588 protein-coding genes, 6 tRNA genes, 2 other RNA genes and 2 riboswitches (1 of these 598 cut by a window edge) are annotated in these 655,973 nt (G+C 65.2%); of the genes, 297 read left to right on the plus strand and 299 right to left on the minus strand.

The genetic code is table 11. The features are described from left to right. Positions 1 to 1,256 carry the 3' portion of a glycine--tRNA ligase subunit beta gene (glyS, locus tag EDF57_RS01640; RefSeq protein ID WP_134092868.1) on the plus strand. The gene continues 862 nt to the left of window position 1, outside the view, so only the last 1,256 of its 2,118 coding nucleotides appear in the window; the start codon falls outside the window, past its left edge; it ends in the stop codon at positions 1,254 to 1,256. Between the two features lie 74 nt (positions 1,257 to 1,330). Here glyS and EDF57_RS01645 read toward each other — a convergent pair whose 3' ends face one another. Continuing rightward, positions 1,331 to 2,089, minus strand: a complete 759-nt coding sequence (locus tag EDF57_RS01645) for a methyltransferase domain-containing protein (RefSeq protein ID WP_134092869.1) — start codon at positions 2,087 to 2,089, stop codon at positions 1,331 to 1,333. A gap of 122 nt (positions 2,090 to 2,211) precedes the next feature. Between EDF57_RS01645 and EDF57_RS01650 the strand changes: the two genes are divergently transcribed. The 3 genes from EDF57_RS01650 (at position 2,212) to EDF57_RS25350 (ending at position 4,520) form a co-directional block, all read left to right on the plus strand. After that, positions 2,212 to 2,979: a ComF family protein gene (locus EDF57_RS01650; RefSeq protein ID WP_134092870.1), complete on the plus strand. Its 768-nt coding sequence runs from the start codon at positions 2,212 to 2,214 to the stop codon at positions 2,977 to 2,979. Between the two features lie 373 nt (positions 2,980 to 3,352). After that, positions 3,353 to 3,730 carry a phosphoribosyl-AMP cyclohydrolase gene (gene hisI / locus EDF57_RS01655; RefSeq protein ID WP_132262681.1) on the plus strand — a complete coding sequence of 126 codons (378 nt, stop codon included), beginning with the start codon at positions 3,353 to 3,355 and terminating at the stop codon, positions 3,728 to 3,730. Positions 3,731 to 4,187: 457 nt separating this feature from the next. After that, positions 4,188 to 4,520 carry a hypothetical protein gene (locus EDF57_RS25350; RefSeq protein WP_166675157.1) on the plus strand — a complete coding sequence of 111 codons (333 nt, stop codon included), beginning with the start codon at positions 4,188 to 4,190 and terminating at the stop codon, positions 4,518 to 4,520. 54 nt (positions 4,521 to 4,574) lie between these two features. Here EDF57_RS25350 and EDF57_RS01665 read toward each other — a convergent pair whose 3' ends face one another. The 6 genes from EDF57_RS01665 to tyrS form a co-directional block, all read right to left on the minus strand. Next, on the minus strand, positions 4,575 to 5,276 hold the full coding sequence (locus tag EDF57_RS01665) for a dienelactone hydrolase family protein (protein WP_134092871.1): 702 nt from the start codon (positions 5,274 to 5,276) through the stop codon (positions 4,575 to 4,577). 2 nt (positions 5,277 to 5,278) lie between these two features. Continuing rightward, entirely contained in the window at positions 5,279 to 6,196 is a 918-nt protein-coding gene (cysK, locus tag EDF57_RS01670) for a cysteine synthase A (protein ID WP_132262685.1), read from the minus strand. After that, positions 6,193 to 7,500, minus strand: coding sequence for an MFS transporter (locus tag EDF57_RS01675; RefSeq protein WP_132262687.1), 1,308 nt, complete (start codon positions 7,498 to 7,500; stop codon positions 6,193 to 6,195). The genes cysK and EDF57_RS01675 overlap by 4 nt, the downstream gene beginning before the upstream one ends. A 63-nt stretch (positions 7,501 to 7,563) precedes the next feature. Next, the gene (locus EDF57_RS01680; RefSeq protein ID WP_134092872.1) at positions 7,564 to 9,678 is read right to left on the minus strand and encodes a TonB-dependent receptor; all 2,115 of its coding nucleotides are present in this window, start codon (positions 9,676 to 9,678) and stop codon (positions 7,564 to 7,566) included. Between the two features lie 122 nt (positions 9,679 to 9,800). After that, positions 9,801 to 10,139, minus strand: a complete 339-nt coding sequence (locus EDF57_RS01685; RefSeq protein ID WP_132264087.1) for a PilZ domain-containing protein — start codon at positions 10,137 to 10,139, stop codon at positions 9,801 to 9,803. 179 nt (positions 10,140 to 10,318) lie between these two features. Then, positions 10,319 to 11,548: a tyrosine--tRNA ligase gene (tyrS, locus tag EDF57_RS01690; RefSeq protein WP_134092873.1), complete on the minus strand. Its 1,230-nt coding sequence runs from the start codon at positions 11,546 to 11,548 to the stop codon at positions 10,319 to 10,321. 148 nt (positions 11,549 to 11,696) lie between these two features. Here tyrS and EDF57_RS01695 point away from each other — a divergent pair, with 148 nt between their 5' ends. Together EDF57_RS01695 and EDF57_RS01700 are read left to right on the plus strand one after the other, a co-directional pair. Then, entirely contained in the window at positions 11,697 to 12,233 is a 537-nt protein-coding gene (locus EDF57_RS01695) for a DOMON-like domain-containing protein (RefSeq protein WP_132262693.1), read from the plus strand. Then, positions 12,230 to 13,426, plus strand: a complete 1,197-nt coding sequence (locus EDF57_RS01700; protein WP_132262695.1) for a DUF1343 domain-containing protein — start codon at positions 12,230 to 12,232, stop codon at positions 13,424 to 13,426. The genes EDF57_RS01695 and EDF57_RS01700 overlap by 4 nt, the downstream gene beginning before the upstream one ends. On the opposite strand, the gene EDF57_RS01705 is transcribed toward EDF57_RS01700, so the two are convergent. The 4 genes from EDF57_RS01705 to EDF57_RS01720 are packed head-to-tail and all read right to left on the minus strand — an operon-like array spanning position 13,420 to position 16,357. After that, positions 13,420 to 13,827 carry a hypothetical protein gene (locus EDF57_RS01705; protein WP_134092874.1) on the minus strand — a complete coding sequence of 136 codons (408 nt, stop codon included), beginning with the start codon at positions 13,825 to 13,827 and terminating at the stop codon, positions 13,420 to 13,422. The genes EDF57_RS01700 and EDF57_RS01705 overlap by 7 nt on opposite strands. Positions 13,828 to 13,833: 6 nt before the next feature. After that, complete coding sequence (locus tag EDF57_RS01710) at positions 13,834 to 15,015, minus strand: VWA domain-containing protein (RefSeq protein ID WP_134092875.1); 1,182 nt, start codon at positions 15,013 to 15,015, stop codon at positions 13,834 to 13,836. Between the two features lie 58 nt (positions 15,016 to 15,073). Then, entirely contained in the window at positions 15,074 to 15,505 is a 432-nt protein-coding gene (locus tag EDF57_RS01715; protein ID WP_134092876.1) for a GFA family protein, read from the minus strand. Positions 15,506 to 15,511: 6 nt separating this feature from the next. After that, complete coding sequence (locus EDF57_RS01720) at positions 15,512 to 16,357, minus strand: MoxR family ATPase (RefSeq protein WP_134092877.1); 846 nt, start codon at positions 16,355 to 16,357, stop codon at positions 15,512 to 15,514. Between the two features lie 168 nt (positions 16,358 to 16,525). Between EDF57_RS01720 and EDF57_RS01725 the strand changes: the two genes are divergently transcribed. The 3 genes from EDF57_RS01725 to EDF57_RS01735 all read left to right on the plus strand — a co-directional run bounded on the left by EDF57_RS01725 (position 16,526) and on the right by EDF57_RS01735 (position 19,188). Then, positions 16,526 to 17,710 (plus strand): glycosyltransferase family 87 protein, encoded by a 1,185-nt coding sequence (locus tag EDF57_RS01725; RefSeq protein WP_243840828.1) that lies wholly within the window; start codon positions 16,526 to 16,528, stop codon positions 17,708 to 17,710. Between the two features lie 15 nt (positions 17,711 to 17,725). Continuing rightward, entirely contained in the window at positions 17,726 to 18,442 is a 717-nt protein-coding gene (locus EDF57_RS01730) for an NYN domain-containing protein (protein ID WP_134092879.1), read from the plus strand. Between the two features lie 203 nt (positions 18,443 to 18,645). Continuing rightward, entirely contained in the window at positions 18,646 to 19,188 is a 543-nt protein-coding gene (locus EDF57_RS01735; protein WP_134092880.1) for a hypothetical protein, read from the plus strand. 28 nt (positions 19,189 to 19,216) lie between these two features. Here the strand turns inward: EDF57_RS01735 and parE are convergent, their stop codons facing one another. Together parE and EDF57_RS01745 are read right to left on the minus strand one after the other, a co-directional pair. Further along, positions 19,217 to 21,214 carry a DNA topoisomerase IV subunit B gene (gene parE, locus EDF57_RS01740; RefSeq protein WP_132262711.1) on the minus strand — a complete coding sequence of 666 codons (1,998 nt, stop codon included), beginning with the start codon at positions 21,212 to 21,214 and terminating at the stop codon, positions 19,217 to 19,219. 103 nt (positions 21,215 to 21,317) lie between these two features. After that, positions 21,318 to 22,475, minus strand: coding sequence for a penicillin-binding protein activator (locus EDF57_RS01745; protein WP_132262713.1), 1,158 nt, complete (start codon positions 22,473 to 22,475; stop codon positions 21,318 to 21,320). A 41-nt stretch (positions 22,476 to 22,516) separates the two neighbouring features. On the opposite strand from EDF57_RS01745, the gene rsmI reads away from it, so the two are divergent. The 5 genes from rsmI (at position 22,517) to aqpZ (ending at position 26,294) form a co-directional block, all read left to right on the plus strand. Continuing rightward, entirely contained in the window at positions 22,517 to 23,344 is an 828-nt protein-coding gene (gene rsmI / locus EDF57_RS01750) for a 16S rRNA (cytidine(1402)-2'-O)-methyltransferase (RefSeq protein ID WP_134092881.1), read from the plus strand. Then, positions 23,341 to 23,715, plus strand: a complete 375-nt coding sequence (locus EDF57_RS01755; protein WP_134092882.1) for a YraN family protein — start codon at positions 23,341 to 23,343, stop codon at positions 23,713 to 23,715. The genes rsmI and EDF57_RS01755 overlap by 4 nt, the downstream gene beginning before the upstream one ends. 136 nt (positions 23,716 to 23,851) lie before the next feature. Continuing rightward, the gene (gene gshB, locus EDF57_RS01760) at positions 23,852 to 24,838 is read left to right on the plus strand and encodes a glutathione synthase (RefSeq protein WP_132262719.1); all 987 of its coding nucleotides are present in this window, start codon (positions 23,852 to 23,854) and stop codon (positions 24,836 to 24,838) included. 43 nt (positions 24,839 to 24,881) lie between these two features. After that, positions 24,882 to 25,496 (plus strand): DedA family protein, encoded by a 615-nt coding sequence (locus EDF57_RS01765; RefSeq protein ID WP_134092883.1) that lies wholly within the window; start codon positions 24,882 to 24,884, stop codon positions 25,494 to 25,496. A 99-nt stretch (positions 25,497 to 25,595) separates the two neighbouring features. After that, on the plus strand, positions 25,596 to 26,294 hold the full coding sequence (aqpZ, locus tag EDF57_RS01770) for an aquaporin Z (protein WP_132262723.1): 699 nt from the start codon (positions 25,596 to 25,598) through the stop codon (positions 26,292 to 26,294). 74 nt (positions 26,295 to 26,368) lie between these two features. Here the strand turns inward: aqpZ and EDF57_RS01775 are convergent, their stop codons facing one another. The 4 genes from EDF57_RS01775 to rph are packed head-to-tail and all read right to left on the minus strand — an operon-like array spanning position 26,369 to position 29,801. Next, positions 26,369 to 27,283 carry a tyrosine recombinase XerC gene (locus EDF57_RS01775; protein WP_134092884.1) on the minus strand — a complete coding sequence of 305 codons (915 nt, stop codon included), beginning with the start codon at positions 27,281 to 27,283 and terminating at the stop codon, positions 26,369 to 26,371. Then, positions 27,280 to 28,431: a radical SAM family heme chaperone HemW gene (gene hemW / locus EDF57_RS01780; protein WP_134092885.1), complete on the minus strand. Its 1,152-nt coding sequence runs from the start codon at positions 28,429 to 28,431 to the stop codon at positions 27,280 to 27,282. Before hemW ends, EDF57_RS01775 begins: the two co-directional genes overlap by 4 nt. A 9-nt stretch (positions 28,432 to 28,440) precedes the next feature. Beyond that, the gene (gene rdgB, locus EDF57_RS01785) at positions 28,441 to 29,088 is read right to left on the minus strand and encodes an RdgB/HAM1 family non-canonical purine NTP pyrophosphatase (protein ID WP_134092886.1); all 648 of its coding nucleotides are present in this window, start codon (positions 29,086 to 29,088) and stop codon (positions 28,441 to 28,443) included. Continuing rightward, positions 29,085 to 29,801, minus strand: a complete 717-nt coding sequence (gene rph / locus EDF57_RS01790) for a ribonuclease PH (RefSeq protein ID WP_132262731.1) — start codon at positions 29,799 to 29,801, stop codon at positions 29,085 to 29,087. Before rph ends, rdgB begins: the two co-directional genes overlap by 4 nt. Before the next feature lie 180 nt (positions 29,802 to 29,981). On the opposite strand from rph, the gene hrcA reads away from it, so the two are divergent. The 3 genes from hrcA (at position 29,982) to EDF57_RS25355 (ending at position 32,045) form a co-directional block, all read left to right on the plus strand. After that, entirely contained in the window at positions 29,982 to 31,025 is a 1,044-nt protein-coding gene (gene hrcA, locus EDF57_RS01795; protein WP_132262733.1) for a heat-inducible transcriptional repressor HrcA, read from the plus strand. A 16-nt stretch (positions 31,026 to 31,041) separates the two neighbouring features. Further along, on the plus strand, positions 31,042 to 31,617 hold the full coding sequence (gene grpE / locus EDF57_RS01800; protein ID WP_134092887.1) for a nucleotide exchange factor GrpE: 576 nt from the start codon (positions 31,042 to 31,044) through the stop codon (positions 31,615 to 31,617). A 218-nt stretch (positions 31,618 to 31,835) separates the two neighbouring features. Then, positions 31,836 to 32,045, plus strand: coding sequence for a glycine zipper domain-containing protein (locus EDF57_RS25355; protein ID WP_243840829.1), 210 nt, complete (start codon positions 31,836 to 31,838; stop codon positions 32,043 to 32,045). An 82-nt stretch (positions 32,046 to 32,127) separates the two neighbouring features. Here the strand turns inward: EDF57_RS25355 and EDF57_RS01810 are convergent, their stop codons facing one another. Further along, a complete protein-coding gene (locus EDF57_RS01810) occupies positions 32,128 to 32,649 on the minus strand; it encodes a vgr related protein (RefSeq protein WP_243840830.1) in 522 nt (173 codons plus the stop codon). A gap of 8 nt (positions 32,650 to 32,657) precedes the next feature. Then, positions 32,658 to 33,182 carry a copper chaperone PCu(A)C gene (locus EDF57_RS01815; RefSeq protein ID WP_243840831.1) on the minus strand — a complete coding sequence of 175 codons (525 nt, stop codon included), beginning with the start codon at positions 33,180 to 33,182 and terminating at the stop codon, positions 32,658 to 32,660. A gap of 219 nt (positions 33,183 to 33,401) precedes the next feature. Here EDF57_RS01815 and dnaK point away from each other — a divergent pair, with 219 nt between their 5' ends. Both dnaK and dnaJ read left to right on the plus strand, forming a co-directional pair. Then, a complete protein-coding gene (gene dnaK, locus EDF57_RS01820; protein WP_134092889.1) occupies positions 33,402 to 35,315 on the plus strand; it encodes a molecular chaperone DnaK in 1,914 nt (637 codons plus the stop codon). 81 nt (positions 35,316 to 35,396) lie between these two features. Further along, on the plus strand, positions 35,397 to 36,527 hold the full coding sequence (gene dnaJ, locus EDF57_RS01825) for a molecular chaperone DnaJ (RefSeq protein WP_132262743.1): 1,131 nt from the start codon (positions 35,397 to 35,399) through the stop codon (positions 36,525 to 36,527). 105 nt (positions 36,528 to 36,632) lie between these two features. Here the strand turns inward: dnaJ and EDF57_RS01830 are convergent, their stop codons facing one another. Continuing rightward, positions 36,633 to 38,939 (minus strand): patatin-like protein, encoded by a 2,307-nt coding sequence (locus EDF57_RS01830; RefSeq protein ID WP_134092890.1) that lies wholly within the window; start codon positions 38,937 to 38,939, stop codon positions 36,633 to 36,635. A gap of 70 nt (positions 38,940 to 39,009) precedes the next feature. Here EDF57_RS01830 and radA point away from each other — a divergent pair, with 70 nt between their 5' ends. The 10 genes from radA to rnr all read left to right on the plus strand — a co-directional run bounded on the left by radA (position 39,010) and on the right by rnr (position 50,371). Continuing rightward, the gene (gene radA / locus EDF57_RS01835; RefSeq protein WP_132262747.1) at positions 39,010 to 40,386 is read left to right on the plus strand and encodes a DNA repair protein RadA; all 1,377 of its coding nucleotides are present in this window, start codon (positions 39,010 to 39,012) and stop codon (positions 40,384 to 40,386) included. An 11-nt stretch (positions 40,387 to 40,397) separates the two neighbouring features. Then, positions 40,398 to 40,919, plus strand: a complete 522-nt coding sequence (locus EDF57_RS01840) for a CvpA family protein (RefSeq protein WP_132262749.1) — start codon at positions 40,398 to 40,400, stop codon at positions 40,917 to 40,919. Then, the gene (locus tag EDF57_RS01845; RefSeq protein WP_134092891.1) at positions 40,919 to 41,341 is read left to right on the plus strand and encodes an iron-sulfur cluster assembly scaffold protein; all 423 of its coding nucleotides are present in this window, start codon (positions 40,919 to 40,921) and stop codon (positions 41,339 to 41,341) included. Before EDF57_RS01840 ends, EDF57_RS01845 begins: the two co-directional genes overlap by 1 nt. A gap of 157 nt (positions 41,342 to 41,498) precedes the next feature. Then, positions 41,499 to 42,542: an alanine racemase gene (gene alr / locus EDF57_RS01850; protein WP_134093251.1), complete on the plus strand. Its 1,044-nt coding sequence runs from the start codon at positions 41,499 to 41,501 to the stop codon at positions 42,540 to 42,542. A 185-nt stretch (positions 42,543 to 42,727) separates the two neighbouring features. Next, positions 42,728 to 43,285: a polyhydroxyalkanoate synthesis repressor PhaR gene (gene phaR / locus EDF57_RS01855; protein WP_132264093.1), complete on the plus strand. Its 558-nt coding sequence runs from the start codon at positions 42,728 to 42,730 to the stop codon at positions 43,283 to 43,285. Positions 43,286 to 43,386: 101 nt separating this feature from the next. Continuing rightward, entirely contained in the window at positions 43,387 to 44,925 is a 1,539-nt protein-coding gene (gene proS, locus EDF57_RS01860) for a proline--tRNA ligase (RefSeq protein WP_134092892.1), read from the plus strand. Positions 44,926 to 44,943: 18 nt separating this feature from the next. Further along, on the plus strand, positions 44,944 to 45,528 hold the full coding sequence (locus EDF57_RS01865) for a DUF805 domain-containing protein (protein ID WP_132262755.1): 585 nt from the start codon (positions 44,944 to 44,946) through the stop codon (positions 45,526 to 45,528). Positions 45,529 to 45,569: 41 nt separating this feature from the next. After that, a complete protein-coding gene (locus EDF57_RS01870) occupies positions 45,570 to 46,922 on the plus strand; it encodes a M20/M25/M40 family metallo-hydrolase (protein ID WP_134092893.1) in 1,353 nt (450 codons plus the stop codon). Between the two features lie 232 nt (positions 46,923 to 47,154). Beyond that, positions 47,155 to 48,030, plus strand: a complete 876-nt coding sequence (locus tag EDF57_RS01875) for a sulfite exporter TauE/SafE family protein (protein WP_207912806.1) — start codon at positions 47,155 to 47,157, stop codon at positions 48,028 to 48,030. 88 nt (positions 48,031 to 48,118) lie between these two features. Next, on the plus strand, positions 48,119 to 50,371 hold the full coding sequence (gene rnr, locus EDF57_RS01880) for a ribonuclease R (protein WP_208324772.1): 2,253 nt from the start codon (positions 48,119 to 48,121) through the stop codon (positions 50,369 to 50,371). Between the two features lie 74 nt (positions 50,372 to 50,445). Here the strand turns inward: rnr and EDF57_RS01885 are convergent, their stop codons facing one another. Continuing rightward, positions 50,446 to 50,901: a universal stress protein gene (locus EDF57_RS01885; protein ID WP_086490535.1), complete on the minus strand. Its 456-nt coding sequence runs from the start codon at positions 50,899 to 50,901 to the stop codon at positions 50,446 to 50,448. 166 nt (positions 50,902 to 51,067) lie between these two features. Here EDF57_RS01885 and EDF57_RS01890 point away from each other — a divergent pair, with 166 nt between their 5' ends. From EDF57_RS01890 to lpdA, 3 genes are read left to right on the plus strand one after another with little or no spacing between them, the layout of a single operon-like run. Beyond that, on the plus strand, positions 51,068 to 52,381 hold the full coding sequence (locus EDF57_RS01890) for a pyruvate dehydrogenase complex dihydrolipoamide acetyltransferase (protein WP_134092895.1): 1,314 nt from the start codon (positions 51,068 to 51,070) through the stop codon (positions 52,379 to 52,381). 42 nt (positions 52,382 to 52,423) lie between these two features. Continuing rightward, positions 52,424 to 52,762 carry an acyl-CoA thioesterase gene (locus tag EDF57_RS01895; protein WP_132264097.1) on the plus strand — a complete coding sequence of 113 codons (339 nt, stop codon included), beginning with the start codon at positions 52,424 to 52,426 and terminating at the stop codon, positions 52,760 to 52,762. A gap of 4 nt (positions 52,763 to 52,766) precedes the next feature. Next, positions 52,767 to 54,182, plus strand: coding sequence for a dihydrolipoyl dehydrogenase (lpdA, locus tag EDF57_RS01900; RefSeq protein ID WP_134092896.1), 1,416 nt, complete (start codon positions 52,767 to 52,769; stop codon positions 54,180 to 54,182). A gap of 345 nt (positions 54,183 to 54,527) precedes the next feature. On the opposite strand, the gene EDF57_RS01905 is transcribed toward lpdA, so the two are convergent. Then, the gene (locus EDF57_RS01905) at positions 54,528 to 55,040 is read right to left on the minus strand and encodes a GNAT family N-acetyltransferase (protein WP_134092897.1); all 513 of its coding nucleotides are present in this window, start codon (positions 55,038 to 55,040) and stop codon (positions 54,528 to 54,530) included. A 270-nt stretch (positions 55,041 to 55,310) separates the two neighbouring features. On the opposite strand from EDF57_RS01905, the gene acs reads away from it, so the two are divergent. The 5 genes from acs to EDF57_RS01930 all read left to right on the plus strand — a co-directional run bounded on the left by acs (position 55,311) and on the right by EDF57_RS01930 (position 61,752). Continuing rightward, complete coding sequence (gene acs / locus EDF57_RS01910; RefSeq protein ID WP_134092898.1) at positions 55,311 to 57,260, plus strand: acetate--CoA ligase; 1,950 nt, start codon at positions 55,311 to 55,313, stop codon at positions 57,258 to 57,260. Positions 57,261 to 57,431: 171 nt separating this feature from the next. After that, positions 57,432 to 59,051 (plus strand): inorganic phosphate transporter, encoded by a 1,620-nt coding sequence (locus tag EDF57_RS01915; protein WP_134092899.1) that lies wholly within the window; start codon positions 57,432 to 57,434, stop codon positions 59,049 to 59,051. Positions 59,052 to 59,084: 33 nt separating this feature from the next. Then, positions 59,085 to 60,095, plus strand: a complete 1,011-nt coding sequence (locus tag EDF57_RS01920; protein WP_243840832.1) for a transporter — start codon at positions 59,085 to 59,087, stop codon at positions 60,093 to 60,095. A 132-nt stretch (positions 60,096 to 60,227) separates the two neighbouring features. Then, the gene (locus EDF57_RS01925) at positions 60,228 to 60,506 is read left to right on the plus strand and encodes a hypothetical protein (protein WP_132262768.1); all 279 of its coding nucleotides are present in this window, start codon (positions 60,228 to 60,230) and stop codon (positions 60,504 to 60,506) included. A gap of 202 nt (positions 60,507 to 60,708) precedes the next feature. Then, positions 60,709 to 61,752, plus strand: a complete 1,044-nt coding sequence (locus EDF57_RS01930) for an AI-2E family transporter (RefSeq protein WP_166675159.1) — start codon at positions 60,709 to 60,711, stop codon at positions 61,750 to 61,752. Between the two features lie 61 nt (positions 61,753 to 61,813). On the opposite strand, the gene EDF57_RS01935 is transcribed toward EDF57_RS01930, so the two are convergent. From EDF57_RS01935 to EDF57_RS01960, 6 genes are all read right to left on the minus strand, one after another. Next, complete coding sequence (locus tag EDF57_RS01935; protein WP_134092901.1) at positions 61,814 to 62,965, minus strand: sulfotransferase; 1,152 nt, start codon at positions 62,963 to 62,965, stop codon at positions 61,814 to 61,816. A 255-nt stretch (positions 62,966 to 63,220) separates the two neighbouring features. Next, a complete protein-coding gene (locus tag EDF57_RS01940; protein WP_134093253.1) occupies positions 63,221 to 64,606 on the minus strand; it encodes a metallophosphoesterase family protein in 1,386 nt (461 codons plus the stop codon). 546 nt (positions 64,607 to 65,152) lie between these two features. Beyond that, positions 65,153 to 65,281 (minus strand): entericidin A/B family lipoprotein, encoded by a 129-nt coding sequence (locus EDF57_RS01945; protein WP_132264101.1) that lies wholly within the window; start codon positions 65,279 to 65,281, stop codon positions 65,153 to 65,155. Between the two features lie 140 nt (positions 65,282 to 65,421). Beyond that, positions 65,422 to 66,372: a patatin-like phospholipase family protein gene (locus EDF57_RS01950; protein ID WP_166675160.1), complete on the minus strand. Its 951-nt coding sequence runs from the start codon at positions 66,370 to 66,372 to the stop codon at positions 65,422 to 65,424. 77 nt (positions 66,373 to 66,449) lie between these two features. After that, a complete protein-coding gene (locus EDF57_RS01955; protein WP_134092903.1) occupies positions 66,450 to 67,298 on the minus strand; it encodes a TIGR03620 family F420-dependent LLM class oxidoreductase in 849 nt (282 codons plus the stop codon). A 173-nt stretch (positions 67,299 to 67,471) separates the two neighbouring features. Then, positions 67,472 to 67,561: transfer RNA gene (locus EDF57_RS01960), tRNA-Ser, on the minus strand. A gap of 186 nt (positions 67,562 to 67,747) precedes the next feature. Between EDF57_RS01960 and EDF57_RS01965 the strand changes: the two genes are divergently transcribed. From EDF57_RS01965 to mazG, 10 genes are all read left to right on the plus strand, one after another. Continuing rightward, positions 67,748 to 68,836 (plus strand): lytic murein transglycosylase, encoded by a 1,089-nt coding sequence (locus tag EDF57_RS01965; RefSeq protein ID WP_134092904.1) that lies wholly within the window; start codon positions 67,748 to 67,750, stop codon positions 68,834 to 68,836. Then, positions 68,820 to 69,848: an SPOR domain-containing protein gene (locus tag EDF57_RS01970; protein WP_134092905.1), complete on the plus strand. Its 1,029-nt coding sequence runs from the start codon at positions 68,820 to 68,822 to the stop codon at positions 69,846 to 69,848. Before EDF57_RS01965 ends, EDF57_RS01970 begins: the two co-directional genes overlap by 17 nt. A gap of 61 nt (positions 69,849 to 69,909) precedes the next feature. After that, the gene (locus tag EDF57_RS01975) at positions 69,910 to 71,082 is read left to right on the plus strand and encodes a D-alanyl-D-alanine carboxypeptidase family protein (RefSeq protein WP_132262780.1); all 1,173 of its coding nucleotides are present in this window, start codon (positions 69,910 to 69,912) and stop codon (positions 71,080 to 71,082) included. Continuing rightward, a complete protein-coding gene (gene tmk / locus EDF57_RS01980) occupies positions 71,079 to 71,726 on the plus strand; it encodes a dTMP kinase (protein WP_134092906.1) in 648 nt (215 codons plus the stop codon). The genes EDF57_RS01975 and tmk overlap by 4 nt, the downstream gene beginning before the upstream one ends. Then, on the plus strand, positions 71,723 to 72,697 hold the full coding sequence (locus EDF57_RS01985; RefSeq protein ID WP_134092907.1) for a DNA polymerase III subunit delta': 975 nt from the start codon (positions 71,723 to 71,725) through the stop codon (positions 72,695 to 72,697). The genes tmk and EDF57_RS01985 overlap by 4 nt, the downstream gene beginning before the upstream one ends. Before the next feature lie 31 nt (positions 72,698 to 72,728). Beyond that, entirely contained in the window at positions 72,729 to 74,303 is a 1,575-nt protein-coding gene (metG, locus tag EDF57_RS01990) for a methionine--tRNA ligase (protein ID WP_134092908.1), read from the plus strand. After that, complete coding sequence (locus EDF57_RS01995; RefSeq protein WP_134093254.1) at positions 74,303 to 75,079, plus strand: TatD family hydrolase; 777 nt, start codon at positions 74,303 to 74,305, stop codon at positions 75,077 to 75,079. The genes metG and EDF57_RS01995 overlap by 1 nt, the downstream gene beginning before the upstream one ends. Continuing rightward, positions 75,076 to 75,855 carry an MBL fold metallo-hydrolase gene (locus tag EDF57_RS02000; protein WP_132262788.1) on the plus strand — a complete coding sequence of 260 codons (780 nt, stop codon included), beginning with the start codon at positions 75,076 to 75,078 and terminating at the stop codon, positions 75,853 to 75,855. The genes EDF57_RS01995 and EDF57_RS02000 overlap by 4 nt, the downstream gene beginning before the upstream one ends. Beyond that, positions 75,852 to 76,037, plus strand: a complete 186-nt coding sequence (locus EDF57_RS02005; protein WP_132262790.1) for a hypothetical protein — start codon at positions 75,852 to 75,854, stop codon at positions 76,035 to 76,037. The genes EDF57_RS02000 and EDF57_RS02005 overlap by 4 nt, the downstream gene beginning before the upstream one ends. 77 nt (positions 76,038 to 76,114) lie before the next feature. After that, positions 76,115 to 76,903, plus strand: a complete 789-nt coding sequence (gene mazG / locus EDF57_RS02010) for a nucleoside triphosphate pyrophosphohydrolase (protein ID WP_134093255.1) — start codon at positions 76,115 to 76,117, stop codon at positions 76,901 to 76,903. On the opposite strand, the gene hflX is transcribed toward mazG, so the two are convergent. The 7 genes from hflX to dusB form a co-directional block, all read right to left on the minus strand. Further along, on the minus strand, positions 76,880 to 78,220 hold the full coding sequence (gene hflX / locus EDF57_RS02015) for a GTPase HflX (RefSeq protein ID WP_134092909.1): 1,341 nt from the start codon (positions 78,218 to 78,220) through the stop codon (positions 76,880 to 76,882). The two genes, mazG and hflX, sit on opposite strands and share 24 nt — an antisense overlap. A gap of 22 nt (positions 78,221 to 78,242) precedes the next feature. Then, positions 78,243 to 78,839 (minus strand): RNA chaperone Hfq, encoded by a 597-nt coding sequence (gene hfq, locus EDF57_RS02020; protein ID WP_134092910.1) that lies wholly within the window; start codon positions 78,837 to 78,839, stop codon positions 78,243 to 78,245. A gap of 211 nt (positions 78,840 to 79,050) precedes the next feature. Beyond that, positions 79,051 to 80,445, minus strand: coding sequence for a sigma-54 dependent transcriptional regulator (locus EDF57_RS02025; protein ID WP_132262796.1), 1,395 nt, complete (start codon positions 80,443 to 80,445; stop codon positions 79,051 to 79,053). A 58-nt stretch (positions 80,446 to 80,503) separates the two neighbouring features. Then, positions 80,504 to 82,693 (minus strand): ATP-binding protein, encoded by a 2,190-nt coding sequence (locus EDF57_RS02030; RefSeq protein ID WP_132264107.1) that lies wholly within the window; start codon positions 82,691 to 82,693, stop codon positions 80,504 to 80,506. Positions 82,694 to 82,804: 111 nt separating this feature from the next. Beyond that, positions 82,805 to 84,214 (minus strand): sigma-54 dependent transcriptional regulator, encoded by a 1,410-nt coding sequence (locus EDF57_RS02035; protein ID WP_134092911.1) that lies wholly within the window; start codon positions 84,212 to 84,214, stop codon positions 82,805 to 82,807. Continuing rightward, the gene (locus EDF57_RS02040; protein WP_134092912.1) at positions 84,211 to 85,350 is read right to left on the minus strand and encodes an ATP-binding protein; all 1,140 of its coding nucleotides are present in this window, start codon (positions 85,348 to 85,350) and stop codon (positions 84,211 to 84,213) included. Before EDF57_RS02040 ends, EDF57_RS02035 begins: the two co-directional genes overlap by 4 nt. Further along, the gene (dusB, locus tag EDF57_RS02045) at positions 85,347 to 86,420 is read right to left on the minus strand and encodes a tRNA dihydrouridine synthase DusB (protein WP_134092913.1); all 1,074 of its coding nucleotides are present in this window, start codon (positions 86,418 to 86,420) and stop codon (positions 85,347 to 85,349) included. The genes EDF57_RS02040 and dusB overlap by 4 nt, the downstream gene beginning before the upstream one ends. A 100-nt stretch (positions 86,421 to 86,520) precedes the next feature. On the opposite strand from dusB, the gene EDF57_RS02050 reads away from it, so the two are divergent. Genes EDF57_RS02050 through EDF57_RS02060 form a run of 3 tightly spaced genes read left to right on the plus strand, consistent with a single transcriptional unit; the run spans position 86,521 to position 88,826 of the window. Further along, positions 86,521 to 87,732: a bifunctional 2-C-methyl-D-erythritol 4-phosphate cytidylyltransferase/2-C-methyl-D-erythritol 2,4-cyclodiphosphate synthase gene (locus EDF57_RS02050; protein ID WP_134092914.1), complete on the plus strand. Its 1,212-nt coding sequence runs from the start codon at positions 86,521 to 86,523 to the stop codon at positions 87,730 to 87,732. Between the two features lie 10 nt (positions 87,733 to 87,742). After that, positions 87,743 to 88,297 carry a hypothetical protein gene (locus tag EDF57_RS02055; RefSeq protein ID WP_165921326.1) on the plus strand — a complete coding sequence of 185 codons (555 nt, stop codon included), beginning with the start codon at positions 87,743 to 87,745 and terminating at the stop codon, positions 88,295 to 88,297. Position 88,298: 1 nt separating this feature from the next. After that, positions 88,299 to 88,826, plus strand: a complete 528-nt coding sequence (locus EDF57_RS02060; protein WP_132262806.1) for a CinA family protein — start codon at positions 88,299 to 88,301, stop codon at positions 88,824 to 88,826. 45 nt (positions 88,827 to 88,871) lie between these two features. Here EDF57_RS02060 and EDF57_RS02065 read toward each other — a convergent pair whose 3' ends face one another. Then, entirely contained in the window at positions 88,872 to 89,312 is a 441-nt protein-coding gene (locus EDF57_RS02065) for a type II toxin-antitoxin system RatA family toxin (protein ID WP_132262808.1), read from the minus strand. A gap of 16 nt (positions 89,313 to 89,328) precedes the next feature. Then, positions 89,329 to 90,282, minus strand: a complete 954-nt coding sequence (gene lipA / locus EDF57_RS02070) for a lipoyl synthase (protein ID WP_134093256.1) — start codon at positions 90,280 to 90,282, stop codon at positions 89,329 to 89,331. 84 nt (positions 90,283 to 90,366) lie between these two features. Here lipA and EDF57_RS02075 point away from each other — a divergent pair, with 84 nt between their 5' ends. Beyond that, positions 90,367 to 91,035, plus strand: coding sequence for a carbonic anhydrase (locus EDF57_RS02075; protein ID WP_132262812.1), 669 nt, complete (start codon positions 90,367 to 90,369; stop codon positions 91,033 to 91,035). A gap of 81 nt (positions 91,036 to 91,116) precedes the next feature. Here EDF57_RS02075 and EDF57_RS02080 read toward each other — a convergent pair whose 3' ends face one another. Continuing rightward, entirely contained in the window at positions 91,117 to 92,472 is a 1,356-nt protein-coding gene (locus tag EDF57_RS02080) for a hypothetical protein (protein ID WP_134092915.1), read from the minus strand. A gap of 330 nt (positions 92,473 to 92,802) precedes the next feature. Here EDF57_RS02080 and gyrA point away from each other — a divergent pair, with 330 nt between their 5' ends. From gyrA to trmFO, 3 genes are all read left to right on the plus strand, one after another. Then, complete coding sequence (gene gyrA, locus EDF57_RS02085; RefSeq protein ID WP_134092916.1) at positions 92,803 to 95,610, plus strand: DNA gyrase subunit A; 2,808 nt, start codon at positions 92,803 to 92,805, stop codon at positions 95,608 to 95,610. Continuing rightward, complete coding sequence (locus tag EDF57_RS02090) at positions 95,607 to 95,951, plus strand: DUF952 domain-containing protein (RefSeq protein ID WP_134092917.1); 345 nt, start codon at positions 95,607 to 95,609, stop codon at positions 95,949 to 95,951. Before gyrA ends, EDF57_RS02090 begins: the two co-directional genes overlap by 4 nt. A gap of 109 nt (positions 95,952 to 96,060) precedes the next feature. Beyond that, positions 96,061 to 97,407 (plus strand): methylenetetrahydrofolate--tRNA-(uracil(54)-C(5))-methyltransferase (FADH(2)-oxidizing) TrmFO, encoded by a 1,347-nt coding sequence (trmFO, locus tag EDF57_RS02095; RefSeq protein WP_134092918.1) that lies wholly within the window; start codon positions 96,061 to 96,063, stop codon positions 97,405 to 97,407. A 45-nt stretch (positions 97,408 to 97,452) separates the two neighbouring features. Here the strand turns inward: trmFO and EDF57_RS02100 are convergent, their stop codons facing one another. The 5 genes from EDF57_RS02100 to EDF57_RS02120 all read right to left on the minus strand — a co-directional run bounded on the left by EDF57_RS02100 (position 97,453) and on the right by EDF57_RS02120 (position 101,858). Continuing rightward, positions 97,453 to 97,929, minus strand: a complete 477-nt coding sequence (locus EDF57_RS02100) for a hypothetical protein (RefSeq protein ID WP_134092919.1) — start codon at positions 97,927 to 97,929, stop codon at positions 97,453 to 97,455. Positions 97,930 to 98,026: 97 nt separating this feature from the next. Continuing rightward, positions 98,027 to 98,719 carry a hypothetical protein gene (locus EDF57_RS02105; protein WP_132262824.1) on the minus strand — a complete coding sequence of 231 codons (693 nt, stop codon included), beginning with the start codon at positions 98,717 to 98,719 and terminating at the stop codon, positions 98,027 to 98,029. 155 nt (positions 98,720 to 98,874) lie between these two features. After that, positions 98,875 to 100,251 (minus strand): pyruvate dehydrogenase complex E1 component subunit beta, encoded by a 1,377-nt coding sequence (locus EDF57_RS02110; protein WP_132262826.1) that lies wholly within the window; start codon positions 100,249 to 100,251, stop codon positions 98,875 to 98,877. After that, entirely contained in the window at positions 100,251 to 101,336 is a 1,086-nt protein-coding gene (pdhA, locus tag EDF57_RS02115) for a pyruvate dehydrogenase (acetyl-transferring) E1 component subunit alpha (protein WP_132262828.1), read from the minus strand. Before pdhA ends, EDF57_RS02110 begins: the two co-directional genes overlap by 1 nt. Before the next feature lie 195 nt (positions 101,337 to 101,531). Then, positions 101,532 to 101,858 (minus strand): septum formation initiator, encoded by a 327-nt coding sequence (locus tag EDF57_RS02120; protein WP_132262830.1) that lies wholly within the window; start codon positions 101,856 to 101,858, stop codon positions 101,532 to 101,534. Between the two features lie 253 nt (positions 101,859 to 102,111). Between EDF57_RS02120 and EDF57_RS02125 the strand changes: the two genes are divergently transcribed. Both EDF57_RS02125 and EDF57_RS02130 read left to right on the plus strand, forming a co-directional pair. Beyond that, positions 102,112 to 103,983, plus strand: coding sequence for an ATP-binding cassette domain-containing protein (locus tag EDF57_RS02125; protein ID WP_134092920.1), 1,872 nt, complete (start codon positions 102,112 to 102,114; stop codon positions 103,981 to 103,983). Next, positions 103,980 to 104,438, plus strand: coding sequence for a GreA/GreB family elongation factor (locus EDF57_RS02130; RefSeq protein WP_134092921.1), 459 nt, complete (start codon positions 103,980 to 103,982; stop codon positions 104,436 to 104,438). Before EDF57_RS02125 ends, EDF57_RS02130 begins: the two co-directional genes overlap by 4 nt. Before the next feature lie 124 nt (positions 104,439 to 104,562). Here the strand turns inward: EDF57_RS02130 and EDF57_RS02135 are convergent, their stop codons facing one another. Beyond that, on the minus strand, positions 104,563 to 106,359 hold the full coding sequence (locus tag EDF57_RS02135; protein WP_134092922.1) for a DEAD/DEAH box helicase: 1,797 nt from the start codon (positions 106,357 to 106,359) through the stop codon (positions 104,563 to 104,565). A 256-nt stretch (positions 106,360 to 106,615) separates the two neighbouring features. Between EDF57_RS02135 and EDF57_RS02140 the strand changes: the two genes are divergently transcribed. The 5 genes from EDF57_RS02140 (at position 106,616) to EDF57_RS02160 (ending at position 111,359) form a co-directional block, all read left to right on the plus strand. Next, entirely contained in the window at positions 106,616 to 107,380 is a 765-nt protein-coding gene (locus tag EDF57_RS02140) for a polysaccharide deacetylase family protein (protein WP_134092923.1), read from the plus strand. A 168-nt stretch (positions 107,381 to 107,548) separates the two neighbouring features. Beyond that, the gene (locus tag EDF57_RS02145; RefSeq protein ID WP_134092924.1) at positions 107,549 to 108,739 is read left to right on the plus strand and encodes a glycosyltransferase; all 1,191 of its coding nucleotides are present in this window, start codon (positions 107,549 to 107,551) and stop codon (positions 108,737 to 108,739) included. 25 nt (positions 108,740 to 108,764) lie between these two features. After that, positions 108,765 to 109,691, plus strand: a complete 927-nt coding sequence (locus EDF57_RS02150; protein WP_134092925.1) for a hypothetical protein — start codon at positions 108,765 to 108,767, stop codon at positions 109,689 to 109,691. Further along, entirely contained in the window at positions 109,688 to 110,203 is a 516-nt protein-coding gene (locus tag EDF57_RS02155) for a DUF2141 domain-containing protein (RefSeq protein WP_134092926.1), read from the plus strand. Before EDF57_RS02150 ends, EDF57_RS02155 begins: the two co-directional genes overlap by 4 nt. A 4-nt stretch (positions 110,204 to 110,207) precedes the next feature. Beyond that, positions 110,208 to 111,359 carry a glycosyltransferase gene (locus EDF57_RS02160; protein ID WP_132262845.1) on the plus strand — a complete coding sequence of 384 codons (1,152 nt, stop codon included), beginning with the start codon at positions 110,208 to 110,210 and terminating at the stop codon, positions 111,357 to 111,359. A 39-nt stretch (positions 111,360 to 111,398) separates the two neighbouring features. Here the strand turns inward: EDF57_RS02160 and EDF57_RS02165 are convergent, their stop codons facing one another. The 5 genes from EDF57_RS02165 to EDF57_RS02185 are packed head-to-tail and all read right to left on the minus strand — an operon-like array spanning position 111,399 to position 116,527. Further along, the gene (locus EDF57_RS02165) at positions 111,399 to 112,850 is read right to left on the minus strand and encodes a TolC family protein (protein WP_134093257.1); all 1,452 of its coding nucleotides are present in this window, start codon (positions 112,848 to 112,850) and stop codon (positions 111,399 to 111,401) included. Beyond that, positions 112,850 to 113,806, minus strand: coding sequence for an efflux RND transporter periplasmic adaptor subunit (locus tag EDF57_RS02170; RefSeq protein WP_132262846.1), 957 nt, complete (start codon positions 113,804 to 113,806; stop codon positions 112,850 to 112,852). Before EDF57_RS02170 ends, EDF57_RS02165 begins: the two co-directional genes overlap by 1 nt. Continuing rightward, a complete protein-coding gene (locus EDF57_RS02175; RefSeq protein ID WP_132262848.1) occupies positions 113,803 to 114,018 on the minus strand; it encodes a DUF1656 domain-containing protein in 216 nt (71 codons plus the stop codon). The genes EDF57_RS02170 and EDF57_RS02175 overlap by 4 nt, the downstream gene beginning before the upstream one ends. Then, a complete protein-coding gene (locus tag EDF57_RS02180) occupies positions 114,015 to 116,078 on the minus strand; it encodes an FUSC family protein (protein WP_134092927.1) in 2,064 nt (687 codons plus the stop codon). The genes EDF57_RS02175 and EDF57_RS02180 overlap by 4 nt, the downstream gene beginning before the upstream one ends. Next, positions 116,075 to 116,527 carry a MarR family transcriptional regulator gene (locus tag EDF57_RS02185; RefSeq protein WP_134092928.1) on the minus strand — a complete coding sequence of 151 codons (453 nt, stop codon included), beginning with the start codon at positions 116,525 to 116,527 and terminating at the stop codon, positions 116,075 to 116,077. The genes EDF57_RS02180 and EDF57_RS02185 overlap by 4 nt, the downstream gene beginning before the upstream one ends. A gap of 473 nt (positions 116,528 to 117,000) precedes the next feature. Between EDF57_RS02185 and ggt the strand changes: the two genes are divergently transcribed. Together ggt and EDF57_RS02195 are read left to right on the plus strand one after the other, a co-directional pair. Further along, on the plus strand, positions 117,001 to 118,590 hold the full coding sequence (gene ggt, locus EDF57_RS02190; RefSeq protein WP_243840872.1) for a gamma-glutamyltransferase: 1,590 nt from the start codon (positions 117,001 to 117,003) through the stop codon (positions 118,588 to 118,590). A gap of 89 nt (positions 118,591 to 118,679) precedes the next feature. Beyond that, positions 118,680 to 119,990 carry an amino acid permease gene (locus EDF57_RS02195; protein WP_134092930.1) on the plus strand — a complete coding sequence of 437 codons (1,311 nt, stop codon included), beginning with the start codon at positions 118,680 to 118,682 and terminating at the stop codon, positions 119,988 to 119,990. Here EDF57_RS02195 and EDF57_RS02200 read toward each other — a convergent pair. Beyond that, positions 119,987 to 120,583 carry a TetR family transcriptional regulator C-terminal domain-containing protein gene (locus EDF57_RS02200; RefSeq protein ID WP_134092931.1) on the minus strand — a complete coding sequence of 199 codons (597 nt, stop codon included), beginning with the start codon at positions 120,581 to 120,583 and terminating at the stop codon, positions 119,987 to 119,989. The genes EDF57_RS02195 and EDF57_RS02200 overlap by 4 nt on opposite strands. A gap of 36 nt (positions 120,584 to 120,619) precedes the next feature. Between EDF57_RS02200 and EDF57_RS02205 the strand changes: the two genes are divergently transcribed. The 3 genes from EDF57_RS02205 (at position 120,620) to EDF57_RS02215 (ending at position 124,687) form a co-directional block, all read left to right on the plus strand. Next, a complete protein-coding gene (locus tag EDF57_RS02205; protein ID WP_134092932.1) occupies positions 120,620 to 121,786 on the plus strand; it encodes an aromatic ring-hydroxylating dioxygenase subunit alpha in 1,167 nt (388 codons plus the stop codon). Further along, positions 121,783 to 123,414 (plus strand): NAD(P)/FAD-dependent oxidoreductase, encoded by a 1,632-nt coding sequence (locus EDF57_RS02210; RefSeq protein WP_134092933.1) that lies wholly within the window; start codon positions 121,783 to 121,785, stop codon positions 123,412 to 123,414. Before EDF57_RS02205 ends, EDF57_RS02210 begins: the two co-directional genes overlap by 4 nt. Positions 123,415 to 123,589: 175 nt before the next feature. After that, complete coding sequence (locus EDF57_RS02215) at positions 123,590 to 124,687, plus strand: acyltransferase (RefSeq protein ID WP_134092934.1); 1,098 nt, start codon at positions 123,590 to 123,592, stop codon at positions 124,685 to 124,687. 36 nt (positions 124,688 to 124,723) lie between these two features. On the opposite strand, the gene EDF57_RS02220 is transcribed toward EDF57_RS02215, so the two are convergent. The 8 genes from EDF57_RS02220 to EDF57_RS02255 form a co-directional block, all read right to left on the minus strand. Continuing rightward, the gene (locus EDF57_RS02220) at positions 124,724 to 126,133 is read right to left on the minus strand and encodes a M20/M25/M40 family metallo-hydrolase (RefSeq protein ID WP_134092935.1); all 1,410 of its coding nucleotides are present in this window, start codon (positions 126,131 to 126,133) and stop codon (positions 124,724 to 124,726) included. A 234-nt stretch (positions 126,134 to 126,367) separates the two neighbouring features. Beyond that, positions 126,368 to 128,050, minus strand: coding sequence for an acid phosphatase (gene acpA / locus EDF57_RS02225; RefSeq protein ID WP_134092936.1), 1,683 nt, complete (start codon positions 128,048 to 128,050; stop codon positions 126,368 to 126,370). Positions 128,051 to 128,263: 213 nt separating this feature from the next. Next, entirely contained in the window at positions 128,264 to 129,898 is a 1,635-nt protein-coding gene (locus EDF57_RS02230) for an alkaline phosphatase D family protein (protein WP_134092937.1), read from the minus strand. A gap of 41 nt (positions 129,899 to 129,939) precedes the next feature. Next, the gene (locus tag EDF57_RS02235; RefSeq protein WP_134092938.1) at positions 129,940 to 132,228 is read right to left on the minus strand and encodes a TonB-dependent receptor; all 2,289 of its coding nucleotides are present in this window, start codon (positions 132,226 to 132,228) and stop codon (positions 129,940 to 129,942) included. A 116-nt stretch (positions 132,229 to 132,344) separates the two neighbouring features. Beyond that, complete coding sequence (locus EDF57_RS02240) at positions 132,345 to 133,478, minus strand: ABC transporter permease (RefSeq protein ID WP_134092939.1); 1,134 nt, start codon at positions 133,476 to 133,478, stop codon at positions 132,345 to 132,347. Beyond that, the gene (locus tag EDF57_RS02245; protein ID WP_166675161.1) at positions 133,475 to 134,620 is read right to left on the minus strand and encodes an ABC transporter permease; all 1,146 of its coding nucleotides are present in this window, start codon (positions 134,618 to 134,620) and stop codon (positions 133,475 to 133,477) included. The genes EDF57_RS02240 and EDF57_RS02245 overlap by 4 nt, the downstream gene beginning before the upstream one ends. Next, positions 134,617 to 135,657 (minus strand): efflux RND transporter periplasmic adaptor subunit, encoded by a 1,041-nt coding sequence (locus tag EDF57_RS02250; RefSeq protein ID WP_134092941.1) that lies wholly within the window; start codon positions 135,655 to 135,657, stop codon positions 134,617 to 134,619. Before EDF57_RS02250 ends, EDF57_RS02245 begins: the two co-directional genes overlap by 4 nt. Next, positions 135,654 to 136,982 carry a TolC family protein gene (locus EDF57_RS02255; RefSeq protein ID WP_243840834.1) on the minus strand — a complete coding sequence of 443 codons (1,329 nt, stop codon included), beginning with the start codon at positions 136,980 to 136,982 and terminating at the stop codon, positions 135,654 to 135,656. The genes EDF57_RS02250 and EDF57_RS02255 overlap by 4 nt, the downstream gene beginning before the upstream one ends. Between EDF57_RS02255 and EDF57_RS25920 the strand changes: the two genes are divergently transcribed. The 7 genes from EDF57_RS25920 to EDF57_RS02280 all read left to right on the plus strand — a co-directional run bounded on the left by EDF57_RS25920 (position 136,956) and on the right by EDF57_RS02280 (position 144,734). Next, positions 136,956 to 137,603, plus strand: a complete 648-nt coding sequence (locus tag EDF57_RS25920; protein ID WP_243840835.1) for a hypothetical protein — start codon at positions 136,956 to 136,958, stop codon at positions 137,601 to 137,603. The two genes, EDF57_RS02255 and EDF57_RS25920, sit on opposite strands and share 27 nt — an antisense overlap. Then, a complete protein-coding gene (locus EDF57_RS02260; RefSeq protein ID WP_134092943.1) occupies positions 137,582 to 139,870 on the plus strand; it encodes an Orn/Lys/Arg decarboxylase N-terminal domain-containing protein in 2,289 nt (762 codons plus the stop codon). The genes EDF57_RS25920 and EDF57_RS02260 overlap by 22 nt, the downstream gene beginning before the upstream one ends. Positions 139,871 to 139,883: 13 nt before the next feature. After that, positions 139,884 to 141,407 (plus strand): arginine/agmatine antiporter, encoded by a 1,524-nt coding sequence (gene adiC / locus EDF57_RS02265; RefSeq protein ID WP_134092944.1) that lies wholly within the window; start codon positions 139,884 to 139,886, stop codon positions 141,405 to 141,407. Between the two features lie 15 nt (positions 141,408 to 141,422). After that, positions 141,423 to 141,911, plus strand: coding sequence for a GNAT family N-acetyltransferase (locus tag EDF57_RS02270; protein ID WP_132262880.1), 489 nt, complete (start codon positions 141,423 to 141,425; stop codon positions 141,909 to 141,911). Positions 141,912 to 141,923: 12 nt separating this feature from the next. Next, positions 141,924 to 143,447, plus strand: a complete 1,524-nt coding sequence (locus EDF57_RS02275; protein ID WP_134092945.1) for a DcaP family trimeric outer membrane transporter — start codon at positions 141,924 to 141,926, stop codon at positions 143,445 to 143,447. A 371-nt stretch (positions 143,448 to 143,818) separates the two neighbouring features. Further along, positions 143,819 to 143,965, plus strand: a complete 147-nt coding sequence (locus EDF57_RS25360; protein WP_165921328.1) for a hypothetical protein — start codon at positions 143,819 to 143,821, stop codon at positions 143,963 to 143,965. A 205-nt stretch (positions 143,966 to 144,170) separates the two neighbouring features. After that, positions 144,171 to 144,734, plus strand: a complete 564-nt coding sequence (locus EDF57_RS02280) for a MarR family transcriptional regulator (protein WP_132262883.1) — start codon at positions 144,171 to 144,173, stop codon at positions 144,732 to 144,734. A 254-nt stretch (positions 144,735 to 144,988) separates the two neighbouring features. Here EDF57_RS02280 and eno read toward each other — a convergent pair whose 3' ends face one another. Next, the gene (gene eno, locus EDF57_RS02285; protein ID WP_132262885.1) at positions 144,989 to 146,275 is read right to left on the minus strand and encodes a phosphopyruvate hydratase; all 1,287 of its coding nucleotides are present in this window, start codon (positions 146,273 to 146,275) and stop codon (positions 144,989 to 144,991) included. A 199-nt stretch (positions 146,276 to 146,474) separates the two neighbouring features. Here eno and EDF57_RS02290 point away from each other — a divergent pair, with 199 nt between their 5' ends. From EDF57_RS02290 to EDF57_RS02310, 5 genes are all read left to right on the plus strand, one after another. Further along, entirely contained in the window at positions 146,475 to 146,990 is a 516-nt protein-coding gene (locus EDF57_RS02290; RefSeq protein ID WP_134092946.1) for a hypothetical protein, read from the plus strand. Positions 146,991 to 147,011: 21 nt separating this feature from the next. Next, positions 147,012 to 147,398 carry a phage holin family protein gene (locus tag EDF57_RS02295; RefSeq protein WP_134092947.1) on the plus strand — a complete coding sequence of 129 codons (387 nt, stop codon included), beginning with the start codon at positions 147,012 to 147,014 and terminating at the stop codon, positions 147,396 to 147,398. Next, the gene (locus EDF57_RS02300; RefSeq protein WP_132262891.1) at positions 147,395 to 147,715 is read left to right on the plus strand and encodes a hypothetical protein; all 321 of its coding nucleotides are present in this window, start codon (positions 147,395 to 147,397) and stop codon (positions 147,713 to 147,715) included. Before EDF57_RS02295 ends, EDF57_RS02300 begins: the two co-directional genes overlap by 4 nt. Continuing rightward, positions 147,702 to 148,283 (plus strand): hypothetical protein, encoded by a 582-nt coding sequence (locus EDF57_RS02305; protein WP_243840836.1) that lies wholly within the window; start codon positions 147,702 to 147,704, stop codon positions 148,281 to 148,283. Before EDF57_RS02300 ends, EDF57_RS02305 begins: the two co-directional genes overlap by 14 nt. A 130-nt stretch (positions 148,284 to 148,413) precedes the next feature. Next, positions 148,414 to 148,635: a DUF4170 domain-containing protein gene (locus tag EDF57_RS02310; RefSeq protein WP_132262892.1), complete on the plus strand. Its 222-nt coding sequence runs from the start codon at positions 148,414 to 148,416 to the stop codon at positions 148,633 to 148,635. A 106-nt stretch (positions 148,636 to 148,741) separates the two neighbouring features. Here EDF57_RS02310 and greA read toward each other — a convergent pair whose 3' ends face one another. The 4 genes from greA to carA all read right to left on the minus strand — a co-directional run bounded on the left by greA (position 148,742) and on the right by carA (position 154,430). Continuing rightward, on the minus strand, positions 148,742 to 149,218 hold the full coding sequence (gene greA / locus EDF57_RS02315; protein WP_132262894.1) for a transcription elongation factor GreA: 477 nt from the start codon (positions 149,216 to 149,218) through the stop codon (positions 148,742 to 148,744). A gap of 130 nt (positions 149,219 to 149,348) precedes the next feature. Further along, on the minus strand, positions 149,349 to 152,672 hold the full coding sequence (gene carB / locus EDF57_RS02320; protein WP_132262896.1) for a carbamoyl-phosphate synthase large subunit: 3,324 nt from the start codon (positions 152,670 to 152,672) through the stop codon (positions 149,349 to 149,351). Positions 152,673 to 152,719: 47 nt separating this feature from the next. Further along, positions 152,720 to 153,097: a hypothetical protein gene (locus EDF57_RS02325; RefSeq protein ID WP_134092948.1), complete on the minus strand. Its 378-nt coding sequence runs from the start codon at positions 153,095 to 153,097 to the stop codon at positions 152,720 to 152,722. Between the two features lie 166 nt (positions 153,098 to 153,263). After that, entirely contained in the window at positions 153,264 to 154,430 is a 1,167-nt protein-coding gene (gene carA, locus EDF57_RS02330) for a glutamine-hydrolyzing carbamoyl-phosphate synthase small subunit (RefSeq protein WP_134092949.1), read from the minus strand. A 163-nt stretch (positions 154,431 to 154,593) separates the two neighbouring features. Between carA and EDF57_RS02335 the strand changes: the two genes are divergently transcribed. From EDF57_RS02335 to rpoD, 3 genes are read left to right on the plus strand one after another with little or no spacing between them, the layout of a single operon-like run. Then, a complete protein-coding gene (locus EDF57_RS02335; RefSeq protein WP_132262901.1) occupies positions 154,594 to 155,046 on the plus strand; it encodes a GatB/YqeY domain-containing protein in 453 nt (150 codons plus the stop codon). 27 nt (positions 155,047 to 155,073) lie between these two features. Beyond that, positions 155,074 to 156,969, plus strand: coding sequence for a DNA primase (gene dnaG, locus EDF57_RS02340; protein ID WP_134092950.1), 1,896 nt, complete (start codon positions 155,074 to 155,076; stop codon positions 156,967 to 156,969). Between the two features lie 40 nt (positions 156,970 to 157,009). Continuing rightward, positions 157,010 to 159,034 (plus strand): RNA polymerase sigma factor RpoD, encoded by a 2,025-nt coding sequence (gene rpoD, locus EDF57_RS02345; RefSeq protein WP_134092951.1) that lies wholly within the window; start codon positions 157,010 to 157,012, stop codon positions 159,032 to 159,034. 66 nt (positions 159,035 to 159,100) lie between these two features. On the opposite strand, the gene EDF57_RS02350 is transcribed toward rpoD, so the two are convergent. Further along, positions 159,101 to 159,352 carry a hypothetical protein gene (locus EDF57_RS02350; protein ID WP_132262905.1) on the minus strand — a complete coding sequence of 84 codons (252 nt, stop codon included), beginning with the start codon at positions 159,350 to 159,352 and terminating at the stop codon, positions 159,101 to 159,103. 95 nt (positions 159,353 to 159,447) lie between these two features. Next, positions 159,448 to 161,160, minus strand: coding sequence for a M28 family peptidase (locus tag EDF57_RS02355; RefSeq protein ID WP_166675162.1), 1,713 nt, complete (start codon positions 161,158 to 161,160; stop codon positions 159,448 to 159,450). A gap of 166 nt (positions 161,161 to 161,326) precedes the next feature. Between EDF57_RS02355 and rpiB the strand changes: the two genes are divergently transcribed. The 7 genes from rpiB (at position 161,327) to EDF57_RS02390 (ending at position 165,783) form a co-directional block, all read left to right on the plus strand. Continuing rightward, on the plus strand, positions 161,327 to 161,764 hold the full coding sequence (gene rpiB / locus EDF57_RS02360; RefSeq protein ID WP_132262908.1) for a ribose 5-phosphate isomerase B: 438 nt from the start codon (positions 161,327 to 161,329) through the stop codon (positions 161,762 to 161,764). 17 nt (positions 161,765 to 161,781) lie between these two features. Then, a complete protein-coding gene (gene glyA / locus EDF57_RS02365; protein WP_132262910.1) occupies positions 161,782 to 163,080 on the plus strand; it encodes a serine hydroxymethyltransferase in 1,299 nt (432 codons plus the stop codon). Between the two features lie 19 nt (positions 163,081 to 163,099). Continuing rightward, on the plus strand, positions 163,100 to 163,324 hold the full coding sequence (locus EDF57_RS02370; protein ID WP_132262912.1) for a hypothetical protein: 225 nt from the start codon (positions 163,100 to 163,102) through the stop codon (positions 163,322 to 163,324). A 32-nt stretch (positions 163,325 to 163,356) separates the two neighbouring features. Continuing rightward, positions 163,357 to 163,845, plus strand: a complete 489-nt coding sequence (gene nrdR, locus EDF57_RS02375; protein ID WP_132262913.1) for a transcriptional regulator NrdR — start codon at positions 163,357 to 163,359, stop codon at positions 163,843 to 163,845. Next, a complete protein-coding gene (locus tag EDF57_RS02380) occupies positions 163,838 to 164,590 on the plus strand; it encodes an RNA methyltransferase (RefSeq protein ID WP_132262915.1) in 753 nt (250 codons plus the stop codon). The genes nrdR and EDF57_RS02380 overlap by 8 nt, the downstream gene beginning before the upstream one ends. A 213-nt stretch (positions 164,591 to 164,803) precedes the next feature. Then, complete coding sequence (gene rpsD / locus EDF57_RS02385) at positions 164,804 to 165,418, plus strand: 30S ribosomal protein S4 (protein ID WP_021235709.1); 615 nt, start codon at positions 164,804 to 164,806, stop codon at positions 165,416 to 165,418. Between the two features lie 167 nt (positions 165,419 to 165,585). Further along, on the plus strand, positions 165,586 to 165,783 hold the full coding sequence (locus tag EDF57_RS02390; RefSeq protein WP_134092953.1) for a hypothetical protein: 198 nt from the start codon (positions 165,586 to 165,588) through the stop codon (positions 165,781 to 165,783). A gap of 390 nt (positions 165,784 to 166,173) precedes the next feature. Here EDF57_RS02390 and tgt read toward each other — a convergent pair whose 3' ends face one another. The 9 genes from tgt to EDF57_RS02435 all read right to left on the minus strand — a co-directional run bounded on the left by tgt (position 166,174) and on the right by EDF57_RS02435 (position 173,770). Further along, positions 166,174 to 167,310: a tRNA guanosine(34) transglycosylase Tgt gene (gene tgt / locus EDF57_RS02395; RefSeq protein WP_134092954.1), complete on the minus strand. Its 1,137-nt coding sequence runs from the start codon at positions 167,308 to 167,310 to the stop codon at positions 166,174 to 166,176. A gap of 19 nt (positions 167,311 to 167,329) precedes the next feature. After that, complete coding sequence (locus tag EDF57_RS02400) at positions 167,330 to 168,373, minus strand: DUF481 domain-containing protein (RefSeq protein ID WP_243840837.1); 1,044 nt, start codon at positions 168,371 to 168,373, stop codon at positions 167,330 to 167,332. Between the two features lie 47 nt (positions 168,374 to 168,420). Then, positions 168,421 to 169,194 (minus strand): ABC transporter permease, encoded by a 774-nt coding sequence (locus EDF57_RS02405; RefSeq protein WP_134092956.1) that lies wholly within the window; start codon positions 169,192 to 169,194, stop codon positions 168,421 to 168,423. Continuing rightward, positions 169,191 to 170,126, minus strand: coding sequence for an ABC transporter ATP-binding protein (locus EDF57_RS02410; protein WP_132262923.1), 936 nt, complete (start codon positions 170,124 to 170,126; stop codon positions 169,191 to 169,193). Before EDF57_RS02410 ends, EDF57_RS02405 begins: the two co-directional genes overlap by 4 nt. Positions 170,127 to 170,168: 42 nt before the next feature. Continuing rightward, positions 170,169 to 171,203: a tRNA preQ1(34) S-adenosylmethionine ribosyltransferase-isomerase QueA gene (gene queA / locus EDF57_RS02415; RefSeq protein ID WP_134092957.1), complete on the minus strand. Its 1,035-nt coding sequence runs from the start codon at positions 171,201 to 171,203 to the stop codon at positions 170,169 to 170,171. A gap of 54 nt (positions 171,204 to 171,257) precedes the next feature. Beyond that, complete coding sequence (locus EDF57_RS02420; RefSeq protein ID WP_132262927.1) at positions 171,258 to 171,944, minus strand: peptidylprolyl isomerase; 687 nt, start codon at positions 171,942 to 171,944, stop codon at positions 171,258 to 171,260. A 111-nt stretch (positions 171,945 to 172,055) separates the two neighbouring features. Beyond that, positions 172,056 to 172,574 carry a pantetheine-phosphate adenylyltransferase gene (gene coaD / locus EDF57_RS02425; RefSeq protein ID WP_134092958.1) on the minus strand — a complete coding sequence of 173 codons (519 nt, stop codon included), beginning with the start codon at positions 172,572 to 172,574 and terminating at the stop codon, positions 172,056 to 172,058. After that, positions 172,574 to 173,482 carry a farnesyl diphosphate synthase gene (locus EDF57_RS02430; RefSeq protein WP_134092959.1) on the minus strand — a complete coding sequence of 303 codons (909 nt, stop codon included), beginning with the start codon at positions 173,480 to 173,482 and terminating at the stop codon, positions 172,574 to 172,576. Before EDF57_RS02430 ends, coaD begins: the two co-directional genes overlap by 1 nt. Positions 173,483 to 173,485: 3 nt before the next feature. Beyond that, positions 173,486 to 173,770: an exodeoxyribonuclease VII small subunit gene (locus tag EDF57_RS02435; RefSeq protein ID WP_134093259.1), complete on the minus strand. Its 285-nt coding sequence runs from the start codon at positions 173,768 to 173,770 to the stop codon at positions 173,486 to 173,488. Positions 173,771 to 173,910: 140 nt separating this feature from the next. Between EDF57_RS02435 and purL the strand changes: the two genes are divergently transcribed. Further along, the gene (gene purL, locus EDF57_RS02440) at positions 173,911 to 176,082 is read left to right on the plus strand and encodes a phosphoribosylformylglycinamidine synthase subunit PurL (RefSeq protein WP_134092960.1); all 2,172 of its coding nucleotides are present in this window, start codon (positions 173,911 to 173,913) and stop codon (positions 176,080 to 176,082) included. 67 nt (positions 176,083 to 176,149) lie between these two features. Here purL and EDF57_RS02445 read toward each other — a convergent pair whose 3' ends face one another. Further along, positions 176,150 to 176,809, minus strand: coding sequence for a DUF1345 domain-containing protein (locus EDF57_RS02445; RefSeq protein ID WP_134092961.1), 660 nt, complete (start codon positions 176,807 to 176,809; stop codon positions 176,150 to 176,152). Between the two features lie 14 nt (positions 176,810 to 176,823). Further along, positions 176,824 to 177,708, minus strand: coding sequence for a phosphoserine phosphatase SerB (serB, locus tag EDF57_RS02450; RefSeq protein ID WP_134092962.1), 885 nt, complete (start codon positions 177,706 to 177,708; stop codon positions 176,824 to 176,826). On the opposite strand from serB, the gene miaA reads away from it, so the two are divergent. The 9 genes from miaA (at position 177,701) to EDF57_RS02495 (ending at position 187,312) form a co-directional block, all read left to right on the plus strand. Beyond that, on the plus strand, positions 177,701 to 178,693 hold the full coding sequence (miaA, locus tag EDF57_RS02455; protein ID WP_134092963.1) for a tRNA (adenosine(37)-N6)-dimethylallyltransferase MiaA: 993 nt from the start codon (positions 177,701 to 177,703) through the stop codon (positions 178,691 to 178,693). The genes serB and miaA overlap by 8 nt on opposite strands. A 218-nt stretch (positions 178,694 to 178,911) precedes the next feature. Continuing rightward, on the plus strand, positions 178,912 to 180,654 hold the full coding sequence (gene ilvB, locus EDF57_RS02460) for a biosynthetic-type acetolactate synthase large subunit (RefSeq protein ID WP_132262938.1): 1,743 nt from the start codon (positions 178,912 to 178,914) through the stop codon (positions 180,652 to 180,654). Between the two features lie 31 nt (positions 180,655 to 180,685). After that, positions 180,686 to 181,204 carry an acetolactate synthase small subunit gene (gene ilvN, locus EDF57_RS02465; protein WP_054441698.1) on the plus strand — a complete coding sequence of 173 codons (519 nt, stop codon included), beginning with the start codon at positions 180,686 to 180,688 and terminating at the stop codon, positions 181,202 to 181,204. A gap of 103 nt (positions 181,205 to 181,307) precedes the next feature. Further along, positions 181,308 to 182,327, plus strand: coding sequence for a ketol-acid reductoisomerase (gene ilvC / locus EDF57_RS02470; RefSeq protein WP_132262940.1), 1,020 nt, complete (start codon positions 181,308 to 181,310; stop codon positions 182,325 to 182,327). 110 nt (positions 182,328 to 182,437) lie between these two features. Further along, entirely contained in the window at positions 182,438 to 183,094 is a 657-nt protein-coding gene (locus tag EDF57_RS02475) for a YceI family protein (RefSeq protein WP_134092964.1), read from the plus strand. 72 nt (positions 183,095 to 183,166) lie between these two features. Further along, positions 183,167 to 183,493 carry an I78 family peptidase inhibitor gene (locus EDF57_RS02480; protein ID WP_134092965.1) on the plus strand — a complete coding sequence of 109 codons (327 nt, stop codon included), beginning with the start codon at positions 183,167 to 183,169 and terminating at the stop codon, positions 183,491 to 183,493. Between the two features lie 108 nt (positions 183,494 to 183,601). Next, positions 183,602 to 184,231, plus strand: a complete 630-nt coding sequence (locus tag EDF57_RS02485; protein ID WP_134092966.1) for a TMEM175 family protein — start codon at positions 183,602 to 183,604, stop codon at positions 184,229 to 184,231. A gap of 301 nt (positions 184,232 to 184,532) precedes the next feature. Then, positions 184,533 to 186,206, plus strand: coding sequence for a 2-isopropylmalate synthase (gene leuA, locus EDF57_RS02490; RefSeq protein ID WP_134092967.1), 1,674 nt, complete (start codon positions 184,533 to 184,535; stop codon positions 186,204 to 186,206). A gap of 242 nt (positions 186,207 to 186,448) precedes the next feature. Then, a complete protein-coding gene (locus tag EDF57_RS02495; RefSeq protein ID WP_134092968.1) occupies positions 186,449 to 187,312 on the plus strand; it encodes a GGDEF domain-containing protein in 864 nt (287 codons plus the stop codon). Positions 187,313 to 187,414: 102 nt separating this feature from the next. Here EDF57_RS02495 and EDF57_RS02500 read toward each other — a convergent pair whose 3' ends face one another. The 7 genes from EDF57_RS02500 to EDF57_RS02530 all read right to left on the minus strand — a co-directional run bounded on the left by EDF57_RS02500 (position 187,415) and on the right by EDF57_RS02530 (position 194,902). Next, complete coding sequence (locus tag EDF57_RS02500; RefSeq protein WP_132262952.1) at positions 187,415 to 188,821, minus strand: nitronate monooxygenase; 1,407 nt, start codon at positions 188,819 to 188,821, stop codon at positions 187,415 to 187,417. 75 nt (positions 188,822 to 188,896) lie between these two features. Next, a complete protein-coding gene (locus EDF57_RS02505; RefSeq protein ID WP_132262954.1) occupies positions 188,897 to 189,661 on the minus strand; it encodes a class I SAM-dependent methyltransferase in 765 nt (254 codons plus the stop codon). Between the two features lie 74 nt (positions 189,662 to 189,735). Continuing rightward, positions 189,736 to 190,863: a peptide chain release factor 2 gene (gene prfB, locus EDF57_RS02510; RefSeq protein ID WP_132262956.1), complete on the minus strand. Its 1,128-nt coding sequence runs from the start codon at positions 190,861 to 190,863 to the stop codon at positions 189,736 to 189,738. Between the two features lie 189 nt (positions 190,864 to 191,052). After that, a complete protein-coding gene (locus EDF57_RS02515; protein WP_132262958.1) occupies positions 191,053 to 191,595 on the minus strand; it encodes a peroxiredoxin in 543 nt (180 codons plus the stop codon). 75 nt (positions 191,596 to 191,670) lie between these two features. Then, entirely contained in the window at positions 191,671 to 191,901 is a 231-nt protein-coding gene (locus tag EDF57_RS02520; protein WP_132262960.1) for a biotin/lipoyl-containing protein, read from the minus strand. A gap of 134 nt (positions 191,902 to 192,035) precedes the next feature. Next, on the minus strand, positions 192,036 to 193,454 hold the full coding sequence (locus EDF57_RS02525) for an acyl-CoA reductase (RefSeq protein WP_134092969.1): 1,419 nt from the start codon (positions 193,452 to 193,454) through the stop codon (positions 192,036 to 192,038). Next, positions 193,451 to 194,902: a hypothetical protein gene (locus tag EDF57_RS02530; RefSeq protein ID WP_243840838.1), complete on the minus strand. Its 1,452-nt coding sequence runs from the start codon at positions 194,900 to 194,902 to the stop codon at positions 193,451 to 193,453. The genes EDF57_RS02525 and EDF57_RS02530 overlap by 4 nt, the downstream gene beginning before the upstream one ends. On the opposite strand from EDF57_RS02530, the gene EDF57_RS02535 reads away from it, so the two are divergent. From EDF57_RS02535 to EDF57_RS02545, 3 genes are all read left to right on the plus strand, one after another. Continuing rightward, entirely contained in the window at positions 194,885 to 195,622 is a 738-nt protein-coding gene (locus EDF57_RS02535) for a TetR/AcrR family transcriptional regulator (protein ID WP_243840839.1), read from the plus strand. The two genes, EDF57_RS02530 and EDF57_RS02535, sit on opposite strands and share 18 nt — an antisense overlap. A gap of 42 nt (positions 195,623 to 195,664) precedes the next feature. Further along, positions 195,665 to 196,570 carry an SDR family NAD(P)-dependent oxidoreductase gene (locus tag EDF57_RS02540; RefSeq protein ID WP_134092970.1) on the plus strand — a complete coding sequence of 302 codons (906 nt, stop codon included), beginning with the start codon at positions 195,665 to 195,667 and terminating at the stop codon, positions 196,568 to 196,570. Between the two features lie 357 nt (positions 196,571 to 196,927). Then, on the plus strand, positions 196,928 to 197,830 hold the full coding sequence (locus EDF57_RS02545) for a CoA ester lyase (protein WP_134092971.1): 903 nt from the start codon (positions 196,928 to 196,930) through the stop codon (positions 197,828 to 197,830). Positions 197,831 to 197,975: 145 nt separating this feature from the next. Here the strand turns inward: EDF57_RS02545 and EDF57_RS02550 are convergent, their stop codons facing one another. Further along, positions 197,976 to 199,364 (minus strand): M28 family peptidase, encoded by a 1,389-nt coding sequence (locus EDF57_RS02550; protein WP_134092972.1) that lies wholly within the window; start codon positions 199,362 to 199,364, stop codon positions 197,976 to 197,978. A gap of 312 nt (positions 199,365 to 199,676) precedes the next feature. Here EDF57_RS02550 and ettA point away from each other — a divergent pair, with 312 nt between their 5' ends. The 3 genes from ettA to EDF57_RS02565 all read left to right on the plus strand — a co-directional run bounded on the left by ettA (position 199,677) and on the right by EDF57_RS02565 (position 203,385). Continuing rightward, positions 199,677 to 201,350, plus strand: a complete 1,674-nt coding sequence (gene ettA / locus EDF57_RS02555) for an energy-dependent translational throttle protein EttA (protein WP_132262972.1) — start codon at positions 199,677 to 199,679, stop codon at positions 201,348 to 201,350. A gap of 225 nt (positions 201,351 to 201,575) precedes the next feature. Further along, positions 201,576 to 202,607 carry an RcnB family protein gene (locus EDF57_RS02560; protein ID WP_243840840.1) on the plus strand — a complete coding sequence of 344 codons (1,032 nt, stop codon included), beginning with the start codon at positions 201,576 to 201,578 and terminating at the stop codon, positions 202,605 to 202,607. 112 nt (positions 202,608 to 202,719) lie between these two features. Next, positions 202,720 to 203,385 carry a 2OG-Fe(II) oxygenase gene (locus EDF57_RS02565; RefSeq protein WP_134092973.1) on the plus strand — a complete coding sequence of 222 codons (666 nt, stop codon included), beginning with the start codon at positions 202,720 to 202,722 and terminating at the stop codon, positions 203,383 to 203,385. Between the two features lie 126 nt (positions 203,386 to 203,511). On the opposite strand, the gene EDF57_RS02570 is transcribed toward EDF57_RS02565, so the two are convergent. The 4 genes from EDF57_RS02570 to EDF57_RS02585 form a co-directional block, all read right to left on the minus strand. After that, the gene (locus EDF57_RS02570; protein ID WP_134092974.1) at positions 203,512 to 204,093 is read right to left on the minus strand and encodes a DUF1003 domain-containing protein; all 582 of its coding nucleotides are present in this window, start codon (positions 204,091 to 204,093) and stop codon (positions 203,512 to 203,514) included. A gap of 20 nt (positions 204,094 to 204,113) precedes the next feature. Further along, a complete protein-coding gene (locus tag EDF57_RS02575) occupies positions 204,114 to 205,748 on the minus strand; it encodes a lysine--tRNA ligase (RefSeq protein WP_132262977.1) in 1,635 nt (544 codons plus the stop codon). Between the two features lie 176 nt (positions 205,749 to 205,924). Beyond that, on the minus strand, positions 205,925 to 206,218 hold the full coding sequence (locus EDF57_RS02580) for a DUF2218 domain-containing protein (protein WP_134092975.1): 294 nt from the start codon (positions 206,216 to 206,218) through the stop codon (positions 205,925 to 205,927). Further along, a complete protein-coding gene (locus EDF57_RS02585) occupies positions 206,215 to 206,862 on the minus strand; it encodes a PadR family transcriptional regulator (protein ID WP_243840841.1) in 648 nt (215 codons plus the stop codon). The genes EDF57_RS02580 and EDF57_RS02585 overlap by 4 nt, the downstream gene beginning before the upstream one ends. A gap of 12 nt (positions 206,863 to 206,874) precedes the next feature. Between EDF57_RS02585 and EDF57_RS25365 the strand changes: the two genes are divergently transcribed. The 3 genes from EDF57_RS25365 to EDF57_RS02595 all read left to right on the plus strand — a co-directional run bounded on the left by EDF57_RS25365 (position 206,875) and on the right by EDF57_RS02595 (position 210,518). Continuing rightward, positions 206,875 to 207,072: a hypothetical protein gene (locus EDF57_RS25365; protein ID WP_166675154.1), complete on the plus strand. Its 198-nt coding sequence runs from the start codon at positions 206,875 to 206,877 to the stop codon at positions 207,070 to 207,072. 101 nt (positions 207,073 to 207,173) lie between these two features. After that, a complete protein-coding gene (locus EDF57_RS02590) occupies positions 207,174 to 209,948 on the plus strand; it encodes an ATP-dependent DNA helicase (RefSeq protein WP_134092976.1) in 2,775 nt (924 codons plus the stop codon). A 24-nt stretch (positions 209,949 to 209,972) separates the two neighbouring features. Further along, the gene (locus tag EDF57_RS02595; protein WP_134092977.1) at positions 209,973 to 210,518 is read left to right on the plus strand and encodes a histidine phosphatase family protein; all 546 of its coding nucleotides are present in this window, start codon (positions 209,973 to 209,975) and stop codon (positions 210,516 to 210,518) included. A 30-nt stretch (positions 210,519 to 210,548) separates the two neighbouring features. Here EDF57_RS02595 and EDF57_RS02600 read toward each other — a convergent pair whose 3' ends face one another. The 5 genes from EDF57_RS02600 to rpmF form a co-directional block, all read right to left on the minus strand. Next, on the minus strand, positions 210,549 to 210,989 hold the full coding sequence (locus EDF57_RS02600; RefSeq protein WP_134092978.1) for a MerR family transcriptional regulator: 441 nt from the start codon (positions 210,987 to 210,989) through the stop codon (positions 210,549 to 210,551). 41 nt (positions 210,990 to 211,030) lie between these two features. Then, positions 211,031 to 211,324, minus strand: a complete 294-nt coding sequence (locus tag EDF57_RS02605; RefSeq protein WP_132262987.1) for an integration host factor subunit alpha — start codon at positions 211,322 to 211,324, stop codon at positions 211,031 to 211,033. A 113-nt stretch (positions 211,325 to 211,437) separates the two neighbouring features. Further along, on the minus strand, positions 211,438 to 212,406 hold the full coding sequence (locus EDF57_RS02610) for a beta-ketoacyl-ACP synthase III (protein ID WP_132262989.1): 969 nt from the start codon (positions 212,404 to 212,406) through the stop codon (positions 211,438 to 211,440). Further along, complete coding sequence (gene plsX / locus EDF57_RS02615; protein WP_134092979.1) at positions 212,406 to 213,467, minus strand: phosphate acyltransferase PlsX; 1,062 nt, start codon at positions 213,465 to 213,467, stop codon at positions 212,406 to 212,408. The genes EDF57_RS02610 and plsX overlap by 1 nt, the downstream gene beginning before the upstream one ends. A gap of 27 nt (positions 213,468 to 213,494) precedes the next feature. Beyond that, the gene (gene rpmF / locus EDF57_RS02620) at positions 213,495 to 213,674 is read right to left on the minus strand and encodes a 50S ribosomal protein L32 (protein WP_132262993.1); all 180 of its coding nucleotides are present in this window, start codon (positions 213,672 to 213,674) and stop codon (positions 213,495 to 213,497) included. Between the two features lie 161 nt (positions 213,675 to 213,835). On the opposite strand from rpmF, the gene EDF57_RS02625 reads away from it, so the two are divergent. Next, positions 213,836 to 214,228: an MAPEG family protein gene (locus EDF57_RS02625; RefSeq protein WP_134092980.1), complete on the plus strand. Its 393-nt coding sequence runs from the start codon at positions 213,836 to 213,838 to the stop codon at positions 214,226 to 214,228. Between the two features lie 62 nt (positions 214,229 to 214,290). Here EDF57_RS02625 and EDF57_RS02630 read toward each other — a convergent pair whose 3' ends face one another. Both EDF57_RS02630 and EDF57_RS02635 read right to left on the minus strand, forming a co-directional pair. After that, on the minus strand, positions 214,291 to 214,983 hold the full coding sequence (locus tag EDF57_RS02630) for an MBL fold metallo-hydrolase (protein WP_134092981.1): 693 nt from the start codon (positions 214,981 to 214,983) through the stop codon (positions 214,291 to 214,293). A 71-nt stretch (positions 214,984 to 215,054) separates the two neighbouring features. Continuing rightward, positions 215,055 to 215,705 (minus strand): LexA family transcriptional regulator, encoded by a 651-nt coding sequence (locus EDF57_RS02635; protein ID WP_134092982.1) that lies wholly within the window; start codon positions 215,703 to 215,705, stop codon positions 215,055 to 215,057. A 102-nt stretch (positions 215,706 to 215,807) separates the two neighbouring features. On the opposite strand from EDF57_RS02635, the gene EDF57_RS25925 reads away from it, so the two are divergent. Together EDF57_RS25925 and EDF57_RS02645 are read left to right on the plus strand one after the other, a co-directional pair. Then, entirely contained in the window at positions 215,808 to 215,996 is a 189-nt protein-coding gene (locus EDF57_RS25925; RefSeq protein WP_132262999.1) for a hypothetical protein, read from the plus strand. After that, a complete protein-coding gene (locus EDF57_RS02645) occupies positions 215,986 to 216,381 on the plus strand; it encodes a hypothetical protein (protein ID WP_243840842.1) in 396 nt (131 codons plus the stop codon). Before EDF57_RS25925 ends, EDF57_RS02645 begins: the two co-directional genes overlap by 11 nt. 57 nt (positions 216,382 to 216,438) lie before the next feature. On the opposite strand, the gene EDF57_RS02650 is transcribed toward EDF57_RS02645, so the two are convergent. The 6 genes from EDF57_RS02650 to EDF57_RS02675 all read right to left on the minus strand — a co-directional run bounded on the left by EDF57_RS02650 (position 216,439) and on the right by EDF57_RS02675 (position 224,418). Continuing rightward, entirely contained in the window at positions 216,439 to 218,112 is a 1,674-nt protein-coding gene (locus EDF57_RS02650) for an acetolactate synthase large subunit (RefSeq protein ID WP_134092983.1), read from the minus strand. Positions 218,113 to 218,210: 98 nt separating this feature from the next. Beyond that, positions 218,211 to 219,149 (minus strand): D-2-hydroxyacid dehydrogenase, encoded by a 939-nt coding sequence (locus EDF57_RS02655; protein WP_134092984.1) that lies wholly within the window; start codon positions 219,147 to 219,149, stop codon positions 218,211 to 218,213. 121 nt (positions 219,150 to 219,270) lie between these two features. Next, positions 219,271 to 220,722, minus strand: coding sequence for a cysteine--tRNA ligase (gene cysS, locus EDF57_RS02660; protein WP_134092985.1), 1,452 nt, complete (start codon positions 220,720 to 220,722; stop codon positions 219,271 to 219,273). A 140-nt stretch (positions 220,723 to 220,862) separates the two neighbouring features. Further along, on the minus strand, positions 220,863 to 222,689 hold the full coding sequence (cobT, locus tag EDF57_RS02665) for a cobaltochelatase subunit CobT (protein ID WP_134092986.1): 1,827 nt from the start codon (positions 222,687 to 222,689) through the stop codon (positions 220,863 to 220,865). Positions 222,690 to 222,851: 162 nt separating this feature from the next. Next, positions 222,852 to 223,502 carry a fructose-6-phosphate aldolase gene (gene fsa, locus EDF57_RS02670; protein WP_132263009.1) on the minus strand — a complete coding sequence of 217 codons (651 nt, stop codon included), beginning with the start codon at positions 223,500 to 223,502 and terminating at the stop codon, positions 222,852 to 222,854. A gap of 130 nt (positions 223,503 to 223,632) precedes the next feature. After that, positions 223,633 to 224,418 (minus strand): DUF4197 domain-containing protein, encoded by a 786-nt coding sequence (locus EDF57_RS02675; RefSeq protein ID WP_134092987.1) that lies wholly within the window; start codon positions 224,416 to 224,418, stop codon positions 223,633 to 223,635. A 48-nt stretch (positions 224,419 to 224,466) separates the two neighbouring features. Between EDF57_RS02675 and EDF57_RS02680 the strand changes: the two genes are divergently transcribed. After that, positions 224,467 to 226,632 (plus strand): primosomal protein N', encoded by a 2,166-nt coding sequence (locus tag EDF57_RS02680; protein ID WP_132263010.1) that lies wholly within the window; start codon positions 224,467 to 224,469, stop codon positions 226,630 to 226,632. A 42-nt stretch (positions 226,633 to 226,674) separates the two neighbouring features. Here EDF57_RS02680 and ada read toward each other — a convergent pair whose 3' ends face one another. Next, on the minus strand, positions 226,675 to 227,715 hold the full coding sequence (gene ada, locus EDF57_RS02685) for a bifunctional DNA-binding transcriptional regulator/O6-methylguanine-DNA methyltransferase Ada (RefSeq protein WP_134092988.1): 1,041 nt from the start codon (positions 227,713 to 227,715) through the stop codon (positions 226,675 to 226,677). Beyond that, positions 227,712 to 228,191: a DUF1203 domain-containing protein gene (locus EDF57_RS02690; protein WP_134092989.1), complete on the minus strand. Its 480-nt coding sequence runs from the start codon at positions 228,189 to 228,191 to the stop codon at positions 227,712 to 227,714. Before EDF57_RS02690 ends, ada begins: the two co-directional genes overlap by 4 nt. Before the next feature lie 228 nt (positions 228,192 to 228,419). On the opposite strand from EDF57_RS02690, the gene EDF57_RS02695 reads away from it, so the two are divergent. From EDF57_RS02695 to EDF57_RS02725, 7 genes are all read left to right on the plus strand, one after another. Then, the gene (locus EDF57_RS02695) at positions 228,420 to 228,974 is read left to right on the plus strand and encodes a F0F1 ATP synthase subunit delta (protein ID WP_132263014.1); all 555 of its coding nucleotides are present in this window, start codon (positions 228,420 to 228,422) and stop codon (positions 228,972 to 228,974) included. Positions 228,975 to 228,987: 13 nt separating this feature from the next. Further along, complete coding sequence (gene atpA / locus EDF57_RS02700) at positions 228,988 to 230,517, plus strand: F0F1 ATP synthase subunit alpha (RefSeq protein WP_132263015.1); 1,530 nt, start codon at positions 228,988 to 228,990, stop codon at positions 230,515 to 230,517. A 130-nt stretch (positions 230,518 to 230,647) separates the two neighbouring features. Then, complete coding sequence (locus EDF57_RS02705; RefSeq protein ID WP_132263017.1) at positions 230,648 to 231,529, plus strand: F0F1 ATP synthase subunit gamma; 882 nt, start codon at positions 230,648 to 230,650, stop codon at positions 231,527 to 231,529. Between the two features lie 24 nt (positions 231,530 to 231,553). Further along, positions 231,554 to 233,011, plus strand: coding sequence for a F0F1 ATP synthase subunit beta (gene atpD / locus EDF57_RS02710; RefSeq protein WP_132263019.1), 1,458 nt, complete (start codon positions 231,554 to 231,556; stop codon positions 233,009 to 233,011). 6 nt (positions 233,012 to 233,017) lie between these two features. Then, complete coding sequence (locus EDF57_RS02715; RefSeq protein ID WP_132263020.1) at positions 233,018 to 233,272, plus strand: ATP synthase F1 subunit epsilon; 255 nt, start codon at positions 233,018 to 233,020, stop codon at positions 233,270 to 233,272. Positions 233,273 to 233,470: 198 nt separating this feature from the next. Continuing rightward, positions 233,471 to 234,970 (plus strand): hypothetical protein, encoded by a 1,500-nt coding sequence (locus EDF57_RS02720; RefSeq protein ID WP_243840843.1) that lies wholly within the window; start codon positions 233,471 to 233,473, stop codon positions 234,968 to 234,970. A gap of 258 nt (positions 234,971 to 235,228) precedes the next feature. After that, complete coding sequence (locus tag EDF57_RS02725; RefSeq protein WP_134092991.1) at positions 235,229 to 236,725, plus strand: CpaF family protein; 1,497 nt, start codon at positions 235,229 to 235,231, stop codon at positions 236,723 to 236,725. On the opposite strand, the gene EDF57_RS02730 is transcribed toward EDF57_RS02725, so the two are convergent. After that, complete coding sequence (locus tag EDF57_RS02730; protein ID WP_132263025.1) at positions 236,722 to 236,928, minus strand: hypothetical protein; 207 nt, start codon at positions 236,926 to 236,928, stop codon at positions 236,722 to 236,724. The two genes, EDF57_RS02725 and EDF57_RS02730, sit on opposite strands and share 4 nt — an antisense overlap. 92 nt (positions 236,929 to 237,020) lie before the next feature. Here EDF57_RS02730 and EDF57_RS02735 point away from each other — a divergent pair, with 92 nt between their 5' ends. The 3 genes from EDF57_RS02735 (at position 237,021) to EDF57_RS02745 (ending at position 238,456) form a co-directional block, all read left to right on the plus strand. Continuing rightward, positions 237,021 to 237,941 carry a DMT family transporter gene (locus EDF57_RS02735; protein ID WP_134092992.1) on the plus strand — a complete coding sequence of 307 codons (921 nt, stop codon included), beginning with the start codon at positions 237,021 to 237,023 and terminating at the stop codon, positions 237,939 to 237,941. An 83-nt stretch (positions 237,942 to 238,024) separates the two neighbouring features. After that, positions 238,025 to 238,159 (plus strand): entericidin A/B family lipoprotein, encoded by a 135-nt coding sequence (locus EDF57_RS02740; RefSeq protein ID WP_132263029.1) that lies wholly within the window; start codon positions 238,025 to 238,027, stop codon positions 238,157 to 238,159. Positions 238,160 to 238,327: 168 nt separating this feature from the next. Continuing rightward, positions 238,328 to 238,456 carry an entericidin A/B family lipoprotein gene (locus tag EDF57_RS02745; RefSeq protein WP_132263030.1) on the plus strand — a complete coding sequence of 43 codons (129 nt, stop codon included), beginning with the start codon at positions 238,328 to 238,330 and terminating at the stop codon, positions 238,454 to 238,456. Positions 238,457 to 238,522: 66 nt separating this feature from the next. Here EDF57_RS02745 and EDF57_RS02750 read toward each other — a convergent pair whose 3' ends face one another. The 12 genes from EDF57_RS02750 to EDF57_RS02805 all read right to left on the minus strand — a co-directional run bounded on the left by EDF57_RS02750 (position 238,523) and on the right by EDF57_RS02805 (position 249,215). Continuing rightward, positions 238,523 to 238,984 (minus strand): DUF1453 domain-containing protein, encoded by a 462-nt coding sequence (locus EDF57_RS02750; RefSeq protein WP_243840844.1) that lies wholly within the window; start codon positions 238,982 to 238,984, stop codon positions 238,523 to 238,525. A gap of 58 nt (positions 238,985 to 239,042) precedes the next feature. Then, the gene (gcvPB, locus tag EDF57_RS02755; RefSeq protein WP_134092994.1) at positions 239,043 to 240,644 is read right to left on the minus strand and encodes an aminomethyl-transferring glycine dehydrogenase subunit GcvPB; all 1,602 of its coding nucleotides are present in this window, start codon (positions 240,642 to 240,644) and stop codon (positions 239,043 to 239,045) included. Beyond that, on the minus strand, positions 240,641 to 241,999 hold the full coding sequence (gene gcvPA / locus EDF57_RS02760) for an aminomethyl-transferring glycine dehydrogenase subunit GcvPA (RefSeq protein WP_134092995.1): 1,359 nt from the start codon (positions 241,997 to 241,999) through the stop codon (positions 240,641 to 240,643). Before gcvPA ends, gcvPB begins: the two co-directional genes overlap by 4 nt. 31 nt (positions 242,000 to 242,030) lie before the next feature. Next, on the minus strand, positions 242,031 to 242,402 hold the full coding sequence (gene gcvH / locus EDF57_RS02765; protein WP_134092996.1) for a glycine cleavage system protein GcvH: 372 nt from the start codon (positions 242,400 to 242,402) through the stop codon (positions 242,031 to 242,033). Between the two features lie 12 nt (positions 242,403 to 242,414). Then, entirely contained in the window at positions 242,415 to 243,584 is a 1,170-nt protein-coding gene (gcvT, locus tag EDF57_RS02770; protein WP_134092997.1) for a glycine cleavage system aminomethyltransferase GcvT, read from the minus strand. A gap of 34 nt (positions 243,585 to 243,618) precedes the next feature. Further along, a riboswitch (glycine riboswitch) is annotated at positions 243,619 to 243,736 on the minus strand. 1 nt (position 243,737) lies between these two features. Continuing rightward, positions 243,738 to 243,843: riboswitch (glycine riboswitch) on the minus strand. 101 nt (positions 243,844 to 243,944) lie between these two features. Continuing rightward, positions 243,945 to 244,625, minus strand: coding sequence for an NAD(P)H-binding protein (locus EDF57_RS02775; RefSeq protein WP_134092998.1), 681 nt, complete (start codon positions 244,623 to 244,625; stop codon positions 243,945 to 243,947). After that, the gene (locus EDF57_RS02780) at positions 244,618 to 245,778 is read right to left on the minus strand and encodes a deoxyguanosinetriphosphate triphosphohydrolase (protein WP_134092999.1); all 1,161 of its coding nucleotides are present in this window, start codon (positions 245,776 to 245,778) and stop codon (positions 244,618 to 244,620) included. Before EDF57_RS02780 ends, EDF57_RS02775 begins: the two co-directional genes overlap by 8 nt. A gap of 42 nt (positions 245,779 to 245,820) precedes the next feature. Continuing rightward, entirely contained in the window at positions 245,821 to 246,138 is a 318-nt protein-coding gene (locus EDF57_RS02785; protein ID WP_132263045.1) for a hypothetical protein, read from the minus strand. A gap of 25 nt (positions 246,139 to 246,163) precedes the next feature. Next, entirely contained in the window at positions 246,164 to 247,576 is a 1,413-nt protein-coding gene (locus EDF57_RS02790) for an NAD(P)(+) transhydrogenase (Re/Si-specific) subunit beta (RefSeq protein ID WP_132263047.1), read from the minus strand. Then, complete coding sequence (locus EDF57_RS02795) at positions 247,576 to 247,911, minus strand: proton-translocating transhydrogenase family protein (RefSeq protein WP_132263049.1); 336 nt, start codon at positions 247,909 to 247,911, stop codon at positions 247,576 to 247,578. Before EDF57_RS02795 ends, EDF57_RS02790 begins: the two co-directional genes overlap by 1 nt. 41 nt (positions 247,912 to 247,952) lie before the next feature. Further along, entirely contained in the window at positions 247,953 to 249,086 is a 1,134-nt protein-coding gene (locus EDF57_RS02800; protein ID WP_134093000.1) for an NAD(P) transhydrogenase subunit alpha, read from the minus strand. A gap of 3 nt (positions 249,087 to 249,089) precedes the next feature. Continuing rightward, positions 249,090 to 249,215: an aa3-type cytochrome c oxidase subunit IV gene (locus EDF57_RS02805; protein ID WP_134093001.1), complete on the minus strand. Its 126-nt coding sequence runs from the start codon at positions 249,213 to 249,215 to the stop codon at positions 249,090 to 249,092. Positions 249,216 to 249,237: 22 nt separating this feature from the next. Between EDF57_RS02805 and EDF57_RS02810 the strand changes: the two genes are divergently transcribed. Both EDF57_RS02810 and EDF57_RS02815 read left to right on the plus strand, forming a co-directional pair. Continuing rightward, positions 249,238 to 249,420 (plus strand): hypothetical protein, encoded by a 183-nt coding sequence (locus tag EDF57_RS02810; protein ID WP_132263055.1) that lies wholly within the window; start codon positions 249,238 to 249,240, stop codon positions 249,418 to 249,420. A 69-nt stretch (positions 249,421 to 249,489) separates the two neighbouring features. Continuing rightward, positions 249,490 to 250,914 carry a sigma-54 dependent transcriptional regulator gene (locus EDF57_RS02815; protein WP_134093002.1) on the plus strand — a complete coding sequence of 475 codons (1,425 nt, stop codon included), beginning with the start codon at positions 249,490 to 249,492 and terminating at the stop codon, positions 250,912 to 250,914. Positions 250,915 to 251,011: 97 nt separating this feature from the next. Here EDF57_RS02815 and EDF57_RS02820 read toward each other — a convergent pair whose 3' ends face one another. Further along, positions 251,012 to 251,398, minus strand: coding sequence for a hypothetical protein (locus EDF57_RS02820; RefSeq protein WP_243654071.1), 387 nt, complete (start codon positions 251,396 to 251,398; stop codon positions 251,012 to 251,014). A gap of 305 nt (positions 251,399 to 251,703) precedes the next feature. Here EDF57_RS02820 and EDF57_RS02825 point away from each other — a divergent pair, with 305 nt between their 5' ends. Beyond that, entirely contained in the window at positions 251,704 to 252,468 is a 765-nt protein-coding gene (locus EDF57_RS02825) for an SDR family oxidoreductase (RefSeq protein WP_243840845.1), read from the plus strand. 4 nt (positions 252,469 to 252,472) lie between these two features. On the opposite strand, the gene folP is transcribed toward EDF57_RS02825, so the two are convergent. The 4 genes from folP to EDF57_RS02845 form a co-directional block, all read right to left on the minus strand. After that, positions 252,473 to 253,582, minus strand: coding sequence for a dihydropteroate synthase (folP, locus tag EDF57_RS02830; protein ID WP_134093003.1), 1,110 nt, complete (start codon positions 253,580 to 253,582; stop codon positions 252,473 to 252,475). Positions 253,583 to 253,691: 109 nt separating this feature from the next. After that, positions 253,692 to 254,825 (minus strand): site-specific DNA-methyltransferase, encoded by a 1,134-nt coding sequence (locus tag EDF57_RS02835; RefSeq protein WP_132263061.1) that lies wholly within the window; start codon positions 254,823 to 254,825, stop codon positions 253,692 to 253,694. A 221-nt stretch (positions 254,826 to 255,046) separates the two neighbouring features. Beyond that, positions 255,047 to 255,961 (minus strand): oxidoreductase, encoded by a 915-nt coding sequence (locus tag EDF57_RS02840; protein WP_134093004.1) that lies wholly within the window; start codon positions 255,959 to 255,961, stop codon positions 255,047 to 255,049. Further along, the gene (locus tag EDF57_RS02845) at positions 255,958 to 256,593 is read right to left on the minus strand and encodes a ribonuclease HII (RefSeq protein WP_134093005.1); all 636 of its coding nucleotides are present in this window, start codon (positions 256,591 to 256,593) and stop codon (positions 255,958 to 255,960) included. Before EDF57_RS02845 ends, EDF57_RS02840 begins: the two co-directional genes overlap by 4 nt. Here EDF57_RS02845 and EDF57_RS02850 point away from each other — a divergent pair. The 7 genes from EDF57_RS02850 (at position 256,592) to EDF57_RS02880 (ending at position 262,209) form a co-directional block, all read left to right on the plus strand. Then, a complete protein-coding gene (locus tag EDF57_RS02850; protein ID WP_132263067.1) occupies positions 256,592 to 257,773 on the plus strand; it encodes a PQQ-dependent sugar dehydrogenase in 1,182 nt (393 codons plus the stop codon). The two genes, EDF57_RS02845 and EDF57_RS02850, sit on opposite strands and share 2 nt — an antisense overlap. A 115-nt stretch (positions 257,774 to 257,888) precedes the next feature. Continuing rightward, positions 257,889 to 258,407 (plus strand): N-acetyltransferase, encoded by a 519-nt coding sequence (locus EDF57_RS02855; protein ID WP_132263069.1) that lies wholly within the window; start codon positions 257,889 to 257,891, stop codon positions 258,405 to 258,407. 133 nt (positions 258,408 to 258,540) lie between these two features. Beyond that, complete coding sequence (locus EDF57_RS02860; RefSeq protein WP_134093006.1) at positions 258,541 to 259,086, plus strand: DUF1285 domain-containing protein; 546 nt, start codon at positions 258,541 to 258,543, stop codon at positions 259,084 to 259,086. Then, positions 259,083 to 259,676, plus strand: a complete 594-nt coding sequence (locus EDF57_RS02865; protein WP_132263073.1) for a CoA pyrophosphatase — start codon at positions 259,083 to 259,085, stop codon at positions 259,674 to 259,676. Before EDF57_RS02860 ends, EDF57_RS02865 begins: the two co-directional genes overlap by 4 nt. Further along, positions 259,669 to 260,841 (plus strand): CCA tRNA nucleotidyltransferase, encoded by a 1,173-nt coding sequence (locus EDF57_RS02870; RefSeq protein WP_134093007.1) that lies wholly within the window; start codon positions 259,669 to 259,671, stop codon positions 260,839 to 260,841. The genes EDF57_RS02865 and EDF57_RS02870 overlap by 8 nt, the downstream gene beginning before the upstream one ends. Further along, on the plus strand, positions 260,838 to 261,509 hold the full coding sequence (locus tag EDF57_RS02875) for a TIGR02281 family clan AA aspartic protease (RefSeq protein WP_134093008.1): 672 nt from the start codon (positions 260,838 to 260,840) through the stop codon (positions 261,507 to 261,509). Before EDF57_RS02870 ends, EDF57_RS02875 begins: the two co-directional genes overlap by 4 nt. A 43-nt stretch (positions 261,510 to 261,552) precedes the next feature. After that, positions 261,553 to 262,209: a retropepsin-like aspartic protease gene (locus tag EDF57_RS02880; RefSeq protein WP_132263078.1), complete on the plus strand. Its 657-nt coding sequence runs from the start codon at positions 261,553 to 261,555 to the stop codon at positions 262,207 to 262,209. A gap of 44 nt (positions 262,210 to 262,253) precedes the next feature. On the opposite strand, the gene parC is transcribed toward EDF57_RS02880, so the two are convergent. After that, positions 262,254 to 264,563, minus strand: coding sequence for a DNA topoisomerase IV subunit A (gene parC, locus EDF57_RS02885; RefSeq protein ID WP_132263079.1), 2,310 nt, complete (start codon positions 264,561 to 264,563; stop codon positions 262,254 to 262,256). A gap of 102 nt (positions 264,564 to 264,665) precedes the next feature. Between parC and EDF57_RS02890 the strand changes: the two genes are divergently transcribed. After that, positions 264,666 to 265,205 (plus strand): type 1 glutamine amidotransferase domain-containing protein, encoded by a 540-nt coding sequence (locus EDF57_RS02890; RefSeq protein WP_134093009.1) that lies wholly within the window; start codon positions 264,666 to 264,668, stop codon positions 265,203 to 265,205. 58 nt (positions 265,206 to 265,263) lie between these two features. On the opposite strand, the gene EDF57_RS02895 is transcribed toward EDF57_RS02890, so the two are convergent. The 3 genes from EDF57_RS02895 to EDF57_RS02905 are packed head-to-tail and all read right to left on the minus strand — an operon-like array spanning position 265,264 to position 267,729. Continuing rightward, positions 265,264 to 265,596: a 2Fe-2S iron-sulfur cluster-binding protein gene (locus tag EDF57_RS02895; protein ID WP_134093010.1), complete on the minus strand. Its 333-nt coding sequence runs from the start codon at positions 265,594 to 265,596 to the stop codon at positions 265,264 to 265,266. 1 nt (position 265,597) lies between these two features. Further along, on the minus strand, positions 265,598 to 266,677 hold the full coding sequence (locus EDF57_RS02900) for a cysteine desulfurase family protein (RefSeq protein ID WP_134093011.1): 1,080 nt from the start codon (positions 266,675 to 266,677) through the stop codon (positions 265,598 to 265,600). Next, on the minus strand, positions 266,674 to 267,729 hold the full coding sequence (locus tag EDF57_RS02905) for an aminotransferase class V-fold PLP-dependent enzyme (RefSeq protein WP_134093012.1): 1,056 nt from the start codon (positions 267,727 to 267,729) through the stop codon (positions 266,674 to 266,676). Before EDF57_RS02905 ends, EDF57_RS02900 begins: the two co-directional genes overlap by 4 nt. A 130-nt stretch (positions 267,730 to 267,859) precedes the next feature. On the opposite strand from EDF57_RS02905, the gene EDF57_RS02910 reads away from it, so the two are divergent. Next, positions 267,860 to 268,516 carry an alpha/beta hydrolase gene (locus EDF57_RS02910; protein WP_132263087.1) on the plus strand — a complete coding sequence of 219 codons (657 nt, stop codon included), beginning with the start codon at positions 267,860 to 267,862 and terminating at the stop codon, positions 268,514 to 268,516. A 53-nt stretch (positions 268,517 to 268,569) separates the two neighbouring features. Here the strand turns inward: EDF57_RS02910 and EDF57_RS02915 are convergent, their stop codons facing one another. Further along, a complete protein-coding gene (locus EDF57_RS02915) occupies positions 268,570 to 268,782 on the minus strand; it encodes a hypothetical protein (protein WP_134093013.1) in 213 nt (70 codons plus the stop codon). Between the two features lie 94 nt (positions 268,783 to 268,876). On the opposite strand from EDF57_RS02915, the gene EDF57_RS02920 reads away from it, so the two are divergent. Then, a complete protein-coding gene (locus EDF57_RS02920; protein ID WP_243840846.1) occupies positions 268,877 to 270,709 on the plus strand; it encodes a DUF885 domain-containing protein in 1,833 nt (610 codons plus the stop codon). 60 nt (positions 270,710 to 270,769) lie between these two features. Here EDF57_RS02920 and EDF57_RS02925 read toward each other — a convergent pair whose 3' ends face one another. Together EDF57_RS02925 and EDF57_RS02930 are read right to left on the minus strand one after the other, a co-directional pair. Continuing rightward, complete coding sequence (locus tag EDF57_RS02925) at positions 270,770 to 271,123, minus strand: hypothetical protein (RefSeq protein ID WP_132263092.1); 354 nt, start codon at positions 271,121 to 271,123, stop codon at positions 270,770 to 270,772. A 156-nt stretch (positions 271,124 to 271,279) separates the two neighbouring features. Further along, a complete protein-coding gene (locus tag EDF57_RS02930) occupies positions 271,280 to 272,881 on the minus strand; it encodes a phosphoenolpyruvate carboxykinase (RefSeq protein WP_134093015.1) in 1,602 nt (533 codons plus the stop codon). 258 nt (positions 272,882 to 273,139) lie between these two features. On the opposite strand from EDF57_RS02930, the gene EDF57_RS02935 reads away from it, so the two are divergent. The 8 genes from EDF57_RS02935 (at position 273,140) to EDF57_RS02970 (ending at position 279,108) form a co-directional block, all read left to right on the plus strand. After that, complete coding sequence (locus EDF57_RS02935; RefSeq protein ID WP_134093016.1) at positions 273,140 to 273,943, plus strand: response regulator transcription factor; 804 nt, start codon at positions 273,140 to 273,142, stop codon at positions 273,941 to 273,943. A 66-nt stretch (positions 273,944 to 274,009) separates the two neighbouring features. Then, a complete protein-coding gene (locus EDF57_RS02940; protein ID WP_134093017.1) occupies positions 274,010 to 275,587 on the plus strand; it encodes a stimulus-sensing domain-containing protein in 1,578 nt (525 codons plus the stop codon). Between the two features lie 2 nt (positions 275,588 to 275,589). Next, a complete protein-coding gene (locus EDF57_RS02945; RefSeq protein WP_134093018.1) occupies positions 275,590 to 276,018 on the plus strand; it encodes an HPr kinase/phosphatase C-terminal domain-containing protein in 429 nt (142 codons plus the stop codon). Positions 276,019 to 276,074: 56 nt separating this feature from the next. Continuing rightward, positions 276,075 to 277,046 (plus strand): RNase adapter RapZ, encoded by a 972-nt coding sequence (gene rapZ / locus EDF57_RS02950; protein WP_134093019.1) that lies wholly within the window; start codon positions 276,075 to 276,077, stop codon positions 277,044 to 277,046. 55 nt (positions 277,047 to 277,101) lie between these two features. Beyond that, the gene (locus EDF57_RS02955) at positions 277,102 to 277,509 is read left to right on the plus strand and encodes a PTS sugar transporter subunit IIA (protein WP_132263101.1); all 408 of its coding nucleotides are present in this window, start codon (positions 277,102 to 277,104) and stop codon (positions 277,507 to 277,509) included. Continuing rightward, positions 277,506 to 277,784: an HPr family phosphocarrier protein gene (locus EDF57_RS02960; RefSeq protein ID WP_132263103.1), complete on the plus strand. Its 279-nt coding sequence runs from the start codon at positions 277,506 to 277,508 to the stop codon at positions 277,782 to 277,784. The genes EDF57_RS02955 and EDF57_RS02960 overlap by 4 nt, the downstream gene beginning before the upstream one ends. After that, positions 277,781 to 278,626 carry an RNA methyltransferase gene (locus tag EDF57_RS02965; protein WP_134093020.1) on the plus strand — a complete coding sequence of 282 codons (846 nt, stop codon included), beginning with the start codon at positions 277,781 to 277,783 and terminating at the stop codon, positions 278,624 to 278,626. The genes EDF57_RS02960 and EDF57_RS02965 overlap by 4 nt, the downstream gene beginning before the upstream one ends. A gap of 50 nt (positions 278,627 to 278,676) precedes the next feature. Next, on the plus strand, positions 278,677 to 279,108 hold the full coding sequence (locus EDF57_RS02970; RefSeq protein WP_134093021.1) for an META domain-containing protein: 432 nt from the start codon (positions 278,677 to 278,679) through the stop codon (positions 279,106 to 279,108). 3 nt (positions 279,109 to 279,111) lie between these two features. On the opposite strand, the gene rmuC is transcribed toward EDF57_RS02970, so the two are convergent. The 3 genes from rmuC to recR form a co-directional block, all read right to left on the minus strand. Next, entirely contained in the window at positions 279,112 to 280,722 is a 1,611-nt protein-coding gene (rmuC, locus tag EDF57_RS02975) for a DNA recombination protein RmuC (protein WP_134093022.1), read from the minus strand. 68 nt (positions 280,723 to 280,790) lie between these two features. Next, positions 280,791 to 281,360 (minus strand): peptide deformylase, encoded by a 570-nt coding sequence (gene def, locus EDF57_RS02980; RefSeq protein WP_134093023.1) that lies wholly within the window; start codon positions 281,358 to 281,360, stop codon positions 280,791 to 280,793. A 62-nt stretch (positions 281,361 to 281,422) separates the two neighbouring features. Beyond that, the gene (gene recR / locus EDF57_RS02985; protein ID WP_132263112.1) at positions 281,423 to 282,019 is read right to left on the minus strand and encodes a recombination mediator RecR; all 597 of its coding nucleotides are present in this window, start codon (positions 282,017 to 282,019) and stop codon (positions 281,423 to 281,425) included. A 60-nt stretch (positions 282,020 to 282,079) separates the two neighbouring features. On the opposite strand from recR, the gene fmt reads away from it, so the two are divergent. Next, positions 282,080 to 282,991: a methionyl-tRNA formyltransferase gene (gene fmt / locus EDF57_RS02990; RefSeq protein WP_134093024.1), complete on the plus strand. Its 912-nt coding sequence runs from the start codon at positions 282,080 to 282,082 to the stop codon at positions 282,989 to 282,991. Positions 282,992 to 282,994: 3 nt separating this feature from the next. Here the strand turns inward: fmt and EDF57_RS02995 are convergent, their stop codons facing one another. Then, positions 282,995 to 283,561 carry a hypothetical protein gene (locus EDF57_RS02995; protein WP_243840847.1) on the minus strand — a complete coding sequence of 189 codons (567 nt, stop codon included), beginning with the start codon at positions 283,559 to 283,561 and terminating at the stop codon, positions 282,995 to 282,997. A 96-nt stretch (positions 283,562 to 283,657) separates the two neighbouring features. On the opposite strand from EDF57_RS02995, the gene truA reads away from it, so the two are divergent. Continuing rightward, positions 283,658 to 284,404: a tRNA pseudouridine(38-40) synthase TruA gene (gene truA, locus EDF57_RS03000; RefSeq protein WP_134093025.1), complete on the plus strand. Its 747-nt coding sequence runs from the start codon at positions 283,658 to 283,660 to the stop codon at positions 284,402 to 284,404. 85 nt (positions 284,405 to 284,489) lie between these two features. On the opposite strand, the gene cobS is transcribed toward truA, so the two are convergent. Together cobS and EDF57_RS03010 are read right to left on the minus strand one after the other, a co-directional pair. Continuing rightward, positions 284,490 to 285,482 carry a cobaltochelatase subunit CobS gene (gene cobS / locus EDF57_RS03005; protein WP_132263117.1) on the minus strand — a complete coding sequence of 331 codons (993 nt, stop codon included), beginning with the start codon at positions 285,480 to 285,482 and terminating at the stop codon, positions 284,490 to 284,492. A 156-nt stretch (positions 285,483 to 285,638) separates the two neighbouring features. After that, entirely contained in the window at positions 285,639 to 286,406 is a 768-nt protein-coding gene (locus tag EDF57_RS03010; RefSeq protein ID WP_134093026.1) for a winged helix-turn-helix transcriptional regulator, read from the minus strand. Positions 286,407 to 286,545: 139 nt separating this feature from the next. Between EDF57_RS03010 and EDF57_RS03015 the strand changes: the two genes are divergently transcribed. From EDF57_RS03015 to EDF57_RS03045, 7 genes are all read left to right on the plus strand, one after another. Beyond that, positions 286,546 to 287,211, plus strand: a complete 666-nt coding sequence (locus EDF57_RS03015; protein ID WP_132263120.1) for a glutathione S-transferase family protein — start codon at positions 286,546 to 286,548, stop codon at positions 287,209 to 287,211. A 10-nt stretch (positions 287,212 to 287,221) separates the two neighbouring features. Further along, positions 287,222 to 287,608, plus strand: a complete 387-nt coding sequence (locus EDF57_RS03020) for a DUF1428 domain-containing protein (RefSeq protein ID WP_134093027.1) — start codon at positions 287,222 to 287,224, stop codon at positions 287,606 to 287,608. After that, positions 287,605 to 288,411, plus strand: a complete 807-nt coding sequence (locus EDF57_RS03025; RefSeq protein ID WP_134093028.1) for a VOC family protein — start codon at positions 287,605 to 287,607, stop codon at positions 288,409 to 288,411. The genes EDF57_RS03020 and EDF57_RS03025 overlap by 4 nt, the downstream gene beginning before the upstream one ends. A 102-nt stretch (positions 288,412 to 288,513) precedes the next feature. Further along, the gene (locus tag EDF57_RS03030) at positions 288,514 to 289,140 is read left to right on the plus strand and encodes a glutathione S-transferase family protein (protein WP_134093029.1); all 627 of its coding nucleotides are present in this window, start codon (positions 288,514 to 288,516) and stop codon (positions 289,138 to 289,140) included. Then, a complete protein-coding gene (locus tag EDF57_RS03035) occupies positions 289,137 to 289,652 on the plus strand; it encodes a VOC family protein (protein WP_134093030.1) in 516 nt (171 codons plus the stop codon). The genes EDF57_RS03030 and EDF57_RS03035 overlap by 4 nt, the downstream gene beginning before the upstream one ends. After that, positions 289,649 to 290,314, plus strand: a complete 666-nt coding sequence (locus EDF57_RS03040) for a glutathione S-transferase family protein (protein ID WP_134093031.1) — start codon at positions 289,649 to 289,651, stop codon at positions 290,312 to 290,314. Before EDF57_RS03035 ends, EDF57_RS03040 begins: the two co-directional genes overlap by 4 nt. Before the next feature lie 26 nt (positions 290,315 to 290,340). Continuing rightward, the gene (locus EDF57_RS03045) at positions 290,341 to 290,799 is read left to right on the plus strand and encodes an SRPBCC family protein (protein WP_134093032.1); all 459 of its coding nucleotides are present in this window, start codon (positions 290,341 to 290,343) and stop codon (positions 290,797 to 290,799) included. A 45-nt stretch (positions 290,800 to 290,844) separates the two neighbouring features. Here EDF57_RS03045 and EDF57_RS03050 read toward each other — a convergent pair whose 3' ends face one another. Continuing rightward, positions 290,845 to 291,444 (minus strand): J domain-containing protein, encoded by a 600-nt coding sequence (locus tag EDF57_RS03050; protein WP_132263131.1) that lies wholly within the window; start codon positions 291,442 to 291,444, stop codon positions 290,845 to 290,847. Between the two features lie 39 nt (positions 291,445 to 291,483). Between EDF57_RS03050 and EDF57_RS03055 the strand changes: the two genes are divergently transcribed. From EDF57_RS03055 to EDF57_RS03090, 8 genes are all read left to right on the plus strand, one after another. Continuing rightward, on the plus strand, positions 291,484 to 291,756 hold the full coding sequence (locus tag EDF57_RS03055) for a BolA family protein (protein ID WP_207912811.1): 273 nt from the start codon (positions 291,484 to 291,486) through the stop codon (positions 291,754 to 291,756). Between the two features lie 70 nt (positions 291,757 to 291,826). Then, complete coding sequence (hisG, locus tag EDF57_RS03060) at positions 291,827 to 292,495, plus strand: ATP phosphoribosyltransferase (RefSeq protein ID WP_132263134.1); 669 nt, start codon at positions 291,827 to 291,829, stop codon at positions 292,493 to 292,495. Continuing rightward, positions 292,495 to 293,784: a histidinol dehydrogenase gene (hisD, locus tag EDF57_RS03065; protein ID WP_132263136.1), complete on the plus strand. Its 1,290-nt coding sequence runs from the start codon at positions 292,495 to 292,497 to the stop codon at positions 293,782 to 293,784. Before hisG ends, hisD begins: the two co-directional genes overlap by 1 nt. Beyond that, entirely contained in the window at positions 293,781 to 294,227 is a 447-nt protein-coding gene (gene nusB / locus EDF57_RS03070) for a transcription antitermination factor NusB (protein ID WP_134093033.1), read from the plus strand. Before hisD ends, nusB begins: the two co-directional genes overlap by 4 nt. 82 nt (positions 294,228 to 294,309) lie before the next feature. Continuing rightward, positions 294,310 to 295,269: a thiamine-phosphate kinase gene (gene thiL / locus EDF57_RS03075; RefSeq protein WP_134093034.1), complete on the plus strand. Its 960-nt coding sequence runs from the start codon at positions 294,310 to 294,312 to the stop codon at positions 295,267 to 295,269. Between the two features lie 138 nt (positions 295,270 to 295,407). Further along, positions 295,408 to 297,501 (plus strand): sodium-translocating pyrophosphatase, encoded by a 2,094-nt coding sequence (locus EDF57_RS03080; protein ID WP_134093035.1) that lies wholly within the window; start codon positions 295,408 to 295,410, stop codon positions 297,499 to 297,501. A gap of 142 nt (positions 297,502 to 297,643) precedes the next feature. Continuing rightward, positions 297,644 to 298,798, plus strand: a complete 1,155-nt coding sequence (locus EDF57_RS03085) for a GNAT family N-acetyltransferase (RefSeq protein WP_134093036.1) — start codon at positions 297,644 to 297,646, stop codon at positions 298,796 to 298,798. Next, complete coding sequence (locus EDF57_RS03090) at positions 298,795 to 299,655, plus strand: transcriptional regulator (RefSeq protein WP_208324774.1); 861 nt, start codon at positions 298,795 to 298,797, stop codon at positions 299,653 to 299,655. The genes EDF57_RS03085 and EDF57_RS03090 overlap by 4 nt, the downstream gene beginning before the upstream one ends. Before the next feature lie 115 nt (positions 299,656 to 299,770). Here the strand turns inward: EDF57_RS03090 and EDF57_RS03095 are convergent, their stop codons facing one another. The 3 genes from EDF57_RS03095 to EDF57_RS03105 all read right to left on the minus strand — a co-directional run bounded on the left by EDF57_RS03095 (position 299,771) and on the right by EDF57_RS03105 (position 307,425). Next, positions 299,771 to 302,473, minus strand: a complete 2,703-nt coding sequence (locus EDF57_RS03095; RefSeq protein WP_134093037.1) for a M1 family metallopeptidase — start codon at positions 302,471 to 302,473, stop codon at positions 299,771 to 299,773. 198 nt (positions 302,474 to 302,671) lie between these two features. Then, positions 302,672 to 304,615 (minus strand): excinuclease ABC subunit UvrC, encoded by a 1,944-nt coding sequence (uvrC, locus tag EDF57_RS03100; protein ID WP_134093038.1) that lies wholly within the window; start codon positions 304,613 to 304,615, stop codon positions 302,672 to 302,674. A 146-nt stretch (positions 304,616 to 304,761) separates the two neighbouring features. Then, positions 304,762 to 307,425, minus strand: coding sequence for a TonB-dependent receptor (locus tag EDF57_RS03105; RefSeq protein WP_134093039.1), 2,664 nt, complete (start codon positions 307,423 to 307,425; stop codon positions 304,762 to 304,764). Between the two features lie 355 nt (positions 307,426 to 307,780). Here EDF57_RS03105 and infA point away from each other — a divergent pair, with 355 nt between their 5' ends. The 14 genes from infA to EDF57_RS03180 all read left to right on the plus strand — a co-directional run bounded on the left by infA (position 307,781) and on the right by EDF57_RS03180 (position 326,983). Then, positions 307,781 to 308,026, plus strand: a complete 246-nt coding sequence (gene infA / locus EDF57_RS03110) for a translation initiation factor IF-1 (protein ID WP_132263148.1) — start codon at positions 307,781 to 307,783, stop codon at positions 308,024 to 308,026. Between the two features lie 2 nt (positions 308,027 to 308,028). After that, complete coding sequence (locus tag EDF57_RS03115) at positions 308,029 to 308,646, plus strand: nucleoside triphosphate pyrophosphatase (protein WP_134093040.1); 618 nt, start codon at positions 308,029 to 308,031, stop codon at positions 308,644 to 308,646. Next, the gene (locus EDF57_RS03120) at positions 308,639 to 309,613 is read left to right on the plus strand and encodes a ribonuclease E/G (protein ID WP_134093041.1); all 975 of its coding nucleotides are present in this window, start codon (positions 308,639 to 308,641) and stop codon (positions 309,611 to 309,613) included. Before EDF57_RS03115 ends, EDF57_RS03120 begins: the two co-directional genes overlap by 8 nt. 74 nt (positions 309,614 to 309,687) lie before the next feature. Beyond that, the gene (gene yacG, locus EDF57_RS03125) at positions 309,688 to 309,843 is read left to right on the plus strand and encodes a DNA gyrase inhibitor YacG (protein WP_132264136.1); all 156 of its coding nucleotides are present in this window, start codon (positions 309,688 to 309,690) and stop codon (positions 309,841 to 309,843) included. A 139-nt stretch (positions 309,844 to 309,982) separates the two neighbouring features. Continuing rightward, positions 309,983 to 310,058, plus strand: a tRNA-Phe gene (locus EDF57_RS03130). A gap of 261 nt (positions 310,059 to 310,319) precedes the next feature. After that, complete coding sequence (locus tag EDF57_RS03135) at positions 310,320 to 310,667, plus strand: hypothetical protein (protein WP_132263153.1); 348 nt, start codon at positions 310,320 to 310,322, stop codon at positions 310,665 to 310,667. Continuing rightward, on the plus strand, positions 310,667 to 311,398 hold the full coding sequence (locus EDF57_RS03140; protein ID WP_132263155.1) for a cellulose synthase operon protein YhjQ/BcsQ: 732 nt from the start codon (positions 310,667 to 310,669) through the stop codon (positions 311,396 to 311,398). Before EDF57_RS03135 ends, EDF57_RS03140 begins: the two co-directional genes overlap by 1 nt. Next, positions 311,395 to 315,861, plus strand: a complete 4,467-nt coding sequence (bcsA, locus tag EDF57_RS03145) for a UDP-forming cellulose synthase catalytic subunit (protein ID WP_134093042.1) — start codon at positions 311,395 to 311,397, stop codon at positions 315,859 to 315,861. The genes EDF57_RS03140 and bcsA overlap by 4 nt, the downstream gene beginning before the upstream one ends. Beyond that, a complete protein-coding gene (locus EDF57_RS03150; RefSeq protein WP_134093043.1) occupies positions 315,858 to 319,361 on the plus strand; it encodes a cellulose synthase subunit BcsC-related outer membrane protein in 3,504 nt (1,167 codons plus the stop codon). Before bcsA ends, EDF57_RS03150 begins: the two co-directional genes overlap by 4 nt. Next, the gene (locus EDF57_RS03155) at positions 319,358 to 319,819 is read left to right on the plus strand and encodes a hypothetical protein (protein WP_134093044.1); all 462 of its coding nucleotides are present in this window, start codon (positions 319,358 to 319,360) and stop codon (positions 319,817 to 319,819) included. Before EDF57_RS03150 ends, EDF57_RS03155 begins: the two co-directional genes overlap by 4 nt. A 32-nt stretch (positions 319,820 to 319,851) precedes the next feature. Beyond that, positions 319,852 to 320,874 (plus strand): glycosyl hydrolase family 8, encoded by a 1,023-nt coding sequence (locus EDF57_RS03160; RefSeq protein WP_132263161.1) that lies wholly within the window; start codon positions 319,852 to 319,854, stop codon positions 320,872 to 320,874. Positions 320,875 to 321,162: 288 nt separating this feature from the next. After that, the gene (locus tag EDF57_RS03170) at positions 321,163 to 322,344 is read left to right on the plus strand and encodes an efflux RND transporter periplasmic adaptor subunit (protein WP_134093267.1); all 1,182 of its coding nucleotides are present in this window, start codon (positions 321,163 to 321,165) and stop codon (positions 322,342 to 322,344) included. Between the two features lie 8 nt (positions 322,345 to 322,352). After that, positions 322,353 to 325,553: an efflux RND transporter permease subunit gene (locus tag EDF57_RS03175; protein ID WP_132263162.1), complete on the plus strand. Its 3,201-nt coding sequence runs from the start codon at positions 322,353 to 322,355 to the stop codon at positions 325,551 to 325,553. Next, positions 325,550 to 326,983, plus strand: coding sequence for an efflux transporter outer membrane subunit (locus EDF57_RS03180; protein WP_134093046.1), 1,434 nt, complete (start codon positions 325,550 to 325,552; stop codon positions 326,981 to 326,983). Before EDF57_RS03175 ends, EDF57_RS03180 begins: the two co-directional genes overlap by 4 nt. Positions 326,984 to 327,042: 59 nt before the next feature. On the opposite strand, the gene EDF57_RS03185 is transcribed toward EDF57_RS03180, so the two are convergent. The 10 genes from EDF57_RS03185 to cysD all read right to left on the minus strand — a co-directional run bounded on the left by EDF57_RS03185 (position 327,043) and on the right by cysD (position 338,319). Then, entirely contained in the window at positions 327,043 to 327,900 is an 858-nt protein-coding gene (locus EDF57_RS03185; RefSeq protein ID WP_243840848.1) for a TetR/AcrR family transcriptional regulator, read from the minus strand. Between the two features lie 19 nt (positions 327,901 to 327,919). Further along, positions 327,920 to 329,404, minus strand: coding sequence for an aldehyde dehydrogenase family protein (locus EDF57_RS03190; RefSeq protein WP_134093047.1), 1,485 nt, complete (start codon positions 329,402 to 329,404; stop codon positions 327,920 to 327,922). Between the two features lie 47 nt (positions 329,405 to 329,451). Then, positions 329,452 to 330,189 (minus strand): SDR family oxidoreductase, encoded by a 738-nt coding sequence (locus EDF57_RS03195; RefSeq protein WP_134093048.1) that lies wholly within the window; start codon positions 330,187 to 330,189, stop codon positions 329,452 to 329,454. A gap of 252 nt (positions 330,190 to 330,441) precedes the next feature. Continuing rightward, the gene (locus EDF57_RS03200) at positions 330,442 to 330,861 is read right to left on the minus strand and encodes a nuclear transport factor 2 family protein (protein ID WP_132263170.1); all 420 of its coding nucleotides are present in this window, start codon (positions 330,859 to 330,861) and stop codon (positions 330,442 to 330,444) included. Positions 330,862 to 330,908: 47 nt separating this feature from the next. Further along, a complete protein-coding gene (locus tag EDF57_RS03205) occupies positions 330,909 to 332,609 on the minus strand; it encodes a class I adenylate-forming enzyme family protein (protein ID WP_134093049.1) in 1,701 nt (566 codons plus the stop codon). Positions 332,610 to 332,707: 98 nt separating this feature from the next. Beyond that, positions 332,708 to 333,691, minus strand: coding sequence for an MDR family oxidoreductase (locus tag EDF57_RS03210; RefSeq protein ID WP_134093050.1), 984 nt, complete (start codon positions 333,689 to 333,691; stop codon positions 332,708 to 332,710). Positions 333,692 to 333,988: 297 nt separating this feature from the next. After that, entirely contained in the window at positions 333,989 to 334,657 is a 669-nt protein-coding gene (locus EDF57_RS03220; RefSeq protein WP_132263176.1) for a TetR/AcrR family transcriptional regulator, read from the minus strand. 73 nt (positions 334,658 to 334,730) lie between these two features. Further along, positions 334,731 to 335,480 carry a 3'(2'),5'-bisphosphate nucleotidase CysQ gene (locus tag EDF57_RS03225; protein ID WP_132263178.1) on the minus strand — a complete coding sequence of 250 codons (750 nt, stop codon included), beginning with the start codon at positions 335,478 to 335,480 and terminating at the stop codon, positions 334,731 to 334,733. Next, positions 335,480 to 337,417 (minus strand): sulfate adenylyltransferase subunit CysN, encoded by a 1,938-nt coding sequence (gene cysN / locus EDF57_RS03230; RefSeq protein ID WP_134093052.1) that lies wholly within the window; start codon positions 337,415 to 337,417, stop codon positions 335,480 to 335,482. Before cysN ends, EDF57_RS03225 begins: the two co-directional genes overlap by 1 nt. After that, entirely contained in the window at positions 337,417 to 338,319 is a 903-nt protein-coding gene (cysD, locus tag EDF57_RS03235; RefSeq protein WP_134093053.1) for a sulfate adenylyltransferase subunit CysD, read from the minus strand. The genes cysN and cysD overlap by 1 nt, the downstream gene beginning before the upstream one ends. A 198-nt stretch (positions 338,320 to 338,517) precedes the next feature. Between cysD and EDF57_RS03240 the strand changes: the two genes are divergently transcribed. After that, positions 338,518 to 339,528 carry a helix-turn-helix transcriptional regulator gene (locus tag EDF57_RS03240; protein ID WP_243840849.1) on the plus strand — a complete coding sequence of 337 codons (1,011 nt, stop codon included), beginning with the start codon at positions 338,518 to 338,520 and terminating at the stop codon, positions 339,526 to 339,528. Positions 339,529 to 339,694: 166 nt separating this feature from the next. Here EDF57_RS03240 and EDF57_RS03245 read toward each other — a convergent pair whose 3' ends face one another. From EDF57_RS03245 to EDF57_RS03255, 3 genes are read right to left on the minus strand one after another with little or no spacing between them, the layout of a single operon-like run. Continuing rightward, positions 339,695 to 340,942 (minus strand): MBL fold metallo-hydrolase, encoded by a 1,248-nt coding sequence (locus tag EDF57_RS03245; protein WP_134093055.1) that lies wholly within the window; start codon positions 340,940 to 340,942, stop codon positions 339,695 to 339,697. Between the two features lies 1 nt (position 340,943). After that, positions 340,944 to 341,951, minus strand: a complete 1,008-nt coding sequence (locus EDF57_RS03250) for an alcohol dehydrogenase catalytic domain-containing protein (RefSeq protein ID WP_134093056.1) — start codon at positions 341,949 to 341,951, stop codon at positions 340,944 to 340,946. Between the two features lie 23 nt (positions 341,952 to 341,974). Next, a complete protein-coding gene (locus EDF57_RS03255) occupies positions 341,975 to 342,766 on the minus strand; it encodes an SDR family oxidoreductase (protein WP_134093057.1) in 792 nt (263 codons plus the stop codon). Positions 342,767 to 342,948: 182 nt separating this feature from the next. Between EDF57_RS03255 and EDF57_RS03260 the strand changes: the two genes are divergently transcribed. From EDF57_RS03260 to EDF57_RS03270, 3 genes are all read left to right on the plus strand, one after another. Then, on the plus strand, positions 342,949 to 343,842 hold the full coding sequence (locus EDF57_RS03260) for an AraC family transcriptional regulator (protein WP_134093058.1): 894 nt from the start codon (positions 342,949 to 342,951) through the stop codon (positions 343,840 to 343,842). A 148-nt stretch (positions 343,843 to 343,990) separates the two neighbouring features. Further along, complete coding sequence (locus EDF57_RS03265; protein ID WP_134093059.1) at positions 343,991 to 345,172, plus strand: sulfotransferase; 1,182 nt, start codon at positions 343,991 to 343,993, stop codon at positions 345,170 to 345,172. A gap of 88 nt (positions 345,173 to 345,260) precedes the next feature. Further along, positions 345,261 to 345,734 (plus strand): VOC family protein, encoded by a 474-nt coding sequence (locus EDF57_RS03270; protein WP_134093060.1) that lies wholly within the window; start codon positions 345,261 to 345,263, stop codon positions 345,732 to 345,734. Between the two features lie 117 nt (positions 345,735 to 345,851). Here EDF57_RS03270 and cofH read toward each other — a convergent pair whose 3' ends face one another. The 3 genes from cofH to cofE are packed head-to-tail and all read right to left on the minus strand — an operon-like array spanning position 345,852 to position 349,917. Further along, positions 345,852 to 348,170, minus strand: a complete 2,319-nt coding sequence (cofH, locus tag EDF57_RS03275) for a 5-amino-6-(D-ribitylamino)uracil--L-tyrosine 4-hydroxyphenyl transferase CofH (protein ID WP_134093061.1) — start codon at positions 348,168 to 348,170, stop codon at positions 345,852 to 345,854. Between the two features lie 11 nt (positions 348,171 to 348,181). Then, positions 348,182 to 349,138: a 2-phospho-L-lactate transferase gene (cofD, locus tag EDF57_RS03280; RefSeq protein ID WP_134093062.1), complete on the minus strand. Its 957-nt coding sequence runs from the start codon at positions 349,136 to 349,138 to the stop codon at positions 348,182 to 348,184. Beyond that, positions 349,135 to 349,917 (minus strand): coenzyme F420-0:L-glutamate ligase, encoded by a 783-nt coding sequence (gene cofE / locus EDF57_RS03285; protein ID WP_134093063.1) that lies wholly within the window; start codon positions 349,915 to 349,917, stop codon positions 349,135 to 349,137. The genes cofD and cofE overlap by 4 nt, the downstream gene beginning before the upstream one ends. A 99-nt stretch (positions 349,918 to 350,016) precedes the next feature. On the opposite strand from cofE, the gene npdG reads away from it, so the two are divergent. From npdG to EDF57_RS03305, 4 genes are read left to right on the plus strand one after another with little or no spacing between them, the layout of a single operon-like run. Then, complete coding sequence (gene npdG, locus EDF57_RS03290; protein WP_134093064.1) at positions 350,017 to 350,667, plus strand: NADPH-dependent F420 reductase; 651 nt, start codon at positions 350,017 to 350,019, stop codon at positions 350,665 to 350,667. Then, on the plus strand, positions 350,664 to 351,308 hold the full coding sequence (gene cofC / locus EDF57_RS03295) for a 2-phospho-L-lactate guanylyltransferase (protein ID WP_132263201.1): 645 nt from the start codon (positions 350,664 to 350,666) through the stop codon (positions 351,306 to 351,308). Before npdG ends, cofC begins: the two co-directional genes overlap by 4 nt. A gap of 13 nt (positions 351,309 to 351,321) precedes the next feature. Continuing rightward, on the plus strand, positions 351,322 to 352,200 hold the full coding sequence (locus EDF57_RS03300) for an SDR family oxidoreductase (protein WP_132263203.1): 879 nt from the start codon (positions 351,322 to 351,324) through the stop codon (positions 352,198 to 352,200). After that, a complete protein-coding gene (locus tag EDF57_RS03305; RefSeq protein ID WP_134093065.1) occupies positions 352,197 to 353,117 on the plus strand; it encodes an LLM class F420-dependent oxidoreductase in 921 nt (306 codons plus the stop codon). Before EDF57_RS03300 ends, EDF57_RS03305 begins: the two co-directional genes overlap by 4 nt. A gap of 3 nt (positions 353,118 to 353,120) precedes the next feature. Here EDF57_RS03305 and EDF57_RS03310 read toward each other — a convergent pair whose 3' ends face one another. The 7 genes from EDF57_RS03310 to EDF57_RS03340 form a co-directional block, all read right to left on the minus strand. Then, complete coding sequence (locus EDF57_RS03310) at positions 353,121 to 354,770, minus strand: alpha-D-glucose phosphate-specific phosphoglucomutase (protein ID WP_134093066.1); 1,650 nt, start codon at positions 354,768 to 354,770, stop codon at positions 353,121 to 353,123. A 97-nt stretch (positions 354,771 to 354,867) separates the two neighbouring features. Continuing rightward, a complete protein-coding gene (locus EDF57_RS03315; protein WP_134093067.1) occupies positions 354,868 to 355,506 on the minus strand; it encodes a JAB domain-containing protein in 639 nt (212 codons plus the stop codon). Beyond that, positions 355,404 to 355,913: a hypothetical protein gene (locus EDF57_RS03320; protein ID WP_134093068.1), complete on the minus strand. Its 510-nt coding sequence runs from the start codon at positions 355,911 to 355,913 to the stop codon at positions 355,404 to 355,406. The genes EDF57_RS03315 and EDF57_RS03320 overlap by 103 nt, the downstream gene beginning before the upstream one ends. Before the next feature lie 61 nt (positions 355,914 to 355,974). Beyond that, complete coding sequence (locus tag EDF57_RS03325; protein WP_243840850.1) at positions 355,975 to 356,325, minus strand: hypothetical protein; 351 nt, start codon at positions 356,323 to 356,325, stop codon at positions 355,975 to 355,977. Between the two features lie 54 nt (positions 356,326 to 356,379). Beyond that, on the minus strand, positions 356,380 to 356,949 hold the full coding sequence (locus EDF57_RS03330; protein WP_132263209.1) for a helix-turn-helix transcriptional regulator: 570 nt from the start codon (positions 356,947 to 356,949) through the stop codon (positions 356,380 to 356,382). Positions 356,950 to 357,405: 456 nt separating this feature from the next. Beyond that, positions 357,406 to 359,208 carry a translation elongation factor 4 gene (gene lepA, locus EDF57_RS03335; protein WP_132263211.1) on the minus strand — a complete coding sequence of 601 codons (1,803 nt, stop codon included), beginning with the start codon at positions 359,206 to 359,208 and terminating at the stop codon, positions 357,406 to 357,408. A 66-nt stretch (positions 359,209 to 359,274) separates the two neighbouring features. Then, positions 359,275 to 361,983, minus strand: a complete 2,709-nt coding sequence (locus EDF57_RS03340; RefSeq protein WP_134093069.1) for an EAL domain-containing protein — start codon at positions 361,981 to 361,983, stop codon at positions 359,275 to 359,277. A 186-nt stretch (positions 361,984 to 362,169) separates the two neighbouring features. Between EDF57_RS03340 and EDF57_RS03345 the strand changes: the two genes are divergently transcribed. Continuing rightward, positions 362,170 to 363,540 carry an FAD-dependent oxidoreductase gene (locus tag EDF57_RS03345; RefSeq protein ID WP_134093070.1) on the plus strand — a complete coding sequence of 457 codons (1,371 nt, stop codon included), beginning with the start codon at positions 362,170 to 362,172 and terminating at the stop codon, positions 363,538 to 363,540. 124 nt (positions 363,541 to 363,664) lie between these two features. On the opposite strand, the gene dnaN is transcribed toward EDF57_RS03345, so the two are convergent. The 5 genes from dnaN to EDF57_RS03370 form a co-directional block, all read right to left on the minus strand. Continuing rightward, positions 363,665 to 364,783: a DNA polymerase III subunit beta gene (dnaN, locus tag EDF57_RS03350; protein WP_134093071.1), complete on the minus strand. Its 1,119-nt coding sequence runs from the start codon at positions 364,781 to 364,783 to the stop codon at positions 363,665 to 363,667. A 186-nt stretch (positions 364,784 to 364,969) separates the two neighbouring features. Further along, positions 364,970 to 365,422 (minus strand): GNAT family N-acetyltransferase, encoded by a 453-nt coding sequence (locus tag EDF57_RS03355; RefSeq protein WP_134093268.1) that lies wholly within the window; start codon positions 365,420 to 365,422, stop codon positions 364,970 to 364,972. 22 nt (positions 365,423 to 365,444) lie between these two features. Then, positions 365,445 to 366,209 (minus strand): 3-oxoacyl-[acyl-carrier-protein] reductase, encoded by a 765-nt coding sequence (gene fabG, locus EDF57_RS03360; protein ID WP_134093072.1) that lies wholly within the window; start codon positions 366,207 to 366,209, stop codon positions 365,445 to 365,447. A gap of 109 nt (positions 366,210 to 366,318) precedes the next feature. Next, the gene (gene fabD / locus EDF57_RS03365) at positions 366,319 to 367,254 is read right to left on the minus strand and encodes an ACP S-malonyltransferase (RefSeq protein ID WP_132263220.1); all 936 of its coding nucleotides are present in this window, start codon (positions 367,252 to 367,254) and stop codon (positions 366,319 to 366,321) included. Positions 367,255 to 367,331: 77 nt separating this feature from the next. After that, a complete protein-coding gene (locus tag EDF57_RS03370; RefSeq protein WP_134093073.1) occupies positions 367,332 to 368,159 on the minus strand; it encodes an LD-carboxypeptidase in 828 nt (275 codons plus the stop codon). 53 nt (positions 368,160 to 368,212) lie between these two features. On the opposite strand from EDF57_RS03370, the gene EDF57_RS03375 reads away from it, so the two are divergent. Next, entirely contained in the window at positions 368,213 to 369,625 is a 1,413-nt protein-coding gene (locus tag EDF57_RS03375) for a Mur ligase family protein (protein ID WP_134093074.1), read from the plus strand. A 58-nt stretch (positions 369,626 to 369,683) separates the two neighbouring features. On the opposite strand, the gene EDF57_RS03380 is transcribed toward EDF57_RS03375, so the two are convergent. After that, entirely contained in the window at positions 369,684 to 370,628 is a 945-nt protein-coding gene (locus EDF57_RS03380; RefSeq protein ID WP_134093269.1) for a DUF808 domain-containing protein, read from the minus strand. A gap of 223 nt (positions 370,629 to 370,851) precedes the next feature. Here EDF57_RS03380 and EDF57_RS03385 point away from each other — a divergent pair, with 223 nt between their 5' ends. The 7 genes from EDF57_RS03385 to EDF57_RS03415 all read left to right on the plus strand — a co-directional run bounded on the left by EDF57_RS03385 (position 370,852) and on the right by EDF57_RS03415 (position 378,454). Further along, a complete protein-coding gene (locus EDF57_RS03385) occupies positions 370,852 to 371,673 on the plus strand; it encodes a flagellin (protein ID WP_132263226.1) in 822 nt (273 codons plus the stop codon). A gap of 289 nt (positions 371,674 to 371,962) precedes the next feature. After that, complete coding sequence (gene rpsF / locus EDF57_RS03390; protein WP_132263227.1) at positions 371,963 to 372,325, plus strand: 30S ribosomal protein S6; 363 nt, start codon at positions 371,963 to 371,965, stop codon at positions 372,323 to 372,325. Between the two features lie 5 nt (positions 372,326 to 372,330). Then, positions 372,331 to 372,555, plus strand: coding sequence for a 30S ribosomal protein S18 (gene rpsR / locus EDF57_RS03395; protein WP_021232952.1), 225 nt, complete (start codon positions 372,331 to 372,333; stop codon positions 372,553 to 372,555). Between the two features lie 14 nt (positions 372,556 to 372,569). After that, a complete protein-coding gene (gene rplI / locus EDF57_RS03400) occupies positions 372,570 to 373,166 on the plus strand; it encodes a 50S ribosomal protein L9 (RefSeq protein WP_132263229.1) in 597 nt (198 codons plus the stop codon). Between the two features lie 88 nt (positions 373,167 to 373,254). After that, complete coding sequence (locus EDF57_RS03405) at positions 373,255 to 373,755, plus strand: GNAT family N-acetyltransferase (RefSeq protein ID WP_134093075.1); 501 nt, start codon at positions 373,255 to 373,257, stop codon at positions 373,753 to 373,755. Positions 373,756 to 373,837: 82 nt separating this feature from the next. Then, entirely contained in the window at positions 373,838 to 375,268 is a 1,431-nt protein-coding gene (locus tag EDF57_RS03410; RefSeq protein WP_132263232.1) for an AMP nucleosidase, read from the plus strand. 399 nt (positions 375,269 to 375,667) lie between these two features. Beyond that, complete coding sequence (locus EDF57_RS03415; RefSeq protein WP_134093076.1) at positions 375,668 to 378,454, plus strand: TonB-dependent receptor; 2,787 nt, start codon at positions 375,668 to 375,670, stop codon at positions 378,452 to 378,454. A gap of 181 nt (positions 378,455 to 378,635) precedes the next feature. Here the strand turns inward: EDF57_RS03415 and EDF57_RS03420 are convergent, their stop codons facing one another. From EDF57_RS03420 to EDF57_RS03430, 3 genes are all read right to left on the minus strand, one after another. After that, on the minus strand, positions 378,636 to 380,471 hold the full coding sequence (locus EDF57_RS03420) for a M2 family metallopeptidase (RefSeq protein WP_132263236.1): 1,836 nt from the start codon (positions 380,469 to 380,471) through the stop codon (positions 378,636 to 378,638). A gap of 246 nt (positions 380,472 to 380,717) precedes the next feature. Further along, on the minus strand, positions 380,718 to 381,479 hold the full coding sequence (locus EDF57_RS03425) for an alpha/beta fold hydrolase (protein WP_134093077.1): 762 nt from the start codon (positions 381,477 to 381,479) through the stop codon (positions 380,718 to 380,720). Beyond that, positions 381,480 to 381,923, minus strand: a complete 444-nt coding sequence (locus EDF57_RS03430) for a GFA family protein (RefSeq protein WP_134093078.1) — start codon at positions 381,921 to 381,923, stop codon at positions 381,480 to 381,482. A 71-nt stretch (positions 381,924 to 381,994) separates the two neighbouring features. On the opposite strand from EDF57_RS03430, the gene EDF57_RS03435 reads away from it, so the two are divergent. Beyond that, the gene (locus EDF57_RS03435) at positions 381,995 to 382,231 is read left to right on the plus strand and encodes a hypothetical protein (protein WP_134093079.1); all 237 of its coding nucleotides are present in this window, start codon (positions 381,995 to 381,997) and stop codon (positions 382,229 to 382,231) included. 111 nt (positions 382,232 to 382,342) lie between these two features. Here EDF57_RS03435 and EDF57_RS03440 read toward each other — a convergent pair whose 3' ends face one another. The 7 genes from EDF57_RS03440 to hrpB form a co-directional block, all read right to left on the minus strand. Continuing rightward, positions 382,343 to 383,368, minus strand: a complete 1,026-nt coding sequence (locus EDF57_RS03440; protein ID WP_134093080.1) for an aspartate-semialdehyde dehydrogenase — start codon at positions 383,366 to 383,368, stop codon at positions 382,343 to 382,345. Positions 383,369 to 383,549: 181 nt separating this feature from the next. After that, positions 383,550 to 385,952 (minus strand): endopeptidase La, encoded by a 2,403-nt coding sequence (lon, locus tag EDF57_RS03445; RefSeq protein ID WP_132263245.1) that lies wholly within the window; start codon positions 385,950 to 385,952, stop codon positions 383,550 to 383,552. 293 nt (positions 385,953 to 386,245) lie between these two features. Next, a complete protein-coding gene (locus tag EDF57_RS03450) occupies positions 386,246 to 386,581 on the minus strand; it encodes a YbaB/EbfC family nucleoid-associated protein (RefSeq protein WP_132263246.1) in 336 nt (111 codons plus the stop codon). A 1-nt stretch (position 386,582) separates the two neighbouring features. After that, the gene (locus EDF57_RS03455; RefSeq protein WP_134093081.1) at positions 386,583 to 388,538 is read right to left on the minus strand and encodes a DNA polymerase III subunit gamma/tau; all 1,956 of its coding nucleotides are present in this window, start codon (positions 388,536 to 388,538) and stop codon (positions 386,583 to 386,585) included. 128 nt (positions 388,539 to 388,666) lie between these two features. Beyond that, positions 388,667 to 388,761: signal recognition particle sRNA small type (ffs, locus tag EDF57_RS03460), an RNA gene on the minus strand. Positions 388,762 to 388,941: 180 nt separating this feature from the next. Then, positions 388,942 to 389,220: an ETC complex I subunit gene (locus EDF57_RS03465; protein ID WP_134093082.1), complete on the minus strand. Its 279-nt coding sequence runs from the start codon at positions 389,218 to 389,220 to the stop codon at positions 388,942 to 388,944. 45 nt (positions 389,221 to 389,265) lie between these two features. Continuing rightward, positions 389,266 to 391,734, minus strand: a complete 2,469-nt coding sequence (gene hrpB / locus EDF57_RS03470) for an ATP-dependent helicase HrpB (RefSeq protein WP_134093083.1) — start codon at positions 391,732 to 391,734, stop codon at positions 389,266 to 389,268. A gap of 141 nt (positions 391,735 to 391,875) precedes the next feature. On the opposite strand from hrpB, the gene EDF57_RS03475 reads away from it, so the two are divergent. Further along, complete coding sequence (locus EDF57_RS03475) at positions 391,876 to 393,822, plus strand: EAL domain-containing protein (protein WP_243654077.1); 1,947 nt, start codon at positions 391,876 to 391,878, stop codon at positions 393,820 to 393,822. A gap of 61 nt (positions 393,823 to 393,883) precedes the next feature. On the opposite strand, the gene EDF57_RS03480 is transcribed toward EDF57_RS03475, so the two are convergent. The 4 genes from EDF57_RS03480 to EDF57_RS03495 form a co-directional block, all read right to left on the minus strand. Continuing rightward, complete coding sequence (locus EDF57_RS03480; protein WP_207912816.1) at positions 393,884 to 394,648, minus strand: hypothetical protein; 765 nt, start codon at positions 394,646 to 394,648, stop codon at positions 393,884 to 393,886. Positions 394,649 to 394,797: 149 nt separating this feature from the next. Then, a complete protein-coding gene (locus tag EDF57_RS03485) occupies positions 394,798 to 395,865 on the minus strand; it encodes a linear amide C-N hydrolase (RefSeq protein WP_208324775.1) in 1,068 nt (355 codons plus the stop codon). Between the two features lie 35 nt (positions 395,866 to 395,900). Further along, on the minus strand, positions 395,901 to 396,641 hold the full coding sequence (locus EDF57_RS03490) for a hypothetical protein (RefSeq protein ID WP_134093085.1): 741 nt from the start codon (positions 396,639 to 396,641) through the stop codon (positions 395,901 to 395,903). A 390-nt stretch (positions 396,642 to 397,031) separates the two neighbouring features. Continuing rightward, positions 397,032 to 398,048 carry a polyprenyl synthetase family protein gene (locus EDF57_RS03495; RefSeq protein ID WP_132263255.1) on the minus strand — a complete coding sequence of 339 codons (1,017 nt, stop codon included), beginning with the start codon at positions 398,046 to 398,048 and terminating at the stop codon, positions 397,032 to 397,034. A 108-nt stretch (positions 398,049 to 398,156) separates the two neighbouring features. On the opposite strand from EDF57_RS03495, the gene EDF57_RS03500 reads away from it, so the two are divergent. Next, a complete protein-coding gene (locus tag EDF57_RS03500) occupies positions 398,157 to 398,459 on the plus strand; it encodes a chorismate mutase (RefSeq protein ID WP_132263256.1) in 303 nt (100 codons plus the stop codon). 94 nt (positions 398,460 to 398,553) lie between these two features. Here EDF57_RS03500 and EDF57_RS03505 read toward each other — a convergent pair whose 3' ends face one another. From EDF57_RS03505 to EDF57_RS03520, 4 genes are all read right to left on the minus strand, one after another. After that, positions 398,554 to 398,757: a hypothetical protein gene (locus EDF57_RS03505; RefSeq protein WP_132263258.1), complete on the minus strand. Its 204-nt coding sequence runs from the start codon at positions 398,755 to 398,757 to the stop codon at positions 398,554 to 398,556. A 135-nt stretch (positions 398,758 to 398,892) separates the two neighbouring features. Continuing rightward, the gene (locus EDF57_RS03510; RefSeq protein ID WP_132264152.1) at positions 398,893 to 400,209 is read right to left on the minus strand and encodes a HAMP domain-containing sensor histidine kinase; all 1,317 of its coding nucleotides are present in this window, start codon (positions 400,207 to 400,209) and stop codon (positions 398,893 to 398,895) included. Positions 400,210 to 400,396: 187 nt separating this feature from the next. Further along, complete coding sequence (locus EDF57_RS03515) at positions 400,397 to 401,074, minus strand: response regulator (RefSeq protein ID WP_021232972.1); 678 nt, start codon at positions 401,072 to 401,074, stop codon at positions 400,397 to 400,399. Positions 401,075 to 401,220: 146 nt separating this feature from the next. Beyond that, positions 401,221 to 401,544 carry a PepSY domain-containing protein gene (locus EDF57_RS03520; protein ID WP_132263259.1) on the minus strand — a complete coding sequence of 108 codons (324 nt, stop codon included), beginning with the start codon at positions 401,542 to 401,544 and terminating at the stop codon, positions 401,221 to 401,223. A 152-nt stretch (positions 401,545 to 401,696) separates the two neighbouring features. Here EDF57_RS03520 and EDF57_RS03525 point away from each other — a divergent pair, with 152 nt between their 5' ends. From EDF57_RS03525 to EDF57_RS03535, 3 genes are all read left to right on the plus strand, one after another. Next, complete coding sequence (locus EDF57_RS03525) at positions 401,697 to 403,490, plus strand: ABC-F family ATP-binding cassette domain-containing protein (RefSeq protein ID WP_134093086.1); 1,794 nt, start codon at positions 401,697 to 401,699, stop codon at positions 403,488 to 403,490. Between the two features lie 150 nt (positions 403,491 to 403,640). Further along, the gene (locus EDF57_RS03530) at positions 403,641 to 404,213 is read left to right on the plus strand and encodes a helix-turn-helix transcriptional regulator (RefSeq protein ID WP_134093087.1); all 573 of its coding nucleotides are present in this window, start codon (positions 403,641 to 403,643) and stop codon (positions 404,211 to 404,213) included. 23 nt (positions 404,214 to 404,236) lie between these two features. Next, on the plus strand, positions 404,237 to 405,448 hold the full coding sequence (locus tag EDF57_RS03535) for a glycosyltransferase (protein WP_134093088.1): 1,212 nt from the start codon (positions 404,237 to 404,239) through the stop codon (positions 405,446 to 405,448). A gap of 59 nt (positions 405,449 to 405,507) precedes the next feature. On the opposite strand, the gene secF is transcribed toward EDF57_RS03535, so the two are convergent. The 3 genes from secF to yajC form a co-directional block, all read right to left on the minus strand. Next, positions 405,508 to 406,494, minus strand: a complete 987-nt coding sequence (secF, locus tag EDF57_RS03540) for a protein translocase subunit SecF (protein WP_132263267.1) — start codon at positions 406,492 to 406,494, stop codon at positions 405,508 to 405,510. 12 nt (positions 406,495 to 406,506) lie between these two features. After that, entirely contained in the window at positions 406,507 to 408,120 is a 1,614-nt protein-coding gene (secD, locus tag EDF57_RS03545; protein WP_132263269.1) for a protein translocase subunit SecD, read from the minus strand. An 89-nt stretch (positions 408,121 to 408,209) separates the two neighbouring features. Further along, positions 408,210 to 408,545 (minus strand): preprotein translocase subunit YajC, encoded by a 336-nt coding sequence (yajC, locus tag EDF57_RS03550; protein WP_086491997.1) that lies wholly within the window; start codon positions 408,543 to 408,545, stop codon positions 408,210 to 408,212. Between the two features lie 294 nt (positions 408,546 to 408,839). Between yajC and EDF57_RS03555 the strand changes: the two genes are divergently transcribed. The 5 genes from EDF57_RS03555 to aroQ all read left to right on the plus strand — a co-directional run bounded on the left by EDF57_RS03555 (position 408,840) and on the right by aroQ (position 410,872). Further along, positions 408,840 to 408,916, plus strand: a tRNA-Pro gene (locus tag EDF57_RS03555). Between the two features lie 177 nt (positions 408,917 to 409,093). Next, the gene (locus EDF57_RS03560) at positions 409,094 to 409,309 is read left to right on the plus strand and encodes a hypothetical protein (protein WP_134093089.1); all 216 of its coding nucleotides are present in this window, start codon (positions 409,094 to 409,096) and stop codon (positions 409,307 to 409,309) included. A 140-nt stretch (positions 409,310 to 409,449) separates the two neighbouring features. After that, positions 409,450 to 409,863, plus strand: a complete 414-nt coding sequence (locus EDF57_RS03565; RefSeq protein WP_132263272.1) for a holin family protein — start codon at positions 409,450 to 409,452, stop codon at positions 409,861 to 409,863. Between the two features lie 134 nt (positions 409,864 to 409,997). Continuing rightward, complete coding sequence (locus tag EDF57_RS03570) at positions 409,998 to 410,330, plus strand: hypothetical protein (RefSeq protein ID WP_134093090.1); 333 nt, start codon at positions 409,998 to 410,000, stop codon at positions 410,328 to 410,330. 104 nt (positions 410,331 to 410,434) lie between these two features. Continuing rightward, complete coding sequence (aroQ, locus tag EDF57_RS03575) at positions 410,435 to 410,872, plus strand: type II 3-dehydroquinate dehydratase (protein ID WP_134093091.1); 438 nt, start codon at positions 410,435 to 410,437, stop codon at positions 410,870 to 410,872. Here aroQ and EDF57_RS03580 read toward each other — a convergent pair. After that, positions 410,836 to 411,360, minus strand: a complete 525-nt coding sequence (locus EDF57_RS03580) for a hypothetical protein (protein WP_134093092.1) — start codon at positions 411,358 to 411,360, stop codon at positions 410,836 to 410,838. The two genes, aroQ and EDF57_RS03580, sit on opposite strands and share 37 nt — an antisense overlap. A 20-nt stretch (positions 411,361 to 411,380) precedes the next feature. Then, complete coding sequence (locus EDF57_RS03585) at positions 411,381 to 411,848, minus strand: Lrp/AsnC family transcriptional regulator (RefSeq protein WP_031342574.1); 468 nt, start codon at positions 411,846 to 411,848, stop codon at positions 411,381 to 411,383. Between the two features lie 398 nt (positions 411,849 to 412,246). Here EDF57_RS03585 and EDF57_RS03590 point away from each other — a divergent pair, with 398 nt between their 5' ends. The 4 genes from EDF57_RS03590 to EDF57_RS03605 all read left to right on the plus strand — a co-directional run bounded on the left by EDF57_RS03590 (position 412,247) and on the right by EDF57_RS03605 (position 415,659). Next, positions 412,247 to 414,196: a HAMP domain-containing histidine kinase gene (locus EDF57_RS03590; protein ID WP_134093093.1), complete on the plus strand. Its 1,950-nt coding sequence runs from the start codon at positions 412,247 to 412,249 to the stop codon at positions 414,194 to 414,196. A gap of 193 nt (positions 414,197 to 414,389) precedes the next feature. Beyond that, the gene (locus EDF57_RS03595) at positions 414,390 to 415,412 is read left to right on the plus strand and encodes a polysaccharide deacetylase family protein (protein ID WP_134093094.1); all 1,023 of its coding nucleotides are present in this window, start codon (positions 414,390 to 414,392) and stop codon (positions 415,410 to 415,412) included. A 46-nt stretch (positions 415,413 to 415,458) separates the two neighbouring features. Continuing rightward, positions 415,459 to 415,534 (plus strand) — tRNA-Ile (locus EDF57_RS03600). Between the two features lie 48 nt (positions 415,535 to 415,582). Beyond that, positions 415,583 to 415,659 (plus strand) — tRNA-Pro (locus EDF57_RS03605). A gap of 61 nt (positions 415,660 to 415,720) precedes the next feature. Here the strand turns inward: EDF57_RS03605 and EDF57_RS03610 are convergent. The 3 genes from EDF57_RS03610 to EDF57_RS03620 form a co-directional block, all read right to left on the minus strand. Then, positions 415,721 to 416,410, minus strand: a complete 690-nt coding sequence (locus EDF57_RS03610; RefSeq protein WP_134093095.1) for a TadE/TadG family type IV pilus assembly protein — start codon at positions 416,408 to 416,410, stop codon at positions 415,721 to 415,723. After that, positions 416,410 to 416,955 carry a TadE family protein gene (locus EDF57_RS03615; protein WP_243840851.1) on the minus strand — a complete coding sequence of 182 codons (546 nt, stop codon included), beginning with the start codon at positions 416,953 to 416,955 and terminating at the stop codon, positions 416,410 to 416,412. Before EDF57_RS03615 ends, EDF57_RS03610 begins: the two co-directional genes overlap by 1 nt. Positions 416,956 to 417,032: 77 nt before the next feature. Then, on the minus strand, positions 417,033 to 418,970 hold the full coding sequence (locus EDF57_RS03620; RefSeq protein ID WP_134093096.1) for a TadE/TadG family type IV pilus assembly protein: 1,938 nt from the start codon (positions 418,968 to 418,970) through the stop codon (positions 417,033 to 417,035). Between the two features lie 257 nt (positions 418,971 to 419,227). Between EDF57_RS03620 and EDF57_RS03625 the strand changes: the two genes are divergently transcribed. The 7 genes from EDF57_RS03625 (at position 419,228) to EDF57_RS03650 (ending at position 429,863) form a co-directional block, all read left to right on the plus strand. Continuing rightward, complete coding sequence (locus EDF57_RS03625) at positions 419,228 to 422,353, plus strand: response regulator (RefSeq protein WP_134093097.1); 3,126 nt, start codon at positions 419,228 to 419,230, stop codon at positions 422,351 to 422,353. Then, positions 422,350 to 423,222: a CheR family methyltransferase gene (locus tag EDF57_RS03630; RefSeq protein WP_134093098.1), complete on the plus strand. Its 873-nt coding sequence runs from the start codon at positions 422,350 to 422,352 to the stop codon at positions 423,220 to 423,222. The genes EDF57_RS03625 and EDF57_RS03630 overlap by 4 nt, the downstream gene beginning before the upstream one ends. Next, positions 423,212 to 425,119, plus strand: a complete 1,908-nt coding sequence (locus EDF57_RS03635; RefSeq protein WP_134093099.1) for a response regulator — start codon at positions 423,212 to 423,214, stop codon at positions 425,117 to 425,119. Before EDF57_RS03630 ends, EDF57_RS03635 begins: the two co-directional genes overlap by 11 nt. Positions 425,120 to 425,214: 95 nt before the next feature. Next, entirely contained in the window at positions 425,215 to 425,364 is a 150-nt protein-coding gene (locus EDF57_RS25370) for a hypothetical protein (RefSeq protein WP_021235825.1), read from the plus strand. A 60-nt stretch (positions 425,365 to 425,424) separates the two neighbouring features. Next, the gene (locus EDF57_RS03640; RefSeq protein ID WP_134093100.1) at positions 425,425 to 425,907 is read left to right on the plus strand and encodes a low molecular weight protein-tyrosine-phosphatase; all 483 of its coding nucleotides are present in this window, start codon (positions 425,425 to 425,427) and stop codon (positions 425,905 to 425,907) included. A 179-nt stretch (positions 425,908 to 426,086) separates the two neighbouring features. Next, positions 426,087 to 426,869 carry a phosphoribosylaminoimidazolesuccinocarboxamide synthase gene (gene purC / locus EDF57_RS03645; protein ID WP_132263291.1) on the plus strand — a complete coding sequence of 261 codons (783 nt, stop codon included), beginning with the start codon at positions 426,087 to 426,089 and terminating at the stop codon, positions 426,867 to 426,869. Positions 426,870 to 427,007: 138 nt separating this feature from the next. Beyond that, positions 427,008 to 429,863 (plus strand): insulinase family protein, encoded by a 2,856-nt coding sequence (locus EDF57_RS03650; RefSeq protein ID WP_134093101.1) that lies wholly within the window; start codon positions 427,008 to 427,010, stop codon positions 429,861 to 429,863. Between the two features lie 54 nt (positions 429,864 to 429,917). Here the strand turns inward: EDF57_RS03650 and EDF57_RS03655 are convergent, their stop codons facing one another. Together EDF57_RS03655 and EDF57_RS03660 are read right to left on the minus strand one after the other, a co-directional pair. Next, on the minus strand, positions 429,918 to 430,796 hold the full coding sequence (locus EDF57_RS03655) for an isocitrate lyase/PEP mutase family protein (RefSeq protein ID WP_134093102.1): 879 nt from the start codon (positions 430,794 to 430,796) through the stop codon (positions 429,918 to 429,920). A 113-nt stretch (positions 430,797 to 430,909) separates the two neighbouring features. Further along, a complete protein-coding gene (locus EDF57_RS03660; protein ID WP_134093103.1) occupies positions 430,910 to 431,614 on the minus strand; it encodes an HAD hydrolase-like protein in 705 nt (234 codons plus the stop codon). A gap of 59 nt (positions 431,615 to 431,673) precedes the next feature. On the opposite strand from EDF57_RS03660, the gene glmU reads away from it, so the two are divergent. Then, complete coding sequence (glmU, locus tag EDF57_RS03665; protein ID WP_134093104.1) at positions 431,674 to 433,044, plus strand: bifunctional UDP-N-acetylglucosamine diphosphorylase/glucosamine-1-phosphate N-acetyltransferase GlmU; 1,371 nt, start codon at positions 431,674 to 431,676, stop codon at positions 433,042 to 433,044. Between the two features lie 57 nt (positions 433,045 to 433,101). Here glmU and EDF57_RS03670 read toward each other — a convergent pair whose 3' ends face one another. Beyond that, positions 433,102 to 433,836 carry a diguanylate cyclase gene (locus EDF57_RS03670; protein WP_243840852.1) on the minus strand — a complete coding sequence of 245 codons (735 nt, stop codon included), beginning with the start codon at positions 433,834 to 433,836 and terminating at the stop codon, positions 433,102 to 433,104. A 183-nt stretch (positions 433,837 to 434,019) separates the two neighbouring features. Between EDF57_RS03670 and EDF57_RS03675 the strand changes: the two genes are divergently transcribed. The 3 genes from EDF57_RS03675 (at position 434,020) to EDF57_RS03685 (ending at position 439,336) form a co-directional block, all read left to right on the plus strand. Continuing rightward, entirely contained in the window at positions 434,020 to 434,868 is an 849-nt protein-coding gene (locus EDF57_RS03675) for a TIGR00266 family protein (RefSeq protein ID WP_134093105.1), read from the plus strand. 135 nt (positions 434,869 to 435,003) lie between these two features. Beyond that, positions 435,004 to 436,827 carry a glutamine--fructose-6-phosphate transaminase (isomerizing) gene (gene glmS, locus EDF57_RS03680; RefSeq protein WP_134093106.1) on the plus strand — a complete coding sequence of 608 codons (1,824 nt, stop codon included), beginning with the start codon at positions 435,004 to 435,006 and terminating at the stop codon, positions 436,825 to 436,827. 157 nt (positions 436,828 to 436,984) lie between these two features. Then, positions 436,985 to 439,336 (plus strand): GGDEF and EAL domain-containing protein, encoded by a 2,352-nt coding sequence (locus tag EDF57_RS03685; protein ID WP_243840853.1) that lies wholly within the window; start codon positions 436,985 to 436,987, stop codon positions 439,334 to 439,336. A gap of 27 nt (positions 439,337 to 439,363) precedes the next feature. Here the strand turns inward: EDF57_RS03685 and EDF57_RS03690 are convergent, their stop codons facing one another. Both EDF57_RS03690 and EDF57_RS03695 read right to left on the minus strand, forming a co-directional pair. Beyond that, positions 439,364 to 440,401: a dihydrodipicolinate reductase gene (locus EDF57_RS03690; RefSeq protein WP_134093107.1), complete on the minus strand. Its 1,038-nt coding sequence runs from the start codon at positions 440,399 to 440,401 to the stop codon at positions 439,364 to 439,366. An 81-nt stretch (positions 440,402 to 440,482) separates the two neighbouring features. After that, entirely contained in the window at positions 440,483 to 442,144 is a 1,662-nt protein-coding gene (locus EDF57_RS03695; RefSeq protein ID WP_134093108.1) for an MFS transporter, read from the minus strand. Between the two features lie 245 nt (positions 442,145 to 442,389). Here EDF57_RS03695 and EDF57_RS03700 point away from each other — a divergent pair, with 245 nt between their 5' ends. Both EDF57_RS03700 and EDF57_RS03705 read left to right on the plus strand, forming a co-directional pair. After that, complete coding sequence (locus tag EDF57_RS03700; protein WP_132263306.1) at positions 442,390 to 443,643, plus strand: acetyl-CoA C-acetyltransferase; 1,254 nt, start codon at positions 442,390 to 442,392, stop codon at positions 443,641 to 443,643. Between the two features lie 26 nt (positions 443,644 to 443,669). Next, positions 443,670 to 444,158, plus strand: coding sequence for a MarR family transcriptional regulator (locus EDF57_RS03705; RefSeq protein WP_132263308.1), 489 nt, complete (start codon positions 443,670 to 443,672; stop codon positions 444,156 to 444,158). 96 nt (positions 444,159 to 444,254) lie between these two features. Here the strand turns inward: EDF57_RS03705 and EDF57_RS03710 are convergent, their stop codons facing one another. Then, positions 444,255 to 444,572 carry a hypothetical protein gene (locus tag EDF57_RS03710; protein WP_132263310.1) on the minus strand — a complete coding sequence of 106 codons (318 nt, stop codon included), beginning with the start codon at positions 444,570 to 444,572 and terminating at the stop codon, positions 444,255 to 444,257. 374 nt (positions 444,573 to 444,946) lie between these two features. Between EDF57_RS03710 and EDF57_RS03715 the strand changes: the two genes are divergently transcribed. The 5 genes from EDF57_RS03715 to EDF57_RS03735 are packed head-to-tail and all read left to right on the plus strand — an operon-like array spanning position 444,947 to position 450,663. Next, a complete protein-coding gene (locus EDF57_RS03715; RefSeq protein ID WP_132263312.1) occupies positions 444,947 to 446,176 on the plus strand; it encodes a CoA transferase in 1,230 nt (409 codons plus the stop codon). Positions 446,177 to 446,214: 38 nt separating this feature from the next. Next, on the plus strand, positions 446,215 to 446,505 hold the full coding sequence (locus EDF57_RS03720; protein WP_134093109.1) for a hypothetical protein: 291 nt from the start codon (positions 446,215 to 446,217) through the stop codon (positions 446,503 to 446,505). 42 nt (positions 446,506 to 446,547) lie between these two features. Then, positions 446,548 to 448,047 carry a class I adenylate-forming enzyme family protein gene (locus EDF57_RS03725; RefSeq protein ID WP_134093110.1) on the plus strand — a complete coding sequence of 500 codons (1,500 nt, stop codon included), beginning with the start codon at positions 446,548 to 446,550 and terminating at the stop codon, positions 448,045 to 448,047. After that, entirely contained in the window at positions 448,031 to 449,236 is a 1,206-nt protein-coding gene (locus EDF57_RS03730) for a CoA transferase (protein WP_134093111.1), read from the plus strand. The genes EDF57_RS03725 and EDF57_RS03730 overlap by 17 nt, the downstream gene beginning before the upstream one ends. Next, positions 449,230 to 450,663, plus strand: a complete 1,434-nt coding sequence (locus tag EDF57_RS03735; RefSeq protein ID WP_134093112.1) for an amidohydrolase family protein — start codon at positions 449,230 to 449,232, stop codon at positions 450,661 to 450,663. Before EDF57_RS03730 ends, EDF57_RS03735 begins: the two co-directional genes overlap by 7 nt. Here the strand turns inward: EDF57_RS03735 and EDF57_RS03740 are convergent. Beyond that, positions 450,586 to 451,473, minus strand: a complete 888-nt coding sequence (locus EDF57_RS03740; protein ID WP_134093113.1) for an enoyl-CoA hydratase/isomerase family protein — start codon at positions 451,471 to 451,473, stop codon at positions 450,586 to 450,588. The genes EDF57_RS03735 and EDF57_RS03740 overlap by 78 nt on opposite strands. A gap of 377 nt (positions 451,474 to 451,850) precedes the next feature. On the opposite strand from EDF57_RS03740, the gene EDF57_RS03745 reads away from it, so the two are divergent. After that, a complete protein-coding gene (locus EDF57_RS03745) occupies positions 451,851 to 452,654 on the plus strand; it encodes a helix-turn-helix domain-containing protein (RefSeq protein WP_132263324.1) in 804 nt (267 codons plus the stop codon). Between the two features lie 93 nt (positions 452,655 to 452,747). Here EDF57_RS03745 and EDF57_RS03750 read toward each other — a convergent pair whose 3' ends face one another. From EDF57_RS03750 to EDF57_RS03760, 3 genes are all read right to left on the minus strand, one after another. Then, complete coding sequence (locus tag EDF57_RS03750) at positions 452,748 to 453,869, minus strand: alpha/beta hydrolase (RefSeq protein WP_243840854.1); 1,122 nt, start codon at positions 453,867 to 453,869, stop codon at positions 452,748 to 452,750. 85 nt (positions 453,870 to 453,954) lie between these two features. Further along, positions 453,955 to 456,501: a transglycosylase domain-containing protein gene (locus EDF57_RS03755; RefSeq protein WP_134093114.1), complete on the minus strand. Its 2,547-nt coding sequence runs from the start codon at positions 456,499 to 456,501 to the stop codon at positions 453,955 to 453,957. A gap of 208 nt (positions 456,502 to 456,709) precedes the next feature. Continuing rightward, entirely contained in the window at positions 456,710 to 457,579 is an 870-nt protein-coding gene (locus EDF57_RS03760) for an N-acetylmuramoyl-L-alanine amidase (protein ID WP_132263328.1), read from the minus strand. A gap of 646 nt (positions 457,580 to 458,225) precedes the next feature. Here EDF57_RS03760 and EDF57_RS03765 point away from each other — a divergent pair. Next, complete coding sequence (locus EDF57_RS03765; protein ID WP_134093115.1) at positions 458,226 to 461,078, plus strand: ribonuclease E/G; 2,853 nt, start codon at positions 458,226 to 458,228, stop codon at positions 461,076 to 461,078. Positions 461,079 to 461,177: 99 nt separating this feature from the next. Here the strand turns inward: EDF57_RS03765 and EDF57_RS03770 are convergent, their stop codons facing one another. Beyond that, a complete protein-coding gene (locus EDF57_RS03770) occupies positions 461,178 to 461,462 on the minus strand; it encodes a DUF4242 domain-containing protein (protein WP_243840855.1) in 285 nt (94 codons plus the stop codon). Between the two features lie 307 nt (positions 461,463 to 461,769). On the opposite strand from EDF57_RS03770, the gene EDF57_RS03775 reads away from it, so the two are divergent. The 3 genes from EDF57_RS03775 to zapE are packed head-to-tail and all read left to right on the plus strand — an operon-like array spanning position 461,770 to position 464,153. Further along, a complete protein-coding gene (locus tag EDF57_RS03775) occupies positions 461,770 to 462,552 on the plus strand; it encodes a succinate dehydrogenase iron-sulfur subunit (RefSeq protein ID WP_132263331.1) in 783 nt (260 codons plus the stop codon). A 30-nt stretch (positions 462,553 to 462,582) separates the two neighbouring features. Then, a complete protein-coding gene (locus EDF57_RS03780) occupies positions 462,583 to 463,041 on the plus strand; it encodes a PaaI family thioesterase (RefSeq protein WP_134093116.1) in 459 nt (152 codons plus the stop codon). Then, positions 463,038 to 464,153 (plus strand): cell division protein ZapE, encoded by a 1,116-nt coding sequence (gene zapE, locus EDF57_RS03785; RefSeq protein ID WP_132263335.1) that lies wholly within the window; start codon positions 463,038 to 463,040, stop codon positions 464,151 to 464,153. The genes EDF57_RS03780 and zapE overlap by 4 nt, the downstream gene beginning before the upstream one ends. Positions 464,154 to 464,526: 373 nt before the next feature. Here the strand turns inward: zapE and EDF57_RS03790 are convergent, their stop codons facing one another. The 13 genes from EDF57_RS03790 to EDF57_RS03850 all read right to left on the minus strand — a co-directional run bounded on the left by EDF57_RS03790 (position 464,527) and on the right by EDF57_RS03850 (position 482,990). After that, positions 464,527 to 466,827, minus strand: coding sequence for an EAL domain-containing protein (locus EDF57_RS03790; RefSeq protein ID WP_132263336.1), 2,301 nt, complete (start codon positions 466,825 to 466,827; stop codon positions 464,527 to 464,529). A gap of 240 nt (positions 466,828 to 467,067) precedes the next feature. Next, complete coding sequence (locus EDF57_RS03795; RefSeq protein WP_134093117.1) at positions 467,068 to 468,963, minus strand: XrtA/PEP-CTERM system amidotransferase; 1,896 nt, start codon at positions 468,961 to 468,963, stop codon at positions 467,068 to 467,070. Positions 468,964 to 468,974: 11 nt separating this feature from the next. Further along, entirely contained in the window at positions 468,975 to 470,537 is a 1,563-nt protein-coding gene (gene xrtA / locus EDF57_RS03800) for an exosortase A (RefSeq protein WP_134093118.1), read from the minus strand. Next, positions 470,527 to 471,777 (minus strand): TIGR03087 family PEP-CTERM/XrtA system glycosyltransferase, encoded by a 1,251-nt coding sequence (locus EDF57_RS03805; protein ID WP_134093119.1) that lies wholly within the window; start codon positions 471,775 to 471,777, stop codon positions 470,527 to 470,529. The genes xrtA and EDF57_RS03805 overlap by 11 nt, the downstream gene beginning before the upstream one ends. Further along, positions 471,777 to 472,853, minus strand: a complete 1,077-nt coding sequence (locus EDF57_RS03810; RefSeq protein ID WP_134093120.1) for a FemAB family XrtA/PEP-CTERM system-associated protein — start codon at positions 472,851 to 472,853, stop codon at positions 471,777 to 471,779. Before EDF57_RS03810 ends, EDF57_RS03805 begins: the two co-directional genes overlap by 1 nt. Continuing rightward, positions 472,850 to 473,773, minus strand: a complete 924-nt coding sequence (locus tag EDF57_RS03815) for an XrtA system polysaccharide deacetylase (protein WP_134093121.1) — start codon at positions 473,771 to 473,773, stop codon at positions 472,850 to 472,852. Before EDF57_RS03815 ends, EDF57_RS03810 begins: the two co-directional genes overlap by 4 nt. Before the next feature lie 31 nt (positions 473,774 to 473,804). Then, positions 473,805 to 475,019 carry an XrtA/PEP-CTERM system-associated ATPase gene (locus EDF57_RS03820; RefSeq protein ID WP_134093122.1) on the minus strand — a complete coding sequence of 405 codons (1,215 nt, stop codon included), beginning with the start codon at positions 475,017 to 475,019 and terminating at the stop codon, positions 473,805 to 473,807. An 18-nt stretch (positions 475,020 to 475,037) separates the two neighbouring features. Further along, complete coding sequence (locus EDF57_RS03825) at positions 475,038 to 476,756, minus strand: preprotein translocase subunit YajC (protein ID WP_134093123.1); 1,719 nt, start codon at positions 476,754 to 476,756, stop codon at positions 475,038 to 475,040. After that, complete coding sequence (locus tag EDF57_RS03830) at positions 476,753 to 477,838, minus strand: capsular biosynthesis protein (RefSeq protein WP_243840856.1); 1,086 nt, start codon at positions 477,836 to 477,838, stop codon at positions 476,753 to 476,755. Before EDF57_RS03830 ends, EDF57_RS03825 begins: the two co-directional genes overlap by 4 nt. Positions 477,839 to 477,847: 9 nt before the next feature. Then, positions 477,848 to 479,368: an XrtA system polysaccharide chain length determinant gene (locus EDF57_RS03835; RefSeq protein ID WP_132263349.1), complete on the minus strand. Its 1,521-nt coding sequence runs from the start codon at positions 479,366 to 479,368 to the stop codon at positions 477,848 to 477,850. A gap of 31 nt (positions 479,369 to 479,399) precedes the next feature. Continuing rightward, the gene (locus EDF57_RS03840; RefSeq protein ID WP_132263350.1) at positions 479,400 to 480,059 is read right to left on the minus strand and encodes an XrtA/PEP-CTERM system exopolysaccharide export protein; all 660 of its coding nucleotides are present in this window, start codon (positions 480,057 to 480,059) and stop codon (positions 479,400 to 479,402) included. A gap of 169 nt (positions 480,060 to 480,228) precedes the next feature. Further along, entirely contained in the window at positions 480,229 to 481,455 is a 1,227-nt protein-coding gene (locus EDF57_RS03845; protein ID WP_134093124.1) for a pyridoxal-dependent decarboxylase, exosortase A system-associated, read from the minus strand. Next, the gene (locus tag EDF57_RS03850) at positions 481,452 to 482,990 is read right to left on the minus strand and encodes an acyl-CoA ligase (AMP-forming), exosortase A system-associated (protein WP_134093125.1); all 1,539 of its coding nucleotides are present in this window, start codon (positions 482,988 to 482,990) and stop codon (positions 481,452 to 481,454) included. Before EDF57_RS03850 ends, EDF57_RS03845 begins: the two co-directional genes overlap by 4 nt. Before the next feature lie 35 nt (positions 482,991 to 483,025). Between EDF57_RS03850 and EDF57_RS03855 the strand changes: the two genes are divergently transcribed. The 4 genes from EDF57_RS03855 to EDF57_RS03870 are packed head-to-tail and all read left to right on the plus strand — an operon-like array spanning position 483,026 to position 485,821. Beyond that, on the plus strand, positions 483,026 to 484,054 hold the full coding sequence (locus EDF57_RS03855) for a GNAT family N-acetyltransferase (RefSeq protein WP_134093126.1): 1,029 nt from the start codon (positions 483,026 to 483,028) through the stop codon (positions 484,052 to 484,054). 39 nt (positions 484,055 to 484,093) lie between these two features. After that, entirely contained in the window at positions 484,094 to 484,357 is a 264-nt protein-coding gene (locus tag EDF57_RS03860) for a phosphopantetheine-binding protein (protein WP_132263357.1), read from the plus strand. A gap of 22 nt (positions 484,358 to 484,379) precedes the next feature. Continuing rightward, positions 484,380 to 485,051 (plus strand): hypothetical protein, encoded by a 672-nt coding sequence (locus tag EDF57_RS03865; RefSeq protein ID WP_134093127.1) that lies wholly within the window; start codon positions 484,380 to 484,382, stop codon positions 485,049 to 485,051. Continuing rightward, on the plus strand, positions 485,048 to 485,821 hold the full coding sequence (locus EDF57_RS03870; protein WP_134093128.1) for a hydrolase 1, exosortase A system-associated: 774 nt from the start codon (positions 485,048 to 485,050) through the stop codon (positions 485,819 to 485,821). The genes EDF57_RS03865 and EDF57_RS03870 overlap by 4 nt, the downstream gene beginning before the upstream one ends. Positions 485,822 to 485,864: 43 nt before the next feature. On the opposite strand, the gene trxB is transcribed toward EDF57_RS03870, so the two are convergent. Beyond that, the gene (gene trxB / locus EDF57_RS03875) at positions 485,865 to 486,833 is read right to left on the minus strand and encodes a thioredoxin-disulfide reductase (RefSeq protein ID WP_132263362.1); all 969 of its coding nucleotides are present in this window, start codon (positions 486,831 to 486,833) and stop codon (positions 485,865 to 485,867) included. Positions 486,834 to 487,027: 194 nt separating this feature from the next. Here trxB and EDF57_RS03880 point away from each other — a divergent pair, with 194 nt between their 5' ends. Then, positions 487,028 to 487,906, plus strand: a complete 879-nt coding sequence (locus tag EDF57_RS03880) for an alpha/beta hydrolase (RefSeq protein ID WP_134093129.1) — start codon at positions 487,028 to 487,030, stop codon at positions 487,904 to 487,906. A 28-nt stretch (positions 487,907 to 487,934) separates the two neighbouring features. Here EDF57_RS03880 and EDF57_RS03885 read toward each other — a convergent pair whose 3' ends face one another. Further along, positions 487,935 to 488,141 carry a hypothetical protein gene (locus EDF57_RS03885; RefSeq protein ID WP_132263366.1) on the minus strand — a complete coding sequence of 69 codons (207 nt, stop codon included), beginning with the start codon at positions 488,139 to 488,141 and terminating at the stop codon, positions 487,935 to 487,937. 254 nt (positions 488,142 to 488,395) lie between these two features. Here EDF57_RS03885 and modA point away from each other — a divergent pair, with 254 nt between their 5' ends. From modA to EDF57_RS03920, 7 genes are all read left to right on the plus strand, one after another. After that, complete coding sequence (modA, locus tag EDF57_RS03890) at positions 488,396 to 489,166, plus strand: molybdate ABC transporter substrate-binding protein (RefSeq protein ID WP_134093130.1); 771 nt, start codon at positions 488,396 to 488,398, stop codon at positions 489,164 to 489,166. Between the two features lie 19 nt (positions 489,167 to 489,185). Beyond that, positions 489,186 to 489,902, plus strand: a complete 717-nt coding sequence (gene modB / locus EDF57_RS03895; protein WP_134093131.1) for a molybdate ABC transporter permease subunit — start codon at positions 489,186 to 489,188, stop codon at positions 489,900 to 489,902. Further along, a complete protein-coding gene (locus EDF57_RS03900; RefSeq protein WP_134093132.1) occupies positions 489,892 to 490,527 on the plus strand; it encodes an ATP-binding cassette domain-containing protein in 636 nt (211 codons plus the stop codon). Before modB ends, EDF57_RS03900 begins: the two co-directional genes overlap by 11 nt. Before the next feature lie 182 nt (positions 490,528 to 490,709). After that, the gene (locus tag EDF57_RS03905; protein WP_134093133.1) at positions 490,710 to 491,714 is read left to right on the plus strand and encodes a TIM barrel protein; all 1,005 of its coding nucleotides are present in this window, start codon (positions 490,710 to 490,712) and stop codon (positions 491,712 to 491,714) included. Beyond that, the gene (locus tag EDF57_RS03910) at positions 491,714 to 492,106 is read left to right on the plus strand and encodes a DUF6379 domain-containing protein (protein WP_134093134.1); all 393 of its coding nucleotides are present in this window, start codon (positions 491,714 to 491,716) and stop codon (positions 492,104 to 492,106) included. Before EDF57_RS03905 ends, EDF57_RS03910 begins: the two co-directional genes overlap by 1 nt. Next, a complete protein-coding gene (locus tag EDF57_RS03915; protein WP_134093135.1) occupies positions 492,103 to 493,764 on the plus strand; it encodes a family 43 glycosylhydrolase in 1,662 nt (553 codons plus the stop codon). The genes EDF57_RS03910 and EDF57_RS03915 overlap by 4 nt, the downstream gene beginning before the upstream one ends. A gap of 3 nt (positions 493,765 to 493,767) precedes the next feature. Next, complete coding sequence (locus EDF57_RS03920; RefSeq protein WP_134093136.1) at positions 493,768 to 494,775, plus strand: nucleoside hydrolase; 1,008 nt, start codon at positions 493,768 to 493,770, stop codon at positions 494,773 to 494,775. 48 nt (positions 494,776 to 494,823) lie between these two features. Here the strand turns inward: EDF57_RS03920 and EDF57_RS03925 are convergent, their stop codons facing one another. The 6 genes from EDF57_RS03925 to EDF57_RS03950 all read right to left on the minus strand — a co-directional run bounded on the left by EDF57_RS03925 (position 494,824) and on the right by EDF57_RS03950 (position 502,060). Further along, positions 494,824 to 495,855 (minus strand): aromatic ring-hydroxylating dioxygenase subunit alpha, encoded by a 1,032-nt coding sequence (locus EDF57_RS03925; RefSeq protein ID WP_134093137.1) that lies wholly within the window; start codon positions 495,853 to 495,855, stop codon positions 494,824 to 494,826. A gap of 212 nt (positions 495,856 to 496,067) precedes the next feature. Next, the gene (locus tag EDF57_RS03930; RefSeq protein ID WP_243840857.1) at positions 496,068 to 497,495 is read right to left on the minus strand and encodes an MFS transporter; all 1,428 of its coding nucleotides are present in this window, start codon (positions 497,493 to 497,495) and stop codon (positions 496,068 to 496,070) included. Continuing rightward, on the minus strand, positions 497,492 to 499,231 hold the full coding sequence (locus EDF57_RS03935; RefSeq protein ID WP_134093138.1) for a GMC family oxidoreductase: 1,740 nt from the start codon (positions 499,229 to 499,231) through the stop codon (positions 497,492 to 497,494). Before EDF57_RS03935 ends, EDF57_RS03930 begins: the two co-directional genes overlap by 4 nt. A gap of 2 nt (positions 499,232 to 499,233) precedes the next feature. Next, complete coding sequence (locus EDF57_RS03940; RefSeq protein WP_134093139.1) at positions 499,234 to 499,866, minus strand: gluconate 2-dehydrogenase subunit 3 family protein; 633 nt, start codon at positions 499,864 to 499,866, stop codon at positions 499,234 to 499,236. Beyond that, positions 499,863 to 500,921, minus strand: a complete 1,059-nt coding sequence (locus tag EDF57_RS03945; RefSeq protein ID WP_134093140.1) for a sugar phosphate isomerase/epimerase — start codon at positions 500,919 to 500,921, stop codon at positions 499,863 to 499,865. The genes EDF57_RS03940 and EDF57_RS03945 overlap by 4 nt, the downstream gene beginning before the upstream one ends. A 17-nt stretch (positions 500,922 to 500,938) precedes the next feature. Further along, positions 500,939 to 502,060 (minus strand): Gfo/Idh/MocA family oxidoreductase, encoded by a 1,122-nt coding sequence (locus tag EDF57_RS03950; protein ID WP_243840858.1) that lies wholly within the window; start codon positions 502,058 to 502,060, stop codon positions 500,939 to 500,941. Between the two features lie 155 nt (positions 502,061 to 502,215). Between EDF57_RS03950 and EDF57_RS03955 the strand changes: the two genes are divergently transcribed. Continuing rightward, complete coding sequence (locus tag EDF57_RS03955) at positions 502,216 to 503,427, plus strand: MFS transporter (protein ID WP_243840859.1); 1,212 nt, start codon at positions 502,216 to 502,218, stop codon at positions 503,425 to 503,427. Between the two features lie 79 nt (positions 503,428 to 503,506). Here EDF57_RS03955 and EDF57_RS03960 read toward each other — a convergent pair whose 3' ends face one another. From EDF57_RS03960 to EDF57_RS03970, 3 genes are all read right to left on the minus strand, one after another. Beyond that, positions 503,507 to 505,888, minus strand: a complete 2,382-nt coding sequence (locus tag EDF57_RS03960; RefSeq protein WP_134093141.1) for a glycoside hydrolase family 3 C-terminal domain-containing protein — start codon at positions 505,886 to 505,888, stop codon at positions 503,507 to 503,509. After that, positions 505,885 to 506,487: an NADPH-dependent FMN reductase gene (locus EDF57_RS03965; RefSeq protein ID WP_134093142.1), complete on the minus strand. Its 603-nt coding sequence runs from the start codon at positions 506,485 to 506,487 to the stop codon at positions 505,885 to 505,887. The genes EDF57_RS03960 and EDF57_RS03965 overlap by 4 nt, the downstream gene beginning before the upstream one ends. A gap of 63 nt (positions 506,488 to 506,550) precedes the next feature. Continuing rightward, positions 506,551 to 507,663: an LLM class flavin-dependent oxidoreductase gene (locus EDF57_RS03970; RefSeq protein WP_132263389.1), complete on the minus strand. Its 1,113-nt coding sequence runs from the start codon at positions 507,661 to 507,663 to the stop codon at positions 506,551 to 506,553. A 110-nt stretch (positions 507,664 to 507,773) separates the two neighbouring features. Here EDF57_RS03970 and EDF57_RS03975 point away from each other — a divergent pair, with 110 nt between their 5' ends. Beyond that, positions 507,774 to 508,451 (plus strand): TetR/AcrR family transcriptional regulator, encoded by a 678-nt coding sequence (locus EDF57_RS03975; RefSeq protein WP_132263391.1) that lies wholly within the window; start codon positions 507,774 to 507,776, stop codon positions 508,449 to 508,451. 149 nt (positions 508,452 to 508,600) lie between these two features. Here EDF57_RS03975 and EDF57_RS03980 read toward each other — a convergent pair whose 3' ends face one another. Together EDF57_RS03980 and EDF57_RS03985 are read right to left on the minus strand one after the other, a co-directional pair. Then, positions 508,601 to 510,814 (minus strand): TonB-dependent receptor, encoded by a 2,214-nt coding sequence (locus tag EDF57_RS03980; RefSeq protein ID WP_134093143.1) that lies wholly within the window; start codon positions 510,812 to 510,814, stop codon positions 508,601 to 508,603. A 257-nt stretch (positions 510,815 to 511,071) separates the two neighbouring features. Beyond that, entirely contained in the window at positions 511,072 to 511,578 is a 507-nt protein-coding gene (locus tag EDF57_RS03985; protein WP_134093144.1) for an S-adenosyl-L-homocysteine hydrolase, read from the minus strand. Positions 511,579 to 511,761: 183 nt separating this feature from the next. On the opposite strand from EDF57_RS03985, the gene EDF57_RS03990 reads away from it, so the two are divergent. Further along, positions 511,762 to 512,241: a peroxiredoxin gene (locus EDF57_RS03990; RefSeq protein WP_132263396.1), complete on the plus strand. Its 480-nt coding sequence runs from the start codon at positions 511,762 to 511,764 to the stop codon at positions 512,239 to 512,241. A gap of 206 nt (positions 512,242 to 512,447) precedes the next feature. Further along, entirely contained in the window at positions 512,448 to 513,128 is a 681-nt protein-coding gene (locus EDF57_RS03995) for an SDR family NAD(P)-dependent oxidoreductase (RefSeq protein ID WP_134093145.1), read from the plus strand. 52 nt (positions 513,129 to 513,180) lie between these two features. Here the strand turns inward: EDF57_RS03995 and mtnP are convergent, their stop codons facing one another. The 8 genes from mtnP to EDF57_RS04035 form a co-directional block, all read right to left on the minus strand. Beyond that, the gene (gene mtnP, locus EDF57_RS04000) at positions 513,181 to 514,071 is read right to left on the minus strand and encodes an S-methyl-5'-thioadenosine phosphorylase (RefSeq protein WP_134093146.1); all 891 of its coding nucleotides are present in this window, start codon (positions 514,069 to 514,071) and stop codon (positions 513,181 to 513,183) included. After that, complete coding sequence (locus EDF57_RS04005) at positions 514,061 to 514,702, minus strand: TetR family transcriptional regulator (RefSeq protein ID WP_132263401.1); 642 nt, start codon at positions 514,700 to 514,702, stop codon at positions 514,061 to 514,063. The genes mtnP and EDF57_RS04005 overlap by 11 nt, the downstream gene beginning before the upstream one ends. A gap of 32 nt (positions 514,703 to 514,734) precedes the next feature. Next, positions 514,735 to 515,520, minus strand: coding sequence for an SDR family oxidoreductase (locus EDF57_RS04010; RefSeq protein ID WP_134093147.1), 786 nt, complete (start codon positions 515,518 to 515,520; stop codon positions 514,735 to 514,737). Between the two features lie 248 nt (positions 515,521 to 515,768). Then, complete coding sequence (locus EDF57_RS04015) at positions 515,769 to 516,107, minus strand: hypothetical protein (protein ID WP_208324776.1); 339 nt, start codon at positions 516,105 to 516,107, stop codon at positions 515,769 to 515,771. An 88-nt stretch (positions 516,108 to 516,195) separates the two neighbouring features. Then, positions 516,196 to 517,677: a putative 2OG-Fe(II) oxygenase gene (locus EDF57_RS04020; protein ID WP_166675163.1), complete on the minus strand. Its 1,482-nt coding sequence runs from the start codon at positions 517,675 to 517,677 to the stop codon at positions 516,196 to 516,198. Beyond that, positions 517,677 to 518,894, minus strand: a complete 1,218-nt coding sequence (locus tag EDF57_RS04025; RefSeq protein ID WP_134093150.1) for an aspartyl/asparaginyl beta-hydroxylase domain-containing protein — start codon at positions 518,892 to 518,894, stop codon at positions 517,677 to 517,679. The genes EDF57_RS04020 and EDF57_RS04025 overlap by 1 nt, the downstream gene beginning before the upstream one ends. A 17-nt stretch (positions 518,895 to 518,911) precedes the next feature. Further along, a complete protein-coding gene (locus EDF57_RS04030; RefSeq protein ID WP_134093151.1) occupies positions 518,912 to 520,999 on the minus strand; it encodes a tetratricopeptide repeat-containing sulfotransferase family protein in 2,088 nt (695 codons plus the stop codon). Between the two features lie 99 nt (positions 521,000 to 521,098). Continuing rightward, on the minus strand, positions 521,099 to 524,143 hold the full coding sequence (locus EDF57_RS04035; protein ID WP_243840860.1) for a TonB-dependent receptor: 3,045 nt from the start codon (positions 524,141 to 524,143) through the stop codon (positions 521,099 to 521,101). A 282-nt stretch (positions 524,144 to 524,425) separates the two neighbouring features. Between EDF57_RS04035 and EDF57_RS04040 the strand changes: the two genes are divergently transcribed. From EDF57_RS04040 to EDF57_RS04050, 3 genes are all read left to right on the plus strand, one after another. Next, positions 524,426 to 525,100: a hypothetical protein gene (locus tag EDF57_RS04040; RefSeq protein ID WP_134093153.1), complete on the plus strand. Its 675-nt coding sequence runs from the start codon at positions 524,426 to 524,428 to the stop codon at positions 525,098 to 525,100. A gap of 378 nt (positions 525,101 to 525,478) precedes the next feature. Further along, on the plus strand, positions 525,479 to 528,733 hold the full coding sequence (locus tag EDF57_RS04045) for a TonB-dependent receptor (RefSeq protein ID WP_243840861.1): 3,255 nt from the start codon (positions 525,479 to 525,481) through the stop codon (positions 528,731 to 528,733). A gap of 85 nt (positions 528,734 to 528,818) precedes the next feature. Next, complete coding sequence (locus EDF57_RS04050; protein WP_134093154.1) at positions 528,819 to 529,790, plus strand: 2OG-Fe(II) oxygenase; 972 nt, start codon at positions 528,819 to 528,821, stop codon at positions 529,788 to 529,790. A gap of 67 nt (positions 529,791 to 529,857) precedes the next feature. On the opposite strand, the gene clpB is transcribed toward EDF57_RS04050, so the two are convergent. After that, on the minus strand, positions 529,858 to 532,437 hold the full coding sequence (gene clpB, locus EDF57_RS04055) for an ATP-dependent chaperone ClpB (protein WP_132263415.1): 2,580 nt from the start codon (positions 532,435 to 532,437) through the stop codon (positions 529,858 to 529,860). Between the two features lie 347 nt (positions 532,438 to 532,784). Between clpB and EDF57_RS04060 the strand changes: the two genes are divergently transcribed. The 3 genes from EDF57_RS04060 (at position 532,785) to EDF57_RS04070 (ending at position 536,585) form a co-directional block, all read left to right on the plus strand. After that, on the plus strand, positions 532,785 to 533,240 hold the full coding sequence (locus EDF57_RS04060) for a nuclear transport factor 2 family protein (protein ID WP_134093155.1): 456 nt from the start codon (positions 532,785 to 532,787) through the stop codon (positions 533,238 to 533,240). 112 nt (positions 533,241 to 533,352) lie between these two features. Further along, positions 533,353 to 536,268 carry a pitrilysin family protein gene (locus EDF57_RS04065; RefSeq protein WP_134093156.1) on the plus strand — a complete coding sequence of 972 codons (2,916 nt, stop codon included), beginning with the start codon at positions 533,353 to 533,355 and terminating at the stop codon, positions 536,266 to 536,268. 14 nt (positions 536,269 to 536,282) lie between these two features. Continuing rightward, positions 536,283 to 536,585: a hypothetical protein gene (locus EDF57_RS04070; protein WP_132263421.1), complete on the plus strand. Its 303-nt coding sequence runs from the start codon at positions 536,283 to 536,285 to the stop codon at positions 536,583 to 536,585. A gap of 180 nt (positions 536,586 to 536,765) precedes the next feature. On the opposite strand, the gene gatB is transcribed toward EDF57_RS04070, so the two are convergent. From gatB to EDF57_RS04105, 7 genes are all read right to left on the minus strand, one after another. After that, the gene (gene gatB / locus EDF57_RS04075; protein WP_134093157.1) at positions 536,766 to 538,268 is read right to left on the minus strand and encodes an Asp-tRNA(Asn)/Glu-tRNA(Gln) amidotransferase subunit GatB; all 1,503 of its coding nucleotides are present in this window, start codon (positions 538,266 to 538,268) and stop codon (positions 536,766 to 536,768) included. Between the two features lie 177 nt (positions 538,269 to 538,445). After that, positions 538,446 to 539,945, minus strand: a complete 1,500-nt coding sequence (gatA, locus tag EDF57_RS04080; protein WP_134093158.1) for an Asp-tRNA(Asn)/Glu-tRNA(Gln) amidotransferase subunit GatA — start codon at positions 539,943 to 539,945, stop codon at positions 538,446 to 538,448. Then, complete coding sequence (gatC, locus tag EDF57_RS04085; RefSeq protein WP_134093159.1) at positions 539,945 to 540,247, minus strand: Asp-tRNA(Asn)/Glu-tRNA(Gln) amidotransferase subunit GatC; 303 nt, start codon at positions 540,245 to 540,247, stop codon at positions 539,945 to 539,947. Before gatC ends, gatA begins: the two co-directional genes overlap by 1 nt. Before the next feature lie 135 nt (positions 540,248 to 540,382). Beyond that, on the minus strand, positions 540,383 to 540,880 hold the full coding sequence (locus tag EDF57_RS04090; protein ID WP_134093160.1) for an FKBP-type peptidyl-prolyl cis-trans isomerase: 498 nt from the start codon (positions 540,878 to 540,880) through the stop codon (positions 540,383 to 540,385). An 11-nt stretch (positions 540,881 to 540,891) separates the two neighbouring features. Next, positions 540,892 to 541,461, minus strand: a complete 570-nt coding sequence (locus EDF57_RS04095) for an FKBP-type peptidyl-prolyl cis-trans isomerase (protein WP_132263430.1) — start codon at positions 541,459 to 541,461, stop codon at positions 540,892 to 540,894. Between the two features lie 258 nt (positions 541,462 to 541,719). Beyond that, positions 541,720 to 541,926, minus strand: a complete 207-nt coding sequence (gene rpsU, locus EDF57_RS04100) for a 30S ribosomal protein S21 (protein WP_007688176.1) — start codon at positions 541,924 to 541,926, stop codon at positions 541,720 to 541,722. Between the two features lie 236 nt (positions 541,927 to 542,162). Then, positions 542,163 to 542,822: a hypothetical protein gene (locus tag EDF57_RS04105; protein WP_134093161.1), complete on the minus strand. Its 660-nt coding sequence runs from the start codon at positions 542,820 to 542,822 to the stop codon at positions 542,163 to 542,165. Between the two features lie 117 nt (positions 542,823 to 542,939). Here EDF57_RS04105 and crcB point away from each other — a divergent pair, with 117 nt between their 5' ends. The 5 genes from crcB to EDF57_RS04130 are packed head-to-tail and all read left to right on the plus strand — an operon-like array spanning position 542,940 to position 546,229. After that, a complete protein-coding gene (gene crcB, locus EDF57_RS04110; RefSeq protein ID WP_134093162.1) occupies positions 542,940 to 543,350 on the plus strand; it encodes a fluoride efflux transporter CrcB in 411 nt (136 codons plus the stop codon). Then, positions 543,347 to 544,672: an RluA family pseudouridine synthase gene (locus EDF57_RS04115; RefSeq protein WP_134093163.1), complete on the plus strand. Its 1,326-nt coding sequence runs from the start codon at positions 543,347 to 543,349 to the stop codon at positions 544,670 to 544,672. Before crcB ends, EDF57_RS04115 begins: the two co-directional genes overlap by 4 nt. An 8-nt stretch (positions 544,673 to 544,680) precedes the next feature. Next, positions 544,681 to 545,331, plus strand: a complete 651-nt coding sequence (locus tag EDF57_RS04120; protein ID WP_134093278.1) for an HAD-IA family hydrolase — start codon at positions 544,681 to 544,683, stop codon at positions 545,329 to 545,331. Continuing rightward, on the plus strand, positions 545,328 to 545,537 hold the full coding sequence (locus tag EDF57_RS04125; protein ID WP_132263437.1) for a hypothetical protein: 210 nt from the start codon (positions 545,328 to 545,330) through the stop codon (positions 545,535 to 545,537). Before EDF57_RS04120 ends, EDF57_RS04125 begins: the two co-directional genes overlap by 4 nt. Next, positions 545,534 to 546,229 (plus strand): ATP12 family protein, encoded by a 696-nt coding sequence (locus EDF57_RS04130; RefSeq protein ID WP_134093164.1) that lies wholly within the window; start codon positions 545,534 to 545,536, stop codon positions 546,227 to 546,229. Before EDF57_RS04125 ends, EDF57_RS04130 begins: the two co-directional genes overlap by 4 nt. Positions 546,230 to 546,328: 99 nt before the next feature. Here the strand turns inward: EDF57_RS04130 and EDF57_RS04135 are convergent, their stop codons facing one another. From EDF57_RS04135 to EDF57_RS04155, 5 genes are all read right to left on the minus strand, one after another. After that, entirely contained in the window at positions 546,329 to 546,883 is a 555-nt protein-coding gene (locus EDF57_RS04135; protein ID WP_134093165.1) for an outer membrane beta-barrel protein, read from the minus strand. 293 nt (positions 546,884 to 547,176) lie between these two features. Then, positions 547,177 to 547,824: an ABC-type transport auxiliary lipoprotein family protein gene (locus EDF57_RS04140; RefSeq protein ID WP_243840862.1), complete on the minus strand. Its 648-nt coding sequence runs from the start codon at positions 547,822 to 547,824 to the stop codon at positions 547,177 to 547,179. A 32-nt stretch (positions 547,825 to 547,856) separates the two neighbouring features. Next, the gene (locus tag EDF57_RS04145) at positions 547,857 to 548,795 is read right to left on the minus strand and encodes an MlaD family protein (protein WP_132263441.1); all 939 of its coding nucleotides are present in this window, start codon (positions 548,793 to 548,795) and stop codon (positions 547,857 to 547,859) included. Between the two features lie 10 nt (positions 548,796 to 548,805). Further along, positions 548,806 to 549,735, minus strand: a complete 930-nt coding sequence (locus EDF57_RS04150; RefSeq protein WP_243840863.1) for an ATP-binding cassette domain-containing protein — start codon at positions 549,733 to 549,735, stop codon at positions 548,806 to 548,808. Next, positions 549,732 to 550,847, minus strand: coding sequence for an MlaE family lipid ABC transporter permease subunit (locus EDF57_RS04155; RefSeq protein WP_132263443.1), 1,116 nt, complete (start codon positions 550,845 to 550,847; stop codon positions 549,732 to 549,734). Before EDF57_RS04155 ends, EDF57_RS04150 begins: the two co-directional genes overlap by 4 nt. A gap of 180 nt (positions 550,848 to 551,027) precedes the next feature. Between EDF57_RS04155 and EDF57_RS04160 the strand changes: the two genes are divergently transcribed. The 3 genes from EDF57_RS04160 to EDF57_RS04170 all read left to right on the plus strand — a co-directional run bounded on the left by EDF57_RS04160 (position 551,028) and on the right by EDF57_RS04170 (position 556,242). Next, positions 551,028 to 553,697 carry a valine--tRNA ligase gene (locus EDF57_RS04160; protein ID WP_134093166.1) on the plus strand — a complete coding sequence of 890 codons (2,670 nt, stop codon included), beginning with the start codon at positions 551,028 to 551,030 and terminating at the stop codon, positions 553,695 to 553,697. 360 nt (positions 553,698 to 554,057) lie between these two features. Next, a complete protein-coding gene (locus EDF57_RS04165) occupies positions 554,058 to 554,804 on the plus strand; it encodes a 7-carboxy-7-deazaguanine synthase QueE (protein WP_134093167.1) in 747 nt (248 codons plus the stop codon). Positions 554,805 to 554,886: 82 nt separating this feature from the next. Then, the gene (locus EDF57_RS04170) at positions 554,887 to 556,242 is read left to right on the plus strand and encodes an MATE family efflux transporter (protein WP_243840864.1); all 1,356 of its coding nucleotides are present in this window, start codon (positions 554,887 to 554,889) and stop codon (positions 556,240 to 556,242) included. A gap of 30 nt (positions 556,243 to 556,272) precedes the next feature. Here EDF57_RS04170 and EDF57_RS04175 read toward each other — a convergent pair whose 3' ends face one another. From EDF57_RS04175 to EDF57_RS04200, 6 genes are all read right to left on the minus strand, one after another. Then, complete coding sequence (locus EDF57_RS04175; RefSeq protein ID WP_243840874.1) at positions 556,273 to 557,925, minus strand: ATP-binding protein; 1,653 nt, start codon at positions 557,923 to 557,925, stop codon at positions 556,273 to 556,275. A 98-nt stretch (positions 557,926 to 558,023) separates the two neighbouring features. Continuing rightward, on the minus strand, positions 558,024 to 558,746 hold the full coding sequence (locus tag EDF57_RS04180) for a TIGR02186 family protein (RefSeq protein WP_132264180.1): 723 nt from the start codon (positions 558,744 to 558,746) through the stop codon (positions 558,024 to 558,026). Between the two features lie 38 nt (positions 558,747 to 558,784). Beyond that, complete coding sequence (locus EDF57_RS04185; RefSeq protein WP_132263452.1) at positions 558,785 to 559,699, minus strand: sulfite exporter TauE/SafE family protein; 915 nt, start codon at positions 559,697 to 559,699, stop codon at positions 558,785 to 558,787. 47 nt (positions 559,700 to 559,746) lie between these two features. Further along, positions 559,747 to 561,006 carry a hypothetical protein gene (locus EDF57_RS04190; protein WP_134093170.1) on the minus strand — a complete coding sequence of 420 codons (1,260 nt, stop codon included), beginning with the start codon at positions 561,004 to 561,006 and terminating at the stop codon, positions 559,747 to 559,749. Next, on the minus strand, positions 561,003 to 562,415 hold the full coding sequence (locus EDF57_RS04195; RefSeq protein WP_134093171.1) for a glycosyl transferase family protein: 1,413 nt from the start codon (positions 562,413 to 562,415) through the stop codon (positions 561,003 to 561,005). The genes EDF57_RS04190 and EDF57_RS04195 overlap by 4 nt, the downstream gene beginning before the upstream one ends. A 236-nt stretch (positions 562,416 to 562,651) precedes the next feature. After that, complete coding sequence (locus tag EDF57_RS04200; protein WP_132263458.1) at positions 562,652 to 563,080, minus strand: VOC family protein; 429 nt, start codon at positions 563,078 to 563,080, stop codon at positions 562,652 to 562,654. Positions 563,081 to 563,174: 94 nt separating this feature from the next. Between EDF57_RS04200 and EDF57_RS04205 the strand changes: the two genes are divergently transcribed. Beyond that, positions 563,175 to 563,930 carry an SIMPL domain-containing protein gene (locus tag EDF57_RS04205; RefSeq protein ID WP_134093172.1) on the plus strand — a complete coding sequence of 252 codons (756 nt, stop codon included), beginning with the start codon at positions 563,175 to 563,177 and terminating at the stop codon, positions 563,928 to 563,930. A 55-nt stretch (positions 563,931 to 563,985) separates the two neighbouring features. On the opposite strand, the gene EDF57_RS04210 is transcribed toward EDF57_RS04205, so the two are convergent. Further along, positions 563,986 to 564,798, minus strand: a complete 813-nt coding sequence (locus EDF57_RS04210; protein ID WP_134093173.1) for a TorF family putative porin — start codon at positions 564,796 to 564,798, stop codon at positions 563,986 to 563,988. Positions 564,799 to 565,074: 276 nt separating this feature from the next. On the opposite strand from EDF57_RS04210, the gene EDF57_RS04215 reads away from it, so the two are divergent. Next, positions 565,075 to 565,881 (plus strand): metallophosphoesterase, encoded by an 807-nt coding sequence (locus tag EDF57_RS04215; RefSeq protein ID WP_134093174.1) that lies wholly within the window; start codon positions 565,075 to 565,077, stop codon positions 565,879 to 565,881. Between the two features lie 52 nt (positions 565,882 to 565,933). Here the strand turns inward: EDF57_RS04215 and rnpB are convergent. The 4 genes from rnpB to EDF57_RS04235 form a co-directional block, all read right to left on the minus strand. Further along, an RNA gene (gene rnpB / locus EDF57_RS04220) (RNase P RNA component class A) lies at positions 565,934 to 566,374 on the minus strand. A gap of 9 nt (positions 566,375 to 566,383) precedes the next feature. Then, positions 566,384 to 567,088 (minus strand): N-acetylmuramoyl-L-alanine amidase, encoded by a 705-nt coding sequence (locus EDF57_RS04225; protein ID WP_132263465.1) that lies wholly within the window; start codon positions 567,086 to 567,088, stop codon positions 566,384 to 566,386. Between the two features lie 32 nt (positions 567,089 to 567,120). Then, positions 567,121 to 567,762: a histidine phosphotransferase family protein gene (locus EDF57_RS04230; RefSeq protein WP_132263467.1), complete on the minus strand. Its 642-nt coding sequence runs from the start codon at positions 567,760 to 567,762 to the stop codon at positions 567,121 to 567,123. Between the two features lie 54 nt (positions 567,763 to 567,816). After that, positions 567,817 to 568,221, minus strand: coding sequence for a M67 family metallopeptidase (locus EDF57_RS04235; protein WP_134093175.1), 405 nt, complete (start codon positions 568,219 to 568,221; stop codon positions 567,817 to 567,819). A gap of 18 nt (positions 568,222 to 568,239) precedes the next feature. On the opposite strand from EDF57_RS04235, the gene EDF57_RS04240 reads away from it, so the two are divergent. Beyond that, the gene (locus tag EDF57_RS04240) at positions 568,240 to 569,184 is read left to right on the plus strand and encodes an RluA family pseudouridine synthase (protein WP_134093176.1); all 945 of its coding nucleotides are present in this window, start codon (positions 568,240 to 568,242) and stop codon (positions 569,182 to 569,184) included. A 94-nt stretch (positions 569,185 to 569,278) separates the two neighbouring features. Then, positions 569,279 to 570,181 (plus strand): RNA polymerase sigma factor RpoH, encoded by a 903-nt coding sequence (gene rpoH / locus EDF57_RS04245; protein WP_132263473.1) that lies wholly within the window; start codon positions 569,279 to 569,281, stop codon positions 570,179 to 570,181. A 146-nt stretch (positions 570,182 to 570,327) separates the two neighbouring features. Here the strand turns inward: rpoH and EDF57_RS04250 are convergent, their stop codons facing one another. The 4 genes from EDF57_RS04250 to EDF57_RS04265 all read right to left on the minus strand — a co-directional run bounded on the left by EDF57_RS04250 (position 570,328) and on the right by EDF57_RS04265 (position 576,058). Beyond that, positions 570,328 to 571,413: an oxidoreductase gene (locus EDF57_RS04250; protein WP_134093177.1), complete on the minus strand. Its 1,086-nt coding sequence runs from the start codon at positions 571,411 to 571,413 to the stop codon at positions 570,328 to 570,330. A gap of 29 nt (positions 571,414 to 571,442) precedes the next feature. Next, positions 571,443 to 573,068, minus strand: coding sequence for an NAD-dependent malic enzyme (locus EDF57_RS04255; protein ID WP_134093178.1), 1,626 nt, complete (start codon positions 573,066 to 573,068; stop codon positions 571,443 to 571,445). A 94-nt stretch (positions 573,069 to 573,162) separates the two neighbouring features. Then, a complete protein-coding gene (locus tag EDF57_RS04260; RefSeq protein ID WP_134093179.1) occupies positions 573,163 to 574,632 on the minus strand; it encodes an alginate export family protein in 1,470 nt (489 codons plus the stop codon). A 103-nt stretch (positions 574,633 to 574,735) separates the two neighbouring features. Next, complete coding sequence (locus EDF57_RS04265) at positions 574,736 to 576,058, minus strand: dicarboxylate/amino acid:cation symporter (RefSeq protein WP_132263481.1); 1,323 nt, start codon at positions 576,056 to 576,058, stop codon at positions 574,736 to 574,738. A gap of 235 nt (positions 576,059 to 576,293) precedes the next feature. Here EDF57_RS04265 and EDF57_RS04270 point away from each other — a divergent pair, with 235 nt between their 5' ends. Then, entirely contained in the window at positions 576,294 to 578,006 is a 1,713-nt protein-coding gene (locus EDF57_RS04270; RefSeq protein ID WP_134093180.1) for an ATP-binding protein, read from the plus strand. Continuing rightward, the gene (locus tag EDF57_RS04275; protein ID WP_134093181.1) at positions 578,003 to 579,313 is read left to right on the plus strand and encodes a sigma-54 dependent transcriptional regulator; all 1,311 of its coding nucleotides are present in this window, start codon (positions 578,003 to 578,005) and stop codon (positions 579,311 to 579,313) included. The genes EDF57_RS04270 and EDF57_RS04275 overlap by 4 nt, the downstream gene beginning before the upstream one ends. A gap of 125 nt (positions 579,314 to 579,438) precedes the next feature. Here EDF57_RS04275 and EDF57_RS04280 read toward each other — a convergent pair whose 3' ends face one another. From EDF57_RS04280 to EDF57_RS04290, 3 genes are all read right to left on the minus strand, one after another. Continuing rightward, positions 579,439 to 579,822 (minus strand): OsmC family protein, encoded by a 384-nt coding sequence (locus EDF57_RS04280; protein ID WP_132263486.1) that lies wholly within the window; start codon positions 579,820 to 579,822, stop codon positions 579,439 to 579,441. A 13-nt stretch (positions 579,823 to 579,835) separates the two neighbouring features. Then, positions 579,836 to 580,732, minus strand: coding sequence for a pirin family protein (locus tag EDF57_RS04285; RefSeq protein ID WP_132263487.1), 897 nt, complete (start codon positions 580,730 to 580,732; stop codon positions 579,836 to 579,838). A 138-nt stretch (positions 580,733 to 580,870) separates the two neighbouring features. Beyond that, entirely contained in the window at positions 580,871 to 581,569 is a 699-nt protein-coding gene (locus EDF57_RS04290; RefSeq protein WP_132263489.1) for a pirin family protein, read from the minus strand. 119 nt (positions 581,570 to 581,688) lie between these two features. Between EDF57_RS04290 and EDF57_RS04295 the strand changes: the two genes are divergently transcribed. The 4 genes from EDF57_RS04295 to EDF57_RS04310 all read left to right on the plus strand — a co-directional run bounded on the left by EDF57_RS04295 (position 581,689) and on the right by EDF57_RS04310 (position 585,480). After that, positions 581,689 to 582,618 (plus strand): LysR family transcriptional regulator, encoded by a 930-nt coding sequence (locus EDF57_RS04295; protein ID WP_132263490.1) that lies wholly within the window; start codon positions 581,689 to 581,691, stop codon positions 582,616 to 582,618. A gap of 333 nt (positions 582,619 to 582,951) precedes the next feature. Beyond that, the gene (locus EDF57_RS04300) at positions 582,952 to 583,425 is read left to right on the plus strand and encodes an AraC family transcriptional regulator (RefSeq protein ID WP_243654093.1); all 474 of its coding nucleotides are present in this window, start codon (positions 582,952 to 582,954) and stop codon (positions 583,423 to 583,425) included. A gap of 290 nt (positions 583,426 to 583,715) precedes the next feature. Next, positions 583,716 to 584,123, plus strand: a complete 408-nt coding sequence (locus tag EDF57_RS04305; RefSeq protein ID WP_243654094.1) for a DoxX family protein — start codon at positions 583,716 to 583,718, stop codon at positions 584,121 to 584,123. A gap of 304 nt (positions 584,124 to 584,427) precedes the next feature. Next, the gene (locus EDF57_RS04310; RefSeq protein ID WP_134093182.1) at positions 584,428 to 585,480 is read left to right on the plus strand and encodes a tyrosine-protein phosphatase; all 1,053 of its coding nucleotides are present in this window, start codon (positions 584,428 to 584,430) and stop codon (positions 585,478 to 585,480) included. A gap of 137 nt (positions 585,481 to 585,617) precedes the next feature. On the opposite strand, the gene EDF57_RS04315 is transcribed toward EDF57_RS04310, so the two are convergent. The 4 genes from EDF57_RS04315 to EDF57_RS04330 all read right to left on the minus strand — a co-directional run bounded on the left by EDF57_RS04315 (position 585,618) and on the right by EDF57_RS04330 (position 591,837). Then, entirely contained in the window at positions 585,618 to 586,892 is a 1,275-nt protein-coding gene (locus EDF57_RS04315) for a metallophosphoesterase family protein (RefSeq protein WP_134093183.1), read from the minus strand. An 11-nt stretch (positions 586,893 to 586,903) separates the two neighbouring features. Further along, complete coding sequence (locus EDF57_RS04320; RefSeq protein WP_208324777.1) at positions 586,904 to 590,113, minus strand: TonB-dependent receptor; 3,210 nt, start codon at positions 590,111 to 590,113, stop codon at positions 586,904 to 586,906. A gap of 225 nt (positions 590,114 to 590,338) precedes the next feature. Beyond that, positions 590,339 to 591,313: a FecR domain-containing protein gene (locus EDF57_RS04325; RefSeq protein WP_132263502.1), complete on the minus strand. Its 975-nt coding sequence runs from the start codon at positions 591,311 to 591,313 to the stop codon at positions 590,339 to 590,341. Continuing rightward, entirely contained in the window at positions 591,313 to 591,837 is a 525-nt protein-coding gene (locus EDF57_RS04330) for an RNA polymerase sigma factor (protein ID WP_279388316.1), read from the minus strand. The genes EDF57_RS04325 and EDF57_RS04330 overlap by 1 nt, the downstream gene beginning before the upstream one ends. 307 nt (positions 591,838 to 592,144) lie before the next feature. Between EDF57_RS04330 and EDF57_RS04335 the strand changes: the two genes are divergently transcribed. The 8 genes from EDF57_RS04335 (at position 592,145) to ligD (ending at position 599,908) form a co-directional block, all read left to right on the plus strand. Beyond that, positions 592,145 to 592,486 carry a hypothetical protein gene (locus EDF57_RS04335; RefSeq protein WP_134093185.1) on the plus strand — a complete coding sequence of 114 codons (342 nt, stop codon included), beginning with the start codon at positions 592,145 to 592,147 and terminating at the stop codon, positions 592,484 to 592,486. After that, positions 592,483 to 594,045, plus strand: a complete 1,563-nt coding sequence (locus tag EDF57_RS04340) for a PepSY-associated TM helix domain-containing protein (RefSeq protein ID WP_134093186.1) — start codon at positions 592,483 to 592,485, stop codon at positions 594,043 to 594,045. The genes EDF57_RS04335 and EDF57_RS04340 overlap by 4 nt, the downstream gene beginning before the upstream one ends. After that, a complete protein-coding gene (locus EDF57_RS04345) occupies positions 594,042 to 594,326 on the plus strand; it encodes a DUF3325 domain-containing protein (RefSeq protein WP_134093187.1) in 285 nt (94 codons plus the stop codon). Before EDF57_RS04340 ends, EDF57_RS04345 begins: the two co-directional genes overlap by 4 nt. 95 nt (positions 594,327 to 594,421) lie before the next feature. Further along, entirely contained in the window at positions 594,422 to 595,381 is a 960-nt protein-coding gene (locus EDF57_RS04350) for a glutathione S-transferase family protein (protein ID WP_134093188.1), read from the plus strand. A gap of 131 nt (positions 595,382 to 595,512) precedes the next feature. After that, positions 595,513 to 595,824, plus strand: coding sequence for a hypothetical protein (locus EDF57_RS04355; RefSeq protein ID WP_243840866.1), 312 nt, complete (start codon positions 595,513 to 595,515; stop codon positions 595,822 to 595,824). 73 nt (positions 595,825 to 595,897) lie between these two features. Further along, the gene (locus EDF57_RS04360) at positions 595,898 to 596,878 is read left to right on the plus strand and encodes a Ku protein (RefSeq protein ID WP_134093189.1); all 981 of its coding nucleotides are present in this window, start codon (positions 595,898 to 595,900) and stop codon (positions 596,876 to 596,878) included. Positions 596,879 to 596,881: 3 nt separating this feature from the next. Further along, positions 596,882 to 597,361: an MgtC/SapB family protein gene (locus EDF57_RS04365; protein ID WP_134093190.1), complete on the plus strand. Its 480-nt coding sequence runs from the start codon at positions 596,882 to 596,884 to the stop codon at positions 597,359 to 597,361. 12 nt (positions 597,362 to 597,373) lie between these two features. Next, complete coding sequence (ligD, locus tag EDF57_RS04370) at positions 597,374 to 599,908, plus strand: DNA ligase D (RefSeq protein WP_134093191.1); 2,535 nt, start codon at positions 597,374 to 597,376, stop codon at positions 599,906 to 599,908. Between the two features lie 6 nt (positions 599,909 to 599,914). Here ligD and EDF57_RS04375 read toward each other — a convergent pair whose 3' ends face one another. The 3 genes from EDF57_RS04375 to EDF57_RS04385 form a co-directional block, all read right to left on the minus strand. Further along, positions 599,915 to 600,790 (minus strand): phosphatase PAP2 family protein, encoded by an 876-nt coding sequence (locus tag EDF57_RS04375; RefSeq protein WP_134093192.1) that lies wholly within the window; start codon positions 600,788 to 600,790, stop codon positions 599,915 to 599,917. Then, on the minus strand, positions 600,790 to 602,322 hold the full coding sequence (locus EDF57_RS04380) for an arylsulfatase (RefSeq protein ID WP_134093193.1): 1,533 nt from the start codon (positions 602,320 to 602,322) through the stop codon (positions 600,790 to 600,792). Before EDF57_RS04380 ends, EDF57_RS04375 begins: the two co-directional genes overlap by 1 nt. 190 nt (positions 602,323 to 602,512) lie before the next feature. Continuing rightward, complete coding sequence (locus tag EDF57_RS04385; RefSeq protein ID WP_132263524.1) at positions 602,513 to 603,205, minus strand: DUF3313 family protein; 693 nt, start codon at positions 603,203 to 603,205, stop codon at positions 602,513 to 602,515. Between the two features lie 258 nt (positions 603,206 to 603,463). Between EDF57_RS04385 and EDF57_RS04390 the strand changes: the two genes are divergently transcribed. The 3 genes from EDF57_RS04390 (at position 603,464) to EDF57_RS04400 (ending at position 606,776) form a co-directional block, all read left to right on the plus strand. Continuing rightward, positions 603,464 to 604,456: a transporter gene (locus EDF57_RS04390; RefSeq protein WP_134093194.1), complete on the plus strand. Its 993-nt coding sequence runs from the start codon at positions 603,464 to 603,466 to the stop codon at positions 604,454 to 604,456. A gap of 77 nt (positions 604,457 to 604,533) precedes the next feature. Beyond that, positions 604,534 to 605,787, plus strand: coding sequence for a BamA/TamA family outer membrane protein (locus EDF57_RS04395; RefSeq protein ID WP_243840867.1), 1,254 nt, complete (start codon positions 604,534 to 604,536; stop codon positions 605,785 to 605,787). A gap of 122 nt (positions 605,788 to 605,909) precedes the next feature. Beyond that, on the plus strand, positions 605,910 to 606,776 hold the full coding sequence (locus EDF57_RS04400) for a Na+-dependent transporter (protein ID WP_134093195.1): 867 nt from the start codon (positions 605,910 to 605,912) through the stop codon (positions 606,774 to 606,776). Between the two features lie 31 nt (positions 606,777 to 606,807). On the opposite strand, the gene EDF57_RS04405 is transcribed toward EDF57_RS04400, so the two are convergent. The 3 genes from EDF57_RS04405 to EDF57_RS04415 are packed head-to-tail and all read right to left on the minus strand — an operon-like array spanning position 606,808 to position 608,954. After that, entirely contained in the window at positions 606,808 to 607,713 is a 906-nt protein-coding gene (locus EDF57_RS04405) for a formylglycine-generating enzyme family protein (protein WP_134093196.1), read from the minus strand. A gap of 48 nt (positions 607,714 to 607,761) precedes the next feature. Then, the gene (locus EDF57_RS04410) at positions 607,762 to 608,424 is read right to left on the minus strand and encodes a DUF202 domain-containing protein (RefSeq protein WP_134093197.1); all 663 of its coding nucleotides are present in this window, start codon (positions 608,422 to 608,424) and stop codon (positions 607,762 to 607,764) included. Further along, the gene (locus EDF57_RS04415; protein WP_132263534.1) at positions 608,421 to 608,954 is read right to left on the minus strand and encodes a DUF4136 domain-containing protein; all 534 of its coding nucleotides are present in this window, start codon (positions 608,952 to 608,954) and stop codon (positions 608,421 to 608,423) included. The genes EDF57_RS04410 and EDF57_RS04415 overlap by 4 nt, the downstream gene beginning before the upstream one ends. Before the next feature lie 234 nt (positions 608,955 to 609,188). Between EDF57_RS04415 and EDF57_RS04420 the strand changes: the two genes are divergently transcribed. The 3 genes from EDF57_RS04420 to EDF57_RS04430 all read left to right on the plus strand — a co-directional run bounded on the left by EDF57_RS04420 (position 609,189) and on the right by EDF57_RS04430 (position 611,918). Then, a complete protein-coding gene (locus EDF57_RS04420; protein ID WP_134093198.1) occupies positions 609,189 to 610,025 on the plus strand; it encodes a DUF2092 domain-containing protein in 837 nt (278 codons plus the stop codon). Between the two features lies 1 nt (position 610,026). Continuing rightward, positions 610,027 to 610,761 carry a hypothetical protein gene (locus tag EDF57_RS25730; RefSeq protein WP_208324778.1) on the plus strand — a complete coding sequence of 245 codons (735 nt, stop codon included), beginning with the start codon at positions 610,027 to 610,029 and terminating at the stop codon, positions 610,759 to 610,761. A gap of 506 nt (positions 610,762 to 611,267) precedes the next feature. Beyond that, positions 611,268 to 611,918: a response regulator transcription factor gene (locus tag EDF57_RS04430; protein ID WP_132263540.1), complete on the plus strand. Its 651-nt coding sequence runs from the start codon at positions 611,268 to 611,270 to the stop codon at positions 611,916 to 611,918. On the opposite strand, the gene EDF57_RS04435 is transcribed toward EDF57_RS04430, so the two are convergent. Then, entirely contained in the window at positions 611,860 to 613,041 is a 1,182-nt protein-coding gene (locus EDF57_RS04435) for a sensor histidine kinase (protein ID WP_134093199.1), read from the minus strand. The genes EDF57_RS04430 and EDF57_RS04435 overlap by 59 nt on opposite strands. Before the next feature lie 488 nt (positions 613,042 to 613,529). On the opposite strand from EDF57_RS04435, the gene EDF57_RS04440 reads away from it, so the two are divergent. Then, a complete protein-coding gene (locus EDF57_RS04440) occupies positions 613,530 to 615,233 on the plus strand; it encodes a SulP family inorganic anion transporter (protein ID WP_134093200.1) in 1,704 nt (567 codons plus the stop codon). A 335-nt stretch (positions 615,234 to 615,568) separates the two neighbouring features. Here EDF57_RS04440 and EDF57_RS04445 read toward each other — a convergent pair whose 3' ends face one another. The 5 genes from EDF57_RS04445 to EDF57_RS04460 form a co-directional block, all read right to left on the minus strand. After that, entirely contained in the window at positions 615,569 to 615,976 is a 408-nt protein-coding gene (locus EDF57_RS04445) for a hypothetical protein (protein WP_134093201.1), read from the minus strand. Between the two features lie 7 nt (positions 615,977 to 615,983). Then, positions 615,984 to 616,997: a hypothetical protein gene (locus EDF57_RS04450; protein ID WP_134093202.1), complete on the minus strand. Its 1,014-nt coding sequence runs from the start codon at positions 616,995 to 616,997 to the stop codon at positions 615,984 to 615,986. Between the two features lie 19 nt (positions 616,998 to 617,016). Beyond that, positions 617,017 to 620,145, minus strand: a complete 3,129-nt coding sequence (locus EDF57_RS04455; protein WP_166675164.1) for a CHAT domain-containing tetratricopeptide repeat protein — start codon at positions 620,143 to 620,145, stop codon at positions 617,017 to 617,019. A gap of 100 nt (positions 620,146 to 620,245) precedes the next feature. Further along, a complete protein-coding gene (locus EDF57_RS25735) occupies positions 620,246 to 624,142 on the minus strand; it encodes a hypothetical protein (RefSeq protein ID WP_208324779.1) in 3,897 nt (1,298 codons plus the stop codon). Positions 624,143 to 624,190: 48 nt separating this feature from the next. Then, positions 624,191 to 625,492 (minus strand): hypothetical protein, encoded by a 1,302-nt coding sequence (locus EDF57_RS04460; RefSeq protein WP_134093204.1) that lies wholly within the window; start codon positions 625,490 to 625,492, stop codon positions 624,191 to 624,193. Positions 625,493 to 626,034: 542 nt separating this feature from the next. Between EDF57_RS04460 and EDF57_RS25380 the strand changes: the two genes are divergently transcribed. From EDF57_RS25380 to EDF57_RS04480, 5 genes are all read left to right on the plus strand, one after another. After that, positions 626,035 to 626,331, plus strand: coding sequence for a hypothetical protein (locus tag EDF57_RS25380; protein ID WP_166675165.1), 297 nt, complete (start codon positions 626,035 to 626,037; stop codon positions 626,329 to 626,331). 151 nt (positions 626,332 to 626,482) lie between these two features. Beyond that, on the plus strand, positions 626,483 to 628,570 hold the full coding sequence (locus EDF57_RS04465) for a S8 family serine peptidase (RefSeq protein WP_134093205.1): 2,088 nt from the start codon (positions 626,483 to 626,485) through the stop codon (positions 628,568 to 628,570). Beyond that, positions 628,567 to 629,853, plus strand: a complete 1,287-nt coding sequence (locus tag EDF57_RS04470) for an MBL fold metallo-hydrolase (RefSeq protein ID WP_134093206.1) — start codon at positions 628,567 to 628,569, stop codon at positions 629,851 to 629,853. Before EDF57_RS04465 ends, EDF57_RS04470 begins: the two co-directional genes overlap by 4 nt. A gap of 23 nt (positions 629,854 to 629,876) precedes the next feature. Next, positions 629,877 to 630,092, plus strand: a complete 216-nt coding sequence (locus EDF57_RS04475) for a hypothetical protein (RefSeq protein WP_134093207.1) — start codon at positions 629,877 to 629,879, stop codon at positions 630,090 to 630,092. Continuing rightward, positions 630,089 to 631,375 carry a hypothetical protein gene (locus tag EDF57_RS04480; protein ID WP_208324780.1) on the plus strand — a complete coding sequence of 429 codons (1,287 nt, stop codon included), beginning with the start codon at positions 630,089 to 630,091 and terminating at the stop codon, positions 631,373 to 631,375. Before EDF57_RS04475 ends, EDF57_RS04480 begins: the two co-directional genes overlap by 4 nt. 40 nt (positions 631,376 to 631,415) lie before the next feature. On the opposite strand, the gene EDF57_RS04485 is transcribed toward EDF57_RS04480, so the two are convergent. From EDF57_RS04485 to EDF57_RS25745, 3 genes are read right to left on the minus strand one after another with little or no spacing between them, the layout of a single operon-like run. After that, positions 631,416 to 631,679, minus strand: a complete 264-nt coding sequence (locus EDF57_RS04485; RefSeq protein ID WP_134093209.1) for a nucleotidyl transferase AbiEii/AbiGii toxin family protein — start codon at positions 631,677 to 631,679, stop codon at positions 631,416 to 631,418. A 1-nt stretch (position 631,680) separates the two neighbouring features. Beyond that, on the minus strand, positions 631,681 to 631,926 hold the full coding sequence (locus tag EDF57_RS25740; RefSeq protein WP_208324781.1) for a hypothetical protein: 246 nt from the start codon (positions 631,924 to 631,926) through the stop codon (positions 631,681 to 631,683). A 46-nt stretch (positions 631,927 to 631,972) separates the two neighbouring features. Continuing rightward, the gene (locus EDF57_RS25745) at positions 631,973 to 632,293 is read right to left on the minus strand and encodes an AbiEi antitoxin N-terminal domain-containing protein (RefSeq protein WP_208324782.1); all 321 of its coding nucleotides are present in this window, start codon (positions 632,291 to 632,293) and stop codon (positions 631,973 to 631,975) included. Positions 632,294 to 632,948: 655 nt separating this feature from the next. Here EDF57_RS25745 and EDF57_RS04500 point away from each other — a divergent pair. Then, entirely contained in the window at positions 632,949 to 633,461 is a 513-nt protein-coding gene (locus EDF57_RS04500; RefSeq protein WP_134093210.1) for a hypothetical protein, read from the plus strand. A gap of 246 nt (positions 633,462 to 633,707) precedes the next feature. On the opposite strand, the gene EDF57_RS04505 is transcribed toward EDF57_RS04500, so the two are convergent. Next, a complete protein-coding gene (locus EDF57_RS04505; protein WP_134093211.1) occupies positions 633,708 to 633,923 on the minus strand; it encodes a helix-turn-helix domain-containing protein in 216 nt (71 codons plus the stop codon). 1,764 nt (positions 633,924 to 635,687) lie between these two features. On the opposite strand from EDF57_RS04505, the gene EDF57_RS04510 reads away from it, so the two are divergent. Beyond that, complete coding sequence (locus tag EDF57_RS04510) at positions 635,688 to 636,050, plus strand: hypothetical protein (protein WP_134093212.1); 363 nt, start codon at positions 635,688 to 635,690, stop codon at positions 636,048 to 636,050. On the opposite strand, the gene EDF57_RS04515 is transcribed toward EDF57_RS04510, so the two are convergent. The 3 genes from EDF57_RS04515 to EDF57_RS04525 all read right to left on the minus strand — a co-directional run bounded on the left by EDF57_RS04515 (position 636,047) and on the right by EDF57_RS04525 (position 638,259). Beyond that, positions 636,047 to 636,955: a HEPN domain-containing protein gene (locus tag EDF57_RS04515; RefSeq protein ID WP_134093213.1), complete on the minus strand. Its 909-nt coding sequence runs from the start codon at positions 636,953 to 636,955 to the stop codon at positions 636,047 to 636,049. The genes EDF57_RS04510 and EDF57_RS04515 overlap by 4 nt on opposite strands. A 57-nt stretch (positions 636,956 to 637,012) precedes the next feature. After that, on the minus strand, positions 637,013 to 637,231 hold the full coding sequence (locus EDF57_RS25385) for a sigma-70 region 4 domain-containing protein (protein WP_166675166.1): 219 nt from the start codon (positions 637,229 to 637,231) through the stop codon (positions 637,013 to 637,015). Between the two features lie 140 nt (positions 637,232 to 637,371). Then, complete coding sequence (locus tag EDF57_RS04525) at positions 637,372 to 638,259, minus strand: zincin-like metallopeptidase domain-containing protein (protein ID WP_134093215.1); 888 nt, start codon at positions 638,257 to 638,259, stop codon at positions 637,372 to 637,374. A gap of 453 nt (positions 638,260 to 638,712) precedes the next feature. Here EDF57_RS04525 and EDF57_RS04530 point away from each other — a divergent pair, with 453 nt between their 5' ends. Further along, positions 638,713 to 639,480, plus strand: coding sequence for an NYN domain-containing protein (locus EDF57_RS04530; RefSeq protein WP_134093216.1), 768 nt, complete (start codon positions 638,713 to 638,715; stop codon positions 639,478 to 639,480). A 329-nt stretch (positions 639,481 to 639,809) separates the two neighbouring features. Here the strand turns inward: EDF57_RS04530 and rtcA are convergent, their stop codons facing one another. From rtcA to EDF57_RS04550, 5 genes are all read right to left on the minus strand, one after another. Further along, positions 639,810 to 640,826: an RNA 3'-terminal phosphate cyclase gene (gene rtcA / locus EDF57_RS04535; protein WP_134093217.1), complete on the minus strand. Its 1,017-nt coding sequence runs from the start codon at positions 640,824 to 640,826 to the stop codon at positions 639,810 to 639,812. Beyond that, positions 640,823 to 641,617 (minus strand): nucleotidyltransferase domain-containing protein, encoded by a 795-nt coding sequence (locus EDF57_RS04540; protein ID WP_134093218.1) that lies wholly within the window; start codon positions 641,615 to 641,617, stop codon positions 640,823 to 640,825. Before EDF57_RS04540 ends, rtcA begins: the two co-directional genes overlap by 4 nt. A 37-nt stretch (positions 641,618 to 641,654) precedes the next feature. Then, complete coding sequence (locus tag EDF57_RS04545) at positions 641,655 to 642,881, minus strand: RtcB family protein (RefSeq protein ID WP_134093219.1); 1,227 nt, start codon at positions 642,879 to 642,881, stop codon at positions 641,655 to 641,657. A 364-nt stretch (positions 642,882 to 643,245) separates the two neighbouring features. Then, positions 643,246 to 643,359, minus strand: a tRNA-OTHER gene (locus tag EDF57_RS25390). A 159-nt stretch (positions 643,360 to 643,518) separates the two neighbouring features. Continuing rightward, positions 643,519 to 645,066, minus strand: coding sequence for a TROVE domain-containing protein (locus EDF57_RS04550; protein WP_134093220.1), 1,548 nt, complete (start codon positions 645,064 to 645,066; stop codon positions 643,519 to 643,521). 266 nt (positions 645,067 to 645,332) lie between these two features. On the opposite strand from EDF57_RS04550, the gene rtcR reads away from it, so the two are divergent. The 4 genes from rtcR to EDF57_RS04570 all read left to right on the plus strand — a co-directional run bounded on the left by rtcR (position 645,333) and on the right by EDF57_RS04570 (position 650,889). Continuing rightward, positions 645,333 to 646,922: an RNA repair transcriptional activator RtcR gene (gene rtcR / locus EDF57_RS04555; RefSeq protein WP_134093221.1), complete on the plus strand. Its 1,590-nt coding sequence runs from the start codon at positions 645,333 to 645,335 to the stop codon at positions 646,920 to 646,922. A 456-nt stretch (positions 646,923 to 647,378) separates the two neighbouring features. Continuing rightward, positions 647,379 to 647,672 (plus strand): hypothetical protein, encoded by a 294-nt coding sequence (locus tag EDF57_RS04560; RefSeq protein WP_134093222.1) that lies wholly within the window; start codon positions 647,379 to 647,381, stop codon positions 647,670 to 647,672. 62 nt (positions 647,673 to 647,734) lie between these two features. Beyond that, positions 647,735 to 648,607, plus strand: coding sequence for a hypothetical protein (locus EDF57_RS04565; RefSeq protein WP_134093223.1), 873 nt, complete (start codon positions 647,735 to 647,737; stop codon positions 648,605 to 648,607). Continuing rightward, entirely contained in the window at positions 648,604 to 650,889 is a 2,286-nt protein-coding gene (locus tag EDF57_RS04570; RefSeq protein WP_166675168.1) for a UvrD-helicase domain-containing protein, read from the plus strand. The genes EDF57_RS04565 and EDF57_RS04570 overlap by 4 nt, the downstream gene beginning before the upstream one ends. A gap of 243 nt (positions 650,890 to 651,132) precedes the next feature. Here EDF57_RS04570 and EDF57_RS25395 read toward each other — a convergent pair whose 3' ends face one another. Next, entirely contained in the window at positions 651,133 to 651,765 is a 633-nt protein-coding gene (locus tag EDF57_RS25395; RefSeq protein ID WP_166675169.1) for a hypothetical protein, read from the minus strand. Here EDF57_RS25395 and EDF57_RS04575 point away from each other — a divergent pair. After that, positions 651,688 to 653,028, plus strand: coding sequence for a DUF4209 domain-containing protein (locus EDF57_RS04575; RefSeq protein ID WP_166675170.1), 1,341 nt, complete (start codon positions 651,688 to 651,690; stop codon positions 653,026 to 653,028). The two genes, EDF57_RS25395 and EDF57_RS04575, sit on opposite strands and share 78 nt — an antisense overlap. 241 nt (positions 653,029 to 653,269) lie before the next feature. Here the strand turns inward: EDF57_RS04575 and EDF57_RS04580 are convergent, their stop codons facing one another. Next, entirely contained in the window at positions 653,270 to 654,406 is a 1,137-nt protein-coding gene (locus EDF57_RS04580) for a DUF5677 domain-containing protein (protein WP_134093226.1), read from the minus strand. Between the two features lie 631 nt (positions 654,407 to 655,037). Here EDF57_RS04580 and EDF57_RS04585 point away from each other — a divergent pair. Beyond that, on the plus strand, positions 655,038 to 655,670 hold the full coding sequence (locus EDF57_RS04585; protein ID WP_134093227.1) for a tyrosine-type recombinase/integrase: 633 nt from the start codon (positions 655,038 to 655,040) through the stop codon (positions 655,668 to 655,670). Positions 655,671 to 655,973 lie beyond the last annotated feature (303 nt).

Below are 655,973 nucleotides of genomic sequence, written 5' to 3' on the forward strand. Positions count from 1 at the left end.
CTGCAGGTTCGCTCGCCAACGCCTTCATTTGTACGGCAAATATTGTCGCCAACGATGGCGGGGCGGCTATCGTCGACGGCAATCGCAAGGTGCTGGCGGCGCGTCTCTCGGATGCGCGCTTCTTCTGGCAGCAGGATCGCAAGACCTCGCTATCGGCCCAGGCTGCAAAGCTTGCCCGCATCACCTTCCACGAAAAGCTGGGCTCCGTTGCCGACAAGGTCGAGCGCGTCGCCAGACTGGCCGAATGGCTGGCAAGCGAAGGCATCGTGCCGAATTGCGATCCGGCGCTTGCGCGTCAGGCTGCGGAACTCTCCAAGGCCGATCTCGTCACCGAGATGGTCGGAGAATTTCCAGAACTTCAAGGTCTTATGGGCGGATATTATGCCCGCGCCGAAGGTCTGCCCGATGCGGTCGCGGATGCCATCCGCGATCACTACAAGCCCGTCGGGCAAGGGGATGAAGTGCCGACGGCGCCCGTCACCGTGGCCGTGGCGCTGGCGGACAAACTCGATACGCTTCGCAGCTTCTTTGCGATCGACGAGAAGCCGACTGGGTCGAAGGATCCGTTCGCGCTGCGCCGTGCCGCTCTGGGCATCATCCGTCTCATCACTGACAATGCCCTGCGTTTCGGGGTCGCCGAGGGTGACCTGCTCGACTTCTTCGCAGACCGCCTCAAGGTCCAGCAGAAGGAAGCCGGCGTTCGTCACGACCTGATCGACGCGGTCTTCGCTCTTGGCGGCGAGGACGACCTCGTTCGCCTGCTCGCCCGCGTGCATGCCCTCCAGGGCTTCGTCTCGACCGATGACGGTGCGAACCTGCTGGCGGGCTACAAGCGCGCTGCCAACATCCTCAAGAAGGAAGACTGGCACGGCGTCGAGGGCGAGATCGCGCGCACGGGCGAGGAAGATCCGCTGGCCGGCGTCGAGGATCCCGATCTGGCCGAAGTGATTGCCGCCAAGATGGCGCACCGTCACGCCAGCGAGCAGGCCCCGGCTTATGCAGCCGAGCCTGCCGAGCAGACCCTGATCGATGCCGTTGCCGCGGCGGAAACGGAAGTCTCGCGCGCGGTTTCCTCCGAGGACTTCGCTGCGGCCATGACCGCGCTGGCGTCGCTCCGCGCACCGATCGATGCGTTCTTCGAGGACGTCACCGTCAACGATGCCGACCCGCTGAAGCGCCAAGCCCGCCTGGCCCTGCTGGATCGCTTCCGCGCCGCGGTTCACAAAGTGGCGGATTTCTCTCGCATCGAGGGCTGATCGCCGGATCAAGCTGCGGGGAGCGTCATTCGCCCCTGAAAACGAAAAGGCCGGGGTATTCCCCGGCCTTTTTCTTACTTTTTCCAGCCAGATAGAGTGAGAATTTCAAATCGCTCCACGGTCCTGCCATCGTCTCCGGCGGCGGCGAAGGCCTCACGGGCGCGCGCCAGCGCTTCCTTTCCCAAGGGTGGTGGCGCATCGGCCAGGACACCGCCGATACCCTGGGCACGGATGTCGCCAACGAGCCGCTCCAGGCTGCGGAAACCGACCTGCAAGGAGCGCTGGTCAATCACCGGGTCCGCGAAAAGCGTGCGCTGGAGCAGTTGCCCGCCCGCCCGCACGTCGACCATGGGATGGACCCGAGCGGCCGGACGTTCGCCGTCGGCGGCCAGCATGACGTCGCGCAAGGTCGGCAGGCTGCCCGCTGAAAGGAAGCTGGCGATCATCATCCCGCCCGGCGCCAGGGCCTTGCGGATGTGGACCAGGGCGCCCGGCAGGTCGTTGACCGTATCCAGCGTGCCGAGACTGGCGATGAGGTCGAAACCTTCGAATGGGTAAGGGGCTTCCTCGTCGAAGCCTTCCGCCGGTTCCACTTGCGTCACGGCGACGCCCTGCGCGTTCAGGGCCTCGGCCAGTGCGCCGGTCCAATCGCCGATGACCAGCGCACGGGCGGGCTCGAAGCGCAGGAAGGAAAGGCGCTCAAGGACGTCTTCCACCATGTCTTCGTGAAGGTACTGCGGTACGTCGTGCTGCTTTTGGAGCACGAGCGCGCGGCGGCGGGCGGCGAGACGGCGGGCGGACGAGAAGATGCGGGGGGGAGCTTTGCTGGCCATGGTCGCTCCCCTGCCGCTTTGCGCCGTCCGGTGCAATCGCACTTCGTGCAATTACAGTTGGAGATGGCGGGTTAACGCCTTGTAGCTTGCAGAGCGAAATGCGGCGGCTAGCTTCACCGCCGATGTCTCTCGTTCGCGCCTTCGATCCGCTTGTCGACCTGATCTTTCCGCCACGATGTCCGCTGTGCGGAGCAGGGCTGAGCGCGCATGGGGGGCTTTGCGCTTCATGCTGGGGCGAACTGGCAATACCCGGGGAACCCTCATGCACCGCCTGCTCCCGGCCGTTCGGCGCCGGCATACCCGAAGGCGCGCTTTGTGCACCTTGCCTGGGCGAGCCCCCGCGGCACGACGGCATCGCCGCGGGGACGCTCTACAACGATGCCTCGCGCAAACTCGTGCTCGCTCTGAAGCACGGCAATCGGATTTCGCACGCCCGGCTGATGGCGAGGCTGGTCAGCGCCAAGCTGGCTTTCGTGGACGAGACATGGCTGATCGTGCCCGTGCCGCTCCATCGCTGGCGGATCTGGCGGCGTGGCTATAACCAGGCCGCCGAGCTGGCCCGCGAGATCGCAAGGATCACCGGGGGCGTCCTTGCCGTCGATCTGCTGGATCGCCGCAAGGCGACGCCTTCGTTGGGCGGACTGGGCAAGGCTGCGCGGCGCAAGGTCCTGTCCGGCGCCATAGCGGCGCGGCCCTCCCGGAGAGCGATGTTGAAGGGCGCGAAAGTAATTCTGGTCGACGACGTGCTGACGAGCGGCGCGACGAGCGAGGCCTGCGTATCCAGCCTCAAGCGGGCCGGAGCGGCAAAAGTCGTAATCGCCTGCTTTGCACGGGTGCTGGACGAAGCATTGGAGCATGTGCGCCGATCGCCGAATCCGCCTGAGGTTTGAGATTTCGCCGGACAGGGCGACAACTACCGGGTCGCCACAAACGAAAACGCCCGGAACTTTGGGCTCCGGGCGTCCTCGTGACGAAACTGTTGAGCCCTGCAAAGCAGTTCGGCGGTCCCCCTGTCGGCCGCCTGGCCCGATCCCTCATTACCTGAAACCAGACCACCCGAAAGTATTCCGGCCTTGTTCCCTGAACCGTGGCGCTTGTATCAGCGACCTGTGGGTCAGCAGCAACCCCCAGCTGCAGACAGACATTCCTACGAAATCCCGGGGTTGAAAAGAGGCACGGCGAAGCTACGAGGATTTTGGTCAACGGCTGTGGTTATCGTGCAACAACCGCGTCCAATGAATTCAAATCGGAGAAATTTCCGTCATGTCCGAAGCAAGCAAGGCCGAACGCGAACTGGGCACTACTTTCCTGCCGCGATTCGATGCGCAGGGTCTGCTCATCGCCATAGCCGTCGACTCGCAGACCCGGGACATCCTGATGGTGGCCTACATGAACCAGGAAGCGCTCGAAAAGACGCTCGAAACGGGGCTCGCCCATTTCCACTCGCGCTCGCGCGGGACCTTGTGGCTGAAGGGAGAGACCTCGGGCCATTTCCTGCGTGTCGAGGACATCCGGGTGGATTGCGACCAGGATGCGCTGGAACTGCGGGTTCGGCCCGAAGGACCGGCCTGCCATACGGGGGCGCGAAGCTGCTTTTATAGGAAGTTGTCGGGCGATTCTTTGATTCGCGTTTCCGACTAAGCAGTTAGCAATCGATTGAGTAATTACAGTATAGGAAAAGCACCTCTTCCCTTAAGAACATGCACTTATCGGCCGATTTCAAAATTAACCAAAGAATCAGCATGTTCTACAGGTCACCATTGAGCGGACGGAGCGGACGGATCATCGCAATCGGCTCGCAAGACGTCTCTCGCCAATGAACTATCCCGGACGACAGGGTGCAAGGACCGTCTTCGGTCGTGCCCGTCCTACGAGAAAAATCGTTGATTGGCAGGGACTTTGGTCGGTGCTCCGTGCCCCATGCACCGGGTCGTGGCCCTGCCGGCTTCCGGGTCGCCGACTTTCGGAGGCGAACCGGGCGGAGATGGGTGGCCTTGTCAGGCGCCTGGGGCGCATGAATGGAAGGGAAGCATCAATGAAGCATAAAGCGTTGATTGCTGCCATGGTGGTGGGGCTCGTAGCAGCACCAACCGCCGCAATGGCAGATCAGAGGCCGAGCTCGTCCTCCAGCAACTTCCACACCTCGGACTCGTCCAAGAGTTCCAGCAAGAACTCCGGCTGGGGCCGGGGCGACAACTGGGGTCGCGGTAACGATCGCGGCAACGACCGTTGGGGCAAGCCCAGCTGGGGTTCGAACAAGCCCGGTTGGGGTTGGGGTAAGCCTGGTTCCGGTTGGGGCAAGCCCAACTGGGGTTGGGGCAAGCCCGGCTGGGGCTGGGGCCACGACAACGGTCACGGCCACGGACATGACAACGGTCATGGCCATGGTGGCTGGGGCGATGACGATGGCGGCAAGTCGCACGGCTGCTGAGCCGGTGATTTGACCACCGTGGCCGCCCTTCGGGGCGGCCACGGCTTTAAGTAGTTATCCTAGAACTTCGTCGAACAGACTGAGCATCGCGGCCCAGCTCTGACGGTCGGCGCTGGCATCGTAGCCGATGGCGGCCATGCCCCGTTCGTCGCTTCCCGGATCGGTGAAGCCATGGCGAACACCGGAGTAGGCATGGAAATGCCAGTTCGCTTCGGCACGATCCATCTCATCCCAGAAACCGATGACCTGCTCGCGCGGGACGAGGGGATCGGCGTCTCCGTGGCAGACCAGGATACGCGCCTTGACCGCGCCCGGTTCTGCGGGTGCCGCGGTCGCAAGGGTGCCGTGGAAGCTCACGGCCGCGACCAGGTCCTGTCCGCCGCGCGCCGCTTCCAGAACGGCCTGTCCGCCCATGCAGTACCCGATGCCGAGCATCGGCAGCCCCGCCGTCTCGGGGAGGCTGCGCAGGGCCGTGATGGCAGCATCGATACGGCCGCGGTAATGTGCATTGTCCGAACGCAGCTTCTCCGCCATCGGGAAGGACGCTTCGAAGCTGGCGACAGGCTCCCCGTAGAAGTCCGAAACCAGGGTGAGGTAGCCGAGGTCCGCGAGCATCTTCGCGCGCCGTTCCATCGCCGCGTTGAAGTTGGCGATCGTCGGGAACAGGACCACGGCCGCGCGAGGCGTGGCTTCGGGACGCGCCAGATGGCCGGTCAGATCCTGACCGGCGTGGCTGTAGGCAATCGTTTCGAGCATGATTACTCCGGAAGGAAGTCCGGCACCGAGAGATAGCGCTCGCCGGTGTCGTAGTTGAAGCCGAGCACGCGGCTGCCTGCGGGAAGCTCCTTCAGCTTCTGGGCGATGGCGGCCAGCGTCGCGCCCGAGCTGATACCTACCAGCATGCCTTCCTCGGTAGCGCAGCGGCGCGCCCAATCCTTGGCATCGGCCGGGTCTACCTGGAGCGCGCCGTCGATGGACTGGGTATGGAGATTGGCGGGGACGAAGCCGGCGCCGATCCCCTGGATCGGATGGGGGCCGGGCTGGCCGCCGGAAATCACCGGGGAGAGCGTGGGTTCGACGGCATAGGCCTTGAGCGACGGCCAGCTCTGCTTGAGGGTTTCCGCGCAGCCGGTGAGGTGGCCGCCGGTGCCGACGCCGGTAATCAGCACGTCGATCGGGCTGTCGGCGAAATCGGCCAGGATTTCCTTCGCGGTGGTCGCGACATGGACCGCGACATTGGCCGGATTTTCGAACTGCTGCGGCATCCACGAACCTGGGATCGTGTCGAGCAGCTCCTTGGCGCGCTCGATCGAGCCCTTCATGCCCTTCTCGCGCGGGGTGAGGTCAAAGCTGGCGCCATAGGCCAGCATCAGGCGGCGACGTTCGATCGACATCGATTCGGGCATGACGAGCACGAGCTTGTAGCCCTTGACCGCCGCGACCATGGCCAGGCCGATCCCGGTGTTGCCCGAAGTCGGCTCGATGATGGTGCCGCCCGGCTTCAGCGTGCCATCGGCTTCGGCAGCTTCGACCATGGCGAGCGCGATGCGGTCCTTGATCGAACCGCCGGGGTTCGTGCGCTCTGCCTTTACCCAGACTTCATGGTCCGGGAACAGGCGCGAGAGGCGAATATGCGGCGTATTCCCGATCGTGGCGAGAATGCTGTCGGCCTTCATTGTTCATGCTCCCATCGTGGTGCGAAGGTGCGGGCACGGCGGATCTCGGGAAAGCTCCAGGCCCAGATTGCGGTAATGACTATGGCAGCGCCGCCACCGAAAACAACAGCCCCGGTCGCGCCCAGCAGGGCCGCGGCCACGCCGGACTGCATCTCGCCCAGCTCGTTCGAGGCGGATATGGCGAGGCCGGAAATGGCCGAGACCCTTCCGCGCTTGTCGTCCGGGGTGCGAAGCTGGACCAGGGAACTGCGGATGAAGACCGAGATCATGTCCGCCGCACCGAGCAGCGCCAGGAAGCCCAGCGACACCGCGAAACTGCGCGAGAGGCCGAAGCCCACGGTCATGGCGCCGTAGGCCGCGACCGAGAGCAGCATCTTCACGCCCACGTTCTTGGCGAGGGGGCGGAACGAGAGCCAGACGGCGACGATAGCGGCACCGGCCGCCGTCGCGGCGCGCATCTGGCCCAGTCCCTCGGGCCCGACATGGAGGATATCGCGCGCGAATACCGGCATGAGCGCGGTCGCGCCGCCGAGCAGAACGGCGAAGAGGTCCAGCGTGATGCAGCCGAGCAGGAAGCGCTCGCGCCAGATGAAATGGAATCCGTCGACGATCTGGCGGACCGGATGGTCGCGGCGCGCGTCCTTGGGGACGGGCGGCAGGTTGCGGATGCTGGTGATGCTGAAGGCGGCGACGGCCATGAGCACGGCCGCGATCCAGTAGGGCATCGCGTGATGGCGCGCGAAGAGGAAGCCGAAGGCTGCCGGGCCGATGATGGTTCCGGCCTCGATGGCGATCGAGTTGAAAGCGATGGCGCGCGGGATCAGCGAAGTGGGCACGATGTTCGGCGCGATCGCCGTCATCGACGGGCTCACGAAGACGCGGGCGATGCCGTGGAGCGCGGCAAACAGATAGAGCACCGGCAGGCTGCGCAGATCGAGTTCGGTGATCAGGGCCAGGCCGATGGCGACCAGGATGTCCACCGACATGGCTATTCCCGCCACTTTGCGCCGGTCGAACCGATCGGCGATGACACCGGCTACCGGGGTCAGCAGGAAGATCGGCAGGAACTGCGCGAAGCCAAGCAGGCCGAGCTGGAACGAAGCCTCGGCAATCGACATGCCGTAAACGCTGCGGGCCACGTCGTAGAGCTGGTAGCCGATGATGACGACCATGCCGGTGGAGGCGAACACCACGGCGAAGCGGGCTAGCCAGAACTTGCGGTAATCCGCAATGCGCAGCGGGGAGGTGGGCTCTGGCAGCACGGAAGGGCTGGAAGTGTCAATGGTACTCACGGCTTGCTGCATGGCAGCATGTCAAAGCATTGCCAAGACATGCCGCTCATGCGCAGCGATAGCTTATGTTTGGGATCAATAAGTAAACCGCGCGGTGATCCGCACGTCACGCCCGGCGATGGGTACGAAGTCGCGCGTTTCCGAAGCGGCCAGGCGTCCGGTCACGTCCAGAAGGTTGTCCGCCGCGAGGATGAGCGAGAGCGGGCCCTGCTCGCCGAAGGGCCGCCAGGTGGCGCTGGCGTTGACGAGCGTGAACGCGCTCGTGGGGTTTTCGTTCTCGGTCACGCGGGTCTGCCTGGCATTCCATTCCACTTCGCCGCGCAAGGTGAAGGCGGATGAATCGAATTCCACGCCGCCACGAGCGCGCAGGGGCGGGATCCGCGGCACGGGGCCCATGTCGACGAGACGGGCATGGGTATAGTCCACGCCGCCATCGGCCTTGATCGCCTTGTCGCCGCCCCAGCGGGCGAATGTCACGCCGCCCTCGGCCTCGATGCCGCGGAAGCGGGCAGGGGCCTGCAGGTACTGATAGACCGGGAAATCCTCGATCACTTCGCCGGTCGGCACGGCGGTGATGAAGTTCGAGAAGTTGGTGCCGAACACCGTGACCGAACCGGCGATATCCCCGCCGTTGTAGCGCACGCCAGCCTCGATGCCGTCGCTCCGCTCCACCGTGAAGTTCGGATTGCCGCGCTCGTAGGACTGGGTGGCATCGTGCAGTCCGTCGACGAACAGCTCCTCAGCGGACGGAGCACGCTCGCCGTGCGAATAGTTCACCGAGAGCGTCACGGTATCGATGGGATGCCAGGCGAGGCCGGCCACGCCAGAATACTGGTCGAAATTGCGATGCTGGTCGGCCGGAACCGTGTCGATCCGGGTATTTTCGTAACGCAGTGCGCCTTCGATGTCGAACTGGCCCACTTCGAGACGCTGCAGCGTGAAAAGGGCAAGGCGATCGGTGTTGTTGTTCGGCAGCAGCTTCTCGTCACCGGCGATGTCGAGTTGGGCCGACGAGTATTGCACGCCGGTCGAACCACTCCAGATCCCGCGCTTGGCCTGGTCTGCCTGAAGACGAACTTCGACGGCCTTGTTGTGGAACTGGGTGCCGATGTCACCACCCTCGATTTCGGCATGCTCGTAGTCGCCATAAGCGCCGCGCACTTCCAGCCGCTTGAGGAAACCTTCGAGATTGACGCCGGCGCGCAAGTCGACGCGGGTCTGGCGCAGCGAGATGCTGGTCGCGCTCGGATCGGTGGAGGGGCGCGGCGGGATGCCATAGTCGTTGGCCAGGCGCTGGACGGAAACGCCGATGTCGCCGCCGTCGTCGATGAAGGCGAGGCCGCCGCCGAGGGTCCAGCCTTCGGTGCCGCTATTGGCGATCTTGCCGCGGCGATTGGCCTGCTGGGTCAGCGTCGCCGCGCCGGTCAGGTCCCCGGCATCGGACAGGGTGCTTGCCTGCGCCAGGGTCTCCGCGCGCAGTTCGGGCGACAGGACATAGCCGCCGACGTGGAGGTCGTCGCTGTGATAGTAGGATGCATCGAAATGGGCGACGAGGCGGCTTGCCAGCCGGACGTCGGTGGTGATGCCGCCGTTGACCATGTTGGCGGCCGTGCTGAAGGATCCCAGCGCGTCCAGGGTGAAGGCCTTGTCCGGCACCTTGCGCGGAATACGCTTGTCCACGGCATTGACCGCGCCGCCCGAAGGGTCGCTGGCATAGAGCAGGACGCGCGGGCCGTGGAGCACTTCGATGCGCTCGACATTGAGGGTATCGAGCGAGACAGCGTGGTCGGCCGAGACCGACGAGGCATCGAGCGAACCGATGCCGTCGAGCAGGACCTGGACGCGCGGACCGTCGAAGCCGCGCAGGACCGGCCGTGACACGCCCGGCGCGAAACCGCTGCTGGACACGCCCGGCAGGCTGGCAAGCATTTCGCCGATCTGCGGCTTGAGGTCGCGGGTTAGCGCTTCGCCTGATAGCACGACCGGCGCGGCGATGGGATCGGCATTGCCGGAGATCAGACGACCGGTGACGATGATTTCCGGACCGGCTTCCTGGGGATGGCCATCGCCATCGACAGGTGCGGTCGCTTGCGCCCCGACAGCCTGCGCGGAAGCAGGCATTGCCGCCAATATCGTGGAAAGGGCGCCGGCGGTGACCAGCAGTGCGATTCGGGCGGTTGGGAGCGTCATGGCCAACCGGCTAATTGCGAGGTTATAACATATCAATTCTGAAATGTTGCCCGGCGACGAAGCGAGCCATGAATGCGATGAAGCGAATGTTCGGCCGAAAGCAGGCGGTCGGCCTTGCCGCCTCAGCGCCGGGGGCGCAGGCGAGGGTTCGGCTGAACGGTGTCCACCAGCTTCAGGAAGTCGTCGATGCGGATGATCCGTTCGAACTGGAAGCCCGCGCGTCCTTCATGCGCCCAGATCAGATGAGCCTCGATCCGGCCGATCACCGGCAGGCGCATCACCAGGCGTTCCCCGCGCTCGAGCGGAAGGTCGCCCTGGGACATGAAACCCTGGGCCGAGAGATTGACGATGTGCAGATGCAGGTCGCCCAGTTGGCGGTGCTCCGCAATCACCGGGTAATCGACGGGGTGCCGCGCCGCGCGACGTTTGTCGGTTACAGTGAGCTGCGCTCCTGCAGTCATCTCTATTGCCCCTGTTGTGACCGTGAGCAAGGACAGTGCATCAAAATGGCAAAGAAACGGTAAATTCGTTCGCTTTTTGCCAGTCACAGGCGGCAAAATGTGCCGCTCTTGCGTTAAAGCGCCCCGGTTACGGGAACCGGAGCGCTTCAGTTCAATCATGTTAGCAAACGATTACGTAGTTATGCACCCTTGAGAATTGCGTGCTTCTTCTTGCCAAGACTAAGCTTACGCGTTTCACCGGGGCCGACTTCGATCAAGAACGCCGGATCGTCCATCAGCGCATCGTCGATCTTGACGGCGCCTTCTGCGATCTTGCGCTTGGCTTCGCCATTGGAAGCCGTGAAGCCGAGTTCGGTCAGCGCCGCGCCCAGGCGGATGCCTTCGCCGGTTACGGCCAGCGTCGGCAGGTCATCTCCAAGCCCGCCGCCCGCGAAAGTGGTCTTCGCCGTCGCTTCCGCCGCCACCGCAGCATCCTCGCCGCGGCAGAGCCGGGTCACTTCGTTGGCCAGCACGACCTTGGCATCGTTGATCGCCGCGCCTTCGAGGGTTTCAAGGCGCGCGATCTCGTCCAGCGACAGGTCGGTGAACAGGCGCAGGAACTTGCCGACATCGCGGTCGTCGCAGTTACGCCAGTATTGCCAGAAGTCGTAGGATGGCAGCATGTCCTCGTTCAGCCAGACCGCGCCGGAAGCGGACTTGCCCATCTTCGCGCCGTCGGCCGTGGTGAGCAGGGGCGTGGTGAGGCCGAAGACTTCCTGACCGTCCATGCGGCGGGACAGCTCGATCCCGTTGACGATATTGCCCCACTGGTCGGAGCCGCCCATCTGCAGACGAACGCCTTCGTTCCGGGAGAGATGGCGGAAGTCATAGCCTTGCAGGATCATGTAGTTGAATTCGAGGAAGGTCATCGGCTGCTCGCGCTCCAGGCGCAGGCGCACCGAGTCGAAGGACAGCATGCGGTTGACCGTGAAATGCGTGCCCACTTCCTGAAGCAGCTGGATGTAGCCGAGCTGCCCCAGCCAGTCGTGGTTGTTGACCATGACGGCATCGGTCGGCCCGTCGCCGAACTTCAGCAGGCGCGAGAAGATCGAGAAGATGCCCTCGATATTGGTGGCGATCGTCTCGTCCGAAAGCATCTTGCGGCTCTCGTCGCGGCCGGTGGGATCGCCGATGCGGGTGGTGCCGCCGCCCATGAGCACGATCGGCTTGTGGCCGGTCTGCTGCAGGCGGCGCAGCATCATGATCTGCACCAGGCTGCCGATGTGAAGCGACGCCGCCGTGGCGTCGAAGCCGATATATCCAGGCACGACCTGCTTGGCGGCAAGGGCGTCGAGGCCCTCGGCGTCCGTCATCTGGTGGATGTAGCCGCGCTCTTCGAGCGTGCGGAGCAGGGAGGAATTGTAGGTCATGATGGCCCAGTGCTTCTTGGCTTGGATGGATCGGAGCCCGCGCGCCTAGCACGCGCGAGGCGCAAGATGAAGCGGTTGGTCGCCTTGCGGCGCGTTCCGGCCGAATCCGCATTGCCAGCAGGCGCGCGCGCCCTCTAGGCATGCGCGCATGGCCGAACTGACCTGCCACCCGGCACATCCCTCGCTTCTCGTCCGCTCCATCGAAACCCGCGTGATCGGGTTCGACGCCAGCTGGCTGCGTGTCCGCTGGCGCATTCTGGGCGCGGGCAAAGTCGTGGTTCCGCCATTTGCGGGCAAAGGCAGGGCGGACGATCTCTGGCAGACGACCTGCTTCGAACTGTTCCTGCGCCAGCCGGAAAGCCGCGGCTATACCGAGTTCAACCTTTCGCCTTCCGAGCGCTGGAACGCCTACGATTTCTCCGGCCGACGCGAGGGCATGATCGAGCGCCCGCTCCCGCGCGAGCCGGAATGCGCGATGCGCAAGGGTTCGGACATCGCTGTTTTCGACGCGGCCATTCCGGCAGCGGGCCTCCCGCAAGCCCCGCTTCGCTGCGGCTTCACGGCGGTGATCGAAGAGGAGGGGGGCGTGAAAAGCTACTGGTCGCTTACCCACAGCGCCGATGCGCCGGACTTCCACGATCCGGCTTGCTTCACGCTCGAGCTTGCGGCACCCACCGCCTCATGAAATTCGGTATCGATCGCCTCCTGGCAGACCCAGAACTGCGCGCGCCCCTTGAAGGCAAGCGCGTCGCGCTTGTCGCGCATCCCGCCTCCGTCACCGAGGACCTCGTCCATTCGCTTGATGCGCTGATCGCGGCGGGCATCAACGTGACTTGCGCTTTCGGCCCGCAGCACGGACTGAAGGGCGACAAGCAGGACAACATGGTCGAGACGGCCAATGAGCTGGACCCGGTCTACGGCATTCCCGTCTACAGCCTCTACGGCGAAGTGCGCCGCCCCAGCCCGGAGATGATGGCGGGCGCCGATGTCTTCCTGTTCGACCTGCAGGACCTTGGCTGCCGCATCTACACGTTCGTGACCACGCTGCTCTACCTGCTCGAAGCTGCGGCCGAGCAGGGCAAAGCCGTATGGGTGCTGGACCGTCCCAACCCGGCGGGCCGCCCCGTGGAAGGAACGACCCTGCTGCCGGGGCAGGAAAGCTTCGTCGGCGCGGGACCGATGCCGATGCGGCACGGGCTGACCCTGGGCGAGATGGGGCTCTGGTTCGTGCGCCGCTTCGAACTCGACGTGGAATATCGCGTAATCGAGATGAGCGGATGGGAGCCGGACGGCCCCGGGTTCGGATGGCCGGAGAGCCGCATCTGGATCAATCCCAGCCCCAATGCCGCCAACCTCAACATGGCGCGTGCCTATGCAGGCACCGTCATGCTGGAAGGCGCGACGCTTTCGGAAGGGCGCGGCACCACCCGTCCGCTGGAAGTGCTGTTCGGAGCGCCCGATATCGACGCCAAGGCCGTCCTGTCAGCGATGCAGCGGATCGCGCCGGAATGGCTGGCCGGCTGCGCGGTTCGGGAATGCTGGTTCGAACCGACGTTCCACAAGCATGCCGGCACGCTGTGCAGCGGGCTGATGATCCATGCCGAGGGCAAGTTCTACGATCATCATGCCTTCCGGCCCTGGCGCCTCCAGGCGCTGGCGTTCAAGGCCATTCGCCAGCTCTATCCCGACTATCCGATCTGGCGGGACTTCCCCTACGAATACGAATTCCAGCGCCTTGCTATCGATGTGATCAACGGCGGTCCCGCGCTGCGCGAATGGGTTGACGACCCTGCCGCGCTGCCTGGCGATCTCGACCTGATCGCCGGCCGGGACGAAGCCGCCTGGAAGGCCGAAATCGCCGATCTCCTGCTTTACTGAGCAGGCGCGAGGCGGGCGGGCGCATCGGAATAAGCGGGCGGCGGGGCCATCCTGCCGTCCAGGCTGACGAGTACCGGGCAGCCCGCCACTCGCTTGTCGATGGCCTGGATCATTTCAGGCCGGATCACATCAGGCCGGATCAAGGCTGACTTTCCGGGCGCGGCAGCACGCGGCGGCCGGTGTCCTGCTGCGGCGTTGGCTTGCTGGATCGTCCTATTGCAGGCGGCCTGCGCCGCATCGGCGGTTTCAGGAACCTTGGCCGGGCTGGCGGCCCCTGTCATCGCAGCGATCGTCGTGATCAGAACCAGCTTGTGCATAGTCACGAAGTCCTTTGTCCGTGAGCCCACCGGCGGTGTCCGCCGCTTCGATACGATGATCTGCCCGGCGCGGCAGACAGGCAAGCGCTTTCAGCCCTTCTTGCGGGTAAGCTGCTTCATCGCCGCGTCCAGCCCGTCCAGCGTCAGGGGGAACATCGCCCCGCCCATCAGGTCGCGGATCATGCGCGTCGAACTCGAATAGTTCCACTGATGCTCCGGCGCCGGATTGAGCCACACCGTTGCAGGATAAGTCTGCGCGACGCGGCCGAGCCAGACGGCGCCCGCTTCCTCGTTCATGTGCTCCACCGAACCGCCGGGATGGCTGATCTCGTAGGGACTCATCGCGGCGTCGCCGACGAAGATCACCTTGTAGTCGTGGCCGAACTTGTGAAGCAGGTCCCAGGTCGGCGTGCGCTGCGACCAGCGGCGGCGATTGTCCTTCCACACCCCTTCGTAGAGGCAGTTGTGGAAATAGAAGAACTCCATGTTCTTGAATTCGGCGCTGGCGGCGCTGAACAGCTCTTCCATCAGTTCGATATAGGGATCCATCGATCCGCCGACGTCCAGGAAGAGCAGGACCTTGACGGCATTGTGCCGCTCGGGCCGCATGCGGATGTCCAGCCAACCCTGCTTCGCGGTGCCGTGGATCGTTTCCTCAAGGTCCAGTTCCTCGGCAGCGCCTTCGCGCGCGAAGCGGCGGAGACGGCGAAGGGCGACCTTGATGTTGCGGGTGCCGAGTTCACGCGTGTTATCGAGATTGGCGAATTCGCGCTTTTCCCAGACCTTTATGGCCCGGCCATGCCTGGCTTCGCCGCCGATGCGGATACCCTCGGGATTGTAGCCCGAATGGCCGAATGGCGAAGTGCCGTTGGTACCGATCCACTTGTTGCCGCCGGAGTGACGTTTTTCCTGTTCTTCCAGACGCTTCTTGAGCGTCTCCATGATCTCGTCCCAGGAACCGAGCGCCTTGATCTGCTCCATCTCCTCGTCCGAGAAGTAGCGCTCGGCCACTTTGCGCAGCCAATCTTCCGGGATGGCGACAGGTGCTTGGCCATAGTCGCTGAGGGCACCTTTGAAGACCCTCTGGAACACCTGGTCGAAGCGGTCGAGCAGGCCTTCGTCCTTCACGAAAGTAGCGCGGCTGAGAAAGTAGAACGCCTCCGGGGTGCGTTCGATGACATCCCTTTCAAGCGCTTCCAGCAGCACGAGGTGCTCTTTGAGCGAGGCCGGAATGCCCGCCGCGCGCAGTTCCTCGATGAAGTTCAGCAGCATGTGCAACGCTCCCGAAGAGGCCGATCGCGCCCGGGGGCTACCAGGCGATGGCGCTTGCTCACGCGGAGGGGGATGACGGCGGGGGCGGTTGGCGCGGCCAGGTTTCGAGGGTCTCGTCGAAAGAGGCCCATTCCGGCGCGTCTTCGGTCCATATCACCGCTTCCGGCCGCAAGCCGTGACCGGCAGCAAGCGCGCCCAGGCGTATGGTCATCAGATGCGGGCGCGCCGAGCTTTGCGCGTAGATCTGGGTCCCGCATTTCGGGCAGAAGTGGAACGTGAGTGTATTGCCGCTTGCCGCAGTCCAGACGGAGGATCTGAGTTCTCCATCCAGCGACACGTCCTCTACCTTGAAGATCGCGTTGTTGGTCGGACCGCCTGCCGCAAGCTGCTGGCACTGGCGGCACCAGCACTGGCGCGTGGCGATGGGCTCGCCCGAAACCGTCAGCGAGACGGCAACGCAGGCACAACTGCCGAGATAGGGAGCGCTCATGGCCTGTCAGTTCCCGCGGCGCGCCATGAAGGCGAGCCTTTCGAACAGCATGACGTCCTGTTCGTTCTTCAGCAAGGCCCCATGCAGCGGTGGGATCGCCTTGGTCGCGTCCTGGTTCTGCAATATCTCCAGCGGCATGTCCTCGCTCAACAGGAGCTTGAGCCAGTCGAGCAGCTCGCTGGTGGAGGGCTTCTTCTTGAGGCCGGGCACTTCGCGCAGCTCGTAGAATACTTCCATCGCCTTGGTCACCAGGGTCTTCTGGATCCCGGGGAAATGCACGTCGACGATGGCCTGCATCGTCTCGCGATCGGGGAACTTGATGTAGTGGAAGAAGCAGCGGCGCAGGAAGGCGTCCGGCAGATCCTTCTCGTTGTTCGAGGTGATGACGACGACCGGCCGCTCGGCGGCGGCGACATGCTCGCCGGTTTCATAAACGTCGAACGCCATGCGGTCGAGCTCGGCCAGGAGGTCGTTGGGAAACTCGATGTCGGCCTTGTCGATCTCGTCGATCAGCAGCACGGGCAGGCGAGGCGAAGTGAACGCCTCCCAGAGCTTGCCCTTGCGGATGTAGTTGTTGATATCGTGGACCCGCGCGTCACCCAGCTGCCCGTCGCGCAGGCGGCCGACCGCGTCGTATTCATAGAGGCCCTGGTGCGCCTTGGTGGTGGACTTCACGTTCCAGGTGATCAGCGGCGCATTCATCGAGGCGGCGATCTGCTCGGCCAGCACGGTCTTGCCGGTGCCGGGCTCTCCCTTCACCAGAAGCGGGCGGCGCAACAGGACGGCGGCGTTCACGGCGACTTTGAGATCGTCCGTGGCGACGTAGCTGCTGGTGCCTTCGAAACGCTGCATGTCCTGTCCCTTCGGCGAAATCCCGGGGCAATTCCTTAACCGCCCGGTTAATCTCTAAGTTTTGCGGCGTAACATGGCAAGCACCGAGGCACCTACCCCCACCGCGCCATGGACTTAGCCGCCGGGGCGTTGCAGACAGGCGCGATGGGGGCTGAATTCCTGAAACGCATGGATTGGTTGAACGCGCCGCGCGTCGGCGCCTATCTGCGGCTGTTCGCCGTGATCAACCTGGTCATGATCGTCTGGCTGGTGGCCACTTCGCACAACGGGGTGGATGCCAACGGCTACTTGCTCGGCAGCGATTTCATCAGCTTCTGGACGACCGGGCACATGCTGGTGGCGCATGGCAATCCCTACGACGGCGCGGCCCATATCGCGGCGCAGCGCACCTATTTCTCGGCAGAAGGCGCTTATACCGCGTTCTACTATCCCCCGTCGTTCCTGCCGTTCTGCTGGCCGCTCGGCTGGCTTGCCTATTTCCCCGCGCTGGCTCTCTGGGTGGCCGCGACCGGCGCCTTCTACCTTGCTGCCGTCCGTCGCTGGTGGGCCGGAGCCGGGACGGGTCTCCCGGTCTGGCTGCTGTTTGCGGCCTTTCCCGCCGTGCCGATCGTCGTCACTCACGGACAGACGGCCTTCCTCGTGGCAGGACTGCTCGGCCTTGGCGCATGGCTGGTTCCGACCCGGCCGCTGCTGGCCGGTGCGCTGTTCGGTTTGGCGACGATCAAGCCGCAATTCGGGTTGCTGCTGCCTCTTGTCCTGCTGGCGACCGGGCAATGGCGGGTGATCGCCGCGGCCGGCGCGACGGCGATCGCGCTGGCGCTGCTGTCCGCCGGCGCGTTCGGCCCGCATGCCTGGGCGGACTGGGTGGGCGCAAGCGAGCGCGCCCAGACGGCCATGGCCTATGGCCAGATCGGCTATGGCAAGATGATGAGCCCCTTTGCGGCGCTGCGGCTGCTTGGTGCCCCCATGGCGCTGAGCTATACGGTGCAGGGCGCCCTGACGCTGGCTGCAGCGGTGCTCGTGCTCCAGGCGTCCTGGCGCCGGCAGTGGTCCGCGGGACTCGCGGCGCTGATGCTGGCGGGTGCGCCCCTCGCGACGCCCTACGTCCTCGATTACGATATGGTGATCCTGGCGTTCCCCATGCTCTGGCTTGCAGGAGAGGGCCTCCGCCGCGGTTTTCGCGACTGGGAACGCTGCGCCCTGTTCCTGACCTTCGCCGGCCCGGCACTGGCCCGGCCGCTGGCGCTCAATCTCCATTTTCCGATCATGCCGCTGGTCCTGGCATTCTTCTTCGTCATAATCTGGCGCCGAGCCGCGCCCGCTTACCAGGAGCGCGCGGCTGTCCCGTTCTGAGGAAGGAACTGCCCCTTGCCCGAGCCAAAGCCCCGCATCGGCCGTAATATCGCTTTGCTGATCGACGCCGATAACGCTTCCCCCGCCAACCTCGACGCGGCGCTGACCATCCTGGGTGATCTCGGCACCGTCAATGTCCGGCGGATCTACGGCAACTGGAGCAAGCCCGCGCTAAAGGGCTGGTCGAAACTGGTCCATCGCCATGCGCTGGAACCGCAGCAACAATTCGACCTGACCAAGGGCAAGAATGCCACCGACATGAAAATGACGATCGACGCCATGGACCTGCTCTATGGCGGGCAAGTGGACGGGTTCGGCATCATGTCGAGCGACAGCGATTTCATGCCGCTTTCGATCCGCATCCGTCAGAACGGCACGCCGGTCTATGGCTTTGGTTCTTCCCGCACGCCCGAAGCCTTTCGCGAGGCTTGCACGCGCTTCATCGATCTCGACGCCTTGCCGGACAGCGACGCCGTGGAAACGGCAAACGAAACCCCCAAGCCCGCGATAGACGAAGAACTGGTCAAATTGCTCGGTGAGGCCTGGAAGGCGAGCAAACGAGACGAGCAGGGCTTCGCCAGCCTCTCCGAAGTCGGCCAGCGCGTGGCCAATCGCTCCAGCTTCGATGCCCGCAGTTACGGTTTTTCCCGATTGTCCGAACTGGTGCAGACCCTCCCCAACTTCGCCACGGAAAAACGCGAGAGCGGATTGTTCCTCAAGCGCGTGCGGTGAGGGGGATCGTGGATCTTTCTCAAATTGACTTCCTCGTGGCCTCGAATTTAGGCTCCGCTTGAGGGCATTTTTGCCTCTCAGGGGGACTATCGATGAAATCGAAGTATTTGGCGGGCTTTTGCCTGCTGATGGGGGCCGCGTGCGCAAGTCATGCACAATCCACACCGTCCACGGACGCCGCGCCTCTCGCAGCGCCGCAGCACGTGGCCATCGCACTCGCGCCGGTATCGGACAATGTTCTTCGTGCGGGGATGGAAGTGCCGCTGATCACGCGCGAGGAACTGACGACCAAGAAAAAGGCTCTTCGCGTGGGGCAGCGCGTGCAGATGGAAGTGGCCGCGAATATCGAGCGGAACGGCGTTGTCGTGATACCGGCGGGAACCCCTGCCGTCGCCGAGATCACCGAAGTGCGCAACAAGGGCATGTGGGGCAAGTCCGGGTACATCGGTGCCCGGGTTCTTTCGCTCCGGCTCAATGACCGAAACATCAGGCTGTCCGGCACTTTCGACGATAAAGGCGTTACCGGGACCGGGGGCGTGGTTGCTGCTGTCGCCCTCGTGCCGATCGCCGGATTCCTGACCACCGGGACCAGCGCCTTCATCGCCTCGGGATCGGCGGTCAAAGGCTTCCTTGACGAAGACGTCGCTTATGCGACCGTGGCGAACGTGATCGAGCCGGTTGCGGTTGCGGTTCCCGTTCCTGCCGAACCGGCCCTGTTGGCGGCGACCCCGGTAGCGGCCAAGTAAGTCGCGATGGATCGGACTGATCGGCGCCTCAGGCGTCGATCAGTTCCGGATCGATTTCGCCCGCACGGTTCTGGATGAACATGAAGCGGTGTTCGGGATTGCGGCCCATCAGGCGATCGACCAGATCCTTCACCGCGGCGCGGCCCTCGTATTCGGGCGGAAGGGTGATGCGGATCAGCGAGCGACTTTCCGGCGCCATGGTGGTTTCACGCAGCTGTCCGGGGTTCATCTCGCCAAGGCCCTTGAACCGGCCGACTTCCACTTTCTTGTTCTTGAAAACGGTCGCTTCCAGTTCGGCGCGGTGGGCATCGTCGCGGGCATAGGCCGAAGTCGAACCGGCAGTGAGGCGGTAAAGCGGCGGCTGCGCGAGGTAGAGGTGGCCGCGCTTCACGATGTCCGGCATCTCCTGGAAGAAGAAGGTCATCAGCAGCGTGGCGATATGTGCGCCGTCCACGTCGGCGTCGGTCATGATGATCACGCGGTCGTAGCGCAAGTTGTCGGCGTTGCAGTCCTTGCGGGTGCCGCAGCCGAGCGCGAGGCCAAGATCGGCGATTTCCGAATTGCCGCGGATCTTGTCGGCCGTGGCGGATGCGACGTTGAGGATCTTGCCGCGGATCGGCAGGATCGCCTGGGTCTTGCGATTGCGCGCCTGCTTGGCCGAGCCGCCTGCCGAATCGCCTTCGACGATGAAGAGTTCGGTTTCGCCCGGGCCTTCGCCCGAACAGTCCGTCAACTTGCCGGGCAGGCGCAGCTTACGGGCATTGGTGGCCGTCTTGCGCTTGACCTCGCGCTCCGCCTTGCGGCGCAGGCGATCGTCCATACGCTCCATCACCGCGCCGAGCAGGGCCTTGCCGCGTTCGAGATTGTCGGTGAGGAAATGGTCGAAGTGATCGCGGATCGCCGCTTCCACGAGGCGGGCGGCCTCGGGACTGGTCAGGCGGTCCTTGGTCTGGCTCTGGAACTGTGGGTCGCGGATGAAGACCGAGAGCATGACTTCGCTGCCGGTCACCACGTCGTCCGGCGTGATGTCCTTGGCCTTCTTGGCCTGACCCACCAGGTCCGCGAAGGCGCGGATGCCCTTGGTCAGCGCGGCGCGCAGACCCTGTTCGTGCGTGCCGCCATCGGGCGTCGGGATGGTGTTGCAGTACCAGGAATAGGAACCGTCGGAATAGAGCGGCCAGGCGATCGCCCATTCGACGCGGCCCTGTTCGGAGCCGTCATCGCCGCGCGGGAAATCCTGCGTGCCCGAGAAGGCCTGCGTGGTCACGCATTCGCGCGTGCCGATCTGCTCGGCCAGGTGATCGGCCAGGCCGCCGGGGAACTGGAACGTCGCTTCTGCCGGAACGTCGTCCGAAGCCAGCGAGGGCGCGCATTTCCAGCGGATTTCCACGCCGGCAAAGAGGTAGGCCTTGGAGCGAACCAGCTTGAACAGGCGCGCGGGCTTGAACTGCTGGTCGCCGAAAATCTCGGTGTCCGGCGTGAAGCTGACGGCGGTGCCGCGGCGATTGGGCGCCGCGCCCACCTTCTGGAGCGGGCCAAGCGTCTGTCCGCGCGAGAACTCCTGCGCGAAAAGCTCCTTGTTACGGGCCACTTCGACGCGCGTGAGGCTGGAAAGGGCGTTGACGACCGAAATGCCCACGCCGTGCAAGCCGCCCGAAGTGGCATAGGCCTTGCCCGAGAACTTGCCGCCCGAGTGCAAGGTGGAAAGAATGACCTCCAGCGCTGATTTGCCGGGGAACTTGGGATGCTCGTCCACCGGGATGCCGCGGCCGTTGTCGGTGATGGTCAGGCTGTTGCCTTCGTCCAGCGTCACCTCGATGCGGTTGGCATGTCCGGCGACGGCTTCGTCCATCGCATTGTCGAGCACTTCGGCCGCGAGATGGTGAAGCGCGCGCTCATCGGTGCCGCCGATGTACATGCCGGGACGGCGCCGGACAGGTTCCAGCCCCTCCAGCACTTCGATCGCGGAACCATCGTAGGATTCCCCGCCCGAAGACGGGAGCTTGTCGAACAGGTCATCGGACATGAGCGGGACTATAGGGCGCCTAAACCCGCGATCAAGCACGGGATTAGGCTTATCCGCAAAGAGATGTTCGCTGTCTGATCCTTTCCGCCGGAAAGGGGCGGAATTACTTGGCGAAACCGCTGGGCGCGGCGCTGATGACCTTGACGGCGCCGCCTTCGACCGCCCGCACTTCCAGCGCGCGTTCGATCAGGCCGGTGCGGCCGAAGCGGAACGGTCCGTCCACGCCCAGGAAGCCGCCGGGATCGAGCATTTCGGTCGTCGGGAAGGCCTTGCCCGGCACCCAGTCGCGCGCGACCCGCAGGGTCAGCAGCACAGAATCGTATCCCAGTGTCGCGATGCGGAACGGTGCGGCGCCGAAGCGGCTGCGATAGCTCTTGGCGAACTGCGCGAAGCGGACGTCGGACACGGTGGAGAACCACGCTCCGTTGAGGGCCGGGCTGGTCGCCAGTTCGCGTTCGCCGCCCCAGAGTTCGGTGCCGAGCAGGCGCACACCGGCGCCGCCACCGGCCGCGCGGTAGGACACGGCGGCCTTGGCCGACAGGCTGCCGCTGTCGGCGATGAGCAGCGCGCCATAGCCGGTCTTGGCCTTGATCCGTCCCGCCGCAGCGCTGATCGAAGCCGCCGAGCGATCGTAAGTCTCCATGGCGACGACGGAGCCGCCGCCATCGCGCACCGATGCGAGCAGGGAACTGCTCACGCGTTCGCCATAGTCACCCTTGGGAACGAGCGCGGCGAAAGTGGAGATGCCTTTGCCGCGGGCATACGTCACGGTGCGGGCGATCGACTGGCCGGGCAGGTTGCCGATGATGAAGACGTCCCTGGTGGCGGCTTTCTCGTCGTTGGAGAACGAGATCAGCGGCACCTTGGCGGGCTTGGCGACAGCCGCGACCGAGGCGATGTCGTCGGAAAGCAGCGGGCCGAGAATCAGCTTGTTGCCGTCGGCAATGGCGCGGCGCGCGGCCTCGCCGGGATTGGTGCCGGTGTCGTAAGTCGTGATGCGCAGGTTCTTGGCGCCCGTGTCGAGCAGCGCCATGTTCGCCGCATTGGCCAGCGACTGGCCGACGCCGGCATTCGGGCCGGTGGTCGGTACCAGCAGGGCAACCCGGTGACGCTCGGTATCGGTGGGAATTTCGCTTTCGGAAGGCGTCGGAGCGGGCGCGGGGGCCGGCGCAGGGGCCTTGGGTACCACGGCACAGCCCGCCAGAGCTGCCATCGCTGCCGCCGCGAAAAGAGTGCGCCGGTTCAGGCGATCATAGAACATTGCTTGCCGCTCCCATAGTGCTTGGGCCATGAGTCCCTGCGATGGAACACATTCTCACCTCAGGCCTCTACATAGTGGCAACCCCGATTGGCAACCTTGGGGACATTACCTTCCGCGCCGTGGAGATTCTCAAGGGCGTGAGCGCGGTTGCCTGCGAGGATACCCGCATCACCGGAAAGCTGCTGCACCACCTGGGCATCAAGCAGAAGATGATCCGCTACGACGACCACGCGGGCGAGGGCGACCGCGAGCGTCTGCTGGCACTGATGGAAAGCGAGCCGGTTGCGCTCGTCAGCGACGCCGGTACGCCGCTGATCTCCGATCCGGGCTATCGGCTCGTCAAGATCGCGCGGGAGCGGGGCATCCCCGTCACCAGCCTGCCGGGGGCGAATGCCGCGGTCATGGCCATGACGCTCTCGGGCTTGCCGAACGACCGTTTCCTCTTCGCCGGGTTCCTGCCCAACAAGGCAAAGGCGCGCGAGACGGTGCTGTCCGACCTTGCGAAAGTCCCGGCCACGCTGATCTTCTACGAGACGGCGCCGCGCCTGGACGATGCGCTGGCAGCGATCGGCGCAGTGCTTCCCGGACGCGAAGTGGCGGTGGCGCGCGAACTGACCAAGAAGTTCGAGGAATGCCGCAGCGGCACGCCCGACGAACTCATCGCCCATTATGCAGCCCACCCGCCCAAGGGCGAGATCGTGCTTCTGGTGGCGCCGCCGGGCGACGAGCCGATCGGTGAAGTCGACGTGGACGCGATGCTGCGTGCGGAGCTGGCCATCGCCAAGCCGTCGCAAGCGGCGGCCAGCGTGTCCAAGGCCACCGGGCTCGACCGCAAGACGCTTTACGCCCGGGCCATGGAACTCAAGTGAGCCAGGGCCGCGGCAAGTCGCGCGCGGAGGCGGAGCGGCAAGGGCGCCGGGGAGAGGCGCTGGCCGCATGGTACTTGCGGATGACGGGCTGGAGCATCCGGGCGAGGCGCGTGAAGACCGCGCGCGGCGAAGTGGATATCGTGGCCCGCCGCGGACGGACGCTCTGTTTCGTCGAAGTGAAATGGCGTGCGCGGCGTGCCGATCTCGACACTGCCATCGATCATTACCGCCTGCGCCGCGTGGCGGCCGCCGCCGAGTCCGTCGCGCATCGATACCAGAAGGCGGGCGACAGCTTGCGGATCGACGTATTGCTGCTGGCACCGCGCTGCTGGCCGCGCCGCATCGTCAATGCGTGGCAGCCGGGCGCCTGAACTTCGCCGCAGGGTTTCGGTCCATCGGCAAAGATGCAGGACTGGCTCGAAACCATTCGCACCCGCCGCCGAATTTGATTAAGCCGCCTTTCCGAAAGATACCGCTCGGTACATATCCGCGAGGACCAGACTTTTCATGACCTTACGCATCGCCGTTCAGATGGACCCGCTGGAATCGATCAAGATCGCGGGCGATTCCTCGTTCGCGCTCATGCTCTCGGCGCAGGCGCGCGGGCACGAACTGTTCCATTACGATGTGCGCACGCTGGCTTATGACGCCTCCTCGGGTGCCGCCGGGCGGCTGACCTGCTGGGGCGCGCCGATCACGGTGCAGCGCGTGGAAGGTGCCCATTTCACGCGCGGCGAGTATCGCCTGATCGACCTCGTCGCCGATATCGATGTGGTGCTGATGCGGCAGGATCCGCCTTTCGACCTCGGTTACATCACCGCCACCCATCTGCTGGAACGGCTTGCCGGGCAGACCCTGGTGGTCAACGACCCCGTCTCGGTTCGCAATGCGCCCGAGAAGGTATTCGTGCTCGACTATGCGCGCTTCATGCCGCCGACCTTCATTGCGCGCCGCATCGAGGATGTGCGCCTGTTCCAGCAGCGCAATGTCGAGGCGGGCTTCGGCGGGGATCTCGTGATCAAGCCGCTTCACGGCAATGGCGGCAAGGCGGTGTTCCGCGTGCCCGCCGATGGCAGCAATCTGGGCGCGCTGATCGAGATGTTCGAAAATGCCTGGGTCGAGCCGTTCATGGTCCAGCCTTTCCTCCCCGACGTGGCGGAGGGCGACAAGCGGATCGTGCTGGTCGACGGCGAATTCGCGGGCGCCATCAACCGCAAGCCCGGAGCCGGCGAGTTTCGCTCCAACCTCGCGGTGGGCGGATCGGCGGAGGCCGCCGGCCTCACTTCGGCGGAAGAGGAAATCTGCGCAGCGCTCGGCTCGGAACTCAAGGCACGAGGCCTTGTTTTCGTGGGTATCGACGTGATTGGCGGAAAATGGCTGACCGAAATCAATGTGACCTCGCCGACGGGAATCGTTGCCATCGATCGCTTCAACGGTACCGACACCGGGGCAAAGATCTGGGATGCGATCGAGGCCCGCCACGCGGCGATGTAAGCCTGATTTCGCGGGTCGTCCGCAATGATGAATGCACGCGAACATGAATGAATGGGTCATCTCGCTGATCGAAGGAGGAGGGTACGCGGGTATCCTCCTGCTGATGATGCTCGAGAACATCGTGCCGCCGATCCCCTCGGAGCTTATCATGGGCGTCGCGGGGATCGCCATCGCACATGGGCGCATGGATTTCCTGTCCGTGCTCCTGGCCGGCACTGTCGGCTCGACCTTGGGCAACTACGTGCTGTTCCTAGGCGCCGACCGCCTGGGCTACGAGCGCCTGAAACCCTTCATCGAGCGCTGGGGCCGCTGGCTGACCCTGGAATGGTACGAAGTGGAGCGCGCCGGCACCTTCTTCCGCAAGCACGGGCACTGGGTGGTCTTCCTCCTGCGCTTCATGCCGATGTTCCGGACGATGGTATCGGTCCCCGCGGGCCTTGCGCATATGCGGCATGGCACCTTCCTGCTCTATACCGCTGCCGGCGTGGCGATCTGGAACACGTTGCTGATCCTGGCAGGCCGGTGGCTGGGCCAGCGTTTTGCCCAGGCAGAGGCCTGGATCGGTTGGGCTACACTGGTTCTCGCAGCAGGTGGCGCCGTCTGGTACTTGTGGCGGATCCTCTCCTGGAAGCCTTCAGCCGAGCGCCGATCCAAGTAGATCAGGGCTAACTATTAGTCAGTTTTGTACAAGAGCCAGAGTATCGCACCTAGGTGTTATACCGTAGTCTCTGCTCGCAACCATTTGGGAGCAGGGGTTATGTCCAAGCGATTGGCAGCGGAGTTCTTCGGTACATTCTGGCTCGTCTTCGGCGGCTGCGGTTCGGCGGTGCTGGCAGCGGCCTTTCCCGAACTCGGGATCGGCTTCGCGGGCGTAGCCCTGGCATTCGGCCTGACGGTGCTGACCATGGCTTATGCGGTCGGCTCCATTTCCGGCGGGCATTTCAACCCGGCGGTCTCGCTGGGCATGGCCGTTGGCGGCCGGCTCGACTGGAAGGACCTCGTTCCCTACTGGATCGCCCAAGTGCTGGGCGCAATCCTGGCCGCGGCGGCGCTTTATGCCATCGCCTCGGGCAAGGCCGACTGGACTCCGGGAGGCTTCGCCACCAACGGCTACGGTGCACTTTCGCCCGGCGGCTATGCGCTGTCTTCGGCACTGATGATCGAAACGATCCTGACGGCCGGTTTCATCATCGTCATCCTCGGCTCGACCTCGAAGATCGCCCCCGCCGGTTTCGGCCCGCTGGCGATCGGCCTGTGCCTGACGCTGATCCACCTGATCTCGATCCCGGTCACCAATACATCGGTCAATCCGGCGCGGTCGACCGGCGTGGCGCTCTTTGCAGAAACGGCCGCCCTCGGGCAGCTCTGGGTGTTCTGGGTGGCACCGCTGGTCGGCGCGGCGATCGGCGCCCTGATCTGGCGCGGTCTGCTGGCGCCGCATGAGGGCGCGCTCTAGAACGCGCCTCGGCCAGGCAAGCTCCTGACATCCGCGGGGGGCGGGGCTGAACACGCCCCGTCCCCCGCAGCGTTTCAGCCCTGTTCGCGCGGATGGGCGTTACGATAGACGTCCAGCAGCGTCGCGGCATCGACCTTGGTATATATCTGCGTCGAACCCAGGCTTACATGGCCGAGCAGTTCCTGCAGGCTCCTCAGGTCAGCGCCTGCGCCCAGCAAATGCGTGGCGAAGCTGTGGCGCAAGGCGTGCGGCGTGGCGCTGTCCGGCAGCCCGAGCACGATCCGGGCGCGTGCGACCGCCTTCTGCACCATGCCTTGCGACAGGGCTCCGCCTTTGGCGCCCCGAAAGATCGGCTCGTCCGCCTTCGCCGGCCAGGGGCATTTGTCGAGATAATCGGCCACGCCCTCGCGCACGATGGGCAGGAGCGGAACCATGCGCTGCTTGCCGCCCTTGCCGGTAACCACCAGAGTCTCGCCCAGCGGCAGCGCGGCTCCGGCGATGGACAAGGCTTCCGCGATGCGCATGCCGGCGCCGTAGAGAAGGAGCAGGACGGCACGATCGCGCGCGCCGATCCACGGCTCGCGGGCATCTTCCTCGACCATGGCGGCCAGGTTGACCGCTTCGTCCGGCGTGACCGGGCGTGGCAGTCCCTTCTTGACGCGCGGTCCGCGAAGGCGCGGCGCGGCGGCATGGGCAACGCCGGCCTGCTCGCGCGCAAAGGACAGGAAGCTCTTGAGCGCCGAGAGTTCGCGAGCGGCCGAACTGTTGCCGATTCCGTCCTCACGCCGGGCGGCGAGGTGAACGCGCAAGTCGGCCGCCTCAAGACGCGCCAGCGAGGCCCAGTCGCAGGCCCTGGCACCGTCGATCAACCGGGCGGCCGTGGCGATATAGGCGCGAACCGTGTGGGGGCTGCGGCGGCGTCCATTGCCGAGATGGTTGCCCCAGGCTTCGAGCAGGTCCGCTTTGGTCGTGCCCGTTGGCGGGTTCACGGCTCGACGAGGTCCACGGGCACAATCTCACCCAGCAAGCCATCCAGCAGCGGCATGCCGTCCTCGGTGACGTGGAGACGCGTGCCCGCGCGGCGGACCAGGCCCTGCTTCTCGTAGAAAGCGGCCTTGCCGGGATCGCAGAGCTGCGCGGCATCCAGTCCGAATCGGGCCGCAAGCGCATCGAGGTCCACGCCTTCGCGCAGGCGCAGGCCCATGAGCATGGCTTCGCTCGCCTGTTCGCGGTGTCCGAGATCGCGGACTTCGTTGATCCCCTGGGCGTGCAGATCGATGGCTTCGAGCCAGTTTTCGGGCTTGCGGTGGCGCGTCGTGGCCACGCCGCCGCGCCGCCCGTGCGCGCCGGGGCCGATGCCGCAATAGTCCTGATAGCGCCAATAAGTCAGGTTATGGCGGCTTTCCTCGCCGGGCCGGGCATGATTGCTGATTTCGTAGGCCGGCAGTCCCGCCGCGGCCGTCATCTCGCGCGTCAGCGCGAACATGTCGGCACAGGCGTCTTCGTCCAGCGGAGCGAATTCCTGCTGGCGCACCATCGTGGCGAACTTCGTGCCGGGTTCGATGGTGAGCTGGTAGAGCGAGAGGTGGCCCGTGCCGTAAGAGAGCGCGTGGGCGAGTTCTGCCTGCCACTGGTCGAGGCTCTGGCCGGGCCGCGCGTAGATCAGGTCGAAGCTGACGCGCGAGAAGTTCTGCTGCGCCACTTCAAGCGCCTTCAGCCCTTCCTGCGCATCGTGCAGGCGGCCCAGAAACCGCAAGGTCTGGTTGTCGAGCGCCTGGAGCCCCAGCGAGACACGGTTGACCCCCGCCGCCGCGAGAGCCGCATAATTGCCGGCTTCCACCGAAGAGGGATTGCCCTCCAGAGTGATCTCGATCCCTTGCGAAAAGCCCCAGAGCTTCTCGGCCTCGTCCAGCAGCCGCGCGACGAGGGCAGGGGGCATCAACGAAGGCGTGCCGCCGCCGAAGAAGATGGAATCGAGCCGCTCGCCGCCCGCAACCGCGTGTTCGTGGCGCATGTCGGCGAGCAGGCCCGCTTCCCAGCGTTCGATCTCCACCCGCTCGCGGACATGGCTGTTGAAGTCGCAATAGGGGCACTTTGCGAGGCAGAACGGCCAGTGAATATAGAGCGCGCGGGCCATCGTGACAGATTAGCCCTGGAACTGCTCCGCGACCAGCTTGGCGAAAGCATCGGCGCGGTGGCTGATCTCGTGCTTCTTCTCTGGCGCGATCTCGGCGAAAGTCTGGTCGAGGCCGTCGGGCACGAAGCAGGGATCGTAGCCGAAGCCCAGCTTGCCGCGCGGCGGCCAGGTGAAGGTGCCGTTGGAGCGACCTTCGTAAACGGCTTCCGCCCCATCGGGCCAGGCGATCGCGAGCACGCAGGAAAACCAGCAGGAACGGTCGACATCCTGGCCTTGCTCGCAGAGCAGACCCTCGACCTTGCCCATCGCCATGAACCAGTCGCGGCCTTCCCAGGCCTTGCCGCGCTCGCCCTCGAACCACTGCCGCTCGGCCCAGTCGGCGGTGTAGACGCCGGGCCTTCCGCCCAGCGCCGTCACCGACATGCCGCTATCGTCCGCCAGCGCGGGAAGCTGCGCTGCCTTGGCGGCCGCGTGGGCCTTGAGCAGCGCGTTCTCCACGAACGTCGTGCCCGTCTCCTCCGGCTCGGGCAGGCCGAGTTCGCCGGCGGAAACGCACTCGATCCCGAACGGCGCAAGCAGGGCGCCGATTTCCCGAAGCTTGCCCGCATTGTGCGTGGCAATCACGAGACGTTCGCCCTGGAGGCGGCGATTGCTCACCGGCCGACGGCCTTGGCCTGGGCGGCGAAGATCCGGTCGCAGCCGATGCGGGCGAGGCGCAGGAGGCGCAGCAGGCCTTCCTCGTCATAAGTCGCGCCTTCGGCGGTTGCCTGGGCCTCGGCGATCATGCCGCCTTCGATCAGCACGAAGTTGGCATCGGCATCGGCCGAGCTGTCTTCGATATAGTCGAGGTCGAGCACCGGGGTACCCTCGCAGATTCCGCAGGAGATCGCGGCGACGCGGGCGTTGATCGGATCTTCCTTGATCTTGCCTTCGGCCATCAGCTTGTCGACGGCCAGGCGCAGCGCGACCCAGGCGCCCGAGATGGAGGCGGTGCGGGTGCCGCCATCGGCCTGGAGCACGTCACAGTCGAGCACGATCTGGCGCTCGCCGAGCTTCTTCATGTCGACCACGGCGCGCAAGCTGCGGCCGATCAGGCGCTGGATTTCCTGGGTGCGGCCCGACTGCTTGCCCTTGGCGGCTTCGCGGCTGCCACGGGTGTGAGTGGCGCGGGGCAGCATCGAGTATTCGGCGGTGACCCAGCCTTCGCCCTTGCCGCGAAGGAACGGCGGAACCTTTTCCTCGACCGAAGCGGTGACGAGCACACGAGTATCACCGAAGGAAATCAACACCGAGCCTTCGGCGTGCTTGGTGAAACCGGTCTGGATGTCGATAGCGCGCATCTCGTCGGGCGTACGGCCGGAAGGTCGCATGGAGGTTCCTTTGGTCTAAAATTGCCTGCGCCCCCTAGAGCATTTTTCGCCCCGGTGGAAACACCTGAGCGCGTGGAAAATGCGACAATCGAGTGTGTCCAAGGGAAAAAGCGCGATAGTCGTCCCGACATCGCGCCATGGGACTTGAGGCCTTGGCGGCAATCCCTAAGTTGAGGACGAATGCCGACACCACCCATCCTGGAACTGACCGACCGCGCGCGCGAGATTTTCCGCCTCGTCGTGGAGGGCTACATCGCCACCGGAAGCCCGGTCGGCTCGAAGGTCCTGGCCGGGCCGGGCGGCGTGAAATTGTCCTCGGCATCGATCCGTTCCGTCCTGGCCGACCTCGAATCGCTGGGACTGCTGGCTGCCCCCCACATAAGCGCGGCACGCCTGCCGACCGAGGCCGGGCTGCGCCTGTTCGTGGACGGCATCATGCAAGTGGCGGAACCGACCGCCGAGGAACGGCTCGCCATCGAGAGCCGGATTGCCGCGCCGGGGCCGATCGAGGCCGCGCTCGAGGCGACCAGCGCCTTGCTGTCGAACCTCACGTCGGGTGCCGGCGTGGTAATGGTGCCGCGCCGCGAACCGCGCCTGATGCACTTGCAGATCGTCCCGCTCGGCCCCGGCCGGGCGCTGGCGGTGCTCGTGGGCGAAGAGGGCGCGGTGGAGAACCGGATCATCGAGCTGCCCGCCAGCCTGCCGCCCGGCGCGCTGGAGGAAGCCTCGAACTACATCACCGCCCATCTCGCCGGCCGCACCCTGGGCGAGGCGGCCCGGGCGATGCGGTCCGACATCGCTACCGGCAAGTCGGCACTCGATACGGCCAGCCGCGACCTCGTGGAGCGCGGCCTTGCCGTGTGGAGCGAGGATGCGACCGCCCGGCCGGTGCTGATCGTGCGCGGGCAGGCCAATCTCCTCGACGAATCGGCGCTTTCCGATCTCGAACGCGTCCGCTCGCTGCTTGACGACCTGGAAAACAAGCAGTCCGTCGCCGAGTTGCTGGAGACGGCGCGCGAGGCGGATTCGACCAGGATATTCATCGGATCGGAAAACCGGCTTTTCGCGCTTTCCGGCTCCTCGGTCATCGCTTCGCCCTATCGGGATCGCGAGGGCAGGGTCGTCGGCGTAGTGGGGGTAATCGGCCCGACTCGGTTGAATTATGCGCGCGTCGTCCCCATGGTGGACTTCACTGCCCAGAGCCTGGGCAAGCTCATCGGATAGTTGGAACCTTACAATAATGACTGACGACAAGACCCAGCCGCCAGAGGGTCAGACTGTAGATCCCGCCATCGCGGAAGAACTGAAGGGCGTGCCCGAAGACATGATCGACAGCGATAAGGACGGCGGTGAAATCGCCAAGCTCCGCGAGGAACTGGAAATCGCCAAGCAGGACGTGCTTTACGCCCGTGCCGAGACCCAGAACGTGCGCCGCCGTCTTGAAAAGGACGTGGCCGACACCCGCGCCTATGCCGCGACCGGCTTTGCCCGCGACATTCTCTCGGTGGCGGACAACTTGTCCCGCGCGCTTTCCTCGATCCCGGGCGAACTGCGCGAGGACGAGAAGCTGAAGGGCATCGTCGCCGGCATCGAGGCGACTGGCCGCGAGATCGAGAAGGTGTTCACCAACCACGGCATCAGCCGCATCGCCGCGATGGGCATGCCGCTCGACCCGAACCAGCACCAGGCGATGATCGAGGTTCCCTCGGCCGATGTCGAGCCGGGCACGGTCGTCCAGGAACTCCAGGCCGGTTATATGATCAAGGACCGCCTGCTGCGTCCTGCCATGGTGGCCGTGGCGAAGAAGCCGGACTGATCCGGCTTTCCTGATCCCTGTTACCCGCCGTGCCCGCTGTTGGTCTTCAAGGTTCGTCAAGGCCTTGAGAGACGAACGGGGGCACGGTGTCGTTCGTTTGCAGGGCCTTATGGAACCCCTCCGCATCGGGGCCGTTGATCAGTCAGGCAACTGATTTTCAGCGGAGAGATCCCATGCGAATGCTCATTCTTCCTATCTTGGCCGCCGGCGCCCTGGGCGTGGCTGGCTGTGCAAGCAACTACGGCGGCGAAGGCGCCCTGGCCGGCGGCGCGCTGGGCGCGGGCGTTGGTGCGCTGGCGGGTGACGTCGGCGCCGGTGCCGCCGTCGGCGCTGCTGCCGGTGCGGCTGTCGGCTCGACCCAGAAGAAGCACAATGGCTGCTATCGTTACGATCGCCGCGGCGACCGCTACTGGGACCGCGACTGCTGATCGCGCCGGCCTGACGGGTCTGCTTACACACAAGAAAGGGGCGCGGGGAAACTCGCGCCCCTTTCTCAATGTGTTTGGGAGCCTAGCCTGAAATCCGGCCGAACGGCAGGATGCCGTCATAGCTGGCGAGCGGCGGTGCACCTGGAACTCGCCATCCCCGATCGAGCAGGAACGCGTGGCGCACGATCTCGGCCTGCTGCTCGATCCCGTAGCGACCGAGCGTCCAGCCCGGCCGCAAGGCATAATCGTAGCGGCAGAGCGGATGGCGCATGAGCGGAAGATACCAGCGGCCTTTGCGCTGGGTCTGCCAGACATGCGTCATTTCATGGATGAACAACCCCTGGAGCCCGATCGGCGCTCCGGCGAAATCGTCCTGGTAGAGCGCGGAGCCGCGGTGGAAATGAAGGTGCCCGCAAGGCGCCATGACGACATTGGCAGGCTGGAAGGGAAACCATTTGCGCCGCCGGATGCGAACCGGCGCGCAGTCCACCGCGTCGCCGAAAACCGATTGGACCAGCGCGATCTCACCCGGTGTCAGCGGCCGCTCGGCCCCCGGCAGGCAGGGCGGGGGCGCGAGTTCTTCTGGCAGGGGTTCCCCGGACAAGTGCGTGGTCAGTGGTCCATTCCGGGCATGTCGCTGCCGCCGCCCATATCCCCCCCCATGGTTTCAACCCGAAGCGGCATCGAGAGCTTGTCGCCGTCGGAAAACGTCAGGGTTAATTCGGCCGTCTCGCTGGCCTTTACCGTCTCGCCGATGTCGAACACCATGACGTGCATGCCGCCCTGCTTGAAATCGACCTGGGCGCCGGGCGCGAGATCGAGCGAATCGACGGCGGCCATGCTGCCGCCCTCCGTCTTGTGCATCTGGGCGCTGCCGGCGCCGCCGACATGGACGCCGACGAGCTTCACCGGCACCGAACCGTCATTGCGCACGGTGAAGTAGACCGCGCCGGGGCGGCCGGCCACGACCGGAAGAATGAGGTGGCCGTCGCTGGCGCTGATGCCGGGCTTCGCGGTCGGCCCGGCGTCAAGCGAGGCGCTTTCCTGCGGCGCCGGCGCCTCGCTCTGCTTGCAGGCGGCAAGCGAGACGAGCAGGGCGGAGGCACTGGTAAAGGCAAGCAGGGAAAAGGGCTTCACGGCGGCTGGATCCTCTCGGGCAGGCCCCTGATCGCGAAGAGTTTCGGGGCGCTGAAAATTTCCCCCGCGTAATGCCATCGCGACAGACTTGTTCCAAGCGAAACCACACCTATATGCGGCTCCGACGACTTTGAACGTCATCGAGCTGTGCAAGCCGCCTTGCCTTATGGAGGGAGGCGATCCGCATGGTGTCATCCACTGACGTGAGGAATGGGGATAATGGCAAAAGTAATTGGTATCGACCTCGGCACCACCAACAGCTGCGTCGCCGTGATGGACGGCGGCAAGCCCAAGGTTATCGAGAACTCCGAAGGCGCGCGCACCACGCCCTCGATCGTCGCTTTCACCAAGGATGGTGAACGCCTGATCGGGCAGCCCGCAAAGCGCCAGGCCGTGACCAACGGCGACAACACGATTTTCGCGGTGAAGCGCCTGATCGGCCGCCGCTTCGACGACCCGGTGACCAAGAAGGACACCGAGCTGGTTCCGTACCACATCGTCAAGGGCAAGAACGGCGACGCCTGGGTCCAGGCCGGCGGCGAAGAGTACAGCCCCTCGCAGATCTCGGCCTTCACTCTGCAGAAGATGAAGGAAACCGCCGAATCGTACCTCGGCGAGACCGTGACGCAGGCCGTCATCACCGTGCCCGCCTACTTCAACGACGCGCAGCGCCAGGCGACCAAGGACGCCGGCCAGATCGCCGGTCTTGAAGTGCTGCGCATCATCAACGAACCGACCGCGGCCGCACTGGCCTATGGCCTCGACAAGCAGGACGGCAAGACCATCGCCGTCTACGACCTTGGCGGCGGCACCTTCGACGTTTCGATCCTCGAAATCGGCGACGGCGTGTTCGAAGTGAAGTCGACCAACGGCGACACGTTCCTGGGCGGTGAAGACTTCGACACCAAGCTGGTCGAATGGCTGGCCGACAAGTTCAAGGCCAAGGAAGGCATGGACCTGCGCAGCGACAAGCTCGCTCTGCAGCGTCTGAAGGAAGCGGCCGAGAAGGCGAAGATCGAACTCTCGTCCACCGCGACGACCGAGGTCAACCTGCCCTTCATCACCGCACGCATGGAAGGCGGCGCCACCACTCCGCTGCACCTCGTCGAAACCGTCACCCGCGCCGACCTTGAAAAGATGGTTGCGGACCTGATCCAGCGCACGCTGGAACCCTGCCGCAAGGCGATCGCCGATGCCGGTCTTTCGGCCAAGGACATCGACGACGTCGTGCTCGTGGGCGGCATGACCCGCATGCCCAAGGTGCGCGAAGTCGTGAAGGACTTCTTCGGCAAGGATCCGCACACCGGCGTGAACCCTGACGAAGTGGTTGCCATGGGCGCCGCGATCCAGGCCGGCGTGCTTCAGGGCGACGTCAAGGACGTGCTCCTGCTCGACGTCACCCCGCTGTCGCTGGGCATCGAGACGCTGGGCGGCATCATGACCAAGATGATCGACCGCAACACGACGATCCCGACCAAGAAGAGCCAGGTCTACTCGACCGCCGAGGACAACCAGCAGGCGGTGACCATCCGCGTGTTCCAGGGCGAGCGCGAGATGGCGCAGGACAACAAGATGCTCGGCCAGTTCGACCTGGTCGGCATTCCGGCCGCGCGCCGGGGCGTGCCGCAGATCGAAGTCACTTTCGACATCGACGCCAACGGCATCGTCAACGTCTCCGCCAAGGACAAGGGCACCGGCAAGGAGCAGCAGATCCGCATCCAGGCCTCTGGTGGTCTGTCGGACGGCGACATCGACCAGATGGTCAAGGATGCCGAGAAGTTCGCCGAAGAGGACAAGAAGCGTCGTGAGGCCGCAGAGGCCAAGAACAACGCCGACAGCCTCGTCCACGCGACCGAGCAGCAGATCGCCGAGCATGGCGACAAGATCGACGCCGGGCTGAAGTCCGAAGTCGAAGCGGCCATTGCCGAGACCAAGACGGCGATCGAAGGCGGCGAACCCGCCGAGATCACCGCCAAGTCGCAGGCGCTGACCGAAGTCGCGATGAAGATGGGCCAGGCCATCTACGAGAAGGAACAGGCCTCGGGCGCTTCGCCGGAAGCCGCTCCGGCCGGTGCCGATGACGATGTCGTCGACGCCGAGTTCTCGGAAGTCGACGAAAACAACAAGGGCTGACGAGTCCTCATGAAAACCGCGATCGCCACCGGTGCACGACGTGCCGGTGGCGACCGGGTCGTACGCGGGGAAGTATAAGACGTGTCAGCGACTGAAATCGATTATTACGAACTGCTGGAAGTAGAGCGCAGCGCCGACGACAAGACCATCAAGTCGTCCTACCGCCGCCTCGCCATGCGGCATCATCCGGACAAGAACCCGGGCTGCGGCGATTCCGAAGCGCGTTTCAAGCAGATCAGCGAGGCTTACGACTGCCTCAAGGACCCCCAGAAGCGGGCGGCCTACGATCGTTACGGCCATGCCGCATTCCAGCAGGGAATGGGCGGCGGCGGTCATCCCGGCGGCGCCGAGTTCGGCGATATCGGGGACATCTTCGAATCCATCTTCGGCAGCGCCTTCGGTGGAGGCGGGCGTCAGCAGGCGCGTCGCGGTGCCGACTTGCGTTACGACATGGAAGTCAGTCTGGACGAAGCCTTCCACGGCAAGCAGACCGAGATCACCATCGAAGTCTCGCAGGGTTGCGAGCCTTGCGGCGGTTCGGGCGCCGAGCCGGGAACCGGCAAGCGCGGCTGCAACATGTGCGGCGGCCATGGCAAGGTGCGGGCGCAGCAGGGCTTCTTCGTGGTAGAACGCACTTGCCCCACCTGCCACGGTCGGGGCGAAGTGATCGAGAAGCCATGCCGCTCCTGCGGCGGCGAGGGCCGGGTCGACAAGCCACAGACCTTGCAGGTGGACATCCCGCCGGGCGTCGATTCCGGCACCCGCATCCGCCTTTCCGGCAAGGGCGAGGCCGGTCCCTTCGGCGCGCCTCCGGGCGATCTCTATATCTTCCTGCATGTCAAACGGCACCGGGTGTTCGAACGCGACGGCACGACGCTGATCACGCGCGTTCCGATCACTTTCACCACGGCGGCATTGGGCGGCTCGATCGAGATTCCCGGCATGGATGGCGAGGGCCTTTCGGTCGACATTCCGGCGGGCATCCAGTCGGGCAAGCAGCTGCGCAAGCGCGGCGCGGGCATGCCGGTCCTGCAGGGGCGGGGCCGCGGCGATCTCGTCATCGAGATCAGCGTGGAAACGCCGACCAAGCTTTCCGCCCGCCAGAAGGAAATCCTGCGCGAGCTGCAGTCGACCGAAACCGGCGACGAATGCCCGCAGTCCAAAGGCTTCTTCGACCGCATCAAGGAAGCCTGGAACGATCTGACGGAATAACCCCCGTTAGGCCGAATAACCGCACAAAAACGTCGTCCCGGACCTGATCCGGGACGACGTTGTTTTTTTGGCCGACGTTTTTGGCCGACGTTTTTTGGCCGAACGTCAGCCGCCTCTCAGCACTTCTTCCCGCACGTTCCGCACCAGCGTGGGATCGGCCGTGAGGCGATCCTTTTCCTCTTCGAGCACGGCCAGGAAAGCCTCCCGCTTGAAGGTCCAGAGTTCGCCTTCCAGCAGGGCATGTTCGCCCTCGGCGGTTGAGGAAATCAGGTCGATCATCCGCTCGGCGCCGTGCAATCGGCCCCAGAGGTAGTCGTTCTCGCGATAGGCGCGGCTGAAGAAGGCACCGAAGTTGAAGAACTCGGTGCCGCGAAGCACCGGACCTTGCCGGATCATGTGGCAATCCTCAGGCGAAATGCGGTCGACGCGAATCGGATCGAACTCCGTCAGGCCCTCGCCGCGCAGCAGCGGCAGGGTCACCGTGTCGTAGAAAGGGAAGCCGAGGTAGGCGAGCAGCACCCGGCGCCGCAGCGCCTGCGGCATCTCGGCCAGGGCTTCCGCCAGGAGGGTATCGACCCGGGCATCGATCGCCACCAGGTCGCGAACCTTTTCGATGTGATCGATCACCGCGCCAGGGTCGGTGAACACCGCTGCGGCGAGCGCGGCGAAAGTCTCCCCCATCGCAGCGACCGGCTCGCGGTCGAGATAAAGCGCAAGCGCGGCGTAGATCGCCTCCCTTGCCTTGTCCCGCTCTACTTCCGTGACGCTTTCTTCCTGCTGCCACTCCTGCGTGACGCGCCGTGCCAGCAGGCGAAGCCGCCGAATTCGGAACGCCAGGTCATGCGTGCGGAAAAAGCCGATCATCCCCGGTGAACCGTCGCCTTTCAGGCCCTTGATCCGGTCCAGCCCGACGCTGGCGAAATGATCGTGAAGCCGCAGCGCGATCGGCTCGCTGGAGGAGAGGCCCAGCTCCGGCGCGCCTTCGTAGATGAGCCGGGCCAGCTTGGCGACGATCCCGGAAAACTTGACTTGGACGTATCCGTGATAGGCGAAACCCGCCTGTTCCAGCGCCGCGCGCTGTGCCTTGTCCCGCCAGGCGGAAAGGCGCTTGGGGGTCGGCCGGTCGAGGAAGAAGGTATTGCCGAACAGACGGTCCACCGTCTCCTCGATCTCCGGCCGCAATGCCAGCACGATGGCCCGCAGCGTCGCCACTTCCTGCGAATCGCGCTCTAAAGCCTCCAGGTTGTCGCGAATCGGCTGCTCGCGCGGGATCGAGGACAGTGAGCCGAATATCGTCGAGAAGAAGCCCGGCGCCCGGCGTTCCTGGCGCATCGAGGCGCCGATACGATCCGGCGTGGGGTCGATGTAGACGAAACGGCGATCGACTTCGCGCGTCGCCGGCCGGTCGCGCAGCACGCCCATGGCATCGGCGAAGGGCGCGTTGTTGAGCACCGAGCCGTCGATGAGCGCAACATTGTCGAGGTCTCCGCGCTGGCTGTGCTCGGGCATGACGCGGCGGAAGAACGCCTCGCGCTCCGGCCAGGCGAGCCCTAGTTCCGCAATCACGCCGTCGATTTCCTCGATCTGGAGCGGCGGGAAGGCACCCGGGAAACTCGCCGTGGCGCGGGCGGCCAGCAGGAGTTCCGGCATGGCGGCAAGGGAAGGGGTGCCGGACCGCGACTCGAAACCGATGCTGAGGCGATGCTCGCTTTCCAGCACGAGTTCCGGCGAGTGAAGGCGCAAGGTTTCAAGGTGTCCCTTGAAGTCCGTTGCCGTCACGAAGAGGTTTATCGGATGGCCATGGGGAAGGAGCGGCGGCCCGGCCTCGGTCTCGGCCATCGCCGTGAAGGCTCCGGCCAGCAGGCGCGAGAGACCGACCCCGCTAAAAGGCGGTTCGAACCAGCGCGAGCGGATCAGCCGCGAGAGTTTTTGCCGCACTTCCTCGCGGGTTTCCGGCGCCACGCTGGTCGTCACGGCATTGCCGGGCCGATGCAGCAGGTAGGAGACGAGCGGCCGGGCCCAGAACTTGGTGACCTGGCTGCGCGCCCTTGCTTCCGGATCGAGCAGGACGTCGACGTCGGCGTTTTCCAGCCAAAGCTCGGTCAGCGGCTCCAGCGAGTGTCCCGAATGGATCGCCTGCGAGAGGAATACGCTGTTTATCCCGCCCGCGCTGGCACCGGCGACAATGTCGGTCAGTATGCGCAGCCGCAGGTTGCTGCCGGCCTCCAGTCGCTTGAGCAGCTTGTGATAGACTCGCGCCGTCCCCGGCGGCGGTTCCGCATCGCCCTCCGCCCAGAACGCCTGGCTGGCCTGAAGCGCCTTCCAGAGTTCCTTGGTGACCCCGTGCATGTAAACGGCAAGGCTGATGCCGCCGTAGCAGACCAGCGCGATCCGCAATTCCTTTTGCCGCATTGCTCCATGTTGGCGCTATCGTTCGGGAAAGGCAATTGCGTTCTCATTCCGTTCCCGATAATCGGGCGACATGGCAAAGCCCAAGCGTCGATATGTCTGTCAGGCCTGCGGAGGAGTCTCCTCCCGCTGGCAAGGTCAATGTCCCGATTGCGGGGAGTGGAACACGCTGGCGGAAGATGCGCCGCAGACGGTGTTTTCCTCCAAGCACGATCTCTCGTCCGGGGGGCGGCCGATCCTGTTCACGCCTCTCGATGCACCAGGCGAATTGCCGAAGCGGCGCGCGAGCGGATTTGCGGAGTTCGACCGTGCGCTGGGCGGAGGACTGGTCCCCGGCTCCGCGATCCTGATGGGCGGCGATCCCGGCATCGGCAAATCGACGCTCCTGCTTCAGGCTTCGGCGCATATCGCCCTGGCCGGCGGCAGCGTGGTCTATGTCAGCGGCGAGGAAGCCGCCGGGCAAGTGCGGCTGCGCGCGGAGCGACTGGGGCTGTCGAAGGCGCCGATCCTGCTGGCCTCCGCCACATCCGTGCGGGACATACTGACCACGCTTGGCATGATGGACGCGCCGACACTGTTAGTCATCGATTCGATCCAGACCATGCATTCCGACACGATCGAGGGCGCGCCGGGCACGGTCAGCCAGGTCCGCGGCTGCGCCTTCGAGCTGATCCGCTATGCCAAGGAGAACGATGTCACTCTCGTGCTCGTCGGCCACGTCACCAAGGACGGCACGATCGCCGGTCCGCGCGTATTGGAACATATGGTCGACGTGGTCATGGCGTTCGAAGGCGAACGCAGCCACCAGTACCGTATCCTGCGCAGCCTGAAGAACCGCTTCGGGCCGGTGGACGAAATCGGCGTCTTCGCCATGGAGGGGGCAGGATTGGCCGAAGTCGGCAATCCCTCGATGCTGTTCCTTTCCGGCCGTGATCAGGAAATGGCCGGAAGCGCCGTGTTTGCCGCCATGGAGGGGACGCGGCCCGTGCTCGTGGAAATCCAGGCGCTGATCGTCCGGCTCCAGAGCGGGGCAACACCGCGCCGTGCCGTGGTCGGTTGGGATTCGGGCCGCATGGCCATGTTGCTGGCGGTGCTGGAGGCACGCTGCGGGCTCAATTTCTCCAGCGCGGAAGTCTACCTGAACGTCGCAGGCGGCTACCGCCTGGCAGATCCCGCAGCGGACCTTGCCGTGGCCGCCGCGCTGATTTCGGCGCTGGGAGACAGGCCGCTTCCGAAGAATGCGGTCTGGTTCGGGGAAGTCTCGCTCGCAGGGGAGATCCGCCCGGTTTCGCATTCATCGATCCGTCAGCGGGAATCGGCGAAACTCGGCTTTGGGCGCGCGATCGGGCCGGCAGGCGGGGCCAATGCCGAAGGTACGGCAAAGGGCATCGACTTTACCGGCCTGGCCATGTTGCCCAATCTCGTTGACCGTATCCTGACGGATGCCTAGTTCGGGGCCTTATGACCGGTTTCGATATTGCTGTTCTGGTGTTTGTGGGCGTGGGTGCCGCCACCGGATTTCTGAGAGGTTTCGTGCAGGAGATTCTCGCTTTGGGAGCGTGGATCTTCGCCGTGTTCGCCATCCGGGCGCTGCATACGCCGCTGTCGGCCTGGCTGGTTCCTTATAGCGGCGACGGGACGGCCACGCCGGTAATCGCTTTTGCGGTGCTGCTGCTGGTGCCTTTCATCGTCGTAAGGCTGATCGCGAGCTGGGCGGGCAAGCGAAGCCGCGCCTCGGTACTGGGTCCGATCGATCGAGTGCTCGGGTTCGGCTTTGGCGCGGTGAAGGGCGTTATCGTCGTGATCCTGGGCTTCTCCGTCCTGGTGCTGGGCTATGACACGGTCTGGGGCATCGGCGGCCGACCGGCCTGGATGAAGGAAGCGCGGACTTATCCCTTCGTCAACGCCAGCAGCGAGGCACTGGTGAAGATGATTTCCGAGCGCCGCCGGGAGGCGCTGCGGGCCGAGGCGGCGGGAACCTGATGTCGGCAACCGTTCTCTATACCCCGGAAGTCCTGGGCCTGACGATCAGGCTGGCGCATTATCCCTGGAGCGAGGCGCTGCCGCTGCAGGGCGAGGCACGGTCACAGAGCTGCGGCAGCACGATCGCGCTTGGCCTGTCGCTCGGCGAACGGGGAACCGTGGAGAGCATCGGCATCCGCAGCCAGGCCTGCGCCATCGGCCAGGCCGCCGCGGCTATCTTCGCCGATGCCGTCATCGGTCGCGGTCCCGAAGAAGTCTGCGTGACGGGCGAAACGATGGCGCGCTGGCTATCCGGCGAAGCCCCCATGCCCGAATGGCCCGGCCTGGCGAAGATTGCGGCCGCACGGGACTATCCCGGTCGGCACGGCGCCGTCCTGCTTCCCTGGCGCGCCGCCATTCAGGCATTCTCGAAAGACGACTGACGCGTGGCGGGGCGACCCGCTTTCCGGCATGATTGAGATGCAATCGTTGCAAGGCCGCCGGGTACTTTGGCGGTTTTCTTCGCTTCAATTCCGTCTACATGAGGGCGCTGGCAACGCCGTTTTCTTCCGAAACGGCCGTCCGCGCAATGTGGTGAAGATGTTTTCCGAGTTTCCTGCCTCCGCCCTCCGTCTCGCTTTCGACCGTGATGCCTTGCGCTCCAACTGGCTGGCGCTGGACCGCCTGTCCGGATCCGCGCGAGCGGGTGCCGCGGTCAAGGCCAACGGCTATGGCCTTGGCGCGAAGCAGGTGGTGCCGGTGCTGCACGCGGCAGGCTGCCATGACTTCTTCGTCGCGCATTGGGGGGAGGCATGGGACCTGCTTGATTGCGTGAGCCCCTCGGCACTTTCCGTGCTGCACGGTCCCTTGACGCCGCAGGATGCCGCGTTTGCGCGCGAAAGCGGTGTTACGCCGGTGATCAATTCGCTCGCCCAGGCCAGGCGCTGGACCGAGGCGGGCGGCGGCCGCTGCCATCTCATGGTCGATACCGGCATGAACCGTCTCGGCATTCGCATGGAAGAACTGGCTGACGAAGCGATAGCCGCGCTCGACATCGACCTGTTGCTTTCGCACCTGGCCTCGGCCGAGGAAGAGACCGATCTCAACGCCGCGCAGTGCACCCGGTGGCAGGAAGCGCGCCGGCAAGTGCCCCACATTCGCGCTAGTCTGGCCAACAGCGCCGGCATTGCGCTGGGCAGCGACTATCATGGCGACCTGACGCGACCGGGCATCGCCCTCTACGGCGGCATTCCGCGGGCCGGCATGGAGCAGGATTTGCGGCAAGTCGTCCGTCCCGAGGCGGCGATCCTCCAGGTTCGCGACGTGCCTGCCGGAGAGACGATCGGCTACAACGCCACATATACCGCAAGTGCGCCCATGCGGGTCGGCGCCATCGCGCTCGGCTATGCCGACGGCTATCTGCGCTGCTGGTCCGGCAAAGGCCTGTTCCGCGCCAAGGGACATGAATTGCCGGTGCTCGGCCGTGTCAGCATGGACCTCACCGTCGTCGACCTGACTCACGCGCCGGACGTGGGCGAGGGAGACTGGATCACGGCAGATTACGCGCTTCCGCAAGCCGCAGCGGCATCCGGGCTTTCGCAATATGAATTGCTGACCCTGCTGGGCCGGCGTTTCGGGCGCTGATCGGATCTGCCGCGACACGGCTCTGACCTTCCGTCGGCGGCAGAGCACAGTGAAAATCACCCAGGGCGAAATAGGCAAGGCACGGTCCGGTTTTGCTGCGCAGCAATTTGTGTTGCGTTGCGACAAGGGTGGGTGGTAACCTCTTGTCATACTGGCCGGGAATTAGGCAGACTGGGGATTGGCAAATGGCTGAAACGGCGTCTCAGGACGACAACACGGTAATCATAAAAAAATACGCTAACCGTCGTCTCTACAATACGCGCTCGTCGAGCTACATTACGCTCGATCATCTTGCCAAGATGACCCGCGAAGGGGTCGATTACAAAGTGCTCGATGCCAAAAGCGGCACGGACATCACGCATACGATCCTGACGCAGATCATCATGGAAGAAGAATCGAACGGTGAGCAGATGCTCCCGGTCAACTTCCTGCGCGAACTCATCAGCATGTACGGCAATTCGATGCAGTCGCTGGTTCCGCATTATCTCGAAGCCTCGATGGACAATTTCCGGGCCAATCAGTCGAAGCTGCACAAGGCTTTCGAAGACAGCCTGGGCAATAATCCGCTGGCGAAGCTGGCCGAACAGAACATGGCCATGTTCAAGGCCGCCGCCGCGGCCTTCATGCCCGGTGCCGAAAAGCCGGAGCCCAAGGCACCCGCTGCCGAAGACACCGGAGACCTTTCCGCGCTGCGCGATCAGATGGCGGAAATCCAGAAGAGGCTTGACGCGCTGGGCAAATAAGGGTCTGCGCGGGGTGCTTTCGCGGCGCGTCATCGGCGCCGCGACTTGCCCGGAATGCAACGGATGGTCCGTCGCATCGCTCAGTTCAGGAAGAAGCACCCGTGTCCGCCATTCGTCACGCCCTCTCCACCAAGCGCGAGGACGACTTCGCCCAGTGGTACCAGGAAGTCATTTCCGAAGCCGAAATGGCCGAGGAGTCGGGTGTTCGCGGGTGCATGGTCATCAAGCCGTGGGGCTACGGCATCTGGGAGCGCATCCAGCGCCTCATGGATGACCGGATCAAGGCCGCCGGCGTCACCAACTGCTACTTCCCGCTGTTCATTCCGCTTTCGTATTTCGCCAAGGAAGCCGAGCACGTCGAAGGCTTCGCCAAGGAAATGGCGGTCGTCACGCACCATCGCCTTGTCGGCGACGGCAAGGGCGGCCTCGTTCCCGATCCCGAAGCGAAGCTCGAAGAACCGCTGATCGTCCGCCCGACTTCGGAAACGGTGATCGGCGCGGCCATGGCACGCTGGGTGCAATCCTGGCGCGACCTGCCGCTCATGGTCAACCAGTGGGCCAATGTCGTGCGCTGGGAAATGCGCACTCGCATGTTCCTGCGCACCAGCGAGTTCCTCTGGCAGGAGGGCCACACCGCTCACGCCGACCGCGACGATGCCATGACCGAGACGCTGCGCGCGCTCGAAATGTACCGCGACTTTGCCGAGACCGAGCTGGCCATGCCGGTGATCGCCGGCGAAAAGCCCGAGAATGAACGCTTCCCCGGCGCCGTCGCGACTTATTCGATCGAAGCCATGATGCAGGACGGCAAGGCGCTCCAGGCGGGCACTTCGCACTACCTCGGCACGGGCTTCGCAGAAGCGGCCGGCATCCAATATCAGGACAAGGAAGGCACGCAGCAATACGCCCACACGACCAGCTGGGGCACTTCCACCCGCATGGTCGGCGGCGTCATCATGACGCATGGCGACGATGACGGCCTGCGCGTTCCGCCGATGATCGCGCCGCAGCAGATCGTGATCCTGCCGATGCTGCGCGACAACGACGAGGACGAGGCGCTGCTCGCTTATTGCGAAGACTTGCGCAAATCGCTGGTCACCCAGTTCGCCCTGGGCGAACCGCTGCGCGTCCTGCTCGACAAGCGTCCCGGCAAGGCCACGCAAAAGCGCTGGGCCTGGGTCAAGAAGGGCGTTCCGCTAATCCTCGAGATCGGCGGCCGTGATGCCGCCGGCGGACAAGTCTCGATGCTGCGCCGTGACAAGCTCTGGAACGAGGCTGCGAAGGCAAACTTCGTGGGCATGGCCAAGGATGCGTTCGTTTCGCGCGCCGCTGCCGAGGTCGAGGATATCCAGACCGCGCTCTTCGCCGAAGCCAAGGCCAAGCTGGACGCGAACATCTCGCGCGCGGACAGCTTCGACGAACTTGCCGCCTTCTTCTCGGAAGAAAAGCGCTACCCGGGCTGGGTGGAAGTCGAATGGTCGCGCCCCACCGGCGAAGCGCTTGAGGCTGTCGTCCAGAAGCTGAAAACGCTGAAGCTCACCATCCGCAACACCCCGCTCGATGCTGCGCCGGTGTCCGGCAATTGTGTGTTCACCGGCGGTCCGGCACTTGAGCGCATCTACGTCGCAAGGTCCTACTGATCTGAAGGGGAAGAGGACGTGTTGGGATCGATCAAGTACAACCTGACGAACCTGATGAACTTCAAGGGCCGGGATGCCCGGCAGACCTTCTGGTTCTACGTTCTCTTCCTCGTCGTGATCCAGTACGCCGTGGGCATGGTGATCGCCATGCCCATGATGGGCGGGATCATGAAGGGCGCCTTCATCGCCGCCCAGCAGGGCGTCTCCGGCGACGACATGAATGCCCGCGTCATGACCCAGATGGCGGGCTACATGCGCACGTCGATGACGGTCTCGACCATCGTGTCGCTCACGGCAGGCCTGCTGCTGATCGCCTCGTTCGCCCGCAGGTTGCACGATTCCGGCAAGCCTGCCTGGATCTCGCTCCTGACATTCCTGCTTTCGGTCACGTCCAAGGCGATAGTCTGGTCCAGAATGGATGAAATCGTCTCCACCATGGAGAAGGTTTCCGCGGACAATCTGGAGACGGCTTTCGCCATGCAGTCGCGGATGGTCACCGCGAGTCTGCTGGGATATCTCGCCATCCTGATCGTGATAATCTTCGGCGTCTGGCCATCCAATCCCGGCCCGAACCGCTACGGCGAAGCACCGGTTCGCTTCTGACCCTCTTGCCAAGCCGGCTATCCGGCGTGACAAGCGCCTGCATGAACAAGATTCTGGTTGCCGCAGCTCTTTCCGCCACGATCCTTTCCAGTCTTCCAGCAAGCGCTTCGGACGAAACTGGGCCCACGGCATCCGTCTCCGAAGCCCGCATGCGCACGGATGTCGCCAAGCTGGTCTCCTTCGGCACCCGTCACACGCTGTCGTCGGACACTGATCCCAAGCGCGGCATCGGCGCCGCGCGCCGCTGGGCTGCGGATGAATTCCGCAAGACGTCGAAAGCCTGCGGCGGCTGCCTCGAAGTGGTCATGCCAGAAGCGATGGTCAGCGGCACGCGCATTCCGGCGCCGGTCAAGATGGTCGATGTGGTCGCCATCCAGCGCGGCACCGAGCGGCCGAACGAAGTGGTGATCGTCGAGGCCCATATCGACAGCCGCGTAACCGATGTGATGGATGCCAAAAGCGATGCTCCAGGCGCCAATGACGACGGTTCCGGCACGGCGCTCGTCCTTGAAGCCGCCCGTATCCTTTCCAAGCGCAAGTTTGCCGGCACCATCGTCTACGCAGCACTTTCCGGCGAGGAGCAGGGGCTCTACGGCGGCAAGCTTCTGGCGGACTACGCTAAGAAGCAGGGCTGGACGGTCAAGGCCGTGCTCAACAACGACATTGTCGGCGGCACGCATGGCTCCGATGGGCTGGTCGACGACAAGAACGTAAGGCTGTTTTCCGAAGGCCCGCGCGCCGATGCCACGGACAAGACCCGCGCGGACGCCCGGCGCTTCGGCGGCGAAAACGACAGCCCGGGACGCAATATCTCGCGCTTCATCGCCGAACTGGCGGGCGATGTGCAGAACGACTTCGCCGTGAGGCAGGTCTGGCGCGCCGATCGCCTGGGCCGCGGCGGAGACCAGTTGCCCTTCCTCGAACAGGGCAATCCGGCCGTTCGCTTCTCGGTGGCCATCGAGGACTACGACCACCAGCACCAGGACCTGCGCACCGAGAACGGCGTGACCTACGGCGATACCATCGACGAGATGGACTTCGCCTATCTCGCCAAGGTGACGCGCCTCAACATCGCCGCGCTGGCAGCGCTTGCCGCCGCGCCGATGCCGCCGGCTCCCACGGCCGATGCGGCGGTGAAGACCTGGACCGACGTCACCTGGAAGCCGGTTGCCGGTGCCGCGGCGTACTCCGTCTGGCGGCGGCGCACCGATGCCCCCTCCTGGGAAGCGCAGCCGCTGGTGGCGCGCACCACGGAGACGAGCGTCAAGCTGGACGGCCTGCGCGGAGACGACTGGATTCTCGGCGTTCGCTCCATCGCGGCCGACGGCAGCGTCAGCCCGATCGCGGCAGCCGTACCGGGCGGAGGGTTTACTCCGCTTGCCCAATTGCCTTGATCCCTTCCTTGGTTGAATTTTACCGGTGGGATAGAGGGATGGGGGACATCTTTTTGCAGATATCCGGAAGACTGCCGCTCTGCGGGCAAGGGCCATCGCCGCGAGGCTTGCTGGCACGGGGCGAAGTAAATCTTTGTTGTCGGGCAGCGGGTTGGCGTGACAGTCGCCAATCGGGAACAGCACAAGCCCACCAGTTTGGAGAACGGGCGATTTCGGGTAACGGTGGGCACATATGGCACTGACGCAGCATTTCGATTTTCTGCACGTCATTGCGGGCATGCTCGTCGGCGTGCTCGTGGGGCTGACGGGCGTGGGCGGCGGCTCGCTGATGACACCGCTGCTCGTGCTGCTGTTCGGCGTAAATCCGCAGACGGCAGTCGGTACCGACCTTCTTTTTGCCGCCATGACCAAGATCGCGGGTTCTGCCGTCCACGGCAAGCGCGAGACGGTGGACTGGCGCATCGTGCGCCGCATGGCCTGCGGCAGCGTTCCCGCGGCTATCCTGACGCTCGCGACGCTTTCCTGGTTCGGCAAGGTCGGCAATTCGACCGAGCGCCTCATCATGGTTTCGCTGGCCGTGTTGCTGGGCGTGACGGCGCTTGCGGTCATATGCCGCAAATGGCTGCTGAGGCTGGCCCATGACATCGATCCGATCCAGCCCCGTTCGCGGGTGCTGACGGGAACCGTGCTGCTGGGCGCCGCCATCGGCGTTGCAGTCTCGATTTCCTCGGTCGGCGCTGGCGCCATCGGCATGACCGTGCTGCTGGTACTCTACCCCAAGCTCCCCGTGGCCCGCATCGTCGGTTCCGACATTGCCCATGCGGTGCCGCTGGCCCTCATCGCCGGCTTCGGTCACTGGATGATCGGCGACGTGGACTTCCCGCTTCTGGGCGTGTTGCTGATCGGCTCGATCCCGGGTGTCGTGATCGGCAGCTACTTGTCTTCCCATGCCTCGGACCGAATTCTCCAGCCCTTGCTGGCCTGCGTTCTGGCCGTTTCTTCCTGGCAGTTGTTCCTCAAGGCCAATGCCGGCGAAAAGCCTCATGCCGTGCCCGTCACCGCGCCGGCCGTGACGATCGCGGGCGAGGCGGCGGCCAAGCAGCCCTGAACCATTCTCGCGTACCGGGCGGCGGCATCGCCCCATCGGCATGCCGCCGCCATTGCAATGAAGGCCATTCCGGCGCATGGCGGAAACCATGCCTCCCAAGAACCGGCCCGAGCCTGGCCTCCCGACGCGCGAGCAAATCCTCGACTTCATCCAGAACTCGGCCGAACCCGTCGGCAAGCGAGAGATCGCACGCACGTTCGGGCTGAAGGGTAACGAAAAGATCCAGCTCAAGGCACTGCTGAAGGACATGGCCGAGGAAGGCCTGATCGACGGCAAGCGGACCGCGTTTCACCGCATGGGCGGGTTGCCCAAGGTCACCGTACTGCGCGTCGTGGACGTGAGCGAGGGCGAGCCCATCGCCGTGCCGGACACCTGGGCGCCCGACGATGCCACGCCGCCCCCGCGCATCCGCCTGATCGAGAAGGGCCGTTCGGCGCTCAAGAAGGGCGACCGGGTGCTGGCGCGCACGGAGGAAACGCAGACCGGATGGCGTGCCTATCCGATGAAGAAGCTGATGCTGCGTTCCGAGCAGCTTCTCGGCGTTGTCGAGATCGATGGTGCGGGCAAGCCGTGGCTGGCTCCGGTCGACAAGCGCATCCGTAACTCCTCGCCGATTTCCGACCTGGGCGGTGCGGAAAAGGGCGAGCTGGTACTGGCCGAGCCGATCGGCCGTTCCGCACGTCCCTCGGTCAAGATCACCGAAGTGCTTGGCGAGCCATTGGCGCCCAAGGCCTTCAGCTTGATCGCCATTCACAAGCACGGCATTCCGAACCATTTCGAGAGCGAGACGATTGCCGAGGCCGAAGCTTCGGCCAAGATGCCGCTCAGCCATGAACAGCGCGAAGACTTGCGGCACCTGCCCATCGTCGCCATCGACCCATCCGACGCGCGCGATCATGACGATGCGATCTGGGCCAAGCCTAACGCGGAGGGCGGTTTCGACGCGCTCGTCGCCATTGCCGACGTGTCCTTCTACGTCCGTCCGGGCGGCGAGATCGACCGCGAGGCACGGCGCCGCGGCAACTCGGTCTATTTCCCCGACCGCGTCGTGCCGATGCTGCCCGAAGTGCTCAGCGCCGACGTCTGCTCGCTGCGCTCGGGCGAGGACCGCGCGGCCATGGCCTGCCATCTCAAGGTGGACGGGCAGGGCAAGGTCACCGAATGGCGCTTTACCCGCGCGCTGGTGCGGATCGACGAAGTCATCGCCTATGAGGAAGCCCAGGCCCGCATCGACGAGGGCAGGGCGGAGCACCATCTCCAGGACCTCTGGGCCTGCTGGAAGCTGTTGGCCGAGGCCCGTCAGGCGCGCGACCCGCTGGAACTCGAACTGCCCGAACGCCGGGTGAAGCTGGACGAGCAGGGCCGCATCACCGAAATCGCCATCCGCGAGCGGCTCGATGCCCACCGCGTTGTCGAAGACTTCATGATCGCCGCCAACGTGGCCGCGGCCAAGGCGCTGGAGGCCAAGGTGGCCCCGGTCGTGTACCGCGTCCACGAGACCCCGAGCCGCGAAAAGCTGACCGCGCTCAAGGACTATCTGGCAACTTTCGGCCGCAATCTCTCGCTGGGGCAGGTCATCACGCCGGGCCTGTTCAACCGCATGCTCAAGGACATCGCGGACGATAGCGAAAAGGCGCTCATCATGGAAGCCGTGCTGCGCAGCCAGACCCAGGCCTATTACGGTCCGCGCAACGAAGGGCACTTCGGCCTCGCGCTCGCTTCCTACGCGCATTTCACCTCGCCGATCCGCCGCTATGCCGACCTTCTCGTGCACCGCGCGCTGGTCGATGCCTATGGGCTGGAGCAGCCCCGACCGCAGGGCGACATCCCGGCCACCTCGGGCCTTTCCGAGCGCGACCGTGACGATCTGGGCCGGGTCAGCGATGCCATCAGCCAGGCCGAACGCCGGGCGATGGAAGCTGAGCGCGAGACCATCGACCGCTATGTCGCCGCCTGGCTTTCGGGCCGCGTGGGCCAAGTGTTCGACACGCGCATCACCGGCGTGCGGAAGTTCGGCTTCTTCGCCACGATCATCGGCCTGGGCGGCGACGGCCTCGTGCCGGTCTCGACCCTGGGCGACGAGCGCTTCGGCTATGACGAAAAGGCGCAAGTCCTGGAAGGCGAGAGCAGCGGCACCGCCTATGCCATGGGCCAGATCCTGCGGCTGCGACTGGCGGAAGCCAATCCGCTGACCGGTGCGCTCAAGTTCGAACTGGAAGAAGGCGGCGGCCGCATCGAACCGCGCGGCCGGCCGCAGCCCCTGAAGAAGAAGGGCAAGCACTTCGTCTCGCCCCGCGGCCGACCGGGGAATATCCGGCACCAGGGGCGCAAGAAGAAGTAGCGATTCAAGGCTTGATCGTCCCGGACCTGATCCGGGACGGCGGCTTTCTCAGGCGAACGATAGACTTCGCGGTATCAGCTCAGGCGCTCGATCGCTTCGGCGTCGAGGGTGCCGGGGATCACGAAGACCGGGCAGGGCATCTGCCCCAGTCCGGCGCCGGTGAAGTGCGTGACGAGCGGCCCCGGTCCGCCCTCCTTGGCAGCGCCGAGCACGAGGGCCGAAACCTCTCCGTGCTCTTTCAGGTATTCGCGCACGATCTTGATGTCTTCTCCCATGCGAACGGAGATGACCGGCATCTTAGCGCCTTGTGATAAAAGGTTTCCGGCAGCGGCCGTCACCAGCGTCTCGGCGCGGGCGCGGGCCTCTTCCTCGATGGTGGCCTGGACCCCTCCGAAAGCATTGAACGGCTGGGGTGGAACCACGGCGAGAAGATGCAGCGCGCCATCGGTCTTCGCGGCGCGGCGCGCGGCGAATTGCAAGGCCACCAGCGCCTCTTCCGTTTCGTCCACGATGACCAGGTAGATGCGCATGGGTTTCCTCTCGATGCGGGCTTATCGGGCTATTCAGGTCATGGTGCAAGCCATCACGAATGCGAAAAAAGGATCGTGAAGGCGCTTGTGCGCGCGCGCCAACTTGTCCAAGGAAAGGCGGACCCCGCATACCTCCCCAAGGAAAACAAGGGACACACAAGCTTCCATGCCAATCGACATCAAGATGCCCGCCCTGTCCCCCACTATGGAAGAGGGAAAACTGGCAAAATGGCTGGTTAAGGAAGGCGACACCGTCAGCTCCGGCGATATCATGGCCGAGATCGAGACCGACAAGGCTACGATGGAGTTCGAAGCCGTCGACGAAGGCACGATCGGCAAGATCCTGATTGCCGAAGGTACCGACGGCGTGAAGGTCGGAACCGTGATCGCCATTCTCGCCGGTGAAGGCGAAGACGCCAGCACCGTTTCGGCTGCACCGGCTGCTGCTTCCGCTCCTGCCAAGGCGCCCGCGGAAGCCAAGGCCGAAGCGCCGAAGGCTGCCGCACCTGCGCCTGCCGCCTCCGCACCTGCGCCTGCCGCTTCGAAGGAAGGCCGTATCGCCGCCTCGCCGCTCGCCAAGCGGATCGCTGCGGACAAGGGCGTCGACCTCGCTGCCGTGAAGGGCTCCGGGCCCAACGGCCGCATCGTGCGCGCCGACGTGGAAGGCGCCAAGTCCGCGCCGGCCAAGCCTGCCGCCGCTGCGCCTGCTCCCGCCGCCGGTTCGGCCGAAGCCAAGGCCCCGGCTGTCGAGATGGCGGCGGAAACCCGCGCGCTGCTCGACGACCGCATCCCGCACTCGGTCGAGAAGCTGTCGGGCATGCGCAAGGTCATCGCGCGCCGCCTGACTCAGTCGATGCAGGAAGCGCCGCACATCTACCTCACCGTGGACGTGCGCCTCGACAAGCTCATGGCCCTGCGCGCCGAGATCAACTCCATGCTCGAAAAGCAGGGCGTGAAGGTCTCGGTCAACGACATGCTGATCAAGGCGCTCGGCCGCGCTCTGATCGACGTGCCGGAGTGCAACGTGACCTTCGCCGGTAACGAGCTGATCAAGTATGCGCGCGCCGACGTTTCGGTCGCCGTCTCGATCCCGGGCGGCCTGATCACCCCGATCGTCCAGAACGCCAACGGCAAGTCGTTCTCCGAAATCGCCAAGGCGACCAAGGACCTCGGCAAGCGCGCCAAGGAAGGCAAGTTGCAGCCGGGCGAGTATCAGGGCGGCACCGCCTCGATCTCGAACATGGGCATGATGGGCATCAAGCAGTTCACCGCCGTGATCAACCCGCCGCAGGCGACGATCATCGCCGTGGGCGCGGGCGAGAAGCGTCCGTGGGTGATGCCCGACGATTCGCTTGGCGTCGCCACCGTCATGAGCGCGACCGGCAGCTTCGACCACCGCGCGGTGGACGGTGCCGACGGTGCCCGCCTGATGGCCGCATTCCGCGAATACATCGAAACGCCGCTGGGCATGGTCGCCTAAGTGACCGAGACACGACGTGACCCGGTGATCCGGGTCACTGCCATGCCGGCCGACGCCAATGCCTACGGAGACATCTTCGGCGGCTGGCTGATGAGCCAGATGGACATGGGTGCCGGCCTCGTCGCCGCCCGTCGCTCGCGCGGACGCGCGGTGACGGTGGCGATGGACGGGATGCAGTTCCACCTGCCCGTAAAGGTAGGTGACGAAGTCTCGGTCTACGGCGAGATCCAGCGCGTGGGCCGGACTTCGTTGACCATCGCCATCGAAGCCTGGCGCCGGCATCGGCACGAAGAGGAAGAAGTGAAAGTGACGCAGGCCGTGTTCACTTTCGTCGCGGTGAACGAATTCGGTCAACCGCGCGCCATCGATCAGGAGAAGTAAGACAGTGGCTGATACCTACGACGTCATCGTCCTCGGTTCGGGCCCCGGCGGCTATGTCGCGGCCATCCGCGCCGCCCAGCTGGGCCTGAAGACCGCCATCGTCGAGCGCGAGCTGCTCGGCGGCATCTGCCTCAACTGGGGCTGCATCCCGACCAAGGCGCTGCTGCGCTCGGCCGAGGTGTTCCACCAGATGCAGCATGCCAAGAACTACGGCCTGGCCGCGGACAACATCACCGCCGACCTCGCCGCCATCGTCAAGCGTTCGCGCGGCGTTGCAGCCCAGCTCAACGCCGGTGTCACGCACCTGATGAAGAAGAACAAGATCACCGTCCACATGGGCACCGGCAAGCTGGTGGCCAAGGGCAAGCTGGCGGTGACCGACAAGGACGGCAAGACCGCCGAAGTCTCCGCCAAGCACATCATCGTCGCCACTGGCGCGCGTGCCCGCGAACTGCCTTTCGCCAAGGCCGACGGCAAGCGCATCTGGACCTATCGCCACGCGATGACCCCGGCCGAGATGCCGACCAAGCTGCTGGTCATGGGTTCGGGCGCCATCGGCATCGAATTCGCGAGCTTCTACAACGACATGGGCGTTGACGTCACCGTCGTGGAGATGCTCGACCGGATCGTGCCTGTCGAGGACAAGGACGTCTCCGCGTTCCTCGAAAAGGCCCTCACCAAGCAGGGCATGAAGATCCTGACCGGCGCCGGCGTCGAGGCAATCACCGCCACCGACAAGGGCGTGAAGGCCAAGATCAAGGGCAAGGACGGCAAAGTCGCCGAGCACGATTTCAGCCATGTCATCTCGGCCGTGGGCATCGTGCCCAACACCGAGGAAATCGGTCTGGAAGCGCTCGGCATCAAGGCCGATCGCGGCTTCATCCAGATCGACGACTACGGCCGCACCAATGCCGCCGGCATCTGGGCCATCGGCGACTGCACGCCCGGACCCTGGCTCGCCCACAAGGCCAGCCATGAAGGCGTGACCGCTGCCGAATCGATCGCCAAGGAACTCGGCAACAAGGACGTGCACCCGCACGGCCTCGACCGGAACAACATCCCGGGTTGCACTTACTGCCACCCGCAGATCGCTTCGGTCGGCATGACCGAAGAGAAGGCCAAGGAAGCGGGCTACACCGTCAAGGCCGGCACTTTCCCGTTCATCGGCAACGGCAAGGCGATCGCGCTGGGCGAACCGGAAGGCTTCGTGAAGACCGTGTTCGACGCCAAGACCGGTGAACTGCTTGGTGCCCACATGATCGGCGCGGAAGTGACCGAGATGATCCAGGGCTACGTCGTGGGCAAGACGCTGGAAACCACCGAGGCGGAACTCATGCAGACCGTGTTCCCGCATCCGACGATCTCGGAAGCGATGCACGAGTCGGTACTGGCCGCTTACGGACGCGCCATCCACATCTGAGCTTTCGCGTCATGTGAAAAGAGAAGGGCGGGTCCTCGCGGGCCCGCCCTTTTTTTGTGTGTGCTTCCAGTTCAAACGCAGGGAGCTTCACACTTTCAAACCCATTTTCGTCATTGCGAGCGTAGCGAAGCAATCCAGAGTCGCGCAGAGCCGCTCTGGATTGCTTCGCTACGCTCGCAATGACGAAGGGGGAGGGGGCGCCACTTCTCTACGCCTCCACTTCTCTACGCCTCCACGTCTTTGCGTGCTCTAAAGAAAAGCGCGGTCGCTGCCTTCGCGGGCATCACGAGATTTCAATGCGAGCGGGAACTTGGCGATAAGCCGCAGCGAAAAGCTGCGCCTCCCTCAATCGTAAGACTTCGACAGCAGCACCAGCGTCGGATCGCCGAAAAACGGCTCCGGAAGGAAGCCCTTGTCGCGTTCCACTTCGATCGCAGCGCTGTTCTCGCGGCTCTCGATGGCGATCACCCGCTTGCACCCGCGCTTCTCCGCCTGATTGCCCAGGAAATCGAGCATCGCCCAGCCCACGCCCTTGCCCTTGTGATCGCCGCGCACGGAGATCGCCACTTCGCCGGTGTCGCCCTGGTCGTCATAAGCCAGCACGCCCGAAGCCACGATATGCCCCTGGTCGGAGAAGCCCAGCCACGATTCGGTCTGGTAGTGATCCGCCTTGACGATCGGCGCGATCTGCTGCGGGCTCACCCGGTCCGCGGCCGCGAAGAACCGGAAGCGGCGATCGTCTTCGGTCACCTGCTCGAAGAACTGTGCCAGTGCCTCGGCATCGCTTTCCCGCGCCGGGCGAACGTCGAGGGCGATCCCGGATCGGGTGGGCAGGGTGATGGCGTCATTGAGGGACATGGATAGAGAACTCCGGCTGTATCGGGGGTGGTTCGTGTCGGATTTCTAAGCCTTTCTAGCACGCACGGCCTTGATCGAGATCATCGCGCCGCCCGGTAGACGCGCGAAGGCTAACACAGCGTGCCGCTTATGTCCCGCTGCCGAGACAAGTCGCCGGAAGACAGTGGCGCTCGGCGGAACATCGGTTAATGTGGCGGGGAAACGGCGGCTTCCAGGCCCGCCGGGAACGAAATCTGCCGGAGAGGATACCGGCAAGAGGAGAAGGACATCATGGCCGAGGCCATCTATCCCGTGCCCACCGAGTGGGCCAAGAACGCCCTGATCGACGAGGCGCGCTACCAGGACATGTACGCCCGTTCGCTGGAAGATCCCGAAGGTTTCTGGCGGGAGGAAGCGCAGCGGATCGACTGGATCAAGCCGTTCAGCGTGGTCAAGCAGACCAGCTTCCACGAAGCGGACTTCGGCATCTCGTGGTTCACCGACGGTACACTCAATCTCTCCGCGAATTGCCTCGACCGTCACCTTGCCGAGCGCGGCGATGCCGTGGCTATCCTCTGGGAACCCGACGATCCGAAGAACCCGGAACGCCGCATAACCTACCGTGAACTTCACGAGTCCGTCTGCCGCTTCGCCAACCTGCTGAAGGCCCGCGGAGTCGAGCGCGGAGACCGCGTGACCATCTACCTGCCGATGGTGCCCGAGGCCGCGGTCGCCATGCTGGCCTGTGCGCGGATCGGGGCGATCCATTCCATCGTCTTCGCCGGCTTCTCGCCCGACGCTCTGGGCGGCCGTATCCAGGACTGCGACAGCCGCATCGTCCTCACATCCGACGAGGGGCTGCGCGGCGGCAAGAAGATCCCACTCAAGGCCAATGTCGACGAGGCGCTCAAGGCCTGCCCGGGCGTAGAGACGGTCATCGTCCTCAACCACACCGGCGCCGACGTGCCGATGGTCGAGGGACGCGACATCGACTGGGCCTCGGCCGTGGCGGAGCAGTCGGCCGATTGCCCGCCCGAAGAGATGAATGCCGAGGATCCGCTGTTCATCCTCTACACGTCCGGTTCCACCGGCAAGCCCAAGGGCGTGCTGCACACGACAGGTGGCTATTCGGTCTGGGCTTCGATGACCCACGAATACGTCTTCGACTATCGACCCGGCCAGATCTACTGGTGCGCGGCGGACATCGGCTGGGTCACCGGCCACTCCTACGTCGTCTACGGGCCGCTGATGAACGGCGCGACCACGGTGATGTTCGAGGGCGTACCCAACTTCCCCGATCCGAGCCGCTTCTGGCAGGTGGTCGACAAGTTCCAGGTCGAGATCTTCTACGGCGCGCCCACCGCACTGCGGGCTCTGATGCGCGAGGGCGACGACTGGGTGAAGCAAACCTCGCGCCAGAGCCTAAGACTGCTGGGGTCCGTCGGCGAACCAATCAATCCCGAGGCCTGGTCCTGGTATCACGACGTCGTGGGTGAGGGGCGCTGCCCCATCGTCGACACCTGGTGGCAGACGGAAACCGGCGGCGCCATGATAACCCCGCTGCCGGGCGCTACCGCGCTCAAGCCGGGTTCGGCCAGCAAGCCGCTGTTCGGGGTGAAGCCGGTCCTGCTCGACAACGAGGGCGGCGTTCTGGAAGGGGCGGCCGATGGCTGCCTCGTCATCGCCGATAGCTGGCCCGGCCAGATGCGCACCGTCTGGGGCGATCATGAACGCTTCTTCCAGACTTATTTCTCTACGTTCCCCGGCACTTACTTCACCGGCGACGGCTGCCGCCGGGACGAGGACGGCTACTACTGGATCACCGGCCGGATCGACGACGTCATCAACGTATCGGGGCACCGCATGGGCACGGCGGAAGTCGAATCCGCGCTCGTCGCCCATCCGGCCGTGGCAGAAGCCGCGGTCGTCGGCATGCCCCACGAGATCAAGGGGCAGGGCATCTACGCGTTCGTCACGTGCAATGCCGAAATCGAGCCCGACGAGGATCTCCGCCGCGAGCTGATCAAATGGGTTCGCCACGAGATCGGTCCGATCGCCACGCCCGACGTGATCCAGTTCGCGCCCGGATTGCCCAAGACCCGTTCCGGCAAGATCATGCGCCGTATCCTGCGCAAGATCGGCGAGAACGATTTCTCGAACCTGGGTGATACCTCGACCCTGGCGGATCCCTCCGTCGTCGACAATCTGATCGCCAACCGCCCGCAACCCGCGACGGCCTGACGGGCAAGTGCTGCTCCTGGGCGCTGTCAGGACCCAACATGCGGCCCTGACAGCGCCGACAACTGGACAATCGGCAAGCAAGCGGGGAAATCCTGGCCGCGTCGAAGCGGCACGCAGCATTTGTGTCATGGAAGGTACGTAAGGTTTCCCTCACGTAACTGAGGCGAATCCATGAACGCGACCCTAGCGGCAACCCCGGCCAGTACCCGACCCGATCTCGAGAAAGGACTGGGCGCCGCAGGAAAGATCGGCTTCGGTGCCGCCATCGTCGCCGCTATCGGCTATGTCGCCTACAGCGTCTACACGGATGCGGCGGCCGTCGGCGTGGAGCCGACCACTTACCTGCCGTTCGTGCTGCTGTTCATCGCCCTGCTGATCGCTCTCGGCTTCGAGTTCGTGAACGGCTTCCACGATACCGCCAATGCCGTGGCCACGGTGATCTACACCAATGCCATGCCTGCCAATGTCGCGGTGGTATGGTCGGGCTTCTTCAACTTCCTGGGCGTGCTCGTTTCCACGGGCGCCGTGGCCTTCGGCATCGTATCGCTGCTGCCGGTCGAACTGATCCTGCAAGTGGGCTCCAGCGCGGGGTTCGCCATGGTTTTCGCGCTGCTCCTGGCGGCGATCCTGTGGAACCTCGCGACATGGTGGCTCGGCATTCCCTCGTCCAGCTCGCACACGCTGATCGGCTCGATCATCGGTGTCGGTGTGGCCAATGCCATGATGCACGGCAAGAGCGGAACGGCCGGCGTGGACTGGAGCAAGGCGGCCGAAATCGGCCAGGCGCTGCTGTTCTCGCCGCTGATCGGCTTCGGCGTGGCAGCGCTGCTGTTCCTCGCCATGCGCGTGCTCATCCGCAAGCGCGAACTCTATGAAGAACCCAAGGACGGCCTGCCGCCGCCGCTCTGGATCCGGGCATTGCTGATCTTCACCTGCACGGGCGTCAGCTTCGCGCATGGCTCGAACGACGGCCAGAAGGGCATGGGCCTGATCATGCTGATCTTGATCGGCACGGTTCCCACCGCCTATGCCCTGAACCGCGCGGTGCCGGAACGCTACATGGCGGAGTTCCACTCCCAGTCGATCGCCGCCGAAACCGCCCTGGTCGGCAGCAGCAACGGCAGCGTCGAGGCGCAGGGCGTCAATCCGGCCGAGGCGCGCCGTCAGGTGACGACTTATATCGCCGAAAAGACGTTCACGCCGGCCACGCTTCCCGCACTTTCGGTCCTGGTCCACGACGTGGATGCGCAAGTCGGCCAGTACGGCTCGCTGGCCAAGGTTCCGGCGGCCGCGGTCAGCAACATCCGCAATGACATGTATCTCGCTTCCGAAGCCATCAAGGGGCTGGGCAAGCAGAAGCCCGAGGCGCTTTCGGAAAGTGCGCAGAAGACGCTCGCCACCTACAAGACCTCGCTGGACGCGGGCACCCGCTTCATCCCGACCTGGGTGAAGATTGCCGTTGCCTTTGCGCTGGGCCTGGGAACGATGGTGGGCTGGCGCCGTATCGTCGTCACCGTGGGCGAGAAGATCGGCAAGACGCACCTGACTTACGCGCAGGGCGCGGCCGCCGAACTGGTCGCCATGGGCACCATTCTCGGCGCGGACCACCTCGGTCTTCCGGTCTCCACCACGCACGTCCTGTCATCGGGCGTCGCGGGCACGATGGCGGCGAACCGCTCGGGCTTGCAGATGAGCACGATCCGCAACCTGCTCATGGCCTGGGTTCTCACGCTTCCGGTCTCGATCGTGATGGCCGGCGTTCTCTACATGATCTTTGCGCAGATATTCTGATAGTCTTCCGATCCGTAAAGACGGAGAGACTGCATGGCGAAAGAGGCGCCGGGACTGATCCCGGTGGAACCGGCGCATGGTGGCATGGGGCCCGGCTTGATCTGGGGCATGGATGCCACCCCCGACGGCGCTTTTGCCATTACCGACTGCGAGGTCCCGCCGGAGGGGCGGTTTCGCTGGCTTCACCTCAATCTCGCGCATCAGCGCACGCGGCGCTGGATCGAGCAGTTCGACACCCTGGCGCCGGCCGCCCGGGAGCTGCTCCTTTCCGCTGACACGCACCAGCGCGCCCTGGTCGAGGGCGAAACCGTGGCCTGCGTACTGCACGATTTCGAGCGGGACTTCGACGTGGCAGATACGGCGCGCGTCGGCGGGCTGCGCATGGCGCTGATGCCCGGGCTGATGATTACGGCCCGGCTCCATCCAATCCGCTCGGCAGACATCGTGCGCAATCGCCTGTCGCGCTGGGTGGGGGGCTTCGGAGAATCCCAGGCGCTGGAGATGCTGGTGGGCGCCATCAGCGAGAACATCGCCGACATCTGCCGCGCGCTCAGCGCCGAAGTGCAGCATGTCGAAGATATGTTTCTCGACGCCCGCGATCCGCCCAAGGCGCGCGACCTCATCGGCATCCGCCGCCGCCTGGCACAGATCCAGCGGATCATCTCGGGCATGCGCGGCGTGTTCCAGCGTCTCGAAAAGGACGAAGACCTTCCCGAGGTGCTGCTACCGACCGTCGAGAAGATCGCCCAGCGCATCCAGTCGCTCGACGGGGATGTGCTCGGCGTCCAGTCGCAGCTGCGCCTGCTGCGCGAGGAACTCGACATTCAGGAATCGCAGCGGACCAACCAGAATCTTTATATTCTCTCGATCATCACCGCGCTGATGCTTCCGGCGACGCTCGTGACCGGGATCTTCGGCATGAACACCGGCGGCCTTCCCTTCGCGAACGGCCCTTATGGCACCATCCACGCCACGCTCATCGCCGGCGGAGCGGCCATCGCCACTTATCTGCTGCTCCGCTGGATGGGTTTCATGCGCCGCTGAGCAGGGCGCCCCCGCCTTGCTTGCCAGGCTTTCCCTTGCGCGAAATTTCATCGTGGCGCCCGTCGCAAACCCTGTTGTGCGAACCGCGGGCCGTGATAGCCTGTCTCGAAATTGCAAGAAAGGGAGAGCTGGATGCCGCTGATCGAACGAGCCGCACAAGCGCTGGCCAAGGCGCAGCATGACGGTGACGAATTCCACCGTCTCACGCCGGATGCACAGGAACAATTGAGAGAGAACGTCCGCACCGTCATTCGGGCGCTTCGCGTCCCCACCCCCGTGATGTGCGAGGCGGGCCACAAGCTGCTGGAACACGAGCGCGGGCACTCGGTAGGGAACAGCGACGCGCATGACGCGTGGCAGGTCATGATCGATGCCGCTATCGGCAGCATGAAACCCGCCGGAAACGGCTAGGCCTCTCGCCAGGCCGCCGATGGCCGATATCGGAAGGGCCGGGTCGTATCTGGCCTGACTGTCCAGATCGATCGGGCAGGTCTCACGGTTCGGCTGTCGCTGCACCGGGAGAGATAATGGTCCGCGGTGCCTGCGAGGATAGGGCGATGTCATGAGCGAGGCACTATCCGAACATCCGCCTGCTCATGACGCGCCCGCTTCCATGACAGAACCTGCCGGCGTCAGGACGCGGCAGATTTGCCTGACGGCCCTGATCGCCGTGCTGGCGATCTGGATGGCGCGTGAATTCCTGACGCCTCTTGCCTGGGCGGCGGTTATCGCCATGGCCGAATGGCCACTTTACCGGCGCGCGCTTCAGCGGTTCCCGAATCACCCTGCGTGGCTTGCGACAGGCTTTGCGGTCGTAACCGCACTGGTCGTCATAGGGCCGCTTTCGCTGGCTGCGGTCACGCTGATGCAGGAAAGCCAAGCGGCGATGCACTGGCTCCAAGAGGTTCAGCAAACCGGCATTCCGATGCCGGCGTGGCTGCCATCGTTGCCGTTGATCGGAAACCGTGCCGCGCTCTACTGGCAGCAGTATATCGGCAATCCCCAGGCTGCAAACGCCTTGCTCGGCTCTTTCAGCGCAAGCTCGATCCTCACCTGGACGCGGTCGATCGGCAGCGAAGTGGCCCGGGAATCCGCGTTGTTCCTGGTCACCTTGTTCGCCCTGGTCTCCCTGCTTTCCCGCGGCATGCTGATCGGCCGACAGGCCCGCGAGGTGTCGATACGGATGTTCGGCGTTTTCGGGGGCGACTTCCTGGAGCGGATGGTCGGAGCCGTTCGGGCGACCGTCAACGGCACGGTCCTCGTCTCGGTGCTGGAAGGCGGCATCCTGGGGATCGCCTACGCCGTGGCCGGCGTGCCGCAGCCGCTGCTGTTCGGGACTTTCACGATTGCGCTGGCGCTGGTGCCTTTCGGCGCCTGGGCCGCTTTTGGTCTGGCCAGTCTCATATTGATCGGCACCAGCCATGTTCTGGCCGGGTGCCTGCTGTTCGGCTTCGGCGTGACGGTGATGACCGTTGGCGACAACGTCGTGCAACCGGCCGTGATCGGCAGCGCGGTAAAGCTGCCATTCCTGCTCGCCATGATCGGCGCTTTCGGTGGGCTGGCCGAACTTGGGCTGGTCGGGCTCTTCATCGGCCCCGTCATCATGGCTGCGCTGCTGCTCGTCTGGCGGCAGTGGGTCGAGCCGCGACCGGGCTAGGCGCCGCTGAAGGCCGCCCTGCGCCGCCGGCGAAGCCAGGCCGGAGGCGCAGGGCTGCCTTTCAGGCGGGGCTCATCGCCACGTCGAAATCGGCGCAGTAGTCGGCGAAGCGCTCGCGGATTTCTCCAGCGGTCAGACCGTAGTCGGCCAGATCGTAACTGTGCTTGCCGAAGCGGTCCTTGGGCTTGTCGTCCAGGTAGCGCTGCATGTTTGCGGCCGCTTCGCCGCTCAGTTCCTCGCCGAAATGCGCGTAGAGGCGGCGCATCGTGCCCAGCGGGTCGCGAAGCTGTTCGGTGTAGAGCACGTCATGGATCGCGTTGCGGCCATGGCGCCTGCGGAAATCGTTCTGCCGGGCGATCATGACCACGAACGTCTCCACCATGTCGCGGCCGATCGCCGCGCGGTCCACGCTCTCGCTGAACATGCGCCGCACGTTCCACACCAGGCTGCAGGCGGAGCCCACCACTTCCACCGGGTTCCGGTGCGTCATCACCAGACGGGCGTCTGGATAGACTTCGGTCAGCGCGTCCAGATAGAGCGGATGCCATGGGTTCTTCAGCGTCCAGCGGCCGGGCGCCTGCGATTGGAGAAGTTGCAGCAGGCGCTTCTGGTGGCGGAAGGCGGGCAGGTAGTCCGCCTCATCCAGAAACCAACGATGATAACTGGGAATGTTATACTGGGAATCAAAGACTTGGGATACGAAGCTCGGCGCCATTGAGAACTGGCACTCGCACGGACTGTCGCCATCCTCGTGATGAATCGCCGAAATGTGCGGCATGGCTTTCAGCGAATGGTCGATCTGCGCCTGCGCCGCCTCGTAGCGCGGCCCGGCGTGGAACTCCTCCGGCCTCGGCGGCGGGGTCGAGGCGAAGGCCTCCCACCGCAGGAAACAGCGGCGCGCCGGGTCTTCGTTGAGCAGGTTGATCGTCAGGGTCGTCCCGGTGCGGGGCAGGCCGAATACGAACGTGGGCCTTTCAACCGGGGCGTCCAGGATCTCGGGATGGCGGGCCAGCCAGTCCTCCACCCGCATGCGATTGGCGAGGTATTCGGTGGCATTGCGGGTGAACACGGCAAGGCCCATGTCCGTCAGGTTCGCCTCGTCCTCGATCGCTTCGGTCAGGATCCGCAGCGGCTCGCGGATTTCGACATCGTCCCAAGTGGTGTTGCCCGAGCGCTCGCGCGCGCCGGAGACGATCGTTTCGGCCAGTGTCATCCAAGCTCTCCCATTGCTTCGGGCACCGGTCGCCGGATAGTCGCTTCGACCGGACCATGGCGTTTTGCGCCACTTCTCTTGCCGGGAAGTCTGTTGCGGCGCGGCGCCGACGGCAATCGGCCGCTACATCGCGATCTGGCCGCGTTATGGAGATCAGGCCATATTGCGCCGCTCTTGCGGGATGCCTGTGTGTCGAGAAGGTGGCTCGGTCAGCCGGAACATCGAACCGAACCGATGTCCCGGCTTCACTGGCACTTACTTACCGCGAGCCACGCACTTGCCGCCGTCGGGGCCGACGTTGCCAAGGCAAGTCCGCACGGCAATCGTGGGCTCTGCAATGTCGATCAGGTGATTGCCGTCCGTCCGGCGCTCAAGGTCGAAGCCGTCATAGAGCTTGCCCGAAGCCGTGAAGGTGCGGAACTTCAGAGTGTCGCCTGAAACATCCACGACCTGATAGAGTTCGGTCGCTTCGGCCGTCTTGTCGGGCTGCGTGCGGGCGCGATCGTTCAGGCCGTACATCTTGGCGCCCGTTACCGACACCAGATAGACCGGCCCCTGGACTTTGCCGTCCTTGCGCATGGCTGCGGACGCCTCTCGCCCCGCTTCCGAGGTCAGGCGGCTGTAGCAATGGTCGTGCCCCTGCAGGACGAGGTCGACCTTGCGGCTGTCGAATACCGGCTTCCAGGCCTGCTTGACCTCCGAGGTGTCCTGCGGGCGAGCGCAAGTGAAGACCGGCTGGTGAAACAGTACGACATTCCACTTCGCCTTGCTGGAGGCGAGGGTCTCGTCCAGCCAGCGGGTCTGCTGCGCCATGGTGCCCAGATCGATCGCGGACGTGCCGTCCAGCACGATGAAGCGCACACCCTGATAATCGACGAAGTAGGTCGTGGCCTTCACGCCCGGCGCGCCATTCGCAGGCAGCGCGAACTGCAGCGGCCAATAAGGGCCGAGCTTGCGGCTTTCCGCCCCGTTGGGCAGTGCCACGTCGACATATTCGTGGTTGCCGGTAGCGGGCAACTGGGGAACGATGCTCCAGTTGTAGCCGCCGGCCTGATTGAATTCGCCCCACTCATCGTCATGATCGAGATCGTCGCGCTGGGCGGCGAGGTCTCCTGCGTGGAGCACCAGTTCGATCCCGCCATTGGCATGGAACGCTTGGCGGATCACCCGGCTGGCGTACGTCAGGATGCCATTCTGGATATCGCCGAGATAGAGGAACCGGAACGGCTTCGCCTCTGCGGAGGCGGTGCGGAACTGCATCCATTCCGTCCAGCCCGCGCTGCCTTTGAGGCGGTAGGCATAGACGGTGTCGGGCGTCAGTTTCTCGAAGCGGAGTTGGTGGTAGAGCGCGGGACCATTGGCGCTGTCCTTGGCCACACCCGGCGTGCCGGTCACAAGAACCGCTTTCTCTTCCAGCGTCGGCCCGTCCACGGCGATGGCGATCTGCGCCTCGCTGGCGGTCTGCGCGACGTCGGTGCGCCAGGCCACGGCCATGCCGGTGCTGGGGTCGGCTGCGGGGGTCAACATGATCCGATCTGGCAGATTGCGCGAGGCATAGGGCGTGCCTGCCGAGCGCGGAACCGCCTGCTGCGCGGCCGAAGATTCTACGGGCCGAGAGTGTACCGCCGGAGATTGGGCCATGACGGGCTGCGCGATACAAAGCGCCAGTGCGGTAGCAAGGCAGGGGCGGGGCATGGATGGCATGGTTCGATGGCTCCGGAAATAGCGGCGCAGCGGCCCGGCCGTGTGACATCAGGCAGGGGGCCGGGCGGCAGCGGGGCCGACCTCGGCCCATCTCCAGAGGATCACGGTCCGCTTCTGAGGCTGTTTGCCGACGACGCCGGCACTCACGGGGCTACTTGGCCAAGGAAATGACGGTTGCATGACACTTGCGTCAGTTTCCTGCCATCCTTCTCGGATAACCGGGCGAACGCGCCCGCGAAACCGGTGGCCGGAGATAGCCAGCGCAGGCCTCGGATCAGTCTACGGGCTGGATGTTCCTGAAGACAAAGCCGCACGGTCTTTACTTCAAGAGGTCAGTCTATTCCGCGGTTAACGATCAGGAGCGTTGTTGCCCCTGATCGTTCACAACGCTTGGTGTTCACAACGCTTGGATCAGCCTTGTAATTCGAGATGAAATCAGGACATCAGCGCATGGTCATGCCCATCCTTATTTCATCCCAATTTTTACTTGATAGCGTCTTCACCAGCCTGACCCACGGACTGCACATCGCGGCCAGCGCCTTTGACGGTATTGCAGGCAGCCACAGACATCACGACGCTTCCCGCGATAATGGCAATGATTATTTTCTTCATCTTCATGTTTCCGGTTCTCAGGCAGCCTTCGTGACTGCGAGAAGGATCAAACCTCTAAAATCCCCCGGGTTCCGGTACTTTCGATCGAATGTGAAATTTTGATCGGACAGTACCTTCCGCCGGCTTGGAACAGGGCAATTTCAGCTGACCAGAGCCTGAATGGCCGGCCATTGCTCCTCGACGGCGGCACGGCCCGCCTCGATCGCGCGGCGGATCTTGGCGGGATCGAACTCCAGCGTGTCGGAGAACTCTTCGCGGGGCTCGATCACCCGCACTTGTGCGAAGCGGTATCGGGATATCTGGTTGTCCAACGGAAGCAGCAACCGGGCCGCTTCGTTGGCAGGCGTTCCGCTGGCCTCCAGCGCGGTGAACATCTGGTCGCGCGCCGCGAGGACATCGTTGATCAGCGACGTGTTCATGAGGTCGTTCCGGGAGACCTCGGACTGCAAGAGGTTCACGGCGCGCAGCCCGATGTCGATCAGGCCGCCGTATTTCCTTGTCGAAGGGGAGCCGCTGGCTGGTGAGGCCCGAATGACGATGACGCCCGTAGGGTTGAGTTCGAGCGCCGCTCCCAGCGGGGTGACGTCTCTTACACCCCCGTCGACCCATTGTTGTTTGTCGCTGGTCTGGAGCGGATCGAAAAACACCGGCATCGCGCAACTGGCATAGACCCAGTTTTCGATGTTCGGGACGGTCTTGTCGATCGTCCTGAACTCCCCGCTCTGAAGGTTCACCACTCCGAGTCGCAGGTCGACGCCGGACGCAGCAAGCTTCGCAGGATCGGCGAACTGCTTGAGAAGGCGCCGGAGAGGTGCCGCGTCGTAGATTGCCTTCTCCCCGAACAGGACCGCGCCCGCCACGCCGCCGCGCTTCCTGAAGATATCCTGATCGCCGCGCAGCCCGAGCCATACGTCGAGCAGTCCCGGAATATCGTTCTGCGCAGCGGCAAGGGCCTGAATTGCGCCGGTGGAGGTTCCCACCACGATGGCAGGTTTAACGCCATGCTTGGTCATCAAGGCATCGAGAACGCCGACCTGAAACGCTCCCTTCGCGCCGCCGCCGCTCAATACTATCGCAAGTCTGGATGGCACCGTGTCTCTCCTGATCCGCGAGGAAGGCCGCCATGATATTATGACTGGCCGCGGGGCGCATCAGCAAAGATGTCATGTCACCCGGCTGCGACAGCCCTCCAGACTTCCATCGACGCTTCGATATCGAGACCTTTTCCAGTCACGGCCTGAATGCAGACATGGTCCGCACCCGCGGCCCAATGGTCATCGAGCCGCGCCTTGATCGTGGCCACGTCGCCCCAAGCGAACAAGCTGTCCACCAGACGATCGTCCAGCGCATCGATCTCCGCCACGCTGAACCCGAGCCTCTGCCAGCTGTTGCGATAATTGGGGTACTGCACATATTGCGAAAGCGCGCCGCGCGCCTTTTCGCGGGCGCTTGCCGGATCCTCGTCCAGAACCACACCTTGTTCAGGCGCCAGAATGCGCCCCGGACCGAGCGCCTCCCGGGCCGACCGGGTATGCTCTGGCGAGACGAGGTAAGGGTGGCTGCCCGCGGATCGGTCGCGTGCCAGGGCCTGCATCTTCGGACCCAGCGCCGCCAGACAGCGCGCTTCTTCAGGCAGGCCGGCGTCATCCAGACGGTCTAGATAGGAGGACATCACCGTCAGCGGCCGTGCGTAAGCCTCGCCCACGATATGCGAATGGCTTACGCCGAGCCCGAGAAACACCCGCTCCTTCCGCCCATCCGCCAGTCCGTTCCACCAGGCAGCGATCTCCTCGGGATCGTGCTTCCAGATATTGAGAATGCCGGTGGCTATCGTCGCATGCCGCGTGGCATCGAGCAGCCGTTCGATATCGCCCGTGACATCCCCGCCGATGCCGCCCGGGATCCACAAGGTTCCATAGCCCATTTCGTCGAGTTCCGCCGCCGCGTGGGCGGCCTGGCCAGCGTCGCCGAACCGCAATTCCATGGACCATACGCCGATCCGTCCAAGCGAAGGCATTGGCGTTCTCCCAAGCTGCCGGCGCGGAACACTGCATTGCGCCTTTGCCTTCCTCATAAGGGAGATCGCGCCAGGTTCGAGGAGGGTCTTCAACGCCCGAGCGGTATCAGCGCCCCGTTCGGGAACGAGGAATATCCGCGTCACGCCTGGTGGGCGGCAGTCTTCGGGGGTGATGGCGGACAGGGTGGGATTCGAACCCACGGTGAGCTTGCACCCACGGCGGTTTTCAAGACCGCTGCCTTAAACCACTCGGCCACCTGTCCTTACCGCGAGAGCGCATAGAGCAATCGGAGCGGCTTGCAAGTGTCGACTGCAGCGGTCCGGCCAATCCGTTTCCGGTGCGGCAGGTCACGCGATCGGGACGGAAGGCTGCTCGCTTGCGGTGACTGTCCACGGGGGATGCACGCCAGCCATTTGCAACGCCGCCGCATTGTGCAAGATTTGCGGGGATGACTGTCTCCCTGAAGCTACGTCCCTTGCGCCATCCTCTTCTTGTCGTCGCTCTGGCCATGTTGCCGACCGCTTCGGTGGATGCGCAGCCCGTCGTGCAGGACATCGGCCAAAGCGCCTATCAAAGCGCCGCGCCGCAGACCGTGGCGGGCCAGACCTTCCAGGCCTACCTGCAAACGGTTGGCGCGCGGGCTCGCCGCGAGGGTGTCAGCGATGCGACGATTTCGAGGGTTCTTACCGGACTGGTTCCGAATCAACGGGTTATCGAACTCGATTCGGCGCAGCCGAGCCGCTCCACCACGCCGCCGCCTGTCGCGCCTTATATCGCGCAACATGTCGGCTCCAGCATCATCGCCCGCGGGCGTTCCCGCTATGCGGAGCTTTCCGGCATCCTCCCCAGCATAGAGCGGCGTTACGGCGTACCGGCACCGGTGCTCTTCGCGATCTGGGGGCATGAAACCAATTACGGCAGCTATGTCGGCGACTTCGACCTGGCACGATCGCTGGCGACACTTGCCTGGGAAGGCCGCCGCCGCGGGCTGTTCGAAGGCGAACTGGTCGCGCTGCTGAAGATGGTGGACCAGGGCGTGCCCCCTTATCGCCTCAAGGGAAGCTGGGCAGGGGCCTTCGGCTATCCCCAGTTCCTGCCAAGCGTCTACTTGCGCCTGGCCGTGGACGGTGACGGCAACGGCACGCGCGACATCTTCACCAGCCCGGCCGATACGATCGCCTCGATCGCCAACTATTTCCGCGATTCCGGCTGGCGTCCCGGGCAGCCCTGGGGCGTTCCTGCCTCCCTGCCTTCGGGCTTCAACGCCAATGCCTACGGCAGCAAGCTCGCCGCGCCGACGTGCGACCGGGTCCATGCCCGTCACGGCCAATGGAAGACCGTTTCCGAATGGCGCGCCCTCGGCGTAACCGCGCAGCGACCGATCGGAGATTCGGTGCTGACCTCGCTGTTCCAGCCCGACGGTCCCGGCACGCCGGCCTATCTGTTAACCGGTAATTATCGGGTGATCCTCCAGTACAACTGCTCGAACTACTACGCACTGTCCGTGGGGTTGCTTGCAGATGAGATTGCCCGTTAACCATGCCCTGCCGCTCGCAGCGCTGTTTCTGACCGCTTCCCTGGCCGCACCGGCGCAGGGCAGTGAGAGCGCACCGGCGCGGATAACCGGACCCGCTGCGGATTACCCCGTCGTCGTGGGCGAGCCGTTCACCATCGGCGCCGTCACCTGGACGCCCGTCGACCAGCTCAATTACGACGCGGTAGGCTATGCACAAGTCGGCGACGGCACGGGGGTTACCGCGGCGCACAAGACGCTGCCTCTGCCCAGCTATGTGGAAGTGACCGCGCTGGACAGCGGCCGGACCATCCTCGTCCGGCTCGAACGCCGCGGCCCCATGACCAACGACGCGCTGCTGGAACTGGCGCCAGAGGCGGCCGCGCAACTCGGACTGGCGTCCGGCGCACGTTCTGCTGTCCGCGTCCGCAGGGTCAATCCGCCGGAAGTCGAGCGGGCCGCCCTGCGTAGCGGCACCCCGGTGCCCGCGCGCATGGAGACCCCGGAAGGCCTGCTCAAGGTTCTCCGCCGCAAGCTGGCGGAGCAATCGCCGCTGCTGCCGCCGCCCTCAACGCCGCCGACGATGCCGAAAGCACCAAATCCGAAAGCGCTGACCCCAGCGGAGCAGGCTGCTCCCGCCGCCCCGCAGGTGGCTGGCGCGGAACCGAAACTGCCGCCGCGCAAAGCCGCTCCGGCGTCTCCTGCGCCTTTCGTGGCCCCCGTGCCTGCCCCGAAGCCCCGGCCAAGCGCACCAGCTTCGCGCCCAACACCGGCCGTTTCCGCACCTCATGCAAAAGCCGTGACCACAACCGACAAGCCGGCTCGAAAGGGCAGCGAAGTGGTCCAGGTAGGGGCTTTCTCCGTCGAGGCGAATGCCCGCAAGTCCGCCAGCCAGCTTGGTGCCAGCGTGATCCAGGGCGGCAAGTTCTGGCGCGTCCGGATGGGGCCCTTCGCAAACCGTGCACAAGCTGCCGCAGCGCTGGAGAAGGCCAAGGCAGCAGGGTATAGCGACGCACGAATCCAGCGCGCGGATTGATAAAGGGTCGTTTCGCGCACGCCACCGCGCCCGTCCTGGGCGCGCGGGGAGAAGTCGCGCCTTGAAATCCTTCCTGAAGTCTGCCCTCCTGCTTGCCACTTCGGCGAGCCTTGTTTCCGGTCCCGTCGCTACGGCAGCGAATGCCGCGATCCCCACGCCGCCAGCCGAGCTAGCACCGATCCCGGTCAGCATCCTGGTCGATATCGGTTCGGGCCAGGTGCTCGTCCAGCGCCGTCCGGACGTGCCATTCCTGCCGGCATCGGTCACCAAGGTCATGACCGCCTTCGTCGCTTTCGAAGAGATCGACGCCGGCCGCCTCAGCCTGGACCGGCAGATGTCGGTACGCCCCGAAACGGCCAAGGAATGGTTCGCCAAAGGTACGTCCATGTACCTGACGGAAAAGGATCATCCCACCGTTCGCGACTTGCTTCATGGCGTCATGACGGCATCGTCGAACGACGGCGCCATCGTGCTTGCACAGGGCTACGCCGGCAGCGTTCCCGCCTGGGCGGCGATGATGAACGCAGCAGCGCGCCGCATCGGCATGACCGGCAGCCATTACAACACGCCCAACGGCTGGATGGACGACGGCCATACCTACATCACCGCCAGCGACATGGTGAAGCTGGCCGACGCCATGATCACCCGCCACCCGCAGCTCTACCACGAGTTCTCGGGCGTGAAGCATTACATGTGGCGCGATGTCGCCATGCGCAGCCACGATCCGACGGTGGGCGTGGTCCCCGGCGCCGACGGCATCAAGACCGGCTACACCCGCGAGGCGGGCTACAACTTCCTCGGCACGGCCGAACGCGGCGGGCGCCGCCTCGTGATGATGCTTGCGGCATCGCCCAAGCCCAAGGTCCGCGACGACGCTGCCAAGGCCCTGCTGGAATGGGGTTTCTCCGCCTGGGATGCACGGCATCTCTTTGACCAGGGTCAGCCCGTAAGCCAGGCCCGGGTGCAGGGCGGAGACGCCCGCTCGGTTCCGCTGGTGGCCAATCGGGAAGTTCATGCCACGCTGCCCAAGGGCGGGCACGAGAAGGTTTCGCTCGCGGTCCATTACAAGGGACCGCTGGTCGCGCCGATCCGCAAGGGCGATCAGGTGGGAGAACTGGAAATCAGGGTCGAAGGTCTCGCCCCGGGGCACGTCCCGCTTTACGCGGGTAAAGACGTTGGCGTCGCCGGACCGCTGGACAGACTGATGAACGGGCTTATCAGCTTCTTCTCATGACCCGAGGACGATTCATTGCGCTGGAAGGCGGCGAGGGGGCAGGAAAGTCCACCCAGTCGCGCCTTCTGGCAGAAGCCCTGCGCAGCCGCGGCATCGACGTCGTGACCACCCGCGAGCCTGGCGGCACGGTCGGGGCCGAAGCGATCCGCGCGCTCCTGCTCCATGGCGTCGGAGACGAGAACGACAGTGACGCAGGTGGCTGGGGTCCCCGCGCCGAAGCCCTGCTGTTCGCGGCCGCACGATCGGACCATGTCGAGAAGCTGATCCGTCCGGCATTGCAGCGCGGCACCTGGGTGATCTGCGACCGTTTCCTGGACTCGAGCCGGGCCTATCAAGGCGGCGGCGGCGGCTTGTCCGATAACGACTTGCGCACGCTCCACGCCATCGGCAGCGAGGACATGCTACCGGACGTCACCGTGCTGATCGAAGTCTCGCCCGAAGTCGCCGCAGGGCGACTGGCCTTGCGCGACATTGACGGCACGGACCGCATCGGCAGCCGCGACGCGGCCTACCACGCCCGTGTCGCCCAGGCCTTTGCCAGCTTCGCCGATGCCGAACCGAAGCGGTTCGTCCGCATCGACGGCGACGGCACGCCCGAGCAGACCTGCGCTGCCATAGTTGCCGCACTCGGCGACCTGCGATGAACGAAGACCTGCCGTTCATCGGGCAGAAGGCGGCATGGGAGGAATGGCTCGCCGCAATCGGGTCCGAGCGGATGCATCACGCCTGGCTGCTGGCCGGCGGGAAGGGGCTCGGCAAAGCCGCCTTCGCGCGCACCGCGGCAGCGGAACTCGTGCGTGCTCCCGGCGAGCCTCGGCCAGACCCGAGGATGCACCCGGACATCTACATCCTCGAGCATCTTCCCGCCAACGATGACGAGGCCAAGAAGAAGGCCGAGGGCAAGCCCTACCAGACCAAGCGCAACATCTCCGTCGATCAGGTGCGCGAGATGATCCGTCGTCTCGCCACCAAGCCGACCATGGGCGACCGCCGCGCGATCATCATCGATCCGGCGGATGACATGGAAAAGGGCGCGGTCAATGCGCTGCTCAAGGCCCTGGAAGAGCCGCCCGCCGGTACGTATTTCCTGCTCCTGGCCCACCAGCCTGGGCGCTTGCTTCCAACCATTCGTTCACGCTGCCGCATCCTGCGCTTTGCGGCCCTGGACGAGCACGAACTCGATGCAGTGATCCGGCGCGACATCCCGGAAGCGGATGCGGACACACGCCGCGCCGCCATCGATGCCGCACAGGGTTCGCCGGGGATCGCCCTGAGCTTCGTCGAGCACGATCTTGGAAGCATTCACCGCCTGATGATGCAGATCCTGCGCGAAGGCGACGCCGAATACGATCTGCGCGGCAGTCTGGCCGAGGAAATGGGCGGCAGGCCCGCGCGCGACCGGCAACTGGCCACGCTGGAGCTTGCCCGCACGGTGCTCGCTCACGAGTTGCCGCAAGCCTCGACGGCCAGGCAGCGCCGCATGATCGAAGCCCACAGTGCCTTGACCGTCCTGTCGAACCAGGCACCGACCTACAATTTCGATGCCGGTCTCCTGATAATGGAAATTGGCGGGTTGCTGGCATCGACGGCGATGCCTAGAGAGACGGCTCGCTAAGAAACTCCTGCAAAAGAAAGCCCGACGCCGCATGGGCGAGCCCTATTACATCACCACCGCGATCAGCTATCCCAACGGCAAGCCGCACATCGGCCACGCCTACGAAGCGATCGCCGCCGACGTCATCGCTCGCTTCAAGAAGGCGGAGGGCTTCGACGTCCGGTTCCAGACCGGGACCGACGAGCACGGCCTGAAAATGGCCCAGAAGGCCCGCGACCTTGGCACGACGCCGGCAGAGCTTGCGACGGAAATGTCTTCTTACTTCAAGGAGATGTGTGACGGTCTTGATATCGATTACGATGTCTTCATCCGCACCACCGAACCGCGCCATCACGCCGCGACGCAGGAATTGTGGCGCCGGATGGAAGCCAATGGCGATCTCTATCTCGACCGCTACGAGGGCTGGTACTCGATCCGCGACGAAGCCTATTATGACGAAGGCGAACTGATCGCGGGCGAGGGCGGTGAGAAGCTTTCTCCGCAAGGCACGCCTGTAGAATGGACGGTCGAGGAATCGTGGTTCTTCCGCCTGTCCCGCTATCAGGACAAGCTGATCGAGCTTTATAATTCGACCGATTTCATCCGCCCCGAAACGCGCAAGAACGAAATCCTGCGCTTCGTGGAAGGCGGTCTGCGCGACCTTTCGGTCTCCCGCACCAGCTTCGACTGGGGCATCAAGGTGCCCACCGCCGAGGGTTCGGACGGCGCGCAGCACGTGATGTACGTCTGGGTCGATGCCCTCACGAACTACATCACCGGCCTCGGTTTCCCGGACGAGACCGCGGAGTTCGCGAAGTTCTGGCCCGCCGACCTGCACCTGATCGGCAAGGACATCGTCCGCTTCCACACGGTCTACTGGCCCGCCTTCCTGATGAGCGCCGGCCTCGAACTGCCCAAACAGGTGTTCGGCCATGGCTTTTTGCTCAACCGCGGGCAGAAGGAATCGAAGTCCCTCGGCAATGTGACCGATCCGATCGGTCTGGCCGAAACCTTCGGCGTGGACATGGTCCGCTACTTCCTGATGCGCGAAGTGGCATTCGGACAGGACGGTTCCTGGTCTCCGGAAGCTATCGTCACGCGTGCCAATGCCGAACTGGCCAACAGCTTCGGCAATCTGGCGCAGCGAAGTCTTTCCATGATATTCAAGAACATGGATGGCGAACTTAAGGCTGGTCATTCGCAAACCGATGCCGATGCGCAACTGCTGGCAGCCGTCGCAGAAGGCATGGCGGGCCTGCGCAAGAGCTTTGACGAACTCTCGTTCAGCGAAGGCCTCGAAGCCTGGATGCGGGCGGTGTTCGCCTGCAACCAGTATGTCGACGATCAGGCGCCCTGGGCCCTGCGCAAATCCGACCCCGAGCGTATGGAAGCGGTGCTGATGATGCTCTTCCGCGTCGTCCGCGACCTCGCCATTGCCGTTCGCCCGGTCGTTCCGGGCTCCATCGACAAGCTGCTCGACCAGATGGGACAGAACGCCGGCGCACGAGATTTCGCGGCCCTGACCGATCAGCAATGGTTCGAGACCTTGGCCGCCAGCGGCTTCAAGGTCGAGAAGCCGGTGGGCGTCTTCCCCCGTCTGGAACTTCCGGAGGATGCGCAGGCGTGATGCTGATCGATTCGCACTGCCATCTCGAATACGAAGGCCTCGTCGAAGACCAGGACGGCGTGCTCGACCGGGCTCGATCGGCCGGCATTCGCGGATTCCTGAACATTTCCACGCGCCGCAGCGAGTGGGAGAGGGTGGTCGGCACCGCAGCGCGCTATCCGGATGTCTGGGCATCGGTGGGCATCCACCCGCATGAGGCGGACCAGCACGCCGACCTCGGCGAGGCAGCCTTGCTCGAAGCGACGCAGCACGCCAAGGTCGTCGGCATCGGGGAAACCGGTCTCGATTACTATTACGACAAGTCGGATCGCGAGGTTCAGCAGGCCCTGTTTCGCACGCACATCACCGTTTCGCGCAAGACCGGCCTGCCGCTGATCATTCACACCCGCGACGCTGAGGACGATACTTTCCGGATACTCGAAGACGAGATGGGGAAGGGCGCCTTCCCCGCCTTGATCCACTGCTTCACCGCAAGCGCCGATTTCGGAAGCAAAGTGCTCGACCTCGGCCTCTCGATCTCGATATCCGGGATCGTCACGTTCAAGAACGCGCAGGACTTGCAGGGCGTCGTCGCGACCATTCCCGAGGATCGGCTTCTGGTCGAAACGGATTCTCCGTTTCTCGCACCCGTTCCCCATCGCGGGAAGCGCTGCGAGCCGGCCTATACGGCCGACACGGCGCGGTTCGTTGCCGACCTTCGCGGCATTTCGATAGAAGAACTAGGCTCAGCAACGACCCGCAACTTCTTCAATCTGTTCAAGAAAGCTGCTGCGTGAAAGTGACGATCCTTGGCTGCGGCACCTCCACCGGGGTTCCCCGCCTTGGCGGCGAATTCGGAGCAGACTGGGGCCTCTGCGATCCCGAGGAGCCGAAGAACCGGCGCACGCGCGTCTCGATCATCCTGGAGAGCGACGCCGGAAGTCGCATCCTGGTCGATACGCCCACCGACTTGCGGGCACAGCTACTCGCTAACGAAGTTCACCGGATCGACGCCGTTTTCTGGACCCATGATCACGCCGATCATTGCCACGGCATCGACGACTTGCGCCCCTTGCGCTACGGCCGCGCGGGACCGATCCCCGGTTTCGCTCACTCGGAAACCGTCCGCCGACTGCGCCAGCGCTTCGGTTATGTCTTTGCCGGGCAGTATGGTTATCCCACACTGATTTCGCTGGATAATCTCGATACGGTGCGACTTTGCGAAGGCTACCGGGTGGATCACACCCAGATGCCGCATGGTCCGACGGAATCCACCGGCTTCCGATTCGATTGTGACGGAAAATCAGTATGTTATCTTACTGACTTCAGTGAGATTACCCGCGGGATGGTCGACTTGTGCTACGGCGCCGATCTGCTCGTGGTGGACTGCCTTCGCCGCGAACCGCATCCGACCCATGCGCATCTGGGCATGGCGCTGGAAATCACCGAAGTCTGCCGCGTTGGCCAGGCCGTGCTGACACACCTCGACAAGAGCATGGATTATGCGACACTCAGCGGCGAAGTGCCCGAGAATGTCCGGGTCGCATTTGATGGAATGGTGATCGAACCATGAGCCAGACCGGATTGATCGTAGCCGTCATCTCCGTGATCGGTGCGCTCATTCTGGTCACCAGCAATTCCCGGTTTCGTGCCATGCCGATGGGAACCATGCTCAAGATGGCTCTGATCTGGGCCGCGATCATCATCGGTCTGGTGGCAATCATCCAGGTCAGCGGGTTCCAGATCCGGCAATGATCCGTCCTGCCTTGTCCCATGATTTAACATAAGATGTATTATCGATCTCTATGACCGACGCTTCGATGACCCCCTCGATGACGCCTCAGCGTCACCAGCAGCTTGACCGCCTTCTTTCGATCATGGCGCGTCTCCGCGATCCGGTTTCCGGTTGCGAATGGGATCTCGCGCAGAACTTCGCGACCATCGCGCCTTATACGATCGAGGAAGCCTACGAAGTTGCAGATGCCATCGAGCGCCAGGATATTCCCGGTTTGCGCGACGAACTCGGTGACCTTCTGCTCCAGGTCGTATTCCACGCGCGCATGGCCGAAGAAGACGGACATTTCGTCTTCGGCGACGTGGCGGACGCCATTTCGAACAAACTGGAAGCGCGGCACCCCCACATCTTCGGTGACGATCGCACCGGAGGCGCCCAGACCGAGCGATGGGAAAAGGTCAAAGCCAGTGAGCGCAGCGCCAAAGGTGAAACCAGCGCCGTCGACGGCGTCGCGATTTCCCTGCCAGCGCTGATGCGCGCCGAGAAGCTCCAGAAGCGTGCCGCACGCGTGGGCTTCGACTGGCCCGATCCCAGCGGTGCTGCCGCGAAGGTCCATGAGGAAATGGAAGAGCTGGAGCAAGCCAGCGACGCCGAGAAACTGGAAGAAGCCGGCGATCTGCTGTTCGCCGCCGTCAACTTGGTACGCCTCCACGGGATCGCTCCTGAGGACGCACTGCGCGCTGCCAATGCCAAGTTCGAGCGCCGCTTCCGCGCCATGGAAGCCTTCGCCCAGCGCGACGGCCAGGCCTTCGAAGGCCTCCCACTCGATGAGCAGGAGGCCTATTGGCAGGCCGTGAAAACCTCAGAGCGCGCTGAAACGACCTAGTTCACGTTCCGCAAGGCGAACTTGCAGGCGGAGCTGGGGACCATCCGGCCCCTCGCCCGCATCCTCTTCCGCCAACACTTCGCCGCGTGCGTGAAGGAAAGCCAGACGCTGGCCATCGGCCGCCGGAATGACGAAAGAATAGACTTTCGCGTCAGCCGTCAGCGCCGCACCGACGGTTTCCAGCAGGAAGTCGCAGCCCATTCCGGTGCGCGCGGAAGTCGGAACGATGATCTCTTCCGGCCGCTGCGCCATGGCTTCGCGCATTTCGCCTGCCTGCGTCGGGGTGAGCAGGTCCCACTTGTTCCAGACCTCGATGATCGGGATGGAACTGGCAAGGGCCTCCTCGTCATCGGGCTCCCCTTCCCCGCCGATCACACCGAGATCGGCGAGAACTTCGAGGACCTGCCTTTTCTGCGAATCCGTATCGGGGTTGGCGATATCGCGGACGTGCAGAATGATGTCTGCGGCGTTCACTTCCTCGAGTGTCGCGCGGAAAGCCGCGACCAGCTGCGTCGGAAGGTCGGAGATGAAGCCCACCGTGTCGGACAGGATCGCCTTTTCCACGGCCGGCAAGCGGATGGCCCGCATGGTGGGATCGAGCGTGGCGAAGAGGAGGTCTTCGGCCATCACGTCGGCGCCAGTCAGGTAGTTGAAAAGCGTAGACTTCCCGGCATTGGTATAACCCACGAGCGCGACGATGGGCCAAGGGGCCTTTTCGCGGCGATCGCGGTGCAACCCGCGTGTGCGGCGAACCTGCTCCAGTTCGCGCCGGATCTTGGCCATGCGATCGCGGATCATGCGGCGATCCGCCTCGATCTGCGTTTCGCCGGGACCGCCGAGGAAGCCGAAGCCGCCGCGCTGGCGTTCCAGGTGAGTCCAGCTACGCACGAGGCGGCCGGCCTGGTAGTCCAGGTGCGCGAGTTCGACCTGAAGCCGCCCCTCTGCCGTTGCCGCGCGCTCGCCGAAGATTTCGAGGATCAGGCCGGTGCGGTCGATGACCTTGCGCTTGAGCTTTTCTTCGAGATTGCGCTGCTGGATGGCCGACAGCGAACCGTCGACGATGATCAGTTCCGCCTCGTTCAGCTCGCAGGCGACGGAGATGTTCTGGATCTGCCCTTCGCCGAAAAGCGTGCCGGCGCGCGGTTCGCGGATCGGGATGGCCATGGCTTCCGCCACAACAAGGCCGATCGCTGCGGCAAGGCCCCTGGCCTCTTCGAGACGCGCTTCGGGATCGAGATCCCCTCGTCCACGCATCTGCGGATAAACGACGAGGGCACGCGCGCCGCGCGTGACCTCGCCCTTGAGTTCGTCGTTCAAATCAGTTCAGCTTCCGGTGTTGTCAGTCTTCGGCTTCTTCATGCGCCTGAAGGTCGACCGGAGTCACGGGCTGAATCGTCGAAACGGCATGCTTGTACGCAAGCTGGACGTAACCTTCACGCTCCAGCAGCATGCAGAACAGGTCATATGCAGCGACGCGGCCCTGCAACATGACGCCATTGATCAGGAACATCGTGACCTGAACGCCGGCGTTGCGGATGCTGGAAAGAAACACGTCCTGAAGGACACGCGTCTTCTTGCCATTGTCCGCGCCGCTGGAGAACTGGCGGGCATCGACCGGGGTCGACGGCATGATCGTCGAGATCGCGTGCTTGTAGACGAGCTGCGACTGGCCGTCGCGGCGCAGAAGAATGGAGAAATTGTCGAACCAGGTGACAATGCCCTGCAGCTTCACGCCCTTGACCAGGAACATGGTCACGGGAGTCTTGTTCTTGCGCAGGAGGTTGAGGAACTGGTCCTGAAGGTTCTGCCCCTTCCCTGCCGAGGTCCCGGCGGAAACGGGAGGCGGTGCCACGGTTTCCGTGGCGGGGTCGGCTTCGGTTTCGGCCGCGGGGGGCGGCGTGGGTCGCGGACGAGCGGTCAGCGTACGGCCGGCCATATCATTTCTCCTTTTTTTTGGCGGCCGCTTTGCGGTCCGCGATCTGGCTTCGGAACTCCCGAAGCCGTTCTCGAATCGGAATCTACTCAGTTGCTGCAGTGCAGTAAACGCCGAAAATGTAGCACTCTTGTGACAGGTTCGCAAAAAGGGCTTGAGGCATCCGGGAAAATCCCGAGGCTATCCTCGCGAAAACCCCGGATAACCGCCGTTCCTAAAGCTCGTCGCCATCATGCTCGCCTTCGCGGCGGTCCGCCATGCCCAGCAGCTTGAGCTTTCGGTGAAGGGCCGAGCGCTCCATGCCGATGAAGGAGGCCGTCTTGGAAATGTTGCCCGAGAAACGGCGGATCTGGACGCGCAGATACTCCCGCTCGAAGCTCTCGCGCGCTTCGCGCAAGGGCGCACTCATCATCACCGAGACGCCGGCATCGCCATTTCCGCGGCTGTTGAAGATTTCCGGCGGCAGCATATCCGCCTCGATCCGGGCGAGCTTCTCACGCGGTGCCATGATCACCGTGCGCTCCACGACGTTGCGAAGCTGGCGCACATTGCCCGGCCACTCGTAGGCCTGGAGCGCGGTCATGGCCTCGGCACTGACCTGGGGCGGCGAGACGCCCTGCTCGTTGGCGTAGCGTGCGAAGAAATGGTCCACCAGCGCCGGGATATCGTCCCGCCGTTCGCGCAGGGCCGGAATCGACACCGGGACGACGTTGAGCCGGTAGAACAGGTCTTCCCGGAAACGCCGCTCGGCAATTTCCTTTTCGAGATCGCGCGACGTGGAGGAAACCACGCGCACATCGACGCGGATCTGCCGGGTTCCGCCGACGCGCACGAAAGCCTGGTCGGTCAAGACGCGCAGGATCCGGGCCTGGGTCGAAAGCGGCATATCGGCCACTTCGTCGAAATAGAGCGTGCCGCTGTCGGCCGTCTCCAGCAGGCCCGGACGGATCAGGGCGCCGTCGGCTTCCTCGCCGAACAGTTCCTGCTCGAAGCGTTCGGGGGTGATCCTGGCGGAATTGACGCTGACGAAGGCATTGCCGGCGCGCGGGCTCCAGGCGTGGAGAAGCCGCGCTGCGACTTCCTTGCCCGATCCGGCGGCGCCGGTGATGAGCAGGCGGCTTCCGGTGTTGGCAACACGCTTGAGCGTCGCGCGGACCTGATTGATCGCGCCGCTGGAACCGGTGAATTCCTCCCCGATCGAAAAGTCGTGGCGAAGCTGGGCATTCTCGCGGCGCAGACGCTCGGTTTCCGTCGCGCGGCCGACCAGATGGAGCAGCTTCTCCGCTTCGAAGGGCTTTTCGATGAAGTCCACCGCGCCGCGGCTGATCGCGGCAACCGCGGTATCGATATTGCCATGGCCGGAGAAGATGATCACCGGCAGTTCCGGCTCGCGCGCCTTGATGGCGTCCAGCACTTCCAGACCGTCCATCGGACTGCCGTGGAGCCACACGTCGAGCAGCACCAGGGAGGGGCGCCGCGCATCGATGGCGGCAAGCGCCGCCTCGCTGTCTCCAGCAGTGCGGCATTCGTAGCCTTCGTCGCTCAGGACGCCTGCGACCAGTTCACGGATGTCGCGTTCGTCGTCGACGATCAGGATTTCGAGAGCCATGGCATTGTCTTCTTGGTGAGGGGGATGATGGGGGAAAGCAGGTTGCGACAGGCCGGCATCATTCGGCGGCCTCCTGCTTGCGGTGCCCCGGGAGCGGATCTGTGGCGATAGGATCGACGGCGAAGCGCATGGTGACGGTGGTGCCGCCGCCCGGCGTGGGCAGGAACAGCATTTCGCCGCCGTGTTCCTCGATGATCTTGTTGACGATGGCGAGGCCGAGGCCGGTGCCCTTCTCGCGCGTGGTCACGTAAGGTTCGATGATGCGTTCGCGGTCCTGCGAAAGGCCGATGCCGTTGTCGGCAATGCGCACCATGATGGCCTCAGGGAGGGCTTCCACGGCCACGCCGATCGCGCCGCGGTAGTCGCCGTCAGCTTCCTTGGCCTTGGCCTCGATCGCCTCGACCGCGTTCTTCAGGACATTGGTCATGGCCTGGCCGAACTGGTGTCGGTCGCAATCGATGGCCCCGACGCCGGGATCGCTGGTGAAGCTGAAATCGATGTCCGGCCGGGCCACTTCCTGAAGGAACAGGGCCTGCCGGGTCAACGCCACCGGATCTTCCGAGCGGAACACGGGCTTGGGCAGCCGCGCGAAGGAGGAGAACTCGTCCACCATCTTGCGCAGTTCGCCGACCTGGCGAATGATCGTGCGGGTCAGGTCCTCGAACAGTTCCGGATTGTCGACGATCTGCTTGCGATAGCGACGGCTCAGGCGTTCGGTGGCGAGCTGGATCGGAGTGAGCGGGTTCTTGATCTCGTGCGCGATGCGACGGGCGACGTCGGACCAGGCCGCCGTGCGCTGGTCCAGGAGCTGGCGGGTAATGTCCTCGAACGTGATGACATAGCCGGTGGCGTCGCGACTGACCTTCACGGCGAACGTCAGGAGGTCGCCGTTGCGGTTGTACTGGACGATCCCGCCGGAGCTGCCCTGCTCGATCAGGGCTGCTATCTGCGGCGCCAGTTCGGCCAGCGGCATGTCCTCGGGCAGTTCCGCCCTTGCGGTCAGCAGCTTCTGGGCCGTGCTGTTCATCAGCAGGATCCGCCCATCGGGATCGAGCGAGATGATGCCGGAGGTCACCGATTCCAGCACGGCCTCGATGAAGACGCGGCGCTCGTGAAGCTGGCGGTTGGCGCCAAGCAGCGCCTGGGTCTGCTTTTCGATCTGCGCCGTCATTCGATTGAAGGCGCGGTTGAGCAGGCCGATCTCATCGGCGCCGGTGCGCCCCTCGATGCGAAGCGCGAAGTTGCCGCTGCCCACCCGTCTCGCCGCATCGACCAGCTCGTAGAGCGGCTTGACCTGCCGATCCGCGAAACGCAGCGCGAACCAGACCGCCAGGCCGACAAGCGCCAGCGACACCACGAAAAGAGCGACGTTGAAGCGCAGCTGCAGCACCCGCGCACGGTTGGTCAGAACTTCGTAGGCGCGCACGATGTTCTCGGCATTCTCGGCCCGCTGCCCCTGGCTGAGCGCCAGCAGTTCCGAGCTTCGCGCCGCGTAGAGATAGACCCCCGCTTCCCTGTCGATCGGCACCACCGCCACGACGCGGTCGTTGTTCGAGGCGACGACGAGTTGCTCGCCGCGGCTCAACCGTTCCTGCGTTTCCGGTGTGATCCGTTTATCCTCGGTCTTTCCCTCAGGATCGACGATGATCGGGGTGCGCTGGCTGCCGTCTTCGGCAACCTGGATGATCGCGGCAACGGAGAGATTGCGCTTGTAAACCTGACCAGCGAAGAAGCGCTGGAAAAAGTCGCTGACGACCGGATATTCGCTCAGGACCTTGCGGGAATCGTAGGCCATCGCCGCCGTTTCGTTCCCGACGTCGCGCTGGGTCTGCTCGTAATAGCCGCGCGCCAGCTTGTTGGCGTTCTCCAGCAAGCCGCGCGAGGAATCGGAAAACCAGAACTCGACGCCGGACTGGAACTGCCAGGAGGCGAAGATCACGACCAGCAGCGTGGGTACGGCGGCGATCAGCGAGAAGATGAACACGAGGCGGACGTGCATCTGCCCGGTTCCGCCGATGCTCTCGGCGGCCCGGCGCAGCGCGATGCGGCGCCCCAGCAGCACGAGGATCGCCATGGCCGGGACGAGCGTCCCCACCAGCAGAGTGGCCGTGAGATTGGAGGGCAGCAGCTGCCCCTTGTCCCGAAAATTGAGCGCGATCCAGGTCGTCGCGGTCATGATCAGGAAGGAGGCGATCGAGAGCACTTCCATGATCGCGAAGAAATTCGCGCGGCGGGCAGCAACCTGCATGCGCCGCCACCAGCGCGGCCAGGCGCGTTTGTGGACCAGGGTCTCGTTCATCGTTGCACCGTTACAACGCCGGTGTTGCTGCTTTGCAAGGGCAAATCCATCAAGGTCGTATCATGAGCGACGAACGAATTCCTCGGGATCGAGAGCCAACTCACTGAGGCGCTTACGCAAAGTGTTGCGATTGATCCCGAGGGCCTGCGCGGCGCGCAGCTGGTTTCCCCCGGTTTCCTTGAGCACTTCGGCAAACAGAGGCCTTTCGAAGGCTGCGGCGGCGGCCTGGTAGATCGTGCCGTTGGCCGGTTTCTCAAGAGCCAGCCAGCGGGTGACGGCCTGCGCGATGTCGCCGCTGTCCTCCTCGGGCACGGCCGGAGTCTCTGCGGCCAGCAGGGACTGGATGCTTTCCGGATCGATGGCATCCTCTCGCGCCAGCAGGGCCAGGCGGTAGATGAAGTTCTTCAGCTCACGCACATTGCCCCGCCAGGGCTGGCGACTGAGCAATTCCGCCGCCTCGCTCGTCAACTGGCGGCGAGGCAACCCCTCGTTCGCGGCATGCTGGAGGAAATGACGAGCCAGAACGTCGATGTCGTCGCGGCGGTCGCGCAGCGGCGGCATGAGGATGGGGACCACGTTGAGGCGGTAATAGAGGTCCTCGCGGAATCGCCCTGCCGCGATCTCCGGTTCGAGGTCCTTGTTGGTCGCGGCGATAATGCGGACGTCGAGCCGGATTTCTTCCCGTCCGCCCACCCGGCGCACCGTGCCGGACTGGAGCGCCCGCAACAGCCGCGTCTGGGCCTGCATCGGCATGTCGCCGATTTCGTCAAGGAACAGCGTGCCCCCAGCGGCCTGCTCGAACTTGCCGACGTGCCGGGCGACGGCGCCGGTGAAGGCGCCCTTCTCGTGACCGAACAGTTCGCTCTCGATGAGTTCGGCGGGAATCGCCGCCGTGTTCACGGCAATGAAAGGGCCGGCCCGGCGATGCCCGAGGTTGTGCACCGCTTCGGCGACAAGCTCCTTGCCGGTCCCGGATTCGCCGAGGATCAGCACGGTCAGATCGTTGCGCAGCACGCGCGTAATCATGCGGAAGACCGTCTGCATCGCCGTGCTGCGGCCCACCAGCGGCAGGCCGTCGCCCAGCGGTTCCTCTCCCTCCACCGCCGTTCCCTGCCCCGCTCCCGCCGCCTGGCGGACGGTGCGGGCGAGTTCGTCGATGTCGAAAGGCTTGGGGAAGTACTCGAAGGCCCCGGTATCGGTGGCACGTACCGCCGTATCAAGGGTGTTCTGCGCCGAGACGATGACGATCGGCAGCGCCGGATGCAGCGCGCGAACCCGGTCGATCGTCTCGATGCCGTCGCCGTCGGGCAGCATCACGTCCGTGACGAGCGCCTGATAAGGCCCCTCCTCCAGCAGGCGGTCACGCTCGGCGATCGACTGGCAGTGGACCACGCAGAAGCCTTCTGCCTCCAGCGCTGCGGTGATGACGATGGCGATCGAAAGGTCGTCCTCGACGAGCAGCACGCTCACGCTGCCGGTCTCCTTCTGTTTGATCGGCTGCGGGTTTCGCGCGCCAACGGCAGGTGCACGCGGAAGTGCGTGAGGCCGCCCTCCTCGTCGCGCTCGTGCGTGATGCGGCCGTTCATGTCGCGCACCAGCTTGCGCACGAGCGGCAGGCCAAGGCCCTGCCCGGACTTCTTGGTGGTGACGAACGGCTCGAAAATATGATCGCGCATGGCCGGATCGACACCCGGGCCATTGTCCGTGACACGCAGTTCCACCGGAAGGCGCACAGGCTCCCCGGAGTCGCTGGTATGGAGCTGGAGACCGCTGGCGAAGCGGGTGCGGATCGTGACGCGGGGGTTTTCCTCGTTCCCGCAGGCTTCCGACGCATTGGCGAGCAAGTTGATGATCACCTGCACCAGGGCGTCCGGGCTGCCGAGCACGGCGGGTAGCGAAGGATCGAACTCTTCCACTAGCATGACCCGCTCGGGCGCCGCACCATTGGCCGCGGACAGCACATCGAGCGCGCGGCGCGCCGATTCGTGCAGGTTGCACGGCTCTACCGGCGGCGCGGTGCGGCGGCTGAGCTTCTGCATCCGGTCGATCAGGTTGGCGATCCGGTCGACCTCAAGAGTGATGAGATCGGTCAGCGCGCGGTCCTTGTCCTCGACCTTGCGGGCGAGAAGCTGCGCGGCGCCGCGAATGCCGGCCAGCGGGTTCTTGATCTCGTGGGCCATGATCTCCGGCCCGCGCAGCACCGCATTGTCGGGGCCGCCGGAATCGTCTCCGAGCGCCTCGGTTGCCGTGTTGTCGTGGATGGTCAGCACCTGCCAGCCCGGCGTGTCCGCGATCGGCGCGACGTTCACGTCGATGCGGCGCGCGCCCTTGCCCTTGAGCGTGACCACCACTTCGCGCGCCGAAACCGGGGTTTCATAATCGTCCAGGCGCTCCAGCAGAAGCTGGTCTGAAAACGTCAGCATTTCCTGCAGCGGCGTGCCCACCAGCAGGCGCAGGGACTGGCCGAAGAACTGCTCAGCAGCCGGATTGAGGGACGCGATCCGCAGCCCCGGCTCCAGCAGGACAACCGCTTGCGGCAGGCTGGCAACGAGCCGGGACGCCGCGGGCAAAGTCGTATGCAGGGCCGTGTGCGGCGTAGAGTTCATGCAGCCTGACGGTCTGCCGATGCGGTGCCGGTCTCGCCATCAGGGCTGGCTGCTTCACTGCCGGACATCCCGCGGAACGGAGCGTAGAACTCGGCGAGCGAGCGCAGGACTTCATCAGGATCATCGACGAAGTTGACGCGGTTGCGGAACTCGGCCGAACCCTTGATGCCCTTGACGTACCAGCCCAAATGCTTGCGCGCCATCTTCACGCCGGTTTCGCGGCCGTAATGTGAGAGCATGTCCTCATAGTGTTCGCGGATGATCTCGTACTGCTGGCCGAAATCGGGTTCCTGCATCAGGCCGTTGCCGCGCCACCATTGCATGACCTGGGCAAGGATCCAGGGCTTTCCGTAAGCGCCGCGGCCGATCATCAGGCCGTCGGCACCGGACTGCTCCAGCGCAGCGGCGGCATCGTCGATGCCGCAGATGTCGCCGTTGACGATCACGGGAATGGAGACGGCCTCCTTCACGCCGCGCACGAAGCGCCAGTCGGCCGAGCCCTTGTACATCTGGTTCCGGGTGCGGCCGTGGACGGTGATCATCTTCGCGCCGAGGTCCTCGGCGATTCGGGCGAGTTCCGGCGCGTTGAGACTGTCATGGCACCAGCCCATGCGCATCTTCACGGTGACGGGCACCTTCACGGCCTTGACGGTCGCTTCGATCAGGCGCGTGGCCAAGGGAACGTCGCGCATCAGCGCCGAACCGGCGTCACCGTTGACGACCTTGCGGACCGGACAGCCCATGTTGATGTCGATGATCGCGGCGCCGCGATCCTCGACCAGCTTCGCCGCCTCCGCCATCTGCTCCGGTTCGCAGCCGACGAGTTGCATGGACACCGGATCCTCGATCTGGTCCCACATCGCCTTCTGCAGCGAAACGCGGGTCTCGCGGATGGCGGCGGGGCTGGCGATCATCTCCGTGACGTTCAGGCCCGAGCCGAACTTGCGCACCATCTTGCGGAACGGCAAGTCGGACACGCCGGTCATCGGCGCGAGCACGACCGGGCAGTCGACCGTGACGGGACCGACCTGGATCGGCTTGACAGCCGGAGGAGTGGGCAGAGTCTTCATTGCGTGAACCGGTAATTGCCTGAAAAACGAGATGTGCCTAAAAAACAGGCAGCGCATAGTGGATTGCTCTCGCCTCGGCAAGCGATTACCGGCAACGACAATGTCGCAAGACCTGTCAGAAACGCCCCAGCGTCCCGCCGAACATCCCAGCACCGCGACGCCGGTGCCTGTCTCGACCGTTGCCGCCGTCGTGGTGGCGGCGGGCCAGGGACTGCGCGCCGGGCAGCCGCTTCCCAAGCAATTCGCGCCCTGGCGCGGCAAGCCGGTGATCCGTCATTCGGTGGAAGCCCTCGCCAGCGCCGGCGTGAAACCGATTCTCGTGGTGATACCGCAAGGCGCGGAAACCCTGGCGGCGGAAGCGCTCTCGGGGATCGAAGGGATACTGTTCACCAACGGCGGCGAAACACGCCAGGAGTCAGTGCGGTTGGGGCTCGAAGTGCTCGTGGGCGGCGATCCCGATTTCGTCCTCATACATGACGCCGCAAGGCCCCTGCTTCCCGCCGCCGTGATCGGCCGTCTGCTGGCTGCCCTGGACGATCACGAGGGCGCCATTCCGGTGCTGCCGGTGACCGACAGCCTTGCCCATGCCGAAACGTCCGGAGACGGCGAAGTCATGGGCGCACCGGCGCGGCGAGAAGACTTGCGCCGGGTCCAGACTCCGCAGGCCTTCCGTTTCGACCGAATTCTCGGTGCGCACCGCGCCTGGGACGGCCCTACAAATGCCGGAGACGATGCCCAGGTTGCCCAGGCTTCCGGCATGGAAATCGCGCTCGTCGAAGGAGATGAAGCCCTGCACAAGCTGACTTATTCCTCGGACTTTCCCGCAGCCGCCCCGCCTATCCGCGTGGGCACGGGTTATGACGTTCACCGCCTGGAGGAAGGCGAGGAACTCTGGCTCTGCGGCGTGAAGATCGCTCATACCCATGGCCTGTCCGGTCATTCCGACGCCGACGTGGCCATCCATGCCCTGGTCGACGCCATGCTCGGCGCCGTGGGCAAAGGCGACATCGGCCAGCACTTCCCGCCCAGCGATCCGCAGTGGAAAGGCGCGGCTTCGGACCGCTTCCTTGCTCACGCCGGAAAGCTCATCGCCGAAGCCGGTTATGCGCTGGGCAATGCCGACGTCACGATCATCTGCGAGGCCCCGAAGATAGGCCCTCACCGCGAAGCCATGCGCGCGCGGCTCGCGGAAATTCTCGTCGTTCACCCCGGGTTGATCAGCGTGAAGGCAACAACCACCGAAAAGCTGGGTTTCACGGGTAGGGCAGAAGGAATCGCCTGCCAGGCCGTCGTCAGCCTGGTACGGATTTAAGGAGCCGACGATGTCCACTCTTCGCAAGACCTGCACGCTCGCCTTGCTCTCCGCGCTGGCGATCGCGCCCGGTGTGGCCAGCGCCCAGCAGTCGTGCCTGACCAAGGCCGAGGCGCGCTCGCTGTTCGGCTACGCCCTGCCCCAGGTCATTTCCGGCACCAGCAAGCGCTGCGCCCAGGTGCTTCCGAGCGATTCCTTCCTGCGCAGCCACGGCGCCGAACTCGTCACCCGTTACGCGGCGCAGAAGGCCCGCTACTGGCCGGAAGCCAAGGCGGCCTTCCTCAAGCTGGGCGAAGGCAAGGACGCGCAAGTCGGCCAGTTCGCGCGCAATCTGCCCGACGAATCGCTGCGGCCGCTTGTCGACATCACGGTGGAAGGCCTTGTTTCCCAGGAACTTCCGCTGAAATCCTGTGACAAGGTCGACCTTGCGCTGGACCTGCTTTCCCCTCTCCCGCCCGAGAATACCGCCAGCCTGATCGCCCTGCTGATCGAAGTCACTTCCAAGGCCGATGAAGTCGCGCCCGGGAAAGCGAAGCTCGGCGGCTTCACTCTCTGCAAGGACTGACATGTCTCGCAACATCCTATTCCCGCAGGATCTTTACGACTTGGCGGAGCGCGTCATTGCCGAAAACAAGGCGATCGGACGCAAGGTGTCCGTGGCCGAGAGCTGCACCGGAGGCCTCGTTTGCGCCGCCCTCACCGAAGTGGCCGGCTCCTCCGCCGTGCTCGATCGCGGCTTCGTGACGTATTCGAACGAATCGAAGCAGGAGATGCTGGGGGTTCCCTCGGACATCATCGATACGCTCGGCGCCGTATCCCCGGCGACGGCATGGGCGATGGCGCAAGGCGCGATCACGCATAGCCATGCCGATGTGGCCGTGGCGATCAGCGGCATTGCCGGCCCGGATGGCGGCAGCGAACTCAAGCCGGTCGGCACCGTGGTCTTCGCCCGCGCCCATCGCGGCGAAGAGGAAGTTCATGCCGAGCAGAAGCTGATCGAAGGCGCCAACCGCGCGGAAATCCGCCATCACGCGGCGGTAGTCGCGCTGGAATTGCTGCTGCCGGGTACCGAACTGCCGGCTTACGCGGACTGAGCCAGGAACATCGTCCCGGACTGGATCCGGGACGGCGTTTTCAAGTCAGACCGGCTCGCCGTATAGCTCGTGCGCACGGGTTTCGAAGGCGGCCACCATCTTGCGGAAGGCCTTGTCGAAATACTGGCCTGCCAGCTTTTCGAACAGGGCGTTGCGGAAGCTGAAACGCACGTCGAATTCGATGTCGCAGCTATGCGAATCCACCGGATGGAAGATCCAGTGGTTGTGAAGGTCCTTCATCGGACCGTCGACGTAATGGACCTTGATCTCGCGCGGATGGACTTTCTCGACGCGCGAGGTGAACTTCTCGCGCAGGGCCTTGAAGCCGACGAGCATGTCCGCGACCATTTCCGTGCCATCGTCGGACTTCACCCGGGTGGCGACCACCCAGGGAAGGAACTCCTGATAGCGGCCGACATCGGCCACAAGGTCGAACATCTGCTCTGCGCTATAGGGAAGGCGCTGCGTTTCGTGAATTCCAGGCACTGCTACGTCTTCCGGCTCAGCGCGGCGTCTTTGCCAGCGCGGCCTTGGCAAGCTGCGCCTCGCGGGTAGCACGCATCTCGGCGAAGTCCTTGCCGGCATGGTAGCTCGATCGCGTCAGCGGCGAGGACGCCACTTGCAGGAAGCCCTTCGCACGGGCGATGGCGCCATAGGCGTCGAAGGCCTTGGGCGTGACGAATTCCTTCACTTCGGCATGCTTCGGCGTCGGCCGCAGGTATTGGCCCATCGTCAGGAAGTCGATATCGGCGCAGCGCATGTCGTCCATGACCTGGTGCACTTCCAGGCGTTCCTCACCCAGGCCGAGCATGACGCCGGACTTGGTGAAGATCTTCGGATCGTGGGCCTTCACTTCCTCCAGCAGGCGCAGCGAAGCGTAGTAGCGCGCGCCGGGACGGATCGTCGGATAGAGCCGGGGCACCGTTTCGAGGTTGTGGTTGTAGACGTCGGGACCGGCGGCGACGATCGCCTCGATCGCGCGGCGCATCTTGCCGCGGAAGTCCGGGGTCAGGATCTCGATCGTGGTGGAAGGCGTGGCAGCGCGCAGCGCCTGGATCACCTTGACGAACTGGTTGGCACCGCCGTCCGGCAGGTCGTCGCGGTCAACCGAGGTGATGACGATGTGTTCGAGGCCGGTCTTGAGCGCCAGCTCGGCGACATGCTCGGGCTCGGAAGGATCGACGCGGCCGGGCATGCCGGTCTTCACGTTGCAGAAGGCACAGGCGCGCGTGCAGGTGTCGCCCAGAATCATCACCGTGGCGTGCTTCTTGGTCCAGCATTCGCCGATGTTCGGGCAGGCCGCTTCCTCGCAGACCGTATTGAGCTTGAGATCCCGCATCAACTGGCGCGTCTCGCCATATCCCTTGCCGGTCGGCGCTTTCACGCGGATCCAGTCGGGCTTGCGTTGACGTTCGGGCTTCTGCTCTGGGCTTGGCACGGAGGAAAGATCGTTCATGCCGTCCAGATAGTCGCAAGCTTGCCAGCTTGCCAGTGCGAATATCCGCTCTATGGATTGCGTGCGTTTCAATGGAGGCATCCCATGACCGATTCCAGCGCCCCGAACGACCAACAACGCGTCCTCGATACCCTGCTAGAAGGGTACCACCGCTTTCGCAGTAGCGGGTGGAGCCCCAATCGCGAGCGATGGGCACGCCTGAGCGAAGGGCAACAGCCCGAAGTCATGATCGTCGCCTGCTCGGACAGCCGCGTCGATCCCTCGCAGATCTTCGACGTCGATCCCGGCGAGATCTTCGTCGTCCGCAATGTCGCCGCGCTCGTTCCGCCCTTCGAGACCACGCCCGGTCACCACGGCGTTTCTGCCGCACTGGAATTCGCGGTACAGGTCCTGAAGGTGAAGGAAATCGTGGTCATGGGCCACGGCATGTGCGGCGGCTGCAAGGCGGCGCTGACCCAGGAACTTCACGGCACCGAGCCCGGCCAGGGCGGCTTCATCGCCGACTGGATCTCGATGCTGGACGAGGCGCGCGGCCCGGTCGCAGCCGAATTCGGCACCAGCGGCCGTCCCGCGGAGCGTCAGATGGAGCAGGCGGCCGTCCGGGTCAGCCTCGAAAACCTGATGACCTTCCCTTGCGTCCGCCACAAGGTGAAGGCCGGCGAACTCAAGCTGCGCGGCGCTTTCTTCGCGATTTCGGACGGAGAGCTGCACATGATGGACGACGCGAGCGGAGACTTCGCGCCGGTCACGTAAAGGGCGAAATCGCAAAGCCAAAAAGGAAAGGGCGACGGGTTTCCCCGCCGCCCTTTCCTTTTTTGTGCCTGAGGCAGCGGCTTACGAAGCCGGCGTGCCCTTCGAAGCGGCGTAGGCCGACCACAGCTTGGCCACCGGCGCGCGCGTGCCGCTGACCTTGGCCAGGGTAGCCTGCGCATCGGCCGCCTTGCCCTGCATGGCCTGCGCCATGCCAAGGCGCAGATTGGCCTTGTTGGCATCGACGCCGGACTTGCCCAGGGCCGCCTTGTAGAGCGTCTCGGCCTTCGCGTATTCGTCATAGCTGAGGAACACGTCGGCAGCGCCCGTCACCTGGGCTGCGGTTGCGCCCGGCTTCATGGCGTCACGCTCGGTGGCAGGCAGCGAGGCCTTGTCCGCAGCGACGCGGCCAGCGCTGTTGGCGCGGTCCTGGCCGACTTCGGCCTGGGTCAGCAGGCTCTTGGCCAGACCCTGATCCATGATCTTGACGGCTTCACCCGGGAAAGCGCGCGGATCGACGTTCTGGAGATACTCCAGATAGTCGCGCTTGTCCTTCATCGCGCCGGTGACGTTCATCAGGCGCATGAGATCGAGGTTCTCGGCGTTCTGGAGCGAGGCCAGCTGGCGCACGATCGAAATCGCGATGTTCCACGAAGCCGGGCTCGGGTAATACTGTGCCAGCATCGCCGCATATTCGGTCGACGGTGCAAGCTGCTTGGCATCGTAGGAGGCCTGAAGCGCGCTGCGGATCGAGGTTTCGCTCGGCTTGGTGCCGTTCGCTTTGGCTGCTTCCAACTCCTTCTGGACCATCGCCAGCGCCGCCTGCGGGTTGTTCGAACGCTTGTAGGAGTCCGCCAGCAGCGGCTGGATCATGTTCTGCGTATCGCGGTAGCCGCCGTCGAACGACTGCTGCAGATAACGTGCAGCCACATCGTACTGACCGCTCTGATAAGCGGTGACGCCGGCCAGATACTGGACCTGACCCAGCGATTCAGGGCTGGTCTGGCCGCTGTCGAGCATCATGACGAGGCCCTTGTTCTGCATCGCCGGGTCGTTCATCAGAACGCCGACGTTGCGGGTCATTTCGCCCTGCTTCAGCTTGTCGAACGGCTGCGTGGCCTGTGCCTCGGCCGTCTGGAGCTGGGCCAGAACGCCGCCCATGGCCGCGTCGACTTCGGCGCGGGCCGCAGCCTTTTCAGCATCGGTCTTGGCGGCCTGGGCCTTCTGCGAGGCGGCCGTCACCGCGGCATTCGCCTTGGAATCCGCGATCGCCTTGTCGACCGGTGCGGCAACCGCCGCATATTCCTTGGAGAAAGTAGCCTTGGCGGGCGCCTTCTCCTTCTCCTTGGCGGCAACCGTTGTCGGTGCTGCCGCGACGGCCATTCCGCCGGTCATGGCTACGGCCAGGGCAATACGGGAAATCAGGAACTTGCGAGCCATTCAGGCCAACTCCTCATCAAGACAAATCGAAGACACGCCGGACGGCGAAATCTCCTGAAATCGGTGGTGCCGGTGTGGCGGCGAATTGACCGCTTGGCAACCTAGAGGCGCAATTAGAACGCCGCCACTTAACGCTGTTTGAATGCAATTCGCCGCAGCCTCGGGGGTTCCCGCCGGGCGTCGGTCCGGGCTCGCCACTCCCTTCGGCCCATAAGTGTGGAAAAAAGCACGGAGGATGGAACGCCCCCTCCTGTTCATGTGGCTTTCGCCCAGCGCATGCCCTAGGGCGATCCATCACCCTTTGTCCCGCAGCAACGAACGATCCAGCGCGTGAGCGACGACACCGACATCAACGGCCCCGAACACCTCGGTCCCGAAGGCGAATATACCCGCATCGACATCGTCGATGAGATGAAGACGAGCTATCTCGATTACGCGATGAGCGTGATCGTGAGCCGCGCCCTGCCCGACGTGCGCGACGGCCTTAAGCCGGTTCACCGCCGTATTCTCTATGCCTGCCAGGAAGCGGGCTACGTTGCCGGTCGTCCCTACCGCAAATCCAGTCGTATCGTCGGCGACGTCATGGGTAAGTATCACCCCCATGGCGACAGCGCGATCTACGATGCACTGGCCCGTCTGACGCAGCCGTGGTCGATGCGCCTGCCGCTGATCGACGGCCAGGGCAACTTCGGCTCGATGGACCCGGATCCGCCGGCAGCCATGCGTTACACCGAAGCGCGCCTGGACAAAGTGGCGAACGAGCTTCTGTCGGACATCGACAAGAACACCGTCGATTTCGCTGACAACTATGACGGCTCCGAAAGCGAGCCGACCGTGCTTCCGGCGCGCTTCCCGAACCTTCTCGTCAATGGCGCCGGCGGTATCGCCGTCGGCATGGCCACGAACATTCCGCCGCATAATCTGGGCGAAGTGATCGACGGCTGCCTGGCGATGATCGAAAATCCGGCGATCACGGTCGAGGACCTGATCCAGATCATCCCGGCGCCCGACTTCCCCACCGGCCCGCTGATCCTTGGCCAGGGCGGCGCGCGCAACGCCTATCTGACGGGCCGCGGCTCGATCATCATGCGCTGCCGCCACGAGATCGAGGAAGGCCGCGGCGACCGCCGTTCGATCGTCCTCACCTCGATCCCCTACCAGGTCGGCAAGTCGAACCTCGTCGAGAAGATCGCCGAAGCCGCCAAGGAAAAGCGGATCGAGGGCATCTCGGATATCCGCGACGAATCCAACCGCGAAGGCGTGCGCGTCGTCGTCGACCTGAAGCGCGATGCCACACCGGAGGTCGTGCTCAACCAGATCTGGCGCAATACCCCGGCCCAGTCGAACTTCGCCGCCAACATGCTGGCGATCCACGGCGGCCGCCCCGAAGTCTTCAACCTTCGCGGCTTCCTCCAGGCCTTCATCCAGTTCCGCGAAGAAGTCATCACCCGCCGCACCAAGTTCGAACTGAACAAGGCGCGCGACCGGGCGCACATCTTGCTCGGCCTGGTCGTCGCGGTGTCCAACCTCGACGAAGTCGTGGTCATGATCCGCAGCGCCCCGAACCCGGCAACGGCACGCGCGCGCCTGATGGCCAAGGAATGGCCGATCGGGGACATCGCGCCGTATATCCGTCTGGTCGAGGCTATCGAGCCGAATGCCGAGCAGGACGGCGGATCGTATCGCCTCTCCGAAGTTCAGGTGAAGGCGATCCTCGATCTGCGCCTGCACCGCCTGACGGCGCTGGGCCGCGACGAGATCGGCGACGAGCTGAAGGAACTGGCCGCCGCGATCGAGGAATATCTCTCGATCCTGGCCGACCGGGTCAAGCTCTACGCCGTCATGCGCGAAGAGCTGGTCGCCGTGCGCGAGCTTTACGCCACCCCGCGCGTATCCCAGATCACCGGTGCCGCCGACGGCATCGAGGATGAGGACCTGATCGAGCGCGAGGAAATGGTCGTGACCGTCACCATGGACGGTTACATCAAGCGTACCCCGCTCTCGACCTTCCGCGCCCAGGCGCGCGGCGGCAAGGGCCGCGCCGGCATGGCGACGAAGGACGAGGACGTCGTGACCACGATGTTCGTCACGTCCACGCACAACCCGGTGCTGTTCTTCTCCACCGCCGGCAAGGTCTATCGCCTCAAGGTCTACAAGCTGCCGGAAGGCGGCCCGACCACGCGCGGCCGCCCCATCGTCAACCTCCTGCCCTCGCTGGACAAGGACGAGACGATCCAGACCGTGCTCCCCCTGCCGGAGGACGAGAAGGAGTGGAGCAAGCTCTCGGTGGTCTTCGCGACCGCCAAGGGCAACGTGCGCCGCAACGCCATGGACTCTTTCGCGAACATCCCGTCGAACGGCAAGTTCGCGATGAAGTTCGACGACGACAGCGACGATCGCCTGATCGGCGTGGCCTTGCTCAACCATTCGGACGACGTCCTGCTGGCGAGCCGCCAGGGCAAGGCCATCCGCTTCGCCGGCGACCTGGTCCGCGAATTCGCGAGCCGCACCTCCACCGGCGTCAAGGCCATGACGCTGAAGGAAGGCGACGAAGTCATCTCGCTCTCCATCCTGCACCGCGTCGGCGTGCAGGACCAGGACGAGCGCGAGGCCTATCTCCGCTTCGCGCCCTGGAAGGGCGAGCGCGACGGCGAGAGCACGCTCGACGGTGAACGCCTGGCCTATCTGGTCGAGAAGGAGCAGTTCATCCTGACCGTCTGCGCCAACGGTTACGGCAAGATGTCTTCGGCCTACGAGTATCGCCGCACCGGCCGCGGCGGCCAGGGCATCACCAATATCGACAATATCGAGCGCAACGGCCCGGTCGTCGCCAGCTTCCCGGCTAGCCGTGCCGACCAGCTCATGCTCGTCACTGACCAGGCCAAGCTGATCCGCCTGCCGCTCGAATCGCTGCGAGTGATTGGCCGCGGTTCGGCAGGCGTGCGCCTGTTCAACGTGTCGAACAACGAGCACGTCGTCAGCGCCGTGCGCCTTGACGAGCCGGCCGAGGACGACATCGTCGAAGGCGCTGTCGATGGGGCCATCGAGGGTGATGCACCCGTCACGGGCCAGGCGCCTGAAACCGGTTCGCCGGAAGGCGACCTGCCCGATGCCGACACGCCGGACACGGAAGCGTGACGGCGACGGTCGCCTACAAGATCCTGACCGGAGAGCAGCTCGATCGGCTGCTCTCCGACGGCACCTTCACCGGCGCCCCGATCGATCTTGCCGACGGCTATATCCACATGTCCACCGCCGAGCAGGCGCAAGAAACGCTGGACAAGCACTTCGCCGGACAGTCCGGCCTCGGCATCGCCGCGGTTGATCTCACCGTCTTGGGCGATGCGGTGAAGTGGGAAGTTTCGCGCGGCGGCGCGCTGTTCCCGCACATCTACGCCGACCTGCCGCTTTCCGCCGTGATCGCCCATGGTCCCGCCGAACGGGATGCCGCCGGCAAGCTGATCCTTCCGGGCGGCTGAGCTTTCGGCACCGCTGAACCAGCGGGGCTGCACCGGCACGCCGGTTGATTGCCATGCCCTGTCCTTGCGCCCTTCCCTGATGCCGCGCAAAGGTCTAGGCGCTGGCGCCATGACACAAGACGTCCACATCATCGGCGGCGGCCTCGCCGGAAGCGAAGCCGCCTGGCAGCTCGGGCGCCGCGGTTTTCGCGTGCGCCTTTCCGAAATGCGCGGCACCGGCGAGCGCAGCCCGGCCCACCAGGGCGACGGCCTTGCCGAACTGGTCTGCTCCAATTCCTTCCGCTCGGACGACGACGAAAAGAACGCGGTCGGCCTGCTGCACCACGAAATGCGCCGCTGCGATTCGCTGATCATGTCGGCAGCAGCCAAGGCGCAAGTTCCCGCCGGCACCGCGCTCGCAGTGGACCGCGACTTGTTCTCGGCCGAAGTGGAGGCCCGTCTTGCGGCGCTGCCCAATGTCGAGATCGTCCGCGAGCGCGTCGATACCCTGCCCGATACCGGCACGACCATCGTCGCCACCGGCCCGTTGACGGCCGAATCGCTCGCAGGCAGCATCGGCCGCGCGACCGGCGCCGACAGTCTCGCGTTTTTCGACGCCATCGCCCCCATCGTCTACCGCGAAAGCATCGACATGGACGTGTGCTGGATGGCCTCGCGCTGGGACAAGGGCGAAACCAAGGACTACATCAACTGCCCGATGGACAAGGACCAGTACCTGGCTTTCCACCGGGGGCTGGTCGAAGGCGAAAAGACCGCTTTCAAGGAATGGGAAGCGGACACGCCCTATTTTGACGGCTGCATGCCGATCGAGGTCATGGCCGAACGCGGCGTGGAGACGCTGCGCTTCGGGCCGATGAAGCCGGTCGGTCTCGACAACCCGCACTGGGCGACGCCGGAGCACCCCAACGGCCGCTGGCCCTATGCCGTCGTCCAGCTTCGCCAGGACAACAAGCTGGGTACGATCTGGAACATGGTCGGCTTCCAGACCAAGCTCAAGCACGCCGAGCAGGTGCGCCTGTTCCGCACCATTCCCGGCCTCGAAAATGCAGAGTTCGCGCGTCTGGGCGGCCTGCACCGCAACACTTTCATCAATTCGCCGATCCTTCTTGACCGCCAGCTTCGGCTCAAGACCGCGCCGCATGTCCGCTTTGCCGGGCAGATCACCGGTTGCGAGGGCTATGTCGAAAGCGCAGCCGTTGGCCTGATGGCTGGCCTCATGACGGCGACGCAGCTCGCTGGTCGCGAGTGGCAGGCCCCGCCGCGCACCACCGCGCTGGGTGCATTGCTCTCGCACATCACCGGCGACGCCGAAGCGGAGAGCTATCAGCCGATGAACGTCAATTTCGGGCTGTTCCCGCCGCTTCACGACGTGAAGAAGAAGCAGCGCAAGGAAGCCTATACCGAGCGCGCGAAGCTGGAAATCGCCCCCTGGCTGGACGCGCTGACCCCTGCCTGATCCTCGCGGGTCCAGCCTACTCGTCGCAGACCGCTCTCTACGGCGTCATTTCGGCTTGCAGCTGCACTTCGGCCCGGGCTTCGCCTTGGCCGGAGGCGGCGCCGTCTTGCGGAATTCCTCCGGTGTCAGCGCCTGATCCTGATTCGCATCGGCGCCATCGAACTTGTTGACGGTCGCCACGGCCCATTCCTCAAACGTCAGCAGGTTGTTGCCGTCCTGGTCGAGCTTGCGAAACCCGTCCACCCGTGTCGACAGCATCTCGTTGCGGGTGATCCTGCCGTCGCGGTTCCGGTCGTAACGGCCGAAACGGCGCTGTTCGCGCGTTTGCTCCGTCGCCTCGGGCAATTCCGGCCCGTCGATTTCGGACAAGTCCGCGCTCGGCATTTCCTGCGGAGCGATCGAACTGACAGGCGCCTGCGGCAATGGCGCGCCTCTTTCCACGGCGGCACGGCCCTGCCACCAGAACAGCCCCACCGACACCATGACCAGCGCCGCCAAAGCACCCAGAACAAAACGGTTCATCTCGGCCCCCTTGCGAGGCGGCCACTTAGCCGCGGCACCCGGGCCGCGCGAAATTACATAATCTTCACCGGCACCTGAGGCAGACCGGTCTGCGGTCCTAGAACCCCAGCAAGCCCAGGCGCATGGCCTTGACGACCGCGCCCGGCGATGTCTCGCTGCCCGTGGCCAGACGATGCTGCGCCAGTCCCTGCAGTACCAGCAGCGGACGCAGGCTACGCGACAGGCGCGGGGATCCGGGCGAGGTTTCGCGCGCGAGGGTCTGCGCCACGACGCTTTCTTCGGGATTGCGCAAGTGCGATGCCAGATCGGCGAGCGCCCAGCGCCGTCCGATCCGACCGGCCGCCTCAGCCTCTTCGGGCCGCCCGAGCGCTTCGGCCAGCGCCGCGAACGCCGCGCCGCGCCCTTCGGCCATGGCTTGCAGCGATTCCGGCGGCAGCGGCGCCGGGCCGGTCAGCGCCTCCCAGCCATCGACGAGGGCTGCAAGCGGCTTGTGCGCGCCGTTCCAGCTCCTCAAGGCATTGAGCAGCGGTTCGCCCTCCGGCCACTCGGAAGCATCGCGACCCAGGGTCTCCCGCCACCATGCCAGACGAATGAGCGCCAGCATCGGCTCGCGCGAATGGCGCAGCAGGCCGGCCAGTCGCTGGTCGAGCGCGAACAGCGCGAGTGTCGGCAAGCGCGAGGACGCCGTCGCGTAGGACAGCGCAAGCCGCGCGCTTTGCGTGATGGTGGGGAGAAGAAGGTCTTCGGGACCCTGGCTGGCGGAAGCCGGTGAGGCGGAATTGTCAGGCACGGAGCCTCTCTAGTCGGCCAGTCGGCAGGTGCAAGTCCCGCTTCGTGCAGAGCCTGCATGCCTGCGCGCGTGCTGCGCGCATTTCTTGTAAAGAGGTTCGCCCAGGAACCGATCCAGGAAAAAGGCGGCGGAGTTTCCTCCGCCGCCTCATCTTGTCAGCGGTAGCAGACCTTGCGGACCGCCTCGACGATACGCGGCGTGTCGATCAACGCCGCCTTCTCGAGGTTGGCCGCATAAGGCAGCGGAACGTCTTCGTTGCAGACGCGGACCACCGGGGCGTCCAGGTCGTCGAAGCCTTCTTCCATGCAGATCGCGGAGATTTCCGAAGCGATCGAGCAGACCGGGAAGCCTTCTTCGGCCACGACGATACGGTTCGTCTTGGCGAGACTTTCCAGCACGGTTTCCTTGTCCAGCGGACGCAGCGTGCGCAAGTCGATGACTTCCGCATCGATGCCTTCGCCGGCAAGCTGCTCGGCGGCTTCGAGCGCGAGCCCGACGCCGATCGAGTAGGACACGATCGTCACGTCCTTGCCTTCGCGCATGATGCGGGCCTTGCCGATCGGCAGGACATGCTCGTCAAGCTCGGGAAGCTCGAAAGTGCGACCGTAGATCAGCTCGTTTTCGAGGAACACCACCGGATCGTCGCTGCGGATCGCTGCCTTGAGCAGACCCTTGGCGTCGTAGGCGTCATAAGGCGCGATCACGACGAGACCCGGCACGTTGGCGTACCACGGACCGTAGTTCTGCGAGTGCTGCGCGCCAACGCGGGCCGCGGCGCCGTTCGGGCCACGGAACACGATCGGGCAGCGCATCTGGCCACCGGACATGTAGTTGGTCTTGGCGGCCGAGTTGATGATGTGGTCGATCGCCTGCATGGCGAAGTTGAACGTCATGAACTCGATGACCGGACGCAGGCCGCCCATGGCGGCGCCCGTACCGATGCCGGCGAAACCATATTCGGTGATCGGGGTGTCGATCACGCGCTGCGGACCGAATTCCTCGAGCAGGCCCTGGGTCACCTTGTAGGCGCCCTGGTATTCGGCCACTTCCTCGCCCATCACGAAGACGCGCGGATCGCGGCGCATTTCCTCGGCCATGGCGTCGCGGAGCGCTTCGCGAACGGTCGAGGTCTTCATGTTGGTGCCGTGGGGGATCTCGGGATCCCGCTTGGCCGGTGCACGGGCCGGCGCTTCGGCCTTGGCCGCGCCGGATTCGGCAGCCGGAGCGGCTTCGGCGGCGGGAGCCGCTTCTGCCTGGGGGGCCGAAGCCTGAACGCTCGATGCGTCTTCGCCTTCACCGGCCAGCACGGCGATGACCGTGCCGACCTTCACGCCCTCGGTGCCTTCGGCCACGAGGATCTTGCCAACGGTACCTTCGTCGACGGCTTCGAATTCCATCGTTGCCTTGTCGGTCTCGATTTCGGCGAGGATGTCACCCGATTTGACTTCGTCGCCTTCCTTCACCAGCCAGCGGGCAAGCTTGCCCTCTTCCATCGTCGGAGAGAGCGCCGGCATCTTCAGTTCGATCGCCATCAGTAGCGCTCCACCAGGACGTCAGTATAGAGTTCAGAGAGTTCGGGCTCGGGAGAATTCTCCGCGAAGTCCGCCGACTCGGCGACTTGCGCGCGGACGCGCTTGTCGATTTCCTTGAGCGCGGCTTCGTCCACGCCAAGCGCGGCGAGATCCTGCTTCACATGCTCGATCGGATCGCGCTTCTCGCGAACGTCCTGCACTTCCTCGCGGCTACGATACTTGGCAGGGTCGGACATCGAGTGGCCGCGATAGCGGTAGGTGTTCAGCTCCATGAGCACCGGACCATTGCCGGCACGCACGTATTCGAGCGCCACTTCCGCAGCCTTGCGAACTTCGAGAACGTCCATGCCGTCCACCTGCATGCCCGGAATCCGGAACGCGGTGCCGCGGCGGTGGAAATGCGTCTCGGCCGAGCCGCGCTTCACGGCAGTGCCCATGGCATAGCCGTTGTTCTCGATCACGAAGATGATCGGCAGTTTCCAGAGAGCCGCCATGTTGAAGCTCTCGTAGACCTGGCCCTGGTTGGCCGCGCCGTCGCCGAAGTAGGCCATCGCGACGCCGCCGTCTTCGCGGTACTTGTGCGCGAAGGCGAGACCTGCACCCAGCGAAACCTGGGCGCCGACGATGCCGTGTCCGCCGTAGAACTTATGCTCCACGCTGAACATGTGCATCGAGCCGCCCTTGCCGCGGGAAATGCCCGCAGCACGGCCGGTCAGTTCGGCCATGATCACCTTCGGGTCGATACCGTAGGCAAGCATGTGGCCATGATCGCGATAGCCGGTGATGACCGAGTCGCGGTTGGAATCGAGCGCGGACTGAAGGCCCACGGCTACGGCTTCCTGGCCGATATAAAGGTGACAGAAACCGCCGATGAGGCCCAGGCCGTAAAGCTGGCCTGCGCGTTCCTCGAAGCGGCGGATGAGTACCATCTGCTCGTAGAGGTTGAGAAGCTCTTCCTTGTTCGGCGTGTAGCGCCGATCGGCCGCGAGTGCCTCCTGGAGGCTGTGCAGCGCGAAGTCTTCGTCCTGTGCCGATACTACGGCTGGCTCGGCGCCGGACCCGGCGTCAGTCTTGGCTTTGGGCAACGGGGCTCCCCATCGTTGGTGCGATTGATTTCGGGCCGCTTATAGGACCCCCTGCGGAAATCGAAAGCGCGATGAAGGAAATTTGCCGTAAGTGGCACAAAAATTATGGCCATCCGCAACAGAACGGCCACAATTGGACGGTTCCGTCAGCTTCCCATCACCGCGAACCGGGTCTTGGCCCGGCGCGGAACGGAATCACTTGTTGATGAGCATGACCATTTCGTCGGGCCGGGCGACGTTCAGATTGCTGCGCAGCAACTCACCGGCAAGATCGGGGTCGACATGGTTCTGGTCGAGCAGGCCCACACGGTTCTTGAGGTGATCGCGCGTGAGGCGCAAATCGGCCAGCTTGGCGTTGCGCTCTTCCAGCAGATGCTGATTCTCTGTCCAGGCGATCAGGCCGCTGGGACCGGCGATCACGAAAGCACCCATCAGCAGGAGCAGCGCAAGCGCAATGCCCTGGACCAGGCGTTCCTTGGCAAGGCTGGCGTCCTGACGCATGATGGGAGAGCTGGACCTCATGAAAAGCGATAGAATCATAAGTGATTCCGCGTTGCAAGTTAAATTGATAACCGATTCGCCCGGTTTTCGAACAGGCCGCTTCATCGCCGGCTGTCGCAATACTGGGCATATTGGTGTTGATAACTCTGGGACAGGCTTTCGGCGCGTTCACGGGTGAACACAGCCCCCTCGAAAACGCGCTTCGAACGCGAGCTAATAGCGCGAGTTCGGAAGATGTTTCCAACCGCGCTCAAAATCCTCTAGGCGCTGCCCCATGCTGACGATCCGCGACATTACCGTCCGCCTTGGCGGGCGCACCATCCTCGACCAGGCCGCTGCCACCATCCCCAAGGATGGCAAGGTGGGCCTCATCGGCCGCAACGGCGCGGGCAAGTCCACGCTGGTAAAGGCCATCATCGGCGAACTGGAGCCCGATGGCGGCGCCGTGGAGATGCCGCGCCGGGCACGCCTCGGCTACATCGCCCAGGAAGCCCCTGCCGGTAACCGGACCGCGCTTCAGGCCGTGCTCGACGCCGATGTCGAGCGTACCGAGCTGCTGGCCGAAGCCGAAACCTGCGCCGACCCCAACCGCCTTGGCGACCTCCACGACCGCCTGATCGCGATCGATGCCTATACCGCCGAAGCCCGCGCCGCGCGCATCCTGGTCGGCCTCGGCTTCGACGAGGAAATGCAGGGGCGCCCGCTCGACAGCTTCTCGGGCGGCTGGAAGATGCGCGTCGCCCTTGCCGGGCTGCTGTTCTCGCAGCCCGACGTGCTGCTGCTCGACGAACCTTCCAACCACCTCGACCTCGAAGCCACGCTCTGGCTGGAGAACTTCCTCCAGACTTATCCGCGCACCCTGATCGTCATCAGCCACGAGCGCGACCTGCTCAACAACGTGGTCGATCACATCCTGCACCTGCAGCAGGGCAAGCTGACGCTCTATCCGGGCACGTACGACAGCTTCGAGCGCATTCGCGCCGAGCGGGCCGCACAGGCCGCCGCCGCCCGCGCCAACCAGGACGCCCAGCGCAAGAAGCTGGCCGATTACGTCGCGCGCAATTCCGCCCGCGCCTCCACGGCGAAGCAGGCGCAGTCCCGCGCCAAGATGCTGGCGCGCATGCAGCCGATCGCGGCCATGGCCGAGGATTCGTCGCTCAGCTTCGACTTCCCCAGCCCGGACGAACTGCGCCCGCCGCTGGTGACGCTCGATCTCGCATCGGTAGGCTACGAGGCGGACAAGCCGATCCTGCGCCGCCTGAACTTGCGCATCGATCCCGAGGACCGCATCGCCCTGCTCGGCCGCAACGGCAACGGCAAGACCACGCTGGCGCGCCTGCTCGCCCGCCAGCTGGAGCCGATGGAAGGCTCGCTCAGTTTCTCGCCCAAGATCCGCATCGGCTATTTCACGCAGTATCAGGTGGAAGAGCTGCCCTCCGGCTCGACACCGCTCGAACTGATGACCCGCGCCATGGTGGACAAGCCGCCGGTAGCGGTGCGCGGCCAGCTTGGCCGGTTCGGCTTCTCGGGCAACCGCGCGACGGCCGAGATCGCCACGCTGTCGGGCGGCGAGCGTGCCCGCCTCGCGCTGGCGCTGGTCACCCGCGAGGCGCCGCATATGCTCATCCTCGACGAACCGACGAACCACCTCGACGTCGACGCGCGCGAGGCGCTGGTCCAGGCGCTGAACGCCTTCGAAGGCGCGGTCATCCTGGTCAGCCACGACCGTCACATGGTCGAACTCGCGGCGGACCGGCTGGTGCTGGTCGACCAGGGCACGGCGGAGAACTACGACGGGTCGATGGAGGACTACATCGACTTCGTGCTGGGCCGTAACCAGCCCAAGTCGAATGGCGGCGACGGCAAGCCCGCCCGCAAGTCGGGGGCCATCGCCCGCGAGGAACTGAAGGCCCTGCGCAAGAAGGTCTCCGAGACCGAAACCCGCATGAAGCGCATCCAGCAGCAGCTCGAAGCGCTCGACTCCGCCCTGGCCGATCCGTCCTCGATCAAGGGCGACCTGGCCAAGTTCAACATCGGCGAACTCGGCAAGCGCCGCACCCAGGCGGCAGAGGATCTGGAAGTGGCGGAGGCCGGATGGTTCGAAGCCAGCGAGGCCATGGACGAATACATGGGCGGCAACGCGTGAGCGTCGCTTTCCGGCGCGACGGCGACGAGGAGCACCTGGAGCCGAAGTTCGAGGTGCCGATCCCGCCCGGCCCCAATCTCGTGACGCGTGAGGGCATGGATCTGATCCATGCCCGGATCGCCGAGCTTGAGGCGCAGATCCCGACGCTGGCAGAGGAAACCGCCCTCAACACCGCGAAACGCGATCTGCGCTACTGGAAGAAGCGGCTGTCGACGGCGGCAGTCCAGCCTGCGCCCAGCGGAGAAAAGGCGATGTTCGGCCACCGCGTGCGCTTCGCGCTGAACGGCAAGCCGCGCGAGGTCCGCATCGTCGGGCATGACGAAGCCGAGCCCGCCAAGGGCGACCTCGCTTTCACGGCGCCGCTCGCCCGCGCCCTGCTGGGCGCCGAGGCGGGAGAATTCGTCGACTTCAACGGGCGGGAAGAAGCGATCGAGATTCTCGAACTCATCGCCTGACCCGCTTATCGCGCCCGGCGGCGCGGGACCGGCAGGACAGCGCCGGCACGAAACACGGAATCTGAAACGAAACACGGGGCCTTTGCGGGCCCCGTGTTCGTTGTTCAGCAGGCTGAAGGCGTCCTCAGTAGGACTTCTTCGGCTTCTTGTGGAACGGCTTGCCGCCGCCGCCCGGGCCACCGCGATCGTTGCGCGGGCCGCCGGTCGGACGGGGCTTGTGACGGGGACCGTCGAAACCGCCGCGTCCTTCGTCACGCGCGTAGGGCTTGCGGGCGCGGCCCTGCGGACCTTCGCGGCGACGGTCGCGCGCGACGTCGCGCGGCGTGTCCGTGGCCACTTCGATACGGATGGTGTTCTCCACGTCGCCGCTCTCGTCATGCGAGGTGCGTTCGACGGAACGGATGAACTGGTCCGCCATCGCCTTCGGGATCTGGAAGTGCGTCTGGTCCGCGCCGATGCGGATCTGGCCGACGGCATTGCGGGTAACGTGACCACGGCGGCAGAGCAGCGGCAGGATCCAGCGCGGATCGGCATTCTGCTGACGGCCCACGTCCATGGTGAACCACACCACGTCGTCGAAGCCCGGACGCTGACGCGCCTCGCGCGCTTCGGGGCTGTTGCCGATCAGTTCCTCGGGCTGCGGCATGGCGGCGCGGTGCGCGCGAACCAGTGCGGCGGCCAGATCCTCGGCGCTCACCTTTTCCAGGACTTCGCGGGCGATCTCGCGATCTTCCTCGTCAGCCTCGACCGGGGCGAGCAGCTTTTCCATCAGACGGCCGCGATCGGAAGCGCGGATGACTTCGGGGGTCGGCGCGGCAATCCACTCCGCCTCGATGCGCGCACCGCGCAGCATGCCTTCAACGCGGCGGCGGCGCGGGAACGGCACGACGATGACTGCGGTGCCCTTCTTGCCCGCACGGCCGGTACGGCCCGAACGGTGCTGCAGCGTTTCGGCGTCGCGCGGAATCTCGACGTGGATCACCAACGTCAGCGAGGGCAGATCGATGCCGCGCGCGGCAACGTCGGTGGCGACGCAGACGCGGGCACGCTTGTCGCGCAGGGCTTGAAGCGCATTGTTGCGCTCGTTCTGCGAGTGCTCGCCCGAAAGCGCCACGGCCGAGAAGCCGCGCTCGGTCAGGGTCGAGTGCAGGTGCTTCACGTTGTCGCGCGTGGCGCAGAACAGGATCGCGGTTTCGGCATCGTGAAGACGCAGCAGGTTGACCACCACGTTCTCGACGTCGGCCGGGGCAACGGTGACGGCCTGATAGGCGATGTCGCCATGGCCGCGGTTCTCCGTCACGGTGGAGATGCGCAGCGCGTCGGTCTGGTAACGGCGGGCCAGGGCTTCGATCGGACGCGGCATGGTGGCCGAGAACAGCAGCGTGCGGCGGCTGGCCGGCGCGGCGTCGAGCAGTTCCTCGAGGTCTTCGCGGAAGCCCATGTCGAGCATCTCGTCCGCTTCGTCGAGCACGACGACGCGCAGGGCCGAGAGGTCGAGCTTGCCGCGCTCCAGGTGATCGCGCAGACGGCCCGGGGTGCCGACGACGATGGTGGCGCCGCGTTCGAGCTGCTTGCGTTCGCGCACGGGGTCCATGCCGCCCACGCACGTAACGATGCGGGCGCCGGTCGAGGCATAGAGCCACTCAAGCTCGCGGCTGACCTGCTGGGCCAGTTCGCGCGTCGGCGCAATGGCGAGCGCCAGCGGGGCCTCCGCATAAGGAATCGAGCCGTCCGCCAGCAGTTCGTCGCTCATGGCGATGCCGAAGGCGACGGTCTTGCCCGAGCCGGTCTGCGCCGACACCACCAGGTCGCGCCCACGCGCCTCGGCTTCGGCGACGGCGGCCTGGACCGGGGTCAGGTTCTCGTAGCCATGCGCGGTAAGCGCGTCGGCAAGAGGCTGGGGGAGCTGGGAAAATGTCATGCGTTTTGAATCTGTCCTGTGCCGCCGGCGCGGTCTGTATGAGTGAGCCTGGTGTGGAGTGTGCGACCCAACGGGCCCTGGTTGAGGCGCTCCATAGACAAAAAAGTCGGGTTTGGCGCGCACCAATTTCACAAAAGGCAACAATGGCCTTGCGCTAGCGCAGAATAATCGATCGCAGCCCCCCGGAAACCCCCCGAGCGTCACGGGATTTTCACGGAGCGGGTCTAGGCGCCGCGCGGGGTGAACGGAGCCGATGATGACCGAAAATACCCGCCAGAAGCGTCTCCTGGCCTCGATTCATGATGTCGGGCCGGCATCGGAACGGGCCGTCCTCCAGCTTGCCGACTTGTTCCAGCGCCGCCTGGGCGGACCCAGCTTCGCGATGCTGGTGGTGCCCAACCACTGGGGCCGCCACCCGCTGTCGGAAGACCGGGCCTTTCAACGCAGGCTGCGCGGCTGGGCCGAAGCCGGGATCGAGATGTTCGTCCACGGTTGGTACCACAAGGACGAGGCGCGCCATCGCGGCGCCGCGCAGTTCAAGGCCCGCCACATGACCGCCGGAGAAGGCGAGTTCCTCGGCCTCGACGAAGCCACGGCCCTCTCCCGCATGCTCGACGGCAAGGCGCTGATCGAGGACGTGATCGGCCGCCCGACGGCGGGCTTCATCGCACCGGCCTGGCTCTATGGCGAGGGCGCCCGGGCCGCGCTGCGCCAGGCGGGCCTGCCCATCGTCGAGGATCACTGGCGGGTCTGGGCCGCGGACGACGGCAACGTGCTGGCGCGCGGTCCCGTGGTAACCTGGGCCAGCCGATCGGCGGCACGCACGGCCTCGTCCCTGGCCTTTGCCGCCCTCGCGCGGACCGCCTTGCCGCTGACGCGAACCGTGCGGATCGCCGCGCATCCCGGAGACGTCACCAAGCCCGCGCTCCTGGCCAGCATCGACGCCACGCTGCGGCGGTTCGCGGCTACGCATACTCCCTCAAGGTACCGGGATTTAGGCAGATTCATGGCACCGCAGTGACGCTTTCAAAGCAGTTTCACGTCTCGCCCATGACCATGCTTCCCCGCGTCACAAACCCGACATCTGGTCCCCATAGGAGCCTCCCCGCAAGGATAAGTTCGGCGGGGTCACCGCCGGTTGCTGCCCAAAGGCACACACGCCAGGCATCAAGGTCGCTTAGGGATTCGCATGAAGGACGCGCTCAGGATTGTCGTGCCCATCCACAGCCTCGATCCCGGTGGAGTCGAGCGCGTGGCCCTGGGGCTCGCAGCGCAGTGGCAGCAGGCCGGGCACGCAGTGACGATTGTCCTCGGACGCTCCGGCTGTAGCCACCTCGCAAGCGCACCGGCCCTCGATTACTGGCAGATCCCCTCGCGGGTTCCCACGGCCTCCTGGGAAACGCCCTGGATGGTCCACTGCCTTTACAGCTACCTGATCGCGCACCGCGCAGACGTCGTCTTCCTGCCGGGCAACACATATGCCGTGGTCGGCGCGGCGATGAAGCTGCTGCTGGGCGATCATGCGCCGCCCATGACGCTCAAGGTCAGCAATGCGCTGCATCGTCCCGACATGCCCGCTTTCGTGCGGCGAGGCTACGGGATCTGGCTGCGCGCCCAGGGCCGCCTGTTCGATCGCCTGGTCGGACTGTCGGAACCGATGGCGCGGGAAATTCGCGAGACGACGGGCGCCGAGGCCGCGCGGGTCGATGTCATCGCCAATCCCATCCTGACCCGCGCCCGCCTGCGCGCGCTGGCGCGCAGCGAAAGGCGTCCCGATTCGGTCTGGGGCACGCGCTACCTGACGGCGGGGCGCCTCGTGCCGCAGAAGAACCACGCCATGCTGCTGCGCGCCTTCGCCCATGCCGCGCGGCCCTCGGACAGCCTGACGATCGCCGGTGAAGGCCCCGAGCGGGGCGCCATCGAGCGGCTCGCCGCGGAACTGGGCATTGCCGACCGGGTGCGCCTGGCCGGTCACCTTGCCAGCATCGACCCGCTGATGGCCGAGGCCGACGCCTTCGTTCTCAGTTCCGATTACGAAGGGCTTCCCGGCGTCATCGTCGAGGCGCTTGCCGCCGGACTGCCGGTGCTGTCGACCGACTGCTGCGTCAGCATGGATTGCCTGGTCGAAGGCGGCCGCACCGGCTTGCTGGTGCCGCGCGGCGACGAACAAGCCTTTGCCGATGGCCTCGCCCGCATCCGCGACTTTGCAGGAGACCCCCAGCGGGCCCACGACATCGCCGCGCGATACGAAGTCGAGGAAGCGGCGCGCCGCTATCTCGACATGATGGCGCAAGTGCGCCGCGAACGCGAAAACCAGCGGCGACACCGGCTGGGGCTGAGTGCCTGGGCGACGCACTCACCCTGGCAGCGGTCGCTTTGACCCAGAACCCTTCGCGGAGAACTTCGTGACAGAAACCGCAGCCGTCCTGGCGCCCGACACGCCCGCCATCCAGCTCACCCCGCAGGATCGCAACCCGCGCCTCGGGCGCAATGCCCTGTTCTCGATCGCCCTGTCCCTTGCCGTGATCGCGGCGGTATTCCACGAGATGGGCGGGCTCGACATGCGCCGCCTCCTGGCCATGGTGCCCGAAAGCCCGGTGTTCTGGGCCGTCTTCGCGGCAAGCTACCTTGTGACGCCTGCCAGCGAGTGGCTGATCTTCCGTCGGCTCTGGGGCATTCCCGGCGCCGGGATGCTCGCGCTGCTGCGCAAGAAGGTCTACAACGAGCTGCTGCTGGGCTATCTCGGCGAAGCCTATTTCTACACCTGGGCGCGGCGCAGAGTATCGCTGGACGCGGCGCCCTTCGGCGCGGTGAAGGACGTGGCGATTCTCTCGGCCATGGCCGGAAACGGCGTGACGATCGCCTTGCTGGCCGTGATGGTGCCGATCGTGGGCACCACCCGCCTCGGTCTCGACGCCAGTATGGTCACCCTCTCGCTGGGCGTGCTGGTGGTGGTCTCCGCCATCGCCATGGTCTTCCGCCGGCGGGTGTTCACCCTGCCCCGCGCCGAACTGACCATGATCACCCAGATCCACCTCGGCCGCATCGCCCTGACCACCCTGTTCAACGCCATGCTCTGGCATCTCGTCCTGCCCGAGGTGCAACTGTCCTGGTGGCTGTTCCTGGCAACGCTGCGCCTGCTGGTATCGCGCCTGCCGCTGATTCCGAACAAGGACCTGCTCTTCGCCGGGGTCGCCGTCCTCGCTCTCGGCCGCGAGCAGGACATCGGCGCGCTGATGACGCTGATGGCCGGACTGATCCTGGCCGCGCACCTGCTGCTGGGCGGCATGCTGGCGATCAAGGACCTGACAGCGCCGGAACAGCCGGCATGAGCCCGCTGGCGATCACCCCTCTCCTCGCTGCCGCGCTGGTTCCTTCCACGCCGGACCTCGGCAAGGCCGAAGGTCTCTGCCGCGCGAACGAGAGCGGCCCGGCCTTCGTCGTCGAGCCGGTGGGCCTCAAGGATCGCACGGGCAAGCTGAAGCTGGAGGTCTATCCCGCGAACGAGAAGGACTTCCTGGCCGACGATAACCTGCTGGTAAGCACGGGCAAGGTCTTCCGCCGGGTGGAGGTACCCCTGCCTGCCAGCGGCACGCCGAGCCTTTGCATCCGCCTGCCCGGCCCCGGCACTTATGCCGTCAGCCTGCTTCACGACCGCGACAACGACCGCAAGTTCAACTGGAAGATCGACGGCATCGGTTTCGCCGGAAATCCGAAGCTGGGCTGGGGCAAACCCAACGTCCGCAAGGCGAGCGCCACGGCGGGAAGCGGGCTCACCGCGCTCCGCATCGTCCTCAATTATCGCAGCGGGCTGGGAGTCGCCCCGCTCAGGCAAGGAACCTGACGGCATGAAGATCGTCGATGTCTGCGCGTTCTATTCGCCCCAGGGCGGCGGTGTACGCACCTATGTGGAGCAGAAACTGCGGATCGGCCCGATGCTGGGCCACGAGATCGTCATCCTCGCCCCCGGCGACGAGGACGCCGTGATCGAACGCGGAGCCGGTGCGCGCATCGTGACCGTGAAAAGCCCGCGCTTCCCGCTCGACCGGAAATATGGCTACTTCGCCGAGGCCGAACGGCTCCACGCGGCGCTGGATGCACTGGCCCCGGATTTCGTCGAGGCGACCTCGCCCTGGCGGAGTGCCGGGCTGGTGGCGGACTGGCCGGGCGCGGCTCCGCGCAGTCTGGTCATGCATGCCGACCCGCTTTCCGCCTATGCCTACCGCTGGCTTGGCAACATCTTCTCGCGCCAGACGATCGACCGGCAGTTCTCCGTATTCTGGGAGCACTTGCGCCGCCACAGCCGCAAGTTCGACCATGTCGTCTGCGCCAACAGCGATCTTTCGCGCCGGCTCGACGACGGCGGGGTCTCTCACACCGTCACCATCCCGATGGGCGTGGAAGCGGACTGCTTCTCGCCCGCTCATCGCGACCCTGCCTTGCGGGCACACCTGCTGGCAGACTGCGGCCTGCCCGAAAGCGCCGCGCTGCTGCTGGCAGTGGGACGCCTGGCGCCGGAGAAGCGCTGGCCGCTGGTGATCGACGCGGTGAGCATGGCCAGCCAACAGAGCCCCATCGGTCTCGTCATGCTGGGCGAAGGCCGCGAACAGCGCGCGATCCTGAGGCACATCGCCGGAAATCCCCATGTCCGCCTCTTCGCGCCGGAACGCAACCGGGCCGCCTTCGCGCGAATCATGGCGAGCGCGGATGCTCTGGTCCATGGCTGCGAGGCGGAGACGTTCTGCATGACGGCCGCCGAAGCGCGGGCCAGCGGCATCCCGGTCATCGTGCCCGATGCCGGCGGGGCGGCCGACCATGCGGCAGGCGGCGCCGGACGGACTTACGCGGCGGCCGATTGCAATGCGGCGGCGGCGGCGATCCTGGACGTGGTGCGTGCACGCCCTCGCCCCGCCGTGACGGCGCGGACCATGGAAGAGCACTTCCGCGAACTCTTCGCCGCTTACGCCCAGTGCCTCGTCCGGCAGCGCAGGGCTGCCTGAGAAGCCTGGCCTTCGCCGGGCAACCTGCCCTTCCGTTTCCTACCGGGCCTGTTGTCCTGCCGGCTGCCCCGTCTGCACTTCAGTCCTTTGCCAGCCTCCGCCAAGCGCGAGGAAGACCGCGATCTGATCGTCGACAAGCGCGGTTTCCGCCGCGGCATGATTGACCTGGGCCGTCGCCAAGGCCCCCTGGGCGCTGAGCAGGTTCAGGAAATCGCTGCGCCCGAACCGGAACAGCTTGCCGGCCTGCTGCGCGGAAAGACCCGCGCTGTCGCTGGCACGGCCGAGGGCCGCGGCACGGTCGGTATCGCGTGCATAGGATTCCAGCGCCGTCTCGGTGCCGCGCAGGGCCTCGAGCACGGTCTGGTCGAACCTGGCGATGTCCGCCTCCACCTGGGCATTTGCCGCTTCGATGCGAGCGCGGATGATCGGGCGATTGGGGAAGGACCAACTGAGCAGCGGCCCCAGGCTGAAGCCGAAGCTATGGGTCTTGCCGAAGTTCTCCAGCTTGCCGTCGTTGATGATGCCCCCGCCGATGCTGACCGTGGGGTAGAGGTCTGCCGTGGCGACGCCGATGCGGGCGGTATCGCCGGCAATGGTGCGCTCGGCCTGGCGAATATCCGGGCGGCGGCGGATCAGCGCGGCGCCGTCGCCGACCGGCATCGGCTGCGACAGGCGCGGCAGGTTCGCGCAGCTTTCCACTTCCCGGGGATACTCCGCCGGCGCCTTGCCGAGCAGGGTTGCCAGCAGATAGAGCGAGGACTGCCGCTTGGCATAGAACGAAGGCAGGTTGGCCTTGCTGCTTTCCACGGCCGTGCGCGCGCGGCTGACATCGAAAGCCGTTCCGCGCCCGCCGCGCTGGAGCCTTCCGGTGGCGTTCAGCGTCTGCTGCTGCAGCGTGATCACTTTCTGGACCGTGGCGATCTGGTAGTTCGCGGCGCAGACGTCGGCATAGGCCTTGGTGGTGGCGGCCGCGACGCTGATCCGCACGGCATCGCGCGCGGCCTCCACCGCCTCGCGGTCGGCCAGGCTGCTCTCGATGGCGCGCTTGATCTTGCCATTGAGGTCTAGCGGGTAGGACAGGGTCAGGCCGAGATCGTACGTCAGCACGCCCGGCAGGTTGGTACCGGCCGAAGCGGTCGAGTAGTCACGCTCCAGGTCGGCGTCGGCACCGATGGTGGTGGCAAGGGTCTTCTGGCCCGCAGTTTCCCGAAGCACGGCATCGGCCTTGCGCAAGTTCGCATCGGCCGCGCGAATGTTCGCATTGGCCTCCAGCGCCTGCTCGACGAGGCCGTCCAGCTGCGGATCGTCGTAGAGCTTCCACCAGCGATCGGGCAGCTCGGCCTGCGAGAACTGTGGCCCCTGCCCCGAAACGAAGGGACCGTTCGCGGCCGGCGTCGTCGCCGCGGAATCGGCGGGCGGCGCGTAGTCCGGTCCGGCCGTGGCGCAGCCGGCCAGAAGTGCGAGCGCCAGAAGCGAAACGCCGCTGCGGATCACGTCGTGGGCTCCCCGGAAGGCGCTGGCTGAACCGGCTGTACCGTCTGGGCAGGCTGAACCGGCCTGGCATTCCTGCGGCCTGCATCGCCCGGTTGCTCAATCGTCACCGTGGCCGTGCGGCCGGCGATCAGGCTCACGTCCCTGGGTACCTCGGTCAGCCGCACGCGCACCGGAATGCGCTGGGCGAGACGGACCCAGGTGAACGTTGGATCGACGCTCGGAAGAAGATTGCGGGAATCGCTGCGGGTCGTGTCGTTGATGCCCGCGGCGATGCTCTCGACCACGCCCTTCAGCGGACGCGCCTCACCCATGAGCACGACCGTCACCGGCGAACCGACATGGATATTGGCGAGCTTGGTTTCCTCGAAATAACCCTCGATGCGGATGGAATCGCGGTCGATCAGCGCCATCGCCTGGTTGCCCGGCGCCACGTAGTCGCCCGGATGCAGGTCGAGGTTAGTGACGGTGCCGTTCACCGAAGCCTTCACATTGGTGCGCGCCAGGTCGAGCTTGGCCTTGTCGAGCGCGCTCAGCGCCTGGTCCAGGGCCGCGCGCGCGGTGGCGACGGCGGCGACATTCTGTTCGTGAGTCTCGGTCGCCACCAGATCGCCGAGCGCAAGGTCGCGCTTGGCTTCGCGCTGGGCCTGGCCCAGCCTGGCCTGCGCGCTCGCCACGGCAGCCTGCGCCTGCTCCACCGCCAGCGAATAGCGCGGTCGATCGATCACGAAGAGCAGATCGCCGGCCTTGACCTCCTGGTTGTCCCTGACTTCCACCGATGTGACCAGCCCGCCGATATCGGGGGTGACGCGCACGACATCCGCACGAACGCGGCCGTCGCGTGTCCAGGGGCTGTCCTCGTAATGGCGCCAGAGCCAGACCGCGATCACTGCGGCCAGGATCACGAGGATGGTGGTGGCGAGGCTGGGAGCGAGCCGGGCAAGAAAGCGCTTCATTGGCGGAAACCGATCAAGGGAGAGGCCCAGACGAGAAGCCCGAGCACGAGGATGTAGAGGCACAGGTCCACCGCTGCACGATAAGCGAAGAGGCGGTAGAAACCGATAAGATTGGCAATGCGCATCAGCACCAGGGTGATGATCGAGGCGATGACCGCAAGAACCAGAAGCGTGGGTAGGAACACCCCGTCGATGGAGACTTCGCCCCTCATGCCGGCATCTCCGAGAGCGGCGCCGCCGGAGAAGGACCGGCGGAGGGGAACAGATTGCGGCGCAGGCTGACCAGCCCCAGCGCCCCCGCACGGCTGAGCTGCGGGTCTTCGTCGTTCAGCACGGCGGTCATGGCAATGTCGATATCCTCAAGCAGGATGGGGTCGGCGGGCGCGGGGCGGTCGGGATCGAGGCCCCGGTAATATTCGCCCACCTTCCGGAGCACTTCGGTGAGCGGACCACGGCGGGACGTGGGCATGGCCAGGCGCAGTTCGCGCAGTTCGCCGATGGCCACGCCAGTCCGCAGATCGCGCAAGGCGTCGTAGAGCGGCGCACCGGGCGAGCGGCCGGACATCGCCAGGCGCGGCGCCAGAAGGGCGATCCGGTCGAGCATGCGGTTGATCCAGGCGCGCACGTCCGGGGGGCTCATCATGTTGGCGCGCTCGGCGATGTCGGCCCAGCCCGCCCGAACGGTGCGACGGATCGCGGCATGAGTGCCGGTGGAGCTGAGCAGGCGGATGACGACGATGGCGAAGATGATGCCCACCAGCTGCGCGAGCGCACCGTTCACGAAGCCCGCAAAGCCGCCCACATAGCGGTCGGAAACGAGCACCGGCGATCCCAGGCCCAGCAGCATCGGCAGCGCGATGCCGCTCCAGCGCGGGGACTGCATCAGCGCGCCCAGCATCAGCAGCATCGGCGCCATGGCCGCGGCATATTCCAGGAAACCATCGAGCCGCGGCATGAGGACGAAGCCATAGAGCAGCCCGATCAGCGTCGCGATGAGGGTTCCGGCAAAGAACGTGCGCAAGGGCGCGAGCGGGTCCGGTGCGGCCGCGAAGAGCGCGGTGAACACGCCTGCCAGCATGACCGCCGTCGCCCCTTCGTGCCAGCCGCTGCCGATCCACAGCGCACAGCCGATGGCGATCGTCAGGAAAGCCCCGATGGCACCGCGCGTCGCGCCGCCGACATCGACATGCAGCTCGCGTCCGCGGCGGCCTTCCACGAGTTCGGCAGCGCGCGGGCTGACCGGACGGGTGGTGTTGGTGCCAAGCTGCTCGGCCAGGATGCGGCAATCGCGGTGCGCGCCGATCAGCGAGGAAAGGCGCGAGAGCAGGCTGAGCAGGATCAGCGCATTCCACGAGGCATCGGGGCCGATCCGAGGCTCCAGCGCACGGCTCCGCTGCTGCAGCGCTATGGCCGCCGCCTCGCGTTCCGGCAGCGACATGGCGCCAAGTCCGCCGAACCAGTCACGCGCATCCGTCAGCAGGGCCTGAACTTCGGCAGGAACCGCGTCCACCGCGTGAAGCTGCGCGATCCGGTCGGACACGGCGGCGCCCAGCGGCATGATCAGCGAGAGTTGATCCTGAAGCGCACGCACGGTGCGGATGCGCGGCGCGATGCGCGTGCTTTCGTAAGGCAGGTGGATCGAGAGCTGGTGCAATTCGGTGACGTCCAGCGCGAGCCGCTGGCGTTCCTTGTCGATCGCCGGATCGGTTTCAAGCTGGAGCGAATCGCGCGACCAGCGCTCGGCGTCGGCCAGAATATTGGACACGCGCTGCAGCATGAAGGCCGAAACCGATTGCGGCAGGACCAGCGCATGGACGAAGCTGCCGCAGAGGATACCGATGGTGATCTCCTGCACGCGCAGGGTCGCCACGGTGAATATCGTGTCCGGCACGTCGACACTGGGCAGCACGATGAGCACGGCGGTATAGCCCGCCAGCACGAAGGCATAGGAGCGCGGCGTGCGATCCAGAAGCGAGACGAAGACGCACAGCGCCAGCCAGCCGCCGATGCCGATGGTCAGCAGTTCGGGGGAGTTGACGAGGTTCGGCACGATGATGACGGCCATTCCCGCGCCGACGAAAGTGCCGATCACGCGGAACATCGCCTTGGACACGACGGCGCCGGCCAGGGGCTGCGCCACGATGTAGGATGTCAGGAACGCCCAGTAGGGTCGCTCCAGCCCGATCGAAAGCGCGATATAGATAGCCAGCATCGAGGCCAGGTAGGCCTTCACGGAGAACAGCGCGGCGTCCAGTCCGAAACGCTTCGTCATTGCCGGGCGGCGCTTTCCGCTATGCGCGCAGCGATGCGGTCAAGCACCCGCACGACAGTCTCGACGTCTTCGCCTGGAATGCCATCCAGAAGCGTCGCGCGCAACTCGATCAATCGCTTGTCGATGCGGCGGGCAGCGGCGGCGCCCTCGTCGGTGAGCCGCAAGTGCTTGGCACGGCGGTCGCTGTCGTCGGCGATGCGCTCGACGAGACCGGCATCTTCCAGCAAGTGCAGGGTTCGCACCAGCGAAGGTTCCGTCACGTTGATGGCGCGCGCAAGGTCGCCCTGCCGCACCTCGTCGCCGAGGCGCAGCAGGTGGACCAGCGCCCACCCCGAGGAGTTGGAAACTCCTAGCGAGGACAGCGCCGAATCGGCCAGTTGCTGCCATGAACGCGAAACCGGCCCCAACCTTGCGGCCAGAGCCTTCTCGCTCGATTGTCGATCCTGCATGGCCTGAGTAATTAGAGTGCTAACTAATCTTCGCAAGATATTTTGGCGTCGATATTGCGGCATCGGAGTTGATTTTATTGCAAATGAACCCGTCGGCCTTGGCGGCACGGCCGGGATGCAATTCCATCCGATCCGCAGGCTCAGGTTTCGGGCCGATATGCTGGCGCAGCGCCGAATTTTCCTGCCGCTATCCGCGTAGCCGCCTTGCTATTGCTGACCGGCCCGCGCGACTTTGCAAAAGCTCGCAGGGGTGGCGCCTGTGAAACGAGGGCGCTAAGTCGCTGCAAATGCCCATTACCGCCCGGAGAATAACTTTGCGCCGATCGATCCTCGCCCTCGGCCTGTCTGCCCTTGTGCTGGCTGCCACGCAGCCCGCCCTCGCCCGCCAGACCGAGGCTGCGGAAAAGGTGGCAGAGGCCGCGCCGGTTACTGCTCCGGCCCGGGAGGAGCAGTCCGCCACCGCCCCCCACGCCATGGTCGCCGCTGCCAATCCGCTGGCGGTGAAAGCGGGGGTGGACGTTCTCAAGGCCGGCGGCTCGGCGATCGACGCAGCCGTGGCCATCCAGGCCGTCCTCGGCCTTGTCGAGCCCCAGAGTTCGGGCCTGGGGGGCGGCGCCTTCATGGTCTACTACGATGCGAAGACCCGGCAGGCGACAGCCTATGACGGCCGCGAAGTCGCACCCGCCGGTGCCGGCGATCATCTGTTCTTCGACGAGAACGGCAAGCGGCTGCCTTTCGTCACCGCCGTGCTGGGCGGAATCTCTACAGGCGTGCCCGGCGCCATCGCCATGCTCGACATGGCCCACCGCGATCACGGCAAGCTCGCCTGGGGCAAGCTCTTCGATCAAGCCCATGTCCTCGCGCAGGACGGCTTCGCCGTCAGTCCGCGTCTGGCCCGCATGATCGCAAGCAAGGCACCCCAGGCTTCCGCGCCCGACGCCAGGCGCTACTTCACCAAGGCCGACGGCACGCCCTATCTGGCCGGCGACCGGCTGAAGAACCCCGACTATGCTCGCTCGCTGGACCGCATTGCACGGTACGGTGCTTCCGGCCTGCTGACCGGGCCGATTGCGCAGCAGATCGTCGAGCGCGTGCACCAGGGACCGTACCCGAGTACGCTCACCCTGTCGGACCTGGCGAGCTATCGCCCGCACTCCGGCCCCGCGCTCTGCAATCCTTACCGCATCTACCTCGTCTGCACGCCCCAGGCGCCCTCGGGCGGCCCCGGATTGCAGATCGCGCTCGGCGTGCTCGAACACACCGACATCGACAAGCGCAGTGCCACCGACGAGAAAGCCTGGTTCGAATTCGCCCAGGCCAGCCGCCTGGCTTACGCCGACCGCGACCGCTACGTCGGCGACCCGGTCTTCGTGCAGGTGCCGCTCGATGGCCTGCTCGATCCGCACTATCTCAAGGGCCGCGCGGCCGAGATCGGCGACCGGGCCGGGCCGGTGACGTTCGGCATGCCCCGGGGCGCCCCCAAAGTCGGGATCGACGCCACCGACGAGCCGGGCGGAACCAGCCACATCGTCGTGATCGACGCACAAGGCAACGTCGTGTCCATGACCACCACGGTCGAGAGCATCTTCGGCTCCGGCCGCATGGTGGGCGGCTTCTTCCTCAACAACCAGCTCACCGACTTCTCGTTCAGCCCCACTGACGACGACGGCGCGAAAGCGGCCAACGCCCCCGGCCCCGGCAAACGTCCACGCTCCAGCATGGCGCCCGCCATCGTGCTGACGCCGCAGAAGAAGTTCGTGGCCGCCGCGGGATCGCCGGGCGGTTCCGCAATCCAGGCCTACAACCTGAAGGTGCTGGTGGCCCTGCTCGACTGGAAGATGACGCCGCAGGACGCCGTCTCGCTGCCCAATCTCGTCGCCAAGGGAGACAGCTACAGCGCCGACATGTTCCCCCAGCCGATCATGCAGGGCCTGGCCGCGCGGGGCATGACCCTGTCCACCTCGCGCGGGGAGGAGTCCGGGCTTCAGGCTATCGTCGCGACGCCGAAGGGCTATGTCGGCGGCGCCGATCCCCGGCGCGAAGGCGTGGCGCGCGGGTTCTGAACGCAGTTCGCCTTCCATCGCGTTGAAAATAGCATAATGTTCGCCTAGGGGCCGCTGCCTTCAATCCCACCGCCCCCAAGGGAGACGACATGGCAGGCGATCAGGACGGACAGAGCGAAGGTCCCGGCATCAGGTCCTCCGCAGGAAGCCTCGGGCTGACCGCCGCCATCGCGCTGGTCATGGGCAACATGATCGGCTCGGGCGTATTCCTGCTGCCGGCCAGCCTGGCGCCTTTCGGATGGAACGGCGTGATCGGCTGGGCGACCACCATCAGCGGCGCGCTGATCCTGGCCTATGTGCTCAGCCGGCTCACCCGCGCGCGTCCGGCTGCGGGCGGCCCGGCCGGCTTCGTCACTGACGCTTTCGGGCGTCGGGCGGGGTTCTTCATCAGCTGGATCTATCTCGTCTCGCTCTGGACCTCGGTCGTGACCATTGCCGTGGCCGCCGTCAGCTACCTGTCGAGCATGGTGCCCTTCCTGGGCTATGGAGAGCACGTCCCTGCCCTGGCCGCTATCGCCCTGCTCTGGCTGATGACGCTGGTGAACCTGCGCGGGACGCGCGCCGCCGGGAATTTCCAGATCGTCACCCTCGCGCTCAAGGTCATTCCGCTGCTGGTCGTGATCCTGCTGGCGATCTACATCCTGTCGAGCGGCAAGGCGCAGCTTCCAGCGTTCGATGCCGGGCAGGTCCATCTCGGCGCCATCAACGGCGCCGCCACCCTGACGCTCTGGGCGCTGCTCGGCTTCGAATCTGCCAGCGTCGCCGCCGCGCGGGTCCGCAATCCCGAAGTGAACATCGCGCGCGCGACGCTCTGGGGCACGGCGCTGACGGGGGTGCTCTATCTCATGGTCTGTTCCGCCATCGCCCTTCTGCTGCCGAGCGATGTCGCGGCCCATTCCGCAGCCCCCTTTGCCACTTTCGTCGCCCGCTTCCTCGATGGAGACGTCGCCACGCTGGTCGCCGTATTCGCGGTCATCAGCTGCATCGGCGCGCTTAACGGCTGGACCCTGCTCGAAGCCGAAATGGTGCGCGACATGGCCGCCCGGCGCCTGCTCCCGCGCTGGTTCGCAGAAACCGACGCGCGCGGCACTGCGCGCCGGGCCCTACTGATCTCCGCCGTGATCGCCAGCTTCTTCGCCGCGATGAACGCCAGCCGGACGATGCAGGCCCTGTTCGAGTATCTGCTGCTGCTCTCTACTTCCGCCACGCTGTGGCTTTACCTCGCTTGCGCGCTTGCTGCGCTCAAGCTGGGCATTGCCCGCATACCGGCGCTGATCGGCGCGCTCTATGCGCTCTGGACGCTTTGGGGTGCGGGTATCGGCGCCAGCGGGTTGAGCTTCGTGCTGATGGTCCTGGGCCTGCCGATCTGGCTCTGGTTGAAGCGCAACGAAATCGACTAGGCCAACAGGCAGTCGAGCCACTTTTCGACGAGCCCTTCGGCCTCGGCCGGCGTGAAGGGCGGTTTGCCAAGGCTCAGTTCCAGCCAGAGCCCGTCGATCAGCGCCGTCAGCGCCACGGCGGGCAGGCGCGTATCGGCAAGGTCCGGCCGCAGCGCGCGGATCAGGTCGTCCATCCCGCTGCGAAACTCCCCGTAGATCTCCTCGTGAAGCCGGGCGATCGCCGGGTCGGTTGGCGTCATGCTCCAGAACGCCAGCCATGTCGCGAGCAGTTCGGGGGCGGCGATCGGCGCCCGGAAGCTGGCGGAGAGATAGGCGAGAAGCCGCGCTCTCGGATCGGTGCCTGCTTCCGCCACGGCCTCTTCCAGCGCCAGCGCCACGCGGTTGCCGGTCCAGCGATAGGCCTCGGCAATCGCTTCCCCGACGCCTGAAAAATAGTGGCGGAGCAGCCCCGGCGAAACGCCGGCCGCCGCGCAGATCGATCGCACCGAAGTGCCGCCGGCGCCCTGCGCGGCCAGGCAACGCGCAGTCGCCTCTACCAGGCTTTGCCGCCGCTCGTCGGGATGTTCCCGCGTGTAGGATTGCTGCTTGCCCATCACCTTGTTATACGATCGTACAATAAGGAGAGACCCATGGCAACACTGCCCCGCGACATCGCGGAGACCGACCCGCTCGATGGCTGGAGCCTGCCGGCCTGGACGTATTCCGATCCCGAATTCTTCGCCGCCGAAAGAGAACGCGTCTTCGCGCCAAGCTGGCAAGTGGTCTGCCATGAGAGCGACGTGGCCGAGGCCGGCGATTGGCACACGCTGGAATATATCGGCGAAAGCGTGATCGTAGTGCGCGGCCATGACCGGCGACTGCGCGCCTTCACCAATGTCTGCCGTCATCGCGGATCGCGCTTGGTCGATGGACCAAGCGGCTGCGCCCGGAAGCTGGTCTGCCCCTATCACGCCTGGGTCTACGATCTCGACGGCCGCCTGACCGGTGTACCCGACAGCCAGAGCTATCCCGAGTTCGACAAGGCCCGGCACGGCCTTTCTCCCGTGGGCATCGAAGTCTGGCGCGGGTTCATCTTCGTGCGGCTGGTCGATGACGGCGGCCCCACGGTCGGCCAGATGATGGCTCCTTACGAGGCCATGGTCGCTCCCTACCGTTTCGAGGAACTGAAGACCCTCGGCCGTGTCACCACGCGCCAGCGCGCGGTGAACTGGAAGAACGTGGGCGACAACTATTCGGACGGACTGCATATTCCCGTCGCCCATCCCGGCCTGACGCGCCTGTTCGGCGCCAGCTACGGGGTCGAGGCGGAGGCGCATGTCGATCGCATGTGGGGCGATCTGATGGACCGGCCCTCGGCCAACTGGTCCGAACGCATGTACCAGCGCCTGCTGCCGCCGGTGCAGCACTTGCCGGAGGATCGCCAGCGTCACTGGCTCTATTTCAAGCTCTGGCCGAACGTCGCCTTCGATATCTATCCCGATCAGGTCGATTTCATGCAGTGGCTGCCGACCGGCCCGGAAACCTGCACGATCCGCGAGATCAGCTACGTCCTGGACGATGACCGGCGGGAGATGCGCGCCGCGCGCTATCTCAACTGGCGCATCAACCGGGAGGTCAATGCCGAGGATACCGCTCTCATCAGCCGCGTGCAGGCAGGCATGGCCTCGCGCAGCTTCTCGGTCGGGCCGCTTTCCGACAAGGAAGTCTGCCTGCGCCGCTTCTGCAAGCGCATCCGCGAACTGATCCCCGAAGCCCGCCAGAATGAGCGGCCTTCATCCGGCTGGAGCCAGGCATGACCCGGAAGTACGATGCCGTCATCATCGGCGGCGGCCACAATGGCCTTGTCTGCGCATTCTACCTTGCCCGCGCGGGACTGAAGGTTCGCATTCTGGAGCGCCGCGACGTGGTCGGCGGAGCGGCGGTGACGGAGGAATTCCACCCCGGCTTCCGCAATTCCGTCGCCAGCTACACCGTCAGCCTGCTCCAGCCCAAGGTCATCGCCGACATGCGCCTGGCCGAGCATGGCTACCGCGTGATCGAGCGGCCGATCTCGAACCTGCTGCCGCAGGAAGACGGCGGCTACCTGAAGCTCGGCGGCGGGCCGGCGCGCACGCAGGCGGAGTTCCGCCGGTTCTCCGCGCACGATGCCGAAGTGCTGCCGGCCTATTACGATGCGCTGGAAGTCGTGGCCGAAGTGCTGCGCGACCTTGCCCTGAAATCGCCGCCCAATGCCGGCGACGGTTGGCGCGGGCTGATCGATGCGGCCTTGCAGGGTCGCAAGTTGGCAGGCCTCTCCATCGAAGCGCAGCGCGACGTGCTGGACCTGTTCACCAAGTCCGCCCGCTCGCTGCTGGACGGCTGGTTCGAGAGCGAGGCGGTGAAGGCCGCCTTCGGTTTCGACGCGGTGGTCGGCAACTATGCCTCGCCCGATACGCCGGGCAGCGCCTATGTCCTGCTGCACCACGTCTTCGGCGAAGTGAACGGCAAGAAGGGCGCCTGGGGCCACTCGGTCGGCGGCATGGGCCAGATCACCCGCATCATGGGCGAAGTCTGCCGCAAGCTGGGCGTGGAGATCAGCCTGGAGAGCCCCGTGGAGCAAGTGCTCATCGACGGCGGCAAGGTCGCCGGCGTGCGGCTGGAAAGCGGCGAGGAGATCGCGGCAACCCGCGTGATCGCCAATGTCGGGCCCAAGCTGCTTTATGGCAGGATGATCGCCGGGAGCGACCTCACCCCCGACTTCCAGCGCCGGATGAAGGGCTTCAAGACAGGCAGCGGCACGTTCCGCATGAACGTGGCGCTGTCCGAATTGCCGAGGTTCACCTGCCTGCCCGAACCGGGTGAGCATCACCGGTCGGGCATCATCATCGCGCCGACGCTGGACTACATGGACCGCGCGTTCCTTGACGCCAAGACGCATGGCTGGTCGAAGAAGCCGATCGTGGAGATGCTGATCCCCTCCACCGTGGACGACAGCCTCGCGCCCGAAGGCCGGCATGTCGCCAGCCTGTTCTGCCAGCAGTTCGCACCGGAACTGCCGGCCAGTGACGATGGAACGCCCCGCGACTGGGACGCCGAGGAAGACAAGGCGGCCGACACCATCATCGATACGGTGGAGCAATATGCGCCGGGCTTCCGTGCCTCGATCCTCGGCCGCCAGGTGCTCAGCCCCAAGGGTCTGGAGCGCAAGTTCGGGCTGGTCGGCGGGGACATCATGCACGGCAACCTGACGCTCGACCAGATGTGGTCGGCGCGGCCGGTGCTGGGCCACGGCGCCTATCGAGGGCCGATCAAGGGCCTCTACATGTGCGGATCGGGCAGCCACCCCGGCGGCGGGGTGACGGGTGCGCCCGGCCACAACTGCGCCCATGAGGTGATTGCGGACACCAGACGCTTCGGGAATGGCTTCGCGCGCTTCGTTTCATGACTTATTTGCAAGTCGGCGCCGCTTCATCCCTTCTCTCGGTCATCTGGCCGAATAGAGACAGACCCGATTGGCCGTAATTGGTTTGAGGCAAGTAGACGAACCGTTTTTACTCGCCCGCTTCCTCGCGGGCATGTGAAAGCAGTTCGGCGGGTTGCCAAAAAGCCAGGAAAATCATTTGTCCGGAATACTCAATACCGACGTACGGCGCAGGTCCGATGCAATATCCGTTGCACGCGTGATCTGTATACTCGGGGTCGTCTATGTCCACGCCTGGACCGGGCTGACCGGATATGACCTTCAGCTTGCCCATGGCACGCCGCAGGAAAATCTGCGGTGGGTGCTGATGGACGTGTTCGGACGCAGCGCCGTGCCTCTGCTGGGCCTCATTTCCGGCTGGCTGGTAGCGGGATCGAGCCGGACCTTCGACTGGGCCAGCCATGTCGGCCGCAAGGCCAAGACCATTCTCCTGCCGATGCTGCTCTGGAACGCGCTCGCGATCCTGCTCGTATCCGGAGCCGCGGTCGCGACCAAGCTGGCGGCGCCTACGCCGCAATCGATGGACTGGATCTTCCAGGAAATCTTCATCGCCAGCCGCAACCCTGACATCAATGTCCAGATGCCGTTCCTGCGTGACCTGTTCCTCTGCATGCTGCTGGCGCCGCTGCTGGTTCGCTGCGGCAAGCGCACGCTCTTCGCCATCGCCCTGGTGGCAGCGCTGTGCCAGATCGGCGGCTACGGTCCGCCGGTGTTCATGCGCGCATCGATCCCGTTCTTCTTCACCCTAGGCATCATTGCCCGGCGCGAGAACCTGGCCGACCGGATCGCGGCCTGGCCGCTCTCCGCTGCCCTCACGCCTTTCGCCGTGCTGACCGCGGTGCAACTTTACTTCACGCTCGTCGTCGACTGGTCCCCGATCAGCCTGCCCGCCGCCACGCTGGACCTTGCGGTGCGGATCTCGGCCGCCCTTGCCTACTGGCGCATATCCTGGGGTCTGGCCGGAACCGTGGTGCGAACGCCGCTGCTGAAGATCGAGCCTTTCGCGTTCTTCCTGTTCTGCTCGCACCTCATCCTGATCTGGCTGGGCGGGCCGCTTCTCGGCCGCCTGTTCGGCACCCTCGGCTCGCCGCTATACCCGGTCTACCTGGTGGCCCAGCCGTTGATCGTCCTGCTGGCGGTGGTGCTTCTGGGCACCCTGCTCAGCCGCGCCGCTCCGGGGCCTGCCCGCATCCTCAGCGGCGGCAGGCTGAGCAGGAGGAAGCTGGCGGCCACCTGAGCCGCCAGTCCCTGCTTCCCCCGTTTCAGGCCGCGCTCACTTTCCCGCGAGATCGGTGTAGAGGCTAATGTAGTACGTGATGCCGGGCCGCACATTGAGCAGCGGCAGGCGCTCGTTGAGGCCGTGGGCGAACTCGTCGGAGTCCTTCATCATCGAAGCGCTGGCGCCGTAGCTTGGCACGCCCATCGCGCGATACCACATCGAATCCGAGGCGCCCGAAGCCTGCGAGGGGATGATCGGGATCGGTCCCCAGGCCGCTGTCACCGCCTTGCGCGTCGCGGCCACGAAGTCCGGCCGCATCGGCGAAGCCGGCGACATCGTCGAGGCGTCCCCGGTCGCGTCGGAGAACTTGGCCGCGGGCATGTTCGCCACCTTTTCCAGTTCCGTCATGATCTCCTCGCGCGTGTGCCCGGGGAAGATGCGGCAGTTGATGTTGGCCGTGGCGCGCTGGGGCAAGGCGTTCTGGGCATGGCCGCCCGAGATCATCGTCGCAACGCAAGTCGTGCCCGTGCGGCCGACCATGGAGGGATTGGCGCGCAGCACCTTGAGCGCGGCTTCATCGCCGGGATTGGCGGCAAAGGCGCGCATGGCGCCGGCCAGGGTAGCATCGGGCTCCAGCTTGGCAGCCTCGACCCAGTAAGCGCGGGTGATGTCGTTCAGCTCGGGCTTGAAGTGATAGCTGCCGATCCGTTCCAGTGCCTGCGACAGCTGGACGATCGCGTTCTCCGTGCGGGGCGCCGAGCTGTGCCCGCCGGGATTGGTAACCTCGATCTGGTAGTCGACGTAAGTCTTCTCGGCACCCTGCCATGACCAGAACGAGGGCTTGCCCGTCTTCTCCGAAAGCGTGCCCGAAGCACCATCGACGTTGAGCACGAGTTCGGCGTTCTTCAGCCGCTCCGCGATCAGCTTCGATGTCGCCATCGAGGTTTCCTCGTCGCCCGAGTAGGCGATGACGAGAGTGCGCCTGGGCTTGAAGCCCTGCTTGCGCAAGGCGATCATCGATTCCATCGCCAGCACCGCTTCGAACTTGGTGTCGCTGGCACCGCGTCCGTAGAGGTAGCCGTTCTCGACCACGGGGGTGAAGGGATCGCGCTCCCAATCGGCGGGCTTGGCTTCCACCACGTCCATGTGCGCGGAGACGACCAGGGGCCGCAGCGAAGGATCGCTGCCGGGCCAGGTTGCGATCAGGTAGGCGGTGTCCTTGTGAGGGACGATCTCGATGTCCTTGGCGGTCCAGCCGTTCGCGAGCAGTTCCTTGCGGAACAGTTCGGCGACTTCGCGGGTCTTGTTACCCTCGCCTTCGACGGAGCGCAGGGCGATGGCCTGCTTCGATATTTCGAGAACCTGCTTTTCGGCCTCGGGATAGGCCTTGGGTGCGGCCTGGGCGACAGTGGCGCCCGCCAGAACGGCACCGAGCGTGAAGACGGTGGATGCGATAGCCCGCATGAATATTTTGCCCCCTGGTACTGCGATCGCAAGTGGTATTGCGATCGGAAGTGACGTTGCGATCCGAAGTGATTGAGCATGCCCGATGGAGAATCGGGCCGAACGTCAATACTCTGTCGCATTCCAGGAGAGGACGCACCTCTTTTGCGCGTCCTCCCGCTTCCGCCCCCCTTCCCGGCTTTCAGGAATGGCTGCGGGCTTCGGCACGGCCGCCGCCCGCTGATCGTCAGGTGCTCAGGCCAGATCGAGCGCGCCGGTAAGGTCCCCAGGCGCCACGCCGCCCGCGGCGATCATGGCGTCTTCACGCATGGTCAGGCCCGGCAGTTTCTCCAGACCGAAGCGGCGTGTCAGGAAGCGGGCGATCGAGCCCGTATCGTAGATCGTATGGTCCACGGCGCCCTTCTTCGCATGAGGGGAGACGACGACGGCCGGAATACGCGTTCCCGGCCCCCAGCGATCGCCCTTCGGCGGCGCGACGTGATCCCACCACCCACCGTTCTCGTCGAACGTGATGACCACCAGCATGCGTTCCCATTGCGGGCTCTCGCGCAGACCGTCGATAACCGCGGCGATGTGGCGATCTCCGGCGTCGATGTCGGAATAGCCGGCATGCATGTTGAGGTTGCCCTGCGGCTTGTAGAAGCTGACCGCGGGAAGCTTGCCGGCCTCGGCATCGGCCAGGAGGCGGTTGGTGCGCGCGGTGCTGCCCTCTCCGCCGTCGCGCAAGTGCTTGGCGCGGTCCGGCGAACCGGGCGCGAAGCGCTCGTAATAGTTCAGCGGCTGATGATGCGGCTGGAAGTTCGGCCGCGAGGGGAACGCGGCATCGTTCATCTTGCCTTCGAGCGCGGCATTCCACCCGCCCGCATACCAGGCCCAGTCCACATTCCGCGCGGAGAGCATGTCGCCGATGGTCTTGTGATGCTGCGGCACGAGCGTGTGTCCGCTGGCGGCATTGGCATAACCCGGCTTCTCGGGATCGAGTTCATAAGTCGGCGCATAGGGGGGCAGCATCGTGTTCACGGCCCAGAAGTCGGGCGAGAGCGTGCTGGCGGAGAACATGGCCGGGCCGTCCATGGCGCTGGCCGGGGTCTTGGGATCGAGCTTGAGCTTGATGCCCTTGGGATCGCTGCCTTCGACTTGCGCGATGCGCTTGGCCGCGGGGCTCTTGTCAGCGTCGGGATAGAACGGCGGCTGGGCGCTGATCAGGTACTGGTGGTTGAGGAAAGAGCCCCCGAACGCACCCATGAAGAAATTGTCGCAGAGCGTGAATTCCCGCGCGATCTGCCAGAGACGCAATTGCGCGCGCATGTCGCCGTAATGGCCCATGACCAGCGCGCCGCTGTCTCCCCAGGCCGCGAAACCGTCGTTACGGCCGCCGTTGATCTGCCACTGGTTCTGGTAGAAGGCGTGAACGAGGTCACGCGTGACCAGGCCATGCGGCAAGGGGTCGCCCTCGGGCGTCTTCAGCGCAAAGGGACCGTTGGCGATCGGGCCGAGGTCATCCGGGCCGATCAGGTACTCGGTATGCTCGACCACCTGCTTGCTGGGGACGAGGCCTTCCCAGATCTTCGGCAGCTTCCCCATGACCTTGCCGTCACGGTCGCGCTGAGCCGTGCGCTCGGCCGGGACGGAGGCCAGCGGCTGTTCGAGGCCGGGAAAATCGGCGAAGAGATTGTTGAAGCTGCGGTTCTCCGCATAGATCACGACCACGGTATCGATCGCTTCGCGCAGCCGGGCGTCGCTGACCGGAGCGGCGCTGTTCTTGCGCGCCTGCTTCGTTGCGGCGGCCGCTTCTCCAGGAGATCCGGCGACGGCGGCGGCGCCCAGCGCTGCTGCCAGTCCGCCCAGGAAGTCGCGGCGGTCCGGACGCACCACGGAGGCATCGGCCTGCGGTTCGGGAAGATCGGAATCGGTCATGGAAAGTCCTTGGGGGAGAGGAATTCCCGGCTGTTTGCGACCCGGATCAAGGCGCGTCAACCAATATGATATTTTGTATCATACCTGATTTTGAACTCGACCTTGAAACCAGGGCGAGCTTGATCGGCCAGCGGGCGGGCCGGCGCATTGAACGAGCGCTCCCCTCGCGCCGTGATGGGCGGTTCGGCATGGCTGACGAACCGCCCGATCGCGTCAGGCCTTGGCGAAGCGGCGTTCGTTCCAGTTCACCGTCAGACCTTCGCTGGTCGTGCCGGCGGTGGTGTGCTGGGCGATCGTGCCCATGAAATGCCATTCGCCGCGAACCTGCTCCGGCGTCATCTGGAGCGAGACGTAGCCGCGGCGGCTGGTATCGGCGAAAGCCAGCCCCGGGTTCGCCGCGCGCAGCGCCTTGGAGAGGTCGGCCGCGGGCACCGACGGCAGGTAAGCCTCGAAGCCCGGCGAGGTGACGGAGTGGCCGGCATATTCGACGCCCGCTGCCGATCCGTCCACCGAGAGTTCGCTGCCCCAGGCATTGTGGCTGTCGCCCGCCAGAACCACGAGGTTGCAATCGGCCTGGCGCGCCGTGCGCAGCAGGCGGTCGCGGGCAGCCGGATAGCCGTCCCAGGAGTCCATGTTGAACGGCAGGCCCGCCTGCGAGGCAGCGGCGATGGCCATGAGTGCCTGGCGGACTTTGGGGTCTCCGCCCGAGGGCACGAGGTCTGCCATCTGCGGCGGCGCCTTCAGCGAACCCATGACGATCTGCTGCGCCAGGATCTGCCAGCGCGTGCCCGACTTCGCGGAATCGATCAGGCCCTTGTAGAGCCAGTTCTCCTGCTGCGCGCCCATCAGCGTGCGGTCCTTGGACATCCACGGGCCGTCGCGGAACTGGGCCAGGGCCCGGCCGATCTCCGCTGGACCGCCCTTGGCCGCGCCCGCGATCACGGCGCCGAAGTCGAGCTGCTGCATGCGCTCGCTCACACGGGTTTCGGGGCGGAACAGCGTGGCCAGCGAGCCGATCTGGAAGCTGTCGTAGAGGGCGTCGGAAACCGGCATCCACTCGCGGTAAGCCTTCTCGGCCGCGGCGCGGCGGACCGACCATTCGCCTTCCTTGTCGGGCTGGTGGTTCTCCGCCCCGCCCTTCCAGGTATCGTTGGCGAATTCGTGATCGTCCCACTGCGCGATCATCGGGAAGCGCTGGTGGAGGCGGCGCAAGTCCGGGTCGAGGCGGTAGCTCGCGAAACGAAGGCGGTAGTCGGCCAGCGAGACCGTCTCGTTCTGCGGCTCGATCGGGCGGCCAGCCATCGGCTGTTCGGGATAATGGCCGTATTCGTATTCGTAGAAATAGTCGCCGACATGGACGATCAGGTCGAGATCGTCGCGCGTGGCGGCATGGGCATAAGCGTTGAACCAGCCGAACGGCATGTTCGAGCACGAGAACAGGCCGATGCCGAAGCGGTCGACGTCGCCCACCGGCAGCGTGCGCGTGCGGCCGGTTTCGCTCTTCGTGCCGTCCGGCGCGATGAAGCGGTAGTAGTACCACTTGCCGGGCGCGAGGCCGGACACCACCAGCTTGGCGCAATTGTCATGTGCGGGCGAGGCGATCGTTTCGCCGCCGCCTGCCACCTTGCGGAAGCTCTCGTCCGCCGAAAGTTCGCAGCGCAGCTTCGTGTCGCCGCTGCCGACGTAGCGGGTCCAGAGCAGCACCGAACCGGCCGCCGGCTCGCCGCTCGCCACGCCGTGCGTGAAGCCGCGCGCGGTGAGGATCTGGGCGACGCCGGGCGTCGAGAGCGCGGCGAGCCCGAAGGCGCCTGCCTGAAGCAGCAGGCGCCGATCGAGTTGAAGTGTCATGGTCTTGTCCTTGGTTATCGAGGCAGCGGCGCGGAAAGCGGTCAGTACCGCGCCGTGATTTCGATGCCGTACGTGCGCGGCTCGGCCGGGATGAAGGTCGGGTAGCCGAACGACCCGCCGGTGTTGCCCGCATCGAGCAGGTACTTCTTGTCCGTGAGGTTGCGGGCATAGCCGGCGACCTGGAACTTGCCGTCCATGAACGAGACGCCGCCGCGCAGGTTCACCAGCGTGACCGGCCCCTGGCTGATCGCTTCCCTGTTGGGGATCTCGAAGTAGATCTTGCTGCGGTAGGTCACGCTCGGCGTCAGGAACACGTTCACGCTCTGCGTAACCGGCAGGTTGAGGTTGAACCCGGCAGCCCACTGCCACTTCGGCTGAAGACGGAACTGGTCGCCGGCATAGACGCCGTTGGCTGCCTTGTCGTCGATGCCGCCGCTGATGAAGCCGACATTGCCGAAGGCGCTCAGCCAGTCGGTGAAGCGCGCTTCGAGTTCAGCCTCGACGCCCAGGTTGGACGCCGAGCCCGCGCTCTCGGTACGGGCAACGCCGGTCGTCGCGTTGAGCACCGAGACCTGGAAATTGCTGTACTTGTCGTAATAAACGCCCAGCGAACCGGAGAACATGCCCACGGTGCCCTTGATGCCCGCCTCGTAGTTCCAGACCGTCTCGGACTTGATGAGGTCCAGGTCGGCCACCGGACCTGCCGCAGCCGAGAGCTGGACCACCGGCGAGCGGCGTCCCTCCGAAATGGTCGCGTAGAGATTGAGGCCGGGGGTCAGGTGATAGAGCGCGTTGAAGCGTGGAAGGATCGCGGCGTAGGACTTGCGGGCGTAGAAGGTCTGCCCGTCGGTATCCACCAGCGGCAGCAGCGGCTGACCATAGACCGGGGCGTCGGGCTGATTGGCGGAATAGCCCGAACGGCGCTTCTCGATCAGCACGCGCGCGCCGGCGGTCAGTTCCAGTGCGGGCGCTGGCTTCCAGGTGACATCGCCGAACATCGACCAGGACTGGTTTCGGCCCTCATTCTTGTACCAGCTGGAATAGGGCACTGCGGTGAAGGCGCCGCCGGTGAGCAACGAGGTGGCGCGCCCGGCATTGACGGTGTTGTCGGCAGCGACGCAGCCCAGGCCCGGGATCAGGTTGGCGCTGCACTGAAGGTAAGTGCCCAGCTCCGAAGACAGCGGCACGTACTGCGAGCTGTCCTCGATGAAGTAGTTCCAGCCGAACGAGGCGCGCCACTGGTCGTCGCTATACGTGAAGCGGCCCTCGTGGCTCGCCTGCCAGCCCTTGGCGCGCTCCGCGAATTCGAGATACCAGGCGGCCGAACCGTCGGCATCGAAGACTTCCAGCGCATCGAAATGGCGGTAGCCGTTGACCGTGGTGAAGTTCCAGCCGTCCGAGAAATCCCAGCTCAGGGTGAGGTTGCCGTCATAGACGTCGCGGTTCAGCCCGAGCTTGTCGGCACCCAGCACTTCGCCGGAGAGCGGCGAGCCGCCGAGATAGGCCGCGTCGTAAAGGCCGTTCACCGAAGTCGAGCCGAGGTTCTTCGACAGGAACGGCGTGCCCGAATTGCGCTGGCGGTCGTAAGTGAACGTCAGGTCCGCGGTAAAGTCGGTAGTGGGCGTGTAGCGAAGCGAACCGCGCAGGCCGAGCTGGTCCTGCGCATAGAGATCGTCCTGGCCGGGTGCGAGGTTCTCGATATAGCCGTCGCGCTTCTTCCACTGGCCGGCGATGCGCGCCGCGATGACGTCGTTGCCCGCGTTTACGAAGCCTTCGACGCGGTAGGCATTCAGGTTGCCGTAGGCGCCCGTCAGGGATGCCGAGGTTCCGGCTTGCGGCTTGGCCGAAACGAAGCTGATCGCGCCGATCGTCGCGGCCGTGCCGAACAGGGTCGCCTGCGGCCCCTTCACGACTTCGACGCGGTCGAGATCGTAGATGCCCTGGTAAGCGCCGCGCGAACGCGAGATGTCGATGCCGTTGTAGTACAGGGTGACGCGCGGCCCCTGCTGGGCCGAGCCGCTGTCGGAGGTGATGCCGCGGATCACGAAGCCGGGGTTGTTGGCGCTCTGCACCTGCACATTGAGGCCGGGAACGTAGTTTGACAGTTCGCCGATGTCCGTGACGCCCAGTTCGCGCATGCGCTCTCCGGTCTGGACGGAAAGCGTGATGGGAACATCGACGGCGCGCTGCTCGATCTTCTGGGAGGTGACGATGATGGCATTGGGGTCTTCGCCTGCGGCCACGTCGGCCTCGGCTGCGTAAACGGTTGCAGGAACGCCGGCCAGGGCCGTGCCCGCGAGAAGAGTTGCCACGCAAGTGCCGAATTTCATTGCCGTTTCCCCTGAGATCAATTGCCTTACGGCTCGGCGGGGTACGCGCGGCAGATGAAGGTTGGATGGCGGTCTGATGACGGTTTGATGCCGCCCGGCCGGGTCGGTCCCTGCGGTCAGGAACGGCGGCGACAGGCCGTGCCGGTCAGCCGCCAGGCGGCCATGGCGCCGTAGACAAGGCTCAGCACCACGAGGCCCGCAAGCTGCGGCAGAACCTGCCCGAGGCTGGCGCCCATCTCATTGAGGCGCAGGAAGGCTTGCGCACCGGATGTCGCGGGCGAGAGGTGGGCCAGCCCCGCCACCCAGCGGGGCATGGCGGAAAGCGGCCAGGCCGCGCCGGCCAGGAAAAACAGGATGATCGAGCTGGGGATCAACACTTGCAAGGCGCGGTCGGCGCTGTCGAACAGGCTGCCGAGCAGCAGGCCCAGGGCAGAAACGGCCGCGGCGAAGAGCGGTACGGCCATGAGCAGAGCGGCCGGGTTGCCCGCTCTCGGAACGTCCTGGTACCAGAATATCCAACCGAAATAGAACAGCGCCGCCAGGCAGCCGATCAGGCTCAGCGCGCACCAGGTGCCGAGAAAGCCTTGCGGCGAGAGCGGGGGTGCCCGGCCTTCGCGCATTTCGGCGGCCATGCCCGCTGCGAGCATGGCCGTGCCGAACAGCAGGGTCTGCTGGAGGATGATCGCGGCCACGGCCGGGAAGACGTAGTCCGCATAGCCTTCGCGGGTGTTGAACAGCGGCCGCTCGACCACGGCGACCGGCGCGCGCAAGTGCAGCCCTTGCGCCAGAGGTCCAAGGCGCTCGGCAGCCACGGCCAGCGCCGCGGCCTGGATAGCCCCGCCTATGTCCTTCGCGCGGATCAGGTACGTGCCGTTGACCCATATGCCGATGCCGCCGCCCCCGGCGCTGCCCGGTGCGCCGGTCAGCAGGCTGCGGGTAAGGCCGTGCGGCAGCAGGAGTATCCCGTCCGCCTCGCGGCGGCGCACGCGCTGCTCAGCCTCGTGAATCGAGAGCGCCTCTCCCGCCACGCGGACTTCCCGCATGTCGGACAGCTTGCGCACCAAGGCGCGGGTCAGCGTGCTGCGCTCCTGGTCCACGACCACCACCGGAAGCTGGCGCGCGGTCTGGTGGGCATAAGGCGCGGGGTAGTAGAAACCGTATAGAACCACCGCGAGAACCACGATCGAGGCCAGCGCGAACGTCGATAGCACCGCGCGGAAGACGGAGACGAAGCCCTGCGCGAATGTCACGCCGCCTGCTCCGGCTTGCGCAGCAGCAGCAGACAAAGGCCCAGCGGCACGACGAGATAGAGCGACAGCACGCCGATCTGCGGAAGCGCCAGCGAAACCGGCGCGCCCAGGAACTGGTCCATCTGCAGGCGCAAGTAATGGGTGAAAGGCAGCGCCTGGCTCCAGCCCCGCGCGAAGACGGATCCCCCGCCCAGCGGCAGCGTCCCGCCCGAATAGGCCAGCGCCGATCCGGCGTAGAGCGCCGTCGCCGAAAAGGCGAAGCTGGGCTTGCGCACGCCAATCACCAGCAAGGCGGAGAGCGCCGCCGTCCCGGCGATGAGCAGGGCCTGCGCGGCCAGGGTCAGCAGCAGGCTGCCGTTCATCGTCCAGCCGCGAACGCCTACCAGCCAGATCATCCAGACCAGCCCCCAGATCGAGAGCACCCCGACATAGGGCGTGAGCTTGCCCAGCAGCGCCGGGAGCCCTCCGCCGGTCTCCGCTTTCCACTGTGCCAGCGAACGGCCCTGCAACTCGCGCCCCATGGCCATCACGGCGACGCAGCCGGCAAGAAGGTGCAGCACGGCGGGCTGGATCAGCGCCTGAAGATACCATTCGAAGCTGGTCTGGGGATTGAACAGGACGGTCGCCTGGACCACGGGTGGTCGAATTCGGATCGCCGGCAGCCCCCTCGCCCGCGCTGCGTCGAGCCCGCGCTCAGCCAGGACCGCGCCGACGGCCGAGCGGATGCCGGATTCCGCGCTTGCGCCGATGGTCAGGAAAGAGGCGTTGTAGAAGATCTGGATGGCCGGCGTGGTCTGCCGCTCCAGCCCCTCGCTCACCCCGCGCGGGATCAGCAGGATGGCCCAGACCCGCCCGGCCCGTGCAGAGCGCTCAGCCAGGGCGCAAGTCTCCGGCCGCTCGGCAATGGTTACCGCGGGGCTTGCGCTCACGGCCCGGACGATGGCGCGACTGAGGGTGCCGTTGTCCTCGTCCACCACGGCAACGGGCAAGGCGCGGGGGACGCCCGCGATCAGCATGGCCGCCACGATCAGGATCGCCAGGGCCGGAAACAGCGTGAGCATTCCCAGGTCCCAGCGATCGCGGCGCAGATGCGCCAGTTCGCGGCGCAGGGCAGCACGATAGCCGGGGCTGGGAGTGCTCATTGCGGCCAGTCGAACAACACGCTCATGCCCGGACGCAGACCCTTGATCGCTTCGCCCGGACGCAGGCGGATCTCGAAGCTGCGCACGTCGAAGCCGGAGGACTGGCGCGTCGCCCGCCATGTCGCGAAATCGCCCTGCGGGCTGATGTAAATGACGCGGAACCGCGCCTTGCGGTTTTCCAGGGCCGGAATGCGGCCCATCAGCTCCTGACCCTTCTGCAGCGAATTGAACTGATTTTCCCGCAAGTTGAGCGCGACCCAGGGATGGGCGGTGTTGATGATCTGGAACACCGGAACTGCCGGACCGACGATCTCGCCGGGCTCGGCCAACCGCCGTGTCACTTCGCCGCCGATGGGGGCGATCAGCGTCTTTTCCGCGCCCAGCGCATCGGCAATCGAAACCCCCGCCTTCGCCACTTGCACTTGCGCCTGGGCGGCGGCCTTTTCCTCGGCACGGGCGCCGGACTGCGCCTTCACATATTGCAACCTTGCCGCCTCGGCCTGCCGGGCGCTGGCATCGCGCGCGGCGCGGGCTTCGTCCCGGCGCTGCGCGGCGATCACGCCTTCCGCATAGAGGTTGTCCGCCCGGCGCGCGGTGACGGCGGCAAGATCGGCCCCGGCCTGCGCCGCCTGCCAGACGGCGCGCAGCGATTCCACATCCTCCTTGCGCGCGCCATTGTCGGCAAGATCGCGCATGGCTTCCGCCCCGGCGAGCACGCCTTGCGCCTGCTGCCTTCCCGCGTCGATCTCCGGACTGGACAGGATCGCGAGCACGGTGCCGGCGGTCACCGTGGCGCCCTCTTCCGCCAGGAGCCGGTCGACCCGCGCCAGCGCCTTGGTCGCGACATTGATCTCGTCCGCATCGACCATGCCCTGCAACTGGTCCGGCGCGGGCCGTGCCGCGATCCACAGGCCTGCCAGGAGCACGGCGGCCAGCAGGACCAGCCCTGCCACCAGCAGGCGAAAACGGTCGCGCCCTTCCGGTCCCGCATCGGCTTCTCCTGCCGGAAGGATCGATGGCGCGTCGCTTTCGCTCATGGGGCGGTGATCCTGTCCGGTCGGAGGAGGTAATCGCGGAAGCTGTCCCCGCGATTGCTGGCGACCAGCAGAGCGGAAAGCGACACGACATATTCGTAAGCGGAGGCAATGCGCTGGGTCTGCGCCAGGGAGAGAGCGTTGCGCGCATCGATAAGCTGGCTCGCGGTATCCTCCCCCTCGCGGAAGCCGATCTCGTGGACGCGCAGGTTCTCTTCGGCGGCCTTCATGTTGCTGTCCAGCAGCAGGAACGATCGGCGCGCGGTCTCCACCAGGTTATAGGCGCGGCTGGTCTCGATCTCGATGGTCTTGCGCATGTCGCGCGCCGCATTCTCCGCCGCACTCTGGCGCGCGTTCGCTGCATCGAGCGTGTCGCGCCGGTCTATGTTGGACAGCAGGGTGAAGCGCAGGCCCAGGCCGACGATCCAGTCCGGGTCGACCGGAATCGCATCGCTGCGGTTGAAATTGTACGATCCGAACGCGAAAGCCTGAGGCCGCATCCGCGACTTGGCCAGGTCCACGCCCGAATCCGCCAGATGGCGCGTCGCCTGTGCCGCGCGCATCTGGGGCTGGCCCGGCCCGGTGGCGGTAGCGAGGAAATCGTCGAGCGGCTCCAGGCCGCTGCCGTTGACGAACAGCGGCGTCGTCGGCCGAACGCCGCCGCTCGCATCGAGAAGCCGGGCCAGCGAATCCGAGGCATTGTGTTCTTCCATCGCCGCGCGTTCCAGCGCGCGCTGCGCCGCATCGCGCGCCACCTGCACTTCCAGCACGCGGGACCGGGGGATCACCCCCTCCCGGAACAGGGCCTGGGCATTGCCGAGGTGCTTGTCGAAAGCGTCGCGAGTGCCCGTGGCGGAGGCCAGCAGCGCCGCGGCCAGTTGCTGGCCGAAATAGCTCTGTACCAGCCGGACCTGCGAGAGATCCTGCGCGCCCGCCTGCCTGGCACGCGCCAGCTCCGCCCCGGCCTCGGCGCCGTGCTGGATCGCCGGGATCGCACCGCCCGAGTAAAGCGGCATGACCGCCGTGACATTGGGCCGGATCACCGTCTGCCGCGCGCGAAAGTCCAGTTCATCCGGAAGCTGCGAGAGCAGGCCCGGCAGCGCCTCGCTCACACGTCCCGTCACTTGCTGGACGATCCCCGAGAACTCCGGCGGAAATTCGCCGGGCAGCCCTTCGAGGAACTGGCCCGCGGCATTGCTGAAGCTGTCCTTCTGCCCGGTCAGGTCCACCGAGAGCGATTTCTGATAGGAGATCACCGAAACCGAGCCCGAGACGACCGGCCGATTCAGCGCCTTGAGGGCATGGGCGGTGGACTCTGCCGCGCTCAATTCGTCGGAGGCAGCGCCCAGCGCGGAAGATACCCGGTCCAGCCGCTGGCGCGCGGCATCGAAAGAAAGCGTTTCCGCGGCGCCGTCGTCCTGAACAGCCTCTTTACCACCCACCTGGGCGAAAGCAGTTATGGGTCCGGCGAGCAGGATCGCAAAGATGCCGGCCCAGCCAATTACAATTCCATTTCGAAAATCGCTGCCAGCAATCATGGTTCACCAGAAATGGGACACTCAGGAATTTACATATTTCCCCTTGAACGAAAAGCTATTTCGATCAATGTTTCGCTCGTGTTCGGGATCAATCGAATCGCGGTAAATCGCGATGTGAAAGAGGTATCCGCGTCATCACCACTTCCTGACAGATGCCGGCATTTCGACATTGATTTGGCGCCTGCCAGATCAGAACGGTCGGTTTATTCCGTCATATTTCGGATCACGACTCAAAAAGCACGCTCGATCCGCGATTATTCCTGGTTTTACATTTTTCCGAAGCACGAACTCAACGAACAGGTCGCCAAGAACATAAAGCATGCTGCGTCCCCGGTTGCAGCACACTCATCACCGGATCGGCTGGATCACGCGATTGAGGAGCTTTTCAGATGGTATCACGTTCGAGCCTGAGACTGGCGATGCGCGCGCTTTTGGTGCGCGAAGACTTCGAAGATGTTTCCGCCGCAGGACGCGCTCTTGGCGCGCTCGTCGATGAACTGGAGCGACGCGAGATCGAGGTGATCGTGTCCGACGACGTCGAGGACGCCGTTGCCATCGCCGCCACCGACCCTTCGATCCAGTGCCTGCTGCTCGATTGGGAACTCGGCTTCACCGAGGACCACGTCGATGCACACCGCGTGCTCGACGCCATGCGCGGGTTCAATGCCGCGGTACCGATCTTCCTCGTCGCCAATCGTAGCGCGGCATCGCAGATTCCCGTCGATGCCATGACCAAGGCGGACGACTTCATCTGGCTGCTGGAGGACACGGCGGACTTCATCGGCGGCCGCATCCGCGCCGCGATCGAGCGCTATCGCTCCACCGTCTTGCCGCCGATGTTCGGCGCGCTGGTGAAGTTCGCGCAGACTTACGAATATTCGTGGCACACCCCCGGCCATACCGGCGGCACCGCCTTCCTCACCTCACCCGCCGGCCGCGCGTTCTTCGAGTTCTTCGGGGAAAGCCTGTTCCGGTCGGACCTGTCGATCTCGGTCGGCGATCTGGGTTCGCTGCTCGATCACTCCGGCCCGATCGGTGCGGGTGAGCGCTATGCGGCGGGCGTCTTCGGCGCGGATCGCACTTATTACGTCACCAACGGCTCCTCCACATCGAACCGCGTGATCCTGATGGCCTCGGTCACGCGCGATCAGGTCGCGCTGTGTGATCGCAACTGCCACAAGTCGGTCGAACACGCGATGACGCTTTCGGGCGCGATTCCGTGCTACCTGATGCCTACGCGCAATGCGCTGGGCATCATCGGCCCGATCCCGCCCGAACATCTGACGCCTGCGCATCTGCGCCTGCTGGTGGCGGACAATCCACTGGCGCCCGAAGGGGCCAAGCCGGTCCACGCCGTCATCACCAACTCGACTTACGACGGCCTTTGCTACAACGTCGCTCGCGTAGAGGAACTGCTGGGCGACACCGTGGACCGCCTGCACTTCGACGAGGCGTGGTACGGCTATGCCCGCTTCAACCCGATCTACCGCGAACGCTTCGGCATGCACGGCGATCCGGAAACGCGCGACAAGTCCAAGCCTACCGTCTTCGCCACGCAATCGACGCACAAGCTGCTGGCGGCGCTCTCGCAAGCCTCGATGATCCACGTGCGCGACGGGCGCAATCCGATCGACCATGCGCGCTTCAACGAGGCGTTCATGATGCATGCCTCCACCTCGCCCTGCTATCCGATCATCGCCTCCAACGACGTATCCGCCGCGATGATGGACTCCTCGGGCGAGCATCTGACCGATGTGTCCATCCGCGAAGCAGTGGCCTTCCGCCAGATGGTCGCCCGCCTCAATGCCGAAAGCGCAGACGACAACGCCTGGTTCTTCGACATCTGGCAGCCGGACGAAGTCCACGACGCGCGCGGCCGCACGGTGCCCTTCCATGAATGCGACCCCGAGCATCTCGCCACCGATCCCACCTGCTGGCAACTGCTGCCCAATGCCGCATGGCACGGCTTCGGAGAGATCGAGCCGGGCTACTGCATGCTCGATCCGATCAAGGTTTCGGTGCTCACGCCCGGCATGGATCCGGACGGCAGCTTGCGCGCGGTGGGCATTCCCGCCAGCATCCTCACCTCCTACCTCGGCGCGCGCGGGATCGTGGTGGAAAAAACCACCGACTTCACCGTGCTGTTCCTGTTCTCGCTGGGCGTGACCAAGGGCAAGTGGGGCACGTTAATCAACGCCCTGCTGGACTTCCGCAAGGACTACGACGCCAACATCTCGCTGGAGCGCACGATCCCCTCGCTGGTGGCCGACTATCCGGAGCGCTATTCCGGCATGGGCCTGCGCGAACTGGCGGACCTGATGTTCGCGGCGATGGGCGACCTCAAGACCACCGCCACGATGTCCGAAGCCTTCGGCATCCTGCCCAAGCCCGACATGAGCCCGGTCTCCGCCTACGAGGAACTGGTGCGCGGCAATATCGAGAAAGTCACGCTGGACGATCTGGCCGGGCGCACCCTCGCCACCGGCATCGTGCCTTATCCCCCGGGCATCCCGCTGCTGATGCCGGGCGAGAATGCCGGCCCCGCCAAGGGCGCGCTGATCGGATATCTGCGGGCGCTGGAGCTATACGACCTGCGCTTCCCCGGCTTCGGGCACGATACCCACGGCGTGGAAGTGGAGGACGGGGTCTACAACGTCCTGGTCGTCAAGAAATCCTGAGGGGAGACCGGTGATGGCAACAACTGGGGCAACAGCAGCGGCCGACGACAGCGGCAAGATCGGACTCGTTCCCGCCACCCTGATGGTGGCGGGCAACATGATGGGATCGGGCGTGTTCATGCTGCCCGCCAACCTTTCGGCCATCGGCTCGATCGCACTGATCGGCTGGCTCTTGACCGTGGTGGGCGCGGTGGCGCTGGCGCTGGTCTTCGCCAAGCTTTCCGCCATCGATCCGGCAGCGGGCGGGCCTTATGCCTTTGCCCGCAAGGCTTACGGCGACTACATGGGATACCAGACCAACCTGATCTACTGGCTGGCCAACGTCGTAGGCAACGTGGCGCTGGCCGTCGCGGGTCTGGGCTATCTCTCCCACTTCTTCCCCGCGCTGAAAGTGCCGATCGTGATGGCCTTCGGGTCCATCGCGATCATCTGGTTCTTCGCCTATGCCAATATCCTGGGCCCCAAAGTGGTGGGACGGCTGCAGAGCTTCACCACGATCTTCGCGCTGGTGCCGATCTTCGGCATGGCGCTGTTCGGCTGGTTCTGGTTCAAGCCGGAGATCTTCTCCTCCGCCTGGAATGTCTCCGGCCAGTCCAGCCCGAACGCGGTGATGGCCACGCTGACCTTCACGCTCTGGGCCTTCATCGGCGTGGAAAGCGCCTCGGTCTCGGCAGGCGTCGTCGCCAATCCCTCGCGCAATGTGCCGATCGCGACGGTGGGCGGGGTGGTGCTGGCCTCGGTGGCTTATGTGCTCAGCTCCTCGGTCATCATGGGCATGATCCCCAACAAGGAACTGATCGCTTCTTCCGCGCCCTTTGCCGACGCCGCGCGCCTGGCACTGGGCGACTTCGCGGGCAGCACCGTGGCGCTCTGCGCGGCGGTGGGCTGCCTCGGCTCGCTGGCGGGATGGACCCTGCTGGTCGGCCAGTCGGCCAAGGCGGCGGCGGACGACGGGCTGTTCCCCGGCATCTTCGCCAAGGTCAACAAGCGCGGCGTGCCCTCGCTCGGCCTCGTCATCGTGGCCGTCATCATGAGCGTGCAAGTGCTCGCCACGATGTCGCCCACGGCCAGCCAGCAGTTCGGCAAGATCGCCTCGATCGCCGTCATCATGACGCTGCTGCCCTACATCTATTCGTGCATCGCGATTAAGGTGCTGGGCTACGGCAAGATGCCGCACGGCCAGTACACTTTCTTCGTGGCGGCGGGTCTGGCAGGCGCGATCTATTGCATGATCGCGCTGGTCGGTTCGGACGGCGAGCAGACCCGCTGGTCGCTGATCTTCGTGATCGCCACCATCGTGTTCTACTCCGCATCGATCACCCGCAAGCGCGATCTGGATGAAAAGCACATCCACCCCGGCGGCAAGGCCCCGATCTGGGTGCGCTATCTGGCGCTTGGGGTCACGATCGTTGCCCTTGTCGTGATGTTCTGGCTATCGGTCGGCCGCCACGACGACCTCGACCTCCGTTCACGCGAACAGGCGCCGGCAGAGGCCGGGGAAACCGCGCAGCAGATGGCGCCGTCCGGCGTCCAATAGGGAAACGACAAGACGATGCACTGGCGGGAAATGCGCGAAGATGACGTGGCCCACGTGGCGGACGTGGCGGACATGGTCCACCTCGACTACCCCGAGAATCCGCAAGTCTTCGCCGCCTGCTTCCGGCATTACCCTTCCGGCTGCCACGTGCTGGAAGGGGATGACGGCAAGGTCGCCGGCTACCTCGTCTCGCACCCCGGCCGGCAGGACCGCCCGCCGGTACTGGACACGCCGATGACCGGCCTGGCCGAGCCGTTCGACTGCTACTTCCTGCACGACCTTGCCCTTGGCGCCTCCACGCGCGGGCGGGGTTTTGCGGGCGGCGCCGTGCGGATCGCGCTGGACGAAGCCAAGGCGCGCGGACTCAGCCGCGTGGTGCTGATCGCCGTCGGGGACGCCCACGGCTTCTGGGAAAAGCAGGGCTTCGAACTGCTCGGCGACGGGCTGCTCGATCCGGCCAAGGGCTACGGCCCCGAAGCGAGGATGCTCGTGCGCCATATCTGAAGGGGGATATGCATGGCCCACTCTTCCGGCCGGAGCCTCGCTCTGGCCTGCGCGGCAGCCTCGGCGGCCGTCGCTCTTCCTGCGAAGGCGCAGGATAGCGACGTTGCCGCGCTGCGCGGCGAAGTGGCTGACCTGAAGGCCACGGTCGATGCCCTGAAGGCCGAGATCGCGGCGATGAAGCAGGATCGAAACGCCGGTGCGGCGCAGATCGCCGAAGCACCTTCCACCACCTCCGCAACCGACCAGGGCGCCGGCGCCGTCCATATCGCTGAAACGGGCAGGACGCCCCCGGCCCCGCCGCAGACCCCCGAAGCACCGCGCTCCGCTCCTTCAGGCGCGCGCGTGGCAAGCGGGGCCAGCAGCCTCGGCGTGATGCCCTCCCCCCTGCCCGGCCGCGAAACCATCGGCGACCGCATCACCGGTGCCTCCCGCCCGGACAACGAAAGCCCGCCGAACGACCCTGAGCTAAAGGGCTTCATCCCGATCCCCGGCACTGAGACCGCCGTGCGTATCGGCGGTTTCGCCAAAGTCGATCTCATCTACGACCCCCGCTTCGTGGGGGACCGGGACCAGTTTGCCGTGCCCTCCATCCCCTTCGTCAACAAGGCCCGCAACCGCGCGGATGTCAGCGCCCGCGCCACGCGCTTCAGCCTTGAGATCCGCCGCCCGTCCACGCTCGGCAACTTGCGGTTCTACGTCGAGAACGACTTCTACGGCGATGGCACCGATTACAGCTTCCACCTCAATCACGCCTATGGGCAAGTGGGCAACACTTACGGCGGCTACGGATATTCCGCGCTGGTAGACGCCGATGCGCTGCCCGACACGCTCGACAACTGGGGCCCCGGCGGCGCGATCTTCGTGCGCCAGGCCTCGGTTCGCCAGTCGTTCAAGGTGGCACGAGGCACTCACCTCACGCTCTCTCTGGAGCAACCCGATACCGACCTCTCGCTGGCCGACGACCAGACCAGTGCCGAGACGATGCCCGATGTCGTCCTTGTCGGGCGCTACGAAGGCGCCAGCGGACATCTGCAACTCGGCGGGGTGGTGCGCCGCATCGGCTATCGCACCGACAACGGCGGCGCCAGGGACAATGCCATGGGCTTTGCGCTATCCGCCTCCGGCTCGCTGTCACTGGACGATGCCAATGCCTTTTCCGCAGCGGGGCTCTGGGGCAGAGGCGCAGCGCATTACGTCAACGACATCGGCGGCCTGGGCCTCGACGCCGCGCTGCGAACCGACGGCAGCCTCCGCCTGATCGAGCAGGCGGGCGGCTACGGCGCCTATACCCACAACTGGTCCACCGCCCTGCGGACCAGTATCGTCGCCGGCATCCTGGGCGTGAGCGACGGGGGACTGCTGCCCGACGATGCCTTTTCCGAATCCCGCTACGGCGCGCTCAACCTGATCTGGTCGCCGGTCGCTTCTTTCTCGGTGGGTATCGAGGGACTCTATGGCCGACTGAAGCGGCAGGACGGCAGCGCGCGTGACGCCAGCCGCATTCAGGCCAGCGTGAAGTACGACTTCGTGCGATAAAATAATTTCAAGCAAAATCTTGGGAACTTAAAATTCCTCTAGCAGCACCATATGTAGAACAACTTATTTTTCGACGCTGTGGAATCAGAAAACGCGCATAGTCTCGATTAAATACCCCCCTTCCTCATCGTTAACTAAATTTCATGACGTGTTCACAAGTTGGACACTCCCATTCTGCTTGTTCCATTGCGGTGAAAATTCTGTAATTGCACGGGCAATCTCTCCGATATTGATCGTATTCGGAGGTATTGGTCGAAAAAATTCCGCTCCCTTCGCGGTGCGGGTCGCAAACCCTGGTCCGGGGGCGTTCGGACCCAGTCGAGAGCCACTCTCGCCTGTCGGAGAACCAGAGTGTGAAGAGGGACGCTAATATGACTCAGTTGATCGGTGAACTTGGCTCGAAACTCGAAAAACTCGAGGAATTGGGCGCTTTCGTGGCTGCGGCCCATCTCCAGGCCGCCATCGACGCGCTGCGCGGTCAGCACAAATCCGAGCAAATTCGCTCCAAACCGGACTAGCCTGCGCAAGACGGACTTGCCCTGCTGTGGTTAACATTGGACCAGTTCGCGAATACTATTACCGTTTCAACCAGTTCCACCGAATTTGGCACTGCTGGAATCAATCCATCGCGGACACCTGTAGTAACAGCCGCGAACACGATCGTATTCCATCGGGAGATGGTAGTGCGATGTGCTTGCGGCCAGGCGCTGGTGGCACTGGTTTATGGAGAAGACCGATCAGTTGATGCGCAATCGGGCGAAGGCCATTCGTCTGATCGGCATCGCCAATGAACTTCTGGCCATGGCGCGCGAACTCGAAATCGGAGCAAGCGCCGCCACGGACATCATGGGCATCGGCATCCCCATCGAAACGCGGGAGACGACCAAAACGGCCAGCCAGGACCACCCCGTATGGGTGGAACTGGCGCGCCAGACTTACGAAGACCGTCGGCGCCGCAGCAAGATCTTCCAGTCGGAAGAGCTTTTCGGCGAACCGGCCTGGGACATCCTCCTGGACCTTTTCATCGCCGCCAAGGAACGTAGGCGCGTATCGGTCACCAGTGCATGCATCGGCTCGGCCGTGCCTTCGACAACGGCGCTGCGCTGGATCACCATTCTCGAAAAACAGAGCCTTCTCGTCCGCGAAGCCGATCCCGGCGACGCGCGGCGGGTCTACGTGAAACTGAGCGCGCGGGGCTATGCCGCGATGCTCGAGTACTTCGCCTCCGCATCCCGATCCGTGGTGCTGCTAGATGATCCCCGCCCCGGGATCCTGGCAGCCTTATAACAGATGCCTGCAACCAACCCGTTCCGCCCCACAGGGGGTTAGCCAGGCACAAGGATGGGATATGCGGCGGTGACCGGGTGGTCGATTTCTCCTGACGGAAATCGGCCACCCGGCTTTCTCCGGCCAGACCCGGCATTCCCGGGCAGCAGAACCGCAACGAAAAGGGCCCGGTCCCCATACGGAGGCCGGGCCCTTTTTCATGTTGCGAGGCTGGCCCGGCCGGATATTCCCGCCGGGCCGGCCTCGTCGTTCCGTCAGCGCGAAAGACGGCCGAAGGCCGAGGCACCGGCGTAACGCGCCGCCTTGCCCAGTTCTTCCTCGATACGGATGAGCTGGTTGTACTTGGCAAGCCGGTCCGAACGCGCGAGCGAGCCGGTCTTGATCTGGCCGCAGTTGGTGGCGACGGCGAGGTCGGCGATGGTCGCATCCTCGGTCTCGCCCGAACGGTGCGACATGACGGCGGTATAACCGTTGCCCTGCGCGATCGAGACGGCTTCCAGCGTTTCCGTCAGCGTGCCGATCTGGTTGACCTTCACCAGGAGCGAGTTGGCCAGGCCCTTGTCGATGCCCATGGTCAGGCGCTTGGGATTGGTGACGAAAAGATCGTCGCCAACCAGCTGGACCTTGTGGCCGATCTTGTCGGTCAGGGCCTTCCAGCCTTCGAAATCGTCCTCACCCATGCCGTCTTCGATCGAGATGATCGGATAGGCTTCGGTCAGGTCGGCCAGGTAATCGGCAAAGGCCACCGGAGTCAGGCTCAGGCCCTCGCCGCTGATCTCGTACTTGCCGTTCTTGAAGAACTCGGTCGAGGCGCAGTCGAGCGCGAGCTGGATTTCCGAACCCGCCTTGAAGCCGGCCTTTTCGATCGAGGCCATGATGAAGTCCAGCGCGTCGCGGGTGCTGGCAAGGTTCGGCGCGAAGCCGCCTTCGTCGCCCACCGCGGTGGCCAGGCCCTTCTCGTGCAGGCCCTTCTTCAGGGTGTGGAAGATTTCCGAACCCCAGCGCACCGCTTCGGCGATCGAATCGGCGCCGACGGGCATGATCATGAATTCCTGGAAATCGATCGGGTTATCGGCATGTTCGCCGCCGTTGATGATGTTCATCATCGGCACCGGCAGGACATGCGCGGAAACGCCGCCGACGTAGGAATAGAGCGGCAGGCCGCGCGCATTGGCAGCCGCCTTGGCGACGGCAAGGCTGACGCCGAGAATGGAGTTGGCGCCGAGGCGGCCCTTGTTCTCCGTGCCATCAAGCTCGATCATGCACAGGTCGAGATCCCGCTGGTCTTCGGCATCCATGCCGACCAGCTCTTCGGCGATCTCGCCATTGACCGCGTCCACGGCCTTCAACACACCCTTGCCCAGATAGCGCGACGTATCGCCGTCACGCAGTTCGACGGCCTCGTGCGCGCCGGTCGAAGCACCCGAAGGAACTGCTGCACGACCGAAGCTGCCATCTTCGAGAAGAACATCGACTTCGACAGTGGGATTGCCGCGGCTGTCGAGAATTTCGCGGCCGTGGATATCGATAATCGCGGTCATAACGGGATATTCCTCCTGCAAGGCGCCCCCTGAGACGCTTGGGCGCACTCTCGTCCGGCGTCTTAGCAGGGGAACTACGCCTGACAAGTTGCGTTGCCATTTCGACGACAAGTTGTGTTACTCATGCCGCATATCGCTCAAGACACCGAGCAGCCTCGAAATGAATACGGCGCAACGGGAAGCAAGGAAGGAATTCGCAATGTCCGAGACCACCACGAGCACCGGAAACGGCACTGACGACGCCAAGAGCCATTTCACCAAGGCCGTCGAAGAAGCGAAGGCCGGCGTTCAGGCCATGGCCGACGGTTGCCATGAGAAGTTCAGCCAGACCAAGGGCGAATTGTCGAGCGAAGCCAAGGTCCGTTCGGAAGATGCCAAGGCCAAGGCCAGCGCCTTTGCCGACGACGCCAAGGTCAAGGCCGCCGATTTCGCGAACCAGAGCAAGGCCAAGGCCAGCCAGGCCATCGTCGGGCTGTCGAAGATGATCGACGACAATGCCGGCCTGATCGACGAGAAGGCAGGCGCGAAGTACGGCGACTATGCCCGCACCGCGTCCAAGTCCCTTGCCGATACCGCGACCAAGCTCGACGAGAAGTCGATCGATGAACTTGGCGAGGAAGCCAAGGAATTCGTGCGCAGGAGCCCGGTCGCAGCGGTCGGCATGGCGGTGGCAGCCGGCTATCTCTTCGCCCGTCTGTTCAAGAGCGGCAAGTAAGCGCTTATCGTTCGCACGACGATGCTGGACACCCAAGCCAACCTCGCCCCTCCCCTTCAGGAGGGCGAGGACCTTTCCCTGATTGAAGACGTGCGCCTGCTGCTGGGCGAAGCGCGAACGTTCGCGCAGGCGGAAGTCACGTACCAGAAAACGCGGGCCGCCTATCTCGGCGCCGAGACGAAATCCATCGCCGTTCTCGGCGTCGGTGCCGCCATCTTCGTGTTCTTCGCTCTCATGGCCCTCGTTCTCGGCGCGGTCATCGCCGTCGGCACACTGATCGGGCCATGGCTGGCCATGGTCGCGGTACCCATGGCGATCCTGTTGGTTGCCCTGTTCATGGGGCTTTCCGCGCGGGGCCGGGTGAAGCGAATGATGGCGATCCTGAAGGAAAAGGAAGGTTCGGAATGAGCGCCCTCGCCCGGCAACTGGAAGTCGACCGTTCTGCCAGGGACACCGCGAAGGCCGTGTTCGATGCCCGTTACGGCGCGCTCAAGGCCGATTTCGAAGTGCGCGGTCTGGCCGGTCGCATCATCGACGAGGCTGTCGAACAGGCGGCCGACATGTTCGACGAGGCGGTCACCGTCGTTGAAGAGCATCCCGTCGCGATTGGCGGAACCTTCACTGCCCTGGTGCTTTGGCTTCTGCGTAACCCGATCATGGCCGGGATCGATCGACTGTTCGGTTCCGGCAGACACCCGAAGGAGTCCGACGGTGAGCAAGACTGAAACGACCACCCCTACCCTACCCGCAACCTCAGCCAGCGATTCCAATCCCGGCAAGGTCGTGGCGCTCAAGGCCGCCAAGGCTGAGCAACGCCCCTCGGAAAAGGTGGTGGCGTTCGTGAAGAGCCATCCGGTTCTGGTGGTGGCGGGCGGATTGGCGGCGGGGGCGCTCGTCAGCGCACTGCTGCCGCGCCGCATGACCCGTGGCGTCCTGTCGCGCGGGGCGCACCTGGCCGAAGCGGCCGGCGCTGCCACTGCCCTGCTGGGCAAGGAAGCTGCCGAGAAGGCACACGATCTGAGCGCAAGTGCGCGCAAGAAGGCCGGCCTGGTAGCCGACAGCGCCGAGAAGAACGGCGAACTCGCCGCTGAGCGACTTGAAAAATATGGCATGGCAGCGCTGGCTGCTGCAAGTGCCCTTGGCCGCGCGTCGGCAAAGCGGGCAAGCGAAGCCGGCGAAGTGGCCGCGCGCCAGGCGCACAAAATCAGTCATTCGGCCAGCGAAACCGCCACTTCCGGCAGTCACCGCATTGCCGAGATCTTTAGCGGACTGACCCAGCGCCTGCCGCATTGACCCGCTCTTTTCGTTATTGAGAAGCAGTATCGCTTATGAGAGCGGATCGCCGGTGCGATCCGCTCTTGCCCTGTAACCTGGCAAAACGTATGGGGTCCGCATCTCTCTTCCCACTCACGAAAGCGGTCCCATGCAGAAGCTTCACCTTGTGATGGGCGGCCGGGTCACAGATCCCCGCAGCCTTGAATTCGCCGATCTCAATGAACTCGATCTGGTCGGCGTCTACCCGGACTATGCCTCGGCAGAAGACGCCTGGCGTTCGTCCGCCCAGCGCACGGTCGACGATGCGGAAATGAAGTATGTGATCGTGCACCTGCACCGTCTGCTTCAGCCCGACCAGCCGGAAGCCTGACGAGCGGCAAGCCCTCACGGGGGCTTCACCCGCAAGTCGCGGATAACGAAAAAGGCCGGCATTTCTGCCGGCCTTTTCTTTTGTCTGCAAAACGGAAGATCGGCGCTCAGACGAACTCGATCTTCTGCACCAGGTAGAACTTGTCGCCCGCCGGAACGGTGACTTCCACTTCTTCCTCGACCCTGCGACCGATCAGAGCCTTGCCCAGCGGCGAGTTGTAGCTGATGCGACCGACGCGGGCATCGGCTTCATAAGGGCCGACGATCTGGTAGCGCACCGGCTTGTCGTCTTCATCGAGCAGCGTCACGGTCGCGCCGAAGATGATCTTGTCGCTCGAAAGCGTGGCCGGATCGACGATCTGGGCGCGCGTGATCTTGTCTTCCAGATCCGCAATCGTCGCTTCGACCTGGCCCTGACGCTCCTTGGCGGCATGATATTCGGCATTTTCCGAAAGATCGCCGTGCGCGCGCGCTTCCTCGATCGCGTCAACGATCCGGGGGCGCTCTTCGCGCAGCGCCTTGATCTCGGCGGTAAGCTTCTCATACCCTTCCGCGAGCATGGGGAGCTTTTCGATACTGGCCATCAAACACTTCCTTCCTGCTGCCTCCCCGCTCCGCGAAACCAGTCAGGTGAGACTAGTTTCCTGTCCCGTCCCTCAGGGTTTTCCCGGGGACTGGGCCGATCTGCAGCGATGTGGGGAGGCTAGATCGATTTCAGCTATAATAATCCTGCAACGAACGCACTTCAAGCTGGCTCCCGCGCTGTGCAGAAATTGCCTGTGCAGCAGCGACACTGGCAGCCGCTGTCGTGAAGTACGGCACCTTGCCCGTCAGCGCCGAAGCGCGGATCGATTGCGAATCCTTCAGGCTCTGCCAGCCCTCGGTGGTGTTGAAGATCAGCGCGATATCGCCATCGACGATCTTGTCGACGATGTGCGGACGACCTTCCGCCACCTTGTTCACCAGTTCCACCGGCAGACCGGCTTCGCTCAGGTACTTGTGGGTGCCTGAGGTGGCGACGATGCGGAAGCCTTCCTTCACCAGCGATTGTACCGCAGGCAGGATCACCGCCTTGTCGCTGTCCTTCACCGAGACGAACACCGTGCCGCTATCGGGCAGGCGCATGCCGGCGCCGAGCTGGGCCTTGAGGAACGCGGTCGGGAAGTCGGCATCGATGCCCATGACTTCGCCGGTCGACTTCATTTCAGGGCTCAGCACCGGATCGACGCCGGGGAAGCGCGCGAAGGGGAACACCGCTTCCTTGACCGCCATGTAAGGCAGATCGCGCTTGAAGGGCGGGAAATCGGCCAGCTTTTCGCCCGCCATCACGCGGCTGGCGATCTTGGCGACCGGCTGACCGAGTGCCTTGGCAACGAAGGGCACCGTGCGCGAGGCGCGCGGGTTCACTTCGATGAGGTAAACCTCACCGTCCTTCACTGCGAACTGGATGTTCATCAGACCGCGCACGCTGAGGCCGAAGGCCAGCGCTTCGGCCTGACGCTCCATCTCGGCGATGATCTCGGCGGGGAGGCTGTAAGGCGGCAGCGAGCAGGCGCTGTCGCCGGAATGGATGCCCGCTTCCTCGATGTGCTGCATGACGCCGGCCACGACGACCTGATCGCCGTCGCAAAGCGCGTCGACGTCGCATTCGATGGCATCGCGCAGATACTGGTCGATCAGCACCGGGCTGTCGCCCGAAACCTGCACGGCCGTGGTGATGTAGTCGTCAAGCTGCTGCTCGCTGTCGACGATTTCCATCGCGCGGCCGCCGAGCACGTAGCTGGGACGCATCAGCACCGGATAGCCGATGCGGTTGGCGACGTTCACCGCTTCATCGCGGCTGCGGGCGATGCCGTTGGCCGGCTGCTTCAGGCCCAGCTTGTCGACCAGCGCGGAGAAGCGCTCGCGGTCTTCGGCAAGGTCGATCGCGTCCGGCGAGGTGCCGAGGATCGGGATACCCGCGTCCTCAAGCGCCTGCGCCAGCTTGAGCGGGGTCTGGCCGCCGAACTGCACCAGCACGCCGACCAGTTCGCCGTTCTGCTGTTCCACCCGCAGGATTTCCAGCACGTCTTCGGCGGTCAGCGGCTCGAAGTAGAGGCGGTCGGAAGTGTCGTAGTCGGTCGATACGGTTTCCGGGTTGCAGTTGACCATGATGGTCTCGTAGCCGACTTCGGCAAGCGCGAAGCAGGCGTGGACGCAGCAGTAGTCGAACTCGATGCCCTGGCCGATGCGGTTGGGACCGCCGCCGAGGATCACGATCTTCCGGCGATCCGACGGGTTCGCCTCGTTCTCCGGCTCACCGAAGATCGGCGCTTCGTAGGTCGAATACATGTAGGGCGTGACCGCCTCGAACTCGGCCGCGCAGGAGTCGATGCGCTTGAACACCGGGTGGACGCCCAGCTTCTCGCGCAGCTTGCGCACTTCGTCCTCGCTGGTGGCGCCGGCCATGGCGCGCAGCGCGTCGTGCACGAGGCCCGAACTCTTCGCCTGGGTTTCGCCCATGCCGCCGGCCACGCCGACGGAGCGCACGGCGAGCGTGGCAAGGCGCTTGTCCGAGAAGCCCATGGCCTTGACGCGGCGCAGACCCTGCGCATCGATCGGCAGGCCATGCTTCATGATCTGCGCCTCTTCGGCGACGATCTCTTCGATGTGGCGCAGGAACCACTTGTCGTAATGCGCGATGGCGTGGATCTCGTCGACCGAGAAGCCTTCGCGGAACGCCTGAGCCGCCACCAGCAGACGGTCCGGCGTCGCCTTGGAGAGCGCGGCGGTGATCACGTCACGCCCGGCGCCTTCCAGCTCGACCACGCGGTTGAATCCGTCGAGACCGGTTTCGAGGCCGCGCAGGGCCTTCTGCATCGATTCCTTGATGTTGCGGCCGATCGCCATGACTTCGCCGACCGACTTCATCGCGGTGGTCAGGTCGTTCTTGGCGCCCTTGAACTTCTCGAAAGCGAAGCGCGGGATCTTGGTGACGACGTAGTCGATGGTCGGCTCGAACGCGGCCGGCGTGGCGCCGGTGATCTCGTTCATGATCTCGTCGAGCGTGAAGCCCACGGCCAGCTTCGCCGCGACGCGCGCGATCGGGAAGCCGGTGGCCTTCGAAGCCAGCGCGGACGAACGCGAGACGCGCGGGTTCATCTCGATGACGATCAGGCGGCCATCCTTCGGGTTGACCGCGAACTGCACGTTCGAACCGCCGGTCTCGACGCCGATCTCGCGCAGCACCTCGATCGAGGCGTTGCGCATGATCTGGTATTCCTTGTCGGTCAGCGTCAGCGCCGGGGCGACGGTGATCGAGTCGCCGGTGTGGACGCCCATCGGATCGACGTTCTCGATCGAGCAGATGATGATGCAGTTGTCGTGCTTGTCGCGCACGACTTCCATCTCATACTCCTTCCAGCCGAGCAGCGATTCCTCGATCAGCACTTCGGTGGTGGGAGAGGCATCGAGGCCCGAGCGGACGATCGCCTCGAACTCGGCCTTGTTGTAAGCGATGCCGCCGCCGGTGCCGCCCATGGTGAAGCTGGGGCGGATGATCGAAGGCAGGCCGGTGGTTTCCAGCACCGCGAACGCTTCGTCCAGAGTATGGGCCACACCCGAACGGGCCGAGTTCAGCCCGATCTTGTCCATCGCGTCGCGGAAGCGCTGGCGATCCTCGGCCTTGTCGATGGCGTCGGCGTCAGCGCCGATCATCTGCACGCCGAACTTCTCCAGCGTGCCGTCGTTGAACAGCGCCAGCGCGCAGTTCAGCGCGGTCTGGCCGCCCATCGTCGGGAGCACCGCATCCGGGCGCTCCTTCTCGATGATCTTGGCGACCACTTCCGGGGTGATCGGCTCGACATAAGTGGCGTCGGCCATGTCCGGATCGGTCATGATCGTCGCCGGGTTGGAGTTCACCAGGACGACCCGGTAGCCCTCTTCCTTGAGCGCCTTGATCGCCTGGGTCCCCGAATAGTCGAATTCGCAGGCCTGGCCGATGATGATCGGGCCGGCGCCGATGACGAGGATCGAGGAGATGTCTGTGCGCTTGGGCATGGGCTGTCCTGGGGTGTCCTGTGTGTCTTGTATGTCGGACTGGCGGCCTAGGCCACCAGCTCGCCAAACGCCTTGTCCCAGTAATCCGGGCCTTCGGCTTTGGCTTGAAGAATGATCGGGTTGCTGTCCTGCTCCTCGCGGATCACCGCGCGGTATCGGTCAGCCTGGAACTGGTGCATCGAACCGCCGTACTCGCCCTCCGTCGTCGACCAGGCGCCCGTTTCGAGCATCCAGTCGATGAAGACCTTGCCGGCTTCCTTGGCGTGCTTGCGCACTTTGGGGCCGAACTTGCGAACGGCCACCGAGACCTTGTCCTCGAAGATGAGCTGCAATTCACCATAAGGGTAGAACCGCGGCGCAACCGTGAGTTCGGCAGCCTGTCCGGCAATATAGTAAGCGATCATGTGGTCGATAAGGTCGGTCATCGTATGGCCCCTTGCCTCTGGTGGGTTCCCGGCACCAAGGCCGGGCTCCCGCCTGCATAGGCAAAGGGACATGCCGGGTCGAAAGCTCGCTGGGCCGCACCGGCAATGATCGCCGATGCGGGGTGCGGCACGGATGCCGCCAGAAGAGCCCGACCCGCCAATCCCATCAGGCCAGCATCCCCACGAACTTTTCGAAGAGGTAGAAGCTGTCCTGCGGACCGGGGCTGGCTTCGGGATGATACTGCACGCCGAAAGCCTTCTTGCCCTTGATCGAGATGCCGCAGTTCGAACCGTCGAACAGGGAGACGTGCGTCTCCTCCACGTTCTCCGGCAGAGTCTGGTTGTCGACCGCGAAGCCATGGTTCATCGAGGTGATCTCGACGACGGCGTCGTCCAGGCGCTTCACCGGGTGGTTGGCGCCGCGATGGCCCTGGTGCATCTTCGAGGTCTTGGCGCCGGCCGCGAGGCCGAGCATCTGATGACCGAGGCAGATGCCGAAGATCGGCACGTCGCGCTCCAGCAGCGAGCGGATCACGGGAACGGCATATTCGCCGGTCGCCGCCGGGTCGCCCGGGCCGTTGGAGAGGAACACGCCCGCCGGCTCCAGCGCGAGGATCGCATCGAGCGAGGTTTCGGCAGGCACCACCGTAACGCGTGCACCGGCCTTCACCAGGTTGCGGAAGATGTTGTCCTTGGCGCCGTAGTCGATGGCGACGACATGCGGGAGAGCGTCGCCCTCCGCCGCACCGAAGCCTTCGCCGAGCTCCCAGGTCGAGCCTTCCCAGCCCTCCTGGATTTCGCGGCTGACGATCTTGGCAAGGTCCATGCCTTCGAGGCCGGGCCATTCCTGGGCGCGCTGGATCAGGGCGGGAATGTCGAACTCGCCGGCCGGGTTATGGGCGACGACGGCGTTGGGTGCGCCTTGCAGGCGGATGCGGCGGGTGAGCGCGCGGGTGTCGACGCCCGAAAGACCGACCTTGCCCTTGAGCGCGAGCCAGTCGCCGAACTCACCGGCAGAGCGGAAGTTCGAGGGCAACGTCACGTCTTCGCGGACGACGCAGGCCACGGCGCCATCGACCCTGGATTCGAGATCCTCGTCGTTGACACCGACATTGCCGATGTGGGGGAACGTGAAAGTGACGATCTGGCCCGCGTAGGACGGGTCGGTCATCACTTCCTGATATCCGGTCATCGCGGTGTTGAAGCAGACTTCGCCGACTGCTTCGCCGACGGCTCCAAAGCCGCGGCCCCAGACCACGTGTCCATCGCTCAGGACGAGAACGCCTGTCGCCCCTTCAGGTTTGGGCGCAAGCGTATATGCGGCGTCGGCCATGGTGGGTCGCTCCGTTTACGGCGTTTCTGACTATGTGTGCTAAGGGCTGCCCGCTAGAGAGGGTTGTGCACCGCGTCAAGGCGCGAGAGGTGCAATTTGGCGCGCGGCTTGCTAGTTTTGCGCCACGACACTTCCCCAAACCTATCAGAACAGCAGGAAAACAATGCTTCGTGATTCGATCAAGGCCGCCCAGATCACCGCGATGAAGGCGGGCGACAAGCCGCGTCTCGCCGCCGTGCGCCTCATCCTTGCCAAGATCAAGGACCGCGACATCGAACTGCGCACCGCCGATTCTCTTCCGGACGACGATGCCATGGTGATCGACGTGCTCCAGAAGATGGTGAAGCAGCGCCGCGAATCGATCCAGCTCTTCGAGGAAGGTGGCCGTCCCGAAAAGGCCGCCGACGAGAAGGCCGAACTGGAAGTGATCGAAACCTTCCTGCCCGCGCAGCTCTCCGAGGAAGAGACCAAGGCCCTGATCGAGGCCATCAAGGCCGAAGTCGGTGCCGAGAGCATGAAGGACATGGGCAAGGTCGTCGCCGCGCTGAAGGCGCGCCACGGCACCCAGCTCGACATGGGCAAGGCTTCGGGCTGGGTGAAGGCGGCGCTGGCCTGACCTGACACGAAATCGGGCGGCAGGACCGTGCTTACTCCCCAATGGCTCGACCAGCTTCGCACGCGGGTAACGCTGTCTGCGCTGATCGGTCGCTCGACCCGCCTCACCAAGGCGGGGCGCGAGTTCAAGGCCTGCTGCCCGTTTCATAACGAGAAGTCTCCAAGCTTCACCGTCAACGACGAAAAGGGCTTCTATCACTGCTTTGGCTGCGGCGCACATGGAGATGCGATCCGCTGGATGACGGACCATCAGGGCCTGTCGTTCATGGACGCGGTCAAGGAACTGGCGGCCGAGGCGGGCATGGACGTCCCTGCCCCCGATCCGCGCGCGGCCAAGGCGGCGGAAAAGCGCGATACGCTTCATGACGTGATGGCCGCCGCGCAAGCCTGGTTTGTGCAGAACCTGTCTTCGCCCGGCGGAGAGGCGGCGCGCGCCTATCTCGGCACGCGTGGCTTCGATGCCCATACCCTCCAGCGCTTCGGCTTCGGCTTCGCGCCCGAGGGGCGGCAGGCGATGAAGGAAGCGCTGAGCAAGTTCCCCGAGGCGATGCTGATCGAGGCGGGCCTGCGGATCGAAGTGGAGAACCGCGATCCCTACGACCGCTTCCGCGGCCGCCTCATGCTGCCGATCGAGGACGCGCGCGGCCGCGTCATCGCGTTCGGCGGGCGCATCCTCTCCAAGGAGAAAACGGATGCGCCGAAGTATCTGAACTCCCCGGACACGCCCCTCTTCGACAAGGGCCGCACGCTCTACAACCTCCACCGCGCCGCGCCTGCCGCGCGCCAGTCGGGCCGGATGGTGGTGGTGGAAGGCTATATGGACGTGGTCGCCATGGCGGCGGCCGGGATCGGCGAATGCGTCGCCCCGCTGGGCACGGCGCTGACCGAGCAGCAGATCGAGATGCTCTGGCGCCATGTCGAAATGCCCGTGCTCTGCTTCGACGGCGATGCGGCGGGCCAGCGCGCGGCGATGCGCGCCGTCACCCGCGCCCTGCCCCTGCTCCGTCCTGCCCATTCCCTGCGCATCGTGCGCCTGCCCGAAGGTCTTGACCCGGACGATCTCATCAAACAGCGCGGCGCCCGGGCCATGGAAGAGACACTCGGCGCGGCCAGAAGCCTGATCGAAGTGCTCTGGGAAGTGGAGCGCGACGCGCAGCCGCTGACCACGCCCGAGGACAAGGCCGGCCTCAAAGCCCGGCTGATGGCGCATGTCGATGCGATCCAGCACCCGGATATCGCCAGCCTCTACCGGCGCGAATTCCAGGACCGTTATTCCGAATTCGCCTTTCCCAAGCGTGAAAGCCGCTGGCAGCAGGGTGGTGGCGGAGGTGGTGGCGGCCAATTCCGTGCAAACCAGCCGCGCGGCGGTCGCGGGAACTTCCAGAACGGCCGCTGGCAACCCCAGGCCGAATCGACCCCCGAATCGCTCGAACGCCTGCGCCGGGCAACCGGCGGCGGCGCGCGGGATGCGCTCTCGGCCGCAGTGCTTGCCGGGCTTATTCAATGGCCTGCGCAGGTTCGCCGCCACGCCGAGGCACTGGCCCGCACCCCCGGGCTCGATCCGCGCTTCGGGTTGCTGCTCGATTGCTGCCAGGCCAGCGGCGCGCTTGAAAGCGACCACCTCGCCACCATATTGGTCGAGAATGGCCTGGAGATTCCCGGCACCGCAGAATACTCGGGTTTGCGCTTCGGGTTCCTGAACACCGATACCGGCGCGGACCAGGCGGCAGAGGATCTGGCCCAGGCAATCGACCTCCTGGTAGAGCGTCCGGTTCTGGATGCGGCATTGGCTCAGGCAACGGCAAGGTTCGAAAGCGAGTTGTCTGAAGAGGCATTTGCCGATCAGCAGCGCCTGCTCAAGAGAAAGCTGGAATTTGATAGTCGGCTCAGGCAAATGGCGACAAGACAGGCGGCTTCTTCCTGACGGTATAATCGGGTTGAATGCACGGGGATAACGGCGAAGAATGAGCAAGAACGACAACACCGGCGGCGACGACGGGACCGACGCACCGCTGATCGACCTGAACGAAGGCGCGATCAAGAAGCTGATCGCCCGCGCCAAGCGCCGGGGTGTCATTACTTACGACGAACTGAACGAAGCTCTCCCGCAAGACCAGATGTCCTCCGAACAGATCGAGGACATCATGGCCGCCATCTCCGAAATGGGCATCAACATCGTGGAGAGCGATGAAGATTCCGAAGGGCAGCAGGAAGACGACGACCGCGACAACGAGGAGTCCGATTCGGACGACGTTTCGCCCCGCATGGTGGTCGATACCAAGAAGAAGGAAACGGTCGAGCGCACCGACGACCCCGTGCGCATGTACCTGCGCGAGATGGGCGCCGTCGAACTGCTCAGCCGCGAGGGCGAAATCGCCATCGCCAAGCGGATCGAAGCCGGCCGCGACATGATGATCCTGGGCCTCTGCGAGAGCCCGATCACGTTCCACGCCATCATCCAGTGGTCCGAAGCGCTCAACAACGGTGAGATGCAGCTGCGCGAGATCCTCGATCTCGACGCCATGCTCTCGAAGGAGCCCGCGCCGGAAAGCCTGTCCGAGGACGGTGAAGGCGACGACGACGGCGAGATCAGCGAAAAGACCGCCGGCCCCTCGTTCAAGGACGAGGACGAAGTCGAGGAAGAGTCCGGCGACGAAGTCGACGAGGACGGCAACCCGATCCCCAAGCGCGAAGCCGAGGAAGAGGAAGAGGAAGAGGACAACACCCTCAGCCTCGCCCAGATGGAAGCGGCCCTCAAGCCCGAAGCGCTTGAGAAGTTCATGCTCATCACCGAGCTGTTCCAGGCCTTCGAGCGCCTCCAGTCGGAGCGTCTCGACGCGCTGGCGCTGGGCATCGATTTCCCGGCCGCCAAGGAAGACCAGTACCAGCAGCTGCGCGAAGACCTGACCGCGCAGGTCGAATCGGTGAAGTTCCACGCGACGAAGATCGAATATCTCGTCGACAACCTCTACGCCTTCAACCGCCGCCTCACCACACTGGGCGGCCAGATGCTGCGCCTGGCGGAGCGTCACAAGGTGAAGCGCGCCGACTTCCTTGAGACTTATGTCGGCCGCGAGCTGGACGACACCTGGCTCACCGACATGGCCAAGAAGGACAAGAAGTGGGCGGCCTTCGCCGAGGCCGAAGTCGATCCGGTCGAACGCATCCGCGCGGAAGTCTCGGACATCGCCGCCGCCACCGGCATGGCGCTTCCCGAGTTCCGCCGCATCGTCAACATGGTCCAGAAGGGCGAGCGCGAGGCGCGCATCGCCAAGAAGGAAATGGTCGAGGCGAACCTGCGCCTGGTGATCTCGATCGCCAAGAAGTACACGAACCGCGGCCTTCAGTTCCTGGATCTCATCCAGGAGGGCAACATCGGCCTGATGAAGGCGGTTGACAAGTTCGAGTACCGCCGCGGCTACAAGTTCTCGACCTACGCCACCTGGTGGATCCGTCAGGCGATCACGCGTTCGATCGCGGATCAGGCCCGCACGATCCGTATCCCGGTCCACATGATCGAGACGATCAACAAGCTGGTCCGCACCAGCCGCCAGTTCCTCCACGAGCAGGGCCGCGAGCCCACGCCCGAGGAAATGGCCGAGCGCCTGTCCATGCCGCTCGAAAAGGTCCGCAAGGTGATGAAGATCGCCAAGGAGCCGATCTCGCTCGAAACGCCGATCGGCGACGAGGAAGATTCGCACCTAGGCGATTTCATCCAGGATACGAACGCGATCATCCCGGTGGATGCGGCGATCCAGGCGAACCTCAAGGAAACGGTCACCCGCGTCCTTGCTTCGCTGACCCCGCGCGAGGAGCGCGTGCTGCGCATGCGCTTCGGCATCGGCATGAACACCGACCACACCCTTGAGGAAGTCGGCCAGCAGTTCTCGGTTACCCGCGAACGTATCCGCCAGATCGAGGCCAAGGCGCTGCGCAAGCTCAAGCACCCGAGCCGCAGCCGCAAGATGCGCTCGTTCCTCGATCAGTGAAAGCAGCGAAATCTCAGGAAAAAGCCTCGCCGAAGCGGGGCTTTTTTTTGAACTTCGCCGGTTAACCTATCGCCCGCAAGGACGCTGGTCGACCACGTCGTAGCCCTTCGCCCGCGCCATACAGGCATTGTTGAAGGTCTGGCGCTTACCGCGCTTCACCGCGCATACCGGTGCATATTCCCGCGTGCACATCGCCGGTTGCTCAGGGCGCGGCGGAGGCGGCCGATGGGGGCGGTCCGGTCCCGGCATGGTCTCCATGCATCCCGCCATCACCAGAATGCCGGCCATACCCAATGTCGACAGCACAATACGCTTCACGGTCGCTCTCCCTTCCGCGGGTCAAAACCGCCACGAGGCTGCCCGCAGCTTGCGGTAATCGCAAGACTACAGTCTTTCCTCATCCGGAATAACCCTTAGCCCTTCACCCCGAGCTTACGAACCTGGTCGTAGGCCGCCACGCTTGCTGCCGGGGCGTCCCACCGCACCCAGAGCGCGATCCCGATCGCCAGTACCAGCAGCGCCGCGGCCGCCCCTCGCGCCGCCCCTTTCGGCAGCGGCCGCCTTAGCGGCACGAGCACCGGCACCGCCATCAGCAGCGGCACCAGACAAACCATCGGAACGACCGGCCCCACCGCCTGCATCAGCGAATAGCCCAGGAGCAGCGCATAGCCTGTCACCAGCGCCGCAACGATCACGCTCGCAAGGACCGGGTCGCGCCTCGGCATCGCGCCTCGCAGCAAGGCGACCACGCCGCCCAGCAGCAAGGGCACGGTCAGGACATAGGCCGCCGTCGGCGCGAAAACCTGGAACGCCGCTCCGGCCAGCCAGACCGGCAGGACCAGCCCCACTTCGCCCGATGCCGAATCGGGCCGCCGCCAGAGCAACGCCAGCCCCACCGCGAGCGAACCGCACAAGGCCACCACCTGAAGCCTCGGAATCGCCGCCAGCCGGTCGTAATAGTTCACCGGGCCGTCCGCTCCGGACACCAGGTTCAGCACCCAGAGCAACCCGCCGGTGAGGACGACAAAGGCCAGCATCCGCACTGCCCCGCCCACCAGCGCGGGAGGATCGAGCCGCCGCATGGCCATCATGCCATAGCCCGCGAAAGCCACCGCCAGCATCGCCCAGCCCCACCACGGCGCATAGTGGAGCACGAACAGGCCGAAGACATCGAAGAACACGATGTCCGGCGCCCGCCGCGGCAGTTCCGAGGTTTGCGTCAAGGCGCGCGCCAGTCCCAGGGTCTGCTCGCCCATCTGCTGAAGCGCACCGCGATCAAGGTTCTGCGCGGTCGCCAGCGGCGAGTGATAGAGCCCGGGCCTGCCGATGAAGGCGAAGTTCCAGGCGGCGTAGCCGCGCGGCAGGGCGACGCTCAGGTCGGTGTCGTTGGGCAGAATGCTGTAGATGAACGTCGCCAGCGAAGTGCCCGCCGGATGCGGCGCGGAAGCCGCCCAGATCCGCGCCGCTTCGCCGTTCAGCGCAGAAGTCTGGAACAGATTGGCCTTCCCGCCGCCCCCACGCGTCTCCAGATTGACGATCGCGCCGATCCGCCCTGCCTCGCCCGCCTCGGCAAAGAACATCTTCGCCCCGTGCAGCCCGGCTTCCTCGCCATCGGTCAGGATCACCAGCACATCGCGTTTCCGGTCGCGATCGAGCGAAAGCGCGCGCACCGTTTCGAGAATCGAGGCCACACCCGCGCCGTCGTCCGCCGCTGCCGGAGAGCCCCAGACGCTGTCGTAATGGGCCATCAGCGCCACGGCCGGGAGATTCGGCTCCTTGCCGCGCAGCAGCCCCAGCACATTGACCAGCGGAATGCGCTGCGCCTTCGCCCCGCTGCGCCGGTTGAGCGCCGCGCGTGCGCCTTCCGGAAACTGCCCGTTCTGCGTACGCACGGTCAGCCCCAATCCGCGCAGGCGCTGCATCAGATAACCGCGCAAGGCCGCGTGCTCGTCCGAGCCGCTGGGATGCGGCGCGCGGGCAATGCGCTCGACATCGCCCATGGCCCGCATGGCCGAGAATTCCGCGGGCGGCGCGGAAACCGGCGCGGGGCGCGGCGGTGTCGTGCCCAGGATGGCGAGCACGATCGCCAGAAGGATCGCCGCCATCAGCCACTTGCCGTTTTTCATGCGATCCTCCTGAAATTCCGGTAACATTCCCCGTGCACAATGCCACTTCCCTCACGGGGAACCAGTCCCTTTCGAATCCGTTCGCGCGCAAGACTCGCAATGCGACGAAGTCACGACTAAGGGGAGGCGCAACGAATCTCCGCATCAGGACAGGCAGCCCGATCCCATGCGCATTGCGATTGCTTCAGACCACGCCGCCATCGACCTCAAGGCGACCCTGCGTGAATACCTTATCGAGCAAGGCCACGAAGTCGCCGACCTCGGCCCGGACACCGCAGACCGTGTCGACTATCCCGACTACGGCTACAAGCTGGCCTCCGTCGTTGCCGACGGTACGGTCCAGTTCGGCGTCGCGCTTTGCGGCTCGGGCATCGGCATCTCGATTGCCGTGAACCGCGATCCCGCCTGCCGCTGCGCGCTCGTATCCGAGCCGCTCTCGGCCGCCCTGGCGCGTGAGCACAATGACGCCAACGTCATCGCCATGGGCGCTCGCCTGACCGGCGAAGACATGGCCAAGGCCTGCCTCGATGCCTTCCTTTCGGCCGAGTTCGGTGGCGGACGCCACGCGGGCCGCGTCGAAAAGCTTTCCAACCCCGTCTTCTGAAACGGAGAAACCCGAACATGACTGTAGATACCGCCATCCGTTCCGCCGGTTTCTTCACTGACGGCGTTGCCCAGAGCGACCCCGCCGTCGCCAAGGCCATCGGCCACGAACTCAGCCGCGAGCGCAAGCAGATCGAACTGATCGCCTCGGAAAACATCGTTTCCAAGGCCGTGCTGGAAGCCCAGGGCTCGGTGCTGACCAACAAGTACGCCGAAGGCTATCCCGGCAAGCGCTACTACCAGGGCTGCGAGCCTTCGGACGAAGTGGAAACGCTCGCCATCGAACGCGCGAAGCAGCTGTTCGACTGCGGTTTCGCCAACGTCCAGCCCCACTCGGGCGCGCAGGCCAACGGCGCCGTGCTGCTCGCCACCGTGAAGCCGGGCGACACCATCATGGGCATGAGCCTCGATGCCGGCGGCCACCTTACCCACGGCGCGCGCGCCGCGCTTTCGGGCAAGTGGTTCAAAGCCGTGCAGTACGGCGTGACCAAGGACACCCACCTGATCGACTACGATGAGGTCGAGGCCCTGGCCAAGGAGCACCAGCCCAAGCTGATCATCGCCGGCGGCTCCGCCTATCCGCGCGTGATCGACTTCAAGCGCATGCGCGAAATCGCCGATGCCGTGGGCGCGCTGTTCCAGGTGGACATGGCGCACTTCGCCGGCCTCGTCGCCGCTGGCCTGCACCCCTCGCCGTTCCCGCACGCGCACATCGCCACCACCACCACGCACAAGACGCTGCGCGGCCCCCGTGGCGGCATGATCCTCACCAACGACGAGGCGCTGGCCAAGAAGATCAACTCGGCAGTGTTCCCCGGCCTTCAGGGCGGCCCGCTGATGCACGTCGTCGCCGCCAAGGCCGTCGCCTTCGGTGAAGCGCTGCGCCCTGAGTTCAAGGACTACGCCGCGCGCGTGATCGAGAATGCGCAGGTCCTCGCGGCAACGCTCAAGGCACGCGGCGCGGCGATCGTCTCGGGCGGCACCGACACCCACCTCGCCCTGATCGACCTCTCGCCGCTCGGCGTGACCGGCAAGGACGCGGACGAGGCGCTGGAACGTGCGGGCATCACCTGCAACAAGAACGGCATCCCCTTCGATCCGCTGCCGCCGATGAAAACCAGCGGCATCCGCGTCGGTTCGCCGGCCGGTACCACGCGCGGTTTCGGCCCGGAAGAATTCCGCGAAATCGGCAACATGGTCGCCGACGTGCTCGACGGCCTTGCCAAGTGCGGCGAAGCGGGCGACGCTCAGGTGGAGCAGAACGTGCGTGCGCGCGTTGAAGCGCTGTGCGATCGATTCCCGATCTACGAGGACTGATTTCAGGAGCCCTAGTGCCATGACCGACCCGAACCGCCCCAACGACACCGGTGATTTCATGTCCGACGCCCGCCATGAGCTGGCCGGAATGCTTCAGGATGGCATGGGCCATCCCTCCACCAAGCCGGTCTTGATCTGGGGCGCGGCGGGTGCGGTCGCGGCCGCCGTGCTGCCGTTCGTGTCTATCCCGCTCGGCCTTGCGGTCGGTGCGGGATACCAGTTCTACAAGCGCGTGCGCCCCTGAAAGTCTCTCAAGTCTTGAAAGTAGCTGACTGAATGCGCTGTCCTTTTTGCGCTCACGACGATTCCCAGGTCAAGGACAGCCGCCCGACCGAGGACAATACCGCGATCCGCCGCCGCCGCCAGTGTTCAAGCTGCGGCGCGCGGTTCACGACTTTCGAGCGTGTGCAGCTTCGCGAAATCACCGTGGTGAAGAGCGACGACACCCGCGAACCGTTCGACCGCGCCAAGATCGAGCAGTCGGCCACTCTCGCCTGCCGCAAGCGCGGTATCGAGCGCGAGAAGATCGACCAACTCGTCTCCGGCGTGCAGCGCCAGGTCGAGACCCTGGGGGAATCGGAAGTATCCTCGCGCGAGATCGGGGAAATGGTGATGGAAGGCCTGCGCCAGCTCGATTCCGTTGCCTATATCCGCTTCGCCTCGGTCTACCGCGCCTTCAACGAAGCGCGTGACTTCGAGGAATTTGCCGGAACAGTCCGCGATGTCGCGGGTCCGGGCGCCATGGAAGGCAGCAAGAATGACTGACGTGAACAAGCCGGTCGTCGTGCTGGTCCGCCCGCAACTGGGCGAGAACATCGGCAAGGCCGCGCGCGCCATGCTGAATTTCGGCCTCGTGGAAATGCGCCTGGTCTCCCCGCGCGACGGGTGGCCCAATCCCTCTGCCGGTCCGGCTGCGGCGGGTGCCGACGTTGTCCTGGAGCAAGCGGAAGTCTTCGAGACGCTGGCCGAAGCCGTGGCAGACTGCGCCAATGTCTACGCCACCACCGTGCGCAAGCGCGGCGTCACCAAGCCCGTCGTCACCCCCGAGCAGGCCGCGCGTGAAATCCACGCCGCAGCGGAAGCCACCGGCGCCCGCTCGGCCTATGTCTTCGGCCCGGAGCGTTCGGGCCTGGAGACCGAGGACGTCGCGCTCGCCCGCGCGATCCTGACGGTGCCGATCAATCCCGAGTTCGCCTCGCTCAACCTGGCGCAGGCGGTGATTCTCTGCGCTTACGAATGGTCGAAGGGCGCGGCGGCGTCCGGCGAACTCGCGCAGCCCACGCAGGAGGAATTGCTCCCCCCTGCCCCGCAAGACGAATTGGAAGGCCTCATCGGCCACTTCGAGCAATTGCTCGAACCCAAGAACTATTTCTGGCCCGAAACGCGCGCGGCGGCCAACCGGCTGACCTTGCGCAATCTTCTCACGAAGCCGGGCTGGAATCACCTCGAAGTGCGCACCCTTCGCGGTGTGCTCTCTGCCCTCGGAAACAAGCGTCGCCCGCGAGATTGAGGGGGTTTTCCACCCATCTCGCTTGACATTCCTGCCCGAGCCCGTATGGGGCACCCCTTCACATGGCGCCTGCCTTCTTGACAGGTCTGTCCATTCGGCCCCGCACCCCGGTGAAGCGGCGGCCGCATTCCGCATATTAGGCGGAATGGTGCGCCCCGGGAAAACATGGACCGCTTCCACCGTGGCAGCGGCAGCAGAAAAGGAGAACGACTTATGTCGAAGCGTAAAAGCGCCAAGTACAAACTCGACCGCCGCATGGGCGAGAACATCTGGGGTCGCCCGAAGAGCTCGGTCAACCGCCGCAGCTATGGCCCTGGCCAACACGGCCAGCGCCGCAAGGGCAAGCTGTCTGACTACGGTCTGCAGCTGCGCGCCAAGCAGAAGCTCAAGGGCTACTACGGCGACGTGACCGAGAAGCAGTTCAAGGCTACCTACCAGGAAGCCTCGCGCATGAAGGGCGACACCGGCCAGAACCTGATCGGCCTGCTCGAGCAGCGCCTGGACATGGTCGTGTACCGTTCGAAGTTCGCGCCCACCATCTTTGCGGCTCGCCAGATCGTTTCGCACGGCCACATCCGCGTCAACGGCGTGAAGTGCAACATCGCTTCGCGTCGCGTGAAGGTCGGCGACGTCATCAGCCTGGGCAACAAGGCCAAGGAAATGGCGCTGATCATCGAAGCCCAGAACCTTCCCGAGCGTGAAGTCCCCGACTACGTCGCTCAGGACGGCACCGACAAGGTGACCTTCGTTCGCGTTCCCTCGCTGGACGAAGTGCCCTATCCGGTGAAGATGGAACCGAACCTGGTCGTCGAGTTCTACTCGCGCTAAGTTTCGGGCCTATCGGCCAGAAATAGGAAGGGCGGCTCCCTCGTGGAGCCGCCCTTTTTGTTGCCCTGCGCAGTCTTATTTTTGCTGCGCCAAAACGCTGAAAAACCGCGCCGAATCGTTGGTTCTGTCAGGGAACGGACATGGAACTTGTGCATTAGACCTGCATCATGTCCCGATATCGTTTCATCACTCCCAATCGCACTGGCAAATGGTACCCCGACCTCGAAACCGCCAAGCAGTTCGCGGCCGAGATCGGTGCCGGATTCCTCGATTCCAGAACCGGACGCTTTGTGACGTACGTCGGCACCAAGCTAGAGATCGGCGCGCTTCATGAGGACCTGGAAGAGGGATTGGAGCCCGCCTGATCTAGGGTGGTGAGTATGCGGGCCTTTGGGCCTCGCTGACAGCCTTGGATCAGTAGCGCCGGGTTATTCCGGATGCTCGAAGCCGAGTCCGCGCGATGCGCCACCAACGCACTGCCGACGCGATGCGAACTTCGCAAATTGTGATCGCGCCTGCTGATACCATGTCGGTTGCCCAATACACATCGTCATTGCGAGCGTAGCGAAGCAATCCAGGCGGCTCTGCGCGACTCTGGATTGCTTCGCTACGCTCGCAATGACGAAGGGTGTGTGTGTGGCGGCTTAGGAGAGCGACGAATTGGGCTGGCCTCTTGGGATTAGCCCCGGAACATCACCTCCGCCTCGCCCCAAGCTCCCATCATGCCGGAAGGAGACCGGCACGCCCCTTTCAGGCTACCCTTCGCGTCCGGCGAAATAATCGCGGCGGAAATCGGCCGCGAACTGCGCGAAAGTGCCTGCGGCGATGGCGTCGCGCATGCCCTGCATGAGCTGCTGGTAGAACGAGATATTGTGCTCGGTCATCAACATGGCGCCGAGGATCTCGCCGGACTTGACGAGGTGATAGAGGTAGGCCCGGCTGTAGGTCCCGCAAGTCGGGCACTTGCAGCGCTCGTCCAACGGATTGTTGTCCTCGGCATGGCGGGCATTGCGCAAGTTCAGCGGGCCGTTCCAGGTAAAGGCCTGGCCGTTGCGCCCCGAACGGCTGGGCAGAACGCAATCGAACATGTCTACCCCGCGCTCCACGGCGCCCACCAGATCGTCGGGCTTGCCCACGCCCATCAGGTAGCGTGGACGGTCGGCCGGAAGCTGGCCCGGTGCGAATTCGAGCGTGGCGAACATCGCCTCCTGTCCTTCGCCCACGGCAAGACCGCCGATGGCATAGCCGTCGAAACCGATGTCGGTGAGCGCATCGGCGCTCGCCTTGCGCAGACCTTCGTCGAGCGCGCCCTGCTGGATGCCGAACAGCGCCGAATTGGCCGCATGCTCGCCGCCGCTGTCGAAACCGTCGCGGCTGCGCTTCGCCCAGCGCATCGACATTTCCATCGAGCGCGCGATCACGTCACGCGGCTGGTCGATCTTCGGGCACTCGTCGAAGCACATGACGATGTCCGAGCCGAGCAGACGCTGGATCTCCATCGAGCGCTCGGGCGTCAGCAAGTGGCGCGATCCGTCGAGGTGGCTGGCGAACGTCACGCCGTTCTCCGTGATCTTGCGCAGATCCGAGAGGCTCATGACCTGATAGCCGCCGCTGTCCGTCAGGATCGGGCGATCCCAGTTCATGAACTTGTGCAATCCGCCAAGCCGCGCGACGCGCTCGGCGCCGGGGCGCAGCATGAGGTGGTAGGTATTGCCCAGGATGATGTCGGCGCCGGTGGCGCGCACGTCCTGCGGCTTCATCGCCTTCACGGTGGCAGCGGTACCCACCGGCATGAAGGCGGGCGTGCGGATTTCGCCGCGACGCATCTTGATGACGCCGGTGCGGGCCTTGCCGTCGGTGGCGTGGATGGAGAATTCGAAACGGGGGTTCATGCGCCGCCCGTTACAGCCTTCAGAAGCCGTAGACCAGTGAGAAGCGCGAGATCGTGTCGGTCCGCAGCGATCCGTCCGGCGGCGAGGTTTCATGCTCGATCGAATAGGACATCCGCGCCTTCAGCCCTTTGGCCATGCCGGCTTCGAGGCCGGTGGCCGAGGTGAAGGTACTGTTGCCGGTTTCGATATAGGACGAGGCATCCTGGGTCAGCTTGATCGTCGGCCCGACCTGCCAGTCGAAATCGATCGATGTCAGTCCCGACCATGTCGTTTCCTGCGGCACGGTTACATAGCGCGTGCGGCGAAGCGCCGGTCCGACTTCCAGCGAGAGCGTCACATTGTCGCGCTTCAGGACGCGGTAGCCGAGACCGCCGGACAGCGAGTAACGGTCGAGGAAGCCCTGGATCCGGTCCTTTTCGTATTGCACGCGGCCATATGTGAAGAGGCCGTCGTTCAGCGTGTAGCGCGGCTGGTAGCTGGCCCCGTACTGCTCGCGCGAAACGACCCCGCGGTCCTTCTGATAGTCGGCATTGAGCTGCACGGTGTGCTGCCAGTTGAGCCCCTTGCGATCGAGCTTGACCGCGCCGGTATAGCCGAAATTGCTGGTATTGCCGGTTGCGCGGAAGGCGCCCAGCTCGACCTTGCCGGTCCACAGCTCCAGCAGCGCGGCGCGGCGGATGCGCTCCCTTTCGGCGTTCGCCTTGTCCGCGATCTCCTGGGCGTTCGCATCCAGGAACGCCTGGTGGATCGCGCGGATCTCGTCCTTGTCATAAGGCTGCGTGGAGAGCGCGGCCTTCACCACGGCACCGACGACGGCGGAGTCCTTGGTCTTGACCGCCGCTTCGAGCATCGATTTCACATTGCCCGGCAGGCGCGGCGGCGACACGGCGATGTAAGGCGGCGGAGCGACATAGTCCGGCAGTTCGAGGCGCACCGGCAGTTCCTCGACGGGGAACAGCGGCACCAGTTCCAGCTCGGGGAAAGTCTCGAAATGATAGGGCTGAAACTGAACCGACAGGGGTTCCTGGGCCTGCGCCGAGACGGCGATGAACAGAGCAGGCACACTAAAACAAACAGCCGAACGCATTGTCATGTCACGATATTACCGATTCAGGCGCGCAGGCGCCACCCCGTGCGGAAGATCCAGGCGATGAAGCTGACGCACAGCGCCAGGAAGCCCAGCGTCATGCCCAGCGACAGGCCGATCGGGAAATCGGAACTGCCATAGAAGCACCAGCGCAGTCCGTTGACCAGATAGACGACCGGATTTGCCATCGCCACAGACCGCCAGGGCTCGGGGAGCAGGTCGATGGAGTAGAAGGTGCCGCCCAAGAATGTCAGCGGCACGATGAACAGCACCGGAACGATGCCCAGCTTTTCGAAACTGTCCGCCCAGATGCCCAGGATGAAGCCGAACAGCGAGAAGCTCGCCGAAACCAGCAGGATGAAGCCCAGCGCATAGAACGGATGGGCCACCGTATAGTCGACGAAGAACGTGGCGGTGGTGAGGATGATGGCGGCCAGGATCAGCGACTTGGTGGCCGCTGCACCCACGAAGCCGATCAGCGTCTCGGCCACGCCGACGGGCGCCGAAAGCAGCTCGTAGATCGCGCCGGTGAAGCGCGGCATGTAGATGCCGAAGCTGCCGTTCGAGGTACTTTCGCTGAGCAGGGTCAGCAGCAGCAGGCCCGGCACGATGAAGGCGCCGTAGTTCACCCCGGCCATGCCCGAATCCATCTTGCTGCCGATCGCCGCGCCGAACACGACGAAGTAGAGCACGGTCGTCAGCACCGGCCCGAGGATCGACTGCATGGCCGTGCGCAGAGCCCGCATGACCTCGCGCTTGTAGATGGTCCAGGTGCTGCGTGCGTTGAAGGCGATCATGCCGCCGCTCCTTCCAGAAGGTCGACGAAGATGTCTTCGAGGCTCGATTCGCGAATGTCGATGGCGGTATAGTCGATGCCGTTCGCGACCAGGTCCTTGGTCAGCTGCGCCACTTGCGCCTTGCCGCCGCCCGAACCGTCGCCGCCGCGATAGACCAGTTCCAGCCCGTCGTCCGCGAGCGTGAGGTTGTAGTCCGCCAGGGCCGCGGGAATGGCGGGCAGCGGCACGGGAAGGCCGATATGCGCCTCGGTACGGCCCAGCCGCTTCATCAGCGAGCGGGTGTCCTCGACCATGCGGATGCTGCCGGCCTGGATGATCCCGACGCGGTCGGCCATCTCCTCGGCCTCTTCGATATAGTGCGTGGTGAGGATGATCGTGGTGCCGCGGTCACGGAGTTGGGCGATCTGCGCCCACATGTCGCGTCGCAGTTCCACGTCGACGCCGGCGGTCGGCTCGTCCAGGAACAGCAGGTCCGGTTCGTGCGCCAGCGCCTTGGCGATCAACACGCGCCGCTTCATGCCGCCGGAAAGCGCGCGGATCTGCGACTTGCGCTTGTCCCACAGGCTGAGCGCGCGCAGGATTTCCTCGATCCGCGCGGCATCGGGCGCCAGCCCGAACAGCCCGCGCGAATAGTTGACGGAATGGAGGACCGTCTCGAACATGTCGGTCGCCAGTTCCTGCGGCACCAGACCGATGCGGGCACGCAATGCGCGCCAGCCGTGAGTCATGTCCTCTCCGAAAGCGCGGATCGTCCCGCTGCTCGGTCGGACCAGGCCGCAGACGGCGCCGATCAGCGTGGTCTTGCCGGCACCATTGGGGCCGAGCAGTGCGAAGATCTCGCCCTTGTTGATCGTGAGGTCCACGCCCTGGAGCGCGGTGAAGCCCCCGGCGTAAGTCTTGGTCAGGCCGCTGATTTCGAGAATGGGTTCCATGGAGCGCGTGATGCGCGAAACCGGTGACAGTTCCAAGTCCCCTCAGGGTAAAAGTAGACTGGAATCTCCGTAGGAATAGAAGCGGTAACCCTCGCCGATGGCATGGGCGTAGACTTCCTGCATCCGCTCCAGTCCCATCAGCGCCGAGACCAGCATGAACAGCGTGGATTTCGGCAAGTGGAAGTTGGTCATCAGCCCGTCGATCGCCTTGAAGCGGTAGCCGGGGGTGATGAAGATCGCGGTATCGCCTTCGAAGGGACGAATCACATCGTCCTCCCCGGTCGCGCTTTCGAGCAGGCGCAGGCTGGTGGTGCCGACCGCGATGACCCGGCCGCCCGCCGCGCGCGCGGCGTTGAGACGGTTCGCTGTCTCTGCGTCGATCCGGCCCCATTCGGCATGCATGCGGTGGTCCGCGGTCTCCTCGGCCTTGACCGGGAGGAAGGTCCCCGCGCCGACATGGAGCGTGAGCGTCTCGCGCTTCACGCCTGCCGCATCCAGCCGCTCGATGAGTTCGGGCGTGAAATGCAGCGCCGCGGTGGGCGCCGCGACGGCGCCCTTTTCGCGCGCGAACATGGTCTGGTAGTCGCTGGCGTCCTGCTCGTCGGTCTCGCGCTTGCCGGCGATATAGGGCGGCAGCGGCATGCGCCCTGCCCTTTCGAGCAGGACTTCGACGGGCTCCTCGCCTTCGAAGTGCAAGGTCCAGCTGCCGTCATCGTGCCGCTCTTCGGCAAGTGCCGTGACGTCGGCAGGAAATTCGATGCGGTCGCCGGCTTTCAGGCGCTTGGCATTGCGGACGAAAGCCTGCCAGCGGCGCAAGTCCATGCGCTTGTGCAGGGTGGCGCCGATCCGCGCTTCTCCCCGGCGCCCTTCGAGCTGGGCGGGAATGACGCGGGTATCGTTGAAGACCAGGACGTCGCCGGCGCGCAGTTCGCCGGGAAGATCGCGCACGACGCGTTCGGCCATCGGGCCTGCATCGCGCCCCTGCACCACCAGCATCCGCGCCGAATCGCGTGGACGCGCAGGACGCAGGGCGATGTTCTCAGGCGGAAGGTCGAAGTCGAAAAGGTCAACGCGCATGGAGCGCCCCTCTAGGGGCGCTCACACGCGGCGTCATCCATTTTTCGCGTCAGGTCAGTTCGACTTCGACTTGCTGAGCTGGTCGGCCGTGATCGACTGCGGCGCCGGGGCGACCGGAGCAACCGGCGGCGGTGCCTTGTGCTCGGAAGCCAGCGAAGCCTGGACGATCTTCGTCGGGTTCTGCGGCGGCTCGCCGCGCTGGATCGCGTCGACGTACTGCATGCCCGAAATCACGCGGCCGAAGTTCGTGTACTTACGGTCCAGCGAGAAGCGCGGGTAGAACACGATGAAGAACTGGCTGTTGGCGCTGTTCGGCTCGTTGGTGCGGGCCATCGAGACGGTGCCGCGAACATGCGGCATCGCGTTGAATTCGGCGGTGAGGTCGGGAAGCTGCGAGCCGCCCTGCCCGGTACCCGTCGGATCACCGGTCTGCGCCATGAAGCCGTCGATCACGCGGTGGAAGATCTGGCCGTTGTAGAAGCCCTGCGCCGCCAGCGTCTTGACCCGCTCGACGTGATGCGGCGCCCATTCCGGCATGAGCCGAATGGCGACGCGGCCACCGTCCGAGAGATCGAGCAGGAGCACGTTCTCGGGCTGGTGCGTGACGTCGGGATCGACGAAAGTGGGCAGCGCTGCCACCGGCGGCGTCGGGGTCGGATCTTCCTTCTTCTTGGCCAGAGCAGGCGTAGCCGCCAGCGCCAGGCCGATCATCGTCGCGGTAAGGGTCAGGCGAAACGTCATCGAATACTCACAGGAAGGAAGCCGTTCAGGCCAGGGGCGATAGTGCCCCGCTGCTGACGTGACAATGAATGAATTTGTCGCAAGGACCGCGTGAAGGGTTCTGCGAGGTTCTCAGTAGTCGCCGAGGAGACCGTTGCGGGAGACTCTCGCCATCACGTCCTCGCGCACGGCGGGGCTCACGAACTTGGCGATTTCCCCGCCGAACATGGCGATTTCCTTGACCAGCTTGGAGGCGATCGGCTGGAGGCTGACGTCCGCCATCAGGAACACCGTCTCGATGGAGGGATTGAGCTGCTGGTTCATGCCCGCCATCTGGTACTCGTACTCGAAGTCCGCGACGGCGCGCAGCCCCCTCACGATGACGCTGGCCCCCTGCTTCTGCGCGAACTTCATCAGCAGCGCGTGGAAGCCTACCACGGTGACGTTCTCGATCCCCAGCGCCGCCACTTCGCGCTCGACCATGGCCATGCGTTCTTCGGGCGTGAACAGCGGATTCTTCGAAGGGTTCGTCGTCACGCCGATAATCAGGCGGTCGACCAGCTTGGCGCCGCGCCGGATGATATCGGCATGGCCCAGCGTGATGGGATCGAAAGTGCCGGGATAGACCCCGATACGTTCACCAAGGCTCATCAATGATCCCTCTCGATGATATAGCGCGCCACGGCACGCAGCAGGTCGGCTTCCTTGCCGTGCTGCGCCAGGTGGCCGATAGCCTGTTCGACCAGCATGCGGGCCTGTTCGCGGGCGCGATCCGGGCCGAGCAGCGAGACGAACGTCTCCTTGCCCGCCGTGGCGTCCTTGCCCACGGCCTTGCCGGCGACGGAAGCGTCGCCCTCATGATCGATGAGGTCGTCCGCGATCTGGAAGGCGAGGCCGATGTCCCGCGCATAGCCGCGCAAGTGGGCGCGGCCTTCCGGCGGCAGGCGCCCGAGGATAGCACCCATCTCCACCGCCGCGCCCAGCAGCGCGCCGGTCTTGAGCTGCTGCAGCCGCGTGACGGTCTGGAGATCGAATTCGCTGGTCTCGGCCACGAGGTCCATCATCTGCCCGCCGGCCATGCCCTGCGCACCGCTGGCATGACCCAGCGCCTGCACGAGTTCGATGCGGGTGAAGGGATCCGCGCTCGTGGCCGGATCGCCCAGCACCTCGAAAGCGAAGGCATGGAGCGAGTCGCCCGCCAGCACGGCCGTGGCCTCGTCGAAGGCGAGATGAAGCGTGGGCTTGCCGTGGCGCAGGGCGTCATCGTCCATGCACGGCAGGTCATCATGGATCAGCGAATAGACGTGGATCGATTCGATGGCGATGGCTGCGCGAATCGCCGCCTCGCGCACGACGCCGTACATTTCCGCGACTCCGGCGAGCAGCAGCGGCCGCAAACGCTTGCCGCCGCCGATCGCGGCGTAGCGCATGGCCTCCACCAGCCGTGCCCGCGCATCGTCGGGAACCGGCAGCAGCGCATCGAAGGCGCCGTCGATTTCCTCGGCTATGCGGGCGAGGCCTTCGAAAAGGATCGGATCGGTCACGGCGACCTCACTCACGAATCAGCGATCCGCCGCGTCGAACGGCTGGGTTCCTGCCGGAGCCCCATCCGGCCCGGCGACGATGCGCTCGATCCGTGCCTGCGCGGCATCGAGCCGCTTCTGGCAATGCTGGCGCAGCGCTTCGCCGCTTTCGTAGAGCGTGATCGAGTCGTCGAGCGGCACATCGCCGCTTTCGAGGCGACGCACCACGTCCTCCAGCGCACGCAGCGCATCTTCGAAACTCATGCCCGCAATATCCGGGCCGGCACTATTGGGGGCGCCAATTTCAGCACTGTTCTCAGTCATGCCCACCGCAATGGAGCGGCCGCGTTCGGCGGTCAAGGCGGGACTGGGGGACGGCACTTCGGCAAACGGCGAGGGGCACGGCGAAATGGCCTCGTTTTTACGTCTAGCGAAGCGCCACGCTCGGCGCTAAGGCGCGTCGCATGTCCGAAATCACTCCCGATGTCGTCGAGGCGCATGGCCTCAATTCCGAGGAATACGAGCGGGTCCTGAACGCGCTCGGCCGAGAGCCCAACCTGGTTGAGCTTGGCATCTTCTCGGTCATGTGGTCCGAGCACTGCTCGTACAAGTCGAGCCGCTTCCACCTGAAGCAGCTGCCCACGAAGGCTCCCTGGGTCATCTGCGGCCCCGGCGAGAATGCGGGCGTCATCGACATCGGCGACGGGCAGGCCGCCATCTTCAAGATGGAAAGCCACAACCACCCCAGCTACATCGAGCCTTTCCAGGGCGCCGCCACCGGCGTCGGCGGCATTCTGCGCGACGTCTTCACCATGGGCGCCCGCCCGGTCGCCAACATGAACGCCCTGCGCTTCGGGCGCCCCGAGCATCCGAAGATGAAGCACCTGGTGCAGGGCGTGGTCGAAGGCATCGGCTCCTACGGCAACTGCGTGGGCGTGCCCACCGTCGGCGGCGAGACGAACTTCCACAAGGCTTACGACGGCAACATCCTGGTCAACGCCATGACCGTGGGCGTTGCCGATACGGACAAGATCTTCTACTCGGCCGCCACCGGCCTCGGTAACCCCATCGTCTACGTCGGCTCCAAGACCGGCCGTGACGGCATCCACGGCGCCACCATGGCTTCGGCCGATTTCGACGAGCATTCGGACGAGAAGCGCCCGACCGTGCAGGTGGGCGATCCCTTCACCGAAAAGCTGCTGATCGAGGCCTGCCTCGAACTCATGGCCACCGACGCGATCGTCGCGATCCAGGACATGGGCGCGGCCGGCCTCACCTCCTCGTCGGTCGAAATGGCCAGCAAGGGCGGCGCCGGCATTCGCCTGAACATGAACAATGTGCCCTGCCGCGAAGAGGCGATGACGCCTTACGAGATGATGCTCTCGGAAAGCCAGGAGCGCATGCTCATGGTGCTCCAGCCCGGCAAGGAGCCGATGGCCGAGGCGATCTTCAAGAAGTGGGAACTCGACTTCGCGGTGATCGGCGAAGTGACCGACACCGGCCACATGGTTCTCGAATTCGACGGCGAAGTGGTCTGCGACATCCCGCTCGGCCCGCTGGCCGACGACGCGCCGGAATACGAGCGTCCCTACGTTTCGCCGGAAGAATACAAGGCCTGGGCCAAAGTTCCGGCCCTGGGCGACGTGGCGGAAAGCGCCGACATCGGCGCCGATCTGCTCAAGCTGATGGGCACGGTCGACCTCGCCTCGCGCAAGTGGATCTGGGAACAGTACGACAGCCAGGTCGGCGGCGACACGATGCAGAAGTCCGGCGGCGACGCGGCCGTGGTGCGCATCCACAACACGCCCAAGGCGCTGGCGATCAGCACCGACTGCTCGCCCCGCTATTGCTACGCCGACCCTTATGAGGGCGGCAAGCAGGCCGTGGCCGAGACTTATCGCAACATCAGCGCGGTGGGCGGCCTTCCGCTCGCCATCACCAACTGCCTGAACTTCGCGAACCCGCAGCGCCCCGAAATCATGGCGCAGATCGTCGGCTGCCTGAACGGCATGGGCGATGCCTGCCGCGCGCTCGACTATCCGATCGTCTCGGGCAACGTCTCGCTCTACAACGAATCGAAGGCCACCGGCGGCGGCTCGGCGATCCTGCCGACCCCGGCGATCGGCGGCGTGGGCATCCTGGCCGACCACGAGAAGATGGCGACCGTTGCCTTCAAGAACGTCGGCGACGAGATCTTCCTGCTCGGCGCGCCTGAGGGCAAGCTCGGTTCGCACCTCGGCCAGTCGCTCTGGCTGCGCGAGATCGCGGGCCAGGAAGCCGGCGAAGCACCCAAGGTCGATCTCACGGTCGAGGCCGAAAACGGCGCCGCGATCCGCGAGTGGATCGGCGCGGACAAGGTTACCGCGGTCCATGACGTCAGCGACGGCGGCCTGCTCGTGGCCCTGGCCGAAATGGCGCTTGCCAGCGGCCTCGGCTGCAATCTCGACGTGGAACTGACCACGGCCGAGGCCTTCGGCGAAGACCAGAGCCGCTACCTCGTTACCGCCCCCGCCGGCACCGAACTGCCCGGCGCGCGCCGGATCGGCACCGTTGCGGGCACCAAGGTCGCCGGCAACGAAGTCAGCGATCTTCGCGACGCCAACGAAGCGTTCTTCAGGGACTGGATGGAGGGCTGATCGCTCTTCCTCCCGGAACGGAACCGGAAAAAGGGCGCCCCGACGGGCGCCCTTTTTTTCTGCTCGGTCAACCGCCGCCAGTGGAAGAGGCCAGCACGTTCACCGTCAATGCCAGGATGCCGAGGTTGAAGGCGAAAGCGAACAGGCCGTGGAAGGTGGAAACCCGCCGCAGGTCCGAATCGGTGATCTCGATGTCCGCGGTCTGGCAGGTCATGCCGATCACGAAGGCGAAGTTCACGAAGTCGGCAAAATCGGGCACGCAGCCGCCGGGGAAGTCCAGGCCTTCGTGATCTCCGCCGTCCCGGGAGGAATAATAGAGCCGCGCGTAATGGAAGGCGTAGATGAGGTTGGCGAAAGTCCAGCAGGCCAGCAGCGTCACCACCAGCAGCGCAATCTCGCCGGGCACGAGGCTCTGGTTGTCGAGCACCAGAGTGCCGAGCGCGGCGAGAATGATCGAGGATATCAGCCCGGTCAGCAGAAGCAGGAGGACCTGCCCCGCATCGTCGCGCTTGGCCTGACGGCGCATCACATCGGCCGTGCCGCCGCGCCATAGCGGGATGCAGCTCAGGGTGAAGACGATCACGGCCAGATCGAACGCGGTAACGACCGCCTCGACCTTGCGCATCAGGGACAGCAGCGGCCAGGGCGAGAGCAGAAGCGCGGCCAGGAACAGCAGATAGCGCGGGTGAGACAGCCGACTGAGAAAAGAGGTTTCATCGCCGGCCATCATCGTCGCCTTTCCTAGATGCGAACCCATTCCTGCTCGTCGATGCCGAGCAGCCGCAGCACGCTGGTGAGATCGCCGCGGTCGACCCAGCCGTTCGCCGCAGCGCGCGCCTTGGGCTTGGCGTGATAGGCGATACCGTAAGTCGCGGCTTCCAGCATGGGAATGTCGTTCGCGCCGTCGCCCGTGGCAAGGCTGGTGACGTCGTCGCCCAGCGCCGCCATCTCGGCCAGCAGCGTCGCCTTCTTGACCGCGCTGTCGACGATCGGGCCGGCAAGGCCGCCCGTCAGCTTGCCGTCGGCCACTTCCAGCCGATTGCCGACCACATGCTCGAAGCCGAGCTGCGCGGCGACCGGATCGGCGAAGTGGTGGAAGCCGCCGGTCACCAGAACGGTGCGGCAGCCGAACTTCTTGAGCGTCTCCACCAGCGTGCGCGCGCCCGGCATCGGCCGGATGCGGCTGGCGAGGCATTCCTCGATGGCGCCGACCGAAAGGCCCCTGAGCAGCCCGACTCGTTCCAGAAGGGCTTGCTCGAAGTCCAGTTCGCCCTGCATGGCCCGCTCGGTGATCTCGGCGATGCGCTCCTTGAGGCCCGCGAAGTCACCCAGTTCGTCGATGCATTCCTGGCCGATCATGGTCGAATCCATGTCGGAGATGAATAGCCCGGGAATCGTCGGCTCATGATCGCAGACCAGGCCGTCGGTCGGCGAGAAATGGTCGTCCAGGGCCTTGCGCAGCGCGGCGGCATCATCGTCGGGCGAGGCAAGCTGCATGGTCTTGCCGCAGAAATCGAGCATCGCCGCCGAAGCGAGCCGCACACCGCTTTCCTGCATTTCGGCCCGCGCCGCATCGATTCTTGCCGAGAGGTGGTCCGGTTCTGCTATCAGCCGCGCAATGAGCACTGCGAATTCCCTTGAAGCTGCGTATGAAAATTCCACTGGCGGCCGCGAAAAGCCACCCCTCGCGCTCATCGCAGGGCCAACCGCCAGCGGCAAGAGCGATTGTGCCGTGGCGCTGGCACAGGAGCTGGAACGGCGCGGTCGGCGGGCCGTGGTCGTCAATGCCGACAGTTCGCAGGTCTATGCCGACCTGACCGTGCTCAGCGCCCGCCCCACGGCGGAGGAAATGGGCGGCATAGAGCACCGCCTGTTCGGCGCCTGGGACGGGGCCGAGACCTGCTCCGCCGCCGAATGGGCCCGCGCCGCGCGCGCGGCCATCGCCGCAGTCCATGCCGAGGGCGCCGTGCCCGTGCTGGTGGGCGGCACCGGCCTTTATATACGCACGCTCCTGGACGGCATCGCTCCGGTCCCCCCAATCGATCCGGAAGTGCGCGACGCGGTCCGCGCCCTCCCCGTTGCCGAGGCCTATGCCGCCTTGCAGGGCGAGGACCCCGAACGCGCCGCGCGCCTCGCTCCCGCAGACAGCGCACGCATCGCCCGCGCCCTGGAGGTCGTCCGCTCTACCGGCCTGCCGATTGCTCACTGGCAGGCCCGGACCAGCGGCGGCATCGGCAGCGATGTCTCCCTTCACGCCGCAATCCTGCTTCCCGAACGCCAGGCCCTCTACCGCCGCTGCGACTTGCGGTTCGCGCGCATGATCGAGCGCGGCGCCGCCACCGAAGTGGAAAGGCTGCTCGCGCGCGGCCTCGATCCCGACCTGCCGGTGATGCGCGCCATCGGCGTGCCGGAACTCGCCGCCGTTCTGCGCGGGGAAAGTGTGCTGGAGGAGGCCGTGGCCCGGGGATCGCAGGCCACCCGCAACTACGCCAAGCGCCAGTTCACCTGGTTGCGCCACCAGCCCCCGCAAGATTGGGCAAGGATCGAGTTCGAATATTTCGACCAAAAAACCCTTCAAGATAGATTATTTCACGTTATGGGGTTGACGTAATATTTTCGGCCCCTTAGAGCGCCCTCACCTGCTGATGAAAGTATGCAGGGAGGAGAGGGAGGACCCGGCACGGCGCCCGTCGTGTCGGGTCGGTTTCATTATAGTTCGCCCAAGGGCGCGCTATGGTTTTTTGGTAATGCGCGACCTTCGTGGCGCGCAATATTCGAAGGGCAGCCCTTCCCTCGGGAAACGCCCACGAATCGGTAAAGGAATGTGTTGTGACTGAAGAGCGCAGCGGCGCGAACATCCTGGTCGAAAGCCTGGTCAAGCAGGGGGTCGAATTCGTATTCGGGTATCCCGGCGGCGCCGTGCTACCGATCTACGATGCTCTATTCGGCGACGAGCGACTTCGGCACATCCTGGTCCGCCACGAAGCCGGCGCGGCCCACGCAGCCGAAGGTTATGCGCGTTCGACCGGCAAGCCCGGCGTCGTTCTCGTCACCTCGGGCCCGGGCGCAACCAATGCCATCACCGGTATTGCCGATGCTTTCATGGATTCGATTCCGCTGGTCATCATCACCGGCCAGGTGCCGACGGCGCTGATCGGCTCGGACGCTTTCCAGGAAGCGGACACGGTCGGCATCTCGCGCCACTGCACCAAGCATAACTACCTGGTGAAGGACCCGGCCGAACTGGCAGGCATCATCGACGAGGCGTTCCAGATCGCCACGTCCGGCCGTCCCGGCCCGGTGCTGATCGACATCCCCAAGGACGTCCAGATCGCCTCCGCCGCCTGGAACGATGCCCCGGCGCAGCGCCGCCAGCGCTATTCGCCGCGCACCGAAGGCACGGCGGACGAGATCGCGCAGGCGGTCGAACTGCTGGCCAAGGCCAAGGCGCCGGTGTTCTATACCGGCGGCGGCGTCATCAACTCCGGCCCGCGCGCCACCGCCCTGCTGCGTGAGCTTCAGGCCAGGACCGGCGCGCCCGTCACGTCCACCCTCATGGGCCTCGGCGCCTTCCCCGCAGACCATGCCGACTGGCTGGGCATGCTGGGCATGCACGGCACCTACGAGGCCAACCTGGCGATGAACCAGGCCGACCTGATCGTCTGCGTCGGCGCCCGTTTCGATGACCGCGTGACCGGCCGTCTCGACGCTTTTGCGCCGAATTCGACCAAGATCCACATCGACATCGACCGCGCCTCGATCAACAAGACGGTTCGCGTCGACCTGCCGATCATCGGCGACTGCGCCACCGTGCTCGACCAGATCCTGACGCTCTGGGGCGACCGCAAGGGCCAGGACCTGGCGCCGTGGAAGGCCCGCGTGGAGGAATGGCGCGGCAAGAAGAGCCTGTCCTTCCCGCTTTCGAAGAAGGCGATCATGCCGCAGCTGGCGGTCCAGCGCCTGTTCGAGCTGACCAGGGACAAGGACCCGGTGATCTCCACCGAAGTCGGCCAGCACCAGATGTGGGCGGCGCAGTATTTCCACTTCTTCGGTCCGAACAAGTGGCTGACTTCGGGCGGTCTCGGCACGATGGGCTACGGCCTGCCCGCCGCGATCGGCGCGCAGCTCGGCAATCCGGACAGCCTGGTCATCGACATCGCCGGTGACGCCTCGATCCAGATGAACATCCAGGAACTGGGCACCGCCACCCAGTACCGCCTGCCGGTGAAGATCTTCATCCTCAACAACGAGTGGATGGGCATGGTCCGCCAGTGGCAGGAACTCACTTACGAGAGCCGCTACTCGCAGTCCTATTCGGACAGCCTGCCGGATTTCGTGAAGCTGGCTGAAGCTTACGGGTGGAAGGGCATCCGCATCGAGAACGAAAGCCAGCTCGATGCCGGCATCCAGGAAATGATCGACTACGACGGTCCCGTCATCGTCGACTGCCTGGTCGCCAAGGAATCGAACTGCTTCCCGATGATCCCCTCGGGCGCGGCACATACCGAAATGATCCTCTACGGCGACACCGTGGCCGGCACCATGGACGACGAAGCCAAGGCTCTGGTCTGAGAACGCGCGCGCAGGATCCGAAAGACATATCATGATGCACATCAAGCAAGAGGCCGAGGAACGCCACGTCCTCACCATCACCGTCGATAACGAGGCGGGCATTCTCGCCAAGATCGCCGGCCTGTTCACCGCGCGTGGCTACAACATCGACAGCCTTACCGTGGCCGACATCACCGAGAACCACGCGGTGAGCCGGATCACGATCGTCACGCACGGCCCGCCGAGCCAGATCGACCAGATCCACGCCCAGCTCGAACGCCTGGTGCCGGTCCACAAGGTGGTCGACCTCACCGAGGTAGGCCCTCACGTCGCCCGCGAACTGGCGCTCATCAAGGTGGCGGGCCTGGGCGAGAAGCGCGTCGAGGCGCTGCGTCTGGCCGACATCTTCCGCGCCAAGGCGGTGGACACCACCACCGGCAGCTTCATCTTCGAACTGACCGGCGCGCCGGACAAGATCGATACTTTCGTGCAGCTGATGCGCGACCTCGGCCTCGTCGAAGTCGGCCGTACCGGCATCGTCGCGATGATCCGCGGGCCGCACGAGGCTTAACCCATATCCTCCGGCCAGAAACCGGAACCAACCGACCATGCGCCACCGGCGCTAATCAATTAGGCCCCGCCTCACGGGGACGGGCCGTCGAAAGGGTAGTACAATGAAGGTCTATTACGACGCCGATTGCGACATCAACCTGATCACCGAAAAGAAGGTCGCGATCCTCGGCTACGGCAGCCAGGGTCATGCCCACGCGCAGAACCTGCGCGACTCGGGCGTCAAGGAAGTGGCCATCGCGCTTCGTCCCGGCTCGCCCTCTGCCAAGAAGGCTGAAGGCGCCGGCTTCAAGGTGCTTGCCAACGCCGAAGCGGCCGCATGGGCCGACGTGCTCATGATCCTGGCGCCCGACGAGCACCAGGCCGCGATCTACGCCGCCGACATCCATGAGAACATGAAGCCCGGCGCAGCGCTGGCCTTCGCCCATGGCCTGAACGTCCACTTCGGCCTGATCGAACCCCGCGCCGACATCGACGTGATCATGATCGCGCCAAAGGGCCCGGGCCACACCGTTCGCGGCGAATACGTGAAGGGCGGCGGCGTGCCCTGCCTCGTCGCGATCCACCAGGACGTGACCGGCAATGCGCAGGACGTGGCCCTGGCCTACGCTTCGGGCGTCGGCGGCGGCCGTTCGGGCATCATCGAGACCAACTTCCGCGAGGAATGCGAAACCGACCTGTTCGGTGAGCAGGCCGTGCTCTGCGGCGGCACCACCGCGCTGGTCCAGGCCGGCTTCGAAACGCTGGTGGAAGCCGGCTACGCGCCGGAAATGGCCTACTTCGAATGCCTTCACGAGCTGAAGCTGATCGTCGACCTGATGTATGAAGGCGGCATCGCCAACATGCGCTACTCGATCTCGAACACCGCCGAATACGGCGACATCAAGACCGGCCCGCGCATCATCACCGAAGAAACCAAGAAGGAAATGAAGCGCGTTCTGGAAGACATCCAGTCGGGCCGTTTCGTGAAGGACTTCGTGCTCGACAACCGCGCCGGCCAGCCGGAACTGAAGGCTTCGCGCATCGCCGCCAAGCGTCACCCGATCGAGGAAACCGGCTCGAAGCTGCGCGCCATGATGCCCTGGATCGGCGCCAACGCCCTGGTCGACAAGGCGAAGAACTAAGCCTTGAGGTTCAAGGCAGAGAACTGATTTCTCTTACGCATTTCGCGTTTGACGAAGGTTCGGAGGCGGCGCAGAAATGCGCCGCCTCTTCTTTTTCGGGAGCATACCCAATGCGCCGCATCCATATTCCCCTCGTCCTCGCCGCCGCAGCCGCTCTCGCGGCCCCCGTCATCGCCCAGCCGGGGCCCGGCGGCCCGGGCGGCGGCCGCGAACGGATGGAAATGCTCCACGGCGCCGGCGCCCCCGCGGACGTCAAGGCGGGCACTTACGCCGTCGAGCCTGCTCACACCCAGGTCACCTTCAGCGTCTCCCACATGGGAATCTCGCCTTTCGCGGGCACGTTCTCCGGCGCCAGCGGCTCGATGACGCTCGACCCCAAGAACCTTGCCGCCACCAAGCTCAACGTCACCATCCCGGTCACTTCGGTCCAGACCACCAGCGACAAGTTGACCGAGGAACTGCGCAGCGCAGACTGGCTCGACGCCGCCAAGTTCCCCACCGCGACGTTCGTCGCCACTTCGGTCACGCCGCGCGGTCCCGATGCCGCCGCGATCGACGGTACCCTCACGCTCCACGGCGTCAGCAAGCCGATCACCATCATGGCACGCTTCTTCGGCGCCGCGCAGAACCCGATGAGCAAGAAGGATTCGGTCGGCTTCCTGGCCCGCGCGATCATCAAGCGTTCGGACTTCGGCGTGACGAAGTACGTCCCGGTCGTTTCGGACGAGACCGTGCTCGTCATCAACGCCGCGTTCGAGAAGCAGTAACGCGGGCGTCATCGACCGTTCACGGCGGATGGGCCATAGTCGCGGGAGCACACACCCCGAAAGGAGACCGGCATGAAGGCCAGACTGTTCGCGACCATTGCCCCCGCCCTCACCTTTGCAGCCGCCCTTTCCGGCTGCACCGGCACGGGGAGCGACAATGTGGCCGATGCCAGCCCACCGCCGCCGTCGATGGAACCCAGCTGCGGCGCCGACCAGCTTGCCTCCTACGTGGGCCAGCCCGCCAGCGACGAAGTGATCGCCAAGATCACCGCATGGCGCGGCGACAAGCCGATGCGCGTCCTGAAGCCCGGCATGGCCGTGACCATGGACTATCGGCCCGACCGCCTGAACGTCCAGGTGGATGAGGACGGCAAGATCAAGGGCTTCACCTGCACCTGACCCATACCAAGCGATATCTTGATCCGGGCGTCCCTGTCGGCCAAGTCTCTTTCTCGGCCGGACGTCTTTGCCGAATTGAAACGGCCAGGATCTGAACAGGGACGCCCGATGAGCGAAGCAGACGAAATAGACCGCGAGGACGGCCTCACCCGTGTCGAGGCCTTTTCCGACGGCGTCATCGCCATCATCATCACCATCATGGTGCTGGAGCTGAAGACCCCGGTAACCGAGGGCCTCGGCGCGCTCTGGTCGCTCTGGCCGATCTTCATCGCCTATGTGCTGAGTTATGCCTATGTCGCGATCTACTGGGTGAACCACCATCGCCTGCTCGGCCATGCGCGGCTGGTGACCAGCGGACTGCTCTGGTCCAACATGCTGCTGCTCTTCACCCTGTCGCTCATCCCCTTCTCCACCGCCTACCTGGGAGAGCACCACTTCAGCCGCGAGGCCACGCTGCTCTATCTGGTGACGATGCTGACACCGGCCCTTGCCTATATCCTGCTCCAGGGCCGGATCGCGGCGACCGGCGCGCAAAACGTGGCGAGCCGGCGCTATCACAAAGCCTCACATCGCAAGGGCATCGCCGCCTCGGTGGTCTATGCGCTCGGCCTTCCGCTGACTTTTCTTTCCCCCTGGCTCGGCATTGCCTGCGCGGCGCTGGTCGCGGTGTTCTGGATGCTGCCCTGGAGCGTGCTCGACCGGCTGTTCCTCGACCGCCATCCGCCCGCCGGCTCCTGACCGCGACAGTTTGTTGCGCACCGGGATAGCTGCGCGCGGGATCGGCCGTGCCGCAAGCGGGCGCCCTTTTCGCTTTACTTCGGCGGCCCGAATGCCCATAGGCAGCGCCATGACCCTTCGTCTTGGCCTAACCCTGCGACTTATCCGCCCTTGGGCGTGAGGTGACGCGTCGGTCCTGCGGCGCGCTCGGCGCTCAAGGGGACCTGCAAAGACCGGCCAAACGCAGGCCGGCAAGACGCAAGCAGGCTAGCCAATGGCAACAAGCCAGCGACACGAAGATCATTTCCGAGCGAGATTACCCATGACCATGCTGAAAGACCCTTCGGTCAAGTACCGTCCCTTCCCGCAGATCGACCTGCCGAACCGCCAGTGGCCCTCGCAGGTCATCACCAAGGCGCCACGCTGGCTCTCGACCGACTTGCGCGACGGCAACCAGGCGCTGATCGACCCGATGGGCGCGGAAAAGAAGAACCGCTTCTTCGACCTGCTGGTCAAGGTCGGCCTAAAGGAGATCGAAGTCGGCTTCCCGAGCGCGGGTGCGACCGAGTTCGATTTCATCAACGGCCTCGTCAGGAACGACCGCATTCCCGAAGACGTGCTGGTCCAGGTGCTGACCCAGTCGCGCGAAGACCTGATCACCCGCTCGTTCGAGAGCCTGGAAGGCGTTCACGCCGCGATCGTCCACCTCTACAACGCCGTCTCGCCGCTGTGGCGCACGGTGGTGTTCGGCATGGAAAAGCACGAGATCCGCGGCATCGCTGAAAACGGCGCCAAGATCATGCGCGACCAGGCGGCGAAGTATCCCGGCACCCAGTGGCAGTTCGAATACTCGCCCGAGACGTTCTCCACCGCCGAACTCGATTTCTCAATCGAGTGCTGCGAGGCGGTGATGGAAATTCTCCAGCCGACGCCGGAAAACCCGATCATCCTCAACCTGCCGGCGACGGTCGAGGCAGCGACGCCCAACGTCTATGCCGACCAGATCGAGTATTTCTGCCGCAACCTGCCCAACCGCGAATCGGCCGTGATCTCGCTGCACACCCATAACGACCGCGGCACCGGCGTGGCTGCCGCCGAACTGGGCCTCATGGCCGGCGCCGACCGCGTCGAGGGCTGCCTGTTCGGCAATGGCGAGCGCACCGGCAACTGCTGCCTCGTCACCGTGGCGATGAACATGTACACGCAGGGCGTGAACCCGCAGCTGGACTTCTCGGACATCGACGAAGTGATCCAGACGGTGGAATACTGCAACCAGCTCAAGGTCGCGGAACGCCATCCCTACGGCGGCGAACTGGTGTTCACCGCCTTCTCGGGCAGCCATCAGGACGCCATCAAGAAGGGCTTCGCGGCGCAGGAAAAGCGCAACGACGAGATCTGGGCCGTGCCTTACCTGCCGATCGACCCGGCCGATCTCGGCCGCGACTACGAAGCGGTGATCCGCGTCAACTCGCAGTCCGGCAAGGGCGGTTTCGCCTGGGTTATCGAGCAGGACCAGGGCCTCAAGCTGCCCAAGCGCATGCAGGCGCACTTCTCGAAGCACGTCCAGGAACTGGCCGACGAACTCGGCCGCGAACTCCAGGCCGCCGACATCTGGAACGTGTTCCGCAAGGCCTATCGCATCGACGATCCGCAGCACTTCCAGCTGATCGACTGGGAAGAAGCCAAGGCCGCCGACGGCACCCGCGTCTTCGCCGGGAAGATCGGCGTCGACGGCAGGGAGCAGTCGGTATCCGGTCGCGGCAACGGCCTGATCTCCTCGGTCACCGCGACCCTGGCGGAAAGCTTCGGCGTGACGCTCGACGTGCGCGACTATGCCGAGCATTCGATGGGCAAGAGCACTGACGCCCGCGCCGCCGCCTATGTCGAATGCGTGACGCCCGATGGGCGCGTGATCTGGGGTGTCGGCATCGACGAGGACGTGGCGACCGCCAGTGTCCGCGCCGTGCTGAGCGCTGCCAACACGGTGCGTGGCTGAGTATCCCTCCACGCTCCGGCCTTTTCGGCAATGCGTTGAATTGAATGAGTTGAAATCGATTGAGGCGGGGGTCTGCGGACTCCCGCCTCAGTCGTTATGTGCACAGGGAACGGAGCGAAACGACCGGCCATGGAGGTCGCACGGCTCATCTTGCGTACGCAAATTAACGATGAATTTTTAGGAACCGTTTAGAACCGTCGACAATTTTTTCCGGCAATTCTAACGAGAACCGGGATGCCTGAATGCAGTTCTACCTCGCAACGTCCTTCATATTTCCGCGCTCGCTGCGATTGCGCATCTTTGCCATCTGCTTCCTCGCCACTCATCTTCCGCTGATCGGCTATTGCGCCTGGGGCCTGTCGACCGGGCGGATCGCCCTGTTCGAATTCGTCCTGCTGACCCTGGCGACGGTCCTGGGCACCGCCCTCGCCCTGTTCGGCATAGGGGCCCTGCTAGATCCGATCCATGCCCTGGCGGCCGCCCTGAATCCGAAGGAAGAGGACGGCGCACCGCTCCCTGAAGTGGGGGACGTGATCCAGACGCTTTACGCAGGCGTCCACCGCGCAGCCACCGCCACGCGCGCACAGATGGAAGACCTCAGCATCGCGGCACTGGAAGACCCCCTCACCGGGATCGCCAACCGTCGCGGCTTCCTGGAGCAGGTCCAGGCCCTGCCCCCCCACCAGCGCAAAGGCTGCCTGGCCATCGTCGACATCGACTTCTTCAAGCAAGTCAACGACCGGCTCGGCCATGACGAAGGCGACCGGGTGCTCTGCGCATTCGCGGACCGGCTCTCTTCACAGATACGCCGCGCCGACATGGTGGCTCGCTGGGGCGGCGAAGAGTTCGCCATCCTGTTCCACGAATGCATCGAGGACGAAGCGGACTGGACACTTGCCCGGCTCGCCGCCCGCATGCGCGAGGAGCCGATCGGCACCGTCGATGGGCGCCCCATCACTTTCTCAGCCGGCCTCTGCTGCTGGAACGACGAAGACATCGAGGCCGCGTTGCACTCTGCCGACGAGGCCCTTTATGAAGCCAAGCGCTCGGGCCGCGACCGGACCTGCCGCGCCGCCTCGGTTGCCGGGCAGGAAGTAGGCTCCTGACGCAGGACGGCCGGATCCGAAGGTCGGAATTCGGCTGATGGAAACAAAAAAGGGCGGCCCGAGAGCCGCCCTTTTTCTTTATCGGTCCGTTTCCCGCGGCGATCAGTCGCCGGTCAGGATGCGATCGACCAGTTCCTTCACCGTCGGCGTGAAGCCGTTGGAATAGAACGGGTCCTGCTTGAACTTGTAGGCGGCATGGCCGGCAAACATCAGGTTTTCGTCGATCGGGCCGCCGTGAGCGATGTCCTGGAGCGTCTTCTGGATGCAGAAGCTGCGCGGATCGGCGAGACGGCCGGTGGTGTAGTCGTCATGGTCCTTCCACGAGGAGAAGCCGCAATGCGACAGGCAGCCCATGCAGTCGGCCTGGTCCTTGCGGATATCGTCGCGCTCGGCGGGATCGACGAAGATGATCGTGTCGTCCGGTGTGCGCAGGCCATCGGTGAAGCCCTGCGCCGACCACGAACGCGCGCGGTCGAGATCCTTGGGCGCGACCCAGAAGTTCTTGCCCTTCACGCCGACGTCGAGACGCACGGTATGCTCGCCGGCCTCGACCTTCGAGTAGGGAATCTGGCGCTCCGAACGCGCCTCGAGATTTCGCAGGAACGGGTTGCGCACCGCCGAGGAATAGAACCCGGTCGGCGAGAAACGGTGCAGCAGCACGTCGCCCGGTTCGAGAGTGCGAAGGTGGTCCTTCCACGCCTGCGGGATAGGGCTTTCGTGCGTCAGCAGCGGGCGCGTGCCGTACTGGAAGGCGATCGAGCCCAGTTCCGGATTGTCGATCCAGTTTTCCCAGTCGCGCAAGAACCAGACGCCGCCGGCCATGACGATCGGTACGGTGTCGGCAATGCCTTCCGCGCGCATGGTGTCGCGCAGCGCCTTGACGCGGGGATAGGGATCTTCCGGCTTGAGCGGATCTTCGGCGTTCGACAGGCCGTTATGGCCGCCGGCGAGCCAGGGATCCTCATAGACCACCGCGCCCAGCAGATCGGGCACCTTGTGATAGGCGCGCTTCCACAGCGCGCGGAAAGCGCGGCCGGAGCTGACGATCGGCAGGTAGTTGACGTTGAAGCGCGCCGCGATCTCGGACAGCTTGTAAGGCATGCCCGCACCGCAGGTCACGCCCGTGACCATGCCGCGGGTCTGCTCCAGAACGCCTTCGAGGATGGTCTGAGCGCCGCCCATTTCCCACAGGACGTTGATGTTGATCGCGCCCTTGCCGCCGGAAATCTCGTAGGCACGGCGAACCTGCTCGACAGCGCCGTCGATGGCGTAGTCGATCAGTTCCTGGTGCCGCTCCTTGCGGGTAAGGGCGTTGTAGACTTGCGGGACGATCTTGCCCTCGGCATCATAGCTGTCGGCATTGACGGCGCTGACCGTACCGATGCCGCCGGCCGCCGCCCAGGCGCCCGAACTCATGTGGTTGGTCGCGGCAACACCCTTGCCGCCCTCAACGAGCGGCCAGACTTCGCGTCCACCATAGACAATCGGCTTGAGACCCTTGAAACCCATTTTCTCTTTCGTCTTTCCCCCGGCGTGAGGCACGCCGGTTCAGCGGCCCTGTATACGCCCTGTGCTACTGACGCACTACTTTTGCGTCATGGTGTTGCCGGATATCCGGCAAGGTACGATGTTTGCCGGCTCCGGACGCGGACCGGCGACCTCGAACTGTGCGTAGTAGCCCTGGAGCTCCGGCTTACGGACAAATTCCGTCAAACGAAAGCCCATGGACGCAAATTCGCAGAAAAGGAGTTGCGGCGGAATGCCGTGGCTGTCGCTGGCGCGATCGACGTCGACAACGACCACGCGCCCGCCCTCGCGCAGCGAAGGCCGCAAATGCCAGAGGAACGCGTAAGGCTCCGTCACTTCGTGGTACATGTGAACCAGGAAGACGCGATCGAAGCTGTTTTCCGGCAGTTTCGGATCGTCCGGCGTGCCGAGCTTGATGGAGACGTTCTCCAGTTCCTCGCGCATCACACGGTTGCCCAGCCGCTCGTTCGCCGCGCGGTCGATATCCTCGGCCAGCACACGGCCCTTGGTGCCGACGCGCTGGGCCAGGCGAACCGTGTAGTAGCCTTCACCCGCGCCGAGATCGGCAACGCTCATGCCCGGCTCGATCCTGGCCAGGTCCATGACGACTTGCGCCTCGTTCAGGCTATCGCGCTGGACTTCGGTGCCGACGGCGCCGTCGGGCGTCCTGGAAACCGGGCGGTCCGCCACCGGAAAGGCGCGCGCGCTTTCGGCCCGTGATTCGTCGACCGGCTCGCGGTGGCACCCCCCCAAAACCAGGCCGAGCGCGAGCGTCGACACCGCCAGGGCGGAGCGGCAGGAAAGGGGGAAGGACAAGCGCATGCGGCCCTTTAGCGGTTCGCCCCGCGCTTGGCAAAATCGCTGCCGAAGCGCGGGTTCGAATTCCGCTACCGATCTCAGTCGACGTCTTCCACTTCGACCTTCTCACCCGTCACGCGCTGCGAAAGCGCGGCGGCCATGAAGGGGTCGAGCGCGCCGTCAAGCACGTCACCGGGCGCCGTCGAGACGACGCCGGTGCGCAGGTCCTTCACCTGCTGGTAGGGCTGAAGAACGTAGGACCGGATCTGGTGGCCCCAGCCGATGTCGCTCTTGCTGGCGTGCTCGGCACTGGCCGCTTCCTCACGCTTGCGCATCTCTTCCTCGAACAGGCGCGCCTTCAGCATGCCCATCGCGATTTCGCGGTTCTTGTGCTGCGAACGGTCGATCTGGCTGGCGACGACGATGCCGGACGGACCGTGCGTGATGCGCACTGCCGAGTCCGTGGTGTTGACGTGCTGCCCGCCCGCACCCGAAGCGCGATAAGTATCGATCTTCAGGTCCGCCGGGTTGATGTCGATCTCGAAGCTGTCGTCGATCACCGGGTAGACCCAGACCGAGGAGAAGCTGGTGTGGCGGCGCGCCGAACTGTCGTAAGGGCTGATGCGGACCAGGCGATGGACGCCGCTTTCGGTCTTGGCATAGCCATAGGCGTTCTCGCCCTTGATCAGCAGGGTGCAGCTCTTGATGCCCGCGGCTTCGCCCGAGTGGTAGTCCACCAGTTCGACCTTGTAGCCGTGACGCTCCGCCCAGCGCGTGTACATGCGCTGGAGCATTTCGGCCCAGTCCTGGCTTTCCGTCCCGCCGGCACCGGCATGGACTTCGAGATACGTGTCGTTGCTGTCGGCCTCGCCGGAAAGCAACGCGGTCACCTTGTCCTGGTCGGCGCGTTCGGCAAGAGCGGCGAGCGTGGCGATACCTTCGTTGATGGTATCCTCGTCGTCCTCCATCTCGCCCAGTTCGACGAACTCGATGGCGTCCTGCATTTCGCGGCCGATATCGTTCACGGCACCGATCGCAGCTTCAAGGCGGCGACGTTCCTTCATCACCGCTTCCGCTTCCTTGGGCTTGTCCCAAAGCGTGGGGTCTTCGACACGCGCGTTCAGCTCGTCGAACCGGCGCAGGGCGCGGTCCCAATCGAGGAACTTGCGGACCAGCGCGAGGGCCTTCTCGATACGCGCAATGTGGGCCTGCCCTTCGGCACGCATGACTTGAAACTCCCAAGAAGCGACAGCGCGCGCATAGCGCAGCGACGGCATATGTAAAGCGCGCGAGCAAAGTGGCGCGCGGAAACGGCGCTCTTACCCGCCTATGGGGGTGCTGTTCAAGGCTGGAGTGCGGTTGTTCACCCGGTGGAGGTTCCAGGCCGCCTCAGCCCGCTGCAATCAGCGCGGCCCTCAGCCCTTGAGCTTCTTCACGGCCTCAAGGGTGAGCTTCACATGGTCGCGGTAGTCGAGTTCCGAATGGACCATGACGATGCGCCCGTCCTGCGCGATCACGTAGCTGGTGCGGTCGGTCATGCCGGCCGGCACGCCTTCGCGCTTCATCGCGACATCGTAGGCCTTGGTGATCGCCGGCGTGGCGACGGCGACGGCGAACTTGTCCCGGCAGGCTTCGGTCGAGAACTTCTGCAGCGTCGGCAGGTCATCGGCCGACATGCCCACCACGGTGGCGCCCAACTTGGCGAAATCGGGGGTCGCATCGGCGAACGCATGGGCTTCCAGCGTGCAACCCTGCGTGAAGGCCTTGGGATAGAAGTAGAGCACGACCGGCCCCTTCTTCAGCGCCGCCTTGAGGTCGAAGGCCATGACCTTGCCGCCCTTCGCGCCCTGCGTCGAGAACGCGGGAGCCTTGGCTCCGACGGGCAATGCTGCCTGAGCGGCACCGGCGGAAACAGCGAGGGCGAGAGCCGCGATGGCGGCGGGCAGGATCTTGCGCATGGCGGGCAATCTGAACTTCGGAAAGGGACCTGTCCAGTCCCTTCCCGGCCCCGATCGCGCCTCCGTTCCTGCCGCTTATTCGATGTAGCCGAGCACCGTGCCAACCTCATAGGTCTCACCCACCGCTGCGACGATCCGCAGGGTGCCCGAGGCGGGCGCCTCCACCTCATTAGTGGACTTGTCAGCTTCCAGCGAGAACAGCGGCTCGCCTTCGGTCACGGCGGCGCCATCGCCGACCAGCCATTCGGCAACCTGGCCTTCTTGCATCGAGAAACCGATCTTCGGGAGCAGGATTTCAACGGCCATGGTACTTCCAGTCCTCCAGGATTTCGCGTGCCCGAGGCCCCTGCCCCATCACGGCGATTTGCCATTCTGACTAGCGCAAGGCGCGGGGCAGGCAAGCCGCCCACCCCGCTATCCGCGCCGGCGATATGAGAGCCTCAATCTGGCTTGCCATCCTCATGCGCCATCCAGTGGACGAAGCGGTGAAGCGGATACATCGCATCGTGCGGATTGCCGATCGTCGAAGGCCCCGCCTCGCCCAGATGGACCACGCGCTGCGCACCGCCGGCGGCCAGCCGGTCGCGGTAATCGGCCATGCGGTCGAAGGGATAGAAGCCCACCGTCTGCGTGGCGACATTGATCCACTTCACCGCTTCATCAAGGCTGTCCACCCGCACGACGTTGGCGGTCTTGTTGATCGGATGGAAGTCGACCGGCTCTTCGGAGCGGATGACAAGACCCTTGCCGTCGGTCCGCCCCCAGACGCCGTATTCGTCGTCCATCAAGGTCATCGTGTCCACTGCCTCGCGCATGTCACGATCGAGCGGGCGCACGTCGCCGCTTTCCGCTGCGCGGCGGGCTATGTGGTGATGAAGGCGCTCGCAGAAGCGGTCCACTTCCTCCTCACTGCCCTCCACGAACTGGAAGCGGCTGGCGACGCAGGCCTCCTGGTTCAACGTCATGACGTCAGTGGAGCAAAGGTCCGCCACGCGATCCACCGTCGCCTCATCAACCAGCCCCTCACGCCCGATCATCGAGATCGAGGTCTTGGGATCGAAGGAAACGAGCTGAAAACCAGGCCCCAAATACTTGATAACGTTGTTTATCGCATCGCCGCCGCCCCAGGCGACGATCTTGTCGAAATACTGCGGACGATAGAGCACGCGCTCCGTCGCATCGTCGCCGCCGCGCCAGTAAACGGCCGACATGGAGCGCACGATGGGATGGTTCGCATCGATATCCGCCATGGTCCGCAGGATCGCGACCATGGTGAAGGGATCGGCGCTGCTCATCTTGAACAGGTTCACGCCCTTCACCATCGATCCCTGCGCCACGGACTTCACCGCCACGCCCGGCGAATTGCCCGGGAGCACATGGATCAGGCGCGGCGCAAAGGCGCGCACGAAGCTCTTGCGGCCAGTGAAGTCCTGCTTCGGCACCCACTCATCGAGCGCACGCGGATCGGGGAAGTTCTGCTCCACTTCCGCCATCAGCACGCGCTTGTCGAGATAGGCCGCGGCATGGCGCGCGGTATTCTCGACGACAGCACGCGGCAGGATGTGCGTGCGGCACATCCGCTCGATGCATTCCTGCATGTGGTCGTTGTCGGGAGCGGTGAGGCGCTGGCCGGTCTCGACGAGGAAATCGATGATCTCCGCCAGCGGCACGTTCAGCAGTGGCGGCACTTCGGTGCGCGGCGGCACGGCGCGATCAAAGGGTATCCTGGGCGTCGCGAAGGTCACGCCAAGGTCACGCGAGGTCTGGACCACATCGGTGCCGTGCAGCACCTCACCGCGCAGGAAGAACGGAGCCGAAACGAGTTCTTCGTTTTCAGCATGTTGCGTCACGGAGTTCATGCTACACCTCGCACATAGGCGTCGACCGTGCCCGCGCAGCCTATCTTGTCGTCCCCTTCCAGATCCGCGTAGCGAACGATGTTGTCGCGGATCGAAGGACCATGGTTGCCGCACTTGCAGGGGCCATGGTCGAGCGAGATCCGATCGCCGGTAATCACCCCGCCCCAGCGCCCGTCGAGCGACAGATCGAAGAACGCGGCGCGACCTTCCATTTCACCTGAAGTGTGGTCGAGGGCCCCCTCGACAAGAGCATCGCCCGACTTGTCGAGCAGCACCGGAACGATCCACGGCGGCACGTGATAGCGCCCGCCCTCGCGACACTTCGGCATGCCAGAATTCAGTTCCTGCATCGAGTAATTCTGGAAGTGGCGATCCTCAGGAATGTTGAAGGTATCGAAGACATATTCCTGATAATCATCGGGAAGTTGTGCGCGCTTCAGCCCGCCACCGACATAGATCGAGTTGTCCGGATCGAAGTCTGCGCGGCCATAGCCCGCATCACGCACCGCCTTGGCGACCTGCCACAGCCCGCTCCACAGACCCGAAAGCTGGAGCTTGCGATGACGGTTTTCGATGATGAACTGCGCCGTCGCCGGGATGGCATCGGCGACCGCCTTGGCACGCGCGGCCGAGGTTTCCTCGAAAGCGGCGATCTCGTCGGGACGGGCCGTACCTTCGGCGATCTTCTTGCGCATCACCACCATCGCGGTCAGCGAGCCCACAGTGATGGGAGGCACCGGATAATGCCAGCGCGGCGCGGAAGGATCGGCGAAAGCCTCATACTGCGCCTGGGCGATCGTCGCATTCTTGGGCACGGTCGCCACCGGCGCACAGCCGACGATCACGCGATCCTGCGCCGGAACCACGCCCGAGCCCCAGGCAAAGACGTTGACCGTATCGATCTTCGACCAGTCCATGTCCTTCTCCGAGGCGATCAGCATGGCCGACTTGCCAGTGGTGCCGCTGGAGCAGGAGATGAAATAACCCAGCGCCGCCAGCCGCTCGATCCAGTCGTCGATGCCCTCGACATCTTCGAGGTCCAGCCCCTCGATCGGATAAGGCGAGATCGTGCCGAGCCACTTGGTCAGCCGGTCCCAGCGCTCCTCCATCAGAAAGCTCTCGGGATATGACTTGTAGGCGGTGTGCGGGAACAGCAGCGGCACCATGTCCGCCACGGACCCAATCTTATCGATCCCGGCATCGCGGGCACGCAGAGCCAAGAGCTTGATGCGATCCTTCCGCTCCTGAAAGCGCTCATCCAGCGCGGCAACCTGCGTTGCGCGCAGTTCCTCGGCACTGAAACTGAAACGCTGCGGATCGGCGACCAGCGCCATGAGCCTGTCGACGGCTTCACCCATTCGTTCTCTCCCGGATCGCCGTGCGCTCCGCCTCCAGTGGACAGATCCGCGCGACTCGATTAATGACAACTCATGCGTATCATTATTCACGATCCTCTTGGCAGCGCAAGCGCGATCGGCTCGAATGGCCAGATGCCCGAGACGATCCAACCCAAGCGCATCGCTGTCACCGACGCCCCGCCCTCGCCCGTCCGCGCCGGTCGGCCCACCCGCGAACAGGCCCAGGCGCGTCATGCGCAGCTGCTCGACTGCGCCTTCGACCGTTTCCTCGACAAAGGGTTCGAGCCGACGACGATCGAGGCACTGGCCGCCGAAGTCAGCATGACGAAACGCACCGTCTATGCCCGCTATCCGGACAAGGCCTCCCTGTTCCGCGCCGCCATCCAGCGGGGGACCGAACGCCGCGCCGCCAGTGCCGAAACCATCGCGGCGACCCGCGCAGATACCCTGGAAGAGACGCTCGTGGGCATCGCCATGCTGCGCATCCAGCTCGCAGGGTCGCCGGAGGGCGTGAAACTCCAGCGCCTCATCAACACCGAGGCCTACCGCTTTCCGGACATCTTCCAGACCTATTACGAGATCGCCGCCCTCCCCACCGTGCGGTTTCTCGCGGATATCCTGGACGAAGAGACCCGCGCGGGGCGCCTGGCCATCGAGGACGCGATGCTTTCGTCCACGGTGTTCATGAGCATGGTGGTCAGCGCCCCCGTACGTTTCCTGATTTCGGGGAACGAGCTTCCGGCGCAGGATGTGGACCGAAGGGTTCGCTTCGCCGTGAGGCTGTTCCTCAAGGGCGCTCTCCCACGCTGAGAGCGCCGCGCCGAACCGGATTTCATCAGGGAGAACAGAACGATGCCGCAAGAAGACGATCAGCCCGAGGTCCGCCAGCGATGCGTCGTCGTCACCGGGGCGAGTTCCGGGATCGGCCGGGCCAGCGCCGCGGCTTTCGCCCGCATGGGCTGGCACGTCATCGGCACCGGCCGCGACCGCAAGCGCAGTGAAGACGCGGAGGCCGAAATTCGGGCGGCAGGCTCAGAAAACGCCCGCGTCGACATGCTGCGCGGCGACTTTTCGGAAATGCATGAGGTCCGCCGCGTGGCCGGAGAAATCCGCGCGCTCACGGACAGGGTCGACGTGCTCGTCAACAATGTGGGCGGTGTCCGCGACGGATATCACGCGACTTCGGAAGGACTGGAAGCGACCTTTGCGGCCAACCACCTGGCACCGTTCCTGCTCACCCGGGAACTTCAACCCTTGCTCGAACGCGCGGCCGGCGATGCCCCGCCGGGACAAGTGCGGATAATCGCCGTCTCCTCCAGCGGCCACCGGGCCTGCGCCGGCATGCGCTGGTACGACCTCATGATGAAGGCCGCCTTCGAGCCCGGCACGGCCTATTGCCAGGCCAAGCTCGCCAACCTGCTTCATACGCGGGCGCTGCACAGCCGGCTGATCGACAAGGGAATCGTCGCCCTTGCCATGCATCCGGGCCGCGTCGGCTCCAACTTCGCCAGCCACGGGGACGAGGCCATGCAGGCCTACATGGCCGCCAACGAATGCGCCGCGCCGGAACAGCCGGCCCGCACGATCGTCTGGCTGGCGACCGATCCCGATCTGGGCGGCAAGGGCGGCCACTACTTCCACGATCTTGCCGAGGAAACGCCGGCCCTTCAGGCGCTGGACGATTTCGAAGCGGAAAAACTCTGGCAGGAAAGCGAGCGCATTCTGGAGCAAGTGCTGGAAGCGCCGCTGACCCTATGAGGCCGGGGCATTCCGCAACGGGTCCCCCGTTAAAAAACCGTCCCGCGCCGGTTCTTCGTGAAGCGGTCGCGGGACGGCTGTGCGACCCGTAAAGGGCTATCGCAGCGTGAGCCGAAAAGTTCCGGCCCGCGCGTTCTTCGATCGTGGAGGAGGAGGAACGATCGAATACGACGGCGCGCTGCTACACGAACTTTCAAACGTTTGCACTACCCGTCAGCCCTGTAGCAACATTCAAGGCGAATTTTTTCTCGGGCGCCTCCATCGCTGCGGGGGTCTCGACCGACGTCAAGCGCCGTGAGCCTTGACCTGCCTGCCCGGCTCCGCAATGCCTCCGCCAACTGCGAGGAGCCCTGCCCGATGACCGTCTCTTCCTCTGATACTGGCACGCGCCATGGCGCGGAGCGTCCCCGGCGCAGCGCCCTCTATCTGCCCGCCTCGAACGCCAAGGCCGTCGCCAAGGCGCGCACCTTGCCCTGCGACATGGTCGTGCTGGACCTTGAGGACGCCGTCGCGCCGGAAGCGAAGGAGGCCGCTCGCGCCGCCGCCATTGCCGCCGTCGCGGAAGGCGGTTTCGGACAGCGCGAGGTCGCCATTCGCGCGAACGGCATCGACACCGAGTGGGGCGCCGCGGACCTGGCCGCCATCGCCGCTTCGCAGGCCGATGCCGTGCTCGTGCCCAAGGTGGATTCGCCCGAGCACATCGCACGCTATCACGCCGCCCTGTCCGGCGCGGCGCCGCGGATGCAGCTCTGGACAATGATCGAGACCTGCGAGAGCGTCGGCAACCTTCCCGCAATGGCCGCCATGGCCCGGAGCACTCGGCTCTCCTTGTGGATCATGGGCACCAACGATCTCGCCAAGGAAATGCGCGCGCAGCTCACGCCGTGTCGCACGCCGTTCCTGCCGTTCCTGGCCATGGCCGTCGCCGCCGCGCGCAGCCACAGCCTGTCGATCCTGGACGGCGTCTGCAACGAGTTTCGCGACCTCGACATATTCCAGGCCGAGGCGCGGCAGGGCCTGATGTTCGGCTTCGACGGCAAGAGCCTGATCCACCCCGCCCAGATCGACCCCTGCAACACGGTGTTTTCTCCCAGCGAAGCCGACCTGGACTGGGCGCGGGGCGTGATCGAGGCGTTCGCCCTGCCGGAAAACCAGGGCAAGGGCGCTATCCGCGTCGAGGGCAAGATGACCGAACTGCTGCATCTGGAGCAGGCACGGCGGCTGGTGGAGATCGCAAGGCAGATCGGCGGCATGAGGTAAGAAAGCGGCGGTGCATGCGCTAAATCGGAGGCCGCGCCAGCTGTCGGAAAGAAACGGGATCCTTGCCCTGGCGAGGATAACGAGGCCTGGACGAGATCAGCCTGGTCGATAGCGAGGCGACGATGATCGTCGCCTCGCCAAACCGTCAGCCTTCTCCCTTCGAACCTGGCACCCGCGCGATCGCGCCGGGCTCGTTGGCGATCACTTTCAGCACGGCCGTCCAGGCATCCACGTTCTGCTGAAGAGCCGCCGGATCGACCTTGTCCAGCGTATCGTCCGGCGTGTGGTGCAAGTCGAAATAGTGCATGCCGTCCTGCCCAAGATCGACGACGGCCAGTTCCTGCTTGCCGATGATGCCCGAGACATCGGCGCCGCCCGTGGCCGCGCCTTCGTGATAGACGATGCCCATCGGCCAGAGCGCCGCCTTGATCCGTTCCGCCATCGCCTGGTTGCTGTCGGCGAGCGTCAGGCGGAACTGCCAGACCTTGTCCGCCCCGAAATCGCTTTCCATCGCCACGGCATGGGGCTCGTCCCCATGCATCTCGGCATAGGCCTTGCTGCCGCCGCCGGTGACGCCCATTTCCTCGTTTCCGGCCCAGAGCACGCGGATCGTGCGCAGGGTCTTGCCCTCCTTCTGCGCAGCCAGTGCCGCGGCCGTGACGATGCCGCAGCCCGAGGCGTCATCGATGGCGCCGGTCGCCAGGTCCCAGGAATCGAGATGGCAGGCGAGCACGATCTTGGGCAGCGAGGGGTCGCGGCCCGGAAGGTCGGCGATCACGTTGCCCGAGGGAGCATCCGGGAACGGTTTGCCGAGCAGGGTCAGATCTATCTTCATCGGCTTGCCGCGCCCAGCGATGCGCGCGATCAGGTCCGCATCGGGATTGGAGACGGCGCCAGCCGGAATGCCGGTCACACCCTTGGCAAACACGGTGACGCCCGTGTGCGGATTGCGATGGTTGTCCGTGCCGGCCGAGCGGATGACGATGGCAGCAGCGCCTTTCTGCGATGCGATCGACGGTCCCCGGCGGCGCACGTCGCCATAAGGGCCGTATCCCGAGCCGTCCTGCGCCGGCCGCATCGCATGGTCCACGAAGGCCACCTTGCCCTTCAGCGAGCCGTCCGGCGCCGCGCGCAGCGCGTCGAGCGTCGGGAAATAGACGAGTTCGGCCTGGAGGCCCTTGGCCGGCGTGGGCGTCGACATGCCCAGCGCGGCAATGGCCAGCGGCTGCGCGTAAGGCGCTGTGAGTTTCGCGTGCTCTTCGCCGCGCGTCCAGGCGAGGGTCTTGAACGGTTCCACCTTGACGTTCTGGAAGCCCAGGGCGTTCAGCCTGGCTTCGGCCCAGGCGCGCGCCTGTCCTTCCTGCGGCGATCCGGCAAGGCGGGGACCGATCTCGGTGGTCAGGCCCTCCACGATCTCCCAGGCGACGCCCGAACCCTCGGCGGGGGTGGCTTGTGCGGGGCACGTCAGCAGCGGAGCGGCGACGAGGAGCGGAGAGACGGCGAGAAGCGCCGCGCGGGAGAATCTGCGTTGCATGACAGATGCGTAACGCGCCCTGCCGCTCCTGCCAACCGGTCCATCCCGATTGCCTGATGAGGTTCGGGCCGCGGCGGCGCAGTGGAGGCCGGGTGCGGGCGCGACCGGGCGGGCCGCCGCTTCATGACGGCTTGAAACTTCGCCGTCGCGGCACAATCTTGTTCTCATATGTAACCCGCCGCGTCACGCGCCCGGCACTGCCAATGGCTACTGCCAGGGGCGCCGGGGCCGCTGCCCTTGGCAACAGGCCCGCGCGCCTGTAGAGCGGGCCGCAAATCTATCCGATCCAGATCCTATTTCCAGAGGAAACCGATGGCTGCCCAATACGCCTTCGTCATGAAGGGCATGACCAAGACCTTCACCGGCGCTCCGAAGCCGGTGCTGTCCGACATCAACCTGCAATTCTACCAGGGTGCCAAGATCGGCATCGTTGGTCCGAACGGCGCGGGCAAGTCGACCCTGATCAAGATCATGGCCGGCATCGACACCGACTACACGGGTGAAGCCTGGGCCGGTGAGAACATCACCGTCGGCTATCTGGAGCAGGAACCGGAACTCGACCCGACCAAGACCGTCCTCGAGAACGTCAAGGACGGCGCGCGCGCGACCGCCGACATGGTTGATCGCTTCAACCAGATCGGCATGGAAATGGGCGAGGAAGACGCCGATTTCGAAGCGCTCGGCGCCGAGATGAGCGAACTGCAGGACAAGATCGACGCAGTCGATGGCTGGACGCTCGACAACCAGCTCGAAATCGCGATGGAAGCGCTGCGCTGCCCGCCGGGCGACTGGCCGGTGGACAAGCTCTCGGGCGGTGAAAAGCGCCGTGTGGCCCTCACCCGCCTGCTGATCCAGAAGCCGTCGATCCTGCTGCTCGACGAACCGACCAACCACCTTGACGCTGAATCCGTCGAATGGCTGGAAAACCACCTCAAGGAATACGCGGGCGCGGTGTTGATGATCACCCACGATCGCTACTTCCTCGACCACGTGGTGGACTGGATCCTCGAACTCGACCGCGGGAAGTACTTCCCCTACGAAGGCAACTACTCCACTTACCTGGAGAAGAAGGCCAAGCGCATGGAGCAGGAGGACCGCGAGGAATCCGGCCGCCAGAAAGCGCTCAAGGACGAGCTGGAGTGGATGCGGCAGACCCCAGCCGCCCGCCAGACCAAGTCGAAGGCGCGTATCCGCAAGTTCGAACAGCTCCAGGATGCCCAGGCCGGCCGCAAGCCCGGCAAGGCCCAGATCGTCATCCAGGTGCCTGAGCGCCTCGGCGGCAAGGTCATCGAGGTCAAGGACATCTCGAAGGCTTACGGCGACAAGCTGCTGTTCGAGAACCTCTCGTTCATCCTGCCGCCGGGCGGCATCGTCGGCGTGATCGGCCCGAACGGCGCCGGCAAATCGACGCTGTTCAAGCTGCTCACTGGCAAGGAAACGCCGGACGAGGGTTCGATCGAGATCGGCTCGACCGTGCATCTCGGCTTCGTGGACCAGAGCCGCGACCACCTCGATCCGAAGAAGAACGTCTGGGAAGAAATCTCCGAGGGTCATGACTACATGACCGTCAACAAGCACGAGATGTCGACCCGCGCCTATGTCGGCGCGTTCAACTTCAAGGGCGCCGACCAGCAGAAGAACGTCGGCAAGCTCTCGGGCGGTGAACGCAACCGCGTCCACATGGCCAAGATGCTGAAGCTGGGCGGCAACGTGCTCCTGCTCGACGAACCGACCAACGACCTTGACGTCGAAACGCTGGGTGCGCTGGAAGAAGCGATCGAGAACTTCGCCGGTTGCGCCGTGGTCATCAGCCACGACCGCTTCTTCCTCGACCGTCTGGCCACGCACATCCTGGCCTTCGAGGGCGACAGCCACGTCGAATGGTTCGAAGGCAACTTCGAGGCCTACGAAGAAGACAAGCGCCGCCGCCTGGGCGATGCGGCCGACCGTCCGACCCGTCTGGCCTACAAGAAGCTGACGCGCTGACCCGCAGAGGCTCGAAGCCGACGCGCCGGTTCATGGCGCAAGGCTGAAAGATCCAAAGCCGCCGTCCGGGAAAGCCGGTCGGCGGCTTTGTTCATTTCAGCGCGATCGAACATGAACAAATAGCCACATCCCGGTTCACCATTCCGACAGTGCATTTCCCCTAGGGGTATGCATTAGGATGAACCGTCATCGCCGGGCGGCAAATCCGGTTTTGGAGACCGGAAAATGAAGAAGGAACATACACTGAAGGCGAGAAGGCTTCTCTCGGCCGGCGCATTCGGCGCCATGGCAGTCGCTGCCGTCGCGCTCACCCTTCCGGCCGCCGCCATGGCGGAGCCCCGGCAGGAACGCGCCCGCAGCGAAGGCCGCAGCGGCGGAGAACGCCAGGGCGGCAACGGGAGCGCCTATCGCCCTGCGCCCCAGCCGCAACAGGCCCGTCAGCAACCCCAGCAGGCTCGGCCGGAAATGCCGCGTCCGCAGGCAGCCCAGCGCCCTTCGGCCTGGCGCGGCGGTGAGCAGCGTCAGCAGCCCCAACAGGCGCCGCAGGGTGGTCGCCCCGGAAACGATGCCCGTCCGCCCCAGCAGGCGGGCCAGTCGCAGCGGCCCGATCGCGGTGTCGTGCGCGGCAATCCGAGCTGGACTTCCGACGTTCGCTGGAACAACGGCGCCACGCCGGATAACCTGCGTGGGTCGTCCCGCAACGACGACCGTCGCTGGAATGGCGGAAATCGCCCGGATCGTCCGGACGTTCGGCCGGGCGAGAACCGTCCCGGCTGGAACAACGACAACCGCAACGACAACCGGCCCGACCGCAATGCCTGGGGCAAGGACCGCCGCGACAACGACCGCCGCTGGAACAACAACAACGACAATCGCCCGGACCGCAACGCCTGGGGCCGGGATCGCCGCGACGACGATCGTCGCTGGTCCGGTAACGACAACCGCCGCTGGGACCGCAACGACTGGCGCCGCGATAACCGCTACGACTGGCAGCGCTATCGCGACCGCAACCGCTCGGTCTACCATATCGGCGGCTACTACGCGCCCTATCGCGGCTACGCCTATCGCCGCCTGAGCATCGGCTTCACGCTGGGTTCGATGTTCTACGGCAACAACTACTGGCTCGACGATCCCTGGCAGTACCGCCTGCCGCCCGTCTACGGCGCCTATCGCTGGGTCCGTTACTATGACGACGTGCTGCTGGTGGACACTTACTCCGGCGAAGTGGTGGACGTGATCTACGACTTCTTCTGGTAACACGATGGAGCCCCCGGATTTCGCGATCCGGGGGCTCTTTTCGCAAGTCAGCCACAGTTTCCTAAGGCAGTGCGATTGATCCGCGGCAAGGCGCCGGTACTCTCGCCGGACGATGCCGAACTCCGCCCATCCTGACTGCGACGCCCTGGCCAGGATCGGCATCTCGGTGCGCGAGCGCCTGGCCGGAAACACTGCCTTTTCTCGCTTTCCCGTGGAAGGTGCGGAAATCTACAGAGCCGCCGAATTCCTCAGCGAGGCGCATTGCCGCCATGTCATCGGCCTGATCGACGGCGTCGCCTGCCCTTCGCGCCTCGTCGACGAGGACGACTGGGACGGCTACCGCACCAGCTTCTCGGGCGACATCAACCCCCGCGACCGGATCGTCCGCTCGCTCGATGCCCGGCTCTGCAAGCTGACCGGAATCGATCCCGGCCACGGCGAGTCCACGCAGGGCCAGCGCTACCACCGGGGCGAATTCTACCACGATCACTGGGACTGGTTCGACACCGATGCCCCCTACTGGGGGCACGAAAGCCGCAACGGCGGCCAGCGCAGCTGGACGGCGATGGTCTACCTGAACGCCGTGGACGAAGGCGGAACGACGGATTTCGTCCATCTCGACCTGAAGGTCGCGCCTGCCGCGGGATCGCTGCTGATCTGGAACAATGCGCTTCCGGACGGCACACCCAACCCGCTGACGATGCACGCGGCGCGCCCGGTGGTGAGCGGGGTCAAATATGTCGTGACGAAGTGGTTCCGGGCACGCCATTGGCGCTGAGGTCCGAGGCTAACTTCCCTAATGACCGGCATTGGCAGGGAGGTGTCGGCCGCTTTCGCGACTGTCTTCCCGCGCGACTGGTACCGACCGACACAGCGAGAGACTGCGAGGCTGGCGTTCGAAAGACTATCCGCAGGTATGGCCGCCGTCGGCTTGGGACTGACTGCCGCTCGGCGCCTGGCATTCCTTGCCATCTTCGGCAGAGCGACGCGCTTCGAAATACTCGGCGAACCGGTCGAAACGGCGGTGCAACCGGATGATCTCCAACTGCGTGCGGAGGTTCACCTCGTAATCGTGGCGCGCCGTGATGCGATCCTTGTCGGCCTGGCGGTTCTGGCTCATCATGATTACCGGCGCCTGGATCGCGGCCAGCATCGAGAGCATCAGGTTCAGGAAGATATAGGGGTAGCCGTCGAAGGGCCTGATGCCCAGCGCCTGGAGGATCGTGCTGTTGAGCAGCATCCAGCCAAGCAGCACCACGGCAAAAGCCATGATGAAGCCCCAGCTGCCACCCACCGCCGCCACCCGATCGGCCAGACGGTCCGCACGGGTGGCATGGGTTGCAGCAAGTTCGTCGGCATCCAGCCCGATCACCGTGCCCGAGGCGATGCGGCAGAGCACGCGCTGCTCCTCGCCTCCCAGTTCCGCGAAATTGCGCCCGAGCAACTCTTCGGCAAGTTCCTCGGGCGTTCGCGGATCCTTGTGCATCGCCGCCTCGACCCCCGACGTCAGCCCGCCGCGGAAAGAGCCTCGGCAATCAGCTTGCGCGTTTCCGGCACGCCGTAGAGCGCAATGAAGCTGCCCATGCGCGGTCCCTGCGAGGAACCGAGCAGCGTTTCGTAAAGCGCCTTGAACCAGTCCCGCAGGCTTTCGAACTGATAGGCCTCGTTCTTGCCGATCTCGTAGACCACGTTCTGCAGCGCTTCTGCCGTGGCTTCGGGGCCGGCCTTTTCCAGTTCGGCATCGAGCACGGCGAGCGCTTCCGCCTCATTGGCGGTGGGCGCGCGGCGCTGGAGGGTGGGCGCAATGAAATCGCGGTTGGTGGCAAGCGCAGCCCGCACCATCTCGCCGAGTTCCGGGTGCGCCTCGGGCGTGGCGTCGGCCACATAGTTGCCAAGGTAGGACCAGACCTGGTCGGCCGTCGCATCGGCGCCCAGCACGCCCACCAGGTTGAGCAGCAGCGAGAACGTCACCGGCACGGTATCGCCCGCGCCTTCCGTGGCCTCGCCCTGGTTGCCGCCCGCCGTGCGCAGCAGGTGCCAGACCGGATTGCCCAATTGCTTGTCGAGCGCCTGTCCGGCCAGATTGCCACGGAACTGCCAATACTCGTCCACAGCCTTGGGGATCACGCCGACATGCAGCTGCTTGGCGCTCTTCGGTTCGCGGAACAGGTAGAACCCCAAAGACTCCTCGGTGCCGTACGTCAGCCACTGCTCGATGGTGAGGCCGTTGCCCTTGGACTTCGAGATCTTCTCGCCATTCTCATCGAGGAACAGTTCGTAGATCAGCCCTTCCGGCTTGCGGCCGCCCAGAACCTGCACGATCTTGCCGGACTGGGTGACCGAGTCGGTCAGGTCCTTGCCGCACATTTCGTAATCGACGCCCAGCGCATACCAGCGCATCGCCCAGTCGACCTTCCACTGGAGCTTGGCCTTGCCGCCAAAGGCCGACTGTTCGACCACGGTGCCGTCCTCGTCCGTGAAACGGATCAGGCCGGTGGCGGGATCGAGCACTTCGACCGGCACTTGCAGCACGACGCCGCTGGTGGGCGAAACCGGCAGCACCGGCGAATAGGTCTTGCGGCGCTCCTCGCGCAAGGTGGGGAGCATGACGTCGAGGATGGCCTGGTTGCACTCCAGCACCCGCGTCAGCGCGGAATCGAAGGCACCGGAATTGTAGCGATCGCTGGCCGAGACGAATTCGTAGTCGAAACCGAAACGGTCGAGGAAATCGCGCAGCATCGCATTGTTATGATGCGCAAAGCTCTCATGCCCCTGCTCGCCTTCATGGCCGAAAGGATCGGGAATGCGGCTGAGCGGCTTGCCGAGATTGGCGGCGAGCACTTCGGCGTTGGGGATATTGTCCGGCACCTTGCGCAGCCCGTCCATGTCGTCCGAAAAGGCGACAAGGCGCGTGGGCGCGCCGCCCGTCAGCGCTTCGTAGGCACGGCGCACGAGGGTGGTGCGAAGAACTTCCTGGAACGTGCCGATATGCGGCAGGCCCGAAGGACCGTAGCCAGTCTCGAACAGCACGGGCGCGCCGCCGGGTTTGCCCTGAGGAAAACGCTTCAGCAGCTTCTGGGCCTCCTGGAAGGGCCAGGCCTTGGATACGCGTGCGGCTTCGATCAGGGCTTGTTCAGTCATGCAGCGCTCTTTGGCGAAAAGCGCGCATTTCGCAAGGGCGAAGGCGCAAGCACGGTCTGTGAAATTGCCGCGCCCCGGACTCGATCGGCAGCCGCCATCGGCCCGGAAGCGCCTCGCGAAGGGCAAAGCGCGCCCGGACCAGCAGTCCCGGATCGCCCCCGGGATGCGGTATGAGTTCAATCTTCCCGCCACTGCCAATCGTAGGCCAGCGGCGCCTCGCGGAAGGCGAAACGGTCGATGTGGCGGGCGACCACGTCGGTCAAACCCTCGACATCGCTGCGGTTTTCGCCGGTGATGGCGATGGAGATGCCCTCCCCGTCGGCCGCCATGGTGGCAACGGCCGTGGGGAAGGTCACCGTGCCGGTATCGCCTTCGACTTCGGTCTGGAGCTTGTGGCTCCAGTGCTTGCAGAGCTGGCGGACGTACTTGCCGCCATTCTCCGTGGGCACGCGGGCTGCGATCGTGCTCAACTTTCGATCCTTTCGATCTTGCGGGTCGCCTCGTCGAGGGCATCGGCGATCTGCAGGATCACCTCGCGATTGGCACCGTCCTTGGAGAGACGGTCGAACATGGCGATCTTCAGCGCATGCATCGCGCGGCGGACCGGGGCAGGATCGACCTTCTCGCGTGCTTCGGCCAGGGCCGAGAGACGCAGCTTCAGGGCAGCGGCCTTTTCGGCATCGGCATCGGCCTGGGTCCGGCCCTGCTCGGTCGCTTCATAGGACTTGCGCGAACCTTCCTCGGCAGTCGGAGCGATCAGCCCCGATTCCTCCATGTACGTCAGCGCCGGATAGACGACACCCGGGCTCGGCGCATAGTCGCCGCCGGACAGCGTCTCGATCTCGCGGATCAGGTCGTAACCGTGGCGCGGCGCCTCTGCGATCAGCGCAAGCAGGAGCACCTGGAGTTCGGCCTGATCAAACAGCCGCTTGCGGCGACCGCCACCGGGGCGACCTCCGAAGCCGCCACCAAAACCGCCGCCGAAACCGCCCCCGAAGCCTTCCCCGCGGCCGCCACGACCCCGTCCTCGGCCACCGGGGAAGCCGTCTTCGAACCCGTCGCCATCGCGGCCGAACGGTCCGCGGGCCATGCCGAAGCCGCCGCGCCCGCGCATGCCGTGTTCTTCATGGCGATGACCGCGATGAGCGCGATGGCCGCATCGGCCGCCGCCCCGCTCCATGTCGTGTTCCATGCCATCGCGCATGCCGCGATCACGGCCGAAGCCGCCATGTCCGTAAGGATTGTTGATGTTTCTCATTTCATCTCTCTTGTTTCTCATGATGGCCACAAGATATATCTTAAATCAATCTTCGCAAGGCGCTAAAATGTATCTTGATGTATTTTTCTGCTGGAGCGCCGGGTTTTCGACCGCGAGGCGGGTTCAGAGGTTTCCCTTTTGTCCGCGGCTTGCCTAAGACGATCACCATGGCCGCCCTGCCCCTCCCCGCCCTTCACGCCAGCCATGGCGGTTCCTGGATGCGCGACGGAGCCGGCAGAACGCGTCCCGTTTCCAAGGGCGAGGCGGTCATGTCGGCGGCGGACACGCCGCTGCTGATCCTCAACGCTCCACTCATCGCCACGCGTCTCGGCTATCCCGATCTCTCGGGGCTCGACCTGCTGGAACTCTACGCCTTCATGCACCCGGCCCGGTTCGTGGTGCCGACGCCCAAGGGCCTTGCCCATGCGCTTGACCTCGAAGAACCGAAGGACGATGCCGACGTGCCGCGCCTGCTTCAGGAAGCGGCCGGCGCCCTGCTCGACATTTGCGAGAGTCCCGACTGGCCCGAGCGCGAAGGCGCCTGGACCGCACTGCAATCGCTCACCCGCATGCGCTGGCCCTGGGCTACCCTGCTCAACCCGCGTGTCGCCCGGCCCGAGCGCGCCGAACGCTGGCTCTTCACGCGCCTGCCCGAATGGGAGGAGAGCCCGGAACTGCCCCAGCCCCGGCAAGTCACGCTGGAACGCGGCGAAGTGCTGCAACGCCTTGCGGAGCTGACCGGCAGCGACGCAGAGCAGAGACCGACCCAGCAGGCCTATGCTGCCGAGGCCGCCGCCGCCTTCGCCCCGCGCCAGTCCTCGGGCCGCCCGCACGTCCTCCTGGCCCAGGCCGGAACCGGCATCGGCAAGACGCTCGGCTATCTCGCGCCGGCTTCGCTCTGGAGCGGCTTGTCGGGCGGCACCACTTGGGTTTCCACTTATACCAAGGCCCTGCAGCGCCAACTTCGCAAGGAAAGCCGCCGCGCCTGGCCGGACCGGCGCGCGGACGGCTCGCGGCCCGTCGTCGTGCGCAAGGGGCGCGAGAACTACCTCTGCCTGCTCAATCTGGAAGATGCGCTGCAAGGCGGTTTCGCCGGCCGCGCGGCGATTCTCGCGCAGCTCGTGGCGCGCTGGGCCGCCTATACCCAGGACGGCGACATGATCGGCGGCGACCTGCCGGGCTGGCTCGGCACGCTGTTCCGCCAACGCGGCATCACCGCGCTCACCGACCGCCGCGGGGAATGCGTCTATGCGGGCTGCCCGCATTATCGCAAATGCTTCATCGAGCGCGCCGCGCGCGCCAGCGCCGGGGCGGACCTGGTGATCGGCAACCACGCGCTGGTCATGATCAACGCCGCGCGCGGGCGCGATCACGCCGCGCGTCCCACGCGCATCGTCTTCGACGAAGGCCATCACGTCTTCGACGCCGCCGACTCGACTTTCGCGGCAGCCCTCACCGGCAGCGAGGCCATCGAACTGCGCCGCTGGGTGATCGGCCCCGAGAAAGCCTCGCGCGGCAGACGGCGCGGCCTCTCCGCCCGGCTCGCCGATGTCGCCAGCTATGATGAAGCCGGCGCCAAGGCGATCGAGGCCGCGCGCGCCGCCGCCGAAGCGCTTCCCGGCGACGGCTGGATGCAGCGCCTGACCGAAGGTGAGCCTTCCGGTCCGATCGAGGAACTGCTCGCAGCGGTACGCGCCACCGTCTACGCGCGCGACGAAAGCGGCGGACAGGAGGCCGGCTACGGCCTCGAAACCGAAGCGGCGGGGCTGGAGGGCGCCTTTGCGGAAGTGACCGAGGCAGCGCGCGAGGCGCTTGGCGAACTGCGCCAGCCCCTCGTCCGGCTAGGCCTGCGCCTTGAAGCCCTGCTGGAGGACGGACCTGACTGGCTGGACGGCCAGGGCCGCGCGCGGATCGAAGGCGCGCGCCAGTCCCTGTCCTGGCGCGTCGACTTGCTGCTCGCCTGGGAATCCATGCTGGGCCGCCTCAATGGACCCGCCGATCCCGAATTCGTCGATTGGCTCGCCCTCGATCGTTCCGAGGCGCGCGAATACGACGTCGGCATTCATCGCCATTGGCTGGACCCGATGAAACCCTTCGCCAGCGTCGTGCTGGAACCCGCCCACGGCGTCGTCATGACTTCGGCGACGCTGCGCGACGGCGAGAGTTGGGACAAGGCCATCGCCCGTTCCGGTGCCGCCCATATCGAAGTGGCGCCCCGGCTTTCGGAGCATCTCAGCCCGTTCGACTATGCCGCCCAGGCCGAAGTGCTGATCGTCAACGATATCCCGCGCGGCGATATTCCGGCGCTGGCCGGGGCCTATGCGCGGCTGATCGAATCGGCAGGCGGCGGCGTGCTCGGATTGTTCACGGCGATCCGGCGCCTGCGCGCGGTCTACGGCCGCATCGCCGATCGACTCGCCCGCGCGGGCCTGCCGCTCTATGCGCAGCACGTCGATCCGATCGACACCGGCACCCTGGTGGACATCTTCCGCGACGATCCGGCTGCCTCGCTGCTGGGCACCGATGCCCTGCGCGACGGAGTGGACGTTCCCGGCGAATCGCTGCGACTGGTCATCATGGAACAGGTTCCCTGGCCGCGCCCGACCATCCTGCACCGCGCGCGCCGGCTGGCCGGCGGCGGCTCCTCCTATGACGACAGCCTGATCCGCGCCAAGCTGGCCCAGGCTTTCGGCCGGCTCATCCGCAGCCGCGGCGACCGCGGGCACTTCGTGGTACTGTCTTCGGCATTCCCCTCGCGGCTGCTCAGCGCCTTCCCGGCCGGCACACCGGTGCTTCGCATTTCGCTGGAGGAAGCCTTGCAACGCGTGAGCTGGAATGGTTCAGGAGAGAACAGTTCAGCAGGGAGCAGTTCCAGGGGGAGCGAAAAGCCAGACGAGGCAGCCGGCACCGCCGAAGCCCCGCCCAGCCAACCGCCCATTTGACCGATCAGCGAACCGAAAGCCTCGATGAAAACCCTCGGAATCCTAAGACACGCCAAATCGGACTGGCACGATGCCCGCCTCCGGGACTTCGACCGCCCGCTCAACGGGCGCGGCCGCAAGGGCGCCGCCCTGATCGGCCTGCACATCCGCGACCACGCCGTGGGCTGGAAGCGCATCCTCGCCTCCCCCGCCGTTCGCGTCACCCAGACCATCGAATTGGCCGGAGAAGCCGCGGGCGAAATGCCGCCGATCACCTGGGATCGACGGATCTACCTTGCCAGTTCCGCCACCTTGATCGACCTTTTGCGCGAACAGGCGGGCGATCCGCGCTCGATCATGCTGATAGGGCACAATCCGGGCCTCGAAGACCTGATCTTCGATCTCGTGCCAGACGACGGCAGCAGCCCGATGCGCGATGTGGTCGAGGAAAAATTTCCCACCGCCGCTTATGCCGTGGTGGAACTGGACATCGAAGCCTGGGACGAGATCGCCGAAGGCACAGGCCGGCTGGTGCATCTCACCCGTCCACGCGACCTCGATCCCGAACTGGGGCCCAGCGCGCTGGATTAAGCCGGAACTCGGCGTACCGCCTCGGCCCTGTCAGGCCGCGGCCAGCGCCCGTGCCAGTCGAAGGCGAATTCCGAGCAGTTCCTGAATGAAGGAATCGGACGCGCCTGCAGGCGCCGCCTCCGCGAGTCGATCGCTCTCCGAGCCGGTCTCCGCCGATGCCGGCTCCTCAAGAGCCATGCGCGCGCCGCGCAAGGTATAGCCCTCGCGATTGACCAGTCGGTCGATCTCGGCGATCAGCAGGACGTCTTCCGGCCGGTAATAACGACGATTGCCGCTGCGCTTGATCGGCTGAAGGGCAGGAAACTGCTCTTCCCAGTAACGCAGGACATGCTGGCGAATGCCCAATGCCTTCGTCACTTCACCGATCGTGCGCAGCGCATCGTGCGCCTTGCCGTCGTTGAAGACCCCCGCCCCGGACGCTCCATCATTGACGATGGTCGCTTCCGGACGGTTCGCTTCGATCGCAGTCATGGCAGAATTCTCCGTATAACCAACGTGATGCCGGAACCGGATCAGTCGGTAATGCGGTCCTTCAGCATCTGACTGGCCCGGAATGTCATGACCCGGCGAGGCGTAATCGGCACCTCCACGCCGGTTTTCGGATTGCGGCCGATCCGTTCGCCTTTGTCGCGAAGCAGGAAAGTCCCGAACCCGGAAATCTTGACATTTTCGCCCTCCGAAAGGGCTTCCGACATATGCTGCAGTATAGCTTCGACCATCGCAAGCGACTCGGATCTGGACAATCCCAGCTTCCTGTGGATGGCTTCAGCGATTTCGGCCCTCGTCAATGTGTCCGTGGAGCGCATAAGTCCCGCATCCCCTCCGTGCGACAACCCCCCGGACAATATTATGAAAAAATGCGGGAAAAGCAATGCTCCCCCACATCAGTTCACCCGATCCTCCATAACGGAGCACCGAATCAGATCCGAACGACGCTTGCGCCCCAGGTGAAACCGCCGCCCATCGCTTCAAGGACGACGAGATCGCCCTGCACGATGCGGCCGTCGCGAACGGCCTGGTCGAGCGCCAGAGGCACCGAGGCAGCCGAAGTATTGGCGTGCTGGCCCACCGTCATCACGACCTTTTCGGCCGGCAGATTGAGCTTGCGCGCCGTCGCATCGAGGATGCGGGCATTGGCCTGGTGCGGCACCAGCCAATCGATATCGGAAGGAGAATGTCCCGTTTCCTCAAGGACTTCCTTGAGAACTTCGGCCAGGTTCACGACAGCATGCCGGAAGACCTCACGGCCCTTCATGCGCAACTTGCCCACGGTGCCGGTCGTCGAGGGACCGCCATCGACATAGAGCAGTTCGTTGTGCGCGCCATCGGCATGAAGCCGCGTCGCCAGGATACCGCGCGAACCCTCTTCGCCCTGCTCCTGCGCTTCGAGAACGATCGCCCCGGCGCCGTCTCCGAAAAGAACGCAAGTGGTGCGATCTTCCCAGTCGAGAATGCGGCTGAAGGTTTCCGAACCGATGACGAGTGCCCGCTTGGCCATGCCGGTGCGGAGCATCGAATCGGCAACGCCCACTGCGTAGAGGAAACCGGAGCAGACGGCGGCGACGTCGAAAGCGATTCCGCCGCGGCAGCCGAGGTTGTTCTGGACGATCGTGGCCGTGGCCGGGAACGTCTGGTCAGGGGTGGCCGTGGCCAGCACGATCAGGTCGATCGACGAAGCTTCGAAGCCAGCCGCCTCGATGGCCTTGCGGGCCGCATCGGTCGCCAGGCTCGAGGTCGTTTCGTCGGGCGCGGCGATATGGCGATTGGAAATGCCAGTACGCTCGACGATCCATTCGTCGCTCGTGTCGACGCGCTCGGCGAGTTCGGCATTGCTGACCGCGCGTCGCGGCAGGGCCGAACCCGTACCGACGAGAACCGAACGAATCATCAGGCACTCTCTTCCTGGACGCGAGGCTTGCGCAGGGACGTCCCGCCCAGACGGGCAAGGTCCGCGGAAATCCGCTCGGTCACGTTTTCCTCCAGGAGGCGCGCGGTAACCGCCACGGCATTGGCAACGCCTGCGGCGTTCGCACCGCCATGGCTTTTCACCACGATGCCGTTGAGGCCCAGGAAAACCGCGCCGTTATGATTGTTGGGATCGAGGTGATGCTTGAGCAGCTCGGTGGCCGGCTTCGAGATCAGGAAACCGATCTTCGAGCGCAGCGAACTCGAAAAGCCGCGACGCAGCAGGTCTGCCACGAAGCGCGCCGTGCCTTCGACAGCCTTGAGCGCGACATTGCCCGAAAAACCGTCGGTCACGACGACATCCATGTCCCCGCGGCCAAGCTTGTCGGCTTCGGTGAAACCGTCGAACGAGATCGACAGGTCGGCGGCCGAGGCCTTGAGCATCGCCGCAGCGTCGCGCAAGTCTTCGGTGCCCTTGGTTTCCTCGGTGCCGATGTTCAGCAGGCGCACGCGCGGGTGCTCGCGGCCCGTGGCGACGCGGGCATAGGCAGCGCCCATGATCGCGAACTGCACGAGATTGCGCGCATCGCACTCGGCATTGGCGCCGAGGTCGAGCATGACCAGGTCATGATCTTCCAGAGTCGGCAGCAGGGCAGCCAGCGCCGGGCGATCGATGCCGGGCATCGTGCGCAACGCGAGCTTGGAAATCGCCATCAAAGCGCCGGTATTGCCGGCACTGACGGCGGCTCCGGCGTCACCCACCTTCACCGCCTCGATAGCGCGTCCCATCGAGGTGCCCTTGGCCCGGCGCAATGCCTGGCTGGGCTTATCCTCGCCACTGATGACGCCTTCAGTGTGCAATATCTCGGAACTTGCCCTGAGATTCGGATGGCTTTCGAGCGCGGCCTTGATCCGCGGCTCGTCACCGACCAACAGGAACTTGAAGCGATCGTGACGACGGCGCGCGAGAGCAGCGCCTTCAATCATGACGCGCACGCCCTCGTCGCCGCCCATCGCATCGACAGCGATACGCGGCAAACTCATGGGCAACCTCCGAAAATCGTCTTGGTCTTAAGCTTCGACCGCGACGATCTCACGACCGTTGTAGTGGCCGCAAGCGTTGCAGAGGTTGTGCGGGCGCTTCAGTTCGCCGCAGTTCGGGCATTCGTGGAATGCTTCGACCTGCAGAGCATCGTGGCTGCGGCGCATGCCCCGGCGGGACGGGGACGTTTTTCTTTTAGGGACAGCCATTTCGGCACCTGTTCCTGGAATTGAATGTCAAAAAGGCCGCCGGAAACCGTGTTCGCGGACCGGCGGCTTGCGAAGGCGCGCCTATAACCGATTTCGCACGAGTTGCAACCCGTTCCTCCCCGCAGCATGAACGTGAAATCCACCTAGGGGGAATTCGAACCATGATTCTGCAGACAACTTTGTGCCTCGCGGCCGCGGCCGGCGTGATTACCTTCTGGCATATAGCGCGTATCGGCCAGATGCGCATGCGGGAAAAGGTGCTGTTCGGCGACGGAGGCCACGATCCTCTCGCGCGGCGCATGCGGGCCCAGCTCAATTTCGTGGAAAGCACGCCTTTCGTGCTGATCCTGGCCGCAGCGATCGAAATGACCGGAAAGGGCGGCATCTGGCTGGCCATCATCGGCTCGCTCTTCATGCTGGGCCGCGTATCCCATGGCCTGGGCATGGACATCGACAGGCCCAACCCGCTGCGCATGGTCGGCGTTCTCGTGACCGTGCTGACGTTGGCCGGACTGTCCGCCGTGGCCGTGCTGATCGCCCTGGGGTGGTTCTAAAACGAAAAGGGCGGTGCACCGGCACCGCCCTCCTACTAATAGCGTGAGAAATGGCACAGCCCTCAGCCCGGCAAGCCGTGCTCCAGCGCCGCGTCGCCGACATAGGGATTGCTCGCCCGCTCGTCTCCGAACGTGCTGACAGGTCCGTGGCCCGGGACGAACGTCACTTCGTCCCCCAACGGCCAGAGCTTCGCGGTGATCGATTCGACCAGATCCTGAAGATTGCCGCGCGGGAAGTCCCATCGGCCGATGCCGCCCTTGAACAGCACGTCTCCCACCATCGCGAACTTGCTGGGTGCATGATGGAACACGATGTGCCCCGGCGTGTGCCCCGGGCAATGGACGACATCCAGTTCCAGCTCGCCCACGGTCACCCTGTCACCGTCTTCGAGCCAGCGATCGGGCTCGAACGTCTCGGCTTCCATGTTCCAGCGCGGACCGTCGTCGTCCAGTTTGGATATCCAGAACCGATCCTCTTCGTGAGGCCCCTCGATCGGGACGCCCATTTCCTTCGCGAAGATTCCCGCCATGCCGCAGTGATCGAGATGGCCATGGGTGACGAGTATCTTCTCCAGCGTCACCCCGGTCTTTTCCAGAGCCTGCCGCAGCTTGGGAAGGTCCCCTCCCGGATCGACGAAGGCACCGCGCATGGTCCTGGTGCACCACAGCAGTGAACAGTTCTGCTGGAGCGGCGTGACGGGAATGATGCCGACACGCATCGACTGTTCCTGAGGCTTCTCGCTGGTTTGGGTCATGGCTGCGGAAATGGCCGCAAGCCGGGAGGAATGCAACCTTGCGCCCCCTCCCCGGCAGGCCTGCGAGACGTTTAGATTCGCCCGCCCTTCCACACGACGCGTCCGATCACCTCGATTTCCTGGAGATCGCATTCGATGGGCCGATAGGCCGGGTTATCGCTCAACAAGGCGATGCGTCCGGCCCGCCCGGCCTCCAGTCGCTTCACCAGCACCGTATCGTCGAGTCGGACGACATGGATGCCGTCCCGCAGCGGCCGCCAGTCGCGGTCCACGAGGATCTCGTCGCCATCGCGCAGCACCGGCTCCATCGAATCGCCGCTGACCACGATGGCCGAGAGCATTTCCGGGCGCAGCCCCATCGAACGCAGCCAGCGGGGCGAGAAGCGGATCGTTCCGAACACGTCCTCCCCGTCCGGCAAAGCGCCCGGCCCTGCGGAGGCACCGATGGAAAGACGCGGAACATCCACCCAGTCATCGGCGTAGGAATTTTTGTCGTTTACGTAGGATTTTTCCTTCGATTTCCCGAATTCCGATTCGTCCACTCCGAAGAACCGTGCAAGCTGGCCGCGATCCCCCTCCTCCAGCTTCCTCGGGCTACCCTTTCTTATAAATTGCTGAAGATAAGTGGTATTTTTTCCGATCATTCGCGACAGGGATGAGAGGCTCGCACCGCGTTCCTCGGCAAGTTCCAGCAAACGGCGGCGAATTTCGGCGTTTTCCATAATGTAATCCTAGTCGTAGGAAATTTCCTAGACAAGCCCCATTCGGTTGGAACATATTAGGAACACGAGTCGCGAATCCCACTCACCGGAGCACACGGTTCCATGCTTTTACGCCAGATAGAGCGCTTCCTGCGCCTCACCCGGATGCCGTGGACCAAGTTCGGGCGCCTCGCTGCACACGATCCGCGATTCGTCGGCGATTTGCGCAACGGGCGCCGGCCCCGCGCCGGGACCGCGGCACGCATCCGACTTTTCATGACGACTTACCTGGAGAGCCCACATGCACGTTAATTTTGCCCATGACCGCGCGATGCTCGCATCGGCTCGACAGGCCCTGGGCGACGGTGCGCAGCGCTGTGCGGCGCGCGGACCATGGCTGCCCTTGATTGCGGCCCTGCTCAAACTCGCCGGTTCCCGCGCCGAGTTCCTGCGCCACGCCGAACGCCCCTGGACAAGCGCCACTTTCGCCGGCTCTCGCCATACGGTGGCACTGACTTTCGCGGGCGAGCACGCCATCGAGGACGGAGAGAATCTGATCGCGGCTCTGCCCGACCATGAATTCACCATTTCCGGCCACCTCGTGGCGGACGCGGTGGTGACCGAAGCCGACCACCGGGCAGGTCCGCCGCCCAGCCTGACCGTGGAGATCGAACTTCTGCTGCTCGAAGACTGCTGATCGGGAAAAAGCCACGCTGCGGGAAGGCAGGCGCGCGCCCTGCCTTCCCGTTTTCATTCAGAGGGCCAGCGAAAGCTCCCTGATCTCGCTGTTCAGGATGCGATCGTTTTCCGAATAGTCGACGGGGCAATCTATCACATGGACGCCCGGTGTATCGCGGCAGTGGGCCAGCAGTGTCTTGAGATGAGCCGCGCTCTCCACCCTGTGGCCGCTGGCGCCATAGCTCTCTGCATATTTCACGAAGTCGGGGTTGCCGTAAGTCAGCCCGAAATCGGCAAAGCCCATGTTGGCCTGCTTCCAGCGAATCATGCCATAGGCATTGTCGTTCAGGATCAGCACGGTGAGGTTGAGGCCCAGGCGAACCGCCGTTTCCATTTCCTGGCTGTTCATCATGAAGCCGCCGTCGCCGCAGACCGCGAAAATCTTGCGGTGCGGATAGACCATCGCGCTGGCCATGGCAGACGGCAGCCCTGCCCCCATCGATGCCAGCGCATTGTCTAGCAGCACGGTATTGGGCTTGGACGCGCAATAGCCGCGAGCAAACCACAATTTGTAGACGCCGTTGTCGAGGCAGACGATCGCGTCGTCAGGCAAGGCGCTGCGAACCTGCTTCACGAGATGCGGCGGGAAGATCGGGAAGCGCTCGTCGGCAGCCAGCCTTTCGGTATGCTCCACTTCGGCCTGGCGATAGCCGAGCATCGCATCGAAGTTCCATTTCGCCGAAGGCGCGATGGCTTCCTTGATCTGCCATACGGCGTTGGCGATATCGCCGATCACCTCGATATGCGGGAAATAGACCGGATCGACTTCCGCGGTCTTGGTCGAGACGTGGATCACCACGCGGTCGTTTCGCGTGCCGTCGTTATGCATGAAGAACGGCGGTTTTTCGATCACGTCGTGGCCGATATTGACGATGCAGTCGGCGTCCTCGATCGCACGGTGAACGAAATCGCCCGAGGACAGCGCCGCGCAGCCCAGGAAGCGCGGATGGCGCTCGTCGATCACGCCTTTGCCGAGCTGGGTGGTGAGGAAAGGAATTCCGGTCTTCTCGACGAATTCGCCCAGCATCTTGCTGGTCATCTTGCGGTTGGCGCCTGCACCGATCACCAGCACCGGGCGCTTCGCCTTCTGCAGGGCCTCCACCGCCTGTGCGATCGACTTCGCGTCAGCTGTTGGCCGCCTCACCGTCGAGCGCGGAATCGGGCGCGAATCGGTATATTCGTCGGCAATGTCCTCGGGCAGTTCGACATGGGTGGCGCCGGGCTTCTCTTCCTCGGCGATGCGGAACGCCTCGCGGACGCGGCTCGGGATATTGTCCGAACTGGCCATCTGGTGCGCGTACTTGGTGATGGGCTGCATCATCGAAACGACATCGAGGATCTGGAAGCGCCCCTGCTTCGATTTCTTGATCGGCTTTTGCCCGGTAATCATCAGCATCGGCATGCCGCCAAGCGTCGCATAAGCCGCGGCGGTCACGAAATTGGTCGCGCCCGGGCCGAGTGTGGAGAGGCAGACGCCCACTTTCCCGGTATGGCGGCCATAAGTGGCCGCCATGAAGCCCGCCCCTTGCTCGTGCCGGGTGAGAATCAGCCGGATCTGTTTGGACCGCGAGAGCGAATCGAGGAAATCGAGGTTCTCCTCACCCGGAACGCCGAAGATATATTCTACGCCCTCCGCTTCCAGGCATTCGATGAATAGATCGGACGCCTTGCGCTTGTCGCTCTCTGCCATGTGCATCTTCCCTCCGCTTGATCCCGAATTTCAGGTCGTAGTGTCAGGGCATGTGGCAAAGAATTCAACGCCGGGCATCTGGCCAAAGTAGTGGCCGGTCAATAACCCCGCGACAGATCGACGACATGCTCCAAGGGCTCGCCGCGCACGAAGTGCTGGAGATTGGCGAGAAATCGCGCAGATCCGCGCTCATACAGGGTGTCCTGCGCCCGGCCGGCAAGGTGCATCGAAATATGGATATTTTCGCGCGACCAGAGCGGATGGTCGGCCGGAAGCGGCTCGGGCTCCGTCACGTCGAGGAAAGCGCCGCCCAGATGGCCCGAGTCGATGGCGGCCAGCAGGGCGTCCTGGTCGATCACCGTCCCGCGCGCGAAGTTGAGGAAGACGGCGCCGGGCTTCATCGCAGAGAACTCCGCCTCACCGAACATGCGCTGGGTTTCCGGGGTCGAGGGCACGACGGCGATGACCCACTCGAATCGGCCGAGTTCCGCGCGCCAAGCATCCGATGCCAGGTCGCCCGGTCCCGGACGGCGGCGCACGCCCGTCACGTCCGCACCGAACACGCGCAGGAGTTCGGCTATCCGGCCGCCGATCTCGCCGGCGCCGACCACCAGGACTTTCGAATCCAGCAGTTCGCGCTTGCCGGGCGGCTGGGCCAGCCACTGGTGCCGATCTTGCGCCCGCACCACCTCGCGCCAGCCCTTGGCGACCGTCAGCATCCCCATCACCGCATATTCGGCCACCGACTGCGCATGAATGCCCGAACCGTTGGTAAGCTGGACGCCGCGCTCCGCCAGGAGCGTCAGGGGCAGCCAGTCGACCCCAGACGACAGCGCCGTGTACCAGGTCAGCTTGTCTGCAGCGGCAATGAACTCGGCCGCGATGGCAGGCGATACGGGATCGAGCCAGGCGATCTCCGCGCGCGGTGCCAGTTGCAGCAGCTGCGCATCGCTTTCGAACCAGAGCGGCTCCACGCCCTCGGGCAAGCGCCCTTCAAGAAGGGCACGCGACTTGGCGTTGATCACGGCGGCGGTCATGGACGAACTCCGATTGGCGGCCTATTTCAGGCCTTTGCACCTTGATCGGGATGGCCAGCAGGGATGACAAGGGGGCCTGGCCCGCGCTTACTGCAAGACCGGTCCCGCCCCGCTCAAGCGGTCAGCCGAGCTTCCATTCCCAGCCCAGCGGATCGCCGTCCATCACGTCCACGCCCTTCGCGGTCAGCGCGTCGCGCAGGGCATCCGATGTCGCGAAATCCTTCTGCGCGCGCGCTTCCTTGCGCTGGACGAGGACGCCCTCGATTTCGGCCTCGGTGATCTCGGCCGCCTTGGGCCGAAGGCGAAGATCGGCGCGGCTGGTGCCGAACAAGTCGAGACCCAGCACCGCGTCCATCGCCTCGATCACGGCCCGCTTGGCGCCGGGATCGACTTTCTTGGCGGCCAGAACGTCTTCCAGCGCGGTGAGCGCCACGGCGGTGTTCAGATCCTCTCCCACCGCCTTCTCGAAAGTTTCGAGCATGGGCGCGAGCTTGGGATGGCCGGCATCGCCCGGCTCCACGTCGCCCAGTCGCTCGATCACGATGATCATGCGCTTGAGGCGAACCAGCGCGGCGGCCAGCCCATCCCACGAAAATTCCAGCTCCGAGCGATAATGCGCCTGCAGGCACATCATGCGGTAGCCGAGCGGGTGGTAGCCCTTGTCGATCAGCAATTGCAGCCGCAGGAATTCACCCGAGCTCTTGCTCATCTTGCCTGAGCGTTCGACCAGAAAATTGTTGTGCATCCATACCTTGGCACCAGAATTTGCGGCCACGTCGAGGCCGTTGGTGCAGCAGAATGCCTGGTTCTGGGCAATTTCGTTGGGGTGATGGATCTCGCGGTGATCGATGCCGCCGGTGTGGATGTCGAAAGGAAAGCCGAGCAAGTCGCCGGACATCACCGAGCATTCGAGATGCCATCCCGGAGCACCTTTGCCCCAAGGCGAATCCCATTCCATCTGGCGCGTCTCGCCCGACGGAGTCTTGCGCCATATGGCGAAGTCCGCCGCATTGCGCTTGCCCGCGACAGCCTCGATGCGCCCCTCCCCCTCGTCCGTGACGGCCCGGGCCAGGCGGCCATAATCGGACACGGTGGAAACATCGAAATAGAGACCACTTTCCAATTCATAGCAGTGAGTTGGAGCGATCTTCTCGGCAAATTCTATCATCTGCGGCACATAGTCGGTCGCGATCGACCACTTCGCCGGCTGACGGATATTGAGCGCCTTGATGTCGGCCCAATAGGCCTGGGTGTAATGGGCGGCGATGTCCCAGATGGACTGCGCCTGGGTGCGCGCCATCTTCTCCATCTTGTCCTCACCGGCATCGGCGTCGTCAGTCAGGTGGCCGACATCGGTGATGTTGATGACGTGCGTGAGCTTGTAGCCCTTGTGGCTCAGCGTCCGGCCGAGGATGTCCGCGAAGACATAGGCGCGCATGTTGCCGATATGGGGGTAGTTGTAGACCGTCGGCCCGCAGCTGTAGACCCGCGCCTCGCCTTCATGGACGGGCTGGAACGGCTCCAGCTGGCGGGTAAGGCTGTTGAACAGGGTCAGGCTTTGGGTTTCGGTCATGCGCCGCGGCATAAGCGGCTGGCCGAGGCGAGGTCAATCCTTGAGGACGCCGAGCCGAGCGGATCCCGATGGCGGGAAGCTCCCGCGCAAGCGACGGCGCAAAGAAAGGCCGGCAGTCCCGGACCAGGTCCGGGACGCCCTCATTTCCTGCCCTTTTCCTCTTCGAACAGTCCGGCGAGTTGTTCGATCATGGTCCCGCCGAGCTGTTCGGCGTCCATGATCGTCACGGCGCGGCGGTAGTAGCGCGTCACATCGTGGCCGATGCCGATGGCGACGAGCTGGACCGGGCTCTTGGTCTCGATCCACTCGATCACGCGGCGAAGGTGCGCTTCGAGATAGCCTGCGGAGTTCACCGATAGCGTCGAATCGTCCACCGGAGCGCCGTCGGAGATCACCATCATGATCCGCCGGTCCTCAGGCCGGGCCAGCATGCGGTTGTGCGCCCAGAGCAGCGCCTCGCCGTCGATATTTTCCTTCAGCAGGCCCTCGCGCATCATCAGGCCCAGGTTCTTGCGCGCCCGGCGCCACGGCTCGTCGGCCTTCTTGTAGATGATGTGACGAAGATCGTTGAGGCGGCCCGGATGCTGGGGGCGCCCGTTCGACAGCCAGGACTCGCGGCTCTGCCCGCCCTTCCAGGCGCGCGTGGTGAAACCCAGGATCTCCACTTTGACGCCGCAGCGCTCCAGCGTGCGCGCCAGCACATCCGCGCTGATCGCCGCGATCGAGATCGGACGACCGCGCATCGAGCCGGAATTGTCGAGCAGCAGAGTGACGATGGTATCCTTGAACTCGACATCGCGCTCGATCTTGTAGGACAGCGACTGTCCGGGCGAGACGACCACGCGGGCGAGCCGCGCGGCATCGAGCATGCCCTCTTCCTGGTCAAAGTCCCATGAACGGTTCTGCTGGGCCATGAGGCGGCGCTGGAGCCGGTTGGCAAGGCGCGTCACCACGCCCTGCAACCCCTTGAGCTGGGCATCGAGGTAGGCGCGCAGACGGGTCAGTTCCTCGTCGTCGCACAGTTCGGAAGCGACCACCACTTCGTCGAAGGCCTCGGTGAAGACCTGATAGTCGAAGCTGTCGGGAATGTCGGTCCAGGGCCGGTTCGGGCGCACGGGCATCATGCCCTCCTCGCCTTCCTGTCCCTCTTCGCCGTCCTCCATCTCGTCCGAGTTCTCGCCCTCGGCCTCGCTCTCGCCCTCGTCCTGACCGCTCGACGGCTCGGCAGCCATCTCGGTGGACTGCTCCTCCTTGCCGCTTTCGTCGCCGGTTTCGTCTTCCTCGGTCTCCTCGTCGCCGTCCATGTCCTCGGACTCTTCGGGCGGCTGTTCGATCTGCTCGGCCTGGGTCATCTCCAGGTGCATGAGCATGTCGAGCGAGAGCTTCTGGAAGGCTTTCTGGTTCTCGATGGAATCGGCCAGCGCCTCGAAATCGTCACCGGCCTTCGATTCGATCCAGCGGCGGACCATGTCGACGCCGAACTGGGCCGATTCCGGCACTGGCTGGCCGGTCAGACGCTCGCGCAGCATGAGCGCCAGCGCGGTCGGGATCGGCACGCCGTCCGGGCTGTCCGCCCGCGAGATCGGATCGCTGGCGATGCGCGCTTCCAGCGAGGCATCGAGGTTGGCGCGCATGCCCTCGTAGTGATTGGCGCCCAGCGCCTCGTAGCGCACGGCCTCCACCGCATCGTAGCAGGCCCGGGCCGAAGGATCGGCGGGCGCATTGCGCGTGTGCAGCCTGTCGTTGTGGTGGCGCAGCCTGAGCGCGAAACTGTCGGCATAGCCGCGCGCCTGCATGGCGGCCGCCTGGGGAATCGAGCGGCCCGGCATCGGCACGCGGAACGTCTGGCCGGTGGAGCTTGGAGCGTCGGCGGTCCAGTTGACCTCGACTTCGGCATCCTGCGCGATGGCGCGCGAAGCGCCGGTCAGGGCCAGCTTGAAGCGATCGACGGGTGTTTCATCGGACATGACCGCTCAATGGCGACATAGTCCGCCGGGTGCAAGCCGGGAAGGATCGGTTGGGAGCAAGAGGTCGTCCCGGACGCGGTCCGGGACGACGATCCATGCTGCCCTGACCTCGGGCCGGAACGGCTTCAGATCAGAGCGACTTCAAATCAGAGCGGCGTCAAATCAGAGGGACTGGCCGGTCTTGGCCCAGTCGGCCATGAAGCCTTCGATGCCCTTGTCCGTGAGGACGTGCTTCACGAGGTTCTTGATGACGGCCGGCGGCATCGTCGCGACGTCGGCGCCGATGCGGGCGCATTCGAGGACGTGGACCGGGTGGCGGATCGAGGCGGCGAGGATTTCGGTCTCGAAAGCGTAGTTGTCGTAGATCAGGCGGATGTCGCGGATCAGGTCCATGCCGTCGAAGCCGTTGTCGTCATGACGGCCGACGAAAGGCGAGACGAAGCTGGCGCCGGCCTTGGCCGCGAGCAGGGCCTGGTTGGCCGAGAAGCAGAGCGTGACGTTGACGAGCGTGCCGTCGCTGGTCAGCTTCTTGCAGGTTTTCAGGCCGTCAATGGTGAGCGGCACCTTGATGCAGACGTTGTCGGCGATCTTGCGGAGGATTTCGGCCTCGCGCATCATGCCTTCGTGGTCGAGCGCAACGACTTCGGCGCTGACCGGACCGTCGACCAGACCGCAGATTTCCTTGGTGACTTCCAGGAAGTCGCGGCCGGACTTGGCGATCAGCGAGGGGTTGGTGGTGACGCCGTCGAGCAGGCCGGTGGCGGCCAGATCGGCGATGTCGTTGGTGTCTGCGGTGTCGACGAAGAACTTCATGGCGCGGTTCCTGTGGGTGCGGGGCTGCGACGGGCGGCGTCGCGCTGCCCGTCGATTCTGGCGCCCCCTATAGGGAAGCGCGCCCTTCCCCGCTACCCTGCGCCTTGCGGCCGCCGGAGCGGCCGGCCGGTCAGGCCTTCTTGAACGCGCCGATCAGCACGGCATCGTTGGTATCGGCCGGATCCTGGCGGATGGCCGCCTCGGCCGCACCGATCTCGTACCAGATGCCGTTGTCGGCATCGAGCGCGAGGGCATGGGCGGTGTCCTGGACGGTCACGCCCTTCAGCGCGGCGATCGCCTGGTTCAGCGTGGGGTCCTGCGCCTCCTTCATGGCGCGCTCGATCTCGGGGATCATGGCGTTGACGAGAGCCGGCCCCATCGCGCGGCGCAGCAGCGTGGTGGCCGCGGTATTGCCGCCTGCCATCACTTCGGCCGGATTCGGGATGGCGACGCTCTGCACGGTCTTGAGCACCAGCGGACCGGCCACGCGCGCGCCCGGCGTCGCGAAGAGGTTGAGCTGGTACTGAAGCTTGTCGCGGAAGGCCTTCGACTTGAGCACGCCCGTGGTGGTGCGCCCGGGGCGGTCGAACAGCACCGGCATCGGGATGCGGGCCACGGGGCTGGTCCAGAAGCCCTCGGGCTGGCCGAGCCAGGCGAAAGCCCGTTCCGAGGAAAAGCGCATGAGGCGGCGTACCGGGTCCGCGCCGGCCGAAGAGCCCGAACCCAGGCCCGAACCCGCCGCGAGAGTCGAGCAGCCCGGCAGCATCAGCATTCCGGTTGCAAGCATGCCGATGAGCACGCCGCGGCGGCTCCAGTCGGACCGAAGCGCGCTTGCCGCGGCGGTTTCGACATGCATGTCCGCTTCCGCCGAAGCACCCATGGCTGCCGAATTATCCCCTGTTCCCCAGTTCACCATCATCAACTCCTTCACGCCCCCGGACAGCAGTGCCTATATGCAACCTACATGAAACGCGTCCGAATCCTCGTCTTCAACGCCGCACTGGGCGTCCTCGACTACCGCGTCCCCGAAGGCATGGCGATAGAATTCGGCTCCGTGGTGGTTGCGCCCCTCGGGCCGAGGCAGGTGCTCGGCATCGTCTGGGAGCCGCAACGCCTGAACACGCAGGAAGTGCCTGAATCGAAACTGCGCCCCCTGCTGGAAGTCATGCCCGTACCGCCGCTGCCGGAGCGTCTGCGGCGCCTCATCGAATGGACCGCGGACTACTACTGCGCTTCGCTCTCGTCCGTGGCGCGCATGGCGCTGGGCAGCATGGCGGCGCTGCGCGGCGGCGGCACCACCACCGAATACCGCCTGACCGGGCAGGAGCCCGCCCGGCTCACCCCGCAACGCGCCGCCGCGCTGGACGCACTCCAAGGCGAGCAGGCCTCGATCAAGGAACTGGCCGAGCTGGCCTCGGTGTCGGACGGCGTTCTGCGCGGCATGGTCGGCGCGGGCCTGCTGGAGCCGGTGGTCGTCGATCTCGACCGTCCCTATGCCCGCGCCCGGCCCGAACATGCCCAGCCCATGCTGTCGGACGGTCAACAGGAAGCGGCCGACATCTTCGTCGAGGCCGTTCGCGCCGATGCGTTCGCGCCGTTCCTGCTCGACGGCGTGACCGGCTCTGGAAAGACCGAGACTTATTTCGAGGCGGTGGCCGAGGCGCTGCGGCGCGGACGGCAGATCCTGGTCCTGCTGCCCGAGATCGCGCTGACCGAGAATTTCCTGCGCCGCTTCGAGCACCGCTTCGGCGTGCCACCGATCCTCTGGCATTCTTCGCTGAAATCCAGCGAGCGGCGCCGCGCCTGGCGCGCCATCGTGGCGGGCGAGGCGCAAGTCGTGGTCGGCGCGCGCTCGGCGCTGTTCCTGCCTTATGCCCGCCTCGGCCTGATCGTGGTCGACGAGGCTCACGAAGTCTCGTTCAAGCAGGACGACGGGGTGCGCTACAACGCGCGCGACGTGGCGGTGATGCGCGCCAAGTTCGAAGGGATACCGGTCGTGCTCGCCAGCGCGACACCCGCGCTCGAATCGATGCAGCTGGCCGAGGCAGGCGTCTATCGCAAGGTCGACCTGCCCTCGCGCTTCGGCGGCGCGCAACTGCCCGACATCCAGATCCTCGACTTGCGCCAGGAGCCGCCCGAGCGCGGCAAGTGGCTCGCCCCGCGCCTGGTCGAGGAAATGAAGGCGCGGCTGGCGCGCGGCGAACAGTCCCTGTTGTTCCTCAACCGCCGCGGTTACGCGCCGCTGACGCTGTGCCGTCACTGCGGCTACCGTTTCCAGTGCCCGAACTGCACGGCCTGGCTGGTGGAGCACCGCTTCTCGCAGCGCCTGGCCTGCCACCACTGCGGCCATGAAGTGCCGGTACCCGCGGCCTGCCCCGAATGCGGCACCGGAGACTGCCTGGTCGCCTGCGGGCCGGGGGTCGAGCGCATTGCCGACGAAGTCGCCGAGATCCTGCCTGAGGCCCGTGTCGCGCTCGTCACGTCCGATACGATGAACACGGCCGAAGCCGTCGGCGAATTCGTCGCCAAGGCGGAGGGTAAGGCGATCGACGTCATCGTCGGCACGCAGCTCGTGACCAAGGGCTACCACTTTCCCGATCTCACGCTGGTGGGCGTGGTCGATGCCGACCTCGGCCTGGAGGGCGGCGACTTGCGGGCGGCGGAGCGCACCTACCAGCAGGTCGCCCAAGTCGCCGGACGCGCGGGCCGCGGCGAAAAGCCGGGCGAAGTGCTGATTCAGACGCGCCATCCGGAAGCCTCGGTGATCTCGGCGCTGGCCGCCGGGGACCGGGACGCATTCTACGCCGCCGAGACCGAGGCCCGCCGCGATGCGGGTGCGCCCCCCTTCGGACGCTGGGCGGCGATCATCGTTTCCTCGGAAGACCAGTCCGAGGCGAAAGCCGCCGCCCGCGCCATTGGCGGCACGGCGCCGAACCATCCCGACATGCTGGTGCTCGGCCCGGCCCCTGCCCCGCTATCGCTGCTCCGCGGCCGTCATCGGTTCCGCCTGCTGATCAATGCCCGTCGCTCGGCCGAATTGCAGAAGACCCTGCGCGAATGGCTGGAGCCGCTGCAATTCCCCCGCGGGGTGCGGGTGAACATCGACATCGACCCTTATTCGTTCGTGTGAATTCCACCGCGCCGGATCGATGCGCGGCGAGGGCCTTGCCGTTCACCCCCGCTCCCGCTTGAGCAGTTCCCGCTTGATCTCCTCGCCGTAAGCATAGCCGCCGATCGATCCGTCCTTGCGGATCACCCGGTGGCAGGGAATGAGCACCGCGACATTGTTGGCCCCGTTCGCCGAGCCTGCCGCGCGCACCGCGCCCGGCTTGCCGACCGCCGCCGCGATCTGGGCATAGCTACGCGTCTCGCCGGCGGGAATGCGCTGCAGCTCGCGCCAGACCGCCTCCTGAAACGCCGTGCCCTGCACATCGAGCGGGATCACCCGCGACTGTCCCGGCTGCTCCACTGCCGCGACGACGCTGGCCAGCAGGTTCGCAAAGTCGCTGCCGCCTTCCACCAGTTCCGCATTCGGAAACCGCGCCGCCAGTTCCTCGCGCCCTTCCTCGAAGGAGAGCCGGCACACGCCCTTTCCGGTCGCCGCCACCAGCATGGCGCCGAGGCTGGTGGGAACGACGGCCCAGTGGATGGTCACGCCGCGCCCACCCTCGCGCCAGGCCGAAGGCGTCATGCCCAGCCTGCCCTCGCTTGCCTCGTAGAACCGCGAGCTGGCGCCAAACCCGGCCTCGTAGATCGCCTCGGTCACGCTCGCGCCGCTGCTCAGGGCATCGCCGGCACGCGCGACCCGCTTCGCCCGGAGATATTCCGCCGGCGACAGACCGACCGCGCGCTTGAACACCCGCTGGAAATGCGTCGGACTATAGCCCGCCGCCTCGGCCAGCTCGGCAAGGCCCGGCGTTCGCTCCTCATCGGAATCGAGCAACCGCAGCGCAATCGTCACCGCTTCCTCGTCGCGCGAGACATCGTTGGGCCGGCAGCGCATGCAGGCGCGCAGGCCGAACTGCTCCGCCTCGCCGGCATCCGGGAAGAACCGCACATTCTCGCGCCGGGGGTGCCGCGCCGAGCAGGAGGGGCGGCAGTAAATGCCAGTGGTCAGCACGCCGGTGACGAAGCGGCCGTCGAACGTGCGGTCGCGCGACTGCACGGCCTGCCAGGCGCGGTCCTCGCTTACGGAGGTGTCCAGGACGGTCACTGCATCTCTCCATGGCGTTCGATCCGCGCGGCGAAGCAGCCGTAAGCGGCATTGTGAGCGTGAATCCCGGCAATCGCGGGATCTTCGAACAAGGCCCCGATCGCTTCCTCGATCTCGCCCGGTCCTGCCAGTCTGCCCCGGACCAGCATCCCCTCCCGGTCGAAGCCCCGCAACGAAAGCGTGCGACCGGCGAACACCGGGGGCAGCCGGTCGACATGCGGCTCGGCCTCCGCCGCGTTCTCCCTTACATATATCGCATAGGCGCTGCGATAGGGACCGGCGACATCATGGCTGACGAAATTCGCCAGGATCAGGCTTTCGCCCGGCTCGGCATCCTGCAGGCTGACACGGCACGGATAGCCCGGACGGGAGGTCGCCATCACGCGCCGCATCCCGTTTTTCTCCAGTTCCTGCGCGTCCATCGCGAAAAACGGTGCAAACCGATCTCTCGGCAAACCGATGATTCGATAGGTCATGGCAAACTCCATTGGTTCGTTTGTCCCAACGTTGCAGCAGCCGCTGCGGCGATACTTCCCGCCCCTTGCTTTTAAAGCGCTTTCCCAACCATTGTGGTCAGGCCGCCTCCCATAGCTTGCATCGTAACACTATCGTCGCTATGCGCGCCCCGTCTGCGGGCCGGGGGGCACGTCATTGTCGTGCGCCCCAAAGTGTCCCAGCCCACCCGATGTAAGGATAGGACACGCGTGGAGAATTCCGGCGGCATCAAGGCCAGCTTGCAAGGACGCTACGCTTCGGCGCTGTTTGATCTTGCCAGCGAGAACGGCGTCGTAACGACGGTCGAATCCGACCTCGAAAAGATCGCCCTCGCCATCAGCGAAAGCGCCGATCTGGCCGAGCTGATTCGCAACCCCGAAATCAGCCGCAAGGCTGCCGGCGCGGCCATCGAAGCCGTTGCCGATGTCCTCGGCCTTGCGCCGCTGACCAGGAACTTCCTGGGCGTTCTGGCGGCCAATCGCCGTCTCGTCGCCCTTCCCGAGATCATCCGCGCCTTCGCTTCGATCGCCGCCGCCCAGCGCGGTGAATCGACGGCCGAAGTCACGTCGGCTCACGCCCTGGACGACCAGCAGGTCGAGCAGCTGCGCCAGAAGCTGGAACTGCGCGAGGGTCGCAAGGTCAAGGTCAGCACCAAGGTTGATCCGGACCTGCTCGGCGGTCTCGTCGTCACCATCGGCTCCAAGCGCATCGACAGCTCGATCCGCACCCGTCTCAATTCGCTCGCCCAGGCCATGAAGGGCTAAGAAAGGCAGAACAATGGATATCCGCGCAGCAGAAATCTCGAAGGTCATCAAGGACCAGATCGCCAGCTTCGGCACCGAAGCCCAGGTTTCCGAAGTCGGCTCGGTTCTGTCGGTCGGTGACGGCATCGCCCGCATCCACGGCCTCGACAAGGTCCAGGCCGGTGAAATGGTCGAATTCGCCAACGGCGTTCAGGGCATGGCCCTCAACCTCGAAGCCGACAACGTCGGCGTCGTGATCTTCGGCTCGGACGCCGAGATCAAGGAAGGCGACAGCGTCAAGCGCACCAACACCATCGTCGACGTTCCCGTCGGCAAGGGCCTGCTCGGCCGCGTGGTGGACGCCCTCGGCAACCCGATCGACGGCAAGGGCCCGATCGTCGCCGAGAAGCGCGCCCGCGTCGAAGCCAAGGCTCCCGGCATCATCCCGCGCAAGTCGGTGCACGAACCCGTGCAGACCGGCCTCAAGGCGATCGACGCGCTCGTTCCCGTCGGCCGCGGCCAGCGCGAATTGATCATCGGTGACCGCCAGACCGGCAAGACCGCCGTCGCCATCGACACCTTCATCAACCAGAAGGAAGCGAACGCAGGCGACGACGAATCCAAGAAGCTCTACTGCATCTACGTTGCCGTCGGCCAGAAGCGCTCGACCGTCGCGCAGATCGTGCGCCAGCTCGAAGAGAACGGCGCGATGGAATACTCCATCGTCATCGCCGCCACCGCTTCGGAGCCCGCTCCGCTGCAGTACCTCGCGCCCTACACCGGCGCCGCGATGGGCGAATTCTTCCGCGACAACGCGATGCACGCCGTGATCGTGTATGACGACCTTTCCAAGCAGGCCGTCGCCTATCGCCAGATGTCGCTGCTGCTGCGCCGTCCTCCGGGCCGCGAAGCCTATCCGGGCGACGTGTTCTATCTCCACAGCCGCCTGCTTGAGCGCGCCGCGAAGATGAACGACGAGAACGGCAACGGCTCGCTCACCGCGCTTCCGATCATCGAAACGCAGGCCGGCGACGTCTCGGCCTACATTCCGACCAACGTGATCTCGATCACCGACGGCCAGATCTTCCTTGAAACCGGCCTGTTCTACCAGGGCATCCGTCCGGCCATCAACGTGGGTCTGTCGGTGTCGCGCGTCGGCGGTTCGGCCCAGACCAAGGCGATGAAGAAGGTTGCCGGCTCGATCAAGCTGGAGCTGGCGCAGTACCGCGAAATGGCGGCCTTCGCCCAGTTCGGTTCGGACCTCGACGCCTCGACCCAGAAGCTCCTCAACCGCGGTGCGCGCCTGACCGAACTGCTCAAGCAGAAGCAGTTCTCGCCGCTGTCGTTCGAAGAACAGACCGTGTCGATCTTCGCCGGCACCAACGGCTACCTCGACGGCCTGCCGGTCGCCAAGGTCACCGAGTATGAAGCCGAAATGCTCGACTTCATGCACGAACAGCATGCCGATGTCCTCGCGCTGATCCGCTCGACCAAGGACTTTGGCGACGAAGCCAAGAGCAAGACCAAGGCCGCGCTCGACGCCTTCGCCAAGCAGTTCGCTTAAGAGAAACCGTCATCCCGGTGTAAGCCGGGATCGCGGGCCATCATCGGGACCGACCTCCCTGCGAGGCACTTCCTGAAGATGGCCCACCGGTCCCGGACCATCCCGGGGAAGACGAAACGAGGAACAACGAGTGGCTTCGCTCAAGGAACTCAAGGGCCGCATCAACTCGGTCAAGTCGACCCAGAAGATCACCAAGGCCAAGCAGATGGTCGCCGCGGCCAAGCTGCGCAAGGCGCAGGCCGCCGCGGAGTCCGCGCGTCCCTACGCCGCCCGCCTCGCAGAGGTCATGGGCTCGCTCGCGTCCAAGATCACCGTCAGCGAGAACAGCCCCAAGCTGCTCGCCGGCACCGGCAGCGACAAGGTGCATCTGCTCGTCGTCGCGAACTCGGACAAGGGCCTGTGCGGCGCGTTCAACTCGAACATCGTCAAGGCTGCCCGCGTCAAGGCGCGTGAACTGGAAGCACAGGGCAAGACCGTCCTGTTCTACCTCGTCGGTCGCAAGGGCCGCGCGCCGCTGCGCCGCGAGTTCCCGAAGCAGATCGCCCACATGTTCGACACCACCGATGTGCGTGACCCCGGCTTCGACGAAGCCGAGCGTATCGCCAACGAACTGGTGGCGATGTACGAAGCCGGCAAGTTCGACGTGGCGCATCTGTTCTACTCGAAGTTCCGTTCGGCCCTGCTGCAGGAGCCGACAGACCAGCAGATCATTCCCGTCCCCGCTCCCAAGGCGGTGGCCGCTACCGCCGGTGCGGATGCGGTGACCGAATACGAGCCGGAGGAAGAGGAAATCCTCGCCGCGCTGCTGCCGCGCTACTTGCGCACCCAGCTGTTCGGCGCCCTGCTGGAAAACGCCGCGTCCGAACAGGGTGCGTCGATGACGGCGATGGACAACGCCACCCGCAACGCCGGTGACCTGATCAAGAAGCTGACCATCGTCTACAATCGCACCCGCCAGGCTGCGATCACCACCGAACTCGTCGAAATCATTGCTGGCGCGGAAGCGCTTTAAGTCATCGCAGGCAAGGAAACCGAAATGGCCACTGCACCCGTGCTCAACCAAACTTCTACCGGCAAGATCAGCCAGGTCATCGGCGCCGTCGTCGACGTGACCTTCGAAGGCGAACTGCCCGCCATCCTCTCCGCGCTAGAGACCGAGAACAACGGCCAGAAGCTGGTTCTCGAAGTCGCCCAGCACCTCGGCGAGAACACCGTGCGCACCATCGCCATGGACGGCACCGACGGTCTGACCCGCGGCCAGCCCGTGTCGAACACCGGCAAGCAGATCTCGGTGCCGGTCGGCCCCAAGACGCTCGGCCGCATCATGAACGTCGTCGGCGATCCCATCGACGAGCGCGGCCCGGTCGGCTCGGACATGTTCGCCCCGATCCACGCCGAAGCCCCACCCTTCGTCGACCAGTCGACCGAAGCGGCGATCCTGGTCACCGGCATCAAGGTCATCGACCTTCTCGCGCCTTACGCCAAGGGCGGCAAGATCGGCCTGTTCGGCGGCGCCGGCGTGGGCAAGACGGTTCTCATCCAGGAACTGATCAACAACATCGCCAAGGGCCACGGCGGCGTCTCGGTCTTCGCGGGCGTCGGTGAACGTACCCGTGAAGGCAACGACCTCTACCACGAATTCCTCGACGCCGGCGTTATCGCCAAGGACGCCGAAGGCAACGCCGTGTCGGAAGGCTCGAAGGTTGCTCTCGTGTTCGGCCAGATGAACGAGCCGCCGGGCGCCCGCGCCCGCGTCGCGCTTTCGGGCCTGACCATGGCCGAGTACTTCCGCGACCAGGAAGGCCAGGACGTTCTGTTCTTCGTCGACAACATCTTCCGCTTCACCCAGGCGGGTGCGGAAGTGTCGGCGCTGCTCGGCCGTATTCCTTCGGCCGTGGGCTATCAGCCGACCCTGTCGACCGACATGGGCCAGCTGCAGGAACGCATCACCTCGACCACCAAGGGCTCGATCACCTCGGTCCAGGCGATCTACGTTCCCGCGGACGACCTTACCGACCCGGCGCCGGCCACCTCGTTCGCCCACTTGGACGCAACGACCACGCTGAACCGCGCCATTTCGGAACTGGGCATCTACCCGGCCGTCGACCCGCTCGACTCGACCTCGCGCGTTCTTGAGCCCCGCGTCGTCGGTGCCGAGCACTACGAAACCGCCCGCCGCGTTCAGGAAACCCTGCAGAAGTACAAGTCGCTTCAGGACATCATCGCGATCCTGGGCATGGACGAGCTTTCGGAAGAAGATAAGCTCACCGTCGCCCGCGCCCGCAAGATCCAGAAGTTCCTTTCGCAGCCGTTCCACGTCGCGGAAGTCTTCACCGGCATCCCGGGCAAATTCGTCCAGCTCGAAGACACCGTGAAGTCGTTCAAGGCCGTCGTCGAAGGCGAATACGATCACCTTCCGGAAGCAGCCTTCTACATGGTCGGCGGCATCGAGGAAGCGGTCGCCAAGGCCAAGAAGCTGGCCGAAGAGGCGTAATCGATCATGGCTCTGCACTTCGAACTCGTCACGCCGGCCAAGCTCGTCCGCTCGGAAGACGTCCACATGGTGGTCGTCCCCGGCACCGAAGGCGAGTTCGGCGTGCTGGAGGGCCACGCGCCCTTCATGTCGACGATCGCCGACGGCGCGCTCAAGGTCTACCGGACCGAGAACGCCACTCCGGAAGAAATCCGCATCACCGGCGGCTTCGCCGAAGTGGGCGACAAAGGCCTGACCGTACTCGCCGAGCACGTCGGCTGATCTTCGACACAGCCTGATGAGGCTTCAGAAAGGGCGTCGCCGGGCAACCGGCGGCGCCCTTTGCCATTCCAGCCCCCAGCCCCCAGCCCCCAGCCTCCATGCCTTTTGCGCTTTGATAACCATTCTTTGACTATGGAAGCCGCGAAAGCTTGAGGAAATGGCATGGGGAACTTGACGATAACGACTGGTTCGCCTGCCTTGGACCGAAGCATCTTCAGAACCGGACGCAACTGGCGTGTTCTACTTTGCCGCACGCGAACGGGGCAGTTTCTCATACTGTTCGCCTTCGCCCTGTTGATCCGGGCTCCGGCTTTCGGCGAGTGGAACTTCGATATCGACGAGCAGTTTTACGCGCTCGTCGGCCAACGGCTGCTTGCGGGTGATATCCTTTATCTGGACATCTGGGATCGAAAGCCCCCGGCGCTCTATCTCACCTATTCGCTGCTCAGCCTCGTTTCCCGATCGTTTCTTTTCTACCACCTTGCCGCCACGATAAGCGCCGCGCTCGGCGCATATGGCATCGTCCGGATTGCGCGGCGTCTGACCGGGGTCGGTGCGGCGATTATGGCCGCCCTCGCCTATCTGGCGATGCTCAACCGTTTCGGAGGGGCCACCGGGCAGGCACCGGTCTGGTTTAACACGCTCATGATCTTTGCCGCGTGGAGCATCGTGACACGCCTTGATCGGCTACGTTCGGGAAGGATCGACCCGGTACTGGCTGCCGGTGTGGCAAGTGCAGGGTTTGCGATCGCCTTCAAACAGTCTGCCGCCATCGAATGCGGCTTCTTCGGCATCTGGATCGCGGCCTGGCTGCTTCGCAGCGGCATCTCTCCGTCAAAGGGCCTTGGACAGGTGCTGCTGCTGGCTGCTCTGGGTGCACTGCCGGTGGCCGCCACCTTCGCGTGGTATTGGCACATCGGACATTTCCCGGAACTATGGCACGCCCTGGTCGATTCGAATTTCCACCGTCTTTACGCCGATCCCCACGAACGCTTCATGCGTCTGGCTGCGCTCATCGGCCTCCTTGGCATGCCGCTAGTCTTCGCCGGTCTCGGCTGGGCCGCGCTTGATCGAACGGAGCGGTACAATGGCGAAGTCCTGTTCCTCGTCGCGTGGTCGTTCGTTGCACTCATCGCAATCGCCAGCTTCCCGAATATCTTTCCCCACTATGCCCTGCCCATCCTGGCGCCGCTCTGCATCCTGTCGGCCATCTTCTTCGAGCGACGCGATATCGGTCGCCTGGCATTTGCCGCCATGGTTCTCGTCAACCTGGCCTACGCCGGCAGTTTCGACCTTGTGTCCCGTTACAAGGCGCATCGCGCCACGCCCGCTTTCGTCAACTATGTCCGATCCGAGACCCCGCACGATCGGCTTTTCGTCTGGGGCTTTCCCAGTTACTTGTACTCACTGCTGGATATCCGTCCGCCCAGCCCTCTCGCCTTTCCTCCTCACCTCTTCGAAGGCGCCGAGAGCGGCGTGAGCGCGATCGACGAAGTTGCCGAAGTACGCCGCATAATCGCACAGCGACCCGAAACCGTCGTGGTACAACGCCCGATAGTGGCCGAGCCCAAAAACCTGCCCAACGTGGACCGCGTCGAGGCCTATCTGCGCACCTGCAACCGGGTCAGATACTTCACCATCTACGACCACAATGGCCCGCAAATCCAGGCGGTCCACAGCCGCTGCGGCGGCAACTAACGGCGAGCGCTGCCGCGCCGCTCAGGTTCGGCATTACCAACGTTGCATGAATAGCGCAGCGGAACGTGGGATTGACGGCACGTTTCCGAGCTATCCCGGCGTGTCGGTATCGAAGCCGACAGATCAGGATAGGAAGCCCCAGACGCTTCACCCCATTCGTCACCCATTAGGAAGTTATCAAAGTTTCAACCTTAATCCTTTGCTTATCGCGGGACGCCACCGGGCCAGACCGGAGCGTTGAAAGGGTTTGACGAGACAATGACTGCATTCGGGCGGCGCAACGGAATCGGCGGTCTGGGCCAGGGTGCCAGGCCCGCATTCGGGGTGGCCAAGCCGCTGAAGGTAGGGGCTGCCGATAAGCCCGTGGCACCCGGCAATGCCGACCCTGCACCGTCGGAAGCCGCTGCACCGCAAAACTCCCGCGACGATGCGATGTCGCGTCTCGCGGACCGCGCCAATGCCGTGCATGATGGCCAGTCCGAGCAGAGCGGCTTCGAGGCATCCATCCACAAGATCAAGGAGCAGGTCCTGCCGCGCCTGCTGGAGCGCGTGGACCCCGAAGCCGCCGCGACGCTGACCAAGGACGAGCTGTCCGAGGAATTCCGGCCCATCATCATGGAGGTCCTCGCCGAGCTCAAGATCACCTTCAACCGCCGCGAGCAGTTCGCGCTGGAGAAGGTCCTGATCGATGAGCTGCTGGGCTTCGGCCCGCTGGAAGAGCTGCTGAACGATCCCGACGTCTCGGACATCATGGTCAACGGTCCGAACCAGACCTACATCGAAAAGAAGGGCAAGCTCCAGCTCGCGACGACCAAGTTCCGAGACGAGCAGCACTTGTTCCAGATCGCCCAGCGCATCGTCAACCAGGTCGGCCGCCGCGTCGACCAGACCACGCCGCTGGCCGACGCCCGCCTCAAGGACGGCAGCCGCGTCAACGTGATCGTGCCGCCGCTTTCCCTGCGCGGCACCGCCATCTCGATCCGTAAATTCTCGGAGAAGCCGATCACCATCGACATGCTCAAGGACTTCGGTTCGATGAGCGAGAAGATGGCGACCACGCTGAAGATCGCCGGAGCCTGCCGGATGAACGTCGTGATCTCGGGCGGTACCGGGTCCGGCAAGACGACGATGCTCAACGCGCTGTCCAAGATGATCGACCCCGGCGAACGCGTGCTCACCATCGAGGACGCCGCCGAACTGCGCCTGCAGCAGCCGCACTGGCTGCCGCTGGAAACTCGCCCGCCGAACCTCGAAGGCCAGGGCGCCATCACCATCGGCGATCTCGTCAAGAACGCACTGCGCATGCGTCCCGACCGCATCATCCTGGGCGAAATCCGCGGCGCGGAATGCTTCGACCTGCTGGCCGCAATGAACACCGGCCACGATGGCTCGATGTGCACGCTTCACGCCAACAGCCCGCGCGAGTGCCTGGGCCGTATGGAAAACATGATCCTGATGGGCGACATCAAGATCCCCAAGGAAGCGATCAGCCGCCAGATCGCCGAATCGGTGGACCTCATCGTGCAGGTGAAGCGCCTGCGCGACGGTTCGCGCCGCACCACCAACATCACCGAAGTGATCGGCATGGAAGGCGATGTCATCGTCACCCAGGAACTCTTCAAGTTCGAATATCTGGACGAGACCGACGACGGCAAGATTATCGGCGAATTCCGCAGCTCCGGCCTGCGCCCCTACACTCTGGAAAAAGCGCGCCAGTTCGGCTTCGACCAGGCCTATCTCGAAGCCTGCCTCTAACCCCTGAACAGATCCTTCCCGACCACCCCCAGCAGCAGTACCGCTGCCATGAGGGCGAAAAAGAACACGGGCGTCCAGGGCATGAAGCCCACCCGGTCGAGGTCGCGGCGCTTCATGCGGCGGCGGTCGCCCAGCCAGGCCACGGCCGCCAGGGCAACCGCCAGGCCGCCGATCACGGCCATGATCTTATCGGAATCGTTCATGGCCCGCCCTTGCCTCCTTCCGCCGCCAAGTTAAAGCCCTGGCGGTGAACGCCGCCCGCCCATCATCGAAAACATCCCGGCCCGACCGCCCGATGCTTGCCATCACCCTGCGCCTGATGGCGATGGTGATGCTCTCGACGATGTTCATGCTGGTCAAGCTGGCAGGGCGCAGCGGGGTCTCCGCAGCGGAGATGGTGTTCTGGCGCCAGGCCATGGCCGTGCCCCTCATCGCCGGAGGACTGTTGATGACGGGCCGCCTGCCGATGTTGCGGACACGGCGCCTCGGCACTCACGCCGCCCGCGCGACGACAGGCACGCTCGGCCTGGTCTGCAACGTCACCGCAGCCATGCTGCTGCCGTTGCCGGTGGGTACGACCCTTGGCTTCACCGCGCCGCTCTTCGCCGTGCTCATCACTGCGCTGGTCGTGCGCGACAAAGTTGGCCCCTGGCGCTGGCTTGCGGTGGTCCTGGGCTTCCTGGGGGTGCTTGTCATCACCCGGCCCGATGCGCCGGTGCAGGGCCTGCCACTGGTGGGGCTGGCCGCCGGACTGGGCGCCGGCGTCATCGTCGCCGTGGTGAGCTTCCAGATCCGCGACCTTGCCCGGACTGAAGAACCCATCGCCTGCGTGTTCTGGTTCGCCTTCTTCGGTTCCCTCTTCGCCGCCGTGCTTCTGCCCTTCTACGGTCGCGCTCACGAGCCCCAGATATGGCTGCTGCTTGTCGCCGTGGGGGTTACCGGAACCCTGGCGCAACTGCTCATCACCGCGGCGCTGCGCCACGGCGCGGTCGCCACCGTCGTGGTCATGGACTACACCGCCCTCATTTGGGCAACCACTTACGGATACACCATTTTCGGCGACGCACCGCCGCCTTCGATCTGGTTCGGCGCCCCGCTGATCATCGCTGCCGGGCTCGTCATCACCTGGCGGGAGCATGTCCTGAGCAAGCGGATCTCTCCGACTTCCGCCCTGGATGAAAGCGCGATCGAAGAATCCGTGCTGCCTTCGCGCTAGCCGCCGGGAACCGGGAGCTTCACCGAGAGTTGCCTCCAACGTTCCCGCTTGAATGATCGGGATTGCGTAGAAAGGAACCTCACATGGTCAAGAATCTCGTTCTCGCGCTGGTCGCCGGAAGCATCGTCTTCTCCGCCGCAGCCTGCAACACCGTGAAGGGCGCGGGCAAGGACGTTGAATCGGTCGGCCAGGCCGGCGACGACGCCATCAACAAGTAATTCGCCTGAGGCGTCCAGCACCGCTGCTCCGATGCGGCGCAACGCCGTATCGGCGCGGCGGATAGCCTGCTGACCTGACCGCGAGCCCCTTTCTCTCCATCGGAAGATGGATTAGCGACAGCGCGAGGCATCCGCCTCGGACATTGTTCGTTGAAGGGTCAAGCAATCATGATCAGGAAAGCGGTTCTGGCGCTTGCAGTTTCGGGCCTCGTGCTCGGTGCGGCGGCCTGCAATACCGTTCGCGGCGTCGGCCAGGACATCGAGTCTGCCGCAAACGCGGTTGACCGCGCGACCTGAGGTCTCCGAAGGTAACGTGGCGCGAAACGGCCAGCCGCTTCGCGCCACAAGCTTTTCCCTTGAAGATCAGCTGTCCGAGATGTGGTTCGCCACCATGGCGCGCGCCCTCTGCCACAGGATCATGCGGCTGATCACCACCATCCCCAGCACGAAGCCGAGCATGGCATCGGTCATCAGCAGGGCATTGGCAGCCGGATGGCCCGCCCCGATCGCCATTCCGCCCGGCAAGATCATCCGCCGCAAGGCGAAGACGACCAGAATCAGCACCAGCGCCAAGGGCGATTGGCGCATCATTACCCGGGCCTCGCCCCCCTCACCCTCGACATGGAGCCGCATGAGGCGCGAACGCTGCATGCCGATCCCGCCGCCGATGGCGAAGCCGGCGGCCAGGGCCATCCAGCCCAGCACCCCCGGCGGCATGCCATAGAGCGCCAGGCTGACTGTCGCTCCGACGATCAGCGGCGCAATCCAGAGAAGGGGGAGACGGAGCGGCCGCGCCTTTTCAAGGCTGCGAAAACGCCAGGCCATCACTGCTGCGAAAATCAGCAACGGCAGCCAGGCCGCGTATCCGTTTCCCCCCATAGTCTCAGCTACCCCCGATTTCGCTCAGCGAAGGCGTGCCCGGCTCACCCGGGGCGCCCTGCCATACGAGCACAGGCTTGCGCGCCGCGAGCGTTTCGTCAAGGCGGCGACGCGGTGCGAAGTGCGGTGCGCTGTGGAGGCTCTGGTCGCCATCCTTGGCGCGCTGGGCCAGGCTGCGCAGCGAACCGATGAAGCGATCGAGGCCGGCCTTGCTTTCCGTCTCGGTCGGCTCAACCAGCATCGCGCCCTTCACCACCAGCGGGAAGTAGACCGTCATCGGGTGGAAGCCCTCGTCGATCAGGCCCTTGGCGATGTCCAGCGTGGAGAAGCCCTCGGCCAGACCCGCGTCGCTGAACAGCGCCTCGTGCATGCACGGGCCGCTCTTGGCGAAGGGTGCCGGCAGCAGATCCTCGCACGAACGCAGGACGTAGTTGGCGTTGAGCACCGCGTCCTCGGCCACCTGGCGCAGACCGTCCGCACCGTGGCTGAGGATGTAGGTCAGTGCGCGGGTGAACATGCCCATCTGACCGTGGAAGGCGACCATGCGGCCGAATGCCTGCGCATGGCCCTCGCCCGCGTTCTCTTCTTCGACCAAGTGGACGCGGCCATCTTCACCGCGGCTGACGAAGGGCAGCGGCGCGAAGGGCGCCAGCGCTTCGGACAGCACGACCGGGCCGGCACCGGGACCGCCACCGCCGTGCGGGGTGGAGAAGGTCTTGTGCAGGTTGATGTGCATGGCATCGACGCCAAGGTCACCGGGGCGAACCTTGCCGACGATGGCGTTGAAGTTGGCGCCGTCGCAATAGACGTAGCCGCCGGCCGCGTGAACCGCGTCACCGATCGCCTTCATGTCGGGCTCGAACAGACCGCAAGTATTCGGGTTGGTGATCATCACGCCAGCGACGTTCGGGCCCAGCTTGGCCTTCAGCGCCTCTACATCGACGCGGCCTTCCGGGGTCGCCGGGATCGACTGGACCTTGAAGCCCGCGAAAGCGGCGGTCGCCGGGTTGGTGCCGTGGGCGCTCTCAGGCACAAGCACCACGTCGCGCTTCTCACCGCGCGCGTCGAGCGCGGCGCGGATGCAGAGCAAGCCGCACAGCTCGCCATGCGCGCCGGCCTTGGGGCTCATGGCCACCGAGGCCATACCGGTCAGCGTGATCAGCCAGTCGGCCAGTTGCTCGATCACCTCCAGCGCGCCCTCGACCGTCTTCTGCGGCTGGAGCGGGTGGACGTCGGCAAAGCCCGGCAGACGGGCCATCTTCTCGTTCAGGCGCGGGTTGTGCTTCATCGTGCACGAACCGAGCGGGAACGGCCCGAGATCGATCGCGTAGTTCTGGCGCGACAGGCGGGTGTAGTGGCGCACGGTTTCGGGCTCGGTCAGTCCGGGCAGCGCCGGAGCGGACTTGCGCAGGAACTTCGACAGGCCGGCCGCCGCCGGACGGCTGGGCGTGTCGAGATCGACGCCGCACTTCTCGGACGAACCGAGTTCGAAGCTGAGCGCTTCTTCCAGCATCAGGCCATAATCGCCCGAGGCGGTCTTGAAGGTCGTGCCTTCGCCAGCGTCACCCATGCTCGGGCGCCAGCCGCTTGCGTTTACCGCGTTCATGCCAGCACTCCTTCAAGTTCACGGGCAAACACTTCGATATCCTCGTCAGTCACGGTCTCGGTCGCCGTCACCAGCAGGCCCTTGTGGAGATCGCTGTCCTCGGGGAACAGGCGGCCGAGCGAGACGCCGCCCAGAACCTTGCGGTCCGCCAGTTCACGGACCACTTCGCGGGCGTCGCGGGTAAGGACCAGCGTTGCTTCGTTGAAGTAGGCCTGGTTCAGCACCGTCACGCCCGGCACTTTGGCCAGACGCTCGATCATGGCCTGCGCCTTGTCGTGGTTCACGGCGGCCAGCTGGGCCAGGCCTTCACCACCCAACAGGGTCAGGTGAATGCTGAAAGCCAGCGCGCAAAGCCCTGAATTGGTGCAGATATTGCTGGTCGCCTTCTCGCGGCGGATATGCTGTTCGCGCGTGGAGAGCGTCAGCACGAAGCCGCGCTTGCCTTCGGCGTCCACGGTCTGGCCGCAGAGACGGCCCGGCATCTGGCGCACGAACTTCTCGCGGCAGCCGAACAGGCCCAGGTACGGGCCGCCGAACTGCAGGCCGACGCCGATCGACTGGCCTTCGCCCACGACGATATCGGCACCCAGCGCGCCCGGCGCCTCGATCATGCCCAACGCCACCGGCTCGGTGACGACCGCGATGAGCAACGCGCCCTTGGCGTGCGCGGCATCGGCAATCGCGGCGAGGTCGGGGATGCGGCCCATCACGTCCGGATACTGGACGACGACACAGGAGGTCTTGTCGTCGATCTGGGCGATGACAGCGGCGTCATCGGGCTCAGCCACGAGTTCGGCCTTCAACGAGACGATGTCGTCTTCGGTGAACTTGGCCATCGTGCGCACGACTTCGGCGTAGTGCGGATGCAGGCCGCTCGACAGCACGGCGCGGGTCTTGCGGGTGATGCGGCTGGCCATCAGGATCGCTTCCCAGCACGCGGTCGAACCGTCGTACATCGAGGCGTTGGCGATGTCGGTGCCGAACAGGCGCGCGACCTGCGTCTGGAACTCGAACAGCACCTGCAGCGTGCCCTGCGCGATTTCCGGCTGGTAGGGCGTGTAGGCGGTCAGGAACTCGCCGCGCTGGATCAGGTGATCGACCGAGGCCGGAACGTGATGGCGATAAGCGCCAGCGCCGATGAAGAACGGCGCCGTTCCGGCCGAGAGGTTCTTGGCCGCAAGCGCGGACATGTGCCGTTCCACCGCCATTTCGCTGGCGTGGAGCGGCAACCCCGCGATGGGACCGGAAAGACGGGCCTCGGCGGGCACGTCGACGAAGAGGTCGTCGACCGTGTCGGCACCGATGACGCCGAGCATCTCGGCACGATCGGCGGGAGTCAGGGGCAGGTAGCGCAAGCGGCGATACTCCGTGAATTCTATCGGTAAATCAGAGGCTTTCGACGTACTGCTTGTAAGCAGCCTCATCCATCAGCGCGCCGAGTTCGGAAGCGTCCGAAAGAGTGATGCGGAACAGCCAGCCGCCGGTTTCGGCCTGGGTGTTGACCAGTTCGGGCTCATCGGCGAGCGCGCCATTGGCTTCGGCTATCGTGCCCGAAACCGGGGTATAGACGTCCGATGCGGCCTTCACCGAATCGACGACCGCAACCGAATCGCCCTTGCCGAACGTGGCGCCGGCTTCGGGCAGGTCCACGAACGTGATGTCGCCAAGCTGGCCCTGCGCATAGTCGGTGATGCCCACGGTGCCGAGGTCGCCCTCGATTTCAATCCACTCGTGTTCCTGCGAGAAATAACGGGTCATGGGTAGGTATCCTCAGCGGTGATAGCGGTTGGGGACGAAGGGCATGGCTGCGACGATGGCGTCGAGCTTCTTGCCCCGTATTTCGATGGAAAGAGCCGTGCCTTCCGCCGCCACGGCGGCGTCGATATAGGCCATGGCGATGGGGTGCTGGAGCGAGGGCGAGAAGCCGCCCGAGGTCACTACGCCCACTTCCTGTTCGCCATGGAAGACCTTGGCGCCTTCACGCGCGGCCTGGCGGCCGTCAAGCTTCAGCCCGATGCGCTTCTGTGCGGTGCCTTCGGCAAAGTCGCGCTGGACGCGGTCCGCGCCGGGGAAACCGCCTTCGAGGCGGCGGCGCTTGTTGACGCCGAAAGCAAGACCGGCCTCGACCGGGCCGCGCTCGGGGTCCATGTCATGGCCATAGAGCGGCAGACCGGCTTCGAGGCGCAGGGAATCGCGCGCGCCAAGGCCGATCGGCTTCACTTCGGGCTGGGCCAGCAGCAGGTCCGCCACGATGGCAGCAGCTTCGCCGGGGATCGAGATTTCGAAACCGTCCTCGCCGGTGTAGCCCGAACGGCTGATCCAGGCATCGACGCCGCCCAGCGTGAAGCGGCCGCCTTTCATGAACGTCAGCGCCGACAGCGGGTATTCGCCCTCGGCCACGCGTTCCAGCGCGGCGAAAGCCTTGGGGCCTTGCAGCGCCAGCAGCGCGCGGTCGTCAAGGTGGTTGAGCGTGACGTCGTCCGGCAGGTATTCGCGCAGCGTGCCGATATCGTCCCACTTGGTGGCGCCGTTGACGACGATATAGAAACCGCCCGGCCAGCGCGAGACCATCAGGTCGTCAAGGATGCCGCCGTTCTCGTCCAGCAGCAACGAGTAGCGCACCGCGCCCAGCTTCAGGGTCGAGAGGTCGATCGGCAGCGCAGCTTCCAGCGCAGGCTCGATATCGGTCTGCGCGTCTTCCTCGCCGGTGACCAGCAACTGGCCCATGTGGCTGACATCGAACAGGCCGGCGTTTTCACGCGTCCAGAGGTGTTCGGCCATGATGCCTCCCCCTGCGACGTCGTACTGCACGGGCATCATATAACCGGCGAACTCGACCATGCGGCCGCCCTGATCGCGGTGCCAGCCATTGAGCGGCAGCAGCATCGGTTCGAGGGGGGCTTCTTCCTGATCGGAATCGGTAATCGGATATTCGCTCAAGACATGACTCCGCACAGTTCGGTACACCATTCCAGGTGCCCCCTCTGTCACGGAAACCTGAGAGCTTCCCTTGGCCAACCAAAAGGCTTGACCAAAGTTACACCGTCGGCGGCCTCATCCCAAGGGATGAGACACTTTCCAGAGTCTCGCTATCGACGCTGCGCGGTCCTTTTGCCTGAGAGATTCCGGGGCGGTTGCTCCTTCGGCGCCTGCATGTTTCCGCATGTGCGAATCAGCAGGTCTCTCCCGCGCTGTCAGCGATACCTCGTCACTTGATTGAGCGCCGCGCCCAAGTCAACGCAATCGCGCTGCGGCGCATCATAATTTCCACCGATAGCCGCGAAGCCGACGGTAGGGCCTTCAGCGCAGGACCGCCGCCATGGAATCGTGCTCATGAACGAAAATTCCAGGTGCTTCCTCGCCGCTCAGCGCGAGGATGACCTGCGCGAGGCGCACGGCCGCGATGGAGCGGAACCGGCGCAGCCTGGCATGGAAAACCAGCAGATCTGCCAGGGGGGCAATCACCTGCCCCGCCATTTCCAGCGGACGATCCTCGATCCGCCGCCCGCGCAACAGGCCGGGCCGCAGGATATCGAGCCGCGCGAAGCCCAATTCGCTCAGGGCCTTTTCCACTTCGCCTTTCGTGCGCAAGTAGAGGTTGGTGCTTTCGGCATCGGCGCCCACGGAGGAGACCAGGATCATCCTGTCGATCCCGGCCGCGCGGGCTGCTCGAGCCGTCTCCAGCACGAGGTCATGGTCGACCGCCCGAAACGCCTCGTCGCTGCCGGCCGCCTTGCGCGTGGTGCCCAGAGCGCAGACGAGAACGTCGCCATGCGCGGCCTCGATCAGCGTCGGCCACTCGCCGGTGCCGCCGACCAGGATTTCCAGCCGCGCGCCCGCCGGCAAAGGCACTTCGCGCCGCGCGACGCCTATGATGCGGACATCCGGACGCCGGATGCTTTCCTCGATCACTGCAGCCCCGACCAGCCCGCTCGCGCCGACGAGGCAGAGACGCCGCGCAGCCACGATCGTATCAGACATTGCGCAGCCCTTCCGGGGTGCTGCCATAGATCTGGGCGTGGCAGGAGATGGCGTAGCGGTCGGTCATGCCGGCAATGTAATCGGCAATGTGGCGGCTGCGGGCCGGTTCGTGGCGGGGCAAGCCGTCGATCCAGCTTTCCTCCATCAGCACCGGCTCCTGCGAATAGGCCGAGTAAAGCTCTGCCAGCAGCGCCCGCGCACGACGCGCCGTTTCGAGTTGCTCGGGATGGTAGTAGAGCTTCTCGTACATGAAGCGCTTGAACTGCCGCTCCCCCTCCTCGACCTCGGGCGAGAAGGCCACCAGCTGGCGACCGGCGGAGCGCACCTGATCGATGCTCTCAATGCCGACCAGCCGCTTCTGCGTCTCGTCCAGCAGGTCGTTGACCATGAAGCCGATCTGGCTTCGGATCAGTTCGGCGAGCTGGCGATCGCGCGGAACGCCCGGATAGCGGCGTTCCACGTCGGCCCAGCGCGGCACGATGAAAGGATGGGCGAGCAGTTCGTCGAGATCGAGGAAACCGGCGCGCAGGCCGTCGTCGATGTCGTGGTTGTCGTAGGCGATGTCGTCGGACAGCGCCGCGACCTGAGCTTCGAGCGAGGCATAAGTGCCCAGTTCCAGGCCATAGGCCGCGTCCAGTTCCGCCAGCGCCCAGTTCGGCTCGGACACCGGTCCATTATGCTTGGCGAGGCCCTCCAGCGTTTCCCAGGTCAGGTTCAGCCCGTCATGCTCGCAATAGGGGCTCTCGATCCGCATCAGGGTGCGCAGGCAATTGGCATTGTGATCGAAGCCGCCCGCCTTGTGGAGCGCGGCGTCGAGCGCTTCCTCTCCGGCGTGGCCGAAAGGCGGGTGGCCGATATCATGCGCGAGGGCGAGGGCTTCGGTAAGGTCTTCGTCGAGGCCGAGGATCCGGGCGATCACGCGGGCGACTTGCGCCACTTCCAGGCTGTGCGTCAGGCGCACGCGGTAGTGGTCGCCATCGGGCGCGATGAACACCTGGGTCTTGTAGCGCAAGCGGCGGAAAGCGATCGAATGCACGATCCGGTCGCGGTCACGCTGGTAGGGGCTGCGCTGTCCGCGCGGCAGACCGGTGTCCACGGGGAACTCGCGGCCGCGCGAGCGAGCCGGATCGGAGGCGTAAGGTGCAAGGGTCAAGCTGAAGTCTTTCCCGAAAGCAGGCTTGCTCTCGGCGCCCTACTAGCGAGCAAGACCCGTCTTGCACAAGGCCGCCGAGGAAGTGGTCACGAGAATGGCCTGGCTGTCGTTCACGGCTTTCACGCCGCGAACCCAGGCTCCCGGCGTTTTCTTGTCGCCTTCCAGTTTCTGCAGCTTGATCAGTTGCAGAATGCCCAGCCGCTTCACCATGCGCTTCGACATGCAGGTGGCCACGCGGTCCGACATCCCGGCCTCCACAAGGGCCGTGCGCAGGCGCCAGCCGGCATAGAGGTGGACGCCGAAAGAGAGCACGGCGACCAGGCCGACGAGCAGAAGGGCAGACTTGAGGAAGCGCAACATGGCAGCGCCCTATAAGGCGCCGCAATCAGTCCGCCAGCGCTTTCACGATGTCCTCGACCATCTTCTTGGCATCCGCCAGGAGCATCATGGTCTGGTCCATGTAGAACACCTCGTTGTCCACCCCGGCATAGCCCTGCCCGCCCATCGATCGCTTGATGAAGAAGATGGTCTTGGCCTTCTCCACGTCGAAGACCGGCATGCCATAGATCGGCGAGCTTTTGTCGGTCTTGGCGGCGGGATTCACCACGTCGTTCGCGCCGATGATGAAGGCGACGTCGCACTGGGCGAATTCGCCGTTGATGTCCTCCAGTTCGAAGACTTCGTCATAAGGGACGTTGGCTTCCGCCAGCAGCACGTTCATGTGGCCGGGCATGCGGCCCGCGACCGGATGGATCGCGTATTTCACACCGACGCCGTGCGCCTTGAGCCGGTCCGCCATCTCGCGAAGGACATGCTGAGCCTGGGCCACCGCCATGCCGTAGCCCGGGATGATGATGACGTTCTCGGCTTCCTTCATCAGGAACGCGGCATCTTCGGCCGAGCCGCGCTTCCACGGCCGGTCCGATACGGCAGCGCCGCCGCCTGCGCCAGCCTCGGCGCCGAAGCCTCCGGCGATCACCGAGATGAAGCTGCGGTTCATCGCCTTGCACATGATGTAGCTCAGGATCGCACCCGAAGAACCCACGAGCGCACCGGTGATGATCATGGCGGTGTTGTGCAGCGTGAAGCCCATCGCCGCGGCGGCCCAGCCCGAATAGGAATTGAGCATGGACACCACCACCGGCATGTCCGCTCCGCCGATCGGGATGATGAGCAGGAAGCCGATGGCAAAGCTGAGGAGCACGATCGCCCAGAACAGCGCGGGCGTGTTCCAGTGGAACAGACCGACGAGCACGACGATGGCCACCAGCGCCGCAAGATTGATGACGTGCCGGCCCGGTATCAGGATCGGCGCGCCGCTCATGTTGCCGTTGAGCTTGGCGAAGGCGATCACCGAGCCCGAGAACGTCACCGCACCGATGGCGACGCCCAGCCCCATCTCGATCCGGCTTCCCTTCAGGATGTCCAGGCCGCCCGCTGCGAGAATGCCGAAAGCGGCGGGATTGTAATAGGCCGCGATGCCGACAAGCACGGCGGCCAGGCCGACCAGCGAGTGAAACGCCGCGACAAGCTGCGGCATCGCCGTCATCTGGATCCTGCGCGCGATCACGAAGCCGATGCCGCCGCCGATGGCGATCGCGCCCAGGATCTCCGGCAGACTGGCGATCTCGTGCGTCAGCAGCGTGGTGGCCACGGCGATGGCCATGCCCAGCATGCCGTAGCGATTGCCCGCGCGGCTGGTGGAGGGAGACGATAGCCCGCGCAAGGCGAGAATGAAGCAGATGCCCGCAACGAGATAGGCGCCGGCGACCCAGGGGTTCAGGGCATGGGCTTCCATCAGCGCTCGCCTCCCGCCTGGGCGGACGGCGGAGCCTGCTTCGCCTTGGCGGCCGGCTTGTCCTTCTTGCGGTACATCGCCAGCATCCGCTCGGTGACGGCAAAGCCCCCGAAGATGTTGACGCTGGCCAGCACCACGGCCCCCAGCCCGAGCCATTTCGCCAGGGGCGATCCCTGTGCCGCGCTCGCCACCAGCGCACCAACGATAATCACCGAGGAAATCGCATTGGTCACCGCCATGAGCGGCGTATGCAGGGCCGGCGTTACCGACCAGACGACGTAGTAGCCCACGAAGCAGGCCAGCACGAAGATCGACAGGATCGAGACGAAGTCCATGAACTCGCTAGCCCCTTTTCAGCGCCCTTCCGGCGCGCTTCTCATCCGAGCAGCCGCTCGTGGACCACTTTGCCGCCCTGCGTCAGGCGGATGGCATTGCCGATTTCCTCGTCCAGCACGGGCTTGCCCAGATCCTTGTCCCAGAATGCCGAGAGGAAATTGAACAGGTTGCGCGCGAAGAGCGCCGAAGCGTCGGCGGGAAGCTGCGCGGGCGTGTTGGAATAGCCGACGATCCTGACGCCGTGCCGCTCCACCACCTGATCGGGAACGCAGCCCTCGACATTGCCGCCCTGCGGGGCCGCGAGATCGAAGATCACGCTTCCCGGTTTCATGGTGGCGATCTGCGCGTCGGAGATCAGGCGGGGTGCGGCGCGGCCGGGAATCAGCGCCGTGGTCACGACGATATCCTGCTTGGCCAGATGGCTGGATACCAGCGCGGCCTGCGCCTGCTGGTATTCCGCGCTCATTTCCGTGGCATAGCCGCCCGAGCCTTCGCCTTCGATGCCGCCGACTGTCTCCACGAAGATCGGCTTGGCGCCCAGCGAGAGGATCTGCTCCCGGGTTGCCGCCCGCACGTCCGTGGCGGAGACTTGCGCGCCCAGACGCCGCGCGGTGGCGATCGCCTGGAGACCGGCCACACCCACGCCCATGACGAAGGCCTTGGCGGCGCTCACGGTGCCGGCCGCAGTCATCATCATCGGGAAAGCGCGGCCATAGAGGTTCGCGGCCACCAGAACGGCTTTGTATCCGGCGAGATTGGACTGCGAGGACAGGATGTCCATCGATTGCGCCCGCGTGATGCGGGGCATGAACTCCATCGCCAGAGCCTCCAGCCCGGCCGCGCCGTAGTCCGTCACGCGCTGGCGCTGCACGAAGGGATCGAGCGCCGCCACCACCCAGGCGCCGGGCGAAACCGGCCCCAGCAGGGCGGGATCCGGCCCCTGAACCCCCAGAACGATATCGGCGCCCGCCAGAACCTGCTCGGCCGATCCCAGTTCGGCGCCGGCAGCCTTATAATCCGCATCGGCGATGCTTGCCCCGAGCCCGGCCCCGCTTTCGACGGCCAGCGCCGCGCCCAGCCCGACAAGCTTGCGGACCGTTTCCGGCGTGGCCGAAACCCGCGTCTCGCCGGATGCGCGCTCCCGTAGGACGGCGATCCGCGTGCCTTGCGCCACGGATTACCGAGCGATCAGGCTGACGACGCAAGCCACGATAACGACGATGATGCCCGTGCTCCAGGCCGTGACCTTGACGAAGCCGTTGTAGGTTTCGGTCGCCGCCTTGATGTCCTTGCCTGAAGCCATGAAACGGAATCCTCTGTGATTATTGCTGTTTGATCCGGGATATTTAGCGTTGACGGCCCTTGCGCTCAAGTGCGAAGCGGCGATGTCTTGCATTGATCAAGAAGCGCCGGGCATGCTCAAGTTCGATGCCGAACCTGCGCTTTCGAAGCGCGGCACGGCAAACTTTGCACGGACCGTCTTTTCGATGAAACGAGCGGAGCCTTAATTTCGTCTTTACCGGTATCTTCTAGATCCGGATCGTAACACCAGGGAGGCGACACGCGCGGGCATTATCATGGCGGAACAGGAACAACGCCTCCTCATGCTCATCGACGATGAGCCGGCGCAGAGCCGTCTGATCTCGGCGCTCGCGGCGCGGGAAGGCTGGCGCACGGTGATCGCCCGCGATTCCGAGACCGCCATCGCGACGCTCGGCACGCGCCAAGGCATGCAGCTTTCCGCGATCATCCTCGACCAGTGGGTGCCCGGCGACGATGCCTGCGCCCTGATCGCCGAGCTGAAGTCCCGCCGCCCCGCCCTGCCGATCCTGATGCTCACGGCCAGCACCTCGCCGCTCCTCGCTGTGGAAGCGATGCGCGCCGGAGCGGCAGACTATCTCGTCAAGCCGGTCGCGCCGGACCGTCTCATGCATGCGCTCCGCTCCGCCACGACCCGCGAAGCGCCGCGTGACGAACTGGCCCCGCTGACCGAGAAAATGCCTTCCAACCCCGATTTCGAATCGATGATCGGCGCCGCACCGAACTTCCGCAAGGCCCTGGCCGTCGCTGCCAAGGCCGCACGCGGGCACGGCCCGGTACTGATCGAGGGCGAGACCGGTTCCGGCAAGGAAATGCTGATCCGCGCGATGCATGCGGCCAGCCCGCGCGCCAAATCTCCGCTGCGGATCGTCAACGTTGGCGGCCTGCCTGCGAACTCCATCGAATCCGCTCTGTTCGGGCACGAAAAGGGCGCTTTCCCCGGCGCTTTCGATCGCCAGATCGGCGCCCTGCAGCACTGCGACGGCGCCACCCTGGCGCTCGACGAAGTGGACCGCCTGCCGCTCTCGGTGCAGGAGCGCCTGCTCGAATCGATGCGCAAAAGCGACGTGCGCCCCATCGGCGCGCGCCATTCCTTCCGCATCGATGCGCGCCTGATCGCCGCCAGCAACCTTCCGCTTCAGGACCTGGTGACTGAAGGCCACTTCCTGCCCGAACTGCTGGAAGCGCTTTCGCCCACCAAGGTCAGCCTGCCGCCGCTCCGCGAAAGGACGGGCGATATCCCCGCCCTCGCCCGCTTCTTCCTGGCCCGCATCGGCGAGCAACCCGGGCTGCGCGAACTCGGCATAACGGACGGCGCGCTTTCCCTGCTGGCTGCCTACGATTGGCCGGGCAATGTCCGCCAGCTCCAGGCCGTGCTGTTCCGCGCCGCGGTCTTCTGCGACGGCGACGCGCTGACTTCCGAGGATTTCCCCCAGCTCCTGAACATCCTCGGCTCCGGCCCGGCCACGGCCTCCGGCAACCCGATGCAGGAAAGCTCGGGCGTCATGCTCTATACGCCCGACGGCAACTTGCGCCCGCTGGACGAGATCGAGGCCGACGTCATCCGCCTCGCCATCGGCCTCTATCGCGGACGCATGACCGAAGTGGCGCGGCGGCTGGGCATCGGGCGCTCGACGCTCTATCGCAAGCTGGGCGAACTCGGGATCGACAACGCGGCCTGAGGCTGCCGAGAAACCGACGCCGATGCCGGGCTGATGCCCACGCGAAAATGCCGGCGAGCCTCGGGCGCGCCGGCATTCCGGTTTCGGTGGAGCGAAGTTACAGGTTCTCGAAGTAGACCTGCGGCACGCGATACCCGCGCTTGCTCATATAGCTCACGTACTTGCCGCGTTCCTTGTGCAGCTCGGTGCCGTATTCCTCCCAGGCATCGCGCTGGTCTTCGATGTCGGTGGCACGGCGCAAGTCGCTGGTGAGCTCCTTTTGGCTCTCGTTCACATTGATGCGGTAGTCGTACCACTTGCTGTTCTGGACGCCGCCGATCGGATTCTGGATCACTAGCGATTCTTCGTGACGGGCGACCTGCTTCTCGTACATCATCGGCTGCACGGCCATGGCCACGGCCGGAACGACAAGAGCCGGAACGGCGACGAGCGCAACGAGAGCCTTGGTGGGGCGGATGGTGCGGGTGTTGTTGGTCTGCTTCATGGGAAGGTTCCCTTTCGCTTGACGACGCGGGCTCCATTGCCTGCGTTTGGAAGTGCAACGAGCGTACCCGCCGTTTTCCTCCCGCCCTTGGGACGAAACGGGCCGCTGCCGGGACGCATTGGTGCTTGCGTTCACGGGTTCACACTCCGCCGCAGGCCGGTTCATCGCGGAGCAAGGCGCCGTTCATCTGTCCGCCAGATTTATCGCCGTTTTCAGGCCTCTCCGGCTGCCGGTTCACGCGCCGCGCTTTGCAAAAAGGTCATCCGGCATGGCGAGAACCCGGCCCCCGCTCCCGCGTTGAGCCGGTGACCGAGGAGACGAAGATGATGGATTTCAAGGACAAGGCCGGAATCGTGACGGGTGCAGCTTCCGGCATCGGCGCCGCTGTTGCGCGCGAACTGGTGAACCAGGGCGGCCGCGTGGTGATCGCCGATTTCGATGAGGAAGCGGCGCGCGCGCTCTCGCAGGAACTGGGGCCGGAAAGCACGGCCGTCTTCCGGCTCGATGTGGCCGATCCCGCTGCCAACGAAGCGCTGGTCGCCTTCGCTCTCGGGACGTTCGACCGGCTGGACTTCGCCGTGAACAACGCCGGGATCGGCGCGCCCTCCACGAAGCTGGCGGATATCCCGCTCGATTCCTGGTCGCGGGTGATCGATGTGGACCTCAACAGCGTGTTCTACGCCATGAAATACCAGATCCCGGCCATGGTCGCGCGCGGCGGCGGCTCCATCGTCAATATGGCCTCCATCCTGGGCGCGGTGGGCTGGGCGGGCTCCGCGGCCTATGTCACCTCCAAGCATGCCTTGCTGGGCATGACCAAGGTGGCGGCGCTCGACTATGCCGATGCCGGGCTGCGCATCAACGCGGTGGGGCCGGGGTTCGTCTCCACGCCGGCGCTGGAAAAGACCATGACCGAACAGGAAATGGCCGGTCTGGCCGGCAAGCACGCGCTCAACCGCCTGGCGCGGCCGGAGGAGATCGCCATGGTCACCAGTTTCCTGCTGTCCGAGCGGGCCTCCTTCGTGACCGGCACGTACTATCCGGTCGACGGCGGCTACCTGGCGATCTGAACCGTCACGCCATCTGCGCGAAGTCGGTGAGAGCGGCATCGCGCAGGCCCCGCCAGACGCGGGCGGCCTGGACGGTTTCCGCCACGTCATGGACGCGGACAATGTGCGAACCCGCGTCCATCGCCTTCAGCGCCAGCGTGACCGAACCGCCGAGCCGCTGGTGCGCGGGCGCCTCGTTCGAGAGCGCACCGATCATGCGCTTGCGGCTGGCCCCCACGAACAGCGGATGGCCAAGCCCATGGAACAGGGCCAGGCCGTTCATGAGCTGGAGGTTCTCGGTAAGCGTCTTGCCGAAGCCGATGCCGGGATCGAGCAGGATCTTCTCAGGGGCGATCCCGGTTGCCACGGCCTTGTCGCGGCAGGCGCCCAGCCAGTCGAACACGTCGAGCACGACATCGTCATAGCGGCCGTCCGCGTGAAGATCGTCCCCATCGCCCGGTGCATGCATGAGCACCACCGGCGCGCCCGAGGCCGCCGCGAATTCGAGGCTGCGCGGATCGTGGCGCAAGGCGGAGACGTCGTTGATGATGTGAGCGCCGGCCTGCAGCGCCGCTTCCATCACTGCCGGGCGGCGCGTATCGACGCTGATCGCCGCGCCCATCGCCGCCAGCCGCTCCACCATCGGCACGACGCGCTTCAGCTCATCGCCTTCCCACACCGCAGCCGCACCCGGCCGCGTCGATTCGCCGCCGATGTCGATCATTGCCGCGCCGGATTCCAGCATGGCCGCGGCATGGTCGGCGGCGATCTGCGCATCGTCGAGGAAGGCGCCGCCATCGGAAAAGCTGTCGGGAGTGATGTTGAGGATGCCCGCGATCTGGGGCTGCTCCAGCCGGATCGAGCGGGCACCGCAGATCAGCGGGGCGTGGACCTTGCGCAAGTTCGACCACTGGAGTTCGGCTGCGGCGCCAAGATCGGCCGGAAGCGCCGCCAGCGCCTCACCCGCCTCTGCCGCGCCGAAGCGCTTGCGCGAGAGCACCTGGCCGTTTTCCCGCACGATCAGCGCGAAACGGCTGGCCCATGCCATCGACCCGCCGAGACGGATCGCCTCGCCCTCCTCGCTCTGGGGGCTGTCGGCAAGGGCGATCGGGCGAATGTAAACGGTTCGGGTCATGACCGCCCCTTAGCCCGGCGGCGCCCGGCGCAGAACAGGATTTACAGGCTGCCCGATTACCTCTGGCTAAACGGGCGATAGGTCTCGGCCAGTTGTGCGGCCGAAGTCCTCACGGTTCCGTGGCGAGCAGATAGAGCTGGCGGATCGCGTCGATCGGCTTGATCTGGCCTTCGTGCTCCAGGTGCCAGTACGTCCAGCCATTGCAGGAGGGCGCGCCTTGCAGTTCCTTGCCCACGCCGTGGATCGAACCGTTGAGCGCGCCGCTCACCAGCGAACCGTCGGCACGGACCAGGGCTTCGAAACGGCCCTTCTTGTCGGTCAGCCGGGTGCCGGGAGCGATCCAGCCGGTTTCGATCAGCGTGCCGAACGCCACCTTCGGCGCGCTGCGCTTGGACTGCATGGTCTTGAGCGTCGATTCGTCGAGCGGCAGCGCCATCTCGATGCGTTCCAGAGCGGCCTCGCGGTAGTCGCCTTCGCGCTCGCAGCCGATCCACTCGCGGCCGAGACGCTTGGCGACGGCGCCCGTGGTGCCGGTGCCAAAGAACGGATCGAGCACGACATCGCCCGCATTGGTGGTGGCCAGCATCACGCGGTAGAGCAGCGCTTCCGGCTTCTGCGTCGGGTGAACCTTGCGGCCGCCCTTCTTCAGGCGCTCAGCGCCGTTGCAGATCGGCAGGACCCAGTCCGAACGCATCTGCAATTCGTCGTTGAGCGTCTTCATCGCGCGGTAGTTGAAGGTGTACTTCGACTTCTCGCCCATCGAGGCCCAGATCAGCGTCTCGTGCGCATTGGTGAAGCGGGTGCCCTTGAAGTTCGGCATCGGGTTGGCCTTGCGCCAGACGATGTCGTTGAGGATCCAGAACCCCATGTCCTGCATGATCGCGCCGAGGCGGAAGATGTTGTGGTACGAACCGATCACCCACAGCGAGCCCTCGGGCTTGAGCACGCGGCGGGCCTCGGTCAGCCAGTCACGCGTGAACTGGTCGTAGACGGCGAAGCTGGAGAACTTGTCCCAGTCGTTGGTGACGGCATCCACATGGCTGCCGTCCGGACGCGAAAGGTCGCCGCCGAGCTGGAGATTGTACGGGGGATCGGCGAAGACCATGTCGACGCTGGCGTCGGGAATGGAGCGCATCGCCTCGATGCAGTCACCCGGGATGATCTGGCCAAGGGGCAGAAGTTCCTTCGGCGTCGGCGCCGGTGCGCGCGCGCGGATCTTCTGCTTGACGAGTAGCTGGCCCATGTATGCTCCGGGAAATTTGAACTGTGGATTGACTCCCTAGTGAGTCTTCCGGGACTCGCCGTCAAGCCGCGACTCGGCGGAATCCCTTGCGATTCAGATGTTCAGCAAATGGAACAAAACGAATCCGACACAAGATGTCGAGTCATGATCGACTCGGCAGACTCTAGATATGGGGGTTGTGACTCGATGGACTCAGGGCAATTTTTATTGCGCCGGAAGAGTCAGAGCCCCGCCAGGCCGCAGTCGATCCCGGTCATCTGCACGCTCACTTCCCAAAGCCGGCGCGCTGCCTGCGGATCGCGTGCGGCAGCATTGCGGCGGGCGATGCCGGAAGGCCCGGACATGCCGCCGAAGCGCTGCGGTCCGTAATATTGCCCCGGCTCGGCGGCGGGATCGGTTGCCGCCTGGAGCGTCGGCCACGCCCCCTCTTCGGCCGTGTTGAGGACGGCGCCCGCGATCGGGAACAGCGCCCGGAATGCCAGCGAATGCCGGCCGAGGTCGGTCGAGGCGATGCCCGGATGGCAGGCATAGGCGCTCACCGGCGATCCTGCGGCGCGCAGGCGGCGTTCCAGCTCGAACATGTGCAGCAGGTTGGCGAGCTTGCTGTCTCCATACCGCTGCCGCGCCTTGTAGCTGTGCCGCGCGTCGAGATCGTCCCAGTCGATCCGGCCGCGTCCATGCGCCAGGCTGGCCGTGATGACCACGCGCCCGCCGGGCGTCTCGGCCAGCTTCGGCAGGAGCAGCCCGGTCAGCGCGAAAGGCGCCAGGTGGTTCACGCCGAATTGCAGTTCGTGGCCCTGCACCGTCCTTTCGAGCGGCGGGACCATGACGCCGGCATTGTTCACCAGCACGTCGAGCCGCGGTTCATCGCGGGCGACCTGCTCCGCGCATTCGCGCACGCTGAACAGGTCCGCCTGATCGAGCGGCACGAAGGCGAGATTGGCGCCCGGCACGTCCATGCGGATGTGTTCCATGGCCAGCCGCGCCTTTTCCTCGTTGCGGCAGGCCATCAGCACCCGCGCGCCATGGACCGCGAGCACCCGGGTGGCCTCGAAGCCGAGTCCGGTATTGGCCCCGGTGACAAGGAAGCACTTGCCCGCCTGCCCGGCGACCGAGGCGGCGGTAAAGCCCTTCAAAGCGCCATCTCCAGCTGGGCGACGGGAGCGAAGCTGCGCCGGTGGTGCGGGGTCGGGCCGTGCTTGCGCAGGGCTTCCAGGTGCTGCGCGGTGCCGTAGCCGGCATTGCGCTCCCACCCGTAGTGCGGATGTGCTTCGGCCAAGGTGCGCATCATGCGGTCGCGGTGCTCCTTGGCGATGATCGAGGCGGCCGAAATGCAGGGTTCGATCGCGTCCCCGCCAACGATGGCGCGGGCCTGCCAGCGCCAGTCCGCCGTGCGGCCCGCCGGGGTGAGATTGCCGTCGATCAGCACCTCGTGCGGCTCTTCGTCCAGCGCGGCGCAGAGTGCGGATACGGCCCGGGTCATGGCCAGCATCGTCGCGCCGAAGATGTTGAGACGGTCGATCTCCTCCACGTCCACCACGCCCACGGCCCAGCGGCAGCGGCGCTTGATCGTGGCTTCCAGCTCGCCCCGGCGTTTGCCGGAGAGCTTCTTGGAATCGTCCAGCCCCGAGGGTCGGGGCTTGCACAGCACCACCGCGCCCGCCACAACCGGGCCGGCCAGAGGCCCTCGCCCCGCTTCATCGACCCCGATGACGAGGCGGTTGGCACCCGTGCCGGGCACGATGACAGACAGGGATGCAGTCGACATGACCAAGCCGGTGAACTCCAGATCCTTCCTTGCGGCGGTATCGCCCGTCGCTTTCGCGCTCGCAAGCTGCGGAGCGGCGGCCACGGGGGATAAGGCCTCGGCCAGCGCTTCCGAAGAAATCTCCTTCAAGACCGAACAGGTCGCCAGCTTCGACGAACCCTGGGCCATGGCGATCGACAAGGCAACCGGGGCGATGATCGTCACCGAGAAGAAGGGCGCGATCAAGCTGCGCCTCGCGGACGGCACGCTTGGCGCCGTCTCGGGCGCCCCGAAAGTCGATTACGGCGGCCAGGGCGGCCTTGGCGACGTGATCTTCGCGCCGGACCAGAAGGGCGCCTCGCTCGACGGCCGCGTGATCTATCTGAGCTGGGCCGAAGCGGGCGAAGGCGATACGCGCGGCGCCGCGGTGGGACGGGGCACCCTCTCCTGCCCAGCGCCGGCCACCTGTTCGATCGAGGGCCTCTCGGTGATCTGGCGGCAAGTGCCCAAAGTGACCGGGCGTGGGCATTATTCGCACCGCCTGGCCTTCTCGCCCGATGGCAAGTATCTGTTCGTCAGCTCGGGCGAGCGGCAGAAATTCACACCCGCGCAGGACCTCGGCACCAATCTCGGCAAGATCGTCCGCCTCCTGCCCGACGGCACGCCCGCGCCGGGCAACCCGTGGGCCGACAAGCCCGCGCCGACCAACCAGATCTGGTCCTATGGCCACCGCAACGTGCTGGGCCTCGCCTTCGACGACCAGGGCCGGCTCTGGGATCTGGAGCACGGCCCGGCCGGCGGCGACGAGCTGAACCTCGTGAAGCCCGGACAGAACTACGGCTGGCCACTGGTTTCGGACGGCGACCATTACGACGGCAAGCCGATCCCGCGCCATTCCACCCGGCCGGACCTCGCCGCTCCGGCCATCAGCTGGAACCCGGTCATCGCGCCCGGCGACTTCATCTTCTACAAGGGCCCGCTGTTCCCGCAGTGGAAAGGCCAGGTGCTGATCACCTCGTTCACCCTGCCCGGCCTGGTGCGTGTCAGCATCAAGGGCGAGAAGGCGACCGAGGAAGCCCGCTACCCCATGGAAAATCGCATCCGCGAAATCGAACAGGGCGGAGACGGCACGATCTGGCTGCTGGAAGACGGACCGGCCGGCGCTTCGGGCCATCTGCTGAAGCTGACGCCGAAGTCCTGACGCACCAGGAGCCTTGCAGGAGACGGGCAAACGGCTTGGCAAAGGATCTGGCAGCCATCCGACCGCCGCCGAATTGAATCGACAAATGCGCGCGCCGCACCTAGTGGCGCGCGCCATGTCCGATGCTGCCACGCTCATCCCGCTCGACAATGTCGATCCCGTTCTCGTCGAGTCCCTGCTCGACAGCGCGTTCGAACCGGAGCGTCACCGCCGCACCGCCTACAAGGTGCGCGAAGGGGTGGACTGGCTTCCCGGCCTCAGCTTCGCAGCGCTCGATGGCGAGGAGATGCTGGTCGGCACGATCCAGTGCTGGCCGGTCGCGCTCAACGATGCCGAGGGCCGCGCCCATCCCATGATCATGGTCGGCCCGGTCGCCGTCATGCCCGGCCACCAGGGCCAGGGTTATGGCCAGGCGCTGATGTCGGCGGCGATGGCGGGCATCGACTCGCGGGCACCCCTGCCGCAGGTCATGGTCGGCGATCCCGAATATTACGGCCGGTTCTGGGGCTATTCCAACGAATGGACGCAGGGCTGGAACCTCCCCGGCCCGTTCGAGCGTCACCGCCTGCTGGTCCGCTGCGAGAATCCCGCCGTCCTGCCGCGCGAAGGCATGCTGGGCCCCTGGCTCCGCTAGACCGCCGGCCGAAGTCACGAGCCCGGACGACAAGCCTGCGCGGTGAACCCGCGCGCCGGGCCTCGTTGCTCTTCGTCCATGACGCTGCGCACTGGACCTTGGCGCGCGAAGCCCTATCTGGCATCGCAAGCCCATGCCTTATGAACCGCCGCCCGAACTGAACGCCCTTTCGCTCGCCCAGGTCGCCGAGCTGGTCGCCGCGCGCAAGTTGCCGCCGGTCGCAGAGTGGACGCCCGCCAGCAGCGGCGACAGCGAGATGGTCATTCGCGCCGATGGCCGCTGGTTTCATCAGGGCGGCGAGATTCGCCGTCCCGCCATGATCCGTGCTTTCGCCTCGCTGCTGCTGCGCGACGCCCAAGGTCGGCACTGGCTGGTGACACCCGCCGAGAAGCTCTCGATCGAGGTCGAGGATGCGGCCTTCATCGCCGTCGACGTGCGGCAGGACGGGGATACGCTGGTGTTCCGGCTCAATAGCGACGATCTCGTGGTGGCCGGGCCGGACCACCCCATTCGCAGCGTGGGCGATCCGGAGACGCCCGCACTCTACCTCGGCGTGCGCCATGGTACCGAGGCACGCCTCAATCGCAGCACTTATGGCCAGATCGCCGAGATCGCCCTTGCGAGCGGCGACCTCTCCGTATCCAGCCAGGGCGCGACATTCTCGCTCGTTCCCGCATGAACGGGCTGTTCGACGACGTATCGCGCCGCTTCGAGGCCGGACGTCACGGCGCGCCGGACGCGCTGTGGATCGACCCGCGTATCCACCAGATCGAGACGTTCAAGCCGGCCGCCGTGCTCATCACCCTGACCGAGCGCCCGCGCCCCGGCATGCTGATGCTGCACCGTCCCTCTACCATGCGCGCTCACCCCGGCCAGATCGCGTTCCCGGGCGGCCGCCTCGATCCCGGCGAGACCGCCGTGGAGGGCGCCCTGCGCGAGGCGCACGAGGAACTCGGCATCAGGCCCGGCGACGTGAAGGTGATCGGCACCAGCGATCTCTATCGCACCGGCAGCGGCTATGAGATCACCCCCGTGATCGGCATCATCCCGCCCGACCTGCCGATCATCCCGAACCCCGCCGAAGTGGCGCAGTGGTTCGAGGCGCCGGCCGAATTCGTGCTCGACCCGGCCAACCAGAAGACCAGGTGGATCGAGGCCGAAGGCAGCCGCCATGCCTTTGTCGAGATCACCTGGCATGACCACCGCATCTGGGGCGTTACCGGTGCGATCCTTCACAATCTTGCCCGCAGGCTGAACTGGAATGACTGAAAGACTGACTGCCCCGTGGATGGAGCGCGAAGACCTTGCCGCGCTCGTCGCCGCACTGGGCCACGGAAACGCGCGCTACGTCGGCGGGGCGGTTCGGGATAGCCTGCTCGGCCAGCCGGTGAAGGACATCGACATGGCTACGCTCCTCACGCCCGAGGACGTCATGCAGCGCCTCTGGGACGCCGGGATCCGCCACGTTCCCACGGGGATCGAGCACGGCACCGTCACCGCGGTGCTGCCGGGCGGCCCGGTCGAGATCACCACCTTGCGCCACGATGTCGCCACGGACGGCCGCCGCGCCACGGTGGCTTTCGCCACCGACTGGCGCGAGGACGCGGCCCGGCGCGACTTCACCATCAACGCGCTCTACGCCGACCCGGCGAGCGGCGAGATATTCGACTGGTTCGGCGGGCTCGACGACCTTGCCGCGCGCCGCGTCCGCTTCATCGGCGATCCCCGCCAGCGCATTCGCGAAGACCACTTGCGCATCTTGCGCTACTTTCGCTTCCAGGCCCGCTTCGGCACGATGCCCGCGGATCAGGAAGCGGAAGGTGCCTGCGCCGAACTCGCCTCCACGCTGAAGGGCCTTTCGCGCGAACGCGTGGGCATGGAAACGATGAACCTGCTCGGCCTGCCCGATCCGGCGCCGACGGTGGCGCGCATGGCCCAGCTTGGTGTGCTGGCGGTGATCCTGCCCGAGGCACGGCCCGAACCGCTCGCTGCCCTCGTGTCCGTGGAACAGGCGCAGGGGATCGCCCCCGACGCGATCCGCCGCCTTGCCGCGTTGCTGCCGCCGCAAGTGTCGCTGGCCGAACAGGTCGCCTCGCGCTTCCGCCTTTCGGGTGCGCAGAAGAAGCGCCTCGCCGTGGCTGCCGGGCGGGACAAAGCCCTGGGCGAGCCCCGCGCGCTCGCCTATCGCCTGGGCATCGAAGGCGCGCTCGATCGCTTCCTGATCGCAGGCGCGGACACGGCTGCGCTGCGGGACTGGGACATACCGGCCTTTCCGCTGAAGGGCGGCCAGATCGTCGCGCGCGGTGTCGGCGCCGGCCCCGAAGTGGCGCGCCTGCTGCGCCGGGTCGAGGATCGCTGGATCGCGGAAGGCTTCCCGGACGAAGCACGGGTTTCCGCCCTGCTCGATGCCGAACTTGCCGGCCAAAGCTCGTGAACCTCGGGCAGCTGACCGACCTGTTCTATGCCAAGCCGCTGCTGGCGTTGACCATCCTGGCCATTCTCGTCGCGGTGCTGGCCGGGATGCTCGCCGACCGCCGACCGCGGCTGGGCCAGTCGCTACGCAACCTTTCGCACCTCGGACTGGTCGCCGCGCTGCTGCTGACCGTGACGCAAGTCGCGCTTCACAACACCCGCTCCGAAGCCGCGCTCTGGCTGGACGAGACGCGCCCGCCTTCGGTCGAGGGCGGCGAGACGGTGATCCCGCTTCGTGCTGACGGGCATTACTGGATCCAGGCCAGGCTCAATGGCGAGCCCGTGGATTTCCTGATCGACACCGGCGCAACTTACACCGGCATCTCGAAGTCGGTGGCCGAGCGCGCTGGGATCCAGCCCGATGGCGACGACCAGGGCGTCATGCTGGAAACCGCCAACGGCACCATCGTCGCCCGCATGGCCAGTGCCGCCTCGCTGGCGTTCGGTTCGATCGAGGCGCATGCCTTGCCAGTCGCCATCGGGCCGGACAACGAGGTGGAAACCAACGTCATCGGCATGAACCTGCTCTCCCAGCTTGCCGCCTGGCGAGTGGAAAACGGCCGCCTGATCCTGGTGCCTCGCGCGGCGGCGGCGCAGGCACCCTCGGCCTCCTCCTCGCCCAAATCGTGATCCTGTCAGCATTCCGACAGGATGTTCCTGTTATGACCTGCTGATGGACTTTCCTCAGTTCCTGTCTTTCCTCGCAGGTCAGCCGCTGCTGGCCCTGGCATTGGCGGCGATCTTCGTCACCGTGCTGGGCGGACTGCTGCGCGGCCCCTTGCCGCTGCTGGGCGGCTTCGTACGCGGGCTCGGCAATCTGGGACTGGTGGCCGCCCTGCTGCTGACCGTGGCGCAAGCGACGCGCCTGACCAGCGGTACGGACTTCGCCCTACCGGGAATAGAACTGCCGGAGCTGGGCCTGTCCCGCCAGAGCGTGAGCGGCGGCGAAACCCGCGTGCCGATGGCGCGGGACGGTCACTTCTGGGTCCATGCCACGATCAACGGGGTCGAAGGCGATTTCCTGGTCGACACCGGCGCGACGCTGACCGCGATCTCCCCGCGCCTGGCCAACAGCGCCGAAGTCCGCGCGCAGCCGCTGCGTCAGAACATCGCCATGCGCACGGCCAACGGCACGGTCGCGGCGGAGCTGGGCACGGCGGACGAACTGCGCTTTGGCAGCGTCGTCGCGCGGCAGCTGGACGTGGTCGTGGCGCCGGGTCTGGAGGACCAGAACGTCATCGGCATGAACCTGCTCTCGCGGCTGGCAAGCTGGCGGGTAGAAGGCCGGACGCTCATCCTCGTGCCACATCACCCGCAGCCCGCAAGCTAAGAAACCGCGTCGCCCCGGATCGAGTCCGGGCGACGCGGTTCGAATCACCCCTGGAACTTGTTGTCGCGCGGGAAGCCGACCGGCGGCAGGCGGCCTGCGGCGCCGCGTGCGACCTTCCACATGACCATGTCCTTCTCGGTCCGGGTGCGGCCGGTTTCGCCGCCCATGGTCCAGGAAAGGCCATCCTCCAGCTTGAGCGTGATGATGTCGGAAAGTCCGCCATCGCGGTAACGCTGCAGCGTGACCCCCTGCCCCTTGGCCATGACCGGCAGCTCCTCGAGGCTGAAGATCACCAGCTTGCGATTGTCACCGACGACCGCGACGTGATCGTGCTCCGCCGGGATCTCGCGAACGAAGGCCAGTTGCACGCCCGGCTTGGTGGACATGACGGCGCGGCCCTTGCGGGTCTCCGCCAGCAATTCGTCCGCCTCGGCGGCAAAGCCGCGCCCGACGTTGGAGGCCAGCAGCAGCTGCGCCTTGGGCTTGTAAGGCAGTGCCGCCACCAGATGCGCATCGGCATCGATGTCGACCATGGTGCGGATCGGCTCGCCGAAGCCGCGCGCGCCGGGCAGCTTGTCCGCGCCCAGCGTGTAGAAGCGCCCGTTGTCCGCCGCGATCAGGATCTTGTCGGTGGTCTGCGCATGGAAGGCGAAAGCCGGGCCGTCGCCTTCCTTGAACTTGAAGTCGCCGCCCTTCGCATCCTGGCCGAGGGGCACATGCCCCCTGGCCGCGCGGATCCATCCCTTGGCCGAGAGGATCACCGTCACCGGCTCCTTCTCGATCATGGCGTCCATCGAGAATTCCACGGTCGGCGTAGCCTGCGCGATCGTGGTGCGACGGCGACCGAGAGCGGTGTCCTCGGCGTAGTCCTTGCGCAAGTTCATCAGATCGCGCTTCAGGCGGGTGCGCTGGCGGGCCGGGCTTTCGAGCAGCTTGTTGAGGTCGTCCTGCTCCTTGAGCAGGTCCGCGTGCTCCTTGCGCAGCTCCATTTCCTCCAGCTTGCGCAAGGAACGCAGGCGCATGTTGAGGATGGCTTCGGCCTGACGATCGGTCAGCTCGAACTCGGCCATCATCACCGGCTTGGGCTCATCCTCGGTACGGATGATCTCGATGATCCGGTCGAGATTGAGGTAGGCGATGATGTAGCCCGCCACCAGCTCCAGCCGCGAGGCGATCTTTTCCAGCCGGTGCCGGGTGCGGCGCAGCAGGATGTCGATCTGGCTGTAGACCCATTCCGACAGGAGCAGCTTCAGCCCCAGGACCCCCGGCGTGCGGTGCGAATCCAGCACGTTGAGATTGAGCGAGAAGCGGCTTTCCAGATCGGTCAGCCGGTAGAGGCTTTCCTTCAGCAGCTCTGGATCGACATTGCGGCTCTTGGGCACGAAGACGATGCGGATCTGCTCGTCGCTCTCGTCGCGAATGTCTTCGAGGATCGGCAGCTTGCGGTCGGCGATGAGCTGGGCGACCTGCTCGATCAGCTTGCCCTTGGCCAGCATGTAGGGGATTTCGGAAATGACGAGCTGCCACTGGCCGCTGCCGAGTTTCTCGACCCCGGTTTCCTCCCAGTTGCCCGCCTCGTCCTTGCCGCAGGAGAAACGCCCGCGCACGCGGAAGGCGCCCTTGCCGGTCGCGTAGGCGTGGCTGATCGCCTCCGGGCTGTCGACCACCATGCCGCCGGTCGCGAAGTCCGGTCCGTGGAAGACCTGCATGAGCTGGTCGTGCTCGGCATGGGGATTGTCGATCAGCATCATCGTCGCATCGATGATTTCGGCGACGTTATGGCTGGGGATGGAGGTCGCCATGCCCACGGCGATGCCGGTGGAACCGTTCGCCAGCAGGTTCGGGAACATGCCGGGGAAGATTTCCGGCTCGCTTTCCTCACCGTTGTAGGTGGGAACGAAATCGACAGTGCCCTCGTCCAGGCCGGACATGAGGTGGATTGCCGTGCGCGTCAGGCGCGCTTCGGTGTAGCGATAGGCTGCCGCGTTATCGCCGTCGATATTGCCGAAGTTGCCCTGCCCTTGCACCAGCGGATAGCGCAGCGAGAAGTCCTGCGCGAGGCGGACCATGGCATCGTAGACCGAGGCATCGCCATGCGGGTGATACTTACCGATGACGTCGCCGACCACGCGGGCGGATTTCTTGTAGGCACTGGCCGGGTCAAGCTTCAGCTGCCGCATCGCCCAGAGCAGGCGGCGGTGGACCGGCTTCAGCCCGTCCCGCAAGTCCGGCAGCGAACGCGCTGTAATCGTGGACAATGCGTAGACGAGGTAGCGCTCGGAAAGCGCAGCATCGAAGGGCGCATCGACGATGGCGTCGAAGGGATCGGAATCTTCGTCGGTCGTGGTCACCATGACCAGCAGGCCTAGCAACGCGGCGAGCCGAGCGGAACCACCGGAACGGAAGTTTTCCGCCGTTCATTCCTTTTGCAAACCCTAGACACTGGAGAATTTTCCATGACCAAGCGCGTGCTCATCGTCGCCACCAACGGTTTCGAGCAATCCGAACTCACCGGCCCGCGCGATGCGCTGAACCAGGCCGGCATCGAAACCGTGATCGCCAGCCCCGAAAGCGGCGAGATCAAGGGCTGGCAGCACACCGACTGGGGCGACAGCGTCAAGGTGGACGCTTCGCTCGACTCCGTCAGCGCGGGGGACTTCGACGCCCTCGTGCTGCCGGGCGGTCAGATGAACCCGGACGTCCTGCGCACCAAGCCGGAAGCGGTCCAGCTCGTGCGGGACTTCCTGGCCGCGGGCAAGCCGGTCGCGGCGATCTGCCACGGCCCGTGGCTCCTGGTGGAAGCCGACGCCGTGCGCGGCAAGACGGTGACCAGCTGGCCTTCCATCCGCACGGACTTGCGCAATGCCGGCGCGAACGTGGTGGACCAGGAGGTCGCCGTGGATGGCCTGCTCATCACCAGCCGCAAGCCGGACGACATTCCGGCATTTTCCAAGGCCGTGATCGAGGCCGTGCAGGACGCGGCAGCAGACGCCTGACCCTTTGTCGTCCCCGATCGTCGTCCCGGATCTGATCCGGGACGACAAGCCAGACATCTCAGTCTATCTGCATATCCCGCGCCAAGCCCGGAATACGCACTTCCAGGCCGTCCATCGCTTCGGTCAGTTCGATCTGGCAGGACAACCGGCTGGTTCGCGCCACACCGGCAGCAAGGTCCAGCATATCCTCCTCGTCCATGGAGGCGGGTTCGAGCTTGTCGAACCAGTCGGGCGCTACGATCACATGGCAGGTAGAGCAGGCCATCTGCCCCTCGCAGGTTCCTTCCAGCGGCATGCCGGCGCCCTGCGCCACGCGCAGAAGCACGTCTCCCGTCTCGGCTTCCGCCAGGACGAGTTTTCCTTCCGCGGTCAAGAACCTCACGTTCAGCAATTCAGACTCCCTGCACCGCCGCTGCGGCTTCTATTCGTTCGCAGGCATCCACAAGCTCCCCAAGGTCACTATATCGCCCGAATCCCAGACGGATAGAGGCTTTGGCTTCTGAATCGGACAGTCCGATCGCCTTGAGGACGTGGCTCGGCCGTCCCGAGCCGCTGGCGCAGGCGGAACCGGCGGAAAAGGCCACGTTCCGAACGTCCGACATGAGCCGGGCGACATCCAGCCCCGGCAGCCGCAGGTTGAGGTTTCCGCGCCAGCGATGTTCGGGCGACCCGTTGAGCGTCCAGCGCGAGAGGATATCGCGCGCCGCATTCCACAGGGCATCGACGGTCCGGGCATCCTCCTCCATGCGCGCGGCCGCGATGGTCGCCGCAGCCCCGAAACCGGCGCAGAGGGCCGGGCTGAGGGTTCCGGAACGCAGGCCCTGCTCCTGTCCGCCGCCATGGATCAGCGGAGCAAGCGCCACGCCGTCCCGCACCCAGAGCGCGCCGATTCCCTTGGGGCCGTAGAGCTTGTGCGCCGAGATCGCGATCATGTCGGCGCCGACCGGCGGGGCCAGCTTTCCGGCACCCTGCACGGCATCGCAAAGGAACAGCGCCCCGGCCGCATGGGCAGCCTCGGCCAGCGCCTCCACCGGCTGGACCGTGCCGATCTCGTTGTTGACCTGCATCACCGCGACAAGGCCGGTTCCCGTCGGGATAGGCCGCGCAGGATCGACCAGCCCTTGCGCGCTCACCGGCAGGATCGAGACCGCGGCATCGATCGCCCGCGCGCTATCGAGAACGGCGGCATGTTCGATGGCCGAGACGGCCAGTCGCGTGCTGCGGCTTCCCGCCAGGGCGAGATTGAGAGCTTCCGTGGCTCCCGAAGTGAAGATCACCCGCCCACCGGGCGGCAGCAGCGCAGCCACCTGCTCGCGCGCCACTTCGACTATGGCGGCAGCGGCTCGGCCCGGACGGTGCGGGCTATGCGGGTTGGCAAAACCCATGCCCTCCGGCCCGCCGAGCCAGGGCAGCATCGCCTCCCGCGCTTCGGGGGCGAGCGGGGTGGTGGCCTGATAGTCGAGGTAGATCACGCATTCACCTGCGACCAGGCCGCGGCAAAGGCGTCCAGATCGGCGGGCGTGGTGTTCCAGCCAAGGCTGACGCGCACGGTGCGCCGGGCCAGATCCTCGTCGATGCCGAAACCCTTGAGCACCCTGCTCTGCTTGAGCGTACCGGACGAGCACGCGCTTCCGGCCGAGATCGCGAAACCGGCCGCGTCCATGCGGATCAGCATGGCCGTCGCCGCCAGACGCGGCGCGGCCACGGCAAAGATGTGCGAGCACTGCATGCCCGGCTGGAGCACTTCGCCATGCCGGGACAACGCCGCCCTGAAATCGAGGCGCTGCTCCGCCGTGGTCGCCCAACCCTCCAGCCCCATCGCTTCCAGGGCCGCCGCGAAGCCGAGAGCCCCCGGCAGGTTCTCGGTCCCTGCGCGGTAGCCGCGCTCCTGCCCGCCGCTCGGCGCGAGCATGGCGAAATCCCTGACGAGCAAGGCGCCTATGCCGATGGGGCCGCCCAACTTGTGCGCCGAAAGCACGATCATGTCCGCATCGGGCAGCGCCGCCTTGCCGGCCGACTGCGAACAGTCCGCCAGGACCAGCCCTCCCGCGGCGCGCACTTGCTCCACCAGAGGATTGCGAGCGTAAGGCAGGAGAACGGTGCCGGTCTCCGAATTGATCGACTGCACCGCCACGACCGCCCGGTCTGGCATGGCCAGCGCCCTTGTCAGGGCATCGCTATCGACTTCACCCTCCCGCATGGGCAGTTCCTGCGCGTCCGGCGCGGCGCGGAACACGGCATCGTGCTCCACGGCCGAGACCAGCCGCCGCTCTGCCCTGGCCCGGCCGAGACCGATCGCCAGGGCTTCGCTCGCCCCGGACGTGAAGATCACCTCGCCCTGCCAGCCAAGCGCTTTCTTCACCCGCTCGCGCGCGTCCTCAAGGCTGGCGCGAGCGGCGCGGCCCTGTTTGTGCGGGCTGGACGGGTTGGCCCAGAGCGCCGCCCCTTCCAGCCACGCCTCGCGGGCCTGAGGCAGGAGCGGCGTGGTCGCCGCATGGTCGAGATAGATCTGTTGGGCTGACATCGCTTGAAAAGTTGTTTTTGGAGCGAAGGTTTCTATATAGCGATCTTCCCTTTTTCCACTCCCGCGATGGCTGGCGAGAAATTCGCCGCCGTTTTCGCGGGAGTTTCAACAGGTCAGGTTCGCGAAACTTATGCCCGCAGTCATCTTCCCCGGACCCGAAGGCCGCCTCGAAGGCCGCTTCCAGCCGGCGCCGCGTCCGCGCGCGCCCGTGGCGATGATCCTTCACCCGCACCCCCAGGCCGGCGGCACGATGAACGACCGCATCACGCAGCACTTGTACAAGACTTTCGTGAATCGCGGCTTCGCGACGCTGCGCTTCAACTTCCGCGGCGTCGGCCGCAGCCAGGGCAGCTTCGACAACGGCGTGGGCGAGCTTTCCGACGCCGCCGCCGCGCTTGACTGGGTGCAGTCGATCCACCCCGAAGCCTCGACCACCTGGATCGCCGGCTACTCGTTCGGCGCGCTGATCGGCATGCAGCTCTTGATGCGCCGCCCGGAAATCCGCGGCTTCATCTCGGTTGCCCCGCCGGCCAACATGTACGACTTCTCGTTCCTCGCCCCCTGCCCCGCATCGGGCATCCTGATTCAGGGCGCGGCGGATACGGTGGTGACGCCGAACGCCGTACAGAAGCTGGTCGACAAGCTTCGCACCCAGAAGCACATCACGATCCACCACGACGAGATCCCGCGCGCGAACCATTTCTTCGAGAACGAGATGGACGACCTGATGCGGTCGGTCGACAATTACCTCGACATGCGTCTGGCACCGGATTGCCCGATCAAGTGACGGGTTCCTAGGGCCGAAGAACCAGGCCCTTCAGAGCGAAAAAGGCGTTGGAGTCACTCCGACGCCTTTTTCGTATCCCCGGCCTTGGCCAGCGTGTCGCCCTGCGAATTCGGCAAAGTCCAGATCGCGACGTTCACGGTCAACACGCCCGCCAGCACCAGCATCAAAGCGGCCTGCTTGCGGTTGCCCCCGCGCCGAAAGAGCGCGACGGCTCCCAACACGAGCAGAACGATGGTCAGGATCATGAGAGATAGGGCGAAGTCCATGGCTTATCCCCTAACGCACTCGCCTGGCCGGCGCGAGCGGGTTTGACAGGCGGGAACGTCGCCGCCAGATTTCGCGGCCATGAAGAACCCTGACATGACGGCCGCAGCACTCTCGCGGCGCACCACGCTCCAACTCCTCGCCGCCGGAACTGCCGGCATCGCCCTGCCCGGCGTCGCCCGCGCCGCGGCGGCCAGGCCACAGGACGCAGCCGCCCTGCTCGATTCGATCGCCTGGAGACTGCTGGAGCACAATCCGGAAGGCGCGACCGGCCTGGGCATCGACGTGGGCGCCCATGCCGCCTTGCGCTCCAAGGCCGAGGACCGCTCCTTCGCGGGCAAGGCCGCGCTCGCCAAGACCTTGCGCGAAGACCTAGCCCGCGTGGAGGCATTCCCGGTGTCCGGCCTGGGCCATGCGACGCAGACCAGCCTTGCCGTGGTGCGCAGCGCTTACAAGACCTCGCTCGACGGTTTTGCGCAGCCCTATGGCGATGTCGCCGTGGGCGGCTGGCGCAACACGCCCTATGTCGTGATCCAGAACGTGGGCGCCTATCTCGACACGCCCAAATTCCTCGATGCCGACCATCCCGTGAAGTCCGCAGCCGATGCGGAGGCCTACATCTCGCGCCTGTCGCAGTTCGACAACCAGCTCGACGGAGAGCTGGAGCGCATGCGCAAGGCCACCGACCAGGGCCTCGTCCCGCCGGACTTCCTGCTGGACCGCGCCATCGCGCAGATGACCAGCACTCTCGAGGATGCCCGCAACAACGGCGGCGGCCTCGTCAGTTCGCTGGTCGACCGCACCAAGACGATCCCCGGCAACTGGGAGGGCCGTGCGAAGGCCATCGTTTCCGCCGAAGTCGTGCCCGCGCTGGAACGCCAGCTCGCCGAACTGAAGCGCCAGCGCGGTGTAGCCAAGGGCGACCCGGGCATGCGCGAGCGTCCTCATGGCGCGGAATTCTACGCCTGGGCCCTGCGCGCCAGCACGACCACCACGGTGCCCGCCGCGGAGATCCACCAGCGCGGGCTTGAGGAACTGGCCGCGCTCCATGCCCGCATGGACCCGATCCTTCAGAAGCTGGGCTATACCACCGGCACCGTGGGCGAGCGGATGACCGCGCTCGGCACCGACAAGCGCTTCATGTTCCCCGAGGGCGATCCCGGCCGTACCGAGATCATGGCCTTCATCCGCCACCGTATCGACTGGATCCGCGCCCAGATGCCGCGCGCCTTCCGCGATCCGGTGAAGGGCAATGTCGAAGTGCGCCGCCTGCCGCTGGCCGAGGAACCCGGCGCGCCGACCGCTTACGGCGGCGCCGGCTCGATCGACGGCTCGGTTCCGGGCAAGATGTGGATCAACTTGCGCACCACGGACCTGCACCGCAAGTACGACCTGCCCACTCTGGTCCACCATGAAGCGATCCCGGGCCACGTCTGGCAGGGCGAATATGCCAACCGCCTGCCGCTGATCCGCTCGATCCTGGCCTTCAACGCCTATTCGGAAGGCTGGGCGCTCTACGGCGAGCAATTGGCCGACGAGCTTGGCGCCTATGCCGACGATCCGGTCGGCCAGCTGGGCTATCTCCAGTCGATCGCGTTTCGTGCCTGCCGCATGGTCGTCGACACCGGCCTCCATTCCAAGGGCTGGAGCCGGGAAGAGGCCGTGCGCTTCTTCATGGAGAAGAACGGCAACAAGCGCGAGGAAGTGGCCAACGAAGTGGACCGCTACTGCTCCTGGCCCGGCCAGGCCTGCGGCTACAAGATGGGCCATTCCGAGATCAATCGGCAGCGCAGCCGTGCCCAGGCGGCGCTCGGCACCCGCTACGACTTGCGCGATTTCGACCAGGCCGTGGTCGACGGCGGCAATGTGCCGCTGGACGTGCTGGCGAAGAATATCGACAGCTATATCGCCACCGGCAAGGCCGGTTGATGGTAACGTCGTCCCGGATCGGATCCGGGACGACGATAATTCACGAGTTGGGCCGTTCGCTTACTTCTTGCCGAAGAAGCCCTTGGCCATGTCGGTCAGGTCGTCGATCACGCTGCCGTCCCCGTCCTTGTCGAGGAACGCGGTGAACTTCGAAGGGTCGCTGCCGACCAGGCTGGCGAACTGACCCAGCGAGCCTTCGCCGCCGATGGCCGCGATCACCTGCTGGATCGTGCCGACGCCGAGACCGGTCTTCTGCGCGGCCAGCTGCGCCGTGTCGCCCTCTTCCTGATGCGCCAGTCCGAGCGCGGCAATCGCCTTTTCAGCCTGCGCCGGCTCGATGCCGAGCTTGGAGGCGAGGTTCGCGATGTCGGGGTGGTCGCTGACTTGTCCAAGGATGCCGTCGAAAAGTCCCATGGTCTTTCTCCTGGAGAGAGGGGGAAGAGGAGGATGCACTGTCTTGATGACAAAACAAGGGCCTCGAAACCGAAGTTCCGAGGCCCCCTGTTTATTTCAAGCCGGAATGCCTGATTCAGGTAGAACCAAGCGCTTTCGAAGCAGGATTGTCCAAGATCAGGCCGCGACCGGCGCCGCCTTGCGCACGCCTTCGTCGACATGCTCTTCGAACTGGGCGAAGTTTTCGATGAACTGGCGCACCAGCGTCTGCGCCGTCTTGTCGTAGGCATCGCCGTCGGCCCAGGCGCCGCGCGGGTCTAGCAGCTTGCTGTCGACTCCCGGAACCGCCACCGGAACCTCGAAGCCGAAGTTCGGATCTTCCTTGAACTCGGCATTGTTGAGGCTGCCGTCGAGCGCGGCATTGAGCAGGGCGCGGGTGGCCTTGATCGGCATGCGCTTGATGCCTTCCATCGTCGCCATGCCGCCCGACCAGCCGGTGTTCACCAGCCAGCACTTCACGCCGCCCTTGGCGATGCGCTCCTTGAGGAGATTGCCGTAGACCGAGGGATGGCGCGGCATGAACGGTGCGCCGAAGCAGGTGGAGAACGTCGCTTCCGGTTCGGTCACGCCGATCTCGGTGCCGGCAACGCGCGCGGTATATCCCGAGAGGAAGTGATACATCGCCTGGTCCGGGGTGAGCCGCGCGATCGGTGGCAGCACGCCGTAGGCATCGGCGGTCAGGAAGATGATGTTCTTCGGAACCGGGCCGAGGTTCTTCTCCGAGCAGTTCGGAATGAAGTCGATCGGGTAGGATCCGCGGCTGTTTTCGGCCAAGCTGTTGTCGTCGAGGTCGATCTGGCGCGTCTCCGGATCGATCACCACGTTTTCCAGCACCGTGCCGAAGCGCTTGGTGGTGGCGAAGATTTCCGGCTCGGCTTCGGCCGAGAGACGGATCATCTTGGCGTAGCAGCCACCTTCGAAGTTGAACACGGCGGTATCGGACCAGCCATGCTCGTCGTCACCGATCAGAGTGCGCGAGGCATCGGCCGACAGCGTGGTCTTGCCGGTGCCGGAAAGACCGAAGAACACGGCAGTATCGCCCTCGGGACCGATATTCGCCGAGCAGTGCATCGGCATCACGCCCTTGGTAGGCAGCAGGTAGTTGAGAATGCCGAAGACCGACTTCTTCATCTCGCCTGCATAGGACGTGCCACCGATGAGGATCAGCTTCTCGCTGAAATTGACCGCGATCACCGTCTCGCTGCGCGAACCATGGCGCTCGGGATCGGCGCGGAAGCTCGGCAGATCGATAATGGTGTATTCGGGCACGAAGCTTTCCAGCTCCGTCTCGGTCGGGCGCACCAGCAGCGTGCGGATGAACAGGTTGTGCCAGGCGAACTCATTGATCACCCGCACTTTCACGCGGTGTTCCGGCTGCGAGCCGCCGAACAGGTCGGCCACGTAGAGCTGATCCTTCTCGGACACGGCGGCCAGAAAATCGGCCTTGAGCGCGGCGAAATGTTCCGGCGTCATCGGCACGTTGGTCTTGCCCCACCAGACCGTATTTTCGGTCTCGGCGTCCTTGACGATGAACTTGTCCTTGGCCGAGCGCCCGGTGTGCTTGCCTGTCGCCACGACGAACGGACCGTCCGCAGCGAGCATGCCCTCGCCATTCTTGACGGCTTGCTCGATCAACGGCGCAGTGCCGAGGTTCGCGAGCACTTTCGCGCCTGTTTCTATGCCTTGACTGGCGAGCGGATAGTTAAGGGAAGCGGCCAATGTCATCTCCTCCATTTAAGGCGGGACCGGCGGGAACCGGGCACGCCCCGACATTTTTGCGCAAGAATCGGCTGGCGATTATTCGCCCAGCCCCTTTTCCGTCAAATTTTTGCAAAAATAAATGGAGCGGGGGAGGTAGGACGAATGCACCTCGACCATTCCGGGGCAAATTCGGGACGAATCGCAAAGGCGTGGACGGCCAGGCCGGCAGCCGCTAGTCACGGCGTTCGATTGCACGGAAGGAACGCAGCGCAATCCATGGTTGAATCCACGGCATCTTCCACGCCAGGCCCGGCCGGCTCCCCCGCCACGGGCGGCCCTTCCCCCGAAGAGACCCTGCCGGCGCCCGTCCGCCAGCAATCTATCGCGCTGGTGGACGACGACCGCAACATCCTGACCACCGTGTCGATCGGCCTCCAGGCCGAAGGCTTCGCCACGCGCCTCTATACCGATGGCGAAACGGCGCTGAAGGCCCTGCTGGAGAATCCGCCGGACCTGGCCATCTTCGACATCAAGATGCCGCGCATGGACGGGCTGCACTTGCTCCAGGCCCTGCGCGAACAATCCAGCCTGCCAGTGATCTTCCTGACCTCCAAGGACGAGGAACCGGACGAGGCGCTCGGCCTGGCGATGGGCGCGGACGACTACATCACCAAGCCGTTCAGCCAGCGCCTGCTGATCGCCCGCATTCGCGCGATCCTTCGCCGCAGCGAACTGGCGAAGACCTCCAGCGAGGAGACCGTGCAGGAAAACCTGCCCGACCCGGTGACACGCGGCCGCCTCAGCCTCGACCCCGCGCGCCATCAAGTGACCTGGAATGGCGAACCGGTCTCGCTGACCGTCACCGAGTTCCTCATCCTGGAAGCGCTCGCCTTGCGGCCGGGCGTCGTGAAAAGCCGCAACCAGCTGATGGACGCCGCCTATAGCGAGGACGTCTACGTCGACGACCGCACGATCGACAGCCATATCAAGCGCCTGCGCCGCAAGTTCCGCGGGGTCGACCCCGAATTCTCGGCCATCGATACGCTCTACGGCGCCGGCTATTCGTTCACCGATGGCTGAACCGCACCGCCGCCTCCGGCCCCTCGCCAACCCGCCCGCGCCTCCGCACCCCTCCGCCCGGCCGTGATGTCCAGCCCCACCCGCAAGCGGCGCAAGGCCCCTCTGCCGGTCAGGCTCGGCCTGTCCTGGCGCGTCTCTCTGACGGCGCGCATCCTCGCCGTGAACGTGATCGCCCTGGCCCTGCTGGCGGGCAGCCTGTTCTACATCGACAGCTACCGCCGCGAATTGCTGGACGAACGCTTCCGCCTGGCCCGCGCGGAAGCCGAAGTCGTCGCCATCACGCTGAACGGCGAACAGGCCGAGCGCCGCCGCGATCTGATCGCCCGCATCGGCTCCGGCCAGGCCTTGCGCCTGCGTCTGTTCGACCGCAACGGCACGCTCGCGGCAGACAGCTTCACGCTGGCCAGGCCCTCCTACACCCTCATCGATCCCGCCACGGAGCCCTGGTTCCAGGATGCCGCCCGCGCGCTGGACAAGGGCATGGACTGGGTCCTCGGCTCACCGCCGGTCGCCGATTACCACGATGCGCCCGGCGCCGGCGCCTCCGCCTGGCCGGAAGTGGCTGCTGCTCTTGCCAGCGGACGCACCGAAGTCAGCCACAAGGCCGCGCCTGACCGTACACCGGTGATCATCGCCGCAACGCCGGTCGGGCACCGCGGAGAGGCGCTGCTCGTCACCCGCAACGCGCGCGACATTACCGAAAACGTGCGCATGGCCCGCCAGACGCTCGCCATCATCGTCGGCGCCGCGCTCACCGTTTCGATCCTGCTCTCGCTGTTCCTCGCGCGCACCATCGTCGAGCCGCTCCGCAAGCTGGTCCGCTCCGCCGTGCGCGTGCGGCTCGGCCGCGACCGCAGCGTGATCGTGCCGCGCCTGCCCGACCGCCGCGACGAGATCGGCCTGCTGGCCCGCGCGATCTCGGACATGAGCGGCGCCCTGCGCCAGCGCATCGACGCGGTGGAGAGCTTCGCAGCCGATGTTGCCCACGAACTGAAAAACCCCCTCACCAGCCTGCGCAGCGCGCTTGAAAATCTCGACCGCGTCGATGAGCCTTCCTTGCGGCGCCAGTTGATCGGCATCGCCAAGGACGACGTGCGACGGATCGATTTCCTCGTCACCGAAATCGCCGATGCCAGCCGCATCGACGCGGAACTCAGCCGCACGACGTTCGAGCCGGTCGACATGCTCCGCCTCGTCCGCGCGCTCGTCGCGGAGCGTGAGCAGCGCGGCGTCAACGGCGCCTGCCCGGTCCGCATCATTCGCGAGGCCGACGGCGACCTCCTGGTTCCCGGCGACGCGTCGCGGCTCGAACGCGTGCTCCAGAACCTGCTCGACAACGCCATATCCTTTTCGCCGGGCGGCACGCCGATCGAAGTCGCGGTGGGCCGCAGCGAGGGCCGGGTCACTCTCTCCGTGTCCGACCACGGCCCCGGCATCCCGGAAGCCGCACGCGAGCGCATCTTCGAACGCTTCCATTCGCTGCGGCCGAACAGCGAGGAGTTCGGCAAGCATTCGGGCCTGGGCCTGGCCATCGCCCGCACCATCGTGGAGGCGCACTACGGCAAGCTGCGCGCCACGGACCGCACGGACGGCACCCATGGCGCACGGCTGCTCCTTTCGCTGCCCGCGTGGCAGGGGGAATGACGATGACCGCGCCTTTCGCCCGGCAGTCCACCTGTGTCGCCCTCGCGGACCGCGCAGTGCTGATCGAAGGGCCATCCGGCACGGGCAAGTCTGGCCTGGCCCTCGCGCTCATCGACCGCGGCGCCCGTCTGGTGGGTGACGACGGCATTCTGCTGCAAGCGGCAAGCGGCCGCCTCTGGGCGCGGCCGCACCCCCACACGCGGGGCCTGGTGGAAGTGCGCAATCTCGGCATTCTGCCCTTCCCCTGCGCCGACGAGGCGCCGGTGGCCCTGCTGGTCACGCTCGACCCCGCCGCGCCGCGTTTCATCGAAGCAGCGGAGACCATCGACCTCGGCGGCATCGCCATACCTGCGCTGCGCCTTTGGCCCGATGCCGGGCCCCTGGCGCTGAAGGTCGAGCTGGCGTTGTTGCATTATGGTCTCACCGGGTGACAAACCTGTAAGATCGCCCCTTTTCTTTCCCCGCGCCGGGGCGCAAACAGCCCCGGATGCAGGACGATCTCCCCCCCGGAGCGGCTTCCCCGGCCCCTCTCGACCCGACTCAGCCCGCCCGCCGACAGAAAGTGTTGCTGGTGACCGGCATGCTCGGTGCCGGCAAGACCACGGTCCTGCGGGTGCTGGAGGATCTCGGCTGGGAAATCATCGACAATTTCCCGGTCCGTCTGCTGGAGCGCATGATCGAGGGCAAACCCTCGGACGACCCATCGCCGCTCGCGATTGGCTTCGATTGCCGTACCCGCGGTTTCAATCCGGAGCGGGTCATCGCACAGGTCAAGGCGCTGGGCGAACGCGCGGACCTGGAAGTCACCACGCTGTTCCTCGACTGTTCGAGCAAGGAGCTGGAGCGCCGCTTCAACGAGACCCGCAGGCGCCATGTCCTGGCGGCCGACGCACCGGTGGACAGCGGCATTCGGGCCGAGCGCGAACTGCTCGCGCCGCTGCGCCGCTGGGCCGACATCCTGATAGAAACCACAGAGTTCACGTCTAACGATCTGCAACGCGCGATTCGCGAGCGGTTCGCCACTGACGAGCCGGAAGACCTGACGATCACCGTGTCCAGCTTCGGCTTTTCGCGCGGAATGCCTCCGCTGGCCGACTTCGTCTTCGACATGCGCTTCGTGGAGAACCCGCACTGGGATTCGGAGTTACGCCCGATGACCGGACAGGACGCCCCGGTGGGCGACTATATCCGCAAAGACCCTGCTTTCGACGAAGCATTTGCGCGGATTCGCGACCTTCTGCTGCTCCTGCTTCCGCGGTATCGCGCCCAGGGCAAGGCCTATCTCCACATTGCCTTCGGGTGTACCGGAGGGCGACACCGCTCCGTTTTTACCGCCGAGCAGATGGCAGCGGCCTTGCGCGAAGCGGGTTTTTCGCCCACATTGTTGCATCGCAACCTGGGCTCGCGGGCTGCTGATCTGCTCGAGGGGGGAAATTCTCGAAGGGGTCCGGTGGCGTGAAAGAAGATTATATAACCCGGTCGCATTCGCAGGAAATTCGGAGCCTAACCCCAGCATGATCGGCATGATCCTGGTCACTCACGGCAATCTTGCCGAGGAATTCGTACACGCGATGGAGCACGTCGTCGGTGACCAGTCCGCGGTCGCCACCGTCTGCATCGGTCCCAACGACGACATGGAGCGCCGTCGCAGCGAGATTGCCGAAGCGATCACAGCCGTCGACAGCGGCGAAGGCGTCATCATCCTCACCGACCTGTTCGGCGGCACGCCTTCGAATCTCGCCATCTCGCTGATGCAGGCCGGCAAAGTCGAAGTGATCGCCGGAATCAACCTGCCCATGCTGATTCGCCTCGCCAAGGCGCGTGCCTGCATGTCCGTGCGCGATGCTGCCGCAGCCGCGCGCGATGCCGGGCGCAACTACATCACGATCGCCAGCGAATACCTCGGGCAGGACGCCGCATGAGCGCTGCGCGTGAGACGGTGCTGATCGTCAACAAGCGCGGCCTTCATGCCCGCGCCAGTGCCAAGTTCGTCAACCACGTCGCCGAACTGCCGGAATCCGTGCTGGTCACCGTCGGCAAGGACGGGACCGAAGCGGCCGGCAATTCCATTCTCGGGCTGATGATGCTCGGTGCCGCCAAGGGCGACAGCATCGAGATCGCCTGCCAGGGCGAAGGCGCGCAGGATGCGCTTGCGGTCCTCGCCACGCTCGTGCGTGACGGTTTCGGCGAAGAATGACGCCTTCCGACCGCGCGGTCTACCGCCGCACCATTACCGGATTCTCCAACCCGCTGGTCAAATTCCTGCGCTCTCTGCGCGAGAAGAAGCACCGCAAGCGGGAACAGCGCTTCCTGGCCGAGGGCCTGCGCCTCCTGACCGATGCCCGCGAATGCGGCATCGTGCCGGAGATGCTCGTCATGGCCATTGGCCGCGATCCACACCCTCTTCTCGATGCGCTCGAACAGGCTGTCGCGGAGGCTGGCGGCGATATCGTCGAAATGGACGAGGAAATTCTTGCCAAGGTCACCGGCAAGGACAATCCGCAGGCCGTCGCGGGCGTTTTCGCCGAGTTCGACACGCGCATTGCCAATCTAGACCGCGCTTCGGCCCCGATCTGGCTCGTGGCGCAGGCCCTGCGCGACCCGGGCAACCTCGGAACGATGCTGCGAACGGGCGATGCCGTCGGTGCCGGCGGGCTGATCCTGCTCGACGACTGCGCCGATCCGTTTTCGGTCGAAGCGGTGCGCGCCAGCATGGGAGCGATCTTCACGCAAAAGATCGCGATCGCGCGGTGGGACGAATTCCAGGACTGGTTGCGGGCCGGCGAAGGCCAGCTCGTCGCGGCCTCGCTGCGGGATCCCACGGACTATCGCCAGGCGCCTTACGCCGCGCCGTGCTTCCTGATGGTCGGCAACGAATCGCAGGGCCTGCCGCAAGCTTATGAGGAAGCCTGTGACTTGCGCGTCACCATTCCCATGCGCGGGCGGGCGGACAGCCTGAACGCCGCCGTGGCGGGTGCCGTGCTGGCCTACGAAGCCCTGGCACACCTTGATGGACCCCATCGTCAGGACGGTAACTGAAAAGGGCGTTCATCCGGGCATCATCTGGGACGTGTAGAGTGCGCCGCATCATGCGTGCCGCTCTGCTATCTCTCTGCCTCCTGTCGCCCCTCGCTGCCTGTTCCATACAGGGCGACGATTCGCCCCTGGCCCGCACGACCTGGCGCTTTGCCCTGATCGACGGGCAACGCCCCGATTCCACGGATGCGCGCCTGACCTTCGAAGGACGCAAGGTGGGCGTTCAGGTCGGTTGCAACCGCATGGACGGCCCTTGGCGCATCGACGAGGAGCGCCTGATCGCCGGGCCCCTCGCCCTTACCGAAATGACCTGCACCGTTCCCGCCTGGGACCAGGAAAAGGCCGTGAACGCCCTGCTCGTCGCAACGCCCCGCTTCGCCGTCGAGGGCAATCACATGATCCTGCAATCGAGCGGGCACACGGCCGAACTGGTTCGCGAAGGTGGCCCCATCGAACGACCGACGCGCACCGCTGACGGCAGCTGAGGCCTATTCGGCCGCTTCCGACAGGGGATTATCCTCTACGGCGGGCCGGGTCTCGGCAATGGCCTCGATCTCCTCGGCCACGGCTTCGGCACCATAGCGCGGGGTAGATTCGATCTGCGGCACGTCGTCGATCTCGCGCTTGCCGATCTCGATATGCTTGTCGCGCAGGCGCCGGCCCGAACTGAGTACGTTGCGCTCGAAGCTGCCTACGAACTTGTTGTAATTGTTCACCGCCGATTCGAGACCCGCGCCCACGCGCTTCATGTGCTCGCTGGCCGTGGCCAACCGGTCGTAGAGTTCTCCGCCCATCCGGCCGATCTCGCGCGCTTCGCGCGCCAAGCCGTCCTGTCGCCAGACTTGCGCCACGGTGCGGGCGATGGCGACGAGATTGGTCGGCGTGGCCAGCAGAACACGGTTGCGGAAAGCGAAGTCCCAGAGTTCGGGATCCTGCTCCAGTGCAGCGGCTACGAAATGCTCGCCCGGCACGAACATGACCACGTAATCCGGCGCATCCTCGAACTGGCTCTGGTAGCTCTTGGCGCCCAGGGTCTGGACGTGATTGCGCATCGAGGCGACATGCTGGCGCAGCGCGGCGTCACGAGTCGTTTCGTCCTGCGCCTCGAAGGCCTCCTGATAGGCATTGAGCGAGACCTTGGCATCGATCACCAGGCGCTTCTGGCCCGGGATGTTGACGATCGCGTCCGGCCGCAGTCGCCCTTCCTCGGTGTCGATCGAATGCTCGGTGACGAAGTCCGTGTGCTCGGCAAGACCGCATTGCTCCAGCACATTGCGAAGCTGCTGCTCGCCCCAGCGCCCTCGCGCCTTGGGAGCATTGCGCAGAGAATTGCCGAGCCGCTGCGCTTCCTCGCGCACCTTTTCCTGCCCTTCGCGCATCGACTGGATCAGGCCGGTGAGCTGGCCGAACGAATCGACCCGCTTGGCTTCGAGCGCGGATACCTGCAGTTCGTAGGACTTGAGGCGCTCCCCGACCGGCGCCAGCAGCGTGGCGATGCGCTCGGCATTGGCTTTCTCGCTCTCCTCGAACCGCGCCCCGGCGCGGCGCAGGAAAGCGTCCTGCGCCCCTGCGAGCACTTTCGCGCCCGCATTCTCGAATTCCTTGCGCAGCGCTTCCTGCGCTTGCAGCAGAAGCCGCTTCTGTTCGTCGAAATTGGCGGATTTTTCTCGCAGCGTCGCGAGTTCGGAAGCCAGTTCGCGCTGCTCGCGGCGCAAGCCATCGACCAGACCGGCATGCTCGGACCGGGTGCGTTCGAGAACCTGGGTCAATTCGCCGCGCGTGCGGTCCAGGATCTGGACATGCTCGAAGCGCAGGCGCTCCACCGTCTCGCCATGGTCCTTGCGCAGCTGGTCCACCGCCAGGCCATGCTCGGCCCGCGTGCGTTCCAGCGAAGCCGCAAGGTCATCGGCCCGGCTGGCGCGCTCCGTGGCGCCTGCCAGGTCGCGAATCGCTGCCCGGAAGCGCTCGTCGAGATCGCGCGCCTCACGGTCGCGCGTCTCATGCCGCTGCCGCCATTCGGCGGCAGGTCGGGAACCGAAGAACCAGCCGGCACCAAGACCGACAACGAGCGCGAAAAGTGCGGCGACAGCGATTTCCATTCCGGAAGCCTATCCGGAACGTTTCAGGAACGCCAGCCCTTATCGGGGATTTTCCACCGAAGCGGAAATCACGCCGCCTTGCGCAGCTTGTCCAGCTTCTTGAGCGCCATCTGGCGCTTGAGGCGCGAGAGGTGGTCGATGAAGAGGATGCCTTCGAGATGGTCCATTTCGTGCTGGAGACAGGTGGCCATCAGGCCTTCCATGTCTTCTTCGTGCACGGTGCCGTCCAGGTCCTGCCAGCGCGCGCGGATGCGCGAGGGGCGCTCCACGTCGGCATAGATCTCGGGGACCGAAAGGCAGCCTTCCTGGTAGACGGTGTGCTCTTCCGAAGGATCGAGGATTTCCGGATTGACGAAGATCCGGGGCTCGTTCCTGGTCGGCTGATGCGTGTGGTGATGATCACCGTGAGCGGTGCACACTTCCGGCTCGGCATCCTCGTCGTCCGGCTGAAGGTCGATCACCAGAACGCGCAGGGGAACGCCCACCTGGATGGCGGCCAGGCCGATGCCCGGTGCGTCATACATGGTCTCGAACATGTCCTCGACGAGCGTCTTGAGCTCGTCGTCGAACTTTTCGACGGGGACCGAAACCTGCTTGAGACGCGGATCGGGAACTTCGAGGATTTCACGGATAGCCATGGGGCGCAGATAGTCGCGATGGCGGTTTTTCGCAAGATGGACGCTTCGATGACAGTGATCGGCTAGCTCACAGGCCGTCGTGCCCGGATCGCCTGGGCCAGCGTACCCTCGTCCAGATAGTCGAGTTCACCGCCCACCGGCAGGCCGTGGGCAAGCTGGGTAATGCGCACCGGAAGCCCTTCAAGACGCTCGGCAATGTAATGCGCCGTGGTCTGCCCTTCGAGCGTCGCATTCATGGCCAGCACCACTTCGTCGATGCCGCCAGCCTCCACCCGCACGAGCAGCCGGTCGATCGTCAAATCTTCCGGCCGGACGCCGTCAAGCGCGGAAAGACGACCGCCGAGGACGTGATAACGCCCGGTGAAGAGCCGCGCCCGGTCGAGCGCCCAGAGGTCCGCCACTTCCTCCACCACGCAGAGCGACCCGGCGTCGCGGCGCGGATCGGCGCAGATGCCGCAAGGGTTGGTCGTGTCGATATTGCCGCAGGTCGCGCACTCTACCAGCGCTTCCTTCACGGCGCCGAGTGCCTCCACCAGTTGCACCAGCGAAGTCTCGCGCCGCTTGATGAGCCAGAGCACGGCCCGCCGCGCGGAACGGGGGCCAAGTCCGGGAAGGCGCGACAGCGCGGCCGTAAGCGTCTCGATCTCTTGCGATGCCATGGCGCCGGGGATAGGGCCTCCGGAGCCTTAGAGGAAGTGTTTCGGAGATTTCCCCACACCATGCGTATCGTCTTCATGGGAACGCCCGACTTCGCAGTGCCCGCGCTGGTCGCACTGGTGGAGGCCGGGCACGAGATCGTCGCGGCCTACAGCCAGCCACCTCGCCCCGGTGGCCGGCGCGGCAAGGAGTTGACGCCCTCGCCCGTGCACAAGGAAGCGGAGATGCGCGGGATCGAAGTGCGGCACCCCGTCTCGCTGCGCAGCGCAGAGGAACAGGACCGATTCGCCGCGCTGGAGGCGGATATCGCCGTGGTCGCCGCTTACGGATTGTTACTGCCGCAGGCGGTGCTGGACGCGCCGCGCCTGGGGTGCCTGAACATCCACGCCTCGATCCTGCCGCGCTGGCGCGGGGCGGCGCCGATCCAGCGGGCGATCCTCGCCGGCGATCCCACCACCGGCATCACCATCATGCAGATGGAGGCCGGGCTGGACACCGGGCCGATGCTGTCCACCCTGCGCACCACGATAGAGCGCAAGACGGCGGGCGAGCTGACAAGCGAACTGGCGGAAAAAGGGGCGCAACTGATGGTCGGCACGCTGCGCGACCTGGCCGTCCATCGCCACGTTTCCCAGCCGGAAGACGGCGTCACTTACGCAAAAAAGATCGACAAGGCCGAGGCCCGGCTCGACTTCACGCAGACCGCCGAGCAGGTCGAGCGTCAGGTTCGCGCCTTCATGCCCGCGCCCGGCGCGTTCTTCGAACTTGAAGGTGAGCGCTACAAAGTGCTGGCGGCCGACGTCGCCGAAGGTTCGGGCGAGCCTGGCCTGACGCTCGACGAAGCGCTCACCGTGGCGTGCGGTGCCGACAGCGCCATCCGCGTGACCCGCATCCAGCGCGCCGGGAAGCCTGCTATGGACACGGCCGACTTGCTGCGCGGCCGGCCGATACCGGCAGGCACGCGCCTCGGCTGATCGTCACGACGGCTCGGGCGCCTGGCGCTCGGGCAACTGGCCGCCAGAGAGTCGGGGAGCGGGCGGCGGCTCGTTCGCCCATCTGGCTTGCGCGTCGCGGACCCGTTCGGCGGCGCGGGCCCAGCCTGCCGGCGACTTGTCGCGCACCCGGATGTCGAAACTGTCGGTAGCGCGAAACTCCAGGACTTCCGCGCCCTCCGGCCCGGCCATATAGGCATAGGGCACCTCGCTGCCCACGAAGAAGCCGTCGCCTGCCAACAGCGTTTCGGTGCCGAGTTCGACGCTGCCCGCGACGATATAGTACAGGCAATCGCAGTCATGGCTGTGCAGCGGCAAGGCGAAGCCGCTCTTCAACTGGAGCCGCGCCAGGCTCATGCCCGGCCGGCGATAGGGCACGTCCACCCGCTCCCCGGTCTCCGGCCCGGCGCTCGCGAAGAGCGGCAGCGCCGCGAGCATGTTCGGCGCCTCGCCTGCCAGGGTCATGCAGCCGCATTCGTCCAGCGAAAGCGCCGCGCCGCCGCGAAACGTCTCGAAGCGGGGCCGCTCGGCGATAGTCCTTTCGTCGCTCATCCTGCCTTCTCCCATAAAGCGCCCGTGAGGATGCGCCGCCTGCAGCCGAGAGCCAAGGCGTTTGCAGTCCGCGCACAGTCCTGTATCGGCGGCGCGATGACCCGCTTTGCCCTCACTCTCGAATTCGACGGCGCCCCCTACATGGGCCTTCAGCGCCAGGCGCACGGTCCTTCGGTGCAGCAGAGCGTCGAGGAAGCGGCTTTCGCCCTTACCGGCGAGACCACGAGCATGCATGCCGCCGGCCGCACTGACGCGGGGGTCCATGCTCTGGGCATGAGAGCGCATATCGACATCGCCAAGCCCTTCACGCCCTTCCAGTTCATGGAGGGCATGAATGCGCGGCTGCGGCCTCATCCGATCGCGGTGGTCGCCTGCGAGATCGTGCCGGACGACTGGCATGCGCGATTCGCCTGCATCGGCCGCGCCTATGTCTATCGTATCGCCAACCGCCGGGCGCCGCTCACGCTGGAGCGCGGCAAGGCCTGGCAGGTGCCCAAGCCGCTCGACGCGGCCGCCATGCACCGCGCGGCGCAGACGCTGGTCGGGCTGCATGACTTCACGACCTTCCGCTCGGCCCATTGCCAGTCGCAAAGCCCGCTCAAGACGCTCGACCGGCTCGATGTGCGCCGCGAAGGCGAGATGGTGCTGATCGAGGCCGAGGCGCGCAGTTTCCTGCATCACCAGGTCCGCTCGATGGTCGGCTGCCTGGCCCTGGTCGGCATGGGCCGCTGGACGGAAGCGCGGGTTGCCGAGGCGCTGGAAGCGCGCGACCGGCAGGCGCTGGGCCTGAATTCGCCGCCGGACGGGCTCTATTTCGTCAAGGCCATCTATCCGGGGAGCTGACTCAGCCTTGGGGCGTCGCGCCCCTTGGGGAGCATAAAAAAAGGGAGGCCGCAGCCTCCCTTTTTCCTGTTTCGCAATTCGAAGGTCAGACTTTGCCGACGACGCTCTCGGGCAAGTCCTTGCCGAAGACGCGCTGGTAGTATTCGGCCACCATCACGCGCTCGGTCTCGTCGCACTTGTTGAGGAACGAGAGGCGGAAGGCGAAGCCCACGTCGTTGAAGATGGCCGAGTTCTGCGCCCAGGTGATCACCGTACGCGGGCTCATCACCGTCGAGATATCGCCGTTCATGAAGCCCTGGCGGGTGAAGTCGGCAACCTTGACCATGTTGGCGACGACCTTGGCATCCACCTGCGGCACCTTCTTGGTGACGATGTCGGTTTCGACCGGCTCGGGCAGGTAGTTGAGGCCGACCACCAGGTTCCAACGGTCCATCTGGCCCTGGTTGATCTGCTGGGTACCGTGATAGAGCCCCGAAGTATCGCCGAGGCCGACCGTGTTGGCGGTGGCGAACAGGCGGAAATTGCGGTCCGGACGGATCACGCGGTTCTGGTCGAGCAAGGTCAGCTTGCCCTCGGTTTCGAGGATGCGCTGAATGACGAACATCACGTCCGGGCGGCCCGCGTCGTATTCGTCAAACACCAACGCCACCGGGTGCTGAAGCGCCCAGGGCAGCAGGCCTTCGCGGAACTCGGTGACCTGCAGACCGTCGCGCAGGACGATGGCGTCGCGGCCGATCAGGTCGATGCGGCTGATGTGCGCGTCGAGGTTGATGCGGATGCACGGCCACTTGAGGCGCGCGGCAACCTGTTCGATGTGAGTCGACTTGCCGGTGCCGTGATAGCCCTGCACCATGACGCGGCGATTGTAGGCAAAGCCCGCCAGGATCGCGAGCGTGGTGTCCGGGTCGAAGACGTAAGTCTCGTCCAGATCCGGAACGCGCTCGTCGGCGACGGAGAAGGCGGGCACCTTCCAGTCGATATCGATTCCGAAAGTCTCGCGCACGTCGAGTTCGATGTCGGGAGCAGCCAGCACGGTGGCGTCTCGGTTCTCGGCTTTCATGGTCTCGGTCTCAGTCATCGTTGCACTCGCGTAGACAAGCGAGCGCTGCACCGCAACAGGCTTTGCGGCTTATGGGTAAAACCAGGGCGCGATGCCGACAGGCGCTGCTTCCGTGAAAGGTCGGGGTCGTCCGCCGCCAGGAGCATTGGTCACCCTTGTGATGGACGATGGGCCTCAATCCCCCGGATCGTCGGCGCGCCCGAGTTTCCGCGGCAGCGCGAACAGATCGATGAAACGCGCAGCGAGTGCCGGGTCGCCCTCTATCGACAATCGCCCCCCCGCCTCTTCGGCCGAGCGCTTGCCGTAGAACACCGGGAGAAAATCGGTCGCGGTTTCCGCAGCGAAGCGCAAGTCGGCAGCCCCGACCTCTTCCCCGGCCGGGGCGATGCCCAGTTCCCCCCGCCCCAAAGTGCCGACGAAGGCCTGGCCCGCCACATCGAACACCACCCGCAAGGCAAGCGCGCCGATCCGCGCCGGCTCGATCATCGTGCGCAGGGAAAGCATGAAGGCCACCGGCGTCAGCGGCAGGAAGGGGTCGTGTCCCGGCGAGCGCACCGCCCAGCGGCCCAGCTCCTGCATGACCGGCTCCAGCGCCAGTCCCCACTCCGTCAGCGCATAGACCTTGATCGAAGCCGGCGGCGGAAGTTCCGCGCGCCGCACGATGCCCGAAGCCTCCAGACTGCCCAGTCGCTCGGTCAATATTTTGGCGCTGATCCCGGGCAGCGAGGCGCGCAACCCGTTGAAGCGCCGCGGCCCGAGCATCATCTCGCGCACGATCGGCAGGGTCCAGCGCTCGCCCACGAGTTCCATGGCGAAAGCCGCGCCGCAGGCGTCGCGATACCAGCGTCCGTGCAATGCGGCCTGCGTGCTGGTATCTTCCGGTTCGTTCACCGCGCCGCCCGGCCGCTTCGACCCGGCGCCGGTTTCCTTTTTCAACTTCATAGTTGCTTTTTGTAACCTGATTGCCCAGGCTCCTGCAATAACGAATCGCCTGGTCAGGGCGACACCGATCGGAGCCCGCAACAGGCGCCGTTCATGGCCGTGCCGCACAGGCCGCGGTCATGCGAACAGGAGAGTGTCGATGCCTCGAAGCGAGACCGCTTCCACCGTCTTCACGGCCTATGCCGACGTTCCGCCGCCGGTTCGCGGGCAGGTCCGCGATCTTCGCCTGCGCTGGGCGCACGAAGAGTTGGGCCGGGACTACCGGGTGGAGGAACTCGACGTCTATCACCCGCGCCCCGATGCCTACCGGGAATGGCAACCCTTCGGCCAGGTCCCCGCCTTCGACGACGGCACGCGCAAGCTGTTCGAAAGCGGCGCCATCCTGCTCTACCTGGGCGAGCAGGACGAACGCCTGCTGCCCGCCGAACCCGGCGCACGCTGGCTGGCGATCACCTGGCTGTTCGCCGCTCTCAACAGCGTGGAGCCCTTCGTCGCGCAGATCGGCGCGCTCGATATCTTCCACGCAGGCAAACCCTGGGCAGCCGAAGCGCGGCCAAGCGCGGTGAAGCTGGCGCAGTCGCGCCTCGCCGCCACGCAGACCGCGCTCGGCGACAAGGACTGGATCGCCGGAGATTTCTCCATTGCCGATATCCTGCTGGTCACCGTGCTGCGCAGCCTGGACCATACCGCGATCCTCGCAGAGTTTCCCGCGCTCGCCGCCTACAAGGCGCGCGGCGAAAACCGTCCGGCCTTCCGCCGGGCCCTTGCCGAACAACTCGAAAGCTACGCCTCTCCCGCCACTTAGGAGAATAGCCATGCCTTACGTAGATGGTTTCGTGATTGCCGTCCCTGCCGCCAACAAGGATAAATTCATCGCCCACGCCCGGGAATTCGACACTTACTTCATGGAGTACGGCGCCACGCGCATCGTCGAATGCTGGGGAGACGATGTCGAGCACGGCAAGCAGACCGACTTCTTCCGCGCCGTCGCGGCGAAGGAGGACGAAGTGGTCTGCTTCAGCTGGATCGAATGGCCTGACAAGGGCACCCGCGATCGCCAGATGGGCCTGCTCATGGAACTGATGAAGACCGACCCGCGCTTCGACCCCGAGAAGAACCCCATGCCGTTCGACGGCGCCCGCATGATCTTCGGCGGCTTCCAGTCCGTCGTCGTGCTGCCCCAGACCGAACAGGGAGAATGACCGTGGCCAATCCCGTCGGAAGCTTCATCTGGTACGAACTGCTCACCAGCGACATCGAGGGCGCCGCCGCCTTCTATCGCGAGGTCGTCGGCTGGACGATCGCCACTCATGCCGATCCCGAGGCAGGAGGCCTCGACTACCGCATGATCGTTCGCGACGACGGCGGCATGGCCGGGGGCGCGATGGCCATCACCGAGGACATGGCGCAAGGCGGCGCAAGGCCGATCTGGCTCCCCTATTTCTACGTGGAGAACGTGGATGCCGCGGTGGAGGCGATCACTTCCGAGGGCGGCAAAGTGCAGATGCCGGCCACGGACCTGCCCGTCGGCCGCATCGCCATGGTCGCCGATCCGCAGGGCGTGCCGATCTATCTGATGAAGCCGGTCCCACCTGCCGACAAGCCGGATGCCGCCAGTGACGTCTTCTCCGTCACGGAGAACCAGCGAGTGCGCTGGAACGAACTCGCCAGCCCCGACCAGGCCGGGTCCATGGTCTTCTACGGCAAGCACTTCGGCTTCACCTTCGACGAGAAGATGTCGATGGGCGAGATGGGCGACTATTGCTTCATCGGGCACCACGGCCAGACGCTGGGCGCGATCATGCAGCGGCAGGAAGAAAGCCAGCCGTCGGTCTGGATGTTCTACTTCGGCGTGCCCTCCATCGCACAGGCGAAAACGGCGGTGGAGGCAAACGGCGGCAAGGTCCTGATGGGACCGCACGAAGTGCCGGGCGGGGAGTGGATCATCGTCGCGCTCGATCCTCAGGGCGCCGGCTTTGGACTGGTCGGGCCGAAAGGCGACTGATCCCCGAAAAAAGACCGGGGCGCGACAGGAACGAAAGGCCATTGACGGCGGAACGATGTTCCATGATTGTTCCGCCTTCAAGCAGGACGATGGAGTAGGATCATGGCCGACTACACCTTCTATACCAATCCCATGTCGCGCGGGCAGATCGCGCGCTGGGCGCTACACGAAGTCGGGGCCGATTATCGGCAGATCCTGATCGACTGGAAAGACAAGCCGGAGAGTTTCCTGGCGGTCAATCCGATGGGCAAAGTGCCCACCATCGTCCACCATGCCGAAGACGGAGACCGGGTCGTCACTGAAGCGGCGGCGATCTGCCTCTACCTGGCGGAGATGCATCCCGAGGCTGGGCTGCTGCCGAACGATGCCGAAATGGCGGACTATTACCGCTGGACCTTCTTTGCCTCCGGACCGGTCGAACAGGCGATCACCTCTCGCCACCTCAAGTGCGAACCCACGCCCGAGCAGGAGCCGATGGCCGGCTGGGGTAACTTCGACCGCACGATGAACGCGCTGGAAAGCCATTTCGACCAGGCCGACTATGTCTGCGGCGGACGCTTCACCATGGCGGACGTCTACGTCGGCAGCGCGGTCGACTGGGGGCTCACGTTCGGCACGATGCCGCCGCGCCGCGCTTTCGTCGCCTACGCCGAGCGTTTCCAGGCTCGGGAAGGCTACAAGGCCGCCAAGGCCGTGGACAACACCCTGATCGGGGAGATGAAGAAATGACCGCCGGGCGCCCTGCAAAGAACCGCGTCTGCCTCTGGTACGACGGCGCGGCGGAAGAGGCGGCGAATTTCTATGCCTCGGTCTTCCCCGACACGCACGTCACCCGCGTTGTCCAGTCTCCCACGGACTATCCGGACGGCAAACAGGGCGACGTCATCACCGTGGAATTCACGGTCATGGGTATCGAATGCATCGGCCTCAACGGCGGCCCGACTTTCCCGCATTCGGAAGCCTTCTCCTTCCAGGTCGAAACCCTGAACCAGGAGGAAACCGACCGTTACTGGGATGCGATCGTCGGCAATGGCGGGGCCGAGAGCATGTGCGGCTGGTGCAAGGACAAGTGGGGCCTTTCCTGGCAGATAACCCCCAAGGCGCTCAGCGATTCCCTTACCAACCCGGACCGGGCAGCAGCGAAGCGGGGGATGGAGGCGATGATGACGATGCGCAAGATCGACATCGCGGCGATCGAGGCCGCCGTCGCCGGTCATGACGGGCAAGGAACCGGCGCATGAATCCGGAACCGAGCCTGGAACTTTTCGGCCATCCGTTCTCGTCTTACACCTGGAAGGCGCTGATCCCGCTTTACGCCTACGAGGTGCCTTTCGCGTTCCGCATTATCGATGCCGAACACCCCGAACATGCCGAAGTCGTCCAGACCGCCGGCCCGCTCGGCAAGTTCCCGGTGCTGCGCGATGGCGAGACCCTTCTGTTCGAAGCGACGACGATCGTCGAATATATCGACCGGCATCTCATCGCGCCCGGCACGCTGGTTCCCGAGGATCCCGATGCGGCCACGGCGATCCGGATGCTTGACCGCGTGTTCGACAACTACGTCATGAACGTGATGCAGATCGTCGTGAACGAATATATCCGCGACAGCCAGAACCCCGACCTTGCCCGCTGCGCGGAAGCGCGCGCGCAACTCGACAGGGTCTATGCCTGGCTGGAAGGCTGGCTGCAGTTCTATCCGCCGATGGATCAGGTCACCCTGATCGAATGCGCGGCGGCGCCATCGCTGTTCTATGCCGACTGGGTCCACCCCATCCCGGAAGACAGGCCGCGCCTGCGGCAATGGCGCGCGCATCTGCTGTCCCTGCCCTCCGTCGCGCGCTGCGTCGAGGATGCCCGACCCTTCCGCGCCTACTTCCCGCTCGGCGCGCCGGACCGCGACTGAACGATTCGCGATTGAGGAGATTGTCCGTGAACGATGCCAGCAACGAACTCTCGATCACGCGCTTCATCGACGCCCCCGTGGAGAAAGTCTGGGACGTCATGGCCAATCGCCAGGAGGAATGGTGGTGCCCTCGTCCCTGGCGGGTCGAGATCGACGAGCAGGACAAGCGCGCCGGCGGCGCCTGCCGGATGACGATGTATGGCCCCGACGGGGAGGAAGCACCGCAGAACGGCATCTATCTCGCCTACGAGGAAGGCCGCCGTTTCGTGACGACCGATGCCGTCACTGCCGATTTCCAACCCTCCGGCCCTTTCATGATCGGCATCTGGGAAGTGGCAAGCGAAGGCAACGGCACTCGCTACACCGCCTCGGCTCGTCACTGGAGCAGCGAAACGAAGAAGCAGCACGAAGAGATGGGCTTCGTGGACGGCTGGTCTGCCTGCGCCGCTCAACTCGCCGAAATCTGCGAGGCGGAGGGAGCCTGAGCAGGCTCACATCCGTCGCATGCTCTCGATCCCCCGGCTGAACGCCTATCCGGCCGAAGCCATTGCCGAAGACTTTCGCAGCAGCTGGTAGGCCTCCACTACGCCCTGCAGCCGCTCGGCGTGGCTGTGGTCTCCGCCATTGTGATCGGGGTGATACTGCCGGAGCAACCGGGTATAGCGCAGGCGCAGGGTCTTGCTGTCGATGTCACCGTCCAGGCCCAGGAATTCCAGGGCGCGGCGCTCCTCCGGCGTGAAGCGGATGTTCTGCGGCTTCATGTCGGCCTGGCGCTGGCGGACATGGGCCCTCGCCCGTCCGCTGATCGCCTCCAGCGGGTCCGCGAAATCGGCCCACCGCGGCGTTCCGTCCACGCCGGCGTCCGGCCGGAAGGCACGGCTCTGCGCTTCCCAGCCATGAAGCGGCGACTGGGCACGGAAGATTTCCTCCGCGCTCATGCCGTCGAAATAGTCGTAGCCCGAATTGAACTCGCGAACGTGGTCGAGGCAGAACCAGCGATAGTCGCCCGGCCCGTCGAAACCCGGCAAACGAACGCCCGGCGCGCGAAACTCGCCCGCTTCCTCACATCCCGGCCAGTTGCATTCGCGTCCGCCGGATTCGACCCTGCCATGAAATCTAGAATGTCTCACCGGCTTCCAGATGGGATAAGCTGCGTCTAAATGGAAGACATGACCGGACCGATCGCACAGGAAATGCGGCAGCTTCTCGAAGCCGCCTTCGCCCCCACCCACCTCGCGGTAATCAATGATTCCGCCAGCCACGCCGGCCATATGGGCGACGATGGCACCGGCGAATCGCATTTCACCATCGAGATCGAGACCCCTGCTTTCACCGGCGTTTCCCGCCTCCAGCGCCAGCGTCTCGTCAATGCCGCGCTCGGCGACATTCCCGGAACGCGCGTCCATGCCCTTGCCATCAAGGCCCGCGCCCCAGGCGAATAACAAGCCGGGTCGTCAGACGCCCGTTATCCCCGGTTGCCCTTTGCGCAATGGCAGCCTAAATGCGCGCACCATGCCGACAACCCTGACATTCGCCGTGCCCAAGGGCCGAATCCTCGACGAGGCGCTGCCGCTGATGGCGCGCGCCGGCGTGGTGCCCGAGGCGGAATTCCACGACAAGAAGTCTCGCGCGCTCTCTTTCGCCTGCGAGAACAGCGACACGCGCCTGATCCGCGTGCGCGCTTTCGACGTGGCGACGTTCGTGGCCCATGGCGCGGCGCAAGTCGGGATCGTCGGCTCCGACGTGGTCGAGGAATTCGCCTACCCGGACCTCTACGCGCCGGTTGACCTCGATGTCGGACACTGCCGCCTCTCCGTGGCGGAGCGCGAAGGCGAAGTCGGGGGCGCGCTGCCGTCGCACTTGCGCGTCGCCAGCAAGTACCCGAACCTCACGCGCCGCCACTACGAAAAGCTGGGCGTGCAGGCCGAAGTCGTGAAGCTGAACGGCGCCATGGAACTGGCGCCGACGCTGGGACTGTCGAGCCGCATCGTCGATCTCGTTTCCACCGGGCGCACCCTGAAGGAAAACGGCCTTGTCGAGACCAGCCGCATCCTCGACATTTCGGCCCGCCTGATCGTCAATCGCGCAGCGCTCAAGACTGACGAGCGCGTGGCCGCACTGGTCGAACGCTTCCGCGCGCTGGTGGCCGAAAATGCCCGGACGCGCGAGGCGGCCGCCTGATGCTGCGGCTTTCCAGCAAGGACGCAGGCTTTGCCGAGGCGTTCCAGCGTGTCGTCGCCGACCGCCGCGAAAGCGCTGTCGATGTCGCGCGCGACGTGGCCGAGATCCTCTCCGCCGTGCGTGAGAACGGCGATGCGGCCCTGGCCGAATATACCGAACGTTTCGATGGCCACGACCTTGACGAGAGCGGCTGGCAGATCGATGCCGAGACCTGCCGCGCCGCCTTCGATGCGCTGGAGCCGACCCTGCGCGATGCGCTCGAACTGGCTGCCAACCGCATCCGCACCTATCACGCCGCCCAGCTCCCGGAAAACCGCGACTATACCGACGAAGCCGGCGTGCGCCTCGGCGCGATCTGGCGCGCGGTCGATGCCGCTGGGCTCTATGTGCCGGGCGGCCGCGCGGCCTATCCTTCCTCGATGCTGATGAACGCGATCCCCGCCAAAGTGGCCGGCGTCGAGCGTCTCGTAGTCGTCACCCCGACGCCGAAGGGCGAGGTCAATGCCCTGGTGCTCGCCGCCGCGCATCTCGCGGGCGTGGACGAGGTCTGGCGCGTGGGCGGTGCCCATGCCGTCGGCGCACTGGCCTATGGTACCGAGCGAATCGCCCCGGTCGATGTCATCACCGGCCCCGGCAATGCCTGGGTGGCCGAGGCCAAGCGCCAGCTCTACGGCGTCGTCGGCATCGACATGGTGGCCGGCCCCAGCGAAATCCTGGTGATTGCCGATGCGAAGAACGAACCGCGCCGGATTGCCGCCGACCTGCTGAGCCAGGCCGAGCACGACCCGACTTCGCAATCGATCCTCATCACCGACGACGCGGCCTTTGCCGATGCCGTGGCCGAGGCCGTGGAGCTCGAACTTTCCGCGCTCGCCACCCAGGCGACCGCCCGCCAGTCCTGGAACGAATACGGCGTCATCGTCGTCGTCGAGAGCCTGGAACAGGCGCCGATCCTGGCCGATGCGCTTGCCGCCGAGCATGTCGAGATCGCGACCGACGATCCCGAAAGCCTGTTCCGCAAGATCCGCCATGCCGGATCGGTATTCCTCGGCCGCATGACGCCCGAAGCCGTGGGCGACTATGTGGCCGGCCCGAACCACGTCCTGCCCACCGGGCGGCGCGCGCGCTTCGCCTCGGGCCTCTCGGTCCTCGATTTCATGAAGCGCACCAGCTTCATCCAGCTCGATCAGGCGGCGCTTGAGGCCATTGGCCCCGCCGCCGTCGCCCTTGCCGATGCGGAAGGGCTTCCTGCGCATGCGCGCTCCATTTCCATAAGGCTCGGCCAATGACGAATTATTCCAAGCAGGCCCGTGCGGCCGCCCGGCTCGCGGCCGTTCAGGCGCTCTACCAGTTCGAGATGGAAGCGACCCTGCTTCCCACGCTGCTGGACGAGTTCCACCGCCACCGCCTGGGTGCGGAAATCGACGAAGACCAGTACGCCAAGGCCGAAGTCGCGTTCTTCGACGACGTGGTGAAGGGCGTGATCGCCCGCCGCGACGAGATCGACGAACTGATCACCGGCAAGCTGGCCGAAGGCTGGGCGCTGCCCCGCCTCGACAAGACCATGCTGCAGATCCTGCGCGCCGGCGCCTACGAACTGATGGCCCGCCCGGACGTGCCCACCGCGGCCGCGATCAGCGAATATCTCGACGTGGCCCATGCCTTCTTCGACGCGCGCGAGGCGAAGTTCGTGAACGGCGTGCTCGATGCCGTGGCGAAGTCGGTCCGCTGACGCGCCGCGCTGCGTGTTTCGCGCGGCATGATCCTCAAGGCCTGATCTCGACAAGGGGCCCGGCGCGGCCCATGGTCTCAGCGTGAGCCGCGAATTCGCCTTCATCGACGCCTTGCGCGCCATTGCCGTCAGCCCCGCCGCGCGCGGGCTGGCGGACGATGCCGCCGTCCTCGAACTCGGCGGACAGAAGCTGGTCCTGACCATGGACACCCTGGTGGAGGCCGTGCATTTCCTGCCCGGCGATCCGCCCGAAGATGTCGCGTGGAAACTGGTGGCGGTCAACGCCTCGGACCTGGCCGCGAAAGGCGCCGAACCGCTCGGCTGCCTCAAGTCGCACGCTCTGGGCGAAGAGGACTGGGACCGCGCGTTCCTGGCCGGGCTGGAACTCGCCTGCCGGCATTTCCGGCTGCCGCTGCTCGGCGGCGACACCGTGCGCATGCCCAAGGGTTCGGCGCGCAGTTTTTCGCTCACTGCGCTCGGCCGCGGGCCGGAAGATTGCCCCGTGCCCTCGCGCAGCGGGGCGCAGGCGGGCGATCTGCTGTGGGTCAGCGGCACGCTCGGCGATTCCGGGCTCGGCCTGGAGTTGTTGACGTCGGGAAGCCGGGTCCAGACGCCCGAAGCCGGCTGGCTGATCGACCGGTACCACCGCCCCATGCCCGAGCCGGCGCTGGGCGTGGCGCTGGCACCCCTGACGACCGCCATGATGGACGTTTCCGACGGCCTGCTGGTGGATGCGCGGCGCATGGCCAAGGCCAGCGGCGTCTCGATCGTCATCACTGCCGACGACGTGCCGCTGTCCAGAGCGCTGGTCGCCACTGTCGGCGATGGTCTGGAACAGAGGCTCCAGGCCATGACGGCGGGCGACGACTACGTGTTGCTGTTCACCGCACCTGCCGTGAACAGCGCCTATGTGCGTGCGGCGGCCGCAGCGGCGGGCTCGCATGTCCGGCCGATCGGCGCCGTGGCAGAAGGCGCGGATATTGCGCTGGAGTGGCAGGGCCGGCCCACACCCCTGCCCGAGCGCTTGGGCTACCAGCATTGAGCGCCTCGTCGTACCTTGCGACGGAAACCTTACTAACCCGCCTTATCAAGGCGCTTGCCACTAGTCGAGCTTCCCTATAGCCCTAGTCGTATCGAGCGGGAAAACCCGTCGTTACATATTGGGAAAAGGGGGCGTTTTGTGAATCCAGTCACGATCGCAATTGTCCTGGGGCTTCTGGCCATTCTCTATGGCTTCGTCACCAGCCGCCAAGTGCTCGGCTCTCCAGCCGGCAACGAAAAGATGCAGGAAATCGCCGCCGCCATTCAGGAAGGCGCACAAGCCTACCTGAAGCGGCAGTATTCGACGATCGCGGTTGTCGGGATCGTCGTTGCACTGATCATCGTCGTCACGCTCGGGACCGTTTCGGCCGTGGGCTTCGTGATCGGCGCGATCCTTTCCGGTTTTGCCGGTTTCATCGGCATGAACATCTCGGTCCGCTCCAACGTGCGCACCGCGGCCGCCGCGCAGACCGGCCTGCAGCAGGGCCTGACCCTGGCTTTCCGTGCCGGTGCGATCACCGGCATGCTGGTGGCCGGCCTCGCGCTGCTCGCCATCGCCGTGTTCTACTGGTACCTCACCGGGCCGGGCGGACATACCGTGGGCGGAGAAGACCGCACCGTGGTCCAAGGTCTCACCGCCCTCGCCTTCGGCGCGTCCCTGATCTCGATCTTCGCCCGCCTCGGCGGCGGGATCTTCACCAAGGCGGCCGATGTCGGCGCCGACCTTGTCGGCAAGGTCGAAGCCGGCATCCCGGAAGACGATCCCCGCAATCCCGCCGTCATCGCCGACAACGTGGGCGACAACGTGGGCGACTGCGCCGGCATGGCTGCCGACCTGTTCGAGACTTACGTCGTCACCGTCGGCGCCACCATGGTGCTGACCGCCCTCCTCATGAAGGGCATCGACAATTTTTCCGGCCTGATGGCCCTGCCCCTGCTGATCGGCGGCGTCTGCATCGTCACCTCGATCATCGGCACATACTTCGTCCGCCTCGGCGGATCGCAGAACATCATGGGCGCCATGTACAAGGGCTTCCTTGTCACCGCCGTGCTCTCGGTGCCGGCCATCTGGTGGGCGATTGGCTATTCGCTCGGAGATATGAACGCCCTCATCGGCGAAACGGACTTCTCCGGCCGCACGCTGTTCTACTGCTCGCTGGTCGGGCTGGTCATCACCGGCGTCATCATCTGGATCACCGAATATTACACCGGCACCGGCTACCGGCCGGTCCGCTCCATCGCCAAGGCCTCGGAGACCGGCCACGGCACCAACGTCATTCAGGGACTTGCGATTAGCCTTGAGGCCACCGCACTGCCCACCCTGGTGATCGTCACCGGCATCATCGTGGCCTACCAGCTCGCGGGACTGCTCGGCATCGCCTATGCGGCTACCGCCATGCTGGCGCTGGCAGGCATGGTCGTCGCCCTGGACGCCTATGGCCCTGTCACCGACAATGCCGGCGGCATCGCCGAAATGGCCGGTCTGGACGACGCCGTGCGCGAGAAGACGGACGCGCTGGATGCGGTGGGCAACACCACCAAGGCCGTGACCAAGGGCTATGCAATCGGCTCGGCGGGCCTTGCCGCGTTGGTGCTCTTCGCGGCCTATACCAACGATCTTAGGGAGTTCTTCCCCGGCCTGAATGTCGATTTCAGCCTGGAGAATCCCTACGTCATCGTCGGGCTGCTGCTCGGCGCGCTACTGCCCTATCTGTTCGGGGCCATGGGCATGACCGCCGTGGGCCGCGCGGCCGGCGATGTGGTGGTGGACGTGCGCGAACAGTTCAAGGCCAATCCCGGCATCATGACTTACGAGTCCAAGCCCGATTACGCCCGGACCGTGGACCTCGTGACCAAGGCCGCGATCAAGGAGATGATCGTGCCCTCGCTGCTGCCGGTGCTGGCGCCGATCGTGGTCTACTTCGTGATCTCGGCGGTCGCGGGCACCGAAAACGGCTTCGCCGCGCTCGGCGCCTTGCTGCTGGGCGTGATCGTGGGCGGCCTGTTCGTGGCGCTCTCGATGACTTCGGGCGGCGGCGCCTGGGACAATGCGAAGAAATACATCGAGGACGGCCATCACGGCGGCAAGGGCTCCGAAGCTCACAAAGCCGCGGTGACCGGCGATACGGTCGGCGATCCCTACAAGGACACGGCCGGACCGGCGGTGAACCCGATGATCAAGATCACCAATATCGTTGCCCTGCTCCTGCTCGCCGCCCTGGCAGCAGGCTGAAAAACGACAAGACCCTGATGGCCGCTCCTGGCAGGCCCCGGCGGAGGTATCCGCCGGGGTTTTGGCATGGAAGGCGGCGTTAGCACTTCCTTGATGCCGGGGCGCTAGAGGCTGCTGAAGGATAAGCAGGCTCGCAAGCACCATGTTCGACCGCCAGGCCCATTCGGTTCGCAAGGACGCCGCTCCGGCGGCGGCGCCCGATTCGCTGCGCTGCGTCCCGTGGCGTGCGCTGGAGGCCGATATCGCCGCCTGGGACCGGCTCGCGCTGGAAGCGAGCGAGCCCAATCCCTTTTTCGAAAGCTGGTATCTCCTGCCCTCGCTGCGTCACCTCGCGCGCGGACAGGACGTGATGATCCTGCGGTTCGAGCGGGCCGGAGAGCTGGCCGGGCTTCTGCCGATCCTGCGAACACCCCGCTACTATCGCTGGCCGGTGCCGAACCTGACAAGCTGGCTTCACGACAACTGCTTCTGCGGCGTCCCGCTGGTGGCACGGGACGCGGAGACCGCGTTCTGGCGCGCGGTGCTGGACTGGGCGGATGGTCACGCGGGACAGGCGCTGTTCCTCCACTTGCGCGGCATTCCCGTCGACGGCCCCGTTCACGCCGCCCTTTCGGCGCTGCTTGCCGCAGAACCGCGCCGGTCCGAAGTGGTACACCGCGAGGAACGCGCCCTGCTCGCCTCGGACCTGACCGGCGACGCCTATCTGGAGGCCTCGCTATCGGGCAAGAAACGCAAGGAACTGCGCCGACAGGCCAGCCGCCTGGCGGAACTGGGCACCGTGGATGTCGAGCGACACTCCGGCGAGGACGGCCTGGCCGCATGGTGCGACGCCTTTCTCGCGCTGGAGGCTTCTGGCTGGAAGGGCAAGGCCGGATCGGCGCTGGCCAACCACCCTGAAACGACCGCCCTGCTGCGTGAAAGCCTGGAAGGCGCGGCCCGGCGGGGCCGACTCGAACGTCTCTCGCTCATGCTCGACGGCCGGCCCATCGCCATGCTGGCCAGCTTCCTGACCCCGCCGGGCGCCTATTCCTTCAAGACTGCTTTTGACGAAGGCTACTCCCGATATTCGCCGGGGGTCCTGCTCCAGCGCGAGAACCTGCGCGTGCTGGAGCGCGACGACATCGCCTGGACCGACAGCTGCGCCGCGGCCGACCACCCGATGATCGACCATCTCTGGCGCCAGCGCCGCACGGTCGCACGAATTTCGATCGCCATCGGCGGTCCCCTCCGCCGCCGCTTGTTCCGCCACTTCGTCCGCGCGGAAATCGCCCGCCGTCCCGCAGGAGGAAACCTGTGAACCTGTTTTCCAAGACCGGAGGCGCTGCCGTCTTCTCCGAAGAAGCGCGCGCCCGCTTTTCCGCCAATTACCCCGAAGTGCCGCACAAATTGACCCATGCCCTTGGCGAGCATCCGCTGATGGCGCTGGAAGCGCTTGCCGCCCTTGCGGAATCGCTGCCGGCCGGGTCGGTGGAGTACAATTTCGGCAACCAGCCGCTCGGCATCGACGGCAAGCCCGCGCCCACCGGCATCCCCATCGGCCGCACGATCCGTGAGATCGAGACGACCAATTCCTGGGCCGTCATCAAGAACATCGAACAGGACCCCGATTACGCCCGCCTTCTGGGCGAGCTGCTGGACGAGCTACGCCCCGCCATCGAGGCGAAAACCGGCCGCATGATGAAGCTTCAGGCCTTTGCCTTCGTGACTTCGGCGGGCGGCGTCACGCCCTATCACTTCGACCCCGAACACAACATCCTGCTGCAGGTGCGCGGCACCAAGGTCATGACCCAGTTCCCTGCCGGCGATCCCCGCTTCGCGCCGGACCGGGTCCACGAGACCTACCACACGGGCGGCGGCCGCGAACTCAAGTGGCACGACGACCTCCTGCCCGGAGGCACGGAGTTCGCCCTCAGCGCAGGCGAGGCGGTCTATGTCCCGGTCATGGCGCCCCATTTCGTGCGCAACGGCGGCGCGCCGTCGGTTTCCCTGTCGATCACCTGGCGTTCCGAATGGAGCTTTGCCGAGGCCGATGCGCGGGCCTTCAATGGCTGGCTGCGAGGGTTCGGCCTCTCGCCGGGACGAACGAAGCGCTGGCCCGCGCGGAACCGGATAAAGGCTTTCGGGTGGCGCGTGCTTCGCAGGTTCGGCAAATAAGGAAGAGGCAGGGGATCCAGGCCCCCCTGCCTCTCCTGTTCTCCGCACTGTCCGGCAGCGCGGGATGTCGCCATTGCGAGGGCCCGGGGGTCACCCCCCCCGGAATTGCGCCCCCTTACTTCGTCTTCTTCACCCAGGCCGCGACCTCGACGCGCTGGCGGGGACGATTGGCCAGACGCTCCTTGAGCCCGGTGAGCGCCTGCACCACCGGCTTGGCCTCATCCGCAGGAAGCGTTGCGGCATAAGCCTCGATCTTGCCGACCATGTCCGGGTTCGTGCTCGACGCGACGATGCGCGCGAAGAAGCGGGCGCGGCCGGAGTGCTCGATCAGCCCGTCGATCGCCTGCTGGTGCGCGCGAACGAAGTCGAACGTCATCTCCGGATGGGCGCGGCCGACCGTGGTGATGATCTGCGAGGCGCTGGTCGCATCGGGCGTGCCGGAAATGGCGAGCGCGAGAGCGTCCTTGGCGATCGCTTCGTCCCCGGCCATGCCAAGGTCCGTATAGTAGAGCTGGCGTTCCACGAAGCCGGTGGCCTTGGCGGCTTGCTGGCGCAGGAGATCCCAGTCGGCACGGTTGGCATTGGCCGCAGCCACGCTCAGCCAGGTGGCCTTCATAGGACCGTCAAGCGACTTGGGATCGGCGGCGAGCCCCTGAAGCCGGCGGCGCGCCTCGGCAACGACACGGGCGTCGCCGATCGTGCCGAGCGTGTCGATCAGCTGCGAGCGCAGCTTGGTGTCGGTAAGCGGCTCGCCTGCGACCGGGTCGAAGCCCAGCTTGTCCAGACGCGGCGCCCAGGTCTTCGAAATCCGCGCGGCGAGCCTGGACTTGACCTTGGCATCGTCGAGCAGGCCGTAGACGCCTTCCCACTGGCCGACGACTTTGCCCGAAAGCGTGGCATCGGCCGTCGCGGGTACGGCCGACAGCAGGCGCAGGCCCGCCGACATGTCCTGGTAACCCGCCAGCGACAGCGAGAGGTTGTCGCGCAGGAGGCCGTACTGGTCGATCGGCGCCAGCGACGCGAAACCGGAAACCAGCGCATCGAGCGCCTTGCCATCGTAGAGCGTCCGGTAATAGCCGAGCTGGCCCGCATTCACGAGCACGGCATCGCAGCTGTCCAGCGTGACGCTGTCGGTCCTGCCGGTCATGAGATGGCGCATGGGCTCCCCGTTTCCGGCGCGGATCAGCAGCGGCATGGGCCAGGTCGGCGTCTTGCCGCCGCGGGTCGAGGGATCGAGCGAGAAGGCGTCCTGCGTCAGGTCGAGGCGCGTCTTGCCGGCCGCGCAGGCGGATACCTTGACGCGCAGCAGCGGTACGCCCGGGGTATGGGTGAACGCCTCGGCGATCAGGTCCACGTCCTTGCCGCCCGCCGATTCCATGGCCGCCCAGAGGTCCTTGCTGACCGTGTTCGAATAGGCATGGCTGCGCATGTAGGTCTGCATGCCGGTGCGCCAGGTATCGGCGCCGACATAGTCCTCCAGCATCGAAATGACCGCCTGCCCCTTTTGGTAAGTGATCGAATCGAAGGCCTGCTCCATTTCGGAAACCGTGCGGACCTTCTGCACGACGGGGTGCGTGGTTGGCAGGGCGTCGAGCGCCATGGCGCCTTCGCGGCCGTCGATGCCGCCCAGCTTCCAGTTCCATTCCGGGTTGAAGTGATCGGTGACCTTGTCGGCCATCCAGCTGGCGAAGCCTTCGTTCAGCCAGATGTCGTCCCACCAGGCCATCGTCACGAGATCGCCGAACCACTGGTGCGCGGTTTCGTGCGCCTGCACGCTGTAGATGCTCTGCTTGCCGGAAGGGCTGGTGACGGCGGGATCGAGCAGCAGGATGCGCTCGAATGTCATGATCGCGCCCCAGTTCTCCATGGCGCCGAAGAACTGCGAGGAGCCGGGCGCGGCAATGTTGTCCAGCTTGGGCAGCGGGAACTTCACGCCGAAATAGTCGTCGAACCAGGGAAGGATCTGGGCGAGGCCGTCACGCGCGTAGTCGGCCTGAGCGCCGCTGCCCGCGGGCGAAATGATGCCCACGTCCACGCCGTCCGCCGCCTTTTTCGCGGTCCGCTCGAAATCGCCGACACCGAAGAACAGCAGGTAGGAACTCATTTTCGGAGTCGTGCCGAACGTGACGCGCTTGAGCCCGCCCGCCAGCATTTCCTGCCCCTTCACCGGCATGTTGCTGATCGCCATGCGGTCTGCGGGGACGACGGCGGAAAGGTCGAAGGTCGCCTTGTAGCTCGGCTCGTCGAAGCTGGGCACGAACCGGCGCGCGTCAGGCGCTTCGAACTGGGTGAACAGCCCGCGCACTTCGCCGCGGTTGCCCGCGCCGGTCCGCTTGTCGGGATAGTCGAGCGCGAAGAAGCCGGAGGGCTGAGTGCCGATCTTGCCGGCATAAGTCACATCGAGGCGGTATTTGCCGGGCGCGAGCGTCTTGCCGGCGGCGAAGCGCAAGGTCTGCGCGTTCTCGTCGGCGCTCGTCTGGAGCGGAAGGGCGACGCCATTGGCGGCGATCAGGCTGGCGGACGAGACCGCCAGGCCATTGCCGTGCAGCGTGAGCGCATCGGTGGCGGTGAAGACGGTGAGGTCGATCGAGGCGATGCCGCTGAAGGTCAGTGCCTTGGCATCGGGGGTCACTTCGATGCGGTAGTGGCTGGGCCGGGCATTGCGCGGCAGGTCGCTGGGGACGGTTTCGGCCAGCGGCACGGCCTCGCCCGAGGCGGCCGGAGGAACGGCGGCAGGTGCTGCGGCGAAGGCCCGCGCGGAAACGACAAGGGCAATCACGGCGCCGGCCGTGGCGAGATTACGCAAGGAAGAACGCATGAGGGGCTGAAGCTCCGGAAATCGGCTTTGTTGCGGATGCGCAGGGCTGCCCCCGCGCGCCAGCGGATGCGCGCGTCCTAGCGCGAACTTCGCCGCAGTGTCACGCGAGGCTCATGTCGTTCGTCGATGGGAGTCGGCTGTTGGTCCTTCGGCGCGGAGGGTAGAGCCGCGGCTATCGGCCTCCTTCGCAGCGCCCCGTCAGCCGTTCGGATGATAGAAATCGTAGATCGTCTGTGCCACCGCCGCGCTGACCCCGGGCGCGCGCTGAAGGTCGTCCAGGCTGGCGGCGCGCACTTTGCCTGCCGTGCCGAAGTGCAGCAGCAGCGCGCGCTTGCGGGCCGGGCCGATGCCGGGAATTTCGTCGAGCGGGCTGGCGGTGATCGCCCGGCTGCGCTTGGCGCGATGCGCGCCGATGACGAAGCGGTGAACCTCGTCGCGCAGGCGCTGGAGATGGAACAGCAGCGGCGAGTTGACCGGCAGCATCTTTTCGCGCCCGTCGGGGAAGTGGAATATCTCCCGCCCCTCGCGGCCGTGGTTCGGCCCCTTGGCGATGGCGATGAGGTTCACGTCCTCGATGCCGAGTTCCTCCAGCGCGTCCTTCACCGCGCTCATCTGGCCCTTGCCGCCGTCGATCAGCACGAGGTCGGGCCACATACCGCTCTCGCGTTCGGGGTCCTCTTCCTGCACGCGCCCGAAACGACGGGTCATGACTTCGCGCATCATCGCGAAATCGTCGTTGCTCTGGGCCTCGCGGATGTTGAACTTGCGGTACTGGCTGGTGAGGAAACCCTCAGGCCCGGCCACCACCATCGCGCCGACCGCCTTGCTGCCCTGGATATGCGAGTTGTCGTAGACTTCCACGCGCTGCGGCAGGTCCGGCAGTTCGAGGAATTCCGTCATCTCCCGCCAGATCTTGGCCTGCGAGCCGCGCTCGGCCATGCGGCGGTCCAGCGCCTCCACGGCATTGCGCACCGCCTGATCCATCAGGCGGCGGCGGCTGCCGCGCTGGGGCACCGATATCTCGACTTTGCCGCCCGCCAGTTCGCGGAAGGCCTCGGCCATGAGTTCGGCCTCGGGCAGATCGCGGTCGACCAGGATGGTGCGCGAGGGCGGCACTTCCTCGTAGAACTGGGCAAGGAAGCTCTGGAACACTTCCTCCTCGGACAGCCCTTCGGTATGGGTCGGGAAGAAGGCGCGGTGCCCCCAGTTCTGGCCGCCGCGGATGAAGAAGGCCTGCACGCCGATCTGGCCGTTCTTGCAGGCCATGGCGAAGATATCGGCACTGTCCATGCCCTCGGCATTGATCGCCTGGCTGCCCTGGATGAACGTGGCGGCGCGCAAGCGGTCGCGCAGCATGGCCGCGCGCTCGAAGTCCAGCGAGGCCGCGGCCTCGGCCATCTGGCTCTCGATCTTCCTCTGTACCGCGTTGGACTTGCCGCCAAGGAAGTCCTTGGCTTCCTTCACGAGTTCTCCGTAACCCGCCTCGTCGATCCGGCCGACGCAAGGCGCGGAGCAGCGCTTGATCTGGTAGAGCAGGCAGGGCCGGTCGCGCCGGGAGAAGAAGCTGTCGGTGCAGCTGCGCAGCAGGAACAGCTTCTGCAGGGCGTTGATCGTGGTGTTCACCGAACCGGCGCTGGCGAAGGGGCCGTAATAATTGCCCTTCATCTTGCGCGCGCCGCGGTGCTTCATGATGCGCGGGAATTCATGTTCGGACCGCAGCAGGATGAAGGGGAACGACTTGTCGTCGCGCAGCAGCACGTTGTAGGCGGGGCGAAAGCGCTTGATGAGCTGCGCTTCCAGCAGCAGCGCCTCGGCCTCGGAATTGGTGGTGACGATGGTCATGCTGCGCGTCTGGCTGACCATGCGCTGCAGGCGGCCGGGCAGCCGCTCCCACTGGGTATAGTTGGCGACCCGGTTCCTCAGCACCCGCGCCTTGCCGACATAGAGCACATCCCCGCGCGCATCCTGCATGCGGTAGACCCCGGGCTTGGCGGGCAGAGTCCGCAAGGTTTCCCGGATCGCCTCGACCCCCTGCTGGAGATCAGGCTGTTCGGAGCCGCGCAGGGTGAAAGTCGCCCGCTCCTCGTTGAAGCGTTCGGTGCCTTGGGGGTGTTCGGGAGTGCCGGCAGGTGTTCGCGCCATCAGGGCCAGATAGAGATTGAACGGCCGAAGGGGAAGCGGTCTGCGAAGGGGATTTCACCGTCGTCCCGGATCTCCCGCCGCTGGCCGATGGGCGGCGTTCGCCGCCGGGCCGATGGCGGGCAGGCCAGTCCGGGACGACGGCGTGATCAGAACATCTTGCGGAAATCGATGCCCAGCACCCTGCCCTGCGGCTCACGATAGGCCGCCTGGTAGGCGATCGGCACTTCCCCGTTCTGGTCTGTAACCTTCTGCCGCGAATCCAGCAGGTTGTCCGCCACGAGCGACAAGCGCGTGCCCTTGAGGAACGGCACTCTGGCCACGAGATCGGCATTCTTTCCCAGATCCGCGAAAATGCGGAGCTTGACGTCGAACGTGCTGCCGAAGCGCAAGTCCGAGCTGCCCGGCAGGCCGGTGCCGTCCACCCGCGTCGGCGCGTCCCATTCGGCCTTGAGGCGGAAGCCGTAGCCGTTCTTGAACATGCCGCCTTCGGCCTCGATCGCATGGCGCGGGACGCCGCCGGCCGTCAGGGCCTCGCCGTTAAGCTGGTCCAGTTCCGGCACGCCGTCGGCGATCTTGACGCGGTCGGTGAAGCGCCAGGTATGATAGACCGACAGATTCCAGCGGCCGCCCTTACCGCCAGGGCCGCCCGGACCGCCCGGCGGTGGACCGCCGCCAACCGGACCGGGCCCGCCGCCGCCGCCTGCCTGGTGGCCACCGCCGGAAGCGCCGCTACCGGAAGCGCCCGAGGGACGAGCGTCGCCGTCACCACCGCGCGCAGCGCCCGGAGGCGGAGGCCCGCCGAATGCACCCTGCCCGCCGCCGGCCTCCTTCTTGCCGAGATTGCCCGAAAGATTGAGCCCCCAGCGGATACGCGAACTGGTCTCCTCGTCGAAGGTCACCGCGCGCCGGTCGACGTAGACGAGGTTTCCGGAGGCATCGCGCTGCACCCGATCCGGGAACGCCGCCTCCACCGCCGAAGTCAGCATCGGGAAGGATTCGCTGACATTCGAAGATCGGTTGTGGAAGTATTCGAGGATGAGGTTGGAGCGCTCCATGAAGGGCAGTTCCCAGGTCGCCGAGAGCTTGATGTCGCGCTGGGTTTCCTTGCGCAGATCTTGGTTGCCGCCGGTCAGCACGGTCACGAGCGCGGTGGAATTCGTGGTGAAATCGTAGACCGAGACATTGTAGGTCAGCACGCTCGGTGCGCCCAGCTGCGCCAGGGTCGGCGCTTCCTGGTCCACCAGGTAGCTTGCCTGGAAAGTCAGCTTCTCGGTGGGAGACCAAGTGAGTCCGGCGCTCCAGTCGGTCAGCGTGCCGAAGTCCGACAAGTGGTTCAGCCCAGCACTGACATTGAGCGCGAGATCGCCGATGCCGCCCAGGAAATCGCCGCGGCTGGTCAACGGGATCGCCAGGTTGACGCCGCCCGAGACATCGCCGCGCGTCAGCGTGCTGGCGGCGGAGGTATCCGAATGAGTCTCGCTCTGCACCCGGCTGAAATCGTAGCCGCCCTTGAAGGTCAGGTTGGCATCGCCTGCCGGCATGATGAAGGGCGTGCCGGAGAGAGTGGCCAGGGAACTGAGCGAGAGCGTGCGGCTCCGCGCGGTGTCCACGCCCGCCCCGGCAACCACGGGCAGCGCGCCGGCAATGTCGAGCGTACCGGCCGCGGCCGCATCCTGAAGCCCCGTCAGGTCGCGCTTGCGATCGGTGCGCGTGCCGGCATCGGTATAGCTGCCGTCACCGGTGACGTTGAACATCCAGCGGCCGACCATGGTGTTGTAGCCCAGCCCCGCCTCGAACGTGTCGGTAACGACGCGCGAGGTCAGCGGATCGGGCAGCGTGCGCACTTCCTGGCTGCCGGCAGGCGACGTCAGCGTCACCGTGTCGAGCCCCGAAAGCGAGGTCGATACTTCGTGCGTGAAGGCGCCGTTCGCGGTGATCGAACCGGCCATGCCCTTGTCGCCAAGGTTCTGCGTCATGTTGCCGCCCACCGTGAACTCGGAATCGGCGGCTGCCAGACTGCGATAGCGCGCCGGCTCGGGATCGCCGGCCACCGTGGGCTGCGATCCGTCCTCCTGCCGCACATTGCGCTCGTCCTCGGTGAGCATCGACGTGTCGGTATACTTCGCGTTGAAGTTGTACCGCCGCGGCCCGGCGATCTTCACGATGCCGCTTTCCAGCTCGTAATTGTCGTAGCCGCCGCGCGTGGGATTGTTGAACTCTCCGGCGACGGTCGTGGCCGAGAACTTGTCCTTGAGGATGAGATTGACGACGCGCTGGTTCGCCGGATAGCCGAAGCGCAGCGCCACTTCCTCGGGCAGCACTTCCAGCTTGCGGATCGCCTCCGGCGGGATGTTGCGCATCTCGCGGAAGCTGGTGATGCGCTGGCCGTTGACGAGAATGACCGGCGTACCGCTGCCGCGCCCTCGCCCGCTGCCCGTCTGCGGCGAGATCGCATCGATCAGGTCTCCGATCGAGTCCACGCCGTAAGCGGCGATGTCGTCCTCGTCGAACGTGGCGATCGGCTGGTTGGGAACGTCCAGCTGGCCCAGGATGCGCGGGGCGACGACGACGATATCCCCCCCGGTCACTTCCAGCGGATCGTCGTCCTTGTCCTCGTCCGGCGGCACCGATGCGTCACTGGGATTCACAGCCGCGGCGATCCCGGCGCCGGCAACGGCCGTGCTGGTGGCGGCGCTGGTCATCATCGCGGCCTCTGCACCTACCGGCGAAGCCGGGACGACCTGCGCCTGGGCCAGCGCCGGCAGGCACACGCCGGCAAACAGCGGCCCAACCCATGGGACCAGATGCACGCACCGCAAATCAAACCTCCGATTGAAAAAGATATTTCCCGCCAATGAGCCTTGTTCTCGGCCCGCTGCGCTGATGCCGCGACTGCGAACATGCCGCAAGGTCGGGGCGGGTAACTTTTTGTCGCAACAGAATATGCATTTGTCGCAGGACAGTTCCGGAAGCGTTCGGCCAACTATTCGCAGGCGCATCCGCCCAAGCGACATGTCGTGTGCGGCATTTTTGAAACGACAACCGGCGAAAACGGGCTATCTGCTGGCCCCGTTCAAGAGTTCGCCAAGCAAGGCTTCCATTTTCGACGAGTCGTGGTTATGGCGCGCCCCAATCATGCAGCAGGCTTACGGGTATTGATCGCCAATGGCGAAAGAAGAACTCCTTGAAATGCGTGGCCGGGTCATCGAACTCCTGCCGAATGCGATGTTCCGCGTTGAGCTGGAAAACGGCCACGAGATCCTCGGGCATACCGCCGGCAAGATGCGCAAGAACCGCATCCGCGTGCTGGTCGGCGACGAGGTGCTCGTCGAGCTGACCCCTTACGACCTTACCAAGGGCCGTATCACCTACCGCTTCATGCCGGGTCGCGCTGGCCCCGGTCAGTACTGATCGTGACCCCTGCCGAAAACGCCTCCGCAGCCCGGCACGACCCGCAACTGGTCCTCGCCTCGGCCAGCCCGCGCCGCCGCGAGTTGATCGCGCGGCTGGGCATCGTTCCCCACGCCATCATCGCTGCCAATATCGACGAGACGCACGGAGACCGCGAGGTTCCCCGCGAATATGCACGCCGCATGGCGCGGGAGAAGGCACTCGCCGTGGTGCTTCCGGCCGAAGCCGGCGATGCTCATGTCCTGGCGGGCGACACCGTCGTCGCCTGCGGCCGCCGCATCCTGCCCAAGGCAGAGGACGAGGCGACCGCGCGCGCCTGCCTGTCCCTGCTCTCCGGCCGCCGCCACCGCGTGCTCTCCGCCATCGCCCTGAAATCGCCCGACGGCACGCTTCGCGAAAGGCTATCGGAAACGATCGTGCGCTTCAAACCGCTCACGAAGCAGGAAATCGACGCCTACATCGCCGGCGGCGAGTGGGACGGCAAGGCGGGCGGCTATGCCATCCAGGGCAGCGCCGAGGGCCTGATCGCCGCGATCACCGGCAGCCATTCCGGCGTCGTCGGCCTGCCCTTGTTCGAAACCCGTGCACTGCTGCAGGCAGCGGGCTTCGCGATTGGCTGAGTGGCTCGTCGAGGACGGGATCGGCGAGAGCCGCGCGATCCTGGTCGAAAATGGCGAGGTCCTGGCTGCCCGGCTGCAATGGCACGGCCGCCTCGCACCCGGTGAAGTGGCCGACGCGGTGCTGCTCTCCCGCACGAAGGGCGCGCGGCGCGGCACGCTTCGCTTCGCTTCCGGCGAAGAAGCGCTGGTCGACGGCCTGCCGCCGGAAGCCGGCGAGGGCGCCACGCTGCGTGTCGAAGTGACACGCGCGGCCATGGCGGAAACTGGCCGATTGAAGCGCGCGCAGGCGCGGCCCAGCGCCGCGCCGATCCGTCTCGCGCCGACACTCGCGGAATCGCTGCGCGGCGGCGGCCTCCCGGTCCGCACGCTCCGCGCCTTTCCGCAAGACCCCTGGCCGGAGCTTTTCACCGAAGCACTGGACGGCGAACTGGCCTTCGACGGCGGCGCGATCCTGGTGATCCCTACTCCGGCGATGACCCTGATCGACATCGACGGCACCCTCCCCCCGCGGGCCCTGGCGCTGGCGGCGATCCCCGCGATCGCGCGCGCCGTGGGCCTGCTGGACCTTGGTGGCTCGATCGGCATCGATTTCCCCTCGCTGGAGCGCAAGGAAGACCGACGCGCGGTGGACGAGGCGCTGGCCGCGGCGCTGGACCACTGGCCGCACCAGCACACGGCGATGAACGGGTTCGGTTTCGTCCAGCTGGTGGCGCGGCTGGAACGGCCCTCGCTGCTCCACCGCCTGCGCCACGAACCGGCGGGCGCCTGTGCGCGGCTGCTCCTGCAGCAGGCCGAACGCGTCCAGGAGCCCGGAACGCTCCTGCTGACCGCCCATCCGCGCGTCCGCGCCAAAGTGCGGCCGGAATGGGAAGCCGAACTGGCACGGCGCACCGGCCGCGTGCTGGCCTGGCGCGAAGACCCGGGCCTTGCACTGGCGGGCGGTTTCGCGCAGGCGATCACCTCATGAGCGACGACACAAATCCAAGCACGGCCAAAACCGCGGGCCAAGGCGCTGGCGGCAGGCCCAATCGCAAGTGCCCGATCTGCGGAAAGCCGCGCGCGGTCGAGCATACGCCCTTCTGCTCCAAGCGCTGCCGCGACCGCGATCTGCTGCAGTGGCTGGAAGACGGCTATGCCCTTCCCGGCCCGCCCGCGCCTCAAAATCCGGACTCGGACCTTTATCCACAGGACGATTGAAATGATCGTGTCATTTTAGGGTTGCCAAGCCGGTTCATGTTCTTCATAGGCCCGCCACCAGCAGCGAACGGCCGCCTCGGCAGCCGAAAAATTCGCTGAAAAGCTTGGTCTCGCACGATGACCAAACTCGGTTTGGTAAGCCCGGGTAGCTCAGTTGGTAGAGCACATGACTGAAAATCATGGTGTCGGCGGTTCGATCCCGTCCCCGGGCACCACTCTCTTCGGAGGGTGGTGCCTTTTCCTTTTGGGCCTCCCCTCACATAGCCTCTGGACATCTCCGTTAGCTTTCTCGCATTAGTGAGGGGCGTACCCGCGCGCGTGTTCCAAAGTGAACATATGTATCCTCGCGGTGACAGAATTGCGGGCCGAATCGAAAAATAAACTGCGATTGCAGGATTTTCGGACCGGGATTTCACGTATAAATACGATGTTAACCATTAGTTGTCAGTCCTGTTCGGGCAACAACGGGGATTGTCATGCGCATTGATGCCAGGAATTTGCTGGACCGCTTGGGCCGCAACGAATTCGCGTACAAGGAATTCGAGGATCGCTTTTCCGACCTCGAACTCTGGCCGATCCTCGAAGCCCTGCTGCGCGATCCACGCCTTCAGACGCTCGACCAGACGGCTGCCGAAGCGCCTCCTGTCGAGACGGAAAATTCCGACCCGGAACTCGCTGCGGAGCCGCTGAAGAACCTCTTCAGCCGCTATGAGCAACATTCTGTTTCACCATCGATTGCAAAATCAGTTGTTGAAGAGCCCGTTCGCGATGTACGAGCGATGTTGCGCCATTTGTCGGACCTTGGCGCCCGGGGGGAAATCTGATGCCGATGATCGTCTGTCACGGTCCCAAGGGGGGGACCGGGAACACTTTCGTTGCCGCTCATCTGGCGATGGGTCTGTCGGCGCAGGGCGCGGACGTGACCGTGGTGAGTGTCGCCGCGCGCGATTCCCTGCCGCTTCACTTCGGCCTTTCTCCCGCCACGTCGCTTCCCGCGATCACCGCGCCGGCCGACGAGGCGGTGCTGGTGGGCGGCATCAACTTGCGTAGCTGGCGCCGCGCGGCCGAAGATCTCGACTTCGTGCCGATGCTGAACGAGCTGGGTTACTTCCAGCCCGGCAAGGAACGCGTCCTGGTCGTCGACGTGCCCTCCGGCGACACCCGCCTGGCGCGCCGCCTGATCGAGCACGCCTGCGCGCACGTCTGCACCATCAATGCCCAGCCCGACACCCTGGCCCTGCTGCCGCAGGTCTTCGGCGAAGCCGGCCCCGAGGGCCTGGCGCGCACTGCTTTCGTGATCAATGCGCTCGACGAAACGCGCCGCCTTGGCCGCCACGGCGCCGCCTTCATCCGCGAACTGGCCGGACAGCGCCTGATCGGCCGCATCCGCATGGACGAAGCCGTTCCCGAAGCCATCGCCACCTTGCAGATGCTCGGCCGCTACGCGCCGGCCAGCGTGGCCCTGGCAGACGTGAAGCAGATCGCGGAGGCCATCGCGCCCACCCTCGATTCCACCACCAACAGCTGGGTCGCGCCGGTGAGCCTCGCCGCATGATCCGAAATCTCGTTTCGCACCGCGCCGTCAGACTTCTGGCGATCGTTCCGATCGCCCTGATCGCGGCCATGGTGATCGGGGTCCCTCTCGACACCAATGCCCAGTGGATGTTCGCGGGCGTGACGATCCTGGGAACGCTGGTGATGAAGCGCTGGCCCGGCCGCAAGGGCGCGCTCGCGCTCGGGCTGCTGGCCGTGCTCATGTCCACGCGCTACATGTTCTGGCGCACGACGCAGACGCTGGCTTTCGGCACCCTGCCCGAATTCCTGTTCGGCACCGGGCTCTACCTGGCCGAACTCTACGCCTGGGTGATCCTCATCCTGGGCTTCATTCAGACGAGCTGGCCGCTGGACCGCCCGGTGATCGAGCCCAAGGGCGATCCCGAGACCTGGCCCACCGTCGACATCTACATCCCCACCTACAACGAAAGCCTGGAGATCGTGCGCAACACGGTCTTCGCGGCGATGGACCTCGACTATCCGGTCGACCGCTACCGCATCTTCATCCTCGATGACGGCAAGCGCCCCGAATTCCGCGCTTTCGCCAAGGAAGCCGGCTGCGGCTACCTGACGCGCGACAACAACCTTCACGCCAAGGCGGGCAATCTCAACGCGGCGATGAAGAAGACCGACGGCGAGTTGATCGCCATCTTCGACTGCGACCACGTTCCCACCCGCGCCTTCCTGCAGCTGACCGTGGGCTGGTTCCAGACCGACCCGCGGCTCGCGCTGCTGCAGACGCCGCACCACATGTATTCGCCCGACCCCGTGCAGCGCAACCTAGCCTCGACCATGGGCGACATGCCCGGCGAGGGCGATCTGTTCTACGGCGCGGTCCAGGGCGGCAACGACCTCTGGAACGCCACCTTCTTCTGCGGCTCCTGCGCGATCATCCGCCGCGAGGCGCTGATGGAAACCAACGGCTTCGCGGGCGAGACCGTGACCGAGGACGCCCATACTGCGCTCAAGCTGCAGCGCACCGGCTGGAACACCGCCTATATCAGCGCCCGCCTTTCGGCCGGCCTGGCCACGGAGCGCCTCGTGCTCCACGTCGGCCAGCGCATCCGCTGGGCCCGCGGCATGACGCAGATCCTGCGTATCGACTTCCCGCTGACCGGCAAGGGCCTCACCTGGCAGCAGCGGCTTTGCTACCTCAACGCGATGCTGCACTTCCAGTATCCGCTGCCCCGCATCGCCTTCCTGACCAGCCCGCTCGCCTACCTGATCTTCGGCCAGAACATCATCCAGGCTTCGGCCTCGCTGATCTTCGCCTATGCCATGCCGCACCTGTTCTGCTCCTCGATCGCCAACGAGCGCACGCAGGGCGGAGACCGCCGCCCCTACTGGGGCGAAGTCTACGAAACGATCCTGGCTTTCCACCTCGTGAAGCCCACGGTCATGACCTGGCTGCAGCCCCGCAAGGGCAAGTTCAACGTGACCGACAAGGGCTCGCTGCTCGACAAGACCTATTTCGACTGGGCGATCGTGCGGCCGCATCTCGTCTGCATCGGCCTGCTGGTGGGCGGCATCCTGCTCGCCGTCGTGAAATGGGCCTTCTTCCCCTACATGTTCAACATCCAGACCGATACGCTGGTGCTGAACTGCGCCTGGGCGACCTTCAGCCTCATCATCCTGCTCGCCGCCGTCTCGGTGGCGCGTGAGACCCGGCAGGCGCGGCAGGACATTCGTATTCCGGTCTCGCTGCCGGTCACGGCCTACCTCGCTTCCGGCCATGTCGTCAGCGCGACCACCATCGACATCTCGATGGGCGGCGCCGCGCTCTCGCTGCCGCCGGAACTGCCGCTGCGCGATGTCGAGGTGACGCACATCACCATGGCCATGGGCGACGAAGTGCTCTCGATCCCGGTCAAGACCATGCGCACCCGCTCCAGCAATGCCTACGTCCGCTTCGAACAGCTGGACATGCTGGCAAACCGCCACCTCGTGCGCGCCGTCATGGGCCGTGCCGACGCCTGGCAGCCCACCGGCCCCAACCCGCAAGTCAGCGCGCTTCGCTCGCTGGCAGATATCATTCTTGTCGACATGGTAACGATCAAGCGCATGCTGCGTCTCAATTTCTCCGAACGTCGGCAAATGGCCGAGATCGCTGCCCGTATGCCGGCCCTGCCCGCCCCCGAGGTGACGAAGGAAGCCAAGGGCATGCGTTCGCTGCTGCCGCTGGCCAAGGCGGCCGGCGTGGCCGCCGCGCTTGCGCTGGGCGTGGCCACGGTGCTGTTCGGCAGCCAGGAAGTCCACGCCGCGCCGGCCCGGTCCGCAGCGACGCCTGCCCAGGAAACCGCAGCGAACGGACCGGCCGATACCGCCGCCCCGCCGCGCAGCGGGCTTGGCGAGCGCCTGACCTTCAAGGACATGCGCGTCACCAGCCCGATCCGCCTCCAGGGCACCCAGGGCGAAATCGGCATTCCCTTCGGCATGCGCCAGGACCGCGTCGTGACCTCGGCCGTGCTCACGCTGCAGCTCTCGTGGTCCGCCCAGATGCTGGACGACATCAGCCAGCTTGTGGTGATCGTGAACGGCGAAGTGGTCCAGGCCGTGCCGCTGACCCGCGGCGAGGCCGGCGGCCACGTCCTGCGCATCCCGATCAACGCCGCCCTGCTCCTGCCGGGCGACAACCAGCTCAACATCCGCTTCCTGGGGCACTACGCGCGCGATTGCGAGGATCCGTTCCACAGCTCGCTCTGGGCGAACATCAGCAATACCCGCTCGTTCCTCGAGGTCGAATATCAGGCGCTGACCTTCCAGCCCGACCTCTCGCGCCTGCCGCTGCCGTTCTTCGACAAGGGCCAGAACGTGCCGCTGCGCATGCCTTTCGTCTTTGCCGGACAGCCGCACAAGGGCGAGCTTGAGGCCGCTGCCGCCACGGCATCCTGGCTCGGCTCGCTGGCCTCCTATCGCGGCTTCTCATTCAAGCCGGTCTACGGCTCGCTGCCCAAGGGCAATGCCGTGGTCTTCCTCAAGGCAGGCCAGTCGATCCCCGGCCTGGACATCGCACCCGCGACCGGTCCCAGCGCCGCGGCCGTGCGCAATCCGGTCGATCCCACCGGCACCCTGCTGGTGCTGATGGGCCGGGGCGACGCCGACCTGCGCATCGCCGCCGGTGCCGTGGCCCTGGGCCGCGGCGTGTTCGGCGGACAGCGCATGTCCTTCGACGGCGTGCGCATCCCCGCCTGGCCGCGTTACGGCGCCTTGCGCTGGATCTCGACCGACAAGCCGGTGCAGCTGGGCAAGATCATGCCCGCTTACGCACTGCAGGGTATGGGCTTCCGTCCCGGCCCGCTCACCGCCAGCTTCCGCGTCGCGCCGGACTTGTTCTTCTGGCCCCGCGAAGGCGGCCGCCTGAACCTGACCTACCGCTATCCCACGGCCGACTGGCTCGACCAGCGCGCCTCGCGCCTTGATGCCTCGCTCAATGGCCAGTACCTCAAGACGCTGCCGCTCAGCTCCACCTGGTGGACCAACCTGTTCGGCGCGCGCGGTGCCAAGAGCGAAGACTCCTCGGCCACGGTCGTGCTGCCGCGCTACAACCTGTTCGGACAGAACGAGCTGGCGCTCGACTACAACCTCATCATCGCCGACAAGAAGAAGTGCACCGGCACTCTTCCCGAGAACGTGCGCACGTCGATCGACCCCACCAGCACGATCGACCTGACTTCGGCCTACCACGCAATCCTCATGCCCGACCTGGCGACGTTCGCCGGCGCCGGCTTCCCCTTCACCGCGGCGCCCGACCTTGCCGAAACCACGGTGGTGATGGCTGCCAATCCCTCGCCCTCCTCGGTCGAGGCCTTCCTCGCGCTGATGGGCCGCTTCGGTGACTCCACCGGCGTTCCGGTGACCGGGATCACCGTCAGCTCCTCGGCCAGCGCCAGCGAGCTGCAGGACCAGGACGTGCTGGTCGTGGGCGGCGTGGAACTGGCCTCGGCCGGCTCGCTGTTCGACAAGGCGCCAGTGCGCTACGTCGGCGGCCACCTCGAAGTGACCGAACGCTCGCCTCTGCAATATGCCACCTCGTTCTTCGGCGGCACCGAGCGCAACGACCCGATGGCCGCTGCCCCGCTCGTCTACAATGCGCGGGGCTTCTCCGGGATCGTCAGCTTCCGCTCGCCCTACTCGTCCGACCGCACCGTGGTCGCGATGCTGGCCGACAACGCCGGCGCGCTGCCCACCCTGGTCGACGGTATGTCCGACGTGAAGATCAACGCCGCCATCCAGGGCGACCTCGCGGTGACCAAGGGCGACGGCATGACCAGCTTCGCCATCGGAGACCGCTACTGGGTCGGCTCGCTGCCGGTCTGGATGAAGCTGGCTTACTGGTTCAGCCAGCGTCCGATGCTGATGGGCCTGTTCTCGCTGTTCCTGGCCGCGATCCTCGCCGGCCCGACCTACCTCTACTTCCGTCGCCAGGCGCAGCGCCGCCTCGGCCACCAGGACGACAACGCATGAGTTCCGCGAAGACCCGCCTGCGCCTCGTCGGCCTGGCCCTGCTGCTCTCCACCGCGGCCGCCGGCGTAAGCCCGGTATCGGTTCATGCCCAGGCGGCCGGGGTAGACGCCCTGTTGCAGCAGGCGAAGTACTGGCGCTCCAAGGGGCGTGAGGATCTGGCCCAGCAGGCGCTGCGACGCGCCAAGGCGCTCGATCCAAACAGTGCCGCGGTGAACCAGGCGCTCAATGCCCGGCCCGCAGCCCCGAAGCCGGCGCCGCAGCCCGCTCCCAAGGCCGCGCCCGCACCGAGGCAGGCAGCCGCCCCGAAGCCTGCGCCGGCGCGCACGCCGGCCCCGCAGCCGGTGCAGCAGCAGCCCGCGCGCGTTGCCGCGGCGCCGACGCGCAGTACGCCGGCACCGACCTCTTCGGCCAACCGCGCCGGTCAGGCCCGCGTAGCGGGCTTCGACGCGTTGGAGGACGGCAATCTCGCTTCGGCTTCCAGCCAGTTCCAGCGCGCGCTCTCGGTCAATTCCCGCGACCCCGACGCCCTGGGCGGACTGGGCCTCGTGCGCCTGCGCGAGAGCAATTTCGCCGAGGCGGCCAATTACCTCGAACAGGCCTCGCGTTACGGCAAGGCCAGCCAATGGGCCGAAGGCCTCGCCTCCGCGCGCTTCTTTGCCGGGCTGGCCGATGCCCGCAATTTCGTGGCCCAGGGCCGCCTTGCCGATGCACAGTCGGTGACCGAGGGCCTGATCCGCTCGGGCTACAAGGAACCGGCGCCCGCGCTCGAAATCCTGGCCGACATCTACGAGAAGCAGGGCCGCTACGCCGACGCCGCCGATCTCTACCGCCAGGCCGGCCAGGGCGGCGGTTCCGACGACAAGCGCCTGCAGATGCGCGCCGCCCGCGGCCGGGCCCTGGCCGCGGCCGCCAATGGCGATGACATGGGCGCCATGCGCGAGTTCCAGAACGGCCTCGTGCTCGATCCGACCGACCCGTGGATCCGCTACGAATTCGCCGAGTTCCAGATCCGCCGCGGCCGCATTCCCGAAGCGGAATCGCTGCTGCGCTCGCTGACCTCGATGGGCCAGCCCGACGCGCTCTACGCCGCCGCCCTGCTCAACAACGATCTCGGCCGCGCGCCCGAAGCCGCTCGCCTGATCGACATGATCCCGGAGGCACAGCGCACCGCACCGATGCGCACTTTCGCCATCGGCGTGAAGAGCGATGCCGCGATCGCCCGCGCCAAGGCCATGGCCGCCAGCGGCCAACAGGCCCAGGCCCTCGCCTCGCTCCGCCAGCTGGGCGCCATGTCGGCCATTCCGGTCGGCAAGCAGGCCGCCGTCGCCAATGCCCTTTACGATCTGGGCGATGCCCAGGGCGCCGCCGCGGTGGCGGAAAACGCCATGCAGGGCCAGGTCACGGGGATTGCCGACTACGAGGGCCTGATCAGCGTCCTCGCCCGCGTCGGCCGCGATGATCTCGCGCAGCAGGCACTCCAGCGCGCCAGCGCCATGGCCGGCACTTCGGCCGAGGGCCAGCAGGCCTATGCCCGCATGAACGCCGCCCTGCTCGTCAGCCAGGCCGACCGTTCGCGCCAGGCAGGCCGCTTCGCCGAGGCCTTCGACATCCTGCAGAGCGCCTGGAGCGCCTCTCCGCAGAACATGGACATCCTTGCCGGTCTCGCCCGCCTCTACCAGGGCGGCCAGATGCCCGCCCGCGCGGCCCAGACCTGGCAGCTCGTGCTGGCGCGCAAGCCCGGCGACAAGGACGCCCTGCTCGGCCTGGCCGAAACCGCACAGGCGGCCGGGGACAACGATCTGTCCCGCCGCGCCCAGAACGACGTGCTCCGCGCCTTCCCGCAGGACTACCAGGTCCGCCTCTCGCTCGCCAATGTGGAGCGCGCGCGCGGCAACGACCGGGCAGCCATGAACCTGCTCAAGGATGCGCAGAACCTTTATGCGCGCGGCCAGGGCGGCACCTCGATCGAGGGTCTTGCCGGCGGCAATCCTTTCGCGGCCATGACCCCGGCCGGCGGCTCCAACCCGTTCCGGGGCCGCGCCGTCGCCGCGCCTCAGCCGATCAACCCCTTCGCTCTGGGCGGCGGCACCCGCGTCCCGAGCGCGCCCGCCGGCAGCTATGGCTCGGCCGCAAGCTACGACGCGCCTTCGAACTATGGCGCGGCACCCAGCTATGGCGCGCCCTCGGGCTACGGCGCCCCCGCCATGGCCGCAGCGCCCTACCCGGCGGCTGGCAACGGCAGCTATGGCGGCAACACGTATGGTGGCGGCAGCTACGGAAGCGGACTGGCCGACGCGGGCATGGATGCAGGCTCGGCCACCGCTTACTCGGCCGATCCGGTCATGGCGCAGATCCAGTCGCAGATCGCCGACCTCTCTCAGGACAGCGGCCCCCGCGCCGACATCGTCACTGGATACCGCCGCCGCTCGGGCGAAGCGGGGCTCAGCCAGCTGGACGAGATCAAGGGTTCGGCCCGCTTCTCCACCGATGCGCCGGGCGGCCGGGTCTATGCCAAGGCGGAAGCCTCGGTGATCGATGCCGGACGGGCCAACCAGTCCGGTCAGGCACGGTTCGGCCTCAACGGCCTGATCGAGGCGGCGGCCATCGTCCTGGAACAGCCCTCGGTCTTCCCCTCGGCCCAGACCCAGAACGCCTCGGGCGTCGCCTTCACGGCGGGTTACGAGAGCGACACCGTCAAGCTAGAAGGCGGCACCACCCCGGTCGGCATGGGCAAGACCAAGGCCACCTTCCACGCCGAAGCCTCGCCCAAGCTGTCCGAAACCGTGCGCGCCAAGGTCTTCGCGGAGCGCCAGCCCGTGACCGACAGCGTGTTGTCCTACGCTGGCACCCGCGATCCGGTGACGGGCATGCGCTGGGGCCAGGTCATGCGCTCGGCAGGCGGCGCCGGGCTTTCCTATGACGAGGATGGCAGCGGCGTCTACGCGGAAGGCCGCTACTACCGCTTCCGCGGCACCAACGTCGCCCGCAACGACGGTTTCGAGGCCAATGTCGGCGGCTACCTGCGCGCCTACCACGGCACGCATGCCAACCTCACCGTGGGCCTCAACGTGAACTACCAGGGCTACGACAAGAGCCAGAACTACTTCACCTGGGGCAACGGCGGCTACTTCAGCCCGCAGAACTTCATCAGCGTCGGCTTCCCGGTGAATTACACCATGGAAGACGAACTCTTCGATATCCGCGCCTCGTTCACGCCCGGTTTCCAAAGCTACAAGCAGGATCAGACCAACCTCTATCCGATCAACGACGAGTTGCAGGCTGCGCTCGACGTGCTGAAGGCGGCGAACAACGACGTGCGTTCCTACTACGACAGCATCAGCAAGACCGGCTTCGCCGTGTCGAGCGACCTGTCGATCTACTACAAGCTGAGCCCCACCACCCGCATCGGCGGCGAGGCCAGCTACAACACCTTCGGATCTTATGACGAGTTCCGGAGCTTATTGGGCGTGAGACAGAATTTCGGGAGCACCGGCCGATGAAACTTCACGCATTTCCCTCCCCTCGTTCCGAGGGCGAACAGAGCGGCGCAGGGGGCCTTGCGCTCTTCGCGATGATGGCCGCAGCCGAAGTCTGCGAAGGCGCACCTTCCGCGCAGGCGCAGGGTTTCTTCGCGGCCATAGGCCGGCGCATGGCCACGCTGGAGCCGCTGGAAGGCGTCAGCGATGCAGCCGTGCTCTGCGCCCGCATCAACGGCTTCTGGCAGGACCTGGGCTGGGGCGAGATCGAACTGGCCGTGGGTGACGATGCCATCGTCGTCCACCACCGCAACCTGCCCAAGGCCCTTGCCTCCGACCAGCAGGGCAATTGGAACACGATGCTGCTGGGCTTGCTGCAAGGCGCCTACGATGCGTGGTTCCGCGTGCTCGGAAGCGGCCCGGCGCTGCACACGGTCGCCCAATGGCAGGGCGACGTGATCGAACTGCGCCACGGCCGCTGAGCCTTTCCGTCGATCAACGAAAGAGCATCGGCATGAATTTCCTTCTCGACACCGGCATCAACCGCCGCAACTTCTCACTGGGGCTGATGCTGGCGATGACGGCTGCCTGCAACACCGACGCGCAAAGCCGCGCACCCGTGCGCGACGCCAGCTGGCGCACCTGGCGCGACCTCTACGTCAATCCCGAAGGCCGTATCGTCGATACCGGCAACAACGGCATCAGCCATAGCGAAGGCCAGAGCTACGGCCTGCTTTTCGCCTACAAGGCAGGCGATACCGAGGCATTCGAACGGATCGCCGGCTGGACGCAGAGCCACCTCTCGCGCACCGACATGGCGCTCCATGCCTGGCGCTACGATCCCGCCTCGCCCAACCCGGTGGCCGACCAGAACAACGCCACCGATGGCGATCTCGTCATCGCCTGGGCTCTCGGCATGGCCGGGCAGCGCTGGAACCGGGGCGACTACACCGCCCGAGCCGCGCAGATCCGCTCCTCGATCCGCAGCCACTGCGTCGTCGAACGCCACGGCCGCCGCCTGCTGCTGCCCGGTGTCCAGGGCTTCGTGAAGGGCGAGGAAGTCACGCTGAACCTGTCCTATTTCGCCTGGCCCGCGATGGACGCCTTTACCAAGCTCGACGGCCAGCAGGTCTGGGGTCCGATCATCAGCGATTGCGAGGCCATCACTCGCCTTTCCCGCTTCGGGACCCACCATCTGCCCAGCGACTGGGTGGTCATCAGCGCGCCCAACCAGGTCGCCCCGGCGCGGGACAAGCCTCCCCGCTTCGGCTACGACGCCATTCGCGTGCCCCTCTATGCCGCGCTCAGCGGCCGGCAGTCGCTGGTTCCGGACATTGCCGGCTACTGGCGCTCCTGCCTTGCCGCCAACAAGCCGATCCCGGCCTGGGTGGACGTGGTCACCGGCGAGGAGGCGAACTACGCCCTTTCGGCAGGCGGCGCCGCTGTCGTGGGCAAACTGCTTGGCAGCGCCCAGCCTTCGCAGCTGACCAACGACTATTACGCCGCCTCGCTCCAGATGCTCGCGCGGTACCAGTAGGGCGTTTCGCGCCAATAGGACGTCCCGATCGGCTGGACATCTCGGACACCCCCGGAAACGGGGGTGTTTGACGTATAGGTGAGCCGAAAACGCACCAGAATCTTCGTATTTGGTCGCAAATTGTCGCACTTGCGAAAAGCCCGCTTGCGGGCGGCAACAATAGGCTGAATAGCTGCGCCGACACGACTTTTGACGGTGCGCGACTTGAAAATCACGTCTTCTTCCCCTGTGGCGGCTTCGCTGCCGCGCCTTTCCCTGCGTCTCTCTGCGAGCCGGGTGGCATTTGCCATGCTTTCCGCCGCGCTGCTCGCGGCCTGTTCCGGGGGGGAGAAGAAGGATGACAAGCGCGCAGCCCCGCAAGTGGGCTTCGTTGTCGTGGAGCCGTCCTCGGTCGCCCTGGCCGTCACGCTGAGTGGCCGCACCGTCGCTTTCGAGACCAGCGAAGTCCGCCCGCAGGTCACCGGCGTCGTCGTCAAGCGCCTCTTCACCGAAGGGTCGATGGTCCGGGCCGGGCAACCGCTCTATCAGATCGACCCCAGCCTCTACCGCGCCGCCGTCAACCAGGCCGAAGCCGACCTGACCAGCGCCCGCGCCACCGCCGAAGCGGCATCCGCCAAGGCCCAGCGCTACAAGCCGCTGGCCGACATGGAAGCCGTCGCCCGCCAGGACTATATCGACGCGCTGGCCACCGCGCGCTCGGCCAAGGCCTCGATCGCCCAAAACGCGGCCACGCTGGACACGGCCAAGATCAACTTGCGCTTCACCACCGTGCCCGCGCCGATCAGCGGCCGCATCGGCCGCTCGCTCTCGACCGTCGGCGCGCTTGCCAGCGCCAGCCAGACCGACCCCCTGGCCGTCATCCAGCGCATGGACCCGATCTACGTCGACATGCAGCAGTCCGCCTCGGATCTCACCGCACTGCGGCGGAAGCTGGCGGCCGGCGGCGTCAATCCCGGCAGCACGCAAGTCCACCTCAAGTTCGACGACGGATCGCAATATGCCCTGCCAGGCACCGTCCAGTTCTCGGAAGTCACCGTCGATCCCGACACCGGCACCGTCACCCTGCGCGCCAGCTTCCCCAATCCGGACGGCCTGCTGCTGCCCGGCATGTTCGTTTCCTCGGTGTTCGATCAGGCCACCGATCCCAACGCTTTCCTCATCCCCCAGAATTCGGTCCAGCGCGATTTCGACGGTTCGGCCTATGTCATGGTCGTCGGCGCCGACAACAAGGCCGCGCGCCGCAAGGTCACCGCCGATCGCACGCAGGGCGTGAACGCCGTGGTCACGGCCGGCCTGAAGAAGGGCGACAAGGTCATCGTTCAGGGCCTCAACGGCCTCAAGCAGGGCGCGGATATCACCCCGGTCGCGGCGTCGAGCGCGCAGACCATCGCCCCGCCTTCCGGCAAGCCCGGTGAAGGCAAATCCGGCGGGGCGAATGCCGGCGGCCGGCCCGCCGCCAAGGGGAACTGAGCCACCCCATGTCGCGCATCTTCATCGACCGACCGATCTTTGCCTGGGTTCTGGCCATCATCGTCATGCTGGCGGGCCTCGGCGCGCTGGCCTACCTGCCGAACGAGCAATACCCGGACATCGCGCCGACCCAGGTAAACATCCGCGCCACCTACAACGGCGCCTCTGCCGAAACGATCGAGAACAGCGTCACCCAGGTGATCGAGCAGCAGCTCACCGGCATCGACGGCCTGCTCTATTTCAGCTCGCAGTCCTCCAACCGCGGGCAGGCCTCGATCAGCGCCGTGTTCACCAAGGGCACGGACCCGGACATCGCGCAGGTCCAGGTCCAGAACAAGGTCCAGTCCGCGCTCTCCCGCCTGCCGCAGGCGGTGCAGAACCAGGGCGTCACGGTCACCAAGTCCAACCCCGACCAGCTCCTCCTCGTGGCCGTTTATGACGAGACCGACACCCGCTCCAACCAGGACGTGTCGGACTATCTGGCCTCGAACATCCAGGACCCGCTTTCGCGCATTTCCGGAGTGGGCGACGTCAACGTCTTCGGCGCGCCCCACGCGATGCGCATCTGGCTCGATCCGACGCGCCTTGCCGCCGTCGCGCTGATGCCCAGCGACGTCACCTCGGCGATCACCGCGCAGAATACCGAAGTCGCCGCCGGCGAGATCGGCGGCCTGCCCTCGCCCAAGGACCAGGCGATCGACGCGATCGTCACGGCCGGCTCGCGCCTCCAGACGGCCGAGCAGTTCCGCAACATCGTGCTCAAGACCAACAGCGACGGCTCCGTCGTCACCATTGCCGATGTCGCGCGCGTGGAGATCGGCGCCGAGAACTACAGCTCGATCAGCCGCATCAACGGCCACCCCGGCGCCGGTATCTCGATCTCGCTCTCGCCGGGCGCCGACGCGCTGGCCACGGCGGAGCTGGTGAAGACGGAAATGACCGAGCTGGCCAAGGGCATGCCCGACGGCCTCGCCTATACATACGGCAACGATTCCACCGCTTTCATCAAGCTTTCCGTCGCGGAAGTGGAAAAGGCGCTGTTCGAGGCGATCGTGCTGGTCGTCATCGTCATGTTCGTGTTCCTGCAAAGCTGGCGCGCCACGCTGATCCCGGCGATCGCGGTGCCGGTCGTGCTGCTGGGCACGTTCGCGGTGTTCTACGTGGCCGGGTTCTCGATCAACACGCTGACCCTGTTCGGCCTCGTCCTCGCCATCGGCCTGCTGGTGGACGACGCGATCGTCGTGGTGGAGAACGTCGAGCGGCTGCTTGAGGAAAACCCGGGCATGTCCGCGCGCGAGGCCACGATCAAGTCGATGGAGGAAATCCAGACGGCGCTCGTGGCGATCGCGCTGGTGCTCTCGGCGGTGTTCCTGCCGATGGCCTTCTTCGGCGGTTCGACGGGCGTGATCTACCGCCAGTTCTCGCTGACCATCGTGGTTGCCATGGTGCTGTCCGTGCTGGTCGCGCTGATCCTCAGCCCGGCGCTGACGGCCACCCTGCTCAAGCCCAAGGACATCGAGGGCGAGGAAGTCCCCAGCTGGATTCAGCGCCGGATGCCCTGGGTCGTGAGGCCCTGGGAGCGCTTCCACACCTGGTTCAACCGCAGCTTCGAGAACCTGACCGAGGCCTATGCCCACCGCGTCGGCCGCGTGGTCGAGCACAAGTGGCGCTGGCTGCTGCTCTTCGCCATTGCCTGCGTCGCCACGTACGGCCTGTTCCAGCGCCTGCCCACCGGCTTCCTGCCGAACGAGGACCAGGGCACGATCATCGTTCAGTGGCGTCTGCCGGCCGGATCCCCGCGCACCCGCACCGAAGACGTGCAGCGCCAGGTCGAGCAATATTTCACCAAATACGAGAAGGCGAACATCGCCAGCATGTTCACGCTTTCGGGCGGCGGCCAGGGCGCGGCAGGCCAGAACACCGGCCAGGCCTTCGTCACGCTGGTGGACTGGGAGCAACGCCCGGGCAGCAAGAACACCGCCGATGCCATCGTCCAGCGAGCCAATGGCGCGTTCCGCGGCATTCGCGATGCGCAAGTGTTCACACTGGTTCCGGGCGCGATCCGGGGTCTCGGCTCGTCTTCGGGCTTCACGATGGAACTGCAGAACCGCAACGGCATGGCCCGCGCCGATTTCCAGAAGGCGCGTGACGAACTGCTGGCCAAGGCCGGCGCCGACGACCGCCTCACCAACGTGCGCCTGAGCGACCTTCCCGACGTGTCGACCCTGAAGGTCAATTCCAACACCCGCGCGCTGACGACTTACGGCGTGACGGCGGCGAATGCCAATTCCACGCTGCAAACGGCCTGGGGCGGCACTTACGTCAACGATTTCATCGACAAGGGCCGCGTCAAGCGTGTCTACGTCCAGGGTGACGCCCAGTTCCGGTCGCGGCCGGAGGATCTCGCCAACTGGTTCGTGCGCGGCACGAGCGGCCAGATGGTGCCCTTCTCGGCCTTCTCGACGATCAGCTGGTCCACCGCGCCCAGCACGTCCTCGCGCTTCAACGGCCTTCAGGCCTACGAATTCTCAGGCAGCCCCGGAGACGGCGTCAGCTCCGGCACGGCCATGGACGTGATGGAGGAACTGGCCAGCCAGATCCCCGGCACCGCCGTCGCCTGGGCCGGATCGTCCTATCAGGAGCGGCTCTCCTCGGGCCAGGCGCCGCTGCTCTATGCGCTCTCGCTCCTGGTCGTGTTCCTCTGCCTTGCCGCGCTCTACGAGAGCTGGTCGATCCCGATCGCGGTGATCCTGGTCATTCCGCTGGGTCTGCTCGGCGCCATCCTCGCCGTCACCTTGCGCGGGCTGGAAAACGACGTCTACCTGCAGATCGGCCTGCTTACGACGATGGGTCTGGCCGCCAAGAACGCGATCCTCATGATCGAGTTCGCCGAACAGGCCGAGCGACAGGGCAAGCGCGTGATCGACGCTGCCCTCGAAGCCGCCCGCATCCGCCTGAGGCCGATCCTGATGACCAGCTTCGCCTTCATCTTCGGCGTGGTTCCTCTGGCCATCGCCAGCGGTGCCGGCGCCAACAGCCGCATCGCCATCGGCACCGCCGTGGTCGGCGGCATGCTGACCGCAACCCTGCTGGCGATCTTCTTCATCCCGCTCTTCTTCGTGCTCGTTCGCCGCGGCGTACGCGATGGCATCGCCTCGGTCCGCCGCCGCATGCAGGAGCGCCGCGCGCGCAAGGGAGGCGCCGCATGATCCGCTTTCGTTTCACGGGCCTTTCCACGCTGACCCTCGCGCTCGGCGCCTGCTCGATGGCACCGAAATATGTCGCGCCGGCCCCGCCCGTCCCGGTGTCCTGGCCGGTCGGAGACGCCTATCTCGCGCAGAGCGAGGCGGCGCTGCCGCTGGTGTCCTACACCGAGATCTTCCGCGACCGCCGCCTGCAGTCGCTGGTAGAACAAGCGCTCACCAACAACCGTGACTTGCGGGTCGCCGCGGCCAACCTGGCCGCCGCCCGCGCGCAAGTCAGGGTGGTCCGCGCGAACCAGTTCCCGGCCGTGGGTGTCAACGGATCGGTCACGCGCACCGAAGCGGGCAGCGGCAGCACGACGAACGGATCAGGCACCAACGGGACGGGAGACCGCACCTCCTATTCCGTGCAGGGCGGTATCTCGAGCTTCGAACTCGACTTCTTCGGCAAATATGCCAGCGCCACCCAGGCCCAGCGCGACACCGCCTTCTCCACCGAGGCGGCAGCGCGCACGGTGCGCCTCGGCCTCGTCGCAGACCTCGCGCAGGCATGGGCCAATTACGCCGCCGACAACGACCTGCTCCGCATTGCCCAGGCCACGGCCGCCAATGCCGAGCGTAGCGTTACGCTCACCAGCGCCCGCCTCAAGGGCGGCGTCGCCCCGCGCACCGATCTGCGGCAGGCTGAACAAGTGCTGGAAACCGCGCGCGGCGATGTCGCGTCGCAGAGAACGGCACTGGCGCAGGATGTGAACGCGATTCGCCTCCTGGTCGGCGCCGATTTCGACCAGAGCCTGCTTCCCACCAGCGTCGACGAAGTGAACCAGTCGCTCGCCGTCCTGCCAGCGGGCACCAGTTCGCAAGTCCTGCTTCGCCGCCCCGATGTGGTGGAAGCCGAATATTCGCTGCGCGCCGCCAATGCCGATATCGGCACGGCGCGGGCTGAGCTGTTCCCCTCGATCTCGCTGACCGGCCTGCTCGGCTTTGCCAGTAATGCGCTGTCCGCCCTGTTCGACAAGGGCGCCTTCACGGCAAGCCTGGGCGCCGACGCCAGCTGGTCGATCTTCAACGCCGGCGGCCGAGTGGCCAATGTCGACGTCGCCAAGGCCCAGCGCGACGCCGCGCTGGCAACTTACGAAAAGGCCATCCAGACCGCCTTCCGCGAAGTGGCCGACGCTTTGGCGGACCAGGGCACGCTGAACGAACGGATGCGCGCTGCCTCCCGTTTCACCGAGGCCGCCTCCGATACCGCCCGGCTGACCGAGGCCAGCTACCGGCAGGGCATCACCAGTTCGCTTGAAAACCTGGACGCGCAGCGCAGCCTCTACAGCGCCAGGCAGCAGGAAATCGCGGTACGTCTTGCTGCGGCGAGCAATCGCATCACGCTTTACCGCGTGCTCGGCGGCGATCAGGCCACGCCTGCATCGGGCCAGTGAGGCAGAATTCAGGCAAGTTCGCGGCTGAAGCCGACCGCGGCTGAAGCCTCGCCAGTCCTTTAGCGGGACTGCGCCTCTTCTGCGGCCGCGCGCTCACGCGTGTCGCGGATGGCCAGCTCCATCAGCCGGGCGTTGATCTCGAGCAGGCTTTCGTCCCGCCGCCCAGGCAGCGTGCCCAGGATGCGCCGCAGCCTGCGGTCGGTCGCCAGCGTGATCGAACGCTCGATCCCGGTCATCAGCGTCGTGGCCATGAGCACGGCGGTATCGCCCAGGATTCCGCGCTGGTCCATCTGCGCCACGAACAGACCGATCAACGGCCGGGTGGAGTTGACGCGCTGATGCATGATGCGAACGTCGAACTGGTCCGCCATGGCATTGCGCAAGTGGAGCAGTCCGGTGTGGCGGGCCCAGAACTGGTGGTATGATCGCACGAAGGACATGGCGCGCGAGGACAAGTCGTCGTCCGGCCAATAATCGCGGACCTGCGCGAAATATTCCTCCTGAGCGGTGCCCATGACCGGCTCGAGGATCGCCAGCAGCAATTCCGTGAAATCGGTGAAGTAGTTGTAGAGCGAGGTCATCCCCAGCCCTGCAGCGCGCGCAACGGCGCCCAGCGTGACGGGTTCGTCGGTCTTCTCGACCAGTTCGATCGCAGCCGCGAGAATGCGCTCGCGCGTGATCCGACCTTTCTTGCCCAGCCGCTGTCCGTGAAGGTTGTGGCTGATCCCCGCACTGGCGTCCGTGACGGCCGCGGCCAGCAAGGGCGGCAAAGCGGAAAGCCCGATCGCCGCCTCGTCCCTGCCGGTCTCGTCCCTGCCAGCCCCGTCCCTGCCAGTCTCGTCCTTGCCAGTCTCTTCGGACGCTATCTTCTGATTCCCGGCAGCTTCTGGCCCGGCATCCTGCGACGTGGATTCCACCGGGCCGGGCCGTTCGCCGTCAGGCTGCCTGGACCTGGCCGACCGGCCAGGCGAGGATCTTGACGTCGGTGAACTCTTCAATGCCTTCAACGCCCCATTCGCGGCCCATGCCGCTCGCCTTGTATCCGCCGAACGGAATGTCGCCGGCAATGCACATGCCGTTGTTGACGCTCATCGAACCCGTGCGCACGCGCTTGGCGATATTGATGGCCCGGTTCAGGTCGCCCGAGCTGACACCGCCCGATAGGCCATAGGAACTCTGGTTGGCAATCCGCACGGCGTCCTCGTCGTCCTCGTAGGGAATGACGACAAGCACCGGGCCGAAAATCTCTTCCTGGGCGATCCGCATGTCATTGGTAACGTCCACGAAGCAGGTAGGCTCCACGAAATAACCGCCTCCCTTGTCGGGACGGATATTGCCGCCCGCCAGCAGGGTCGCGCCTTCTTCCTGGCCAAGGTCGATGTAGCTCTTCACGCGCTCCATCTGGCGCTTGGAGATCACCGGGCCCATGATGTGCGCGGGATTGGCGATATCGCCCCAGTTGTCGCCGAAGTTGCCATAGGCGCCCTTGAGGATGGCCTTGGCTTCGTCATAGCGGCTCTTGGGCACCAGCAGGCGCGACTGCACGGCGCAGCCCTGCCCGGCGTGGAACACCAGCATCGCCATGCCCACTTCCATCGCGAAGTTCGGCGCGTCGTCGAGCACGATCTTGGCCGACTTGCCGCCGAGTTCGAGGAACACGCGCTTCAACGTAGGCGCGCCCTGCTCCATGATGCGCTTGCCCACGCCGGTGGAGCCGGTGAAGGAGATCAGGTCCACGCGCGGATCGGTAACCAGCATTTCGCCCGCCAGCGCCGGGTCACCGCCGAAGACGACATTGATCACGCCATCCGGGAAACCGGCTTCCCTGGCCAGTTCGCCAAAGATCGCGCCCATGCCCGGGGTATCCGGCGCGGGCTTCAGGATCACGGTGCAGCCGGCCAGCAGCGCGGCGACCATCTTGCCGATGTTCACATAGAGCGGCACGTTCCAAGGCGTGATCGCACCGACCACACCCACCGCCTCGCGTACGCCGACGCGCTTGTGGATCATGCCGAAGGCCGGCTTCTCGCCGTAGTCCTTTTCCCACTCCAGCTGGTCGAAGACGCGCATGTAATCGTCCCAACCGTCAAGCGCCATGTCGACATGGGCGCGGTTGACCGCGCCTTGCGCCGCGCCGGCCTCGTACATCGCCAGTTCGCCGAGACGCGGGCGCGCGGCTTCGAAGAGATCGCGGTATTTCTTGACCAGCGCCACGCGCTTTTCGACATTGGTGGCCCAGTCGGTTTCGTCGAAGGCGCGGCGGGCCGCGGCAATCGCGGCGTTCACGTCATCGGCAGTGGCATCCGCGGCCTTGCCCACCGGCTCGCCCGTCCAGGGACTGATCACATCGAACGTGGCGCCGTTGCTGGCGCCGCGCAGTTGGCCGTCGATATAGAGCTTGGCTTCGGGAAGAGTGGTCATGTTCGGGTCCTTGGCGGAAACGGGTTCTTGCACGAGATCGGGAGTGTTCATGGGCGGCGCGCCCCGACCGAGACGTGCAGCACGCGCACGTCTGGCGGCAGGTCGAGCACTGAGCGGAACACGCCGGTGACGTTTTCGGTCTGCGAGATCGGCCGCGTGCGCAGGTCGATGCCCTTTGCAGCGCAACCGCCGTGGAAGCGCATGGCCGCGTCCTGATCCCAGCCCGGCGCGGTCTTGCCCGGTTCGTACATCGGCCCGGCGCGCACCGTGGTGACGCGGATGCCCGCGGGCTCCAGTTCCTCCACCAGGGCCTCCGTAAACCGCTCGAGGCCTGCCTTGGTGGCCTGATAGAGCGAGAGCATCACGAAAGGCACGGCGATGGATTCGCTGCCCACATTGATGATCTGGGCCCCTGCCTCCATCATCGGAATGGCCGCACGGCAGCAGTAGATCGGTCCGTTGAGGTTGGTGGCGATGATGTCGTTGATCTGCGCGTCGGTAGCCTCGGCCACCGTGAACGGCTCGTAGATTGCGGCATTGTTGATCAGCACGTCGATCTTCGGGTGCTTTTCAGCGATCGCCGCGAAGGCCTTGCGCACGGATTCGGCAGAGGCGACATCGCATTCCACGGCCATGGCCGCGCCGCCGATTTCGCTCGCGAGTTCCTGCACCTTGGACAGCGTGCGCCCCAGCAGGATCACGGTTTCCCCCTCACCGGCGAAGCGCCTTGCCAGCGCGCGTCCGAGGCCGGCCCCGGCGCCAGTGATCACGATCGTCTTACCCACGCATCCTCCCGCTTTTACGGCTATCGAGTGCCGGTGCTTGCCGACACGATTTCGCACACACTAGCCTCTCCGCAAGCCGCCGCCTATCGCGGCGACGATGGTTCGACGGGAGCGTCCCCGCGATACCTTGGCCAGGAAGAAACGTACCGCCCCCTCACCGCCCGGATCGGCAGGGCTTCAAACCGGCATCGCTTCCCGGCCGTGAGGAGACTTCCCGCACCCGACGCGCGCCGCTCTTCGAAACAGCAGGGGTCAGGAGGGCCGGGACATGTCCACGATCAGCCGGGACAACGTCTGCCTGGCGATCTTCCAGCCTTCGGCCGTCCGCACGCAGGTCTCGTGATAGTGCCCGTAACCGGTGAGCGCGAAACTGTCCTTGATGACGCGGTCCTGCATGGCCCAGATCACTTCGACTTTGCCGTCGTCCAGCTTCATTTCCGGCGAATGGATCTGATGCGCGGTCTTCGCGTCCGCGAGCGACTGGCGGACCATGGAGACGAACCTGTCCCGCCCCTTTTCCAATGTGCCGCCGGCCGGGCGCGTGTCGATCTCGCAATCCTCGGTAAAAAGCGCGGCCCAGCCGTCCCAGTCCTTGGTATCGAGCAGGCGGCAGTAACGGGCCTTGAGATTGCAGATATCCAGCCAGTCCCCGAAATCGAGTGCCTGTGTCATGCGCTTCTCCCCTCTGGCGTCAGCTTGGCCCTGTTATCCAGGCCCGGTCAGCCTGGACTCACTTCCGCTTCCAATCGTTCGGCGGCCAGCTTGCGCAAGTCCGCGGTCTTGATCTTGGCGCTGCCCGTGGTCTTGAGGTCGCTCTCGGCCACGAAGAGCACGCGGCGCGGCACTTTGTAGCTCGCCAGCTTTTCCTTCGCGAAATCGCGGATCGCACCGGCATCCGGGCGCGACCCATCGACTGCGACGACGCAGGAAACCACCAGTTCCCCCAGAAGATCGTCCGGCACGCCGACGGTCTGCACCATCTTCACTTCGGGATGGGCACGGATCACTTCGTCGATCTCGATCGGAGAGACGTTGGCACCGCCGGTCTTTATGATGTCGTTCAGGCGGCCTTCCCAGAACAGGCGGCCCTGCTCGTCGATGTAGCCGCCGTCCGCGGTGCGCAGGAAACCTTCGCCGTCGAGCGATTCGTCCAGCGGCACGCCGAGATAGCCGAGCATCAGCGTCGGGCCCTTCACGGCGATCTCGCCGCGCTCGCCCAGCGGCATCGTCGCGCCGGTCATCGGATCGACGATCTTGATCGTGGAGCCGGCGGTCGGCACCCCGTGCGACTTGCCGGCGATCGCTTCCGCCGTGCCCGAGGCGAAGACCGAGATCAGCGTGAACGTCTCGGTATTGCCGAAGGCCTGCGCCGGTTCGCGCCAGTCGGTATCGATCGTCGGATGCTGCGCGCAGGGCGTCAGCGCGTCGATATAGTGCATCGCCGAAAGGTCGACGCTGTCGTAATTTGAAGCCGCCATGAGCTGCGCCCATTGGTGCGGCCAGGCGAGCATCATCGACGCCTTCTCGGCCTCCATCAGCGCCAAGGCTTCCTCGGCATCGAACCAGCGCTGGAGCACCAGCGACCCGCCGCAGCCGAGCGTACCGCCCAGCGCCATCGAGAAATTGCCCGACCAGAAGAAGCCATTGGCCGACCACGTACGCGGCGGCACTTTCACGTCATACCATTGCGGCCAGCGCCAGAGTTGCAGGCAGACGCCGCGATGCGCCGACAGAATTCCCTTGGCCTTGCCGGTCGAGCCGGAGGAGAAGAACAGCACGCCGGGATCGCTAGGCTGCACCGAGGCTGCGGCGGCATCGACGAGCGCCGGATCGACACTGTTACCGCGTGCGAGGAACGTGCTCCAGCCTTCTATCGCGCCGAGGCCTTCATCGCTGTCGATCACCGCGAGATGGCGCAGGAACGGGAACTTGGTGGAAGCGACTTCGCCCGGCTGGGCCGTACCGATTTGCGGCTCCAGTTCGACGAGGGTCTGCGCGAAATCCTTCTTGAGGACGCGGCGTTCGAGCAGCAGCACCGAGCAGCCGCCCATCTGCAAGACGGTTTCGAGTTCCGCCGGCGTGAAGAACGTGCTCACCGTCATGGCAACGCCGCCCGCCAGCGCGGTGCCGAAGACGCCCGAGAGGAATTCGAGCCGGTTGGTCGCCAGCACGCCGACGCGGGTGCCCTTGCCGACGCCGCAAGCGACGAGTGCACGGGCGACTTCCAGCGAGCGGGCCCAAAGCTCGTCATAAGTCCAGCGCTCGATCTTGTCGCCAAGGTGGATCACCGCCGCTTCGGACGGGCCATAACGACGCGATACCTCGCGGACGAAGCCGCCCAGCGTGAGCGGGCCGATGCCCTGCTCTTCCGCCAGCGGAATGCCGTTTGCGATGGACAAGCCTGCGGTTACCTCGACCATGCGTTCCTCATCGTCCTTGCGCGCCTGCGGCCCGCTTGTCGCATCAAAGTACAGGCGCGGCGGGCGGCTCCCTCAAGCCGCCTGCCGCACCGGCTGCATCAGGCGTTCACGTCAACGATGTAACGGCCGGTGACCTCACCGGACATGAACTTGCGAGCAGCCTCGATGGCATCGCCCAGGCCGATGGTCTGCCCGATGGTTTCGAGTGCGGCGGGGTCCAGATCCTTGGCGAGACGGTCCCAGGCCTTCAGGCGCTTGGCCTTGGGGGCCATGACGCTGTCGATGCCGAGCAGCGAAACGCCGCGCAGGATGAAGGGCATCACGGTCGAAGGCAGATCGAAGCCCTGCGCCAGACCGCAAGCCGCAACCGCGCCGCCGTACTTGGTCTGGGCGATGGCATTGGCCAGCGTGTGGCTGCCGGCGGTGTCGACGACACCGGCCCAGCGCTCCTTCTGGAGCGGCTTGCCCTTCTCGGACAGTTCGGCGCGGTCGATGATCGTCTCTGCGCCCAGCGACTTTAGATAGTCCGCCTCGCCCGGCTTGCCGGTGAGCGCGGCGACCGAGTAGCCCAGCTTCTTGAGGATCGCGATGGCGACCGAGCCGACGCCGCCAGTGGCACCGGTGACGAGAATTTCGCCCTGATCGGGGGTCACACCCCAATCCACCAGCGCATCGACGCAGAGCGCGGCGGTATAGCCGGCCGTGCCGATCGCCATGGCCTGCTTCGGCGTGAAGGCGGAGGGCAGCGGCACCAGCCAGTCGCCCTTGAGCCTGGCTTTCTGCGACAGACCGCCCCAGTGGCCCTCACCCACGCCCCAGCCGTTGAGCACGACGGTATCGCCGGCCTTCCAGTCGCCATGGCTGCTTTCGGTAACGGTGCCGACGAGGTCGATGCCGGGCACCATCGGGAACTTGCGCACGACCGGCGAAGTGCCGGTAACGGCCAGGCCGTCCTTGAAATTGAGCGTCGAGAACGCGACGTCGATGGCGACATCACCTTCGGGCAGCGCGCTTTCGTCAAGCTGCTGGAGAGCGACCGTCTGGCCCTCATCGGTCTTGTCGATCACGATAGCGGAAAACATGGCATACTCCCTCAGGGGCCCATTCCGGCCCGACGATGCAGGCCCTAGCTGAAAGGGAATATGCGCCGCTGCGTCAATGCCGCCACCCCACGCCATCGCCTAGGCGAAGCGGCATCATGGGCGGGGTATCCGGAGTTGACAGGAAAGCCGTCTTTTCGCGATTTTGCTCGAACCTTTTCATTCGTCATTGCGAGCGCAGCGAAGCAATCCAGAGTCGCGTAAACCGCCCTGGATTACTTCGCTGCGCTCGCAATGACGAGGAGAAGAAAAGACGGGCCGCATGAGAGCGACGTCGCCTCAGCCGCCCGGTGAAACACCGTGAGCCGCCAGCAAGTCCGCCACCTTGGGGAACGCCTTGGCCCGCATCGTACCGTACATCGAAAGCCGCAGGATCTCGCGCGAGTAGCGGCGCGACAGTTCCCGGCGCTCGCCCTCGTCGGCGGCGTGAGCGCGGGCAAGGATCGGCCAGAAGAACACGCCGGCTAGGTTCATCACCGAATAGACCTCGAAATCGATACCCGGTTCCGCCAGGTCGGTGCCCGCAAAGCGGCCGAGCGAGCCGCAATACTCGCGCCAGAACGGATCCTGCGCCGGGTTGGGCGAGGCCAGCACTTGCTGGAGCCAGACGCGGCAGATGTCCGGATTTTCCATCGCGAAATCGCATAGCCGCTCGGTCAGCGCGACCACGTCGACATCCTCGACCCGGCGCTCTCCGACAGTCTCGGGATCGCCGAAAACGGCGTGGAACAGCTTGTCGGAGACCCACTGCATGGTCGCCTCGATCAGCTTCTCGCGCGTTTCGAAATGCTGGTAGGCGGTGCCGCGATTGACGGCGGCGAGATGGGCGACGGCAGAAAGGCTGACGCCTTCCGGCCCATCCTTGGCCAGCAGGTTGGCGGCGGCATCAAGGATCACCGCGCGCGTCGCGACCGGGTCGCGCGTCCTGCGCCTGATTTTCGCCTCCATGCTCGCCCCTCTCATTATCAAAGGGCGAGCATAGCGGCAGGCTTACTAATCGACAATGTTGATCAGCTTGACCTCAGAGGAAGGCCTTTACCTTTTCGAGCACCAGTTCTGCGTGCTCCTTCCGGCAGATCAGCAAGTCCGGCATATAGACGTCTTCCCGATTGTAGACCAGCGGGCTGCCGTCGATGCGCGAAACGTGGAGGCCCCAGCCTTGTGCGACAGCCGCCGGCGCGCAGCTATCCCACTCGTACTGGCCGCCGGAATGGAGGTAGATATCCGCCTCTCCGCGTAGGATCGCCATGGCCTTGGCCCCGGCCGATCCCATCGGCACGAGTTCGGCACCGATGGCTTCGGCCACGCCGGTCGCTTCCTTGGCGGGACGCGTGCGGCTGACCACCATGCGCAGCCGCTCAGGCGCGGGCGGCACTTCGCCCGGCTGGTCGGAGCGAAGGACTACACCCGCGCCGGGAAGCGCGACCGCCCCCAGCACCGGCTCGCCGTCCACCGCCATGCCGACATGGACCGCCCAGTCGGCGCGCTCCTCGCCATATTCGCGGGTGCCGTCGACAGGATCGACGATCCATACCCGCTCCTTGGCCAGACGCTCGGCATTGTCCTTCTCCTCTTCGGAGAGCAGCCCGTCTTCGGGCCGCTGCTCGCGAAGGGCGTGGCAGAGGAACTGGTTAGCGGTCTGGTCCCCCGCCTTGCCCAGCGACTTGCCCGAGAACAGGCCGGAGGCCCGCACGTCGAGCAGGATCTTCCCCGCCACTTCGGCCAGATGGGCCGCGAGATCGCCGTCGTTCAGGCTACCGTTCAGGCTCATCAGGCGTCTCCCAGCAGCGTATCGACGATCAGGTTCGCAGCGTCTTCCGGCGAGATCAGCGTGGTATCCACGCGGATTTCCGGATTGCGCGGCGCTTCGTACGGGCTGTCGATGCCCGTGAAGTTCTTCAGCTCGCCCGCACGCGCCTTCTTGTAGAGGCCCTTGACGTCGCGCGCCTCGGCCACCTTCAGCGGCGTGTCGATGAACACCTCGAAGAACTCGCCCTCGGGCAGCATCGAGCGCACCATCTCGCGATCCGCCTGGAAGGGCGAGATGAAGGCGGTGATCACGATCAGGCCCGCGTCGGTCATCAGCTTCGAGACTTCGCCCACGCGGCGGATGTTCTCGATACGGTCGGCCTCGGTGAAGCCCAGGTCCTTGTTGAGGCCATGACGCACGTTGTCGCCATCGAGCAGGAAGGTGTGCCGGTTCATCCGGTGCAGCTTCTTCTCGACAAGGTTGGCGATGGTCGACTTGCCGGAGCCCGACAGGCCGGTGAACCACAGCACCGCCGGGCGCTGGTTCTTAAGGCCGGCGTGCTGCTTGCGGTCGATGTCCACGGCCTGCCAGTGCACATTCTGCGAACGGCGCAGCGAGAAGTGGATCATGCCCGCCGCCACCGTGGCGTTGGTCATCTTGTCGATCAGGATGAAGCCGCCCAGCGTGCGGTTGTCGGCATAAGCCTCGAACACGATCTGCTTGTCGGTGGTCAGTTCCGCCACGCCGATCGCGTTCAGCTCCAGCGTCTTGGCCGCCAGCTTCTCCATCGTGTTGACGTTGACTTCGTACTTCGGCTCCTGAACCGTCGCCGAAACCATCTGCGTGCCCACCTTCAGCCAGTAGGCACGGCCGGGCACCATGGCCTCGTCGGCCATCCACACGAAAGTCGCCTCGAACTGGTCGGCAGTCTGCGGCGGATTGTCCGCGACCGAGATCACCGAGCCGCGCGAGCAGTCGATCTCGTCGGCGAAGCAGACGGTGACCGACTGGCCCGCAACCGCTTCTTCCAGATCGCCGTCATAAGTAACGACGCGGGTAATCGTGCTGGTCTTGCCCGAGGGAAGGACGCGGATCTTGTCGCCCGGCTTCACCGATCCGGTGGCAATGAGCCCTGAGAAACCGCGGAAGTCCAGATTCGGACGGTTCACCCACTGCACCGGCAGGCGCAGCGGCTTGTCGGCATCGACCGAGGACAGAACCTCCACCGTTTCCAGATGCTCGACCAGCGTGATGCCCGCGTACTGCGGCGCCTTGTACCACGGGGTCTTGTCCGAGAGCGTGGTGATGTTGTCGCCCTTGAAGCCCGAGATCGGCAGAGCGGTGAAGCTCTCGATCCCGATTTCCCGCGCGAACTCGCCATATTCCTCGACGATCTTGTCGAAGACCTCCTGGCTGTAGTCCACCAGGTCCATCTTGTTGACGGCCAGGACGATGTTCTTGATGCCGATCAGGTGGCACAAGTACGAGTGGCGGCGCGTCTGCACCAGCACGCCCTTGCGCGCATCGATCAGGATCACTGCAAGGTCGGCGGTGGAGGCGCCGGTGACCATGTTGCGGGTGTACTGTTCGTGGCCCGGGCAGTCGGCGACGATGAACTTGCGCTTCTCGGTGTTGAAGAAGCGATAGGCCACGTCGATGGTGATGCCCTGCTCACGCTCGGCGGCGAGGCCGTCGACCAGCAGCGCGAAGTCGATTTCCTGGCCCTGCGTACCGACCTTCTTGGAGTCCGACTGGAGCGCGTCCAGCTGGTCCTCGAAGATCATCTTCGAATCGTAGAGCAGGCGCCCGATCAGCGTGGACTTGCCGTCATCGACGCTGCCGCAGGTGATGAAGCGCAGCATCGTCTTGTGCTCGTGCTGGACGAGATAAGCGTCGATGTCGTCGGCGATCAGCTGGTCGGTGACGTAGACAGCTTCTTTGGTTTCAACGTCGGCCATCAGAAGTACCCCTGCTGCTTCTTGACTTCCATGCCGGCACCGCCGGCGTCCTTGTCGATGGCGCGGCCCTGCCGCTCCGATGTGGTGGTGAGGAGCGTTTCCTGGATCACTTCGGGAAGCGTCTTCGCCTCGCTCTCCACCGCGCCGGTCAGCGGGTAGCAGCCGAGCGTGCGGAAACGGATCGAGCGCTCCACGGGAACCTCGCCCGGCTGGAGCGGGAAGCGTTCATCGTCGACCATCAGCAGCATGCCGTCACGCTCCACGGTGGGGCGCTTTTCGGCAAAATAGAGCGGCACGATCGGGATGTCGTTCAGGTGGATGTACTGCCAGATGTCCAGCTCGGTCCAGTTGGAGATCGGGAAGACCCGGATCGATTCGCCGCGCGCCTTGCGGGCATTGTAGAGGTTCCACAGTTCCGGGCGCTGGTTCTTCGGATCCCAGCCGTGCGAGGACGTGCGGAACGAGAAGATGCGCTCCTTGGCGCGGCTCTTCTCCTCGTCGCGGCGAGCGCCGCCGAAGGCCGCGTCGAAGCCGTACTTGTCCAGCGCCTGCTTCAGGCCTTCGGTCTTCCACATGTCGGTGTGGAGCGCGCCGTGGTCGAAGGGATTGATGCCCTTCTCGATGGCTTCCGGGTTTTGATAGACCAGCAGTTCCATGCCGCTCTCACGCGCCATCTTGTCGCGCAGATCGTACATCGCCTTGAACTTCCACGTCGTGTCGACGTGGAGCAGCGGGAACGGCGGCGGCAAGGGATAGAAGGCCTTGCGGGCAAGGTGCAGCATCACGGCGCTGTCCTTGCCGACCGAATAGAGCATCACCGGCTTTTCAGCCTCGGCGACGACTTCGCGGATGATATGGATGCTCTCGGCTTCGAGGCGCTCCAGGTGCGTGAGTGTCTTCATCAGGTTTCCTCTGCCGGGGCGCGTGCCCGTTGGCTGTTTCCTCTGGTGCTGTCCCAAACCGAATCGCAGGGATGACATTTACGCGAACCTCCCATATGGGAGGGCATGGCCCTTACCAGCAACGACGAGACCGATCTCCTGATCCCACTCTTTCAGGGAAATGCCGAAAATCCGCGCTTTTCGACATTTCTGGAAAGATTGCGCCGTCGCACCCAAGCCGATTACGTCAGCCTGATCCTTCGCATGGGCGATGGGCCGCATGCCGTAATCGTGGAAAGCTACGCCGGAATCGACCTCAGAAAGCGCGCCCGCGAGTCGGAAACGCAAGGTCCGTTCGACCTCGACCGTTATCTCTACGATGGGCTGCGACCGGGCCGCGTCTATTCGATCGGGGAGATGATCGATCACGACCCAGTCGCCCGCGCGGACCGCAACCGGCGCATGGCGAAGCTCGGCATCGGGGATGAGCGGGTAGTACGGATCGCGGGGGGCGAGCGTTACAGCGCATGGCTGATGATGGCGCGCGCACGCGAATGCACGGCGTCCGACAGCGCCCTGCTCTCCAGCCTGGCGCCCTATGTCGCCATCGCGGTCGAAAACCTCGTTTCGATGGACCGCGAGCGGATGGCGGCGCGGATCAATGCCATGGGGTTGGAACGCACGGGCAAAGGCTGGATGCTGCTCGATGCCGAGGCGCGCGTGGTCGCGGCAGACCCGGCGCTGTCGCAGTTCTGGCAGGAGTACTGCGGCGCCGCTCTGCGCCCCGGCGAGCGCGTGCTGGGGCTCGATCTCATGGCAGAGCGCAAGCTGGCGGGCGTGGCGGCGGAAATGGCGCAGGATCGCTCGTTGTCCGCACGGCCGCTGTTGCTGCGGGAGAAGCCGCATGTCGAGGCACTGTTGATGCCGGCCGAAAATGCGGCGGAACAGGCCCTTGCCGCGCCCGCCCTGCTCGCGCTTTGCACCCTTCCCCGCGCGCTTTCCGGCAATGGCGCGGACCGACTGGCTGAAGTGTTCGACTTGCCCCGGCGCGAGGCGGAAATGGCGATGGCGCTGGCGAACGGCCACTCCATCGCAGAAGCTGCGGAGCGTATGGGCCTGACTTTGGAAACCGCACGGAACTACTCCAAGCGGCTCTATGCCAAGCTGGGCGTGCGCGGACAGGCGGAACTGGTCAGGCTGGTTTATGAGAGTAGCGCGGTGATGGGGTAATGCTGCGATGTCATTTCACGCACTGACTACACCCAAGGCGACTACCACCAGAGTTGTCCGTCACAAGCTATCGCAACCACCCTCCGTTGTCCCCGCCTTCGCGGGGACGACGGGGTTTTAGATTTTCAAATTGGACGAGATGGGCCGATGGCCCATACCCAAACCATCAATCGCTGAGCGTGGCCTCCATCGCCGCGATCTCGGATCGCAGCCACATCGTCTCGGACAGGTTCTTGCCGCCGGAAGCCGCCAGCAGTGCCTCGTGCGCCGCCTTGCGCACGGTCAGCACCGCCGCATTGTCCGGCTCGGCACTGAGCGCAATATCGGTCAGATGCACGGCCTCCAGCGGAGCCCCCGCATCCAGCTTGGCCTGCGCCCGCTCGGCCAGTTTTGCCGCGCCGCCCGCCAGTTCGACAAGATCGGCATCCACGCTGGAACGCGGCACGCCGTAGAGCGCGGTGGTGCCATCCTCGTAGTGGAGCCAGCCCGAATACTCGCGCCAGATCGATTTGACCGCCCAGGACGCCTTGCCGTGGAATTCGCCGATTTCCAGCCCCTCAGGCCAGGCGAATTCGCGCATCAGCGTGTGGACGTCCTTGCCCGCTTTCATGCCGCCGAGCGTATAGTCGCGCACGAAGCTGACGGCCGCGTGCATCTTGTCGAGATCGGCGCGAATGCGCTCCGCACCGCGAATTGCCTCGCCATGGCCGGTGACGATGATTTCGGCCCCAAGGTCGCGGATCGTCTCCAGCGACTTCAGGTAGTTCCGCACCAGACGCGGCTTGTCGCCGCGCAAGGTGTTGAGGAACGGCATCGACAGCCAGACCGGACCGAAGACATTGCCGGTGAAGGCGATCTTCTCCTTGGGCATCCACACCGTCAGCGAGTCGACCGTCTCGCCCTCAGGCGTGGAGATCAACTCGAAGGTTCGGCCGCCCAGTTCGATGGTCAGTCTGCGGTCGACCAGAATGTCCGGCACCACATTCGGCGCCGGCTTGGGTGTGCCGCCACGCTTCAGGGTCGATCCCCAAAGCTTGCCGCTCCTCGGCCCGAAGAAGGACTGGAGGCCCATCATGTCGCCCAGCGCCTCATTGAAGCCCGGCCCGCCGACGACTTGCGTGCCGTCTTCCAGGAATTCCGGCACGCCGCCGTAGTGATCGGCGTGGCTCTGGGTGAGGATGATGAAGGCCAGCGGCCCGGTGCGCGGCGGCGTCAGCAGGCGCTTGGTGCGCTCGGCATTGTCCATGAAGCCGGTGTTGACCATGACGTCGCCCTCGGCCGTCGTGACGAGGTAGGCGTTCGAGATATCGTTCGCCTGAAACACGAAATCGGTGATCGCGATGGCTTCCGCCTGTTCGTCGCCCGAACGGACGATACCGGCCAGCTTCGGTCCGGCGTCTTTCACTTCGCTCATCTCAAGCCTCCTCGATGCCGATCATGACTTTGGCGGACTGCGGCGTTGCGGCGATTTCCAGGCCCTTCATGATCTCGCTGAACGGCAGCTTGTGGCTGATCATCGCTGCGATCTTGTCCTTCAGGCGCGGCATAGCGGCGATCACCTCGGGCATTTCGGTGGGATAACCGACCGCCGTGGTGATGGTCATCTCGCTGGTGAGCATGCGGCCCACCGGGAACTCGATGGGCCGCATATAGGCCGCCGTGATGACCAGTTTCGCATGGAACTTGGCCATCATGATCACTTCGGTCAGGATGTTCGGCGCGCCCGCTGCGTCGATGAAGGCATCGGTGCCCACGCCCACCCGGCCATAGCTCGGCACTTCGCCGTGAAGCTTCGCCAGTTCCTCGCGCAGATCGATCTTGCTGGGATCGAGCGCGGCCTGCACGCCCAGCGCCCGCGCGCGTTCCAGCCGTTCCTCAGACAGGTCGAGCGCAACCACGTCGGTCACCCCGCGATCGATCAGCCAGAGCAGCATGCCAAGGCCGATCGGCCCGCAGCCGAACACCACCACCTTGTCGCCCGGCTTCACGTCCGCTCGGTTGACCCCGTGCATGGCGACGGCCAGCGGCTCGCACATGGCGGCAACGTCATAGGAGATGCCCTCGGGGATCGGCAGGATCGAATCGCCAAGACGCGCCTCGCGCACCAGCAGTTCCTGCGTGAACGCGCCTTCCGGCCCGCCCGAGCCGATGTTGCTGGGCGTCATCATCGGATTGACGATCACCGCATCGCCCACCGCGATGCCGGAGACTTCCGCGCCCACTTCCATCACTTCGCCGGCGCCTTCGTGGCCCAGCGCGGTTTCGACGCCCGGCGGAATGCCGCCCATCTTGATGTAGGACAGGTCCGATCCGCAGATGCCGACAGACTTCATCTTCACGACCACATCCTTCGGCCCCGCCGTCGGACGTTCGTAAGCATCGACGCGGACATCGCCGACGCCGTGGATCTTGAGCAGTTCCATAGCTTCTCTCCTCATCCGGCCGCTCAGGGGCGGACCATGTAGCCGCCGTCGATGGTGACGGTTTCGCCGGTCATGAACGAGCTGGCGTCCGAACACAGATAGGCGCCGATGCCTTCGAAGTCCGCCGGATAGCCGGTGCGCTTCATCGGGATCGTCGGGGCGAAGTGGGCGGCAACTGCATCGGCGCGCGGGCCGTCGCCCATCATCGGCGTCATGATCAGGCCCGGCGCGACGACGTTGGCGCGGATGCCCAGCGGGGCCAGTTCGATAGCCAAGCAGCGCACCGCCGCCGCAATCGCCGCCTTCGAAGAGGCATATTCCATCTTGCCCGGCAGGCCCTGAAACAGCGAGAGCGAACCGCAAGCGACAAGGCTGCCGCCACTTTCGTCACCCGCTTCGACCCGCTCCTTCATCAGCCGCGCGCCTTCGCGCAGGGTGAAGAAAGCGCCATGGAGCGCGGTGTTCTGGAATTCATGCCAGTGCTCGGTCGGCATCTCGAATACCGAGTTATAGCGGGGACTGGCGCCCGAATTGGCGAAAACGCAGTCCACCCGGCCGAAATCCGCCATGACCTGCTTGTAGCCTTCGACGATGTTCGCTTCCTGCGAAACGTCCACCTGATAGGCGATCACCTTGCCCGCGCCGGCCGCTTCCAGTTCGGCCTTGGCCTTGGCGCTCTTTTCAGCATTGCGGGCCCAGATCGCCACGTCGCCCCCCATCTTGGCGACGCCCATGGCAAAGCCGAAGCCGATGCCGCCGTTGCCGCCGGTCACCACGGTCACCTTGCCCGTGCAGTCGAAAAGGCCCTTGGCCATCATTCTCTCCTCGATCCCGTTACCGGCCTTCCTGCCGGCACTTTCGTTGGCGCGATGTTTCCCGACAGCGGCCTTGTCCCGCAAGCGTGGGGGGAATAGAAATCAGGCCTTATCCAAGCCTCAGGGACACGAATTCGGGCCAAAGACCCGATAGGGACCTGAGGCGTCCGGGAGAATGAGAGATGCCCGCCAGCACGGCCGCCCCGCTGCCGACCATGACTGTCGACGCCGCGCTTTCCGCGCCGGGAATCCATGCCGAAATCGTCCGTTTCGACATTCCCGAACCCACCGACACCCGCCACGCGGTGGGCGCCGGATACCATGTGAACTTGTGTCTTACGCCCCGCCCGCTGCAATCGCGAGGCGGCTATCGCGAGCGTTGGGGGCCGCATCGATTCGAGCGGCTGGGCGACGTGTTCGTGATCCCGCCGGGCGAGTCGCTCTATATCCGGGGCGGGAGCGGGCGGCAGGCATCGCTGGTCTGCACGATCGACGCATCGCTGGTGCACGAACTGCTCGGCCGCGAACTGCCGTGGGACGATGCTCACCTCGCCGCCGCGCTGGATATCGGCAGTGCGCAAGTGCGCGCGCTGCTGTTCCGCATCACCGCCGAAGTGCGCCACCCCGGGCTTGCGTCACGCCGGATGCTGGAACTGCTGGGCGGCGAACTGGCCATCGAACTGGGGCGATATGGCCTGGAGGTCTCCGAAAGGCCGATGACCGGCGGCCTGTCCGGCTGGCGCCTGCGCTTGATCGAGGAGCGCCTGGCCGGAGACCTGACCGCTCCCTCGCTGAAGGAACTGGCCGATTCGTGCGGCCTTTCGGTGCGCCAGCTCACGCGCGGGTTCCGTGTCAGCCGCGCCTGCTCGATCGGAGACTATATAGAGCAGCGCCGCATGGAAGCCGCCAAGCGCCTGCTGATGGAGGGGGAGAGCGTGAAGACGATCGCCTTTTCGATGGGCTTCGCCTCGCCATCCAGCTTCACTTTCGCGTTCCGCCGCGCGGTCGGGGCCAGCCCCAGCACTTTCCGCCAGCGGCAGGGACGCGCCCTGGCCTCAACCTCGGTCGCGGCGTGAGGCTGCTGCCGGTCTTGACCCGGATTCGACATAACGGCCCGATCTGACGCGCCTGCCGCATTGCCAATCGGCCCCGTGCGCAGGCTATCTCGTATCCATGAGGCCGCCGCAGCGGCCCGCACAGAGACACGGGAAAGAGGATCACGCAATGGCCGAGCAACTTACGGCGGACCAGATCGTCGGCGACGCCCTCGTCGAGCAGGCGATGAAGGACACCGGCATCGATGCCTTCGACAACGACACCTGGCGCGAGGGCTTCGACGTCTTCGTAAACGACTTCAACGCCGGAATCGCGCGGGGACAGTACACCGAAGGCGGCATCGCCCGCGCTACCGCCGATACCCTCCACTACCTTCGCGGCCGCCTGAAAATCTCGGACTATTTGCGCCAGAACCCGGAACTGCTCACCCGCCCGGTCGAGCGTCCCGTCTTCGTGATGGGCGTGCCGCGCACCGGCACCACGCTGCTGTCCAACCTGCTCGCCGCCGATCCGGCGCGCCGTTCGCCGCTGACCTGGGAAATCGACGATCCGGTGCCGCCGGTCGCCTCGAAGGACCTGCTGACCACTGATCCGCGCGCGCAGGCCCGTCTGGCGCAGGAAAAGGCCATGCTCGAAGCCAATCCGGCCATGGGCAAGTACTATCGCGGCTCGGCCGTCTATCCGAACGAATGCGTGTTCTTCATGGCGCATGACTTCAAGACGCTGATGATCGATTCCAAGGGCAAGCTGCCGGAATACAAGGAGTTCATCTTCTCCTGCGACATGACCAGCGCCTATGAGTACCACAAGAAGTTCCTCCAGGTGCTGCAGCAGAATGCCGGCGGCGTCTGGAACGTGAAGAAGCCGAGCCACGCGCTCTGGCTGGAAACGATCTTCAAGGTCTATCCCGATGCCCGCGTGCTCTGGGCCCACCGCGATCCCTTCGCCGCCACCGGCTCGCTGTGCTCCGTCATCTCGCTCAGCCACATGGCGCACATGGGCAAGCCGGACACCGCGTGGCTCAAGGAGAACTATACCTGGCAGGCAGCCGAACACGCCAACCGGATCATGGATTTCCGCGACAAACACGGCGAGGACAAGGTGATCGACGTCCACTATGCGGACATGACCGCCGATCCCATCGGCACGATGAAGAAGGTCTACCAGCAGCTCGGCGACGAATGGACCGCCGAGGCCGAGGCCGGCATCCAGCAATGGGTGGACGACAACCCGCAGGACAAGTTCGGCAAGCACGAATACAAGCTGGCCCAGTACGGCATCGAAAAGGCCGAGCTTGATCCGCTCTTCGAACGCTATCTGTCGCGCTACGACGTGGCCCGCGAAGGCTGATCGCCCATCCGCCTACCTAAGCCCATCGCCCCCGCTTTCGCGGGCGATGGCAATTAAGGCCGGGCGCTAGAAACTTTAGGAGAGACTGATGCTCGAAGGCCGTCACTACCAGAACGCCTACGTCTGCGACAATCTGGAAGCCGGGATCGACTTGTTCCGTGGACGCGGGCTGACCCGCGAACCGATGATCATTCCGGTCGATCAGCAAGTGCTCACCCCGCAGGGATTGAAGCGCCAGAAGGGCCGGATCTGCTTCATCTGGATCGGCGAACTCCAGATCGAACTGATCGAAAACGAGATCGATGAGGCGGGCATCTATGCAGGCTGCCAGTCCAACGGCGGCCCGCTGCGCTTCCACCACATCTGCTTCGGCGTCGACGACTGGGCCGATTTCCGCAAGCGCGTGGACGCTCAGGAATTCCCGCTCGCCATGGAACGGCCCGAGGGCGACGATCCCAACGCGCTGAAGTTCCTCTACCTCGATGCGCGCAAGGTCTTCGGACACTACATCGAATATACCTGGATGCCGGACGCCATGTGGCAGCAGATCAAGGCCATGTAAGACAACGGAAAAGCAGGGGCCATCGCCCCTGCTTCCCAGAACTGTATGCCTTGGGCTTGCAGTCTACGTCCCGCGCTCATGTCGAGTTAGACACCAGGAAAAGCCTGCGGCGCGGCTTCAAGCCGTTTCCATTTCCACTTCGCCATAGAGCGTGGTCCGCTGTTTCAGTGAGCGCCCCACACTCTCCGCCGCCGCGCGCAGTTCGGCGATCGTCACGCCCTGCCCATGCGCTGCGCCCGCCGCGCGGCTGATGCTTTCGTCCATCAGCACGCCGCCGAGGTCGTTGGCTCCCGCTGCCAGCACGGCGGCGGCGCCGTCCATGCCCAGCTTCACCCACGAGCACTGGATCGAGTTGATCGCCCCGTTCAGCGCCAGGCGCGCCACCGCGTGCATCATCACCGCCTCGCGCCAGGTAGGTCCCTTGCGGCACTGTCCGCGCCGGTAGAACGGCGCTTCCATGTGGACCAGCGGCAGCGGCACGAACTCCGTGATGCCGCCGGTGTCGAGCTGGAGATGGCGCAAGGCCAGCAAATGCCGCGCCCAGTGCTCGGTACCTTCGAGATGGCCGAACATCACCGTGGAGGTCGTCGGCAGTCCGACCCGGTGAGCGGTGCCGACCACGTCGAGCCATTCCTGCGTCGTCAGCTTGCCGGGGCAGATCTGTTCGCGAATGTCGTCGCAGAGGATCTCGGCGGCGGTGCCGGGCAGCGAGCCCAGCCCCGCGTCCTTCAGCATCGCCAGATAGTCCCGCACCGGCATCCCCAGCGTCCGCGCGCCCTGACTGACTTCGAGCGGCGAGAAGGCGTGGACGTGCAGGCTGGGACAAGCCTCCTTCACCTCGCGCAGGATCGCAAGGTAGGTTTCGCCGGTATAGCTCGGATGAATGCCGCCCTGCAGGCAGACCTCGGTCGCCCCCCGCTCCACGGCCTCTCGCGCCCGGTCGGCGACCTCGGACAGGTCCAGATTATACGGCTTATCGCGGAAACCCGCCTTGCTGCTCGTCTTGGAAAACGCGCAGAACGAGCAGGTGTGCGTGCAGATATTGGTATAGTTGATATTGCGGTTGACCACGTAAGTCACGGTATCGCCGCTGACTTCCGCCCGCAGCGCGTCCGCCGCCGCAACCACCGCCTGCGCCGCAGCACCGCGCGTCGCGAACAGCGCGACGATCTCGTCCTCGCTCAATGTCGCCCCGCTCGCCGCGCGGTCGAGGATACGGTGGAGCGAGGCCGCAACCGGGCCTTCGTGATACCGCCCCAGCGGCGCCCGCACACTGCCCGGCGCATGCTGATCGGCCAGCCCCGGGCTCCAGACACTGTCGCGCGCCAGCCCTTCGGCATCGGCATGGCGCAGCACCGCCGGACGGATCGCCGGATCGAGCCATGACCGATCCTCGCTCATGACGAAGCGCGGATAGACCGTCAGCCGCTCGACCAGCGGCAGGCCCTTCGCGGCGCAGATGGCGCGCAGCCGTTCCACTTCAGGCCACGGCGCCTCCGGGTTCACATGATCGAGCGTGACCGGCGAAATGCCGCCCCAGTCGTCGATTCCCGCGTCGATCAGCTCAACCAGGCGCTCGTCATTGAGATTGGGCGGCGCCTGCACGGAAACCCCGTCCGGCAGCAGGATGCGCGCGGCCGCGACAATGCGCAGGAAATCGGCCTCGCTCGCCTCGGGCGCTTTCGCCATCTTCGTGCCCGGCTTGGGGCAGAAGTTCTGGACGATCACTTCCTGCAAATGGCCATGTTCAAGGTGCAGATCGCGCAGGGCGAGCAGCGCGTCGATCCTCTCCTCCGCCGTCTCGCCAATGCCGATCAGCACGCCGCTCGTCATCGGCATCTTCGCGCGGCCGGCCGCAGCGAGCGAGGCGATCCGCACAGCCGGCTCCTTGTCGGGCGAGCCGTGGTGGCACATGCCCTTTTCCAGCAGCCGCTGCGACGTGCTCTCCAGCATCAGTCCCGCCGACGCCGAAACCGGGCGGAGCATGCGGTAATCGTCTTCCTCCAGCACGCCGGCATTGACGTGCGGCAGCAGGCCGGTCTCTTTCAGCACCAGTTCGGCGCAGTGGCGGACGTAATCGATGGTGCGCGTAAAACCACGCTCCGCCAACCATTCGCGCGCGACGGCATAGCGGCGCTCCGGCGCGTCTCCCAGCGTGAACAGCGCCTCGCGGCACCCCGCAGCCGCGCCGGCGCGGGCGATCTCCAGCACCTCTTCAGGCGTCAGGTAGGGCGCCTCGAGCCGCGAGGGCGTGGTCGCGAAAGTGCAGTAGTGGCAAACGTCGGCGCAAAGGCGCGTCAGCGGAATGAAGACCTTGGGCGAATAGGTCATCCGCGCCGGGCCCTTCGCATCGCGGCGGGCTCTTGCCCGGGCGGTGACCTCCTCCAGCGGAGCGGCCAGCAACCATGCCTTCAACTGGCGGGTCTCATCCTGCATCTGCTCACCCTTCAGATGCCTGCGATGGCAAGCACCTCCTTCGCGAGCCTTTCCCGATCGGCGGCTTCGCGCATCATTGTCTTCGTCACGGTGACCCGAAGGCCCCGTGCCTGCAAGCATGAGACATCGGCCTCATCGGCCTCGTCGATCAAGAGGTGGTCGAGAAGATCGCCCCAATGATCTTGGTAGTGACGGGCGATGGCCTCGTTGCTGACGCCGTGCCCGCGCTCGGCGAGCATCTTGGCGAGCGGCCCTTTGACTGCAGTCCCTCCCACCAGCGGCGAGACCGCGATCACCGGCACCCGCCTCGCCGCCAGCGCGTCCCATACGCCATCGAGCGCAAGAATCGGATCGACGCTGAGAAAGGGGTTGGAAGGGCAGATGATGACGGCGGCGAGGTCGTCCCGCGCCAATGTCTTCGCCAGACAGGGCGACGGCCTCGCACCCGGCACCCCCTCGAAGCGTACATCAAGCACCGGATCAACACATTGATTTCCCACAAACCATCTCTGGAAATCGGTCCATCCCGCATCGGTGAGAACTTGCGTACGCACTGGATCGTCGCTCATCGGCACCACTGCATGGGCAATGCCGAGTTCCCGCGTCAGCCGCGCCGTCACCTCGGAAAGCGTCTCACCTGCGCGCAGCCGCCAGGACCGCGCGATGTGCATGCCCATGTCGCGGTCGCCAAGGTTGAACCAGCCATCTTCGCCCAATGCACGCAGCATGGCCATGGTCTGCCATGTTTCGTCCTTCACGCCCCAACCGCGCACGGTATCGTTGAGCCCAGCCAACGCATAAGTTGCGGAATCCAAGTCAGGACAGATAGTTAGACCAAGATGCTCGAAATCGTCTCCGGTGTTGACGACCAAGGTGAGATCGTCGGGCGCCATGACGGCAGCCAGTCCCGCCGCCAGTTTCGCGCCTCCGACTCCGCCGGACAGTGCGAGAATGTGCTTGCCGCTCATCGAAACATATCCTGCTCAATGGGCCGTAGCCCGCTGACCGCGCCCGGCCCGTCTTCCTCGGTTACCCAGCGTTCGCAGCCGCGCACCAGAGCAGCCGGGGTTCCTTCCGCCCCCTCGCCCATGGCCAGCGCCGCCACGGCCGCAATGGAGTCGGCAACACCGATCACGGTTGCCTGCAAGGTGCGGCCATATAAGTCCTGCGCACGGCCCCGACGGTCTTCCAGTACGGTCAGTCCCGCGCACCCGATCGCAGTGCCCAGCGTCCCGATCCGCCAGGCCCGACCCATCGAATCCGCGATCACGACGCCCACCCTGACTTCACACACGTTCTGAACTTCGGCCCTTAAGGCACGGGCAGAGCCGTCCGGGTCGAGAGGCCAGAGCAGCACGCGGCCACTCTCTCCGCCCTCGACATTGGAGGCATCGATCCCCGCGTTGGCCAGTACGTGGCCCGTCCGGTGCGCTGCGATCACGGCAGCGGGCGTGCGGCGCAGGATCTGTGAGCTTTCCTCCAGTATCGCCTGCATCATCTCCGGCTCCCGTCCGGTGGCGCCTGCAAGTTCAAGTGCTTCCTCAGAAGCGAAGAAACCCGCAAGATCGCGGGCGCGGCCCTCCACCTTGGAGACGATCTTCTGCGCCACCACCAAGATATCGCCATCGCGGAACCGGTCACCTTCAGCCGCAAGGCTCGCGCATATCGCTTGCGCAATCGACATTCCGGTAGCGAACATGGGCAATCCGGCGAGCGGTCGCACGGTCAGTTCTGGATTTCGCTTCATCGGTCTTCCCGAACGCCTTTCTAAAAACCGCCCCATCGGAAACGAAAATGCCGGGAACGACAATGACAACAACCAAGAATTCGCGGGAGAGATAATCTGATGGCAGCAATCGCGGTGATCGGCGGAACCGGAGCGCTCGGCAAGGGTATCGCGCGAAGGCTCGTCAAGGCGGGGCATCAGGTGACCATCGGCTCACGCACGGCGGACAAGGCCCGTGCGGTGGCCGAGGAACTGGGCGCGGCCGGCCATGCCGAGAACGGGGATGCCGCAAAGGGCAAGGATGTGGTGATCGTCGCCGTGCCCCACGCCTCGCAAGGTGAAACGCTGCGGCAGATCACGGGCGTGGTGGGCAATGCCGTGGTCGTCGATACCACCGTGCCGCTGGTGCCCCCCAAGGTCATGCGCGTGCAGCTACCGGCCGAGGGCAGCGCCGCCATGCAGGCGCGCGCGCATCTGGGACCGGACGCACGGCTCGTCACCGCCTTCCATAACGTCTCCGCCCACCACCTCGACAGCGACCATGCGATCGACTGCGACGTGCTGGTCTTCTCGGACGACGTGGAGGCGCGCCAGACAGTGGTGGACCTCTGCCCCGGCATGGGCCTGCGCGGGCTTTCCGGCGGCGCACTGGCCAATTCCGCGGCGGCGGAAGCGCTGACCTCGATCCTCATCTACATGAACAAGACCTACAAGGCCGACGGCGCCGGGATACGCTTCACCAACCTCACCGCAGCGCCGCAAGTGCCGTGAGCTGCTGGGCACTCATCCCGGTCAAGGCGCCGCGTCTGGGCAAGACCCGATTGGCCTCTGCCTTGGACCCAGAGGCGCGCGAGGCGCTGGTTTCCGGGATGCTGCGCCACGTCCTCGACACGGTGAGTGCCTGCCCTGCGATCCAGCGCGTCTGCGTGTTGGGCCCGGCCCGGCCCAATCTCGGCACCGGCATCCTGCGGTTCGACGATCCCGGCCCCGATCTCAATGGCGCGCTGGAAAGCACCATGGCCGCCATCACCGCCGCCGGGCCGGAACGTATCGTCATCCTCCCGGCCGACCTGCCCTGCCTGAGCCTCGCCGACGTGGAGCGACTGGCGCGCCTTCCCGCAGGCACCGTCGGCATCGCCCCCGACCGCCATCACACCGGCACCAACGGCCTGTCCCTGCCGCTGCCCGACGGTATCTGGTTTCCCTTTTCCTTCGGCCAGAACAGTTTTCCAACCCACTGCAATCACGCCATAAATCGCGGACTTACCGTGGAGACGATCGTCTCGTGCGGGTTGGAGAAAGATATAGACCACCCCCTCGATCTCGCGGATGCTGTCCGCCTGCTAAGACGCGTGTTCAACGCCGGACCAGGCCGCCGACCACGCATGGAGCGCCGAAAACGGCCGGCATGATGGGAGAAGCGGTGTGGATGGCACGGTCATCGACCTGACAGGTAAAGTCGTGTTCGTCACCGGCGGCGGCGGCGGCATAGGGCGCTCGATTGCGCTCTGCATGGCAGACATGGGCGCGGACGTCGCCATTCTGGAAGCCATTCCCGAACGCTGCGACCAGGTGGCCGAACTGGTGGAGGCGCGCGGGCGGCGGGCGCTCTGCATCGCAGGCAATGCCATGGACGCGGATGTCGTCCAGAACGCCGTGGCAGAGGCCGCACGCGTGTTCGGCCGGCTCGACGTGCTGGCGAACAATGTCGGCGGCGTCTCGCGGCGGCCCTTCGTAGACCTCGCCGAGAAGAACTGGCGCCGGCACATCGATCTCAACCTGGTGTCCAACCTCGCCGCGACGCAGGCTGCCGTGCCGATCATGATCGAAGGCGGCAACGGCGGCTCGATCATCAATGTCACCAGTATCGAAGGCTCGCGCGCCGCGCCGGGATATGCGGTCTATGCCGCCTGCAAGGCCGGGCTGAACAACCTGACCCGCACCCTGGCCGTGGAACTTGCCCATCACGGCATCCGCGTGAATGCCATCGCGCCGGACTTCACCGAGACGCCGGGCACGCGGGGCCAGTTCGCGGGGCCGGTCGATCCGGCGCTCTGGCACCGGCCGACGCCGCAGCAGGAGGAAGCGATCCGCCGCCGCATTCCGCTGGGCCGAGCCGGAATCGACGAGGAATGCGGCCGCGTTGCGGTGTTTCTCGCCTCCGAACTCGCAAGCTACGTCACGGGCACGATCATCCCCGTCGATGGCGGCACATGGGCTTCCGGGGGCTGGGTCCGTAACGATCGGGACGACTGGGTCCTGCCCCCCGAAGCCGCATCGCGAACGAAAGAAAGCCAGCCATGACCTTCACGCTCAGCACCAGCCTGCCCTTCGATCGCATCGACAAGCCCGAGGAATACGGCACGCTCGAAGCGCTGCAGGAAATCGCGCGCACGGTGGAACGGGCCGGCTTCTACGCCGGAACGGTCACTGACCATCCGGTGCCTTCCGCGCGTTGGTTGGATGCCGGCGGGCACTATGCGCAGGACCCGTTCGTCATGCTTTCGATGCTGGGCGCTGTGACGACCAGGCTGCGCCTGCAGACCAACATTCTCGTCCTGCCCTATCGCAACCCTTTCGTGGTGGCGCGGGGGGTCTCGACGCTGGATCACTTCACGCAGGGCCGCGTGATCCTGGGCCTCGGCGCGGGTTACATGAAAGCCGAGTACAAGGCGCTCGGCGTCGATTTCGATGCGCGCAACGATCTCATGGATGAGTACATCACGGCCATGAAGCTGGCCTGGACCGGCGAGGAATTCACCTTCGAAGGCACGGGCTACACGGCGCTGGGCAACCGCGTCCTGCCTACCCCGGCGCAAAAGCCCCATCCGCCGCTGCTGGTCGGCGGCAATTCGAAGCGGGCCTTGCGCCGTGCTGCAGAGATGGGCGACGCCTGGCACCCCTTCTTCGTGCCCAAGTCGGTCACCGACACGGCGCGCACGGCCAATCTGGAGGGCGACGAGGACATCAGCGAAGCGATCGCCTACATGAACGCCCATGCGGAAAAGATCGGCCGCGCCGAGCCGCCTAAGGTCATCGCCTCATCGACATATTCGATCAAGCCGGGGTGGAACGCGCAGGAAGCGCTGGACCATTTCGCGCACCTGAAGTCGCTCGGCATCCACGGTGCGGGCGCCTCCGTCTACGCCGAAACCCGGGCCGAGTATTGTGACCAGGCCCTGAAGTTCGGCGAAGACGTGATTGCGCGGATCGACTTCTGACGCTCAGGTCACGACGTCGGGCGCCATGCGCCCGGTGTGGCGGGCGATGCCGGCGATTTCCTGCGCGGCGGCGATCTGGGCTTCCAGCATGACGCCGGTATCCGCATCGATCTGGCCGGACGCCGGCTCGTAACGCTCCAGATAGACCCGCAAGGTGGCGCCTTGGGTGCCCGTGCCTGAAAGGCGGAAGACCACGCGGCTGCCGTCCTCGAACAGCACGCGCACGCCCTGGTTCTCGCTGACCGACTGATCCACGGGGTCGGTATAGGCAAAGCTGTCCGCATGGGACACGGTGAGCGATCCGAACCTCTTGCCCGGCAAGTCCGCAAGCGCGCCCTTCAGTTCGGACATCAGGCCAGCGGCAGCCTGGCTATCGACGGCCTCGTAATCGTGGCGGGCGTAGTAATTGCGGCCGAAGCGCGCCCAATGGGTGCGGGCGAGTTGGTCCACGCTGATGTCGCGAACGGCCAGGATGTTCAGCCAGAGCAGCACGGCCCAGAGCCCGTCCTTCTCGCGCACGTGGTCCGATCCCGTGCCCGCGCTTTCCTCGCCGCAGATCGTGACCAATCCGGCATCGAGCAGGTTGCCGAAGAACTTCCAGCCCGTTGGCGTTTCGAAGCACGGGATGCCGAGAGCTTCCGCCACGCGATCCGCGGCGCCACTGGTCGGCATCGAACGGGCAATGCCCGAAAGGCGGCCGCGATAGGCCGGCGCGATTTCGATATTGGCGGCCAGCATGGCGAGCGAATCGGAAGGCGTAACGAAGCGCCCGCGCCCGATGATCAGGTTGCGATCCCCGTCCCCGTCCGATGCGGCGCCCAGGTCCGGCGCATCCGGCCCCATCATGAGGTCGTAGAGTTCCTTGGCGTGAATCAGGTTGGGGTCGGGATGATGGCCGCCGAAATCTTCCAACGGCGTGCCGTTGACCACGGTGCCCGCAGCGAAGCCCAACCGGTTTTCGAGGATCTCGACCGCGTAAGGGCCGGTGACGGCGCTCATGGCGTCGAAGCGCATCGTGAAGCCGCTGGCGACCGCCTTGCGGATCGCGTCGAAGTCGAACAGCTCTTCCATCAGGTCGGCATAGTCGGCGACCGGGTCGATCACCTGCACCACCATATCGCCAACCGTGACTTCGCCCGGCATGTCGAGATCGATGTCCGGCGCGTCCACGGTCAGCCAGAGGCTGATTTCCTTGGTCCGCGCCAGGATCGCGTCCGTCACGCCCTCCGGCGCAGGACCGCCATTGGCGATGTTGTACTTGATGCCGAAGTCCTCATCCGGGCCACCGGGGTTGTGGCTGGCCGAGAGGATCAGGCCGCCGCTGGCGCCGTACTGGCGGATCACATTGCTGGCGGCCGGCGTGGAAAGAATGCCGCCCTGCCCCACCAGTACCCGGGCATAGCCATTGGCCGCGGCCATGCGGATCGCCTGCTGGATCACCGCGCGATTGTGGAAGCGGCCGTCACCGCCGATCACCAGCGCCGCTTCTGCCGAAGCAGCGCCAGACTGCGGCTTCACCACGTCGAACACCGACTGGATGAAGTTCTCGGCATAGTTCGGCTGCTGGAACACGCGCACTTTCTTGCGCAGGCCGGACGTTCCTGGCGCCTGTCCCTCGAAAGGCGTGGTCGGTACGGTGACGATGTCGGTCAAACCCAATCTCCATGCAGGCGTGCGGCGTGAATGCGCGTGTCGGTATAGATAGCCCCTAAGACAATCCGGTTGCACGTCCCTTAAGGCAAATCGCCATCTAAATCAGACCGTTGTCACTCATACTGAAGATACCCCCCCGTGCGACGACGAAATGGTCGTCCAGGCTGAATTCCAGAGCCCCCATCACCTGTCGGAAAGTCCGGGTGGACTGGACGTCGTCGGCACTGGGTGTGGGATCGCCGGAGGGGTGGTTGTGCGCCATCACCAAGCGGCGGGCGTCGAGGTCGAAAGCCCGGCGAACCGTCCGCCGCAAGGGCAGTTCGCAGGTGGATTGGCGCGTGCCGACGTGGAAGTCCTCCGCGATGAACAGGCCTTCATGGGTGAAGAACAGCACCATCACGCATTCCTCGCGGCGGCCGAGCAGCCTTTTGGCGAGATACTGGCGGAAAGCCGGACTGCCCGTCTTCATCGGTTCGCCCAGCAGGGTTTCCCGCCCGGCAACGGCTGCAAGGTCTCGCGCCGCGACGATCACTGCCGCGATGGCGCGGCTGTTGATGCCCGATTCGTCGATTTCGTCCGCCAGCGCCTGGGCCGAAGCGGTGTAGATCGTGCTCAGCGAGCCGAAGCGCCGAATCAGACGGCGGGCAACGACCTCGCTCCCCGCGCCGACGACGGGGCGGAGTATCTGCGCCAGGACGGATAATTGCCCCGTCTCTTCTGCCGCCGCATGTGACATGCCAGGCCCAGGGCCATCGCCAGCAGCTGCACGTAAGATGGTATGATCGACATCACCTGATAGGCCGTCGTCTGGATTTCGACGAGACCCAGCCGATAGAAATGGCTCGAAAAGGCGATGATCTGCGCCCCACCTATCCATAAAGGGTAGAACCTGTTGGCATGAAGCGCGACGTAGCCGATGCCGAGCAGGCTCGACGTGTCGATCGCCAGATGGACGACATCCACCCCGTGGTAGACCAGCAGGTCCGTGCCGCGGCCGAGATGATAGATCCGGTCCACCACGACCATGCCGAGCATGATCCCGGCAAGGACGCGCTCAGGTGCATCGCCGCGCCGCCAGGCCAAGAGGAAGAGTATGAGGTAGAGCCCATATTGAACGTAGGCCCGCGCGCCCCAGGTCAGCATGCAAGCCCCCCATGGCCATGCCGCCCGAAACGCGCGGAACCCGCGATCGTACCTGGGTCGCTTAGGCCGATCGCAACATGGCGGCGTCGTCCACCAGCTGGGCGCGATCCGGGCAGGCTTCCGGCTCGTCGGCAATCGCATTGATGTCGCGGCCGATGCCCAGGAGTTCCTGGTGGACGCGGATCATGTCGTTCTGGCTTTCGAGCAAAGTGCGCTGGGTCTTGGCCAGGCGCATCAGCGCGGTCTGGCCGGTAAACGTGGCGATGCCATCTGCCTGGCGTGCCAGCAGCATCGATTCCATCAGGCGCGCCGAAGCGAGCAGAGCCGAATCGAGCGAAAGTTCGGCCTCGGGAAGCTGGCGCGCGATCCGGGCGGTAGCAGCGGAAATCGTGATCGACATAGTGACCCCCATCCAGCGGCATCGGCCCGTCCGATGCGCGTGTCTCAATCGTGGCAGGAGGCTGGGTCAAAGCAGGCTGCTCAGCTTGGTGGCCAGATCCAGACCGAACACCGCGACGAGGAGCAATCCCCCGGCGATGGCAATCATGGCGGCCGTGCGGCTGAGACCCGCGTTCGCTCCATCGAGCACCTCCGGAACGACCCGGGAGAAATTCTCTTCCTGCCAGGGCGCCGTCACCTTGAATGTGGCGCCGTCGGCAAGCGTGAGCCTTTCGACCAGTTCGTCCCTGCCCCGATCCTCATCGAAGAGGGAAACGGTCGGAACCTGAGGATTCTTCTCTGGTAGCGGATTACAGGCTGCTGCCAGGTCCGGCTGAACCTGTTCCGGTTGAGCCTGGTCCTGTTGAAACTGCCTGTAAGCACGGGCGAGTTCGGCGCGCGGCGGCGATCCGGTGCGGCTGCGAACGCCTTCGATCCGCTGGTTCACGGCGCTTTCGGAAATGCCCAGTTCCCAGGCAATTTCCTTGCTGGTGCGGTTTTCGGCGACGAAGCCCAACACCTCGTGCTGTTTCGAAGTCAGACTGGGAAATATCGCAAGAATGCGTTGAAACTGCGTCATGTCGCCGCCAGCGTCCATTCGCTCAAGTTCCATAACGCTACCGAACCACCCTCGTTCCGTCGTGCCTCATCCGCGCCACCGTTGCCACGCAGTTATAGGTTGTCTGTAAACGTACTATCAACCCGTTACAGGCGCCAATTTAACCACAATGGACTCATCGCCGGGCCACTATGACCAAGGCATGGCGCTGGAATCGATTGCTGAAGACATCGAATCGCGCCGTCAGCCATCCACGACCTAAGTCGGGAACCTTAACCAACCTTGCTCAGGCAACGAGTCGCAACCGATTTCAGCGAATTCCAAGGGAAATTGGATCGGAAATGGACTGATTACCCCGCATCCGGTCAGGAACGGGCGCGAACCAGAGCGCGAGCATCCGGCCACCCCGCACCGACATCTCGGCGCGGACGGACAAGCGTTTCAATGATGGAAGGCGGCGGCGGTCATTCGAACCGCCGCCGGGTCAGGCGGGACTTATTCCTCGCCCATGCGCAGTGCGGCGATGAAGGCTTCCTGCGGAATCTGTACGTTGCCGTACTCGCGCATGCGCTTCTTGCCTTCCTTCTGCTTTTCCAGAAGCTTCTTCTTACGGGTGATGTCGCCGCCGTAGCACTTGGCGGTCACGTCCTTGCGCATCGCGGAGATCGTCTCGCGCGCGATCACCTTGGCGCCGATAGCGGCCTGGATCGGGATCTTGAACATGTGCCGGGGGATCAGCTCCTTCAGGCGTTCCACCAACGCACGGCCGCGCGGTTCGGCCTGGCTGCGGTGGACCACCATCGACAGCGCATCGACCGGCTCGTTGTTCACGAGGATGTTCATCATCACGAGGTCACCCTCCTGAAGCCCGATCTGCTCGTAGTCGAAGCTCGCATAGCCGCGGCTGATCGACTTCAGACGGTCGTAGAAGTCGAACACCACTTCGTTCAGCGGCAGCTCGTAGGTCACCTGGGCGCGGCCGCCCACGTAAGTCAGGTCCTTCTGGATACCGCGACGGTCCTGACAGAGCTTCAGGATCGAGCCGAGATATTCGTCCGGCGTGTAGATCACCGCCTTGATCCACGGCTCTTCCATGAAGTCGATCTTCACCGGATCGGGCATGTCGGCCGGGTTGTGCAATTCCTTCACAGTGCCGTCGGTCATCGTCAGGCGATAGACCACCGAAGGCGCGGTGGTGATGAGGTCGAGGTCGTACTCGCGGCTCAGACGCTCCTGGATGATTTCCAGATGCAGCAGACCCAGGAAGCCGCAGCGGAAGCCGAAGCCCAGCGCCGCGCTCGATTCCATCTCGAAGCTGAAGGAGGCGTCGTTCAGGCGCAGCTTGCCAATCGATTCGCGCAGCTTCTCGAAGTCGTTGGCGTCGACCGGGAACAGGCCGCAGAACACCACGGACTGCACTTCCTTGTAGCCCGGCAGGGCCTGCGTCGCGCCGCCCTTCACCGTGGTGATGGTGTCGCCGACCTTGGCCTGCTCCACTTCCTTGATCTGCGCGGTGATGAAGCCGATCTCGCCCGGCCCCAGTTCCGGCAGGTCGATACGCTTGGGCGTGAAGCAGCCCACGCGGTCCACCAGGTGATCGGTGCCGCCCTGCATGAACTTAACGTTCAGGCCCTTCTTGATGACGCCGTCGATCACGCGCACCAGAATGACGACGCCCAGGTACGGGTCATACCAGGAATCGACCAGCATGGCCTTCAGCGGCGCGGTACGGTCGCCCTTCGGCGCAGGTATCTTGGCGACGACGGCTTCGAGGATCTCGTCGATGCCGATGCCCGACTTGGCGGAAGCCAGCACCGCTTCGGAAGCGTCGATGCCGATCACTTCCTCGATTTCGTGGCGCACCTTTTCGGGTTCGGCGGCAGGCAGGTCGATCTTGTTGATGACCGGGACGATCTCGTGGTCGTGCTCGATCGACTGATAGACGTTGGCCAGGGTCTGCGCTTCCACGCCCTGCGCCGCGTCCACCACCAACAGCGCGCCTTCGCAGGCGGCCAGGCTGCGGCTGACTTCATAAGCGAAGTCGACGTGGCCCGGCGTGTCCATCAGGTTCAACTCATAAGTGAGCCCGTCGGACGCGGTGTAATTCAGGCGCACGGTCTGCGCCTTGATGGTGATGCCGCGTTCCTTCTCGATGTCCATGTTGTCGAGCACCTGGGCGCTCATCTCACGGTCGGAGAGGCCACCGGTGCGCTGGATCAGACGGTCGGCAAGCGTCGACTTGCCGTGGTCGATATGGGCAATGATCGAGAAATTTCGGATCTGGGCGAGTTCGGTCATGGAAGCGCCGTTAGCAGCGCTTGGATCGTTTGAAAATGCGGTGATCGCGCATTTTCGGGTAGGGCGTCAGCCGGCCTTGCGCAGCAATCCCGCATCGCCGCCTTCCGGAGCCGATTCCGGACCGGCGCGGGCCGGCGTGAACTGCACCCCGCCGGTGGCATCGAGTTCGAGCGGGCGGACGAATTCCACGCCCATGCGATCCTCCCGGCACCAGCGCGCGGTGGCCAGAACGACATTGTCGTCGGCGAGATGAATGCCGAACTGGGTCTCCGCGGGCACGTTCCACAAGCCCTCGACCATGGCGCCGGTGCTGGAGATGTTGCGGATCGTGGCGTGATAGATGTGCCCGCCGTGCTCCAGCACGACCTTGCGCAGCATGGTCTGGCGCGGTGCGCGGGCCGAGCGCGGGCCCACGGCCACCGCGATCAACCCCCGCTCCAGCCGCGCCACGACTTCGGCGGAAGTCAGCGACTTTTCATAGATATAGCCTTGAACGTGGCTGCATCCGAGCAGGCGTACGAGATCGAGTTCGTCGAGCGTCTCCACTCCTTCCGCCGTCGTTTCCATGCCCAGCGCCTCGGCGAGGCTGACGATGGAGGAAATGATCGCGCCGTTGCGGCTGCCCTCGATGGTGGCGCCGCGCACGAAACTCTGGTCGATCTTGATCTTGTCGAACGGCGCCTTCTTCAGATAGCCGAGCGAGGAGTAGCCGGTCCCGAAATCGTCGAGCGCCAGGCGCACGCCGACATCCTTGAGCGCGCTGAACATCGCCTCGGTGGAGATATCCTCGCCCAGGAACACGCTTTCCGTGATTTCCAGTTCGAGCCGGCCGGGATCGATGCCCGAATCGGCGATCGCGCGCGCGACGATCGCCGGCAGTTCGGTATTGGCGAACTGGAGCGGCGAGACGTTCACGGCCACGCGCACCGCGTGCGGCCAGCCGGCCAGATCGCTGCAGGCCTTTCGCAGTGCCCATTCGCCGATTTCCGCCACCAGGCCGGTTTCCTCGGCCACGGGCACGAATTTGGCGGGCGAGAGATAGCCGTGCTTGGGATGCTTCCAGCGCAGCAGCGCCTCGAATCCGGTGATCTTCTCGGTCGTGGTGTGCACTTGCGGCTGGTAGTGCAGCTCCAGCGCGCCCGCGTCGATGGCGTCGCGCAAGTCCTGTTCAAGCTGCTGGCGCTCGCGGGCGTCGGAATGAAGATCGTCGTCGTAGAAATGATGGCGCCCGCGGCCACCGCCCTTGGCGGCATAGAGCGCGAGATCGGCATTGCGGATCAGCGTTTCGACCGTGGTGCCGTCTTCGGGGCACATGGCGATGCCCAGGGAAGCGCCGATGATGACGCGGGTGCCGTCGATCGAATAGGGCTGCGAGAGATTCTCGATGATCCGGCGGGCGAGATGGCCGAGCCCCTCGTGCTGGTGATAGCCGGGCAGGATGACCTGGAACTCGTCGCCGCCGAGCCGTCCGACCCGGCCCATGTTCGCCACGGTCACGCGCAGGCGCTCTGCCACTTGCTTGAGCAGGGCGTCGCCGGCCGGATGGCCCATCGTATCGTTGACCTGCTTGAAGCGGTCGAGATCCAGCAGGAACACCGCGCAGGCGCGGTTCTCGATGCGGGGCGAGTTGATGACCTTTTCCAGCCATTCCGACATCTGGAACCGGTTGGCCAGCTTGGTCAGCGAATCGAAGCGCGCCAGTTGAGTGACATGCTGCTGCGATTTGCGCGTTTCGGTGAGGTCTATGCCGGAGCCGCGGAACCCCAGGAAATTGTGGAACTGGTCGAGCACCGGGCGACCGTTGATCGACCACCAGCGCTCGTCCTTCTCGTTCGTCGCCGCCCGCACCGTCACGTCCTGGAAGGACGAGCGGGTCGAGAGGTGGAACGCCAGCGTCCGCTCGCTGTCATGGTCTTCCGCGCGCAGGCGGAACAGGCTCAGGAACGGTCGTCCGTAAAGCTGGATCTGTTCGGTATCGAGCAGTTCGGCAATGCGCGGCGAGACATAGGCGATGCAGCCGCGGCGGTCGGTTTCCCAGAACCAGCCCTGCCCGGTATCCTCATATTCGCGCAGGAGTTCCTCGGCACGGTGCCGTTCGCGTTCCTGCTCCGCCCGGTGCGCCGATTCCTCGGCGCCGAGCCGCGCCTGGCGCATCGCCACGACAAGGCCGATGCCCAGCCCCGCGCCCAGCATGCCCAGGGTCGCGGTAGAAGCGGAATGCGCCGCGGCGCCGGCCCAGAGACCGACGGTGGCGGCCACGATCGAGGTCAGGCGGCGGTCGAGCAGCACGGTGGCGAGCAGAACCAGAATGCCATAGCCCTTGACGGTCAGCCGCCAGTCGAGCGCGGCGGTATCCTGAGTCCATTGCGCCGCAGCGACGCCGAAGAGCAGCATGGGCATGGCCACCGCCAGCAACATCAGGGGGTAGCGTTTCCAGCTGCGATGATGGAGCCTGTTCTCCACGGTCGCCAGCAGCGGCGCGCCAAGACAGAGCAGCATGGCCGCAAAGGACAGCGCCAGGGGCAGCCGGCCCGGCGCGCTGTGCGAGACGACGCCCAGCCCCACCATGATGCAGACCATGGCCGGCGCCATGAGTTCCCAGCGCCGGGCTATGAAGAAATGAAGGGGATCGCTGCTCGGTCCGCGCGGGCGCAAAAAGGCGAAATTCGGAATGCCGGGCCGGTTCTGGGCCTCGGGACGAGTCGCAGGGGCATGCGGGTTCTGCGCGTCTTCACGCGGTGCCCCCGGCAGCTTGTTGAATCCCTTCCTCGCCATCGCATCGGCTATTGCCGCGCGGCCATTGCGAAAGTGTTAAGTCCCGGCAACCAAACCCATTGTCGACCGGATATGGCACATCTCGCCCGATCTGCCGGATTTCGCTTGCCGCCGGTCCGCAGCCGTGTTTGCTTCTTTGCTGGCGGGCGCATTTGCCCAGGTTCCGCCCGCTTGGGAGAAAAATCCATGCGACACATCGCCATCGTCGGATCGGGACCGGCCGGATACTACACGGCCGAGGCAGCGCTCAAGCAATGGAAAGACGGCGTCCGGGTCGACATCTTCGATTCCTCGCCCGTCCCCTTCGGCCTGATCCGTACCGGCGTTGCCCCCGATCACCAGTCGATCAAGAGCGTGGCCCGCCGCTACGAAACCACCGCCCTCAGCGAGAACGTGCGCTTCGTCGGCAATGTCATGGTGGGCCGGGACATCTCGATCGACGAATTGCGCGGCCTCTACGACGCCGTCGTCCTCGCCACGGGCGCGCCCAACGACCGCAGGCTGGACCTTCCGGGAGAAGACCTGCCCAATGTCTTCGGCAGCGCCTCCTTCGTCGGCTGGTATAACGGACATCCGCAATTCGCCGAGCTGCATCCCGATTTCGCGCATGACACGGCCGTGGTCGTGGGCAACGGCAATGTCGCGCTCGACGTGGCGCGGATCCTTGCCAAGTCCGGCGCCGAATTCGAGGGGAGCGATATCGTCGCCCATGCTCTGACCGCCCTCGAAGCCTCGCGGATCAGGCGCATCGTCATTCTCGGGCGGCGCGGACCGCACCAGGTGACGATGACGCCGAAGGAGCTGGGCGAACTGGCGAAGCTCTCGCGCGCCTGCCCCCGCGTCGATCCCGCCGACCTGCCGCCCCTGGCGGAAGACGCGGCGCTCGATCCGGGCATGCGCAAGACCATGGGCCACTTGCGCAGCTTCGCGATGGCGGGCGGCAGCGCGAACGACAACGGCACCGGCACGGCCGACGATGCGCCCTGCCCGGACCGCGACGTGCGAATCGAGTTCGACTTCTTCGCCGCCCCCCGCGCCATACTCGGCACCGACCGGGTGGAAGGCGTGGAGGTGGAACGCACGCGGCTGGTTGACGGCAAGCCAGTGGGAACGGGCGAGACTTATCATGTGCCGGCCGGAATTGTCGTGGCCTGCATTGGCTATCAGACCTCCCGCATTCCCGACGTGCCTTACGACGAGCAGGGTGGCCGCTTTGCCAATGTCGATGGGCGGATCATGCCCGGCCTCTACTGCGTCGGCTGGGCGCGGCGTGGACCGACCGGCACGATCGGCACCAACCGCCCCGATGGTTTCGCCATCGTGGAGAAGATCGACGCCGATGTCGGCGCCCTGGGCGAAGCCGGCAGCGGCAAGGCCGGGCGTCCCGGTTTCGACGCCCTCGCCGCCGAGCGAGGGATCGATTACGTGAAGTTCACCGAGTGGCAGAAGATCGACGAGGCCGAAGTCGCCAATGCCCGCCAAGGCGCCCCGCGCGAGAAGTTCACCGAAGTGGACCGCATGATCGCCAAGGCCCACCCTTCGATCCAGGAAAGCTGAGAGCAGGCTGCCGCTCCGGGCCCAGGGCGGCCCGGACGGCGGCGGTGGCAGCGGCGGTTACGGCGCCAACAAAAAAGGCCGGGGGTGCACCCCCGGCCTTTTCCTGTTCGATCGAACCGTCCGGTCAGACGCGCATCGGCATCAGGACATAGAGCGCGGGGCTCTTCTCGTCCTGGCGGATCAGCGTCGGCGCGCCGGCGTCGGCAAGGTGGAGTTCCACGGTATCGCCGTCGATCTGGCCCAGGATGTCCTTGAGATAGTTGGCGTTGAAGCCGATCTCGAAACCATCCGAAGAGTAGTCCGCCGGGACTTCTTCCGCCGCCGTGCCGTTATCGGGCGAAGTGACGGACAGGGTCACGCGGTCCTGCTCCAGCGCCATCTTCACGGCACGGGTCTTCTCGGTGGCGATGGTCGCCACGCGGTCCACGCCTTCGAAGAAGCTCTTGGGATCGATCTTGAGCAGCTTGTCGTTGCCGGTCGGGATCACGCGCGTGTAATCGGGGAACGTGCCGTCGATCAGCTTGCTCGTCAGCACAACGCCGTGCTCGCCGCCCAGAGTGAAGCGGATCTTGCTGGCCGAAAGATCGACCAGGACATTGGTATCGAGCGCTTCTTCAAGCAGCTTGCGCAGCTCGCCCACGCATTTGCGGGGCACGATCACATCGGGCATGCCCTCGGCGCCGTCCGGGCGGGCCAGGGTGAAGCGCGCAAGGCGGTGGCCGTCGGTAGCCGCGGCCTTCAGTTCCTCTTCCGAAACGTGGAGGAAGATGCCGTTGAGGTAATAGCGCGTCTCTTCGGTCGAGATCGCAAAGCGCGTGCGGTCGATCAGCTGACCCAGCGTGGCGGCCGGAATCTCGAAGCTGGTTGGCAGCTCGCCCTCGGCGATCATCGGGAAATCGTCGCGCGGCAAGGTGGGAAGCTGGAAGCGGCTGCGTCCGGCCTTCACGACCATGCGGTTGTCCGAAGCGTCGAGGCTCACCTGGCTCCCATCGGGCAGCTTGCGCGCGATGTCGAACAGCAAGTGGGCGGAAACGGTGATCGCGCCGGCCTGCTCGACCGAGACGACGCCAAGCGTCTCGACGACCTGCAGATCGAGGTCGGTCGCCATGATGCGCAAGGACCCGGTGCCCGAGGCCTCGATCAGGACGTTCGAGAGAATGGGAATGGTATTGCGCCGCTCGACAACGGACTGCACGTGCGACAGGCAGCGCAGGAGCGTGGAACGTTCGATGGTGGCCTTCATGACAGCCTTTAGTCCCCCTTGATCGGGCAAGGGATGCAAAACATCCCGAATTTCAGGACGAATATCTCTAGCGAACGGAAGGCATGCGGCAAGCGAGTATTGACCGGGTACCGGTGAATCTGGGGATAAATGAGGGGACTTTAGACGTTTTTCGTCCACTTCGAACGCGTTTCGTGCGCCGCCCCGTCAAATTGCTTCAATCAACGCCTTGCCCAGGCAGATCGATTCTTTCCGGCCCGCATATCGCCCATAAGGCGCAATGGGCAGGTAGCCGTGCCGCCGATAAAAGGCCGTCGCCCGTTCGTTGATCTTGCGGGTGGAAAGGCAGACCTGCCGATAGCCATCGGCCGATGCAGCCCTTTCCAGCTTGGCCAGGAGCGCCGCGCCGCAGCCCTGCTCGGCATACATGCGCTTGATCTCGGCCATATCGCCTTCGAGAGGCCGATAGGCGCCGCAACCGATCGCAGCGCCCGCCCCGTCCCGCACCAGCACGAAAAGGGAGCGGGGCACGAGGACGTCGGACGGATCGAACGAGGCCGTGCCGCCATCGCCGGTGATCGCGGCGAGCGCACCCGAAAGGCGCGCCATCACCGCGACCGCATCGGGCTCGCGCGGATCGCAAGGTTCGACCCTCACCATCCGCACGACCCCGCGCGTCCTGTCAGATCATCACCATGCCGCCGTTGACGTGGATCGTCTGGCCGGTGACGTAGCCCGCTTCCTTCGAGGCGAGGAACACGGCAGCGGCAGCGATATCGTCGCCCTCGCCCATGCGGCCCATCGGGATGCGGCCGTTCAGCGCGTCCTTCTGCGCATCGGGCAGAACGTCGGTCATCGCGGTGCGAATGAAGCCCGGCGCGACGCAGTTCACAGTGACATTGCGGCTGGCGAGTTCCTGCGCGAGGCTCTTCGACATGGCGGTGATGCCGCCCTTGGCCGCGCAGTAGTTCATCTGGCCGGGATTGCCGGTGGTGCCGACGACCGAGGTGACATTGATGATGCGGCCGAAGCGCGCCTTCATCATCGGCTTGGTGACGGCGCGCATCAGGCGGAAGGTCGATTCGAGGTTGATCTTGATGACCTGATCCCACTCCTCGTCCTTCATCCGCATGGCGAGATTGTCGCGGGTGATGCCGGCGTTGTTGATGAGGATGTCGATCTTGCCGAGCGATTCGAGCGCGGCAGGAACCAGCTTCTCCACTTGCTCGGGATCGCCGAGGTTGCAGGCGATGGCGACGTGGTCGACATCCTGCACATGCTGCGGGGTGTGCTCGTCCAGCTCGTCGCGGAAGGCGCGCAGCTTGTCGGCATTCGAGCCCGAGATAGCCAGGCGCGCACCCTGCGCGGCCAGCGCGCGGGCGATCGAGGAGCCGATGCCGCCCGAGGCGCCGGTGACGAGGGCGGTCATTCCGTTGAGGTTGAACATCTTTTCAAATCTCCGTGACGCGCTCTCCCAAGGCGGGGAGCGCTGGCCCGCTGAACGGACCTTTCTTCAAGCCTCCTGCGGTCCCGGGTCAAGCCCGGGACGACGCGGATCAAAGGGTTTTGGCCAGTTCCTCGATCTCGGCCATGGTCACGGCGGAGATCACCTCCACCTCACCGGCCGAGCGCTTGATCATCGGGCCGAGCACTTTGCCGCCGAGTTCGACGAAGGTCTCGACGCCCGCCTCGCGCATGGCGATCGCGCTTTCGCGCCAGCGGACGCGGCCGGTGACCTGCTCGACCAGCAGGCGCTGGACTTCGGCAGGATCGGTGACGACCGAGGCAGTGACGTTGGCGAAGAGCGGCACATGCAGGCTGCCGGGAGGGGTCTTGCCCAGGGCTTCGGCCATGGCGTCGGCGGCGGGCTGCATCAGCGGGCAGTGGAACGGCGCCGAAACCGGCAGCAGCACGCCGCGCTTGATGCCGAAGTCCTTCACCAACGCGACGGCGCGTTCGATGGCTTCGCGATGGCCCGAGATCACGACTTGCGTGGGATCGTTGTCGTTGGCGACAGTGCAGACCTGACCTTCGGCCGCAGCAGCAGCGAGTTCGGTGGCCTTCTCGATGTCCGCACCCAGCAGTGCCGCCATCGCGCCAAGGCCGACCGGAACGGCCGCCTGCATCGACTGGCCGCGCAGCTTCAGCAGACGCGCGGTGTCGGCAAGGCTGAAGGCACCGGCGGCGCAGAGCGCGGTATATTCGCCCAGCGAGTGGCCGGCAACGAAGTCCGCCTTGTCGGCCAGCGTTACGCCGCCTTCCTTCTCCAGCACGCGCAGCACGGCGATGGCATTGGCCATGATCGCGGGCTGGGCGTTCTCGGTGAGGGTCAGTTCCTCCTCGGGGCCCTGCGTCATCACGCGGAAGAGGTTCTGGCCGAGCGCCTCGTCCACTTCCTGGAAGACTTCGCGCGCGACGGCGCTGGCTTCGGCGAGTTCGGCGCCCATGCCGACCTTCTGGCTGCCCTGTCCGGGGAAAACGAATGCACGCATCTTGGCGGCTCCTTCTGTCCGGCGGGCCCTACGGATGCGCCCTGCCGATTTTTAAAATTCTTGTGTGGCGCGGCGCGTTATTGACCTTGGGGCCGCTCTGCAAGCCCGAAGGGCACGATACGGTTCGCCGCATCGTGGCCGATATCCGCGCGGCCAAGGTAGGGGATCGAATGGTGCGTGCACCAGTGACGCACGATCTCCTCGGCCTCGACGCCGAACGGACGGTCGTTTTCGGGCACGTCGCTGACCCGGCCAAGCCGCAATCCCGCCACCCCGCCGAGATGCGCAGTCAGGTGGAAGAACAGGCGGTCCACCGCGTAGAGATACTCCGACACCTCTTCCACCAGCACGACATGCTTGGCGAGCCCCGGCATCAGCGGGGTGCCGCAGAGCATCGCCAGCGTCATCAGGTTGAAGGCGACGCGCGGATGATCGTCTCCGGTCGGCTCCAGGCCCGAGGTATCGCCGGTCAGCCAGCGGAGCGCGCGGCGCACCGCCTCCGCGCCGCCCTCGCGCCGGATGTCGGCCAGCATCGGGCCATGAACGGGCTTGCCGATCCGCGCCCGGTAGAGGCCGCCGAGCAGATAGCCGGCATCGGAATAGCCGAGGAACGTCTTGCCCTGCGCATCGTGCGTGAACTTCGCGATGGCCGCTTCGGCGATGCGGCAGGCCCCATAGCCGCCGCGGGCGAACCACACCGCGTCCACCGAGGGATCGTTCGCGCATTCCACCAGCGCCGCGATCCGCCGCGCATCGCTGCCGGCGAAGTGGCCCTCCACCTCGAAGCACTGGTCGTGGATCGCCAGCTCCACATCAGGGAACTCGGCGGCGGCAAGCGCGGTGACGGCCTCCGCATCCTCGCGGGTGATCGGGGTGGACGGTGCACAAACTGCGATACGGGTCATGGCACCTTCCTATCGAGGTTGTCAGGACGAACAAGGCCGCATACCGAAGCGTCATGACTTCCGCGCATCACGAACTCACTTCACATCCCTGGTTCTTCTGCGGCATCGGCGGATCGGGCATGTTGCCGCTCGCGCTGATCCTCAAGGGCCACGGCGCGCAAGTCGCCGGCTCGGACCGTAGCCGCGACCAGGGCCGCACGCCGGAGAAGTTCGCCTGGCTGGAGAGCCTCGGCTTCGACCTGCACCCGCAGGACGGCAGCGGGATCACCGGCGCGGAGCAGACGCTGGTGGCTTCGGCGGCCGTGGAAGACACCGTGCCCGAAGTGGTCCGCGCCAAGGAATTCGGCTGCCCGCGCATGAGCCGCGCCGAACTTCTGGCGACGCTGTTCAACGCCGCTCCTTTCGGCGTGGCGATAGGCGGCACATCGGGCAAGTCCACTGTCACCGGCATGACCGGCTGGATCATGACTCATGCGGGCCGCGACCCCACGATCATGAACGGCGCGGTGATGAAGAACTTCGCCAGCCCTGACGCGCCCTTCGCCAGCGCCCGCGTCGGTCAGGGCGAGGTCTTCGTGTCGGAAGTGGACGAGAGCGACGGCTCCATCGCGCTTTATCGCCCCAGGGTGGCGGTGCTGGGCAATGTCAGTCTGGACCACAAGAGTCTTGAGGAACTGCGCCAGCTCTTCGGGGATTTCCTGGGCCGCGCGGACGTTTCCGCGATCAATCTCGACGACGCGGAGACCGCCGCCCTCGCCCCGCATGCAAGGGCGCTGGTGACGTTTGGAATCACCTCACCGGACGCGCAGATCGGCGCGACCGAAGTAGTCGAAGGCCCGACTTCGCTGACCGCCACCGTCCTCGATCGCCGCGACGGATCTTCGCACGCGCTCGTACTCAGGGTGCCGGGGCGCCACAATCTCTACAACGCGCTGGCCGCCATAGCCGCCGCCAACGCGGCCGGGGTATCCGTGGCCGATGCGGTTGCAGGGCTCGGCAGCTTCGTGGGTCTGGCCCGGCGGTTCGACATCGTCGGCACCTCTCCCTCGGGCGTGACGGTGATCGACGACTTCGGCCACAACCCGGACAAGGTTTCCGCCACGCTGGCAACGCTCAAGGCCCATCCGGGGCGCGTGATCGCGTTCTTCCAGCCCCACGGCTATGGCCCGCTCAAGCAGATGGGCCATGAACTGGCGCAAGTTCTGGCAACCAGGCTGGGGCCGGACGATATGACGATCCTGTGCGACCCGGTCTACTTCGGCGGCACCGTGGACCGCTCCGAAGGCAGCGAACGCATCGTGCGCCTGATCGAGGCCGATGGCGGAAAGGCCGAGTACGTGCCCTCCCGCGAAGACTGCGCCGCTCGCATCGCCGAAATCGCCAAACCCGGCGACCGCGTGGTGGTCATGGGCGCGCGCGACGATACCCTGACGGTGTTCGCGAAGGACTTGCTGGCGAGGCTCTGAAACGTCGTCACCGGACTTGATCCGGGACGACGGCTATCCAGAATTTGGCTTCAGCCGATCAATGCGCCCCGCCGCGCGCCTTGGCGATGAAGTGCACGATCGCCGCGATCACCGCGCCCAGCGCCAGGCCCACCACGGCCGACGCCGCGGCATAGCCCAGCCAGCCGAGCACGCCGCCGACCGGGCCGCCCAGCACGGCCAGCCAGTGCTGGAACTGGTGCGCCACATGCGCGGGCGCGGGAACGCCCAGCTCTTCCAGCCCGTGCAGGATGATCCCGCCGCCAACCCAGAGCATCGCCAGTGTGCCGACCGAGGCCAGCACCGTCAGCACTTTCGGCATGCCGTTCACCAGCATGCGCCCGAAAGCCTGCGTGCCCTTGCCCTGCTTCTTGGCGAGATGCAGGCCGATATCGTCCATCTTCACGATCAGCGCGACAGCGCCGTAAACGCCCGCGGTGATGAGAATGCCCACCAGCGCCAGGGCCACCGCGCGGGTGAGAAGCGAACTGTCGGCCACTTCGGAAAGGGCGATCGCCATGATCTCCGCCGAGAGGATCAGGTCGGTGCGGATCGCGCCCGAAACCCGCGCCTGCTCGAAAGCGGCCACGTCGGTGACGGGGGCCTCCAGCGTCTCGCCGTGATGGGCGCCGCCGAACTTCTCCAGGATCTTCTCGGCCCCTTCGAACGCCAGATAGCTGCCGCCCAGCATCAGGATCGGCGTGATCAGCCAGGGCAGGAACGCGCTGAGCAGCAGCGCGATCGGCAGCAGGATGAACAGCTTGTTGCGCAAGCTGCCCTTGGTGATCTTCCAGATGATCGGCAATTCGCGCTCGGGCGTGAAGTCGGTGACGTAGCCCGGCGTCACCGCCGCATCGTCGATCACGACGCCCGCCGCCTTGCTCCCGGCCTTGGCGACGCCCAGTCCCACGTCGTCGAGCGAGGCTGCGGCGGCGCGGGCGATCACCGCAACGTCATCGAGAAGAGCAACGAGGCCGGAAGCCATCTTGAAGAATATCCCCTGTTGAATGGTGGCAGCAGCCATGCGGGGGAAACCACCCGCGATCAAGCGAAAGCGGACAAAGTCGTGAGTCCCAAGCGACTTGCGACCGGAACGCTCACGAAATCGCCGCCCTGCCCTTAACTCCGCAACCCGGCATCCGTTCTCAGCTTCGAACGGAAGATAGCTTCCGCCACCTGCCAACCGCCTGACAATCCGGGGATTTACGATGTCCGTCATCAATACCAATATCAGCGCCCTGCGCGCCGCAAACGCTTCCAACTCCGCCAACAAGATGCTGGGCACCGCCATGGAGCGCCTCTCCACCGGCAAGCGCATCAACTCCGCGAAGGACGACGCCGCCGGCCTCGCCATCTCCACCTCGATGACCGCGCAGGTTCGCGGCATGAGCCAGGGCATCCGCAATGCCAACGACGGCATCTCGCTCGCCCAGACCGCCGACGGCGCGCTTTCCGAAGTGTCGAACATGCTGCAGCGGGTGCGCGAACTGGCGATCCAGTCGGCTTCCAGCACCTATCAGGACAGCGACCGCGACGCGATGCAGCAGGAAGTCACGGCGCTCACCGACCAGATCGGCGACGTCCTTTCGCAGACCAAGTTCAACGGCAACAACCTCTTCGCCACGACCGGCAGCGACGTCACCTTCGACATCCAGACCGGCGCGAACTCGGGTGAAACCGTTACGCTGACCTCCAAGGTGATCGACGGCGCCAACCTCACCGCCTCGGCGCTCGATGTCTCGACCAGCACGGCCGCCTCCGCCACGCTCGACAACGTCGACGACGCCCTGGCGGACGTCAACGCCAACCGCGCCTCGCTCGGCGCCGGGCAGAACCGCCTCGAATCGGCGATCAACAACCTGACCAACAACGTCACCAACTTGTCCGATGCGAAGTCGCGGATCGAGGATGCCGACTATTCCACCGAAACCACGCAGATGGCCAAGGCGCAGATCCTCAGCCAGGCCTCGACCGCCATGCTGGCCCAGGCCAACCAGGCCCAGCAGAACGTCATGAGCCTGCTGCGCTGACGCAAGACTAGCCCGGGAAGGGTCGCAAGCAGACGGCGGGCCGCAAGGTCCGCCGTCTTGCCATGCGCGGGGATCGCCTGCCGCCCGGTTGCGCCCGAGGCCTGATTGCGGTTAGGAACGTTTCCCGGCCGCCGGGAATGCAGCTTTGTCTTGCGTTCCGCGCCAGATCCGCTAAGGGGCCGCCTTCCGTCTCGTGCGACATGCCGGACGGGAGGGAAGAAAGCCGGAGGGGCCCCGCAATCCCGCGGACAAGCCAGCGATCGGTTAGACTAGAGAAAAGGAAGCTGCCGTGGCTCTATATGAGCACGTGTTCCTGGCACGCCAGGACCTCAGCCAGGCGCAAGTCGACGCGCTTGCCACCACCGCTACCGAGATCGTCGAGTCGAACCAGGGCAAGGTCACCAAGACCGAGACCTGGGGCCTCAAGAATCTCGCCTACAAGATCAAGCGCAACCGCAAGGCGCACTTCGTGATGCTGAACATCGAAGCTTCGGGCGACGTCGTCGCCGAGCTCGAGCGCCAGACGCAGATCAACGAAGACGTCATTCGTTACGTGACCATTCGTGTCGACGAACACGAAGCCGGTCCGTCGGTCATGATGCGCAAGAGCGACCGCGAGCGTACTCGCCGTCGTGAACGTGAAGGGAACTGATTTCCATGGCACGTGCATTCTTCCGCCGCCGCAAGTCCTGCCCGTTCTCGGGCAAGAACGCTCCGGCCATCGACTACAAGGACGTGCGTCTGCTTCAGGGCTTCATGTCCGAGCGTGGCAAGATCGTTCCCAGCCGCATCACCGCGGTTTCCGCAAAGAAGCAGCGTGAGCTGAGCCAGGCGATCAAGCGCGCCCGGCACATCGGCCTGCTGCCCTACATCGTCAAGTAAGGAGGGCTAGCCCCATGGACATCATCCTCCTCGAACGCGTCGAAAAGCTCGGCGCCATCGGCGATGTCGTTTCCGTCAAGGACGGTTACGCCCGCAACTACCTTCTTCCCAACAAGAAGGCCCTGCGCGCCAACGAGAAGAACAAGAAGGTCTTCGAAGCCAACCGCGCGAAGATCGAATCCGAAAACGCCGAACGCCGTACCTCGGCCGAAGCGCACTCGGGTAACGTCGAAGGCAAGCAGGTCGTCCTGATCCGCGCTTCGTCGAACTCGGGCCAGCTCTACGGTTCGGTTTCGGTGCGTGACATCGTCGACGCTCTCAACGAGCAGGGCGCCGAAGTCAGCAAGCAGATGATCGTGCTCGAACGCCCGATCAAGACCATCGGCGTGTTCGACGTTCGCGTTAACCTGCACCCCGAAGTCTCGGTGAACGTCAAGGTGAACGTTGCCCGTTCGCCCGACGAAGCCGACCTGCAGTCGCAGGGCGTGGACGTGATGGCCGCGATGTTCGAACAGGACGTCTCGGGCTTCACCGAAGCCTACGACCCGAACGCCGAACCCGGCGAAATCGCGGTCGAAGAGGAAGTTGCCGAGACCGAAGAAGAAGCCTGAGCTTCCTTTTCGCGGTAACGACCGAAGAGATTCAGGGCCCTCGCTCCAACCGGAGCGGGGGCCTTTCTCTTTTTGCAGGAAACAGACCATGATCACCGACATCCCGGCCGAGCTTCGGCACGACTACGCGGCCGACGCGGATCTGCGCGCCGCACTGCTGGCGCTCAACAACAGCCATGCCGTGGAACTCTCGCTCGCCGACGAGGCCCGCATGGACATGCTGGTGGAGCGCGCTTTCGTGGCGGCGCGGATCGGGCGACTGGACGCAGCCCTGATCGCTTTCGATCAGGACGCCGATTACGACAGCGCCAACTTCCAGTGGTTCCGCGCGAAGTATCCGCGCTTCGTCTATATCGACCGCGTCGTCACCGCTCCCCAGGCGCGGGGACGCGGCCTTGCCCGCAAGCTCTATGCCCATTTGTTCGATGAGGCCCGCGCGGCCGGTCACGACCGGGCGGTCTGCGAGGTCAATTCCGATCCGCCCAATCCCGCCAGCGAAGCCTTCCATCGCGCCCTCGGCTTCGAACCCGTTGGCGAGGCGCTGCTGGAGAACGGCAAGACCGTGACTTATCTGATGCGGCCGCTGTAATCACCGCGCCTGGCGCCCGCAGGGTTCAGCCATCCTCGCCCGCGACTATTGCACTGCAATACGAATCGCGTAAGAGTGGGCGATGGAAACGATAGAAAACACCCTCGCGGAACTGGTCCGCGTATACGAAACTGCCGTCAGCACCCTGCGCGCAGACATTTCCGCCTTCATCGAAAACGGCACCCCGCCCCCGCTCGACCGCCGCGAGACGCGCGCCTGGTCTTATCCCGAGCTGCGCATCACTTATGCCGGCATCGAGCGCGGCACGTTCTACAGCCGATCCTTCGGCCGCCTGAACGAAAGCGGGGTCTACGTCACCACGATCACCAAGCCGCGTCTTTTCGCGGACTACCTGACGGAACAGCTCGCGCTGCTCCACGAGGATTACGAGGTGGAGATCGAGGTCGGCCGCTCGACGCAGGAAATCCCCTTCCCCTACGTCCTCGACGGCGTCGGCATGGGCAGCGTCACCCCGCAGGAACTGGCCGCGCATTTCCCGACCACCGAACTGGCCATGATCGGTGACGAAATCGCCGACGGCGTCTTCCGCCAGGGCTCCGACGAGCCGCTGCCGCTGGCCCTCTTCGATGGCCTGCGCACCGACTTCAGCCTGGCGCGCCTGCAGCACTACACCGGCACCAGCGTCGAGCATTGCCAGCGCTATATCCTCTTCACCAACTACCACCGCTACGTGGACGAGTTCGTGGACTGGGCCGGCAAGCAGATTGGGTCGGACGGCTACACCGCGCTGTCGGGCGCCGGCGGCCTCTACCTCGACACGCCGGTGGACAATGCGCGCGAGCGTCTGTCCGATACGGCCTGGCGCCGCCACCAGATGCCGGCCTACCACCTGATCCGGCCGGACAAGTCGGGCATCACGCTCGTCAACATCGGCGTCGGCCCCTCGAACGCCAAGACCATCACCGATCACCTCGCGGTGATCCGCCCCGAGGTCTGGCTGATGATCGGCCACTGCGGCGGCCTGCGCGAAGGGCAGCGCATCGGCGACTACGTGCTCGCCCATGCCTATCTGCGCGACGACCACGTCCTCGATCCGGTGCTTCCGCCGGAAATCCCGCTTCCCGCGATCGCCGAAGTGCAGCAGGCTCTGGCCTCGGCGGCCGAAGCCGTCAGCGGCGAAGGCGGCGCCAATCTCAAGAAGCGGATGCGCACCGGCACCGTCGTCACCACCGACGATCGCAACTGGGAACTGCGCTATACCGAATCCGCCCACCGCTTCAGCCTCAGCCGCGCCATCGGCATCGACATGGAAAGCGCCACGATCAGCGCCCAGGGCTATCGCTTCCGCGTGCCCTACGGCACCCTGCTCTGCGTGTCCGACAAGCCGATCCACGGCGAACTCAAGCTACCGGGCCAGGCCAACCGCTTCTACGAGGAGGCCATCGCCAGCCACCTCAAGATCGGTCTCCACGCCTGCGACCTGCTGCGCGCCGAGGGTGAGAAACTCCATTCCCGCAAGCTGCGCGCCTTCAACGAGCCGCCGTTCCGCTAAGCCGCGACGCAGCGAGACATCCGGCGGGCGCCGTTCCGAAAGGAGCGGCGCCCGTTTTGTTTCAGAGTTTCCCGGCGAACGATCAGAATGATCCATTGCATCGACCAACGAATTCAGCAATCTTGTGATACCAAACTCCAGCGCATGATAATAATATTATTAAAACAAGAGCCATCAACAAGTTATTCCATGTAACGCGTTTGTTTCAAAATTTCGCGCTATTTTTACATAGATGTATCAGCGGTTGAAATAATAGTTGCTCATCTACAACTCGGCGATCCAACAATATATTTGAACTATTATTACATGATGACAGATAGTTCATCTTGGGAGCACACCCCCTGATCTGGTTCCGGCCTGCGGCAAATCCCGCGCCGGAAACTGCAAAGGGAGTACCGAATGACATCCGAGATGAAGCGCCTGCTGCTGGCGTCCACCCTGCTGATGGGCTTGCCCACCGTGGCGCATGCCCAAGCCTCCGCCGATGCCGAGCCCGAAGGCGGCGCCATCGTCGTCACCGGCTCGCGCCTGTCCAATCCGAACCTGGAACAGGCCGCGCCGATCATGGCCGTTTCCGCCAAGGAAATTGCGCTGACCGGCCAGGTCAACGTCGAGAACATCCTCAAGGACCTGCCACAGATCCTGCCGGGCGCGACGGCCGCATCGAACAATCCGGGCGGCGGCGTCGCCACGGCCGACTTGCGCGGCCTGGGCGCCGCGCGCACGCTGGTGCTCGTCAACGGCCATCGCTACGTGTCCTATGACACCAACCAGATCGTCGACCTCAACACGATCCCGACCGCGCTGATCGAGCGCGTGGACGTGGTGACCGGCGGCAAGTCCGCGGTCTATGGCTCCGACGCCGTGACCGGCGTGGTGAACTTCATCACCAAGCAGGATTTCGAAGGCGTGCAGGCCAACGCCAACTACCGCCTGACCGGCGATGGCGACGGCGCCCAGTACAATGGCGGGCTTCTCGTCGGCAAGAACTTCGCCGAAGGCCGCGGCAACATCACGATCTACGGCGACTACATGCGCCGCAAGTCGATCCTGCAGTCCGCCCGCAGCTACACCTCGATCGCGCAGACCGATGACGGCGAAGGCGGCCTGACCGGCGGCGGTTCCAGCTCGATCCCGGCCGGCCGTATCGCGCTTGACGGCAGCAACTACAAGTTCGGCCAGGACGGCAGCACCTCTGCCTACACTTCGGCCGATGCCTATAACTACGCCTCGGAGAACTACCTCCAGGTCCCGCAGAAGCGCGCCCTGTTCTCGGCCCAGGCCCACTTCGACGTCAGCGACCACCTGACGATCTACGGCGAAGGCCAGTACATCCACAACCGCGTGAAGAACCAGCTCGCGCCGACCCCGCTGACCGGCACGTTCTCGCTCGACACCGATTCCTCGTTCCTGTCGGCCGATACCCAGTCGCTGCTGGGCAGCTACGACACCGACGGCGACGGCTACACCTCGGCATCGGTCTATCGCCGCCTGTCCGAAGTGGGCAACCGCATCTCCAACCTCGACAGCAAGGCCTATCGCGGCCTGATCGGCGCGCGCGGCGAGATTTCGGGCAACTGGAGCTACGACGCCTACTTCAGCTATTCGCGCACGAAGCAGGTCGAGCACCAGTACGGCAACGTCTCGGCCAGCCGCGTCCAGCAGGCCCTGCGCACCACGTACGATGCCGACGGCAATCTCGTCTGCTCGGACACCAGCAATGGCTGCGTCCCGCTGAACATCTTCGGCGCCGGCAACATCAGCCAGGAAGCGGCCGACTTCATCTCGATCGACACGGTGAATCGCTCGACCATCACCGAGAAGGTCGTCAGCGGCGCGATCACCAACAACAACCTGTTCGATCTCGGCGCCGGTCCGGCCGGCCTGGCGATCGGCGGCGAGTATCGCAGCGAGCACGGCAGCTTCGATCCCGACGAAGCCCTCGCTTCGGGTGACGTGATCGGCTTCAACGGTTCGGAACCGATTTCGGGCGGCTACAACGTCAAGGAACTCTTCGCCGAGTTCAACGTGCCCCTGATCGCCGACAAGCCCTTCATCGACCGCCTCGAATTCAACGGCGCCGCACGCTATTCGTACTATTCGACGGCGGCCAAGTCGGTCGGCACGTTCTCTGGCGGCCTCGTCTGGGCACCGATCAAGGACGTCAGCCTGCGCGGCCAGTTCTCGCGCGCGGTGCGGGCACCCACGGTCAACGACCTCTACAGCGGCAACGCCCAGAACTTCGAGCAGGCCACTGACCCCTGCGCGACGACGGCAGCGCTCTCGAATGCCAACCTCAACGCCAGCTGCGTTTCGGCAGGCATTCCGGCGAACCTGATCGGCACCGAATACAACGGCGGCGATTCGCAGATCGACAGCTACAACGGCGGCAACACTTCGCTGCGTGAAGAAACGGCGAACACCTGGACCTTCGGCACGATGATCCAGCCCCGCTTCATCCCGGGCCTGTCGCTGACCGTCGATTATTACCACATCAAGATCGACAACTACATCACCGCCGCCGGCACCTCGAACATCATCTCGGCCTGCTATGGCACCGCCGCGAACGGCTGGACGCCTTACGACACCAGCTATTGCTCGATGCTGCCGCGTGACGCCAACAGCTACACGATCACCGGCGCGGCAGACAACCTGTCCAACTCGGGCGGCGTGAAGACCGACGGCATCGACTTCGACATGCAGTATGCGGTTCCGCTGGCATTCGGCGTGCACGATTCCAGCAAGCTGACCCTGCGCTTCAGCGGCACGCGCCTGATGAACTTCACGTTCAAGCCGATCGCCGCCCTGTCGGACCTCACCGTGGAATGCGCCGGCAAATTCGGCCTGCTCTGCGGCAATGTCTACGCCAAGTGGCGCCTCAACGGCCGCGCGACCTGGTCGACCGAGGGCAAGACGCTCTCGCTCGCCTGGCGTCACCTCTCGCCGGTCAAGGACGACGACGGCTCGACCACTTACAGCGTCGAGCGGATCAAGGCCTACGACTACTTCGATCTCACCGCGCAGATCGACGTGGCCAAGCGCTTCACCTGGAATATCGGCATGAACAACATGTTCAATAGAAAGCCGCCGATCCTCGGCGACAACCAGGAACAGGCCAACACTTACCCGACGACGTATGACGTCTACGGCCGCACGTTCTTCACCGGCATCACGGTGGACTTCTAAGCGTCCAAGGACGGACAGGGGGCGATCACCCCTCGCCGCGCAAACAAAAAGGGGAGCCGGTGCAAACCGGCTCCCCTTTTTCAATTCAAGGTATCTTCCCCAACCTCGTCATTGCGAGGGCCGAAGGCCCGCGGCAATCCAGGGCCACCTCAAGCCGTCCTCGATCGCGCGGGCGCAGGCGTCACCAGCCCTGCTTCTCGCCCTTGTTCTGCTCGTCGAGCCACTTCTTCAGCGGCGCGAAGTAGTCGAGCATCGGCTTGGCACTCATCTGCGGGGTGCCGGTGAAAGCCTTGAGCGCTTCCGGCCAGGGCTTCGACATGCCCATTTCCAGCATCTTGTTCAGGTTCGCGCCGACCTTCTTGTCGCCGTAGAAGCTGCAACGGTGCAGCGGCCCTTTCCAGCCGGCCTGCTTGCACGCCGCCTGGTAGAACTGGAACTGCAGGATGCGGGCGAGGAAGTAGCGCGTGTAAGGCGTGTTGCCGGGAACATGGAACTTCGCGCCGGCATCGAAACCGTCGTCGCTGCGTGCGGCGGGCGGGGTAACGCCCTGGTAGTCCAGCCGCATCTTGGTCCAGGCCTTGTTATAGTCGGCGGGCTGGATCGAACCGTCGAAGATGCCCCAGCGATAGCGGTCGATCAGCAGGCCGAAGGGCAGGAACGCCACTTTGTCCATCGCCTGGCGCAGCAGGAGGCCGATGTCCTTGTCGGCGCTGGGCACCTTGGCCTTGTCGAGCAGGCCGATCTGCACGAGGTACTGCGGCGTGATCGACAGCGCGATGAAATCACCGATGGCCTCGTGGAAGCCGTCGTTGGCGCCGTTGAGGTAGAGGAACGGCTGCTTGTTGTAGGCGCGCTGGTAGTAGTTGTGGCCGAGTTCGTGGTGAATGGTCACGAAGTCGGTCGAATCCACCTTGGTGCACATCTTGATGCGCACGTCGTCCTTGTTGTCCACGTCCCAGGCCGAGGCGTGGCAGATCACCTCGCGGTCGGCGGGCTTCACGATCATCGAGCGCTTCCAGAAGGTCTCGGGCAGCGCCGCAAAGCCGAGCGACGAGTAGAAGCCCTCACCCGCCTTGACCATGTCGATCGGCGTGCGCCCCTGCGCCTTCAGCAGATCGCCGATGTCGTAGCCGAGATCGCCGGCACCCTTCGGCGCGACCAGCGGGTAGATCGTGCCCCACTCCTGCGCCCACATGTTGCCCAGCAGGTCGGCGCGGATCGGTCCGGTCTTGGGCTGCACGGCATCGCCGTACTTCTCGTTCAGCTTATGGCGGACGTACGTATGCAGCGCGAGATAGAGCGGCTTCACTTCTTCCCACAGGCGCTGCGTTTCGGCGGAGAACTGCTCGGGGCTCATGTCGTAGCCCGAACGCCACATGGCACCGACGTCGGCATAGCCGAGTTCCTTGGCACCCTGGTTGGCGATGCCGACCATCTTGACGTAGTCGCCCTTCATCGGCTTGCCGACATTGTCGTGCCAGGTCGTCCACATCTCGGCGAACTCGGCAGGCGTGTGCGTGAGGTTGCCCATCTCCGCCTCGATATCCGAGCCGTTGATTTCCTTGCCGTCCAGCGTGCCGCGGCCCTTGCCATAAGTGGAGGCAAGCCGCGTGCTGATCTCGCTCAACTGCGCCGCCGCGCCCGGCGTGGTCGGCGCCGGCAGGACGATGCCCTGGCGCAGGATGCCCAGCTTGCGCGAGACGTCGGCGTCGAGACCGGGCAGCTTGGAAAACTTCGCGGCTTCCACGGCATAGGCGACTTGCTTCTCGGTCAGGAGCCCGTTGGACTGCGCCGCCAGGGCATCGGTGTCGTCAGTGAGATAGGTGTAGTTCACCCAGTTGACGCGGGCATTGTCGACCGAGAAATCGAACAGGTCCTTCTCGGCGGCGGCAATGAACTGCGCGGCGCCTTGCGCGGTTTCCGGATAAGCCGGCGCGTCTTCGGCGAAGGCCGGCGCGGCAATGCCGAACGAAAGCCCGGCCGCAAGCGCGGCGAGCGCAGTGGATGCGAATTTCATGGGGTTTGCCTCATTTTTCTCTCTGATGGCGCGGGAGACTAGTCGCCCGCTGCGTCAGATCAACCGTCGAGGCAGAAAGGGAGGAGAATAAGCAGGGGAGACACCGATGCGTGCGTTCCCTCCTACATGCCTGTACCCCTTCCCCCTTCCCTCACTTCGTCATTGCGAGCGTAGCGAAGCAATCCAGGGCAGTCCCGCGCCGCTCTGGATTGCCACGTCGGTTTCGCCTCCTCGCAATGACGAGGTTCAATCGAGCAGAAACGCCGCCATAGCCCGCCCCATATCCTTGAACGTCACCGAGGACATGTGATTGCCCGGCGTCTCGACATACTCGCCTTGCGGCAGCGCCTCGGCCAGTTCCTGCGCGGAACCGTTGTCGTGGTCTTCCCCGCCGCAGACGCAGAGCGTGGGCATGGTGATCCGCGCGATCGCATCCGCCCCCGTATCGTCGACCGAACCCAGCAGCAGCCGCGCAGCGACGCGGTCGATCTTCATGGATTTCATGAAGGCTTGCGCGACGAAAGCCTTGTCACCGCGCTCGATGGTGCCGAAACGGTCGATGGCATCCACGAAGTGCGCGCTGCGCCGTGCCCAGCCGGACAGGCCGGTCAGGCCCATGCCGCCCAGGATCAGCTTGCGCGGCGCGAGCCCCGCCAGAACGCCGCGCACCGCCGTTCGCGCGCCGAGCGAGAAACCGCCGAGGTCGTAGTCGGCAAGCCCGAGCGCCGCGATCACCAGCTTCAGGTCCTCAACCAGCACGTCGGCGGGATAGGCCGCCGGGTCGTGCGGCGCGCCGCTCTGGCCGTGAGCGCGAAGGTCGGGCATGAAGACCTCGAACCCGGCATCGGCAAGAATCTTCGCGTTGCCGTACTTGATCCAGTTCACGTCGGCGCTGGAAAACAGGCCGTGGAGCAGCAGCAACGGCCGCGCGCCCGTGTCGCCCGTGACGTGCACGGCCAAATCGGTGCCTGCGTAACCTTCGATGACTTCCTTGCGCAGATCGCTCACTTAGGGAACCTCCAGTCCTGCCGCCTTCCAGCGCGAGGCGACGCTTTCCGTCTCCGCGCTGTAATGTCTCGGCAAGTCCTTGGTATCGAGCCACGCAGGATGCAAGCTTTCGCAGCCGGAATGCGTGGTCGGGCGGAAGAAACCGGGATCGTCGAAGCTGCCAAGTGTCAGGTCCATATTGCCGCTGCTCTCGATGAAGTCGAAGCCGAGCGGCGTTCCGCAGTGCGAACAGAACGGCCGGCGAGCGATGGCCGAGCTTTGGTACCAGTCCGGTTCGTGCGCCCAGGCGACACCGGCCTTCGCCACTTGCACGAACGCCGCCGCAAAGCCGCCCGTCGCCTTCTGGCAATAGCGGCAGTGGCAAAGGTAGGCCTCGTCGTTCTCGACCTGGGCCTCGTAGCGAATGCGGCCGCACTGGCAGCCTCCGGTCATGGATCGGGTCATGGGCGCCAGACTAACCCGTCGAACACGCCCGCGCCATTGCCGTTGCAAACCGGGGCATGATAGAGCGCTGCATGGAAACCACCGACGCGCAACCGGCAGGCGAAAACCCGCCGCTGAGCAGGCCGCAGCGACGCCTGCTGAAACGAATCTACAACAGCCGCACCGAGCCGATCCTGGCCGACGGCCTGCCGTTCCTCACCTACAAGGAAGCCTCGGGCTATCTCCTCACGCTGGAAGGCGAAGCGCGCGACGCCGCCTATGCCGAGATGAAGGCCGGCGCGGCAAGATCGGATGAGACCGAGGGCTGATCCGTCGCCCCCGGGGAAGGCAGAATACTTGAGCTGCCAATAGAAAAAGGGCCTGCGAAGCGAATGCTCCGCAGGCCCTTTTTCAATCGGTTCGGGCCGAAGCCCGCCGCGTCAGCCCTTCTTGAGGTGACGGCGGCCCAGCAGTTCGGCGATCTGCACCGCGTTGAGGGCGGCGCCCTTGCGCAAGTTGTCGGAGACGCACCACAGCGCCAGGCCGTTGTCCACGGTCGAGTCCTCGCGAACGCGGCTGATGTAGGTGGCGCCATCGCCCACGGCTTCCACCGGGGTGACGTATCCGCCGTCCTCGCGCTTGTCGACGAGCATCACGCCCGGCGCTTCACGCAGGATGTCCTGGGCTTCGATCGCCGAGATTTCTTCCTCGAACTCGATGTTGAGCGATTCCGAGTGGCCCACGAAGACCGGCACGCGCACGCACGTGGCCTGAACCTTGATCTTGGGATCGAGGATCTTCTTGGTTTCCACGACCATCTTCCATTCTTCCTTGGTCGAACCATCGTCCAGGAAAACGTCGATGTGCGGGATCACGTTGAAGGCGATCTGCTTGGTGAACTTCTTCGCCTCGACCTGGTCGCCCACGAAGATTGCGCGGCTTTGCTCGAACAGCTCGTCCATGCCTTCCTTGCCCGCGCCGGAAACCGACTGGTAGGTCGAGACGACGACGCGCTTGATCTTCGCCTTGTCGTGCAGCGGCTTCAGCGCCACCACCATCTGCGCGGTCGAGCAGTTGGGGTTGGCGATGATGTTGCGCGCCTTGTAACCGTCGATCGCGTCCGGATTCACTTCCGGCACCACCAGCGGAATGTCCGGCTCCATGCGGTAGAGCGACGAGTTGTCGATCACGACGCAGCCCTGCGCGGCAGCACGCGGAGCGTGGATCGCGGTCGGGCCGGATCCGGCGGCGAAGAGAGCGATGTCCCAGCCGGTGAAATCGAAATGCTCGATGTTCTTTACTTTGAGCATTTTGCCGGTTTCGCCGAATTCAATCTCGGTCCCGGTCGAACGCGACGAAGCCACCGCTGCGATTTCGTCGCAGGGGAATTCGCGCTCGGCGAGGATGTTGAGCATTTCGCGGCCGACATTTCCGGTCGCGCCGACGACGGCAACCCGGTAACCCATTTCAAGATCCTTCTAGCAAAATCCTGCGGCAAGATGCGCGGCAGGAACGGGGGCCGTTACAGGGTGACCACGCTCCTGACAAGCGCCGTCACGCAAAAGACTTTCTTTCAGGCCCATCTGTTTAACCGAAAATTACCGCGGGACACCCTCTTCAGACATGAAAAGGATGTCCCGCAGCCTATCAGTGCGCGGTGGCAGACGGTGCCGGCGTTTGCGAAGGCGCTGCTGCCAGTTCATCCGCCTCGGTCCACTCGATGGCCTCGAGCGGCTCGGTCAGCGCCCGGGCAAGCACTTCGTCGACATGCGCGACCGGAATGATGTCCAGGCCCTGTTTCACGTTCTCGGGGATCTCCGCCAGGTCCTTGCGGTTCTCCTCCGGGATCAGCACCGTGGTGATGCCGCCGCGCAGGGCGGCCAGGAGCTTTTCCTTGAGCCCGCCGATCGGCAGCACACGCCCGCGCAACGTAACCTCGCCGGTCATGGCGACGTCCTTGCGAACCGGCACGCCGCTGAGCGTCGAGACGATCGAGGTCACCATGCCGATACCGGCCGAAGGACCATCCTTGGGCACCGCGCCTTCGGGCAGGTGGATGTGGATGTCCTTCTTCTGGATCGTCGAAGGCTTGATGCCGTAAGCGGGCGAGCGCGCCTTCACGAAGCTGAAGGCGGCCTGGATCGACTCGCTCATCACGTCGCCGAGCTTGCCGGTCGCCTTGATCTGGCCCTTGCCGGGCACGGTCACGCTTTCGATGGTCAGCAGTTCGCCGCCCACTTCGGTCCAGGCAAGGCCGGTGACGGCGCCCACCTGATGCTCTTCCTCGCCCACGCCGTGGCGGAACTTGCGCACGCCCGCGAAGTCGGAGAGGTTTTCCGGCGTGATCGTGACTTCGCTCGCCTTGCCTTCCAGGATCTGGCGCAGCGACTTGCGCGCCAGCTTGGCGATCTCGCGCTCCAGCGTGCGGACGCCCGCCTCGCGGGTGTAGTAGCGGATCAGGTCGCGCAGGCCTTCCTGGGTCAGCGTGAACTCACCCTTCTTCAGCCCATGCGCCTCGACCTGCTTGCGCACGAGGTGGCGCTCGGCGATCTCGACCTTCTCGTCCTCGGTATAGCCTTCGAGGCGGATGATCTCCATGCGGTCGAGCAGCGGCTGCGGCAGGTTCAGGCTGTTCGCGGTGCAGACGAACATCACGTCCGAAAGGTCGATGTCCAGTTCCAGGTAGTGGTCCTGGAACTTCGAGTTCTGCTCCGGATCCAGCACTTCGAGCAGCGCCGAGGCGGGATCGCCGCGGAAATCCTGGCCCAGCTTGTCGATCTCGTCGAGCAGGAACAGCGGGTTCGACTTGCCGGCCTTCTTGAGGTTGGTGACGATCTTGCCCGGCAGCGAGCCGATGTACGTGCGACGGTGTCCCCGAATTTCGGCTTCGTCGCGCACGCCGCCCAGCGATTGGCGGATGAATTCGCGGCCGGTCGCCTTGGCGATCGACTTGCCCAGCGAGGTCTTGCCCACGCCCGGCGGGCCGACGAGGCACAGGATCGGGCCCTTCAGCTTGTTGGTACGCGCCTGCACGGCCAGGTACTCGACGATGCGATCCTTGACCTTGTCCAGCGCGTAGTGATCGGCGTCGAGGATTTCCTGCGCGGAGGAAATGTCGCGCTTCAGCTTGCTCTTCTTGCCCCAGGGCAGGCCCAGAAGCACGTCGAGGTAATTGCGGATGACCGTGGCTTCGGCGCTCATCGGCTGCATCGAGCGCAGCTTCTTCAGCTCGCCCGTGGCCTTTTCACGCGCTTCCTTCGAGAGACGCGTGCTTTCGATGCGCTCCTGAAGCTCCTGAAGTTCGTTCGCTTCCTCGCCGTCACCGCCGCCGAGTTCCGATTGGATCGCCTTCAGCTGCTCGTTGAGGTAATATTCGCGCTGGGTCTTTTCCATCTGCCGCTTCACGCGGCCACGGATCTTGCGCTCGACCTGCAGGACGCCGAGTTCGCCTTCCATGAAGGAGAAAACCATTTCCAGGCGCTTGAGCGGGTCCGGCTCGGACAGCACGGCCTGCTTGTCGCCCACTTTGGCGGAAAGCTGCGCGGCGATGGTGTCGGCCAGCTTGGCCGCGTCCTCGATGTCACCGAGCTGGTCGCCGGCATCCTGCGAGAGCTTCTTGTTGAGCTTTGCATATTCGCCGAACTGCTCGACCACCGAACGCATCATCGCGGCGGTTTCGGTGCCGTCGGCCTCGACCTGCTCCACGCGCTCGACTTGCGCGACCAGCATCTCGCCCTCGGCGGACTGCTCGGAGCGCAGCGTTTCCAGCTTCGCGCGTTCCTGTCCTTCGACGAGGACGCGCACGGTGCCGTCCGGCAGCTTGAGCAGCTGGAGGACGCTGGCGATCACGCCGGTGTCGTAAAGATCGTCGCGGTCGGGATCGTCGCAGCCGGGATCGAGCTGCGCGAGGAGGAAGATATCCTTTTCACCCGCCATCGCCGCTTCGAGCGCGGCCACCGATTTCTCGCGTCCGACGAAAAGCGGCACGACCATGCCGGGGAACACGACGATGTCGCGCAAGGGAAGCAGGGGAAGCAGGTTCAAGGTCATATCCATTTCAACACACACGCGGGTAGGCTGTGAGCCCCCCGGCCTTCGCGGGACGATATGGGGTCTCTGGCGCCTCACGCAATGGGATTGACGCCGAAAGACTGTGGAAGCGCTAACCGCACCACTTCACCCTTCCCCTAGATCCCGGTTCATAGAAAACACCGGGCCCCTGATCCAATATAGCGCGATTCAGCCGGAGTATCGTCAACCCTGGTGGAAATCGCGGTTCCTGCGCCTGCGCCCGTTCGCCTGTGACGGCGTGGACCAGCGGGCGCAGGAAGGCATCGCATGGATCAGAACGGCATCTTGAAGCCGGGCGGCAGGCCCATGCCCTGCTGGGCCTTGGCCAGTTCCTCGCCGGCGACCGAGTCCGCCTTGACGCGCGCGTCATTGTAGGCAGCGGCGATCAGGTCTTCGAGGATCTGCTTTTCACCCGGCTGCATCAGGCTGTCGTCGATCGACACGCCGATCACGCGGCCCTTGGCCGAGCAGCGGATCTTGACCAGTCCGCCGCCCGAAAGTCCTTCGACTTCCATCGCATCCAGCTTGGTCTGCGCTTCGTCCATCTGCTTCTGGATGGTCTCGGCCGCCTGCTGGGCCGCCTTGAGCATCTCTTCCATCGACTTCATTTCAATGTCTCCAGTTCCGTCCGCCGCCGCCAACGGCAATCGGACGATCATCTTCGATAACTTCGGCTTGCGGGAAAGCGGCCTTGGTGGCCAGGATCAACGGATGCCGGTTCACGGCATCGCTTTCCGCGTTCTTCTTCGCCTCGGCCTGCTCCACCAGGGTGGGCGCGCCCTGCTCGCCGACCTTGTAGACCTCCCAGCGCTCGCCGGTGGCCTTGGTCAGGCAGGCGCGCAGGATGCCGGTGATGTCTTCGCTGAAGCCGGGCGGCTGCGAGAAGCGCAGCAGGCTGGCGCCCAGCTCGACCACCCGCACCTGCATGCGCATGGTATTGGCGCTGGAAAGCTCGCCCATATGCTCGACATCGTCGATCAGCTCTTCCCAGCGGCGCGCGATCATCTCCACACTGGGCGCCGGGGCAGGCGCGGCCGGGACGGGAGCGGCCTGTGCCATGCCCTCGCCCCCAGCGCCGCCTGTTTCCGGCGCACCGGGAGCGACAGGCACCGGCGCGGCAGCGGGGGCCCGCGCGGCCAGCTCTTCCAGCTTCTTCACCAGCGAGCCCGGGTCCGGCATGTCCGAGGCATGCAGGATCCGCAGCAGCGCCATTTGCGCGGCGACCAGCGGATCGGGCGCGGATTTCACTTCCTCGTGCCCCTTGAGCAGGAGCTGCCAGATGCGATGGACCTGCCCGGCCTTGAGCGACTTCGCCCAGCCTTCGATCGCCTCGCGCTCTTCCGCCGAATGGGCATCGTGCGCGCCGCCGGCGACTTGCGCCACGGCGATGCGGTGAACCAGTGTCATCAGCCCGCGCATGATCGCGATCGGCTCGACGCCCAGCGAGAACTGGCGCGCCACGAGTTCGAGCAGTTCGCCGCCCTTGCCGTCGAGAATCGCGGTGACGAGGCCGCGCTGCACGCTCTTGTCCGAAAGGCCGAGCATGTCGCGCACCTTCTCGGCCAGGACCTGCCCCTCGCCATCGAGATCGGCATGGGCGATGGCCTGGTCGAGGATCGAGAGCCCGTCGCGCACCGAACCTTCGGCGGCGGCGGCGACCATGGCCAGCGCCTCGTCCTCGGCTTCCACGCCCTCCAGGCCGCAGACCCGGGCGAAATGCGCGGCCAGCATCGGTGCCGGGATACGGCGCAAGTCGAAGCGCTGGCAGCGGGACAGCACCGTGACCGGCAGCTTGTCCACTTCGGTGGTCGCGAAAAGGAACTTCACATGGGCCGGCGGTTCCTCAAGCGTCTTCAGCAAGGCATTGAAAGCGTTGCGGGAAAGCATGTGGACTTCGTCGATGATGTAAATCTTGTAGCGCGCCGAAACCGCGGCATAGCGCACGGCCTCGATGATCTCGCGCACGTCGTCGACGCCCGTGTGCGAGGCGGCATCCATCTCGATCACGTCGATATGGCGGCCCTCGGCAATCGCCAGGCAGGGCTCGCACTGGCCGCAGGGATCGATGGTCGGGCCGCCCTGCCCGTCCGGGCCGATGCAGTTGAGCGCCTTTGCGATCAGCCGCGCGGTGGACGTCTTGCCCACCCCGCGCACGCCGGTCATCAGGAAGGCATGGGCCAGCCGGTCGCGCTTGATGGCGTTGGCCAGGGTCTGGACCATGGCTTCCTGACCGATCAGTTCGGCGAAAGTCTGCGGACGATACTTGCGCGCCAGCACCCGGTAGGGCTGCGCCGGAGCGGCCGTGGGCTTGCCGGATTCAGGCTTGGCCGGTTCGGCCTTTGCCGGCTCGGGGTTGGCGACAGGCTTGGACACCGCAGCCTCAGGCTTCGCTTCCGCCGGGGCCGGCGTCGATGCGACAGGCGCGGCATCGGGCGCGGATTCGGGCTCGCCGAACATCGACGCCTGACCGGCCTGTTCCAGCTCGGCCTGGGTCGGTGCGGGCGCCTCCTCCTCCTTGTCGTCCCAAGGGGGGGTATCGCCGAACATGTCGCGTGAATCGTCCATCGCGCGTAAACTAGGGACTGGGGACGGGAATGTCAGGGGAAAAGCAATTTGCTCCACAGCCCAGAGCCGAATGCCCCAACCGAAGCGCTGGGCATCGGCGGGTCCGGCAATCATGTTGCATGATGTGGGCTGAAGGAGCCGGGCGACCCGCCGCTATCCGTTGTGGCTGCTTCCTTCCGGACCTGACCAGGTTGGCGAACGCAAACGTCCACCCGACTCCCGGGCGGCCATATGGAGAGACGCGCCCGGTTTGTCCAGCCCGGATTGTCCGGCTTTTCAACAGGGGCTTCGGGCGGGCCATGACGGCGGCGAGCCGTACCGACGCCATAACGGCAGCGGCCCGCGTATCCTTGCCGGAAACGCGGGCCGATTTGCTCAGAAACGTGCGCCGCAGCGCAGCGGATCAGCGGAAATTGTCGGCGTAAGCCTGGATCTTGAGGCGGCGCGGCGGGGTGCTGTGCACTTCGGCCTCGATACCGTAGCGCGCGGCATAGGCCTTGGCCTCTTCCAGGTCCGGGAACCTCAGCGTGACCTGCTGCTGCATGTCGCCGGAACCGGCCCACCCCATCAGGGGATCGGGCTTCTTCGCTTCGGAAGGGGCGAACTCGAGGACCCACTGGTCCAGCAGTGCCTTGCCGGACTGCATGGCGTTCTTCGGGCGCTGATAGATGCGTGCACTCATGGCCGAGCGCTTTGCCTCCGAATCAGGGAGAGAATCAAGCGCAAATCACGTCTTCCCGGATGCTTCTCCTTTTGACCTCTCGAATGCGTTGCGCGTCTTGAGGCTGGGATCCTCGGTCCAGGGCGCGTCGGGCCAGCGATGTCGGGGATACCGCCCCTTCATGTCGCGCTGCACATCGCGCCAGGATCCGCGCCAGAATCCCGGCAAATCGCGGGTTGTCTGGATCGGACGGCCGGCAGGAGACGTCAGCTTGAGAAGGAGCGGCTGCGGCGGCTGGCCAAACGTGGGATGGCGGTCGAGGCCGAACAGGGCCTGAACCCGCACTTCCACGCTTGGCCCGCCCTCGTCCTCGTAATCGATGGCATGCGTGCTCCCCGCCGGACTGCGGAACTCGGGCGGAGCCAGCTTCTCCAGCGCTTGCTGGTCGTCCCAGGCCAGGCGATTGCGCAGCGATTCGGCCAGAGCGCCCTTGTCGATCGCATCGAGCCGCCGCCCGAGCAGCGGCCCCAGCCATGCGTCGAGATCGGCCAGCAGGGCCTGCTCGGAGAGCGCCGCGATCCCCGCGTAGCGCGCCCGGCGCAGCAGCGAGAGCGTGCCCTTGCCGAAAGGCACGAGGTCGAGCCCCTTCTCCCGCACCCGTTCGAGCAGGAACGCGGCGATGGCCTCCGGATCGGGCGCCGGATCGGGGCCGCTGGCCAGCGTGATCGCGCCCAGCCGCCGTTCTAGCCGCGCCTCCACCCGGCCCTCGGCCTCGTTCCAGCGCAGGACGGAGCGGCGCTCGATCCGGTCGGACAGGCCCTGCTCCACGTCCGTCGCCTCCAGCGACGCGCCGGACAGAATCCGCGCGCCCTTGGCCTGGCCTTGGGCGTCGCCGATCACCAGCCATTCGCGCGAGGCCAGCGGCGAGGCCGGGTCGAGCACGTAGCCCCTGCCCCCGGCGGAGAGCCAGTTCTCACCACTCGCATCGCGGCGGCGCGCAACCATGTCGGGCCGCCCCAGCGCCAGCAGAACGCCGGGAGGCACGTCCTGCCTGTCGTCCTCCCCCGCGATCAGCGCGCGGGCCCGGCGCGCCCAGCCCGCCGCAAGCTTGCGAGACGCTTCCGCCCGGGGCGAGCGATCGCCATCCCAGCGCGAGAGGCGCTGCGCCAGATCCTCGCTGCGACCACCCAGCCCACGCTCCTGCAGCAGCAGGGCGAGCCGGGCCGCGACGGGGGCGGCGACGCGCTCGGCGGCATGAAGGATCATCGCCGCCTGCGCGGGGTCCATGGGCAGTGCCGCGACCTTCCGGCCGAAAGCCGTGATCCGGTCGTCTCCATCCAGCGCGCCAAGGGCGACCAGTTGCCGCCGCGCGGCATCCAGAGCGGGCGGCGGCGGCGGATCGAGCCAGGCCATCGCCGCCGGATCGCCTGCACCCCATTGGGCCAGCGACAGCGTCAGCGGCGCCAGGTCGCTGGTGAGCATCTCCGGCGGGTCGAATTCGGGACGCCCGGGATGCGCCGCCTCTTCCCACAGCCGGTAGGCCGTGCCCGGCCCCTGTCGCGCCGCGCGGCCCGCGCGCTGGGCAGCCGAGGCGCGACTCGCGCGGTGTGTCGCCAGCCGGGTGACCCCAGCGGCCTTGTCGAATTCAGCCCGGCGCGACAGGCCGCTGTCGACGACCACGGAAACGCCCTCGAGCGTCAGCGAAGTCTCTGCAATCGCCGTGGAAAGCACGATCCGGCGGCGTCCCTGCGAGTCGCGGCGGATCGCCGCGCGCTGGGCCGCCGGCTCGCATTGGCCATGCAGAGGCAGGACGAGCGCGGCCGGCAGGCGTTCCGCCAGCCGCTCCGCCACCCGGTCGATGTCCCGCACGCCGGGGAGGAAGGCAAGAATGTCCCCCTCCTGCTCGCGCCATGCGGTGAGCACGGCGGACGTCATGGCATCCTCGATTCGCAGGTCGGGCGACCCGCCCAGCCAGCGGATCGCCAGCGGCCACGCCTTGCCCGCACTTTCGATCACCGGCGCATTCCCGCCCAGCAACCGTGAAAAACGCGCGCCGTCGATCGTCGCCGACATGACGACGATGCGCAGATCCTCGCGCAGGACCTGGCTCGATTCGATGGCGAGTGCGAGGCCGAGGTCGCTGTCGAGATGCCGCTCGTGGGCCTCGTCGAACAGCACCGCAGAGACGCCGGACAGCTCCGGATCGGATACGATGGTGGCCACGAAAATCGCCTCGGTCATGATCACGACTCGCGTCTGGGCGGAGCGCTTCACATCGAGACGGGTGACGTAGCCGATCGTTTCCCCGGCTTTCTCGCCCAATTGCTCGGCCATGCGCTCGGCCGCGGCGCGGGCAGCCACGCGGCGCGGCGAAAGCAGGATCACCGTGCCCGTGCACCAGGGCTCCGCCAGCAGTGCCGGAGCCAATGCGGTCGTCTTGCCGGCACCCGGCGGCGCTATCAGCACAGCGTGAGGACCGTCACGCAATGCGGACAGGACTTCGGGCAATACGGCTTGGATGGGAAGGTCGCTCACGCACGACTCCTTAGTGCGCGGGGCGGGAGCGGGAAAGGCTCCAGCCTCGCTGGATCCGGATCCGAAACGGATGAAATTGTTGAAGACGTCTACTCTTCATCAAGGAATCATACCTAAGCAAAACTCTCAGGAGTTCACGTTTTGCCTGACGCCAATGTAATCGAATACAAGATGCACCGCGCCGGGCATTACCCCTTGCCCGTGGCGCAGTACTTGCGTCTGCGCGAACGAATCCCGCCGCTTTATGGACTCTTGTCGGTCAATGCGGCCATCCTGGCCTATACGCATCGTGCGCTGGCCCCCGGATTTCTCACCCTTACGATCCCCGCCGTCCTCATCGCCTGCTGCCTGATTCGCATGCTGGTATGGCTGCGCCCCATCGGCCAGCGCGATCTGGAAGCGGATGTCGCGCTGCGGCGCATGCGCCGGGCGATCTGGCTGGCGCTGGTCTTCGCCATGGCTTTCGCCGTCTGGTCGCTCTGCCTCGACCGTTACGGCGGCCCTTACGAGCACGGCCACGTCGCGGTTTTTGTGTCCGTCACCGTGCTCGGCTGCGTGTTCTGCCTGACGTTCCTGCCCACCGCCGCCCTGCTGATCTGCCTGACGGCACTGGGCATGTTCCTCGTCTATTGCGTGACGACGGGTTCGGCGACGCTCACCGCCGTGGCGATCAACATCGCGCTGGTGGCGGCCGTGATCCTCAAGATCCTGCGCGACACGTACGATTCGTTCGTCGAACTGGAGGTCGCCCAGCGCGACTTGCGCGCCGAACGCCGGCAGGCTCAGGCGCTGGGTGACGAGAACGCCCGGCTGGCGCAGACCGACGCGCTTACCGGCCTGCCCAACCGCCGCTATTTCTTCGCCACGCTCGAAAACCTGCTGGAAAGCGGCGAAGACAGAGTCTTCTGCGTCGGCCTGATAGATCTGGATCGCTTCAAGCCCGTCAACGATACTTACGGCCATGCCCAGGGCGACCGGCTGCTCCAGGTCATCGGCACGCGCCTCATCGCGCAGTGCGATCCCAGCGTGACGATCGCCCGCCTAGGCGGCGACGAATTCGGCTTCATCGTGCCCGGTGGCCCCGACGAGGCGGAGGCGATCGCGCAGAAGTTCTGCGCCGCCATCCGCAGCCCGGCCCGGATCGGCGAAGTGACGATGGCCGTCGGCGGATCGGCGGGAATTGCGATCTATCCGGAAAGCGCGCGCACCGCGCATTCGCTTTACGACCGCGCCGACTTTGCACTCTACCATGCCAAGAATCACCGGCGCGGCCAGTGCGTGCGCTTTTCCGATCACCTGGAAACCCTGATCCGTTCCGAGCAGGCACTCGATGCGGCGATGCAGAGCGCGGACCTCTCGCGCGAACTCTCGGTCGCCTATCAGCCGATCATCGCCACTGAAAGCAACCAGCCAGTCGGCTTCGAATGCCTCGCCCGCTGGACCTCGCCTACGCTGGGCGTGATCGCGCCGGAAATGATGATCGCCGCGGCCGAACGCGTGGGCCGTGCCCGCGAAGTGACGGCGACCCTGTTCGATCATGCGCTCGATACCCTGGCCCGCCTGCCGCACCCCATCTCGGTCTCGTTCAACTTGTCGGGCCACGACATTTCGGACGCCGAGACAATCGGCACTTTGCTCGAACGGATCGAAACGAGCGGCAGCGACGCCCGTCGCCTGCTCTTCGAAATCACCGAAACGACCCTGATCGCCGAACTCGACACCGCTCGTATCGTTCTGGAGCGCCTGCGCGCCACCGGCGCCCGGATTGCGCTGGACGACTTCGGCACCGGCTATTCGAGCCTTTCTTCGCTGCACCAGTTGCCGCTCGACATGGTCAAGATCGACCGCAGCTTCGCGCCCCGGCTCGACGAGACCGTGGGCCGCCGCCTGATCTCGGCAATCCGTAACCTTGCGCGCGCGCTCTCGCTGGAATGCGTGATCGAAGGGATCGAGACCGAAGACCAGCTCCTCAGCGCCCGGATCGCCGGGTTCTCGCTGGCCCAGGGCTTCCACATCGCCCGGCCCATGTCGCTGGATGATATGCTGGCCCGGATCGAGACCTCTTCCAAGACCTGGCACATGGCCTGATCGGGCGGCCTGACCGGGCGGCTAGGCCTGGTTCAGTCCGCCATCCGCTTTCGCGGCCCGTTCAGATGTCGCTCTTGGTCCCGTAGTCGATGCGGATGCGCACCCAGGTCCCCAGTTGCGGCTTGCCGTTGATGCGCGGCGGAAGAACCTCGAACTGCCACGCCGCATTGAGCACCGCCCGGCCGAAGCCAGACCCGCGCGGCGATTCGCCCAGGATCTGGCAGTTGTCGACCTTGTAATGTTCCATGGTCTGGCAGGCGATCATGCCCCAGCCGGTATTGGGCCGCTTTTCCGGCAAGTACCCGCCAAGCTGCGCATCGGTGGGTCGGCGGAACCAGTCCGCGTTGTAAAGCGTCGCGCCGCCAGGGCCTTCGCCGGGGCCGTAAGTCCCGCCCGAACCGCCCGGTGCCGGAGCACCCTGCGCCAGCCCCTGCCCCTTCATCTTGCCGATATCCGCCGCGGCGAAGTCCTGGCTCGACATCTTGAGGAAGGTGAAAGCGGGCTTCTTCTCCACCGGCGTTTCGACAGGTGGCGTCGGCACTTTTTCCTGCACCACCGCGGCCTGCTGCTTCTGCTCGACCTTCTTTTCCTCGCGCTGCTTGGGCTGGGCCGGTTTGTCCCCGCCCTTGTCGCGATCATGGTCGACGACATCGAACGTGGTCAGCGCGGTCGTCTTCTTCGCAAGTTCGGGAACGAGGCCCGTCTGGTAGATGGCCAGCAACAGCGCAAGAAGGATCAGCCCCGCAGAGAGGAACGATGATACGAGGCGTTGGCGCGGCGAGCCGGGTTGATAACCCGACGGCGCCTGCTCGGATTCGGAGGGCATGACGCGGCCTGAATAGGGTGCTTCCCCTGCCACCGCAATTGCGGCCTTATTGCAACTTCATTGCACGGTGGACTGTTGCGCGAAAAGCCCACCGTGCGAGCGATGCCGGGCACCCGCCACCGCCCAACATCCTTGAAAATAGCGGAAATTCAGCCCGTCAAACCCAGGAACCGGAACGGTGCATGGTCCACGAAGTCCTTGTTCGCCTCGCCCGAGAAGGTGTGATCCTGATCTGGACCGAGATCGAGCTTCTTCACTTTGCCCGTCTCCTTCGAGAAATCGATCTTCTTCAGGTCGACCCAGAAGGTGTTGGGCGTCAAAGCCGATTCGAAGAAGTACAGCTGCCGCTTGTGATCGAAGACGATGCGCCAGCGGGTGGATGAGATGTTCGGTTCTTCCGGAGTGTTGATGCCATAGGGCACCGAGGCATTGCGGATCACGCTGAACACCGCGGCGAGCGCCTTGTTGGGGTCCGGCTCCTTGGGAATGGCGTTGATATAGAAGGAAGCTCGCGCGAAGCGATCCGCCGCGCGGTTAGTGCCCGGCAGCATGGTCGTGCCGCCGATGCCTTTCCAGTAGGTATTGAGTGCCAGTTGCTCGTCGTAAGTCGGCGAATTGGTCATGACCTGGAACTGGCGACCGTGATGGATCACCTGCTTGCCGCCGATATACTCGACGATGGCGCTGTCTCCCGTGGCGTCCGACATGGAGAGGTGCACGGTCGTCAGGCGGTTCTCGCCCGGCACACTGTCGGTGACGACCGTGAAAGGCTCCTTTTCGAACGCCGCCACGGCCTCGGCAACGGTCGCGAAGTTGTCGAGCGCATATTGCGCCCAGGCCGCGATCGTCAGCCCCGGCTTACCCTTGCCGTCGAAATGCGGATATTCCGATTCGACCAGCCAGAGCATGTTGGCGTTGAGCCCTTTCTCGTTGACACCGTCCGTGCTGGAGACGTCATAGCCGCTGACGACGACGCTGCCGTATTTCGAAGTCCACTTGATGGAATTGGCCCCTGCCTCGCCGGTCCGCGCCATGCCCCGCGGCAGAATCCACAAGTTGGAGACGATGTCGCTCTTCCAGTCCATCGAGCGGGCCGTGATGACGTTGTCGTTCGGCCCCAGATAGACTGCCCGCGTGCAGGCATCGGCGGCGACACCCGCGGTCAGCAGGCCCGGCACGGCCAGCGCGCAAAGCGCCCGCCCGAATGTGGTCGTCATGCGCATCGGCAATTCTCCTCGTGGCAACGGAGCAATCAGAAGAGCATCGACAGTCCCATCAGCGGGCCGCGTTGCTGCATGTCCCAGACGAACTTGCCGCGCCCGGTGAAATCGGGCTGGTCGTAATCCTCGTAGATGAAGCGATAGCCTGCCCGCAGGATCGTGCGCTGTCCGAAGACATGCGTGCGGTACCCCAGCATGGCGACAGCATTGACGCTGATGTCGGAGCCGGCGCCGAAGCCGCCCACGTCGGCCTGGGCGAAAAGATTCCAGCGCCGCGAGAGATCGGCATTCATGCGCAGACCCACGAAGGGATCGACCCAGTTCGCCCCTTTCGCCGTCTGCAGGGCCAGGGGCGCGACGGCGGCGCTGGCTTTCAGGTCGGTCCAGCGCAGGCCCACGGTCGGTTCGAAAGAGACGTTCCGGGGATTGCCGAAGGCCGTCTCGCCCGGAAGCGGAACGATCCAGGCCTTGTAGTAGAACCCGCCCGCCACGCGCGTGGTGCGGATGCTGAGATCCACGGGCAGCGACAGCACCTGCTCGGTCTGCGAGGTCTTCACATGCTGGGCATCGAGATATCCGCCCCAGCGGCCGTTCACCGCTTCGACGGTTCCCATGGCCGCAAGGTCGAGATGGTGGAAGATATCGCCGAAGGGCAAATGCGCCTGAGTCTGCAACCCGGCCAGGCCAAGGTCGCCGCCAATGGAAGCGCCCCAGACATAAGGACTGACGATGAGCGTCCAGCCGGTGCCGCCGCGTCCGGCCGGAGGGGGCATCGGGACCCGCCCTTCATCGACGGTATCGACAGAAACGCCGCCGGCCTGACCGCCAGAGGCATCATCCGGAGCACCTTGCGCCCTCGCCTCGGAAAGTCCGGCAAGCCCACAAAGCAGGATGCCCGCGAGAAGGAACCGAAATGAGGATCGACCACTTCGAACCAACGACGATCTCCCGAGGCAGGAACTCGTAACGCCGCGAACCTATAGCCATTTTCCTATAGTATCAACCTAATAGATCGAAGCTTTACTCATTTACTCCGGCAGCCTCGTCGCAAGATTTCCAGCGACATTAAAGTTACGCCAACGATAACTATCGGCAGAGCACATACGAAAACGCCGGACAGATGCTGCCCGGCGTCCGATAACGAAGATGGAAAAGCCCGAAGCTCAGTAGCGGCGCGCCACCGCGAACTCGACCGCTTCGCACATGGCCTCCCGCGCCGCGCCGGCGGGGAAGATCGAGAGCGAATCGATGGCCCGCTGGGCATAGAGACGCGCGCGTTCCCGCGTCGCCTCCACGCAGCCGTGGCGGTTGATGAGTTCCACGGCGTGGGCCAGGTCCTCATCCTCGGTGCGGAAACCGGCGATGGCGTCTTCCCAGAACTTGCGTTCCTCGGCATTGCCGCGCGCATAGGCCAGGATCACCGGCAGGGTCATCTTGCCCTCGCGGAAATCGTCACCCTTGTCCTTGCCCGATTCGGAGGCTTCCGAATCGTAGTCGATGGCGTCGTCGACCAGCTGGAACGCGATGCCGAGATTGCGGCCATAGGCGTCGAGCGCGTGCTCCTCCGCTTCGTTCTTTTCAGCAACGATCGCCGGAATGCGCGTGGCGGCGGCGAAGAGCGCCGCGGTCTTGGAACCGATGATCTGGAGGTAGTGCTCCTCGCTCGTCTCGATCCGGCGCTGGGCGGTCAACTGATCGACCTCGCCCTCGGCAATGATCGAGCTGGCCTTGGAGAAGATCTTGAGGACCTTGAGGCTGCCGTCTTCCACCATCAATTCGAAGGCGCGCGTGAACAGGAAATCGCCCACCAGAACCGTCGCGGGATTGCCGAAGACGATATTGGCGGCGGCCTTGCCGCGGCGCATGTCCGAACCGTCGACGACATCGTCATGAAGCAGCGTGGCGGTGTGAAGGAATTCCACGGCCGCGGCCAGCTTGTGATGGCGGGTCCCTTGATAGCCGCACAGCTCCGCCGCCGCGACCATCAGCATCGGGCGCATGCGCTTGCCACCGCCCGAGATCAGATGCCCGGCAAGCGCCGGGATGAGCGGAATCTCGCTCTGCATCCGGTCCAGAATGACGGCGTTGACGCTGTTCATGCCGGGAGCGGTGAGCGCCAGCATGGGAGCGAGGGTAGGCTGCGACCCGCGTGCGCGCAGGGGAATGACATCGGCACTCATCGACCCGCGCATTGCGCGTTCGGCGTCCGTAACGCAAGAGCGAATGCCACGGGACGGTCGAACGCCCCGACTGGAAGAGGCGGCGAACCCGTGCTAGCGGACCACGCGATGACCCAGGACACTCCCGCAGCCGACCTCGTACTCGCCGGTTTCCGTGCGAGCATCGACAATATCGACGCCGCTCTGATCCACATGTTGGCGGAACGCTTCCGGATCACCCAGGCGGTAGGCGCCTATAAGGCGAAGAACGACCTTCCCGCCTCCGACCCCGGCCGCGAGGAACGCCAGATCGTGCGTCTGCGCAAGCTGGCGGAAGACGCCCATCTCGACCCCGATTTCGGCGAGAAGTTCATCCGCTTCATCATCGACGAAGTGATCCGCCACCACGAGCGCGCGAAGAACCAGGCCTGAGCCCAGGCTTTCAGGGAATCGGATCCGTATATGGAGCCGTCGTCCCGGGATGGCCCGGGACGGCAGCTCCTGCAGGAAAAGCTGGCCTGGAAGTTCAGTCTTCCACCAGATCCTGAAGCTTCGACATCAGCGTCTGGATACGCGTGGCCGCTTCGGTGAAGGTCGCCACGTCCTCGCGGTTGTTGTTGCCGCGCGCTTCCTTGGCAGCTTCGACATAGCCTTCGAGATCGGCTTCGAGGGCGTCGACGATGATTTCGATCTCGTCCGACGACAGCGACAGGTTGATGGAATCGGTCATGAAAGGGTCCTTGATCTGGTAAACCGCGCCAATGGGGATGAATGAACGGAGCCGCAACCGCCTCTGCGCCGGTTCCCACGAAAATCCCGTCCGAAGCTGAATACGGGAAGCCGGGCGCCGGATGGGACCGTGAACCTAGGCATCGACCCGCGGCAGCTTGAGCTTGACCAGCAAGCCGCCAAGGTCCTCGCTCTCGTCGAGTTCCACGGTGCCGCCGTAGATTTCCACGACATCGCGCACGATGGCAAGGCCCAGCCCGGTGCCGGGCTTGCCGGTATCGAGACGCGCGCCGCGATCGAAGATGCGGATACGCTCGGTTTCGGGAATGCCCATGCCGTCGTCCTCGATCCACACTTCGCACAAGCGCGAAGTGCGATCGGGGTCCACCGTCACGAACACGCTGCCGCCGCCATACTTGGCCGCATTCTCGATCAGGTTGCCGAGAATCTCCTCGAGATCCTGCTTTTCGAGGGCCACGACGGCGTCGTGATTGCCGTCCAGGTCCAGCCGCGCCTGGTCGTAGAGCCGCTCCACCGCGCGCAGCACGGCCTCCAGGCTCGGCCAGACTTCCGCGCGCGATTGCCCGACGGCGCGGCGGCCAACCGCCCGCGCCCGCGCCAGATGGTGATCGACCTGGCGGCGCATGACCGCCGCTTCGCGAATCACGGTGTCCGAGAGATCGGGCGCCTTGGCCGTGGCCGCGTTCATAACCACGGTAAGCGGCGTCTTGAGCGCGTGAGCGAGGTTGCCGGCATGCATGCGCGCTTCCTCGGCCTGTCTTTCGGTATGAGCGAGCAGTGCATTCAGCTCGTCGACCAGCGGTTCCACTTCCTGCGGCAGCGGCTGGGTGACGCGGCTGGCGCCGGTCGTGCGCAGCTTCTGGATTGCGCGGCGCACATGGCGCAGCGGGAACAGGCCGTACCAGGTCTGCATGCCCGCCATGAGCAGCAGGCCGAAGCCCAGCGCGACGAAGCTATAGACGAGAATGCCGCGCACCATCTTGATCTGGTCGTTCAGATCGACCCGGCTGGCCGCGACCGTGAACATCCACTGGGCATCGCTGCCCGGCAGGATCACCGCCCGCTCCATCACGCGCAGGGGCTCGCCGGGGAACTGCGGGCTGTCATAGACGTGTTGCTGGGCGTCGAAATGCTCGGGCGGCACGTTGATGCTGCGGTCCCAGAGCGAACGCGACGGGAAATCCTCATGGCCCTTGGCGCGAATCTGCCAGTAGAGCCCGGAATTGGGCTCCAGAAAGCGCTGGTCGCCCAGCGGACGGATAAAGAAGACTTCGCCGTCCGGCCCGATTTCCACCGAGCCGATCATGCCGGTGAGCATGTAGCCAAGTTGCTCGTCGAAATTGCGCGTGATGAGGCCGGTCAGCGTCCGGTCGAGCGCCAGCCCGCCGACCAGCAGCAGGATGAAGATCCATCCCGCCGCGATCAGCATCATGCGGCGCGCGAGCGAGCCGGTATTGGCGGCCCGCACCTGGGCGCCGCCGCTCTCTCCGGTTCCCGGCGCGTTGGACCCGGCTTCGCTGGCCCCCGCCGCACCGGCCCCCGCTACACCGGCAGCCGCCGCACGGGACGCTTTCGTGCCGGATCCCGCTTCCGGGAGGCCCGGTTCCGGGGCTGACACGTCAGCCGCGGCCGGGTTCTGCGGGGTCGTCGAGGCTGTAGCCAAGGCCACGGATCGTCGTGATGACATCGGCACCCAGCTTCTTGCGGATGCGCGTGACGAAGACCTCGATCGTGTTCGAATCGCGGTCGAAATCCTGATCGTAGATGTGCTCGATCAGTTCGGTGCGGCTGACCACCTTACCCTTGTGGTGCATCAGGTAGGACAGCAGCTTGTATTCCTGCGCGGTCAGCTTGACCGGCTCCCCGGCCAGGGTGACGCGGCCCGAACGGGTGTCCAGCCGCACGTCGCCGGCGGTCAGTTCGCTGGAAGTGTTGCCCGAGGCACGGCGGATCAGCGCGCGCAGGCGGGCGATCAGTTCCTCGGTCTGGAAGGGCTTGGCCAGATAGTCGTCCGCGCCGGCGTCGAGCCCGGCCACCTTGTCGGACCAGGAATCGCGGGCGGTGAGCACCAGGACGGGGAAATTGCGCCCTTCCCTGCGCCACATGCCCAGCACGGTGAGGCCATCGATCTCCGGCAGGCCAAGGTCGAGGATAACGGCGTCGTATTCCTCGGTCGAACCCAGGAAGTGGCCGTCCTCGCCATCGACGGACAAGTCTACGGCATATCCGGTCTGTTCCAGCGTGGTCTTGAGCTGGTTGCCGAGCGTGGGTTCATCCTCGACGATCAGGATGCGCAATTCGGTCTCTCCCTAAGAGGGCGGGCCCAATGAAAGTGGGCCGGTGGGGGCGGAGTTCAAATGGGGCGAAAGCCCGGCAGCGTCAAGCGACGGCCCCCGCGTTGGTTCCCGCGGATCGACGGGCCTGCGCTTCTACGCGGCATCGTTCAACGCGATTGGCCGATCACCCGCCCCGTGCGCGCGTCGACATCGACGTAGTAGACCTTGCCGCTCTGGATGAACTTCAGGCGATAGGCCATGGCGGCCGAATCGTAATCCGGGCCGAGATATTGCTTCCCGGACATGCGCGGCAGAACGATCTGCTCGATCTCGCGGATGGACAGGATGTTGCCGGCCTTGCGTTCGCGGCGCACCTCACCCTGCTCGCCGCCGGGATCGGCTGCATGCGCAGTCAGCGTGGGCACGACCGACCCGAAGGCCGCAAGAGCCAGCGCGGCAGGGGCCGCCAGGAAAGAAAGAGCCTGTTTCATATCGACTTGCTGCCTAAGCCCGCCGCCTTGAACAAGTCCTGAATGTGGCAGGAAGGCAGCGCCGGATCGGAGGTGTGGCCGAAAGTCCACGCTCGCGATGCCGCGCCGTGCGGCTTGCCAGCCCCCCGCCCGGCCCTGTAGGGCGCCGAGCCATGGCAATCGCACCTATTCTCAGCTGGGAAGGCCTCGGCCTGATCCAGGGCTCCGGCTGGCTCTTCCAGGACCTCGACATCAACATCGCCCCGCGCGACCGGCTGGCGCTGATCGGGCGCAACGGCGCGGGCAAGACCACGCTGCTCAAGCTGATTGCCGGCAGCGTCGATGCGGACAAGGGCACGCGCTCGGTCCAGCCCGGCACCCGCGTGGTCACGCTGGAACAGGACCCATTCTTCACCGGGTTCGACACCCTTCTCGATTTCGCCATTCACGGCGACGATGCCCCGCCGCGCCACGAAGTCGAATCGATCGCCGATCAGCTCGGCATCGACCTCTCGCGCGAGGCGAAGAGCGCCAGCGGCGGTGAACGCCGCCGCGCCGCCCTGTGCCGTGCCCTCGCCTCCGAGCCCGACCTGCTGCTGCTGGACGAGCCGACCAACCACCTCGACCTTGCCGCGATCGACTGGCTGGAATCCTGGCTGCAGCGCTACAACGGCGCTTTCGTGGTAATCAGCCACGACCGCACCTTCCTGACCCGCCTGACCAATGCGACGCTCTGGCTCGACCGCGGCAGCATGCGCCGCAGGGACATCGGCTTCGGCGGCTACGAGGCCTGGGAAAACGAGGTCTACGCCGAAGAGGAACGCGCGGCCCAGAAGCTGGACGCCAAGCTCAAGATCGAGGCGCACTGGCTGGAACGCGGCGTGACCGCGCGGCGCAAGCGCAACCAGGGGCGCCTTGCCAAGCTCTGGGAAATGCGGGCCCAGCGCGCCGCGATGATGGGGCCGCAAGGCGCCGCCAAGCTCGCCGTCGTGGCGGACGACAGCAAGACCAAGTCCGTCATCGTCGCCGAGCACGTCACCAAGACGTTTGGAACCGGAGAGGCCGCCCGCACGGTCATCAAGGACTTCAACTTGCGCATCCAGCGCGGCGACCGCATCGGCATCGTCGGCTCCAACGGCTCGGGCAAGACGACGCTGCTGAAGCTGCTGATCGGCGAATTGCAGCCGGATTCCGGCACCGTGACGCGCGCCGCCACGCTCGACGCCACCGTCATCGACCAGCAGCGCAGCCGCATGAGCCCGGAAATGCGCATTCGCGACGTCCTGGCCGAGGGCGGGGACTGGATCGACGTGGTGGGCGTGCGCAAGCACATCCAGGGCTATCTCAAGGACTTCCTGTTCGATCCCGGTCTGGTCGAGGCGAAAGTGGGCACGCTTTCGGGCGGCGAGCGCTCTCGCCTGCTGTTCGCCCGCGAATTCGCGCGAACATCGAACCTGCTGGTACTGGACGAACCCACCAACGACCTCGACCTCGAAACGCTCGACCTGCTTCAGGAAGTGATCGCGGACTACAACGGCACAGTGCTGATCGTCAGCCACGACCGCGATTTCCTCGACCGCACGGTCAACGTCACGCTCGGCCTCGACGGCACCGGCCATATCGATGTGATCGCCGGCGGCTATGCGGATTGGGAAGCCAAGCGCCGCCAGCGCACCGCCAGCGGCAAGGCCAAGACGAAGGAGAGCGCCAATACCGCCGCTCCGCCGCCGCCTAAGAAGGGCAAGCTGTCCTACAAGGACCAGCGCGACTACGAGCTGTTGCCCAAGCGGATCGAGGAACTGGAAGCCGCCATTGCCCGCGACGAAGCGGCCATGGCCGATCCCGCGCTCTACACCCGCGATCCGGCGAAATTCGCCAGCCTGACCGCCGCTATCGACAAGTCGCGCGGCGAAAAGGAAGCCGCGGAAGAACGCTGGCTGGAACTGGCCGAACTGGTCGAGGGATAAGGGAGCCTGGTGCCGAGGCGCGGCAGGCGGGCAAGCCACCGCGCCTGCCCACCGTCCCTTGCCAAGACGGCTCGCCGGGGCGATGAGGGAAACCAGATCGGTTAGCCCTCTGCCAAGGCTGAGCCGGATCGGCAAGGGGCCAGCTTCTCGATGATCAACCGCATTCGCGACATCCGGCTTCAGAAGGGCCTGACCCTGGCCGATGTCGCCGCCGCGTGCCGGCCCGTCACGACCGCGCAGACCATCGGCCGCCTCGAGACGGGCATGCGTAATCTCTCGCTCGTCTGGATGAACCGGATCGCCCAGGCGCTGGGTGTCGATCCGGAGAGCCTCCTGCGCAGCGAGGCCAGCGAGCCGGTCATGGTCGTGGCTCTCCTCTCCGAAAGCGGCGCCGAAAGCCCGCGTCTCCGGCGCGAGGCCCTGCTGCCGAGCGATCTTGCCGCCGACCTGCCGTGGATGGTGATGGAAGTGGAGGCGACCTGCGGCGAATACCGCACCGGAGACCAGGTCTGGCTGCGACAGACGCCCCTGCACGAGGCTTCGCGCCTGCTGAACCGCGACGTGCTCGCCCCACTCCCCGGCGGCCGATTCGCATTCGGAAGGCTGATCGAGGGCGGCGGCGAGGCGCTGCTCCTGCTGCCCCCGATCAGCGGCCAGCCGCCCGTACCGGTGGAACATCCCCAGTGGCTGGCCGTTGCGGACATGCTCGTCAGAAAGCTCTAACTTTCCGCCTCTAAAGGGAAGCCATGCGCATCCTCTCCATTGCCACGCTGTTTCCGAATCCGGTGAAGCCGTCCTTCGGCGTCTTCGTCGGCAACCAGATGCGGGCGATCGTCGCCGGGGGCGAGGTGGACCTTACCATGGTCAGCCCCATCGGCATTCCGCCCTGGCCGCTGTCCCGCCGCCATCCCTACGACAAGCTCAGGCACATTCCCGAATCCAGCAGCAGCGCCGGCTTCGAAGTGCACTATCCCAAGTTCACGCTGATCCCGAAGATCGGCGGCGACACCAATCCCGGCCGGATCGCCCGCGCCGTGCTGCCGCTCGTCCGCCGCCTTCATGCCGAGCGGCCGTTCGACCTGGTCGATGCGCAGTTCTTCTTCCCGGACGGCCCCGCCGCCGCGCTGATCGCGCGCGAACTGGGGCTGCCGCTCACCATCAAGTCGCGCGGGGCGGACATCCATTACTGGGGACAGCGCCCCGTTGCGCTCAAGCAGATGCAGCGGGCGGCGCAGCAGGCCGCCGGAATGCTGGCGGTCAGCGAGGCCTTGCGCAGCGACATGATCGCCCTGGGCATGCCCGCCGAACGGATCGGCGTTCATTACACCGGCCTCGACCATGAGCGCTTCCACCCCGTAGCACGCGGCGCCGCCCGGGCGCTCGTCTCGGCGATGCCCAACCTCGGGGTCTGGTCGGAAGGGCCGCTGATCGTCACGCCCGGCTCGCTGATCCCCCGCAAGGGGCAGCGCCTCGTGATCGAGGCACTCACTCACCTGCCCGGCGCGCGTCTCGCCCTTGCCGGCACGGGCGAGGACGACAAGTCGCTCCATGCCCTGGCAGACTGGCTGGGCGTGGCCGACCGGGTGCAGTTCCTCGGCCTCGTCGGCCATGACCTGCTGCCCCATGTCCTTTGCGCGGCCGACGTGCTGGTCCTGCCTTCGGCCAGCGAGGGCCTTGCCAATGTCTGGGTGGAAGGACTGGCCTGCGGCACGCCGATCGTCATCCCCGACATCGGCGGCGCCCGCGAGGTGGTGAAGGACGAAAGCGCCGGGCGCATCATCACCGAGCGCACCCCCGAAGCGATCGCCGATGCCGTGCGCGACATCCTGGCCGATCCGCCGAGCCAGCAGGACGTTTCCGCGAACGTCAGCAGATTCTCCTGGGGCGTGAATGCCCAGAACCTCGTGCGCTTCTGGCGCGACGTGCTTGCGGGCGAGCCGGTCTACGCTGCGGCCTGATACGAAAAGGGCCGCTCCCTTGCAGGAACGGCCCTTTCGTCAGCGTGAGGTGCTTCGGCTCAGGGCCGCGCGCCGCCCTCGCGGGCGAGGCGTTCCTGGCGGTCGATATCGGTTTCCGTCTTCACGAAGGAGTCCGACTTCACGCCCAGCCAGATCAGGATCGGCGCGGACATGAAGATCGAGCTGTAGGTGCCGATGAAGATGCCCAGCGTGATGGCGGCGGTGAAACCGAAGATCACGTCGGGACCGAGCAGCAGCAGCGAGACGAGCATGATCAGCACCGAAAGCGAGGTCGCGATCGTGCGCGACAGCGTCTCGTTCACCGAGAGGTCGAGCAGCTCGCTCATCGGCATGCGGCGGTGCTTCTTCATGTTCTCGCGGATACGGTCGTAAACCACGATCTTGTCGTTCAGCGAGTAGCCCAGCAGCGTCAGCAGCGCGGCGACGATGTTGAGGTCGAACTCCATCTGCGTCAGCGAGAACATGCCCACGGTGAGCAGGATGTCCTGCACCAGCGCGAACAGCGCGCCGGCGGCGAACTGCCATTCGAACCGGATCCAGATGTAGATCGAGATACAGATCATCGCCAGGCCGAGGGCGAGCATGCCGGTGTGGAACAGCTCGCCGGAGACTTTGCCCGAGACCGAGTCGACGCCGTCGACACGGGCGTCGGCGAAGTCATGACGCACCTTTTCGGTGATCTTGCGCGCCATGCCGTCGGCCAGCTTCGGATTGTCCTCCGCACCTTCCGGCAGCTTCATGCGGACCGAGACTTCGTTGGGCTTGCCGAACGTCTGGATCACCGGCTCGCCGAAGCCGAGCGAATCCACGCTGTCGCGCAGCTTGCCGACCGGCGCCGTGGCGCTCTGCTCGAACGTCACGCGGATCATCTGGCCGCCGACGAAGTCGACGCCCAGGTTGAGGCCATGCGTGAACAGCAGCACGATCGATGCCGCCATCGCCAGCAGGTTGGTGATGAAGAACGGCCACTGCCAGCGCAGGAAGTGGATGTTCGTGTGATCGGGAATGAGCTTGAGGAGCTTCATGCGCCAGTACCTTTATACGTTCAGGTCGCTGGGACGGGTGCGACGCAGCCAGCCCGCAACCCACATCCGGCTCATCGTGACGGCGGTGAACACCGAAGTCGCGATACCGATCATGAGGACGACCGCGAAACCGCGGACCGGACCCGAGCCGAAGGCGAACATCAGCACCGCCGAGATGGCATTGGTGATGTTGGCGTCGAAGATGGCGCGGCTCGCCTCCTTGTAGCCCAGCTCGACCGACTGCACCACGCGGCGGCCGCGATGGCGTTCCTCGCGGATACGCTCGTTGATGAGCACGTTGGCGTCGACGGCCGCACCGATCGTCAGCACGAAGCCGGCGATGCCGGGAAGCGTCAGGGTGGTGCCCAGCACCGCCATCACGCCCAGGATCATCAGCACGTTGATGACCAGCGCCAGGTTCGCATAGGCACCGAGGCGGCCATAGGTCAGGAAGATGAACACCATCAGCAGCAGCGAGCCGACGCCCATGGCGACGACGCCCTTCTGGATCGAATCGGCGCCGAGGTCGGGACCGACGGTGCGCTCCTCGACGACGGTCAGATCGACCGGAAGCGCGCCCGAACGCAGGGCGATGGCGAGCTGCGTGGCCGACTGGACGTTGAAGCTGCCCGAGATCTGGGCGCTGCCGCCCAGGATCGGTTCGTTGATGCTGGGCGCGGAGAGCACTTTGCCGTCGAGGATGATGGCGAAGCGCTTGTTGACGTTCTCGGTCGTCAGCTTGGCGAACTTCTCGCCGCCCTGCTGATTGAAGGTGATCGAGACGACCGCCGCGTTGGTCTTCGGTTCGAAGGCCTGCTTGGCATCGGTCAGCTCGTCGCCCTTGATGCCGCCCAGACGCTTCACCGCAATGGCGGGAACGCCGCCGGCAGCCGGCGAAGTGGGATCGGCGTAAGGCACGATCTCGTCGCCCGGAGGCACGATGCCCTTGGCCAGATCGCTGGGCACGGCCGTTTCGTCGACCAGCTTGAATTCGAGCTTGGCGGTCTGGCCAAGCAGGTTCTTCAGCGCCTGCGGGTCCTGGAGGCCGGGCACCTGCACGTCGATGCGGGTACCGCCGAGACGGCGGATGTCGGGCTCCTTGGTGCCGAGCGCGTCGATGCGCTTGCGGACCACTTCGACCGCGGTTTCCATCGCGTTGCTGATCGCCAGGTCGATACCGGCCTGGGTCGGCACGAGGATGAAGCGCGTGCCGTCCTGTACAGTGATGTCCCAGTCACGCTGGCCGGTCAGGCCCGCGCCGGAGGTCAGCGGCAGGATCGCTTCCCGCGCGGCATCCACCTGCGAAGCGTCGCGCACGGTGAAGGCCAGCTGGCCGCCGTTGCTGGAAAAATCGCCGATGGCGATGGTCGGGCTGGCCTGGCGCAGCCGCGTGCGCACGGATTCTTCCATGCCTTCCAGGCGCTGCTGGACGACCTGCTTGCGGTCGGCCTCCAGCAGGAGGCGGCTGCCGCCGGCCAGGTCGAGGCCGAGATTGATCTTTGGCTCCGGCAGGAATGCGGGCCAGCGCGCATTGGTCAGCGAGACCAGCGACGGCACGGCGCAAAGGGCGATGACGATCGTCAGCGCCCAGTACCAGAGCTTCTTCCAGGTAGGAAATTCGAGCATAGCCTGTGGCTTCTCTCCGAAAGAGCGCCCGGTCCAGGGCGCTCCATGATATCGGGAATCGCCAGGTTCAGCCCGGCGATGCCGGAAATTCAGTCGTTTGCGGGCTTCGAGCCGGCCGGCGGGATCACATCGACGATGGTCGACTTGACCGCCTTGACGACGACGCCCTGCGCAAGCTGGATATCGGCGTAGTTGTCGTCGATCTTGACGATCTTGCCGACGAGGCCGCCTCCGGTCAGCACTTCGTCACCCTTCTTGAGCGCCGAAAGCTTGTTCTTGTGCTCCTTCTGCTGCTTCATCTGCGGACGCAGGATGAGGAACCAGAAGATCACCGCCATCGCGACGAAGGGCAGGTACTGGATCCATGCCGGCGGCGCGCCGGCAGGAGCGGCGGCGGCGAGCTGGTTGAGAATCGAGCTTTGCATTGAACTGAAGGGCCTTCTCGTCGTGTTCGTGCCGGCGCGGCAATACGCGGCATCCGATCTGCCGCACGCCTCGCCGGGAAAATCCATTCATGGACTTTGCCGGATGCGCGCGGTTAGCAACAAAGCGGAGCACTGGCAACGCGCGGCCTTCCTGCGGAAAGCCGCCATCCCCCGTGGGCCTCACCGAAGCCGTCGCCAAATAGGTATCCACAAGTGCCGTTCAAGCACCGTGAAGAAAGTGTCATTCAGACGCTTGCGCTCTCGAAAAAGGCCTCCTATAGGCCGCGCTCCGGTCGGGACGTAGCGCAGCCTGGTAGCGCATCACACTGGGGGTGTGGGGGTCGGAGGTTCGAATCCTCTCGTCCCGACCAATGAAAAACGCCGTCTCCTGCTTCGTGCGGGAGACGGCGTTTTCGTTTCAGCCCTCACTTCGTTTCGGACAGGACCGCGTCCGATTGGGATCGGAACCCAGGCTTGATACGTTGCCGAGGACGAATCGCCTGCGACGGGTGACCAACCAGCACGGCGCAGAACGCGGGAGAATGTCGATGTCCTCTGAGAATCCTAACCCCAGCGAAGAGCGCAATGCCGCGATCTACGTCGCCGTGATCGATGGCGCGACTTACGGCGATCTGGCCAAGCGATACGGCATCAGCCGGGTTCGCGTGCAGAAGGCCTATGCCCGCGAGCGCACCAATGCCTGGGAAGCGCGCCGGCAGGGCGAAACCACTTATCTCGACCGGCCAATACCGTCCGACGTCTGATCCGCGAGGCGGCTGGAGCAGTTCCTCCCCGCCTCACTTCCTGCGAGCACCGCCGACTGCGGCGATGACTGGCAGCATTTTCCTACATCGATCGCTTCGATTATCTGGTTGCGGGCCACCATCCTAGGGAGTGCCCGCCAATGCCCCTGTTCGATTCGATACTCGCGCCGGTTTCGAAGATCATCGACAAGGTGATCCCCGACCCCGACGCACGGGACCGTGCCAAGCTGGAACTGCTGAAACTCGAAAATTCTCAGGAATTGCAGATGCTTCAGGCAGGTCTCTCGCCGATCGTCGCAGAAGCCGAGTCGCGCGATCCCTGGACCAGCCGGGCCAGGCCGAGCTTTCTCTACGTCATCTACCTCATGATCCTGTGGTCGCTGCCCATGGGCCTGATCGGCGCCCTGAGCCCCCGGACCGCCGAAGCCATCGGCAGCAGCATGTCGGCCTATCTGAACGGTATCCCCGAGCCGCTCTACGCTCTCTTCGGCACCGGATACCTCGGATATTCGGCGATGCGGCAGTGGGGCAAGGCCAGGGGTTCGGACCGCTAGATTTTCGCCCGTTAAGATTAAGCCAAACCTTCCCCGCTAGAGATCCCGGCAGGACCGTCACTTTTGCGGTCTCACAGCGATGTCTGGCGGGGAGCCACTGCGTGTTTCGGAATGTCTTGCCCATTGCACTGGTCTTGAGCCCGGCCCTGGTGCTGGCGGCCTGCGGGCCGAGCCGCGAGGAAGAGCTGGAAAAGCAGCTTGCCGCGGCGAAGAGTTCCGCGGAACAGGAAGCCTCCGCCCGGCAGCAGGCGGAAAGCGCGGCAGCCTCCGCGCGGCTCAAGGCCAACGACGCCGAACTCGCGAAGTTCTATCAGGGCGACGCCGATGCCGACCAGTCGGAGGCGGAAACGGCGCCGGAGAGTGCGCAGGATGCAGCACCCGACTTCGGCGGCAGCGCACCGCAGCCTCCCGTCGGTACGCAGGCGGACGGCCGCCCCATCGGCGACCAGATGCCCGCACCCCGCTGACGCGCCCCGCTTCTTTGCCGGTTCGGCGCCTTGGGGTGTTTCCAGCGGGCCTGAAAATGCTCTAGAGCCGCGCCCGGATAGCAACCGCACCGGGAAATCGCGAAATGGCCAGCAAGCTCGTCTACGTCCTCAACGGACCGAACCTCAACCGCCTGGGCAAGCGTGAGCCCGGCATCTACGGTTCGCAGACGCTGGACGACATCGGCGCCATGCTGGTGGAGCGCGGCGAGACGCTGGATTGCACCATCGACATGCGCCAGTCGAACCACGAAGGCCACCTGATCGACTGGCTGCACGAAGCCGAGGACGAAGGCGCCCACGCGGTGCTGATCAATCCCGGCGCCTATACGCACACCTCGATCGCGCTGCATGACGCGATCCGGTCTATCAAGGTGCCGGTGATCGAGGTGCACCTCTCCAACCCGCACGCCCGCGAGGAATTCCGCCACACGTCATGGGTCGGCATGGCGGCCAAGGCGACTGTCGCCGGTTTCGGTGCGAAGAGCTATCTGCTGGCGCTGGAGGGCGCTGCCGCGCTCTGAGGCGCGGGGCATTTCACCGCCCTGCCCGTGCCGTCCCTGACGGACACGACATGCTGGATCAAGACAGCCACCTCCCCGCGCGGATCGGGCGACATTCCGTCCTGAACAACGGCAACATCGCAGATCCCCGCGCGGACGAGATCGAGAAAGATCGGGTGAAGCTGGCTGGGACCGGCACTCGCCTCTACCCCTATCGCCACATAGGACGTGGGGCTCCACTTCGTGACAGAATCGGAGGCGCGATAAGGGCGAACGTGATCCTTTATCGCGGTGACCGGCCGGCCGCGGGCCTGCCACGTTCCCTTGGCGGCATCATAGCGCGGCAGTGAAGGCAGGTCCTGCGCCGCGATGCTCGCATATTCGAACGTCGCGCCCAGCACGAAGTCCGGCTCGGGCTGACTGCTTCCCCGTGTGAACCACCAGAGGTTCCCGGCTGCCAACAGCAACGCCGCGCCCAGGAGCAGGACGCGGCGCCTTTTTCTCGTCATTGCCACGCGGTGATTCGCTTTCAGGCTTCCAGCGGAACGCCCGGCACGCTTTTGGCGGTGCGGATCGTCAGCGAGGTCTTGACGCTGTCCACGTTCGGTGCGGGCGTCAGCTTGCTGGTGAGGAATTCCTGGAAGCTCTGCAGGTCGCGGCTGACGATCTTCAGAATGAAGTCGATCTCGCCGTTGAGCATGTGGCATTCGCGCACTTCGGGCAGACCCTTCATGTGGTCCTCGAAGGCGCGCAGCGATTCCTCGGCCTGGCTCTTCAGGCTGACCAGCGCGAAGACGGTGATGGTGAAGCCCAGCTTCGAAGCGTCCAGATCGGCGTGGTAGCCCTGGATGATGCCCGATTCCTCCAGGCTGCGCACACGACGCAGGCAGGGCGGAGCGGTGAGACCGACGCGCTGGGCGAGTTCGACATTGGTGATGCGGCCCTCGTCCTGCAACTCTGCAAGCAAGCGGCGATCGATGTCATCGAGATTAATCATGCGAAACTTTCCTTGCGGGCGCGCAGCGTGATCCGGCATGCAATATCCACTCGAAAACGCTGACACCCCTGTAATAATATTATCCCTTAGCGTAATCGTCCCGCATTGCAACGCCTACAATCTGCCGACTTACAGCGTCTACACAGTTTGCTAGAGAGCGTTTTCGCATAGGCCGGCGGCCGGATTTGCGGGCCTTTCCGGCTCCTTTCCCCCATTGGCGGAACATGGAAGACCGGCGAAGGCGAATACCGGGCGGGCAGGAAACACGGGCGCCGCTGCATTTTTCGAAGTAAAGTTCGCCCCTTGGTGACCCTGACTTAACCTCTAAGGGCCTACTTCGGGTAACATTAGGGATAGGGCGGCTTCGCAAGGGCTTGCAGACCGCCTATGGAGCCGGAATGCATTTCGACGATCGCCTTGCCACGGTACTGCGCCTGCCGTCCTCCGGGGACGCGCTGGCGCGCATCCAGTACCGGCAGTTGATCGACATCCTGGGGCGCCTGCCCGAGGACGCCCGTTCCGACGCCATCGAGGCCGGCTTTGCCCGGGTCGAGGAACTCGGCGCACAGATCGGCGCGGCAGACCGTGCGCGGCTGGTGCGCCAGCCGCTCCAGCCCCTGACCAATGCCCGTCTTCTGGCCCTGTTCGCCGAAGCGGAACCCGAGGTCGCCCTGGCTGCCATCGGCACGGCGCGGCTGGACGAAGCGGGCTGGCTTCGCCTCGTGCCCGCCTTGCCCGTGCGCGCCCGCGGCATCTTGCGCCACCGCCGCGATCTCGGCCCGGAAGTCGGCGCGCTGCTCGACCGTCTGGGCATCCAGGATCGCGGCCTGCCGCCCGCCCCGAACGCGCAAGTCCTGGAAGTCTCCGTTTCCACCTTCGAAATTCAGTTTCCGAGCGAGGCCGCGAGCGAAAACCACGCCGCGCCTCCGACGCTTGATGAGGCCGAACCTTTCGACTTGCTCGACGAAGCCGAGCAGCCGGACGCCGAAGAGGAACCGGAGACGGAGCAACCGCGGGGCGCCGAGCCGATTTCCTTCGCCGATTTCGAACAGGCCGCCACCTCGCGCCGTTCGGCCGCGCTGCGCAGCGGGCTGGAGGCCAGCGGCGGCGGGGCCGGCATGGAAGGCGGCGACGGCATCGGCGCGATCGTCCGCCGCATCGAGGAATTCCGCAAGGCACGCGAGCATCACGCACCGGGTATTGCCGGCGGCTCTCCCCGCCTGCCTTTGGGCGATGCGCCCAGCGCCAGCGCCCCCGCCGCCATGGATTTCGCGACGGATTCGGAAGGCCGCGTCTGCTGGGCCGACGGTTCCCATGCCAGCGCGCTGATCGGCCTGAACCTCGCGGCGCTCGACCCGATGGTGAGTGAGCCGCTCGATCCTGCAGCGCCGCTGCCGTCCGTGCAGATGGCCTCGATGCATATTCCCGGCCTGGCACTTTCCATCCGGCACCGCCAACCCCTCCGCGCGGTTGCCATCGAGATCACCGGCGCGCCCGCCGTCAGCGGTGCCTGGCAAGTGGATGCCGTGCCGCACTTCGACCCCGCGAGCGGCCGATTCACGGGCTATGCCGGGCGCCTGCGCCGCCCCGGCAAGATCGCCGCCGTCGACGCGGCCCCGGCCGCCGAACCCAGCGAGGCGGACCGCATGCGCCAGGTGCTGCACGAACTGCGCACGCCGGCCAATGCCATCCAGGTCGCCGCGGAGATCATCCAGCAGCAGCTCTACGGCCCTGCTCCGCACGAATATCGCGCCCTTGCCGCGGCCATCGCCGGGGACTGCGCCCATATCCTGGCCGGATTCGAGGAACTCGACCGGCTGGTAAAGCTCGAATCGGGCGCCCTCGGCATCGAATCGGGCGAAAGCGACCTCGTCGCTGTCCTGTCCGAGACCGTTGCGCGCCTCAAGGCCTGGACCGAGCCGCGCGGCAGCGGTTTCGTCCTTCCCGAAACGGGCGGGCCGGCGCTGCCGATCGCGATCGAGCGGACCGAGATCGAGCGCATGATATGGCGCGTCTTCGCCGTCCTCGCCGGGATGACCGCGCCGCACGAACTGCTGCCGGTCCGGCTCGCCGTGGAGAACGGGCGCGTGGCCATGCGGGTGACCTTGCCCTCGCTGCTGCTGGCGCGCGATGCCCAGAGCCTGTTCGAAACGCCGGTGAGCGAGCGCGGCCAGTCGCTTTCCACCGGCATGTTCGGCATCGGCTTCACCTTGCGCCTGGCAGCGGCCGAAGCCGACGCTGCCGGTGGCAGCCTCCAGCGCGACGGCGACGAGCTGCGGCTGTCGCTTCCCGCTTTCGCGGCATCGGCGCTCGGCCGCGCGCAGGACGCCGAAAGCCGCGCGCTCTGAGCCGCTCGCGGAGAGGGTTCCAGACCGTGCGGGGGAAGACTTTCCTCCCGCCCCTTTACCGAAGCGGAACACTTTTCCTCTAGCCCGTTCCTGCCGTACTTGCGGATTCGCAGGCCAGCCTGCCTGGTCCCGGAGCCGCTTCGTCCATATTGTCGTTCTGTCGGATGCGACCCGATTGAGGGAATATTCTGTCTTGCCGGGGACCAACCTCCTCCTGCCGCCGCGCGCCGATGCCCTTGCGCAATTCAGCGAGGGATTCGGCCAGCGTTTCATCGTCACGGTCGATACCGAGGAAGAGTTCGACTGGAATGCGCCGCTCGACCGGCACGGACATGGCACGCTTTCCGTCCCGGCACTGCGCACGTTCCAGCAGTTCTGCGAGGAGTTCGGCGTCGTGCCGATCTATCTCGTGGATTATCCGGTCGCCGATTCGCCGCTGGCACCCGAAGCCATCGGCGAAGCGGTCGCGGCCGGGCGGGCGGAAGTGGGCGTCCAGCTTCACCCCTGGGTGAACCCCCCGTTCGACGAGGCCGTCACCGAGTTCAATTCCTACGCCGGGAACCTGGGCTTCGAACTGGAGCGCGAGAAGTTCGCGCGCCTTCACGGCCGAATCGTCGAAGCTTTCGGCACGGCGCCGCGCATCTACCGGGCCGGACGCTACGGGCTCGGCCCGCGCACTGCCGAGATCCTGGACGAATTCGGCATCGCCATCGACACTTCGGTACGCGCGCGGTTCGACTACAGCGCTTCCGGCGGGCCGAACTATCGCACCCATCCGCTGCAACCTTATTGGACGGACAACGCGCGGCGGCTGCTCGAACTGCCGCTGACCACCGTCTATTGGGGACCGCTGCGGCAGCTTGGCAACACGATCTACCCCGCGCTCTGGCGCATGCCGCAGCTGCGCGGCGCCCTCGCCCGTGCCGGACTGCTGGAGCGCATCCCCCTGACACCGGAGGGAATCACGGCCGAGGAAGCGCTGCGCGGCGTCGACGTGGCCATCGATGCCGGGTTGCCGGTGCTGGTCTTCTCCTTCCACAGCCCCTCGCTCGTTCCCGGCTATACGCCTTACGTGCGGGACGCGCAGGATCTGGACTCGCTCTACGGCTGGTGGCGCACACTTTTCGCGCATCTGGAACGCCGCGGTGTAAAACCGAGCAATGTTGCCAACATCATGTCCAGCGTAGCGCTTGCGCAGAACGAATTGCCAAGCTAACGGGCTTCTCGTCCGGCCTCGTCGATGGAGCCGGGCGTGGCAGTTGGGGCCTGTAGCTCAGCGGTTAGAGCTGGCCGCTCATAACGGCTAGGTCGCGGGTTCGAATCCTGCCGGGCCCACCAACGGCACCGGGACTTCTGGTCCCGGATCAACATCGACGACCGAAGGGTCGGGGAGTGGCGCAGCCCGGTAGCGCGCTTGCTTTGGGAGCAAGATGTCGCAGGTTCGAATCCTGTCTCCCCGACCAATTCGTTTTTCCGCAGATCTGAAAACATCCCTGCAAGGGGCGGGCCGCAAGGGCCTTCGCCTCAGGTGCAGAGCGACTGGCTGCCGGTTCCGGTGATGCCGTTCTTGGTGCCGCTGGGGTTGAGGCTGCGGTCGTCGCGAATCAGGAAGGCCGCCTCGTGCTTGAACACCTGGTCCTTCACGAACATCGTCCCGAACAGCGGCTGGTAGTGGTAGTAGACTTCCACGAACATCACTGCGGAATTGGGCACCGAGTAGATCTTGTGGTCCTTCACACCCATGCCGTCCAGCACCGGGCCGGTCTTGTAGGGATCCGCCTCACCATAAGCTGACTTGCGGTCCAGATCGCCGCGGCACCGCTGCCAGTGGATGAACTGCCGCTTGGTATCGCTGTCGTATTCCAGGCTGGACAGGACGACACGGCCATTGGTTTCGAAATCGAAGCTGCTGCCCTCTTTCAGGGCGCCCCACATGACCGAATCGACTTGCGCTTCCTTGACCGTCGGGCTGACGGTGCTGTTGTCCGTCTGCCCGAGGCGGGAGGCGTTGTCCGCCACGGACGTCGCGATTTCGCCGACCTGCATGTTGGTCATGGCCATCATCGCCACTTCGGTGCCGTAAAGCCCCAGGGTCAGCAGCACCGGCAGGATAAGCGCAAGTTCGATGAACGAGACGCCGCTCTGGTCCTTGCGCAGCCGGTGCAGGAGCGCGGCGCAGCGCGGCCAGTCCTTCGGCCTGTTCGGCGATGCCATCATTGGCAGGTCCCTGCTGCCGAGCCTACCGCCTGCTGAAGGGCGTAAGGCTGGTTCTTCCTGACGGCCGTGGCCGAGAGCGTGCGCTTGGTGTTCCCGTCGGTCAGTCCGGGAACGGGGAACACGGGCGTATACGTGACCTTCACGGTGTAGACGACCACGTCGTTCGCGCCGCCATTGCCGCTCTTGCCGACATCGGCGTCCCAATGGCCGTTCTTGTTCTCGTCCGTGTAGGATTCGCCATTGTCGCAGATGCTGTTGTTGTTCTTGTCGTTCCAGGCCTCTGGCCGGGCGATGTCGGTGAAGTCGAAATAGCTCGACCGCGTGATTTCCACTTTGGCTCCCGGTGCGACACCGTCGACCAGTCGCTTGACATAGGCATCGCCCGCTTCCGTCTCGGCAGTCTCCAGCGTGCCGTTGCGGGCCACTTGCTGTACGCCGCCCTGGAGCACGGCCCGGATGTAAGCCATGTGGCCCAGGTCGAAGATGCCCATGAGCAGGATGATGAGGACCGGGCCCGCCACGGCGAACTCGATCGCGGTCACGCCCCGGGTATCAGCCCGGCAGTCGGCCCCGAGGCGCCGGAGCGCTCCGGCAGCCGAATGCGACAGGCGGCGCAGCATCACTCGGTGATCCTCAGTTCGCCGACCTGCTTGGCGATTTCCTGGAACGCGGTGTTGAGATCGGTGGCGTTGGTGGCGACATAGGAACTGTCGTCGGAGGCGCAGGTCTTCAGGTCGGTGGAAAGCCCCGAAGTGAAGGCGATCACCCAGACGCGGATACCCTTGGCCTTGATCGCCTCGCAGACGGCGAGGAAGCGCGACGTGTGGCGCGCGTCGGCATCGCTTTCCGAGCCGCCAGCCGTCGTGCGCAGGTCCCACCAGTCCATGCCCCAGGCCGTCGGCACATAGTTGGACGTGTCCATCTGGCCGTCGGTCATGAAGATGATGTGCCGGGCGACTTCACCGCCGTTGGTGGGCTCCAGGTTCACCGTGTCCTTGAAGATACCGTCGGGCGAGAGCATCCGCCCACCCCAGATCATGCCGATGTCGAGGTAAGTGCCGCCCACCGCCGTCAGCGAGTTCGCGTAAGTGTTGAAGCTGGACTGGTCCATCTCGGTCAGGAGCTTCGCTTCGGCGGGGCAGTAGGTTCCGGCCGATGCGCCATCCGTCGTCGTGTTGCGTGTCCAGGTGCTGGAACTGCTGCCCGCACGGCGGTAGGAAATCTCCGGCCAGAGCGGACCCCACTTGGTCTTGGCATCCGACGTTGGCGCGCTGTCGATATCGATGTCCAGCGCCGTCGACGGGCTGAGGCCCGTGATCGAGTTGTAGCTGAAGTTCGCCGTGTTCGACGTGCTGCGCTCCTCGATGCAACCGCCCCAGGTGTAGGAAACGGACGCGCCGTTATTGCCGTTGAGCACGGGGGTAGAGCCGAACGTCTTGAACTTGGACGTATCGACGCCGGTGACCTGGCGATATTCCCAATGGTCGAAGGTAGAACCCTTCACATTTGTGGAATTCGTGGCGTTCTTGTAAGTGTCAGTGGTCGTCTTCGTGCGCGAGTAGGTGGTCGTATAAATATAATACGTGCCTTTGCTGCTCTTGCATTCGTACGTCAGCATTTGCTGGGGCTGCTTGGTCACGATCGTAACGATGATATTCGGGCTCGTACCGGACATCGTGGTCTCGGACGTGGACGAGCCGTTGTCCGAATAGCTCGTCTGGCTGGACGGCAAATTCTTCGAGCACTGGTTTTGGTTGTAGCCGGTATTGCCCTGGGTCGTTTTCGATGTGGGATTGGAATAGTCTACCGAAGTCCCCGTCTTCGTCCCATTTGCGACGTTCAGGAAGATCGGCACGCGCGACTGGTAGTTCCAGCTGTCGGCGATGTAGCTCTTGTCCACGGCGTTGAGCAGCTTGCCGACGTTGACTGACGAACTGTAGGGCACGAATCCGTAGCGCACACGGGCGTTGGTTTCCTTGGTCGCGCCGGAAACCGTGGTGTAGAAGTTCTTCATCGCGCTGCGCAGCGCGGCGATGCGGGTCGATCCGCTCAGCGATTCCGCCATCGAGCCGGTGGTATCCAGCACCATCATCACGTCGGCATTGCCGATGCCCATGGACGATGTGCATTTCACGCTCAGAGCGAAATTGTTGAACCCGAACAGGCGCATGACCACGGTGTCCAGCACGGTCGCGGCCGTGCCCTCGACGGTCTGGCCCTTGTCCGGGGAAGACACCTCGAAGTTCGTGGTGCCCGTGCCAAGAGTGGAATCGTTGAAATTGGTCTTGAAGTAGTTGTCTGCCACCGTGTGGACGGACGGCGCCAGTCCGTTGACCGGCGTCGTCGAATCCGCGTCCGTCGCCACGGTGCGCCGCGCCGCCAGCACCGCGGAGTCGCAGGCGGCCTGGAGCTGGTTCTCCACCTTGAAGTTGCGGCTGAGATCGATGGCCGATCCCACGATCGCCGCCGCCACGACCATGCCGATGGCCGCCATCGGCAGGATATTGCCGGATATGTCCTTGAGGAGGCGGTGCAACTGGTGAGTGATTCTGCGCATCGGAGGACCAGTCTTTCGGCGAAGTTCGTCGGGATTTCAGCACGCCCTACCGGAACTTACTTAATGAAACCCTCACTCACCCTGCGCCGCTGCGCTTCACGAAACCTCGAAAATCTTGGGTAATACAAGATTTATCACGTTCCCTCGGGAACCGATGGAACCCTGCCTGCGTTCAACCTCCCGATCCGGGGACCGCCCTTGAAGTTTGGGGGGAGGAGCGGTCCACCTGCAGCCGGCGTTTCCCCTTGAGATTCATAATGTCGCCCAGCAAGGCTTTCAGTCCTCACGTCCAGCTAGCGCTCGTCATTATCATCACCCTGGGGCTCTGCCTTCTGATCGACGCCACCATTCCCCTGGGAACGGGGGTGAGCGTTCTCTACCTGCTGCCCACGGTGATCGCCTTTGTCGCCCGCCGCCCGGTGACGCCGCTGCTGGCCGCCATCTCCGGCATCGGCTGCACCATCGTCGCCTATTTCATGGCACCGCAGGGGCTGGGCCTGGAAGTGGCGATGACGAACCGCGCCTTGTCGGGCATCACCAATATCCTGCTGGCGGTCATCGGTTTCTTCCTCATCCGCTACCGTAACGACAACCGTCACCAGCAATGGCTGCGCGAAAGCGAGACGGACCTGGCGCGGGCCACAGCCGGCAGCATCGCGCTGGACGAACTGGGCAGCCGCACCCTCTCCTTCCTGGCCGAGCGCTTCGGCGCGATCGCCGGCGCCCTCTACGTCAAGGACGATGGCGCCTTCCGCAAGATCGCCACATATGGCGTGCCGGCCGGAGCCACCGTTCCCGAACGGATGGAGCCGGGCGAGAGCCTGCTCGGCGAAGTCATGCGCCACGGCCGCACCACCACCATCGCCCGCGTTCCGGCCGGCTACCTCTCGTTCGGAACCGCGCTCGGCCAGGCAACGCCGGCCCGGCTGGTGCTGGGCGCGCCCCACGTCGACGGTACGGTCAACGCCGTGCTCGAACTCGGTTTCCTCGACACGCCGGAAGCGCGGCCGGAAGACCTCGCCGCCTTCCTCGACCTCGTCGGCAGTTCGCTCGGCATCACCCTGCGTTCGGCCAAGTATCGCGCCCGCCTGGAACACCTGCTTTCGGAGACCCAGCAGCAGGCCGAGGAACTTCAGAACCAGAGCGAGGAACTGCGCGCCACCAACGACGAACTGGAAGCGCAGAGCAAGCTGCTGCTTCACTCTCAGACCCAGCTCGAAGAACAGCAGGCCGAGCTGGAGCGCAGCAATTCGCAGCTCGAGGAACAGGCCCAATCGCTCGAAGCCCAGCGCGACGAGCTGACCCGTTCGCAGACCCGCCTGCGCAGCCAGACCGACGAGCTGGAACAGGCCAGCCGCTACAAGTCCGAATTCCTCGCCAATATGAGCCACGAACTGCGCACGCCGCTCAATTCGCTGCTCATCATGGCCCGCCTCCTGGCCGACAATCGCCAGGGCAACCTCTCGGGCGAGCAGGTCCGTTATGCCGAGACCATCGAGTCTTCCGGCAACGATCTGCTGACGCTGATCAACGACGTGCTCGACATTTCCAAGATCGAGGCCGGGCGGCTCGAACTGGAACCGCACCGCGTGCCGATGGACGCCATGCTCGGCAAACTGGAGAACACGTTCTCCGCCGCAGCCTCGGGCAAGGGCCTGTCGCTGACGATGCATGCGGCCGAGGGCGTGACCGAGATCGAGACCGACCCGCTGCGGCTGGAGCAGGTGCTCAAGAACTTCCTCTCCAACGCCATCAAGTTCACGTCGCAGGGCGAAGTCTCGCTCGTCGTCGCGCGGGCCGCGAAAGGCCGCATCGCCTTCGCGGTGCGCGACACCGGCCCCGGCATTCCCACGGACCAGCAGGACGCGATCTTCGAGGCCTTCCGCCAGGCGGACGGCGGCATCGCCCGCAAGTACGGCGGCACCGGGCTGGGCCTGTCGATCTCCCGCGAACTGGCGCACTTGCTCGGCGGCACCATCACGGTGGACAGCACGCCCGGCACCGGCAGCGTGTTCACTCTTGAACTGCCCGAGACCTTCACGCCCGGCGATACCGCCAGCACCCCGCTGATCCCGGGCCGGTCCAGCCCCACGCCCACCCCGGCCGCATCGCAGACAACGGCCCCGGCGACCCGCCGCGGCCCTGCTCCTTCCGACGACCGCGAGACGCTTTCGGGCGATTCCCGCGTCATCCTGATCGTCGAGGACGATCCCGCTTTTGCCCGGATTCTCAGTGACCTGGCGCATGAAGTAGGCTTCGAATGCCTGATCGCGGGCACGGCCGACGAAGGCGCCCTGCTCGCCCGGCAATATCTGCCGCAGGCGGTGATCCTGGACATGCACCTGCCCGACCACACCGGGCTTTCCGTGCTCGATCGCATCAAGCGCGACACCCGCACACGCCACATCCCCGTCCACATCGTCTCTGCCGATCACGACGACCATGCCGCGCTGGCCAGCGGCGCGGTGGGCTATCTGTTCAAGCCGGTCAGCCGCGACACCCTCGTCGGCATGCTGGAGGGCCTCGAAGCCCGCATGGACCAGCGCCTGCGCCGCGTGCTGGTGGTGGAGGACGACCCCCGCCAGGCCGAGGCGATCCACCTCCTCCTCGCCTCGCGCGATGTCGAGACCGTGGACGTCCAGAGCGCCGCCGACTGCCTTGCCCGCCTTGGCGAGGAAACCTTCGACTGCATGGTGCTTGACCTCAACTTGCCCGACATGTCCGGCCTCGACCTGCTCGAACGTCTCTCCCACGACGAGAGCGTCGGCTTCCCGCCTGTGATCGTCTATACCGGCCGCGAACTCTCCGAAGAGGAAGAGATGCGGCTGCGGCGCTATTCCAAGTCGATCATCGTCAAGGGCGCCAAGAGCCCCGAGCGCCTGCTGGACGAAGTGACGCTGTTCCTGCACCAGGTCGTGTCCGAGATGCCGGACGAGAAGCAGCAGCTCCTCGCCCGCTCGCTGGGCCGTGATGCCGCACTGGAAGGCCGCCAGATCCTGGTGGTGGAAGACGACATCCGCAACATCTACGCCCTCACCTCGGTGCTCGAACCGCACGGCGTGCACGTCCGCATCGCCCGTAACGGCATCGAGGCGCTCAACGAACTCGCCCGCGTCGCGGACAGCGATATCCGCGACAGCGGCGGGGTCGGTGTCGACCTGGTGCTGATGGACGTGATGATGCCGGAAATGGACGGCCTCGCCTGCACGCGCGAAATCCGCAAGAACCCGCAGTGGAAGGGCCTGCCGATCATCGCCCTCACCGCCAAGGCCATGGAACGCGACCATCGCGAGTGCCTGGAAGCCGGCGCCAACGACTATCTCTCCAAGCCGCTAGACGTCGACAAGCTGCTCAGCCTCGTCCGCGTGTGGATGCCGCGATGAAACCCCTTGGACGGCGCGCCGTCGAAGCGGTGGAGGATATCGAGGTAGACCTCCTCATCGAGGCGATCTGGCGGCGATACCAGTACGATTTCCGGGACTATTCCCGCGCCTCGCTGCTGCGCCGGCTGCAGCGGGCGCAATCCCATTTCGGCTATCCCCACCTCTCCAGCCTGCTCGACCGGATTCTCCACGATCCAGAGAGCCTCAACGTCCTGATCGGTTTCCTGACCATCCAGGTCAGCGAAATGTTCCGCGACCCCGAGTATTTCCGGGCCATCCGCGAACAGGTCATCCCGCATCTGCGCACCTGGCCCTCGATCAAGGTCTGGGTGGCCGGCTGCGCCAATGGCGAGGAATTCTACTCGCTGGCCATCCTGTTCCGCGAGGAAGGGCTGGAAGAACGCACCTTGTTCTACTGCACCGACATCAACCCCGCCGCCCTCGCCAAGGCGGAGGCCGGGGTCTACGAGATCGACCGGATCGCAGGCTTTTCCCGCAATTATCACGAGGCAGGCGGCCAGGGGTCGCTTGCGGAGTATTACACCGCGAACTACGGCGTGGCCCGGTTCGACCCGACCCTGCGCCGCCGCGCGGTCTTCGCCGACCACAATCTGGCGAGCGACGCCGTGTTCTCCGAGGTTCAACTGGTGTCCAGCCGCAACGTGCTGATCTATTTCGACAGGGCGCTTCAGGACCGCGCGCTCGGCCTGTTCGCGCAGTCCCTTCCGCCCGGCGGATTCCTGGGGCTTGGCTCGAAGGAAACCGTGCACTTCTCCGCAGAGGGCGATAGCTTCGCCGAATTCGCGCCAATGGAAAAGATCTGGCGACGCACCAAACACGACGTCCAGGAGGCCGCCTTTGCTGAATGAGCCGCTCAAGATCCTGGCCGTGGACGATATCCGGGAGAACCTGCTCGTCCTGGAAGCCGCGCTCGACCAGCCGGGTGTCGAACTCGTCACCGTCTCGTCCGGCTTCGAGGCGCTCGAAGCCATGCTGCGCGACGATTTCGCACTGGCTCTGCTCGACGTGATGATGCCCGAGATGGACGGCTTCGAACTGGCCGAACTGATGCGCGGTACAGAGCGTACCCGCGCCGTCCCTATCATCTTCCTGACCGCGCTCGCCACCGACGAACGCCGCCGGTTCCGTGGCTACGAAGCCGGAGCCGTCGATTACCTGCTCAAGCCGCTCGACATGGTCGAGCTGAACTCCAAGGTCGCGGTCTTCGTCGAGCTCGCCCGCCAGCGCCGCGAGATCGCGCGCCAGCGCGACGAACTCGGCCTCGCGCTCGGTCGCCTGCGCGCGCACGGCGACAATTCGCCGCTCGCCGTGCTGGAGATCGACGCCAACTTGCGGATCGTCAGCTGGTATCGCAGCGCCGAGCGCGAGATCGGCTTCTCCGCGCAGGACGTGCTCGGCCTGAAAGTGGAGGAAGCCCCCTTCCTGGCCCCGACCGACCGCGCGCGCTTCGTCGAAGGCATGCGCGCCCTGCTCGGCGGGGAAGACCGCCGCGAGACGCAGGAGCACCGCTTCCTGCGGGCCGACAAGGCTCTGCGCGAAGGCGAATGGTACTGTTCCTCGCTGGCGGGCACGGGCTCGCGCGGGGCCAGCGTGATGATCGAACTGCTCGACGTGACCGAGCGCCACCGCGCCGAGGAAACGCAGCGCCTGCTGATCGGCGAGCTGAACCACCGCGTGAAGAACACGCTGGCCACGGTCCAGGCCATCGCCTCGCAGGGGTTCCGCCATGCCCGTTCGGCGGAGGAATTCCAGCAATCGTTCGGTGGGCGCCTGCAATCGCTTGCCCGCGCCCATTCACTCCTCAGCGCCACGACCTGGGAACCCGCCAGCCTGCGCCGGCTCATCGCGGACCAGGTGGCGATCGGCGCCGTGAGCGAGGAACGGTTGCGACTGGCCGGACCCGACGTGGACCTGCCGCCCGAACTCGCCTTGCGTTTTTCGCTGATCCTCCATGAGCTGGCCACCAACGCGCACAAGTACGGCGCGCTGTCCAACGAGACCGGCACGGTCGCGCTCGACTGGTCGCTGACGCGCCATGTCCTCTCGCTCACATGGAGCGAACGGGGCGGTCCGCCGGTCGTCGCGCCGCAGCGCCGGGGCTTCGGCTCGACCCTCATCGAAAGCAGCATGGCTGCCGATGGCGCCCGCATCAGCGCCGAATATGCCCTCGAAGGCGTGCGTTGGCACCTGGTGCTGCCGCTGGCCGACGATGCCGCACTCGAACCGCCACCGCTCCTGGTAACCGACACTGCTGGCGGCGCGCCCGCCGCGGCGATCCATGAGGCCGCCGGCCCTCAGTCTGCCATCTCCCTGGCCGCTGACTCAATGTCGGCCGACGCCCTCGCCGTCGATGCGGCGGCACACCGCCCGAGCCCGCAGGGCCTGCGGGTGCTGATCGTCGAGGACGAGCCGCTGGTGGCCATGGAACTGATGATGGAGATCGAGGACTCGGGCGCCATCGCTCTCGGCCCTGCCACGTCCTGCGAACAGGCCATTGCCATGATCCGCGAAACCGGCCCCGACCTCGCCCTCCTGGACGGCAATCTCAATGGCGAGCGAATCGACGCCGTGGCGGACGAATTGGCAGCAAGGTCCACGCCCTTCGCCTTCGTCAGCGGCTACGACCGCCAGCACCTGCCCAAAGACCACAGCGAGCGGCCCATGCTGGGCAAGCCCTTCCTGGGCCGGGAAGTCGGCGCCATGGTCCGCCAGCTCGCCGAAGAGGCCGGCGCCCTCGCCCGCTGAACCTCGGACAACGGCTCCGCGGCGCGCGGAAAAGGAAACTTTCCGCGCGTCCTAGGGTTTATTCTCAGGAATGATCCCTAGAAATGGAGCCGCCAATGGCCCTGACGCAAGACAGCACTTATCGCTCGGAACGGATCTGGACGCCGCGCGCGCCGCTCGATCCCGGCCTGCGCCGCCGCTTCCATGGCCCCATCCAGCCGATGGACCAGCCCACTTTCCTCGAACGCCTGTTCGGGCATCGCTGACCCCGTATCACCCTCCAAACGCATTTGAGATCGGCCCCGACCGCCTGTAGGCTAGGCGCCATGTCCGTAGTGCCTCCAGCGTCCTTCCTTTTCGTCTGCCTCGGCAATATCTGCCGCTCCCCGCTTGCCGAAGCGGCGCTTCGCGAGGCGGCGGACGAAGCGGGACTGGACCTCGATATCGACTCCGCCGGGACCGGCGCTTGGCATATCGGCAAAGGCCCCGACCCGCGCTCCTGCGCCGAGGCGCTCCGCCACGGCATCGATATTTCATCCTATCGTGCCAGGCAGGTCAAAGCCGACGACTTCCGCAGATTCGACCGCATCGTCGCGCTGGACGCCAGCAATCTCGCGAATCTGAGGCGCATCGCCCCTGCCGGCCATTCCGCCCGCCTTTCGCTCCTGCTGGACCATGTGCCCGGACTGGAAGGGCAGGACATGGAAGATCCCTATTATGGCGGCCCCGAAGGCTTCGAGACGACCTGGCGTCAGGTGCGCGAGGCGGCCCGCAATCTCGTGGCGGAAATCGCCGGATCGGGCCGCTGACCCCGGCGTACGGATAGCTCAGGAGCGATCCGCCGATGGGCGCCCCTGCCGGACGGGCCCAACCGGTTTGCTTTTACCCCTGCTTCCATTATATGCCCGCTCGAACGCCCCGGCCCGCGGTCGCCCGACGTCCTACAAGCCGGGGTTTGCTCTTTATACAGTTTCAAGGACGAACACGCATGTCCCGTCGCCGCCAGATCTACGAGGGCAAGGCCAAGATCCTCTACGAAGGCCCTGAACCCGGCACCCTGATTCAGTATTTCAAGGACGATGCCACTGCGTTCAACGCGCAGAAAAAGGGCACGATCCAGGGCAAGGGCGTGATCAACAACCGCATCAGCGAGTACGTGTTCACGCGCCTGAATCACATCGGCGTGCCCAACCACTTCATCCGCCGCCTCAACATGCGCGAGCAGCTCGTCCGCCAGGTCGAGATCATCCCGATCGAGGTCGTGGTGCGCAATGTGGCGGCCGGTTCGATCTCGAAGCGCCTGGGCATTCCTGAAGGCGAGCCCCTGCCGCACACGCTGATCGAATATTACTACAAGGACGATGCGCTGGGCGATCCGATGATCGCCGAAGAGCACATCGCCTGCTTCGGCTGGGCCACCAACGAAGAGATGCAGGACATCTCGGCGATGGCGATCCGCGTGAACGACTTCATGTGCGGCATGTTCGCGGCGATCAACATTCGCCTCGTGGACTTCAAGCTCGAATTCGGCCGCATCTGGGACGGCGACTACAGCCGAGTGATCCTGGCGGACGAGATCAGCCCCGACGGCTGCCGCCTGTGGGACATGTTCACCGGCGAAAAGCTGGACAAGGACCGCTTCCGCCGCGACCTCGGCGGTGAGGAAGAGGCCTATCAGGAAGTCGCGCGCCGTCTCGGCCTGCTGCAGGACGACAACGGCCCGAGCGAAGTGCTCGACCTGTCGAAGCACCGCAAGCTGCGCGGCAAGTAAGTCTCGCAGGACCTTGAAAAGAGCCCGGCCGCCGCGAGGCGCGCCGGGCTCTTTTCGTTTGCCCGTTGTCCGCCTCGCCAGGATCGCGGAAGGCCGCGGCCTCTTGTTATCAGCGACTTGGTGAGGCACTCCCGCGCGATGCGGAAGATTCTCCTCACCGCCCTGCTCTTTGCCGCGCCGCTCGGCGCATCGGCCCGAGAGGCCGTGCCGCGCGCCGAGAGAGCCGGCACCAACGACACCAGCTGGGCCTTCGAAAAGAGCGACATTCCGCTCGATTCCGAGTTCCGCTTCGGGCGCCTCGCCAACGGCATGCGCTATATCGTGCGGCGCAATGCCACCCCCGTCGGAACCGCCGTGGTGCGGATGGAAGTCGCCGCCGGCTCGCTCGACGAGCATGACGACGAACAGGGCTTCGCGCATTTCGTGGAGCACATGGCCTTCAACGGCAGCAAGCGCGTGCCCGAAGGCCAGATGATCCCTCTTCTCGAACGCGACGGCCTGGCTTTCGGCGCGGACACCAATGCCTCCACCAGCTTCGAACGCACCGTCTACAAGCTGGACCTGCCGCGCAGCGACGCCGCCCTTCTCGACACGGCGCTCATGCTCATGCGCGAGACCGCGGGCGAGCTGACGATCTCGCAAGCCGCGATCGACCGCGAGCGCGGCGTGATCCTTTCGGAAATGCGCGACCGCAACACCTTCGCCTTGCGCAACACCATCGATTCGACGCGCTTCTTCTACCCCCGCGCGCTCTATTCCAGCCGCTTCCCCATCGGCACCGTCGCCACGCTCAATGCCGCCAACGCACAGAACCTGCGCGCGTTCTATGCGCGCGAATATGTTCCGGACCATGTCACCCTGGTCATCGTCGGAGACTTCGATCCGGCAGCGGTCGAGGCCGGGATCGTGCGCCACTTCGGAGACTGGCACGGTCCGCAGGCCGAGCTGCAGCCCGATGCCGGGCCGGTGGATGCCAAGGATCGCAAGCGCACCGGCGTCTGGATCGACCCCGCACTGTCGGAACGGCTGACCATCCAGCGCAACGGCGCCTGGCTGGACGAGCCCGACACGATCGCCCAGCGGCAGGAGAACCTGCTGCGCTCGATCGGCTACGCCATCGTCAACCGCCGCCTGCAGCGCCTTTCGCGCAGTGCCCAGCCCCCATTCCGCGGCGCCGGCTTCGGCACGGGAGACGTTTTCGAAACCGCCCGCTCCACCCGCCTCATCATCGACAGCGTGGACGGCAAATGGGCGGACGGCGTGGCCGCCGTCGCCCGCGAGTATCGCCGCGCCCTGGCGCACGGTTTCAGCGCCGCCGAAGTCTCCGAACAGCTCGCCCAATTGCGCAGCTCGCTCGTCGATGCGGCCGGTTCGGCGAATACCCGCAGCAATGCGGTGCTGGCGGCTATCGCGCTGGCGCTCGTCGACGATCGGCTGGTGCCCTCCACGCCTGCCTCCGGGCTCGAACGCTTCGAGGCTTTTGCGCCCCGGATCACGCCCAAGGCCGTGCTGGCCGCTGTCCGGCGCGAGGCGCTGGCGCTCGACAAGCCTCTGATCCGCTTCGAAGGCCGCAAGGCCCCGGAAGGCGGCGAACCGGCCCTGCGCAGCGCCTGGCAGCAAGCCATGCGCGGCCCGGTGCCTCGCGAAAACGCGGCCGCCGCCGCGAACTTCGGCTATACCGCCTTCGGCACGCCCGGCACGGTCGTCAGCGATACCCGCGATCCCCTGCTGGGCATTCGCGAGCTGCGTTTTTCCAACGGCGTCATGCTCAATCTCAAGCAGACCGAACTGGAAAAGGATCGCGTGCGCGTCAGCCTCTCCATCGACGGTGGCGACATGCTGGAGACGCGGGATGACCCCCTGGCCACGGACATGGTGGGCTGGCTCGAAAAGGGCGGCCTCGGCAAGCACAGCCGCGACGATCTGGACAGCATCATGGCGGGCCATACGCTGGGCTTCGGCCTGTCGAGCGGCACGGCCAGCTTCGACGCGCAGACGGTCACCACCCCGCGCGACCTGGAACTGCAACTCCAGCTGCTCACCGCCCTGGTCACCGATCCCGGCTACCGCGCCGAGGGTGAAGTGCAGTACCGCCAGCAGGTGAACAACACTTTCGCCCGGCTTCGCGCCACGCCGTCCTCGGCGATGAGCGCGGATCTTGGCCGCATCGTTTCCGACAACGACCCGCGCTTCAGCCTCCAGCCGGTCGAGACCTATCGCCGGCTGACTTATGCCCGGCTGCAGAAGAGCATTTCGGATCGCCTTGCCCATGGCGCCGTGGAAGTGGGCCTCGTCGGCGATTTCGACGAGGACAAGGCCATCGCCTTCGTGGCCGGGACGCTGGGCGCTCTCCCGCCGCGTGAAGCTGCGTTCCAGGCTTATGACGAACAGCCGCCGCGCACCTTCACGGCAGACCGCAGCGCCCGGGTGGTTCGCCACACCGGCCCTGCCGATCAGGCCCTGTTGCGGCTGACCTGGCCCACGCGCGACGATTCGGACCCGCTCGACACGCTCAGGCTGGAAATGCTCGAGCGTGTCGTCCGCATCGAACTGACCGACAGTCTGCGCGAAGCCCTGGGCAAGGCCTATTCACCCTCGGCCGGCAGTTCGCTGTCGCATTACTGGAAGGGTTACGGCACGTTCGCCATCGCCGCCTCGATCGACGTTGCCGACGTTCCCGCCAGCCGCGAGGCGATCCGCAAGGTCCTGCTCGATCTCCGCACTGCGCCCGTCAGCGACGACGTGCTGCAGCGCGCCCGCGCACCCCTGCTCGAAGCCTACCAGAACGCACTGAAAGGCAATGCGACCTGGCTCTCGCTGGTCGACCGCGCACAGAGCCAGCCCGACCGCATCGCCCGCTTCACCCAGGCCCGCGAGCGGCTGATCAGGATCACGGCCGGAGACCTCCAGGCGATGGCACAGCGCTATCTCGATCCGAACAAGGGCCTGGAGGTCCTGGCCTTGCCCGAGGGCGTCGAATCGCCCAGGCCTTGAGGGATCGGGCTTTAACCGCCCGCCCGAACTGCAAGGCCAGTGCAGCCCCGTCCTCTAGCGCGCGTGGTTGGGGCGGGTGGGCCGGCCGGTGCGCTCCGCCCATTCCGCGATGAGGTCGTCGTAGAGGCTTTGGTCGATCAGGTCGTATTTTTCCGGGAAGTTGGTGAAAGCGTTCATCGCGCTTTTCACCGCGCCGGTTTCCATCAGCTCGCGGGCCATGGCAAGATGGCCCACTGCAGCCGAGACCCAGCCCCAGGCGGTGGAGAGGGTGAAGGCCGTGTCAGGCAGGTTGAAGCCCAGCGTGCAGACCGGGATGGTCATGTGCGGGATCACTTCGGCCTGCTGCTCGGGCGGTGCGCTGGCGAAGACGATGGCATCGGCGCCGGCCTCGGCATAAGCGTGGCCGCGGCGGATGGCTTCCTCGACCGATCCACCCCCGCCGCCGCCATTGGCGCTGGTATAGAGTTCGTCGCAGCGCGCGATGATGACCAGACCGGAATCACCCCGTCCCTTCACCCCGGCCTCGATCCGCAGCTGCATGTCCTCGACCGAACAGAGACCGTTCACATGCTTGGAATGCTTGGGATTGACCTCGTCCTCGACATGGTAGCCCGCGATCCCGGCCGCTGCGTAACGGCGCGTGAAATGATAGGCGTCGGCCACCGTCTCGCCCAGAGTATCCGCGTCGACGATGAGCGGGATGTCGATGGCCTGCGCGATCCGGGCGGACTGCTCGATCATCTCGACCTGGCTGAATACGCCGTTGTCCGGCACCGCATAGTGAAACGCCGAGCAGGCATGGCCGCCGAGATAGGCCGCCTTGAAGCCGACATGCTCGACGATGCGCCCGGTCAGGGCCGAATAGGCCTCGGCCGCGACGAAGTGCTCACCGTTTTCGATCAGCGCGCGCAGTTTCTCACCCGGCGTCGGCATCGCGTTTCTCTCCCGCTCTTGTCGAGCGAGGGCTCGCACGATTGCCGGGAGCGGACAAGCCGCCCGGCATGCCCAGGGCCGCCGGCGCCCCGCTTATCGGCGGGGCGTTGCGATCACACCGCTTCCGCGGCCGCGCCGATGCGTTCGAGCGTGGGGATCAGTTCGTCGAAGTGATCGATCACGGCCGTCGCGCCAAGCTCCTGCACCGGGCGATCGTTGAAGCCGAAGCTCACTGCCACGCAGGGAATGCCCGCAGCGGCCGCCGCGCCGGTATCGTATGTGGTATCGCCGACGAAGGCCGCGCGGATAGGCCTGTCGGCGCTGCCGGCGCGCTCCAGCATGAGTTCGATCAGATCCGGTTTCGGCTTGGCCCGGCCGGGGCCGAGCGTATCGCCGCCGATCACCGTGAAGAAATGATGCGAAAGGCCCAGTTCCGCGAAGATCTTCACGGCCAGGTGCTCCAGCTTGTTGGTCACCACCGCGATCCTGACGCCGCGCGCCGCCAGCCCCTGGAGCATGGCCTCTCCGCCCGGATAGAGCCGGGTCTGCACGGCGACATGGTCGCTGTAGAAATCGATCAGCGCCTGGTGCAGCGCGCTCAGCCGCTCGTCCGAAACCGGACCGCCGGTGACTTCCAGCCCCCGGGCCAGCATCTTCCTGGCGCCGCCGCCCACAAGGTCGCGCACGGCATCGAAGGGGATCGCCGGGCGCCCCTCCAGAGACAAGGCATGGTTGAGGGCTACGGCCAGATCGCCGAGCGAATCCAGCAGGGTTCCGTCCAGATCGAAACCGACGATATCGAAAGGGAAGTCCGTCATTCCCCGATCAGTGGCTTGTCGCTGTGGAAACCGCAACAATTTGCTGGCAAGTGATGCACATGGTCGAACATTCAACGCCCCTCGCTATCGTCGTTCTCGCTGCCGGCAAGGGCACTCGCATGAAGAGTGACTTGCACAAGGTTCTCCATCCCATAGCCGCGCGGCCGATGCTGGAACACCTGCTCGAAAGTGCAGCGGCGCTGGCGCCAGAGCGGCAGGTGGTGGTGGCCGGTCACGGCCGCGAACAGCTGGAAAAGGCCCTTGGCGGCCGCGCGGCGATTGCCGTTCAGGAACCCCAGCTCGGCACCGGACATGCGGTGCAGCAGGCCGAAACGGCGCTTTCGGGATTCGCAGGCGACGTGCTGATTCTCTACGGCGACGTGCCTTTCGTCAGCACCGCAACGATGCGCGCGATGATCGACCGGCTCCATGCCGACGATTCGCCGGCTGTCGTCGTGCTCGGGTTCGAGCCGGATGAGCCGCTGCAATATGGCCGCGTGCTCGCCCATGACGACGGGCGCATCGCGATGATGGTGGAATACAAGGACGCCACCGAAGAGCAGCGCGCCTGCCGCCTCTGCAATTCCGGGCTGATGGCAGTGAAGTCGGCAGACCTGTTCGACCTGCTCGCCCGCGTCGGCAACGACAATGCCCAGGGCGAATATTACCTGGTCGACATCGTGAATGTGGCGACGCTCGAAGGACGCGCCTGCGCGGTGATCGTCACGCCGGATCCCGATGAAGTGGGCGGCATCAACAGCCGCGGCGAACTGGCCGAGGCCGAAGCCCGCTGGCAGGCCCGGCGCCGCATCGCCGCCATGGCGGACGGCGTGACCCTGATCGCACCCGAAACGGTGTTCTTCGCCTGGGACACCGTGCTCGGCCGCGATGTCACCATCGAGCCCAACGTGGTCTTTGCCCCCGGCGTGACCGTGGCGGACAATGTCGTCATCCACGCCTTTTCGCACCTCGAAGGCGCGACCCTCGAAAGCGGTGTCGCCATCGGTCCCTACGCCAGGCTGCGCCCCGGCGCGGTGCTGCGCAAGGGTGCCAAGGTCGGCAACTTCGTCGAAGTGAAGAACGCCGAACTGGGCGAAGGCGCCAAGGCCAACCACCTGACTTACGTGGGCGATGCCACGATCGGCGCCAAGGCCAACCTCGGCGCAGGCACGATCACCTGCAATTACGACGGCTACTTCAAGCACCGGACCGTCATCGGCGAGCGCGCCTTCATCGGCTCGAACAGCGCCCTCGTCGCCCCGGTCAAGATCGGTGCCGACGCCATCGTCGCGGCCGGCAGCACGGTCACCCGCGACGTCGCTGACGGCGAGCTGCGGCTGGTGCGCGGCGAACAACTGGTCAAGCCCGGCTGGGCCGACCGTTTCCACGATGCGATGAAGAAGAAAAAGGCCGAAAAGTCGGCAGGCTGATGTGAAAACGGGCGGTCATGGACCGCCCGTCGTCATGTCAGCGGGGAAACCGGCCGATCAGGCGCCGATGGCCTGCTTCTGGGCGATGAAGTCCAGTTCGCTCTTGGCGCCGGCGTTGCTCGGATCGTAATCGAGCGACTGGCGGAACAGCTTGGCGGCATCGTCCAACTGGCCCATCTCGATCTTGTTGTAGCCCATCCCGCGCAGCGCGCGCGCCGCCACCGATGCGTCAGTACCCTTGGTGTCCTTGTCCACCAGCGCCCAGGCATGGGAGAACAGATCGTAAGAGCGCTGCCATTCACGGCGGGACTTGAACAGTTCCGCATATTCGTTGGCGAAATGCGCATTGTCCGGCGCCAGCTCCGTGGCGCGCCGCAGTTCACCCTCGGCAAGGTCGCCCCGGCCGAGATCGACGAGCGCGAAGCCCTTGCCGAAGTGCGCATCGCAGACGGCGCTGCTCACCGCGACCGCCTTGCCCGCGGCCACCGGCGCATCCGCAGCCTGGGACTGGCAGAGCCGCGGCCGGGCATCGCCGCTCAGCGCCTGCTCGCTGGCCAGGATCACCGAATCGAACATCTTAACCGCCTGCGCGGGCTTGCCGGCACGGATCAGGGCAAAGCCCTTGCTGACGCCGTTCTGGCTCTCGACATGAAGCGCCGTGTTCACCACCGCGGCACTGCCGCCGATGTCACGCGCGAAAGCAGCTCCGGAACCGGCCGTAGCGACCATCCCGACAACAGCACCGGCCAGACCGATAGAAGTAAATGAAACCGACTTCTTGATGAAGTTCATCGGCCGATCCTCTCCAGGAACATCCTCTCCAGGAACACCGATCGTGTGCCGGTCTTTGCCGGTCGATTGTCGTCGGAACAGTGTTCGTCGAAGCCTGCAGACTATCCGACGGACGCGGTTTGACAAGAACTTTCACGAAACCCAGATATCAGGCACCGAATCTTTCCCGCCTACGGAGTATCCATGTCCAACAACCCCTGGAGCCACAGCCGAAATTCCGCGATCGCGGACGATGTCGATTTCGAGATCAAGGGCCACGAGCTGCAGTTCGTGGAGATCGAGCTCGATCCCGGCGAAAGCGCGGTGGCGGAGGCCGGAGCGATGGTTTGGAAGGATTCCTCGATCGCCATGTCGACCGTGTTCGGAGACGGTTCCGAGCAGCAGGGCGGCGGTTTCATGGGCAAGCTGCTCGGCGCGGGCAAGCGGCTGGTCACGGGCGAGAGCCTGTTCACCACCGTCTTCACCCATGAGGGCCGCGGCAAGGCCCGCGTGGCCTTCGCCGCGCCGATCCCAGGCTCGATCCTGCCGATCAAGCTGGATGACGTGGACGGTCGCCTGATCTGCCAGAAGGACGCCTTCCTCTGCGCCGCGCGCGGGGTCTCGATCGGGGTGCACTTCCAGCAGAAGATCATGACCGGCCTGTTCGGCGGCGAAGGCTTCATCATGCAGCGTCTCGAAGGCGATGGCTGGGTCTTCGTGCAGATGGGCGGCACCGTGATCGAACGCACCCTGGCCGCGGGCGAGGAACTTCACATCGATACCGGCTGCGTTGCCGCTTTCACCGCGGGCATCGACTTCGACGTGATCCGGGCGGGTTCGGTCAAGTCGATGATCTTCGGCGGCGAGGGCGTGTTCTTCGCGCGGCTGCGCGGGCCCGGGCGCGTCTGGATCCAGTCCCTGCCCTTCTCGCGCCTGGCCGGGCGGATGATGGCTGCCGCCGTGCCTTACGGCGGGCAGAACCGCGGGGAGAGCACCATGCTCGGCCTCGGCGCCGTAGGCGGCCTTGCGGCGATGATCGGCGGGGACGATTGACCGCTTCGGATTACATCCGAAAACCCATCCGATTTGCACACATTACCATGCCTTCATGGTGGCGCCACCAAACGCCAACCATTATCGGTGTAACGGCACGTCAGTTTCGGCTCGAACTAAGGTAACGCAAGCGCAATGTGTGGAATCATCGGCATCGTCGGCAAGGAAGAAGTCGCGGATCGACTGGTCGACGGTCTTCGGCGCATGGAATATCGCGGTTATGACAGCGCGGGCGTCTGCACGGTTGAGAACGGCCAGCTGATCCGCCGCCGCGCACAGGGCAAGCTGGTCAATCTCGTGAACGAGCTGGCCCGCGATCCCGCACCGGGCCTGATCGGCATCGCCCACACCCGCTGGGCCACACACGGCGCGCCGACGGCCGCCAACGCGCACCCCCACGCCACCGAGCACCTGGCGCTGGTCCACAACGGCATCATCGAGAACTTCAAGCCGCTGCGCGAAGCCCTCGAATCGCGCGGCCGCACTTTCGAGAGCCAGACCGACACCGAAGTGGTGGCCCACCTCGTGTCCGAACAAGTCGAAGCCGGACTTTCCCCGCAAGAGGCCGTGAAAGTCGTCCTCCCGCAGCTTCGCGGCGCCTTCGCGCTTGCGATCGCCTTCCGCCAGCACCCCGACCTGCTGATCGGCGCTCGCCTCGGCTCGCCGCTGGTCGTCGGCTACGGCGAAGGCGAGACCTACCTCGGTTCGGACGCCCTCGCCCTGGCCCCCCTCACCCAGCGCATCACGTATCTCGACGAGGGCGACTGGGTCGTCATCACCCGCGAAGGCGCGCAGATCTTCGATGCCGACAACAACCCGGTGAAGCGCGAGATCGTCTCCTCGGGTGCCTCGGCCGTCGCCATCGAGAAGGGCAATTACCGCCACTTCATGCAGAAGGAGATCTTCGAGCAGCCGACCGTGGTGGCGCAGACGCTGCGCAGCTACATCCACCAGGTGGACCAGTCGGTCGCGCTGCCGCAGATCGATTTCGACCTTTCGGCGATCAAGCGCATCACCATCGTCGCCTGCGGCACCAGCTTCTATGCGGGCATGGTGGCGAAATACTGGATCGAGACTTTCGCCCGCTTGCCGGTCGACATCGATGTGGCCTCCGAATTCCGCTACCGCGACCCCGTGCTGGAGCAGGGCGGCCTCGCCCTGTTCATCTCGCAATCGGGCGAGACGGCGGACACGCTCGCCGCGCTCAAGCATTGCAAGGCGGCCGGGCAGACGATCGCCGTCGTCGTCAACGTGCCCACCAGCACGATGGCGCGCGAGGCGGACCTGCTGCTGCCGACTCACGCCGGGCCGGAAATCGGCGTGGCCTCCACCAAGGCCTTCTCGTGCCAGCTCGCCGTGCTGGCGGCGCTGGCCGCGCACCTCGCCGTCAAGCGCGGGCGCATGGACCGGGCCGAGGAGATGGACGTCGTCCACCACCTGCTGCAAACGCCTGCCAGCCTCAACGCCGCGCTTGCCTTCGACGAAGAGATCGCCGCCATGGCGCATCTGATCGCACCGGCGCGCGATGTGCTCTACCTCGGCCGGGGCCCCGACTATCCGCTGGCTCTGGAAGGTGCACTGAAGCTGAAGGAAATCAGCTATATCCACGCCGAAGGTTATGCCTCGGGCGAAATGAAGCACGGCCCCATCGCCCTCATCGACGAAGCCGTGCCGGTGATCGTCCTCGCCCCCTCCGGCCCGCTGTTCGAGAAGACCGTCAGCAACATGCAGGAAGTGCGCGCGCGCGGCGGCAAGGTCGTGCTGATCTCGGATGCCGAAGGCATTGCCGAAGCCGGCGAAGGCTGCATCGCCACGATCGAGATGCCCCGCGTCCACCCGCTCATCGCCCCGCTGGTCTATGCGGTGCCGGTGCAGCTGCTGGCCTACCACGTCGCCTGCGTGAAGGGCACCGACGTCGACCAGCCGCGCAACCTCGCCAAGAGCGTGACCGTCGAATAGAGGCCGGTTCGGCTCGACCTTGCCGCAGGTCGAGCCGAAGCCCGGCGGCCATCATGGCGGCAGCGCGCATTTTCCCGGCTGCCGGCCATCTTGCACGACGCCCGAAAACAGCCTGATGGTTTACTCCGCGCTAACCTTCACCCGATAGGCTCTCCGCGTGAGAAAGCGGTCGCAACCCACTCAACCGCTCCCGAAGGAGCTGCCAGTCTCCGCTATCCTTGGGCTGACCCAGCCGGCGGAGGGGGATTGGGCGCGCCTGCGCGGCATTCAATATTCGTGCCTCTCCCGCGCGCCTGTCGCCCGATTCGTCACGCAGTTCGCCGCCATGCTGGCCGCTGCCGGACTGCTGGCGCCGCGGCTCGACCCCCGGCTGATCCTGGGCTGGGCCGTGCTCGTCTGCGCCGCGGCCTGGTACGGTGCCCGAATCGACAGCGCCGTTTCCGCTGCCGAGGGACGGAACCTGCGGCCCGGCGAGGCCCGCGCCTATCTGGCGGCAACCATCGTCAAGGGCCTGGTCTGGTCGATCCCGGTCTGCGGCTTCGGGCCGTTCCTGGCTGCGGACGTGCAAGTGAAGCTCTGGACCGTCCTGGCGATGCTGATGACGGCTTTCGCAGTGCTGATCCCGGGCGTGCCGATGGGCACACTCGTCTTCACCGGGCTTGCCGGCGGTTCCGCCATCGCCTGTTTCCTCGCGCTCGGCCTCTACGACGTCGCGCTGGTCGCTTCCGCCTTCATCGCCGTGGTCGTGGCCGGCGCCATCCAGTCCGCCCGGCAGTTCCTTACCGGCAAAGTGGCCGAAGCGGGCATGGTCGAGCGGGACGAAGTGGTCTCGCTGCTGCTGCGCGAATTCGAAGAAGGCGAGGCCGACTGGCTCTGGCAGATCGACACCACCCGCCGGGTCCGCGCCGTCTCGCCGCGTTTCGCCTTCGCGCTCGGCAAGCAACCGCGCGAGATCGAAGGGATGCCGTTCCTTCAGCTCATTGCCGGCGCGAACTGGGAAACCGGCGATTTCCCGGCAAGCCTTCACGATCTGGCCGAGCGATTGAAGCGCCGCGAAAGCTTCTCCAACTTGCTCATTCGCGTCACCCTGTCAGGCAAGGCGCGCTGGTGGGAGCTGTCCGGAACGCCGAACGTGGACGAAACCGGCCAGTTCGACGGGTTCCATGGCGTCGGCTCCGATGTGACCGAAGCACGCGAGAACTCCGACAAGATCGCCTGGCTCGCGCGGTACGACCCGCTGACCGGCATGCCTAATCGCCTGATGCTGGGCGAAGCCCTCGGCGAAGCGCTCTCCCACGCCTCGCAGTGGCGCATGCGCTGCGCGTTCCTGATGATCGACCTCGATCGCTTCAAGGCGATCAACGACACCCTGGGGCATCACGTCGGCGACCAGCTTCTGGCCCGGGTGGCGGAGCGCCTGAAGGAACAGATGACGGAACGCGAGGTCTGCGGCCGTCTGGGCGGTGACGAATTCGCCATCGTCATCCGCGATGCCACCGATCTAGACTACGTCAAGCGCGTGGCGCAGCGCGTGATCCAGAGCCTCTCGCAGCCCTACCAGGTCGATCACCATACGCTGTTCGTGGGCGCCTCGATCGGCTCGGCCATCGGCCCGCGCGACGGCGATGCGGTGGAAACGCTGATGCGCAATGCCGATCTCGCGCTCTACCGCTCGAAAGACGAAGGCGGCAACGCCCACTTCACCTACGAACCCGCGCTTCACACCCGCGCCGAAGAGCGCCGCAAGCTGGAATCGTCCATGCGCTCGGCGCTGGAACGCAAGGAGTTCACGCTCAACTTCCAGCCCGTGGTGGATACACAGAACGAAACCGTCGTCAGCTTCGAGGCCCTGCTGCGCTGGAACAGCAAGGAACACGGCGCGGTGAGCCCGGTGAAGTTCATCCCCCTGGCCGAGGATACCCGGCTTATCATCCCGATCGGCGAATGGGTGCTGCGCGAAGCCTGCCGGGAAGCGATGAACTGGCCGGACCATGTGCGCGTGGCCGCGAATGTCTCGGGCGAGCAACTGCTCGACCCGAATTTCGTGACCAGCGTTGTCTCTGCCCTCACCGAAAGCGGGCTTCCGGCCGCGCGCCTCGAACTGGAAGTGACCGAGAGCATCTTCCTGCGCGATGCCACCCTCGCCCGTTCCGCGCTCGAAAAGATCATGGCGCTGGGCTGCAAGGTGGCGCTCGACGATTTCGGCACCGGCTATTCCTCGCTCGGCTACCTGCGCAAGTTGCGGTTTTCGACCATCAAGATCGACCGCTCCTTCGTGCAGGGCGCCGCCACCGGCAATGCCGAAAGCCTGGCGATCATCCGCGCCGTGGTCGCCATGGCCGACAGCCTCGACATGTCGACGACCGCGGAAGGCGCTGAGACCGAAAAGGAAGTCGAGATGATCCGCAAGCTCGGCTGCCGCAAGATCCAGGGCTATTACTATGGACGGCCGATGTCCGCGAAGGACGCGGTCGCGCTGTTCCGCAACCGCGCCTTCTCGGCCGTGTGATCAGGCACGCATCGGCGATTCTCGACCCTAACCGTAGATCGGCAGGATCTGCGGCAAGTCGGACGTCGTGCGGATACCCGGCGGTGCAGCGCAGACGGCGGGAATGGCATTGACCGGCCGGTGCGCCGTCAACCCCGGCGTGTAGGCGGCATAGTCTTCCTCCGCGACCGGGAACGTGATGTCCACCTTCACCGGCGTGTCCCCCTCGGTGGTGATCCGCCATCCGGATTCGCGCAGGTCCCACTCGTGCTCGATCTCGGTCGTCACATACCAGTTCGCGCGGAACCGCATGACCGGGCGGCCGCCGCTCTTGCAGGTGATCGTGGTGCGCATCGCGCCGACAGTGCCGGCCGGGACGGTGCCCGCCGCAATCGTCAGGTCCTTGAGGGTCGGCGAGAGTTCGCCCACCGCCTCGATCTCGTCCACCTTGAGGCCCACGGCATCGGCAATCTGCGACAGCGAGCTGCCGAAATCGCCCTTGAGGTGCTCGGCACGGCGCTGGTCGAATGGCGCCATCGGCGCTGCGAAACCCATGACCTGGAACAGCATCTCCGGGGAATTGCGGCTGGAGACGTCAGCATATTCGTCGATGGTCAGCAGCCCGTGCGTGCGCTGCAGCGACAGGAGCGGGATCGCCAGGGCTTCCGTCACGAAGCCGGGGCTCGATCCGGTGCTGTAGATCGAGGTCTGGCCCGAGCGGCAGGCCTCGTCCACCCGTGCGCGAAGTGCAGGGTCCATCCGCGCGGGATTGTGGAAGTCGCCGCGCGTGGTGACCACGTTCTTGCCCGATGCGAGCAGCGTGCAGATCTCGTCCCAGTCTGTGCCCTGGCGCATATAGAGTACGCAGTCCGCATCGAGCGCCGCGAGTTCGTCCAGCGAATTGGTGGCCTTCACGCCCGTGGGCGGCAATCCGCAGAGTTCGCCTGCATCCTTGCCCACCTTTTCGGGCGAGCTGACCCAGAGCCCCACAAGGTCCATGCGGGGATGCTCGATCACCGTGCGCAAGGCGCGGCTGCCCACATTGCCCGTCGCCCACTGGATGACGCGCCAATTCCGGCCTTCCATCGCTTCTCTCCCGTTTCTTGTCTCGTGCGGACTTGGCCGCTGGTCATGAACTCCCGCAATCCCCGGATGGGAACGGCGGGTTCAGGGCGCCATCCAGCTGACGGTATCCTGCTGCGGATCGGGCGAATCGGCTTTCCATCGCACCGAGCCGAACGGCCGCTCCAGCCGGCGCCGCACCCGGTTGCCCTGATGGGAGCGGTTGAACGCATCGGCCTGGGTCTGAAGCTCGATATCGGCCTGGGTGAAGCGGTCGCGCAGGCGCAAGTAGTCGCCCCAGGTCGGGCAGTGGTAGCGCTCCGTCCAAAGCGCGGGATCGGCGATGTCCCGCGCAAGCGACCATTCGAAGCCGCCGTTGCGTTTGCGCATCGACTGCATTTTCATCATCACTGCATAAAAGTCTCGCGCGCGTTCGGGATCGACGTCGTAGTCCACCTCGATCACCACTGGTCCGGACCGCAATGTCAGGGCCATGCCCACGGCGGGCTCGTGGCCCAGCGGCACTTCCTCGGTATCGGCCTGGTCGCCGCCGATGGGCATGAGCAGTCCGAGCAGCGCGGTCGCGCCAACGGCGATGCCCGAAGCCACCAGCGCAAAGGCCACGCTCCGCCCCGCCGCCACTTCGCCCCAAGCCCAGGCGCCCAGCCCGATTCCGGCGGTGATGGCCGAGGAAAACAGCGAGAGCGCCCGCGCCGTCACCCAGCGCGGCGCGGAGAGCTGCACGGTCACGTTGAGCATGGCGACGGTCAGGATATTGCAGGCGCCCACGATCAGGAATGCCGCGCAGGTCACCACGATGTCATGGCTCATGCCGATCGCAACAAGCGCCAGCCCGGTACCGATGGCGAAGGTCCGCACGGCCAGCTCGGTCGAGATCGCGTCGCGGATGCGGCTGACGAACAGCGCGCCGGCCACCGCGCCCACGCCTTGCGCGCCGAGCAGCACACCGAACGTGGACGCATCGCCGTGCAGCAGGTCCCGTGCGATCAACGGCGCCAGGGCAGAGGCCGTCGCCGTGCTCAGGCCGAAAACCAGCACGCGCACCAGCGCCGTGCGGATCGACGGGGCGTGGAGTGCATAGCGAACGCCGCCGATGATCGCGCGGTCCATCCGCTCGGGCGGCAGCCGCGAAGGTGCATGGCGGCGGCGCCAGAGGAAGAAGGCGAACAGCAGCGGCAGATAGAGCAGCGAGGTCATGCCGAACACCGCCTTGGCCCCGTAGATCACCACGATCAGGCCGCCGAGCGCCGGTCCGAAGCTGCGCGCGACATTGTAGCTGATCGTCCCCAGAGCCACCGCCGCAGGCAGATGCGCGCGCGACACCTGCTCGGGAATCGACGCTTGCCAGGACGGCGAATAGAGCGCGACCCCTCCCCCGATCAGCGCGCAGAACAGCAGCAGCAGCCACGGCGTGATCAGGCCGAGGAATGCCACCACCGCCAGCACCGCCGCGCAGATCGCACTGAACGTCAGGCCGGTCATGGCGATGCGGCGACGGTCGAACATGTCGGCGATGGCGCCCGCAGGCAGCGTCACCAGGACGAGCGGCAACATCATCGCCGACTGCACCAGCGCGACCATGCTCGGCGAATTGCTGAGACGCGTCATTTCCCAGGCCGCGCCGACGCCCAGGAAGAGCTGTCCGAAATTCGAGAACAGGCTGGCCGTCCAGATCCGCCGGAACGTGGGTTCGCGCAAAGGTGCGAAGGCGCCCCCCGATTGCTCCGCCCGTTCCAATCCCGTCATGCCCGCCCTTTCGCATTTTTCTGTCTGGAGATGATGGCGAGGGTGGCCGCAGCGTCAAGGCGGCTGACCGAACAGGCCCCTTCCTCGCACCCGGCCCCGCCCCCACGATATGCTTGGGCGCAGCGGCAATCGCCAAGGCGATAGGAGCCGGGCCGCCAATTGCAATTCCCCGGCCGGGCCAGCATCACCCCGGACAAAGCGCGCAGGCAAGCCCGATCCGCGCGGATTTTCGAGGAGAGCAGACCGTGACCGACGCCTATATCATCGACGCCGTCCGCACCCCGCGCAGCATCGGCAAGATGGGCAAGGGCGCGCTGTCCGCCATGCACCCGGAACACTTGTCCGCCACGGTGCTGGCTGCGCTGAAGGACCGCAACGGCATCGACACGGCCGATGTGGACGACGTGATCTGGGGCGTTTCGGCGGCCATCGGCCTTCAGGGCGGCGACATCGGCCGCATGGCCGCGCTCGATGCCGGCTACGACATCCGGGCTGGCGGCGTCACGCTCAACCGCTTCTGCGGCTCCAGCCTCACCGCGACCAGCCTCGCTTCCGCAATGATCATGTCGGGCATGTCGGATCTCATGGTGGCCGGCGGGATGGACATGCTCTCCTACGCCAATGCCCACGGCATGAAGTTGCGCGAGGCCGGACTGGGCAGCGCGGGCATGGGCGCCGGCAATCCGCGGCTTCAGGCCAGGCATCCGCAGACCAACCAGGGCGTCGCCGCCGATGCGATCGCGGCGATGGAAGGCATCGGCCGCGCGGAACTGGAAGCGCTCGGTGTCGAGAGCCAGCGCCGCGCCGCGCAGGCCATCGCAGAGGGCCGGTTCGACAAGTCCACCATCGTGGTCCGCGACGATCAGGGCAATGTCATCCTGGACCATGAGGAATACCCGCGCCCGGACACCACGGCCGAAAGCCTCGCCCAGCTCAAGCCCGCCTTCGAGATGTTCTTCGACATGCCTTCCGTGCCGGGCGGCAAGACTTATGTGGAACTGATCAGGCAGGTCTATCCCGATCTCGACGTCAAGCCGATTCACCATGTGGGCATATCGTCCGGCGTCGTGGACGGCGCCTCGGCGATCCTGCTGGCGTCAAAGGACTATGCCGAGAAGCACGGCCTCAAGCCGCGTGCGCGCATCGTCGCCATGGCCGAGACGGGAGACTGCCCTACCCTCATGCTCAACGGCCCCGTGCCGGCGGCCAACAAGGTGCTGGCAAAAGCCGGGCTGACCAAGGACCAGATCGACGTCTGGGAAGTGAACGAAGCCTTCGCCGTGGTGGTCGAGAAATTCATCCGCGACCTTGACCTGGACCGCGCGAAGGTCAATCCGAATGGAGGTTCGATCGCGCTGGGCCATCCCATCGCCGGGACCGGAGCGATCCTTATCGGCACCGCGCTTGACGAACTGGAGCGCACCGGGGGCCGCTATGGCCTCATCACCATGTGCGCTGCGGGCGGCATGGCGCCGGCGATCGTCATAGAGCGCGTCTGAACGCCGGAACGAAGCAGGAGTATTGAGTGGCAACCGACGCGGAAGAAAAGCTGACCGGCAGACTGGGCGAGGCTTTCAACGACCCCGACATCAGTCCCCGTCGCCAGGTCGGCCTGCGCATGACGGTGATTTCCCGGCTTCAGCGCAGCAATTTCGACCGCAAGGTGGCCGTTCTCAACGTGACCCGCTCGCAATGGGCGATGATCGCGGTGGTTTCGCGCCATCCCGGCTCGACCCAGCGCATCATCGCGGAATACCTGGAAATGTCGGAAGCCTCCGCCGGACGGCTGATCGACCGGCTCTGCGCGGAAGGCCTGCTGGAGCGCCGCGACCGCGCCGACGATCGCCGGGCACGCGCGGTCTATCTGACCGACGAGGCAAAGCCCCTGCTCGACCAGCTGGGGGAGATCGCCAATGAGCGCGAGGAACGCATGTTCCAGGGCTTTTCGGAAAGCGAGATCGAGCAGCTGCGCAGCTACATGAACCGCATCTACGACAATATCAGCCGCGACTGAGCGGCCATTTCGTCAGGCCGGACCGATCAATACGGCAGGTACAAAAAAAGGGCGGCTCGCAGGAGCCGCCCTTTTTTCTTGGCTATTGCGCCCGGCTTACTTGGCCGCGGCAATGTCCTTCTTCGACAGCGAGGTGGTCAGCTTGCCGTCGACGGCCGTCAGGCTGGCGGCAGGGACCGTGACGAGGCGGCCGTTCAGGATGACCTGCGGATTGCCGTCTGCGGCAACGCGGTAGATCGGCGCCAGACGGTAGCCATTGGCACCATAGAGCATCTTGCCGGCAGTCAGGTCGAGCGGCGCGGCGGCCTCTTCGGTGACGGCACGAACCGACTGGGTGGTTTCGGCGAAAGCGGCCGGAACGATGCCGAAGGTGGCGACAGCGGCAGCAGCGGCAAGGGCAACGAACTTGTTCATCTCAGGCATCTCCAAAAAATCGAGGTTAGTGTCGAGGTTCTCTCAACTTACTAACCTAGGTTAGGAGTTGTTGAACAGATAGTCAATTGCATTTTCAGCACCGATCAAAACTTTTTTGCAACTGCACACGGCGATCCATCCACCAGCCGGATCATGTTGCAATGCAGCGCAGGAAGGCATCGCACCGGCGGAGGGCGCAGCAATTGGCAGGCTTGATCGTGGGCACGATGAGGCGCGGGTTGCCAGCCCCCACCTTTGCGCTCAAATCGAATGAAGCCTCGGCGGAGGCGGAAATCCGGGCCTCTCGGGCACTCTTCGCCGAAGATTTCATAGCGATAACAGAATTTTCAGCGATGAGCGGGGACAGGCAGACGATGGCAACTAAGGTGATGCAGGGGGTGCGCGTCCTCGAAGTGGCGCAGTTCACATTCACACCGGCCGCCGGAGCGATCCTGGCCGACTGGGGCGCGGACGTCATCAAGATCGAGCATCCCGTGCGCGGCGATACCCAGCGCGGCTTCCTCAACATGGGCGGCGTCCAGCTCGATCCCTTGCGCCATACGCTGTTCGAGCATCCCAATCGCGGCAAGCGCAGCGTCGGCATCGACCTCTCGACCGCGGAAGGCCAGGAACTGCTCTACGAAATGGCGAAGCACTGCGACGTGTTTCTCACCAACTACCTTCCGCAGGTGCGCCAGAAGAACCGCTTCGACGTCGAGCATATCCGCGCCGCCAATCCGAACATCATCTATGCGCGCGGCAGTGCCTGGGGCGACAAGGGACCCGAGCGCGAAAAAGGCGGCTTCGACGGCACCGCCTTCTGGTCGCGCAGCGGCATTGCCGATTGCATGACCCCGCCCGAACTGCCCGGTCCGCTCTCCCAGGGGATGCCTGCCTTCGGCGATTCGATCGGCGGCATGTTCATTGCCGGCGGCATCTCCGCCGCACTCTTCCACCGCGAGAAGACCGGCGAGGCCGCGGAACTCGACGTCTCGCTGATGAGCACCGCGGCCTGGGCCTCGGGCGCGAACATCGCGCAGGCCGTCGAGACCGGCGTGATCACCAAGAACGCGATGCCCAGCTCGGGCGGCGGTGCCAAGAACCCCTTCATGGGCAATTTCTGGACGTCCGACAATCGCACCATCAACTTGTGCATGGTCAGCCCGACCGGGCTCATTCGCGACACCTTCGAACATGTCGGCCGGCCCGAAGCCGCGGACGATCCGCGCTTCCAGGATGTGCTCAGCCTGATCGAGCACTCCAAGGCCGCCAGCGACATCCTGGTCGCCGCTTTCGCCGAGAAACCCTTCGCCTATTGGCGGGAGCATCTGAAGACGCTGAAGGGCCAGTGGGCGCCGATCCTCAACTTGCTCGAACTGGCCAGCGACGAGCAGGCGCTCGCCAACGACATGCTGATCGAGGTCGAGGGCGCCGACGGCGGAGAGCCGCTGAAACTGGTGCGCGGCCCCGTCCAGTTCAATGGCGAGGCGCTGGAAACCACGCGCTCGCCCCAGGCCTCGGAACATACCGAAATCGTGCTCATGGAGATGGGCGTGGACTGGGACCGGATCGAGGATCTCAAGTCCAAGGGCGCGATCGCCTGATCCCGCTCCCGACAATTCGACTGCAAGGAACCTAGAAGATGAAGCCTGGAACCCGTCTCAAGAGCGCTGCCTGCGACACCGAAGTCATGGTGATCCGCGCTGCCGACGGCACGATCGAATGCGGCGGCGCACCGATGGACGAAGCCAAGCCCGCCGATGCCGCCCCGCTGGCGGCCGACTTTTCGGCCGGCACGCTCATGGGGAAACGCTACGTCGATGCGGACGGCAGGTACGAACTGCTTTGCGTGAAGCCCGGGAAGGGTTCGCTCTCGGTCGACGGCGTGGCGCTGGTGGTCAAGGACGCCAAGCCGCTTCCCGCCTCCGACTGATCCCGGCATTCTCCCGCAAGCGCTTCAAGGCCCCGCTCACCGATGAACATCGCCCTCCTCCTCGAAATGGCGGCAGAAGCCGCGCCCGACCGCGTCGGCCTCGTCTGCGAGGGCAAGCGGTGGACTTACGGCGACCTGCTGGCGGCAGCACGGGGGGCCTTCGAACTGATCCGGCAAAGCGATGCTCAATATGTCGCGCTGCTCGATGAAAGCAGCGAGGCGGCGGTGATCGCGGTGTTCGGCGCCGCGCTGGCGGGCGTGCCCTATTGCCCGCTCAACTACCGCCTGCCCGATGCCGATCTCGCCGCCCTGCTCGGCCGCATAGCCCCGGCGCTGGTGATCGGCGACGAGGAGCGCATCACCCGCCTTGCCGGGGACCAGGGCCATACGGTGCTTTCCAGAGAAGAGTTCTCACTAAAGGCTCAGGAAACCGTCCCCGCCGAGGATGCGCGCGAATACGATCCCGGCGAAGGGGTGGCGATCCAGCTCTTCACCAGCGGCACCACCGCAGCGCCGAAAGCGGCGATCCTGCGCCATTCCAACTTGCTGGGGTACATCTTCGGCACCGTGGAATTCGGCACCGCCGATGAGGGCGATGCCGCGCTCGTGGTCGTGCCGCCTTATCATATCGCCGGCATTTCCGCCCTGCTCTCCTCGATCTATTCGCTGCGCCGGATCGTCATGCTTCCCGCCTTCTCGCCCGAAGGCTGGCTCTCGCTCGTCGCGAACGAACAGGTGTCCAACGCCTTCGTCGTCCCGACCATGCTCGCGCGCATCATCGAAGCGATGGAGCGGGCCGGCGCGGCAGGCATATCCAGTCTCCGCGCGATCGCTTATGGTGGCGGCAAGATGCCACTCGAAGTGATCCGCAAGGCCCTGGAGCTGTTCCCCGAAGCGGGCTTCACCAATGCCTACGGCCTCACCGAAACCAGCTCCACCGTCGCCCTGCTCGGCCCGGACGATCACCGCGAGGCGCTCGCCTCCCAGGACCCCGCGATCCGCGCGCGGCTGACCTCGCTCGGCAAGCCGATCCCCACGGTGGAGATCGAGATTCGCGGCGAAGACGGCGAGACCCTCGGCCCCGGCCAGCCCGGCGAGATCTATGTCCGCGGCGAACAGGTCTCGGGAGAATACAAGGAAAAGAGCGCGCTCGACGCGCAAGGCTGGTTCCCCACCCGCGATGCCGGCTACATGGACGAACACGGCTACCTCTTCCTGTCCGGCCGCGCCGACGACGTGATCGTGCGCGGCGGCGAGAACATGTCCCCCGGCGAGATCGAGGACGTGCTGCTGACCCATCCTGCCGTGGCCGATGCCTGCGCCTGCGCGATCCCCTCGGTGGAATGGGGCGAAGCCGTGGGCGTCGCCATCGTGCTGCGTGACGGACACGACATGCCTGCCGAGCCGGACCTCAAGGACCTTGTCCGCGCACGGCTGCGCTCCTCGCGCGTGCCCGAGAAAATCGTGTTCTTGTCGGAGCTTCCATACAACGAAATGGGCAAGCTCCTGCGCCGCAAGGTCAAGGATGTCCTTGCCGGCTGACGCACAGGCCAAGGGGCCCGCAATCCCGCTGGCGCGCTGGGCCGACCGGCAACTGGCGGCGCTCACGCGCGACCATGGCCTGCCCCGCCTCCACGGCGCCGCCCTGCTTGGCGAACGCGGCGCCCATGGCGGCTACCGCATCGGCGGCCGCATTTCCGCCGGGCTTGGTGGCAGCCGCCTCCTGCCGACCCGCGACGGCCGCTGGTTCGCACTCACCCTGATCCGCGATGTCGACCGCGAACTCCTGCCCGCCCTGTTCCAGGACGAGGCGTTGGCGGTCTTCGATCATGCCGCCATCGCCGCAGCCGCCCTCCGGCATGACTGCGCCGATCTGCTGCAGCGCGGGCGCATGCTGGGATTGCCCGTGGCAAGCGCCGACGAGGAACCGGTATCCGCTCCAGTCGAAATCCTGGAACGCGGAGACAAGCGCAGGCGCACCGCTGGACATCGTCCGCTGGTGGTGGATCTCTCGGCCATCTGGGCGGGCCCGCTGGCGGGCCACTTGCTATGGCAAGCCGGCATGGAAGTCGTAAAAGTGGAAAGCCTTACGCGCCCGGACCTGATCCGACGCGACGATCCCGCCACGTTTGACCGCATCAACCAGGGCAAGGCGAGCCTGCTCGTCGATTTCGCCAGCGCCGAACAGAAAGCGCGTCTGATCGGCCTTATTCGCAGCGCCAACGTGGTCATCGAAAGCTCGCGCCCCAGGGCGCTGCGCCATCTCGGCATCGATGCCGACGCGCTTGTGCGCGAGATTCCGGGGCTGGTCTGGCTGACCGTGACCGGCCACGGCGCGCGCGGGGAGCCGGCCAACTGGGTCGGGATCGGCAACGATTGCGGCGTGGCCGGGGGCTTGTCCCGCGCCCTTGCCGAAGTCACCGGCGAAATCGGATATGTGGGCGATGCCATCGCCGATCCGCTGACCGGCATCGTCGGCGCGCGCGAAGTGCTTCGTGCGTTGCAGCAAGGGGGTGCCAGGCGGATCGGCCTGTCGATGAGCGCGATCGTGGCCATGGCGCTGGCCGAGGAACGCGCCTTCGACCGCGCCGCGCTCGACTGCGAACTTCGCAGCTGGGGCCAGGCAGTCGGCCATCCCTTTCCCGCTCTTGCCCCGCGGGTTCCGAGCGCGCCCGTCCGTCCGCTCGGCGCCGATACCGAACGTTACCTTGCCGCGGCGCTCGCATGCTGATCCGCGATGCCGAGATCCACGGCCAGGGCACGGCCGACTTGCGCCTGGAAGGGCGGCTCGTCACAGCCATCGGCACGCTCCAGCCCCGCGCGGGAGAGCCAGTCATCCTGGCTCGCGGTGGCGCCTTGCTACCGGGCCTTCACGACCATCATCTCCACCTTGCCGCGCTGGCGGTGCGCGAGGCCTCGGTCTTTTGCGGGCCGCCGCAAGTGTCCGACCGCGACGCGCTGATCGGCGCGCTATCCCAGTCCGGCGAGGGTTGGCTGCGCGCCACAGGTTTCTGCGAAAGCATTCTGGGCGGCACGCTGCCCGATGCCCGCATGCTCGACACGATCGTCCCCTCGCGGCCGCTGCGCATGCAGCACAGGACGGGCCGCATGTGGTTCCTCAACAGCTTGGCGCTTTCAGAACTGCTCGACCGGGGCCCCGCCCCGCCCGGCCTGGAGCGCGAGAACGGACACTTCACCGGCAGGCTGTTCGACGAGGACCGCTGGCTGCAGCAAACCCTGGGCAGCACACCTCCGGACTTTGCCGCGACCAGCAGCCGTCTGGCGGCCTCGGGCATAACCGGCATCACCGATCTGTCACCGCGCAACGATCCGGCAATGGCCCGCCATTTTGCTGCGCAGCGCACGGGCGGCGCTTTGAAACAGTCGGTGGTTCTGGGCGGCGCCCTGTCGCTTGCGTCCGCGCAGCAGCAGGACGGCTGGCGCCTCGGCCCCGCCAAACTCCACTTGCACGAAAGCGCCTTGCCGGATTTCGAGCAGACGAGCGCCTGGATCACCCAGGCGCACGATCAGGGCCGCGGCGTGGCGGTCCACTGCGTCACCGAAGTGGAGATGGTCTTCACCCTCGCCCTGCTGGAGGCCGCGGGAAGCCTGGACGGTGACCGGATCGAACATGCCTCGGTCGTTTCGCCCGAACTTGCGGCGCACCTCGCCGACCTGAACCTCAAGGCCTGCGTGCAACCGCAGTTCGTCGCTGGACATGGCGACCGCTATCTTGCCGAAGTCGAAACCCGGCACCATCCCGACTTGTACCGTCTGCGCAGCCTGCAGGACGCCGGGATCTGCCTCGCCGGAGGAAGCGACGCGCCTTACGGCAGCACGGACCCTTGGGCCGGCATGCGCGCTGCCGTCCAGCGCCGCACCGCCGCGGGCGTCCCGTTTACGCCGGAAGAGGCCCTGACGCCCGAGCAGGCGCTGGCACTCTATCTTTCCGATCCGCTCGACCTCTCACGCCAGCGCCGCATCGCCGTGGGCGAACAAGCCGACTTGTGCCTGCTCGACCGAACCTGGCAGGAAGCGCGCGGCCGTCTGGACAGCGGGGATGTACGCATGACGATCGCGTCAGGTCGGGTCGTCCACCAGCGCATCGACCAGACCCCAGGCCAACGCCTCGCGAGCGCCGAGACGGCGGCCGCTTAACACCATCAGCAACGTGCGCTGGCGGCCGATCCGCCGGCTGAGCGACACGCAGCCCCCGGCCCCGGGCAATATGCCCATCGCCAGTTCGGGCAACTGAAACCACGCGCGGCGGCTCGCCGTGATCCGCGCCGCGCAAGCCGCCAGTTCGAGCCCGGCGCCGATGCAGGCCCCGTCGATGTGCACTTCCATGCGGTCCGCGCACATCAGCGCCTCGCGTGCGGGGAGCGTGACACAGCGGATCGCATGGGCCGTGGCCGGATCGGTCGTGGTGCCGAACTCCGAAAGGTCCGCGCCCAGGCTGAAGCTGCGCCCCTCCGCCCGCAGGCGGACCCGCTCGATGGTCCGGTCGGCATTGGCCAGAGCGAAGGCCTCATGAAGCGCGTCGCGCATGGTCCGATCGATGGCGTTGCCCGCTTCCGGCCGATCCAGCGTGACGGTCAGAATGTCCCTTTCGCGCGCAAGCGTTACCCGCCCTTCGCGAAGCGCGGCGTGCTCCGGGGGCCGCGCGGCGATCCAGCGCCGATGCGCGTCGCTGCCCTGCAGCACTGCATAGGCCAGCGACTCGGCGACGAGTGCTTCCTCATCGGTTAAATGATCCAGAATGCGCAGCAACTGCGTCACCACCGCCGCCGCGCTCGGCTGGTCACGCACCGCCGCCAACAAGGCCTCGGGCGTGAAGCGCGGTTCGAGGTAGGCGTCGAGTCGCGCTGCCAGCGGATGATCGCAAGGACCCAGGCCGATCACCGGATAAGGCGGCAGCCGAAATCCGGGGGCGTCCCGGGCCTCTTTTCCCAGATCGACGAAGGCCATCGGCCAATCCGGGCAGCTACCGGGGGCGGCCAGGTCCTGCAGGGAGAGGGTCACATCGTCTGGAGTCACCGCAGTGCATTACCTTTCCGGTCAATTGCCTGTGCCGCTTGAAACATGCCCATCCCTCTTCGCCAAGGCCAGCCCGCCGCAGCAAACTTGCGCTCCAACGCATTGTTTCGGGCATAAAATGGCAGAAATCCGCCAGTTCCTTGGCACTACCTCCATTTCGACATCATCGCATGCGCGAAGCCTATTGAAGCAGCATCGCCATGATGCTAACCCGGTTTAGCAAAAAACGAGTCAGGCTCAGTTTTTATAGAGACCGACTCGAGGAGAGAAGTGAGTTTCCATCACCACCCGGAGGGAGGAGAGACCTCATGCCTGGAAAGACGACCTCATCGAACAAGGCGAAGATTGCTCGCCGCGTCATCGAAGTGCTCGAATATTTCGACGATTCCCACCGCGAAGCGACCGTCATGGACATCGTGCGCCGCTACAATCGGCCACAGTCGAGCACGTCGGAACTGCTTTCGAGCCTCGTGGAACTCGGTCTGCTTCACAAGGATCCCTATTCCCGCGCCTATAGCCTCACGCCCCGCGCCGCGTTGATCGGCACTTCGGGCCAGCCCGAACTGGTCCGCGACGGCCGGATCGTCCGCCTGATGGACCGCCTGGTCGCCCAGACCGGCCTTTCGGTCGCGCTCACCTCGATGGTCGGGCTGGACGTGCAGATCGTGAACTGGCGCCATGGCCCGCGTGCCCTTGCCGCAACGCGCGAACTGGCCGGCGGGATCAAGGAACCCCTCGCCCAGAACGGAGCCGGCTGGCTCATGCTGTCCACCATCGCACGCCAGCGCTGCGAGGGCATGGTCCGCCGTCTCAATGCCGAAGCCGACGAGCAGGGCAAGTTCCAGTTCGCCGACATGATGAACCGCATCGATACCTGCCGCGACCCGCGCCATGTGTTTGGCCCGGCCGGTTTCGGTAGCGGCGCCGAGGCCCTTTCCGGCCTCGTCCCGCGCCAGCCCGAGGGTCACCCGCTGGTCATCAGCCTGATCTACGGCAAGGACGACAAGGTCAATCCCGAGGCGCTGCTGCACTCGCTGGGTGACGCGATGCGCAAGTGCCTGCCCGATCCCACGCCGATGCCCGAGCCGGAACTGCTCTCGCACGCGGCTTGAAGGCAGCCTGACCGGGGGCGAGAACCGCCGCCGGAACCGGCAACGGAAAAAAGGCCTCGCGGCATGACCGCGAGGCCTTTTCCTTTGGAGCGCTTACTTCTGTCCGGCCTGCTTCTGGCCGGCCTGGATCTCGTCCAGCATGGTGCGGGCGATCTTGAGGAAGTTCGCCGTATCCGTCTGGGCGGACGGGATCGCCTGCCGGAAGGTCGCGAAACCGTGGACCAGTCCGCGGCCTTCATAGAAAGCCGTCGGCACGCCCGCCTCGACGAGCTTCGCGGCATAAGCGCGGCCCTGATCGCGCAGCGGGTCGAGCCCCGCCGTGACCAGAACCGTGGGCGGCAGGCCGGCCAGGCTGCCCAGGATCGGGGAGCTGCGCGGGCTCTTGGGATCGGCGGCATAGTGCTTCTGGAACAGCGCGGTCATGCTGTCGTCCAGGCCGTAGCCCTTGGCGAACTGTTGCGCCGAAGGATAGCTGCGGGTGAAATCGGCGGCAGGATAGATCGGCACTTGCAGGATCACGGGCACGGCCGCCGGCTTGTCGCGCAGGGCCGCCGCGGCGATCAGGGTGAGATTGCCGCCGGCGCTATCGCCGCTGAGAACCAGTCCCGTGACATCGCGGCCCAGTGCCTTGCCGTTCGCGGCCACCCAGCGCGCGGCAGCCTCTCCGTCATCGGGTGCGGCGGGCCAGGGATGCTCCGGCGCCAGGCGATATTCGACCGAGACCACCGGCAAGTCGAGCTGACGCGAGATTTCGGCGGCCAGCGCGGCATGGGTATCGATGCTGCCCAGCACGTAGCCACCGCCGTGATAGAACACCACCACCGGTCCCGGTCCGCGCTCTGCCCGCGTATCGAACAGGCGCAGGGGGATCGATCCGCCCGGCCCCGGCATGGTCAGGTCCTTCATCACCGCGAGATCGCCGACGGGAAGGTCGCGGGACGGCATGGCCGACGGCGGCAGCTTGCGGATCTGCGCGATCACTTCGGCCGTCAGCGGCGGCATCGGATGCGCGTTCGACGCCTTGAGATAGGCCGCCACGTCCGGCCGCACATAGGGCGAGCCCGTGGCTCCTGACGCCGGTGCGGGCGCCGAGACCGCAGCCGCTTCCTTCGCGGCAAGGCCAAAGGGCGCGAAAGCGACGGCCAGCGCCGTCATTCCCAGCCCGAAATGTGCGAGAGTCGAAGTTCTTTTCTTCGTACCGATCACGAATTGCATCCAATCCTCCCTGTTAGAGAGGCCCGTTGTATGGCTGCAATTCACGCTTGGCGAGCGAGAGAGACCTCCCGCCCGCCTCGCAGGCTCAATAAACGCCACCCTGTTGTTCGGCGAAGTCCTGCTGCTCACCGGAACTGGCGGTGATCGCGGCCTGGCGGGCTTCGCGCACGCCGCGAATCTCGGCGACAAGCGCATCGCGGCGGCGCGCGAATTCGTCTTCAGGCGAATACTGGCGCGGCTCGGTATCGGGCTTGAAGGCTTCCCAGATCACGGCCGCCTTCGGGTCGTTGCCCGGCTCGACGCCCATGACCTGCTTGCCGCTGACGCGATCGATGCGGACCATGCGGATCCCCGCAGGCGCGACGAACGGCTGCGTACCCCAGCGCTCGCGCGTGGCCTGGACCACCTGCTTGAAGATCGGCGCGGAAATACGGCCACCTTGCGCATAGCCGCCGAGCGAGCGCGGCGTATCGTAGCCGAGGTAGACGCCGCCGACATAGTCCTGCGTACCGCCGACGAACCAGACGTCGGTCGGGCCGTTGGTGGTGCCGGTCTTGCCGAACATCGGCATGCCAAGGTCGCGCAGGACCACGGCGGTGCCGCGGGTCACCACGCCTTCGAGCATGTGGACCACCTGGTAGGCAGTGCCGGAATCGATCACCTGCTTGCCCCGGCGCACGACGCGCGGCATCGGCTTGCCGTCCCATTCCGGCATGTTGCAGGTATCGCAGCGGCGGTTGTCCGGCTTCCAGATCACCTTGCCATTGCGGTCCTGCACGTAATCGATCGGCGAGGACGCGAACTGCACGCCGTTGTTCGCCAGGGCGGAGTAGGCGTTGACCATGCGCGAAACCGTGGTTTCGCCCGCGCCGAGCGCGAAGGATAAGTAGGGCTTGTAGTCCCCGATGCCGACGGTCTTGAAGGTCTTCACCACGCGCTTCATGCCGGTGTCGTTGGCGATGCGGATGGTCATCAGGTTGCGGGACTGTTCCAGGCCCCAACGCATGGTGTGGCTGCCGGAACCGCCTTCGCCGCCGAAGTTGCGGAAGCATTTGTTGCCCAGCGCCCCGCCCTGATAGACGCAGAACGTGCCGTCGAGCACCTGGGTCGCCGGCGTCATGCCGTATTGCAGGCCGGTGGCGTAGACGAAGGGCTTGATGGTGGAGCCAGGCTGACGTTCGGCCTGCACGGCGCGGTTGAAGGAATCGAGCCCGGAATCGAACCCGCCCTGCATCGCCATGATGCGGCCGGTGCCCGGCTGCTCGATCACCATGCCGCCCGAAACCTCGGGAATGGTGCGAACTGCGTACGTATCCGAGGAAACCGGCGCCGCGGCGACGAGGTCACCCACTTTGGCGAGTTCCGAGATATTGGTGAGCGCCGAGATATTGCCGTCGGAGAACCCGATCCGGCCGGTCGAGCCGCTGCGATCGACGATCACGCCGACGCGCCAGTCCTTGTAGTCGATCGTCTTGTTGGAAACGATCAGCTGGGACTGCCAGGTGCTCATGTCGTCGATATGCGCGATCGGATGGGCCCAGGCCCGCCCGCCCTGATAGCGCAGCAGACCCGCGCGCAGGGCATCGCGCACGGCGCCCTGCATCTGCGGATCGAGCGAAGTGCGCACCCAGAGGCCGCCGGCATAGACGCTGTTCGGCCCGTCCTCGGCCTTTTCGCCGTACTGGTCGATCAGGCGGCGGCGCACTTCCTCGATGAAGTAGCCGTTGCCGGAAGGATAAGTCTCGACGCGGCGGGCGATCAGGCCGAGCGGCTGAGCCTTGGCGGCGTCGGCATCGGCGCGCGTCGCCCAGCCGTTGGTCACCATCTGATCGAGCACCCAGTTGCGGCGCTCGACCGCCATGTCCTCGTACTGCTTGCGGCCGTAACGCTCCGGCGCCTTGGGCAGGATCGCCAGGAACGCGGCTTCGTGGAGCTGGAGCTGGTCGACATCCTTGCCGAAATAGGCCCGGGCAGCAGCCTGGACGCCGAAGCTCTGGCGGCCCAGCGGAATCTCGTTGAGGTAGAGTTCCAGAATCTGCGGCTTGTTCAGCACGCTCTCGATACGGCGGGCGACGACCATTTCCTTGAGCTTGCGCGTGACCGAGTATTCGTCGCCGATCAGGATGTTCTTGGCCACCTGCTGGGTGATCGTCGAACCGCCGCGCGCGCGGCCCCCGGTGCCGAGCTTGGAGGCATAGTCCACGACCGCACCGGCAAGCCCGGTGACATCGACGCCGCCGTGGGTCCAGAACGTCTTGTCCTCGGCCGAGAGGAAAGCGTCGACCAGCGGCCTCGGGAAATCGACGTAGCGTAGCTGGACGCGGCGCTCGCGGGCATAACTGTAGACGATCTGGCCATCGACGCCGCGCACCATGGTGGGCAAAGGCGGCTGATATTCCAGCAGCTTGCTGGCGTCGGGAAGATCGTGGGTGAAGGCGACCCAGAGCCCGCCGAGCGCGACGAGTCCGGTTCCTGCGGCATAAGTGAAGCGGCGCAGCCACTTGCGTTCGCGCCAGGCGCCCCCAAATGCAGCGAAGGGTCGGCCGAAACGACGGCCGGCACCACGGCTGATGCGATAGTGGGCGTCCTCGGGCGGCTGCTCGGAGCCGTTGTCGATGATCTCGTCGGTCATTTCGACTGCCTCTAGAGCATTTTCAGGTCAGGTGGAAACACCTGAGGACCCGGAAAAATGCCGCAACAAAGATGGATCGGAAACTGCTACGCCCCGGTTCAGCGGCTCGGGCTCTAGCACGGGCTTTTTGCGCAAGGCCAGATGCGGCGTGCTCTTTTCGTCGCAGCGACCGTTCTGCTCGAACCGCTCCTGCACGCAGAAGAGACGGTCAGACGCCGACTTTCCGGGCGAAATAGGCGCGGATGGCCCTGGCCGCGGCATCCGCCAGAGCCTGCTGCCCCGCGCGGGATGTCAGCAGCTGAGCGTCCGCCTCATTGTTGATATAGCCGGTCTCGAACAGGATCGAGGGGATATCCGGCGCCTTGAGCACGGCCAGCGCCGCGGTCTGCACCTGGTCCCGGTGGAGGCCGAGGTTGGCGCCGCGCATCTCGCGCAGCACGAGTTCGCCGACTTGCGTGGAGCCGGCCTGGGTGCCCCGCTGCGACAGGTCGAGCAGGATCGCGCCCACCGTCTGGCTGGTCTGCGCCAGGGCGACGCCATTGACCCGCCCCGCCGCGTTTTCCCGCGCGGCGAAGCGCTCGGCAGCCTCGCTGGAGCCCTTTTCGGACAGGACATAGACGCTGGCCCCGCGCGCGGCGTCGCTGTCCGCGCTGTCTGCATGGATCGACACGAAAAGGTCGGCGCCAAGCCGCCGCGCCATGTCCGGCCGGTCCGGCAGTGCAATGAAGCGATCGGCATCGCGGGTCAGCGCCACGCGAATGCCGCCGTCCTCCAGCAGCCGGTTGCGCAGCGCCAGGGCGATCCTGAGTGCGACCGTCTTTTCCTTGGCATCGCCCTGCCCGGCGCCGGGATCGAAACCGCCGTGACCCGCGTCGATCACCACCAGCGGCCGGCTGGCATCGCCGGGCCCGTCGATCCGCGGCAGGTCCACCGGCATGCCCACCTCGGGCAGATCGAAGCGCACGACATAGTCGAGATCACGCTGCGAGGGGAAGAAACGCGGCCAGAGCACCCACAATGCGATCGCCAGCGCCAGGGGCGCGGAAAGGATCATGACGAGCTGCGTGCTGCGCGACATCCCATTTGACTAGGATCGCCCACCGCTCGCCGCAATCCCGCCGAACAGCGCTTTTCCCCCGATTTCACGCGCCTGGCGGCAATCCGCACGGCGATAACGCTCACTGTTCGGCAATGAACTTGCCGTGCAGTGTCTTGAATGCTAGGCCGTTTCGACCCGGGCCCAAGAAGCTTCGGCCTTCGAAATCCGGACAGACACCACTAGGATGGTGCCGGACAGGGCCGACCAAGCCAAATCCCGGCCGTCAAAAACCGGAAAATTCGTTCCGGATCGAACAGGTTGACGCGAGAGATGAGAAGCCAATTGCCGCCTTGCCAGCCGACGCCCGAGAGGGCGGTGGCGGTGTGGGCGCAATTCTTCGCGTGTCCGAACTCGCCACGCGCACTTCCGCTCGCAGACACGCCCGCCCGTCTCCTGGCAATCCACCGGAAGACAGCGGGCACCATCGCGGCCTCTGCCGCGACAGACAAGAAAACAGTCGCACTCGGGGCGCTGGATTGCCCCGTTTCCAACTTTACCTCCGCCCGTTTCGAGGCTGGCCTTGCCGCATCCGGCAGGCCCGACCTTCTCGCGGCGGGCACCATCGAACAGACACGCGCCGCCCTGGCTGATCCGGCCGGGGCAGAGCGCGTACGGAGAATATACAATGGCAACGCGCATGCTCATCGATGCGCGCCACCCGGAAGAAACGCGGGTGGCGGTACTCAAGGGAAATCGCATTGAAGAGTTCGATTTCGAATCGGCCGACAAGAAGCAGATAAAGGGCAACATCTACCTGGCGAAGGTCACCCGCGTGGAACCTTCGCTCCAGGCGGCGTTCGTCGACTTCGGCGGCAATCGCCATGGCTTCCTTGCCTTCAGCGAAATCCACCCCGACTACTACCAGATCCCCAAGGAGGACCGCGAGGCCCTGCTGGCGGAAGAAGCCGCGCATGCCGAGGAAGAAGCCGCCCTGCGCGCTTCGGAAGGCGATGACGAGGACGAAGAAGGTGGCGAAGGCTACGAAGGCGAAGACTTCCAGGACGGCGGCCTGACCGAGGTCGACACGTCCGAAAAGGACCATGTCGCCACGATCGAGGACGGCAACGTCGAGAACGGCTTCGAGACTTCGGACGAAGACGCTTCGGAAGAAGAATCCTCGGGTCGTGGACGCCGCGGACGCGGTCGCCGCCAGGGTGGCCGTAACGGTGGCCGCTCGAAGGAAGCCGACGAACTGCGCGCCAAGCGCATGGCGCTGCGCCGCCGCTACAAGATCCAGGACGTGATCCACCGCCGCCAGGTGCTGCTGGTGCAGGTCGTCAAGGAAGAACGCGGCAACAAGGGCGCCGCCCTCACCACCTACCTCAGCCTGGCGGGTCGCTACTGCGTGCTCATGCCGAATTCCAGCCACGGCGGCGGCATCAGCCGCAAGATCAGCTCGGCTTCGGACCGCAAGCGCCTGAAGTCGATCATCGCCGAAATGGACCTGCCGCGTTCGATGGGCTGCATCGTGCGCACCGCCGGCCTCCAGCGCACCAAGACCGAGATCAAGCGCGATTTCGACTACCTCGCCCGCCTCTGGGACGAACTGCGCGAGATGACGATGCGTTCGGCCGCTCCGGCGCTGATCCATTCGGACAGCGACCTGATCAAGCGCGCCATCCGCGACATCTACAATCGCGACATCGAGGAAGTGATCGTCGAGGGCGAGGAAGGCTACCGCGCGGCAAAGGACTTCATGAAGCTCCTGATGCCCAGCCACGGCCGCAAGGTTAAGCCTTACGCCGATCCGGTCCCGCTGTTCCAGCGCTTCGGCGCAGAAGACCAGCTGACGGCGATGTACGACCCCGTCGTGCAGCTGCGTTCGGGCGGCTACATCGTCATCAACCCGACCGAGGCGCTCGTCTCGATCGACATCAACTCGGGCCGCGCCACCAAGGAGCACGGCATCGAGCAGACGGCGGTCGCCACCAACCTCGAAGCCGCGCAGGAAATCGCCCGCCAGCTTCGCCTGCGCGACATGGCCGGCCTCGTCGTGATCGACTTCATCGACATGGAGTACGGCTCGAACGTCCGCAAGGTCGAGAAGGCCGTCAAGGAAGCGCTCAAGAACGATCGCGCCCGCATCCAGGTCGGCCGCATTTCCAGCTTCGGCCTGATGGAAATGAGCCGTCAGCGCCTGCGCACCGGCGTCCTGGAAGCGACCACCCGCTCCTGCCCGCACTGCGACGGCACCGGCCTCGTCCGCACCGCCAGTTCGGCGGGCCTCTCGGCGCTGCGTCTCATCGAAGACGAAGCGGCCAAGGGCAAGGGCGTCGTGGTGTCGCTCTTCGCGTCGACCGAAGCGGCGATCTACCTGCTCAACGCCAAGCGCACCGACCTGGCCGACATCGAGGATCGTTACGGCGTCAACGTCGAAGTGATCCCCGAGGGCGAGAACGAAGGCGCGAAGATGCGCGTCGTCTCTTCCGGCCCGCGCAACGACTTCGTGCCGCGCTTCGAACCGATCGCCGAAGACGTCGAGGATGACTTCATCGACGAAGAGGACGAGTTCGAAGAAGAAGCCCGCGAGGAATCGCGTGGCCGTGGTGAAGGTCGTGACGAGGACGGCGAAGGCGGTTCGCGGCGCAAGCGCCGCAAGCGCCGCCGTGGCCGCAACCGCGACCAGCGCGACGACCAGGGCGCCGAGGGCGAGTTCGAAGCCGAAGGCGAAGAGTCCGGTGACGAAGCAGGCGAAACCGAAGGCGATGCCGAGGCTGGCGAAGAAGACTTCGCGCCCGCCGGTGAAGGCGACGATTCGGATGCCCCCCGCAAGCGTCGCCGCCGTGGCGGTCGTCGCCGTCGCGGTCGTCGCAACGGTGAGAACGGCGAAAACGGTGAGCACGCTGGCGACGAAGCCGGCGAAGATGCCGCCGACGAAGCTGGCACCGAAGCCGAGGAACCGGTGGAAGTGGTTGCCGAAGTCGTGGTCGCCGCGGAGCCGGTCGTCGCGGTGGAGGAAGCTCCTGCCAAGCCGAAGCGCACCCGCCGCAAGAAGGCGGATGCCGTGGAAGCCGTAGCGGAAGCGCCGGCAGAAGCCCCCGTCGAAGCGCCGGCGGCCGAAGAAGCCCCTGCCAAGCCGAAGCGCACCCGTCGCAAGAAGGCGGATGTCGTGGAAGCACCGGTCGAAGCCGTGACGGAAGCGCCGGTCGAAGCTCCGGTGGCAGAGGAAGCTCCTGCCAAGCCGAAGCGCACCCGCCGCAAGAAGGCGGATGCCGTGGACGCCGTAGCGGAGGCGCCTGCACCCGTGGAAGCACCGGCGGCCGAAGAGGCTCCGGCCAAGCCGAAGCGGACGCGCCGCAAGAAGGTGGAAACCGTCGAAGCGGCAGCCGAACCTGCTGCCGAGACGCCCGCCGTCGAAGCCGCCAAGGTGGAAGAGCCTGCAGCCGCAGCGCCCGCCGATGGCGACAGCGCGAACGACTCGGCCGAAGACCCGTCCTCGCCGCGTCGCGGCTGGTGGCAGCGTACTTTCGGCAACTGAGGATATGTGAAGGGCGGCCTGCGCGGCCCTTCACACACTCCAGGAAAAAGGGCCTCGCACGGGACCGTGCGGGGCCTTTTTCTTTGGCACGCAGCACTATCACACAGCGCAAGTGCGCTCGGTGGTGGGATCGATGATAGTGGTGACTTCGGTGATGCGACTGGCCGGAAAGCCCGAAAGCTCGGCATGCTTGCGGATCAGATCCTCGTTCTCCGCCAGATAGATGCAGAAGGTCTTGTCGCCCGCCACGTAGGAATGCTCCCACTGGATGCCTGCGATCCTGGCCAGAGCGGCATTCGAGGTGCGCGTGGCTCCGCCCAGTTCCGCATCGCTCATCGCGCCTACACCCGGAAGGTCGCGTTCGATCACATAGCGCTTCATCATGCTCGCTCTCCTGAAAACAGGGCGAGCGCCCGATTGGCAATCCGATCTGTGCCTCCGTCCGGAATGCCCTCGCACGCCGCCGCCACCGACCGACCATAGCCCCGAACGCCGGGCCATTCCACGATCGACGCCTTCCGTATCGACCGGAATCGTTCGCCTGCCGCAATCCCGCGGGACCGATTTGCAACACCATGAGGCCACGAAACCGCTCTCAGCAGCACTCTGGCCCTTGCTCCGCGCGGCTGAATCGCTAAGGGGACATTCAGTCGCGGTTCGTGCCGCAGTGCAAGATCACGGGGATTTCTTCATGGCGAGCTTCACCCTCCCGGCCAACAGCAAGATCAAGAAGCAGGGCAAGGTTCACAAGGCCGAGGGCGCCGCGCGCGTCAAGAAGTTCACCGTCTATCGCTACGACCCGGATTCGGGCGAGAACCCGCGCTACGACACGTTCGAGATCGACCTCGACAATTGCGGTCCGATGGTCCTCGACGCGATCATCAAGATCAAGAACGAGCTGGATTCGACGCTGACCTTCCGCCGCTCCTGCCGCGAAGGCATCTGCGGTTCCTGCGCGATGAACATGAACGGCTCGAACGGTCTCGCTTGCACCACGGCGATCGAAGACCTCAAAGGCGACATTCGCATCACGCCGCTGCCGCACATGGAAGTGATCAAGGACCTCGTCCCTGATTTCACGCACTTCTACGCGCAGTACGCCTCGATCCGTCCCTGGCTGCAGACCGTTTCGACCACGCCTTCGGGCAAGGAACGCCTCCAGAGCCCGGAACAGCGCGAGAAGCTGGACGGCCTCTACGAGTGCATCCTGTGCGCCTGCTGCTCGACCTCGTGCCCCAGCTACTGGTGGAATTCCGACAAGTTCCTGGGCCCGGCGATCCTGCTCCAGGCCTATCGCTGGCTGGCCGACAGCCGCGACGAAATGACCGGTGAGCGCCTGGACGAGTTGGAAGATCCCTTCCGTCTCTATCGCTGCCACACCATCATGAACTGCGCCAACGTCTGCCCCAAGGGCCTCTCGCCGGCACGCGCCATCGCAGAGATCAAGAAAATGCAGGCAGAGCGCCAGGTCTGATCCGCAGGATCGGATCGCGGACCCTTCGTCGTGCAGCCTGACGCGGAATTCATCCACGAACCGGCCCCGGGTCATCCGGGCTGGTTCACCTGGACGCTCGACGACGATACCCGCTTCAACGCGGTCGGGCTGGGTCCGATGATCATCAGGCGGGAAGGCGAGCGCAGTGCCCGCGTCCGCCTGCTCGATCTGGAACGCCGCCACAGCAACATGCACGGCAATGTCCACGGCGGCGTCACCCTCGCCTTCGTGGACGTGGCCATGTTCGCGACAATGTTCAGCGTGCTCGGCGCCCAGGTGTCCGGCTCGGTGACGCTGGACCTGCACAACCAGTTCATAGGCGCGGGCCAAATCGGCGAACCGCTGGACGTGCTGTGCGAAGTGATGCGCGAAACGGGCCGTCTCGTGTTCCTTCGCGGCTCCGTCGAGCAGGGAGACCGTCTCGTGTCCAGCTTCCTCGGCACTCTTCGCAAGCCGAGCGTGCGATGACCGCGATGCTCGAACGCTACGAGGCCCTGGTGGCCACCGGCGAACTGCGATCCGACCCGGAGCAGGCCGCCGCTGCCGAGCGGCTCAACCAGCTCCAGCGCGAGATCTACAAGGCGCGGACTTCGACCGGCCTCTTCGGTAAGCTGCTGGGCAAGAAAGCCCCCTCCCCCCGCGGTCTCTACATGTGGGGCGGTGTCGGGCGCGGCAAGTCGATGCTGATGGACCTGTTCCATCAGACGCTCGACATCGAGGAAAAGCGCCGGATCCATTTTCACGCCTTCATGCTGGAAGTCCACGCGCTGCTGCGCGAGGAACGCCGCAAGGAAAGCGGCGATCCCATTCCGCCCGTCGCCGCCACGATCGCGCGCAACGTGCGCGTTCTCGCCTTCGACGAGATGGTGGTGAACAATTCCGCCGATGCCATGATCATGAGCCGGCTCTTCACGCATCTGATCCTCGATGAAGGCGTGACCATCGTCACCACATCGAACCGTGCGCCGAAGGATCTCTACAAGAACGGCCTGAACCGCGAGCATTTCCTGCCCTTCATCGACCTGATCGAGAAGGAACTGGACGTGCTGACGCTGAACGGGCCAACGGATTACCGTCTCCATCGTCTGGGCGGCATGGCCACCTGGCACTACCCGCTGGGCGAGGAAGCCACCGAGCAGGCCCGCGAGGCCTTCTACCGCCTTACCGACTATCCGCCAGAGGACAGCGACCATGTCCCTTCAGCCGACCTCGACGTCGGCGGCGGGCGCATGCTTCACGTTCCCAAGAGCCTCAAGGGCGTGGGCGTGTTCAGCTTCAAGCGGCTCTGCGGCGAAGCCCGCGGGGCGGCCGACTACCTGGCGATCTCGCGCGCCTATCACACCGTCATTCTCGTGGGGATTCCCAGGATGGGTCCCGACCGCCGCAACGAGGCGGCGCGTTTCGTGACGCTGATCGACGCGCTCTACGAGAACAAGGTAAAGCTCATCGCCGCGGCCGATGCCTCGCCGGAAGACCTCTATCAGGCCGGCGATGGACGCTTCGAATTCGAGCGCACGGTAAGCCGTCTCAACGAGATGCAGAGCGCCGATTATCTCGCCATGGGTCACGGCGAAGACTGAAATCGTTAACGATTTGCGAATCGGTCGTTAACGCGAAGCCCCCGAGCGGCTTTCGCGAGCGGTGATGCTCGTCCGATTCGTTTGCCTCTGCAGGCATTCCCACCAATAAAAAACGCCCCACTCCATGCTTGGAAAGGGCGTCCGAATACTTGGTGCGTATCATGCTGGTAGTAAAAACCCAAGGAATTCGGCCAATTTCACCGAGCCCCAACGGAAAAGTGCGGCGCTTCTTTCGAAGCGCCGCACCCAATTGGTTATTAGCGGCCGAGGCTGCCCCAGTTCCAGCTGTACATAACATTACCCCATGTGATCCGCCGCTATTTTGCGGCTGAGGACATGGATAACAATGGGTTAAGAAGTCATCAAGACTTTTTTAACCAGTTCGCCGAGACTCTCTTCCCACGATCTGCGTCAGGAGATCCCGGAATGGGACTGGGCGGCTGACATAGTACCCCTGAATGGCGTCGCACTGCATGGCGCGCAGGATCTCCAGAGCCGCCTGCGTCTCGACGCCTTCGGCCACAACCGTGCGATCCTGCGAATGAGCCATTTCGATGATCGACTGGACGAGCAGGAGGTCTTCCTTGTTGCCTTCCATCGCCTGGACGAAGACCTTGTCGATCTTGACCTCGGTGGCCGGAAGATAGCGCAAGTAGTCGATCGTCGCGTTGCCTGTTCCGAAATCGTCGATCGACAGCCGGATGCCCGACTGCACCAGCTTCTGCAGCATCTGGAAGGTTCGGGAGCTACGATCGAGTCGGTCGGTCTCGGTGATCTCGAGAATCAGCTGGTCGGCGGGCAGTCCGTAGGCATCGAGAATTTCGGCGATCATCACCGGCAGGCCGGGGTTGCGCAGAAGCTGCGCGGAGATGTTCACCGACACTGTCATGTCGAGGCCCTGGCGGCGCAGTTCCACGGCAGAGCGAACGGCATCGTCGATCACGAAGCGCGTAATGCGCTCGATCCGGTGGAATTCTTCCGCGATGCGGATGAACTTGTCCGGGCTGATCGGACCGCGCTCCGGATGCGTCCAGCGTACGAGAGCTTCTGCGCCCATGATCCGGTTGCTCGCGACATCGAGCTTGGGCTGATAGGCCACCCAGACCTCGCCATTGTCGATGGCACGGTCGAGCTGCGTCAGCAGCGAGATTTCCCACTGCGCCTCGTGCTTGCGGCTGTCGAACTTGTAGACGAGTTCGTCGTTGCGCACTGCCTCCTCGGCCGACTGCATGGCGCTGGCGACGCGGCTGGATACCGGCCGGTCGAATTCCGAATCGATCCCGCAGTTGAACGAAAGGTCGATGTCCAGACCGCCGACCTGGATGCCATTCTGGACGATCCGGTGCAGCCCTTCGAGGTTCTCGAACAAGTCGAAAGTGCTGCGGATGGTCGAGAGCCACATGAACATGCCGCCTTCGTGGTAGACCACCACTTCGCTGTCGCTGATGCGGATGCGGCGGACGATCTCGTTGGCGACTTGCCCCTCGACATGCTCGGCGAAGCTGCCGATGATTGCGCCATAGTTCCGGATCTGAAGCGCGACCAGGATACGGCTCGAAACCGCCTCGTACTTGCGCAGAACCTGGACGCTGGGCAGGCCCGATCCCGAATTGGTTTCTCCTGCCACCTCGACGCGGTCGAGGTTCCGCATGCGGAATACCGCCACGGCCGCCACGGCGATGGCAGGTACGATATCCACCTGAATGCGGAAATGATCGAGGGCCAGAGGCGCGACAATGAGCACTGCAACCAAGCCCGTGAAACGATAGATGTCGAGCACCCTGCCTCGGCCAAGTCCCGAAAGCACCACACCCAGCACCACCAGAAACGCTGGCGACCAGCCAAGCTCAATCGGAACGCCGTCCTTCAACGTCTCCGCCGCGATGGCGTGGAAGAACGCTCCGGGCGCATAGCCCTGCGCAGGCAGAGTATGGAGGTCATGATAGACTTCCGCGCTCGGGGCGATGATGATGTCCTTGCCGCGCACCACTGCGGGGTCGAACCGACCCTTCAATATGTCGACATAGCTGACGGTCGGGATGGTGGTGTAATCGATAGCGTAGTCAGGACGGAAAACGCGGTCGCTAGGGCGGGACACGCCGGCGATTCTCGCCGCCATGCTCGGAATGACGCCGATCGGACTGTCGGACGAAAATGGCAAGCTGAGGCTCAGGTTGAACGGATGATCGAGCGCAAGCAGCGAAACGGCGCGAGCATTCTCAAGGAATGCCCGTGAAGGCACCACCGCAGCATAATTCCCGCGAGGCCCATCCTTGGCCGGCATAGCGCCCAGGAAAACGCGATCTGGAAAAGCCTTCAAAGTTTCCACGAACTGCTCGCGGCCGGGTGTCTTTCCATCGTCGTTCAAGGAACGGTCGACGAAAATTCTCTTGCCGCCTGCCTCGAGTATCCGGCGAATAACCGTAGCATCGTCCAGGCGCGAAACGTCCAGGACTTCCAACTCTTCCAGCGTCTTGCCGTCCTGCAAGACCATGACGATCTCGCCGTTGGACGGGTGAAGCCGCAGCCAGGTACGCCCGTTCACGAGCACGTCCTCCAGCGGCAGCGCGGCTCCGGTCACGCCCAGGATGACGCCCGTGAGTGCGGCCCAGAAGACGATCCGGAATCTGGCGCTCTTCCAGATCTTCGCGGCCCTTGCGCCGAGGTCAGACATAATGGCCTCGCAAATCATTCCCCTCTACGCCCTCACGCAGGACATGGCTTTCCTCGTCGGAAAGCGTCCGCAATTCAATCGTGTACTGATGCGCTGCTAACTTCATGCACACCCTGCGATGACGTTGTCGCTGCCGGGGTTAGAGCAAAGGTCCTAAGAAGAAGTTAGGTTAACTCGCCTTCACGATAAATTTCGCAGGCCGTTGTTAACCCGGCAATTCCCCGGCGAAAGGGGGAAAATTCAGGAGATCTCCAAATGGGTTAGGGAGCGGTCGAGCATGAGCAGTTGCCAGAGCAGGCGCGAGTGGTCGCTTCGTCCCGCAATATGGTCTTCCACCAGGGCGCCGAGGCGCGGGGTATCGAACCAGCCGGTGCGGGCGAGTGCGGCGCTGGAGGCGATCTGCCGGGCCGACTGCGCCAGGGGGCCACGGAACCACTGGGCGATGGGCGTGACGAAGCCCTGCTTGGGCCGATAGAGGATCTGGTCCGGCAGAAAACGCCGCATGGTGCGCTTCATCAGCCACTTCCCCTGCCCACCGCGCACCCGCATGTGTTCGGGAAGACTCGCGGCGAATTCGATCAGGCGATGGTCGAGCAGCGGCTCGCGCGCTTCCAGGCTGACCGCCATGCTTGCGCGGTCCACTTTCGTCAGGATGTCGCCCGGCAGCCAGTGCTTGAGATCCGCATACTGGGCGCGGTCGAGGCCGGATCGCGCCGGCGCAGCGCGCATCAGGTCCTGAACGGACCGTTCCGCGCGGTAATCACCGCGAAGGCGGCGAAAATCGTCGGAATAGAGCCTGTCGCGCAGTTCCGGAGGGGTGAAACCGATGGACCGGGCATAGCCTTCGGCACTGTCCGCCGCGAGCGAGAGCAGGGTCGATTTGGCGCGCAGCGGACGCGGCGCCCAGTCGGCTTTCGGATAGAGCCCGCCCAGCGTGCCGAACAGCGGTCCGCGAATCGCCTGCGGGATGAGCCCCCGCACGCGGTCCTCGCTGCGCTGGAACAGATGGCGGCGATAGCCCGCGAAAGCCTCGTCCGCGCCGTCGCCGGACAAGGCGACTGTCACCGATTCGCGCGCCAGCTGGCAGACGCGCCAGGTCGGCAAGGCAGACGCATCGGCGAAAGGCTCGTCGAACATCGCGGCGAGGCCGTCGATCGCCTCGAAATCGTCGGGCGAGACCTGGCGGGCGCGATGGTCAGTGCTGAAACGGCGGGCGATTTCCGCGGCATAGTCGCTCTCGTCGAGAGCAGCGACGTCGAAACCGATCGAACATGTCTTGACCGGCTGCCCGCTGTTCTCCGCCATGAGCGCGACCACGCTGGAGCTGTCCACGCCGCCCGACAGGAAGGCGCCGAGCGGCACGTCCGCGACCATGCGCGACGACACCGCCTCGCGCAGGAGGTGCAGCAGTTCTGCCTCCAGATCGGCGACTCGGCCCCGGCGGCGCTCGGCGAAGGAAATATCCCACCATTGCACCGGGCGCGGCAGCGGCGCGCCATGGCGCAGCAGCAGTGAATGCCCCGCGGGCAGCTTGGTCACACCCTTCAGGATCGCGCGGCTATCGGGAACATAGCCCCAGGCAAGATAGTCCTCGACCGCGAGCGGATCGATCTCGCGGCGCAGCAGCGGATGTGCGAGCAAGGCTTTCAGTTCGGACCCGAAGGCCAGGCTGCCGTCGCTGAGCGGTGCCAGGAACAGCGGCTTCACGCCCAGCCGGTCGCGCGCGAGGAAAAGGCTGCGCGCTTCCAGGTCATATATCGCGAAGGCGAACATGCCGTGGAGGCGCGAAACGCAGTCCGGTCCCCAGCGCTGCCAGGCGGCAAGGATGACCTCGCTGTCGCCATCGGTACGGAATTCGGCGCCGGTCTCACGCAGTTCACGGCGCAGTTCGCGGTAGTTGTAGATCTCGCCATTGAACACCAGCATCGCCCGCCCGTCCGGCGATGCCATGGGCTGGGGGGAGCCGGCGACGTCGATGATCGAGAGACGGCGGTGGCCCAGCGCGACGCCGGGCGCGGTCCAGACCCCGCTCCCGTCCGGCCCGCGATGCGCCAGCGCGTCGCACATGGCTTCCACGCGCAGCGGGTCTACCGGCTTGGGCGTCTCGAGATGGTAGATACCGGCGATGCCACACATATGCGAAGGGCCTAGCGGAGCTTGGTCATGCGGTCCATCCACGCATCCGGAGGGCCGGACGCCGTCAGGAAACGGGCAATGGAATCGGCCGCAGCAGCGCCCGGGCTGTCCTCGGACGAGAGTATCAGCATCGTGGTGGGACGGGCGCGCAGCAGCAGGTTGTCACTGATGACCGCCAGCTTGAGGTGGGCATTGCTCCCCGTGAGCATGTCGCCGGTACGATACCAGGTGACGGCCAGCCGCTCGGTCCTGCCATCGCCCAGGAGCCGTTCGCTGCGGCCTTGCGTGAAGGCAGGCCCCGGCGACTGCCACGACCAGGCGCTGCCCGGCGTCAGCGCGCCCTGCCCGAAGCCGCCCGCCTCGCGGCCTTCGCCTTGTCCGGCATAGAGCGCCAGGAAGACATCGACGCTATGCCCCTGTCCGTCGGTGTAGCGGCCCAGCAGCCGGTGATCGGCGCCCTCGGCGCGCGGCTCCCACCAGATTGCCGGGGCATAGTCGGCCCGGCTCCAGCCGGCGACTTGCGGAAGCTCGATCCGGTCCGGCAGGGGCGCGGAGAGGCTCTCGGCGCCCAGCGCCCAGCCCTTGGCGGCCACGACCAGCAAAGCGATGCCGGCAAGCGTCACAACGGCAGAAGCCCTGCCCGCTTCCAGCCGCGACAGGAAAGGCGAGCGCACGATCGCGGGGACATCGATCATCGGCGCGTCGAGCGGACGATCGAAGAAGCGCCAGGCACCCGCGATGACGACCGCCAGCACCACGGCGAAGAAGATCCAGCCGTAGACGATGTGGTCGAACCCGGCGGCCTTCTCGACGCCCACGAACTGCGCGGCGAAGATCGTGCCCCAGGCGCGCACGCCGTTGGCCAGGATCGGCACCACGAGGCACGCGAGCATCATGGCCGCCCGGCGGCGCCAACTGATGAAGCAGACATTGGCGGCCAGCAGGCCGAAGGCGATCATCGCGATCAGGAACTTCACGCCCGAGCAGGCTTCCGCCACTTCGAACAGCCCGGCCGGCGTGTCGATGAAGACGCCGTCGACCGTGGCGGGAATGCCGCTGAAATGCGTGAGCGCCACGGTGATCTTCGCCGTGATCGTCTGGAGCACTTCGACCAGTTCCTCGCCCACCGGCACCAGGAACGCCATGTAGCAGAGCGGGAACAGCACGCCCGCCGTCACCCGCGGGCCCAGCAGCAAGGGGACGGCAGAGCCGAGCATCGCCACCGCCCCGGCCTGCCGCGCAAGGTCGAGACCGGAGAGCGCGCCGAGCAGCCAGAGGAAGGCAGCTCCCGCCATGAGGATAAGGCCGGGCCACCAGCAGAGCGGTTCGAGCTTCGCCAGTTCCGCCCGGCGCTGCCAGACCAGCCAGCCCAGAATCGGCGGGATCAGGACGATGTGGTTGTAAGTGGAGATATCCCACCACTGCCGCGCCATCGCCGCCCAGTCTCCGAAGAACAGGAGGAGCAGCGCCAGCATGGCGGCGCCGCAGCGAACGAGCGCCGGGCGCCAGCGCGCCGGAACGTCCTGCCAGCGCCCCTGCAGGGAAGAATTCACGGCCAGGGTCTCAGGCGGCATCGATCAGGTTTTCCGTCTGCAGGCCGATCATGCGCGGCAAGCTGGCAAGCGCCGCCTGCCAGCTTGCATGAGCGAGGATCCATTCGCGTGCGGCCAGTCCCATGGCGCGAGCGCTTTGGGGGTCTCCGGCCAGGAGGACGACGGCATTCGCCAGCGCCTCGTCGCTTTCGGCCACGAAGAAATGGCGGCCATGTTCGGCTTCGATCCCCGTGGCCGCGCCGGGCGAGAGCACCACGGGCAGTTCCATGGCCATGGCCTCCAGCACCTTGTTCTGCACCCCGCGCGCGATCTCCAGAGGCACGAGCGCCATGTCTGCGGCGGCAAGCCAGGGGCGAATATCCTCGACCCGGCCCCATACGTGAACGCCATCTCGTCCATGACGGGACAGCAGCGAAGGTGGCGGGTTCCGGCCGACGACGTGCAGGCTGGCCCTCGGCAGGCGGGCGCGAACCCGCGGCAGGATGCGCGTGATCGCCCGCTCCACCGCCGCGATGTTCGGCGCGTAGTCCATCTGCCCGGTGAACACGATGCGCGGCCCCCCAGCGCCCTCCTTCACGGCCAAGCGCGGCTCCGGCAGGGTCCGGGCGGGATCGAAAAGTACGCTGTCGATGCCGTTGCCCACGGCCTCGACCCGGCAGGTCGAGCGGCCGGGCATGGCCTCGTCCAGCCGCGCGGCGAAGAGCGCCGCCTCGGCCTTGCTCACCAGCAGGGTGCGATCTGCACGCCAGGCGATCCGCGCTTCCTCGGCGCGCAGGAGGCGCCCTTCCCGGCGCTCCATCCAGCTGCGAAAACCGCTTCCCCTGGCGCCGTAAGCCTCGAACTTCGCCGAATCGACATCGACCAGATCGACGATCAGCCGACCGCGAAAATCCTCAGAGACATATTGCGCCATCTGGCCGGAAAAGACGAAGATCGTCTCGATCGGGCGGCTGCGCAGCACTTTGTTCACCCAATCCGCCATGCGCCGGTCGTGGAAGGCCGTGAGGCTGAGCGGCTGCCTTTTCGCCAGCGCCTGCAACCCGGCGATCGGCAGGGATTTCCCGCGATCGAGCAGGATATGGCTGGCCGCCAGCGCGGCCATCTCCTGCTCGCAGGCATGATCGGCAGCATCGTCCGCGAAGCAGCCGAGATGGACCGGGGCCAGCCGCGCCAGAGCTTTGAACAGATTGTGCGAGCGGATCTTGTCCCCCCGGTCAGGCGGGAAAGGAATGCGGTGGGCCAGGAACAGGATCTCGCCCATCAGCCGATGCCGCGCGCGATCAAGGGTCCGAGCCGATTGGCCACGGCCAGCGGCAGACGCTGCCACAGCCTGATCTGGACCGAGAGCTTGCTGCTGGTGGGATCGGCTTCGCGCCGCGCCGCGCCCGGTGCGGTCCAGGTGGCATAGGTCAGCGGCTCCGGCTCGAAGCCCCAGTTGCGCTTGAAGTGATAGGCCCCGCTGCCGGTCTTGGAGCGACCGAAGTCGAACACCGTGCAGCCTCGCCGGCGCGCATGGAGCATCAGTTCGAAATACATCCGGTCGTTGGCGCGAAGCCGGCGCGCTTCCTGAGTGCCCCCGCCCCAGTAGGGCATGGCCGCGCCGCGGTGGTAAAGGGTGATGACGCTGGCCACCGCCCGGCCCTGGTGGCGCACGGTCAGCACGTCGGCATCGTCGCCGAACGCATCGAGCACGCTGCCGAGGAGCCTTTGCGGGAACACCGGCGTGCCGAGATTGCGGTAGCTTTCCGCAAAGACGGCGTAGTGGGCGGCGCGGTCTCGCGCGCTTGTGCCGACCTCGACGTCGAGATCGTTCGCCAGCGCCTTGCGCACTTCGGCGCGCTGCTTGCGCGGCACGTCCAGAAGCTGCGCCTCGTCATCGGCCGCGAGCGGGCGGGCGAAATTGCAGTGGCTCTCGGTCTTGAGCGTCCAGCCCCGTCCCGCCTCGGGCAATACGCCGCCGCGCAGTTCGATGGCCGGGCAGGAACGGCGCAGCGCAAGTTCCTCCAGTGCCGCGAAGATCGCTCCGCTATCCGCACCCTCGCGCGTCAGCAGACCGCCGCCCACCGCGAAGCCGGACGAGGCCAGCAGCCGGCCGAACACCGGCGAATGAATGGCGTCGAGCGGCAGGAAAGCCACGATTTCGCCCTGTCTCTCTTCGACCAGCGCCAGGGCGTGATTGCCCGTCGCCCGGGCCACGGAGACGAACCAGGCCGGGCGGTGGAACGGCGTCGCCTGCGGGTGGCGGGCGGTGAACAGCTCCAGCCGCGCGACTTCGCCGGGATCGGCGAGATCGACCAGCCTCACCGCGCCCGTGACGGGAGCGAAGGGCGCGTTCATGCAGCCAGCGCCCCGGCCGGCGCCAGGGTTCCACCCGGCCCCATGACCAGCGTGGGCGCGCGTTCCGCTTCGCGCGCAGCGAGTTCGTCCATCCGGCCCCACGCGAAGTCGCCGATCAACTGCCGCAGCTTTCCAGCCATCAGGCCGAGATTGGTGTAGTGCCGCAGACGCGAGCGCAGCGGCGCATTGGGCACGCGCGGCTGGTCGGGGTCGATCTCCCAGGGGTGGAAGTAGAACACCGCCGGTCGCCCCTCGGCATTGACCTGGCGGATCGCCCAACGGGAGAACCCGTAAGGCAGCACGCGGAAGAACCCGCCGCCGCCCGCGGCCAGACGGCGGCCAGCGAATGTCGCGGTGGTCACCGGGATCTCCACCAGGGGACTGTCGGCAAGCGGATGGAAGGCGAAACGCGGCGCTTCGCGCCAGCCATAGTGGTCGTGCGCGATCGGCGCGACGCTGGAGCTATAGGCATAGCCCTGCTCGGCCAGCACGTCGAAGGCCCAGGGCGTGCGCGCATCGATGGAGAAGCTGGGCGCGCGGTAGCCGCTCACTTTGACCCCGGCAGCATCCTCGATGGCCTTGCGGCTCATGTCGAGGTCGCGTCCGAAAGTGGCGGCGTCCATCCGGAACACCCGCTCGTGATCCCAGCCGTGGCTGGCCATTTCGTGCCCCGCTTCGGCAATGCGGCGCAGCAGCCGCGGATGGCGCACCGCCACCCAGCCGAGCGTGAAGAACGTGCCCTTCACCCCGGCCGCATCGAACAGCGCCAGAATCTCGTCGCAATTGCGCTCGACCCGGGTGCGAATGGCGGGCCAGTCGCTGCGGTCGATCACGGTTTCGAAAGCGCCGACCTGGAACCAGTCCTCGACATCGACCGATAGCCCGTTGACGGGGCCGCTGGAGGCTCTGGCTTCATCCATGGCGTCTATCCTTACGGAACCGGCTCGAAATTCAGGCTGCCTGCCGCTGGCCTTCGCCGCCTTCGAACCACTCGATCAGCATGGTGAGCGTGTGGCGAAGGGTGCGCTCCTGCTCTTCCAGGCGGGCTTCCAGACGCGCGCTATGCGCCGCGGCCTGGGCCAGCTGCTCCTGAAGCGCGGCGATCTGGGCTTCTCCGCCGGAAGCGGGTGCCTCCTTCTGGCGTTCCACATTGGCCGCGAGTTCCAGCACCGCATGCTGAAGCTCGTCGATCTGCGAATCGCGACCCGCCAGTGCCGATTCGATCAGCGCGATGGCCGCCGCCGCATCCAGCGCGTCGGGGTGAAGAACCGGCGCGGGTGCCGGCTGGCTTGCGCCCGCCACCGATCCGGCCGCCTCGGCGACAGGCGCCTGCTGGCTGACCAGCGCGCGGGCGCCGTCCTCGTCCAGTTCGGCCAGGACATCCGCCAGCATCTCGAGATCGACCAGCGCGCGCTGCTCGACCGCGCCCAGCAGCAGCAGGCGGTTGACGATCTGGTTGATCCGGCGCGGAATGCCGCCGGTGGCCTCGTGCACTTCGGCGAAGACGCGGTTGTCAAAGCCCGGATTGCCCTTCCAGCCGACGCAGTTCAGGCGGTGCTCGACGTAAGCCTGCACTTCGCGCGGCTCCATCGCCGTGAGATGATGAGTCGCGATCACCCGCTGGCGCAGCTGTTCGAGCTGGTTGCTCTCCAGCAGGGTCGTGCGGAACTCGGGCTGGCCCAGCAGCAGGGTCTGAAGCAGCGGATGCGAGCCGAGCTGGAAGTTCGAGAGCATGCGCAGCTCCTCGATCGCATCGACCGAGAGGTTCTGCGCCTCGTCCACGATCAGCAGGCAGCGGCGGCCCGCGCGGGCTTCCGAATGGAGGAACGTCTCGATCGCGCCGAGCGCCGAGGCCTTGTCATGCCCGGACACCTGCAGCCCGAAGGCCTGCGCCACGACATGGACGATCTCTTCCCCGTCCAGCGCGCTGGTGACGACGCAGGCGGCCGTCAGGCGCGCCGGGTCGATCGTGGCCATGAGGTGCGAGACGAGCGTGGACTTGCCCGCGCCCACTTCGCCCGTGATCACCACGAAGCCCTCGCCCTGCGCCAGGCCGTAGCCGAGGTAGGAGAGCGCCTTGCGGTGCGTCGCGCTCTCGAAATAGAAGGCCGGATCGGGCGTGAGCTGGAAAGGCCGGCCCTCGAACCCGTAGAATTGTTCGAACATCCCTGCTCTCCTTCGCAATCAGAAGCTGTAGCGCACGCCGGCAAGGGCGGACGCGGTCCAGTAGTCGTCATATAGCGGATCGTTCCGGGTCACCCCGTCGATCCCGAGGGCCATCGTCGCGCGGAGGCGGCGGGCCAGCATGCGGTAATAGCCGAGCGTGGCGCCGTAGCCCTCGACATTGCCGGTCAGGGCATCGGTGCTGGTCAGCCAGTTGGCGTAGACATTGGCCGACCAGCCTGCATCGCGGCCGAGCTGGCCGCTGACATAGGCGGCGATCCACCAGTTCTCGTCGATCACGCCGTCCGCGGCGGCCAGGACGGTGTTCCGTCCGGCGATGAAGTCGCGGCGGTCGTAGCCCGCGCCGATCCCGGCATTGAGACGCCCGATCTCGCGCGAATAGCTCGCGGCGATGCCGCGGCCCCGGTAGACCGCCGAACGCACCGAACCCAGCGCGCCGGAAACGCAGTTGTTACCATCGAGCGAGACGACGCAGCCACGCAGCTCGCCCGTCACCGGATCGCGCACGGCCACGAAATCGTCGGGCAGTTGATCGAGCGCGCGGCCAAGCTGTCCGCCGAAACCGCTGACACTGTCGTATACGCCCACGCTCAACTGGCTGCGGTCGTCCGGCGCATAGGCCAGAGTGCCGCCGAAGCTGGTGGAACCGTAGCGGCGGCCGATATGGGCCGAAAGCGAGGTGCGGCGGCTGGGGCGCCACATCACGGCCACGTCCCAGAGCAGTCCGCTGACATCGTAGGCCAGTTCGCGCGGGGCGCTCTTGTCCGTCACATAGCGTCCGTCGCGGCCGACCACGGGATTGCCGTCGGCATCGCGCACCGCGTCGCGGCTGGAGACTTCCACATCCTCGTAGCCGAGCGCGCCCACCACCTGCACGGTGCGGCTGACGGGAACGGTCACCAATGCCCGCGCCTGCATGTCGCGCACGCGCTGGTCGAGGTTGGAGACGTCCTCCTGATAGATGCTGCCCGCCACGCCCAGGCCAACCGGCGCGACGACATGCGGCGCGACCCCGGCCTCGACATCGGCCACTTGCGTCACGCTCTTGTCGAACAGATCGCCCGCCGCGCCGCCGGGTACGGCGACATAGGCATCGGGCTGCTCCACTTTGGTGAAACCGGCGCGGTAGTTTGCGGAGAAGTCCACATCGCCGGCGCGCGTCTTGAAGGACGGGCCGCCGTAGACCGAATAGATGTTGGTCCGCGTCCCGTCGTTGGTCAGGCCGGCGGAAAGCGCCGATCCGCCGTTCTGGACGCGCGCCTGGGTGGCGAGCGCGCCCGCTTCCAGCGTCAGGCCGGGGGTGATGGTGGTATAGCCGCGCACGATGCCGCTGATGGCGTCGCCGTCCTGCGCCTTCCGGCCCCAGCCGATGTAGCGCTCGTAGCGCACCGAGGCCGAGGCGGCGTTGTTCCGCCCGGAGATGCCCAGGTCCACGCCCGCCGCCAGCTGGGTATATGTAAGCACGTCATTGCCCGGCGAGAGCTGCGCGTCGACGATCTGGTCGATCTCGATATAGGGCGTCACTTCCAGCCGGCGCGTGCCCTTGCCGCGTTCGCCGCGGCCCGGCTTGCCGCCGCCGGACGGGCTGTCGGCAGGCGAAGCTGCCTCGTCGGAGCCGGCGCCGACCTGGTCGTAGCCCATGGTCTGCGCCTGCACGGGCAGCGCGGCCACGGCGGTCAAGGCGGCCAGCCCCAGCGAGGTCCAGGAAGCCGACTTCATCCCTTGTATCCGTAATAGGAGCCGAAGCGGCGACCGCTCGGGCTGAACTGCGCATCATTGAGCAGGAGCTGGACGTTGGGGCAGGCGCCCAGCAGTGAGATGGCATCCTCCAGCGCGCCCTGCCCGGTGCGGTCGGCGCGCACGATCACCACCGTCTGGCCGACGTACTTGGCGAGTTCCGCGGCGGGCGACGCTGCCAGCGCGGGCGGCGAATCGAAGATCACCATGCGGCGCGGCGCGTTCTCGGTCAGCCGCTCCAGCACCTCGGCCGTGCGCGACGAGGCGAGGTATTCGCTGTCGTTGATCGTCGCATCGCCCGCCGGCATGATCCAGAGCCCCGGAATATCGGTGCCGAGCACGCAGGCGGCGGGATCGATGGTCTCGTCCATCAGCGCATCCATCAGCCCGGGACCGCCCGGCAGGCCGAGTGCGGAGAGGATCGAGGGCTTGGCGAAGTCGGCATCGACCAGCAGGACTTCGCTCTCCTTCTCGGCCGCGATCGACAGGGCGAGGTTGAGCGCGCAGTAAGTCTTGCCTTCGCCAGGATGGGGCGAGCTGATCAGGATGCGCTGCGAGGCGGCGCCCGCGCCCTGGCGGCGCAAGTCGGCGGCCTGGACCAGAAGCTGGCGCTTCACGATGCGAAACTCTTCGAGCAGCGCGGTGACGGTCCCTTCGGGCACGATCAGGCCTTGCTCACGCAAGTGCTCGCGGTCGATCGGATGATGGTCGTCGCTGAAGGCGATCGGCGCGGCAAAGGGCGGCTCAGCCAAGGGCGACGCGGGTTCTTGTTCGGCAGCCAAGGGTGCGGCGAATGGCGGCGGCACAGAGGCAGGCGCGGCAGGTTCCGGCGTAGCTGCGACGCGCAGGGCGGCCGGAGCCGGCGCCTTGCGCGCCGGTTCGACCGGCAGCGGGCCGGGACGCGCGATGATCGCGTTGAAATCGAAGCGACCGGCGGCGCGCTCGATCAGCGATTCGCCGGGGCCGCGGGTGCGCCCGGTCGGCGCCTGCTTTTGAGGCTGGCTTTCGGCTTCGTGCGCCGCGTCGTCATGCCCGGAAAGCGGGATCTTGCTGTGTTCCGTCATCGCCGTTCCTCAGGCCACCATGCCGCGCTGGATGAACTCGACCGCGAGCAGCACCACGCAGAGCGCGCAAAGCGCCGCGCCCGCACCAAAGAAATACTTGAGCCGGCGGCGGCGAAGCTGGCGCACATGGTCCGTGACGTTCTGCGAGATCGCACCGAGCACCGGCAGGCCGATGGCCCGCTCCAGCCCGGCCGTGGTCGCGAAGACCGACCGGACCTTGCCGAGGGCGAAGGCACCGGCACAGCCGCCGACGATCCCCGCCATGAGCACGCCCACGAGCAGGAGCGGACGATTCGGCGCGACGGGCTTGCGCGGCGTCGTCGGCGGGTCGACCACCTGGAACTTCACGGCCTCGCGCTCGGTCTTCACTTCGCCGCGCAGGCGCAGTTCCTCGCGGTCCTGCAGGAGCTTGTCGTACTGCTGGCGAAGCACGTCATAGTCGCGGTTGATGCGCTGGGCCTCGGTGGCGAGTTCGGGGTCCTGGATCGCGGATGCCGTGAGCGAGGCCACGTCGGACTGCAGGGCCGCCTTGCGCGAGGTCAGCGCCTGGACATTGGCGAGACGCTCGGCACGGATCGACTGGAGCGAACTGTAGGCGGGGTTAGGTGTGCCGCCGCCATTGGCCGCTTCCTGCGCGGCCGGGCCGCGCAGTGCGGCAACCTGGTTGCGCGCCACGATCACGTCGGGATGGTTGTCGGTGAGACCCCGCGCGCGCATGGCCGAAAGCTCGGCCTGGGCGGCGGCAAGCGCACCCGCGGCCCCGCCAGCGCCGCCGCCGGCGACGGTGCGCGGCGTTCCGGCGAGCTGGCCGTCGATGGCCGCCAGCGAACTCTGCGCGGCGGAGAGGTCCGCCTCAAGATCACGCAACTGAGTGCGCGAGCTTTCCAGCCGCTGCGCCACGGCGGCGCCGCCCAGCACCATTTCGGGATGCTCGGCCTCGAAAGCGGTGCGACGCTGCTCGGCGCTTTCCAGTTCCTTCTCGCGGCTGCGAAGCTGCTGGTTCACGAATTCCAGCGTCTCGACCATGTCGCCACGGTCGCCCGAGAGGTTTTCCTCGCGGAAGATGTCGATCAGCTTCTGCGCCACTTCGCGGGCCAGTTGCGCATTCTCGGCATCCGAGAACGAGGCGTAGTTGGCGGTCGCGGTGATTTCGAACAGGTTGTCCTGCTGCGCCACGACCGAGACGTTCTTGCCCAGGCCCAGGACGGCGGATTCCATCTGCTTGGGCGACTGGATCGTGTCGCCAAGCCGCGTGCCGCGCACGACCTTCTCCAGGTTCACGGCGCTCGTCAGCGTCTGGCGGATACGCTCGATATCGCGCTTCTTGTCGGCCACGCCGATGCCGACCTGTTCGGCCAGGGCATCGTCGAGCTGGATGAAAATGCGCGCGCGCGATTCGTAGGTGTTCGGGATCAGCGCCACGACCAGCCAGCCCAACAGGCAGATCGCCCAGGCAGCCGCCAGCGCGATCCAGCGCCGGTGCCAGACGCTATGCAGGGCTGCGAGCAGTTCTTCGTAGAGGCCGTTCATTGCGCCAATCCGTTCCCGTCAGGTCCGATCCTCAGAACATGCTTTCCGGGATGATGATCACGTCGCCCGGCTTCAGCATGACGTTGGCCTTGCTCTTGCCCTTCTTCAGCAAGTCGCTCAGCCGCAGCGCATATTCGGTCTGCTTGCCGCTCGCCTTGTCGAAGCGGATCAGCCGCGCACGGTTGCCGGCGGCATATTCCGAGAGACCACCCACCGCGATCATCGCATCGAGCACGGTCATGTTGGCGCGATAGGGGATCGAAGCCGGCTTCTCGGTCGCGCCCACGACGCGGATCTGCTGGCTGTACGTGCCGGAAAATCCGTCGACGATCACCGACACCAGCGGGTCCTGGATATATTGCGAAAGCTGGAGGCGGATGTCCTCGGCCAACATGGCAGGGGTCTTGCCGACGGCGGGCATGTCGGAGATCAGCGGCGTGGTGATCCGCCCGTCGGGCCGCACCTGCACTTTGGCGCCAAGCTCGGGATTGCGCCAGACGAACACGGTAAGCTGGTCCAGCGGACCGATCACGTATTCCTCGCTCGGCCCTTCCTGCATCGCCACGAACTGCGCAGGCGGAAGTTCCGGCTTCGGCGCGGCATTGGCACAGCCCGAAAGCAACATGCCGGCAAGCGACATCCCGGCGAGCGCAGGGCCGGCCAGAAGTCCGATGGGGCGACGATGCGGCATAGGCTAATCCCTCAAGGCGCCCGCTTCTCCGCAAGTACGGGACTGGCGGACCGGGCAAATTTCCAGTCTCGCCTATCGCTTAAAAGGGTGAACATTGCGTTAGCCCTGACAGCGCGATTCCCATGCGGTCCCGCTATGGGACAATATGGCGCCAATCGCTAACGCCGGGTCAGACCAGCATTTCCAGCGCCGGACCCTGGCCGAGGAAGTTCGCCGGGCTGGCCGAAGCGCCGTAGGCCCCGGCGCAGAACACCGCGATCAGATCGCCCACATCGGCCCTTGGAAACCCGCCCTTATCGGCCAGCTTGTCAAGCGGCGTGCACAGACAGCCGACGATCGAGGCCTCCTCCTCCGCATCGGCGCCGAAGCGGGTGGCGATGGCGGAGGGGTAGTTGCGGCGCACCACCGTGCCGAAGTTGCCCGAAGCGGCAAGCTGGTGATGCAAGCCCCCGTCGGTAACGAGGAACACTTCGCCGTGGCTCTCCTTCCGGTCGATCACGCGCGCGATGTAAATGCCCGATTCGCCAACGAGATAGCGGCCGAGTTCGATGCAGAACGCCGTGCCCTGCAAGACCTCGGGCAGCCGCTCGAAGCGCTCCGCCAGCCGCGCGCCCACCAGTGCCAGATCGACCGGCGTGTCGCCCGGGAAATAGGGAATGCCAAGGCCGCCGCCGAGATTGCAGCGGGGCGGCACCGCACCGCTCTGCAGCGCCAGCCGCGCGGCCAGGTCGAGCGTCTGACCCTGCGTTTCGGCAATGGCCTCGGCATCGAGCGCCTGGCTTCCGGCGAAGATGTGGAAGCCCTGCCAGTCCGCGCCGCTGGCCAGGATCTCGCGCACGAGTTCCGGGACCCGCGGGGCATCCACGCCGAAGGGTTTGGCACCGCCGCCCATCTTCATCCCGGATCCCTTGAGGTCGAAATCCGGATTCACGCGAATGGCAAGGCGCGGCGTCAGGCACAGCGATTCGCCGATGCGAATGGCGCGCCGTGCCTCGGCCTCCGATTCGACATTGAGCGTCACGCCCGCGCGAATCGCCGCTTCCAACTCGCGGTCGCGCTTGCCGGGGCCGGCAAAGCTGACGGCGGCGGGGTCGATCCCCGCGCCCCGCACGATCTCGAGTTCCCCGCCCGAGGCGATGTCGAACCCGTCCACCAGTCCGTCCATCAAGGCCAGCAGCGGCGGGAACGGATTGGCCTTAAAGGCATAGTGCAGCGCCAGGCGCTTTGGCATGGCCGCGCGCAGTTCAGCCACGCGGCGGCGCACGCGGTCCGCTTCGTAGAGGAACAGCGGCGTGTCGCCTGCTTGCGCCGCCCACTGCGTCACCGGCTTGCCGCCGACCGCCAGAACGCCGTCGATCGCCGCGAATCCGGCGGGGATCGGACCCAGCGCCTTCATGCCAGGGTCTCCACTGCAAGCGCGGCGGCAAGGGCGGTGCGGTCGATCTTGCCGTTCGGCCCGATCGGCAGCGCCGTGCGCCAGTGGATCACTTTGGGCTGCATGAAATTCGGCAGTTCCTGCATGAGTTTACGGGGCAATTCTTCCTCTGCGCCTGAAGCACCGGGCGCCGCGCGGACCACGAGATGAACCGCCTGCCCCAGCCGCGCATCCGCCAGCCCCAGGGCCACCGCTTCGGCGACGAGCCCGGTCGCCAGCGCCGCCTCTTCCACTTCCTGCGGGCTGATGCGGTTGCCGGCGCTCTTGATCATGGCGTCGCGGCGGCCGACGAAATAGAGCAGGCCCTCCGCATCGCGCCTCACGCGGTCTCCCGACCATACCGCCATGCCGCCGTAGCGCGATCCGGCGGGTGCGGGCTTGTAGCGTTCCGCCGTGCGCTCCCGGTCCTGCCAGTAGCCCTGGGCGACCAGCGGGCCGCAATGGACCAGTTCCCCTTCCTCCCCGTCCGCGGCAATCCTGCCGGTTTCCGTCACGACCAGCACTTCGGCATGGGGAATCGCCTTGCCCATCGAGGTGGGATGCGTGTCGATCAGCGCGGGGTCGAGGTACGTGGAGCGGAAGGCTTCGGTCAGGCCATACATCGCGAAGAGCCGCGCCTGCGGGAACAGGGCGCGCATGCGGCGCACGAGATCGACCGTCAACGCGCCCCCGCTATTGGTGAGACGGCGCAGGTTCGCTGCCACGTCGACAGGCCAGTCCAGCTCGCAAACCTGCACCCAGAGCGGCGGCACGGCGGCCAAAGTGGTGATGGCATGGCGGTCCACGGCCTTCACCACGTCGCGCGGCATGAGGTAGTCCAGCGGCACCACGCAGCCCCCGGCATACCAGGTTGAAAGCAGCTGGTTCTGCCCGTAATCGAAGGACAGCGGCAGCACCGCGAGAGTGCGATCGTCGGCCGCGAGGCCCAGGTATTCGGCCACGCTCTCTGCCCCCAGCCACATGTTGGCATGACTGAGCATGACGCCTTTCGGGCGGCCGGTGGAGCCACTGGTATAGAGGATCGCGGCCAGTTCGTCGGGATCGGCCGCGGAGGGCGGCAGTTCTCCGCCCTGCTCCGCGGCTTCGGCCAGCGCAGCGCCTTCCTCGATGATGCGGCAGGCCGGCGGGACATCGCCCTCGCCCAGCGATGCCAGGCGCGAGGGCGTGCCGATCAGCACGAGCGCGCCGCTGTCGGCCAGGATATGGGCGACCTGCGCATGCTTGAGCAGCGGGTTCACCGGAACATGGACCAGACCGGCGCGGGCCGCGGCCAGCGGCAGCAGGCAGGTCAGTTCGCCCTTTGCCGCCCACGAGGCCACGCGCGCGCCCTTTTCCGGCACCACGCGCGCCAGCCACGCCGCAAGGCGGGAGACACGCGTTCTTAATGCCTTGTAGTCCAGTAACTCCCCGCGCAGCACGAGCGCCTCGGCCGAATCCTCCCCGCGCAGGGCGAGATGGTCGAGCGGCAGGATCGGATTTTCGGTACTGCCGGTCATGACGGGGATAGGCTCCGCAGGGGTTCGAACGGGACGTGATAAAGGTCGATTATCACCGCGATCTTAAGCAAGTGCAATCGGATGGCCAGCTAGCTGCCTGGCTTTCCGAGAGCAACCAGCGCGCGCCGTTCGACCGGTTCGCCTGGTTCCAGGGACTGGCCGAGCATTGCAGCCTTGCTCCGCTGATCGCCGTTGCGCGCGAGGAGGACGACCTGGCGGTGCTGCCGCTGCAGGGCACCGGAGGCCACCTCCAGGCGCTGTCGAACTGGTACACTTTCCGCTATCGCCCCCTCGCCTCGCGCAGTGACGGGCTGCTCCAGGCGCTGGCGGCAGACCTTGCGGGCAAGGCGCGGCGGATCACGCTGGGCGGCTTGCCTGACGAGGATCGCAGCGCCACGCGCCTCGAAACGGCATTTCGAACTGCCGGCTGGCGCGTCCGCCGCGAAGCCTGCGACACCAACCATGTCCTGCCGGTGGATGGCCGCAACTACGCGGAATACCTCGTTTCCCGTCCCGGCAAGCTGCGCACCACGCTCAAGCGCAAGTCCGGCAAAGTGGAAACCCGGGTGCTCGACCGCTTCGATGCGGACGTCTGGCGCGCCTACGAATCGATCTATGCCGAAAGCTGGAAGCCCCACGAAGGCAGTCCCGCCTTCCTGCGCGCATTTGCCGAGGCCGAAGGCCGGGCCGGGCGGCTGCGGCTTGGCCTGGCGCTGGCGGACGGCGAGCCCGTCGCCGCGCAGATGTGGACCGTCGAGCACGGCACCGCCTGGATTCACAAGCTGGCACACCGCGAGGCCGCAAAGCCGCTTTCGCCGGGTTCGGTGCTCAGCGCTGCGCTGTTCCGCCACGTCATCGACATGGACCGGGTGAATCTCGTCGATTTCGGCACCGGCGACGATCCCTACAAGCGCGACTGGATGGAAATTGTGCGGCCGCGATATCGGCTGGACATGTTCCGCCCCTGGTCGCCGCTGAACTGGCCGCATTTCGGCCGCGAATTCGCCCGCGGCATTCTGGGGGCAGGTGCACAGTACCTTGCCGCAACCGCGAAGCGCGGCTAGAGGCGCGGAGACTAAAGACAATGCCCGAAGAGAGGGGCCATGCAAGACGATACCGACCTGCTGCTGCGCCGCATCCTGACGGACGTACTGGGCCTCAAGCAGGGGCAGGCAGAAACGTTCGATGCCGACACCGGCCTGTTCGGGCATTTGCCCGAGCTGGATTCGATGGCCGTGGCCGGCCTGCTGACCGAGCTGGAAGACCGGCTGGACATCATCATCGAGGACGACGAGATCGACGGCGAGATGCTGGAGACTTTCGGCGGCCTGCTGGACTTCGCGAAAGCCAAGCGCACCGCGGCATGACCCGCGCGGGGGGTATCGCCCGATGACCCCCGCGACCTGGCTCTGCCCGCTTCCCGACGGAGGCTCCCAGGAGGAACAGGCGCTCGCTTTCGACGGCGGACGCGCCTGCCGCCTGCTGATCGTGCCCGCGCTGTTCGACGAGGGCAATCGCCTGCGCCGCTTCACCGTGGAAGTCATGCGCCGGCTCGACCGTGCGGGTATGGACAGTGTGCTGCCCGATCTTCCCGGCACGAACGAGAGCCTCTCCGGCCTGCCAGCGCAAGATGCCCGGCACTGGCAGGACGCCATGGGGGCCGCGGCGCGGCACTTCAGGGCTACCCATGCGCTGGGCCTGCGTGGCGGCTGCCTGTTCACGCCGCCCCTCCCCGTGTTCCACTATGCCCCGGTGAAGGGCGCGCAGATCCTGCGCGGCATGCTTCGCGCGCGCATGCTGGCCAGCCGTGAGGCCGGGCTGGAGGAAAACCGCGAGGCCCTGACGGCCGCCGCCCGCGAGGATGGTCTCGTGCTAGCCGGATATCCACTCGGCAGCGCGCTTTTTCGCGATCTGGAGCGCCTGGAACCTGCGATCGGGGCAAGCGTCATCGCCCAGGACCGGATCGGCGGCAGCGGCCTTTGGCTCCGCGCCGAGCCGGATGAGGACGCGGCGCAGGCCGATGCCCTCGCCGCGCTTCTGGTGGAGGCCATGCAACCATGACGCGGCGGCATTTCACGTTTTCCTGCGAAGGCGCCCGCCTCGTCGCCACGCTCGACGGGATACCGGGCGAGACCGGTCTCCTGCTGGTCTCCGGCGGCAACGAAGTGCGCGCCGGTGCCTGGAACGGCCAGGCCCGCTTCGCGGCGCGCATCGCGGCGGAAGGATACCCCGTGCTGCGCTTCGACCGCCGCGGCGTAGGCGACAGCGAGGGTGGGAACGGCGAATTCCGGTCAAGCGCCCCCGATATCCGCGCCGCCCTGGAAGCCTTCCGCGCGGAATGCCCGGGCCTTCGCCGCGTGATCGGCTTCGGAAACTGCGACGCCGCCAGCGCGCTGATGCTCGCGAAAGGGGCGGGGCTGGACGGGCTGGTGCTTTCCAATCCCTGGACCATCGAGGACGCCGCCGCGGAGGCCCCGGCCGAAGTCGTGCGCGACCACTATCGGCGCCGGCTGGCCGATCCGGCTGCCATCAAGCGCCTGCTGACCGGCCAGGTGGCGGTAGGCAAGCTGGCCCGCAGCCTGGTGGCGGCCGTACGTCCTGCCCGGCCCGTCGGTCTCGCGCAGGAAATCGCGGCAGGCATCGCCGGCTTTTCAGGCCCCGTTCGCCTGCTCGTGGCCGAGCGTGATCGCACCGGCCTTGCCTTCATGGCGCACTGGCAGAAGGCGGACCCCCGGGTGCGGCGCTGTGCCGGCGCGACTCATAGCTACGTCGAGCCGGACGCGCAGGACTGGCTGCTTGCGCAAGTGCTGGACGTGCTGGCCGCAGATTAGGCGAAGGGGTTCGAGGAAATCCCCGAACCCCTTACGCAAACCCTCAGGCCTCGACTTTCGCCGCTTCGGCAAAGTCCCGCGCGGCGAGATAGCGCTCGGCGTCGAGCGCGGCCATGCAGCCGGTGCCCGCAGCGGTGATCGCCTGGCGATAGACGTGGTCCATCACGTCGCCGCAAGCGAAGACGCCGGCGATGTCGGTCTTCGGCGTGCCCGGCTGGACCAGCAGATAGCCGGTCTCGTCCATGGCCAGCTTGCCCTTGAACAGTTCGGTCGCAGGCGCGTGACCGATGGCGACGAAGGCACCGTCGGTCAGGATTTCGCTCTGCTCGCCGGTCTTGGTGTCGATCAGCGCGAGGGCGCGAAGTTCGCCGTTCTCGCCTTCCATGAAGCGCTCTACGCGCTTGTCCCAGACGACATTGATCTTGGGATTGGCGAAGAGGCGGTCCTGGAGGATCTTCTCGGCGCGCAAGCTGTCGCGGCGGTGAATCAGGGTCACTTCGTCGGAATGGTTGGTCAGGTAGAGCGCTTCCTCGACGGCGGTGTTGCCGCCGCCGATCACCACGACCTTCTTGCCGCGATAGAAGAAGCCGTCGCAGGTGGCGCAGGCCGAAACGCCCTTGCCCGAGAGTTCCTGCTCGCCCGGAACGCCCAGCCACTGCGCCTGCGCGCCGGTGGCGATCACCAGGGTATCGCCTTCGTAGATGTCGCCCGAATCGCCGATGGCAGTGAAGATCGGGCCGTTCAGGTCCACCGAGGTGATGATGTCGTACATCATGCGGGTGCCGACGTGGACGGCCTGGGCCTCCATTTCCTGCATCAGCCAGGGGCCCTGGATCACTTCGCGGAAGCCGGGGTAGTTCTCGACATCGGTGGTGATGGTAAGCTGGCCGCCGGGCTGCAGACCCTGCACCACGATCGGTTCCATCCCGGCGCGCGCGCCGTAGATCGCGGCCGAGAGTCCGGCCGGGCCGGAACCGATGATGAGCATGCGGGTCTTGTGCGTCGTCGCCATGTGAAAGTCTCCGGCGTGAATGTGTCGAATATCGTTGGGGCGCGAGATAGGGCCAAGCACCCCGGTTTGCCAAGCGCCGCGCGCTGTAAGGAAATACTTGATCCCCGCAAATCGGCGCTTGATGCCCCCTGTCCGGCGGGCAGAACGAGCCTCTCCCCATTGACCTCGGCGCGGGCCGGGATCACGGTTTCGTCATGAAAAGCCAGCTTGGTCCCACTTCGAACCGCTTCATCTCGCAGCGCCTGCGCCTCAACTACGTCGACTGGGGCAACCCGGACGCGCCGCCGCTGATTCTCCAGCACGGCGGGCGGGACCATTGCCGCAGTTGGGACTGGGTGGCGGAGGAACTGCGGCACGATTGGAACGTCATCTGCCCGGACCTTCGCGGCCACGGCGATTCCGAATGGTCGCCCGAAGGGCACTACGGGATGGACGCCTTCGTCTACGATTTCGCGCAACTGGTGCATACGCTCGGGCACGAGAAAGTGACGATCGTCGCCCATTCGCTCGGCGGCAATATCGCCACCCGCTTCACCGGGCTGTTCCCCGAGAAAGTGGCGAAGTTCGTCAATATCGAAGGGCTCGGCCCGCCGCCTCAGATCCGCCGGCAGATGGAGGAACGCGGGCCGGGAGAGCGACTGAAGCAGTGGATCGAGGACAAGCGCCGCGCCGCCGGCCGCCTGCCGCGCAAATACGCCACCCGCAAGGATGCCTACCAGCGCATGAAGGAGGAGAACACCTTCCTCACCGAGGAGCAGGCCCGCCACCTCACCATCCACGGCGCCAGCCGCAACGAGGACGGCACCTGGAGCTGGAAGTTCGACAACTACGTCAACGTCTGGTCGGTATCGGACCTCCCGACTTCGGACATCGTCGCGCTGTGGCAGGCGATCACCTGCCCGATGCTCATGCTCTGGGGCCAGAACAGCTTCGCGCAGAGCCCTGCCGAAGACGGCCGGATCGACCACTTCCCGAACGCCCGCCTGATCGAATACGAAAACGCCGGCCATTGGCTGCACCATGACCAGTTCGATCGCTTCATGGGCGATGTGAAGGCATTCCTGGCAGACTGAGGGGCCGGCCCCGGCCGGGGCCGCCGCGTCAGGTGAGCAGGAAGTAACCGAGGCCCAGCCAGCAGCAGGCACAGAGCGCGACGGCGATCATCAACCCGCGCGCGTCATGTTCCGGATTGCCCAACTTGCCGCTCTGGGCGGCATAGACCAGGCTTGAACTGATCCCGTGATGGAGTCCGGCGAAACCTTCCGGACGGCGTTCGAACTGAAAGATACCTTCGTTCACGACGTTCATTCACAACATCCCCTAATGCGTGGCGGCTTTGCCCGCCGGTCCGATGCCGTCCGCCTTTTGGCGTGACGTCCCGAACCTTCCCGCAGAATCGGGATGCTAACATCTTCCTCCGGGCTTGCCCATACCATCAGGCCCATACCATCAGGCCCACACCATCCAGGCCACTCCGCGTCGCGCCGCATCAACGCCTTGCAATGCATGCATCCAGCCATATACGACGGAATATAGCCCAGTCCTTTCGGAGACCTTCCACCATGCGCCGGCTGCTCGCCTTCCTGACATCGCTGTTCGCGGTCTTCGCCCTGGCGGTCGCACCTGCCGTTGCCCAGCAGTCGGGACCCCTGGTGCTGGCGGCGGCCAGCCTGCAGGAATCGATGAATGCCGCGGCCGACGCCTGGGCGGCCAAGGGGCATCCGCGCCCGAAGATCTCCTTTGCCGGATCGTCCGCCCTCGCGCGCCAGATCGAATCGGGCGCCCCGGCAGACGTCTTCGTCTCCGCCGACGAACCCTGGATGGACGAAGTGCAGTCCAAGGGCCTGCTGCGCCCCAAGACCCGCGTGTCGTTCCTGACCAATACCCTGGTGCTGGTCGGCCCCGCCGGCAAGGCGAAGCGCCTGACGATTCGTCCCGGTTTCCCGCTGGCGGCCGCGCTTGGCCCGAACCGACTGGCCGTGGCAGACCCGAACGCCGTGCCTGCCGGTATCTATGCCAAGCAGGCGCTGACCCGGCTCAAGGTCTGGCCTTCGGTACAGGGCAAGCTGGCGCCCGCCGAAAACGTGCGCGCCGCGCTGGCGCTCGTCAGCCGGGGCGCCGCGCCGCTGGGCGTGGTCTACGGCACCGACGCCCGCGCCGAACCCGGCGTGCAAGTGGTAGGCACTTTCCCCGCCAGTTCGCACGACCCCATCAGCTACCCGGTGGCGGTGCTGGCATCCTCGCGCCACAAGGACGCGGAAGGCTTCCGCCGCTACCTGATCTCCCCCGAGGGCAAGGCCGTGTTCCGCCGTTTCGGCTTCGGCGCGCGCTGATCCTGCACGACCCGCTGGCGTGACGGCGCTCTCTCCGGAAGAATGGCAGGTCCTGCTCCTGTCGCTGAAGGTCAGCGGCGTCGCCATGGCCGCGATCCTGCCGGTCGCCTTTGCGCTCGCCTGGGTGCTCGCCCGCTGGCGCTTTCCCGGCAAGGTCCTGCTCGATGCGCTGGTGCACCTGCCGCTGGTACTGCCGCCTGTCGTCACCGGCTGGCTCCTGCTGATCGCCTTCGGCCCGGCCGGTCCGCTGGGCCGCTTCTTCGCGGAAGGCTTCGGACTGACGTTCATCTTCCGCTGGACCGGCGCCGCGCTGGCCGCCGCGGTCATGGCGCTGCCGCTCATGGTCCGCGCCATGCGCCTCTCGATCGAGGCGGTCGATCGCCGCCTCGAAAGCGCCGCCCGCACGCTTGGCGCCGGGCGCTGGCGGACTTTCGCGACGATCACCCTGCCGCTTGCCATGCCCGGCGTCCTAGCCGGACTCGTGCTCGGCCTCGCCCGCTCGATCGGCGAGTTCGGCGCGACCATCACATTCGCCTCCAACATTCCGGGCGAGACGCAGACCCTGCCGCTCGCCATCTACAGCGCCTTGCAGATGCCCGGCTCGGAGTGGCAGGTGACGCGCCTCGCCGTGCTGTCGATCCTCGTCTCGCTCGTCGCCCTGGTGGCGTCCGAATGGCTCGCGCGGCGTAGCGGCTCCCGATACGGCCAGGCAGGGGCGGCGCATCATGCCCTTTGACCTGGCGATCGCCCTGAAGCGCGGCAAGCTGCGGCTGGACTATGCCTTCCGGACCGAAAAAGGCGGCCTGACCGCGCTGTTCGGGCCTTCGGGCGCCGGCAAGACCTCCCTGCTCGACGCCATCGCCGGGCTCGCGCGGCCCAGCGCCGGCCACATCCTCGTCGAGGACACGATACTGTTCGACAAGGCCCGGCGCATCGACCTGCGGCCCGAGCAGCGCCGCTGCGGCTACGTATTCCAGGACCTTCGCCTGTTTCCGCACCGCTCCGTGCGGGACAACCTGCTCTACGGCTGGCGCCTGGCGCCGCCGGCGCAGCGCTGGATGGATCTCGACACCGCGCTCGGCTTCCTGGGCATCGGCCACTTGCTCGACCGGAGCCCGGCCACGCTGTCCGGCGGCGAAGCCCAGCGCGTGGCGATCGGCCGCGCCTTGCTCTCCGGCCCCCGCTTCCTGTTGATGGACGAGCCGCTGGCCTCGGTCGATGCCGAAAGACGCGAGGAAATCCTCACCGTGATCGAACGCATCCGCGACGAACTCGCCCTGCCGATCCTCTATGTCAGCCACGACCGCGCGGAAGTGGACCGGCTGGCCGACCGCGTGATCGACATCCCGGCCCGGAGCTGAAGCGCTTGCCCGAAGATCTGGGCCGACGATCTAGCCAAAGATCGCGGCTGACCTCTTAAGCCGAGCCGACACCGAATAATTGCGCTCTCCCCCGATTGACAGCCTCGCGCGCATCGCCCAAACATGAATTGTAATTCTAATACACTAAGGCACTGCACAGGCAGGCCCGGGAGATGGGGTACATGTCGAAAATCCAGCGGGGCGTCAGCCTCTACAGCTTCCAGGAAGAGATGTTCCTGGGGCAGATGTCGGTCGAGGACTGCATCGCCTTCGGTGCGTCGATCGGCGCGACGGGCATCGAAATCCTGCCCGAGCAGAACATGCCGGCCTTCCCGCATATCGACGATGCCGAAGTGGCCCGCTGGCATGAGATGCTCGCCCGCCACGGCGCGCATTTCACCTGCTACGACATGTTTCTCGACACCAAGCTGCGCAAGGGCGAACTGATCTCCGATGCCGAGCAGGTGGAGAGCATCCGGCGCGATCTGGTGCTCTGCAACCGCCTGGGCATCCGCAACATGCGCGTGCTGGTCTTCGTGCGGCCCGACATCCTGGCGCAGTGCGTGCCTTATGCCGAGGAACTGGACGTCCACATGGGCGTCGAAGTCCACGCGCCCTGGCACCTCGAACATGCCTGGATCCTGCGCACCATCGAGGAAGCGGATCGGCTGGGCACGAAGCATCTCGGCATCCTGCCCGACATGGGCATCTTCATGAAGCATTACCCGCCCGAATTCCGCGCCCGCTTCGAACGTCAGGGCGCCCGGCCGGAAGTGACGCAATTCATCGTCGACCAGCACGAACAGAAGATCATGTGCGAATACACGATCTACGAAGTCGCCGTGAAGATGGGCGGCAACAAGGCGGAAATCGCCATGGCCGAGACCCTGCGCCACGCGCCTTATGCCAACCCCCGGCGGATCGGCGACTATGCCCCCTATTTCCGCCATATCCAGGCCAAGTTCTACGGCATGACCGAGGACTGCACCGATCCCACCATCGCTTATGACGAAGTGATCCCCGAGCTGGTGAAGTGCGGCTGGGAAGGCACGCTCTCCAGCGAATACGAGGGCAACCGCTGGATCCAGGACGTCTCGCCGGTCGACAGCCGCGAACAGGTCCGCCGCCAGCACGTCATGTTCGAACGCCTCATTGCCAAAGCCGAAGCGGAAAGGGAGATCGCCTGATGTTCGACAAGTACCTGATCGACGCCGCCACCCTGCGCAACACCGGCCCGGCCGATGCACCGACCGGCTTCGCCTTCGAGGCCCGGCTGGGCTATTATCGCGGCCTCGGCCTCTCGATGGTCGAGAAGCTGGACGTCTCGATCGACGGCGCCGCCCTGCCCCGCGAAGCCGTCCGTTTCGACGAAGGCAAAGGCCCGCTCAGCCTGGACGAAATGGAAGTGGCCTACGATCGCCGCTGGCCCTTCGGCGCGCCGGCGACCATCCTGGTGGACCATGCCGGTGGCTTCCCCGAAGGCGAGCACGAGCTTTCGCTGCTCCAGCAGCTGCGCGTCTCCTACCTGCCCTTCCCCTCGGTCAACAGCGACGCCAAGCGCGTTTCGCTCGCCCGATGATCGACCGGCGTGACGCCTTGCGCCTGGGTTCCCTCACGGGCCTGGGCGCGGGCCTCGCAGCGGGCTCGGGCGCGGCCTGGAGCGCGGGCCGCGCCGCGCCGGCCAAGGCCTCTGCCCTGCCCGGCATCGAGGGCCAGCGGCGGGCGGATCGCGGCGACGGGACTTATCTCAATCCCGCGCTGGCCGGCGATTTCCCGGACCCGACCATCCTCAAGGACGGTGAGGACTATTACCTCACCCATTCCTCCTTCGAAGCGGCGCCGGGCCTGCTGATCTGGCACTCGCGCGACCTGGTGAACTGGACGCCCATCGGCCCCGCGCTGGACAAGCCTCTCGGCACCGTCTTCGCGGTCGATCTCGTGAAGCACGAGGGGCGCTACTACATCTACATCCCGTTCATGCAGGCGCCCTGGTCGCAGGGCCTCAAGAGCTTTGCCAATATCTTCGTCATCCACGCCGACGACATTCGCGGCCCCTGGAGCGACCCGATCGACCTTGGCATCGGCGGCTTGATCGACCCCGGCCATGTCGTGGGCGAAGACGGCAAGCGCTACCTGTTCCTCTCGGGCGTCAACCGCGTGCGCCTCACGGACGACGGCCTCGCCACCGACGGGCCGGTGGAGAAAGTCTACGATGGCTGGAAGTACCCCGACGACTGGGTGACCGAGGCCTATTCGCTGGAAGGCCCCAAGCTGTTCCGCCGCGGCGACTGGTTCTACCTGGTGACCGCGGTGGGCGGCACGGCCGGTCCGCCCACGGGTCACATGGTGACGGTGGCCCGCGCCCGCTCGATCAACGGCCCCTGGCAGGACTGCCCGCACAATCCGATCATCCGCACCTGGAACCCCGCGGACAAGTGGCTCTCGCGCGGGCATGCCAGTCTGGTGGAAGGGCCGGGCGGAGACTGGTGGGCCGTCTATCACGGCTATGAAAACGGCTTCTACACGCTGGGCCGCCAGACGCTGCTCGAACCGATCCAGTGGGACAAGGACGGCTGGCCCCGCGCCATGGGCGCCGATCTCTCCCGCCCCCTGCCCAAGCCCGCCGCTCGCGGCCAGACCGGCAGCGTCTCGGCCCCGCGGGATCTTTCGCAGGGAATGGCCTGGTCCGACGATTTCTCGCGCGCCGCGCTGGGCACGCGCTGGCGGTTCTACAACCAGGCGCCCAGCGAAAGCACGCGCGCCGTGGTCAGCGGCGGCGCGCTGGCGCTCGCCGCCAAGGGAGCCGGGCCGCAGGACTGCTCCCCGCTTACCCATCTCGTCGGCGACCATGCCTACGAATGCACCGTCTCGCTGGAACTGGAAGGCGGGGCCGAAGCGGGGCTGCTGCTGTTCTTCAACGATCGCATGTTCCTGGGCATGGGCTATGACGGCACCCGGATGGTCAGCTACCGCGGCGGCAAGCCGAGCTATTGGCAGGAGCCCGTGGCGAAAGGCAGCCGGATCGACCTGCGGATCGTCAATGCACGGCAGATCGTCACCATGTACCACCGCGTGCCCGGCGGCGACTGGATCCGCCATGCCGTGCGCAGCGAAGTCTCCGGCTACCATGCCAATACGATGGACGATCTCGCCAGCCTTCGCCCGGCCCTCTTCGCCAGCGGCAATGGCCTGGCTCGCTTCCGCGACTATCGCTACCGTGCTTTCGAGGGAGGCTGAACCATGATGACGGACCGTCGCAGCGCAGTGGCAGGCATGATCGGCGCGGGCAGCGCGCTTGCCCTGCACGGTCCCCTGGCCGCAGCCGACTTCAAACGGATCCCCCAGCGCGCCTCGGTTCGCGTGATTGCCGACAACGACTATGCCGGCGACCCGGACTCGCTGGTCGCGCTGGCCCATCAGTTGCTCAGCCCCAAGGCGCGCACCGTGCTCGTCACATCCTCGGCGCTGGATCGCAAGTTCCCCGCGCAAGGCCCTGCCGACCGGACGGCCCGGCTTGGCGCCGCGGTCGCGGTGGAACTGGCGGAGCGCCTGGGGATCGCGGCGGTTCCGACAGTCGCCGGCACCGAGAACCTGGGCGAGCTGACGCCCTCCTCCGCCGCCAGGGCCATCGTGGCCGAGGCCATGCGCGAGGACAAGCTGCCGCTCGTCTTCACGTGCGGCGGCCCGCTCACCAACCTTGCCGCCGCGCTGCAACTGGAGCCGCGCATCGCCAGCCGCATGAAAGCGATCTGGATCGGCGGCGGAGACTATTCGTCAGGCACTGGGGCAGCAGCCAGCGGACCGGCGGGCGGCTGGGAATACAATCTCATGGCCGACCTTCCCGCCGCGCGCCGGGTTCTCGGCGATCCGGCGCTGGAACTGATCCAGGTGCCGCAATCGACCTATCGCCAGATGCAGATGTCGATCGCGGACATGGAGGCGCGGCTGCGGCCGATCTCGCCTTTCACGGAGTGGCTCTACGATCGCTTCACCTCGCCGCCCGACTTCGTCGATATCGGCGGTGCCTGGCCCATGGGCGATACACCCACGGTCGTCCTGGGCACGCTCACGCCGGAGAGCAGCCGATTGGAGACGGTCACGGCGCGTGCCGTCAACGACGACGGCACTTACGGAGCCGAAATCGCCGGACGCAGCCTGAGGGTCTGCACGAGGATCGACGCCCGCCTCGCTTTCGACGATTTCCTGGCGCTGATGATGCTGAACGCCCAGGAGCATCACGCCAGGTAGGACGCAGATCGACGGGGCGGCGGCGCACTGCGCCGCCGCTCCCGATCCTCACCCCGCTTCGGCAAGGATGCCTTTCTCTTCCGCTCCCGCCTCTGCCCGCCGCAGCTGCATCAGCCGGCGCCGCGCGCGGATCGCGGCGGCATCGGTTTCCAGGATCGCCGGACGCGCCGCCCAGAAGTCCTGCTCGCCCAGCGCCTGCTGCGCCGCCTCGATCATCGGTTCGTCCTCCTCCACGAAGACCTGGCGCGCCAGGGCCTCGGCCTCGGGCGTTGCCTCGTGATCGTAGAAGTAGTGGCTGCTGGTGCGCGTCTCCGGCGTGATGATGTGCGGGTTGAGCATCTGCGGCACGACCATGTCCTTGCGCCCCGTCCCCGCGCGGGCCAGTCCGACCGCCAGCGCCATCGCCGCAGGCGCGTGCCAGCGCATGTGCAGCCACTGGTCCACCCGGTCCCCCTCACCCAGCATCGGCGCGGCCCACATCGGCGGGGTGACCGCCTCCATGTCCCAGTTGTTCCAGATCGCCCCGCTCTCATCGGTGACGACCGATTGCCGGCCCGAGAAGATCGAGCCGTTCACGCCGAAACTGGCGACGTGGAGAAATTCCGCATGCGTCAGGTCCATCAGGTTGTCCGTCACCAGCTCGTAATGCCCCTGGATGACGAGGCGGCTGCGCTGCATGTCCTCCCGGTCGACGAACGCGAAGTCCGGGATCGACGCGGGATCGGCCTGATCGGGATCGCCGGGCCAGAACCACAGTCCGCGATGGCGATGGACCACCGGCATCGTCCGCGCGCGGGCATGCGCCGGCGGCGGCGCCGGAAAGGGATTGTGCACGCAGGCCCCGGTGCGATCGAAGCCGAGCCCGTGGTAGGGGCAATGGATCACATCCTGTTCCAACCGGCCCTTGCTCAGCGGCACGAAGCGGTGCGGGCAGCGGTCTGCCAGCATTGCATATGTCCCGTCGGACAGGCTGGCGATCAGCCACTTCTCGTCCAGCAATGTGCGAGACAGCATGCCGCCCTCGGGCACTTCGTGGTCCCACGCGCCCAGATACCAGAGATTGCGCACGTAATCGGACATCGTCTTCTCCCAGTGATTTTCGGAGAGTGCCGGGACGATGTGCGCAGATATCGTGCTGCTCACATGCTGCGCCGCCACCCCCGAAAGGGTCGTCCCGAAGGACAAAGCGGCCCGCAGCATGAAGGCGCAGCTCTAGCAGCGACGCCGACTTCCCAAGCGGAGGGACTCCGCTACCAGGCTGGGCTTGGTTTTAAATAGAACGCGAATTCCAGTCAAGCATCCTGTTCGGGAAAGAGCGGCGCCGGAAGCTGGAGCGCCAGCACGAAGCAGATCAGCATGAGGCCCTCGATCGCCGCCACCGCGGGCAGGACGGCGCCCACTGCGCCTGCCGCTCCCCCGGCAAAAAAGGCCGTGCCGACCACCGCGATGCCCAGCGCCATTCCCAGTTCCTGCACGGTCTTGATCAAACCGCTTGCGGCGCCGGCATGGCTGCGATCGACGCGGGCGAGGATCACCGGCGTCAGCGGCCCGCTGGTCATGCCCATGCCGGTTCCGGCCAGTGCGAGACAGGGCAGCGCCCACCAGAACGGCACGCCGCTCTCGATCCACAGCAAGGTCCCACCCGCGAACAATGCCATCAGCGAAATCCCGCCGACCAGCACCCATTTGCCGTGGCTGGTCACCAGCTTGCGGCCGAGGAATGCAATACCGAGCATCACCCCGGCACTGAACGGTATGTGCAGCAGGCCGGTCTGGAGCGGCGAGAAGCCCAGCAATTTCTGCGCGCCGAAAGCGAAGACGAACAGGAATCCCCCCGTCGCCGCCCCGAAGCAGAGAGCGATGGCAAGACCGAACGAGAACTGTCGTTGATGGAACAATTCGGGCGCGAACAAGGTCGGCTCGCCCCTCCGCCGGCGGCGCAGCGTCCGGCGCCAGACAAGCGCCATCATCGCCGGCGCGGCGATCAGCAGCGCCAGATGCCACGGCTGCCAGCCCAGATCATGCCCGCGCACCAGGGGATAGAGCAGCGCCGCCATCGACGCGGCGAACAGCATCGTCCCACCCCCGTCGATCCCGCGCGCGAGCGGCGACCGCGCGTCCGGAAGCAGCCGCCGCGCGACCATGACGGCTACTACCCCCACCGGCACATTGATCAGGAACACGCTTCGCCAGCCGAGATCGAACAGGTTCGCATGGATCAGCACGCCGCCGATGATCGGTCCGCAGATCGCCGAAAGTCCGCCGATCACGCCGACCCAGGCCAGCTTCGCCACGCGCTCCAGCGGTTCAAACAGCACCTGGATCAGCGCCATGACCTGCGGCGCCATCATCGCCCCCGCCGCGCCCTGCAGCACGCGCGCGGCAATCAGCTGGTCCGGGCTGGCGGACATCCCGCAGAGCAATGAGGCGAAAGTGAACCCGGCCACGCCGCCGATGAACAGGCGGTTGTAGCCGAAGGCATCGCCCAGCCGCCCGCCCAGCATGAGCAGCAGCGCAAAGGCCAGCGAATAGCCCGCCGCCACCCATTGCGCCTGCGCCGCCGCCGCGCCGAAGTCCTGCTCGATCACCGGCAGCGCGGTGTTGACGATGGTGACGTCCACGATCTCGAGGACCAGCGCCACCATCAGCGTCAGATAGGCGAGCGACTTCTGCCGCTCGGTCAGGTTCACGGCAAGCGCCGGCGCCGCAAGTGCGGTCAAATCACGCCTTCCTTCAGCATCGAAACCGCCGTCGCACAGGCACGCGCGGTAAGCGCCATGTACGTGAGCGAGGGGTTCTGGCAGGCCGACGAACTCATCTGCGCGCCGTCGGTGACGAAGAGATTCGGGATGTCGTGCGCCTGGCTGTGCCGGTTGAGCACCGAGGTTTTCGGATCCCAGCCCATGCGCGCGCCGCCCATTTCGTGGATGGAAGTGCCGCCGTGGCCGGGCTTGTCGAAGCCCATGATGACATGGCCGCCGGCATCGGTGAGCATCGCCGTCGCCTCGCGGTGCGCGTCGGCAAGCGCGGCCATTTCCTCCTTGCCGTGCGCGAAGGCGATCTCAAGCTGGCGCACGCCGCGCGGGTCGGTGCGCCTGCTGAGGGTCAGGCGGTTGCTGGCGCGCGGCATCGAATCCGCGAAGACCACCAGGACCATCGTCCAGGCGCCGATCTGGTGCAGCTCTTCCTTGTAGTCCTTGCCGATGCCGCCCATCCGCTTGCCGCGCGTCCAGGTGCCTTGCAGCGCGCCGCCCTGGAACGAATAGCCGCGCGTGAAGCCCTCGCCGTCCAGCGTGTCGAGATTGCGGAAGCGCGGGATGACGATGCCGGTCGGCCGGTTCCCGAAACTCGTCCGCCCTTCGAAACCGGGCACCACTGCCATGGCCGCCATCGTATTGGCATGGTCCATGATATGCGTGCCCAGCACGCCGCTGGAATTGGCGAGGCCCTGCGGCATCGCCTCGCTGGCCGAGTTCAGCATCAGGTGAACCGAGTTGAACGCGCCCGCATTCAGGAACACGACGCGGGCGTATGCCACTTTGTGCTCGCTGGTTCTGGTGTCGATCCAGCGCACGCCGGTGACGCGGCCGGTCTTCGGATCGTAGTCCACCTTGTGCACTTGTGCATCGGTGACGACCTTGAGCCGGCCCGTCTTCTGCGCCGCAGGCAGCGTCGCCGACTGCGTCGAGAAATAGGCGCCGTAGGAGCAGCCCCGCGCGCAGATGCTGCGATACTGGCAATGCCCCCGGCCTTGCTCGGGCCGCGCTTCGGTAAGGTTCGCGGTGCGGCCGATGGTCATGACGCGGTCCGGGTATTTCGCCCGGATTCGCTCCCGCATTGCGGTTTCGACGCAGTTCAGTTCCATCGGCGGCAGGAAGCGCCCGTCGGGAAGCTGCGGCAGCCCCTCCGCCGCGCCCGAGACGCCGACGAAGTCCTCCACTTTGTCGTACCACGGCGCCAGGTCGGCATAGCGGATCGGCCAGTCAGTGCCGAACCCGTCGCGCTTGTTGGCGCCGAAGTCGTAGTCAGACCAGCGATAGCACTGCCGCCCCCAGGTCAGCGAGCGACCGCCGAGCTGGTAGGAGCGGAACCAGTCGAAGTCCTTGCCGGGCGCCTTCTGGTAGGGCTGATCGGCATCGTTGACGAAGTGGCCCTCGGTGAACTCGTTGAAGTGCCGGTTGAGCATCTGCACCGGGTATTCCCGCGCATAAAGCTCGGCATCGCCCTGCCCCCGAAACGGCATTTCCCAAGGGGCCTTGAGTTCGGTGTCGTAGCCGGTCTGATGCTCGATATTGCGGCCGCGCTCCACCATCAGGACGGTGAGGCCCGCCTCGGTCAGTTCCTTGGCCGCCCAGCCGCCGGTAATGCCCGAGCCGACGACGATCGCATCGAACTGGGGCGCGTCGAACTGGGGCGCGTCGAACTGGGGCGCGTCGAATTGCGTGTTGTTTGTCATGGTCAGCCGAAATCCACTGCGGTCCAGTCGCTGGAAAATGCGCGCATCCCGGGCTGGAGGGGGATGTCCCACTCCCATTTTCCGGGCACGAGTTCGTAGCGAAGCTCCTGCGATCCGCCCGCTTCGCTGGTGTAATAGCCGGTGAGGATCAGGCCCTTCAGCGCGGTCCACGGCGAAGGCGGGGCGCCTTGCGCGAAAGCCTCGGCATCGAGCGCGGCCAACAGGCGCGTGCGCTCGGCAAGATCGTACCGCAGGAAGTCGCCGCCCGCCGCGCGGTCGAGCCTATGCTCCAGCCAGGGCAGATGGCGCAGCGAACCGTTGCGGCGGCGGAACGGGGCCACGGCGGCCGTTATCGTTTCCGACGCCATCGGCGCGCCGGTTCCCGAAAGCCCGTGAGCGAGGGCCAGAACCACGAAGTCGCCAACGCCCACGTCGCGTGCGCCCGGCGTATCGGTGCGCGGAATCACCAGGTCCGAGACATCCGCGATCAGTCGGCGCTGGCGGTCGCTGGGCAGGTCCGCCGCGTCGAGATCGGTCAGCTTCACGCCCGCCGCCGGGATCCCCAGAGCCAGCGCCAGCAGTGCCGCGCCCGCCGTGAATTCGCGGCGGTTCCAGCCGTTCTTCGCGCCGCTCATTCGCCGATTCCCATCAGGCGGGCATTGAGCATGCGGTCACTGCCGCTGCCGGCGAAGTCGTCGAAGGCCCGATCGGTGACGCGGATGATGTGCCGCTCGATGAACGGTGCGCCTTCCGCCGCGCCCTGCTCGGGATGCTTGAGCGCGCATTCCCATTCGAGCACGGCCCAACCGGCGAAATCGTACTGCGCCAGCTTCGAGAAGACCTGCCCGAAATCCACCTGCCCATCGCCCAGCGAACGGAAGCGGCCGGGGCGGTCCGCCCAGTTCTGATAGCCGCCATATACCCCGACCCGGCCATTCGGGCGGAACTCGGCATCCTTCACATGGAAGCACTTCACCCGGCTGTGGTAGATGTCGAGGAAGGCGAGGTAGTCCAGCTGCTGCAGCACGAAGTGCGAGGGATCGTAGAGGATGTTCGCGCGCGGGTGGTTGCCCACGCGGTCGAGGAACATCTCGAACGTCGCGCCGTCGTGCAGGTCCTCGCCGGGGTGCAGTTCGAAACCGATGTCGACGCCGTTCTCGTCGAACACATCAAGGATCGGCTTCCAGCGCCGGGCCAGTTCGTCGAAGGCATCCTCGACCAGCCCCGCCGGGCGCTGCGGCCAAGCATAGAAGTAGGGCCACGCCAGCGCGCCGGAAAAACTGGCCTGCGTGGTGAGGCCGAGGCGGCGGCTCGCCTTGGCCGCCAGCTTCATCTGCTCGACCGCCCAGGCCTGCCGCGCTTTCGGATTGCCGCGCACATGCGGCGCAGCAAAACCGTCGAACTGCACGTCATAGGCGGGATGGACCGCCACGAGCTGGCCCTGAAGATGTGTCGAAAGTTCGGTGATGCAAAGGCCCTTGTCGGCCAGCATGCCGGTCACTTCATCGCAATAGGTCTGGCTCTCGGCGGCCTTTTCCAGATCGAACAGCCGCGCGTCTCCGCTGGGGACCTGCAGGCCCTTGTAGCCCAGACCCGCAGCCCAGTCGGCCATGCTCTCCAACGTGTTGAACGGGGCTTCGTCGCCTGCGAACTGGGCGAGGAAGATGGCGGGGCCCTTGATGGTTCTCATGGTCTTTCTCGTTCCGATCAGGCGGGAAACTGGACCCAGCCGAGGTCATCGCGGCTGGCACGCACGGCCAGGTCGATCAGGCGCATTCCGCGCAGGCCCTCGGCCATGCCCGGAACCAGTGCGCCGGGCTCGCCGCGCAGCATTCTGGCGAAATCGCGGTAGAGGTTGGCGAAGGCTTCGAGGTAACCCTCGGGATGTCCGCCCGGCGTCCGGCTGGCCGCTACGGCATCGAGACCAAGGCTGGGATCGCCTGCCTGCACCAGTTCGGTGCGGCCATCGAGGTGATGGAGGCGCAGTTCGTTCGGGCTTTCCTGTCGCCAGCAGAGCCCGCCCTTCTCACCGTAGATGCGCAAGCTCAGGCCATTGCGCTCCCCCACCGCAATCTGGCTGGCGAGCAAGGCCCCGCGCGCGCCGTTCTCGAAGCGCAGCAGGATCTGGCAATCGTCGTCGAGCACGCGGCCCGGCACCACCGCGCCAAGGTCCGAGAAGATGCGAGTGACGCGCAGGCCGGTGACGAACTCGGCAAGCTGGAAGGCATGGACGCCGATATCGGCAATGCAGCCGCCGGCGCCCGCGCGCGCAGGATCGACGCGCCATTCGGCCTGCTTGCCCTCTGCCTCGGCGGCAAGCCAGCCTTGCGGATATTCGACCACGACCTTGCGGATCGCGCCCAGCGCTCCGGCCGCGACGCGGGCGCGGGCCTCGCGCACCAGCGGATAGCCGGAATAAGTGTAGGTCAGCGCGAAGGGCAATCCCGCAGCCGCCACCAGCGCCGCCATCTCCTCGGCTTCGGCCAGGGTGGCCGTGGCAGGCTTGTCGCAGATCACCGGGATACCGGCCGCGAGCGCGGCTTTCACGGCAGGCAGGTGATGGAAGTTGGGCGTCGTCACCGCAACGAAATCGATCCCGTCCTCCCGCGCCGTCTCTTCGCGCAGCATCGCCGCGAGATCGGGATAAGCCCGCGCGGGATCGATGCGATAGCTCTCGCCCGCCTGCCGCGAACGCGCGGCATCGCTGCTGAAGGCACCCGCCACCAGTTCGATCTCGCGGTCCAGTTCGGCAGCGATTCGGTGCACCGGGCCGATGAAGGACCCCGGCCCTCCGCCCACCATGCCCATTCGCAGGCGCGCTTTCGTCATGCTTCCTCTCGTATGATTTGTAATGATGGTTCTAATTTTATCGAAGCCCATCGGTCAAGGCCTTCGATGGCATTGACCGCGATCAAAATCACCGATAACAAAAAAGAGAATAGCAATTCTAATATAGCGCCGGTCAGCGGCGCGGGCGGAGAGGCATGAACCCGGTTTCCCGATTCTTCAGCAAGCTCACCATGAAGCCGCAGGGCATGACAATCGTCATCGCGGCTTTCCTTCCGATCTTCGCGATCGTATCGATGTTCCCGATCGTGGCGTCGATGATCGCGCACTTCCACACGGACCCGAACGCCGCCGCCAAGGTGCCGCTGATGGTCACCGCGCCGGGTCTGACCATCGCCATCCTCGCCCCGTTCGCAGGCTGGTTCGTGGACAAGTTCGGCCGCCGCCGGCTGCTGCTGATCTGCACGTTCTTCTACGGACTGTTCGGCACCCTGCCCTTCTTCCTGGACGACCTGAACCAGATCTTCGCCAGCCGCCTGGCGCTGGGCATTTGCGAGGCGGGCATCCTCACCATCGTCAACACCCTGATCGGCGACTACTGGGACAATGAAAGCCGCCGCAACTGGCTGTTCCTGCAAGGCGTGGTGGGGCCGTTCCTGGCTTCCGGCGTGATCCTGATGTCGGGCCTGGTCGCTTCGATGAAGTGGAACGGAGGCTTCCTCGTCTACCTCGTCGCCTTCCCGATCTACTTCGCGATGCTGGCCTTCCTCTACGAGCCCAAGGGCCGCGCCGCGCATGACGACGCACCTGCGGAAGCCACCGGCGACAAAGCCCGCTTCCCGCTGGGTGCCGCGCTTGGCGTCGCCGCGCTGACGCTGTTCTCCGCCGCGCAGTACTACGTCTTCATCGTCAATGGCAGCATCGCCTTCGGTGAAGTGGGGGTGACCGATCCGGGCGCCGTCGCCAAGATGAGCTTCCTGCCCAGCCTGTTCGTGATCCTGGGCGCGCTGCTGTTCCGCATCCTGTCGGGCCGTTCGAACGGCGTGCAGCTCGGCGCCTTCCTCGCCATTCTCGGCACCGGCCTCGCGGTGATCGGCCTGGCCCGCAATCCGGCCGAGATGATCGCCGGCCTGGCCATCCAGCAGACCGGCGCGGGCATGGCGGTGCCTTCGCTGATCGCCTGGGCCCAGACCAAGTTCCCCTTCGAGCATCGCGGCCGGGGCATGGGCATCTGGACCGGCTCGTTCTTCTTCGGCCAGTTCATCTCGCCCGTGCTGGTGCATCAGGCCAGCGGCGCGACCGGCTCCATGCAGGGCGCTTTCGTCACTGCCGGCGTGGTCTCGCTGGTGGTCGCCATCGGCGCGCTGGCGATGGGCATGACACGCGGACGGACGCCGCTGATGGCCTGATCTGTCAGGCAGAGCAAAAGCAGAAAGGCCCGCCGGGAGCGATCCCGGCAGGCCTTTCCTTTTCCGTAAATGCTGCGCTTCAGGCCAGCGCAGCAATCTCCATTTCGACGGCCAGTCCGGTATCTTCGCAGTGCCGTGCAAGCCGCAGCGTCAGCCGGTCGGCAACCGGCTCCCAGCCTTCTGTCCCCCAGCGCTGGAGCGCGCGGGGTTCCAGCGGCACGGCGATGCGGCGGCTCTCCCCGGCGGCGAGCAGGACGCGGGCAAAGCCCACCAGCGCGCATTCGGGAACGTCACGATAGACCTGCACGACATCGCTGCCCGCGCGGTCCGACACATTGGCCACCGTAACGTGCAGCATGTTGCCCTCCACCGCAGCATCGGCCCATGCGAAGCGCGCATAGCCCATGCCCGAACCAAAGGGGTGACGCCCGGCTTTGCCGCTGGCGGCAAGGCCGCGATAGCCCAGCAAGGTGCCTTCCGCGTAAGTCAGCGAACCGTCCTCCGCAGGCTGGAGCGCGAAAGCCGGATAGTCCGCCTCGCTTGCCGCGAACGTCACCGGCAGACGGCCGCCAGGCTCGCGCGCGCCGGAGAGCACATCCGCCAGCGCGCGGGCAAAGCCCTCGCCCGGATACCAGACGGCAAGCAGCGCCGCCGCCTTCTCCTCCCACGCGCTGTCGAAGGCATGGCCGACATTGACGATCACCGCCGTGCGCGGATTGGCCGCCGTCACCGCCTCGATCAGGCGAAGCTGCTCGGCGGGAAGCAGCGTATCCGGCCGGTCCTTGCTTTCCACGCTGGAATCGGAGGTTTCCCCCACGATCAGGAACACGGCATCCGCTGCCTGTGCAGCATCGACGGCGGCCTGGAGCATTTCCTCGGCGCTGCCGGGGCTGCGCAGGCCATACCAGAGGCCTTGCACGCGCCCGCCAGTCCACGAGAACTCGACCGTGATCGCCACGTCCTGCCCTTCGGCAAGATCCAGGCTGACGGCATCGGAATCGCCGCGCTTCAGCACGCCCATCACATCGCCCGCAGGAACCTCGCCGCCGGCGCGCAGCACTTCCCTGCCATCGACGAGGATGCGTGCCGCGCCGGTCGAACCGAGGTGCAGCTTGTGCTCGCCGCTGCGCTCCGCGGTGTAGCGGCCGCTGGCGCGCACCGAGCCGGGCTCCATGAAGCGCGCCTGCTCATGCACGCCCACGAACCAGACAAGCGAATTGGTATCGCGCGTCTCGCGGGTCAGCACTTCGCCCGCGCATTCCGGCGCGGCGAAGTATTCCAGCGTCATGCCGCGCGTGCAGCCGTCGCCGATGTCGATCGCGGGCGTCACGCTCATGTTCGGCAGGCGCGGCTGCGGATCTACGCCCGGCGCGAACAGGATCTCGCAGGACTCGCCGTAAGTCTCGCGCAGCGCGTCCACCGGGGTCGGCGCATCGGGCGAGATCGAGATCTTCGCGAATGTCCCGCCCTGGAAGCACGGCGCCCAGGCATTGGGGCCGATGACCGCCAGCGTCTTCACCGATCCCGGCGCGAGCGGGAGCATGTCCCTCTCGTTGCGCAGCAGGGTGAAGCCGGCCGCTGCCGCCTCCACCAGCAGCGCCTCGGCCTCGGCTGTAGGGATCGGCGGCGCCTTGTTCGCAGTGACCCGGCGCGCGACCGAGGCCACGCGCGATGCCGCATCCTCGATGCGCGCCGGATCGACCGCCCCTGCGGATATCGCCGCCTCCAGCTTGCCCCCCATGAACCGCGCCGGCCCCGGCATTTCCAGATCGAGGCCGGCATTGATCGTGCCCTCGCTGGAATGGGTGCCGAACCAGTCGCTCATGATGAGCCCATCGAAGCCCCAGTCCTGCTTGACCACGCCGGTCAGGACATGGCCCTGCTCCGAGCACCAGGCGCCATTGACCTTGTTGTACGCGGCCAGCAGGCCCACGCAGCCCGCCTCCACCGCGTATTGGAACGGCAGCAGGTAGACTTCGCGCAAGGTGCGCTCGTCCAGGCGCACATCCACTTCGTCCCGCGCGGTTTCGCTGTCGTTGCAGACCAGGTGCTTGGCGACCGAGCCAGTGCCGGTCGACTGCAGGCCCCTGACCCATTCCGCGCCGAGCACGCCGGTCAGCACCGGATCCTCAGAGAAATACTCGAAGGCCCGGCCAGCCAGCGGACTGCGCGCGAGGTTCAGATTGGGCGCCAGCACCGCATCCACGCCGCGCGCCACGGCCTCGCTGCCCACCAGGGCGCCGATACGACGGGTGAGGTCGCGGTCCCAGGTGGCGCCCAGCAGGGTCGAACAAGGGCTGAGCAAGGCGATGTCGCGCTCATCCACTTTGCCGCTGGCGATGCCGAGCGGGCCATCGGACATGGTGAAAGACGGGATCCCCGCTTCCGGCACGGCCAGTGTCGACCACATCGACCCGCCGGCCGTGAGCGCGCAGGATTGCGCCAAAGTCACATCGCTCATGCGGCAACCTCCACCTGGCTCGGCGCCATGCGAAAGCCCATGATCTGCTCGGCCTGGGCACGCACGGCGCGGGCAATGCCATCGTCGACCAGCGTTCCGTCCGGCGCGAAAGGCTTCTGCTCCACCGAGTTGACTGCAACGCCCACCGGCGTCGGCCAGCCGCGCATCGCATGGACCACGTCGCGCAAGGCGGAAAGCGTGGTGCCGCAGGCTTGCCAGCCCGCCGCCGTGACCACCAGGCCCACCGGCCGCCCGTCGAAATAGACGCGCCTATCGCCGCGCAAGTCTTCCAGCAGGTCGACGGCATTCTTGACGAGGCCCGAATAGCCGCCGTGATAGCCGGGGCTGCCGATGACGATACCGTCGGCGCCGCGCACGGCCTCCACCAGCGCCTGTTCCGCGGGCGTGCGGTCGGGTTTCTCGGGGTTGAAATGCGGCAGGCCCGCAAGCGCGGGCCCGTCGAACATCACTGTCTCGGCGCCCAGTGCCGCGCATTCGGCCAGCACGGCGCGCACGATCCGCTCGCTGGAGGAAGCCTGGCGGAACGTTCCGCCGAGGCCCACGATCCGCCGGGGAGCGGCGGGCGAAATCACGGTCATCGCATTCTCCTAAACCGGCGCGGCCTTCTTGCGGGCCGCGCCGTCATGTCGGTATCGAAAGCCTCAGGCCGGCACCGCGGCCTTGAACGCCGGCATCACCTTCTCCGCCATCAGGCGCAGCGTCTGGTCGCCATAGGCGAGGCGCTGCTCGGTCAGCGGGCCGGTGGTCGTGCCGCAGAGCACGTTGCCGATGCCGAGTTCGGCATAAGGCGCCAGATGCGCCTGCACCGTCTCGGGCGAACCGTAGAGGCACCAGGTGCCGATCCAGTCGTCGCTGAGGGCGTCGGGCGTCCTGTCGGTCTTCTTGTTGGCATCGTCGCTCTCGGCGCGGGCGTTGAATTCCGCCTCGCGCTCGATCGCTTCCTGGTAGCTGCGCAGGATCACTTCCAGTTCCTCGCGCGCCTGGTCGTCGCTCTCGGCCACATGGACCACCTGATAAGTGTGAGTCGTCCAGTCGAGCGCGGACTTCACCACGGCATCGTCATGCCCGGCATCGAGCAGGAAGCCCTTGTAGATGTCGAACCACTTCTTGACGTGGACGAAGGGCTCGGTGCCGCCGATCCTGGGCGGGGTGAAGGCAGGGATGAATGCCGGCCAGCCGTTCTCCGCCGCACGGCGCGCGCTGGCTTCCTTCATCGCCACCGGCATCAGGCGTGCATGGCCCGGCGTATAAGGCGCAGGCGTGATGCGCTGGAGCACGCGGCCCTTGTACGGCCCGTTGTCGATCACGACGGCGGGGTCTTCCATGCCCTTGGCCCAGAGCTGTTCCGCCAGCGCCAGGTTGTTCTCCGCGATCGAACCGGCATCCCGGTAGTCCACCGCGAAGCCGATCATCTCTTCCGGCGTGGTGCCCGAACCGACGCCCACCAGCAGCTTGCCGTCGGTCAGCTGGTCCAGGATGTTGATCCGCTCGGCAAGGCGCACCGGGTGGTGCAGCGGCACGGAGACGACCGAAAAGCCGAAATGCATCTTCGGCATCTGCGCGGCGAGATAGGCGGCGAAGATGAAGCTGTCGCTGGCCACCGGCATGTAGCCGTTGAAGTGATGGTCCGGCAGGAAGATGGCATCGTAATCGAGGTCGGCCGCCAGTTTCGCGTGCCCCTCAAGGTCCTTCATCAGCCTGCGATCCTGTTCGGGACCGAGCGATCGGGCGTTCAGAAATACGGAAAAACGCATCTTCCCCTCCCTTGGGGTCATTGCCGCCGCCGCGATGGCGTGCGTGCCGGTGTGAAATAAATGTGGATTAGAATTGACGTTCTGATTTCGATAGGCTGTTTGTTGCTGCCATGTCAACACGCGCAAAGCCCCGCTCGGCTGAAAAAAAGCTCGCCGTCGATTCCGTCAGCCGCAAGCCCCAGCAGGGGCGCAGCAAGGCGTCGCTCGAACGCATGGTCGCGGCGGCCGAAAAACTCATGCTCGAACGCGGAAGCGAAGAGTTCACTCTTCAGGAAGTGAGCCAGGAAGGCAGCGTCTCGATCGGGTCCATTTACTTGCGGTTCGAAAGCAAGGAGAACCTCGTCCGCGCCGTGATCGGCAATCATCTCAAGCGCATGGAAGTGCGCGAGGACGAGATGATGGCCCGCGTGCATGAGCAGTCCGACTCGCTGGTCACCGTCGTTCCGGCGTTCGTCGAGAACTACGCCGAGCTGCTGCGCGAGGAAGCGCCGCTGCTGCGCCAGAGCATGGCCCGCGCCGCTTTCGATCCACTGGTCGCCGGTCCCGGCCGCCAGAGCGCCAACCGTGCCGCCGCCCTGGGGATCGGTGCCATGCTGAACTACAGCGACCAGTTCGGCGGCAGCGATCACGAGCGCAAGGCCAATGCCGCCTACCAGATCATCTTCGCCACGCTCGCCCGCCAGCTGAGCCTCGGTTCCACCGGAGAATCGGTCCATCCGCAGGATTGGAAGGAACTGAAGATCGAGCTGGGCCGGATGTGCCTGGCCTATCTCAAGACCGACTTCTGAACAGAGGCCCGGGGTTCGCGACCGGCTGATCCCGGCCGCACAAAATAAGGGGCGCGGCAGCGATGCCACGCCCCTCCCCATTTTGCGTGGGGCAGTTTGCCGCGGGCCCGCGGAGGAGAAATGCAGGCCCGCGAAGACGGTATCCGGCGTCAGAAGTTGACGCTCGCCCGCACGCCGTAAGTACGCGGGGGCTGGAACTGGTAGTTGTTGGTGTGCGAGACGAAGTTCTGCTGCGCATAGGCCAGCACGTTCTTGTCGAAGATGTTGCGCACGAAGGCGATCACCTTCCAGCCGCCTACGTCCGGCTCGTAGCCGAGCGAGGCATTGGCGACCACGAAATCGTCGGTCGAGATGTCGTCGACGTTGAACGCCGAGAAGTAGTACTTCGACGAGAACTTCGCGTCGGCATGGGCAGTGACCTTGCCGGCACCCACGACGAAGTCCTGGTCGATCGAACCGGTGACGGTGAACGACGGGGCATTGGGCAGGCGATTGCCGCTGATGTCCTGCGGATTGCCATCGCCGTCGTCGACGATGATGCCGTCCCCGAACTTGGTGTGCAGGTAGGCCGCATTGATGCCGATCCGGGTGGTTTCGCCCAGGAGCGCCTTCACTTCGCCTTCGACGCCGAAGATCTTCGCCGAGCCGACGTTGAAGATGCCGCTGCCCTGGAGCACGTCCGAGGTCTGCGAGGCCTGGTAGCCACGGTAGTTCGAGTAGAACACGTCGCCATTGAGCTGCAGCTTGTTGCCCATCAGCGGGTTCTTGGTGCCGATCTCGAACGCATCGAGCTGCTCGGGATCGTAAGGCACCGAAGCGGAACTGCCGTTCGAATTGAAGCCGCCGGACTTGTAGCCGCGGTCGTACTTCGCATAGATCAGCGTGTCAGGCATGGGACGATAGTTCAGGCCGACATGCCAGGTCGGCTGCCCGTCGCTCAGCCTGCCGTCGCCCGCCACCGGGAAGCTCAAGGCCGGCGCGAAGGGGCTGGACAGGGCCTGCAGGTCCAGGAACGCCTGCCCGCTGCGCACTTTCTTGTCCCAGGTGTAGCGGCCGCCAAGGCTGAGTTCGAGCTGGTCGGTCAGGTCGTAGTCGACCTGGGCGAACACGGCCTGAGAGCGCGTCTTGATCTTGTAGTCGAACTTGATGCCGTACTGGTCCGGCTGGCCGAGCGCCGCCAGGGGACCGCCGTCCGCGAACAGGCCGGTCATGTCGAGGTTGAACAGGCCGGAATCGACCGTGTTGTTCTCGCTGAACCGGAAATAGCCGGCCTGGAAGAACAGCTTCGATGCGCTGTCGTTGCTCACCCGGAATTCGTGGTTCCAGGTCTTCGGGCGCTCGTTCTGGCGGAACTGGCGGTTGGCAGGATATTCCGGGCCGGTGGCGTCGAGAACATTGTGCCAGTTCTGGCTGTCGTAGCCGCCGGCATAGATGAAGTTGAGATTGCTGTCGGTCGAGTAGGCCAGCTCCCAGCGAACGCGGTCCCCCTCCAGCGTGGTCTTCTGCGCAGCATCGCCCGGGAAGGCGCCCAGGTCCTTGAAGCTGGGCTTCGGCCCGCCCAGCGTGCCGCGCAGGATGGCATCGCCGTTCACGGTGCGGGAATCGTGCTGGTAGGACACCCATGCCGAAAGACCGCCCGACTTGTACATCGCCTGGATACGGCCCGAGGCAAAGTCCTCGTCGTCCCCGGAGGTGGTCGGTCCGTCGATCTTGCGATAGCCCTTGTGGGTCAGGTACGTGCCCGAGGCGCGGATCGCGAACGTATCGCTCACTGCCAGGTTCGCGCCCATCTCACCGGTGAACGCGCCGAAGTTGCCCACTTCGACCGCGCTGTAGCCGCCGTTCACGAACTGCGGGCGATTGGTGATGATGCTCACCAGGCCACCGGTCGAGTTACGGCCGTTGAGCGTGCCCTGCGGGCCCTTCAGCACTTCGATGCGCGCCAGATCGTACATCGACGAGTTCAGCGAGAAGGAGCGGTTGGTGTAGAAACCGTCACGCGAAACGGGAACGGACGGGTCGCCGATTTCCGTCACGTCGGTCGAGGCAATGCCGCGCACCGCGACATAAGCTGCGCCTGCGGACGGAGAGATGTTCACGCTGGCGTCGATCGACGCAAGGTCGCGCACCGAAGCGATGCCGGCATCGCGCAGTGCATCACCCGAATAGACGTTGAGCGCGGTCGGCGTGTCCTGCGCGCTCGAAGCCGTGCGGTTGGCAGTGACGATGATGTCGCCAAGGCCGGTGGGCTGTTCCTGCGCCGCGGTTTCGCCGGCAGGCTGCGGCGCGGATTCCGTCTGGGCCATGGCGGTCATCGGAACGGCCAGCGCGGACGTGGAAAGAAGCACGAATGCCAGTCTCATCAAACTCTCCCTAGTCGGCGCCGCTTTGCGATCGGGCGCCTTTATAAAACCGGAATGCTTATTCTAATTAGATCACGAATCGGCACCCGTCAAGGCAGCAGAGCGCCTTCGTGAAGCACACGCGAAAGGCGGCGCGTTTCCTGGGCTCAAGAGCCGGAAACGCGCCGCCTTCGGTGCGATGCGATGGTTTTTCGGGGGGTGGTTCGGACGGCGGAATAGGCCCCGAACCTGGCCGTCAGCCGCCTTTGCGGATGTCCCTAGCGGATGGCCAGCGCCGGTATGGTCTGCACCGGACGATAGCCCAGCAGCTGCCCAGCAGTCTCGACCAGAGGCTCACGCCCGATGGCGATGGCGAGGCCCTGCGTCACTTGCCGCAGCTGTCCGCAATCCAGCCAGGGATGTCCGGCGCCGTACTGGTTCGCCATCCCGAGTTTCATCCGCTCCAGCGCGCGCTGGCCGTTCTTCGCGCCATAGGCATGGAGATAGGCGCTGCGCATGTGCCGCGCCGCCGTGTCGAGATCGCCGCGATGCTGCCGGCTGAACGTGCGGTAATCGGTATCGAAGCCCTCGCCCCGGCTCTCGCACCGCATGGCCGTGACTTTCAGCATCGCGTCCAGACGCTGCACGCGTTCCGATCCGTCATCGCCGATCGCCGCCGGTTTCGGTGCGGCTGCTGCCGGGAGCGCTGCCAGCGCAGCCACCGCGCCGGCGATCGCCAGGAAGGATCGGCTTTTGCTTACGCGCGTTTCAGGCTTGTTGCTCATCTTCGTGCTCCTCCTCCAATGGCGGGTTTTCGTCCCGTCCCAAGGCAAGAGTTTACACGAGTTGGTTAACATCGCCTAAAGCCGGTGACGAGGCGTGCAATCTCCGGCCGCGACATTGTCGGAGCGCGCCGGCACTCTATATCTGCACCGTCGCAATCGACTTGCATCAGAAGGATTTACACGATGACCATCGCCGTTGGAGACAAGCTGCCTGACGTGAAGCTGATCAAGGCCGGCGAAAGCGGCCCCGAACCCGTGCAGAGCGCGGCGTTCTTCGCCGGCCGCAAGGTCGCGCTGTTCTCGGTTCCCGGCGCCTTCACCCCGACCTGCTCGGCCAAGCATCTGCCTGGCTTCGTGGACAAGGCCGCCGAACTGAAGGCCAAGGGCGTCGACGAGATCGCCTGCACCGCCGTCAACGACGCCTTCGTGATGGGCGCCTGGGGCAAGGCCTCGGGCTCTGCCGATGTCACCATGCTGTCCGACGGCAATGGCGACTTCGTGAAGGCCATGGACCTGGTGATGGACGGCACCGGCTTCGGCATGGGCCACCGCGGCCAGCGCTTCTCGATGGTCGTGAACGACGGCGTGGTGGAGCAGATCAACGTCGAGGCGCCCGGCGCCTTCGAAGTCAGCTCCGCCGACCACATGCTTGGCCAGCTCTGACCTGCATGTGAAAAGGCGCTGAAAGGCGCCCCGGGCGAACTGGCCGAAATGGCCTTTCGTCTGGACCAGGGGCGGCCTTCCTGCGGGACGGCCGCCTTTCCTTTGCCCTTGCGGCATCGACGGGGCGTTGGCTTTCCGTCCAGGCCGATGGCGCCTTGCCGCGACCCGGGCGGATGGCTAGCCTCGCGCCAAAGCGAGGAGTTTTCATGGCACGTTCGGTTATCGTCACCGGTGGTTTCGGCATTCTCGGCGCGGCAGTGGCCGCTGCATTCGCCCGCACCGGCGACAAGGTCGCCCGTATCGACTTCGCGCCCGAGGCCCGTGACCCGCTGGTCGGCGCGCTCGACATCGGCGGCGTGGACCTGACCGACGCCGCCGCCACCCAGTCCGCGCTCGACCGGGTTGCCGCTGCGCATGGCGGGATCGACGTGCTGGTCAACGTCGCGGGCGGCTTCACCTGGGAAACACTTGAAGGCGGATCGCTGGCGAGCTGGGCGCGCATGCAGGCCATGAACCTCACGACGGCGGCCACGATCACCCAGCTTGCCCTGCCTCAACTCAAGGCATCGGCGGCCGGCCGGGTCATCAGCATCGGCGCCGGAGCGGCGGTAAAGGCCGGCATGGGCATGGGCGCCTACGCCGCTTCCAAGTCAGGCGTCCACCGCCTGACCGAGGCGCTTGCCGAAGAACTCGCCGGCACCCGCGTCACCGTCAACGCCATCCTGCCCAGCATCATCGACACGCCGACCAACCGGGCGGACATGCCGGATGCGGACTTCGCCACCTGGGTCCAGCCCGAAGCGATAGCGGACGTGATTGCCTTCCTCGCCTCCGACGCCGGCCGCGCCGTTACCGGAGCGCTGATCCCGGTCACGCGCGGAGGCTAAGGCCCAGGCGGGCATGACGGGCCTCAGCCCGGCCCGCGCCTGTCCCGGAAGATCAGTCCCGTTCGCCGAACAGGCGGCAGGCCACGGCATCGAGCCGCGCCACCAGTGCCGGGTCGCGCGCATCGGGCGCGGTTATCAAGGCATGATCGAGCGCCCGGTCGATGGGGCTGGGTGCGCGTTCGGCCGGAAGGCTGGCCGCCAGGCTGCGCAGCATGTCGTGCGCGACTTTTGCATTGGCATGCATGACTTCCAGGACATGGCTGACTTCGACGCCGGCCTCTTCCTCGCGCCAGGAATCGTAGTCAGTGACCATGCCCAGCATGGCGTAGGGAAGCTCCGCCTCCCGCGCGAGCTTCGCTTCGGGCATGCCGGTCATGCCGATCACGTCGGCGCCCCAGTTCCGATACATCCGGCTTTCCGCGCGGGTCGAGAACTGCGGCCCTTCCATCGCGAGGTAGCAGCCGACGCGATGGACCCTGGCCCCGGCCGCTTCGGCCGCAGCCCCTGCCATTGCGGAAAGGCGCGGGCAGACGGGATCGGCCAGGCTGACATGCGCGACCAGCCCCGTGCCGAAGAAGCTGCCCGTACGCCCCGTGGTCCGGTCGATGAACTGGTCGACCATGACCATGTGCCCCGGCGCCATCTCCTCGCGCAGCGAGCCGATCGCGGAAAGCGCCAGCACGTCGGTAGCACCGCAGCGCTTGAGCACGTCGATATTGGCCCGGTAATTCACGGCGGATGGCGGAATGGCGTGACCCGCGCCGTGGCGTGCGATGAACGTGAAGCGCACACCGCCAAGCCAGCCGGTGGTCACCGGGCCGGAAGGCGCGCCGAAGGGGCTGGAAACCGTGATCTCCTGCGCCTCGTCCAGTTCGATGCCGGCGGCGAGACCCGATCCGCCCAGAATGCCGATGTGCCAGAAGCTGCTTTTTTCAGCGCGCAAGGATACCTGCCATGATGATGTCGATCGTGTGTTCGCGGTAGCGGTCGCGCAGTTCCTCGGTCAACGTGTCCTGGTCGAAGCAATGCTTCAGCACCAGCCGCGCCGAGAAGAATCGGTCCACCGCCCCGGTCACCGTGAAGTAGAAAAGTTGCGGATCGATTTCACGGAACACCCCTGCCCGCACACCGTCGCCAATGAGCTGTTCATAGGCGCGGTAGATCGGCGAGAGATAGCAGTCGGCAATGCGGCGCGCCTCGGTATCGTCGCTTTCGCGCACCATGCGCATGGTCAGGCGGTTCAGGTAGGGAACCTCGTAGAAGGTATCGACGACCTTCCAGAGATGGCGCCGCAACTTGGCCTCGGGCGACCAGCCGTCCTTGGCCACCAGCGCGTCGACGCTGGTGACGATCGATTGCCAGTCGCGGTCGAGCAGCGCCTTGAGCAGCCCGGCCTTGTTGCCGAAGTAGTATTTCACCAGCGCGGAATTGAGGCCCGAGCGTAGCGACAGTTCGGACAGCGAGATGTCGATCACGTCGCCGTCGCGCATGATGGCGCTCGCCGTCTCGAGCAACTGGGCGCGGGCGCCGGGCGGCGGCGCGCCGGTCTCGCTCGTGGAATTGCCTTGCGCCATGTCCCGGTTTCCGCCCCTGTTCCCCGAAACGCTTACTTCGGGCCCATGCGGATCGCGCCGTCGAGCCGGACGGATTCGCCATTCATGTAGTCATGCTCCAGCATGAAGAGAGCGAGCTTGGCATATTCGTCCGGCTTGCCCAGGCGCTTGGGGAACGGGACCATGGCGGCCAGCGAATCCTGTACCTGCTGCGGCATGCCGGCCATCATCGGCGTCTCGAAAATGCCGGGGAGGATCGTGTTCACGCGGATTCCCTCACTCATGAGGTCGCGCGCGATCGGCAGGGTCATCGCCAGCACGCCGCCTTTCGACGCCGCATAGGCCGCCTGCCCGATCTGCCCGTCCTGTGCCGCGATCGAGGCCGTGTTGACGATGGCGCCCCGCGCCCCGGCGTCATCGACGGGATCGAGCGTGACCATTCCCGCCGCCGCCTTGCTGATGCAGCGGAAAGTGCCGATGAGATTGATGCCGATGGCCTTCTCGAACAGGGCCATGTCGTGCGCGCGCGGCGCGCCGGTCTCGCGGTTCCGGCCGACGGTCCTGGAAGCGGGCGCGATGCCGGCGCAGTTGACCAGCACCCGTTCCTGCCCATGAGCGGCGCGGGCCTTGGCGAAGCCGGCATCGACGCTGGCATCGTCAGTCACGTCGACCTGGCAGAACACGCCGCCGATCTCTGCCGCAATGGCCTCTCCGGCATCGACGTTAAGGTCGAACACGGCGACCTTCACACCCTGCTCCGCCAGCGCGCGCGCGGTGGCTGCGCCCAGGCCCGATGCCGCGCCGGTAACGACGGCGGCAAGGCTACTGTCCAGTTTCATGCTGCTTCCCCTTCCTGCCCGCGCAGGCCAGCCCCACCGAACGGCGAGGGCAGGCATGCCCGATGACCTGGACCTGATGAGTCAGGCCCGACGATTTAATCAACCGGTTAAGCAGCTCAAACCGGCAGGTCAATCGGGCAGAGTGAAATCGCGCCCCGGCGTCATGGCCCGGCGTCGTCGCCTGGCGTCGTCGGCCGGCGGGGGGCCCGGCGCGGGGGCCCGCTCCGTGAGCAGGATGGCGCGCTGAATCAGCCCACCGGGTCCATGCCGCGCTGGATCTGCGAACGCTCGATGTTCGAACGATCGCCGCGGCGCTGTTCTTCCCACTGGCTCTTGCTCATGCAAATCTTCTTTGCGCGCAGACGCGAGCCGATTTCCTCCACCCGCTGGCAGATCATCGGGTCCTTCTTCTCGATGTCGTTCTTGGCGACGGACGTGGCCGGAACCGCGGCCGGCGCGACCGGTGCGACCGGTGCGACCGGTGCGGTCTGCGCCGTAGTTTGGCCCGTTACCTGCGGCGCCGGGTCGCTTGCCAGCGCTGGGGGGGCTGCCAGGACGCAGGCAGCGACGGCAACTCGTGTGATCATGTGCATCGTGTAACTCCGTGGCGCCGACCTTTGGGTTCGCGCGCCGAAAGACTGGATGAAACGAAGGTAAATCGGGACGTATCGCACTTCAAGTGCGCGCGACGTCGAAGGCGAGCGTCATGCGCTCGCCCGCGGCGAAAGGCCGGGTCCCATGCCACATCCACGACGGGAACAGCACGAGCCGCGCCGGCTTCGGCTCCACCGAAACGCGCGGGGCAAGATCGCCCAGTCCTGCGGGCGCACCGCCCAGATCGAGCCATCCCTCACCGGAAGGAAGGTCTTGCGGAACAGCGAGATAGAGCGCCGAGCTGATCCAGCCTTGCGGGTGATGATGCGGCGCATGAAAGCCCGCGCAGGCCAGCCGTACCGACCAGCTACCGGCAAACCGCGGACGCCGGCCTCGCTTCCGCGCAAGCGTGGGGTGGGCGGCATCGACCGGCAGAAGGCTGTCTTCGAATTTCGCGATTTCGCCGCGCAGGACTTCGCGGATGCGCGTGATTTCCGGTTCGCATCGCGCCAGCAAGACCCCGTCCGTCTGAGTCCCGCCGCGAACGGACTGATCGAGGAACCGACCGGATCGCGCATGGAGACCGCGCAGCATCGGCACGAGCGCGTCCAGCCCGATCTCGGCAGGATCGAGGTCGATCACGCGGACAAGCCCCTCCGCCTCCAACCAGGCAGACCGCGGATCGCCCGCCAGGCGCCAGGCCAGGGCCGCGTAAGGCCAGATCGCTTCCGCGCCCTCCCCGGCGAGAAGAGGCTCCATTTCCGAGACGGCCTTTGCGGCCTCCCCCCGGCGCAGCAGATGGCGCAGGCGCCAGACCGCATGGCCCTGATCGGTCGCGGCACCCAGTGCCGCGAATGCGGCGGCCGCTTCCTCGCCCCGTCCCAGTTCGTCTAGCGCAGCCGCCCGCGACAGGAGGAACGTGCGAACCGGTCCGTGAACAGCGATCGCGCGGTCCGCTGCGGCCAGGACTTCGGCATGGCGCTCGCCGGAAAGCAGCAGTTCGATAGCGAGCGCCCGCAAGCCATCGCTCTGGGGGAAGCGCTGCAAGGCCGCCTCGATGCTCGCCAGCAGCCGGCCCTCCTGCCCCACCATGACGGACAACTGGCCGAACTGGCGATGTCCTTCCATCCAGCCGGGGTTGGCCGCAAGCATCGCCTCCAGCTCGGCCAGGCCGCGCGGCCCTTCCCCTTCGGCAAGCCGCGCCGAGGCGAGCCCCAGCCGGATCTCGCCTTTCGCGGGGGCCAACAGCGTCGCCTGCTCGAACAGCCGCGCCGAAGGGCGCCCCGCCTCCAGCGAGACATGCGCCAGCGCATGGACCACACCGCCATTGTCCGGCGCCAGCCGCTGCGCCGCCTCCAGCGCGGCAATGGCACCGTCGCGGCGGTCGAGCGCGCGGCGCAGCATCGCGGTCCAATGGAGGATAGTGACATCGGCGGGATGGCGGGACGGATTGCGGGTCAGCCAGGCCGCCAGCCGCGCTTCGGCCTGTTCCTCGTCGCCGTGGGCGAGCGCCTGTTCCGCCAGTTCGGCCAGCGCCTGCCTCTCGCCTCCGGGCACGGACACTAGCGCCCGTCCACGTCGCGGCCGGCCGCGGCAATCGTCGCCGCCACCGCCCCGCGCTCGGTTTCGGCAAGGCCGTAATGCCAGACGTCGAAAATCAGCACGATCCTGAGGACATCGGTGGGATTCATCGCCTCGTGCTCGATCGTATCGTCGAACGCGAAAGCTTCGCCTTCCCGCCATTCCCGCGTCTCGGCACCGACGCGGAACCAGCAACCCGGCGGGACGACGAGCGGCAGGTGGCAGACCAGCCGCGTATTGTCGACGCCGACATGAGGCGGGATCGCGGTGTGCGGCGCCAGCAGCGAAAACATGGCATTCGGGGAGGCGCCGGCAACTTGCGGCTGTGGCAGGCGCGAGAGGATCTCCATCGTGCGCGGCGCCTGCGCGGCGTTGTGCGTCACTTCCCTGCCGTGTCGCAGCAGATGGATCGCGCTCCAGTCCCGGCTGCGGTTCAGCGGCCGCCACTGCGCCAGGTTCTCGCGGTCCTCGTATTGGATATAGGGTTCCAGCTCGGCGCGCTCGGACTGCATAAGCGCCAGCATCTCCGCACGGATCGCCTCGAAACCGGCCTCCACTTCGGCCAGCCACGGTGTCGCATGGCGGGGATGGAACTCCCGCTCGACCAGGCCGGGATAATGGAAATGCGTGGGTTCGCTGTGATAGACCCGCGTCTTGCGCAGGATATTGTCGCGGAACCGCGCCATCCGCCAGTCCAGATCGGCATCGGCTTCGATAGTCTCGGCCTCTTGGCCCGCCGTCCGCGCGACTTGCTCCAGGTGCTGGCCGCGCTCTTCCAGCCAGTTGGCATGAAACGCCCTCCCCGCCGCTACGGCAGCTTCGAGCGGCGACGGCATGGGGCCCTCCGGCAGCTGCGCCAGGGCTTCGCCCCAGGCCGCGCCCGCCTGGGCATCGCCGATCCGTTCCAGCAGCCCGGCCCGCATGACAAGCGCCATGAAATCGAGCGGCGCCAGTTCCAGCGCGCGGTGGACGGCCTCCAGCGCCTTGTGCGGCTGCCGCAAGGCCCGGCGCAGACCCGCCAGCTTGAGCCATTGCGCCATGAGCGCCGGCACATCGAGCGACGGCAGTTCGAAATCGGGCGAACCCGATTCCGATCCGGCGCTCTCCAGCAATATCTGCAGGGCCTGCGCCGCGGCCGGGAGATTGCCCGCCGCCGTCAGCCGGTCCACTTGCGCGAAAGTCGTAGTCCCTGAGTTCATTGCCCCCCCGAGCGTGTTCAGACCGGATCGATGTCGAGGTCCGGCGGGCCGCCCCAGGCCGGCACCCGGTCGTCCTCAAGCGAATAACCGAAGCGTTCCACCCAGGGCCGCAGGATATCCAGCACCGGTTCGAGATGCTTCTCGTACCGCCGCCAACGCCCGGCCGCGCGGGTATAGATCGCCTCGGTGACCTGGGCGTAGCTGGCCGTGCGCACCACGCCGCGCGCACGCGCGGCTTCGCGGTGGTCGAACGCCTCGCCGGCCCACGGCAGGTCCAGCCAGTCGAACAGCGGTGCCAGCTCGCGCGCCTGGTCTGCAACCAGCCTTTCGTAAACGACCGTGCGAACCGGCAGGTCGAACACCTCCCGCGCCTGCTCCCAATAAGAGAAGGTGAGATCGTAGAACCGCGCCGCTGTCTCCAGATCCAGGAAATTGCTCATGGCATTGTTGGGGCGGAAGTTGGTGATGAAGCAGCTGAGGATGACGTCGCAGGGGTGCCGCAGCGCCAGCACGAAGCGGGCATCGGGGAACAGGCGGCGGATCACCGGGACTTTGCCCAGGTGCAGCGGGTGCTTGTCGATGATCAGCGTGTCTGGCGCCAACCTATCCGGCCCCAGCGGCGCATGCTGGGATACGCGCTCGAAGTAACGGGCCCGCGCGGCAACGATGGCCGCGGCATCCAGCCCTGCCAAAGCGTTCACGCCGCCAAGCTGCGTCTCGATTTCTCCGAAGAAAGGTTCCTCTTCCAGCACCAGGGTGTTCGGCGCCGTCATCAGCATCGTATCGAGCAACGTCGTGCCTGAACGAGGAAAGCCCAGCAGAATGACCGGAGAGGCACGATCGGCAGGCGGGGTCTCGCTCCAGCCGCCCAGCCACTGCGGCGTCACGAGCGCCCGATCCCGCGCGAGATCGCCGCGGAATCGCTCGGCGCGAACGGCAGGCTGCGACGGCTCGTCGAGATGACTGGCGTTCATGGCGGCGAATTCGCCGAAAGCCTCGTCATAGCGTTCCATGCGGTCGAGCATGATGCCGCGAAGCTGATGGCGGCGATTGGCCACGACGACCTCGCCCGACTGCTCCAGCGCCTCGAATGCCGGCCCGAAGTCCTCGGCCCGCTTGAAACGCAGGGCATCGATATAGGCCAGCGATTGCGCATCGGTTCCGCTGGCAAGGGCGCGCTCACGCAAGGGTTCCAGCTCCGCCTCGCGGTTGCTGCGTTCATAGACGGCAGCAAGCCCGACGAAGGACGGGCCCAGTGCCGGCTCGATGACAAGAGCGGCCTCGAACTGGCCTTCGGCGATGGCATAGTCGTTACGCCGGGCGGCTTCCTGACCGTAATCGGATTGCAACGCGGCATTGCCGGGCTCGCGCCGCGCTGCCTCGGCGATGGCTTCGTACTGGCGATCCTCGATACCGTTATCGTGGTAAAAACGCGCCAGAGTCAGCATCGGCACATGATCGTCCGGGAAATCGCGCGCCGCATCGCGCAGCACGGTCTCCCCTTCCTCCACACGTTCCGCGAGGAGCAAGGCCGTCCCCAGATTGACGCGGATCGGCGGGGAATCGGGAGCCAGCGCCATCGCGCGCTGCAGCACCTCGATGGCTTCCGCCGCCTCTCCCTGCTCGCTGAGGGTGTTGCCGAGATTGTTCAGCAGCGACCAATCGTCCGGCTGCCTCGCCAGGACATGGCGATAAAGCCGTGCGGCCTTGGCAAAATCTCCGGCCTCCTGCGCCAGATGCGCACCGAGCCGGGCAAGGCGCAGGCTCGGTTCAGCGAAAGCGCAGGCTTCATCGCAGAGCGCCAGGGCCTCGTCCTTGCGATCGGTCCGCAAATAGGATTCGGCCAGATTGGTGCGCACGACCAGGTCCTGCGGTCGCAGGGAATGGGCGCGCTCCAGATATGTCGCAGCACGCGCAAAATCGCCGCGGTGGAACTCAACCGCACCGCCGAGAGCGGCCAGCGCGGGATCTTCGGGCTCGGCTGCCACGGCCGCGACGACGGCCTGCGCCGCTTCGTCGAGCCGCCCCATGCGCGCCAATCCGGCAATCCGGCGAAGCTCATCCGAGGGATTGGGCTTTTCCGATGGCTTGGCGGTCGTGGTCATGCAGGGGTCCGAATTGCTTGGCGGACGCGTCCGCCGGAAACAGAAGCGGCGGCCCTCCGGGGAAGACCGCCGCCAAAGACTAACCGTTCGTGGGAACGATTAGAAGTTCATGCTGATGCCCGTGAACACGTAGCGACCCAGAACGTCGTACGTACCCGGATAGGCGTTGCCGTTGCAGACGACGCTGGCGCAAGCGTTCGAGGTGACCAGCGGCGGATCCTTGTCCAGCAGGTTGGTCGCACCCAGACGCCAGGTCAGGTTCTTGCCGAGGTCGGCGGTCAGCGTCAGGTCGAAGTAGTCCATCGCCTTCAGCTTGTCGTCGAGCGAGTTCAGGTTGCGAGCGGCGCGCGATGCCGAAGTCGCCAAGGTCGACGATTCATTGGCAAACTCGACAGTAGCCGACGAGAGGTGACGCCACTGCAACGAAAGTCCTACGCCGTTCGACATGGTGTAGCTGACGCGGGCCTTATGGCGCCACTTGGGCAGCGGAGTGCCGCAAGTCGGACCGTAGTAGCCTGCACAGTTGTACGACTCGGTCAGACCGTTATCGACGATGTAATTGTTCAGCCAGGTGCCCACGAAGCTAAGCGACACGCGGCCGGCATTGCCGATCTCGGTCGAGTAGTTGCCGTTGAACTCGAAGCCGCGCGTCTTCACGCCACCCACATTGTGGTAGATGTCGACCACGTAGCCGCCCGAAGTCAGCCACAGCGAGCCCGAGGGATCGCGGTTGACCAGGTCGCAAGCGTCATTGTTGCCCGTGCCGCAGGCCGCGAGGATCGCGTCCGCGCCGTACTGCTGGATGGCCTGCTTCACCTTGATGTCGAACCAGTCGACGCTGGCGGTCAGACCCGGAACCCAACGCGGCTGAAGAACGACACCAAGGGTCTTGGTGGTCGACTTTTCCGGATTGAGGTCGGGGTTGCCACCGATCAGGCCGTTGTACTGGCCGGCCGGGTTAAGCGAGGTACCACCGCTGACGCCCTGTGCGGCGCAGACGGGCGTAAGCTCGTCCTGGCCGGCGCAAGGATCGGTCGTGCCGTCAAGCGCGACGATCTGCGGCGCGAACAGTTCCTGGATGTTCGGCACGCGGACGGCGCGGTTGTAGCCGGCGCGCAGACGGATGTCCGAGACCGGGGCAAGATCGACACCCAGCTTGTAGGTGTTGGTGTTGAAGGTACGGCCGTTCGAGATGCTGTAATGCGAGTAGCGATAGCCGCCATTGAACGACAGGCTCTGGATGAAGCTGTCCTGGACGATCGGAATATCGATTTCGCCGAAGAACTCGGTGACCTTGTAGGCGCCGTCGGTGTCGAGCGTCGGAGCGCCCTGGCCGGTGAGATCGCCGGTGGTGAAGGCGTTGTCGGTCCGCAGTTCCAGCGAGTCGCGGCGGTATTCCACACCAAGCGCCACATTGACGCCGTCCGACGACCACGGCGACTTGATGCCGTATTCGCCGAGCATGCCGGTGAAGCTAGCGCTTGCCACCTGCTGCGAGGTCTGGCCCTTCATGAAGCCGGTCGCCGTCAGATAGTCGAGCGAAGCCTGCGAGATGTTGCCGCTGAACACGTCATAGGGCGAGCAGTTCGGGTCCTGGCCGGTGACCGTGACGCGGCAAGCCGGGCCATTCGCCGTCTGGACAACGTCGAGCGCGTTGGCAAGACGGGCAGCCGAGAACTCGTTCGAGTAGACCTGCGTGTAGTTGGTGCGGCCATACTGGTAGTAGGCGTCGTAGGACCAGGCCTTGCCCAACTCGCCGCGCGAACCGATGACGGTACGGAACGAGGTGTGCTGGAGATCGCTCTGGCGAGCGCCGCCTTCGACGTTACGACGCAGAAGCTGCATGAACGCCTTGTTGTAGGTCGCACCCGTCGTGGGATCGGTGAAGTTGACCGGAGCGGCGTTGGGGTTGGTGTTGTAGTTCGCACCCGCAGCCAGCGGGAAGTTGCCGAGGAAGCCGTTGATCAGGTTGCTCGGCTGGCAGATTTCGGCGCGCTGTGCGGCCGACATCAGCGGGTTGTCGCAGTTGATGGTCAGCGTGTTGCCGAAATCGCCCGACGGCGCGATCTGCGCGACGGTGCGGTCATCCATGAACATGAATTCCATGTAGGGATGGATCGCGGTGTTGATTTCGTAGTCGGCGAAGACGCCGGCCGTGTAACGTTCGTCCGGACGCTGATAATAGTTCAGCGGCGCGAAGTTGTAGATGTTCTGGCCGCCCTGCGTGATCGTGCCGGCGCCAAGAGCACCGATCGTCGACGAGCTGGTGTTGGCCGGATCGTAGTACAGGACGTTGCCCGGTGCAGCCGTTGCCGAACCGCCGCAAGCGAAGGTTCCGGCAGCGTTCGTGCCGATCGAGCACGACGAGTAGTCACGCTTGCGCTGAAGAACCGGGGTGGCACGGCGATAGCCGACATAGGCAGTGGCGTGGCCACGGCCGTCGTCGAAGCTGGTGCCGAAGGCCGCGGTCAGGTCGTACTGGCCACCGTCGGCATTGCTGCCGCGCGGGTAGGCATAAGCCGGATCGCCCGCCTTGGCATCGAGCAGGTCGCCGATGAAGCCGTTCTTGTTCTTGTGCGTGTAGAGACCGTAGTTGGCGTCGATCTTGAAGCCTTCGAACTCGGTATCCATCACGAAGTTGACGACGCCGGCCACGGCGTCCGCGCCGTAGGTCGCCGAAGCACCGCCGGTCAGCACGTCGACGCGCTTCACCAGCGCAGCCGGGATGAAGTTAAGGTCAGCCGCCGAAGTGGTGCTGTTCGGGTCACCGGTCATCAGACGGCGACCGTTGATCAGCACGAGCGTACGCGACGGGCCGAGGCCGCGAAGGTCGACCGTGGCGGTGCCGGTGGCGCCGTTGGCGAGGCCCGAGCTCTGGCCGGCAACAACCTGCGGCAGCGAGTTCAGCAGGTCTTCCGTGCGGGTCGTGCCCTGCAGCTGGATGTCCTGCGACGTCACGGTGGTGATCGGCGCGATCGAAGCCTGGTTCGGTGCGACGATGCGGCTGCCGGTAACGACGATCGCCGGACCGCTGGCGGTGTCGTCGGCCGCGTCCTGCGCCTGGGCGCCGCTGCTGAGCAGGGCGAAGCCGAGCACCAGAGGTGCTGCGCCAGCCTTCAGCGCGGTGAGAGTTTGCTTGTTCACGTGTGTGTGTCCCTTTTTTCTAAGGCACGGTGTGACGCCGCCCCTTGAATTTTCCGACACGCGACCCCCCTGTAAGGATATTTCGCGCGGCGGAAGATAGGCTTTCATTACGCAAAGCAGGACTTGCTCAAAGGGCTTTGACGGTTGCCCCGCAACATTCGCGGATCCTTGTGACAAATCCGCAACAAAGGCGAATTAGACGAGCGGGTTTTACAGCGAATCCCGTTCAGCTCAGTCCGCAAATTTCTGTTCCATGTCGTGACATTGCCGCAACATCATTTCATGAACCCGTCCATCGAGAGCGGTAATGCTGCGAAAGCACAGCAGGAGACCCCATATTCTGCCGCTCGATCAGTTCGCTTGCTGCCGCACGGTCTGGCTTGCTACCAAACCGGAGATATCCGGCAGCGAAGGGAACGGGCATTGAACAAGGCATATCTGTCAGCGGCGGCCATGGCGCTGCTGGCTTCCCAGGCGGCGCTGGCCGCCGACAAGACCCCCACCGATCAACCCGAACCCTACCGGCAACTCGTCGCCTGCCGTGAAATCGCCGACGCCGCCGCGCGCCTGGCCTGCTACGACAAACAGGTTGCCGCGCTCGACCAGGCCACCAGCCGGCACGAAATCGTCATCGCCGACAAGAAGGCTGTCGAAACCGCCAAGCGCGGCCTGTTCGGATTTGCAACGCCGGTCGCGAAACTCATGGGCTTTGGAGGCAATGCGGATGCGGCCGAGGAGTTGAAGGCAGTCTCGACGACCGTCGCCGGCGTAAGAAGAACCGGTGCGGGCTGGCTGATCGATTTCGAGGACGGCAGCACCTGGGAGCAGAACGACACGCGCGACTTCGTGCTCTCCCCTAAGATCGGCAACAAAGCAGAAATAGCACGCGGCGTGCTTGGAACGTTCACCGTCTCGGTGAATGGTCAAAGACCGATCAAAATGCGCCGTGTGAAGTGACGTTTGCTTCACGACCATGACGATCGGCACGAAAAAGCCGCGAGCAACTAAAATTCTTCATCATGGGTCGCGCACGACATATTTCGTCTCGATATTGCCTAGACATTAGACTTTTGTGACAATCCGATCACAACTACTCTGAGTTATTGACGGAAATCTCCCTGAAAATGCGGAGTTTTGCTGTTGCAGCTTTGTCACAACCGTAGCTGCAATTCGGCCGAGGGCGGCGTTTACGATTGAAAGCGAACGCCCTCGGCGCGAGAAATCCCCTCATGGCAATCTTCCGCGTTCACGCACGAAGATTGCTGCATCCGGGTGCACGGCGGGTCTGGTCACGCTTCCAGCTGTGCGCGCGAAAGCAACAAGGGACACAACAACGTGCAAAACTCTCTGAAGAAGGCGGCGCTGCGTAGCGCAGCCAGCCTGCCCGTATTCGCTCTGGCCTTCGCCACGAGCGCATACGCGCAAGACCAGGCCGCAGCCGACGCCGACGACTCGGCCAGCGCCCCCGCCATCGTCGTAACCGGTTCGCGCATTCGTTCGGCGAACCTGGAATCGACAAACCCCGTCACCGTGGTGACTGGAGAACAGTTCTTCCAGACAGGCCAGGTTTCTGTTGGTGACGTGCTCAACGAGCTGCCCCAGCTGCGCAACACCTTCAGCCAGCAGAACTCGACCCGCTTCCTGGGCACGCGCGGCCTGAACCTGCTCGACCTCCGTGGTCTGGGTTCGGTGCGCACGCTGACTCTGGTGAATGGTCGCCGCCACGTAGCAGGCGACATTCTTTCGACCGGCGTTTCGGTCGACATCAACACGATCCCGACCGACCTGATCGAGAGCGTCGAAGTCCTCACGGGCGGTGCCTCCTCGATCTACGGTTCCGACGCAATCGCCGGCGTGGTCAACTTCAAGCTGAAGACCGATTACGAAGGCCTTCAGCTGCGCGGACAGGCCGGCCTTTCCCCCGACTATAAGGACGCCGGCAACCAGTACGTCTCGCTGCTGGCAGGCAAGAATTTCGCCGAAGGTCGCGGCAACATCGCGGTCAACCTGGAATACTCGAACCAGTCGCAATACGATGCCACCGGTCGCCCGCTGGCGCGTAACGACGGCTTCGTCGTAGTCGACACCGACCCCGCCAGCGCGCCGAGCGATGGCAATCCCGACCGCCGCTTCTTCCGCGACATTCGCAGCGGCACCATCTCGCTCGGCGGTCTGACCGCATTCCGCTACGGTGGCGCAAGCGGCCCTTGCGGCGGCGCGAACGGCTCTGCCTTCACCTGCAACTCGCTGTTCCAGCCTGACGGCTCGCTGGTCCCCCAGACCGGAGACCGTGTGGGCGTCGGCCCCAGCGGCGCATTCATTGGCGGCAACGGCTCGACCAGCCGCGAAGGTCAGCTCCTGACCTTCATGCCCAACCTCCGCCGCTACTCCGCCAATGCGATGGGCCACTTCGAAGTCAGCTCGGCCTTCGTGCCGTTCTTCGAAGCCAAGTATGTCCGCACCGAAGCACAGGGTTCACAGAGCGGCCCGTTCTTCTCGCAGGGCCAGACCCTGGGTGACGGCGTATCGATCGGCGGTTTCGCAGATCGCTCGTTCAACAACGCTGGTGGCTCGGTCAATCGTGAAGGCGTCCGCCTCGACAACCCGTACCTGTCGGCCGCGGCGCGCGCCGATCTGGCAGCGCAGCTGACAGCAGCGATCAATTCGGGCGTCAATCCGAATACCGGCGCTGCATTCCAGACTGCTTCCAACACCGCAGCACAGGCCGCCGCCAACCAGGCCGCCGCGCTCGCTCAGGTCGCAGCTGGCACCTATCGCTTCGGCCTGCGTCGCAACTGGGTGGATCTGGGCATTCGCGACGAGAAGATCACCCGCGAAACCTTCCGTGCGGTGTTCGGCGTTCGCGGCGACTTCAACGATGGCTGGAACTACGAGGTTTCCGCGAACTACGGTGAGTTCAAGGAACGCAACCTGATCCAGGGCAACGTGAACACCCAGCGCTTCCTGCTGGCCAATGACACGGCTCTGGATGCAAATGGCACGATCCGCTGCCGCGCCCAGATCGATCCGCGTTACGCCGGTTCGGACGTCGGCGGCAATCCGGCACAGCTCGCTGCCGACATCGCTGCCTGCGTTCCGCTCAATCCGTTTGGCCAAGGCTCGGTAACGCAGGCTGCGCGCGACTACCTGCTCATGCAGTCGCAAGCGACCGGCAAGATCACGCAGTTCGTCGCCTCCGCGTTCGTGGCGGGCGATTCTGCCAAGTGGTTCGAGCTGCCCGGTGGCCCGGTCGGCTTCTCGGTCGGTGCCGAGTATCGCCGCGAGACCAACCGCTACGACCTCGATGACATGACTCAGGCGGGTTACGCGTTCTACAACGCAATCCCCTCGTTCACGTCGCCCGCCTTCGAAGTGAAGGAAGCCTACGCCGAAGTCCGCGTGCCGCTGCTCAAGGACACCCCGTTCTTCCGCGAACTGACGCTGACCGGTTCGGGCCGCGTTGCGGACTACAAGGGCGCGGCCGGTACGGTCTTCGCTTACGGTGGCGGTATCGACTGGCGTCCGATCGAAGATCTGCGCCTGCGCGGCACCTACTCGCGTTCGGTTCGCGCACCCAACCTGTCCGAACTCTACTCGGCAGTGGGCCAGAACTTCGCTCCCGGGTTCGTCGATCCATGCTCGGCACGCAACATTGGCACCGGTAGTGCCAATCGCGCCGCCAACTGCGCAGCCGCGGGTGCCCCCGCAGGCTACGACTTCGTCTATCTCCAGTCGCTTGAGACACAAGCTGGTGGCAATCCGAACCTGGGCGCGGAAAAGTCCGACTCCTACACGCTGGGCGCCGTCTATCAGCCGTCCTTCGTGCCCGGACTGTCCATGTCGGTCGATTTCTACGACATCACCGTCAACAATGTGATCAGCTCGGTAAACGCCCAGCAGATCGCCAACCTCTGCTACGACTCTTCCTCGCTGGAAAATCAGTTCTGCGGTCTGTTCCAGCGCGCCGGCGCAAATGGCGGTCCGAACGGCGAGCAGCAGTTCCAGATCATCGAGGGTTCGCTCAACGAACTGTCCGCCAACTTCGCCAAGATGAAGGTTCGCGGTATCGATACGTCGGTCAACTATCGCCGCGACTTCGGTTGGGGCCAGCTGAACCTCGGCGTGCTTTGGAACCGCGCACTCAAGGTCGACAACTTCACCAACCCGGAAGATCCGACCTTCAAGGACCGTCTCCTTGGCGAACTGGGTGACCCGAAGAACCAGGTAAACTTCAACAGCAGCATCAAGTTCGGCAAGTTCACGCTGGGCTACCAGGTGCGCTGGATCGACAAGATGTACCTGAATACTTACGAAGACTATAATTCGCTCAATGGCCTGCCCCCGCAGAACACCGACTATGCGGAATACGTCAAGTATCCTTCGGTTTCCTACCACGACATCCGCTTCGATGTTGATGTGTCGGAGCAGTTCAACTTCTACCTTGGTGTCGACAACGTCGGCAACAAGATGCCTCCGTTCGGCCTGACCGGCGTGGGTAACGGCCTCAACACGGCAACTGGCCGTGGCGGCGCCGGTATCTACGATGTGCGTGGTCGCTATGTATACGCAGGCTTCGTCGCCAAGCTCTGATCCAGCTCGGCGAAGTAAGAACTGGGCCGGTGGAGCAATCCACTGGCCCTTTTCTTTATTGGCCGGACAGGTTTAGGAGACAGCCATGACTCAAGCCAGTGAACGTGCCCGCAATGCGCTGGACAGCGGGCGGCAGCAGGACGCCGTGGAGATCGCGCAGGAAGCCGGCGCTCGGGGGGATGCCGAGTGTCTCGCCATGCTCGCGCGGTGGCGGCTGATCGGTAGTCCCCTGCCTCGCGACCTCGGCGAAGCGCGCCGTCTGCTGCGTGCGGCCACGTCCGCCGGCAGCGAGGATGCCGCGCTGATGGAGGCCGCTCTCACCGCCAACGGTACCGGCGCCCCTCAGGATTGGGCAGGCGCCACGGCCATCCTGCGGGACACCGCGGAGCGCTACGGCGGCACCGCCGCGCAAGACCTGAACCTGCTCGGGCGGATGGAGATCGACGCGGACGGCTATCCCCTCGCTCTGCCCGAACCCGAGCCGCTGGGCCGGGGCTATCAGGTCAGGCGCTGGCGGCAGTTTGTGACTCCCGAGGAATGCGCGCATCTTGCCATGTCCGTGCGCGACCTGCTGGCGCCCTCGATCGTCGCGGATCCCCGCACCGGCCGCGCCATACCGCATCCGATCCGCACGTCATCTGCTGCCGTGGTCGGTCCGACCCGCGAGTCCCTGCCGCTCCAGGCCATCATGCGGCGGCTGGCCGCGGCCACCGGCACGCGCGTGGAACAGGGCGAACCGCTCAACGTGCTGCACTATGCGCCCGGGCAGGAATACCGCGCTCACATGGATACTCTGCCGCACGTCACCAACCAGCGTAAGGTGACGGCGCTGCTCTATCTCAACACCGGCTATCTCGGGGGCGAAACCTGCTTTCCCGAGCAGAACCTCTCGGTTGCGGGCGGCGGCGGCGACATGGTCGCCTTCGACAATACACTCCCCGACGGTTCGCCGGACCCCCGCAGCCGTCATGCCGGCGCGCCGGTCCGCCAAGGCGCCAAGTGGGCCGCCACGCGCTGGATCCGGGCGCAGCCCTTCGACGTGTGGGACCAGGGCTGAGCGGTGACGCCATGACAAAAAAGGCCCCGGCAATGCCGAGGCCTTTTTCCGTTCGGGACGGTCGCGATCACTCCACCACGATCGCCAGTGCGCCGTCGCCATCGTCGATCCGCAAATGCGAACCGTCGGGGACTTCGCCGGCAAGCAGCTTCTCCGCCAGCGGGTCCTGCAAGTAGCGCTGCACCGCGCGCTTCAGCGGCCGCGCGCCGTAGACGGGATCATAGCCTACCCGGCCGAGCCAGCGCTTGGCGGCCTCGGTGAGGTCCAGCGTGATCTTGCGGTCCTTGAGCAGCTTCTGCACGCGCGCGACCTGGATATCGACGATCGGGCCCATGTGTTCCTGGCCAAGGCGGTGGAACAGCACGATTTCGTCCAGACGGTTGAGGAACTCGGGCCGGAAATGCCCGCGCACCACTTCCATCACTTGCGGCTCCACGCTGTCCACGTCCTGATCCTCGTCGAGCTGGGTCAGGTACTGGCTGCCGAGGTTGCTGGTCAGGATGATAAGGGTGTTGGTGAAGTCCACCACCCTGCCCTGTCCGTCAGTCAGGCGGCCATCGTCGAGCACTTGCAGCAGCACGTTGAACACGTCCGGATGCGCCTTCTCGACTTCGTCGAACAGCACGACTTGATAAGGACGGCGCCGTACGGCTTCGGTCAGCACGCCGCCTTCATCGTAACCGACGTAGCCCGGAGGCGCGCCGATCAGGCGGGAAACCGCGTGCTTTTCCATGAACTCCGACATGTCGATGCGCACCATCGCGCTGTCGTCGTCGAACAGGAAGCCGGCCAGTGCCTTGGTCAGTTCGGTCTTGCCGACACCCGTGGGGCCGAGGAACAGGAACGAGCCGAGCGGCCGGTTCGGGTCCTGAAGCCCGGCGCGGGCACGGCGCACCGCCTTGGACACCGCCGAAACCGCGTCCTTCTGGCCGATCACGCGCGCGCCGATCATCTCCTCCATCTTGAGGAGCTTCTCGCGCTCGCCTTCCAGCATCTTGTCCACCGGCACGCCCGTCCAGCGGCTGACGACACCGGCGATGTCGTCCTCCGTGACCTCTTCACGCAAAAGAGCGTTGCCTGCCTGCGCCTGCGCTTCGGTCAGCTTGCGCTCCAGCGAGGGGATCGTGCCGTAGGAAAGCTCGCCCGCCTTGGCGAGATCGCCAAGACGCTGGGCCTGGTCGAGTTCGCTGCGCGCGGCGTCGAGCTGCTCCTTGATCCGGCCCTCGGCGGCGATCTTGTCACGCTCGTTCTGCCAGCGCGTGGTCAATTCGCTGGACTGCTGCTCCAGATTGGCCAGTTCCTCGCGCAGATTGACGAGGCGGTCCCGGGAAGCCTCGTCGGTCTCCTTGGCGAGGGCCATTTCCTCGATCTTGAGCTGGATGATCCGGCGGTCGAGCTTCTCGATTTCCTCGGGCTTGCTTTCCACTTCCATGCGGATGCGGCTGGCGGCCTCGTCCATGAGGTCGATCGCCTTGTCCGGCAGGAAGCGGTTGGTGATGTAGCGGTTGGAAAGCGTCGCCGCCGCCACCAGCGCCGCATCGGTGATGCGTACGCCGTGGTGCAGTTCGTACTTTTCCTTGAGCCCGCGCAGGATCGAGATCGTATCCTCGACCGTCGGCTCGCCCACGAAGACCGGCTGGAAACGCCGCTGCAAGGCGGCGTCCTTCTCGACATACTTCTGGTACTCGTCGAGCGTGGTCGCGCCGATGCAGTGCAGTTCGCCGCGCGCCAGCGCAGGCTTGAGCAGGTTGCCCGCGTCCATCGAGCCTTCGGAAGCGCCCGCGCCGATCAGCGTGTGCATCTCGTCGATGAACAGGATGATCTGCCCGTCCGCGCCCTTCACTTCGTCGAGCACGGCCTTCAGGCGTTCCTCGAACTCGCCGCGATACTTGGCGCCCGCGATCAGCGAGCCCATGTCGAGCGCCATGAGGCTGCGGTCCTTGAGGCTGTCGGGCACGTCGCCATTGGCGATGCGCAGCGCCAGACCCTCGGCGATGGCGGTCTTGCCGACGCCGGGATCGCCGATGAGGACGGGGTTGTTCTTGGTGCGACGGGCGAGGATCTGCACGGTGCGGCGGATTTCCTCGTCGCGGCCGATTACCGGGTCGAGCTTGCCGTCCCGCGCGGCCTGGGTGAGGTCGCGCGCGTACTTCTTCATCGCGTCATAGGCGTTCTCGGCCGAGGCGCTGTCGGCATTGCGGCCGCCGCGCAGCTCGGAAATCGCCGCCTCCAGCGCCTGGGGCGTGAGGTTGGCGGCCTTGAGCGCCTGCCCGGCCGAAGTGGTGGTGGCAAGCGCCAGCGCCAGCAACATGCGCTCCACGGTGACGAAGCTGTCGCCGGACTTGGCGGCGAGCTGCTCAGCCTGATCGAGCACGCGCACCGCGTCATTGTCCAGGCCGGGCGCGCCTTGCGCGCCGCTGCCCGAGACGGTGGGAATCTTGCCGAGCGCCTTGTCGACTTCCTGCACGGCGAAGGCCGGGTTGCCGCCCGCGCGCTGGATGAGACCGGACGCCATGCCCTCGCTATCCTCGAGAAGGGCCTTGAGGACATGGTCGGGGCTGATGCGCTGGTGGTTCATGCGGATCGCAACGGTCTGCGCCGCCTGAAGGAACCCCTTGGCCCGGTCAGTGAATTTTTCGAGATTCATGGTATGAATTGCCTCCTGATCTCGACCATATAGTGTTGCATATTTACAACACAAGGCATGCCGTGACATTTTTCGCGCCGCGGTCATTTCCGGCCGCAGATGGGAAGAAAGCGTGGATTCTCAAGAGCCGGAACCGGCTGGCTACAAGATGGGAACCACAGCGCCGAATGCCACCCCAAAATCACCTGAGATCGGGCAGGATTTTCCGCGGGTTTTCGGTCAGGCCGCTTCCAAACGTCGCCCGGGCGTTGAACGCGGCGATCCGGCCGCATTCGCTTGGCGCCGCACGCCGCCTTGCCTAGCCTTCGCCAACCAGACCGGAAAAACAACGGGAAGAGGCATCAGACGTGGCGAAATTCACTCCCCAGCAGGCAGCGGACGTGCTTGCGATCAAGCAGGTCGTCTACGAATGGGGCGACGAACTGGACATTCACAACGGCCTCGAAATGCGCAAGACCGACGTGCTGGCCGAAGACGTCTCCTACAACGTCGGCGGCGCCTGGCGCGAAGGGCTGGCAGAAGTGGAAGCCTTCTACAAGGGCCGGGCCGAGGCCATGCGCGCGGGCGCGGGCCTGATGACCATGCGCCACATCATCACCTCGCTGCGCGTCTCGTTCGACGGCGCCGACCAGGCGAAAGTCGGCTACCTCCTGGTCTTCTTCGCCGCGCTGGGCGACGGCCCCTTCGACAAGTATTGCGATCCGCTGGCCGTTGCCGACGTGACGATGGAATGCCGCCGCGATCCGGACGGCGAATGGCGGATCACCCGCTTCGATTCGGGGCAGATCTTCAAGCGGGGCTGAGGGATCAGGGATCCGTCGTCCCGGACTGGATCCAGGGCGACGGCGTTCCGCCGATCCCGGCGCCGCACCATTGCCGCTGGCCCTTGCCGAACAACGTGCTAGACCTTCGGCCATGCGACTTGCTCCTCGTTCCAGCGCCATCGCGCTCGCCGCCGCTCTGCTCCTCTCCGCTTGCGCCAGCGCCCCGACAGCGGACCTCGCCGCGGCGCCTGCCGCGCCTGCCGACAAGGCGGGTCCGGCCCCCGCCTCCCCGGCCGAACTCGTGGCCAAAGTGGACATTCCCTACGAGAAGTTCGTGCTGGCCAACGGCCTCACCACGATCGTCCATACCGACCGCAAGGCCCCGATCGTCGGCGTGACGGCCTATTACAAGGTCGGCTCCAAGAACGAACCGCGCGGCAAGACCGGCTTCGCGCACCTGTACGAGCACTTGTTCTTCGGCGGCTCGGCCAACGTGCCAGACTTCGATATCCCACTGGAAGCGGCAGGCTCCACCCCCACGAACGGCTCGACCTGGTACGATCGCACCAACTACGTGGAAACCGTGCCCACCGGCGCGCTCGACGTGGCCCTGTTCATGGAGAGCGACCGCATGGGCCACCTGCTGCCCGCGGTGACCCAGGACAAGCTCGACAAGCAGCGGGGCGTCGTCCAGAACGAGAAGCGCCAGGGCGACAACCAGCCTTACGGCCTGTTCGAATACGCGCAGAGCGAAGGCCTGCTGCCCGTCGGCCACCCCTATCGCCACTCGACGATCGGCTCGATGGCCGATCTCGACGCCGCCACCCTCACCGACGTGCGCAAGTGGTTCACCGATCACTATGGCCCGAACAACGTGGTGCTCGTGCTCTCGGGCGACATCGACGCCGCCACCGCGCGGCCCAAAGTGGAGAAGTGGTTCGGCGACATCCCGCGCGGCCCGGACATCAAGCCGGTAACCGCGGAACCGCTGACGCTCGGCGCACCGGTAAAGCGCGAAATCGTCGATCAGGTGCCGGTCCTGCGCCTCACCCGCAACTGGACCGCGCCCGGCCTCAACGACCGCGAGACGCTCGCCCTGCAAATGGGCATGCACATCCTCGGCGGCCTCGCCAGCTCGCGGCTCGATAACGAACTGGTCCGCGGACAGCAGCTGGCCGTGGCGGTAACCGCCTATTCGCAGGTCTTCCAGCAGCTCAGCTTCCTGACCATGGCGATGGACGTGAAGCCCGGCGTGGACCGCGCCAAGGCCGATGCCGCTTTCGACAAGGTGCTGGCGGACTACTTGCGCGACGGGCCGACGGAAGACGAAGTGCGCCGCGCCGTCGTCAGCACGCTCTCCGGCGAGATCGGCGGACTGGAGCGCGTCGGCGGCTTCAGCGGCAAGGGCGCGACCCTGGCCGAGGGCCAGGTCTATTCGGACGATCCGGCAAAGTACAAGGAAGACCTTGCCCGCATGGCCGCGCTGACGCCGGCGGAGATCAAGGCGGCCATGAACAAGTGGCTCTCGCGCCCGGTCTATGCGCTCGATGTGCTGCCCGGCCAGCGCAAGGAAAGCGGCGATGCCATGGGCGGCTGGGGCGACGAGGCGGAAAACACCGCGCCCGGTTCCAACCCGAAGGGCGCCGCCCCCAAGGGGAAAACCCCCACCCTCGCCGCCGGTCCCAAACGCGATATGCCGCCCCTCGGCCAGATCGGCGCCCTGACTTTCCCCGCCATCGAGCGCACCACCTTGTCGAACGGCATTCCGGTCGCGCTCGCGCGCCGCACGGCCGTGCCAAAGCTGGTCCTCACGCTCGACTTCGATGCCGGCTATGCCGCCGATGCGCTCGACACGCCGGGCACGCAGGGGCTGATGCTGGCCATGCTCGACCAGGGCACCAGCAAGCTCGACGCCACCCAGATCGCCGAGGCGCAGGAGCGGCTGGGCGCCAGCATTTCGATCGACGGCTCGCTCGATACCAGCAGCGTGACGCTCTCGGCGCTGTCCGCCAATCTGGCGCCTTCGCTCGATCTCACCGCGCAGATCGTCCGCGACGCCGCCTTCGCCCCCTCCGAGGTCGCCCGTGTCAAGGCGCAGTCGGAAGCTGAGCTGGCACAGGCGCTCTCCACGCCGAACGCTCTCGCCGCGCGTTCGCTGGGGGCGGAACTCTTCGGCACGCATCCTTATGCCCAGCCGGGTGACGGCCTTGGCGATGCCGCCTCGCTGGCCGCGTTGACCCCGGCGCAGCTCAAGGCCGCGCGCGACAAGTGGCTTCGCCCCGATATCGCCACCATCACCGTCGTCGGCGATGTGACCATGGCCGAACTGAAGCCGATGCTCGAACGCGCCTTCGGGCAATGGCAGGCCCCGGCCGCGCCCAAGCCCGTCAAGCCGCTCGGCGCCGCCGTGCCGGCGGCAGGCGGCAACCGCATCGTCCTGATCGACCGTCCCGGCTCGCCGCAGTCGGTGATCATGGCCGGCCGCGTGCTGCCGATGACCGGCCGGACGCCCGATACCGAAGCACTGCAGCTCGCCAACGACGTGATGGGCGGCGGCTTCCTCTCGCGCCTCAACAAGGACCTGCGCGAGGAAAAGGGCTGGAGTTACGGCGTGCGCAGCGGCGTTGCACAGCCTGTCGGACCGCGCTCGGTACAAGTCTCGGCCCCGGTCCAGTCGGACAAGACGGGAGAGGCGATCAAGGCGATCATCGCCGACATGGGCGCGTTCCCGGGCAGCAAGCCGGTGACCGCCGAGGAACTGCAGCGCGTCACCGAAGGCGCGATCCGTCAGCTTCCCAACCAGTTCGAAACCGGGGCGGCAGTGCAGGCCGCGATCCGCAAGAATGACCGCCTCGGCCGGCCCGAAGACTACTACGTCGGGCTCGCCGCGCGTTATCGCACCATCGATGCCAAGGCGATCGGCGCCGCCGCCACCGAGTACCTCCAGCCCAAGGGCCTGACCTTCGTGGTGGTGGGCGACCGCAAGCTGGTGGAACCGCAACTCAAGGGCCTGGGCCTGCCCGTGGAAGTGCGCGCCGCCCCGGCCGCGCCCCAAGGCCAGGAATAAAGGAGAGAAATGGAATGTCGCTGCTCGGCGGAACTTACGAATGCTCGACCAAAACCCCGATGGGCCACCAGAAGGGCACGCTGACCATCGTGCCCGAAGGTGACACTTTCACCGGCCAGATCACGGGCGATCTCGGCACGATGGAGCTGCGCGGCGGCACCATCAGCGGCAACCAGCTGAGCTGGAAGATGAAGATGACTTCGCCCATGCCGATCGACCTCGACTGCAAGGCCACGGTCGACGGCACCGCGCTGACCGGCACGATCAAGGCCGGGTTCTTCGGCACCATGCCGCTGGAAGGCACGAAAACGAGCTGATCCGGGAGCGCGGCGGCGGGATGAGACCTGCCGCCCGCGCCGGCGTGACGCCGGGTTTTCCGGAATGGCCGGAACCTGCAAACCGGGTCACTGCCGAGCGGACCTCACGCCGCACAACGGAAAAGCCCCGGAAAAGCGCTCTGCTTTTCCGGGGCTTATTCTATTCGTTCAGGCGCAAGATCAGCCCAGCTTGGCCTTGAGGATCTCGTTCACCACCTGCGGATTGCCCTTGCCGGCCATGGCCTTCATCGTCTGGCCGACGAAGAAGCCGAACAGCGCGACTTTGCCTTCACGGTACTGGGCGACCTTGTCAGCATTGGCGGCGAGGATTTCGTCCACCTTGGCCTCGATGGCGCCGGTGTCCGATTCCTGCTTCAGGCCCTCGCGCTCGACGATGACACCGGCATTGTCGCCGGTCTCGAACATCGTTTCCAGCACCTGCTTGGCGATCGAGCCCGAGATCGTGCCCTTGCCCACCAGTGCCAGCAGTTCCGCCGCCTGCTCGTGGCTGATCGGCGAGTCTTCAAGGCTCTTGCCCTGCTTGTTCAGCGCGCCGAAGAATTCGGAGATCAGCCAGTTGGCCGCCTGCTTGGCGACTTCAGCGGGCGCCTTGCCCTGCGCCGAAGCGGTTTCCGCCAGCAGCGCCTCGAACCACGCGAAGGTATCCACATCGGCGGTCAGCACGGCGGCGTTGTAGGCCGAAAGGCCCAGCTCGCCTTCATAGCGGGCGCGCTTGGCGTCCGGCAGTTCGGGCAGGCTCGCGCGGCATGCCTCCAGGAAGGCATCGTCCAGTTCCAGCGGCAACAGGTCCGGGTCGGGGAAGTAGCGATAGTCGTGCGCGTCTTCCTTCGAGCGCATCGAGCGCGTCGAGCCGGTGGTGGGGTCGAACAGGCGGGTTTCCTGCACGATCTTGCCGCCCGCTTCCAGCACGTCGACCTGACGGCTCGCCTCGTGCTCGATCGCCTGCATGACAAAGCGCACGGAGTTGACGTTCTTGGTCTCGGTACGGGTGCCGAGTTCGTCACCGGGCTTGCGCACCGAGACGTTGACGTCGGCGCGCATCGAGCCCTGGTCCATGTTGCCGTCGCACGAGCCGACATAGCGCAGGATCGTGCGCAGCTTCGACAGGTAGGCGCCTGCTTCGGCGGGCGAGGTCATGTCCGGACGGCTGACGATTTCCATCAGCGCCACGCCGGAACGGTTGAGGTCGACATAGGACATCGTCGGATGCTGGTCATGCATCAGCTTGCCCGCGTCCTGCTCGACGTGGATGCGCTCGATGCCGATCACCTTGTCGGCCGGGATGCCTGCCTTCTCGTCCGCCTCGATGGTCAGCGAGCCCTCACCCACGATCGGGTGGTAGAGCTGGCTGATCTGGTAGCCCTGCGGAAGGTCGGCGTAGAAGTAGTTCTTGCGGTCGAAGCGCGACCACTTGTTGATCTGCGCCTCGATCGCCATGCCGGTACGCACGGCCTGACGGATGCATTCGCCGTTCAGCACCGGCAACATGCCCGGCATCGCCGCGTCGATCAGCGAGACCTGGCTGTTCGGCTCCGCGCCGAAAGCCGTCGCCGAGCCGGAGAACAGCTTGGAGTTCGAGGTGACCTGCGCGTGGACTTCGAGGCCGATCACGACCTCCCAGTCACCGGTGGCGCCCTGGATGCGATAGGTTGATTCAGTCATCGTGTTTCGGTCCACTCCTGGGGCGACGCAGCAGCAGGTGCCGCTGCCCCTCCCCGTCATTCCTTTCCCGCTCCGGCGTCTTGCGCCGACGAGCGGGTCGGTCGTCCCCTCTCTTGTGCTTGCTGCCGGGAACAAGGTCCCCGAGACTTACCAGCAGGTCGAGAAGGGTAAACCAGTCTACCACCACTTCTCCGGCTTGGCCGCGAACTGCGCGCGCTGTTCGAGCGCGAGACCCGCGTTCAGCACGCCCTGTTCGTCGAAAGCCTTGCCGATGACCTGAAGACCCAGCGGCAGACCTTCGCGGTTGAGGCCGGCCGGGACCGACATCGCCGGAAGACCCGCGAGCGAGGCCGGCACCGCGAAGACGTCGTTGAGGTACATCTTCAGCGGATCGTCGACGTTCTCGCCCAGGCCGAAAGCGGCCGAGGGCGCGGTCGGCGCGAGGATCACGTCGCACTGCTCGAAGGCCTTGGCAAAGTCCTGCGCGATCAGCGCACGGACCTTCTGGGCCTGCGTGTAGTAGGCGTCGTAGAAGCCGGCCGAGAGCACGTAAGTGCCGATCAGGATGCGGCGCTTCACCTCGGGGCCGAAGCCGGCGGCGCGGGTGGCGGCGTACATTTCCTGAAGGTTGGCGCCGTCCGGCAGGTCGCGCAGCCCATAGCGCACACCGTCATAGCGCGCGAGGTTGGACGAGGCTTCGGCAGGCGCGATGATGTAGTAGGTCGGCAAGGCGTACTTGGTGTGCGGCAACGAGATCTCCACGATCTCCGCGCCCGCATCCTTCAGCCAGGCAATGCCGTCGTCCCACGACTTCGACACGTCGTCGTCCAGGCCGTCGACGCGGTATTCCTTCGGAATGCCGACCTTCTTGCCCTTCATGTCGCCCGAGAGAGCGGCTTCCCAGTTCGGCACCGGCAGGTCGAGGCTGGTCGAATCCTTGGCGTCGAAACCGGCCATGGCTTCGAGCATGATCGCGCAGTCCTGCACCGAGCGGGCCATCGGGCCTGCCTGGTCGAGCGAGCTGGCGAAAGCGACCACGCCCCAGCGCGAGCAGCGGCCATAGGTCGGCTTGATGCCGGTGGTGCCGGTGAAAGCGGCGGGCTGGCGGATCGAGCCGCCGGTATCCGTGCCGGTCGCTGCCGGGCAGAGGCGCGCGGCGAGAGCCGACGACGAACCGCCCGAGGAACCACCCGGAGCCAGCGCGGCATTGCCGCCGTCATTACGCTTCCACGGCGAGATCACGTTGCCGAAATAGCTGGTCTCGTTCGACGAGCCCATGGCGAACTGGTCGAGGTTGAGCTTGCCCAGCATGCCCGCGCCGGCATCCCACAGCTTCTGCGAGACGGTCGATTCGTACTGCGGCTTGAAGCCTTCCAGCATGTGGCTGGCGGCCGTGGTCTGCACGTCGAAAGTGGCGAACAGGTCCTTCATGCCGATCGGCACGCCGCCCATCTTGCCGAGCGCTTCGCCGCGCGCGCGCTTGGCATCGGTGGCCTGTGCGGCTTCGATCGCCTTTTCGGGCGTGGCGATGATGAAGGCGTTCAGCGCTTCCTGCGCGGCGGCGACATTGGCGTTGAAAGCAGTAGCCACTTCGACGGCGGAGAAATCGCCGTTCGCAACGCCGTCGCGAATCTGCGCGACGCCGAGTTCCGTAAGAGAGTTTGAAGTATCGGGCATTATTCGATCACCTTGGGCACGCCGAAGAAGCCGTGTTCGGCGGCGGGAGCATTGGCCAGAACGGCATCGCGCTTGTTGCCGCCGGTCAGCGGATCGGCATCGATCACGTCGTCGCGCAGGCGCAGCGTGTTGGGGATGACGGCGGTCATCGGCTCGACGTTCGAGGTATCGACTTCGCCGAGTTGCTCCACCCAGGCGAGAATGCCGTTGAGTTCGGGGACCATCGCCTCGATTTCAGCCTCGCTCACCTTGATGCGGGCAAGGCTGGCGATCTTCGCAACGGTTGCGGTATCGACCGACATGGCTTTCCTTCAGGTTTGACCGGCATGGCGCACCACGCCGGGAGATCAGTCCGGGCAGCTAGCACCCGGCCGAATTTGCTTCAAGCAGGGACGCCTCCGCGAGGAGCACGCCCCGATGCGCTATTGGCAGGCGCGTTACTGGCCGGATTGACCCGGTTGCGCCTGCTCCTGGCCTTGTTGTGCCGCGATCATCGCGTCCAGCTCGGCCTGGGTCTTGAAGTCCAGCAAAGTGACTTCGAAGACGAGATCCGAATTCGGCGGAATCGGTCCGCCGCCCTCGGCGCCGTAGGCCAGCTCCGAAGGGATCTCCAGGCGATAGCTGCCGCCGCGCTGCATCTGCACGAGACCGTCGGCGAAGCCGGGCACGACGCTTCCAACCGCCATCGGCATCTGCTCGTTCTGGTCGAACACGGTGCCGTCCTTGAGCATGCCCTTGTAGCTCACCAGCACATAGTCCTCGCGAGTGGGTTTTTCGCCCTGCCCCGCGGTCAGCGTGGTGACGGCGACCTTGCGGGCCGGCGCGGCAGCCGTTGAGCCGACAGCCGGCGCGGCCTTTTCCTGCGCGGCGGCCGGAGCCGCGGCAGGCAGGACGAAAGCCAGCGCCAGAAGCGAAGAGCCGATCTTGCGGTTCATGAAGGACGCGATCAGCGTGCCGGGCCTTCGGCGCCGGGTACGACACCGCCCGGAAGGGCGCCGCCGGGGATGGCCGCGCCGGGTGCGCCAGGAGCACCGCCGCCCTGCATCTGCTGGAGCTGCTGCATCAGGCGCTGCTGCTGTTCGATCTCGGCGCGGCTCTTGAAGTCCAGCAGCTCGATCTCGAAGTTCAGGTCCGTGTTCGCCGGGATCTGGCCTACGGCCTTGTCGCCGTAAGCAAGCTTCGCGGGGATCTCGACATCGTACTTGCCGCCGCGCTGCATCTTCACCAGCGCCTTGGAGAAGCCCGGGATCACTTCGTTGAGCGCCATCGGCACCTGCTGGGCCTGGTCGAAGACCTTACCGTCAGGCAGCGTGCCCTTGTAGTTGATGAGCACCACGTCCGCCACGGTCGGCGATTCGCCGGTGCCGGCGGTCAGCGTCTTGACATGGACCTGCGGCGGCAGGGCAGCATAGGCGACACCACCCGCGGCCAGCGCGATTGCAGCGACGCCGAGCCAGATCTTGCCCAGCGAGCCCTTTTCAATCGGCTGCAGCGGAACGCGAGTGATCTCAGTCATGGTCTAGGGCCTCGTTCGGGTTCGCCCGCCAGGAACACCTGCACGGCAGATGCACAAAGGGCGCGGATGGAAATTTCCGCGCCCTCATGGCTCAAGCCGGAGCGGCGTTCAAGCCGCAAGCCGAGCAATTTAAGATGTGCCAATCACAATCGTGTCATCACGATCCTGACTGTAGCGGCATCCTTGCGCGCGGCCCGCTCGGAAACGGGAACCATGCGCTGCCGCAACCCCGCCCACCGGGCGGGGCCGACGCCGATCTTACTTGGCGCCGTCACGCTCCATGCGCTTACGCTCCAGCTTGCGGGCGCGACGCACAGCGGCGGCCTTTTCGCGAGCGCGCTTTTCCGACGGCTTTTCGTAGTGACGGCGCAGCTTCATCTCGCGGTAGACGCCTTCACGCTGCAGCTTCTTCTTGAGCGCACGAAGAGCCTGATCGACGTTATTGTCGCGGACGAGAATCTGCATAAACCGACACACCTCACAAATCAAAAGTACGAATTCCGCATTCCGACGCGGAAGGTACCCTGAAAGAAAAACACGAATTTGCACCGAATCCCATGGCGGGGTCGGCTCGAAGTTGGGGGCCGCTAGCACTGCCAGCACCGGAAGGCAAGCAACCTTGGCCGTTTTCTTGGCCCGGATGCGCTCTCCACCGGGTTTCGAAGCCCCGATGGAGAGCACTTATACACCGATAGAAAGGATCAGGCCAGTTGATCCACGACCAGGCCCGCGGCGGAAACCGCAGCCGAGGTCGCCGCCGAAGCGGTATAGGTCGTTCCCTCGGCCTGTTGGGCCTTCAGGTTCTCCAGAAACGCCTGCACGGCTGCGAGAGTCGCGTCGGCTTCGTCGGTCTCTTCGGTATCGTCGGTCGAATCGGTTTCATCCGTTTCGTCCGTCGCCTCGGTTTCGTCGGTTTCATCGCTTTCGTCGGCTTCCTCGACGGACCCGCCGCCGGGAGGCGGACCGCCCGCGCCGCGAGGGCCACCGGGACCACCGGGGCCGCCCGGCCCGCCTGGTCCGCCGGAGCCACCTTCACCCGCTGCGCCCGCATCGCCGCCTTGCGACGGGCCTTGCGCGAACAGCGACTGCAAGGCGCTCGCCTGGTCCTCGCTGAGCGTGCCATTCTCCACCTGGTCGGAGATCAGCGAATCGATCCGATCCTTCATCTGCGAAGGCGCGAGCCGGCTGCCCGATCCGCTGGTACCGAGCGCGTCGTCGATCGAATCGAGGGCCGATTCGAGCGCCGAGGCGTCCGTATCGCTGATCGATCCATTGCCGACCGCGGTCGAGATCTTGTCGTCCATGTCCTGACGCGGATTGAAAAGAGCGCTCAGCGCGCTCGTCGACGATGAGATTTGCATTATTATGTCTCCTTGCGGAGTGGGGTCGCACCCTGGAACCTTTATAGACGACTGCCCTGCCGGACGGTTCGGACGGCGACGATTGGAAAACTGCGCATTCGCGGCTAAGGCGGCGCGATGTCCCAACCTTCCTTTCTTGCCTCCTCGCTCTTCGTGGCGTTCGGCGGCGGTCTAGGCTCCTGGCTCCGGTATCTCGCCGGGCTGGCCTGGACCACCGCCATCGGACCTGTCCGCGCCGGCGCGTTTCCCTATGGCACCCTGACCGTCAATGTCGTCGGCAGCCTTGCCATGGGCGTGCTGGCCGGCTGGCTACTGCTGCGCGGCACCGAGGGCGAGAGCGCTCGCCTGCTTGTCGGCGTCGGCGTATTAGGCGGCTTCACCACGTTTTCCTCGTTCAGCCTCGATACCATTGCCCTCGTCTCGCGCGGGCAGGTCGGTCTTGCGGCTTTCTATGTCGCGATCACGCTGATCGCAGGCTTCGCCGCGCTGTTTGCCGGTCTTTCCATCATGAAGGGAGTCGCCGCATGAGCCGCGACAATTCGGACACTGTCCGCCAATTTACCGTAGGCCGCGACGATGAAGGCGTTCGTCTCGATCGCTGGTTCAAGCGCCACTTGCCCGAAGTGGGCTTCGCCATGGTCTCGCGCTGGGCGCGAACCGGGCAGATCCGCGTCGACGGCAAGCGCGCCGATGTCGATACTCGCCTGACGCCCGGGCAGGTCCTGCGCGTACCGCCGGGCGGCGAGGCCAAGCCCGGCCTGGGCGGCTCGCGCCCGCGCCGCGAACTGACCGAGGAAGAGATCGAACGCGCCGACGCGATGGTCCTCACGCAGGACCGCGCCGCCATCGTGCTCAACAAGCCGCCGGGCCTCGCCACGCAGGGCGGTTCGGGCATGAAGGAACACGTCGACGGCCTGCTCGACGCTTATGCCGGAAAGGGTCCGCGTCCGCGCCTGGTCCACCGCCTCGACAAGGACACCTCGGGCGTTCTGCTGGTCGCCCGCACGCCGGGCAGCGCCGCGTTCTTCTCCAAGCGGTTCTCCGGTCGCACCGCGCGCAAGATCTACTGGGCGCTGGTGGTCGGCGTGCCGAGCATCAACGACGGCATGATCGAGCTGCCGCTCGCCAAGCAGCCAGGCACCGGCGGCGAGAAGATGCACGTCGATGAGGAAGGCGGCCAGTCGGCCCGCACCCGCTACCGCGTGCTCGATCGCGCCGGCAACCGCGCCGCCTGGGTGGAACTCCACCCGCTGACCGGCCGTACCCACCAGCTTCGCGTCCACATGGCCGCCATTGGCCACCCCATCGTCGGCGACGGCAAGTACGGCGGCCAGGAAGCGTTCCTCTCGGGCACGATCAGCCGCAAGATGCACCTTCATGCGCGCCGCCTGATCATCGATCACCCGGACGGCGTGCCGCTCGACGTGACCGCCCCCCTGCCCGAGCATTTCGCCAATTCGCTGGCCTCGCTCGGCTTCGACGAGAACGACGGTGCCGAATTGCCCGAAGCGCCCCCGGCGCCCGGGAAGGACGACGAGAAGCGCATGGCCAAGGCCCATGCCAAGCAGTACCGCAAGGAACGCCGCGGCGAACGACGCTCACGCCGCGACGGCAGCTCGGAACGCCCCGGTTCGCGCGGCAAGCCTTCGGGCAAGCCCGGCAGCAAGCCCGGCAGCAAGCTGGGTGCCAAGCCTGCCGGAAAGCCCGCGGGCAGGCCGGCGGCCAAGGCCGGACCCGGCGCCAAGCCCGCTTCCAGGCCCGCTTCCAAGCCCTCTGGCAAGCCCGCCGCCCGCCCCGGCGGCGCGCGTCCCTCTGCAGGTGGTCCGTCGTCGCCGCGAGGTAAGCGGTGACCACGTCCGTGAAGCTCGCCGTCTTCGATTGCGACGGCACCCTGGTCGATGGCCAGGCGCCGATCTGCGAGGCGATGGAGGCGAGCTTCGCCGAATTCGGCCTTGCCGCCCCCTCCCGCGCCCTGATCCGGCGCGCGGTGGGCCTCTCGCTGCCGCAGGCCATCCGCCAGCTGCTGCCGGAGAGCGACGAGCGCCAGCAGGACGCCATGGCCGAGGCCTACAAGGTGTCGTTCCGCCAGGCCCGCGAAGAGGGGCGCGTGTCGCAACCCCTGTTCCCCGGCATCGAGGATTGCCTGCGCACGCTCCACGCCCGCGGCTGGACGCTCGCCGTCGCTACCGGCATGTCCGATCGCGGCCTGACGCATTGCCTGGCGGCGAACGGGATTTCCGATCTCTTCGTCACGCTCCAGACCGCCGACCGGCATCCCTCCAAGCCGCATCCCGCGATGCTGGAGGAAGCCTTGATAGAGGCCGGGGCGATGCCGGAAGCTGCCGTGATGATCGGTGACACGGCCTATGACATGAAGATGGCCAAGGCCGCCGGGACCCGCGCCGTCGGCGTGGACTGGGGCTATCATCACCCGCGCGAGCTGATCGAGGCCGGCGCCGAAAAGGTCTGCGAAGCGCCGAACGAACTCATGGAGTACCTGCTGACGTGAGCGAGAAAGACCCCGCAAAGGCCCGCTTCGCCACGATCCAGCTCGTGCGCCTGTTCGGCGTAGCCTGCGTGATCGCGGGCATGGCGATCGGCGCCAACAAGCTCGCCGCGCCGCTCTGGCTCGGCTACCTGCTGATCGCCAACGGCCTTGTCGACGTCTTCGTCGTCCCCAAGATCCTCGCCCGCAAATGGCGCAGTCCGCGATGAAGCGCTTCTACAAGGAAGCCGGCGTCGGGGAGATCGATGGCCAGTGGCGCGTGCTGCTGGACGGCCGCCCCATCAGGACGGCCGGAGGCCGCGCGCAGATCGTCCCCACCCGCGCGCTGGCCGAAGCACTGGCCGCCGAATGGGCCGCGCAGGGCGAGCAGATCGACGCCCAGTCCTTCCACTTGCGCGACCTGGCCGACTTCGCGATCGACGCCGTCGCCCAGGACCGGGCGCAGACCGTGCGTGACGTGCTGCCTTATGCCGAAACCGACACGCTCTGCTATCGCGGCGATCCCGAGGACGCGCTCTACCAGCGCCAGCTGGTCTTGTGGGAGCCCCTGCTGGCGCAAGCCGAACAGCGCTACGACATCCGCTTCGCCCGCATTTCCGGCGTGCTCCACAAGCCTCAGCCGGCCGAAACGCTGGCGCGGCTGGAAACCGCCCTCGCCGCCGAGAACGACTTTGCGCTGGCGGCGCTGAAGATGCTCTCCAGCCTCGCCGCGTCGCTGGTGATCGCCATGGCGGCGATTCGGTCCGATGCCGATGCCGAGGCCCTGTGGAACGCGGCCAACCTCGAAGAGGACTGGCAGGTCGAACTCTGGGGCGAAGACTGGGAAGCCGCCGAACGCCGCGCCGCAAGGTTCGAGGCGTTCAAGCTGGCGATCCGGCTGGCCGAACTGGCGCGCGCCTGAAGCTGCACGAAAAAAGACGAAAAGCCCGCCCCGGTCGAACCGGAGCGGGCTTTTTTTATATCCTCACGCGGCAGAGCCGCCGTGCAGAAGTCGCTCTGATCAGAACTTCACGCCAAGACCGGCAAGGCCGTAGTGGCGGCTGTAGCCCTGTTCGTAGTTCGAATAGTTGTATTCGACCTTGCCGAACAGGTTGCCACCGAAGTCATGTTCAAAACCGGCGCCAAGGCGGAAACCGTCGAGGTTGACGCCGTCGCTGTCCTTGTTGACGCCGTCGTTGTACGTCACGCGCAGCCGGGCATTGGTGTAGCCACCCAGCACATAGAGCTTGGTCGTGTCACCGACGTTGGTGCCGACGCGGGCAATCGCGGAGAGATCGCGGCCGGCGCGAACGCAAAGCTTGTCCCCGGTAGCCAGGAGATCGCTTGCGCATTCCTTGGTGGTGCTGCCCGAAATGCCCGCCTGGATGCCGAAGAACAAGGCTTCGCGCACCGGGAAATCATAACCGGCGGCCACGCCGTAAGTCAGGCCTTCCGACGAGCCGCCATTGACCGAAACGCTGTCGAGACCGGTCTGAGCCTGGACATAAGCCTGCGCATTGGCGGCGACGGGCGCGGCAAAAAGGGCGGCGGCGCCAAAAAGGGCGAACTTGTTCATGGTAGCTCCTGCATTCTGTTTTACCCGGCCGTTGCGGCCGCGGAGTCCGGGCCGAATACAGCGCAGGAAAATGCTTTCAATACAGCGCACTGAACAAGTCACGTCACAGAAGTGTCATTGTGATGTTTTTACCACAACACCGGCCTCAAAAATGAAGGCCGCCTGCGGATTTCCGGAAAACAGAATATGAGAATAAAAATAAAAAGAGGCGTCTGAATTAAAATTCCAGATCGCCTCCTACTTACCTCGGCCCTGCGGCTAAATGCGACAATTACTTACAGCAATTGTCATGATTATTGAGGCGCAGCGCTCGCCCCGCCGCTTTTCACCCAGGTGGCGACCTGGTTGGCAACGTCATTCGCCGCCTTGTTGAGCGCCGGACCGACCGAGGCTGCTTCGGCCTTCACGCCCGGCACGATCGCCTCGAACCGCCGGGTTACGAGCGGGCCGCTGCGCTCGGTGCGGATCGCGTCGAAACGCACGATGACCGATGACGTGGGGACGTCATAGCCCATCTGCAGCAGCCTTCCGCCGATCAGCGTCTTGCCGGTGACCTCGAAATCGCCGCCTTCGACGACGAGCTGGCCGGTCTGGGCCCGCAAGGTCTCTGCCAGAAGCGAGCGGAACTGGCGGCTCGGCTTTTCAATCCACCAGCCGTCCTTGAGATAGGACAGGGTCGATCCGTCCACCCTCACCGGCACGCGCAGCACGTCCAGGCTGCGATCGGCTTCGGGATCGAGCACGACGATGGCCTCGGAAATCTGCCCGGTGGCCTGCGAACCGGCCGGCGCGGTCTGGTCCGGCGTCAGCCGCAGCAGCAGGTCGGGGGCCTTGGGCGCCAGGCTGATGCAGCCCGAAAGCGCCAGGGCTGCCGCGGCTGCAAGCGCGCCGCCGAGGATCGGGGTCTTGTGCCGGAGCTTCATCGCGGTTCCCATCTTCATTCTCGGTTCGTGCAGGCGCATGGATCGCCCGTTCATGGCTTGTAAGTGGGCAGCTTCTGCCCCTTGATGAGCGCGCCTGCACCCTGCTCGTCGATCTTTTCCGTCACGTTGCGCAGCGCCTTGCTGGTGGCGCGCAAGTCACGGATCGCAGCTTCGGCGGCGGGAAGCGTCTGCTGCGAGACCTGATCGAAAGCCGGCTGCGCATGCTGCAGGGTCTGGTCCAGCGTCTCCATCGACTTCTGCGCCGCGCCCAGCGTGTTGCGGAGCTGCTCGGCCAGCGAATTGCCCTGATCGCCCAGAAGACTGTCGGCCTTGCCGGCCACGCCTTCGAACGCGGTCAGCGTGCGGGTCGCCTGGTTGAGCGTGCCCTGAAGTTCGGCCAGGGTCTGCTTCACTTGCGGCGTCGCCGACGAAAGATCCTTGGTCATCTTGTCGGTGTTCTTGAGAATACCGGTGATCGACCGGCGGTTCTCTTCCGAGAGGAGCAAGTTGAGGTTTTCGGTCAGCGTTGCCAGGCGCTCCAGCAACAGCGGAGCGTTCGACAGGATTTCACCCAGGCCGCCGCGCTTGGTGGGGATGACCGGCACGCCTTCCGGACCCGGCTCGGTCAACAGCGGCGCATCCTTCACGGCGCCTTCGAGCTGGATATCGGCAACGCCGGTGAAGCTGCCCTGGATCGTGGCGGTGGTGCCGACGGTGACGGGCACTTTCTTGTCCACCTTCACCCGCACGCGGATGAAGCTGGGATCCTGCGGCCACAGCTCGATTTCCTTGATCTGCCCTACCGGCACGCCCGCGTAATCGACGCCCGACCCCTTGGCGAGGCCATCCACCGATTGCTTGAAGAAGATGTCGTATTCGTTGCGCGCACCATCGTTCAGACGCGCAATCCAGATGATGAACGCCGCCAGGGTCGCCAGAAGGACCAGCGTGACGGCTCCGACCCAGATATGATTGGCCCGTGTTTCCATGCTGATTACCCTATGCCCCGCGTCCGTTGATATCGCGCCCGTTGCTGCTGTCCACGGCCGGTCCTTCGGGAGGGGAACCGTCCTGCGCGACAAGCGCGTCGTCGTTCATCGAAATCTCGTCTTTCGCGCCCAGCGCGGCACGGCCGCGCGGGCCGTTGAAATATTCCTGGATCCAGGGGTGATCGAGCGCCAGCAATTCCGGGATCGTGCCCACGGCGATCACCTGCTTGTCCGCCAGCACCGCCACGCGATCGCAAATGGCGTGAAGCGTGTCGAGATCGTGAGTGATGAGGAATACCGTCAGCCCGAGCGTCTCCTTCAACCCGCGCGTCAGCCGGTCGAAAGCGGCGGCACCGATCGGGTCGAGGCCGGCGGTCGGCTCGTCCAGAAACAGAAGTTCGGGATCGAGCGCCAGCGCCCGCGCCAGGCCTGCACGCTTGCGCATGCCGCCCGAAAGCTCGTTGGGATACTTGTAAGCGGATTCTTCCGACAGGCCGGCGAGCCGGACCTTGAAGCGCGCGATATCGCCGCGCATCTGGTCGGTGATTTCAGGATAGAACTGCTTGAGCGGCACTTCCACGTTCTCACCCACGGTCAGGGTCGAGAACAAGGCGCCGCCCTGGAACAGCACGCCCCACCGGGAGCGCAAGTCGCGGCCTTCCTCATCGGTGGAATCGCCCATGTGGTGACCGAGCACGGTGATCTCGCCCGATTCCGGCTGCTGAAGCCCGATGATCGAGCGCATCAACACCGATTTGCCGGTGCCCGATCCGCCGACGACGCCCAGAATCTCACCCCTGCGGACCTTGAGCGAGAGATTCTCGTGAATGACGTGATCGCCGAAGGCATTGCGCAGCCCCTCGACCACGATCGGGAATTTCTCATCGGGATCGGCGGCGGTTTCCGCCGGTTCCGCCTGAAGGCTTTCGCTTTCGATCATTGCCAGCCGATCTTGGTGAAGAAGATCGCGAAGAAGGCGTCGAGCACGATCACGGTGAAGATCGCCGTGACCACCGCCTGGGTGGTGCGCGCGCCCACTTCCTCGGCGTTCGAGGTCACCTGCATCCCCTGATAGCAGCCTGCCAGGGCGACGATCAGCGCAAACACGGGAGCCTTGAGCAGGCCCACCCAAACGTCAGTGATCGGCACGACTTCCTGAGTGCGCTGAAGGAAGGTCCAGAACGGAATATCGAGCGCGAAATTCGCGATGAAGGCGCCGCCGATGATCGCCAGCACCGTGGAATAGAAGCCGAGCAGCGGCATCATCAGCATCGCCGCCAGCACGCGCGGAACCACCAGCGCCTGCATCGGCGAGACGCCGATGGTGCGCATGGCGTCCACTTCCTCGGTCAGCTTCATCGTGCCGATTTGCGCCGCGAAGGCCGAGCCCGAGCGCCCCGCGACCATGATCGCGGTCATCAAGATGCCCAGTTCGCGCATCGCGAGCCGGCCGGTGAGGTTGATCGTGTAGATTTCGGCGCCGAACTGCGCCAGCTGCACCGCGCCCTGCTGGGCGATGACGATGCCGATGAGAAAGCTCATCAACCCGACGATCCACAGCGAGTTGACGCCCACATGCTGCATGTGATGCACCAGCGCCGTGCCCCGAAGCCGCGAGGGGTGCCGGATCGCCGCGCCGAGCGCCGAGATCAGCTCCCCCAGGAAGCCGACAGAGCGGACCAGCCCGTGCCCCCAGCCGACCACGAGATCACCGAGTTCGCCCACCGTGCGGACCAGAAGAGGCCGTTCCGGCTCGATCTCAGGCTGTTCGTCGGGGACGCGGCCGATCGCCGCGAACAGGTGCTTGGCCTGGTCGCTTTCGCCCACGACTTCAAGGTTATGCTCGCTTGCATAGCGGCAGACGAGCCAGGCGCCGGTGGTGTCGATATCGGTGACGCCGGACATGTCGATCCGGTCGAACGGGCCGTGCAAGGCGGCCAGCTTATGGTCGAGATTACCCAGGGAATGGACGCGCAACGGCCCCTTTAGCGCCACAGTCTGGACGCCGTCCTGGTCGCTTTCCGACAGAGTGAATTCAGCCCATTCCCGCATGTGTGCTCGTATTGGGGGAAAATGCCTGTACCGGCAAGGGGTTCCCCCGGCGCGGCGAATTGTTCATTTCGCAATCGCAACCGTATTGGAGCCATCCTTTATGCACGTCCCGCGACTATGGCGGAATCCCGTGTTGGCGGCACTTGCGAATGACGCCCCGCACTGGCAAAGCGCGGCGCCATGACCGACACTCCAGAAGCCTCCCCCGAAACCGCGCCCGAAGCCGCGCTGGACAAGACTTTCGACCCCGCCCAGATCGAGGCGAAGTGGTACCAGCACTGGGAAGGCGAAGGCCTTTTCCGCCCCGAGCGTCCTGACGCGCAGCCGTTCACCATCGTGAACCCGCCGCCGAACGTCACCGGATCGCTCCACATCGGCCACGCGCTGGACAATACGCTGCAGGACATCGTGATCCGTCACGAGCGCCTGAAGGGCAAGGACGCGCTCTGGGTGGTCGGCACCGACCATGCCGGCATCGCCACCCAGATGGTGGTCGAGCGCCAGATGGAGGCCAAGCAGGACAAGCGCGCCAATTACACGCGTGGGCAGTTCATCGAGAAGGTCTGGGAATGGAAGGCCGAATCCGGCGGCACCATCACCGGCCAGCTGCGCCGCCTGGGCTGCTCGATGGACTGGAGCCGCGAGCAGTTCACGATGGACCCGCACTTCACCAAGGCCGTGGTCAAGGTCTTCGTGGATCTGCACAAGCAGGGCCTGATCTACCGCGACAAGCGCCTGGTGAACTGGGATCCCAAGTTCCGCACCGCCATTTCCGACCTTGAGGTCGAAACGCGCGAGACCAACGGCCACTTCTGGCACATCAAGTATCCGCTTTCGGACGGATCGGGCCACATCCACGTCGCCACCACCCGCCCCGAGACGATGCTGGCCGACATGGCCGTCGCGGTGAACCCGGAGGACGCGCGCTACAAGGAACTGCTGGCGCGCGGCGCCACCGTCACCCTGCCGCTCACCGGCCGCGAAATCCCCATCGTGGCGGACGAGCACGCCGATCCCGAACTGGGCTCGGGCGCGGTAAAGATCACCCCGGGTCATGATTTCAACGACTTCGAGGTGGGCAAGCGCGCGGGCTTCAAGGCCGGCGACATGCTCAACATGCTCGATGCCGATGCCAAGGTCTGCCAGACGCAGGACGGCCTCGTCCCCGCGCAGTTCATCGGCATGGACCGGTTCGAAGCGCGCAAGGCGATCGTCGCGTTCCTGGAGGACGACGGCCTGCTCGAAAAGGTCGAGGATCGCGTGATCCAGACGCCTTACGGCGACCGCAGCGGCGTCGTCATCGAACCCTGGTTGACCGACCAGTGGTACGTCGATGCGCAAACCCTTGCCGGCCCGCCGATGGAAGCCGTCCGCTCCGGCGCGATCGAGATCGTTCCGAAGACCTGGGAAAAGACCTTCTTCAACTGGATGGAAAACATCCAGCCCTGGTGCGTGTCCCGCCAGCTCTGGTGGGGCCACCGGATCCCGGCGTGGTATTCGGAAGAGGGCGAAATCTTCGTTGCCGAAACCGAGGAAGAGGCACAGGCGCAGGCCGGCAACAAGAAGCTGACCCGCGACAACGATGTGCTGGATACCTGGTTCTCCTCCGCGCTCTGGCCTTTCGCCACGCTCGGCTGGCCTGATGAAGACGCGCCGCTGCTGAAGAAGCACTACCCGAACGACCTGCTCGTCTCCGGCTTCGACATCCTGTTCTTCTGGGATGCACGCATGGCGATGCAGGGCATCCACTTCATGAAGGAAGTGCCGTGGAAGCGGCTCTACCTCCACGGCCTCGTCCGCGCCGCCGATGGCCAGAAGATGTCGAAGTCCAAGGGCAACGTGGTCGATCCGCTGGGCCTGATCGACCAGTACGGCGCCGACGCGCTGCGCTTCTTCATGGCTGCCATGGAGAGCCAGGGCCGCGACGTGAAGATGGATGAAAAGCGCGTCGAAGGTTACCGCAACTTCGCCACGAAGCTGTGGAACGCCGCGCGTTTCTGCCAGTCCAACGGCATCGTCGCCAGCACCTCCGTCGCCGCCCCCAAGGCGACCACGGCGGTCAACAAGTGGATCATCGGCGAAGTCGTCGAAACCGTCGCCGCGCTGGACAAGGCCATGGCGGACTTGCGCTTCGACGCGGCTGCCAACGCGATCTACCACTTCGTCTGGAACCAGTTCTGCGACTGGTACATCGAGCTCATCAAGGGCAGCTTCGATGACGAGACCAAGGCCGTCGCCGGCTGGGTGCTCGATCAGATCCTGGTCATGCTCCACCCCTTCATGCCCTTCGTTACCGAAGAGCTGTGGAGCAAGATGGGCGCGCGTGAGACCGACCTGATCGTCGCCGCATGGCCCGCGCCGGACGCTGCAGTGGATGCCGAGGCCAAGGCTGAAGTCGAATGGCTGATCGCGCTGATCGGCAACCTTCGCGGCGCCAAGTCCGAACTCGGCATTGCTCCCGGTGCACGCCTCACCGCCTACGTCGCCGATCCTTCGGACGCGACCCGCGCGGTGATCGGCCGCAACGGCACCGCGATCGACCGTCTGGCCCGTCTGGATGCGATCCACTTCGAGGCTGCCCCCGCCGGTGCCGCCATGCAGGTGGGCGCGGGCGATGCGACCCTGGCGATCCCGCTGGAAGGCGTGATCGACATTGCGGCGGAAAAGGCGCGCCTCGAAAAGGCCATGGCCGCCTCGGTCAAGGAGCGGGATTCGCTCGACAAGCGTCTGGGCAATCCGGCCTTCGTCGAGAAGGCCAAGCCCGAGGCCATCGACAAGGCGCGTGCGGATCAAGCGCACCATTCGGCCGAGGCGGAGCGTCTGGCTGCGGCGCTGGCGCGGCTGGGATAAGAAAAGGGAAACGCAGGGGTTAACACCCCTGCACCCCGATACTGTAGAGGTCTCGCGCGCAGACACGCCGTGCTCACCTTGCCGCCGCAGGCTATTTGTCTCCCGGCTCACAGTGGGCGCAAAACGGCCAGGCAGGTCAAGACCTCGACATTCCGAGGGCCTGGGGGATCATCCCCCAGGACTTCTCTCTTTTTTCGTTTTCCAACCCACGCATCTGACACTTTCGCGCGCGTGATCACCCTGCCCCCTTGCACGCAATCAGCCGCGAGATGACACCTCTCGACAGAAGGTGACATTTTCTCCCCTGGACCGTGTAAACTGTGTCAACCACGCTCCATCAAACTGCATTCGAGAATACCCGTGACGCTTGCCCTTGCCACCACCACTCCCGGCGAACCCGAAGTATTCGCCTCGCTTCAGGGCGAAGGCGCCAGCATGGGGCGGCCGAGCACTTTCGTGCGGCTGTCGCGGTGCAACCTTGCCTGCCAGTGGTGCGACACCGCCTACACCTGGCGCTTCACCGGCGATAACCGCTTCCATCGGGACGAGCTTGCGTTCGAGCGAAAGGCCAACCAGGTCATGGCCGAAGAAGCCGACGTGGCGCGCATGGTGGCCGACCTTCCGCCCGACCGGCTCGTCATCACCGGCGGCGAGCCGCTGCTTCAAGGCGCGCAACTGGCGCGGATGCTGGCAGCGCTCGATGAGGCGCGACCGGGGATGCATGTCGAGATCGAGACGAACGGCTCGGTCGCGCCGCATGCCAGCCTCGACGCACGGGTGCAGCAGTACAACGTCAGCCCCAAGCTCTCGCACAGCGGCAATCCTGCAGAACTGGCTCTGGTACCCGAGCGGCTCGATGCCTGGGCGGCCGATCCGCGCGCGTACTTCAAGTTCGTTGTGGCGGAACCTGCCGACGTGGCCGAAGTCCGCGCGCTCCAGGAACGCCACGCGATCCCCGCCGAGCGGATATTCCTGATGCCGGAGGGTCGCTCCAGCGATGTCATCCGGCAGAGGTCGGGATGGCTCTCGGATTTATGCACGCAGGAAGGCTATCGCTTCACGGACCGGCTGCACATACACATCTGGGGCGATACGCGGGGAACTTGAGGGGCATATGAACGAGGCATCACCGATTCCGCACGGGGAAACCGAACCCGAGGAGGGACAGCCCCCCCGGCAAATGGAGCGGATGAAGGGCGACCTCACGCAGGGACCGATCCTGAAGACGCTGATGGTCTTCTCGGTGCCGATGCTGATTTCCAACGTGCTCCAGACGCTGAACGGGTCGGTCAACGCGATCTGGGTCGGGCGCTTGCTGGGCGAGGCCGCGCTGGCGGCAACGGCCAATGCCAACGTCATCATGTTCCTGCTCTTCGCGCTGGTGTTCGGCTTCGGCATGGCCACGACGGTGCGCGTGGGCCAGCATTTCGGCGCGCGCGACATCGACGCGGCGCGGCGCACGTTCGGCTCCGGCCTGGGCTTCTGTCTCGTTCTCTCGGGGCTTTGCGGCATCGGCGGCTGGTTCGGGGCGGATGCCCTGCTCCATTCGCTCGGCACGCCCGAGGCCAGCCGGGTCGAGGCGCTCGCCTACTTGCGGGTGATCTTCGTGACGATCCCGCTCGGCTCGATGTCGATGATGGTCTCCATGGGCATGCGCGGCGCGGGCGATTCCAAGACGCCGCTCTACGCCATGATCCTGACGGTCGCGCTCGACATCGTGCTCAATCCGCTGCTCATCATCGGGCCCGGCCCGATCCCCACGCTGGGTATCGCCGGCTCGGCCATGGCCACGGCCTTCGCGAACTTCGCCGGGCTGGTCTACCAGCTCTGGCGCATCTACCGGCAGGACCTGCCGATGCGCCTGCGCGGGCCGGAACTGGGCTATCTCGTGCCGCGCGGCCCCGAACTGGCCTATGTGATCGTCAAGGGCCTGCCGATGGGCGCCCAGATGCTGCTGGTGTCCTCCGCCGGCCTCATCATGGTAAGCCTCGTCAACCGCGAGGGGCTGGACGCCGCGGCGGCCTACGGGGCCTCGCTGCAATTGTGGAACTACCTCCAGATGCCCGCTTTCGCGATCGGCTCGGCGGTGAGCGCCATGGTCGCGCAGTCGCTCGGCGCGGGCGACCATGGCCGTGTCGGCAAAGTGACCGAAGTGGGCCTCGTCACCAACCTGGCGCTCTCGACCCTGGTGGCGGCGCTGATCGTGCTGCTCGACCGTCCGCTGCTGGCATTGTTCCTGGGCGGAGACAGCCCGGCCATGCCGATCGCCCGGCACATTCAGCTGGTCTGCACGGCCAGCTTCGTGATCGTGTCGATCACGATGATCCTCACCGGCACGATGCGCGCCTATGGCGCCGTGGTGGCGCCGCTCGTGATCATGTTCCTGGGTCTCTATCCGGGACGTCTGGGCTTCTACTGGCTCGCCTATCCGGTCATCGGCAGCGACGCGGTGTGGTGGTCCTATCCCGTCGGTTCGGCCCTGACCGTAGCTCTGACGATCGGCTACTACCGCTGGGGCAAGTGGCGCGCGGCGTTCAAGGCCTGACCGCGCGCACCGGCTTCTCCGCGGTTTTGCTTATCTGCCCTGGGCCCGCCAGCGCTGGACCGTGCGGAGCACCATCTCCTCCTCGCCGCCGGATTGGCTCCAGAGCTCGATGAACGAGGGATCGGCGGACGCCGGGCGGCGGAATTCCTCCAGATCGTCGAACGAGGCGCGGATCGGGATCGCCACGCCCTCGCCGCAGATCACGCATTCGCGGTTGCGCAGCGCCGGGATGGAATCGAGGAAACCCCGCGCGCCTTCAGGCATGGCCGCGCGGACGAAAGCCTGATCGCGGTCGTTGTTGAGACGCATCGAGATGATCGTGCCGCACTGCGAGAGCACGCCCTCGGCAAGGTCGGACGGCCGCTGCGTGATGAGGCCCAGCGAAATGCCGTACTTTCGGCCCTCCTTGGCGATGCGCGAAAGGATGCGGCCGACCGACGAACCGTCGGCGTTCTTCTCGTTCGGAACGTAGCGGTGCGCTTCCTCGCAGACGAGCAGGATCGGCCGCGTCTTCTCCTCCCGCGCCCAGACGGCGAAGTCGAAGACCATGCGGCTGAGCACGGCCACCACGGTGCTGGTGATGTCGGACGGCACGCCGGACACGTCGATGATCGAGATCGGCCGCCCGCGCGAAGGCAGGCGAAACAGCTGCGAGACGAACTCGGCCATCGTGTCGCCCACCAGCATGCCCGAGAACATGAACTGGTAGCGCGGATCGCCCTTCAATTCGTCGAGCTTGTTGCGCAGCCGCATGTAGGGCGCGCTGGAGTGGCCCTTGTCGAGCTTGCCCATGTGGTTGTTCAGGATGTTGGACAAGTCGGAGAGCAGATAGGGAATCGGCGAATCGACGGTGATCTTGCCGATCTGCTCCGCCAGGCGGTTCCTCGCCCGCGCCTCCAGCAGGCACTTGCCCAGGATCTCGCAATCCAGCTGCCGCTCATCGCCGCGCGTGGTGACCAGGACCTCGCAATGTTCCTCGAAGTTCATCAGCCAATAGGGCATCTGCAGGTTCGAGACGTCGAGGATCACCCCGGTGTTGCGGAAGGCGGCAGCATATTCGCCGTGGGGATCGACCATGATGATATGGCCTTCCGGCGCCTGTTCGCAGATCCGGTGGAGGATCAGCGCGGTGCTCGTAGACTTGCCGGTGCCGGTCGAACCCAGCAGCGCGAAGTGCTTGCCGAGCAGGGCGTCGATGTAGAGCCCGGCGCGAATGTCCTTGGTGGGATAGACGGTGCCGATCTGAACCGCCTGCCGCCCGTCGCTGGCATAGACCTGGCGCAAGTCGTCCGTGTCGGCCGGGTAGACCAGCGCGCCGGGCGTCGGATAGCGCGTGACGCCGCGGCGAAATCCGTGGATGCGACCCGTCAGGCGTTCCTCCAGCCCTTCGCCCAGGAAGTCGGCCTCGGCGACGATGCCGCCGGGGACGGTGGCGTCGCTCTTCTGGTTGCGGATGCTGGCGAGCAACCAGCCTCGGCCCACCCGGACCTTGACCTGGCTGCCGACTTGTCCCGACATGGCGATCGAAGGGTCGACGTGCTGCGCGGCATCGTTGAGGCGCGCCAGATCGAAGGCGATGCGGGCGCCGGCACCGGAAATCTCCAGGATCACGCCGATCGGCTCACGCCCCTCTTCACCGCCCACCCGGGGGTGCGAGGCCGTCGCAGGATCGAAGCCGTCCATTCGCATCTCGTTCATTGAGCCCTCGAAACAAGCGTTTTCGTTCGAAAGCGCTAGTTCGGCGCAGTTAATTTCCGCCTAAGAGGAGCCGGCGATGCTGCCTAGCGGAGGGCGAAAAGCCGTCCGGCAAGCCAGCCCATGCCCACCGAAACGAGGACCGCCAAGAGGCCATAAGCAAAGCCGTAGTTTTCCGAGAAGTTGGCGATCGCCCTTTCGAAGCCAAGCTTGCGCACCTGGACCTGGCTGCTGGCCGAAGCGACCACCCGCCCCCGCGAAATGGCATAAGTCTCCGCCGTATAGGTGCCGATGGGCACTTGCGAGGGCAGCCGGATGCGCGCCTGATAGAGCACTTGCTCACTCACTTTCACGCCGCCCTCCTCATCGCGATAGAGGCCGTTACGGCGATTGAGATCGACCAGGCCGTCGGAAAAGCGCGCCTGCTCGGTGGGATCGATGGCCCCGATCGGCGAGAGTTGCAGCCACTTGAGGCCGAGTTCGTAGATCGCGGCCGTCTTGTCGTCGACGATGTCCTTGATCGGCCGGGTCGACGCCAGGCCGTAGTAGGAGGGGGCGGAACGCAATTCCGTGCTGTCCGCATTGATCCAGATGCCGGCGACTTTCTGCTTTTCGCGCAGGACGATGGACTGGGTCGGTCCCTTGAGCACGACCACGATGTCGTAATCCTGCGCGGCGCGGGAGCCTTCCGGCGTGAGGATCGCGCCGAACAGCAGCAATTCGGTGCCGGTGAAGCCTTGCCGCAGGTCCACTTCGTGCTGGGACACCTCGGGAACCAGGATCGGATCGCGCGCGCCGCCGAGCGCCATGGCCGCGGCAAGCGCGAGAAACGGGGCCAGCCCGCGCTTCACAGCGGGGCGACCGTGTATATCTCGTCCGGACGATAGCCCAGCCCGATCGCCATGCGCCCCGCGACCAGCAGCACGATGATCGCCAGGACGAGGCGCAGCTTCACCGGGCTCGCCTTCTGGGCGAATTGCGCGCCGAGTTGCGCGCCCGTGACGGATCCCAGCAGCAGCAGCGAGGCAAGCACGATGTCGACCGCATGGGTGGTCATCGAATGCATCATCGTCGTCGCCATGGTGACGAACAGGATCTGGTAGAGCGAAGTGCCGACCACGACATTGGCACTCATGCCGAGGATATAGAGCATCGCCGGCACGAGGATGAAGCCGCCGCCCACGCCCATCAGCATCGTCAGGATGCCGGTGCCCATGCCGAGCAACAACGGGGCAAGCGGCGAGATGTAAAGCCCGGAGCGGTAGAAGCGCCAGCGCAGCGGCAGGCTGGCGACCATCGGGTGATGGCGGCGCTTGCGGGCCGCGATGGGCACCCCGGATCGCTCCGCACGGATCGTCTGGATGCTCTCCTTGGCCATCAGTCCGCCGATCGAGCCGAGCATCAGCACGTAGAGGATATTGATGACCGTATCGATCTGCCCCAGCCGCTGCAGCAGGCTGAACAGCGCCGCGCCGATGCCGGTGCCGATGATGCCGCCGGCCACCATGACCGTGCCCATGTGGTAATCCACCCCGCCCCGCCGGGTATGCGCGAACACGCCGGAGACGCTGGCGCCGGTCACCTGGCTGGCCGCGGAAGCGGCGGCCACGGTCGGCGGGATCCCGTAGAAGATCATCAACGGCGTGGTGAGGAAGCCGCCGCCCACGCCGAACATGCCCGAAAGCAGGCCGGTGATCGCCCCCAGGCCAACGATGATGAGACCGTTGACGGAGAGGTTGGCTATGGGGAGGTAGACATCCATTCCACCCCTCTCGCTACCGCAGCATCCGCCGCTAGGAAAGCCGGGAATCAGAAACCTGCGGATAGAGTGACGGCAGGCCCCGAGCCGGGATCGGCATCGCCGGCGATCCGGAACCGCCAGTCGACGGCAACCCTTCCGAATGCCCCGCGTCCCAGCGGCACGGCAAACGTCGCGCTCGGTCCGGCATCGAGCCGTCCGGCACCTTTTTGCACGCCGCCCCAGGCGCCTCCGCCCAGGCGTCCTTCCAGGCGCCCTACCGAGAACAGCCCGTGGTCGGCGCGAAACTGTCCGTCAGCAAAAGGCGTTGCGAACGTGCCGCCGACATAGCCCGCCTGCCCGTAGGCCTCCCCCCGCCAGCCTTGCGGCAAAGGAAATGGCGGAAGCTCGGTGATAGCCATGGCCGCCGGCTGGAAACGGTGCGCGCCCCCCTGCTCCGTCAATCTGGCCTCGAGTGCGGCGATGACCGGCAGCTTCGGGAAAGGCCGGGCGGAAAAGCCCAGCGCGCCGGCGGTTTCGCGCATGACCGAACTAAGCGTCGTGGTCGTGCGCATGTAGCCCGTGAGGCGCCGCGGATCGTCCAGCGACAGGCGATAGCGCAGCACCGCGCCGGTCTGGCTGGCACCATAGGTCGCCGGCAGCGCGCCGTTGGTGATCCCTCCTGCTCCATTATGCCGAAGCAGCGCCCAGGAATCTCCGGACCAGCGCTTGGGGAACGGCCTCGGTCCCGCGACAGGGGTTACGCTCGATGGCGGACCCGGCTGGGCCGCAAGCTGCCATAGTGGCGGCAGGCCCGAAGGCATGCGCGACCCTGCTGCCGTGCCGGACACGAAACGGGCCGGCGTGACATCGAAGCCACGCGCGCTCCACTCCGGCTCGCCGGGCAGGCCGCTTATCCCATACTGCATCGGGAGATCCTGACTCGGAGGAAAAGCCGCCGGCGCCCGACTCGCTACTCCGTAACCCGGGCCGTTCACCCATACCGGCACGCGCACGAATACGGGATAGGGCTGGCTCGTCCTTGCCGGCATGGCATAACCCGGCCCGGCCATGCCCCGCTCCATCGCCAGGTATTCCAGGGGCGGATAGAGCCCCGAGCCGGGCGGCGACAGGGGGCCTTCAAGGGCATCATCGCTGCCGTTGCCAGCGAGGCCTTGTCCCCCGCCGGTTGCGACCGGAGAAGCATGAACGATGTCCGCCTCGATCGGCAAAGGACTTTGCCAGGTTGAAATCCGGCCGCCCATCCAGCCTGCCAGCACTGCCAGCAAGGCCACGAGCGGCTGTCCGCGAAAGGGCTGTGTCAGGCTCATGCTGCCGCCACTCCGCCAAGCGAGGCCGGGTGCGCATCGTGCCGGGTCTTGTCCCAGGTGACCTCGCCGCCCCTCAGCGTGCGGATGTAGGAGGCCAAGGCATCACGCCCGGCCATGATCGCGATGTAATTGGCCACCGGAATGCGCAAGATGGCGCGGAAACCTTCGGCAACCCCATATTCGCGGGTCGTGAGTGCGGCGCGCACCACGCTGCGCCACACCAGGCTGAACAGACCGACCGCGATCATCCAGGCCAGCATCGGCGGCGGCTTCGTGGCGGTTTCCCAGCCCAGGATCCGCGGAACCCCCAGGATGCCCTCGACCAGGATGAGGGCGTAGCTGCTGGCGAGTACGATTGCGGTGAGAGGCCCGCGCCGGTCGCGGAGCGCCATCCAGGTATCCGCCGAACTGCCTTCCCAGCCAAGCCTTTCCCAGCTCTGGAAGGCGATGCCGTGGATCCAGCGCGTCTTCTGCCGGATCGATTCGCGGAACCGGGCCGGGAAATAGGCCCGCGTCGCGACGAGTTCCCCTTGCTCGTCCCGCACGCGAAGGAAGCGAGAGCGCCCGCCTTCGCGCGATACCAGAACGCCCAGTTCGTAATCCTCGGTGAGACATTCCGCCGCGAACGGGCCCGGATTGCCTTCGGCCAGGCGGCCTTGCGCGATCCGCTCCAGCATGTCGCGGCCGAATCCGCAGCCTACTCCTGCTGCCGGAATCGCCGCCCCCAAGGCATCGCGGACGACCAGCGACTTGGTATGAGCTTCGGTGAACTCGTCGAGATAGTGGCCGCCCACCCAGCGCGATGCCGCCTGCGGCTCCGGCCGTACCGGAATCTGCACGAAGTCCGCCGAAGCCAGACCGGCATCGACCACGGCCAATTCGGCAGCATGGACCATGTCTTCGGCGTCGTGAAGAATGACGCAGCGATAGGCCCGGCCGCTCTGGCGTTCATCGTCGCAAAGCGCGCGGTAGAGCCGGTTCAGACAATCCGCCTTGGTGGTGGGTCCGGCGCGTTCATGGATGATCGCCCGAACGCGCGCGTCCGTGCCCGCGCCCTCCATCGCTGCGCCGACAGTGGCGGCATCGTTGCCGTAGCAACCGACATAGAGCGTGAAATCGTCCTGCCGCCAGGCGGACAAGGCATGGCGGATCGTATGGCCGATCACCTGGTCTTCCTGCCAGGCGGCAATGAAGATCGCCGCCTTGCCCCGCAGCGGCGCGCGGGCAGCGTCGCCCGTGATGCGCTGCGTCCGTGCCCGCCCCGTCATGCGGAACCATAGCCAGCAGCAATCGACCGCCACTTCGTCGAGAGTGCCGATGAGCACCCAGAAACCGGCGAAGAGCAAAAGCTCCTGCTCGATCATAAGCAGGCCTGAAAGCGCCTGCCGAACAAGTTCAACCAATCCCATGTTAGCCCCCGCTGGAGATCGGAATTAATCCCTGTCCCGGCTGTCGGAGGCACTGTCGCCAACCGATTCCCAAGACTTCCGTTGCGGGGCGGGAGGTATGTCCGGCGCCAGCGGCACACCAATGAACAAGCGTCTATTTCACAAAGTTAACTAACTTTTCGGGAACCCGTCCGAAAAGCCGCCGGGCGTTGCCCAATGCACTGAGCGAGCGTAGCCCGCACCCGGCGGGGTCGGGTTTACCAGCTGCCGATGTTCGGCATCGATGCCCAGGGCTCGGCGGGATCGAGACGGCCGTCCTGCAGCAGCTCGACCGAAATGCCGTCCGGCGTACGGATGAAGGCCATGTGGCCATCGCGCGGCGGGCGGTTGATCGTCACGCCGGCATCGGCCAGCGTCTGGCAGGTCGCGTAGATATCATCGACCTGGAAGGCGAGATGGCCGAAATTGCGGCCGCCCTCGTACTGCTCGAACGAGCCGTCCTCGGCCGGCCAGTTATAGGTCAGCTCCACTTCGGACTCCTCGCCCGGCACGGCAAGATAGATCAGCGTGAACCGGCCCTGCTCACTCGAAAAGCGGCGGGTTTCCTGCAGGCCGATCAATTCGAAGAAGCGGATCGTCGCGTCCGGATCGGTCACGCGGATCATGGTGTGGAGGTACTTGGTCACGGAGATTCCTTCAACTTATCGCATATGAAAAACGGTTCATCGCGGATACACACCTGTTCGGCCATGCTCCGCGAGACTTCAGGGAGAAGCCGCGATGCCTGACACTAGCCCATCCGACCCTCGCCACTCCACCTCCTTATTACGCGATCCTGTCGTCAGGGGCTGGCTGGCCGCCTCCACGATCCTGGCCATCGGGCTGGTGGCCGGCGGCTATCTCCTTGGCGACGGCGTGAAGCGCGCGCACCGGGCGGATCGCTCGGTGACGGTTCGCGGGCTGGCGGAGCGCGACGTCACGGCCGACCTTGCGACCTGGACGATCGCCTATTCCGCTTCCGCCGGCGACCTTTCGACGGCGCAATCGGGCGTCGAGAACGATACGCGGGCGATAGAGACGTTCTTCCGCGAACTCGGATTCCCTGCCGATGCGCTGCAGCCGACCGGGGCCAACGTGCAGCAGAGCAAGGACAATGGCGTCGTCACTTTCACTGTCCGCCAGCGCGTCACCTTGCGCACGCAGGACGTGAAGCGCGCGCAATCGGCGGTGAGGCGTCAGTTCGAACTGGTGCGGCGCGGGGTCATCCTGGAGGAAGGTTCGGGCATGGCCTTCACTTTCACCCGCCTCAACGACATCAAGCCGCCGATGGTCGCTGCTGCTACCCGCGATGCACGGGCGGCTGCCGAACAGTTCGCGCAGGACAGCGGCGCCCAGGTCGGCGCCATCAAGAGCGCGACCCAGGGCTATTTCACCATCGAAGCGCGCGACGGCGATTCGGGTGGTGGCTGGGGCGTGTCCGATACGCCCTACAAGAAGGTGCGCGTGGTCACGACCGTGGACTTCTATCTCAAGTAGGGGCAAGCCCCGCCCGGATCGCTCCGGGCGGGTCCTCCTGCAAAACGCTTGTCGATCAGAACGAGGCAGTAAGCGTGCCCACCACGGTGTCGTCCGTATAGCTGTCGACCGAGACGCCGCTGACGCCGACATAGCTGATGCTGGCGGAAAGCGGGCCAAACAGCGTCATCGAGGCGCCGATCGAATAGTCGATGCCGGTCTTGTCGTTGAACGTCCGGGTGTCCGTGCAATAGTAGCAGGGCGAAAGGACGCCGTCGGTATAGCCGAGGTGGCCGGAAACGGTGACGGGCGTGTTCGGAATGGCAACGTCGACATTGCCGTAGACGTAGAGGTTGTCCGACTTGCTGCCGTTGTTGTCGAGCAGGCCCTTCTGCTTCCAGTCATAGGCAAGGCCCAGCTTCAGCTTGGCCGGTCCGACCTGCCCGCTGATCGAGGCGTAGGGTTCCCAATAGTTCGCGTCGCCGATCTTGCCACTGGGATAGACGTAATAGAGCAGCCCGGCGTCAAGCGTCAGGCCCGAGGTCACTTCGCCCGTCCAGCCGCCGATGAGATCGAGTTCCTGGTCGCCATAGACCGATCCGTCGCCCACACCGTCGCCATCCACGTCCACTTCGCTGCTGTGAAGCGAGGAGGACCAGATGCTGGCGTAGAAACCGCTCTTGTGGGAGACGGTGATGCCGCCCTGGACGGCCAGATCGCCACCGGAGAGCGAGACGCCGCGGAAGCGGTAATCGCTGGTCAGCGCGACGTTGCCGGTCACGGTCACTTCGGAAGGCGCATCGGCCTCGTCAGCGAAAGCCGGAGTTGCTGCGATTGCACTGGATGCGAGCAGAGTGGCGGCGAAAGCGCCGCGGACGGACATAAACATGGTCATTCCCTCACTGAATTCTTCTTGGGGTGTCTCGTCCCAGCCTGCTTTGCCGCATCGCCTTTCTGTCTTGAAGGCGATTGCAGCTGCACAATATTGCTGCACCGCACCCAAGATGGGAACAAGAAAAATCTCATTCCAGAAACATTCGGGAAACCTTGTGTGGATTTTGGGCCACTACCCGCGAAGCCGGCACGCCTCGGCTTAATGCGTATGACGAAGGCCGCGTTGTGCTTGTGGGCATGAGCCGCGTTTCCTATAGTCGCCGCCAACGCAATGCTCGCGAAGATCAGAAACCTCCTCGGCCGCGCTCCCAGCGCCCGCCTTCCCCAACTGCCCATTGGACAGCGCATCTATGCGATCGGCGACATCCACGGCCGACTGGACCTGTTCGAGCGCCTGATAGAGGCGATCGAGCGCGATGACGCCCAACGAAACAGCGCGCATAGCCTGGTCATCCTGCTCGGCGACCTGATCGACCGCGGACCGGACAGTGCCGGCGTGCTGGCCCGCGCCCGGCAATGGGCGCGCGAACGCGATGTCGAATTCATCCAGGGCAATCACGAGGAAATGCTGCTCGTCTCCCGCGACAAGCTGGACGCCTTTCGCAGCTTCCTGAAATTCGGCGGCCGCGAGACCATCCTGTCTTATGGCATGGATCCGCAATTCGTGATGGATGCCGAACTCGACGAACTGCAGCGCGCGGCGATGGAAGCCATCCCGCAGGACGATTTCGACTTCATCGACGGGTTCCAGAAGATGATCCGCGTGGGCGACTATGTCTTCGTCCATGCCGGCGTCCGGCCTGAAACGCCGCTGGAAAACCAGCTGGGGCACGACTGCCGCTGGATCCGCGAACCGTTCCTCAGCCACAATGGGGAATTCGGCGGCTTCGTCATCCATGGGCATACGATCACGCAGGAACCGGAGATCCGGGGCAACCGCGTGGGTATCGACACCGGAGCCTACATGCACGGCCGCCTCACCGCCATCGGGCTCCAGGGCAGCGAGCGCTGGTTCATCCAGGCCTGCGAGAGCGAGGATGGGATCACGGTCCAGGTCGCTGCGGAAGCACCCGCCTGAGCGGTTAGACAAAGCGGGCGCGGCGGTCCGGCATCGCGCGTTGTCATGGAAATGCACCGGGGAGCCTGTAAGCCGGGTTTTGTACCTGGCGTGGTCTCCCCAAGGAGGGACCTTACGCCGCGGCGGCAGCCATTCCTCTAGGCGACGCATTGCTGCGCCGCTCAAGCGACCAACCCGGGCTGCCTGGGTCCGAAACGAACCCGCCGTTCAAAGACGGCGCGCAGCCCCTATTCGGTCTTGCTCCGAGTGGGGTTTGCCATGCCGCTTTCCGTTACCGGAAGCGCGGTGCGCTCTTACCGCACCCTTTCACCCTTACCTGCCGCGAGGGACGAACCCTGTTGGCGAGGCGGTCTGCTCTCTGTGGCACTTTCCCTAAGCTTCGCCGGGCCTGAAAACCCGACTCGCCCGGCGGGCGTTACCCGCCACCCTTGTTTCGTGGAGCCCGGACTTTCCTCGCGCGTCAGAAGACGCCCGCGGCTGCCCGGCCCCCCGGTGCGAGCGGTCACCTAGCACGGCCGCTGCCCTGCTCCAACAGCAGTTCCAAGAGAATCGCGCCGATTTCTCCATCGATCTGGCCGTCGATCAGTTCGGGCCGCCAGCGGCGCTGGAAAGCCGTGACCGCGGCGCGGCCGTCGGAAATGTCGTAGCCGAACCGTTCAAGGGCGAGATAGAAGGCGCCCGGATTGTCGTAGAACAAGTTCATCTTCGCGAGCGGGATCTTCAGCGCCAGCCCCAGGTCGCCCAGCCTGGCCCAGTCGAAGAACTCGCCGGGATCCTGCTTGCGGGCCGGGGCAATGTCGGAATGGCCGACGACGTTGCCGCGCGGAATGTGGTTGCGCTTGACGATATCGGCCAGCAGCGGGAGCAAGGCTTCCATCTGCGCTTCGGGAAAGGGACGATAGCCCCATTCGTGCCCGGGATTGACCAGCTCGATGCCGATCGAGGCCGAATTCACGTCGGTAACGCCCCGCCAGTAGGAGCGCCCGGCATGCCAGGCCCGCTTTTCCTCGGGGACGAGCGAAGTCACCGCGCCCGCCTCGTCGATCATGTAGTGCGCCGAGACTTCCGCCTCGGGATCGCACATCCGCTCCAACGCCTCGGCGGCGGATTTCATGCCGGTATAATGCAGCACGACCATCGAGATCGGCAACTTGCGCTCATTGAAGTTGGGCGACTTGACGATGGAATTGACAAGCCAGCGGTTCATCGTCTTCCTTCCGCCCTTCTCCGTTCAGGCCTTCACGCGCCGGGCAGCACGGCGCCGAGCACCAGCGCGTCGTCGGCCAGGGCATATTGCAGCTTGCCGCCCTGGGCATGGGCAAGTTGCTGGATCATCGCGGCCGGCGCGGTGCGGCTCGACAAGTCGCCTTCCGGCAGCGCGCCTTCGAGGGCGCGGCCGATGTCGCGGTCGAAAGCGATGCGCGGGCCGGCCGCACGCACGACGATCTCGCTCATGCCGTCGCGGAATTCCGCCGCGAGATCCAGCGTGCCGCCGCGCGGCAGCGCCTCGATGCCGATCAGGCCGAAGTTGAGCAGCGTCTTCACCGCCGGCTTGGGCAGCATATCGCTGGCGAGCGCCCAGTTCAGCACGATGCGGGCGTTGTTGGCCACCAGCGCATCGATCAGGGCGCGCGCCTCGGTGACGGGAACCATGTCGCCAAAGCCGCCCGCAGCGCCGAAGGCCAGGCGGAAGAACTTCAGCTTGTCAGCCGAAATCCGCGCGCTCTGGTCCAGCAGCTCGAAGCAGCGCTGGCGCATTTCGGGGTCCTTCTCGTCCGCGAGCAGCTCCAGCCCGTTGGTCAGCGCACCAACGGGACTGAGCATGTCATGGCACAGGCGCGAACAAAGCAGGCTGGCAAGTTCGAGCGAGCTTGTGGTCATGGAACGGGGACTTCCCTTTGCAGTAATCATTCGAGTTCAGGCCGTTGCGAAGGATCATTCGACAATACGGCTCGTGACGGCCGCAAATCCTTTCCCGGTATCGCGCCAGAAAGCAACCTGCCCGTCGGCTATGATCGCCCAAACGCGCAAATCCCCGGTGGAATGTTCGCAGTCCGTGGCGGAAGGCACGGGATCGCCGTTGGGGTGAGAGTGGTAATAGCCGATAACTTGCGGTCCGCCCTGCCGCGCGGCGCGGTGTGCGGCCAGCAGGGCGCGGGGGTCGATCTCGAAATGGCGCGCAGGCTCCGCGGCGACGTTGGCGGCGGGAATCACGCCCGCGATCCGCTCGCCGTCATTTTCCCGCGTGCCCAGCAGGATGCCGCAGCATTCCTCCGGATGGGCACGTAAAGATTCTGCATGCAATCTTGCGATCAGCTCACTTGTCACTTCGACATTCATCCCCAAATCCTACAGGCAATGGGGGCTTACGAAAACATCATCGAAGGGTTCATCGGCAGCGCGGGCGGCCGTCTGGACAAGGCGCTGGCAGAGGCCAGCGGACTTTCGCGCGAACGCGTCAAGGCGCTGATGTGCGAAGGGCGCATAACGCTGAGCGGCAAGCCGGTCTCGCAGGCCTCGCTCAAGGTGGCGGGCGGCACGGCCTTCGCGATCGACGTGCCCGAAGCCGCACCCGCAGAGGCGGCCGCGCAGGACATTCCGCTGAACATCGTGTTCGAGGATGAGTATCTCGTCATCGTCGACAAGCCGGCCGGTCTCGTCGTGCATCCGGCGGCGGGCAATCTCGACGGAACCCTGGTCAACGCCCTGCTCCATCACTGCCGCGGCCAGCTTTCCGGCATCGGCGGCGTGGCGCGGCCGGGAATCGTCCATCGAATCGACAAGGACACGTCCGGCCTGCTCGTCGTCGCCAAGACCGACAAGGCGCATGAGGGCCTGGCCGCGCAGTTCGCCGACCATTCGATCGCACGCGCCTACCGGGCCGTCGTGTCCGGGCGCCCCATCCCGATCGCGGGAACGGTGCGCGGCGCCATCGCCCGGTCGAGTGTCAACCGCAAGAAGATGGCCCTGGTGGAGGACGGGCGCGGCAAGCATGCCGTCACCCATTACAAGACACTGGAAACGCTGAAGAACGCATCGCTCGTGGAGTGCCGGCTGGAAACCGGAAGGACGCATCAGGTGCGCGTTCACATGTCGTCAATCGGGCATTCGCTATTGGGAGACCCTGTATATGGTCGTACCCCAACTGCGATTCGTCCGATCCTCCAGCGACTCGGCTTCGTCCGTCAGGCTCTTCATGCCGCGGAACTCGGCTTCGTCCATCCCGTTACTGGAGAGAGAGTCCATTTCATCAGTCCGCTGCCCGACGACATGCAGACGCTGATCGATGAACTGCGAAACTGAAATCGGATAATTGTGCTATCTTGAACAGGTGGCCGCAAGCTAAGACGCCTCGCAAGGGTCTTCGACCGCGGGCCGACCGGAAAGGACGGATATTGTGAGCAAGGAACGTAATCTCCCGGCGGTGCCGGCACTGGGCGGTGAGCAGAGCCTCAACCGTTACCTGTCCGAGATCCGCAAGTTCCCGCTTCTCGCGCCCGAGCAGGAATACATGCTCGCCAAGCGCTACAAGGAGCATGAGGATCCGGCGGCAGCCGGCCAGCTGGTCACCAGCCATCTTCGCCTCGTTGCGAAGATCGCCATGGGTTACCGCGGCTATGGCCTGCCAGTCTCGGAACTCATCTCCGAAGGCAACATCGGCCTCATGCAGGGCGTGAAGAAGTTCGAACCCGATCGGGGCTTCCGCCTCGCCACTTATGCTATGTGGTGGATCAAGGCTTCGATTCAAGAGTACATCCTGCGTTCGTGGTCGCTCGTGAAGATGGGCACCACGGCCGCGCAGAAGAAGCTGTTCTTCAACCTTCGCCGCATGAAGAAGAACCTCGATGCTTACGAGGATTCGGATCTTCATCCGGACGATGTCGCCAAGATCGCTACCACGCTCGGGGTTTCCCAGCAGGAAGTGGTCAACATGAACCGGCGCATGATGATGGGCGGCGATGCGTCGCTGAACGTCTCTTTGCGCGAGGAAGGCGAAGGACAGTGGCAGGACATCCTGGCGGACGAACGCCCGCTTCAGGACGAAACCGTTGCCGACGCCGAAGAAGCCACCGTGCGCCACGCCATGCTGGTGGAGGCCATGGACGGCCTCAACGAGCGGGAGCGTGACATCCTGATGGAACGCCGCCTGACCGAAGACCCCAAGACGCTCGAAGAGCTGAGCCAGGTCTATCACGTCAGCCGCGAGCGCGTCCGCCAGATCGAGGTGCGCGCTTTCGAGAAGCTGCAGAAGGCGATGAACCGCATCGCCAGCGACCGCAAGCTCCTGCCCGCGGGCTGAGCTTCGGCTGCAGGGAAATGAGAAACGGGCCGTCCGAAAGGGCGGCCCGTTTTCGTTTGGGCTACTTGCGCGAAACGGGTTCGGGATGACGGCGGCGAAGGACCCGAGAGGTGGGTTCTTTAGCTGCTCTCACGACCAGGACAGGCTCACCCGGCCCGGCTTGCCGTCCAGGCCGCGCGCTCGGCTTCGGTCAGCGGCAGCTCCATGCTGCGTCCTTCCGCGGCAGATCGCTCGGCCGCCTCGATCACGGCCATGACCGCGAGCGACTGGATCGGCGGCACCGGATTGGCCGCCCTGCCCCGCGCCGCTTCTCCCACCAGGCGATAGAACGCGCGCTGGTCGCCGGGCTCGGCTGGAAGACGGCTCGCCTGTCCTTCGCCATTGTAAAGCACGAGCGGATCGGGGTCCTCGCCCCACCCTTCGGCGCCAGGCGCCATGCCGGAGAGCAACTGGCTCTCCTGCACGTCCATGCCCTGCTTGACGGCGCTGCCCCCGGTTCCGTGGACGATGAAACGCGGCACGCCGCCCGCCACCAGCATCGAGGCATGAAGAACCGCCCGCTTCGCGCCGAACTCCAGCACCACATGGGCCCAGTCGGCGCTGCGTGCGCCTTCGCGCTGGAGTGCCAGAGAAGCCGTGACCCGGTCTGGCAAGCCCAGCAGCAGCAGCGCCTGGTCGACGAGATGAGGCCCCAGATCGAACCAGATGCCGGCGCCCGGTCCATCGTTCTCGCGCCAACGGTCACGCACTTGCGGGCGGAAGCGGTCGAAGTGGCTTTCGAGGTGGGAGACTTCGCCGAGAAGGCCCTCTTCGATGGCCTTGCAGATGCTGCGAAAATCGCTGTCCCAGCGGCGATTGTGGAACACGGTGAGCTGGCGGCCGGTCTCTTCGGCCAAGGCGATCAGCGCGCGGGCCTCGGCCATGTCGAGCGTGAAGGGTTTGTCGACGACGACGTTCTTGCCCGCGCGCAAGGCGGCCTGGGCCAGCGGGAAGTGCGTATCGTTGGGTGTGGCCACAACCACCAGATCGAGTTCTGCATCGCCCAGCAGGGCCGCGGGGTCGGCATGCACCGTTGCACCGGGGAACGCGGCCAGGACCTTGTCGGCACTCCGGCTGGTGACGCCGACCAGTTCCAGCCCTTCCACCGCGCCGATCAGAGGAGCGTGAAACGTGGCCCCGGCATAGCCGTACCCGAGGAGGCCGACCTTGAGAGCTTCGCTTGCCGGGGTCATGTCGTGTTCCTTCTCGGGCTAGTGGCCGTTCAGGCGTATTGGGCCTGCCACATGCTGGCGGCAATGCTTTCCCGCGTCAGCGCATCCGGCTCGGCCGTGGCGAGACCCTCGGCCTGTGCCTGGGCCGCCACCACGACGGCGATTTCCAGTGCGACGCCGCGAAGCTCGGTCACGGCGGGCAGCAGGCCGTCGTGATCGGCGCGGCTCAGTTCGCCCAGGCGGCGCGCGGCAACCATGAACATGCCGTCGCTGATCGCGGTCGCCCCGCTCGCCAGCGCGCCAAGGCCGACACCGGGGAAGACATAGACATTGTTGACTTGCGTGACGCCCGGCGTGCCGAAGGGACTGCCGGTGCCGACGAGCGCCTTGCCGCCGGTCCACTCCAGGATGTCCGCGGGATGGGCTTCGGCGCGCGAGATGGGGTTCGACAGCGGGAAGATCACCGGGCGCTCGACGTTTTCGGCCATGGTGCGGACGGTGCGCTCATCGAAGGCCGCTTTCTGGCCCGATGTGCCGATCAGCACGGTCGGGTGGACATTGGCGACCACTTCCTGAAGCGAGATCATGTTCTGGCCGCTGACGTTCCAGCCTGCGATCTCTGCCGGATCGCGGGCAAGGCGAAGCTGCTGCGGCGGCAGGCGGGGCACGTCGGAAAGGATCAACCCGTCCCTGTCGACCGCCCAGATCCGGGCGCGCGCGGACCTGTCGTCGAGACCTTCGGCGACCATGGCCTGGACCAGCATCTCCGCCACGCCGCTGCCAGCCGCGCCCGCGCCGAAGAGCACGACGCGCTGCTCGGTCAGCGGCACGCCGGTCCTGCCGATCGCTGCCAGAAGCGTGCCGACGGCCGTGGCGGCGGTGCCCTGGATGTCGTCGTTGAAGCTGAGCAGCCGGTCTCGATAGCGGACCAGGAGATCGTAGGCGTTCTTGCCCGCGAAATCCTCCCACTGGAGCAGGACGCCGGGGAAGCGGTCATCCACGGCGCTGACGAAAGCCTCGACGAAGTCGTCGTAGTCCTTCCCCCGGACGCGCCCGGCACGCCAGCCCACGTAGAGCGGGTCTTCGCGGCGCGCGTGGTTGTCGGTGCCGAGGTCGAGCAGGATCGGCAGGACTTCGGAAGGGTGGATGCCGGCGCAGGCGGTGTAGAGCGCCAGCTTGCCGATGGGGATGCCCATGCCGCCCGCGCCCTGGTCTCCCAGGCCGAGAATGCGTTCGCCGTCGCTGACGACGATCACTTTGACCCGGTCATAGGCGGGGTCGGCCAGGATGTCGGAAATGCGGTCCTTGTTGGGGTAGCTCAGGAACAGGCCGCGCGGGCGGCGCCAGATCTCGCTGAAGCGCTCGCAGCCCTCGCCCACGGTGGGTGTATAGACCAGCGGCAGCATGCGCGGCAGGTCGCTCTGGACCAGCGCATGGAACAGCACTTCGTTGGAATCCTGAAGCTCGCGCAGGAAAGCGTAGCGCTGGAAGTCGCTTTCCTTTTCCTCCAGCGCCTTGCGGCGGCGCTCGATCTGGCTGTCCAGCGTGCCGACATGGGGCGGCAGCAGGCCATGAAGGCCGAACTCGTCACGCTCCTCGGCGGTGAAAGCGGTCCCCTTGTTGGTCAGGGGATCGGAAAGCAGCGCACGGGCGGCAGCGTGACGGGTGGGAGACATCGACGACCTTTCCTTCACAGCATTTTCAGGTCAGGCAGGCCGCCTGACGACTCGAAAAAATGCTTCAAACCAATGATCCAGGGCGAATTTCGCCCTAGAAACGCAGACTCAGCCAGCCCGCCAGGAAATCGGAGCTGCGGTATCCCGCATCGGTCAGCGCGGGGCCGGCTTCGAGATGCTCGTAGCGCCCAGTGAACGAGACGCGGGGCGAGATCTGCCAGACCGCCTGCAAGCGGGCGAGTTCGGCGATCTTGCGCGCCCGGCCGTTCTGGGTGCCGGCAAAGGGTTGGCCGTTGGCCCGATAGACCGCATCGGTGACACTGTCACGCCAGGCGAAGCGGTATTCGGCATTCACTTTCACGTTCTTCAGCGGCGTGAAGCTGAAAGTGGGCGCGATGGCGCGCAAGTTGCTGGGCGTCAGGTAGAGCTGGTAGCTGAAATAGACGTTGTTGCCGAAAGGCGAGTAGGCATCGCGCAGCTTGCCGTCGCCATAGCCGCCCCCGCCGCTGGCATAGTCCGCGCTGAGCCCGATCCGCGGCGCGGACTTCGACGCCCCCAGCCGGTAAGACTGCGCCAGCAGCACCTGCCAGGCGTTGATCTTCTGGTCGATGAATTCGCCCCATTGGTGGTTCACCGTCCAGTCGAGGTTGATCGGCCCGGCATCGCCGTAGACGTGGACCCCGCCGTAATAGCGCGTGGCCGGGCCGATCCGCCCTCCCCAGGTACCCACGCCGTTACGGCGCCGCCAGAGGAAGGGATCCACGAAAAGCTTTGAATCGCCCAGGAACGTCTTCGGCACGGCATAACCCAGCGTCACGCCGGAAAAGCGGCGCTCCGGATCGCTCTTGTCGTCGCCGATGCCGTCCTCGCCATAAGCGGTGGGGCGCAAGTCGAAGACGTCCGCACGCACCGCCTTGCCGCGCGCCCAGGCGCGCACGCCGTTGAGCGTGTAGTGGATGGTGTTGTTGTCGCGCTGCGAAGTCAGCAGGTTGGGTCCGTCCACGAACTCCTGCCGCCCATAGCGGATGCCCACGTCCAGCCCTGCCAGCCGTCCATTGGCCTCCGCGAAATACTGCTGGGCGACGAGGCCGTTGCTCATGTTGGTGGCGGGCGTGCCGATGTTCTCGCCCGCGAGGCCGGCATGGGCCAGTTCCCCGTAGAAGCGCAAATGCGGGCCGACATGAACGTCGGCGCCCACCACCATGCGGCTGATGTCCTGCCGCTGGGCCTCGGCCTCGCGCAAGTTGGGATTGGTGGTCTGGTTGACCCGCAGGCGCAGTTCGCCCGAAAGCGTGACGTAGATGTCTCCGGTCTCGTTCAGGGGCAGGAACTTGAGCCGGTCGAGAAAGTCGTCGCGCTTCTTGGTATCGGCCATCGACCGCCAGTCCTCGGCCCAGCGGGAGATGCTGTAGCCGTTAGTGACGGCGCCGTCGCCATTGGAGGAAACCGGGTAGATCGGGGCTTTCGCCTCGTCTGCCAGTGCAGCGGTGGGGGCTGCGAAAAGCGCCGGAGCCGGGGCGCAGCAAAGGGTGGCGGCAAGCAGCCGCGGAAGACCGGTCTTCATAAGGATGATTCCTGTGCGGGGCCGCAGCCCCGAGGGTCAGTGTCCGTTTGAAAAATGCCCGCGGGGCATTTTCAGAGCGGCACCGGCCCCAAACAATCTCGGGTCAGACGAGCGCGGGGCTCGCGGTGGCAGCGGGCTCGCGATTGGCGAGCACGGCCTTGAACCGCTCGGTGTCGAGCTGGCCTTCCCAGCGCGAGACCACCACCGTCGCCACGGCATTGCCGATGAAGTTGGTGAGGCTGCGGCATTCCGACATGAAGCGGTCGACGCCCAGGATCAGCGCCATCCCCGCGACCGGCACCGAAGGCACGATCGACAGTGTGGCGGCCAGGGTGATGAAGCCCGCGCCGGTGACGCCCGCCGCACCCTTGGACGAGAGCATGGCCACGCCCAGCAGCAGCACTTGCTGGCCCAGCGTCAGTTCCACGTTGCAGGCCTGCGCGATGAACAGCGCCGCCAGCGTCATGTAGATATTGGTGCCGTCGAGATTGAAGCTGTAGCCGGTGGGAACGACGAGGCCGACGATGCTCTTGGGGCAGCCGGCGCGCTCCATCTTCTCCATCAACGAAGGCAGCGCGCTTTCCGAGGAAGACGTGCCCAGCACCAGCAGCAGTTCGGCCTTGAGGTAGGAAATCAGCGAGAAGATCGAGAAGCCTGCCAGCCGCGCGACCACGCCCAGCACCACCACCACGAAGAGCGCCGAAGTCAGGTAGAAAGTCGCGACGAGGCCAACGAGGTTGGCAAGGCTGCCGACGCCGTACTTGCCGATGGTGAAGGCCATGGCGCCGAAAGCACCGATCGGCGCGGCCTTCATGACGATCGAGACCAGCTTGAAGAACACCAGCGACACGTCTTCCAGCAGCGAAAGCGGACGCGCACCGCGGTCGCCCAGCATGGCCAGCGCAATGCCGAAGAGAATGGCGATCACCAGGACCTGAAGGATATTACCCTGGGTCATGGAGGAGAGGAATGTGTCCGGGATCATTTCCATCAGGAACCCGGTGATCGACGTTTCGTGTGCCTTCTCGGAGTAAAGTGCGACCTTCGAGGCATCGAGCGTGGCGGGATCGATGTTCAGGCCCTGCCCGGGGCGAACCACGTTCGCGACGGCCAGCCCGACGATCAGCGCCAGGGTAGAGAAGAAGAAGAAATAGCCGAACGCCTTGCCCGCCACCCGGCCGACCGAGCGCAAGTCGCGCATGGAGGCGATGCCGGTGACGATGGTCAGGAAAATGACCGGCGCGATCACCATCTTCACCAGCTTGATGAAGGCATCGCCAAGCGGCTTCAGCGCCTCACCCGTGGCCGGGGCGAAGTGGCCCAGCGTCACGCCCGCCGCGATGGCGACGAGCACTTGCACATAGAGATGTCCGTACCAGCGCTTTGGCGCGGTCGGTTCGTGCGTGTCGGACAACTGGGCGTGCATGGTAAGGCCTTCCTTCCTCTCTCGGGCACGCTCAAGACTTATGCTTATCGCGTGCCGGGCAGAAACTGTTCGATTCGACGCTGCGGCAAAAGCAGTTTTTGCATTCATTGGAAATGGCTGATTTCCGGGCCTTTACGGCGGGGGGATGCGGAGCCAAGGGGCAACAATCGGCACATTGCATTGCAGCGATGTGCAGAAATTTGCACATCGCTCTCTGCCGGTCTAGGCTGGCGCGGTGAATCGTCGCCACACGCTCTACTGGCTGCTGGCAGCCCTGGCCGCCGCGCTCCTTGCCGCGGGTCTGGCCGGCGAATTCGTGCGCCAGCGCGCCACTGCGGCGTTCTCCGCATCGGTCGCTGCCGACGCGCGGCTGCGCCAGTCCTTGCTCGACAGCGAGATCGCCCGGTTCCGCCTCCTGCCGCAGACCCTGGCGGACGACCGCGACGTGATCGCCGCCGCCAATCGCGAAAGCGGCGCGGACGAGCGGCTCAATGCCAAGCTGGAATCCTTCGCCGGCCAGATCGGCGCCTCGGCCATCTACCTGGTGGGAGAAGACGGGTTCGCGATCGCCGCCAGCAACTGGCGCCACCGCGACAGTTTCGTCGGCCGCGACTACCGCTTCCGGCGCTACTACCGCGACGCCCTGCGCCGCGGCGACGGCGCCCAGTTCGCGCTGGGCACCGTCAGCCATCGCCCCGGCCTCTACCTGGCGCGAAAAGCCGCCGGGGACTGTGTGATCGTCATCAAGCTCGACTTCGACCGGATCGAGGCCCAGTGGCGCACGGCAGGCGGCGAGACCTTCGTGACCAACCGCAACGGGGTGGTCCTCGTCGCCAGCCGCCCCGCCTGGCGCTTCGCCATGACGCGCCCGCTCGATCCTGCCCTTCAGCGGGCCATTGCGGGCGACATCGGAATTCCGCGCCTGACGCCCGCCCGCTTTTCCAGCGACGGTGACGGCCTGCTCCACATGCCCGAACGCAGCGGACGCCTGCTTCTTGCCACCAGCGCGCCCAACCGCGACCAGTGGCAGGTCAATCTGGCGCTGCCGATCCGGGTGGCCGTCACCACGCCGATGCGCAGCGCCCAGGCCGTGGCCGCGACTTTGGCCCTGCTCGCCGTCGGCGCCCTCTGGTGGCTCGCCCAGAGCAACCGCCGCCGCCGTGAACGCACCGCCCAGCTGGAAGCCGCCGTCACCGAAAGGACGGCCGAATTGCGCCGCGAGATGGAGGAGCGCAGTGCGCTCGAACAGCGCGCGGCCCTGCTGCGCGAGGAGCTGCGCCTCGCCAATCGCCTCGCCACGCTGGGACAAGTCACGGCCAGCGTCGCTCACGAAACCGCGCAGCCCGTGGCCGCGATCCGCAACTATGCCAGCTCGGCCGGGCAATTGCTGGACCTCGGTGCGGCCGCGGAAGTGCGCGAGAATCTTTCCGCTATCGACCGCCTTGCCGAACGCATCGGCATCATCACCGCGCAGCTGCGCGGCTTCGCCCGCAAGGGCAGCACCGGCGAGAGCGCGGTGCCGCTGGCCGAAGTGCTCGACGGCGCGCGCCTCCTGCTCAAGGAGCGCCTTGCCGCGCTGACCTTCGAAACCCCGGCGATTCCCCCCGGCCTCAAGGTCCGCGGTGACAAGGTGCGGCTGGAACAGATCCTGGTGAACCTCCTCCAAAATGCCATCGAAGCGCTCGCCGGGCGCGCGGCGCCCCGCATCATCCTGTCGCTGGCGATCGCGGGCGAAACGCTGCGCATCACTGTCGCCGACAATGGCCCCGGCATCGCGCCGGACATCGCGGATCGCCTGTTCACGCCCTTCGCCACCAGCCGCGCCGAAGGGCTCGGGCTGGGCCTGGTGATCGCGCAGGACATCGCGCAGGAGTTCGGCGGCGCCCTGCGCCTCGTGCCCAGCGACACCGGCGCCGCCTTCGAACTGCAATTGAGACTGGCCCGATGACCGACCTTTCCGCCGGCACCCGCCGCGTCGCCCTCGTCGAGGACGACGAAGACCTTGCCCGTTCGACGGCACAGCTGCTGAAACTCGCCGGGTTCGAAGTCGAAAGCTTCCCGGCCGCCGCCCCGGCGCTGGCAGCGCTCACCGCCGACTGGCCTGGCGTGGTCGTTACCGACGTGCGTATGCCGCACGTCTCCGGCATCGACCTGTTCCGCCAGCTTCACGAGCGCGATGCCGATCTGCCCGTCGTGCTGGTCACCGGCCACGGCGACATCGAGATGGCGGTACAGATGCTCAAGGCGGGCGCCTGGGACTTTCTCACCAAGCCTTTCGCGCCAGAGGCGCTGATCGCCGCCGTCACCCGCGCCGCCACCGCGCGCGGGCTGACGCTGGAAAACCGCCGCCTGCGGGCCATGTCGCAAGATGTCGACGCGCCGCTGTTCCTGGGCGAAAGCCCCGCCATCCGCAGGCTTCGCGAGATGGTGCCGGTGCTGGCCAATGCGGATATAGACCTGTTCATCGAAGGCGAGACCGGCACCGGCAAGGACCTTCTCGCCCGCCTGATCCACCGCGCCGGCAAGCGCGCGCGCCACCGCTTTCTGCCCCTGGCCTGCGCCGGGATGCCCGAAGCGCTCGCGGAACCGCTCTTCACTGCAACCGGCATTGACGAACCCGGCCTGGCCGCGGCCCATCGCGGCACGCTCTACCTCGACGATATCGACCGCGGCCCGGCGCACTTGCAGGAGCGCCTGCTGCCCTTCGTGGAGCAGCGCGTCCTGCGCCGCCGGGGCGAGGCCATGCCCGTCGACGTGCGCGTGATCTCCACCAGCCAGGACGCGGCCGAAGGCCCGCCGCCCTCGCTGCTGCCGCCGCTGTTCTACCGCCTCGCCGCCATGCGCCTGCGCATCCCGCCGCTACGGGAAAGGCGCGAGGACATCCCCGCTCTCTTCGCCCGCTTCGCCGGCGATGCCGCCAGCCGCGTCGCCCGCGAGCTTCCGCCCGTCACCGCGGCGGTCCGCACGATGCTGGAACGCCATGACTGGCCAGGGAACGTGCGGGAACTCGCCAATTTCGCGGAGCAGTTCGTGCTGGGCCTCGGCGATCCCTCGCCCACGCCCTCCCCTTCGGGCAACAAGGGCCTGACCGAGCGGGTCGACGCCTTCGAGCGCGAGGAGATCGTCGCGGCCGTGATCGCCGCGAACGGGGAGATCGGCGCGGCCATCCGCGCGCTCGATCTGCCGCGCAAGACGTTCTACTACAAAGTGAACAAGCACGGGATCGACCTGGGGGCACTGCGGCAAAAAGGCTGAAGAGGCACAACACCTCCCTTCGTCATTGCGAGGAGGCGAAGCCGACGCGGCAATCCAGGAGCCGCACTAAGCCGCCCCTGGATTGCTTCGCTACGCTCGCAATGACGAGGAAGAGAGCGAGAACTTCAAACCAGCTCGGTCTCGATCGGCAGCCCCGACTTCAACGTCAAGGTCACCGGCGTCCGCTCGGCAATATCGGCAAGCCGAGCCTTCTGCTCCTCGTCGAGGCCCACGATCGAGAGCTTGCGCTCGATATGCATCTGGTCCTTCGCACCCGCGAGCCGCAAGTCGACATCGACAGATACCAGGGGCCAGCCCTTGCGACTGGCGTACATCTTCAACGTGATCGCCGTGCAGGCTCCCAGGCTGGCGAGCAGCAGGTCGTATGGCGCCGGTCCCGCCCCCTGCCCGCCGAGCGCCTGGGGCTCGTCGGCGGTGATCGCGTGACCGCCGACCACGATCTCGGTGCGCCAGGGGGTTTCGCCGATATGCGCGGTTCCATGTGCCATGGTGTGAAGCTCCTCAGGCCGGAAGGGGGATGAATTCGCTCTCGTCGGGCACGCGGTCGAAGCGCTGGGCTTTCCAGTCGTCCTTGGCCTGCTCGATGCGGTCGAGCGAGGAAGAGACGAAGTTCCAGTAGATATGGCGCTTCTCCGGCAGTGGCTCCCCGCCCAGCAGCATCAGGCGCGTGCCGCCCTTGGCCTTGAGGATGACCTCGGCGCCGGGCTTGAAGACCACCAGTTCGGTCTCCTTGAAGCTGCCGGTCTGCCCCTCCACTTCGACTTCGCCGCCGACGACATAGATCGCGCGTTCGACGTGCTCGGCCTTCACCTGGTAGCGCGCACCGTCGAGCATGACGATATCGGCGTAGACCATGTCGGAATAGGTCTTGAGCGGCGAGGTCAGGCCGTCGGCCGTACCGGCGATCAGCGTCAGGCGCGTTCCGGCATCCTCGGTCACGGGGATCTCGTCCGCCTTGTGGTGGGCGAAGGCCGGCGCGATCTCTTCGGCCTCCTTCGGCAGGGCGATCCAGGTCTGGAGCCCGAACAGCTTGCCGCCGCTGGCGCGGACTTCGGGAGACGTGCGCTCGGAATGGACGATGCCGCTGCCCGCGGTCATCCAGTTGACCTCGCCGGGCCGGATCGCCTGGACGGAGCCGAGGGAATCGCGGTGGAGGATCTCGCCTTCGACGAGGTAGGTCAGCGTGGAAAGACCGATGTGCGGATGCGGGCGTACGTCGAGGCCTTCGCCGCTGCGGAACACCGCCTCACCCATCTGGTCGAAGAAGATGAAAGGGCCGACCATGCGGCGCTGCGCGGTGGGCAGCGCGCGGCGGACCTGGAACCCGTCCCCAAGGTCGCGAACGGGGGGGAGAACGACAAGGTCTACACCTTCGATATCGGATGAGCGAACAGTCATGGGGCAATCCTTCCTTGCGCTTCTTTTGTATGCCTGAGCGCCGGGGAAGAAGGTCGGCGCCGATCTGGTAAATTGCAATCCGGGAGATGAGGGAGCGGACGATTTCCGCCCGCTCCCCAACTCGTTTCGGCCTTGGTGTCAGGCCGCGTCGACCAGGACGATCTCGCTGTCCTCGATCGCGGTCACCCGCAGGACGTCGAGGTCGCTGATGGCCGCACCGTCACGGGCGTTGACGCGCACGTCCTCGATCTGCACCGCGCCGATGGCCGGCACCAGGTAGGCCTTGCGGTCCTTGCCCAGCGGATATTCGGCGGTTTCGCCGGCCTTGAGCGTGGCGCCGATGACGCGGGCATTGGTGCGGATCGGCAGCGCATCGTTGTCATTCTCGTAACCCGATGCCAGCGTGACGAACTGGCCCGACCGGTCGCCCTTGGGGAAGGGCTTGGCGCCCCAGCTCGGCTCTTCGCCGTCGCGGGTCGGGATGATCCAGATCTGGAAGATCTTCGTCGTCACGTCCTCAAGGTTGTATTCCGAGTGCGTGATGCCGGTGCCCGCGCTCATCACCTGGACGTCGCCAGCCTCGGTGCGGCCCTTGTTGCCCAGGTTGTCCTGGTGAGTGATCGCACCCTCGCGGACATAAGTGATGATTTCCATGTCGCGGTGGGGGTGCGGCGGGAAGCCGGTCTGCGGCGCGATCGCATCGTCGTTCCAGACGCGCAGGTTGCCCCAGTGGACGCGGGCCGGATCGTGATAGCCGGCGAACGAGAAGTGATGCTTGGCGTCGAGCCAGCCGTGGTTGGCACCACCGAGGCTGTCATAAGGGCGAAGTTCGATCATATCCTGTCTCCGGGGGCGGCGGGGTGAGGTGCCGCCCTCTCTTGAAACCCCATATAGACTTGCCTGCATTTCAAGTTCAGAGGGATAAAATCGACCTGACTGTTCTAGGAGATTGAAAAGTGAGCAACCCCGGTACGCCGACCCTGGACCAGCTGCGCATCTTCCTGGCCATCGTCGACACCGGCAGTTTCGCTGCCGCCGGGCGCAAGCTGAACCGTGCGGTCTCCGTCATCAGCTACGGCATCGCCAACCTCGAAGCCCAGCTCGGCGTCCTGCTGTTCGAACGCGAAGGCACGCGCAAGCCGCAGCTTACCGTAGCCGGCCGTGCCGTCCTGTCGGAAGCGCGCGGCGTGGCCGAGGGGATCGACGGATTGCGCGCCAAGGTGAAAGGCCTGCTCGACGGTCTGGAGGCCGAAGTCGACCTGGCGGTGGACGTCATGTTTCCGGCCGAGCGCCTCGGCGTGATCCTGCGGGCCTTTGCCGCGGAATTTCCGACCGTGCAGCTGCGCCTCCATGTGGAAGCGCTGGGCGCGATCACTGCGATGGTGCTCGACGGCACGGCGGTGGTCGGCCTGTCCGGCCCGCTTTTTGCCGGTGTCGACGGGCTGGAAAGCGTTTCGGTCGGCTCGGTGGCGATGGTGCCCGTGGCCGCGCCCGACCATCCGCTCGGCCGCATGGACCTGATCCCGCCCGGCGCCGGCCGCGAATATACGCAGCTGGTGCTCAGCGACCGCTCGCGCTTCACCGAGGGCAAGGACTTCTCGGTCATGAGCCCCAAGACCTGGCGCCTCGCCGACCTTGGCGCCAAGCACGCCCTGCTGCGCCAAGGCATCGGCTGGGGCAACATGCCGCTGCCGATGATCGAGGCCGATCTCGTGTCCGGCACCCTGATCCGCCTGTCGATGCCCGATCATCCCGGCGGCATCTACCGCTTCGGCGGCATCTGGCGCCGCGACACGCCGCCCGGCCCCGCGGCCGCCTGGCTGCTCGACCGCTTCGTGGCCCAATGCGAGATCGACGAGACGCTGACCGCCCTCCCGGATATCTGAATTAAAAGCGTAAATGGGGGAAAAGCCGGCTGGCAATAGTAAAAATCCCCCATTCCCGAAAGGAAGCAAGACTGCAATCTCCATAGACTATGAAGATGGGGCCTGATGATTCGGGCGGTGAACAGATTTTTCGTATCGAATTACTATGCGACAATCACCGTTATCGAGATTTGCCCCATCATCGCGATTGCCCCTGCCGTAGAGGTCGGATCGGTCGTCGAGCTTGGAGAGTTGGTCATGCTTCACGGAGTCCTGAGCACGACGACGACGAATACGGGACAGGATTCAAGACATTACCACGCTGAACCGCCGGCAATCCCGCAGGCCATCCCTTTGGCCAAGGCAATGGAGGCCGGCGGGGTGGGGCCCGACAGCCTCGCGCTGGCCAGAAGCCGATTGGCGGAGCACGACCTGCTGGTTCCGGTCGCGCCGCAGTCCGTCCCTGATGGCGACGCATCCGCCAAGGGCGGCCTTGCAGGCTGGCAGCTGCGCAGGGTCATCGGCCATATCGAGGAGAATCTCGGCCAGTCGCTGGCCTGCTGCGAACTGGCCGCCGTGGCGCGGCTCAGCACCGGGCACTTCTGCCGCGCCTTCAAGACCAGCGTTGGCGAACCGCCCCATGCCTACGTCATCCGCCAGCGCATTCGCCACGCCCAGCGCCTGATGCTGCGGACCGACGATGCCTTGTCCGAAATAGCCTGCATCTGCGGCCTGACCGACCAGGCCCACCTCACCCGCCTGTTCCGCCGCGTGGTGGGCAACACGCCCAGGGCCTGGCGCAACCGCTGGCGGCCGCTCACCGACTGACGGCCACTTTCCCGACACCCTGCGTTCGATCCCGGCGGCGACCATGCCGGGACCACGTTCGGCGCGCCTCCGGCGTACCCGAACTCCTCGGGACTGGCGGACCCCATTCCCCCGCCCACCGCCAGTCCCGCATTTTCGCACGCATCGAGGCATTTCAGTTTCATCGAACAGAGCGGTCCATTTTATCTGGATTTCTGGAATTCGTTTTTCGAGGCATTTCCCGGTTCAACGAGGCACCCCGCAGCCGTCACGGCCGGACCCTCTCCAGACCAGCCCCAAGGGGAATGACCATGAACACTGCCACCGCTACGCTCGCTCCCGCTGCCGAAGACAAGGGAATCCTGAAGTTTCTGCCGCTTGTGGGCCGCATCCTGATCGCCGCCATCTTCATCCTCAGCGGCCTTTCCAAGCTTTCCGATCCCGCTGGAACCATGGCCTATATCGGTTCGGTGGGCCTGCCCTTCCCCGCCGTGGCCCTGGCCGGTGCCGTCGCGGTGGAAGTCATCGGCGGCGCCCTGCTGATCTCGGGATACCGCCTGCGCAGCGTCGCTGCCGCGCTTGCCCTGTTCAGCCTCGTCACCGCCTTGTTCTTCCACGCGCAGTTCGCAGACCAGAACCAGTTCATCCACTTCTTCAAGAACGTCGCCATGGCCGGCGGCCTCCTGCAGATCGTCGCTTTCGGCAAGGGCCGCGACTGATCCAGAACCAGCCAGAACCCGCAAAACGAGGGGCTGCCGAAAGGCGGCCCCTTTGTCGTTCCAGCTCCGCCAGATTACAGACATCCGTTTTACAGACTCGCGCCTTGGCCTTGACGTCCAAGAGAGATGGCGCCCGGGATCCGCGGAAGAACCGCTGAAACAGCCCGAATACCTGACATCAAGGAAAGCAACCGCAGGATCGTCTCCGCGATAACACGCCGGCGCATTGACCTCAGACCTGTCACACAAGATACATACATCCGTTTTAGCAGCCGGCATCAGACAGACATCAAGGATTCCGCCCATGCGCAAGATTGCCCCGACCGTCCTCTCCGCCCTCGTCGCGGCGATGGCCCATTCTCCCGCCTCCGCGCGCGAGCTGGCCACGCTGACGCGTCTGGACGACCAGACCGTCGAGCTGGCCCGGACGGACACGGCACCGGCCACGATCTGGATCAGCACCGACACCGCGCTCGACAAGAACGACCAGCGCATCGCCGCCGCCAGCAGGGACGCCGCACTGAAGCTGCCGATCCCGGCCAGCGAGCGCCGCTACGTCATCATCCAGGGCAAGGGCGGCAAGACCACCGTCGTCGCCGAGCGCGTGGTGCCGCTTCAGCAGGGCAGCAACTTCCGCGACATCGGCGGCTACGTCACCAAGGACGGCCATACGGTGAAGTGGGACAAGGCTTTCCGCTCCGGCGCGATGCCGCTGCTGACCGAGGCGGACTATGCGCTGCTGGGCCAGGTCAATCTGGGCGCCGTGGTCGACTTGCGCTCGATCGAGGAACGCGAAGTCGCACCCGACATGCTGGACGACCGCACCGGCGCACTGTTCCTCGCCAACGACTATTCGCTCAAACCGCTCTTCGCGAAGATGGCCAAGAGCGGCGGCGAGAACATGTATCAGGGCATGGAAATCATGCTGGTCCCGCAGTTCCGCGCGCTGTTCAATCGCCTGCTCGCGAACGAGGGCGCCGTGGTCTATCATTGCTCCGCCGGGCAGGACCGGACCGGCATCGCCACCGCCCTGATCTACGACGTGCTGGGCGTGGACCGCGAGACGATCCTCAAGGACTATCACCGCTCCACCGAACTGCGCCGCCCCCAATGGGAAATGCCCAAAGTCGACCCGGCCGACTTCCCGAACAATCCCATTCTCAAGTACTACGCCGCGCGTGCGGACGGCCAGCCGCCCAAGGCCGAGCCGCTCTACACGCCCAGCGGCGCGTCGCACCTGGCCCAGTTCTTCACGTATCTCGACCAGCAGTACGGCGGATCGGAAGGTTACCTGAAACAGAAGGTGGGCCTGACCGACGCTGACATCGCCAAGCTGCGCAAGACCATGCTCGACTGACGGGTCACGGCCATGCGCCCGCCCGGCCGATCGGGCCGGGCGGGCTGGACGAAACCACGCTTCGGGTCGCAATCGAAGCGCAGCCTCGTCAAGGGCCGGAGCAATGCCCCCCAGCTTGCTCCGGCCTTTTCGCGTACTCAGGGTTTCCGCAAGGTCACCGCGTCGAGCGGCTCTCCGGTGGCGGTATAGGCGCGGTAGGCCAGGGCTTCCTGGCTGACGTCGATCACCTGATAGGCCTGCGTGCGCGATGCCGACTTGCGCGCCCAGGGCAGGCTGCCGACTTCGTACATCTTCGGTCCGGCGACCGAGACGGCATATGTCGTGCCCGCATCGTCCGCCGCAGGGCCGTTCTTGCCGATCGCGCCGCGGGCATAGCCGTGGTCGTGCCCTTGAAGGACCAGGTCCACGCGGTACTTGTCGATCAGCGGCTTCAGCGCGGCGCGCAGCTTCGGATTGTCGCGCTCGGGCTCGCTGGAGAACAGCGGGAAGTGCAGGAACAGGACCGTCCAGCGGTTCGGGTTGTTCGCCAGCAGGCCGTCGAGCCACTTCACGATCGCCTTGCGCGCCGTTTCGTCCCGATCGACCTGCATGGAGTCGATCGAGATCAGGCGCAGGCCCTGGTAATCGGTGTACCAGCTCGTCTCGCGGCTCGCCGGAACGTCGGCCGGGCCGTTCTCCGGCAGCGTGAACTGCCGGCGCCACTGGCCGTTGATCGAGGAACCGGCCCGCGCCGCCTCGTCCTTGACGTATTCGTGGTTGCCCGGCGTCGGCATCTGCGGCGTCTGAGCATAGAGGAACCCGCCCGCAGCAAACCATTCGCCCCATTCGGCATCGCTGTCATGCCGGTTGATGAGGTCCCCGGCATGGATCGTGAAGGCCGCGTCGCCCGCCTGGCGGAAGGCCATGCGCAAGGTGCGCGAGGCTTCCGACAGGATCTGGTTCTGCATGTCCCCCATGTAGATGAAGCGGAACGGCTTCGCCTCGCGCGCGGCGGTGCGGAACTGGAACCATTCGGACCAATGCGCGCCGTCGCCCACGCGGTAGGCATAGACCGTGTCCGGCTCGAGCCCCGCCAGCACTGCCGAGTGATAGGCCGCGCGGAAGGCGGGATCCTCGCGGACGGCCAGCGTGGCGTCGTCAGTCTTCGCCTCGGCCGTCAGCGGCGTTTTCACGAAGTCGGGACTGTTTGTCGCCTTCGCATACTGGACCTGCCCCGGCAGGCCCGGCGCCGAGCGCCAGGTGACGGCCATCTCGGTGGTCGGATCGGCGGTGAGGTTCAGGATCACGCGTTCGGGCCGGACGGTGGCAGGTGCCAGCGGCGCCTGCTGCTGCACCGGCGCATCGGCGGCGAAGGCCGGGAGCGGCAGGCACAAGGCCAGCGCTCCCAGCAGGACATGGGCTTTCTTCTTCATCGCAAGTGTCCTCAGAAGATCAGGTTGAGGCCGAGCGTGATGCTGCGCCCGTTCTTGATGTAGGCGCGGCTCCCCCCGGTCCCCGACGACACGGTTTCCCAATACGTATGCGAGTCGAAGAGGTTCTGGACCTGGAGCTGCACCGAGGACTTCTTGAGGAAGGTCTTGCGGAAGGTCAGGTCCACGAAGCTATAGGCCTGCTCATAAGGATTGTTGCCGAAGTCCTGGATGCCGCCGAGGAATTTCGACTGGTAGTTCCACGCGCCGTAGATTTCCCAGCCCTTGCGCTCCCAGAACAGCTGGAGATTGGCGATCGTCTCGGGCGTTTCCATCAGCGGCAGGGTGTAGCCCTCAGGGTGCCAGGAAAGCCCCGTCACCGCCTTCGAGCGCTGCAACGTCAGGTTTCCGCCCACGCCCAGCGAACCGAGAATGCCCGGCAGCCAGTGCAGGAGCTGCTGGCCGCTGATTTCCATGCCGTAGACTTCCGCCCACTTGCCGTTGTTCGGCATCGAGATCGCCACGCCGGTCGGATCGACGTTCTCGCCCAGCGTCCCGTCACGGATGTTGCTGGAAGAGGAGCGGAACAGGAAATTCTCGATGTGCTTGTAGTAGAGCGCCACCGAATAGGCCCCGGTATTGCCGGCGTAGTGCTCCAGCGACATGTCGAGGTTGAGCGAGCGCATCGGCTTGAGGTTCGGATTGCCCTGGGCGATCGAAGTCAGCACCCATTGCGAGATCGGGTTTTCCTCGCCGTCGCCATCGGGATCGGTGTCGTAGCCATATTCGCGCGCCGAACTCATGCGGGCGATGTCGGGACGCGCGAAGCTGGTCCAGACCGCGCCGCGCAGCTTGGTGCGGCTGTCCAGTTCGTAGTTGACGTGAACCGAGGGCAGCACGTTCACGAAGCTGGACTTGTCCGAAACGAAGCGCTCGCCCTGGATCAGGTCCATGTTCCAGGCGTCGATGGTGTTGCGCGTCGCTTCCATGCGCACGCCTGCGATCACTTGCGCGCGGCCGAAGCGCGCCGTGCCCATGGCATAGGCGGAGATCACGCGCTCGTTGAAGCGGAAGCTGTCCTCGTTGGACAGTTCGGCGTCGTTGGGGTCGACCGCGAAGCCGTCGAAGATCTCGCTGTCGCCATCTTCGGCGCGCTGGAGTTCGGCCAGCATCTTGCGGTTGTCGATGGTCGTGCCCAGGCGATAGAGGCCGCTATAGGCGCCGCCGAACAGGCTGTTCACATCCTTGCCGTAGAATTCGGAGAAGTCCGCCAGGGTGCCGTCCGCCTCGAGATTCAGGAACGAGCCCTGATAAGTGCGGCGGCGCGAATTGTAGAACTTGGCGCCTGTCTTGAACGATTCCACCCAGGAATCGCCCGGCTTCCATTCGAGGTTGAACTGGGCCTGCCACAGCTTCTCGCTGCTTCCGCCCACTTCGCCTTCGAGGCTGCTGAAGTCGTATTGCGAGGGGTCCTGCACCGCTTCCAGACCGGCGGAATTGAGCAGCCACTTGGGGAAGCGCGAATCCTCGCTGCTGCTGAACAGCACGCCCTGATTTCCCAGCCAGCCGTACTTGTCGCTGCGAAACTCCAGGGTGTAGCCGTCGTCGAGATTGTCCTCCGACTGCGAGTAGGACACGTCGTAGTCGATCGTCAGTTCGCCCACGCGCGAAATGCCGCCGAGGTTGGCCGAAGCCAGGCTGCCCGTCTCGCGCGAACCTTCCCAGAAGCGGCGCAGGCGGAAGCCCTGCGGATCCCAGGTGCCCGAACCGCCGTTAAGGCTGTAGAACGACTTGCCCTTGCGGTCGGCATCGGTGATCAGCCCGTCGCCGTCCTGGTCGACGATCTGACCGAGCGAATAGCCATAGATGCGGCCCAGCCTGGAATCGGTACCGACGATGCTGTCTTCGGGCTGGAGCAGCGTCGTATCGGCCACGTCCACCTGCACCAGCCGCGTCGAATTCTTCGCGGTGTCGTTGCGGAAGTTCAGGCGGTTGAGGAATTCGTCCTTGCGGTACTTGTTGTACTGCCCGCGGAAGTGGAAGTCGTGGTCGTCGGAGCGATAGTCGATGCTGGTATTGGCGCCCCAGCGCTTCACGTCGGTCTCGCCGAAGCCCAGATCCATGCCGCGCATCACGAAGCGGTTGGGATCCCAGCCCAGCGTCTCGCTGTTGTCGTACCAGGTGTCCGGCTGGTTATCGCCGTCCACGCCGTTCTGCTCGAACTGCGACTTGCGCCGGCTCCAGCTGCCCGAAACGTAGATGCCGAAATGATCGTTGAACTGGCGCGAGAGGGCGCCCGAAACCTGGCCCGACTTGCGATGATCGTACTTGTCGAGCATGCCGCCCTCGGCCGAGAGGCGAGCATACATCGGCGTCTGGTCGAAGGCGGTGGGGGTGGAAATGTCCACCGAGCCGCCCAGCGCGTCACCGTCGCGGTCCGGCGTCAGGGTCTTGTAGACGGTGATCTGCTTGATGCCGTCCGGCGGCAGGACCGAGAGCCGCACGCCGCGGTAGAAGTTGTTGTCGCGCGAACCGGCACCGCCAAGGCGCACGCCGTTGATCGAATAGTTGTTCAGCTCGGTCGAGAGGCCGCGCACCGTGATGCGGTCGCCCTCGCCCGTGGTCGGGCTGCGCACGGCATTGACGCCGGGAAGGCGCGCCAGCGCCTCGGAGATGTTGTTGGCAGGCAGCTTGCCCATGTCGTCGGCGCTGACCGTGTCGGAAACCGTGTCGTTCTTGCGCTTGATGTCGAGCGAACGCTGAACCGCCTCGATATAGCCGGTGACGACGATCTCACTGTCGCCGGCCCCGGAAGGCTCTTCGGCGGCGACAGTCGCGACCGGGGCAGCCCGGCGCGCCGGCGCGGGAGCGACCGCGGCCGGACGGGGCCGGGCGGCACGGGCGCGCAGGATCACGGTGCTGCCGCGAAGCTGGGTTTCGACATTGGCCCCGCGCACGAGCTGGGACAGGGCCTGCTGCGCGCTCATCTTGCCCGACAGGGCCGTGCTGCGGCGCCCCCGCACCGCATCCGGCGCGGCGGCCACCTGCATGCCGGTGACCCGCGAGAACTCCTGAAGCGCGCGGCCCAGGTCCTGTGCCGGAATGGTGAAACTGTACTGGGCGGTGGCCGCCTCGGCGACCGGCGCGGCAAGGCCGCCCCCGACCGTTGCCAGCGCTATGGCCAATGCCGAGGCATGGGCCAGGGCTTTACTTGAACGAAACATCATATCCCCCGTTGGATCAGGCATTCGGGGGGAAGACGCGGGCAGACAACCAATCCCGACAATTATTTTTTCTTACATTTTCATTACGTTATCAAGTAAACTTGATGACAGCGGAAGATAGCCAGCCCCCCGGCTCAGCCTTCCGCCCACACGGCGAGACGATGACATGAGCGGGCCTGGCCGCGCCGCCGCAGAACGCCCGAAGCCGGCGCCCTGCAAACGAACTCAATGGGAGAGGACGTAGCGCGCCTTTTCCTTGCGCCACTGCAGATCGTGGATCGCCGCCAGCGCTTCCAGCACCATCTCGGGATCGGAGGTCTGGAACCGCCCGGTCACGAGCAGCTGGCCCAATCCCGGATCGGCCAGCACCACCGGCAGGTCCGAACCGCGATTGATGCGCTGCACCAGCTGCTGAACCGAAGTGTCGTCCGCGTCGAACCAGCCGTCGATCCAGCCGGGATGATCGCCGCGCACGTCGCCCAGGCTGCGCACCCGGCCGCCGCCGACTTCGATCCCGTTGCCTGCGGGAAGCCGCCACTGCCGCCCCGCCCCGGCATCGACGCTGACCAGGCCGCGATAGACGCGCACCACCCGCGTCTGGCTGTCCACCAGGTCGATGTCGAAAGCCGTACCCAGCACGGTCACGCGGGAATCGCCCGCGTTGACCGAGAACGTGCGGACTTTCTCGTGCGCCACGTCGAAGAAGGCCTCGCCGTTCTGGAGCGCGACTTCGCGCGACCAGGGCGTGATGCGCACGTCCATCCGGGTCCCGCCGCTCATGCGCACTTTCGATCCGTCCGGCAGCACGACTTCGCGCGAGGTACCGCGGGCGGCGGCATAGCTCGATTCGCTCACCAGCGTGCGGGCGCCCATCGAGAGCACGACCACCAGGCACAGCGCCACGGCCGCGAAGCCCGCGAACTGCTTCCACGCCTGCCCGGCCCAATTCGGCACGGCCTCATCCTCGAAGGTGCCGAAATCGTCGGGCGCGGCTTCGGCGACCTCCAGGGCACTGCGCAAGCTGCCGGACTGCCAGAGCGCCTGGTGCCGCGCATAGCTTTCGACATGGCGCGGATCGCCCATGATCCAGCGATCGAACTCGGCGGCGACTTCAGCGTCGTGCAGCGGACGGTTCATCCGGTCGACCCATTCTGCGGCCTCCCGGTCGATCACGTCGAATTCCTGCCTCTGGGCCGTCATCAGGCGAACTCCGCGAAGTCCACGCCGGCGCGATCGAGCGCCGCGCGCAGATCCAGCAGGCCACGGGTGATATGCTTTTCCACTGCCTTCGCACTCATCGAGAGATCTTCGCCGATCGCACGGCAACTTTCATGATTCAGGCGCCTGCGGATGAGGACTTCGCGGCGCAGCGGCGGCATCCGTCGCAGGCAGAGCGAGAGCACGTCGAGCGCCCGGCGCGAATCGAGAATCCTGTCGAGCGAGGGGTCGTCGCTTTCCCATTCGTCGTCAACGTCATCAGAGTGCTGCGTCTCCTGGCGCATTTCCCGGCGCCGCGTGTCGATCATCAGGTTGTCCGCGATCCTGAAGGCCAGCGCAAAAAGGCTGCCTATCTGCTGCGTCTGGCTGAGAGCGATCAGGCGCGCAAGCGTTTCCTGCGCCACGTCGTCCGCCACGTCCGGTCGCGCCCCTCGCGCACGGAGGTAGCGCAGAAGCGTGGACCTCACTGCATTCCAGTCCTGCGGCGGCGCCGCAGGACGATCCATGGCATTCGATAACACGATTTTTTCCACCCTGCGCCCGGCCGTCCAAAGTCCGGCGCGCGCTGCCTAGGCGGGCACCATGACGGTTTGAGGAAATCCCCATGCGCAAGCGCTCTTAACGCGCGCACCAGCCCTCTCGCCGGCAGCGCGAAACCCCGCACACCCGCCCTGCCCGCCCCGCATCCTCCCGTCCCAATGGCGCTTCCGCAGCCGCCTCGCCATTCTGAACCATTGACTCCGGAGCCCGCCGAAATTACCGGCCATTCTTGCGATTGATTTGCAATATCCTGCTCTCGGGGGAAGAACGAGCATGGCCAAGAGTGCCGCGAATGCCAGAACGACGGGTCCCGCAGGCCGCCGCATCGGCCGCTGGAACGTCGCGTCGCGCATCGTCGCAGCGGTTCCGGCGAACTACCTGGTCACCTCGCTGGCCACGGCCTGCCTGGCGCGGCTGCTGGCGCACGGTCTGGCGGTCAATCCCGCTGAGGCGAGCGTCACCGCCACACTGCTTTCCTTCGCCATTTTCGCCACGATCGCCCTCTTCGCGTTCGGCCTGCGCTCGGTCTCGCGGCTCTGGCTCTGGCTGGCGATCTCCGGCGGCGTGCTGGGGGCTGCTCTCTGGCTCTCGCTCGGCATGGGAGGCCGGCTGTGAAGGAGGGTCTGCGCCAGTCGATGGCGCTTCTCCATACCTGGACCGGGCTGCTGCTGGGCTGGCTGCTCTTCGCCATGTTCGCCACCGGCACTTCGGCCTATTTCCAGGACGAGATCACGCGCTGGATGCAGCCGGAGATCACCGGCAGCGCCGATCCGGTCACTTCGGCCGAGGGCGCCGTCCGCTTCCTCCAGCGCACCGCGCCCGATGCGACGAGCTGGTACATCTCCCTGCCCAACAGCCGCAGTGCCACCACGCAAGTCTATTGGCAGGCGGCCGAAGGCCAGAAGCGCGGCAAGCGCGCGGATACCAGCGCCGTGCTGGACCAGAGCGGCCGCGAAGTCTCCACCCGCGACACGCGCGGCGGCTACTTCCTCTATCGCTTCCATTTCGACCTGCACTACATTCCGGTGCTATGGGCCCGCTACCTGGTGGGCGTGGCGGCGATGTTCATGCTGGTGGCGATCCTGTCCGGGATCATCACGCACAAGAAGATCTTCGCCGACTTCTTCATGCTGCGCTTCAACAAGGGCCAGCGTTCCTGGCTGGACGCGCATAACGTCACGGCCGTGATCGCCCTGCCCTTCCACCTGATGATCACGTTCACCGGCCTGGTCACGCTGGCGATCATGTACATGCCCTGGGGCATTGCCGCGAACTATGCCGACCGTACGGCGTTCCAGGACGCCGTCTTCGGCAAGAGCGTGGACGTGGCGCGCAGCGGCAATCCTGCACCGCTCGTAGCCGTGGCACCGCTGATGCGCACCGCTTCGGCCGCGTGGGACGGCAAGCGCGTGGGCTACGTGAAGATCACCAATCCCGGCGATTCCACCGCCATGGTCAACATCGCCCGCGCATCGGAAGGCGCCATCGGTTCGCGCGGCGAGGAAATCTCCTTCAACGGCATCACCGGCCGCCCGGCGGATCACAGCATGGCAAAGGGCGCGGCGCTCGCCACCGAAAGCGTGATGATCGGCCTTCATGCGGGACGCTACGCCGAGTACGGCCTGCGCTGGCTCTATTTCCTCTCGGGCCTGGGCGGCACGATCATGGTGGGCAGCGGACTGGTGCTCTGGACGGTCAAGCGCCGCACCAAGCTGCCCGATCCCAGCCATCCGCACTTCGGCTTCCGCCTGGTCGAGAAACTCAACATCGCCACCGTCGCGGGCTTTCCGGCCGGCATAGCGGCCTACTTCCTGGCCAACCGCCTCCTGCCCCTGAGCATGGCCGAACGCGCCGATCATGAGATCAACAGCCTGTTTCTCACCTGGCTGGCGGTTTTCGTCTGGGCGGTGGTTCGCCCCTCGGCGCGCGCCTGGCCCGAGGCGCTCGGCCTCGCCGCCGCGCTGTTCGCAGCCGTGCCGGTGGTGAACGCCCTGACCACCTCGCGCGGACTGCCCGCCAGCCTCCTTGCGGGCGACTGGTTGTTCGTTTCGTTCGACCTGGTGATGCTGGTGCTGGCCGCCGGCTTCGCCAAGGGCGCGCGCCGCGCCGCGCGCAAGCGGGCGGAAGGCCCCCGCGCCGTTCGGCGCAAGACCCCGGAGGCCATGGCCGCATGATCCACCTTCTCGCCGTCCTCCTCTCCGCCGGCGCCTTTACCGCCCTCGCGCTTTCGATGAAGCGCCACCAGCGCGACTTTGCCGGCCGCGCCCTGACCGAGCGCGAGAGCCGCCTGGCGCGGACCGCCGGCTGGTCTCTGGTGGGACTGGTCCTCGCGATCGACATTGCCGTCTTCGGCTTCGGCTATGCGCTGGTCGCCTGGGCCGGGCAATTGACGATGGGCGCCTGGCTCAACGTGGCCTGGCTCTGCTGGAAAACCGGCGCCTCGCGAAAGAACTGACATCCCACGGGCACAAACACCGCGTCCGGACGTCCTGAAGGTATGAAGCGGCGGGCGGCAATCCGGCGCGATCCGTGCACAAAGGGAAGCCATCCATGGGAATGCTGGTCGACGGTCAATGGCATGACGTCTGGTACGACACCGAATCCACCGGCGGCCGTTTCGTCCGCAAGGACGCCGCCTTTCGCGACCGGGTGACGACGGACGGGGAATTCGCCGCCGAACCCGGCCGCTATCACCTCTATGTCAGCCTCGCCTGCCCCTGGGCGCACCGCACGCTGATCGTTCGCGCGCTCAAGGGGCTGGAGGAACTGGTTTCCGTTTCGGTGGTCAACTGGCTCATGCTGGAAAAGGGCTGGACCTTCGATCCGGCGCCCGGGGTGATCCCGGACCCGATCCACCAGGCCCGCTTCCTCCACCAGGTCTACACCGCCGCCGATCCGGCCTATAGCGGCCGCGTGACCGTGCCGGTGCTCTGGGACCGGAAGACCGGGCGGATCGTCAACAACGAATCCTCCGAGATCATCCGCATGTTCAACCAGGCTTTCGACGGGCTGGGCGCGGCGCCGGGAGACTTCTACCCCGAAGCCCTGCGCGCGGAGATCGATGCGGTGAACGCCCGGGTCTACGATACGGTCAACAACGGCGTCTACAAGGCCGGCTTCGCGACCCGCCAGGACGCCTACGAGGAGGCCGTCCAGCCGCTGTTCGATTCGCTGGACTGGCTGGAGGATCGCCTGTCGCGCAATCGCTATCTGGTGGGCGACAGACTGACCGAGGCCGATATCCGCCTGTTCACCACATTGGTGCGCTTCGATGCGGTCTACGTCGGCCACTTCAAGTGCAACCTGCGGCGGATATTCGATTATCCCAACCTGCAGGGGTTCCTGCGCGACATCTACCAGACGCCGGGCGTAGCCGGCACGGTAAACTTCCAGCACATCAAGGGCCATTATTACGAGAGCCACCGCACGATCAATCCCACCGGGATTGTCCCGTCCGGCCCGATACTTGATCTGGACAGCCCGCATGGCCGCGGCAGCGGGCCGGCCTGAAACGGGACGGACCGCGTCGCTCGGGGAAACTGCGGTGTTTCCTGTTACGGGAAAACAGGTAAGCTGGAGGCCGATCAGCCCAGTACCCTTCCGATCTTATCCCTTCCGGAAATTCTTAGGAGGCGCCCCCCATGCGCAAGGATGCATCCCTTTACTCGATCGACGGTTCCTCGCTTCCCAATGCCTCCTCGGAAGAATCGCTGACCGACCGGCTCAATCGGGTGCTGGAAGTGCTGAGCGCCGAGTTCCCGCATGCGGTCGACATCGGCCTGGAGTTCGACGGCAAGCTCCACGCGCATATCGACGTGCGCGGCGGCGAGGAAGTCTGCGGGGTCGAATCGAAGCTTCCCAACCTGGGCGACGGGATGTTCACCCAGGTGGCCCACGGCGCCACGCCGCATCACCCCTTCTTCCACCGGATCAGCGCCATCGTCGTCGGCTGACGTCTCTCCGAACCGCTTTGCGGGAACCAACCCAGGGCCCGCGCCTTTCTCATCGGCGAGGAAGGAACGGGCCATGGCCGCACGCGCATACTGGCAAGGACAGATCAGGCTCGCCCTGGTGTCGATTCCCATCGAGGTCTACCCGGCTACCAAGTCCGGCGCCGCCATCTCGTTCCACCAGATCCACGAACCGAGCGGCAAGCGCATCCGCTACGAGAAAGTCGCGCCCGGCGTAGGCCCGGTCGATCGCGACGAGATCATCAAGGGCTATGAAATCTCCAAGGGCAACTACGTGCTGCTCGACGAGGAAGAGATCGAAGCCGTCAAGATCGAGAGCCGCAAGACGCTGGAACTGGTGCAGTTCGTGGACGCGGGCGACATCGACGTGCTCTATTATGAAAAGCCCTACTTCGTCGTCCCCGCGGACGATCTTGCCGAGGAAGCCTACGTCGTCCTGCGCGAGGCGCTGCGCCAAAGCCGCAAGGTCGGGCTTGGCCAACTGGCGGTGCGCGGGCGCGAGCAACTCGTCTCGATCAAGCCGTGCGGGCGGGGGCTGGTGATGGAAGTCCTTCGCTACGCCGACGAAGTCCACAAGGCGCAGGGCTATTTCCGCGAGATCGGCGAGGATAAGCCCGACGCCGACTTGCTCGACCTGGCGACCACGCTGATCGAGAAGAAGAGCGCGCCCTTCCACCCCGCCGAATTCCATGATCGCTATATCGATGCCCTTCACCGGCTGATCGACAAGAAGGCCAAGTCGAAAAGCAACAAGCGCGTGCTGGAGGACGTCGGGGATCCATCGGGCGGCAGCAAGAGCAATGTCATCGACCTGATGGCCGCGCTCAAGAAGTCGGTCGGCGACAGCGGCAGCCGCACGGGGAAAGCGGCGCCTGCGAGCAAGTCCGCAGCGGACAAGGGCTCCGCGGCGAAGGCACCTGCCAAGAAGGCCGAGGCGAAGAAGCCTGCCGCCAAGAAGCCGGCGGCGACGAAGAGCCCGGCCAAGACCACGAAGGCCACGAGCACCACGACCACGCGAAGCCGCAAGCGCGCCTGAGCCATGGAACTCAACCCGGCGATCCCCCTCCATGCGATCGATTCCGAGGTTCTGCTGCGGCTTGGCATTGCCGCCGTGGTCGGCCTGTTGCTCGGCCTCGACCGCGAGTGGCACGGCCATCCGGCCGGCCTGCGCACGCACGGACTGGTCTGCGTGGCGGCGGCCACGATGACCACTTCCATCATAGCCCTCTACTTCCAGCTCGACGGACCGCGCATGGACCCTCTGCGCATCTTCGAGGCGACCGGCGCTTTCGTGGGCTTCATCGGAGCCGGGCTGATCGTGTTTTCCCGCGGGCGCCTGCGCAACCTGACCACAGCCGCGCATATGTGGCTGACCGCGATCATCGGCATCGCCTGCGGCGCCGGGCAGTGGCCGCTGGTGGCCATCGGCATGTTGGTCAGCCTGGTCATGGTGACGGCGCTGCATTTCGTGGAGGCGCGCTGGGACCGGCGGCATCCTTCGCCCATCAAGGAACGGTAAGGAACGGTAAGGATGGCCAAGTCCGACCCTCTCGCCGAATACAACCGCAAGCGGGACTTCGCCCGAACCGCCGAGCCGGCCGGTAAGCGGCAGAACAGCGAAGCGGGCAATATCTTCATCGTCCAGAAGCATGCCGCGCGGCGGCTGCACTGGGATTTCCGGCTGGAAGTGGACGGTGTGCTCAAGTCCTGGGCCGTGACCAGGGGCCCGAGCGCCGATCCCGAGGACAAGCGGCTGGCCGTCCGTACCGAGGACCACCCCCTCTCCTACGCCCGCTTTGAAGGCAACATTCCGCAAGGCGAATATGGCGGCGGCACCGTCATGCTCTGGGACGAAGGCACCTGGGCGCCGATCCCGGGCAAGAGCGCGAAGGACCTGGAGGAAGGACACCTCCACTTCACGCTCGACGGGGAGCGGATGAAGGGCGAGTGGCTGCTGGTGCGGATGAAGGGCCGCCCCGGTGAGAAGCGCGAGAACTGGCTGCTGCGCAAGGTCAGCGACGGCCATGCCGTCTCCGGCGATCAACTGGTCGAGGAAGGGCTTAAAAGCGTGCTCACCGGCCGTACCATGGCCGAGATCGCAGCGGACAAGGCGGGCACGCAGTCGCTCAAGGGTAAGAAGGGCAAGGCCTTTGCCGATGCCATGGACGACGCCGCGCAGCACAATTCGGAGACTGCCAAGACGGCCAGGCCTCCAGCGAAGCGGCGGCCCGGCGGCCGGGCCAAAGGCGCCCCGCCGAAGTTTCGCGCGGTCCAGCTGGCCACGCTCGTCGATGCCGTGCCGGACGGCAACTTGTGGATGCACGAGATCAAGTTCGACGGCTACCGCGCGCTCGCCGCCGTCGCCGGTGATACCGTGCGAATATATACCCGCAGCGGCCTCGACTGGAGCGACAAGTTCGCCCCGCTTGCAGACACTTTCGCCGCGCTCGACCTTCCGCCCAGCCTGATCGACGGCGAGATCATTGCCCGGGGACCGGACGGCAATCCCAGCTTCTCCAACCTGCAGGCCGTGCTCAAGCGCGGACACGGCAGCCAGAAACCCGGCGACAAACTGGAATTCCACGCCTTCGATTTGCTCGAACTCGATGGGCGGAACTTGGCCCCGCTCCCCAATATCGAGCGCAAGGAGCGGCTGGAAGCGCTGCTGGCCGATGCCCGATCCCCGCTTTTCGTGGCAGACCATGTGATCGGCGCGGGTGAAAAGCTCTACGCGGCGATGTGCCAGGCGGGCCAGGAAGGCGTGATCGCCAAGCGCATCGACGCCGCCTATGCGGGCCGCCGCACCCGCAACTGGGTCAAAGTGAAATGTACCCGCAGGCAGGAATTCGTGGTGGTCGGATGGAGCCGATCGAGTGCGAAGGGACGGCCGTTTTCCTCGCTGCTGCTGGGGCAGTACGAAGAGGGGAAGCTGGTCTATCGCGGCAAAGTGGGCACCGGATTCGACGGCGACACCCTGGGCGATCTGGCGGCCCGGCTGGCGCCGCTCGTCCGCAAGACCGCGCCGGTGGAAGTCGACCGGACCGAAGCGCGCGGCGCGACCTGGGTAACGCCGAAGCTTGTCGCCGAGATCGCCTTTGCCGAATTCACCACCGAAGGGCGTGTGCGTCACGCCAGTTTCTTGGGCCTGCGCAGCGACAAGCCGGCGAAGGAGGTCACCCCCGAAATGCCCAAGTCCGCCCCCAAGGCCGCGATCGACGTCGAAATATCCAGCCGGGACCGGGTGATCTTCCCGGAGACCGGCCAGACCAAGGGCCAGCTTGCCGACTACTATGCCGCAGTGGCCCCACTCATGCTGCCTTTCGCCGCCAACCGGCCGATCAGCCTCGTCCGCTGCCCCCAGGGTCGCGCCCGGAAATGCTTTTTCCAGAAGCACGACAGCGGCTCGTTCGGCCCTCACGTCTCTCACGTCCCGATCCGCGAGAAGGATGGCGGCAGCGAGGACTACCTCTATATCGACGACGCCGAAGGGCTGGTCGCCTGCGTGCAGATGGGGACCATCGAGTTCCACGGCTGGGAATCGCGGGCGGACGCCGTCGAGAAGCCGGACCGGCTGATCTTCGACCTCGATCCCGACGAAGGGCTGGACTTCGGAGACTGCCGCCGCGCCGCGCAGGACTTGCGCCGCCAGCTTGCGGATATCGGCCTGGTCAGCTTCGCCATGTTGTCAGGCGGCAAAGGCGTCCATGTCGTGGTGCCGCTGACGCCCGGCCATGACTGGGACAGCCACAAGGACTTCGCCCGCCGGTTCGCCGAAGCCTTGAGCACGGCCGAACCAGACCGCTTCGTGGCAACGATGAGCAAGGCCAAGCGCAAGGGCAAGATCTTCATCGACTGGCTGCGCAACCAGCGCGGCAGCACCGCCGTCCTGCCCTATTCCGCCCGAGCCCGCGCCGGAGCGCCGGTGGCGGTTCCGATCTCCTGGGACGAGCTGGACGGAATGAAGGACGCCCATCCCTTCTCGATCGACGATGCCGAAGCCCTGATCGAACACGCAGCCGACTTGCGCGGCTGGGGCTTTGCCGAGCAACCCCTGCCGAACTTCTGACGCGCGTTATTGCAGCCGAAGCCCCGCGGCTTCCGTGCTGCATGCCTCTACGGACGGCGCGCGCTTCGTTCCGGTCCTGGCCAGTTCGGCGCGCGCTGCGTCGAGGTCGGCACGAAACGCCTGCTCGGCATGGAGCCGCGCCAGCGTGGCCGCCGCCATCAGTCGCCCGGCATCGACATCGCTTGCCCAATGGACATTGCAGACCAGCCGGCTATCCCCGAAATCACGGCCGCGCTGGAGAATGGCATCGGCGCGATCGGGCACGAGTTCGGCCAGGATCAGCGCCCAGCCCCAGCCCAGCGCGCTATGGCCGGAGGGATAGGATCCGTCGGTGCGCAGCACGGCTTCGTCCTGCGGTGAGCAGGTCGTGTCGCCGTGAGCCACGAAAGGCCGCACGCGGCGATAGTGGTCCTTGGCCTTGTAGGTGGAGAGTCCGATGTCGATCATCGCCTTGCTCATCACGCGGTAGAGCACCGGCGTGCGCTTGGCATCCGGTATCACGCCGGCGGCGCAGGCAAAGGCCTGGAAGGCATGCGCCGGCTTGAGATCGGCATCGCTCGCCGCCTGGATGAAGCGCGGACTGTCTTTCGGCCGGGCCATGGCCTTGTCCGTTTCCTCGTCCCGCGCGAACGCGGCCGATCCTTCTGCCGGTGGCGGCGGCAGCAGTGCCAGGCTATCCGGAAGCTGCGAGAGCGGGAGGTAGCCCTTCGGCATGCCCGGCGGCAGCTTGGCGGTGATGCTGGGCGGTCCGGCGCTGGGAGCGCCCGTCTGCACGGGCGCCGGGCCGGCAGTGGTTCCCTGGGGCGACTGGGCCGCCGCGGATACGAATATCGCGGCGGCACCCAGTGCCGAAAGGAGGATCGGAAGGCGCGCGCTCCCCATCAACTGGAACCGGCAGCGGCATCGGCCATCTTGGCGATGGCGTCGTCGATGGTGAAACTGTTGGGACGCTGGATCGGCGGAAATTCCTTGAACGTCTCCGCGAACATCGCCGCGCCGGTCTGGGCCGCATAGATGAAGTAGGCGTTGTGCAGGAACCAGTCGTAATAGGTGTTCGAGGTGATATCCGCGAACTCGTAAGGGTCGGTCCGCAGGTTGAACATCTTGGGCAGTCTCAGCCGGGTGAAGGGTTCGGCCCAGACCTGCATGGTGCCCGGGCAGCGCTGTTCCAGGAACACCAGCTTCCAGTTGTCGTAGCGCATCGCCAGGATGTCGCCATCGTCGCTGATGTAGAAGAAGAAGTTGCGCGGGCTGTCCTTCTCCTTGCCGGTGATGTGGCCCAGCAGGCTCTTGCCGTCGATGTGGTTCTTGTAGGTGCGGCCGATCGCCTGGTGGCCCTTCTTCACTTTCTCGACGATGTCGGGTTCGCCCGCCATTTCCAGGAAAGTGGGCAGCCAGTCGTGGTGCTGGACGATGCCGTTGGAGATCGAGCCGGGCTCGATCCTGCCCGGCCAGCGCACCATCATCGGAATGCGGAACGCGCCTTCCCAATTGGTGTTCTTCTCGCTGCGGAACGGGGTCATGCCGCCATCCGGCCAGGAGTTGCGGTGCGGGCCGTTGTCGGTCGAATACATGACGAACGTGTCGTCGGCGATGCCCATGTCGTCGAGAGCATCGAGAACCTGGCCGACGTTCTTGTCATGGTCGATCATGGTGTCGTGATAGTCGGATTGCCAGCGACCGGCCTGGCCCTTGCTCTCCGGCTTGGGGTGCGTGAACATGTGCATGTGCGTGGTGTTGAGCCACACGAACCACGGCTTGTCGTCCGCCTCCTGCCGCTTGATGAAATCGAGCGCCGCGGCGACGAATTCGTCGTCGCAAGTCTCCATGCGCTTCTTGGTGAGCGGGCCAGTGTCCTCGATCTTCTGCTTGCCCACTTTGCCCCAGCGTTCCATCTCCGTGGGATCGTCCTTGTCGGTCGCCCAGCTGTGGATCACGCCGCGGGGGCCGAAGCGTTCCTTGAACTTGGGGTCCTTCGGATAGTCCTCCATCTCGGGCTCTTCCTCGGCATTGAGGTGATAGAGGTTGCCGAAGAACTCGTCGAAACCGTGATTGGTGGGCAGCATGTGGTTCAGGTCGCCCAGGTGGTTCTTGCCGAACTGCCCGGTGGCATAGCCCTGCTCCTTGAGCAGCGCCGCGATGGTCACGATCTTTTCATTCATGCCGGTGGGCGCGGCGGGAATACCCACCTTGGAGAGCCCGGTGCGCAGCACGCTCTGCCCGGTGATGAAGGACGAGCGCCCCGCGGTGCAGCTCTGTTCGCCGTAGCTGTCGGTGAACTTCATGCCTTCCCTGGCAAGCCGGTCGATGTTCGGCGTTCGATAGCCCATCAGGCCGTCGGTATAGCAACTGAGATTGCTGATTCCGATGTCGTCACCCCAGATGACCAGGATGTTCGGCTTTCCATTCGGCATGATAGGCATCCTTCTGCACGATAGGACCGCAATGGTCGTGAAGGCGGGCCGATTCGGCCATCCGGGTTTCACCCGATACCAAGTTGTTTTGCATCCTAGGGGAGTGGATATTGCATGTCCGGCCCATCACTCGCGCAAATAACGTTACGAACACGCTTCGGACCGGACCTTTTATTTTCCAGTATTCTCGCTATTTCTTGGACATCCCCTCGGCATTGATGGGCGAGAGGCTCTTCAATTCGGTGAGGCCCGCAGCGCTCAGCTTGGCCCAGTGAGCGAAGAGGTCTTCGAAGTCCGCCGTGTTGGTCACGGTGTTGCGCAAATAGGCCCGGCTGTCCTCCATGCTGCGGGAATCGACCGCACGGCCGAGCAAGGCACCGGTGCGCGAATCGCGCGCCTCGATCACCAGCGTGCCGCCTCCGGCGTCGCGGGAAAAGGTCCACGACCGGCCCGCCGTCATGGGGTCCGGGGCGACCACGTCGAGATTGACGACCGCCGTGGATAGCCGCAGCACATCGGAGCCGGGCTGGTCCACCACCTGGTATCCTGCCTTCTGGTAAGCTTCCACGAACAGCTTGTGGAAGCCGGTCTTCGCCTGCTCCAGGATATCCCGCGCCTGCTCGTTGGAGACGGGGCGCCCCCTGTCCTCGGCAAAGCCATGCTCACGCTGCCAGTTCTTGCGGAAGGCTATTTCCGCCGGGTCGATCATGACTTTGGTGTAGCCGCGAAAGTCCGCATCGGGCTGAAGGTAGACCGTCTCGATCTTGCTTGATTTCACATGCATCAGCCCGTCCCAGGTGTCCGGCGCCTTGGCCGCCAGGGCGGGCACGGCGCAAGCGAGCAGAAGGGGCAGGACGGCATATCTGGACAAGCGCGCGCGCATCTTGAGTCTCCTCTGTTCCCGGTCTCGGGTCCCGACTTTTTCGCAGAACATTATCCGCAGCGCAGCGGCGCGCACATCGGGACCATTACCGGCTTTGCGCGGGACTACTCCGTTCCCCAGCGACGGCCCGCTCCCGCCCTGACCGCTCCCGCCCCGCCCACCCGGGCATGCGTCGGGCAATCCGGGGGTAATCCCCGATTCAGCTCCCGGCCTGCCTGCCGCACTCTCCTCGACCAGTCAGAGGATCAGGAGCGGTACATGCCCCATGTCAATTTCCGGCACGTCTTGTGGAGTCTCCTGGCGCTGGGATGCAGCCAGGCCGCAGGCACGGCCCAGGCCTCGGAAGGCGGCACCAGCATCTACCTGCTGGGATCCGGCGGCCCCGCCGCCGCCGTTCAGCCGCCCGTCGAAGGCATCTTCGTGGACGACACGATGTATTTCTACGGCGGCGACATCGCGGCCGACAAGAGCCTTGTCGTGGGCGGCAATGTCGCGCTGGGCCTCGACTCCTTCGTGGCGGCACAGTTCACCACCCTGGTCTGGGTACCCTCCACCAAGTTCCTGGGCGGCACCCTGGCCCTTGGCGGCTCGCTGCCGCTGGCCGCGCCCTTCGTCGATGCCTCGGTGATCGTCTCCGGGCCCGGCGGACAGTCCATCACCCGCTCCCGCACCGACAATACCCTGGCGATCGGCGACCCCCTCGCCAACATGTCGCTCGGCTGGAAGTGGGACAAGTTCTACCTGCAGGTCGGCGGCTTCGTGAATATCCCGGTGGGCCACTACCGCGAAGGCGAGCTGGCGAACATCGCGTTTCACCGCTGGGCTGGCGACGCCTCGCTGGCGGCGAGCTGGCACGATACCGATTCCGGCTGGGACGTCAGCGCCAAGGCCGGTGTCACTTTCAATGGCAACAACAAGGTCACCGACTACAACACCGGCAACGAGCTTCATGTCGAAGCCGCGGTGGAGAAGAGTTTCTCCGAGAAATTCTCCGCCGGGATCGTCGGCTATTATTACGACCAGATCAGCGGCGATACCGGCGAAGGTGCGGTGCTCGGCCCCAACAAGGGCCGGGTCGCGGCGCTGGGCGGCACGGCGGCCTATAACCTGATCCTCGGCCGCAGCCCGGCCACCTTCCGGGTGCGCGTATTCCAGGAATTCGACGCCCGCCGCCGTCAGGAAGGGACCGCGGGCATGTTGAGCCTGACCTTGCCGCTCAAGATCTTCCCGCCGGCCGCCGCGACGAACTGACCGGACACCGATCGGCCGCGTCTTGCCGGTCGCCACTGCGCCGCAAGACGTGTGCCCATCCAGAAGGAGAGCCGACCATGCAGCAGCGGCCGGATGCCACGCCCCCTCGGCCCCTGTCCGCGGTCCCGCTCCGGTCTGCCCCGATGCTGGCGACGCTGCTGCTGGCCGGGCTTCCGTTTCCCGTCATGGCACAGAACCTGCCGGTGCAGCAGATGGCGAACGACACCGTCATCGCGACGACTTCGCTGTCCGCCCCCCAGAACGACCGGCCTGGCACCGGCGACGCCGCCACATCGGCAGCCGCGCCGCCGGCACCTCCCGCCGCCAAGAAGATGAAACCCGACCTGCTGGTCGTTCCCATTCCGATGTCGAACCCGACGGTCGGGGCCGGGCTCACCGTGGCGGGGGTGCTGTTCTACAACCCCAACGGCTCCAGCCAGCCCTGGGTCACCGGCGGCGGCGCCTTCTATACCACCAACAAGAGCTGGGGCGCCGGCGCGGTGCACAGCATGTCGCTGGACGACGACCGCTTCAAGGTGCTGCTCTTCGGCGGCTATGCCGACATCAACATGCAGTTCTACGGCATCGGCGCCAATGCGGGCGACCGCGACATCTCAGTGGACCTGGAGGACCGGGGCACCATGATCCTGTCGCAGGGGCAGTACGAGATCGCAGAGCACTTCTACGTCGGCGCGCGCTATCGCTTTCTCAAGGTAAACTCGCGGATAAAGCGAGAAAACCCGCTCTTTCCCGATCTCAATCTACCGGGCAACCTGCTCGACAGCCAGACTTCGGGCATCGGCCCGGCCGTGACTTACGACAGCCGGGACAACCAGTTCGCGCCGCGCAAGGGCGCGAATGTCACGCTCGTCGGCGTCTTCAACATGGACGCGCTGGGCAGCGATTTTTCCTATGACACCTGGCAGTTCGCGGCCAGTGGGTACTTCCCGGCGACCTCCACCGGCACGCTCGCGATCCACGGCAGTCTTTGCGCGGTATCCAAGGGGGCCCCGTTCTACGACTTGTGCATGTACGGCCAGAACGGAGACCTTCGGGGATACGAAATGGGCCGCTACCGCGACCGCGCGATGTGGACCGCGCAAGTCGAATGGCGCCAGCAAATGAGCGACAGGTTCGGCGGCGTCCTGTTCGGCGGGATCGGCGGGATCGGAGACAGCCTCGGAGATCTCGACCATGGCAAGTTCCTGCCCGCCGTGGGCATGGGCCTGCGTTTCAAGGCCTCGCCAGAGACCGGCACGAACTTGCGGCTCGACATCGCGATGGGTCGGGATTCACAGGCCATCTACTTCGGAATCGGCGAGGCGTTCTGAGCGACGCCGCCTCACGGAAGAGGCGGATAGCGGCATTTCACGAGGCGGCTAGGGACTTTCCCCGATCAACTTTTGCTCCTGCCAAGGCAATGATCGCAAAGCACAACGGAAGGTGAAGACCGATGGAGATCGTGAAACAACTGATACCGTTACTGCTGACCTTGAGCCTCGGCCTGCTGGTGGTTGCGGCCGGACTGGCATCGTCGCGCGGTGACTTCGCCTATGTCCTGAAGCGCCCGCGGCTGTTGCTGCCCGCTTTCGTGGCGATCATGGTGATCCCGATCCTCGCGGCCATGGCCATCGTCGCGCTGTTCCCGCTTTCCCAGGCGGCAAAAGCAGGCATCCTGCTCATGGCCATTTCGCCCGTGCCCCCACTGATGCCGGGCAAGGCTCTGAAGGCGGGCGGTCACACGCCCTATGTCTACGGCCTCATGGCGACCGGCGCCGTCTTCGCCGTGATCTTCGTGCCGATCCTTGGCGCCCTGGCAGCCCGCTTCTACGGCGTTCACGCCCAGTTCCCGGTCAGCGTGGTCGCGCGCAATATCCTCATCGGCGTGGCCATCCCGCTTGTGGTAGGGCTGGTAGTCGGCCGGGTCCTGCTCAGGGCGCCCGCTCCGCGCCTGACGAAAGCCGTGACCATTGCCGCCTACCTGCTGCTCGTGCTGGCCGCACTGCCGATCTTGATCAAAGTCTGGCCGGCGATGATGGCGCTGATCGGCAATGGCACGGTTCTGGCCATGATACTCGTCGTCGTCGTGGCCATCGCGGGCGGCCATTTTCTTGGTGGCGACAACCTGGCGGACCGAGGCTCGCTTGCCATCTCCGCCGCCATGCGACACCCTGGCATCGCCTTGGCCCTGGCCGGTGCCAATCACGCCAATGCGGCGCTTTCGGCTGCAGTCCTGCTGTTCCTGATAGTCGGGTTCCTGGTGCTGATCCCTTACCAGATGCTCCTGCGGCGACAGGAAAAGCCCGGAGATCAGGTCTGATCCCCGGGCCCTGCAGGCTCAGTTGTTCGCGTCAGATCCTGGCGATGGCCCGGAAACCGACATGGGACGTCGAGGTATCGACCGGCTGGGCATGGCGCGCCGCCGGTCGATAGCGCTGGCAGTAGTTCGGCGCGCAAAGGTGCGAGCCGCCCTTGAGCACGCGCCGTGGGATGCGCGTGGGATCGTTCGGGTCGACACTGTCCTGCATCGCCTTGGCCCGCGCCGTGGAGCAGCAGCTCCTGACCGGCGCCGCACCGGGAGAATCGCGCCACCAGTCGGCGGTCCATTCCCAGACGTTGCCGATCATGTCGTTGAGCCCATAGCCGTTGGCCGGATAAGTGCCGACGGGCGAGGTCCGCAGCCACCCGTCCTCGCGCAAGTTCGCATAAGGGAAAGCGCCCTGCCAGGTGTTGGCCTGATGGACACCGCCCGGCACGAGTTCGGAACCCCAGGCGAATTCGGTGCCTTCGCTGCCACCGCGCGCCGCGAACTCCCATTCCGCCTCGTTCGGCAGCGAGAGTCCCGCCCAGTCGAGATAGGCCTCGACATCGACCAGCGCGACATGGACCACCGGATGTTCGGCGATCTCGTCCAGGGAGCTATCTGGACCGGTGGGATGGCGCCAGTCCGCGCCGGACTGGAACGACCACCACTGGCTGACCGGCCCGCGCGGATCGACCGGGCGGGCGGGCGGCTGGAACACGAGCGAGGACGGTACCAGCATCTCCGGCAGGGCGCCGGGATAGTCGGCCGGGTCCGGCGCCTGCTCTGCAAAAGTGCGGTAGCCGGTTTCCGCCACGAACCGCGCGAATTCCCGGTTGGTCACCGGGTTGCGGTCGATCCAGAAGCCTTCGACCGCGGCCGGCCGTTCGGGCCGCTCCTCGGGATAATGGTGGTTGGAGCCCATGGTGAACTGCCCGCCTTCGATCCAGACCATGTCGCGATCGGATCCGGGGCGGGTCTTTGCTGCATTCGATGCCACGGTTCAGTTCATCCCCGAGATGTTGAAGACGATCCCCAGCACCGCCGCTATGCCGAGAATAGCCAGCAGCACCGCAACGACCAGGGTAAGCGAAACCGGAAACACCGTCTCGCCGTGGATCAGCCCGTCGCCCGTCATGGCCTTTCGGCTGGCGCGAAGCTCCAGGGCAAACTGGACGTGCCGCGCGATGCCGCCGAACAGCAGCAATATGCCCAGCACGATCAGCGCCACGCCGAAGTTCCGGGGTGTCTGGCTTTGGCCGATGACACCCGCTTCGTGCAGCTTCGCGAAGGCCTGATAGATCGTGAAACCGAAGCCGATGAGCGACAGCGCAGTGCGTATCTCGGACATCAGCGTCCGATCAGCGCTCATCCGCGTCCGGTGGAAGGACATGCCGGTGCGGCGCATCGACATTTCCGTGCGGTTTTCGGAAAGACCCGTGCGATGCTGCGAAAGATCGGTCCGGAATTCGGACAGGTCCGTGCGGTGCTCCGAAAGGTTCGTACGAAAGCGCGAGAGATTGCTGCGAAACCGGGAGAAAGTGGTCGAAGCCTCGTCGGGGGTTATTCCGGCAACGTCGGGCAGAGGGGGAACGGCAGGCAGGTCGATCCGCTCGGGCCTGGGGGTGGCGATGCCCCGCTCGTTCTCGAACGGCTCGCCGGTCATTTCGCCGCTCCTGCCGGCGGCGGGAAGTTGGCGAGAACCGCCGTCACCACCGCATTGACCTTTTCCTGAGTAACGCTGCTGCTGGTCACCTGCTGCGTCGCAGTGCCATGCCACACCGGCGACTTGCTCGCGCTGTCGTAGACGTCGATGGTCAGCGTCCCGTCCGTCACGTTGCGCACATCGACCTGGTTGTACCCGGCCCAGCCGCCCCAGGGACGGAAATAGGGCCCGTAGGAGCCAAGCGAGGACACTTCCACGCGGTCACGCGAACCAAGGGTAAACCCGATGGCGAAATCGCCGGTGCCGGCCTGGGTATAGCCGCGCTTGGACATCTCGCTTTCGACCGCGGTCTTGACGCGCTGGGTAAGCAGCGGGTTCACGCCTTGCGGTGCGGCAGTGTAAGCCCAGCTATACGTCCGGAAACCGGCAAAATTCGCCGTAGGATCGGCATCGAAGGTTACTTTCGGCGTGGTCGCGCAAGATGCCGTCAGCAGTGCGCAACATGCCAGGGTCAACGCTCGCGAGTTCATGGCCTTCTCCTTGTATCGAGGCCTGAACTATTCGGCTGGCAATGGCTTTCAGCTATCGGGAATCTCCCTGATGCAGGCTGTCGGGCATCCCCATGGACAGCCCCCGAGGTTCGCCGCGCCGACTGCCCTGGCATCTCCCGAGGCAATTCCAGCGCGATCAGAGGGATTCCCCGGATGTGACGCCGGCAGGGAAACTGTGACCCTGTAACGGTTCAGCCATCAAAGGAGTGACCGATGCCCGTTTCGCGCTTCCGGCCTACCGCCGGAGCCTTCACGCTGGCGCTGCTGCTCGCGGGTGCCGCGACGCCCACTCTCGCCCAGGCCGCTGCGGACCAGACCCCGTCCGCAGCCGACGCGGCGACGACCGCAGCCACTGGGCCCCGCACGGCGACGCAGACGCTCGACCCGGTGGCCATCCAGGCGCTCAAGGGCATGGGCAACTATCTCAAGACGCTGCAGAGCTTCGAGATCCAGTCCAAGGCGACGATGGAATCGACGTTGCAGGACACCGACATCGCCGTGCATCTCGGCTATGAGGCAACCTACAAGGTCATGCGGCCCACCGCCTTCTTCGTGCAATTGAAGTCGGACCGCGCGATCCGCGAATATTACTATGACGGCAAATCACTCACCGTGAACGTGCCGCGGCAGAACTATTATGCCAAAGTGCCCGCCCCGGCGACGATCCGCCAGACGGTCGACAAGATCTATCTCGACTACGGCATCGACTTGCCGCTTGCCGATCTGTTCTACTGGTCCGAAAATCCCGTGACCGATGGCATCACTTCGGCCGTCCGCGTGGGCTTCGCGCGGGTCAACGGGCAGGAAACCGACCAGTTCGCCTATCGCGGCGAGGATCTCGACTGGCAGCTCTGGATCGCCCGCGGCAAGAAGCCGGTGCCGCTGAAGGTCGTGATCATAGACCGGTCGAACCCGATCCGGCCGTCTTACGTGGCGGAACTCACCTGGAACACCGCCCCTGCCCTGACGGCGCGCGATTTCGCCTTCGTTCCGGGGAAGAACGCCACCGCGATCCAACTGGCCGCGCTTTCCAGCCTGGAGGGCAACTGACATGCGAAACCATCGGATCGCTCGGATCGGAGCCCTTGCCACGTCGCTCGCAGTCCTTGCGGCGACGATTGCTCCGGCGGAGGCCCAGCGCCGTCTCGGCGGCGGCGGCATGCATATGAGCGGCGGACGCATGAGCGGCGGGCTGGGCGGCGGCGGAGGCTTTCAGGGCCGCAGCAACTTCCATGCCCCCGGCAGCGGCGGCGGCGGCATCCGCAATCCCGACATCCCGCGCGAGCATCCCGTGCCGCATCCCGATGGCGGCGGCGGCGGAAGACCTGAACCCGGCCCCGGTCCGCATCCCGGCCCCGGACCTAACCCCGGCCCTGGCCCCGGCCCTGGCCCTGGCCCTGGACCCGGACCGCATCCGGGACCTGGGCCTGGCCCGGGACCTGGACCTGGACCACACCCGGGACCAGGACCTCGTCCGGGACCGCCGCCGCCACCCCCGCCGCCCGGCTGGGGTTGGGGCTGGGGCTACTACGACGATCCCTTCTGGGATGCTGCGGCCGTCGGCATCGTCGCCGGCACCACTGCAGCCGTGGTCGCCAGTTCCAGCCAGCCGGACACGGTGGTCATCCAGAGCACGACCGTCGGCTCGGTGGTCTACACGCTCCCTTCCAACTGCCCGAAAGTGGTGCGCGGCGACGTGACCTACTTCAGCTGCAACAACATCTGGTATCGCCCGCAGTACCAATCCTCCGGGGTTACCTACGTCATCGTCAATCCGCCGGGGTGAGGCTCATGTACCCCCTCGGTCCCGCGCCGGTGGAGCAGGTCGCCGGAGTTGCCCTTCCCGAAGGGCGGCTCCGGCGACTACGCCGCGGCAGTCGGGCAACCTGCCGGGAGGATCGCTGGATGAAATCGATAGCAATGTTATCGTGCGATACATTCCACCATGCGACAGCGAGCAAAGCGTCAGTCGTTTTTGCCAGACCAGACATGAAAGCTTACACTAGTCCGGCAGAATGTTCTCAATTTACCTTTTGAACCTCTGGCTATTTTTCAAATATTTAATATCAATATCCGGGCCGGTTTCAAAGGCGAACGGCTCCTGAAAATTCAGGAGATCGGTTCGACTTGGAAAAGTGCCTTTGCATCTGCGTTCGCCGTTCGTCGGAATTGTGGAGAACTTATGCCGGAATGCTAGGGAAACTCCCGATTGAACGGGGTCATGACGGAACGAAGATAGACCCGCAGCCAACCGATGGCACCTGCAACGCCGCTAGAAAAAGGGGGGGTCGAATGCGCCCGATCACAAGCAGAATCCTTATCGCTGACGATCATCAAGCGATGCGCCAGGGCGTTCGGACCTTGCTGGAATCGCATGCCGATTTCCAGGTCGTGGGGGAAGCGGCCGATGGCCGCGAGGCGCTGAACCTGGCGGTGGAAACCAAGCCGGACATCGCCATCCTGGATTACTCGCTGCCGCTGATGAACGGCCTCGAACTGACCCGCGCGATCAAGCACGAGCTGCCGCGTACCGAAATACTGATCTACACGATGCACGACCGCGAAAGCATCCTGATAGATGTCCTGCGCGCCGGTGCCCGCGGCTATGTCCTCAAGTCGGACAGCGGCGTGCATCTGGTCTCTGCGGCCAAGGCCCTGGCGAAACGCAAGCCGTACTTCTCCGGCGCGATTTCGGAAACGCTGCTGGAACACTTCATCGATACCAACCACTCTACCGACAAGAGCATCATGCTCACCGCGCGCGAGCGCGAGATCGTGCAGCTGATCGCGGAAGGCAAGCTGAACAAGCAGATCGCCCATATGCTGGGCATCAGCGTGAAGACGGTGGAAACCCACCGCGCCGCCGCCATGCACAAGCTGAAGCTCAGGACGACGGCGGAACTCGTGCTTTATGCGGTTCGGAACAATATCGTTGAGCCTTGACCGCATTCGCCGCAGCATCGGTCTGGCGCCGCTGCGGGAAATAGGCGCCGATGTGCGTGCCATTGGCGCGCCGCTCCACGCAAAAGATACCGCCCAGCGCCTCTACGCGCTCACGCATCCCTGACAGTCCCACGCCCATGGCCTCGCGGCGGCGTCCTTCGATGATGTCGCTGGGAATGCCGATCCCGTCGTCCTCTACTTCCAGCACGAGATGCTTGGCCACCGTCGTCAGGCGCACTTCCACGGTATGGGCGAAGGCATGCTTGCCCACGTTGACCAGCGCTTCCTGCGCGACGCGGTAGAGTGCAATCTCGAGATCGGCCGAGGGCCGCAGACGCCCGGCAAGGTTCTGGAAACGAACGTCCAGCCCCGTGCGCCGCGCAAAACCCCTGACGAAGGCTCCCAGCGCCTCGTAGATGCCCCCAGACGACAGTTCCGGCGGATGCAGCACGTAGCTGAGCGTGCGCATCTGATGCTGCGCGGTGCTGAGCGCGCTTTCGATGTCGATACAGGCTTCCTCGATGGCGTCGAAAGTCCGGGCCTTGCGCACCGTCTCCAGCATGACTTGCGCCAGCGCGAGGTGCTGCGCGGTGCCGTCATGAAGGTCGCGCGCGATCCGGCGGCGCTCTTCTTCCTGCGCCAGGAGAATTCTGGCCTGCTGCGCCCGCCGCGTCAGCCGCTCCCCTGTCTTGCGGCCGGTCTTGAGCACGACCAGGATCATGCCGAAGGGCTCGGCAATGCTCGTGATCTGGACGCCCAGTTCCCCTCCGCGTGAGGTCAGCATGGGATAGCTGCGGCTGACGGACAGCAGGCTTCCGCCCAGGATGCGAACGATGTGCCCGCGAATGTCCGATCGGGATTCCTGGTCGAGAGGAAGCTGCTCCAGCACGCTCTCGAACGATGAATTGACGCTCTGGGCGAAGTCCATGCCCAGCACCGCAAGCGCCGCATCGGTAAGATTGGCAAGGACCACCTTGCCGCTCGGCGCCACTACGAAGACATCGAGCGGCAGCGCCTGGATTAACCCGCTCAGGACAGTAGCGCGGTTCTCATCATAGCTGAGGTTCTTTACGAGCGGCATCTTGACTACGACGCCGCTGCAATCGATTTTCGGGTTCGTCATACGCACAGCCCCCGTGAGTACGCAGCAATTTGCGCTTCGGATCAATAGCGTAACTAAGTATGATTCTCTAGCTGTATTATTCCAAGTCCATGACTAACCACAATGGATAGGTTTTTCGCGCCTCCGTAATTACCCGTATAGCTCTTTACTTATTGTGATATTGTTTCCAGAACCGCCCATTAGCTAACGTGGCAACTGAACTTTTCTGTCCTGCAGCATCGGCGCAGGCCAGGCGCATCGCCTGCAAACGTTGCTGAAAACCGGACCTCGCGGAAACCCGATCGCCATTTCCTGCCTGAAAGGGTGCGTCGAACGCCCCGGACATGCTGCAGCGCCCACACGCACGACCATCGAGTTGCGCAGCGGATCCGCGCGCCCTCGCGCCCTTCCGGGCTGTGCCCCTATGGCCACAGGGAAAGCCCCCATAGCCTCGGGGCGAGGAGTCGATAGCGTGCTGTCCTGTAGAAACTGATGCGTGAGCCAAGCCGATGTCCGAAGCTGACACCAGCGGCACAGCCCAGGACACATCGCCCGGGCGCAGAGGCTGGATCCGCGATCCGCTGGCGGGGCTGGTCGACGCGGTCGTGGCCCTTCCCGATGGCCTCGCAACCGCCGCGCTGATCGGCGTGAACCCGGTTGCCGGCCTCTATGCCGCCGCGATCGGCCCAGCAGTCGGCGGCATGCTGACGAGCAGCCGCCTGATGATCGTCGCGACCACCAGCGCTTCCGCCGTCATGGCCGCAGAGGCGCTTGCGGCGTTCTCCGGCGAGGCACGCACCAGCGCACTGATGTTGCTGGTCCTTCTGTCCGGCGGCTTCCTGGTCCTGTTCGGGCTGTTGCAGGCCGGCCGGCTCGTGCGCTTCGTCTCCCATGCAGTGATGACCGGCTTCATGCTAGGCGTGGCGGTGATGCTGATCCTCTCGCAATTGCCCACGCTGATTGGCTATTCTCCGCAGCCGCCCGCCGAAGTCGGCCCCCTGCTCTCGCGGCTGTTCCATCTGGGCCGGATCGCGCCTCATACCGCGATTATCGGCCTCTCCACTCTGGCGCTGCTGCTGATACTGCGCCGCACACGGCTCAGCCTCTGGTCCCCCCTTCTCGCACTGGCCGTCCCGACGCTCTCCATGGCAGCACTGGGATGGAGCGACGTTCCCACTGTCGCCAGCGGCAGCCCCATTCCGCGCGGGTTCCCCCTGCCGCGCCTGCCGGCGCTGGACAGCTTGACGCTCGACCTCGTCGGATCGGCTTTCGCCATCGCCGTGGTTGTGGCGATACAGGGTGCCGGGGTCAGCCAGGGCCTTGCCGTCGCCCACGGCCGCCGTGCGAACGTCTCCCGCGACATGATGGCGCAAGGCGTCGCCAATTGCGCGAGCAGCCTGATGTCGGGGATCGGCGTAGGCGGGTCGGTCAGCCAGACCGCCCTCAACGTCAGTCTCGGCGCCGTGACCCGATGGGCCGGCATCAGCGCGGGGATCTGGCTGCTGGTCTTCATCCTGCTCATCCCCAATCTGGTCGGCCTGGTCCCGACGAGCGGCCTCGCCGCGCTGATGGTCAGCGCCGGAGCGAGCGCGATCAACTGGCGCGAGGCGCTCTCCATCTGGCGCGTGGGAGGCGGCGCGCGGCTCGCCATCGTCGCGACTTTCAGCGCCTGCCTGGCCCTATCCATCCCCGTAGCAGTCGGCATCGGGGTACTGGTGACGATCGTCTATTTCGTCTCGTCCTCGGCCACGGACGTGTCCATGCGGATGGTGGTGCAGCGACCTGACGGACAGGCGGAGGAACAGCCCCCGCCGGCCGCCCTCACCAGCCACCAGATCCTCGTCCTCGACGTCTGGGGCAGCCTGTTCTTCGCGGGAGCGCGGACCCTTCAGGAAAACCTGCCGGATCCCGCCGGAGCGGAAGAGCCCGCAGTCATCCTGCGCATGCGCGGCCACAGCGCCGTTGACGCCACCCTGATCGAAGTGCTTGACGACTACGCCCACCGACTGTCGAAGCAAGGCGGCACGCTCTACCTCAGCGGCGTCAGCGACGGCCTGGCCGAACAATTCCGCCGATCGGGAAAACTGCTGCCTTCCAGCAACGTGCACATCGTTCCGGTCCAACCCATAATCGGCGCCGCCACCCGAACCGCCCTCGCCGAAGCACGCCGCTGGTCCGACGACCACGACAACGGCGCTAAGCTGAACGTATGAAGTCGCTAAGGCTCGGCTAGATAAAAGTTTTCTATGGGAAAGTGATGGTAGCGGAGGAGGGATCGACCGATTACCCTTATCGAACTGAAATTGTTGTCAATTTCTAGAAATTGAGAAAAGAGCCACCCCCAATTCTACCCCCAACCAATAAGTGAATAGCCCAACCGTGCAATAACTGCGCCAAGCAGAATGGGTGCGGCGGCGGTATTCGGAAATAATGGCCCTTCTTGCGAGAAAATTTCCGCACTTCCGTGCCTGCCTTAAGCGGTGCATTGATCCCACCGCTTGGATTTAGCATTTTCCGGCTATTCGTGGCGCGACTTAAACATAACCAATCAATTCTTCACGAAGAAGACACCGATGGCCGATGCCGCCAAGCCTTGAAAAACCCCCAAGAGCTTGTTCCACTCAGCAAGGGCGTCGACAGCGCCGCGGCTGCTTTCGCCGACGCTACCGGTCAGGGCGAGAATTATCACTGCCGCGAGGACCAGCAGGTAGACCACGCTAATCAGGCATGCGAGCAGGAACGCGAAGCGCGCCTGCGGAGAGGTCTCTTTCTGAGGATCGGACGAGGATGTGTAAGCCACCGCCCCCGTCAAAGACATGGTCGGGATCAAGTGGGGAATGATCCAGTCGATCGCCTGCTCTCGAAACGCACCGAACACGGCCTCGTCGAACGCCGCCCAGATAAACATCAGGAGGATCGCGAGCCCGAAGCCCCACCATATTAACGTGATGATCATGCGATATCTAACCACAATCACCCCCGGTAAAAATTACAGAAACCCGTCTTGCGACGGCGCTCCCCAAGTGCCCCCGTTGGCGCGGCGTGGGCCGCACAAGCAGGGTCGGCGAACCAATCGAAGCGCGCTCGTATTCGTATACGAAGATCTGGAGGTAGTGATCCTTGCCGCCCCTCAACCCGCGATAGGCCGAGGGCAACTCGAGCCCGGCACCTGCCGTTACCCAATCCGCGATCTCGGCAAGCGTCCGCGACGAAGCATTGTCAGGCATGCCGGTGTCGTACACGAACATGTAGGACCGGTAGCGCCCCGGCTGCGCTTGGTGGGAAATGACCTGAAAGAAGCTGTTGTAGAATGGCGCCGTGTCCCAGCGATCGCTCGCGATCGCCACGCCCCGGTCGTCGATCCGTTCGAATCTAGTTACGATCCCGAAGCCACGGCGTGTCAGGAACAGGCCAGGATCGTCGTATTCCGCGCTCGATGCCTTCAGTCTGTCGAAAACCTCTCCGAAGTCGAGCTTTCCGGAAAGGCAGTCGCTGCGGATTGCCGTCTTGAGCGAGGCGGGGGGAAGCGCCGTCACCACGCCGATCCGGTCTGTCTGGTCGTTGCGCGTATCGTCGACTTCCGGCCCGAGTCGCCGGATTCTGAGGCGGTATCCGCCCGTCGCACCATCGCCGACGCCGGAGACCTGCACGACGTATCGGCCACCCCGAGCAAACCTGAACCGTTCGATCAGCACACCGGTGGATGCGGGCTTGCTGAGCACGATGTTTCCCCCTGGACCCTCGACACGGATCATTGGCGTGAAGTCGTCCGAAAGAGCCTCGATGGTGTAGACCTGTCCTTCGATGACATCGACTGCGTATTCGTCGAAGAACCGGCCGTCGTCGGTTCGCAGATCCCCGTGGGACAGTGAACCCTCAGCCCAGCGTCCGACGGTTATGGCCTCCTGCGCGAGCACGCCCGGACCTACCGCGCAGGCCAGCGGAAGCAAAAATACCGCCATCCGCAAACGGAGCATAATGGACGCCTCCCGCATCCTATCCGCCGACAAGTGCATACGGTGCCCAGAAATAGGGGTGAGTGCGGAGCGAATGATCGTCGTCCCGGATGAACCCGAGAGCGGCCTCCCGCAGAGCCTTTGCCGGATCCTCCCCTGCCGCGGCCCTACGCACGGTCTCAACCGTCAATTTCGTCGCCGCCCTTGACGAGACCGGCCAGTGCGTCACGAGAAGGGACCGCGTACCCGCGTAGAAGAACGCCTTGGCGAGGCCGGAGAGGGGTTCCGCCCCCGACTCCCGATCGCCTGCCGCAGTATTGCAAGCGGACAAGATCACCCAATTCGCGCGCAAGCGGAGCATCGCCACTTCGCTCGCGTCGAGCAGCCCGTCATCGCCAAGCGTTGCTGCCGCCGGCGGCGTCAGAGCAAGCGCCGGCTCGGCATTTCCACTCAGGCGGCCCGCGATAAGGCCATGCGTGGCGAACAAAATGACACTGTAATCCTCGAGTGGCTCCTGACGGAATCGGAGTTCGGTGGCGTCTGGCCCCATCAGCAGTGTCTTCTCCTTTTTCCCGAGGGCATCGGCAATCGAAAGGATTTCCTCGCGGGCGTCGGGCAGCGGGGAGAGTAAACGCAGGCTTGCCAAGTCTGTGAAGGCAGTATCGGTCCGTGCCTCCCGGAGTGCATGCATGTCCCCCCCCTCCGACGCGCGCCCTTCGAATTGCGGGGCGCCGACACCTAAGAAAGTATCCTGCGCCCCCACCTGCCGCGCCAGATCGCGCAACGTGACGATGGAGGCTAACGAAGGGTACGTGGAGAGCGCAAAGCGATCGATCAGCCAGGGAAGCGCGGTATAATCCTCGGGCACGCCCTCGATGGGGGCCGTCGGAGCCGTCAGAAGGACCGAAAGCGGCAACGTGGAGAGCGCACCGTCATTGACTATGAGCAAACTGTCGACCGTCGTCAGAAACGGCATTCCTGGTTCAAGCAAGTCGTGAAACAGGCTATAGGCGGCCTGGGTATCGTACGCCGGAAGTTCCTCTCGCCAGCGCGACTTGTCGAGACTGGCGCGCAAGGCGTCTACGCTGGCAGCCAACTGCTTCGTCGTAAGCGAAGTCCGATACGTGCCAGCCTGGTCCTTCCGAATGATCACGACATAGGTCGCGTCGGCCGCAGTGACGACAGCGACGGCCGCCTCATTGGGCCGGATGCTGCTCTGTATGGCAGCTAGCCGGGCAATCTTGGACTTGATGATCAGATCGACGCTGGGATCGCGTGCCACTAGCGTTTGGTCCAACCGCCGGAGCCTCGAGACAACCTCGCCCTGCCGCACAAGCAGGACCTTTCTGCGCTCGTCGGCGATCCGGGCATCGACAGCCAGAAGACCCATGACCTCGTCTTGGACAGCCCTCCATTCGGCGGAAAGATCATTTCTTTGACGCAGCATTTCGCCCGTCAAACTGTCTAGTTGGCTCAGACTCTGTGTCATCTGCGCAATCGCGGCGCCCGTGCGCGTCGCATTGGCAAGTTGAACATCGGCAAGCATGCGCTCGATCACAGATTGGTCGATCAGGAGGGTCCGTTCGCCTGCTCGGGATGATACCATCTCGAGATCAGACGTCAGAATCGAGCGCGCGGCGGCCCGCTCTACGTCCGCATCGTTCCAGGGCATGCCTTCGCCAAGCTCCAGTCGGCTCTGTAGGATGGCGACGGCATCAGCACTGCTCGTGAGGCCCTCTCCGTGCTGACCGGCATTGTCCTGCGCCACGCCCAGCCGCGACAAAGAGGAACCCAGCGCCAGTGCGCTCGAGCCCCCCCATTGCCTCTGCACGTCGGCTGCACGCGTGAAGTAGTCGATGGCGTCACGCGTCAGACCCGAGGCCAGAGCCATTTCTCCCAAGGCATCGAGGCCCGGCGCCAGATCGAACGATGCGCTCCCCCGCACGGCCTCGAAGCCGCCAAGCGCCTCGGAAAGTTCTTTCCTCGCCAGATCGAACTGACCGTCGTGGAACAGCGCCAATCCCAGAGCCGCGTGCGCATAAGCGTCAGTCAGGGGGGATTGTGACACGCCCTGGGAAAGAATGCCCATGGCATCCCGGGCTGCCTTGACTGCATCCTCCCCCTTCCCCGCAAGTCCAAGCATCTGCGCCTTTTCCAGATAGGTTATGGCCTCGGATTCGGTCGGCTGTCCTTCGATGTTGCGGAACAGGGCAGCCGACCTGTCAAACAGTGCGCTGGCTTCGTCGAACTTGCGCGACATACCTGCAATCACTGCAAGGCCATAGACGATTTCCGGCTCGCGGGGATTCCTCCTGAGGTTGGTCTCGGCGAGGGCCAGGAGGGCCTGCGTGTAGGCACGGGAAGCTTCGGGCAATTCACGCCGGACCATATAGATCGCCCCTCTGCGAGCCTCGATGTCTGTTTCTGCCAAGAGATCGCAGGGGTCGGTCTGGGCCTGCGATGCATCGTTGAGGATGTTAAGCGCATCGCCTAGCCGGCCTTCTTCATAGGCGACAGCCGCCTTGACCAAACTCAGCCTTTTGCGACCCTGCCCGACGGGTGCCGATTTCAGATCGAGTTCGACCCGATCAAGTGCGACTCGGGCTCCGCGCACATCCAACATCCGCCTCCTCGCGTCAGCGATACTGAGTCCTGCCTTCACTCTCAGGGAAACCGGCTGGGGCAGCATGCGTGCCAGATTCGCCTCCGCCCGATCCACCACAGCAAGGCCCGCGCTCAATTGCCCACGGGCGAAAGCGAGATTTGCCAGGGCCATCTGGACATTGAGGAGGTTCGTGAGGTCTTCGGGCGTATTACCACGGGCGAAAATGGCTTCGTCTGCCGCAAGTATCGTTTCTGCCTGGTCGTATTGGTTCATCCCGGACAGGGCGACCGCCTCGTTCTGGGATGCAAGAGCATACAACGGGCTTTCAGAACCGCGCGATGACTTGACGATACTTTCGGCCTCCAGAGCATGTTCGTGCGCCTGCCCAAACTCGAAGCGCTCGTTCAGCCATGTCGCCAGATCAAGGTGCAGAATGACGAAGCCCTCGTGCCCAGGCGGCCATTCTTTCCGCGCCCTCGCAAGTGTTTCGTTCCCGATCGCGATGGCCCGGGGGAGATCGCAGCGAGCCGCGGCTGCTCTTGCGGTATCGATGTCTTCCAGCAACGTGCCTGCAAGGACTGGGATTGCCTGTACCAAAGCAAGAATAATCAGGACCCCTGATGCCAGCGCTAGAGGGCCGGTGGGATGCCTACGCAACACTGCGCTAATTCCGGTCACCGGCGAACGTGCCGTTCGCTTGGTAACTGGCGTCGACACCGCGAATTTCGAAGCGGCCGATCGTTCCTTGCGGGACCTGCGCCGCAACGCCGACAAGTTCGCCCCGGATTCCCACCTGACGCGCACCCCCGGCTTCTTCCATCGTGCCACCGTAGGCAAGACCGGGCCCGGCAACCGGTACGAGGTTGGAGGTGGCGTACTGTCCCCCATCGAATCGCATCATCATCGAGCCGTTGCGCGCGTCGAGATTCCAAGCCTGCTCGAAATCGCCGACTGCTGTATAGACGCTTCCCTGACTCGCGACGGATCCGATCACGTGTCCTGCGTAGCTCGCGGTGCCACGGATAGTCCCGTTCGTCACCCCCGCCCAGCCAGCATCGAAGCGCCGTCCCGCTACCCAGGTGGAAAGAGATGTATGAGTGGTTGCGCCCTGCTGGGGCAGAAGGTCACCGAAGAAGAAGCCCCATTGCACATGTTCGTAGGAAACCGTCCTTCCGTTAGTCTGCAGGATCGCCCCCGTCGCATCGCGCTTCCCGATCAGAGTGGAACGGTCCGCGCCTAGTCCGTCCTTGACCGCGTCTCCGGCGATCAGGGCTGCATTCGCGCCGTCAGGATCGAGCACGGATGCACCATAAATGCCCGGTTCGAGATAGGCACTTGCCCCCCCGACGCCGGCCTCCGCCCCGAGAAGGAGCGGTCCAGCGTCTTCGTAGCTGACGATCTGCTGCGCGGGCGTCGCGGCGGACTGACCGAAAGGCCGTGTATAGGCAATCGATGCCCCTACCGTCCCGGCCCTTGCATCGATGTGCAGGATCAACTCGCCAAAATACAGGCCGTCCGTTCCGGTCCCCGCGACCTGGTGAAACCCGGCGACGAACCCCTCGTACTTGCCATCAAGTGCGCTTCGTGCGGCAGCCCGGCTCCCCGCAAGAGCTTCGCTTGTCACCCCGGTAGCGAGACGAAGCAATCCGTAGTTGCTCGGGGTGCCGCCCAGAGGGCTAGCCGATCCGCCCGACGACAGCAAATTCACTTCGGCCGGAGAGAGCGATGCAAGGGACAGTTCTCCCTTTAGAGCGCGCAGTTGATCGTCGGTCAGGCTTGTGAGCGCGCTGGAATTGATGGCATCCAAGACCTGCGTCAGTTCAGCGTCGGTAGGATTTGTGGGGTAGCGCGGAACTGGAATTGACGGACTGCTGAAGAAATTTCGCAAGTTGTCTATATCGGTATACTGATATCTGATCTCGAGTATATCATTAGAATTCAGATTGCTTATAATCGGATTTTTGAGAATTTCTTTCGCCGCAATCGCCTTTTGGCTTTCCATAAATTTCAACAGAACAGCATCGTTACTTACGTTCTCCAAGACGAAGTAGCCCGCATATCCTGGACGGCGGATCGTCTCGTTCCACACGTTGCCACCCCCAACTGCCGTGGCGATCAGGCCGCTTGCGAAGAGGGTCGGCCCGGTTGTCGCGCCACTCGGGTTGAGGAATTGCGAACTGCCGATCACCTGGCCCGAAAACGAAACCCTGGCTCGGGGATCACTCACCCCGTTATCGGCGAATTCATCCGTCAACGCGTCGTAAACCAGCAGATGGCCAAAACCATTGCTGGCGTAATCGACCTTGCCAAGCGTAACGGATGCCGAACTCTGGCGCCCGTCTGCGGAGAGGAAAAGGTCTGCCTGATAAAGGCTTGAAGTCATGTCTCCATTCGGCTCCGGCGCCGCATTCAAGGCGAACATGGGTGTTGAATACGGCTGAACACCGGCGGGCAACGAGGATGCGGGCAGGAAGCTGCGGAATTGCTGTTGGACCGCAGGCCCCCGCGGTGAGGACAGACCGGTCGCAGGATCCTTGCTGAAATCGGCCTCGTTCAGACCTCTGGACAGGACGAAGCTGTCAAGTGTCATGCCATCGGCCTGATTGCGCCCATCCCGGCCGATATCGCCTGTCGCGAATGTGACGACTTCCCCTGGTTGGGGCTCCACTTCGAGCATGACGAAATTATCGGCCGCCCTGGGATTGTTCGAAAAAGCGAGATCATCCAAGGTTAGCGATGGCCAATCATCGATGTATTGAAAGCCGCTCGAAAGACTGCGCACGACCAAACCCGCCGGATCGATCGGTATTCCCATGGAACTCCCAACGAACAGCTGATTTATATAATAATCACCATATTCATCGATACTTTGCGGCACATTGGTAGAATTGCTATTGAAATCAAAATCGTAAAAATTGGTATTTAATTCTGGCAGATCGAAAAATAATGATGTTCCCGAAACACCTGTAAGTGACAATTTTCTTGTAAGAGTCCCGACCATGAGGTGGTCCGGCGCTGCGAACACCATGTCAATGGGAACGGCCAACGCGTGACCGTCCAGCTGTTGCTTAATATAGCCCGGTGCCCTGTCTAGGACGAAGAGCTTGTCGTTTTCAAAACTGTTTAATCTCGTATAATAATCGAAAGATCCATTGTTGATAACGCCAATTATCTCCCTCGCGGACGTACTGCCAATGAACCTCGCGTAGGGTGGATTACCATTTACGAACACAGTTCCGGTAGAGACAAAAACTTCCTCGTTCGACCTACCTGGAAACAAGGTGATCTGATCCACGCCGCCGACATTGATCTGATTACCAGCCTGCAATATCTTGATGTAGGCCCCTCGGCCGTAAGCATTGGCCTCCTCGGGAACTGTCGCCGAGACGACATAGCTCAGATAGGCCGTATCGCCGTACCCTTTTGCCGCCCCGTCCCCTGCGGAGGTCAACGCACCAATTGCGGCTCCGCTCGCAATCTGGAACTCGCCGTTCGCCGAATTGGCTATACGATTGGTTGTCAAGCCGTGCGCGCGCTGCTGGGAGGGCACGTTGGCACTAAACGCCTGGTCGATCACATCGAAACTGTCTTGGCCGAGCACGACATCGAAGGCTCCATCGTTCGTGCTGCTATACCCGTTGCTGCTGACCACTCCGGATGATGCGGGGAGCACCCCCACCGGCTGCCCATTTGGCAAGTACACAGCGTAACTGACACCGAGGTTTGCAGTAGGTGTTGGTGTCGGGCTCGGTGTTGGTGTCGGGCTCGGTGTTGGTGTCGGGCTCGGTGTTGGTGTCGGGCTCGGTGTTGGTGTCGGGCTCGGTGTTGGTGTCGGGCTCGGTGACGGCGCCCCATCCGATTTCGCGATTAGGATTCCGGCACGAACAAGGCTACCCTCATCGGTCGTACTAGAATCGGCTTCGCTCACGTTGCGATCGGCCAAGGTTCCAATTTGCACGTGGGCGATCCCACCGGACACAAGCCCGGGATTGAGGCGCTGCGCATCCCGATAACCCTGCCCCGATGCCTGCCTTCGAACCTCGAAAAATCCCGAATGCGAGCATTGGATCTCGAACCCGGGCCGGTGCACCGTCTTCCGCTTCGCACCGCTTGCGACCACGAGCGGACCGCCGAACAGCAGCGATGCGCGAATACCGTCGCCTTCGCGTTCAAAATACGCCCCGCCGACTGCAAGCATGAATTGCCCGCCTGCTGCGTCGAAAGTGATCGATCCCGCAGCGGACCTTCCCGCAATGAACCGGGCCGCACCGGCCTCCAGATTAGCCCGAACTTCCGACGCGGCATTCGGATTGTAGCCCTCGATAGCAAGGCTAGACCAGGGAGCAAGAACGATAGAGGCTCCATCGGCAAGGAGAATTTCCAGGGATTCGCCTCCGCGCGTCGCGAAAGACCGCTGCGCGGTGGCCCCTAGTTCGATCCGCATTACCTTGCGATGCGCAGCAGAAGTCGGCCCATTTGTGGGTGCAACTTCCAGCTCCGTCGCAAGCGACACTTGGGGCCACAAGAGGGGCGACGCCAGAATCAGAGCGATGATAGGCAAGGAAGCCGTTGATCCGATTACAGCCCTTCTTTCCATGTCAGCCTCCCGTCAGAACCGACAGCTCATTCCCAAGGACACCAAACTGTTGTCGTATTCGTAATTCGGAAGGTTCGCCTGGTTCCAGGTCTGAGATCCACGCAACTCGACCGCAAGGGCCGAGGTGACTGGAATGCTGAGGCTGGCTTCCAGCTCGATGCGATCCTCCTTGCGAACCACCTCAGGATCGACCAGGGGGTCGGCCGCGTCGTACCCGCTATGGCGATATGTCGCCGTCAATCGGCCGAGCCAGCTCGTCTGCCCGACCGGAGGAGCGATGGCATGCGTGAGGCCCACCTGCCCTCCAAAGGTGGTGCGAGTCCAGTAGGCCCGTCGGGCGTCGACCGCCTCGAACAGGAACGCCGCACTCAGGCGCGTCCTCGGCGACAGCGAGACAGCCCCTTCCGCGATTCCGGACCAGTAGTCCCCTTCCTGTTCTGCAGCTGTGGGACGCAGTCGGGAATTATAATAGTCGCGAGCCTCCCACCCGATCTGCGCCGTTAGCGAGACAGCGAGGCCGGCGCGTGCAAAGACGGCTAGCCCGGCACCGTTTGCGCTGAAATAGCGAGCGCCCCCCAGCCGCAGAAACGTCGAAGTGCCGTAGGGCCTCAAATAGCCCGACGTTGGATCGGCACGGCCAAAAAAGAAGCGCGGACCGAATTGCCCGTTCATGTAGAACGCATTCAGCTCCTGGGCGTCAGCATAACCGACATAGCCAGCAGCAAGATTGGCGGTCAGGTCGTTGCCCTGCTGACCTCCCAAGCCATAGCGCAGTTCGAGCGATCCTCCCATATTCGCCGATACATCGCTGCCACGCGGTATCGAAAGGTCATCGCCCGATATAAGCACCGGCACGCCGCCCGCTCCGACAATGCTGACAGCGGACGGCGATCCGTTGGGATTTGTCTGGAACATTCCGGATGCGTAGCCCGATCCGCTCAGGGACAATCGGCCCAGAGCCCCAGATGCCGATCTTAAGGCCTGATCGGCGCGCGTGCGCGCTTCGAACGGCGCATCCGGGGCATTGATCGCCAGTTTAAGATAGGAACGTGCAAGATCGGGGTTGCCCACGCGCAGATAGAGCAGGCCAAGCTCCAGCTTTACATTTGCCAGGTCCGGGTTCGTCTGAAGAACACGCTCAAGGTCCGCTATGGCGCCGAAGAAATCGCCCGTTTCGGCTGCAATTCTTGCTGATCGGAAAGAAGTCTCTGCATCCTCAGTAGCAGACGATATCTCCGTATTAGAGCTCTGCGCGAAACCAGTTGCAGGCACGAAAATCACGATGCCATAAGCCGTAGCATGGATTATCACCATAAGTCGCATAGAGACAATCACACGCACCCCCGTACTTACACGAGAATCGATCGAATAGACAGCACCATTGAATAAAATTTGAAACCTTAATCAATTAAATTTAATTGATTAAGGCGTTATCTTTCGCTTGAATCACCTCGCTGATCTATAGTCAAGTGTAGCACTTTCAAATCCCCTCCGCACGGTTTAAAATCAGGAGGCCGATTTCGGTCACAATTTCATTAATCCGTTACACTCCGCGGACTAACTGCAAAATTCGAAGCGAACCACTTAGTCCTCTACGCCGGATCGACATTTCAGGATCAACAAATGACGTGATGTCTGATTCATGGGGCTGCGCGAAGAACAGTGGAGTAGATGGATGCAGATCAAGCGGCTCGAGCCAACCGAGGCGCAGAGGGTATTGGTTGTCACCGAGATGTAGCGGTGAACAGCAATGCCTTCGCGGTACCCACCATCGAACTGCCAGATCCAGTCGCCCGCGAACATGTCCGATGTGCGGATCGGGGCACAACCGCACACTCGACCGCCTCATGACGCAAATGGACCACGCGATTTATGTGGTATTTGGCCCCAACCCTTTTCCGGCATGCGCATGCAATTCCAGACGCGGCTCTGCACTTATCGGTGACGAATCACGCGCAAGGATCCTCGATCACTATTTCGACGATGTTCTCAGCCTGCGCCTGCTTTCGGCCCGTTTCGGGGATCTTGGCCAGGTTCCCCACCAATCCATACGGGTCGTTCTCGTGCAGGATCACCTGCTGCGCCCCGCCGTCGATTTTCAACTCAAATCCGTGGTCCTGCCTTCCGGCATCGACCGCACCCTATTGAATTAATTTTGCCCCTTAGCGCACCAAAATTTACTATCCGAAATTTATGATTTCCCGAGCATCCCCGCCTCAAATCATGTTAATCCCATAATGAACATTATGCGATTCAAATAATATTCCGATTCGCGTAGGTTTTGTCCAGTTCTTCGGGGGAAGAATGCCGGGGCCACTTGATCGATTAACGAAGCTCGATAGCCGGCTGCGCTGCGTCGCCAATGGCGCAACCGAGGTCAACGCCATCCGGGCCGAACAGAATGGAGCAGTGCGCCTTAAACCTAAGGCACGTGCCAAGCTGGCACCGGCAACTGTCTTGCCTGCGAGTGGCGAGACGCTCAAATCATTCGGCCTGCCGCTGCGCGCCGCAAAACGCGGCGCCAAGCAGACCGAATTGCCGAACGACGTCGAGGTGAGTGTCTTCGTGCTGCTGAACCGCATCGATGCTCCCACTCCCGGAATGGTGACGCGCCGCAACGGTCGCGTCGGTGTAGCCACCGCAACCCTGGCGCAGCTTGCCAGGCTCGATGATAATCCTGATGTCCAGCTGATCGAGCTGGGAGAGACTTTGAGGGCTCCGACCCCGTCGATCGCGTTGGCGGTTCCTCCGCCTCCACCCGCAGACCGTCATGCCGCGCTAAACAGCGGCAAGTCGCCTGGTCATGCCGGCCCCTTCATTCTCGATGGGGTTGGAGAAAATGTACTCGTCGGGATCATTGACGTTGGCGGGATCGACTTCGCCCATCCAGACTTTCTCGACGACAACGGCGCCTCGCGTGTCATCGCCGTCTGGGATCAGGGCGGCGATGCCTTCGAGCCGCCGAAGCTGAGCGTGATCGAAGACAAGGCGGGCCGGACCACCGGCTACGGATCGGAGATTCGCGCTTCCGACATTTCGTTCGCAATGAAGGAGGCAGCGGCATCGAAGCTCTCGCCGCACGATCTTGCCCCGCAATCGGTGCGGGAACGTGGCAGCCATGCGACTCATGTCGCGAGTATCGCCGCAGGCCGGTCGGGGCTCTGCAAGCGCGCGAAAATCGCCGCGGTCATGATTGCGCTCGGGGATGCCGGCTTCGACAGGGGCAAGAGCTTCTACGACACAACGCGGATCGTCGATGGCCTCGCCTATCTCTTTGATCTCGCCCGACGCGAAAAGTTCGACGGGATTTCGATCAATATCAGCCTTGGCACGAATGGCGGCGCGCATGACGGGTCCGAGTTCGTCTCGCGCTGGATTGACACGTCCATGTTCGAGCCCGGCCGCGCGATCGCAGTGGCGGCCGGCAATTCAGGGCAGGATCAACCCCAATTCGATGGCGACATCGGCTTCTGGTCGGGCCGTGTTCACGCCAGCGGCCAGATCGTCGCAGCGAATCTGCGCACCGACCTTGAATGGGTCGTGGTCGGCAATGGACTTGAAGACATCTCGGAAAACCAGATGGCAATCTGGTATGGTGCCGAGGACGAATTCGTCGTGACACTGTTCGCACCCGATGGCCAGCAGATCGGACCGGTCGCACCCGGCGAGCATATCGAAAACACAATGCTTGCCGACCGTACGATAGTGTCGATCTACAACCGGCTGAGCGATCCCAAGAATGGTGAAAATTGCATCTCGGTCTATCTGAGCCCGTTCATGGGCCGGCCCGTGATCGGCATCACCGCGGGCAGCTGGAAAGTGCGTCTGACTGGCAAGGTGATCCGCAACGGCCAGTTCAACGCCTGGATCGAGCGTGATGACCCGGCGCGCGGAACGGACAGCCAGTGGCGGTTGCCGTCGTTCTTCGGAGCGGCGAGCTACGTCGACCAGTCGACGCTAAGCTCGCTCGCCTGCGGCCCGCGCGTCACCGGCGTCACCAATTATGATGCGGCGCTCGAGAAGCTCGCAGCGACCTCCAGCCAAGGACCGACGCGCGACGGCCGTTCAAAACCGGAGATCGCCGCACCCGGAACCGACATCGTCGCCGCCTGCGGATTCGACCCCGAAGCGCAGTGGATCTCGATGAGTGGAACGAGCATGGCCAGCCCCTATGTGGCCGGGGTCTCGGCGCTCATGTTGTCGCTCAATCCCAAGCTTACCGCCGCGCAGATCAGCGGCATCATTCGCAGGACGTCGCAGCCGCTGCCAGGCGCCAGCTACGCCTGGACCAACGATGCCGGCTTCGGTGTGATCAACGCTGCCGCATGCCTCGCCGAAGCCGTGCGGATTGGCAAGCCCACGACCGATCTCACCAAGAAGGGCACAGCATGAAGATCGAGATCTTCCCAAGCGCGAGCGGCGACTGCCTCCTCGTCACCTCCGCCGATGGCAGAAGGCTGCTCGCCGATGGCGGCATGCCCGATGCTTATACGAACTTCATCGCGAAGCCGCTTTCGAAACTGCGCGACGCGGGAGAATCGATCGACGTCGCCTATATCTCGCATATCGATCAGGATCATATCGGCGGTATGCTGCGGCTGCTCTCCGACGAAGCGGCATGGCGGGCTTACGGCCATGCCCAGGCCCATGGCGGCCGGCTAGGCAAGCCCAAGGTGCCGCGACCGCCAGCGATTGGTCAGCTGTGGCACAATGCCTTTCTCGAGGATATCGAGCGCACCGAGGCGGTTGACCTTGGAGCCGCATTGGCGTCGAGCGCAGGCGTGCTGGCTGGCCTAAACGCCGCAGCGCTCGGCGACCGGGACATGCGGACGTCGGTAGCCACAGCGCAGATGCTGGCGCTCAGCGTCGGCGAGGCAATCGAGGTCAACTGGCGGATCGGGCCTGGCCAGCTCGACATTCCGCTGAATCCGGGCTTTGGCGGCGAATTAATGACCGCGCGGCCTAAAGAGCCGATCACCTTTGGAGCTTTCAAGATAACCATTCTCGGCCCGACCGCCGAGGAGCTTGGCGTTCTGCGCGAGACGTGGATTGCCTGGCTCAAGAAGAGCAAGAAGCGCATTGAAACATTGCGTAAACGGCATCAGCACGATGCCGATGCGATCGGCACCGGGGCCACGGCGCTCGATCTGGCTCAGCTCAGCCATCAGATCGCCCTCGCGGTCGAAAAGGATGTGACCCCGCCCAATCTTGCTTCGCTGGTGTTGCTCGTCGAGGAAGGCCCCAAGCGGCTGTTGCTTACCGGCGATGCAGGCGACGAAAGCCTGCTCAAGTATCTGAGGGCCGCCAACCTGCTCGGCGCTGCAGGCAGGATCGAAGTCGATGTCCTCAAGGTGCCTCACCACGGCGCCCATAACAGCTTCTCGAAGGCTTTCGCGGCAGCGGTTCGCGCCAAGCATCTGATCTTCTGCGGCAACGGCGAACATCATAATCCCGAGCCGGAAGTGGTGAAGGGTTACATCGACGCGATCAAGGCGTCGCCCTTGAGCGGCGGCCGTAAGACCACTTTCTGGTTCAACTGGTCATCGGTGCGGGCCAGCGAGTTCCTTGACCTGTGGGCCGAGGTCGAGGGCCTGTTCGACGATGCGGCGCGCGCCGCAGGGATCGAGCGACGATCCCTGCGCAAGACCGAGACCAGCATGACGATTGATCTCTAGGGGGCAAGGTAGAGGGGCGTGAGATGTTCGGACTGATTTTGAAAAGCAATCTGAGCGAAGATCCGGTGACAGTGAGCATCAAGTGTGATCGGGACGACTTCGCCGATGGCATGGATGTCGACCCAGACGCGGTCGCGACCACTTGGCCCAAAGGCGGCTTCACCAACGTACGCGACATGAATGTCCGCAGCACGGCAACACACCGCTCGCGAGCGGCGATCGTGGCGAGCAGGCCATGATGCGCGCGCTTACCGTCCCTGCCCTGACCTTGACCTTGCTCGCAGGCGGTTGCACCCACCCCGAGGATCGTCGCTGGACTGCGATGACAGCTTCGTACTCCATCACAGCGGATGAGGCGCCTAGCGTCACTGTCTATGCGTTCGCGCCACCCAAGGCCGGCAACAAGACCGGGGTCAAGGATCTGTCCGATCATGGGCAAGCCGCATGGATCGATGCGCTTGCAAATAGCCCGGCGGACGCCGCCGCGCTGCGCAAGGCGCTGTCGGCTCCGCTCGAAAGTGAAGCTGGTGCTACCGGTTCGGTCGATCGTTCAAAGCTGGCGCGGACCCTGGTAATCTCGGTCCGCAAAGGAGCCGTGAGCCAACCGGGCGACCGGCTGATGCGTACGGTCGTGACGATTACTCCGCATATCCCGGCTGGCGAAGCCGGCCCACCATTCGAGTTCGCTGGTTACAGCGTGGTTGCGACCGACACAAAGGTTCAAAGCATCGCCAAACTCGAAACAACGACTGACACCAAGCTATCTGCGAGCCTCGCACCGGGAATCGGCGGGTTTGGCGACAATAGCGTCGCTGGAGAGCTGGCGCATTCGCGCACGACTTCGGCTGATATAACCCAGCAATACGAGAATTTGGGTATCGATATCCTGCCGAACCGGATGATCATCACTCGCGAGAGCGAGCGCGGACTCGATGTGGTCGGCAACACGTTGATCGCACTTACCCTTGCAGCACCAATCGATAGCGAGCGCGCTCATAGCGCATACCTGGCCGGTACGAACAAACTCTGGGACAAGGGCTCAATGCTGTCAGAAGGGGCGGCGAGCATGGAAGTCCAACCGCTCACCTACTTTGCGCGCTGCGACCTTCAGGTCGATGTCGCGCTGAATTTCCAGTTACGGCGGATCACGAGTGGACGCGAATTTTACACCGAGGGCAAACAGTCTGTTGAGATCGTCACTGCTGCTGGCGAGACTACGACACAGACATTGATCCGTGCCTCCGACGCGCAGGGAGCGCTTTACCAGATCCTGGCCAAGAGCGGATCCGCGGTGCTGGTATCCCCGCCCGGGAGCAACCAGCGCCGCCTCCTGTTCGACTCCTTCGACGAGGCCAAGCGGATGGCTGCATGGCTGAATGCCGGCGCGCGGACGAAAGTCGGTCCGAACGGCCCCGGCCTTACTCTGGGCACTGGAGCGTTGCCGCACGGAGAGACTTACCATGCCGACTTTTATTCGGGGGACTGCCCGGTGGCCCAGCCGCCGTCACCAGTTTCCCAGTGAACGCTCGCCAAGAGCTCGCGCTTATGATGACTAGGGGGGCTCAGCACACTTGCGTCACGTGTTCACCGGCAATCAACAAATCGGCATCTCGCGTCACGCGGTTGTCGTCGTCGATCCAGACGGTGACGAGCATTCCGCCCTTCAGAATGAACCGATCGCGGGGCTCGGTCACGGAAAAGCGGTAGAGCAGGCGCTCGAGAGCAAAGCGCACCAGGACTATGTCGAAGACGCGCCCTTCCCTGCGGGCGATATTGAACAGGCGGTCCTTGACGGACTTCGCGATGTTGACGGGCGCTTTAGCCATTTTAGGTGAGCGCTTCGAGATAAGGCCGCATCGTTTTCCAGGCTCCGCCGATCTTCGCGGCGTCAGCAATCATGGCCGGTGTCGCCTTGCGCAGCCGAAGTGCGGCGCGCAGGCCCTCGATCGCGACCGATCGGTCCACCAGCTTTGGGTTGCGAAAGGCGTCCGACAGCGTCTTCGAGACCGAGTAGATCGGTACTTGTAAGCCGGCGATCGCGTGGTGCTCAATACCGTGTCGGGGGGTAAGCATCGGTAAAGCGGACCAGTCGTATCGGCGGGTAGGATTGCACCGGCGCCTAATCACTGGCTCCGATTGCCATCCAGACGCGGCGGGGTATCTGGTCAGTCAGATCGTGGAACGCGAGGGCAGACACAAGCGCGACGATTCCTTTGGGAACCCTGAGCGCAACTTCAGTAAGGATCTGGCCCTCTTCGACCTCAGCATCAGGCTTTTGATAAACGCCCCGCCCGATCCGTTCGATCTCTCCCGCTTCAACCGCCCTAGAGATCGTCTGGGGGTTGATGCCTGCCGCACGCATCTCTGATGGGCGCAGCATCGCGCCCGCTTCCAGGAGGCGGAGCAGTCTGGCATGTTGCGTTTCAGAAGCGACAAACACGAAACAAATCCTCGGATTAAAAATGTTACTATCAGAGGTTTCGTTACATGCCACTCCAGATCGGCCGGCGGAGGAAGCCCGCTCTCAATGTTTAATGCAATGCTCACGATGCCAGCTCAAAAAGGTCGGACGCGGTCGATCGGCAATATGCGCCGGAGGAAGCACAAACCCTGTGCGATTGATAAGCCCTCGGATCGCCTCGCCGTCATTCGCTTGGCGGCTGATCAGCCCGACCAAGTCTCAACACCGACATGGATCACGCTTGGCCGCTCCTTTGGAAGCTGGGCGACGGCCTTCGCAACTGTTGCGCGAAAATGCTTCGCTTTCTTCCACGTGGCGGCGATCGAGCTATTGCGCCATCTCACCGCTCGCCCGATAAACGGCACTGGCCGGCCCGAGGAGCGGCAATTCACTACTTCCGTGAACTGCGCGACCGCTGTCCGGTTAGTGCAACCGTGTCGGATCCGGCAGATCATGATGACCTGATGGCGCTGCTCCGGCGTTACGACATGTGCGGCCTTGACGGTCCAAGCAAGATCGGGGTGGGGGTGGACCGGTTCGAGACCCGGTTGAACATCACTAACGGGGGTAGAAATGTCGGCTTCTGGGTTGTCCGGCTGGACGTAGCGAAACGGACTTCAGCTTCATCCGGGCAATGAACGAAGCTCCCAAAGGGGCTTTTGATCAGCTCGTCGATGCCTGTCGAACAGTCGTTCAGGCTGAGTTGCAGTGCGCGCGCATCGCATATTTCGCGATGCACGCGGATCGATCCGGAAGCGTGGTTTGCGAAGTCTCCGGCGACCGCATTTCCGAGCGCAATTGCGGACTGGAATATGCTGGGCGGGGATTTTCTGAACTGGTCGGCGATTTCGCTCTCGCGCAGGGGTGGCAGGACGGCATCCCGGAAGGTGCCCTGAGCGCACCAGCCGACGCACAGACGACGACATCGTTTGCAAGCCCACCGTATGCAACGGCGTTTCGTGAGTTTCACCGAACCACTGCCCGCGTCCGCGTCGTCTCCAAGAAGATCGTCACGGCGCACAGCCTTCTTGACCGAGGCCCAAACGAGCAACAGCGATCCCAAGGCTGCACACATCCTCTCGTAAGTTATATCCCATGCCGCCCCTCGTCGACTACATCTATCCACCATACCTTCGGCACTGAGTGATGTTGCCTGAAGGGGAGCCTGCAAAGGCAATGCGATTGTTGCCAATCGTCAATCATGGCCTTTCTGAGCGGGGAACAGAAAGCGGCTGATCCGCACTTGGGAATGGAAAATCGTTGGCCGAATGACTTAGTAGGGCCGACACCGAAAGCCGACATCGAGGCGTTGTAATGTCCACTATCCGCTTTCATGTCAGCGTAACTGCCCTTCCTGACTGTCCCACGCCTAAGACATAAGCGTGCCGTAGCTTCACAAATTCTCGATCAACTCTCGCAGGCTTTTCATCGGCACCAGGGTTGCACCTCCGATCTTCACGATCTCCAAATTCCCTTCAGCGATCATCTTGTAAAGAGTTGACCGGCCTATGCCGATTAGGCGGCAGGCTTCGGGAATACGCACCGCGAGTGGTTCAGTCGGCGACAGAACCCGCCGATTTCCCGCCAAACGCTTCTCGCCATTCTCCATCGCTTCACTCCTTAGAAAGAAACGTCGCTCGTCCGCCTGCCGATCGAAGGCCCTGCCGGTTGTGCGGTGGCCATCCGCTTCGCGCCACTTAAGCCTGACACCCAAGTCATCCGCCAAACGCCCGTTCGGACATGAACTCGCGCCGAACCGAGATTGCCACGGAGGTAAGGTCACAACTTGACGCCGTGTATCTGCATGATCCTCAGCATATCTTCTGCGGCTATCAAGCGGCAGGCGCCCTCCGGTGGACCCAAGACACTTTCTGGGGCAGCCCAGATTTCAATTCAGTATCTGACCGGCGTTTGCGACCGCCGCTTAGAGGCCGAATATGTCCCCCTTTCCAACACGGGAATCTCAGCCCTTCATCTAAAACCGCAAGTCCAAGCTCAAGCGGCCATGAGTGGCATCGAATAATTACGCCACGAATTTTCCGGCCGGGGCGGCTTCGAATGCATCTGGGTAGCGCGCATATGCTGCGGCTTTAAACAGACCAAATTCGTGATCGATCGAGGGTTTAGGCCCGGCGGGAAAGTCACAATTCCGTTTTCAAGCCAACCGCTGTCTATCCCCTGCATCGCATCGCATCGACTCAAACGACGACGATAAGTCCGATTTCCAGGTGGGGATCGCGGGCGCCTGCTCGTCGGATCCGAGAAAAACAATCGGGCAGGCCCATCACTATCGCAATCGCGTCAAGTTCGCGCTCGGAGCCAACATCCTGCGTTTCCATTGCCAACCGCGACGAACAGGTAGCGGCAGTACGCTGCTCTTCGAAAAGGCCCCCTCCTCCTCGACCATACCCACGATCTCGCCGGGATCCTGGATCCCCTTATCCTTCTGCAGCAGCTTTGTATGGCTTTCAGCTGGCGGTCCGCGGCAGCAATCTTGTCATTGCGCCATCCATTCCCCTGAGGACCGTTCCGCAGCTCTCGAGCGCAATGGCAGCACTCCATTTCACCTTTCGTCGCGTCACGCAGGTTGAGCTCAGTAATATCTGGGCCGGAACAAGGCGTTTTCCCGCACGATTTCGTCAAAGGCAATAACAAGATCGATGGCCTGCCTGTGAGCGCCGCGCAAAGACATAGCATGGCGACTGCCTATCGCCCCCACCGAGACGAGCCGCAGGGTCATTCTCGAGGTTCTGCAGCAGCTGACGGTCAAGGCCGCATAGCCAAGCGCTGCTCGCCTACATTAAGCGCGAAGATCAATCGAAATCGCCGCGATCATGGGTAGTCGCTCCCGGAAATCCCATTGCCAAAGACGACGTCTTTGCCGGTCCTGAAATGCGTGACGCATTCGCCCAGGGAGTACTCCCCTCACCCTGGATATTCTCCAGGCGCGCCATGTCCGGAGACACTACCTTCGCAAAGAGTTTCGATCGGACGGCAATCCGGCACCTCAGTTGACCCATGCCGTCCTGCTTGAAAGCACGTACCATACGGCAACACTCGGCCGATCCCGGAGCATCCGGCTCGAACGCAGAAGAGCCATTTTCCGCCTCTGCTATCGCAAGAATTGGCACCCTCCGACCACGCTCTTCCAAAATGCGGGAGCCTCCCGCTAAACCGATGTGCAGACAGCAAAAAAAAGAGGACGGGAGGCCCTGTTTCTATCTTGCCCTCCGCCCTTTCCGCCCCCTCTTCAGCCCCTCCCCCCTTTTCCCGCGCTCAAGAATTCAGCCGCTATCCCCTCGAGAGAGCTTGTCCGATGTTCGCTATATGTTCTATTGATTGTGCTCACTGAGCCGCGAACAGGAGCTGGAAAATGGGCGTGCGGATCGAAGCATTGGAGGGAAATCGCCTACAATTATGCGGCGATATCGACACCGTCCTCGATGTCCCGGCACGCGGGATTACCGAGGGATTTTCGCTGGCATTTTCCGATGGAACCTTGGTGGGTGCGAACTGGATTCCCGGCGGCCCCGCATGCCAATTTGCCATCGCAGCCGAAGGTGCCGCGATGGTCAAAATCGTGCGTCAGGGCTTTGGAGAAGCGCTGGAATTAGACTGGAATTTCGATTGGATCACGCTCGCGTGCGGCACGGAAACGCTGCAGCCTTACGCCCTGCCCGACGGCGAGGACGTGCTGCAGCTGACGCTGGATATCGAAGTTAAAGAAGTCGCCTAGGAGGCGCGAACAGGCTTCTGGAGGTGCGCCTCGCAGGCTTCCTTCACGAGCGTATGGAGCAATTCGACGCGCTCGACGATCCACTCCAGTTCAGCGTCCCTGACCGTGTAATACTGCGAGTAGCGGGCCTTGACGTAGGCCTGCTTCAGCAGCTCGAAACAGCGCCGCGTGAACTTGCTGTCGCGCGGCCAGACCGGAATCAGGTCGCGGACCAGGTCCTCGCTACGGTTTCGCAGAAACTCGATGTTATGCGACTTCGGGGTGTAGAGCGTCAGGGTGAGAAGCGTGGCGTGGTAGGCATGCTCGGTAGCCTGATGCAGCATGAACGCGGCTTGGTTCCCCCACCCCTGCGAAATCATGAATTTTGATCCGGCGAGAAAACGGCTCGCGCTCTCAAACCACTGCTTATAGTTGCGCGCGGCCTCTTCCAGCTCGACGCCCGTATCAAGCGGCTTGGGCAGCTCGAACTGGCTCTCTTCCAGCGAGTAAAGCACCACGCCTTCGCGAACGACGTCCATGAAAAACGGACGGCTGCGCGAGAGCTGCGCGTTCACATCCTTCATGCTGTGGATCACCATGCCGACCGGCGCCGAAATACGCTTGGCGATATCATATTCGCGAGCGAGATGGTCCTGTGCCCGGTACCATAGCTCGGGATCGGCCAGCCGTTCGTCGCTGACGATCACGAGGATATCGTAGTCGGAATAGTAGCCACCGGCGTGATCCTCGATCCAGTTCCCCCGGGCATAGGAGCCGTAGAGGATGACCTTGGATATGCGCCCCTGCTTCTTCCACGTCTGGGTGGCTAGCGCATGGGCGTCCTCGAATTCCGCGAAGATGATCTGCACAACGCGTTCGAGGTCGTGGCGCTTGCGGTCGGGAAGGTGATCGAGGCTTGTCTTCATGGTGCTATCCGGATTGTGGGCGCAAGGCTCAGGCGGCGCAAGGAAAAGACGGCGGGCTCATGGCCCGCCGCCCTCTTCCAGCGCCTTGGAGATGACGCGAATGGCCCTGCTCATGCGCCGCTCGATGTCGTGAACGGATCGCCCCGTGCGCCGCGCAATCTCCCGGTAATCCATGCCGTCGAGCCGGGCCGCAAGGAACACTTCGCGCTCAAGAGGAGGCAGCGATGCCACCGCAGCCTCGATCCGCTCGAGCTCTTCGGCGCTGGGCTCCGGCAACGGCCTTGGATCGACTTCGGGGTCAGGACGCGGCTGCAAAACCGGCCCCTGCCCACCCTCCCCACGGCCAGGCCTAGGAGCATGCACGGGTCCCTGACGACGCAAGAACAAGCGCCGGGGCAGCCTGATGGAAAGCCGGATCATGCCGCCCTCTCCCCACATGAGAGAAGAAGATCGGCCCCCTTGCTGGCGGCGCTGGCAGCCCGGAAGATCGCCTTTTCATCGGCGCGCATGACTTCGAGCCATGCCCCGATATAGTTGCTGTGCCGCACCGTCGGATGGATGCCGAGCGCCGCGCAAGTGAAAGCCGCCGTGATCTCGGCAATCAGTTCTTCGCGGGCATACTGGGCAGAGCCGAACCTCCCGGACATATCGCGGTCCAACCGGCCCTTGCCGCCTGCCCAGTGCCCCATTTCGTGAAGCGCCGTGCGAAACCAGTTCACCGGTTCATGGAAAGCCGCCTGCGGCGGAACCTGCACGTAATCCAGCGTTGGAGAGTAATAGGCCTCGCCCCCGCCAATCCTGAAATCCGCGCCGCTCGCAGCAATCAGCCGGTCCACTTCTGCATGGCTCAAGACCGGATCGGGCACGGCAACCTCGCCCTCGAAACCCTGCGGCAACCCTTCACATTGATCGATATTGAAGACCACGAAGCGCTTCAGGAACGCGATCGTCCTTGCCTCCCGGTCCTCGCCCCGCGCCTTCTCCGCCTCGTCCCTTGGCATAAACCGGTCCGCATAACAGACAACCGTGCCCTTCTCGCCGCGCCGGACATTTCCGCCCGCCGCCATCGCCTGCCGATAGGTCAGCCAGCGCTGCGAGGTGAACTCCCGCTCCACCGCCTCGCACCACAGGATGAGGATGTTGATCCCCGAATAGGCCCGCCCTGAAGCGGCATTGCGCGGCATCATACAGGGGCACCGGGACGAGTCCCACGGCTGCACCCAGGGAAGCCTTCCCTGCTCGAGCTCGCCGATAATGCGGGCAGTAACTTCTCCATAAAGCGATAGACGCTCTGTCCTGCTCATTACCCTACTCCTTTTTCTAAACCGCCATTGACCGGCGCCGGGGTGGCGGGGGGCGGCAGGAGCGGACCAGGAGCCTCGCCGAGATGGCGGGCTGCACCCGAAGGGCCGAAATGAAATGGAGGAGCGGGCGAAGCCCGGGTTGCGGCGCGCCATGGCGTGGCTATCGGTCCGTGACGCCCCCCGCCAGCCAGGAGCAGGGCAAGCGCCGCCATGCCGCAGGCAGGGCGTCCGCATTCGGCCCGCAAGGGCCCCACCTGTCAGGGATCGTCACCCGAAGGGACGAGACGCCAAAGGCGGCTCGGTCGAGCAAAGCGAGATAGAGCCCGGCCGCGCGGGACGCGCGGTGACAGCCCACCCGGCCATAGCCGGACCACCGGGAACCCCAGACAACGCCGACAAAACCAAGAACGATTTAAGGGTGGAAGACAGCCCTAGGAAAAGTCATGATAAGCCATGGCTTCAGAACCAAGAACTCCAAGGCTCGCCGTCCTCATCGACGCGGACAATGCTTCCTACCGGATTGCGGACGGACTGTTCGCGGAGATTGCCAAGATCGGCGAGGCCAGCGTGCGCCGTATCTACGGCGACTTTTCCGGAAGCAGACTGAAATCCTGGTCGGACGTTCTGGCCACCCATGCGATCATGCCGCACCAGAACTTTGCCAACACCGTGGGCAAGAACGCATCGGATATTGCGCTCGTCATAGACGCCATGGATCTGCTCCATAGCGGCCGCTTCGAGGCATTTTGCCTGGTGTCTTCGGACAGCGACTTCACCCGCCTCGCTGCCCGCATCCGCGAACAGGGTATCGATGTCTACGGTTTCGGGGAACAGAAGACGCCCGAAAGCTTCCGTCAGGCCTGCAAGCGATTCATTTATACGGAAAACCTCCTGCCCGAAGCCCCGACCTCCGATGAACCGGAAAGGCCGGATCAGCGACCTGCCTCGGCCGCGCGCTCACCCTCCATGGCGGTCCCGCTGATCCGCCGCGCGGTCAAGCAACTCGAAGACGACGACGGCTGGGTATCTCTGGGAGGGGTGGGCCAGCGCCTCGCGACCTTAGCCTCCGACTTCGACCCCCGCACCTTCGGCCAGGCCAAGCTCGGCGACCTGGTCGAGAAGACCGGCGCGTTCGATGTGAGGCGCACGCCGGGACGCGGCGTCCATATCCGATACAAGCAGCCGCCCAAATCAAGCGGTACAGGAAAGTCCAAGACGTAGGTCCTCATACAGGCCGCGCTGGGCTCTACCGGACCTTCATCGGCTAATTAATCCCAGCGAAGCCAGAGCGCCGGGGGGCCCCACAGTTTCCGCTTAGTAGGATTGACGACGCCGCTCCGTCCGAAGGAGCACACAGAGGTGCTCGCGAGCAGTACGAACTGGGCCAACGACCTTCTGCCTCGACAACCCCGGGGGTATAAAAGCGAGATAAACCCGAGAGGGAATAATCGCTATTTATGCCCCTCCTGAGATTTGTACTCGAACGCATAAAGCCGCAGCGCGTCACCTGTCAGAGCCAGCTTCTCATCAGGTCCCATTTTCGGGCCCGCCTATGCGAATGTGACCTGATGATGCCCGGATTCGTTCAGATCAAGATCGATGCGCGTTCCAACAAAGCGCCGGGCGATCTCTATACCCGTCAGCAAGTGGCCGCTGGGCTTCACAGTCGTGAAACACCCCGCGCCTGCCAGCACAAACGGCAACACGAGCTGGTCGGCCAGGTACGGGCCTGCGAAGGCCCCGGATTCGACGTAGCCCTTGAGCCGCCCAGCGGCGGTCTTCGCCAGACGTTCGGCCGGAACGCCGAGCTGTCCGAAACCGCTGGCGATCTCGGTCACCGTGTCCTTGCGCGCCTCGATCATCAGAATGATCCCCGGCCCCTGATCCGCCGGCAGTTCGCGCAAGGAGAAAGCTTCCTCATGCCAATCCGGAAAATCCTTACGGAGCCGCGTCATCATTCGCAGAGCGATCTCGCCGGGCAGACCCGCAAACACCACCTGGGCCGAAGCATCGCCCAAAGCCCCGGATTCTAGGCACTCGATGGGGCGAAGCGGAGCGGGCGTGATGTCCACCTCGATACGGCCGCCGCCGCGCGGGTAGAAACCGTGCCGCACCAGCCTTGCCTCGACCCGGGGGCCCATCCGGTTGATCACCGGCAGAAAGGCCCGCTCGATGAAGTCGAACGGTGGCGCCAACATGTTATGCGTGCCGCCTTCCAGCACCAGCCGCGAAGGCCGGTCAGCCAGCACCAGCGGCATGAGCACGGTCTGCAGGACCAGACCGGTGCTGCCCGCCGTGCCCACCGAGAAATGGTATTCGCCTGGCTCGACCCGGCCGGGCCGGAATGCGATTTCCGTCGAGCCCACTTCAAGGCCTTCCACTTCGGCATTGCCGATCCGCGCCGCCGCCTCGACGGCGGTCACGTGCTGGCGCATCAGGCCAGGCTTCGAGCGCTTGCCGCGCACATTGGCGATACGGAACGGCTTGCCGGTGACGAGCGAGAGCGCGCAGGAATTGCGCACGACCTGTCCGCCGCCCTCTCCTTCGGATCCATCGATTTCAATCATGCGTTTACCAAGTCCAAAAATATTTCTTCGGCCGCCCGGAATGAATCGGACGCCATCGCGCGCACGGGCATTTCGTCCAAGCGCCCCAGTTCATCGCGGATCATCGCGTCGAGTTCGGGATAACGCCGGGCATTGCCCTGCTCCCGCATCTCGCGCTTTGCGGCGACGAGATCCTCGATCATCGCCGTGGTAGCGAGTGAAAGATCGGTCACTGCCATGAGCTGCTGGAGATTCATCGGCGGCCGAAGCGCCGGATCAAGCCGCATGGCACGGATCGCAAGCGCCGGACGCAAGGCGTAGAAGTACCGCTCCACGGGGACCGCGGCCTCGTCTTCAGGCCACAGATCCACCGCATTGCGCCCCAGGCTGGCATAGTGCCGGGCGACCCCGCGCGGATCGAAGACCATGTCTGCCAGGGCCGCCACTCGCGCCATGACCGGATGATCCGCGCGATAGCGTATCGGCGATTGCAGCCATTCACTGCCCGTCGCGTTCGACTTGAGCATGAGCCCGAGCAGCTTGCGCAGATCCCAGCCGTTCAGATCGACCTCGTCGACGATGGGCCGCTCGATCACGTCGCGCGGCGGTCGCAGCGCCAGATAGGCATCGCGGGCGCGCACATAGACAAAGCGGACATCATAGTCGCTATCGGGCGAAGGAAAGCCCCAGGCCCGCGAGCCGGATTCCACCGCCAGCAACAGGTGCGCGCCATCGTCCGCCTCGATTGCGGCAAGACGGCGGCCGATTTCAGCCTTTACGGTCGGGTCGATTTGCCCCGTCACGGTAATCACTCCATTCGAGTTCGGGTGCGGTGGCCCGCGTGAGGGATCACCCCTTCACGCAGACCACCTGCTTCAAGGTATGGACGATCTCGACGAGGTCGGCCTGGGCCGCCATCACCGCCTCGATCGGCTTGTAGGCGCGCGGCGTCTCATCGATGACGCCCGCATCCTTGCGGCATTCGACACCGGCCGTATCGGCCACGTGCTCGGCCAGCGACACTTGCCGCTTGGCCTCGTTGCGGCTCATCACCCGGCCGGCCCCGTGCGAGCAGCTGTGGAAGCTCTCCGGGTTGCCGAGCCCGCGCACGATGAAGCTCTTCGCGCCCATCGAGCCCGGGATGATCCCCAAGGTGCCTTTGGCGGCCCGTACCGCCCCCTTGCGGGTGACCAGTACGTTTTCACCGAAGTGGTTCTCCCGCGTCACATAGTTGTGATGGCAGTTCACCGCTTCCAGTTCGGCATCGAAGGGCTTGGCGATCTTCAGGCGCAGCGCGGAAATGACTTGCGCCATCATCATGCGACGGTTGAGCGCCGCGAAGTCCTGCGCCCACTCCACCGCCTCGACATAGTCGTCGAAGTGATCGGTGCCTTCCGGGAAGTAGGCAAGGTCCTCGTCCGGCAGGTTGATATGCCACTTGCGCATGTCCTGCTTGGCCAGTTCGATGAAGAACGTGCCGATGGCGTTGCCGACCCCGCGCGAGCCCGAGTGCAGCATGATCCAGACGCGGGCCTCTTCGTCGAGGCAAAGCTCGATGAAGTGGTTGCCCGTCCCCAGCGTGCCGAGGTGCGTCAGGTTGTTGGTGTTCTTCAGGCGCGGGTGCTTGTCGCACAGCCGTTCGAAGCGGACGGCGAGCGTCGCCCAGGCCTCGACGATGGCCGGCGGCGGAGCCCCCCATGAACCGCTGTCACGCTTGCCGCGCCCGACCACGCGCCCGTGCGGCACCGCCTGCTCGATGGCAGAACGGATGCCGTCCAGACTGTCGGGCAGGTCGTGCGCCATCAGCGAGGTGCGCGCGGCCATCATGCCGCAGCCGATGTCGACGCCGACAGCCGCCGGGATCACCGCACCCTTGGTCGGGATAACCGAGCCCACGGTCGCGCCGATGCCGACATGCACGTCGGGCATGGCCGCCACATGGCGGAAGATGAACGGCATCTTCGAGGCGGCGGCAAGCTGGTTCTTCGCCTTCTCGTCCACGGGGACACCGCGGGTCCACATCTTGATGGGCACGCCGCCCTCGACCTGCCGGAATTCGAAACTGGTGTCGGTCATGGCCGATCTCCTTGAAAATACGTCATAGGTGCCGGCGACGAGGTTTGGCGAGACATCCCGGTGAAATCCTTTCGGCTTCATCCGGGGCGGAATCGAACCGCTCGGCCTTTCGGCCTTTACCGATGTAGTCCCGCCGGCATTCGCCAGCTTTGAATAGAGTCACGGCGACGAGGATTGGGAAGGACGTTGCCCCAAAAGGGGCGCCGCTCTGACCGCTAAGCTACAGGCCCACCAAACGGTGGATCCGGCGGGATTCGAACCCGCGCCTGCATCGTGACAGGATGTAGTCCTTGCCCGGCATTCGCCGTGAAAAAATGGGTCGGCCGTGGCGACGAGAAATGGCGAGACGTGGTCCTTAAGCTACATGGCAAGGCGGGATTCGAACCCGCATCTCCCCTCTCCATCCCATCGCAAGGACGGGAGGATCGGGGCGCTTTACTCGTCGGACCTGCGTATGGTGCCAATGTAGTCCCTGCCGCATTCGCCACGGCCTGAAGCGATGTGTCCTCGGCGACGAGGTATGGCAAAGACCGCTCTACCCACTGAGCTACCACCCGTTTCCGGGCGGGCAGGATTCGAACCTGCGACACGTGTAGTCCTTGCCTCATTCGCCGAGGATGCACTCGCCTTTCAGTCTTCAAACCTCCGTTTCGTTGACAATTTCGACCCAGTCGCGCGTCTGCCCGGAGGCAAAGCGCGCCATTTCGTCGAACACCGCATCGGTGAAGCCACCGACATTCAGGATATCGTCCCGGCTCTTCGCCTGGGTGGTGCCGTAAGGCGCGATATCGATGCAGATCAGCTTCGCACCCGGATTGCGGGCCTTCAGCCGGTTCCACTCGTTCATCGTCGCCGTGGCACCGCTGCGAGACGGATCGACCCAGGATTCGTTGTCCGAGACGATCACCACGGTATCGACCCTTGCCCTCTCTCGGTTGAGCAGAGCTAGCGGTGCGGAAACATTCGTGCCGCCCCCACCAACCCCAGCCAGCTTCGCGGCATTCACCGCGACGTGGGCCTTGGGATCGAGCTTCAGCGAAACCACGCTGCACTCGAAGGGCAGTACGCGGGCCTGCCGGTTTCCGCGCAGCATCGCCGCCGCGACCAGCGCCGCGACATCGATGCACCGCACTTTCGAACTCGCGCCCTTGCGATAACCGGTCACCGGGCTCGACATCGAACCAGAAACGTCCGGGCAGACCACGACATTGCCGGAGAGGACCGGAACTTTCGCAAGCGAGGATTCCAGCGCCTTTTCCAGTGCCGCCTGCACTTCCAGCGGCACACCTTCCCCCACCTGTCCCATCGCGACCATGAGCTGGTAAGGCATGACCCGCGCACGAGAGAGCGCCTCCGCATCACCAAGCCGCCTCCCAACCGTGCCGCTCACACCCGGAACCAGAAAGGCTCCGCTGCGAGCAAGCGTGTTGAGGTTCATGCGCAGCGCCTGCCAGCCCATCCGTCCGGCCAATTCGCCCCACTGCTCGGCAGAGAGCGAGTGCGCAGTCAGCCATTCGAACGGCACCGGCGGCAGCGGCAGCGAGGTATCCCGCTTCCACGCCTCGAACGCGGCGATTTCGGCTGGCAGGGCGGCAAGGTCGTAGGGCTTGCCGATCAGCCAGCCGTACAACGCACGCCGTTCTGCCGACACGGGGACCGGGTGAACCATTCTGATGATATCCGCCAGGGAGGGATCGTTGCCGGTCGCCGCCGCCATCAGGCTTTGCATGGAGGCTGCTTCCAACCACTCGCGAACGAGGCGCTTGGGACGCGAGCCCAGCGAGCGCCGGCCGACCTGCCCGGAACGCATGATCTGCACGAAAGTGCGCAGCATGCGGCCGTTGTCGATCACGCGCCGGAAGACGCGCACCGCAAGCTCGGGGTCGGCGGTGGTCAGATAGGCCGTCAGCAAGGCGGGCATATCCTTCATCGCGCCGGACTCGCGGGCATAGATCGCAGCCTTGGCTACGAATTCCGGCGAAACGTCCGCGGCGGCGGCCAGTACATCGGCAAGCTGCGCTTCGGCGCCGGAGTAGAACCCGTCGGACAGCGCACCGGTGGCGGCAAGCTGGGCCAGCTTCGCTTCGGGACCATAGGCATAGGCGACGCCGCCTGCATGGTTCACCACGTCAGCGCGCGGCAGGAGCCGCGAAGCAGTGCTGGCAAAGAGGCGCTTGAGAGCCATGGTTGCAATTCCTCGTTTCGGGACTGGAGGCGGCCGGCCTATTCCGGCCGCCCCGCTTTCCCGCTTCATCATGTCGGAGTGTTCGACCGCTCCGACGGAAGAGTAATTGCAGGCACCGTGCCAAACTCGATTCTGCGCTGAAGAAAAATTCAAGAATCGCAGAAATCTGCGGAATTTTTCGGTCCGCCACTATGCCTGTCTCCCATCGTCTAAAGATGGTGATCCAATATTTGTATCCATACATATAAGCTGATATCCAGATTTATATGCGATCCACCACTGTCATCGGCTTCCTCGGCTCCACGCTCGACGCATCGAAGTTCGGCCCCTCGCGTTGGATGAAATGGCGCCCCTCGGTGGCGCTGGCCATGCATGACGACTTGCGTGTCGATCGTTTCGTGATGATGCACGGCTCCGGGCACAGCCGCCTTGCCGAGTTTGTCAGCGAGGACATCGCCTCCGTCTCGCCCGAAACGACGGTCGAGCGGCACGTCGTCAACTTTCAGGATCCTTGGGATTTCGAGGAAGTCTACGGAAAGCTGCTCGATTTCACCCGCACCCTGAAGATCGACCCCGAGGCGGAAGACCTACTGGTCCACATCACCACCGGCACCCATGTTGCGCAGATCTGCCTGTTCCTGCTGACAGAAGCGCATTACCTGCCCGGCCGACTGCTCCAGACGCAGCCCAGCCGCCGCGCCGATGGCACCGCACCAGGTGCCTGGAGCGTGATCGACCTTGACCTGTCGCGCTACGATTCCATCGCCACCCGCTTTGCTGAAGACAGCCGGGAAAGCGCGTCATTCCTGAAATCGGGGATCGAAACCCGGAACGCCGCCTTCAACGCAATGATCGAGGAGATCGAGCAGGTCGCCTCTCGCACGCGCGCGCCGATCCTGTTGATGGGGCCGACCGGCGCCGGCAAGAGCCAGCTGGCCCGCCGCATCCACGACCTCAAGAAAGTGAAGCGGCAAGTCTCCGGCCCGTTCGTCGAGGTCAATTGTGCCACCTTGCGCGGCGACAGCGCGATGTCGGCTCTGTTCGGACACAAGAAAGGCGCCTTTACCGGAGCGGCGGCGGACCGTGCCGGCCTGCTGCGCAGCGCTGATGGCGGGATGCTGTTCCTCGATGAGATCGGCGAACTCGGCCTGGACGAACAGGCAATGATCCTGCGCGCGATCGAGGACAGGCGCTTCCTGCCCATAGGTGCCGACAGCGAAGCCTCCAGCGACTTCCAGCTTATCGCCGGCACCAATCGCGATCTGGCGCGCTGCGTGGTGGACGGGACCTTTCGAGAAGACCTCTTCGCGCGCCTCAACCTCTGGACATTTTCGCTCCCCGGCCTTGTCGACCGGCGCGAGGATATCGCCCCCAATCTGGACTACGAACTGGATCGCCATGCCGAACGCGAGGGCGAAAGAATTTCGTTCAACAAGGAAGCGCGCGGCCGTTACCTGACCTTCGCGATGTCCCAAGAAGCGCACTGGAACGGCAACTTCCGCGACCTTGCAGCCAGCGTAACGCGCATGGCAACCTTCGCGCCGAAAGGCCGCATCGATCTGGTGACGGTCGACAACGAAATCACCAGACTCGGGCGCCTCTGGTCAGGCAAAACGCGCACCAAGGACGATGGCCTGGCAACGGTCCTCGACGCCGAGAGACTGGCCGAGATCGACCCATTCGACCGCGTCCAATTGGTTTACGTCATGCAGATATGCCGCGAGAGCACTTCTTTATCGGAAGCCGGACGACGCCTCTTTTCCGCCTCACGCGCGCGCCGCAATACCACTAACGACGCCGACCGGCTCAGGAAGTATCTGGCTCGTTTCGGATTGGATTTCGCGATAATCCAATAACGCACGCTAGTACCGAATGCTCACCACAGCAGCATAGCCCCTTGAAATCCGACACCCATTCCCGTCGTTGGTCGGGGTCATTCGCAAGAACTGCCGTTCCCGGCGCCGTAGCGCCTGCCCGCCTGAAGGGCGGAATCTGGGACATTCGAGACGGTCGGCTTCAGAAAGACCCATCTAGGAAGGCCGCCATTCACAGCCCATAAAAAGTCAACAGAAGAAGCGCAGCGACGCCCCCATGCGGGTCGCTTAATGCTGTACGGGAATTTCCCGCGTCAATCGGTGCGGAACTGGGCCTGTGATCGGCGTCCAATCTTGGACCGGGCATTGCGTGCACCTTTAGGCCATAGCGGATCGACGCAGGGCATAGCCCGGGGGAGCTTTACCACGGCGTGAAGGACTTTTCTGAGAGGTGGGTGCGAAGTAATCGGTCCGGCAGATGGAGTGGATCATTTCGTAATGGTCTTCGAAAGTGATCAGGGTGGTCTTGGGAACACACTCGCCGGCAATCCGAAGGCATCTAACTTTCTGGTCATTAATGAGTGGCATGAAAGCCAGATCGTTGACAGCCCATGCAAACTTGGTCTGGATGGAGAAGAGTTGAATCTCATTTTCAACCTTCGGAAAATTGGCGGCCGGTTGGTCGAACCAGGACGCAAGCCTGTGGTGACCATCCAACTTGCGGAACAGGTGGAGATGCGAACAATACGATGGCTTACTGGTTCCGGTTCAAATGATATTCACGGAAATTAATAGTTACTAAAATTGGACAATTTATACTAACGAATTATTTTCTTATATAACAATACATAAAAATGAAGGTGGTGATGTTAAGAAACTTGGCTCCCGGTGAGTTTATCCAAGGAACAATATTTACATGCGCGCTTTCAGATTCCTATCCGAATATTGCGGCTCTCGGCATGCTGATCACTGCTCGCTGTGACACGGCGCAAGATAAGGCGGAAGTATACAATTACATACCATTGGTGCCGGTTGAATCTTGGATTGCAAAAGATGGCTTGGAAATCGTTGCGAAGCGCGCGGCCGCCAATGAAATGGGTTCAATGAAGAAGGCCATTGCCGACGCTGGCATGGATGATGTCATAATTGAACTTATAAGCTTTGATGAAATCCTTCGAGAACTAAAAAAGGGAACATCAAAGCCGGAAAAATCCATCGCGGCACGCTTTGAGAAAGCTCTTACATCTTATAATTTAGCTAAACACATTATAAATCAAGAAAATAGATTACTTAAATCCTCCCTCGAATACCTATCATCAAACGATGGAATATATAAATCTGTAATAAAAGAGTTGATTAATAATGGTATAGCGGAATTCCATTACATACAAAAATCATACAGTGGCGAGGAAACCCGCGGATATGTCGCGTTGATGCGTGAAATACGATTTATTTCTTCGTCACTGGGAAAAAAGATAGCCATAGGCTTGGATGTAAATGAATTCGATGCTGAGAAAGATTCTTATGCGCCGGGATTGAATCATGTTCGCTTTTCCAAAGATCAGGACTTCGCCATGCCTCTATCTTGCATTTCATCGCCTTTAATTGAGTTGGTTATGCAGCGCTTTGCTAATCTATTTTCTAGAATTGGTGTTGAAGACATTCCGAAGGAGTGGATTGTTGAAGCGCACTCATGGGTGAAGGTCATGCAGGAAGATACGAAATGAGTTATATAGCAATCCGCCGCGACGCCTTAGAAGAAATTATCTCTGCACGACTACTTCAGTCTACGGAATTTCCGGATGGCCTGGAGTTGGCGAAAGCAATACAATCACGACAACCCGGTAAAATATCCACCCGTATACGCATGATGTCCACTAAAAATGGCCTTTTCGTATACTCTAATAGGCCTGAAGAGACAAAGTTTGTCATTTTCGATGCGGGGCAGTGTGAGGGCTTCGGCCCGGGAGATAGCCTTTCTGTTACTTTAAACTATATACAAAAATCCCTTAGGTTTGCGACTAAATATTGGCAGGGAATTGTTCTAAGCCCCAATGAGGGAATATCGAGGGATGGCGCAAGGGGGATCGTCTTTCCGTTTCCTATCAGTCAGCAGACTGAAATCCGGCTTGTTATCGATCTCTCGCCAGACGGGGAGCGGCTCTCGAAGCGGGGAAAGGCAGGTCGTTATTTGCTCGTTTTCAGAGCTGCCGAAAACGCGAAAAATGGCACGGAGGAGCCCACTCTCGGCGAATTTCGTCGATTCCTGGATGATTTGGATGATGTTGAGGCGACGCTGAACTCGGCTCAGCCTGAAGTTTCTAACGTCGGAATTCCTGCGCTTTCCAGCACAACGCTCAGCGAAATCGATGGCAAGGTGGATCCGCACCAAGCCTACGAAACTTGGTTGCACTTGCTAACATCTGATCAGGCAGACTTTGTAACATCGGAGTTGGCTTCCCCCAAGAGGGTGGATGGGCCTGCTGGTTCCGGTAAAACAGTCTCGCTATCGTTGTCGGCAATCCATACCATGATCGCCGCTGAGAAGAATGATGCGGATTGTCAGGCTATCTTCATCACACACAGTGAGGCAAGCCGCAGAAGCATTGAAACAATGCTAATATCGATGGGTGGCGAGCGGTTCATGTCGCGTGACCCCATTCAGCGCTGGCTTCGGGTCATGACATTGCAGGGCTACTGCGCTGAAATATTACGGACAGAGATTTCGGCGACAGAACTCGTTGACCCCGATGCCTTTGACGCCAAGCAGCTACAGACAATGTATGTCGAAGAAGCTCTAAAGAAAGTTAGTTCTGAGCTGCCGTCGTTCGAAAGATTTATGTCTCCTGCGTTCCGAGCATATCTTGAGGAGGAAGAGGAAAGCCTAAAAATATCGATGCTTCAACATGAAATTTCAGTAGTTATAAAAGGAAGATCAAAAGAGAATTTTGACATATACAAGAGAATCCCGCCACTAAGTACCGGATTGCCCATATCTAAAGATGGGGACAAAGGATTTGTTTGGCGAGTTTATGAATTTTATCGCCATCAACTAGAAGCTGGCGCCCAATTTGACACTGACGACGTCGTTTTGACGGCCTTAAGCCAATTGACTACGCCAATCTGGCGACGGCGGCGAGTGAGGTTTGGTTTTGATGCAGTATTCGTTGACGAAACACACCTATTCAATATGAATGAACTCTCGGTATTTCATCATCTAACTAAATCAGATGTTCGATTCCCCATCGCTTTTGCAGTAGATCGCACTCAGGCGATCGGCGATCGCGGCTGGGTTAATGACATCGACGTTTCTGTGTTGGTGCCACATGGTCAGGATATTCAAGCGAGCAAAACGGCGTTGCGATCGATATTTCGGTCGTCTCCTGACATCGTCAATCTTGCATTTACGATTACCTCTTCCGGTGCAAATCTGTTCACTAATTTTGAGGACCCACTCCTCAAGGCTCACAGTAACATGAGTTTTGAGGAGGAGAAGAAGGCTGAAACGCCAAGCTATCGGGAATATGCAACTGACGACGCGATGATCAACAGCGCCTTCTCATTGGCCGATGAAATGCGATCAAGCATGGGGACATCTCGCGGCGAAATTGCAATTATTGCCTTCACTGAGGAGTTGTTTGCGGGGCTTCAACGTGAAGCTGCGAGTAACGGTAAGCCCGTCGAGCTGCTAAAGCAGCGCAATGATCATGAGATCGCGAAGCGAGCCAAGACTGCAGGGCGGTTTGTTTTGTCGCTTCCAGACTATGTCGGCGGACTCGAGTTTGACGGCGTAATTCTCGTAGGCGTGGATGAAGGAAGGGTCCCGCCAACGTTTCTCAGTCAGCGCGCCGAGAGCAAGGCGTACATGTCGTATTCGGCCCACAATCGGCTCTATGTCGCGATAAGCCGAGCTCGCTATCGTGTTGTTATGATGGGAACGAAGGAACGAGGTGCCAGTCCACTGCTTGGCGCTGCATTTGCATCAAAAGCACTTCTCAAAAGTACGTAACTGAAAATGCCTGACCGCCTTGCAGGGCAGGTGGTCAGGCAATCTAAAAGTAGTTTTAGAATGCTGAATTTCCGCACTCGGTAACAGAAAGTCCCCGCCTTAACGGCAATGATGGGTCGGTTTCGCTGGCTTCAACCGCCAGCACTTGGGACTTTTCTGTCTTTCCTAAGCGATGTCTTTGACGGCAGCTTCTGGCACGAGCAGACACTAGCGTTTACCGATCCTTCGGTCTAAATTGACAGGTTAAAGATGAACGACGAACCAGTGACAGATGATGTCATCGGAGAGCAGCCGCTTTTCGACCCGGTCTCTCGCGAAGATTTCGCTGCGGTCGATCTCGACGCGCTCACGGCTGGCCTGCGCCGACTCGATCGCCATGCGCTCGTCGATCTCTTCTGGAGCAAGGTCAAGGAAGCTCAGGACGCCGGGGACGCGGTCGCAGAACGCGTCTATCGCCTGGTCTCGTCCCTCGTCGGCCTGCACCTGCGCGTCGAAGCCGAGGGCGATCCCTTCGGCTTGCAGTGGCAGAGCGAGGCGCGCCGGACGGCCCTGCCGCATAATTTCAGCGGCGATCAAAGCGAAGTGCTTGCCGATATCGCGCCTACCATCCGTCATCCGACCCTGCGCTCTCGCTTCGCCGATATCGCCTATGAGACCGGCGTTCGCCGGGCCGGGCGAACCGCGATCGAGGCCTATTGCGAGGTAGCGCGCCGCTTCGCAGACGGCAGCGCCGAGCTCCAGTTTCCTGAAATGGGGACCCGCGCGATGGACTGCGTGAAACCGCTCGAGCGCTGCTTCATGGTCAATGCGCGGATCGCGAAGCGCGGCACACTCGTCGAACCTCTGGCCGAAACCGTCCGCCTTGCCTTCGCCCATGCCCTCGACGCGCGTGCCTATTTTCCTCTCACCCAGATCGGTCGGCGCGTGCTCCAGGCCAGGTTGATACCCGCCGAAGAGGTCGCGGCGGCGGCGGCCGATCTAGCTGCTAGCGCGGTGTCCGACGACTATTGTCTGGCGGTCAAGGAATGCTGGCAGCTCGCCGCCGACGCCTATGACCGCGCTGGCGATGCCGAGGCTAGCCGCGAAGCCTCGATCAAGGCAATCGAGCAGACGCTCGCCATGGTCGACACGGTGACGCAGAGTTCGGCGAAGGCCCATTGGGTCAAGGAGACGCTCCGCGAGTTCCGTGCCCTGGGCGGTGTGCCCGAGCGCGTCACCGAGATGCGTCGGCGCCTGCGCGAGTTGCAGGACATGTCGCTCGACGAATTCGGCAGCTTCTCCGTGCCGCTTGACGGCATCGACGAGCTGCGCGTGCAGACCTTCGATAAATTCAAGGCGCTCAGCCTTTCGGACGCCATGCGCGCCATGGTCGGCTTTTCGATTCCCGACGATGTCGAGGAGTTGAAAGCCGCAGTACTCAAGCAGGGCCGGGAGTTCCCGATCTCGAACCTATTTGCTGCAAGCTATGCTGACCATGAGGGACGTGAAGTGGCGCGCGGGCCGTCGCTCGATTTCCAGGATGAGCCGACCGAAGCCTGGTACAAGGAGCATGGCATCCGCTATCTCGGCATCATCCGGCGATACCGCGTCCATGGCAATATCGAGCCTGCCCGCCAGGCCGTCCTTGAGCGCTACTCGGTGAATGAACAGCATCTCTTGCCGATCGTCCAGGCGAGCAACTTCATTCCCGCTGGTCACCATCACATCTTCTCGATCGGCTTCGCGCGGCTCTGGCAGGGCGACTATGCCACCGCCACCCACCTGCTCCTGCCGCAGGTCGAGAATTCTCTGCGGCATATCCTCCAGATGGCGGGGCGCGACGCGGCCAAGATCGAGGAGGATGGCATCGAGGGCGATCGCCCGCTCAACGTTTTGCTGACCCTCTATCGCGCCGATCTTGAGGTCATTCTCGACCAAAACATAGTCTGGCAGATCGACAGCCTGCTCAACTTCCGCCCCGGACCCGCGCTTCGCAACGAGCTCGCCCACGGCAAGCTCGCCTGGAACGAGTTCTACACCGATGAGGCGATTACCGCATGCTGGATGGTCTACATGCTGACCCTCGCGCCAATCCTGCGCTATTGGGACAGCCATGTCGCGCCCGCGATCGATGTCATGACATCAAGCGGAGAAATTTAGCGTCTCGGCCGGCGCCCATAGACCATACGGCGTGCTGCATAGAGTATTGGTCGCGTGACCGAGCGTACGCTTTGACCGGCGCAATCGTCAGCTTCCGTCTAAACCCGGACCTTTAAAATAGATAAATCAAAAGGCCAGCTTTGGTCGACACCTGCCGGATTAGCGGGCGGTCTGCACGTGGGGAGCGAGATTTGGGCGCTGAGCGTCTTGGAAGGGTCGGGCGGAAACGGTCGGGATTGGGTCACCGCTTCGCGCGCTCCCTCTTGAGTTGCGCGCGGTGCGCGCGATCGAGCGCACGCTGCGCCTTATCTAGCTGGTTCAGGAGTTCGTCTCTTAGCTGCGCTAGGATTTGCCACTCGAGCATCCGGTCGAACCGTGTGGTGCCCGACGACAAAAGGGTCGTGACGAACACCAAGTCGTAGGCGGTGTTCCGTGCCGGATCTACGAAGCCCGCGTTACTAGCGCCGGCCAGTGCCGTAGTGGTGCCATGGCCGTCAAGAAGGCCAAGCCGGAAGTCGATGCCACGGGCTCCTGCGTGGACGTTGTAGCTCGCCATTCGATAGTAAGACTGCATGGCGCCCTTACCCGCCGCGACTTCGAGATCGACCAGCCGTGGCTTTTTGAGCCCGAGATGCTGTGCCGCCCAGCCATACTCCGATCCGAAGTTGTTCCCAAAACGATCGAGGCACGCTTGGTATTCCCGCTCTGTTTCGGCGATGTCCCGTTTCGTCGGCGGCGCGTAGCCAAGCTGCTCGTACGATAAGACGAACCGGTCCATCGCCCGTTTTGACTCAATGGCTGCGTGTGACCTGTACCGGATCGCCAATTCCTCGCCGTGCTCCGCTAGAAGCGTCGCAACGACCGTGATCTCATGAAGCGTCCGCCAACGGGCCATCGCGCCGTCCGCAAGGCCGTTCTCCATCAAAGTGATAATCTCGAATACCACCTGACAGGCCCTCGCGTGCAGGTGGAGCATGGTGTCGTTAAGCACAGGCTTGCGCTTAGCGCGCGAACGGCGGCGAGCGGCTGCAATGCCGTCGCCGATCTCGACCGAGATCGTGTACATCATCCGTAGTGTCGCAAAGGCGTCGCCCCAGCGGTCGTGCAGGTTGGCGGAGAACCCCGCCATGACCATCTGGTCGTATTCCCGCTGCGCTGGCCAGTCGGCTCGGAGCGACCGAACGATGACCTCCGCGGCGCTCGCGAGTGCTTTAGGAATAATCTCAGGCAGCTCTTCAGACGCGAATTTGAGAGCGGCTTCGAATGCCGGCATCAGGTCGTGGCCGGTCAACTCGATGTCGACGCCGACATCATCCGTTCCGTCCCAATTGAACGGCGCTGCGGGGGTGGTGGCGAGGTGCTCGGCGAGGGCGGTCACCAACTCGCCGGGGGCTGACGGGGCTTTCTCGATAATAAGGTCAGATAGCCGTCTGACTAGGAATGCCCTCGGTGCATCCCTAAATTGATCGCGAAGGGCGCGGTTCAGACTGCTGAGCGGCTTCTTTCCCCGCGCCTTCAACGATATCCCGTCCCCCCGACTACTCAACGCCATAACTCCATCCGATGCTGATCCGCCGCCCATACCCTGTCGTTCGGCGGCTAATCGGCGAGCGGACCGTAAGGGGCTACCATAGCCGCAAGTGGCGACGAGGCACCTCTTATAGGATACTTTCCGTTGAGATTGGTCGCGACACGGCGGGCGCGAGGAAAGCTAGGCAGCTTGATGTGCCGGACGATCCAGCTGCTAACACAACAGGTAACCGAGAAAGGCAAGGTGCCGGGCTTTGATCTTCTCGTGGATACGCAGGGAAGCTTCTGATCGAGCGTTTGCGTTGCGCTCCTGACCGTCTAAAAGTGGTCTGTCCGCAATCGGCCATCGCAGGGCAATCAGTATAGAAAAGTTGCCGGTCCGCTCCGGGAGAGCAGAAATCTGCGCCTGTATGACCGAGAAGGGTCGGGCCTCTCCTGAAGCGTTCTAACTATGGCCGCAGGGCCATAGGAGATTTGTCATGGGATTATCAGAGTTTGATCCCGCCGCTCGTGAGCGGGTATTTTGGAACGCCGGGCGCAAGGTTGGTGCGAAGCGAGCGCTAAAGCCCCGTCAGATATGGGCGATCCGTTTCTTTCTCGACCAGCATGGGCGGATCCGGGACCGTGCCCTCTTTGACCTGGCCATCGATAGCAAGCTTCGCGGATGCGATTTGGTGAAGATCAGGATCAGCGATATCGTTTGTGATCGGAAAATTCGAACACGGGCCACGGTTGTACAGCAAAAGACCGGCAGACCGGTTCAGTTTGAACTGATGACCGATGCTCGCGCCAGCCTGCTCAAATGGCTGGAACTGAGAGGCGGATCCTTGGAGGATTTTGCATTTCCGAGCCGCACCGATCACGCAGCCCACATAAGCACAAGGCAATATGCTCGCCTTGTTGACGAATGGGTCACGGGGATCGGACTGCCCAGCGAGGACTATGGCACGCACTCTCTGCGCCGAACCAAGGCCTCGATCATCTACAAGGCGACTGGAAATCTCCGCGCCGTCCAGATTTTGCTTGGGCACACGAAGATCGAAAGCACGGTGAGATACCTCGGCGTGGACGTGGAGGACGCTTTGACGCTCGCAGAGGGCACTGAAATCTGAAGGTCCTTGCCGTTGCAAGGACCCAGGGCCTACAGCTTGGCAGCTGCTCTGCGCCCATTCTCGCCGTTCGACAGCGATGTTCCCGGCGTCGGAAGAGGACATTCAAATTTTGACGGGGCCTGGCACAATTCCGCCGTTCCGTATGGCTTGGGCGCGATGGCTTCGGACACGGGCAGGCTTGCACGTTAGGTGCTGTTGACAAAGTTGGCATCCATGGTGACGTTACGTGAGTGAAATTTCGCAATGTCATTGAACCCTTTACGGAAGGACGGACCTTTAGGTGCCCCTGCTGCCGTTTCGCTA

Source organism: Novosphingobium sp. PhB55 (assembly GCF_004368805.1).
Lineage (GTDB): Bacteria > Pseudomonadota > Alphaproteobacteria > Sphingomonadales > Sphingomonadaceae > Novosphingobium.

What these genes read in the sequence shown, in the direction of transcription:
- EDF57_RS01645 (WP_134092869.1), bottom strand. Translation starts at nt 2,089, where the DNA reads ATGGCCAGCAAAGCTCCCCCCCGCATCTTCTCGTCCGCCCGCCGTCTC.
- EDF57_RS01650 (WP_134092870.1), top strand. Translation starts at nt 2,212, where the DNA reads ATGTCTCTCGTTCGCGCCTTCGATCCGCTTGTCGACCTGATCTTTCCG.
- hisI (WP_132262681.1), top strand. Translation starts at nt 3,353, where the DNA reads ATGTCCGAAGCAAGCAAGGCCGAACGCGAACTGGGCACTACTTTCCTG.
- EDF57_RS25350 (WP_166675157.1), top strand. Translation starts at nt 4,188, where the DNA reads ATGGCAGATCAGAGGCCGAGCTCGTCCTCCAGCAACTTCCACACCTCG.
- EDF57_RS01665 (WP_134092871.1), bottom strand. Translation starts at nt 5,276, where the DNA reads ATGCTCGAAACGATTGCCTACAGCCACGCCGGTCAGGATCTGACCGGC.
- cysK (WP_132262685.1), bottom strand. Translation starts at nt 6,196, where the DNA reads ATGAAGGCCGACAGCATTCTCGCCACGATCGGGAATACGCCGCATATT.
- EDF57_RS01675 (WP_132262687.1), bottom strand. Translation starts at nt 7,500, where the DNA reads ATGCAGCAAGCCGTGAGTACCATTGACACTTCCAGCCCTTCCGTGCTG.
- EDF57_RS01680 (WP_134092872.1), bottom strand. Translation starts at nt 9,678, where the DNA reads ATGACGCTCCCAACCGCCCGAATCGCACTGCTGGTCACCGCCGGCGCC.
- EDF57_RS01685 (WP_132264087.1), bottom strand. Translation starts at nt 10,139, where the DNA reads ATGACTGCAGGAGCGCAGCTCACTGTAACCGACAAACGTCGCGCGGCG.
- tyrS (WP_134092873.1), bottom strand. Translation starts at nt 11,548, where the DNA reads ATGACCTACAATTCCTCCCTGCTCCGCACGCTCGAAGAGCGCGGCTAC.
- EDF57_RS01695 (WP_132262693.1), top strand. Translation starts at nt 11,697, where the DNA reads ATGGCCGAACTGACCTGCCACCCGGCACATCCCTCGCTTCTCGTCCGC.
- EDF57_RS01700 (WP_132262695.1), top strand. Translation starts at nt 12,230, where the DNA reads ATGAAATTCGGTATCGATCGCCTCCTGGCAGACCCAGAACTGCGCGCG.
- EDF57_RS01710 (WP_134092875.1), bottom strand. Translation starts at nt 15,015, where the DNA reads ATGCTGCTGAACTTCATCGAGGAACTGCGCGCGGCGGGCATTCCGGCC.
- EDF57_RS01715 (WP_134092876.1), bottom strand. Translation starts at nt 15,505, where the DNA reads ATGAGCGCTCCCTATCTCGGCAGTTGTGCCTGCGTTGCCGTCTCGCTG.
- EDF57_RS01720 (WP_134092877.1), bottom strand. Translation starts at nt 16,357, where the DNA reads ATGCAGCGTTTCGAAGGCACCAGCAGCTACGTCGCCACGGACGATCTC.
- EDF57_RS01725 (WP_243840828.1), top strand. Translation starts at nt 16,526, where the DNA reads ATGGATTGGTTGAACGCGCCGCGCGTCGGCGCCTATCTGCGGCTGTTC.
- parE (WP_132262711.1), bottom strand. Translation starts at nt 21,214, where the DNA reads ATGTCCGATGACCTGTTCGACAAGCTCCCGTCTTCGGGCGGGGAATCC.
- EDF57_RS01745 (WP_132262713.1), bottom strand. Translation starts at nt 22,475, where the DNA reads ATGTTCTATGATCGCCTGAACCGGCGCACTCTTTTCGCGGCGGCAGCG.
- rsmI (WP_134092881.1), top strand. Translation starts at nt 22,517, where the DNA reads ATGGAACACATTCTCACCTCAGGCCTCTACATAGTGGCAACCCCGATT.
- gshB (WP_132262719.1), top strand. Translation starts at nt 23,852, where the DNA reads ATGACCTTACGCATCGCCGTTCAGATGGACCCGCTGGAATCGATCAAG.
- EDF57_RS01765 (WP_134092883.1), top strand. Translation starts at nt 24,882, where the DNA reads ATGAATGAATGGGTCATCTCGCTGATCGAAGGAGGAGGGTACGCGGGT.
- aqpZ (WP_132262723.1), top strand. Translation starts at nt 25,596, where the DNA reads ATGTCCAAGCGATTGGCAGCGGAGTTCTTCGGTACATTCTGGCTCGTC.
- hemW (WP_134092885.1), bottom strand. Translation starts at nt 28,431, where the DNA reads ATGGCCCGCGCGCTCTATATTCACTGGCCGTTCTGCCTCGCAAAGTGC.
- rph (WP_132262731.1), bottom strand. Translation starts at nt 29,801, where the DNA reads ATGCGACCTTCCGGCCGTACGCCCGACGAGATGCGCGCTATCGACATC.
- hrcA (WP_132262733.1), top strand. Translation starts at nt 29,982, where the DNA reads ATGCCGACACCACCCATCCTGGAACTGACCGACCGCGCGCGCGAGATT.
- grpE (WP_134092887.1), top strand. Translation starts at nt 31,042, where the DNA reads ATGACTGACGACAAGACCCAGCCGCCAGAGGGTCAGACTGTAGATCCC.
- dnaK (WP_134092889.1), top strand. Translation starts at nt 33,402, where the DNA reads ATGGCAAAAGTAATTGGTATCGACCTCGGCACCACCAACAGCTGCGTC.
- EDF57_RS01830 (WP_134092890.1), bottom strand. Translation starts at nt 38,939, where the DNA reads ATGCGGCAAAAGGAATTGCGGATCGCGCTGGTCTGCTACGGCGGCATC.
- radA (WP_132262747.1), top strand. Translation starts at nt 39,010, where the DNA reads ATGGCAAAGCCCAAGCGTCGATATGTCTGTCAGGCCTGCGGAGGAGTC.
- EDF57_RS01840 (WP_132262749.1), top strand. Translation starts at nt 40,398, where the DNA reads ATGACCGGTTTCGATATTGCTGTTCTGGTGTTTGTGGGCGTGGGTGCC.
- EDF57_RS01845 (WP_134092891.1), top strand. Translation starts at nt 40,919, where the DNA reads ATGTCGGCAACCGTTCTCTATACCCCGGAAGTCCTGGGCCTGACGATC.
- alr (WP_134093251.1), top strand. Translation starts at nt 41,499, where the DNA reads ATGTTTTCCGAGTTTCCTGCCTCCGCCCTCCGTCTCGCTTTCGACCGT.
- phaR (WP_132264093.1), top strand. Translation starts at nt 42,728, where the DNA reads ATGGCTGAAACGGCGTCTCAGGACGACAACACGGTAATCATAAAAAAA.
- EDF57_RS01870 (WP_134092893.1), top strand. Translation starts at nt 45,570, where the DNA reads ATGAACAAGATTCTGGTTGCCGCAGCTCTTTCCGCCACGATCCTTTCC.
- EDF57_RS01875 (WP_207912806.1), top strand. Translation starts at nt 47,155, where the DNA reads ATGGCACTGACGCAGCATTTCGATTTTCTGCACGTCATTGCGGGCATG.
- rnr (WP_208324772.1), top strand. Translation starts at nt 48,119, where the DNA reads ATGCCTCCCAAGAACCGGCCCGAGCCTGGCCTCCCGACGCGCGAGCAA.
- EDF57_RS01885 (WP_086490535.1), bottom strand. Translation starts at nt 50,901, where the DNA reads ATGCGCATCTACCTGGTCATCGTGGACGAAACGGAAGAGGCGCTGGTG.
- EDF57_RS01890 (WP_134092895.1), top strand. Translation starts at nt 51,068, where the DNA reads ATGCCAATCGACATCAAGATGCCCGCCCTGTCCCCCACTATGGAAGAG.
- EDF57_RS01895 (WP_132264097.1), top strand. Translation starts at nt 52,424, where the DNA reads ATGCCGGCCGACGCCAATGCCTACGGAGACATCTTCGGCGGCTGGCTG.
- EDF57_RS01905 (WP_134092897.1), bottom strand. Translation starts at nt 55,040, where the DNA reads ATGTCCCTCAATGACGCCATCACCCTGCCCACCCGATCCGGGATCGCC.
- acs (WP_134092898.1), top strand. Translation starts at nt 55,311, where the DNA reads ATGGCCGAGGCCATCTATCCCGTGCCCACCGAGTGGGCCAAGAACGCC.
- EDF57_RS01915 (WP_134092899.1), top strand. Translation starts at nt 57,432, where the DNA reads ATGAACGCGACCCTAGCGGCAACCCCGGCCAGTACCCGACCCGATCTC.
- EDF57_RS01920 (WP_243840832.1), top strand. Translation starts at nt 59,085, where the DNA reads ATGGCGAAAGAGGCGCCGGGACTGATCCCGGTGGAACCGGCGCATGGT.
- EDF57_RS01925 (WP_132262768.1), top strand. Translation starts at nt 60,228, where the DNA reads ATGCCGCTGATCGAACGAGCCGCACAAGCGCTGGCCAAGGCGCAGCAT.
- EDF57_RS01930 (WP_166675159.1), top strand. Translation starts at nt 60,709, where the DNA reads ATGACAGAACCTGCCGGCGTCAGGACGCGGCAGATTTGCCTGACGGCC.
- EDF57_RS01935 (WP_134092901.1), bottom strand. Translation starts at nt 62,965, where the DNA reads ATGACACTGGCCGAAACGATCGTCTCCGGCGCGCGCGAGCGCTCGGGC.
- EDF57_RS01940 (WP_134093253.1), bottom strand. Translation starts at nt 64,606, where the DNA reads ATGGCCCAATCTCCGGCGGTACACTCTCGGCCCGTAGAATCTTCGGCC.
- EDF57_RS01945 (WP_132264101.1), bottom strand. Translation starts at nt 65,281, where the DNA reads ATGAAGAAAATAATCATTGCCATTATCGCGGGAAGCGTCGTGATGTCT.
- EDF57_RS01955 (WP_134092903.1), bottom strand. Translation starts at nt 67,298, where the DNA reads ATGCCTTCGCTTGGACGGATCGGCGTATGGTCCATGGAATTGCGGTTC.
- EDF57_RS01965 (WP_134092904.1), top strand. Translation starts at nt 67,748, where the DNA reads ATGACTGTCTCCCTGAAGCTACGTCCCTTGCGCCATCCTCTTCTTGTC.
- EDF57_RS01970 (WP_134092905.1), top strand. Translation starts at nt 68,820, where the DNA reads ATGAGATTGCCCGTTAACCATGCCCTGCCGCTCGCAGCGCTGTTTCTG.
- tmk (WP_134092906.1), top strand. Translation starts at nt 71,079, where the DNA reads ATGACCCGAGGACGATTCATTGCGCTGGAAGGCGGCGAGGGGGCAGGA.
- EDF57_RS01985 (WP_134092907.1), top strand. Translation starts at nt 71,723, where the DNA reads ATGAACGAAGACCTGCCGTTCATCGGGCAGAAGGCGGCATGGGAGGAA.
- metG (WP_134092908.1), top strand. Translation starts at nt 72,729, where the DNA reads ATGGGCGAGCCCTATTACATCACCACCGCGATCAGCTATCCCAACGGC.
- EDF57_RS01995 (WP_134093254.1), top strand. Translation starts at nt 74,303, where the DNA reads ATGCTGATCGATTCGCACTGCCATCTCGAATACGAAGGCCTCGTCGAA.
- EDF57_RS02005 (WP_132262790.1), top strand. Translation starts at nt 75,852, where the DNA reads ATGAGCCAGACCGGATTGATCGTAGCCGTCATCTCCGTGATCGGTGCG.
- mazG (WP_134093255.1), top strand. Translation starts at nt 76,115, where the DNA reads ATGACGCCTCAGCGTCACCAGCAGCTTGACCGCCTTCTTTCGATCATG.
- hfq (WP_134092910.1), bottom strand. Translation starts at nt 78,839, where the DNA reads ATGGCCGGCCGTACGCTGACCGCTCGTCCGCGACCCACGCCGCCCCCC.
- EDF57_RS02025 (WP_132262796.1), bottom strand. Translation starts at nt 80,445, where the DNA reads ATGGCTCTCGAAATCCTGATCGTCGACGACGAACGCGACATCCGTGAA.
- EDF57_RS02030 (WP_132264107.1), bottom strand. Translation starts at nt 82,693, where the DNA reads ATGCAGGTTGCTGCCCGCCGCGCGAATTTCTTCGCGATCATGGAAGTG.
- EDF57_RS02040 (WP_134092912.1), bottom strand. Translation starts at nt 85,350, where the DNA reads ATGAACTCTACGCCGCACACGGCCCTGCATACGACTTTGCCCGCGGCG.
- dusB (WP_134092913.1), bottom strand. Translation starts at nt 86,420, where the DNA reads ATGAAGACTCTGCCCACTCCTCCGGCTGTCAAGCCGATCCAGGTCGGT.
- EDF57_RS02050 (WP_134092914.1), top strand. Translation starts at nt 86,521, where the DNA reads ATGTCGCAAGACCTGTCAGAAACGCCCCAGCGTCCCGCCGAACATCCC.
- EDF57_RS02055 (WP_165921326.1), top strand. Translation starts at nt 87,743, where the DNA reads ATGTCCACTCTTCGCAAGACCTGCACGCTCGCCTTGCTCTCCGCGCTG.
- EDF57_RS02060 (WP_132262806.1), top strand. Translation starts at nt 88,299, where the DNA reads ATGTCTCGCAACATCCTATTCCCGCAGGATCTTTACGACTTGGCGGAG.
- lipA (WP_134093256.1), bottom strand. Translation starts at nt 90,282, where the DNA reads ATGAACGATCTTTCCTCCGTGCCAAGCCCAGAGCAGAAGCCCGAACGT.
- EDF57_RS02075 (WP_132262812.1), top strand. Translation starts at nt 90,367, where the DNA reads ATGACCGATTCCAGCGCCCCGAACGACCAACAACGCGTCCTCGATACC.
- EDF57_RS02080 (WP_134092915.1), bottom strand. Translation starts at nt 92,472, where the DNA reads ATGGCTCGCAAGTTCCTGATTTCCCGTATTGCCCTGGCCGTAGCCATG.
- trmFO (WP_134092918.1), top strand. Translation starts at nt 96,061, where the DNA reads ATGACACAAGACGTCCACATCATCGGCGGCGGCCTCGCCGGAAGCGAA.
- EDF57_RS02100 (WP_134092919.1), bottom strand. Translation starts at nt 97,929, where the DNA reads ATGAACCGTTTTGTTCTGGGTGCTTTGGCGGCGCTGGTCATGGTGTCG.
- EDF57_RS02110 (WP_132262826.1), bottom strand. Translation starts at nt 100,251, where the DNA reads ATGGCGATCGAACTGAAGATGCCGGCGCTCTCTCCGACGATGGAAGAG.
- EDF57_RS02120 (WP_132262830.1), bottom strand. Translation starts at nt 101,858, where the DNA reads ATGAGGTCCAGCTCTCCCATCATGCGTCAGGACGCCAGCCTTGCCAAG.
- EDF57_RS02125 (WP_134092920.1), top strand. Translation starts at nt 102,112, where the DNA reads ATGCTGACGATCCGCGACATTACCGTCCGCCTTGGCGGGCGCACCATC.
- EDF57_RS02135 (WP_134092922.1), bottom strand. Translation starts at nt 106,359, where the DNA reads ATGACATTTTCCCAGCTCCCCCAGCCTCTTGCCGACGCGCTTACCGCG.
- EDF57_RS02140 (WP_134092923.1), top strand. Translation starts at nt 106,616, where the DNA reads ATGACCGAAAATACCCGCCAGAAGCGTCTCCTGGCCTCGATTCATGAT.
- EDF57_RS02145 (WP_134092924.1), top strand. Translation starts at nt 107,549, where the DNA reads ATGAAGGACGCGCTCAGGATTGTCGTGCCCATCCACAGCCTCGATCCC.
- EDF57_RS02155 (WP_134092926.1), top strand. Translation starts at nt 109,688, where the DNA reads ATGAGCCCGCTGGCGATCACCCCTCTCCTCGCTGCCGCGCTGGTTCCT.
- EDF57_RS02160 (WP_132262845.1), top strand. Translation starts at nt 110,208, where the DNA reads ATGAAGATCGTCGATGTCTGCGCGTTCTATTCGCCCCAGGGCGGCGGT.
- EDF57_RS02170 (WP_132262846.1), bottom strand. Translation starts at nt 113,806, where the DNA reads ATGAAGCGCTTTCTTGCCCGGCTCGCTCCCAGCCTCGCCACCACCATC.
- EDF57_RS02175 (WP_132262848.1), bottom strand. Translation starts at nt 114,018, where the DNA reads ATGAGGGGCGAAGTCTCCATCGACGGGGTGTTCCTACCCACGCTTCTG.
- EDF57_RS02180 (WP_134092927.1), bottom strand. Translation starts at nt 116,078, where the DNA reads ATGACGAAGCGTTTCGGACTGGACGCCGCGCTGTTCTCCGTGAAGGCC.
- EDF57_RS02185 (WP_134092928.1), bottom strand. Translation starts at nt 116,527, where the DNA reads ATGCAGGATCGACAATCGAGCGAGAAGGCTCTGGCCGCAAGGTTGGGG.
- ggt (WP_243840872.1), top strand. Translation starts at nt 117,001, where the DNA reads ATGGTCGCCGCTGCCAATCCGCTGGCGGTGAAAGCGGGGGTGGACGTT.
- EDF57_RS02195 (WP_134092930.1), top strand. Translation starts at nt 118,680, where the DNA reads ATGGCAGGCGATCAGGACGGACAGAGCGAAGGTCCCGGCATCAGGTCC.
- EDF57_RS02200 (WP_134092931.1), bottom strand. Translation starts at nt 120,583, where the DNA reads ATGGGCAAGCAGCAATCCTACACGCGGGAACATCCCGACGAGCGGCGG.
- EDF57_RS02205 (WP_134092932.1), top strand. Translation starts at nt 120,620, where the DNA reads ATGGCAACACTGCCCCGCGACATCGCGGAGACCGACCCGCTCGATGGC.
- EDF57_RS02210 (WP_134092933.1), top strand. Translation starts at nt 121,783, where the DNA reads ATGACCCGGAAGTACGATGCCGTCATCATCGGCGGCGGCCACAATGGC.
- EDF57_RS02220 (WP_134092935.1), bottom strand. Translation starts at nt 126,133, where the DNA reads ATGCGGGCTATCGCATCCACCGTCTTCACGCTCGGTGCCGTTCTGGCG.
- acpA (WP_134092936.1), bottom strand. Translation starts at nt 128,050, where the DNA reads ATGACCGATTCCGATCTTCCCGAACCGCAGGCCGATGCCTCCGTGGTG.
- EDF57_RS02230 (WP_134092937.1), bottom strand. Translation starts at nt 129,898, where the DNA reads ATGACACTTCAACTCGATCGGCGCCTGCTGCTTCAGGCAGGCGCCTTC.
- EDF57_RS02235 (WP_134092938.1), bottom strand. Translation starts at nt 132,228, where the DNA reads ATGAAATTCGGCACTTGCGTGGCAACTCTTCTCGCGGGCACGGCCCTG.
- EDF57_RS02245 (WP_166675161.1), bottom strand. Translation starts at nt 134,620, where the DNA reads ATGAGCACTCCCAGCCCCGGCTATCGTGCTGCCCTGCGCCGCGAACTG.
- EDF57_RS02250 (WP_134092941.1), bottom strand. Translation starts at nt 135,657, where the DNA reads ATGAGCGAAAGCGACGCGCCATCGATCCTTCCGGCAGGAGAAGCCGAT.
- EDF57_RS25920 (WP_243840835.1), top strand. Translation starts at nt 136,956, where the DNA reads ATGGGCGGTGGACTCTGCCGCGCTCAATTCGTCGGAGGCAGCGCCCAG.
- EDF57_RS02260 (WP_134092943.1), top strand. Translation starts at nt 137,582, where the DNA reads ATGGTATCACGTTCGAGCCTGAGACTGGCGATGCGCGCGCTTTTGGTG.
- adiC (WP_134092944.1), top strand. Translation starts at nt 139,884, where the DNA reads ATGGCAACAACTGGGGCAACAGCAGCGGCCGACGACAGCGGCAAGATC.
- EDF57_RS02270 (WP_132262880.1), top strand. Translation starts at nt 141,423, where the DNA reads ATGCACTGGCGGGAAATGCGCGAAGATGACGTGGCCCACGTGGCGGAC.
- EDF57_RS02275 (WP_134092945.1), top strand. Translation starts at nt 141,924, where the DNA reads ATGGCCCACTCTTCCGGCCGGAGCCTCGCTCTGGCCTGCGCGGCAGCC.
- EDF57_RS25360 (WP_165921328.1), top strand. Translation starts at nt 143,819, where the DNA reads ATGACTCAGTTGATCGGTGAACTTGGCTCGAAACTCGAAAAACTCGAG.
- EDF57_RS02280 (WP_132262883.1), top strand. Translation starts at nt 144,171, where the DNA reads ATGGAGAAGACCGATCAGTTGATGCGCAATCGGGCGAAGGCCATTCGT.
- eno (WP_132262885.1), bottom strand. Translation starts at nt 146,275, where the DNA reads ATGACCGCGATTATCGATATCCACGGCCGCGAAATTCTCGACAGCCGC.
- EDF57_RS02290 (WP_134092946.1), top strand. Translation starts at nt 146,475, where the DNA reads ATGTCCGAGACCACCACGAGCACCGGAAACGGCACTGACGACGCCAAG.
- EDF57_RS02295 (WP_134092947.1), top strand. Translation starts at nt 147,012, where the DNA reads ATGCTGGACACCCAAGCCAACCTCGCCCCTCCCCTTCAGGAGGGCGAG.
- EDF57_RS02300 (WP_132262891.1), top strand. Translation starts at nt 147,395, where the DNA reads ATGAGCGCCCTCGCCCGGCAACTGGAAGTCGACCGTTCTGCCAGGGAC.
- EDF57_RS02310 (WP_132262892.1), top strand. Translation starts at nt 148,414, where the DNA reads ATGCAGAAGCTTCACCTTGTGATGGGCGGCCGGGTCACAGATCCCCGC.
- greA (WP_132262894.1), bottom strand. Translation starts at nt 149,218, where the DNA reads ATGGCCAGTATCGAAAAGCTCCCCATGCTCGCGGAAGGGTATGAGAAG.
- carB (WP_132262896.1), bottom strand. Translation starts at nt 152,672, where the DNA reads ATGCCCAAGCGCACAGACATCTCCTCGATCCTCGTCATCGGCGCCGGC.
- EDF57_RS02325 (WP_134092948.1), bottom strand. Translation starts at nt 153,097, where the DNA reads ATGACCGACCTTATCGACCACATGATCGCTTACTATATTGCCGGACAG.
- carA (WP_134092949.1), bottom strand. Translation starts at nt 154,430, where the DNA reads ATGGCCGACGCCGCATATACGCTTGCGCCCAAACCTGAAGGGGCGACA.
- EDF57_RS02335 (WP_132262901.1), top strand. Translation starts at nt 154,594, where the DNA reads ATGCTTCGTGATTCGATCAAGGCCGCCCAGATCACCGCGATGAAGGCG.
- rpoD (WP_134092951.1), top strand. Translation starts at nt 157,010, where the DNA reads ATGAGCAAGAACGACAACACCGGCGGCGACGACGGGACCGACGCACCG.
- EDF57_RS02355 (WP_166675162.1), bottom strand. Translation starts at nt 161,160, where the DNA reads ATGAAAAACGGCAAGTGGCTGATGGCGGCGATCCTTCTGGCGATCGTG.
- rpiB (WP_132262908.1), top strand. Translation starts at nt 161,327, where the DNA reads ATGCGCATTGCGATTGCTTCAGACCACGCCGCCATCGACCTCAAGGCG.
- glyA (WP_132262910.1), top strand. Translation starts at nt 161,782, where the DNA reads ATGACTGTAGATACCGCCATCCGTTCCGCCGGTTTCTTCACTGACGGC.
- EDF57_RS02370 (WP_132262912.1), top strand. Translation starts at nt 163,100, where the DNA reads ATGACCGACCCGAACCGCCCCAACGACACCGGTGATTTCATGTCCGAC.
- nrdR (WP_132262913.1), top strand. Translation starts at nt 163,357, where the DNA reads ATGCGCTGTCCTTTTTGCGCTCACGACGATTCCCAGGTCAAGGACAGC.
- EDF57_RS02380 (WP_132262915.1), top strand. Translation starts at nt 163,838, where the DNA reads ATGACTGACGTGAACAAGCCGGTCGTCGTGCTGGTCCGCCCGCAACTG.
- rpsD (WP_021235709.1), top strand. Translation starts at nt 164,804, where the DNA reads ATGTCGAAGCGTAAAAGCGCCAAGTACAAACTCGACCGCCGCATGGGC.
- EDF57_RS02390 (WP_134092953.1), top strand. Translation starts at nt 165,586, where the DNA reads ATGTCCCGATATCGTTTCATCACTCCCAATCGCACTGGCAAATGGTAC.
- tgt (WP_134092954.1), bottom strand. Translation starts at nt 167,310, where the DNA reads ATGAACCCCCGTTTCGAATTCTCCATCCACGCCACCGACGGCAAGGCC.
- EDF57_RS02405 (WP_134092956.1), bottom strand. Translation starts at nt 169,194, where the DNA reads ATGATCGCCTTCAACGCACGCAGCACCTGGACCATCTACAAGCGCGAG.
- EDF57_RS02410 (WP_132262923.1), bottom strand. Translation starts at nt 170,126, where the DNA reads ATGGAACCCATTCTCGAAATCAGCGGCCTGACCAAGACTTACGCCGGG.
- queA (WP_134092957.1), bottom strand. Translation starts at nt 171,203, where the DNA reads ATGCGCGTTGACCTTTTCGACTTCGACCTTCCGCCTGAGAACATCGCC.
- EDF57_RS02420 (WP_132262927.1), bottom strand. Translation starts at nt 171,944, where the DNA reads ATGACGTTTCGCCTGACCCTTACCGCGACGATGATCGGCCTGGCGCTG.
- coaD (WP_134092958.1), bottom strand. Translation starts at nt 172,574, where the DNA reads ATGAGCCTTGGTGAACGTATCGGGGTCTATCCCGGCACTTTCGATCCC.
- EDF57_RS02435 (WP_134093259.1), bottom strand. Translation starts at nt 173,770, where the DNA reads ATGACTGAGAACAGTGCTGAAATTGGCGCCCCCAATAGTGCCGGCCCG.
- purL (WP_134092960.1), top strand. Translation starts at nt 173,911, where the DNA reads ATGTCCGAAATCACTCCCGATGTCGTCGAGGCGCATGGCCTCAATTCC.
- EDF57_RS02445 (WP_134092961.1), bottom strand. Translation starts at nt 176,809, where the DNA reads ATGGCCGGCGATGAAACCTCTTTTCTCAGTCGGCTGTCTCACCCGCGC.
- miaA (WP_134092963.1), top strand. Translation starts at nt 177,701, where the DNA reads ATGAGCACTGCGAATTCCCTTGAAGCTGCGTATGAAAATTCCACTGGC.
- ilvN (WP_054441698.1), top strand. Translation starts at nt 180,686, where the DNA reads ATGATGCACATCAAGCAAGAGGCCGAGGAACGCCACGTCCTCACCATC.
- ilvC (WP_132262940.1), top strand. Translation starts at nt 181,308, where the DNA reads ATGAAGGTCTATTACGACGCCGATTGCGACATCAACCTGATCACCGAA.
- EDF57_RS02475 (WP_134092964.1), top strand. Translation starts at nt 182,438, where the DNA reads ATGCGCCGCATCCATATTCCCCTCGTCCTCGCCGCCGCAGCCGCTCTC.
- EDF57_RS02480 (WP_134092965.1), top strand. Translation starts at nt 183,167, where the DNA reads ATGAAGGCCAGACTGTTCGCGACCATTGCCCCCGCCCTCACCTTTGCA.
- EDF57_RS02485 (WP_134092966.1), top strand. Translation starts at nt 183,602, where the DNA reads ATGAGCGAAGCAGACGAAATAGACCGCGAGGACGGCCTCACCCGTGTC.
- leuA (WP_134092967.1), top strand. Translation starts at nt 184,533, where the DNA reads ATGACCATGCTGAAAGACCCTTCGGTCAAGTACCGTCCCTTCCCGCAG.
- EDF57_RS02495 (WP_134092968.1), top strand. Translation starts at nt 186,449, where the DNA reads ATGCAGTTCTACCTCGCAACGTCCTTCATATTTCCGCGCTCGCTGCGA.
- EDF57_RS02500 (WP_132262952.1), bottom strand. Translation starts at nt 188,821, where the DNA reads ATGGGTTTCAAGGGTCTCAAGCCGATTGTCTATGGTGGACGCGAAGTC.
- EDF57_RS02505 (WP_132262954.1), bottom strand. Translation starts at nt 189,661, where the DNA reads ATGCGCTTGTCCTTCCCCCTTTCCTGCCGCTCCGCCCTGGCGGTGTCG.
- prfB (WP_132262956.1), bottom strand. Translation starts at nt 190,863, where the DNA reads ATGCGTGCCGAAGGGCAGGCCCACATTGCGCGTATCGAGAAGGCCCTC.
- EDF57_RS02515 (WP_132262958.1), bottom strand. Translation starts at nt 191,595, where the DNA reads ATGCGCAAGATCCTGCCCGCCGCCATCGCGGCTCTCGCCCTCGCTGTT.
- EDF57_RS02520 (WP_132262960.1), bottom strand. Translation starts at nt 191,901, where the DNA reads ATGGCCGTTGAAATCCTGCTCCCGAAGATCGGTTTCTCGATGCAAGAA.
- EDF57_RS02525 (WP_134092969.1), bottom strand. Translation starts at nt 193,454, where the DNA reads ATGAACTCCGTGACGCAACATGCTGAAAACGAAGAACTCGTTTCGGCT.
- EDF57_RS02535 (WP_243840839.1), top strand. Translation starts at nt 194,885, where the DNA reads ATGCGTATCATTATTCACGATCCTCTTGGCAGCGCAAGCGCGATCGGC.
- EDF57_RS02540 (WP_134092970.1), top strand. Translation starts at nt 195,665, where the DNA reads ATGCCGCAAGAAGACGATCAGCCCGAGGTCCGCCAGCGATGCGTCGTC.
- EDF57_RS02545 (WP_134092971.1), top strand. Translation starts at nt 196,928, where the DNA reads ATGACCGTCTCTTCCTCTGATACTGGCACGCGCCATGGCGCGGAGCGT.
- EDF57_RS02550 (WP_134092972.1), bottom strand. Translation starts at nt 199,364, where the DNA reads ATGCAACGCAGATTCTCCCGCGCGGCGCTTCTCGCCGTCTCTCCGCTC.
- ettA (WP_132262972.1), top strand. Translation starts at nt 199,677, where the DNA reads ATGGCTGCCCAATACGCCTTCGTCATGAAGGGCATGACCAAGACCTTC.
- EDF57_RS02560 (WP_243840840.1), top strand. Translation starts at nt 201,576, where the DNA reads ATGAAGAAGGAACATACACTGAAGGCGAGAAGGCTTCTCTCGGCCGGC.
- EDF57_RS02565 (WP_134092973.1), top strand. Translation starts at nt 202,720, where the DNA reads ATGCCGAACTCCGCCCATCCTGACTGCGACGCCCTGGCCAGGATCGGC.
- EDF57_RS02570 (WP_134092974.1), bottom strand. Translation starts at nt 204,093, where the DNA reads ATGCACAAGGATCCGCGAACGCCCGAGGAACTTGCCGAAGAGTTGCTC.
- EDF57_RS02575 (WP_132262977.1), bottom strand. Translation starts at nt 205,748, where the DNA reads ATGACTGAACAAGCCCTGATCGAAGCCGCACGCGTATCCAAGGCCTGG.
- EDF57_RS02585 (WP_243840841.1), bottom strand. Translation starts at nt 206,862, where the DNA reads ATGCGCGGGCGCGGCGGCTTCGGCATGGCCCGCGGACCGTTCGGCCGC.
- EDF57_RS25365 (WP_166675154.1), top strand. Translation starts at nt 206,875, where the DNA reads ATGGCGATGACCGCGATGAGCGCGATGGCCGCATCGGCCGCCGCCCCG.
- EDF57_RS02590 (WP_134092976.1), top strand. Translation starts at nt 207,174, where the DNA reads ATGGCCGCCCTGCCCCTCCCCGCCCTTCACGCCAGCCATGGCGGTTCC.
- EDF57_RS02595 (WP_134092977.1), top strand. Translation starts at nt 209,973, where the DNA reads ATGAAAACCCTCGGAATCCTAAGACACGCCAAATCGGACTGGCACGAT.
- EDF57_RS02600 (WP_134092978.1), bottom strand. Translation starts at nt 210,989, where the DNA reads ATGACTGCGATCGAAGCGAACCGTCCGGAAGCGACCATCGTCAATGAT.
- EDF57_RS02605 (WP_132262987.1), bottom strand. Translation starts at nt 211,324, where the DNA reads ATGCGCTCCACGGACACATTGACGAGGGCCGAAATCGCTGAAGCCATC.
- EDF57_RS02610 (WP_132262989.1), bottom strand. Translation starts at nt 212,406, where the DNA reads ATGATTCGTTCGGTTCTCGTCGGTACGGGTTCGGCCCTGCCGCGACGC.
- plsX (WP_134092979.1), bottom strand. Translation starts at nt 213,467, where the DNA reads ATGAGTTTGCCGCGTATCGCTGTCGATGCGATGGGCGGCGACGAGGGC.
- rpmF (WP_132262993.1), bottom strand. Translation starts at nt 213,674, where the DNA reads ATGGCTGTCCCTAAAAGAAAAACGTCCCCGTCCCGCCGGGGCATGCGC.
- EDF57_RS02625 (WP_134092980.1), top strand. Translation starts at nt 213,836, where the DNA reads ATGATTCTGCAGACAACTTTGTGCCTCGCGGCCGCGGCCGGCGTGATT.
- EDF57_RS02630 (WP_134092981.1), bottom strand. Translation starts at nt 214,983, where the DNA reads ATGACCCAAACCAGCGAGAAGCCTCAGGAACAGTCGATGCGTGTCGGC.
- EDF57_RS02635 (WP_134092982.1), bottom strand. Translation starts at nt 215,705, where the DNA reads ATGGAAAACGCCGAAATTCGCCGCCGTTTGCTGGAACTTGCCGAGGAA.
- EDF57_RS25925 (WP_132262999.1), top strand. Translation starts at nt 215,808, where the DNA reads ATGCTTTTACGCCAGATAGAGCGCTTCCTGCGCCTCACCCGGATGCCG.
- EDF57_RS02645 (WP_243840842.1), top strand. Translation starts at nt 215,986, where the DNA reads ATGCACGTTAATTTTGCCCATGACCGCGCGATGCTCGCATCGGCTCGA.
- EDF57_RS02650 (WP_134092983.1), bottom strand. Translation starts at nt 218,112, where the DNA reads ATGGCAGAGAGCGACAAGCGCAAGGCGTCCGATCTATTCATCGAATGC.
- EDF57_RS02655 (WP_134092984.1), bottom strand. Translation starts at nt 219,149, where the DNA reads ATGACCGCCGCCGTGATCAACGCCAAGTCGCGTGCCCTTCTTGAAGGG.
- cysS (WP_134092985.1), bottom strand. Translation starts at nt 220,722, where the DNA reads ATGACCGAAACCCAAAGCCTGACCCTGTTCAACAGCCTTACCCGCCAG.
- cobT (WP_134092986.1), bottom strand. Translation starts at nt 222,689, where the DNA reads ATGTCCGATGAAACACCCGTCGATCGCTTCAAGCTGGCCCTGACCGGC.
- fsa (WP_132263009.1), bottom strand. Translation starts at nt 223,502, where the DNA reads ATGAAGTTCTTCGTCGACACCGCAGACACCAACGACATCGCCGATCTG.
- EDF57_RS02675 (WP_134092987.1), bottom strand. Translation starts at nt 224,418, where the DNA reads ATGGTGAACTGGGGAACAGGGGATAATTCGGCAGCCATGGGTGCTTCG.
- EDF57_RS02680 (WP_132263010.1), top strand. Translation starts at nt 224,467, where the DNA reads ATGAAACGCGTCCGAATCCTCGTCTTCAACGCCGCACTGGGCGTCCTC.
- EDF57_RS02690 (WP_134092989.1), bottom strand. Translation starts at nt 228,191, where the DNA reads ATGACCTATCGAATCATCGGTTTGCCGAGAGATCGGTTTGCACCGTTT.
- atpA (WP_132263015.1), top strand. Translation starts at nt 228,988, where the DNA reads ATGGATATCCGCGCAGCAGAAATCTCGAAGGTCATCAAGGACCAGATC.
- atpD (WP_132263019.1), top strand. Translation starts at nt 231,554, where the DNA reads ATGGCCACTGCACCCGTGCTCAACCAAACTTCTACCGGCAAGATCAGC.
- EDF57_RS02715 (WP_132263020.1), top strand. Translation starts at nt 233,018, where the DNA reads ATGGCTCTGCACTTCGAACTCGTCACGCCGGCCAAGCTCGTCCGCTCG.
- EDF57_RS02725 (WP_134092991.1), top strand. Translation starts at nt 235,229, where the DNA reads ATGACTGCATTCGGGCGGCGCAACGGAATCGGCGGTCTGGGCCAGGGT.
- EDF57_RS02730 (WP_132263025.1), bottom strand. Translation starts at nt 236,928, where the DNA reads ATGAACGATTCCGATAAGATCATGGCCGTGATCGGCGGCCTGGCGGTT.
- EDF57_RS02735 (WP_134092992.1), top strand. Translation starts at nt 237,021, where the DNA reads ATGCTTGCCATCACCCTGCGCCTGATGGCGATGGTGATGCTCTCGACG.
- EDF57_RS02740 (WP_132263029.1), top strand. Translation starts at nt 238,025, where the DNA reads ATGGTCAAGAATCTCGTTCTCGCGCTGGTCGCCGGAAGCATCGTCTTC.
- EDF57_RS02745 (WP_132263030.1), top strand. Translation starts at nt 238,328, where the DNA reads ATGATCAGGAAAGCGGTTCTGGCGCTTGCAGTTTCGGGCCTCGTGCTC.
- EDF57_RS02750 (WP_243840844.1), bottom strand. Translation starts at nt 238,984, where the DNA reads ATGGCCTGGCGTTTTCGCAGCCTTGAAAAGGCGCGGCCGCTCCGTCTC.
- gcvPB (WP_134092994.1), bottom strand. Translation starts at nt 240,644, where the DNA reads ATGAACGCGGTAAACGCAAGCGGCTGGCGCCCGAGCATGGGTGACGCT.
- gcvH (WP_134092996.1), bottom strand. Translation starts at nt 242,402, where the DNA reads ATGACCCGTTATTTCTCGCAGGAACACGAGTGGATTGAAATCGAGGGC.
- EDF57_RS02775 (WP_134092998.1), bottom strand. Translation starts at nt 244,625, where the DNA reads ATGTCTGATACGATCGTGGCTGCGCGGCGTCTCTGCCTCGTCGGCGCG.
- EDF57_RS02785 (WP_132263045.1), bottom strand. Translation starts at nt 246,138, where the DNA reads ATGTTGCGCTTCCTCAAGTCTGCCCTTCTGCTCGTCGGCCTGGTCGCC.
- EDF57_RS02790 (WP_132263047.1), bottom strand. Translation starts at nt 247,576, where the DNA reads ATGGAAGCCCATGCCCTGAACCCCTGGGTCGCCGGCGCCTATCTCGTT.
- EDF57_RS02795 (WP_132263049.1), bottom strand. Translation starts at nt 247,911, where the DNA reads ATGGACTTCGTCTCGATCCTGTCGATCTTCGTGCTGGCCTGCTTCGTG.
- EDF57_RS02805 (WP_134093001.1), bottom strand. Translation starts at nt 249,215, where the DNA reads ATGGCTTCAGGCAAGGACATCAAGGCGGCGACCGAAACCTACAACGGC.
- EDF57_RS02815 (WP_134093002.1), top strand. Translation starts at nt 249,490, where the DNA reads ATGGCGGAACAGGAACAACGCCTCCTCATGCTCATCGACGATGAGCCG.
- EDF57_RS02820 (WP_243654071.1), bottom strand. Translation starts at nt 251,398, where the DNA reads ATGAAGCAGACCAACAACACCCGCACCATCCGCCCCACCAAGGCTCTC.
- folP (WP_134093003.1), bottom strand. Translation starts at nt 253,582, where the DNA reads ATGACCCGAACCGTTTACATTCGCCCGATCGCCCTTGCCGACAGCCCC.
- EDF57_RS02835 (WP_132263061.1), bottom strand. Translation starts at nt 254,825, where the DNA reads ATGGGCCAGCTACTCGTCAAGCAGAAGATCCGCGCGCGCGCACCGGCG.
- EDF57_RS02850 (WP_132263067.1), top strand. Translation starts at nt 256,592, where the DNA reads ATGACCAAGCCGGTGAACTCCAGATCCTTCCTTGCGGCGGTATCGCCC.
- EDF57_RS02845 (WP_134093005.1), bottom strand. Translation starts at nt 256,593, where the DNA reads ATGTCGACTGCATCCCTGTCTGTCATCGTGCCCGGCACGGGTGCCAAC.
- EDF57_RS02855 (WP_132263069.1), top strand. Translation starts at nt 257,889, where the DNA reads ATGTCCGATGCTGCCACGCTCATCCCGCTCGACAATGTCGATCCCGTT.
- EDF57_RS02860 (WP_134093006.1), top strand. Translation starts at nt 258,541, where the DNA reads ATGCCTTATGAACCGCCGCCCGAACTGAACGCCCTTTCGCTCGCCCAG.
- EDF57_RS02865 (WP_132263073.1), top strand. Translation starts at nt 259,083, where the DNA reads ATGAACGGGCTGTTCGACGACGTATCGCGCCGCTTCGAGGCCGGACGT.
- EDF57_RS02870 (WP_134093007.1), top strand. Translation starts at nt 259,669, where the DNA reads ATGACTGAAAGACTGACTGCCCCGTGGATGGAGCGCGAAGACCTTGCC.
- EDF57_RS02880 (WP_132263078.1), top strand. Translation starts at nt 261,553, where the DNA reads ATGGACTTTCCTCAGTTCCTGTCTTTCCTCGCAGGTCAGCCGCTGCTG.
- parC (WP_132263079.1), bottom strand. Translation starts at nt 264,563, where the DNA reads ATGGTGACCACGACCGACGAAGATTCCGATCCCTTCGACGCCATCGTC.
- EDF57_RS02890 (WP_134093009.1), top strand. Translation starts at nt 264,666, where the DNA reads ATGACCAAGCGCGTGCTCATCGTCGCCACCAACGGTTTCGAGCAATCC.
- EDF57_RS02905 (WP_134093012.1), bottom strand. Translation starts at nt 267,729, where the DNA reads ATGTCAGCCCAACAGATCTATCTCGACCATGCGGCGACCACGCCGCTC.
- EDF57_RS02910 (WP_132263087.1), top strand. Translation starts at nt 267,860, where the DNA reads ATGCCCGCAGTCATCTTCCCCGGACCCGAAGGCCGCCTCGAAGGCCGC.
- EDF57_RS02915 (WP_134093013.1), bottom strand. Translation starts at nt 268,782, where the DNA reads ATGGACTTCGCCCTATCTCTCATGATCCTGACCATCGTTCTGCTCGTG.
- EDF57_RS02920 (WP_243840846.1), top strand. Translation starts at nt 268,877, where the DNA reads ATGACGGCCGCAGCACTCTCGCGGCGCACCACGCTCCAACTCCTCGCC.
- EDF57_RS02925 (WP_132263092.1), bottom strand. Translation starts at nt 271,123, where the DNA reads ATGGGACTTTTCGACGGCATCCTTGGACAAGTCAGCGACCACCCCGAC.
- EDF57_RS02935 (WP_134093016.1), top strand. Translation starts at nt 273,140, where the DNA reads ATGGTTGAATCCACGGCATCTTCCACGCCAGGCCCGGCCGGCTCCCCC.
- EDF57_RS02940 (WP_134093017.1), top strand. Translation starts at nt 274,010, where the DNA reads ATGTCCAGCCCCACCCGCAAGCGGCGCAAGGCCCCTCTGCCGGTCAGG.
- EDF57_RS02945 (WP_134093018.1), top strand. Translation starts at nt 275,590, where the DNA reads ATGACCGCGCCTTTCGCCCGGCAGTCCACCTGTGTCGCCCTCGCGGAC.
- rapZ (WP_134093019.1), top strand. Translation starts at nt 276,075, where the DNA reads ATGCAGGACGATCTCCCCCCCGGAGCGGCTTCCCCGGCCCCTCTCGAC.
- EDF57_RS02955 (WP_132263101.1), top strand. Translation starts at nt 277,102, where the DNA reads ATGATCGGCATGATCCTGGTCACTCACGGCAATCTTGCCGAGGAATTC.
- EDF57_RS02960 (WP_132263103.1), top strand. Translation starts at nt 277,506, where the DNA reads ATGAGCGCTGCGCGTGAGACGGTGCTGATCGTCAACAAGCGCGGCCTT.
- EDF57_RS02965 (WP_134093020.1), top strand. Translation starts at nt 277,781, where the DNA reads ATGACGCCTTCCGACCGCGCGGTCTACCGCCGCACCATTACCGGATTC.
- EDF57_RS02970 (WP_134093021.1), top strand. Translation starts at nt 278,677, where the DNA reads ATGCGTGCCGCTCTGCTATCTCTCTGCCTCCTGTCGCCCCTCGCTGCC.
- rmuC (WP_134093022.1), bottom strand. Translation starts at nt 280,722, where the DNA reads ATGGAAATCGCTGTCGCCGCACTTTTCGCGCTCGTTGTCGGTCTTGGT.
- def (WP_134093023.1), bottom strand. Translation starts at nt 281,360, where the DNA reads ATGGCTATCCGTGAAATCCTCGAAGTTCCCGATCCGCGTCTCAAGCAG.
- recR (WP_132263112.1), bottom strand. Translation starts at nt 282,019, where the DNA reads ATGGCATCGCAAGAGATCGAGACGCTTACGGCCGCGCTGTCGCGCCTT.
- fmt (WP_134093024.1), top strand. Translation starts at nt 282,080, where the DNA reads ATGCGTATCGTCTTCATGGGAACGCCCGACTTCGCAGTGCCCGCGCTG.
- EDF57_RS02995 (WP_243840847.1), bottom strand. Translation starts at nt 283,561, where the DNA reads ATGAGCGACGAAAGGACTATCGCCGAGCGGCCCCGCTTCGAGACGTTT.
- truA (WP_134093025.1), top strand. Translation starts at nt 283,658, where the DNA reads ATGACCCGCTTTGCCCTCACTCTCGAATTCGACGGCGCCCCCTACATG.
- cobS (WP_132263117.1), bottom strand. Translation starts at nt 285,482, where the DNA reads ATGACTGAGACCGAGACCATGAAAGCCGAGAACCGAGACGCCACCGTG.
- EDF57_RS03010 (WP_134093026.1), bottom strand. Translation starts at nt 286,406, where the DNA reads ATGAAGTTGAAAAAGGAAACCGGCGCCGGGTCGAAGCGGCCGGGCGGC.
- EDF57_RS03015 (WP_132263120.1), top strand. Translation starts at nt 286,546, where the DNA reads ATGCCTCGAAGCGAGACCGCTTCCACCGTCTTCACGGCCTATGCCGAC.
- EDF57_RS03020 (WP_134093027.1), top strand. Translation starts at nt 287,222, where the DNA reads ATGCCTTACGTAGATGGTTTCGTGATTGCCGTCCCTGCCGCCAACAAG.
- EDF57_RS03025 (WP_134093028.1), top strand. Translation starts at nt 287,605, where the DNA reads ATGACCGTGGCCAATCCCGTCGGAAGCTTCATCTGGTACGAACTGCTC.
- EDF57_RS03030 (WP_134093029.1), top strand. Translation starts at nt 288,514, where the DNA reads ATGGCCGACTACACCTTCTATACCAATCCCATGTCGCGCGGGCAGATC.
- EDF57_RS03035 (WP_134093030.1), top strand. Translation starts at nt 289,137, where the DNA reads ATGACCGCCGGGCGCCCTGCAAAGAACCGCGTCTGCCTCTGGTACGAC.
- EDF57_RS03040 (WP_134093031.1), top strand. Translation starts at nt 289,649, where the DNA reads ATGAATCCGGAACCGAGCCTGGAACTTTTCGGCCATCCGTTCTCGTCT.
- EDF57_RS03055 (WP_207912811.1), top strand. Translation starts at nt 291,484, where the DNA reads ATGACCGGACCGATCGCACAGGAAATGCGGCAGCTTCTCGAAGCCGCC.
- hisG (WP_132263134.1), top strand. Translation starts at nt 291,827, where the DNA reads ATGCCGACAACCCTGACATTCGCCGTGCCCAAGGGCCGAATCCTCGAC.
- hisD (WP_132263136.1), top strand. Translation starts at nt 292,495, where the DNA reads ATGCTGCGGCTTTCCAGCAAGGACGCAGGCTTTGCCGAGGCGTTCCAG.
- nusB (WP_134093033.1), top strand. Translation starts at nt 293,781, where the DNA reads ATGACGAATTATTCCAAGCAGGCCCGTGCGGCCGCCCGGCTCGCGGCC.
- EDF57_RS03085 (WP_134093036.1), top strand. Translation starts at nt 297,644, where the DNA reads ATGTTCGACCGCCAGGCCCATTCGGTTCGCAAGGACGCCGCTCCGGCG.
- EDF57_RS03095 (WP_134093037.1), bottom strand. Translation starts at nt 302,473, where the DNA reads ATGCGTTCTTCCTTGCGTAATCTCGCCACGGCCGGCGCCGTGATTGCC.
- uvrC (WP_134093038.1), bottom strand. Translation starts at nt 304,615, where the DNA reads ATGGCGCGAACACCTGCCGGCACTCCCGAACACCCCCAAGGCACCGAA.
- infA (WP_132263148.1), top strand. Translation starts at nt 307,781, where the DNA reads ATGGCGAAAGAAGAACTCCTTGAAATGCGTGGCCGGGTCATCGAACTC.
- EDF57_RS03135 (WP_132263153.1), top strand. Translation starts at nt 310,320, where the DNA reads ATGCGCATTGATGCCAGGAATTTGCTGGACCGCTTGGGCCGCAACGAA.
- EDF57_RS03140 (WP_132263155.1), top strand. Translation starts at nt 310,667, where the DNA reads ATGCCGATGATCGTCTGTCACGGTCCCAAGGGGGGGACCGGGAACACT.
- bcsA (WP_134093042.1), top strand. Translation starts at nt 311,395, where the DNA reads ATGATCCGAAATCTCGTTTCGCACCGCGCCGTCAGACTTCTGGCGATC.
- EDF57_RS03150 (WP_134093043.1), top strand. Translation starts at nt 315,858, where the DNA reads ATGAGTTCCGCGAAGACCCGCCTGCGCCTCGTCGGCCTGGCCCTGCTG.
- EDF57_RS03155 (WP_134093044.1), top strand. Translation starts at nt 319,358, where the DNA reads ATGAAACTTCACGCATTTCCCTCCCCTCGTTCCGAGGGCGAACAGAGC.
- EDF57_RS03160 (WP_132263161.1), top strand. Translation starts at nt 319,852, where the DNA reads ATGAATTTCCTTCTCGACACCGGCATCAACCGCCGCAACTTCTCACTG.
- EDF57_RS03170 (WP_134093267.1), top strand. Translation starts at nt 321,163, where the DNA reads ATGCTTTCCGCCGCGCTGCTCGCGGCCTGTTCCGGGGGGGAGAAGAAG.
- EDF57_RS03175 (WP_132263162.1), top strand. Translation starts at nt 322,353, where the DNA reads ATGTCGCGCATCTTCATCGACCGACCGATCTTTGCCTGGGTTCTGGCC.
- EDF57_RS03180 (WP_134093046.1), top strand. Translation starts at nt 325,550, where the DNA reads ATGATCCGCTTTCGTTTCACGGGCCTTTCCACGCTGACCCTCGCGCTC.
- EDF57_RS03190 (WP_134093047.1), bottom strand. Translation starts at nt 329,404, where the DNA reads ATGACCACTCTTCCCGAAGCCAAGCTCTATATCGACGGCCAACTGCGC.
- EDF57_RS03200 (WP_132263170.1), bottom strand. Translation starts at nt 330,861, where the DNA reads ATGACACAGGCACTCGATTTCGGGGACTGGCTGGATATCTGCAATCTC.
- EDF57_RS03205 (WP_134093049.1), bottom strand. Translation starts at nt 332,609, where the DNA reads ATGGTCGAGGTAACCGCAGGCTTGTCCATCGCAAACGGCATTCCGCTG.
- EDF57_RS03210 (WP_134093050.1), bottom strand. Translation starts at nt 333,691, where the DNA reads ATGTTTTCCGCTATCGTGATCGACAAGACCGATGAGGGCCAGACGGTC.
- EDF57_RS03220 (WP_132263176.1), bottom strand. Translation starts at nt 334,657, where the DNA reads ATGGAGGCGAAAATCAGGCGCAGGACGCGCGACCCGGTCGCGACGCGC.
- EDF57_RS03225 (WP_132263178.1), bottom strand. Translation starts at nt 335,480, where the DNA reads ATGAGCCTGAACGGTAGCCTGAACGACGGCGATCTCGCGGCCCATCTG.
- cysN (WP_134093052.1), bottom strand. Translation starts at nt 337,417, where the DNA reads ATGGCCGACGTTGAAACCAAAGAAGCTGTCTACGTCACCGACCAGCTG.
- cysD (WP_134093053.1), bottom strand. Translation starts at nt 338,319, where the DNA reads ATGAAGACACTCACGCACCTGGAGCGCCTCGAAGCCGAGAGCATCCAT.
- EDF57_RS03245 (WP_134093055.1), bottom strand. Translation starts at nt 340,942, where the DNA reads ATGAGCGAAGTGAAAGACGCCGGACCGAAGCTGGCCGGTATCGTCCGT.
- EDF57_RS03250 (WP_134093056.1), bottom strand. Translation starts at nt 341,951, where the DNA reads ATGGAACTGCTCAAGATCCACGGCGTCGGCGATGTCCGCGTCGATGCT.
- EDF57_RS03255 (WP_134093057.1), bottom strand. Translation starts at nt 342,766, where the DNA reads ATGGCCAAGGGCCTTTTCGACTGCACGGGCAAGGTGACCGTGGTGACC.
- EDF57_RS03260 (WP_134093058.1), top strand. Translation starts at nt 342,949, where the DNA reads ATGCCCGCCAGCACGGCCGCCCCGCTGCCGACCATGACTGTCGACGCC.
- EDF57_RS03265 (WP_134093059.1), top strand. Translation starts at nt 343,991, where the DNA reads ATGGCCGAGCAACTTACGGCGGACCAGATCGTCGGCGACGCCCTCGTC.
- EDF57_RS03270 (WP_134093060.1), top strand. Translation starts at nt 345,261, where the DNA reads ATGCTCGAAGGCCGTCACTACCAGAACGCCTACGTCTGCGACAATCTG.
- cofH (WP_134093061.1), bottom strand. Translation starts at nt 348,170, where the DNA reads ATGCAGGATGAGACCCGCCAGTTGAAGGCATGGTTGCTGGCCGCTCCG.
- cofD (WP_134093062.1), bottom strand. Translation starts at nt 349,138, where the DNA reads ATGAGCGGCAAGCACATTCTCGCACTGTCCGGCGGAGTCGGAGGCGCG.
- cofE (WP_134093063.1), bottom strand. Translation starts at nt 349,917, where the DNA reads ATGAAGCGAAATCCAGAACTGACCGTGCGACCGCTCGCCGGATTGCCC.
- npdG (WP_134093064.1), top strand. Translation starts at nt 350,017, where the DNA reads ATGGCAGCAATCGCGGTGATCGGCGGAACCGGAGCGCTCGGCAAGGGT.
- EDF57_RS03305 (WP_134093065.1), top strand. Translation starts at nt 352,197, where the DNA reads ATGACCTTCACGCTCAGCACCAGCCTGCCCTTCGATCGCATCGACAAG.
- EDF57_RS03315 (WP_134093067.1), bottom strand. Translation starts at nt 355,506, where the DNA reads ATGTCACATGCGGCGGCAGAAGAGACGGGGCAATTATCCGTCCTGGCG.
- EDF57_RS03320 (WP_134093068.1), bottom strand. Translation starts at nt 355,913, where the DNA reads ATGCTGACCTGGGGCGCGCGGGCCTACGTTCAATATGGGCTCTACCTC.
- EDF57_RS03325 (WP_243840850.1), bottom strand. Translation starts at nt 356,325, where the DNA reads ATGGGGGTCACTATGTCGATCACGATTTCCGCTGCTACCGCCCGGATC.
- EDF57_RS03330 (WP_132263209.1), bottom strand. Translation starts at nt 356,949, where the DNA reads ATGGACGCTGGCGGCGACATGACGCAGTTTCAACGCATTCTTGCGATA.
- lepA (WP_132263211.1), bottom strand. Translation starts at nt 359,208, where the DNA reads ATGACCGAACTCGCCCAGATCCGAAATTTCTCGATCATTGCCCATATC.
- EDF57_RS03340 (WP_134093069.1), bottom strand. Translation starts at nt 361,983, where the DNA reads ATGGCGAGGAAGGGATTCAACAAGCTGCCGGGGGCACCGCGTGAAGAC.
- EDF57_RS03345 (WP_134093070.1), top strand. Translation starts at nt 362,170, where the DNA reads ATGCGACACATCGCCATCGTCGGATCGGGACCGGCCGGATACTACACG.
- dnaN (WP_134093071.1), bottom strand. Translation starts at nt 364,783, where the DNA reads ATGAAGGCCACCATCGAACGTTCCACGCTCCTGCGCTGCCTGTCGCAC.
- EDF57_RS03355 (WP_134093268.1), bottom strand. Translation starts at nt 365,422, where the DNA reads ATGGTGAGGGTCGAACCTTGCGATCCGCGCGAGCCCGATGCGGTCGCG.
- fabG (WP_134093072.1), bottom strand. Translation starts at nt 366,209, where the DNA reads ATGTTCAACCTCAACGGAATGACCGCCCTCGTCACCGGCGCCTCGGGC.
- fabD (WP_132263220.1), bottom strand. Translation starts at nt 367,254, where the DNA reads ATGCGTGCATTCGTTTTCCCCGGACAGGGCAGCCAGAAGGTCGGCATG.
- EDF57_RS03370 (WP_134093073.1), bottom strand. Translation starts at nt 368,159, where the DNA reads ATGACCCGTATCGCAGTTTGTGCACCGTCCACCCCGATCACCCGCGAG.
- EDF57_RS03375 (WP_134093074.1), top strand. Translation starts at nt 368,213, where the DNA reads ATGACTTCCGCGCATCACGAACTCACTTCACATCCCTGGTTCTTCTGC.
- EDF57_RS03380 (WP_134093269.1), bottom strand. Translation starts at nt 370,628, where the DNA reads ATGGCTTCCGGCCTCGTTGCTCTTCTCGATGACGTTGCGGTGATCGCC.
- EDF57_RS03385 (WP_132263226.1), top strand. Translation starts at nt 370,852, where the DNA reads ATGTCCGTCATCAATACCAATATCAGCGCCCTGCGCGCCGCAAACGCT.
- rpsR (WP_021232952.1), top strand. Translation starts at nt 372,331, where the DNA reads ATGGCACGTGCATTCTTCCGCCGCCGCAAGTCCTGCCCGTTCTCGGGC.
- rplI (WP_132263229.1), top strand. Translation starts at nt 372,570, where the DNA reads ATGGACATCATCCTCCTCGAACGCGTCGAAAAGCTCGGCGCCATCGGC.
- EDF57_RS03405 (WP_134093075.1), top strand. Translation starts at nt 373,255, where the DNA reads ATGATCACCGACATCCCGGCCGAGCTTCGGCACGACTACGCGGCCGAC.
- EDF57_RS03410 (WP_132263232.1), top strand. Translation starts at nt 373,838, where the DNA reads ATGGAAACGATAGAAAACACCCTCGCGGAACTGGTCCGCGTATACGAA.
- EDF57_RS03415 (WP_134093076.1), top strand. Translation starts at nt 375,668, where the DNA reads ATGACATCCGAGATGAAGCGCCTGCTGCTGGCGTCCACCCTGCTGATG.
- EDF57_RS03420 (WP_132263236.1), bottom strand. Translation starts at nt 380,471, where the DNA reads ATGAAATTCGCATCCACTGCGCTCGCCGCGCTTGCGGCCGGGCTTTCG.
- EDF57_RS03430 (WP_134093078.1), bottom strand. Translation starts at nt 381,923, where the DNA reads ATGACCCGATCCATGACCGGAGGCTGCCAGTGCGGCCGCATTCGCTAC.
- EDF57_RS03435 (WP_134093079.1), top strand. Translation starts at nt 381,995, where the DNA reads ATGGAAACCACCGACGCGCAACCGGCAGGCGAAAACCCGCCGCTGAGC.
- EDF57_RS03440 (WP_134093080.1), bottom strand. Translation starts at nt 383,368, where the DNA reads ATGGGTTACCGGGTTGCCGTCGTCGGCGCGACCGGAAATGTCGGCCGC.
- lon (WP_132263245.1), bottom strand. Translation starts at nt 385,952, where the DNA reads ATGACCTTGAACCTGCTTCCCCTGCTTCCCTTGCGCGACATCGTCGTG.
- EDF57_RS03450 (WP_132263246.1), bottom strand. Translation starts at nt 386,581, where the DNA reads ATGAAGTCGATGGAAGAGATGCTCAAGGCGGCCCAGCAGGCGGCCGAG.
- EDF57_RS03455 (WP_134093081.1), bottom strand. Translation starts at nt 388,538, where the DNA reads ATGGACGATTCACGCGACATGTTCGGCGATACCCCCCCTTGGGACGAC.
- EDF57_RS03465 (WP_134093082.1), bottom strand. Translation starts at nt 389,220, where the DNA reads ATGAGTGCACGCATCTATCAGCGCCCGAAGAACGCCATGCAGTCCGGC.
- EDF57_RS03480 (WP_207912816.1), bottom strand. Translation starts at nt 394,648, where the DNA reads ATGCCCTCCGAATCCGAGCAGGCGCCGTCGGGTTATCAACCCGGCTCG.
- EDF57_RS03485 (WP_208324775.1), bottom strand. Translation starts at nt 395,865, where the DNA reads ATGACGACCACATTCGGGCGGGCGCTTTGCGCGCTGGCCGTGCCGGGC.
- EDF57_RS03490 (WP_134093085.1), bottom strand. Translation starts at nt 396,641, where the DNA reads ATGCCCCCTCCGGCCGGACGCGGCGGCACCGGCTGGACGCTCATCGTC.
- EDF57_RS03495 (WP_132263255.1), bottom strand. Translation starts at nt 398,048, where the DNA reads ATGAGTGCCGATGTCATTCCCCTGCGCGCACGCGGGTCGCAGCCTACC.
- EDF57_RS03500 (WP_132263256.1), top strand. Translation starts at nt 398,157, where the DNA reads ATGACCCAGGACACTCCCGCAGCCGACCTCGTACTCGCCGGTTTCCGT.
- EDF57_RS03505 (WP_132263258.1), bottom strand. Translation starts at nt 398,757, where the DNA reads ATGACCGATTCCATCAACCTGTCGCTGTCGTCGGACGAGATCGAAATC.
- EDF57_RS03510 (WP_132264152.1), bottom strand. Translation starts at nt 400,209, where the DNA reads ATGATGCTGATCGCGGCGGGATGGATCTTCATCCTGCTGCTGGTCGGC.
- EDF57_RS03520 (WP_132263259.1), bottom strand. Translation starts at nt 401,544, where the DNA reads ATGAAACAGGCTCTTTCTTTCCTGGCGGCCCCTGCCGCGCTGGCTCTT.
- EDF57_RS03525 (WP_134093086.1), top strand. Translation starts at nt 401,697, where the DNA reads ATGGCAATCGCACCTATTCTCAGCTGGGAAGGCCTCGGCCTGATCCAG.
- EDF57_RS03530 (WP_134093087.1), top strand. Translation starts at nt 403,641, where the DNA reads ATGATCAACCGCATTCGCGACATCCGGCTTCAGAAGGGCCTGACCCTG.
- EDF57_RS03535 (WP_134093088.1), top strand. Translation starts at nt 404,237, where the DNA reads ATGCGCATCCTCTCCATTGCCACGCTGTTTCCGAATCCGGTGAAGCCG.
- secF (WP_132263267.1), bottom strand. Translation starts at nt 406,494, where the DNA reads ATGAAGCTCCTCAAGCTCATTCCCGATCACACGAACATCCACTTCCTG.
- secD (WP_132263269.1), bottom strand. Translation starts at nt 408,120, where the DNA reads ATGCTCGAATTTCCTACCTGGAAGAAGCTCTGGTACTGGGCGCTGACG.
- yajC (WP_086491997.1), bottom strand. Translation starts at nt 408,545, where the DNA reads ATGCAAAGCTCGATTCTCAACCAGCTCGCCGCCGCCGCTCCTGCCGGC.
- EDF57_RS03560 (WP_134093089.1), top strand. Translation starts at nt 409,094, where the DNA reads ATGTCCTCTGAGAATCCTAACCCCAGCGAAGAGCGCAATGCCGCGATC.
- EDF57_RS03565 (WP_132263272.1), top strand. Translation starts at nt 409,450, where the DNA reads ATGCCCCTGTTCGATTCGATACTCGCGCCGGTTTCGAAGATCATCGAC.
- aroQ (WP_134093091.1), top strand. Translation starts at nt 410,435, where the DNA reads ATGGCCAGCAAGCTCGTCTACGTCCTCAACGGACCGAACCTCAACCGC.
- EDF57_RS03580 (WP_134093092.1), bottom strand. Translation starts at nt 411,360, where the DNA reads ATGACGAGAAAAAGGCGCCGCGTCCTGCTCCTGGGCGCGGCGTTGCTG.
- EDF57_RS03585 (WP_031342574.1), bottom strand. Translation starts at nt 411,848, where the DNA reads ATGATTAATCTCGATGACATCGATCGCCGCTTGCTTGCAGAGTTGCAG.
- EDF57_RS03590 (WP_134093093.1), top strand. Translation starts at nt 412,247, where the DNA reads ATGCATTTCGACGATCGCCTTGCCACGGTACTGCGCCTGCCGTCCTCC.
- EDF57_RS03610 (WP_134093095.1), bottom strand. Translation starts at nt 416,410, where the DNA reads ATGGCATCGCCGAACAGGCCGAAGGACTGGCCGCGCTGCGCCGCGCTC.
- EDF57_RS03620 (WP_134093096.1), bottom strand. Translation starts at nt 418,970, where the DNA reads ATGCGCAGAATCACTCACCAGTTGCACCGCCTCCTCAAGGACATATCC.
- EDF57_RS03625 (WP_134093097.1), top strand. Translation starts at nt 419,228, where the DNA reads ATGTCGCCCAGCAAGGCTTTCAGTCCTCACGTCCAGCTAGCGCTCGTC.
- EDF57_RS03630 (WP_134093098.1), top strand. Translation starts at nt 422,350, where the DNA reads ATGAAACCCCTTGGACGGCGCGCCGTCGAAGCGGTGGAGGATATCGAG.
- EDF57_RS25370 (WP_021235825.1), top strand. Translation starts at nt 425,215, where the DNA reads ATGGCCCTGACGCAAGACAGCACTTATCGCTCGGAACGGATCTGGACG.
- EDF57_RS03640 (WP_134093100.1), top strand. Translation starts at nt 425,425, where the DNA reads ATGTCCGTAGTGCCTCCAGCGTCCTTCCTTTTCGTCTGCCTCGGCAAT.
- purC (WP_132263291.1), top strand. Translation starts at nt 426,087, where the DNA reads ATGTCCCGTCGCCGCCAGATCTACGAGGGCAAGGCCAAGATCCTCTAC.
- EDF57_RS03650 (WP_134093101.1), top strand. Translation starts at nt 427,008, where the DNA reads ATGCGGAAGATTCTCCTCACCGCCCTGCTCTTTGCCGCGCCGCTCGGC.
- EDF57_RS03655 (WP_134093102.1), bottom strand. Translation starts at nt 430,796, where the DNA reads ATGCCGACGCCGGGTGAGAAACTGCGCGCGCTGATCGAAAACGGTGAG.
- EDF57_RS03660 (WP_134093103.1), bottom strand. Translation starts at nt 431,614, where the DNA reads ATGACGGACTTCCCTTTCGATATCGTCGGTTTCGATCTGGACGGAACC.
- glmU (WP_134093104.1), top strand. Translation starts at nt 431,674, where the DNA reads ATGGTCGAACATTCAACGCCCCTCGCTATCGTCGTTCTCGCTGCCGGC.
- EDF57_RS03670 (WP_243840852.1), bottom strand. Translation starts at nt 433,836, where the DNA reads ATGAACTTCATCAAGAAGTCGGTTTCATTTACTTCTATCGGTCTGGCC.
- EDF57_RS03675 (WP_134093105.1), top strand. Translation starts at nt 434,020, where the DNA reads ATGTCCAACAACCCCTGGAGCCACAGCCGAAATTCCGCGATCGCGGAC.
- glmS (WP_134093106.1), top strand. Translation starts at nt 435,004, where the DNA reads ATGTGTGGAATCATCGGCATCGTCGGCAAGGAAGAAGTCGCGGATCGA.
- EDF57_RS03690 (WP_134093107.1), bottom strand. Translation starts at nt 440,401, where the DNA reads ATGGAAGGCCGGAATTGGCGCGTCATCCAGTGGGCGACGGGCAATGTG.
- EDF57_RS03695 (WP_134093108.1), bottom strand. Translation starts at nt 442,144, where the DNA reads ATGACGGGATTGGAACGGGCGGAGCAATCGGGGGGCGCCTTCGCACCT.
- EDF57_RS03710 (WP_132263310.1), bottom strand. Translation starts at nt 444,572, where the DNA reads ATGAACAAGTTCGTTGCCCTTGCCGCTGCTGCCGCTGTCGCCACCTTC.
- EDF57_RS03715 (WP_132263312.1), top strand. Translation starts at nt 444,947, where the DNA reads ATGGCAACTAAGGTGATGCAGGGGGTGCGCGTCCTCGAAGTGGCGCAG.
- EDF57_RS03720 (WP_134093109.1), top strand. Translation starts at nt 446,215, where the DNA reads ATGAAGCCTGGAACCCGTCTCAAGAGCGCTGCCTGCGACACCGAAGTC.
- EDF57_RS03725 (WP_134093110.1), top strand. Translation starts at nt 446,548, where the DNA reads ATGAACATCGCCCTCCTCCTCGAAATGGCGGCAGAAGCCGCGCCCGAC.
- EDF57_RS03730 (WP_134093111.1), top strand. Translation starts at nt 448,031, where the DNA reads ATGTCCTTGCCGGCTGACGCACAGGCCAAGGGGCCCGCAATCCCGCTG.
- EDF57_RS03735 (WP_134093112.1), top strand. Translation starts at nt 449,230, where the DNA reads ATGCTGATCCGCGATGCCGAGATCCACGGCCAGGGCACGGCCGACTTG.
- EDF57_RS03740 (WP_134093113.1), bottom strand. Translation starts at nt 451,473, where the DNA reads ATGGCCTTCGTCGATCTGGGAAAAGAGGCCCGGGACGCCCCCGGATTT.
- EDF57_RS03745 (WP_132263324.1), top strand. Translation starts at nt 451,851, where the DNA reads ATGCCTGGAAAGACGACCTCATCGAACAAGGCGAAGATTGCTCGCCGC.
- EDF57_RS03750 (WP_243840854.1), bottom strand. Translation starts at nt 453,869, where the DNA reads ATGCAATTCGTGATCGGTACGAAGAAAAGAACTTCGACTCTCGCACAT.
- EDF57_RS03755 (WP_134093114.1), bottom strand. Translation starts at nt 456,501, where the DNA reads ATGACCGACGAGATCATCGACAACGGCTCCGAGCAGCCGCCCGAGGAC.
- EDF57_RS03760 (WP_132263328.1), bottom strand. Translation starts at nt 457,579, where the DNA reads ATGTCGCGCAGCACGCAGCTCGTCATGATCCTTTCCGCGCCCCTGGCG.
- EDF57_RS03765 (WP_134093115.1), top strand. Translation starts at nt 458,226, where the DNA reads ATGGCAACGCGCATGCTCATCGATGCGCGCCACCCGGAAGAAACGCGG.
- EDF57_RS03770 (WP_243840855.1), bottom strand. Translation starts at nt 461,462, where the DNA reads ATGATGAAGCGCTATGTGATCGAACGCGACCTTCCGGGTGTAGGCGCG.
- EDF57_RS03775 (WP_132263331.1), top strand. Translation starts at nt 461,770, where the DNA reads ATGGCGAGCTTCACCCTCCCGGCCAACAGCAAGATCAAGAAGCAGGGC.
- zapE (WP_132263335.1), top strand. Translation starts at nt 463,038, where the DNA reads ATGACCGCGATGCTCGAACGCTACGAGGCCCTGGTGGCCACCGGCGAA.
- EDF57_RS03790 (WP_132263336.1), bottom strand. Translation starts at nt 466,827, where the DNA reads ATGTCTGACCTCGGCGCAAGGGCCGCGAAGATCTGGAAGAGCGCCAGA.
- EDF57_RS03795 (WP_134093117.1), bottom strand. Translation starts at nt 468,963, where the DNA reads ATGTGTGGCATCGCCGGTATCTACCATCTCGAGACGCCCAAGCCGGTA.
- xrtA (WP_134093118.1), bottom strand. Translation starts at nt 470,537, where the DNA reads ATGCCGCCTGAGACCCTGGCCGTGAATTCTTCCCTGCAGGGGCGCTGG.
- EDF57_RS03805 (WP_134093119.1), bottom strand. Translation starts at nt 471,777, where the DNA reads ATGGGCGAGATCCTGTTCCTGGCCCACCGCATTCCTTTCCCGCCTGAC.
- EDF57_RS03810 (WP_134093120.1), bottom strand. Translation starts at nt 472,853, where the DNA reads ATGAACGCGCCCTTCGCTCCCGTCACGGGCGCGGTGAGGCTGGTCGAT.
- EDF57_RS03815 (WP_134093121.1), bottom strand. Translation starts at nt 473,773, where the DNA reads ATGGATGAAGCCAGAGCCTCCAGCGGCCCCGTCAACGGGCTATCGGTC.
- EDF57_RS03820 (WP_134093122.1), bottom strand. Translation starts at nt 475,019, where the DNA reads ATGTTCGAACAATTCTACGGGTTCGAGGGCCGGCCTTTCCAGCTCACG.
- EDF57_RS03825 (WP_134093123.1), bottom strand. Translation starts at nt 476,756, where the DNA reads ATGAAGTCGGCTTCCTGGACCTCGCTGGGGCTGGCCGCCTTGACCGCC.
- EDF57_RS03830 (WP_243840856.1), bottom strand. Translation starts at nt 477,838, where the DNA reads ATGACGGAACACAGCAAGATCCCGCTTTCCGGGCATGACGACGCGGCG.
- EDF57_RS03835 (WP_132263349.1), bottom strand. Translation starts at nt 479,368, where the DNA reads ATGAACGGCCTCTACGAAGAACTGCTCGCAGCCCTGCATAGCGTCTGG.
- EDF57_RS03840 (WP_132263350.1), bottom strand. Translation starts at nt 480,059, where the DNA reads ATGCCGCATCGTCGCCCCATCGGACTTCTGGCCGGCCCTGCGCTCGCC.
- EDF57_RS03845 (WP_134093124.1), bottom strand. Translation starts at nt 481,455, where the DNA reads ATGAAGGCGCTGGGTCCGATCCCCGCCGGATTCGCGGCGATCGACGGC.
- EDF57_RS03850 (WP_134093125.1), bottom strand. Translation starts at nt 482,990, where the DNA reads ATGACCGGCAGTACCGAAAATCCGATCCTGCCGCTCGACCATCTCGCC.
- EDF57_RS03860 (WP_132263357.1), top strand. Translation starts at nt 484,094, where the DNA reads ATGCAAGACGATACCGACCTGCTGCTGCGCCGCATCCTGACGGACGTA.
- EDF57_RS03865 (WP_134093127.1), top strand. Translation starts at nt 484,380, where the DNA reads ATGACCCCCGCGACCTGGCTCTGCCCGCTTCCCGACGGAGGCTCCCAG.
- EDF57_RS03870 (WP_134093128.1), top strand. Translation starts at nt 485,048, where the DNA reads ATGACGCGGCGGCATTTCACGTTTTCCTGCGAAGGCGCCCGCCTCGTC.
- trxB (WP_132263362.1), bottom strand. Translation starts at nt 486,833, where the DNA reads ATGGCGACGACGCACAAGACCCGCATGCTCATCATCGGTTCCGGCCCG.
- EDF57_RS03880 (WP_134093129.1), top strand. Translation starts at nt 487,028, where the DNA reads ATGAAAAGCCAGCTTGGTCCCACTTCGAACCGCTTCATCTCGCAGCGC.
- EDF57_RS03885 (WP_132263366.1), bottom strand. Translation starts at nt 488,141, where the DNA reads ATGAACGTCGTGAACGAAGGTATCTTTCAGTTCGAACGCCGTCCGGAA.
- modA (WP_134093130.1), top strand. Translation starts at nt 488,396, where the DNA reads ATGCGCCGGCTGCTCGCCTTCCTGACATCGCTGTTCGCGGTCTTCGCC.
- EDF57_RS03900 (WP_134093132.1), top strand. Translation starts at nt 489,892, where the DNA reads ATGCCCTTTGACCTGGCGATCGCCCTGAAGCGCGGCAAGCTGCGGCTG.
- EDF57_RS03905 (WP_134093133.1), top strand. Translation starts at nt 490,710, where the DNA reads ATGTCGAAAATCCAGCGGGGCGTCAGCCTCTACAGCTTCCAGGAAGAG.
- EDF57_RS03910 (WP_134093134.1), top strand. Translation starts at nt 491,714, where the DNA reads ATGTTCGACAAGTACCTGATCGACGCCGCCACCCTGCGCAACACCGGC.
- EDF57_RS03915 (WP_134093135.1), top strand. Translation starts at nt 492,103, where the DNA reads ATGATCGACCGGCGTGACGCCTTGCGCCTGGGTTCCCTCACGGGCCTG.
- EDF57_RS03920 (WP_134093136.1), top strand. Translation starts at nt 493,768, where the DNA reads ATGATGACGGACCGTCGCAGCGCAGTGGCAGGCATGATCGGCGCGGGC.
- EDF57_RS03925 (WP_134093137.1), bottom strand. Translation starts at nt 495,855, where the DNA reads ATGTCCGATTACGTGCGCAATCTCTGGTATCTGGGCGCGTGGGACCAC.
- EDF57_RS03935 (WP_134093138.1), bottom strand. Translation starts at nt 499,231, where the DNA reads ATGACAAACAACACGCAATTCGACGCGCCCCAGTTCGACGCGCCCCAG.
- EDF57_RS03940 (WP_134093139.1), bottom strand. Translation starts at nt 499,866, where the DNA reads ATGAGCGGCGCGAAGAACGGCTGGAACCGCCGCGAATTCACGGCGGGC.
- EDF57_RS03945 (WP_134093140.1), bottom strand. Translation starts at nt 500,921, where the DNA reads ATGAGAACCATCAAGGGCCCCGCCATCTTCCTCGCCCAGTTCGCAGGC.
- EDF57_RS03950 (WP_243840858.1), bottom strand. Translation starts at nt 502,060, where the DNA reads ATGACGAAAGCGCGCCTGCGAATGGGCATGGTGGGCGGAGGGCCGGGG.
- EDF57_RS03955 (WP_243840859.1), top strand. Translation starts at nt 502,216, where the DNA reads ATGAACCCGGTTTCCCGATTCTTCAGCAAGCTCACCATGAAGCCGCAG.
- EDF57_RS03960 (WP_134093141.1), bottom strand. Translation starts at nt 505,888, where the DNA reads ATGAGCGATGTGACTTTGGCGCAATCCTGCGCGCTCACGGCCGGCGGG.
- EDF57_RS03965 (WP_134093142.1), bottom strand. Translation starts at nt 506,487, where the DNA reads ATGACCGTGATTTCGCCCGCCGCTCCCCGGCGGATCGTGGGCCTCGGC.
- EDF57_RS03970 (WP_132263389.1), bottom strand. Translation starts at nt 507,663, where the DNA reads ATGCGTTTTTCCGTATTTCTGAACGCCCGATCGCTCGGTCCCGAACAG.
- EDF57_RS03975 (WP_132263391.1), top strand. Translation starts at nt 507,774, where the DNA reads ATGTCAACACGCGCAAAGCCCCGCTCGGCTGAAAAAAAGCTCGCCGTC.
- EDF57_RS03980 (WP_134093143.1), bottom strand. Translation starts at nt 510,814, where the DNA reads ATGAGACTGGCATTCGTGCTTCTTTCCACGTCCGCGCTGGCCGTTCCG.
- EDF57_RS03985 (WP_134093144.1), bottom strand. Translation starts at nt 511,578, where the DNA reads ATGAGCAACAAGCCTGAAACGCGCGTAAGCAAAAGCCGATCCTTCCTG.
- EDF57_RS03990 (WP_132263396.1), top strand. Translation starts at nt 511,762, where the DNA reads ATGACCATCGCCGTTGGAGACAAGCTGCCTGACGTGAAGCTGATCAAG.
- EDF57_RS03995 (WP_134093145.1), top strand. Translation starts at nt 512,448, where the DNA reads ATGGCACGTTCGGTTATCGTCACCGGTGGTTTCGGCATTCTCGGCGCG.
- EDF57_RS04005 (WP_132263401.1), bottom strand. Translation starts at nt 514,702, where the DNA reads ATGGCGCAAGGCAATTCCACGAGCGAGACCGGCGCGCCGCCGCCCGGC.
- EDF57_RS04010 (WP_134093147.1), bottom strand. Translation starts at nt 515,520, where the DNA reads ATGAAACTGGACAGTAGCCTTGCCGCCGTCGTTACCGGCGCGGCATCG.
- EDF57_RS04015 (WP_208324776.1), bottom strand. Translation starts at nt 516,107, where the DNA reads ATGATCACACGAGTTGCCGTCGCTGCCTGCGTCCTGGCAGCCCCCCCA.
- EDF57_RS04025 (WP_134093150.1), bottom strand. Translation starts at nt 518,894, where the DNA reads ATGAACTCAGGGACTACGACTTTCGCGCAAGTGGACCGGCTGACGGCG.
- EDF57_RS04030 (WP_134093151.1), bottom strand. Translation starts at nt 520,999, where the DNA reads ATGACCACGACCGCCAAGCCATCGGAAAAGCCCAATCCCTCGGATGAG.
- EDF57_RS04040 (WP_134093153.1), top strand. Translation starts at nt 524,426, where the DNA reads ATGAACCCGTCCATCGAGAGCGGTAATGCTGCGAAAGCACAGCAGGAG.
- EDF57_RS04050 (WP_134093154.1), top strand. Translation starts at nt 528,819, where the DNA reads ATGACTCAAGCCAGTGAACGTGCCCGCAATGCGCTGGACAGCGGGCGG.
- clpB (WP_132263415.1), bottom strand. Translation starts at nt 532,437, where the DNA reads ATGAATCTCGAAAAATTCACTGACCGGGCCAAGGGGTTCCTTCAGGCG.
- EDF57_RS04065 (WP_134093156.1), top strand. Translation starts at nt 533,353, where the DNA reads ATGCGACTTGCTCCTCGTTCCAGCGCCATCGCGCTCGCCGCCGCTCTG.
- EDF57_RS04070 (WP_132263421.1), top strand. Translation starts at nt 536,283, where the DNA reads ATGTCGCTGCTCGGCGGAACTTACGAATGCTCGACCAAAACCCCGATG.
- gatB (WP_134093157.1), bottom strand. Translation starts at nt 538,268, where the DNA reads ATGACTGAATCAACCTATCGCATCCAGGGCGCCACCGGTGACTGGGAG.
- gatA (WP_134093158.1), bottom strand. Translation starts at nt 539,945, where the DNA reads ATGCCCGATACTTCAAACTCTCTTACGGAACTCGGCGTCGCGCAGATT.
- gatC (WP_134093159.1), bottom strand. Translation starts at nt 540,247, where the DNA reads ATGTCGGTCGATACCGCAACCGTTGCGAAGATCGCCAGCCTTGCCCGC.
- EDF57_RS04090 (WP_134093160.1), bottom strand. Translation starts at nt 540,880, where the DNA reads ATGAACCGCAAGATCGGCTCTTCGCTTCTGGCGCTGGCTTTCGTCCTG.
- EDF57_RS04095 (WP_132263430.1), bottom strand. Translation starts at nt 541,461, where the DNA reads ATGACTGAGATCACTCGCGTTCCGCTGCAGCCGATTGAAAAGGGCTCG.
- rpsU (WP_007688176.1), bottom strand. Translation starts at nt 541,926, where the DNA reads ATGCAGATTCTCGTCCGCGACAATAACGTCGATCAGGCTCTTCGTGCG.
- EDF57_RS04105 (WP_134093161.1), bottom strand. Translation starts at nt 542,822, where the DNA reads ATGCAAATCTCATCGTCGACGAGCGCGCTGAGCGCTCTTTTCAATCCG.
- crcB (WP_134093162.1), top strand. Translation starts at nt 542,940, where the DNA reads ATGTCCCAACCTTCCTTTCTTGCCTCCTCGCTCTTCGTGGCGTTCGGC.
- EDF57_RS04115 (WP_134093163.1), top strand. Translation starts at nt 543,347, where the DNA reads ATGAGCCGCGACAATTCGGACACTGTCCGCCAATTTACCGTAGGCCGC.
- EDF57_RS04130 (WP_134093164.1), top strand. Translation starts at nt 545,534, where the DNA reads ATGAAGCGCTTCTACAAGGAAGCCGGCGTCGGGGAGATCGATGGCCAG.
- EDF57_RS04135 (WP_134093165.1), bottom strand. Translation starts at nt 546,883, where the DNA reads ATGAACAAGTTCGCCCTTTTTGGCGCCGCCGCCCTTTTTGCCGCGCCC.
- EDF57_RS04140 (WP_243840862.1), bottom strand. Translation starts at nt 547,824, where the DNA reads ATGAAGATGGGAACCGCGATGAAGCTCCGGCACAAGACCCCGATCCTC.
- EDF57_RS04145 (WP_132263441.1), bottom strand. Translation starts at nt 548,795, where the DNA reads ATGGAAACACGGGCCAATCATATCTGGGTCGGAGCCGTCACGCTGGTC.
- EDF57_RS04150 (WP_243840863.1), bottom strand. Translation starts at nt 549,735, where the DNA reads ATGATCGAAAGCGAAAGCCTTCAGGCGGAACCGGCGGAAACCGCCGCC.
- EDF57_RS04155 (WP_132263443.1), bottom strand. Translation starts at nt 550,847, where the DNA reads ATGCGGGAATGGGCTGAATTCACTCTGTCGGAAAGCGACCAGGACGGC.
- EDF57_RS04160 (WP_134093166.1), top strand. Translation starts at nt 551,028, where the DNA reads ATGACCGACACTCCAGAAGCCTCCCCCGAAACCGCGCCCGAAGCCGCG.
- EDF57_RS04170 (WP_243840864.1), top strand. Translation starts at nt 554,887, where the DNA reads ATGAAGGGCGACCTCACGCAGGGACCGATCCTGAAGACGCTGATGGTC.
- EDF57_RS04175 (WP_243840874.1), bottom strand. Translation starts at nt 557,925, where the DNA reads ATGGACGGCTTCGATCCTGCGACGGCCTCGCACCCCCGGGTGGGCGGT.
- EDF57_RS04180 (WP_132264180.1), bottom strand. Translation starts at nt 558,746, where the DNA reads ATGGCGCTCGGCGGCGCGCGCGATCCGATCCTGGTTCCCGAGGTGTCC.
- EDF57_RS04185 (WP_132263452.1), bottom strand. Translation starts at nt 559,699, where the DNA reads ATGGATGTCTACCTCCCCATAGCCAACCTCTCCGTCAACGGTCTCATC.
- EDF57_RS04190 (WP_134093170.1), bottom strand. Translation starts at nt 561,006, where the DNA reads ATGAGCCTGACACAGCCCTTTCGCGGACAGCCGCTCGTGGCCTTGCTG.
- EDF57_RS04195 (WP_134093171.1), bottom strand. Translation starts at nt 562,415, where the DNA reads ATGGGATTGGTTGAACTTGTTCGGCAGGCGCTTTCAGGCCTGCTTATG.
- EDF57_RS04205 (WP_134093172.1), top strand. Translation starts at nt 563,175, where the DNA reads ATGCCTGACACTAGCCCATCCGACCCTCGCCACTCCACCTCCTTATTA.
- EDF57_RS04210 (WP_134093173.1), bottom strand. Translation starts at nt 564,798, where the DNA reads ATGTTTATGTCCGTCCGCGGCGCTTTCGCCGCCACTCTGCTCGCATCC.
- EDF57_RS04215 (WP_134093174.1), top strand. Translation starts at nt 565,075, where the DNA reads ATGCTCGCGAAGATCAGAAACCTCCTCGGCCGCGCTCCCAGCGCCCGC.
- EDF57_RS04225 (WP_132263465.1), bottom strand. Translation starts at nt 567,088, where the DNA reads ATGAACCGCTGGCTTGTCAATTCCATCGTCAAGTCGCCCAACTTCAAT.
- EDF57_RS04230 (WP_132263467.1), bottom strand. Translation starts at nt 567,762, where the DNA reads ATGACCACAAGCTCGCTCGAACTTGCCAGCCTGCTTTGTTCGCGCCTG.
- EDF57_RS04235 (WP_134093175.1), bottom strand. Translation starts at nt 568,221, where the DNA reads ATGAATGTCGAAGTGACAAGTGAGCTGATCGCAAGATTGCATGCAGAA.
- EDF57_RS04240 (WP_134093176.1), top strand. Translation starts at nt 568,240, where the DNA reads ATGGGGGCTTACGAAAACATCATCGAAGGGTTCATCGGCAGCGCGGGC.
- EDF57_RS04250 (WP_134093177.1), bottom strand. Translation starts at nt 571,413, where the DNA reads ATGACCCCGGCAAGCGAAGCTCTCAAGGTCGGCCTCCTCGGGTACGGC.
- EDF57_RS04255 (WP_134093178.1), bottom strand. Translation starts at nt 573,068, where the DNA reads ATGTCTCCCACCCGTCACGCTGCCGCCCGTGCGCTGCTTTCCGATCCC.
- EDF57_RS04260 (WP_134093179.1), bottom strand. Translation starts at nt 574,632, where the DNA reads ATGAAGACCGGTCTTCCGCGGCTGCTTGCCGCCACCCTTTGCTGCGCC.
- EDF57_RS04265 (WP_132263481.1), bottom strand. Translation starts at nt 576,058, where the DNA reads ATGCACGCCCAGTTGTCCGACACGCACGAACCGACCGCGCCAAAGCGC.
- EDF57_RS04275 (WP_134093181.1), top strand. Translation starts at nt 578,003, where the DNA reads ATGACCGACCTTTCCGCCGGCACCCGCCGCGTCGCCCTCGTCGAGGAC.
- EDF57_RS04280 (WP_132263486.1), bottom strand. Translation starts at nt 579,822, where the DNA reads ATGGCACATGGAACCGCGCATATCGGCGAAACCCCCTGGCGCACCGAG.
- EDF57_RS04285 (WP_132263487.1), bottom strand. Translation starts at nt 580,732, where the DNA reads ATGACTGTTCGCTCATCCGATATCGAAGGTGTAGACCTTGTCGTTCTC.
- EDF57_RS04290 (WP_132263489.1), bottom strand. Translation starts at nt 581,569, where the DNA reads ATGATCGAACTTCGCCCTTATGACAGCCTCGGTGGTGCCAACCACGGC.
- EDF57_RS04305 (WP_243654094.1), top strand. Translation starts at nt 583,716, where the DNA reads ATGAACACTGCCACCGCTACGCTCGCTCCCGCTGCCGAAGACAAGGGA.
- EDF57_RS04310 (WP_134093182.1), top strand. Translation starts at nt 584,428, where the DNA reads ATGCGCAAGATTGCCCCGACCGTCCTCTCCGCCCTCGTCGCGGCGATG.
- EDF57_RS04315 (WP_134093183.1), bottom strand. Translation starts at nt 586,892, where the DNA reads ATGAAGAAGAAAGCCCATGTCCTGCTGGGAGCGCTGGCCTTGTGCCTG.
- EDF57_RS04320 (WP_208324777.1), bottom strand. Translation starts at nt 590,113, where the DNA reads ATGTTTCGTTCAAGTAAAGCCCTGGCCCATGCCTCGGCATTGGCCATA.
- EDF57_RS04325 (WP_132263502.1), bottom strand. Translation starts at nt 591,313, where the DNA reads ATGACGGCCCAGAGGCAGGAATTCGACGTGATCGACCGGGAGGCCGCA.
- EDF57_RS04330 (WP_279388316.1), bottom strand. Translation starts at nt 591,837, where the DNA reads ATGGATCGTCCTGCGGCGCCGCCGCAGGACTGGAATGCAGTGAGGTCC.
- EDF57_RS04335 (WP_134093185.1), top strand. Translation starts at nt 592,145, where the DNA reads ATGGCCAAGAGTGCCGCGAATGCCAGAACGACGGGTCCCGCAGGCCGC.
- EDF57_RS04345 (WP_134093187.1), top strand. Translation starts at nt 594,042, where the DNA reads ATGATCCACCTTCTCGCCGTCCTCCTCTCCGCCGGCGCCTTTACCGCC.
- EDF57_RS04350 (WP_134093188.1), top strand. Translation starts at nt 594,422, where the DNA reads ATGGGAATGCTGGTCGACGGTCAATGGCATGACGTCTGGTACGACACC.
- EDF57_RS04355 (WP_243840866.1), top strand. Translation starts at nt 595,513, where the DNA reads ATGCGCAAGGATGCATCCCTTTACTCGATCGACGGTTCCTCGCTTCCC.
- EDF57_RS04360 (WP_134093189.1), top strand. Translation starts at nt 595,898, where the DNA reads ATGGCCGCACGCGCATACTGGCAAGGACAGATCAGGCTCGCCCTGGTG.
- EDF57_RS04365 (WP_134093190.1), top strand. Translation starts at nt 596,882, where the DNA reads ATGGAACTCAACCCGGCGATCCCCCTCCATGCGATCGATTCCGAGGTT.
- ligD (WP_134093191.1), top strand. Translation starts at nt 597,374, where the DNA reads ATGGCCAAGTCCGACCCTCTCGCCGAATACAACCGCAAGCGGGACTTC.
- EDF57_RS04375 (WP_134093192.1), bottom strand. Translation starts at nt 600,790, where the DNA reads ATGGGGAGCGCGCGCCTTCCGATCCTCCTTTCGGCACTGGGTGCCGCC.
- EDF57_RS04380 (WP_134093193.1), bottom strand. Translation starts at nt 602,322, where the DNA reads ATGCCGAATGGAAAGCCGAACATCCTGGTCATCTGGGGTGACGACATC.
- EDF57_RS04385 (WP_132263524.1), bottom strand. Translation starts at nt 603,205, where the DNA reads ATGCGCGCGCGCTTGTCCAGATATGCCGTCCTGCCCCTTCTGCTCGCT.
- EDF57_RS04390 (WP_134093194.1), top strand. Translation starts at nt 603,464, where the DNA reads ATGCCCCATGTCAATTTCCGGCACGTCTTGTGGAGTCTCCTGGCGCTG.
- EDF57_RS04395 (WP_243840867.1), top strand. Translation starts at nt 604,534, where the DNA reads ATGCAGCAGCGGCCGGATGCCACGCCCCCTCGGCCCCTGTCCGCGGTC.
- EDF57_RS04400 (WP_134093195.1), top strand. Translation starts at nt 605,910, where the DNA reads ATGGAGATCGTGAAACAACTGATACCGTTACTGCTGACCTTGAGCCTC.
- EDF57_RS04405 (WP_134093196.1), bottom strand. Translation starts at nt 607,713, where the DNA reads ATGGTCTGGATCGAAGGCGGGCAGTTCACCATGGGCTCCAACCACCAT.
- EDF57_RS04410 (WP_134093197.1), bottom strand. Translation starts at nt 608,424, where the DNA reads ATGACCGGCGAGCCGTTCGAGAACGAGCGGGGCATCGCCACCCCCAGG.
- EDF57_RS04415 (WP_132263534.1), bottom strand. Translation starts at nt 608,954, where the DNA reads ATGAACTCGCGAGCGTTGACCCTGGCATGTTGCGCACTGCTGACGGCA.
- EDF57_RS04420 (WP_134093198.1), top strand. Translation starts at nt 609,189, where the DNA reads ATGCCCGTTTCGCGCTTCCGGCCTACCGCCGGAGCCTTCACGCTGGCG.
- EDF57_RS25730 (WP_208324778.1), top strand. Translation starts at nt 610,027, where the DNA reads ATGCGAAACCATCGGATCGCTCGGATCGGAGCCCTTGCCACGTCGCTC.
- EDF57_RS04430 (WP_132263540.1), top strand. Translation starts at nt 611,268, where the DNA reads ATGCGCCCGATCACAAGCAGAATCCTTATCGCTGACGATCATCAAGCG.
- EDF57_RS04435 (WP_134093199.1), bottom strand. Translation starts at nt 613,041, where the DNA reads ATGACGAACCCGAAAATCGATTGCAGCGGCGTCGTAGTCAAGATGCCG.
- EDF57_RS04440 (WP_134093200.1), top strand. Translation starts at nt 613,530, where the DNA reads ATGTCCGAAGCTGACACCAGCGGCACAGCCCAGGACACATCGCCCGGG.
- EDF57_RS04445 (WP_134093201.1), bottom strand. Translation starts at nt 615,976, where the DNA reads ATGATCATCACGTTAATATGGTGGGGCTTCGGGCTCGCGATCCTCCTG.
- EDF57_RS04450 (WP_134093202.1), bottom strand. Translation starts at nt 616,997, where the DNA reads ATGCTCCGTTTGCGGATGGCGGTATTTTTGCTTCCGCTGGCCTGCGCG.
- EDF57_RS04460 (WP_134093204.1), bottom strand. Translation starts at nt 625,492, where the DNA reads ATGGTGATAATCCATGCTACGGCTTATGGCATCGTGATTTTCGTGCCT.
- EDF57_RS25380 (WP_166675165.1), top strand. Translation starts at nt 626,035, where the DNA reads ATGGACCACGCGATTTATGTGGTATTTGGCCCCAACCCTTTTCCGGCA.
- EDF57_RS04465 (WP_134093205.1), top strand. Translation starts at nt 626,483, where the DNA reads ATGCCGGGGCCACTTGATCGATTAACGAAGCTCGATAGCCGGCTGCGC.
- EDF57_RS04470 (WP_134093206.1), top strand. Translation starts at nt 628,567, where the DNA reads ATGAAGATCGAGATCTTCCCAAGCGCGAGCGGCGACTGCCTCCTCGTC.
- EDF57_RS04475 (WP_134093207.1), top strand. Translation starts at nt 629,877, where the DNA reads ATGTTCGGACTGATTTTGAAAAGCAATCTGAGCGAAGATCCGGTGACA.
- EDF57_RS04480 (WP_208324780.1), top strand. Translation starts at nt 630,089, where the DNA reads ATGATGCGCGCGCTTACCGTCCCTGCCCTGACCTTGACCTTGCTCGCA.
- EDF57_RS04485 (WP_134093209.1), bottom strand. Translation starts at nt 631,679, where the DNA reads ATGGCTAAAGCGCCCGTCAACATCGCGAAGTCCGTCAAGGACCGCCTG.
- EDF57_RS25740 (WP_208324781.1), bottom strand. Translation starts at nt 631,926, where the DNA reads ATGCTTACCCCCCGACACGGTATTGAGCACCACGCGATCGCCGGCTTA.
- EDF57_RS04500 (WP_134093210.1), top strand. Translation starts at nt 632,949, where the DNA reads ATGAACGAAGCTCCCAAAGGGGCTTTTGATCAGCTCGTCGATGCCTGT.
- EDF57_RS04505 (WP_134093211.1), bottom strand. Translation starts at nt 633,923, where the DNA reads ATGGAGAATGGCGAGAAGCGTTTGGCGGGAAATCGGCGGGTTCTGTCG.
- EDF57_RS04510 (WP_134093212.1), top strand. Translation starts at nt 635,688, where the DNA reads ATGGGCGTGCGGATCGAAGCATTGGAGGGAAATCGCCTACAATTATGC.
- EDF57_RS04515 (WP_134093213.1), bottom strand. Translation starts at nt 636,955, where the DNA reads ATGAAGACAAGCCTCGATCACCTTCCCGACCGCAAGCGCCACGACCTC.
- EDF57_RS04525 (WP_134093215.1), bottom strand. Translation starts at nt 638,259, where the DNA reads ATGAGCAGGACAGAGCGTCTATCGCTTTATGGAGAAGTTACTGCCCGC.
- EDF57_RS04530 (WP_134093216.1), top strand. Translation starts at nt 638,713, where the DNA reads ATGGCTTCAGAACCAAGAACTCCAAGGCTCGCCGTCCTCATCGACGCG.
- rtcA (WP_134093217.1), bottom strand. Translation starts at nt 640,826, where the DNA reads ATGATTGAAATCGATGGATCCGAAGGAGAGGGCGGCGGACAGGTCGTG.
- EDF57_RS04545 (WP_134093219.1), bottom strand. Translation starts at nt 642,881, where the DNA reads ATGACCGACACCAGTTTCGAATTCCGGCAGGTCGAGGGCGGCGTGCCC.
- EDF57_RS04550 (WP_134093220.1), bottom strand. Translation starts at nt 645,066, where the DNA reads ATGGCTCTCAAGCGCCTCTTTGCCAGCACTGCTTCGCGGCTCCTGCCG.
- rtcR (WP_134093221.1), top strand. Translation starts at nt 645,333, where the DNA reads ATGCGATCCACCACTGTCATCGGCTTCCTCGGCTCCACGCTCGACGCA.
- EDF57_RS04560 (WP_134093222.1), top strand. Translation starts at nt 647,379, where the DNA reads ATGGTCTTCGAAAGTGATCAGGGTGGTCTTGGGAACACACTCGCCGGC.
- EDF57_RS04565 (WP_134093223.1), top strand. Translation starts at nt 647,735, where the DNA reads ATGAAGGTGGTGATGTTAAGAAACTTGGCTCCCGGTGAGTTTATCCAA.
- EDF57_RS04570 (WP_166675168.1), top strand. Translation starts at nt 648,604, where the DNA reads ATGAGTTATATAGCAATCCGCCGCGACGCCTTAGAAGAAATTATCTCT.
- EDF57_RS04575 (WP_166675170.1), top strand. Translation starts at nt 651,688, where the DNA reads ATGGTCAATGCGCGGATCGCGAAGCGCGGCACACTCGTCGAACCTCTG.
- EDF57_RS25395 (WP_166675169.1), bottom strand. Translation starts at nt 651,765, where the DNA reads ATGGGCGAAGGCAAGGCGGACGGTTTCGGCCAGAGGTTCGACGAGTGT.
- EDF57_RS04585 (WP_134093227.1), top strand. Translation starts at nt 655,038, where the DNA reads ATGGGATTATCAGAGTTTGATCCCGCCGCTCGTGAGCGGGTATTTTGG.